Source organism: Pseudomonas caspiana, from assembly GCF_040224095.2.
Classification (GTDB): domain Bacteria; phylum Pseudomonadota; class Gammaproteobacteria; order Pseudomonadales; family Pseudomonadaceae; genus Aquipseudomonas; species Aquipseudomonas caspiana.
In genome coordinates this window covers 690,929-1,613,674 of record NZ_CP167995.1, presented here as the reverse complement: position 1 = coordinate 1,613,674, position 922,746 = coordinate 690,929, and the positions used below count along the sequence as shown (strand labels likewise).

Annotated in this window: 794 protein-coding genes, 10 tRNA genes, 3 rRNA genes, 18 pseudogenes and 2 riboswitches (1 of these 827 running past the window's edge); of the genes and pseudogenes, 407 read left to right on the top strand and 418 right to left on the bottom strand. The window is 57.5% G+C overall.

All coding sequences use genetic code 11. The features are described 5' to 3' along the window. Window positions 1-51: 51 nt before the first annotated feature. The 4 genes from ABRP31_RS07275 to ABRP31_RS07260 all read right to left on the bottom strand — a co-directional run bounded on the left by ABRP31_RS07275 (window position 52) and on the right by ABRP31_RS07260 (window position 4,856). The gene (locus ABRP31_RS07275; protein WP_087274726.1) at window positions 52-960 is read right to left on the bottom strand and encodes a sigma 54-interacting transcriptional regulator; all 909 of its coding nucleotides are present in this window, start codon (window positions 958-960) and stop codon (window positions 52-54) included. Between the two features lie 526 nt (window positions 961-1,486). Then, window positions 1,487-1,927 carry a Rap1a/Tai family immunity protein gene (locus tag ABRP31_RS07270; protein ID WP_349971774.1) on the bottom strand — a complete coding sequence of 147 codons (441 nt, stop codon included), beginning with the start codon at window positions 1,925-1,927 and terminating at the stop codon, window positions 1,487-1,489. 303 nt (window positions 1,928-2,230) lie between these two features. Next, window positions 2,231-3,136: a LysR family transcriptional regulator gene (locus ABRP31_RS07265; RefSeq protein WP_087271076.1), complete on the bottom strand. Its 906-nt coding sequence runs from the start codon at window positions 3,134-3,136 to the stop codon at window positions 2,231-2,233. A gap of 631 nt (window positions 3,137-3,767) precedes the next feature. Then, on the bottom strand, window positions 3,768-4,856 hold the full coding sequence (locus ABRP31_RS07260) for a GNAT family N-acetyltransferase/peptidase C39 family protein (RefSeq protein ID WP_349973741.1): 1,089 nt from the start codon (window positions 4,854-4,856) through the stop codon (window positions 3,768-3,770). A gap of 92 nt (window positions 4,857-4,948) precedes the next feature. Between ABRP31_RS07260 and ABRP31_RS07255 the strand changes: the two genes are divergently transcribed. From ABRP31_RS07255 to ABRP31_RS07170, 18 genes and pseudogenes are all read left to right on the top strand, one after another. Beyond that, window positions 4,949-6,535 carry a RimK family protein gene (locus ABRP31_RS07255; protein WP_349973739.1) on the top strand — a complete coding sequence of 529 codons (1,587 nt, stop codon included), beginning with the start codon at window positions 4,949-4,951 and terminating at the stop codon, window positions 6,533-6,535. Window positions 6,536-6,558: 23 nt separating this feature from the next. After that, window positions 6,559-7,518 (top strand): magnesium transporter CorA family protein, encoded by a 960-nt coding sequence (locus ABRP31_RS07250; RefSeq protein WP_349973738.1) that lies wholly within the window; start codon window positions 6,559-6,561, stop codon window positions 7,516-7,518. Between the two features lie 99 nt (window positions 7,519-7,617). Beyond that, window positions 7,618-7,920 carry a type II toxin-antitoxin system HigB family toxin gene (locus ABRP31_RS07245; protein WP_349973736.1) on the top strand — a complete coding sequence of 101 codons (303 nt, stop codon included), beginning with the start codon at window positions 7,618-7,620 and terminating at the stop codon, window positions 7,918-7,920. Next, window positions 7,920-8,279, top strand: coding sequence for a transcriptional regulator (locus ABRP31_RS07240; RefSeq protein WP_349973734.1), 360 nt, complete (start codon window positions 7,920-7,922; stop codon window positions 8,277-8,279). Before ABRP31_RS07245 ends, ABRP31_RS07240 begins: the two co-directional genes overlap by 1 nt. Window positions 8,280-8,566: 287 nt before the next feature. After that, window positions 8,567-9,190 (top strand): cysteine dioxygenase, encoded by a 624-nt coding sequence (locus ABRP31_RS07235; RefSeq protein ID WP_349973733.1) that lies wholly within the window; start codon window positions 8,567-8,569, stop codon window positions 9,188-9,190. Next, the gene (locus ABRP31_RS07230) at window positions 9,187-10,770 is read left to right on the top strand and encodes a rhodanese-related sulfurtransferase (protein WP_349973731.1); all 1,584 of its coding nucleotides are present in this window, start codon (window positions 9,187-9,189) and stop codon (window positions 10,768-10,770) included. Before ABRP31_RS07235 ends, ABRP31_RS07230 begins: the two co-directional genes overlap by 4 nt. An 86-nt stretch (window positions 10,771-10,856) precedes the next feature. Next, complete coding sequence (locus tag ABRP31_RS07225) at window positions 10,857-11,837, top strand: ABC transporter substrate-binding protein (RefSeq protein ID WP_349973729.1); 981 nt, start codon at window positions 10,857-10,859, stop codon at window positions 11,835-11,837. Window positions 11,838-11,874: 37 nt separating this feature from the next. After that, on the top strand, window positions 11,875-13,239 hold the full coding sequence (locus tag ABRP31_RS07220; RefSeq protein WP_349973727.1) for an LLM class flavin-dependent oxidoreductase: 1,365 nt from the start codon (window positions 11,875-11,877) through the stop codon (window positions 13,237-13,239). A gap of 176 nt (window positions 13,240-13,415) precedes the next feature. After that, window positions 13,416-14,609 (top strand): acyl-CoA dehydrogenase family protein, encoded by a 1,194-nt coding sequence (locus tag ABRP31_RS07215; RefSeq protein WP_349973725.1) that lies wholly within the window; start codon window positions 13,416-13,418, stop codon window positions 14,607-14,609. Window positions 14,610-15,168: 559 nt separating this feature from the next. Beyond that, window positions 15,169-16,221, top strand: a pseudogene (locus tag ABRP31_RS07210) (methyl-accepting chemotaxis protein); the annotation flags it as partial. Continuing rightward, a complete protein-coding gene (locus ABRP31_RS07205) occupies window positions 16,210-17,082 on the top strand; it encodes a methyl-accepting chemotaxis protein (protein ID WP_372489425.1) in 873 nt (290 codons plus the stop codon). The pseudogene ABRP31_RS07210 and the gene ABRP31_RS07205, both read left to right, overlap by 12 nt. 289 nt (window positions 17,083-17,371) lie before the next feature. Continuing rightward, window positions 17,372-18,526 (top strand): mandelate racemase family protein, encoded by a 1,155-nt coding sequence (locus tag ABRP31_RS07200; protein ID WP_087271049.1) that lies wholly within the window; start codon window positions 17,372-17,374, stop codon window positions 18,524-18,526. 75 nt (window positions 18,527-18,601) lie between these two features. Continuing rightward, window positions 18,602-20,224 carry an ABC transporter substrate-binding protein gene (locus ABRP31_RS07195; RefSeq protein ID WP_349973723.1) on the top strand — a complete coding sequence of 541 codons (1,623 nt, stop codon included), beginning with the start codon at window positions 18,602-18,604 and terminating at the stop codon, window positions 20,222-20,224. A gap of 36 nt (window positions 20,225-20,260) precedes the next feature. Beyond that, complete coding sequence (locus ABRP31_RS07190; RefSeq protein WP_087271043.1) at window positions 20,261-21,298, top strand: ABC transporter permease; 1,038 nt, start codon at window positions 20,261-20,263, stop codon at window positions 21,296-21,298. Continuing rightward, a complete protein-coding gene (locus ABRP31_RS07185; RefSeq protein ID WP_349973722.1) occupies window positions 21,298-22,197 on the top strand; it encodes an ABC transporter permease in 900 nt (299 codons plus the stop codon). The genes ABRP31_RS07190 and ABRP31_RS07185 overlap by 1 nt, the downstream gene beginning before the upstream one ends. 238 nt (window positions 22,198-22,435) lie before the next feature. Next, window positions 22,436-23,290, top strand: coding sequence for an ABC transporter ATP-binding protein (locus tag ABRP31_RS07180; protein WP_349973720.1), 855 nt, complete (start codon window positions 22,436-22,438; stop codon window positions 23,288-23,290). A 10-nt stretch (window positions 23,291-23,300) separates the two neighbouring features. Continuing rightward, on the top strand, window positions 23,301-24,089 hold the full coding sequence (locus ABRP31_RS07175; protein ID WP_349973718.1) for an ABC transporter ATP-binding protein: 789 nt from the start codon (window positions 23,301-23,303) through the stop codon (window positions 24,087-24,089). A gap of 112 nt (window positions 24,090-24,201) precedes the next feature. Beyond that, window positions 24,202-24,927, top strand: a complete 726-nt coding sequence (locus ABRP31_RS07170; protein ID WP_087271032.1) for an oligogalacturonate-specific porin KdgM family protein — start codon at window positions 24,202-24,204, stop codon at window positions 24,925-24,927. 21 nt (window positions 24,928-24,948) lie between these two features. On the opposite strand, the gene ABRP31_RS07165 is transcribed toward ABRP31_RS07170, so the two are convergent. Further along, the gene (locus ABRP31_RS07165; protein WP_087271095.1) at window positions 24,949-25,692 is read right to left on the bottom strand and encodes a FadR/GntR family transcriptional regulator; all 744 of its coding nucleotides are present in this window, start codon (window positions 25,690-25,692) and stop codon (window positions 24,949-24,951) included. A gap of 97 nt (window positions 25,693-25,789) precedes the next feature. Between ABRP31_RS07165 and ABRP31_RS07160 the strand changes: the two genes are divergently transcribed. Then, window positions 25,790-26,512, top strand: coding sequence for a FadR/GntR family transcriptional regulator (locus ABRP31_RS07160; RefSeq protein ID WP_372489340.1), 723 nt, complete (start codon window positions 25,790-25,792; stop codon window positions 26,510-26,512). A gap of 211 nt (window positions 26,513-26,723) precedes the next feature. Here ABRP31_RS07160 and ABRP31_RS07155 read toward each other — a convergent pair whose 3' ends face one another. From ABRP31_RS07155 to nirB, 4 genes are all read right to left on the bottom strand, one after another. After that, a complete protein-coding gene (locus ABRP31_RS07155) occupies window positions 26,724-29,009 on the bottom strand; it encodes a molybdopterin guanine dinucleotide-containing S/N-oxide reductase (RefSeq protein ID WP_349973717.1) in 2,286 nt (761 codons plus the stop codon). A 215-nt stretch (window positions 29,010-29,224) separates the two neighbouring features. Beyond that, window positions 29,225-30,853, bottom strand: a complete 1,629-nt coding sequence (locus ABRP31_RS07150) for a methyl-accepting chemotaxis protein (RefSeq protein ID WP_349973715.1) — start codon at window positions 30,851-30,853, stop codon at window positions 29,225-29,227. Window positions 30,854-30,912: 59 nt separating this feature from the next. Continuing rightward, window positions 30,913-31,299 (bottom strand): nitrite reductase small subunit NirD, encoded by a 387-nt coding sequence (gene nirD, locus ABRP31_RS07145; protein ID WP_349973714.1) that lies wholly within the window; start codon window positions 31,297-31,299, stop codon window positions 30,913-30,915. Then, a complete protein-coding gene (gene nirB / locus ABRP31_RS07140; RefSeq protein ID WP_349973712.1) occupies window positions 31,299-33,860 on the bottom strand; it encodes a nitrite reductase large subunit NirB in 2,562 nt (853 codons plus the stop codon). The genes nirD and nirB overlap by 1 nt, the downstream gene beginning before the upstream one ends. Window positions 33,861-34,382: 522 nt before the next feature. Between nirB and yegQ the strand changes: the two genes are divergently transcribed. Beyond that, window positions 34,383-35,699: a tRNA 5-hydroxyuridine modification protein YegQ gene (yegQ, locus tag ABRP31_RS07135; RefSeq protein ID WP_349973743.1), complete on the top strand. Its 1,317-nt coding sequence runs from the start codon at window positions 34,383-34,385 to the stop codon at window positions 35,697-35,699. A gap of 464 nt (window positions 35,700-36,163) precedes the next feature. Here the strand turns inward: yegQ and ABRP31_RS07130 are convergent. The 8 genes from ABRP31_RS07130 to ABRP31_RS07095 form a co-directional block, all read right to left on the bottom strand. Continuing rightward, window positions 36,164-36,239, bottom strand: a tRNA-Gly gene (locus ABRP31_RS07130). A gap of 2 nt (window positions 36,240-36,241) precedes the next feature. Next, window positions 36,242-36,317, bottom strand: a tRNA-Glu gene (locus ABRP31_RS07125). A gap of 317 nt (window positions 36,318-36,634) precedes the next feature. Next, a protein-coding gene (locus ABRP31_RS07120) for an IS3 family transposase (protein ID WP_108350275.1) occupies window positions 36,635-37,737 on the bottom strand; the annotation gives its coding sequence in 2 pieces (ribosomal slippage) (window positions 36,635-37,479 and window positions 37,479-37,737; 1,104 coding nt in all). Next, window positions 37,718-40,255, bottom strand: coding sequence for a S8 family peptidase (locus tag ABRP31_RS07115; protein ID WP_349973334.1), 2,538 nt, complete (start codon window positions 40,253-40,255; stop codon window positions 37,718-37,720). The genes ABRP31_RS07120 and ABRP31_RS07115 overlap by 20 nt, the downstream gene beginning before the upstream one ends. Before the next feature lie 16 nt (window positions 40,256-40,271). Beyond that, window positions 40,272-41,285: an AAA family ATPase gene (locus tag ABRP31_RS07110; protein ID WP_078590819.1), complete on the bottom strand. Its 1,014-nt coding sequence runs from the start codon at window positions 41,283-41,285 to the stop codon at window positions 40,272-40,274. A 95-nt stretch (window positions 41,286-41,380) separates the two neighbouring features. After that, window positions 41,381-41,752, bottom strand: a complete 372-nt coding sequence (locus ABRP31_RS07105) for a hypothetical protein (protein ID WP_349973338.1) — start codon at window positions 41,750-41,752, stop codon at window positions 41,381-41,383. A gap of 29 nt (window positions 41,753-41,781) precedes the next feature. Then, window positions 41,782-42,111, bottom strand: coding sequence for a helix-turn-helix domain-containing protein (locus ABRP31_RS07100; RefSeq protein ID WP_078590821.1), 330 nt, complete (start codon window positions 42,109-42,111; stop codon window positions 41,782-41,784). A gap of 78 nt (window positions 42,112-42,189) precedes the next feature. Further along, complete coding sequence (locus tag ABRP31_RS07095; RefSeq protein ID WP_078590823.1) at window positions 42,190-42,402, bottom strand: DUF2274 domain-containing protein; 213 nt, start codon at window positions 42,400-42,402, stop codon at window positions 42,190-42,192. Window positions 42,403-43,656: 1,254 nt separating this feature from the next. Here ABRP31_RS07095 and ABRP31_RS07090 point away from each other — a divergent pair. The 18 genes and pseudogenes from ABRP31_RS07090 to ABRP31_RS07005 all read left to right on the top strand — a co-directional run bounded on the left by ABRP31_RS07090 (window position 43,657) and on the right by ABRP31_RS07005 (window position 61,377). Continuing rightward, window positions 43,657-43,869, top strand: a complete 213-nt coding sequence (locus ABRP31_RS07090; protein WP_015471948.1) for an AlpA family transcriptional regulator — start codon at window positions 43,657-43,659, stop codon at window positions 43,867-43,869. Window positions 43,870-43,910: 41 nt separating this feature from the next. Then, a complete protein-coding gene (locus ABRP31_RS07085; protein WP_104551730.1) occupies window positions 43,911-44,786 on the top strand; it encodes a ParA family protein in 876 nt (291 codons plus the stop codon). Continuing rightward, window positions 44,770-45,030, top strand: a complete 261-nt coding sequence (locus tag ABRP31_RS07080; protein WP_015471950.1) for a hypothetical protein — start codon at window positions 44,770-44,772, stop codon at window positions 45,028-45,030. Before ABRP31_RS07085 ends, ABRP31_RS07080 begins: the two co-directional genes overlap by 17 nt. Beyond that, window positions 45,023-46,666 carry a ParB family protein gene (locus tag ABRP31_RS07075; RefSeq protein ID WP_104551731.1) on the top strand — a complete coding sequence of 548 codons (1,644 nt, stop codon included), beginning with the start codon at window positions 45,023-45,025 and terminating at the stop codon, window positions 46,664-46,666. The genes ABRP31_RS07080 and ABRP31_RS07075 overlap by 8 nt, the downstream gene beginning before the upstream one ends. Window positions 46,667-46,681: 15 nt before the next feature. Then, window positions 46,682-47,242, top strand: coding sequence for a DUF2857 domain-containing protein (locus ABRP31_RS07070; RefSeq protein ID WP_095574728.1), 561 nt, complete (start codon window positions 46,682-46,684; stop codon window positions 47,240-47,242). A gap of 3 nt (window positions 47,243-47,245) precedes the next feature. After that, window positions 47,246-48,472, top strand: coding sequence for an STY4528 family pathogenicity island replication protein (locus ABRP31_RS07065; RefSeq protein WP_104551732.1), 1,227 nt, complete (start codon window positions 47,246-47,248; stop codon window positions 48,470-48,472). Between the two features lie 321 nt (window positions 48,473-48,793). After that, on the top strand, window positions 48,794-49,549 hold the full coding sequence (locus ABRP31_RS07060) for a PFL_4669 family integrating conjugative element protein (protein ID WP_104551733.1): 756 nt from the start codon (window positions 48,794-48,796) through the stop codon (window positions 49,547-49,549). Continuing rightward, entirely contained in the window at window positions 49,546-50,079 is a 534-nt protein-coding gene (locus ABRP31_RS07055; RefSeq protein ID WP_104551734.1) for a DUF3158 family protein, read from the top strand. Before ABRP31_RS07060 ends, ABRP31_RS07055 begins: the two co-directional genes overlap by 4 nt. Before the next feature lie 73 nt (window positions 50,080-50,152). Continuing rightward, window positions 50,153-50,593, top strand: a complete 441-nt coding sequence (locus ABRP31_RS07050; protein ID WP_039431365.1) for a single-stranded DNA-binding protein — start codon at window positions 50,153-50,155, stop codon at window positions 50,591-50,593. 279 nt (window positions 50,594-50,872) lie between these two features. Continuing rightward, window positions 50,873-52,885, top strand: a complete 2,013-nt coding sequence (locus ABRP31_RS07045) for a DNA topoisomerase III (protein WP_104551735.1) — start codon at window positions 50,873-50,875, stop codon at window positions 52,883-52,885. A gap of 535 nt (window positions 52,886-53,420) precedes the next feature. Then, entirely contained in the window at window positions 53,421-54,959 is a 1,539-nt protein-coding gene (locus tag ABRP31_RS07040; protein ID WP_104551736.1) for a DNA cytosine methyltransferase, read from the top strand. 472 nt (window positions 54,960-55,431) lie between these two features. Beyond that, entirely contained in the window at window positions 55,432-55,644 is a 213-nt protein-coding gene (locus ABRP31_RS07035; protein WP_015471956.1) for a hypothetical protein, read from the top strand. Between the two features lie 21 nt (window positions 55,645-55,665). Further along, the gene (locus ABRP31_RS07030) at window positions 55,666-56,058 is read left to right on the top strand and encodes a hypothetical protein (RefSeq protein WP_053045085.1); all 393 of its coding nucleotides are present in this window, start codon (window positions 55,666-55,668) and stop codon (window positions 56,056-56,058) included. Window positions 56,059-56,298: 240 nt separating this feature from the next. Then, entirely contained in the window at window positions 56,299-58,416 is a 2,118-nt protein-coding gene (locus ABRP31_RS07025) for an XVIPCD domain-containing protein (protein ID WP_053054002.1), read from the top strand. Further along, window positions 58,416-59,342, top strand: a complete 927-nt coding sequence (locus ABRP31_RS07020) for a hypothetical protein (RefSeq protein WP_104551737.1) — start codon at window positions 58,416-58,418, stop codon at window positions 59,340-59,342. The genes ABRP31_RS07025 and ABRP31_RS07020 overlap by 1 nt, the downstream gene beginning before the upstream one ends. A gap of 179 nt (window positions 59,343-59,521) precedes the next feature. Beyond that, window positions 59,522-59,770: pseudogene (locus ABRP31_RS07015) on the top strand (uridylate kinase); the annotation flags it as partial. A gap of 297 nt (window positions 59,771-60,067) precedes the next feature. Continuing rightward, window positions 60,068-60,880: a hypothetical protein gene (locus ABRP31_RS07010; RefSeq protein ID WP_024420136.1), complete on the top strand. Its 813-nt coding sequence runs from the start codon at window positions 60,068-60,070 to the stop codon at window positions 60,878-60,880. Between the two features lie 143 nt (window positions 60,881-61,023). Continuing rightward, window positions 61,024-61,377: a DUF3085 domain-containing protein gene (locus ABRP31_RS07005; protein WP_011269728.1), complete on the top strand. Its 354-nt coding sequence runs from the start codon at window positions 61,024-61,026 to the stop codon at window positions 61,375-61,377. Window positions 61,378-61,535: 158 nt separating this feature from the next. Here the strand turns inward: ABRP31_RS07005 and ABRP31_RS07000 are convergent, their stop codons facing one another. The 3 genes and pseudogenes from ABRP31_RS07000 to ABRP31_RS06990 all read right to left on the bottom strand — a co-directional run. Continuing rightward, a complete protein-coding gene (locus ABRP31_RS07000; protein WP_015471960.1) occupies window positions 61,536-62,162 on the bottom strand; it encodes a hypothetical protein in 627 nt (208 codons plus the stop codon). A 304-nt stretch (window positions 62,163-62,466) separates the two neighbouring features. Then, a pseudogene (locus tag ABRP31_RS06995) lies at window positions 62,467-62,700 on the bottom strand (IS30 family transposase); the annotation flags it as partial. A 17-nt stretch (window positions 62,701-62,717) separates the two neighbouring features. Further along, window positions 62,718-62,840 (bottom strand): annotated as a pseudogene (locus ABRP31_RS06990) (helix-turn-helix domain-containing protein); the annotation flags it as partial. Between the two features lie 456 nt (window positions 62,841-63,296). Between ABRP31_RS06990 and ABRP31_RS06985 the strand changes: the two are divergent. From ABRP31_RS06985 to ABRP31_RS06865, 25 genes are all read left to right on the top strand, one after another. Continuing rightward, window positions 63,297-64,226, top strand: coding sequence for a DUF3577 domain-containing protein (locus ABRP31_RS06985; RefSeq protein ID WP_104552409.1), 930 nt, complete (start codon window positions 63,297-63,299; stop codon window positions 64,224-64,226). 61 nt (window positions 64,227-64,287) lie between these two features. Continuing rightward, a complete protein-coding gene (locus ABRP31_RS06980) occupies window positions 64,288-64,968 on the top strand; it encodes a DUF3275 family protein (RefSeq protein ID WP_011269725.1) in 681 nt (226 codons plus the stop codon). Window positions 64,969-65,060: 92 nt separating this feature from the next. Then, window positions 65,061-65,384 (top strand): hypothetical protein, encoded by a 324-nt coding sequence (locus tag ABRP31_RS06975; protein ID WP_011269724.1) that lies wholly within the window; start codon window positions 65,061-65,063, stop codon window positions 65,382-65,384. A gap of 127 nt (window positions 65,385-65,511) precedes the next feature. Continuing rightward, the gene (locus ABRP31_RS06970) at window positions 65,512-66,162 is read left to right on the top strand and encodes a hypothetical protein (protein ID WP_011269723.1); all 651 of its coding nucleotides are present in this window, start codon (window positions 65,512-65,514) and stop codon (window positions 66,160-66,162) included. A gap of 39 nt (window positions 66,163-66,201) precedes the next feature. Continuing rightward, on the top strand, window positions 66,202-67,335 hold the full coding sequence (locus tag ABRP31_RS06965; protein WP_258077705.1) for a DUF6094 domain-containing protein: 1,134 nt from the start codon (window positions 66,202-66,204) through the stop codon (window positions 67,333-67,335). A gap of 48 nt (window positions 67,336-67,383) precedes the next feature. After that, window positions 67,384-67,704, top strand: coding sequence for a hypothetical protein (locus ABRP31_RS06960; protein WP_015471964.1), 321 nt, complete (start codon window positions 67,384-67,386; stop codon window positions 67,702-67,704). A gap of 88 nt (window positions 67,705-67,792) precedes the next feature. Then, window positions 67,793-68,092, top strand: coding sequence for a hypothetical protein (locus tag ABRP31_RS06955; protein ID WP_042825931.1), 300 nt, complete (start codon window positions 67,793-67,795; stop codon window positions 68,090-68,092). 149 nt (window positions 68,093-68,241) lie between these two features. Continuing rightward, a complete protein-coding gene (locus tag ABRP31_RS06950) occupies window positions 68,242-70,521 on the top strand; it encodes a helicase-related protein (protein WP_349812202.1) in 2,280 nt (759 codons plus the stop codon). Window positions 70,522-70,661: 140 nt separating this feature from the next. Next, window positions 70,662-71,255, top strand: a complete 594-nt coding sequence (locus ABRP31_RS06945) for a PilL N-terminal domain-containing protein (RefSeq protein ID WP_233403203.1) — start codon at window positions 70,662-70,664, stop codon at window positions 71,253-71,255. Next, entirely contained in the window at window positions 71,252-71,905 is a 654-nt protein-coding gene (locus ABRP31_RS06940; protein ID WP_349973357.1) for a hypothetical protein, read from the top strand. Before ABRP31_RS06945 ends, ABRP31_RS06940 begins: the two co-directional genes overlap by 4 nt. 14 nt (window positions 71,906-71,919) lie before the next feature. Then, entirely contained in the window at window positions 71,920-72,645 is a 726-nt protein-coding gene (locus ABRP31_RS06935; protein WP_108350240.1) for a TIGR03759 family integrating conjugative element protein, read from the top strand. Continuing rightward, a complete protein-coding gene (locus tag ABRP31_RS06930; protein ID WP_104552531.1) occupies window positions 72,627-73,232 on the top strand; it encodes a transglycosylase SLT domain-containing protein in 606 nt (201 codons plus the stop codon). The genes ABRP31_RS06935 and ABRP31_RS06930 overlap by 19 nt, the downstream gene beginning before the upstream one ends. Then, a complete protein-coding gene (locus ABRP31_RS06925) occupies window positions 73,229-73,777 on the top strand; it encodes an integrating conjugative element protein (RefSeq protein WP_012438497.1) in 549 nt (182 codons plus the stop codon). Before ABRP31_RS06930 ends, ABRP31_RS06925 begins: the two co-directional genes overlap by 4 nt. 4 nt (window positions 73,778-73,781) lie before the next feature. Further along, entirely contained in the window at window positions 73,782-75,971 is a 2,190-nt protein-coding gene (gene traD, locus ABRP31_RS06920; RefSeq protein ID WP_108350241.1) for a type IV conjugative transfer system coupling protein TraD, read from the top strand. Next, window positions 75,968-76,717, top strand: a complete 750-nt coding sequence (locus tag ABRP31_RS06915) for a TIGR03747 family integrating conjugative element membrane protein (RefSeq protein ID WP_102596265.1) — start codon at window positions 75,968-75,970, stop codon at window positions 76,715-76,717. The genes traD and ABRP31_RS06915 overlap by 4 nt, the downstream gene beginning before the upstream one ends. Window positions 76,718-76,815: 98 nt before the next feature. Continuing rightward, window positions 76,816-77,184: an RAQPRD family integrative conjugative element protein gene (locus ABRP31_RS06910; RefSeq protein WP_104552316.1), complete on the top strand. Its 369-nt coding sequence runs from the start codon at window positions 76,816-76,818 to the stop codon at window positions 77,182-77,184. After that, on the top strand, window positions 77,181-77,414 hold the full coding sequence (locus ABRP31_RS06905; protein WP_078591402.1) for a TIGR03758 family integrating conjugative element protein: 234 nt from the start codon (window positions 77,181-77,183) through the stop codon (window positions 77,412-77,414). The genes ABRP31_RS06910 and ABRP31_RS06905 overlap by 4 nt, the downstream gene beginning before the upstream one ends. A gap of 16 nt (window positions 77,415-77,430) precedes the next feature. Further along, window positions 77,431-77,790, top strand: coding sequence for a TIGR03745 family integrating conjugative element membrane protein (locus ABRP31_RS06900; protein WP_015471975.1), 360 nt, complete (start codon window positions 77,431-77,433; stop codon window positions 77,788-77,790). Window positions 77,791-77,800: 10 nt separating this feature from the next. Next, window positions 77,801-78,211 (top strand): TIGR03750 family conjugal transfer protein, encoded by a 411-nt coding sequence (locus ABRP31_RS06895; RefSeq protein ID WP_104552315.1) that lies wholly within the window; start codon window positions 77,801-77,803, stop codon window positions 78,209-78,211. Then, complete coding sequence (locus tag ABRP31_RS06890; RefSeq protein WP_012438503.1) at window positions 78,208-78,897, top strand: PFL_4703 family integrating conjugative element protein; 690 nt, start codon at window positions 78,208-78,210, stop codon at window positions 78,895-78,897. Before ABRP31_RS06895 ends, ABRP31_RS06890 begins: the two co-directional genes overlap by 4 nt. Continuing rightward, window positions 78,894-79,820: a TIGR03749 family integrating conjugative element protein gene (locus ABRP31_RS06885; RefSeq protein ID WP_104552314.1), complete on the top strand. Its 927-nt coding sequence runs from the start codon at window positions 78,894-78,896 to the stop codon at window positions 79,818-79,820. The genes ABRP31_RS06890 and ABRP31_RS06885 overlap by 4 nt, the downstream gene beginning before the upstream one ends. Continuing rightward, complete coding sequence (locus ABRP31_RS06880) at window positions 79,810-81,240, top strand: TIGR03752 family integrating conjugative element protein (protein WP_104552313.1); 1,431 nt, start codon at window positions 79,810-79,812, stop codon at window positions 81,238-81,240. Before ABRP31_RS06885 ends, ABRP31_RS06880 begins: the two co-directional genes overlap by 11 nt. Then, a complete protein-coding gene (locus tag ABRP31_RS06875) occupies window positions 81,221-81,664 on the top strand; it encodes a TIGR03751 family conjugal transfer lipoprotein (RefSeq protein WP_104552317.1) in 444 nt (147 codons plus the stop codon). Before ABRP31_RS06880 ends, ABRP31_RS06875 begins: the two co-directional genes overlap by 20 nt. Then, entirely contained in the window at window positions 81,664-84,546 is a 2,883-nt protein-coding gene (locus ABRP31_RS06870; protein WP_349973362.1) for a conjugative transfer ATPase, read from the top strand. The genes ABRP31_RS06875 and ABRP31_RS06870 overlap by 1 nt, the downstream gene beginning before the upstream one ends. Further along, window positions 84,543-85,307, top strand: coding sequence for a thioredoxin domain-containing protein (locus tag ABRP31_RS06865; RefSeq protein WP_104552442.1), 765 nt, complete (start codon window positions 84,543-84,545; stop codon window positions 85,305-85,307). The genes ABRP31_RS06870 and ABRP31_RS06865 overlap by 4 nt, the downstream gene beginning before the upstream one ends. Here ABRP31_RS06865 and ABRP31_RS06860 read toward each other — a convergent pair. From ABRP31_RS06860 to ABRP31_RS06845, 4 genes and pseudogenes are all read right to left on the bottom strand, one after another. Further along, on the bottom strand, window positions 85,288-86,211 hold the full coding sequence (locus ABRP31_RS06860; RefSeq protein WP_039445395.1) for a LysR family transcriptional regulator: 924 nt from the start codon (window positions 86,209-86,211) through the stop codon (window positions 85,288-85,290). The two genes, ABRP31_RS06865 and ABRP31_RS06860, sit on opposite strands and share 20 nt — an antisense overlap. A 16-nt stretch (window positions 86,212-86,227) precedes the next feature. Beyond that, a complete protein-coding gene (locus ABRP31_RS06855) occupies window positions 86,228-86,812 on the bottom strand; it encodes an MFS transporter (protein WP_349973365.1) in 585 nt (194 codons plus the stop codon). A 448-nt stretch (window positions 86,813-87,260) separates the two neighbouring features. After that, window positions 87,261-88,223 (bottom strand): annotated as a pseudogene (locus tag ABRP31_RS06850) (IS1595 family transposase). A gap of 95 nt (window positions 88,224-88,318) precedes the next feature. Beyond that, window positions 88,319-88,540, bottom strand: a pseudogene (locus ABRP31_RS06845) (transposase); the annotation flags it as partial. 241 nt (window positions 88,541-88,781) lie between these two features. On the opposite strand from ABRP31_RS06845, the gene ABRP31_RS06840 reads away from it, so the two are divergent. From ABRP31_RS06840 to ABRP31_RS06790, 11 genes are all read left to right on the top strand, one after another. Beyond that, window positions 88,782-89,921: an acyl-CoA dehydrogenase gene (locus ABRP31_RS06840; RefSeq protein ID WP_159087175.1), complete on the top strand. Its 1,140-nt coding sequence runs from the start codon at window positions 88,782-88,784 to the stop codon at window positions 89,919-89,921. 52 nt (window positions 89,922-89,973) lie between these two features. Further along, complete coding sequence (locus ABRP31_RS06835) at window positions 89,974-90,954, top strand: IS5 family transposase (protein WP_108350188.1); 981 nt, start codon at window positions 89,974-89,976, stop codon at window positions 90,952-90,954. A 161-nt stretch (window positions 90,955-91,115) separates the two neighbouring features. Further along, the gene (locus ABRP31_RS06830) at window positions 91,116-91,778 is read left to right on the top strand and encodes an acyltransferase (RefSeq protein WP_104551748.1); all 663 of its coding nucleotides are present in this window, start codon (window positions 91,116-91,118) and stop codon (window positions 91,776-91,778) included. A gap of 2 nt (window positions 91,779-91,780) precedes the next feature. Continuing rightward, a complete protein-coding gene (locus ABRP31_RS06825; RefSeq protein WP_080764535.1) occupies window positions 91,781-92,197 on the top strand; it encodes an NUDIX hydrolase in 417 nt (138 codons plus the stop codon). Window positions 92,198-92,233: 36 nt separating this feature from the next. Continuing rightward, entirely contained in the window at window positions 92,234-92,800 is a 567-nt protein-coding gene (locus ABRP31_RS06820; protein ID WP_104551747.1) for an HAD-IA family hydrolase, read from the top strand. 19 nt (window positions 92,801-92,819) lie between these two features. Continuing rightward, window positions 92,820-94,166, top strand: coding sequence for an MFS transporter (locus ABRP31_RS06815; protein WP_104551746.1), 1,347 nt, complete (start codon window positions 92,820-92,822; stop codon window positions 94,164-94,166). A 160-nt stretch (window positions 94,167-94,326) separates the two neighbouring features. Next, on the top strand, window positions 94,327-94,773 hold the full coding sequence (locus ABRP31_RS06810; RefSeq protein WP_104551745.1) for a TIGR03757 family integrating conjugative element protein: 447 nt from the start codon (window positions 94,327-94,329) through the stop codon (window positions 94,771-94,773). Beyond that, window positions 94,770-95,735 carry a TIGR03756 family integrating conjugative element protein gene (locus tag ABRP31_RS06805; RefSeq protein ID WP_104551744.1) on the top strand — a complete coding sequence of 322 codons (966 nt, stop codon included), beginning with the start codon at window positions 94,770-94,772 and terminating at the stop codon, window positions 95,733-95,735. The genes ABRP31_RS06810 and ABRP31_RS06805 overlap by 4 nt, the downstream gene beginning before the upstream one ends. Window positions 95,736-95,745: 10 nt before the next feature. Beyond that, window positions 95,746-97,140: an integrating conjugative element protein gene (locus ABRP31_RS06800; protein ID WP_024420820.1), complete on the top strand. Its 1,395-nt coding sequence runs from the start codon at window positions 95,746-95,748 to the stop codon at window positions 97,138-97,140. Next, window positions 97,137-97,484, top strand: coding sequence for a hypothetical protein (locus ABRP31_RS06795; protein ID WP_011269698.1), 348 nt, complete (start codon window positions 97,137-97,139; stop codon window positions 97,482-97,484). Before ABRP31_RS06800 ends, ABRP31_RS06795 begins: the two co-directional genes overlap by 4 nt. A 15-nt stretch (window positions 97,485-97,499) precedes the next feature. After that, window positions 97,500-99,014, top strand: a complete 1,515-nt coding sequence (locus ABRP31_RS06790) for a conjugal transfer protein TraG N-terminal domain-containing protein (RefSeq protein WP_104551743.1) — start codon at window positions 97,500-97,502, stop codon at window positions 99,012-99,014. Window positions 99,015-99,280: 266 nt separating this feature from the next. Here ABRP31_RS06790 and ABRP31_RS06785 read toward each other — a convergent pair whose 3' ends face one another. The 5 genes from ABRP31_RS06785 to ABRP31_RS06765 form a co-directional block, all read right to left on the bottom strand. Beyond that, window positions 99,281-100,183 (bottom strand): DMT family transporter, encoded by a 903-nt coding sequence (locus tag ABRP31_RS06785; protein ID WP_211317321.1) that lies wholly within the window; start codon window positions 100,181-100,183, stop codon window positions 99,281-99,283. Continuing rightward, the gene (gene serB, locus ABRP31_RS06780) at window positions 100,180-101,028 is read right to left on the bottom strand and encodes a phosphoserine phosphatase SerB (protein WP_157732755.1); all 849 of its coding nucleotides are present in this window, start codon (window positions 101,026-101,028) and stop codon (window positions 100,180-100,182) included. The genes ABRP31_RS06785 and serB overlap by 4 nt, the downstream gene beginning before the upstream one ends. Before the next feature lie 118 nt (window positions 101,029-101,146). Further along, a complete protein-coding gene (locus ABRP31_RS06775) occupies window positions 101,147-101,962 on the bottom strand; it encodes a 2OG-Fe(II) oxygenase (protein WP_039588099.1) in 816 nt (271 codons plus the stop codon). 35 nt (window positions 101,963-101,997) lie between these two features. Then, the gene (locus ABRP31_RS06770; RefSeq protein WP_024420815.1) at window positions 101,998-102,750 is read right to left on the bottom strand and encodes an SDR family oxidoreductase; all 753 of its coding nucleotides are present in this window, start codon (window positions 102,748-102,750) and stop codon (window positions 101,998-102,000) included. Then, on the bottom strand, window positions 102,747-107,015 hold the full coding sequence (locus ABRP31_RS06765; protein ID WP_104551742.1) for an AMP-binding protein: 4,269 nt from the start codon (window positions 107,013-107,015) through the stop codon (window positions 102,747-102,749). Before ABRP31_RS06765 ends, ABRP31_RS06770 begins: the two co-directional genes overlap by 4 nt. A 228-nt stretch (window positions 107,016-107,243) precedes the next feature. On the opposite strand from ABRP31_RS06765, the gene ABRP31_RS06760 reads away from it, so the two are divergent. Next, window positions 107,244-107,990, top strand: coding sequence for an SDR family oxidoreductase (locus tag ABRP31_RS06760; RefSeq protein WP_024420813.1), 747 nt, complete (start codon window positions 107,244-107,246; stop codon window positions 107,988-107,990). Here ABRP31_RS06760 and ABRP31_RS06755 read toward each other — a convergent pair. Continuing rightward, window positions 107,948-108,946: a LysR family transcriptional regulator gene (locus ABRP31_RS06755; protein ID WP_050574453.1), complete on the bottom strand. Its 999-nt coding sequence runs from the start codon at window positions 108,944-108,946 to the stop codon at window positions 107,948-107,950. The two genes, ABRP31_RS06760 and ABRP31_RS06755, sit on opposite strands and share 43 nt — an antisense overlap. A gap of 288 nt (window positions 108,947-109,234) precedes the next feature. On the opposite strand from ABRP31_RS06755, the pseudogene ABRP31_RS06750 reads away from it, so the two are divergent. Beyond that, window positions 109,235-109,800: pseudogene (locus ABRP31_RS06750) on the top strand (conjugal transfer protein TraG N-terminal domain-containing protein); the annotation flags it as partial. Here ABRP31_RS06750 and ABRP31_RS06745 read toward each other — a convergent pair. The 3 genes from ABRP31_RS06745 to ABRP31_RS06735 all read right to left on the bottom strand — a co-directional run bounded on the left by ABRP31_RS06745 (window position 109,770) and on the right by ABRP31_RS06735 (window position 111,504). Next, on the bottom strand, window positions 109,770-110,147 hold the full coding sequence (locus ABRP31_RS06745; RefSeq protein ID WP_024420811.1) for a DUF3742 family protein: 378 nt from the start codon (window positions 110,145-110,147) through the stop codon (window positions 109,770-109,772). The pseudogene ABRP31_RS06750 and the gene ABRP31_RS06745 sit on opposite strands and share 31 nt — an antisense overlap. An 85-nt stretch (window positions 110,148-110,232) precedes the next feature. Then, a complete protein-coding gene (locus ABRP31_RS06740; RefSeq protein ID WP_104551741.1) occupies window positions 110,233-110,865 on the bottom strand; it encodes an RES family NAD+ phosphorylase in 633 nt (210 codons plus the stop codon). Window positions 110,866-110,877: 12 nt separating this feature from the next. After that, window positions 110,878-111,504, bottom strand: coding sequence for a hypothetical protein (locus ABRP31_RS06735; RefSeq protein ID WP_015471990.1), 627 nt, complete (start codon window positions 111,502-111,504; stop codon window positions 110,878-110,880). Between the two features lie 315 nt (window positions 111,505-111,819). Between ABRP31_RS06735 and mobH the strand changes: the two genes are divergently transcribed. Then, window positions 111,820-113,745: a MobH family relaxase gene (gene mobH, locus ABRP31_RS06730; protein ID WP_104551740.1), complete on the top strand. Its 1,926-nt coding sequence runs from the start codon at window positions 111,820-111,822 to the stop codon at window positions 113,743-113,745. A gap of 44 nt (window positions 113,746-113,789) precedes the next feature. Here mobH and ABRP31_RS06725 read toward each other — a convergent pair whose 3' ends face one another. From ABRP31_RS06725 to ABRP31_RS06650, 16 genes are all read right to left on the bottom strand, one after another. After that, complete coding sequence (locus ABRP31_RS06725; protein ID WP_033482565.1) at window positions 113,790-114,188, bottom strand: hypothetical protein; 399 nt, start codon at window positions 114,186-114,188, stop codon at window positions 113,790-113,792. Between the two features lies 1 nt (window position 114,189). Further along, window positions 114,190-114,933 (bottom strand): DUF6708 domain-containing protein, encoded by a 744-nt coding sequence (locus ABRP31_RS06720; RefSeq protein ID WP_349809990.1) that lies wholly within the window; start codon window positions 114,931-114,933, stop codon window positions 114,190-114,192. A 296-nt stretch (window positions 114,934-115,229) separates the two neighbouring features. Continuing rightward, window positions 115,230-116,651 carry a T6SS effector BTH_I2691 family protein gene (locus tag ABRP31_RS06715; protein WP_249030604.1) on the bottom strand — a complete coding sequence of 474 codons (1,422 nt, stop codon included), beginning with the start codon at window positions 116,649-116,651 and terminating at the stop codon, window positions 115,230-115,232. Window position 116,652: 1 nt separating this feature from the next. Continuing rightward, window positions 116,653-117,489, bottom strand: a complete 837-nt coding sequence (locus ABRP31_RS06710) for a DUF6708 domain-containing protein (RefSeq protein WP_325170069.1) — start codon at window positions 117,487-117,489, stop codon at window positions 116,653-116,655. A 196-nt stretch (window positions 117,490-117,685) separates the two neighbouring features. Continuing rightward, complete coding sequence (locus ABRP31_RS06705) at window positions 117,686-120,553, bottom strand: T6SS effector BTH_I2691 family protein (protein ID WP_108350207.1); 2,868 nt, start codon at window positions 120,551-120,553, stop codon at window positions 117,686-117,688. A gap of 19 nt (window positions 120,554-120,572) precedes the next feature. Then, window positions 120,573-121,445: a hypothetical protein gene (locus ABRP31_RS06700; protein WP_046736019.1), complete on the bottom strand. Its 873-nt coding sequence runs from the start codon at window positions 121,443-121,445 to the stop codon at window positions 120,573-120,575. Then, window positions 121,420-124,182 (bottom strand): type VI secretion system Vgr family protein, encoded by a 2,763-nt coding sequence (locus ABRP31_RS06695; protein WP_039588080.1) that lies wholly within the window; start codon window positions 124,180-124,182, stop codon window positions 121,420-121,422. The genes ABRP31_RS06700 and ABRP31_RS06695 overlap by 26 nt, the downstream gene beginning before the upstream one ends. Window positions 124,183-124,274: 92 nt before the next feature. Then, window positions 124,275-124,628: a hypothetical protein gene (locus ABRP31_RS06690; RefSeq protein ID WP_029996228.1), complete on the bottom strand. Its 354-nt coding sequence runs from the start codon at window positions 124,626-124,628 to the stop codon at window positions 124,275-124,277. A 31-nt stretch (window positions 124,629-124,659) separates the two neighbouring features. Further along, window positions 124,660-127,392, bottom strand: a complete 2,733-nt coding sequence (tssH, locus tag ABRP31_RS06685; protein WP_349973460.1) for a type VI secretion system ATPase TssH — start codon at window positions 127,390-127,392, stop codon at window positions 124,660-124,662. A gap of 91 nt (window positions 127,393-127,483) precedes the next feature. Beyond that, window positions 127,484-128,575 carry a type VI secretion system baseplate subunit TssG gene (tssG, locus tag ABRP31_RS06680; protein WP_039588082.1) on the bottom strand — a complete coding sequence of 364 codons (1,092 nt, stop codon included), beginning with the start codon at window positions 128,573-128,575 and terminating at the stop codon, window positions 127,484-127,486. Continuing rightward, window positions 128,539-130,374: a type VI secretion system baseplate subunit TssF gene (gene tssF / locus ABRP31_RS06675; RefSeq protein ID WP_029996231.1), complete on the bottom strand. Its 1,836-nt coding sequence runs from the start codon at window positions 130,372-130,374 to the stop codon at window positions 128,539-128,541. Before tssF ends, tssG begins: the two co-directional genes overlap by 37 nt. A 2-nt stretch (window positions 130,375-130,376) precedes the next feature. Continuing rightward, window positions 130,377-130,865, bottom strand: a complete 489-nt coding sequence (gene tssE, locus ABRP31_RS06670; RefSeq protein ID WP_019302186.1) for a type VI secretion system baseplate subunit TssE — start codon at window positions 130,863-130,865, stop codon at window positions 130,377-130,379. A 147-nt stretch (window positions 130,866-131,012) separates the two neighbouring features. Next, on the bottom strand, window positions 131,013-131,510 hold the full coding sequence (locus ABRP31_RS06665; RefSeq protein ID WP_003467612.1) for a type VI secretion system tube protein Hcp: 498 nt from the start codon (window positions 131,508-131,510) through the stop codon (window positions 131,013-131,015). Window positions 131,511-131,651: 141 nt separating this feature from the next. Next, on the bottom strand, window positions 131,652-133,148 hold the full coding sequence (gene tssC / locus ABRP31_RS06660) for a type VI secretion system contractile sheath large subunit (protein WP_029996232.1): 1,497 nt from the start codon (window positions 133,146-133,148) through the stop codon (window positions 131,652-131,654). A 3-nt stretch (window positions 133,149-133,151) separates the two neighbouring features. Next, window positions 133,152-133,652, bottom strand: a complete 501-nt coding sequence (tssB, locus tag ABRP31_RS06655) for a type VI secretion system contractile sheath small subunit (protein ID WP_029996233.1) — start codon at window positions 133,650-133,652, stop codon at window positions 133,152-133,154. A gap of 45 nt (window positions 133,653-133,697) precedes the next feature. Continuing rightward, entirely contained in the window at window positions 133,698-134,309 is a 612-nt protein-coding gene (locus ABRP31_RS06650; protein ID WP_029996234.1) for a M48 family metallopeptidase, read from the bottom strand. A 259-nt stretch (window positions 134,310-134,568) separates the two neighbouring features. Between ABRP31_RS06650 and tssJ the strand changes: the two genes are divergently transcribed. From tssJ to ABRP31_RS06625, 5 genes are all read left to right on the top strand, one after another. Then, window positions 134,569-135,177 carry a type VI secretion system lipoprotein TssJ gene (gene tssJ / locus ABRP31_RS06645; protein WP_029996235.1) on the top strand — a complete coding sequence of 203 codons (609 nt, stop codon included), beginning with the start codon at window positions 134,569-134,571 and terminating at the stop codon, window positions 135,175-135,177. 152 nt (window positions 135,178-135,329) lie between these two features. Further along, window positions 135,330-136,664: a type VI secretion system baseplate subunit TssK gene (tssK, locus tag ABRP31_RS06640; protein ID WP_029996236.1), complete on the top strand. Its 1,335-nt coding sequence runs from the start codon at window positions 135,330-135,332 to the stop codon at window positions 136,662-136,664. After that, window positions 136,661-137,452 carry a type IVB secretion system protein IcmH/DotU gene (gene icmH, locus ABRP31_RS06635; RefSeq protein WP_029996237.1) on the top strand — a complete coding sequence of 264 codons (792 nt, stop codon included), beginning with the start codon at window positions 136,661-136,663 and terminating at the stop codon, window positions 137,450-137,452. Before tssK ends, icmH begins: the two co-directional genes overlap by 4 nt. Window positions 137,453-137,462: 10 nt before the next feature. Then, entirely contained in the window at window positions 137,463-140,264 is a 2,802-nt protein-coding gene (locus ABRP31_RS06630) for a type VI secretion system Vgr family protein (protein WP_349973432.1), read from the top strand. Then, window positions 140,261-141,610, top strand: a complete 1,350-nt coding sequence (locus ABRP31_RS06625) for a hypothetical protein (RefSeq protein WP_233403122.1) — start codon at window positions 140,261-140,263, stop codon at window positions 141,608-141,610. Before ABRP31_RS06630 ends, ABRP31_RS06625 begins: the two co-directional genes overlap by 4 nt. 103 nt (window positions 141,611-141,713) lie before the next feature. Here ABRP31_RS06625 and ABRP31_RS06620 read toward each other — a convergent pair whose 3' ends face one another. Continuing rightward, window positions 141,714-142,694, bottom strand: coding sequence for an IS5 family transposase (locus ABRP31_RS06620; protein ID WP_108350188.1), 981 nt, complete (start codon window positions 142,692-142,694; stop codon window positions 141,714-141,716). Window positions 142,695-142,721: 27 nt separating this feature from the next. Between ABRP31_RS06620 and ABRP31_RS06615 the strand changes: the two genes are divergently transcribed. The 3 genes from ABRP31_RS06615 to ABRP31_RS06605 all read left to right on the top strand — a co-directional run bounded on the left by ABRP31_RS06615 (window position 142,722) and on the right by ABRP31_RS06605 (window position 144,539). Next, a complete protein-coding gene (locus ABRP31_RS06615; protein WP_233403107.1) occupies window positions 142,722-142,970 on the top strand; it encodes a hypothetical protein in 249 nt (82 codons plus the stop codon). Then, on the top strand, window positions 142,967-144,046 hold the full coding sequence (locus tag ABRP31_RS06610) for an Imm71 family immunity protein (protein WP_029996241.1): 1,080 nt from the start codon (window positions 142,967-142,969) through the stop codon (window positions 144,044-144,046). The genes ABRP31_RS06615 and ABRP31_RS06610 overlap by 4 nt, the downstream gene beginning before the upstream one ends. A gap of 256 nt (window positions 144,047-144,302) precedes the next feature. Continuing rightward, window positions 144,303-144,539 (top strand): DotU family type IV/VI secretion system protein, encoded by a 237-nt coding sequence (locus ABRP31_RS06605; RefSeq protein ID WP_029996242.1) that lies wholly within the window; start codon window positions 144,303-144,305, stop codon window positions 144,537-144,539. A gap of 131 nt (window positions 144,540-144,670) precedes the next feature. Here the strand turns inward: ABRP31_RS06605 and ABRP31_RS06600 are convergent, their stop codons facing one another. Beyond that, complete coding sequence (locus ABRP31_RS06600; protein ID WP_002801620.1) at window positions 144,671-144,952, bottom strand: hypothetical protein; 282 nt, start codon at window positions 144,950-144,952, stop codon at window positions 144,671-144,673. A gap of 374 nt (window positions 144,953-145,326) precedes the next feature. Here ABRP31_RS06600 and ABRP31_RS06595 point away from each other — a divergent pair. Next, window positions 145,327-146,028, top strand: a pseudogene (locus tag ABRP31_RS06595) (IS30 family transposase); the annotation flags it as partial. Window positions 146,029-146,290: 262 nt separating this feature from the next. Here the strand turns inward: ABRP31_RS06595 and ABRP31_RS06590 are convergent. From ABRP31_RS06590 to ABRP31_RS06555, 8 genes are all read right to left on the bottom strand, one after another. Further along, window positions 146,291-148,699 (bottom strand): DUF2235 domain-containing protein, encoded by a 2,409-nt coding sequence (locus ABRP31_RS06590; protein WP_104551781.1) that lies wholly within the window; start codon window positions 148,697-148,699, stop codon window positions 146,291-146,293. After that, a complete protein-coding gene (locus tag ABRP31_RS06585; protein WP_231672098.1) occupies window positions 148,696-149,208 on the bottom strand; it encodes a DUF3304 domain-containing protein in 513 nt (170 codons plus the stop codon). The genes ABRP31_RS06590 and ABRP31_RS06585 overlap by 4 nt, the downstream gene beginning before the upstream one ends. Window positions 149,209-149,336: 128 nt before the next feature. Continuing rightward, entirely contained in the window at window positions 149,337-149,492 is a 156-nt protein-coding gene (locus tag ABRP31_RS06580; RefSeq protein ID WP_170118555.1) for a hypothetical protein, read from the bottom strand. Continuing rightward, window positions 149,489-150,076: a DUF3304 domain-containing protein gene (locus ABRP31_RS06575; RefSeq protein ID WP_181110741.1), complete on the bottom strand. Its 588-nt coding sequence runs from the start codon at window positions 150,074-150,076 to the stop codon at window positions 149,489-149,491. The genes ABRP31_RS06580 and ABRP31_RS06575 overlap by 4 nt, the downstream gene beginning before the upstream one ends. A 53-nt stretch (window positions 150,077-150,129) precedes the next feature. Next, on the bottom strand, window positions 150,130-150,282 hold the full coding sequence (locus tag ABRP31_RS06570; protein ID WP_170118556.1) for a hypothetical protein: 153 nt from the start codon (window positions 150,280-150,282) through the stop codon (window positions 150,130-150,132). Continuing rightward, a complete protein-coding gene (locus ABRP31_RS06565; RefSeq protein WP_046736021.1) occupies window positions 150,279-150,815 on the bottom strand; it encodes a DUF3304 domain-containing protein in 537 nt (178 codons plus the stop codon). The genes ABRP31_RS06570 and ABRP31_RS06565 overlap by 4 nt, the downstream gene beginning before the upstream one ends. Next, the gene (locus tag ABRP31_RS06560; RefSeq protein ID WP_029996245.1) at window positions 150,812-151,768 is read right to left on the bottom strand and encodes a DUF4123 domain-containing protein; all 957 of its coding nucleotides are present in this window, start codon (window positions 151,766-151,768) and stop codon (window positions 150,812-150,814) included. The genes ABRP31_RS06565 and ABRP31_RS06560 overlap by 4 nt, the downstream gene beginning before the upstream one ends. A 14-nt stretch (window positions 151,769-151,782) precedes the next feature. Further along, the gene (locus ABRP31_RS06555) at window positions 151,783-154,602 is read right to left on the bottom strand and encodes a type VI secretion system Vgr family protein (RefSeq protein ID WP_104551782.1); all 2,820 of its coding nucleotides are present in this window, start codon (window positions 154,600-154,602) and stop codon (window positions 151,783-151,785) included. 813 nt (window positions 154,603-155,415) lie between these two features. Here ABRP31_RS06555 and tssA point away from each other — a divergent pair. Beyond that, window positions 155,416-156,489, top strand: a complete 1,074-nt coding sequence (gene tssA / locus ABRP31_RS06550; RefSeq protein ID WP_033482813.1) for a type VI secretion system protein TssA — start codon at window positions 155,416-155,418, stop codon at window positions 156,487-156,489. Between the two features lie 50 nt (window positions 156,490-156,539). Here tssA and ABRP31_RS06545 read toward each other — a convergent pair whose 3' ends face one another. The 6 genes from ABRP31_RS06545 to ABRP31_RS06520 all read right to left on the bottom strand — a co-directional run bounded on the left by ABRP31_RS06545 (window position 156,540) and on the right by ABRP31_RS06520 (window position 164,818). After that, entirely contained in the window at window positions 156,540-157,328 is a 789-nt protein-coding gene (locus tag ABRP31_RS06545; RefSeq protein ID WP_029996249.1) for an OmpA family protein, read from the bottom strand. Window positions 157,329-157,330: 2 nt separating this feature from the next. Next, window positions 157,331-158,314: a type VI secretion system-associated protein TagF gene (tagF, locus tag ABRP31_RS06540; protein WP_029996250.1), complete on the bottom strand. Its 984-nt coding sequence runs from the start codon at window positions 158,312-158,314 to the stop codon at window positions 157,331-157,333. Then, window positions 158,311-162,048 (bottom strand): type VI secretion system membrane subunit TssM, encoded by a 3,738-nt coding sequence (gene tssM, locus ABRP31_RS06535; RefSeq protein ID WP_029996251.1) that lies wholly within the window; start codon window positions 162,046-162,048, stop codon window positions 158,311-158,313. Before tssM ends, tagF begins: the two co-directional genes overlap by 4 nt. 15 nt (window positions 162,049-162,063) lie before the next feature. Next, window positions 162,064-163,509, bottom strand: coding sequence for a membrane protein (locus tag ABRP31_RS06530; protein WP_029996252.1), 1,446 nt, complete (start codon window positions 163,507-163,509; stop codon window positions 162,064-162,066). Between the two features lie 59 nt (window positions 163,510-163,568). Then, window positions 163,569-163,829: a PAAR domain-containing protein gene (locus tag ABRP31_RS06525; protein ID WP_029996253.1), complete on the bottom strand. Its 261-nt coding sequence runs from the start codon at window positions 163,827-163,829 to the stop codon at window positions 163,569-163,571. 110 nt (window positions 163,830-163,939) lie between these two features. After that, complete coding sequence (locus ABRP31_RS06520) at window positions 163,940-164,818, bottom strand: M15 family metallopeptidase (protein WP_029996254.1); 879 nt, start codon at window positions 164,816-164,818, stop codon at window positions 163,940-163,942. Window positions 164,819-165,014: 196 nt separating this feature from the next. On the opposite strand from ABRP31_RS06520, the gene ABRP31_RS06515 reads away from it, so the two are divergent. Beyond that, a complete protein-coding gene (locus ABRP31_RS06515; RefSeq protein ID WP_349971443.1) occupies window positions 165,015-165,743 on the top strand; it encodes a hypothetical protein in 729 nt (242 codons plus the stop codon). Between the two features lie 347 nt (window positions 165,744-166,090). Here ABRP31_RS06515 and ABRP31_RS06510 read toward each other — a convergent pair. Further along, window positions 166,091-166,847: pseudogene (locus ABRP31_RS06510) on the bottom strand (IS1595 family transposase). A gap of 946 nt (window positions 166,848-167,793) precedes the next feature. Here ABRP31_RS06510 and ABRP31_RS06505 point away from each other — a divergent pair. Further along, window positions 167,794-168,678, top strand: a complete 885-nt coding sequence (locus ABRP31_RS06505) for a LysR family transcriptional regulator (protein ID WP_039588094.1) — start codon at window positions 167,794-167,796, stop codon at window positions 168,676-168,678. A 48-nt stretch (window positions 168,679-168,726) separates the two neighbouring features. Here ABRP31_RS06505 and ABRP31_RS06500 read toward each other — a convergent pair. After that, a pseudogene (locus ABRP31_RS06500) lies at window positions 168,727-168,997 on the bottom strand (helix-turn-helix domain-containing protein); the annotation flags it as partial. Between the two features lie 97 nt (window positions 168,998-169,094). Here ABRP31_RS06500 and ABRP31_RS06495 point away from each other — a divergent pair. Next, window positions 169,095-169,745 carry a LysR family substrate-binding domain-containing protein gene (locus ABRP31_RS06495; protein ID WP_104552495.1) on the top strand — a complete coding sequence of 217 codons (651 nt, stop codon included), beginning with the start codon at window positions 169,095-169,097 and terminating at the stop codon, window positions 169,743-169,745. Window positions 169,746-169,811: 66 nt separating this feature from the next. Here ABRP31_RS06495 and ABRP31_RS06490 read toward each other — a convergent pair whose 3' ends face one another. The 3 genes from ABRP31_RS06490 to ABRP31_RS06480 form a co-directional block, all read right to left on the bottom strand. After that, on the bottom strand, window positions 169,812-171,743 hold the full coding sequence (locus ABRP31_RS06490) for an integrase arm-type DNA-binding domain-containing protein (protein WP_349809993.1): 1,932 nt from the start codon (window positions 171,741-171,743) through the stop codon (window positions 169,812-169,814). A 228-nt stretch (window positions 171,744-171,971) separates the two neighbouring features. Then, window positions 171,972-172,047, bottom strand: a tRNA-Gly gene (locus ABRP31_RS06485). A 2-nt stretch (window positions 172,048-172,049) separates the two neighbouring features. After that, a tRNA-Glu gene (locus ABRP31_RS06480) sits at window positions 172,050-172,125 on the bottom strand. Between the two features lie 287 nt (window positions 172,126-172,412). Here ABRP31_RS06480 and ABRP31_RS06475 point away from each other — a divergent pair. Further along, window positions 172,413-173,171, top strand: a complete 759-nt coding sequence (locus tag ABRP31_RS06475) for a hypothetical protein (protein WP_087271012.1) — start codon at window positions 172,413-172,415, stop codon at window positions 173,169-173,171. Between the two features lie 49 nt (window positions 173,172-173,220). Here ABRP31_RS06475 and ABRP31_RS06470 read toward each other — a convergent pair whose 3' ends face one another. Beyond that, entirely contained in the window at window positions 173,221-173,703 is a 483-nt protein-coding gene (locus tag ABRP31_RS06470; RefSeq protein ID WP_087271009.1) for a GAF domain-containing protein, read from the bottom strand. After that, on the bottom strand, window positions 173,700-174,590 hold the full coding sequence (locus tag ABRP31_RS06465; RefSeq protein WP_349971445.1) for an ATP-binding protein: 891 nt from the start codon (window positions 174,588-174,590) through the stop codon (window positions 173,700-173,702). The genes ABRP31_RS06470 and ABRP31_RS06465 overlap by 4 nt, the downstream gene beginning before the upstream one ends. 224 nt (window positions 174,591-174,814) lie before the next feature. On the opposite strand from ABRP31_RS06465, the gene ABRP31_RS06460 reads away from it, so the two are divergent. Then, window positions 174,815-177,157, top strand: coding sequence for a response regulator (locus ABRP31_RS06460; RefSeq protein ID WP_087271002.1), 2,343 nt, complete (start codon window positions 174,815-174,817; stop codon window positions 177,155-177,157). On the opposite strand, the gene ABRP31_RS06455 is transcribed toward ABRP31_RS06460, so the two are convergent. Beyond that, window positions 177,158-177,643 carry a glutathione peroxidase gene (locus tag ABRP31_RS06455; protein WP_349971446.1) on the bottom strand — a complete coding sequence of 162 codons (486 nt, stop codon included), beginning with the start codon at window positions 177,641-177,643 and terminating at the stop codon, window positions 177,158-177,160. Between the two features lie 139 nt (window positions 177,644-177,782). Next, on the bottom strand, window positions 177,783-178,181 hold the full coding sequence (msrB, locus tag ABRP31_RS06450; RefSeq protein WP_087270996.1) for a peptide-methionine (R)-S-oxide reductase MsrB: 399 nt from the start codon (window positions 178,179-178,181) through the stop codon (window positions 177,783-177,785). Window positions 178,182-178,373: 192 nt separating this feature from the next. On the opposite strand from msrB, the gene ABRP31_RS06445 reads away from it, so the two are divergent. Beyond that, window positions 178,374-179,585 (top strand): pyridoxal phosphate-dependent aminotransferase, encoded by a 1,212-nt coding sequence (locus ABRP31_RS06445; RefSeq protein ID WP_087270992.1) that lies wholly within the window; start codon window positions 178,374-178,376, stop codon window positions 179,583-179,585. 312 nt (window positions 179,586-179,897) lie between these two features. After that, a complete protein-coding gene (gene htpX / locus ABRP31_RS06440; RefSeq protein ID WP_027902444.1) occupies window positions 179,898-180,785 on the top strand; it encodes a protease HtpX in 888 nt (295 codons plus the stop codon). A 124-nt stretch (window positions 180,786-180,909) separates the two neighbouring features. Here the strand turns inward: htpX and ABRP31_RS06435 are convergent, their stop codons facing one another. Further along, on the bottom strand, window positions 180,910-181,572 hold the full coding sequence (locus ABRP31_RS06435) for a thiopurine S-methyltransferase (protein ID WP_349971447.1): 663 nt from the start codon (window positions 181,570-181,572) through the stop codon (window positions 180,910-180,912). Between the two features lie 103 nt (window positions 181,573-181,675). Here ABRP31_RS06435 and ABRP31_RS06430 point away from each other — a divergent pair, with 103 nt between their 5' ends. After that, a complete protein-coding gene (locus ABRP31_RS06430) occupies window positions 181,676-182,443 on the top strand; it encodes a class III extradiol ring-cleavage dioxygenase (RefSeq protein ID WP_349971448.1) in 768 nt (255 codons plus the stop codon). A gap of 206 nt (window positions 182,444-182,649) precedes the next feature. On the opposite strand, the gene ABRP31_RS06425 is transcribed toward ABRP31_RS06430, so the two are convergent. Next, window positions 182,650-184,359 carry a DEAD/DEAH box helicase gene (locus ABRP31_RS06425; protein ID WP_193441875.1) on the bottom strand — a complete coding sequence of 570 codons (1,710 nt, stop codon included), beginning with the start codon at window positions 184,357-184,359 and terminating at the stop codon, window positions 182,650-182,652. Between the two features lie 386 nt (window positions 184,360-184,745). Between ABRP31_RS06425 and ABRP31_RS06420 the strand changes: the two genes are divergently transcribed. Next, on the top strand, window positions 184,746-185,537 hold the full coding sequence (locus tag ABRP31_RS06420) for a crotonase/enoyl-CoA hydratase family protein (protein ID WP_349971449.1): 792 nt from the start codon (window positions 184,746-184,748) through the stop codon (window positions 185,535-185,537). Window positions 185,538-185,540: 3 nt separating this feature from the next. Here the strand turns inward: ABRP31_RS06420 and ABRP31_RS06415 are convergent, their stop codons facing one another. Next, window positions 185,541-186,296 (bottom strand): spermidine synthase, encoded by a 756-nt coding sequence (locus ABRP31_RS06415; RefSeq protein ID WP_349971450.1) that lies wholly within the window; start codon window positions 186,294-186,296, stop codon window positions 185,541-185,543. Between the two features lie 218 nt (window positions 186,297-186,514). Here ABRP31_RS06415 and ABRP31_RS06410 point away from each other — a divergent pair, with 218 nt between their 5' ends. Continuing rightward, window positions 186,515-187,861, top strand: a complete 1,347-nt coding sequence (locus ABRP31_RS06410) for a class II 3-deoxy-7-phosphoheptulonate synthase (RefSeq protein WP_122665779.1) — start codon at window positions 186,515-186,517, stop codon at window positions 187,859-187,861. 295 nt (window positions 187,862-188,156) lie between these two features. Further along, the gene (locus tag ABRP31_RS06405; RefSeq protein WP_349971451.1) at window positions 188,157-188,867 is read left to right on the top strand and encodes a DUF4225 domain-containing protein; all 711 of its coding nucleotides are present in this window, start codon (window positions 188,157-188,159) and stop codon (window positions 188,865-188,867) included. Window positions 188,868-189,504: 637 nt separating this feature from the next. Here ABRP31_RS06405 and ABRP31_RS06400 read toward each other — a convergent pair. Further along, on the bottom strand, window positions 189,505-189,741 hold the full coding sequence (locus ABRP31_RS06400; RefSeq protein ID WP_349971452.1) for a DUF1127 domain-containing protein: 237 nt from the start codon (window positions 189,739-189,741) through the stop codon (window positions 189,505-189,507). A 67-nt stretch (window positions 189,742-189,808) separates the two neighbouring features. On the opposite strand from ABRP31_RS06400, the gene ABRP31_RS06395 reads away from it, so the two are divergent. Continuing rightward, window positions 189,809-190,690, top strand: coding sequence for a LysR substrate-binding domain-containing protein (locus ABRP31_RS06395; protein WP_372489337.1), 882 nt, complete (start codon window positions 189,809-189,811; stop codon window positions 190,688-190,690). 4 nt (window positions 190,691-190,694) lie between these two features. On the opposite strand, the gene ABRP31_RS06390 is transcribed toward ABRP31_RS06395, so the two are convergent. Next, entirely contained in the window at window positions 190,695-191,441 is a 747-nt protein-coding gene (locus ABRP31_RS06390; RefSeq protein ID WP_167384375.1) for a sulfite exporter TauE/SafE family protein, read from the bottom strand. Between the two features lie 205 nt (window positions 191,442-191,646). Between ABRP31_RS06390 and ABRP31_RS06385 the strand changes: the two genes are divergently transcribed. The 3 genes from ABRP31_RS06385 to ABRP31_RS06375 all read left to right on the top strand — a co-directional run bounded on the left by ABRP31_RS06385 (window position 191,647) and on the right by ABRP31_RS06375 (window position 193,924). Further along, window positions 191,647-192,114: a MarR family transcriptional regulator gene (locus ABRP31_RS06385; protein WP_349971453.1), complete on the top strand. Its 468-nt coding sequence runs from the start codon at window positions 191,647-191,649 to the stop codon at window positions 192,112-192,114. A gap of 347 nt (window positions 192,115-192,461) precedes the next feature. Then, on the top strand, window positions 192,462-192,881 hold the full coding sequence (locus ABRP31_RS06380) for an organic hydroperoxide resistance protein (protein ID WP_087270965.1): 420 nt from the start codon (window positions 192,462-192,464) through the stop codon (window positions 192,879-192,881). 29 nt (window positions 192,882-192,910) lie between these two features. Beyond that, a complete protein-coding gene (locus ABRP31_RS06375; RefSeq protein WP_349971454.1) occupies window positions 192,911-193,924 on the top strand; it encodes an alpha/beta hydrolase in 1,014 nt (337 codons plus the stop codon). A 207-nt stretch (window positions 193,925-194,131) separates the two neighbouring features. Here ABRP31_RS06375 and ABRP31_RS06370 read toward each other — a convergent pair whose 3' ends face one another. Together ABRP31_RS06370 and earP are read right to left on the bottom strand one after the other, a co-directional pair. Then, window positions 194,132-194,701, bottom strand: coding sequence for an elongation factor P (locus ABRP31_RS06370; RefSeq protein ID WP_027900557.1), 570 nt, complete (start codon window positions 194,699-194,701; stop codon window positions 194,132-194,134). A gap of 96 nt (window positions 194,702-194,797) precedes the next feature. Beyond that, a complete protein-coding gene (earP, locus tag ABRP31_RS06365; protein ID WP_349971455.1) occupies window positions 194,798-195,943 on the bottom strand; it encodes an elongation factor P maturation arginine rhamnosyltransferase EarP in 1,146 nt (381 codons plus the stop codon). A 118-nt stretch (window positions 195,944-196,061) separates the two neighbouring features. On the opposite strand from earP, the gene ABRP31_RS06360 reads away from it, so the two are divergent. The 6 genes from ABRP31_RS06360 (at window position 196,062) to dkgB (ending at window position 199,816) form a co-directional block, all read left to right on the top strand. Further along, window positions 196,062-196,460, top strand: a complete 399-nt coding sequence (locus ABRP31_RS06360) for a hypothetical protein (protein WP_349971456.1) — start codon at window positions 196,062-196,064, stop codon at window positions 196,458-196,460. A 3-nt stretch (window positions 196,461-196,463) separates the two neighbouring features. Next, complete coding sequence (locus tag ABRP31_RS06355) at window positions 196,464-196,946, top strand: transcription elongation factor GreAB (protein WP_349971457.1); 483 nt, start codon at window positions 196,464-196,466, stop codon at window positions 196,944-196,946. Window positions 196,947-197,068: 122 nt separating this feature from the next. Further along, window positions 197,069-197,266: a hypothetical protein gene (locus ABRP31_RS06350; protein WP_087270954.1), complete on the top strand. Its 198-nt coding sequence runs from the start codon at window positions 197,069-197,071 to the stop codon at window positions 197,264-197,266. 192 nt (window positions 197,267-197,458) lie between these two features. After that, window positions 197,459-198,004, top strand: a complete 546-nt coding sequence (locus tag ABRP31_RS06345; RefSeq protein ID WP_349971458.1) for a DUF1003 domain-containing protein — start codon at window positions 197,459-197,461, stop codon at window positions 198,002-198,004. A 184-nt stretch (window positions 198,005-198,188) separates the two neighbouring features. Then, window positions 198,189-198,728: a PaaI family thioesterase gene (locus ABRP31_RS06340; protein ID WP_349971459.1), complete on the top strand. Its 540-nt coding sequence runs from the start codon at window positions 198,189-198,191 to the stop codon at window positions 198,726-198,728. A 284-nt stretch (window positions 198,729-199,012) separates the two neighbouring features. After that, window positions 199,013-199,816 (top strand): 2,5-didehydrogluconate reductase DkgB, encoded by an 804-nt coding sequence (gene dkgB / locus ABRP31_RS06335; protein WP_349971460.1) that lies wholly within the window; start codon window positions 199,013-199,015, stop codon window positions 199,814-199,816. 147 nt (window positions 199,817-199,963) lie between these two features. Here the strand turns inward: dkgB and ABRP31_RS06330 are convergent, their stop codons facing one another. Both ABRP31_RS06330 and ABRP31_RS06325 read right to left on the bottom strand, forming a co-directional pair. Beyond that, complete coding sequence (locus ABRP31_RS06330) at window positions 199,964-201,298, bottom strand: SidA/IucD/PvdA family monooxygenase (protein ID WP_349971462.1); 1,335 nt, start codon at window positions 201,296-201,298, stop codon at window positions 199,964-199,966. 192 nt (window positions 201,299-201,490) lie between these two features. Next, window positions 201,491-203,365 carry an MFS transporter gene (locus ABRP31_RS06325; protein ID WP_349971463.1) on the bottom strand — a complete coding sequence of 625 codons (1,875 nt, stop codon included), beginning with the start codon at window positions 203,363-203,365 and terminating at the stop codon, window positions 201,491-201,493. Window positions 203,366-203,891: 526 nt separating this feature from the next. Between ABRP31_RS06325 and ABRP31_RS06320 the strand changes: the two genes are divergently transcribed. Then, window positions 203,892-207,365, top strand: a complete 3,474-nt coding sequence (locus ABRP31_RS06320) for a PAS domain-containing hybrid sensor histidine kinase/response regulator (RefSeq protein ID WP_349971530.1) — start codon at window positions 203,892-203,894, stop codon at window positions 207,363-207,365. Between the two features lie 100 nt (window positions 207,366-207,465). Here ABRP31_RS06320 and ABRP31_RS06315 read toward each other — a convergent pair whose 3' ends face one another. The 5 genes from ABRP31_RS06315 to ABRP31_RS06295 form a co-directional block, all read right to left on the bottom strand. After that, window positions 207,466-208,878 carry an aspartate aminotransferase family protein gene (locus tag ABRP31_RS06315; RefSeq protein WP_349971464.1) on the bottom strand — a complete coding sequence of 471 codons (1,413 nt, stop codon included), beginning with the start codon at window positions 208,876-208,878 and terminating at the stop codon, window positions 207,466-207,468. A 107-nt stretch (window positions 208,879-208,985) separates the two neighbouring features. Beyond that, window positions 208,986-210,476, bottom strand: a complete 1,491-nt coding sequence (locus tag ABRP31_RS06310) for a DASS family sodium-coupled anion symporter (protein WP_349971465.1) — start codon at window positions 210,474-210,476, stop codon at window positions 208,986-208,988. Window positions 210,477-210,860: 384 nt separating this feature from the next. After that, window positions 210,861-223,904 carry a non-ribosomal peptide synthetase gene (locus ABRP31_RS06305; protein ID WP_349971466.1) on the bottom strand — a complete coding sequence of 4,348 codons (13,044 nt, stop codon included), beginning with the start codon at window positions 223,902-223,904 and terminating at the stop codon, window positions 210,861-210,863. An 84-nt stretch (window positions 223,905-223,988) separates the two neighbouring features. Next, a complete protein-coding gene (locus tag ABRP31_RS06300; RefSeq protein WP_349971467.1) occupies window positions 223,989-224,753 on the bottom strand; it encodes an alpha/beta fold hydrolase in 765 nt (254 codons plus the stop codon). A 1-nt stretch (window position 224,754) separates the two neighbouring features. Beyond that, on the bottom strand, window positions 224,755-224,973 hold the full coding sequence (locus ABRP31_RS06295) for an MbtH family protein (RefSeq protein ID WP_020289209.1): 219 nt from the start codon (window positions 224,971-224,973) through the stop codon (window positions 224,755-224,757). 264 nt (window positions 224,974-225,237) lie between these two features. Between ABRP31_RS06295 and ABRP31_RS06290 the strand changes: the two genes are divergently transcribed. Continuing rightward, window positions 225,238-225,783, top strand: a complete 546-nt coding sequence (locus ABRP31_RS06290) for an RNA polymerase factor sigma-70 (protein WP_087270927.1) — start codon at window positions 225,238-225,240, stop codon at window positions 225,781-225,783. A 107-nt stretch (window positions 225,784-225,890) separates the two neighbouring features. On the opposite strand, the pseudogene ABRP31_RS06285 reads toward ABRP31_RS06290, so the two are convergent. After that, window positions 225,891-226,478: pseudogene (locus tag ABRP31_RS06285) on the bottom strand (GNAT family N-acetyltransferase); the annotation flags it as partial. 254 nt (window positions 226,479-226,732) lie between these two features. Between ABRP31_RS06285 and ABRP31_RS06280 the strand changes: the two are divergent. After that, window positions 226,733-227,296 carry a TetR/AcrR family transcriptional regulator gene (locus tag ABRP31_RS06280; RefSeq protein WP_349971469.1) on the top strand — a complete coding sequence of 188 codons (564 nt, stop codon included), beginning with the start codon at window positions 226,733-226,735 and terminating at the stop codon, window positions 227,294-227,296. Here the strand turns inward: ABRP31_RS06280 and fabF are convergent, their stop codons facing one another. From fabF to mtnA, 42 genes are all read right to left on the bottom strand, one after another. Further along, entirely contained in the window at window positions 227,297-228,571 is a 1,275-nt protein-coding gene (gene fabF, locus ABRP31_RS06275; protein WP_349971532.1) for a beta-ketoacyl-ACP synthase II, read from the bottom strand. A gap of 267 nt (window positions 228,572-228,838) precedes the next feature. Then, a complete protein-coding gene (locus ABRP31_RS06270; RefSeq protein ID WP_349971470.1) occupies window positions 228,839-230,743 on the bottom strand; it encodes an acyltransferase family protein in 1,905 nt (634 codons plus the stop codon). 199 nt (window positions 230,744-230,942) lie between these two features. After that, window positions 230,943-231,275 carry a helix-hairpin-helix domain-containing protein gene (locus ABRP31_RS06265; RefSeq protein ID WP_349971471.1) on the bottom strand — a complete coding sequence of 111 codons (333 nt, stop codon included), beginning with the start codon at window positions 231,273-231,275 and terminating at the stop codon, window positions 230,943-230,945. A gap of 515 nt (window positions 231,276-231,790) precedes the next feature. Beyond that, a complete protein-coding gene (locus ABRP31_RS06260; protein ID WP_349971472.1) occupies window positions 231,791-233,785 on the bottom strand; it encodes a nucleoside-diphosphate sugar epimerase/dehydratase in 1,995 nt (664 codons plus the stop codon). A gap of 109 nt (window positions 233,786-233,894) precedes the next feature. Continuing rightward, window positions 233,895-234,902, bottom strand: coding sequence for a glycosyltransferase family 4 protein (locus ABRP31_RS06255; protein ID WP_372489423.1), 1,008 nt, complete (start codon window positions 234,900-234,902; stop codon window positions 233,895-233,897). A 48-nt stretch (window positions 234,903-234,950) separates the two neighbouring features. Beyond that, window positions 234,951-235,919: an NAD-dependent epimerase/dehydratase family protein gene (locus ABRP31_RS06250; RefSeq protein ID WP_349971474.1), complete on the bottom strand. Its 969-nt coding sequence runs from the start codon at window positions 235,917-235,919 to the stop codon at window positions 234,951-234,953. After that, window positions 235,909-236,916: an NAD-dependent epimerase gene (locus ABRP31_RS06245; RefSeq protein ID WP_349971475.1), complete on the bottom strand. Its 1,008-nt coding sequence runs from the start codon at window positions 236,914-236,916 to the stop codon at window positions 235,909-235,911. The genes ABRP31_RS06250 and ABRP31_RS06245 overlap by 11 nt, the downstream gene beginning before the upstream one ends. A 15-nt stretch (window positions 236,917-236,931) precedes the next feature. Next, window positions 236,932-238,272 (bottom strand): UDP-glucose/GDP-mannose dehydrogenase family protein, encoded by a 1,341-nt coding sequence (locus ABRP31_RS06240; protein ID WP_349971476.1) that lies wholly within the window; start codon window positions 238,270-238,272, stop codon window positions 236,932-236,934. Between the two features lie 38 nt (window positions 238,273-238,310). Further along, complete coding sequence (locus tag ABRP31_RS06235; protein ID WP_349971477.1) at window positions 238,311-239,126, bottom strand: glycosyltransferase family 2 protein; 816 nt, start codon at window positions 239,124-239,126, stop codon at window positions 238,311-238,313. A 3-nt stretch (window positions 239,127-239,129) separates the two neighbouring features. Next, complete coding sequence (locus tag ABRP31_RS06230) at window positions 239,130-240,305, bottom strand: glycosyltransferase (protein WP_349971478.1); 1,176 nt, start codon at window positions 240,303-240,305, stop codon at window positions 239,130-239,132. Between the two features lie 117 nt (window positions 240,306-240,422). Next, the gene (locus ABRP31_RS06225) at window positions 240,423-241,049 is read right to left on the bottom strand and encodes a CatB-related O-acetyltransferase (protein WP_349971479.1); all 627 of its coding nucleotides are present in this window, start codon (window positions 241,047-241,049) and stop codon (window positions 240,423-240,425) included. A gap of 3 nt (window positions 241,050-241,052) precedes the next feature. Beyond that, entirely contained in the window at window positions 241,053-242,396 is a 1,344-nt protein-coding gene (locus ABRP31_RS06220) for a surface carbohydrate biosynthesis protein (protein WP_349971480.1), read from the bottom strand. Next, a complete protein-coding gene (locus ABRP31_RS06215; protein ID WP_349971481.1) occupies window positions 242,389-242,937 on the bottom strand; it encodes an acyltransferase in 549 nt (182 codons plus the stop codon). Before ABRP31_RS06215 ends, ABRP31_RS06220 begins: the two co-directional genes overlap by 8 nt. Before the next feature lie 73 nt (window positions 242,938-243,010). After that, window positions 243,011-243,787, bottom strand: coding sequence for an oxidoreductase (locus tag ABRP31_RS06210; protein ID WP_349971482.1), 777 nt, complete (start codon window positions 243,785-243,787; stop codon window positions 243,011-243,013). Beyond that, the gene (locus tag ABRP31_RS06205; protein WP_349971483.1) at window positions 243,775-244,458 is read right to left on the bottom strand and encodes an acylneuraminate cytidylyltransferase family protein; all 684 of its coding nucleotides are present in this window, start codon (window positions 244,456-244,458) and stop codon (window positions 243,775-243,777) included. Before ABRP31_RS06205 ends, ABRP31_RS06210 begins: the two co-directional genes overlap by 13 nt. Beyond that, complete coding sequence (locus ABRP31_RS06200) at window positions 244,455-245,465, bottom strand: Gfo/Idh/MocA family oxidoreductase (protein WP_349971484.1); 1,011 nt, start codon at window positions 245,463-245,465, stop codon at window positions 244,455-244,457. Before ABRP31_RS06200 ends, ABRP31_RS06205 begins: the two co-directional genes overlap by 4 nt. Next, window positions 245,462-246,508, bottom strand: coding sequence for a nucleotidyltransferase family protein (locus ABRP31_RS06195; RefSeq protein ID WP_349971485.1), 1,047 nt, complete (start codon window positions 246,506-246,508; stop codon window positions 245,462-245,464). Before ABRP31_RS06195 ends, ABRP31_RS06200 begins: the two co-directional genes overlap by 4 nt. Window positions 246,509-246,536: 28 nt before the next feature. Then, on the bottom strand, window positions 246,537-247,190 hold the full coding sequence (locus ABRP31_RS06190) for an acetyltransferase (RefSeq protein ID WP_349971486.1): 654 nt from the start codon (window positions 247,188-247,190) through the stop codon (window positions 246,537-246,539). Further along, a complete protein-coding gene (gene neuB / locus ABRP31_RS06185; RefSeq protein ID WP_349971487.1) occupies window positions 247,187-248,272 on the bottom strand; it encodes an N-acetylneuraminate synthase in 1,086 nt (361 codons plus the stop codon). Before neuB ends, ABRP31_RS06190 begins: the two co-directional genes overlap by 4 nt. After that, window positions 248,269-249,432, bottom strand: coding sequence for a UDP-N-acetylglucosamine 2-epimerase (gene neuC / locus ABRP31_RS06180; RefSeq protein ID WP_349971489.1), 1,164 nt, complete (start codon window positions 249,430-249,432; stop codon window positions 248,269-248,271). The genes neuB and neuC overlap by 4 nt, the downstream gene beginning before the upstream one ends. Continuing rightward, on the bottom strand, window positions 249,429-250,580 hold the full coding sequence (locus ABRP31_RS06175) for a LegC family aminotransferase (protein ID WP_349971490.1): 1,152 nt from the start codon (window positions 250,578-250,580) through the stop codon (window positions 249,429-249,431). The genes neuC and ABRP31_RS06175 overlap by 4 nt, the downstream gene beginning before the upstream one ends. Window positions 250,581-250,592: 12 nt before the next feature. Then, on the bottom strand, window positions 250,593-251,573 hold the full coding sequence (locus tag ABRP31_RS06170) for an NAD-dependent 4,6-dehydratase LegB (RefSeq protein ID WP_349971491.1): 981 nt from the start codon (window positions 251,571-251,573) through the stop codon (window positions 250,593-250,595). 12 nt (window positions 251,574-251,585) lie between these two features. Further along, the gene (locus tag ABRP31_RS06165) at window positions 251,586-253,388 is read right to left on the bottom strand and encodes an ABC transporter ATP-binding protein (RefSeq protein WP_349971492.1); all 1,803 of its coding nucleotides are present in this window, start codon (window positions 253,386-253,388) and stop codon (window positions 251,586-251,588) included. Between the two features lie 55 nt (window positions 253,389-253,443). Continuing rightward, window positions 253,444-254,463: an NAD-dependent epimerase/dehydratase family protein gene (locus tag ABRP31_RS06160; RefSeq protein WP_349971493.1), complete on the bottom strand. Its 1,020-nt coding sequence runs from the start codon at window positions 254,461-254,463 to the stop codon at window positions 253,444-253,446. Window positions 254,464-254,549: 86 nt separating this feature from the next. Then, window positions 254,550-255,830 (bottom strand): Vi polysaccharide biosynthesis UDP-N-acetylglucosamine C-6 dehydrogenase TviB, encoded by a 1,281-nt coding sequence (gene tviB / locus ABRP31_RS06155; protein WP_372489422.1) that lies wholly within the window; start codon window positions 255,828-255,830, stop codon window positions 254,550-254,552. Between the two features lie 305 nt (window positions 255,831-256,135). Then, the gene (locus ABRP31_RS06150; protein ID WP_349971496.1) at window positions 256,136-257,239 is read right to left on the bottom strand and encodes a glycosyltransferase; all 1,104 of its coding nucleotides are present in this window, start codon (window positions 257,237-257,239) and stop codon (window positions 256,136-256,138) included. Between the two features lie 257 nt (window positions 257,240-257,496). After that, window positions 257,497-258,618, bottom strand: coding sequence for a glycosyltransferase family 4 protein (locus ABRP31_RS06145; protein ID WP_349971497.1), 1,122 nt, complete (start codon window positions 258,616-258,618; stop codon window positions 257,497-257,499). Window positions 258,619-258,691: 73 nt separating this feature from the next. Continuing rightward, entirely contained in the window at window positions 258,692-259,777 is a 1,086-nt protein-coding gene (locus ABRP31_RS06140; RefSeq protein ID WP_349971498.1) for a glycosyltransferase, read from the bottom strand. An 11-nt stretch (window positions 259,778-259,788) separates the two neighbouring features. Further along, entirely contained in the window at window positions 259,789-260,601 is an 813-nt protein-coding gene (locus ABRP31_RS06135; protein WP_349971499.1) for a glycosyltransferase family A protein, read from the bottom strand. Continuing rightward, window positions 260,598-261,854: an oligosaccharide flippase family protein gene (locus ABRP31_RS06130; RefSeq protein ID WP_349971500.1), complete on the bottom strand. Its 1,257-nt coding sequence runs from the start codon at window positions 261,852-261,854 to the stop codon at window positions 260,598-260,600. Before ABRP31_RS06130 ends, ABRP31_RS06135 begins: the two co-directional genes overlap by 4 nt. Beyond that, the gene (locus ABRP31_RS06125; RefSeq protein WP_349971501.1) at window positions 261,851-263,095 is read right to left on the bottom strand and encodes a hypothetical protein; all 1,245 of its coding nucleotides are present in this window, start codon (window positions 263,093-263,095) and stop codon (window positions 261,851-261,853) included. The genes ABRP31_RS06130 and ABRP31_RS06125 overlap by 4 nt, the downstream gene beginning before the upstream one ends. Window positions 263,096-263,147: 52 nt before the next feature. Continuing rightward, on the bottom strand, window positions 263,148-264,608 hold the full coding sequence (locus tag ABRP31_RS06120) for an MBL fold metallo-hydrolase (RefSeq protein ID WP_349971502.1): 1,461 nt from the start codon (window positions 264,606-264,608) through the stop codon (window positions 263,148-263,150). Between the two features lie 463 nt (window positions 264,609-265,071). Beyond that, entirely contained in the window at window positions 265,072-265,314 is a 243-nt protein-coding gene (locus tag ABRP31_RS06115) for a lipopolysaccharide assembly protein LapA domain-containing protein (RefSeq protein ID WP_349971503.1), read from the bottom strand. A 9-nt stretch (window positions 265,315-265,323) separates the two neighbouring features. Next, window positions 265,324-265,632 carry an integration host factor subunit beta gene (ihfB, locus tag ABRP31_RS06110; RefSeq protein WP_087270849.1) on the bottom strand — a complete coding sequence of 103 codons (309 nt, stop codon included), beginning with the start codon at window positions 265,630-265,632 and terminating at the stop codon, window positions 265,324-265,326. 362 nt (window positions 265,633-265,994) lie between these two features. Next, window positions 265,995-267,686 carry a 30S ribosomal protein S1 gene (gene rpsA / locus ABRP31_RS06105; protein ID WP_027902857.1) on the bottom strand — a complete coding sequence of 564 codons (1,692 nt, stop codon included), beginning with the start codon at window positions 267,684-267,686 and terminating at the stop codon, window positions 265,995-265,997. Between the two features lie 121 nt (window positions 267,687-267,807). After that, window positions 267,808-268,497: a (d)CMP kinase gene (gene cmk, locus ABRP31_RS06100; RefSeq protein ID WP_087270846.1), complete on the bottom strand. Its 690-nt coding sequence runs from the start codon at window positions 268,495-268,497 to the stop codon at window positions 267,808-267,810. Then, a complete protein-coding gene (locus ABRP31_RS06095; protein WP_349971533.1) occupies window positions 268,494-270,701 on the bottom strand; it encodes a bifunctional prephenate dehydrogenase/3-phosphoshikimate 1-carboxyvinyltransferase in 2,208 nt (735 codons plus the stop codon). Before ABRP31_RS06095 ends, cmk begins: the two co-directional genes overlap by 4 nt. A 28-nt stretch (window positions 270,702-270,729) precedes the next feature. Continuing rightward, a complete protein-coding gene (hisC, locus tag ABRP31_RS06090) occupies window positions 270,730-271,842 on the bottom strand; it encodes a histidinol-phosphate transaminase (RefSeq protein WP_349971504.1) in 1,113 nt (370 codons plus the stop codon). Window positions 271,843-272,169: 327 nt separating this feature from the next. Then, entirely contained in the window at window positions 272,170-273,264 is a 1,095-nt protein-coding gene (gene pheA / locus ABRP31_RS06085; protein ID WP_349971505.1) for a prephenate dehydratase, read from the bottom strand. After that, window positions 273,264-274,349, bottom strand: a complete 1,086-nt coding sequence (serC, locus tag ABRP31_RS06080; protein WP_187520747.1) for a 3-phosphoserine/phosphohydroxythreonine transaminase — start codon at window positions 274,347-274,349, stop codon at window positions 273,264-273,266. The genes pheA and serC overlap by 1 nt, the downstream gene beginning before the upstream one ends. 244 nt (window positions 274,350-274,593) lie before the next feature. After that, on the bottom strand, window positions 274,594-277,380 hold the full coding sequence (gyrA, locus tag ABRP31_RS06075) for a DNA gyrase subunit A (RefSeq protein WP_349971506.1): 2,787 nt from the start codon (window positions 277,378-277,380) through the stop codon (window positions 274,594-274,596). A 306-nt stretch (window positions 277,381-277,686) separates the two neighbouring features. Further along, complete coding sequence (gene mtnA, locus ABRP31_RS06070; RefSeq protein WP_087270828.1) at window positions 277,687-278,763, bottom strand: S-methyl-5-thioribose-1-phosphate isomerase; 1,077 nt, start codon at window positions 278,761-278,763, stop codon at window positions 277,687-277,689. Between the two features lie 121 nt (window positions 278,764-278,884). Here mtnA and ABRP31_RS06065 point away from each other — a divergent pair, with 121 nt between their 5' ends. From ABRP31_RS06065 to ABRP31_RS06045, 5 genes are all read left to right on the top strand, one after another. Continuing rightward, a complete protein-coding gene (locus ABRP31_RS06065; protein WP_349971507.1) occupies window positions 278,885-280,216 on the top strand; it encodes a TRZ/ATZ family hydrolase in 1,332 nt (443 codons plus the stop codon). Window positions 280,217-280,279: 63 nt separating this feature from the next. Further along, the gene (gene ubiG / locus ABRP31_RS06060; protein WP_087270821.1) at window positions 280,280-280,978 is read left to right on the top strand and encodes a bifunctional 2-polyprenyl-6-hydroxyphenol methylase/3-demethylubiquinol 3-O-methyltransferase UbiG; all 699 of its coding nucleotides are present in this window, start codon (window positions 280,280-280,282) and stop codon (window positions 280,976-280,978) included. A gap of 1 nt (window position 280,979) precedes the next feature. Further along, window positions 280,980-281,651 carry an N-acetylmuramic acid 6-phosphate phosphatase MupP gene (mupP, locus tag ABRP31_RS06055; protein ID WP_349971508.1) on the top strand — a complete coding sequence of 224 codons (672 nt, stop codon included), beginning with the start codon at window positions 280,980-280,982 and terminating at the stop codon, window positions 281,649-281,651. 157 nt (window positions 281,652-281,808) lie between these two features. Then, window positions 281,809-282,549, top strand: a complete 741-nt coding sequence (locus tag ABRP31_RS06050; protein WP_349971509.1) for a YciK family oxidoreductase — start codon at window positions 281,809-281,811, stop codon at window positions 282,547-282,549. 216 nt (window positions 282,550-282,765) lie between these two features. After that, window positions 282,766-283,698 carry a GGDEF domain-containing protein gene (locus tag ABRP31_RS06045; RefSeq protein ID WP_087270812.1) on the top strand — a complete coding sequence of 311 codons (933 nt, stop codon included), beginning with the start codon at window positions 282,766-282,768 and terminating at the stop codon, window positions 283,696-283,698. Between the two features lie 4 nt (window positions 283,699-283,702). On the opposite strand, the gene ABRP31_RS06040 is transcribed toward ABRP31_RS06045, so the two are convergent. The 7 genes from ABRP31_RS06040 to ABRP31_RS06010 all read right to left on the bottom strand — a co-directional run bounded on the left by ABRP31_RS06040 (window position 283,703) and on the right by ABRP31_RS06010 (window position 292,440). After that, complete coding sequence (locus ABRP31_RS06040; protein WP_087270809.1) at window positions 283,703-284,488, bottom strand: TenA family transcriptional regulator; 786 nt, start codon at window positions 284,486-284,488, stop codon at window positions 283,703-283,705. Window positions 284,489-284,517: 29 nt separating this feature from the next. Continuing rightward, complete coding sequence (locus tag ABRP31_RS06035) at window positions 284,518-286,983, bottom strand: EAL domain-containing protein (RefSeq protein ID WP_349971512.1); 2,466 nt, start codon at window positions 286,981-286,983, stop codon at window positions 284,518-284,520. A 262-nt stretch (window positions 286,984-287,245) separates the two neighbouring features. Continuing rightward, complete coding sequence (locus tag ABRP31_RS06030; RefSeq protein WP_349971513.1) at window positions 287,246-289,138, bottom strand: ABC transporter ATP-binding protein; 1,893 nt, start codon at window positions 289,136-289,138, stop codon at window positions 287,246-287,248. After that, entirely contained in the window at window positions 289,068-289,670 is a 603-nt protein-coding gene (locus tag ABRP31_RS06025; RefSeq protein WP_167384374.1) for a DsbA family protein, read from the bottom strand. Before ABRP31_RS06025 ends, ABRP31_RS06030 begins: the two co-directional genes overlap by 71 nt. A gap of 36 nt (window positions 289,671-289,706) precedes the next feature. Continuing rightward, window positions 289,707-290,672 (bottom strand): rhodanese-related sulfurtransferase, encoded by a 966-nt coding sequence (locus tag ABRP31_RS06020; protein ID WP_087270796.1) that lies wholly within the window; start codon window positions 290,670-290,672, stop codon window positions 289,707-289,709. A 931-nt stretch (window positions 290,673-291,603) separates the two neighbouring features. Then, window positions 291,604-291,897 (bottom strand): BolA family transcriptional regulator, encoded by a 294-nt coding sequence (locus ABRP31_RS06015; protein WP_027902053.1) that lies wholly within the window; start codon window positions 291,895-291,897, stop codon window positions 291,604-291,606. Window positions 291,898-291,912: 15 nt separating this feature from the next. Next, window positions 291,913-292,440, bottom strand: coding sequence for a DUF2059 domain-containing protein (locus ABRP31_RS06010; protein ID WP_087272298.1), 528 nt, complete (start codon window positions 292,438-292,440; stop codon window positions 291,913-291,915). A 169-nt stretch (window positions 292,441-292,609) separates the two neighbouring features. Here ABRP31_RS06010 and ABRP31_RS06005 point away from each other — a divergent pair, with 169 nt between their 5' ends. Together ABRP31_RS06005 and ABRP31_RS06000 are read left to right on the top strand one after the other, a co-directional pair. After that, window positions 292,610-294,004 (top strand): class II fumarate hydratase, encoded by a 1,395-nt coding sequence (locus ABRP31_RS06005; RefSeq protein ID WP_349971515.1) that lies wholly within the window; start codon window positions 292,610-292,612, stop codon window positions 294,002-294,004. Next, window positions 293,997-294,611: an NAD(P)H-dependent oxidoreductase gene (locus ABRP31_RS06000; protein ID WP_349971517.1), complete on the top strand. Its 615-nt coding sequence runs from the start codon at window positions 293,997-293,999 to the stop codon at window positions 294,609-294,611. The genes ABRP31_RS06005 and ABRP31_RS06000 overlap by 8 nt, the downstream gene beginning before the upstream one ends. Here the strand turns inward: ABRP31_RS06000 and ABRP31_RS05995 are convergent. The 3 genes from ABRP31_RS05995 to ABRP31_RS05985 form a co-directional block, all read right to left on the bottom strand. Next, window positions 294,608-295,570 carry a DMT family transporter gene (locus tag ABRP31_RS05995; RefSeq protein ID WP_087272306.1) on the bottom strand — a complete coding sequence of 321 codons (963 nt, stop codon included), beginning with the start codon at window positions 295,568-295,570 and terminating at the stop codon, window positions 294,608-294,610. The genes ABRP31_RS06000 and ABRP31_RS05995 overlap by 4 nt on opposite strands. Before the next feature lie 98 nt (window positions 295,571-295,668). Beyond that, on the bottom strand, window positions 295,669-296,283 hold the full coding sequence (locus ABRP31_RS05990; RefSeq protein ID WP_349971519.1) for a DTW domain-containing protein: 615 nt from the start codon (window positions 296,281-296,283) through the stop codon (window positions 295,669-295,671). 9 nt (window positions 296,284-296,292) lie between these two features. Further along, entirely contained in the window at window positions 296,293-297,186 is an 894-nt protein-coding gene (locus tag ABRP31_RS05985; protein WP_349971521.1) for a LysR family transcriptional regulator, read from the bottom strand. A 269-nt stretch (window positions 297,187-297,455) separates the two neighbouring features. Here ABRP31_RS05985 and speB point away from each other — a divergent pair, with 269 nt between their 5' ends. Continuing rightward, a complete protein-coding gene (speB, locus tag ABRP31_RS05980) occupies window positions 297,456-298,406 on the top strand; it encodes an agmatinase (RefSeq protein WP_087272316.1) in 951 nt (316 codons plus the stop codon). Between the two features lie 248 nt (window positions 298,407-298,654). Beyond that, window positions 298,655-298,906, top strand: a complete 252-nt coding sequence (locus tag ABRP31_RS05975; protein ID WP_349971523.1) for a hypothetical protein — start codon at window positions 298,655-298,657, stop codon at window positions 298,904-298,906. A gap of 115 nt (window positions 298,907-299,021) precedes the next feature. Here the strand turns inward: ABRP31_RS05975 and ABRP31_RS05970 are convergent, their stop codons facing one another. The 3 genes from ABRP31_RS05970 to ABRP31_RS05960 form a co-directional block, all read right to left on the bottom strand. Beyond that, window positions 299,022-299,150, bottom strand: a complete 129-nt coding sequence (locus tag ABRP31_RS05970) for a PA1414 family protein (protein WP_338014038.1) — start codon at window positions 299,148-299,150, stop codon at window positions 299,022-299,024. A gap of 402 nt (window positions 299,151-299,552) precedes the next feature. Then, on the bottom strand, window positions 299,553-300,917 hold the full coding sequence (rmuC, locus tag ABRP31_RS05965; RefSeq protein WP_349971534.1) for a DNA recombination protein RmuC: 1,365 nt from the start codon (window positions 300,915-300,917) through the stop codon (window positions 299,553-299,555). A 194-nt stretch (window positions 300,918-301,111) separates the two neighbouring features. Continuing rightward, the gene (locus ABRP31_RS05960) at window positions 301,112-301,534 is read right to left on the bottom strand and encodes a tetratricopeptide repeat protein (RefSeq protein WP_087272324.1); all 423 of its coding nucleotides are present in this window, start codon (window positions 301,532-301,534) and stop codon (window positions 301,112-301,114) included. 920 nt (window positions 301,535-302,454) lie between these two features. Here ABRP31_RS05960 and ABRP31_RS05955 point away from each other — a divergent pair. The 3 genes from ABRP31_RS05955 to ABRP31_RS05945 all read left to right on the top strand — a co-directional run bounded on the left by ABRP31_RS05955 (window position 302,455) and on the right by ABRP31_RS05945 (window position 304,841). Continuing rightward, a complete protein-coding gene (locus tag ABRP31_RS05955) occupies window positions 302,455-302,679 on the top strand; it encodes a hypothetical protein (protein WP_087272327.1) in 225 nt (74 codons plus the stop codon). Between the two features lie 265 nt (window positions 302,680-302,944). Further along, window positions 302,945-303,424 carry a hypothetical protein gene (locus ABRP31_RS05950; protein WP_087272329.1) on the top strand — a complete coding sequence of 160 codons (480 nt, stop codon included), beginning with the start codon at window positions 302,945-302,947 and terminating at the stop codon, window positions 303,422-303,424. A 151-nt stretch (window positions 303,425-303,575) separates the two neighbouring features. Then, entirely contained in the window at window positions 303,576-304,841 is a 1,266-nt protein-coding gene (locus ABRP31_RS05945; RefSeq protein ID WP_087272332.1) for an OmpP1/FadL family transporter, read from the top strand. A gap of 94 nt (window positions 304,842-304,935) precedes the next feature. Here ABRP31_RS05945 and ABRP31_RS05940 read toward each other — a convergent pair whose 3' ends face one another. The 13 genes from ABRP31_RS05940 to cobO form a co-directional block, all read right to left on the bottom strand. Then, window positions 304,936-305,487 carry a glutathione peroxidase gene (locus ABRP31_RS05940; RefSeq protein ID WP_349971525.1) on the bottom strand — a complete coding sequence of 184 codons (552 nt, stop codon included), beginning with the start codon at window positions 305,485-305,487 and terminating at the stop codon, window positions 304,936-304,938. A gap of 74 nt (window positions 305,488-305,561) precedes the next feature. Then, the gene (locus ABRP31_RS05935) at window positions 305,562-305,684 is read right to left on the bottom strand and encodes a hypothetical protein (protein ID WP_274521400.1); all 123 of its coding nucleotides are present in this window, start codon (window positions 305,682-305,684) and stop codon (window positions 305,562-305,564) included. Then, entirely contained in the window at window positions 305,681-306,883 is a 1,203-nt protein-coding gene (locus ABRP31_RS05930; protein ID WP_349971527.1) for an MFS transporter, read from the bottom strand. Before ABRP31_RS05930 ends, ABRP31_RS05935 begins: the two co-directional genes overlap by 4 nt. Before the next feature lie 206 nt (window positions 306,884-307,089). After that, a complete protein-coding gene (locus ABRP31_RS05925; protein WP_349971528.1) occupies window positions 307,090-307,821 on the bottom strand; it encodes an adenosylcobinamide-GDP ribazoletransferase in 732 nt (243 codons plus the stop codon). 125 nt (window positions 307,822-307,946) lie between these two features. Then, a complete protein-coding gene (gene cobC / locus ABRP31_RS05920) occupies window positions 307,947-308,531 on the bottom strand; it encodes an alpha-ribazole phosphatase family protein (RefSeq protein WP_349973711.1) in 585 nt (194 codons plus the stop codon). Continuing rightward, window positions 308,528-309,580 (bottom strand): nicotinate-nucleotide--dimethylbenzimidazole phosphoribosyltransferase, encoded by a 1,053-nt coding sequence (cobT, locus tag ABRP31_RS05915; protein ID WP_349973710.1) that lies wholly within the window; start codon window positions 309,578-309,580, stop codon window positions 308,528-308,530. The genes cobC and cobT overlap by 4 nt, the downstream gene beginning before the upstream one ends. Further along, on the bottom strand, window positions 309,577-310,098 hold the full coding sequence (cobU, locus tag ABRP31_RS05910) for a bifunctional adenosylcobinamide kinase/adenosylcobinamide-phosphate guanylyltransferase (RefSeq protein ID WP_349973708.1): 522 nt from the start codon (window positions 310,096-310,098) through the stop codon (window positions 309,577-309,579). Before cobU ends, cobT begins: the two co-directional genes overlap by 4 nt. Before the next feature lie 120 nt (window positions 310,099-310,218). Then, window positions 310,219-311,691 carry a cobyric acid synthase gene (locus ABRP31_RS05905; protein WP_349973707.1) on the bottom strand — a complete coding sequence of 491 codons (1,473 nt, stop codon included), beginning with the start codon at window positions 311,689-311,691 and terminating at the stop codon, window positions 310,219-310,221. After that, on the bottom strand, window positions 311,688-312,707 hold the full coding sequence (gene cobD / locus ABRP31_RS05900; RefSeq protein WP_349973705.1) for a threonine-phosphate decarboxylase CobD: 1,020 nt from the start codon (window positions 312,705-312,707) through the stop codon (window positions 311,688-311,690). The genes ABRP31_RS05905 and cobD overlap by 4 nt, the downstream gene beginning before the upstream one ends. Next, complete coding sequence (gene cbiB / locus ABRP31_RS05895) at window positions 312,700-313,608, bottom strand: adenosylcobinamide-phosphate synthase CbiB (RefSeq protein WP_349973703.1); 909 nt, start codon at window positions 313,606-313,608, stop codon at window positions 312,700-312,702. The genes cobD and cbiB overlap by 8 nt, the downstream gene beginning before the upstream one ends. Continuing rightward, window positions 313,605-314,255, bottom strand: a complete 651-nt coding sequence (gene bluB, locus ABRP31_RS05890) for a 5,6-dimethylbenzimidazole synthase (RefSeq protein WP_349973701.1) — start codon at window positions 314,253-314,255, stop codon at window positions 313,605-313,607. Before bluB ends, cbiB begins: the two co-directional genes overlap by 4 nt. Continuing rightward, the gene (locus tag ABRP31_RS05885) at window positions 314,252-315,547 is read right to left on the bottom strand and encodes a cobyrinate a,c-diamide synthase (protein ID WP_349973700.1); all 1,296 of its coding nucleotides are present in this window, start codon (window positions 315,545-315,547) and stop codon (window positions 314,252-314,254) included. Before ABRP31_RS05885 ends, bluB begins: the two co-directional genes overlap by 4 nt. Window positions 315,548-315,557: 10 nt before the next feature. Next, window positions 315,558-316,169 (bottom strand): cob(I)yrinic acid a,c-diamide adenosyltransferase, encoded by a 612-nt coding sequence (gene cobO / locus ABRP31_RS05880; protein WP_087272368.1) that lies wholly within the window; start codon window positions 316,167-316,169, stop codon window positions 315,558-315,560. A 97-nt stretch (window positions 316,170-316,266) separates the two neighbouring features. Continuing rightward, window positions 316,267-316,485: riboswitch (cobalamin riboswitch) on the bottom strand. 102 nt (window positions 316,486-316,587) lie between these two features. Here cobO and ABRP31_RS05875 point away from each other — a divergent pair. The 3 genes and pseudogenes from ABRP31_RS05875 to ABRP31_RS05865 all read left to right on the top strand — a co-directional run bounded on the left by ABRP31_RS05875 (window position 316,588) and on the right by ABRP31_RS05865 (window position 318,793). Next, a complete protein-coding gene (locus ABRP31_RS05875) occupies window positions 316,588-317,931 on the top strand; it encodes a sorbosone dehydrogenase family protein (protein WP_349973699.1) in 1,344 nt (447 codons plus the stop codon). 256 nt (window positions 317,932-318,187) lie between these two features. Next, window positions 318,188-318,515 (top strand): annotated as a pseudogene (locus ABRP31_RS05870) (type II toxin-antitoxin system RelE/ParE family toxin). Continuing rightward, a complete protein-coding gene (locus ABRP31_RS05865) occupies window positions 318,512-318,793 on the top strand; it encodes a helix-turn-helix domain-containing protein (protein ID WP_243245346.1) in 282 nt (93 codons plus the stop codon). The pseudogene ABRP31_RS05870 and the gene ABRP31_RS05865 overlap by 4 nt, the downstream one beginning before the upstream one ends. 22 nt (window positions 318,794-318,815) lie before the next feature. Here ABRP31_RS05865 and ABRP31_RS05860 read toward each other — a convergent pair whose 3' ends face one another. The 6 genes from ABRP31_RS05860 to ABRP31_RS05835 all read right to left on the bottom strand — a co-directional run bounded on the left by ABRP31_RS05860 (window position 318,816) and on the right by ABRP31_RS05835 (window position 324,176). Further along, window positions 318,816-319,352, bottom strand: a complete 537-nt coding sequence (locus tag ABRP31_RS05860; protein WP_087272374.1) for a C40 family peptidase — start codon at window positions 319,350-319,352, stop codon at window positions 318,816-318,818. A 93-nt stretch (window positions 319,353-319,445) separates the two neighbouring features. Beyond that, window positions 319,446-320,147 (bottom strand): C40 family peptidase, encoded by a 702-nt coding sequence (locus ABRP31_RS05855; RefSeq protein WP_087272377.1) that lies wholly within the window; start codon window positions 320,145-320,147, stop codon window positions 319,446-319,448. A 77-nt stretch (window positions 320,148-320,224) separates the two neighbouring features. After that, window positions 320,225-320,989, bottom strand: coding sequence for an NAD-dependent deacylase (locus ABRP31_RS05850; RefSeq protein ID WP_349973697.1), 765 nt, complete (start codon window positions 320,987-320,989; stop codon window positions 320,225-320,227). Beyond that, window positions 320,983-321,687, bottom strand: coding sequence for a DnaA regulatory inactivator Hda (gene hda, locus ABRP31_RS05845; RefSeq protein ID WP_027902380.1), 705 nt, complete (start codon window positions 321,685-321,687; stop codon window positions 320,983-320,985). The genes ABRP31_RS05850 and hda overlap by 7 nt, the downstream gene beginning before the upstream one ends. 279 nt (window positions 321,688-321,966) lie before the next feature. Continuing rightward, window positions 321,967-323,040 (bottom strand): AI-2E family transporter, encoded by a 1,074-nt coding sequence (locus tag ABRP31_RS05840; RefSeq protein ID WP_349973695.1) that lies wholly within the window; start codon window positions 323,038-323,040, stop codon window positions 321,967-321,969. 38 nt (window positions 323,041-323,078) lie between these two features. Next, window positions 323,079-324,176 (bottom strand): DUF2066 domain-containing protein, encoded by a 1,098-nt coding sequence (locus tag ABRP31_RS05835; RefSeq protein ID WP_349973693.1) that lies wholly within the window; start codon window positions 324,174-324,176, stop codon window positions 323,079-323,081. Between the two features lie 331 nt (window positions 324,177-324,507). Between ABRP31_RS05835 and purM the strand changes: the two genes are divergently transcribed. The 4 genes from purM to ABRP31_RS05815 all read left to right on the top strand — a co-directional run bounded on the left by purM (window position 324,508) and on the right by ABRP31_RS05815 (window position 327,488). Continuing rightward, window positions 324,508-325,566, top strand: a complete 1,059-nt coding sequence (gene purM, locus ABRP31_RS05830; RefSeq protein ID WP_087272386.1) for a phosphoribosylformylglycinamidine cyclo-ligase — start codon at window positions 324,508-324,510, stop codon at window positions 325,564-325,566. Then, window positions 325,566-326,216: a phosphoribosylglycinamide formyltransferase gene (purN, locus tag ABRP31_RS05825; protein ID WP_349973691.1), complete on the top strand. Its 651-nt coding sequence runs from the start codon at window positions 325,566-325,568 to the stop codon at window positions 326,214-326,216. Before purM ends, purN begins: the two co-directional genes overlap by 1 nt. An 8-nt stretch (window positions 326,217-326,224) precedes the next feature. Then, window positions 326,225-326,938, top strand: a complete 714-nt coding sequence (locus tag ABRP31_RS05820) for a DUF3108 domain-containing protein (protein ID WP_087272392.1) — start codon at window positions 326,225-326,227, stop codon at window positions 326,936-326,938. A 370-nt stretch (window positions 326,939-327,308) separates the two neighbouring features. Then, window positions 327,309-327,488 (top strand): hypothetical protein, encoded by a 180-nt coding sequence (locus ABRP31_RS05815; protein WP_087272395.1) that lies wholly within the window; start codon window positions 327,309-327,311, stop codon window positions 327,486-327,488. A gap of 69 nt (window positions 327,489-327,557) precedes the next feature. On the opposite strand, the gene ABRP31_RS05810 is transcribed toward ABRP31_RS05815, so the two are convergent. The 5 genes from ABRP31_RS05810 to cysM form a co-directional block, all read right to left on the bottom strand. Beyond that, the gene (locus ABRP31_RS05810; protein ID WP_027899229.1) at window positions 327,558-328,100 is read right to left on the bottom strand and encodes a DUF2058 domain-containing protein; all 543 of its coding nucleotides are present in this window, start codon (window positions 328,098-328,100) and stop codon (window positions 327,558-327,560) included. Between the two features lie 30 nt (window positions 328,101-328,130). Then, a complete protein-coding gene (gene mazG / locus ABRP31_RS05805) occupies window positions 328,131-328,964 on the bottom strand; it encodes a nucleoside triphosphate pyrophosphohydrolase (protein WP_187522389.1) in 834 nt (277 codons plus the stop codon). A 120-nt stretch (window positions 328,965-329,084) separates the two neighbouring features. After that, the gene (relA, locus tag ABRP31_RS05800) at window positions 329,085-331,328 is read right to left on the bottom strand and encodes a GTP diphosphokinase (RefSeq protein WP_087272401.1); all 2,244 of its coding nucleotides are present in this window, start codon (window positions 331,326-331,328) and stop codon (window positions 329,085-329,087) included. Window positions 331,329-331,486: 158 nt separating this feature from the next. Continuing rightward, complete coding sequence (gene rlmD / locus ABRP31_RS05795) at window positions 331,487-332,842, bottom strand: 23S rRNA (uracil(1939)-C(5))-methyltransferase RlmD (RefSeq protein WP_349973689.1); 1,356 nt, start codon at window positions 332,840-332,842, stop codon at window positions 331,487-331,489. After that, a complete protein-coding gene (gene cysM / locus ABRP31_RS05790; RefSeq protein WP_087272408.1) occupies window positions 332,842-333,744 on the bottom strand; it encodes a cysteine synthase CysM in 903 nt (300 codons plus the stop codon). Before cysM ends, rlmD begins: the two co-directional genes overlap by 1 nt. A gap of 246 nt (window positions 333,745-333,990) precedes the next feature. On the opposite strand from cysM, the gene ABRP31_RS05785 reads away from it, so the two are divergent. From ABRP31_RS05785 to ABRP31_RS05770, 4 genes are all read left to right on the top strand, one after another. Then, the gene (locus tag ABRP31_RS05785; protein ID WP_349973687.1) at window positions 333,991-336,744 is read left to right on the top strand and encodes a response regulator; all 2,754 of its coding nucleotides are present in this window, start codon (window positions 333,991-333,993) and stop codon (window positions 336,742-336,744) included. A gap of 184 nt (window positions 336,745-336,928) precedes the next feature. Further along, complete coding sequence (locus ABRP31_RS05780) at window positions 336,929-337,918, top strand: 2-hydroxyacid dehydrogenase (RefSeq protein WP_087272414.1); 990 nt, start codon at window positions 336,929-336,931, stop codon at window positions 337,916-337,918. Between the two features lie 55 nt (window positions 337,919-337,973). Further along, window positions 337,974-338,411, top strand: a complete 438-nt coding sequence (locus ABRP31_RS05775; RefSeq protein WP_087272417.1) for a hypothetical protein — start codon at window positions 337,974-337,976, stop codon at window positions 338,409-338,411. Beyond that, on the top strand, window positions 338,408-338,812 hold the full coding sequence (locus ABRP31_RS05770; protein WP_349973686.1) for an META domain-containing protein: 405 nt from the start codon (window positions 338,408-338,410) through the stop codon (window positions 338,810-338,812). Before ABRP31_RS05775 ends, ABRP31_RS05770 begins: the two co-directional genes overlap by 4 nt. 196 nt (window positions 338,813-339,008) lie before the next feature. Here ABRP31_RS05770 and ABRP31_RS05765 read toward each other — a convergent pair whose 3' ends face one another. After that, window positions 339,009-339,476 (bottom strand): TlpA disulfide reductase family protein, encoded by a 468-nt coding sequence (locus tag ABRP31_RS05765; RefSeq protein WP_087272425.1) that lies wholly within the window; start codon window positions 339,474-339,476, stop codon window positions 339,009-339,011. Between the two features lie 228 nt (window positions 339,477-339,704). Here ABRP31_RS05765 and arsC point away from each other — a divergent pair, with 228 nt between their 5' ends. From arsC to ABRP31_RS05745, 4 genes are read left to right on the top strand one after another with little or no spacing between them, the layout of a single operon-like run. Continuing rightward, a complete protein-coding gene (arsC, locus tag ABRP31_RS05760) occupies window positions 339,705-340,052 on the top strand; it encodes an arsenate reductase (glutaredoxin) (RefSeq protein ID WP_349973684.1) in 348 nt (115 codons plus the stop codon). Next, window positions 340,049-340,654: an NAD(P)H:quinone oxidoreductase gene (gene wrbA / locus ABRP31_RS05755; protein WP_087272431.1), complete on the top strand. Its 606-nt coding sequence runs from the start codon at window positions 340,049-340,051 to the stop codon at window positions 340,652-340,654. The genes arsC and wrbA overlap by 4 nt, the downstream gene beginning before the upstream one ends. Beyond that, on the top strand, window positions 340,647-341,063 hold the full coding sequence (locus tag ABRP31_RS05750) for a DUF2069 domain-containing protein (protein ID WP_349973682.1): 417 nt from the start codon (window positions 340,647-340,649) through the stop codon (window positions 341,061-341,063). Before wrbA ends, ABRP31_RS05750 begins: the two co-directional genes overlap by 8 nt. Before the next feature lie 29 nt (window positions 341,064-341,092). Beyond that, on the top strand, window positions 341,093-341,764 hold the full coding sequence (locus tag ABRP31_RS05745; protein WP_087272438.1) for a DNA-3-methyladenine glycosylase I: 672 nt from the start codon (window positions 341,093-341,095) through the stop codon (window positions 341,762-341,764). Window positions 341,765-341,858: 94 nt separating this feature from the next. On the opposite strand, the gene ttcA is transcribed toward ABRP31_RS05745, so the two are convergent. After that, a complete protein-coding gene (gene ttcA, locus ABRP31_RS05740; protein ID WP_087272440.1) occupies window positions 341,859-342,683 on the bottom strand; it encodes a tRNA 2-thiocytidine(32) synthetase TtcA in 825 nt (274 codons plus the stop codon). Window positions 342,684-342,961: 278 nt separating this feature from the next. On the opposite strand from ttcA, the gene ABRP31_RS05735 reads away from it, so the two are divergent. The 3 genes and pseudogenes from ABRP31_RS05735 to ABRP31_RS05725 form a co-directional block, all read left to right on the top strand. After that, entirely contained in the window at window positions 342,962-343,564 is a 603-nt protein-coding gene (locus tag ABRP31_RS05735) for a Yip1 family protein (protein ID WP_349973680.1), read from the top strand. Between the two features lie 293 nt (window positions 343,565-343,857). Next, window positions 343,858-344,352, top strand: coding sequence for a SprT family zinc-dependent metalloprotease (locus tag ABRP31_RS05730; protein ID WP_087272446.1), 495 nt, complete (start codon window positions 343,858-343,860; stop codon window positions 344,350-344,352). Window positions 344,353-344,371: 19 nt separating this feature from the next. Next, window positions 344,372-344,634, top strand: a pseudogene (locus ABRP31_RS05725) (transposase); the annotation flags it as partial. A gap of 148 nt (window positions 344,635-344,782) precedes the next feature. On the opposite strand, the gene ABRP31_RS05720 reads toward ABRP31_RS05725, so the two are convergent. The 4 genes from ABRP31_RS05720 to ABRP31_RS05705 all read right to left on the bottom strand — a co-directional run bounded on the left by ABRP31_RS05720 (window position 344,783) and on the right by ABRP31_RS05705 (window position 349,307). Beyond that, window positions 344,783-346,141: a dicarboxylate/amino acid:cation symporter gene (locus tag ABRP31_RS05720; RefSeq protein WP_087272563.1), complete on the bottom strand. Its 1,359-nt coding sequence runs from the start codon at window positions 346,139-346,141 to the stop codon at window positions 344,783-344,785. A gap of 532 nt (window positions 346,142-346,673) precedes the next feature. Continuing rightward, window positions 346,674-348,020 (bottom strand): ATP-binding protein, encoded by a 1,347-nt coding sequence (locus ABRP31_RS05715; RefSeq protein WP_349973257.1) that lies wholly within the window; start codon window positions 348,018-348,020, stop codon window positions 346,674-346,676. Next, the gene (locus tag ABRP31_RS05710) at window positions 348,017-348,694 is read right to left on the bottom strand and encodes a response regulator transcription factor (protein WP_087272452.1); all 678 of its coding nucleotides are present in this window, start codon (window positions 348,692-348,694) and stop codon (window positions 348,017-348,019) included. Before ABRP31_RS05710 ends, ABRP31_RS05715 begins: the two co-directional genes overlap by 4 nt. Before the next feature lie 229 nt (window positions 348,695-348,923). Continuing rightward, window positions 348,924-349,307 (bottom strand): hypothetical protein, encoded by a 384-nt coding sequence (locus ABRP31_RS05705; RefSeq protein ID WP_349973260.1) that lies wholly within the window; start codon window positions 349,305-349,307, stop codon window positions 348,924-348,926. 186 nt (window positions 349,308-349,493) lie between these two features. On the opposite strand from ABRP31_RS05705, the gene ABRP31_RS05700 reads away from it, so the two are divergent. Then, window positions 349,494-350,288: a dienelactone hydrolase family protein gene (locus ABRP31_RS05700; protein WP_349973262.1), complete on the top strand. Its 795-nt coding sequence runs from the start codon at window positions 349,494-349,496 to the stop codon at window positions 350,286-350,288. 197 nt (window positions 350,289-350,485) lie between these two features. Further along, window positions 350,486-351,211 carry a 4'-phosphopantetheinyl transferase superfamily protein gene (locus tag ABRP31_RS05695; protein WP_349973265.1) on the top strand — a complete coding sequence of 242 codons (726 nt, stop codon included), beginning with the start codon at window positions 350,486-350,488 and terminating at the stop codon, window positions 351,209-351,211. A 91-nt stretch (window positions 351,212-351,302) separates the two neighbouring features. On the opposite strand, the gene fhuF is transcribed toward ABRP31_RS05695, so the two are convergent. After that, a complete protein-coding gene (gene fhuF, locus ABRP31_RS05690; protein ID WP_349973266.1) occupies window positions 351,303-351,980 on the bottom strand; it encodes a siderophore-iron reductase FhuF in 678 nt (225 codons plus the stop codon). An 829-nt stretch (window positions 351,981-352,809) separates the two neighbouring features. Here fhuF and ABRP31_RS05685 point away from each other — a divergent pair. The 4 genes and pseudogenes from ABRP31_RS05685 (at window position 352,810) to ABRP31_RS05670 (ending at window position 360,369) form a co-directional block, all read left to right on the top strand. Beyond that, window positions 352,810-355,722: a ribonucleoside-diphosphate reductase subunit alpha gene (locus tag ABRP31_RS05685; RefSeq protein WP_087272468.1), complete on the top strand. Its 2,913-nt coding sequence runs from the start codon at window positions 352,810-352,812 to the stop codon at window positions 355,720-355,722. A gap of 554 nt (window positions 355,723-356,276) precedes the next feature. After that, a pseudogene (locus ABRP31_RS05680) lies at window positions 356,277-356,792 on the top strand (MCP four helix bundle domain-containing protein); the annotation flags it as partial. Window positions 356,793-356,858: 66 nt separating this feature from the next. Further along, complete coding sequence (locus tag ABRP31_RS05675) at window positions 356,859-357,917, top strand: methyl-accepting chemotaxis protein (protein WP_372489421.1); 1,059 nt, start codon at window positions 356,859-356,861, stop codon at window positions 357,915-357,917. A 1,204-nt stretch (window positions 357,918-359,121) separates the two neighbouring features. Then, window positions 359,122-360,369, top strand: a complete 1,248-nt coding sequence (locus ABRP31_RS05670) for a ribonucleotide-diphosphate reductase subunit beta (protein ID WP_087272475.1) — start codon at window positions 359,122-359,124, stop codon at window positions 360,367-360,369. Between the two features lie 296 nt (window positions 360,370-360,665). Here the strand turns inward: ABRP31_RS05670 and ABRP31_RS05665 are convergent, their stop codons facing one another. The 3 genes from ABRP31_RS05665 to dcm form a co-directional block, all read right to left on the bottom strand. After that, on the bottom strand, window positions 360,666-361,622 hold the full coding sequence (locus ABRP31_RS05665; protein ID WP_349973270.1) for a hypothetical protein: 957 nt from the start codon (window positions 361,620-361,622) through the stop codon (window positions 360,666-360,668). Window positions 361,623-362,089: 467 nt separating this feature from the next. Then, window positions 362,090-362,551 carry a very short patch repair endonuclease gene (locus ABRP31_RS05660; protein ID WP_349973271.1) on the bottom strand — a complete coding sequence of 154 codons (462 nt, stop codon included), beginning with the start codon at window positions 362,549-362,551 and terminating at the stop codon, window positions 362,090-362,092. Between the two features lie 58 nt (window positions 362,552-362,609). Continuing rightward, complete coding sequence (gene dcm, locus ABRP31_RS05655; RefSeq protein WP_349973272.1) at window positions 362,610-364,037, bottom strand: DNA (cytosine-5-)-methyltransferase; 1,428 nt, start codon at window positions 364,035-364,037, stop codon at window positions 362,610-362,612. 468 nt (window positions 364,038-364,505) lie between these two features. On the opposite strand from dcm, the gene ABRP31_RS05650 reads away from it, so the two are divergent. The 3 genes from ABRP31_RS05650 to ABRP31_RS05640 all read left to right on the top strand — a co-directional run bounded on the left by ABRP31_RS05650 (window position 364,506) and on the right by ABRP31_RS05640 (window position 366,864). Then, window positions 364,506-365,072 carry a Bro-N domain-containing protein gene (locus tag ABRP31_RS05650; RefSeq protein WP_349973275.1) on the top strand — a complete coding sequence of 189 codons (567 nt, stop codon included), beginning with the start codon at window positions 364,506-364,508 and terminating at the stop codon, window positions 365,070-365,072. Window positions 365,073-365,207: 135 nt separating this feature from the next. After that, window positions 365,208-366,443, top strand: a complete 1,236-nt coding sequence (locus ABRP31_RS05645; protein WP_349973276.1) for a type II restriction endonuclease — start codon at window positions 365,208-365,210, stop codon at window positions 366,441-366,443. Between the two features lie 58 nt (window positions 366,444-366,501). Continuing rightward, window positions 366,502-366,864, top strand: a complete 363-nt coding sequence (locus tag ABRP31_RS05640) for a hypothetical protein (RefSeq protein ID WP_372489336.1) — start codon at window positions 366,502-366,504, stop codon at window positions 366,862-366,864. Between the two features lie 220 nt (window positions 366,865-367,084). Here ABRP31_RS05640 and ABRP31_RS05635 read toward each other — a convergent pair whose 3' ends face one another. Beyond that, entirely contained in the window at window positions 367,085-367,375 is a 291-nt protein-coding gene (locus ABRP31_RS05635; protein ID WP_349973277.1) for a hypothetical protein, read from the bottom strand. A 357-nt stretch (window positions 367,376-367,732) separates the two neighbouring features. Here ABRP31_RS05635 and ABRP31_RS05630 point away from each other — a divergent pair, with 357 nt between their 5' ends. After that, the gene (locus tag ABRP31_RS05630) at window positions 367,733-368,641 is read left to right on the top strand and encodes an SDR family oxidoreductase (RefSeq protein WP_349973278.1); all 909 of its coding nucleotides are present in this window, start codon (window positions 367,733-367,735) and stop codon (window positions 368,639-368,641) included. Window positions 368,642-368,722: 81 nt separating this feature from the next. Here ABRP31_RS05630 and ABRP31_RS05625 read toward each other — a convergent pair whose 3' ends face one another. From ABRP31_RS05625 to ABRP31_RS05610, 4 genes are all read right to left on the bottom strand, one after another. Continuing rightward, on the bottom strand, window positions 368,723-369,481 hold the full coding sequence (locus tag ABRP31_RS05625) for a methyltransferase domain-containing protein (protein WP_349973280.1): 759 nt from the start codon (window positions 369,479-369,481) through the stop codon (window positions 368,723-368,725). A gap of 117 nt (window positions 369,482-369,598) precedes the next feature. Further along, window positions 369,599-370,237 (bottom strand): hypothetical protein, encoded by a 639-nt coding sequence (locus tag ABRP31_RS05620; RefSeq protein ID WP_349973281.1) that lies wholly within the window; start codon window positions 370,235-370,237, stop codon window positions 369,599-369,601. A 606-nt stretch (window positions 370,238-370,843) separates the two neighbouring features. Next, on the bottom strand, window positions 370,844-371,230 hold the full coding sequence (locus tag ABRP31_RS05615; protein ID WP_349973286.1) for a hypothetical protein: 387 nt from the start codon (window positions 371,228-371,230) through the stop codon (window positions 370,844-370,846). Next, window positions 371,227-372,414 (bottom strand): hypothetical protein, encoded by a 1,188-nt coding sequence (locus ABRP31_RS05610; protein WP_349973289.1) that lies wholly within the window; start codon window positions 372,412-372,414, stop codon window positions 371,227-371,229. The genes ABRP31_RS05615 and ABRP31_RS05610 overlap by 4 nt, the downstream gene beginning before the upstream one ends. Window positions 372,415-372,843: 429 nt before the next feature. Between ABRP31_RS05610 and ABRP31_RS05605 the strand changes: the two genes are divergently transcribed. Continuing rightward, window positions 372,844-373,179 (top strand): topoisomerase, encoded by a 336-nt coding sequence (locus ABRP31_RS05605; protein ID WP_372489335.1) that lies wholly within the window; start codon window positions 372,844-372,846, stop codon window positions 373,177-373,179. A 317-nt stretch (window positions 373,180-373,496) separates the two neighbouring features. Here ABRP31_RS05605 and ABRP31_RS05600 read toward each other — a convergent pair whose 3' ends face one another. Next, window positions 373,497-373,733, bottom strand: coding sequence for a hypothetical protein (locus ABRP31_RS05600; RefSeq protein ID WP_122665943.1), 237 nt, complete (start codon window positions 373,731-373,733; stop codon window positions 373,497-373,499). Beyond that, the gene (locus tag ABRP31_RS05595) at window positions 373,723-374,511 is read right to left on the bottom strand and encodes a VacJ family lipoprotein (RefSeq protein ID WP_349973290.1); all 789 of its coding nucleotides are present in this window, start codon (window positions 374,509-374,511) and stop codon (window positions 373,723-373,725) included. The genes ABRP31_RS05600 and ABRP31_RS05595 overlap by 11 nt, the downstream gene beginning before the upstream one ends. Window positions 374,512-374,680: 169 nt before the next feature. On the opposite strand from ABRP31_RS05595, the gene ABRP31_RS05590 reads away from it, so the two are divergent. The 3 genes from ABRP31_RS05590 to ABRP31_RS05580 all read left to right on the top strand — a co-directional run bounded on the left by ABRP31_RS05590 (window position 374,681) and on the right by ABRP31_RS05580 (window position 377,540). Then, on the top strand, window positions 374,681-375,391 hold the full coding sequence (locus ABRP31_RS05590; RefSeq protein WP_087270557.1) for a response regulator: 711 nt from the start codon (window positions 374,681-374,683) through the stop codon (window positions 375,389-375,391). Beyond that, entirely contained in the window at window positions 375,388-376,743 is a 1,356-nt protein-coding gene (locus ABRP31_RS05585; RefSeq protein WP_349973292.1) for an ATP-binding protein, read from the top strand. The genes ABRP31_RS05590 and ABRP31_RS05585 overlap by 4 nt, the downstream gene beginning before the upstream one ends. 218 nt (window positions 376,744-376,961) lie before the next feature. Beyond that, window positions 376,962-377,540 (top strand): polyribonucleotide nucleotidyltransferase, encoded by a 579-nt coding sequence (locus tag ABRP31_RS05580; RefSeq protein ID WP_349973293.1) that lies wholly within the window; start codon window positions 376,962-376,964, stop codon window positions 377,538-377,540. 188 nt (window positions 377,541-377,728) lie between these two features. Here ABRP31_RS05580 and ABRP31_RS05575 read toward each other — a convergent pair whose 3' ends face one another. Further along, a complete protein-coding gene (locus tag ABRP31_RS05575; protein ID WP_349973294.1) occupies window positions 377,729-378,637 on the bottom strand; it encodes a LysR family transcriptional regulator in 909 nt (302 codons plus the stop codon). Window positions 378,638-378,747: 110 nt separating this feature from the next. On the opposite strand from ABRP31_RS05575, the gene ABRP31_RS05570 reads away from it, so the two are divergent. Both ABRP31_RS05570 and ABRP31_RS05565 read left to right on the top strand, forming a co-directional pair. Beyond that, window positions 378,748-379,944: an MFS transporter gene (locus tag ABRP31_RS05570; protein WP_349973295.1), complete on the top strand. Its 1,197-nt coding sequence runs from the start codon at window positions 378,748-378,750 to the stop codon at window positions 379,942-379,944. A 162-nt stretch (window positions 379,945-380,106) separates the two neighbouring features. Continuing rightward, window positions 380,107-381,192 carry a diguanylate cyclase gene (locus ABRP31_RS05565; RefSeq protein WP_349973296.1) on the top strand — a complete coding sequence of 362 codons (1,086 nt, stop codon included), beginning with the start codon at window positions 380,107-380,109 and terminating at the stop codon, window positions 381,190-381,192. Between the two features lie 269 nt (window positions 381,193-381,461). Here ABRP31_RS05565 and ABRP31_RS05560 read toward each other — a convergent pair whose 3' ends face one another. From ABRP31_RS05560 to ABRP31_RS05550, 3 genes are all read right to left on the bottom strand, one after another. After that, a complete protein-coding gene (locus ABRP31_RS05560) occupies window positions 381,462-382,172 on the bottom strand; it encodes a hypothetical protein (protein ID WP_349973298.1) in 711 nt (236 codons plus the stop codon). A gap of 787 nt (window positions 382,173-382,959) precedes the next feature. Next, the gene (locus tag ABRP31_RS05555; protein ID WP_349973299.1) at window positions 382,960-384,270 is read right to left on the bottom strand and encodes an MFS transporter; all 1,311 of its coding nucleotides are present in this window, start codon (window positions 384,268-384,270) and stop codon (window positions 382,960-382,962) included. A 135-nt stretch (window positions 384,271-384,405) separates the two neighbouring features. Further along, a complete protein-coding gene (locus tag ABRP31_RS05550) occupies window positions 384,406-385,305 on the bottom strand; it encodes a LysR substrate-binding domain-containing protein (protein WP_349973301.1) in 900 nt (299 codons plus the stop codon). A gap of 117 nt (window positions 385,306-385,422) precedes the next feature. Between ABRP31_RS05550 and ABRP31_RS05545 the strand changes: the two genes are divergently transcribed. Together ABRP31_RS05545 and ABRP31_RS05540 are read left to right on the top strand one after the other, a co-directional pair. Then, window positions 385,423-385,875, top strand: a complete 453-nt coding sequence (locus ABRP31_RS05545; protein WP_349973304.1) for a PACE efflux transporter — start codon at window positions 385,423-385,425, stop codon at window positions 385,873-385,875. A gap of 107 nt (window positions 385,876-385,982) precedes the next feature. Further along, window positions 385,983-386,291: a PepSY domain-containing protein gene (locus tag ABRP31_RS05540; RefSeq protein WP_349973305.1), complete on the top strand. Its 309-nt coding sequence runs from the start codon at window positions 385,983-385,985 to the stop codon at window positions 386,289-386,291. Between the two features lie 123 nt (window positions 386,292-386,414). On the opposite strand, the gene ABRP31_RS05535 is transcribed toward ABRP31_RS05540, so the two are convergent. Both ABRP31_RS05535 and ABRP31_RS05530 read right to left on the bottom strand, forming a co-directional pair. Next, window positions 386,415-387,569 (bottom strand): PQQ-dependent sugar dehydrogenase, encoded by a 1,155-nt coding sequence (locus ABRP31_RS05535; RefSeq protein WP_087270583.1) that lies wholly within the window; start codon window positions 387,567-387,569, stop codon window positions 386,415-386,417. 52 nt (window positions 387,570-387,621) lie between these two features. Then, window positions 387,622-387,948 carry a hypothetical protein gene (locus tag ABRP31_RS05530; protein ID WP_349973308.1) on the bottom strand — a complete coding sequence of 109 codons (327 nt, stop codon included), beginning with the start codon at window positions 387,946-387,948 and terminating at the stop codon, window positions 387,622-387,624. Between the two features lie 272 nt (window positions 387,949-388,220). On the opposite strand from ABRP31_RS05530, the gene ABRP31_RS05525 reads away from it, so the two are divergent. From ABRP31_RS05525 to ABRP31_RS05515, 3 genes are all read left to right on the top strand, one after another. Beyond that, on the top strand, window positions 388,221-389,324 hold the full coding sequence (locus ABRP31_RS05525; protein WP_349973310.1) for a DNA alkylation repair protein: 1,104 nt from the start codon (window positions 388,221-388,223) through the stop codon (window positions 389,322-389,324). 133 nt (window positions 389,325-389,457) lie between these two features. Continuing rightward, window positions 389,458-390,294, top strand: coding sequence for an AraC family transcriptional regulator (locus tag ABRP31_RS05520; protein ID WP_087270589.1), 837 nt, complete (start codon window positions 389,458-389,460; stop codon window positions 390,292-390,294). Between the two features lie 52 nt (window positions 390,295-390,346). Then, window positions 390,347-390,952, top strand: coding sequence for a LysE family translocator (locus ABRP31_RS05515; protein WP_349973312.1), 606 nt, complete (start codon window positions 390,347-390,349; stop codon window positions 390,950-390,952). Window position 390,953: 1 nt separating this feature from the next. Here the strand turns inward: ABRP31_RS05515 and ABRP31_RS05510 are convergent, their stop codons facing one another. Next, window positions 390,954-392,129 (bottom strand): PAS domain-containing sensor histidine kinase, encoded by a 1,176-nt coding sequence (locus ABRP31_RS05510; protein ID WP_349973313.1) that lies wholly within the window; start codon window positions 392,127-392,129, stop codon window positions 390,954-390,956. Next, complete coding sequence (locus ABRP31_RS05505; protein WP_349973315.1) at window positions 392,119-392,940, bottom strand: alpha/beta hydrolase; 822 nt, start codon at window positions 392,938-392,940, stop codon at window positions 392,119-392,121. The genes ABRP31_RS05510 and ABRP31_RS05505 overlap by 11 nt, the downstream gene beginning before the upstream one ends. Window positions 392,941-393,120: 180 nt before the next feature. On the opposite strand from ABRP31_RS05505, the gene ABRP31_RS05500 reads away from it, so the two are divergent. Further along, window positions 393,121-394,116 carry a diaminopimelate epimerase gene (locus ABRP31_RS05500; protein WP_349973316.1) on the top strand — a complete coding sequence of 332 codons (996 nt, stop codon included), beginning with the start codon at window positions 393,121-393,123 and terminating at the stop codon, window positions 394,114-394,116. Between the two features lie 135 nt (window positions 394,117-394,251). Here the strand turns inward: ABRP31_RS05500 and ABRP31_RS05495 are convergent, their stop codons facing one another. The 5 genes from ABRP31_RS05495 to ABRP31_RS05475 form a co-directional block, all read right to left on the bottom strand. Continuing rightward, window positions 394,252-394,689, bottom strand: coding sequence for a nucleoside deaminase (locus tag ABRP31_RS05495; RefSeq protein WP_349973318.1), 438 nt, complete (start codon window positions 394,687-394,689; stop codon window positions 394,252-394,254). A 42-nt stretch (window positions 394,690-394,731) separates the two neighbouring features. Next, the gene (locus ABRP31_RS05490) at window positions 394,732-395,223 is read right to left on the bottom strand and encodes a hypothetical protein (protein ID WP_349973320.1); all 492 of its coding nucleotides are present in this window, start codon (window positions 395,221-395,223) and stop codon (window positions 394,732-394,734) included. Further along, on the bottom strand, window positions 395,220-395,759 hold the full coding sequence (locus ABRP31_RS05485) for a GNAT family N-acetyltransferase (protein ID WP_349973321.1): 540 nt from the start codon (window positions 395,757-395,759) through the stop codon (window positions 395,220-395,222). The genes ABRP31_RS05490 and ABRP31_RS05485 overlap by 4 nt, the downstream gene beginning before the upstream one ends. A 45-nt stretch (window positions 395,760-395,804) precedes the next feature. After that, a complete protein-coding gene (locus ABRP31_RS05480) occupies window positions 395,805-396,818 on the bottom strand; it encodes an ABC transporter substrate-binding protein (protein WP_349973330.1) in 1,014 nt (337 codons plus the stop codon). Window positions 396,819-396,943: 125 nt separating this feature from the next. Continuing rightward, the gene (locus ABRP31_RS05475) at window positions 396,944-397,738 is read right to left on the bottom strand and encodes a PhnD/SsuA/transferrin family substrate-binding protein (protein ID WP_349973322.1); all 795 of its coding nucleotides are present in this window, start codon (window positions 397,736-397,738) and stop codon (window positions 396,944-396,946) included. Window positions 397,739-398,226: 488 nt separating this feature from the next. Between ABRP31_RS05475 and ABRP31_RS05470 the strand changes: the two genes are divergently transcribed. Further along, the gene (locus ABRP31_RS05470; RefSeq protein WP_349973324.1) at window positions 398,227-398,637 is read left to right on the top strand and encodes a GNAT family N-acetyltransferase; all 411 of its coding nucleotides are present in this window, start codon (window positions 398,227-398,229) and stop codon (window positions 398,635-398,637) included. A gap of 119 nt (window positions 398,638-398,756) precedes the next feature. On the opposite strand, the gene def is transcribed toward ABRP31_RS05470, so the two are convergent. From def to ABRP31_RS05455, 3 genes are all read right to left on the bottom strand, one after another. After that, a complete protein-coding gene (gene def, locus ABRP31_RS05465; protein ID WP_087270621.1) occupies window positions 398,757-399,296 on the bottom strand; it encodes a peptide deformylase in 540 nt (179 codons plus the stop codon). A 48-nt stretch (window positions 399,297-399,344) separates the two neighbouring features. Beyond that, window positions 399,345-400,307: a YihY/virulence factor BrkB family protein gene (locus ABRP31_RS05460; RefSeq protein ID WP_349973326.1), complete on the bottom strand. Its 963-nt coding sequence runs from the start codon at window positions 400,305-400,307 to the stop codon at window positions 399,345-399,347. Between the two features lie 221 nt (window positions 400,308-400,528). Then, the gene (locus ABRP31_RS05455) at window positions 400,529-400,720 is read right to left on the bottom strand and encodes a CsbD family protein (protein WP_087270630.1); all 192 of its coding nucleotides are present in this window, start codon (window positions 400,718-400,720) and stop codon (window positions 400,529-400,531) included. Window positions 400,721-400,969: 249 nt separating this feature from the next. Here ABRP31_RS05455 and ABRP31_RS05450 point away from each other — a divergent pair, with 249 nt between their 5' ends. Next, window positions 400,970-401,350 (top strand): hypothetical protein, encoded by a 381-nt coding sequence (locus tag ABRP31_RS05450; RefSeq protein WP_087270633.1) that lies wholly within the window; start codon window positions 400,970-400,972, stop codon window positions 401,348-401,350. Between the two features lie 214 nt (window positions 401,351-401,564). On the opposite strand, the gene ABRP31_RS05445 is transcribed toward ABRP31_RS05450, so the two are convergent. Then, a complete protein-coding gene (locus tag ABRP31_RS05445) occupies window positions 401,565-401,966 on the bottom strand; it encodes a DUF2177 family protein (protein ID WP_349972158.1) in 402 nt (133 codons plus the stop codon). Between the two features lie 117 nt (window positions 401,967-402,083). Continuing rightward, on the bottom strand, window positions 402,084-402,920 hold the full coding sequence (locus ABRP31_RS05440) for a S1 RNA-binding domain-containing protein (RefSeq protein ID WP_087270638.1): 837 nt from the start codon (window positions 402,918-402,920) through the stop codon (window positions 402,084-402,086). A gap of 363 nt (window positions 402,921-403,283) precedes the next feature. On the opposite strand from ABRP31_RS05440, the gene ABRP31_RS05435 reads away from it, so the two are divergent. The 4 genes from ABRP31_RS05435 (at window position 403,284) to ABRP31_RS05420 (ending at window position 405,959) form a co-directional block, all read left to right on the top strand. Continuing rightward, window positions 403,284-403,472 (top strand): hypothetical protein, encoded by a 189-nt coding sequence (locus tag ABRP31_RS05435; RefSeq protein WP_027898056.1) that lies wholly within the window; start codon window positions 403,284-403,286, stop codon window positions 403,470-403,472. A 171-nt stretch (window positions 403,473-403,643) separates the two neighbouring features. Next, window positions 403,644-404,156 (top strand): hypothetical protein, encoded by a 513-nt coding sequence (locus tag ABRP31_RS05430; protein WP_349972157.1) that lies wholly within the window; start codon window positions 403,644-403,646, stop codon window positions 404,154-404,156. Between the two features lie 144 nt (window positions 404,157-404,300). Next, window positions 404,301-405,026 carry a TorF family putative porin gene (locus ABRP31_RS05425; protein ID WP_349972156.1) on the top strand — a complete coding sequence of 242 codons (726 nt, stop codon included), beginning with the start codon at window positions 404,301-404,303 and terminating at the stop codon, window positions 405,024-405,026. A gap of 63 nt (window positions 405,027-405,089) precedes the next feature. Continuing rightward, a complete protein-coding gene (locus ABRP31_RS05420) occupies window positions 405,090-405,959 on the top strand; it encodes a DUF6279 family lipoprotein (protein WP_349972154.1) in 870 nt (289 codons plus the stop codon). A gap of 111 nt (window positions 405,960-406,070) precedes the next feature. Here the strand turns inward: ABRP31_RS05420 and ABRP31_RS05415 are convergent, their stop codons facing one another. Together ABRP31_RS05415 and ABRP31_RS05410 are read right to left on the bottom strand one after the other, a co-directional pair. Then, entirely contained in the window at window positions 406,071-406,466 is a 396-nt protein-coding gene (locus ABRP31_RS05415; RefSeq protein ID WP_349972152.1) for a transcriptional regulator, read from the bottom strand. A 198-nt stretch (window positions 406,467-406,664) separates the two neighbouring features. Next, window positions 406,665-408,011 (bottom strand): DEAD/DEAH box helicase, encoded by a 1,347-nt coding sequence (locus ABRP31_RS05410; RefSeq protein WP_349972150.1) that lies wholly within the window; start codon window positions 408,009-408,011, stop codon window positions 406,665-406,667. Window positions 408,012-408,191: 180 nt separating this feature from the next. On the opposite strand from ABRP31_RS05410, the gene ABRP31_RS05405 reads away from it, so the two are divergent. Then, window positions 408,192-409,463, top strand: a complete 1,272-nt coding sequence (locus tag ABRP31_RS05405; RefSeq protein WP_349972149.1) for a mechanosensitive ion channel family protein — start codon at window positions 408,192-408,194, stop codon at window positions 409,461-409,463. Between the two features lie 49 nt (window positions 409,464-409,512). Here ABRP31_RS05405 and ABRP31_RS05400 read toward each other — a convergent pair whose 3' ends face one another. The 6 genes from ABRP31_RS05400 to ABRP31_RS05375 form a co-directional block, all read right to left on the bottom strand. Continuing rightward, on the bottom strand, window positions 409,513-410,409 hold the full coding sequence (locus ABRP31_RS05400) for a nucleotidyl transferase AbiEii/AbiGii toxin family protein (protein ID WP_349972160.1): 897 nt from the start codon (window positions 410,407-410,409) through the stop codon (window positions 409,513-409,515). After that, window positions 410,396-410,965, bottom strand: coding sequence for a type IV toxin-antitoxin system AbiEi family antitoxin (abiEi, locus tag ABRP31_RS05395; protein WP_349972148.1), 570 nt, complete (start codon window positions 410,963-410,965; stop codon window positions 410,396-410,398). The genes ABRP31_RS05400 and abiEi overlap by 14 nt, the downstream gene beginning before the upstream one ends. Before the next feature lie 81 nt (window positions 410,966-411,046). Beyond that, window positions 411,047-411,913, bottom strand: coding sequence for an EamA family transporter (locus tag ABRP31_RS05390; protein WP_087270660.1), 867 nt, complete (start codon window positions 411,911-411,913; stop codon window positions 411,047-411,049). Window positions 411,914-412,225: 312 nt separating this feature from the next. Next, window positions 412,226-413,440 carry an aldose 1-epimerase family protein gene (locus tag ABRP31_RS05385; RefSeq protein ID WP_349972146.1) on the bottom strand — a complete coding sequence of 405 codons (1,215 nt, stop codon included), beginning with the start codon at window positions 413,438-413,440 and terminating at the stop codon, window positions 412,226-412,228. A gap of 254 nt (window positions 413,441-413,694) precedes the next feature. Beyond that, window positions 413,695-414,294 (bottom strand): FMN-dependent NADH-azoreductase, encoded by a 600-nt coding sequence (locus tag ABRP31_RS05380; RefSeq protein WP_349972145.1) that lies wholly within the window; start codon window positions 414,292-414,294, stop codon window positions 413,695-413,697. Between the two features lie 291 nt (window positions 414,295-414,585). Then, window positions 414,586-414,900 (bottom strand): 3-phosphoglycerate kinase, encoded by a 315-nt coding sequence (locus ABRP31_RS05375; protein WP_087270668.1) that lies wholly within the window; start codon window positions 414,898-414,900, stop codon window positions 414,586-414,588. Window positions 414,901-414,959: 59 nt separating this feature from the next. Between ABRP31_RS05375 and ABRP31_RS05370 the strand changes: the two genes are divergently transcribed. The 4 genes from ABRP31_RS05370 (at window position 414,960) to ABRP31_RS05355 (ending at window position 419,324) form a co-directional block, all read left to right on the top strand. After that, window positions 414,960-415,883 (top strand): LysR family transcriptional regulator, encoded by a 924-nt coding sequence (locus ABRP31_RS05370; RefSeq protein WP_087270672.1) that lies wholly within the window; start codon window positions 414,960-414,962, stop codon window positions 415,881-415,883. Between the two features lie 13 nt (window positions 415,884-415,896). Next, window positions 415,897-416,685, top strand: coding sequence for an alpha/beta hydrolase (locus ABRP31_RS05365; protein WP_349972144.1), 789 nt, complete (start codon window positions 415,897-415,899; stop codon window positions 416,683-416,685). Between the two features lie 127 nt (window positions 416,686-416,812). Next, window positions 416,813-417,379 (top strand): peptidylprolyl isomerase, encoded by a 567-nt coding sequence (locus ABRP31_RS05360; RefSeq protein WP_349972143.1) that lies wholly within the window; start codon window positions 416,813-416,815, stop codon window positions 417,377-417,379. A 112-nt stretch (window positions 417,380-417,491) separates the two neighbouring features. After that, a complete protein-coding gene (locus ABRP31_RS05355; RefSeq protein WP_349972142.1) occupies window positions 417,492-419,324 on the top strand; it encodes an ABC transporter ATP-binding protein in 1,833 nt (610 codons plus the stop codon). A gap of 126 nt (window positions 419,325-419,450) precedes the next feature. Here the strand turns inward: ABRP31_RS05355 and ABRP31_RS05350 are convergent, their stop codons facing one another. The 5 genes from ABRP31_RS05350 to fadD2 form a co-directional block, all read right to left on the bottom strand. Beyond that, complete coding sequence (locus ABRP31_RS05350) at window positions 419,451-420,572, bottom strand: GNAT family N-acetyltransferase (protein WP_349972141.1); 1,122 nt, start codon at window positions 420,570-420,572, stop codon at window positions 419,451-419,453. Between the two features lie 177 nt (window positions 420,573-420,749). Next, the gene (locus ABRP31_RS05345) at window positions 420,750-421,871 is read right to left on the bottom strand and encodes a beta-ketoacyl-ACP synthase III (protein WP_349972140.1); all 1,122 of its coding nucleotides are present in this window, start codon (window positions 421,869-421,871) and stop codon (window positions 420,750-420,752) included. 301 nt (window positions 421,872-422,172) lie between these two features. After that, window positions 422,173-426,084 (bottom strand): ATP-dependent RNA helicase HrpA, encoded by a 3,912-nt coding sequence (hrpA, locus tag ABRP31_RS05340; RefSeq protein ID WP_349972139.1) that lies wholly within the window; start codon window positions 426,082-426,084, stop codon window positions 422,173-422,175. 233 nt (window positions 426,085-426,317) lie between these two features. Then, window positions 426,318-428,009 carry a long-chain-fatty-acid--CoA ligase FadD1 gene (gene fadD1, locus ABRP31_RS05335; RefSeq protein ID WP_349972138.1) on the bottom strand — a complete coding sequence of 564 codons (1,692 nt, stop codon included), beginning with the start codon at window positions 428,007-428,009 and terminating at the stop codon, window positions 426,318-426,320. A gap of 404 nt (window positions 428,010-428,413) precedes the next feature. Then, window positions 428,414-430,102, bottom strand: coding sequence for a long-chain-fatty-acid--CoA ligase FadD2 (gene fadD2 / locus ABRP31_RS05330; RefSeq protein ID WP_349972137.1), 1,689 nt, complete (start codon window positions 430,100-430,102; stop codon window positions 428,414-428,416). 211 nt (window positions 430,103-430,313) lie between these two features. Between fadD2 and ABRP31_RS05325 the strand changes: the two genes are divergently transcribed. Continuing rightward, on the top strand, window positions 430,314-431,258 hold the full coding sequence (locus tag ABRP31_RS05325; protein WP_349972136.1) for an alpha/beta hydrolase: 945 nt from the start codon (window positions 430,314-430,316) through the stop codon (window positions 431,256-431,258). 87 nt (window positions 431,259-431,345) lie between these two features. After that, window positions 431,346-431,816, top strand: a complete 471-nt coding sequence (locus ABRP31_RS05320) for a MaoC family dehydratase (protein WP_349972135.1) — start codon at window positions 431,346-431,348, stop codon at window positions 431,814-431,816. Between the two features lie 172 nt (window positions 431,817-431,988). On the opposite strand, the gene ccoM is transcribed toward ABRP31_RS05320, so the two are convergent. Continuing rightward, the gene (gene ccoM, locus ABRP31_RS05315; RefSeq protein ID WP_338014036.1) at window positions 431,989-432,099 is read right to left on the bottom strand and encodes a cytochrome c oxidase subunit CcoM; all 111 of its coding nucleotides are present in this window, start codon (window positions 432,097-432,099) and stop codon (window positions 431,989-431,991) included. Window positions 432,100-432,371: 272 nt separating this feature from the next. Then, window positions 432,372-432,533 carry a hypothetical protein gene (locus ABRP31_RS05310; RefSeq protein WP_087270709.1) on the bottom strand — a complete coding sequence of 54 codons (162 nt, stop codon included), beginning with the start codon at window positions 432,531-432,533 and terminating at the stop codon, window positions 432,372-432,374. 220 nt (window positions 432,534-432,753) lie between these two features. Here ABRP31_RS05310 and ABRP31_RS05305 point away from each other — a divergent pair, with 220 nt between their 5' ends. The 3 genes from ABRP31_RS05305 to ABRP31_RS05295 all read left to right on the top strand — a co-directional run bounded on the left by ABRP31_RS05305 (window position 432,754) and on the right by ABRP31_RS05295 (window position 435,408). Next, window positions 432,754-433,638: a LysR substrate-binding domain-containing protein gene (locus ABRP31_RS05305; protein WP_349972159.1), complete on the top strand. Its 885-nt coding sequence runs from the start codon at window positions 432,754-432,756 to the stop codon at window positions 433,636-433,638. Between the two features lie 88 nt (window positions 433,639-433,726). Further along, window positions 433,727-434,197, top strand: a complete 471-nt coding sequence (locus ABRP31_RS05300; protein ID WP_349972134.1) for a RidA family protein — start codon at window positions 433,727-433,729, stop codon at window positions 434,195-434,197. Continuing rightward, window positions 434,194-435,408, top strand: coding sequence for an aminotransferase class V-fold PLP-dependent enzyme (locus ABRP31_RS05295; RefSeq protein WP_349972133.1), 1,215 nt, complete (start codon window positions 434,194-434,196; stop codon window positions 435,406-435,408). Before ABRP31_RS05300 ends, ABRP31_RS05295 begins: the two co-directional genes overlap by 4 nt. Here ABRP31_RS05295 and ABRP31_RS05290 read toward each other — a convergent pair. After that, the gene (locus tag ABRP31_RS05290) at window positions 435,405-435,743 is read right to left on the bottom strand and encodes an aspartate-semialdehyde dehydrogenase (protein ID WP_087270725.1); all 339 of its coding nucleotides are present in this window, start codon (window positions 435,741-435,743) and stop codon (window positions 435,405-435,407) included. The two genes, ABRP31_RS05295 and ABRP31_RS05290, sit on opposite strands and share 4 nt — an antisense overlap. Window positions 435,744-435,958: 215 nt before the next feature. Between ABRP31_RS05290 and rapA the strand changes: the two genes are divergently transcribed. After that, the gene (rapA, locus tag ABRP31_RS05285; protein WP_349972132.1) at window positions 435,959-438,805 is read left to right on the top strand and encodes an RNA polymerase-associated protein RapA; all 2,847 of its coding nucleotides are present in this window, start codon (window positions 435,959-435,961) and stop codon (window positions 438,803-438,805) included. A gap of 103 nt (window positions 438,806-438,908) precedes the next feature. Here the strand turns inward: rapA and ABRP31_RS05280 are convergent, their stop codons facing one another. Further along, the gene (locus ABRP31_RS05280) at window positions 438,909-440,264 is read right to left on the bottom strand and encodes an MFS transporter (protein ID WP_349972131.1); all 1,356 of its coding nucleotides are present in this window, start codon (window positions 440,262-440,264) and stop codon (window positions 438,909-438,911) included. 285 nt (window positions 440,265-440,549) lie between these two features. Between ABRP31_RS05280 and ABRP31_RS05275 the strand changes: the two genes are divergently transcribed. Further along, complete coding sequence (locus ABRP31_RS05275) at window positions 440,550-442,784, top strand: EAL domain-containing protein (protein ID WP_087270735.1); 2,235 nt, start codon at window positions 440,550-440,552, stop codon at window positions 442,782-442,784. A 248-nt stretch (window positions 442,785-443,032) separates the two neighbouring features. Further along, on the top strand, window positions 443,033-445,225 hold the full coding sequence (locus ABRP31_RS05270; protein WP_349972130.1) for a hypothetical protein: 2,193 nt from the start codon (window positions 443,033-443,035) through the stop codon (window positions 445,223-445,225). 222 nt (window positions 445,226-445,447) lie between these two features. Here ABRP31_RS05270 and ABRP31_RS05265 read toward each other — a convergent pair whose 3' ends face one another. Further along, the gene (locus ABRP31_RS05265) at window positions 445,448-445,753 is read right to left on the bottom strand and encodes a DUF2288 domain-containing protein (RefSeq protein ID WP_349972129.1); all 306 of its coding nucleotides are present in this window, start codon (window positions 445,751-445,753) and stop codon (window positions 445,448-445,450) included. Between the two features lie 326 nt (window positions 445,754-446,079). Here ABRP31_RS05265 and ABRP31_RS05260 point away from each other — a divergent pair, with 326 nt between their 5' ends. The 5 genes from ABRP31_RS05260 (at window position 446,080) to ABRP31_RS05240 (ending at window position 451,072) form a co-directional block, all read left to right on the top strand. Beyond that, window positions 446,080-447,207: a branched-chain amino acid ABC transporter substrate-binding protein gene (locus ABRP31_RS05260; RefSeq protein ID WP_349972128.1), complete on the top strand. Its 1,128-nt coding sequence runs from the start codon at window positions 446,080-446,082 to the stop codon at window positions 447,205-447,207. A 216-nt stretch (window positions 447,208-447,423) separates the two neighbouring features. Further along, window positions 447,424-448,353: a high-affinity branched-chain amino acid ABC transporter permease LivH gene (gene livH, locus ABRP31_RS05255; RefSeq protein WP_087270748.1), complete on the top strand. Its 930-nt coding sequence runs from the start codon at window positions 447,424-447,426 to the stop codon at window positions 448,351-448,353. Further along, on the top strand, window positions 448,350-449,606 hold the full coding sequence (locus tag ABRP31_RS05250) for a high-affinity branched-chain amino acid ABC transporter permease LivM (protein WP_087270751.1): 1,257 nt from the start codon (window positions 448,350-448,352) through the stop codon (window positions 449,604-449,606). The genes livH and ABRP31_RS05250 overlap by 4 nt, the downstream gene beginning before the upstream one ends. Then, the gene (gene livG / locus ABRP31_RS05245) at window positions 449,603-450,370 is read left to right on the top strand and encodes a high-affinity branched-chain amino acid ABC transporter ATP-binding protein LivG (RefSeq protein ID WP_087270754.1); all 768 of its coding nucleotides are present in this window, start codon (window positions 449,603-449,605) and stop codon (window positions 450,368-450,370) included. The genes ABRP31_RS05250 and livG overlap by 4 nt, the downstream gene beginning before the upstream one ends. Beyond that, window positions 450,371-451,072, top strand: coding sequence for an ABC transporter ATP-binding protein (locus ABRP31_RS05240; protein WP_349972127.1), 702 nt, complete (start codon window positions 450,371-450,373; stop codon window positions 451,070-451,072). It begins immediately after the preceding gene. A gap of 182 nt (window positions 451,073-451,254) precedes the next feature. Here ABRP31_RS05240 and ABRP31_RS05235 read toward each other — a convergent pair whose 3' ends face one another. After that, on the bottom strand, window positions 451,255-452,178 hold the full coding sequence (locus ABRP31_RS05235) for a LysR family transcriptional regulator (RefSeq protein WP_349972126.1): 924 nt from the start codon (window positions 452,176-452,178) through the stop codon (window positions 451,255-451,257). A gap of 114 nt (window positions 452,179-452,292) precedes the next feature. Here ABRP31_RS05235 and ABRP31_RS05230 point away from each other — a divergent pair, with 114 nt between their 5' ends. From ABRP31_RS05230 to nhaA, 4 genes are all read left to right on the top strand, one after another. After that, window positions 452,293-452,892 (top strand): short chain dehydrogenase, encoded by a 600-nt coding sequence (locus ABRP31_RS05230; protein ID WP_349972125.1) that lies wholly within the window; start codon window positions 452,293-452,295, stop codon window positions 452,890-452,892. Window positions 452,893-452,952: 60 nt separating this feature from the next. Continuing rightward, complete coding sequence (locus ABRP31_RS05225) at window positions 452,953-453,633, top strand: COG3650 family protein (protein WP_087270766.1); 681 nt, start codon at window positions 452,953-452,955, stop codon at window positions 453,631-453,633. An 826-nt stretch (window positions 453,634-454,459) separates the two neighbouring features. Then, the gene (locus ABRP31_RS05220) at window positions 454,460-456,070 is read left to right on the top strand and encodes an NAD(P)/FAD-dependent oxidoreductase (RefSeq protein WP_087274757.1); all 1,611 of its coding nucleotides are present in this window, start codon (window positions 454,460-454,462) and stop codon (window positions 456,068-456,070) included. 194 nt (window positions 456,071-456,264) lie between these two features. Then, window positions 456,265-457,446: a Na+/H+ antiporter NhaA gene (nhaA, locus tag ABRP31_RS05215; protein WP_349972124.1), complete on the top strand. Its 1,182-nt coding sequence runs from the start codon at window positions 456,265-456,267 to the stop codon at window positions 457,444-457,446. A gap of 144 nt (window positions 457,447-457,590) precedes the next feature. Here nhaA and ABRP31_RS05210 read toward each other — a convergent pair whose 3' ends face one another. The 5 genes from ABRP31_RS05210 to dinG form a co-directional block, all read right to left on the bottom strand. Further along, the gene (locus tag ABRP31_RS05210; protein WP_087274753.1) at window positions 457,591-458,055 is read right to left on the bottom strand and encodes a glycine zipper 2TM domain-containing protein; all 465 of its coding nucleotides are present in this window, start codon (window positions 458,053-458,055) and stop codon (window positions 457,591-457,593) included. Between the two features lie 160 nt (window positions 458,056-458,215). Further along, window positions 458,216-458,863 (bottom strand): pyridoxamine 5'-phosphate oxidase, encoded by a 648-nt coding sequence (gene pdxH / locus ABRP31_RS05205; protein ID WP_349972123.1) that lies wholly within the window; start codon window positions 458,861-458,863, stop codon window positions 458,216-458,218. An 84-nt stretch (window positions 458,864-458,947) separates the two neighbouring features. Further along, window positions 458,948-460,021 (bottom strand): OmpA family protein, encoded by a 1,074-nt coding sequence (locus ABRP31_RS05200; RefSeq protein WP_349972122.1) that lies wholly within the window; start codon window positions 460,019-460,021, stop codon window positions 458,948-458,950. Between the two features lie 153 nt (window positions 460,022-460,174). After that, a complete protein-coding gene (locus tag ABRP31_RS05195; protein WP_349972121.1) occupies window positions 460,175-461,323 on the bottom strand; it encodes a serine hydrolase domain-containing protein in 1,149 nt (382 codons plus the stop codon). Window positions 461,324-461,568: 245 nt separating this feature from the next. Beyond that, the gene (gene dinG / locus ABRP31_RS05190; protein ID WP_087269212.1) at window positions 461,569-463,713 is read right to left on the bottom strand and encodes an ATP-dependent DNA helicase DinG; all 2,145 of its coding nucleotides are present in this window, start codon (window positions 463,711-463,713) and stop codon (window positions 461,569-461,571) included. Window positions 463,714-463,843: 130 nt separating this feature from the next. Here dinG and ABRP31_RS05185 point away from each other — a divergent pair, with 130 nt between their 5' ends. Then, the gene (locus ABRP31_RS05185; protein WP_349972120.1) at window positions 463,844-464,308 is read left to right on the top strand and encodes a CopD family protein; all 465 of its coding nucleotides are present in this window, start codon (window positions 463,844-463,846) and stop codon (window positions 464,306-464,308) included. Between the two features lie 168 nt (window positions 464,309-464,476). On the opposite strand, the gene ABRP31_RS05180 is transcribed toward ABRP31_RS05185, so the two are convergent. The 3 genes from ABRP31_RS05180 to ABRP31_RS05170 all read right to left on the bottom strand — a co-directional run bounded on the left by ABRP31_RS05180 (window position 464,477) and on the right by ABRP31_RS05170 (window position 466,402). Beyond that, window positions 464,477-465,235: a collagen-like protein gene (locus ABRP31_RS05180; protein ID WP_349972119.1), complete on the bottom strand. Its 759-nt coding sequence runs from the start codon at window positions 465,233-465,235 to the stop codon at window positions 464,477-464,479. After that, the gene (locus tag ABRP31_RS05175) at window positions 465,228-465,503 is read right to left on the bottom strand and encodes a DUF1145 domain-containing protein (protein ID WP_087269203.1); all 276 of its coding nucleotides are present in this window, start codon (window positions 465,501-465,503) and stop codon (window positions 465,228-465,230) included. The genes ABRP31_RS05180 and ABRP31_RS05175 overlap by 8 nt, the downstream gene beginning before the upstream one ends. A 197-nt stretch (window positions 465,504-465,700) precedes the next feature. Then, complete coding sequence (locus ABRP31_RS05170; RefSeq protein ID WP_349972118.1) at window positions 465,701-466,402, bottom strand: OmpA family protein; 702 nt, start codon at window positions 466,400-466,402, stop codon at window positions 465,701-465,703. A 196-nt stretch (window positions 466,403-466,598) separates the two neighbouring features. On the opposite strand from ABRP31_RS05170, the gene ABRP31_RS05165 reads away from it, so the two are divergent. Continuing rightward, complete coding sequence (locus ABRP31_RS05165; RefSeq protein WP_087269198.1) at window positions 466,599-467,096, top strand: DUF6231 family protein; 498 nt, start codon at window positions 466,599-466,601, stop codon at window positions 467,094-467,096. Window positions 467,097-467,099: 3 nt separating this feature from the next. After that, window positions 467,100-467,573, top strand: coding sequence for a YchJ family protein (locus ABRP31_RS05160; RefSeq protein WP_087269196.1), 474 nt, complete (start codon window positions 467,100-467,102; stop codon window positions 467,571-467,573). 12 nt (window positions 467,574-467,585) lie between these two features. Here ABRP31_RS05160 and ABRP31_RS05155 read toward each other — a convergent pair whose 3' ends face one another. Continuing rightward, window positions 467,586-468,098, bottom strand: coding sequence for a hypothetical protein (locus ABRP31_RS05155; protein WP_087269194.1), 513 nt, complete (start codon window positions 468,096-468,098; stop codon window positions 467,586-467,588). A 101-nt stretch (window positions 468,099-468,199) separates the two neighbouring features. Here ABRP31_RS05155 and ABRP31_RS05150 point away from each other — a divergent pair, with 101 nt between their 5' ends. The 13 genes from ABRP31_RS05150 (at window position 468,200) to pdeM (ending at window position 483,334) form a co-directional block, all read left to right on the top strand. Continuing rightward, window positions 468,200-468,688, top strand: a complete 489-nt coding sequence (locus ABRP31_RS05150) for an LEA type 2 family protein (RefSeq protein WP_349972117.1) — start codon at window positions 468,200-468,202, stop codon at window positions 468,686-468,688. Window positions 468,689-468,692: 4 nt separating this feature from the next. Beyond that, window positions 468,693-468,908 carry an SEC-C metal-binding domain-containing protein gene (locus ABRP31_RS05145; protein WP_087269191.1) on the top strand — a complete coding sequence of 72 codons (216 nt, stop codon included), beginning with the start codon at window positions 468,693-468,695 and terminating at the stop codon, window positions 468,906-468,908. 106 nt (window positions 468,909-469,014) lie between these two features. Then, complete coding sequence (locus tag ABRP31_RS05140; RefSeq protein ID WP_349972116.1) at window positions 469,015-469,656, top strand: glutathione binding-like protein; 642 nt, start codon at window positions 469,015-469,017, stop codon at window positions 469,654-469,656. 410 nt (window positions 469,657-470,066) lie between these two features. Then, a complete protein-coding gene (locus ABRP31_RS05135; RefSeq protein ID WP_349972114.1) occupies window positions 470,067-472,532 on the top strand; it encodes a penicillin acylase family protein in 2,466 nt (821 codons plus the stop codon). A 170-nt stretch (window positions 472,533-472,702) separates the two neighbouring features. Continuing rightward, window positions 472,703-473,758 carry a ligase-associated DNA damage response exonuclease gene (locus ABRP31_RS05130; RefSeq protein WP_349972113.1) on the top strand — a complete coding sequence of 352 codons (1,056 nt, stop codon included), beginning with the start codon at window positions 472,703-472,705 and terminating at the stop codon, window positions 473,756-473,758. After that, window positions 473,755-475,470, top strand: a complete 1,716-nt coding sequence (locus ABRP31_RS05125) for an ATP-dependent DNA ligase (RefSeq protein ID WP_349972112.1) — start codon at window positions 473,755-473,757, stop codon at window positions 475,468-475,470. The genes ABRP31_RS05130 and ABRP31_RS05125 overlap by 4 nt, the downstream gene beginning before the upstream one ends. Window positions 475,471-475,785: 315 nt before the next feature. Next, window positions 475,786-476,568 (top strand): transporter substrate-binding domain-containing protein, encoded by a 783-nt coding sequence (locus ABRP31_RS05120; RefSeq protein ID WP_349972111.1) that lies wholly within the window; start codon window positions 475,786-475,788, stop codon window positions 476,566-476,568. 85 nt (window positions 476,569-476,653) lie between these two features. Further along, a complete protein-coding gene (locus tag ABRP31_RS05115; RefSeq protein ID WP_087269174.1) occupies window positions 476,654-477,382 on the top strand; it encodes an ABC transporter permease in 729 nt (242 codons plus the stop codon). After that, window positions 477,379-478,089 (top strand): ABC transporter permease, encoded by a 711-nt coding sequence (locus ABRP31_RS05110; RefSeq protein WP_087269171.1) that lies wholly within the window; start codon window positions 477,379-477,381, stop codon window positions 478,087-478,089. The genes ABRP31_RS05115 and ABRP31_RS05110 overlap by 4 nt, the downstream gene beginning before the upstream one ends. Before the next feature lie 9 nt (window positions 478,090-478,098). Beyond that, window positions 478,099-479,217, top strand: coding sequence for a succinylglutamate desuccinylase/aspartoacylase family protein (locus ABRP31_RS05105; RefSeq protein WP_349972110.1), 1,119 nt, complete (start codon window positions 478,099-478,101; stop codon window positions 479,215-479,217). Between the two features lie 13 nt (window positions 479,218-479,230). Beyond that, window positions 479,231-479,995 (top strand): ATP-binding cassette domain-containing protein, encoded by a 765-nt coding sequence (locus ABRP31_RS05100; protein WP_349972109.1) that lies wholly within the window; start codon window positions 479,231-479,233, stop codon window positions 479,993-479,995. 196 nt (window positions 479,996-480,191) lie between these two features. Further along, window positions 480,192-482,681, top strand: a complete 2,490-nt coding sequence (locus ABRP31_RS05095) for a ligase-associated DNA damage response DEXH box helicase (protein ID WP_349972108.1) — start codon at window positions 480,192-480,194, stop codon at window positions 482,679-482,681. Continuing rightward, window positions 482,678-483,334, top strand: a complete 657-nt coding sequence (pdeM, locus tag ABRP31_RS05090) for a ligase-associated DNA damage response endonuclease PdeM (protein WP_349972106.1) — start codon at window positions 482,678-482,680, stop codon at window positions 483,332-483,334. The genes ABRP31_RS05095 and pdeM overlap by 4 nt, the downstream gene beginning before the upstream one ends. A 112-nt stretch (window positions 483,335-483,446) precedes the next feature. Here pdeM and ABRP31_RS05085 read toward each other — a convergent pair whose 3' ends face one another. Continuing rightward, window positions 483,447-483,665 carry a hypothetical protein gene (locus ABRP31_RS05085; protein WP_087269158.1) on the bottom strand — a complete coding sequence of 73 codons (219 nt, stop codon included), beginning with the start codon at window positions 483,663-483,665 and terminating at the stop codon, window positions 483,447-483,449. A gap of 120 nt (window positions 483,666-483,785) precedes the next feature. After that, window positions 483,786-484,352 (bottom strand): dCTP deaminase, encoded by a 567-nt coding sequence (dcd, locus tag ABRP31_RS05080; protein WP_087269155.1) that lies wholly within the window; start codon window positions 484,350-484,352, stop codon window positions 483,786-483,788. A gap of 309 nt (window positions 484,353-484,661) precedes the next feature. Between dcd and ABRP31_RS05075 the strand changes: the two genes are divergently transcribed. Beyond that, a complete protein-coding gene (locus ABRP31_RS05075) occupies window positions 484,662-484,871 on the top strand; it encodes a cold-shock protein (RefSeq protein ID WP_002554837.1) in 210 nt (69 codons plus the stop codon). 134 nt (window positions 484,872-485,005) lie between these two features. On the opposite strand, the gene apbC is transcribed toward ABRP31_RS05075, so the two are convergent. Beyond that, a complete protein-coding gene (gene apbC / locus ABRP31_RS05070) occupies window positions 485,006-486,100 on the bottom strand; it encodes an iron-sulfur cluster carrier protein ApbC (RefSeq protein ID WP_349972105.1) in 1,095 nt (364 codons plus the stop codon). Between the two features lie 318 nt (window positions 486,101-486,418). Here apbC and metG point away from each other — a divergent pair, with 318 nt between their 5' ends. The 4 genes from metG to ABRP31_RS05050 all read left to right on the top strand — a co-directional run bounded on the left by metG (window position 486,419) and on the right by ABRP31_RS05050 (window position 490,577). Then, entirely contained in the window at window positions 486,419-488,467 is a 2,049-nt protein-coding gene (gene metG, locus ABRP31_RS05065; RefSeq protein ID WP_349972104.1) for a methionine--tRNA ligase, read from the top strand. A 130-nt stretch (window positions 488,468-488,597) separates the two neighbouring features. Then, window positions 488,598-489,653, top strand: a complete 1,056-nt coding sequence (rsxB, locus tag ABRP31_RS05060; protein WP_349972103.1) for an electron transport complex subunit RsxB — start codon at window positions 488,598-488,600, stop codon at window positions 489,651-489,653. Further along, a complete protein-coding gene (gene nth / locus ABRP31_RS05055; protein ID WP_087269146.1) occupies window positions 489,650-490,288 on the top strand; it encodes an endonuclease III in 639 nt (212 codons plus the stop codon). The genes rsxB and nth overlap by 4 nt, the downstream gene beginning before the upstream one ends. Window positions 490,289-490,394: 106 nt before the next feature. Further along, a complete protein-coding gene (locus ABRP31_RS05050) occupies window positions 490,395-490,577 on the top strand; it encodes a PA3496 family putative envelope integrity protein (protein ID WP_087269143.1) in 183 nt (60 codons plus the stop codon). A 119-nt stretch (window positions 490,578-490,696) separates the two neighbouring features. Here ABRP31_RS05050 and ABRP31_RS05045 read toward each other — a convergent pair whose 3' ends face one another. Next, window positions 490,697-491,323 (bottom strand): response regulator transcription factor, encoded by a 627-nt coding sequence (locus ABRP31_RS05045; RefSeq protein WP_025261490.1) that lies wholly within the window; start codon window positions 491,321-491,323, stop codon window positions 490,697-490,699. A gap of 1,254 nt (window positions 491,324-492,577) precedes the next feature. Between ABRP31_RS05045 and ABRP31_RS05040 the strand changes: the two genes are divergently transcribed. After that, the gene (locus ABRP31_RS05040; RefSeq protein ID WP_349972102.1) at window positions 492,578-493,105 is read left to right on the top strand and encodes a hypothetical protein; all 528 of its coding nucleotides are present in this window, start codon (window positions 492,578-492,580) and stop codon (window positions 493,103-493,105) included. A 932-nt stretch (window positions 493,106-494,037) separates the two neighbouring features. Here ABRP31_RS05040 and ABRP31_RS05035 read toward each other — a convergent pair. Beyond that, window positions 494,038-495,255: an argininosuccinate synthase gene (locus tag ABRP31_RS05035; protein WP_087269130.1), complete on the bottom strand. Its 1,218-nt coding sequence runs from the start codon at window positions 495,253-495,255 to the stop codon at window positions 494,038-494,040. Window positions 495,256-495,387: 132 nt separating this feature from the next. After that, window positions 495,388-496,293 (bottom strand): OmpA family protein, encoded by a 906-nt coding sequence (locus ABRP31_RS05030; protein ID WP_349972101.1) that lies wholly within the window; start codon window positions 496,291-496,293, stop codon window positions 495,388-495,390. Between the two features lie 146 nt (window positions 496,294-496,439). On the opposite strand from ABRP31_RS05030, the gene pyrC reads away from it, so the two are divergent. From pyrC to bfr, 4 genes are all read left to right on the top strand, one after another. Continuing rightward, entirely contained in the window at window positions 496,440-497,486 is a 1,047-nt protein-coding gene (pyrC, locus tag ABRP31_RS05025; protein WP_087269124.1) for a dihydroorotase, read from the top strand. After that, entirely contained in the window at window positions 497,483-498,154 is a 672-nt protein-coding gene (gene rnt / locus ABRP31_RS05020; protein WP_027898437.1) for a ribonuclease T, read from the top strand. Before pyrC ends, rnt begins: the two co-directional genes overlap by 4 nt. A 434-nt stretch (window positions 498,155-498,588) precedes the next feature. Next, a complete protein-coding gene (locus tag ABRP31_RS05015; RefSeq protein WP_087269118.1) occupies window positions 498,589-498,807 on the top strand; it encodes a bacterioferritin-associated ferredoxin in 219 nt (72 codons plus the stop codon). Window positions 498,808-499,008: 201 nt separating this feature from the next. Then, entirely contained in the window at window positions 499,009-499,482 is a 474-nt protein-coding gene (bfr, locus tag ABRP31_RS05010; RefSeq protein ID WP_027900754.1) for a bacterioferritin, read from the top strand. A 165-nt stretch (window positions 499,483-499,647) separates the two neighbouring features. Here the strand turns inward: bfr and grxD are convergent, their stop codons facing one another. The 3 genes from grxD to ABRP31_RS04995 form a co-directional block, all read right to left on the bottom strand. Continuing rightward, window positions 499,648-499,989 carry a Grx4 family monothiol glutaredoxin gene (gene grxD / locus ABRP31_RS05005; protein WP_349972100.1) on the bottom strand — a complete coding sequence of 114 codons (342 nt, stop codon included), beginning with the start codon at window positions 499,987-499,989 and terminating at the stop codon, window positions 499,648-499,650. A 100-nt stretch (window positions 499,990-500,089) separates the two neighbouring features. Next, window positions 500,090-502,198: a molybdopterin oxidoreductase family protein gene (locus ABRP31_RS05000; RefSeq protein WP_349972099.1), complete on the bottom strand. Its 2,109-nt coding sequence runs from the start codon at window positions 502,196-502,198 to the stop codon at window positions 500,090-500,092. Between the two features lie 180 nt (window positions 502,199-502,378). Further along, on the bottom strand, window positions 502,379-502,669 hold the full coding sequence (locus ABRP31_RS04995) for a hypothetical protein (RefSeq protein ID WP_027900758.1): 291 nt from the start codon (window positions 502,667-502,669) through the stop codon (window positions 502,379-502,381). A 453-nt stretch (window positions 502,670-503,122) separates the two neighbouring features. Between ABRP31_RS04995 and argF the strand changes: the two genes are divergently transcribed. Continuing rightward, window positions 503,123-504,043: an ornithine carbamoyltransferase gene (gene argF / locus ABRP31_RS04990; protein WP_087269107.1), complete on the top strand. Its 921-nt coding sequence runs from the start codon at window positions 503,123-503,125 to the stop codon at window positions 504,041-504,043. After that, complete coding sequence (locus ABRP31_RS04985; RefSeq protein ID WP_349972098.1) at window positions 504,040-505,113, top strand: ABC transporter ATP-binding protein; 1,074 nt, start codon at window positions 504,040-504,042, stop codon at window positions 505,111-505,113. The genes argF and ABRP31_RS04985 overlap by 4 nt, the downstream gene beginning before the upstream one ends. A 60-nt stretch (window positions 505,114-505,173) precedes the next feature. On the opposite strand, the gene ABRP31_RS04980 is transcribed toward ABRP31_RS04985, so the two are convergent. Beyond that, window positions 505,174-505,962, bottom strand: a complete 789-nt coding sequence (locus ABRP31_RS04980; protein WP_349972097.1) for a PhzF family phenazine biosynthesis protein — start codon at window positions 505,960-505,962, stop codon at window positions 505,174-505,176. 282 nt (window positions 505,963-506,244) lie between these two features. Next, window positions 506,245-506,715 (bottom strand): Cys-tRNA(Pro) deacylase, encoded by a 471-nt coding sequence (ybaK, locus tag ABRP31_RS04975; protein WP_349972096.1) that lies wholly within the window; start codon window positions 506,713-506,715, stop codon window positions 506,245-506,247. 357 nt (window positions 506,716-507,072) lie between these two features. Between ybaK and ABRP31_RS04970 the strand changes: the two genes are divergently transcribed. The 11 genes from ABRP31_RS04970 (at window position 507,073) to ABRP31_RS04920 (ending at window position 519,670) form a co-directional block, all read left to right on the top strand. Beyond that, complete coding sequence (locus ABRP31_RS04970; protein ID WP_349972095.1) at window positions 507,073-507,939, top strand: MIP/aquaporin family protein; 867 nt, start codon at window positions 507,073-507,075, stop codon at window positions 507,937-507,939. Window positions 507,940-507,988: 49 nt separating this feature from the next. Further along, the gene (glpK, locus tag ABRP31_RS04965; protein WP_087269095.1) at window positions 507,989-509,494 is read left to right on the top strand and encodes a glycerol kinase GlpK; all 1,506 of its coding nucleotides are present in this window, start codon (window positions 507,989-507,991) and stop codon (window positions 509,492-509,494) included. Window positions 509,495-509,610: 116 nt separating this feature from the next. Continuing rightward, the gene (locus ABRP31_RS04960) at window positions 509,611-510,366 is read left to right on the top strand and encodes a DeoR/GlpR family transcriptional regulator (RefSeq protein WP_027900765.1); all 756 of its coding nucleotides are present in this window, start codon (window positions 509,611-509,613) and stop codon (window positions 510,364-510,366) included. A 285-nt stretch (window positions 510,367-510,651) separates the two neighbouring features. Further along, window positions 510,652-512,190, top strand: a complete 1,539-nt coding sequence (glpD, locus tag ABRP31_RS04955; RefSeq protein ID WP_087269092.1) for a glycerol-3-phosphate dehydrogenase — start codon at window positions 510,652-510,654, stop codon at window positions 512,188-512,190. Window positions 512,191-512,607: 417 nt separating this feature from the next. After that, on the top strand, window positions 512,608-513,522 hold the full coding sequence (locus ABRP31_RS04950) for a glutamate/aspartate ABC transporter substrate-binding protein (protein WP_349972094.1): 915 nt from the start codon (window positions 512,608-512,610) through the stop codon (window positions 513,520-513,522). Between the two features lie 98 nt (window positions 513,523-513,620). After that, the gene (locus ABRP31_RS04945; protein WP_349972093.1) at window positions 513,621-514,367 is read left to right on the top strand and encodes an amino acid ABC transporter permease; all 747 of its coding nucleotides are present in this window, start codon (window positions 513,621-513,623) and stop codon (window positions 514,365-514,367) included. Next, complete coding sequence (locus tag ABRP31_RS04940; RefSeq protein WP_167384359.1) at window positions 514,367-515,038, top strand: amino acid ABC transporter permease; 672 nt, start codon at window positions 514,367-514,369, stop codon at window positions 515,036-515,038. Before ABRP31_RS04945 ends, ABRP31_RS04940 begins: the two co-directional genes overlap by 1 nt. After that, the gene (locus tag ABRP31_RS04935) at window positions 515,035-515,769 is read left to right on the top strand and encodes an amino acid ABC transporter ATP-binding protein (protein ID WP_087269085.1); all 735 of its coding nucleotides are present in this window, start codon (window positions 515,035-515,037) and stop codon (window positions 515,767-515,769) included. The genes ABRP31_RS04940 and ABRP31_RS04935 overlap by 4 nt, the downstream gene beginning before the upstream one ends. Window positions 515,770-515,836: 67 nt before the next feature. Next, a complete protein-coding gene (locus ABRP31_RS04930; protein ID WP_349972092.1) occupies window positions 515,837-517,723 on the top strand; it encodes a sensor histidine kinase in 1,887 nt (628 codons plus the stop codon). Window positions 517,724-517,869: 146 nt separating this feature from the next. Next, window positions 517,870-519,198: a sigma-54 dependent transcriptional regulator gene (locus ABRP31_RS04925; protein WP_349972091.1), complete on the top strand. Its 1,329-nt coding sequence runs from the start codon at window positions 517,870-517,872 to the stop codon at window positions 519,196-519,198. Between the two features lie 142 nt (window positions 519,199-519,340). After that, window positions 519,341-519,670 (top strand): GlpM family protein, encoded by a 330-nt coding sequence (locus ABRP31_RS04920; protein WP_349971656.1) that lies wholly within the window; start codon window positions 519,341-519,343, stop codon window positions 519,668-519,670. A 118-nt stretch (window positions 519,671-519,788) separates the two neighbouring features. Here ABRP31_RS04920 and ABRP31_RS04915 read toward each other — a convergent pair whose 3' ends face one another. The 7 genes from ABRP31_RS04915 to metE all read right to left on the bottom strand — a co-directional run bounded on the left by ABRP31_RS04915 (window position 519,789) and on the right by metE (window position 528,495). Then, a complete protein-coding gene (locus ABRP31_RS04915) occupies window positions 519,789-520,712 on the bottom strand; it encodes a PfkB family carbohydrate kinase (RefSeq protein ID WP_349971535.1) in 924 nt (307 codons plus the stop codon). Further along, window positions 520,702-522,171, bottom strand: coding sequence for a cytosine permease (locus ABRP31_RS04910; protein ID WP_349971536.1), 1,470 nt, complete (start codon window positions 522,169-522,171; stop codon window positions 520,702-520,704). Before ABRP31_RS04910 ends, ABRP31_RS04915 begins: the two co-directional genes overlap by 11 nt. Before the next feature lie 146 nt (window positions 522,172-522,317). After that, on the bottom strand, window positions 522,318-523,331 hold the full coding sequence (locus ABRP31_RS04905) for an ADP-ribosylglycohydrolase family protein (protein WP_349971537.1): 1,014 nt from the start codon (window positions 523,329-523,331) through the stop codon (window positions 522,318-522,320). After that, on the bottom strand, window positions 523,328-524,041 hold the full coding sequence (locus ABRP31_RS04900; protein WP_349971538.1) for a GntR family transcriptional regulator: 714 nt from the start codon (window positions 524,039-524,041) through the stop codon (window positions 523,328-523,330). Before ABRP31_RS04900 ends, ABRP31_RS04905 begins: the two co-directional genes overlap by 4 nt. Window positions 524,042-524,338: 297 nt before the next feature. After that, entirely contained in the window at window positions 524,339-524,986 is a 648-nt protein-coding gene (locus ABRP31_RS04895; protein ID WP_349971539.1) for a DsbA family oxidoreductase, read from the bottom strand. A gap of 56 nt (window positions 524,987-525,042) precedes the next feature. After that, complete coding sequence (locus ABRP31_RS04890; RefSeq protein ID WP_349971540.1) at window positions 525,043-526,035, bottom strand: alpha/beta hydrolase; 993 nt, start codon at window positions 526,033-526,035, stop codon at window positions 525,043-525,045. Window positions 526,036-526,191: 156 nt separating this feature from the next. Continuing rightward, entirely contained in the window at window positions 526,192-528,495 is a 2,304-nt protein-coding gene (gene metE / locus ABRP31_RS04885; protein ID WP_349971541.1) for a 5-methyltetrahydropteroyltriglutamate--homocysteine S-methyltransferase, read from the bottom strand. A gap of 122 nt (window positions 528,496-528,617) precedes the next feature. Here metE and metR point away from each other — a divergent pair, with 122 nt between their 5' ends. The 6 genes from metR (at window position 528,618) to ABRP31_RS04855 (ending at window position 535,665) form a co-directional block, all read left to right on the top strand. After that, the gene (gene metR, locus ABRP31_RS04880) at window positions 528,618-529,535 is read left to right on the top strand and encodes a transcriptional regulator MetR (RefSeq protein WP_087269065.1); all 918 of its coding nucleotides are present in this window, start codon (window positions 528,618-528,620) and stop codon (window positions 529,533-529,535) included. 412 nt (window positions 529,536-529,947) lie between these two features. Further along, on the top strand, window positions 529,948-530,331 hold the full coding sequence (gene gcvH / locus ABRP31_RS04875) for a glycine cleavage system protein GcvH (protein WP_095101330.1): 384 nt from the start codon (window positions 529,948-529,950) through the stop codon (window positions 530,329-530,331). A 10-nt stretch (window positions 530,332-530,341) separates the two neighbouring features. Beyond that, entirely contained in the window at window positions 530,342-533,206 is a 2,865-nt protein-coding gene (gene gcvP / locus ABRP31_RS04870; protein ID WP_349971542.1) for an aminomethyl-transferring glycine dehydrogenase, read from the top strand. A gap of 141 nt (window positions 533,207-533,347) precedes the next feature. Next, a complete protein-coding gene (gcvT, locus tag ABRP31_RS04865; protein ID WP_349971543.1) occupies window positions 533,348-534,472 on the top strand; it encodes a glycine cleavage system aminomethyltransferase GcvT in 1,125 nt (374 codons plus the stop codon). Between the two features lie 394 nt (window positions 534,473-534,866). Continuing rightward, window positions 534,867-535,079, top strand: coding sequence for a cold-shock protein (locus ABRP31_RS04860; protein WP_027902257.1), 213 nt, complete (start codon window positions 534,867-534,869; stop codon window positions 535,077-535,079). A 100-nt stretch (window positions 535,080-535,179) separates the two neighbouring features. Then, window positions 535,180-535,665 (top strand): RDD family protein, encoded by a 486-nt coding sequence (locus ABRP31_RS04855; RefSeq protein ID WP_349971545.1) that lies wholly within the window; start codon window positions 535,180-535,182, stop codon window positions 535,663-535,665. 268 nt (window positions 535,666-535,933) lie between these two features. Here the strand turns inward: ABRP31_RS04855 and lptG are convergent, their stop codons facing one another. Both lptG and lptF read right to left on the bottom strand, forming a co-directional pair. Next, entirely contained in the window at window positions 535,934-536,995 is a 1,062-nt protein-coding gene (lptG, locus tag ABRP31_RS04850; RefSeq protein ID WP_087269051.1) for an LPS export ABC transporter permease LptG, read from the bottom strand. After that, window positions 536,988-538,109, bottom strand: a complete 1,122-nt coding sequence (lptF, locus tag ABRP31_RS04845) for an LPS export ABC transporter permease LptF (RefSeq protein WP_349971547.1) — start codon at window positions 538,107-538,109, stop codon at window positions 536,988-536,990. The genes lptG and lptF overlap by 8 nt, the downstream gene beginning before the upstream one ends. A 320-nt stretch (window positions 538,110-538,429) precedes the next feature. On the opposite strand from lptF, the gene ABRP31_RS04840 reads away from it, so the two are divergent. From ABRP31_RS04840 to rlmF, 5 genes are all read left to right on the top strand, one after another. After that, entirely contained in the window at window positions 538,430-539,920 is a 1,491-nt protein-coding gene (locus tag ABRP31_RS04840; RefSeq protein WP_349971548.1) for a leucyl aminopeptidase, read from the top strand. 202 nt (window positions 539,921-540,122) lie between these two features. After that, a complete protein-coding gene (locus ABRP31_RS04835) occupies window positions 540,123-540,551 on the top strand; it encodes a DNA polymerase III subunit chi (RefSeq protein WP_349971549.1) in 429 nt (142 codons plus the stop codon). Between the two features lie 7 nt (window positions 540,552-540,558). After that, complete coding sequence (locus ABRP31_RS04830; RefSeq protein ID WP_349971552.1) at window positions 540,559-540,990, top strand: DNA polymerase III subunit chi; 432 nt, start codon at window positions 540,559-540,561, stop codon at window positions 540,988-540,990. Between the two features lie 329 nt (window positions 540,991-541,319). Next, window positions 541,320-544,166 carry a valine--tRNA ligase gene (locus ABRP31_RS04825; protein ID WP_349971553.1) on the top strand — a complete coding sequence of 949 codons (2,847 nt, stop codon included), beginning with the start codon at window positions 541,320-541,322 and terminating at the stop codon, window positions 544,164-544,166. Window positions 544,167-544,338: 172 nt separating this feature from the next. Then, window positions 544,339-545,355: a 23S rRNA (adenine(1618)-N(6))-methyltransferase RlmF gene (gene rlmF, locus ABRP31_RS04820; RefSeq protein ID WP_349971555.1), complete on the top strand. Its 1,017-nt coding sequence runs from the start codon at window positions 544,339-544,341 to the stop codon at window positions 545,353-545,355. Window positions 545,356-545,584: 229 nt separating this feature from the next. Here rlmF and ABRP31_RS04815 read toward each other — a convergent pair whose 3' ends face one another. After that, window positions 545,585-545,866, bottom strand: coding sequence for an HU family DNA-binding protein (locus tag ABRP31_RS04815; protein ID WP_027900723.1), 282 nt, complete (start codon window positions 545,864-545,866; stop codon window positions 545,585-545,587). Between the two features lie 405 nt (window positions 545,867-546,271). Between ABRP31_RS04815 and yejK the strand changes: the two genes are divergently transcribed. Further along, a complete protein-coding gene (gene yejK / locus ABRP31_RS04810) occupies window positions 546,272-547,273 on the top strand; it encodes a nucleoid-associated protein YejK (protein WP_087269032.1) in 1,002 nt (333 codons plus the stop codon). Between the two features lie 12 nt (window positions 547,274-547,285). After that, window positions 547,286-547,636, top strand: coding sequence for a glutaredoxin family protein (locus tag ABRP31_RS04805; protein WP_349971556.1), 351 nt, complete (start codon window positions 547,286-547,288; stop codon window positions 547,634-547,636). 138 nt (window positions 547,637-547,774) lie between these two features. Here ABRP31_RS04805 and ABRP31_RS04800 read toward each other — a convergent pair whose 3' ends face one another. From ABRP31_RS04800 to ABRP31_RS04785, 4 genes are all read right to left on the bottom strand, one after another. Beyond that, window positions 547,775-548,707: a glutathione S-transferase family protein gene (locus ABRP31_RS04800; protein ID WP_349971557.1), complete on the bottom strand. Its 933-nt coding sequence runs from the start codon at window positions 548,705-548,707 to the stop codon at window positions 547,775-547,777. Between the two features lie 315 nt (window positions 548,708-549,022). Continuing rightward, window positions 549,023-549,334 carry a GIY-YIG nuclease family protein gene (locus tag ABRP31_RS04795; RefSeq protein ID WP_349971558.1) on the bottom strand — a complete coding sequence of 104 codons (312 nt, stop codon included), beginning with the start codon at window positions 549,332-549,334 and terminating at the stop codon, window positions 549,023-549,025. A gap of 44 nt (window positions 549,335-549,378) precedes the next feature. After that, on the bottom strand, window positions 549,379-549,864 hold the full coding sequence (locus tag ABRP31_RS04790; RefSeq protein WP_349971559.1) for a nuclear transport factor 2 family protein: 486 nt from the start codon (window positions 549,862-549,864) through the stop codon (window positions 549,379-549,381). 90 nt (window positions 549,865-549,954) lie between these two features. Further along, window positions 549,955-551,181: a CynX/NimT family MFS transporter gene (locus ABRP31_RS04785; RefSeq protein ID WP_349971560.1), complete on the bottom strand. Its 1,227-nt coding sequence runs from the start codon at window positions 551,179-551,181 to the stop codon at window positions 549,955-549,957. Window positions 551,182-551,872: 691 nt separating this feature from the next. On the opposite strand from ABRP31_RS04785, the gene ABRP31_RS04780 reads away from it, so the two are divergent. The 5 genes and pseudogenes from ABRP31_RS04780 to ABRP31_RS04760 all read left to right on the top strand — a co-directional run bounded on the left by ABRP31_RS04780 (window position 551,873) and on the right by ABRP31_RS04760 (window position 554,357). After that, a complete protein-coding gene (locus tag ABRP31_RS04780; RefSeq protein WP_372489420.1) occupies window positions 551,873-552,043 on the top strand; it encodes a DUF6124 family protein in 171 nt (56 codons plus the stop codon). 259 nt (window positions 552,044-552,302) lie between these two features. Then, on the top strand, window positions 552,303-552,785 hold the full coding sequence (locus ABRP31_RS04775) for an Hcp family type VI secretion system effector (protein ID WP_349971561.1): 483 nt from the start codon (window positions 552,303-552,305) through the stop codon (window positions 552,783-552,785). Then, entirely contained in the window at window positions 552,785-553,489 is a 705-nt protein-coding gene (locus tag ABRP31_RS04770) for a DUF4225 domain-containing protein (protein WP_349971562.1), read from the top strand. Before ABRP31_RS04775 ends, ABRP31_RS04770 begins: the two co-directional genes overlap by 1 nt. A gap of 358 nt (window positions 553,490-553,847) precedes the next feature. Further along, a pseudogene (locus tag ABRP31_RS04765) lies at window positions 553,848-553,976 on the top strand (DUF4225 domain-containing protein); the annotation flags it as partial. Window positions 553,977-554,054: 78 nt separating this feature from the next. Continuing rightward, entirely contained in the window at window positions 554,055-554,357 is a 303-nt protein-coding gene (locus tag ABRP31_RS04760; RefSeq protein ID WP_349971563.1) for a hypothetical protein, read from the top strand. Between the two features lie 720 nt (window positions 554,358-555,077). Here ABRP31_RS04760 and ABRP31_RS04755 read toward each other — a convergent pair. The 4 genes from ABRP31_RS04755 to ABRP31_RS04740 all read right to left on the bottom strand — a co-directional run bounded on the left by ABRP31_RS04755 (window position 555,078) and on the right by ABRP31_RS04740 (window position 559,241). Continuing rightward, window positions 555,078-555,842, bottom strand: coding sequence for an amino acid ABC transporter ATP-binding protein (locus ABRP31_RS04755; protein ID WP_027900712.1), 765 nt, complete (start codon window positions 555,840-555,842; stop codon window positions 555,078-555,080). 10 nt (window positions 555,843-555,852) lie between these two features. Next, a complete protein-coding gene (locus ABRP31_RS04750) occupies window positions 555,853-556,950 on the bottom strand; it encodes an amino acid ABC transporter permease (protein ID WP_349971564.1) in 1,098 nt (365 codons plus the stop codon). Window positions 556,951-556,960: 10 nt separating this feature from the next. Beyond that, window positions 556,961-558,142, bottom strand: a complete 1,182-nt coding sequence (locus tag ABRP31_RS04745) for an amino acid ABC transporter permease (protein WP_349971565.1) — start codon at window positions 558,140-558,142, stop codon at window positions 556,961-556,963. A gap of 70 nt (window positions 558,143-558,212) precedes the next feature. Next, complete coding sequence (locus ABRP31_RS04740) at window positions 558,213-559,241, bottom strand: amino acid ABC transporter substrate-binding protein (RefSeq protein WP_349971566.1); 1,029 nt, start codon at window positions 559,239-559,241, stop codon at window positions 558,213-558,215. Between the two features lie 480 nt (window positions 559,242-559,721). Here ABRP31_RS04740 and ABRP31_RS04735 point away from each other — a divergent pair, with 480 nt between their 5' ends. Next, window positions 559,722-560,378 (top strand): alpha/beta fold hydrolase, encoded by a 657-nt coding sequence (locus ABRP31_RS04735; protein ID WP_349971567.1) that lies wholly within the window; start codon window positions 559,722-559,724, stop codon window positions 560,376-560,378. A 274-nt stretch (window positions 560,379-560,652) separates the two neighbouring features. Continuing rightward, window positions 560,653-562,146: an ATP-dependent RNA helicase RhlB gene (rhlB, locus tag ABRP31_RS04730; protein WP_349971568.1), complete on the top strand. Its 1,494-nt coding sequence runs from the start codon at window positions 560,653-560,655 to the stop codon at window positions 562,144-562,146. Window positions 562,147-562,272: 126 nt separating this feature from the next. On the opposite strand, the gene moaE is transcribed toward rhlB, so the two are convergent. From moaE to ABRP31_RS04705, 5 genes are all read right to left on the bottom strand, one after another. Further along, window positions 562,273-562,722 (bottom strand): molybdopterin synthase catalytic subunit MoaE, encoded by a 450-nt coding sequence (moaE, locus tag ABRP31_RS04725; RefSeq protein WP_349971569.1) that lies wholly within the window; start codon window positions 562,720-562,722, stop codon window positions 562,273-562,275. 2 nt (window positions 562,723-562,724) lie between these two features. After that, window positions 562,725-562,970 (bottom strand): MoaD/ThiS family protein, encoded by a 246-nt coding sequence (locus tag ABRP31_RS04720; protein WP_349971570.1) that lies wholly within the window; start codon window positions 562,968-562,970, stop codon window positions 562,725-562,727. Continuing rightward, window positions 562,967-563,455: a cyclic pyranopterin monophosphate synthase MoaC gene (moaC, locus tag ABRP31_RS04715; RefSeq protein ID WP_087268974.1), complete on the bottom strand. Its 489-nt coding sequence runs from the start codon at window positions 563,453-563,455 to the stop codon at window positions 562,967-562,969. The genes ABRP31_RS04720 and moaC overlap by 4 nt, the downstream gene beginning before the upstream one ends. 191 nt (window positions 563,456-563,646) lie before the next feature. Further along, window positions 563,647-565,041 (bottom strand): PhoH family protein, encoded by a 1,395-nt coding sequence (locus tag ABRP31_RS04710; protein ID WP_087268972.1) that lies wholly within the window; start codon window positions 565,039-565,041, stop codon window positions 563,647-563,649. 331 nt (window positions 565,042-565,372) lie between these two features. Continuing rightward, on the bottom strand, window positions 565,373-566,509 hold the full coding sequence (locus ABRP31_RS04705; protein ID WP_372489334.1) for a polysaccharide deacetylase family protein: 1,137 nt from the start codon (window positions 566,507-566,509) through the stop codon (window positions 565,373-565,375). 195 nt (window positions 566,510-566,704) lie between these two features. On the opposite strand from ABRP31_RS04705, the gene yaaA reads away from it, so the two are divergent. The 14 genes from yaaA (at window position 566,705) to ABRP31_RS04635 (ending at window position 586,323) form a co-directional block, all read left to right on the top strand. Further along, the gene (gene yaaA / locus ABRP31_RS04700; RefSeq protein WP_349971572.1) at window positions 566,705-567,484 is read left to right on the top strand and encodes a peroxide stress protein YaaA; all 780 of its coding nucleotides are present in this window, start codon (window positions 566,705-566,707) and stop codon (window positions 567,482-567,484) included. A gap of 816 nt (window positions 567,485-568,300) precedes the next feature. Beyond that, a complete protein-coding gene (locus tag ABRP31_RS04695; RefSeq protein ID WP_349971573.1) occupies window positions 568,301-569,617 on the top strand; it encodes a nucleotide sugar dehydrogenase in 1,317 nt (438 codons plus the stop codon). A gap of 209 nt (window positions 569,618-569,826) precedes the next feature. Next, the gene (gene alg8 / locus ABRP31_RS04690) at window positions 569,827-571,308 is read left to right on the top strand and encodes a mannuronan synthase (RefSeq protein WP_087268962.1); all 1,482 of its coding nucleotides are present in this window, start codon (window positions 569,827-569,829) and stop codon (window positions 571,306-571,308) included. 41 nt (window positions 571,309-571,349) lie between these two features. Then, window positions 571,350-572,519 carry an alginate biosynthesis protein Alg44 gene (locus tag ABRP31_RS04685; protein ID WP_087268959.1) on the top strand — a complete coding sequence of 390 codons (1,170 nt, stop codon included), beginning with the start codon at window positions 571,350-571,352 and terminating at the stop codon, window positions 572,517-572,519. 1 nt (window position 572,520) lies between these two features. Then, on the top strand, window positions 572,521-573,939 hold the full coding sequence (gene algK / locus ABRP31_RS04680; RefSeq protein WP_349971576.1) for an alginate biosynthesis TPR repeat lipoprotein AlgK: 1,419 nt from the start codon (window positions 572,521-572,523) through the stop codon (window positions 573,937-573,939). Beyond that, window positions 573,936-575,417 (top strand): alginate export family protein, encoded by a 1,482-nt coding sequence (locus ABRP31_RS04675; protein ID WP_349971578.1) that lies wholly within the window; start codon window positions 573,936-573,938, stop codon window positions 575,415-575,417. The genes algK and ABRP31_RS04675 overlap by 4 nt, the downstream gene beginning before the upstream one ends. A gap of 26 nt (window positions 575,418-575,443) precedes the next feature. After that, entirely contained in the window at window positions 575,444-577,060 is a 1,617-nt protein-coding gene (algG, locus tag ABRP31_RS04670; protein WP_349971579.1) for a mannuronan 5-epimerase AlgG, read from the top strand. Between the two features lie 13 nt (window positions 577,061-577,073). After that, entirely contained in the window at window positions 577,074-578,513 is a 1,440-nt protein-coding gene (locus tag ABRP31_RS04665) for an alginate biosynthesis protein AlgX (protein ID WP_349971580.1), read from the top strand. Window positions 578,514-578,521: 8 nt separating this feature from the next. Further along, window positions 578,522-579,643, top strand: a complete 1,122-nt coding sequence (locus tag ABRP31_RS04660; RefSeq protein WP_349971581.1) for a mannuronate-specific alginate lyase — start codon at window positions 578,522-578,524, stop codon at window positions 579,641-579,643. Window positions 579,644-579,839: 196 nt separating this feature from the next. Beyond that, complete coding sequence (locus ABRP31_RS04655; protein WP_087268940.1) at window positions 579,840-581,417, top strand: MBOAT family protein; 1,578 nt, start codon at window positions 579,840-579,842, stop codon at window positions 581,415-581,417. A gap of 9 nt (window positions 581,418-581,426) precedes the next feature. Then, window positions 581,427-582,614 carry an alginate O-acetyltransferase gene (locus ABRP31_RS04650; protein ID WP_349971582.1) on the top strand — a complete coding sequence of 396 codons (1,188 nt, stop codon included), beginning with the start codon at window positions 581,427-581,429 and terminating at the stop codon, window positions 582,612-582,614. A gap of 13 nt (window positions 582,615-582,627) precedes the next feature. Then, window positions 582,628-583,296 carry an alginate O-acetyltransferase AlgF gene (locus tag ABRP31_RS04645; protein ID WP_087268936.1) on the top strand — a complete coding sequence of 223 codons (669 nt, stop codon included), beginning with the start codon at window positions 582,628-582,630 and terminating at the stop codon, window positions 583,294-583,296. Window positions 583,297-583,413: 117 nt separating this feature from the next. Further along, window positions 583,414-584,865 carry a mannose-1-phosphate guanylyltransferase/mannose-6-phosphate isomerase gene (locus ABRP31_RS04640; RefSeq protein ID WP_087268933.1) on the top strand — a complete coding sequence of 484 codons (1,452 nt, stop codon included), beginning with the start codon at window positions 583,414-583,416 and terminating at the stop codon, window positions 584,863-584,865. A gap of 510 nt (window positions 584,866-585,375) precedes the next feature. Continuing rightward, complete coding sequence (locus tag ABRP31_RS04635) at window positions 585,376-586,323, top strand: hypothetical protein (RefSeq protein WP_349971584.1); 948 nt, start codon at window positions 585,376-585,378, stop codon at window positions 586,321-586,323. Between the two features lie 31 nt (window positions 586,324-586,354). Here ABRP31_RS04635 and ABRP31_RS04630 read toward each other — a convergent pair whose 3' ends face one another. Continuing rightward, entirely contained in the window at window positions 586,355-586,942 is a 588-nt protein-coding gene (locus tag ABRP31_RS04630; RefSeq protein WP_349971585.1) for a hypothetical protein, read from the bottom strand. 551 nt (window positions 586,943-587,493) lie between these two features. Here ABRP31_RS04630 and ABRP31_RS04625 point away from each other — a divergent pair. The 3 genes from ABRP31_RS04625 to ABRP31_RS04615 all read left to right on the top strand — a co-directional run bounded on the left by ABRP31_RS04625 (window position 587,494) and on the right by ABRP31_RS04615 (window position 590,804). Next, window positions 587,494-589,368 carry a hypothetical protein gene (locus ABRP31_RS04625; protein WP_349971586.1) on the top strand — a complete coding sequence of 625 codons (1,875 nt, stop codon included), beginning with the start codon at window positions 587,494-587,496 and terminating at the stop codon, window positions 589,366-589,368. Between the two features lie 142 nt (window positions 589,369-589,510). Further along, window positions 589,511-589,975 (top strand): multidrug transporter, encoded by a 465-nt coding sequence (locus ABRP31_RS04620; protein WP_349971587.1) that lies wholly within the window; start codon window positions 589,511-589,513, stop codon window positions 589,973-589,975. Between the two features lie 16 nt (window positions 589,976-589,991). Continuing rightward, window positions 589,992-590,804 (top strand): SDR family oxidoreductase, encoded by an 813-nt coding sequence (locus tag ABRP31_RS04615; RefSeq protein WP_087268917.1) that lies wholly within the window; start codon window positions 589,992-589,994, stop codon window positions 590,802-590,804. Window positions 590,805-590,871: 67 nt separating this feature from the next. Here the strand turns inward: ABRP31_RS04615 and ABRP31_RS04610 are convergent, their stop codons facing one another. After that, window positions 590,872-591,084, bottom strand: coding sequence for a DUF6124 family protein (locus ABRP31_RS04610; RefSeq protein WP_087268913.1), 213 nt, complete (start codon window positions 591,082-591,084; stop codon window positions 590,872-590,874). A gap of 615 nt (window positions 591,085-591,699) precedes the next feature. Here ABRP31_RS04610 and ABRP31_RS04605 point away from each other — a divergent pair. After that, window positions 591,700-593,760 carry a hypothetical protein gene (locus tag ABRP31_RS04605; RefSeq protein ID WP_349971588.1) on the top strand — a complete coding sequence of 687 codons (2,061 nt, stop codon included), beginning with the start codon at window positions 591,700-591,702 and terminating at the stop codon, window positions 593,758-593,760. Window positions 593,761-594,046: 286 nt separating this feature from the next. Here ABRP31_RS04605 and ABRP31_RS04600 read toward each other — a convergent pair whose 3' ends face one another. The 4 genes from ABRP31_RS04600 to ABRP31_RS04585 all read right to left on the bottom strand — a co-directional run bounded on the left by ABRP31_RS04600 (window position 594,047) and on the right by ABRP31_RS04585 (window position 598,990). After that, window positions 594,047-594,922, bottom strand: a complete 876-nt coding sequence (locus ABRP31_RS04600; protein ID WP_349971589.1) for an HlyD family secretion protein — start codon at window positions 594,920-594,922, stop codon at window positions 594,047-594,049. Window positions 594,923-594,938: 16 nt separating this feature from the next. Next, window positions 594,939-595,139, bottom strand: coding sequence for a DUF1656 domain-containing protein (locus tag ABRP31_RS04595; protein ID WP_349971590.1), 201 nt, complete (start codon window positions 595,137-595,139; stop codon window positions 594,939-594,941). Next, entirely contained in the window at window positions 595,129-597,300 is a 2,172-nt protein-coding gene (locus ABRP31_RS04590) for an FUSC family protein (RefSeq protein WP_349971591.1), read from the bottom strand. Before ABRP31_RS04590 ends, ABRP31_RS04595 begins: the two co-directional genes overlap by 11 nt. Before the next feature lie 187 nt (window positions 597,301-597,487). Further along, complete coding sequence (locus tag ABRP31_RS04585) at window positions 597,488-598,990, bottom strand: efflux transporter outer membrane subunit (protein WP_349971592.1); 1,503 nt, start codon at window positions 598,988-598,990, stop codon at window positions 597,488-597,490. 182 nt (window positions 598,991-599,172) lie between these two features. On the opposite strand from ABRP31_RS04585, the gene ABRP31_RS04580 reads away from it, so the two are divergent. Further along, window positions 599,173-600,120: a LysR family transcriptional regulator gene (locus tag ABRP31_RS04580; protein ID WP_027900201.1), complete on the top strand. Its 948-nt coding sequence runs from the start codon at window positions 599,173-599,175 to the stop codon at window positions 600,118-600,120. Between the two features lie 168 nt (window positions 600,121-600,288). After that, window positions 600,289-601,263 carry a D-glycerate dehydrogenase gene (locus ABRP31_RS04575; protein WP_087268897.1) on the top strand — a complete coding sequence of 325 codons (975 nt, stop codon included), beginning with the start codon at window positions 600,289-600,291 and terminating at the stop codon, window positions 601,261-601,263. Between the two features lie 99 nt (window positions 601,264-601,362). On the opposite strand, the gene ABRP31_RS04570 is transcribed toward ABRP31_RS04575, so the two are convergent. Continuing rightward, window positions 601,363-602,262, bottom strand: a complete 900-nt coding sequence (locus ABRP31_RS04570; protein WP_349971593.1) for a DMT family transporter — start codon at window positions 602,260-602,262, stop codon at window positions 601,363-601,365. A 121-nt stretch (window positions 602,263-602,383) separates the two neighbouring features. On the opposite strand from ABRP31_RS04570, the gene ABRP31_RS04565 reads away from it, so the two are divergent. Beyond that, window positions 602,384-603,262: an AraC family transcriptional regulator gene (locus ABRP31_RS04565; protein WP_349971594.1), complete on the top strand. Its 879-nt coding sequence runs from the start codon at window positions 602,384-602,386 to the stop codon at window positions 603,260-603,262. Window positions 603,263-603,303: 41 nt separating this feature from the next. Here the strand turns inward: ABRP31_RS04565 and ABRP31_RS04560 are convergent, their stop codons facing one another. Genes ABRP31_RS04560 through ABRP31_RS04550 form a run of 3 tightly spaced genes read right to left on the bottom strand, consistent with a single transcriptional unit; the run spans window position 603,304 to window position 605,578 of the window. Then, on the bottom strand, window positions 603,304-603,636 hold the full coding sequence (locus ABRP31_RS04560; protein WP_349971596.1) for a DUF3325 domain-containing protein: 333 nt from the start codon (window positions 603,634-603,636) through the stop codon (window positions 603,304-603,306). After that, window positions 603,636-605,225, bottom strand: a complete 1,590-nt coding sequence (locus tag ABRP31_RS04555) for a PepSY-associated TM helix domain-containing protein (RefSeq protein WP_349971597.1) — start codon at window positions 605,223-605,225, stop codon at window positions 603,636-603,638. The genes ABRP31_RS04560 and ABRP31_RS04555 overlap by 1 nt, the downstream gene beginning before the upstream one ends. Then, window positions 605,222-605,578 carry a DUF3649 domain-containing protein gene (locus tag ABRP31_RS04550; RefSeq protein ID WP_349971598.1) on the bottom strand — a complete coding sequence of 119 codons (357 nt, stop codon included), beginning with the start codon at window positions 605,576-605,578 and terminating at the stop codon, window positions 605,222-605,224. The genes ABRP31_RS04555 and ABRP31_RS04550 overlap by 4 nt, the downstream gene beginning before the upstream one ends. Before the next feature lie 208 nt (window positions 605,579-605,786). On the opposite strand from ABRP31_RS04550, the gene ABRP31_RS04545 reads away from it, so the two are divergent. The 3 genes from ABRP31_RS04545 to fecA all read left to right on the top strand — a co-directional run bounded on the left by ABRP31_RS04545 (window position 605,787) and on the right by fecA (window position 609,860). Further along, window positions 605,787-606,290: a sigma-70 family RNA polymerase sigma factor gene (locus ABRP31_RS04545; RefSeq protein ID WP_349971599.1), complete on the top strand. Its 504-nt coding sequence runs from the start codon at window positions 605,787-605,789 to the stop codon at window positions 606,288-606,290. Continuing rightward, window positions 606,287-607,264 (top strand): FecR family protein, encoded by a 978-nt coding sequence (locus ABRP31_RS04540; RefSeq protein ID WP_349971600.1) that lies wholly within the window; start codon window positions 606,287-606,289, stop codon window positions 607,262-607,264. Before ABRP31_RS04545 ends, ABRP31_RS04540 begins: the two co-directional genes overlap by 4 nt. Window positions 607,265-607,505: 241 nt before the next feature. Further along, a complete protein-coding gene (fecA, locus tag ABRP31_RS04535) occupies window positions 607,506-609,860 on the top strand; it encodes a TonB-dependent Fe(3+) dicitrate receptor FecA (protein ID WP_349971601.1) in 2,355 nt (784 codons plus the stop codon). Between the two features lie 404 nt (window positions 609,861-610,264). Here fecA and ABRP31_RS04530 read toward each other — a convergent pair whose 3' ends face one another. Beyond that, complete coding sequence (locus ABRP31_RS04530; protein WP_349971602.1) at window positions 610,265-612,757, bottom strand: TonB-dependent siderophore receptor; 2,493 nt, start codon at window positions 612,755-612,757, stop codon at window positions 610,265-610,267. A 251-nt stretch (window positions 612,758-613,008) separates the two neighbouring features. Between ABRP31_RS04530 and ABRP31_RS04525 the strand changes: the two genes are divergently transcribed. Continuing rightward, window positions 613,009-613,437 (top strand): HPF/RaiA family ribosome-associated protein, encoded by a 429-nt coding sequence (locus ABRP31_RS04525; RefSeq protein WP_087268869.1) that lies wholly within the window; start codon window positions 613,009-613,011, stop codon window positions 613,435-613,437. A gap of 85 nt (window positions 613,438-613,522) precedes the next feature. On the opposite strand, the gene ABRP31_RS04520 is transcribed toward ABRP31_RS04525, so the two are convergent. Together ABRP31_RS04520 and ABRP31_RS04515 are read right to left on the bottom strand one after the other, a co-directional pair. Beyond that, window positions 613,523-614,485, bottom strand: a complete 963-nt coding sequence (locus ABRP31_RS04520; protein ID WP_349971603.1) for a FecR family protein — start codon at window positions 614,483-614,485, stop codon at window positions 613,523-613,525. Further along, a complete protein-coding gene (locus ABRP31_RS04515) occupies window positions 614,482-615,027 on the bottom strand; it encodes a sigma-70 family RNA polymerase sigma factor (RefSeq protein WP_349971604.1) in 546 nt (181 codons plus the stop codon). The genes ABRP31_RS04520 and ABRP31_RS04515 overlap by 4 nt, the downstream gene beginning before the upstream one ends. Window positions 615,028-615,192: 165 nt before the next feature. Here ABRP31_RS04515 and ABRP31_RS04510 point away from each other — a divergent pair, with 165 nt between their 5' ends. Then, the gene (locus tag ABRP31_RS04510) at window positions 615,193-615,528 is read left to right on the top strand and encodes a DUF3509 domain-containing protein (protein WP_087268860.1); all 336 of its coding nucleotides are present in this window, start codon (window positions 615,193-615,195) and stop codon (window positions 615,526-615,528) included. A 243-nt stretch (window positions 615,529-615,771) separates the two neighbouring features. Here the strand turns inward: ABRP31_RS04510 and ABRP31_RS04505 are convergent. Beyond that, window positions 615,772-615,981, bottom strand: a pseudogene (locus ABRP31_RS04505) (phosphate-starvation-inducible PsiE family protein); the annotation flags it as partial. Window positions 615,982-616,098: 117 nt separating this feature from the next. Between ABRP31_RS04505 and ABRP31_RS04500 the strand changes: the two are divergent. Then, window positions 616,099-618,003, top strand: a complete 1,905-nt coding sequence (locus ABRP31_RS04500; protein ID WP_349971606.1) for an ATP-binding protein — start codon at window positions 616,099-616,101, stop codon at window positions 618,001-618,003. 53 nt (window positions 618,004-618,056) lie between these two features. On the opposite strand, the pseudogene ABRP31_RS04495 reads toward ABRP31_RS04500, so the two are convergent. Further along, window positions 618,057-618,257 (bottom strand): annotated as a pseudogene (locus ABRP31_RS04495) (phosphate-starvation-inducible protein PsiE); the annotation flags it as partial. Window positions 618,258-618,753: 496 nt separating this feature from the next. On the opposite strand from ABRP31_RS04495, the gene ABRP31_RS04490 reads away from it, so the two are divergent. Further along, window positions 618,754-619,923, top strand: a complete 1,170-nt coding sequence (locus tag ABRP31_RS04490; protein WP_349971608.1) for an AAA family ATPase — start codon at window positions 618,754-618,756, stop codon at window positions 619,921-619,923. A gap of 4 nt (window positions 619,924-619,927) precedes the next feature. Continuing rightward, window positions 619,928-620,668, top strand: a complete 741-nt coding sequence (locus tag ABRP31_RS04485) for an HNH endonuclease (RefSeq protein WP_349971609.1) — start codon at window positions 619,928-619,930, stop codon at window positions 620,666-620,668. A 156-nt stretch (window positions 620,669-620,824) separates the two neighbouring features. On the opposite strand, the gene ABRP31_RS04480 is transcribed toward ABRP31_RS04485, so the two are convergent. Continuing rightward, entirely contained in the window at window positions 620,825-621,274 is a 450-nt protein-coding gene (locus ABRP31_RS04480) for a phosphate-starvation-inducible PsiE family protein (protein WP_349971610.1), read from the bottom strand. A 52-nt stretch (window positions 621,275-621,326) separates the two neighbouring features. Beyond that, complete coding sequence (locus ABRP31_RS04475; RefSeq protein WP_372489333.1) at window positions 621,327-621,653, bottom strand: phosphate-starvation-inducible PsiE family protein; 327 nt, start codon at window positions 621,651-621,653, stop codon at window positions 621,327-621,329. Window positions 621,654-622,011: 358 nt separating this feature from the next. On the opposite strand from ABRP31_RS04475, the gene ABRP31_RS04470 reads away from it, so the two are divergent. The 3 genes from ABRP31_RS04470 (at window position 622,012) to ABRP31_RS04460 (ending at window position 624,091) form a co-directional block, all read left to right on the top strand. Further along, window positions 622,012-622,266, top strand: coding sequence for a YebG family protein (locus tag ABRP31_RS04470; RefSeq protein WP_087268854.1), 255 nt, complete (start codon window positions 622,012-622,014; stop codon window positions 622,264-622,266). Window positions 622,267-622,590: 324 nt separating this feature from the next. After that, window positions 622,591-623,166 (top strand): sigma-70 family RNA polymerase sigma factor, encoded by a 576-nt coding sequence (locus tag ABRP31_RS04465; protein ID WP_238599586.1) that lies wholly within the window; start codon window positions 622,591-622,593, stop codon window positions 623,164-623,166. Further along, on the top strand, window positions 623,159-624,091 hold the full coding sequence (locus ABRP31_RS04460) for a FecR family protein (protein WP_349971612.1): 933 nt from the start codon (window positions 623,159-623,161) through the stop codon (window positions 624,089-624,091). The genes ABRP31_RS04465 and ABRP31_RS04460 overlap by 8 nt, the downstream gene beginning before the upstream one ends. Before the next feature lie 106 nt (window positions 624,092-624,197). Here the strand turns inward: ABRP31_RS04460 and ABRP31_RS04455 are convergent, their stop codons facing one another. Next, window positions 624,198-625,220: a Glu/Leu/Phe/Val dehydrogenase dimerization domain-containing protein gene (locus ABRP31_RS04455; protein WP_349971614.1), complete on the bottom strand. Its 1,023-nt coding sequence runs from the start codon at window positions 625,218-625,220 to the stop codon at window positions 624,198-624,200. A 175-nt stretch (window positions 625,221-625,395) separates the two neighbouring features. Between ABRP31_RS04455 and ABRP31_RS04450 the strand changes: the two genes are divergently transcribed. After that, on the top strand, window positions 625,396-626,199 hold the full coding sequence (locus ABRP31_RS04450) for a transglutaminase family protein (RefSeq protein ID WP_349971616.1): 804 nt from the start codon (window positions 625,396-625,398) through the stop codon (window positions 626,197-626,199). A 178-nt stretch (window positions 626,200-626,377) separates the two neighbouring features. Here the strand turns inward: ABRP31_RS04450 and ABRP31_RS04445 are convergent, their stop codons facing one another. The 3 genes from ABRP31_RS04445 to ABRP31_RS04435 all read right to left on the bottom strand — a co-directional run bounded on the left by ABRP31_RS04445 (window position 626,378) and on the right by ABRP31_RS04435 (window position 628,872). Beyond that, on the bottom strand, window positions 626,378-626,941 hold the full coding sequence (locus ABRP31_RS04445) for a hypothetical protein (RefSeq protein ID WP_087268841.1): 564 nt from the start codon (window positions 626,939-626,941) through the stop codon (window positions 626,378-626,380). Window positions 626,942-627,365: 424 nt separating this feature from the next. After that, window positions 627,366-628,277, bottom strand: coding sequence for an SDR family oxidoreductase (locus ABRP31_RS04440; protein ID WP_349971618.1), 912 nt, complete (start codon window positions 628,275-628,277; stop codon window positions 627,366-627,368). A 139-nt stretch (window positions 628,278-628,416) separates the two neighbouring features. Continuing rightward, complete coding sequence (locus tag ABRP31_RS04435) at window positions 628,417-628,872, bottom strand: flavodoxin (protein WP_349971619.1); 456 nt, start codon at window positions 628,870-628,872, stop codon at window positions 628,417-628,419. A 97-nt stretch (window positions 628,873-628,969) separates the two neighbouring features. Here ABRP31_RS04435 and ABRP31_RS04430 point away from each other — a divergent pair, with 97 nt between their 5' ends. Continuing rightward, a complete protein-coding gene (locus ABRP31_RS04430) occupies window positions 628,970-629,416 on the top strand; it encodes a PAS domain-containing protein (protein ID WP_087268831.1) in 447 nt (148 codons plus the stop codon). A gap of 69 nt (window positions 629,417-629,485) precedes the next feature. Then, a complete protein-coding gene (locus tag ABRP31_RS04425) occupies window positions 629,486-630,091 on the top strand; it encodes a hypothetical protein (RefSeq protein WP_087268827.1) in 606 nt (201 codons plus the stop codon). 2 nt (window positions 630,092-630,093) lie between these two features. Here ABRP31_RS04425 and ABRP31_RS04420 read toward each other — a convergent pair whose 3' ends face one another. After that, window positions 630,094-631,044: a MerR family transcriptional regulator gene (locus tag ABRP31_RS04420; protein WP_349971621.1), complete on the bottom strand. Its 951-nt coding sequence runs from the start codon at window positions 631,042-631,044 to the stop codon at window positions 630,094-630,096. A gap of 236 nt (window positions 631,045-631,280) precedes the next feature. On the opposite strand from ABRP31_RS04420, the gene ABRP31_RS04415 reads away from it, so the two are divergent. From ABRP31_RS04415 to ABRP31_RS04400, 4 genes are all read left to right on the top strand, one after another. Then, entirely contained in the window at window positions 631,281-631,850 is a 570-nt protein-coding gene (locus ABRP31_RS04415; RefSeq protein ID WP_349971622.1) for an antibiotic biosynthesis monooxygenase, read from the top strand. Window positions 631,851-631,967: 117 nt separating this feature from the next. Further along, a complete protein-coding gene (gene folM, locus ABRP31_RS04410; RefSeq protein WP_349971623.1) occupies window positions 631,968-632,657 on the top strand; it encodes a dihydromonapterin reductase in 690 nt (229 codons plus the stop codon). A gap of 77 nt (window positions 632,658-632,734) precedes the next feature. Then, complete coding sequence (locus ABRP31_RS04405; protein WP_087268814.1) at window positions 632,735-633,031, top strand: DUF1244 domain-containing protein; 297 nt, start codon at window positions 632,735-632,737, stop codon at window positions 633,029-633,031. Beyond that, on the top strand, window positions 633,024-633,365 hold the full coding sequence (locus ABRP31_RS04400; protein WP_349971625.1) for a HopJ type III effector protein: 342 nt from the start codon (window positions 633,024-633,026) through the stop codon (window positions 633,363-633,365). The genes ABRP31_RS04405 and ABRP31_RS04400 overlap by 8 nt, the downstream gene beginning before the upstream one ends. A gap of 120 nt (window positions 633,366-633,485) precedes the next feature. Here ABRP31_RS04400 and trxB read toward each other — a convergent pair whose 3' ends face one another. Then, the gene (gene trxB / locus ABRP31_RS04395) at window positions 633,486-634,448 is read right to left on the bottom strand and encodes a thioredoxin-disulfide reductase (RefSeq protein WP_087268807.1); all 963 of its coding nucleotides are present in this window, start codon (window positions 634,446-634,448) and stop codon (window positions 633,486-633,488) included. Window positions 634,449-634,589: 141 nt separating this feature from the next. Beyond that, window positions 634,590-635,189: a peroxiredoxin gene (locus tag ABRP31_RS04390; RefSeq protein WP_027899561.1), complete on the bottom strand. Its 600-nt coding sequence runs from the start codon at window positions 635,187-635,189 to the stop codon at window positions 634,590-634,592. Window positions 635,190-635,641: 452 nt separating this feature from the next. Here ABRP31_RS04390 and cysZ point away from each other — a divergent pair, with 452 nt between their 5' ends. The 3 genes from cysZ (at window position 635,642) to ABRP31_RS04375 (ending at window position 637,566) form a co-directional block, all read left to right on the top strand. Next, window positions 635,642-636,397, top strand: a complete 756-nt coding sequence (gene cysZ / locus ABRP31_RS04385; protein WP_087268805.1) for a sulfate transporter CysZ — start codon at window positions 635,642-635,644, stop codon at window positions 636,395-636,397. A 351-nt stretch (window positions 636,398-636,748) separates the two neighbouring features. After that, the gene (locus ABRP31_RS04380) at window positions 636,749-637,039 is read left to right on the top strand and encodes a hypothetical protein (RefSeq protein ID WP_349971626.1); all 291 of its coding nucleotides are present in this window, start codon (window positions 636,749-636,751) and stop codon (window positions 637,037-637,039) included. A gap of 11 nt (window positions 637,040-637,050) precedes the next feature. Next, the gene (locus ABRP31_RS04375; protein ID WP_349971627.1) at window positions 637,051-637,566 is read left to right on the top strand and encodes a hypothetical protein; all 516 of its coding nucleotides are present in this window, start codon (window positions 637,051-637,053) and stop codon (window positions 637,564-637,566) included. 42 nt (window positions 637,567-637,608) lie between these two features. On the opposite strand, the gene ABRP31_RS04370 is transcribed toward ABRP31_RS04375, so the two are convergent. After that, window positions 637,609-637,911: a flagellar protein FlhE gene (locus ABRP31_RS04370; protein WP_372489419.1), complete on the bottom strand. Its 303-nt coding sequence runs from the start codon at window positions 637,909-637,911 to the stop codon at window positions 637,609-637,611. Window positions 637,912-638,378: 467 nt separating this feature from the next. On the opposite strand from ABRP31_RS04370, the gene ABRP31_RS04365 reads away from it, so the two are divergent. Beyond that, complete coding sequence (locus ABRP31_RS04365; protein ID WP_349971629.1) at window positions 638,379-639,572, top strand: glycosyltransferase family 1 protein; 1,194 nt, start codon at window positions 638,379-638,381, stop codon at window positions 639,570-639,572. Here the strand turns inward: ABRP31_RS04365 and ABRP31_RS04360 are convergent. From ABRP31_RS04360 to ABRP31_RS04350, 3 genes are all read right to left on the bottom strand, one after another. After that, on the bottom strand, window positions 639,569-640,672 hold the full coding sequence (locus ABRP31_RS04360; protein WP_349971630.1) for an NADH:flavin oxidoreductase: 1,104 nt from the start codon (window positions 640,670-640,672) through the stop codon (window positions 639,569-639,571). The two genes, ABRP31_RS04365 and ABRP31_RS04360, sit on opposite strands and share 4 nt — an antisense overlap. A 384-nt stretch (window positions 640,673-641,056) precedes the next feature. Then, on the bottom strand, window positions 641,057-641,539 hold the full coding sequence (locus ABRP31_RS04355; protein ID WP_349971631.1) for a glutathione peroxidase: 483 nt from the start codon (window positions 641,537-641,539) through the stop codon (window positions 641,057-641,059). Between the two features lie 120 nt (window positions 641,540-641,659). After that, on the bottom strand, window positions 641,660-642,145 hold the full coding sequence (locus ABRP31_RS04350; protein WP_027899554.1) for a peptidylprolyl isomerase: 486 nt from the start codon (window positions 642,143-642,145) through the stop codon (window positions 641,660-641,662). Here ABRP31_RS04350 and ABRP31_RS04345 point away from each other — a divergent pair. The 3 genes and pseudogenes from ABRP31_RS04345 to ABRP31_RS04335 all read left to right on the top strand — a co-directional run bounded on the left by ABRP31_RS04345 (window position 642,114) and on the right by ABRP31_RS04335 (window position 645,623). Beyond that, window positions 642,114-642,465, top strand: a pseudogene (locus ABRP31_RS04345) (DUF3565 domain-containing protein). The gene ABRP31_RS04350 and the pseudogene ABRP31_RS04345 sit on opposite strands and share 32 nt — an antisense overlap. 89 nt (window positions 642,466-642,554) lie before the next feature. Continuing rightward, entirely contained in the window at window positions 642,555-644,645 is a 2,091-nt protein-coding gene (pta, locus tag ABRP31_RS04340; RefSeq protein ID WP_087268797.1) for a phosphate acetyltransferase, read from the top strand. 78 nt (window positions 644,646-644,723) lie between these two features. Then, entirely contained in the window at window positions 644,724-645,623 is a 900-nt protein-coding gene (locus tag ABRP31_RS04335; protein WP_349971634.1) for an acyltransferase, read from the top strand. 198 nt (window positions 645,624-645,821) lie between these two features. Here ABRP31_RS04335 and ABRP31_RS04330 read toward each other — a convergent pair whose 3' ends face one another. Next, window positions 645,822-646,526, bottom strand: coding sequence for an OmpA family protein (locus ABRP31_RS04330; RefSeq protein ID WP_349971635.1), 705 nt, complete (start codon window positions 646,524-646,526; stop codon window positions 645,822-645,824). A 100-nt stretch (window positions 646,527-646,626) separates the two neighbouring features. Further along, window positions 646,627-647,271, bottom strand: a complete 645-nt coding sequence (locus tag ABRP31_RS04325) for an MBL fold metallo-hydrolase (RefSeq protein WP_349971637.1) — start codon at window positions 647,269-647,271, stop codon at window positions 646,627-646,629. 311 nt (window positions 647,272-647,582) lie between these two features. Between ABRP31_RS04325 and ABRP31_RS04320 the strand changes: the two genes are divergently transcribed. Continuing rightward, window positions 647,583-653,984, top strand: coding sequence for a M10 family metallopeptidase C-terminal domain-containing protein (locus ABRP31_RS04320; protein ID WP_372489332.1), 6,402 nt, complete (start codon window positions 647,583-647,585; stop codon window positions 653,982-653,984). A 197-nt stretch (window positions 653,985-654,181) separates the two neighbouring features. Here the strand turns inward: ABRP31_RS04320 and ABRP31_RS04315 are convergent, their stop codons facing one another. The 5 genes from ABRP31_RS04315 to ABRP31_RS04295 form a co-directional block, all read right to left on the bottom strand. Beyond that, the gene (locus ABRP31_RS04315; protein ID WP_349971642.1) at window positions 654,182-656,923 is read right to left on the bottom strand and encodes a LuxR C-terminal-related transcriptional regulator; all 2,742 of its coding nucleotides are present in this window, start codon (window positions 656,921-656,923) and stop codon (window positions 654,182-654,184) included. A gap of 261 nt (window positions 656,924-657,184) precedes the next feature. Further along, window positions 657,185-658,549 (bottom strand): DUF1329 domain-containing protein, encoded by a 1,365-nt coding sequence (locus ABRP31_RS04310; RefSeq protein ID WP_349971643.1) that lies wholly within the window; start codon window positions 658,547-658,549, stop codon window positions 657,185-657,187. Window positions 658,550-658,578: 29 nt separating this feature from the next. Beyond that, window positions 658,579-660,504 (bottom strand): DUF1302 domain-containing protein, encoded by a 1,926-nt coding sequence (locus ABRP31_RS04305; RefSeq protein ID WP_349971644.1) that lies wholly within the window; start codon window positions 660,502-660,504, stop codon window positions 658,579-658,581. 397 nt (window positions 660,505-660,901) lie between these two features. Continuing rightward, window positions 660,902-662,578, bottom strand: coding sequence for a fatty acid--CoA ligase (locus ABRP31_RS04300; RefSeq protein ID WP_349971645.1), 1,677 nt, complete (start codon window positions 662,576-662,578; stop codon window positions 660,902-660,904). 247 nt (window positions 662,579-662,825) lie between these two features. Next, complete coding sequence (locus ABRP31_RS04295) at window positions 662,826-663,455, bottom strand: LysE family transporter (protein WP_087273030.1); 630 nt, start codon at window positions 663,453-663,455, stop codon at window positions 662,826-662,828. Window positions 663,456-663,574: 119 nt separating this feature from the next. On the opposite strand from ABRP31_RS04295, the gene ABRP31_RS04290 reads away from it, so the two are divergent. From ABRP31_RS04290 to ABRP31_RS04280, 3 genes are all read left to right on the top strand, one after another. Next, window positions 663,575-664,540 (top strand): 2-hydroxyacid dehydrogenase, encoded by a 966-nt coding sequence (locus ABRP31_RS04290; RefSeq protein ID WP_087273027.1) that lies wholly within the window; start codon window positions 663,575-663,577, stop codon window positions 664,538-664,540. A gap of 170 nt (window positions 664,541-664,710) precedes the next feature. Next, window positions 664,711-665,709: a class I SAM-dependent methyltransferase gene (locus ABRP31_RS04285; protein ID WP_087273024.1), complete on the top strand. Its 999-nt coding sequence runs from the start codon at window positions 664,711-664,713 to the stop codon at window positions 665,707-665,709. A gap of 40 nt (window positions 665,710-665,749) precedes the next feature. Beyond that, a riboswitch (yybP-ykoY riboswitch) is annotated at window positions 665,750-665,869 on the top strand. 88 nt (window positions 665,870-665,957) lie between these two features. Next, on the top strand, window positions 665,958-666,542 hold the full coding sequence (locus tag ABRP31_RS04280) for a TMEM165/GDT1 family protein (protein WP_087273021.1): 585 nt from the start codon (window positions 665,958-665,960) through the stop codon (window positions 666,540-666,542). A 165-nt stretch (window positions 666,543-666,707) separates the two neighbouring features. Here the strand turns inward: ABRP31_RS04280 and ABRP31_RS04275 are convergent, their stop codons facing one another. The 4 genes from ABRP31_RS04275 to ABRP31_RS04260 all read right to left on the bottom strand — a co-directional run bounded on the left by ABRP31_RS04275 (window position 666,708) and on the right by ABRP31_RS04260 (window position 668,891). Then, the gene (locus ABRP31_RS04275) at window positions 666,708-667,526 is read right to left on the bottom strand and encodes a M48 family metallopeptidase (RefSeq protein WP_087273018.1); all 819 of its coding nucleotides are present in this window, start codon (window positions 667,524-667,526) and stop codon (window positions 666,708-666,710) included. A gap of 223 nt (window positions 667,527-667,749) precedes the next feature. Beyond that, a complete protein-coding gene (locus ABRP31_RS04270; protein ID WP_087273015.1) occupies window positions 667,750-668,379 on the bottom strand; it encodes an SOS response-associated peptidase in 630 nt (209 codons plus the stop codon). 57 nt (window positions 668,380-668,436) lie between these two features. Continuing rightward, window positions 668,437-668,709 (bottom strand): putative signal transducing protein, encoded by a 273-nt coding sequence (locus tag ABRP31_RS04265; RefSeq protein ID WP_349971648.1) that lies wholly within the window; start codon window positions 668,707-668,709, stop codon window positions 668,437-668,439. Further along, window positions 668,709-668,891, bottom strand: a complete 183-nt coding sequence (locus tag ABRP31_RS04260; RefSeq protein ID WP_087273009.1) for a CPXCG motif-containing cysteine-rich protein — start codon at window positions 668,889-668,891, stop codon at window positions 668,709-668,711. Before ABRP31_RS04260 ends, ABRP31_RS04265 begins: the two co-directional genes overlap by 1 nt. A 117-nt stretch (window positions 668,892-669,008) precedes the next feature. On the opposite strand from ABRP31_RS04260, the gene ABRP31_RS04255 reads away from it, so the two are divergent. Next, the gene (locus tag ABRP31_RS04255; protein ID WP_349971650.1) at window positions 669,009-670,172 is read left to right on the top strand and encodes a 1-acyl-sn-glycerol-3-phosphate acyltransferase; all 1,164 of its coding nucleotides are present in this window, start codon (window positions 669,009-669,011) and stop codon (window positions 670,170-670,172) included. Window positions 670,173-670,325: 153 nt separating this feature from the next. After that, window positions 670,326-670,532 (top strand): hypothetical protein, encoded by a 207-nt coding sequence (locus ABRP31_RS04250; RefSeq protein WP_027899530.1) that lies wholly within the window; start codon window positions 670,326-670,328, stop codon window positions 670,530-670,532. 202 nt (window positions 670,533-670,734) lie between these two features. Here ABRP31_RS04250 and ABRP31_RS04245 read toward each other — a convergent pair whose 3' ends face one another. Next, a complete protein-coding gene (locus ABRP31_RS04245) occupies window positions 670,735-671,316 on the bottom strand; it encodes a YajG family lipoprotein (protein WP_349971651.1) in 582 nt (193 codons plus the stop codon). Window positions 671,317-671,491: 175 nt separating this feature from the next. Here ABRP31_RS04245 and ABRP31_RS04240 point away from each other — a divergent pair, with 175 nt between their 5' ends. Then, a complete protein-coding gene (locus ABRP31_RS04240; protein ID WP_087273000.1) occupies window positions 671,492-671,725 on the top strand; it encodes a hypothetical protein in 234 nt (77 codons plus the stop codon). Window positions 671,726-672,457: 732 nt separating this feature from the next. After that, window positions 672,458-673,966, top strand: coding sequence for a malate dehydrogenase (quinone) (gene mqo / locus ABRP31_RS04235; protein ID WP_349971653.1), 1,509 nt, complete (start codon window positions 672,458-672,460; stop codon window positions 673,964-673,966). Window positions 673,967-674,034: 68 nt separating this feature from the next. On the opposite strand, the gene ABRP31_RS04230 is transcribed toward mqo, so the two are convergent. The 3 genes from ABRP31_RS04230 to ABRP31_RS04220 all read right to left on the bottom strand — a co-directional run bounded on the left by ABRP31_RS04230 (window position 674,035) and on the right by ABRP31_RS04220 (window position 675,615). After that, window positions 674,035-674,322: a PA4642 family protein gene (locus ABRP31_RS04230; RefSeq protein WP_349971654.1), complete on the bottom strand. Its 288-nt coding sequence runs from the start codon at window positions 674,320-674,322 to the stop codon at window positions 674,035-674,037. A 67-nt stretch (window positions 674,323-674,389) separates the two neighbouring features. Then, on the bottom strand, window positions 674,390-674,878 hold the full coding sequence (locus tag ABRP31_RS04225) for a hypothetical protein (protein ID WP_087272992.1): 489 nt from the start codon (window positions 674,876-674,878) through the stop codon (window positions 674,390-674,392). Between the two features lie 179 nt (window positions 674,879-675,057). Beyond that, window positions 675,058-675,615 carry a hypoxanthine-guanine phosphoribosyltransferase gene (locus ABRP31_RS04220; RefSeq protein ID WP_087272989.1) on the bottom strand — a complete coding sequence of 186 codons (558 nt, stop codon included), beginning with the start codon at window positions 675,613-675,615 and terminating at the stop codon, window positions 675,058-675,060. Between the two features lie 182 nt (window positions 675,616-675,797). Between ABRP31_RS04220 and upp the strand changes: the two genes are divergently transcribed. Beyond that, on the top strand, window positions 675,798-676,436 hold the full coding sequence (gene upp / locus ABRP31_RS04215; protein ID WP_087272986.1) for a uracil phosphoribosyltransferase: 639 nt from the start codon (window positions 675,798-675,800) through the stop codon (window positions 676,434-676,436). Then, window positions 676,436-677,713 (top strand): uracil-xanthine permease family protein, encoded by a 1,278-nt coding sequence (locus ABRP31_RS04210; RefSeq protein WP_349971655.1) that lies wholly within the window; start codon window positions 676,436-676,438, stop codon window positions 677,711-677,713. Before upp ends, ABRP31_RS04210 begins: the two co-directional genes overlap by 1 nt. 129 nt (window positions 677,714-677,842) lie before the next feature. On the opposite strand, the gene hemH is transcribed toward ABRP31_RS04210, so the two are convergent. Then, a complete protein-coding gene (hemH, locus tag ABRP31_RS04205; RefSeq protein WP_349973369.1) occupies window positions 677,843-678,868 on the bottom strand; it encodes a ferrochelatase in 1,026 nt (341 codons plus the stop codon). 13 nt (window positions 678,869-678,881) lie between these two features. Beyond that, complete coding sequence (locus tag ABRP31_RS04200; protein WP_349973371.1) at window positions 678,882-679,784, bottom strand: TIGR01777 family oxidoreductase; 903 nt, start codon at window positions 679,782-679,784, stop codon at window positions 678,882-678,884. A gap of 293 nt (window positions 679,785-680,077) precedes the next feature. On the opposite strand from ABRP31_RS04200, the gene ABRP31_RS04195 reads away from it, so the two are divergent. From ABRP31_RS04195 to ABRP31_RS04140, 12 genes are all read left to right on the top strand, one after another. Then, window positions 680,078-681,064, top strand: a complete 987-nt coding sequence (locus ABRP31_RS04195) for an NAD(P)/FAD-dependent oxidoreductase (RefSeq protein WP_349973373.1) — start codon at window positions 680,078-680,080, stop codon at window positions 681,062-681,064. Next, window positions 681,061-681,276 (top strand): TIGR02450 family Trp-rich protein, encoded by a 216-nt coding sequence (locus ABRP31_RS04190; protein ID WP_349973375.1) that lies wholly within the window; start codon window positions 681,061-681,063, stop codon window positions 681,274-681,276. Before ABRP31_RS04195 ends, ABRP31_RS04190 begins: the two co-directional genes overlap by 4 nt. A gap of 201 nt (window positions 681,277-681,477) precedes the next feature. Continuing rightward, window positions 681,478-682,440: a DUF523 and DUF1722 domain-containing protein gene (locus ABRP31_RS04185; protein WP_349973377.1), complete on the top strand. Its 963-nt coding sequence runs from the start codon at window positions 681,478-681,480 to the stop codon at window positions 682,438-682,440. Between the two features lie 2 nt (window positions 682,441-682,442). Then, window positions 682,443-683,381 (top strand): MerR family transcriptional regulator, encoded by a 939-nt coding sequence (locus ABRP31_RS04180; RefSeq protein WP_349973379.1) that lies wholly within the window; start codon window positions 682,443-682,445, stop codon window positions 683,379-683,381. Window positions 683,382-683,390: 9 nt separating this feature from the next. Continuing rightward, the gene (phrB, locus tag ABRP31_RS04175; RefSeq protein ID WP_349973380.1) at window positions 683,391-684,836 is read left to right on the top strand and encodes a deoxyribodipyrimidine photo-lyase; all 1,446 of its coding nucleotides are present in this window, start codon (window positions 683,391-683,393) and stop codon (window positions 684,834-684,836) included. Then, window positions 684,829-685,251: a nuclear transport factor 2 family protein gene (locus ABRP31_RS04170; RefSeq protein ID WP_349973382.1), complete on the top strand. Its 423-nt coding sequence runs from the start codon at window positions 684,829-684,831 to the stop codon at window positions 685,249-685,251. The genes phrB and ABRP31_RS04170 overlap by 8 nt, the downstream gene beginning before the upstream one ends. Beyond that, window positions 685,248-686,036, top strand: a complete 789-nt coding sequence (locus tag ABRP31_RS04165) for an SDR family oxidoreductase (protein ID WP_087272956.1) — start codon at window positions 685,248-685,250, stop codon at window positions 686,034-686,036. The genes ABRP31_RS04170 and ABRP31_RS04165 overlap by 4 nt, the downstream gene beginning before the upstream one ends. Continuing rightward, on the top strand, window positions 686,033-687,280 hold the full coding sequence (locus tag ABRP31_RS04160) for an FAD-dependent oxidoreductase (protein WP_349973384.1): 1,248 nt from the start codon (window positions 686,033-686,035) through the stop codon (window positions 687,278-687,280). The genes ABRP31_RS04165 and ABRP31_RS04160 overlap by 4 nt, the downstream gene beginning before the upstream one ends. Then, on the top strand, window positions 687,277-688,077 hold the full coding sequence (locus ABRP31_RS04155; RefSeq protein WP_349973387.1) for a DUF1365 domain-containing protein: 801 nt from the start codon (window positions 687,277-687,279) through the stop codon (window positions 688,075-688,077). The genes ABRP31_RS04160 and ABRP31_RS04155 overlap by 4 nt, the downstream gene beginning before the upstream one ends. Then, entirely contained in the window at window positions 688,064-689,332 is a 1,269-nt protein-coding gene (locus ABRP31_RS04150) for a cyclopropane-fatty-acyl-phospholipid synthase family protein (protein ID WP_349973388.1), read from the top strand. Before ABRP31_RS04155 ends, ABRP31_RS04150 begins: the two co-directional genes overlap by 14 nt. Further along, the gene (locus ABRP31_RS04145; RefSeq protein ID WP_349973390.1) at window positions 689,325-689,846 is read left to right on the top strand and encodes a DUF2878 domain-containing protein; all 522 of its coding nucleotides are present in this window, start codon (window positions 689,325-689,327) and stop codon (window positions 689,844-689,846) included. The genes ABRP31_RS04150 and ABRP31_RS04145 overlap by 8 nt, the downstream gene beginning before the upstream one ends. Window positions 689,847-689,862: 16 nt before the next feature. Beyond that, complete coding sequence (locus tag ABRP31_RS04140; protein ID WP_087272941.1) at window positions 689,863-690,177, top strand: YkgJ family cysteine cluster protein; 315 nt, start codon at window positions 689,863-689,865, stop codon at window positions 690,175-690,177. Between the two features lie 104 nt (window positions 690,178-690,281). On the opposite strand, the gene ABRP31_RS04135 is transcribed toward ABRP31_RS04140, so the two are convergent. From ABRP31_RS04135 to hemA, 6 genes are all read right to left on the bottom strand, one after another. After that, window positions 690,282-690,800 (bottom strand): acyloxyacyl hydrolase, encoded by a 519-nt coding sequence (locus ABRP31_RS04135; RefSeq protein WP_349973392.1) that lies wholly within the window; start codon window positions 690,798-690,800, stop codon window positions 690,282-690,284. A gap of 114 nt (window positions 690,801-690,914) precedes the next feature. Continuing rightward, window positions 690,915-691,715, bottom strand: a complete 801-nt coding sequence (gene murI / locus ABRP31_RS04130) for a glutamate racemase (RefSeq protein ID WP_349973394.1) — start codon at window positions 691,713-691,715, stop codon at window positions 690,915-690,917. Beyond that, complete coding sequence (locus ABRP31_RS04125; protein WP_349973396.1) at window positions 691,708-692,466, bottom strand: molybdopterin-synthase adenylyltransferase MoeB; 759 nt, start codon at window positions 692,464-692,466, stop codon at window positions 691,708-691,710. Before ABRP31_RS04125 ends, murI begins: the two co-directional genes overlap by 8 nt. Beyond that, entirely contained in the window at window positions 692,460-693,293 is an 834-nt protein-coding gene (prmC, locus tag ABRP31_RS04120; RefSeq protein ID WP_087272930.1) for a peptide chain release factor N(5)-glutamine methyltransferase, read from the bottom strand. The genes ABRP31_RS04125 and prmC overlap by 7 nt, the downstream gene beginning before the upstream one ends. Continuing rightward, on the bottom strand, window positions 693,294-694,376 hold the full coding sequence (prfA, locus tag ABRP31_RS04115; RefSeq protein WP_087272927.1) for a peptide chain release factor 1: 1,083 nt from the start codon (window positions 694,374-694,376) through the stop codon (window positions 693,294-693,296). Next, on the bottom strand, window positions 694,373-695,650 hold the full coding sequence (hemA, locus tag ABRP31_RS04110; protein ID WP_087272924.1) for a glutamyl-tRNA reductase: 1,278 nt from the start codon (window positions 695,648-695,650) through the stop codon (window positions 694,373-694,375). Before hemA ends, prfA begins: the two co-directional genes overlap by 4 nt. Window positions 695,651-695,876: 226 nt before the next feature. Here hemA and ABRP31_RS04105 point away from each other — a divergent pair, with 226 nt between their 5' ends. The 13 genes from ABRP31_RS04105 to ABRP31_RS04045 all read left to right on the top strand — a co-directional run bounded on the left by ABRP31_RS04105 (window position 695,877) and on the right by ABRP31_RS04045 (window position 712,279). Then, on the top strand, window positions 695,877-697,604 hold the full coding sequence (locus ABRP31_RS04105) for a tetratricopeptide repeat protein (protein ID WP_349973399.1): 1,728 nt from the start codon (window positions 695,877-695,879) through the stop codon (window positions 697,602-697,604). A 4-nt stretch (window positions 697,605-697,608) separates the two neighbouring features. Further along, on the top strand, window positions 697,609-698,226 hold the full coding sequence (gene lolB / locus ABRP31_RS04100) for a lipoprotein insertase outer membrane protein LolB (protein WP_349973400.1): 618 nt from the start codon (window positions 697,609-697,611) through the stop codon (window positions 698,224-698,226). Between the two features lies 1 nt (window position 698,227). Further along, the gene (gene ispE / locus ABRP31_RS04095) at window positions 698,228-699,079 is read left to right on the top strand and encodes a 4-(cytidine 5'-diphospho)-2-C-methyl-D-erythritol kinase (RefSeq protein ID WP_349973401.1); all 852 of its coding nucleotides are present in this window, start codon (window positions 698,228-698,230) and stop codon (window positions 699,077-699,079) included. Window positions 699,080-699,116: 37 nt separating this feature from the next. Further along, window positions 699,117-699,191 (top strand) — tRNA-Gln (locus ABRP31_RS04090). A gap of 46 nt (window positions 699,192-699,237) precedes the next feature. Further along, window positions 699,238-700,179, top strand: a complete 942-nt coding sequence (locus ABRP31_RS04085; protein WP_002552145.1) for a ribose-phosphate pyrophosphokinase — start codon at window positions 699,238-699,240, stop codon at window positions 700,177-700,179. A 138-nt stretch (window positions 700,180-700,317) separates the two neighbouring features. Further along, complete coding sequence (locus tag ABRP31_RS04080; RefSeq protein WP_087272914.1) at window positions 700,318-700,926, top strand: 50S ribosomal protein L25/general stress protein Ctc; 609 nt, start codon at window positions 700,318-700,320, stop codon at window positions 700,924-700,926. A gap of 162 nt (window positions 700,927-701,088) precedes the next feature. Next, window positions 701,089-701,673, top strand: a complete 585-nt coding sequence (pth, locus tag ABRP31_RS04075; protein WP_027902866.1) for an aminoacyl-tRNA hydrolase — start codon at window positions 701,089-701,091, stop codon at window positions 701,671-701,673. Window positions 701,674-701,694: 21 nt separating this feature from the next. Beyond that, window positions 701,695-702,795 carry a redox-regulated ATPase YchF gene (ychF, locus tag ABRP31_RS04070; protein ID WP_349973404.1) on the top strand — a complete coding sequence of 367 codons (1,101 nt, stop codon included), beginning with the start codon at window positions 701,695-701,697 and terminating at the stop codon, window positions 702,793-702,795. Between the two features lie 217 nt (window positions 702,796-703,012). Next, window positions 703,013-703,525, top strand: a complete 513-nt coding sequence (locus ABRP31_RS04065; protein WP_349973406.1) for a sigma-70 family RNA polymerase sigma factor — start codon at window positions 703,013-703,015, stop codon at window positions 703,523-703,525. A 133-nt stretch (window positions 703,526-703,658) separates the two neighbouring features. Then, on the top strand, window positions 703,659-704,618 hold the full coding sequence (locus ABRP31_RS04060; protein ID WP_349973408.1) for a FecR family protein: 960 nt from the start codon (window positions 703,659-703,661) through the stop codon (window positions 704,616-704,618). 304 nt (window positions 704,619-704,922) lie between these two features. After that, window positions 704,923-707,757 carry a TonB-dependent receptor plug domain-containing protein gene (locus ABRP31_RS04055; protein WP_349973410.1) on the top strand — a complete coding sequence of 945 codons (2,835 nt, stop codon included), beginning with the start codon at window positions 704,923-704,925 and terminating at the stop codon, window positions 707,755-707,757. A gap of 38 nt (window positions 707,758-707,795) precedes the next feature. Next, on the top strand, window positions 707,796-710,612 hold the full coding sequence (locus ABRP31_RS04050) for an insulinase family protein (RefSeq protein ID WP_349973411.1): 2,817 nt from the start codon (window positions 707,796-707,798) through the stop codon (window positions 710,610-710,612). Continuing rightward, complete coding sequence (locus ABRP31_RS04045) at window positions 710,609-712,279, top strand: ABC transporter ATP-binding protein/permease (RefSeq protein ID WP_349973413.1); 1,671 nt, start codon at window positions 710,609-710,611, stop codon at window positions 712,277-712,279. Before ABRP31_RS04050 ends, ABRP31_RS04045 begins: the two co-directional genes overlap by 4 nt. A gap of 137 nt (window positions 712,280-712,416) precedes the next feature. Here ABRP31_RS04045 and ABRP31_RS04040 read toward each other — a convergent pair whose 3' ends face one another. The 9 genes from ABRP31_RS04040 to ABRP31_RS04000 form a co-directional block, all read right to left on the bottom strand. Next, window positions 712,417-713,064, bottom strand: a complete 648-nt coding sequence (locus ABRP31_RS04040) for a response regulator (RefSeq protein WP_087272909.1) — start codon at window positions 713,062-713,064, stop codon at window positions 712,417-712,419. Between the two features lie 3 nt (window positions 713,065-713,067). After that, window positions 713,068-716,316: a response regulator gene (locus ABRP31_RS04035; RefSeq protein ID WP_349973415.1), complete on the bottom strand. Its 3,249-nt coding sequence runs from the start codon at window positions 716,314-716,316 to the stop codon at window positions 713,068-713,070. Window positions 716,317-716,409: 93 nt separating this feature from the next. Then, window positions 716,410-717,606 carry an EAL domain-containing response regulator gene (locus ABRP31_RS04030; protein ID WP_349973416.1) on the bottom strand — a complete coding sequence of 399 codons (1,197 nt, stop codon included), beginning with the start codon at window positions 717,604-717,606 and terminating at the stop codon, window positions 716,410-716,412. Continuing rightward, window positions 717,603-720,419, bottom strand: coding sequence for a response regulator (locus tag ABRP31_RS04025; protein WP_349973417.1), 2,817 nt, complete (start codon window positions 720,417-720,419; stop codon window positions 717,603-717,605). The genes ABRP31_RS04030 and ABRP31_RS04025 overlap by 4 nt, the downstream gene beginning before the upstream one ends. Before the next feature lie 60 nt (window positions 720,420-720,479). Beyond that, on the bottom strand, window positions 720,480-721,427 hold the full coding sequence (locus ABRP31_RS04020; protein ID WP_349973419.1) for a fimbrial protein: 948 nt from the start codon (window positions 721,425-721,427) through the stop codon (window positions 720,480-720,482). A gap of 238 nt (window positions 721,428-721,665) precedes the next feature. Continuing rightward, window positions 721,666-724,224, bottom strand: coding sequence for a fimbria/pilus outer membrane usher protein (locus ABRP31_RS04015; RefSeq protein ID WP_349973420.1), 2,559 nt, complete (start codon window positions 724,222-724,224; stop codon window positions 721,666-721,668). A gap of 122 nt (window positions 724,225-724,346) precedes the next feature. Further along, window positions 724,347-725,090, bottom strand: a complete 744-nt coding sequence (locus ABRP31_RS04010; RefSeq protein WP_349973421.1) for a fimbria/pilus periplasmic chaperone — start codon at window positions 725,088-725,090, stop codon at window positions 724,347-724,349. 47 nt (window positions 725,091-725,137) lie between these two features. Beyond that, window positions 725,138-725,662, bottom strand: a complete 525-nt coding sequence (locus ABRP31_RS04005; RefSeq protein WP_087272895.1) for a fimbrial protein — start codon at window positions 725,660-725,662, stop codon at window positions 725,138-725,140. Window positions 725,663-725,935: 273 nt separating this feature from the next. Then, the gene (locus ABRP31_RS04000) at window positions 725,936-726,844 is read right to left on the bottom strand and encodes a LysR family transcriptional regulator (RefSeq protein WP_349973423.1); all 909 of its coding nucleotides are present in this window, start codon (window positions 726,842-726,844) and stop codon (window positions 725,936-725,938) included. Between the two features lie 145 nt (window positions 726,845-726,989). Here ABRP31_RS04000 and ABRP31_RS03995 point away from each other — a divergent pair, with 145 nt between their 5' ends. Genes ABRP31_RS03995 through ABRP31_RS03985 form a run of 3 tightly spaced genes read left to right on the top strand, consistent with a single transcriptional unit; the run spans window position 726,990 to window position 730,561 of the window. Continuing rightward, window positions 726,990-727,880, top strand: coding sequence for an NAD(P)-dependent oxidoreductase (locus tag ABRP31_RS03995; protein ID WP_349973424.1), 891 nt, complete (start codon window positions 726,990-726,992; stop codon window positions 727,878-727,880). 3 nt (window positions 727,881-727,883) lie between these two features. Continuing rightward, complete coding sequence (locus ABRP31_RS03990; RefSeq protein ID WP_349973426.1) at window positions 727,884-729,401, top strand: aldehyde dehydrogenase family protein; 1,518 nt, start codon at window positions 727,884-727,886, stop codon at window positions 729,399-729,401. Between the two features lie 2 nt (window positions 729,402-729,403). Further along, the gene (locus ABRP31_RS03985) at window positions 729,404-730,561 is read left to right on the top strand and encodes a M20 aminoacylase family protein (protein ID WP_349973428.1); all 1,158 of its coding nucleotides are present in this window, start codon (window positions 729,404-729,406) and stop codon (window positions 730,559-730,561) included. A 160-nt stretch (window positions 730,562-730,721) separates the two neighbouring features. Here ABRP31_RS03985 and ABRP31_RS03980 read toward each other — a convergent pair whose 3' ends face one another. Next, on the bottom strand, window positions 730,722-732,098 hold the full coding sequence (locus ABRP31_RS03980) for an L-serine ammonia-lyase (RefSeq protein WP_087272869.1): 1,377 nt from the start codon (window positions 732,096-732,098) through the stop codon (window positions 730,722-730,724). 127 nt (window positions 732,099-732,225) lie between these two features. Between ABRP31_RS03980 and ABRP31_RS03975 the strand changes: the two genes are divergently transcribed. Further along, window positions 732,226-733,140 carry a LysR substrate-binding domain-containing protein gene (locus tag ABRP31_RS03975; protein ID WP_027902858.1) on the top strand — a complete coding sequence of 305 codons (915 nt, stop codon included), beginning with the start codon at window positions 732,226-732,228 and terminating at the stop codon, window positions 733,138-733,140. 144 nt (window positions 733,141-733,284) lie between these two features. On the opposite strand, the gene ABRP31_RS03970 is transcribed toward ABRP31_RS03975, so the two are convergent. Then, the gene (locus tag ABRP31_RS03970) at window positions 733,285-734,613 is read right to left on the bottom strand and encodes a DUF3100 domain-containing protein (RefSeq protein WP_087272866.1); all 1,329 of its coding nucleotides are present in this window, start codon (window positions 734,611-734,613) and stop codon (window positions 733,285-733,287) included. Window positions 734,614-735,140: 527 nt separating this feature from the next. Next, window positions 735,141-737,198 (bottom strand): methyl-accepting chemotaxis protein, encoded by a 2,058-nt coding sequence (locus ABRP31_RS03965; RefSeq protein ID WP_349973831.1) that lies wholly within the window; start codon window positions 737,196-737,198, stop codon window positions 735,141-735,143. Window positions 737,199-737,778: 580 nt separating this feature from the next. Here ABRP31_RS03965 and ABRP31_RS03960 point away from each other — a divergent pair. Next, window positions 737,779-737,855: transfer RNA gene (locus ABRP31_RS03960), tRNA-Met, on the top strand. Between the two features lie 323 nt (window positions 737,856-738,178). Here the strand turns inward: ABRP31_RS03960 and ABRP31_RS03955 are convergent. Further along, a complete protein-coding gene (locus tag ABRP31_RS03955; RefSeq protein WP_349973832.1) occupies window positions 738,179-738,694 on the bottom strand; it encodes an AAA family ATPase in 516 nt (171 codons plus the stop codon). A 152-nt stretch (window positions 738,695-738,846) separates the two neighbouring features. On the opposite strand from ABRP31_RS03955, the gene ABRP31_RS03950 reads away from it, so the two are divergent. From ABRP31_RS03950 to ABRP31_RS03935, 4 genes are all read left to right on the top strand, one after another. Further along, window positions 738,847-739,296 (top strand): RidA family protein, encoded by a 450-nt coding sequence (locus ABRP31_RS03950; protein WP_349973833.1) that lies wholly within the window; start codon window positions 738,847-738,849, stop codon window positions 739,294-739,296. A gap of 685 nt (window positions 739,297-739,981) precedes the next feature. Then, entirely contained in the window at window positions 739,982-740,701 is a 720-nt protein-coding gene (locus tag ABRP31_RS03945; protein ID WP_087272827.1) for a gluconate 2-dehydrogenase subunit 3 family protein, read from the top strand. A gap of 36 nt (window positions 740,702-740,737) precedes the next feature. Beyond that, window positions 740,738-742,507 (top strand): GMC family oxidoreductase, encoded by a 1,770-nt coding sequence (locus ABRP31_RS03940; RefSeq protein ID WP_087272824.1) that lies wholly within the window; start codon window positions 740,738-740,740, stop codon window positions 742,505-742,507. Window positions 742,508-742,518: 11 nt separating this feature from the next. Then, on the top strand, window positions 742,519-743,895 hold the full coding sequence (locus tag ABRP31_RS03935; protein WP_349973614.1) for a cytochrome c: 1,377 nt from the start codon (window positions 742,519-742,521) through the stop codon (window positions 743,893-743,895). Window positions 743,896-744,182: 287 nt separating this feature from the next. Here ABRP31_RS03935 and ABRP31_RS03930 read toward each other — a convergent pair whose 3' ends face one another. Continuing rightward, window positions 744,183-745,592 carry an ATP-binding protein gene (locus ABRP31_RS03930; protein WP_349973613.1) on the bottom strand — a complete coding sequence of 470 codons (1,410 nt, stop codon included), beginning with the start codon at window positions 745,590-745,592 and terminating at the stop codon, window positions 744,183-744,185. A gap of 1 nt (window position 745,593) precedes the next feature. Next, window positions 745,594-746,313: a response regulator gene (locus tag ABRP31_RS03925; protein ID WP_349973621.1), complete on the bottom strand. Its 720-nt coding sequence runs from the start codon at window positions 746,311-746,313 to the stop codon at window positions 745,594-745,596. A gap of 240 nt (window positions 746,314-746,553) precedes the next feature. On the opposite strand from ABRP31_RS03925, the gene ABRP31_RS03920 reads away from it, so the two are divergent. Beyond that, complete coding sequence (locus ABRP31_RS03920) at window positions 746,554-748,773, top strand: TonB-dependent siderophore receptor (protein WP_372489418.1); 2,220 nt, start codon at window positions 746,554-746,556, stop codon at window positions 748,771-748,773. Window positions 748,774-748,851: 78 nt separating this feature from the next. On the opposite strand, the gene ABRP31_RS03915 is transcribed toward ABRP31_RS03920, so the two are convergent. Continuing rightward, a complete protein-coding gene (locus ABRP31_RS03915; RefSeq protein ID WP_349973611.1) occupies window positions 748,852-749,415 on the bottom strand; it encodes an N-acetyltransferase in 564 nt (187 codons plus the stop codon). A 215-nt stretch (window positions 749,416-749,630) separates the two neighbouring features. Next, the gene (locus ABRP31_RS03910) at window positions 749,631-750,002 is read right to left on the bottom strand and encodes a PH domain-containing protein (RefSeq protein ID WP_087272815.1); all 372 of its coding nucleotides are present in this window, start codon (window positions 750,000-750,002) and stop codon (window positions 749,631-749,633) included. Between the two features lie 90 nt (window positions 750,003-750,092). On the opposite strand from ABRP31_RS03910, the gene ABRP31_RS03905 reads away from it, so the two are divergent. After that, entirely contained in the window at window positions 750,093-750,410 is a 318-nt protein-coding gene (locus tag ABRP31_RS03905) for a hypothetical protein (RefSeq protein ID WP_349973609.1), read from the top strand. On the opposite strand, the gene ABRP31_RS03900 is transcribed toward ABRP31_RS03905, so the two are convergent. Beyond that, a complete protein-coding gene (locus tag ABRP31_RS03900; protein WP_349973608.1) occupies window positions 750,401-751,732 on the bottom strand; it encodes a PLP-dependent aminotransferase family protein in 1,332 nt (443 codons plus the stop codon). The two genes, ABRP31_RS03905 and ABRP31_RS03900, sit on opposite strands and share 10 nt — an antisense overlap. 87 nt (window positions 751,733-751,819) lie before the next feature. Between ABRP31_RS03900 and ABRP31_RS03895 the strand changes: the two genes are divergently transcribed. Then, a complete protein-coding gene (locus ABRP31_RS03895; protein WP_349973606.1) occupies window positions 751,820-752,716 on the top strand; it encodes a DMT family transporter in 897 nt (298 codons plus the stop codon). Window positions 752,717-753,116: 400 nt separating this feature from the next. On the opposite strand, the gene ABRP31_RS03890 is transcribed toward ABRP31_RS03895, so the two are convergent. Together ABRP31_RS03890 and ABRP31_RS03885 are read right to left on the bottom strand one after the other, a co-directional pair. Then, window positions 753,117-753,920 (bottom strand): AraC family transcriptional regulator, encoded by an 804-nt coding sequence (locus ABRP31_RS03890; RefSeq protein WP_349973604.1) that lies wholly within the window; start codon window positions 753,918-753,920, stop codon window positions 753,117-753,119. A 115-nt stretch (window positions 753,921-754,035) separates the two neighbouring features. Continuing rightward, window positions 754,036-754,641, bottom strand: a complete 606-nt coding sequence (locus tag ABRP31_RS03885) for a LysE family transporter (protein ID WP_349973602.1) — start codon at window positions 754,639-754,641, stop codon at window positions 754,036-754,038. Between the two features lie 227 nt (window positions 754,642-754,868). Between ABRP31_RS03885 and ycaC the strand changes: the two genes are divergently transcribed. Both ycaC and ABRP31_RS03875 read left to right on the top strand, forming a co-directional pair. Next, the gene (gene ycaC / locus ABRP31_RS03880; RefSeq protein ID WP_043304203.1) at window positions 754,869-755,495 is read left to right on the top strand and encodes an isochorismate family cysteine hydrolase YcaC; all 627 of its coding nucleotides are present in this window, start codon (window positions 754,869-754,871) and stop codon (window positions 755,493-755,495) included. Between the two features lie 184 nt (window positions 755,496-755,679). Then, entirely contained in the window at window positions 755,680-756,276 is a 597-nt protein-coding gene (locus ABRP31_RS03875; protein WP_349973620.1) for a GNAT family protein, read from the top strand. Between the two features lie 12 nt (window positions 756,277-756,288). Here ABRP31_RS03875 and ABRP31_RS03870 read toward each other — a convergent pair whose 3' ends face one another. The 3 genes from ABRP31_RS03870 to ABRP31_RS03860 all read right to left on the bottom strand — a co-directional run bounded on the left by ABRP31_RS03870 (window position 756,289) and on the right by ABRP31_RS03860 (window position 759,789). Beyond that, the gene (locus ABRP31_RS03870; RefSeq protein ID WP_349973618.1) at window positions 756,289-757,374 is read right to left on the bottom strand and encodes a beta-glucosidase; all 1,086 of its coding nucleotides are present in this window, start codon (window positions 757,372-757,374) and stop codon (window positions 756,289-756,291) included. 70 nt (window positions 757,375-757,444) lie between these two features. Continuing rightward, window positions 757,445-758,632 carry a UDP-galactopyranose mutase gene (glf, locus tag ABRP31_RS03865; RefSeq protein ID WP_349973601.1) on the bottom strand — a complete coding sequence of 396 codons (1,188 nt, stop codon included), beginning with the start codon at window positions 758,630-758,632 and terminating at the stop codon, window positions 757,445-757,447. Next, window positions 758,620-759,789: a glycosyltransferase family 1 protein gene (locus tag ABRP31_RS03860; RefSeq protein WP_349973599.1), complete on the bottom strand. Its 1,170-nt coding sequence runs from the start codon at window positions 759,787-759,789 to the stop codon at window positions 758,620-758,622. The genes glf and ABRP31_RS03860 overlap by 13 nt, the downstream gene beginning before the upstream one ends. Before the next feature lie 337 nt (window positions 759,790-760,126). Here ABRP31_RS03860 and galE point away from each other — a divergent pair, with 337 nt between their 5' ends. After that, window positions 760,127-761,152, top strand: a complete 1,026-nt coding sequence (gene galE, locus ABRP31_RS03855) for a UDP-glucose 4-epimerase GalE (protein ID WP_349973597.1) — start codon at window positions 760,127-760,129, stop codon at window positions 761,150-761,152. A 129-nt stretch (window positions 761,153-761,281) separates the two neighbouring features. After that, complete coding sequence (gene yghU, locus ABRP31_RS03850) at window positions 761,282-762,118, top strand: glutathione-dependent disulfide-bond oxidoreductase (protein ID WP_087274195.1); 837 nt, start codon at window positions 761,282-761,284, stop codon at window positions 762,116-762,118. A gap of 147 nt (window positions 762,119-762,265) precedes the next feature. On the opposite strand, the gene ABRP31_RS03845 is transcribed toward yghU, so the two are convergent. Both ABRP31_RS03845 and ABRP31_RS03840 read right to left on the bottom strand, forming a co-directional pair. Further along, entirely contained in the window at window positions 762,266-762,646 is a 381-nt protein-coding gene (locus ABRP31_RS03845) for a RidA family protein (RefSeq protein ID WP_087274197.1), read from the bottom strand. Between the two features lie 308 nt (window positions 762,647-762,954). Then, entirely contained in the window at window positions 762,955-763,884 is a 930-nt protein-coding gene (locus ABRP31_RS03840) for a LysR family transcriptional regulator (protein ID WP_349973595.1), read from the bottom strand. 362 nt (window positions 763,885-764,246) lie between these two features. Here ABRP31_RS03840 and ABRP31_RS03835 point away from each other — a divergent pair, with 362 nt between their 5' ends. Next, a complete protein-coding gene (locus ABRP31_RS03835; protein ID WP_349973593.1) occupies window positions 764,247-765,374 on the top strand; it encodes an alkene reductase in 1,128 nt (375 codons plus the stop codon). Window positions 765,375-765,782: 408 nt separating this feature from the next. On the opposite strand, the gene ABRP31_RS03830 is transcribed toward ABRP31_RS03835, so the two are convergent. Next, window positions 765,783-766,196, bottom strand: a complete 414-nt coding sequence (locus ABRP31_RS03830) for a helix-turn-helix domain-containing protein (protein ID WP_349973592.1) — start codon at window positions 766,194-766,196, stop codon at window positions 765,783-765,785. Between the two features lie 98 nt (window positions 766,197-766,294). Between ABRP31_RS03830 and ABRP31_RS03825 the strand changes: the two genes are divergently transcribed. Next, entirely contained in the window at window positions 766,295-767,251 is a 957-nt protein-coding gene (locus ABRP31_RS03825; protein WP_349973590.1) for an aromatic alcohol reductase, read from the top strand. Here ABRP31_RS03825 and ABRP31_RS03820 read toward each other — a convergent pair. Together ABRP31_RS03820 and ABRP31_RS03815 are read right to left on the bottom strand one after the other, a co-directional pair. After that, complete coding sequence (locus ABRP31_RS03820; protein ID WP_349973588.1) at window positions 767,222-768,151, bottom strand: DMT family transporter; 930 nt, start codon at window positions 768,149-768,151, stop codon at window positions 767,222-767,224. The two genes, ABRP31_RS03825 and ABRP31_RS03820, sit on opposite strands and share 30 nt — an antisense overlap. A gap of 309 nt (window positions 768,152-768,460) precedes the next feature. Continuing rightward, window positions 768,461-768,928: a DUF1203 domain-containing protein gene (locus tag ABRP31_RS03815; protein ID WP_349973586.1), complete on the bottom strand. Its 468-nt coding sequence runs from the start codon at window positions 768,926-768,928 to the stop codon at window positions 768,461-768,463. A 178-nt stretch (window positions 768,929-769,106) separates the two neighbouring features. Here ABRP31_RS03815 and ABRP31_RS03810 point away from each other — a divergent pair, with 178 nt between their 5' ends. The 5 genes from ABRP31_RS03810 to ABRP31_RS03790 all read left to right on the top strand — a co-directional run bounded on the left by ABRP31_RS03810 (window position 769,107) and on the right by ABRP31_RS03790 (window position 774,703). Next, entirely contained in the window at window positions 769,107-770,828 is a 1,722-nt protein-coding gene (locus tag ABRP31_RS03810) for a PAS domain-containing hybrid sensor histidine kinase/response regulator (RefSeq protein ID WP_087274209.1), read from the top strand. A 112-nt stretch (window positions 770,829-770,940) separates the two neighbouring features. Next, window positions 770,941-771,306 (top strand): hypothetical protein, encoded by a 366-nt coding sequence (locus tag ABRP31_RS03805; protein ID WP_087274211.1) that lies wholly within the window; start codon window positions 770,941-770,943, stop codon window positions 771,304-771,306. Window positions 771,307-771,525: 219 nt separating this feature from the next. Further along, window positions 771,526-772,056 (top strand): glyoxalase superfamily protein, encoded by a 531-nt coding sequence (locus tag ABRP31_RS03800; RefSeq protein ID WP_349973582.1) that lies wholly within the window; start codon window positions 771,526-771,528, stop codon window positions 772,054-772,056. 302 nt (window positions 772,057-772,358) lie between these two features. Next, window positions 772,359-773,717: an iron-containing redox enzyme family protein gene (locus tag ABRP31_RS03795; RefSeq protein WP_349973580.1), complete on the top strand. Its 1,359-nt coding sequence runs from the start codon at window positions 772,359-772,361 to the stop codon at window positions 773,715-773,717. Next, window positions 773,717-774,703, top strand: a complete 987-nt coding sequence (locus tag ABRP31_RS03790) for a class I SAM-dependent methyltransferase (RefSeq protein ID WP_349973578.1) — start codon at window positions 773,717-773,719, stop codon at window positions 774,701-774,703. The genes ABRP31_RS03795 and ABRP31_RS03790 overlap by 1 nt, the downstream gene beginning before the upstream one ends. 304 nt (window positions 774,704-775,007) lie before the next feature. Here the strand turns inward: ABRP31_RS03790 and ABRP31_RS03785 are convergent, their stop codons facing one another. Continuing rightward, window positions 775,008-775,376 (bottom strand): hypothetical protein, encoded by a 369-nt coding sequence (locus ABRP31_RS03785; protein ID WP_349973575.1) that lies wholly within the window; start codon window positions 775,374-775,376, stop codon window positions 775,008-775,010. A 342-nt stretch (window positions 775,377-775,718) separates the two neighbouring features. Between ABRP31_RS03785 and ABRP31_RS03780 the strand changes: the two genes are divergently transcribed. Both ABRP31_RS03780 and ABRP31_RS03775 read left to right on the top strand, forming a co-directional pair. Further along, the gene (locus ABRP31_RS03780) at window positions 775,719-776,237 is read left to right on the top strand and encodes a cysteine hydrolase family protein (protein ID WP_349973572.1); all 519 of its coding nucleotides are present in this window, start codon (window positions 775,719-775,721) and stop codon (window positions 776,235-776,237) included. A 224-nt stretch (window positions 776,238-776,461) separates the two neighbouring features. Next, on the top strand, window positions 776,462-777,028 hold the full coding sequence (locus tag ABRP31_RS03775; protein ID WP_349973570.1) for a hypothetical protein: 567 nt from the start codon (window positions 776,462-776,464) through the stop codon (window positions 777,026-777,028). Window positions 777,029-777,129: 101 nt separating this feature from the next. Here the strand turns inward: ABRP31_RS03775 and ABRP31_RS03770 are convergent, their stop codons facing one another. Then, window positions 777,130-777,453: a hypothetical protein gene (locus ABRP31_RS03770; RefSeq protein WP_349973567.1), complete on the bottom strand. Its 324-nt coding sequence runs from the start codon at window positions 777,451-777,453 to the stop codon at window positions 777,130-777,132. 3 nt (window positions 777,454-777,456) lie between these two features. Continuing rightward, window positions 777,457-777,918, bottom strand: a complete 462-nt coding sequence (locus ABRP31_RS03765; protein WP_349973564.1) for a hypothetical protein — start codon at window positions 777,916-777,918, stop codon at window positions 777,457-777,459. Between the two features lie 290 nt (window positions 777,919-778,208). On the opposite strand from ABRP31_RS03765, the gene ABRP31_RS03760 reads away from it, so the two are divergent. The 3 genes from ABRP31_RS03760 to ABRP31_RS03750 all read left to right on the top strand — a co-directional run bounded on the left by ABRP31_RS03760 (window position 778,209) and on the right by ABRP31_RS03750 (window position 780,371). After that, entirely contained in the window at window positions 778,209-778,625 is a 417-nt protein-coding gene (locus ABRP31_RS03760) for an Imm50 family immunity protein (protein WP_349973561.1), read from the top strand. 403 nt (window positions 778,626-779,028) lie between these two features. Beyond that, window positions 779,029-779,760, top strand: a complete 732-nt coding sequence (locus ABRP31_RS03755) for a hypothetical protein (protein ID WP_349973558.1) — start codon at window positions 779,029-779,031, stop codon at window positions 779,758-779,760. Window positions 779,761-780,050: 290 nt separating this feature from the next. Then, window positions 780,051-780,371 carry a hypothetical protein gene (locus tag ABRP31_RS03750; protein WP_349973556.1) on the top strand — a complete coding sequence of 107 codons (321 nt, stop codon included), beginning with the start codon at window positions 780,051-780,053 and terminating at the stop codon, window positions 780,369-780,371. 320 nt (window positions 780,372-780,691) lie between these two features. Here the strand turns inward: ABRP31_RS03750 and ABRP31_RS03745 are convergent, their stop codons facing one another. From ABRP31_RS03745 to ABRP31_RS03735, 3 genes are all read right to left on the bottom strand, one after another. Beyond that, on the bottom strand, window positions 780,692-781,228 hold the full coding sequence (locus ABRP31_RS03745; protein WP_349973555.1) for a hypothetical protein: 537 nt from the start codon (window positions 781,226-781,228) through the stop codon (window positions 780,692-780,694). 177 nt (window positions 781,229-781,405) lie between these two features. Next, window positions 781,406-782,158, bottom strand: coding sequence for an ABC transporter substrate-binding protein (locus tag ABRP31_RS03740; RefSeq protein WP_087274246.1), 753 nt, complete (start codon window positions 782,156-782,158; stop codon window positions 781,406-781,408). 173 nt (window positions 782,159-782,331) lie between these two features. Next, window positions 782,332-783,171, bottom strand: a complete 840-nt coding sequence (locus ABRP31_RS03735) for an AraC family transcriptional regulator (RefSeq protein WP_349973552.1) — start codon at window positions 783,169-783,171, stop codon at window positions 782,332-782,334. Between the two features lie 150 nt (window positions 783,172-783,321). On the opposite strand from ABRP31_RS03735, the gene ABRP31_RS03730 reads away from it, so the two are divergent. After that, window positions 783,322-784,158 (top strand): HAMP domain-containing sensor histidine kinase, encoded by an 837-nt coding sequence (locus ABRP31_RS03730; protein WP_349973549.1) that lies wholly within the window; start codon window positions 783,322-783,324, stop codon window positions 784,156-784,158. Here the strand turns inward: ABRP31_RS03730 and ABRP31_RS03725 are convergent, their stop codons facing one another. After that, window positions 784,159-785,535: a heavy metal sensor histidine kinase gene (locus ABRP31_RS03725; protein WP_349973547.1), complete on the bottom strand. Its 1,377-nt coding sequence runs from the start codon at window positions 785,533-785,535 to the stop codon at window positions 784,159-784,161. After that, on the bottom strand, window positions 785,532-786,203 hold the full coding sequence (locus ABRP31_RS03720; protein ID WP_087274254.1) for a heavy metal response regulator transcription factor: 672 nt from the start codon (window positions 786,201-786,203) through the stop codon (window positions 785,532-785,534). The genes ABRP31_RS03725 and ABRP31_RS03720 overlap by 4 nt, the downstream gene beginning before the upstream one ends. Before the next feature lie 146 nt (window positions 786,204-786,349). Here ABRP31_RS03720 and ABRP31_RS03715 point away from each other — a divergent pair, with 146 nt between their 5' ends. The 5 genes from ABRP31_RS03715 to ABRP31_RS03695 all read left to right on the top strand — a co-directional run bounded on the left by ABRP31_RS03715 (window position 786,350) and on the right by ABRP31_RS03695 (window position 795,151). Further along, on the top strand, window positions 786,350-786,850 hold the full coding sequence (locus ABRP31_RS03715; RefSeq protein ID WP_372489331.1) for a heme-binding protein: 501 nt from the start codon (window positions 786,350-786,352) through the stop codon (window positions 786,848-786,850). A 13-nt stretch (window positions 786,851-786,863) separates the two neighbouring features. After that, a complete protein-coding gene (gene uraH, locus ABRP31_RS03710) occupies window positions 786,864-787,274 on the top strand; it encodes a hydroxyisourate hydrolase (RefSeq protein WP_087274256.1) in 411 nt (136 codons plus the stop codon). Between the two features lie 421 nt (window positions 787,275-787,695). Continuing rightward, the gene (locus tag ABRP31_RS03705) at window positions 787,696-788,028 is read left to right on the top strand and encodes a hypothetical protein (RefSeq protein ID WP_372489330.1); all 333 of its coding nucleotides are present in this window, start codon (window positions 787,696-787,698) and stop codon (window positions 788,026-788,028) included. A gap of 893 nt (window positions 788,029-788,921) precedes the next feature. Then, the gene (locus ABRP31_RS03700; protein ID WP_372489329.1) at window positions 788,922-789,275 is read left to right on the top strand and encodes a hypothetical protein; all 354 of its coding nucleotides are present in this window, start codon (window positions 788,922-788,924) and stop codon (window positions 789,273-789,275) included. 260 nt (window positions 789,276-789,535) lie between these two features. Next, window positions 789,536-795,151, top strand: a complete 5,616-nt coding sequence (locus ABRP31_RS03695; protein ID WP_349973102.1) for a putative Ig domain-containing protein — start codon at window positions 789,536-789,538, stop codon at window positions 795,149-795,151. Window positions 795,152-795,581: 430 nt separating this feature from the next. Here ABRP31_RS03695 and ABRP31_RS03690 read toward each other — a convergent pair whose 3' ends face one another. The 6 genes from ABRP31_RS03690 to ABRP31_RS03665 all read right to left on the bottom strand — a co-directional run bounded on the left by ABRP31_RS03690 (window position 795,582) and on the right by ABRP31_RS03665 (window position 803,359). Further along, window positions 795,582-796,928, bottom strand: a complete 1,347-nt coding sequence (locus tag ABRP31_RS03690; protein WP_349973100.1) for a TolC family outer membrane protein — start codon at window positions 796,926-796,928, stop codon at window positions 795,582-795,584. A gap of 2 nt (window positions 796,929-796,930) precedes the next feature. Next, window positions 796,931-798,301, bottom strand: coding sequence for an HlyD family type I secretion periplasmic adaptor subunit (locus ABRP31_RS03685; RefSeq protein WP_349973097.1), 1,371 nt, complete (start codon window positions 798,299-798,301; stop codon window positions 796,931-796,933). Continuing rightward, window positions 798,294-800,015 carry a type I secretion system permease/ATPase gene (locus ABRP31_RS03680; protein WP_349973094.1) on the bottom strand — a complete coding sequence of 574 codons (1,722 nt, stop codon included), beginning with the start codon at window positions 800,013-800,015 and terminating at the stop codon, window positions 798,294-798,296. Before ABRP31_RS03680 ends, ABRP31_RS03685 begins: the two co-directional genes overlap by 8 nt. A gap of 419 nt (window positions 800,016-800,434) precedes the next feature. After that, on the bottom strand, window positions 800,435-801,088 hold the full coding sequence (gene nfsB / locus ABRP31_RS03675; protein WP_349973092.1) for an oxygen-insensitive NAD(P)H nitroreductase: 654 nt from the start codon (window positions 801,086-801,088) through the stop codon (window positions 800,435-800,437). A gap of 22 nt (window positions 801,089-801,110) precedes the next feature. Next, on the bottom strand, window positions 801,111-802,295 hold the full coding sequence (locus ABRP31_RS03670) for an L-dopachrome tautomerase-related protein (RefSeq protein WP_349973090.1): 1,185 nt from the start codon (window positions 802,293-802,295) through the stop codon (window positions 801,111-801,113). 56 nt (window positions 802,296-802,351) lie between these two features. After that, window positions 802,352-803,359: a zinc-binding alcohol dehydrogenase family protein gene (locus ABRP31_RS03665; protein ID WP_349973089.1), complete on the bottom strand. Its 1,008-nt coding sequence runs from the start codon at window positions 803,357-803,359 to the stop codon at window positions 802,352-802,354. A gap of 105 nt (window positions 803,360-803,464) precedes the next feature. Between ABRP31_RS03665 and ABRP31_RS03660 the strand changes: the two genes are divergently transcribed. Beyond that, window positions 803,465-804,370, top strand: coding sequence for a LysR family transcriptional regulator (locus ABRP31_RS03660; RefSeq protein WP_349973087.1), 906 nt, complete (start codon window positions 803,465-803,467; stop codon window positions 804,368-804,370). Window positions 804,371-804,591: 221 nt separating this feature from the next. Next, a complete protein-coding gene (locus ABRP31_RS03655) occupies window positions 804,592-805,107 on the top strand; it encodes a GNAT family N-acetyltransferase (protein ID WP_349973085.1) in 516 nt (171 codons plus the stop codon). Between the two features lie 46 nt (window positions 805,108-805,153). Here the strand turns inward: ABRP31_RS03655 and ABRP31_RS03650 are convergent, their stop codons facing one another. The 4 genes from ABRP31_RS03650 to ABRP31_RS03635 all read right to left on the bottom strand — a co-directional run bounded on the left by ABRP31_RS03650 (window position 805,154) and on the right by ABRP31_RS03635 (window position 808,307). Beyond that, entirely contained in the window at window positions 805,154-805,648 is a 495-nt protein-coding gene (locus ABRP31_RS03650; RefSeq protein WP_349973083.1) for a copper chaperone PCu(A)C, read from the bottom strand. Continuing rightward, window positions 805,648-806,253 carry an SCO family protein gene (locus tag ABRP31_RS03645; protein WP_087273688.1) on the bottom strand — a complete coding sequence of 202 codons (606 nt, stop codon included), beginning with the start codon at window positions 806,251-806,253 and terminating at the stop codon, window positions 805,648-805,650. Before ABRP31_RS03645 ends, ABRP31_RS03650 begins: the two co-directional genes overlap by 1 nt. Window positions 806,254-806,411: 158 nt before the next feature. Then, window positions 806,412-807,785 carry a PepSY-associated TM helix domain-containing protein gene (locus ABRP31_RS03640; RefSeq protein WP_349973080.1) on the bottom strand — a complete coding sequence of 458 codons (1,374 nt, stop codon included), beginning with the start codon at window positions 807,783-807,785 and terminating at the stop codon, window positions 806,412-806,414. Window positions 807,786-807,875: 90 nt separating this feature from the next. Further along, the gene (locus ABRP31_RS03635; RefSeq protein ID WP_349973078.1) at window positions 807,876-808,307 is read right to left on the bottom strand and encodes a DUF2946 domain-containing protein; all 432 of its coding nucleotides are present in this window, start codon (window positions 808,305-808,307) and stop codon (window positions 807,876-807,878) included. A gap of 367 nt (window positions 808,308-808,674) precedes the next feature. On the opposite strand from ABRP31_RS03635, the gene ABRP31_RS03630 reads away from it, so the two are divergent. Continuing rightward, window positions 808,675-811,053: a TonB-dependent siderophore receptor gene (locus tag ABRP31_RS03630; RefSeq protein ID WP_087273694.1), complete on the top strand. Its 2,379-nt coding sequence runs from the start codon at window positions 808,675-808,677 to the stop codon at window positions 811,051-811,053. A gap of 124 nt (window positions 811,054-811,177) precedes the next feature. Here the strand turns inward: ABRP31_RS03630 and ABRP31_RS03625 are convergent, their stop codons facing one another. The 3 genes from ABRP31_RS03625 to ABRP31_RS03615 form a co-directional block, all read right to left on the bottom strand. Continuing rightward, window positions 811,178-811,561: an ester cyclase gene (locus ABRP31_RS03625; RefSeq protein WP_372489328.1), complete on the bottom strand. Its 384-nt coding sequence runs from the start codon at window positions 811,559-811,561 to the stop codon at window positions 811,178-811,180. Window positions 811,562-811,633: 72 nt separating this feature from the next. Next, window positions 811,634-813,901 carry a catalase/peroxidase HPI gene (gene katG / locus ABRP31_RS03620; RefSeq protein WP_349973073.1) on the bottom strand — a complete coding sequence of 756 codons (2,268 nt, stop codon included), beginning with the start codon at window positions 813,899-813,901 and terminating at the stop codon, window positions 811,634-811,636. A gap of 453 nt (window positions 813,902-814,354) precedes the next feature. Then, the gene (locus ABRP31_RS03615) at window positions 814,355-815,272 is read right to left on the bottom strand and encodes a LysR family transcriptional regulator (RefSeq protein WP_349973071.1); all 918 of its coding nucleotides are present in this window, start codon (window positions 815,270-815,272) and stop codon (window positions 814,355-814,357) included. A gap of 312 nt (window positions 815,273-815,584) precedes the next feature. Between ABRP31_RS03615 and ABRP31_RS03610 the strand changes: the two genes are divergently transcribed. Next, window positions 815,585-816,328, top strand: a complete 744-nt coding sequence (locus ABRP31_RS03610; RefSeq protein WP_087273701.1) for an SDR family oxidoreductase — start codon at window positions 815,585-815,587, stop codon at window positions 816,326-816,328. 173 nt (window positions 816,329-816,501) lie between these two features. Here the strand turns inward: ABRP31_RS03610 and dctA are convergent, their stop codons facing one another. Then, window positions 816,502-817,833 carry a C4-dicarboxylate transporter DctA gene (gene dctA / locus ABRP31_RS03605; RefSeq protein ID WP_087273703.1) on the bottom strand — a complete coding sequence of 444 codons (1,332 nt, stop codon included), beginning with the start codon at window positions 817,831-817,833 and terminating at the stop codon, window positions 816,502-816,504. Between the two features lie 160 nt (window positions 817,834-817,993). Continuing rightward, window positions 817,994-819,166, bottom strand: a complete 1,173-nt coding sequence (locus ABRP31_RS03600) for a mandelate racemase/muconate lactonizing enzyme family protein (RefSeq protein WP_349973068.1) — start codon at window positions 819,164-819,166, stop codon at window positions 817,994-817,996. A gap of 125 nt (window positions 819,167-819,291) precedes the next feature. Here ABRP31_RS03600 and ABRP31_RS03595 point away from each other — a divergent pair, with 125 nt between their 5' ends. Together ABRP31_RS03595 and ABRP31_RS03590 are read left to right on the top strand one after the other, a co-directional pair. After that, complete coding sequence (locus tag ABRP31_RS03595) at window positions 819,292-820,164, top strand: LysR family transcriptional regulator (protein WP_349973066.1); 873 nt, start codon at window positions 819,292-819,294, stop codon at window positions 820,162-820,164. A 119-nt stretch (window positions 820,165-820,283) separates the two neighbouring features. Next, complete coding sequence (locus ABRP31_RS03590; RefSeq protein WP_349973064.1) at window positions 820,284-822,185, top strand: alkaline phosphatase family protein; 1,902 nt, start codon at window positions 820,284-820,286, stop codon at window positions 822,183-822,185. On the opposite strand, the gene ABRP31_RS03585 is transcribed toward ABRP31_RS03590, so the two are convergent. Next, the gene (locus ABRP31_RS03585; RefSeq protein ID WP_087273710.1) at window positions 822,182-822,865 is read right to left on the bottom strand and encodes a helix-turn-helix transcriptional regulator; all 684 of its coding nucleotides are present in this window, start codon (window positions 822,863-822,865) and stop codon (window positions 822,182-822,184) included. The genes ABRP31_RS03590 and ABRP31_RS03585 overlap by 4 nt on opposite strands. Before the next feature lie 74 nt (window positions 822,866-822,939). Between ABRP31_RS03585 and ABRP31_RS03580 the strand changes: the two genes are divergently transcribed. Then, entirely contained in the window at window positions 822,940-824,175 is a 1,236-nt protein-coding gene (locus tag ABRP31_RS03580) for an MFS transporter (RefSeq protein ID WP_349973062.1), read from the top strand. A gap of 243 nt (window positions 824,176-824,418) precedes the next feature. Beyond that, window positions 824,419-825,075 (top strand): ATPase, encoded by a 657-nt coding sequence (locus tag ABRP31_RS03575; protein ID WP_349973060.1) that lies wholly within the window; start codon window positions 824,419-824,421, stop codon window positions 825,073-825,075. A 103-nt stretch (window positions 825,076-825,178) separates the two neighbouring features. Here the strand turns inward: ABRP31_RS03575 and ABRP31_RS03570 are convergent, their stop codons facing one another. Continuing rightward, on the bottom strand, window positions 825,179-826,081 hold the full coding sequence (locus ABRP31_RS03570) for a LysR substrate-binding domain-containing protein (protein WP_087273716.1): 903 nt from the start codon (window positions 826,079-826,081) through the stop codon (window positions 825,179-825,181). A 107-nt stretch (window positions 826,082-826,188) separates the two neighbouring features. Here ABRP31_RS03570 and ABRP31_RS03565 point away from each other — a divergent pair, with 107 nt between their 5' ends. Continuing rightward, complete coding sequence (locus ABRP31_RS03565) at window positions 826,189-827,580, top strand: MFS transporter (RefSeq protein WP_349973058.1); 1,392 nt, start codon at window positions 826,189-826,191, stop codon at window positions 827,578-827,580. Then, window positions 827,577-828,851, top strand: a complete 1,275-nt coding sequence (locus ABRP31_RS03560) for a glucarate dehydratase family protein (protein ID WP_349973056.1) — start codon at window positions 827,577-827,579, stop codon at window positions 828,849-828,851. The genes ABRP31_RS03565 and ABRP31_RS03560 overlap by 4 nt, the downstream gene beginning before the upstream one ends. 179 nt (window positions 828,852-829,030) lie before the next feature. On the opposite strand, the gene ABRP31_RS03555 is transcribed toward ABRP31_RS03560, so the two are convergent. Then, window positions 829,031-830,467 (bottom strand): NCS1 family nucleobase:cation symporter-1, encoded by a 1,437-nt coding sequence (locus ABRP31_RS03555; RefSeq protein ID WP_349973055.1) that lies wholly within the window; start codon window positions 830,465-830,467, stop codon window positions 829,031-829,033. Window positions 830,468-830,769: 302 nt separating this feature from the next. Between ABRP31_RS03555 and ABRP31_RS03550 the strand changes: the two genes are divergently transcribed. From ABRP31_RS03550 to ABRP31_RS03540, 3 genes are all read left to right on the top strand, one after another. Beyond that, window positions 830,770-831,480, top strand: a complete 711-nt coding sequence (locus tag ABRP31_RS03550) for a GntR family transcriptional regulator (RefSeq protein WP_087273726.1) — start codon at window positions 830,770-830,772, stop codon at window positions 831,478-831,480. A 19-nt stretch (window positions 831,481-831,499) separates the two neighbouring features. Further along, window positions 831,500-832,234, top strand: a complete 735-nt coding sequence (locus ABRP31_RS03545) for an aspartate/glutamate racemase family protein (RefSeq protein ID WP_349973052.1) — start codon at window positions 831,500-831,502, stop codon at window positions 832,232-832,234. Window positions 832,235-832,532: 298 nt separating this feature from the next. Continuing rightward, on the top strand, window positions 832,533-833,318 hold the full coding sequence (locus ABRP31_RS03540) for a sulfite exporter TauE/SafE family protein (RefSeq protein WP_087273730.1): 786 nt from the start codon (window positions 832,533-832,535) through the stop codon (window positions 833,316-833,318). Window positions 833,319-833,539: 221 nt separating this feature from the next. On the opposite strand, the gene ABRP31_RS03535 is transcribed toward ABRP31_RS03540, so the two are convergent. From ABRP31_RS03535 to ABRP31_RS03525, 3 genes are all read right to left on the bottom strand, one after another. After that, complete coding sequence (locus tag ABRP31_RS03535; protein WP_349973049.1) at window positions 833,540-835,909, bottom strand: TonB-dependent siderophore receptor; 2,370 nt, start codon at window positions 835,907-835,909, stop codon at window positions 833,540-833,542. A 117-nt stretch (window positions 835,910-836,026) separates the two neighbouring features. After that, window positions 836,027-836,956 carry a FecR domain-containing protein gene (locus ABRP31_RS03530; protein ID WP_349973047.1) on the bottom strand — a complete coding sequence of 310 codons (930 nt, stop codon included), beginning with the start codon at window positions 836,954-836,956 and terminating at the stop codon, window positions 836,027-836,029. Then, window positions 836,953-837,459: a sigma-70 family RNA polymerase sigma factor gene (locus tag ABRP31_RS03525; protein WP_087273750.1), complete on the bottom strand. Its 507-nt coding sequence runs from the start codon at window positions 837,457-837,459 to the stop codon at window positions 836,953-836,955. Before ABRP31_RS03525 ends, ABRP31_RS03530 begins: the two co-directional genes overlap by 4 nt. Window positions 837,460-837,607: 148 nt before the next feature. Here ABRP31_RS03525 and ABRP31_RS03520 point away from each other — a divergent pair, with 148 nt between their 5' ends. From ABRP31_RS03520 to ABRP31_RS03510, 3 genes are all read left to right on the top strand, one after another. After that, the gene (locus tag ABRP31_RS03520; protein ID WP_349973043.1) at window positions 837,608-838,291 is read left to right on the top strand and encodes an HD domain-containing protein; all 684 of its coding nucleotides are present in this window, start codon (window positions 837,608-837,610) and stop codon (window positions 838,289-838,291) included. An 87-nt stretch (window positions 838,292-838,378) separates the two neighbouring features. Continuing rightward, window positions 838,379-840,052, top strand: coding sequence for a methyl-accepting chemotaxis protein (locus ABRP31_RS03515; protein ID WP_349973041.1), 1,674 nt, complete (start codon window positions 838,379-838,381; stop codon window positions 840,050-840,052). A gap of 133 nt (window positions 840,053-840,185) precedes the next feature. Further along, window positions 840,186-841,358, top strand: coding sequence for a hypothetical protein (locus ABRP31_RS03510; RefSeq protein ID WP_349973039.1), 1,173 nt, complete (start codon window positions 840,186-840,188; stop codon window positions 841,356-841,358). 165 nt (window positions 841,359-841,523) lie between these two features. On the opposite strand, the gene can is transcribed toward ABRP31_RS03510, so the two are convergent. Continuing rightward, window positions 841,524-842,165, bottom strand: a complete 642-nt coding sequence (gene can / locus ABRP31_RS03505; protein WP_027900176.1) for a carbonate dehydratase — start codon at window positions 842,163-842,165, stop codon at window positions 841,524-841,526. 148 nt (window positions 842,166-842,313) lie between these two features. Here can and ABRP31_RS03500 point away from each other — a divergent pair, with 148 nt between their 5' ends. Further along, window positions 842,314-842,727 (top strand): serine kinase/phosphatase, encoded by a 414-nt coding sequence (locus ABRP31_RS03500; protein WP_349973037.1) that lies wholly within the window; start codon window positions 842,314-842,316, stop codon window positions 842,725-842,727. 88 nt (window positions 842,728-842,815) lie between these two features. On the opposite strand, the gene rimI is transcribed toward ABRP31_RS03500, so the two are convergent. Continuing rightward, window positions 842,816-843,268 (bottom strand): ribosomal protein S18-alanine N-acetyltransferase, encoded by a 453-nt coding sequence (rimI, locus tag ABRP31_RS03495; RefSeq protein WP_087273743.1) that lies wholly within the window; start codon window positions 843,266-843,268, stop codon window positions 842,816-842,818. Then, the gene (locus ABRP31_RS03490) at window positions 843,261-844,058 is read right to left on the bottom strand and encodes an energy transducer TonB (RefSeq protein WP_349973036.1); all 798 of its coding nucleotides are present in this window, start codon (window positions 844,056-844,058) and stop codon (window positions 843,261-843,263) included. The genes rimI and ABRP31_RS03490 overlap by 8 nt, the downstream gene beginning before the upstream one ends. Window positions 844,059-844,201: 143 nt before the next feature. On the opposite strand from ABRP31_RS03490, the gene mksB reads away from it, so the two are divergent. Genes mksB through mksF form a run of 3 tightly spaced genes read left to right on the top strand, consistent with a single transcriptional unit; the run spans window position 844,202 to window position 849,001 of the window. Beyond that, the gene (gene mksB / locus ABRP31_RS03485; RefSeq protein ID WP_087273751.1) at window positions 844,202-845,473 is read left to right on the top strand and encodes an Mks condensin complex protein MksB; all 1,272 of its coding nucleotides are present in this window, start codon (window positions 844,202-844,204) and stop codon (window positions 845,471-845,473) included. Then, a complete protein-coding gene (gene mksE, locus ABRP31_RS03480; RefSeq protein WP_027900171.1) occupies window positions 845,463-846,173 on the top strand; it encodes an Mks condensin complex protein MksE in 711 nt (236 codons plus the stop codon). Before mksB ends, mksE begins: the two co-directional genes overlap by 11 nt. After that, entirely contained in the window at window positions 846,170-849,001 is a 2,832-nt protein-coding gene (gene mksF, locus ABRP31_RS03475) for an Mks condensin complex protein MksF (protein ID WP_349973035.1), read from the top strand. The genes mksE and mksF overlap by 4 nt, the downstream gene beginning before the upstream one ends. A gap of 76 nt (window positions 849,002-849,077) precedes the next feature. Here the strand turns inward: mksF and ABRP31_RS03470 are convergent, their stop codons facing one another. From ABRP31_RS03470 to ABRP31_RS03415, 12 genes are all read right to left on the bottom strand, one after another. Continuing rightward, entirely contained in the window at window positions 849,078-850,703 is a 1,626-nt protein-coding gene (locus tag ABRP31_RS03470; RefSeq protein ID WP_349973032.1) for a methyl-accepting chemotaxis protein, read from the bottom strand. Window positions 850,704-851,015: 312 nt separating this feature from the next. Continuing rightward, window positions 851,016-851,131: ribosomal RNA gene (gene rrf, locus ABRP31_RS03465) — 5S ribosomal RNA — on the bottom strand. A gap of 169 nt (window positions 851,132-851,300) precedes the next feature. After that, a 23S ribosomal RNA gene (locus ABRP31_RS03460) occupies window positions 851,301-854,194 on the bottom strand. A 228-nt stretch (window positions 854,195-854,422) separates the two neighbouring features. Next, window positions 854,423-854,498, bottom strand: a tRNA-Ala gene (locus ABRP31_RS03455). A 30-nt stretch (window positions 854,499-854,528) separates the two neighbouring features. Continuing rightward, window positions 854,529-854,605 (bottom strand) — tRNA-Ile (locus ABRP31_RS03450). A gap of 122 nt (window positions 854,606-854,727) precedes the next feature. After that, window positions 854,728-856,266: ribosomal RNA gene (locus ABRP31_RS03445) — 16S ribosomal RNA — on the bottom strand. The 16S, 23S and 5S rRNA genes sit together here with 2 tRNA genes alongside, the layout of an rRNA operon. 497 nt (window positions 856,267-856,763) lie before the next feature. Further along, a complete protein-coding gene (gene msrQ, locus ABRP31_RS03440) occupies window positions 856,764-857,384 on the bottom strand; it encodes a protein-methionine-sulfoxide reductase heme-binding subunit MsrQ (RefSeq protein ID WP_349971342.1) in 621 nt (206 codons plus the stop codon). Then, window positions 857,384-858,397, bottom strand: a complete 1,014-nt coding sequence (msrP, locus tag ABRP31_RS03435; protein WP_349971343.1) for a protein-methionine-sulfoxide reductase catalytic subunit MsrP — start codon at window positions 858,395-858,397, stop codon at window positions 857,384-857,386. The genes msrQ and msrP overlap by 1 nt, the downstream gene beginning before the upstream one ends. 63 nt (window positions 858,398-858,460) lie before the next feature. Continuing rightward, entirely contained in the window at window positions 858,461-859,318 is an 858-nt protein-coding gene (gene pssA, locus ABRP31_RS03430; RefSeq protein WP_087266418.1) for a CDP-diacylglycerol--serine O-phosphatidyltransferase, read from the bottom strand. 157 nt (window positions 859,319-859,475) lie between these two features. Then, complete coding sequence (gene ilvC / locus ABRP31_RS03425) at window positions 859,476-860,492, bottom strand: ketol-acid reductoisomerase (protein ID WP_087266420.1); 1,017 nt, start codon at window positions 860,490-860,492, stop codon at window positions 859,476-859,478. 47 nt (window positions 860,493-860,539) lie between these two features. Continuing rightward, entirely contained in the window at window positions 860,540-861,031 is a 492-nt protein-coding gene (gene ilvN, locus ABRP31_RS03420; protein WP_020293234.1) for an acetolactate synthase small subunit, read from the bottom strand. Window positions 861,032-861,033: 2 nt separating this feature from the next. After that, entirely contained in the window at window positions 861,034-862,758 is a 1,725-nt protein-coding gene (locus ABRP31_RS03415; protein ID WP_087266755.1) for an acetolactate synthase 3 large subunit, read from the bottom strand. Window positions 862,759-863,161: 403 nt separating this feature from the next. Here ABRP31_RS03415 and ABRP31_RS03410 point away from each other — a divergent pair, with 403 nt between their 5' ends. After that, window positions 863,162-863,593, top strand: a complete 432-nt coding sequence (locus ABRP31_RS03410; protein ID WP_349971344.1) for a DUF4124 domain-containing protein — start codon at window positions 863,162-863,164, stop codon at window positions 863,591-863,593. Window positions 863,594-863,731: 138 nt separating this feature from the next. Here ABRP31_RS03410 and ABRP31_RS03405 read toward each other — a convergent pair whose 3' ends face one another. The 3 genes from ABRP31_RS03405 to mrcB are packed head-to-tail and all read right to left on the bottom strand — an operon-like array spanning window position 863,732 to window position 867,147. Beyond that, entirely contained in the window at window positions 863,732-864,061 is a 330-nt protein-coding gene (locus tag ABRP31_RS03405) for a YqcC family protein (protein WP_087266424.1), read from the bottom strand. Next, window positions 864,061-864,795 (bottom strand): hypothetical protein, encoded by a 735-nt coding sequence (locus ABRP31_RS03400; protein WP_349971345.1) that lies wholly within the window; start codon window positions 864,793-864,795, stop codon window positions 864,061-864,063. The genes ABRP31_RS03405 and ABRP31_RS03400 overlap by 1 nt, the downstream gene beginning before the upstream one ends. 30 nt (window positions 864,796-864,825) lie before the next feature. After that, window positions 864,826-867,147 (bottom strand): penicillin-binding protein 1B, encoded by a 2,322-nt coding sequence (gene mrcB, locus ABRP31_RS03395; RefSeq protein ID WP_087266428.1) that lies wholly within the window; start codon window positions 867,145-867,147, stop codon window positions 864,826-864,828. A gap of 129 nt (window positions 867,148-867,276) precedes the next feature. Between mrcB and ABRP31_RS03390 the strand changes: the two genes are divergently transcribed. From ABRP31_RS03390 to ABRP31_RS03380, 3 genes are all read left to right on the top strand, one after another. Then, entirely contained in the window at window positions 867,277-868,815 is a 1,539-nt protein-coding gene (locus ABRP31_RS03390) for an AAA family ATPase (protein WP_349971346.1), read from the top strand. Between the two features lie 101 nt (window positions 868,816-868,916). Beyond that, entirely contained in the window at window positions 868,917-869,261 is a 345-nt protein-coding gene (locus tag ABRP31_RS03385; RefSeq protein ID WP_087266431.1) for a pentapeptide repeat-containing protein, read from the top strand. 200 nt (window positions 869,262-869,461) lie between these two features. Further along, window positions 869,462-869,734, top strand: a complete 273-nt coding sequence (locus tag ABRP31_RS03380) for a TfoX/Sxy family protein (RefSeq protein WP_349971347.1) — start codon at window positions 869,462-869,464, stop codon at window positions 869,732-869,734. Between the two features lie 246 nt (window positions 869,735-869,980). Here ABRP31_RS03380 and deoC read toward each other — a convergent pair whose 3' ends face one another. Beyond that, window positions 869,981-870,763 (bottom strand): deoxyribose-phosphate aldolase, encoded by a 783-nt coding sequence (gene deoC / locus ABRP31_RS03375; RefSeq protein ID WP_349971348.1) that lies wholly within the window; start codon window positions 870,761-870,763, stop codon window positions 869,981-869,983. A gap of 448 nt (window positions 870,764-871,211) precedes the next feature. Here deoC and ABRP31_RS03370 point away from each other — a divergent pair, with 448 nt between their 5' ends. Next, a complete protein-coding gene (locus ABRP31_RS03370) occupies window positions 871,212-871,541 on the top strand; it encodes a Rieske 2Fe-2S domain-containing protein (RefSeq protein ID WP_349971349.1) in 330 nt (109 codons plus the stop codon). On the opposite strand, the gene sfsA is transcribed toward ABRP31_RS03370, so the two are convergent. Together sfsA and ABRP31_RS03360 are read right to left on the bottom strand one after the other, a co-directional pair. Next, the gene (gene sfsA, locus ABRP31_RS03365; RefSeq protein ID WP_349971350.1) at window positions 871,505-872,260 is read right to left on the bottom strand and encodes a DNA/RNA nuclease SfsA; all 756 of its coding nucleotides are present in this window, start codon (window positions 872,258-872,260) and stop codon (window positions 871,505-871,507) included. The genes ABRP31_RS03370 and sfsA overlap by 37 nt on opposite strands. Next, the gene (locus ABRP31_RS03360; RefSeq protein ID WP_349971351.1) at window positions 872,260-873,432 is read right to left on the bottom strand and encodes a pyridoxal phosphate-dependent aminotransferase; all 1,173 of its coding nucleotides are present in this window, start codon (window positions 873,430-873,432) and stop codon (window positions 872,260-872,262) included. Before ABRP31_RS03360 ends, sfsA begins: the two co-directional genes overlap by 1 nt. Before the next feature lie 352 nt (window positions 873,433-873,784). Between ABRP31_RS03360 and dksA the strand changes: the two genes are divergently transcribed. From dksA to pgi, 10 genes are all read left to right on the top strand, one after another. Then, window positions 873,785-874,228 (top strand): RNA polymerase-binding protein DksA, encoded by a 444-nt coding sequence (gene dksA / locus ABRP31_RS03355; RefSeq protein ID WP_087266443.1) that lies wholly within the window; start codon window positions 873,785-873,787, stop codon window positions 874,226-874,228. A gap of 233 nt (window positions 874,229-874,461) precedes the next feature. Beyond that, window positions 874,462-875,349 carry a tRNA glutamyl-Q(34) synthetase GluQRS gene (gene gluQRS / locus ABRP31_RS03350; RefSeq protein ID WP_349971352.1) on the top strand — a complete coding sequence of 296 codons (888 nt, stop codon included), beginning with the start codon at window positions 874,462-874,464 and terminating at the stop codon, window positions 875,347-875,349. Window positions 875,350-875,472: 123 nt separating this feature from the next. Continuing rightward, the gene (locus ABRP31_RS03345; protein WP_003176118.1) at window positions 875,473-875,649 is read left to right on the top strand and encodes a hypothetical protein; all 177 of its coding nucleotides are present in this window, start codon (window positions 875,473-875,475) and stop codon (window positions 875,647-875,649) included. Beyond that, a complete protein-coding gene (locus tag ABRP31_RS03340) occupies window positions 875,633-878,587 on the top strand; it encodes a sensor histidine kinase (protein WP_087266447.1) in 2,955 nt (984 codons plus the stop codon). Before ABRP31_RS03345 ends, ABRP31_RS03340 begins: the two co-directional genes overlap by 17 nt. Before the next feature lie 22 nt (window positions 878,588-878,609). After that, window positions 878,610-880,040 (top strand): sigma-54 dependent transcriptional regulator, encoded by a 1,431-nt coding sequence (locus tag ABRP31_RS03335; protein ID WP_087266449.1) that lies wholly within the window; start codon window positions 878,610-878,612, stop codon window positions 880,038-880,040. A gap of 845 nt (window positions 880,041-880,885) precedes the next feature. Beyond that, complete coding sequence (locus ABRP31_RS03330) at window positions 880,886-882,286, top strand: polynucleotide adenylyltransferase PcnB (RefSeq protein WP_087266451.1); 1,401 nt, start codon at window positions 880,886-880,888, stop codon at window positions 882,284-882,286. Window positions 882,287-882,313: 27 nt separating this feature from the next. Next, window positions 882,314-882,778 carry a 2-amino-4-hydroxy-6-hydroxymethyldihydropteridine diphosphokinase gene (gene folK, locus ABRP31_RS03325; protein ID WP_087266452.1) on the top strand — a complete coding sequence of 155 codons (465 nt, stop codon included), beginning with the start codon at window positions 882,314-882,316 and terminating at the stop codon, window positions 882,776-882,778. Between the two features lie 232 nt (window positions 882,779-883,010). After that, entirely contained in the window at window positions 883,011-883,811 is an 801-nt protein-coding gene (gene panB / locus ABRP31_RS03320) for a 3-methyl-2-oxobutanoate hydroxymethyltransferase (RefSeq protein ID WP_349971353.1), read from the top strand. Next, complete coding sequence (panC, locus tag ABRP31_RS03315; protein WP_349971354.1) at window positions 883,808-884,662, top strand: pantoate--beta-alanine ligase; 855 nt, start codon at window positions 883,808-883,810, stop codon at window positions 884,660-884,662. Before panB ends, panC begins: the two co-directional genes overlap by 4 nt. 535 nt (window positions 884,663-885,197) lie before the next feature. Next, the gene (gene pgi / locus ABRP31_RS03310; RefSeq protein WP_349971355.1) at window positions 885,198-886,862 is read left to right on the top strand and encodes a glucose-6-phosphate isomerase; all 1,665 of its coding nucleotides are present in this window, start codon (window positions 885,198-885,200) and stop codon (window positions 886,860-886,862) included. Between the two features lie 191 nt (window positions 886,863-887,053). Here pgi and ABRP31_RS03305 read toward each other — a convergent pair whose 3' ends face one another. Then, complete coding sequence (locus ABRP31_RS03305) at window positions 887,054-887,266, bottom strand: DUF6124 family protein (protein ID WP_349971356.1); 213 nt, start codon at window positions 887,264-887,266, stop codon at window positions 887,054-887,056. Window positions 887,267-887,775: 509 nt separating this feature from the next. On the opposite strand from ABRP31_RS03305, the gene acs reads away from it, so the two are divergent. The 6 genes from acs (at window position 887,776) to ABRP31_RS03275 (ending at window position 896,739) form a co-directional block, all read left to right on the top strand. Next, the gene (gene acs, locus ABRP31_RS03300) at window positions 887,776-889,713 is read left to right on the top strand and encodes an acetate--CoA ligase (protein ID WP_349971357.1); all 1,938 of its coding nucleotides are present in this window, start codon (window positions 887,776-887,778) and stop codon (window positions 889,711-889,713) included. A 216-nt stretch (window positions 889,714-889,929) separates the two neighbouring features. Then, complete coding sequence (locus ABRP31_RS03295) at window positions 889,930-890,796, top strand: oxygenase MpaB family protein (protein ID WP_349971358.1); 867 nt, start codon at window positions 889,930-889,932, stop codon at window positions 890,794-890,796. 135 nt (window positions 890,797-890,931) lie between these two features. Continuing rightward, window positions 890,932-892,110 carry an acetyl-CoA C-acetyltransferase gene (locus ABRP31_RS03290; protein ID WP_349971359.1) on the top strand — a complete coding sequence of 393 codons (1,179 nt, stop codon included), beginning with the start codon at window positions 890,932-890,934 and terminating at the stop codon, window positions 892,108-892,110. Between the two features lie 203 nt (window positions 892,111-892,313). After that, window positions 892,314-893,330 (top strand): class I SAM-dependent methyltransferase, encoded by a 1,017-nt coding sequence (locus tag ABRP31_RS03285; protein WP_349971360.1) that lies wholly within the window; start codon window positions 892,314-892,316, stop codon window positions 893,328-893,330. Window positions 893,331-893,452: 122 nt separating this feature from the next. After that, window positions 893,453-896,431, top strand: a complete 2,979-nt coding sequence (locus tag ABRP31_RS03280; protein WP_349971361.1) for a DUF748 domain-containing protein — start codon at window positions 893,453-893,455, stop codon at window positions 896,429-896,431. Between the two features lie 2 nt (window positions 896,432-896,433). Continuing rightward, a complete protein-coding gene (locus tag ABRP31_RS03275) occupies window positions 896,434-896,739 on the top strand; it encodes a DUF2845 domain-containing protein (protein ID WP_349971362.1) in 306 nt (101 codons plus the stop codon). A gap of 267 nt (window positions 896,740-897,006) precedes the next feature. On the opposite strand, the gene ABRP31_RS03270 is transcribed toward ABRP31_RS03275, so the two are convergent. The 16 genes from ABRP31_RS03270 to rlmE form a co-directional block, all read right to left on the bottom strand. Then, window positions 897,007-897,357 (bottom strand): BON domain-containing protein, encoded by a 351-nt coding sequence (locus ABRP31_RS03270; RefSeq protein WP_087266477.1) that lies wholly within the window; start codon window positions 897,355-897,357, stop codon window positions 897,007-897,009. Window positions 897,358-897,646: 289 nt separating this feature from the next. Continuing rightward, complete coding sequence (gene pnp, locus ABRP31_RS03265; RefSeq protein ID WP_087266479.1) at window positions 897,647-899,752, bottom strand: polyribonucleotide nucleotidyltransferase; 2,106 nt, start codon at window positions 899,750-899,752, stop codon at window positions 897,647-897,649. Window positions 899,753-899,925: 173 nt separating this feature from the next. Next, window positions 899,926-900,195, bottom strand: coding sequence for a 30S ribosomal protein S15 (gene rpsO, locus ABRP31_RS03260; protein WP_002555121.1), 270 nt, complete (start codon window positions 900,193-900,195; stop codon window positions 899,926-899,928). 142 nt (window positions 900,196-900,337) lie between these two features. Then, window positions 900,338-901,255, bottom strand: coding sequence for a tRNA pseudouridine(55) synthase TruB (gene truB / locus ABRP31_RS03255; protein WP_087266481.1), 918 nt, complete (start codon window positions 901,253-901,255; stop codon window positions 900,338-900,340). A 3-nt stretch (window positions 901,256-901,258) separates the two neighbouring features. Next, window positions 901,259-901,672: a 30S ribosome-binding factor RbfA gene (gene rbfA, locus ABRP31_RS03250; protein ID WP_087266483.1), complete on the bottom strand. Its 414-nt coding sequence runs from the start codon at window positions 901,670-901,672 to the stop codon at window positions 901,259-901,261. Window positions 901,673-901,833: 161 nt separating this feature from the next. Further along, on the bottom strand, window positions 901,834-904,350 hold the full coding sequence (gene infB / locus ABRP31_RS03245) for a translation initiation factor IF-2 (RefSeq protein WP_087266485.1): 2,517 nt from the start codon (window positions 904,348-904,350) through the stop codon (window positions 901,834-901,836). Window positions 904,351-904,377: 27 nt separating this feature from the next. Continuing rightward, a complete protein-coding gene (nusA, locus tag ABRP31_RS03240; RefSeq protein ID WP_087266486.1) occupies window positions 904,378-905,859 on the bottom strand; it encodes a transcription termination factor NusA in 1,482 nt (493 codons plus the stop codon). Between the two features lie 59 nt (window positions 905,860-905,918). Beyond that, entirely contained in the window at window positions 905,919-906,377 is a 459-nt protein-coding gene (gene rimP / locus ABRP31_RS03235) for a ribosome maturation factor RimP (protein ID WP_158099111.1), read from the bottom strand. A 138-nt stretch (window positions 906,378-906,515) separates the two neighbouring features. Beyond that, window positions 906,516-906,592: transfer RNA gene (locus ABRP31_RS03230), tRNA-Met, on the bottom strand. A 96-nt stretch (window positions 906,593-906,688) separates the two neighbouring features. Beyond that, a tRNA-Leu gene (locus ABRP31_RS03225) sits at window positions 906,689-906,774 on the bottom strand. Between the two features lie 43 nt (window positions 906,775-906,817). After that, a complete protein-coding gene (gene secG / locus ABRP31_RS03220; RefSeq protein WP_087266489.1) occupies window positions 906,818-907,198 on the bottom strand; it encodes a preprotein translocase subunit SecG in 381 nt (126 codons plus the stop codon). 4 nt (window positions 907,199-907,202) lie between these two features. Further along, window positions 907,203-907,958 (bottom strand): triose-phosphate isomerase, encoded by a 756-nt coding sequence (gene tpiA, locus ABRP31_RS03215; protein ID WP_349971364.1) that lies wholly within the window; start codon window positions 907,956-907,958, stop codon window positions 907,203-907,205. A 66-nt stretch (window positions 907,959-908,024) separates the two neighbouring features. Then, window positions 908,025-909,362: a phosphoglucosamine mutase gene (glmM, locus tag ABRP31_RS03210; protein WP_167384332.1), complete on the bottom strand. Its 1,338-nt coding sequence runs from the start codon at window positions 909,360-909,362 to the stop codon at window positions 908,025-908,027. Window positions 909,363-909,381: 19 nt separating this feature from the next. After that, on the bottom strand, window positions 909,382-910,233 hold the full coding sequence (gene folP / locus ABRP31_RS03205; RefSeq protein WP_349971365.1) for a dihydropteroate synthase: 852 nt from the start codon (window positions 910,231-910,233) through the stop codon (window positions 909,382-909,384). An 8-nt stretch (window positions 910,234-910,241) separates the two neighbouring features. Beyond that, window positions 910,242-912,152: an ATP-dependent zinc metalloprotease FtsH gene (gene ftsH, locus ABRP31_RS03200; RefSeq protein ID WP_349971366.1), complete on the bottom strand. Its 1,911-nt coding sequence runs from the start codon at window positions 912,150-912,152 to the stop codon at window positions 910,242-910,244. Window positions 912,153-912,351: 199 nt separating this feature from the next. After that, window positions 912,352-913,002 (bottom strand): 23S rRNA (uridine(2552)-2'-O)-methyltransferase RlmE, encoded by a 651-nt coding sequence (rlmE, locus tag ABRP31_RS03195; RefSeq protein WP_349971367.1) that lies wholly within the window; start codon window positions 913,000-913,002, stop codon window positions 912,352-912,354. Between the two features lie 104 nt (window positions 913,003-913,106). Between rlmE and ABRP31_RS03190 the strand changes: the two genes are divergently transcribed. Continuing rightward, window positions 913,107-913,415, top strand: a complete 309-nt coding sequence (locus ABRP31_RS03190) for a YhbY family RNA-binding protein (RefSeq protein ID WP_027900317.1) — start codon at window positions 913,107-913,109, stop codon at window positions 913,413-913,415. A 21-nt stretch (window positions 913,416-913,436) separates the two neighbouring features. On the opposite strand, the gene ABRP31_RS03185 is transcribed toward ABRP31_RS03190, so the two are convergent. The 7 genes from ABRP31_RS03185 to dnaK form a co-directional block, all read right to left on the bottom strand. Then, window positions 913,437-913,880: an MFS transporter gene (locus tag ABRP31_RS03185; protein ID WP_238599554.1), complete on the bottom strand. Its 444-nt coding sequence runs from the start codon at window positions 913,878-913,880 to the stop codon at window positions 913,437-913,439. Then, window positions 913,858-914,334, bottom strand: coding sequence for a transcription elongation factor GreA (greA, locus tag ABRP31_RS03180; protein WP_087266499.1), 477 nt, complete (start codon window positions 914,332-914,334; stop codon window positions 913,858-913,860). The genes ABRP31_RS03185 and greA overlap by 23 nt, the downstream gene beginning before the upstream one ends. Continuing rightward, a complete protein-coding gene (carB, locus tag ABRP31_RS03175; protein WP_087266501.1) occupies window positions 914,331-917,552 on the bottom strand; it encodes a carbamoyl-phosphate synthase large subunit in 3,222 nt (1,073 codons plus the stop codon). The genes greA and carB overlap by 4 nt, the downstream gene beginning before the upstream one ends. Window positions 917,553-917,682: 130 nt before the next feature. Further along, window positions 917,683-918,819, bottom strand: a complete 1,137-nt coding sequence (gene carA / locus ABRP31_RS03170) for a glutamine-hydrolyzing carbamoyl-phosphate synthase small subunit (protein WP_087266503.1) — start codon at window positions 918,817-918,819, stop codon at window positions 917,683-917,685. A gap of 266 nt (window positions 918,820-919,085) precedes the next feature. Further along, window positions 919,086-919,889 (bottom strand): 4-hydroxy-tetrahydrodipicolinate reductase, encoded by an 804-nt coding sequence (dapB, locus tag ABRP31_RS03165; RefSeq protein WP_027900312.1) that lies wholly within the window; start codon window positions 919,887-919,889, stop codon window positions 919,086-919,088. Window positions 919,890-919,901: 12 nt separating this feature from the next. Further along, window positions 919,902-921,038 (bottom strand): molecular chaperone DnaJ, encoded by a 1,137-nt coding sequence (dnaJ, locus tag ABRP31_RS03160; protein WP_087266764.1) that lies wholly within the window; start codon window positions 921,036-921,038, stop codon window positions 919,902-919,904. 324 nt (window positions 921,039-921,362) lie between these two features. After that, on the bottom strand, window positions 921,363-922,746 hold the 3' portion of the coding sequence (dnaK, locus tag ABRP31_RS03155) for a molecular chaperone DnaK (protein WP_087266505.1). 536 nt of this gene lie beyond the right edge of the window; only the last 1,384 of its 1,920 coding nucleotides appear in the window; its start codon lies beyond the right edge, outside the window; the stop codon is at window positions 921,363-921,365.

The following is a 922,746-nucleotide window of genomic DNA, read 5'->3' as shown; positions in this document are numbered from 1 at the left end:
TAACCGGAAGACGCAAGGGCAGAGTTGAAGGAAGCCGGGTCGAGCGTGGTGTCAGACTGAAAGGCTTTTGATGCGGTGATACAAGGTGCGGCTCGGGATGCCCAATTCGAAACTGGCAGCTTCGACGCTTTGCTGATGGCGCTTCATGGCTTCGTCAATAAGGATGCGCTCAATGACCCGCAACTGCGCCTTGAGCTGCAATGGCTCCGGCGAACAAGCCTGAGCCAACGGCGAGAAGCCCAGCACGGACCGCTTTGCGCTGGATTTTAGTTCACGAATATTGCCCGGCCAAGGGTGTGCAAGCAGTTGCTGGGTGACAGCAGGCGTTATTACGGGAACCGGTCGCCCTACCAACGATGCCTGCTTGGCCAGGAAACGGTTGAACAACGGTATGATTTGCTCGCGACGCTCACGCAGCGGCGGCATCTGGATGCTGACCACGCTGAGACGAAAGTAAAGGTCGCGACGGAAGGTGCCCTCTTCAACCAACTCTTCCAGCGGGCGCTGCGAAGAGGTGATCACGCACATGTCCACCGGGATGAATTCGGTCGATCCCAGGCGCTCAACGCCACGGGTTTCCAGCACACGCAACAACTTGGCCTGTAGCGACAGCGACATGCTGTCAATCTCGTCCAGGTACAACGTACCGCCCTGCGCAGCTTCGACATAACCGCTGCGCGATTTACTGGCGCCGGTGTAAGCACCGCTGACCACCCCAAACAATTCACTCTCGGCCAGGCTTTCCGGGATGGCCGCGCAGTTCATCGCAACGAAGGCACCACGCCTTCGTGATAACCGGTAAATCTGTCTCGCCAGGGTATCCTTGCCGGTCCCTGTTTCGCCAACCAGCAGCACATCAATATTCAGGGGAGCCATATTCGTGGCCAGGTACTGCAGGTCAACGAAATCACCAAAGTAAGCGATTTCTTTCAGGTCTGCTTCGAACTCGCGTCTATCCATGTGGCGCACCCCTCTTCGCACTAACGTCCGGCATGACAACCCCTTGATAGGGCATTTGAGCCTGACAAGTTAACAACGCCGTACAACTCGAAGGGTGCCATTTCAAATGACACAACTTCGCTCAACATAGCAATAGGGAAAGAATTCGGATTGAACGTATCAGGTGGAAGGTCCGAGTTACATGGACCATTACAACGTTCCAAAGTTCACTGTATTTTTATATTTAAACGCATTTCGACGAGGCCCCTGAAAAAAACGAGATACGCTGAAAGCACAGTCCTAGAGCCTTCGACCACTCCAAAACCGACATTCACGTACCTGTGTACGGCGAGGCAAAGATACTAGCGACTGGAAGTGACATTTTTATGATTGATAAATAGATGTCAACGCTCACTTATCGACCATGATCACTCCTCATTCACTTTACATCATCGCGCCCTAACAGCAACTACCCTCTCGCAGCCTATAGAAACAGACCCAGTATAAAAATGTATCGGTCGGGGTGAATAAGAGTATTTGAATACTTTCATTGGCGTCGATTACACGGCCAATTGGCAATCATTGCTGCGGTCAGCGCGACACTTGCCGGTTGGTCCAACATGCCGGGATGGGTAAGCAAATAAGCATTCACCGCCTTGATGACCTGCCCCGCATCGACATCTTCCCGACTACAGAACAACAACCCCGCATTCGCATCGTAAACGCCCTGCACATAGCCCAAAGCCTGCATCTGGCCAACGCTCAACGGCTGCCCCGCACGAACCTCCCCGAGCGGAACCTGCAAATCCCGGCCGCTGAAAAAAGCTCCCTGGGCCGTCTCAGACAACCCTGCAAGCACCAGCAACCCACCCAAACCGACTGCACGACTTAGAAGGTTTTCCTGGGCACGACGCCTGGAGGCACCGCTGTCACGCGCGCGCGAGCCCTTGCCTACAGCTTGAGCAATGGAAAATCTGTCATCCGCCATCAGTCCGATCCCATGGTGATCTGAATGCTGAGTGGTCGGTGTCGAGAAAACGGTTCCACGATTGCGCGCATTTTTTCGGCGAGTATTCATTCCTCGCACAGCATCGAGCCTGTGGAACCTTTTGCGGCGCGTTGACTACTCAGTCGAACTGTTTGAGTCAGAGCAGCAGATGGATTACCTGTAGGAGCTCACCGAGGTTACGAGGCCAGCGATGGCGGCGTGTCTGACACGCCGCCATCGCTGGCCTCGTAACCTCGGTGAGCGCCTAAAAGATTCGTACTTGTCTGATAGACACCCGCTCAGTCAAGCGGCGTCTTTGACCTGCTTCAACGAGCGCGCAACCAGGTCGCCAAACGAACTGACCGGCCCTTGCAGGTTGCCGAGGAAACGCGGATAGATCAGCCATAGATCCATTACCGGCTTGAAGTCTTTGACCGGCAGCACCGCCAGTTGCTCGCGATGAATACTGCGCTCCAGCAAGGGGCGTGGCACCAGACCCAACCCCATGCCATCCGCCACCAGACCCAGTTGCAATTCGGTGCCGAAGGTTTCCAGATTGACCTTCAAGCTCAGGCCCTGATCCGACAAGGTGCGTTGCAGCCCCGCCCGAAAACCACAGCCGTCAGGATTCAGCACCCAACCCTGTTGATAACAGTCAGCCAGTTTTACCGAGCCTTTGGGCAAAGCAGAGCGAGCGCAAACCACTACCAGTTCCATCTTGCCAATGGACTCGCCAATGATGTTTTCCGGAAAAATCTTGCCTGCCGGGAACAACGCCGCAGCGGCATCCAGTTCGCCGTTCTCGATCTTGCTGACCAGATTACTGCCCCAGCCGGTGGACACTTGCGCACGCAAATCCGGAAACTCACTGCGCAATTGCTTGAGGGCGTCCAACAGCACCACATCACCAATGGTTTGCGGCACTCCAAGACGCAGCAGACCACTCGGCGGTGTATCGCTGGCAACCAGTTCACGCAAGGAATCCATTTCACGGAGGATCGACAGGCAGCGCTGGTAAACCTGATTGCCCATCTGCGTCGGCTTGAGCGGTTTGGTATTGCGGTCGAACAACTCGACGCCCAACGCCTGCTCGAAATTCTGTACCCGCCGGGTAATGGCTGGCTGGGTCAGGTCCAGCGATTGCGCCGCATGGCTGATCGACTGGCAACGAATCACCGCCACAAAGGCATCGATATCATCAATTTTCATTCGGACCGCACATAAAGAGACAGATGAGAGATAGGCGAAAAGCATAGTGGCATTTGCGGTGCGTGGATAGCTCCGAGGCGTACATCGCCGCTCAGCGGGCGAGAGGGTATGGTCAAAGGCAAAAATATTTACTGTAGGAGCGCACGAGCACCGCGAGGCCGCGATAGCGGTGTATCAGGCTGAACGTTATGGGTTGTACAAAGCGCTTCACGAATAATTTCGCCCTCACAACGTACTGTGTTTGCTATGCGAGAGTGTCACGCCAGTGACCTCAACAGCACTGAAACTCCTCTCCCAACGTACAGCGTACTTATTCCATGCGCATGGTTTTCGTATAGTTTGTTACGCTTCCGTAAAGATGCCGTAAACATCATTGCTTTTAATCAGCGAGAAGTTAGTCTCCCTACTCTTTTCCCCACGCGAGATTCAACATGGAAAATTCGGAATTAGGCACCCTGATTATTATCATGATCGGTGTTTTCGGATTTGCTTCATTTCTCTTTGAATACCTGAGCGCCAGGCACACCAGGAAAAACAAGCCGCATTAATGTTAACCCTGTGACAAAGATCAACTAACACATTCAGCAACTGTGTTCCGGGGCGCCCTTAGTCCGCCCCCCCGTCATCTTCCTCAAAACAGTACCAATGCCGCCCTGACTTTTTCTTTGCCAAACACACTCATGCGTTCGAACTCTTGATGCGTCAACGGAACATGCTGGCAATCCAGGCGCTGACGATACCGGCTGTGGTCCAGATCAGGATCATGCAGATACACAAAGTCTTCATCGCATCCCGTCACTACCACCCAGTGCGGGGCTTTGGAACGTGTCAGCCGATAGCTGCTGATCAGCACGACAGGAACGCCACCGGAACTGAAAACCTGTGGCAAGTCCAGCCGGCGGGACCTGGATTGCTGAACGCCACTGACTTGCAGCTCTCTGCAAAACCCCTCATGCACCAGCCGCATGACCGATTTCTTGTCTTCACGGCGTACACCGTCCAGGAACAGCGGACCCGAGCGGCTGACTTGTAAACTCACATCAAACCCACGCCGCCATGCGGCCAGTGCCAGCCCGTGCGGGCTACAGCCGCCGTGTCCCGAGGTCATGAAAATAGTCGTGGCCTCCCGCCACAGCTGAATTTCCTCGTCCCGCGAGAACACGCGGTCAGGATTGAGTGCCTTCATCGCCATGAGCAACGAGGCCGCCCCGCAGGTAAATTCGGTTGTCTGCGCATAATAAGGAACCGCCGTTACGCTGCCCGGCACCGGCAGGACAATGCGCTTTTCGTAGCGCAGGGCACGGGCATGGTCCTGGTAGTAATCGTCGACTTCGGCAAAAAGCCGGTATCCCGCCCGTTCGTACAGGCGGATCGCCGAGGGGTTGTCAGGGCGTACTTCCAGACGCAGATGCGCGCACTCATGCTCAATGGCTAACTGCTCTGATCGCTCGAGCAGCGCCAGACCCAAACCCAGCCCTCTGGCACGGCAGTCAATGGCCAGCGAATACAGCCTGGCCAGGGAAGTGCCTCGATGAAACAGCACCAGTGAATACCCCAACAAGCCCCGATCATCCTCGGCAACTAACAACTTGGCGTGCGCTCGCTGGATCATCCATAGAAAGTTACGTCGGGACAGTCGATCCTGCTCGAAACACTGATTCTCCAGAAGTTCCAGTGCAGGAATGTCTTCGGCGGTAGCAAAGCGATAGTTAAGATCCATGGAATTACCGTAAATAAAACGTAATGAAAGAGGACAGTTAAAATCAAATATGTTTTATAGAAAACACCCGCACGGCAAAGGCACTTTTCATCATGGTTTCGGTGTATTCAAACGTAATGGAATTACTACCAAAGGTCGAGTTCAATTTACCCGTTATTAAAGAAGAAGGCGCGGCCTTGCTGTTTCCGCCCAGCAAGTTATTGGTGATTGTCGAGCGCCGCGATGACTGGCAGGGTTATTTGCCCAGCGAAAGTATCGTCACCGCTCAGGAATACCTGGAAGACAAACGTTTTAAAAACCCTGGCGGACCGGTTCAAGTGATTAACCTGTGCCGCAGTTACAAGTATCTGGGGCACGGCTATTACTGCTCGCTACTGGCCGAAGCACGGGGCCATAAGGTCATCCCATCCGTTAAAACCATCAGTGAGCTGACCAAACGCTCGCTCTACGGCCTGGCGCTCGATGACCTGGACCGGATGCTGGACAACGCCATTGCAGGCCATCCGTATGGCGAAACCGAAGGGTTTACCCTCACCTTCCATTTTGGCAAGACCGAGCTGGTCCCTTTGCAGGGCTTGGCGCAGCAACTGTTCGACACCTTCCCGACGCCCATCCTGCAAGTCGAGTTCATCAAGAACCAGCGCTGGCAGATCGCCGGAATCAAGATCGGCGCCCTGCACAAGCTTCGCGAAGAACAACAACATGACTTCGCCGCTGCGCTCGACACCTTCAATCGGCGGATCTGGCGTCAGCCGGTTTCGTTGCCCCAGTCCCGTTATGATCTGGCCATCCTGCATGACCCAGGCGAAGCACTGGCCCCTTCCAACCCGCTGGCGCTTCAACGGTTCATCAAGGCCGGCCAGCGGTCGGGCATCAATGTGGAACTGATCGAAAAGAAAGACTATGCGCGCCTGGCGGAATACGACGCCCTGTTCATTCGCGAAACCACCAGCGTGGACAATCACACCTACCGTTTCGCCAAGAAAGCCGAGAGCGAAGGCTTGGTAGTGATGGACGATTCGACCTCGATACTTCGCTGTACCAACAAAGTATTTCTCACTGACCTGCTTAACAAACACAACCTGGGGATGCCCGCGACAGAAATCCTTTATCGCGATCGCCTTCAGGACCTTGACCAGATTGGCGAACGGCTGGGTTTTCCCGTCGTACTGAAAATACCGGACGGCTGCTTTTCTCGCGGCGTGATCAAAGTGGAAAACCAGGAAGAGCTGGCCAGGGCGGCTGCCGAACTGTTCGAGCACTCCGTGCTGCTGCTCGCTCAGGAGTACCTCTACACCGAGTTTGACTGGCGTATCGGCGTGCTCAACCGACAGCCTCTGTATGCCTGCCTTTACTTCATGTCCAAGGGGCATTGGCAAATCTACAACCACAAAGCGCAAGGCAGTGAGGTCAACGGCCTCTGTGAAACGATCCCCATCGAAGACGTACCGCCTGCGGTGGTCAAGCTGGCTGTAGACGCCGCAAGCCTGATCGGCGACGGGCTCTATGGCGTAGACCTCAAGCAGACCAACGAACGTCTGGTCGTGATCGAAGTCAACGACAACCCCAATCTGGATGCGGGCATTGAAGATGCCTGCATTGAGGAGCAGTTGTACGACCGGGTCCTGCAGGAGTTCATCCGGCGCCTGGAACTCAAGCATCAAGGTTATGGCCAGTAATCCCTTGCAGTAGAGGCGCCAGAATGATTGAACGCTATAGTCTGATTGACGCGACGCTACAGGTAACAACGGACGAGCAGGCGCCGCTGTTGTTATGCTCGGACCCTACTGCGCAAGACCGGGAGTTTCTGCATCAACGCTTTCAGGTGGATGCCCACATGCTGGAGTCAGCACTGGACCCTGATGAGGTGTCCAGAATCGAATTTCATGACGGTCAGCTGTTTCTCATCTGGAAGCGCCCGGAAAGCTATTCGGGCTCAGCGGCGATGTCCTTTGAAGTGTCCTCGTTCGGCCTCATGCTCTCCGCTGAAAGCCTGGTGGTGATTTCGGCAGGCAACTCACTGCTCAGCCCCGCGAGCAGTCACCGGCCGTTGAACAACCCGCTGGATATCCTCATCGACCTGCTGTTCAACAGCGTGCACCACTACCTCGGACACTTGCGGGTGATCAAGCTGATCGCCCGGGAACTGCATCAGAAATTCGACACGTCACTGGACAACCAGCACCTGCTGCAAATGTTCAATCTCAGCGAAAGCCTGATCTATTACATCAACGCGATTCAGAGCAACGGCACGGTCCTTGAACGCTTGCATCACCACGCCGAGAACAATGCATTTCCTGCCCGATTCATCGCGCTACTGGACGACCTGAAGATCGAAAACGATCAGTGCTACAAGCAGGCCAGGATCTACTCCACCGTATTTGCTTCGCTGATGGACGCCAGGGGCAACATGGCCAACAACAATATGAACGCAACCCTGCGCAACCTGACCGTGGTCAACGTGGTGTTCCTGCCCCTCAACCTGATCGCCAGCATTGGCGGCATGTCTGAATTCAGCATGATGACGGCGAGTATTCCGTGGTGGATCTCGTTCCCGGCGCTGGTTATGGGGATGGTGGTATTGAGCGTGTTGATGGCAGTGCTGCTCAGGAAATCGGTGTTCCGCCGCAGTGCCGCGCCAGCGCGAGAAACCTCGCTTTAACGAATACAGTCTGCACAACGAGACATTTTGTACAGAAACGAACGGTTGCGATGATTATCCTCCAGCGTTACCATCCCTCCCAAATTGGGAGAAGTTGATTTGAGAGTGATTGCGCGAGCGACTTTACGGACGTTCTGGGAGAGCAGCCCAAGCTATGGCGACGCCATGACACCGTTGGTTGAGTGGTACCGACACATGGAGAAAGCGACTTATCGGACTCCACAGGACGTAAAAGCAGAACTGCGCTCAGCGAGCATTCTTAAAGGAGGCCGAGTGGTGTTCAACATTGCTGGCAATAAATACCGGGTGATCCTTGCCATCGATTATGGACGACAACTTGCATTTATTCGTTTTGTAGGCACCCACGCCCAGTACGATCAAATTGACGCGGAGACTGTGTAATGAACATCAAGCCCATTCGTAGCGAAGCCGACCTGGCTGACGCTTTGAAAAGAATCGAGGAATTGTGGGGCGCACCCTTGAACAGTCCTGAGGGCGACGAGTTAGAGATACTGTCCGTACTCGTTGAGAAATTCGAGGCTGAACACTACCCACTGCCAGCGTCAGACCCTATCGAAGCCATCAAGTTTCGCATGGACCAGCAGGGTCTGACCCCACGCGACCTGGAACCTTACCTTGGGTCCAGTGGCCGCGTTTCCGAGGTACTTAACCGCAAGCGAAAATTGAGCCTGGGGATGATCAAACGTCTGCACGACGGCCTGCGCATCCCCTATGAAAGCCTGCTTGCCGGTGTCGTTTGATGCCCGGCCAAGAGACGCCTTTTCCGCCCCCCTAGGTGTGGCGGGATGTAGCACTGCCCGGCTTGCCAATCCGGTGTTCTCTTCTCCGCCCGGTAGCTACGATTCATCGAAAAAAACCGCTCCCCCGCCGTCGGTGCAGGAGTGGGCGTCCGCTCAAATACCGTGCTTTTACTTCACACAGGCTTTTTCAGCACCTTTGGTTATAACCTAATCATAAAATAATCGCATATTAGACTAAGCCATTATGTTTATATTAAGCCACGCATTAACCTGGCGCTGGCATAGACATGACGCACACAAGACACCCCGAACGACTCAGAGAATTCATCGGCGCACTGGCCGAGCTGATCGACAGCAACCCGCACGAAAGTGATCTGCTGCACCGCGGCAGCAAGTTGCTGGGCCAATTGGTCAGTTACGACGACTGGCTACCCGACGAATACGCCATTCCCAGCCCTGAGCGTTATCAACAGTTCCTGCTGCACGCCGACTCCCGGCAGCGCTTTTCAATCGTCAGCTTCGTATGGGGCCCCGGCCAAAGCACACCGATCCACGACCACCGCGTATGGGGCTTGATCGGTATGTTGCGCGGTGCTGAATACTCCCAGGGCTTTGCCCGCAGCCCTGACGGTCGACTGGAAAAAGAAGGCCCGGCGATCCGTCTTGAACCCGGCCATGTGGAAGCCCTGTCGCCGCGCAGCAATGACGTGCATCAGGTCAGCAATGCCTTCAGCGATCAGGTCTCGATCAGCATCCACGTTTATGGCGCCAACATCGGCGCAGTGCGGCGGGCGGTGTACCAGCCCGACGGCACCGAAAAACTGTTTATCTCCGGCTATTCCAACGCCTTTCTGCCCAACATCTGGGATCTGTCCAAAGAGAGCCCTGCCAAAGAGAGCCAAGCACAATGACTCAACTGACCACCCGCTCCTTCGCCGATGTTCGCCAAGCGCTGCTGGCCCATGAAGAATTGGCCCTTGTAGACGTTCGCGAAGAAGCCCCGTTCGCCGAAGCGCACCCGTTGTTTGCCGCCAATATCCCGCTGTCCAAGCTTGAGCTGGAAGTGTTTTCTCGCATCCCGCGCCTCGACACCGTCGTAACCGTATACGACAACGGCGAGGGTCTGGCTCAGCGTGCTGTGGAACGCTTGCAAACGCTGGGCTACACCGACGTGAAACTGCTTGAAGGTGGCCTGCAAGGCTGGCGCGAAGCTGGCGGCGAGCTGTTCATCGACGTCAACGTGCCCAGCAAGGCCTTCGGCGAACTGGTTGAACACCATCGCCACACGCCTTCGCTGGCCGCTGAAGAAGTACTGCAATTGCTGGATTCCAAAGCCGACGTCGTGGTGCTCGACGCACGTCGCTACGATGAATACCAGACCATGAGTATCCCCAGCGGCATCAGCGTGCCGGGTGCTGAACTGGTGCTACGCGCCCGCGAACTGGCCCCGGACCCGAACACCCGAATCATCGTCAACTGTGCAGGCCGCACCCGCAGCATCATTGGCACCCAGTCGCTGGTCAATGCAGGCATTCCCAATCAAGTCAGCGCCTTGCGTAACGGCACCATCGGCTGGCTGCTGGCAGGCCAGACACTCGACCACGGCCAGGCGCGACGCTTTGCCGCCGTCAGCGACGAAACCCGCGAAGTGGCCAGCGCCGACGCTCGCCGCGTGGCCGACAAGGCTGGCGTGCGCCGTGCGACCCGCGCCGAGCTTAGCAACTGGCAAGCCGATACAGCGCGCACTACTTACCTGCTGGATGTGCGCACGCCGGAAGAGTTCGCCACAGGACACTTGCCCAAAGCACGCTCTACACCGGGCGGCCAACTGGTTCAGGAAACCGATCATTACGCCAGTGTGCGCGGTGCGCGTCTGGTGCTGGTGGATGACGACGGCGTACGCGCCAACATGTCGGCGTCCTGGCTGGCCCAACTGGGCTGGGAAGTGTTTGTGGTTGATGACCTGCAAGCCAGCGACTTCAGCGAGCAAGGCGACTGGAACGCGCCGATTCCTGTCCCCCCACAAGCAGAAGAGATCAGCCCGCAGACCCTCGCCGAATGGCAGCAGCACGGCGACGTGGTGGTGCTGGATTTCACCGCCAGCGCCAATTACGTCAAGCAGCATATTCCCGGCGCCTGGTGGACGTTGCGCGCGCAGTTGCAGGACGCGCTGCAGAAAATCCCTGAAGCCGAACGCTATGTACTGACCTGCGGCAGCAGCAAACTCGCGCGGTTTGCCGTGCCCGAAGTTGAAGCGCTGACCGGCAAGCAGGTGTTCCTGCTCAAGGGTGGCACCGCCAACTGGGTCAAGGCCGGTCTGCCGCTGGAAACCGGCGAAAGCCAGCTGGCCTCGCCGCGCATTGATCGCTATCGCCGCCCTTATGAAGGCACCGATGCTCCACGCGAAGCCATGCAGGCTTATCTGGACTGGGAGTTCGGCCTGGTGGACCAGCTCGCTCGCGATGGTACCCACGGTTTTCAGGTGATCTAGAAAACAATCTGACCCTTTTCAAGAGCAGGACCGACCCCTCCAGGCGGAGGTCCTTGCCAGCAAACTCTTAGCCTGGAGATGCACCCATGCTGCTTAACACCTTTCCATTCAAGAAACTGCTGCTGGGCGCGCTGCTGAGCGTAGCCCTCGGCCAACACGCTATGGCCGCCGATCTGGAACCGCTGCTGGTCGCCAATCAGAAATCCACGATCAAAGCGCTGCTGCAAGTCTCAGGCGAACTGAAGAACGTTCCTTACGAAATCAAATTTTCCGAATTCCCTTCCGCAGCACCTTTGGGTGAAGCGTTGAACGCCGGTGCCGTAGATATCGGGGCGTTGGGCGATGCGCCTTACGTCTTTGCCCTGGGTGCCGGCGCACCTTTGAAAGTGGTCAGCATTACTCACGCCGAAGGCCGTTTTACCACCGCCCTGCTGGTCCCCAAAGACTCACCGATCAAGACCGTCGCCGACCTCAAGGGCAAGCGCATCGTCACCGGCCGCGGCTCTATCGGCCACTATCTGGCAATCAGGGCCTTGCGTCAGGCGGGCCTGAAAACCAGCGATGTCACCTTCATCAACCTGCTGCCGGGTGAGTCGCGCATTCTGCTGTCCAGCGGTGGTGCTGATGCCTGGGCCACTTGGGATCCGTACACCACGGTCGCTACCACCCAGAGCCAAGACCGCGTCCTGGTCAGCGGCAGCGAGCTGTTGAGCAATCACCTGTATCTGGCCGCGACCAGCAAAGCGATCGCTGAGAAGCGCGTGCAGCTGGACGACTTCGTTGCGCGGGTTGAGCGCGCCTATCTGTGGAGCAACACCCACCCCGCCGAGTACGCCAAGGCTCAGGCTGCGATCACCGGCCTGCCGATCGAGGTTCATCTGGAAATTGCCAACGCCACCAAAATGAACCGCGTAGAAATCGACGACAACGTGATCAAGGGCCTGCAAGCCACCGCTGACATTTACCAACAGGAAGGCATCCTGACCAAATCGATCGACGTCTCAAAAGGCTTCGACAAAAGCTTCAATGCTTCGCGTGCTCAGGTTGTGCAAACAGCCGCTCATTAATCCTCAGACAAACCCTTTCAGATTCCGGAGCACGCTCATGAGTAAGCCTCGTCAAAAAGAGCTACGTCAAAAAGAGCCACGTCAATTGAAGCTAGGCGCAATGGTCCACGGCGTCGGTCACGGCTGGGGCGAATGGCGCCATCCGAACGCACTGGCAGATGCCAGCGTCAATTTCGGCTTCTACAAACAGCAGACAAAACTGGCAGAAGCGGCCAAGTTTGATTTCGTGTTCATCGCCGACAGCCTGCACATCCACGAGAAATCCAGCCCGCATTACCTCAACCGCTTCGAACCGCTGACCATTCTCTCGGCGCTGGCAGCGACCACGGAGAACATCGGCCTCGTCGCCACCGTCACCGTGAGCTACACCGAACCGTTTCAGGTGGCGCGACAGATTTCTTCGCTGGATCACATCAGCGGTGGCCGCGCTGGCTGGAACGTCGTGACGTCCTGGCTCAGCGGTACTGCTGATAACTTCAGCAAAGGCGAACACCCGCCGCATCCGGTTCGCTACCGCATTGCCAAGGAACACGTGTCAGTGGTCAAAGGCTTGTGGGATTCCTGGGAGGACGACGCCTTCGCCCGCAACAAAAAAACCGGCGAGTTTTTCACGCCCGGCAAGTTGCACGCGCTGAATCACAAAGGCGAGTTTTTCTCGGTCAAAGGCCCGCTGAATATCGCCCGCTCGAAACAAGGCCATCCGCTGATTTTCCAGGCAGGAACATCCGAGGACGGACGCAACTTCGCAGCCGAATATTCAGATGCGATCTTCGTCCATGCCGAGTCACTGGAAGAGGCCCAGGCTTACTACCGGGATCTGAAAAAACGTGCGGTGGGCTTTGGGCGCAATCCATTGGACTTGTCGATTCTGCCGGGCATCCGCCCTATCGTCGGCCGCGATGAAGCAGAAGTTGAAAGCCGTTATCAACAGGCCGTGGAACTGGTGAGCATCGAAGACGCCATCGTCGCGCTGGGCCGTCCGTTCAATGATCACGACTTCAGCCAATACCCGCTCGACGCGCCGTTCCCGGAGTTGGGCGACCTGGGCTCCAACAGCCAGAAAGGCGGTTCGGACCGGATCAAACAACTGGCCAAAGATGAAGGCCTGACGCTGCGCGAAGTGGCGTTGTTCTTCTCCCGGCCACGCCGCGAATTCGTCGGCACTGCCGAGCAGGTTGCCGACACCATTCAGACGTGGTTCGAACACGAAGCGGCCGATGGTTTCATCATCAACTCGGTACTGCCGGATGGCTTGCAGTACTTCGCCGAACTAGTGGTCCCGGTCCTGCAGGCACGCGGCTTGTTCCGCAGTGAGTACAGCGGCTCGACCTTGCGCGAGCACTTCAACCTGCAAGTGCCGGAAAACCGCTATGCGCAGCAGGAAGAAGCTGAGCTGGCTTAATTTTTGTGGGAGCTGGGCTTGCCCGCGATAAACGATAACTCGGTCTGCCTGCGAGTTGCGACACATGCATCGCGGGCAAGCCCAGCTCCCACAGGGATTTGAGCCAGCATGCAAATGCTTCACCTCTTCAGGCATTGCGCAACATTCAGGATTGTAAGTAAAAGGAAACCCCATCAATGAGCGCACTGCCCCTTCGCCCCGTCGCCACCAGCGCCAGCGACGTCGAGTCCGCCGAGGCTTTCACCGCCCGGCTGGCGTCGATCACTGCAGCCCTGGCCGCAACTGCCGAGCGCTATGACGCCAGTGGCGAGTTCCCCCACGAAAACTTCCGCCTGCTGCACGAGCATGGACTGCTGAGCCTGACTGTACCCGCTGATCTGGGCGGCGGCGGTGCGGACTTGCCCAAAGCGCTGCAAACCATCAGCGCCGTTGCTCAGGGTGAGCCGTCCACAGCGTTGATTCTGGTCATGCAATACATCCAGCATGCGCGCCTGCAGCAGAGCAAAAACTGGCCCCGGCATCTGCGCCTGCAAGTGGCGAAAGACGCGGTCCGTGACGGCGCGTTGATTAATTCCTTGCGAGTCGAACCCGATCTTGGCACACCCGCTCGCGGCGGCCTGCCTGCGACTACGGCACGACGTACCGCCGAAGGCTGGCGCATCAGCGGCAGCAAAATCTACTCCACCGGCAGCCATGGCCTGACCTGGTACAACGTCTGGGCACGCAGCGACGACGCCGATCCTTTAGTGGGGGGCTGGCTGGTGCACAGGGACACGCCAGGCATTCGAATCGTCGAAGATTGGGATCACCTCGGCATGCGTGCCACGTGCAGCCATGAAGTGATCTTTGAAGACGTCTTGGTGCCGCTGGAAAACGCTGTCAGCGTCAGTCCATGGAGCGCGCCTCAGGCAGAACTCGATCCGGCAGGCCTCATGTGGATGTCGGTCTTGCTGTCCTCGGTTTACGACGGTGTCGCCCGCTCGGCGCGTAACTGGTTTGTGCAGTGGCTGGAAGAACGCAAACCGTCCAACCTTGGCGCTGCGTTATCGACCCTGCCGCGCTTTCAGGAAGTGGTTGGCGAGATCGATACCCTGTTGTTCAACAACCACAGCCTGTTGCAATCGGCTGCCACTGGCCTGACCCCGGCAGCGCATGCGGCACAGATCAAATACCTGGTGACGACCAACGCCATTCGCGCCGTGGAGTTGGCTGTCGAAGCAGCAGGCAACCCCGGCCTGTCACGCAGCAATCCGCTGCAACGCCATTTGCGCAACGTGCTCTGCGCACGGATTCACACGCCGCAGAATGACGTGACGCTGATCGGCGTAGGCAAAGTGGTGTTTGCGGAGCGAGAAAAAGCGACGCGTTAGGTAGGAGCTGTTCTGCGTCTGCTTGCTACCTTGATAGAGCACCGCAGGGTTTGCCTATCCCCTGAAGACCGCAAGAGCGGTTCAATCAGTGCTCGGAGGGGCAAGCCCTCAATTGACCAGGTTAAAGGTTATTCACAGTTCAATTCATTTACGACTAAAACGGGTTATCAGCTGCAATTGAAATACCGACACACTCTAAAAGTTCCGACCAAGTTTGGTTTGTTTCAAACCATTACTATTTTCTATCCCACTTATAGAGCCTCCCCTTATTATCAGTTATCGTACAACTTATAAAATTTTGATAATTGAATCTCCTTACGGGCCTGTAGCGCCGAGCTAGAGCAGGCGCGGCCTGGCGGCAAAAAAAATAATTCAAAAAAAATTGAACTCATTGAACTTTAAAATGTACATCTGCGCGCATTAAATATTTACGCCTGGAACCTGAAAGTTGTCGAGCCCGCATTAAAGTTTCCCAAACCACCACCGATAAAACTCCAACTGGATTATTGGCAAGGAGCAGCCTCATACCGTATTTCTAAAGATACTCGGAGCATTATTCATGCTGAAAATGATACATCGCGGGCTTTCGAATATAGCCGTTCATACCAAGCTTGCGCTGGGCTTTGGCATGGTCATGCTGCTCACCGTACTTATCGCCGGAGTAGGTTGGTCGGGCATCAAGGAAATGGGCGAACGAAGCCAGAGAATCGATGACATTGGCAAACTCGGCTCCCTGACCAGAGATATACGCATTGAACGACTGGCCTACATCATCACACCTGATGCTGAGCGAGCCGCCAGTTGGTTAAAAGCCGTGGACAGTCTGGACCGGCACCTCGAATACGCTCGTCCGATGTTCAGTTCCCCACTCAATGTCCCTCACATCAACTCCGCCAGTGATGGATTGAAAGACTATCGTGTCCAATACACTGCCGTGGTACAGGCCACCGGAGCACGAGAGGCAACACGGGACGTATTTGGCAAACATGCCGATGAAGCCGCTAAAAGCCTTGAACGCTTAAGCGCCTTCGCCAACGCCGAAACGGGCGATACCGCCATGCGTGACAGCGTGACACGTGCACGTGCCTTGTTTCAGCGCATGCGCTTTGATGTCAGGGGTTACACGTATACGTTGAATGCAGACGCTGAGCGGCAGGGCAAGGAATCGATAGCTGAAGTCATACGCTTCGTCGAAAGCCTGAAAGGATCAGGACTACCGGCAGAGACGCTTCAAAGTATCGACACGTCGCTCAAGGCTTATCAAAGTACCGTGCAGCAGTTTTCTGATGCTCAGGCAAAAATCACCGAGTCCCAGGCCAATATTTCCAAAGACATAAAAATCCTGTTCGCAGCGGCCGACGAACTGACAAAAAACCAGACAACCCTGCGCCTGGAGGATCTGGCTCAATCTCGCGACTTGCTCATCATCGGTCTGGTTATCGCATTGATTGTCAGCACCCTCGCGGCCTGGATTATTACTCGCCTGATAGTCGCTCCTCTGCTGAAGACATTGGGTCTCGCTGAACGCGTTGCCGACGGCGATCTCACTCATGACCAGGTTACCGATCGTCAAGACGAACTGGGCCGACTTGAAAACAGCATGCAGAAAATGACCGTCAAGCTAAAAGGCTTGATCAGTGGGCTCAAGGACGGTGTCGTGCAGATCGCAAGCGCTGCCGAACAACTGTCTGCAGTGACCGAACAAACGAGTACCGGGGTCCAGAGCCAAAAATCCGAAACGGATCAAGTCGCTACAGCGATGCACGAGATGGGCGCCACGGTCCAGGAGGTCGCCCGTAATGCCGAGCAGGCTTCCAACGCGGCAGTCAATGCGTCCAGAGAAGCCCGTGAGGGGGATGTGATTGTCGCCCAGGCGGTGACCCAGATTGAAAGCCTGGCAGTTGAAGTGAGCCATTCAAAAACAGCCATGGATGACCTTAAGCGCGAAAGCGACAAGATCGGTGGCGTCCTGGATGTTATCAAAGCCGTTGCGGAGCAAACCAATCTGCTGGCGCTCAACGCTGCGATTGAAGCGGCCCGCGCAGGCGAAGCAGGCCGTGGGTTTGCGGTGGTCGCGGATGAAGTAAGGAGTCTTGCTCAACGCACTCAAACGTCCACCGAGGAAATAGCCAGCCTGATTCACGGACTGCATAAAGGAACCGACAGAGTGGCAACGATTCTGGATAACAGTCGGAGCCTGACAGACAGTACTGTTGAGCTGACTCGCAAGGCGGGCACGTCATTGAATAGCATCAGCCGTTCGGTGTCTGAAATCGAGTCCATGAACCAACAGATCGCAGCGGCTGCGGAACAGCAGAGCGCCGTTACCGAAGAGATCAATCGCAGCGTACTCAATGTCCGCGACATCTCGGAACAAACAGCCGCCGCCAGCGAGGAGACTGCGTCATCCAGCGTTGAACTGGCCCGCCTGAGTGTCCAGCTACAAACGATGGTCAGCCAGTTTAAGATTTGACCCTTTTGGCCATGCCTGTATGACTTGTGGGAGCTGAGCTTGCTCGGCTTCCTCAAGGGCATTTGCTTTCAAAACCAATCCTGCTTCGCCTCTTACGAAGTATGACGACTTTAGATACATCCTCTCGACAAAAAGAACCACCCCTCTCCCCTCGAAACCTCCATACGCCCCATAAATCCGCACAAACCGATTGACAGACCCGACCCAGCGGGAAAATAATCGCCCCATCGTTGTATGACGACATACAGCAAAGCCACCTAATAATCACAATATCCAAGGCAAGCTCTCCATGAAAATCACCCGTATCAGTGTCGAGGTCTTTTCCCATCCGTCGCGTCGCGCCGTCGATAGCGCAGGCCATGCTCATCCTGGCGAAGAAAAACCGGTCAATCTGGCCATGTTGCGCATCGCGTGTGACGACGGCAGCGAAGGTTATTCCTTCGGCGCTCCAGAGCTGATTCGTCCGCACATCATCGAATCCTTCGTGAAGAAAGTGCTGATCGGGCAGAACCCGATGAACCGCGAAAAAATCTGGCAGGAACTCGCTCACTGGCAACGCGGCAGCGCCAGCCAACTGACTGACCGCGCACTGGCACTGGTCGAACAGGCACTCTGGGATCTGGCCGGGCGCGTGCTCAAACAACCGGTCTACAAACTGCTCGGGGGTTATCGCGACAAGGTGTTGGCCTACGGCTCAACCATGTGTGGCGACGATTTGCCAGGCGGCCTTTCCACTCCGGATGAATACGGCCAGTTCGCCGAAAAACTGGTCGCTCGCGGCTACAAGGCCATCAAGCTGCACACCTGGATGCCACCGATTTCCTTCGCGCCAAACCCGCGCATGGACGTAAAAGCCTGCGCCGCAGTGCGCGAAGCGGTCGGCCCGGACATCGCGCTGATGCTCGACGGCTATCACTGGTACAGCCGCGTCGATGCGCTGTACATCGGCCGCGAACTGCAGAAGCTCGACTTCGCCTGGTTCGAAGAACCCATGATCGAAGACTCGGCCGAGTCTTATGCCTGGCTGGCCGCCAACCTCGACATCCCGGTGCTCGGTCCTGAAAGCATCGACGGCAAATATCACAGCCGTGCGAGCTGGGTGACATCCAGATCCTGCGATATTCTGCGCGCCGGGGTTGCCGGTGTAGGCGGTATCAGCCCGTGCCTGAAAGTCGCGCACATGGCCGAAGCGTTCGGCATGGATTGCGAGGTTCACGGTAACGGCGCAGCCAACCTGCAAGTGATTGGAGCCATCAGCAACTGCCGCTGGTACGAGCGCGGTCTGCTGCACCCGTTCCTGGATTACGAGCAGGTTCCGGCTTATCTGAACACGCTGGTCGACCCCATGGATGATGAAGGCTACGTGCATTTGTCGGACCGCCCAGGCCTGGGTGAAGACATCAATTTCCACTACATCGAGGCCAACACGCACCAGCGTTACTGACAGGCGGCACCGCACAGAGGCGACATGAGCGCCTCTGGCACAAGAGTCTTAATAAATATAAGAAAGGACTGCCCTATGAAACTCTGGCCTTCGCGCCTGCGCCAGTTACTGTGCGTGGCGCTGACTGCGACGCTTCTGCACACCCCGCCCGGTATGGCGCGCGGTGAAACGCCGGTTGATCAACTGGTGGTCGGCATGAGCATGATCAACCTGCTCTCTCTGGACCCTGCCGCTGCTACTGGCCTTGAAGTGTCCGAGGTCAATTCCAACGTCTACGACATGCTGCTCGAACAGGATGCCAGCGCGCCCGATACGCTGATTCCTGCGCTGGCCGAACGCTGGGAAGTCAGCGCAGACCGCATGCGTATCACCTTTCACCTGCGCCCCGGCGTGACCTTCCATTCCGGCCAGCCACTGACCGCACAGGATGTCGCCTGGTCACTGCAACGGGTCGTCACCCTTAATCGCGCGCTGGCTTCGACCTGGAAAGCTTACGGCTACACCGCGCAGAACGTCGCGCAACTGATGCGTGCCGAAGACCCGCTGACATTCGTCCTCGACCTGCCACGGCCGACCGATCCGCTGCTGGTGCTCAACACACTGGCAACTTCGCCGAGCGCCTTTGTGATCGACCGCCATACCGCTATGCAACATGCCCAGGGCGAAGACCAGGGCGCGGCATGGCTGACGACGCACACCGCAGGCTCCGGCGCTTTCAAGCTGGACGTCTGGCGCGCCAACGACGTGATCCTGATGACGCGTTTCGATAATTACTGGCGCGGTCCGGCGAAAATGCGTCGAGTGATCATGCGCAACATGACCGAATCCCAGGCCCTGCGCCTGATGGTCGAACGCGGCGATCTGGACGTCGCCCGAGGCATGGCCGCTACCGACATCAAAGCCCTGACCCGCTCCCCTGAAGTCAATGTGCAGACCATCGCTCGCGGGACTATTTACTACATTGCGCTGAGCATGGAGCAACCGCTGTTTCAGGACATCCGGGTGCGCAAGGCGATACGTCTGCTGATCGACTATCAGGGCATCAATGACGTGGTCATGCCCCACTACGGCGTAGCCAACCAGCGCCCGCTGCAACTGGGTCTGGCGGCGCGCCTGGATGACCCAGGTTATCGCCTGAATGTGCAGGAAGCCAAACGTCTGCTGGCGGAAGCCGGGCATGAAAAAGGCTTCACGATTACCCTGCGCTCACTGACCGATTCACCCTTCATCAATATCGCCACCAGCCTGCAATCCACCCTGGCTCAGGCCGGTATCCGCGCCACAATCATTACCGGCACCGGCAACCAGATTTACGGCGCCATGCGTGACCGGCGCTTCGACATTCTGGTCGGGCGCGGAGGTGGCGGGGCCGAACGTCATCCTCATTCCAGCCTGCGAGCACTGGTCTACAACCCGGATAACCGCGAAGCAGCCAAGCTGAGTAACTTTCAGGGCTGGCGCACTTCGTTCTACAGCGCCGAACTCAATCAACTGATCGAGCAGGCCGAACAGGAACGCGATGCACAACGCCAACTGGCGCTCTATCAGCGCATTCAGACCCTGTACGACCAGCAGGTCGGCGCGATCATGCCGATTTCGCAAATGACCGACGAGGTTGTGGTGCATGCCGACGTGCGTGACTACATCGGCCACAGCGCCGCCACGACACGCCTGCACGACGTCTACAAACAACGTTGATCCGGACTCAGTCGCTTTCGCAAGGCAGGAATTCTTATGACGAGTGCATCTGTTTCATTGTGGGGCAGCCGCATGGCTGGCACGACCCGGCGTAGCGGTTCAGTGCTGGCGACGCTGTTCGGCCTGTTGCTGCTCACGTTCTTCATCGGTCGGGTCATGCCGCTGGACCCGGTGCTGGCCATCGTCGGCCCGGACGCTGACGCGTCGACCTATGCCCAGGCCTACAAAGAGCTGGGGCTCGACAAGCCGCTTTGGGTGCAATTTGGTGGCTACCTCAACGACTTGCTGCACGGCAATTTTGGCAACGCGCTGCTGACGGGTCACCCGGTCATCGAAGACATTGCACGGGTGTTCCCCGCCACCCTCGAACTGGCCACGCTGGCTATCGTCTTCGGTGTTGTGGCCGGGTTACCGCTGGGCGTATATGCGGCAACTCATCAGGGCCGCGCCGGCGACCATATCGCCCGGCTGTTCACCCTGTTCGGTTACTCAACGCCGATCTTCTGGCTGGGCATGATGGCTTTTCTGGTGTTCTACGCCTGGCTGGGTTGGGCCGGTGGTGTGGGACGCATTGGTCTGGCTTACGACGGTCTGATCCCGACACGTACCGGCTTGCTGCTGATCGACACCGCACTGTCCGGCGACTGGGAGGCGTTTCGCAGCGCCCTGCGGCACATCCTGTTGCCCGCGATCATCCTCAGCTTCAATTCGGTGGCGTACATCAGCCGCATGACCCGCAGCTTCATGCTCGAACAGCTGTCTCAGGAATACATCATCACGGCGCGGGTCAAGGGCCTTTCCCAGCGGCGGATTGTCTGGGGGCATGCGTTCCGCAATATCCGGGTGCAACTGCTGACCATCGTCGCTCTCGCCTACGGCGGATTGCTTGAAGGCGCGGTATTGATCGAGACGGTATTTGCCTGGCCCGGTTTCGGCCAGTACCTGACCAGCAGCCTGCTGCTGGGCGACATGAATGCGGTGATGGCGTGCGTGCTGTTGATCGGGCTGATATTTGTCGCCCTGAACCAGATCAGCGACGCCCTTTATAAAGTCTTCGACCCGAGAACCCGCTGATGACGACTTCTCAAGCTACCCCTATGGCAGCGACAGTACCCGCTTCAAGTCTGGCGGCCCTGACCGGCAGCGCGGCGCGCATGATGCGCTTTCTGTTGCGCAACCCGATGACGCTAGCCGGGCTGACCGTGATTTCAGTGCTGATGATCGTTGCGCTGTTCGCACCCTGGATCGCCAGCCATGATCCGCTGCAACAAGACCTGACCCGCGCCTTGCAAGCGCCAGGCGCGGCCCACTGGTTCGGCACGGATGAGTACGGCCGCGATGTGTTCAGCCGACTGGTTCATGGCTCGCGCATCACCCTGTACATCGTGTTGTTGGTGACAGTGATCGTCGGCCCTATCGGCCTGTTGATCGGCACGGTGTCCGGCTATTTCGGTGGCTGGGTCGACAGCCTGTTCATGCGCATCACCGACATCTTCATCTCGTTCCCGAGCCTGGTGCTGGCCTTGGCCTTTATCGCCGCGCTTGGCCCCGGCCTGGAGCATGCGGTAATCGCGATTGCCCTCACCGCCTGGCCACCGATTGCGCGCCTGGCCCGAGCTGAAACCCTGTCGCTGCGTAATGCCGACTTTGTTGTCGCCGTGAAACTGCAAGGCGGCTCGCCGCTGCGCATCATCGGTCGACACATCATCCCCATGTGCCTGTCGTCAGTGATCATCCGCCTGACCATGAACATGGCCAGCATCATCCTTACCGCTGCGGCACTGGGTTTTCTCGGTCTGGGCGCGCAGGCGCCGCTGCCGGAATGGGGCGCGATGATCTCCAGCGGTCGGCGTTACATGCTGGAAAGCTGGTGGCTTGTGGCAGCACCCGGCGCGACGATCATGCTGGTCAGTCTGGCGTTCAACCTGCTAGGTGATGGACTGCGCGACGTGCTGGATCCGCGTAATGAATAACAGCAACACGAGCGATAACGGTTTGCCTGACACACCGCCATCGCTGGCCTCGTAACCTCAGTGAGCGCCTATAGGATCGGGGCAACCTGAAAAATTGCATGTTAAACACCGAACCTGTAGGAGCGCACGAGCACCGCGAGGCCGCGATAGCGGTGCATCAGACAAGACGCCATCGCTGCCTCGCGATGCTCGTGAGCTCCTACAGAAAAGTATTAAAAATCAATAAGAGGTAACAGCCATGTCTCAGTTATCCGCATCACAGAGCAAGCTCGTCGTAGACGACCTACGCGTCGAGTTCACCAACGCAGGCAAGACCACTCTGGCTGTGCAAGGCGTGTCGTTCAATCTGGGCAGGGAAAAGCTGGCGATTGTCGGCGAGTCCGGCTCGGGTAAGTCCACAGTCGGCCGCGCCCTGCTGCGCCTGCATCCGGCAACTGCGCGCATCACCGCCAAGACCTTGCGATTTGACGACATCGACCTGCTCAGCGCCAGCGAGAAACAAATGCAGGGCGTTCGCGGCCGTCGCATGTCGATGATCATGCAAGACCCGAAATACTCGCTGAACCCGGTGGTGAAGGTCGGTGAGCAGATCGCCGAGGCGTATCTGGCCCACCACAAGGTGTCGCATCAGGAAGCCAAAGAGCGTGCGCTGGACATGCTCGCCAAGGTGCATATCCGCGACCCGCAGCGGGTCTATCAGCTCTACCCGCATGAAGTCTCCGGTGGCATGGGCCAGCGGATCATGATCGCGATGATGGTCATCACCGATCCACAAGTAATCATCGCCGACGAGCCCACCTCGGCGCTGGACGTCTCGGTACGCCGTCAGGTGCTGAACATTCTCGAAGAACTGGTGAGTGAACGGGACTTGGGCCTGCTGTTCATCAGCCACGACCTGAATCTGGTGCAGCACTTCTGCGACAGGGTCCTGGTGATGTATGCCGGACGGGTCATGGAATCACTGGAAGCCGCCGACCTCGCCAGAGCCGAGCATCCCTATACGCGCGGGCTGCTTGCCGCGTTGCCGAGCCTGGACTTTCCGCGCAGTAACCTGCCGGTGCTCCAGCGCGATCCCCTCTGGCTGACTCATTGAGGTATTTCCCATGGCGATGATCGAAGTCCAATCACTCAACCTCAGTTTCGGTACGGGTCCGGCGCTCAATCAGGTGCTGCATGACGTCAACCTGCGCGTCGAACAAGGTCAGGCGTTCGGCCTGGTGGGCGAATCCGGCTCAGGCAAAACCACCGTACTGCGCTGTCTTGCCGGGCAATACCAGCACTGGACCGGAGCCCTGCAGGTCAACGGCCAACAGGTGCAGCGCAAGCTGGATGCCGAGCATTATCGAACGGTGCAGATGGTCTTTCAGGACCCCTATGCCTCGTTGCATCCGCGGCACACCATTGACTCGGCGCTCAAGGAGCCGCTGGTTATTCACCGCATCGGCGACCGTGATGAGCGGGTCAGCGAGATTCTGCGCAAGGTGGGCCTCAATGACAGCTTTCGCTTCCGCCATCCGCATCAACTGTCAGGTGGGCAGCGCCAACGGGTAGCGATTGCCCGGGCGTTGATCCTCGAACCCAGGGTTCTGCTGCTGGACGAGCCGACCTCGGCACTGGATGTTTCAGTGCAGGCGGAAATCCTCAACCTGCTCGCCGACCTGCGCCGCGAACAGGGCCTGACGTACCTGATGGTGACGCATGACCTGGCGGTCGTTGCCCACCTGTGCGAGCAGGTGGCGGTGATGCAAGGCGGCAAGATCGTTGAGATTCTCGACACGGGCGAACTGGCTCGACATGAGGCGCAACACGCATACACCCGTCTGTTGGTTCAGGCGAGTCGCGACATGAACACCCATAACATCGAACAACCGGTCGCCTGCCTGGCGCTGTAAGACCACTGGAGTTTTAACCCGTCGCGTACTTCGGCATTTCTGCCGAGGAACCCGGCTGCCCGAAATCTGCTGTGAATAAAACCTTCCATTTCATTTAACAAGAATAAAAAACATGAAAACTACCCAAGCAATGATCACGTTTGCTGCACTGCTGACCTCCACGCTGGCCATGGCCGACAGTGGCTACGTCAATTATCGACATCAATATGCGGAAAGTACGCGAATGCACTCGGACCGGGTCAAGTTTGGTACGCGGCTTGATAACGGTTTGGGGTTTGAAGGTGAACTTAAATACAAGACGGCCGGTGACCGGCAGGACGTTGCTTTTGACAATACCGTGGGCAACGGTCACGAACTGGGTATGACTTACCAATACAAACTCAATGCAGACTGGATGCTGACCCCTTCTATTGCGCTGGAAAGCATCGAAAAATCCACCGCCTACAAAGTCGGCCTGAAAGCCACCTACCGCATCAGCGACACCTTGAATGCCTCGGCGCGCTATCGCTATGACTCCATCAAGCTGGATCGGGACAAGATCAATGAGGACATGCCCGACAACGCGATGGACAACCAGAGCATCAACCGTTATGACGTCTGGCTCAACTATGCCCCGCAAAACAGTAAATGGGCTTATGAATATCAGTTCACCTATTTCGATGCCGACTATATTCGCTACGACAACGGTAAAACTGACTATGAGCAGAACGCCGTATTCAAATACAAGATCGATAAACGCTGGGTGCCGTTCTTCGAAGTCGGCGATATAAAGGTCGACAGTGCTGATGACAAACGTCAATTACGTCTACGGGTCGGCGTGCAATACAACTTCCTGTAACTACCCGGCGCTCGTTAAACGCTAGTTGCTGTATAACTCCTGGCTTGCCTGGGTTTGATGCAAACGGATGCGGCTGCTGTTCAGGTGCAAGTACATGGCCGAACGCGCCGCATCCACATTTCCGGCGGCAATCGCCAGATAAATCTGCCGGTGCTCGGCATTGATCCCGGCCAGATACGCCGTGCGATCACTTTGCCCGGTGTAGGCCGAATTCATCCGGGTGCGTGGAATCAGCTTGGTGCCCAGGTGCTTCATGATGTCGATCAGGTAAGTGTTGCCCGATGCCTTGGCGATTTTCAGGTGGAACTGGAAATCGGCATTGATCGTGGTCCCGGACTTCTGCGGCCCTTCGAGCAAGGCATCCAGCGCCTGCTTGATTTCCAGCAGAGCTTCGGGGGTACGCCGTTGTGCAGCCATGCCCGCTGCTTCGACTTCCAGACTCAAACGAAACTCCAGCAGATTCAGCACGTCAGGCAAGGTCGCGATGGTCGCCGGGCCAATCACAAAACCGGCAGGCGCAGGCATGTCCAGAACAAAGGTGCCTACCCCGTGACGGGTTTCCACAAGCCCCGCCGCTTGCATGCGCGACAACGCATCGCGCACCACCGTGCGGCTGACGCCCTCGGCCTCCATGATATGCAGCTCGGGAGGCAGTTTTTCACCACGCTTGAGCACGCCATCGCGCATGCGCTGGGCAAAGCGATCAACCAGGGTCTCGGCTAAACGTCTGTGTTTTTTCTGGGACGAAAGGTCTGGGTCCGACATGGGCTGACTCGTTTTCGAAGAACCGACATTATAGTGCCAGCTGGCGCCAGCGTGGCAGCTGGCTGAGGTTATACTCTGCGGCCCAATGGAAACTTGAATGAGTGACATGGAAATCCCTCCTGCAACCCCGGATCGGCGTACCAGCCTGGCTCAGCAATTGGTCAATGACTTCTCGCGCAGAATCCGTGAGGGCGAGATCAAGGCCGGGGAAAAACTGCCCACCGAGCAGGTGATCATTCAGGAGAAAGGCGTCAGCCGCACGGTGGTTCGCGAGGCCATGTCCAGGCTGCAGGCCGAAGGGCTGGTGGAAACCCGGCACGGCATCGGCACCTTTGTGGTGGATGCCAGTCGCCCCAATGATTTCCAGGTCGACGAGCGCACCAGCGGCACGCTGCGCGATGCCATCGCGATCATTGAGCTGCGTCAGAGCCTGGAAGTGGAGTCCGCCGCGCTGGCGGCCGAGCGGCGCACGCCGGAGCAACTGCAGGCGATCCGCCAGGCACTCGACACGCTCAATGCCTGCCCGCCGGGCAGCGACACCGCGCTTGCCGATTTCGAATTTCATCATCAGATATCGCTGTGCACCGCTAACAGCTTCTTCACCGACGTGATGGAGCAACTGGGCAGCAGCATCATCCCGCGTTCAAGAGTGCAGCTCAGCAACGCCCACTCGCCGGACTATCTGGAGATCCTGCGTCGCGAACACGAGCAGATCTTTGCGGCGATTGCCCATCAGGATCGCGATGCGGCGCGGGCGGCGATGCGCTTGCATCTGAGCAATAGTCTGGAGCGCTTGCGGCAGAGTCGGTATCAGAATTAATGCTTAATTGAATTGCAATGCAGACCCTGTGGGGCTGGTCGGCGGTCAACACGGTCGAGCAGGCGCGGAAGGATCTTTGTGGGAGCAGGGCTTGCCCGCGATGCAAGCGCTGCGGGATTTCGGTGTTTTAGGCAGACCGCGTCATCGTTTATCGCGAGCAAGCTCAGCTCCCACAGGGGAAAGCGTTCCAACCGGAGGACCCCATCGTCCCTTATAACACCATCATCGGCGGCTCGAACGCCGTGACTTCCGGCAACGCCCCTTCCCACTTCGCGATCTCCACCGTCGCCGTTTGCGCCGAGCAGCCTTGGGACAGGCTTGATGAGCCGACATCCTGAGTAATCATGTTCGGGTTGCCGTGTTTTTCCAGACTACCGGGCTCGCCATGCACTAACGGATCGAACCACGCGCCGGTGGCGATCTGGACCACGCCGGGGCGTATGTTATCCGAGACAATGACCCCGGCCAGGAACGCTCCACGGTCATTGAAGACCTTGACCACGTCACCGTCGCTGATACCCCGTGCCCGCGCATCTTCAGCATTGAGCGTCAGCGGTTCGCGCTGTTGAATCTTTGATGCGCGGCTGTAACTGCCGTGATCGTATTGGCTGTGCAGACGGGTTTTCGGTTGGTTGGATAACAGATGCAGCGGATAGTCGGCGGCAGGCTTGTCCAGCCAGACCGGGTGTCCGGGGCAGTCGGTATAACCAAACCTGGCGATGCGCTCGGAAAAAATTTCGATACGCCCCGACAGTGTTGGCAACGGATGAGCGTCCGGGTCCTTGCGGAAGTCTTGCAGCAACACCGTATCCAGCTCCGGATACTCGACTTCGAATAAACCATCACGCCAGAACTGATCATAATCCGGCAACTGGATGCCAAACTCACCCGCCCTGCCCCGAGACTCTTCGTAAATGTGCCGCAACCAGCCCGATGCATCGCGGCCCTCGGTGAAGCTGTCGGCAAAACCCAACCGCTCGGAAAGCCCGGCCAGAATCGCGTAATCGTCTCGAGATTCGCCCACCGGCTCGATCGCCTGCTGCATGGCGATCATGAAGCGATCCGAGGCCGAACTGCCGATATCGTTACGCTCCAGCGCCGTCGTGGCGGGCAGCACAATGTCGGCGTATTTGGCCTGGGCGGTCCAGAACTGCTCGTGGACGACGATGGTTTCCGGGCGCTGCCAGGCGTTTAGCAGGCGATTGAGGTCCTGGTGGTGGTGAAAGATATTGCCGCCCGCCCAGTACACCAGACGGATATCCGGGTAATGCCGTTGCTGGCCGTTGTAATCGAACGCCGCGCCGGGGTTGAGCAGCATATCGACGACCCGCGCCACAGGTATAAAGTCTTTGACGGGGTTCTGGCCTTGGGAAAAACGCGGCCCGGAAAACGCCTTGCGACCGCTACCGGTATTGTTCATGCAACCGTAGCCAAGACCGAAGCCTCCACCGGGCAAACCGATCTGCCCCAACAGCGCAGCCAACGTCACGGTCATCCAGAACGGTTGCTCGCCATGCACCGAACGCTGCAAGGAATAGGCGACATTGATCATCGTGCGCTTGCTGGCCATGCGTCTCGCCAGATCGGTAATTTGCGCAGCCGGAATATCCGTCAGGGCCTGCGCCCAGTCAGGGCTTTTAGGCTGACCATCGTCAAGGCCGAGCAAGTAATCACGGAAGCGCTCATAGCCCACCGCATAACGCTGCACAAAGTCTTCGTTGTGCAGGCCTTCGGTGACCAATACGTAAGCCAAAGCCATCATCAGGGCGGTATCGCTGCCCGGACGCACCGGCAACCATTCGTTGCTCGCAGGCCCCACCAGATCATCCCGCAGCGGGCTGACGTTGACGAACTCCACACCCGCTGCGGACATGTCTTGCAGGGCGCTGGCCAGCAAGTGATCGCTGGCGCCACCGGGGCTGGTCTGGGCATTTTTGGCAGGCAAACCGCCAAAAGCGACAAACAGCTCGCAATGTTGAGCAAGGTTTTTCCATGAGGTGTGCGCCGCCAACAGCCAGTCCATGTTGCCGACGATGTGTGGCATCAACACGCGCCCGGCGCCCAGGCTGTAGCTGTCGACGCTGGCCACGTAACCGCCAAACCCATTGAGGAAACGGTGCAGCTGGCTTTGCGCATGATGAAAGCGTCCGGCACTGCCCCAACCGTAGCTGCCGCCAAAAATCGCTTGGTTGCCGTGTTCGGATTTGACCCGTTGCAGTTCTTTGGCAACCAACTCCAGCGCGACATCCCAGGAGACTTCGACGAAGGGCTCCTGCCCACGTAACTGTGGGCTGCCGCCTTGGCCGTCGAGCTGCCGCTCAAGAAAAGAGCGCCGCACCGCGGGCCGTCGAATGCGCGTGGGCGATGTCACCGCTGCGGCCACTGAATCACCGATGGGCGACGGATCGCTGTCCCACTCCACCGGGACCAACGCCCGCAGTTCGCCATCGACGACTTGCGGGCGGTAAGCCCCCCAGTGCAGCGAAGTGAAACTCATGATCCAGTACTCCTGTGGTGTAACCCGCACTCAAACGGCTTAAACCATAACATCGAGGTCTTTAGTCCCTAAATTCATTTTTAGAATGGGTTTATATGCAAAGACAACAACATAACTTGTGGGATCGCATGAGCACCGCAAGGCCGCGATGGCGGTGTATCAGCCAGGACGCCATCGCGGTGCTCGTGCGCTCCTACAGGATTCGGTGTTTGGCATCACCCCGCCTGAATCTTGAACCTGGCCACGGTCTGATGCAGCGTTCCCGCCATCTGCGCCAGTTCATGCCCGGCGGTGTTGGTGTGTTGCGCACCTTGTAGCACCTGATTCGACAAGTTGCGAATGCCCACCAGATTACGATCCACCTCTCGCGCCACCAATGCCTGCTCCTCAGTGGCACTGGCAATCATCATGTTGCGCTCATTGATCTGCGAGATAGAGCGGGTGATTTCCTCAAGGGCATCCCCCGAGCGCCTGGCGATCAAAAGTGTGGCTTGTACCAGCTCGCTGCTGCTTTGCATTGCCGATACGGCCTGACCGGTGTCGAGCCGGATGTTGCCGATCATCTGTTCGATTTCTTGCGTCGAGACCTGTGTGCGATGCGCCAGCGCTCGTACCTCGTCAGCCACCACCGCAAAACCTCGTCCGGCATCCCCTGCGCGCGCCGCCTCAATCGCCGCGTTCAGCGCCAGCAGGTTGGTTTGTTCGGCAATGCTGCGGATCACATCCAGCACGCCACTGATGTCCTGCACCCGTCCGGCCAACTGCTGAATACGCCCGGAAGTGTCGGTGACACCATCGGCCAGCGCACTGATCGATGCCACGGTTTCCTGAACCTGTTGCCGGCCGCGCTGAGCGGTTTGTTCGGACTCGCGAGACGCCTCACTGGTACTGACCGCGTTGCGTGCCACTTCATCAACGGCTGCTGTCATCTGATTGACCGCCGCCGCTGCCTGTTCGATTTCCAGCCCTTGGGCTTGCAAGCTATTACTGGTCTGGCTACTGACCGCACTCAGTTGCTCGGATGAACTGGCTACGCGATCCACCGAACCGGCAATGCCACGAACCATTTCATTGAGGTTCTGCTGCATGTCACGCATGTTCATCATCAGGCTGCCGCCGTCACCGGAGCGCAACGGCACGGCAATCGTCAGGTCACCCTGTGAAATCCGACTCAAGATCCGCGCCGCATCATCAGGCTCACCACCCAATGGGCGAATCACGCTGCGCGTAACGATTACCGCTGCGGCCACCATCAGTGCGATGCACGCCAACAGCAGGGCCAGGAGATTACGTTGCGCATCGCTGTACAAACTTTGCGCAACTTGCTCGCGCTCAGCGAAAACCCGCCCCTGCAACGCCATCAATTCATCCAGGCTTTTATAGACTTCCTGCTCGGCGGGAATCACTTTCTGCTGCAACTGGGTCATCGCCGCATCGGTTGCGCCTTGTTTGATCAGGGCTTGCACCTGAACGAACGCCGCAACATAAGCCTCGCGATTTTTCTTCAGGGCCTGATAACCGCTTTTGCCTTCCGGCGTGTAAAGCAACGGCTCAAGCGTCTCGAACGCCTGACTGATGCGCTTTTTAGTGGCATCAATGGCGTCATGGGTTTGCTGGTTTTCTTTATTGAGCAGCAGGTCGCGGGTGTTCTTGCCGTTATCGCGCACCCCGGTGGCGATGACCATCATGGGCGCGATTTTCGGCCAGTCTTCCTTGACGATGACCACCGCCTGATCCTTGAGTGTCGCCATGTCCTGCAAGGCATAGAGAACCATGCCAGCCAAGGCCAAAGGAGCAATTGCGAAGCCGATGACAATCCGTTTAGCGGTACTCAGTTTGGCCATTTCTTTACTGCTCCATGTTCAGACAACTGCCCGGCGCCTGAAACCGCCGGGCAGGAAACTCACTCCACTGCGAGCTGTACGTCCTGACCATCAAAACGCACGGGCCAGACCCGCAAGCGCTGTTCCGGATACTCCAGACAGCTACCATCCTTTAAACGAAAGTGTTGCTTGTACAGCGGCGAGGCAATCACCAGATCCCCCTTGATGCTGCCGATCAATCCACGACCGATAACGTTAACGCCCGACTGCGGATCGCGATTGTCCACCGCGTAAAGCTGACCGTTCTCGGCGTCCGGCAGGTAGAACAGCGCAACCTGCGCGCCGTCCAGCCAGACCACTACGCCTGAGTTGGTCACCAGATCTTCTCGAGTGCAAACCGTATGCCACGCGGCATTCAGGTTTTGAGTCGGTTGGAATTCGCCACGTTCGATAGTTGCCAGGCTCATCAGAGTGCCTCCTCGACGACAGGAATAAGTTTCAATTCAGCAGCCGTGGCCGGACGACGCTGGCCGCGTTCTTCGACGAAATGAATGTCCGGATCAGCGCGCTTGTCGTTGACGAAGGTACGGAAGCGCTTGAGTTTTTCCGGGCTCTTGAGGGTGTTGGCCCATTCGCATTCGTAGCGATCGACCACCAGTTGCATCTGCGCTTCCAGCTCTGCGCCCAACCCGAGGCTGTCGTTGATGATCACGTCTTTGAGGTAATCCAGGCCGCCCTCAAGGCTTTCGCGCCACACCGAAGTACGCTGCAGTTTGTCGGCGGTACGAATGTAGAACATCAGGAAACGGTCGATGTAGCGGATCAGGGTTTCATCATCCAGATCGGTGGCGAACAGCTCTGCATGGCGCGGACGCATGCCCCCGTTACCGGAGATGTAGAGGTTCCAGCCCTTCTCGGTGGCAATCACGCCGACGTCTTTGCTTTGTGCTTCAGCACACTCCCTTGTGCAACCGGAGACCGCGAACTTGAGCTTGTGCGGGGAGCGTAAACCTTTGTAACGATCCTCGATGGTCAGGGCCATTTGCACGCTGTCCTGCACGCCGTAACGACACCAGGTGCTGCCGACGCAGGACTTCACCGTTCGGGTCGACTTGCCATATGCGTGGCCAGTCTCGAAACCGGCCTCGATCAGCTCCGACCAAATGTCCGGCAACTCATGCAGTTGCGCACCAAACAGGTCGATACGCTGGCCGCCAGTGATCTTGGTGTACAGGTCGTATTTCTTGGCGACGACGCCGATGGCAATCAGTTTGTCGGCCGTGATTTCGCCACCGGCAATGCGCGGCACAACGGAGTAAGTGCCGTTCTTCTGCATGTTGGCCATGAAGGTGTCGTTGGTGTCCTGCAAAGGCACCAGCGATGCATCCATGATTGGCTGGTTCCAGCACGACGCCAGAATCGAACCCACGGCCGGTTTGCAGATATCGCAACCGGTATGCCCACGGCCATGCTTGGCGAGCAGTTCTTCGAACGTCAGTACACCTTCAACCCGCACCAGTGCGTACAACTCTTGACGGGTGTAGGCGAAATGTTCGCACAGGCTTTTATCGACGCTGACGCCACGGGCAATCAGTTCGTGTTCAAACACGGTTTTCAGCAAGGCCGCGCAACCACCGCAGCCGGTGCAGGCTTTGGTCTCGGACTTGAGCACGCCCAAATCGGTACAACCGCCATCAATGGCCGAGCAGATCGCGCCCTTGGTGACGTTGTGGCACGAACAAATGGTCGCGGTTTCCGGCAAAGACGCCGGGCCCAGGGTTGGTGCGCCAGAAGAGCTCGGCAAGATCAGGCTGGCAGGTTCCGCTGGCAGCGCGATCGCGTTCTGCATGTATTGCAGCAGCGTGTCGTAGTAGCTGTTGTCACCCACCAACACTGCGCCAATCACATGCTTGCCCGACGCATCGACCACCAGACGGCGGTAGCTGGCAGTGGTCTGATCGATGAATTGATAGCTGCGCGAACCCGGCGTGTGGCCGTGAGCATCACCAATGGAGCCAACATCGACACCCAAAAGCTTCAGCTTGGTGGACATGTCGGCGCCCATGAACGGATCCGCTTCGCCGCCGCACAACGTCGTCGCCACAGCGCGCGCCATCTGGTAACCCGGCGCGACCAGGCCAAAGATACTGCCGTTCCAGGCCGCACATTCACCAATCGCGTAGATATCCGGATCGCTGCTCAGGCACTGGCCGTCAATACTAATGCCGCCACGCGGGCCAATCTCCAGACCACATTGGCGGGCCAGCGCATCCTGCGCACGAATCCCCGCCGAGAACACGATGAGGTCGGTTTCGAGGAACTCGTCGTTGCCGAAGTTCATCCGATAGCGGTACTCCTCACCCGCAGTGATCGACTGCGTGCCTCGGGCCAGATGCACACCAACGCCGAGTTGCTCGATACGATCCTTGAGGGCAATACCGCCCTGCTCGTCCAGCTGCACCGGCATCAGGCGCGGCGCGAACTCTACGACGTGCGCTTCGAGACCCAGGCTTTTCAGGGCATTCGCCGCTTCCAGCCCCAGCAAACCACCGCCAACCACTACGCCACGAATGGCATTGGTGGCCGCAGTGCGGATCGCATCCAGATCTTCGAGGGTGCGGTAAACCAGGCGCGAATCACCATGAGCGCCTTCAATCGGCGGCACAAACGGGTAGGAACCGGTGGCCAGCACCAGCTTGTCGTAATGCAAGCTGCCGGTGGCGGTGATGATGGTGTGACCTTCGCGGTCAATTTCCAGCACTTGAGTGCCCAGGTGCAGCGTGACGCCGGGCGTCTGATACAGCGCAGCATCGGAAAGCGCCAACGACTCTGCATCGCGGCCGGTGAAATACTCGGACAGATGCACCCGGTCATAGGCACGCATCTGCTCTTCGCCGAACACGTGCAATTGATAGTGTTGCAGTGCGCCACCGGCGATCAACTGCTCGACACAGTGGTGTCCGACCATGCCATTGCCGATCACGATCAGGGTTTGCAGCGAGTTCGAAGGATCAATATTGGTGTTCATGGATAGCACCCGACCAAAGCCAATCACGGAATAAAAAGCAAAAAAAAGCGCCTGAAACCTTGCGGTTTCAGGCGCCTTTGCCTGTTCGTTTGGTGGTTAACCTGGCCTCTATGCCCGATCCACCTCTATTGCCCTGGCCTTGTTGGCTGATCGATCTTCGTTGACCGACGGGGCTGCCCACTCGACTAAATTCGCGGTGGACCTGACGAGGGTGATGCAGCGTTTGTGCCAGCCTGCGTGCAAATCGGGTAAACCCGCGTAAAACCCGACTGTAGATGCGGGTATAGAGGGTTATCGAAACGCCGTGCCCCATCATCTAGCGCTTCCGCATGGTGCAAACACAGCGCCATCGGCTTTATATGAGTGCAGAAACTTCTTTACCTGAAGGATGGGCCAGCATGGATCCAGATCAATAAAAGCCTCAGCCAGGTCGATTACCCTCGTCGATTTCGTGACCGACGCCTCCCTATGCCAAACCTTGCTGCTGCGCCCTCCACTGCTACTCGCCATGCTCCAGACGTAATGGCTCCTGAACTGCTGGCCCCAGCCGGAACCCTGAAAAACATGCGGTACGCCTTCGCGTATGGCGCCGATGCGGTTTACGCAGGTCAGCCACGCTATAGCCTGCGCGTGCGCAACAACGAATTTGATCACGCGACTTTGGCGATAGGTATTCAGGAAGCGCACGCGCAGGGCAAACGCTTCTACGTCGTGGTGAACATCGCGCCGCACAACGCCAAGCTGAAGACCTTCCTGAAAGATCTGGAACCGGTAATCGCCATGGCGCCAGATGCGCTGATCATGTCCGATCCGGGCCTGATCATGCTGGTCCGTCGCCACTTCCCGCAAATGCCGATTCACTTGTCGGTGCAGGCCAATACGGTGAACTGGGCCAGCGTTGAATTCTGGCAGCTACAGGGCGTGAGTCGAATCATCCTGTCCCGCGAACTGTCGCTCGAAGAGATTGACGAAATCCGCAAGCAAGTGCCAACCATGCAGCTGGAAGTTTTTGTCCACGGAGCACTGTGCATGGCCTACTCCGGGCGCTGCCTGCTGTCGGGCTACATCAACAAGCGCGACGCCAATCAGGGCAGTTGCACCAATGCCTGCCGCTGGAAATATTCAGCTCAGGAAGCGACGGAAAATCAGCTCGGCGACATTGTGCAGACCTTCCAGCCAGAACCGACACTCGGCGAAGGCACGCCGACTGATCAGGTGTTTCTGCTGCAGGAAGCCAATCGCCCAGGCGAACTGATGCCCGCCTTCGAGGATGAGCACGGCACTTACATCATGAACTCCAAAGACCTGCGCGCTGTGCAGCATGTCGACCGCCTGACTCAAATGGGCGTGCACTCACTGAAAATTGAAGGCCGAACCAAATCCCACTTCTATTGCGCGCGTACCACTCAGGTTTACCGCCGCGCCATCGACGACGCGGTAGCCGGTCGTGAATTCGACCGCAGCCTGATGGGCGATCTGGAATCCCTGGCGCAACGCGGCTACACCGAAGGCTTCCTGCGCAGGCATGTGCACGATGAATATCAGAACTATCAGAACGGCAGCTCAGTTTCGGAGAAGCAGCAGTTCGTTGGCGAACTGACCGGCGAAAGACGCAATGGACTGGCTGAAGTCCGAGTCAAAAACCGCTTCCATCTGGACGACAACCTCGAACTGATGACGCCTGGCGGCAACCTCCACTTCGATCTGGGGTACTTGCAGAACCTCGAAGGCGAAGCGATCGGCGTTGCACCGGGGGATGGCCATACGGTTTACATCCCTGTGCCCGAGGGAGTGGATTTAAGATTCGGGTTGTTGATGCGGGATGTGAGCGAGGAATAAGGTTTGCTTGGTGATGCGCTGGAAGCGGCTGCACGCTGATTTTCGGATTGGGGTGACTTGCAGCGGATCTTACTCTGCCAATGACGCCAAGCTGTTGCACAGCAAACACAGGATCTGTAGGAGCTCACGAGCACCGCGAGGCAGCGATGGCGTCCTGCCTGATACACCGCCATCGCAGCCTCGCGGAGCTCTCATCAAACAAGATATAAATCACTGAATAGATGCGGTTTTTTGTGGGAGCGGTGCTTGCCCGCGATAAGAACACCTCAATCCCCCTTTAAAATCGCGTTGCCCTTATCGCGGGCAAGCACCGCTCCCACATTGATATCTGTTTGTTGCGCGAAAGCGCAGTGTCAGGGACACCTGGACGGCTCCTACAGAAAAATATTCCGAATCAGATAGCTGGGCATTAAAAAACGCACAAACAAAAACGCCGCTCTATTGAGCGGCGTTTTCGTTAAATATGGAGCGGGAAACGAGACTCGAACTCGCGACCCCGACCTTGGCAAGGTCGTGCTCTACCAACTGAGCTATTCCCGCAATGGCGTCCCCTAGGGGACTCGAACCCCTGTTACCGCCGTGAAAGGGCGGTGTCCTAGGCCACTAGACGAAGGGGACACGCTAACTGAAACACATGGTGTGTATTTCAGTGCCCAAATCCAAGTCCGAAGACTGGGTTCTGGTTTCACTCAGCCTCGCCCGAAAGCAAGACTGCATAAACTGGAGCGGGAAACGAGTCATGCTTTAGAGCGCTAAGTCGTTGATTCCCAATAACTTTCTTCGCCTCTATGATTAGCGAAGGCCTGAATTCTAGCCTTGTTTTTCGCCCTATGCAACAAAATTCGTCCAAGAACTTCCATCGAGGTTCAAGGACTGCCATCCATGCCGTCGCAACGGACGCGTCGACATCCCCCCGCCCTGAGTAGCGGCTTGGTTTAGAGTCCGGGGGTAATGATATCGGTGTTGGCCAGATGTTGGGCATAAGCAGCCGGGGTCATGCCGCCGATTGCTTTTTTGGGTCGGTCCTCGTTGTATTCGCGTCGCCAGCGTTCGATCTCAGTGCGCGCGTGCAGCAACGTCGGGAACCAGTGCTCGTTGAGGCATTCGTCGCGTAGTCGGCCGTTGAACGATTCAACATAGGCGTTTTGATTTGGCTTGCCGGGTTGGATTAGCCGTAGTTGCACACCACGGGCATGTGCCCAGGCGACCATTGCCTTGCCGCAAAATTCCTTGCCGTTGTCAGTTCGGATGACGTGAGGCAAACCGCGGCTGTGCGCGAGCCGATCCAGCACGCGCGTCGCGCCATGGCCCGAGATTGCGCGCTCCACCTCGATGGCGACCGCTTCGTGCGTGGCGTCGTCCACGATCACCAAACACTTGAGCACCCGACCTTCGGCAGTGCGGTCGAACACGAAGTCCATCGACCACACCTGGTTGGCCTGCGATGGCCGCAGCAGCGGCTGACGCTCGCCCACCGGGACCTTCTTGCGCTTGCGCCGTCGGACCTGTAGCTGCTGTTCGCGGTACAACCGCTCCACGCGTTTGTAGTTCACGATGCGCCCTTCCTGTCGCAGTTTGAGATAGATCATCCCCACGCCATAGCGGCGATGGCGATGCGCCAGCGCAAGAATGCGCTCGCGCAGTTCGCCATTGCGATCTTCGCGCGGGCAATAGCGCAGGGCACTGGCGCTCATGCCGATCGCTGCCAAGGCGCGACGCTCGCTGGCACCACGCCCGATCCACTCGCGCACCAGCGTACGACGCGCCGGTGCGCTCACCACTTTTTTCGCAGTGCATCCTTGATCAGGTCGTTCTCGAACAATTGCTCGGCCAGCAACTTCTTCAGACGCGCGTTCTCTGACTCAAGGTCCTTGAGCCGCTTGGCATCGGGCACGCTCATCCCGCCGAACTTGCTGCGCCACAGGTAGTACGAGGCCTCGCTGAAGCCATGGCGCCGGCACAGGTCCTTGATCGCCACGCCGCTTTCGGCTTCGCGCAGAAAGCCGATGACCTGCTCGTCAGTAAAACGTTTCTTCACGTCCAATCTCCTCGGGGTAGGGAATTGGACTCCAAACTGAGGCGCTACTCAAAATTGGGTGGACGTCGTCGAAGGCCTGAATCTGTTTTTTTCCTTCCAGCACTTCATGTTGTACGGTGCCACGCTCAACTTGATTGTGGTCTCCGTCCTGACGGTCCAGCTTGAGAACCTGACTGGACCAGTTTCCCCCGCCTGGCTCCAGCATCAATTTGGCTTCACGGAGGTTGCGGTGGTCCGGATTGATCGGCGTCAGCCACGCCAGGGTCACGACCAACCGCCGCCAGATCTTTTGGGAAGAGAACCCGGGAGGAATCGGGAAGGCGTATTCATGCACTTCGTTTTCCCGAATTTCTCCGCACCCTAGGACTGTCGCCCGCTGCGCTGTGCAGGTCAGCACGCGCTCAATATCTACCGCACCATAACCAAGGTAACGCGCGGTGACCTGCTTGAACTGACGCGAGTTACGCGCATCCTTCACCGCTTGTTCGATATGCTTCTTGCTTTCGTCGTCTTGCTTGGCGCCGTGAACTAGGAGCGCTTTCAGCAGCACCGACATTAGTGCTTCGGGAATGTCTTCACCCTCTTCAGCACGCAGCTTGTCCAGCATGTCGTACAGACGTACTACGCCACGCGTCGCCAGCGCCGTCGCGTTGCTGGTGCCACGCCAGAATACTTCATGATTCAGTACGCCTTGCTGTCTACTGTCCAGCGCCACCTTCTGGCCTGGGGCGACGACGGAATTGTCAATGCTGTATAGGGTGGATGCTGCTAGCAGAGGGGCGCTGTAGAGTTGCCGACCACCAGGCATAAAGATGTCCGGTTTGATGGAACGTCGGAAACCAAATCCCAGGCGGGTGGCAGGGCTGAACAATGCTTGAGAAGGCAACACATCGACCCGTTGCCCAAACTGGGCATAAGCCTCCCCTGAGTCATCGGTGTGAGCAGCACCCACTGTGATGGCATTTATGGCTTCAGCAGGTGAAAGCAAACGCCGTGAAGAGAGGTTGCGTGATACCGCCTTGATGGTGGCCCTTATCTTGTCACCATCGGAAAGGGCGGCGAATTGCTGTTGATTAAGTCCGAGATCAATCCCTTCACAATAATTTCCCGCGCTGACGCAGAACAGCACCCGATAGCGATAAGCCAACCAATCAAGCAGCCTTGCCCATGGGCTCGGAGTGTGAATGAATTCTCGTGCAGTATCGCCAAGGGAGATGTTGATAACCTTGACCGTCGGCGCTTGCGGAGGGACATCGCCAGCGCCTTCGAACATGCGCCGAACGGCAATGTGGATGCGGTCCTCAAAGAAAACATCGTCCGGCATGTGCTCATCATTCTCACGTGTCTGATGGTCAGGCTGCATTACGGGAATGCAATACAGCTTGCGCCCCAGCGGCTCGGTCTCTGGGTTGCTTCGATCACCATGCAGAATCAAGGACGCCATGGCGGTGCCATGCTTTCGCTCACCGGGTTGGTAGGTAGCCTCTAGGCCAAAAACATCATCTACCAGAAGTCGGTCTTTCAGGGCCTCATGCAGTTGCAGCGGAGCACCGTCGAGAAGCGCCGCAACAGGCGGAAGATCACTGACACCTTGAGGAAAAATGGCAGGTTCGCCTTCGCCTTCTTCTGATACCGCCAGACTCTGCCCGGTAGGGCGGAAGTACATGATGCCGGCGAACTTAAATAGTTCGATGTCGGTATCCGCTCCCCCCACGGCCACTTGATCGAGCAACGACTGGATAGCGCGAGCAGGCAGCTCGGCCTTGACCGCATGAAATGCAATCTGTGGCATATCAATAAATTCAGAAATCGCTCTGCCTCCGAGGCTCTCTAAGAGCGAACGGATTACAGCTTCATTAGCTCTTCGATTTTGATCACTTCTGCGATAGAAGAGCTCGATCTGAAAGGTGATTGTTTGGTCCGGAGTAATGGGATCCAGAAGATCCTGCCATCGGTCGATCATTCCTGTTTCGACCAGCGCTTCCTCGATACCCCAACGCCGGAGCATATTTAACTGCTCGAAGACCGCTTTCCATTTAGTTTTTCCGTGAGCCAGGTCTCTATTCTCTTTCCACTGCTCCCAAAGCGAGAGGATCTCCCGCATACCGGTCATGTTGCTCATGGCCAGGAACATGCGACCGCTCAGTGGCTTAACCACGCGTTGCCCAACAACATCTGCTTCGTAGAAGCTATCATCTTCGGCTTCCAAGTCGTCGAGCTCGGTTTCTCCCAACCACTCCAGTCCAGCCGCTTCGACGGCTTGCCTGAAGTCATCAAGACGTCCAACAATCTCGATAACTAGAACCATTTCAGGTTCCAGTCCAGCTAAGACGCCGGTTAGGCTTGCCTGGTAGCGTGCAAAGTCTTGCTCTACTTGTTCGATCTGCCTACCGATACGGACGACCTGGGCGCCATGCCCCGGCAAGCTCTGTTTGCCAGGTGGAAAACCGTTCCCCTTTTCTGGTTGAAGGATTCGTCTTTCTGGAAAAACCAGCAACGGCAAGTACTCAGCAGGCATATTCCCTCCTTGTGCCCTATTGGTCTAATGCTTCTTTACCGGCAGGTTTCAATCGTTTCTTCCATTGTTCAAGCCTAGAAAAGACAATAGTTTTGGCATCATCTACTGTTTGATCCAATACTGCTCGCCGAACTACTCCTAGGCAGAACTCCTCCACCTCTGAAAAACTAAGGCCTAGAAGCCGCTTTGCAATGGTCTCAGCTGCCAAGCCAAAATTGACTTTGCTGCGTTCGCCGATTGAGGCGACGAACGCAGTCAACTGGGCTCGTGTAGGAAGGGGGAGTTCCAGCCTAACCTGGAAACGGCGCCAAACAGCCCTATCTAAAAGTTCTGGGTGATTGCTTGCAGCAACCACAACGACATAGTCGGGAAGATCATCTAGTTGAAGCAACAAAGAGCTGACGACGCGCTTGATCTCTCCGGTTTCATGTGTATCGCCACGCTCTTTGCCTAATGTCTCGAATTCGTCGAAAAACAAAACGCAGCGCCGCGTCCGAACGTAGTCAAGCAAGGCCTTCAAGCGGACAGAAGTCTCTCCCAGGTAACTGCCAATCAACGACTCATAACGCACTACGATCAGCGGCACCATCAACTCAAATGCCAAAGCTTCTGCAAGCGATGTTTTGCCGTTCCCTGGCGCCCCAGCCAATAAAACTCTGTGTCTAGGGCTCAAGCCATGAGCATGCAGCAACTCTGCGCGATGCTGCTCCTCGACAACTTCACGCAATTGCCCACGGATACCGTTGGCAAGGACCAGACTTTCTAGCGAACGTTCTGGCGTCAATTCGGCAACCAGATCCTTCTGCGCGACACCTCCAGTCTGCGTTTGGCGCGCCATTGGAGTGGAAGATTGGAACAAGGCAGCTTGGTGAGAGGACGCGCGCAATGCTTTTTCCAGGCGGTCGGCAAGGATTCGGTGCCCCTTTCCGCGCTCTTCCTGAATCAAGGCTTCGGTCGACTTCCGGAAAGACGGTTGGTCACCGCTGCTGGCTGCTTTTACCAGGGCGACCAAGGTATCAGCTTGCGCCATGTGGTTTCACCTTGATGGGATATTTAGGAGGCACTGTCGTGCGTCGACTGGATAACTGTTGTATGGCTGTTTGGCTCATGCCGTTCATTTCAAACTCACGCTGGCCAGTGAAGCCGCTTCGACGGCACAACTCGTTTGGTCTCGGCATCGGCGGCATCGTAGTGCTCAATCAGCGCACAGCCCCATGGTCCAGGGGTCACATCACTAGCGGAATTGACACCCGCTCTGACGACCCAATTGCCATATTGAATGTCATTGACAAAGCGCCAAGCCTGAGAGGCGCCCAGCACGACCGTTCCCTGTTTTGCTTGAGGCTCGGCGGACTGGTACAGCGCGGTCAATTGCTCGCGTCCGACGCCAGCCTTGGCATGGGCGGCCAACTGCCAACCCACGGTTGCTACGCCGCATTCTCGAAAGATGTCGTACAAGCTGCCACCGTCCCCGCGCACCATCCAAATCCGAGCCATCGTCTCCCCTCTTGCATTCATGGCCATCATCAATCCAGCACGACCAGGAATTCAGTCGCCAATGCTGTCGGCTGGACATCTCTCACATTACGTCGCAGCGAGACCAGCCCGTAATCCGCCATCAGTCGCAGGGTACGCGACAGGTTAGGTACCTTTCGGCCACTGAGTTCGGCCAGTTCCGTTAGGGACTTTGGCTTTTTCTCATGGATCAGGCGTAGCAAACGGCGGTTATCGTCCGAGAGCACAGCCGCAAGCGATGCCAGAGAAGGAAACCAAACTCTCGGTGTTTCACTTACGAGCCGATGAGGATGAGGATGTGAACCATCTGCTCGCTGAACACCAACGATGCACCGTTTCATGATGGGCCCGAGATAATTTTCTCCGTCATTGTATCAGTATGTGATAATCATCGTCGATGACGGAACTCCCTACCTAACTTACTTCACGCGGTCGTCACTCGTGCAGCACGCTTTTGAACCCCTATCCCCCGCTATGAAGGCGTAAAGCACGCGCGGAATCAATGTTGCCGCATCTACCACTTCGCAATAGGTCTGCGCGTGTAGCACTGCGTATCGGTCGAGCTGGGTTTTCAGGCTAGCTGGGCATGTGAAGCTCAGCTTGATGCTCTCGATCTTCAGAAGCGGCCCCAGTCGTAGCTTCTTTGATCGTGCTCATCGTGAAGTCTCCCGGTGGAAGAAAAGCGTTACGGCCGCAACGTCAGAGTGGGCTGGATGTTGAGGTTGAGCCGGTGCATCTCCTGGCCAACTTGGTTCACGCTGTCCCGCAAGTGGCGGGACGAGGCTCGGAGAGCAAGCGCCCTTTCGTGATCGCCGTGGAGACCACGCAGGACGGTCGCCCCCGGCACGCAGTGATCGCCGCGTCCTCGTTGTGCAGAGAGGTGGTCCCACCGCCGAAAGACACAGAATGCTAGTCGAGCAGTGCCCTCGCCTTCGCGCCAATGTGGACGCAGAGTTCCTGCGCGGTCGCGGCGACGATACCCAGCACCTACCAATTGCTGCTCAGCCTGGTCGCCAAAGGTGCCGCGCGCATCCCGTGCAGCCTTCACGAATGCCGCTGAAGCATCAGCGCGCTCCTCCGAGATGCGGTTCAGGACCGAGCCCCGTTGCCAGGCCAGATTGTAGTCAGCGAGCGCACCGATCCGCGTCGGCGCCAAGGCCAAACGGTCCTTCCACGCGAGTGTCTTCACCAGCCCTTGCTGCGAGGCGTGGTCGGAGATGAGACTCCAGGACGGCTCCAAGTAGGTGCGGCCAGCTCGGCGCCGACGCCCAGCAAGGTGGTCAGCACCACACCGGCGAAGATGCGATCCCAATGCCTATCGACGCCATCCTACAGGCCGGCGTCGGTGAGCGACACAGAGCAGCTTCAAACAATCCATAGCGCATCACCACTGGATGCTATGTCGATATATCAAGATGCCGAATCAAGCATGACATGCTTGAATTTCTCTAGGTTTGACTAGGCCTTGAGCAAGCCAGCGCGCCCTGTAAAACCGTGGCGATATCAGACCATATCGAAACGGTCTTGATGGACTTGCTGCCCCCCATAACGCTGGCACCGTGAGCGCCGATATCGAGCGGGCTTTTCCTCATTGGTCGATGGGCCTACAGCTGTTCAAGTCTCGCACACCGAGTAACAGAGGACTACCTGTTGCAAGATGCTAGGTCTTGTCCGTCCACGTTCTAGGCATGAGCCGTTGGCATAACGACATGACAGCCCTTAGTTAGGAGCCAATGTCTAGAAGGATGTCCGTAGCGCAGCCGCGTGACGGTTTCCAGCACGTATGCGGAATCGCGGAGATTGCATTTGCAATGTCTTTCCGCAGCCATGTCTATTGAATGGAGCTCACGCCAACAAACGCCACTGAGCGTTCAGGAGTGACCGCCATGTCGCAAGCACCTGTATTGCCACCGCAAGAGCGCCGCATCCTGCGGCTTGATGAAGTCGAAGCGAAGTCCGGGTTCAAACGCGCCCACATCTACAACCTGATGAAAAAGCGCCAATTCCCGCAAGCGCTGCGCCTGGGCGTGCGTGCGGTGGGTTGGGATTCGGTTGAGATCGACCAATGGATCGCCGAACGCCTCAACAACCGGACCTGATCCGCTCCTCGGATTTCCCCATCCTTCAGACGGAGAGCGCCATGCAGGTTGTATCCATCATCTCGACCAAGGGCGGCGTTGGCAAAACGACCACAGCCGCCAACCTCGGCGGGCTCGCCGCGGACGCGGGGCTGCGCGTTCTGCTGCTCGACCTCGACGTGCAGCCAACGCTGTCCTCTTACTACGAATTGGCCCACCGCGCCCCCAGCGGCATCTACGAGTTGTTGGCATTCAACGAGCGCGACTTGGGCAGGCTCGTTTCGCGCACGATCATCGCGGGCCTCGATCTGGTGCTTTCTAACGACCATCGGGGCGAGTTGAGCACCTTGCTTTTGCATGCACCGGATGGGCGCCTGCGTCTGCGACACCTACTGCCGATGCTGGCGCCGCTCTACGACTTAGTGTTGATCGACACCCAGGGCGCGCGCTCCGTTCTGCTCGAGATGGCGGTGCTTGCCTCCAATCTGGCCCTGTCTCCGGTCACGCCCGAAATACTTGCAGCCCGCGAGCTACGGCGCGGCACCATGCAGTTGCTGGAGGACATCGCGCCGTACCGACACCTCGGCATCGAACCACCGCCGCTGAACCTGCTGATCAACCGCGTCCACACCGTGTCCGCTAACGCGCGGCTGATCCAGCAGGCCTTGCGTGATCTGTTCCAAGACCATGCGGACATCCGCGTGCTTGACACCGACGTACCGGCCATCGAAGCCTATCCGCGTGCCGCGACCCGTGGCCTGCCGGTGCATCGTGTCGAGCATCGCCAGCCACCGGGCAGAGTTGCGCCCTCCGCGCTCGACACCATGAGCGCGCTCGCCGGCGAATTGTTCCCTGAGTGGCAAGACAGATTTGTCCATGTATCCGGCCGTCCATCGCGTCCTCTTGAAACCGGGAGGCCTCATGGCGAACGCACATGAACTGGCCCGTGGCCACAAGCGGCTGCGCGCTCTGATCGAGTTTGCTGTGAGCGAAGGCTGGCACGTCAAGCGCACACCTGGCGGACACCTCAAGTTCACCAAGGCCGGCTGCGCCGCTATCTACACCAGCTCAACAGCAAGCGACCACCGGGCAACCCTCAACGCCCGCGCGCAGATCCGCCGTGCAGAGCGCGAGGCTCACATGGCACGGGCTGCTAACGCCGAGGGACGCGGCCATGGCTGAGATGACGTCCCAGGATATGGCCGGCAAGCTGCTTGCAGCTGGGTTCGAGCGCAGCGGCCCATCGGCCACGGCATTGAGCGACCCAATCGCCGACACCCCGATGGTTGTGACGTTGGACCAGTTGCGGCCTTACGACCACGATCCCCGCAAAAAGCGCAACTCGGCCTACGATGAAATCAAGGCCTCCATACGAGAGCGCGGCCTGGATGCGGCACCAGCCATCACACGCCGTCCTGGCGACACGCACTACATCATCCGCAACGGTGGCAATACAAGGCTAGCGATCCTGCGTGAACTCTGGGCAGAGACGAAGGACGAGAGCTTCTTCCGCATATCGTGCCTGTTCCGGCCCTGGCCTGCGCGCGGAGAAATCGTTGCGCTGACCGGACACCTCGCCGAGAACGAGCTGCGCGGCGGCCTCACGTTCATCGAGCGCGCCTTAGGCGTCGAAAAAGCCCGCGAGTTCTATGAAGAGGAAAGCGGCGCCACACTGAGCCAGTCCGAACTGGCCCGCCGCCTGGTCGCCGACGGCTACCCCGTACAGCAGTCGCACATCAGCCGCATGGCCGATGCGGTGCGTTACCTGCTGCCCGCGATTCCGACCGTGCTCTATGGCGGTCTGGGCCGCCACCAGGTCGAGCGACTGTCGGTCATGCGCAAGGCCTGCGAGCGCACCTGGGAGTACTATGCCAAAGGCCGCTCCCTTCAATTGGACTTCGACAACTTCTTTCAAGAGGTGCTGTCGCAGTTCGACACTCAGGCTGACGAATTCTCACCTCAGCGGGTGCAGGACGAGCTGATCGGTCAAATGTCCGAACTGCTGGGCGTCAATTACGACGTGCTGGCCTTGGACCTGACCGAATCCGAGAACCGCTACCGTGTGCTGGTCAGCGACCCGACTCCGCCGTCGGCACCACCTGCGTTGCCTGACCCAGGAGCCATCGCACGGTCGCCCGCCGGACCGGCGCCGTCCACCGATACGCCTTCGCCAACTACAGCGCGATCAGCGAGCGGCCCGCTCACGGGCGAGAATGATGCGACCGCTGGCAATGCATCCGCAGGAAGCCCTGCGGCAACGGCTGGAGAGCTGCTGCAGGAGCATATCGTCTCGCCGGCACCGACGACAGAGCGGCTCCAGTCCATCCAGCGGATGATCGCGGACCAGTTGGGTGATGCGCTACCGCCCGACTTCTCAGCCCGCGTATTGCAGTCGATCCCGGTGCAAGCGGGTGGCCTCTATCCCATCTCCGACGTGTGGTACATCGATCCCGGCCTGGAAGCGCCCGACCGGCTGCGCATCCATATAGCGCAATTCGCGCGCGAGATCGCCGGCGAGGCGGATTTGGAAGAGTTCATCGAGGACCGTCCCGACGGCATCGGATTCGCATGTAGCGCCCAGGCCCATTTGCCGCGTGGACACGCCGTGCTGGCGCTGCTGGGGTCTCTGTCCGGTCAGCAGCCGGCCGATACCAGCCCCTACGGGCAATTCGTCACCGATCTGCCGGCACTGCTACACGGTCAAGGCGATGTCACCAAGCGATTGAGCGATACCGCGCTGGTCAAGTTGTTCCGGTTGCTGCGGCTTGCCCGACGCCTGCTGGATTTGGAAGCCGGTGCCAGGGCTCCCGATTCTTGAACGAGGAAGGCGAGCATGTCTGTACCACACCCCCTCAACCAAGCTGTCATCGCCCAAGCACTCTACGACCTGCGCAATGGGCAATTGCGTCGTTGCAAATCGATGGGGTTCGGTGAGGAAGAGCTTGATGCGCTCAAGCACCCAGTGCTGATCAGCGTGCTGGCAAACGCCAGCGTCTCGTGGTGCTCCGTAACGGTCAACCGCGAAGTGCTACTTCGGCTACTAAAGCAGGCTCAGGACGTGGAGAAGGAAATCGCCACGGTTGATCGCATGCTGAGGTTGGCAGCAAGTACGGAAATGGTGAGCCGCTTCTACGGTCTGACCCATCAGGAGGTCGCCCTTCGCCGCGAAGTCCTTGGTCTGCCCAAGCGCAAGGGGCGCCATGCCGTTTTAGACGAAGCCCAGGACACGGAGTTGTGGCGGCAATGGAAGGCCGTGACCAGCAGCAGAAACGTCGATCTGGAGGACGACACCTCGATTCTCGATGCGGCCATGGACCTGGCAGAAGGCATGTCATTGCCGCTGTCGGTGGTCTGGGCCGCGATCAAGAAATGGATCGACCAAGGATTGGGATGACCCATGGCCGTGGATGAAACAGCACCGCGAACACCACGCCAAGGCCCAGTAGCCCTCGCCGATTTGTTCGACAGTGCGCTGAAAGACCTTGAGCCTAAACCTAGTGCGCCTGCGCCTGCTCCTATCCCTACATGCGGGGACGGTTTCCTTTTCAGCGGTAACCGGCACGAGAGCGTGCCGCGGCGCCTGTTCCTGGATCGTCGGTTGACGCCACTGGAACGTAATGCCTGGCAAGTCTTCCGGCTGATGCTCAACAACGACGGCGTGACGGCGTTCCCCACCTATGAGCAATTGCGCCCCTGGCTGGCATCGATGCCCAACGCAGGAAAGGCTTCGCATGAAACCGTAGCACGTGCCTTGACGCTGTTGCGCCTGACACGCTGGTTGAGCCTCGTGCGCAGGCGCCGCGATCCCAAGACCGGACGCATCCTCGGCAACCTCTATGTGCTGCACGATGAGCCCTTGACCCCATTCGAGGCTATGCAGCTTGACACCGACTATCTGGAGCTGGTCAGCCAGTCACTGGGCCATTCTGCGAAGGCCGTGCAGATGGTGGGGCTCAACACCCTCAAGGAAATCGAGGAAGACCCGCTGCTGTCCGGCCGCACGTTGCCGTCGCGGTTGCAGGTGCTTGCCGAACGCCTTGCCCAACAGGGCATCGCTGCCCCCGAGAGTTATCCACAAGAAGACGCCACCCACGATTCCGAAGAAAGGGTTTCGAACCTTCTTCGGAATGGCGAACAGCATTCTTCGGAATCCGAAGCAGGGCTGGAACCCACGCCGGACGGTGTTCTTCGGAATCCGAAGCAGGACCGTACTGTAAGTAGTAAAAGTAATAAAGAAGTACGTACTACCGCGCGTGAACATGGGCATGTGCGCGCGATGCCAGGTGTTCGCATGCCTGATCGCTTCCTGAGCCTGAAGGAAGAGCAGCAGGCCGGCGCACTGGTGGCGTTACAGCAGGTCGATGCGCCATTGAGGCAAGCCGTACTGGATGAATGGGCGGATCGCTGTCGAGGCTCGACCATTCGCAATCCCGCAGGGTATTTGTTCGGCATCATCCAGCGCGCTATCCGGGGCGAGTTCAATGCATGGGCCAAGCAAGTCGGGACGGCACCACCGGTACCTGCTGCGTATGATCGACCACCAGAACCACCACGTAACGTGGTTCCGACCGAAGTGGCTCTGCAGCACATCGAACGGCTGCGCGAGCTTCTGCGTAAGGCCTGACTTTTCGGGGCCGCAAGGTCATGAAGAAGATGCCCATAGCCGTCAGTAGAGCTATCCCCTGGGGATAGCCGCGCGGACGTGCAGGACGGCAAACAGGTATGGGAAGGCATCGGGATGCCATGCACTGGATCATATGTGTGCGATCTGTCCTTGGCGAACAGCGTTCCTTGGCGCGCCATGGAGCTATCCCCAGGGGATAGCTCGTGCCGCTCGCAGCGGCCACAACTTAAACCAGGGCTTGGCCAATTTCGGTTTGTTGACTGACTGCCTTCCGCTGCATGCCGATGCTGACCGCTCCTTTTCCAAAAGTGAACGGACACCATGGCAACCAATGAACCTTTGCAATTGAATCTCGGCTCACTGCGCAGCGCGATGTCGCTGACGCTGCATACCCATCACGCTTCCCGCATCTGGCATGGCCGCGCTGCCGCCGAGGGGCGACCGGGCATCGTAGGCCTGAACGGCTACATCGCCGTGATGAACAAGATGAAACGCGGCTCGGAGCAGGACGACCCGTACAGCGACTGGTGGATGCTACGCATCGAGGAAAAACTCGACCAGACCAAGGCCACGCTGCAATCGCTACGCGAACAGGTGGACCAGGCACTGGCAGACGTCCCCGCCGCGTTGAGCCTGGGCGAAAACCTAAACGTGCAGCCGGTTAAGTTGCCTCTCTTCGTTAACGCCCAGCTCGGCTTTGCCGCAGTCTATCTCCTGGCCGATTACGACGACATCGCCCGCAAGCTGATCCTCGCCCATCACACCGCACTCATCGACCGCAGCACACTGGAGCGCTGGCTCAACGAGGGCGCACATGCGCTGCGTAGCCTTTTCAGCCTGGCACAGCAATACCGTTACTCGGGCTGCACCCGCGATGATTTCGCGGCGAAGAATGCGGCGGCGCGGGTCGCGATGGACAAGTTTGGCGAGCTGCCGCAGGACGTACTCGAAGGCACGCGACGTTCGAAGTTTTCGCCGCCCATCGCGCGCCAGAGTCTGCAACAGCGCAGTGTGATTTCTGCCGCAGCCGTCCTCCCTGGCGAAGAGGCCAACACCGACGGGGACCAGTCGGCATGAGCGATCAGGATCAGGACCGGCCAACCCTCTACTTCCAAAGTCTGCAACAGACGGCCTTCATGAGGCTGGAACACGCAGCCTCTCTAAAAGGCCTTTTAAAGCCTTTTAAAGGTAAGGGGGCATTGGACACATGGGCCAGCCAATGCTTTGCCATGCGCGACGAGTTGATGGCCCTGGCGCAGCGGCAGGTGCTGCCACAGGCGTGTGGGCATCCCTTCCACCTGCTGTCCATTGAGCTGGCCCAGCAGTCCACTGGCGCAGGTACGGCCTTTCTGCGCTGGCGCAGGCACGACAGGTCGGCCATGGGCGTAGCGCTGTGGCAGGAACTGATCGCCAGCACCAACACGCCGGTCAACCTGCTGGCCGATCTGCACGCGATCGAGCTTCAGCGCATCACGTTGAACATGCAGATCAGCGTGCTTCACACCCTGGGCAGGCAGGCGCAGGAATGCGCAAGCAAGGCCGGCGAAGCGGATGCCGTCTATCTGCACCGGCTCACATCCCTCCCCGCCACAGTGCGCAATCAGTGATTGCGCCGGGCATCCCCACACGCGCCCGGGGCCGATGAGGCACGGGTATTTCAACCACCACGGAGATTGCATCATGAGCACGCATTTTTGGGGCGAAGGCAACGTCGGCTCGCCACCCGAGTACCGCGAATTTCCCAACGGAAACGATGAACCGCGCCGGCTGCTGCGCCTGAACGTTTACTTCGACAACCCCATTCCAAGAAAAGATGGCGAGTTCGAGGATCGCGGAGGCTTTTGGGCGCCCGTCGAACTCTGGCACCGCGATGCCGAGCACTGGAAGGATCTGTACCAGAAAGGCATGCGCGTGCTCGTCATCGGCCGCATGGAGCGTGAACCGTGGACGGACAACGAGGATCAGCCACGCGAGACCTGGCAGATCAACGCACGCAGCGTCGGCATCCTGCCCTACCGCATCGAGTCCGTGGCCCTCAGTCCGAAGCCGCAGGAGGCAGAGCCGAAGCCCCAAGCAGTCCAGGAATCGACTCCGCCGAAAGACGCGAAGCGCAGGAAGTGAACCAGCATGGAGGGCGGCGGTGCAGTTTTTCGCCGCCTTCCATTCACCCCCAAGCTATCCCCAGGGGATAGCTCCATCGAAGTCCACCGACTTCCACGCGCTCTCGCCAATCGCAGCTTCCGGCCGGCACATCTGCACCCACGCTCGACCCCCACCCAAGCCATTCCATCCCGTGAAAGTGGTCGCCACCGCATGCGGCTTGTTTGCTGCTGCTCTTGGTAGCGCTCGGCATCCTCGATTCCAGCAACTCAATGAACCACGGAAATCGGGTGGACGGACATGCGGCTGTTCTTGTGCGAGAAGCCTTCCCAGGGCAAAGACATTGGCCGGATTCTCGGCGCCACGCAACGCGGTGAAGGCTGCCTCAACGGTTCCGGCGTCACCGTCACCTGGTGCATCGGCCATCTCGTAGAGGCGGCGGCACCCGAAGCCTACGACGAACAGCTAAAGCGCTGGTCCATCGAGCAGTTGCCCATCATTCCCCAGCGTTGGCAGGTCGAGGTCAAACCGAAAACCGCCACGCAATTCAAGGTCGTCAAGGCGCTACTGGCGAAGGCAACACAGCTTGTCATCGCCACCGATGCCGACCGCGAAGGCGAACTGATCGCCCGCGAGATCATTGACCTGTGCGGCTACCGCGGCCCCATTGAGCGGCTGTGGTTGTCGGCACTCAACGATGCGTCCATTCGCGCCGCGCTCGGCAAGCTCCGGCCATCGGCCGAGACGCTGCCGATGTACTACTCGGCACTAGCGCGCTCGCGTGCGGACTGGCTTGTGGGCATGAACCTCAGTCGGTTGTTCACGGTGCTGGGTCGGCAAGCCGGCTACGACGGAGTGCTGTCGGTCGGTCGCGTCCAGACCCCGACGCTCAAGCTGGTCGTGGACCGCGACCGCGAGATCGCGGCCTTCGTGTCCGTGCCGTACTGGGCCATCGACGTGTACCTGACCACAAGCGGCCAAGCCTTCACCGCGCAGTGGGTTTCGCCCGACACCTGCACCGACGACTCGGGCCGCTGCCTGCAGCAGCCGGTGGCACAGCAGGCGGCGCAGCAGCTCCGCGCCACCGGCAGTGCCCAGGTTGTCTCGGTCGAAACCGAGCGCGTGCGTGAAGGCCCGCCGCTGCCGTTCGACCTGGGCACCTTGCAGGAGTTGTGTTCCAAGCAGCTTGGGCTGGATGTGCAGGAAACCTTGGACATCGCTCAGGCCCTGTACGAAACGCACAAGGCCACGACCTATCCGCGTTCGGATTCCGGCTACCTGCCGGAGAGCATGTTTGCCGAAGTCCCCATAGTCCTCGACAGCCTGCTCAAGACCGATTTCTCGCTGCGCCCGATCATTGACCAACTCGACCGCACACAACGCTCACGCGCTTGGAACGACGCGAAGGTGTCCGCGCACCACGGCATCATCCCGACGCTCGAACCGGCGAACCTCTCGGCCATGAGCGAGAAGGAACTGGCGGTGTACAAGCTCATCCGGGCGCACTACCTCGCGCAGTTCCTTCCTCACCACGAGTTCGATCGCACAGTGGCGAACCTCTCTTGCGGCCAGCAGACGCTGACGGCCACAGGAAAGCAGGTGGTCGTCAAGGGCTGGCGCCTGGTGTTGGCCGAACCGCAACCCGAGGAGGATAGCGACACCGCGGCGCGCAGCCAGGTGCTGCCCGCGCTACGCGAGGGCGTGTCATGCCAGGTAGCCGATGTCGATCTGAAGGCGCTCAAGACACAGCCATCTCGCCCCTACACGCAGGGCGAATTGGTCAAGTCCATGAAAGGCGTCGCCAAGCTGGTCTCGGATCCGCGCTTGAAACAGAAGCTCAAGGATACGGTCGGCATCGGCACCGAAGCGACACGGGCTAACATCATCAGCGGCCTGATCGCACGCGGCTATCTCATGAAGAAGGGGCGCGCGATTCGCGCCTCGGATGCGGCATTCACCCTCATCGACGCCGTGCCCGCAGCGATTGCCGACCCCGGGACCACCGCCGTGTGGGAACAAGCGCTAGACATGATCGAAGCGGGACAACTCACGCTGGACGTGTTCATCGGCAAGCAGGCCGCATGGATTTCGCAGTTGATCACGCAGTACGCCAGCGCGTCCCTGTCAATCAAGGTTCCCCATGGGCCGGTTTGCCCGCAGTGCGGCGCACCCACGCGCCAGCGCAGTGGCAAGAGCGGCCCGTTCTGGTCGTGCAGTTGCTATCCAGACTGCAAAGGCACGCTGCCGGTCGAGTCCGGCACGTCCAAGCGCGTAGCCTCACGCTCGCGCCGTGGCGGCCGAAAAGACTCCTGATCGACCCCGCCCCCCCCGTGAGCCGTGCTCGCCTTCGGCGGCGCGACTCGTGTCCCGCATGCCCTGCTGGACGCCCAGCGCACAACACCTTCTTGATCCGTGTGCGCGTCCCGCTCAGCCGTCCCCGGCCGCGGGACCTGAAGGTGACTTCTCCACGAATCGCGTCACTTGCATTCTGCTGATCTGCTTTTCTTCCGCCTATCGCGAAGGGTCCCCCGACGGCTTGCTCGCCCACGCAAGCCATCGGGAGACCCCTTTCGGTCAGCGGTATTCAGTGCCGGTGCCCGCCGGCGCAAAAACGGGCTCCCTTTGTGCGCGGATGTGCGCCAGACGATGCCGGCCCCAGCCACGACATGGGCCGGGTGTGCTTGCTGACAGCAGACGGTTCTTCCGACGACCGGGACTGCCAATCAGCCCACGGGTGGCTTCTTCTTTCCTCCCGAGCCGAAGGCCCTGCGGCCTTCGGCGCCTTTCTCCTGCCCATCAACGTCCCGGCCCGGCCATTGGCCTGGGTCATACGAACAGGAGAGCTGATATGCACCCTCAGCCTTGCGCGCCGCTGCTTTACGGCAGCGTGTGCAGCGGCATCGAGGCCGTGAGCCTCGCGTGGCAACCGCTCGGCATTGAGGCCGCGTGGTTCGCCGAGATCGAACCGTTCCCGAGCGCCGTGCTCGCCCACCACTACCCGCACGTGCCCAACCTGGGCGACATGACCATGATCGCCCGCCAGGTTCACGCCGGCGCCGTGCCGGCCCCCGACATCCTGGTCGGCGGCACGCCATGCCAGTCGTTCAGCGTGGCCGGCGCGCGCCGGGGACTGGATGACCCACGCGGAGCCTTGACCCTTGCCTATGTGGAGTTAGCCAATGCCATCGACCAAGCCCGTCACCAAAATGACCGCTCGCCGGCCACCCTTGTCTGGGAAAACGTCCCGGGCGTCCTCAGCGACCGCAGCAACGCCTTCGGGAATTTCCTGGGCGCATTGGCCGGAGAAAGCCGTGCGCTCCAACCGCCAGGGGAAAAATGGGCGCACGCAGGTTACGTGTCTGGCCCCAGGCGCCGCATCGCCTGGCGCGTCCTCGACGCTCAATATTTCGGCGTCGCCCAACGCCGCAAGCGTGTGTTTCTTGTGGCAAGTGGTGGAGATGGTTTCGATCCCGCCGAAGTACTTTTTGAGCGCACGGGCCTGCGCGGGGATTCTTCTGCGGGCAGCGCGCCGTGGCAAGAAGCTGCCCGTGCTGCTGGACCATGCGCTGAAGCAGCAGGCGGATACGCAGGACTGAAACCGTCCTACGGTGAGGTCAAGACGACGTTCGGATTCAGTGGAGGCATCGGCCCTGTCGATGTGGCCGCATGCCTAATGGCGGCTGGCCCCAAGCATGACATCCGCACGGAGACGTTCATGGTGCAGTCGGTCGCCGGCAGCATCACCCACACCCTCGACACCGCCAACGGCGGCAAGGGCAGCAGCGAGGACGGTACGGGCAAAGGTGTGCCGATTATCGCCTTCACCGCCCAGGGCAGCGGCGCGGATGCCACGATGGATCTGACGCCGACGCTGCGTGCAGGCGGGCATCGCCGCAGCCATTCGAACGCAGGTGTCGTGCCTGCTATCGCCTTCGCGCAGAACCACCGCTGCAAGGTGCGCTTCGAGTCGGGCCACGGACAGGTGGCTTGCACCATGCTGTCCAACGGCAAGCCGGGGTATGGCGTGCCAATGATCGCCTGCGTTGCCCTGCATGATCGTCAGAACGGTCTGGCTGCTGAACTGGGCAGCGGGGCCAATGGGCATGTGCTGGCGCCTGACCACGAGGCGCATTTCCGCTATGACTGGAATGACCCCATTCCAAGGGACTGGTCGCAGTGGCGGGTACGGCGGTTGATGCCAGTGGAATGCGAACGTCTGCAAGGCATGCCCGACGACTACACGCTGGTTCCGTATCGCGGTAAGCCGGCTGCGGACGCGCCGCGCTACAAGGCAATCGGCAACTCCATGGCCATGCCGTGCGTCGCCTGGCTAGGCCAGCGGCTGGTGCAGTGCTTGCACAAGATGGGATCGATCGCTTCGGATTGATGCACGACGCCGCCAACGGGCCGCGCCATTCTCGTTCCTGTATTGCCGACATGTCGGCAGCCGCCAGGGTGTCGAGGCTGCCGTGGGTTGCACCCATGCCACCCGCCAGTTCGCATCTGCATCCGCATCCCTCCGGCGATCCAGCATCACGCACCGTCCTGACAGCCCCGCACGTGTTGCGGGGCTTTCTTTTTTTCCACTTTCGCCAATCGGGGCTGTGCCGGGTTCCGATTCTCGGCTGACGTGGCTCGCCTCGCACATCAAGCTGCCCGCATGTGTCGCTGATCCGTCAGCACCATGCCAGCAGCCAGGGTTTCCAGGCTGCCGCGGAGTTTCTCCGCGCTACCCGCCAGTCCGCCATCGCATCGAGTCTGCGGACGCGCGTCCTCGTGATGCCGGTGCTTTTTTTAACCGCTAGCGGGAGCTGCCATCCCGTTAGGGACAGGGCCCCGCTTTTCCTAGGAGCCTATCCATGTCCCAGCAAGCCTCTTTCAGCCAATTGGCTTTGATCTATTGCGGCAAGTTACTGCCGCTCGAAGTCCTGCAGAGCGCCGCAGGCCACTACATCGGCACACGCAATAGCGAGGGACCCGTTTCGCGGGAATCTCGCGAGTACTTCCGCAGCTACGCCGCGGCTCAACGTGTCCTCGAAAGTGGCGGCTGGTCCCAGCTGGCCAATCCCTGATCCAACTAGAGGAGCCACATCATGAACCCACATCTGCCTCTGGAAATCGTCGGTCAGATCATGCAGGAAGTGCAGCATTTCGCTGATGCGCCCCAAGCCTTCTTCGAGGCGTGGAAGCGTGGCGTCGAGATCGCTGGCGCCGAGTGGTTCGGCGAGGGCGCCCCTGAAGGCCTGAACCAGGCCAAGAGCAAATGGGATTTGCGTCCCAACGTGCTGCGGATCAACGACGCCCTCGGCGTCCTGAGCAGCGGGGAACGCATGTTCCTGTCCGCCATGGTCAGCTTCTACAACGCGCGCGATGGCGGTGCCATGCTCAAGCGCTGCCAGTTCCACGGGCTGTCGGATTTCGACGGTCTCGACCTGGAACGCCGCAAGGTCATCGCCGATCTGCTGGTGAACTACAGCGGCTGGTGAGCATCTCTCCGGCATACCACTACTTTCTCGTCCCCCCAATGAGGAACATGCGCCCGCAAGGCCCTGTTCCTCATATTTTTTCCCCATCACCCAGCGCCACTAGCCTTGGGCTATTAGCAGGATATTGACTGTCTTGATCTGCTGCTTGGGTCAGACGCTACAGTGGAACTTGCAGGGCTGGCCCCGCCGCGCTAAAACCGTGGCCGAAGGAGCACAGCTCACACGCTTGGAGACAGCCACATGGCCAGCACCACCGAAATCGCTGCCCTGTTGGCTGCGACCGACGCGCAGGGCCGCGTCGATCCGCTGGCCTACGAAGCGCAGCGCCTAATCCTGCAGCATCAAGGTCTGGGTAGCGTAGATGCGGCCGCACTGGTGCGCGCCCTGCCGGCCTCGCCGGGTTTTACCGCCTTCGACCGCACCACGCTCTTTTCCGCCATCGACCAGCGCCTGGATACGCCGCAGGAACGGCAGCGTTTCGCCGACGCGCTGGACCAGGCCAACCTCAGCGACGGATGGCTCGAACGGCTGGGCGAGCAGGCGGCCGAGGTCGGCGGCCAGGCCTATGACAGTACCCGCACCGCAGTGCGCTGGGCCGATACCCAGGTCAGTGACGGCTTGGCCGCCGCGCAACGCAGCACCCGCGACACGGCGGCCGCTCCTGGCGTGTTGCCCGGCCTGCGCGCCGAAGCGCAGGCCGGCAACAATCTGGTCGGCAATGTGCAGCAAGGCTATGGCTTCGTCACTGGCGGGGCGGGACATGCCGTGTCCACGCTCGGCGATACCGTCGACCTGGTGCGCATGGGCACGCGCTTGGTCACCGACCCGAACTATCGCGATGTGGTGGTCGGCATGGTCCGTATTTATGCGGCCGAGGTCGTCGCCGACCCGCACAAGCCGATCGACCAGGCCCGCAGCGCCGCCACCCAGGCGCTGCAGCAGTGGCAGCAGGGGCTGGCGCAGGCGCAACGCGAAGGCCGCGAGCACGAATATGTCGGCAGCGCAGCCGGCGCGGCTGGGGTGGAGATCCTGGCCACGTTGGTCCCGGCCAGCAAACTGGGCAAGCTCGGCAAGGCCGCGCGAATCATGGAGGACATCGCCCCGCGCGCAGCCGGCGAAGCCAGCGAGGGTCTGGCCGATGCCGCCCGTGCCGAGCGCGTCGGCACCGGCGCGCGCGACGCGGGCGAACTCGCACCCGAGCGGGGCGCGGCATTGCCCGGCCGCGCCGGCGCCTACGCCGAAGCGCTGGAAGAAGTCGGCCAGGCCGCGCAGCGCGGCGGTGCGGCGGGCGAAGGCGCGCAGCAATTGCTGCGCGGGCTGGTCGGCCAGGCGCGCCAGGACGGCCACCTGGACGACTTGGTCCGCGCCGCCCGCGCCACTGATAATGTCGAAGGCCTGCTACGCAGCGGCGAACTGGCACCGCGCGAACTCACCGCCATCATCAAGCGCAACCCGGATGTCTTCGATGGCAGGATCGACTTCCCGACTGCGCTAGACCACAGCACGCAGGGCGTGGACCTGACCCGGCTCACCACGCGCCAGCTCGGCGACATCGGCGAAGCCATCCAGACCCACGAACTGGTAAAGCAAGGCTATAGCGACATCGTCGCGATCAAAAACCGCTCCGGCCACGGCATCGACTTAGTCGGCCGCAACCCCGGCGGCGAACTAGAATTCTTCGAGATCAAGACCTCGGCAAAGGGGATGGCGCCGGCGCAACACGGGGATCCGGAACAATTCGTGGCCAAGCGGCTTGAGCGTGCGATTGATGCGAAAGGTCATTGGAATCCACAGAATACAATTCCTGGATTGAATGACATAGCCGATGGGATAAAAAGAGAGATCGGTCCAGAAGCGCAAAACATCAACGCCAAATGGGTGCAACTCAATCTGAGCCGCACCCCAGACTCTCCTCGCCTGCAGATCGAACGCACGGTGGATTCCTGGGTCAAGCCCGCCCCGAAGCACACTCTGCTGACCCCTGGCGAAGCCGGCCACCCTGACCATGCTGCATTCGACACGATGCTACGCACGGTGCAGGGCGACGGCCGCTGGAACGTCGCGGAAAGCCGCAACATTGCCGCGAGCCTGCTGCAGGAGTACAAAGCCGACCCACTGTGCAAGACCCTGGACTCGGTGCGCATCGGCGGCAGCACCGAGACGCCGCGCATCTTCGCGGTCAGTTCGCCACACGGCGACAGAGGCCCGGATTTCCATGTCCACGTCCAAGCCGAGCAAGCTGCGCAGCGCCCGGCGGCCGAGAGCTTCGCTCAGGTCCAACAGATCAACCAGCAACAAGCGCTGACCCAGGAAACAGAGCAACAGAACCTGGCTCACCGCGGCCCGAGGATGAGTTGATGGCAAACGACAAGAGCGACCAACAGTTGCCGACATGGCATCCCTCGCTGAAGAAACTATTCAAGTCCTGTAACAAATGGATCGAGTGGGCGTTCACCACAGATCGAAGGCCAACAAAGTATCTGGAGCGTATCGAAGGCTGCATCACTCAAAGTGGGCCGTTGAGAGGCGAGGTCTGGCTGGATTTGGGCCAAGCCGGCCACACCTACGCCGTCCAGGCCTGCGCCCTCAGCGGCCAGGGCCGCCTGGACGAACTCGCCCAGCCGCTGCGCTGGGCGGTAGCGATGCGCTCGATCGCGTTTCGTTTCGAGGCCACCGTAACCCTGGCCTGGACCACTGAGCGGCAACCGCTGCTGCCGTTCTGGACCAGCATGAAGGTCGCGGCCACCGCAATGCTTTCGCAATGGGACGCCACCGAGGCTGGTGCTCGCTTCCTGATCCAAGTCGCGCACAAGGACCAGGCCCTGAAGCCTGACGAATGGCGCCGCGAGGGCTGGGGCAAAGGCACCAACGACGCTTTCCTGATTTTCCTGTTCGCTCAGGTCTTCGGCATCCCTACCCACTACCGGCCGGTGCATTCGCTGATCCCCGAGTATCAGGCTGTGCTCGACCACTGGCGCAGCACCGACGCAGCGGCGTTCCAATCCGCGATGCAGGCCGCGGCCGACTGGCACATCGCTCGCAGCAAGGATGGCACCGAGCGCAACACCTACGAGTTCGAGAAGGACATTGATCGCGTCTACCCCGCCGAACTGCTCGCCGTGCAGGCCCTGCGCCAGCGCGACGGCCTGCCCCACTTCGATACCGGCCATCTGCTGATCGACACGCCCTGGACCATCCTGAGCAAGCTGCCCGAGTGCCCGCCGCATCCGCTCGCTATGGCGGTGGAAGAGCGGGTGCGCCGGGACTATCCGGATTACAACTGAAGCGAATACCCCAGACACAATGGGGCGATGAGCCAGTACAGATTTCCCATGGCCGCCGGAGTGGGCTGGTGCGACGCTGCCGCCATGTTCCGCTGAACTCGGTCAGCAACATGCCCAGAGCGCTACGCGCCCGCCGGCACTAAGGAAGACGGTCGAGACGAACACGCCCGTGAGCGACCGCATCCGACTTCGAGCACCAGCTTGGAGCCTGCGTCAACGCCATGAACCAGCACGACTCCATCGGCCAGATCCTGGTGTTCGCGCGCATGAGCGGCACGCTGCACATGCGCCAAATCGCCAGCGCCGACCTAGTGGACGCCGACATTGATGACTACGAAATGGTCGTGTTCGACGGTGGCAACACAAGCGGCGACACGTGGAAGCACGTGTTCTTCCCGCGTCAACGCGAACACTACTTCGTGTACTAGGCCTGCCCACCACCAGCCCCTTTCGAGGGGCTTTTTTCTTGCCGTCGCGCAGGAATATGGGTGCGGCAACGTGCCGTTTCCTGCGAGCAGGTAGCCCACTCCAGGGCCATCCTTTCCCCATGTTCGTCGGCGTTGCCGACACATGCCCAGGCAGCCGAGACCTTCAAGGCTGCAAGTGCGGGAAACCGCACAGGTCGTTTCATTCCAAGGACGCGTCCGCGTCCATCAACGCCACCCACAAGGGACCTCTCCCTTGCGGGCGGGGAATCCCTTGTTTGTTCCTCAAGGAGATTTCCCATGGACCGTTCCCTCGTCAAATCCATGATGCCTTCGCTTGTCGCAGGCCATGTCCCTCGCAACGTGCGGTCGTTCAAGTACCGCGTGTTCGATGATCAGCCGCAGTCTTCGACATTGGGCTTCGCCATCGATCCCCTACCCTTCGATGGGCGCGTGGTCGTGGTGACGGACGACACCATCGTCGTCAAGCTCAAGCCCAGCGAGTTCGCTGTGCTCGATCCCAAACTGGTGACCGTCGTTCCCACCGAAGGCGCCAATGTGCATGTCCAACCCTACGCGCGGCGCCGTTTCGACGGACTGCGCGCGGACACTCCGGAAGTACGCACCGAGATGACGTCGGACGGCGTCCCCTACACCGTCAAGACGCACCTTCTTGGATCCGCGCAGGCCAAGCTTCCCATCCCCACGCCGCAGTGCATGGAGCTGGGCCAGCTCATCGAGCAACTGGAGGAAATGCCGGCGCCCGATGGCTTCCGACGCATTACCCATATGCTGGTCGATGCGGGCGCTCGCGATTTCTCCTGGGTCGATCCGAAGCCGTCCAAGATCATCGAGACGCCTCCGGCGATCACCTTCACGGTCTCGACCGCGAAGTTCGAGGGTCAGGTGAAGGTGCTGTACGACCGCGCGGGGGATACCTACGTGGTGGAGCTGCACCGAGACGGCGAATTGGTCGATCGGCATGACGAAGTGCATTTCGACATGCTCGGCGAAGTGCTAGAGCAACTCATCGACGACGGGCGTTGGCGCCTGATCGACGTGAGTGTCATCAAAGCGAAGGCGGCTCGACCACGCCAGGCGCTGCCGGCATGACGCCCCGCACCGAAGCCAGACGGTTCTTCGGCTGATCCGAGCCGCCGTCACGGCGTTACAGCCCTTCTGTCCATGTGCCCCACAGGCTCTCCATCCATTCGGGTGGAGGGCCTTTTATCTATCCGACACAGGAGATTTCAACCATGTCACTGCGATTCAAAGGCTCCGACCTGCGCCCCGTGTTGACGGAGGCGATCGCCAACCAATGCCGCGTCATCCTAGTCAAGGACCAAGGCGTGTACTTCCTTGCCGAGCACGGGGAGCGTCGCCCGGGTGGACGCGTGAAGCTGCTGGCCTATGCCGTCGGCTGCAACCCGGACACCGATCCGTTTGACAACTGGTGGGAACTGGCGCGCGACGAACTAGGCGGCGACGACTTCGCGGAGTACTTCGATCCGAAGGATGGCGTATTCAATCGCATGCTGCACTCCGCAGACGATCTGATACTGTCCGCCACCGCCACGCATCTGTCGCTGGAGGTAGTGCCTTCCGCATAGCGCGGCTTGCTGAGTCAGATTTGCGATCGAGCGGTCGGCAATGTCCCGAGTGAGCGAATATCCGGACCGGCCCAGGCATTAATGCAGTATTCCAGAAGAAAAAAGGCCCTTCACTCATTGAGTAAGGGCTTTTCTTTTCTGAATGGATTCAGAGCTATTTATCCACGCTTGAACAGGCGTTCGTGCATCCACCCATCGTTGGTCAGGATGACTGCCGCCTTGGCCTGTACATCTCCCTGAGTCTGCTCCGCAAAATTCTTATAATTGGCACGCATGACTTCCGATTTGGCCCAGTCATCTGCACCGTCCACCTTGTAGCGGTAGTTCACCTGCGACAGCTTTACGCCCATCATGTCGCTGGGTTCGGTGAAGTTGTCCACTTCCACGACGGTGTACTTGCCGGTGCAGAAGGCATCTTGTGCAGCCAGCGTGTTTGCACCGTTGGCGACGAGAAATTTCTTGCCGGTATCAGTAATTTGGTATTCGGTGGCCGGCTCCATCTTGTTGCCGAACATGGCTTTGACTTCGGTGTCTCGCTTAGTCAGCAGCCCCGCATCGACCAGCGCATCGGCGCGCTTCTTGTTCTGGCCGCCCATCATATCTTGGTTCGCCAGGGTGAACGGCAAGCCCTTTGCAGGAATCGCAGCGCACAGACCCTTCTGAGTGTCCAGGTACGCCTGGATGGCCTTGCTAAAGTTGCTCTTGTTAGCGTCTTTGGCGCTGCCGCACGCGGCAAGCGTAAGGGCAAGACTGCTAATGGCGACGATCTTGATGGCGGTATGCAAAACGAGCTTCCTCTGTAGGTTAAGACAAGCGGTTATTCATTTTGGCAACGCGATTAGGCGATGCGCGGTTCTCGGCATGGCGGGTAGCTTATAGTCGGTTTGTAGAAGCGGACGGAGCGGTCCGAGGGTGCGGTGAAGCGTCTGTACCAACTATTCCGCTCGAACGTGGGTGTTGCGCTTGAGCATCTGCATAGTAGCCATGAGTACTCAAGAATGAGGCTCACGCCGCATCACTTTACCGAAAATGTAACTGACCACAACTTTAGAAAATCCCCCAACGATGCGGGACCACACCACGTTCCAACTATTCAAGGAGCGTTTTGAATCCGAGCATCTTGCGCGGACGATTGTAGAGCCGCTGCTCAATCGACCGCAGGTGCGCATTGGTGATGGTGCTGAAATCGGTCTGTCGTGGCAAGTACTGGCGGGTCAACCCGTTGGCATTTTCGTTGCTTCCTCGCTGCTATGCGCAGCACGGATCTGCAAAATAGAAATCGCTCTGCAAGCAGGCAGCAATGAGCCGATGATCAGCGAAGCGTGCTGGTTGCGGCGCAGTTCGCGGTTGATCGTGCTGGGCGCACGCGGCACTGCGCCGGCGATGGCCCGCATCCACATACAAATTTCATATAACGCATGCAGACGGTATCGTTCTGCCAGATCCAGGCGGCGGGATGACATGGGCAACTCCACTTGGCGGTGAAGTCGTTCAGGTCTGGTCGCCTGCACCACTTCACAACCGTTGGTGTTGCGATCCACAGTTGGAGCCGCCAATTTTATTAATATTTTTCTGGTTATGTCATCTCTACCGCTGTAACTGATGTGGCAGACGTTGGTCGCCGTGGACAAAGGGAGGCGCTCGGTTACCGATTCATTGCTGCTCCACACATGAGGCCCGGCCATGCTGCCCCCATGCCTGCTGACGTTGTCAGCAACATGCCAGGCAACCATCGGTCTTCGAGGTTGCGGCGCAGTTCCCACTGCGTGACCGAGCCAGCTCGCACCGCATCCATCTGCGAGCGACCACCGGCCTGTCCGGTGGCGGATGCTTTCGCCTTATCAACCCATCGCGGGGTTACGCACCCTTCCCCGCTTGCGTGGCTTGGTGTGCCTCCGCTTTTCCCAATGGAGATCACCATGAACACCACGTCCAACGAGAAATCGTATTTCGATCTGCACATCTCGGGCATCGGCTATCTGCAACGTGCTCGTGAAGTACCCGTCAGGGGCGGCCGCCGTGCGCAGCCTTTCCTGGCATGCACCATCGCCGCGCTGGTCGGCCCCGCCAGGGACCCAAGCTACCGCTACTTCGATGTCAAGGTCTCGGGTGCCGAGGCCAAGAAGCTCGTTCAGCGCTACATCGGCGTTGACGATCCCAAGCAGCGCCCGCTGGTGCGCTTCCGCCTCGGCGACCTATGGGGCGATGCGTACATCCGCGACAAGGGCGAGCACCAGGGCAAGGCCGCAGCGTCCCTCAAGGCGCGACTGCTCAAGGCCGAGCTGATTGAACGGGACGAATTGGCTTCGATCAAACAGCACGAGCTGATCACCCGCGGCATCGGCTACCTCAACCGTCCGAAGGACGTCACCCCCAAGGATGGCGATCCGTTCCTGTCGTGCTCCATCGCCGCGCTGGCCGGACCTGTCGATGAACCGGAGTATCGGTACTTCGACACGATCGTATCCATCCCTGAAGCCGAGCATCTGGTTCGCCGATGCGTGCAGGCCATCGAAGGGGATCGCAAGGTGCTGATCGCCTTCCGTCTCAACGACATGAAGATCGATCCGTACATCCGCACCAAGGGCGAGCACGCTGGGGAACCTGCCGCGAGCCTTGAATCGACGTTGGTTCACATCGGTCTGATCAAGATCGACGGCACCCAGGTCTATCCGACGAGCCAGACGCAAGCCAAGGCGCCGCCGGCGGAGGACGCATCCGCGCCCAAAGCCGACAACGTCATCGACACGGCCGCCGACACCGTTTCCGACCAGCCTATCGAGTCCGCCGAGCGCGAGTCCGAAGGTGCAGTCGAGGAGCAGGAGCCTGCATTGGTTGCTTCGTTCTGATCCGGCTTGGCCCCTCACGGGGCCTTGCCGCTTTTTCCTAGTTTCTCAAAGGAGAGCCATCATGGCAGTCACATCGGTGCCCGATAGATCGGTATCGCCCATCGTCGTCCCAGGCCAGCTCACACTGCGCATCATCCGCGGTAAAAACGGCCCGTTCCCGGTCGGTCGCCTCTCCACACATCTTGGTGTGTTCGAGGTCAAGGACCCTGAACTAGAGCAGTACCCCGAAGGCAAATACGACGGGGAGTTCGTCATCAGGTACATTTTCCCGAAGTCCTACCCGGTCGGCGGCGGCATGCGATTTGAGATCCGCGCCAGCCTCGACGGAATGACGCTCAACGGCATCGATAAACTGAGCTGTGACGAAGCACGCAGCTTCGCCACCCATGACGTCGATCCCCTCGATGAGGAACTGGGCACGCAGCCGGTGGCAACCCCGGCCAGAGCATCCCGGCCCGCCAAACCTGCCCCCGTGCAGGCATCGGCAGACCCGCTGGTCGATACCACGCCGTTCGGTGTGGATGCGCAGCCGCTCGATACGTCTGCCGCCCCCGGCAGCACCGAAGATCCGGACGCCACGCTTTTCGGCGGGCTGTGGCCGCTGGGCGAATCTGTGAAGCTTGATTCGACCATCGACCGCCGCGCCCTGCGCGCGCAGATCGCCCGCCTTGGCGAGCTGGGTTTCGCGCTGGACTTCAAGACGCAAGAGTGGAGCCGACAGGCCGAGCTGCAACCTGCGTGATCACAAGCACCGCATCCGTGGTGTCCTTCATCCACCCGTCGGGGGTTACTTCCCCATGCGGGGAGGCTCCCGGTTTTTTTCCTGGAGGTCTCATGTCCATTATCACTTGCGATACACCCCGTTGCGCGCTGGATGAATCCGCGTGGCGGGCTCTCTGCGAGACGGCAGCCGCACAAGCCATGAAAGGTTGCGGTCTGTCTCACGACTACTACGTTGAACGCTTCAGTTCGGCAATCGACACGCAAGTTGGTCGATTGCCCGAATCACAGCGCGCACAGGCCTTGCAGATTGCTCAGAAATGGGACTACGCAACACCTGCCGCTCGGCAGGAAGCCCAGGACTGGAATGCTGAAAACGGCTACTGCTCGCATGGCATCGAACTGGGTTACTGCCCGGCCGGTTGCGATTCGTACTGAGAACTAGCACTGAGTTTCATAGCCGCACACTCGGCAGTTCGAGCCGGACTGAGCGACTTTCTTCCACCCCGTGGGGCAGTACCTGCCCCACGGGCGGTGCTGTTCCCGCTCATCCGAGGACACCACCATGTTTATAAACACTTCTTCCACCACGCTGTACCGCATTGACGAATGCCCGGACGTGATGGCCGACGCTTGCGTCGGCGATGACCAAGGCAACCTGATCTTCCTGTCGATCTGGGCGCGAGACACCGCCGTCCAGCAGTTCCTCGCTCGCCTGACCCTCGGGCGCGATGAGCAGGGACTAGACCAGTTCCACGTCATCACTGACCAGGGCGGCAGCGTCCCGATGTTCATCGGCAACGTCGATCGCCTGGAAAAGCGCGTCACGCGCGCCTATCGGCGAACGCGGTTCGGCTCTCTCTCCAACGTGTGGCTGTTCGACCGGCGCTGCGTCAAGCCCGACAAAGCCAACGCCAGCGCGCTGGCATTGCTGCCACGCGACAGCGCCCACCGGCTCGACCGCCTGTGGATGCTAGTGCGGGACACCTGCCCGTTGCCGCTGCTCGATCACTGGCGCGAGACCGTGCTGGAACTGCTGCAAACCCGCGAGATGCTGGCCCGCCTTCCGTTCGCCCTCGGGCCGCTGGAAGGCCATCGGCTCGCCATCGACGTGCCGACGCTGACTCTGGCGCTGGGCTCCCTGATCCGCAGTGATGTGCTCACCGCCTATGCCCATCCGGCCAAGATTTCTACGCCGGAAGCGGTAGCGGCTTGACCCACCCGTGGAGCACGCCTTGGCGTGGTTCCGTCATTCATCCCCGCCAACCAGGAGATTTCCATGGCCCTCATGTTCCCGCGGCTAGCCCGCAATTTCGTGAAAACCGGGTACTTCCCCACGGATGAACCCACGCTCGAAAGAGCCCTCAACGCACTGATGCCCAGCGATGGTCCGATGTGCATCCTCGATCCCTGCGCAGGCGAAGGCGTGGCGATCGCCGAAGCCGCCCATGCTCTCGGGCGCGAGCAGGCCAAGGCATTCGCTGTCGAGTTCGACGCGGAGCGGGCGCACCATGCCCGCGGCCTGGTCGATCACTGCCTGCACGCGGACCTGATGGACACGATGATTTCCAAGCAGTCCTTCGGGCTGCTCTGGCTCAACCCTCCATATGGCGACCTGTCCAAGGACGTCAACGGCAACATCGGTTACCAGGGCCAGGGCCGCGCCCGTCTCGAAAAGCTGTTCTATCAGCGAACCTTGTCGCTGGTGCAGTACGGCGGTGTGCTGGTCTTCATCGTTCCGAGCTATGTGCTCGACGCGGAGCTGGTCGGCTGGCTGACGCGTCACTACACGGACCTTCGGATCTACCGAGCAGTGGAGACGCAGTTCAAGCAGGTGGTGATCTTCGGCCGCAGGATGCGCCAGCGCGAGCAGGCGCCGGATGGCGTCAAGGCCATGCGTAATCTGCTGCTGCAGGTTGGGCTTGGCGAAGTCGAAGCCGAGGAGCTGCTAAGCGAATGGCCGTTTCTGCCTTACATCGTCCCCGCCAGTCTGGCCGAGCCGGAGCATTTTTTCCGCGTGACGATGGAGCCGGAGCAGTTCGCCGATGAGGTTGGTCGGCTCCAAGGCCTCTGGCCGTCGCTGGACACGCACCTGGGGGCCGCGCAGCAGTTGCTGCGTCCACCGGCGCGTGCTCTTTCCCACTGGCATCTCGCTCTGGCCCTGGCCGCGGGCGCGATATCCGGCGTGGTGCGTTCCAAGACAGGGCGCCTGCTCGTCGTCAAAGGTGACACCCACAAGGAAAAGACGCTCCAGAGGGAATTCACCGAACGCGACGACGGCTGCATCGCTGAAACCCGGATCCTCACCGACAAGTTCGTCCCCGTCATCCGCGCATGGGATATGACGCCTGGCTCCCCGACACGGGGCGAGGTGTTGACCATTCGCTAATCCCCGGACGCCTGACGTCCCGCTGCACTTCATCAAAGGAGAAACACCATGCTCTCACGTCTGTTCCAGCGGCGTGCGCCGCAAAAGCAACCGTTGTTCGCACCGGCCTCCTTGCAGTTGAGCGAGAAGGTGCATTGGCTGGCCCGCAGAGGCCTCATCGATCCCTTGGCTTATGTGCAGCGCCATGTGCGCGGCGATTGGGGAGAGATCGACGAGGCGACCGGCCAAGCCAACGATGTCGCACTCCAACAGGACAACCTGATGATCTCCTCCTACCGGATCACGCCGGAACTGGTGCTGATCGTCAAGACCAGCGAAGACCACCAGACCACGGTGGTCCAGCTTTCCGAAGAGCGCGACATGATCTGAAGGCAGTACATCGTCATCCCGTCCACCTGACGGAGCCACTTCACTCCGCCAGGGGGTCGTGGCTCAAAGTTTCTTCAAGGAAGAGCCCATGGCATCACATCGAATCGAAACGTACTGCCGGGAGCTGCTGTTTACCCCCGGCGCACTCGTCCTCAGCGCAGACATCGACCGCTTGGTTCGCGCGGGCTGCCTGGATCCGCTTCCGTACTTTCGTCGCCACGTCCGTGGCGACTGGGGTGATGTTACCGAGGAGCAGTGGCACGCCAACTGCATCGCACTGCAATCGGGTGCATTGCTGGAATCGCGCTACTTGGTCAGCCCTGATCTGAGCATTCGCATCGTCACCGATGAGAAACGCCATTTCACCCTCATTGTGCTGCCGTCCTAGGACTGAGCACGTTTCCCCCGCAGGCCGCCAGCGCCTGCGTTTTCCATCCACAGTCGGCCGTGTGCCGATTGAGATTGATCTTCCCACCCGGGGCATGCCATTGCCCCGCTGGGGGTGGTGCATGCCCCATTTTTTTGTGGAGCATCACCATGTCCCTCGATCTTGAATCTACTGCTGCACAAGCCACGCCCGTGCAGAGCGAACTGCTCGACGCGGAATCTTCCCCTTTGACCCTGAGCCTTCAGGATTTCGTTGGTGAGTTCGGCGACGAACTGCTCGACTCCCTCAATCGCGCCAACCCGCCGGTCTATACGGGTCAGCCGCAAACGCGCCGTCAGCTCATCGTCGCCAGCCTCAAGCGCAAACTGTTTGAGGCCCAGGCGGAAGTCGTCCATGCCGCCGCCGAGTTGCTGATCGACCGTGGCGAACGCGCCGCGATCGTCAACGGCGAGATGGGTTGCGGCAAGACGACCGTCGGCATCGCCACGGCCGCCGTTCTCAACGCCGAGGGCTACCGCCGCACCCTGGTTCTTTCGCCACCGCATTTGGTTTACAAGTGGCGGCGCGAGATCCAGGAGACAGTGGCCGGCGCCAGGGTCTGGGTACTCAACGGCCCCGACACGCTGGTCAAACTCATCAAACTGCGCGAGCAGTTGGGTGTGCAGCCCACGGGCCAGGAGTTCTTCGTCCTTGGGCGTGTGCGGATGCGGATGGGCTTCCACTGGCGGTCCGTCTTCACCCGGCGGCGCACCCGCCACGGCGACGTGGCAGCCTGCCCGGACTGCGGCCATGTCATCACAGACCTCGACGGCGAGCCGGTCAATCCGATCGAACTCGACGCCGAGGAGTACCGCAGGAAGTGCAGCCATTGCGCCGCCCCCCTGTGGACGCTGACCCGCCCGAGAAGCCTGTCCGGTAGCGACCAGTCTTCGGCCGTCCTCAAAGCCTTGAAACGGATTCCCACGATCGGGGAAGTCACCGCGCAGAAGCTCATGAAACGCTTCGGTGATGGCTTCCTCGCCTCGATGTTGGGAGACAACGTGCATGAGTTCATCAACCTCATGGACGGCAACGGTGAGCTGGTGTTTTCCGACCGCCAAGCCACCCGCATGGAACGGGCGATGGCGAATATGGAGTTCGGGTTTGGCGAAGGTGGCTACCAACCGTCCGAGTTCATCAAACGCTACCTGCCGCAAGGCACGTTCGACCTGCTCATCGCGGATGAAGCGCACGAGTACAAGAACGGCGGCAGTGCCCAGGGCCAGGCCATGGGCGTGCTGGCGGCGAAGTCGCGCAAGACGCTGCTCCTCACCGGCACCTTGATGGGCGGCTACGGCGACGACCTGTTCTACCTGCTGTTCCGCGCCCTGCCTGGGCGGATGATCGAAGACGGTTACCGCCCGTCCACGAGCGGCAGCATGGCCTCGGCCGCGATGGCGTTCATGAGGGACCACGGGGTCCTCAAGGATATTTATTCGGAAAGCACAGGTACGGCGCACAAGACCGCGAAAGGCTCGAAAGTCAGTGTCAGAACGGTCAAGGCCCCAGGTTTCGGCCCCAAGGGCGTGCTGCGCTGCATCCTGCCGTTCACGGTCTTCCTCAAGCTCAAGGACATCGGTGGCAACGTCCTGCCTCCGTATGACGAGGAGTTCCGTGAAGTCGCGATGGACACGGCACAAGTCGCGGCCTACCGCGACCTGGCGGGTCGGCTGACCGCAGAGCTGAAGCAGGCTCTGGCGCGACGCGATACGACTTTGTTGGGGGTGGTCCTCAACGTACTGCTGGCCTGGCCGGATTGCTGCTTCCGGTCGGAGACCGTGTTACATCCGCGCACGCGCGACACCTTGGCGTTCGTCCCGGCTCAGTTCCACGAGTTCGAGATCAGCCCCAAGGAGCGTGAGCTGATCGACATCTGCAAGCAGGAGAAGGCGCAGGGGCGCAAGGTCCTGACCTATACGGTCTATACCGGCAAGCGCGACACCACGTCACGCCTGAAGGTGCTGCTGGAGCAGGAAGACTTCAAGGTGGCGGTGCTGCGCGCGAGCGTAGATGCCAGCCGCCGTGAAGACTGGATCGCCGAGCAGTTGGACCGCGGCATCGATGTGCTCATCACCAACCCCGAACTCGTCAAGACGGGATTGGACCTGTTGGACTTCCCGACGATCGTGTTCATGCAGTCGGGCTACAACGTGTACTCGCTCCAGCAAGCGGCACGCCGCTCCTGGCGCATCGGGCAGAAAGAACCCGTGCGAGTGATCTATCTCGGCTACGCCGGCTCCTCGCAGATGACCTGCTTGGAGTTAATGGCCAAGAAGATCATGGTATCGCAGTCCACCTCGGGCGACGTGCCCGAATCGGGGCTGGATGTCCTGAACCAGGATGGTGATTCCGTCGAGGTCGCATTGGCCCGACAGCTTGTCGCCGCCTGACTATCTCCACTTACGGCCCTTCGGGGCCGTTTTTTTTGAACCGTTGCCGGCAAATCAGACGCGGCGTGATTCGCATTGTTTGCTGTTGTACACGTCCTTAGCGGTGATGGTGAGGGCTCGATGTTTCAGGACGCCGAGCTATGTGCCCTTCTCCACTCTGGTTTCATCATCCCGAACGCCGCCTGCTGGCGGGAATCCTCGGCCTGCTCTGTTCGGTGCTGGCTGGCGGCTGCGCGACGACCGCGACGACCGCGGCGCCGCACGCGCCCGATGCCATCGAGGAAGCCTCGCCCGCACCGGAACCCGAGGCGCCGCCGTTCATTCCGGTCGTGCGCTATGGACGCTACACCCTGGTGGAACTGGCCCCGATGGCGGCGCAGCGCGACCTGCTGCTGCAGACCGTCGATGTCTCCATGCCCGCAGATGCACGCGCCACGGTCGGCGACGGACTCCGGCACGTGCTCAAGCGCAGCGGCTACCAGCTCTGCGAGACGGCGCACGCCGTGATCGAGCTATACGCGCTGCCGCTGCCGGTGGCGCACCTGAATCTGGGCCCCATGACCTTGCGCAATGCGCTGCTCACTCTGGCCGGCACGTCCTGGGAGCTGCATGTAGATGACCGCACGCGCCAAGTCTGCTTCGAGCAGATCCACGGCGACGCTACCGCGCCGATGCCCGAACCGCCTTCCGCCGACGCGATGCAGACGTCTCCCCTCGCGGGAGGCCAATCATGAACAACGCCTCGCAGCCTTCCCGGCGAGCGACTGCCGCCGTAGTCGTGCAAAGCCTGCTCTGGCTTTGGCTGATCAGCCTGAGCGTCTTCACTGCCGTGAACTATCAAGCGATGAACGACCTGACCGACCTCAAGCAGGTCGATTCCGGCCTGCAGCGCCTCCAAGCGCAGGTCGCCGGGCTCACCGAAACCACCCAAGCCTTGCAGCAGCGGCCGGCAGCCGCAACGGCGGCAGGACTGCAAGACACCCGCCAGGCCCTGGACGCCCGCATCGCACATATCGAGCAGACACTGTTCGGTCTTGCCTCCATGGACGACCTTCAGGCGCTGCGCGCGGAGGTCGAGCAGATCAAGGCGCGCCAGACCGCTGCGCCTGTTCCGCGCGCCGCAGCACCCGCCCAGCCGCGCGCATCGGGCAAGGCCGCGGCCAAGCCCGAACCGCCGCCGCTTCCGTTCCGCGTCGTCGGTGCCGAATTGCGCGCTGGCCAGCGCAGCGTGTCCGTCGCGCCGAGCAGCGCGGACTTCACGCCCGATCAAATTCAGGTGCTGCTGCCAGGTGATGCGGTCGGCCCGTGGCGCTTGCAGGCGGTCGAGGGCAACACCGCCGTGTTCCAGGCCGGCGACCAGACCCGTCGCGTGGCGATTCCCTGACCGGAGCACACTACATGAAGCCGTCGATCATCCTTCTCGCGCTCCTACTGGCATCCGCCCAGTTGCCCGCCTGGGCGCAGCAGCCGGCCACCGCCCCGACCCGCAATGCGCAGAGCCAGGAGCGTCCGCTGGTCGCTCGAACCCCGGACGACAAGGTAGCAAGCGACTGGGGCCTGCAACCGCAAGAATGGACGCGCTATCGCGAGTTGATGGACGGGCCGCTAGGCATCTACTCGCCCAATTTGGACCCGCTGTCCGCCCTGGGTATCGAGGCCCGCACCGACGAGGAACGGCGGCGCTACGCAGAACTGCAGGTGCAAATGGAAGCGCGCCGCGTCGAGAAGCTGCTTGCCTATCAACGTGTCTACGACGAAGCCTGGCAGCGCCTGAACCCCGGCATGCAACGGGTGAACCTGCCTGACGACAAGCCCCGCGCCGGCGCAGTGCGCGGAAGCGGCCGCATGGCAGTGTTCGTCAAGGACGGCTGCGCCGCATGCGGGCAGCTCGTGCAACGCCTGCAAACTTCGGGCACCGAGTTCGATCTGTACATGGTCGGCAGCCGACAGGACGACGCGCGTATCCGCGACTGGGCCAAGCGCGCGCAGATCGATCCAGCACGAGTGCGCAGCGGCAGCATCACGCTCAACCACGACGGCGGCCGCTGGCTGTCACTGGGCCTAACCGGTGATCTGCCGGCCGCCGTGCGCGAGGTGAACGGTCAATGGCAGCGTCAGCCGTAGCCGCTATGCCCGTCTTGCCGCACCTGCGTGCAGTGGTGCTAGCTGCGGGCCTGTACGCCTGCGCCGCCCAGGCCCAGGAGATGCCGCCGCCGGCCTACCAGATTGCCGCGCAGAGCGCCGGCATTCCTTCGCCGGTGCTCTACGCCGTGGCCTTGCAGGAGAGCGGCATCCGGCGCCACGGGCGCGTCGTCCCATGGCCGTGGTCCCTCAACATCGCCGGCCAATCGCGCCGCTATGCGACCCGCGCCGACGCCTGCGCCGGTTTGCAGCAAGCCATGCGCTCCACGCCGCACACGCGCATCGACGCGGGCCTGGGCCAGATTAACCTCGGCTACCACCAGCAGCGCTACGCCAGCGCGTGCGACTTGCTCGACCCGTACCGCAATCTCGCCATCGCCGCCGAGATCCTGCAAGAGCAGCACACCCCAGGCGAAAACTGGCTGGTGGCGATCGGCCGCTACCACCGCCCCGCCGGTGGCGAGCCCGCAGCCCGCTATCGGCGCAGCGTGTCCCGCCACCTCGCGCGCGTGCAGGGCAAGCGCCCAACCGCCGCAGTCCTCGCCGCGTGGCAGGAGACCTCCCCATGACGAAATCCCATCTGGCCCATCTCGCGGCGAAGGGCCTGCTCGTGCTGTTGGCGGGTCTGCCGCTGGCCTCGCACGCCGGTGAGCCGTTGATCGTCGTCGAGGACGGTGGCGGCACCTCGGCGCTGCCGTACTACGAAGCCCTGAATCTCCAACCGCGTGTCAACTCCCCTGCCCGACCGCAGATCCCGACGCCCCAGGTTCCCGCCACACCCGCAGACGAGGCCGCGATGCTGCCGGTGCGCAGCGCCAAGCTCACGCCCGGTACCGTTGCGCGGCGGGTGATTGAGGCACCAGACCTTCGGCCTTTCGTGGTCGTCGGCGACGACAAGGCCTCCCAAGACTGGCTGCGGCGCAATGCGGCCTCGTTGCACGAGCGCGGCGCGGTCGGCCTGGTGGTCAATGTCGAGACCGTGCAGGCATTGGCGCGGCTACGCGCATTAGCTCCCGGCGTGCAAATGGCCCCCGTGGCAGGCGACGACCTGGCAGAGCGCTTGGGCCTGCGGCACTACCCGGCGCTGATCACCGCCACCAGCATCGAGCAATGAAGCCATGTCGGGCAAACAGCCGGTTGAAGTTCTACTTCGCCCAGCAGTGGAGCTATACACCGTCGCAGCGTGTGCAGGCGCCGCGTTTCTGTCCTTGGTGGCCCCGTGGTCGCTTGCGCTGAGTCCGGGCATGGGCGTCGGCAGCGCGCTGGCATTCAGTGCCTACGGCGCGATTCGATACCGCGATGCCCGCATCATCCTGCGCTACCGGCGCAACATCCGCCGCCTGCCGCGCTATGTGATGACGAGCAAGGACGTGCCGGTCAGCCAGCAGCGGCTCTTCATCGGCAAGGGCTTTCTGTGGGAGCAGAAACACACTCATCGGCTGATGCAGACGTACCGGCCGGAGTTCCGCCGCTACGTTGAACCGACTCCTGCATATCGGCTGGCAAGGCGGCTGGAAGAAAGATTGGAGTTCGCGCCGTTTCCGCTTTCGCGCCTGCCTGGGCTCACGGGCTGGGATGTGCCTTTCAATCCGGTGCGGCCGCTGCCGCCCGTGGGTGGCCTCCCGCGACTGCATGGCATCGAACCGGAGGAAGTGGACGTCAGCCTGCCGCTGGGCGAGCGCGTCGGGCATTCGCTGGTATTGGGTACAACGCGCGTGGGCAAGACTCGGCTCGCTGAATTGTTCGTTACCCAGGACATCCGCCGCAAGAACGCCGCAGGCGAGCATGAAGTCGTCATCGTCATCGACCCCAAGGGCGATGCTGATCTCCTGAAGCGCATGTACGTCGAGGCCAAACGCGCGGGCCGCGAAGGCGAGTTCTACATCTTTCACCTTGGATGGCCGGAGATTTCCGCGCGCTACAACGCCGTGGGGCGCTTCGGGCGCATCTCGGAAGTCGCCACCCGCATTGCCGGTCAGCTCTCTGGTGAAGGCAACAGCGCAGCTTTCCGCGAGTTCGCTTGGCGCTTCGTGAACATCATCGCGCGGGCATTGGTGGAGCTGGGACAGCGCCCGGACTACATGCTGATCCAGCGGCACGTCATCAACATCGACGCGCTGTTTATCGAGTACGCCCAGCATTACTTCGCAAAGACCGAGCCCAAGGCCTGGGAGGTGATCGTCCAGATTGAGGCCAAGCTCAACGAGAAGAACATCCCGAGGAACATGATCGGACGCGAGAAGCGCGTCGTGGCGCTTGAGCAATACCTCTCCCAGGCGCGCAACTACGATCCAGTGCTCGACGGCCTGCGCTCGGCGGTCCGGTACGACAAGACGTATTTCGACAAGATCGTCGCATCGCTTCTGCCTCTGCTGGAGAAGCTCACCAGCGGCAAGATCGCGCAGCTCCTGGCGCCGAACTACTCAGACCTGGCGGACCCGCGGCCAATCTTCGATTGGATGCAGGTGATCAGGAAGCGTGCCGTGGTCTATGTGGGCCTGGATGCGTTGTCCGACGCCGAGGTCGCCGCAGCGGTCGGAAACTCCATGTTCTCCGACTTGGTATCGGTTGCTGGGCACATCTACAAGCATGGGATCAACGATGGCCTGCCGGATGCATCGGCGAGCGCGCGGGTGCCGATCAATATCCATGCCGACGAGTTCAACGAGCTGATGGGCGATGAGTTCATACCGCTCATCAACAAGGGCGGCGGCGCCGGGCTGCAAGTCACCGCCTACACGCAGACGCTCTCCGACATTGAAGCCCGAATTGGCAACCGCGCGAAGGCCGGTCAGGTTATCGGCAACTTCAACAACCTGTTCATGCTGCGGGTCCGGGAGACGGCCACTGCTGAATTGCTGACCCGGCAACTGCCCAAAGTCGAGGTCTATAGCACCACCATCGTCTCGGGCGCCACCGACAGTTCGGACATTCGCGGCGCGACGGACTTCACGTCCAACACCCAGGACCGTATCAGTATGTCCAGCGTGCCTATGATCGAGCCATCGCACGTGGTCGGCCTGCCCAAAGGACAGTGCTTCGCGCTGCTGCAGGGCGGTCAGCTCTGGAAGATCAGAATGCCGCTGCCTGCCCCTGCCCCCGATGAGGTCATGCCGCAGGATCTGCAACAGCTCGCGGGCTACATGCGTCAGACCTACACCGACGCCACGCAGTGGTGGGAGTACACCAGCTCTTCGGTTATGCAGGACGCGGCCTTGCCTGGCGACCTGCTTGATGAGGTGGTCACCGCTGTGCGCATCGCCGACGCCGGCGCAATAGATGACACCGGCAACGAGGCCTCGCCATGAGAGACGTCGCCTCAACCGCGCAACGAGAGCAGAACGAGAGCCAAGGCCTGATCGTCGGCACCCTTACGCTACCGTTTCGGCTGCTCGGGGTGTTGATCGGCTCGCTGCTGTTTTCGATCGTCGTGGAGTGTGTCGGCATGCACCTGTTCTGGAAGGACCAGGGATGGGGCCACTCCCAGCAGATGTTGCAGTCCGAACTGGGGCACCTCTCCAGTCACTTCACGCGCAGCATGGTCGTGCAGGAGCCGGGGCGCACGGCGCACGAGCTGGTGGATACCGGCTACGAATGGGTGTTCGTGCGCTCAGGCTTGTTGGAACGGATGAGCCAGACCGCCGAGCGCGCCCACGCGCCAAGCAACGGACAGACGCGCAACTTTCGCTACTACATTAGCCAAGTCTACGTCTGGACCGAGAGCTATCTGATCGCTGCGGCCTTCACGACGCTGACCTTCATCGTGCGTCTGCTGGTCCTGGTTCTCACGCTGCCACTGATCTTCACGGCAGCATTCGTTGGTTTGATCGACGGCCTGGTGCGGCGCGACGTGCGTCGATTCGGTGCGGGTCGGGAATCTGGCTTTATTTATCACCGGGCAAAAGCGAGCCTGATGCCGCTGGTCGTGCTGCCTTGGGTGACCTACCTCGCGCTGCCGATCTCAGTGCACCCGTTGCTGATCCTCTTGCCCAGCGCAGCCTTGCTGGGCTGGGCTGTGAGTCTGACCGCCGGGAGCTTCAAAAAGTATCTCTAGACCATCAATCCGGTCGCCCACGAGTTCCGATTGTTTGCGGCCTGAAGTCGCCTTGATCTCCACGATCAAGCCATTGCTGAACACACAGGAATGGCGCGATGGTGGCTTCAACTTGGCTACGCGCCGCGCATCGCGGCGTGCCCACTTTTCTCTTGACGGCCCTCTTGATGGGGCAGTCCCCAATGGCGTTGGCCGAATCTCCGGCACAGCGCCAGGAACTGGTCGCCGCGCTGCGCCAGCTTGATGCCCTGGAGCGCACCGTCGCGAACAGCGCCGCGCATACCCCCATCACGCCGGGTGAACGCTACCACTTCGACTACCCGCGTCTCCTGGCTGATCTGGCGCGCGTGCGCGTCGGCATCCAGGACCACCTCACGCCATCGCGTGCCCAGCCGCGTGATTCCTCCGAACTGGCCGGCGACTACCGCACCGAGCTGCCGCGGACGACCGCGGAGGGCGAGCCATGAACGGTGCCCAGATCTCGGCATTTCAAGTCAACAGCGGCATCGCGCCTTCAGCGATGGCGACCGTGCTGGTCGGCGTCGTGTTTGCGGTCCTGCTCGTCTGGGGCGTCTGGGCCATCCGAACCGCCTACGTGGGGTGGTCGGAGAGCCGCCTCAACCAGCGCCAGTTCCTCGGCGTCTGCATCCGCTTTGTCGCGATGTACCTCGTCCTGAGTTTCTTCCTCCTCTCCTGACCTGAAAGGACTGACCATGCAAAGCCGTATCCTCACTACTCGTCTTGCCCAACGCGCCATGGTGGCCCTTGGCACCGCAGCGCTGCCCGCGCTGTCGTTCGCGCAGGGCCTGCCTCAGTTGGAGAACCCGACCAGGGGTACCGGCAACGGCATTATGGAGACCATCCGCAATTACGGTTACGACATCATCATGCTCGTGGCCTTGCTGGTGGTGGCGTCGATGTTCATCGGCGTCTGCTACCACGCATACGGCACCTACGCGGAAATCCACACCGGTCGCAAGACCTGGGGCCAGTTCGGCCTCACGGTCGCCATCGGTGCCGTACTGCTCGTGATCGGCATCTGGCTGCTCACCGAAGCCACCGGCATCCTGTAAGGGGCTGGCCATGTCCGAACACCAGCACGTCCGTGCCGACGGGACGGTGACGTTCCTTCCGCACCGGCTCAACCGCCATCCCGTTGTTGTGCGTGGACTCACCGCCGACGAGCTGTGGATTTGCTGCGGTCTGTCCGGCGGCGCCGGCCTGCTGGTCGGCGCGCCGCTGTCCTGGATGTTCCGCACGATCGCACTTGCGCCCACGTTCGTCGTCCTGGGCGTGGCTCTCGGCGTGTTCATCGGCGGCGGCATCCTCCGTCGACTCAAGCGTGGGCGGCCCGATACCTGGCTGTACCGACAGTTGCAGTGGCGGATCGCCACGCGCCATCCGCTCGCGGCCAGCTGGGTGGGCGGCCATATGCTGATCTCGCGCTCGGGTTTCTGGTCCACCCGCAGGTCCATGCCAAGGGGGGCGCGATGAGCCGCTTCAAGAACGAGATCACCCACCTGCAGGCGCACATCAAGACGCTGCGACTGGGCGCCGGCGCGCTGGTGATCCTCGCCCTCGTGATGGGCGGCGGCTGGTGGAGCGCACCGCGCGACCTGACGATCCACGTCCCACCGGATTTGCGCTCGGGGAGCACCCGCAAGTGGTGGGAGGTACCGCCCGAATCGGTCTACTCCTTCACGTTCTACGTGTTCCAGCAATTGAATCGCTGGCCGACCAATGGCGAGGAAGACTACCCGCGCAACCTGCACGCACTTTCGCCGTACCTCACACCGTCCTGCCACGCCTTTCTGCGTGCCGACTTCGATTACCGGCGCAGCACGGGCGAACTGCGGCACCGCGTGCGCGGCATCTATGAAATCCCTGGCCGCGGCTATGGCGATGATCCCAACGCGCGCGTGCGCGTGGTCTCCGACCGCGACTGGGTGGTGACGCTGGACATCAGCGCCGACGAGTACTACGGCGCCGAGCAGGTCAAGCGCGCCTTGGTGCGCTACCCCATCAAAGTCACGCGGGTGGACGTCGACCCCTCGCACAACCCGTTCGGCTTGGCACTGGACTGCTACGACGGCACGCCCCAGCGCATCAGCGCACCGGAAGCCTCCCGCCCAGCGGCTGGCGGCCTGTCTCCGCAAGCGCCCCAAGGAGAAACACCATGAAGCACCCTGTACTCGCGCTGCTGGGACTGCTGGCCGTGGCCTCGGCTCCCGTCGCCCAGGCCTTGGAGGTTATGCGCTGGGAACGCATGCCGCTTGCGGTGGCGCTGAAGGTCGGCCAGGAACGCATCGTGTTTATCGACCGGAACGTCCGCGTGGGCGTGCCTGCGGGTGTGGGCGAGCGCCTGCGCGTGCAGAGCGCGGGCGGCGCGGTGTATCTGCGCGCGAACGAGCCGATCGAACCCACGCGGCTGCAACTGCAAGACACCGACACCGGGGCATTGATCCTGCTGGACATTGCTGCCGAGCCGGCCAAGGGTGGCGAGCCTGCGCTGGAGCCGGTGCGCATCGTCGAGGGCGATGTGCCCTCCGCGCGCTCCGGCGATCAGCCGACCGATGCCGACGAAGTGCCAGCACCGGCCAATCGCCAGGCGGCCGCGCAGTCAGCCCGGCGCGAAACGCCAATCTCGGTAGTCCTTACACGCTTTGCCGCGCAGAACCTATACGCACCGCTGCGCACGGTCGAGCCGCTGCCGGGCGTCATGCGGGTCAACCTGCGCCGTGACCTGGACCTCGGCACCTTGATGCCGACACTGCCGGTGCGCGCCACCGCACTCGCCTCGTGGCGGCTGGAAGACCAATGGGTGACGGCCGTGCGCCTCACCAACACCGACGCCGGCTGGATCACGCTAGACCCGCGCGTGCTGCAAGGCGATTTCCTCACTGCCACCTTCCAGCATGAGGCACTCGGCCCGCGCGGCACGCCCGAGGACACCACCGTCCTGTACCTGGTGACGCGCGGGCGAGGCATCACGCAGTCGCTTTTGCCCGCCCTCCACCGCTTCGACCCGGCCACGCATTTGCCGCAGCCGGAAGCCAGCGTCGAGGATCCGAAGGACGGCAAGGAGGCTCCCCATGCGCAGTAACGGACTCCTGAAGTGGCTGATGATTCCTGTGGCCCTGCTGGTGCTGTTCTTCGGCATTCGGCTGTTCTCGGGCGGAGGGTCGTCGGCACCCTCGCAAGCCGAGACGGGTAGCCAACTCACGCCCGAAGAAATGAAGGCATTGGGCATTGCAGGCGATACCCCGCGCGACACCGTGGCAACGCTCGTCGCCCAGGTAAAGCAACTGCGCACCGAGCTTCAGACCGCGCTGTCTGATAACAAGTCCCAGCGCGAGGAGAACCAGCGCCTGCGCCAGCGCGAGAACTCGATCGACCAGCGCATCAACTCGGCGCTGGAGACCGAGCGCTCCAACCTGCGCCGCGACCAGCAACAGGCGGCCAGTGAACGCCAGCAGACCGAGGGCCTGCTCGCCGACTTGCAGCAGCGTCTGGACAGCATCGGCGGACGCGGGGGCGGCCATACAGATATGCCTGTGGGCCTGGGGCTGCGCGACGGCGACGAGGCCGGAATGGAAGGCGGCATGCGCTGGGTGGATCCAGACGATAAGAAGCCCGTCGATGGACGCAATGGCAACCGTGGCACGGGTGGCGGCACCAACTTCCCGACGAGCTTCGGCCCGGCGCAGAGCACGCTGGACACCACGGCGGAAACCGTGCCGAAGGCGAGTGAGGGCTCCACCCGGGCCAAAAGCACCAAACCCGTCTATACCGTGCCGACGAACTCGACGCTCATGGGGTCGGTGGCGATGACGGCGCTGATTGGCCGCGTCCCGATCGACGGAACCGTGAACGATCCGTACCCCTTCAAAGTCCTCGTCGGCCCCGACAATCTCACCGCCAACGGCATCGACATTCCTGACGTAGCCGGTGCGGTCTTCAGCGGCACGGCTTCGGGGGACTGGACGCTGTCATGCGTGCGCGGCCAGGTGCGCAGCATCACCTTCGTCTTTCATGATGGAACGATCCGCACGATCCCCGAGGACCGCGAGGGCAATCAGCAGAACAACCAGCAGCAGAACGCTCAAAGTGGGGGCCTGGGCTGGATCAGCGATCCCTACGGCATCCCGTGCGTCGGCGGAGAGCGGCGCAGCAATGCGCAGCAGTACATCGGCTCGCAAGCCCTCATCACGGCGGCCGGCGCCGGCGTGGCCTCGCTCATCCAAAGCGACAGCGGCCAGATGTCCTACGTGGGCTCGGACGGCTCTATTGGCACCGTGGGCATCAGCGGTCAGGAAGCGGTCGGCCGGATTCTCGCAGGCGGTGTCAAGGAGATGTCGAACTGGGTCAACAAGCTGTACGGCCAGGCATTCGCCGCAGTGTATGTCCAGCCCGGCGCCAAAGTCGCCGTCCACCTCGACAAGCCGCTCGCCATCGACTTCGATCCCGAAGGTCGCAAGGTTGATCACCGCGCAGGAGAAAACCATGCTCTCGAACTTGACTAAGGGCCTTGCGTCGGCCCTCCTCCTCGCGCTGCTGGGCGGCTGCGCCACCAGCAAGGAGGATCTGCTGACCCACGGCGACCGCTCGATGATGGATATCTGGCAGCAGGAAACCGGCGACGGCGCGGTGGGTGGTGCCGGCCAGGTGACTCACCGCCTGCTGCTCGACGCGCGCCAGAGCCTGCGCCGGCCGCTGACCGACGCCGACGTGCAGGCCGCACCCGCCGAGCAGATGCGCTACACGCGCACGGCGCGCAACGAGGTCTATCGCCAGTTCCAGCGCCTGCCCAATCCCGACCTGGTGATGTACGTATTCCCCCATTTGGCGGGCACGGACCCCGTGCCGGTTCCGGGCTACAGCACCGTGTTTCCGCTGTACCAACGCATCCAATACGCCATGCCGGGCGAGCGCGTGGAGGACTACTGATGCGGTGGAAACTCCCTTGGCCCAAGCTGGCCGCCGCAGCAAACGGAAACGACGAGCCGTCTGACGGATGGCTGCGCCATGTCGAGGCCTTGCGCCAAGCTGGCCTGCCCGAACCCGGTGCTGCGGTCCAGGGCCACAGGCCGGCGACCGTGGCTGACGAGCAGGCGCTGTACGACGTTGCGCCGTCCTTTGTGGAACTGCTGCCCTGGGTGGAGTTCCTGCCCGAGTCGAAGTCGATGCTGCTGGAGGACGGGCAATCGGTGGCGGCCTTCTATGAGCTGGTGCCGTTGGGCACCGAGGGCCGGGAACCCGGCTGGCTCGCGCATGCCCGCGACGCGTTGGAGAATGCGCTCCAGGACAGCTTCGATGAACTGGATGAGAACCCTTGGGTGCTCCAGCTCTACGCCCAGGACGAGCCCAGCTTCGACCAGTACATGCAGACCCTGCGCGACTACGTGCGGCCGAGTGCCCGCGATACGGCATTCACCGAGTTCTACCTACGCTTCTTCAGCCATCACCTGCGCGCGGTGGCCAAGCCGGGCGGCCTGTTCGAGGACACCGTGGTCACGCGGCTGCGCTGGCGCGGCCAGACTCGGCGTGTACGGATGGTGGTCTATCGCCGTTCCATCGGACAGACGAGCCGCCGTGGTCAGACCCCGGAGCAGATGCTCAACATCGTCTGCGACCGCCTGTGCGGAGGACTGGCGAACGCTGGCATCGAGGCCCGGCGCATGGTCGCCGCAGACATTCACGACTGGCTACTGCGGTGGTTCAACCCGAATCCCAAGTTGCTTGGTCCTGGTGCCGAGGACCGCGAGCGCTTCTTCGCGCTGGCGCGCTACCCCGACGAAGCTGAGGACGGCGAGATCGAACTGGCGAGCGGGCGGGATTTCAGCCAGCGGATGTTCTTTGGGCAACCACGTTCCGACGTCGCGCAAGGCGCTTGGTATTTCGACGGGATGCCGCACCGCGTGCTCGTCACTGACCGGCTTCGCATGCCACCGGGCACGGGGCACCTGACCGGCGAAACCCGCAAGGGCGATGCGATCAACACGCTGTTCGACCAGATGCCCGAAGACACGTTGATGTGCCTGACGATGGTCGCCACGCCGCAGGACGTCCTCGAATCAGACCTGAACCATTTGGCGAGAAAGGCTGTGGGCGAGACGCTTGCGTCCGAGCAGACGCTCAAGGATGTGCATGAGGCGCGCTCGATGATCGGCAGCGCGCACAAGCTCTACAGAGGCAGCTTGGCGTTCTATCTGCGTGGGCACGATGAAGCAGAACTGGACCGGCGCGGCCTTGATCTCGCGAACGTGATGCTCAACGCCGGCTTGCAGCCGGTGCGCGAGGAAGACGAGGTGGCGCCGCTCAACAGCTATCTGCGCTGGCTGCCGTGTTGCTACAACCCTGGCCTGGATCGGAAGAAGTGGTACACGCAACTGATGTTCGCGCAGCATGCCGCGAACCTATCGCCGGTGTGGGGGCGCAGCCAGGGCACAGGGCATCCCGGCATCACGATGTTCAATCGCGGCGGCGGGCCGATCACCTTCGATCCCCTCAACAGGTTTGACAGGCAGATGAATGCCCACCTCTTCCTGTTCGGACCGACGGGTTCGGGCAAGTCAGCCACGCTCAACAACCTGCTGAACCAGGTCACGGCGATCTACCGGCCGCGCCTGTTCATCGTGGAGGCTGGCAACAGCTTCGGGCTGTTCGCCGAGTTCGCGCGCAAGCTCGGACTGACTGTCCACCGCGTGAAGCTCGCACCCGGGGTGGACGTGAGCCTGGCTCCCTTTGCTGATGCACGTCGCCTGATCGAGACGCCGAGCGACGTGCAGACGCTCGATGCCGATGCGCTGGACGAGGACCGGCCACCCGACGCCACAGAGGTGGACCAGCAGCGCGACGTGCTAGGCGAGCTGGAAATCACCGCACGCCTCATGATCACCGGCGGCGAGGACAAAGAGGAGGCGCGCATGACGCGCGCGGATCGCTCGCTGATCCGTCAGTGCATCCTCAATGCGGCCGAGCACTGTGTGGCCGATGGGCGCACGGTACTCACGCGCGACGTGCGCAACGCGCTTCGCACCCGCGGCCAGGACCCGACGTTGCCGGAAACGCGGCGCGTGCGCCTACTGGAAATGGCCGACGCAATGGACATGTTCTGCCAGGGCAACGATGGCGAGATGTTCGACCGGCCCGGCACGCCGTGGCCCGAGGCCGACATCACGCTGGTCGATCTCGCCACCTATGCCCGCGAAGGCTACAACGCGCAGCTCTCCATCGCCTACATCAGCCTGATCAGCACCGTCAACAACATCGCCGAGCGCGACCAATACCTCGGACGGCCCATCGTCAACGTGACCGATGAAGGCCACATCATCACCAAGAATCCGCTGCTGTCACCCTACGTGGTGAAGATCACCAAGATGTGGCGCAAGCTGGGCGCCTGGTTCTGGCTGGCTACTCAGAACGTGGACGATCTGCCCAAGTCCGCCGAACCAATGTTGAACATGATCGAATGGTGGATCTGCCTGTCGATGCCACCGGACGAGGTGGAGAAGATTGCGCGCTTCCGCGAACTCTCGCCCGCGCAGAAGGCATTGATGCTGTCAGCCCGCAAGGAAGCCGGCAAGTTCACCGAGGGCGTCATCCTGTCCAAGAACATGGAAGTGCTCTTCCGGGCCGTGCCACCGAGCCTTTACCTCGCCCTCGCGCAAACCGAACCCGAGGAAAAAGCCGAGCGCTACCAGCTCATGCAGCAGTTCGGCATCAGCGAGTTGGACGCCGCCTTCAAGGTGGCCGAGAAGATTGACCAGGCGCGCGGCATTGAGTCGCCGACCCTGGACAGCCCCAATAGCCGCCGGAGAGAACCATGACGCCCAGACGTCCTTCCATCCCGATACAGGTGCTGGCATTCCGCCACAGGCGCTGGCGGCCTCGCTGGCTCTGGGGCTTGGCCGCCGCGCTGGTCGCGCTATTGCTGATTTGGCTTTCGTCCAGGTGGTCCGGCGATTCCACGACGCGGTCTCCCGTGGCGGTCAACACCGCACAGGTGGCTGGGCCTCCCTGGCAGTTGGGCAATCCCGAGGGCCGTTTCACCATGACGCTCTATGGGGACCTCGAATGCCCATTCTGCCGCTCCTACTTCCCGCTGCTCAAGCGCTGGGTGGGCGTCAACGCGGACGTGGCCCTGCAATGGCAGCACATGCCGCTGGCCGCGCATGAGCCGGCTGCGTCAGCCGAAGCACGTCTGGCGGAATGCGCCGCTCAAGGTGGCGGGCATGCTGCCTTTTGGCAGGCTGTCGAATGGGTCTATGCCCATACGCGCAGCGACGGCAAAGGCTTACCCGATGGTTTGCGCTATCCCAATCTCACTCCAACTATGGAACGGTGCCTGGCGAGCGAGCGGCCGGATGTGTTGATCCACGCTCAGGCCGCCGAAGCCACGAAGAACGGTGTAACCGCGACGCCATCGGTCAGGCTGCACGATCGCCAGACCGGTCAGGCCATCCTGCTGCAGGGGCCGGTCGAAGGCGATGCCCTGCTGTCGGCCATAGACATGTTGTCGGCTGACGACCTGGCCGCCAATACCATCCCCGAGATCCCTTCCGATACTACTAGCGACATGCCCAGATAGCCCGCGTGAACTCACTGGTATGGACTTTCAGTCTACCGACACGGGCAACAAAACGGTCCAGTGCCTCCGATGGATCGGTAGCCCGCCTTAGGAGGTAGGTCGTGAGCATCGGCGAAACACCAGCCAATGGCCGCGCAATGATGTTGGAATCGCGGATGGTGGCTATCTGCGAGGCACCCACCAACGCCAGGGCGAGCCCGGCCGCCACCTGCGCCATCATCAAGTCGAACGACATCACCCGTTTGGACACCCGTCGGTCCATGTCCAGAGCACGCAATACCCGTTCGATCTGGCAGGTGTAGCCTTCGCACGCCTGGGGGTCGCCCATCACCAGCGGATAACGCAATACTTCTTCCGGGGGAATTTGCGCATGCGCCAGCAAAGGATGACCCGCCGGGATCGCAACCACCAGCGGATCGCGCCAGGCCGGCTCGGCAGCAATACCGTCGCCGACATCGGCAGACTGCGCGAACCCCACGTCGTACACATCCTCGTGCAAGCCCTTAATCTGCTCGATGAGCGGGACTTCATCGAAGTAGATGGCGATTTCCGGATCTTCTTTTCGGCACAGCACCATGAGGGATGACAAGCATGCTGGGGAAATAGCATTGGACAGGGCAATACGCAACTGACCCTCATAGCCCGCTGCGGCCGCGCGCACGCTGGCGCGGGCTTGGTCCAGTGCTGCGAACACGCGCGGCACATGTTCGAGAAACAGCTTGCCGGCCTGGGTCAGTCGGGTGCTGCGCGTGGTGCGCGCAAATAACGGTGCGCCCAGGTCTTCCTCCAGTTCCTTGATCGTCCGCGACAGGGGGGACTGATCAATGTGCAGCCGTTCGGCCGCACGCGCGAAATGGAGTTCCTCGGCCACAGCCAAGAAGCAGCGAAGATGCCGAAGCTCCATTGCTTGCCGCTCCGCCTCAGCCTGCCGACCGCTTTGCTTTTGCCAGAATCAGCAACAGCACGCGTAGCGGCATGGCCGCCTCCAAGTTGTAGACCATCCGCACCACGGAGGCCTCTTCGCTCGTTCGCGCTGCTGCGTCATCGCCCGTAAGTGCGGAGCCAAAGAGGTCGCCGCCGACGTTGACACGGATGAAGGCATAGGCCTCTTGGAACAACAAGGCGGCCGTCAAGGCAGCCGTCAGCCCCTGTAACACCCGTGCGACGACCAGGAAGCCGGCATTGGGTGCCAGCCCGCACCAAGCCGATGTAAGCGTGAAGCCGATCAAGCCAGCGGCGAAGAGCCGGAGGCGGCCGAACAGGTCGCCAAGCCGCCCTCTGATGACCAGCAAGACGCCGAAGACCAGTTCGTAGCCAGCCACGATGGAACCGATCTGCGCGTAGCTCGCTCCCAGCCCGACCTGCGTGTTGGAAGTAGTGACACTGACCACAAAGAGATCAAAGGTCGTGACGAAACCGTACAACAGCAGCACAGACAAAGCTAGCCATGCCGACCCATTGACGGCGCGCAAGAGTGCCGTCGAAAGGCACGAACTTGAGTTCATTTGCATGTGTCCACGGTGAATACATGTTTACTCTAAAACCCCTATTGAGCAATTACAATTTAACTTTTTGTTATATTAATATATAAAAAGAGATAGCAATGAATCCTCTTGAACCTAATGGATTCCGATCTGGTGGCCTCCCTGCGGGCGCACCCCAAACGCCTTTCGCTTGCCGACATGATCCTGTCTAGGCGATTACACTGTGATAGTCTGAATCACTAATTGAATTGAACGACCCAAACAACGTCCTAAGCGCATAACTATCGCCGAACGATTCCATACTGGTATACACAGAATAATTAAGGATGCGCTGAAATAGCCGAATTTTTTCCGGCTATCGACTCATCAGCACTTTTGAAAAAAAGGACGTATCTCGAAATTTGCCCAATCCTTTTCGTTTTTCAGCTCTTTCGGCCGCTGCAAAGCCCTTCCTGATTAGCCCTGACACTCAGCCATGAAAATTGCTCGCTGCACGTAAAACCGGCTCTGGGCATGGTGTGGATTGCATCATGGCCGTGGCAAGTCGTGGCAGCATCTCGCGCAAGCGGAATCGACGATTAAAACGATAGGCCGCTTCTCCCAGGTAACGCCTTGCGTATTTGCCTTGCGCGATAGCGTGATACACGCCACTGATGGCGCGTTTGAGATTGTCCAGCACCACGTTGAGCCAACGTGCACCAGCCGTTTCGGTCGCGGCACGACCACCGCCAGTGTCCAGCGTGGTGTGCGCGTGGCCGGCGTCTTCCAGCCGCCGGAAGCAGGCCAGCCCATCGGTGTAGACCTCGCATTCGGGCGCCAGGCGACGGGCAATCCAGTCCTGCAGCGAGGTGTTGTCGAAGCTGCGCACCGGCTCGATCACCACAAAGTGCGGCGCGGTGAAGGTGGCATCGGTCTGCACCGCAATCAGGAACGCTTGTTTGTTCTCTGATCCGCGTCCGGCCTTGCCACCATTACGCTCGCCGCCGAGATAGGCATCGTCGATCTGCACGAAACCCGGCAGTTTCCGCATGGATTCGCGCTCGGCAATAACCTGCATGATCTTGTGTTTCATCCGCCAGGCCGTCTTGTAGTTGACGCCCAGATGCCGCATCAACTCCAGCGCGGCCATGTTGGTTTTGGACGAGGTCAACAGGTGCAAGGCCAGCATCCAGGTGCGCAGCGGCAGTTTGGTGCCTTCGAACATCGTGCCTGCCATCAGACTGGTCTGATGCCGGCACGCGCTGCATTGGTAGTAGATCGCAGCACCCCGCTTGAAACGCGACCGCGCCCGTCCAGCACAGGATGGGCAGCGAAATCCCTGCGGCCAGCGCCACTTGTAGAGCGCGCGATATCACTTGGCCTGGGTGCCGTAGGACGCGAAGAACTCAGACATCGACAATCCAGCTTGGAACTGCACGGCATAGATGCTCATCAGGCCACCTCGTTGGCTTCAGCTGACAGCAGCATCCACCCAGCGCGGCGCAGATCCTGCGACAGGCAGTTGATGGTCAGGGCTAATCAGGTCCCCGGATCGCTGTAGCCGAACCACTTCTGCATCAGATGAACACGCAGCATAGCCATCAATGGGTAGGCGGGACGGACGCCTTCGCCTTTTGGATAATAGGGCTCAATAAGGGCAGTCAACCCCTTTCAGGGCACCACCTGATACATCTCGATCAGGAACAATTCCTTGCGGGTCTGCTTGCGCTTGGCGGCGTATTCGGCGTCGCCGAAGGTCATCTGTTTCATCATCGAAAAGCTAGGCGATTGGTCTACGGAGATTTTGCCAAATTGGGAAAGTCCTTCAGAGTTTCCTTAAGACCAAAACAGCGCCAATTAAGACCAAAAAGGCCACAATGACATGAAGAGTTGGGTATAGGCTGGCAGCAGTCGCTTCAATATGTTTTGGAAGTGCCATTACCGCAAATGCTTTAAATACATTCGTCCCACTCATGCGGTGTTTTCATTACTTAATCTGGATAGAGTAATCATGAACATCACGATTCCTAAATTCTTTAGCAGTGCAATCAGCAGCAAAATAGCTACCAACCTTCAACAGTGGAAAGGCAAAGGATGCTTGCACGATCCACTAGCATGGAGGATTGCAGTGCCGGAGCTTGCCTCTTTGGACTACAAATGGGAGAAGTCAGGTCAAAATACACCATTAAACACCCCTAGACTTATGGATGTTTTTAGATTTTTTGGGAGTGTGAGCCTGGATTTACGTGACGTCCCTGGACTTGGACATGGGCGAGTCTTTCTTGCACCAAAAAAAACGAATCAGTTCAAAAATCAACTCGAAAATATCGCAAGCTCAAAAAGTTTCGCAGCCATATGCATCACAGAAGATGGCGGAGGAACTGATTTGCACTCAATTAAAACAACTGCAGTGCGAAAAAATGATCGGTATGAAATTAGCGGCCAAAAGAAGTACGTGGCCCGACTTCGTCAATCAGATATTTATATCGTATTCGCAAATGTTATTGGTTTGGAGCAAGGCCTAACAGCATTCTTGATCAATCGATCCGATTCGGCAATTGAGGTAACTGACATAAAGGCCATGGGGCTTCGGGGAATATCTTGGGGTCAACTTGACCTGAACAATATTTCGATTCCGCTCAACAATAGAATTGGCGGTGAGGGCCAGGGATTTACTATTTTTTCCATTCATTTTTCTTTTTGGCGTTGCGCAATGGCTGCTGCTGCAATAGGCGCAGCGCAAGGGGCGTTGAATGATGCAAAAAATAGATTGCAAAACCGCTACGCATTCTCAGAAAAAATTGGGCGTTTTACACATCTTCAGCAAGAGTATGCAAAGCATGCGTCTCGGCTACATATGGCTTGGCTTCTGATTCAAAGCACCGCTCAGCGCATAGAGCAGAAACAATACAGCTATGTCGATGCAGCCATGGCTAAAGCGGAAAGCGTAGAAGCGGCAATTGCAGCAGTTCAATGGAGCATGCTTGCACATGGAGCATTTGGCTATTCGTCTGAGGCAAACCTGGAGAAGACATTACGAGATCTGCTAGGACTCCGGATCGCAGATGGCACCACGGATGTGCTTCGTGGGCAAGTCGCAAGAGGGCTTCTAGGAGAAGAGCTATACGCTTTATCTTTAGGGAACCTCTGAACAACGCACCATAGATACGCGACACTACCCGCCTCATGTTGAGGAGTAATCCATGCAACTGACGTTCGGCGACGCTGAAGGCCTGGGCAAGCGTAAGCAGACCCGCCGGGAGATCTTCCTGGCCGAGATGGAGCAGGTCGTTCCGTGGCAGCACTTGCTCGGTCTGATCGAACCGCACTATCCGGTGTCGGGGCGCCCTGGTCGACAGCCATACGCACTGGCGACGATGTTGCGGATTCATTTGCTGCAGCAGTGGTATGCGTTGAGCGATCCGGCGATGGAAGAAGCGTTGCACGAGATCCCGATCTTGCGAAGGTTTGCCCGGCTCGGTGGCTTGGACAACGTTCCCGACGAGACCACGATTCTCAACTTTCGGCGCCTGCTGGAGACCCATGGCCTTGCCGCGCGCATGCTGGAAGCGGTCAACGCGCATCTGGCGCGCAAGGGCCAGAGCCTGCGGTCGGGCACGATCGTCGATGCGACGCTGATCGCTGCACCCAGTTCGACCAAGAACGCCGATCACGCGCGCGACCCTGAAATGCATCAGACCAGGAAGGGCAATCAGTGGTATTTCGGGATGAAGGCGCACATCGGCGTGGATGAGTTTTCCGGGTTGGTGCACCACGTCCATTGCACAGCGGCTAATGTCGCCGACGTCACGGTGACGCACACGTTGCTGCATGGCAAAGAAGACAGCGTGTTCGGCGACAGCGGCTACACCGGCGCGGACAAACGCGACGAACTGCAGACCTGCAAGGCAGCATTCTTCATCGCCGCCAGGCCCTCGACGACGCAAGCCATCGGCAACAACCGCGAGCGTGCTCGGGAACAGCGTTGGGAACACTTCAAGGCCAGCGTGCGCGCGAAGGTGGAGCATCCATTCCGGGTGATCAAGCGCCAGTTCGGTTACACCAAGGTCCGCTATCGCGGCCTGGCCAAGAACACCACGCAGGTGCTGACGTTGTTTGCGCTGTCAAACCTGTGGATGAAGCGAAAGCAGTTACTGCCTGCTATGGGGAGCGTGCGCCTGTAACCCGGGGATTTCCCACGGAAAGCGCCAGAAATGGCCAAACTCCGAAGATCCAAACGCGACTCTCCGCAACGACGCGACATTCCGCGCTCTCAGGCCGCGTTATTCAGACCTTCCTTAGGGCGCGAGGTTAATGATTTTTCACCGGCACGGGAGCGTCAATTATGGTAGTGAATACATTAAATTACGAGCAGGCAGTTCAGCATGGACTACTACAAGTGGGCGAAGGCGCCATAGTTTCGCCTGATGTCCGGTTTGTACCCAATGAGGACGACGGATTTAACAGCGGCCCGATCGTGATCGGTGAAAGGGCAATAATTAGATCGGGCGCCCTATTGTGCTCAGGGGTTCATATTGGTGCAGATTCGATAATTGGGCACAATACCATAATTCGAGCCAGAGCCAATATCGGGACAAAGAGCGTAATTTCACACCTCGTATGCTTGGAGAGAGATGCAAACGTTGGGAACAATGTCAGAATATCTGCTCTTACACACATCACAGGAAATTGCTTTGTAGGCGATAACGTGCAGATTGGCGCAAGAGTGGTAACCATCAATGACAATGAAATGCGCTGGCGGGCGGGCGAAATATTAAGAGCACCGAAAGTCCTCTCGGGAGCGAGAATTGGAAGTGGGGTTACGTTGCTGGGTCACGTGACTATTGGAGAGAATGCATTTATCGGTGCGGGCTCTGTCGTGACCCGAAATATTCCGGAAGGGACGCTGGCCTATGGCAATCCGGCATATGTCCAAGGCGATCGCCCCATGGGCGAGTGGCTCGCTGGAGCGAGTCAACAGCTTTTCCAAAGCAAAGAGGAGATCTGATTATGACCACCATTGGTGTATTTGCTAATATCCTCAACGAAGACGGACAGATTCTTTGCGTGCAGAGAAACTACGCACCTTATGGGTGGACGGTTCCTGGCGGGCGGCTTGAGGATGGAGAATCACCTGAGGACGGCGTCATTCGTGAGGTTCTTGAGGAAACGGGATACCGCGTTACTGTTGAAAAGCTCGTTGGCATTTATTCTGCCCCATTTAAGTCAGATCTAGTAATTTACTTTGCATGCAAAATATTAACTAGAGAGGCTTGGCAGCCAGACTCAGAAATTGCTGCTGCAGACTTCTTTCCAGTCCAGAATCTCCCCTCTCCAATGAAGAACAATACGCGAATAAGAATTGAGGATGCTTACACAGGCAAAATAGGTGTGTGGAGAACCTTCTCGAAAGAAGAGCACTCATGATGAAAGTCAATAAAAAAAAACGAGCTATTTGTTTCGATGTTGGTGGTGTTCTGGTTAAATTGGGGCCGCCAATTTCATCGTGGCTCGCCCCCCCTTGATAAATCAAAACTAGATAAGCTTCTTAATAGTTACAGCTTGGGCGAGTTGGCGCCCGAGCTGTTTTTTGCGGAATTAAAAAAGATCAGCGGCCACCCAGATAACTCCATCCCAATTGAAAAATGGTTTGTAGAAAAAAGATTGATCAGTCCTTTTTCAGGGGCTCCTGCAATGCTTTCAAAGTTGCTTGAGGTTGGCATTGAAGTTTTTCTGTTTTCAAACACTAATGAAACACACTGGGATTTCATCCGCACGTTTTCATTTGCCTACGACCATGCATTCCTGTCATTCATGATGAAAAAGAAAAAGCCAGATCCCGACTCCTTCAAAGAGGTTGAAAGAGTCACAGGCTTGGCTGGAAAGGAGATTATTTTTTTTGATGATTCGACAACTAATGTACTCATAGCCAATAGCTGCGGATGGAGCGCACACTTAGTAACTGGCGAAAGTCCGATCAACGATATTTCCGAAATACTAAGATTACATTATCAAATAGAAATTCACTAATTTACACGGTAAGCACGTTATGAATTTGTCCATTTCAGCCAAGCAAAGATCTGTGGCCATGATGGCGATTCTATTAGGAGTGGCTATGGCCATTCTTGATGCCTCAATGATAGCTGTCGCTCTTCCGAGGATTGCGCATCAATTAGAAATTTCGGCATCTAATTCTATTTTCATAGTCAGCGCATATCAGATTGCGATGGTGGCATCACTGCTTATATTTTCCGCCCTTGGTGATATCATTGGTCACAAGTCAATATATATATTGGGAGTAGTTACATTCTCATTATCTTCATTGGGCTGCGCAATTACTTCATCCTTTGAATTGCTAGTATTGCTCCGCTGCGCTCAAGGTCTAGGAGGAAGTGCATTGGCTGGAGTTAACATAGCAATTATAAGAAACATATACCCTCCTCATCTCTTTGGGAGAGGGATTGGGACTAGCGCATTGGTAGTAGCTTTGTCATTCTGTGCGGGGCCTTTGCTTGCCTCTCTAATTTTGACATTTACTTCATGGAAAGTAATTTTTTTTCTGAATTTTATACTCAGTATTGCAGTTTTTTTGTTTTCAATATTGTTTATCCCTAATGACTCAAAAAAGCTACGCGTTAAGATTCCGTGGTGGGATTTTTCAGTAGTTTTTTTTTCCTTTCTTCTGCTGTCTTCATCTCTTGCAATGGTGGGGACAGCTGGGCATGATCAGACTCGTATAAAGCTGAGTGGGTTGACTTTGATAATTGGTTTTTTTCTTCTGGCCTATAGTCCACGCTCTGTGTTGAAATTCCTACCTGCGCCCTCTAATAGAGGAGCATTTATCACTGCAACCTTGATAACTTTCTTTGGCTATATTTCACAAGGTGCCGCCCTGATCTCGCTACCTTTCTTTTTCTTTGTCGAGCACATTGCGGGGTTAGGCACCTCCGTCAAAGTGATGTTCTTCTGGTCTTTGCTTTCTGGACTTTTCGCCTACTTAGCAGGACTATGGTCGGATAAAATAGAACCTACGTATTTGCTGGTAACCGGCTTGTTTTTTATGCTCACGGGCGTGACTTTTTTGGGCTTTCTTAACATCAAAACACCGTGGTTTGCGCCACTATTTGCAGCCTTGGCTGGGGCGGGATTTGGCATGTTTCAAACTCCTAACCTGCGGCTTCTTTTGAGCTTTAGTGCAAGTAAAGAAAGCGGAAGAGCCAATGGAGTGCTAGCCACTCTTAGGCTGCTAGGACAAATGATAGGCGGCGTAGTGACCGCGGTCTTTCTTGGCCTTGATCCTATGAATGGTGCGCGCTGGTCGTTAATCGCAAGTGCCTTTTCTGTACTAATCTCTTTCGGCCTTTCTATTTTACTTGCGAAGAACGCTCTAAAATGAACGCTTGTAATTTATAGAATTGGGTCTCGCTTCGGACCCCGTTTTTTCTTTGCGGCGAGATAAACTGATATGTGGGTTGCCCGCGATGCGCTTTGTTTGTGCATGTCGCATCGGGTTCGGCGTTTGACTATGGCCCTGATCAACTTCCGGGGCACGCGACATGCCAGCATCTTTTCTCAGGTTCGCGCCAGGCTTGCGAGCCCTTGGATTAGCCGTCGTGCTGCCTGCGTCCTTGGTGGCATTCAGCCCGGCCACACTGGCTACCAATGTGCTGGTCATCACCGACAGCCGTCATCCGGTCAGGACCATGGGCGGCGAGCTGCTGATCGAGCTGGACGAAGCGCCGCGGATCGAAGCTGAGCTTTCTGCGGCACTGCCCGCCGATCCCGATCAGGCAACAGCCATCGCCAGGCGCCGGTTGAACCAAGGCGGTGCCGACCTTCAGCACCGCATCGCTTCCGCATACCAAGGCCTCACCGACGCATGGAGCTTGGGCATCACCAGCATCCCGGCCGTCGTGGTGGACCGACGCTATGTGGTCTATGGCGAGCCGGACGTGGCGCGTGCCATCGCGCGAATCGAACAGCATCGGAGGACACAGCCGTGATCCGCCCATTCGACCCGTTGCGCCGCCTGCGTGTCGCGGTGGCCTCGCTGCTGCTGGTCAGCGCCACAGCGAGCTACGCATTGAATACCGCAACCATCGTCGGTTCAGTGGCATCGCCAGATTGCCTGGAGTACCGGGTGGTGGGCATCTGCTACTGGCTCTACTGCACTGTAAGCGGCTGCACGGTGCGCACGTCCGTCAAAGTGCGCCACTACATTCCCGATGCGGTCGTCTCCAGCTACAACAACACTGGCGAAAATCCTTGGACCGAGGTGCGTGCGATGAGCGCCTCCAACGCGACAGCTCGCGCGGGTGGCGACGGCATCACTAGCGACGACCACGAGAACAATCTCGCGCGATTCAAGAACGCCGATGTCATCGGCCATCCCGGCGGCGAGGTGTTCAACCAGTTCGCGTCGTCCTCGGGCTATTTCTGCGAGGGCGCTGGCATGGCGTTCATGCCGTATCTGCTCAGCACCCTGGACACACTAGCCTGGCGCTACAACGTGCCCGAGATGGCTTACCCGGAGGCGCTGACCCCGGGCATGCGCGAGATCGGCGCGCGCTCGACGTCGAACCTCTGGGGCAACGTCTATCCGCGCGGCGGCTTCCTGCACCAGACGGACGACCACAAGGCTGGTGCCGTGGTGGCCCAACGCGCGGGGGATGTGGTCACGCGCCGCGGGCAGGTCCATGTCTATCAGCCGCTGCTGGCAAACTCGCGGCCCGGCTACTGGCCTGCTGGCGCGCTGATGGAGGGTAATGCCTCGACCGGCAAGTGGCAGGAACTCACGCCCACGCTGTCCTCGTCCTGCACGGTCTTCCCGCGCGGCGGCTCCCTGATTCAAGCCACTCAAACCACTCAAGCCCAGCAAGGCGACTACGCCTGGGCGCTGTGGCGGCCCTATGTGTGCTGCGAACGCCGGGGCCAGGTGTTCCTCGGCAGTGTCGATTTCGATTGAGGATACGGCGATGAAGCGTCCTGAACTGATGAATCTCTCTACCAAGGCACGCCGCCTGCTGCGCACCACGGCGCTGGCCGGCGCGCTTGCCCTGGGCTGCGGCCTCGCATGGGCGCAGAACGGCTTCCAGGCCAGCGGCCCCGTCATCGGCGATGAGGTCATGTATTCGATTGGTGGTGGCAGCGCGGTGTCCATGGGCCGCGCGGCAGGCATGCGTTCGATCGGAGTCGGTGCGGGCTGGAACAGCAACCTGATCTGCGGCGACATGAACATCCAGACCACGCTGAAGAACCAGCTCAACGGTGTCACGAACGGCTTTCAGCAGATCATGAGCAACGTGATCCAGAGTGCCACCAGCGCCGTGGCGTCCCTGCCTGCGCTGATCATCCAGCGCGCCGATCCAGGCTTGTACAACCTGCTCACAAATGGCGTGCTGCAGGCGCGGCTGGACTTCGACCGCTCGAAGCTGACGTGCCGCGCCATGGCCGAGAAGATGGCCGAGACGGCGGGCGGCCAGCTTGACTGGAGCCAGATGGCACAAGGCATGGCGCTGCGCGATGCGGTGTCTAGCACGGATGCCGTGTCGGCGATCGAGCAGGCCGAGACACGCCGGGGCAATGACGGCGTGCCCTGGGTGGGCGGCAGCAATGCCGGTGGCGCGGGCCAGCCGGCCATCCGAGTGGTCGGCGATGTCACTCGGGCGGGCTACAACCTGGTCAATGGCCGCAGCGTGACCGACACGTCATCCATCGCCCAAGCGAGTTGCGCAAGCCTGTCCTGCCAGACCTGGACCTCGCCGCAACAGGCGGTTGAATGGGCGACGCGGGTCCTGGGCGAGAAAGAGCAGCGCACCTGCGATGCCTGCACCAAGACCGAGACAGTGCCCGGTGTGGGGCTCACGCCGCTGATCCAGGAGGAGTACGAGGCGAAGTTGGAAGCCTTGCAGGAGCTGATCTCGGGGACGCGCAACACGACGTTCGAGAACCTGCGCGTGGCTGGCAGCACCTCGCTGCCCATCACGCGCGGCGTCATCGAGGCGCTACGCGACGAGCCCGATCAAGACCTGCTGGCGCGGCGGCTGGCGTCCGAGGTGGCGCTGTCGTCCGTGCTGGAGAAAGCTCTGCTGCTCCAGCGGACCCTGCTGACGGGCAAGAAGGAGCCCAACGTCGCCGCCAATGAACTCGCGGTGGAGGCCGTGAACCACGAGAGCGACACGCTCGACCGCGAGATCCAGAACCTGAAGACCGAGCTGGAACTGCGCCGCGAGCTGGCCAACAACTCGCCGATGGCCATCATCCAGCGCCACGGCACGCGTGCGGCGGGTTCGCGTGGCATCTACGAGGGTGATCCGGTGCCTGACCGTCTCGACCAGTTGCAGAAGGGCAATCCGGGAGTCCGGCCATGAGCATGACTGGGCTGCGGCCGCGCTGGCTGTTCAGCAGGCGCGCGGCGAAGGCGCTGATGTGGACGGTGGTGATCATTGCCGCTGCCGTGGGCACCAACATTGCTGGCATCTACATGGTCGGCAGCGTTACCGGTTGGGAGCGCTGGCTGGCGGCCGCGGAAGGCTATTTCCTGGTGTGGAGGCTCTGCCTGTACGGGACGACGGCCTATGGATGGATCTGGATGCGCCGCCGGCTGCTGGCGCGCGAGGCCGATGCGCAGGCGCGACGCCGTTTGGGGCGCAGTGAGATCGCCGGCGTCCTCGCCATCGTGGCGCTGGAAACCAGTCTGCTGATACAGGGCTAAGGGGAGAGTCAGGCAATGACGCTTTTCACCACCGACTACCTGGAGTACTACCTCACCCTTGTCTCCTGGATCGTCAATAACGGCATCTGGGCCGTGTTGGTATCCAGCGGGGTATTTGCGCTGCCCTTTGTGGCGATCATCGTGCAGGAATGGCTCAAGGCCCGCACGGAAGGTGCCGACGAAGGCAACAAGGGCGTGCTCTCGGCTGCGCGCATCGAGAACCGAGTGTTCGTCGCCATCGTGGTGGTGATGTTTGCTGGCATCCCTTTCATCGACGTCGACCTCAACACCATCCAGTACGACAGCTCACGCTCCGCGCAGTGCCAGGTCAGCGTGCCGCAGCCGGCCGACACAGGTTGGTCGCAGTCCTTCTCGACCCTCAACAATCAAAGCGCAAAGTTGCCGGTGTGGTGGGCCTTCATCCACGCGCTCTCGCGCGCTGTCACGGGCGCTTCTGTTGCGGCAATCCCCTGCGGCACCGATCTGCGGCAAATGCGGATGGAGATCAATGCCACGCGTATCGACGACCCGGTGCTGGCTCAGGAGGTGGCGGACTTCACGCACGACTGCTATGGGCCGGCCCGTGCCAAGCTGTTCATGCAGAGCCCGCAGCTCGACGAAGAGCAGATGCATGATGTCACCTGGATCGGCTCGCGCTTCTTCACGGACACGGCTGGCTACTACGACATCTATCGCTCCAGCACTCCGCGCGAGGACTGGCCCTACGACAGCAACCGCGATGCAGGGCTTGCGCATGTGTCTAGCGGCGGCTACCCGAACTGCCGGCAATGGTGGGCCGATGGCAGCAACGGCCTGCGGGCACGGCTTCTGGGCCAGGTAGACCCCGGCCTTCTCACTCGGCTTGCAGGCTGGGCTGGATTCCTGAGCCGCAGCCAAGTGGACGATTCGGTGATTCGCGCGATCGCCTCGCCGCGTCAGCAGAAACTCAACCAAGGCTCGGTCTATACAGACTACGGTGGCCAGATCGACAAGACCTTGCCGAACATCGTGACGCGCGCGGCAGGTGACGTGGGAATGGCCGTTGGGGGACTGGCAGCATTCCCCGCAATGGACGTGGTGCGCCAGGCCCTGCCCATGGTGCTCGCGCTCCTCAAGATGGCGTTGGTGATTTGCATTCCTCTGGTATTGGTCGTGGGCACCTACGACCTCAAGATGGTCGTCACGGTCAGCGTCGTGCAGTTCGCGCTGTTCTTCGTCGATTTTTGGCTCCAGTTGGCCCGCTGGATCGACAGCACCATCCTTGATGCGCTCTATGGATGGGGCTGGGGATGGAACCGGCCGCACAATAACTTCGATCCGATGGTCGGATTGAACAATGCCTTCGGCGACATGCTTCTGAACTTCGTCACCGGGACGATGTTCTTGGTCCTGCCGACTTTTTGGGTCGCAGCGTTGGGGTGGGTCGGGATCAAGGCCGGGGTGATCGCTCAGAACCTTGCCGTAGGCTCCAAGGAAGCTCGTGATAGCGCAGGGGTGGGTGTAAACAAGGTAGCTGGCAAAGTGCTGTGACTGATAGGCCAAACCTCAGTCATCGAAGCGTCATCCCAACACATCCCTGATCGACATGCGTCGTGAGGGCAAGCTTGTGCCCATTGCATTGAGTAATGGGCGCAAAATGGAAGACCTGATAAAGGGAGAGCCAATGGGACATTTACAGCCTAGCTGTGCTTAGCATTGGCAAGCACATCTTCATAGAGGAATTCAAGGCCGATTTGTTCTTCGGTGTGTAAGCGTCGTCTCAGCACCCTCTGTTTTTATTGATGGCTTTGTGATCATCAGGCCCGTTCCTGGGGCTGCACATCCGTTGGCTTAGTGCACAGCCGCACGCCAGCCGCTGCTAGCACCACGCCGGCCCAAGCCAGCGCTGGCATCGGTTCATTCAGCAGTACGAGAGCGACAAGCGCGGCGCAGGGAGGCACCAAAAAAAACACCGCTGATACTTTAGCCGCCTCGTTGCGCCGGATCATCAACATCAGCAGCGCCACAGCCAGCAGCGAGTTGCATAACGCCAGATAACCGAGCGCCCCGAGCAGCGGCCAAGTCCAAACGAGGTGCGTGGTTTCCAGGCTCAGCACCAATGGCGCGACCACCACAAGGCCCAACACATACTGAACGGTCAACGACACCAGCACCGGCTGCGGCTCCAGGGTTTTCTCCAGGAGCACGGCGCCACAAAGACCCAGCAACGACAGCCACGCCAAGCCCATGCCCAACGCGGTGAAGCGCTCCACTTGCGACTTGCTCAGGATGACCACCGCTGCGCCAGCGAACCCCAACAACATGCCCATCCATTGAGGACGAGCCAGCGGTGTACGCAGCAGCGGCGAGGCCACACCGACCAGCACCGGCTGCATCGATACGATCAGCGCCAAAAGGCCTGCGGAAATTCCCGCACTTATCGCCAGGTAAGTCCCGGCAAAGTAAACGCACTGCATGAGCATGCCGATGGCGATAAGGCCAAGCCATTGCCGGCCTTTAGGCAAGGGGGGCTTTTGCAGGAACACCAGCGGCAACAGCACCAGTACCACCAGCACATAGCGCAACCATAGAAACAATAATGGACTGCTGTAGTTCAGTCCCACTTTGACAATGGAAAACCCGGACGACCACAGCAGCAAGAACACTAAGCAGATCAGCAGATCCGCACGCTTGCGTAACGCCTTCAGGCATTTCCTCACTCAACACCCTCAGTATGCAGGCTGTGAGGGAACGCCTCACTGCCAATCTGCTCGCTACACGCCAAGGCATGGATTATGCCGTCGAGCCCAGTGTGGTCCAGCACGATATCGCACGCCGGCAGCAGCGCTGCCTGTGGCCGAAAACCTACAAACAGGCCGCAGAACCTGGCCATTTCCAGATCGTTGGCACCATCCCCCACGGCAATTACCTGCTGCGGCGAAAAGCCGTTGCGCTTGCAAAGACTGGCCAGGATGTCAGCTTTGCCCTGGGCGTCGATCACCTCGCCGAGTAGCGTGCCGGTAAGGGTCTCATGGGCGATCTCCAACTCATGTGCAAACGCCTCGTCAATTCCCAGTGCCTGGCGAAGCGGCTGCGCAACCAACTGAAAGCCGCCGCTGACGATAGCGCTGCGAAGGCCGGCCGCTGCCGCTGCGTGGATCAACTCGCGTGCACCAGGAGCGAGCGGGCAGGAATGTTCGATCAATTCGTGTACATCGCTTAACGCCGTTCCGCGCAGCAGGCCGATTCGATAGCGCATGCTGGCGGCGTAGTCGTGCCCAGGATCCGTAATCGCCTGGAGGGTGAGTGCGCTGACTTGCTGCCCTACCCCGGCAAGGTTGGCCAGTTCCACCATGGTTTCGCTCTCGATGAGGGTGGAATCCATGTCGCAAGCTAACAGGCGAAAGCGCCTCAAGGTCAGGCCCCCCGGTACCACCGCAAAGTCGATTTCGTGCTGGCGCAACGCGAAGAAAAGATCCCCGCGTCCCCCCTCATGGCGGTCAAGCCAAGGAGTGAACAGAAACCCGGGGCCAACACGTGGCCCCGCGAAACCGACCTCTTTCATCCATCGCACAAGGCCACTACGTGATTGCAGATCTGAGCCAAACAAGATCAGGTATCGTTTCATAAGTGTCGCCGAGGTGACGCGCGCGGTGTAGCGGCGCCCTGCCGTTGCTGAAAACTCAGCTCCAATAAGTCAACGGTCGATCACTGCCATAGCAACCGATAAACGCTGCCATGCCAATACGATAACTCTCATCGCTGGGCGTAACGGCGTGCAGCATGCGCGAGCTAAAAATGATCAAATCGCCAGCATCGGGATGGATCACCAGCGGAGCTTGCTCGACCTCATCTGGCAGCAGGCCTTCAACGTCGCGGATTTTAACCATTTCCTCGGGGGTCGGGTCGCGCAACCAGAGTTGCAGGTCGCCGCCCTGCTTGGGGGTGCGTAAGTACATATTAGCGACCATCTGCTCTTCAATACCGGCCAGTTCAGGCGCATCCGACTCTTCGATGATGGTGTCGTTATGCGGATAAAAGCGCGATGAGGAAGGCCTGAATACCCGGATGGCTCCCACAAAGCAGCTATGTCCGTGCAAGCGCTGAATGTTTGCACCGCCCGGCCAGAACTCCTGCAATTGCAGGCGAATTTTGTCGGCCGGCGTCAGATGCGGAGCAAACAGCGTGCGTAGGTCCTGAATGTTTTCCACTGCTTCATCGTGATACTTGCGCGCTGCCAACGGATCCCATTCCGAGTCGATATGAGGTGTACAGATGCGTCCCACGCTGCTGGTGTACTTTTTGTTGTAGTGGCCCAGTTTCGGGTGGTCGATACACCGGGACGCTGCCCGATCAGCAACGTCTACCGGGTAATAGCCCTTGACATGAATGGCACCGATCTCGCGCATCGACAGTTCGAGAAGCGTGTCGGTCGTTAATTCCGTGGCGACGATGGCCGGAGCGATTTCTCTTCTTGCCGGTTTTACTTGTACGTTCATGCCTTTAGTCCTCATTGGGAAAAAAATACGTAGGATCAAACCCGCTGGCGGGTGGGACGCAGACGGATGTCATCGATATGCACGTGGGGCGGCTGATCGAGCACGAAACGGATGGAGCGGGCTACATCCTCAGCGCTCAGGAACGGGCCGAGGTCACGTTCCAGCGTGTCGAAGGCGTTCATGTCGTAACCTGCGGACTGCTGGAACCCGCTGCGCACGAAACCAGGCTCAATCAGAGTGACGCGGATCAGGCTGCTGGCCAGTTCCTGGCGCAGCGACTCCACCAGAGAATGCAGGGCGAACTTGGTGGCCCCATAGACGGGGTTGCCCGCGGACAACGTGCGGCCAACGGTGGAGCCGATCACGACGATGTCCTGCACCGTATCGCTGCTGCGCTCGCGCTCGCTGAACGCTTTGGCCACGGCGCGTAATTGCTGCATCGCGCCAAGCACATTGATAGCAATCAGCTCCTCCCATTGCGCCTGGTCCGAGGTGAGCAGCGAGCCGGGCAAGCCCCTACCTGCGCAGAGCACAAAGGCACTCGGCGGCTCGCCGAAGTTGTGTTCACTCGCGCGCCACAGTTGCTCCACGTGGGTGACATCGCGTACGTCTGCCGCTACGCCGATGATGCCTCCGGGCTGCTGGGAAGCCGCGCAGATCTGCTCCAGGCTGTCCTGATTACGCCCGCTGATGGCCACCTGAATACCTGATTGCGCGAGGTTTTGCGCTATCGCTCGGCCGATGCCAGAGGTGCCGCCTGATACCGCGACTGTCATGTGGTTAGTCATGTCCTGCTGTACTCCTTGCGTTGAACACTTGCATTAAATGCTGCCGGCTGCGCCTGACGGAATAGGCCCAGATCGCTCAGGCGCTTCACGAACCTCAATACCCAGTCGTGCGACAGCTCAGTGAATTCCACTCCGTGGGCTGACAGCCGTGACAGCGTTCGGGAATGGTCGTAGATAATGTTGCGGGGCTCTCGCGATGCCCAAAACAAGCCGAGCGCGACCGGCGCCAAAGCGGTTTTCCCGGACCGCTCCAGCGCCTCCTTGAGGCTGCCTGCAACGGTGCGTGCCACGGGAATACCCAGCTTTTGAAGCGCGTCTACGAATAGGCCGGGCGATATCGAGAAGGGTGACTCGACGTGATAGGTGCCGCTGGGAAGGCTGCTGTCCAGCGAGAGCACCACGATGCCACGGGCAACGGTATCGACCGGACTAAGCACTAAAGGCTCGTTGTAGTTGACCGGTACCATTCCCGCATGGGCGATCGCATTCACGCACTGCACCCAGCGGTTGGCATCGGCATTGCGCTGGAACAGAGCAGTTTGTGAATGCCCTGTCACATTCCCGGAGCGATAGATGAACGCGCTGTGCCCGCGATGGGCCAGTTCCCGAACAATGCCTTCGGTCAAGAATTTGCTGCGCTCGTACTCATTCAGAAAGTCTTGACCGACATCGAGGGCATCTTCATCGAATCGCGCCGCCAGCTTGCCTCGGTAACAACCGCCCACGGCCAACGTAGACATAAAATGTAGCACCTTGCTCTTGCCGGCCTCCACAAAGCGGATGAGCTCATAGGCGGGTGCAACGATGCTGCGTTGCATGTCCACGCGGCTGCCCACCAAGCGCGTGTCGGCTGCAAAGTGATAGACCGCGTCCACAGTGGAGGCCAAATGGTCCCAATCGATCTGCGCCAAACCGAGACGAGGCTGACGCATGTCACCAACAATCACTCGCACGCGCTCGATAGCAGAGAGCGGCTGGCTGTGACCGAAGAAGTGTGCCCAGACTTCCGTAAGCCGCTGCTGGGCATCCGCTTGCGAAGGAGCCCGCACCAGACAGTGCACGGTCGCGCAACTCTGCTCGAGCAGCTCGCGCAGTATGTGCACCCCAATGAAGCCGGTGGCGCCGGTCAACAAAATAGTGCCGGGCGCATTGACGGGCGTATCGGTCGCAAAGCCTGTGGTTGCTGGCAACGCCTGCGCGGGAATGTTCCATAAAGCGCCGCTGGAGCTGCTTGAACTCAGATAAATGCCGGCTGGCTGGGCGTCCGCCCCGAGCAGCGCATGCCGCAACCCCTGCGCGAACGCCTGCATTTGGGCGGAACTGCTCATCCGTGCATTGAAGTTCAAGTCCAGGATCAACTGTTCTTCCAGCAGCCTGCCGGTCAGCTTGAACTGATTCACGCGATGGTTATCGCGCCCGCGCACCCCTTGGTAGGCCACGGCAGCAGGACGCAGTTGCAGATCGTCGCGCAGGCCCAACCGGGCTCTGCCCAGATAGTTGAAGCAATGACGGGTGGCGGTGGACGGCAACCCGGACAAGGCATACGAATGACCTAGGTTGGGAACCTGTGCCAAGGCTCGACCGACCACCAGCGCCGGTGCGTGTAGCAGATCGCTTGCTGGCACCGCGACTGGAAAGGCTGCAGTAAACCAGCCAACCGTGCGTGATACATCCACCTCGTCGCTCAGGCTGAGCCGCCCATGGCTTTCCACTGTGACGTTGAGAACCGGCTCCGGCCAATGAAGGCTGGCCAATTGCAGGTAGGTGCCCAGTAAGTATTGGTCGATCGAAATGCCCGCTGCGGCTGCACGTTCAATAATGTGTGCGGTTTCGCTACGGCTGAACGAAACCCAAGCGGTGTGTGCATCCGCTTCTGTACCCGCCTCGAAGGCTTGCGGCTGCGTGACGGACAGGCGCTGATGCCACCAGCCTGCATCTGCGGCCCACTGAGCCTGGTGCTCGTGCAAATGCCGTGTCCAATTGGCGTAGCTCAACGAGCGAAGCGGACACGCCTGGCCATCGTTGACATAACGCACCGTCAGCTCATCCAGGATCAAACTCCAGGACACTACATCGACCGCCAAGTGATGTGCCACAAGTAGCAGGTACTGCTTACCCCCTGCACGAATCAGTTCTACAAAAAACAGCGTACCTGCGCTGACATTCAACTTCTGTTCGAGGGCGGCATAGCGCTGATTCAGCAGTGCAGCGAGGTCGTCCACGGCTGCATCTGCTTCCCAGCAGGAAAACACATGTTCGTAAGCCGGCACAGCCTCGAACACCCAGGCGTGTTCAATGCTGTCATAGCAAAAGCGAGATCGCAGCAGTTCATGTGCTTGAAGCGTTTGCAGGCAGGCACGCTGCAGCCGGTCTGCATAGAGCCGCACGCCGGCTTCGACCAGCATGGACTGGCTCCACCGATTCGGTTCGCGAAAGTCCTGCTGCAGGAACCATTCTTGTGCCGGGCCGGCCTTGCAGGGGTGGGTCTCACGCTCGCTCCCAGTGTCGTCGGTCGTTTGCTGCGTGGCGCAGCGTAACTGGTCCAACAGCCCGTTGAGGGTCGGGTTGCCCAGAAACGCGCGGGCGGTGACATCGAACCCCTCGAGTTGTAACTCAGAGATCAGCCGCACGGCATCCAGAGAGTCACCGCCTAAATCGAAGAAATCGCTCGTAGCATTCACGGTCATCGCCCGGCAGTGGCGCTGAAAAATCCCCCTCACCTTGTCAGACGGGTTATCGCCAACGGGCTGGGCTTGGGCTGCGTCCGCCAGCGCCGCCGTGAAGCTGGCGAGTAACTGCTGTTCTACCGCGACGATGTCGAGTTTACCGTTGGCGTTCATCGGCAACTTTGCCAAGTGATCGAAGCGAAACGGCACCATATATCCGGGCAGGGTCTTGGAAAGTTCGCTACGCAATTGCGCGGCACTTTGGTGCACGCCTTCGTAGGCACACAGCAGGTAATCGCGCTCATCGTAGCGGTGATGAACCACCACAGCGCGCGCGTCCAGAATGCGTTGCAGGACCACTTCGACATGACCCAGCTCGACCCGATAACCATTGACCTTGACTTGCCGATCTGCCCGGCCAACAAATTGCAACTGGCCCTGGGCGTCCAATCGCACTTGGTCTCCGGAGCGGTAGAATCGGCGACCGTCAAGCTCAACGAAGCGTCCGGCATCCAGGTCTGAGCGCTTCCAGTAACCAAGTGCCACCTGCGGCCCACCGATAAATAGTTCGCCAACTTCCCCAGGCGCACAGTGAACGCCTTCACGGTTGTAAATGCGGATCTCTGTTTCACCCAGAGGCCGCCCCATGGGCACACTGCCCTTGAGACTATCGAGCCAGGCACCCGGCTCCACGGCTTGAACACTGATACCGATGGTGGCCTCAGTCGGGCCATAGTGATTAAAAAGTTGGGTTACCGCGCCACTGGCCAACGTGGCCCGCGCAAGCGCCGCGCTCAGCGGTTCTCCCCCGAGCAACAACCAGCCCAATTCCGGGCGCCGGGTTGTACCGCCCCCGGCTTGCTCAAGCACTGTGCGCCAATGGGTAGGCGTGATTTTCAGCATATCGATGTTGCGCTCGCTCAATAGCCGGCACAACGCTTGCGGGTCTTTGCGTTCGGCGTCGTCGGCCACATAGAGGCTGCCACCGGTCCACAGCGCCAAAAACAGCCCGGTATTGCCCAAGTCCGCCGCCAGCGTGCTCACGTGGGCATAACGCAGGCCATCGCGGATTCCCAACACCTGAGTAATACCGCGGCAGTAATGCGCAATGTTGTCATGGGATACCGCGACGCCCTTAGGGGTACCGGTGGTACCCGAGGTGTACAGCACGTAGGCGGCAGCGTCTGCGGTACAAGGCAGCGTGATGGAGGGTACAGGGGCCTGGCTTGCGCTAAAGTGATAACGCACAACGTTGTCACACTCCAGGCCATAGCCTCCGGTCGCAATAACGAGGTCGGCTCCAATCTGCGCCAGCCGGGCGGTGGCCTCCTCCTGCTGGTCAGCCACCTCGATTATCGTGTAGGTCGCGCCGCTGAACATGACAGCCACCAACCCAATCACGATCTCCAGGTTTCTGGGCCCGACCACGGCCACCAGTTTGCCGTGCCCTGCCCCGCACTCGACCAGTCTATGGGCCAATGCCCTAGCCTCAAGGCCCAGTACTTCCCAACTAATCTGCCGGTAAGCATCACACAAGGCGACTTGCTCAGGCGTGCGGTTTATCCAATTGGCTAACTTAGTAATTAGTAGTCCCGACATATTTATTCCCTGTAATAATACTTCCCCATTGATCTAATAACGGGGCGCGGAAGCAACTACGCAACGAACTGGCAACAAAGGCTAGGCAGGGCCGAGGCGATCGTCCAATACTGATGAAGTATGTTTTTATAGAACCGGCATATACTGTATGTGACCTATTGACAGCCAGAACAAATCGCTTATATATGTGGAAATTAATTAACTTACCTACAGTAGAAGAGGTCTTTTATGGCAGAACTTGCAGTGGTGACTGGTGGGAGTCGCGGTATCGGCGCTGCCATTGCCTTGAAGCTTGGGGGGCTCGGTTATCACGTGGTCCTGACATACACCCGGGACGCCACCGCCGCCGAGCGAGTCATCCACACCATCGTTGCGGCAGGCGGTAAGGCGCAGGCAATGCAACTGGACATCGCCTGCGAACAACAGGTACTGACCCTGTTCAATATGCTGGATCAACAGGGCGAGCAGTTGACGCTGCTGGTCAACAACGCTGGAATCACTGAAGGCTTTTGCCGGCTCGAAGCGCTGACCTTCGAACAGTTGCAGCGGGTTTTCCAGGTGAATGTGTTTGGCGCGTTCCTGTGTGCACGTGAAGCCGTCCGGCGCATGGGCTATTCCCGAGGCGGGCATGGGGGGTCAATCATCAACGTTTCTTCGCGTGCTGCACAGTTGGGTGGCGGCGGCGAGTGGATCCATTACGCCGCCACCAAGGGCGCGATCGATAGCCTCACCCATGGCTTGGCTAAAGAAGTAGCCGGCGATGGTATTCGAGTCAACGCCGTGGCGCCGGGGCTCATTGAGACAGACCTGCACGCCGCCGCCGGCAAGCCCGACCGGGCGGCCACCCTGGCGACGGCGGTGCCCATGGAGAGGGCCGGTCAACCCGAAGAGGTTGCAGACTGCGTTGCCTGGCTTGCCTCATCTGCAGCAACTTACGTAACCGGCGCTATTGTTCCCGTTGCTGGGGGGCGTTGAGCCTGCAGCCATGTACCGGCCAGGTCGAGCATCGGTAACAAATTGTGTACCGCAGCCGTGCAGTTTTCGGTTAGCCAGGCGGCGCTCATTGGCGAGCGCAGTAGATCCCCCTCAATGGGCAAGAACACAATGCCTTGGCGCTGCTCGGCGCCCACACTCTGAGGCACGAATGTCAACCCCACGCCGGCTCGCGTAAGACCCAGGGCCGCTTGCAGGTTCTCGATCGGCTGCACGATGTGCACCCTGACCGACGCTGCGTCGAGCGTGTTCAGGATCAGATCGGTCAGGCTGGGAAGAGGATAACGGGGGTAGAGCACGACTTTTTCGCCGTGCAGGTCCGTCACGCTGATGCGCCCGCGCCCGGCCAGTCGGTGCCATGCCGGGACGGCCGCGACCAAAGGTTCGTTCAACAGCAGTTTTTGATGGATCGCCGGGTTCTCGTTAATAGGGGGGCGGGCGAAGCCTATGTCGATGCTGCGCGTCAGGAGCGCAGGGGATATCTCGGCGGCAAGCATTTCTTTGAATGCCAACTCCACCCCCGGACAGCATTGCTGAAACAGACCCAGCACTTCGGGTAAACCGTTGTACATGGCCGAGCCCGCGAACCCTATCACCAGACGCCCACTGCGCCCTTCGGCAATGCCCTTTACGTCGCGAATGCTGTTATGGATATCCGCCAGAATGGAATTGACCCTGAGCAGAAACTGCTCCCCCGCTTCGGTCAGACGGATGGGCCGAGTGTCGCGCTCAAGCAGTTTCACATTCAGCTCATCTTCGAGTTGTTTGATCTGCTGACTCAACGGTGGCTGGGCCATATGCAGCTTTTCGGCTGCACGGGTAAAACTCAACTCTTCTGCGACCGCCTTGAAATATCGTAAATGGCGAATTTCCAGTCGATGTTCAGAGATAGGCAGGGTTGACACGGCTTTGAGGGAATGACGACTAGGCTCTGACATATAAAAACATCCTTTTTATTAGTGCTTAATTCATATTTTTTAGCAATTATAAATTCCACCTCATTATTACCATACGCAACAATCCATATCGGAGTGCTTGCCTAAAAGTAGACAACTTGCCTCCCTGCGACCACGTCATTCGGACACTCGGCAGTCGTTACGTCTGCGCGATAGTCCAGCGTGGTCTCGCAAACCCGGTTTCTTCCTGATCGTAGCTCATGCAAACACGCCTCTTGAACTCTATGTCCTTGAGCTACGCAGCACTGAATCGCTCCGGGGCTATTCATCTTGCCGAACATCGTGACGCGCGCGGCAGGCGACATGGGAATGGCCGTTGGAAACTCGCAATATTCCCCGCCATGCACGTAGCGCGCCTGGCCCTACCCATGTTGCTCGTGCTGCTCAAGATGGCGTTGGTGATTGCATTTCGCTGGTATTGGTCGTCGGCACCTACGACCTCAAGACAGTCGTCACCGTCAGCGTGGCGCAGTTCGGGTTGTTCCTCTTGGATTTCTAGTTCCAGTTGGCCCGTTGGATCGACAGCACAATCTTGGACGCGCTCTACGATAGGGCTGGAACCGGCCACACAACAATTTCAATCCGATGATCGGCTTGAACAACGCACTCGGCGACATGCTGCTGAACTTCGTCACGGGAAGATGTTCTTGATCCTACCGACCTTTGGGTCGCGCCCTTGGGGTGGCCGAGTCAAGGTTGGAGTGATAGCGCAGAACCCTGCCGTCGGCTTCAAGGAAGCGCGTGATACCGCAGGGGCAGGTGTAAACAAGGTAGCCGGAAGGCGCTGTGACGGGCCAGCCAAACCTCAGCCATCAAACGGGTCGTTCGGGTCGTGAGGGTCGATCCTTTGACCGGAGGACGAATACAGTCCGAAGCCCGCCTCCCCATTGCGCAGTTCGTCCTGTTGTGCCCAGCGGTCGTCCCTTCTAGCCAAACTACCTGCCATCCATGCCGCCGCAACTCCCAACAGCAGCAAAACCGCCAGCCAGGAAGCAACGTAGAACAGCAGGCACAGCGCAGTCAGCTTGACCACCCACAACGCCAACGCGGCACCAACGACAGGCACGCCTTTAAAGGCGAGCCAGCTCGACAACCTTCGCTCGCCGCGCACATAGGCGCGCCATCCACGGCCAACGCTGCGGCCGAGACGTTCTGCGGTACTGATGCGGGTTGTCGTGTTCATGATCGTCTCCTGCTACACGAGGAATTCCTATTCCAGTCTGGTCCAATTCACTCTGCTTGGGGCCTCAATGTACTCTTTTGCTGCTTCAGGACGCTTCGTCATCCGGTTCCACCGGCCCAGGGTCGGGCTCCACACCGATGCGATAGGTGGCAACGAAACCCGGCCAGTCCACGTGGTCAACCAGATCGATGTCCTTGATGACCCTGACTTTCGCTTCCGCACGCTCGAACAGGGCGATGCTCTTCGCGGGATAGTTGTTGCGCGACGGATAGAGCACCCCGTCGAACAGCGGCAGGCCGTCGTCTCCGAGCATCGCATGCACCTGGGTGGATACCTGCTGTGTGTGCGTGTAGTCGCGGCTGGCCAATTGCTCCAGGTTCAAGCCGAAGTAGCCCGCCATGACGCCCGGTGCCGTGAGATCGGCTAGGCGCAAGTCGCACAAAACGCCCACGGCGCGCACCATCCGACCCTGGACTTCTTGCAGCGTGATCGAGCGCGTGGTGTCCGCAAGCCACTGGTGCTTGTGAAACACCGATTCCATCAGCGCCGTAGGTAGGTCGGGGCCCAGGTAGAGCACGCCGTAGGACCTCGTCGGGTCGTCGTAGCGGTTGGTGCTGCTGCGGCCATAGTGCAGCGGGCTGCCCCGATAGACGATGCGGCTCACATGCTGGAGCAGTTCACCCGCATTGATCAGGAACAACGGCAACTCGTGACGCATGGCAGTCTCACCTCAATGCACCTGAACGCCCAGCACGTTGAACACGGCCTCGCTCACCTTGTCGATCGAGTCTGGCGTCACCGCATCTACCGGCGAACGCCCGCCCAAGCCTTCGAGCGGTTCGGAAAGCGCACCGTAAATCGTCCAGTTGTCGATGCCCTCGACCTCCTGGAGGACGGCTTGGGTCAACTGCTGTTTCACCGGGTCGAGTTGCCAGTCGGGCAGCTTCTGGCCGCGCGGCCCCACGTTCAGTGCCAGCAACCGACGGGCGAGGATGTCCTTGTAGATCTGCTGACGCGACTTGTCAGCCAACTTGGCGAATTCGGGGATCGGCAGGTTATGCGGCTGGTTAAAGGTTTTCAGCAACGCGGTGCGGCCACGCTGGACTTCGGTTTCATTCGGTGCCCAGCGCGTCTCGGCGCGCAGCGCGGCCGCCTTGCGTGCCAAGGTCTGTTCCATCGTCTCCATTTCCAGGCGGGCGGGAAGCTCCACCGCCTCTACACGCTCATGGACGAACGCCTGCAGCTCGGCCGCGAAAGCCCCGGCATCTCGGATATCAACAATGGCGGCGAAGCGACGCACATCCTCCACCGTGACGCGCGGCAAACGGTCGGCAATTAATTCAATGGAATTGGACATGATCATCTCCCAGGCAGGTTTAAGACAGGAATCACCCTAGTCTCCCCTGTCGCCTTTGTCAACTTTGTCACCTGATAAAACCCTCTTGGCTGAAACGGCGTCCGCGCAGCATAGGCAGAGCCAGCACAGAGGGTCGCCGCCCAATCCACAAAAGCGGATTCCACATTGACGCTGGAGCCGCAATCTGCGCCTCGCTATACCGAAACGGTTAAAGACCAAAGGGCAGAAATGGCAAGGGAATGGGGTGCAAGGGGAAAGGCCCTACCCCGAAAAGGCTAAAAGGCCTCCCGCACGGCCCGCTATCAGGACACCTACATGCTCTCCCTGTTCCAGCGAAAAAGGGCTTCGGTCGCTGCCGCTGCGTCGCCAGGACCCACCACCGACCTCCCGAAAGGGCTGACGCGGCCGGAGACGGCCGCGTCCTTGCTCGCCACCCCGCGCCGTCAGAAGCTGCTGGAACACATTTGGCAGCGCACGTCGCTGTCTCGCCAGCAGTTCGACACGCTGTACCGCACGCCCTTGGAGCGCTACGCCGCGCTTGTGCAGCAATTTCCCGCCTCAGAGAGCCACCACCATGCCTACCACGGCGGCATGCTCGACCATGGTCTTGAAATCGTTGCCTACGCGCTCAAGCTGCGGCAGTCCTATCTGCTGCCCGCTGGCGCAACACCCGAAGACCAGGCCGCACAAGCCGAAGCCTGGACCGCCGCCACCGCCTACGCCGCCCTGCTTCACGACATCGGCAAGATCGCTGTTGATCTGCATGTCGAGCAGGCCGACGGCAGTGTCTGGCACCCCTGGCATGGCCCGCTGAAGCAACCCTACCGATTCCGCTATCGAGAGGATCGCGAGTACCGCCTGCACAGTGCAGCTACCGGCCTGCTGTACCACCAGGTGATCGATCGCTTCATCCTTGACTGGCTCAGCGGCTTCCCATCGCTGTGGGCGGCGCTGCTGTACATCATGGCAGGACAGTATGAGCATGCCGGGGTGCTCGGGGAACTGGTGATCAAGGCCGACCGTGCGTCCGTCGCCCAAGAACTGGGAGGAGATCCGGCAAAGGCGATGGCCGCACCGAAGCATGCTCTGCAGCGCAAGCTGCTTGACGGCCTGCGCTATCTGCTCAAGGAAGAGTTGAAACTAAATCAGCCCCAGGCGTCCGATGGCTGGCTGACGCACGATGCGCTCTGGCTCGTCAGCAAGACCGTCTCGGACAAGCTGCGTGCCCACCTGTTATCGCAAGGCATAGACGGCATCCCAGCGAACAATTCGGCTGTGTTCAACGTTCTTCAAGAGCACAGCATGCTCCAGCCCGCACCGGACGGTAAAGCGATCTGGCGTGCAACCGTGACCAGCTCAAGCGGCTGGTCACATGCCTTTACGTTACTGCGGCTCTCGCCCGCTCTGATCTGGGAGGCTGGTGAGCGGCCGGCCGCCTACGCGGGTACGGTGCTTGTTGAAACAGGCCAAGGTGCCGAGGCAAACGGCGAGAGTGCGCCGGACTTGCTTGACTCTTCCATGCAGGACACCGCCGATGATCGAGCCAATCCGCCGTTGGAATCGAAGCCTTCTTTGAGCACACAACCCGTAGCGAGAAATGCGCCGGATATGATGGATGAACTGCTGGCAATGATTGGGGCATCAGATCAACCGAAAGCCGATGAGCAAGGAAACTCATCGTTTCAGGAAACGCCTGAAGCTCCCGGAAATCCTCACACGGTGAGCGAGTCCGTCCCAGCGAACAAAAATCCAATATCGACCAGTACCCAACCATCCAGGGATGAGTCGAATAGCACCGCAACTCAAATGTCAGCCGATCATTTCGTGACATGGCTGCAGCAGGCGATTGCATCGCGCCGACTCGTCATAAACGACGCTAAGGCGCTGGTGCATATCGTGGCGGATGCCGTCTATCTGGTAAGCCCAGGTGTGTTTCAGCGCTATGCGCAAGAACATCCTGAAATCGCTGACTATGCCAAGCGTGAAGAGATGGCAGATTGGCAGTGGGCGCAAAAGAGATTTGAGAAATTGCACCTACATCGTAAGCAAGCCAATGGCCTAAACATCTGGACGTGCGAAGTAACCGGACCCCGCAAATCGCGCCGGCTCCACGGCTACCTGCTTGAGCGTTGGCAAGGTATATTTGGGGAGCTTCCGCCAAACAACCCTTACCTGACGCTCCGGGAAGGAAACTCACAACCGCCGATCCACACGGACGCATCCAACTCACCTGATGCCTAAAGGTGTACCTCCCATTGGTGGGCTTGAGTGTGAGCCAGTAGCATTCACGTCCATCTCAAAGCCACGGCTATGAGTGTCAAACCGGATGTCGAGGTGTCGACGCGCTGCTGGCGTCGGCGCCGCGCTGGAATGGCGACTGCACCTTGATCCGTTGATCGCGGTCGGACTGTACCAAGTCGCCGTCGCTGACCACGATCGCGCTCAGCGTGTCGCGACAGCACCAGCGTGTGCGTGCCGCGCGTGTCGCTGTCGGCTTCACCGGTGTGCTCGAACCAATAGGCGATGCCTTCCTCGGCGATACGCTTACGCATCGCCGCCTGCGACCCCTCGGTCATCGACGTCCACAGATACGAGCCGGCATCGGCCACACTCTGCGATTCGTCGATATTGGCCATGCCATCGGCTGTGCGCGACAGCGCCAACAAGGCCGCAACGCGCGCCATGTCACTTCTTGCCCCAGTCCTTGAACTGCGACGCCAGATCCGTTGGCGCGTCCGGCGGCGTTCTGATGCCTTGCGCCTTGCGCATCGCATAGGTCATCAAGCCAGGAACGGTGGTCACGAACTCGCCGATCGACTTGGGGACCGGCCAGATGTTCGGATCGTTCGGTTCGACCGTGCACTCCGCTTCCACCTCCGGTGGGAACACCGGCTGCTTGCAGCTCTTGAACACCAGCCAGCGCACCAGGGTGAAGGTGCAGATGAAGGGCGAGAGCAGCACGCGCTTGAATGGCGTGTCCGCATTGGTGAAGCCGACCGCCGAGATCAGGCAGTTCTTCCAGGTCGGCGCCACCGACAGTTCGACATACTTGTCCAACGGATGCTCGGCCACGGCCTCCGGGCCTTCTTCCATATAGCGCCGGATGAACTCCCACATCTCCTTGACCGGCTCGTCTCGCTCGGCGCAGTGGCCCAGTGCGAAGGTGTCCTTGACGATAGTGCCGTCGAGAATCTCGCCACGGATGTCGCGCAGGAACTTCATGTCGGTACCGCGGCCGATTTGGAAGAAGACCTTTTCCCACGGAACGATCAGCAGGCCGCCGTCACGTTCTTCGCGGAAGACGTAGATTTTGCGGGTTTTGCGGTTGAAGCGGATTGGGTAGTAGATAAATTTAAAAAATTCATACCTAGGCAAGGCCCAGTATAAAACCGCCCCACACAGAAGCGCAAAAGGAACTAGAAACTTCAAACCCCATTTAGCCCCCTCAGTAAAGTCGCCAAAAAAATACTCAAAACAAAGAAATAATGCAATTCCAATAAATCCAATCGCCCCAATGGATACAAATGAGGTATTCAACATTCCGCGATAAAGGAAACGCCTATCGACCCAGTCAATGTATGACGAGTTTATATTTATCAATCCAAGCCGCTGAGAAGGAATTGTATTTTCCTGCATGTCCCGCAGAAGAGCCGAAGATTTTTCCCCCTCCTCCAAAGGCCTGTCAACTCTAAAAGGTCTCGACCATCCAGTAAACATTTGACCACCTAAGATTTAGCGATATTTTCCAATGCAATCTGCTGCTGCGCCAAACCTTTGAAACCATTCTTCTCTCCACCCCCATCACTCCTCCCATAAAGAGTATCTATCAAAAAATCCTGCAATGCATTTGGTTTAATTAAATATACCACAACCATAATTACTGCAACAATTAAACCAATTATTATTCCAATTCCCGTAGCGGAGGTAAGAAGCAAGAATGCGGCGACAACAGAAATAAATCCTAGCGACATAATTAAAGTTCCAATTACAGGATGCTTTGCGAGTGTCTTAAATCCATCGACGATAGCCAGCACACCGCCAATTACTCCACCAACAACTCCCATCATTTTACCTACCCCAGTAAACCAACCGGCCCGCGACTCGATCACCACCGCCTGGAACCTGAACTGCCAGCTCAACCGGGTCTGGCCCCAGGGCGTTTTCTCCAGGACCATGCCCGTCGTTTCGGTCAGGCCACCGACCAGTCCGATCACCCCGCCGGCCATGTTGACCCGTTCGCTCCACACCTTGTCGTCCTCGGCCTTCATCAGTTTGCCGTACGACAGGTACAACGTGATCGAGGACAGGATCGCCTGCGCCACCGCCACCTTGACCTCCACGCTCGCGATCTTGCCCACCGTGTCCTGCATCAGCGTGTCGAACTGCTGGGCGCTCAGCACGTCCGACATCCCGGCCTTCAACGCAGCGCCGCGCTTGCCCTGCAGCTGCGCAACCTTCGATTCGTCGATCAGCATCACCGCCCGGAACGGGTAGCGTTCGGCGGTGTCCATCACCGGCCGCAGCGTCGGCCTCACCGCACCGCGCGGTGCGCCCTCCTGGCCGCCGCCCAACGACGCCACCAGGTTCGCCAGCAGCTTGGTGGCCTCGCTCAAGGTCCGCGTGCCGCGCAGATCGATCATCCGCAGGGTCGGATTCTCCGAGCGCGCCACCGCACCCAGCAGCCCCAGTTGCCACTTCGATGGCAGGCCGAGCGCGGCGAACGTGGCGCCGCTGTCCAAGGCCTTGCCCAGTTCGTGCACGATCGGCCCGCTCAACTGGTACATCAGCCTGGCGATGCCATCGGTGTACGGCTTGGTCAGCTCTCCCTTGGCACCGGCGACCAGAACGTCCTTGAATTTGTCGTGGAATTTCTCGACAAATTCGGGCAGGAACGGGTCGGTCTCGCTGCCTTTCTTTGCCGCATCGTTCCATGTCGCCTGGATCAATGGCGCGTAATTCAGGTTCAATGCCCGCGTCACCCAGGATTCGGGTTTCGACGGGTCCTGTTGCAGGCTCTCGAGCAGGTAGTCGAAGACTATCCCTCTTCCGCTGGCTCTGGCGCTGGACAGCATCTGGGTGGCCAGCGCGGTGTAGGCGATGCCGGTTGCAGTTGCGTCCAGCGCGAACCAGGCCGCAACGCGCGCCATGTCACTTCTTGCCCCAGTCCTTGAACTGCGACGCCAGATCGGTTGGCGCGTCCGGCGGCGTTCTGATGCCTTGGGCCTTGCGCATCGCATAGGTCATCAAGCCAGGAACGGTGGTCACGAACTCGCCGATCGACGTGGGGACCGGCCAGATGTTCGGATCGTTCGGTTCGACCGTGCACTCGGCTTCCACCTCCGGCGGGAACACCGGCTGCTTGCAGCTCTTGAACACCAGCCAGCGCACCAGGGTGAAGGTGCAGATGAAGGGCGAGAGCAGCACGCGCTTGAATGGCGTGTCCGCATTGGTGAAGCCGACCGCCGAGATCAGGCAGTTCTTCCAGGTCGGCGCCACCGACAGTTCGACATACTTGTCCATCGGATGCTCGGCCACCGCCTCCGGGCCTTCTTCCATGTAGCGACGGATGAACTCCCACATCTCCTTGACCGGCTCGTCGCGCTCGGCGCAATGGCCTAGTGCGAAGGTGTCCTTGACGATAGTGCCGTCGAGAATCTCGCCGCGGATATCGCGCAGGAACTTCATGTCGGTACCGCGGCCGATGTGGAAGAAAACATCTTCCCAAGGAACGATCAGCAGGCCGCCGTCGCGTTTTTCGCGGAAGACGTAAACCTTTCTGGTCTTACGGTTGAAGCGGATTGGGTAATAAACGAAGCAGAAAAACTCATGCCTAAGGAAAAGCACATACAGTCCTAACCCTGCAAATAATGGAATCAGAGATGCAATTCCGAAAGCAGCAGTGTTGCTATCTTCATCCATCATTCTCAGGACACAAAAAATAGAAAAAGCCACAAACCCTAACACAACCATAAATACCAAAGACATGTTAAGCATGCCCCTGTACAAAAACCGCCTATCGATCCAATCGATAAAGGTGGAATTTATTGAAATAAGACCGAGACGCTGGGATGGGATTATATTGCCACACTTTCCTCTAGCAAGAATACTATATTCATTTTCACGCTTTAATTCCCAGCCCCTTGGAAACCACTTTATCCATCCCGTATACATACGTTACACCTCAACCTTTACAAAGTGCTTCAAGGGAAATCTGTTGTTGAGCCAAACTTTTAAAAGAAGATTTCTTACCTCCCCCCTGACTCGGCAGCCCATACTGCGTGTCGAGCAACCAATCCTGTAGAGCATTTGGCTTAATCCAATAAACAATCGCCATGAGAGCAGCAATTATCAATCCAAATATAAATCCTATCCCGGCCGAAGCCAGGAAAACCAACATAACTGCGGCAGATATAGACGCAACTCCTAGTACAATCAAAGTGAGTCCAATTGCGGGATGTTTGTCGAGGTTCTCAACACCATCCTTCATCGCCAACACCCCCCCAATCACCCCACCAGCCACCCCCATCAGCTTTCCAGCCCCAGTAAACCAACTCGCCCGCGACTCGATCACCACCGCCTGGAACCTGAACTGCCAACTCAACCGGGTCTGGCCCCAGGGCGTTTTCTCCAGGACCATGCCCGTCGTTTCGGTCAGGCCACCGACCAGTCCGATCACCCCGCCGGCCATGTTGACCCGTTCGCTCCACACCTTGTCGTCCTCGGCCTTCATCAGTTTGCCGTACGACAGGTACAACGTGATCGAGGACAGGATCGCCTGCGCCACCGCCACCTTGACCTCCACGCTCGCGATCTTGCCCACCGTGTCCTGCATCAGCGTGTCGAACTGCTGGGCGCTCAGCACGTCCGACATCCCGGCCTTCAACGCAGCGCCGCGCTTGCCCTGCAGCTGCGCGACCTTCGATTCGTCGATCAGCATCACCGCCCGGAACGGGTAACGTTCGGCGGTGTCCATCACCGGCCGCAGCGTCGGCCTCACCGCACCGCGCGGTGCGCCCTCCTGGCCGCCGCCCAACGACGCCACCAGGTTCGCCAGCAGCTTGGTGGCCTCGCTCAAGGTCCGCGTGCCGCGCAGATCGATCATCCGCAGGGTCGGATTCTCCGAGCGCGCCACCGCACCCAGCAGCCCCAGTTGCCACTTCGATGGCAAGCCGAGTGCGGCGAACGTGGCGCCGCTGTCCAAGGCCTTGCCCAGTTCGTGCACGATCGGCCCGCTCAACTGGTACATCAGCCTGGCGATGCCATCGGTGTACGGCTTGGTCAGCTCTCCCTTGGCACCGGCGACCAGAACGTCCTTGAATTTGTCGTGGAATTTCTCGACAAATTCGGGCAGGAACGGGTCGGTCTCGCTGCCTTTCTTTGCCGCATCGTTCCATGTCGCCTGGATCAATGGCGCGTAATTCAGGTTCAATGCGCGCGACACCCAGGATTCGGGTTTCGACGGGTCCTGTTGCAGGCTCTCGAGCAGGTAATCGAAGACAGCCCCTCTGCCGCTAGCGCTGGACAGCATCTGGGTGGCCAGCGCGGTGTAGGAGGCGCCGCTGTCCAGCGCATTGGGATCGAAGTTATGGCTCAGATAGTTCGACAATGACGTGCTTTTGAGCCACGCGATGTAGGGCGCATCCAGCTTCGCCAGCACGTTGGTGCCGAACGCTTCCAGTTGCTGGGGATACTCCTGCTCCACCACGCGCCGCTGTGCGTTCTGGTCGAAATACTTCGTGTACTTCTTCCACTCCTCCTTGCCCAGCGCAGCGGCATTGGCCTCGCTGCGCTCACGAATCCTGGCATCTTCCTGCGCACGCGCCTGGTCGCGCTGCTGCTGCTTTGCGATACGCTCACGCATCGCCGCCTGCGACCCCTCGGTCATCGACGTCCACAGATACGAGCCGGCATCGGCCACACTCTGCGATTCGTCGATATTGGCCATGCCGTCGGCTGTGCGCGACATGGCCGTGTTCCAGCGCACATCATCTTCCACAGCACCGTGTTGCACCGCTTCCTGCAGGGCATCGATCAGCACTGCGGTTTCATGCTTCCACTTGCGTTGCGGGTCTTCGCTGAACTCGGTACTGCGCTGCAGCGCCAGACCGTTGAGTTCGATCGCCACGCCGGCCGGGTCGTCCAGCGCCACCAAGGCCGCGCGAAACGGAGACGCCGCTTGCGTTGCCCACTTGACCATCTCCGCAGCGTCGCTGCCATCGGCATAGAACGGCTGCGTGGAGAATGCCCACGCGGCGGAGGTCACGCGGCCCTTGCCGGCAAGCGCCGCTCCTGCAGCAGCCGGAAGCAGTTGCTGCAGCAATTTCGAGCTTGCCTGGCGGGCGCGCTTGGCAATCGCGTCGTTACCATTCAGTTCGCCAGCGCTTTTGAAAGGCACTGGAAGCAATTTATTGACGTATGCCTTGGTTTCGCCATGCAACTTCTCGGGCGTTGTCGCGTACTCCGCCACGCGGCTGGCGAGCTCGGAGAAATCGGCCGCGTGCTTCAGCTCGCCGCCAGCACGCCACTGGGCGATATCGATACAACGCATATGCGCTTGCCGATAGGCCGCATCCGCATTCTTTTTCAGAACGTCCGGCGTCCACGTCACATCGGAGAAGCCGAGCCATATCTTGGTCGCACGCGCCGCATCCTTGACCGTGATGCAGCGTGCGATGAAAGCATCCCCCGCCCGCGAGCAATTGAAGTTCACCTTGCCCCAACCGCCGGGAGGTACTTGCGCATCCGGATCGAACTCGAACAAGTAGCCGCCTTGCGTCACGACATAGGCGGCCCACTCCTTTCGGAATTCGTCGTAGACGTAAAGATACCCCTCGCGCAATATCCGCAGCGTGTAGTCGGCGAGGTCTTTCGGCAAGGAAAACTGTTCTTTTCTCTGTTCTTTTTCGGCAACGACGAAAGGCGACGCGACACTTGGCGCCCCGCCCATTCCGTGTCGCGCCAAGGCATAGCGCAACGGGAGAACGGGCAGCCCTTTCTTGTTGCAGAACTGGCAACTGGCTTTTTGAATCTCTCCAACCGATACGTTCATAGCTTGTGTCCTTTCTTCATCACGCGCCAGCGAGCGGCCGCAGCGGAGTTGTCATTTCGGCACAGAGGCCGACATACGATGCTTCACCTTCGCAGGCGCGCTCCAGCTTCCGGCGCACCTCCTGTTGCTCGTGAATGCCTTCCCCGAATTGGAACGCCTGCTCCACGAAAAGCGCACGATCGCGGCGATCCCGCAAACCGTAGGTCTGCAGGGCCTTGACGAGCAAGCGATCCACTTTTTGCGCGGTACTGTTGCTTTTTTCCAGATCAGGGATGAGACGACCGAGGCGTGCCAGGCATTGGTTGAGTTCCGACAACCTCAGAATCTGTCGCCATTGATCGGCAGAGAACGTCAGATGCGATGGCGCAGTCGTGGCGAGCGAGGTTTTCTCGCGGTGGGTCCAGATCGGACACTCCTGGGGCCACGCCAGCCGATCGATCGGGCCGAGCAAGGCCTCCCATTGTTCCCCGCTCAGTATCCAGTCAAGATGCTGAAGCACGCGAGCGTCGTGGACACGCACTACGTCATGCATCCGCCTGACCGTGTCGTATTGCTGCATCTGGCGGGCCAGATGCCCCGCCACACCGACGGCTGGCGCGGCGGATTTCAGGAGGACGCAAAAGTAGAAGACCTGTGCGAAGGAATGCAGTGAAACGTGGCGCTCGAACAAGTCCATACGGGCGTGCCGATCCAGCTGACCAAGATCGATCAGCCGCGGGAAAAGCTGCGCTTGCGACTGATAGCGGCTAGGCACGATCGGAAGGTTCGGCAAGTCTTCCCACCCGGCATCGTCCAGTTGAATCGGATTGACGACGGCAAAATCGTATTCAAGAAATGTATTTTCAGTGATGGGCCAGCGCTGCACGTCACGCCGCTCCCATCGTTCCAGCACCAGCAGAATCCGCGGCCAGCGCGGTGTATTCACACAGCTTGTGGCTGGCGGATGGCATCACGGGGCTCATGGATGCCCCCTGCGGCCCCGTCCACACCCGATGCCCGCCCTTGAACTCGATCGTCCCCGGCGCGCCCAGTTCGATGTCGTCGCCGTCCAGCTTGATGTAGGCGCCGGCGGCCGTGGCCAGCAGGTGCTTGGTCGGCGCGGCGAGCTGGACGTCGGCGGTGGTGCTGACGAGTTTGACCTGGGTCTTGGCTGCGATCTTGGCCTGGTTCCTGTGCGCGCGGGCGCTGAGCGTGCCTTGCGCGGCGTGCAGGGCGATGCCGCGCTCCTGGTTGGGGCTGCCGGCGACCGGGTCGCTGCCCTGGGTGTACAGCACCAATCCGCCGGCCACCGCCAGCACCAGCTGCGCCTGGCTGGCCCAGTTCAATGCGGTGCGGGCCAGCAGCGTGGTCTGCGTCCCCGACACCCACACCTGGTCGGCCGGGGTCAGGCTCATCACGCCCGCGCTGCCGCTGCCCAGCAGCGCCGGGCGGCTCCAGCCCGGGGCCTGGCCGTCGCCGCCCTGGAGCTGGCTGGCGGCGCTGCCGCTCTGCGTCGCCTTGAGGCTGGCCTGCAGGGTCTTGAGCCCGTCCTGGGCGGGGAGGCTGTCCGGGTCGTTCGGCAGTTGCGCCTGCTGCTGCCGGGCCGCATCGGCCAGCGCCTGCAGCAGCTGTTCGCCCTGTTCCAGCTGCGACAGCGCCTGGCTGGCCGCCAGCTGCTGCTGGCCCGGCTCGCTGCTCAGCAGCAGGCCCTGGCCGGCGCGCACCGCGCCGTAGGCCTGCGTGGACAGGTCCGCCCCGTACCCGCGCTCGCCTTCGCGCAGGTTGTCGCGGCCGCCCTTCAGGTGGCCCAGGGTCAAGGTGCTGGCGTGCTGGGTGGTCGACAGCTGCGCGCGGCCCTGGCCGGGCGTGTCGTCCAGCCGCAGCTGCTGGTAGCCGCCGGTGCCGTCCTGGCTCTGCGCCAGCGCCTGGCTCTTGAACCCGGTGAACACCGCGCCGTGCGCGTTGCCCTGGAACCACGCCGGCGCATTGCCGGTGGCCCCGGCCCCGCCGCCGCCGACCTGGTTGTGCGCCGCCTCGTCTTGGCCACGCCCGTTGTACACGCTGCCGATCACCACCGGCCGGTCGATGTCCCCTTCCAGGAACCCCACCAGCACTTCCTGGCCCTTGCGCGGCAGCACTACGCCGCCCCAGTTGTCCCCGGCCCACGGCGTCATCACCCGCACCCAGGTCCACGCCGAGGCGCTGCCCGGCGCGTTGTCCTCGCCCCCCGGATGCGCCAGCGCGCTGCTGGCGTCGGCACCGCGCTGGAACGGGAACTGCACCTTGATCCGGTGGTCGCGGTCGGACTGCACCGGGTCGCCGTCGCTGACCACGATCGCGCTCAGCGTGCCGCTCACCGTCGGCTTGGGATGCAGGCGCACGCCATGGCCATCCTCGGTCTGCGGCCGGTACGTCGCCGTGGCCGGCAACGCGGTGAAGTGGTTGCGGTAGAACTCCACTTCAGCGTCTTCCTGCGCCGGCGCATACCCGCCGCTCAGGCCCGCCAGCGCCGGTGGCAGCGGCGCGCCGGCCACCGTCACCGCACCCAGCGCCTGCTCCAGCGCGTCGAACACCTCCGCGCCCAGGTTGTTGCGTGCCTGGTGCCGCACCTGCAGGCACAGGAACGCCGCATCGGCCGCCACCCCGGCATGCTGGCGCAGCCCGAAACGCGTGCCCGGCGCCAGTTGCCGCCAGGTCCCCTGGCCCTGGATGGTCTGCGCCGCCACCTGCTGCGCATCGAGCTGCTGCTGCGCGCGGCGCTGGCCGCGCGTGCTGTCCTGCCAGCCATAGGGGCCGGCGGTGTCCACGTCCGCGGCGTCGATGTCGCCCAGCGGCGTGGCTTCGGCGCCGGCCGGGCGCAGGCTGCGGCTGCGGTAGTCCCAACTGGCCCGCGACAGCCTGGCGGTGCGCCAGCGCCGTGCCGGCGACCATTGCTGCACGCTGTCCTGCTGCTCGGTCGCGTCGTGGCGGTGGTAGCGCACCGTGCCCAGCGCGGCGAAGGCGGCGTTGTGGTCCGACAGCACCAGCGTGTGCGTGCCGCGCGTGTCGCTGTCGGCGGCGCCGGTGTGCTCGAACCAATAGGCGATGCCTTCCTCGGCCAGCAGCCGGCGCAGGAACGCGGCGTCCGTCTCTTCGTATTGCGTGGTCAGGCTGCGCTTGGCGTACGTGCTGCGGTCGGACAGCTCCCAGCGCCACGCCGGCGCCAGCGCGCCTTGCTCGGCGTAGTCGGCGAACACGCTCTCGGCGATCTCCACCACGCTCATGTCCTGGAACACGTAGCTGTCCACGCGCTGGGCCAGCAGCGCCAGCCACGGCTCCACCACCAGCCGGTAGCGCGCCAGGCCGCCGTTGCTGCCGAGCCGTTCGAACGCGGTGACATGGCCATGGAACGGGCGCAGCGCGGTACTCGACTCGGCGGTGAGCAGCTCCAGCAGCACCGGCTGGCCGAGCAGGTCGTCCAGGGGCAGGCCGGCGTTGGCCGACAGTGCGCCCACGTCGAAACGGAAGCCGCCGCCGTCGACCGACTCGTGGCCATCCAGGGTCTCGGCGACCAGCACGTCGGGGCCAAGCGCGGTATGCAACCGCAACAGCCGTTCTTGCTGCCGCGGGGCGGCGCTCAGCGCGGAAAGTACTGTGGCGACCGGGTCCATAGGTGCTCCTTGCGATTACAGATCGGCCGCCCGCGCCTGGCGGCCAAAGGCCGCGCGAGCGCGGCCTGGAGGGTGGCGCGTGGTGAAGCGGCTCAGGCGGCGATGATGCGTTCGAGCTGCAGCGACGGGCTTTCGGTGCATTGCAGCTTGAACTCGCGGCCGGCGGCTGTGATCGCCACTTCGCGCACGTTGCTGACCAGTTGGTTGGCCTTGCCCTGCGTCGGCACCTGCATATTGATGCGCCAGCAAGTGCGCTCCATCAACGAGGCCAGCGCGCGCGCATCGGCGCGCGCGTCGGCGGCGGCATTGCTCAGCAGTTCGACCACGTGCTCCGGACGCAGGCGGTTCCAGCTGCGAAGGCTATCGGTCTGGCGGCTTGCCCGTCCCACGGCCAGGCTGTCGCAATGGGCAATGGCTTTGGCGCGGTTGTATCCGTAAAAATCCATGGTGTTCCTCCTTGGTGATGGACTGCGGGGGTCAGGATAACTTGTATTTGAACGCGCCGTTCTTGCCGGCGCCTACCTTGATGGCGTTGATTTTGCCGCCTTCGGCCATCGCCGCGAGTACGCTCTCGGCGATTTCCGGCAACAGCGTCCCATTCAGAATGTGGTCGACGTTGCGCGCGCCCGAATCCACCTCCGTACAGCGCGCCAACACCGCCTCCACCAGGCTCTGGTCCCACTGGAAGGCGGCCTTGTGGTTGGCGGCCACGCGGTCGCGGATGCGGCCGAGCTTGAGCGCGATGATCTGCGCCAGCACGTCGTCGCTGATCGGGTAATACGGCACCACCTTCAGCCGGCCGAGGAAGGCCGGCTTGAAGCTGCGCATCAGGATCGGGCGCAACGCCTCGGCCAATGCGTCGGCGGCCGGAATCTCCTCGGCCGGCTTGTTCAGGCAGGCCTGCATGATCTGCGAGGAACCGACATTGGACGTGAGGATGATCAAGGTGTTGCGGAAGTCGATCTCGCGGCCTTCGGCGTCGTCCATCACGCCCTTGTCGAACACTTGGAAGAACATCTCCAGCACGTCCGGGTGTGCTTTCTCCACCTCGTCCAGCAGCACCACGCTGTACGGGTTGCGCCGCACCGCCTCGGTCAGCACGCCACCCTCGCCGTAGCCGACGTAGCCAGGCGGAGAGCCCTTCAGCCCGGACACGCTGTGCGCTTCCTGGTACTCGCTCATGTTGATGGTGATCAGCTTGCGCTCGCCGCCGTACAGGATGTCGGCCAGCGCCAGCGCGGTCTCGGTCTTGCCGACGCCGGACGGGCCGACGAACAGGAAGACGCCACGCGGCTTGTTCGGGTCTTCCAGCTTGGCGGTGGCGGTGCGCACGCGCTGGGCGATCGCGGCCAGCGCATGGTCCTGGCCGATGACGCGCTCGACCAGCAGGCTGTCGAGGTTGCGCACGGTGCGGATCTCGTCCTTGACCATGCGCCCCAGCGGCACCCCGGTCCAGGCCGAGACGATCTCGGCGACCACGCCGCCGTCGACCTGCAGCGGCACCATCGGGGTTTCGCCCTGCAGCTCGCCCAGCTCGGCGAGCAGCGCGTCCAGCTGCGCGTGCTGCGGCGAAGCCGCCGCGGCGGCCTGCTTGGCCGCGCCGCGTGCCGGCTTGGCGGCGGCGCTGGCGGCCGCGGGTTCGGCGGCGGCCGGCGCCGCTTCCATCTGCGCGCGCAGGGCGACGATGCGCTCGGCCAGTTCGCGCTCGCGCACCAGCCGCGCCTCGTTGTCGGCCAGCACCTTGCGTGCGCGTTCCTGCGCCTGCAGTAGCTCGGCCACGCGGGCGTCGTGGTGGCGGGCGCCGCCGGAGGTCTCGCGGTTCAACGCGGCCAACTCCGCGGCCAGCCGGTCCAGGTGCTTGCGCGTGTCCTCGATGATCGCCGGCGTGGCGCTCTGCCCGAGCGCGACCTTGGCGCAGGCGGTATCGAGCACGCTGACCGCCTTGTCCGGCAACTGGCGGCCGCTGATGTAGCGGTGCGACAGGCGCACCGCCTCGGTGACCGCCTCGTCCATCACCCGGATGCCGAAGTGCTTCTCCATCAGCGGCACCATGCCGCGCAGCATCGCCGCGGCCAGCGTCTCGCTCGGCTCCTCGACCTTGACCACCTGGAAGCGCCGCGCCAGCGCCGCGTCCTTCTCGAAGTACTTCTTGTATTCGCTCCAGGTGGTGGCCGCGATGGTGCGCAGCTCGCCGCGCGCCAGCGCCGGCTTGAGCAGGTTCGCCGCGTCGTTCTGGCCGGCGGTGCCGCCGGCGCCGATCATCGTGTGCGCCTCGTCGATGAACAGGATGATCGGATGCGGGCTCTTCTTGACCTCGTCGATGACGTTCTTCAGCCGGTTCTCGAACTCGCCCTTGACGCTGGCGCCGGCCTGCAGCAGGCCCATATCCAGCACATGCAGTTCCACCCCCTGCAATACGTCCGGCACGTCCTTCTCGGCGATGCGCCGGGCCAGCCCCTCGACGACCGCGGTCTTGCCGACGCCGGCTTCGCCGGTGAGGATCGGATTGTTCTGGCGCCGCCGCATCAGGATGTCGATCACCTGCCGGATCTCGCCGTCGCGGCCGATCACCGGGTCGATCTGCGCATCGCGGGCGCGCTGGGTGAGGTTGGTGGTGAACTGGTCCAGCGCCGGGGTCTTGCTCAGGCCGCCCTTGCCGTCCGGCGCGCCGGTGAGGCCATCGACCGGGTCGCCGCCGGCGTCGGCCTGGCCGGCATCGGCGAAACGCAGGCTTTGCCCGGCTTCCTGCGAGCCTTCGGTGAGGCGGGCGAAGTCGTGCTTGAGCGCGTCGAGCTTGATCTTCACGAACTGCTTGGAACCGCGGTAGGCCAGCTGCGACAGGTCCGGCTCGGTCAGCATCGCCAGCAGCAGATGACCGCTGCGGATGCGCGTGGTTTCCGAATCCAGCGAGGCGATCAGCCAGGCGTGCTCGAACAGCGTGGGCAGGTGCTGGGAAAATACCGGCGTGCGCGTATTGCCGGCCTTGAAGCGGCCGACCTCCTCGCTGAGATCGCGTTCCAGCGTCTCCGGCGAAATGCCGCAGCGGCGCGCGATCAGCACGAAATCGCTTTGCGGTTGCTCCAGCAGCGCCAGGAACAGATGCTCCAGGTCGACTTCGTAGTTGCCGCGCGCCATGCACAGATTGGCCGCGCGCTCGGCCGCCTGCCGGCAGGTGTCGTCGAGTTTGCTGATCAGGGTCTTGAGATTGATGCTCATGCGAAAACAGGACGCTCCATGCTGGCGGTTTCATGATGTGGCGCCGACGTCACTTCCTGCCGTCGGCGTTGGGCTCGCGCCCGGGCTATTGAAGGGTATGCAGACCGTAGGTGGTGTCGGCGCGCGGCTGGGTCTGCGGGCGCGAGCATAGGTAGCTGTCCCAGCCCAGGCGTACGCCCAGTGCTTCGCCGACGCCGGAGCCGCGTACGTCCTCGGCGCGCAGCACCAGCTTGACCTCGTATTCCAGCCCGCCGCCGGTGAGCAGCGTCAGCCATTTCGACAAGGCCTTCGCGGCGCTGCCTCCGGGCAGGAACTGGTCGAAAGCCTCACGCTGCAGCGGACCGAAGCGCAGGCGCATGCGCAGGTCGCGCTGCCACACCCGGTCGCCGGCCAGCGCACTGGACCCGAGTGTGGCGTTGGCCTGGCCCAGCCGCGTGGCCTGCTGCGCCGGCACCTTGTACCAGGCGCCGACGAACTGTTCCAGCTCCACCGGCACCTTGAAGTAGTCGGCCAGCACGCGCTGCAGCAGCTTGGCCGAGATCGGCCGCTGGCGGATGGCGCCGGCGTAGTACGCCACCGCCTGGTCGAAGACGTCGCCGCCGCCGTCGACCATGCGATCGCGCAGTCCCGGCATGCCCATGCCCAGCAGCGACAGCACCAGCGGCAGGAAGCGTTCGCGCCGGTCCAGCTCATACTGCAGCGCCAGCCGGTGCTTCTTCCACGCGGCGTAGTGCAGCGCCACCGCACGGTTGGAGAACATGTCCAGGAACGCGCGTGGGGTACGGTCGCGCTGGTACAGCTCGCGTTCGTGCAGGGTCTCGGTGTAGTGCAGCGGCAATGCGCCGGAGGTGCCCAGCAACCCCATGAAGTTCGGGGTCAGATGCACTTCGCCCAGGCTCTCGGTCTCGATCGCGAACGCCAGCGCCGCATCGCTTTCCAGGCGCTCGCCGTCCTGCGAATAGGCCTGGCCGACGGGGTCCAGCTCGGTCGCCGGAAAGGCCAACGACAGCGAGTTGTGGAAACGCACGCGCGTGGGCAGGGCCTGACCGGCCTTGACCCCCTGGCGCTGGAACACCCGCTCTAGAATCCGCATCGCCTGGAAGAACTGGAAGCGATGCGGCTCGGCCAGCAGTTGCAGCGCTACGCCAGGATCGATTCGCCGCTTCGCGGTAAGCATCGGACGAGTTCCTCCCCTGTTTCGCTGGAAATGAGCACCAGCCGGGTAAAGCTGTTGGCGTGGACGTAGAGGCCGAAGAAGTGGTCGAGCACATGCGCGAACGCGGCCACGCCGGTCCCGACGAAATGGTTTTCGCTGATGGTCAAACGCACTTCCAGGCCGCGCACCACCGATGCGAAATGCTTGCCGGACAGCCAGGTGGTGACCGGATGCTGCTCGATGCCGACGATGCCGTCGATCTGCCGCGACGACACGCTGCTGCCGGAGATGTCGTACAGCCGCAGCATCTCCTTCAACGCCGGCAAGCCGCTGCCGGTCAGCGACAGCTGATTCAACGACAGGTGCGAGATCAGCCGCCATTGCGCGCCGCGCCCGTGGCGGAACCGCAGTGGCCGGCTCGGCTTGCGCAACAAGCTGATCGCGCGCGCCGGGGTTCCGCCCTCGATCGACAGGTCGCCGCCGGCGATGCCGTAGGCGAGCTGGCTGGGCAGATCGCGATTGCTGCAGGTGAGCTCGACGCTGACCACATCGGTCTGCGGCAGGGTCGGATTGAATTCCAGGTCAACGAAACTCAATTCGGTTTCGTAACCGGGACTCTGCCGCGCCACATCCTCGTCGCGCCGCGCCACCCAATACTGGCCGGCGCGCTCGGGGTCTTCGCCATGGTGCAGCGAATAGAACGGGCGAAACTCCTGGATCAGCTCGCCCTGCGGAGTCTGCCGGATACGGTGCACCGAATCGATCGAATGCACTTCGTAGGCAAAGGCGCGGCGCCCGTCGGCGATCACCGGATAGGTGACGCTGCGATGGGTGACGCGGATCGGCTCGCCATGCTGCGCGAACAGGTTCACCACCGGGGTGCAGCCCAGGCGGATGTTCTTGCGATCCAACTCCTCGAGCACTTGGTTGGCGGCGCGATCGGGCGGCGTCGCCTGCAGGACCAGGTGCAGCGTGAACCAGCGGCTGGCGCCAGCGGTCACCGGCTTGAGCTGAAGATCGAAGAAGCCGAACTTGTCCGGGTAGCCGAACAGCTCGGTCAGCAGGCGGTAGGCCGGGTGCGAACGCGCCGGGAAATCGATCAGCGATTCGTCGTCGGCGAATCCCACTGGCGCCAGCGGGGTTTCCGCCAGCCGGCGCCAGCGTCCGCTGCCGTCGGACTCGACATAGGCCGCCTTGACCCCCAGCGCCAGCGCATCGCGCATCGCCGAGCAGAACGACGGCTCGCCGTCGACGAAGAAACGCAGCGCGTCGGTGCCCAGGCCGGCGAACGAGGCTTGGTCGGACAACAGCTCGAAGCTGATCGAGATCTGTGCGCCGGTGCCCGGCGGCAGGCTGACCGCCATCGGCGCTTCGGCCACGCCGCGGTAGCTGGCGGTCTTCACCGCCACCGGCGCCAGTACCACGTCGTAGGCGGTGCGGAACCGGCAGTTGATCCCGCGCACCGGGCGCGACTGCAGATAGCTGCCGCGCGGCACGCGGATCGGCGCACTGAGCTTGGCAGCCACGCCTTCCATGTCGAAATAGGCGATGGAGCAGGACGGAAACGGCCGCAGATAGTGCGGATACAGCACTTCCAGCAGCGCGTCGGTGAACTCGGGGTAGTCGTCCTCGATGCGCTTGGAGATGCGCGCGCCCATCAGCGCGAACGCCTCGATCAGGCGCTCGACATGCGGATCCTGGCTGCCGTCGGCCGACAGCTGCAGACGCCCGGCAATCTTGGGATAGCGCTCGGCGAACTCGCGCCCATAGCGACGCAGATAGCCCAGTTCGCGTTCGTAGTAGGGAAGCAGGTCTTGCATGGTCAGGGCGCCGCCTGGCGCCGCAGGCGGCTGACCGAGTACTGCAGCGTGGACGGTTGCAGCATGGCGTCGAAACTCACCGGCTCGCGCGCCGGCTCCATGTCCAGCAACGCATGGATGGTGAAGTGCAGGCCGCCGCCGAACTGGCCGGCGGTTTCCAGCTTCACGTGCACGTTGCGCAGGCGCCGCTCATGGCGCGCGATCGCCTGCTCCAGCGAGCGGCAGATCATCGTGCGGTCGTAGCCATTGGCCAGGCTCATCGCAGAAAAATCGCCGAGGCCGTAGGTCAGCAACGACTGCTTGCAATTGGGAAATTCGGTGAGGCCTTCTTCGCTGAAGGCCGAACGGGTGTTCAATAGGCCTTCCAGGTCGCGAGCGACCGATTCCTTGTACTGGTCGATGGAGATGGCCTTGAACACATGCGATCCACCCGTGGACTTGGGCGTGTCGTCGAACAATTTTTCCAACAGACTGGGTTCGAGTCCCTTCATTGACCGCCCCTACGTGAAGTCGTCCTTGAGCCTTGCTGCCAACTAGGCGCGACCGGCGGATGGCGCGGCCCTGCTGTGCGTCGGTCCTGTGTCTGCGCGCGGCGCGGAAATGCGATGGCGCGCGAAGGCGCCATCGCAAAACAAACATCAAACGGTGTAGTTGGGAATGTTCTTGGTAGCACTCCACTGCGCAACCGCTTTGCCGCCGACTCCGCCTTCCGGCTTCTGCTGGTTGTAGGTCCACTTGATCGCGCCGAAGCTCAGCTGGACGACTTCCTGCGGCATGCCGTCCTCGTCCACCGTCGTGGTGACGCGGTGTACCAGCACGTTCATCAACTCAACCAGGTAGTAGTTGATGGCATTGCCGTCCTTGTCGGCGCGCATGAACTCGATGCGGGCCTTGGGGAAGGTGGTGCCGTTGGCGCACGCCTGATTCAGCGCGGTGGTGGACAGATCGATCGACTTGACGATCTCGATCGGCGACAGGTTTACACGAGCGGCCGACTGACCGCCAGCGGTGGAGGCGGTGGCCGAGCGCGGCTGCAACAAGTCCTGGGAGAACGACTTGATCTCCACCCAGTCGGTGTGCTTGTCGTCGTGCGATTCACCCTTGATGGTGTCGATAGAAAGAAACGCGTGCTGCATATCTGGTCTCCTAAATTCCGGTCTTCCGTGAGATTGATTTGCCAGGCGGGGCCTGGCGGTTATTTGCCTGTCCCGAAGGACATTGCGTCAACTGCAAAACAGTGGGATCTCCGTCCCTCGACGCTACGACAACAAGAAACGCTACGCCTTCTTGGTACCAGCCGGCAGTTCGGCCACCAGACGCAACGAAACAGACAGCTCATCGAGCTGGAAATGCGGCCTGATGAAGGCCACCGCGCGGTAGACACCGGGTTTCCCCGGCACTTCCGAAACTTGGACAGACGCTTCCCGCAACGGGTATTGCGCCTTTGCTTCCTGACCGGCGTTGTCGTCCAGCAACACGTACTGGGAGATCCAACGGTTCAGGAAATCCTCGACATTGCGCGCCGAGGCGAAACTGCCGATCTTCTCGCGCATCATCGCCTTCAGGTAATGGGCGATACGCGACACAGCGAACATGTACTGCAGCTGCGCCGACAGGATCGCGTTGGCATTGGCCGAATCGGTGTTGTACTTCTTCGGCTTCTGCGCCGACTGCGCGCCGAAGAACGCCGCGTAGTCGGTGTTCTTGCAATGCACCAGCGGGATGAAGCCCAGGTCGCTGAGTTCCTTCTCGCGGCGGTCGGTGATCGCGATCTCGGTCGGGCACTTCAGCGCCACTTCGCCGTCGTCGGTGCGGAAGGTGTGGGTCGGCAGGTCTTCGACCAGGCCACCGCCTTCCACACCGCGGATCGCCGCGCACCAACCGTAGTCCTCGAACGCCTTAGTCAGGCGCGTGGCCATCGCATAAGCGGTGTTGCACCACAGATACTTGCTATGGTCGGCGGCGTCGACGTCTTCGACGAAGTTGAAGCCTTCGACCGTAGTGCCGTCTTTGGGGTTGTACGGCAGCCGCCCGAGAAAACGCGGCATGGTCAGGCCGACGTAGCGGCTGTCCTCCGACTCACGGAACGACTTCCACTTGGCGTATTCGACAGTGTCGAACACCTTGGCCAGATCGCGCGGTTTGCCAAGGTCGGTGAAGGTTTCCAGGCCGAACATCGATTCGGACGCGGCAGAGATGAACGGCGCGTGCGCCGCGGCGGCCACATGCGACATCTGCTCGACGAAGTACATGTCCTCCGGCTGGCGGCCGATATAGTAGTCGCCGACCAGTGCGCCGAATGGCGCGCCGCCGAAGGTGCCGAACTCTTCCTCGTAGACCTTCTTGAACAGCGCGCTTTGGTCGAAGTCGATCGCCGACTTGAAGTCGCGCACCAGATCCCGCTGGGGCGAGTTGAATACCTTGATCTTCATCGTCACGCCGGTGGACGTCTGCTCGCACATGTAGTGCAGGCCGCGCCAGCTGCTCTCCAGCTTCTGGAACTCCGGCGCATGCATCACCGCGCTCAGCTGCTCGGAGATGATCCGGTCGATCTCGGCAATGCGCGCGTCCAGCGTCAGATTGAGGTTGTCCGACACCACGACGGTACCTTCTAGCACCTCCTTGGCCAGCTCGGAGATGATGTCCTTCGCACGCTGGTGCTCGGTCTCCGATTTGGCGACCTTGCTCTGCTCGACGATCTGGTCGAGCAAGCCTGTTTCTGCCAGCGTGGCCGACGCCGAATTGTGGGTGGCACTCGAAACCTCTGCGGCCATGGCTTACTTCTCCTTTTCCTGACCCAGCTTCTTCAGCTGTTCGGTGTTGTTCAACACGTCCGTTAGCAGGTCTTCGAGCTTCTCGTTGCCGGCCAGCTTGTTGCGCAGGTCGGCCAGCTTGGTGCGCGATTCGAGCAGCTTGCGCAGCGGTTCCACCTGATCGACCACAGCCTCGGGACGGAAGTCGTCGATCGACTTGAACTTGAGTTCGACGCCGAACTCGCCCCCGGCATCGCTGATCTTGTTCGGCACGCGGTAAACCGCGCGCGGCGCCATTGCCTCCATCACCTCGTCGAAGTTGTCGAGGTCGACGTTGACGAATTTGCGGTCCTTGACCTTGGCCAGGGGCTGTTCGGGATTGCCGCTGAAATCCCCAAGCACGCCTACCACGAACGGCAGTTCCTTCTGTTCGATCGCGTCACCCTTTTCCACGTCGTAGGTCAGTTGCACGCGCGGCGGCCGAATCTTCTGCAGACGTTTCTGGATGCTTTCCTTCTTAGCCATGAGTGTCTCCTGACGTTAAGGCTTTAGGGGAGTCCGGATGACCGGTCAGTTGCCGCCCAAGTTCTGGAACGGATCCGCCGACGCATTGGGCGTTTCCTTGGGCGGCGCGGCGTCTTTCGCAGCCGGCGGCGCGGCGCGGCGGGTGTTGCGGACGGGCTTGCGCTTCTTCGGCTCTTCAGGCTGAAGGATATCGTCGCCCATAGTCGCGCGCAGCGTGCTAGCCAGCGTCTCGGCCTCCTTGCGAGCTGTGCCCGAAGCCAGCGCACCGCGGTTCTGTAGACGCTGTAGCGACTGGTTGGCGATACGGAAGCCTGCGACAGTCAGCACGCCATCGGCGACAAGGTCGTCGGGATCGCGCTGTAGCACTTCCTGCGCCGCGACGATTGCGCGCGCGTAGTTGCCGCGGTCGAACTGTAGCTGCGCGATGCGCACCCACGGCTCCTTGCGGGTAGGGTCGGCACGACCGGCGTCTTCGAACGTTTTTAGAGACTGCTCGGCGCCGCCGCTGGTGACCTCGGCTTCGGCGCGCGACATCGTGGCGTCGAACGACGGCGGCGGAGCCTTCTTCGGCGCCGACGTGCAACCGATTAGGCTGGCTATCAAAACGAATCCGAACATCGGCCGGTAATTGGCCAGCCCCTTGACCACCGTCATCATGACTTCCTCTGGAAAACCGATCCTGAAGTTAAACTTGTAGCCGCCGAAGTGAAGACGGATGAGCCAAGCCCACCGTTGTTCCGCAAGTATACAGCCTGCAAACAGGCCTCGGTATAGGGTCGCTCCACGACTGCGTCAAGCCTGCCGGAGGCTGCCCCATGCTGAGATCTCTGCACGGCTGTCGGGCGCGCCGTCCAGGGACGAAGCCCCCATGAGTGGTTGAGTGCGGATCGTCCCCGTCTGCCAATTCAGAGCAAGCATGAATATGTCCGTTCGTCGTCTCGGTTTTCTGTTGGCCCTTTTTGCCGCCACCCTCGCCCTGTCTGGCTGCGCCAGCGGCGACATCGGCAACGCGATGGACAAGACGCTACAGGCAGTGGGCGTCAAGGAAGCCAAACCCGCGCCGCCACCGCTGATTTCGCTGCGGCTGTTCGCCGGTAGCAACCTGAATGCCGGTAACGACAAGCGCGCCACTGCAGCGGTGGTCAAGATTTATCACCTACGTAGCGCGCAGCGCTTCGAGCAGGCCCCGTTCACCGCGTTCCTCGACCAGGCTGGAGAGCAAGCGTCACTGGGCGCGGACCTGCTGTCGGTCAACGAGATCGTGCTGACGCCAAGCGCCCGCCAGGAACTAAACGAGCAGATGTCCGAAGGCGCCACCACGCTGGGCGTGGTGGCCTTGTTCCGCGCGCCGGCCGAGGGCCGCTGGCGCATGGCCTTCGATACGCGGCGCAAGGAATTGCCCACCCAGGGCATCACCATCGGCATTCACGCCTGCGCGCTGACCACCGACAGCCCGGCGCTGGTCACCCGCCTGGCGGGCGATCCCGGCAGCCTGGCGTCGGTGCGTTGCGCCGCCGCGCGCTAGCGCCCGCCTGCGGACGCGTGCTGTTGTAGTATCCCGCCCGTCTGCAAGGTATCTGCGGTATGGACGCGAGGCCACGCCTGTCGCGGCCGGCCGTCTCGGTGCTGACCGACCTCTTCAAATCCAAGGATAGATCCGTGTCTTATGTAAGCAGGATGTCGAAAGTATTTTGGGGCGAAGGGCTGTTTTTGCGGCCGCAACATTTCCAGCGCCAGGACACCTACCACGAAGCAAGGCTGCAGGATCTGGCGCAGACGCTGCATCCTTATGGCTGGGGAACGCGGCGGATCCGCTTCGATCTGCAGAGCATGGCCAGCGGCAGCTTGCGCGCGCTCGACCTGTCGGTGGTCTTTCCCGATGGCGAATCGTACGACGCGCCGGCGCACGACGCGCTGCCCGACGCGCTGTCGCTGAATGACCTGCCCGCCGGCATCCAGACCACCGCGGTGTACCTGGCGCTGCCGTTGCTGCGCGACGACGGCGGCAACTGCAGCGATGCGGAGGGTTCGCAACTAGCCCGCTACCAGCAGCTCAACCGGCCGACCAGCGACCTGTACACCGACGCGGCCGAATCGGAACTGGCGTACCTGAGCAAGGCGGTGAAGCTGCTCACCGACGACACTCCGCGCGATCCGTACGTGACCGTGCCGGTGGCGCGCGTGCGCCGTACCCCGACCGGCGGCTTCGAGCTGGACGAGGACTTCATCCCGTCATGCGCGCACATCGACGCCTCGCCGACGCTGTATCGCGAACTGCGCTGCCTGCTCGACTCGCTGCAGGCCAAGGTCGATGCGCTGTACGGGCTGCATCGGCAACCGTCGCAGCACATCATCGAATTCCGCTCCGGCGACATCGCCTCGTTCTGGCTGCTGCATACAGCCTGTTCCTCGTTCGGCGCGCTGTCGCACCTGTTCCATCATCCGCAACTGCACCCCGAGCGCCTGCACCAGGAACTGCTGCGCATGGCCGGCGCGTTGCTGACGTTCTCCAACGCCTACCAGCTCAACGACCTGCCCCGGTACAACCACGCCGCGCCGGAAGCCTGCTTCCAGCGCCTGTTCCAGATCGTGCGCGACCTGCTCGACACGGTGATCTCGGCGCGCTACTTCAAGATCGCGCTGAGCGAGGTCAAGCCGTCGTTCCACCTGGGCCGGATCGATTCGCAGCGGATCGACGAGAACGCCGCGTTCTACCTGAGCGTGTCGGCCGACATGCCCGGGCCGGAACTGGTGCAGACGGTGCCGGTACGGTTCAAGGTCGGTGCGCCAGACGACGTCGAGAAGTGCGTGCTGTCAGCCCTGCCGGGCGTGAAGCTGACCCACGCCGCGCAGGTGCCGGCGGCGATCCCGGTCCGTCCCGGCAGCTACTATTTCGCCCTGGAAGCGCGCGGGCCGCTGTACGAGCGCATGCTCAAGGCGCAGTCCATGATGCTCTATGTGCCGTCCGGCATTGATGCCCTCAAGATGGAACTTGTCGCGGTGACCTCATGATGAACCCGCTGCCCCCCACCCCCGGCCCGATGCCGTCGCTGACCGCGCAGGCGCCGCACGGCCTGGCCAGTGCGTATCCCTCCACGCCGCAGAGCCTGCTCGACCTGATGGCCGACGGCTTCTACCTGTTGCTGCTGCTCAAGCGCGCGCAGATGCCCGGCGACACCGAATCCTTCGTGCAGTCGGTGCAAACATTCCTTGATGGCGTGGAACGCAGCGCGGTCAAGCTCGGCATCGCGTCCGAGGACATATACGCGGCCAAATACGCGTTCTGCGCGGCGGTGGACGAAGCGATCCTGTCACAGCCCTCGGCCCTGCACGCAACCTGGGAACGCAATCCGCTACAGCTGCGCCTGTTCGGCGAACACCTGGCCGGCGAGCATTTCTTCGATCGCCTGGAAGAACTGCGCCGCCAGGGCGCCGTGCGCCTGCCCTCGCTGGAGATCTACCACTATTGCCTGCTGCTTGGCTTCGAAGGCAAGTATCGGCTGGAAGGGCCGGAGAAGCTCGGCTACCTGACTGCGCGGCTGGGCGACGAGATCATCTATTTCAAGGGCAAGCGCACCGGTTTCGCACCGCATTGGCCGCCGCCGGACACCGTGCGCCATGCACTGCACGGCGTGGTGCCGCTGTGGCTGCCGGCCGCACTAGTGGCCGGCTTTGGCCTGCTCGGCTTCTTCGGTCTGCGCCTGTACCTGGACCACCAGACCGAGCAGCGCATGGCCGCCTACAACCAAGTGGTGCAGATGCCGCACCGCACCGCGCACATTACGATCACCCTGCCGTGAGTACGTCGCTATGGATATGCCGACGCTGGCCGTCGCCTTCGCTAGTCTGGCGCAGCCGTCCCAACATGCCCGCCTGATCCAACTGCGCGCCCCGGTCGAGGGGCTGGTGGTGGAACGCTTCCACGGGCAGGAGGCGGTGTGCGGCGCCACCGTGCTGCAGATCGCGTGCCTGGCCACCTCGGCGTTTCTCGATGCCGAAGCGCTGCTGGAGCAGCCGCTGGACCTGCAGCTGCGCCAGGCCAACGGCACGCAACGCCACTGGCAGGGCCTGTGCACCGAAGTGGCGCAACTGGGCGGCGACGGCGGCCTGGCCCGCTACCGGCTGACCCTGGCGCCGTGGACGGCGCTGCTGCAGCTGCGGCGCAACGCGCTGGTGTTCCAGGACCTGGACGCGCGCGCGATCTGCGAACGGATCTTCGCCGACTACCCGCAGGCGGCGTTCCGCTTCGACGTGCAAGCCGCGTTGCCCGCGCATCCGATCACCACCCAATACCGCGAGACCGACTGGGCCTTCGTCACCCGCCTGCTGGCCGAGGCCGGCCTGGCCTGGCGCTACGCGCACGCGCAGGACGAGGACGGCGAGGCGACCGCGGCCACGCTGGTGATCTTCGACCCGCAGGCGCAGGTGCCGGACAGCGGCATGATCCGCTTCCATCGCAGCGACGCGGCCGAGGCCGACGACGCGATCGGCGCCTTCGGCGAGCGCCGCGGCGTGGTGCCCACCGCCAGCACGGTGGCCAGCTGGCACAGCGAGCAGCTGCGCGCGGTCGCGGCGCAGGCCCAAGCCGAGTCCGAGACCGGCGCGCTGCCGCCGCTGGAGGTCTACGTGCAGCCGCGCGCCGGGCGTTTCGCCCAGCAGGCGACCGCGCAGGATCAGGCGCAGGCGCGGCTGGACGCGCTGCACGCTGGTGCCGGCAGCGCCCGCGTGCTGGCGGCCGGGGCGGCGTTCACCTTGCGCCAGCACGCCCAGCACGACGGCCAGCGTTTCGTTCCGGTGGCGATCGAGCATGTGGCGGTGAACAACCTGGGCCAGGGCATCGTCGCCCTGCTCGATACGCCGGACCTGGAGCACGGCAGCTACCGCAACCGCTTCCTGGCAGTGCCGGCGGCCACGCCGCTGCGCGCGCTGCCGCAGGACCGCCCGCGCATGCCCGGGCCGCAGAGCGCGCGCGTGGTCGGCGTGGCCGATGCGGCGCTGAGCCCAAGCCGCGACCACCAGGTGCGGATCCAGTTCCCGTGGCAACGCGGCGACCAGCCCACTCCCGGCGGGTTGACCGACAGCGCCAGCACCGCGCCGGGCCACGCGCCGGGCGACCAGCGCGCCGGCACCTGGGTGCCGGTGGCCGAGTGGGTGGCCGGCCCGAACTGGGGCAGCCACTTCCTGCCGCGCATCGGCAGCGAAGTGCTGGTGGAGTTCCTGCACGGGGACATCGACCAGCCGCGCATTACCGGCCAGCTGTACAACGGCGAGGTCGCCCCACCCTTCGGCGGCGGCCTGGACGAGAGCGCCAGCCACCCCGGCACGCTCAGCGGCCTGCACACCCAGTCCCACGATGGCAGCGGCACCCAGCAATGGCTGCTGGACGACACCCCCGGCCAGCTGCGCACGCGCCTGCACACCTCGCTGGCCGACACCCGGCTTGAACTGGGCTACCTGGTCCAGCACAGCGACACCGCCCGCGGCGCGCTGCGCGGCCAGGGCTTCGAACTGGCCTCGCAGGGCTGGGGCAACGTGCATGCCGCGCAAGGCCTGCTGCTGTCCAGCAGCGCCCGCTGCCAGGGCGCCTCGACCGCATTGGACGTGGCCGAGGCGGTGGCCCAGTTGCACGGCGCCGAACGCACCGCCCAGGCGCTGCACGACACCCTGACCCAGCAACAGGTGCCCGGCCTGGACGCCAGCGCCAGCGTGACCCGGCTGCGCGAGGCGATCGACCCGCAGGCCCAGGGCAAGTACGCCGCTGCGGTCGGCGGCCAGCCGGCGACCAAGCCGGCCGACGGCGGCCGCGACGGCCAGGCGCCGGTGGAACGATTCGCCGAGGCGCGCCTGCTCGGCGAGTCGCCGGACCACATCGCCTGGACCACCCCGGCCAGCGCGGTGGCCTATGCCGGGCAGGCCCTGCAGTTGACCGTGCAGCACGATGCGCAGCTGAGCGCCGGGCAGACCCTGTCGGCGGTATCCGGCCAGCACACCGCGCTGTTCGCGCAACGCGGGCCGATCACACTCATCGCCGCCGCCGGCCCGGTGAGCCTGCAGGCGCACACCGGCGCGCTGGAACTGCTGGCCGACCAGGCGCTGACCGTCACCGCCACCGACACCCGCATCGACGTGCTGGCGCAGCACAAGATCGTCCTGCAGGCCGGACAGACCCGCCTCACCCTGGAAGGCGACGACATCACCTTCGCCTGCCCGGGGCAGTTCACGGTCAAGGCCAGTCGGCATCCGTTCTTGGGTGGGGAGATGAAGACCGTCGCCATCCCGCCGCTGCCGGAAGAACGCCTTCCCCTGCAAACGTTGTCGCTTGATCATCGCTACCACGACGATCAGGGCCTGGCCGGTGCCGACTACGTGGTCATCCTGGCCGATGGCAGCAAACGGCAGGGCACGCTCGACGCGCAGGGACGCGCCGAGGTGGCGAATGTCCCCGGCGGCTCGGCCGAGGTGGTGTTCTCGCCGATGCCAGGCCTGTTCGGCCGCAAGGACATGACGCCCACGCCCGATCACGCGGCCAATCCTGCCGATGCAAGGCTGGACGGAGTGGTGGACAAGTATCTGGCCGCCGCCACCGCCGATTCCGGTAAAGGAGTGCAATGATGGGGGCTATACCTGCGGCATCTCCCCCCGGCGGACTCAGTTGGAGCCAGTTCCAGGCGATGGCGGCCGATGTCGGCAGCTGGACCTGGGGCACGGTGCAAGGCGCCTTCAACGAGAAGGCCTCGCTGTCGCAGATCCTGGTGGATGCGGTGATCGGCATGATCCCGCTGGTAGGTGACGTCACCGCTGCGCGCGACATCATCGCCGTGGTCATCCGCCTGATCGATGACCCTGAGGCGCGCGAACGGGTCTGGGAATGGGTGTTGCTCGTGGTGCTGGTGCTGGCCTTGGTGCCGGTGATCGGTGGCGTCATCAAGGGCGTGGGCCGCATCCTGTGCAAGGTGTTCAAGGCGGCCGCTGAACTGCGCGGCGCCGCGCGTGCCGCGCACCTGTTGCAAGGCGCCAAGGACATCATCGCCTTCCTCAACCGCATCGGCACGCGCAACGCCGAGGCGTGGCTGCTGCGGCTGAAGTTCGCCGACTATCAAGCGCAGATCATGGAGCGGTTCGCCGCGCTCACCAATACCCTCGCCTCGGTGCTGCGCAAGGCCAAGGCCCGGATGGGGGCGCTGATGCCGGAGATGTTGGCACAGCGGATCGATGGACTGATCGGCGGTCTGGGCACCTTGCGCACGACCGCCGAGCAGATGATCCCCAAGGCGATCAAGGAACTGGACCAGAACCTGCGCGAACTGCAGGCCTACGTGCGCAGCGGCGGCGAGACGACCAGCCGGGTGGCGCTGCACCGGGTGGCTACCGGCGAGCGCGTCATCACCCGCGCCGACGAGGCGCGCCTGGTAGAAGATGGCGTGCTGCCGGTACGTTCGAGCCGGGGCGGGTTCAAGCAGAATCCCGCGCTGGTGAATCGACCAAAGAAATGGGAGCACTTGTACAAGCACGAAGATGGTTATCCGAATTTGGCCGACCCTGCTCGGGCTGAGCGTGATTCCCATCAGGCCTTACAAGCGTATTCTGGCAAGATGATCAATAGACAGTTGCGCGATGGCGAACATTTCTTTCGTGCCTTTGGTGAAGAGGGAGTCACGCACGACCTAAAAATACGCGAGTCTTTTGCAGGAGGGGCTTGGTGGGGCATTGGCGAGGCGCCAAAAAGCGCCCAGGAATGGCGCCCGCCCACCGCAGTGCTGGACGAATTCAATCGCAATGGATTTATCGTCACCGGCCAGGTGGTCGGAGAGAATGGCCCCAAGGCAGTAGTCGGCACTGTCGCTGAGCAAGCTGGTAAAAAGCTTCCGGGGCAATACCTGCCTGGTGGTGCGACCCAGGCATTCTTCCTATTGGATAAGACCGTTTCAGATCAACTAACAGCTTTAGGGAAGGTCTGAATAACGCGGCCTGAGAGCGCGGAATGTCGCGTCGTTGCGGAGAGTCGCGTTTGGATCTTCGGAGTTTGGCCATTTCTGGCGCTTTCCGTGGGAAATCCCCGGGTTACAGGCGCACGCTCCCCATAGCAGGCAGTAACTGCTTTCGCTTCATCCACAGGTTTGACAGCGCAAACAACGTCAGCACCTGCGTGGTGTTCTTGGCCAGGCCGCGATAGCGGACCTTGGTGTAACCGAACTGGCGCTTGATCACCCGGAATGGATGCTCCACCTTCGCGCGCACGCTGGCCTTGAAGTGTTCCCAACGCTGTTCCCGAGCACGCTCGCGGTTGTTGCCGATGGCTTGCGTCGTCGAGGGCCTGGCGGCGATGAAGAATGCTGCCTTGCAGGTCTGCAGTTCGTCGCGTTTGTCCGCGCCGGTGTAGCCGCTGTCGCCGAACACGCTGTCTTCTTTGCCATGCAGCAACGTGTGCGTCACCGTGACGTCGGCGACATTAGCCGCTGTGCAATGGACGTGGTGCACCAACCCGGAAAACTCATCCACGCCGATGTGCGCCTTCATCCCGAAATACCACTGATTGCCCTTCCTGGTCTGATGCATTTCAGGGTCGCGCGCGTGATCGGCGTTCTTGGTCGAACTGGGTGCAGCGATCAGCGTCGCATCGACGATCGTGCCCGACCGCAGGCTCTGGCCCTTGCGCGCCAGATGCGCGTTGACCGCTTCCAGCATGCGCGCGGCAAGGCCATGGGTCTCCAGCAGGCGCCGAAAGTTGAGAATCGTGGTCTCGTCGGGAACGTTGTCCAAGCCACCGAGCCGGGCAAACCTTCGCAAGATCGGGATCTCGTGCAACGCTTCTTCCATCGCCGGATCGCTCAACGCATACCACTGCTGCAGCAAATGAATCCGCAACATCGTCGCCAGTGCGTATGGCTGTCGACCAGGGCGCCCCGACACCGGATAGTGCGGTTCGATCAGACCGAGCAAGTGCTGCCACGGAACGACCTGCTCCATCTCGGCCAGGAAGATCTCCCGGCGGGTCTGCTTGCGCTTGCCCAGGCCTTCAGCGTCGCCGAACGTCAGTTGCATGGATTACTCCTCAACATGAGGCGGGTAGTGTCGCGTATCTATGGTGCGTTGTTCAGAGGTTCCTTAGGTAAACGCGTGATTTCCGAAAACAGGCCCTTAGCGTGGGTCGATCCGGTCAGTGGCATGCGCTTCGAGATAAAGCCGACCGGTTGGGAGGATGTCAATGGCATCATTGGTTACTTCCATACGCCTGGCCCGACCAGCGTCACAACCGTCCGCCTTGCCGAGCGCGAGCAAGCGACCAAGGAGCATCGTCAAGTGGTGGTATCGCCGTGAGCAGTAATTTTCCCGACGGGCTGATGTTGCCCAATGATCTTGAACGGCGTCAGATGTTCTACCAGCTGAAGAAGGAATCTTCGTTCACTGCGTGGAACCGTATGTTCGAGTTGTATCAGGCATGGGCGGATGTGACCGAGCGGAGCGTGCGGGAGGCCGATGCGAAAGGGTGGCTGGAGAAAAGCGGCATAAGCGAGTCGGATTATGTGTTAATTTTGAAGGGGCTCGCCCATTATGAAGAAGGCGTGCGCAGGCTGCGCAAGGGCGACAAGCGCGTCTTCAAGTTCGATGCCAATGGCGAGTTCGTCATGGGGCATCGAATCGTCAGTCATTTCACTCAACTTATTTGGCGAATTGAGATTGGCGAAAATGGTATAAACAAGGACTTGACGCCGCTATGGGATGAGTTTTCTGAATGCCTTGAAAAGATGCGTCATCTCGGAAATGAAATATGGGCAGACATCATCGAAGGTCGTTACTTCGAAGATCCAGCCCATAACATTTATGGAGAATGGTTCCAGAAAAATGTTTCCAGGATGCATTTTCCTCCGGTCATTCCGGACGTACCTGACCCCGTTGAGAACACGCTGGTTGCCACTGGCAGTCGTATTCCCTGCTCAGGCATCTGGGAGCCGGTGGATGCGCCGAAACCAAAGAAATTCAGCCTGTTTTCCAAGCCAGATGTGCCAAGCGGTTTCCTGCCGTACATCGCGGCAATGAACTACTTGCATGGCGGCTCCGCCGCACCAAAAGCCAGCCAGGAGATCGAAGATGACGTCTTGAATATCGATGTCGTCTGGCGCCTGATCTGGCGCGACGACCGCTACGAGGACGGCACCATTCCGGAAGAAGAGGCCGGCTATGTGTTCATGCAGCCCAATGACCCAGCGGCCATCGTTGCTGCAAGCGATCAACCGCAGCGCAGGCAGGTATCGGCCATGAGCGGTCAACGCGCATCCCAGGCCGGCCGTTGGCTGGTCATGGACGATCTCAACGCGGCCGCGCAGTTCAACGCGGGCGACGAGCTTCCGTTGCACGAAGGCCGCAAGGTGCAATGGGTGCTGGCCGATCAATAACGCGCTAAATGCATGCGGCGCTAGCCCCGCCCTCCTGCTAGCCGATGCCGGCCTGGCCTGGTGCTTCGAGCAAGCCGCCGGAGAAGGCGATGCGGTGCATACGGTGGCGGCGATCCCGGTGCGTCCGGGCAGCTGTACGAGCGCATGCTCAAGGCGCAGTCCATGATGCTCTACGTGCCGGCCGGCATTCATGACCTGAAGATGGAACTTGTCGCGGTGACCTCATGATGCATTCGTTGCCACCCACCCCGGTCCGATGCCGTCGCTGACGTCGCAGGGCACGCACGGCCTGGCGAGCGCGCCGCAGTCCCAGCCGCAGAGCCTGCTTGACTTGATGGCCGACGGCTTCTATCTGTTGCTGCTGTTCAAACGCGGGCAGATGCCCGGCGACACGGAATCCTTCGTGCAGTCGGTGCAGAAATTCCTTGATGCAGTGGAGCGCGGCGCGGTCAAGATCGGCATCTCCTCCGAGGGCATCTACACGGCCAAATAGAGGGTCGGCAGGGATTCGTGTAAAAAAAACAGCTAAAAGTTAGCTAACTCGTTGTCAGCACAGAAATTTTTCAAGAATCCCTGCCGACCCTCATGATCCCTTCCCCGCCCAAGAAGGCCCAGCAGCTGCGATCAGCTGAAACGTCTGTGGCGGATCTGCTTGCGTTCTTCTTCAGTCAAGTCATCGATGTGGATGTAGTGGACTCCTTGTCCGCGGGGAGCGCTGAGAAGCTGCGACTCGATCTCGCCCTGGCCGTCGTCGGGCAACGAGATCAGGCCAACAATCGTTCCGTGCGGGGCGACCCGCCATAGCGCTACACGTTGGAAGATGCGCTCTTCACCGGTATCGGTCGAGGGATAGGCGGCGTACCAACCATCTGCAGGCAGGTAGCGAAAAGAACCGTAGTCATTCATAACGTCTCTGGCTCAATGCGGGATGACGCCATGATCGTAGATATGCGCGGAAATACGGGCGGTACGAGCGCTTCTGATTTCGCGCTGCGATTACGCCCCTCGCAACTAAGGCTTCTCTGCTGCGTGGAGCGTTTCGTGTGCCGCACGCATTGGGCCATAATTGTTCGCTTGACCGAGGGTGTAATGGTCGGATGGGTAATACGCCGGAACCGCATCGAGCGCGGCGATATCGCATCTCCTGTCCGGGTGGATCGGCGCACGGCCTCGCGCCGACCGTCTATTACTCACCCGCCCTGTTTTCCTGCCGACTCGGGTAGCGGGGTGTAGGGGCGGAGTATCTACGGATAACACATCACAACCAAGTGAAGTTGCCCATGTCATCCAGTCGCCTGGACCTGCCAGAACGATACCGTTTGCAAGCGTTATATGAAACCGGCATGTCGATGCGGGCCATCGCCAGTGTGTTGGAACGCACCCAGCACGATCAGCCGCGAACTGCGCCGCAACCAGCTCGCTCGGCAGTATCTGCCTGATCACGCGCAGCGCATCAGCGAGCATCGGCGCACGCAGGCAAGCCAGCGTCCACGCATCGACGCTGAGCGCATTGCCCAGATCAAGGTCCTGCTGAGCGAGGATTTCAGTCCATAACAGATTTCCGGTCGCACCGGCTTGGCCAGTCACGAATGGATCTATCGGCACATCTATGCCGACCAGAAGCGTGGTGGAGCAGCGAAGCCGCATCGGCGACTGGGAGCTGGATACCATCCGGGCCTCACACGGAAAGGCCGTGGTGGTCAGCATGACCGAACGCCGCAGTCGCCTGTATCTGCTTGGCCTACTCGCCTGACGGCACCGCCTAGAACGTGCGCAACGCCATCGTTCAGCGGCTGGGTAGACTACGCTATACAGTGCACACCCTCACCGCCGACAATGGCAAGGAGTTCGCTGATCATCGCCTCATTGCTGCCTGCTTGCAGAGCGATTTCTATTTTGCAGATCCGTACTGCGCATAGCAGCGAGGAAGCAACCAAAATGCCAACGGGTTGACCCGACAGTACTTGCCACGACAGACCGATGCTCCGTCTCGCAGAGTCAGCTCATCGCCGCCATCGTGCTGCTCGATCTTCCAAGTGTCGACATCACCGTGCAATGCCTTTATCGGATTCTCGATCGTCTGGGAGAAAGGCATGACGGGAGCACCCACGCCTAATCAGTAGGCAGGTGAGGTGCAATTTTCCGTCGCAACGACCTCATAGATAATTGGCTGTTTCTTTTCCCGGCTTCGATGCATGATCGATTTCCCACACTTGGTCCGCCTGCGCCTGTTCGCAAGCGCACTCAATAAAGCGTGGGCCCGCTCGGCTGGATGATCTTCTTCAAGCCGTCTTGCAGCGCTTCGCGGGCCGCTCTGCCCGCCGCATCGATGGCGTTGTCCACCGCCTGGCCGGCCGCGCGCTGCGCGCGCTCCTTGGCGGCGGCGGCCGCCTGCCGTGCGGATTCGACCGCATCGTCGATGCCGTCCTTGGCCGCGTCGCCGAGGCGTTCGCCCTGGTACACGGCTTCGTCCACGAGCTGGAGCCTTTCGTGGTCGCGGTCGAACACGCGGCGGTAGTGTCCGGGGCCATTGGCCTCGCGCCGGGTCGCGGTGCCCAGCACATTGCGGACGATCCATCCATCGAAACCGGCACTGGCGCGCAGGTCCGCCGCTTCCTTGTCGGTCATCAGCGGAATGGTGGCGGGATTGCCGTCGTCGCTGGCTTTGGGGTTCTGCGCCAGCACGCGCTGCTCGAAGTGGCTGAGCGCGTAGCGTTCGGCCTGCTGGCGCGCCTGCACCGCACCTTCGAACATGCCGTGTTCGGCGGCGGCATCGGCCGCCTTGAGCAGCGCGGCATGCTGTGCGTTCTTCTTGCGTATCTCGTTGGCGAAGGCGTTCTTGTCCGCCTGCGAGACCGGGCCGAGCAGCCAGAAACCGGCATGCGAGTCGTGCACGAAGTCGTCGAAGAAGCGATCCACCTCGCCCGGAATCGGTGTGGTGTCGTCCACCGCCGCCAGCAGATCGCGCTGCGTCCTGCTGGGGTCGGGCGGCACCTGCACCGTATGCGACATGCCTTGCGAGTAGAAGGTGTAGCTCGATGGCTGGCTCGCCGTGCGCGCATGCGCGATATCGGCCTGCCAGTCCAGATTGCCTTCTTCCAGATCGGTGCGGTCCTGCGCCGTGGCGTGCTGGTAGCTCGCCATCGCACGGAACTGCGCTGTGTCCCGCTTGGACGCGCGCCAGCGCCAGTAGCGCTGCATCTGCTGCTCCATGCGGTTCTCCATCACCCCGCGCTTGGTGCCGGACAGGTTCTCGCCCGTTTCGTTGGCAGGCGTCCAGTCGAGATAGGCGGAGAAAGCGGTTTCGAGGGAGGGATCGATTTTGAAGTCGTTGCGGATTTCTTTCTGCAACAGCTCCAATGGACGAAGCTTGACACCGCGATTGCTGGCATCGAAGTACATGTCGTTGAGCGGTATCTGCGACATCAGGCTGGATCGCCCGCCGCGCGCCTTGCCCTGGTCGCCCGGCGAGTAGCCACCGCCGATATCCGAGTGCGCACCGGGATACACGTATTCCTTGGCGTGCGCCGGCCAGCTGCCGCCAGCGCGCGCGGTGGACAGCGGGAACGAGCGCCGGATTTCATGCCCGGCCACGTAGTGGACGGCGCCCTCGACCTCGGGGATGCGCATGGTCTTGTTGGCCCAGTCGAACAGGCCACTGCCGACCGGCGACGAATCCGCCAGCAGCACCGAGGCCACCGTGTCGTAGATGCCGAGGAAGCGCAGGTTGACCTCCGCCAGCCCCACCTTGCCGCGGGTCGCCAGCGCCAGCCAGTTGCAGAAGGTCCGCGCCTCGGCCGCACCGCGCGAGAAGCCGAACACCGACAGATGCAGCTTGGTAATCGTCGGCCGCTTGTCGGCCACCTGCTTGAGCAGGCGCTGATCCAGGTCGCGGAAGATCGATTCCATCTTGCCATCGCCGAGCCGGTACCAGGTGCGCAGGCCGGAGAACACCCCGGTGACCAGGTCCTTGGTTTCGGCCTCGTCCAGCAAGTCGAAGCCGTTGACCGAGGTATTGACCGCGTTATAAAGCCGGGTCAAGGCCCAATGGATACGATCCTCGCCGCCACGGGCCATGCTCTTGCCGGTGGCGTCCTCGGCGAGCTCGCCGATTTCCTTGAACTTGGTCCCGACGCCAGGAACGTAATAACGGAAATGCTCGACCCTGTCTTCCTTGTGCGCGTCGTAGAGACTGACGATATTGGAGTGCCCCTGCAATGGGCGATCGCGCTCCATATTGTTGTTGGTGCCATCGAAGAAGATCGCCACATGGATCTCGCGCGTACAGCTGAGGCCGTCCACCGACGAGAGACAGGCCTTGCTGGCGCGCTGGCTCAGTTCGCGCGCGCTGGGCTTGCGCTGGCTGCGCGAGAACTTGCCCGGCAACTCGGTCTTGCCGTCGGCCGCCGCACCGTACTTATCGTTGTCCCAATGGTCGCCAGGCTTGGCGGTGGGCAACCATTCGTAGGCGGACGACCACGTCTTGGACAGATAGGGCTGCTGCGGCGTGGAACGGAAAAGCAGGATCTGGTCGCCATTGGGCAATACGCGCGCGGTCAGCGTCACCCGCTGCCGCGTTTCGAAATACCAGCTATCCACCGCACCATCCTGCAGACGCTTGACCGCATACCATCCAGGTTTGAAGTCGCTCATGGCTGCTGCTCCGCATCGGTGTGTTCGGATTTTGCGTCCGGCAATGTCGGTGGCGGCGGTAGCGGCGGCCAACCTTCGGGTTTGACTGGTGCATCGGGGCCTTTGTAGCCTTTCGATCCGGCCGCGCCGTTCCAGATCAGTAGCCGCACATTCCCTTCCGGCAGAAAATGGACATTGAGCGTCGTCCCGGGTTTCTCATAGCGCTCGATGGGGACGACCTTCTCATGCCAAGTTTCTGTGAGGTCGTTGCCGCCGGGAATGCCACTGGATGTCGTCCAACGAACCTTGGCGGTGAGCCCCGGGTGCCACTGACGCGGATAGGTGATGCAACAAGTGAACTTTCCCCCACCACCGTAAGGACGGGAATTTCCACCCCATTGACCATCGATATAGAACTCGTGGATATAGTCCTCGGTATGATTGTAGGCGCTGATGCTCGCTTCAGCAGTTTTGGACGGCTCGGCTTTGCAGGCGGCCAACAGTGAGAGCAGCATCAGCGCGACCAGCATGCGGGCAACGGCACGCCTGCTTCTACTACGGGTTTGGTCATCATCATGGTGTCGCATCGTGTCCTCGTAATTGCTGTGGCGAAGCAGCGGCAGCGTGTTGCGTGCAGGAGTCGTGGAACCAGAGCGCGTCACAATGACACGGGCCGGGAATGCATGGCATGATCGGCGTTTGCCAGCACGCGCGCAGTCATGATCACCCGCTCCCGTGTCTCGAAATACCAGCTGTCCACCGCGCCATCCTGCAGGCGCTTGACCGCGTACCACCCAGGTTTGAAGTCGCTCATGGCTGATGCTCCGCATCGGTGTGTTCGGATTTTGCGTCCGGCAATATCGGTGGCGGCGGTAGCGGCGGCCAGTTATCGGGTTTGACTGGTGCATCGGGGCCTTTGTAGCCTTTCGATCCGGCCGCGCCGTTCCAGATCAGCAGCCGCACCTTCCCTTCCGGCAGAAAATGGACATTGAGCCGCGTACCGGGTTTCTCATAGCGTTCGATGGGGACGACCTTCTCGTGCCATGTTGGTGTTCCATCATCTCCGCCAGGAATGCCACTCGATGTCGTCCAACGAACCTTGGCGGTCAGTCCTGGGTGCCACTGGCGTGGATAAGTGACACAGCAGACGAAACTTCCCCCTCCCTCGAATGGATATGAGTTCCCGCCCCACTGTCCATCGATATAGAGCTGGTGAATATAGTCCTCGGTATGGTTGTACGGACTGATGCTCGCTTCGGCGGTTGTGGAGGGCTCGGCCTTGCAGCTGACCAATAGCGACATCAGCATCAGCGCGGCCAGCAAGCGGGCAATGGTACGCCAGCTTCTGCTATGAGCTTGGTATTTATCGTGGTGTTGCATCATGTCCTCGTATTGCATTGGCAAAGCAGTGGTGCGTTGGTTGCAGGAATTCAGTGCACCAGAGTGCGCCGCTAGTATGTGGGACGGAAGTACAGGATCTGGTGGCCGTTCGGCAGCATGCGCGCGGTCAGCGTCACCCGCTCCCGTGTCTCGAAATACCAGCTGTCCACCGCACCATCGTGCAGGCGCTTGACCGCGTACCACACAGGTTTGAAGTCGCTCATGGCTGGTGCTCCGCATCGGTGTGTTCGGATTTTTCGTCCGGCAATGTAGGCGGCGGCGGTAGCGGCGGCCAACCTTCGGGTTTGACCGGTGCATCGGGGCCTTTGTAGCCTTTCGATCCGGCCGCGCCGTTCCAGATCAATAGCCGCACCTTCCCTTCCGGCAGAAAATGGACATTGAGCGTCGTCCCGGGTTTCTCATAGCGTTCGATGGGGACGACCTTCTCATGCCAGACCGGTTCGCTGCGAATGCCGGGAATGCCACTCGATGTCGTCCAACGAACCTTGGCGGTGAGCCCCGGGCGCCACTGCCGCGGATAGGTGATGCAGCAGACGAAGCTTCCACCGCCGCCATATGGATAGGAATTCCCCCCCCATTGGCCATCGACATAAAGCTCGTGGATGTAGTCCTCGGTATGGTTGTACGGACTGATGCTCGCTTCGGCCGTTGTGGAAGGCTCGGCCTTGCAGGCCACCAATAGCGCGACCAGCGCGGCACAACCGAAGGCGCTGCGAAGGCTGTTGTGCGCGCTCATGCGGTCTGCTCGCCGAACGGGCTGCCATCGTGCCGCGGCGGGTCGGCGTCGAGCTGCTCCCACACCTTGCTGTCCCACAGCGGCATGTGCTCGGCCAGCGTGTGCTCGCCGGCCTGCACCCCCGCCCAGGTGTCGGCAAGGGCGTGCAGACGGTGAAACCCTTCGCCGCACGTCATGCTGAGCACCACGAATTGCAGGCGGCTGTGCGGATCGTGGACGCGGTAACTGTCCGCGGTCTCCAGGATGGCGCACAGCCGGGCGTGGAACTGGCCGCGCCGCTCGGCGGGAACCAGGCTGGGCGTCTGTTCGAGCAACAGGACGAAGATCGCATCGGCGTCCGACGCCGCGCGCAAGGCGCGGAACTGTGCGGCGCTCAGCCGCAGGTGCGCGGCGCTATCGGCGGCCACACCGCCGGGAGCGGGCTGCCAACGTGCGTAGGCGGCATGGCGGTCGATCCAGCCCCAGTCCTCGATCGCCTGCTGGACGCGGCTGCGCTGCGCGGCATCCAGCTGGCGCAGCAAGCCGGGCAGCACGCGGGTGTCGGCAAAGCGGCAATGCAGCGGCTGCTTGCGCTCCTCCACGGCGATCTTGGCCAGATAGCCGGCCAGCGCCTGCAGCTGTGCCGGTTCCGCCACGCCGTAAAGGAAGCTCAGCGCGGGAGCACCGGCCGTCCAGTTCAACAGGGTTGCTATCTGCTTCGCATGCGCCGCCGGCTCGGTGTCCAGCGCCACCAGCCACACGGCATGCTCGGCAAAGGCCGCCAAGCTGGAGGCGGCATAGGCGTTGTAGTGCGTCCATCGGTTGCGTTGCATGCGGCGATGCAGCGTGGTGGCATCGAGCAGCGCCAGATCCAGTACGGCCCAGGATGGATGGCTTGCGCAGATCGCCGCGGCGAGCGCCTGCTGTTGCGAGGCATCGGGACGGTCGTAGGCGAAGTCGATGGAACTGCTCATGGTGGCCGCCGCGCTTATTGGAGAACGGCGAACGGCGCGCCGGCACGTGCCGCCTTGAGCATGCATTCCACGCAGACCGACTGCGGGAACAGTGGCAGCGGCGCGCTGCGCTGCACCGGCCCCACGAACGACTTCTTGCTGGCCTGCACGGTGATGGTGCCGGGGCAGGCGACGGTGATGTCGCCGCCCTCGATGGTCACGCTGGCCCCGCCTGCCACCGCCAGGTGGATGGTCTTGCCCGCCGCCAGTTCCACTTCGGCGTTGGCGCTGATCAGCTTCAAGCCTTCCTTCGACTGCACGCGCACTTCGTCCGACTGCGCTTGCACGTCCAGCGCGCCTTCGCCGCTGACGAGGCTCAGGCTGTTGGCTTGCGTCTGCCCGCCGTCCACCGCCGCCGCCAGCACCCCGATCGCCTGGCCGCTGTGCAGGCGCGCGTCGCCGGCGATGGCCGCTTCGCTGCCCGCACCGCTGGCCAGCGTCAGCGTCTCGCCCACGCTCCAGCTCAGGCCCTGGCCGGCCACCACGCCGATCCCCGCCGGTGCGGCCAGGCCCAGCAGCGCATCGCCGGTGTGCGGTACGCGGCCGGCGCCCGGGCTGGCGCTGCGCTCGGCCGCCGCGCCCTTGGCGTCGGCGTAGGCCGTACCCGGCACCGTGGTCTTCACGCTGGTCAGCAACGCCTGCAGCGGCGCCTGGTCGGGGATCAGTTGCGACTGGTTCGCCTTCTTTGCCCCTTCGTGCGCGGCCAGCTTCACCGTCTGGTGCGTGCCCGCCGCCTGCGAGAACGTCTTGCCCAGCGTCTGCAGTTGGGTCAGCAATGCGCTGGGCTGGGTCGCCTCGCCGGCGGGGCCGCCGCTGCGCGCGTAGCTGCTCAGCCATAGCCCCGAGGTGGCGCGCACCGCGCCCCACGCGTCGGTGCGCAGTTCGAAGCCTTCCCCGCGGAAGCTGCCGCGGTAGTTGTCCGCCTGGTGGATCAGGTGCCCCAGGTTCAGCTGCGTGGCCGCCTGGGTGGTCGCAAGTTGCAAGCGCAGTTGCTGGTCGCTGTCGTCGAACACCAGCCGGCTGTGGCCAGCGCCGCCCCATTCCTTGGATTGCACGCCCCACAGCGCGGTGGCGTTGCGGTGCGCCGCATCGCCGCCGCCGGCGCCGTGCCAGGCCGGGGCGTGGCCGCCGGCCAGGTTGCCCTGCGCGCTGGGTGTGCCGTCGCCGGCCTTGGCATACAGGCGGGTGTCGGCCTCGGCGCTGGCGCCGCCGGGGGTGGCGGGAACGCCGGCTTCGCCCTTGCCGTTGTACAGCGCTCCCAGCACCACCGGACGGTCGATGTCCCCCTCCAGGAAGCCCACCAGCACTTCCTGGCCGATGCGCGGCAGGAACTGGCTGCCCACGCCCGGGCCGGCGTAGCGCTGCGCCACCCGCAGCCACGTGCTGTCCTGCGCGGCCGCACCGCCGGCCTCGTGCTGGAAGTGGAACCTGACCCGGATCCGGCCCAGCGCGTCGGCATAGACCTCCTGGCTGCCGCCGGTGCTGCCATCGGCGCCGACCACGATGGCGCTCTGGTAGCCCGGCGCGGTCGGCCGCGGGTTCAGCCGCGCGCCGGTGCCGTCGGCCAGTACCGGCCGCCACGGCTGCTGCCGGTCCACCGCCTCGAAGGCGTTGCCGTAGCCCACCGCCTCGGCCTGCGCCCAGGTGCTGCGTGCGGCCACCGCGCTGGCGTCCGGCCACACCGGCGCGGCGCCCAGCTGCGCCTGCACCGCCGCGCGCACGTCCACCGGCAGGTTGTTGATGCCCGCATGCCACACCCGCGTCAGCAGCAGCTGCGCCGGCGGCGCCTGCCCCTGCTGCGGCGCCTGGGTCAGCGTGAACCAGGTGCCGACGCGCAGCGTGCGCACCGTGCTGCGGCCCTGCCACGGCGACCACTGCGCCTCCTGCGCTTGCGCCATCAACTCCGCAGAGCGGTCTGCTGCCTGCGCGCTGGCGAAGGCGTCCATCCCCACCGGCTCGTACACCTCGCGCAGCGACTGCCTGCCGCCGCCGTGCAGCGGCAGTTGCGCGCTGCGCGCCTGGCGCGTCTTGAAGTCTTCGCTGAGCACGGTCAGCCGACCGCTGCCCAGCCGCCGTGTGGCGCCGATCGCCAGCACGCTGTCGGCCGCCTCGGTGGCGTCGCTACGGTGGTAGCGCAGCCCGCCGCCCTGCGCCGAACTGGGGTCCTGCGGTTGCGCGGCGCTGTCGGCGAACACCACCAGCTGGTGCCCGCCGGGCGACTCGTCCGCCTCCTGCAGCCGCCAGCCCAGCCCTTCCTCGGCCAGCAGCCGCTGCACGAAATCCAGGTCGCTCTCGCGGTACTGCACGCAGTAGCTGCGCGGCCGCGCCTGGGCCAGGAACGCGTTCACCTCTTCGCTCCACTGCCAGCTCGCCATCGGCGCGTAGTCGGCGAATACCGCTTCCACGATCTGCACCAGCGTGCGCTCCTGGAACACCCGACTGTGCCGGCCCTGCGACAGCCACCATATCCACGGCACCAGGCCTACCCGGTAGCGCGCCAGCCCGCCGTCGCTGCCCAGTTCGTACGCTTCGTGGATCAGCCCCGTGCGCGGGCTCTCGCCGCCATGGGCCAGCCGGGTGTACAGCGTCGCGCGACGCCCCAGCCACGCCTCCAGCGGCAAGCCCGCCTGCGTGCTCAGCACGTCCACCCACCACACGAACCCCTCGCTCAGGCGTTCCGACCCGCTCCAGCGCTCCACCACCTGGACATCCCCGCCAGGCAGCTGCAAGCGGTATAGGCGACCGCTGTCGGACAGCAAGGCCCCCTGACACATCAACGCATTCAGTGCTTCCATCACAATACCTCTGTCCCCGGGCCAGACCTCCCCGGACAACATCGTTTCCTGCCCCTGTGGGGCGAATTTAACAGATGCACGCTGCCGTGGGCAGGACCGTCCGCCCTCGCGGCGTACCGTCGGACCGGCACCGTCGGCTCAGTGCTGCTCGGGCAATCCTGGCAGCTCGGACGACGTGCCAGCGTTGTCGCGCGTGTTCTTCTGAACCGCGATCGCCGCGAACAGGCTCAGCGCATAGGCCATTGCTTAGAAGCCTTTTTCGCGCAGGGTCAGCGACGCCCAGCAGCAGCGGCAACCACGACGGGCCGACGAAGGCCACGGACGGCTTGTTGGCAATACGCGTTCGCATGATCACTCTCCTTGGAAAAATGAAGAAGTCCGCTTCCATGACGAGCTTGCGCCAGCTGCATTTTGCCGGCATATCCAATTCGAAAACGCTCCATGGCTTCGGTCGGGCAGCGCTGCGGGGTTTCCCCTGGCACACGGAAGCGCAAGATTAACTGGGCGCGACGAACAATAAACCAGGAGGGCAGCGTGGTCCATGAGTGGATGCCGGCAGGAGGATCGTCGGCAGCAGGGTCGGTGCCGGCTGGTCGCCTGACAGGTCCAAACCATAGGGCAGTTCTTGCGCGCACGCTGTCGTGCCATTGATCGAACTCACTTCTCCCTCTCTGCCTGCACCATGCACGGGCAAGAGGGGCGCGAGCTGCTTGTGGATGGATGCGGCCCTAAGGTTTTGCAGAAAAACCTGACCCGCCGCCGCACCCCAGGCACGCTAGAATTCCCAACGCCCCCTCAACGACGAGAACTGTCATGCTGGATCTGGATGTCCTGCTGACGCCGATTTCCGACAAGCAGTCGGCCGGCGAAGACCTGTCTTTCTCCATCGAGTTCGATCGGATCCAGGAAGCCAGGCGCTCGGACGATCCAACCCTGGACCAGGGGGAGTGGCAGACCGATATCAAGTACGCGGACTGGTCCAGCGTCGCCCGCCAGTGCGGCGATCTGCTGCAGACGCGCACCAAGGATCTGCGCTTGGCCGGCTGGCTGACCGAGGCGATCACCCAGATCGATGGCTTCGCCGGGCTGGCGCTGGGTTACCGGCTGATCGCCGGGCTGTGCGACCGGTACTGGGACGAGGTGCACCCCCTGGTCGTCGACGGCGACCACGAAGAGCGCATCGGCAACCTGAGCTGGCTGCTGACTAATTCGTTGCAGTGGTTGCGTGCGGTGCCGATCGCATCGGGACCGCAAGGCCGTTTCGGTCTCAACGATTTCGAGGCCGCGCATACACGCAGCGCCAATCCCGGATCCGGCGACGAAGAAGGCCAGCCGAGCCTGGAGCTGCTCGAGGCCGCACGGCGCGATACGCCTCACGATTTCTACCGGCAGTTGGTCGATGCGCTACTCAATTGCGACGAAACGCTGCAGGCGCTGCAGGCGGCGGTGGACGAGCGCCTAGGCATCGACGGACCCAGCTTCAGCGCGGTGCGCGAGCAGGTGGAACATCTGCAACGTACCGTGGCGCGGTTCGCCCGCGATGCCGGGCTGCTGCTGGATGGCGAGGCCGATGCCGGCCACCACGCAATGCCGGACATCGAGTTCGACTCGACCGCGACCAAGGACGCGGCGCCTCCGGCACCCTCGGCGCTACGCGAGCCTGGCAGCGCACCGACCACCCGCAAGGAGGCGCTGGCGCAGCTGCGTCGGGTCGCCGAATTCTTCCGGCGTACCGAACCGCACAGCCCCGTCGCCTACCTGGCCGAAAAAGCCGCGCGCTGGGGCGAGATGCCGCTGCACGTGTGGCTGAAGCGGGTGATCAAGGACGACAGCGTGCTCAATCAGATGGAAGAGATGCTGGACGTCAACCAGAACCTGGACCAATAGGTATGAACCCGCGCCGTCCCCGCGCGCAGCGGGGACGCTTGCCTGGGCGCCTACTGGATCTTGAACTGGATCCGCCGGTTGCGCGCGCGTCCGTCCGGGCTGGTGTTATCGGCCACCGGTTCGTCGGGCCCCTTGCCCTGCACGTTCATGCGCGCGCCGTCGATGCCTTTCTGCACCATGTAGTCCTTCACGGCCTGCGCGCGCGCCTGGCTCAGCGCGAGGTTGCTCTCGCGTTGGCCGACATTGTCGGTGTGGCCGATGATCAGGAAGCGCGCGTCGTTCATCTGCGACATCTTTTCCGCCATCTCGTCGAGGATGCTCATGCCCAGCGGCGTCAGCCGTGAGCTGCCGCTTTGGAACTCGATGATGCGGTTGCCCAGGGTCTGGTCCAGCACGCCCTGTTCCGAGCCGCCGAGCTTGAGGCTGTTGGTCACCGTGTAGGAGGTGTTGCTGGCCAGGCTCAGGTCGCTGGCGACCTGTTGCCGCTGCGCTTCGTTGATCACCTGCCCGCTGATTCGCACCGCCTGGCCGTTGACCTCGAGCTTGCCGGCCGAGACGCGCTTGAGCCCAGGCGATACCATCTTGGCGACGTACTCGCCCCAGTTCGGCGGCGACGGAATCGATTCAACCTGCACCCGGTCGACGATGCGGGCACTGCCGTAGATGTCCTGCAGTTTCTTCAGGATGCGGGCCTTGGTGGCCTGATCCGGCACCACGCCCTCCACGACCGCCGGGCGTTCGCCGGCAGCGCTCGTGGCAGGCGCGGCGACCTGTGCAGACGCGGCGAAGACGGTAATCAGGCCACTCAGGGCGAGGGATTTGGCACTCAGGTGTCGCATGTTCATGTCCCCAGGAAAGTCTCGCCGAACAACTTGCGGGCCGTCTTCAATGCCAGGTCGTCCCGATCCAGATAGCTGGCTAGCTTGTTGAGGTTGTAATCGCTGTGCAGGTAGTCCTCGACCCAATCGGCGTCCTGCACGCGGATGAGGAAATCGCCGGCCTGGCGCGGATCCAGCGCTGCGCGCAGCGCCTGGTGGTCGGCACCGTTGAAGCCGATCAGCATGCGCGGTGCAGCATCGTTGCGGATCAGCACCGCCAGTTCGAAATCGCCGCGCGCAACGAAGCAGGCGACGATGTCCAGCCAGAACGCGGCCAGCAGCGGCCGGTACAGCGCGTCCTGCACCAGCGGAAGCTCCAGCGCCTTGTCCACCGACACGTTGCCGCCAGCGAGGATCGGCTGCAGCAGCAGGCCCAGTGCTGACAGCAGTTTCTTCAACGACACGTCGGGATGGCCGGCCGCGCGCAGCAAGGCCTCGATCGAGCCGACCGTCTGGATATCGAGGAAGTCGTTGAAGGTGGCGTTGTACGCCGACGCGTCGGTGCTCAGCGTGTAGCGGGTGTCGGCGAGCGCGGTGAGCGCCGGGCCCGCATCGTCCGCGACCATCGCCTGCTTGGCCATCCGCGACAGCCCGGACCAGACCTTGGACATCGCAAGCGGACTGCGGGCGATGAACGACAGCGGCTCGCTGGCCTCCAGACGGACTGCCGACAGCAACGGGAAGCGGCGCTGCGACGCATCGCGACTGGGCTGGAAATGCCCGCACAGCACCATCTTGCTGCGCGAGCCCAGGAACGCGTAGTGGATGTCGGGCGCTTCGTCGTAGAGCCGCTTCCAGTCCGGGTTCTGGCTCAGCAGATCCACGCTCAGGCCCGCCCAGCGGTCGAGCCAGCCGAGCAGTTGATGGTTGTCGGCCGCGCGCACGAAATCGCCGCGGGAAGGTACCTTGCCGAAGTAGGAAACGCCTACACTGACTTCGCGACTCATTGGCCACCTTCTTGTGCGGGTGCACCCGCCGGAACCGGACCGCGCGGCGCAGCGGCCGCTGGCGCATCGGCACCTACGGTTGTCGGGCTACCGGCCACCGTCGCCGGAAGTTGCAGGCCACGCTGCCAGTCGCCGCCCCCGGTAGCCTTGCCGGCACTCTGCACGATGCGCATCTGCACGCTGATGGACACGCCTTGGTCGCTCCAGGTGAAGCGACGGGTGGCATCGTCCACGGGTTCCTGGGCGGCTGCCTTGATCAAGCGGCTAAGGCCATTGTCGCCAGGCGCATTGAACATCTCGACACTGCGCCCGTCGCTGGTGACCGCGGTGATCTTGGCACCGGGCACCGCACCGGCGTTCGGCCACTGCATGGTCATCCACTGCGGCGGGGTGTTGCGGTAGCGCAGCGTCTGGCCAGAGATGTCGATGGTGTATTCGATCGCGCCTACCGCCGGCGTCGGCAGGATCTCGAAGATGCTGACGTCCTTGGCCACCGCGCCGGACTGGCCGCTGACCCAGTTGCCATAGTTGGCCACCAGTTCGCTGGACAAGGCGATGCCGATGCCCGCCCAACGCCGCGATTCGAGCAGGTTGCCACGCTGGATCACCAGGGTGCCGAGTGCGTCCTTGTTGAACGCGGCGATCGCGCCGCTGGCGCCAAAGATCGCAGCCACGTCGCCGGGGGCGGCATCCACGTCCGTGTTGAGGTTGAACGGATAGCGCTGGCCGATGCCGTTACGGAACGGTTCGTAGACCTGCGCCGCCCACACCCGGTTGATCTCGTTCTCGGTCGGCGGCACCAGCGCGGCGAAGGTCTGGGTCAACGGACGCAGCAACAGCGGACGCATCGCGTCGCGCTGGGTTTCATCCAGCCCGGTCAGCATCTGCTCGTCCACCAGGGTCAGCGCGGCGCTGAGTTCGGAGCCTTCGTTGCTGAAGGTGTCCTGCATCAGCTTGCGCGCGCCGACGCCGATCTGGCCCTGGTTCTTGATCGCGTTCATGCGCGTGCGCAACTTGGCCAACTTGTCGAAGTAGGCATCGATGACCGCCGGCTCGTCCTTGCGCTTGGTCATCAGCCGCGCCAGGCCCTCGAAGGTCTTGCCGATCGGGCCGACCGGCTGCTGCTCAGCCTTGCGGGCGTCGGCCGGATCGCTGCGCAGGATCACCCGCTGGAACCAGGCGACGGCCCCGCCGGACGCCTTCTTCGATAAGGCGTCGGCCATCGGGTTGTCCCAGATGGTCTGCTCGTTGATCTTTTCCAGCAGCTTGCGCAACGGCGAGTTGGCCGGATCGCCGATGCGATTCATCCGCGACAATGCCTGGTCGAAACCCTGGAACGGCGCCACGCTGACGCCCTGGATGAACTTGCGCCACTCCTGCGCGTATTCCTGCTTGTACGCCTTCACCAGTTCGCGCGCGACGTGCTCAGGACTGCCGGCCAGCGACAGGTCGCTCTGCTCGCTCGTGTCCAGGACCCAGTCGGTGGTGCTGAGCTGCGTATTGGCCGCTTCCTTGATCGCGTCCTTGACGTATTCTTCCCACGCCTCGCGCGAGAACGCGCCGGAAATGGCATAGCTGCCGGTGATCGCGCCGCTGTTGGCTTCCTCGCCGATCAGCGCGTTGACCGTCACCGTGGGGAAGCGCGCCGCCGCGCGCGCCTTGATCTGCGCGAACACGCGTTGCATCGCCGGCTGGCCCTTCATCACCCGGGTCAGCGCCGCGCGGCTGTCGTTGACCAGGGTGACCTTGGTCTGCACCTGCGGCCACTGCGCGTCTTCGGCCTGGGCGACGTAGAACGTCATCAGCTTCTCGGCCGCGCGGGTCATCTCCTCGCGGGTCATCTGGCCGCGATTGGCGTCCAGCCAGCCGCGCCAGAACAGGGTCAGCTGCTGCGTCAGGTGCGCGCTCTCCACGTGCTTGCGGTTGCCCAGCATCAGGTAGGTCTTCAGCGCGTTGTAGGCGTCGTTGGTATCGGTCGGCGACGCGTCCTGATACAGCACGCTGTCTTGCTGCGCGGCCTGCTGCGGGCCGGCCGACTTGCCGAGCCTGTCGCGCTCGCTGACCACTTGCCCCAGGAACGACTCCAGATTGGCGGTGGTCGGCTCAAGCATCACCTGGCGCACGCCGTTGTAGTACTCGGCCAGCAGCTTCTTGCGGATGTTGCCGCCCTGGTACAGGCCCAGCCCGGAGGTGATGCCGCCCTTTTGCTTGTAGCGGTCCAGCTGCTCGAGCCGATCCTGCAACAGCAGCAGCGCGTCGATGCGCGATTGCAAGTCGACCCGGTTGGCCTGCACGCGCACGGCCTGATCCAGATCCTTGGTGGCGTTGTTCACCAGTTGCACGTTGGTGGTGTACGACCAGGTCCACAGACCCAGCGCCAACGCCAGCACGGCGACGCCACCGAGGAAGACACCGTAGCGCAGGCGGTTCTGGTGCGGGCTGGAGTACTGCCGGACGAGCTGTTTGTCGGCGAAGATGACCTTGCGGAACAGGTCTTTCAGGAAGTAAGCGGTCTGTCCCGACGGCACCGCTTCGCCGGGCTGCGCACGCGCCTGCAGCGCGAACTGGCGGCTCACGCGCTCGGAGGCGTGGTGCACGGAATGGCCTTCCTGCAACGCGCTGCTGAAGTAGAAACCGCGGAACACCGGCTTGAACTGATAGGGGTTTTCTTCGAACAGAGTGGCGATGAAGGTGCGCAGCGCCGGTTTGATGCCGACGAACTCCAGCGGCAGTGTCAGCAGGCCCGGCGACACCTGACGCCCACGCTGCATCGCCATGTGCGCCAGGCTCATTTCCTTGAGGCCTTCGGCCAGTTCGTCGAAATGAGTGTCGAACGCGGCCAGCGCATCGGTATCGGCGGTCGGATCATAGGGCAGGGTCGCACCCCACACGTTCTCGCGCTCGGACGGATCCAGATTGTGGAAGAATTCGGAGAAGCCGGCGATCAGGTCGGCCTTGGTGAACACCACGTACACCGGCGCGAACACTTCCAGGCGCTCGGTGATTTCCTGCACGCGCTGGCGCAGGTTCTTGGCCAGCTCGATCGCGAACTCGGGCTTGCTACCGGACAGTTCGGCGATGCTGGCGGCGATGATGATGCCGTTGATCGGCGCGCGTGGCCGGTGCTTTTTCAGCAGCGCGAGAAAGGTGAGCCATTCCAGGCGGTCTTCGACACTGACCGAATACCGACCGGCGGTATCGAGCACGATACCGGTCGTGGTGAAGTACCAATCACAATTGCGCGTGCCACCGATGCCCTGGATCACGTTGCCGCGATTGTCCTCGAACGGGAACTGCAACCCGGAATTGAGGATCGCGGTGCTCTTGCCAGCCGCCGGATTGCCGATGATCACGTACCACGGCAGTTCGTACAGCGCCGCCTTGCCCTTGAGCACGCCGAGGCGCGAGGACTTGATCGCCTTGACCGCCTCGAACATGCGCGAGCGCAGCGCTTCGGTGTCGGCGCGAGTAGCCGGTTGCGCGGCCGCGACCGCGCGGTCGGCTTCGCCTTGCACCATCGCATCCAGGCTGCGCGCGGCGCGGCGCGCCATGATTCGGCGCACGATCCACACCAGCAGCCATATCAACAGGCAAACCGCCAGCGCGACCGCCACCCACAGGCCGATTTCGCGCAAGCCCTCGGCGCCGAAGTAGGCGACTGCGCCCGCGGCGAGCAAGCCTAAAACCATCCAGAGGCGGTAGTCGCGAAGGTAATAACTGAGATTGCTAAACATCGGGCGCTGTTCCGGTTAGGCGGACGCCGGCACGGCGCCGACGTCGGTATCTTGCTGGGGGGAAAGACGATGGCTGACGAGCGTGGCAATACGCAGGCCTGCCTGATCAACGCCCAGCATCAGCACCGCTTGTCGCCCGGCGGCGACATGGGCGTGGGCAAGTGCGAGCATCACCAGCGGTTGCACCGCGGCCAGATCGCCGGTGGCGGCGGCCAGCGGCAGGCACTGCAAGGCGGTGTCCAGATCCGGGCAGGCCAGCGCGGCAGCGGCAGCGGCTTCGGCCGCCAGGTTGGCACGGTGGTCGGCGTCGCTGAGCACCAGGTCCACTTGCGTGGGAGCGAGCGCGGCGCGCTGCAGCGTCTGCGCCGCCAGCTCTCCGGTCAAGCGCGCACTGGTCTTGGCGCCGCTGTCCAACGGCATGCCTACGCGCTGCAGCGGATGCAGCAGCACGTCGCCGGACGCGCCCGGCCCGCTCGCCAGCAAGATTCCGCTGGCGCCCTCGCCGGGTACGCGTCCGTCGGGCGAACGGCGCGTCATCAGCCGCCCGCTTTCGAGCATCTGCTCGATCTGCGCCTGATCGATCGTCGAATGGCAGGCCATGATCAACTGCCAGCCGTCCACCGCCGACTCCGCGCCACGCGCCAGTCCTTGCAGCCGCGACCATGCATGGTCGGCACCCGCCATCGGGATGACCTCCACCCCGAAGCGGCGCGGATCCAGGCCGTGTTCGCTGGCGGACTCCAGCATCCAGTCGCCCAGCGCCTGGTGCAGCGACGCGGGCCAGTCCGCAGGCAGCCACAGCTCAATGCGCAGCACGTTCTGCACCTGCGCCTCGACCCGGTGACGCAGCCCGGCCACCAATCGGTCCTGGGCCTCGGGCAGCGGCGGCAGCGCCTGCGCAGCCTCCAGCAACAGCGCCTCGGCGATCGGTTCGAGCAGAGCGATGGCACGCGTGTGATGCTCAAGCGGGCGCTCGTTGGCGCCCGCGTCCGATGTGGCCAGGTCCGGCACCTGCACGACAAAAACCGGCAGCCCGTCTCGGTCGCGGAACTGCTTGTGCAGCACAGGCCGCGGCAGATTGCCGCGCAGCGCGAGAATGGCCTGCGGCTGCTGGCCCAGGGCCAAGTTCACCGCACCGGCGAGCAGTGCCGGCCTGGCGCCGGTGGCCGGCGGCGCCTCCAGAGAAGATGAACTCGCAGCGGCCGCTTTGGAATCGCTGTGCTCGACAGCCTTTGCCGCAGCGCTGTCTGCGGCGTCGGTGGCGCGCGACAGCGAGCGCCGGCCCATATCGCGCAGCAGCCAGCTGCCGCCCAGTAGGCTTGCAGGCAGGATGCCCAGATAAGTCAGCATCTCCATGCCGTTGGGCGTGGTGCCGCTGCTGCGCCAATAGAAGATCGAACCACCCCACGCAACACCGAAAGACACGGCCGCAGACAACGCGTTCCGAACAATTCCGGACATTAGCATCCTCGCTCCATGAGTGGATTAGGCATCGACGGGAGCCGAATCACCTTGCCTCGTCATCCTATGCCGGTCGTTCCCTGGGTGGAAATCAGTGCCCCCCCGCAGGCGGTCTTGTCCCCATGCCGGGCCACCGGCTTGCCGTCGATCATCACCGTGGCGTCCCCGCTGGCAATCTCGGTCTGACCGTGCACCCTGCACACCACCTTGTCGCCGATACGCGCCACCGGCTTGCCGTCCACATCGGTTTCGGCCGAACCGGTGACCACGCTGCCGCCATGATCAAGCTGATCGCCCACAAGAATAAAAGGTCGTGACATCAGTATTACCTCCATGGTCGTTGCCCCGGGGCCGGTCCGCTCGCCGCCATTCGCCCCATGGCGCGTGATCGCCGCCACGGAGGAGAAGATAGCAGGAGTTCAGCGCCAGCTCACCCTTGGGTCAATTCGGCGCGCTTGGCGTCGCGCGCCCTGCGGCAGGCCTCCAGCTTCTCCACATGCACATAGTCCTTGATACTGCGCCAACTACCGCCCCACTCCAACCCTGCCTGTTGGGCCAGCTCGCCGTAGAGAAAATAGACGCGTTTGGTCAACGGATCGCCCATGTCCCATTGCAGCTTGCCGTCGCGCAGCGGAGCGCTGTCCACTGCGAGGCCGTACTGGTGGCAGCTCTGCCAAGCGCCGGCGCGGGTGGCGCGGCCGTCGCCCATCAACTCGGCCTGGCGCTCCGGGCTGCGATAGCCCTCCACCAGCACCATTTCGTAACCGTACTGGCGACGCATGACCTCGTAGATCGCGAGCACGCGCTGCTGTAGGTCGGCATTGATGTTTTCCCAGCGCCGGTCCGCAGTGACGATCTCAGGGCGGGTGCGGCGGATCTCCTCGGTGGCGAATACCTCCGGCGGCGGCGGAGGCGGCGGCACCAAGCGTTCGCCGCGCAGCAGCTGGGCCACCATACTGCTGGATTCATTCATGTCCTCGGAACGGAAATCCTCCAGCGCCACATTCTGCCGGACCAGCAGGATCACGCTCGGCGGCACCAGCAACAACAGCGTCGCGCACAGGATGACCCAGCGATGACGCCGAAAGAAATCCGTCACCCCGCAAATACCGCCGCGCACCCTCTCGCCGACTCCGCCAGCGCTGCGGCCCACGCGCTGGCGGACCCGCCCGGCACCTTGCCGAAGGCCGCGCAGGCGATCCCCGAACCAGGCCTTCATCCGCTCCAGCACATCCGGAAACAACAGCAGCCAGCAGGCGATAGACGCCACCAGCAGGAAGATCACCACGCCCGCAACGACGACTGCCACTACATCCCCCTGACGCTGCTGATTCCTATGCCGTTGACGGGCCGGCGCCAAGCACTAGAATGAATATAGACGAATCCACGGCGCTCGCCGAACAAGGGCTGGATTGCACTTGAATAATGGCGGATTAAATCGCCCGAGTCGCCCGAGTCTTCTTTCAGGCCAGGGACAAACCCAGCCGCCCGGCTCCGGGCGCATTTTGGCTGATATGGAAGGCCGCGCAACCAGCGCGCGGTCCAGCGTCCATGCCAAGGCGCCGCGCGCCCTCCCCACCCGCTTGGTGTTGATCGTCGTTCTCGGAGTCGCGCTGCTGGGCGCAGCGTTCACGGCGCTGCGCTGGAATGCCGGACGTGCCGAGGCCGACGCCGAGTTCGACGCCTACACCACCGTGCAGGCGACCGACACCGTCTCTCCGGCCAATCCCACATCGGTTGCCGGCGCCGCCGCCACACCGGCGCAGGGCGGCGCAATGATCGTAGACGACAACGCCGCCAGCGATCCGACCCGCGCCGTCGACGGTTTGCCCAGCGCCTCATCCGCCAGCGCCGCGGCGGCGCCGGCCAAGCCGGCAGCGGCCACCTCGCAACGCAAGCCACGCGTTGCACCGGCCAAGGGCAAGCACGTACAGGACGATAGCAGCGACCTGCTGGCCACACTGATGGGCATCATCAAGCGCGACGAAAAGCCGGCGACAAAACAAGACTCAATGGATTCGCTGATCGCCAAGATCCAGGCCGAGGACAGCAAGAACGCGACCGAGACCGACGCGGCATTCGACGCGATCGACTCGCACTCGGCGTCGACCAGCTCCAACGTGCAGACCCAATTGCGCAAATGTCCCGGCGCCAACACGATGGCGGGCCTAGAGTGCCGTAAGAATATCTGCGCAGCGCTCACCGGCAAAGATCCGGCCTGTCCGGCGCACTGACGCGGCGCATCGCAAGCGCGTCCTTCCCACTGCAGACAGGGGCGCCACATCGCTGCGCTATCTTGCGCCGCCACGAGAATGAAACGCCCACTCCAGTTACTTGAAGAGATGACTCTTGCCGAGGACAAAAACTTTGCTTCTTTGCCATCTGAATGGCTGAAGAAAATCGAAAACTGACTGATGATCAGTTTCTTGATCACGATTCTCGTGATTCTATGTTTTGCAGCGTGGTATCGCTATGGGCCAGATGCGCCAGTCGTGAAGATGATCGGTGCAATGCAGGTTACCAATTGGGTCCTGCTCTTTATTGCACTGCTTTACTTTGTCACCCTCAGCATTGGGCTCTATCAATTCTTTCGGCAACATCGGAGAAAAAGCTTCCTGATTAGCCCCGACTCTCGGCCATGGAAATTGCTCGCTGCCCGCAAAACCGTCTCTGGACATGGGTTGGATTGCATCATGGCCGTGGCAAGTCGCGGCAGCATCTCGCGCAAGCGGAATCGACGATTGAAACGATAGGCGGCTTCAGCCAGATACCGCCTTGCGTATTTGCCTTGCGCGATGGCGTGATCGCCGCTGATGGCGCGTTTGAGATTGCCAAGCACCACGTTGACCCAACGCGCACCGGTTGCTTCGGTCGCGGCACGCCCGCCACCGGTATCGAGTGTGGTGTGCGCGTGACCGGCATCCTCCAGCCGACGGAAGCAGGCCAACCCATCGGTGTAGACCTCGCACCTGGGCGCCAGGCGACGGGCAATCCAGTCTTGCAGCGAGGGGTTATCGAAGCTGCGCACCGGCTCGATCACCACAAAGCGCGGTGCGGTGAAGGTGTCATCGGTCTGCACCGCGATCAGGAACGCTTGTTTGTTCTCTGATCCGCGTCCAGCCTTGCCACCGTTGCGCTCACCGCCGAGGTAGGCATCGGTAGATCGCAGCACCCCGCTTGAAACGCGAGCGCACGCGCCCGGCACAAACAGGGCAACGAAAGCCCTGCGGCCAACGCCACTTGTAGAGCGCGCGATAGCACTTGGCCTCGGTGCCGTAGGACGCGAAGAACTCAGGCATCGACAATCCCGCTTGGAACTGCACGGCATTGATGCTCATCAGGCCACCTCATTGGCTTCGAGTGACAGCAGCATCCACAAGGCGCGGCGCAGATCCTGCGACTGGCGGCTGAAGGTCAGGGCTAATCAGGAAAAGCTTTGCACTTATATTGAGACGTTTGGAGAGCGATCTTTTGGACGACGCTCAGTTTCTCGTAAGGCTAGCTGAATTTGACAAAATAACCCTTGAGCATGGATTGCTACAATATAAGCATCACTGGAGTATTGTTGACGGACGAGTCGCGCTTCTGGTCGATGATATTCGAAAAATCGGCATCTTCCCAGCTTTTGCAGCTGCCGCTACCTCTGGTCACTATCCTAGCCAAGCAAGACAGTAGTTTCATGCTGTGGGCGCCCTTGATCCTGGCCTGTTGTTTTTATCTGATCGCCTTCTATGCGACCGGTCGACGTGAACGCCCCGATCAGGTGATAGCTCTGCTGGAGTTGGTTATTCGTCACGAGAGAACACGATTTAGCAATAGAGCGTCAGAGCAGCATAGCTCAGGGAACACAATAAACAGCAACGGCTGTTTTAATAACTTTTAACCAAGCTGTTTTCTTAAATGTAATGAAATGGCTTTTTTAACTCGCAATCTTTGAAAGCATAGCTACCTGATTTTCTAGTTTCAATAGTACGGATGTGCTATGGGCAGCCTGAGTCAAGCCCTCTATGTTAATCAAGCGGTTCAGTTCGGGATAGTGAGTGAGTTTAATAAAATGAGGGCTAAGCAGTCTGCATACCGATTTATCTGATTACTCAGCGCCAGCATATAAAAATATATATATACTAGATATCCTGGGTTGAACTGATACGCATCTCGTCGACATATCATGAATTGCGTCAGGAAATTCATCGCTAACCTACGCGATTATACGAGCCAGCAACCGAACCAACCTTGCCCTCTGCTGTTGGCACAGATGATTGTGACTGTTAAGGAGTCTTGCGGATGGAGCTGCGACATCTGCGCTGCTTTGTCGTTTTGGCCGAGGAACTGCACTTCACAAGAGCAGCTGAACGCCTCCATATCGAACAATCTCCTTTGTCCAGGACTATCAAGGAACTGGAAGACGACTTGGGAGCTTTACTGTTCAACCGTGATCGAAGAGGAACGCGGCTGACCGATGCCGGCAAAGCATTTCTTCTGGACGTACGTCGCTTATTTACCACTTTGGATCAAGCCCGAGAAAATGTGAAGGCGGTTTCCGCGGGCTTCCGGGCAAGTATGCGGATTGCAGTATCTGACGGAGCGATCGATTCCAGATTATCTGACCTTCTTGCACGTTGTCGCGAGGAGGAGCCTGATGTTGAAATTCGCCTCACAGAAGTCACGCTCTCTGAGCTCATCCATGGACTAAGGTCGGGAGATTACTCCATTGGGTTCACCCACACAGAAGAGGTTGGCGATGGCATTGTTGCTGAACCCATTTGGCATGCACGAATGGTTGCAGTGATACCAGCCCGTCATCCGCTACTCGCGTTCAAAGAGGTGCCTATCGAAGAACTTCTCCGCGCCCCATTGATCATGTGGAACCACCAAGCCTATGAGGGCTACGATAAGGCCTTTACCAAGCTGTTGCGAGGCTTGGATGAGCAACCGAACGTCATCGAGCGCGCAGCTTCGCTCGACGTTATGCTAGCTCTCGTTGCGGCAGGTTACGGAATTGGCCTCGCATCTGGCGCGAAGCTGGAACCGTGCAAGCATCCTGATATCGTCATCCGTCCATTGGCAAATCAATCAGCGGTGATTACGACGTACATGCTGAAAGCTGCCAGTGCTGCGCCTTCAATCTCTGTGGATCGCTTCACAACACGTTTGAAAGACAGAAATTAGATAATCGCCGCAATCAAATCGAACACTTCCCCCTTCTGAGTCAGTGTACAGAATGCTTTCGGTAGCAGTCATCAGGTTGGCTGCACTGTCGTTCAATGCGATGGATATCCGCAAAATCAGCGCCAATGTAGGCATGTGTTGCCCCCGCTCGATCTTGCCCATGTGAGCGCTCAATGCAGGCAGGGCTTGCAAGCTCTTCTTGAGATATGTCACGCGCAATCCGTGAAGCACGTACAGCCTTACCGAACGCAATCGCCGGTTCAGCTTCATAGGTGGTGGCGCCCACCGGGCGTCCTGGTTTCATTGTGCGCTTCTGCATCGGCGAAAGCGTCACGCATTAAGCTTAACTAAACCACGTTAAACTTAACTCTTTGCATGATGTTTGGTGACTTTTCCTTACTCCGGAGGGGCAGCCCATGAACCAGAATTGTTGCTCGCGGTCGATCACAGTAGCCGCCTCTTCAGCAGTGCTGTCCCCACTATTGGCCGATCTTCTTGCGCTTCAGCGAACAGAAGAGCCTGAAACACCTGTTCGACTGCAAGAGGTCACTCAGGACGAGCTCACGACTAGCATCCTCGGAGGAACCTATGATCTAGGCATCGGTTGGCCGCTAGCCACCGATGCCCTAGCCGTCCTGCCGTTGTGGCGCGACCGATTAGCCATCGCTTTGCCCACTCGCTCTCCATTACTGGCACATCAAGCTATTCCATTACCAGTAACCTTCAGTTGCCCCCTGATTTGCTGGCATCCGCATACTTGTGTTGAAGGGCTTGATATGGAGGCAGGCGTAGACGATTGTAGTGCTCATCTATGCAGTATTGCAGTCACATCCTTCGATCTTCTGACGGTACTCGTTGCGGCTGGCTATGGCATCGGTATTGCGCCGCAGAGCTACATAGTCAGGGCCCGCAATCGAGGTATCGTCATGCGTCATATCCTCGGCACTCCTCGATGGGTTTACACCTGTCTTTTTCGATCGGCAAATGCTCTATCACCTGCAGTTGAAAGGTTTGTCGAGCGAGCGTCACGGGTAGCGATGTCCACGAAAAACAAGCGCTCTAGGTGAAGAAAGGAGCGTGATTTGATAGACCGTTTATGGCGTTGTCGTGCATCGCTGCTCTCGGCAAAGAGGTTACAGCGAAGGCGAACTCGGCCGCTCCCGCGCTTCTTGGTCCGAAATCTGGTGAAGAGGTTGCTGCTGTGCGCGCTCCCCTACTGATTCACTGCTTTGCAGCGTTCGCACCTTTTCGAAAGACTGGTCGCCCATGATGGTCCGAACGATCGCGACCACGTTGGTCGGCGTGACTACATCGATCGCTGCGCGATCACCCAGATCCGTGTGCGGTCGGGTCAGCATTCGGAACAGGTCCCACGAGTCCGTTCCTTGGCACTGATTCATGAGGACCTGGGTCAGCTTGTGCTTGAGTGGCACCAGTTGCCAATCGGGAACACGCTGCCCTCGATTACCCAGGCCGATGGACAGTAGCTTGCCTGCCTTCAGTTCGCGATTGATCTGGTCCTCAGACTTACCGGCCAGCTTGCCGAACAGCGGCACCGGCAGGCAGCAAGGCGACTCGTACATGGCCAGCATTTCCTTGCGCTCGCGCTGGATTGCGGATGCTTCCGGTTCCGGCGTTCGAGTGGGGGGCAGAGGCACCTGCGACAGCCGCTGGAAGGTGGTTCCCTCAGTACTTGGCACCACAACGATGGGCGTGGACGACACGGCAGCTTTAGCAGAAACATCGGCGATGGCCGCCGGCCCTTCCGCCATCGCTGGCACCCCTTCGATATGGATGGTTAGATGTGCACTGGCAGCTTCCACTTGGCCCTGTTCGAGCAGGTCAAGACGGTCGGCCCAATCCTGCATCATCCGGCGGCGCGGCTCGACATACTTGGCGTGGTTGTACGCCGAACTCACCTTGTTCGGATCGGAGTGCGAAAGCTGCGCGTCCACCCAAATCTTGGGATAGCCGATCTCGTTGAGCGCCGTAGAAATCGTTCCCCGAATGCCATGGCCGGTCAGTTGGGCCTCGTAGCCCATTCGTTTCAAGGCAGCGTTGAGGGTGTTCTCACTGATGCGCTTCTTGAGTTCGCTGCGGTGCGTCAGCAGATGCTTCTGGGCAGGCCGCATTACGCCCAGGAGGTAGCGCACTATCTCGACCGCCTGGACAGACAGAGGCACGATGTAAGGCGGTATGTCATGCGGGCGCTTGCCGGCCTTGCGCATCTCGTCCTGAAGCTGCTTGACGATCTGCGGCGGAATAATCCACAGACCGCGGTCGAGGTCGAACTGGTCCGGTGTAGCCAGTCGCAGTTCGCCGGTGCGCACCCCGGTCAGGAACAGCAGTCGAATGCCGAGTTGCGTTTGCCAGCCACGCGGGTTGTAGAGCCTGAGCTTCTGGAGGAAGTCGGGCAGTTCGGGCAGACGCAGGTAGGGGTTGTGGCTCACCGGCGGCTTGGGCTCGGCCACCACGTCGAGGTCTGTGGCCGGATTGGCCTCCATGCCCTCGACAATGACCAGGGCGTAGCGGAACAACTGGCTCAGCCAAGTGCGGACCTTCTCGGCAGTGGTGAAAGCCTTGCGCCGCTCGATCCTCGCCAGGACGCCCAGGAGTTGAGGTCGGCGAATGTCGTAGATCGACATCCTCTCAAGGCTGGGCAGCACGTCCTTTCCGAAGATTCTCTGGATCTGCGACAGCGTGCTGTTTCTGCCTTCCTTGAGTTCCTTCGCGCGATGCTCGACCCAGGCATCGAAGACGGCCTTGAACGTGTAGTCCGAGGCTAGCTTGATAGCGCGTCGCTTCTGTTTGCGGTCAGCATGGGGATTGATGCCCTTCGCCACGAGCGCTCGGGCTTCATCACGCAAGGTGCGTGCTTCGCGCAGTCCGACCTCGGGATAGTTGCCCAAAGAGATGCGCTTTTGCTTGCCGAGCCAGTAGTAGCGCAGATGCCACGATTTGCCGCCGGTGGGGGCGACTACAAGGCCGAGGCCGTCAGTGTCAGGGATGCTGTAGGTTTTCTCGGCGGCCTTGGCTTGCCGCACGGTCAGATCAGAGAGTGCCATCATTAAACTCCTAAGTCATGAGACTTAGGCTCAATGCTGCTGGTCATCCCGATCCAACCCCAGCAACAACCCGGAACCGGCACCACCCACATTCTTTGGCCTCAATTTTGGCCTCAAAAACGCTGGCTGTTGGTGGATGTCCGTGGCGTTTGCCGGAATAAAAAAAGGAGCCGAAGCTCCTCTTTTCAACGACCTACAGATGCCAGTGGAAGTCTGTAGATCAATATTTGGAGCGGGAAACGAGACTCGAACTCGCGACCCCGACCTTGGCAAGGTCGTGCTCTACCAACTGAGCTATTCCCGCAATGGCGTCCCCTAGGGGACTCGAACCCCTGTTACCGCCGTGAAAGGGCGGTGTCCTAGGCCACTAGACGAAGGGGACACACGTACAACTTCACTACTTAACTTGCGTTTCGCTAGGTGCTTTACGCTGTAAGTGGCGCGCATTCTATGGATGGATTGAAGGGTCGTCAACCCCAATGTGAAAATTTATCTAAATCAATGACTTCGCCTGCTTTAACCAGCCGCTTGGCGGTACGCGCTTCAGCTATTTCAGGATTGGCCGACAAACTACAAGCAGTGCATCTATGCGCAATAGTGCTTAGCCACTACACTCTCTTCACTATTATTGACTACAGCTATATAGAGGTTCGCGCGGTGACTCCACTGATGATTACCCTGATGGTAGTAGCCGGCATCGCGCTCCTGATCGCGATCGGTTACCTCAACCATGTGGCAGAGAACTCCAAGCTCGATAAAGCGCGAACGAAGATAGAGCTCAGCGACCGGCTGCGTCGTTGCGCTGAAATTTCCGAAACGTTCCCAGGCCAACTGGTCACCCCTGCTTTAAAGCTGCTGATGACCCGTCTTGAACTTAACGTGGTGCAGCGCATGCTTGCGCTGGATAAAAACAACGCACAGCTCAAAACCCGCGTCGATGAACTGAACACTCTGGTTGCTCAAGGCGATGCCATTGCAGTGACCAACCCGGCCAGCCCGATCCTGACCGAAGCCAAGGCCAAAGATGTACGCTTCCTGTTAGAAGCCCTGCATGGCCAGGTCACTCGCGCGGCCCATGACGGCTTCCTGCAAACCAGTGAAGCCAAGCACTGGATTCGAGAGATCCGCAATATTCTGGTGATGCTGCACATTGAGTTCTTCAATAACCTGGGACAGGCCGCACTGCAGCAGGATCAACCCGGGCAGGCGCGTCTCGCCTTCGAACGCGGCGTACAGTACCTGAAGAACCAGCCAGACCCTGTGACGTATCAAGCTGCACTGCTGGCCATGGAAAAACAACTGGCACGAGCCAACTCCATGGTGCTGACCAACATTGCGCCAACCGCAGACGACGACAACGCTCTGACCGAAGGCCTGAAGGCAGACGAAACCGAATCGGAATGGAAGAAAAAGGTCATCTACGACTGATAGAGCGCTGGTCGGCGCACATGCCTCAGGCAATGCGCCGACCAGAACTTCAGCAATCGGTCGATTTCAGAAAAATAGCCGCCAACTGCTCAATGCCCGCCTGATCCTGCTCCGAGAAGCGTCCTGTCTTCGGACTGTCCAGATCCAATACCCCAATCAAACGCCCTTCCTTTACCAACGGCACAACCAGCTCGCTGTTCGACGCGCTGTCGCAGGCGATATGGCCCGGAAAAGCGTGCACATCTTCGACCCGTTGGGTTTGTCGGCTTTGCGCAGCCGCGCCGCATACCCCACGACCAAACGGGATTCGGACACAGGCGATCTGCCCCTGAAACGGCCCGAGCACCAGCTCTTCATCGCGATTAAGGTAAAAGCCCGCCCAGTTCAGATCGTCGATCTGGTTGTATAAGAAGGCCGAGAACTGCGCGGCGTTGGCGATAAAGTCTTTTTCATCAGCCAATAGAGATTCCAGCTGCGCAGCCAAAAGGCTATAGCCTTCCAGACCGGCACCGGTGTTTTGCAAATCGATCATGGTTGTTGCTCCAGCAATTTCAAACCTACCCAGTAACGTGCGAATTGATAGGCACACCGGCCATTGCGGTTGCCCCGCCCGGTCGCCCAGCGGACCGCGTGCTTATCCAGCTCCTCATCACGCTGCCAGCTCAGACCGGCTGCCAGCGCGAGTTGCGTAATCCAGTGCTCAACCACATTCAGGTAATGCTCCTGAGTGAATGGATAAAACGACAGCCACAGACCAAAACGATCTGACAGGGCAATCTTGTCTTCTACTGCTTCACTTGGATGCAGCTCACCGTCCACGTGCTGCCAGTTGAGGTTGTCACTCTCCTTTTCCGGCACCAGGTGACGACGGTTGGAGGTGGCATAAAGAAGAACGTTGTCCGGTGCCTGCTCCAGAGAACCGTCGAGCACACTTTTCAGAACCCGGTAATCACTCTCCCCTGCCTCAAAGGAAAGGTCATCGCAAAACAGCACAAAACGCTGCGGCAACTTTTGCAGTTGCTCGACGACTCGCGGCAAATCGCCCAAGTGATCGCGTTCAATTTCAATCAGTCGCAAACCCGCCTGAGCATACTCGGCGAGCAGCGCGCGGATCAGCGAGGATTTACCGGTCCCACGCGAGCCCCAGAGCAACGCATGGTTTGCGGGCAGACCGTCGATGAATTGACGAGTGTTGCGGCCCAGTTGCTCGCGCTGCAAATCTACACCGATCAAATCCGAGAGACGCATGTCCAGGCTGACCTCAAGCGGCAGCAGATAACCACTACGACCTTCACGAACCCAGCGTGCAGCCATGGAGTGTGACCAGTCGACCGCCTCGCGAGGCGCTGGCAAAAGTGGTTCCAGCCGTGCCAAAACAGCATCGGCGCGTTCGAGAAAAGCATTCAAGCGAGAGTCCACGATGGCTCCTTGGTTAACACGCGGTAAACACGACGGGACTGGCCTCGGCAGTGAAGAAGCAGGTCCGATCACAGACATAAGCAGACTCTGCTGACGCCTTCACGGCTAAAGCCGGCCCCACGAAAATTCATTTCGATTCAGTTAACTATAAGTAGCTTGATGAGAGCCAGCTCCGATCGGCTATGCTTGCCCCCGCGAAGGACACGAGAAGTGGCAGTACCCTTATGGACATAGCGTTTACTAACCGGCTCTCCTATAAACAGGCCCGCCTGACGGTGCTACTCGGCTTCGTTCTGGGAACGCTGTTGAGCGTGATACAAATCGCTATCGATTATGCCAGCGAAGATGCCTCCATTAATCGTGAAATTCGCTCGCTGCTGGAAATCAGCCACAACCCGGCCTCTCGCATCGCTTACAACATCGACGCTGAACTGGCTCAGGAACTGACTCTGGGCCTGCTGCAATCACCTGCGGTAGTCGGCGCCAGACTGACCGATAACAACAATGTGGTGCTCTCCAGCGTCGAGCGCCCGTTCTCGCAAAGTCGCTACCGGATTGTCAGCGACTTTCTTTTCGGTGAAAGCCGCCAGTTCGAAGACATCCTGAACCTGGCACACCTGCCTAATGAATCCATCGGCGTCCTGCGTCTGAACGTAGATACGTTCGCCTTTGGCAGCCATTTCCTGCAGCGCTCGGGCATCACCCTGCTCAACGGTTTCGTGCGCAGCCTGATACTGGCGGGCGTGCTGACCATGTTGTTCTACCTGACCCTGACCAAGCCCTTGGTTGACGTGATACGCGCCCTGGCCAGGCGCGACTCGAGCGACCCCACGGCAAAATCGCTGCAATGCCCACCCAAACATGAAAACGATGAAATCGGCGTGCTGGTGGATGTCGCCAATCGCCAGTTCGCAAACATCGCTTCAGAACTGGCACGCCGGGTAGAAGCCGAAGACAGATTGACGGCGCACCGCAATGAACTGGAAGACATCGTTTCGGCACGTACCACCGAACTGAAGGCCAGCAATGCGCGGCTTAGCAAATCCAACGAAGAACTGAAAATCGCGCGCAGCACCGCGCTGGACATGGCTCAAGCCCGCACTGCGTTTCTGGCCAACATGAGCCATGAAATCCGCACGCCGCTCAACGGTCTGCTAGGCATGCTCGCTTTGGCGCTCGATAGCCCGCTCAGCGCCGAACAGCGACAGCAACTGTCCATTGCCCACGACTCAGGCAAGGTGCTGGTGGAGCTGCTAAACGACATCCTCGACATGTCCAAATACAACGCAGGCCAATTGCAGGTGGAGCGGATTCCCTTCGATCTGGGCGTGTTGATCGAGGACACCGCCAATCTGCTGTCTCAGAATGCCGCGCCCAGCGTCGAGTTGACGTGCTTCATCGATACACAATTTCCCGCCCTGGTGCTGGGTGACCCAACCCGGGTCAGACAAATTGTCAGCAACCTGCTCTCCAACGCGCTGAAATTCACCCGCTTCGGCCGGGTCGATGTGCGATTGAGCAACCATCACGATCCTGAAACGAAAGAAAACTGGGTCCGCATTGAAGTCCACGACACCGGCATCGGCATTGCCCAAGAAGCGCAGGCAAGGATTTTCCAGCCATTTACTCAGGCTGAGGCTGCGATTACGCGGCAGTTTGGCGGAACGGGGCTGGGCCTGGCATTGACCCACAGCCTGTGCGAGGCCATGTCGGGACGCCTGAGCATCCAGTCCCAATCCGGATTCGGCAGCCAGTTCTGCGCAGACCTGCCTTTGCCTGTGCATCACCCAGCGGTTACCCCGCCTCAGCTCAAAGGGAATGTCGTGGTCGTCAGCACGGCCGGTAGCGGGCTGGTAGAGCTGCTGGGGCATTTACTGCCTGAATGGGGCATCGACTTTCGGCGCTGGAGCATGGACGACAAGATGCTGGACATGGAGGCACAGATTGCCCCGGACCTGGTGATCACCGATTGCCCGGAATGCCTGTTCGGCATGCGTCCAGCCATCGATGTGCCGATTTTACTGGTGACGGCCTACGGCAACTTCATGCCCAGTGAACAGGTCAGTGCCCTCGCACCACTTCAACAGCATGCGCGCCCACTGGCGCGCAACGCGCTCTACCAAAGCCTGTGTCGCACGCTGCAACCTGAGCAGGTAACCGACATGGATGCCGATGCGGGTGACACAAAAGCAATGCGTCCGGCGAGGATCCTTCTGGTCGAGGACAACCCCGTCAATCAACTGGTGGCCAAAGGCATGCTAAGCAAGCTGGGCTGCGAGGTGATTGTCAGCGGTCACGGCGGCGAAGCGCTGGAGCAGCTTGAACAGCATGCGTTCGATCTGGTCCTGATGGACTGCAACATGCCGGTCATGGACGGCTACGAAGCCAGCCGCCAGATCCGCCAAAGCGGACGCTGGCCACAACTGCCGATCATTGCGCTGACCGCCAATGCCATGCCCGAGGAGCGCGAACGCTGCCGGGCGGCAGGCATGAGTGATTATCTGGCCAAGCCGTTTCGCCGCTCCGAGCTGATCAGCCTGCTGGACCAATGGCTACCCGCAGACTGATTATCTGAGCAGCGCTTCGATTTCGCTGGTGAGTTCTTCAGGCTTGGTCAGCGGCGCGAAACGTTTGACTAACTGCCCCTCTTTGCCAATCAGAAACTTGGTGAAGTTCCACTTGATACGTTCCGAGCCCAGCAGTCCGGGTGCCTCCTTTTTCAACTGAACAAACAAAGGATGTGCGTCGCTACCATTGACGTCGATTTTTTTGAACAACGGGAAGCTCACCCCAAAATTCAGCTCGCAGAACTCCGAAATCGCCCCTTCGTTACCCGGCTCCTGCTTGCCAAACTGATTGCAGGGAAAGCCCAATACGACCAGCCCCTGATCCTTGTAATCCTGCCAAAGCTTCTCAAGCCCTTTGTACTGTGGGGTAAAACCACACTTACTGGCCGTGTTGACCACCAACACGGCCTTGCCGGCAAAGTCTGCAAGGGTTTTCGATTCGCCCTTGATGGTCGTTACCGGAATGCTCAGCAGATTGGCGCTCATGACAGTAATCCTTGATGAGAAACGGGTCATGAAATTAGCGCGCCATTGATTGGCGCGCATCTCAATTTCCGGGAGTGATGGAGGCCTATAACCGACTACACAAGACCTGCTCGTGCGCTCCTGTGGAAAATCAGGCGATTCAGACGCCGCGGGGTACCAGATCCAGACACACCGAGTTGATGCAATAACGCAGGCCGGTTGGCGGCGGGCCGTCAGGGAATACGTGGCCCAGATGCGCGTCACATTTGGCGCAGACCACTTCTGTACGAATCATCCCGTGGCTGACATCACGCACTTCGACCACAGCACTGCCCTCAAGCGGCGCGTAGAAGCTTGGCCAGCCGCAGCCGGAATCAAACTTGGTGGTGGAGTCGAACAGCGCCTCGTTGCAACAGATGCAATGATAGACACCGTCGGTCTTGGTGCTGTTGTATTTGCCGGAGAACGGACGTTCGGTGCCTTTAAGGCGGCAAACGTTGTACTGCTCCGGGTCAAGCATGGCCCGCCATTCCTCAAGCGTTTTGTCCAACTTTTCCACAGGTACACCTCCGCAGTCGAAAAAGCCTGATCTGTATCTTCTCCACAGATCAGGTGGCACGTATCATTGCGCCTCGTTAGGCGCCAGTCTGTCACTCACGTTTCGCCCATACAAACTCATTTTTACGGCGTCATACCCGGCGAACCAGGTTTTCTACTCGCTACGGCTCGTCCATTTTCGGGATCAATCACCATGCAGTTCAGCAAATCGAACAAGCTCGCCAACGTCTGCTATGACATTCGCGGCCCAGTGCTCAAGCACGCCAAACGCCTGGAAGAGGAAGGTCATCGCATCCTCAAGCTGAACATCGGCAACCCTGCGCCATTTGGTTTCGAAGCGCCGGACGAAATTCTGCAGGACGTGATCCGCAACCTGCCAACCGCACAGGGCTACAGCGACTCCAAAGGCCTGTTCAGCGCGCGCAAGGCCGTAATGCAGTACTACCAGCAGAAGCAGGTTGAAGGCGTCGGCATCGAAGACATCTACCTGGGCAACGGCGTTTCCGAACTGATCGTGATGTCGATGCAGGCACTGCTGAACAATGGCGATGAAGTGCTGATCCCCGCTCCGGACTACCCGCTATGGACGGCTGCTGTCAGCCTCGCCGGTGGTAACCCAGTGCACTATTTGTGCGACGAGCAAGCCAACTGGTGGCCGGATCTGGCTGACATCAAGGCCAAGATCACGCCGAACACCAAAGCCATGGTGATCATCAACCCGAACAACCCGACCGGTGCCGTGTATTCCAAAGAAGTACTGGAAGGCATGCTCGAACTGGCGCGTCAGCACAATCTGGTGGTGTTCTCCGACGAGATTTACGACAAGATTCTCTACGATGATGCTGTGCACATCTGCACCGCGTCGCTGGCACCTGACGTGCTGTGCCTGACGTTCAACGGCCTGTCCAAATCCTATCGCGTCGCGGGCTTCCGCTCCGGCTGGGTAGCCATCTCGGGCCCTAAACACAACGCGCAAAGCTATATCGAAGGCATCGACATCCTGGCCAACATGCGCTTGTGCGCCAACGTGCCAAGCCAACACGCCATTCAGACGGCGCTGGGCGGCTACCAGAGCATCAACGACCTGGTACTGCCTGCCGGTCGCCTGCTGGAGCAACGTAACCGTACCTGGGAATTGCTCAACGACATTCCCGGTGTCAGTTGCGTGAAGCCAATGGGCGCGCTCTATGCGTTTCCGCGCATCGACCCGAAGGTATGCCCGATTCACAACGACGAAAAGTTTGCCCTCGACCTGCTGCTGTCGGAAAAGCTGCTGATCGTTCAAGGCACTGCATTCAACTGGCCGTGGCCTGACCACTTCCGCGTGGTGACCCTGCCGCGTGTCGACGACCTGGATCAGGCCATCGGTCGCATCGGCAACTTCCTCAAGACGTATCGTCAGTAATAACAGGGCCCGCGGCGCCGCATGAAAATGTGGCCCGCGGGAATTCCTGGAGTCTCTTCGCGGTCATAGCGATTCCCGGGTTTGGGATCGCTATTGCTGGACCGCGCTTGTGCCGAAATACAAAAAAACAATGTACGCATGACCGCACTGAGAGCCAGTCGCTCTGGGGCGGGACCTGTTTGCCTAAAGCGAATGCAACTGGTTCGCGCCAGACGACACAGTTTGAAATAGTCGCCGGGTTGAATAGCCGTCTACATCACCTTATATACCCCGCAACGCGTTACATATTCGTCACAGGAGAACATCCAAACCATGATGCGCATTTTGCTGTTTTTGGCCACTAACCTGGCGGTCGTGCTGATTGCCAGCATCACCCTGAGCCTTTTTGGCTTCAACGGGTTCATGGCGGCCAATGGGGTTGATCTAAACCTCAATCAGCTGCTGATCTTCTGCGCTGTATTTGGTTTCGCCGGCTCGCTTTTCTCGCTGTTCATCTCCAAGTGGATGGCGAAAATGAGCACCGGCACACAGATCATCACCCAGCCGCGCACCCGTCATGAACAATGGCTGGTGCAAACCGTTGAGCAACTGTCCCGCGACGCTGGCATCAAGATGCCAGAAGTCGGGATCTTCCCTGCCTACGAAGCCAACGCCTTCGCTACGGGCTGGAACAAGAACGATGCATTGGTTGCCGTCAGCCAGGGCCTGCTCGAGCGCTTCTCCCCCGATGAAGTGAAAGCGGTACTGGCGCACGAAATCGGTCACGTTGCCAATGGCGACATGGTGACCCTGGCGCTGGTGCAGGGTGTGGTGAACACCTTCGTCATGTTCTTCGCCCGTATCATCGGTAATTTCGTCGACAAGGTGATCTTCAAGACCGAAAACGGTCAGGGTATCGCTTACTACGTGACCACGATTTTTGCCGAACTGGTTCTGGGTTTCCTGGCCAGCGCCATCGTCATGTGGTTCTCGCGCAAACGTGAATACCGTGCTGACGAAGCCGGTGCGCGACTGGCGGGCACCAGCGCCATGATTGGCGCCCTGCAACGTCTGCGTTCCGAACAGGGCGTGCCAGTGCAAATGCCTGACAGCCTGACGGCTTTCGGCATCAACGGTGGCCTGAAGAGCGGCCTGGCTGCGCTGTTCATGAGCCACCCGGCTCTGGAAGATCGTATCGAAGCACTGCGTCGCCGCGGTTGATCGAGCGGCATAAAAAACCCGGCCCTGGTGCCGGGTTTTTATATGAGTGCGTAACCTGTAGGAGCTGCCGAAGGCTGCGAGGCATTTCAGCCTGACGTACCGCCATCGCAGCCTTCGGCAGCTCCTACAGGTCATATCGCACCAGCCGATAAGCCCGCTCCTCCAGACGCTCCACACCGCGCTGCTCAAACTTCACACTGCCCTTTAGGACGTCGCTGGTCTGCAATATGTCCAGCTCCCAGCCCCCGGCCAGCAGTCGCTGCACCTCCTCGTCCGGAACGGAAAACGGCGGTCCATCAATCTTTGCCTGATCGTAATCCAGCGTAATCAGCAGCCCATGACATTGAGCAGGCAACATTGATGAAAGGTGTGCGACATACTGTTCGCGCATAGCAGGCGGCAAGGCAATCAATGCGGCTCGATCATAAAGGGCTGTGCATTCGCCAACATCCTCGGCACGCAATGCAAAGAAATCGCCACACCACAATTCGATCCCTTCGCAGCCGTACACCTTGAAAGCGCCATTCTGGCTGACGACCGGCTCTAGCTGCTGCTCACTGAAGAACTCCTGAACTGCCTTTTCTGACAGCTCCACGCCCAGCACTCCATGCCCCTGCCTGGCAAGCCAGACAAGATCCAGGCTTTTGCCGCACAAGGGCACCAACACCCGAGCGCCCTGCCCGACTGGCAGTTCAGGCCAGAACTGCTTGAGCCAAGGATTCACTTGCTGCTGGTGAAAACCAATCTGGTTGGCTGCCCAGCGCTGATGCCAAAATTCGGCCTGCATGGATGCTCCTTATAATTCGATCAAAAAGCGCTAAAACTTATATTAGATTTAGATCAATGATCTGACTGAAGATGGAGACATCTTAACGCTCAGGACTCCCACTATGTTCCCCAGCCTGTTTATATCCCACGGCTCGCCGATGCTTGCGCTGGAACCCGGTGAAAGCGGCCCGGCCCTGGCGCGTCTCGCAGCCGAGATGCCCAGGCCGAAGGCCATTGTTATTGTTTCAGCTCACTGGGAAAGCCAGGAACTGCTGGTCAACGCCAATCCACATCCGGAAACCTGGCATGACTTCGGCGGCTTCCCCGCCGCCCTGTTCGCGGTGCAGTACCCTGCCCCAGGCTTGCCGACGCTGAGCACTGAAGTTACGGGGTTATTGCAGGCTGCCGGACTGCCGGCACGCACGAACAGCCAGCGGCCGTTTGATCATGGTGTTTGGGTTCCTCTGTCATTGATGTATCCCAATGCCGACATTCCGATCGTTCAGGTCTCCCTGCCCAGCAGAGAAGGTCCGGCGCTACAAACTCGCGTCGGCCGGGCGCTGGCCAGTTTGCGTGATCAGGGTGTATTGATCATTGGCTCGGGCAGCATCACCCACAACCTGCGCGAGCTGGACTGGCACGCCGGACCGGAAAGCGTGGAACCATGGGCCAAGGACTTTCGCGACTGGATGATCGAAAAGCTGGCCAGCAACGATGAAGCTGCCCTGCATGACTACCGGGCACAGGCGCCAAATGCCGCGCGCAACCATCCAAGTGACGAGCATTTGCTGCCACTGTATTTCGCCCGGGGTGCCGGTGGTGAATTCAACGTGGCGCACAAAGGCTTCACGATGGGCGCGCTGGGGATGGATATCTACAGGTTTGGGTGAGATTTGAATCCAATCCTGTAGGAGCTCACCGAGGTTACGAGGCCAGCGATAGCGGTCTGTCAGACAAAACCGTCATCGCTGGCCTCGTAACCTCGGTGAGCTCCTACATAAACCCTGCTTTGCTGCGACATATCAGAATCCACAGACAAAAAAATCCCCGAACCAGTCGGGGATTTTTTGTCTCAGACGATCAACTCAAAAGTTGATCAATCTTCGCGATAGCGACGCAGCTTCAACTGCTTGCCTGCAACGCGGGTGTCCTTGAGTTTGGTCAGCAGACGCTCAAGGCCATCTTCCGGCAGCTCAACCAGGCTGAAGCTGTCGCGCACCTGGATGCGACCGATTGCTTCGCGGGCCAGGCCGCCTTCGTTGAGAATTGCACCCAGCAGGTTCTTGGCAGCGATGCCATCACGCGCACCCAGCGCGGTACGGCAACGAGCACGACCTTCGGCCAATGGGACCGGTGCACGACGCTCACGATCACCACTGCGCTCTGGACGATCCGACGACGAACGATCGCTGCGCTCACGCGGCGTGTTGTTCGGCACCAGCGGACGCTCGCGTTCGATGGCTGCCAGAGTCAGAGCCTGACCGTTGGTAGCTTTGCGCAGCAGAGCAGCGGCCAAGGCGCGCGGGCTGCAACCGATATCGGCAGTCAGACGATCCAGCAGCTCGCCGTGAGTCGACTCGGCATCGCCAACCAGCGGCGACAGGCTGTTGGTCAATTTCTTGATGCGGGCATCGAGAACAGCCTGAGCATCCGGCAGGCGGACTTCGGCAACTTTCTGACCGGTTACACGCTCGATCACTTGCAGCATGCGGCGCTCACGTGGAGTCACCAGCAGCAGTGCACGACCTTCGCGACCGGCACGGCCAGTACGGCCGATACGGTGAACGTAGGACTCTGGGTCGTACGGCATGTCAACGTTGAATACGTGAGTGATGCGCGGAACGTCCAGACCACGAGCAGCAACGTCGGTCGCTACAACGATGTCCAGGCGGCCATCCTTGAGGGAGTCGATAACGCGCTCGCGCTGGTTTTGAGCGATGTCGCCGTTCAGTGCAGCTGCCTTGTAGCCTTTGGCTTCAAGTGCGCTTGCCAGATCCAGGGTCGCTTGCTTGGTACGCACGAACATGATCAGGGCGTCGAAATCTTCGACTTCCAGCAGGCTCAGTACGGCAGAGGTCTTCTGGTCAGCGTGAACCAACAGGTGAGCCTGTTCGATCGCGGTAACGGTCTGGGTTTTGGTCTGGATCTTCACGTGCTTCGGATCGCGCAGGTGGCGCTCAGCGATGGCACGGATCGACTGCGGCAGGGTAGCCGAGAACAAAACGGTCTGACGGGTTTCCGGCATGGCCTTGAAGATGACTTCCAGGTCGTCCATGAAGCCCAGTTTGAGCATTTCGTCTGCTTCGTCGAGAACCAGGTGGTTCACGGTAGCGAGAACTTTCTCGTCACGACGCAGGTGATCGCACAGACGGCCCGGAGTAGCGACAACGATTTGCGCGCCATTACGGATTGCTTTCAGTTGCGGGCCCATCGGCGCACCGCCGTAGACAGCCACAACGGTAACGCCCGGCATTTGCTTGGCGTAGGTTTCGAAAGCGGTGGCCACTTGCAGGGCCAGTTCGCGAGTCGGCGCCAGGATCAGTGCTTGCGGCTCGCGCTTGCTTGGGTCGATACGATGCAGGATAGGCAGTGCGAACGCGGCGGTTTTACCGGTACCGGTCTGCGCCTGACCGATCATGTCGTGGCCAGCAAGGATAATAGGGATCGATTGCTGCTGAATGGCCGAAGGCTCTTCATAGCCAGTCGCGACGACTGCTGCAACAATATTAGGATGAAGTTCAAGAGCGGCGAAGCCGCCGATTTCCTGGGTCATGGGTCTGCCTCTAGTGCATCCGCAAAGACCCATGCTCCAAAGCTGCGCGTGCCGTGTACGACCCTAAAGTCACCCTGGCTGCTTTGTCGGCGGGGATTTGCGAAAACGTTTGATGAATGGATCGCCTAGGATAGTCCGCAGAGCGAACAAGCAGCCGAAGCTGGCTTCGGGGAATTGCAATACCTTGACGAGGGTCCTGTTAAAGACCGGCGCGCACTATACCGGAATTACGCAAAAAAGTGAGGATTTTTTTCACTACTAATGATGGCCGATGCCCAAAGCCTACAGGCTTTGCGCAAACCTGTAACAGTGTCTATTTTGCAACAGGCCCGGCATTACGGGGGAACCTGCTTAAACGGTTCACCCGATCAGTCAAATAGTCTGCCCCCGATCCTACTTCAAGCGCAGGGATTTCCTACATGACTTCCTCTATAAAAGGCCGCGTCAGCCGTGAACTGCACGACCACGTCATGCTTATCGGCCTGGACCGTGTCGCCAAGCGCAATGCGTTCGACCTGGAACTGCTCAACCAGTTAAGCCTGGCTTACGGGGAATATGAACGTGAGGAACAAGCGCGGGTTTTGGTAGTTTTTGCGCACGGCGAGCACTTCACTGCTGGCCTGGACTTGGCCGAAGCCGGCCCGGCCCTGATCAATGGCTGGCAGGTCCCGGAAGGTGGCTGTGATCCCTGGGGCGTATTCGCCGGCCCGCGGGTCAGCAAGCCGGTGATCGTTGCTGCACAGGGCTATTGCCTGACGCTGGGTATCGAGTTGATGCTCGCATCGGATATCAATCTGTGCGCGAGCACCACCCGTTTCGCGCAGCTTGAAGTCCACCGAGGAATCTTCGCGTTTGGCGGCGCCACGTTACGCCTGCATCAGATCGCGGGCTGGGGCAACGCGATGCGCTGGCTGCTGACCGGGGACGAGTTCGACGCCCACGAAGCCTGTCGCATGGGGCTGGTGCAAGAGGTCACTGCCCCGGAGGACCTGCTGCCTTATGCCTTGCTGCTGGCCGGACGCATTGCCGAACAAGCACCGCTGGCGATTCGCGCAACAATCGCCTCTGCCCGTCAGGCGGTGCTTGAAGGCGAAACAGTCGCCGCTCAGGCGTTACCGGCCAGAGTCCAGGCAATCATGAGCACCGAAGATGCCAAAGAGGGTCTGCTTGCCATGCAGGAACGCAGACCCGGCGCGTTTCACGGACGTTGAGCATCAGGTCGCGGGACGCACATCCTTGATCAATGATGCCAACGAGTAACCCAAGCGAGGCGCCAGCTCTTCAGCACGAGCATTCAGCGACGCCATGTCCAGCTCCTGATCCAGATCGGCAGGAACGATCAGGATAACGTTGCCCTCCTTCACCGGCAGTTCCCAGTAGTGCCGGTGATAGAGGCCGCGCAACAGCGCCGCGCCCAGCGGTTTGCCGTCATCCGCAGCCCATTGATTAATGACCAGCCAGCCCCCCGAATTCAGACGCTTCTGACAGTTCTCGAGGAATTTCCAGGCAAGGTGCCCGACGCCCGGCCCGACATCGGTGTAGAGGTCAACGAAAATCAGGTCAGCCGACTCAGCGGTTTCAAGCAGCTCCAGCGCGTCACCAATGCGAATAAAGAGCCGGGGATCATCGTCCAGCCCCATGAACTCAATCGCCAGACGCGGTACGTCAGGGCGCAATTCGATAGCCTCAACATCCTCCAGCGGCAAGAACTTCAGACAGGCCTGAGTCAGAGTGCCCGCGCCCAGCCCCAGAAAAAGCGCGCTGTCGGGAGCTTCGTGGCACAACGCGCCAATCAGCATCGCCCGGGTGTAATCGTACTCAAGCCAGCTGGGATCGGCCGTGAAGGTGCAGCTTTGCTCGATGGCATCGCCGAACTCCAGAAAGCGGTAATCATCCACTTCCAGTACGCGAATCATGCCGAAATCGTCGTGCACCTCGGCCAGAATCCGCTCCACCCGCTCCTCAGTCATTGCTTCTCCTAACGGCGAGCCCAAGTCTGGCCTGTTGATGCGGTCGCTGGACCGCGCAAAAAGCGAATTGTCGATCAAGCACAGCAACAAGGTCACGCTCTTTCTCTTTATTTGCCGCCTCTCATATTGGCGCTGGGGCTCCGATCATCCCTTGCCCGCTGGCGACGGCTCGGCGAACTGCTAACATGCCGGTCCGATTGCCTGACCTTGAGTTCATGATGAGCCAACCCTGGAGCCCCGACAGCTGGCGGGCATTGCCCATTCAGCAGCAACCTCAATACCCTGATGCTGCGCACCTGCTGAAGGTAGAGCAGACGCTGGCCAGTTATCCGCCATTGGTGTTTGCCGGTGAGGCCCGAGAGTTGCGTCGACAGTTCGCCGAGGTGACCCAAGGTCGCGCCTTCCTGCTGCAAGGTGGTGATTGCGCAGAGAGCTTCGTCGAGTTTTCCGCAGCGAAGATCCGCGATACCTTTAAAGTGCTGCTGCAGATGGCAATCGTCATGACCTTTGCCGCTGGCTGCCCGGTGGTCAAAGTAGGCCGTATGGCCGGGCAGTTCGCCAAGCCGCGTTCGGCCAACGACGAAACCATCGACGGCGTGACCTTTCCGGCTTACCGCGGCGATATCGTCAACGCCATCGGCTTCGATGAAAAAAGCCGCGTTCCGGACCCTGACCGACTGATTCAGGCTTACAACCAGTCCACCGCGACCCTGAACCTGCTGCGTGCCTTCGCTCAAGGCGGTTTTGCCGACCTGCACCAGGTGCACAAGTGGAACCTGGACTTCATCGCCAACTCGGCGCTGGCTGAAAAGTACAGCCAACTGGCCGACCGCATTGACGAAACTCTGGCGTTCATGCGTGCCTGCGGAATGGACAGCTCACCGCAATTGCGCGAAACCAGCTTCTTCACCGCCCACGAGGCTTTGCTGCTGAACTACGAAGAAGCCTTTGTGCGGCGCGACAGCCTGACCAACGATTACTACGATTGCTCGGCGCACATGCTGTGGATCGGCGACCGCACCCGGCAACTGGACGGGGCTCATGTGGAGTTCTTGCGCGGGGTGAACAACCCGATCGGCGTGAAAGTCGGGCCAAGCATGAACACCGATGACCTGATTCGCCTGATCGACATCCTCAACCCGGACAATGACCCCGGCCGCCTCAACCTGATCGCCCGCATGGGCGCGAACAAGGTCGGCGACCACTTGCCACAGCTGATTCGTGCCGTTGAGCGTGAAGGCCGCAAAGTGCTGTGGAGTTCCGACCCGATGCACGGCAACACCATCAAAGCCAGCAGCGGCTACAAGACACGCGACTTCGCGCAGATCCTTGGCGAGGTGAAGCAGTTCTTCCAGGTGCATCAGGCAGAAGGCACCTATGCCGGTGGTATTCATATCGAAATGACCGGGCAGAACGTCACCGAATGCATTGGCGGTGCCCGGCCGATTACCGAAGATGGCTTGTCGGATCGCTACCACACCCACTGCGACCCACGGATGAACGCCGATCAGTCGCTGGAGCTGGCGTTCCTGATTGCCGAGACGTTGAAGCAGGTGAGACGGTAGTTTATGCAGGTTTTGCCGAAAGCTGCGACTGGATTCAACAACCAAACGACATAGCATCCTTCGGCGGTCCCTGAAAAATCACAGCACTGCAATTGCGTAATGCCCTCCAGCAATCTCAGAAACGCCCTACATAACCCCGGAACTCCCCCCCATAAACTGATCGTCCATTTATTTCAGGACGATCACCTATGGGCCATCTCAACCTTTCGAAACAGCCCAGAATTCTTCACAGGAAAATCAGCTGGCCTCATCATACAGGCTATCCCAGTGGTGATAACCTCTGGGGCCAGTCCTGATGACAAATCCAAAAATCAAAGCTGACATACCTGATAATAAGCAACTTAAACAGGCCGCTGTTGCGCTGAGAAATCATGCCTGCACGTTAAGTATGAGGCACATTCAAGACGGAATGCTGCGCCTGCAATTCAATCGGGAAGTGGCTTATTACGCGCAGGGGATTGTTCGGGATGTAGAGAGCGGGCGCAAGAGCGTAACAGAGGGAATCAAGACGCTCAAAGGTGAGCAAGAGAGCCTGAAGGAGCAGTCGGTAAGGATAGCGACCCAAACTATCGGACTCATCGCAGGCGGACTCCAGATTACAGGAGGAATCGGAGTATGTGTCGGATCGTTTGGATGGGCCTGCGTACCTGCCGCCGTAATGGTCGGGCATGGCTTAAACAATGTATATGAGAATGGTAACAACCTGCTAGAAGGTAGATCTGATACAGAAGGCTGGGGAAGAATCCCTTATCAGGCAGTTTCCGAGTACATCAGCGGAGACAAGACGGGAGGAAATATTGCCTACGGGACGGTAGATATTGGGTTATCTCTTTTCGGAGCCTATCGACTCACCTTAAAAAAGGATGCATGGCGACTGTTTAGATATGTAGATGCTGATTATGTGAGAGCGTATAAGAATTCCTCAACGACAGCTCTAGGGGTAGATGCTCTAGGAGGCACAGTTACTACAAAAGGCATGCTGGATGAGTGGCGCAAGGAGAAATGAACGAACTATTCCAACACATCAACTACATGTGCCTTAGCGTAATATTCCTCGCCCCCTCAATCTCGCTAGCTCGCTACCTATCTCAAGCCAGGCAATGCAGCCTGCTATTCAAGGCGGGCTTTATTTATAACGCCGCATTGGCACTGGCTCAGGTAAATTTCTTCATGAACGGAGAGTTCCTATTCTTAGATACCTTTGATAGTTCATACATCGTTTTTCTAGGCCTCGTCTTTTCAATTTTTCACCTGCAAAGCAATGGGACTTTGAGCCGCACAAACCATGAACAAAGAGACGTATTGCGAGCAGATGACAAAAGTTACGTCTACTCATTCAACTCATACCTGGACCGAATTATTCTTGTTGTGAAATGGGGGCTGATCATTTTAATAACCTCTGCATTTTATACAGTAGTTATAGGGTATCTTCTAATCCAGCTATATCCTGAAAGTTCGGTAGACGTATCCACTCGTATAACCTTAGTCGTTAGTCTATATTTTGTTCTGGTAGCAATAGGAACGTATCTCGCCCACAGGCACCACAAAGTCAAACGCCATTAAGTGCTACCGATATCGGCCCGCACGCCCCCCAAGGGATTAAACTGCACCCGCGCCAACCACACCTGTTCCGCATGCTGATATCAGCGCTTCATCGGGTCTTTCCAGAAGTGCTGCTCGGCCTCCTGATAGACATCCGCACGGCTCAAACCCAGATCCTTCAATGCCGCGTCACTCAGACTCGCCAATTGCCGACGCTGACGATGCAGTTCGTACCAGCGGGATGTGTATTTCTTGACTGACTTGAGCAGGCGCTCGATCCAGGAATCCCGGGACAGGGTTTTAAGCACCAACACGTAACCTTTCTGACCTTTCATCATCTTGCCCTCCATGTGGGATGGCTAGAGTCTCGCGCCAGCGATAAGATCAATCCAACGAATGTTTCTTATGCACTGCATCTGGGAGATTGATGTATTGGCCAGTTACCCGAGCATTGACACCGAGCTCTTGCGCACCTTCGTGGCCATTGCCGATCACGGTGGATTTACCCGTGCAGGCGAAGTGGTGAACCGCACTCAATCGGCGGTCAGCATGCAGATGAAGCGTCTGGAGGAGGATTTAATCCAGCGTCCGCTGTTCCAGAAGGACGGACGCACGGTGAGCCTGACGATTGAGGGTCAAGTACTACTGGGCTATGCGCGACGGATCCTGAAGCTGCACGGAGAGGTCTTCAACACCCTGCGCGAACCGCATATGGTGGGCGTGGTGAAGATTGGTTCACCGGACGATTACGTCATGCGCTTTTTGCCCGGCATTCTCCAGCGTTTTGCTCAGGCCTATCCGTTGGTGCAGATTGAAGTGCACTGCGAACCCTCCAGGCAATTGCTCCTGCGCCAGGATCTGGACCTGAGTATCGTCACTCGCGAACCCGGCACCGAGATCGGCCAGATCCTGCGTCAGGAGCGTTTCGTCTGGATGGTTGCTCAAGGCTTTTATCCTCACGAACAGAACCCGATACCTCTGGCGATGTTCAACACCGACTGTTTTTGCCGGACGTGGGCCTGCAACGCTCTGGACGCCATGCAACGCGATTATCGGATTGCCTACACCAGTGCCAGCCTGGCGGCCATTAGCGCGGTAGTGACGGCGGGTCTGGCAGTGACAGCGCAACTGGAAAGTCTGCTGACCCCTGATTTACGCATCATCGGCGAGGCGGAACAAATGCCGCAGCTGCCACTGGCGAGCATCGTTTTGCTGCGTAATCCGAAAAACCCGTCACCCATCACTGAATGCCTGGCCGAACACATTGCCGAAGGTTTCAGGCTTTGAGCTTTCAGGCTTTAAAGGCCAGGATCACCGCGCAGACCACCAGGAAACCGCAGAACAGCGAACGCAACAAACGCTCGGGCATCGAATGAGCCAGCTTCACGCCCCAACTGATGCTGGCCAACCCGCCAACGGCCAACGGAATGCCCATGCCCCAATTGACATGATCGTGCAGGGCATAGGTGAACAGCGTGATCGCGGTGCTGGGTGTCGCCAGCGCAAGTGCCAGCCCCTGCGCGACCACTTGAGTCGCACCAAAAAAACTGGTCAGGATTGGCGTTGCAATCACTCCGCCGCCAACGCCAAACAAGCCACCGGTGATGCCTGAGCCCATCCCCAACAACCAGAGACGGTTGACGTGGCGCAACTCACTGCTGGCCTGATCCTTGCGCCAGAACATCTGCGCCAGATTGAAAACAGTCAGCAAGATCAGGAACGCGATAAAGGCCAGTCGCATGTGTTGCGGGTCAAGGCGCACAGCCCACAACGAGGTCAGCCACGCCAGACAAAAGCTAGGAATGATCAACATCATCGCGTTGCGCATGGAAATACGGTTGCGCTGGTTATAGCGCCACAGGGCCAGCAGCACATTAGGCAGTACCATTAACAACGCGGTACCTTGGGCCAGCTGTTGATCAAGCCCGAACAGGACACCCAAAGCAGGAATCGCGACCAGACCGCCGCCAATGCCAAACAATCCACCCAGAGTGCCCATTGCAGCACCCAGCAATACGAACATCACCACTTCCATCACACCGCGATCCCCACTCAAACGATGCGCGCATGCTACGCAGTCTGGCTGTGCAGGCAAATAACCGATATGCGCTATTACGCAGGTTTCATGCACGTGATAGAGGGCAACGGCCGTATGAGTGCACAGGCTGAATGGAATTTATCTGGCGCAATAAACATCACAGCACTAAATTGTCGTCATGACACCCGCTAGAGAGGATTACCCCATGAGCGCTGACGCCAGCTCCACTGCCGACAGTAACTGCCAAGCGTTGCAGCTCGACAACCAACTGTGTTTCGCACTGTATTCGACCTCGCTGATGATGACCAAGGTCTACAAGCCACTGCTTCAGGCGCTGGGCCTGACCTATCCCCAGTACCTGGCCATGATGGTGCTGTGGGAACAGGACGGTCTCACCGTTGGCGACGTGAGCACTCGCTTGCTGACTGATCCGGGCTCTTTGACCCCGCTACTCAAGCGTCTGGAAGGCGAAGGTCTGATCAGCCGCACACGCAGCAAGGAAGATGAACGGGTCGTGCTGCTGCGCCTCACCGAACAAGGCCGTGCCCTGCAACAAAAAGCCCTGACCGTCCCTGGCTGCATCCTGACAGCCAGCGGTCTGGAAATTGAGCAGCTGCAAGCGCTGCAAGGCGAACTGATCAAGCTTCGCGGAAATTTGCAGGGCAGTGTTTGAGGCATTTGCCTCCAGGACACACGGCAGAAGCTTTAAATGCAATGTGTTTCCTGCAGGAGTGATCGCCACCCCGATCACTCCTGCAGGTCCTCTTTCTTCACGATAGCGCTGCGATTTCTTAACAAAGCAACAGGATTGAAATGCAATCCCGTTGCGACCATACACCACGCCGCCTCCCCCCAAAAAAACCATCCAGTCCAAAAATCTAAAAAATTACCTTGCGCGCAAACTATTTGCGCGATACATTTAATTCGCACTCAGTTAGCGCGCAAATATTTAGCGCAAACAGACAATTTTTGAACCACTCCGATCCCTACGATCTTTCAACCATGAAATGAGGTGACACCATGAATACTCTCTACACCGCAATCGCAACTGCAACCGGTGGCCGTGATGGTCGTGCTGTTTCCAGCGACAACATCCTCGACGTGAAACTCGCTACACCGAAAGAACTCGGCGGTGCAGGTGGAGCAGCCACTAACCCTGAGCAACTGTTCGCTGCCGGTTACTCGGCTTGCTTCATTGGCGCGTTGAAATTCGTTGCCGGTCAAAGCAAACGCAGCATCCCGGCTGACGCCTCGATCACTGCCCATGTCGGCATCGGTCAGATCCCAGGCGGTTTCGGTCTGGATATCGACCTGAACATCAACCTGCCAGGCCTGGAACAAGCCGACGCCGAGCAACTGGTTGAAGCCGCTCACCAGGTATGCCCGTACTCGAACGCTACTCGTGGCAACGTTGATGTGCGTCTGCACGTAACCGTGTAAACGCCCCGATCACTACTCAGGATTCGAACATGAAAACCGTGAACAAAGTCTTGACCGGTGCCCTTCTCGCCCTGTCCATCAACAGCGCATTTGCTGCAGGCACCGTGGAACACAACACTCAGGCATTTCTCGATGCGCTGAACTCTGGTGCTGGAAAGCCGATTGAGCAGTTGTCGCCCAAGGATGCCCGCGCAGTGCTTACAGGTGCTCAGGCCGGGGTCAAACTGACCTTGCCCAAAGCTGACGTCAGCGAGAAAACCATCAAGGCCGACGGCCAGGACATCAGCCTGACCATCGTGCGTCCGGCCGGCGTCAAAGGCACGCTTCCGGTGTTCATGTTCTTCCACGGTGGCGGCTGGGTTCTGGGAGATTTCCCGACTCACGAACGTCTGGTGCGTGATCTGGTGGCGGGTTCAGGTGCGGTAGCGGTGTTCGTCAATTACACGCCGTCACCGGAAGCGCACTACCCGACAGCGATCAATCAGGCTTATGCGGCGACCAAATGGGTGGCTGAGCATGGCAAGGAAATCAATGTCGACGGCAAGCGTCTGGCCGTAGCGGGCAACAGCGTCGGCGGCAACATGGCAGCGGTAGTTGCCTTGATGGCCAAAGACAAAGGCACCCCGGCGATCAAATACCAAGTGCTTCTGTGGCCAGTAACCGACGCAAATTTCGAGACTGGCTCATATGATCAGTTCGCAGAAGGTCACTTCCTGACCCGCAACATGATGAAGTGGTTCTGGGATAACTACACCACTGATACTAAACAGCGTAACGAGATCTACGCCTCACCGTTGCGTGCAACGGTAGATCAACTCAAAGGCCTGCCGCCCGCATTGGTGCAGACCGCAGAGAACGATGTATTGCGTGATGAAGGCGAGGCGTATGCCCGTAAACTGGATCAGGCCGGGGTGTCAGTCACCTCAGTGCGCTATAACGGCATGATCCACGACTACGGTCTGCTCAACGTCGTCAGTCAGGTTCCGGAAGTGCAGTCGGCGCTGTCACAAGCTTCTCAAGAGCTGAAAGTGCATCTGAAGTAACCGCGGCCCCTGTAGGAGCTCACCGAGGTTACGAGGCCAGCGATGGCGGAGTGTCAGGCAAACCGGTATCGCTGGCCTCGTAACCTCGGTGGCTCCTACAGAAATGCATTTCAGTTCAGCACGTTATTCGTTGTTCGACTCAACTCAACACTCACAAAAAAGCCCGCATCGCTGCGGGCTTTTTTGTGGAAGCGGTAAAAGCTGTGCTTATTTAGCACGGCCTTTGTAGGAACCGCCTTCGCGTGTATCGATCTCGATGCGATCACCGATTTCGATGAAATCAGCAACTTGCAGCTCGGTACCGTTGGCCAGCTTGGCAGGCTTCATCACCTTGCCGGAAGTGTCGCCACGAGCCGAACCTTCGGTGTAGTCAACTACACGAACGATGGTGGTCGGCAGCTCTACGGAAACCAGACGCTCTTCGAAGAAGATCGCTTCGCAAACGTCGGTCATGCCTTCTTCCACGAATGGCAGAACGGCTTCGATGTCTTCAGCGTTCAGCTCGTACATGGTGTAGTCAGTGGTGTCCATGAACGTGTAGGTGTCGCCGCTGATGAAGGACAGGGTCGCTTCTTTGCGGTCGAGGATTACGTCGTCCAGTTTGTCGTCAGCGCTGTAAACGATCTCGGTCTTGTAACCGGTCAGCAGGTTTTTCAGCTTGGTCTTCATGATGGCGCTGTTACGACCGGACTTGGTGAATTCAGCTTTCTGAACCAGCCAAGGGTCGTTTTCAAGACGAATCACGGTACCGGGTTTGAGTTCTTTACCAGTTTTCATTGCGCATATCCGAATTTGGATGGAAGTTGCCGAGGCTCTGTACGAGAAACCGCTTTACGCAGTCACGCAAAGGTCTTTTTCGTACAGAGCCTAATCTCAAGGCCGCGTATCATACGAAACTCCACAAAACAGTACCAGCGTCGTCGCAAGATCCGCATGGGAAGCTTGCTGCAGACACCAGTTCTCGCCGTGTTTTTTGATCTCATCCCAGTGATCAAGAACCGCATGCCAACTTTCAGCCCCCTCATGACCTGCATTCCAGGTGTGCCAAAAACGGCTCAAAGCCTTGGCAGCATCGGGCGAGAGCCCTGCAAGGTAGTGTTTCAGAAAGGCATCGAGCTTGACCCAATGGGAATCATCCTCCTGCTCATAGATGTGCCAGAGCAGCGGTCGACCCGCCCATTGTGCCCTTACAAAGGAGTCTTCGCCGCGAACTATGTTGAAATCACAACACCACAGCAGGCGGTCATAATCTTCCTGCCTGACGAACGGCAACACCTGGACAGTCAACGCACCGCGTTTTTCCAGTGCACCGGCTTTCAAGCCGTCCACCTCCAGCCAGCGTTGCACATCACCGAGAATACGACCTTCGGGCACCAACAAATGCGTAGCTTTGTTATCGGTAGCCAACGCGTCAAGCCAGGCACCGAGGCCGGGATTCTCATAGGCAAATACCGAAATCAGCCGCGCAGTATCGTCGGGCGTCACGTCCAGCGCCTGGAGGAACCCTTGGCGCTCTTCCCTGCTCAGCTGAAACGCCTGGCGTGTCATGAGCAGGTCGCGCTCGCGCAACAAGCCACCGGTGGTCGGAACAAAGCCCGGGAAGAAGAAAAACTTGCGCAGGCCATTGGATTGCACCGATGGCAGACCATGGCAGCCGCTTACCCAGTCCTCAGCACTGAGGTATTCGAGATTGATCCACACCGGCCGTGGCGAACATTGCGCAATAGCGTCTATGTACTCGGTTGGTAAACGACAGGCGAATGCCTCAACGATCACATCTGGGAGATCAGTGGCCAGCCATTGCTTCGGCCATAGATGAACGCTGACGCCTTCGCGCCACTGCTGCGCAGCCTCGGCATCAGCGCCAGGGCTGATGCGCACGAAAGCAGCCAGATCATCGACCCACAGTCGCACCTTAATGCCATGTTCGGCTACCAGTTGCCGGGCCAGACGCCAGGTCACGCCGATGTCGCCGTAGTTGTCGACGACACTGCAAAAAATGTCCCAAGAGGCTTTCATTTCCGGCTCCCTGAGGCTGGATGATAAAAAACGCCGATTGTCCTTCAGACAACCGGCATTCACCAGCCTTCGCTCATGGCACAATCACAGCATCTGCAGTCAACGCCGAGATCCTGCCATGCCTACTTCCCATCGCCGCGAGCTGAATGTTTCCGTTCACCCACTGAAACTGATCGCCTGTATTGCCATTGGCATCTGGCTTAGTTTCATCGCCGTGGTGTTGACCGGCATGTTGTTCTACAAGGCCCTGCCCGCAGCCGAAACCCAGGTAATCAACAATGCCGCCGCTCAATTGAGCGCGCCGCCCGTCACCAAACCTGCGCCCGCTGCGGAAAAAACCATGTTCGAAAAATATGAGCAAAGCCTGCGTGAAAGCGAGGCTCGCCAGGCGTGGGAGCAGGCTCAGGAACAACAGCAGAAAAACTTCAACGGCCCCAAATGCAACTTCTGGATGCAGCAGGATCGCACCGCTCCCAGCGAAAAAAGCCGCGCCAATGTCATCCAGTTCTGCGGATAAACCATGAACAAGCAAGACGTGTTGCAACTGATCATCGACAAATTAGAAGTGGACCTGGATATCGCCCAGCGCGCTGCGCAGACCGCCTATGAAACCGCGACCCACGAAGAAAACATCGCCGAGAACAAGTACGACACACTGGGCCTGGAAGCTTCTTACCTCGCTGCAGGTCAGGCGAGGCGTGTGGAAGAAATTCGCCAGTCGCTGATGCTCTATCAAAAGCTGGCGCTCGCACCGTTCAACGAGCACAAAGGGATTCAGCCCGGCGACCTGATCACACTGGAAAATCACCTTGGCGTTGAACAGCATTTGTTTCTGGGACCTGATGCCGCTGGTCTGAAGATTCAATACGACGCACACGCCATTACAGTGATTACCGCCCGTGCGCCATTGGGCCAGACCCTGCTGGGTAAACTGGCGGGCGATGAGCTCGAAATCCACGTCAATGGCAGCAGCCAAACCTTCGAAGTCACGCAGATAGTGTGACCGGCTATTCATTTGCAGGGTTGATCGCTCCAACTTTTTCTGGGTAAGGTGGCCTCGTCGCCACACAAAGTGACCGGGACTACATAACCGGAAGCAAGGACTCACTAAGTAGGAGATATTTCATGACTAACGTCATTGCTTTTCCTGACGCCCATGAACGTGATCGCCTCAAGTCAAGTGACCACCCTGGGCTGAGATACCTGAACAAGAAAGAGCGACTGCTGATCGACCAGTTACGTGAGACCAGCCATGCCGGGCGCCAGTACGTCTATGACTACGCGGCCATCATGCTGCTGTCCAAACCATTGCATCCGGATTGATTGCCTGGCTGGATGAGTCGCCCGCAAGACTGGCTTTAGCCGGGAGTCTGTTGTTCCTGCCCACATGTGGGTAGCTAATGCGAATGCGCTCTCGCGGCTGAAGCCGCTCTTACGAAAGTGTGTACATCTATCGGCGCCCGTATCCTCGAAGCGCCTATAGTGGCCGCACGCCCCGGCAATCTGGAAACCGTCATGAACTCCGCTGGATCTGAATCGCCATCCTCTGAACCTCGCAAAACTACAGAATCGACCGGCAAGAAAATCGTCGACCATCTGCGCTTCCACAAGAATCACGCACATCTGGCCAGCACCTTCGGCAACGATCGGTTTGCTCTCAAGGCCGAAGCCTTCGCTCGCTTCTTTGGTACACCGGCTTTCCTCGGTGCGCAAACCGTCATCGTCTTGCTCTGGGTGGTGTGTAACACCACAGGCCTGACGCAATTCGATCTGTATCCGTTCATCCTGCTGAATCTGGCGTTCAGCCTGCAATCGGCCTACGCCGCGCCACTGATTCTGTTGGCTCAAACCCGCCAGTCGGCTCGGGACAAAGCTAACGCGGATGCTGATGCCCAACACCGCGAAGACCTTGCTGCGCAAATGCTTGGGTTACTGGAACAAAACACTCGCCTCACCGAGTTGACCAAGAGTCTGACTGAACGTATCGAGACGCTGACCTCCGACATGCACAAGCATTTCGTGAAGCGCGACCCTGTCAATTGCGACAAAAAGCCGGGCTGATCTGCCGTCCATCCCTCGCACCTTCCCGATAGTAGATCGCCAACGGCTCTGCGGCCTGTGCTCCACGCGCCGGCCTGATGAAATTGCCCGAGAGCGGCCATGCACACCTTAATATTGCGCTCATCATAAAACAGCAGGATTATGACCGTAATTCAAACCGTCATTGCCTACTGGAGCGCGCCCCATGCAGACCCTGTCCCGAGAAGAAAAACTCAACCAGTGGCGACAAGAAGAACAGGCGATACGTGAACGCCTGGGTGCGGCGGGCACGATGCGCCTGACCGAAGTAGCCAGCCTGGAACCCTCTGAATTCTTTGACGGCATAGGCCGTGGCGATCTGCCCTGTCCGCCCATTGGCGCGCTGATGGATTTCATCCCACTGCGCTGGTCGCCGGGGGAGTTCATTTTTCAGGGGACGCCTGACGAACGCCACTACAACCCTCTGGGCAGCGTGCATGGCGGGTACGCCGCAACATTGCTGGACTCGTGCATGGGCTGTGCAATCCATAGCCTCCTGAAAAAAGGTCAGGGCTACACCACGCTGGATTTGCGCATCAGTTACGTAAGAGCGTTGAACCATGCAGTCGGCCCCGTGCGCGCGGAAGGCAAAGTGCTCCACGTCGGCCGTTCAACTGCGCTGGCCGAAGGCAGGCTATACGACGTTGATGACCGGCTCTACGCGATTGGGAGTACGACCTGCATGATTCTCAATATGGATACTTGAACAAAACCTCGGATGGAGCGCACGAGCACCGCGAGGCAGAGATGGCGACGTGTCAGACAAAACGCTATCGCTGCCTCGCGGTGCTCGTAAGCTCCTACAGTTCCTGTGTTTGCTGAATACGCTAAATCTTGAACCCTGCACGCCTTCTATTGACCAACCTTACACGCTCATTCGTGACGCACAGGCAAATATCCCTTTCCCGTCCCACTGTTTTTCTCCGCAGTCCGAGTCGGGATACTGAGCTCACATATTGTTTGTTGAATCAATTTGAAGGAGCACTGCACATGACTATTCCAGCATTGGGCCTCGGCACTTTTCGCCTCAAGGACCAGGTTGTCATCGACTCGGTGACCAACGGTCTGGAGGTCGGCTATCGAGTGATCGATACCGCACAGATCTATGGCAATGAAGCAGAAGTCGGTAAAGCCATCGCAGCCAGCGGCATCCCTCGTGAAGAGCTGTTTATCACGACCAAAATCTGGACGGACAACTTCGCCGCCGACAAGCTGATCCCCAGCCTCAAGGAAAGCCTGGCCAAACTGCAGACGGATCATGTGGATCTGACGCTGATCCACTGGCCATCGCCTGAAGGCAAAGTCTCGGTCAAAGAATTCATGACAGCGTTGCTGGATGCCAAAAAGCAGGGGCTGACGAAACAGATCGGTATTTCCAACTTCACGATCGCGTTGATGAAGGAAGCCATTGAAGTGGTAGGTGCCGAGAACATCGCGACCAACCAGATCGAGCTGCATCCCTACCTGCAAAACCGCAAGGTGGCTGATTTTGCCAAACAGCAGGGTATCCACATCACGTCTTACATGACCCTCGCCTACGGAGAAGTGCTCAAGGACCCGGTGATCGAACAGATCGCCAAGCGCCACAACGCTTCGACTGCACAAGTGACGCTGGCCTGGGCGATGCAACTGGGTTATGCGGTGATCCCGTCGTCGACCAAACGCAGCAACCTTGAGAGCAACCTAAAGGCCCGCGAGCTTAAGCTGAGCGACGAAGATATGGAGCAGATCGCAGCGCTGGATCGAGGCCACCGCCTGACCAGCCCTGCCAGCCTTGCGCCGAAGTGGGATTGATCAGAACCTGATTTGGAATGCGATACCAGTGGGAGCCGGGCTTGCCCGCGATAAGGTCGACGCGATCTAACAGAGAATCGCGGTGTCCTTATCGCGGGCAAGCCCGGCTCCCACAAGAAATTGCATTTCAATTCATTGAGAGGTGTATCACCCCACCGCCACCAGCCGCTCCAGCACCGACTGATCACGCCCAGCCCGCACCACATTGGCGTACAGGGACTCGGCAATTTCATCGGCGCGGATTGGCAGCACCGATAACAAGGTGTCGCTCAAACCGTGGCTCGCTTCACAGAAGCCCTGCATATAAATCGAGGCTTTGCAGCGGCTGTCAGTCTTGATCCGATAGTCGCGATCCACTTCGAAATCCCCCAGGTACTCGCTCAGCGGTTCCAGCAGATGGCGATGTAACTGACGCTCGTAACCGGTGGCCAGGACCACGGCGTCGTAGGTCTGCACGCTGCTTTCACCATTGGCCAGATTGCCCAGCGCCACTTCAATACCGTTGGCCGTAGCCGTAGCGTTGTGCACCGAGGTCAGGCTGCGGAAAGTATGACGGGCAATGCCGGAGACTTTCTGGCGATAGAACACACCATAAATGCGCTCAATCAGATCAATGTCCACCACCGAATAATTGGTGCTGTGGTATTCACGAATCATCTGTTCGCGCTGCTGGCCGTTCTGGCTGAACATCAGATCAGTGAATTCGGGTGAGAACACCTCGTTGACGAACGGGCTGTCATCCGCCGGCTTGAGTGCCGAGCCGCGCAGAATCATGTCCACCTGCACCGACGGATAGCTGTCGTTCAGATCGATGAAGGCCTCGGCCGCACTCTGCCCGCCGCCAATGATCGCAATGCGCATCGGCTTGCCAAGGGCGCAGGCTTGCTGGGCCATGGACTGCAGATATTTCGAATGGTGGAACACTCGCGCGTCGCCCTGCAGGCTGGAGAATGCCTCAGGGATACGCGGCGTCCCGCCAGGGCTGACCACGACCGAACGGGTGGTCCGTACGTGATTCTGGCCTTGTGTGTCACGGGAAATAACCCGCAGCGCCTCGACCTGCTGTTTGTGCAGTACCGGCTCGATGGCGGTGACTTCCTCGCCATAGCGGCTCTGCTCGTTGAACTGCGCCGCGACCCAGCGCAGGTAGTCGTTGTACTCCATCCGGCACGGGTAAAACGTCCCGAGGTTGATGAAGTCCACGAGGCGACCGTGTTGCTTGAGGTAGTTAACGAACGAAAACGGGCTGGTGGGATTGCGCAGCGTGACCAGATCCTTGAGGAAGGAAATCTGCAATTCGCTCTGGGTCACCAGCGTGTTGCCGTGCCAGCGATAATCGGCCTGTTTGTCGAGGAACAACGCATCCAGCGCACCCTCCCGTTCACCCCGCTCCTGCAGGGCAATTGCCAGTGCCAGATTGGATGGACCAAAACCGATACCGATCAAATCGTGAACCACGGCAGATACAAGAGCCTGTGTCATTCCAGTGTCCTCGGGAGATGTCGCCCGCTCGTCAATCGATGGCCAGCAAGGTGGCCTGTTGCAGTAGGAAACGAGGACAGAGAAACAAAATTTAACGATTGATCGGACACTGGCGTCGCTTACGTAATCTTCTGTAGGGGCTCACGAGCAACCCGAGGCAGCGCCTACAGGGCTGAATTCAAATGCGTGGGCTTAACGCAACTCCCCACGCAACAGCGCCACTTGCTCGCGTGCCGCTGCCGGGGCGGCGGCATCACCGGACAACGCCGGCCCGGCGACCACAGTCACCCGCGACCAGAGGCGTCGGAACAAGCCTTTACCCGGTGCGCGGCTGAAAAAGCTGCCCCACAAGCCTTGCAGCGCCATTGGGATAACCGGCACCGGCGTCTGCTCAAGAATGTGCGTCATGCCGCTTTTGAACTGATCGATCTCGCCGTCGCTGGTCAACTTGCCTTCCGGGAAGATGCACACCAGTTCGCCTTCGCTCAGGTAGTGCGCGACTTTCTTGAACGCCTGATCGTAGATCTGCAAGTCCTCACTGCGCCCGGCGATAGGAATGGTCCCGGCAGTGCGGAAGATGAAATTGAGCACCGGCAGGTTGTAGATCTTGTAGTACATGACGAAACGAATCGGCCGCCGCACCGCACCGCCGATCAACAGCGCATCAACGAAAGAAACGTGATTGCAGACCAGCAATGCCGGGCCTTCGTCGGGAATCTGATCGAGATTCTGGTGTTTGACGCGATACATGGAATGGCTGAGCAGCCAGATCATGAAGCGCATGGTGAACTCGGGAACGACCTTGAAGATGTAGACGTTGACCGCGATGTTCATCAACGAGATGACCAGAAACAGCTCCGGGATCGACAGCTGAGCCACGCTGAGCATCAAGATCGAAACAATCGCCGAGACCACCATGAACAGCGCATTGAGGATGTTATTGGAAGCAATCACGCGGGAGCGCTCGCTTTCCAGCGTTCGGGACTGAATCAACGCGTACAGCGGCACGATGTAAAAGCCACCGAAAATCCCGATCCCGAGAATGTCCAGCAACACCCACCACGCCTCGCTGAAACCCAGCACGCCCAGCCAGTCGTTGGCCATGACGTTCTGCGGCATCTGCCCGGAATGCCACCACAGCAACAGGCCAAACACCGTGAGGCCCATCGAACCGAACGGCACCAGACCTATTTCCACCTTGCGTCCGGACATGCGCTCACACAGCATCGAGCCAGTTGCGATGCCAATGGAAAACACGGTCAGAATCAGCGTCACCACGGTTTCGTCGCCGTACAGCCACTCTTTGGCGTAGGACGGGATTTGCGTCAGGTAAATCGCACCGACGAACCAAAACCACGAGTTACCGACAATCGAGCGCGACACCGCTGGCGTCTGGCCAAGCCCCAAGCGCAGGGTGGCCCAGGTCTGAGTGAAGATGTTCCACTCGATTTTCATCTGCGGCGCAACGGCTGCGGCCCGCGGGATACTATGGCTGGCGATGTAGCCCAGGCACGCCGTCAAAACCATCACGCTGGCAACAATCATCTCGTAATGGGCAGTGGACATCATCACACCGGCGCAAATGGTCCCGGCCAGAATCGCCAGAAACGTGCCCATTTCCACCAGCCCATTGCCGCCGACCAGTTCTTCTTCACGCAGGTGTTGCGGCAAGATCGAATACTTCACCGGCCCGAACAACGCTGAGTGGGTCCCCATCGCGAACAGCGCCAATAGCATCAGCCACAGGTGTCCGAACAGGAACCCCACCGATCCCACCAGCATGATGCCGATCTCGGCCAGCTTGATCACACGAATCAACGCATCCTTGGCGTACTTCTCACCAAACTGTCCGGCCAGTGCAGAAAACAGGAAGAACGGCAAGATGAACAGCAAGGCGCACAGGTTCACCCAGATCGAGCGATCACCGTCGATGTTCAACTTGTAGAGAATGGCCAGAATCAGCGATTGCTTGAGGATGTTGTCGTTGAATGCCCCAAGTGACTGGGTGATGAAAAACGGCAGGAATCGACGCTTTCCAAGCAGGGTGAATTGTGACTGATGGCTCATCGTCCGCGATCCTGAATGACTTGGGCCACATTGAAGACGTTAGATGACGTAATGTCGATAGGACGTTTCCGAATGTTGTGGATCTGGAGGTCAATTCAGAATGGCGCAGATCCTGTGGGAGCGAGGCTTGCCCGCGATTCAGGCGCTGTGGTTGCCCAGACAGACCGCATCATCGTTTATCGCGAGAAGCTCGGTTCGTATCCAGACTACCTGTATGCCACTGAATTGAAATACATGCTGGAGCTCACGAGCACCGCGATGGCAGTTTGTCTGATACACCGCTATCGCGGCCTCGCGGTGCTCGTGCGCTCCTACAGGTTCATCGTTTGGCGTGAGATAGCGCGGTGTGATGAACACCGGGGCTGCTCCCAAAGGAATCAACAAGATTTGCGGGCAGTGCTTGCCTGCGACAAGCGCCCCAAGTGCCCACATCCGCCCACTCTTCCCTTTCACGACTAAAGTCGCTCCTACTACCCCGAACCTTCATGCGAGACTAGCCAGCTTGTTATTGAGGCTCTGAATGTCTATGTCGCTGTCCACCGGGCTGATTGCGGCCGTTGCCCTGGCTTATATGGCCATCATGTTTGCCATCGCCTTCTACGGTGACCGGCGCAGTACGTCGCTGCCGCCCCGACTGCGCGCGTGGGTGTACAGCCTGTCGCTGGCGGTGTACTGCACTAGCTGGACGTTCTTCGGCGCAGTAGGTCAGGCCGCCGAGCAATTGTGGTCGTTCCTGCCGATTTACCTAGGGCCTGTGGTGCTGATGCTGCTGGCGCCATGGGTACTGCAGAAAATGGTGCTGATCAGCAAACAGGAAAACATCACCTCGATTGCCGACTTCATCGCCGCCCGATACGGCAAGTCGCAATCCCTGGCTGTAGTGGTTGCGCTGATCTGCCTGGTTGGGGTTTTGCCCTACATCGCCCTGCAACTCAAAGGCATCGTGCTCGGTGTGAACATCCTCATTGGCGCCGTCGCGGACGCTGCCGGGACCCGGGCGCAGGACACAGCACTTATCGTCTCGCTGGTCCTCGCTCTGTTCACGATTGTCTTCGGTACGCGCAATCTGGACGTCACCGAGCACCACCGTGGAATGGTCATGGCGATTGCCTTCGAGGCCCTGGTCAAGCTGTTCGCCTTCATGGCGGTGGGCGCGTTCGTGACGTACGGCCTGTATGACGGCTTCGACGACCTGTTCAATCAGGCCCTGATCGCGCCACGGCTTGAGGAGTACTGGAAGGAAACCATCAACTGGCCTTCAATGGTGGTCCAGACCGGCGTGGCAATGATGGCGATTGTCTGCCTGCCACGGCAGTTTCACGTCACCGTCGTAGAAAACATCGACCCGCAAGACTTGCGGCTGGCCAAGTGGGTGTTTCCCGCCTATCTGGTTCTCGCGGCACTGTTCGTGGTGCCAATCGCACTGGCCGGGCAAATGCTCCTCCCGGACTCGGTGCTGCCGGACTCGTTCGTGATCAGCCTGCCACTGGCGACGACTCACCCTTCGCTGGCCTTGCTGGCGTTCATCGGCGGCGCCTCGGCGGCCACGGGAATGGTGATTGTGGCGAGTGTCGCGCTGTCGACGATGATCTCCAACGACATGCTGCTGCCGTGGCTGCTGAGCCGTAAAACCGCTGAGCGCCCGTTTGAAGCGTTCCGCCACTGGATGCTGTCGGTGCGCCGGGTCAGCATTGTGGTCATTCTGTTGCTGGCCTATGTTTGCTACCGACTGCTGGGTTCGACTGCCAGTCTGGCAACCATCGGCCAGATCGCCTTCGCCGCCATCACCCAACTTTCCCCCGCGATGTTCGGCGCACTGTGGTGGAAGCAGGCCAACCGCCGTGGAGTTTTTGCCGGGCTGGGTGCCGGGATCTTTCTCTGGTTCTACACGCTGGTATTGCCGATTTCCGCCGAAAGCCTCGGTTGGTCTCTGGATACCTTTCCACTGCTGACATGGCTGCACAGCAATCCACTGGGGCTGCCGATTACTCCGTTGACCCAAGGCGTAGTGCTGTCGCTGGCGGGCAACTTCATCCTGTTTGGCTGGGTGTCGGTGATCTCCAAAACGCGGGTTTCCGAGCACTGGCAGGCCGGGCGTTTCATCGGTCAGGACGCCAGCGTCAGCACCGGCAACCGGCCGCTGCTGGCGGTGCAGGTCGAGGACTTGCTGAACCTTTCCGCGCGTTTCGTGGGTGAGGAACGCGCCCGACAAAGCTTCATCCGCTTTGCGTATCGGCAGGGCAAAGGCTTCAACCCGAACCAGAACGCCAACGGTGACTGGATCGCCCACACCGAGCGCCTGTTGGCCGGTGTACTCGGCGCGTCATCGACCCGCGCCGTGGTGAAAGCCGCCATCGAAGGCCGCGACATGCAGCTCGAAGACGTGGTGCGCATCGCCGACGAAGCGTCCGAGGTGCTGCAGTTCAACCGAGCGCTGCTACAGGGCGCCATCGAGAACATTACCCAAGGCATCAGCGTGGTCGATCAGTCGCTGAAGCTGGTGGCATGGAATCACCGTTATCTGGAGCTGTTCAATTATCCGGAGGGACTGATCAGCATTGGCCGCCCGATTGCGGACATTATTCGCTACAACGCTGAGCGCGGTTTGCTCGGTCCTGGCGAGGCGGAAGTCCACGTGGCCCGGCGACTGCACTGGATGCGTCAGGGCCGCGCCCACACCTCGGAGCGGATGTTCCCCAATGGCCGGGTGATCGAGCTGATCGGCAACCCGATGCCAGGCGGTGGTTTCGTGATGAGCTTCACTGACATTACCGCCTTCCGCGATGCCGAGCATGCACTCAAGGGCGCGAATGAAAGCCTTGAACAACGGGTCGCCGAACGGACCCATGAGCTGTCGCAACTGAACCTCGCCCTGACCGAAGCCAAGGGCACGGCCGAGGCGGCGAACCAGTCGAAAACCCGCTTTCTCGCCGCAGTCAGCCATGACCTGATGCAGCCGCTGAATGCCGCCCGCTTGTTTTCTGCTGCGCTGTCCCATCAAAACGACGGCATGCCCGCCGAAGCCCAGCAGTTGGTACAACATCTGGACAGCTCGCTGCGCTCGGCCGAAGACCTGATCAGCGACTTGCTGGACATTTCCCGGCTGGAAAACGGCAAGATCACCCCGGACCGCCAGCCATTCGCGCTGAACACGTTGTTCGACACATTGGGCACAGAGTTCAAGGCGCTGGCTCAGGAGCAAGGCCTGGAGTTCCGGGTAAGTGGGACTGCGCTGCGGGTCGACAGTGACGCCAAATTGCTGCGGCGTATCCTGCAGAACTTCCTGACCAATGCCTTCCGTTACGGCAAAGGCCCGATATTGTTGGGCGTACGCCGCCGTGGCACCTACTTGAGTCTGGAGGTCTGGGATCGTGGGCCGGGTATTCCGGAAGACAAACGACGGGTGATTTTCGAAGAATTCAAACGTCTGGACAGCCACCAGACCCGCGCCGAAAAAGGCCTGGGACTGGGTCTGGCGATTGCTGATGGTCTGTGCCGCGTACTGGGCCACACGTTACAAGTGCGTTCATGGCCGGGCAAAGGCAGTGTCTTCAGTGTGTGCGTGCCGCTCGCCCAGCATCAGACAGTTCCGGCCAGCGTCGTGCCCGACGCGAACCGAACTGCGCTGACCGGGACGCAGGTGCTGTGCATTGATAACGAGGACAGCATTTTGATCGGCATGAACAGCTTGTTGACGCGTTGGGGCTGTCAGGTCTGGACTGCCCGCAGCCGTGAGGAATGTCAGGCACTGCTGGATGAAGGCGTACGCCCGCAACTGGCGCTGGTGGATTACCACCTGGACAACGGCGAAACAGGCACCGAGCTGATGGCCTGGTTACGCACGCGCCTGGGCAAACCGGTACCGGGCGTAGTAATCAGCGCCGACGGCCGCCCGGAACTGATTGCCCAAGTGCATGCTGCCGGGCTGGATTACCTGCCCAAACCGGTCAAGCCCGCAGCGTTGCGGGCGCTATTAAGTCGGCATGTGGTGTTGGGATAAAAGCGAAACCCTGTAGGAGCTGCCGAAGGCTGCGATCGCGGTGTGTCATAGGCATCCATTCGCAGCCTTCGGCAGCTCCTACAGAACTGGAAAACAGCGTTTAAACCCTTTCCACCGCCGCTGCCAATGCCTTGGCAAACCGTCTTGCCACTTCGTCAATCTGCTCGGCGGTAATAATCAGCGGCGGCAGGAAGCGTACGACGCTGCCGTGGCGGCCACCTAATTCCAGGATCAGCCCGCGCTTGAGGCATTCGTTCTGCACCAGTGGCGCCAGCTTGCCAAATGCAGGTGGATGACCCAGACCATCGAGCGCGCCCGTCGGGTCCACCAGTTCAACGCCGAGCATCAAGCCACGCCCGCGAATATCGCCCAACTGCGGGAAATCCCGCTGCAGCACACGCAGGTGCTCGGTCAGACGTGCGCCCATGGCCGTGGCGTGCGCGGCGATGTCGTGCTGCTTCAGATAAGCCATCACCGCCGAACCTGCGGCCATCGCCATTTGGTTGCCACGGAAGGTCCCGGCATGAGCGCCCGGCAGCCACTTGTCCAGCCACTCGCGATAAACCACCACCGCCAGCGGCAGGCTGCCGCCGATGGCTTTGGACAACACGACAACATCCGGCACGATGCCCGCGTGTTCGAAGGCAAACATTTTGCCGGTCCGGGCAAAGCCGCTCTGGATCTCATCGACAATCAACGCCACACCGGCGTTTGCAGTGATGCGCCGCAAGCCACGCAACCAGTCCAGATCGGCCGGGATCACCCCGCCCTCGCCCTGCACCACTTCAACAATGACAGCAGCCGGCAGTTGCACGCCTGCTTCCGGATCATTAAGCAGGTTTTCCAGATAACGCAGATTGACCTTGATGCCGTCAGCGCCCCCCAGCCCGAACGGGCAACGGTAGTCGTAAGGGTACGGCAGGAACTGCACGCCGCTGTTGAGCAAAGCGGCCATGGGTTTTTTCGGCCCGAGGCTGCCCATCAGGCTCAACGCGCCCATACTCATGCCGTGATAACCGCCCTGGAACGACAACACGGTGCTGCGTCCGGTGGCGGTGCGAACCAGTTTCAGGGCGGCTTCCACGGCGTCCGTGCCGGTCGGGCCGCAGAACTGGATTTTCGCGTCGTGAGCGAACTCTTCAGGCAGTAAACCAAACAGGTCCTGGACAAATTGATCCTTGACCGGCGTGGTCAGGTCCAGCGTATGCAGCGGCAGGCCTTCATCAAGCACTTTGCGAATCGCCGCGATCACCACCGGATGGTTATGCCCCAAGGCCAGCGTCCCGGCACCGGCCAGGCAGTCGATAAACGTGCGTCCTTCGACATCTTCCACGTAAATACCCTGAGCGCTTTTGAGCGCCAGCGGAATACGTCTTGGGTAACTGCGGGCGTTGGATTCCTGTTGCTTCTGACGTTCCAGCAACGGTGAATCTTCGAAGTGATAGAGCACTTCTTCCGGCTCAGTGTTGAGCCGTGCGGATGAGTTTTCATTGCGACTGATGGCGACTGACATCCTTCAAACCCTCGATAACAGGAAATGGACATCTGCCAAGCCATCCTGCGCTGGTAGATTCCTGTTTAAGGAAACGCACCAGCGCGGTCGGGATTTAATGCCGAATTTTACATCCAGCCCAGCCATTTCCAGTACGTGGCGCCGAACAGCAGCATTAACAGATAGCCGATCACGGTGACTGGAATGCCGACCCGCGCGAACTGACGGGCGGTGAAGGTTTCGGTGCCCAGACAGACCATGTTCTGTGGCGCATTGATCGGCAGGATAAAACCGTAACTGACCGCAAAACCAAGCAGCATGGTCATGCCCAAACGATTGAAATCACCGGGCAAGGTTTGCAGCACAGCAATAAGGATGGGCAGCATCGCCGAGGTCAGGGCCGTGGCGCTGGCGAATCCCAGATGGATGAGGATCAGAAATCCGGCAAGGATCGCAAACACACTCAACGGCCCGACCTGATCCAGCCCGGTGCGACTCACGACTTGCACACCCAGCCATTGCCCCGCCTGAGTGGTGAGTAACGCGGTACCGAGGCTGATGCCCACACCGAAGACAATCACCGTGCCCCAGGGAATGCGTGACTGGACGTCCTTCCAGGTCATCACGCCCCAGCCGGGCAACAACAGCAGAACCAGACCGGCATAGGTGGTCGATGTGGTGTCGAAGCTGTGCAGTTTGCCTTCGGTGGCCCACAGCAACAGCAAACCAATAGAAACCGCCATCAAGCGTTTCTGCGCGCTCGTCATGGGCCCGATATCAGCCAGTGATTGCGCCACCGCCTCCTTGCCACCCGGAATGTTGTCGCTTTCGGGCGGCAGTAATTTGAGCACCAGCACAATCAACACGCCGGACATGATGATTGCCCAGGGCGCGCCGGCGATCAGCCAGTCGAGCCAGGACACTCGGGCACCGAGCATCTTGTCCATGAAGCCTGCGGTCAGGAGGTTTTGCGCAGCGGCGGTCTGGATACCGACGTTCCAGATACTGGTGCCCTGGGCAACGATGATCATGATCGCGGCGGCGACATTAGAGCGTTTGTCCATGCCGAACGCAGCAATCACGCCCATCATGATCGGCACCACGCAAGCACTGCGCGCGGTCGCACTGGGCACCACTAAGCTGAGCAGGATGGTGACGACGATTGCACCTAGCATGATCCGTCGCGTGCTGGTGCCGATGCGTGACAGCGTCACCAGAGCGATACGCCGATCCAGCCCGGTATGGGTCATGGCAGCCGCAATGAACAACGCGCCCGCCACCAGCGCCAGTGCCGAGTTTGAGAATCCGGTCAGGGCCATAGTGATTGCGGCCGACGAGCCATAGATCACAGAGGGGTCTTTCAGCGTCGGCGCAGTACCAATCAGAAACGCCATCAGCGAAGTGATCATGATCGCGCTGGCTTCATAGGACACCGCTTCAGTGATCCACACCACCACAGCAAACGCCAGAATCGCCAGCATGCGCTGCCCGGCGATGGGCAGGTCCTCCGGGAATGGCAGCAACAGCACAGCCACCATGACCGCGATACCGACCAGCAAGCCCATGGGTAATTTGATCTTGACGGGTGGTTGTTCGGGAACGGTTGAAGAGGCGTTCATTGGGTTTCCTTGATCCGGCACAGCGCGAATCGGGAGTTCGCACGACTTGCATCATGCGCCCGTTGCGGGCAGTTGCCATTGAGGTGGATCAACGAATGGCCAACGACCCTGTTTTACAACACGGATGCCAGCCAGGCAGGAGAGTTGTCCCGGGCGAGTCTCGTGAGGTATCCGCAACTCGTGGGGCTACAAGTACCTATTGAATTGAAAAGCCGTCCCCTGTGGGAGCGAGGCTTGCCCGCGATACATAAGACGCAGCTAAAAGGCATACCGCGTTATCGTTTATCGTCGGAATGCCGCCCAGACCAAGCCACGCTCCCACAGGTCGGCATTCCAAATCCGGAATTGCGGTTTCCGGGGGCCCACCCTTGCTCTACACCCTCATCAATCCAACGCCTCCAGTTGCGCCATCAAGTCACTCAAGCGATCCACCTTCTCCTCAGTCATCTCGCTGGACTCAAGCCCCTCGATGTAAGCGGCCAGTTGCTCCACAGTGCTGCACTCGAACATCGCCCGTAGCGGCACATTGCGTTGCAGCGTGTTTTGCACGCGGGAGGCTATTTGCGTAGCCAGCAATGAGTGGCCGCCCAGTTCGAAGAAGTTGTCGTGAATGCCAACCTGGTCCACCTTCAACACCTCTGCCCAGATACCCGCCAGTGTCTGTTCAAGTTCATTGCGCGGGGCGATGTAGGCCTGGCTTTGCAACTGGCCGATGTCGATCCCAGGCAACGCCTTGCGATCCAGTTTGCCGTTCGCGTTACGCGGCAGGCGTTCGAGGATCAACCAATGCTGCGGCACCATGTAGTCCGGCAGCGAGGCCCGCAGGCGCGCCTTGATGATTTCCGGCAGCTCGCCTTCTTGCTCCTCTACGGGAACCAGATAGCCCACCAGATACTTGCCATTCGGCCCTTCCTGAACCGCCACTGCCGCATCGCGGACTTGCGGCTGTTCGTGCAGGCGCGCTTCGATTTCACCCAGTTCGATGCGGAAACCGCGAATCTTCACTTGATGGTCGATTCGGCCGACGTATTCCAGCACGCCGTCGGCCCGACGCCGCGCCAGGTCGCCGCTGCGATACAACCGCTCCCCCGGCGCGCCGAATGGATGCGGTACAAAGACTTGCGCCGTGCGTAACGGGTCCTGCACATAGCCACGGCCCACGCCGACGCCTGCGATGCACAACTCGCCCACCGCCCCCGATGGCACCAGATCAAGCGCGTCATCCAGCAGGTACAAACGGTTGTTATCGGTCGGCGTACCGATCGGCAAATAGCTGCCTTCAGTGGACGCCTGATCGACGCGGAAGAACGCCACGTCGTCGGAACACTCTGCTGGCCCGTAAGCATTGACGAGGCCGATGTGGGGATAAGTCTGCAGCCATTGATGCGCCAGTTCTGGCGGCATGGCTTCCCCGGTCGGCAGCATCCAGCGCAGGCGTTCCAGTGGAGGATGATCCTCGGTCAACATGCCCTGAATCAACGAAGGCACGCTTTCCAGCACGGTGATCCCGCTACTCTCCACATGCTTGAGCAAGCCCACTGGATCATGAGCGATGGTGTTCGGCACGATGTCGACCCGCGCGCCGAACAACGGCGCAGCCAGGAACTGCCAGACCGAAATATCGAAGCTCTGCGAGGCGGTCTGTGCGATCACGTCAAACTGATCCAGATTGAGATACGGCGCTTTGCTCAGCTGGTTATTGAGCATGCCGCGCTGCTCGACCATCACGCCTTTGGGCTGCCCGGTGGAACCGGAGGTGAAGATCACGTAAGCCAGATTGTCCGGCCCGGAATAGATCCCGAGGTTATCCAAAGAATGCCCGCGCTCCTGTACGTCTTCCCAGACCAACAGCCGAGGCTTGCCCGCACACGAGAAGTTTTCCAACAAGCTCATGGCCTGTTCCTTATAGGCGGCCGTGCACACCAGCATTGGCGTGCGGCTCTGTTCGATGATGCCGCTCAAACGTTGCGCAGGCAGGCCCGGGTCCAGTGGCAGATACCCTGCCCCGGCCTTGAAGCTGCCAACCATCATGCCCAGCAGATCCAGCCCGCGTTCGGCCAGCAACGCGACAGGCTGATCAACCTGCACACCAGCGTCGCGCAAGGCATGGCCGAGGCGGTTAGCGTGTTGGTTGAGGTCTTTGAAGCTCCACTTCTGCTCAAGACAGGTCGCGGCGATACGTTGCGGATGAGCCTCGACCTGCGCTTCGAACAAGCGCACATAGCCCTGCTCCAACGGATATTCCCGATGGCTCTGGTTGCAGCCTTCCAGCAGCCATTCACGCTCGGAATCCGCCAGCAAAGGTAGCTCGGCCATATCGCCCTGAATGCCGTCCGCCAAGGCCAGCAACAGGCGTTTGAACTCACCCAGCAGGCGCTCAACCGTTTCGCCATCGAAATAACGCTGGTCGAAAGACAGATGCAACCCGAGGTCGTCGCCTGGATAACACACCGCCGTCAGCGGGAAGTTGGTGTGGGTGCGGCCCGAGTCCGAGCTAGCGCTCAGGCTCTGGGCGCGGTCCAGTACCGACACTTCGACCGGGGCGTTTTCAAACACGAATAGGCTGTCGAACAGCGGCTGGCCCTTAGGCAGTTCGCTGCACTCCTGAATCTGCACCAGCGGCATGTATTCGTGCTCGCGCAGTTGCAGGTTGCGATCCAGCAGACCGTGCAGCCAGTCCAGCACCGTGCAACGCTGATCGGCGCCGGGCAGGCTGACCCGTAACGGAATGCTGTTGATGAACAGGCCCACCGTGCGTTGCATCTGTGGCATGTCCACCGGACGCCCCGCCACTGTGACACCAAACACCACGTCAGCGTCGCCACTCAAACGCCGCAGCACCAGCGCCCAAGCCGCCTGAGCGAACGTGTTGACCGTTAACTGTTGACGTTGGGCCAGATCCTTCAAGCGCTGGCCGTCAGTTGCATCAAGGCGTGTGTAACGGTCGCCGACAATCATGCCGCCACTGTGCCCGGCATGCTCGCGCAGCAAGGGTCGATCGGTCGGAATATAAGTGGTGCGCTCAAAACCTTGCAGGTTGCTGCGCCACCATTGTTTCGACTGAGCAATGTCCTGGCGTTGCAGCCAGCCGATGTAATCGCGATAACGCGGTGGCAGCGCTAATTGCGCTTCACGGCCTTCGCCCAGCGCGGTGTAGATTTCGAAGAAATCGCTCATCAGCAGGCCACGGCACCAGGCATCGATCAGGATGTGGTGGTTGCTCATCATGAACCAGTAACGGCCCTCGCCCACCCGGATCAGACGCAGGTGGAAAGGCGCTTCGTGAAGCAAATCGAAACCGGCTTCGCGCTCGCTCTTGAGCAAGGTTTGCAGACGTTCTTCGTGCTGCGCTTCTGGCTCGTTGCTCCAGTCGACGAACTCGATCCGCGTACTGCCCGGCTTGTGAATGATCTGCAGCATCTGCTCGCCGCTGTCCCAGCAGAACGATGCGCGCAAGGCTTCGTGACGCGCCACAACGGCTTGCCACGCCTGAGCAAAACGCTGCGGGTCCAGTTCGCTGTTGATGCGATAACGGTCCTGCATGAAATAAATACCGGTGCCGGGCTCCAGCAGCGTATGCAGCAGCAGACCTTCCTGCATCGGTGTCAGCGGATAGACATCTTCGATGGCTGAAACGGGAACCGGCAGTGCATCCAGTTGCGACTGAGTCAGGCGCGCCAGCGGGAAGTCCGAAGGAGTCAGGCCGCCTGCGCTGTCGTCCAAGCAATGGGCGATCACACCTTGCAACTCATCAATGTAGGCGTTAGCCAGCGTTTCAATCGTTGCGGCATTAAAGCGCTCGCGACTGAAGGTCCAACGCAGCACCAGTTCGCCGCCGTACACCTGGCTGTCGATACTCAAGGCATTCGGCAGTGGCGCGTTTTCGTCGTGGGTCGGGCCGACTGAAGCGTCCAGCGGTTTGAACAATGCGTCGTCAGCGAAGCTCTGATCGAACTGCCCGAGGTAGTTGAAGGTGATCGACGCTTCGGGCAATGCGGCCATGCTTTGACGGCTGACCTCGTCTGCCAGATAGCGCAGCACACCGTAACCCAGACCTTTGTGCGGCACCTGGCGCAATTGCTCTTTGATGGCTTTGATCGATGCGGCCCGACCGGCCTCTGCGGTGACGTCCAGCGGGGTCAGACGCAGCGGATAAGCGCTGGTGAACCAGCCGACGCTGCGGGTCAGATCGATGTCATCGAACAGGGTTTCGCGGCCATGGCCCTCCAGTTGAACCAGCGCCGAATCGTCCCCCGTCCAGCGGCACACCACCCGCGCCAACGCGGTCAGCAGCAGGTCGTTGACCTGGGTGCGATACGCCGCCGGAGCCTCTTGCAGCAATTGCCGGGTATGCCGTGAATCCAGACGCACGCTCAGGGTTTGCGCCTGTGCTTGTTGCTGACGTCCGTGAGGCTGATCGAACGGCAACTCGCCGCTGCCAACCAATTGGCTCTGCCACCACTGAAGTTCTTCGCGCAACGGCTCGCTGCTGGCGTAAGCCTGCAAACGTTGAGTCCAGTCGCGGAACGCGCTGGTCTTGGCGGGCAGCGGTTGCTCGCGGTAAGCCGCTTGCAAATCATCGAGCAGAATTCGCCACGAGACGCCGTCCACCACCAAGTGATGGATCGCCAACAGCAGCTGTTGCGGCTCGCTGCCGTTGCTGATCAGTACCCCACGCAGCAGCGGGCCTCGTTGCAAATTGAGACTGCGCTGGGCGTCGGCGAACAGTCCCGGCGATGCCTCTTCTGCACGCCAGAGAACCGCGCATTCTTCCAGCTGTACATGCTCGGCACGCCATTGATCGTCATGCTCGGTGAAGCGCAGGCGTAACGCATCGTGCTGCACCAGCACCTGACGCAACGCTTGCTCCAGTCGCGCCGGATCAAGCGGCTCGACAGGTTGTAGGAGCACCGCCTGGTTCCAGTGCTGACGCTGGGGAATATCGCTTTCGAAAAACCAGTGTTGAATCGGCGTCAGTTGCGCTGTGCCCAGCACCGGTCCTTGTTCGGCAAGGATCTGCTCGGTTCGGGTTGCGACGCTGGCCAGGGTCTGCACGGTCTGATGCTGGAACATGTCCCGCGGGCTGAAATGAATCCCGGCTTGCCGGGCGCGACTGACGACTTGAATCGACAGGATCGAATCGCCGCCCAGCTCGAAGAAGTTATCCAGCAGCCCCACGCGCTCGACATTCAGTACTTCACGCCAGATCGCCGCCAGCGCTTGCTCCAGCTCATTTTGCGGGGCCACAAATTGCTGGCGGTTATGTCCAAGGTCCGGCGCAGGCAGAGCGCGACGGTCGAGTTTGCCGTTGGCGGTCAGCGGCATACTGTCCAGCACGATGAGTTGCGCGGGCACCATGTATTCCGGGAGCTGGCTGAGCAGATGCGCTTTCAGGGCATCGCGCAATTGCAGCGGGTCACCCTCGCCGACCACATAACCCACCAGCTGTTTGCCGCTCGGCGCATCCAGCGCCAGCACGATGGCTTCGCGTACCGCAGCTTGCTCCAGCAGACGGTTTTCGATTTCGCCCAGCTCGATGCGGAAACCACGAATTTTCACCTGATGGTCGATCCGACCCAGATACTCAACCAGCCCGTCGGCGCGTTGCCGGACCAGATCGCCGGTGCGATACATGCGTCCGCCATTGGCTGCAAACGGATCGACCACAAAGCGCTCGGCGGTCATGCCGGGCCGTTGATGATAACCACCGGCCAACCCTGCGCCGCCGATGTACAACTCGCCGGTTGCGCCCTGAGGGACGAGGGTCAGGTCAGCGTCAAGAATGTAGGCACTGCGAGCGCCCACGATGCTGCCGATGGGCACTGTGGCCAGACCTTCGTCCAGTGTTTCGGGCGCCAGACAGGCCAAAGGCATGACCACCGTTTCGGTGGGGCCGTATGCATTGAAGAAATGCTGCGGCTGAAACACTGCGCGGATTCGCTGCAAATGCTCGCCGGTCAGCGCTTCGCCTCCGGTGATGCACATGCGGATGGGCAGTGTTTCGTTGTGGCTGGCCAGCCATTGCGCCAATTGGCTGCCATAACTCGGGGTAAAGCCGAGAATGTTGACCTGTTGTTCACGAATCAACTCGCAGATTTCCTGCGCCCCCCACTGGCCTTGGGCACGCACGACCACTCGTGCACCGCAGAGCAATGGCACCAGCAGTCGCTCGGTAGCGGCGTCGAAGTTGATCGAATAAAAATGCAGCTCGCAGTCATCGTTGCGCATGCCGAACCGCTGAATCACCGCACGGCAATGCATCGCGATCTCGCCATGACTGACCGCTACACCTTTAGGCTTGCCGGTGGACCCGGAGGTGTAGATCAGATAGGCCTGATGTTGCGGCAGGGTGAGGTTGGGTAAATCGGAGTCGTCGTGTGCAGCATTCTCCTGTAGGAGCTCACGAGCACCGCGAGGCAGCGATCGCGGTGTGTCAGGAGAATCGCTATCGCTGCCTCGCGTTGCTCGTGAGCTCCTACAGGTATTCGATGTCATCGGGAATCGCAAAACACCCTCCGGCAACTCACCCAACGCCTCAAACAACTGCGCATCACCCAGCAGCAACGCAATGCCGCTGTCTTCGATCATGTAATGCAGGCGGTCCAGCGGGTATTCGGGATCCAGCGGCACATAAGCGCCACCCGCCTTGAGAATCGCCAGCAAACCAATGACCATTTCATGGGAGCGCTCAAGCGCCAGCCCGACGCGCACTTGCGGGCCGACGCCCTGTTCGCGCAGGGCTCGGGCCAACTGGTTAGCGCGGCGGTTGAGCTGGTCGTAGGTCAATGTCTGCCCGGCGAAGGTCAGCGCGCCCGCGTCCGGCGTTTTGCGAGCCTGTTTAGCAAACAGCTGATGAATGGAGTACGACAGCTCATGTTCGCCCGCCTCTTGCGCCAGACCGGCCAACAACTGATCGCGCTCAGCCGGTTCAAACAGCGGCAGCTCGCTCAAACGTTGTTCAGGATCAGCCAGCAGACCTTGCAGCAACGTTCTCCAATGGTCGGCCATGCGTGCGATGCGCGCTTCGTCGAACAGGTCGCAACTGTACGTCAGGCAGCAACCCAGACGCTGATCAAGATCAGTGACTTCAAGGTTGAGGTCGAACTTGGTCGCCAGTGCGTCGTTGACCAGATAATCCACGGTCATCCCGGCCAGGGTTCGGCTTTGCTGGAATTCCCAACGCTGCACGTTGCACATCACCTGGAACAGCGGGTTATACGCGGCGCTACGAGGGGGTTGCAGCGCTTCGACCAGATGATCGAACGGCAAGTCCTGATTCGACTGGCCTTCGATGACCGTCTGACGCACCTGATCGATCAACTCGGCAACACTCATCTGCCCATTGAGCTGGCAACGCAGCACCTGGGTATTGAGGAACGCACCGATCAGCCCTTCGCTTTCCGGACGAATGCGGTTGGCCACTGGCGCGCCGATGCGCAAATCCTGCTGACCGCTGTAGCGATAGAGCAAGACCGCCAGCGCTGCCGTTATGGTCATGAACAAGGTCAGGCCATGTTCAGCGTTGAACTGACGCACCTGAGCGGCCAGCTCGTCGCCGAGATCGAAGCGGTACAGCCCGCCCCGATGGCTTTGTACCGGTGGCCGCGGCCGGTCGCCGGGCAACTCCAGCAATGGGTGTTCGCTGCCCAGTTTCGCGGTCCAGTAATCCAGCTGACGCTGGCGCTCACCCGACTCCAGCCATTTCCGCTGCCAGACGCTGTAATCCAGATACTGCACCGCCAACGGTTCGAGCGGCGACTGACGATCATCGACAAAGGCTTCGTACAGCGCGCTGAGTTCACGGGCAAAGATGTCCATGGCCCAGCCTTCAGTGACGATGTGATGCAGGGTCAGCACAAAAAAGTGCTCCTGCTCGCCCGCCTTGACCAGACAGGCGCGCAGCAGTGGGCCGCGCTCAAGATCAAACGGCTCGTGAGCCTGCGCATCAGCAAAGGCCTGCAAACACTGCTGGCGCGTGCTGTCATCCAGCGCGGAAAAGTCCTGCCACTGCATACGCAGATTCAAGTCACTGTGTACCTGCTGCCAGGCCACGCCATCGACACTCGGGAAGGTGGTGCGCAGGGTTTCGTGGCGGTCGATCAAAGCGTGCAGCGCTGCTTCGAAACGGCTGATATCCAGCACGCCGCGCAACCGCGCCATGCCGCCGACGTTGTAGGCAGGGCTGTCCGGCTCCAGTTGCCAGAGGAACCACATACGCTGCTGGGAATAGGACAACGGCACGCGCTGGCTGCGGTCGACACGTTCAATCGGCAATTGGCGATTGCTGTCGCCCGCCAATTGAATCTGACGCACTTGTTCGGCAAACGCAGCCAGCTCGCTGGCGTCGAACAACACACGCAACGGCAGCTCGACATCGCACGCCTGACGGGTACGGGAAACAATCTGGGTCGCCAGCAAGGAATGCCCGCCGAGGGCAAAGAAATCATCGTTCAGACCAACACGCTCAAGGCCCAGCACTTCACGCCAGATCGCAGCGATTTGCTGTTCCAGCTCAGTGCGCGGGGCTACATGTTCGCGCTGTTGCCAGTGCGGATCGGGCAACGCCCGGCGATCCAGTTTGCCAGCAGGGCTTAGCGGCATGCTGTCCAGGCGCATCAATTGCGCGGGCACCATGTATTCCGGCAGCTCAGCCGCCAGTGCAGCTTTCAACTGTTCGACTGAGACTTCGCTGTCAGCGGTGTACCAACCGATCAACTGCGCGCCGCCAGGGCCTTCGCGCACCAGTACCGCCGCCTGACGCACACCCGGTTGCGCCAACAGGCGGGCTTCGATTTCTTCGGGTTCAATCCGAAAACCGCGCAGTTTGACCTGCTGATCGAGACGTCCCAGATATTCGATCACGCCCTCGGCCGACCAACGCGCCCGGTCACCGGTGCGGTACAGACGCGTGCCCGCCTCGCCCAAAGGATCGGGGACGAAGCGCTCGGCGGTCAGGCCCGGACGACCCAGATAGCCACGAGCCAGGCCAATCCCGCCAATGCACAGTTCTCCCGGCACACCGGCTGGCACCGGGTTCAATTCGCTGTCGAGAATCCGGCAGAGCACATTGCCCAGCGGCCGACCAATCGGCGAGCGCTCGCCGTCCTCGCGGCGGCAGTGCCAGTGCGTGACGTTGATCGCGGTTTCGGTCGGTCCATAACGGTTATGCAGCTGCACGTTTGGCAATTGCTCCAGCACCCGGTTACGCAGTTCGGCAGGCAAGGCTTCGCCACCAGAGAACAGCCGTTTGAGACTGCTGCATTGCGCGATGTCGGCCTCCTCAATGAACAACTGCAAGAGCGGCGGCACGAAGTGCAAGGTGGTGACGCTGAATTGCTGGATCAGCTCGACAAGACGTCGCGGGTCACGATGCTCGCCCGGCGCGGCGATCAGCAATCGGCAGCCGGTAATTAGCGGCCAGAAACATTCCCAGACCGACACGTCAAAACTGACCGGGGCTTTTTGCATCAAAACGTCGTCGACGTTCAGGCCGTATGTCGCCTGCATCCATTGCAAGCGTTCGGCCAATGCCGCGTGGGTGTTGCCAACGCCTTTGGGCTGACCGGTCGAGCCAGAGGTGTAAATCACGTAAGCGAGGTTGTCGCCGGACAGGTGCAGACCCGGCGCGCTGCATGGCCAGTTATCCAGATGCAGGTTATCAAGCGTGATCGCGGTGACGGCTTCGCTGACCGGCAGGCTCGGCAACAGATGGCTTTGGGTCAACAGCAACTCGACGCCGCTGTCGTGCAGCATGTAGCTCAAGCGCTCGCGAGGGTAATCCGGGTCCAGCGGCACATATGCGCCACCGGCCTTGATGATCGCCAGCAGGCCGATCAGCAATTGCGGCGAACGCTCGGCGCAAATACCCACGCAAACGTCCGGGCCGACGCCTTTGTCGCGCAAGTAATGCGCCAGACGGCTGGACTGTGTATCCAGGCTGGCGTAATCCAGCTGACCGCCCTCCCACACCAGCGCGATGCGCTCCGGGGTTAGCGCGGCCTGCTCGGCCAGACGCTCCGGCAACCAGCGACTGGCAGCCACACAAGGAGCCTGACTCCAGTCCTGCTGCAGGGTTTGCTCCACCGGGCTGAGCAGGTTCAGGTCGCCAATACACTGGCTCGGCTGATCACTGATCTGTTGCAACAACGCCGTGAAATGCTCAGCCATGCGCCGTACGGTCTGTACGTCGAACAGTTCTGCGGCGTAGTCGAAATGCAGGGCCAGACGCCCGCGATGGTCTTCTTCGCTGTGCAGTTGCAGATCGAACTTGGCCTCGCGGCTGTGCCACGGCAGTTCGTCAGCAAGCAAACCCGGCAGGCGGCGCAAGGCGCTCAAGTCCCGCTGCTGATGGTTGAACATCACCTGAAACAGGCCCTGTTCCCTTGCTTGAGGGAAGGCTTCGAGCAACTGCTCGAACGGCAAGTCCTGATGAGCCTGAGCGCCCAGGGTCGCATGAAGGGCTTCGTCGAGGAGTTGTGCAAAAGGTTTGCGGGCATCAACCGTCCCGCGCAGCACCAGGGTGTTGATGAAGAAACCGACCAGTCCCTGAGTTTCAAGGCGTGGTCGGTTGGCACCCGGCACGCCGATACGAATATCGGTCTGCCCGCTGTAGCGATGCAGCAAGCTCTGGAACGCCGCCAGCAAGACCATGAACATTGTCGCGCCATGTTCCTGAGCGGTGTAACGCAAAGCACTGCTCAGGCCTTCATCAAGCAATACGCTGTAGCGCGCCGCCTGATGAGTGCGCAACGCACTGCGCGGATGATCGGTGGCCAGACTCAAGTTCGGGTGCTCGTCGCCCAGTTGCTGCGTCCAGTATTCAAGTTGGCGCTGCGCTTCGCCGGCTGCCAGCCAGTCGCGCTGCCATTGAGCGTAATCGGCGTAATGCAGCGGCAACGGCGCGAGAGCAATAGTTTGCCCCTGGCTGGCAGCGGCATAGAGTCGTGAGAACTCGTCGATCAGCAGGTTAAGCGACCAGCCATCGGCGATGATGTGATGCAACGTGACCCACAGTTGATGCTCTTGCTCGTCGAGTCGTACCAGAGTCACTCGCAGCAACGGCCCCTGTTCAAGATCGAACGCAGTTTGAGCTTCCTGCTCGCGGGCTTGCAGAACCTGAGCGTCGCGCTCGGCCGACGATAACTGACTGAAATCCAGATGCTGCAAGGCGAAGGTTGCAGTGGGGTCAATGCGTTGCAGTGCCTGCCCGTCACGCTCAAGGAAACGCGTGCGCAGGGATTCATGCCGCTCGATCAACTGCTCGAAACTTTTGCTCAAGGCGTGCTGATCGAGGTCGCCGCGCAAACGCAGCGCGGCGGGAATGTTGTAAGCCGCGCCTTGCGGGTCCAGCTGCCAGACAATCCACAGGCGGTTTTGCGCCAGCGACTGCGGCAAATCACGATCACGCGGCAGCAATGCAATGCTGTTCTGGCGAGTTGCACCCGACGCTTGCTGACGTGTGACTTCAGCGCAGAATTCAGCCAGCGACGGCGCTTCGAACAACAACCGCAGGTTCAGCTCAAGGCCCAAGGCCTCACGCAAGCGCCCCATCACCTGCGTCGCAGCGATGGAGTTACCACCGAGCAGGAAGAAATTGTCATCGGAGGCGATATGCTCGACGCTCAGCTGTTCGCGCCAGATCGCGGCGATGCGTTTCTGCAAGTCATCGGCAACCGTTGTCTGTTCGCCGGCAGGCTCATCCGCATGCTCGGTAACAGGGAAAAGCGCATAACTGTCGAGCGTGCCATCGGCCAGACGGGTTCGGCAGGCCGAGCGTTGCAGCTTACCGCTTGAGGTCTTCGGCAAAGCGCCGGGATTGAGCAGCGCCACGACGCTGGGGGCTTCCTGAAAGGCCTCGGCGACGGTTTGTCGGATGGCCTTGATCAGGGCGTCCGGGGGCAGGATTTTCTGCACGCTGCGGCTGATTTCAGCGGCGATCCCAATACCGTCCACGCCATTTTCGGTCACGGCAAATGCCGCGACCCGGCCTTTGCGAACCACATCGACTTCGCGCTCGATGGCCTGCTCGATGTCCTGCGGGTAAAGGTTATGACCACGCACGATCAACATGTCTTTCAGGCGGCCGGTGACGAACAGCTCGCCGTGGCGCAGGAAACCCAGGTCGCCGGTGCGCAGCCAGGTACGGCCGTCACGCTCAACAAAGGTCTTGGCGCTGGCTTTGGGATTGCGCCAGTAGCCGTGAGCAATGCTCGGCCCGGCCGCCCAGATTTCCCCCACCTGATTGTCAGCCAGCAGCTTCCCGGTTGGCGCATCGACAATGCACACCGCATGCTCCGGCTGACTGCCACCGCAACTCATCAATACACTGCCCACACCCGGTTCGGCGCGATGCTGTGCCAACGACTGATCGCACACTTCCAGATTGGGAATGCCACGCCCACGCTGCCCACCCGTGACGAATAGCGTGGCTTCGGCCAGGCCGTAACAGGCAAAGAAGCTGTCGGCGGTAAAACCTGCGGCAGCGAACTTGCTGCTGAACAGATCGAGGCTGTCCTGACGAATCGGCTCGGAGCCGGAAAACGCCACGCGCCATTTACTCAGGTCAAGCTTGTCCAGCGCCGAGTCGCTGACCCGCTCGCTGCACAGGCGGTAGGCGAAGTCCGGGCCACCACTGATGGTGCCGCCGTATTCACTGATCGCTTCCAGCCAGCGTAATGGACGCCCGAGGAAGTAACCCGGTGACATCAGCACACACGGCACACCACTGAAAATCGGCTGCAACAGACCGCCGATCAGGCCCATGTCGTGGTACAGCGGCAACCAGCTGACGATCACATCGTCAGGGTTGAGATCAATGCCGAAACCGCGACGAATCAACAGCTCATTGGCCACCAGATTGCCGTGGCTGACCTGCACGCCTTTGGGCAACGCCGTTGAGCCGGAGGTGTATTGCAGGAAGGCGATGTCATCGGCCTGCAAGGTCGGCTCGCGCCAGTGATCAGCCAGTTGGCTTTCGAGGGTGTCGACGCACAGCAGCTTTGGCGCATCGGCGGCATTGAGCTGCTCGCTCATTTGCAGCAGGGGTTCGCGCAAACTGCTGCGGGTCAGGATCAGCCGTGGCTCGGCGTCGGCGATAATCGACAGCAAGCGCTCCTGATGATGACGACGCGCCGATTCAGGCGGGTAAGCGGGCACCGCAATTACACCGGCATAAAGGCAACCGAAGAACGCCGCGACATAGTCCGGACCACTCGGGAACAACAACACCGCACGCTCGCCGGGTTCAACCTGAGCCTGCAAAGCAGCCGCAATGGTGCGGGCGCGCTGATCAAGCTGGCGATAACTGAGCACTGCGCCTTCGCTGGCATCCTCCGCCAGAAAACGCAGGGCAATGCGATCAGGCTGGCCATCTGCACGTTGTTGCAGGGCCTGCACCAGAGTGTTGGGGAGTTCGAACGCGTCGTTCATGGTTGTTCCTGCCTGAGTCCGGCTTGCAATCGGGAATTCACGAAGAGAGGCGCGCCTGATGCGCGCCGGGTATAGCGGTCTGAATCAGCTGGCCGCCGCAGCGGGTGAACGCTGGCGATTGGCGCGTGCCAGGTGCTGCTCGGCATAGCGCCGCAGGCAGCGCAATAACGGGGCTTCCTGGCTTTGCAGGAAAAAGTGATGGCCTTCAAACATGTCCAGCGAGAAACCGACGGTGGTTTCATCCTGCCAGTCGAGCAGTTCCTCAACGCGCACGCTGTCCTGCTTGCCGCCGAACACATGGACCGGCATCGGTAACGGTTCGCGCGGCAGGTATTCAAAGCTGCCGCACATCAGAAAATCCGCACGCAGGATCGGCAGCATCAGCGCCATCAGATCCGGATCCGCCAACGCCACTTCCGAGGTGCCCTTGAGTGTGCGCAGACGCTCGATCAGCTCAGCGTCGGTCTTGGCCTGACGGTATTCGCTGACGTCGCGTCGAGCCGGACCGGCCGTGGCCGAAGCGAACAGACACAGCGGCCGCGGGACATCCAGCGCCAGCAACGCATGGGCCAGCTCATAACCGAGCAAACCGCCCAGACTGTGACCGAACAACGCATAAGGCTGGCCAGGGCTCTGTCGCAACTGGCGAGCAATCTCACTGGCCAACTGCGCGGCAAGCTGCCGCATATCGGTCTGCAACGGCTCGCTCATGCGCATGCCGCGTCCCGGCAGTTCAAGCGGATGGACTTCGAGCCATTGCGGCAAGGTGCGCCGCCAGCGGCTGTAGACCATGGCGCTGGCACCTGAGTACGGCAGGCAGAACAAGCGCAGGCTGTTAAAGGCGCTCACTTCAAGCCACCACTTTGTCCTGATCCATCTTCTGTCGCAGGCTCAACGGACGCATGTCAGTCCAGTGCTGCTCGATGTACTCCAGGCATTCCTTCTTCAGGCCTTTCATGCCGACGGCACGCCAGCCATTGGGGATTGCCTTGTAATCGGGCCAGATCGAGTACTGCTCTTCGTGGTTGCACACGACTTGAAAGGTGAGGTCTTCGCGATCAAATACCATGTCATTCTCCTGCTGCATGGGGGCCGGGCCGGTAGCCGGGGCTGTCACCAAAGAGAACGGATGGAGGAGAGAAATAATTAGTAACGGCTGAACGGGCTGATCGCCAGACAGGGCAAGCGATGAAGCAAAACGCTATGAGAAAGGAATACCGATAGATATATTTCTCATTTGACAATCATTATCATCAAGCCTAATTTGTTGCCCGGTGTGTAGGGGGCTTCCCTACGAAAGCTTCATCTGCCCAATTGCTGCAAGGTGATTTCCATGCCGGAACAACTATCCACAAGTACGTGCGATTCACCGCTTCTCCAGGCGTTCGTCGAAAACCGCCTGACTCTGGTCAAGATTGCAGCGCGGATTACCGGCTGCCGATCACGGGCCGAGGACGTTGTGCAGGATGCTTTCTTCAGATTGCAGTCCGCGCCGCAGATCACATCCTCGATCAAAGCCCAGCTCAGCTACCTGTTTCAGATCGTGCGCAACCTGGCGATCGATCACTACCGCAAACAGGCGCTGGAGCAGAAATACTCAGGCACCGAGGAAGAGGGACTCAATGTGGTTATCCACGGAGCGTCCCCCGAAACCTCGCACATCAATTTCACGACCCTGGAAACCATTGCCGACGCCCTGACCGAACTGCCTAGCCGCACCCGCTACGCGTTCGAGATGTACAGACTGCACGGCGTCCCGCAGAAGGACATTGCCAAGGAGCTCGGTGTTTCGCCGACGCTGGTGAACTTCATGATCCGCGATGCGTTGGTGCATTGTCGTAAGGTCTCCCTTCAGGAAGCGCGAGCTGTAAGGCGCTGAACACTGATGCTGTAGAAGCCGCCAAAGGCTGCGAAGCTTTTTTACTGCCCCCCCCAATCGCAGCCTTCGGCAGCTCCTACAGGTAAGGTGATCGACGCAATCCCGCGTTAAAGCCACTCACACCGCTCAAAAAAACGCTTCCGATCCAGGGTCATCAGCGCGGCTCGCTTGTGCGGGAAATCGAATTCCTTTTCCTTCTCGAACCCCTGCCCTTGCATGTAGGTAATCATCTTCCCGTTGTCGGCGCGCGGCTCTGAAACCAGTCGCTGGGTGCGCTCGTCATCGAGAAAAAGGTAATGCACCAGTGCAGAAAGCCAACTGGCGACTTTATGCGGACCCCGATGGCTTTCTTCGCCAACCAGCATGTGGATCCCGCGGTCGTAATCGCCTGGATTGCAGAACGGAGCGATGCGATCTTCCAGCGCCCAATAGGCTTCGAAGTAGGCAAATGGCTGGTCGTCGAAGCAGCCAATCAAGGTCAACGTGTGAGGGTCGGCAGCCTGCTTTTCCAGATACTCCCGATGCTGCTCCAGCGATCCGCCTTCCTGCCAGAACTGTAGAACACGAGGATTGTTTTGCCAGCGGTTGAAGCGCTCAAGATCCAGATCGACATCCAGAACGCGCAGGGAAACCGAGGCGCCAAGGCTGGCATCGAAACGTCGATAAACTTCACCGACAGGCTTGGCCGGGCGAATCAACGGCATAGCCGTCGCGGGTAATGACTGAGGCATGCTTTGGGCTCACGAATAAGGGCTGATTCAATGAGAAAACGTGCCCCGGCCGGGAAAATTTAAGGCTGTGTGCCGTCCAATAAAATGCGACCTTCCACATTGAATCCAATCCTGTAGGCGTTGCCGCGCGACCGCTGAGGAAATTTACGATCCGCGCGCCCCTCATCCATGTAAAATGTCAACCAACATATCAAGGCCCAAAGTCTCAGGAGGATTGCATGCGGTACGCGCACGATCACAAAGCCCAGACTCACGAACGCATTCTTCTCGAAGCCTCCGCACGCTTCCGTCGTGACGGCATTGGCGCTACCGGGCTGCAGCCGCTGATGAAGGCCTTGGGGCTGACCCATGGCGGCTTTTACGCGCATTTCAAATCCAAGGATGATTTGGTGGAGAAAGCGATGCGCTGCGCTGCGGACGAAGCCAACGAGCGCACCAGACAAGCCTTCGAAGAAGAGAATGGTCTGAGCGCTTTTATCGATATGTATTTATCCGAAGGACATCGCAATGCGCCCGAGAAAGGCTGCCCAATGCCGACAATGGCGTCGGAGCTCGGTCAGCGCGGCCAGGCCAGCCCGATCGCCGATGAGCTGATCGAGTCGCGTCTGGCGTTGTTGCAACAGGCACTCGGCGGACCGGATGCCGACGCGCAAAGCGTGGTGATGCTGTCCACTCTGGTCGGCGCTTTGATGCTGTCGCGCAGCACGCAGGATCCGGCTCTCTCAGAGCGAATCCTGCACACCACACGTGACTTTCTGAAACAGCAGAACAGCGAGTCCTGATCAGTCCTGCCAGCGCTTGAACAACACGCTGGCATTGACGCCACCGAAACCAAAACCGTTCGACAACGCGTATTCAATAGCCATGTTTCGCGCTGCGCCGTGGACAATATCGAGACCGGCCGCGGCTTCATCCGGATTGTCGAAATTGAGGGTCGCCGGGGCGATTTGATCGCGAAGCGCCAACGCTGTGAAAATGGCCTCGATCCCACCCGCAGCGCCCAACAAATGCCCGGTCGCGGATTTGGTCGATGTCACCGCGATGGATTTTTGATCACCAAACAACGCCTTGATGGCTGCCATTTCCCCCTTGTCACCTACCGGCGTGGAGGTGGCATGGGCGTTCAAGTGCTGGATTTCCCCTGGCTTGATCCCCGCCTGACGTATCGCTGCGCCCATGGCTCGCTGCGCGCCGCTACCATCCTCAGGGCCAGCCGTGAGGTGATAAGCGTCTGCACTGGTGCCGTACCCAACCAGCTCGACAATCGGTTTAGCTCCCCTGGCAAGCGCATGCTCCAGCGATTCAATCACCAGAATCCCGGCGCCCTCACCCATCACAAAACCGTCTCGATCCCGATCAAAGGGACGCGAAGCTCTTTCGGGCGTCTCATTGAAACCGCTGGACAAGGCGCGTGCTGCGGCGAAACCGCCCAGACTGACACGGTCAATGGCCGCCTCTGCTCCACCGCAAATAGCGACATCCGCCTCGCCACTACGAATCAGCCTTGCAGCATCGCCAATGGCTTGCACACCGGCGGCACATGCAGTCACCGGAGCCCCCAGCGGTCCTTTGAAACCGTGCTGAATGGAAACGTGACCCGCCGCCAGATTGACCAGAAACGAGGGGATCGTGAACGGAGACAAACGTCGTGGTCCACGGCTATCGGTAGTGCGTACGGCATCGGCAATCGCCCCGAAACCACCGATCCCCGAGCCAATGATCGTCGCCGTACGCTCCTTTGCCTCTTCGCTATCGGCTACCCAGCCGGCCTGCGCAATCGCCTCTTTGGCGGCAGCGAGGGCAAACACGATGAAGCGATCCATCTTCTTTTGCTCTTTGGCGGGCACCGCGCTATCGGCATCGAAGCCGGCCTCAGGATCATCAGCCAAAAGCGGTACGCGACCGCCTACTTTGCCTGGCAGGTCAGCGACTGTTTCTTCACTGAGTCGAACAATGCCGGAGCGACCCGCCAGCAAACGCTGCCAGACTGGTTCAACGCCAGTGCCCAAGGGCGTGACCAAGCCCATTCCCGTCACAACAATTCGCGGACCATTCATGGTGTTCTGCGCCTCGGTTTTCACGACTTCACGCCTCTCGCATCGGTGCTACTCATTTTGAAATCCTCAGACCTGAATCGAGCTTTATATTACGAGTGAAATTTAAATCATTGTATGTCGACTTACATTTAATATGTCAAGACGAGGGGTGCTAAAGATTTAGTAGGCTGACGAGGATTTTGAAGCCCGGACAGCTTATGGGACACCCTTTAAGATGTTCTCAGGTGCTGACTCAGATGAGATCGGAGCGCAGCACCGTAAGGAATATCAGTTGGAATGGCTGGTTGAGGTCGATAGCTTGAGGACTCCCAAACCTCTAAGGCGCTCACCATAAAACCTGGCGCCTGCCGGAGTCAGGTGTCCACCGTCAGGAGAAATCAGCGCCCCTTGAAGGGTGAAGATGTGGCAATCGGGTAATTGTTGGCCGCAAAAAAGGTCGAGTGGATCTACGAACGGGACAGCCGCCATGCTCTTTTTAATTGTCTCGTTTACCGTATAAGCGGCAGACGCTACGGGGACTTGGAACGCAGACCGCTCGCCAGCGGGGATGTCCAGCAACTGACGAATGGAGTAACTGCCAAAGCTCTTTGTCCCGAATACAACCGGGGTTTTCCCGAACTCGGCAATGATATTTTTAACGCTAAGAGGAAGTATCTCAGCCTGCCAATCTTTCCAGCTCGATGCCAACCAAATCTGATCGCTTTCAGCCATAAGGGCCCTTAACCTGGCATCATCATATAAATAACTATCTCGACTTCTGCACCCCCCCACGACCTCTAGCGGCATGCGTGATGCAACCAATTCCTTAGGTACAAATAAGTTCCCGCACTTAGCCCTGATATATCGCGTCGACAGGTTAATTTCGCTGGCCAACCCTGATTCATAGAGCGCGTTGACCAAATCCTGAGCATAGCTGTCGCCAATGATTAACACTTTTGGAAGTGGGCGAGAATCAAAGGGTTTGAGCTGGAGCGGTGCAAACCTCGCGCTCACGTAATCTCCGCTCTTCTTTGACTCCAGAGACGCAAGCGGTTGGTTCTCAGGGGAATAAAAAGAAACGAATCCTTTTGTCGTAAATAATATGACGCAGAAAATCGTCACAGCCGTGTAGCTGCCGAGAGTTGCGATCTTGAATCGAGATTTACCTACAACGCCTCGACGCCGAAAGGGAGACTCGATGAACCTCCAAGTCAGGTAACCAAGCACAAAAGTGATTGCGATTAATCCGACATAATACAACGGCGACACCGTCTCAAATGCCAGCCTCGCGAATGCAAAGATCGGCTGATGCCAGAGATAGCTGCTATAGCTAATCAAACCACAGCCCACCAGAGGCTTGGCGGCTAGTATTTGTCCGACCCATGTATCGCGTTGAGCAAACAATAGTATCAACGCAGTGCCTATTACCGGCGGAATAGCATTGAGCCCCGGAAACTCGGTGGCTTTGCCGTAAAACAAAATGGAACTCATGACCAGAACCACGCCTAGCCCTGCCAGTACTTGACGGATCATTGGCTGTAATCGGGTTTTTCCAGCGTGATGGAGAGCGTAGTAAGCTGCAATTGCCCCAACTAATATCTCCCAAGCTCTGGAAGGCAGGAAAAAGTATGCGATCTCAGGACGACGATTCAGCGACCACTGAGAAAACGCCAGGCTAAGGATTGCGAGCAAAATGATAACCGGAGCGATTTTCCTTTTGTCAAAACGAAAAACCGCGAGAATAAGCAATGGAAAAAATATGTAGTACTGCTCTTCGACAGCCAAGCTCCAAGTATGCAGTAAGGGTTTTAGAGCGGCTTGGGTATCGAAATAGCCAGTCTCACGCCAAAAAAACATATTAGCTATGAACGTTAACGCCGAGATTACGCTTTCCCCAAATGCTATCACCTCCCCAGGGAGCATTAGCGCCGTTGCAACAGGCAGGCAGACGCCGATCACAACGATGAGTGCAGGCAAAATCCTTCTGGCGCGACGCTCATAAAACCCGGCGAGGCTGAAATCGCCATCCTTGAGGTCGTTCAGTATTATCGTGGTGATCAAGTAGCCACTGATTACAAAAAATACATCGACGCCGACAAAGCCACCTTCAAAATACTTGAAACCTGCGTGAAATAAAATGACTGGAATGACTGCTAACGCCCGCAGTCCGTCAATTTCGGCTCTGTACTTCATTAGAATCCGTTCCCCGGATGGACAATATTTTGCGGCAAAAGACTAACATCTACGCAGGGAATTTCCGAGGTCATAATGCATTCTTGAATACAGGGCGTAACAGCAGTTCGGGGTTAACGTGAGTCGAGAGCGCGTCAGCGGAACGTGATGGACGTAGAAAGACCGATCAGAGATCGGCCTTTCGGAGGGCTACGATCAGTTATTCGAGCGCAAGCTTGTCCCGATTCTTGTCTAAAAGAGCTTTTCCAATGCCCTTAACCTCAATCAACTCATCCACCGATGTGAACTCACCATTGGCTTCGCGATGGGCAACGATCGCTTCTGCCTTGCCTTTACCGATGCCGGAGAGTTGTCTTTGCAAGGTTTCTGCTTCGGCGGTATTTATGTTGACCTTGACTGTTTGCTGTTCCTGCATGATTACAGCGCCCACAGGGGCAGTTTTTTCCGAAAAACTACCTGGCGCGGCGGTCACAGTAACCGAGGCACTGGTAATCAATCCGAACAACAACGAGGAAAGAAAAGCTTTACGCATCTTGATCACTCCGTAACATAATAATTTAATGCGACATTCCGTATATCGCAACTAAACACTAGCTCAGAGTACGAAGCTGTCAATCAAAGCAAACGTATCCACTCATTACTACACCAAAGCCATAAACCGACAGATCACTAGCAAACCAAAACTTCTGATGAATAATTTTTCAATCTACAAAACCAATGAATCTTCCAGTGACACTTTCCAGTCACAACAACATTCAAGCCACAGACACCTCTCACGCCCTAAAAATTTTAGAACGGATAATCTTCGACGTACTGAAACGAAATTGAATACGCGAACGTTGAACCTGCAGGAAACAATTCAGCCCCCCCCCCAAAAAAACTCCAATATAAAGTCCAGCTCACCTTACGATTATCTACACAGAAAAAACCAGGGATACCTAGCTTAAAAAAAAGAAGCATTAACATTGAATAGCGTGACGCTTGTGACTTGATCACAATAAAACTATACATACAACCCGTTAAATGGTGGCACCCAAGATGAATGCCCTAGTGATCCGCCAGTTTCTCCAAGTGAATCCAATCAACAATGTCGCCCTCAGGTGTATAGCCAGCCACTAAATCCGTCAACACTTGTCGAACACGGAGATAGTCATCATGGGCAACGGCCTCCAGCAGCGACTCGAGCTTGTCCTTGAGGCTGTCCCAGGGCAGAAAATCCTCATGGGCGCTCATGATCATTGGATGACTGGTTGGCACCACGTTATCCCCGATCAACAACTCTTCGTACAGCTTTTCACCTGGGCGCAAACCAGTAAACTCGATGGCAATGTCACCCTGGGGATTGCGCTCAGAGCGGACACTTAGCCCAGACAAATTGATCATTCGCTCAGCCAACTCGACGATCTTGACGGGTGCTCCCATATCCAACACGAACACATCTCCGCCCTGCCCCATGGATCCCGCCTGGATTACCAATTGAGCGGCTTCGGGGATCGTCATGAAGTAACGAGTAATATTCGGGTGAGTCACAGTCAGTGGCCCGCCAGTCTTGATCTGTTTGTGGAACAGCGGAATTACCGACCCCGAAGAACCCAGTACATTACCGAAACGTACCATGGTAAATCGGGTTTTGTTGACGTGGGATACGTTGCTGCTGCCTCGAAAAAGGACTGGTGCAAGTTCACGACTCAATGCCTGCAAGACCATTTCCGCCAAGCGCTTGGTACTGCCCATGACGTTGGTAGGTCGCACCGCTTTGTCAGTAGAGATCAGGACGAAATTAGCAACTCCCACCTGCAAGGCTGCCTGTGCGGTGTGCAACGTACCCATCACATTGTTGAGCACGCCTTCGGCGCTATTGTGCTCAACCATAGGCACATGTTTGTACGCCGCAGCGTGATACACCGTATCGACGTTCCAGGTGCGCATGACGTCGACCATTTTATCGAAATAGCGCACAGAGCCAAGGATAGGTAGCAACTCGACATTCAGCGACACTCGATCAATCTGCTGCTCCAGCTCACCGAGTATGTTGTAAAGGTTAAATTCGCTGTGCTCGAACAACAACAACCTGGCAGGTTTCAACATGAGGATCTGTCGGCACAACTCGGAACCAATTGAACCGCCCGCACCAGTAACCATCACGGTTTTACCAGTAATGCAGCGCTCTAAAAGATCATCCTGTGCAGGCACCGAATCACGTCCAAGCAAATCAGCGATGTCGACTTCCTGAATATCATCAACCTTGACCCGTCCACTGGCGAGGTCCATGAAGCCTGGAACGCTGCGCACATGCAGCGGATAACCCTCGAGGTACTCGAGAATTTCCCGGCGACGGGCGCGTGTTGCCGAAGGTACCGCAAGGAGAATTTCCTCAGCCCCGGTCGCATCGATCATCTGCTGAATGTGTTTAGGCTTGTAAACTTGCAGCCCGGCGACGGTCCGCTTGGTGATGGTTTCATCGTCATCGATGAATGCCACTGGCCGCATCAGACGCCCGAGGCGCAACGCTGCCACCAATTGATTGCCCGCAGCACCTGCGCCGTAGATCGCCACTTTTGGCAACCCGTCGTTACGTGAAGTGAAGGGTACATGCTGCGACGCCATGAACCAGTCACCCAGAAAATATTGGCGCATCAGCAGACGCAAACCGCCGATCATGACGACGCATAGCCACCAGTAATTGAAAACAATAGAGCGAGGGACTACGACTTTGTGGTTGCTGTACCAGTAAACCACCAGCGCCAGCAACAAGGCCGAAAGGCTTACAGCTTTACCAATAGCTATCAGCGCATCGTTGCCAAAGAAACGCATCACCGCACGATACATACCAAAGCGGATAAAAATGGGAATCGTGAGGATGGGGGCAGTCGCGAATAACCACAGATGCGTGGAGATGGGTTTATAGGCCGCGTCAAAACCCAGCCTGACGACAAAAGCCAGAGCCAGCGCGATCCAGATCAGCACGACATCCGCACCAACCTGCACTATTCGCTTGTTCCTGCGCGAAAGACCCAGCATCAGTGATCGTAACTTCATCATGTTCCCTCGACTTCCCATCTGACTCCATGTCGCATTGTACGGACTTCATGGCGCATAGCGTGGCTGAAAACGACCTATGTCGCAATTTTGTTACAGCAGAGCCGCCATATTACTCGGCCGTACCGGCCTTGAACTTGAATGCCAATACCACCAACGGCGCGTAGGCAATCAGCAGCACGGTTGCTCCATCAAGCTTCCAGACACCTGCAGCCAACGCCATAGGCAGTAACCACAGCAGATTAATGGCAACTACGGTGTTAGTGACTGGCAAGTGCTTACCGAAACGACGCGAGGCAAACTGATAGGCATGGGAGCGGTGTGCTTCATAGACTTTTTCACCTCGGATCAAGCGACGCATCAGCGTGACAGTGGCATCGACAATGAATACTCCAAGCAGAATCAGCCAACTCCAGAGCAACGACGGTTCTGCCCAGGCCGCTTGCAGTGAGAGCAGAGCAAGAATGATCCCTAGAAAACCACTTCCCGCATCGCCCATAAAAATACGTGCAGGCGGGAAATTCCAGAATAAAAATCCGGCTACTGCAGCCGCCAGCAGTAACGGCAAGGCAATCAAGCCGGCATGACCAGTCAGTGAATAGATCAGGCATGCCCCCAGACAGACGCAAATAGCCTCCACACTGGCAATACCATCGATACCGTCCATGAAGTTGTAGAGGTTAAGCATCCAGACCAGGTAAAACAGTGTCAGGACGTGACCCACCCAGCCCAGATCAAAGGTACCGCCGAACAGTTCGAAAGGCGGCAGCCCTCCCAACCAATAAAGCCCCCAGATAGCCGCACCAAAGTGACCAAGCAAACGCCAGCGCGCCGCGATGTGCCCGTGGTCATCAAGGAAACCGAGGATTGCAACGACCAGCCCCGCGCCACCCAGAGCAAAAATCGAAGGCCTGACCTCGGGGGTTTCACTCGCCACCACAACCAGCGCCAGGAGAAAGCTCAGTACGATAGCCACGCCCCCGCCCCTCGGCGTTGGCAGGCTGTGAGAACTGCGCGCATTAGGTATGTCCAGCAGACTGCGTGCCAGCGCATAACGGCGCAACACCCAAGTAAGCACCAATGACAACACCACGACTGCAGGTGCCCACCACACATTCAAATCCATCAACCGCACATACCTCTTGAAACCAATTTCGTGTAACCCGTATCAGGAGCGATTCCTGAGCCACTGTCGGGCGCTGTCGCGAAGAGCATCTCTGGTCGACACTTCCGGGCGCCAGCCAAGTAACGTGCGAGCCTTCCCCGCGTCCACCTGCAGCGATCCGAAGAGTTGCTGCCCCAAGCCTTCTTGTCCAAGCAGACTCAAGCCCCAGCGCACCGTCCTGGCAGGCACTGGTACCAGCATTGCCCGATGGTCCATACCCTGCGCCAGCAGCTCAACCATCTGTCCAGTAGAGAGGTCGTCGCCGTCAGCGACTACGAACACTTCACCAGCTGCTGCCGGATGCTGAATACATAGATCCAGAAAGCTGGTCAGATTCCTCAAGGCAATCATGCTTCGGGCATTGTTGACGCGCCCTAGTGGCAACGGGATTTTTCTTGATACCAGCCCCAGAAGACGAGCGAAGTTACCCGGAGCATCCCCCGCATATACCAACGGCGGTCTTACTATCACCCATTCCATCGCCGAGCCGGCCAATAACTCTTGCAGACCCTGTTCAGCCTCGAGTTTAGAGCGCGCGTAGGGCTGCTGCGGTTGTGGCGTGCAAACCTCGCTGAATGGCTGGCCGGGCACTGTTTCAGCACCATTGGCACCTATTGAGCTAATGAACACAAAACGCCGAACGCCCATTTTCAGCGCCTGCCTGGCCAGGTTAAGGGTCCCTTCGACGTTGACCTGGCGAAACTCTGCGAGCGGATCACTGCCCTGCTCGCTCAAGACATGCGCCCTGCCTGCCGCATGCACGACAACATCACAACCCTGCAGTGCTTCAGACCAGTCAGTGTCAGGGCCCATGTCACTAACCTGGACCCAGTCTCCCGGAACGATCGCGGGGCGACGAGATGTGCCGCGAACGGCCAAACCCTGAGCCTGCAAACGATCAAACAAGGCTCGTCCGATAAAGCCTGATGCACCGGTGATGAGGCATCGGCTAATCGCGCCGTCAGACGTCATAATAATCTCGGTACCATTTAACGAACCGTTGGATACCGTCCTGCACTGTGACCGATGGCTGATAGCCGATGTCGGCTTTCAAGGCATTGACATCAGCGTAGGTATGCTCAACATCGCCCGGTTGCAATGGCAGCAACTCTTTGGTCGTGGTCTTGCCCAAAGCCTGCTCGATAAGTTCGACATAGGTCAGCAACTCGACAGGCTGGCTGTTACCAATGTTGTAAAGCTTCCAGGGAGCCCGGCTGCTGGCGGGATCGGGGGACTGACCCGACCATTGCGGATTGCCAACCGAAACATGGTCAAGTACGCGCACCACGCCCTCGACAATATCGTCAATATAGGTGAAATCCCTACGATGTTTGCCATGGTTGAAAATCTTCAGGGGCTCGCCTGCCAGAATCGCTTTGGTGAAGAGAATGGGCGACATGTCTGGCCTGCCCCAAGGTCCGTAAACAGTAAAAAACCGAAGTCCGGTGGTCGGTAATGAGTAGAGGTGGCTGTAGGTATGCGCCATCAACTCATTGGCTTTCTTGGTAGCGGCGTATAGCGAAACCGGATGGTCGACGTTATCGGCTTCAGAAAAAGGAATGGTTTCATTCGCGCCGTAAACCGAACTGGAGGACGCATACACCAAATGTTCGATCCTCTGCTGACGACACCCTTCGAGCACATTCACGAAACCAACAAGATTACTGTCAACATAGGCGTGCGGGTTCTCAAGGGAATAACGAACCCCCGCCTGAGCGGCTAGATGAACCACCCGAGTAAATCCACTGCTATCGAACAACGCTTTCATAGCATCACGATCAGCGATATCCAGCTTGTGGAACACGAATCGCTCGTGGCCCAGCAACTGATCAAGCCGCGCCTGCTTCAGCGAAACATCGTAGTAATCATTGAGGTTATCAATGCCCACGACTTCATCGCCGCGCGCCAATAGATAGCGGCACACGTGAAATCCGATAAAGCCCCCGCTGCCTGTCACCAACACTTTCATACTGTGCTAAGTCCGTTATACCGTCTGGATCGAATCGGCACGGCCGACTGCGTAATACATCAAGCCCGCCGCCTTCACCGCTTTAGGGTTGTACATGTTGCGGCCATCGACCAGGACCGGGCTGGCCAGTCGAGCTTTCAGCCAGTCGAAGTCCACGGTACGGAACTGCTTCCATTCTGTGCAGATCACTAACGCATCGGCGCCCTGCAGAACGTCCTCGCGGCTTTCACCCAACATCAGATCTGCGCGCTCGCCATAAATACGCCGGGTCTCAGCCTGTGCCTCTGGATCAAAAGCCTGCACCTTGGCACCTACGCGCCATAGAGCCTCCATCAAAGTACGACTTGGGGCCGCACGCATGTCGTCTGTATTCGGCTTGAAGGCCAAGCCCCACACCGCGATCGTCTTACCCGCCAAATCACCGTCGAAGGCGCGCTCAAGCTTGTCAAAAAGCACATCTTTCTGACGATTATTGACCGACTCCACTGCCTTCAATAATTCGGCGTCATAGCCAAACTGCGCCGCTGTATGAGCCAAAGCCTGAACATCCTTTGGAAAGCAGGACCCGCCATAGCCGCAACCGGGGTAAATAAAGTGGAAACCGATACGGGGGTCGGATCCTATACCAAGACGGACCTGTTCGATGTCAGCTCCAAGCCGCTCAGCTATGTGGGAAATTTCGTTCATGAAGCTGATCTTGGTTGCGAGTATCGCGTTGGCCGCGTACTTGGTCAGCTCAGCAGAGCGCACATCCATGAAAATCATCTTGTCGTGATTGCGCGTGTAAGGCCCATAACATTCGGCCAGACGCTCACGGACATGGGCTGAATCGGTCCCCACGACAATACGAGCACCTTTAGTGAAGTCCTCAATGGCGGCGCCTTCCTTGAGGAACTCGGGGTTAGAGCACACATCGAACGGCAAATTTACTCCCCGCTCGGCCAGCACACCTTCAATAGCGGCACGAACCTTATCCGCAGTGCCTACAGGAACAGTGGACTTGTCGACCACAATCTTGCGATCGGTCATGTGGGTGGCAATGGTCTTCGCAACAGCGAGCACATAACGAAGATCAGCGGAGCCATCTTCATCTGGAGGCGTGCCTACTGCGATGAACTGAAGCTCGCCAAAGGCCACCCCTTGAGCAGCATCAGTGGTGAATTGCAGGGTTCCATTGGCAAAGTTCTGCTTTACCAAGGCTTCCAGCCCAGACTCGAAGATGGGCATGATGCCCTGCTTCAATCCTTCGATTTTGGCTTGGTCGACATCGACGCACATCACCTGATGACCGACATCAGCCAGACAGGCACCTGTCACAAGGCCAACATAGCCCGTGCCAAAAACGGTAATTTTCATCTAGAAATCCTTGGAGCAAAACTGAAAGAAGACTGAGTCTATCGAGGTGATTTTCGATACTTTTGCGGCAGATGCATAAAGCCCAAAACCTGCGCCACGCGTGGATAACGGTGGCGGAGAAAACCTCGAAAGGCATAATTGCCAAAACACCACAAAGCGGTAGGCAACGACAATTTTTCGACCTGACGGTAAACCCGCCAGGTGTAAAGTGCGGCCCTGCGCTTGTTTGAAGAAATAGAGTCAGAACGCACGTTATAACGCACTAACACCTCCTGAATTCCGTAGCCTTGGGGAACACGCTTCAACAGTGCAAGCCACAACCCGAAATCCTGGCGCATTCTCACCAACGGCATCAATACTTTGCCGAAATGCCGGGTATCGTACATTGCGGTCGAGCATCCAACCACGGAAGTCTTGAGCATGGACTTGTAAGTAGTGAGGGCAGGTACACCCACCACAGACAGCACCTCATTATTTTCCCCGACCTTTTCATAAGCCGTGAAGCTGAACGCACACCCCTCGCGCTCCATGAACTGCAGCTGGAGCTCTAGCTTATGCGGCAACCATTGATCGTCGCAGTCAAGAAACGCTATGTACCGACCTCGTGCCGCCTCAATCGCAGTATTTCTAGCAACCGCGGCTCCTTGATTGGTCGGCAACGGAATCACTCGAACCCGGGGCTCGTGGCCATACTGAGCATTCACGCATGCGACTGTGTCGTCTCGAGATGCATCGTCGACGATCAGCAACTCCCAATCCGGATAAGTCTGTGCGACCACACTTGCGATAGAGGGAAGGATAAAACGTGCCGCGTTGTAGGACGGCATAACAATCGATACTGCGGGGTTACTCATTACTTAAACGTCCTCAGTACACCATTGCTGCACATATCTACGAGCAGAAACGTTCACGTCGAAATTGTCTCTGACTGTCGTAGCTGCCAGACAACCCATGGAAGCCGAGTCATCACCTAAACCGCAAAGCACCGCCTGGACCACTCCCGCCTCATCTTCTGCGTCGAAAATGTAACCACTGCGTTCGTGCTCAATCAGCTCATCAATACCAGGCGAACGACTGCTGATGCACACACAGCCTGCTGACATACCTTCTTTAACCGCATTAGGCAGGCGTTCACCCGCTTTGGTCGATAGCAAGAGAAAAACCCGAGCCTTAAACAGCTGCTCCCTCACTTGCTGCTCGTTGAGCCAGCCCGGGAATTCTACAGCATCATCCACACCCAGCGTTCGGGCCAGTTGCTGGAGTGGCACGAGTTCAGGTCCAGCTCCCGCGATGGCCAGCGTAGCCCCTGGGCATGATTGGCGCACGGTCGCAAAAGCCCGGAGCACGCGGTCGAAGCCTTTATCAGCAATCAACCTCCCCGCTGTAAAAATCCGCAGAGGGCGAGCGAGGAACGCAGACGCCTCAACGGCGGGATAAGCTTGTAAGTCGATCCCGCGATGCACCACGACAGGCTCTGCGTTACGCCCCAAAAAACGTCGAATATCCTCAACATTTGCGCGGGCATGAGTGAATAAGATGTCAGCCTCAGCGTAGGCCCATTGAGACAGTGGAAGCTTTTTCTCCAAGTCGTAGGCGCCAAGAAATATCGAGCGCTTGGTGTTGGGCAGTTGCCCCTTGAGCAAAGGCAGAACTAACGATGGGAAATGGCCCCAGAAGAGATGAATGATATCTGGTTTACGCTGAATCAAATGTCCCGCGATACGCACAGCGGAACCGAGCAGTAGGAGGCATTTACCCCGATCGGCCATGCTCCAACCGCGACTGAACAACAATCTGAGCAATAGGTTGAAAATATTCTTCTTTGCAGGAAAAACCGTAAAGGCTTTGACCGTAGCTATCCACCGACCTAAAAGCGAAGACCGCTCCTCGCGCTCGTAGAGCTGATGGATATCAACTGTATGTCCGGCACGTTCCAGCGCGGTAACATCACGCACAGCGAACGTTTCCGAGGCAACCGGGTACGTCATGAATACCATGCTGATATGCAGACTAAGCCTGGAAGTGGTCGTCATATACTTTCGGCGCTGCAATAGTTGAAGCTAGACAAACCGTACGGTAGGTTCAACAAAGTATTTGCTGCCAACCAGAGCAAGAAGGTGGATACTAAATAGGTAATATTCACAAAAGCCTCAAAGCGGAAACTTGTCCAGCGCGTCGTTGATATCCATCCCTTGCGACCTCTCAAACCAGGTAAAAAGCACCTCGGCAGAGGTTGCGTAGATATTCATCCTTTGGATGCGTGCAATATTTGCCTCTGAAAGCCGATACCTGAGCAACTTGGCAGGATTACCTACCCAGACAGAATAGGGTGGGGCATCTTTGGTAAGTACACTGCCAGCACCAATAATTACACCATCCCCTACCGTTACACCAGGAAGAATAATAGCGTGCGCCCCTACCCACACATCGTTACCAATGATGACAGGTTTGATGTTGAGCTCTTCTTTTGCGCGTTTGCGATGCTCGACTCCGATAAATGCCGCTGAGGTGGTAATTCCAGTGGTTGAGTGAATATTAGGACCGATCAATGCGCCTTCACCCACAGAACAAAACAGGCCCATCGCTTTCAGGTTCGGACCAATAGTTACGTTACGCCCTAGAAATGTATAGCGGCCTATGCACTGAAAATCATTACAACTCACTCCTGACTCTATTCGGATATCTCTCAGTGCGGCTTTACGCAACAGCCGTTCAAATAGCAAAGGAGCCAAAAGACGTCGGGCACATGCTTTCCACGAAGCTCTTGCGTAGGCCATAAATTACGCCTTGGTAAGATGAAATAGATTCGGTTCAATTTCGACGACATTGAACTCAAGATCAGGAAATAGAGACGCAGCAATGAGGCGAACGAAGTCGGAGACTTCAGTAACAGACGTGCGATCAAACTTCGCAAAGCGATACCTAAACTCATTCACTATTTTACTGTTTCGCATCACACCTACTCTCATCAAAAATCTTAAAAAAGCAAACTTAGCGATTTTCGCATAATTGACTCTAAATGGAAGTATTTGTGTCTCGCGTGAATTTTTAACCAAATGCTGAGCAATATACTGAGCGGAATTGTCGATATCTGATAAATACCCCGAGATCGTTTCAGGCCAGTCTTGAGGGGCCAAGTCACCATCAAACGCACGCCGCAACAAGGCACGCAGCGTAATCAGATCCTCAGCACGATGACTGGAAACATTAGCGAAGTTCATAGCTATTTGATGCTGCTGTCCGCTGGGCAAATAAGCAATCGTGGGCACTCCATAAAAACCTGACTCTATAGCCGTAGTACAGGAATTATGCAGCACCGCACAGGCTCCCATCACCCAAGGGCTGACAGTATACTGATCAGTGATCCGAACAAAAGGATGATCATCGAAATATTCATCCCAGAACGTCGAATCCTCAGATGGATGAGGCCTGATGATAAAGATTTTTCCGAATTCACGTGACAAAACATCGATGGCCTCAGCGAATGCAGAACGCATAGAAACCAAGCTTCGCTCTAGCGCTTCGAATTTTTTCAGGTCAGCGTCGCCGCTAATAAAACCTAGCTTCCTCAAGCGTTCCACGACGCCTTCTTTTTTATAGGGGCTGGTGACCGCGAATGTACTAGGTACGAATACATAATCGGCATATCTCTTTTTAATTTCGACAACTTCGCGCGCGTACAGCCCGTAATAGAAATTACGCCACAAGTCTACCCGAGGGTTACCAGAAACCCATATTTTACCAGTCCCCTCAGGGTAATGCTCTTTCAAAGCTTGGGCCTGCACGTCTCCCCAACAAAAAACACCCGTGGAGGCTCGAACATTGGGGCTAGTAAATCGTTTATTGACAAAAAAAGACAAGCTATCGACAAGAAAACCCTCTTCGTCCAGAGAGTATACATTATGCCCCAACTCAGCAAATCGCAGAAAATTTTCCTCATCTACTTTAGCGGCACTTTTATATAAGATTGCGGATTTCCTATCTTTAAAAATAGCATGCGTAGCCGGCAATCGACGACCGACAACCACCGATTGCCCAAGAGCAAGGCATTGTGTAGCCAATAAAAGCTTGGCATGAAATTCGCGATTTTTTATCTCTATGGGCAAATAAACAAAATCAATCATCGGTGACCCGCTTTATAAACTTTGCAGGATTTCCTGCATACACACCAAAAGGTAAAACCGACTTTGTTACTACACTTCCAGCCCCCACTACCGCATTCCGACCAACAGTGACACCTGGCAGGATAATAACGCCAGCACCGATCCAACAGCCTTCCTCGAGCACAACACTTTTTGGCGAAGAGTGGCCTTGATCTATGATTTTCCGACTTACATCCCGGTATTCATGATTACTCACATATATGTGTACGCCCCCCCCAATCAATACGCCATCACCAATTTTAATCACGCCATTCACTTGCTCCGATGCGAACAAGTGCGTGCCAGGCCTTATTACAACGCGATCGCCTATATAGATGTGATGACAATTAACTATGTAGCTACCTGGGCGTACGGAGGCTGAGTTAGCAAAAAAACCAAATCGTCTACAACAAAACCACTTTGCCGTCGCATTAAAATAAAGCAACCAATGTGTCAAAGGCATATCGGGCCCAAGGCGATTAGCATGAAGCCAAAACTTCACCCTTAGAAAAAATGACTTCATAACAACCATGCCAGTTCTAAAATCTCAAAAAACGCGGTGCATTGATCACAACGCCTAGCATCGCGCCATCTAGTCAAAGCGTAAAGCCATCGTCTACCACAAGCACTTGGCCTACGATGTGTTGCGATAAAGGAGACAGCAGAAAAAGTGTACTCCCCACAACATCTTCGGCATCTAACATCCCTTTATTCTGACAATGAGCGCCGTAGCGCTGCAAAAACTGATCAGCTTGGCCGTCGAGAATCCCTCCTGGACACAGGCAGTTAGCTCTAAATCCTGTTCCTTTGGCAAACGCGTTAGCATAGCGAGTGATGTGCTGCAACCCCGATTTAATCGCAGCGTACTCAACGGGCATTCCCATTCCGGTCCCTTCATACACCTCAAACTTTGGAGCGATCACCCCATAAACAGAGGACATATTCACCAACGAGAATGCGGAACTATTTTCCATCGAAAATCTTACGCATTGCTGCATAAAAACGAAATATCCGCCTAGGTGAAGACTCAGATTTTCACTAAAATCCTTATGAGTAACATCAAGGAAGTCTTTACCGTAATTAGTGTTCCGTGGATAGGCAGAATTGACAGCACCATCAAGGTCGCCGAATCTAGCCTTCGCATCTTTCAAGGCCTCTCCAACCGCATGAGCATCAGTTATGTCTAGCTGTAGTGTGTAAAGATTCGAAGAGGATGATGTACCTGCGCGCACTCTAGCAATAGCGTCAGCATTTGAATCTAACGCAACCACGTTTGACTGTGCATCTAGCAAAGCGTTTGTAATGACTTTACCCAGCCGACCGCCAGCGCCAACGACCAAAAAGGTTTTTCCAGCAAGTTTTAAAGTGGACATTTGTAAAAAGCCTCTGCAACTTGAAAGTCATATTCATCATCGATATCGACAGCACGTTCCTTGGGGATGACGACTGACTTAACAGTGCCCGCAAACAAACCTGCATTTTCCATGATATACCTCGGCCTTGCCACATAAGCAACTGTAGTCATGTCAAAGACTGCTGGAGCATCCTGACGCCTGATGATTCCTTTATCTTGAATTACCACATGACTGCCGCCATCCCTGTCACGAACCAGCATATTAAAATAGGGACTTCGAGCAGCGGGTGTAACAGTGACGACGATATCGGTCTGCTCGTCCAAGCTACGGATACAACTCTCCACATCAACAACCGAGCGCAAAGGGCTAGTCGCAGGCAAACTGACAAATACGTCAAAATCTATACCCTGCTCCTTCAAATACTGAACCGCGTGCTGCCAAGCTTTCCATTCAGAAGCAACATCAGATGCAAGCTCGGCGGGTCTCCAAATAACTTCTGCACCGTATTTCATAGCCACACTGGCGATTTCCTCGCAGTCTGTAGAGACATAAACCTGCGCTATGCTCTCAACTTGTCGAGCAATACGAATAGAGTGTCCAACAAGAGGGACTCCTCCGAGCTCTCGTATATTTTTACCCGGTAACCCCTTCGACCCGCCCCTAGCAAAAACAAAAGCAATGATTCTCACAGCGACTTCCTTTCGATAGATACCGAAGACGCTCTCTCTACCGAACGCTTCATAGCATCTATGGTCACCAGCACTTGAGCAGACTCCCAAAGACTAGCGTTAATCTGCTGAGCGCAGCGGCGATCAAAAAAGACCTTCAACTCATCTATATACATCTGATTACGATCAGCCACTGGCTCAGAGAAAAGAACTTCCACCGCCCCCCCAACCCGCTCTAATATTATTCTATTTTTAACTAAATCCCAGTGCAGAGTGCCTGTCTCACCGATTACTCTGCAAAACCGACTTAATGATCGCTGCAAAAAGTCCATGTGCAAGTAGACAATCAACCCGTCTTTTCGAGAAAATATAGCATCTACTCGGTCTTCGACATCTATCTCCAATTGCCCAGAGTTACTAGAAAGACAATAAACTGTTTCGAAGGCACCAAAAAACCACAATAAATAATCAATTTCGTGGCTGAGCTCGAGAAATACCCCTCCTCCCAAAGAAGATTGAGCCGAGACACCTGTGCGATAATCAGTACCTGGACGCCAGTCTGGTAAATACTGCCCAACGTCCACCTGCACATTCAATAAACGCCCAATCATACTGCTATGCAATAGCCTGCGCATTTTTTGCGCCGCTGGCATTGAACGAAGATTATAGGCCACTTGGATAAGTGACTCATTCGCCCAAAGCAAGTTTCGGTGCCTTTCTACATCTGCCAACCCTGGAGCCAAGGGCTTTTCGACAAGCGTAGGAATGCCTAAATCAAGCGCTACCAGAGCGTGTTCAATATGAAAAGGTGAAGGCGATGCCACGATTACAAAATTCGGTCGTGTGCTCATAGCCTCTCTAATGGAACTGTAGGCATAATCTGCACCAACCTCATCTCTCAGAATGGTCCTGCCTGACGCGCTGACGCAAGAAACACGCGGTATATTGAGGTGCTGTTTTAGATTGACAATATGTCGTTTAGCAATACTGCCAGTCCCGACAACTAAGACGTGCTCAGGATAAGTCATATCTCCCCAAACTCATTTTGTGCACGCTGAAAATCTTCCATTCGGCCAATATCCAACCAATACTCGTGCAATGGGAACATATTCACGACCGATCCGGTATCCATCTGTTGCTGAAGAATAGTTGGCATATCGATACATGTGTTGCGTGGCACACACTTAACCAGTTCAGGCGAGAGCAAATAAATGCCAGCGTTGATGAAGTAACGATGAACCGGCTTTTCTACCATTGTCAGTATCCGACGCCCCTCACTGGTAATAACTCCATAAGGGACACGATGCTCATGTTCTCTCACACACATTGTTGCGACGCTTTCATGCTCGTCATGAAAATCCAATAGATTTTGGAAGTCCAAACGAGTCAACAAATCGCCGTTCATGACGAACAGAGGCAAGTCGATCTCTTCATGCGGAAGCAACCCTAATGCGCCACCAGTACCTAATGGGACATCTTCATGCACATATTGAATAGTAACCCCCCATTGCCCCCCGTCCCCAAAATGATCCTTGATCATTTCAGGAAGAAAATGAGTGGATATGTAAAATCGGTGAAAGCCCGCACTCAAAAAGCTTTCGAGAATTAATTCCAATATCGGCTTCTCACCGATCTTTAACAATGGCTTCGGACAGTTTTGGGTCAGGGGCCTTAAGCGCGTACCAAAACCACCCGCCATCAAAAATACAGGGTTGTTCCGACGTTTTTTTTGCAGAACCTCGTGCAAAGTTTTCAGACCTGTCAGACAGCCTCGCTCATCGACAATAGGCATATGGAGAATCTGAAACTCCTCCATACGCCCCCGAACTAGTTCGTTACTCCAGTTGCCCGAAACGGTGCGAGGATTTGCACACATTACGCGCGCGACTACGCCTTCTAAGGGATAGTGAGCCAGAAGCGCTCGACGAACATCACCATCAGTTAATGTCCCAAGCAGTTTTTTCTCGGAATCTGCGACCATGACAATGCGCAAGGCTGCCTTATCCATTACAGCGATCGCATCACCCAATGATGTCTCAGGGGTTACGAGCGCGTGCTCCCATTGTTTCATTGATAAACCCGCCGAATGACGCACCAGATCATCTGCGCGTCGAGTAACCAAAAGAAGTTTGTTTGTCTGACAGATTCCTGACCAAAACTGCACCGGCCGCCAGAACCGCTCCTTCCCCTACCTTAAGCCCTTGAATAACGACGCTTCCGCTAGCTATAAATGCTCCATCGCCCACGGTGACATTGCCACACAAGATAGCACCTGGCGCAATATGAACATGGTTCCCCACACAGCAATCATGATCCACCCTTGCGCCCGTATTGATGATGCTATTCATTCCTATCTTTGCATCCGCCTGCACAATTGCACCCGCCATCACTTGAGCGCCTTGTCCTAGCTCCGCAGAATCGTCGACCCAGGCCATAGGATGAATCAATGGAGGGAAAAAAAAACCGGCCGCACAAAGTCGCTCAAAAAATAGCCTCCGCCCTGCACTCCCAACAAGCTGTCCGATACCATTTATTAACCCATAAGCGGGAAACTGCAGATTGTATATTGCCTCGTCATCGCCAAGGACTGGAATTTCACGCCAAAATGCAATACGGGACCTGGACAGCTCTGGATCACACACACCTATCACCTCATGACCAGCAGCCCTAGCCAATGCAACCAAGACCTTGGCATGCCCACCCGCCCCCATTACGATCAAAGGAACAGGGTTTTGCAGAGTTCGATTAGTCATTCAATGACATCGCCAACCGAGTAGCTCTTGTTAGCGACTGTACCAACAATATCCCAGATCCTGATGGGAGAAAGTCCATGGCCGCAGCGCGCTGTGGTGAAATCCTCACGAACGTAGATGGTCCCAGCAGCGATGGGGCGATCTGCCACAATCTGCTGGCGCGCGGCAATTCGAGTGTTCCATTCACTCTTCTGCGGTGCTTTGGTTGAGCTGCCCAAAGCAGACTGAACAGCCCGTATCTCTTGTACCATCCGGGCAAGCTCATGGGGCTCCAGCGACGCCTTATGGTCGGGCCCTTCCATTGATCTATCAAGCGTGAAGTGCTTTTCGAGAACCTTTGCTCCAAGCGCTACCGCAGCTACTGGAATCAATGTGCCTTGCGTATGGTCCGAGTAACCGACAGCTAGCCCAAATGCGACAGACAAAGTTGTCATAGCCCGCAAATTTACTTCGTCGAGCACGGTAGGGTATTGGGAGGTACAGTGCAGTAATGTCACATGACCTCTTAAGCGTTCTTGAGCAGCCTTGTCCGCCCAGTTCTCCCAAACTGCATCCATACTCGAAGGCTCACATTCGGCGCATAATGCGTGAGCAACAATGGCCAATGCCTGTTCAACTTCAGCCAATGTCGCCATTCCTGTTGAAAGGATAAGCGGCTTTTCGGTTCGCGCAAACTGCCACAAAAGAGGCCCATTCGTAAGCTCGCCCGAGGGGACCTTGAAAAAAGGGATGCCCAGCTCCTGTAGAAACTCCAGACTTGAAGAATCAAATGCAGTGGAGATAAATTCGATCCCTCGTGCGTGCGCGTGGTCCCGCAAATCAGCATGCCATTCCCGGGGAAGCTCAAGCTTACGCAGCATAGCCAGCTGACTTTCGGCCTGATCAGTGTTCAACAGTTGATAGGACGCCTTAGGCGCCAGCTTTGAAGCGAGTTTTTCGGCATCAAACGTTTGAAACTTGACAGCATCTGCACCCGCTGCTGCTGCCGCATCGACCAGGGCAAATGCGGTCTCGCGAACGCCGTTATGATTCACACCTGCCTCAGCAATGATGTAAACAGAGTCGTCGGTTAGGGGGATCATATATCGAACTCAACATCGTAGAATGCTTTGAATTGATTGCCGTCGAAACCCTCAAGGGCTTTTACGATGGCTTCACTTGAATGCCCGTCGCCGTAGGGATTAGAAACTTTCTGACACCGTGCGGCCATCTCGGTGGACAGAACCTCATGCAACCCCGCCTTGATAGCCGCATAAGTTGCCCCACAATGTACGACTGAGGACGCGGCTAAACGTCCCTTTTGACGCGTCCCAATATCCAGAGTCGGTACCTTCAAGGAAGGTGCCTCAATGATTCCACTCGAGGAGTTGCCTACGACAGCGCTAGCATAGGTCATTGCTGCTAGATAGCGTCTAAAGCCAAGAGACGGAATCGTAACGACACGATCTGGATTCTTCTTGGCATAACTCTCGATAAGAAGGATCAAGGCTCGACCACCGTTATCTGCGTTAGGGTAAGTAATGATAACTTGATATTCCGGGCATTCGTCGAGCACAGACAGCAGCTCAAACATACCTTCCTCAGGGTTCTCTCCTTCTGCTGTAACCGGGTGATAAGTAACCAGCAAAAATGGTCCGCGGAGTGGAAACCCAATGCTTTCGCCTAACTCATCCAAAGACATGATCGGAGTGCGTCTAAAATGATCAAGCCCGAGCGCGCCTACTGTTTGCACATTTTCCGGAGGCTCACCGAGTTGAATAACTCGCTTACGATAGATATCCGTAGCAACGAAATGCAGTTTCGCCATTTTCGTAATAACGTGACGGATAGAGTCGTCATAGGCTCCTTCGGTAATTTCTCCACCGTGCAGGTGAGCGATTGGTACACCCATAATCATCGCGGTCTGAGCAATCGCCATCGCTTCAAAGCGATCCCCTAATATCACCAAGACATCAGGCTTCAGCCTATCGAGCGCATCGGAGAAGCCCAATACTCCTAGCCCGACCGCCTTTGCTACCCCGACCCGAGAGTCTGACGACAGAAGCATTTCCACTTTTGCATCGATCGCGAAGCCGTCTTGTTCAATCAGCCTCCACGTTTCACCGAACTCAGGGGAAAGGTGCATCCCGCTGACAATTAGCTGGAGCTCCAAGGACGCACTGGCCTTCAAATCAACTAGCAACCAGTACAGCAAACCATAGTCCGCGCGGGTACCGGTAAAAACAGCGACTCGCTTGGTCACTCAAAGAACTCCGGAGGCACACTACTAGGCAGATTGACGATCCGGTCCTCTAGCCATTCCGCATTTATCATAGGTCCTCGAGGGCAACCGCTATACATCGGCAAATGAGTCATTAGTTTCCAGATAGGACGAGTCATCACACCAACAACATTGGTTGCTTTTAACAACGAATCCCGCTGTTTGATGTCATTGCACAAAACCGCGTTCAGCCAATAATTAGATTGACAACCCTCAGGCTCCAATACAAATGTCAGTGAGCTGTTCTTTAGAAAAGACGCATAACGTTGCGCAAGTTCACGCTTTGCATTGACAAACTTTTCCAGTTGCTCGAGCTGGGCGCAGCCCAGCGCGGCATTTAGATTTGGAAGCCTGTAATTATATCCGACTTCATCATGAATATACTCATAAGCATGGGCTTGCTTAGCTGTAGTCGACAAATGCTTAGCGCGTAATCCTAGCTCATCGGAACACAACACCATGCCTCCCCCACCGGTCGTGATAATTTTATTACCATTAAAACTAAGCGTACCTAACTGACCAAAAGTACCCGTATGTCCTCCCTTATAAAGACTCCCCAATGACTCCGCAGCGTCTTCAACTACTATCAAATTCCAACGAAAACAAACTGCCAAGAGCTCATCAAGTTTTACTGGATGACCAAACGTATGCATAGGTATACACGCACGAATGACACGATCATCATCTTTGTAGCAACAGGCTCCGTCGGTGTTGAGGTAGGCATTTTTATCAAGCCAGCACTCCAAAGCAGCTGGCGAAAGCCCCAATGTCTCTCGATCAACATCAATAAAAACAGGAGAGGCTCCACAATACATAATCGCATTGCAAGTAGCGACAAAGGTGAGAGCTTGGGTAATAACAAGTTCGCCCGCTCTGACGCCAGCCAGCATCAGCGCGAGATGCAAAGCAGCAGTGCCATTTACCGTGGCAACTGCTCTAGGACTGGAAGTGTACCGCTGCACGTCCTGCTCGAACCGATCGACAAAACCGCCGACGCTGGATACAAACGTTGTCTGGATTGTTTCATCAACATACTTGCGCTCACTCCCGCAAAACACAGGGGCGTGCAAAGGGATAAATTCTTTTGTGCGATATTGCTCACGCACAAAACCAACCAGAGAATCGAACATCAGCGCCCCACCTCAGACGTTATAAATATGTGCTTTGTACTTGATCAGGTTTTCAGGTTCAAGTAACCAATCGATGGTCCGCTTCAATCCATCGCGTATGGAATACTGAGGCTTGAACCCAGTAAGCTGAATTAACTTGCTGTTATCACACCACAGACGAAAAACCTCAGATTTCCCTGGCCTCACTCGTTGCTCATCGACAATAAATTCAACATCGCTACCCATCAACTCACGAATAAGCTCTAGCGTATCGCCAACAGTGATCTCGTAGTTAGATCCGATGTTAACGGCCTCGCCAATAGCTTGATCGCAACGTGCCAACTCCAAAAAGCCTCGACACGTATCCGTCACATAGTTAAAATCCCGAGTGGGAGAGACATCACCTAATTTAATTTGCTTTTGACCTGATGCAATTTGCGTAATGATTGTAGGAATAACTGCCCTCGCCGACTGACGAGGTCCGTAAGTATTAAAAGGGCGTGCAATAGTTAATGGCAATTCAAATGCATTGAAAAAACTCATGGCCATCGCATCTGCAGCAATCTTAGAGGCACTGTATGGGGATTGAGCTTGAAGCGGATGTAACTCGTCTATAGGCACATATTGCGCAGTTCCATACACCTCACTTGTTGATGTATGAATCACTCGACTGACACCATTTTCAAGGGCTGACTGACAAATATTAAGTGTTCCCTTGATATTAGTATCTACATAACTATCTGGAGCGACATAGGAGTAAGGAATCGCGATCAGCGCAGCCAAGTGAAACACTGTATCGACATCTTTGGTGATATGTTTGCAATAATGAGGGTCGCGCACATCCCCGTTAAGAACTTCGATTTCTGATAACACATCCGAGTTCTCGAGCCAACCCCAATTATTGAACGAATTATACTGCGACAAGGCTTTGACCGAGTATCCTTCCTTTACCAGCATCTCAGTCAAGTGCGAACCGATGAAACCATCCGCGCCGGTGATCAGTACATTCTTCAAAACTTAACCCCTTCAGTTGTGCTCAGCCATACGCTTGAACGTTGTATTTCTGCCCATCAGGTCATCATAGCTTCCTTGATCAGCTACCTCTCCGCCGGACATCAGGTAGATGATGTCACACTGGCGAATAGTCGCCAGCCTGTGGGCAATCATAATAATGGTTTTTTGCCCGGAAAAATCATGGATCGCGTCCATGATCAGCTTCTCGGTAATGCCATCCAACGCACTGGTGGCCTCGTCGAGCACTAGAATGTCGGCATCCTCATACAGCGCACGGGCGATCCCGATACGCTGGCGCTGGCCACCGGATAACTGAACGCCACGTTCACCCACACGAGTGTCCAATCCGTCTGGCAGGCTTTCCACAAGCTCCTCCAGATGGGCGAGACTCACAGCCCTTTGCACCTTGTCCTCGTTGATATCTTCGAGGGCGAGACCAAACGCGATATTCTCCCGGATGCTGCTGTCCGTCAGAAAGATACTCTGCGGAACAAATCCGACGCTGTTTTGCCAGGCGCGTAGATTTGTCGGGTTGATCTCGACACCGTCAACACTGAGTGAGCCTTGATCAGGAGAAATCAAACCCAGTAACAGATCAATCGCCGTGGACTTGCCAGACCCTGACGCGCCCACCAAACCTATGACTTTGCGGGCGGGGATCTCAAGACTCAGGTTATTAAGTGCTGGTAATGATTTTTCGGGATAGGTGAAGGTTACATCCTGAATGCGGATGACATTTTCCAGAGCTAGTCTGGAAGACTGCATTTCAGCCATGTGGCCGGATTCTGCCGCGGCCGCTTGGACATAGCTTTCGTGCAGGGCCCCCCTGATTGCTTCAAAGGACGCCATGCTTCCTTTGATTTGAGAAAGGCTGCTGTACATCTGTTGAAAAGCGGGAAGTAACTTCATACCTGCCAATGCATAAACCGCCAACACCGGTACCACGTCACCGAAGTTACCGGCGTTGACCTTCAGCAGGTACAAAACGAGCATGATTACCGAGCCGAAGGCCACCAACTCCATTGCATAACGCGGCACCTGACTCATTGCCTGATTACCGGCCATGCTTCGGGTATAACGCTTGTTCGCCTTCTCAAATCGATCCTGGTACAGACTCTGCCGCCCAAGCAGCAGCACATCTTTGATACCACCAAAACCCTCACTGAGAAGCTTGAAGCGCTCGGACTGAACGACTGAGATTTCCTTGCCATTACGCACCAGACGCAGACGCACAAACCGATATAGCGCCACGTAGGCCAAACCAAATATCAACAACCCTGCGATTGCGATAATGGGGTTGTACACAAAGATTGCAAAACTCATGAGCGATGCCAGCACCATCTTGGCGTTTAGCTGCATCAGCGGCTGAATAATGCCAAGAGTGACCCGGGATGCCTCTTGAGTGATTTGCTTGTTAAGCAGACTACTGGAGTTGGTTGCATGGAATAGCCATGGCTGTCCCAAGTAGTAGCGAAACAGTCGGCTGCTGATTTGCTCACCCACCGCCTGGCCGTAGACCAGCAACCGCCATGTGGTCAACATCGAAAAGACGCCACCGAATACCAATATCAACAACACCGCCAACCCAAGCCAAAACAGAAAATCCGCAGGGGTCGCGAAGCCGCTGGCGAGGTAAATCTGCGCTAATTTACCGGTACCTTCCAGGCGCGACATGTCGCTGACAATCGCCATGAACGGCGCGATCGACGCAATCCCGGCGATCTCCGCGAAGGACATGATCACGACGAGGAACTGCAGGCGCAATAGTCGGCCGCGCTGATGGGGGGTCAGCAGGGAGATCAGCTCCTTGATCAACTTATACATACGTTAACCAGCCTGAGAGCTGAGAAGGTGCAGCAACTCGCCCGCGTTAAACATTTCGGATATACCAAGGCATTGCTCGGGCAATACCGGCTTGAATTTTGAACTGTGGCGCATAGCCCAACAAGCTGACCGCCTTACTGATATCTGCCTGAGAATGGCGAACGTCGCCCGCACGGTAGTCACGGTACACCGGCTCTCGCTGGTAATCGACGCCATTCTCGGCAAGCGCAGTCTTGAGCGCCTGAAACAACTCGTTTAGATCAGTGCGGTCACCCAACGCGACGTTATAAACCTGATTGCGCGCCTCTCGGTCTGCGGTAGCAGCCAGAAGATTGGCTTGCACAGCATTGTCGATAAAACAGAAGTCACGGCTGGTGTCGCCTCTGCCATTGATAAACACATCATCGCCATTGATAAGCGCTGCGGCCCACTTTGGAATGACCGCAGCGTAGGCACCTGCGGGATCCTGACGTTCACCAAACACATTGAAGTAACGCAAACCGATAGTATTGAAGCCATAGGCGCGAGCGAATACGTCCGCATACAGCTCGTTGACGTACTTGGTCACCGCATAAGGAGACAAAGGCTTGCCAATCAGGTCTTCAACTTTCGGAAGACCCGGATGATCACCATAGGTTGAACTGGAGGCTGCATAGGTGAAGCTTTTTACCTGTGCATCACGAGCAGCCACCAGCATGTTCAAGAAGCCGTCAATATTGGTTGCATTGGTAGTCAGCGGATCGTCTATCGAGCGCGGGACAGACCCCAAAGCAGCCTGGTGCAAAACATAATCCACCTTTTCACAGGCGCGCTTGCAGTCATCAAGCTTGCGAATGTCACCTTGCTGAAACTGAAACGCTGCCCACTGCTGGGGGGAAACAAGCGCTTTGACTTCGTCCAGATTCCGCTGATGTCCAGTTGCAAAGTTGTCCAGCCCCACTACTCGCTGACCGAGCTTGAGGAGCGCCTCTAGCAGGTTGGAGCCAATAAAACCCGCAACCCCCGTGATCAGCCAGGTCCGCGGAGTTTCAGCTAATTCAGTATACAAACGTTCAATTCTAGTCATTACACACCTGAGCTACTGCCAACAAGAACCCCGCCTCTGAAACAAAAAATCAGCGGGGTATGGCAACTATCAATTGGTTAAATGGGTTACAGGCGCAGGTCAGCTTGGTCGGCCGAAAGGAGATACTTGAGATCGTACAGCACGTGACTTGGCTTGCCGAGAGATCGAAGATGCTCGAGGCCCATGTCCTTAAACTGCTGGTGCGCCACGGCCAGAATAATGCCGTCGTAAGCAGCGGCCTGCGGGGCTTCAATTGTAGAAATTCCATACTCGTGTTCAGCTGCAGCACTGTCTACCCATGGGTCATAGACATCAACCGAGACGTTGTACTCAGCCAACTCGCGAACGATATCAATAACCCGGGTGTTGCGAAGATCCGGGCAATTTTCCTTGAAGGTCAGACCCATCACCAACACACGCGAACCCTCTACATGCAGTCGGCGCTTAAGCATGGCTTTAACCAGTTGCGATACTACGTAAGCCCCCATACTGTCATTGAGGCGACGGCCAGCGAGGATTACCTCAGGGTGATAGCCAATAGATTGAGCCTTATGGGTCAGATAATAAGGATCTACACCAATACAATGCCCACCCACCAGCCCCGGACGGAATGGCAGAAAATTCCACTTGGTACCCGCAGCTTCAAGCACGGCCTGTGTATCGATACCCAACTTGTTGAATATCAGGGCCAGTTCATTGATCAGGGCAATATTGAGGTCTCGCTGGGTGTTCTCGATCACTTTGGCAGCTTCGGCAACACGAATGCTGGCGGCCTTGTGGGTGCCTGCGGTGATGATGCGTCGATAAAGAGAATCGACAAACTCAGCCACCTCGGCGGTCGAACCTGAAGTCACTTTTTTAATCGAGGGCAGGCGATGCTCTTTATCGCCGGGATTGATCCGCTCGGGGCTGTAGCCAGCGTAGAAATCCTGATTGAATTTCAGGCCTGACACACGCTCAAGTACGGGAACACAATCCTCTTCAGTCGCACCGGGGTAGACCGTCGATTCATAAATGACCACATCGCCACGTTTGAGTACCTTGCCGATTGTTTCGGAGGCCCGGATCAAAGGGTTCAGATCTGGCTTCTTATGCTCATCGATAGGCGTTGGTACGGTAACGATAAAAACGTTACAAGAGCGAAGAGCTTGCGAATCACTGCTGAAGCTCAATTGATGCGATTGGGCCAGCTCTGCATCTTCAACTTCCAGAGTGCTGTCGTGTCCAGCTTGGAGCGCCTGGATTCTGGCCTGACTGATATCGAAGCCAATCACTGAAAACTGCTTGCCGAACTCAACCGCCAAAGGTAGCCCTACATAACCAAGGCCAATGATACCTAAGCGAACTTCATTCAAATTGAGCGTCATGAGCAGATCGAAATTCCATATCAGCAATAAATACATGCCCTTAATGCACCGCCCCACAGGGAGTACGACGTCATCGCAAGGACACATAAACAGGGTGAGCAAGGGTACACCAATACGACAGGATCGTCAGATCCAGACCAGCGAAGGTAAAGCTCAGGGCGGAAAAGTGTGCGACTAGGCGGTCATTTTAAACGCAATGTATCTGGACTGACTACGGACAGACACCATTTTGACATCAATCAACACTTTCCTTTCCAACTTGCCAGGCTGCGGCTTATACCTTCAAAAATCGGCAGACAAGCACATCAACGCTGCACGCCCTCGAGCACTCGACGGGATCTGGCTAGCCAAGTGTAATTTTCCTCATAAGCAGCGAACGCCGCTGCTCCGATCTGAGCTCGACGCTCAGGAAACTTAGCAAGCTGTGCTATTGCCTGCTCCCAGCCAGCAGTGTCCTCAGGCTCAACCATCATAGCCATCTCCTGATCAAGAACTTCCCTCAGAACCGGAAAATCAGAAACAACCATCGGCACACCGGAAGCCATGTATTCGAATATTTTCAATGGTGACATCCAACGGCTAGTATCTCGCCCGCTGGCAGTCTTGGGACCATGCTGATAAGGCGCCAGAAGTATGTCGCAGGCAGCCAGAAAACCGTGAACCTGTGCGGGTGGCAGTCTTCCATGCCAGTGCACGTTTGCGCTTTTCTGCAGTCGTTTCCACGCCGCGATTTCATCCTCCCCCCCGCCTACGATGTGGAAAGAGTGACCGGGAAACCGTGTCGACAATTCCAGTATGAGTTCAACCCCATTCCCTGAGCGCAATCCCCCGGCATACCCCACATTGCATCCGTTGGTAGGAGGGAGTGTTTTCGGGACAAAAATTGACGGTATGCTGGCGCCGTCGTGAGCAACCACACAATCCTTTTTTCGCGCTCCAGGGAAAGCGGCGTGCAGATCTTCCAGCAACCCATCAGAAATGACGACTACGCGCCTGACATAACGGCTCACCAGCAACCACCGCAGGAGACGCGACAAGAGACGCCCCTGCGGAATCTCATGAAGCTCAAGAACCAAGTTCATCCGCAACGCAGCGGCGAACGCTGCAGACAAGAGGCAACGCGCGTAAGCCATGTCAGGCTTAACGACAAATCTCGCATGCAGCGCTTGCCTCGCACCGTAAGCAATCACACCCAAGCGTCCAAATCTTGACGGAGCGACGCCTTTTATCTGAAACGTTGTCGGCACGCCATATCGCGCGTAAAGGCCAGGCACATCCTCCTGACTGCATTTGCCGTGCAATACCACCTCGTGGCCGTCTTCAGCGAAGCACGCACAAATATTCATGACATGTACTGCATTGGCGACCGATGCAGATAGGGGACTGTTCGATAGATAAGAGAGACGCATACGACTGCTCAGCGCAAAATATAACCATTGAATGAATCGCACGGCTGCACTTGCAGAACTCGTTCAGGATTCCATAGAACCACAGCTCAAGAGGTGATTCCTTTTCCAATAGTAACCGAATAGGGATAGCTTGATCCAAAACCATGTCGAGATTGGGACCCTAAAACATCTGTCACGCGGGCTACCTGTGCCATAACAAGAAAACTAAAAGCCTCTTCGAGCACGCATGCAAAATCAAGCATTCAGCCTTCACGAAATCACGTCAAAAACTCAATCAACCGCGCATTAACCTTCCGCACATCAAATTTCTCCTGGGCTATCGCATAGCTTGCCAACCCCATGATCTCGACCTGCTCGGGGTGCTCGATGAAATAGATCATTTTTTCGGCCAACGTTGAGGCACACCAAGGCGGGATCAGAAAACCATTTTTCCCATCGACGACGGTCTCTCTACACCCTGGCATATCAGTTGTGATGACAGGTCGTCCTATGGCCATTGCCTCCTGAGTACTTCGTGGAAAGCCCTCCCTGTAAGATGGCAATACGAACACGCTTGATCGGCTTAGCCACTCATTCACGTTTTGCACATGTCCCGGATGTATTACCACGCCTTTGTCGACAAGCTCCGCGAGCCTCTCCGAAGAAATGCCGCTGGGATTGCACTCATCAAGCCCGCCGAGCATCACAAATTCCGCAAGCGGGTGGCGAAGCTTGACCAGACGTGCTGCCTCTACGTATTCATGTACGCCTTTTTCTGCGAGTAATCGGCCGATAAAGATAAACCGGACCGGATTGGTCGACGGCTTTGAATAGGTGTAGGCACTCAGATCAAGACCAATCGCCCCCAGCACTGAGAGATTCCTGACCCTCAAGTTATGCTTTTGCAGCAAATCCTTGGGGTCGTCCATGTTCAAAAATATGACACGCCTAAGGAGCGGAAGCGTAAGTCTATACAGCAGCAGCTGAGCCTGACGCACCAGGGCTTTCCTACCCCCCCTTCCTCGAGGATCGTAAGTGAAGGCATACCCCAGACCTTCAAGCATTCCGACACGGTTCTTTACACCGGCAAGTACGGCCGCAACGGTTCCGAATATAACGGGCTTGGTGCAATACGAAAAAACAACATCAGGCGCTAATTTTTTTAATTGAGCCGACAGCCTGAGGGTATTAACTGCATCAGCCAAAACGTTCAGACCTGAGCGACTAAATGTATAGCTCATCGGCACACCACCGAGCTCGGATATTTCACCACGAGTGCGGACGCAATAATCAAGAGCGAAAACATAAACCGTATGCCCCCTCTCAACTAGGTCTGAAATAAGCGACGAGCGAAAATTCAAAACATAGTCAGCGGTGGTGCCAATCAGCGCAACCTTCATACTTATTTCCTTGTCTTATCGACATGCATGTACGGCATTACAACTTCCCAAGAAACGGGCTCACTCGAGTGATTTAATGATCAGCGCATAAACTCGTATAGATCATCTGCCATGCGGCCACTGTACTGCGGAGTGAGAACTCTTCAATGATTCTGGAGCGCGCTTTTGTACCGAGCGATGTTTTCTCTTCCGGTGATAACTCTAGCGCTCTGCCTATCCCCAGAGCCAAGAGTTCGGGATTTCCAGGTGGCACTAGAACAGCGTTCGCACCAACAAGTTGCCGTACTCCACCACAATCAGTTGCAACAACTAAACGTTCTGTTGCCATAGCCTCTGCGACGACAAGCGGCAAACCCTCCCAGGCAGAAGACAGAACATAGAGATCTGCAGCATTATAAAGCAAAGCGATATCATGCCTAATGCCCATAAACGAAACATCGTGCTGCAATTCTAATTTTTTTGTTAGCTTGTCCAGATCTTTTCTTTCGCATCCCTCACCGACAATCCACAACCTGGTTGATACTCCACCTTTTTTTAGCAGGGAATAAGCGGTCAGCAAATTCGGGTAGTCCTTGGCTGCTACGAGCCGACCGACCGCAAGAATTAGTGTATCGGAATCTTTGACGCCATGTTCCAACCTTATTTGCGCACGCGCTTTAGGATCGAACCTGAATAAATCAGTATCGATACCATTATGCACAACGCGCATGGAATCTTTGCGTACCGCGCCTTGTGCCTCGAACGCCTTAACGGCATCGTGACTAACATTAGTTGTCAGATCCGCAAAACAGTCGGTGAGGCGATACGCGAGCATCCGTAGCCTTCCACCCTCAAATGTACTGTGCGCACTACAAACCAGCACGGGAAAGCGCAATGAAAGGCGCACTAACCGGGCCAGAATATTGGCATGCACCATATGGCTATGAACTACGTCGGGACGAAACTTACGAACGAGGAACCGAAGTTTAAAATAACCAGAAAAAAAGCTGGCGATACCCTTACGCATTCCAAGAGCCTCTACCTGGATCGGCGCGTCTTGCGTCGAGAGAGCTTGTTCGCCAGTGAGGTAACAAATGCAAATTTCGTGGTCTTTTGCCATGCGCCGAGCAATATCCATAACCTGACGCTCAGCACCGCCCACGTCAAGACTGGTGATCACATATAGAATTCTCACTTGCCCCAAGTCCGTTTCTTTGCGTAGTAAATACACTGCAGATATCGCACTGCTTTTTTTAGTCTGCCGATAGCCGTGGTTTCACGAAAAAATTGCTGCCTGTAGAACGCGCCAAACCCTTTAGGATTTCGCCTGAGATTGACACTAAAATTCCTGGTATATCCATCCGCTAGATACTCACAAAGATAAATAATATCTCGGTGAAAATAGGCAATTTTCCCAACATCGGCGATTTCGTTCCAAATTAAAAGCTCAGGTACAAAGTTCTCTTCTTCAAATGCGGGAAATGGATGATCAAGTAGTGCTTGCTTTTTAAATATATAAGCAAGATCGCCCTGATAAAAACATCCAGCCTCTGTGCTATGCATGTAAGAAAATTCAGATTTCTCAGCCATAACTTTCACACCAATCACGCCCCCCTCAAAGTCACCTCTACGAAAACATATTCCCAAGAGTAAACTATCTCTGGCTCTATCAATTCCGTCATAAACCTTGCTGATAGCGTCAGGGGTAAGCATGTCATCGCTATCGACGATAAATATCCAGTTGCCTGATGCTGCCTCCACACCGACGTTAATCGCCAGGTGCTTTCCAGCGTTGGACTGCTTGACCACACGTAAGCTAATGCGCCCATCTTGCGCAAAGTTTCCTAGCAGCTCCTCAGTTCCATCGCTACTACCGTCGTCAACAACCACCCATTCAAAGCGGGCGTTATCTTGAGCAACCAAGCTGTCGAACAGGCGCCTTAGGGTGTGCGCGCGATTAAATGTAGTTGTCAATACAGATATCATGTTCATCCATTCAATCATGGGGGGACACAGTCATTAACTTCTCGCGACTCTGCAAGCCACAGGTTGATAACGATAAATACCAACAAAACAAACAGCATCACTTCTGCGATGATGAATCCAATGATCACTCCCATAGCCCCGTACACCCCAGCCAGGATGGCAGAGCACACAACAGCGCAAAAAGAACTCATCAACGTCAGGTTGGCCAGTAGCTTTTGCCTGCCCATAACGATAAGACCTGTAAGACCCATTGCATGGTTAGCCAGCCTGAAAGGGATGATCCAGACAAAAATAATCAACAAGTCAGCAGCGGTTTCAAACCCGCTACCCAGTAATAAGGCCAACCCTCTACGACCAAACAGGACGGCTAACAGGGCGAGCAAAACTCCGCCGACAAAAAAAACAGCAACAATCACTAGACAGGACGAGACAGCTGATCGACTGTTGTTCACCCCCAACCTGCTAAGGTAGGGGAAGACTCCCGTCAAAACAGGTGCAGACAACCCGACCAGGCTTCTAACCACTTTTTCGGCAGCAGCGAAGTAAGCCAATGCCTGGACTCCAACGAACAACGATACCAACGGTCCCCCCGCGTTCATTAATGCGTTACCTGCCCCTTTGTAAATAAAAATATGGAAGCCGGTTTTGAGTTGTGAGAAACCGCCGCTACACGTCAGAGACACTCCACATACCCATTTTTCACATAGATAAAAGCCTCCCAACGTGTTCAATATACTTACTGTCGCCAGTATCCCCAGAGCGAGATCATAATCCCCTTGATGCTTAACGAGGCCAAACAGTAATAACAATCCGGAGCCTCTGAGCACCAGATCTACCAAAGTGATCATGGATAATTGCTCTAACCCCTGAAACAACCACATAGGGCTCAATCCAAAAGCCAGGAAATACAGCACCCCGAATCCTACCAAACGGGTTTCCAACACGGCATGCTCTTGAACTATCAACCAGAAAAAAAAGAGCACAATAATTACTCCGGAAAGCATCAGCTTTGCGGACATAACCTGTCCAAATATGTCACTAATCCTATGTCGCTCTCCGTTTACTAACGCTATTTGCCTCGCAGCACTGACTCCGAAACCATACTCTACAAACAATGATGCCAGCAGTGCCAAAGCTTGAACTATTACCAGCTTTCCATATGCTTCAGGTCCTAACGACCTTGCCAGTATTGGTATTTCAAATATGGGAATAAGGTACCCCGCGGCCTGCGCAACGAATAGCAGGGTGACGTTATGCGCCAGCTTCTTCAAAGTATTCTCTTATCAAAAACTGATGCAGCATCGCTCGATGAATACGCTGCAGACTGCCAAGCGATCATGATTATCCAGATCCCCCACTCTGATAGCTCAGAGCTCATTGGATGAAGCATCATCGAAAGCCCATAACCCAACCCACCAAGCATCGCTACTAACCCAAGCTTGCTCTGAAGATCAGCGCCCCCAGTTCTCGCAGTTTGCCTACCCACAAAAAAAATGACAGGCATTAACATAAGTAATGTGAAACCTGCGAAGCCTACAATCCCCAACTCACCTAGCGCGGCCAGATAGGCGTTATGAACAACCAACGCCTCTCCGGCCTTGAGGGCGACAGCGCTCCCGAAACCACAGCCGAAGATAAAGCAGTTCTCAGCATGCTCGAGTCCTACCGACAGCAGGCGGTACCGAGTTTTATCCGTTACAAAAAAACGATCAAAAACGATAGGATATTTGCCTTTCAGACCTTCATCCAGGCCATCAACGGCCAGAGTCAACGTATAAACCGAGAGAGCCATTAACAATAGAACCGCCAGTGCTTTTAAAGCGGCCAGCTTGTACCTTGAAAAAATGAGTCCTCCATAAATGACCACTGCCAGCAAAAGCCCGGTGCGACTTGCATCCATCAGCAACAGGTATATAGCCATTCCCAGCACTAAAAAGTCACAAGCGCTTTTTTTAGAGTCATATAAGATCTTGACGAGAACCAGGCCCGAAAAAAAAACCACTGTTTTCCACAGCACTCCGGGATACGCGAAGCGACTACCCTGCCTTCCACCGAAGGAAACATAGTACTCAGTGAACACATACTTACACAGTATAAATATCGTGAACGCCAAATATATCAAAACGCTACACATCTCATAAGCCGCTCGACCCGACAATTTACGGGCATTAATAAACAACACGACAAAAATCAAAAAAATACACAGAAGCTTTGCAAGCTGGTACCAGGTATAGGTATCCGAATTAACTACTGCAGCGATTACAAATCCTGACAAAAAAATGGCGTGTGCGCTACAGACCCAAGTAAACCTTTTTTCAACAAGAACTCCGCTATAACTGCGTATGATGTTAAGTAGGCCACAAATACCAATACCTGCCCACATTGCCCAATAACCTGCCGCCCCTACAAAATCACGCATACTGCCAAATACAACCAGAATACAAGCGGCAAATATTATATAGACAGAAAAGGACCACTCGCGGGCTGCATATACCCCCTTTATAGCCAACATGCCTGTAACACCCCTACCTTGGTCATTCAAATACGAAAACCGATTATTCTTCTCAGTCTTTACGCCCTGGGATATCCAGCTTCAACCGTCTGGACTTTAACGAGTACTTACGTCTTAACAGATTTGCCAATGTGTCCTTGGCGTGAGGTTCACCATGCACCAGCCGAATTTCCTCAGGCCATTGATCCATGCCAGTCACAAAACTCACTAACTCCTGCTGATCCGCATGTGCCGAGTAGCCGCCCACAGTGGTGATGCCAGCCTTTATGCTGAAACGGTCTTTATCCAGCTCAACATAACCACCTGACGGACCGTATTTCTGGATCGCGGCACCTGGCGTACCTTTAGCTTGATAGCCAGCGAACACCACGTTGTGCCGGGCATCACCGAGCATCGCTTTGAGGTAATTCACGATCCTCCCGCCAGAGCACATGCCGCTACCCGCTATCACGATCGCAGGACGGCCAGTACTGGACAGGTAATTAACTACCTGCAGATGCTTGTCGTGACTGTCCACAACGATGAGTTGCTTGAAGCCAAGAGGCTTTCGACCCTGACCCAAGCGGTCCTGAGCCTCATCATTCCAATAGTCACCGAACTCCTGATAAACCGCCGTAAAGCGACTTGCCAGCGGGGAGTCGAGGATGATAGGTAACTGAGGCCACTCAACGGGTAGACCGGTAGCATCAAGATTCTGTGACTCGCGGTCATGGTCCTCGACAAGCGCTTTGCGACGCAGGATGTCTTCAATTTCAAACAACAGCTCTTGAGTTCGGCCGATGCTGAAAGCGGGAACCAGAATTGTTCCGTGATCAGCTAACGCCTTATCAATAACCTGCTCAAGGCGCGCCTGGCGACTGCCCCGATCTTCATGGAGACGATCTCCATAAGTACTCTCAAGTACCATGAGATCAGCCCGAGCCGGAGGCTCAGGATTACGAAGGATAGGGTTATGGCTGGAGCCCAGGTCGCCGGAAAAGACGATGCGCCTATCTCGCTGCTCAGACGGATACCGAACATCGCACTCTACATAGGCAGATCCCAGGATATGGCCCGCACGCTGCAGTCGTACTCTGATAACAAGCTCAGCGGAGTCAACGAGCGGATACCAAGTATCGAACGGTAAACCTATTGTCTGCGCAGCGACGAGCGCGAGGCATTGATCAATGCGCTTTGTGTCATGACCAAACTGATGCTTACAAGCATCTTCGAGAGTAATCGGCAGCATTCGCTCTGAAGGCTCACTGCATATTATCGGCCCCCTGTAACCCGCCGCGAGTAGATCCGGGATGCGTCCTACATGATCAACGTGCACATGAGTAAGAATCAGTGCTTTTATGCTTTCGGACTTAAAATTGTCAAATAGATCTGACGTTGAGCTAGAGAATGAATCCCCATCGAGACGCAGCCCACAATCAATAAGCAGACTATTTAATTCATCAGCCAGTAACTGATGGCAGGAACCAGTAATACTACTGACACCGCCATGATGAATGACTTCTGGATAACTCATGAATACCCTCTAGCCTGATCTAAACTTATGTTCCCCCAAAAATATACAAGGGCATCACACTCAATCGACCTGTTATATAGCGGTCAATGACTGCACCTATTCTGCGCCCAACAAAACATTTCACAAGCATTGACAAACATTGAAGAAAGCGGCAAGCAACCCCATAGCAAAATGGCTAACCCTTGAAAACACTGAATAACCGCTTACTTTGAAAACTAACTCACCAACCTTCCTACAACTCTTTGTTATCACTCCGACAAAGATAGTAGCGTTTTCCTACCACTAAACGCGCGCACACCTACATGCCATGTTGAATAATCAGACATAGCAAACTAAAAAATGAAAAATTAATTACGAAATAAACCAATTACGGTTTTATCAGACACAGAAAAATCCACTTTAGCCGGGGCGCACCAAAGTGAGTTTTTAAAGAGGCGAGTAAGCCTACAATTGGATGGGTGACCTAAATCGAACCACGAGAAAGTTTACGCTTTCTTCTCGCGCCAGCCGCCCAGCCCAGGACGGGACCGATGAGCATGCCTACAAGCAACGCGACGATGATGGGCACAGCAAGGAACAGTTCAGGCGAGGACCAACCCAAAAAGACCAATGCGACCTTCTGTTGATTCTCCAGAATGAAAACGATCGTCGACACGATGAGCAACAGCGCGACCAAGGCCGCAATTACTCGTGTGAACATCCGCATTTGCTTCTCCTATCGGGAGGCCAGGAGCCCCTCTTCTTCGTCTTCGTTTACGCGATCACGCAACTCTTTACCCGGCTTGAAATGCGGTACGAATTTGCCGTCAAGGCTGACCGACTGGCCGGTCTTGGGGTTACGCCCTACTCGGGGAGCACGGTAATGCAGAGAGAAGCTGCCAAACCCACGAATCTCGATGCGGTCGCCCGTCGCCAGACACTGGGACATTTGCTCAAGCATAGTCTTGATAGCCAACTCGACATCTTTGGATGAGAGCAGCCCTTGATGGGTGACAATTCGTTCGATCAACTCCGACTTCGTCATATTTTTCCCTTCTTTTTCAAGCAGCTAGATAAGCGCTCCGAAGGTTTTAGCATGACCAGATGAATTTGAACAGCCCGTGTATTGACTTTTCTGAGTCGGTCACTTTAGAGACATATTGACTCCAATGCGCCAGGCCGCGTATTGCAAGCAGTTCAGCACATACATGCAAAATCTAACCGGAGCCGCCCAGAGGGCAATTCAGGATCAGTAACAGTCAAATCACGGCCTCCCACACAATAAATAGATAACGGCATGCGACGGAGCCTTGAGAGCCTCTGAAACCGATAGCCATTCAACTATAGGAATAGCGCCCACAAAAAAGGGCGACCGAAGTCGCCCTTTTTCTAATGGTCAGTCAGAACTTAGTTCTGCTTTTCCATTTGAGCACGCAACAGGTCACCAAGAGTGGTAGGACCAGTGTTTTCTGCGGTCTCAGGCTTGCTACGCAGGCTCTGGATCGCTTCTTTCTCATCTTCAACGTCTTTTGACTTGATGGACAAGCTGATCACGCGGCTCTTGCGGTCAACGCTGATGATCTTGGCTTCGATCTCTTCGCCTTCTTTCAGAACGTTACGCGCGTCTTCAACGCGGTCACGGCTGATTTCGGAGGCTTTCAGGGAAGCTTCGATGTCGTCGGCTAGAGTGATGATGGCGCCTTTTGCGTCAACTTCTTTAACGATACCGCGAACGATTGCGCCTTTGTCATTGACAGTGACGTACTCGGAGAACGGATCGCTTTCCAGTTGCTTGATACCCAGCGAGATACGCTCACGCTCTGGATCAACAGACAGGATCACTGTGTCGAGCTCGTCGCCCTTCTTGAAGCGACGTACGGCTTCTTCGCCCACTTCGTTCCAGGAGATGTCGGACAGGTGAACCAGGCCGTCGATGCCGCCGTCCAGACCAATGAAGATACCGAAATCGGTGATCGACTTGATGGTGCCGGAGATTTTATCGCCCTTGTTGAACTGGCCAGAGAAATCTTCCCATGGGTTAGATTTGCACTGTTTGATGCCGAGGGAGATACGACGGCGCTCTTCGTCGATGTCCAGAACCATAACTTCCACTTCGTCGCCGACTTGCACGACTTTCGAAGGGTGGATGTTTTTGTTGGTCCAGTCCATTTCGGAAACGTGTACCAGGCCTTCCACGCCTTCTTCCAGCTCTGCGAAGCAGCCGTAGTCGGTCAGGTTGGTAACACGCGCAGTTACGCGAGTGCTTTCCGGGTAACGAGCCTTGATAGCAACCCATGGGTCTTCGCCCAGTTGCTTCAGACCCAGGGAAACACGATTGCGCTCGCGATCGTACTTCAGCACTTTTACATCGATCTCATCGCCAACATTGACGATTTCCGATGGATGCTTGATGCGCTTCCAGGCCATGTCGGTGATGTGCAGCAGGCCATCGACGCCACCCAGATCGACGAATGCGCCGTAATCGGTGAGGTTCTTGACGATACCTTTGACTTGTTGACCTTCCTGCAGGGACTCGAGCAGAGCTTCGCGCTCGGCACTGTTCTCGGCTTCCAGCACGCTGCGACGCGAAACAACAACGTTGTTGCGCTTCTGGTCCAGCTTGATGACCTTGAACTCGAGCTCTTTGCCTTCCAGGTGAGTCGTGTCGCGCACTGGGCGGACGTCGACCAAAGAACCAGGCAGGAACGCACGGATGCCGTTAACGTCGACAGTGAAGCCGCCTTTAACCTTACCGTTGATAACGCCCTTGACCACTTCTTCAGCTGCGAAAGCCGCTTCCAGAACAATCCAGCACTCGGCACGCTTGGCTTTTTCGCGGGACAGCTTGGTTTCGCCAAAGCCGTCTTCTACCGCGTCCAGCGCAACGTGAACTTCGTCGCCGATCTTGATAGTCAGATCGCCAGCGTCGTTGTGGAACTGTTCCAGCGGGATCAGGCCTTCAGATTTCAGACCGGCATGAACCGTCACCCAGCCTGCCTGGTAATCGATATCAACGATGATAGCGGTGATGATCGAACCGGCCTGAAGGTTGAGGGTCTTTAGGCTTTCTTCAAAAAGTTCTGCAAAGCTTTCGCTCATTTTAATTCCTGTTGATCAAGGGCGAAGGATACGCCCATCTGCCACGTTCCAGACAACGTGGGTTACGTTCAAGTAAAAGAAAGCCTGCGGGACTATTTCTGGTCTCCCACATGCTTCTTTGTCACCCGGCAATATCGCGAAGCGCGATTTCACTCAGAATGCGTTCCAGCACCTGCTCGATGGACAATTCGGTAGAATCCAGCTGAATAGCGTCGTGCGCTGGCTTGAGCGGGGCTACCGCTCGCTGGGTGTCACGCTCGTCGCGTGCACTTATCTCATCTAGCAGACTCGACAGACTAACATCATCGCCCTTGGCCTTCAACTGCAAGTAACGTCGACGGGCACGCTCCTCGGCGCTGGCGGTCAGAAAAATCTTCAGCGGCGCGTCCGGAAACACGACGGTTCCCATGTCGCGACCGTCTGCGACAAGGCCTGGCTCTTCCTGAAAAGCACGTTGGCGTTGCAGCAATGCGTCACGCACCGCAGGCAATGAAGCCACTTGCGAAGCGCCGCTGCCGATCTGCTCATTACGAATCGAGTGAGTAACGTCCTCACCCTCCAGAATAATCCGCTGCTCCTGCCCTTCAATGCCGGTTTCGAACTGCACATCCAGATGCGCAGCCAGCAATTTCAGGGCCTCCTCATTGGTCAGGTCCACGCCATGATTGCGAGCGGCGAACGCCAGCAAGCGATACAGCGCGCCGGAATCGAGCAGACACCAGCCGAGGCGTTTAGCCAACAGCCCTGCAACTGTGCCCTTCCCGGAACCGCTAGGTCCGTCAATGGTAATAACCGGTGCTTGAATTTTCACAACTGCCCCTCTTGCGCTACACGCATGCCGACTTGAGCGCTAAGCGCGAGAAAATTTGGGAACGACGTAGCGACGTTCGCACAATCATGGATCTGAATCGGCGCTGTTGCACGCAGCGCCGCAACACTGAAAGCCATGGCAATACGGTGATCGCCCTGGGCATCAACCACACCACCACCTATCTGACCGCCGTCAATGATAATGCCGTCCGGCGTAGGCTCGACACTGACGCCCAGCTTTAACAGACCGTCGGCCATGGCTTGAATACGATCCGACTCCTTGACTCGCAACTCCTGCGCGCCCCGCAACACCGTGCGACCTTGAGCACAAGCAGCGGCCACGAAGATCACCGGAAACTCATCAATCGCCAGCGGTACCAGCTCCTGCGGGATTTCAATTCCGCTGAGTGACGCCGAGCGCACACGCACGTCAGCCACAGGTTCACCACCCGCCTCACGCTGATTTTCCAACGTGATGTCGGCCCCCATCAGACGCAGGATATCGATGACACCTGTGCGCGTGGGGTTAATGCCGACATGTTCGAGCAACAGGTTGGAACCCTCGGCAATGGACGCGGCCACCATAAAGAATGCTGCTGACGAAATGTCCGCGGGCACTTCGATACGCGCAGCCCTCAATCCAGATTCAGACTCCAGCGAAACCTTTGCACCATCAATCGTCACCGAGTGACCGAAGCCTCGCAGCATACGCTCCGTGTGGTCTCGCGTAGGTGCCGGCTCGATCACTGTCGTTGTGCCCTGCGCATAAAGGCCGGCTAACAACAGCGACGATTTAACCTGTGCGCTGGCAATGGGCATTTCATAGGTCAAGCCATTGAGCGTCTGCCCGCCTTTGATCTTCAAAGGCGGACGCCCCTCGGCAGCGGTTTCAATCACTGCGCCCATTGCCCGCAACGGCTCAGCCACTCGGCCCATTGGACGCCGGGAAAGCGAAGCATCGCCGATCAATGTGCTGTCGAAACTCTGCGCAGCCAGCAAACCCGCCAGCAGGCGCATTGACGTACCGGAGTTACCCAGATAAATCGGCCCAGGCGCAGACTTGAGCCCATGCAGCCCAACACCGTGAATAGTCAGACGACCGTGATGCGGTCCTTCAATCACCACCCCCATATCGCGGAACGCTTGCAGCGTCGCCAGTGCATCCTCGCCTTCGAGGAAGCCTTCGACTTCTGTCGTACCCTCAGCCAACGAGCCCAGCATGATCGAGCGATGGGAGATGGACTTGTCCCCCGGCACACGGACCTGACCTGAAACCCGACCACCAGGACTGGCGATAAAGACCAGATCCTCGGCCGCCACTGGCTCTACGTAAGCACGCTGGGCAAGGATCTTGCCGAAATGCTCACGGGCAACGCGGGCGCGGGTGAACACACCCAGCAACTGATGACCATCACCCGCCACCATCGCGTCACGCAGCGCATCCAAATCCGTTCGAAAGGTATCCAGAGTGCGCAACACAGCCTCGCGGTTGGCCAGAAAGATGTCGTGCCACATCACCGGATCGCTACCGGCAATGCGCGTGAAATCGCGAAAGCCACCGGCCGCGTATCTGAAGATATCGAGATTTTCGTTACGTTTGGCCAACGAGTCCACCAGACCGAATGCCAATAGATGAGGCAAATGACTGGTTGCGGCCAACACCTCATCGTGACGTTCGACCTCCATGTGTTCCACGTCAGCACCCAGTTCGGACCAGAGTCGATCGACAACTGCCAGAGCTTTCGGATCAGTCTCGGGCAGTGGCGTGAGTATTACTTTGTGCCGCTTGAACAACTGCGCATTGGACGCTTCGACTCCGCTCTGCTCAGAGCCAGCAATCGGGTGTCCTGGCACAAATCGCGAAGGCATCCCGCCAAACGCCAGACGCGCAGCGTTGACTACGTTGCCCTTGGCACTGCCAACATCCGTCAGCACTGCATCGCCCAGATCGAAGGTCGCCAGCAGCGCCAGCACTTTTTCCATCGCAAGGATCGGCACAGCGAGCTGAATCACGTCGGCATCGCGACAGGCCACCGCCAGATCGACTTCGCAGCGATCCACAACGCCCAGCTCGACAGCTAACTTGCGCGATTGGGGGTCGAGATCAACGCCGACTACCTCACCGCACAAACCACTTTCCCGAATGCCTTTGGCGAAAGACCCGCCAATCAGACCGAGACCCACAACCACCAAGCGCCGCATAATAGGCTGGTTTGATTTCACTGAGATGACATCAATCACGTGCCAGAACCCTGGCCAACGCTTCAAGGAAACGAGTGTTTTCTTCCAACAAACCGATACTCACACGAAGATGATTGGGCATACCGTAGCCGGCGACCGGGCGAACAATCACACCCTCGCGCAGCAGCCCTTGATAAACCGGAGCACTGTCACGCCCAATGTCGACGGCAATGAAATTGCCTTTGGATGGAATCCAGCTCAGCCCAAGCAAGCGCAAGCCACCCTCAAGCTGCTCCATGCCGACTTCGTTCAACTGGCGGCTTTGAGTCAGATATTCAACGTCATCCAGCGCGGCGCAAGCGGCGGCCAAAGCAAGGCTGTTGACGTTGAAAGGCTGGCGCACGCGGTTCAACACATCCGCCACTGCCGGGGACGACAAGCCGTAACCCACGCGCAATGACGCCAGACCGTAGGCCTTAGAGAAGGTGCGCGAAACGAGCAGATTCGGATGAGCAGCCAGATAATCGAGGCCGTCGGGCAGATCGCCGCCCTGGGCGTATTCGATATAGGCCTCGTCCAGCACCACCAGCACATGCTCTGGGACTGCGGCGAGGAACTGGCTCAGCGCGTCCGGCCCAAACCAGGTTCCGGTCGGGTTGTTGGGGTTGGCGATAAATACCACTCGGGTATCGTCATCAATCGCCGCCAGCATTGCGTGCAGATCATGCCCCCAATCCTTGGCGGGCGTGACGCGAGCCGTGGCACCGATCGCCTGGGTAACAATCGGGTAAACCGCGAAAGCGAATTCGCTGAATACTGCATTAAGACCCGGAGCCAGGTACGCACGGGCGACCAACTCAAGGATATCGTTGGAACCGTTGCCCAGCGTTACTTGATCGATCTGCACACCACAGCGTTCTGAGAGGCGCTTTTTCAGCTCGAAGCCATTGCCATCCGGATAACGCGTCAGCTCGGCCAATTCGTCGCGAATCGCGCTAAGCGCTTTGGGGCTTGGGCCCAACGGGTTTTCGTTGCTCGCCAGCTTGATGATCTTTGCGGGATCGATGCCCAACTCGCGTGCCAGCTCGTTCACAGGCTTACCCGGAACATAAGGCGAAAGTTTTTGCACACCCGGCTGAGCCAGTGCGAGGAAGTCGCCAGTCATGTGTCGCTAACCTCTTATAAACAAAATGCAATCTTCTGAATTGGAACAATTATCTGTAGGAGCTCACGAGCACCGCGAGGCAGCGATGGCGTCCTGTCTGATACACCGCTATCGCGGCCTCGCGGTGCGAGTGCGCTCCTACAGGTCCATTATTCGCCGCGCGACAGCGCAATGTCAGAGATAAAGGGCCGCTGCTGTTAACAAATGCAATCTTCTGAGTTGACCCAAATCCTGTAGGAACTCACTGAAGTTACGAGGCCAGCGATGACGTAAGCGCTATCGCTGCCTCGCGTTGCTCGTGAGCTTATACAGGTATCAGCTCAATCCTCAGAGAACCGCTTTCGGGTAAGAACCCAGCACCTTGAGCGCCACCGCTTCCTGACTGATCCGCTCCAGCACCGCTTTGACCAATGGGTCGCGATGGTGACCAACGAAGTCGATAAAGAACACGTAGGTCCATTTACCGCTGCGCGACGGGCGAGTCTCGATGCGGGTCAGATCCAGGCCGTTCTCGTGGAATGGCACCAGCAATTCATGCAGAGCGCCCGGCTTGTTGCTCATGGATACGATGATTGAAGTCTTGTCGTCGCCAGTTGGCGGCACTTCCTGACTGCCGATAATCAAAAACCGTGTGGAGTTGTCCGGACGGTCTTCGATTTTTTCAGCGATGCGCGTCAAACCGTAGAGATTTGCACTCATATCACCGGCAATCGCTGCGGAGTTCCACTCACCTTTCACCCGCTTGGCGGCTTCGGCATTACTCGCCACTGCGACCCGCTCGACGTTCGGGTAATGCGCGTCCAGCCACTTGCGGCACTGTGCCAGCGACTGAGCGTGGGAGTAGATGCGGCTGATGCTTTCGGTCTTGGTGTTTTCACCGATCAGCAAGTGATGGTGGATACGCAGCTCGACTTCGCCACAGATCACCATGTCGTGCTCAAGGAAGCTGTCCAGCGTGTGATTGACTGCGCCCTCGGTGGAGTTTTCCACCGGCACGACGCCAAAATTCACAGCACCGGCAGCGACTTCACGGAACACTTCATCAATTGCCGCCATCGGCAGACTGATAACAGCGTTACCGAAATGCTTGATCGCTGCTGCCTGAGTGAAGGTACCTTCAGGCCCGAGGTAAGCGACTTTCAGCGGCTGCTCCAGCGCCAGGCATGAGGACATGATTTCGCGAAACAGACGCGCCATCTCTTCGTTGCTCAATGGGCCACGATTGCGTTCCATGACCCGCTTGAGCACCTGGGCTTCACGCTCTGGGCGGTAAAAAACCGGCACTTCGCCTTCAGCCAGATTGGCCATTTTTACCCGCGCTACTTCCTGGGCACAGCGTGCACGCTCGCTGATCAACTCCAGGACTTTTTCGTCCAGGCTGTCGATGCGGACGCGCAGCGCCTTGAGTTCTTGCTCGGACATTAGCCGTGTTCCTTCTCGAACTCTGCCATGTAAGCCACCAGCGCGTTGATCGCGTTGATGTCCACGGCATTATAAATAGAGGCACGCATGCCACCGACCGAACGGTGACCTTTGAGATTGAGCAGCCCGCGCGCATCAGCGCCCGCCAGGAACGGCTTGTCCAGACGATCATCAGCAAGACGGAACGGTACGTTCATCCACGAGCGGTCAGATTTGTTGATCGGGTTGCTGTACAGGCCGCTGGCATCAATGAAGTCATAAAGCGTGCGCTTTTTGACTTCGTTGAGCTTGCCGATAGCTTCGACGCCACCCTGCTCTTTCAGCCATTCGAAGACCAGACCGGACAGGTACCAGGCCAGAGTCGGTGGCGTGTTGTACATCGAGCTGTTATCAGCCGCGACCTTGTAGTTGAGCATGGTCGGGCACAGCGAACGGGCGCGACCCAGCAGGTCTTCGCGAATGATCACGACGACGATACCGCTCGGGCCGATGTTTTTCTGGGCGCCGGCGTAGATCATGCCGAAACGCGAGACGTCTACCGGACGGGACAGAATATCGGAAGACATATCAGCTACTAGCGGCACATCACCGGTCTGCGGAATCCAGTCAAACTCCAGACCGCCGATGGTTTCGTTCGGGGCGTAATGAACGTAGGCAGCGTCCGCGGACAGCTTCCACTCGTTCTGGCCCGGAATGGCGAAATAATCGTAAGGCTTGGCGCTGGCGGCCACATTGACGTGACCATAACGCGAAGCTTCTTCAATGGCTTTCTGCGACCAGATACCTGTATCGATATAGTCGGCAGAGCCGTTTTCAGGCAGCAAATTCAGAGGGATCTGAGCAAACTGCTGGCTCGCACCACCCTGCAGAAACAGTACTTTGTAGTTCGAGGGAATCGTCAGCAGGTCGCGCAAATCTTGCTCGGCCTTGTTGGCGATGGAGGTGAACTCATCACTGCGATGGCTCATTTCCATAACGGACAGGCCTTTGCCATGCCAGTCCAAGAGTTCCGCCTGGGCACGCAGCAGAACAGCTTCAGGAAGCGCAGCAGGACCTGCGCAGAAGTTAAAGGCTCGCTTGCTCATATCCACTCTCACTACGCTCTGATTTTCTCAGGCTTGGGTCATCTGGAGTCGAAGATGGCAAAGGCCGCGACACAGTTCAGAACCGTTCGCAGCCTTTGGCTACTTCTGTCAAACAACACAGGGTTGCTTGAACCTACATCTTTTCTGTAGGAGCTCACCGAGGTTACGAGGCCAGCGATGGCGTTGTATCAGACATACCGCTATCGCTGGCCTCGTAACCTCGGTGAGCTCCTACAGGTCCCTCTTAACTTTGCGGTTCTTCGTCGTCCGAAGCAGCGTCGGCTTGCAGGTCGGCAGAGGCATCCTCGTCAGCGATGCTCAGCGCTTCGCCTTCGATGATTTCGCCGTCTTCACCGATTACCAGCTCTTCGCCTTCCACTTCGGAAGGTTCCTGCACACGCTCCAGACCGACCAGTTTCTCGTCGCTAGCCAGCTTGATCAGCGTGACACCCTGGGTATTACGACCCAGGCTGGACACTTCATCGACACGAGTACGAACCAGCGTGCCCTGATCGGAGATCAGCATGATTTCTTCGCCGTCGAGTACTTGCACCGCGCCGACCAGACGGCCGTTACGCTCGTTGCTGACCATGGCGATAACGCCCTGACCGCCACGTTTGTACTCAGGGAACTCGGAAATCGCCGTACGCTTGCCATAACCACGCTCGGAGGCAGTGAGGATCTGGCTGCCTTCTTCCGGGATCAGCATCGAAATCAGCTTCTGACCTTCTGGCAGACGCATGCCGCGCACACCGCGAGCGGTACGGCCCATGGCGCGAACGTCGGACTCCTTGAAGCGCGTTACTTTGCCGCCGTCGGAGAACAGCATGATTTCCTGCTCGCCGTCAGTGATGGCTGCGGAGATCAGGATGTCGCCTTCGTCCAGCTCAAGCGCGATCAGACCCACGCTACGCTGACGACTGAAGGCCACCAAAGGAGTTTTCTTCACGGTACCGTTGGCAGTGGACATGAAGATGAATGGAGCCTTCTTCTTGTCTGCAGCCTTGATGCGCGCTTTACGCTCTTCTTCGGTCTCGTTGCTGTTCTCTGCGTCGTCGAGCTCACCTTCGATACCAGCCTCCTCCTCGTCAGCCCGCTTGCGCATGGCTTCCAGGTCGACCGGCAACATAGTGGTGATGTACTCGCCGTCGCTCAGCGGCAACAGATTGACCAGCGGACGGCCGCGGGCAGCGCGGGATGCTTCCGGAATCTCGTAGGTCTTGAGCCAATACACCTTGCCCTTGCTGGAGAACATGAGCAGCGTGGTGTGGCTGTTGGCAACCAGCAGGTGAGCGATGTAGTCCTCATCCTTGATGCCAGTAGCCGATTTACCTTTACCGCCTCGACGCTGAGCCTGGTAGACCGCCAGTGGCTGAGTCTTGGCATAGCCGCCGTGGGAAATCGTAACGACGCGTTCCTCTTCCGGAATCATGTCGCCCAGGGTCAGGTCCAGACGCGCATCGAGAATTTCAGTGCGACGAACATCGCCGTACTCGACGCGGATCAGTTCCAGCTCTTCGCGGATCACTTCCATCAGGCGCACGGCGCTGTTGAGGATGCGCAACAGTTCGCCGATCTGGCTGAGGATTTCCTGATACTCGGTGAGCAGTTTTTCATGCTCAAGACCGGTCAGGCGGTGCAGACGCAATTCGAGAATGGCCTGAGCCTGTTCAGGCGACAGGAAATACTTGCCGTCACGCAGACCGTACTGCGGATCTAGGTTTTCCGGACGGCAGGAATCGGCACCGGCGCGCTCGACCATTTCCACGACTGCGCTGGATTCCCAAGGGGTCGAAATCAACCCGATCTTGGCTTCAGCAGGCGTCGGCGAGGCTTTGATCAGGGCGATAACCGGATCGATGTTAGAAAGGGCAACCGCTTGACCTTCGAGCAAATGACCACGCTCACGGGCTTTACGCAGTTCGAAAACGGTACGGCGGGTGACTACTTCGCGACGGTGGCGGACGAAGGCTTCCAGCAGATCCTTGAGGTTCAGGATGCGCGGACGGCCATCGATCAGTGCAACGATGTTGATACCGAAAACACTTTGCAGCTGGGTCTGGGCATAGAGATTATTGAGGATGACCTCAGGCACTTCGCCGCGACGCAGCTCGATCACAACGCGCATACCGTCCTTGTCGGACTCGTCGCGCAGCTCAGTGATGCCTTCCAGCTTCTTCTCTTTAACCAGCTCGGCGATCTTCTCGATCAGGCGGGCCTTGTTCAACTGGTACGGCAGCTCGGTGATGACGATCTGCTGACGACCACCGACCTTGTCGATGTCTTCAACGATCGAGCGGGCACGCATGTAAATACGACCGCGACCGGTGCGATAGGCTTCGACGATACCGGCACGACCATTGATGATCGCGGCAGTCGGGAAGTCCGGGCCCGGGATGAACTGCATCAGTTCATCAATGGAAATTTCAGGGTTGTCGATCAGCGCCAGGCAACCATCAATCACTTCACCGAGGTTGTGCGGCGGAATGTTGGTCGCCATGCCCACGGCGATACCGCTGGAGCCGTTGACCAACAGATTGGGAATACGGGTCGGCATGACCGCAGGGATCATTTCCGTGCCGTCGTAGTTCGGCACCCAGTCCACGGTTTCTTTGTGCAGGTCAGCCAGCAGCTCGTGAGCCAGCTTGGTCATGCGCACTTCGGTGTATCGCATGGCCGCAGCGTTGTCGCCGTCGACCGAACCGAAGTTGCCCTGACCGTCTACCAGCAGATAGCGCAGCGAGAATGGCTGGGCCATACGAACGATGGTGTCGTACACGGCCGTGTCGCCGTGCGGGTGATACTTACCGATAACGTCACCGACCACACGGGCGGATTTCTTGTACGGCTTGTTCCAGTCGTTACCCAGTTCACTCATCGCGAACAGTACACGCCGGTGCACGGGCTTCAAGCCATCGCGTGCATCGGGCAGTGCCCGCCCGACGATTACGCTCATTGCGTAGTCGAGGTAGGACTGCTTCAGCTCGTCTTCGATATTGACCGGGAGGATTTCTTTGGCCAGTTCGCCCATGAGAAGCTCGATTCCTTTTTCTGGTGAAACTTCGAACATCCATCCGGGAGGAACGAAGCTCGCCGCTACCGGCACGTTTGCCTGGCAACGACTTACGACAAATCAACGAGTTATGCACTGGATCTGCGCAGTAGGGACGACTACCGCAAGCGCCCCTGGAAACCGCCGGATGTTACCACAATCGCCGCTAAGCACCTATCCTTTGAAAGCCCTGAAAACGAGCTTGTCTGCCGCAAGACCGCTGAGAAACGCTTACAGGCCCGATTAGCGCCCTTGCGACCAAACTTCCACTCGTCGTCAAACGGGTCAATGCAGGCGCTTACGGCACATCAACTGAGCCATTTTCGCGGTGTCCGGGCGCTCGACAATGCCCTTTTCAGTGACGATCACGTCAATCAGGTCAGCCGGCGTAACGTCGAATACCGGATTGAATGCGTCGACATCCGCACCGACACGTTGACCACCCACTTCGAGCAGCTCACGACCGTCGCGCTCTTCAATGACGATTTCGTCACCGCTGGCCATGTCCATATCAATGGTCGAACTCGGCGCGACCACCATGAAGCGCACACCATGGTGCATCGCAGCGACAGCCAGATGATAAGTACCGATCTTGTTGGCCACGTCGCCATTGGCGGTAATGCGGTCGGCACCCACGATCACCCAGGTAATGCCTTTGGTTCGCATCAAATGCGCGGCTGCCGAATCAGCATTGAGGGTCACCGGGATGCCTTCGTTAGCCAGCTCCCAGGCAGTAAGCCGCGAGCCTTGCAGCCATGGACGGGTTTCATCGGCATAGACCCGCTCGATCATCCCTTCCAGATGCGCTGCACGGATAACACCCAGCGCTGTACCGAAACCACCGGTAGCCAGAGCGCCCGTGTTGCAATGGGTCAGAACGGCCTGCAGGTTGCCCTGATTCTTGCGAATGAGGTCTGCACCCAATTGCGCCATGGTCAGGTTGGCTTCGCGATCGCTGAGATGGATAGACACCGCCTCAGCCTCCAGCACAACCATGGGATCATCCCCTTCTTTGATGCGCTGCAGGCGGTCGCGCATCCGGTTCAGCGCCCAGAACAGATTGACAGCCGTTGGACGTGAGTCTGCCAGCACCCGAAAATCTTCTTCCAGGGCGGCAATCCAGTCACCGCCAGCGGCGATCCGGGCACGGGCGCCTAGCACAACGCCGTAAGCAGCACTGATACCAATAGCCGGTGCACCCCGTACAACCATGGAACGAATTGCCTCGGCAACCCCCGCCGCGCTGTCATACGCGAGCCAGGTTTCCTCGAACGGCAAGATGCGCTGATCCAGCAGATACAGAGCGCCATCTCGCCAATCGATGGCTTTCACCTTCTCAGCAGCCAACAATCGATCGCGCATTGCACACCCCATACTCAAAAAACCCAAGCCAGACATCAAAAGCGGCCGATTATAGCGAGCCGTCGACGAAGACGCTCGGGTATACTGCGCCGTTCCCGTAATAAGCCCCGGAAGCCCAGTCATGCCTAATGCCGCTGCCCCGCTCGATCTCTTGCTCCTGCCCGCCTGGCTGGTGCCGGTCGAACCTGCTGGCGTGGTACTCAAGGATCATGGTCTGGGCATTCGCGATGGCCGCATCGCCTACATCGGTCCCCGCGCCGAAGCCCTGAAGCAAAATGCCCTGCAAACCCTTGAACTGCCGGAGATGTTGCTCAGCCCAGGCCTGATCAATGCCCACGGCCACGCGGCCATGACGCTGTTTCGCGGGCTGGCCGATGATCTCCCCTTGATGACCTGGCTGCATGACCACATCTGGCCTGCGGAGAGCAAATGGGTTGATGAAGAGTTCATCCGCGACGGCACCGATCTGGCTATTGCCGAGCAACTCAAAAGCGGTATCACCTGCTTCTCCGACATGTACTTCTTCCCGTCAGTGGCAGCCGATCGCGTGCACAACAGCGGGATCCGGGCCCAGATCACCGTACCGGTACTGGACTTTCCGATTCCCGGTGCACGCGACACCGATGAAGCCCTGCACATGGGCGTGCAACTGTTCAATGATCTGGCCCACCACCCGCGCATCAAGATCGCCTTCGGCCCTCACGCACCGTACACCGTTGGCGACGAGAATCTGGAAAGAGTCCGGGTCATCGCCGATGAGCTGGACGCCATGATTCAGATGCATGTTCATGAAACCGCCTTCGAAGTGGAACAGGCTGTCGCTCAGTCGGATGAACGCCCATTGGCACGTCTGAACCGGCTCGGCATGCTCGGCCCACGCTTTCAGGCCGTGCACATGACACAAATCAGCGATGACGACCTGGCTTTGCTGGTAGAAAGCAATTCCAGCGTGATCCATTGTCCGGAATCCAACCTGAAACTGGCCAGCGGCTTTTGCCCGGTCGAACGACTGTGGCAGGCTGGCGTCAATGTTGCGATAGGTACCGATGGCGCAGCGAGCAACAATGACTTGGATCTACTGGGAGAAACCCGCACCGCAGCGCTGCTGGCCAAGGCCGTTGCAGGCTCGGCTGCCGCACTGGACGCCCACCGCGCATTGCGCATGGCAACCCTCAATGGCGCTCGGGCACTGGGTATTCAGGACGAAGTGGGCTCGCTGGAGATCGGCAAGGCTGCAGACATGGTCGCCTTCGACCTGTCCGGCCTGGCACGTCAACCCATCTACGATCCGGTGTCACAGCTTATATATGCAACCGGCCGCGACTGCGTCAGCCACGTCTGGGTCGCTGGCAAGCAACTGCTCGACGATCGCCGCCTGACCCGTATGGACGAACAGGCGTTGTGCGACACCGCCAAAGCCTGGGGCAAGCGTATTTCCGGGCGCACCGAATAAGACCGGGCTGGCTGCATATCAGCCAGCCCGCTGCACGTATTTTGAGTTTAGAGAGGACATCCCATGAGCAACGTCGATCACGCAGAAATCGCCAAATTCGAGGCACTGGCTCATCGCTGGTGGGACCGCAACAGCGAATTCAAGCCCCTGCATGACATCAACCCGTTGCGGGTCAACTGGATCGACGAGCGCGTCAATCTGGCGGGCAAGAAAGTTCTGGACGTCGGCTGCGGCGGCGGGATTCTCAGCGAAGCCATGGCGCTGCGTGGCGCGACCGTAACCGGCATCGACATGGGTGAAGCCCCACTGGCGGTCGCTCAGTTGCACCAGCTGGAATCGGGCGTGCAAGTCGAATATCGACAAATCACTGCCGAAGACCTGGCCGAAGAAATGCCAGAGCAGTTCGACGTCGTGACCTGCCTGGAAATGCTTGAGCACGTACCCGATCCCTCATCGGTGATCCGTGCGTGCTTCCGCATGGTCAAACCCGGCGGCCAGGTGTTTTTCTCGACCATCAACCGCAATCCGAAGGCGTATCTGTTCGCCATCGTCGGCGCGGAATACATCATGGGCCTGCTGCCACGCGGCACTCACGATTTCAAGAAATTCATCCGCCCTTCCGAACTGGGTGCCTGGAGTCGCGCCGCCGGCTTGCAGGTCAAGGACATCATCGGTTTGACTTACAACCCGCTGACCAAGCACTACAAGCTGGCCTCGGACGTTGACGTCAACTACATGATCCAGACGCTTCGGGAGGCATAACATGCGCTTGAGAGCGGTTCTATTCGACATGGACGGCACCCTGCTCGACACCGCCCCGGACTTTATTGCCATTTGCCAGGCAATGCTTGCCGAACGCGGGCTCCCGCCCGTGGCGGACAAGCTGATCCGCGATGAGATTTCCGGTGGTGCCAAAGCAATGGTTGCTGCGACCTTTGCCCTGTCCCCGGACGCTGAAGGATTCGAGGCGCTGCGTCTTGAGTTCCTCGAGCGCTATCAACGCGACTGCGCCGTGCACAGCAAGCTCTTCGACGGCATGGAAGAACTGCTGGCCGACATCGAAAAGGCCAACCTGATCTGGGGCGTAGTGACCAACAAACCGGTGCGTTTTGCTCAGCCGATCATGGATCAGTTGGGGCTGTCACAACGCTCGGCCTTGTTGATCTGCCCGGATCACGTGACGCGTAGCAAACCTGACCCCGAGCCGCTGATCCTTGCATGCAACATGCTTGATCTGGATCCGGCGAGCGTGCTGTTTGTAGGGGATGATTTACGTGACATCGAGTCTGGCCGTGATGCAGGCACCAAGACCGCAGCAGTGCGCTATGGCTACATTCACCCCAACGACAACCCTGATCACTGGGGCGCTGACGTGGTAGTGGATCACCCGCTGGAACTGCGCAAGGTCCTGGATAACGCGCTTTGTAGCTGCTGACATGATGACTTGCCGGACATTCAACTGTGGGAGCGAGGCTTGCCCGCGATAAGACTGGACGCGGTTCACTTAGGATCGCGTCCAACCTCATCGCAGGCAAGCCCGGCTCCCACAGGGATCTGCGCAGGCTGCCAACCCGGTTTTCAAGAGGTAACCCATGTTCGATTACTCCCCTCGCCCCGACCTGCTCACTGGCCGGATCATTCTGGTCACCGGTGCGGGTCGCGGCATTGGCGCTGCTGCGGCAAAAACCTATGCTGCACATGGCGCAACCGTACTGCTTCTGGGCAAGACCGAAGCCAATCTGACTCAGGTGTACGACGAAATAGAAGCAGCGGGTCATCCCAAGCCTGCCGTCATTCCTTTCAACCTGGAAACCGCCCTGCCCCATCAATACGATGAGTTGGCAGCCATGATCGAAAAAGAATTCGGCCACCTCGACGGCTTGTTGCACAACGCCTCGATCATCGGCCCGCGCACGCCACTGGAACAGCTGTCCGGCGAAAACTTCATGCGGGTCATGCACATCAACGTCAATGCGATGTTCATGCTGACCAACACGCTGCTACCGCTGCTCAAATTGTCCGAAGATGCTTCAGTTGTCTTCACCTCAAGCAGTGTTGGTCGCAAAGGCCGCGCGTACTGGGGCGCATATGGGGTATCGAAATTCGCCACCGAAGGCCTGATGCAAACCCTCGCCGATGAACTCGACAGCGTAGCGCCAGTACGTTCCAACAGCATCAACCCCGGCGGTACTCGCACCAGCATGCGCGCTCAGGCTTACCCCGCCGAAAACCCGCTGAACAATCCAACCCCGGAGGAAATCATGCCGGTGTACCTGTACCTGATGGGGCCGGATAGCCGCGACGTCAACGGGCAAGCTCTCAACGCTCAGTAATCAGACTTCGACGCGACATCCCAAAGCGGCGGAAAACCGTCGCTACGGGATGACCGGTCAGTTCTGTTAGTCAACGTAATGTCGCTCTGAGCACTCAACCCGACGCCACCAATCTCACAACCCCTTGAATATAAACATTTATATCCAAAACCCAAGACTGGCACGACTTTCGCTCTGACTCAGCTAATCCAGCAATGCGCGCTGAGGAATGAAGCCATGATTTCCCCTATCCCATCCAATGCCATCGACTTTGACGCAGCCAAACTGAAACGTTTGGGTCTGTATCAACGTCAGGCTCAACACACCCCGCAGGCCCCAGTCGATTTGGAGCAGCTAACCCAACAACTGGGTCTACAGCTGCAAACCAGCCTGGAGACGGAACGGCTCCTGAGCATGTTCCTGCAAGGTGTTCAGCGCCTGATTCCTATTGACGGATTGATTTACGAATATGCAGCCAGCGACCTCTACCTGGAGCTTGGCGAAAAGGCGATGCACAGCGTCAGCTACAACCTGAGTAATGATGGCGAGCCTCTGGGACTGTTTAAGTTTGAGCGCAGCAAACGTTTCAGCGAGGAGGAGTTCGCAGCGCTGGAGTCACTCATGACCTGCATGCTGTTCCCGTTGCGCAACGCCCTTCTCTACCGGGCCGCGATGCAAAGCGCGCTGCGCGACCCACTGACCGATACCGGCAACCGCATCGCCATGGATCAAACGCTGACCCGTGAAATAGAGCTCTCGCGCCGCAACTCGCAGCCTCTGTCATTGCTGATGCTGGACATTGATCATTTCAAGCGGGTCAACGACACCTTCGGTCATGCCATCGGCGACGAAGTCCTTAAGTCCATTGCCCATACGATCAAAAGCCAGTTGAGAAACATAGACCGGATATTCCGCTACGGAGGCGAAGAATTTCTGGTCGTGCTTTCCAATACGGATCGCGAGACGGCAGGCTTGATGGGGGAACGTCTACGTCAAGCGGCTCAAGATCTGCTGCACCCCAGCCTGAACAACGCCCTGGATCTGACCATCAGCCTGGGCTGCTCGACGCTACTGCCAGCGGAGTCTGCCGACAGCCTGATGCGCCGCGCCGATATCGCACTGTATGTCGCCAAGCGCCAAGGCCGTAATCGTCTGGCCATGGCAGGCTAAACACTCAGTTTTCCAGTTCGGCCACTCGCGCACGTGTCGGCCGGACCTTTTCCAACTGCATGCAGTGCTCCAGAAACAAGTACATGTAGTCGTAGCTTTTGGTGACCGCCTGGCGAATCTCGGTCTGCAATTGCAGACCAGGGTTATTGCCCGCCAGCGTGCAGATGATTTCCAGCGCTTCCCATGGATGCGCATCATCGTACTGCGCGTGCATCTTCAGCCACTTCATCGCGCGCTTGCGTGTCTCCTCGGGAAAGCCGTCGGCATAAACGTCGCTGGAGCACACCACAGCCGCCCACTCCCCTGTCGCCCCCTCAATAGCATAATTGGTCGCGGCCATACCAACGATCAATGAGTCAGACGAACTGGTGTGCCAGCACCAGTGACTCAGCGCGTGCAACTCGGGGGACACATGCTGAGCCTTGAGGTCATCCAGGCTGACACCGTGCGCATCAGCCCAATTGACCCAATAATCGGCATGGTTGAGTTCGACACGAATATTGCGCATCAACCAGCGACGCGCCATGTCTTCGCCCGGGTGGCGGGCGAAGCGGGTCTTGGCCAGGTTATTGGCCATATAAATGGCAAACTGCTCAACCACCGGCCAGCCACCAATCAAATACTGGCGCATGGTTTTATGACTCAGACGCCCGTCACGCATGCGCTGATAAAGCTCGTGGTCAACCACTCTGGATTTGGCGTAACTGCAATCCTTGATCAACTGCTGCGCCCACGCCGGATAACTGCTGGCTTCCATAAGCGGACCGGTTCTGCTGAAAGTATCGATCACTGTGTAGCTCCTTGTTTGAAGTTAAAGGCTTAGCGGAATGTTCCTGGTGTGCTGAACAAAAGCGGGACAGCCCTCGTGGGCCGCGCATGAAGGCTTTCGCACGTGAACAACTGAGGACGTTCAATCAGATACCCCTGAGCGAAGTCAACCCCGATCTCGCGCAGCGCAACCTCGATCTGGGGTGTCTCGACAAATTCGGCAATGGTGCGCTTACCCATAACGTGCCCGATATGATTAATCACTTCGACCATCGCACGATTGATCGGGTTATCGAGCATGTCTTTGACGAAGCTGCCATCGATCTTCAAGTAATCCACCGGCAAGTGTTTGAGGTAGGCAAACGAAGACATGCCAGCACAGAAGTCATCGAGGGAGAACTGACAGCCCAGCGCCTTCAATTCGTTGATGAAATGAATCGCACTGCCGAGGTTGGCGATCGCAGTGGTTTCGGTAATTTCGAAGCAAATCAGCGATGGCGGAATACGGTAAGTCCGGAACTGCAGCTTGAGGTATTCGAGAAAAGCGTCATCACCAATGCTCGCCCCTGAGAGGTTGATAGCGCAGACCACCATCGGACCGTCGTAACGCTCATCATCCCGACACTGAGCGATGATCTTGAACACATTGAGTACCACCCAGCGATCCAGCTGGGTCATCAAACCATAGCGCTCTGCAGCCGGAATGAAATTTTCGGGCAGAATCATGCGTCCCGTTTCATCGCGCAGGCGCAGCAGGATTTCGATGTGCCCACCATCATCCGGGCCGTGCTGAGCGATACCGGCAATTTGTTGCGAAAACAGACAGAAGCGGTTTTCATCCAGCGCCATGTGCAAACGCTGCACCCATGCCATCTCACCAAAGCGCAGCGACACTTCCGAATCGTCGGCATGATAGACCTGCACGCGATTGCGACCTTTTTCCTTGGCCATGTAACACGCCATATCCGCAGACCTCAGCGACGCCTCCAGCGTGGTTGGAATCTGGGAAATATGAACCAGTCCGACACTGACCGTGCTGACAAAGGGTCTGCCCTTCCAGACAAAGTTCAGACTCTGGACAGTCTGGCGCAGAGATTCCGCGATGATCTCCGCCGTATCAGGTGGACAATGTTCCAGCAAGATACCGAACTCATCCCCTCCCAAACGTGCCAGCGTGTCGCCTTCGCGCAACCCCTGTTGCAGCACCGTACAGATATGCCGCAACAGCTCGTCACCCGCGGCATGGCCGCTGGTGTCATTGACCAGCTTGAACTGATCCAGATCCAGGTACATCACCGAGTGCTGGCTGGGGTGGCGCGCCAGCTCACTGAGCGCCTGCTCCAGCCGATACTCAAATTCACGCCTGTTGGCCAGGCCGGTCAGCGCATCGTGGGTCGCCTGCCAGGACAGATTGGCAATGTATTGCCGCTCCTGAGTCATGTCATGCAACACCAGCACCGTGCCACTGACTTTGCCATCGGTGAAAATTGGCGATCCGACCAGCGCCACTGAAACCGTGCTGCCATCCAGACGCTGGATCAGCTTGGAGTGCTCGCTGCCCCCGCTGAGCTGGCCGCTGAGAATGTGCTCAATCAGTGTCGAGCTGTCTTTGCGGTCATTTTCATCAAGCAGGTTGAATAACGCCGCAAGCGGCAGGCCACCGGCCTGAGCGTTCTTCCAGTGAGTCAGACTCTCGGCAGCAGGATTCATGTAAACAATCGAGCCCTGCACGTCGGTAGTAATGACTCCATCACCAATCGACTCCAGCGTTACCTGTGCACGCTCCTTCTCCACTTGCAGAGCGTCGGCAAAGGCATGGCGCTGGGCCAACAGCTTATGGGTCCTGAGCAAGGCGAGAAGGATCAATACCACTGCCGTCGCCAGGTTGATCACCAGCAAGAGCCGCAGAATTCCTCGGGAGCCTTCGCCCAATGCATCACTGAACGCGCGCGCTGCCGGAGTGACACTTTCGTTGATTGCCGTGATTTGTGCACGCCAGCGTGCGATGTCTGCATCGGACGCTTCGCCGGACGAGATCCCCTCGTGCATCAGCTGTGCGACATCATCGAGCTGCAGCAGAAACCCATCACCCAGCCGCCACTGGTCGATGGCTTTCTTCATGTAATCAAATTCGCGGAAATTCGCATACAGCCAAATGATCCCGGCCGCATCATCAGGGTGGTTTCCCCCCTGCAGAATCCCGTCCGTCGCCGCCTCGATATCCGGCACCGCCTGATCGAGTGCCATCCGCAGGTTATGCCCGCCCCTGGGGATCGACATGGCCTGCTCGTAGCGCAGATAGTTGATCTCCTCGTGACCGTTGGCATAGAGATTCAAATAATAGATGGCGTCTTTCTGCCCCTTGGACCAGAGGCTTTCGCCTGCGACATAGCTGCGCACGGCCGAAAGCATGTAAAGGCTGACGCAACCCATCAGGGCCTGGAACAGCGCAACAGCGATAAATGGCCAGACAATGCCCAACAGGCGGGGCTTTTCGAGGATCCGCTTTTGCTTCATGGGTTCCCTTTCATAAGCGATGCCAGATGCTCAACAAGCTGCTTTAATTTCGTCCTGACCAGAGCCTAGGTCAATTCCATGAAATGGGTCGGGGAATTTCTTGAATTTGAAACACGCTACCGCCCCGCATGATGGAATCGCGAGACAGCGCACATACAGATGAGAAAGCGAGTGTGATGTCGGTGAGCAGGCACCGTTAACACAGTGAGAACTTACTACTAAGAAAGACCCTAAAACCGATATTGGCAAGTAGCCATGAAGATTAAATGTGCTGCAGGTGACCGTAGAGCTTTGCGTAGAGACCGCCCTCGGCGATCAATTGCTGATGATCGCCCTGCTCTGCAATCCTTCCACCGTCAAAAACCAGCACTCTGTCCGCTTGTTTCACCGCCGACAGACGGTGGGCGATGATCAGCGTCGTGCGGCCGCTGAGGAATCTGGACAAGGCTTGGTGCAGGCTGTACTCGGTCGCTGCGTCGAGTGCAGAAGTGGCTTCGTCGAGGATCACCACCTGCGGGTCGGCCAATACCATTCGGGCAATGGCCAGACGTTGGCGCTGCCCACCGGACAACCGCACGCCAGAACGTCCGACCACACTGTCCAGCCCTTGCGGCAAGGCGCGAATAGTCGATTCAAGCTGCGCGATTTCCAGTGCTCGCCAGCACGCTTCGTCGCTGCGCTCACGACCCATCGTCAGGTTGGCACGTACGGTATCGTTGAACAGCGCAGGATGCTGAAGCACCACCGCGACATGCTCTCGAATCGTTTCCAGACCTATTTCCTGCTGGCTGGCACCACCAAAACTGATCGTCCCGGCCTGCGGTGTGTACAACCCCAGCAGGAGTTGCACTAGCGTGCTTTTACCGCCGCCACTGGCTCCGACAACAGCGATTTTTTCACCTGGAGCAATCGTCAGGTTTAGCTGATCGAGAATGTTCTCCTCGCCATAACCGAAGCTCAAACCACGTACTTCAATGCCAACGGTCTTCTGCCCTGCAAATGGGTTGACCCCTCCCGGATACTGCGGCTCGTCGGCACGAGCGAGCAGTTCGTTGATTCGGGACAGCGCCCCACCTGCGGCGTAATACGCGTATTGAAGGTTCAGTAGTTGCTCCACCGGTCCGATCATGAACCACAGGTAACTGAACACCGCCAACATGTGCCCAATGGACAAATCAGAGAACAACACCGTCAGCATCGCCGCAGCGCGGAACACATCGATACCAAACTGAAACAACAACCCGCTGGCACGATTGGACGCGTCGCTTTTCCACTGCGAAGCCGTCGCGTAATCACGGACTTCACGGGCTCGCACGCCCAGGCGACCGAGGAAAAAGCCCTGCCGATTACCAGCGCGCACTTCCTGAATCGAATCCAGCGTTTCGGTGAGCGCCTGGGTAAACCGCGAAGTGCTGTCGTTTTCCTGCTTTTTCAGGTGTTTAACCCGTTTGCCCAATTGCACCGTGGCGTAGATCACCAGCGGGTTGAACAACAGAATCAACAGCGCCAGCTTCCAGTGCATCCACATCAGAATCGACGCTGTACCGGTCAGCGTCAGCATCGCGACCAGAAAACGACTCAGCGTGTCGCCGATGAATTTGTCCAGCGTATCCAGATCGGTCACCAGATGCGCAGTGACCGTGCCGCCGCCCAGGCTTTCGTATTCCCCCAGGGAGATGCGTTTGAGGCGTTCGATCAGGCGAATTCGTATCCGATAGACGATGTCTTTGGACTGTCGGGCAAACAGCTTGGCCTGCACCACGTTGAACACCAACGCGCCAATGCGCAGAGCAAAGGTGAACAGCAGCATCAAACCAATGTAACCGGCAGGCTTTTGCAGGTTGTCGGGCAGGAAGTTATTCATGAACTTCAACGCGCTGTCGCCGTGGCCCAGCAAAACCTCATCCACCAACAAGGGCAATAGCAAAGGAATAGGCACGGTGCACAGCGTAGCCAGCACTGCCACGCCATTGGCAATCCACAGCGCTTTCTTGTGTCGTGAAGCCAGACGACGGATCTGCGCCCAGCTCAAACGGTTGAACGTCGTACAGGCGTCATCCTGATCAGTAGCAGTCTTGAGAGGCTCAGGCACTGGCAGCACGCTCCAGCCAACGGCCGAGCAACGGTGCCAGCTCTTCAAGCGGTTGATAACCATTGGTCAACAACGCCAGTTGACCATTGCGCTCAGCCAGCAAGGTCGGGAAACCCGCGATCCCCAAATCCTGGACCCACGCAAAATCTGCTTGAGTGGCAGCCAGTTGCTCGGCGCTGTCGAACGCTGCGGCAAACTCGATACGCGGCAAGCCGGCCTGTTCGGCTAGTTCAGTCAGCACCGCTGCACGGGTTACGTCACGGCCTTCGACGTAGAAAGCCTGTTGAATCAACCCGACCAGTTTCCAGGCGAATTCCGGCTCCAGATGGCGGGCAGCAACGATAGCCCTGCATGCAGGCTCGGTGTCATAGACAAAACCATCAGGCAACGCATCGTCGAAACGAAAAGTCTGCCCGGTGGTTTTCTCAACCGCTTGCCAGTGCTCAAGGATGTAACGGCGGGTGGTCGGATCAAGCGCCGCCCCGCTGCCGGTGCGCAGACCGCCCATCACCAGATGCAATGTCACGCCACTCGCCTGCGCCTGCTGGACCAGCGCTTGCGCCACAGGGGCGAAACCCCAGCACCATGAGCACATCGGGTCCATCACATAAAGCAGGCGGGTAGCCATGGATCAAACCTCGTCTGGCTGGCGGTCTTCTAAACGATAATTGCGACCGATCGGGTGGGGCTGATTACGTGCTTTGGCCAGTTCGATCTGCTTCTGCCGGTCGATGGCGCTGCGACGGGTTTTCTCGCTCAGGCTGTCCCAGCAATAAGGGCAACTGATGCCCGCCGAGTAATGCTCGCTGGCACGATCTTCAGCACTGATCGGCGTACGGCATGCGTGACATTGATCGTAGTCGCCTTCGGTCAGGTCATGGCGGACGGTGACGCGATTGTCGAATACGAAACACTCGCCGCGCCACAGGCTTTCATCCTGCGGCACTTCTTCCAGGTATTTGAGGATGCCGCCTTTGAGGTGATAGACCTCGCCGTAGCCCTCACCCAGCATGTAGCTGGAAGCTTTCTCGCAGCGGATGCCACCGGTGCAGAACATTGCGACTTTCTTGTGCACGTCAGGGTTGAAGTGTTCCTTGATGTACTCGGGAAACTCGCGAAAGGTGGTGGTCTTGGGATCGATGGCGCCTTCAAAGGTGCCGATAGACACTTCGTAATCATTACGAGTATCAATCACCAGTACTTCCGGATCGCTGATGATTGCGTTCCAGTCTTTGGGATCGACATACGTGCCCACGGCCTTGTTCGGGTCTACGCCTTCAACGCCGAGGGTGACGATTTCTTTCTTCAGTTTGACCTTGGTACGGTAGAACGGCTGCTCTTCGCAGTACGATTCCTTGTGATCGATGTCGATCATGCGTGGGTCGTTCTTGAGCCAGGCCAGCAGGCCGTCGATGCCTTCGCGGCTACCGGAAACGGTGCCGTTGATGCCTTCTTCGGCGATCAGCAGGGTGCCTTTGATGCCGTTGTCGACCATCGCTTGCAGCAGCGGCTCGCGCAGTTCGACGTAGTCGCTGAGGGTGACAAATTTGTATAGCGCCGCTACGACGATCGGCTGATTCATCGGCTGTTGTGTCATGTGTATCTCCAGGTGGCGACCCTCGCAAAGGGCCTACCGGATAGAAAATATTTCAGTAAAAACGCGCAGGGTGTGCAGCGCGGGGCGGATTCTAGCAAAGATGGGGGGATGGGTGGGATCGACATGGGGAGCTACTTGGACTTGTGTACATATCCGTTAACGCGGTCATGGCTTGTATTGGTTGCGCTTTTACAGCGCGTCACTTTTGAACAGCCCAAAAGTAACCAAAAGGCTCTTGCCCCACCACTCGGCACCTCGCTGTCGCTCGGTGTACCCGCCCGCAGATCCTGAACCGTGGGCCGCCGCAACGGGCCATCCATGGCCCAATGCGGCTAACCCGGCGTCCTGCCACTCTTCAACTCAAGAGCGCCCCACGGTTCAGAATCTGCGTTCGGCCAGCGTGGTTTGACGGGGCGCCTAAGATCAAAATCAAAAGCAGATCAAAGGCAGATCAAAGGCAGATCAAAGGCAGCTGTAGCGCTTCGGAATGGTAGGAGCGAACTTGTTCGCGAGACGTCGGCACAGCGAACACAAACCTCATCTGACATACCGCCTCGCAGCCTTCGGCAGCTCCTACAGAATGTCGGCAAATCCAAGAAAACAGGTCGGCTGTCAGGCCGCCGCGCTCTTGATTTTGATCTGGAGCGCCCCGTTAAACCACGACGGCCGGAATTCGATATTGCTGTGTGGGGGCTCTTGTTAAAGGAGGGGGCGGCAGGGATGCCGGTTTAGCCGCCTCAGGCCATGGATGGCCGGTGGCGGCGGCCCCACGCAGCAATGTCGGATTACGGGCATGCCGAGCCACAGCGAGGCACCTAGTGGTGGGGCAAGAGCGTTTTGCTTACTTTTGCGCTTTCAAAAGTGAGGCGCTGTAAGGGCGCAACCAATATCAGCCGTTACCCCAATATCGGATATGTACACAAAACCGCTTTCAGTCACCACCCGCACAAACAGGCGAAACCGGCGCAGCGCCGGTTTTCGCCCACTCGACCGGGGTATAGGTATGCAACGCCAAGGCATGAAACTCGCCCATCAAGCCGCCCAGAATACCGTAGACCTTCTGGTGCCGCTTGACGGCGTTAAGCCCTTCGAATTGCTCACTGACAATGACAGCCTTGTAGTGAGTCTGCTCGCCACGGCTATGCATGTGGCTCTCATCGAGTACCTGCAAATGCAATGGTTGAAACACAGCCAGCGCTGACTCGATTCGCGTTTGCATAGTCATGACGGGCTTCGCTTATCAGGGCTTTTTGGCAGGAGCAGGAGCGGCTTTCTTGGCCGGTTCCAGTTCAGTGGTCATGTCAGCCAGCAACTTATTGACCACCGGCACAGCGCTTTCCAGCTTGCCCTGCGTCAACTGAGCGGACTGCTGAGTCAGCTCAGGCATCTTGGTCAGAACCTTTTTACCCAACGGCGACTGGTAGAACGCAACCAGATCCTTGAGCTCACTTTCAGTGAAGTTAGCAGTGTAAAGCTTGACCATGTCAGGCTTCAGCTTATTCCAGCCAATGGCCTGATCCAGTGCAGCGTTGGCTTTGGCCTGGTAAGTTTCAAGAACGGCTTTTTTCGCTTCTGGCGCTTTGGTTTCGGCGAAACGCTGAGCAAACATCTGTTGTACTTGCATGTACACCGGGGTGCCCAGCTTGTCGGCATTAGCCAGTTTCAAGAAGGTTTCAGCGCTGGCGTTGTGGCTGGCGGTATCGGCAAGAACCTGGCCGCTGGCACATACCAGAACAGCCGCAGTACAGATGGCGCGAAGACGGGTCATCGAGTTTCCTTTCTAGCAGGCGAGGCAGAACCCCAAGGCCGACCATTCTGCGCCCATGTTTGCTTATGGCTCAACCCCTGACTGCCCCAGCGGTTAAAAACGCGATTGGGGGAACCCAGATGAGATCACAGGGCCTAAACTGCTCATTCAAACTTAAGGAGTGAGTCCAGTGAGCCGCACAGAAACCGATAGCATTGGCCCGATCGACGTTCCCGATGACGCTTACTGGGGAGCTCAGACTCAACGTTCACTGATCAATTTCGCCATCGGCGACGAGCACATGCCATTGCCGGTGCTGCATGCCTTGGCCCTGATCAAGAAAGCTGCGGCACGGGTCAATGATCGCAATGGCGACCTGCCCGCCGACATTGCCCGGCTGATCGAACAAGCCACTGACGAAGTGCTGGCCGGCGATCTGGATTCGCAATTCCCGTTGGTGGTCTGGCAAACCGGCAGCGGTACCCAAAGCAACATGAACGTTAACGAAGTGATTGCCGGGCGTGCCAATGAACTGGCGGGGCAGGGCCGTGGCGGCAAGACGCCGGTCCACCCCAATGATCACGTCAATCGCTCACAAAGCTCCAACGACTGCTTCCCGACCGCCATGCACATCGCAGCGGCACAGGCCGTCAAAGAGCAGCTTTTGCCCGCAATTGCTGAGTTGTCCACGGGTCTGGCCGAGCAGTCGGCGCGCCACATGAAGCTGGTGAAAACCGGGCGCACGCACATGATGGACGCGACCCCGATCACTTTCGGTCAGGAGCTGTCTGCCTATGTTGCGCAGCTGGATTACGCCGAGAAAGCGATTCGCGCCACCCTCCCGGCGGTTTACGAACTGGCCCAAGGCGGGACAGCAGTCGGCACCGGGTTGAATTCACCCCATGGCTTTGCTGAAGCAGTAGCTGCGGAGTTGGCTGCGTTGTCCGGCCTGCCGTTTGTGACGGCCCCCAACAAGTTTGCCGCTCTGGCGGGTCATGAACCGTTGATGGCTCTGTCAGGCGCGCTGAAAACCCTGGCCGGGACCCTGATGAAAATCGCCAACGACCTACGCTTGCTGGGCTCTGGTCCGCGAGCCGGGTTTGCCGAAGTGAAGCTGCCGGCCAATGAACCCGGCAGCTCGATCATGCCCGGCAAGGTCAACCCGACGCAGTGCGAAGCGCTATCGATGCTGGCCTGTCAGGTGATGGGTAACGACGTCACTATTGGTTTTGCCGCCAGCCAGGGCCACCTGCAATTGAACGTGTTCAAACCGGTGCTCATCCACAACCTGCTGCAATCGATCCGCCTGCTGGGTGATGGCTGCCGTAACTTCAATGAGCATTGCGTGGCAGGCATGGAACCCGATGCCGAGAAAATGGCCGAGCATCTGGAACGTGGCCTGATGCTGGTAACGGCGCTTAACCCGCATATCGGTTACGACAAATCCGCACAAATCGCCAAAAAAGCCTACAGCGAAGGCCTTACCCTGCGTGAAGCGGCCCTGGCGCTGGGCTACCTCACCGACGAGGAGTTCGACGCATGGGTGCGACCGGAAAAAATGCTTGAGGCAGGCAGCAATGGTTGAGGGCAGACATGGGGCGACCCGGCTGGAAGGGGACGGAAAACGCATCCTGATGATTTTCGGTACGCCGAAAACTGCCAGCTTCGGGCATGCTCTGGGCGAGGCGTACGCCCAGGGCGCGCGAAGCGGCGGCCATGTGGTACGCATGCTGAAACTCAGCGAACTGGATTTCGATCCGGTGCTGCATAACGGCTATCAACAAAGTCAGGTGCTGGAACACGACTTGCTGGAGGCGCAGCGGGAAATCCACTGGGCCGAGCATCTGGTGTTTGTTTATCCGGTCTGGTGGGGAGGCTTACCGAGCTTGTTCACCGGCTTTCTGGACCGGGTGCTAATGCCCGGCTTTGCCTTCAAGAGCCACGGTCGCAAGAGCGCGGCCAATGAATTACTCAAAGGCCGCACGGCGGAGTTGTTAGTGACAATGGACACCCCGCCGCGCTACTTCCGCTGGGTTTACGGCGCACCGGCACATAGGCAGATGGTCCGCACCGTGCTGGCTTTTTGTGGCATCAAGACCAAACGTCTGAGCGAGTTTGCTCCCGTACAGACCTCAGGTGAGGAACAACGCCAGCAATGGCTCAAACAGGCAGAACAACTCGGCAAACGTTAAGCCTGACTCGCCAGCCTGGCTTTGCGTGCCCGCAGGCCAGCCAACACCGAAGGACCCAAGGCAACCACTGCCGAACCCATCACCACCAACACCGCCCCGCCATAGCCCAGCGCGTTGATCTCTTCAGTCTTGACGTAGTCAGGCCATAGCCAGGCTGCAATGGCCACTGAAGCAAAGGTCACCAGCGGCGTCAGCGCCAGTGTCGCGCTCACTCTAGAAGCTTCCCAATGCGCCAGCGCCTCAGCAAACGCGCCATAGGCAACCAGCGTATTCAGGCAACACGCCAGCAACAACCAGCCTTGTACGGGGCTCAGTTGCAATGCTTCCATCGGGTGCGCCCAAGGTGTGATCACCAAGGCACAGAACAGGTAGATCACCATCATTACCTGAAACGAGTTCCACACGGTTAGCAGTTGCTTCTGGCTCAGGCCGTAGAAGGTCCATACCGTCGCAGCCAGAAAAGCAATCAGCACACCTGTCGTGTACTCGCTCATGGACGTCAGCAGTTCTTCGAGCCGCTGATTGAAGAACAGTGTGAAACCGACGATCAGGACCGCGAGGCCCAGTCCTTGAGCGAAGGTGAAACGCTCTTTGAACAGGAACACACTGCCAATCAGCAGCAGAATAGGACCGACTTGAATAATCAGTTGCGCGGTACCGGGGCTAAGAATCTGCAACCCGAGCAAGTACAGAATGTAATTACCAACCAGACCGAAGACTGCCAGCGCCACCAGTATCTTGCCGCGCACACCCAGCACCTTGAAGCTGGGCAGTTGGCGTTTGGCCGCAAGCCAGATGAACAACAACATCCCCGATACCAACAGCCGAAACCAGGTCACTGTAACCGGGTCCATCACCTGCAAGACTTGCTTGAGCTTGACCGGCAAAATGCCCCACAAGAACGCCGTGAGCAGCGCCAGACAAAGGCCATACACCCAGCGGCCAGAAGAAATATGCATGAAAAGAAGTCCCTGACCTATAAAGCAGGAAGACAGTCTAGGCCTTATCAGCCTGGCCACACAGTTACAGTTAGGCTGTTAGAGTGCCCACAAGTGTTTTAGTCCACCGTACCTGCGCGCGGTTCAACGTGATTGCGCTGGTAGGTGTCGTCACCCATGGCTGCAATCTGCTTATCGATCAGCGCTTCGAACGGCGCGAGCAATGAAGCGAATGAACGCGGGGCTTCAATAAGCTGCAAAGCGTGGGTAATCGCTTCCAGAGTGGATAAGGCGTCAGGCCCCGGCGCCTTGCGCAAGCGGTAGCGCGATTCAGGAACCATGCCTAGCGTCACTCGAGGCAATGCCGCCAGCTCAGGATTCACATGTAACAGCTTGCGCGCCTTGCGCCAGGTGCCGTCTGGCACCACCAATAGTCTCGGCAAGCTGTCCACCGGCTCCGCCACCAGACTCTGCGCCCCCTCCCCCGGAAACAAAAGGCACGGTCGATAACCCGGCGGATTGAGCAACGTGTGCAAATCCTCGAAAACCTCACCCACTACCAGCTGCGAATTGTTCAAGCCCAGCGCAGCCAGTTTCGCGGTATTTAGCGCATGGTTCACCTCACTGGGATGCTGCAGAATCAACACCCGCGTGCGGCTGTCCAGGTGCGGGATCAATGAACACAGGCAATGGCTTTCGGGACGCAGGCAGCGTTCACAGCGAAGGCGAGACATCAGCGTTCCTCAGATGGGGTTCAGTTGCGCTTTGAGCAGGTCACGGAAAGTCTGAATCAATGGCTCACGACTACGCCCGCGGCGCAAAATCATCGAAAAGGGTGCCTGATAGCCGAACGTCGCAGGCAGCAGCACTCGCAGATGACCTGAATCCACCCAGGATTGCGCGTAGTGCTCAGGCAAATAACCGATGTAGGCGCCCGACAGCACCAGAATCAGTTGCGCCTCCATACTTTCCACCGTTGCTGCACTGTGCTTGAAGCCATGCCGGGCCAGCTCTGCCTGGCTCCAGTAGCCGCGCCCGACCATGCGTTGCTGAGCGATGACTGGCTCGGGAATCCGCCGTTCGGTAAACAGAGGATGACGATTACTGCAATACAGCCAGTGCTGCTCGCGATACAACGGCTGATAAAGTAAGCCATTCATGCGCGTGGAGAACGAGCCAATGGCCAGATCCAGACGGTTATCCAACACACCCAATTGCAACTCGTAAGGGCTCATCACCGACAGGTGTAAATGCACTGCCGGATGCTCTGCGCTGTAAGCACCAATCACTTCGGCAAACGGCAAGGCCCTGTCACTGACGGTGGAGTCCAGCACCCCGAGGTTGAGCGTGCCGCGCAGCTCGCCCTTGAGCGCTGCAGCATAGAGTTCGAACCCTTCCAGCTCGCCGAGCAAACGTAGGGTTTCTTGATGGAACAGCTCGCCTTTGCTGGTCAGGCTGAAGCCACCCCGGCCTCGATGACACAGGACGATGCCCAGCGCCGCTTCGAGTTGGCTCATGTAAGTGCTGATCGCCGAGGTCGACAGATTCAACTCCTGCTGCGCGCTGGCAAAACCTTGATGGCGCACCACACTAGCGAAAATCCGCAGGAGTTTGAGGTCGGGTAAAGCGCTGGGCATGGAATAGGTCCGCAATGCGATGATTTGGAATAACACCGGACCGGTGGGAGCTGGGCTTGCCCGCGATTCAGGCGCTGCGTTTTCAAGTGAACTGCGCCAGCCTTATCGCGGGCAAGCCCAGCTCCCACATACACCGAAAAATGCGCAAGCTTAGCCCAAAACCCCTTTAGTTCTGAAATTCCTGAACTAAGTATTTCGCCTCAGCGATTGTTCCCCGCGTTCATGCTTCGCAAAATCGACCTCATTGAAACCAACGCTGAGGCACACTCGTGGACAAGATTTTTCACCAGCCACTGGGCGGCAACGAAATGCCGCGCTTCGCCGGTATCGCTACCATGATGCGCTTGCCGCATTTGCAAACCGCCGCAGGTCTGGACGCCGCCTTTGTCGGGGTTCCTCTGGATATCGGCACCTCATTGCGCGCCGGCACTCGTTTCGGTCCTCGCGAGATTCGCGCCGAATCGGTGATGATTCGTCCCTACAACATGGCCACTGGTGCTGCGCCGTTTGATTCGCTGTCAGTCGCGGACATTGGCGACGTTGCCATCAACACCTTTAACCTGCTGGACGCCGTACGGATCATCGAAGAAGCCTACGACGAGATTCTCAGCCATGACGTGATCCCTCTGACGCTGGGCGGCGACCACACCATCACCCTGCCGATCCTGCGTGCCATCCATAAAAAGCACGGCAAGGTTGGGCTCGTGCATATCGACGCCCATGCCGACGTCAATGACCATATGTTTGGCGAAAAAATTGCTCACGGCACCACATTCCGCCGGGCTGTAGAAGAAGGCCTGCTGGACTGCGATCGCGTTGTGCAGATTGGCCTGCGCGCTCAGGGTTACACTGCCGAAGACTTCAACTGGAGCCGCAAGCAGGGCTTCCGCGTGGTTCAGGCCGAAGAATGCTGGCACAAGTCGCTCGCGCCTTTGATGGCTGAAGTCCGTGAGAAAGTCGGCGACGGTCCTGTTTACCTGAGTTTCGACATCGATGGCATCGACCCCGCTTGGGCTCCTGGTACCGGCACGCCGGAAATCGGCGGGCTGACCACTATTCAAGCCATCGAGATCATTCGTGGTTGTCAGGGGCTGGATCTGATCGGCTGCGATCTGGTCGAAGTTTCACCCCCGTATGACACCACAGGTAACACTTCTCTATTAGGTGCCAATCTGCTCTACGAAATGCTCTGCGTATTGCCTGGCGTGGCTCATCGCTAAGCGACACCTGCTGTACCGAAAAGGATGCCTTCAGGCATCCTTTTTTATTTGCCTGCTGACACGACAGATGACCGAGATGTTGAAAGTTATGAGCTAGCCTTAAGCATTGCAGGAGCATGGAAGCACTTGGGCCAACAGAGTGTAAACCTCGTAGCGCTTAATGATGCCAGTGCATAACCACACGGAAACACCCTCTGTTTTATGGAAGTTAGGGCTGATCCTCCAACGACAAAAAACAGGAGGTTTTCATGGATCGTGAAGAAATACGGCAACACGTTGTGGATGCGCTCGGGGTCATTCTTGTCGACAAAACAGTCATCGAGGACAATCAGACCATTGATAGCCTGGTTCTTGATGAGGAGGATATAGACGAGCTTTCCAAAATGCTCCAGAAGTCTGGAATCAACTTCAAGAAACGCGCGAGAGAAGAGGCGCTGAAGCACTCGGAGAGTACGACCCTAATGGCGTTGATTGATCACATTTTCCTTAGCCAACACTAATAACCCACGCCGGTACCCGGCAGCGTTATTGATGTAAAAAACAGATTCGCAGGCGCTCAGACCTAAGCATTGCAACGGGACGCGGACGCGTCCCGGGAGGGAGATGCAGCGTTAATTACCGACGCTGGGGCTGGCGGCGCCGCTTGTCGTCAGTGCGAACAGGTACGGGTTGCAATTTAGGACGTTCGATCAGACCTAAAGCGACCCCGAGATCATGAAGCCAGTCTTGCAATTTAGTGTTCATAAAGCCCCCCTTCAGGGAAATACTCAACGACTGATTTTCAAGCCGCTTGTTACAGATAGTAGTGCCAACTCACACTTTACGCCTGCTCACGCAGTCTTGCGGAAAAACATCTTTCACGATGTGTTCAATGTGACATTTCTTGCGTAGGTCTCGCGTGTTTATGCGACAGACGGTGAGACAAGAGTCTGGATCATGCCCAGCTCGTGGATTCGGATCGGCTTTGACCGCATTGCCGACCACCCCTCAGCCAAAAAACAAACGTTTACCCTGCAGGAGCAGCCGAAGGCTGCAATGGCGGTATGTCAGAAGTAACGCTTCGCAGCCCCCGGCAGCTCCTACAGATACGCAATGGGATTCACAGAAGCGTATTTTCTGACCAGGAGCCGCGCAAAACCCCGTACGTCACTCCGGTAACTGCACCAGCCCTTCATCATCGGTCATGGCTTTTTCCAGCAAATCGGCGGGCAGATTCTTGCTAGCCCGGGCGCCAAGCAGCTTGAGCTGTTCACTACGGCTGACCAGATTTCCTCGCCCATCCGTCAGCTTGTTACGGGCCGCGCTGTAGGCCTTGTCCAGTTGCTGCAAACGACTGCCGACTTCATCCAGGTCCTGAATGAACAACACGAACTTGTCGTACAGCCAACCCGCACGCTCGGCAATTTCCCGGGCGTTCTGACTCTGGCGCTCTTGCTTCCACAGGCTGTCGATGACCCGCAAGGTAGCGAGCAAGGTCGTCGGACTGACGATCACGATGTTGCGATCGAATGCTTCCTGAAACAGGTTCGGTTCAGCCTGCAGGGCAGCAGAAAATGCCGCTTCTATCGGTACAAACAATAAGACGAAATCGAGACTGTGCAGCCCCTCGAGACGTTTATAGTCTTTGCCGGACAAGCCTTTGACGTGATTGCGTAGCGAGAGCACATGCTGCTTCAGTGCGGTCTGACCGATCACCTCGTCGTCAGCACTGATGTACTGCTGATAGGCCGTGAGACTGACCTTGGCATCCACCACCACTTGCTTGTCACCGGGCAACATGATCAGGACATCAGGTTGAAAACGCTCACCGTCCGGGCCTTTCAAACTGACTTGAGTCTGGTATTCGCGGCCTTTTTCCAGCCCTGCATGCTCCAGCACACGCTCAAGAATCAGTTCGCCCCAGTTACCCTGGGTTTTCTGCCCTTTGAGGGCTCGCGTCAGGTTGGTCGCTTCATCGCTAAGGCGCAGGTTGAGCTGCTGTAGACGCTCCAGCTCCTTGCCCAGGGAAAAACGCTCCCGGGCCTCAGCCTGATAGCTTTCCTCCACACGCTTTTCGAACGACTGAATGCGCTCTTTAAGCGGGTCGAGTAACTGGCCGAGTTGCTGCTGACTCGTTTCGGCAAAACGCTGCTCGCGCTCGTCGAAAATCTTGCTGGCCATTTCCGCAAACTGAGCCCGCAGCTCGTCTCGAGAGCTTTGCAGATCATTCAGGCGTTGCTGATGGTTTTCTTGCTGCTCACGCAACTCGGCACTGAGGGCGGCGCATTGCACATCAAGACGACGCAGCTCGGCTTCTTTATTAGCGCGCTCGTGATTCCAGTCCTGAGCGGCAGCCTGGGCGTTGTCACGCTCATGACGCAGCAGTTCGACTTCACGCCGGGTCGCGGCCAGATCGGCTTGCTTGATCGAGTTTGCCTGGCTTAAGTCGCTGATTTCATCGCGGCTGGCGTCCAGTTGAGCATTCAACCCGTCCTGGGCCATCTGCGCAGTGCTCAGTCGTTCGTCAAGCAGTGCGGTCTCAGCTTGCTGCAGGCTGAGTTTGCGCTGCAGTTGCCAGGCCAACGCCAAGAGCGGCAATGCTGCTGCGCCAAGCCCGAAGAGCAGGCTGTTCAAATCCAATGCCATAGAGACTCCCGATACCGAATTCGTGCTTGCGGCATTATGCGCGATGCGAGGCAGGCGTCGGCACTGGATTAGCGGTGCGCTTAGCGGCGGTCAAGTTGCCGGAGTAAATGCCTGGCATCCTGCGAGCCTTTTGCCGAAGCCAGCTCCAGCCAATGACGCGCCTGTTGCGGTTCATTGATGGGAGCCTGAGCACACAGCCGACCGTACTCGAATTGAGCATTACAATCCCCTGCCCGAGCAGCCTGTCGCAGCAACTCATGGCCGATACGGCGATCACGGGTATTGCCGCAGTCCCGGCAAAGCATTTGCCCGAGTCGGCTTTGCGCAACCACCACACCACTGCGTGCAGGTTGCTTGAGCAACCGGCCGGCAAAATGTTTGACGCTTGGCTTTTGATTCAGGCGCGGGTTATCCAGCAACCACAAGGCAACACGCAAAGAAAAACGTGCAGGTTCACGGGAAGCAACAGATGGTTCGGGTGACAGATCAGGGCGAGACTTCATACACACAACGGGGGCAAATCAGGAGGCGCGCAACTCTACACTTTTTCTGGCTCAGGTAAAGGGCCAAGTCGCGAAAGGCGCTTAGTAGAGCAAGCGCTAGGGACAATCCACAGAAGCTGTGGATAACTCAGTGGACAACCCGCCTTCACACCCCGCAAACGTAGACAGAATGGGGCCTGCGCTTAAACTGACGATTTTTTCACCAGCAAAAAAAATTGATGTTTTTCATTGACTTAATAATTCACCACTGTAAATCAAGCCCTTAGGCGCGCATATGACAGTGATGTGGCAGCAAGTTGCGCCAATGTGCACAAGTCGGTTCCAAACCGCGATTGGCTCACAAAAATATCGCTACAAGCCGCTTGCAAGTGCTAGCTGATCTCAATTGGAACCGGCTTTTGAGGACATATGGCGACGAACGGAGGCTCCCTTCTGTACATTTTTTCGCCATCCCCCCTTTTAATGCCCAGGCAACTCCGTTACCATCGTCGCCGTTAGTACCAAGCTGAAAGTCAATTTTTGGTCGAAAAAGTCCCCCGGCAAACGGTTTTCATGACGTGAGAACGTTGCTGACAACAAGGGATCGACCACCTCGATGGTTTCCAGACATGGCCTGCATGCCGACTACCCGCAGACGGGAGTGGCAATGCAATCATCCATGGCCTGACCGAACCAGCCTGCAATTGATCAGGATCTGCACCCAGAGCGTCGAACCTTTGCTCTTGTTGTGTTGCCTGCCCTCCTAAGTACCTACCGGTCAGCCCGAACGCCATACGATAAAGTGCGTTTCAACTGGCTGCTTTTGTTCCAGACAGGTTCTTCGCCAAGCCGCATCCTGCAGATCAGGATCGCCCGCGTTTACTGGAACGTTTTATTTTTGCACGGCAATGTTCCGTGTCGTTTTAGGAAACACCTTAATCATGACTACTCATAATCAGACCCAACACGCTATCCATACACTGACCAACGCTTTTGCACCAATGAACTGCCTGATCATGGCCGCTCGCAAAGGCTGCTTCAGCTTCACCCTCGTCAACGAACACGGCATTGCTCGCCACACCGAGCGCCTGTACCCCGATCAGTACTCCAGCGCAGAACCGCTGCAGGCAGTGATCGAGCGTACCCGTCAGGCCCTGATTGCCTGATACGCAGCTCGTTTTCGCAGGAATAAATGGCCCCGACTGGATAAGTCGGGGCTTTTTTTTGCCTCGATTTTACAACGCCTCTTCTATTGCCAAGGGCTATATGGAAAGCGACGACTGGCAGGAATTAACTTAAAAACAGTCCTTTACAGGAGAAATATGACACTACACTTCAACTTGAGCGGCCCAGGTCGCTTCCGCCGGGTCCGATCCTGATCAGTCGCTGCCATACGTACGGACCCGCCGGTCACTTCTTCCCGAGGATGTTATGGGAATCGATGCCAGAGACTTATCCCGCCACGTAATCCGGCCCACTTTGCTTTATCTGGACCGGCATAGCCCTCGCGCAGAGTCGTTCCTGCTCGCCGTTGCTGCCAGCCAATCCGACCTGGGTGCCGCGCTGGACAGCCGCCGCGGACATGGCCTTTACAGCATTTCCGAATGCCGCCACCGACATTTATGGGACAACTATCTCGCCCTGGATCCCGAACTGGCCAGTCTGGTTCGAGGCCTGGCCAGCCAACATGCGTTTCTGACCGGACCGCATCTGGAGTTAACCGTCAATCTGCGCTACTCGACTGCTATTGCCTGGTTGATGGTCGAAGCTGGCGGTTTGGGCCTGCCCGACGACGAAGATCCCCGTGTAATGGCCAAAATATGGCGCGAAATATTTCAGCCACAAGGCCGATTACGCGATTTTTTAAGCGCCTGGCAGACCTGCGTCACGCCACTTTCGCACCCGGCATGAATGGCCTTCGCCCAAATCAAGATAAAAGCAAATGCCTGCATTTTTATCGGATTGTCCTACAAAAACAGCTCTAGATCAGGCCATTCGGACTATGGCGCATTCCGAAAAATGTTGGTAATTTCCGCGCGGTGATCAACATGGAGTTCTAATAATGAAAAAAGTAATGCTCAAGACCACAATTGGCCTCACCGTCAGTCTCGCTGCCTCCCAACTGTTCGCCGCCGGCTTTGCCATCAATGAACAAAGCATCAGTGGGATGGGTACCGGTTTCGCGGGCCGCTCCTCATCTGCCGACGATGCAAGTACCGTATTCGGCAACCCTGCCGGTATGTCCCGTCTCAAGCGCGAACAAGTCAGCGTTGGCGCAGCAGCAATCATCGCCAAGACCGATATTGATGACGCCAGCAGCACATTCGGCGGAAGCAATGATGGCGATATGGTACCGGTCGTCGGAGTTCCGATGGGGTATTACGTCAAGCCGATTGATGATCACTGGGCATTCGGTGTGGGGGTTTACGTTCCGTTTGGCTTGGTCACTGATTACGAAAGTGGTTTCGCCGGGCGCTATTTTGCAGACAAGAGCCACGTTCAGGTTGTCACCTTCCAGCCCACCATCAGCTACGCATTCAACGACAAGGTGTCCATTGGTTTTGGCCCGACCATCAACCGTATTGATGGCGAGCTGACCTCCTCAGCTCTTAACCCGGTAACCGGGCCGATCAACGACGGCAAGGTCAAGGTCAAGGGTGATGACACCGCGCTGGGTTTCAACGTGGGCATTCTGGTTCAGGCCACCGACAGCACACGCGTGGGCGCAACCTACCACTCCAAGGTTAAATACAAGCTCGACGGCGATACCAAAATCTCTGGCCCCAACTTCGGTCCGTTCAACGGCCAGAAGTACGACGCGTCGCTGGATCTGACCACGCCTGAATCCGTCGACTTCTCGGTTACCCATGAGCTGGACGCCAACTGGACACTTTATGCGGGCAGTACCTGGACTCGCTGGAGTCGTCTGGAAAGCATCGACGTCAAAAACAGCGGCGTACCTGGCCCGCTGACCCCAACCATCGGCACCATCTCCGAGCCTCAGAACTGGCATGACACCTGGGCTCACGCTATTGGTGCCTCCTACAAGGTCAACAAGGAATGGACCTTGCGCACCGGTTTCTCGGTGGATCAATCGCCAACCAACAATGAAAACCGCTCGCCGCGCATTCCTACCGGTGACCGCAAAGCGATCAGCTTCGGCGCTGGCTGGAGCCCGAACGACAACTTGACCATCGATGTTGCGTACTCGTATCTGCGCGAAGATGAAGCGAAGATCCGTGATTCCAGCGCTACGAAAGGCACTTACAACGCGGACTTCCGCAACACCGCTCACGGTCTGGGTAGCTCGATCACCTACCGCTTCTGATCCATCGATCGCAACGGGCTGACCCAGCCGTTTGCGAGTCAACAAAAAGCCCCGCAATCAGCAATGGTTGCGGGGCTTTTTCGTTATTACTGATTCAAGGCCTGGAAGCGATAGCCTTCTCAACGGCAGCAATCAGCTCCGGATCATCCGGTGTGGTCATGCTGGAGAAGCTGGCGACTACATTGCCTTTGCGATCCACCACGTACTTGTAGAAATTCCAGCGCGGCGCGTTGCTCTGCTCGGCCAGCACTTTGAACAAGTGGGTAGCGTCGTCGCCTCTGACGGGTTGTGGCTCAGTCATGGTGAAGGTCACGCCGTAGTTGACGTAGCAGACCTTGGCGGTTTCTTCGCCATCCTTGGACTCTTGCTTGAAGTCATTGGACGGCACACCGAGCACTTCAAGGCCCTGCCCTTTGAAGCGCTGATTCAATGCTTCGAGGCTTTTGAACTGAGGTGCGAAACCACAAAAGCTGGCGGTGTTGACCACCAGCATTGGCTTGCCGGCGAAGCGCTCGCACAGGTTGATGTTTTCCTTGGCACGCAGCTTGGGCAACTCCCCTTGCAACAGGGCCGGGCAATCGGCAGCCATGGCAGTGCCACCTAAAGCGAACATGAGAACCGGCAGAGCTATCCAGCGAATGTGCATAAGGCATCCCGAGCGCCTGTGCGGCGCAGTCATTGTTGTCTATGGGACAAACTAACCCGCGCCCAGCCAAATGCCTAGAGGCAAGCGCCCATGCCCAACTGCAAGGCGGCCAGCCCGACGTTTTGCCAGGCCCACCAGATCAGTGCCAGCGTCAGTGCCCCAGTCAGGCCTGCGCCCCAGAGCCATAATCTGCTCATGCCGCGTGGGCCTGCAATCGGGCAACCGGGCGTTCACGCACGGGCCAGTTCAGCGCAGCCGCCAACAGACTCAGCAGTATCGACACTTGCCAGATCAAGTCGTAATTTCCGGTACGGTCATACACCACGCCTCCCAGCCATCCGCCGAGGAAGGCGCCCAATTGATGGAACAGGAACACGATACCACCGAGCATCGACAGGTTACGCACGCCAAACAGGGTGGCGACGGTGCCGTTGGTCAGTGGAACAGTAGACAGCCACAGCAAGCCCATGGCCACGCCGAACAGATAGGCAGAGGTTTCACTGAGCGGGAGCGAGATGAACAACACGATCACAACAGCGCGCAGCAGATAGAGAGCCGTCAATAGACGCGGCTTGGACATACGCCCGCCCAGCCAGCCTGCGGTGTACGTCCCGAAGATATTGAACAGGCCGATCAGCGCCAGCACGGTGGTGCCGATCCTGGCCGGTAAATGCTGGTCCACCAGATACGCAGGCAAATGCACACCAATGAACACCACCTGAAAGCCGCAGACGAAAAAACCCAGGGCCAGCAGCCAGAAACCCGAATGCGAACAGGCTTCCTTCAAGGCTTCACTTAGGGTTTGCTCGCCGCCAACCAATGGTGCCGGACTGTCCCGGAGCATCATCACCAACGGCAGAATCAATGCGACCAGCACACCCAGTACCAGCAAGGCACTGGACCAACCCAGCCAACCAATCAACCCCAGCGTACCAGGCAGCATGGCGAATTGACCAAATGAACCGGCCGCACTGGCGATCCCCATGCCCATGCTGCGCTTTTCAGCGGGCAGTGCACGGCCGACGACACCGAGGATCACCGAGAACGACGTGCCGGACAGACCAATGCCGATTAACAGTCCAGCGCTTAATGACAAAGTCAGCGGCGTATCGGCCATGCTCATCAGCATCAGTCCCAAGGCATAAAGAATGCCGCCGATGAACACCACCTTCGCAGCACCAAAGCGGTCGGCCAAGGCTCCGGCAAATGGCTGAGCCAAGCCCCACATCAGGTTCTGGAAGGCGATAGCAAACGCAAAGACCTCGCGCCCCCAGCCAAAATCGGCACTCATCGGTGCGAGGAACAACCCGAAGCCATGCCGAGTACCCAGCGACAGCGCCAGAATCAACGCACTGCCTAGCAGGATCCAGCCACTGGTACGCCAGACGGATGTCATTGTTATTCTCCCGCTCACGCGCTCAAGAAAAATTACGTGGATATACCCGTAACAGAATGTGTAGAAGCTACGCGGTGGGGGATGGGAGTGTCAATCTGATCGGATTGGCAATACGGTACTTGTAGGAGCTGCCGAAGGCTGCGATAGCGGTGTGTCAAGGAAGATGTTTGGCAGCCTTCGGCAGCGCCTACAATAACCTTGGTAAATCAGGCCAATACCATCGCCAATAGCACCGCGACTTCCAGCAACTCCAGCAATGCACCCGCCGTATCACCGGTGGTGCCGCCCAGACGCTTGAGCATCAAATGGCGCAGCCACAAGAAACAGGCAACAGCAGCAGCGAGAGCGTACAAACCGGACACACCGGCAATCACTACGCAAGCCACCGCACAAACGATCAACACTTGCTTGCCCGCCGAGCGCGGCAAGTGGTCAGCCAGCGCCTGCCCCAAGCCGCCAGCCCTGACGTATGGCGTGCACAGGAACAGACCAAGCATGGCGCTACGGCCCAGCACTGGCGCCAACAGCAACGCGATGGAGTTCTGACTTTCAATCAGCGCCAGCAACGCAGTGAATTTAAGCAAAAGCACCAGAATCAGTGTGACCACCGCAATCGGTCCGCTGCGGGGATCTTTCATGATGGTCAAGGTGCGTTCGCGGTCGCCAAAACCGCCGAGCCAGGCGTCAGCGCTGTCGGCAAGGCCGTCCAGATGAAGTCCGCCGCTGAGCAACACCCAAGCGGTGAGGAGCAATGCAGCATGAAGCATGACGGGTGCGCCGCTGAGCAGCGTATTCAAGCCCAGCAATACAACGCCAAACAGCACGCCTACCAGCGGATAGAACAGCAACGACCGCCCTAGCTCCTGCGGCTTGGGCATGCCGGGCAGGCTGATGGGGAAACTGCTGAGAAATTGCAGGGCGATCCAGAACGGCAACATGTCAGGCCTTGCTCCTAAAACGCTGAATTGAAATGATTTTTTGTAGGAGCTCACGAGCACCGCGAGGCAGCGATGGCGGTTTTTCTGACACTCCGCCATCGCTGCCTTGCGGTGCTCGTGAGCTCCTACAGGTCTGGTCGGGGCTCCGTCAGTAGCCCGCCATCAGCCACATTTATCGCCAACAGCGCGCCATGCCCAACCGTGACTTGCAGCAATTGCTCACGAGGCAAGCCACGGGCCTTTGCCAGCAGCAGGCGCATGACGCCGCCATGGCTGATCAACAAAACACGTTCGCCCGCATAGGCTTGATGCAATTGTTCGACAGCAGCCAACACCCGCGCCGAAAACTCAATGACAGGCTCTCCATTGGTTGGCGTGAAGCCGTAAGGGTCATTCCAGAACAGGCCCAGACCTTCAGCATCGGTTTCCATCAGTTGCGCGGCGCTGCGCCCTTCCCAATCGCCGAAATGCAATTCCTGCAAGCCCGGCTCCAGGCTCAACGGCAGTGCCAGGCGTTCGGCCAGTTCTTCAGCAAAACGGGCGCAACGTTGTAGCGGTGAACTGACAATCCGGTCCCATGGGCCGGCTTGCGCCACCGCTGTACGCATCTGCGCCCAGCCGTTTTCGGTCAAGGCGTCGTCCAGGCTGCCACGCATGCCGCCGCCCAGTTCGGTCTCACCGTGACGCAACATTTCAAGATGCAGGATCATGCGGGACGATCTGCCACCGCGGCTTCAGCGAAAGTCGCCATACCGTTGTGCAACTGACAGGCCAGACGCACCAGCGGCACCGCCAATGCTGCGCCGCTGCCCTCACCGAGACGCAAGCCCAGATCCAGCAGAGGATCGGCCTGCAAGGTCTCCAGCAGATGACGATGGCCCGGCTCAGCGCCGCGGTGACCGAACAACAGCCAGTCACGGCACGCAGGGTTCAGACGCACGGCGACCAGTGCCGCGACGCTGCAAATGAAACCGTCGACCAAGACTGCAATACCTTCTTGAGCACAGGCCAGATACGCACCGACCAGCGCCGCAATTTCAAAGCCGCCCAGGCAGAACAGACTTTGCAGGGGATCGCCAGCCTGCTCGGCGTGCAGCTTCAACGCGCGCTCGATAACGTCTGTCTTGTGGCTGATGCCCGCCGCATTCAAACCGGTACCCGGCCCAACCAGCAACTGCGCCGCGCACTCAAGCAGCGAACAGGCCACGGCACTGGCGGCAGCGGTGTTGCCGATGCCCATCTCGCCACCGATAAACAGTTCAGTGCCAACCGCTTTGGCCCGCAGTACGCTGTCGCGCCCGGCCTGCAATGCCAGCAGGCCTTGCTCTTGAGTCATGGCCGGGGCTTTGGCGAAGTTCGCGGTACCGGCACCGATGCGCAGATGGCGTACTCCCGGCAAATCCAATGGGCTGACAGTGCCCAGGTCCACCACGTCCAGTTGCGCCGACAGCTGCTGAGCCAAAACGCTGATAGCCGCCCCGCCGGTCACGAAGTTGTGCAACATCTGCCCGGTCACTTCCTGCGGGTAAGCTGAAACGCCTTCCGCTACGACACCGTGGTCGCCCGCAAAAATGGCGATCCACACCGCGTCGACTTTGGGTTTCACTCGACCTTGCAGACCGGCCAATTGCACCGCAACGCGCTCCAGTTGCCCAAGGGAACCGGCGGGTTTGGTCAATTGTTGCTGCCGCGCCAGGGCTTCTTCCCGGACCGGAACGTTGATCGCTTGCGCGGGCTCAAGCCACCACGAGTTACTCATAATGCAGATCCTTTCAATGTCAGAGGCAAACCGGCGACGGTCAGCACCACACGCTGGCAAAGCTCGGCCAGAGCCTGGTGCAACAGGCCCGCCTCATCGACATAACGACGGGTCAGCTCACCGAGGGGCACCACGCCCAGCCCGGTTTCGTTGCTGACAAAAATGATTTCGCCCGGCAGTTGCGCCACGCAGTCGAGCAGCGCCTGGCGCTCTTGCACAAGACGCTCAGTGTTTTCAAGCATCAGCAAATTGGTCAGCCACAGGGTCAGGCAGTCCACCAGCAAGCAGCGTTCGACGCTGGCGTTGTCCCGCAGAACCCGCGCCAGCTCGATAGGTTCTTCGATCAGTCCCCAGGTGTCAGGCCGACGCTCGCGGTGCATGGCGACACGTTGATTCAGCTCGCCATCTACAGGCTGACTGGTGGCGATGTAAATCACTTCCAGCCCTGAGCCAGCGGCGAGGCTTTCAGCAAGCTTGCTCTTGCCGGAGCGTGCGCCACCGAGGATTAGTTGCTGCATGTGAGCGCCTTTCTATCAAATTGAAATATGTTCCCCTGCAGGCGCTCACGAGCAGCGCGAGGCAGCGATGGCAGTTTGTCTGATGCCCTGCTATCGCGGCCTCGCGCTGCTCGTGCGCTCCTACAGGTCAAGTGCTTTGGCATTTACCCCACACAACTCACGCAGCAACTTGCCATTCAGATGGTTCTCCACCAGATCCGCCAGCCGCTCGATGTCCCGCTCGCGCAACGCGTGGTAATCCACTTGCTGCACGTCCTGCAAACCGGCCCAGCGCAGTAAGGCACTGCAGGCCTCCGGGGTTTCGAACAGGCCGTGCAGATAGGTGCCAAAGATCTGCCCGTCGGCGCTTTGTGCTCCGTCGCAGCGGTCGTCGTCCAATAGCACAGCCGGGTTTTCCAGCGCTGCGCCCGTGGTCACGCCAGCATGGATTTCATAGCCGCTGACCTGCACGCCTTCCAGAAGCAGACGCCCTTTCACGTTGCGCAACTGCTTCTCTTCTTCGAGCACCGTGCTCATCGCCAATAAACCAAGACCGGCGCTGGAACCGGGCGCGCCCTCCAGGCCCAGCGGATCATGCAACTGCTCACCGAGCATCTGTAAACCGCCACAGATCCCCAGTAGCTTGCCGCCATAACGCAGGTGCCGGGCGATGGCGCTATCCCAGCCATTGGCGCGCAGATAAGCCATGTCGCTGCGCACACTTTTCGAGCCGGGCAGGATGATCAGGTCAGCCGAAGGAATGGCCTGTCCCGGCCCGATAAATTGCAGATTGACCTGCGGATGCAGGCGCAGCGGATCGAAATCGGTGTGGTTACTGATGCGCGGCAGAATCGGCACCACCACGTTGAGCACTTGCTCGACTTTGTCGGTCTGGCGCTGATCGAGACCGTCTTCGGCCTCCAGATGCAGGTCCATCACGTAAGGCAGCACGCCGACCACCGGTTTGCCGGTCCGCGCTTCAAGCCAGTCGAGGCCCGGTTGCAGCAAGGCGATATCGCCACGAAAACGGTTGATGATGAAGCCTTTGACCCGCGCCTGCTCACTGGGAGAAAGCAATTCCAGCGTGCCGACCAAATGAGCGAACACACCGCCACGGTTGATATCGGCAATTAGCAGCACGGGGCAATCCACCGCTTCGGCGAAGCCCATGTTGGCGATGTCGTTGGCGCGCAGATTGATCTCGGCAGGCGAGCCAGCCCCTTCAACCATGATCACCGGATAGGTCTGCCCCAGCCGCTCGTGGGATTCCAAAACCGCCTTCATGGCGATCTCTTTGTAGCCGTGATAAGCCACCGCATTCATGGTGGTCACCGCACGGCCATGAATAATCACCTGCGCGCCGGTATCGCTGTTGGGCTTGAGCAAGACCGGATTCATGTCGGTATGCGGCTGCAGTCCGCAAGCCTGGGCCTGCACCGCCTGGGCACGGCCGATTTCGCCACCGTCCGCCGTCACCGCGCTGTTGAGCGCCATGTTCTGCGGTTTGAACGGCACCACGGCAACGCCCTGACGCGTCAGCCAGCGACACAGCGCCGTTACCAGCGTACTTTTGCCCGCGTCGGACGTGGTGCCCTGCACCATCAACGTAGTCATGGCTGCTCCTGGCTGGGCAGGCTTTGGTTGAACTCGATCAGCGCCTTCTCCAGACGCTGCCAGTGGGCTTCAGTGTCCGGCAGACCGAAGCGCAGACTGCCATCGAGCGGGTTATCGCTGACGAACAAGCGCAACAGAATGCCGCGCCGGGCGCAGAACTCATGCAGCACCTCCGCATGCGGGGTGATGACCCGTTGAAACAGCGCGCTGCCACCGCTTGGCTGAAGCCCGTGGCGCGTAAGGACCTGTACAAGCCGCTCACTGGCCTGATCAGTGCGGCTACGTTGCGCGAGGTGCCCCTGAACATCCTTAAGGCAGGCTTCGCCGATAATTCGCGTGGGACCGCTGACGCTCCAGGGGCCGATTTCCTGAGCCAGGGATTTGAGCAAACCCGGCTCAGCCAGTACAAATCCCAACCTCACACCGGCAAGCCCGAAGAACTTGCCAAACGAGCGCAGCACGATCAGACCGGCCAAGCCGGTGTGGGCCGCAAGGCTCAAGTCCGGCGTGTTGTCCATAAAGGCTTCATCGACCACCAGCCAGCCACCCCGCTCTGCCAGCCGTGCTTGCCACTTCAACAAGCGTTCCGGGGTGAGCATCAAGCCGGTTGGATTGTTCGGGTTAACCACTACCAGTACGTCGAGGCTGTCGAGGAAGTAATCCACTTCATGCTCAAGCACTTCGCGCACTAAAAAGCCCGCGCTGCGCCAGGCATGAGCGTGCTCGGCATAGCAAGGCGACAACACGCCGACCTTACCGGCACTGCGCAAACGCGGCAGGGCCTGAATCGCTGCCTGGGAACCGGCGACCGGTAACGCTCGCGCTGCGCCGTAATAAACACAGGCGGCTTGCTCCAGACCGTCATCGGCTTCAGGCAAACGATGCCAGGCGGCTGCCGGGATCGCTGGAATCGGGAACGCCCACGGTGCAATGCCCGTGGACAGGTCCAGCCAGTCAGCTTCATCGATGCCGTATTGCCTGGCTGCCCTGCGCAGGCGACCGCCATGTTCAAGCATAAAATTCGGCTCCAATGCACAACACTAACAACCATAACCACACACCGCGCTGCACCAATTGCCAGCCGCGATCAATGGAATTAGCGTCAGCGGGCACACCTTCACCCAACTGCGGACGCTGATGCAGTTCGCCGTGATAAATCGCGGCACCGCCCAGTTCGACACCCAGAGCACCCGCGCCAGCGGCCATCACCGGCCCGGCGTTTGGGCTGTCCCAGGTCGGGCCTTGAGTGCGCCAGCAGCGCAGAGCCAGACGGGTTTTGCCTAGCAACGCGTAGGTCAGCGCCACCAGCCTTGCAGGAATGTAGTTGAGCACGTCGTCAATCTTTGCCGCCGCCCAGCCAAAACGCTCGAAACGCTCATTGCGATAACCCCACATGGCGTCCAGCGTATTGCTCAATCGGTACAAGACCACGCCCGGCGCCCCGGCAACCGCAAACCAGAACAACGCAGCAAACACCGCATCACTGCCGTTCTCCAGTACCGACTCAGTGGCGGCGCGGGCGACTTCGGTGGCGTCCAGTTCCGAGGTCTGGCGACTGACCAGATAGCCGACCCGACGGCGCGCCTCTTCAAGGTCGTCCGAGCGTAACGCCTGAGCCACCGGCTCAACGTGCTCGCCCAGACTGCGTAAACCCAGTGCGCAATACAGCGCAAGGATTTCCACCAGCCAGCCAATGTAAGGCAGCCAACTCAACGCAGTCGCCAACAGGGTCAACGGGATAACCGCGATAAACCACGCCGTGACGCCATGGCTACGCCAGCCGCGACCGCCCGAATTGAAACGCTTCTCTATCCGGTCAGCGTAACGACCAAAGGCGACCAATGGATGAGCACGCTTCGGCTCGCCCAGCAACGCATCCAGCGCCACCCCGGCAACACTCAACAGCGCCACACTCATTGATCCGCTCCCCATTGGTTTTCAAACAGCATTTCGTTCAGCGGGCGCTCTTTGCCCCAGCCTTCCATGACCAGCATCGGCACCGGATAAAACTCGGTCACCGGCCCCAGACACAGAATCGCCAAAGGTTTCGCACCCTCGGGCATGCCCAGCAAGTCAGCCAAAGCTTGTGGTTCAAACAGAGAAACCCAGCCCATACCCAGCCCTTCGGCACGCGCTGCCAGCCACATGTTCTGAATGGCGCAGGACAACGACGCCAGGTCCATTTCCGGCAGTGTGCGACGGCCGAAAATGTGTTTTTCGCGATCATCCATCAGCGCGGCAACGAGGACTTCTGCGCAATCGTTGATGCCTTCGACTTTAAGCTTCATGAAGTCATCGGCGCGTTCGCCCAAGGCCTCGGCGGTACGAATCCGCTCCGCCTCAACCTGCGCCTGAATGTTCGTACGCAACGTCCGGTCGGTGATGCGAATAAACCGCCAGGGCTGCATCAAGCCCACGCTGGGTGCCTGATGCGCCGCTTCGAGCAGACGTGTCAGCAACTCGGGCGCGACGCTGCCACCGCTGAAATGCCGCATGTCCCGTCGCTCGGCAATGGCGCGATAGACCGCAGCACGTTCTTCGGCGCTGTACGCGTGATCACTCATGGTTTGAAAAGCGCCGCAACCGCCTGGGGATTGGAAGGGAAATAGAAATGCACATAGGACGCCGTCATGCGCCCGTCGCGATAGACCGCCTCCGCGCCGCGCCCACCATTGGGGCTTAAACCACGGGCGATGGGCTGCAACTCGGTGCTGGTCAGCGAATGGTGATAAGTGTGGCCGCGTAGCTCGCCTTCGGGCAATGCGACGTTTTGTAGCGCCAGGGCTGCCAGACGTTTCTGCATCACGGCCTCGCCCTTCAGCAAGCCAACCAGCTCAACCCGCAGCCCGTCGACATCGGTCAAGGCATCAAGCAGATACAACATGCCGCCGCATTCAGCCAGCAACGGTTTGCCTGCCTGGTGGTGTTCGCGGATGGCGGCCAGCATTGACGTGTTCTGGCTCAACGCGACGTGATGCAACTCTGGGTAACCACCCGGCAAATAGAGACTGTCCGCTTCAGGTAAAACGCTGTCGCGGATCGGCGAGAAGAACACCAGCTCTGCGCCCATCGCCCGCAGCAAATCCAGACTCGCGCCATAGGTGAAGGCGAAGGCTTCGTCATGAGCGATGGCGATGCGTACACCTTCAAGCAGTGGTTCGGCCGGAATAATGTCCGGGGCGGCGAAGGTCACGGCGGGCGGCAAGGCCACTTCGCAGGTGCTGGCCAAGGCATTTGCGGCTGCGTCGAGGCGCAGGTCCAGGTCATTCAGTTCGCTGGCCTGTACCAATCCGAGATGACGGCTTGGCAGTTCGATTCCGGTTTCACGAGACAGCGCGCCATACCAGCGCAGACCTTCGGTCAGGCTGCCTTCAAGCAATTGCGCATGCCGCACGGTGCCGACGCGGTTGGCCAGTACACCAGCGAACGGCAGGTCCGGCTGGTAGCGCGCCAACCCCAGGGCCAACGCACCAAATGTCTGGGCCATGGCTGTGCCATCGATCACGCCCAATACGGGCACACCAAAATGACGAGCCAGGTCAGCGCTGGACGGCGTGCCGTCGAACAGGCCCATCACGCCTTCGATCAGAATCAGATCGGCCTCGCCCGCAGCCTGCCACAACAGGCGACGGCTTTCATCAGCGCCCACCATCCACAGGTCGAGCTGATAGACCGGCGCACCGCTGGCCCGCTCAAGAATCATGGGGTCGAGAAAGTCCGGCCCACACTTGAACACCCGAACCTTGCGGCCCTGATTGCGATGCAGGCGAGCCAGTGCAGCGGTGACGGTGGTTTTGCCCTGGCCCGAAGCGGGCGCGGCGATTAGAACTGCCGGACAGTGGCGCGGCTCGCTCATGAAAGTATGCTCACAGCTCTATGCCTTTCTGGGCGCGAATGCCTGCCTGGAAGGCGTGCTTGACCACAGTAATTTCGGAAACCGTGTCAGCCATGTCGATCATTTCCGGCTTGGCGCCGCGACCAGTGACGATCACGTGCTGCATCGGCGGACGCGCCTGCAAGTCACTGAGCACTCGCTCGATATCCAGATAACCGTGCTTGAGGGCGATGTTCAGTTCGTCCAGCACCACCAGACCAATGGCCGGATCACGAAGCATTTCCAGGGACACTTCCCAGGCGGCTTCGGCTGCGGCGATATCGCGCTGGCGGTCCTGGGTTTCCCAGGTGTAGCCCTCGCCCATCACGTGGTAACGAACCTGCTCGGGGAAACGCCGAAAGAAGAATTCTTCGCCGGTGCTGTTACTGCCCTTGATGAATTGCACGACGCCACATTGCATACCGTGGCCCATCGCACGGGCGAGCATGCCGAAGGCGGAGCTGCTTTTGCCTTTGCCGTTGCCGGTCAACACCAACAGCAAACCGCATTCGTTAGGGGCGCTGGCAATACGCTCATCCATGACGGCTTTCTTGCGCAGCATGCGCGCCAGATGGCGTTCGTCACGTTCAGGGGATTCGTTCATCTCAGCTCTCCGCTTGAGGGCACGCGAAAGCAGACGGAAGGCAAAGCAAAGACTGACAGCACGACCACAGGTCATGCGCAGAGCATCGCCCGCCGTGATGCTGTTGAATGGATCAGGCCGGTCTCCGGGCTCATGAGCGGGCGAACCCGGCTGCGCGCCTTCCCATGCCGGAGCACAGTGGCAGATTGCGCAGTTTTCACTCATTTACCGTTGCGGGGGCAGCGCCGGAATAGCTCGAAAAAAAGCGAACGCACCGGCTTCCCTGTTTCACTCAATCAGTCCGCAGACGTTGAGCACCTGAAACAAGCGCGCAGGTTAGAGCGTTGACCCGGGAGCGTCAATCAACACAGGGGTTGAACCTCAACAGAGTGAGGGCCTCTACCCCTTAATGCACCACTGCCCGTAACGGAGATCCACCATGTTCACGCTCAAACCGCACTACGCCGTCTTGCTCGTGCTTGCCGCTGGCCTCGCGGGCTGTGGCGAGTCCTCGACCTTGCAAGTCACCGACGGCACAGGCCCGGCTCCGAAGCTACCAGAGCCCAACAAGACCCTGATCCCGACCGTCAACATCGCACCGGCCGTCGGTTGGCCGCAGGGTGGCAAGCCTGTCGCGGCAGCGGGCACCCAGGTCGCCGCCTTCGCTGAAAACCTTGATCACCCGCGCTGGCTGTACGTGCTGCCCAACGGCGATGTATTGGTCGCCGAAACCAATTCGCCGCCCAAGCCCGATGACGATCAAGGCGTTCGTGGCTGGGTCATGAAAAAAGTCATGGGCCGCGCCGGGGCCGGCGTGCCTAGCCCCAACCGTATTACCCTCCTGCGAGACAAGGATCACGACGGCGTCGCAGAAACCCGCACGGCATTTCTGGAAAACCTCAACTCACCGTTCGGCATGACATTGGTCGGCAATACGCTCTATGTCGCCGACACCGACCGCCTGATCAGCTTTCCTTATAAGGATGGCGAAACGTCGATCAGCGCGCAGCCGACCAAGGTTGTCGATTTGCCAGGCGGTACGCTGAATCACCACTGGACCAAAAACGTCATCGCCAGCAAAGACGGCAGCAAGCTGTACGTCACCGTTGGCTCGAACAGTAACGTCGCAGAAAACGGCATGAAAGCCGAAGAAGGTCGGGCGGCAATCTGGGAAGTCGACCCGGTGAGCAAAACCCATCGCATCTTCGCCTCAGGCCTGCGCAACCCAAATGGCATGGACTGGGAACCAACCACCGGCAAGTTGTGGACGGCAGTCAACGAACGTGACGAAATCGGCAGCGACCTGGTACCTGATTACGTGACCTCGGTTCAGGACGGCGCTTTCTACGGCTGGCCGTACAGCTATTACGGGCAGCATGTGGACGAGCGCGTGAAACCACAAAATCCGGACCTTGTTGCCAAGGCAATCGCGCCTGACTTCGCAGTGGGCCCGCACACGGCTTCACTCGGCCTGGTGTTCGCCGACGGCAAAACCTTACCCGCGCCATTCAACGAAGGGATGTTCATTGGCCAGCACGGTTCCTGGAACCGCAAACCGCACAGCGGCTACAAGGTGCTGTTCGTGCCGTTCAAAGATGGCAAACCAGCGGGCACGCCGATTGACCTGTTGAGCGGTTTTCTCAATGCCGATGAAAAAGCCCAAGGTCGTCCGGTCGGAGTGGTGAATGACCATCAGGGTGGTTTGCTGGTAGCCGATGATGTGGGTAACAAAATCTGGCGGGTGACGGGAGCGAAGACGCAGCAGGCTGGAGTGAAGCCTTGAAGGGCCTGCCTCCGGATTTGAGTTGAACCAATCGCGGGCAAGCCCGGCTCCCACATGAATCGCATTTCCCTGTGGGAGCCGGGCTTGGTCTGGGCGGCATTCCGACGATAAGGTCAACTGTGACGCTCTGACTTACACGCACTACCACTCACCTACAAAACTCGCTGATTTTTCCTGACACCAGCTCCGAAAGAGCTGCTAAAGTTTGTTATTGAAATCGATAACAATCGCTTCACATCCTTATCGGAAGTGAAGCATGAAGCCACTGATATTCTTGGGGGATTCGCTGGAGCGTTTAAGGGAATTCCCAACCCCGGCTCAGTCAATAGCGGGCTTCCAGCTAGACCGAGTGCAAAGAGGGATCTCGCCAGAGGATTGGAAATCCTATGGCCAGTATTGGCGCGGGGGTACGGGAGATTCGAGTCAGAGAAATCTCAGGCGCATTTAGAGTGGTTTATTTGGCAACGTTGCCAGATGCCGTTTATGTGTTGCACGCGTTCCGCAAAACTACACAGAAGACAGCCAATAGGGACATTACGATCGCAACGCTGAGACTGGGCGATTTGATTAGGAGCAGAACATGACCGAAGAACAAACCTTTGCCAGTGTCTGGGACGCTTTGGCGGATACGGCCCAAGAGGCTGCGCACCTGAAAGCTCGCTCGCAGCTCATGATTGAACTGAACGAACAGATCAGGCAATGGCCGGGTAACGACACGGTCAAGGCCAGTAGACTCGGTATTACCAAACCCCGCTTCTCTAATCTGAAAGCAGGCAGAGTCGATCTGTTTAGCCTTGATGCTTTGGTCGATCTCGCTGCGGCGGCAGGATTGACGGTTTCCATGCACTTCGTCGCGGCTTGATAGCCGCTCAAGGCCAGTAGCGTTACTGATTCCGCGCCAGGTTCGAAGGCTGAATCACTCGCTTGGCGTCCAGATACGCCTTCTGCCAATAAGGCTTGTCGAGGCTGTCGAGCTTGACCGTGCCGCCCGTCGCAGGCGCATGCACGAAGCGGCCTTCGCCGACGTAGATGCCCGCATGGCTAACCTGTGAGCCGCCACCTGTGGCAAAGAACACCAGATCGCCCGACTGCAACTGCTCGCGGCCTACACTCGGCGCACGCATCACAATCATGTCGCGGGTCGAACGTGGCAAGGCGATGCCCGCAGCGTCACGGTAAACGAAACCAATCAGACCGCTGCAATCGAAACCCGAATCAGGCGTGTTGCCGCCCCAACGATAAGGCGTTCCTACCAGTCCAAGGGCGCGGAACAGCACGTCTTCGGCAGCAGGATTAGGGTTTTCGGCAGGAGCAACGATCACAGGACGCTGAACGACCCGTGGCTGAGGTGGCGGCGCACTGGCGCAAGCACCGAGCAACGCTGCAAGAGAGATGACCGCGAGGCGTAGCGTAATCGACATAAACACAACAACCCAATGTGGATGCGGCTTACTTTGCCGGAAGCCCGCAAAGCACAAGACAGGCTTATAGCCTGTCTTTGTACGGGACGCTAATTATTTGTGCTTACGCTTCTTGACCGCAGGAGTCTTGAGCGTCGTTGCAGTCATCGCGGTGGTCTGCGCTGGCGCAGTTGGCGATTCCATTGCCAGAGCACGCTTGGCTTCGATAAAGGTCTTGCTCCAGTACACATCGTCAAGGCTGTCGACGCGCACGCCGCCACTGCGACGGCTGCTGGAATGGATGAACTGATTGTCACCCAGGTAGATAGCGGCGTGGCTGACGCGACCGCGACCGGCAGTGCTGAAGAACAGCAGATCGCCAGGCTCAAGGTCGGTACGTTTAACCAGAGGCGCATCGATGTTGATCATTTCACGGGAAGAACGCGGCAGGCTCATGCCAGCCTCTTCACGGAACAGATAACCGATAAAACCGCTGCAATCAAAACCGGACTTGGTGGAGGTACCGCCGAAACGGTAACGGGTACCGATCAGGGATTTGCCACGTTCAAGAATGCTGTCTGCCAAAACGGGCAGCTGATAAGGCTTGTTGTCAGAGAAACGGGCCAGTTCAGCTTCAGTGGTCAATTCTTCCTGCAAAACCGAACGATCCGAACGGGCATTTACAGTTGGAGCGCTGACCGATCTGGCGGTTTGCTGCTGTACTTGCTGCTGTTGCGACACCGGTGAATTGGCGGCGCAACCTACGAGTAAGGTGACAAGTGCGAGAGGCACGAGGGGTGCGAAGCGAGCTAGCATGGGCACGACCGTGGCTGATAAATATTAAGAAGCCGCGACTATGCCCACTATCATTCTGATTTGCAAATTCAATCGAACTAAATGTGACTTACCAGTTCGCCCATGACATGTACTGCCCGGCAGGCAAAAAACGCGTCCATTTGTGACGTCTGATCGGTTGGCGTCAAATTTATTTGCGCCGTAAAACCGCCGCAAACCCTTGTTCTTATTACGGGTTCATGGATGTAGGGGAAGCTGGCGGTGGTGCCAATGCTCAGCACTGCATCAAAGCCTTTTGCCATCTCATCATAGAGCGTTTGCATCGCTTGCTCCGGCAACATCTCCTGAAACAAAACGACGGATGGTCGCATAACGCCACCACACGACTGACAGAGAGGCGGAAGAGGACGCTGCAGATGCGCACTCAACTCCGGATCCTCAGCACCACACGATTGGCAAAAAAGCGGCGCCAGTTGCCCGTGAATTTCGATCAGTCGTTCAGGCGGGCTGCCCGCAGCACGATGATAGCCATCGACATTTTGCGTCAGCACCCAACATTCCGGCTTTTTGCGCTGCAGGTCGGCAATGGCGTAATGCGCGGCATTGGGTTCACCACCCAGGCATGCCGTGGCCAGCTGCGCGATGTACTTCCAGCACAGCGCAGGATCGCGCCTTAGCATGGGGCCGGATAAAGCCATTTCGATAGGAATACCGTCGTCGGTTTCGCCGTTATACAAGCCACCAACGCCACGATAGGTCGGCAAGCCGGAATCGGCTGACAAGCCTGCACCGGTAATAATCAGAATCCGCTGGGCATGACGCAACGCCGAGGCGGTTTGTAGCAGCAACGCGGGGTCTACCACCCAAGCGTCTCTTTAAGGAAGGGAATGGTCAGCTTGCGCTGCGCCTGCAAGGAGGCCTGATCCAGAGTTTCCAGCAGATCAAACAGCGCGCTCATGCTGCGCGTACCGCGGGTCAGGATGAAATGCCCGACTTCGTCTGTGAGGTGTAGACCGCGACGTGAGGCACGCAGCTGTAAGGCACGCAGCTTGTCTTCGTCAGACAAGCCACGCATCTGGAACACCAGCGCCATGGTCAGACGTGATTTGAGATCGGGCAGTTTGACCGGCAATTCGCGTGGGGACTGCGAGGCCGCGATGAGCAGACGCCGACCGCTGTCGCGTAAACGATTGAATAGATGAAAGAGTGCTTCTTCCCATTCTGGCTTGCCGACGATGGCTTGCAGATCGTCAAGGCAGACCAGTTCGTACTGCTCAAGGTTGTCGAACAGTTCGACGCCTTCATCGATGACTTCGGCCAGCGGCAAGTAAACCGCCGGTTCTCCCATTTGCTCGAAGCGCAGACACGCGGCCTGCAACAAATGGGTGCGCCCCACGCCATCCTTGCCCCATAGATAGATGAGGCTCTCGGTCCAGCCCGCCTCGGCTTCACACAGCCGCTCGACGTAGCCGAGTGCCGCAGCATTGGCGCCGGGATAGTAATTGATAAAGGTGGCGTCATCACGCAGACGCACACCCAGGGGCAGCTGAATAGGTTTCATGCTGGCTGAACGGTTCAAGTGAGCCGTTAGGGGCCTCTGTGTAAAGTGCGCAAAGTTTATACCCGTGAAGCTGGGGGCACAATGAGCCAGACCATAAGCAAAATCAAAGGTTTGCGTGATTCCAAGGTATTTCTGGACCATTGCGATACCCTGCGGGGGCACGGGCTTGCACGCGATAAGGCTGGACGCGGTTCACTTTAAATCGCGTCCAGCCTTATCGCGAGCAAGCTCAGCTCCCACAGGGGATTGCATTTCAACCCCAATCAGGGGGAGTTCTTCCTACAGCTCCGGATCTTGCGCACCGCCGTAAACATCCGACTCTTTATAAAGGTCATGGGCATGACGGACCAGAACCATGATCACCGCTGCCACCGGCAGCGCCAGCAGGATACCGGTGAAGCCGAACAGCTCGCCGCCTGCCAGAATCGCGAAGATCACCGCCACCGGATGCAGGCCGATGCGATCGCCGACCAGCAATGGCGTGAGCACCATACCCTCAAGTGCCTGACCGACCATAAACACTGCCGCAATACCCAGCAGCGGATACAGGTCACCACCAAACTGGAACAACCCTGCGACCAGCGCTGCGCCGATACCGATCACAAACCCCATATAAGGCACGATGGCGGCCAGACCGGCGATAACCCCGATCAACAGCCCCAACTCCAGCCCTACCAGCATCAAGCCCGCTGCGTAGATAACGCCAAGGCCAACCATGACCAGCAACTGCCCGCGAATAAACGCACCCAGCACTTCATGACATTCGCCCGCCAGCTTGACGACCTGTTCTTCGCGATGGCGCGGCAGCAGGCTGCGAATCTTGGCCATCATCACGTCCCAGTCCCGCAGCAGGTAGAAACACACCACAGGGATCAGCACCAGATTGGTGATCCAGCCGATCAACGCGAGGCTGGAAGCGGTTGCTTTGGACAATACAGCGCTGACGATGTCGCCAGTCTGGCCCATGTGTTCGGATATCGCCGCTTTGACCTTGTCGAACTTCCAGAAGCCGTCGGCCAGACCGAATTTGGTCTGTACCCACGGCAACGCAGTGTGCTGCAACCAGTCCAGCATCTGTGGCGCCAGCTCATACAAGCGGAACAACTGCTTGGCGAGCATTGGCACCAGAATCAACAACAAGCCCATCAGAATCAAAGTGAACAAGCCGAACACGGCCACCACACTCAATGTGCGTGACAAGCCCAGTTTTTCCAGCTTGTCGGTCAGTGGGTCGCCCATGTAGGCCAACAACAGCGCCACCAGAAAAGGGGTCAGGATCCCGTGCAGTAAAAATACAAACAGGAACAGCAGAACAATCCCGCCAATCCAGAACCAGCGCCGTGTGTCAGTCATCAAAGTCCCTCGACTACTAATAGAGATGTCATGCGTGCTTACCAGCGGAAGTAAATTTGCGGTGCCGCAGCTGGCGCGATTGTCGGCCCGGGAGCCTGAACCGCGGCTGTAGCGTCAACCGGTGCCGGTGCAGCCTGCTCTGGTGCAACCACAGGCGCTGCTGCCGGAGCCGGTGCAGCCTCGGATGCCGGAATTTCCTGCAGTTTGGCCAGAGACAATTGCGAGCGCAGCTGCTCGGCGCTGCCGTTTACTTCGTAAATGATGCGATCGCCCTTAACTTGTTTCAGACGCGCGCCAAACGGTTCAAGTAACTGCATCAGTTGCGCATAGCGTTCCAGGTTCATGCCTTGTACCTGCATCAACAGGCCGCTTGAGGCTCCTGGTTTGGTCACAAAGCGCGGCGCCAGTCGTTCGCTGACCGCCAGCAACACGGCATCAGCCAAAGCCTCGGAACTGGCTGCGGTCGCGGTGCCCTGCTCGCGCTTGTCACCCATCCACAACCGCCATTTGCCCTGCCATTGCCCGGCCTCTTCCTTGGCATGAACGGCAAGCAAGGCATCCGCGCCGTAACGCTCCGACGCTTGTTTCAACGCAGTGGGATCGGTGCCTTCAATATTTTTTGCAGTCCCAACGCCCTGCTCCTCGAGGTCAGCCAGGGGCAGACGCAGCGGTAAAGCGCGATGCTGGGCTGCACGACGCAAAGGCTCTGCAGAAGACTGACCGTCGCCGACCAGATTGGAGCCTTCGGTTGCGTCATTCAGCCACCAGCCAAGAATGGACGGCCGATTGCTGCCCCACAGCGAATAGCCGGCCTGACGCAATGCACGGTCAGTACTGGCCGGATCGAAATCCACGAGCAAGGTTTCCGGTGGCCCGGCGTCGTAGCCGTACTGGCTGATGATCTGCTGCGGATCCTTGCGCAACTCGGCCAGCGATGAGCTCTGCGGAGCCCGAGCATCGCCGGTCAGGCGCAGGACCATGGTTTCCAGCGCCGCCTGAGTGGCACGGGTGCGCTCGTCAGGGGTCTGGCCACTGACCGGCTCGCGGACTTGATAAAGATTATTAACGGTTTCAGCGAAGCTCGGCAGACTGAGCACTGACAGGCAGCCGGCTAAAAACAGATTCGAAAGACGCATGGACAGTTCCCGAACGGAAAAAAGCGGCAAGACAAGAAACCGCGTCGAATGGCTGGCATGAGTGAGACCGCAAAAACGACCAAACACTCACATTCAGCACGAAGGCTACACCTTATAGAGGCGGCATCGAACCGGACAGCACACTGACACACAGTTTTTTTGCTTTCAATGCGCCAGCCCGTCGGCCTAAGGATGGCCGGTAAGGCCCAAGCCTGATAAAATCGCGCGCCTTCGCAGACTGGCGATGGTGGCGGCCCGAAAACTGGATACAGCTTTTCAGAGGCCCCGCTGTTTCGGTCGATCCCCCGAATCCCCCCTAAAGGCCTGGATTATGAGCAAGCAACCCTCCCTGAGCTACAAAGACGCCGGTGTAGACATCGACGCCGGTGAAGCATTGGTCGAACGCATCAAGAGCGTCGCCAAGCGCACCAAGCGGCCGGAAGTCATGGGCGGCCTGGGTGGCTTCGGCGCCCTCTGCGAAATCCCGGCTGGTTACAAGCAGCCTGTACTGGTTTCCGGTACCGACGGCGTCGGCACCAAACTGCGTCTGGCGCTGAACTTGAACAAACACGACACCATCGGCATCGATCTGGTCGCCATGTGCGTCAACGATCTGGTGGTGTGCGGCGCCGAGCCGCTGTTCTTCCTGGACTACTACGCCACCGGCAAACTCAACGTCGACACCGCTGCCGACGTAGTCACTGGCATTGGTGCTGGCTGCGAACTGGCGGGTTGCTCGCTGGTGGGCGGCGAAACCGCTGAAATGCCTGGCATGTACGAAGGCGAAGACTACGATCTGGCTGGATTCTGCGTCGGCGTCGTAGAAAAGGCCGAGATCATCGACGGTTCTAAAGTCGCTGCCGGTGATGCTCTGCTCGCCCTGCCGTCTTCCGGCCCGCACTCCAACGGCTACTCGCTGATCCGCAAGATCATCGAAGTCGCAGGTGCCGACATCGAAAACATACAGCTCGAAGGCAAACCGCTGACCGAGCTGCTGATGGCCCCGACCCGCATCTACGTTAAGCCTCTGCTCAAGCTGATCAAGGACACTGGCGCTGTCAAAGCCATGGCCCACATCACTGGCGGTGGTCTGCTGGACAACATCCCGCGCGTTCTCCCGGCCGGTGCCCAGGCGGTAGTCGACGTTGCGAGCTGGCAGCGTCCAGCGGTGTTCGACTGGCTGCAGCAGCAAGGCAACGTCGCTGAAAACGAAATGCACCGCGTGCTGAACTGCGGCGTCGGCATGGTGATCTGCGTGGCTCAAGAGCACGTTGAAACCGCGCTGAATGTATTGCGCGAAGCGGGCGAGCAGCCTTGGGTTATCGGCCAGATCGCCAACGCTGCCGAAGGCGCTGCGCAAGTCGAGCTGAAGAACCTCAAGGCGCACTGATGCCCGCATCCTGTGATGTAGTGGTGCTGCTTTCCGGCACCGGCGGCAATCTGCAAGCCATGATTGACAGCTTCAAGGGCGGTGACCATCCCGCCCGCATCCGCGCGGTGATTTCCAACCGCGCCGATGCCTTCGGTTTGCAGCGCGCCAAGGACGCAGGTATCGATACCCGCATCCTTGACCACAAGGATTACGACGGCCGCGAGGCATTCGATGCCGCGCTGATCGAAGTGATCGATACCTTCCAGCCCAAGCTTGTTGTCCTCGCCGGATTCATGCGCATCCTGACCGCTGGTTTCGTCCGGCACTATCAGGGACGCCTGCTGAACATCCACCCTTCCCTGCTTCCTCTCTATAAAGGCTTGCACACCCATCAACGGGTGCTGGATGCTGGCGACGCCGAGCATGGTTGTACCGTGCACTTCGTCACCGAGGAACTCGACGGAGGGCCACTGGTCGTACAGGCAGTGATTTCAGTGGCGCCCGACGATACGCCGCGCACCCTGGCGCAGCGTGTTCACGTTCAGGAACACCACATTTACCCACTGGCCATTCGCTGGTTTGCCGAGGGCCGCTTGAGCCTTGGCACAGAAGGCGCATTATTGGACGGGCAGTTGATCGCCGCCAATGGCCACTTGATTCGAACCTAGGAGATATTATGCGTCGCGCTTTGCTGTTCGCTTTCGCTCTGCTCGCATTGCCTGCCACCCAGGCCGCAGACCTGCAACCATTCTCCGCCAGCTACACCGCCGACTGGAAACAGCTGCCCATGAGCGGCACGGCCGAACGCAGCCTGACCTCCGGCCCGAACGGTGTCTGGACCCTGAATTTCAAAGCTTCCATGATGATCGCCAGCCTGAGTGAAGTCAGCACGCTGAAGGTCGACAAGGACACCATGCTGCCGCAGACCTACAACTTCGAGCGTGGCGGTCTGGGCAAATCCAAGAAAGTTGACCTGGCGTTTGACTGGTCCACCAAGTTCATCACCGGCAGTGATCGTGGCGATGCCATCAAGCTGCCTTTGAACCGTGGCGTTCTGGACAAATCCACTTATCAACTGGCCCTGCAACACGATGTGGCGGCTGGCAAGAAGACCATGACCTATCAAGTCGTCGACGGTGACGAGATTGATACCTATGACTTCCGCGTGCTGGGCTCCGAGAAGGTCGCCACCAAGGCGGGCCAGATCGACGCCATCAAGGTCGAGCGCGTGCGCGACCCGACACAAAGCAAGCGCATTACCGTGCTCTGGTTCGCCAAGGACTGGGACTACCTGCTGGTTCGCCTGCAACAGGTCGAAACCGACGGCAAGGAATACAACATCATGCTGCTGGACGGCACGGTGAATGGCAAAGCGGTTAAAGGCAGCTGATAGCCGCCCGACAGTAATAAAAAAGCCCCGCCATCGTGCGGGGCTTTTTTGTGCTCGTGAAAGCCCGGACAGTCAGATCGCGCTCTGTCTGTAGGAGTGAGCTTGCTCGCGATAAAAATTCATCAATTCAAAAAACTTCTCCTGATGAAACACTATCGCGAGCAAGCTCACTCCTACAGAAAACAACCACATGAAATAATCTTCATTTACCTGACAGACCCGCTGTAGCCCTCATAAATCAAGGCCTCCAGCATCCCGCCCGCTGCCGCAACCGAACATGAAAAAAACCAACTATTTACGTAGCGAGCTAACAAATTCTATAACTGAGGCCTGCGACAGATCGCCGCAGTCCAAGTCAGGAGTTTGAATCATGACCGTAACCGTAACTGAACGCGACGACGCCCATATCTCCCATGAGAGCATTGCCGATGGCATTCAAATCTGGGACGTCCACCAGCAGGATCAGCTGGTTGGCATGTTTCACGTCGAGTCCGATGCACAGCGTTACAAGATGGAACTCGAAGCACAGGAAAACCAACGCAGTCAGTAATCCGCAACATCAGAATCGCTTTAAAAACAAAACCCGCACTTGGCGGGTTTTGTTTGGTTACGAGTCAGATCACCACATCAGATCATCAGGGATCTTGTAAGCCGCGTACGGATCATCGCCGTCGGCTTTCTCTTCAGTTGGCTCGCTGAGCATCACGATACGACGCGGGTCGCGCTCCTGAATCTTCAGCGCTGCCTCACGTGGAATAACTTCGTAACCCCCGCCATGACTGACGATCGCCAGCGAACCGTTGCTCAGCTTGCTGCGCATCAGGTTGTTGACCGACAGGCGCTTGACCTTCTTGTCGTCGACGAAGTTGTAGTAGTCCTCGGTGGTCAGCTTGGGCAGGCGCGACGACTCGATCAATTGCTTGACCTGGGCGGCACGGGCCTTCTGCTCGACCTTCTCCTGCTGCTGACGATTGAGCTCCTGATCGCGTTTGACCTTCTCGGCCGCAGCTTCCTGGGCAGCACGCTTTTGCGAGTCGTCGATTTCAATCTGACCCTTGTGCGCCAGACGCTGTTCTTTCTGTTTGTCCTTGCTGACCTGCTTGGCCTGCTTTTGGTTGACCAGGCCTGCCTTGAGTAACTGATCGCGAAGGGAAATGCTCATTGTCTACTCACTTATGCAGATGCAGCGGGCTCAGCCACAGCTGGGCGCGTTCTTTTCCTGACGTTTGGCTTCGCCCCACAGGGCGTCCATTTCTTCGAGGGTGCAATCTTCCATGGGACGCTGGGTGTCGCGCAATGCCTGTTCGATAAATCGGAAGCGGCGCTCGAATTTGCGGTTGGCAGCGCGCAGGGCATTTTCAGGATCAACCTTGAGATGCCGAGCCAGATTCACCGCCGCGAATAACAAGTCTCCGACTTCCTCTTCGATGCCCGCAGCGTCGTTGTCAGCCATGGCTTCCAACACTTCATCAAGCTCTTCGCGGACATTGTCGACCACAGGCAAGGCTGAAGGCCAGTCGAAACCTACCTGCGAGGCACGTTTTTGCAACTTGGCGGCACGAGACAACGCAGGCAAAACGGCGGGCACGTCATCAAGCAGTGACAATTGCTCGGGTGCCCTGGCCTTACCGGCACGCTCCTGAGCCTTGATCTCTTCCCAGCGCTGCTTGACCTCTTCGTCATTCAGGCGTGGGGTTTCCAGCGGGGCATACAAATCGCCGGTGGGGAAAACATGGGGATGACGACGAATCAGTTTGCGCGTGATGCCATCGATCACGCCATCAAACTCGAATCGCCCTTCTTCCCTGGCCAATTGGCTGTAATAAACCACCTGAAACAGCAAATCGCCCAACTCGCCCTTGAGATCATCGAAGTCACCGCGCTCAATGGCGTCGGCCACTTCGTAAGCCTCTTCAAGGGTATGCGGCACGATGCTGGCGTAATTCTGCTGCACGTCCCACGGGCAACCGTACTTCGGGTCACGCAGACGGGCCATGAGGTGGAGCAGGTCCTGGAGTGTGTACATGGAGGCCCCAATTCAGTCGTACTGCCACCGGTAGGAGCGAACTTGTTCGCGAGGCAACCTTCCTGGATACACAGGTCCATCGCCTCGCGAACAAGTTCGCGCCTACCGGTGCAAGCACGATTACGGCGTTCTGTTTCGCCGCGTCTCGATAATGTTCGGCAACTGCGAGATCCGCCCCAACAACCGGCCCAGCGCATCCAGCCCTGGAATCTCGATGGTCAGCGACATCAATGCGGTGTTGTCTTCCTTGTTCGAGCGTGTGTTGACCGCCAGAACGTTGATCCGCTCGTTGAGCAGGATCTGGGACACGTCGCGCAACAAACCCGAGCGGTCGTAAGCACGGATGATGATGTCCACCGGATAGGTGAGCACCGGCACCGGGCCCCAACTGACTTGAATGATCCGCTCCGGCTCGCGACCGCCCAACTGCAATACCGAGGCGCAGTCCTGACGGTGAATGCTCACGCCACGGCCTTGGGTGATATAGCCGACAATGGCATCGCCCGGCAACGGCTGGCAGCAACCGGCCATTTGCGTCATCAGGTTGCCGACGCCCTGGATCTGAATATCGCCGCGCTTGCCAGGCTTGTAGCCAGTGGCTTTGCGCGGAATAAGTTCCAGTTGCTCGTTGCCGCGTTCCGGCTCAACCAGTTGTTGCGCCAGATTGACCAGTTGAGTCAGACGCAGATCGCCCGCACCCAATGCCGCGTACATGTCATCAGCGGCACGCATGTTGGCTTTTTCCGCCAAACGCTCGTGGTCCACCGCGGGCAGGGCCAGACGCGCCAGCTCACGTTCGAGCAAGGTTCGACCGGCCGCCACGTTCTGGTCACGCGCCTGCAATTTGAACCAGTGAACAATCTTCGCCCGCGCCCGGGACGTGGTGATGTAACCCAGGTTCGAGTTCAGCCAGTCGCGGCTCGGCGTGCCTTGCTTGCTGGTAATGATCTCGACCTGCTCACCGGTCTGCAGGCTGTAGTTGAGCGGCACGATACGGCCGTTGATCTTCGCGCCCCGGCAGTTATGGCCGATTTCGGTGTGTACCCGATACGCGAAGTCCAGCGGCGTAGCGCCCTTGGGCAAGTCGATGGCATGACCGTCCGGGGTGAAGACATAGACACGGTCTGGCTCGATGTCGACGCGCAGTTGTTCAGCCAGCCCGCCGATATCACCCAGTTCCTCGTGCCATTCCAGCACCTGACGCAGCCAGGAGATTTTCTCTTCGTAATGATTGGAGCTGGACTTAACGTCGGTGCCCTTATAGCGCCAGTGAGCGCAGACGCCCAGCTCGGCCTCTTCGTGCATGGCATGGGTGCGAATCTGCACTTCCAGTACCTTGCCCTCCGGCCCGATAACCGCAGTGTGCAGCGAGCGATAACCGTTTTCCTTGGGGTTGGCGATGTAATCGTCAAACTCCTTGGGAATGTGCCGCCACAAGGTGTGCACGATACCCAGCGCGGTGTAGCAGTCGCGCATTTCCGGAACCAGCACGCGCACGGCGCGAACGTCGTAGATCTGGCTGAAATCCAGACCTTTGCGCTGCATTTTGCGCCAGATGGAATAAATGTGTTTGGCCCGGCCACTGATATCGGCCTTGACGCCGGTGGCCAGCAGTTCGTTGTCCAGTTGCGACATCACTTCGCTGATGAAACGCTCGCGATCAAGACGACGCTCATGCAGCAACTTGGCGATCTGCTTGTATTGCTCAGGCTCCAGGTAGCGGAAGGACAAATCCTCCAGCTCCCATTTGATGTGACCAATACCGAGCCGGTGGGCCAGCGGCGCATAGATATCGAAAACTTCACGGGCAACCCGGTTGCGCTTTTCTTCGTCGGCATTCTTCACCGCACGAATCGCACACGTACGCTCAGCCAGCTTGATCAACGCCACGCGAACGTCGTCGACCATCGCCACCAGCATCTTGCGCAGGTTTTCCACCTGAACCTGAGTGCCCAACACCAAGGACTGGCGCGGACTAAGACTCGCACTGATCGCCGCCATGCGCAGCACGCCGTCAATCAGCCGGGCAACCGTTGACCCGAAGCGCTGCTCGACATCGTGCAAAGGGATCTTGCCTTCGCGCACCCCACGATACAGAACCGCTGCAACCAGCGAATCCTGATCGAGCTTGAGATCGGCGAGGATCTCGGCGATTTCCAGCCCCGTATGAAAACTGGAGGTACCTTCGGCCCAGAGGTTCTTCGCAGCGTTGTCCTGTTGCTCGGCTTGCCGAACAAACTCGCAGGCCTCTTTCAGGGCCTGTCGATCCACTATGAGGTCGACGCTGACCACGTGATCAAGCCATGCGTCGAGATTGATACTGCCGTCTGTGTTTATCGGCTGGTGTGCTCTCACCTGTACCATGTTGCTTACCTTCCCTAAGGCGCGATGAATAGCGCCTACAGTCGCTGACCTTCTTGAGCGAACACTCCTTGCCGGGCAAGCAAGGACTGGTGTTCGCGGGTCAGTCGGATTAAACGAGACTCCGTGTAAACAGCCGACTCGATTCCTTGGGCCGCTGCTTACTTACTCGCTTCAAATAACGCCATGGCCTCGACATGTGCCGTCTGTGGAAACATATCGAGGATACCGGCACGTTTTAATCTGTAGCCCTGACTGAGCAATTCGACAGTGTCGCGAGCCAAAGTTGCCGGATTACATGAAACATAAAGTAACCGCCGGGCACCTAACGTCTTCAGCTTGCGCACCACTTCAAAAGCACCGTCACGCGGCGGGTCCAGAAGCACCGCAGTAAAGCCTTGTGCTGCCCATTCCGCCTTATCCAGGGGCTGCGAAAGATCCGCCTGAAAAAATGCCACGTTGTGTAGATCATTACTCATTGCGTTGCAGGTGGCACGCTCGACCATGGTCGCAACCCCTTCGACCGCCACCACCTCTTTGACCGTTTTCGCCAACGGCAGGGCAAAATTGCCTAGCCCGCAAAACAGATCCAGTACCCGCTCATCGGCCTGAGGTGCCAACCACTCCAGCGCCTGTTCGATCATCGCGGTATTGACCGCCGCGTTGACCTGAATGAAATCTCCCGGCCGATACGCCAGCTCCAGATCCCAAGGCTCCAATCGATAGCCCAGAGATTGCGAAGCCTCTACCGGCTGCGGATCACCGTCCCCATGCAACCATAGTTGTGCGTCATGAGCATGGCAAAATGCTTTCAAATTGTTGAGATCAGCATCCGCCAACGGCGCAGTATGTCGGACTAATACCGCACTTGAGGTCCCCCAGAACAACTCGACGTGCCCCAACACCTGAGGCTTGCTGAAGCTTTTCAGCACGCCCGGCAGTTGCATCATGATCGGTTGCAAGGCCTGTACCAGCACCGGGCATTCGTCGATGGCGACGATGTCCTGGCTGGCAGCGGCGCGGAACCCCACATCAAGCCGTTTGGCCTTGACGTCCCAGCGTACGGCGACCCGGGCGCGCCTGCGGTAGGCGAACTCCGGACCGGTCAACGGCGCTGCCCATTGCTCTGGTTCAACACCCGCGACCCGCTGCAACTGCTCCGCCAGCATGCGCTGTTTCAGGGCAAGCTGCTCAGTGTGGGGCACGTGCTGCACGCTGCAGCCACCGCAGCGACCGAAGTGCTCACACGGCGCCGGACGACGCATCGCGCTGCCGTTAAACACACGCTCGGTGCGCGCTTCAACAATCTTGCCGTGGGCATTGAGCACCCGCGCTTCGACTTCCTCGCCTGCAAGGCTGCCCGCGACAAACCAGGTCTTGCCTTCGAAAAACGCGATACCACGCCCGTCGTTTGCCAGGCGTTCAATAGTCAGCCGCTGTTTTTTTCCGGTCGGAATCTGGTTGGTCCGGGTACCGCCTGCTGGTTGGAAGCGCAGGCCTCTTTCATGTTTGGCCATCAGTTGGGCGCGTCGTAAACGCCGGTCGACAAGTAACGGTCGCCACGGTCACAAATGATCGCGACCATGACCGCATTTTCGACTTCACGGGACAGACGCAACATGCCCGCTACCGCACCGCCCGAGGACACGCCGCAGAAGATGCCTTCTTCGCGGGCCAGACGGCGCATGGTGTCTTCGGCTTCGATCTGGGCCATATCGACGATGCGATCAACCCGGTCAGCCTGATAGATGCGCGGCAGGTACTCTTCCGGCCAGCGACGAATGCCAGGAATCGCCGCACCCTCCATCGGTTGCAGGCCGACGATCTGCACATTCGGGTTCTGTTCTTTGAGGTAACGCGAGACACCCATGATGGTGCCCGTGGTACCCATGGAACTGACGAAATGGGTGATAGTGCCGCCCGTCTGCTGCCAGATTTCCGGGCCGGTGCTGGTGTAATGCGCTTGCGGGTTGTCACCGTTGGCGAACTGATCCAGGACCTTGCCGCGACCTTCATTCTGCATCCGCTCAGCCAGGTCGCGGGCACCTTCCATGCCCTCTTCCTTGCTGACCAGAATCAGCTCGGCGCCGTAGGCGGTCATTGCCGCCTTGCGCTCGGCACTGGAGTTGTCCGGCATGATCAGGACCATCTTGTAGCCCTTGATCGCCGCAGCCATGGCCAGGGCGATACCAGTGTTACCAGAGGTCGCTTCAATCAGGGTGTCACCAGGATGAATCTGGCCACGCAGTTCGGCACGGGTAATCATCGACAACGCAGGACGATCCTTGACCGAACCGGCAGGGTTGTTTCCCTCCAGTTTGAGCAGGAGCGTATTGCTGGTATTACCCGCGATGCGCTGCAGGCGCACAAGCGGGGTGTTGCCGACGCAATCGGCAATGGTTGGGTACTGCAGGGTCATGGCGTATTCGCAATCCAGACTGCGGGGGCGCCTATCATAACGGCAAACGCCTAAAGCCCATATCACGCAAAGTGCGGGACTTATCGCCAAATGGAATAACGCATAACCCGTGATGCAAGCCACCCTTCGCCCGGTACGGGTATTATGCGGCCATTAGACTCGATCAAATGGCTACACTGGCCTGAAATCTGCCAACCTCAAGCCGCGTGACGCTCACCGGCCACCTGGCTCGCTGGAGAAACAAGTGTGCTGAAGAAGCTGGGTATTAAAGGCCGCGTCCTGCTGCTGACCATTGTGCCGGCCATCCTGATGGCGATACTGCTCGGGGGGTATTTCACCTGGATGCAGTTGCATGACTTGCAGGCGCAACTACTGCAGCGTGGCGAAATGATCGCTCAGGAGCTGGCTCCGCTCGCAGCGCCAGCGCTCGGCCGCAGTGACACGGGCCTGCTTGAACGCATTGCCGTCGAGACGCTGGAGCAGAACGATGTGCGTTCGGTGTCGTTCCTCAGCGCAGATCGGGAAGTGCTCGCCCATGCCGGGCCAAGCATGATCAATCCCGCGCCCGAGGGTAACAGCAGCAAATTACTGCAGCGCACCGGCAACGACGCCACCCGTTACCTGTTACCGGTACTCGGTCGTCAGCGCCATCTGACCAGCGAGGTCATCCCCGATGAAGCCGACCGCCTGCTGGGCTGGGTCGAAGTAGAGTTGACCCATAGCGGCACCCTGCTGCGCGGTTATCGCAGCATGTTCTTCAGCCTTTTGCTGATTCTGGCCGGGATGGGCCTGACCGCGGTGCTCGCGCTACGCATGAGCCGCACCATCAACGGCCCCATCAGTCTGATCAAACAAGCCGTTTCGCAACTCAAGGACGGCAACCTGGAAACCCGCTTGCCGCCTTTGGGCAGTCTGGAACTCGACGAACTGGCTTCTGGCATCAACCGCATGGCTTCCACGCTGCAAAACGCTCAGGAAGAATTGCAGCACAGCATCGAGCAGGCCACCGAAGACGTTCGGCAGAACCTGGAGACCATTGAAATCCAGAACATCGAGCTAGACCTTGCGCGCAAAGAAGCGCTGGAGGCGAGCCGGATCAAGTCCGAATTCCTGGCCAACATGAGCCACGAAATTCGCACCCCGCTCAACGGCATTCTCGGGTTTACCCATTTACTGCAAAAAAGCGAACTCACGCCGCGCCAGTACGATTACCTGGGCACCATCGAAAAGTCAGCCGACAGCCTGCTGGGCATCATCAACGAAATTCTCGACTTCTCGAAAATCGAGGCTGGCAAACTGGTCCTCGACAATGTGCCGTTCAACCTGCGCGACCTGCTGCAAGACACCCTGACCATCCTCGCCCCCGCCGCCCATGCCAAGCAATTGGAGCTGGTCAGTCTGGTGTACCGCGACACGCCGCTGTCGCTGCTCGGTGACCCGCTGCGGCTGAAACAGATCATGACCAACCTGGTCAGCAACGCGATCAAGTTCACCCGCGAAGGCACCATCGTCGCCCGGGCCATGGTCGAAGACGAAAACGATGACAGCGCACAGTTGCGCATCAGCGTGCAGGACACCGGCATCGGACTTTCCAGCCAGGACGTGCGCGCCTTGTTTCAGGCCTTCAGTCAGGCTGACAATTCATTGTCCAGACAGCCCGGAGGTACGGGCCTGGGTCTGGTGATTTCCAAGCGGTTGATCGAGCAGATGGGGGGCGAGATCGGCGTCGACAGCGAGCCCGGCGAAGGTTCCGAATTCTGGATCAGCCTGCGCCTGCCCAAAGCCCGGGACGACATCGAAGACCTGCCTGCCCTGCCCTTGCAAGGGCTGCGGGTCGCGGTACTGGAACATCATGACCTGGCCCGTCAGGCACTTGAACACCAACTGGAGGACTGCGGTTTGCAGACCCTGGTGTTCAATAATCTGGAAAACCTGCTCAACGGCGTCACTGCCGCGCATCAGACTCCAGCAGCCATCAGCCTTGCGGTCTTGGGCATCACCGCGCATGAACTGCCACCAGAACGCTTGCGCCAGAACATCTGGGACCTGGAAAACCTCGGCTGCAAAGTCCTGGTCCTTTGCCCGACCACTGAGCAGGCGCTGTTTCAGCTCGCAGTCCCGGACATCTATACCCAGTTGCAGGCCAAACCGGCTTGCACCCGCAAACTGCGTCGCGCCCTGTGCGAGCTGATCAGCCCTCGAACCCAGCGCAGCGATGCCGCCGAGCCACTGTCGAGCCGGCCGCCGCGTTTGCTCTGTGTGGATGACAACCCGGCCAACCTGCTGTTGGTGCAGACGCTACTGGAAGACATGGGCGCCGAGGTCACGGCCGTCGATAGCGGCTACGCGGCACTGCATGCCGTGCAGAGCGAAACTTTCGATCTAGTGTTGATGGACGTGCAAATGCCAGGTATGGACGGCCGGCAGACCACCGAAGCGATCCGCGCCTGGGAGACCGAGCGCCAGAGCTCCTCGCTGCCTATCGTCGCGCTGACCGCCCACGCCATGGCCAACGAAAAGCGTGCTCTGCTGCAAAGCGGCATGGACGATTACCTGACCAAACCCATCAGCGAACGGCAACTGGCCCAAGTGGTGCTGAAGTGGACCGGCCTGGCCTTGCGTAATCAGACGCCGGAGCGCAAGGTCGAAAGCAGCCACCGTGGCGTCGACCTGTCTGTGCTTGACCACGACGAAGGGCTAAGACTGGCAGCAGGCAAACCCGACCTGGCCGCGGACATGCTCGCAATGCTGCTTGCTTCACTGGATGGCGACCGTGAGGCGATTCGCGCCGCCCGTGAGGGCGACGATCGGGAAACCCTGCTCGAACGCGTGCATCGTCTGCATGGCGCAACCCGATACTGTGGAGTTCCGCAATTACGTGCTGCATGTCAACGCAGCGAAACGCTACTCAAGCAAAATGCACCGCAAGTCAACGAGGCATTGGACGAACTGGAATCGGCGATGAAACGCCTGGCGGATGAAGCGCGAGTGAGTGCCTGATCTGACGGGTGTGATCCCGTTCTCCATGGCACCGCGCTACTCGCGCCAAACATAGGACCTGTAGGAGCGCACGAGCACCGCGAGCCGCGATGGCGGTTTATCAGACAGACCGCTATCGCGGCCTCGCGGTGCTCGTGAGCGCCTACAGGATCCGGTACATCCCCAACACTACAAGGAACCGTAGATGCGCACTCTGATCTTCAGCAGCCAGACTTACGACCGCGAGAGCTTTCTTGCCGCGCGCCTGCCAGCCAATCTTCAACTGCACTTCCAACCCGCGCGTCTCACGCCGGAAACGGCTGCGCTGGCGGACGGCCACGAGGTGGTGTGCGCGTTCATCAATGATGACCTCAGCGCCCCGGTGCTGGAGCGTCTGGCTGCAGGCGGCACTCGCCTGATTGCCTTGCGTTCGGCGGGTTATAACCATGTCGACCTGCCGACCGCACAAAGGCTGGGAATCAGCGTCGTGCGGGTGCCAGCCTACTCGCCCCATGCCGTGGCCGAGCACGCGGTCGCGTTGATTCTGGCTCTCAACCGTCGCCTGCATCGCGCCTACAACCGCACCCGCGACGGCGACTTCAGCCTGCATGGCCTGACCGGCTTTGATCTGGTAGGCAAAACCGTCGGCATCGTCGGCACCGGGCAGATTGGCGCGACCTTCGCCAAAATCATGTCGGGCTTCGGCTGTGAACTACTGGCTTACGACCCCTTCCCCAACCCGCAAGTCCAGGCCCTCGGCGCACGTTATTTAAGCCTCGACGAATTACTGCAACAGTCGCAAATCATCAGCCTCCACTGCCCGCTGACCCCGCAGACCCGGCACCTGATCAACGCTCAATCGCTGGCGACCATGCAGCGCGGTGCCATGCTGATTAATACCGGACGCGGCGCACTGGTTGACACTCCGGCCCTGAGCGAAGCCTTGAAAAGCGGCCAGCTTGGCTATCTGGGGCTGGATGTTTACGAAGAAGAAGCGCTGCTGTTTTTCGAAGACCGCTCCGATCATCCGCTGCAAGACGATGTGCTGGCGCGTCTGCTGACTTTCCCCAACGTGATCGTGACCGCTCATCAGGCTTTTCTGACCCACGAAGCCCTCGGAGCTATCGCGCAGACCACGCTGGACAACATCCACGCCTGGGCAAGCGGTACACCGCACAATCTGGTCGCAAGTTAGCGAAGGGAGAAATGCCACAACTGCGTGATAGGATGCGCGCAATTTGGAGGACCTCATGGCCGAACACGATTTTCGCTACAGCATGCTCAACCCGCAACACACCCTGACCGAGTGCCGCACCCTGGCACCGGGCCGCTATCAAGTGACCGGCAACGGCGGTTCGATTCATGATCGTGACGAACTGCTGGTGACCATCAAAGGCAGTAAAACCCTGCACATGCGCCTGCAGGTCGAGAAGGTCCGCCACCTGATCAACCCGCCTGGCCAGTGGATCGCTGTAGCCAAAGGGCCGGTCTTCGACGAACTGGCCATCCATCAGTGGAAGGTCAATTGCGACAGCTGCGGTGTGGTCCTGGACTTCGAGTTCATGGTCGACGCCAAGGCGGGTGTTGCCGCGCAGAAACCCGCCGCATCAGCGCGCATCGCCGAACTGGGCTGGAAGTCCGAAGGTGAAAAGCATCTGTGCAAGAAGTGCCAGGAGAAAGCTGCATGAAACCGTTTGCCCTGTCAGCACTCGTCGGTGCTGCCTTGCTCACCGGCTGCGCGACACAACCGCTGCCGATCAAGCATGACCAGAGTTACGTGCTGGAATGGATCGGCGAACGTCCGCTGATCGACAACAGCCACTTGACCATGACCCTGGGCGCCGATGGCCGCGCGTATGGCAATGCAGGCTGCAACCACTGGTTCGCCTCGTACACCCTGCAAGACGAGACCATCACTTTTGGCGCCGTCGGCAGCACCCGCAAAATGTGCGCCCCGGCGTTGATGGAGCAAGAGCAACGGTTCCTGCAGGCGATGGGCAAAGTCCAGCGCTGGGACATCTCACCCATCGACCAACTACGCTTGTGGCCTGCGCAAGGCAAGCCGTTGAGGTTTTGGGAAGAGGGTTGAGTCCGCAAGGCACATCTGACACGCCGCTATCCCTGCAGGAGTGAGCTTGCTCGCGATAGCGTCAGGTCAGGCAATAATTTATCTAGAGAAATCCAATCGCGAGCAAGCTCACTCCTACGGGTCCAATGTTTGCCGTCATACAAGTTGTGCCATTTACACCGGGGCTGCCCTACAGAAAATCAATAACCCAGGTACGTTACCCCTCCCCGCGCAGCGCCTTTAGCTTCGCCGCTACACCTGCTGCGGTCTGTTCGCCCAGCAACTGCTCACGCATCTTGCCCTTGTCATCGATGATGTACGTCACCGGTAATGCCTCACTTGGCGGCAGGTCGTATTGCGCAGCCGGGTCCTGAGCCAAGACCGTGAACTTGATACCCAGCGCATTACTGGCGGTTTTCAGTTCTTCGCCCTGCAAGTTGTCGAAGTTCACCCCAAGCACCGTCACCTTCTGGTCCTTGAGCTCTTCCGAGAGATGATTAAGCTCGGGGATTTCTACCCGGCACGGGCCGCACCATTCAGCCCAATAGTTGATCACCAGCCAATGTTTGTCGATGCGGTCGCTGGCAACTTTCTGGCCGTTCTGGTCAGTCCCCAGATCCACGCCACAACCCGCCAGCAACACACTGCCGACCAATGCCACTACCGCTGCCAATCGCCTCGCCATGTTGTTCCTCACATTCATAAAAAATATAACTACCCGATTTGGAATGCTTTTCTGCAGGAGCTCACGAGCTCCCACAGGTCCCGTTTTTGCTCCGCGACAGCGTGGTGTCAGGGCGCCGGGGCGACTCTCATCGAATACTCAAACCTGCGACCGATCACCGCTCGGTGTTTAGCCATGGATCTATGGCGGGTAGAATAGCCGCCACCTTAGGCTAGATGCGACCTGCAAATGACCGACCTGACGCTTTATCACAACCCGCGCTGCTCCAAATCACGCGGCGCGCTGGAACTGCTGCAAGCCCGAGGCCTGAGCCCGTCCATCGTGCTGTATCTCGAAACCCCGCCCGACGCCGGGCAACTGCGTGACGTGCTAAGCAAGCTGGGCATCAGTGCCCGCCAACTGCTGCGCACCGGCGAAGACGATTACAAAACCCTCAACCTTGCGGACCTGAGCGACGACGCATTGATCGACGCCATGGTCGCGCATCCCAAACTCATCGAGCGGCCGATTCTGGTTGCCGGTGACAAGGCCGTCATCGGCCGCCCACCAGAAAACGTCCTGGAGCTTTTGCCATGAGCACCCCGTACATCCTGGTCCTGTTTTACAGCCGCAACGGCTCAACCAGCGAAATGGCCCGGCAGATTGCCCGTGGTATCGAATTGGGCGGCATGGAAGCGCGTTTGCGCACCGTGCCTGCGATCTCCACCGAGTGCGAGTCCGTGGCGCCGAGCATTCCGGAAAGTGGCGCGCTGTACGCGACGCTGGATGATTTGAAGAACTGCGCGGGTCTGGCCCTTGGCAGCCCGACGCGCTTCGGCAACATGGCTGCGCCGCTCAAATACTTCCTCGATGGCACCAGCAACCTGTGGCTGACCGGCGCACTGGTGGGCAAACCGGCCAGCGTGTTCACCTCCACCGCCAGCCTGCACGGCGGTCAGGAAACCACCCTGATGTCGATGCTCCTGCCGTTGCTGCACCATGGCATGCTGATCACTGGCCTGCCTTACAGCGAATCGGCACTGGTAGAAACCAGTGGCGGCGGCACACCATACGGCGCCAGCCACCATGCCGGGCCGGACGGCAAGCGTCCGCTGGACCCACACGAAACTCAACTGTGTCGCGCACTCGGCCAGCGTCTGGCGAAAACCGCCCTGCTGCTGGACCCGTCCCGTGGCTAAAAAACCCAAGGTCCTGCCTGCGCTGGACTGGCTGGAACCGCGAGTGAAGATCAGCCGCCTCATCAGCCTGACGAGCTTTTTCGGGCTGATGACGCTGCTGAGCATTTATTACCTGTGGATAGCCGACCTGCACGGCGCAAGGCCCTGGGTGATCCTGCTGATCGAACTGGTGCCGCTGCTGCTGTTCGCACCGGGGATCATCAGCGGTAGCACGCGCGCTCATTCGTGGTTGTGTTTTGTGGTCAATCTGTACTTCATCAAAGGTGCGCTGGCGGCTTTCGATCCCAATCGCGCGCTGTTTGGCGTGTTGGAAATGCTCGTCAGTCTGGCCGTATTTGTCAGCGCGCTGCTGTACATCAGATGGACTTTTCAGCGAAACCGCAAACTTGCGGGCGAAGGCCAAGTCTGAGGCTGTACGCATCATTTTCTGGAGCAGTAATGCACGACTACAAATGGCTGAATGAATACTGCCTGAACCGCTTCGGCTCGGCCAAAGCCCTCGAATCACATTTGCCGACACCCAAAACCAGCAAACAACTGCAAGCCATCAGCGACGACCGCTACCTGTCGACCATGGCCTTGCGGGTGTTTCGTGCCGGTTTGAAACACAGCCTAGTGGACGCTAAATGGCCGACCTTCGAAGAAGTGTTCTACCGCTTCGACCCGGAAAAAGTCGTGCTCATGGGCGCAGACCACCTCGAGCGGCTGATGCAGGATGCGCGGATCATTCGCCACCTGGGCAAACTCAAGAGCGTGCCACGCAACGCGCAACTGGTGCTGGACATCGAAAAGGAACACGGCAGCTTCGGCAAATTCATCGCCCAATGGCCGGTGGATGACATCACCGGGCTCTGGCAGTACCTGGCCAAACACGGCAACCAGATGGGCGGGCTCTCTGCGCCACGCTTCTTGCGCATGGTGGGCAAAGACACTTTTATTCCGACCTGGGACGTAGTGGCCGCGCTCAACGCACAGAAGATCGTCGACAAAGTACCGACCAGCAAACGCGATCAGGCCATCGTCCAGCAGGTATTCAACCAATGGCAAAGCGAAAGCGGCAGGCCGTTGTGCCAGCTGTCAGCGATGCTGGCGTTTACGGTGAATCACTGAGCCTGCCAAACCTGTAGGAGCTGCCAAAGGCTGCGAATCGCGGAGTGTCAGTCAATGCGCTTCACAGCCTTCGGCAGCTCCTACGTAACGGCGTTTAAATATTCACCACATTCACAAACCGCGACGCAGCGGTTTCGTCGATGCGCAGGCTGGTGAAGTCGAACAGGTTGCGGTCAGCCAGCTGTGACGGAATGACATTTTGCAGGCTGCGGAAAATACTGTCGGTACGCCCCGGCGTCTTGCGCTCCCACTCCTGAAGCATGTCCTTGACCACCTGACGCTGCAGATTTTCCTGAGAACCACACAGGTTGCACGGGATGATCGGGAAGTTCTTGAAGTCGGAATAGGCTTGAATGTCCTTCTCATGGCAGTAAGCCAATGGACGAATCACCACGTTACGGCCATCGTCGGCGCGAAGTTTCGGCGGCATGGCTTTCAACGAGCCATTGAAGAACATGTTCAGGAAGAACGTCTCGACGATGTCATCGCGGTGATGCCCCAGCGCCATCTTGGTCGCGCCAATCTCATCAGCAAAGGTGTAGAGCGTGCCGCGACGCAGACGTGAGCACAGCGAGCACGTGGTCTTGCCTTCCGGGATCAATTCCTTGACCACCGAGTACGTGTCTTTCTCGACGATGTGGTACTCGATCCCCAGCGTTTCCAGGTACGCAGGCAGTACATGCTCCGGGAAGCCCGGCTGCTTCTGGTCCATGTTCACCGCAACGATGTCGAACTTGATCGGCGCGACTTTCTGCAAGTGCATCAACACGTCGAGCATGGTGTAGCTGTCTTTGCCGCCAGACAGGCACACCATGACCTTGTCACCCTCTTCAATCATGTTGAAGTCGGCCACGGCTTCGCCCGCCAGGCGACGCAGGCGTTTCTGCAGTTTGTTCTGATTGACTGAAAGGGTGCCCATGGCGCTGGTATCCGGTTGCAATGACAAGGAGAAAAGGCCGGTATTTTACGCATAAATGCGGCGCGCGGCTAAGGATCGCTGGTTACTGCCTGAGGTTATTACCAATGGCCTGTACATCGCCAATGACTCTAACAGGCCGGTTTTGGACCATTGGAGGCTTTCTATACTGCTAGATAGCGTGGACGTTGAGGGGCTTCAGTCGGGACCTGGGTAGATATACCCCTGGATTTCGAGGCGCCTGCGGGAACTGCGCTGACTAAAAGGAAGGAGTACTCCACATGATCCACCACGTCTGGGGACTGTTTACCCATCCCGATCGGGAATGGCAGGAGATCCGTAGCGAGGAAGAAGAAAGCATCAGCCATATGTACCTCACGCATACGCTGATTCTGGCAGCGATCCCGGCAGTATCGGCGTACATCGGTACCACGCAGATGGGCTGGGTCATTGGTGATCGAGCGCCGGTCATGCTCACCCATGAAAGCGCGATCTGGATGACGATCATGTCGTACATTGCCATGCTCGCCGGTGTCGCGGTGATGGGCGGCTTCATTCACTGGATGGCCCGCACCTATGACGCTACACCGACCCTGGCTCGCTGTATCGCGTTTGCCACCTATACCGCGACGCCGTTGTTCATCGGCGGCCTGGCCGCACTCTACCCACACATGTGGCTGGGCATGCTGATCGGTACGGCGGCCATCTGTTATACGGTTTACCTGCTGTACGTCGGTGTGCCGACCTTCATGAAAGTCCCGGCGGATGAAGGCTTCATGTTCTCCAGTTCGATCCTGGCGGTAGGCCTTGTGGTGTTGGTAGCGATCATGGCGTTTACGGTGGTGCTGTGGGGTGTTGGTGTGGGGCCCGAGTACACCAACTGAACGCCAGGACCTGTAGGAGCGCACGAGCACCGCGAGGCCGCGATGGTGTCCTGCCTGATACACCGCCATCGCGGCCTCGCGGTGCTCGTGCGCTCCTACGGAAAAATACTCCAAATCAGATTCTGTTTGATGACAGTTGCCGAAGGCTGCGAATCGGTTTTACACGACACTGCGCTTCGCAGCCTTCGACAGCGCCTACAGGACATGCATCTGTGCATGACCATTCGGCAGCTTGAGTTTTCGATACCCGAGCCTTTTACGGCATACTCGGCATCTCTGGAGACCGATGAAGCATGCCCGAGCAACTCAACACCCGTGTCGAAGTCTGTTACCAACAAGCCGAAGCCTTTTTCAAACGTCCTTTCAAACGCCCGGTCGTCAGCCTCAAGCTTCGCGGCCAAAAAGCCGGCGTCGCGCATTTGCATGAGAACATGCTGCGCTTCAACCCTCAGCTCTACCGGGAAAACAGCGAAGACTTTCTGCGCCAGACAGTGGCCCATGAAGTCGCGCACCTGATCGCCCATCAACTGTTCGGTGACCGCATTCAGCCTCACGGTGAAGAATGGCAACTGATAATGCGCGGCGTCTACGAGCTACCACCCAACCGCTGCCACACCTACGCCGTCCAGCGCCGCAGCGTCACGCGCTACATCTACCGCTGCCCCTGCCCGGGAAGTGAATTCCCGTTCTCGGCCCAACGTCACCAAATGGTCCGCAAGGGTCGCCGCTACCTGTGCCGCAGTTGCCGGGAAACGTTGGTATTCAGTGGTGAGACACGGGTGGTGTGAGGTTCTACGCGACTGCGGGGTAGTGATGCCTGACCATTTCCACTGGTTACTCGAACTGAAGAGTGGCTCATTGAGTCAGGCAGTCGGGCGTACAAAGTCCCTGACGTGCGCAGCGGTAAATGCTGCACAAGGGCGCACGGGTAGTATCTGGCAGCAAGGTTTTCATGACCGTGCCGTTCGACGTGATGAGGATCTAAAGGCGTTGGCGCGCTATGTCGTGATGAACCCGTGCGCGCAGGCTTGGTCAAGCGGATTGGTAATTATCCGCTTCGGGACGCTGTCCTGAGACCGAGTCGTCCTTATCGCGGGCAAGCCACGCTCCCACATATCCCACGTCGTCAAATCAGCTTGCTAACGATAGTGGCGGCTAGCCGCCAATCCATAAAAAAACCCATCCGAAGATGGGTTTTTTCAGTAACGCGGGCTGTGTTTAAACAGGCTTACGCGTCGGGATCGGACGGGTCACTGGCTCTTCAGCCAGTTCGGCAACGCCCAGATCATCTACTGGAGCAGTGTTGTCGATACCACGACCACCGGAAGCCAGCTCGGATTGCAGCTTGTCGGTGTCCAGCTCGCCTACCCACTTGGCAACCACAACGGTGGCAACAGCGTTACCGACCAAGTTGGTCAGGGCCCGGGCTTCGGACATGAAGCGGTCGATACCCAGGATCAGCGCCAGACCGGCAACCGGCAAGTGGCCAACAGCCGACAGGGTTGCAGCCAGTACGATGAAGCCGCTACCGGTCACGCCAGCAGCACCTTTGGACGACAGCAGCAGAACCAGCAGCAGGGTGATCTGATGGGTGATGTCCATGTGAGTGTTGGTCGCCTGAGCGATGAACACTGCAGCCATGGTCAGGTAGATCGAAGTACCGTCCAGGTTGAACGAGTAGCCAGTCGGGATAACCAGACCGACTACCGATTTCTGTGCGCCCAGGCGTTCCATCTTGATCAGCATGCGAGGCAGTGCCGATTCCGAAGAGGAAGTACCCAGTACGATCAGCAGCTCTTCACGGATGTAGCGGATCAGCTTGAGAACGCTGAAGCCGTGAGCGCGGCAGATGCCACCCAGTACGATCAGCACGAAAGCGACGCACGTGATGTAGAAGCAGATCATCAACTGACCCAGCTGCACCAGCGAGCTCACACCGTAAGCACCGATGGTGAATGCCATGGCGCCGAAGGCACCGATAGGCGCGAGCTTCATGATCATGTTGATGATGTTGAACATCACGTGTGCGAAGCGATCAATGAAGTCCAGAACCGGCTTGCCGTAAGCACCCAGGCGGTGCAGCGCAAAGCCGAAGATCACCGAGAACATCAACACTTGCAGGATGTCGCCGTTAGCGAATGCACCCACGATGGTGTTCGGAATCACGTTGAGGATAAAGCCGACGACGCTCTGGTCCTTACTCGCCGTTACATAAGCGGCGATCTTGGACGCATCCAGCGTGCTCACGTCGATGTTCATGCCGGCGCCCGGCTGAACAACGTTGACCACGACCAGACCGATCAGCAGCGCGATGGTCGATACGATTTCGAAGTACAGCAGCGCGTAGCCGCCAGTCTTGCCCACCGATTTCATGTTCTGCATGCCAGCGATACCGCTAACCACAGTACAGAAGATGATTGGGGCAATGACCATTTTGATCAGTTTGATGAACCCGTCGCCCAGCGGCTTGAGGGCCTTGCCGGTGTCAGGATAGAAGTGGCCGATAAGAATACCGATCACGATTGCTACGATGACCTGGAAATACAGGGATTTGTAAATCGGCTGACGAGTCGTCATGAAATCATCCTCAAGGGCGTTGTCGGCACCATTCATGTGATGCGCGCGACGCCTAACGAGCTAACCCTCCTGCAACTGGAGGGATTTGTTTTGTCGAGCTGCACGAGGCAGACCTCTCACCTGTATCGCAAAGCTCGTGCCACTTTTGCGAAACACGCTGAACATCATGTAAACCGGTATGTTGGAGTCTAGTAGGGGTTTGAACATCCGCTCAGACGTGGCGGATTTCCGCCGATTAGCGGAATAAATTCAGAAGGAGTGGCGGGTATCCGCCGATCCGCCATCAAATCGCCACCCCATGACTTATAGACCATGGCGACGATGAGCGGAGGTTTTATCGCGAGCAAGCTCAGCTCTCACAGATATCTGGCGGCCGACAGTGTAATTGTGGGAGCCGGGCTTGCCCGCGATACATGAGATGCAGCCAGAAGCCACACCGCGTTATGGTTTATCGTCGCAGTGCCGCCCAGACCAAGCTCTGCTCCCACAAAGGTCCTGCGATGTGTCAGGGATATCGGGGAACAGCGAGGAACTACCCCGCGAAAAAATGAATCCGGAACGCAGCCCCGCCAAGCGGAGAGTCATCCAGGGTCAGGCGGGCGTTATAGCTTCCGATGATGTCTTTAACCACTGCCAGCCCAATCCCCTGCCCCGGGTTCTGGCGGTCCAGCCGTTCGCCTCGCTGCAAAATACGCTCACGCTGGTTTTCCGGCACGCCGGGACCGTCGTCTTCGACACACAGCTCATCACCAGAGTCGGACGGGCGCAGGCTGACCCGCACCTGCCCCAGGCACAGCCGATAAGCGTTTTCCAACAGGTTGCCGAGCATTTCCAGCAAAGCGCCCTCCTCCATCGGCACCACGCATTCGTCCGGTAAATCCAGCGTCACTTTCACCTGCTTGTCGCGATAAACCTTCTCCAGCGTATTGCACAGGCTTTCCACCACCGGCCGCAGCCTGACGTGATGACGTACCAGCCCGCTCTTGCGCAGGCTGGCGCGTTGCAATTGATAGCCAATCTGCTGACTCATGCGCTCGATCTGCGATTGCAGAATGCGCGCCTGCTCCACATCCTCAGGTCGTTTGGCGATGTTTTCGCTGACACCCTGCAACACCGCCAGCGGGGTTTTCAGGCTGTGGGCCAGGTCATCAAGGGAATCGCGATAACGAATCCGCTGCTCGCGCTCACTGCTGAGCAAACGGTTCAACGAGCCGGTCAGACGCAACAGTTCACTGGGATGGTTTTCACTCAGGCTCTCGCGCTGGCCCGACTCCACCTGATCCAGCTCCTGACTCAAACCACGCAAGGCACGCAGCCCCCAGGTCAGCCCCAGCCAGAGCAGCGCGAGCAATACCAGCAACGCCGCGCCAAATCCTAGATAAAGCTTTTGCCGCAACTCAGTCACGGTTTCCTGATAACCGCGCACCGGCTGCAGGGCCACGATACTGAAGGCCGCGTTACGGCCGCCCAGCAATTTGATTTCCACGTCATAGACGAAAAACTCTTCGCCGTTGGATTCCCTGATCGTCGTGAACTCACTGCCCTTGCCGTCGTAACGCGGCTGGTAGTCGATGAACTCGTCTTCGGTGGCCAGCGAACGCCAGACCAGATCACCCTGGCGGTTATAGATGTAGCCCAGCAAGCGCGAGCCGGGCAGGTTGAATTGCTCGCCAGGCAGTACGGAAGGCATTAACAGACGGCCATTCTCGACCCTGGCTGCAGAAATCAGCGTGGTCACATCCGACGCCAGGCGCTGCTCGATGGAGCCGCGCAACGCCAGGCTGAACGCGCCTTGCAAGGCAGGCAACATGAGCAACATGAAAATAACTGCAAGGGTCGCTGCGCCGATCATCAGGCGCAGGTGCAGCGAACGAATCATGTGCAGCGCTCGTTGAACAGATAGCCCAGCCCGCGCACGGTTTCGATGGGTTTGAAAGCTACAGTGCCTTCAATCTTGCGCCGCAGACGACCGACCAGCACCTCGATCACGTTCGGATCGCGCTCTTCGTCGTCAGGGTAGAGCTGCTCCATGAGGCGCTCTTTGGCCACCACTTGCTGATGGTGACGCATGAGGTATTCCAGAATCCGGTATTCATAGGCGGTCAGCGGCAGCGGTTGCTCATCCAGCGTCGCCTGTTTGCGGTTCAGGTCCAGGTGCAAGGGGCCGGCAATAATCGTCGAGTGGGTAAAACCGCTGGCCCGACGCAGCAGGGCATTGAGTCGCGCTTCCAGCTCTTCGAACTGAAACGGCTTGACCACGTAATCATCAGCCCCGGCGGCCAGCCCTTCGACTTTGTCCTGCCAATTGCCCCGGGCGGTCAGGATCAGGATCGGGAATGCCTTGCCAAGGGTGCGTAACTGGCGAATCAGCTCCAGACCGCTCATGCCCGGCAGCCCGAGATCAATCACCGCCAGGTCATGGTTGAACTGGCCGACCTGATACAGCGCCTCTTCGGCGTTGGCGACCGACTCGACGATATGGCCAGCCTCGGTCAATCGGGTTTGCAAGTGATGGCGCAACAGCGCCTCGTCCTCAACCACCAGCAACTTCATGACGTTCTCCTGGGTGATGTTTCACGTTCTAAAATCAACTCGGCAGCCCTGCCAGACAACATACAAACCACTGAATTGAAATACATCCTGCAGGAGTGCACGAGCAACGCGAGGCCGCGATTGCGATTTATCAGGCAAACCGCCATCGCTGCCTCGCGTTGCTCGTGAGCTCCTGCAGGACCATGTTTGCTGCGTGATCGCGCATCGCCTCGGCCACAGGGCATGAAGTTCAAAGCACCTGCTGCCCCGGCTTCCAGCTTTGCGAATCACCCTCTTCAGCACTGAACCCCGGCGCATGAGCCTGCCGCAGATCATAGTGCCCCGAGAGTGTTTTCTGCGCGACCGGTACACCGTTATAAGTCCCCGACAGGCTGTCATAAGCCGCCGAATAATACAGCCGGTCGGCGTGAGGCTGGTCATCGCCCTGCTCACTCAGGCCCTGACTCCAGACGCTACTGCCTTGCGACCTGCCACTCTCGCCAAACCTGTCGACCCGCTCACCACTCTTGTTCAGCGGTGCTCGGGAAACTTCATTGCCGCTATCTGCCGCTTGCGCCGCTGCGCTGCCGCCCAGAAAAGCCAAAGCCAGGAAAAACTTGTTGAGTGTCGTCATGGTGTAGTCCTCTTGCGCCGGGCGCTGTTCAGGTACGACACCAGACTAGTCTGCGCGCCCTGAACCGGCCCTGAACACCCACTGAACCCGCGCTGAACAACTATCTACCGCACACAATAAAAAACACTCGGCACAATGCGCTAATCTTCTTGCGCATTCCCACCCGCTATATAGAAGGAGTAGATCATGCGTTTCTGGATTGCGTTGCTGATGATGGGGCTGGCCGGTGTGACTCAGGCGGCCATCAAGACCGAACAGGTCAACTATAAAAGCGCCGACGGCACCCCGCTGGTGGGGTATTACGCTTATGACGACGCCATCAAAGGCCAGCGTCCCGGCATCATCGTGATCCACGAATGGTGGGGCCTGAACGAGTATGCCAAACGCCGCGCCCGTGATCTTGCAGCTTTGGGCTATAGCGCCATGGCCATCGACATGTACGGCGAAGGCAAGAACACCGAACACCCGAAAGACGCCATGGCGTTCATGCAGGCGGCGTTGAAAGACAGTGATGCGGCCAACAAGCGCTTCGATGCAGGCCTTGAGCAATTGAAGAAACAACCCCAGACCGACCCGAAGAAAATCGCAGCCATCGGTTACTGCTTCGGCGGCAAGATCGTTCTCGATGCGGCCCGTCGCGGCGAACCGTTGGCTGGCGTGGTCAGCTTCCATGGCGCACTGGTCACCAATACGCCCGCAAAAGCTGGCGGCGTGAAAGTCCCGATGCTGGTGGAACATGGTGCTAAAGACAGCATGGTCACTCCGGAAAACGTCGCCGCCTTCAAAAAGGAAATGGATGACGCCGGTGCCGACTATAAATTCGTCAGCCTTGCCGACGCCAAACACGGCTTCACCAACCCTGACGCCGACCGCCTCAGCCATGGCGAGCACGGCGGCCCGGACATCGGCTATAACAAAGCCGCTGATGAAAGCTCGTGGAAAGACATGCAGGCGTTTTTGAAAAAAGTGTTTGGCGCGTAAACCCGCCTAGGATGAACCACAATCCTGTAGGAGCTCACCGAGGTTACGAGGCCAGCGATAGCGGAGTGTCAGGCAAACCGCTATCGCTGGCCTCGTAACCTCGATGAGCGCCTACAGGTCTGGTGTTTGCCGGGCGACTTTGCGGTATCTGGCAAACCGCCTTCCCAGCACCGCATTCCCCCGGCAAAATGCCGCTCATGACTCAAAACCACCTTCCCGCCTGCTGCCCAGCCCTCCATCACCATTGGCCCTTGCCCCATGCCTTGGCGAATGTGGCGTTGGTCAGCGGCCATTTCGACCCAAAGCAACTTGCTGACGGCGACTTTAAACGCTGCGTGATCACGCCTCCTGCCAGCATTCAGCGCTCCGTAGCCAAACGACAAACCGAATTCCTCGCCGGCCGTTTATGCGCCAGGGCAGCGCTGCAGCATCTGGACGGTCGTGACTGGGTGCCGGACATCGGCGAAGACCGTGCACCGGTCTGGCCGACGGATATCTGCGGCTCCATCACCCACAGCACCGGCTGGGCCGCGGCCATCGTTGCCAACAAACAGCATTGGCGTGGCCTGGGACTGGACACTGAAAACCTGCTCAGCCACGAGCGCGCCACGCGTCTGGCCGGGGAAATCCTCACGCCGTGGGAAATGCAGCAAATGGCCGCCGGACCTGCGGAGCACGTTGCTCTGCACGTGACGCTGACCTTCTCTATAAAGGAAGCACTGTTCAAGGCGCTGTATCCCATCGTGCATAAACGCTTTTATTTCGAAGACGCGCAGCTGCTGCAATGGTCCGCCGACGGCAAAGCCCGCCTGCGTCTGCTGACCGACCTGTCCAGCGAATGGCACAACGGCAAGGAGTTGGAGGGGCAATTCAGCGTGCAGGGCGAGCATGTGTTGAGTCTGGTGGCCGTGCCTGCCAATTAAACGCAGGATTTGTAGGAGCTGCCGAAGGCTGCGAAAGCGATTCGTCTGACACACCGTTTCGCAGCCTTCGGCAGCTCCTACAGCAACCGGACTAATCTGCTCCTATCGGACAATGCTCACACCGCCCCACCCACTCCACCTGATGGCTCAAACAACAGCTGCGCCGCTGCCGACGCGGTGGCTCGCCTATATAGCGGATGGAGTTGAACAGAGGATTACCTCGCCCATCGCTCAACGTCTTGCTGCGCAACAATGCATAACCTGCGTCCAGAGAGATATCGGTCAGCGTGCTCAATCGCACAAGGCAGCGCTCAAGGTAATCCCCGGCGTTGCCCCACAGAACCACTGCCGACACATTGCCCATCCGACTGAGCACTTCAATAAAAGGATGCAGATTGTCATCCATCAACGCGGCAAAACTCACAGGCTGACTCGTGCCAACGCCGAGAAACCGCAACCCGCCCGGCACCCCGCGTTCATCCAGCGCTAAAGCGATTTGATCCAGTTGCAACGGCCAGCGCCAGCCATGCACCAGACCTGCCGCCACAACCGTCGGAATGACTTGCATGAAGTAATACTTGGACCATTGCGACACCAACACCGGCCGATGGCTGGCCAGCAATTCAGGGCCATAGATGTTCAGCAACAGCTCATCCAGCACCTCAGCCTGCAAGAGCTCCGGCAGCGCCCGCACCGGACGCAGATCGTCGTCCGCCAGCAGGCCCTGCCCGAAGCACTCAAGTGCGCCGCTGAATAATGGGTGGGGCATCGGGCTTCCTGATGGGAAAAAGGGGATTCTCAATTTCTATAGGAGCTCACGAGCACCGCGAGGCAGCGATGGCGGTTTGTCTGATACACCGCTATCGCGGCCTCGCGGTGCTCGTGCGCTCCTACAGAAGCAACATCTGCACTGAGGGAATGACAGCGCGCCAAACCGCAACCCGCACAATTCTACCCACCATCACCACCAAGCACACCACATGCCAAACCGCCCTTGCCAGGGGCATTTTTTGTGATAGGGTTCGCGCCCGCAAAAATCCGCTGAGCGCCGTAAAAAAACCTTAATAAGCCTCAAAGAGGCCTCGGTCCAGTAGTTATGCGGCCTACACGCGATGTAGCGCTTTCATACACCAATTACACACAGCTTTATCCACAGGTAGTGCGTTGCAATTGGTGTCCGAAACGCTTTATCTTGTAGCCCGGCTTCACCTACAACCCTACATGTAGGGTTTTACGGTAAAAACCCAACACAAGTCGAATAGGGATTTCAAGCATTTTTCTCAGGTATTGCGGGTGAACCAAAGGCTCATTCAGGAGCCAAAGCTGCGCCCCATACACCCGAGCATGCTCTCCCCCTTCGGCCGCAGCGAATCCATGTATTTGTTGCAATATTTAACAGGCACCATCCAACAGATTCCTCAGGGCAGCGAGCAACGATTCGCTGCCTTTTTGACTTCAAAGCCAGGGACGGTGAAACCCGCCATCCCCATTCCGTTTTGAGGTCGTTACAGCCGACGCTTGTCGACTGAATGCCTACAAACCGGATCGGTGGGTGCTTAACCAGCACCCAAACAAACATAGAGAACGTGGAGACACCCATGCAAACAGACACAACTCGCGAGAACTCGCCGAACCCGGCGCCGCAGACAAGCCAGTCCCAACAGGATCTGTCCGCGACCGCTCCCGGCCAGCTGCGCGTGATCAAGCGTAACGGCACTGTCGTCGCCTATACCGACGACAAAATCACCGTCGCTATCACCAAAGCGTTTCTTGCAGTTGAGGGCGGCACCGCCGCTGCGTCTTCGCGCATCCACGACACCGTGGCCCGTCTGACCGAACAAGTCACCGCCACCTTCAAACGTCGCATGCCTTCGGGCGGCACCATCCACATCGAAGAAATCCAGGACCAGGTTGAACTGGCCCTGATGCGTGCCGGCGAGCAGAAAGTGGCTCGCGACTACGTCATCTACCGTAACGAGCGCTCCAAGGAGCGTGCCGTTCGTGGCACCGACGCACCGGTCGACGCCCACCCTTCGATCCGTATCACCCGCGCCGACGGCAGCGTTGCGCCGCTGGACATGGGTCGTCTGAACACCATCGTGACCGAAGCATGTGAAGGTCTGGCTGAAGTCGACGCCAACCTGATCCAGAACGAAACCCTGAAAAACCTGTACGACGGCGTGGCGATGAAAGACGTCAACACCGCGCTGGTGATGACCGCCCGTACTCTGGTTGAGCGCGAGCCGAACTACTCGTTCGTGACCGCCCGACTGCTGATGGACACCCTGCGTGCCGAAGGCCTGAATTTCCTGGAAGTGGCCGAAAGCGCTACTCACCACGAAATGGCCGACCTGTACGCCAAGGCCCTGCCTTCGTACATCGCCAAAGGCATACAGTTCGAATTGCTGAACCCGATCCTGGCCACCTTTGACCTGGAAAAACTCGGCAAGGCGATCAACCACGAGCGTGATCAGCAGTTCACCTACCTGGGCCTGCAAACCCTGTACGACCGTTACTTCATCCACAAGGACGGTATCCGTTTCGAACTGCCGCAGATCTTCTTCATGCGTGTGGCCATGGGCCTGGCGATCGAAGAGAAAGCCAAAGAAGACCGCGCCATCGAGTTCTACAACCTGTTGTCGTCCTTCGACTACATGGCTTCGACGCCGACGCTGTTCAACGCCGGAACCCTGCGTCCGCAACTGTCCAGCTGCTACCTGACCACCGTTCCGGATGACCTGTCGGGCATTTACCACGCCATCCACGACAACGCCATGCTGTCCAAATTCGCAGGCGGTCTGGGCAACGACTGGACCCCGGTTCGTGCTTTGGGTTCGTACATCAAAGGCACCAACGGCAAATCCCAGGGTGTTGTACCGTTCCTGAAAGTCGTGAACGACACCGCTGTAGCCGTTAACCAGGGTGGCAAGCGCAAAGGCGCTGTCTGTGCGTACCTGGAAACCTGGCACATGGACATCGAAGAGTTCATCGAGCTGCGCAAGAACACCGGTGATGATCGTCGTCGTACCCACGACATGAACACCGCCAACTGGATCCCTGACCTGTTCATGAAGCGTGTCTTCGATGACGGCAAATGGACCCTGTTCTCGCCTTCCGAAGTACCGGACCTGCACGACCTGACCGGTAAAGCCTTCGAAGAGCGTTACGAATACTACGAAGCCCTGAGCGAATACCCAGGCAAGATCAAGCTGTTCAAGACCATCCAGGCCAAAGACCTGTGGCGCAAGATGCTCTCGATGCTGTTCGAAACCGGCCACCCATGGCTGACGTTCAAAGACCCGTGCAACCTGCGTAGCCCGCAGCAGCACGTGGGCGTGGTGCACAGCTCGAACCTGTGCACCGAGATCACCCTGAACACCAACAAGGACGAGATCGCGGTCTGCAACCTGGGCTCGATCAACCTGCCGAACCACATCGTCAACGGCAAGCTGGACACCGACAAGCTCAAGCGCACCATCGACGTAGCCGTTCGCATGCTCGATAACGTTATCGACATCAACTACTACTCCGTGCCACAAGCGAAGAACTCCAACTTCCGTCACCGTCCAGTTGGCTTGGGCATCATGGGCTTCCAGGACGCGCTGTATCTGCAGCACATCCCTTACGGTTCCGATGCGGCTGTCGAGTTCGCCGACCGTTCGATGGAAGCTGTCAGCTACTACGCGATCCAGGCGTCTTGCGACCTGGCCGACGAGCGCGGTGCCTACGAGACGTTCCAGGGTTCCCTGTGGTCCAAAGGCGTGCTGCCACTGGATTCGCAACAGATCCTGATCGAACAGCGTGGCCAGAAGTACATCGACGTTGACCTGAACGAAACCCTGGACTGGGCGCCAGTACGTGCCCGTGTGCAGAAAGGTATTCGTAACTCCAACATCATGGCCATCGCACCGACCGCGACCATCGCCAACATCACTGGCGTATCGCAGTCGATCGAACCGACTTACCAGAACCTCTACGTGAAATCGAACCTCTCGGGCGAATTCACCGTGATCAACCCGTACCTGGTTCGCGACCTCAAAGCCCGCGACCTGTGGGACTCGGTCATGATCAACGACCTGAAGTACTACGACGGTTCGGTACAACAGATCGAGCGCATCCCGCAGGAACTCAAAGACCTGTACGCCACCGCGTTCGAAGTTGACACCAAGTGGATTGTTGACGCAGCAAGCCGTCGCCAGAAGTGGATCGACCAGGCTCAGTCCCTGAACCTGTACATCGCTGGCGCATCGGGCAAGAAACTGGACGTGACCTACCGCATGGCCTGGTACCGTGGTCTGAAAACCACTTACTACCTCCGTGCCCTGGCCGCGACCAGCACCGAGAAATCCACCGTCAACACCGGCAAGCTCAACGCAGTATCGAGCGGCGGCCACGGCCCGGACGACTCGGCGATCACCGCCCCGCGTCCAACCGAAGCAGCACCAGCCGGCCCAGCACCAGTGCCAAAAGCCTGTGCCATTGACGAGCCGGATTGCGAGGCTTGCCAATAAGCATTGGCAGCAAGGCAGACCTCGCTTCCCTTGTGGGAGCGAGGCTTGCCCGCGATAATGTCACCCTGCTGTAACTACCGAAATACAAACCGGGAGCCTCAAACCCTCCCGGCTTCACCCCCTCCAAACCGCTTCCTGCACGTATCGCCCGCCCTCTTCCAACTCGCGAAGACCTACTCAAAACCTATCGCAACAACCCAACCTGACACCGCAGCTCCCTCCAAATTAAGCCCAATCCTGTAGGAGCTCACCGAGGTTACGAGGCCAGCGATGACGGCATGCCTGACACACCGTGATCGCTGGCCTCGTAACCTCGGTGAGCGCCTACAGATTTAATGCTCGGCAAACGAGATATTCAGCCCAATACCCCAGCAAAAACACCCGACCACATCCAAATAGATAGGTCGAAAAATCCCATAGCATGACACTATCCATCCCGTAGCCACCCTCAATTGGGCGTCAATGCCACGTGAGGATATCTTCCGGCTATTCGCAATAGATGGCGCATTGATACCAACGCGCTTCAGCAGTTTGCTTACCCACGAGCTCACCTCATGAAAAAACCGATTTCCCTCGCATCGCGCATCGGCCTTGGCTTTGCCGCCATCGTGTCGCTGCTTGTATTGATCACCGCCGTGGGTATCCAACGAGTTGGATTTATCGACTCCACCCTGGAAGACGTCAGCGACAACGCCGCTAAAGTGCAGCGCTATGCAATCAACTTCCGCGGCAGCGTACACAACCGCGCTATCGCCATTCGCGATGCCGTACTGGTCAGCAATGATCGTGATCTTGAATCCCACCTGGCTGAAGTCACCCGCCTGCAAAAAGACTACGTCGATTCAGCCACGCCGCTGGACCAACTGTTCGCAAGCCACCCCGTCAGCACGCAAGAGCAATCCATGCTGCGCGCCATCAAAGACATCGAACAGCAGACCCTTGCCTCCACCAAAAAACTGATCGACCTGCGCCGGACTGGCGACATCGCAGGCGCTCAGGCTTTGCTGCTCAATCAGATATCCGCCGACTACAGCGAGTGGCTGAAACGCATCAACGCTTTGATTGACTACGAAGAAGCTTCGATCAAATCGCAGCTCAATGATGTGCAAGCCACCGCCAGCCAGTTTCGCGGCTTGATGTTGCTGGCAACGGGTGCGGCCTTGCTGCTGAGCATCTTCCTGTCGGTGATCATCATCCGCTTCGTCAAATCCACCCTCGGCGCAGAACCCACCGAAGTGGCTCAAGCCATCCAGCGTCTGGCAGCTGGCGACCTGCAACAAAGCATCGTCACCCCTTACCCCGACAGCGTCATGGGCGTATTGAAAACAGCGCTCAGCCGCTTGGCCGACACCATTACCCAAGTGCGCATGGCCGCCCAAGAGGTCAACCAGTCGTCCACGCTGCTGTCCGCCACTTCGATTACCAACAACGACCAGATCAACCTGCAAACCCGTGAGGCTGAGCAAGTAGCCACCGCGATTACGCAAATGGCGGCGACCGTCAACGAAGTCACCGGTTATGCATCCCAGGCCGCCGATGCAACGCGCCTGGCAGACGGCGAAGTGATCAGCGGTAACCAGTTGGTCGCAGACACCACCCAAGCGATCGAACACCTGGCCACCTCGCTGGCGGAAACCACCCTGACCGTGGAGCGGGTCTCCAAACAAAGCGAAGAGATTGAGAGCGTGATCGACGTGATCAACTCCATCGCTACGCAAACCAACTTGCTGGCTCTCAATGCGGCCATCGAAGCGGCGCGGGCTGGCGAGCACGGCAGAGGTTTTGCGGTCGTCGCGGATGAAGTGCGCTCGCTGGCCAACCGGACCCAGCGCTCCACGCAAGACATACGGGACATGATCAGCACCCTGCAAAGCGGCACTGAAACCGCCGCGCAAACCATGCGTGACAACTGCGAACTGGTCGGCCGCACCGTGGAACAAACGCGCAACGCACAAGGCGCGCTGTCCAAGATCAGCCAGGAAGTGGGCGCCATCAACCGCATGAACGCGCAGATCGCCGCCGCCTCCGTGCAGCAAAACGCCGTGGCCGAAGAAGTCGCCGTCAACATCAACCGCATCCACGGCTCCACCGTGCAGTCCGCAACCGGATCAAAACAAGTCGCCACCGCAAGCCACGAACTGGCAAAACTGGCAGACCGCCTGACCCAAAAAGTCGCCTTCTTTAAAGTCGGCTAACCCCAGCCATCCCCGGCAAGCCTGCCCCACATCAAACCCTGTGGGAGCCGGGCTTGCCCGCGATAAACGATGACGCAGTACAACTTCAGACCGCAGCGCTACCATCGCGAGCAAGCTCAGCTCCTACAAATACCAGCCCCACCGCCAAACCCTGTGGGAGCCGGGCTTGCCCGCGATAAACGATGACGCGGTACAACTTCAGACCGCAGCGCTACCATCGCGAGCAAGCTCAGCTCCCACAAATACCTGCCCCACCGCCAAACCCTGTGGGAGCCGGGCTTGCCCGCGATAAACGATGACGCGGTGTAACTTCAGACCGCAGCGCTACCATCGCGAGCAAGCTCAGCTCCTACAAATACCAGCCCACCACCAAACCTGTGGGAGCCGGGCTTGCCCGCGATAAACGACAACGCGGTAGAGCTTCAGACCGCAGCGCTAACATCGCGAGCAAGCTCAGTTCCTACAACTACCTGCCCCACCACCAAACCCTGTGGGAGCCGGGCTTGCCCGCGATAAACGATAACGCGGTACAACTTCAGACCGCAGCGCTACCATCGCGAGCAAGCTCAACTCCCACAAATACCTGCCCACCATCAAACCCTGAACAAGACCAAATATTACCCACAAGCCAACCTCCCCTCCGACCAACCGTTGGTCACCTAAAAATCTCCACCGCAAAGCCGCTCCCCGCCACAACCCCCGCTATCTAAGGCATAGAGAAACATTGACCGCCATCAAGCTAAAAACGCATACCGCAAATGCGTCGCAACGACACATTGCCGGACAGCCTCACGACCTATATGCTGTGTTTCGAAATATGAAAAACACTACATAAGGGATTTCCGCCGCATTTACGGCCGTATCTTCTCCTCTGAGAATGAACCCGCAAATGCAGAAGAAAATAACGAAAATCCTTCCTCAAACTCAGTCATGGATAAACAAGTGTCGGGCGAAATCTGTATAATCCCGCGCTCGCTCCAAGGTACTCAAATGACCCTTTGCCCACGCAATGCCGTCTTGCCTGAAAGCCACCTTGAGTCCCCGTTTTGCTCGCCTGTAAGGCCCCAAAGCCGCGGCAGCAAATCCATTGATCGACCCGCTGTATCACCATCAGGTCGATCCTGAGTAAAACTCGAAAATTCCGTTGCCAGCGTCATCCACTCGACGCAGGCACTACATCCTTTGAAATTCAGGAGCTTCCACCATGCTGAGCTGGGACGAATTCGATAAAGAAGACGGCGAAGTAGCCACCAAAGCAACCAACGCCGGTCACGCCAACGAAGCCAACATGGACCGCCTCGACAGCGCCGGTGGCGCCGCAGCCACCGAAGCTCGCGCCGTTACCGAGAAAGACTCCCCTGCCCTGATCCGTGCCAAAAAAGCACTGGACGCACTGGACGTCGCCGAAGGTCTGGCTGAACTCGAAGGCGCCAGCGCCCGCGTTGCCGTTGACGAAAAAATGATGATCAACTGCCGCGCCGACCTTAACCAGCTCGTGCCATTCAAGTACGACTGGGCGTGGCAGAAATATCTGGACGGTTGCGCAAACCACTGGATGCCGCAAGAAGTCAACATGACCGCCGACATCGCCCTGTGGAAAGACCCACAAGGCCTGACCGACGACGAGCGCCGCATCGTCATGCGCAACCTGGGCTTCTTCTCCACCGCCGACTCCCTGGTTGCCAACAACCTGGTACTGGCCGTGTACCGCCTGATCACCAACCCGGAGTGCCGCCAGTACATCCTGCGCCAGGCCTTCGAAGAAGCGATCCACACCCACGCTTACCAGTACTGCATCGAATCGCTGGCCATGGATGAAGGCGAGATCTTTAACATGTACCACGAGATCCCATCGGTCGCGAAAAAAGCCGCCTGGGGCCTGAAATACACCCGTTCGATCTCCGATCCGAAGTTCGAAACCGGCACCGTCGAAACCGACAAAGAACTGCTGCGCAACCTGATCGCCTACTACTGCGTACTGGAAGGCATCTTCTTCTACTGCGGCTTCACCCAGATCCTGTCCATGGGCCGTCGCAACAAAATGACCGGCGTTGCCGAGCAGTTCCAATACATCCTGCGCGACGAATCCATGCACCTGAACTTCGGCATCGACGTGATCAACCAGATCAAAATCGAAAACCCACACCTGTGGGACGCCGAAATGAAGGAAGAAGCCAGCCAGATGATCCTGCAAGGCACCCAGCTGGAAATCGAATACGCACGCGACACCATGCCGCGCGGCGTACTGGGCATGAACGCCGCGATGATGGAGGACTACCTCAAGTTCATCGCCAACCGTCGCCTAAGCCAGATCGGTTTGAAAGAAGAATATCCGGGGACTACTAATCCATTCCCATGGATGAGCGAAATCATGGACTTGAAGAAAGAGAAGAATTTCTTTGAGACTCGGGTTATTGAGTATCAGACTGGTGGGGCTTTGAGCTGGGATTGATTTGATCCCGGGCTGACAAGCTTCAAATGAAAGGGCTGCCTGAAAAGGTGGCCCTTTTTTATTGCGCCATACGCGATTGGCAAAGAATCCGTTGGAGCGAGGCTTGCCTGCGAAGAAGTCAGCTAAGGAAGAAACCTAAAGTGCCAGTAACACTTAACCCTCATAACTAACGCGATCTCTCGCCTCACGTATTTTTTTGGCCATATCGAAACCATAAGGGTAAGGGATCGAAAACAGTAAACCATGATAAATACCGAACATCTGACCCTGAATCAACACCAAGTAAACCCGCTACCTCAGGGAATCTTAAATCCCCGAGAGAACAGACTTTTCTCCATCATCAACTGATACCTCACGCCAGAGTAAAACGTTCCACTCTTAGAACGTGATTCAGTAAGAGTTTCTTGGTGATAGCCTCCAGTCTTAGACAAACCACAAAAATCTGACGGTTCTAACGCACTGAAGACGACTTCCTTAACGCTTTTGCTAATAAAGTCATAATCTAGGTTGCTAGCAGGCGAGGCCACCCTACTATCAAAAATCATATAAAAATATTCCACACCCAATGCTTTGATGGAAATGTAGTTGTTCACGTGAGAGATATCTAGTCCATAACACTCTACAGACACCCGCTTGCCTGACGTGGAGTACGTACCTGACTGGATCGCGGCTACAACGCAAGCAAGGTCTTTAAGAGTTAGGACATTGGGTAAAAGTTCATGATAGCTCCCAGCAGGATATTTCCTTTTAAACTCACACACTATCAGACGACCGTCTTTATTTAAAAACACACCATCAATATCAGTACAGCCATAGGCAGCGGTCGAGTTAAGCAAATTACGCCGATGTAATATCTCCCTCAAAACGTGTAAATCCATGCGTTCATAGAACGCATTTATGTCGGAGACATCATTGCTGTAAATGTGTGGTTTAGAAAAATAATCGGTAGATTTTTTGCACATTTCAATGCCGATTTTTTTCTCTTTAAGGGAAACGGAAAAGAAATCTGCCAATTGATATCGACAAAAGACATCATCTTCAACAAGGGCCTCCAGCACTAAAACGGGCTTCCCCGCGGACCTCAGCCTTTCTGAAAAAGCAACATCCGCCTCTGAAAAACTCTCATTTGATGAAAGCTTAAAATAAACCTCAGCCCCCTTAACCTTCCCTCGACACCACCCTGAAGCGAAGGCAATGGATTTTGTTTTCTTCATCAAAAGAGGAGAAATCACAAGTTCAAAATAGACTTCCATGACTAGACCACGAAGCCTTTGAGTAGAGTCACCACTCAAAATACGAGATAGCAAAAATGATCTATCCAATAGCATACTTTCACCGAAACTTACGGTGAATAAGAAGCACCATAGCGTGCCAATTGAATCGCGCGCTCGCAGGAGACTCTAGCGACAATAAGCGTAAACGCCTGTAGGAGACACTAGCCCCATGAGTGGACAAAATAGATTGTATATCCATCACTATGGACTTTTCCTACACGAAAAAAATAGTGTGTAGGATAGCCATCACATGATGGCACATGCAACCTCACCGGCCGTGCATCTAGAGATATTTGTCTTTTAAAAACTGAGTAAGCGGCCTATGGCTAGACTCTACGGCATCTCAGATGTCGACTGAATTGAAAGCCCAGTATCCATTGAAGACTCCCGAATCGATAAGCGAGGCATGCCTAGAAAGTAGAGCGGTATGGACGCTTAAAAATAGACTATTTGAGCATATCCTCGTCAACCTGAAAAAAACGGTCATCGCCTTTCAACCAATCCGAAATCAGATCAACCAGCGCAGTGGATTTTTCTTTTTTCATTGATCGTACAGCGCACTCCCAAACGACAAGCACTCTCCAGCCCATCGCTTTCAGAGCTGCCTCCTGAAGACCATCACGCGCTTGATTTTTTCCGATTTTATCCAGCCAAAACCCCGTACGAGTCTTAGGGACTTTGAAGTATCGACAAGCATGACCATGCCAAAAACATCCGTGGATGAACACGACTGCCTTATATTTAGGAAATAGCAGGTCTGGCTTTCCTGGAAGATGCTTTGCGTGGATACGAAACCGAAAGCCCCGCGCATGCAGGGCTTTACGGATCAGCATCTCAGGAGATGTGTTTTTGCCCTGTATGCCGGACATCATTCTGGAACGGGTTGCTACATCGACAACGTCGACCAAGGAAACCTCCGAACCGTAACGCTGGTGCGTCACGGTCAATGCAGAAGTTTTATTGACCTCAAGCAGGCAGTGCGAATTCCATCTGAGGCTGGCTTTCAGTGGTTTTGGCTTTGGCGGCTAAAATTCGGTCTTTCATAAGCTTGGCTACGGCCTCGAAAACAGGAACAGCAACCGAGTTACCGAACTGCCGGTAGGCTTGGGTATCCGACACAGGGATTACAAACTTGCTCTCGCCTGGTTTATCGAACCCCATCAGACGCGAGCATTCATGAGGCGTAAGCCTCCGAGGACGATTGAGCTGATTCAGCTCACTATTGAAATCCAAGTGCTCCACAAACCCACGGTCCACCAAAATCTCCGAACCGTCCTTGTGATATCTCGCCGATAGAGTGCGGGCGACGTCATTTGAGCGGGTCAAGCCAAAGCCGAAACCATTGCCCTTTTGGCGATGCTTCTCTGCATACCTGTAGAGGTAATCCCAAAGCTTGGGAGTAAGGATGTATTTATCGTCTACATCCTTGTCCAGCAAATCGCCAAAGCTTGGGCGCTGCTTGGGTATGAGCTTGTCGATGTCGCGCAAGGTGAAGCCGCCGTGGACATTCAAATCCCGACGGAATCCGACCAAAACAATTCGCTCACGATGTTGAGGCACGAAGTGCTTTGCATCGATCACTTTCGGATCTGCCCCCTTGGGGGCATTTACGTCCGCAACCTCATAACCCAGTTCATCCAACGCTTCGCAGATGATTCGGAACGTATTGCCCTTGTCGTGACTTTTCAGGTTTTTGACGTTTTCTAGCAGGAAAGCTGCCGGACGCTTTGCGGCGATAATCCGCGCCACGTCGAAAAACAGGGTGCCTTGCGTTTCACATTCGAAACCATGCTTGCGACCAAGGGAGTTTTTCTTTGATACGCCAGCCAGCGAGAACGGCTGGCAGGGAAAGCCTGCTAGCAACACGTCGTGATTAGGGATTTCGCGATCAATATTCCTATAAGCCTCGTCGTCGCTTACCTCTGGCTTGTCCGACAAGGTTACGGTGCGAATATCCTGGTTGAAGCGGTGCCGAATAGGGTCACAGTAGTGGTTGGCCTTATAGGTCCTTACGGCAAACGGATTCCATTCGGAGGTGAAAACACACTCTCCTCCTATGGCTTCAAACCCTTTACGGATGCCACCAATGCCCGCAAACAAATCAATAAAAGTAAACAAAGGCTTGGTGGTCGGGCGCTTTGGTAACAGGGATTTTAGGTGTTGAAATTCCTGATGAGTCAGACGCGGTGACGCTTTACCTTTGACCCAGCGGTTCACAGTCTCACGGCAGTGTGAGGATCCGATTTCGTTCAGCTTCGCCGCCAGTTGCCCTTGGTCATAGATCTCCAACAGCTTATGAAGGAGCGCCATATCTTCAGCAGGGTGCGGATCAGGGGAAAATGTGGATTGGCCCATTGAATATGAATCGGGAGCGGTACTTTCAAAAAGGTTCATGGGCCTAGCTATCCTCTGGGTCAAATCTGTGACAATTGGTCACCATTCTATCCCCTAAATAAATCATTTCATATCATGAAATGATAGAGATATGTTCTGCAACGCAGATAAACTGTACAAAAAAACAGTATACGAACGATCAAGACGCTGTCCACGCATGCGGAGCAGATAACTTATTTTCAGAATCGCCCTACAGCTTTGCTCCTTGTCCACCTCCGCCATGCCCCCTTACCCTTGCACCGCGCCTAAGAAACGCACCAGAACCTCAAAAGCGGCGGCCAGACCGCACCCGATAAAATGCGGCTTTTTGTACCTGCGGCCTCCGGCTGCGCGTCCTAAAATCTCTGTTATGTCGGGAGTGGACCAATACAAGACCCGCAAGGGAAATACGTCCGGCCTTTTCTGCTTTGGGGTTTCTTAACTCCCGACACCTTCAGCCTAAGAAGGCTACAAATGCAGAGATCATTAATGCCTAACCAAGAGTCAAAACTTCCTCCGAGGCTACCCGCTCCAGAAGCCCTCACCCCCACCACTTTCCACCGCCATCACCGCCCACTGCGCACAATCCTGCTGGAATCCCAAGTCTGGTTCTGTGCCCGCGACTTCGGTCGGTTGATGAGTTGGCCTTTGAATGAGCGCACGACCCGCAAGCTGGATGAGGATCAGCGTCGTGTGGTGTTGCTCGGCGCTCATTACGGGGCTGAGGAGGAGTTGATGGTGAGTGAGTCGGGTATCTACGAGATGCTTGTGTATCACTGTCATGCGGAGAAGCGCGCGTTGCGGCGCTGGATCACTAATGAGGTGGTGCCTTGTGTGCGTGATGGTGTGCCGCTCAATGACAACGCGCCGAGTTTGAGTCTGCTGCAATGGCCGGAGTTGTCGGTGTGTCTGTTGAATTGGCGCAGTGAGCCGTGGATCAGGTTGAGGGATATGCCGAGGTTGTTGCCGCATGGGCAGTCGCCTGAGTACAGCGCGTCATCACAAAAACCAAAATTAAAGTGGTGGAAGGCTGTAGTCCAATCATTTGGCCGTTAAGGATCACTGGCTTAGGCAAAGCTGGCATTTCGATCCGTAACTTATCGCTCCCAAGCGTGAATGCTCACGCCTTCCCCTTGTCGATCTGCGCGGCGCACTCTATCTTTGCGCCGGGCATAAATTCGAGGGAGCGGGATGAGCGACATGCAAACAGATTCAATCTCGCAATACTTTATTGGGTCCGGGGTCAAACGAGTCACTGGCACGGAAGTGGACCCAAAGGTATCGAATGGACATGAATTCCAAGGCGTAGATTCTTTCAGGGCCTTCCTCGGGACTCCAGATCAGAAGACTAAGGTTCCGATCAAGTGGGTGTGGCTATCTGATGACGAACCTCCGCTAGTCGTCTCTCATTCAGGGACTTGGTACAACAGTCGACGCGGCCAACCCCACAGGGAGCCCGAGTACCGTCTTTACTACCCGGCAGCGGCGGAAGAGGTTATTTATCGCGCGAAGCCTGAAGACTCTCTGTTCATTTGCATGCCTCGCGATAGCACAAGTCTTCTGGCATTGCTGTGCCAACGAGGCAGCTCCATTGAGCAGCAACTGCTTTGGCTTTTTAGCTTAAGCATTGGCGGACAGGATCTTGTCCAGAAGGACCTTAGACTTGATCAAGGGCGAGCCATGGATATGGCCACTCGTTACATTCTTGAGCTCATTGATGTCGAAGTGATCGTCAGTGACGATCGCTGGCTTGACCTTCTCCTCCGTAAATTCCCTAAAGGTCTTCCACCAACCCGAAAGCTTTCTGAGCTAGCTCGCGAGCATGCAAAGGATGTGGACCCACTCAACGATCCAGATCAAACATTGCTCACATGGATGGATCTTGAAGAGCGTCTTTTCATGACTTACGAAAAACACCTGCTAGGGGATCGTCTCCGAGAAGGTTTTATTCGTGACGATGTAGTGCAGGTTGAGGATTTTATCAGCTACTCCCTACACGTTCTCAATCGTCGGAAGTCTCGCGCTGGCTTCGCATTAGGAAATCATGTTGAAGCGCTGCTAGAAATTAACGGTGTCCGTCACAAGAGGGAGGCAACTACCGAAAAAAGAAATGGCCCTGATTTCTTGTTTCCTGGGGAGGCGGAATATCATGACGTCTCTTGGTCTCAGGACAAGCTGCTTATCCTTGCGGTGAAAACCAGCTGCAAGGATCGATGGCGTCAGGTCCTCTCAGAGGCAGACCGTATTCCTCGTAAACATTTGCTCACCTTAGAACCGGGTATTTCTAAGCGACAGACGGATGAAATGCGCAAGGAAAATCTACAGCTGGTTTTACCTCGACCACTTCACGACTCCTACAGCCTGCTGCAGCAACCTGAACTGGCCACGTTTTCTGATTTCATTCATCTGACGCGCTCCCTGCTCTAAGTCTCCCGATAACTTGGGGTACCACACAACACGCAAGCTGGATGAGGATCAGCGTCGTGTGATGTTGCTCGGCGCTCATTACGGGGCTGAGGAGGAGTTGATGGTGAGTGAGTCGGGTATCTACGAGATGCTGGTGTATCACTGTCATGCGGAGAAGCGCGCTTTGCGGCGCTGGATTACTAATGAGGTGGTGCCTTGTGTGCGTGATGGTGTGCCGCTCAATGACAACTCGCCGAGTTTGAGTCTGCTGCAATGGCCGGAGTTGTCGGTGTGTTTGTTGAATTGGCGTAGTGAGCCGTGGATCAGGTTGCGGGATATGCCGAGGTTGTTGCCGCATGGGCAGGTGCCGGAGGATTCGGTGCGGGGTAAGGGGCGGTTGTCATGGTGGCGGGCGGTTTGGCGTGGGGTTGGGTTTGGTTGATGGGTGATTTTGTGTTGGGGCTGGGGTGATAGGTCTGGCTTGGGTTTGTTGCTGGGTTTAGTGGTGATTGGGCGGTTGCTATCGCGGGCAAGCGCGCTCCTACAGGTTCTTTGTTTATTGCGAGGCGGCGCGGTGCCATGGACACCGAGGCTGTTGGCGGCGGTATTTTGGGTTAGGCATCGTCGCGAGCAAGCTCGGCTTCCACAGTACTGGGTGGCTGCTAGCCTTTCATGCGCTGGCGGTATTCCTGCACCATGGCTTTGGTGACGTCTTCTTTGTAGCAGAGTGGCGCGTATCCGCCCGGCTTGCTGTAGGCGCTACGTTTGCCGCAGCTTCTGCCGTTGCGCATGGCGTTGTAGGGGCACGGGCAGTTGCCGGAATAGGCGGCGATTGAGTCGTCGATTAACAGCTGGACGATGGCTGAATCGGGGATTTTGGTGTCCTTGGCGGAGACCGAAAATGCGCAGAGCACTGCCAATACGGCGACAAAGCTGATTCCTATCTTTTTCATGGCTAATCCTTAGCTGACGGGTACGACGAGTCCGATCAGCTTTGTACCATGCCATCATTGCGCCACCAATCTGTATTTACGTGTCGAGGTGGGCGGCATTCATCGCGAGCAAGCTCGGCTCCCACAAGTGATCGTGTGTCCGTGAGGTATTAGCCGCGCTCATGTGCTGCGGCATCATTGAACAGAACCCCTCGAGCACTGATGAACTCAGCTCAGGAAGGCATCCCGCGATAGCCCCTTAATGGAAACGACTCGGCTCCGTACGATGTACTCAACCAAAAACCCGCCTGAGGTTGCCACGATGGCGAGCGGGTCCAGTCATTGCCCGCTCCACTGAGCGGTTTTGGAGTGCGCGACATGAGTCTGTTCCCCATCAAGTTCTCGGTGACGCTGCTGCTCTCGCTGCTCGCCGAAATGGCCATGGCAGCCACGACGGCGTCACCGGCCGCCTCGAAAACCACCGAGGTTCGCAGCACAGAAAAACACGCCTCCGTGATCGGTGATAAGCCCGTGGTGTTGGTGGTGGGTGCCAGTGGCAGCATTGGTCGCCCGGCTGTTGCCGAGGCGTTCAGGCGTGGCTATGAGACGCGGGCTTTGGTGCGCGATGCAGGTCAGGCCGATCTGTTTCCGGCGGGCGTGAAGGTGATGGTCGGTGACCTGACCCGTGCCGAGACGCTGCACGAGGCCGTCGATGGCGTTACGGGCATTGTGTTCACTCACGGCATCAGCGGAAACGATCCGCGCGGGGCCGAACAGGTGAATTACGGTGCGGTGCGCAATGTGTTGAGCGTGCTGAAAGCGCCCGCGCGGATCGCGCTCATGACTACCGTTGGGGTCACCAAGCCGAGTGTTGGGCATGACTGGAAACGTCGCGGCGAACGGCTGGTCCGTGCCAGCGGACTGCCTTACACCATCGTGCGACCTGGCTGGTTCGACTACAACGCGGCTGATCAGCACAAACTTGTCATGCGCCAAGGCGATACCCACTGGGCCGGGTCGCCGTCCGATGGTGTTGTCGCGCGCGCCCAGATTGCAGAGGTGTTGGTCGCATCCTTGACCTCGACGGCGGCCAATCGCAAGACGTTCGAACTGGTCGCAGAACAAGGTGCCGCGCAGGCCGATCTGGAGCCATTGTTTTCCGCGCTGCCGGCCGATCCGTCAAACAGTCCTGACGGGATCAAGGACCGTGAAAACCTGCCGCTGGATAAAGAGCCGTCCACCGTTGGTAAAGACCTTGAGGCTGTGCGCGGACGACTTGGCAAGTGAGCGTGCGCGTCGGTAAAGATCGACAGGTTGGGCTGACGCTTCGCCAACAAGTTGGCTTCTTCAGGGGCTCGGCGGGGGCTGTCACTCTGCCGGCTTACGCGCCCATGCGCCGAACATGACGTCGCCGATGTAGATGCTTTCGGACTGGGTGCGCTCTTGGTCCAGGCGTTGTTGCAGGGTTTCGATGTCGACTTCGTCTGCTGTCGCCACGCCCAGCGCGATGATGCGTGGCAGGCAAGCCTGCACGATGTAGCCCAGGCTGTAAGCGCTGTCGGGTGTTTGTACGACGCATTCTGCACGCACGCTTTCGACCGTCAGCCCGGCCTTCGTGAAGATGGCGTGCAGGTTGAAGCCGATGTGCAGGTCGGCGCCTTCGCGAGCGATCATCTGTTGTATCCAGCCTTGGGCTTTTCGGTGCAGGGTAAACGTGTCGAGGCTGGCCGGGGCCATGGTGGTGTCGTGCTCCTGGAACACCATGACCCCGCCCGGACGAAGATGCTTGGCCAATGCCGTGACGGCCGCCACGGTGTCCGCCTGATACATGAGCACGCGGCGGCCGACAATGGCGTCAAACATGCCAATAGACGCTGGCAGGTCGAGCAGTCCGCTTTGAATGAAGGTGGGGGCAGGTTGCTGACTGGCGCTCGCTCGGCTGCGGGCCGTCGCGAGCGCATTGTTGTCGTGATCGATGCCCACGACTTCGCCGGTACTCCCGACCAGCCCGCTAAGCAGGAAAGCCACATCACCCGCTCCGCAGCCAACGTCCAGCACACGCATCCCACTGCTGATGCCTGCATCCATGAGAAGTTGGGTGGTGAAGTCGTGTCTGGCAGTCGTCATGCGGCTAGCTCCTGAAATTGTGCGCGGAGTCTGAGGCAGGCTTGCCGTGTAGTGCAATGAACGTGCGGGATTTGTCTCGCCAGTGGTGAGACAAATCTGCGCTTGGGTTTGGGCTTTTTATTGCGGCTTCGGTGGGTCGATGGGGTCCCAGTTGAAGTGCTGGCGCTCGCCGATGCCGTTGAAGTCCACGCGGTAGGTGTGTTGTTTGCCACCAACATCACACACGCCAATGTAGTCGTGGTTGTGTTGTTCACGAGGCGGCGGCGTTTCGATGCGCACGGTTCCTTTGCAGCCCTGATGGTTGCAAGCCGCGGTTTTGCGATAGAGCAAGTAATCGCCAGCTTCGTCACGCTCGACCCAGCGACCATCAATGAAACGCGCCTGCCCTTCTGGAATGGTTTGCAGGGCTATCTTGCCTTTGGATTTGTAGAACACGAGGCCGAACATGCCGACGATGGCGATGGCCCAGGCGAGGATTTTCCAGCCGAGATTGAAGTAGGAAAAGATACCCACCGCATCGGCAAAGATGGACATGACGGACAGCGCAAACGCCGGTATGGAGCCTGCGAAATACCAGGCGCCTTTGTTGACGCTGGCACGGCTCAGCCGTTGCACGCTGCTGGCTACAACTTCGAACTCGATGGGCCTACGCATGGTGGATTGGCTCTGGGCAATATTGATGTGATTGGCGTTACCGATAGAGCCAATGTTGATGTTGTTGCCATTCTCTTTGTCGTTGTCGTTGTCGTCGGACATAACGTGCCTCGTGGGATTTCAGGGATGTGCTAGTGCGAGGTTGAAACTAACTAGAAGGACGATCGAAAACCACCGGACTTGATGTCTTTGCTCACGGACCTTATGGCGTAAGGGTTTCAGAGGTGGTTGGGACGGGCTGAGATGTTCAGGTTCTCAGCGCCAGTTCGTTTGACGCAGGAATGGACCTTAGCAAGGCGACGGACAGGACTGGTCGTTGAGGGAGAAAAAGAGAAGAGTCCTACGTGGCAGTAGGCTTTGTGGTGTAGGGCTGGCGATCCACATTGCTCGCGATAGCGTCAGCACAGGTAATATTTTCATCGAATGACAGAGCGAATCGCGAGCAAGCTCACTCCTACAGGGTCATCTGAGCTCGAGGATGACGCCTGCAATAACGAACCAACCAAATCCGATCAGGCTCGTCCAAGCAGAAATCTGAAGTGGCGGATACCGATGTACTGGGCAAGCAACCAGCTTGAGATCATGAGCAAAAAAAGCATGAAGACGAAAACGAAAGCAACCCAAGGCGGCCAGAGGTCGATATTCAAGAATGCCAGCCATCGCGGGTAATCATCCGTAGACGCATTAAAGCTAAGGGTATTCATACGGTCAGCGCAGCGTTGTCAGTGCGTAGATCAGCACCATCCAAACCACGATTAGCCAAGTTAAAACGCTTAGAACCTTTAAATGTCTGCGCAAGTGAGCGGGGAGATTTTTGAGGTCATCGGGGTCCATTTCACCTGACCGCAGCCCTGGCCCCGGCCATTGCACCATGCCTCCAATCAGGGAAAGCAGGAAGATGCGTTCGAACCAACCCTGATTACACAAACCCGCCCGCGCTGCGACGTACCGACAGTTGCTCAAGGCTTCCACTAGAGCGCCCAGGTGACGGTTGGCGACGTATAGGTTAAGTATCAAAATGGCGACGGTTAGCAGAATTGGTCCACTAAGAAAGGCGACTTTCAACCAGATGATCCAAGCATCCGCCCTGATCATGGCGACATCCCCTCGTACAAAGTCTCACCCAGTAATTCTCCCCCGATACTGCCACCAGTCGTGCCTAACCATGACCCGGTACCAACGACCACAACAACACAGGCCACGCCGGGTAATCCTCCAGAAATGGTTAACGCGGCGCAAACAGGGCCCGCAAATCGAGATGCCGCTAAACCACCAGCTATACCGCCAGCCGTCGACCCAACAAACTTCCCCCCTTCCGTAAAATTGATCTTCCTGCACGCCTCGGCGTCTTTGCCTCTGCACACTTCCTGAATCGCCAGCACACCTGAAACGCCGCCGATGCCTATGCCGATGTAGCCACCTGCTTTCATATATTTGGCGGCTTTGCTTACAGATTCGACGTGCGTTGAGTAGCCGTGAATGCTTTTGGGTCCGCCAGCTTCTTTCCAGTGGTGGACGAGGCTGCGGCTAGAAATGCCGAGTGCTTTCTTCAGGCTGTGATGATCACTCATGGTGGTGAGGCTGCGCAGGCGAGTAGATTTCAGGAGGTGGGCGTCGAGTTGGTTAAGTAGCTCTTTGCGTTGGGCGAAGAATTCCGGGGAGTTGAGGTGGCCGTGTTTAAGGAAGCTGTTTTGGTGCAGTTCTTCAATGGCTTTCAAGGTGCTGGCCATTTGGGCCAAGTGTTTTTCCATCACGGCCGCGCTGACACCAAGCCAGGTGGAAGTCTGGCCGGTGAAGCTGACAATTTCCGCCGCATGGTGGTACATAAAGTCAGCTTCGTCAGGGCTCAATGGAGCCAGTGCGGCTTTGACTTGATGGGCGGCCTGCATGAGCTGTGATTCAGCGTAGGTGCATGAGGTGCTGTTGGGGTCGCTGAGGACGATCAGGGTGCCCGCTTTGACGATGTCCTCAAGGTTGGGGTTAAGGGCACTGAACTTGATCAATGCGCTGACGGGCATGTTGTCGAACAGGCCGTGGTAGAAGTCGTAGGCCGATACGCTTTGCGGGACGATGTAAAAACCGGGTTCGGCGGCGGGTGCTGTTTCGGCAGCAATGAGGGTGCGCGGCTGCGGATTTTCGAAGCTGTAGTTGTGAGACGAGGGATATTGAGGTGCGTCGAGGATGGGTGGATTGTGATCAATCTCGGGAGACCGCTGGCCAAATCCATAGCGCTTTTCAACCTCCATGTTATTGGGGTTGGTCCTGGGTCTATCAGCCATGGCGACGGCTCCTCGCGGGGGCAAAGAAACGGAGCCTAACAAGGCCGCAGGCGGCGGAGGTTGGGGTTGGAACGAATCAGAAAGGTCCTACTTCTATTGTCGAAAATGTTTGTGGGATTTGAAGGTGATGGAATGATGGTTCGGGTGACTGGATGGGCCTTTTCCCGGCTAAAGCCAGTCTCACGACATCGCGACAATATTTTGGATTGCACAGGACCAGTGGGAGGCTTGCCCGCGATAAGGTCCATGCGATCTAACGTGAATCGCGTCCAGCCTTATCGCGAGCAAGCTCAGCTCCCACAGGCTTCAATGCTGACTGCTGGTGAGCGTGCAGTCAGCGCAATCGCAGCAACACAATGCGTGGGCTCGTTCTTCGGGGTTTGGTAAAGTCTGCGCCCTGCCCGCTTCTGTCTCTTCAGGTTTAATGCTGTGAAACTCTCTCGACTCAACACGTTAATTGCTCGTGCTTCTGCCTGGTTGCGGGGCAAGCGTGAGGGTGTGGTTGAGTTGCAGTCGGATAAGGCTGACGTGTCCAGCGCGCCAGCTGCTGAACCTGTTGCGCCTAAGGTCAGGAAGGCCAAACCGAGGGTGAAGCCTAAGGCAGCAGCGGAGCCGAAAGCGCCGGCGTGCCCGCATTGCAAGAAAGTAATGGTGCTGAAGGTCGCCCGAACTGGAGCCAACGCCGGGGGTAATTTCTGGGGGTGTGGGGATTATCCCAAGTGCCGAGGGATTCGAGCGATCTTTGCGCCGATGAAGGTTAAGTGATCTTCGTTTTGGATGGATGCGCTGAAGTAAAAGTCTCGGCAGTGCTGAGACCTTTGCTGTGCTAAAACGGGAGCGTTATTTGTGTCAGCAGCGCTGACACAAATGGTCCACTTAAATAGTGTCACCACTGGGGACACAAAGTCATAGGCTGGCAAATCCCGCTCGGTTGCTGACCCGGCAATATGTCATGGCAGATAACAGACTGATCAACAAATCCTCAATTGCCTGAGTTGAAATGAAATTCGCTCCCACAGGTCCCTTTGTGCAGTGTCAGGAAGATTGTGTCAGTTACCCGTTGGGCATCGAAGTCCGCAGCCCTACCCCTCAACCCCATGACTGATCATCCAGCGAATCATGCTCGCCAGCGGCACGCGATGATGACGCACGGTGCACCAGGCCGCGTCATCGTGGCTGAACAATTCGACGTAGCGGCTCAGTAATACATGGCGGCCGTCATCGGCAACGCGCAGTTCAATCTCGCGGCTGTGCAGTGACGCGGGATTGGGGTTTCGGGTTCTGCGGTGCAGGACCAGGGCTTCGGTTCTATTCGTCATCGGTCTCACCTCCAGGACAGGTTGAATCGCTTGGGACGACCTTGCCGGACTTGCCTTCAACCACGAAGTTGGCGCGTTTCTGGGCCACGGTGTCACGCAGGGCTATGTAGTAATCCGGTTGTTTGCGCAGTTGGTCAGTGAATGGCAAGGCTTCAGCGCGGCCGTCGACAATGCCGCCGACGGTATTGATAGTGCCAAGGGTCTGCACGGTGTCGCTGTTGCTGCCCAGCGGGTCAACCACGAAGCTCAGCACTTTGCCGGTTGCGTCCCGCAGGTTGCCGGTGCCGAGCAATGGCAGTTCAACGATTGGCCCGTTGGCGATGTTCCACACACCGAAGGTCTGACCAAAGTCGGACTTGTGGCGCTCGATGCCCATCTTGCCGGAGACGTCGATCAAACCGACGATCCCCACGGTGGTGTTGATCACAAAACGCCCGAAAGTGGCGATTGAACGCTCGCCGTTACCTTGCAGCAGGTCGTTGATGAACACCTTCGGTTCGCCGAAGTTGGCTACGAAGTTATGCACGCCGGTCTGGAAGAAGTCCGGCAGATGGCGATAGCCACGGGCGACCGGAGCAATGGCGTAATCGTCGAGGGTGCGGTTGAAGGCGAAGATGCCACGGTTGACCGGTTCTGCGGGGTCATGAAGGGTGTAGCTGACGTTGTCGCAAGGGCCAGCCGGTGTGGACGGCGCGCTTGCGCAGCCGCTGACCAGCACGACGACGAAACCAGCGAAGGTGAAACGTGCGACAGGCGAAGCGCTTTTGAGAGTGGGCATGCAAGGTGATCTCGGCTAGGACTGGCGTTGATCCTGCCTGCGGTTTTTTGCCTGAAGATTTCTGTTTTATTGCCTGCCGGTCGCTTTATTACCGAGTTGAAATATATGACGTAGCGCCAGGAATGATTTTAGATAGGCACTGCGAATCCACTCCGGCAGCGAGCCCACTGTGAGCCATTTACTACTGGTCGACGACGACGTTGAAGTCCTCGCCCTTTTGCAGAAATTCCTTGAACAGCATGGCTACAGCGTCGAAGTCGCTACCGATGGGCCTTCGCTGTGGCGGGCGATCGAGCGGCGCTTGCCGGACTTGATCATCCTCGACGTGATGCTACCCGGCGAAAGCGGTCTGGTGCTCTGTCAGCAATTGCGGGCCAAACACAAGATCGCAGTGATCATGCTGACGGCCATGGGCGAATTGAGTGACAGGGTCATCGGCCTGGAGTTGGGTGCCGACGATTACCTGACCAAGCCATTCGACGCCCGGGAGTTGTTGGCGCGGGTGCGTGCTGTGCTCAGGCGTGTGGGGGAAGCGGCAACGGTGTCCAATGACTCTTCGCGCTCGATCCTGGAGTTTGCCAACTGGCAGCTGGATGTCACCCGCCGCGAGTTGCGCTCGCCGGAGAAGGTGATGATTCCGCTCTCCACCGGGGAGTTCGAATTGCTGCTGGTGTTTGCCGAACACCCGCGACGCATTCTCACCCGTCAGCAGTTACTGGACTTGGCGCGCGGCGAATCCTATGACGCGTTTGATCGCAGTGTGGATGTGCAGGTCAGCAGACTGCGGCGCAAATTGGAGGCTGATATTCACAGTGAGCCGATGATTCGCACTATCCGTAACGGTGGTTATCTGTTCAGCCCGTCTGTGGTGAAGCGATGAGTTTTTTATCGGCCCTGCGCGCCAGATGGAATCGCCCCCATGACACGGTCGCACGCTGGATCGCTCTGACGACCATGCTGGCGATGCTGACGTCGCTGGCTTTGAATGGCGCCTTTACGCTGTTGGCAGGCGTCTGGGCCCGCCCGCCTATTCTGGAAACCGGCCTGATGGAAAAGGCGGCGACCATCACGCGAATTATCAACGCCGTGCCCCTGAGTCAGCGTGAGAGCATTGCCGCCGCGGCCAGCGACAAGGTGTTCGCCGTGCAGTGGTTGCCCCGTCGCGAAGATGCAAATTTGCCAAACACCACCGACCCTGGCTTTGAGGACGGCCAGCAGTTTTTACGTGAGTTGCTGGAAATGCCTGATGCAATTATCGAGGCCTATGAGCCCAGGGACTGGGGCCCGGATCAGGTCGGGCGACCGTATGCCTTAGTGATCCAGTTGGGCGATGGCTCTTGGGTGCAATTATCCGTGGCCACGCGCAAATGGGGGCTTGATCCGTTTATGCGCAACCTGGTCGTGCTCGTTCTGGTGCTGTTGTCGACCATCGTGGTGGCGCTGATTGCAACTCGACACTTGGCCACGCCTCTAGAACGTTTTGCCGAAGGGGCCAGGCGTTTTGGCAAAGATTTTCGAGCGCCGCCAATTCCGGTGATCGGCCCCCATGAAATCCGTCAGGCGATCCTGGCCTTCAACGCGATGCAGGCGCAGATCCAGCACTTCCTCAACGATCGCACCCAGATGCTCGCCGCCATCTCCCACGACTTGCGCGCGCCGCTGACCCGCATGCGCTTGCGCGGGGAGTTCATCGAGGATGCAGAGCAGCAAACCAAGCTGTTCCGGGACGTGGATGAGATGCAGACAATGGTCAATTCCGCGCTGGAGTTCTTCCGCGATGATGCGCGGCTGGAACCGGCCACGGCGTTTGATCTGGCGGAGCTGCTGCTCACGGTGGTGGATGATTTCAAGGATGCGGGAATCGACGTGCAGTTCGTGGGGACCAGTCGTTTTGTGTATGTGGGGCGTCCGATTGGCATCAAGCGAGCGCTGGTTAATTTGATCGATAACGCCGTGAAGTACGGTCATGAGGCCAGTGTGCAGCTCAATGCTCGCGCAGGGTGGGTCGAGATTCTGGTGCAGGATCGCGGGCCGGGAATTGCTCCGGAGCTGCACGAGCAGGTCTTCGCGCCGTTCTTTCGTATCGAAGGTTCGCGCAACAAGAACACCGGCGGCGTGGGGTTGGGTTTGTCCGCAGCACGGGCAACGGTGCTTGAGCATGGTGGATCGCTGACTTTGCGTAACCGGCGCAGCGGCGGGCTGGAAGTGAGGATGGCGTTGCCGGTGGATTGAGGTCTTTGTAGTTGATCTGTAGGCGCTGCCGAAGGCTGCGAAGGCGGCATATCAGAATAAACGCTTCGCAGCCTTCGGCAGCTCCTACAAAAATGCATTTCAATTCGAGGAATGCATTCAGCTTTAGCCAAGTTGAAATTCGACATCAATCTTCCCTTAGGGCAGGATGCCAGCATCTCCCGCCGCGATCACACCGGCGCTCTCTTCGAGGACATCCGATGCGGTTTTTTAGCTGTAAGACTCTGCTGTTGGCCGCTGCATTGGCGATGGGTCTGCAAGGTGCAAATCTATCTGCTGCGCCTCAGCAAAAAGCGCCAAGCCAACAGAAGGTGTCGCTGCTGGAGGGACAATGGGTGTTCCGCCTGCCAAAGGAATACGTGAACAGCCCGATGCCGGAGATCGACGAGAAAGCCAAGGCTGCCGGGGTAACCGGTTCGCTGTACATGAACAAGGCCGCCAAGCGCGTGGTGATCATTACCGAAACGCCGCTGGAGTCCCGCGAAACGGTGTCGAGCAACGATAACGCCACGCTGAGCGGCGTCATTGCCGCGACCATCGAACAGCAGAAAGCCAGCTATCAGGACTTCAGGCAATTGGGCGACGTGAAGAAAATGGTCCGGCGCGGATTGGGCCTTCGCCAGCTGGATATTTCCGGCAGCGTCGACGGCGGCAAAGTGTTGAGCACCACTGTGACCGCCGCGTCAGGCAAGCGCATGGCTATGGTCAACGTGATTTCCCTGGAGAAAGACGCCAAGGCGCATGGCGAGTTGCTGAAAGGGATTACGGCGGGGAAATAGGTAAAGCAATGCGCAGTGCCAAAGCACAGTAAAGTGCAAACACGGATTTGTAGGAGCGCACGAGCACCGCGAGGCCGCGATAGCGGTGTATCAGACAGGACGCCATCGCTGTCTCGCGGTGTTCGTGAGTTCCCACAGAAAAGCATTCCAAATCAGGTAATTTTTTAAGAAATCATTTGCTGTCCCGCTCAATCCATCCGCAACGTCGCCGACAGCAATTCCACCAACTGATGCACCTTGGGCAGCGACTCCCGATTGCGGGGCCAGGCCAGATGCAGATCGAGGCCCTGAGTAGCAAGGTGTGGAAGGATTTCTACCAGTTCGCCGCGCTGGAGCTGGTCTTTGATCAGCCAGGTTGCCAGCTGCGCAACACCGCTGCCCGCCACGACGGAGGCCACCTGAGCCTCGCCATTGCCGACGACGATGCGACCGTCGACCATGCGCAATTGGGTTTGCCCGGTAGCGTCGACGATCACCCATGGGCTGGTGCCGCCTTTGTCTTTGCCGTACAAAATACAGGCGTGATTAGCCAGATCATCAAAGGTTTGTGGCGTGCCGTGACGATGCAAATAAACCGGGGCGGCGCAGAAAATTACGCGCTCGGTGCCCAGGTAACGATGGCCGAGGGTTGATGGCCACGCCGACGAGCCGCCGATGCGCACTGCCAGATCGATGCCCTCTTCGATCAAGTCCACAAAACGATCAGTAAAAGACACGTGCGGGCGTAGCTTGGGGTGCCGCTCGGCAAATTCCAGAAGCAATGGCAGCACATGGATGCGACCGAACGATGCCGGCAGGTCTACGCGCAGATGTCCCGCAGGCTCCGTGCGCTGTGCGGCCAACGCAGTTTCGGCGTCAGCCAGCTCATCCAGAATGCGGGTGCAGACGGCGTAGTAAGCCGTGCCCTCTTCCGTCAGGGCCAAGCTGCGGGTCGTGCGCTCGAACAGACGCATGCCGAGCCGCCCTTCCAGCCGGGCAATGCTTTTACTGACCGCAGAGTTGGTCAGGCTCAGACGTTCGGCGGCTGCGGTAAAACTTCCCGCATTGGCCACGGCAACAAATGTGGATATGCCTTTAAGACGGTCGGCAGAGATCATGAGCGGTGTCGGCTAGTGAAATTAATTCCATAGTGCACGGAAAAACCACCAAAGATAAGAAGTGATTTCTCGAATAGGCTAGTGCCATTATTTCAATTCGAGTTATCCCAATGCCTTCTGTAGACACTACCGCTGCTGGTTCTGCCAGCGGCGCACGCGCCACTGGCGCTAATTTGGCGATTGCCATGCTGGCGCTGGCCGGTTTTGTAATCGTCACCACCGAATTCCTGATCATCGGCATGCTGCCAGGCATGGCCCGTGATCTGGGGATCTCTATCTCTGACGCGGGTTTGCTGGTGACCTTGTTTGCCTTCACGGTGATGCTGTTTGGTCCGCCGTTGACAGCAATGCTTTCGCACCTTGATCGCAAGAAAACGTTTGTGGCGATTCTGTTGATCTTCGCCGGGTCCAACGCTTTGGCGGCTGTCTCTACCAATGTGTGGCTACTGGCATTCGCCCGCTTCATTCCGGCATTGGCGTTGCCAGTGTTCTGGGGCACAGCCAGTGAAACCGCAAGCTTGATGGCAGGGCCAAGCCAGGCCGGTAAAGCGGTAGCGCGGGTTTATCTGGGGATTTCCGCAGCAATGCTGTTCGGCATTCCACTGGGTACGCTGTTCGCCGACGCAGTGGGCTGGCGCGGGGCCTTTTGGGCACTGACCGTCATGTCGTTGTTGATGGCGTTGCTACTGTGGATGTCCATGCCTTCAATCGCGAAAACTGCAAAAGTCGGCCTGGCCAAGCAGGCAAAAATCCTCAGCGACCCGCAGTTCATCGTCAATCTGCTGCTGTCGATTCTGGTGTTCACGGCGATGTTCACCGCCTACACCTACCTGGCCGACACGCTGGAACGCATCGCTTTGATAGCCCCGGCACAGGTCGGCTGGTGGTTGATGGGCTTCGGCGCAGTGGGCCTGATTGGTAATGGCCTGGGCGGTCGTTATGTGGATCGCAGCCCACTGGGTTCGACGATTGTTTTCGCTCTGTTGCTAGCAATAGGCATGACGGCAACGGTACCGGCTGCCGGTTCGATCCCACTGTTGTGCGCCGTGTTGTTGGTGTGGGGCATCGCCCATACCGCGCTGTTCCCTATCTGCCAGATCCGGGTGATGAAAACCGCACCTCACGCTCAAGCGCTGGCTGGCACGCTTAACGTCTCAGCAGCCAACGCCGGGATTGGTCTGGGTTCTGTGATTGGCGGGCTGACGATTGAGCATTTGAGCCTGTCCGACGTTGGATATGTGGCTGCGTTTGTCGCCTTGCTAGCCATCGCGACAGCGGTGATAGCCATCCAAATGAAGGCTAAATAGCTGGGAAAGCACGCTAACCGTCACAGACTGCGACAATTTGTGACGTTATTGTCCAATAATGGCCAAAGGCTCTTCCCATATCCCGTGCGGGAGAGCGAGAATCCGATATTTCGTTCTGACCTAAGGCTGCCAAGCCTTCAGATCGAAGTCCGGTAGAGCGCCATGAGAAACCACGACGGCAAAGGAAGGTCCTTTGCCAAACGCATTTACTGGGTACGCAGTGTTGGCGTAGGCATTGGTTTTTTCAGTGTCGCGGCGACCATGTACCCATTGCATCCCCCTGCCTGGGTATGGGCGGTGATGCTATGCAACTCGATTATCTGGCCACCTATCGCCCTGTGGCTGGCAACCAGCGCTCGCCAACCGTTTCACGCTGAGCAACGGAACATCCTCGTTGACTCTCTGGCGGGTGGTTTCTGGGCCGGGGCGATGGGTTTCAATCCATTACCGACCGTGACTGTGCTGGCGATGATGGCCATGCATAACCTGGCTGCCGGGGGCAAACGGCTGTTCCTGCGGGGCTTGATTGCGCAAATGATCGGCGCTGCGATTTCCTGGTATCTGTTTCGCCAACCCTTCGTGTCCTTCAGCACTCCCACACAAATCTACGCCTGTCTGCCGGTGCTGGTGTTCTACCCGATGTTCGTGGGCTACATGAGTTATCGGGTGGCGGTGAAGCTCAGCGAGCATAAACACATTCTGGGTAAGTTGAGCCGTACCGACAGCCTCACTGGCCTGATCAATCACGGTTCCTGGAAGGACCTGCTGCAGCTTGAATTCAACAAAAGTGTTGCACTGTCGCGACAGACGTCCATTGCGTTGATCGATATCGATCACTTCAAAGCTATTAACGACACTCAGGGTCATATTGTCGGTGATAGCGTGCTCAAGCGTTTGAGCACGGCATTGCTGGCCAACCTGCGGGACTCGGATCTGGCAGGACGCTACGGCGGCGACGAGTTCTGCGTCATCCTGCCCAATACCAGCGCAACTCTGGCCTGGGAAATCCTTGAGCAACTGCGCCGGGACGTCCACGCCCTACACGACCCGCAATTACCCCACGTGCGATTGAGCTTGAGCATCGGTATCTCGACATTCGGCCCGCACCTCGCCGACGCTGCCATGTGGCTCAACGAAGCTGACAAAGCGCTGTATATCGCCAAAACCACAGGCCGTAACCGGGTCTGTTCAGCAGCCCCTGCGGCGACGGATTACCCACGGTTGGGGATCGAAACCTCAGCGTCGTGACCTGAACAGCAGTTCGCAGAACGACGTACTCATCTCGGGTCTGGAAATTTAAAAGATTCCATTGTGATGGTGTAAATGACCATTTTCACTGATACATCCCTGCGTGAATCATGGATATAAACAAGTGCTACTGCATGAGCATTTCCATAAAGAACTGCTCCTGAACATGAGTTCAGGAGCACTGATATTTTCGCAACTGTCTTCAGAAGCAGTTCTCTTTATACGTTCGAACCAAGCGCCTCTCACATATAAATAGTGTTCAACCCCGATCAATCAACGGCGGCCTTGCTCATGCAAAAGTTTTTTAATATCCAGTCGGGGGTATGCTCTTCAAGCAGTTCACTCACTGTTTTTGGCAGTTCGAGCCTGCCATACAGCGCCTCCTCCCGATCCAGATGATTTTGCTGAGCCCGGCGATAGCCAAGGGGGTAGATACTTTGCTCTATGGGTAACAGCGCATCGAAGTGCTCAAGCAATCCAGTGAAGACCAGGCGCCGCTCGACGGTATGCCGGGTGGTAGCGATAAGATTGATGAAGTACAGGCTGTCGCGATGACGCAGCGCTTGCCATGCAGCGAAACGCTCCGCCAGAGTGCACGCCGCCAGTTCATCGAACACCATGCAACACAGCTCTTGGCGCGAGAGGTCATGAAAAGGGTTGTCGCCCAGCGTCCGGCGCTGGTGCAAGCCAAGGACAAAATCAGCGGCCTTTTCAACCTGTTGCTGGCGGTCGAAATCTTCGAACTCCTTCATTCCGGTCAGCCCTGGTGCTTGCCGGCCCTGCGCCGTGACTTGCCGAGAGAACATCGAAAACTTACCTTGCGGCCCTAGCAACGCTGCCTGCTGATCACATAACTGCGCTCTGGACATCGCTGCCTGCCTGGCAACCAATCGCTGAAACCGCTGCCCCACCTGTGTCGGTGGTATAGGCATGGGTTGCTCCCACGCCTGATCATGCCCCTGACTAAGCGAAACGCTCATGACATCACTCCCTTGTTGTTTACGTGTTTGTGTTGTGCAGTTTTTATTGTTGTTCCACAGAGGGCTGATACAGTTGCCAGCCATCTATTTCACGGAGTACAGGGGGTACTCACTTCCTCTTCCCTGATCGACCCGTAGGAGAATTCTCTATCTACATCTCTTTGCCGCGACAGCAAATCAATACCTAAACCTTGGGCATGACGACGCACACCTATAAACAGCGGCCAACTCTTTAAGGAAAAATGAGTACAGCGAATTAACTCAAACAGAAACTTCCTACATAAGCCTCAGACACACCTACAAAATAATACTTAATAGGACAAAGCGGCGGCAAAACCATGACTTGTATAGACAGAAACGATAAACATTCGGAATAACAATTACAATCACTCGTTACAAATATATTGATTTGCAAGTTAATTACAGAATAAATATACAAATCCCAATATACAAAAAGAGATTTCCCACACAGCAAATAGATACCAACTGACAGACACGGTAATCAAAGTTGGGAAGTAAGTAGCGGAGATAGAAAACCGACGGCGACCGCACACGATGGCGTTTAGTCAGACACACCGCTGTCGCCAGCCTCGTGACTTGGGTGTGACCTGAGAGTGCTCTGAATCTTTCGCTTGCTGCGCGAGAGCGTGGCGTCCGCACAAAGGGGGGATGCGTTTCTTGTAAGAGCTGCCGAAGGCTGCGAAGCATTCATTCAGGCATACCGCAATCGCAGCCTTCGGCAGTCTTACCGATCACTTTTGAGCTGTGTCAGGGTTGTTGCGCCCAGTCAGTTGCCGGCAAGCACCGCGTCGACCTTCATGCCACGACGCATGCCGAATACAGCGGCTGTCGCCAGGCCAACCGCGCCCATGATTGCGACGTAGCCAACACATACCCAAGGGCTCCATGGCATCAGCGCAATCAGCATCAAGGGTGTGGTGCTGGCCCAGAGCGCGTACGCAATGTTGTAGGTGAACGAGATGCCCGACACCCGAATAGTGGCCGGGAACAAACCGACCATGACCGAAGGCACAACGCCGACAATGCCGCAGGCCAGTCCTGCCAGTGCATAGGCAATACCCGGCGCCAACCATTGGCCGATCAGGCTCGCGTAAAGCAGACCGATGCCCAGCGGCAGCAACAGGCTGTAGACAATTACCCCACGCCACGCGCCGATGCGATCCACCAGCATGCCGGCCAGCACACAGCCGATATTCAGAAACACGATGCCCAGGCTACTGAGGGCAAACGTGTCGCTGGCGCTCATACCAAAGCGCTTTTGCATGACGGTCGGGGTAATCACCACCAGCACCACCACAGCAGAGGTCAGCACACAGGTCAGCAATGCTGCGGGCAGCAGCGATTGGCGATGCTCGCGCAGCACGGCCGTCAGCGGGAACTCCGTGGCGGCTTCACGCTGAGCATGCATGGCCATGAACACCGGCGTTTCACTTAGCCAACGGCGCAGCCATACGCCAATAACACCGAATGCGCCGCCCAGCAGGAAAGGAATTCGCCACGCGTAATCGAGGATCTCCGCCGGGGTGAAGACCTTTGCCAGCCAGGTGGCGACCAGCGCGCCCAACAGATAACCGAAGGTCAGACCCGCTTGCAGCACGCCCAAGGCATAACCGCGATGGCCTTTCGGGGCGTGTTCGGCCACAAACACCCACGCGCTGGGAACCTCACCCCCCACCGCCGCACCTTGCAGAATGCGCAGCGCGAGCAGGATCAGCGGTGCCCAATATCCGATTTGCTCATAAGTCGGCATTATCCCGACCAACAGGCAAGGCAGCGCCATCATCAGGATGCTCAGGCTGAACACCCGCTTGCGACCCAACCGGTCGGCAAAGTGGGCCATCAAAATACCGCCCAGCGGACGCGCCAGATAGCCGGTCACGAAAATCCCGAAGCTTTGCAGTAGACGCAGCCACTCGGGCATTTCCGGCGGGAAGAACAGTTGGCTGAGGGTCAGCGCGAAGAAGACGAAAATGATGAAGTCATAGATTTCCAGCGCCCCGCCCAGCGCCGCAAGGCCCAGGGTTTTGTAGTCAGCCCGGGACAGCGGCTGAGGACGTGGTCGAACAATGGCCGTCATAAGGACCCCGGTCACGGAAGAGAGAGGACGCGACACTGCGTCGCAGGGCGCGAAGAATAGCAAAACGGCGGGCAATGGCTAGGGGGTTGGATGAGTGATTACCAAGGCAGAATGGTCAGATCTACGCCCGTCCTACTAAATGGCTTGAGAGCTGTCACTTGCCTGACCCTCAAGCCAGTCCAGAAATGACTTCACGGGCGGTTGCCGTTCACGACCCGGCGTGCAAACGGCAACATAAGTTGGCCCAGATAAGCTGATATCCGGGCGATAGGGCTTCAGCAGTCCCTTGGAAACGCTGTCCGCCACCAGTACGTTACTGGCCAGCACAAGCCCATGCCCGGCAATAGCCGCATTCAAAGCGAAATGTTCATCGTCGTATTCACGCAGCAAAGCCTGATTCAACCATTGATGATGGCCTGCCGCTGCACACCAGGTAGCCCAATCCACAGCAAAGCCACCGGGAATCTGCCAACGCAGGCTGATCAACTGCACCCTGTCTTGTGTGGCCGGATCTGCCAGGCCAGGGGCGGCGTACACCGCAAAACGCTCAGTCATCAGCGGTTGGCTGACCAATGCCGGATCGGTACGACTTGAAGTGCGAATGGCCAGATCGACGCAAGAGTCACGCAGTAAATCCACCAGTTCGTTGCTCGTTTCAACCCGCACATTGATGTGCGGCTGAGCCTGATAGAAATCACCCAGCCTTGGGATCAACCACGATGCCGCGAGCGCTGGCGTTGTCGATAGCACCAGCGTGTGCTGGTCCGGCCGAAACTGCAGACCGGCGAGGCTTTGACTCATGTCCAGCAAAGCACGGTGAGCGTCACGATACAGGCGCTCGCCATCGTCAGTCAGTTGCACACCTTTACCCAATCGCTCAAACAGCAGCGTTCCTAGCCAGGCCTCTAACGCCTTGACCTGATATGAAACCGCGGCAGGCGTTACAAAAAGCTCTTCAGCGGCCGCTTTGAAACTTCCTGACCTGGCGGCTGCCTCGAAGGTGCGCAACGCAGTCAGCGGTATTTTGGCGAACACAGGCAGCCTCACAGCACACATCAAATGAATTGAACGAGGCTCAATTTATCTCATTTTTGCGCCACATGATCCGTCGTTAGGGTGGCTGGGAACTCACTGCCGAAATGGAAGCCGCTCATGCAAGGTCCCACCCGCAAAATCGTCCAAGCCGTGCTTTATGAGTTGATTGCTATCGGTGTCTTGTCGCCTTCGCTGTCCTGGGCTTATGACGAAAGCCTGGTTTACTCAGGCGCACTGTCGGTGCTGCTCTCGGCCACCGCTTTGGTCTGGAACATGGTTTACAACTGGGGATTCGAATACTGGGAAACACGCCAGCCGCAACGCAGCCGAACATGGCAGCGCAGGCTGCTGCACTCTCTGGGCTTTGAGGGCGGATTGACGTTGATGTTGATCCCGGTGATCGCCAGCTGGCTGGATATTTCCTGGTGGTCGGCACTGGCAACCAATCTGGCACTGTTCGTATTTTTCTTCTTTTACGCATTAGTGTTTCAGTGGGCATTTGATCGGCTGTTTGATGTTCCACTTTCAGCCAAATCGCAGTCCCCAACAATAGAGCAGCACTGTCCATGAATATTAAGCGTGAATTAAGTATCGCTGGTTAATCTGGCTTCAACAGGCAACGGAACGAATCAGTTGCCTCCGGATCAATAACACCAGATCAATCAAAAGGAATACCCATGAAAACGTTGAATGCCTTGTTTGCTGCTGTTGCCCTTACTGCCGCTGCCGGTGCTGCCCAAGCCGACGTGCGTCCTGATCAGATCCCTGGCCTGCTCAAGTCCGGTGCGATCATGGACTTCGAAAAGCTGAACAAACTGGCGCAGGACAAGCACCCTGGCTTCACCATTCACGACACTGAACTGGACCAGGACGCGCAAGGCAACTACATCTATCAGGTTGAACTGCGCGATGCCAAAGGCGTGGAATGGGATGTGGACGTGAACGCCAAAACCGGCGCTATCGTGAAGGACAAGCAGGATAACTAATACATTCTGCACTGGTAGGACCGGCTTTAGTCGGGAGTCAGTTCTTCAGGCAACTTGTTTATTGCCTTGAAGAACGCCCTCCCGGATAAATCCGGTCCTACCGTTATGTGGGGTTAACAGAAGTTATTGTTTCAAACCTACTTTCAACAACTGTCCGCTGTCTTCATCAGTCAGCACGTATATATAACCATCCGGCCCCTGACGCACATCACGAATGCGTTTCTTCAGTTCGCCCAGCAAACGTTCTTCATGAACGATCTTGCCATCTTCAAACTCCAGCCGAATCAGATCTTCCGATGCCAGTCCGCCGATGAACAGGTTGTGATCCCACGCTTTAAAGCGGGACGCGTCGTAAAACGCCATGCCGCTGATGCCCGGTGATTTCTCCCAGACGTGGAAAGGCTTGACGGTCCCTTCAACAAACTTGCCTTTGGCTTCCGGGATGGGCTCGCCGGAATAGTTGATGCCGTGAGTCGCCAGTGGCCAACCGTAATTCTGGGCACGCTCGATGATATTTACCTCATCGCCGCCTTTAGGCCCATGTTCGTTGGTCCACAAGGTGCCGGTCCATGGGTTGAGTGCCGCCCCTTGTTGATTGCGATGGCCGTAGGACCAGATTTCCGGACGCACGTTTTTCTGACCAACAAACGGGTTGTCATCCGGGACCTTGCCATCGGCAAACAGGCGCACGATTTTGCCTTGTAGTTTGTCCAGATCCTGGGCGGTTGGGCGGTTGTTGTTCTCGCCAAGGGCGATAAACAGGTAGCCGTCACGATCAAAGACGATCCGCGAGCCGAAGTGGTTGCCCACCGACAGTTTGGGCTGTTGGCGGAAAATCACATTGAAGTCTTCGAGTTTGCTCAGGTCCGTTGAAAGACGCCCACGCCCTGCCGCAGTCCCTGCCGTTTTGCCGTCTTCACTGCCTTCGGAAAAAGTCAGGTAAACCATACGGTCTTTGGCGAAGTCCGGAGACAGCACCACATCCAGCAAACCACCCTGCCCGTTCGTCCAGACTTTCGGCACGCCAGACAACGGTTCGGACAAGGTGCCGTCAGGCGACACTACTCGCAGGTTGCCTGGTTTTTCAGTGACCAGCATGCCCTTGTTGTCTGGCAGAAAGGCCACGGCCCAAGGATGAGCAAGCCCTTTGGCCACTTCTTCGACACTGATGGTGCCCTCCTCGGTTTTAAAGTCCTGTACCGGACCTGCAGCAGCACTCAGCGGCAAACTCAACAATGCACTGGCACACAGCGTTGCGATCAAGGTTTTGCAATGCATGGACGATTCCTTATGTCATGAAAAAGCCCCCGACATGAGGGGGACGCGGGTCTCAATCAGTGTTTTTACGGTTTTGCCCGGTGTTGTTGTCGGACGGGCGAGGTGCTTGTTGCCGGGTTGGGTAGCCGTTGCCGATGCCACCGTTTTCCAAAGTAGGCGGCCGAGGATTAGGGGCCGTGCTCGGGCCACGCACAGGGGGTGTTGCCGGAACGGTTCCCTGTCGACTATTAGGGTTGGCGCGGTGAATAGGACTGTTATTGGGATTGCCGCTGTTGAGCGTGCTGTTGGGCAAGGTCTGAGCTTGGGCAACACTGGTCAACCCGGTTGTCAGCAGGCCGCCCAATGTGAGGAGTACGACGCGTCGCGCAAAACTGTTCATCACTTACCTTCTGTTGGAAACGGTAACGATCCGGGTCTTTGATGGCGATTGCACCACTAGGTTCGCCCCCAACAGGGTGGATGATCAACCTGCGCGGGTGTGAGTTTGTAACAAGGATGTGCAGCCACACGGACTCCCACCGCACCGTGGAAGCGAATTTATTCGCGAAGAGGCCAGAACATCTGATACATCTTCAGACACATTGAAGCCTTCTTCGCGAATCAATTCGCTCCAACAGGGTTCCGCGTTCACACCCAGAGAAAAACATCACCATGACTGACACCACCCAGGCCGCGCCGGCACTGAAGGAAATTTTCAATCGTGCGCGGTTGCAGCACATCGCCGAGCAGACCACTGCGATTTACCCCGCGTTCGATACCCCGGCGTTTCTGGCTCATGTCGCCCACGATCTGGACAGCCAGTCACTGATGCAACGGCTCAACCGCGTCAGTCGCGGCTTGCACGCCGGTTTACCGGCCGATTACAGCGAGGCGCTGGGGATTCTCTACGAACTCGCGCCACGCCTGAACAGCAGTTTTGTCAGCCTGATCCTGCCTGAATACGTGGCGCTGTATGGTCAACAGGACTTCGAGCGCTCGATGCAGGCGTTGAAGTTCTTCACCACCTTCGGCTCGTCGGAGTTTGCCGTGCGGCATTTCCTGCGCCTGGACTTCCAGCGTGCCCTGCAGATCATGCAAGGCTGGGCGCTGGACGAGAATGAGCACGTGCGCAGACTGGCCAGCGAAGGTAGCCGTCCGCGTCTGCCGTGGTCTTTTCGCCTGGAGACATTGATGATCGACCCAACGCCGGTGCTACCGATTCTCGATAGTCTCAAGACCGACAGCAGCCTCTACGTGCGCAAGTCAGTGGCCAATCATCTGAACGACATCACCAAGGACAATCCCGACTGGGTGCTGGAACAGATTGAAAGCTGGTCGCTGGACAACCCACACACCGCCTGGATTGCCCGTCACGCATTGCGCTCACTGATCAAAAAAGGTGATCGCCGCGCGCTGACGATCATGGGCGCCGGGCATAAGCCGCAGGTGAGTATCGAGCAGGTCAGCGTCACTCCGGGCACGATTCACTTGGGTGACAACCTGAGCCTGGCCTTTCAGTTGACCTCAACGGCAGCGCAGCGCCAGCGACTGATCATCGACTACGCCATTCATTACGTGAAAAAATCCGGCGGCACCTCGGCCAAGGTCTTCAAGCTCAAGACTCTGGAACTGGAGCCCGGTGAGTCTGTTGCCGTAACGCGCAAGCTGCAGGTACGCAACTTCACCACCCGCGTGCATTACCCCGGCGTGCATGAACTGGATATCCTGATCAACGGCGAGTGTCTGGCCAGTAGTCGTTTCGAACTGCGCCCTTGAGACCTGCACAAATCTTCCAGACACTGGTATTTCAACCGACGAGAATCCACTCCACAAAAATCCACTGAAACGTGGCGACCCAAAACCGTTTTTTCAAACGCAGCGCATACCGCCGTAATCACAGGACCCAGTAATGGCCAATAGCAACTGGATCGACTTGAAGCAGGACAGTGAGTCCGGCATCGAGACGATTCGCGCGCATTTTGAGGGTCATGCCTATGATCCGCATTGGCATGACAGCTATCTGGTCGGTATTACCGAGCAGGGCCTCCAGCAATTTCATTGCAGACGTCAGCGCCGTGTCAGTACGCCGGGGCGGATTTTTCTGCTTGAGCCGGGTGAAATTCATGACGGCGATGCTCCGTCCCCGGAAGGCTTCACCTACCTGACGCTGTATCTGGACCCGAAGTGGCTGGACCGGGAGCTGCGCTCGCTGTTTGAGCACACCCCGGCGGCCTGCCAGATCAGCTTCGCCGACACGCAAGCTGATGACGCGCGCCTGTCCAGCGCCACCGCCACGGCCTTTCAAATGCTGCATGGCGGTGAAATGCGCATCGTGCGCCAGACTGCTCTGGATGACCTGCTGTCGAACCTGACCCGTCACATGCGCTGGCGCACTCAGGTAACACCCGATCCACGCTTGCCGTTAGTGGCACAGACCGCTCGCGATTTTCTGCACAGCCATGCCAGCCAGGACATTGGTCTGGATGATCTGGCGCAGGTCACGGGCGTTGACCGGTTTCGTCTGACACGAGCGTTCAAGGCTGCCTTTGGCATCGCGCCCCACGCGTACCTGATCCAGCTGCGTCTGGCGAAGGCGCGGCGTTTACTGGCCAGCGGCCAATCTCCCGCAGAAGTCGCTGCGGCACTGGGTTTTGCCGATCAAAGCCATCTGGGTCGCTGGTTTCAGCGGGCTTACCGGATGACGCCTGCCCATTACCGCAAGCGCTGCTCAAACCTTCCAGACTGACGAAGCAGCGAGGGTGATGATGGCCTGACGACCCATCACCAATGAGCGCTCCATGGAACAGTTTCTGCCCTTTATGCTGTTTGCCTTCGTGTCATCCATCACGCCCGGCCCAACCAATATTCTGGTCATGACCAACACCTCACGCTATGGCTGGACGGGTGTTGGACCTATGGTTCTGGGCGCCTGTGGCGGAGCGGCGGCTCTGGTGTTGTTGGTGGGCACCGGCATCGGCGATGTGTTGGCTCGCCATCAGGGCATTCAAACCGCGATGTCGTGGCTTGGCATCGCCTGGCTGAGCTGGATGGCGTGGCAGATTTTCCGCGCGCCGGCCAGGGCCATCGACCCGACCCAGACAGACAGCAAAGGCCCGCGACTGGGTCTGATAGGCGCAGCCGGCCTGCAACTGGTCAACCCCAAGACCTGGATGATGGCGTTGGTGGTCGTCAGTGTTTTTGCCGGGACAGAAGCCGATCGGGCCCTGCGCGTGGCATATCTATCATTGCTGTTCTTTCTGATCGCCATCCCGTGCATGACCGCCTGGGCCTGGCTGGGCGTCAGCGCAGCGCGGTTCTGCCAGTCACCGGTGAGCATGCAACGCTTCAACCGCAGCATGGCGCTGTTGCTGCTGGTATCGACGTGGATGACGGTGTGGGTTTGATTCACCCCACTGGCCGGGCCAGGTTGATGGTAAACGTAGTGCCCTCTTCGGCATTGGAGGTCACGCTGACATCGCCCCAGTGGGCGCGAGCGATTTCACGGACGATAAACAGGCCAAGGCCGATGCTCCGGCTCGGGTCATCATCCGCAACGCCGTGCGGCATTGGCTCGAACAGGCCTTCGAGGCGCTCCGGGGGTATGGGCGGGCCGAAGTTGTGCACTGCAATCCTGATCCACTGCGCTTCGAACGCCGAAGTAATCGTGATATCCGCGTTGGCTGCGCCATAGGCCACGGCATTGCTCACGAGATTGTCGACCAACTCGAACAACCGGTCGGCGTCAGCCGTACAAAAGCCTTCGCCAATGCATTTATGCACCAGCACCCGTCGGGGAAATATCAACCGCTGCTCTTCGACGCTGGCGGCGATCACCTCATGCAGTTGCAGCGGCTGGGGCACCACGGAAATGCCGCTGCCAACCCGCGCCTGCGTAAAGTCCAGCAGATCGACAATCAGACGCTGCGCACGCCCCACGGATTGATTGACCAGCCCGAGGCTGCGCTGCTGCTTTTCGCTGAGCGATTCCAGGCCGATCAACCCGGCCGCCATCTTGATCGCTGCGAGCGGATTGCGCAGGTCATGACTGACGATAGCCACCATCTGCTCGGCGAAGGTGGCACGAATATCTGCTTCAGTCTGCGCCAGACGAAGACGGTTCTGCACCGAAGACAGCTCTTTTTGCGATGCCAGTTGCTGTAACAGCATCTCCTCGGCCGACTGCCGCGTCTGCGCCAACTCAAGCTGATACCTATTGCGCTCTTCGCCACTCATCAGCGCCAGATGATGCACCACACCCTGAGGCGTTTCCCGGCGTATGGCGTTGAGCATCATGGTCAGGGCCTGGCCGTCGCGGTGCACCAGATCGAGCTTGATCTCCGACACCGAGCCCTGCGTCGTCAGCAGCGGCCCCCAGTGCGTCTGATAGAAAATCTTGTCGCCCAGCGCCAACAAGTCCTGGAAGCGCGTCCCGGCGATACTCGACTGCTCCAGCCCCAGCCCCAGACAAAAAGTCAGGTTGGCCCGCAGAATCGTGCCGTCGTCGCGAGTCAGCAGAAGACCACACGCCGCGCGCTCAAACAGCAGGTCGCTGTCAGTACTCAATTCGACGTCAACCGGCAAAAGTCACCACTCCAGAGGTACCAAGGAACTCATCGATTGCGGTAACACACGCATCGGGGTTGCTCATGTGCGGACAGTGTCCAATGTTATCGATGACCCGCAGCGTGCAGTCAGGCATGACCCGCTGCAGATAATCGCCCACATCGAGCGGCGCGATAAAATCCTGATTGCATTGCAGCACGAGGGTTTTGGTCGGCAATTGCGCCACTTCTTTGCGGTGATCGGCCATAAAGGTCACACGGGCGAACTGCTGGGAAACTTCAGGGTTGGTGCGACAGAAACTCTGAGTCAGCTCCTCGCCCAACTCAGGCCGGTCAGGAGCGCCCATGATGGCCGGAGCCATGGTCCCTGCCCAACCAAAATAGTTGGCGGCCAGCGTGCTGAGCAGGTTGACGATGTCTTGCCGGGTGAAACCGCCCACATAGTCGCCGTCGTCGATGTAGCACGGCGATGGACCGACCATGACGTGGGCGGCGAAGTATCCGGGCTCACGCAAGTCCGCAACAACGCCGATCATCGAACTGACCGAATGGCCGACATGAATCACCGGCCCCGGCCCGGCGAACTCCTTGATGATCTCCAGCAGATCACTGGCGTAGCCATCCAGCGAGTCGTACTTGCGTTTGTAATAGGCCGACAGATCCGATTGACCGTTGCCCACCAGGTCGTACACCACCACTTTGAATCGCTCGGCGAAATGCGGCGCCATGAACCGCCACATGTTCTGGTCGCAACCGAAGCCATGGGAAAACACAAGGGTTGCAGGCCCCTCTCCCGTGACATTGACGTTATTGCGTAACTGCACCGACATCCGTACCCCTCCAGCACTGATCCGAATAAGCGATCAGAATGCCACTAATGAATGAGACGAGATTAGCATCGTTCCGGAGAGGAACCACTCCTACGAAAGCATCTGCTCGCTGAAAAAGCTTGCCTGCGCACACAGGGCTGCTTCTCAATGGCCCCCTTTCGAACTCACTGTGAACCGCTCATGAGTCAGCTTTACGACGCACGCGGCAATATCTACGCCGTCTGTACACCTCAAGTTTTACGCGAGTTGGGCATCGCCATTGCTGACGACCCGACCGATGCAGCATTGAGCCGAAGCGAATGGGCCAGCGCAGCAGTGCGTGCTTTGTGCAGTTGGCCAGAGGGCGCACAACCGACAGGCGCTAAAGCGCACCGCTCGGATGGCCTGTTGATAGGTCCGTTTGAAGAACAAGGGCCTTTTGATCTGTTGATTGTCAACACTGACGGCACGCTGGCCGAGCGCAGCGGCAACGGCATGACTATTTTTTCCCAGTTCCTGACTGATTACGCTTACGTCGGCACGGAAGGCTTTGAGCTACGGGTTCATCACGATAATCACCACACTGCATCACCGGTGGTCACCCAGGTCGAACCCACCCGCCTTGATGGCGATTCGGGTTTCTGGCTGGCACTTGGTAACCCGACGTTCGGACCTCAGGCTGTCGGCGCACTCAGCGCCAGCCTGGAGCCTGTGCTGCTCAATGAGCATGCGGTCAGTCAGGTAACTCCCCTGACGCGGATCAACCCGCGGTGGAGCCACAGTGTTTTCGTAGGCATCGGCAATCCTCATTGCGTCACGCTGGTAAACGATCCAGCAGATTTGCCTGCGTTCGAAGCGTTGCATGAGCAGGAGCTGAACGCGGCGTTGACGCGTATTGCCTTTGCCAAAGGTGAACTCGGCGCAGGCGAACCTTGCCCGGCCGGGGTGAACCTGCAATGGGCGTGGGTGCAGTCAGCAAGTCAGGTCGTTGCCAGAGTGTTCGAGCGCGGCGAAGGCCCCACCGCATCATCCGGCACTAGCGCCAGCGCCGTGGCCAGCGCCGCCTGGCATGCCGGTTTGGTGGGCGCAGGATTGATCCAGGTCAGCATGCCGGGCGGTACAGCGCCGGTTCGGCTGGAAAAACGGGACGGGGCATTGCGGGTTTCGTTGTTCGGGGTGGCGAAGGTGGCTGGGTGAATACCACCATGCGGGCATGACCTGTAGGAGCTGCCGAAGGCTGTGATGACGATATGTCAGGAAGATTGCTTGCGCAGCCCTCGGCAGCTCCTACCGGTACATCTTGTTTGACAGGGGTCAGGAGACACCAGCGTCCTACTCTCCGATATCCTCATTCCACAGTTCAGGCTTGCTCGCGATGAAGCCTTTCATCATGTCTACGCAGGTGTGATTGTCGATCACTTCGACATCCACCCCGCGTGAGCGCAGCAGTTCTTCTTCGCCCATGAACGTCTGGTTTTCACCGACGATGACCTTGCGGATGCCATACAACAGAATCGCCCCGCTGCACATCGAGCAAGGCGACAGCGTGGTGTAAAGCACGGCATCGCGATACACCTTTGCAGGCTGGCGACCGGCATTTTCAAGCGCGTCCATTTCCCCATGTTTGATGGCGCTGCCTTCCTGAACCCGGCGGTTATGCCCGCGGCCGATGATCTGGCCGTCATGGACGATGACCGAACCGATGGGAATACCGCCCTCGGCCAGTCCGAGTTGAGCTTCGTCGATTGCGGCCTGCATGAATGGGTCCATGGTTCTACCTCGTTGCCTGAGTCTGAAAAAAAGTAATGTGCATCACTGTGGCAGCCTCGCCATAGCGCTATTCAGCGCTTGCGAGACAAAGTCTTTGAGCAGATCGGCCGAGCGCGCCTTCATGTCCATGCCAACCTCATTCTGTTTGGCCTTGAGCTTGTTAGCCAGCATTGGCTGGTCATCGCCACGGTTGAGTGCGCGCAACTCATCAGCGCTGAAGGACTGGGCGTAGGCAGCGGCCATGTTACGATCCCATTGCGCCTGGAACTGCGGCTGCAAACGCTGCAACTCGCCTTTGACCAGCTCTTGCGCCTGCGTCTTGCCAACCGACTCGACAATGCTGCCGAAGGTCGCCGTTCGCGAAGCAACCTGATAACTCAGCCAGCCAAGGCTTTCACCCAGATGCCGATCTTCAACGAACGCTAACGCACTGTCATCGACTTCCGAAGCGCGGGCGCTCTCTTGAGTGCTCGCCAGAAAACCCAGCAGCAAGACGAAAAACAGATGTACGGCACCCGACTTGTGCATCGTCATGAAGCCTCCTCTGTTATCCATTCATCCCGATTCAACCGATAAATTCTGACGCCCAAGCGGTGGTATTGGCTGTACACGAATGCGTTGAAACCTGCCTTCTGAATGACTCGCACCGAGGCGGTATTGGCAGGCTGGACAATAGCGATAATCGAGCCCAGGCCAAGCTCTTCAAAGCCATAAGCCAGAGTCGCGCGAACGATTTCGGTGGCATACCCTCGCCCCCAGAACTGCGGGGCCAGACGATAACCAATCTCCACCTCTTCGAGCCCTTCGACGTTCTCCCGATTAAGCGCGCAGAAGCCCATCAACTCACCACTGGCTTTTTCAACCACCGCCCACGGCCCGAAACCATGAAGCGCGTAAGACTGACACGACCAGTCAACGAACTCAGCCGTTGCGCTCTCACTGAGAACGCCACGTACCGAATAGCGCATGACCTCAGGATCACTCAGGATCTGCGCCATTGGCGGCACATCGGCCCCGCTCAACTCACGCAGGATCATGCGCTTGGTCTGTAGAACAACCTCAGTATTCATGTCGCAACCATCAGCCTTTTCAGGTGCTGCCCGGGCGTCGGATCTTCACAAGCCGCTGCTGACTTTGCTGGCCACCTCGGCAGGCACCCAGACCTTCCAGACGTCAGGGTGCTGCTTGAGGAACAACTGGGCAACCTCTTTAGGCTGCTGGCGCTTCTCGCTCATCTGACCCAGTGTCTGGTTGAGCAGATCAATGGGCAGGTCGACTTTTTCGAAGAACGCTACAAGGTCCGGATACTGTTTGTGGAATGCATCAGAGACGCCGATGCTCAAGCGCGGCTCCAGTGAACGGGTGCCTCGTGGATTCGGGTTATTGGCATCGGCCAGGGTTTTCCATGCTTCAGCGTCGAACGGCGGCTCTTCCAGTTTGATCAGCTTGAAGCGGCCCAGCAGCGGGGTTGGCGACCAGTAGTAGAACAAGACTGGCTTGCCGCGATGAATCGACGAACTGACCTCGGCATCCAGTGCAGCGCCCGAACCGGTACGGAAGTTCACGTAACTGTCGTTCAGACCATACGCTTTGAGCTTTTGGGTGTTGACGATTTCTGAGGTCCAACCCGTCGGACTGTTGAGGAAACGGCCTTTGTCTGGGGACTCGGGGTCTTTGAAAACGTCTTTGTAGCGCGGCAAGTCAGCCACGGACTTGAGGTCCGGAGCGAGCGGTTTGATGCCTTTGGCCGGGTCGCCCTTGATCACGAACTCCGGCACCCACCAACCTTCGGTCGCGCCTTTGACGATATTGCCCAGGCCGTGCACCTTACCTTCAGCTTCGGCCTTGACCCAGGCCGGGCTGCGTCCGGCCCACTCTTCACCAATGACCTGAATATCGTTTTTCGCCAGCGCGGCTTCCAGGCTCACCGTACTGCCCGGCAGCGTATCAGTGGGATAACCGTAACCTTTCTCGACGATGGTGCGCAGGATTTCGGTGATCAGGCTGCCGCTTTCCCACGTGATGTCGCCAAAATTGATCGGTGCTGTCTTGTCCGCCGCCATAGCGGGCTGGCCCAACAAGCCCAAGGCCAGAAGTGAACAGCCGAGCAGCGTTCTGATTGATGTCATGGTCACCTCTGGATGGCCGGAACCGGCCTGAGTTCGTTGTAGGTTGTGTTCGTTGTAAGTGCGCTTGAAAAGTATCGACACCTCAAGGCGACGATAAGTTGTACTCATGTATAGGCAATCGCGATTCAGGGCCGCAACGACGCTAGCCCTTGCGCTGCTGCTTGACGCTCGTAATCCAGCAGCAGTTGATAATCGTCTTCGCTGGTTGCAAGCACTCGGCTGATCGCCAGGGTTTGAGCGACATCCGGCAGGTCAGCAAGGGCTTGATTCATGGCCTGTCGAATCATCTCGACGTAGGCCTCATCGATACTCAGCGCGGTGATGAACGGCAGACACGGGCCGCCTGCGGTGCGCCCGAGTACTCGCAGGCCACTGACTTCTGAGCTGGCATCGCGGGCCAGATAGTCGTAGGTCACGCTGTCGATGGCCGCAAGATCACCACGCCCTTCCTTGAGAAAACGAAGGCTATGGCGATGGCCTGAGGTGAGGGAAACCCGTGAGAAAAACTGCCCGTCACGTTGCAGCGGTGCCACGGCGTGGCGCAACAGGTTCATGCCTGAGTTGGAGTCTTCACTGTTGACGAGGCCGTGGCTGCCGAGAAAGTCCTCGAGCGAGCGCCGAGGGTCATCAGCGCGGACCACCAGCAGGCTGCAATGCAGGCCATCGGCGCTATGGGGCAGTTCATAGACAGGCCGCCCGATCAGGCGAACCTTGCCGCGCAACAGGGTCATCAACGGATAACCGCAGGTCTGTGCGAGCAGTAATTGTGGGGACAACCAGAGTTCAGGCAGCTCAAGCGCGACGCCTTGCAAACGCTGTGCGCCGAGCACTTCGAAAATCCGCGCCAGCCACGCTTCGCTGGCCTGCGCAACGCGCTCTGGTGCGCTGTACATCGGTAATTCGGCAAAACCCTGAATCATGGCAAATCCGGTCAAAGCGATTGAGCCAACCATAGATGAAAAATGCGGAGCGTGCGCGGGAAGCGAGTAAACAATGGCCTATGAGCAACCGGGGGCGCGTCGCAAACACCACAAATGCTGAAGTGGAACGCATTCCTGTGGGAGCGGTGCTTGCCCGCGATAAGAACAACATGATCTAAAGTAAATTGCGTCCAGCCTTATCGCGGGCAAGCACCGCTCCCACAGGTTTTTTCAGCTGCGCACAAATGGTCATCTTCAGCCGCTTGGGATCAATGCCCAAAAAGCCCGGTATCGGACTTCTTGGCTTTTTTGTCGGCGCGTTTTTCGTCGGCGGTCTTGGCGGGCTTTTTCTTGGCGGCTTTCTTTGAATCCATACCTTTGCTCATGATGCGTGCTCCAGGGTTAAGGATCTGGCCTCTGTTATACACCCATTCGACGCTATGATACGGGCCCATTCTTGCCGCCCCCTTTGAAGTGCGCCCAGCCCCATGTCCGAGATTGAATTCTGCCTGCTGCCGCCGCTCTGCCAGCCTCTGCTGGACAAGTTCTACCGCGCCCATCGCTCGCCCATGCGTTCGTCTGGCGCGGCGCAGATGTGGGTAGCGCGGCAGCAGGAAATCATCGGCGCACTGAGTCTTACTCCGGTGGCGGAAGGACATTGGTTAACCGGGCTGTTCGTGGCGCCGCAGTGGCGAGGGCAGGCGATCGCCAGGCGGTTGATCGCCAATGCTCTGGAAGAGTTGCACGGTCCGGTCTGGCTGTTTTGTCATCCGGAACTGGTGGGGTTTTACGAGCAGTCAGGCTTTGCGTCCGAAACAGATTTACCGCCGATGTTGGCGGACAAGCTGGCGCGTTATCAGCGGACTAAAGATTTGGTGGCGATGCGCTGGGAGCGGTAGACGCAGACCTGTTGTCCCTGACACCACGCTGTCGCGCGTCATACAGTGGACCTGTAGGAGCGCACGAGCACCGCGAGGCCGGGCGCTCCTACAGAAAGCGAATCCACTCTTCCGAAGACTCACTCATCCGCATTCGGGTCCATATCCGGGAACATCACGTCCATGAAGCCGAACTTACTGAAATCGGTAATGCGCGAGGGATAAAGGCGGCCAATCAGGTGATCACATTCGTGCTGAACCACTCGGGCGTGGAAGCCAAAGGCTTCGCGCTGGATCGGTTGGCCGTCCGGGTCAAAGCCTTCGTAGCGAATGCTTTGAAAGCGATTAACCACGCCACGCAAACCCGGCACGGACAGACACCCTTCCCAACCCTCTTCAACGGCAGGATGCAAAGGCGTAATCACAGGGTTAAGCAGGATTGTCTGAGGCACGGCTTCAGCGTCCGGATACCGCTCGCTGCGCTCAAACCCGAAAATCACTAATTGCAGGTCAACGCCTATCTGCGGCGCAGCCAGGCCAACACCACCCACACTTTCCATGGTTTCAAACATGTCGGCGATGAGGGTCTTGAGCTCGGCGCTGCCGAACATCGATTGAGGCACAGGTGGGGCGATGCGCAAGAGACGCTCATCGCCCATTTTCAAAATGGGGCGGATCATGCGGGCCGGGCTCCGTAGCGAAAAAACGTCATCCTGCCACAGTCGTGTTCAGGATTCCCCCGCCTTGGCTGGCAGTGGAAGGGAATGATCACGACCCAGACCGGAAACGTGCTGTTTCTCAGTGGACTCAATAGCACCATCACCTTCTACTTTTTCACCCTTGTCCTTGCCTTCAGCGGACATGTGCTCGACCACCGCATTCATTTCAGCCCCCAGCAACAGCACCGCTGCCGAGATGTAGAAATACAGCAGCAGGACAATGATCGCCCCGATGCTGCCGTACATGGCGTTGTAGTCAGCAAACGTCTTGACGTAATAACCGAACCCCAGAGAAGCGATGATCCAGACCACGACGGCCAGCACAGAGCCGGGAGTGATGAAGCGAAACTCCTGCTTCACGTCCGGCATGACGTAGTAAATCAACGCCACAGCCACCATCAGCAGGATGACGATCAGCGGCCAGCGCAGGATGGTCCAGAGCGTCACGATGAACTCTTCCATGCCGATTTGCGCGGCGATCCAGTTCATGACTTGCGGCCCCGTCACCATCAATGCAGCAACCGCCAGCATCATCATGGCGATGCCGATGGTGTACGCCACCGACAGCGGAATGCGTTTCCAGACCGGGCGCGCTTCGACCACATCGTACGCAGCGTTCATGGCGCTCATCATCAAGCGCACGCCCGCCGAGGCAGTCCACAGCGCGATGACGATACCAATCGAAAGCAGTCCACCTTTGGATTGCTGCAATTGATCAATGACCGGATTGACTTGCTCCAGCGCCTGAGGCGGCAGGACCAGTTCCGACTGCAGGCGCAGCCAGGAGAAGAAGTCGGGCAGATGCAGAAAGCCAATAAGCGCGATCAAGAACAGCAGGAAAGGAAACAGCGAAAACAACATCTGGTAGGCCAACGCCGACGCGTAGGTAGACATCTCGTCATCGAGAAATTCGCTGACCGTACGAACCATCACCTTGCCCAGTGGCAGTTGGCGCAATTCCGGGAAAATCATGGCGTCTCCTTCGCTACATAACTGACGCAGCTTACACATTCACATTGATGGGTACTGCGCCTCTGACACAAGCTGTTCGCAGATAATGGCGTTTTACCTTAAATGAGTGGACTGGAGCACCTGAAAAAGGTTTCAAAACCTCGATTCTGGAAGGCTGAAAATGACAACGGCCATCCGAAGATGGCCGTGACTCAACGCCAGGATTAACCTGGATAATCGGCTTACGCCTTATCAACGCCTTTTTTCACAGCGTCTTTGGCTTTGCCTTTGGCTTGCTGGGCTTCGCCTTTGATTTCCTGCGCCTTGCCTTCAGCTTTCAGCTTGGAGTTGTCAGTAGCCTTACCCACGCCTTGCTTGACGTTACCGACTGCTTCGTTAGCCATGCCTTTAACTTTATCGCCAGTGCTGCTCATAGGTTTTACTCCGCAGAATCAATGAGAGGTCATCGCCTCGACGTAATGATTGACCCGACTCATTTGCGGGGAGTTTCAACTATTTTCACCAGCGTCATAGCCGTTCGTCTGCTTGCCTGCTGGCGCATAAAACGGGAGCAGAAAAACTTTGCCTTTAAGTTTGCGCGGCAACCCACGAGAATGCGCAACGCAATCCGGCTGCGCCGGGCAACGCTCGTCGCGCTGAAGACAACGATCCGCAGGAACATTATGAAACTCGATAAAAAGCAGGCCATCGCACGCCGCAACCAGGAACTGGGCGGTGCCGTGCTGGGTACCAACAACACCCACTTCGCCACGTTGAACACCAACAAGAACATCTGGTGGTTCGACCTGCCGGTACCGCGTCTGGCGGTGGGTCAGTACGAATGGATGCACCTGCTGCTGTACACGCCGAGCAGCGATCAACTGCTGCACTTGAAAGTCACGACGGTATTTTTGCGTGATCACATGGAAGGTCTGGTGATCCGCAATAAAGGCCAGCGCAAATCCACTGTCAGCCTGGAACTGAGCGCCGACAAGGATTCGTATTTGAAGGATGTACGGCCGCTGGGTGCGGGATTGAGTTTTTCGGGTTTTCTGCAGCCCTGATGCTTTGAGCTGCATAAAGCTGTCGCGCAACAAACATTGTCCTGTAGGAGCGCACGAGCACCGCGAGGCCGCGATAGCGTTCTGCCTGATCCACCGCCATCGCGGCCTCGCGGTGCTCGTGCGCTCCTACAGAACCTGTGTCTGCTAAGCGACAGCGCGGCATCTGGAGTGCGTCTACAGCAATAGCATTTCAGTCGGGTTTCTGCGCCAGGAATCAAGCTACCCGTCGAGCAACCAAAAAACCGACCGTCCCCGCCACCGCCGACGCAAACGTTCCCCACGCCAGATCCACCAGCGCTAACTGCGCCGGCCAGCCTTGCAGCGTGGCCCAGTTGGTCAGGTCATAGGTGCCGTAAGCCACCAGTCCAAGAAAGGCGCTGCGCTTTGCGGCATGGCTGATACTGTTTCTTCGCAGCCCTGACTGAACCGCCAACACCAGCAACCCGGCTGCGTACAGAAGGTAAAAAACCACGGCGGGAGCAATCACCGGCTTGTCGAGCATCAACGGCCCTAGCCATGCCCGATAAGTCGGCCCCATCAGCAAGCCCAGCCATATACCGTCCACAACCAGAAAGGTCAGCAAGATGCTGAAGTAAGCCGTGAGGGTTCTTTTCATGAAGGGCGTCCTTGTCTGAGTTGATCCGCATTGAGCGCAACGCCCTGATGAGCGCTGACCGGTTGGACCTCATGCGGAGCAGGAACGATCCGTCGCTCCCGCTTTAACCGATGAACGTCAGACCAGCTCGATGCGGTCTGCGTGGATCACGATCTGGCCCTGTTTGTACAACGCGCCAATGGCTTTCTTGAAATTGCCTTTGCTGACGCCAAAAAGGTTGCTGATGACCTGCGGATCGCTCTTGTCACTGACCGGCAGCACACCGTTGTTTTCTTTCAACTTGCCGAGAATCTTGCTGTTCAGGCTGCTGGCCGCTTGCTCGCCCACGGGCTGCAGGCTCAGGCTGATGTTGCCGTCAGTGCGGATTTCCTTGATGTAGCCCTTCTCTTGCTTGCCAGCGCGCATGAACTTGAAGACCTCATTCTTGTGAATCAGGCCCCAGTGCTTGTTGTTGATGATTGCCTTGAAGCCCATATCGGTCGCTTCAGCCACCAACAAGTCGACTTCCTGACCGACACTGTAGCTGGCCGGTGTCTTGTCCAGATAGCGGTCCAGACGTGCCGTCGCGGTGATGCGGCGGGTGTGTTTGTCCAGATAGACATGCACCACGCAGTAATCGCCCGCCTGCAGCGTGCGCTTCTCTTCGGAGTAAGGCAGCAGCAAGTCTTTGGGCAGGCCCCAATCGAGGAAGACGCCGATGCTGTTGACTTCAACCACCTTCAGACTGGCGAACTCACCGACCTGAACCTTGGGTTTTTCTGTGGTGGCCAGCAGCTTGTCTTCGCTGTCCAGATAAATGAAAACGTTGAGCCAGTCTTCATCTTCGCTGGGAATGTCTTTGGGGATATAACGGTTAGGCAGCAGAATTTCGCCGTCCGCCCCACCATCCAGATACAGACCGAAGTTAGTGTGTTTAACCACTTGCAAGCTGTTGTAACGCCCGATTAAAGCCATGTGCAAATACCCTCATTACGTGGGCGGCATTCTACCCGAGTTTGCGGGCAATGATGCTGACGCAGAATGTCGCTGCACCCCGCATTCGAAAAGGTCAGAAAAATCAGATATTTGCCTAATGGCGATGAGCCCGCCATGCGCTCCATTCGTCAGATGCGCAGGGGATTTAAAAGCTGTTTTTCAAGCCAGCGGAAAATAATTACAGAAATAACTTATCAATTAAAACAACCGCTTAGCCCGACATTAATAATTATTTAGCGGCAGATTCCGGATAATTACGCCCAAGGTTTAAGGGGATATTTCCCAAGCAATTGTCAAGCCATTCGTGTACCATTGCTGGCCGTATCAAGTTTATATAGGTTAATGGCAGCCATGCGCGTAAAAGCATCCAACTCGAAAGCAAAGCCAGCTCCAGCCGTTGAAACGAGCGACTCGATCAACGCCCAGATCGCTGCTTTCCTTAAGTCCGGCGGCGAAATTCAGCAAATTGCAAAAGGCGTCAGCGGCCAGACCTTCGGCCCGTCCAAACAGATCACCCTCGGCAAAAAGTAATCCTCTCCCCGCTCCAGTTGTCGATCTCTATGCGTCTTGACTCCCAAGGCGCCAGAGCTTGCTAATCTTCGTTGCACACAACCGTTTCAACCTGACTGCAAGACCCCATTGCCTAGTGGCTCGACGACGGGCAGGATGATGTCTTGAAGCCAGCCTTTGCGGAATGCACGAATGAAGAACTGGATGCTGTTCGGCGCACTGATTTACCTGACGGGTTGTGCATCTCACAACTGCAATACCGTTTCTGACGACGGCCACCCTGCGGGTAGCGACTGTCGCGCAGAGCAATTGCTCTATCAGAACGATATGCTGCAAGCCAAACTGTTGATCAGTGAAGCCGACCGGGAGAACTACGAACTGGCCGAAGCCATGCTTCGCCGCGCAGGGGTGAATGATGCATCGGGTGAAGCCGAGTTTTACCTGGCGGTGCTGTTGATTCGCCAGCAATCGGACCAACCCCGTGTAATTGAATTGCTCGAAGACGCCGCAAGCCACAAGCATCCGCTGGCCATTGCGCTGCTCTCACAGCAACTCAGCATGACCGATCAAAAGAAATCCGAAGCGTACCGCGCCGAGTACGCAGAGCTGGATGTTGCGAAAAGCGGCTACCCCTCGTTTGATCAGGCTTTGGTGGTCATTCGCAGCTTGATCATCCCGTCAGCTCAGGCGACTGCTTCGAACTGATTCCCCTGCGGATCGACGAACGGTCTTCGCTCTACGACTTTCGTAGGTATGCTGCGAGGCTCTAGATCGCGGTTCCCCTGCTGTTCCTACTGGGCCTATGGCCATTTCAACCTGCCCCCTCCGTAACATGAAGGAGTGAGCACGATGCTCAATTTTCGCCATTGCGCGCTTGCCGTAAGCGCCCTGATTGTTTGTCCGCATGCATCTGCTCAAGTGATTGAGCGGGAGTTGGGAGACTTCAGCCTTAAATTGGGCACTTCGCCGACGCGCAGCATGGCCCAGGGTCTGGTCACGCAGAGTGGCTCGGGTTCATTCCACGGCGGGCTCGATCTGACCCACGACAGCGGCTTCTACTTTGGCCAATGGTCACCCAACGCCGGTGTCACCGAAGACAGCACGCTGGAAGTCGACTCCTACATGGGTTTCAAGAAGCCGTTCGATCAGACGCTCGGTTATGAGTTGGGCATGATCCGCTACAGCTATCCAGACACCAGCCAGATAGACACCCACGAGTTTTATGCAGGTCTGCGAATCCTCGACAGCCGCATTGGCGCAGCGTTCAGCAATGACATCGGCCGCCGCGACAGCACCCTGATCGTCGATCTGGGCGGCATCGAACAACTGGGGTTGGGCATCCGCATGCAGTACGCCAATCACCAATACGATGCTCCGCAGCAAATATCGGACGGCAGCATGGTCACCAGCTTCAATGACTGGTCACTGAACCTGTCGCGGCCATGGCTGGGTGTCGACATGAACCTGATCTACAGCGGCTCCAGCCTGACCGGCAATGATTGCAGCGCCTACAGCGGGCACAATGCCAACTGCGAAGGCACCTTCACCCTCAAGGCCGTGCGCTCATTTTTCTGATTCAGTGAACTGCTACTCTTGGACCCGCTCTACACAAACAGGCAGGTCCACTGAGGAGTCGTTATGCGCACCCCGTACAAAGCCTTCATTTCATTGTTGATGGCGCTGTTCATCCTCGGTGGCTGCACCCGAATCGGGTTGGCTTATCGTAATCTGGACATCATCATTCCATGGTCGCTCAGCGATTATCTGGAGATGAATGCTTCGCAAAAAGACTGGTTTGATGAGCGCCTCAAAGAGCATTTGAGCTGGCACTGCACGACTCAGTTGCCGGGCTATCTGGGATGGCTGGACCGCCTGCAACGGATGGTAGAGACCAATCAGGTCACGTCGGATCAACTGCAAGCGCGCACTGATGAGGCCAAGCTGGCGATCGGGCAGATATCACGACAGATCACCCCTTCGGCCGTCGAGCTGCTTGCCCAACTGGATGACAAGCAAGTCCTGGAGATGCAGAACGCCTTCGCCAAGGACCAGCGTAAACGCGAGAATGAATTCCTCAAAGAACCGCTGCCCAGGCAGATCAGTGATCGCGCCGAACGCATGGAAAAACGCTTGAGCCCGTGGATGGGGAAACTTAACCCGGCACAGCTGCAGCGCATCCAGAGCTGGTCGGCGTCACTGGGCGAACAGAATCGGGCCTGGCTTGATAATCGGGCCAATTGGCAGAAGCTGTTTGTGGCCACAGTGCAGGACCGCAAAGCGCCGGATTTCCCCGACAGAATTGCCAAGCTGCTGCAGGACCGCGAGACTTTCTGGACGCCTGAGTATCGCGAGGCCTACGACCGGACCGAGCAAGCGGCAATCTCGTTGCTGGTGGACCTGATGGCGCAAAGCACGCCAGAACAGCGCCAACGCTTGTTGAGCAAGATCGCAGACACCAGAAAAGACTTTACCGATTTGAGCTGTTTGAAGGCGATCAAGGCAGAGTAATCATCACCTGTAGGAGCTCACGAGCAACGCGAGGCAGCGATAGCGGTCTGCCTGATAAACAGCATTCGCGGCCTCGCGTTGCTCGTGCGCTCCTACAGAATATTCATAACCTCAAGCAATCTGCGCTTTGGCAGCAACCTCTTCAAAGGTCGCGGGATCAAGGGCGTCGTGCTGTTCGTCCAGCACCTGACGCGGGTGATCATTGCCGGGGATGCTGCTGTCGATCAGCGCCAGCAACTGGGCACCAAGCGGGGTCAGGACGAAGTTTTCGCCGTTACCGCCCTCCTCTTCCGGACGCGATTCGATAAATCCACGATCCAGCAGCAGTTTCTCGTATTCACCGGCAATTGCTTTCAGGTGATCCAGATTACCTACCGGCTCACCTGCTGCCGCAGACGCGGCCGCATGTTCCTCTGCGTATTTGCGGGGCTTGAAGGTGTCGTCGGCGCTGTTCTGCACTTCATGCAACAGGCGTTCAACGAGGTCCCAGTCATAAGGCTTGTCCATTGTTATTACCTCCAGTCAACGTGGGTGAGCCGCCTGTGACATCTCGTCATCAGGCTTGCAGCTGAACGTGTGACAGGTGCTGACGCGCCCCGTTCAGCCGAAGCTGCCCGGTGGTGATTGGATGGAGGAGATTATGGATCAGGACTCTCAGCGCAGGATCGGCTCAAGCCGGTCCTGCGCGAGAATTGCGGGCGGGGTTTACTCAGCCGCAGGCGTTTGCGTCTTGCGCTTTTTCAGCGGGGCCATGCCGTCTTTGCTGACCAGCGACAGAGCATCGGTCTTCGGGCGGTTGGCTATTTTGCGTTTGGTCGGTGCCTTGGCGCCGGTTTTTTTCTTGTCGTCCTTGGCGTCGGTCTTTTTCTTCTTCACGCCAACTGCTTTGCCTGAAGCCTTGACCTTTTTCGGCCCGCCATAGCTGCCTTTGACTTCCTTGATGGTGCGACGCTCGAAGCTCTGCTTGAGGTAGCGCTCGACACTGGACATCAGGTTCCAGTCGCCGTGGCAGATCAAGGAGATCGCCAGACCTTCTGCACCCGCACGACCGGTACGGCCGATACGGTGCACATAATCATCGCCACTGCGTGGCATGTCGAAGTTGATCACCAGATCCAGACCTTCCACATCCAGACCACGCGCTGCCACGTCGGTCGCCACCAGCACTTTGGTGCCGCCCTGTTTCAGACGGTCGATCGCGGCCTTGCGGTCTTTCTGATCCTTGTCGCCGTGCAACACGAAGGCTTTGTAATCCAGCGCTACCAGACGGCCATAAAGGCGGTCAGCCAGGGCTTTGGTATTGGTGAAGATAATCGCCTTCTGATACGTCTCGTTGGCCAGCAGCCAGTGCACGATCTGCTCTTTGTGGCTATTGTGATCCGCGGTGATGATCTGCTGACGCGTACCGGAAGCCAGCTCGCTGACGCTGTTGACTTGCAAGTGCTGCGGATTGTTCAGCACCTTGCTGATCATTTCGCGCAGGCCCGCACCACCGGTGGTGGCCGAGAACAACAGGGTCTGTTGACGGTTGGCGCACTCATTCGCCAGACGCTCGACGTCTTCGGAGAAACCCATGTCCAGCATGCGGTCGGCTTCGTCGAGAACCAGTACTTCAACGTTTTTCAGGTCCAGGTTGCCGGCGTTCAATTGCTCCAGCAAACGGCCTGGGGTACCGATCAGAATATCCGGCACCTTGCGCAGCATGGCAGCCTGCACCTTGAAGTCTTCACCGCCGGTGATCAGGCCGGACTTGATGAACGTGAACTGCGAGAAACGCTCAACTTCCTTGAGGGTCTGCTGCGCCAGCTCACGGGTCGGCAGCAGGATCACGGCACGGATGTCGACGCGAACCTTGGCCGGGCCCATCAGACGATTGAGGATTGGTAATACGAATGCAGCAGTCTTGCCGCTACCGGTTTGCGCCGTCACCCGCAGATCACGCCCTTCCAGCGCCAGAGGTATGGCCGCAGCTTGCACTGGCGTCGGCTCGACAAAGTTAAGCTCGGCCACGGCTTTAAGCAGGCGTTCATGCAGGGCGAATTGGGAAAACACGGGTGTTACCTCGACGAAATACAAAAATACGGCGCATAGCGTAACGGTTTCGCGCGTCCGAGCCGAGTTTCTTTACTACCAACGGCCGATTTTGTTACGCAATTTACCAACGTAACCCTTTATCAGGCCCATGAATGTTCTAATTGCCGCGCTTTTTTCTTGAGGATTTTCAGACACCCCATGGATATTCAATCGTTATGGCGCCGTGCCCAGGAACTCTGGGCCGTCCTTGATCAGCATCCCGTCCTGCATGCCAGCCTCGGGCTGTTGTTGCTATTGATCGTCGCACTGGTCGCCGGGCGGCTGGCGCGTTTTCTGGTCCTTCACGCCACGAAAATACTGGGCCGCCAACCCGCATTGCACTGGATCAATGACTTACGCCACAACAAGGTCTTCCATCGCCTGGCACAAATGGTCCCCTCGCTGGTCATCCAGTTCGGCCTGAATCTGGTACCTGACCTCAGCAAAACGGGTCAAAACGTCATTGGTAACATCGCCCTGGCGTTCACCATTCTGTTCATGACGCTGGCCATCGGTACGCTGCTGAACGCCCTGCTCGATATTTATGCCCGCACGACCCACGCCCGCACCCGCTCGATCAAAGGCTATGTGCAACTGGCGAAGATGATTCTGTATATCTTTGCCGCGATCATCATCGTCGCCACCTTGATCGACCGTTCGCCGCTGCTGCTGCTTTCCGGTCTGGGTGCCATGTCGGCAGTGATTTTGTTGGTCTACAAAGACACGTTGCTGTCGTTCGTGGCCAGCGTGCAACTGACCAGCAATGACATGCTGCGGGTCGGTGACTGGATTGAAATGCCTCAGGTCGGCGCCGATGGCGATGTGGTGGACATCACCTTGCACACGGTCAAGGTACAGAACTTCGACAAGACCATCGTTTCCATTCCGACCTGGCGCCTGATGTCCGAGTCGTTCAGAAACTGGCGCGGCATGCAGCAATCCGGCGGGCGACGTATCAAGCGCAGCCTGTTCATCGACGCCAGCGGCGTGCGCTTCGTGCGTGACGATGAGGAGTTGCAGCTCAGCCAGGTGCACCTGCTGACTGATTACATCAGCCGCAAACAGGCCGAACTACTCGCCTGGAATCAGGCTCAGGGCAACGTCGCAGCGCTATCTGCCAACCGCCGACGCATGACCAACATCGGCACCTTCCGCGCTTACGCACTGGCGTACCTGAAAAGCCATCCCGACATTCACCCGGACATGACCTGCATGGTCCGCCAGCTCGAAGCCACCTCCCAAGGCGTGCCGCTGGAAATCTACTGCTTCACCCGCACCACCGTGTGGGCCGATTACGAACGCATTCAGGGTGATGTCTTCGATTATCTGCTGGCGGTACTGCCGGAGTTCGGGCTGGGGGTTTATCAGCAGCCGAGCGGGTCAGATATGCGGGTGGGTTTGGCGGGACACGCAGAAGCGCAGACGCTATGACAACCGTTAAAGTGGTCAGCTCCACAGCTGACCACTTTTGCCACCGGGATTACATTTTAAAACTGGCGGAGGAGGCATCCCCGATCAAGGCCTGCTCTACGGGTACATATAGACTGCGAATATGCGTCACAAGAAAAGCCCAAAAGGCAGGATCATTTACCGTTTGCAAGACCAACTGAGAGGGCAGAAAGCGGGTCATCTCCTTGCGAAAATCAGTTGCCACAACCGGATCGCTATCCAGCAAATCGATACGCTCTTTCAGCAAGGTCAAAAAAGCCGCTACTTCGCACTTATGGTCACGCAGCTTACTGGCTAGCAGTGGGAATGCCGGGATTACGCTCTGCTGACGCAACCAGACCATATCCCACAGGTCACGGTTTTTGATCTTGTTGGGACGTAGAGCAAAAGCCACGATTTTGTCGGCGTAAATTTCTTCGCGTGTCTCGGCCTGAAGTATCAAACCGCTGGTGCCCATATCGACGCCGTACGGATTGAGCAACAGCATTGGCTGAGGCTGGTAGCTGGGGATTGAGCACACATCAATGTTGATTCGCTGCGCGGGCAAATCCCTGCGCCCAGGCCTTGTCTGGATTTTCAGCTTCCAGGTATCAACATTGCCCTCCTCGCGAACAGGCTCGCTGATCTGGACCTCAAGTCCATACTTGGTCTCAAGGCTTGAGATAAGTACCCGCGCCAGCTCGGCCAGACTTTGGCGGCTGAAATCGGCACCGCCAGTAAAGTCCAGGTCCTCACTTAAACGATTCGAACCATAACAGGCGCGAAGGCAGGTCCCGCCAATAAAGGTCAACGTGGCGAGCATCCCGGCGGAGCTCAGTGCCAGCATGATGTCGTGATGCAATAATTCTTTTTCAACCACCACGCGCAACGGTGCGAGGTCCTGCCTGTTCTTGAGCGCTTCGTTCACCAACTCGTCAAATAAGCTCATCAGCGACACTCCAGTCGATCAGATCCATTTTCCGTTTCGCGGCCTTCATGTCGCGCAGCGCCTGCCTTGGCGACGCTCGCCATAATCGGCAGGCTGCGTCGTAATGAATATGGCCTACGAGGGTCTGTGCCGTTTGGCGGGTATGTACAAACTCAATGCTGCCCCACTTGCCACATGAGATCGTGCTGCTACGCCCCGAAGACATCAGCGTGATCCACTGGATCGGGATTTGTGAGATGACCCCGACGTCACTCAGCACTGTTTCCAGGCTGATGTAATTAAACTGCTGGGCCCGAATCCTGGCGGCTGCATGAAATAAAACAAGACCAGAGTCGGGTTTGGCAGGTTCAAACAGATACAGCCCGCGGCAGACGCGGGACAGGTATCCATCTGAGGCAGCCCGGCTTAATAGGGTTTTATACGCTCCCAAAGAAATGTCGGGGACTATTGCCCTCAGATCATCGGGCGTAAAAAGATAGCGCTCGGGAGTCGCGAATTGAGTCAGACGCTGGATCAATCGTCGCATGGGTTGAAGCGCATCGAAGGAAGTAGCCATGCCACGGACTCAACAGAAGGTTTCAACAAATGTAACTTACCGTTGAGTCAGCGGCAATGATCTTAGCCCCTCAGACATGCATCAGCTCAAAACATGCCTGCGTGCAAGCCCTAACCGACTCACCCACAACGACACCAGAATCAGTACCCCGCCAAAAGCCAGACGCCCAAGGGGTTCGTCCTGATTCCAGATCAGCAGGTTGATCAGCAGCCCGACCGGCACATGTAGAACGTTGAACACTGCCAGGGTGCCGCCGTTGACCAGACACGCCCCTTTGTTCCACCAATACATGCCCAGCGCCGTGGAGCAAAATCCGAGGAACAGCAGCACTGCCCATTGATCCGCTGCGTCTGGCAAACGTTGCGGGTTGCCGAACATCAGGAACGCGGGCAAGGCGATGATCAACGCGCCAAGGTAGAAGTAGCCGAAGCGCCGGTAATGCGGCAGGTCGCTGGGGTAACGGGCGACCAGGTGTTTGTACAGCACCTGACCTGCGGCATAAGTAAAGTTGGCCACTTGCAGCAACAGGAAACCGCCGAGGAAGTTGCCGTCGATGCCGTCCCAACGAATCACGCCTGCCCCCAGCACAGCAACCAGTGCGGCCACCAGGGCCCACGGGTTGAAACGTCGATTGAGGGCATCTTCGATCAGCGTGACGTGTAATGGGGTGAGGATGGTAAACAGCAGGACTTCCGGCACGGTCAGCACCCGGAAGCTCAGATACAGGCACACATAAGTGATGCCGAATTGCAGCGCGCCGATGACCAGCATGCCGCGCATGAAACCCGGCTCCACCCGACGCCACTGAGTCAACGGGATAAAGACCAGCCCGGCCAGTACCACGCGGATCAACACAGCGAAGTAGCTGTCGACGTGCCCTGCCAGAAAAACGCCGATCAGGCTGAATGAAAACGCCTGAATCAGCGTCACGATAAGTAGATAACCCATGAATGCTCCCCCGTTGAAGGCGGCGACCTTAACGGGTTGGTGTCAGCGGTGTCCACAAAGCCCGGGCAAACTCAATTCATGTGGCTCGCGCGCGCCTATCAAACAAAATATAACTCACTGAATAAATACGGTTTTTTTGTGGGAGCGGTGCTTGCCCGCGATAAGGGCGGCGCGGTCGAAGGATAAATAGCGGTGTTATTTATCGCAGGCAAGCACCGCTCCCACATGGAACCGAGCTTGCGGTGAGACAGCGCAGCGGCGAAGACGAAGCAGTCGCCGCTGCAGAAGACACATCTGCCCGCCTGACGAGGCTTACTCCTTGGTTAAATCCACCAACGGTTCCTGACGCACCTCAATCGCACGTCCCGCCTGGATATCCTTGACCTTGCCCAGCGCCGTATCGACTGCAGCCTTATCCGCCAACAGGCTGTAACTGATCTGGAACTGGCGTTGCTCCTTGGGACCAATCGTCGGCACCAGATTCAAGGGCCGTTGGTAGCGGCGGTTGTAGGAGAAGCTTGTGCCCGGCTCCAGCCCGGTCACGTAACCCTGCCCTTTGGTGTCGGTGTTTTTCCACAGTGAGAACACCGGCAACTGCTGGGTACTGAAGCCCAGCGACACGCCCAGACTGCCGCCCTTGTTGTGCAGGACCGCAAGGGTCTCGCCCTTGGCATCGCCATAAGGCACAACGTTATAAACGGTTTCATCGTAGTCGGGGGTTGGCGCTCGGTAGGTTTGCCAGTCGGCAAGATCACCCTTGGCCTTCTCGTTGAACGGCGATACCTGCTTCACCGGCGCCTCGAAACGAGCGCCCTGCTCGAGGAACGGCGTGCTGAAGTTACTGTGATACAGCGCCTGATATTCCTTCGGGTAGTCCCCGTTATTGGTCAACGTGTCATTGAGGGTGAAGCGGGTGCTGCCAGCGTCAGTGACCAGTTCGGTCTGAACCGAGAAATCGACTTTCTTGAACGCCTGCTCCTTCAGCTCACCTTTGAGACGGATCGCATAGGGCGGTTTTTCGTCGATGTGCAACGTCACTTTACTGGCCGGAATGTTCGCGGCACGGCCGTGAAGGGTAAGCAATTCGCCGTTATCCATACCCGGATGCCCGACCCATTCATAACCGCAGCGGGTCACCAACTCGTTGAACCCTTCCAGCCAGCCCAGCCCACCACGACCGTTAAGCTCGATAAAGGCTGGATTGACGATGTCTTTCACGGGCGAATCCCAACCCATGCGCACGTCACCGACGGACGCTTGCAAAACGTTCATGCCGCGAGTGGGCACCACCGAAAGCTTCATCGTGCCGTTATCAATATCAATCACGCTGACGCCTTCCTGCCGGCCGCCGTGCAGGGTGCGCATCGTGATCGAAAAGGGCTTGTCGATTTTCAGGCCAAGCTGAGCGCTGGTGATTTGCTGATTCTGAGCGGGTTTGTCGGTGTCGAGCAGCACATAGTCCCAGGCGGCAGCCTGTGTAGCGACGGCAATTGCGCTGAGGCCGAAAAGCCAGGCAAGAGGTTTCATGGGGTAGTCCTTATTGGAATTATTGGATTCGCTGCAGCATAAGGCTGAATCGGGTTAATCGATTCAGCTAACGAACGAGTCTAGTCAAAACAGCGAGAACAAGAAACGCAATTCAGACAAAGTCGCCGCTGAGAAACGCGGAAAAGAAAAAAGCCCGATGACCTCCCAAAACGGGGGTCTATCGGGCCATGCACCCAGGAGCGGGAGGTGCCAAGGGGAAGTCGATTCAATAAAGCGTGCAGCAGTACTTCAGATCAGGCCACTTGGGCCAGCTTGGTGACGGCCTGGTTCATGCCCTTCTCGACGAAGTCACCGCCCATGTTCAAGCCTTCAGCGTGAATGAAGGTGACGTCGTGGATGCCGATGAAACCCAGCACCTGACGCAAGTACGGTTCTTGATGATCCAGGCTGCTACCGGCGTAGATACCGCCGCGAGCGGTGAGGACGATGGCGCGTTTGCCGACCAACAGGCCCTGCGGACCGGTTTCGCCATATTTGAACGTCACACCGGCACGCAGCACATGGTCGAGCCAGGCTTTGAGCGTGCTCGGGATTGCAAAGTTGTACATCGGTGCGGCGAGCACCAGAACATCCGCTGCGACCAATTCATCCGTTAGCAGATTGGAGCGCTCCAGCGCGGCTTGTTCGGTGGCAGAGCGCTGATCGGCGGGTTTCATCCAGCCGCCCAGCAACGTGGAATCCAGATGCGGCACCGGGTCCTGAGCCAGATCGCGAACCGTCACCTGATCAGCCGGATGCGCTGCCTGCCATTGGCCGATGAACTGCTGAGTCAATTGGCGGGAAACCGAATCTTGCTGACGGGCGCTGCTTTCGATGATTAGGACGCGGGACATGATCTGTAGCTCCAACGAGAAATACGTGTTCGATGGAGTGAAGGTTAAACAGGACCATATCGATTAAAAAGCGTAAAAATCTGCTTCAAAACATCTAATAATTTGTTTTATTAAAAACACCGCTCTACTCTGGACGCCGATATTAATCTGTAGGAGCGCACGAGCCACGCGAGGCCGCGATGGCGTTTTATCTGATACACCGCCATCGCGGCCTCGCGTTGCTCGTGCGCTCCTACAGGCCGGGGAACACCGAAACCTGGCGCAGGACAAAACGGCACACGGCTACCAGCATCATTCGGCTTTACAGGTAAGACTGATGCGCAGCTTGATGATGCTGCGGTTGAACTTGGCGGTGACGTCCGCGCTTTTTTTTGCGGCCACGGTAATGCGTCGGGTGCGAGGCGCTTCGGGGCCATTGCGAAACACCACGCTGCACTTGGCATCGACATCGCCGTAGTTGTTCACGGTGATGGAGCCGGTGTCGTAAAAAGTATCGTGGGCGGTGTAGTCGACTTGAACGCCCTCGTAGCTTTTCTCCACTTCGATGGGATAAGCCCAGGCCGTCAAAGGCAGCAGCGCCAGCAATACACAACAGATTCTGTTCATCGGCAGTCTCCAGAAGGGATTGCAGATTAGGATAAAGCGCTACAAAAGAGGAGCACCACATGAAAGCCCCCCGCGTCACCCTCGATCAATGGCGAACCTTGCAGGCCGTGGTCGATCATGGTGGCTTTGCCCAGGCAGCCGAAGTGCTGCACCGCTCGCAATCGTCCGTCAGCTACACCGTCGCGCGGATGCAGGAGCAGCTTGGCGTGCCGCTGTTGCGCATTGACGGGCGCAAAGCGGTGCTGACCGAAGCCGGTGGCGTACTGCTGCGCCGCTCGCGGCAGTTGGTCAAACAAGCCAGTCAGCTCGAAGACCTGGCACACCACATGGAGCAAGGCTGGGAAGCCGAAGTGCGATTGGTAGTAGACGCCGCTTACCCCAACGCAAGACTGGTCCGGGCGTTGACGGCCTTCATGCCGCAAAGCCGCGGTTGCCGCGTCAGGCTGCGCGAAGAGGTGTTGTCCGGGGTAGAAGAAGTGTTGCTTGAAGGCGTGGCCGATCTGGCAATCAGCAGTTTCAGTATCCCCGGCTATCTGGGTACTGAAATGAGTAACGTGGAGTTCGTCGCCGTCGCGCACCCGGAACATGCACTGCATCAACTGCATCGGGAGCTGAACTTCCAGGACCTGGAAACCCAACTGCAGGTCGTCATCCGTGACTCTGGCCGCCAACAACCGCGGGACGTTGGCTGGCTGGGTGCTGAACAGCGCTGGACAGTGGGCAGCCTCGCAACCGCCGCGACATTTGTCAGCAGTGGTCTAGGCTTTGCCTGGTTGCCGCGTCACCTGATCGAACGCGAACTGCGCGAGGGTGTACTCAAGGCCTTGCCGATGGACAAAGGTGGCAGTCGTAACCCGATCTTCTATCTTTATTCCAGCAAGGACAAACCACTGGGGCCAGCGACGCAAATTCTTATCGAATTGATCCGCACCTTTGACACTGCGCCGCTGACCGCCGCGTTCGCCGCACCACAACAAGCCTGACAAGGAACGGTCCATGGCTCATTTCGAACATGATGGCTGCTCGCTGCATTACGAAGAGTATGGCCAGGGCCCTCCCCTGCTGTTGCTGCATGGCCTTGGTTCAAGCTGCCGGGACTGGGAATATCAGATCCCGGCGTTTGCCGCCCGTTATCGCGTCATTGCCATGGACATGCGAGGTCACGGGCGCTCCGACAAACCGCGCGAGCGCTACAGCATTCGTGGGTTCAGCGCCGATGTCGAAGCGCTGATCGAACACCTGAATCCGGGGCCGGTGCATGTACTTGGTCTGTCCATGGGTGGAATGATCGGCTTCCAGCTGGCGGTGGATCATCCCCAGTTGCTGAGAAGCTTATGCATCGTCAATAGCGCCCCCCAGGTCAAAGTACGCAGCGCCAACGACGTATGGCAGTACAGCAAACGCTGGGCACTGGCGCGCTTGCTGGGCATGCAGACACTGGGCAACGCGGTGGGCCAGAACCTGTTCCCCAAGCCAGAGCACGCGCAATTACGCCAGCGCATGGCCGAACGTTTTGCGCAGAACGACAAGCGCGCTTATCTGGCCAGCTTCAATGCCATTGTCGGCTGGGGTGTCGAGCACAAACTGTCGCGGATCACCTGCCCGACGCTGGTCATCAGCGCAGACCGGGATTACACGCCCGTCTCGCTCAAGGAGGCATATGTGAGGTTAATCCCCAATGCGCGTCTGGTGGTGATCAATAACTCGCGCCATGCAACACCGCTGGAGCACCCCGAGGAATTCAATCGCATCGCGCTGGAGTTCATCGATGCGGCACAGGCCTGACGTGAATGCCTGAAGAGCATTCACGCTGGGCAAAAAAAGCCAAACGTGATTACCTTGCAGCCTGCATCGCTTCATGTGTCTGCATTATCGATCGCAGTCGAAACCATCAATCAGGATCAACTGACCCATGCTGAAAAAAATCGCCATCGCCGCCTGCTCCGTGCTGTTCGCCGCTAACCTCATGGCTGCAACACCTGCCAAGCCGACCCACGTCGTGCTCGACACCAGCTTCGGCGCGATTGAAATCCAGCTCGAAGACCAGAAAGCGCCGATCAGCACCGCGAACTTCCTCGGCTATGTCGACAGCGGTTTCTACAACAACACGATTTTCCACCGTGTGATCCCGGGCTTCATGGCTCAGGGCGGCGGCTTCACTGCACAAATGATGCAGAAACAAACCAAAGACCCGATCAAGAACGAAGCCAATAACGGCCTGCATAACGTCCGTGGCACCGTAGCCATGGCCCGCACCTCGCAGGTCAATTCGGCCACCAGCCAGTTCTTCATCAATACTGCGGACAACGCCATGCTCGACAACGGCGTACGCGATTTCGGTTACGCGGTGTTCGGCAAAGTGGTCAAGGGCATGGACGTCGTCGACCAGATCGTCAACGCCCAGGCGGGCAACAAGCAAGGCATGCAGAACGTCCCTCTCGACCCGATCTATATCAAGTCTGCCAAGCGCGTCGAATAATCTCAGGCGCACCGCATGAAATCAGTTTAAGCATTCCTGATTTCGTGCGGTCCGATGAAGGGAATATCCGCTCAGTAAGGAGAGCCCGCCTAACTCGTGGGCATCATTGCCAATGTTCTATCGTCGTTTTGAAAAACTGATCGATATCTTCCGAGACGCCCCCACCGACGCCCCACCCAACAAAGTCCTGGCCTTTTACATCTACTACCTGCGTCAGGTCTGGCCAAGTTTCGCCGCACTGTTAGTCGTCGGCTTGATTGGCGCGTTGATCGAAGTCGCGATGTTCAGTTATCTGAGCCGCATCATTGATCTGGCCCAAGGCACGCCCGACAAAGATTTCTTCAGCATTCACGCCAACGAGCTCATCTGGATGGCCGTGGTTGCCCTGGTGTTACGCCCGATTTTCGTCGGCCTGCACGACCTGCTCGTGCATCAAACCATCAGCCCCGGCATGACCAGCATGATTCGCTGGCAGAACCACAGCTATGTACTCAAGCAAAGCGTGAGGTTCTTCCAGAATGACTTCGCGGGGCGCATCGCTCAACGCATCATGCAAACCGGCAACTCATTGCGCGACTCTGCCGTTCAGGCCGTGGATGCGCTTTGGCACGTGTTGATCTACGCCATCAGCGCCCTGGTGTTGTTCGCCGAAGCAGACTGGCGCCTGATGATCCCGCTGTTGCTGTGGATTGCTGCGTATATTGCCGCGCTTTGCTACTTCGTCCCGCGCGTGAAAGAACGCTCGGTGGTGTCCTCCGACGCACGCTCCAAACTCATGGGCCGCATCGTTGACGGCTACACCAACATCACCACCCTGAAGCTGTTCGCTCATACCAATTACGAACAACAGTACGCCCGGGAAGCCATCGTCGAGCAGACCGAAAAAACCCAATTGGCCGGTCGCGTGGTGACGGCCATGGATACCGTGATCACCAGCATGAACGGCGTGCTGATCGTCACGACCACCGGGCTGGCGTTGTGGCTGTGGACGCAGTCGCTGATCTCGGTCGGCGCCATTGCGCTGGCCACCGGTCTGGCGATTCGTATCGTCAATATGTCCGGCTGGATCATGTGGGTGGTCAACGGCATCTTCGAAAATATCGGCATGGTCCAGGACGGTCTGGCGAGCATTTCCCAGCCGGTCAGCGTCACCGATCGCAAGCCTGCACCGCGCTTGAACGTAGACAAAGGCGGCGTGAAATTTGACGGCGTGGATTTCCACTATGGCAACGGTAACGGGATCATCCATGGCCTGAACCTAGACATTAAACCGGGCGAAAAAATCGGCTTGATCGGCCCGTCGGGTGCAGGCAAGTCAACGCTGGTCAACCTGCTGCTGCGCATGTATGACGTGCAGGACGGGCAAATTCTGATCGACGACCAGGACATTTCTCACGTGTCTCAAGAGAGCCTGCGCGAACAGATCGGCATGATCACTCAAGACACGTCGCTGCTGCATCGCTCGATTCGCGACAACTTGTTGTACGGCAGACCTGAAGCGACTGATGAGCAACTCTGGGAAGCGGTACGCAAGGCTCGGGCGGATGAGTTCATCCCGCTGCTGACAGATTCCGAAGGACGCGTGGGCTTTGATGCACAGGTGGGGGAACGTGGCGTGAAGCTGTCAGGTGGCCAACGCCAGCGTATCGCTATTGCTCGGGTACTGCTCAAGGACGCACCGATTCTGATTATGGACGAGGCCACTTCTGCGCTGGATTCGGAAGTCGAAGCCGCCATTCAGGAAAGTCTGGAAACGCTGATGCAGGGCAAGACCGTGATCGCCATCGCCCACCGCCTATCGACGATCGCCCGAATGGACCGGCTGGTCGTACTGGAAAACGGCCGCATTGCTGAAAGCGGTACTCATGCCGAACTGCTGGCGCACGGTGGGTTGTATGCGCGGCTGTGGCAGCACCAGACGGGCGGATTTGTGGGGATTGATTGAGCCCCGGCCTGTGGGAGCAGAGCTTGCTCGCGATAAAGCTGAACGCGACATACCTGACATCTGCGGTGCCCTTATCGCGAGCAAGCTAAGCTCCCACACAAGCTCGGCTGGCACAGGTTTGGCGTATCAAACCTGCCGATACGGCAGCGCGCCTTTGGCATCTTCGGCATAGGCCAGGATGCCAACCCTTTCCTGATCAAGAAAATCACTCACCGCGTCTTTCAGCCCTTCATGGGTCAAGTAGTGCCATGAGCGAGTGATCACCGGTTCGAAGCCGCGAATCAATTTGTGCTCACCCTGCGCGCCTGCATCGAAGCGCTTCAGGCCGTGGGCGATAGCGTAGTCCATGCCCTGATAGAAACATGTTTCGAAATGCAGGCGGTCAAACTCCGCCAGACATCCCCAATAGCGCCCATAAAAACTGTCACCGCCCAACAGGCTGAACGCCATGGCCACCGGCCGTGTGCCCTGTCGCGCCAGCACCACCCGAATGGCCTCGGGCATCCGTTCGGCCAACAGACTGAAGAACTCACGGGTCAGATAAGGCGACTGCCCACGAATCTCATAGGTATTGGAGTAGCAGGCGTAGACGAAATCCCACAGCAGCTCACTAAGCTGATGGCCCTCCAGCCAGTCGAACTCGATGCCCTGCCCCGCCACCTGTTCGCGCTCTTTGCGCATCTGCTTGCGCTTGCGCGAACTCAGCGCGTCGAGGAAGTCCTGAAAGTCCCGATAGCCACGGTTTTGCCAATGGAACTGGCAGCCATAACGCTGCAGCCAACCGGGTTGCTCGTCCAGAAACGCATCAGCCAGTGAATCCGTGAAGTTAACGTGGGCGCTGGAAAGTTGCTGATCCTGAAGATAGCCCGGCACAGCATTGAGCAATTCGATGCCAGCCTCAGGCGAGGCCGACAAAATCCTCGCGCCACTCACCGGGCTGAACGGCACCGCCACCAGCAACTTGGGGTAATACGCGATACCTGCACGGCGGCATGCGTCAGCCCAGCTGTGATCGAACACATACTCGCCGTAGGAATGCCACTTGCGGTAAGCAGGCATTGCCGCAACCAGCTCACCGTTCTGGTAATTGAGCAGGTGTTGCGCCTGCCAACCCGAGCGCGGTCCAAGGCTGCCGCTGTCTTCCAGCGCACTGAGAAAGGCATGGCGAACGAACGGCTGACCACCCGGAACCAGTGCGTCCCATTGGGCAGGCACGACGTTTTCAAGGTTAGCGATCTGGACGGGCATGCGGACTTCCCCAACTGAGTCGAGCGACGCAGCAGTATCCCCCATCATGCCTTGTAAGCAAACCGAGCTGCTGTAGAACGCGCCGCAGCTGTTCACGGCGCCGCGTTTTTCCCAGTGGAGTTCACAAGCAACGCGAGGCCACGACAACGCCCTGTATGACGCACGCCTACGACACTTTTAACGCTTACGCAAAATCACGCTACCAATCGAATAACCCGCACCAAACGAACTCAGCACGCCCAGCGCGCCGCTTGGCAAATCATCCTGATAGGTGTGAAACGCGATCACCGAGCCCGCCGAACTGGTGTTCGCATGCGTGTCGAGAATCACCGGCGCCTCTTCGACCGACGCGTCGCGGCCCAAGAGCTTTTTGACGATCAGGTGATTCATGCTGAGGTTGGCCTGGTGCAGCCAGAAACGCTGTACGTCGCTGACATTCAGGCTGTTCTCCTGCAAATGCGCGCCCACCAGTTCGGCGACCATCGGGCACACTTCGCGGAACACTTTACGGCCTTCCTGCACGAACAGTTTGTCAGGTGCGCCTTCGCCCTCTTCGGCCGTGCGATTGAGGAAGCCGAAGTTATTGCGAATGTTGTTGGAAAAGCTGGTCAGCAACTTGGTGCCGAGGATATCGAACTGGTGCGCCGAGGTGGCCAGATCAGCACGCTCAACCAGCACAGCAGTGGCGGCATCGCCGAAGATGAAGTGGCTGTCGCGGTCGCGGAAATTCAGGTGCGCAGTACAGATTTCCGGGCTGACAACGAGCACGGAGCGAGCCTGCCCCAGTTGCACGCTGTTGCTTGCCGCCTGAATACCGAAGGTTGCCGACGAGCAAGCGACGTTCATGTCAAAGCCGAAACCCTGAACACCCAGCGCGGCCTGAATTTCGATGGAAATCGCCGGATAAGCGCGTTGCAGGTTAGAGCAGGCGACAATCACACCGTCGACATCGGCAGCGGTTTTACCCGCACGTTGCAAGGCTTGCTCAGCGGCAGCGACACCCATCTGGCAGAGGATCGACCATTCATCGTTGGAGCGCTCGGGCAAGCGAGGCTTCATGCGTTGCGGGTCGAGAATGCCGTCTTTATCCATGACAAAACGGCTTTTGATACCCGAAGCTTTTTCGATGAAGGCAGCGTTGGACTCAGTCAGCGCCTGAACTTCGCCACGCTCAATGGCGGCAGCATTCTCGCTGTTGAATTGAGCAACGTAAGTATTGAAAGACTGCACCAGCTCTTCATTGGAAATGCTGTTGGCCGGGGTGTACAGGCCTGTGCCGCTGATGACGACGTTGTGCACGGTCGTTCCTCTCTTATTGATCAATGCAGGTAACGACCTGCTCGCGCATGGTGGCGGCCCTTTTTTTGGGACCAACGTACCAATGCAAAACTGTAAAACACCCTTGGTGCGAACAAGCTTGGGCAACACTCAGGGGGGCAAGGGGCGAAGTGTGCCATATCGGCCCCTATATTTGGGAGTTTGAACAGAAGACCTGTAGGAGCTCACGAGCACCGCGAGGCAGCGACGACGGTGTGTCAGGCAAATCGCGATCGCTGCCTCGCGGTGCTCGTGAGCTCCTACAGATATCCGTTTGAACGGCCTACCCCTCCACCTGCGCCCACTGTTTACTCAGGCGCTTGTCGGACACCGGCATTTTGGTCCCCAGTTGTTGAGCAAACAGCGACACGCGGTATTCCTCCAGCCACCAGCGATAGGCGGTCAACTCCGGGTCGCGCTTGCCTTCCTGCGCGTGTTTGCTGGCGCGCGCCTGGTATTGGGCCCAAAGCCCGGCCAGCTCGATGCTCCAGACCCGGTCTTTCTGAACCTGACCGGGCAGTTTTTCAAGACGCATTTCGATGGCTTTCAAATAGCGCGGCAACTCTTTAAGCCACTGCGCCGGGGTTTCGCGGACGAAGCCCGGATAGACCAATTGCGCCAGCTGCGACTTGATGTCGTTGAGCGCCACCGCTTCGGCCAGATTGATCTTGCCCTTGAAACGCTTTTGCAGGCCGTGCCAGAGCTTGAGAATGTCCAGCGTCAGCTTCGCCAGACGCTCGGCGTGTTCTGTCCATGCGCCACGCTTGCGTTCGGCCAATGCCAGCAGCCCAGCGCCGTCACGCGGCAAACTCTCCTCGCCTTCCAGCACGCAGCTGTCGAGGCTGGCCAGCAGGATGTCTTCAACCAACGCGTCAATGCGGCCCAACTCGCGATGCAACAAGGCCAGTTCGGTTTGCCCCGGCAGCTTACTGCGCAGGAACTTGGCCGGTTCTGCCAGTTGCTGTAACAACAGGCGCTGCAAGGCACGGCGATGCTGATATTCGGCTTCGGCAGACGTCGAGAAGCGCCCTTCCTTGACGGTGCCCGACTCTTCTACCAGCGCCGGATAAACCGTCATGGAAAGCCCGGCGATGTTCTGCTGGGTTTTTTCCGCCACAGGTGCGAAGACTTTCGCCTCGACCGGCTGCTGACCTTTCGCGGACTGCGGCACAGCCAAGGCCGCCTGACTGGCTTCTGCAAAACGCGCGGTCAATTCGTCCAGCTCGCGACCTTCGCCAAGAAACTTGCCGTTACCGTCGACGATTTCCAGATTCATTTTCAGGTGACTTTCGAGCTGCTGCGCGGCTTCAACCCAAGCCTCGTCGCTGACTCGTGCGCCGGTCATGCGCAGCAATTCGCGGCCCAGCGCCTGCGGCAGCGAGCCTTCGCCAAACGTGATGCGCTGCAACGCAGCCTTGATGAAGTCCGGCACTGGCACGAAATTCTTGCGAATCGCCTTGGGCAAGTTACGGACCAGTGCGATGCATTTGGTTTCCAGCAAACCCGGCACCAGCCACTCCAGGCGCTCGGCGGGCAAAGACAGCAGCAAGGGCGCAGGTACACGCACCGTCACGCCATCGCGAGGATGATTGGGCTCGAAGTGATAGGTCAGCGGCAGGGTCAGATCGCCCAGCTTGAGGGTATCCGGGTAATACGCCGCGGTGACTTCGTTGGCCTCGCGGGCCAGCACGTCTTCTTCGCGCATGATCAACAGTTGCGGGTTCTTCTGGCTTTCGGTTTTGTACCAATGCTCGAAGGTCGCAGCTTGATGAATTTCGGCGGGGATACGTGCTTCGTAGAAACCGTAGAGCGTGTCTTCGTCTGCCAGAATGTCACGGCGGCGCGCTTTGGCTTCCAGCTCGTCGAGGGTTTCCAGCAGTTTGGTATTGGCGCTCAGGCACTTGGCGCGAGAGTTGATCTCACCACGCACCAGCCCTTCGCGGATGAACAATTCGCGGGACACCACTGGATCAATCGGGCCGTAGTGCACCGGCCGACGGCCGACCACGATCAGACCAAACAGGGTGATCTGCTCGAACGCCACGACCTGACCGCGCTTTTTCTCCCAATGCGGCTCGAAGTGATTCTTCTTGATCAAATGCCCGGCCAGCGGCTCGATCCAGTCGGAATCAATTTTGGCGACCATCCGTGCGTACAGCTTGGTGGTTTCCACAAGTTCAGCGGTCATCAACCATTGCGGCCGCTTCTTGCCCAACCCTGACGACGGGTGAATCCAGAAACGTCGTTGCCGCGCGCCGAGGTAATCGCCTTCGTCGGCTTTCTGACCAATCTGGCTGAGCAAACCGGAAAGAATCGCCTTATGGAATTTCGGGTAGTCGGCAGGCTCTTTGTTGACCGTCAGTTGCAGGTCGCGACAGATCAGGCCCAATTGCCGATGGGCGTCGCGCCACTCACGCAGCCGCAGGTAATTGAGGAAGTTACGACGGCACCAATTGCGCAGCGGGCTGGCGGTCAGGGCCTGGCGCTGCTCTTCGAAACCACGCCACAGATTGACCAGCCCGGCGAAATCCGAATCGGCGTCTTTCCATTGTGCGTGCGCTTGATCCGCCGCTTGTTGACGCTCTGGCGGACGTTCGCGCACGTCCTGCACGGACATGGCGCTGGCGACGATCAACACTTCCTGCAAACTGCCCTGCTTCGCCGCTTCGAGCAACATGCGCCCCATACGCGGGTCCACCGGCAAGCGCGCCAACTGACGGCCCAACGGCGTGAGCTGGTTCTCGCGGTTCACCGCCGACAGCTCCTGCAACAGGTTGAAACCATCGCTGATCGCTTTGCCGTCTGGCGGCTCGATAAACGGGAAGTCAGTGATCTCGCCCAGGCGCAGATGCAGCATCTGCAGGATCACCGCGGCGAGGTTGGTCCGCAGGATTTCCGGATCGGTAAATTCCGGTCGCCCGTTGAAATCTTCTTCGCTGTAAAGCCGCACGCAGAGGCCCGGCTCAACCCGGCCACAACGGCCTTTACGCTGGTTGGCGCTGGCCTGGGAGACCGCCTCGATGGGCAAACGCTGAACCTTGGCGCGATAGCTGTAACGGCTGATGCGCGCGGTCCCGGTGTCGATCACGTAACGGATGCCCGGCACGGTCAACGAGGTTTCCGCAACGTTGGTCGCCAGCACCACGCGCCGTCCCGGATGCGACTGGAAAATACGCTGTTGCTCGGCAGGCGACAGGCGCGCATACAGCGGCAGGATCTCGGTGTGCTTGAGTTGCGCCTTGCGCAGCATTTCGGCCGCGTCCCGAATTTCACGCTCGCCGGGCAGGAACACCAGCACATCGCCCGGGCTCTTGCGCTCGCTGCGTTCAAAAGCGGCCAGCTCATCCAGCGTTGCCAGAATCGCCTGATCAACCGTCAGGTCATCTTCGACGCTGTTGCCCTCTTCGTCCTGCTGGGAGGTCAGCGGGCGATACCAGGTTTCCACCGGGAAGGTCCGGCCGGAAACCTCGACGATAGGCGCGTCATTGAAGTGCTCGGAAAAGCGCTGCAAGTCGATGGTCGCCGACGTGATGATGACTTTCAGGTCCGGGCGACGTGGCAGCAGGGTTTTCAGGTAACCGAGCAGGAAGTCGATGTTGAGGCTGCGCTCGTGGGCTTCGTCGACGATGATCGTGTCGTAGCGCTCAAGAAAGCGGTCGTGTTGGGTTTCAGCCAACAGAATGCCGTCGGTCATCAGCTTGATCAGGGTGCTGCTGTCGCTCTGGTCTTCGAAACGCACCTGATAACCGACCAGCGCCCCCAGTGGCGTTCCCAACTCTTCCGCAACGCGACTGCCGACACTGCGCGCCGCGATTCGACGCGGCTGGGTATGGCCGATCAGACCGTGTTGGCCGCGACCAATTTCCAGACAGATCTTCGGCAACTGCGTGGTTTTACCCGACCCGGTCTCACCGGCAATGATCAGCACCTGATGCTTGAGCAGTGCGTCTTTGATTTCGTCACGCTTGGCAGCAATCGGCAGGCTGTCGTCGTAACGAATCATCGGCACGCTGTCACGCCGCGCTGTCACCTGAGCACACGACGCCTGCACCTTCGCCACCCACTGCGCCAGCTTCGCCTCATCGGGCTTCTTGCGCAGTTCATGCAACTGGCGGCGCAAGCGATGACGATCGCTGATCATCGCGTGGTCGAGGTTCTTCAGGAGTTGGTCAATCGAGGGCGTTTGATCGGTCATCAGGTGCGCAGGGTCTTTTGATGGGTGCAAAGGCGGGGATTGTCGCAGATTTGGCGGGGATGATGCAGGTGCGGTGTTTTTGGATCGCGTCAGATCCCTGTGGGAGCCGGGCTTGCCCGCGATAAGACTGTACGCGATTGACCTGATATCAGCGGTGTTCGTATCGCGGGCAAGCCCGGCTCCCACAGGTTCGGTGTTGTCTGTTGGGGCGGGGCTTGGCAGCAGGCGAGCTTTTACTTCTTCAACCCCAACTTCTTCAATTCTTCATCGCGTAATTCACGACGCAGGATCTTGCCGACGTTAGTGGTAGGCAGTGAGTCGCGGAATTCGACGCTGCGCGGGACTTTGTAGCCGGTCAGGTTGGCGCGCATGTGTTCCATGACTTGATCCTTGGTCAGGGTCATGCCCGGTTTGACCACGACGAACACCTTGATCGCTTCGCCGGATTTATCGTCCGGAACGCCAATGGCCGCGCACTGCAGCACACCGGGCAAGGTCGCCAGCACGTCTTCCAGTTCGTTGGGGTACACGTTGAAGCCGGAGATGAGGATCATGTCTTTCTTGCGATCGACAATCCGCATGTAGCCGTCCGGCTGAATCAAGGCGATGTCGCCGGTCTTGAGCCAGCCATCCGCGTCGATCATTTCATCGGTCGCGTCATGGCGCTCCCAATAGCCTTTCATCACCTGCGGGCCTTTGATGCACAGCTCGCCGATTTCACCCAGCGGCAGTTCATTGCCTGCGTCGTCGATAACCTTGCACAGCGTCGAAGGCGCGGGAATACCGATGGTGCCGATCTGGATTTTCTGGTTAGGGTTACAGCTGGCTACCGGACTGGTTTCGGTCATGCCATAGCCTTCGCAAATAGCGCAGCCGGTCACTTCTTTCCAGCGCTCGGCGGCGGCCAGTTGCAAGGCCATGCCACCGGACAGCGTGACCTTCAGGGCCGAGAAGTCCAGATTGCGAAATTCCGGGCTATTGCACAGCGCCACGAACAGCGTGTTGAGGCCGACAAACCCACTGAATTTCCACTTCGACAGCTCCTTGACCATCGCGGGCAGGTCACGCGGGTTACTGATCAGGATGTTGTGATTGCCGATCAACATCATCGACATGCAGTGAAAGGTGAAGGCGTAGATGTGATACAGCGGCAGCGGCGTGATAACCACTTCGCTGCCTTCATTCATGTTCGAACCCATCAAGGCCTTGCACTGCAGCATGTTGGCGATCAGGTTGCGGTGGGTGAGCATCGCACCTTTAGCCACGCCGGTGGTGCCGCCAGTGTATTGCAGCACTGCGACGTCGTTGCTGGCCGGAGCGGCCTCGGTGAACGAACGGCCGCGGCCTTTGCTGAGCACCTCATTGAATTTGATCGCCGCCGGCAAGTGGTATGCCGGGACCATCTTCTTCACGTACTTGATGACACTGTTGATCAACAGGCGCTTGAGCGGCGGCAGCATGTCCGCCACTTCGGTGACGATCACATGTTTGACGCCAGTCTTGGGCACGACCTTTTCAGCCAGGTGCGCCATGTTCGCCAGACACACCAGGGCCTTGGCACCGGAATCCTTGAACTGGTGTTCCATTTCCCGCGCGGTATACAGCGGGTTGGTATTGACCACGATCAGACCGGCGCGCATGGCACCGAATACAGCGATGGGGTATTGCAGAACGTTGGGCAACTGCACGGCAATGCGATCGCCGGGTTGCAGGTCGGTATGGTGCTGAATCCAGGCGGCAAACGCGCCGGACTGCTCATACAGCTCACCATAGGTGAGGGTCTGGCCCAGATTGGTGAAAGCCGGCTTGCTGGCGAAACGTTCGCAAGACTGCTTCAATACGGCCTGGACGTTGGGGTATTCGTCAGGATTGATCTCGGCAGGAATGCCAGACGGATACTTGTCCTTCCAGAAGTTTTCAATCATGGAAGCCGGGCTCCTCAGCGACAGCGAATTCTTCACACCGCTTGAATGCGATGATTTTCTTGTGTTTTGGAATTTTGCGGTTAACGCTTCGTTGCTTTATGACAGGTCAAAAGCGGGCCGAGAGTAGCAGCTTTGCAATAGGCCGCCTAGGGGCAAAGAAGGCCCCTACAGTCACAAAAATGACTCAAGAATCAATAACGGTCACGTTTAGAGCTTTAATACTATTTGTCGCGAATCTGGCTGAAATGACTGATCTAGAGCACCCAAAAGAAATCCTGCGCTGAAATACAATTCTGTGGGAGCAGAGCTTGCTCGCGATAAGGCAGGATGCGATCCATAGCAAACCGCATCCAGTCTTATCGCGAGCAAGCTCTGCTCCTACATAAAAATGTACTTACAGAAAATCAAGCGATATCCCGTAACTCCCTCCTGAGAATCTTGCCCACCGGCGTCATTGGCAACGAGTCGCGCAGCACGATCTGTTTGGGCACTTTGTAGCCGGTGAAATTTTCTTTGCAGAACAGTTTCAGTTCTTCAATGCTGACGCCGCCTTCGCGAGGCACCACAAACAGTTTCACCGCTTCCCCCGAGCGCTCATCCGGTACGCCGATCACCGCGCAGTTGGCTACGCCGGGGTGTCCCATGACGACGTCTTCGATCTCGTTGGGGTACACGTTGAAACCGGAGACGATGATCAGGTCCTTCTTGCGATCGACGATGCTGACAAAGCCATCCGCTTCAATCACCGCGATGTCACCGGTCTTGAACCAGCCCTCGGCGTCCAACGCTTCGGCGGTTGCCTCCGGACGTTGCCAATAACCGAGCATCACTTGCGGGCCTTTGACACACAGCTCACCACGCTCGCCCAACGGTAGATCGTTGCCCTCGTCATCGATAACCTTCATCAACGTGCTTGGCACCGGAATGCCGACCGTTCCGAGTCGCGCAAGCTCGCCATAAGGATTGGCGCTGGCCACCGGTGAGGTTTCGGTCAGACCATAACCCTCGACGATCCGGCAACCGGTGAGCTGCTCCCAGCGCTCGGCCGTCGCCTTGACCAGTGCCGTGCCACCGGAGTTGGTGCTTTTCAGGCTGGAGAAATCCAGCGATTTGAAATCAGGGTGATTCATCAGTGCAACGAACAGCGTATTGAGGCCGATCATCGCCGTGAACCGCCACTGGCCAAGCTCCTTGATGAAGCCACTGATGTCTCGGGGATTGGTGATCAGAATGTTGTGATTGCCGCTGACCATCATGCACATGCAGTTCGCCGTGAATGCATAGATGTGGTACAGCGGCAGCGGCGCGATCATGATCTCCTTGCCTTCCTGAAAAACCGGTTGGCCATCGCTGCCGTGCTGGGACATGCAAGCGTGGACTTGCTGCATGTTTGCGACGAGATTGCCATGACTGAGCATCGCGCCCTTGGCCAGGCCAGTCGTGCCGCCGGTGTATTGCAGCACCGCAACGTCACTGAGTTGCAGCGGCACCGGGTTCAATTGATGACCACGGCCCAGATGCAACGCCGCCTTGAAGCGGGTGGCTTGCGGCAAGTGATAGGCCGGGACCAGTTTCTTGACCTTGTCGACAATGGTATTGATCAGCCAGCCCTTGGCTGTCGACTGCATGTCGCCCATTTTCACTTCGATCAGGTACTGGATGTCGGTGTCCGGCAGCACTTCCTGAACCAGCTTGCCGAACATGTTCAGATACACCAGCGCGCGAGCGCCAGAATCCTTGAACTGGTGGCGCATTTCCCGAGCGGTGTACAGCGGGTTGGTATTGACCACGATCAAGCCGGCCCGCAACGCACCGAAAACTGCGATGGGGTATTGCAGGAGGTTGGGCATCTGGACGGCGATGCGATCACCCGGTTTGAGTTCGGTGTGCTGCTGCAACCACGCCGCAAAGGCGGCCGAGTGGCGATCCAGCTCGGCGTAGGTCAGGGTTACCCCCATGTTGCTGAATGCCGGGCGGTCGGCAAATTTGCGACAGCTGCGCTCGAAAACCTCAACGACCGACGTGTACGCGTGCACGTCTACTTCGCAAATGACGCCTGCCGGTCGCTTGTCTTTCCAGAAATCAGGTTGCATTTGTTTTTGTCCTCTTACCTGAGATTGTCTGGCCCGCGGCCATGACGCGGGAACTTGCCGGACGTTAGCAGCTAAAACACGGAAGGCAAATATAGAAGGGGGCGACATCATTACCATGAATTACAGAGCTGGTCGGTCTGCGATTCATCAGCCACTCTACACTCCCTGAACAGGACGTTTTAACGCTGTCCATTCAGCCTTGGGAGTTGTCATGAAACATCAGCCGTTCTGGCTCGACGCCAGTGACCAAAGCCGCGTTTACGTCAATGTATGGCTACCTGAAGGCGAGCCTGAAGCGGTGGTCATGCTGTCCCATGGCATGGCCGAACACAGCAGCAGATATGCACGCTTTGGTCTCGCATTGGCCGAGGCCGGATTTGCCTTGTACGCCCATGACCAGCGCGGTCATGGCAAGACAGCGGATCAGGGCCTCCTTGGGCATTATGCCGATGAACAAGGCTGGGCGAAGGTGGTTGGCGATCTGGCCAGCGTCGCTCAGGCCATCAGCCAACGCTATCCGGGAGTGCCGGTCTTCTTGCTCGGCCACAGTATGGGCAGCTATGTCGCTCAGGCGTATTTGCAGCATCACGGCGCTGGCTTGCAGGGCGCGATTCTCAGTGGGTCCAATTTTCAGCCAGCCACCTTTTATCGCGCGGCTCGCCTGATTGCCCGAATGGAGAGCTTTCGCCAGGGCGCCAAGGGACGCAGTGCACTGATCGAATGGCTGTCGTTCGGCTCATTCAACAAAGCGTTCAAACCGGTACGCACCTGTTTTGACTGGCTCAGCCGCGATGCGCAGGAGGTCGACAAATATGCGCTCGACCCGCTTTGTGGATTTCGCTGCACCAATCAGCTCTGGCTGGATATGCTCGGCGGCCTGCAGCAAATCAGTAAGGCATCGAACCTGGCGCAAATCGACCCTGGCTTGCCGTTGCTGGTAATTGGCGGCGAATGTGATCCGGTGAGTGATGGCAAGCGTCTGAAAGATCTTGCCGACGCATTGGTCGCGGCAGGCCATCAGATGTTACAACTGAAGATCTACCCGCAAGCGCGGCATGAAGTGCTCAACGAAACCAACCGTGATGAAGTCACCCGTGATGTAATCGACTGGCTGAAACAAGCGCTGCTACAGCCAAGACCGCGTCGGGCAGAGTAAACGAAGTGCACCGAGCCGCACTGAAATGCGCCACGCCAGGCTGGCAAAACTGCGTTTGACATCAATATTCAATTTTCAGGATCACCCATGACCCAGGTAACCAATACACCTTACGAAGTCCTTGAAGTCGGCCAGACCGCCAGTTACAGCAAGACCGTTGAAGAACGCGACATTCAGCTGTTCGCGGCAATGTCCGGCGACCACAACCCGGTTCACCTGGACGCTGAGTACGCAGCCTCAACCATGTTCAAAGAGCGTATCGCCCACGGTATGTTCAGCGGCGCATTGATCAGCGCTGCCGTCGCTTGCGAGCTGCCTGGGCCGGGCACTATTTATCTGGGTCAGCAGATGAGCTTTCAAAAGCCGGTCAAACTGGGTGACACGTTGACCGTGCGTTTGGAAATTCTGGAAAAAATGCCTAAATTCCGCGTGCGCATTGCGACGCGTGTCTTCAATCAGCGTGATGAGCTGGTGGTGGATGGCGAAGCGGAAATTCTCGCGCCACGTAAGCAGCAGACCGTGACGTTGACGACACTGCCAGCGATCAGCATCGGCTGATACGGAGCATTGTAGGAGCTGCCGAAGGCTGCGAAGGCGGTGTGTCAGAACGACCGTTTCGCAGCCTTCGGCAGCTCCTACAGATATAGCCGATCAAAAAAAAGCAAAAAAAAAGGGCGACCGAAGTCGCCCAAAATGCCTTGCGTGCTCTTTTTATTGGAAGGCCTCTGCCTTATTTGCGTTTTTTCGAGTCCTTCCAGATGAATAGTCCGAAGCCTGCGAAGAACACCAGCATCAGGCCCACGGTTACGACTCCGGCCACTACCACATTGTCGAAAAACATAACCGTGCCTCCTGCGCTGAATGTCCCTGTTCGATGGGGCTAGATTAACCAGTGGCGCACAAATAGGAATTGACCCAAATCAATAGCACCACACTCTCTTCACGAGCGTGCGGAAACTGATTCGGGTCAAGGCTATAAAGAGATTCGACAGAAAGCTGTAGGAGCCGCCGAAGGCTAAGAATGGCGCGGTGTCAGGTACGACGCCTTCGCAGCCTTCGCAGCCTTCGCAGCCTTCGGCAGCTCCTGCAGAAATTGCACTTCGGTGCGGATGCCTAGCGTTTCTTGGGTTTGCTTTTCGACTTTTTCTTAGCCTTAGCCAAGGGCATCGCCTGTTCGAATGCATTGCGCATTTCGTTGAGGCGTTTGTCGTTCAGATCGTGTACACGCTTGGCGCGCTCGGCGCCCAGGTCGATCAGGTTTTCATCTGCGCTCATGACCAACAACTCTCGAACACTGGGAAGTGGGGTCAATAATGCGCAATCGCAGTGACCATGACCAGTGGCTATCTGACGAGAAAACCGCATTGATTCACGTTTGCCCCATTTTTGACGGCACAATTGCACTCAGCGCTGCTTATCAAAGGACCGGATATCCGTGCAACCGCCCCTTACAGAGTCTTTGCCACAACCAGCCCTGCATGGCGATTTACCGCCGATGCTGACGCTGCGCGCCTTTGAAGCCGTGGCGCGGCATCTGAGTTTCGTCAATGCCGCACGCGAATTGTCAGTGACGCAAAGCGCTTTGAGCCATCAGGTGCACAAGCTGGAGGCGTTTCTCGAATGCCGTCTGTTTATCCGTCGCACTCGCGCTATTGAACTGACCGAAGCCGGACGCGCTTATCAGCTACAGGTTCGACAAGCACTGGAAGGCATTGCCGCAGCGACTCGCGTTATTCGCCACACCGCCCCGGCCCCCAGCGTACTGCGCATCGGCCTGCTCGCTTCGTTTGCAACGATGTGGCTGGCACCGCGGCTTTCCGGTTTCATCTCGGCCAATCCCGATATCCGCGTCGAGCTGGTGCCGTCCTATGACCTGGCCGACGTGGCAGGCGGCGAGGTTGCGATCGCGATCCGCTACGGCAAAGGTGGCTGGCCCAACGTCAACGCAATGCGCTTGATGAATGAACGCCTTTCCCCTGTGTGCAGCCCGCAATACAAAACCCATTGGCTCGAAACGCAACGCGACCTCAAACAACCAGCGCTTGCACCCGGCCCGCTGCTCACCGCGCAAGCGACCATTCCGTTCGAATGGCTGGACTGGGCGAAACAACTGCGCGTGGATATCAGCCAACTGCCAAGCCTGATGCTGCATGACTACAACATCGTGGTGGAAGCTGCGGTCGCCGGACAAGGCATCGCCATGGGCCGTGATCGCTTGATCAAGCGGCGTTTGCAGGACGGCTCTCTGGTGCAACTGCTGCCCGACGCTGTCTACGACGGGGAAATCGGTTACTGGCTGGTAACCGGCGACCAGCCGTTGGGAGACACGGCGCAACGCTTCGCCAACTGGTTGATTGCAGTGTGCCGCGAGGATGATTGAGCGATATCGATACGTAGGGTGAAATCTTTCAGTTTGTCGGACTGATCGCCGCCTTTCATTGTGCGCTCACCTTTAAGGAGAACGCCCGATGACTAACAGCTTGCGCGAACAACTCGCAAAACTGGACCTGCAACTTCCAGCCCCGGACAACCCCGCTGGCAACTACGTCAGCACAGTGGTCAGCCAGAACATGCTGTATGTGTCGGGACAAATTCCCATGCTCAGCGGCCAGCCCGCCTTCATCGGCCGAGTAGGTGACACGCTGAGCGAAGAGCAAGGCATGGCTGCGGCGGAACTGGCAGCGCTGGGTTTGCTCGCCCAACTGGACTCGGTGATTGGCGATGATCTGTCAAAACTGCTTCGGCTGGTGAGGCTGGGCGTATTTGTTGCCTGCCCCAGTGATTTCACACGCCAGGGAGCAGTGGGCAACGGTGCCTCGAACCTGCTGGTCAGCGTGCTTGGCAAAGCCGGTCGGCACGTTCGCACGTCGGTTGGTGTTTCCAGCCTGCCCGCTGGTGTTGCCGTTGAGACGGATGCCATCTTCGAGCTACGTTCATGACCGGGCTTTTGACCGAGACGCAGGTTCAGGCACTACGGGCCGCGACACCGGGTTGCCAGCGAGTGATCCACTTCAATCATTCCGGCGCCTCGTTACCCAGCCAGGCGACTGTGACGGCCATGATCGCGCAAATGAACCGCGAAGCCAGCCAAGGTCCGATGGAAGCCGCCGCGCAGGGCGAGACTCTTCTGGAAAACGCCCGCAACACCGCTGCGCGGCTGATCAACTGCGCGCCCTCCTCCATTGCTTTTCTGGGCAGCGGCTCTGCTGCCTGGGGCATGGCCTTCAGCGCACTGGGCCCCTGGCGGCGCGGGGACCGCATTCTGGTCGGGCGTCACGAATGGGGCGGCAACCTGGCTTGCATGGCCCAGGCCTTCGCCGCCGGGGCGAGCCTGGAAGTTATCCCCTGCGACGAGAACGGCGCAGTATCAGTGCCAGCACTCGAGGCCATGATCGATGAACGTGTGCGTTTGATCTCTCTGACATGGCTACCGGCCAACGGCGGCCTGATCAACCCGGCTGCAGCCATCGGCGCAGTGGCAAAGCGGTACGGCATTCCTTACTTCATCGATGCAGGCCAGGCATTGGGGCAAATCGGCGTCGATGTTCAGACGCTGGGTTGCGACGTGCTCAAAGGGGCCTGCCGCAAATTCTTGCGCGGCCCTCGGGGCACGGCCTTGCTGTACATCCGCGAGGGTTTCGTCGAAAAGCTTCAGCCGCCGTTCGTTGACGTTCTTTCTGCGCCCAGAAAAGGCGAAAGCTTTACGCCCCGCAACGACGCTCGACGCTTTGAAACCAGCGAAATGTCGCTGACGCTGATCGCCGGTTTGAATAACGCATTGAGCGAAGTGGAAGCATTGGGCGTAGGGCCTATCCGACAACGCATTCAGCACTTGGCATCGTTGCTGCGCGAGCGGATGACAGAAGTCGTAGGACTCAAGCTACAGGATTGCGGCGCAGCGCCCGAGCAATCGGGGCTGGTGTCTTTCACGCTGGAAGGCTGGGACGCCTTGGAGATTAAAAAGGAGTTAGCAACGAAAGGGATAAACATCGGCGCCAATGGCGTGGCTTACACGCCGCTGGATATGCAGGCTAGAGGACTGGGCAACATCGCACGGATATCCGTGAGTCATCTGAATACTGAAAGCGAGATAGACACGTTGCTCACGGCATTGCGCGCAATGAGCAACGGACGGCGGAAAACAACCTAGACCTGCACGTCGACCCAAAGCCCCTGACGCGGTTCATCATCAATCAGTGGCACTACTGGCACGGTGTTGTCCGCGTTCAGGGCAACACCAGGGATTGCCAGATGCTCAGGCTCATCGGCCCCTTCTTCGCGACGACGTTGCTGCTCTTCGTGACGGGCGTGTTCTTCACGCAGCAACCAGGCGTTGCGCTCTTCTTCCTCATTGCGCAAGTCGATGTTGGTTTCGCTGGAACTTGGCTGTACCGGTGCGACAGGAGGAATGTCAGGTACCTGCCGGGCCGGATCCAGTTGCGAAGTCACGGGTACCACACTCAGGGGAAGCATCGGTTGCAGCATTATTAGTTCTCCTTTTGAGTGGATGTCGGCCAAGTGCCTACCGACTTGACCCCGTAAATGAGAAACTTTCGACTCTGTTTTTGGCAACTAGTGCCTTTAACAGGCTTAAATTGTTGCAAGGGCGTTTAAATACAGGTGTTTTGTCACTGCACCTTTGGCCTCGGCAGCGCGTTCCGTTAACATAGTCGGCTTTTTCAAAGCGGGAGACAGGCAGCATGGCGCAGCAGTATCAACCGGGGCAACGCTGGATTAGCGACAGCGAAGCCGAGCTGGGTTTGGGCACCGTTCTGGCACAGGACGGCCGCTTGTTGACCGTGCTCTACCCGGCCACTGGCGACACGCGCCAGTACGCACTGCGAAATGCACCACTGACTCGTGTGCGCTTTTCCCCAGGCGATGTGATCACTCACTTCGAAAACTGGAAGATGACCGTTCGTGAGGTCGATGACGTCGATGGCCTGCTGGTTTACCACGGCCTCAACGCGCAGAACGAAGCCGTCACCCTGCCGGAAACCCAGCTGTCGAACTTCATCCAGTTCCGCTTGGCGACTGACCGCCTGTTCGCCGGGCAAATCGATCCGCTGTCCTGGTTCTCCCTGCGTTATCACACCCTGGAACACACCAGCCGCCAGTTGCAGTCCTCTCTCTGGGGCCTCGGTGGCGTGCGTGCGCAGCCGATTGCGCACCAGTTGCACATCGCCCGCGAAGTGGCCGACCGCATTGCGCCACGGGTTTTGCTGGCGGACGAAGTAGGTCTGGGCAAGACCATCGAAGCCGGTCTGGTCATCCACCGCCAACTGCTTTCGGGCCGCGCCAACCGCATCCTGATTCTGGTTCCGGAGAACCTGCAGCACCAATGGCTGGTGGAAATGCGCCGCCGCTTCAACCTTCAGGTCGCACTGTTCGATGCAGAGCGCTTCATCGAAAGCGATGCCAGCAACCCGTTCGAAGACACCCAACTGGCGCTGGTTGCGCTGGAATGGCTGGTTGATGACGAGAAAGCTCAGGACGCACTGTTTGCCGCGGGGTGGGATCTACTGGTGGTGGACGAAGCTCACCATCTGGTCTGGCACGAAGACAAGGCAAGCCCTGAATACTCGCTGGTCGAGCAACTCGCTGAAGTCATCCCCGGCGTACTGCTGCTGACCGCAACCCCGGAACAACTGGGCCAGGACAGCCACTTCGCGCGTCTGCGCCTGCTTGACCCGAACCGTTTTCACGACCTGCATGCATTCCGCGCCGAAAGCGAAAACTATCGCCCGGTTGCAGAGGCCGTGCAGGAGCTGCTCGACAAAGGTCGTCTCTCACCTGAAGCGCACAAGACCATTCACGGTTTCCTGGGCGCTGAAGGCGACACCCTGCTGGCAGCCGTCAACGACGGCGACGAAGAAGCCAGTGCGCGTCTGATCCGCGAATTGCTCGACCGCCACGGCACTGGCCGCGTGCTGTTCCGTAACACTCGCGCCGCCGTGCAAGGCTTCCCGGAACGCAAGCTGCATCAATATCCACTGCCCTGCCCGGCTGAATACCTGGAGCTGCCGCTTGGCGAACACGCCGACCTGTACCCGGAAGTCAGCTTCCAGGCACAACCGGACGCCAGCGAAGAAGAGCGCTGGTGGAAGTTTGATCCGCGTGTCGACTGGCTGATCGATACCCTGAAAATGCTCAAGCGCGTCAAGGTGCTGGTGATCTGCGCCCACGCCGAAACGGCCATGGATCTGGAGGACGCCCTGCGCGTGCGCTCCGGCATTCCGGCCACCGTGTTCCATGAAGGCATGAACATTCTCGAACGCGACCGCGCTGCTGCGTACTTCGCTGATGAAGAGTTCGGTGCTCAGGTCCTGATCTGTTCGGAAATCGGCAGTGAAGGTCGTAACTTCCAGTTCGCTCACCACTTGGTGCTGTTCGATCTGCCATCGCACCCGGACCTGCTTGAGCAGCGTATCGGTCGTCTGGACCGGATCGGCCAGAAACACACCATCGAGCTGCACGTACCGTTCCTGGAAACCAGCCCGCAAGCGCGTCTGTTCCAGTGGTATCACGAAGCGCTGAACGCGTTCCTGAACACTTGTCCGACCGGCAACGCCCTGCAACACCAGTTCGGCCCACGCCTGCTGCCGTTGCTGGAAAGCGGTGATGACGATGAATGGCAAAAGCTGATCAACGAGGCACGTACCGAACGCGAGCGCCTGGAAAGCGAACTGCACACCGGTCGCGACCGTCTGCTGGAACTCAACTCTGGCGGTGCTGGCGAAGGCGAAGCGTTGGTCGAGGCCATTCTGGAGCAGGATGATCAGTTCACCCTGCCGATCTACATGGAAACCCTGTTCAATGCGTTCGGCATCGACAGTGAAGACCATTCGGAAAACGCCCTGATTCTGCGTCCAAGCGAAAAAATGCTCGACGCCAGCTTCCCGCTGGGTGACGACGAAGCCGTGACCATCACCTACGACCGCAACCAGGCGCTGTCTCGTGAAGACATGCAGTTCATCACCTGGGAGCACCCGATGGTGCAAGGCGGCATGGATCTGGTGTTGTCCGGCTCCATGGGCAATACCGCAGTGGCACTGATCAAGAACAAGGCGCTCAAGCCCGGCACCGTGTTGCTGGAACTGTTGTATGTGAGTGAAGTGGTTGCGCCGCGCTCGCTGCAATTGGGTCGCTACTTGCCACCGGCTGCCCTGCGCTGCCTGCTCGACAGCAACGGCAACGACCTGTCGGGTCGGGTTTCCTTCACGACTCTGAATGATCAACTGGAAAGCGTGCCTCGGGCCAGCGCCAACAAGTTCATCCAGGCACAGCGTGACGCGCTCAACCCGCGCATCAACGCCGGTGAAGCGAAGATCGCCCCGAAACACGCCGAACGCGTCGCCGAAGCACAGCGTCGTCTGGCGGCGGACACCGAAGAAGAGCTGGCTCGCCTGACCGCCCTGCAAGCCGTCAACCCAACCGTACGCGACAGCGAATTGGTTGCGTTGCGCGAACAGCGCGAACAAGGGCTAGCCATGCTGGACAAGGCAGCGTTGCGCCTTGAGGCGATTCGGGTATTGGTGGCGGGCTGACCTTAAATCACCGCGATCTTATCGCGAGCAAGCTCAGCTCCCACAGGAAGAACGCGATTTCCTGTGGGAGCGGTGCTTGCCCGCGATTGAAGCGCTGCGGTCTTTAAGCAATAGAAGCTACCGGCTCATCCGCCGCCATCCCCGCCTTCATCCTCGCCGCATCCCGACTGAAACACCGCGACGCCAGGTACAAAAACACCAGCGTCATGAATAGCGCCACCGGGATCAGGTACATCGCATCGTGCAGACCAACCGCCTTGTATGCCTCACTCATTTGCTCAGCCCCGGCGGCAGCCATGGCCGAATGCGCGAAATGGTCGGACAGTAAGCCGACAACCACCGGCCCCAATCCACCACCCAACAAATACAGCCCGGCAAAGAACAACGCCATCGCCGTAGCGCGCAAGCGAGGCTCGACCACGTCCTGAATCGCGGTATAGACGCAGGTATAGAAGTTGTAGGCAAACAACCATCCCAGACTGAACACACCGACAAATACACCGATTTCAATTCGCCCCGCGTGCAAGGCGTACCCTGTCGCAAGGGTCGCAATCAGCATGCTGCCGGCAGCGAACAACAAACGACCATTGGCAAAGCGCTGATGCAGCTTGTCCGCGACCCAACCACCCAGCGTCAAGCCAACAAGCCCGGTGACACCGACGATAACCCCGGTCGCCACCGCAGCGTCATGTAAAGGCAGCAGAAAATAACGCTGCAGCATTGGCACCATGAACGAATTGCAGGCATAAGTCGCAAAGTTGAAGGTCAGCCCGGCTAACACCAGCCAACCAAAGGTCGGCACCGACAGCACGCGCCGGATCGGTTTATCGATTTTTTCCTCTGACATGCGCACGCTTTCTGCCGCGCCACGTTTTGGCTCGCGAATGAAAAACATGAACACCGCCAGCACCAAACCCGGCACGGCAGCAATGAAAAACGGCGCCCGCCAGCTGTCGAAAGCGGTGACCATCGCACCGATGGTGAAGAACGCCAAGAGCAATCCCAACGGCAGCCCCAGCATGAAAATCCCCATGGCTCGTGCACGCCGGTGAGCAGGGAACAGGTCACCGATCAATGAGTTGGCCGCTGGCGCATAGCTGGCCTCGCCAATGCCGACGCCCATTCGTACCAACAGGAAGGTCCAAAAACTGCCCGCCAACCCGTTGACCGCTGTCAGCCCGCTCCACACGGCCAACCCCCAGCCCATGATTTTCTTGCGCGAGCCATTATCAGCCATGCGTCCGAGCGGCAACCCGGCGATGGCATACACCAGCGTGAACGCGGTGCCGATGATGCCCAACTGGAAATCACTCAAGTGCCATTCCATGCGGATGGGCTCAATGATGATCGCCGGAATGGTCCGATCAAAAAAATTGAACAGATTGGCCAGAAACAACAGAAACAAAACGCGCCAGGCGTTGGACGCCTGTGGGGACAGAGGCTGCGGGGTGCCTTGCATGGTAATGCTCCCTTTTTATTGTTATGCGGTGCATATGGCGCTCAAACCGGCGCTAGTCAATCTAGGCGGACTGCCGCTGAGTGTCTGCCAACATTCGCGGAAGAAATGACCCGGCATCGTTACGAAGTCAGACCTATATAACTTTTAGCTATCTGATTAATTCCAAATTGATTGGACCCCTCGCCGCTTTCCAGTTGGCACACCCGTCTCAGCTCCTATACTCGAAGCAAATCGCCACCACCTTTGGATCTTGGCGACCCTGGTATTGAACACATGGGGCCCGCTATGGAATGGCTTGGTTTGCACTTGATGTCCGGTCAATCTCACGACGGGATGCTGTTACTGGACTGTACTCACAATTTGTTTCTCATGGCGCTGTCATTCGGCGTCATTTCAGCCGCATGCCTGGCCACACTTGATATCGGCGAGCGCATCATCCATTCGGAAAACCACCTGAGTCGGCAACGCTGGCAAGTGCTCGGCGCCTTGTGTCTGGCGGGTGGTGCCTGGGCCATGCATTTCATCGGCATGCTCGCCTTTGAAACGCCGATAAAGGCCAGTTACGACCTCCCCACGACCATTGCCTCTTTGTTTATTGCAGCGATTGCCGGCGCGTTCGCGATCAAAGCCATTAGCCAGGAAGTGCTGGGGCCAGGCCAATGGCTGCTTAGCGCTATCGGCATTGGTCTTGGCGTGGTCATCATGCATTACGTCGGCATGTCGGCATTGCGCTCGCCTGCCATCCAGTACTACCAGCCCGGCCCCTTTGGCCTGTCGATTCTGATGGCCATTCTGTGTGGCGCAGTGTTCTTGCTCATGCCCGGGTATTTGCGTCAGGGCAGCGGCATGTTCCACCAAATGCTCAAGTACGGCGCGAGCATGCTGCTCGGCGCAGGTTTGCTGGGTACCCACATGATCGGCATGTGGTCGCTTAACCTGGTCCTGCCAGAAGGCGCCCCTCTGCAATCGGCGCCCCCGGAAAACGCCATGCAGCTGGGTCTGACCATCGCAATCATCGCCCTGTTGATCATCGCGGGCAGCCTCAGCGCTTCGATGGCAGACAAAAAGCTGCAAAGCAAGGAACACGACCTGCGTCGCGTGAATGCACTGCTCAGTCAGCTCGACCAGGCGCGGATGTCTTTGCAGCAGGTTGCGCATTACGATCCGCTGACCAACCTGATCAACCGTCGCGGCTTCAACCAGACCTTTACGGAGAAGCTGAGCGAACATAGCGCCAACGGTGGCATGCTGGCAGTGATGTTTCTCGACATTGATCACTTCAAGCGCATCAATGACAGCCTTGGCCATGACGCTGGCGACGATCTGCTCAAGGCCATTGCAGACCGCATTCGCAGTGCGACACGTGGCGATGACGTGGTATCTCGCTTCGGCGGTGATGAGTTCTGTGTGCTAATCAGCCTACATAACTATGAAGAGGCCGAGCAGTTAGCCAGTCGCATCATGCTGAAAATGAAGGAACCCATTGCACTGGCCGGACGGCATATGGTCATGACCACCAGCATTGGCATCAGTATTTTCCCTCAGGACGGCCAGACCTGCGACGAGTTACTCAAGCACGCCGACCTCGCGCTTTATCAATCCAAAGGCAATGGTCGCAACCGACTGCACTTTTTCAGCCCAAACCTCAAGACCAAGGCCAGCCTCGAACTGCAACTGGAAGAAGAGCTGCGCAACGCGCTGCTGGAAGAAAACGGTCTGCAGGTCTTCTACCAGCCGATCGTCGACCTCAGTACCGGCCGTGTGGCGAAGCTCGAAGCGCTGGTGCGCTGGCAACATCCACAGCATGGCCTGCTGACCCCGGAACGTTTCATTGAAATCGCCGAGACCAACGGCTTGATCGCAGATCTCGATAATTGGGTATTACGCCGTGCGTGTCTCGACCTGAGCCGCCTGTCCGGTGATGGTCTGGACGATCTGATCATTGCGGTCAATTGCTCAGCGCTCAACCTGACCCGGGATGATCTGATCGATGATATCCAGCGCACCCTGAGGCAAACCAACGTTCCAGCACGGCGCCTGGAGCTGGAAGTCACCGAAAATGCGCTGATGGGCAACATCAGCAACACCATTGGCCTGCTCAAGCAAATACGCTGCCTGGGTGTCTCCCTTTCCATCGATGATTTCGGCACCGGCTATTCATCCCTGGCGTATCTAAAACGCCTGCCGCTGGACACGGTCAAGATCGACCGCTCGTTCATTGCCGATATCCCCGGCTCTTCTCAGGACATGGAGATCGTTCAGGCAATCATCGTGATGGCTCATACGTTGCGGTTAAAGGTCGTGACCGAAGGCGTCGAGACCTCTCAGCAGAAGGAGTTTCTCACCCGCTATGGCTGCGATTACATTCAGGGTTATCTGGTCAGCAGGCCACAGCCTCTGGAGCAACTGGTACCGCTGGTGCAGAAACTCAACCAGCGTAAAGCAGTCACTTCGGCATCCGCGAAGCCCCTTCAGCACGGCTCCTTACCGGAAAAATGGAGTCATGGACCCGCACGCTAGGTCAGTGATCCTCCGCAGCACGACAACAAAATCGAGCCACGGTTCAACCCGTGATAGCTAAACGATTAAAGTTTACCGGTTATCCGCCGATCCATTTTCTGGACCAGACAGAAAGTGCCCCGGCTCACGTGTAGGGGTTTTCCCCTATCGCCCCTGGGAAAAGTGCACTGTAAAGTCGTAATTTCTCTTTCCGTGATGGCGCGATGAGACTCACTCCATCGCCGCCTCCTCCAGGCAAATGGCGCACGATGACCAATAAAAATGATGCTGCTGGCGTGATATCCGGACCGTTGAGCGCAGCCGCTGCAGAGAAGGCCGCAGGCCTCCCCGGCACCTACTATCAGCCCAAGCCAATCCCCGCTCAGCAGTACATGTATTTCACCGAAACCGACACTGATCGCATCCTGGATAACCTTGACGGTCTGCGCGATACAGTTTTTCCGCAGTCCATTCATATCGAAGACAACGTCCTGCGCAGTGAACAGCAGTTCCCGTCGGTATGCCTGATCGGTCTGGGTCGCTGCGGTTCGAACATTGCGCTGGACGTCGCTGAACTGGTCTATAACGCGCGCAAGTTCTACCTCAACCAGTTCGAGAACGAAGATCGCCTGAGCGAAGACAAACGCTACAGCCCTGGTCGCTGGATCCGTAACAACCTGCGACTGGTGCAGAACAAAGCGAGCAAGCCTGTCTTTCTGGTTGAGCCACTGGTCATGCTCGGCGATCTGGACAAGGACATCGCAGGTCGTATCCGCTTCTCGCGCAAAGGCGAGAAAAGCGGATTCATCAACGACTACAGCAAAATGAAAATCATGGACCTCTCTGAGGTCCATGCCGGCGGTGCGGGTAATGCCCCGATCCTTGGTCAATACCTGGCCAAGATCATCCTGAACAAGGACACCAACCACTTCTCCAGCGCTGACTGGAAGCTGATCCACTCGTACCTGATCGATTCGTGCGGCATCAAAGCCAACCAGTCGCGTCTGTACTTCTACATTTTCAGTGCGGGCGGCGGCACCGGTTCGGGCATGGCTTCGGAGTTCGGTCTGGCGCAGCAATTCTCGTACATGAACAAGACCTTCGACACCAAGCCTACTGACGAAAACGACAGCAAGCGTGGCCGGTCCTTCGTGTTCGAACCGATCTTCACCAGCGGCATCTGCGTGCTGCCGAACATTTCCGATCACCGCAGCGAAATGTCCGAAGCCCTGCACATCAACGCCGGTCGCTTGTTGTGCAAGTACCTGTCGGAAGAGTGGGACTTCTCGTACAACTTCGAGAACGAAGACAGTAGCGAAGCCAGCGTCATGGGCCGCATTCGCCCATGGAACGCCATGATGCTGATCTCCAACGACATCATGCGTTATGCCGAAGCAAGCGACGACGGCAACATCGACAACATCGACGTGAACGCCATGGAGCGTCACGCCAACCAGTACATCTCGCAGCAGATCTTCAACATTCTCACCGCTCAGGCGGTAACGACTGACTACGATCAGAACTACTTCCGACGCGCAGGCATCGATATCGGCGAGACGATTCGTCTGGATGCCAACGACTTGTTCATGAGTCTGGCCGGCCCGGTAGCGATTGCCTACGCCGAATCCGTGGTTCCAGAAAGCCCGGTTCCCGGCTCAGACAAATTCAAGGTGTTCGAGAAAGAACCGGCACGCCTCAACATCGACGATTTGTTCTTCCGTTCGATTGACCTGCCGCACTTCAACAAAGTGACCCAGGCCATTGAAGGCATCAGTCTGTTACCGATCGAGTCCAAGCGCTATCGCGCAGCACTGGACCAGTACAAGACCTCCGGCTACGACGCAGCGGCGCTGCATGACCTGCACTTCTTCAAGAACTGCTCGTCGGTGGTGTCCATCGTCTCGTTGCCCAAGGACTACAAGCTGTCCTACATGGACCTGAACCGCCTCAAGACGCACCTGAACAGCCTGTTCCCCAATACGACACTCAAGCGCTATGCATTGGTGATCGGCGCGTCGGCCAACCTGTCGCTGACCACCCTGATCGCGAAAAGCCCGTGCCTGTCGGACGACTTCCTGACCCTGATCGTGGCGTTCATCAAACGCTGCTTCGCCAAAAACCAGTACCGTTTCGACGACACACTGGACAACGCGATTCTGGACTTCATCATCAGCGATGAGTTCGACGAAGACCGTATTGATGAACTGCTGAATGAATACGAAAACCCGGCCAAGATCCTCGATACCAACTGGTATGCGATCAAACCGATGTATGAGAAGAAGTACCGCGAGTTGATCGAAGACAAATCCAAGTTTGTCTCTATCAATGACATTCGTATCTCCCGCGAGAGCGTGAAGAAGGCCGTCAAATACCTGCGCGAGATCTATCGTCATCGCATCGGCAAAACCCGGGTCATTTCACTGAACCAGCATACGGGCAAGACGGATTACAGCATTAAGTAAGACGCAGTGACTTTTAGGCGAGCACCGATCCTGTGAGAGCTGTGCTTGCCCGCGATAAGGCTGGACGCGATCCAAAGCGAACCGCGTCCAGATTTATCGCTGGGCAAGCACCGCTCCAACAGGTTCCGTGCGACCCTGTGAGAGATTTCGCTACCCCAGCACCCGCTCGGTTACCAGACTTCCCACCTAAATCCCACATCGCGCACCAAAAAAGATCACTAACTAAGCAGGCGCCCTGTCCTGGATCAACACCCAAGGTGCCACTACGACTGCCCAAAGCACCGGATCGCGCTCCACAAGCTCTAGCGCCTTGGCTTCAGCAACCTTGCCGACCTCCCCACTGGCAAGCCATGCGCTGACTTTATCGGCCTCGTTTTGAGCAACAGCCTGGGCGACTTCGATTAAATCCAGGGAGGGTTCGACCCACAACAGGGCACCCTTGGCGAAGAACGGCTGTAGCTCCGTCCAGGTAATTGATGCCGTCTCGCCGAGCAATTTGGCATAGAGGGTGCTTGGTTCTTCACTCATGGGTTTCACCGAAAAGAAAATCGACGCGAATAATAGCGCCGAGTCCGCTCAAGACAAACCCAGAAACAAGTAATTGATTGCAGGGAAGATGAGTAAATCCAGGGGTTTAGAGGTCGATTCGACAGGTCGAACCGCATGATTATGTATCTTTCTTTCAATTAAGCGACATCGATCGTTTTTGTCCCCTGTGGCTAGCTATTCAAGCTAATGACCGGCGCTCTAAACTGTTCCGGTACAGTTTGCCGGGGGCATGATCGGTGTTTAAAATCCGGTCCCGCTGCCTAGGCATCAGGATTATAAAAATTAAAACACAAGAGTGGAGCATCATGACTAAGGGTACCAAGAAGCTTTCCAAGCTGTTTGCCGCATTGGTTATGGCGGGGGTTGCCAGCCATTCGTTCGCAGCAGACACCATCAAGATCGGCATCGCGGGTCCAAAGACCGGCGCAGTTGCCCAGTACGGTGACATGCAGTTCAGCGGCGCAAAAATGGCCATTGAGCAGATCAATGCCAAAGGCGGCGTCGATGGCAAGAAACTCGAAGCCGTTGAATACGATGACGCTTGCGATCCTAAACAAGCGGTCGCGGTAGCCAACAAAGTGGTTAACGACGGCGTCAAGTTCGTGATTGGCCACCTGTGCTCCAGCTCCACTCAGCCGGCTTCGGACATCTACGAAGACGAAGGCATCATCATGGTGACTCCGGCTGCTACCAGCCCGGAAATCACTGCACGTGGCTACAAGCTGATCTTCCGCACCATCGGTCTGGACAGCGCTCAGGGCCCGGCAGCTGGCGAGTACATCGCCAAGCAGGTCAAACCTAAAACCGTCGCCGTCATCCACGACAAGCAACAGTACGGTGAAGGCATCGCCACTGCAGTCAAGCAGACTCTGGAAAAAGACGGCGTTAAAGTCGCTCTGTTCGAAGGCATCAACGCTGGCGACAAAGACTTCTCGTCGCTGATTGCCAAAATGAAGCAAGCCAACGTCGATTTCGTTTACTACGGCGGCTACCACCCGGAACTGGGCCTGATCTTGCGTCAGGCACAGGAAAAAGGCCTGAAAGCTGGCTTCATGGGTCCGGAAGGCGTGGGTAACGCGTCGATCTCGCAAATCGCTCAGGATGCGTCCGAAGGCCTGCTGGTCACATTGCCTGCTTCGTTCGACCAGGATCCAGCCAACAAGGCTCTGGTTGAAGCGTTCAAGGCCAAGAAAGAGGATCCAAGCGGCCCGTTCGTGTTCCCGGCATACGCAGCTGTTCAAGTGATCGCTGATGGCATCACCGCTGCAAAAAGCGAAGACACTGACAAAGTGGCAGCAGCTATCCACGCCGGCACCTTCAAGACGCCAACCGGCGAGCTGTCGTTCGACGCCAAAGGTGACCTGAAAGACTTCAAATTCGTGGTCTACACCTGGCACAAAGACGGCACCAAGACTGAAGCGCCTGTGAAGTAAGCATTCGCTATAAGTTGAACCCAAAGCCCACTGCAACCGCAGTGGGCTTTGTTTTACGAGCGCAGGTGATCCACAAGACTACCTGACGCTGAACATCTTGAAACCGTTACCAGTGATTCACTGGGCTTGTATCCAACGTGGACACATACCACGACGTGCAAGCGGCCAAAGACTTCACCAGTGAAACATTGAGCAGGTTTTTAGGAGCACGCTGTAATGCCCGAGATAGACATCTATCACTTCTTCCAACAGCTGGTTAATGGTCTGACCATTGGCAGCACCTATGCCTTGATCGCCATCGGTTACACGATGGTCTACGGCATTATCGGCATGATCAACTTCGCCCACGGCGAGGTGTACATGATCGGTTCCTACGTCGCGTTCATCGCCATTGCCGGTTTGACCATGCTGGGGCTGGACAGCCTGCCACTGGTCATCACCGCAGCGTTTGTCGCCAGTATCGTAGTGACCAGCGCCTACGGTTATTCCATCGAGCGTGTGGCTTATCGCCCCTTGCGCGGTAGTAACCGTCTGATTCCGCTGATTTCTGCCATTGGTATGTCGATCTTCTTGCAGAACTCGGTTTTGCTGTCTCAAGACTCCAAAGATAAATCGATCCCCAACCTGATTCCCGGCAACTTCGTGTTCGGCTCAGCCAGCACTCATGAGGTTGTTATTTCCTACATGCAGGTACTGATTTTCGTCGTGACCCTGATCGCGATGCTTGGCCTGACCTGGTTCATCTCCCGCTCTCGCCTGGGCCGCGCCTGCCGTGCCTGCGCTGAAGACATCAAGATGGCCAACCTGTTGGGTATCAATACCAACAACATCATTGCCCTGACTTTCGTCATCGGCGCTGCGCTGGCGGCAGTTGCTGCCGTACTGCTGAGCATGCAATACGGCGTGATCAACCCCAACGCAGGTTTCCTGGTCGGCATCAAAGCCTTCACCGCAGCGGTACTGGGCGGTATCGGCAGTATCCCGGGCGCGATGCTTGGTGGTCTGGTGCTCGGTGTGGCTGAAGCGTTTGGCGCCGATATCTTCGGCGACCAATACAAGGATGTGGTGGCGTTCGGTCTTCTTGTTTTGGTGCTGTTGTTCCGGCCGACCGGCCTGCTTGGCCGTCCGGAGGTTGAAAAAGTATGATCAGGAATCTCAAATCGGCATTTTTCAGCGCCTTGTTGGTGCTGGCCGTCGCCTACCCGGTGTTCGGCCTGAAGCTGGAAATCGTCGGCGTCAAACTGGCCGTCATTGGTGCCAGCACCACCACCGTCAGCGTGATCATCGCTGGCGCCATCGCGATGTTCCTGCGCGTGCTGTTCAATGAACAGATCACCGCCGCCTGGCGCTCCTCACCAAACATGCCACTGGTGCCAGCCAAGGCCAGCAACTTTCTGAGCCTGCCGTCGACCCAGCGCTGGATCATTCTTGGTCTGGTGCTGGTCGCGCTGGTCTGGCCGTTCTTCGGCTCACGAGGCGCGGTGGATATCGCCACCCTGATCCTGATCTACGTGATGCTCGGCCTGGGCCTGAACATCGTGGTCGGCCTGGCCGGTCTGCTCGATCTGGGTTATGTCGGCTTCTACGCCGTAGGTGCGTACAGCTACGCCCTGCTCTCCCATTACTTCGGCCTGGGTTTCTGGATCTGTCTGCCGATTGCGGGAATGATGGCGGCGCTGTTCGGCTTTCTGCTGGGCTTCCCGGTATTGCGGCTGCGCGGCGACTATCTGGCCATCGTGACCTTGGGCTTCGGCGAAATCATTCGCTTGCTGCTGCGCAACATGACCGACCTCACCGGTGGGCCTAACGGCATCAGCAACATCGAGAAACCGACCCTGTTCGGCCTGTCCTTCGAGCGTAAAGCGGCTGAAGGCATGCAGACCTTCCACGAATATTTCGGGTTGCCATACAACTCCATCAACAAGGTGATCTTCCTGTATCTGGTTGCACTGCTGCTGGCCCTGGCTGCGCTGTTCGTGATCAACCGTCTGCTGCGGATGCCGATTGGCCGCGCCTGGGAAGCATTGCGTGAAGACGAAATCGCCTGCCGTGCGCTAGGTCTGAACCCGACCATCATCAAGCTGTCGGCATTTACTCTGGGTGCTGCATTTGCTGGCTTCGCAGGCAGCTTCTTCGCCGCTCGCCAAGGGCTGATCACGCCGGAGTCGTTCACCTTCATCGAGTCGGCAATCATTCTCGCTATCGTCGTATTGGGTGGCATGGGCTCGCAACTGGGCGTCATCCTTGCAGCCATCGTCATGATCCTGCTGCCTGAACTGATGCGTGAATTCAGCGAATACCGCATGTTGATGTTCGGCGCCATGATGGTGCTGATGATGATCTGGCGCCCTCAAGGTCTGCTGCCCATGCAACGTCCACACATGGAGCTGCGCAAATGAGCCGCCCAATCCTCGAAGTCAGCGGCCTGAGCATGCGCTTTGGCGGTCTGCTGGCGGTCAACGGCGTAGGCCTGACCGTCAATGAGAAACAAGTCGTGTCGATGATCGGCCCCAACGGCGCTGGCAAGACCACGGTGTTCAACTGCCTGACCGGCTTCTACAAGCCGACAGCGGGCACCATCCTGCTGGATGGCGAGCCGATTCAAGGGCTGGCCGGTCACGAGATCGCCCGCAAAGGCGTGGTGCGGACTTTCCAGAACGTGCGCCTGTTCAAAGAAATGACTGCCCTGGAGAACCTGTTGGTTGCCCAGCATCGTCACTTGAACACCAACTTCCTGTCGGGGCTGTTCCGTACGCCGGCGTTCCGTCGCAGTGAGCAAGAGGCCATGGAATACGCGGCTCACTGGCTGGAAGCGGTCAACCTCAAGGAATTCGCCAACCGTACCGCTGGCACGCTGGCTTACGGTCAGCAACGCCGCCTGGAAATCGCCCGCTGCATGATGACTCGCCCGCGCATTCTGATGCTCGACGAGCCAGCTGCCGGTCTGAACCCGAAAGAAACCGAAGACCTCAAGGCCTTGATCGGCGTACTGCGTAACGACCACAACGCGACTGTGCTGTTGATCGAACACGACATGAAGCTGGTCATGAGCATTTCCGACCACATCGTCGTGATCAACCAGGGCACACCGTTGGCCGACGGTACGCCGGAACAAATCCGCGACAATCCTGACGTGATCAAAGCCTACCTGGGGGAAGCGTAAATGCTGCAATTCGAAAACGTTTCCACCTTCTACGGCAAGATCCAGGCCTTGCACGGCGTCAACGTTGACGTGCGTCAGGGCGAAATCGTGACGCTGATCGGTGCCAACGGCGCAGGGAAATCCACACTATTGATGACCTTGTGCGGTTCGCCTCGGGCTCACAGTGGCAGCATCCGTTACATGGGTGAAGAACTGGTCGGTCTGGAATCCTCGGTGATCATGCGTAAAAGCATTGCCGTAGTCCCGGAAGGCCGTCGCGTGTTTGCCCGTCTGACCGTAGAAGAAAACCTCGCCATGGGTGGTTTCTTCACTGATAAAGGCGATTATCAGGAGCAAATGGACAAAGTCCTGCACCTGTTCCCCCGCCTGAAAGAACGCTTCAACCAACGCGGCGGCACCATGTCCGGCGGCGAACAGCAAATGCTCGCGATCGGCCGAGCGCTGATGAGCAAGCCCAAGCTGCTGTTGCTGGACGAACCGTCGCTGGGTCTGGCGCCGATCATCATCCAGCAGATTTTCGAGATCGTCGAACAACTGCGTCGCGATGGGGTAACAGTGTTCCTGGTCGAGCAAAACGCTAACCAGGCCTTGAAAATCGCTGACCGCGCCTACGTACTGGAAAACGGCCGTGTGGTCATGCAAGGCACCGGTGAAGAGTTGCTGGTCGACCCGAAAGTGCGTGATGCCTATCTGGGTGGTTGATGCTTCGCTGCAACAGCGCTCTCCCGGCTAACGCCAATCTTATTGAATGGCGCAGAACCTGTGGGAGCGGTGCTTGCCCGCGATAAGGCTGGACGCGGTTCACTTCAGAATTGCGTTGCTCTTATCGCGGGCAAGCACCGCTCCCACATGGGATTGCATTCCAACTCAGGCTGCAGACTGCTTCAGGTATCCCCCACCCCCAATCGCTCCAGCGCCGCACTGCTGCGCTGAAACCAGCCCAACAGATAATCGGCCAGCACCTGCATACGCTTGGGTAATTCCCCTTCGTATGGATGCACCAGAAACAGCGGCGAAATACTCGTCTGGTAGTCACGGAACAGCCAGTGCAACCGACCGTCGTTGATTTCCGCATGCACCATGTACGACGGTAATCGGGCGATTCCCGCGCCGACAAGCGCTGCCTTCTTCAGCAACCCGTAATGATTACTGGCGAACGTACCGTTGACCTGAACACGGGTCAGCTCATGGTTCTGGTGATAAAGCCATTCGTTGCGGCCACTGTAATGACTGTTGAGCAGGCAACTGTGGGCAATCAATTCATGGGGGCTGTTCGGCTGTCCATGAAGTTGTAAATAGGCGCTGCTGGCACAGGTCAGCTCCTGCATGGCGAGCAACGGCTTGGCAACGAGTCGCTCATCACTGGCCACATGGGAACGAATGGCCAGATCAAAGCCGTCCCGGCGCAAGTCACGAAAGGCGTTGTTGAGCTCCAGCTCGACTTTCACCTGCGGGTACTGCGCCGAAAACTCCATCAGCAGGCCTTCGAAAAACGTTTCTCCCAAAGACACGGGGGCAGTGACACGCACCTGACCCACCATGTCATCGCGCATCAGTTCAACGATGTTGCGCGCCCGCTCCATGCTGGCCAACAACTGCTGCCCTTGCGGCAACAACGCCGCGCCAGCCGACGTGAGACTCAGACTGCGGGTGCTGCGGTGCAGCAGCATCACGCCATAAGCCTGCTCCATCTGGCTGATCCGCTTGGACAGGTAACCTTTGCTGCAACCCAGGCGAACTGCTGCTGCAGTAAAACTGCCTGCGTCGATCAAGACCGCAAAGGCTGCAAGGTCATCGATTTCGCTCACTGTTATTGTTTCCCTATGAGAACCAAAGGTTGCCTATTAGCACGCTTATCGACGGCAAATAGCGACCCTACACTGCCCACTCGACATCCATGAATGAATCTTCGGAGTGACAGCATGAAAATTTTATTGATTGGTGCAAGTGGCACCATTGGCTCGGCCATCGCCCAGGAACTGGCCCAACGTCACGAGATTGTTCGCGCCGGCCGCAACAGTGGAGAAGAGCATGTGGATATTAGTGACAGTGCATCGATCCGAAAACTGTTCGAACGGATAGGCCGATTCGATGCAGTGGTTTGCGCCGCTGGCAATGTGAAGTTCGCGCCGTTGGCCGAAATGACTGAAAGCGATTTCGCCCTCGGCTTGCAGGACAAACTGATGGGCCAAGTCAACCTGCTGCTGATCGGCCGCGAGTTCGCCAACGACGGCGCGTCATTTACGTTTACCACCGGTATCCTCAGTCACGACCCGATACGCGCAGGGGCGTCGGCCAGCCTGGTCAATGGTGCCATCGACGCCTTTGTTCGGGCAGCAGCCATAGAAATGCCACGCGGCATGCGGGTCAATTCGGTCAGCCCTAACGTACTGGTTGAAGCTATGGACAACTATGCGCCCTATTTTCGGGGCTTCAAGCCAGTTCATGCGGCAGAAGTGGCTCTGGCTTACGCAAAAAGTGTAGAGGGACTGCAAACCGGTCAGACGTATCAGGTTGGTTAATCCTCTTGTGATGGCGCCGCAGGCTGAGTAACGTGGCGACACTTGTCTGGAGACCACTCAATGTTTGCTGTTCGTTCCGCTTTGCTCGTTGCCCTGTTGCCCCTCTTCGCTGGCTGCCAGATGCTTGGCTCTCAATCCAGTTCAGCCCCTGTCTCGAAGGCTGGCTGGATTCGCATGCAGGGTAATCTGACCGGCGATGGCGGCAAACTGATGTTTCAGCCGTGCAATGAGCAGCGTCGTTACGTGGTCAAGGACGGTGGCAATACAGGCATCCTGCAAGAAGCGACTCCCCTGGCGGACAGTTCCGGCAAGGTCTTCGCCGACCTGCGTGGTGTGTTCGTTGCCAGTAAAGCCGTCAACAGCGATGGTCAACTGGACCTGCGTCAGGTGTACCGCGTCGAACGTGCCGGCCAGGCCTGTGAAGACCCCAACTTCAAGCGCCTGACTCTGCACGTCAACGGCAACAAACCGGCATGGAACGTTAACGTCAGTGGCAAGGGCATGGTCATTGAGCGTCTGGGCAAAGACTCCATTGCTGTCCCTTATGTGGAAGAACAACTGCCAGACGGCCGGTTCAGCGTCAGCAGTGAGGCCAACGGCAACAAGATGGAGCTCTGGGTTGCGCCACAACGTTGCGTCGATAGCGTGGATGGCTCGGTGCAGCATTTGACTGCCGAGTTGCGGATCAACGGCGAGACCGTGCGGGGCTGCGGGTATTACGGTGGTTCGCGGGATGATTGATCTCGGTTGAGATCGGCGTCATCTAGTGGTTTTGGGTACATATCCGTTTTTGGGGTAACGGCTGGTATTGGTTGCGCTTTTACAGCGCGTCACTTTTGGGGCCCAAAAGTAACCAAAAGGCTCTTGCCCCACCACTTGGTGCCTCGCTGTCGCTCGGCATACCCGTAATCCGACATTGCTGCGCGGGGCCGCCGCCACCGGCCATCCATGGCCTGAGGCGGCTAAACCGGCATCCCTGCCGGTTTGCCCCACGCAGCAATATCGCATTCCGGCCGGCGTGGTTTAACGGGGCGCCCAAGATCAAAATCAAAAGCAGATCAAAAACAGCGATTTCACCGCAGAACGGTAGGAGCAAACTTGTTCGCGAGACGTCCCAACGGCCAACGAGTTCTTCGTCTGACACACCGCTTCGCAGCCTTCGGCAGCTCCTACAGAACTTCGGTAAGTTCAAAAATCAGGTCGGCTGTCAGGCCGCCGCACTTTTGATTTTGATCTGTGGCGCCCCGTTAAACCACGCTGGCCGAACGCAGATTCTGAACCGTGGGCAACCCGGCAGGACGCCGGGTTAGCCGCACCGGCAAAAGCGTTTTGGTTACTTTTGCGCTTCATCAAAAGTGACGCGCTGTAAAAGCGCAACCAATACCAGCCGTCCCCCCAACAACGGATAGGTACACAAAAAATCACGGCATAAATGTGTTTCGTACCCCAATAGCGTAACCATCAAACTCAGACAACCCACCACCCCGCCTCCCCCAATGTGTCTTATAATCCCCGGTTCTTGTAGCGCTGTCGGGCTGATCCTGCGGCCCGGAAACTGGATCTTTTCATGTTACGAATCACCGAACTCAAGCTGCCGATCGACCACCCGGACGAAGACCTGCGTCCCGCCCTCTTACAGCGCTTGGGCATCGCCAGCGATGAACTGCTGGAATTCACCCTGTTCAAGCGCAGCTACGATGCGCGCAAAAAATCTTCCGAGCTGTGCTTCATCTACACCATCGATTTCGAGGTGCGTGATGAAGCCGCCCTGTTGTTACGTCTGGCCGATGATCGTCATCTCAACCCCGCGCCTGATATCAGCTATAAAGTTGTAGGCCATGCGCCAGAAGGCCTGACCGAACGTCCAGTGGTAGTCGGCTTCGGTCCCTGCGGCATATTCGCTGGCCTGCTGCTGGCACAGATGGGCTTCAAGCCAATCATCCTTGAGCGCGGCAAAGAAGTCCGTCAGCGCACCAAGGACACCTGGGGCCTGTGGCGCAAAAACGTACTGAACCCTGAGTCCAACGTGCAGTTTGGCGAAGGCGGTGCGGGGACGTTCTCCGACGGCAAGCTCTATAGCCAGATCAAAGACCCGAAATTTCACGGCCGCAAGGTTCTGAACGAGTTCGTCAAAGCCGGCGCACCGGAAGAAATCCTCTACGTCAGCAAACCCCACATTGGTACGTTTCGACTGACCGGTGTCGTAGAAAACATGCGGCACCAGATCGAAGCGCTGGGCGGTGAAGTGCGCTTCGAACAGCGCGTGACAGATGTACTGATCGACAATGGCCAACTGCAGGGCGTGGTGCTCGACAGTGGCGAGCGTATCGAATCACGGCACGTGATCATGGCCTTGGGACACAGTGCTCGTGACACGTTCCGTATGCTCCACGGTCGTGGCGTCTACATGGAAGCCAAGCCGTTTTCGGTGGGCTTCCGCATCGAACACCCGCAATCGCTGATCGACCGCGCTCGCCTGGGCAAGTACGCCGGTCACCCAAAACTGGGGGCGGCCGATTACAAGCTGGTGCACCACGCTAAAAACGGTCGTTCGGTGTACAGCTTCTGCATGTGCCCTGGCGGCACGGTAGTAGCAGCGACTTCGGAACCCAATCGCGTTGTCACCAACGGCATGAGCCAGTACTCGCGTAACGAACGCAATGCCAACTCCGGCATCGTGGTCGGTATTACCCCGGAAGATTATCCGGGCGGCCCGCTGGCCGGCATTGAGCTGCAGGAGCGTCTGGAATCCCACGCCTATCTGTTGGGCGGCAGCACTTACGAAGCACCTGCGCAGCTGGTCGGTGATTTCATCGCAGGCAAAACATCGCCGGCACTTGGCAGCGTAGAACCGTCCTACAAGCCGGGGGTCAAGTTGGTCGATCTGGCGGACGCACTGCCCGCCTATGCCATCGAGGCAATCCGTGAAGCATTGCCTGCGTTCGACAAGCAGATCAAAGGCTTTGCCCTGCATGACGCTGTATTGACCGGGATCGAAACCCGCACCTCGGCACCATTGCGGATCACCCGTAACGAAAGCATGCAAAGCCTGAACGTCAAAGGCCTGTTTCCAGCGGGTGAAGGTGCGGGTTACGCCGGTGGAATCTTGTCAGCCGGGGTTGATGGCATTCGAATCGCTGAAGCATTAGCGAGAAGCATGTTGGGTATCGAAGCCTGATCTAGCTGCAATTTCAGACGATTCCTACAGCATAATAAGCGTCGTCCCACCAGCAAAAATGCACTAGCTGACAGACTCGGAAACACTCTAACTCGGCCACTCTGCTTAGAACAAAAACGAATATAACTTTTGTTTTAACGGCGGGAAGTCCGGGTTAGGGTGTCGCTCCTTTTTTGTTGGATGGAGCGCAAACCTTGCCTCTGCGTATCACTGTCACTCGTTTTTTCCAGCTTGAGGCGGCAGGCGGTCTGCTACTGATTGCCGCCGCCGCTTTGGCGTTGATCATCAACAACTCCCCCTTGTCCTGGCTGTACAACGCCTTCCTAGACACGCCCGTGGTGGCCCAGATCGGAGCCGTCAAAATCGCCAAGCCCCTGCTGCTATGGATCAACGACGGCATGATGGCGCTGTTTTTTCTGCTGATAGGTCTGGAGGTCAAACGAGAGGTTCTGGAAGGTCATCTGTCGCGCCCTTCGCAAATCATCCTGCCAGGCACTGCAGCCATCGGCGGCATGGTGATTCCGGCGCTGGTGTTCTGGGCGCTGAACAAAGGCGATACCGCAGCAATGAATGGCTGGGCGATCCCCATGGCCACCGACATCGCCTTTGCGTTGGGCGTGCTGGCACTCCTGGGCAAACGCGTTCCGGTGTCACTCAAGCTGTTTCTGATGACGCTGGCGATCATTGATGACCTAGGGGCAATCATCGTCATCGCGCTGTTCTACTCGGGCGAGTTGTCGAACCTGTCACTGATACTGGCGGGTTCTTCGATCGCTGCCCTGATCGCGATGAACAGGCTAGGCGTACGCAAGCTGGGCCCTTACCTGCTGATCGGTCTGGTGCTGTGGGTCTGCGTACTCAAAAGTGGCGTGCATGCGACTCTCGCCGGTGTGGTCCTGGCATTCTGCATTCCATTGCGCACAGCTGACCATGACACATCGCCTCTGCTATCGCTGGAGCACGCACTGCATCCGTGGGTGGCGTACGGGATTCTGCCGCTGTTTGCCTTTGCCAACGCGGGCGTGTCCCTGAATGGCGTGACACTGGAAAGCTTCACCCATCACGTGCCAATGGGAATCGCCGCGGGCTTGCTGGTGGGCAAGACAGTTGGAGTTTTTGGGCTGACCTGGCTTGCGATCAAAATAGGGATCGCCAAACTTCCCGGCGGCGCCAATTGGGGTCAGGTCCTGGGCGTGTCGATCCTGTGCGGAATTGGCTTCACCATGAGCCTGTTCGTGGGTTCACTGGCGTATGTGCCCGGTAGCAGCGATTACGCAGGCGTGGATCGTATGGGGATTCTGACCGGTTCGATACTCGCAGCCTTTATCGGCTATGCCGTCATGGCGGTTAGCAGTCGAAAAAATCCAATCCGTTGAATTGAAATGAATCGGCAGCTCTTAAAGAGAAAGCAATCGCTGCGCGACACAGGAAACGGGTGACAGCAACGATCACCCACAAAAAACCCGATCACCAGGATCGGGTTTTTATGTTTCAAGACGCTACAAAAGCCGTGTAATCACTCAATGAGAGACGCGGCTCGTACCGTTGACGGTCATGATGCGAACGCGCTCGCCCACCCGGAAAATCTCGTTTTCCTGAACTTGCTGCACATAGGCGCGCATGGTGCCGTCGTCTTCACGCACGGTAATTTCAACGCCCTGAGTACGAGTCAAACCTTCTTCAGTGGCCGAACCCAGCAAACCACCCGCTACCGCACCGATGACGGCTGCGACGATGCTGCCACGGCCACCGCCGATAGCGCTGCCACCCACCCCACCCACGACGGCGCCAGCACCAGCGCCGATTGGCGTCTTGCTGCCTTCGATCTTGACCGGACGCAGGGATTCGATGGTACCCAGGCGAACGGTCTGCACTGTCCGCGCTTCGTCACGGGAATAGGAGTCGCCAGTCAGGTTCGACATACAGCCAGTGAGGGTCATGGCCATAGCAGTGAACGTGGCAACCAGCAGAACAGACTTACGCATAAGGGTATCTCCAGAGGAACATGCAGCCATTAGACTCCGCGCTATCAGCGCTGTCACGTGCCGCTCCTCGTTAATTTATTTTCATTCAGGCGGCATACAGCACCGGCTGCCGTAACCCTATGACGGGTTGGCCGCTGAATAATTCAAACAAACTGATGAGCTAGGGAGCGAGGCGTTCGCGCGTCCACTGCGTGTCCACCAGACGATAATTCAGGCGGTCATGCAGGCGACTTGGGCGACCTTGCCAGAACTCGATTCGTTCAGGCAGCAGGCGGTAACCACCCCAATGCTCGGGGCAATGCGGTTGGGTGTCGATGAAGCGCTGCTCGGTTTCCTTGATCATGCCTTCAAGCTTGGCGCGATCAGAGATTACCCGGCTCTGCGGAGAAGCCCAGGCGCCTAGGCGACTGCCCAGCGGACGCACTTGGAAGTAGGCATCGGACTCTTCAGGAGTGACTTTGACCACTCGCCCTTCAATGCGCACCTGGCGTTCCAGCGTCGGCCAGAAGAAGGTCATCGCAGCGAATGGGCGTGCTGCCAGTTGCTGGCCTTTGGCACTGTCGTAGTTGGTGAAGAACGTAAAACCCTCGGCATCCAGCCCCTTGAGCAGCAGGATCCGGCAATGCGGTCGCCCTTGTTCGTCGACCGTTGCCAGCGTCATCGCATTGGCTTCAACAGGCGCCTGCTCGGTTTTGACCGCCTCGGCAAACCACTGGTGAAACAACGCAAACGGCTCATCGGGTGCTTGAGCCTCGGTCAAGCCATCGCGGGCGTAGTCACGGCGCATATCGGCCAGAGACTGGGTCATCACGTCCTTCCTCGATCAAAAAGCTGCACGAATTGAAGAGTAAAGCCGCTGACTCGCGCATTCAGACGCGAGTCAGCGAGTATTTCAGTTGCTGGCCTGGTCGGTCGCGGCTGGTTTTTTCTTCACTGCGGCTTTGGCTGGAGCGGCCTTGGCCGGAGTTGCCTTTTTCGCCGGAGCGGCTTTCTTGGCCGCTGGCTTGCTCGCAGCAGCCTTCTTGGCCGGGGCGGCTTTAGCGGGAGCGGGAGCAGGCGCAGGCTTGACGTCCTGAGCTGCAACCATGGTCGGAGCTGGCGGCAACGCGTACTTGCTCATCAGCGCGAGCATGGTGTTTTCAGGGGTCATGACGATTTCAACGCGACGGTTCAGCTTGCGGCCTTCAGCGCTGTCGTTGGCTGCACGGGGCATTACCGCGCCCATGCCACGCAGACTCAGACGATTACGCTCCAAGCCACTGAGGCGGAAAATTGCAGCGACCGACTGGGCACGTTCCTGGCTGATTTTCTGATTCGCCGGGGCTGCGCCGGTGGTGTCTGCGTGACCCAAAACCAACACGGCGGTTTTCGGATCGGCTTCAACCAGCTTGGCCAGACGCGTGATCGGACCCAGTGTTACCGGCAGCAACATGGCTGGACGATCAGGGTTGAACGAGCTGTCTACCGGAGCGGTGATAACCAGAACGTCTTCACGACGCTCAAGTTCGAACGGGCTGTCCTTGATGGCCAGGCGCAGGCGTGGCTCGTAGTCATCCAGCCAAGCTTGAGTCACTTTAGGGTCAACCTTGGGCACTGCCTTGGCTTCTTCTTTCTTATCGCTGCTACCGAACGGCCACCACCACTTGCTATCAGTTTCGGTCTTGGCGATCAGCGGCGGCACGCTTTTATCGGCAGGCTTGGCGGCGGGCTTGGCAGCCGCTTCAGCCTTTGGCTCTGCGGTGTCGCTGGATGCGAACGGCCAGTACCAATGAGTGCCGCTCTCGGCTTTGGCTACCGGCTCAGCGGGCTTGGCTTCCGGGGCTTTGACAGGCGCTGCATCGGCAACCTTGTCGGAGCCGAACGACCACCAGCTATTGCCAGTGTCAGCAGAATCATTTTTTGGCGTTTGCGCACAGCCGGTTACGGCGAGGCAAAGGGCAATTGCGAGGCTTTTATTGGATGACATGGATGACCCACAAAAAGTAGTAAACAGACGATGAACTTTGCAGTGCCCATATAACACGCATAAACCGACTGTTGGAAAAGGAAACCGTCGCACGGTTCCTGTTCCGGGGTATTAACTGACAGTCGGTATTAAACAAGCACTTATGACGACAACTTAGCGCAAACACTCACCTAACGCTCGCACCAACTGCTGTGCCCGCGGATCCATCAGCACATAAGGTCCCAAGGTATTTGTGACAAAGCCGAATGCAACGTCGCGATCAGGGTCAGCAAAACCGATCGACCCGCCAGCGCCAGGGTGACCAAATGCTTTCGGGCCCAGACCATATGTGGCGTTTGCTACATCGGGCTGGTCAAGCATGCAGCCCAGACCGAACCGAGTCTGGGTCAACAACGTTTTGTCCTGGCCGACACTGTGTTCACGAGTCAGCTCATTCAGCAGCTCCGGTTCCAGCAAGCTGCCATCCAGAAGACCGTTGTAGAAGCCGGCCAGACTGCGGGCATTGCCGTGACCGTTGGCGGCAGGTTGTTGCATGCGCCGCCACTCAGGCTTGTTGGTGCTGGTCATGATCGACGGGGGATTGGTAAATGCCCGCGCGGTCATCGACGTCGGCTCGCGCATGGTTGTTTGCAGCAGACGCTGTGCAGACTCGTCGCCTGCATTGCCTTTGCTGCGAGCGATATGCGCAACGCGATGAAACTCTTCGTCGGCCAGGCCCACATGGAAGTCCAGTCCCAGCGGACGAGAGATGCGCGCAGCAATGGCCTCACCCGGGCCGCGACCGTCAGCACGACGCAGCACTTCGCCCACCAGCCAACCGTAAGTGATCGCGGCATAGCCATGGCCTTGGCCGGGCGTCCACCAGGGTTCTTCGGCGGCGAGCGCTTCGGTCATTGCCGCCCAGTCATACAGCGCCTCGGCGGGCAGCATGTGGCGCAGTGCAGGGAGACCGGCCTGATGGCAGAGCAGTTGGCGCAGGGTAATTGCGCCCTTGCCTGCCTCCGCAAATTCAGGCCACAGACGGGCGACGGGCTCGTCGAGCTTCAGTTTGCCTTCGCCAACCAGCTGCAGGGCAGTGACCGCTGCGAAGGGTTTGGTACAGGAAAACAGGTTGGCGATGGTATCGGTGTGCCAGGCCTCGGCGCCGTCTTTATCGGCCGTGCCTGCCCAGAGGTCAATCACGGTCTCGCCGCCAATTTGAATGCACAGCGCAGCGCCACGCTCCTGGGTATCGTCGAAGAGTGCCGCAAACGCTTCGCGCACTGCTTCGAACTTAAGCTCGAAATGACCCTGAATCTGCACCCGCTGGCTCCCGGATTGGCTGATCAAAAAATGGTGTGCATTGTTTCAGCGATTGAGGGGTTTGTGAACAGATGGGTTGGTGGTCAGACTGTCGTGCTGCAAACGGGGTCTCTGTAGGAGTTCACCGAGGTTACGAGGCCAGCGATAGCGGTTTGTCTGACACGCCGCCATCGCTGGCCTAGTAACCTCGATGAGCTCCTACAGGATGAAGTTCAACCTGAAAGATTAAGTTCTGACTGAGCAGGTCAGGATATCTCGCGCCTGAAAGGAGGCAGTGCATTCAGGATCGCCTTGCCGTAACGCTGCGTTACCACTCGCCGATCCAGCAGCGTGATGGTTCCGCGATCTTCCTCGGTACGCAGCAAGCGACCGCAAGCCTGCACCAGCCGCAGCGAAGCATCCGGCACGGCGATTTCCATGAACGGATTGCCACCCCGCGCCTCGATCCACTCGGCCAGAGCCGCCTCGACAGGATCGTCCGGTACGGCAAAAGGAATCTTGGCAATCACCACGTGCTCGCAATACGCGCCAGGCAAGTCGACACCTTCAGCAAAGCTGGCCAGCCCGAACAGCACGCTGGAGTCGCCGCCATCGACCCGGGCTTTGTGCTTGTTCAGCGTTTCCTGCTTGGACAGGTTGCCCTGTATGAACACCTGCTTGCGCCAGTCCCGCTCCAGCCCGTCGAAAACGTCCTGCATCTGTTTGCGCGATGAGAACAGCACCAATGTGCCGCGAGAACCTTCCACCAGCCCCGGCAACTCGCGGATGATCGCGGCGGTATGCGCCACAGAATCACGCGGGTCAGCCTTGAGGTCCGGCACACGCAACACGCCTGCGTCGGCGTGATGGAAAGGACTGGGCACGACCGCGGTCACAGCGACTTTGGGCAGACCGGCACGCATGCGGAAGCGGTCGAACTTGCCCAGGGCGGTCAACGTCGCGGAAGTCACCAACGCACCGTAAGCCACATTCCACAAGTTACGACGGAGCATTTCCGCCGCCAGGATCGGGCTGGCGTTCACTTCGATATCGAACAGCGCACCGCTGTCGGCCAGGGTCAGCCAACGCGCCATGGGCGGGCTGTCCTCCGGGTCTTCAGCGGTAAAGGCGGTCCACAATTCCCAGTTGCCATGGGCACGAGCCAGCAGGCTGCCAAATAGCGGATACCATTCTTCGGCCTGATGGCTGGCGATGCCGATATTCACTTCGCCATCCATGCCTTCCTTGAGCAGGTCCGCCAGACGGGTGAACAAATCATCAAGGCGGGCAAAGCCTTTCTTCAACTCAATGCCCATTTCGCGAATGTGTTCCGGCACCACGCCACCGATGAAACGATGACGCGGGCGCTCGCGCCCTTGCATATCCTCACCCGCCCGGAAGTCGGCCAATTGCTCGCAGGCACTGAACATGAACTGCTGCTGCGCCTTGATCTCGCGGGCCAGCTCCGGCACTTGTTCGATTAACTTGCCCAGGTCGCCCGGCAGCGGATGTTGCGCCAGCAGCTTGGCGAGGTTCTTGGCAGTCTGTTCCAGCCAGTCCGCTGTAGAACGAAGCCGCGTGTAATGTGCGAAATGGCCAATCGCTTTGTCAGGAAGATGATGTCCTTCGTCGAACACGTACAAAGTGTCACGTGGATCGGGCAATACCGCACCGCCTCCCAAGGCAAGATCCGCCAGCACCATGTCGTGGTTCGTCACGATCACGTCGACTTTTCCCATGCCTTCGCGAGCTTTATAGAAGGCGCATTGTTGAAAGTTCGGACAATGGCGGTTTGTGCACTGGCTATGATCGGTGGTCAGCCGTGCCCAGTCCTGATCTTCCAGCGCCTGGGGCCAACTGTCCCGGTCACCGTCCCACTTATTGCCGGCGAGCTTCTCAATCATGCTGGTAAACAGCTTCTGGCTGGCTTCATCAACTTCGATCTTGAAGCCTTCTTCTTCGAAAAGCTGTGCGGTGGCGTTGGTTGCATCACCTTCCTGCAGCAGCATGTCGAGCTTGGACAGGCACATGTAGCGGCCACGCCCCTTGGCCAGGGAGAACGTGAAGTTCAGGCCACTGTTGCGCATCAGGTCGGGAAGGTCTTTGTGGACAATCTGCTCTTGCAAGGCAACGGTCGCAGTGGCGATCACCAGACGTTTGCCTGCCAACTTGGCAGTAGGGATCGCGGCAATCGCGTAAGCCACAGTCTTGCCGGTACCGGTGCCCGCTTCCACCGCCACTACGGCGGGGTCACTGGTGCGTCGGCCTTCTTCATCGGTATCGATATCGCCCAGTACTTTGGCGACCTCGGCGATCATCAAACGCTGGCCATAGCGCGGCTTGAGGCTCTTGGCTTCGAGGAAACGCGAGTAGGCGCCCTGAATCTGGGATTTGAGTTCGTTGCTGATCATGGGTTTTGTTGGCTCGGGCGCTACAGGCATCGGTAAAAATTAAAGCGCAAAACGCTGGATATATCTTCAGTAGTTCCAGCAGGCGGCTATCATACCCCGCAAATTCCATCCGCGCAGAACGGAGTACCTGATGACACCCTTTTCCCTCGTCTACACCCTGCATGTTTTGGCCGCACTGGTCTGGGTTGGCGGCATGTTTTTCGCCTGGATGGTCCTGCGACCGGCGGTCGTCAGCGCATTACAGGGGCCTGCCCGCCTGAAATTGTGGCTGGAAGTGTTCCCGCGATTTTTTGCCTGGGTGTGGGCAGTGGTCGTGGTCTTGCCGATTACCGGGGTCGGCATGATCAATCTGCAGTTCGTCAGCTTCGAGACCGCGCCGCGCTACGTGCAGGTAATGATGGGGTTGTACGTGGTAATGACGGCGCTGTTCATCCGCATCCAGTCACTGCAACTGCCTGAGCTGCGTCGTGCAGTTGAAGCCGAACAATGGGCTGAAGGTGCAGCGGCATTGGGCCGGATTCGCCGGTTGGTGGGTATCAACCTGTTGGTCGGCCTGACGGTGATTGCGATTGCTGCGGCCCGGCCGAATTTCTAACATGCCCCTGAGGCAAACTTGTTTTCGAAGTGGCAGGCCTGAAGGTCTGCGTCAGAAGATCTCGCCAACAAGTTGCCTCCTACCTGAACCGCATGACACGGCCCCATTTGGTAGGAGCGAACTTGTTCGCGAGGCGGTTCCTGCAAATCAATCAGCCGTGCAACATGCTTACAACCGCTGCAACGTCAATGCCCCGGCAGGTCCGGCGGCTCCTGGCTGCCCCGCTTCACCCGCACGTCCAGCCTTGCCGCCATCAGCCCGATACACGAAGCAACCCTTGGATGCGCCGCCTCTACCCGGCTTTCCTCCCGCACCGGCCAAACCTCCGGCACCGCCCTGAACATCAACCTTGATGCGCTCCACGGGGAAATCCTGTGGCAGCTCAAGGCGCACCTGCGCACCGGCGGCGCCATCGTGACCATTGCCGCCGTTATCGCCGTTGTGACCACGTCCGGCGCTACCCCAGGTGCAACCCGGTGCCTTACCGTTTGCGCCATCCAGGCCGACATATCCCGGCGAACCGGCACCGCCCCGAGCGTCGACGAACAGTTCTTCACCTTGCAACTGCTCAACACGCAAGGTCAGATTACGACCCGGCAATGGCGGCTTTTCGTACGTACCCGGCGCACCGCGAGCGGTGATCTGGCTGCCAGTGCCAAGCTGCCCGTGGCGGACAACCAGATTGAGCGCCTGACTGCTGGGAACGATGGCGATGCGCGCTTCGTGGCCCAGCACCAGATGATCGACTTTAACTTCAGTCAGTCCGGACGGAATCAGTAAAGTGCCGTAATCAGCGACTTCCAGACGATCCAGTTGAACCACGCTGGCCTGGCTCGGCAGACGCATCAGCGAGTGCGATTCGACAGTGATGGTCTCGGCCATGGCCAAAGGGCTGCAAAAGGCAGCCAGCAGACAAAGCTTACGCATGAGCGGCCTCCTGGGCTTTTTTCGGGAGAGACAGAACGTGGAAGATGCCAAACAGAAGAATACGCAGCCGGTCGCGCCATGGACGTGGACGCCCGCGCAAGCTGCCGTTGAAGAGCAAAAGCTCAGCAATGTGAATCAGCGCCAGCAGGCCGCCCGCAAGTTTGATCAGAAGAGCAAACGGAGTCGGCAGCACAACCATCAGATTGAATAACACCACCAGCCAGAACGCTGCGGTCAACAGTTTTCCCAATCCCCAAAACACCTTCATTGCCAGAGCCTGTCCATAATTGTTATGTCTGCAAACGCTTATCGTTGCGAGAAATTCTGCGCGCACAGTAAACGCCTGCGAGGTGAAATATGCCAGCGCACAGCTGAAAATTAATCTGATGCGAGGAACAACCGCCGAACGGCTGAAATCGGAATTGGCCCGGCACGCGTGCCGGGCCAACGGTTGGAGGTAAAACGTTAGCGGTTGATCTGGATCTCCACTCGACGGTTAAGGGAGCGGCCGCTGGCGGTCGAGTTATCCGCAACTGGACGGGCCTCGCCATCGCCCTGGACGGAAACGAACGCGCTACGTGGGATCCCGGTGCTGACCAGGTAATCCGTCACCGAAACGGCGCGTTTCTGGGAGAGCTTCTGGTTGTAAGCATCACTGCCAACACTGTCGGTATGCCCGCTGACGCGTAGTTGTGCGCTGGGTGCTTCGCGTTTCAGTCGGGTAGAGATGAGATCAAGTTTCGATTTGTCGGCGGCTGTCAGGCGCGCAGAGTCGAATTCGAACAGCACGTCATTGATGACGATGACCTCCTCCTTGACGACCACCACCTCTTCAACCACTACAGGCGGCGCTGGCGGAACCAGCGGGCAACCGGTCGCGTCAACGGCGGTACCTTTTGGTGTATCCGGGCATTTGTCGACGCTGTTTTTCACGCCATCGCCGTCATCGTCGCCATCGCCGTGAACCCAGCAGTAAGCGCCTGCCATGACACCCACCGCGCCACCCAGGCTGGCTGCCACCGCTGCACTCTGAAATGCCCCCGCCGCCGCGCCCGCGACACCGCCGCCCAATGCACAGAGTGGCCAGTCAGTCTTCTGCAGGCCCGCACAACCGGTTAAAACGCTGGTAACCAAAATAAGAGGTAATGCTGTCCGGATTATTCTCATTAGTTTTTCTCCCAAGGTTCGGCCCAATCCGCCGCTCATGGAGTAAAGACAGCAAAGTGCCAGCCCGCCACTTTTAGCCTTGTTTTATTGGGGTTCTCCGATTTTGTAACTTAGATAATGCGGACTTGTGTGGGAGACAGCACTAGGCCCGCGCCTCACCACACGCTAGTCTTGCATGCCATAAAGAGGATTTTTGATGAGCGAAGGTTTTTCCACTCGCACGCCACAACAGGCTCTGGCTGCCCTGCTCGACCTGCAAGCGCCTAAAAGCCTGCTGTTGATCGGGGCCGAGGCATTTCCTGCGTTACAGGCATTTCAGGAAGCCCATCCAGACACCCGAATAGCTCACGCCAAGCCCGGCGTGCTGTCAGCGGAACTTGCCGCGCAACGCTTTGACCTGGCGCTGGTCGTCGATTGCCTCGAGCACATCAATAAGCGCGAAGGCCTGGAGCTGCTCGGCGGCATCCGTAACCTCAATGCCAGCCGTATCGCCGTACTGGCTGACCTGCAGGCGTGTGGCTGGAAAGACACAGACTTCTATTCACTGGCGCTGCAGGCCAGTGAACGTTTCACCCGCGATGAGCAGGTGCTGACGCTGTACACCTACGATTTACGCGAATACAAACAAGTACCCGACTGGCTCAACGCGAGGTTCTGGGCCAACCCGGAAAATTTCGGCAAATACTGGTGGTAAGCCATGAATAGCGCGATTTGCCCCTGCGGAAGCGGGGATCTGCTGGCAGCCTGTTGCGGACCGTTTCACGCAGGGCAACCCACGCCCTGCGCGGAAAAACTGATGCGCTCACGCTATAGCGCTTACGTGCTTGGCCTGATTGATTACTTGCTCGACACCACGCTACCTGTGCAGAAGGCGGGGCTGGATCGCGAGTCGATCAGTCAATGGAGCCTGCAAAGCACCTGGCTAGGGCTAGAAGTGGAAAGCTCCGAGGTATTCGGCGGCAAACCCGAGCACGCCTTCGTCACCTTCACCGCTCGCTGGCATGACGGCAGCGGTGAACACAGCCATCGTGAGCGTTCGTCTTTTGTGCAGAATCAAGGGCGTTGGTACTTCATCGACCCGACCGTAGGACTCAAAGCCGGGCGTAACGATGCATGCCCGTGCGGCAGTGAACAGAAGTACAAGAAATGTTGTGCGAGCTACGTCAGTTGAAAAGCAGCCGCCTCATACCAGCTTCAAGTGCGAGGTGTCCGGAACCACGGCGGCATGGTTATTCGGCAATTGACCCAATTCGCTGCCCGCCGGTGCGAGACTGAACTGCGATAAATCCACGGATGGTGCCGTAGGTGCAGGCTTTTGATCCTGCAGGTCGCTGCCCACCTCGAACACCTCCAGATTCGGCGCATCAACGGCAACAAAGGCCGCCATGTAAACGTCCCGAGGAGTAACCTGTAGTCGGCCGGGCCGCAGAGATGGCACGCGGGCTGGGTCTGCCTCGGCGTTAACAGCTGACATTTCCACCACCTCGACCAGCGCTCCGGCGCGCTCCAGCGTGGATCGATATTTTTCCGCCGCTTCACTATCGAGATTGTTTTTCAGAACCAGCCGACGCCCGCTGAACAGCAGCTCCAGCCGCTGCGCGTCGCTCTGAAACAGCTTGCCGAGGTTGGCCTGGACCTTGTCCAGTTGGGCCCCGGGGACCAGTTGGCCAGTGAATACAATTTCATACAGATTCATTGGTCATACTCTAGGTGTACGTGCGAGAAGTATGCCGCAGCTTAATGAAAAAGGAATGGGCAGTCGCTTTGTCAAACGAAGGCTTCAAATGGAGCACAAACATGTTTTCACAGGCGCACGCCATAAGAATCCTGAGCCTGGGTCTGCTGCTGTCGCTGTTGAACGGCTGTTCGTCCGTACGCGTCAGCGACTATCAGGATCCTCAGGTGCACTTGCTCAAGGTGCAAGTGGTCAAGGCCAAGCTGCTGCAACAGGACTTCAAACTGCGCTTTCGGGTCGAAAACCCGAATGATCGGAGCATGCTGGTGCGCAGCCTGCGCTATAAAATCATGCTCAATGACATTGTGCTGGCTGATGGCGAGTCCACCGACTGGTTCGTGGTCGATGGACAAAGCAGCAGGAATTTCGTGGTACCGATCCGGACCAATCTCTGGAAGGACTTGAAGCAGATCGCGAAAATGCTGAAAAAAACCGACCAACCGATCCATTACCGGCTGGAAGGCAAACTCAAGACCGGCTTTTTGTTTCGGCATAGCGTGCGTATTGGACGCAACGGCGAGATAATGCCCGGCGATTTTATTCCGGAGTAACCCGATGAACCAGCAAGCCCATGTGCATGGCCCCGATTGCAATCACGATCACGACGATCATGGCCACGCCCACCACGACCACCAACATGGCCATGTCCACGGTCCGAATTGCGGCCATGCCCATCAGGAACCGGTGCGTAACGCGTTGAAGGACGTTGGCCGCAACGATCCTTGCCCGTGCGGCAGCGACAAGAAGTTCAAGAAGTGCCACGGCGCGTAAGCTGACGTGAAGCTCGAACGGCCTGCCTTGCAGGCCGTTTTCATTTGTGCGGTCGGGGCCTGCGGGAGTAAAACAGGCAGTCCGTTCCTTCCAACAGGAGTTCTTGATGATCGATCTGCATTACTGGACCACACCCAACGGCCACAAAGTGTCGCTGTTCCTTGAGGAGGCCGGTCTGCCGTACAAAATCTTCCCGGTCAATATCGGCCAGAACGATCAGTTCAAACCCGACTTCCTGAAAATCTCCCCGAATAACCGCATCCCGGCCATCGTTGACCATGAGCCTGCCGATGGCGGCGAGCCGATCAGCCTGTTCGAGTCCGGCGCGATTCTGCTGTATCTGGCGGAAAAAACCGGCCAGTTCATTCCCAAAGACCTGCGCGGTCGGCAAGAAACGCTGCAATGGCTGTTCTGGCAAATGGGCGGGCTGGGACCCATGGCGGGGCAAAACCATCACTTCAACCGTTTCGCCAAGGAAAAGATTCCTTACGCCATCAAACGCTACGTCGATGAAACTGCCCGTTTATATGGCGTGCTGGATCGGCGTCTGGCAGATCGCGACTTCGTGGCGGGCAGTGAATACAGCATTGCCGACATGTCGATCTATCCGTGGATCGCACGTCATACCTGGCAAGACCAGAACCTGAACGACTTCCCACACCTCAAGCGCTGGTTCGATGCCATCAATGATCGTGAAGCGACCAAGCGGGCGTATGCGCTGGTTGACCAAGTGAATCCACAGATCTGAGCCTCGCGCACAAGTTTGCCCTCATCAAAAAACAGCAAAATACTGGATTGAAATGCATTTTCTGTAGGAGCTGCCGAAGGCTGCGAAGCACTTCTTCTGGTACACCGCGATCGCAGCCTTCGGCAGCTCCTACAGGTCCTGTGTTTGCTTCGGTGTCAGCGACGCGGGCGACTCCTACCGAGCAGAGCCGTGTCACGCGGTCCAGGCTGGAGGCAACTTGTTGGCGAGAAGGTCAACCTGACGCACTGCCTCGTCCCATGGACCACACGTTCCGGTTGCTCCCACATTTGCCAATAGCCCCACGACCTTTGAAAAATCCTGAAATAAACTCCCTCTCCCCGCTTGCGTGGCGCCTGCGCGCTCTCTAACGTAGCGCCTTTTATACGTTAAGCCCCCGCAGGAGTTTTGCCATGGCCTCACCAGCCCGTTCCAAAGTCGTAAACCGGTTCGGTGCTGCCGCCGCTACGGTGGGTTTGTTGAGTCTTGGCGGTTGCCAGTTGGGCGGTGGCGATAGCGACTCGTTGCTGCCTGCGTCCGGCACTGTGGCGGTCAAGGGCCTGGCCCAGAACGTTTCCCTGCGGCGCACCAACCTCGGTATGCCGCTGATTGAAAGCAGCACCTTTCATGACGCGCTTTTTACCCTGGGTTACGTACACGCCAGCGACCGCATCACACAAATGCTGAGCATGCGCCTGCTGGCCCAGGGACGCCTCTCGGAAATGGTCGGCCCAAGCGCACTGGATATCGACCGTTTGATGCGCGCCGCGAATCTGAAAAAGAGCGCCAGCGAGCTGTACAGCGCTTCGACCCCGCGCCTGCAACGCTTCTTTGAAGTCTATGCCCGTGGCGTCAACGCCTACCTGTTCCGCTACCGCGACAAACTGCCCGCCGATCTGGCCAGCTCTGGCTATCGTCCGGATTACTGGAAACCCGAAGACTCGGCGCTGATCTTCAGCCTGCTGAACTTCAGCCAGTCGGCAAACCTGCAAGAAGAATTGTCCTCACTGTTACTGGCGCAAAAAGTCGGCGTCGACAAGCTGGCCTGGCTGGTGCCGACTTATCCGGACGAAGAACTGCCGTTTTCCGAAGCCGACAAGCTCAAGGGCTTGAACCTTGGCGGGCAGGTTTCAGGTCTGAGCGATCTGAATAAAGTCGCCCAGCAATTGACTGACCTGAACATGCTGGGCATCGCCGCCTCCAGTAACTGGGCCATTGCGCCGCAACGCAGCCGCACCGGCAAAAGCTTGCTGGCCAACGACGTGCAATTGCCTGCCGGGTTGAACTCCGCGTGGAGCTTCGTACAAATCCGCGCCCCTAAATATCAGGCCGCTGGCGCCACGATCGCGGGTCTACCGCTGATTCTGAGTGGCTTCAACGGCAAGCTGGGCTGGTCGATGGCCTCGGTGATGGGCGACAACCAGGACCTGTTCCTGGAAAAGCTGAAACGTGAGAACAATCGCTTGATGTACCTGGCCGATGGCAAGTGGCTGCCCGCAACAGCCCATGAAGAAACTTTCTTCGTCAAAGGCAGCCGCCCGATTCGTGAGACCGTTTTTGCAACCCGTCATGGCGCGTTGCTCAACAGCAATCCGAGTGAAGGCCAATTGAACAACAGCCTGGGGCTGGCGTTGCAAACCCCGGACTTCAAAGACGACAAGAGTCTGGACGCCTTCTTCGATCTGTCCCGCGCGCCTAACGTCGACAAGGCATTCGATGCCAGCCGTGAAATCCGCGCAATCGCGCTGAACATGGTGTTTGCCGATGCGTCGAACGTCGCCTGGCAGGTTACCGGTCGCTATCCAAATCGCCGTGAAGGCCTGGGCTTGCTGCCTTCGCCGGGCTGGGAAGGCCGTTATGACTGGGATGGCTTCGCCGACGCGATGCTGCACCCTTATGATCAAAACCCGCAGCAAGGCTGGATCGCCACCGCCAACCAGCGCACCTTCCCGAAAGGTTACGGCATGCAGCTGTCCAACTCGTGGAAAGCCCCGGAGCGCGCCGAACGTATTGCGGAACTGGCCAACAGTGGCAAGCAGGACACCCGCAGTGTCATTGCCATGCAATACGATCAGAGCACGACCTTCGCCGCCAAACTGAGAAAAATGTTTGAAGCGCCGGGTATGGTCAAACCGCTGAAACAGGCCATCGACGCCTTGCCTGAAGCCGAACGCAGCAAAGCCCGGGAAGCGTTTACCCGGCTGATGGCATTCGACGGCAAACTCACACCAACGTCTGCCGATGCAGCGCTTTATGAGCTGTTCCTGCAGGAAAGCGCGAAGCAGACCTTCCTTGACGAGCTTGGCCCGGAAACCAGCCCGGCGTGGAAAGCACTGGTGCAGAACGCCAGCCTGTCGTACTCGGCACAAGCCGATCATTTGCTGGGACGCGAAGACAGCCCGTATTGGGATGACGTGAAAACGCCACAAAAAGAAGACAAGCCCGCGATTCTGGCCCGCAGTCTGGCGGCAGCAATCACTGCCGGTGACAGTCTAATGGGCACTGATCGCAAAGCCTGGCAATGGGGCAAGCTGCATCGCTCGACCCTGCAAAGTAGCGACTTCGCCGCTAACAGTTTCAACCGTGGCCCAAGTGCAACTGGGGGTGACCACAACACGCTGAACATCTCGGCGTATCCATGGGGTCAGAACTTCGACAGCCAGGCTGTACCGAGCATGCGCATGATCATCGACTTCGGCCAAAGCGAACCGATGCTCGGCCTGATCAACATTGGTCAGTCCGGTAACCCGGCCAGCCCGTATTACACCAACAGTATCGAACCCTGGCTCAAGGGCCAGTACCAGACGATCCCGCTGCAAACCCAGAATTACGAGCGGGCTTATGGCAGCAAGCGGTTGACGCTGGTGCCAGGGAAATAGAATAAACACCTCTGTAGGAGCTGCCGAAGGCTGCGATTGCGATCTTCCTGACAAACCGCGATCGCAGCCTTCGGCAGCTCCTACAGGTGTGGCCAATCAGCTTCATGTTCTTCGAACTTCCTCCCCCGCCCCGCCCTCATAACTAACAAGCCCATCCAGTCGGTTACTCCATGGATCTTGTTATCGCGCGTCCCGAAGGTTTGTATTGCCCGCCCGGAGATTTCTACATTGACCCATGGCGCCCTGTGGAGCGCTCAGTCATTACTCACGCCCACGGCGATCATGCGCGAACCGGCAATGAACACTACCTGGCCGCAGCGCCGGGCGAAGGCATTCTTCGTTCGCGACTGGGGCAGGACATCAATCTGCAAACCCTGGCGTACGGCGAAACCCTGTTGCACCACGGCGTAAAACTGAGCCTTCATCCAGCCGGACACGTGCTGGGTTCGGCGCAGGTCCGGCTGGAGTACAAAGGCCAAGTCTGGGTGGCGTCCGGTGATTACAAAGTCGAGCCGGATGGCACCTGCGAACCGTTCGAGCCGGTGCGCTGCCACACCTTCATCACTGAATCGACCTTCGGCCTGCCGATCTATCGCTGGCAGCCGCAGTCGCAGATTTTCGCTGGAATCAACGACTGGTGGCGGGCCAACGCTGCGGTCGGCAAGGCCAGCGTGCTATTCGCCTATTCCTTCGGCAAGGCCCAGCGCATCCTGCACGGCATCGACCCTGAGATCGGGCCGATACTGGTTCATGGTGCGGTCGAGCCCTTGAACCGGGTTTACCGTGAAGCCGGCGTGCGAATTCCCGAGACCCAATACGCCGGCGATTTCAAGAAAACCGATCCGGCCCTGCGTCAGGCGCTGATCCTCGCGCCTCCCTCCGCAGGCGGCAGCACCTGGATGAAACGCTTTGGCGAATTCAGTGATGCATTCGCCAGTGGCTGGATGATGCTGCGCGGCACACGCAGACGACGCGGCGTGGATCGCGGCTTTGTGCTGTCCGATCACGCCGATTGGCCAGGCCTGCTTTGGGCAATCGAGCAGACGGGTGCCGAGCGCGTCATGGTGACCCACGGGTCAGTGGCAGTGCTGGTGCGTTACCTGCGCGAGTCCGGACTCGATGCCCAGGGCTTCGTCACCGAATATGGCGATGAGGAAGACTCGACAACGGCGGAAACAAAACCGGAAGAAACAAAACCTGAAGAATCAACCGAGGCCCCGGCATGAAAGCCTTTGCCGAGCTGTATTCCCGACTCGACGCCACCACCTCCAGCAACGCCAAGCTGGCCGCCATGCGTGACTATTTCGCGAAGGTGCCGCCGCAGGATGCGGCGTGGGCAGTGTATTTCCTCTCCGGCGGACGCCCGCGCCAGCTGGTGCCCACCAAACTGTTGCGCGAACAAGCCATGACCCTGGGCAAGCTGCCGGAATGGTTGTTCGAAGAAAGCTATCAGGCCGTCGGTGACTTGGCAGAAACCCTGGCGCTGCTATTGCCTGAGGCCGAGCACGACTCTGACGAAGGTCTGGCCGTCTGGATGGAAGACAAGCTCCTGCCTTTGCGGGGCTTGCCTCCAGAAGAACTGGCCGAGCGCCTGCCGATATTCTGGGGACAGTTGGACCGGGTCAGCCTGATGGTCTGCATCAAGCTGATCACTGGCAGCTTCCGGGTCGGCGTCTCAAAACTGTTGGTCACTCGCGCCCTCGCCGCCATGGCCGATATCGACAGCAAACGCGTGGCACAACGCTTGGTGGGTTACACCGACTTGTCTCACCGGCCCAGCGCCGAAGGTTTCCTTAAACTGATCGCAGCTGAATCGGATGACGAGCACGCCCAGCGTGGTGGTCAGCCTTATCCGTTTTTCCTAGCCCACGCCTTGCAGCAGCCGGTGGATCAGTTCGAAAGTTTGCTGGGGCCAGCGGAAAACTGGCAAGTGGAGTGGAAGTGGGACGGGATTCGCGCACAACTGGTCAAGCGCGAAGGTCGCCTGTGGATCTGGTCTCGCGGTGAAGAGCTGGTAACCGATCGCTTCCCGGAATTGTACAGTCTGGTGCAGAGCTTGCCCGACGGGACGGTCATCGACGGTGAAATAGTCGTCTGGAAGACGGCAGAGCCCGCATCAACTGACAGCGCGGAATTTTCACTCAGTACTGAATCGCCGCCAGACGCCGCACCAACCCAGCCATCCGTCCAGCCTTTCGCGCTCCTGCAGCAGCGCATCGGCCGTAAAACCCTGGGTAAGAAAATCCTCGAAGAAGTCCCCGTCGTGGTGCTCGCCTACGACCTGCTGGAATGGCAGGAGCATGACTGGCGCAGCCGCCCGCAACATGAGCGACGCAGCCAATTGGAAAAGGTCATCGAAACCTGCCAGAGCCCTGTGTTGCTGCCCTCCCCGGTCATCAATGGCAAAGACTGGGAGGACTTGAGTGTCCAGCGTGAAGCCTCTCGCAGCCTGGGCGTGGAAGGCATGATGCTCAAATCCCGGGACTCTCTGTATGGCGTCGGTCGCACCAAAGACATGGGCGTCTGGTGGAAATGGAAAGTTGATCCGTTCAGCGTCGATGCGGTGCTGATCTACGCCCAGCGTGGCCATGGCAGGCGCGCCAGCCTGTACAGCGACTACACCTTCGCGGTGTGGGACGGCCCGCCCGAACAAAGCGAGCGCACATTAGTGCCATTCGCCAAAGCCTATTCAGGCCTGACCGACGAGGAAATGCGCAAGGTCGACGCCATTGTGCGCAAGACCACCGTCGAAAAGTTCGGCCCGGTCAGCAGTGTGACGCCAAGCCTGGTGTTCGAACTGGGCTTCGAAGGCATCGCCTTGTCAAAACGCCACAAGAGCGGAATTGCGGTGCGTTTTCCCCGCATGTTGCGCTGGCGGCAGGATAAATCAGTGGCCGAGGCCGATAGTTTGTCGACGTTACAGGACTTGCTGGGGTAGGATGCCGCCCTTTTTTGGGGCCGCTGAATTTCAGCGCACCTTGTTGGAGCAACGCACCGACCGCTGTAGGAGTGAGCTTGCTCGCGATGGGGTTGTCGGTTAATGCGTAATGCTGCTGGCACGACGCTATCTCGAGCAAGCTCACTCCTGCAGGGAGCGCCTTCGAAGTCGGCAGTCAACATTGCGACAACTCCGTACATTTAAAACGCACGTTCGTATCTTTGGTTCGGAAATTGCTATCTTCTGTGGTCTGGCACCCGCCGGTAGCAAGCCTCGCGTGTTCCCAACGCTCAATTTGGTTTTAAGGACTGAACGATGAAAAAAGCATGGCTGACCCTTTCTGCATTGGCTGTTTGTCTCGCCGCAGGCAATGCAATGGCCAAGGAATACAAGGAACTGCGTTTTGGCGTTGATCCTTCTTATGCACCTTTCGAATCAAAAGCCGCTGACGGCAGCCTGGTAGGCTTCGACATCGACCTGGGCAACGCTATCTGCGCCGAGCTGAAAGTTAAATGCAAATGGGTTGAAAGCGATTTCGACGGCATGATCCCAGGCCTGAAAGCGCGTAAATTCGACGGCGTGATCTCGTCGATGACCGTGACTCCGGCACGTGAGAAGGTTATCGACTTCTCCAACGAACTGTTCTCCGGCCCGACTTCCCTGGTGTTCAAAAAAGGTGCAGCCCTGACGGCTGATCCGGCAAGCCTGAAAGGCAAAATCGTGGGCTACGAGCAAGGCACCATTCAGGAAGCCTATGCCAAAGCCGTACTGGACAAGGCGGGTGTGAAAACCCAGGCCTACGCCAACCAGGATCAGGTTTACGCCGACCTGGTTTCCGGTCGTCTTGATGCGTCCATTCAGGACATGCTGCAAGCCGAACTGGGCTTCCTGAAGTCGCCACAAGGTGCTGGTTACGAAGTCAGCCAGCCAATCGACAGCGAATTGTTGCCTTCCAAAACCGCGATCGGTATCGCGAAAGGTAACAAAGAGCTCAAGGCTCTGCTGGATAAAGGTATCAAAGCGTTACACGACGACGGCAAATATGCCGAGATCCAGAAGAAGCACTTCGGCGATCTGAATCTGTACAGCGGTAAATAACACCCCGACGCCCATGGATTTCGGCGATCATCCACCGCCGATTTCCATGGGCGTTTTGTTTTATTGACCGTTAAAGGCTTTACCCATGTTCGATACGCTGCTGCAAACCCTCGGACTCTCCACCTTCAGCCTCAAAGGCTTCGGCCCTCTGCTGCTTGAAGGGACGTGGATGACCGTTAAATTATCGCTGCTGTCGCTGTTCGTGAGCATCGTGCTCGGACTGATCGGCGCCAGTGCAAAACTGTCGGGCGCCGCCATCGTGCGGATGCCGGCACAGCTCTACACCACGCTGATCCGTGGCGTTCCCGACCTTGTGTTGATGTTGCTGATCTTCTACAGCCTGCAAACCTGGCTGAGTCAGCTGACCGACGCAATGGAATGGGACTACATCGAAATTGATCCTTTCAGCGCAGGCGTGATCACCCTCGGCTTTATCTATGGCGCTTACTTCACCGAAACCTTCCGTGGCGCGATCCTTTCCGTGCCACGTGGACAGGTCGAAGCCGCCACCGCTTACGGCCTCAGTCGCGCCCAGCGGTTTCGCTACGTGGTGTTCCCGCAGATGATGCGTTTCGCCCTGCCGGGTATCGGTAACAACTGGCAAGTGCTGCTCAAGGCTACTGCGCTGGTGTCGATCATCGGTCTGGCCGATCTGGTCAAAGCCGCACAGGACGCCGGCAAAAGCACCTACCAACTGTTTTATTTCCTGGTCCTCGCTGCATTGATTTACCTGTTGATCACCAGCGCTTCGAACTTTGCCCTGCGTTGGGCTGAACGGCGGTATTCCGCAGGCAGCCGGGAGGCTCAACGATGATCGAACTGCTTCAGGAATACTGGCGCCCCTTCCTTTATAGCGACGGCGTGCACATCACCGGCCTTGCCATGACCATGTGGCTGCTCAGCGCGTCGATCGCCATCGGCTTTCTGGTCTCGATCCCGCTGTCCATCGCTCGCGTATCCAGCAATTGCTGGGTTCGTTGGCCGGTGCAGTTCTACACCTATCTGTTTCGCGGCACGCCCCTCTATATACAGCTGCTGATTTGCTACACCGGTATCTACAGCCTCGAAGCCGTCCGCGCGCAGCCGATTCTCGATTCGTTCTTTCGCGATGCGATGAACTGCACGATCCTGGCGTTCGCCCTTAATACGTGCGCGTACACCACCGAGATTTTCGCAGGCTCAATTCGCAGCATGAACCACGGCGAAGTCGAAGCCGCCAAAGCCTACGGTCTGACCGGCTGGAAGCTTTACGCTTACGTGATCATGCCGTCGGCCCTGCGTCGCTCATTGCCGTTCTACAGCAACGAAGTGATTCTGATGCTGCACTCGACCACTGTGGCCTTTACCGCCACCGTGCCGGACATTCTCAAAGTCGCACGGGACGCCAACTCGGCCACCTTCATGACGTTCCAGTCGTTCGGTATCGCCGCGATTATTTACCTGTGCGTCACGTTCATCCTGGTCGGCCTGTTCCGCCTTGCCGAACGCCGCTGGCTGGCCTTTCTCGGCCCGTCTCACTAGGACCTGCCCATGCGTCATGACACCCACGATCTGCTCGCGCCGGTGCCAGGTACTGCGCGGCAGATCCACAGTTTTCACTACGGCCCGCAAGACGGTGTCTGCAAGGTTTATATCCAGGCCTCGCTGCATGCCGACGAGCTACCGGGCATGCTGGTTGCCTGGTACCTCAAGCAACGCCTGAGTGAGCTGGAGAACGCTGGCTTGCTGCTCGGTGAAATCGTCGTCGTGCCGGTGGCCAATCCCATCGGTCTGGAACAGGTCCTGATGGACGTCCCGCTAGGCCGTTACGAGCTGGAAAGCGGACAAAACTTCAACCGCTGGTTTGTCGACCTCGGCGCGCAAGTGGGTAATGACGTTGAAACACAGCTGAACGATGATCCGCAGCACAACATCCGGCTGATCCGCCGCAGCCTGAGCAAAGCGCTTGAAGCGCAGATCGCATCGACCCAACTGCAATCGCAACGCCTGACCTTGCAACGTCTTGCCTGTGATGCCGACATGGTTCTGGACCTGCATTGCGACTTCGAATCCGTCGAGCACTTGTACACCACGCCTGAAGCCTGGCCACAGGTGGAAATGCTCTCGCGTTACCTCGGCGCTCAGGCCAGCCTGCTGGCGACTGACTCCGGCGGCCAGTCATTCGATGAATGCTTCACACTGGTCTGGTGGCAATTGCAACAGCGCTTTGGTGATCGCTTTGCGATTCCGATGGGCAGCTTTTCCGTGACCCTGGAGCTGCGAGGCCAGGGCGATGTGAATCACGCCCTGGCCAGCCGTGACTGCCAGGCATTGATCAATTACCTGATTCACTTCGGCGCCATTGGCGGCGAAGTCGCACTCGCCCCCGAATTGCTCTATCCAGCCACGCCACTGGCGGCGGTTGAACCCGTCGCTACGCCGGTCGGCGGGCTGCTGGTGTTTTGTGCCCAACCCGGCGAATACGTCGAGGCGGGCCAGTTGATCGCAGAAGTCATCGACCCGATCAGCGACGCCGTCATGCCGATCCACACGCTCAATTCCGGCCTGCTCTATGCGCGCTCGTTACGCCGCATGGCCACCGCCGGCATGGTCATCGCTCACGTCGCAGGCACCGAAGCCTACCGTAGCGGCTACCTACTTTCTCCTTGAGGACTTGCTTGTCATGTACAAACTGACCATCGATGGCCTGCATAAAAGCTACGGCGATAACAAAGTACTCAAAGGTGTTTCGCTCAAAGCCAGCAGCGGCGATGTCATCTGCCTGATCGGCGCCAGCGGCTCCGGCAAAAGCACGTTCCTGCGCTGCATCAACTTCCTCGAACAGCCCAACGATGGCGCCATGAGCCTGGACGGCAAGCAAGTCCGCATGGTGAGCGACAGAGGCCACATGCGCGTCGCCGACCCGGACGAGCTGCAAAGCATCCGCACCCGTCTGGCCATGGTGTTCCAGCATTTCAACCTGTGGGCGCACATGACCGTGTTGGAAAACATCACCATGGCACCGCGCCGTGTGTTGGGTGTTTCCAAAGAAGAAGCCGAAGTCCGCGCCCGCAAGTATCTGGACAAGGTTGGCTTGCCGGAACGTGTTGCTGATCAATATCCGGCGTTCCTTTCCGGCGGTCAGCAGCAGCGCGTAGCCATTGCCCGTGCGTTGGCCATGGAGCCGGAAATCATGCTGTTTGACGAACCAACGTCGGCGCTCGACCCGGAACTGGTCGGTGAAGTGCTCAAAGTGATTCAGGGTCTGGCTGAAGAAGGCCGGACCATGATCATGGTGACCCACGAAATGAGCTTCGCCCGCAAAGTCGCCAACCAGATCGTGTTCCTGCACCAGGGCCAGATCGAAGAGTCCGGACACCCGGATGAAGTACTGGGCAATCCGAAAAGCGAGCGGCTGCAGCAGTTCTTGAGTGGGAATTTGAAATAACGCCCCATCAGGGAAGCACATTTTTGTAGGAACTCACGAGCACCGCGAGGCAGTGATGGCGGTCCTGTCCGATACACCGCTATCACTGCCTCGCGGTGCTCGTGAGCTCCTACAGGACCATTGCAAGTTTCCAACACAACTAATCCCCCATCTGCGCTGTCTCTGAAATACCCCCTTTCAGAGCACACAGCGACGCATGAGCAGACCTACCGATTTCGCTCAGCGATGGTTTTCGGAACGCAGCTGGAAGCCTTTTCCTTTTCAAAAAGAGGTCTGGTCGGCCGTCAAGCAAGGACAATCCGGGTTGCTGCACGCCAGCACAGGCTCGGGTAAAACCTACGCAGTGTGGTTTGCTGCGCTGAACCGGTTCGCCCAATTCGCCAAACCGCCCACTGAAAAAAAACCACGCAAGCGCAAACCGCCCGCTACACCGCTCAGCGTGTTGTGGATAACCCCAATGCGCGCACTGGCCGCCGACACTGCCCGAGCGCTTGAAGCGCCGCTCGTGGATCTGGATATCCCCTGGAGCGTGGGCTTGCGTACCGGCGATACCAGCAGCAGCGAGCGCGCCCGACAAGGGCGTCGATTGCCGACTGCGCTGATTACCACCCCCGAAAGCCTGACTCTGCTGCAAACCCGCGCCGATGCTCAAAGCACCTTCTCGACCCTGAAAATGGTGGTCGTGGATGAATGGCATGAACTGATCGGTAACAAACGCGGCGTACAACTGCAACTTGCGCTGGCCCGCTTGCGCCAATGGAATCCGGATCTGATTGTGTGGGGCGTGTCCGCGACGCTCGGCAATCAACAGCACGCTCAGGAAGTGCTGGTCGGCGAAGGCGGCGTCAGTGTGCAAGGCAAGATCACTAAAGAGCTACGCGTCGATACCCTGTTGCCGCCGTCCATCGAGCGTTTCCCGTGGGCCGGACATATGGGTCTGCGGATGCTGCCGCAAGTACTGGCTGAAGTGGACAGCAGCGCCAGTTGCCTAGTGTTCACCAACACTCGTGCGCAATCGGAGGTCTGGTATCAGGCCTTGCTGGAAGCGCGTCCCGACTGGGCCGGGCTGATCGCCCTGCACCACGGCTCACTGGCGCGGGAAGTGCGCGACTGGGTCGAGCGCGCCCTGAAGGAAGGCCAGCTCAAAGCGGTGGTGTGCACCTCGAGCCTCGATTTGGGCGTGGACTTTCTGCCCGTCGAGCGTGTACTGCAAATCGGCTCGCCCAAAGGCGTCGCACGTCTCATGCAACGCGCCGGGCGCTCAGGCCATGCACCAGGCCGCCCGTCGCGGGTTACGCTGGTGCCGACGCATAGCCTGGAACTGGTTGAGGCCGCTGCGGCCCATGACGCCGTAGCGGCACGGATGATCGAGCCCAGAGAGTCACCACACAAGCCTCTCGACGTGCTGGTCCAGCATTTGGTCAGCATGGCGCTGGGTGGCGGCTTCGATCCGGACGCCCTGTTGCGTGAAGTGCGTACTGCGTGGGCTTATCAGGAGCTGACCGATGAAGAGTGGCAGTGGGCATTGGCCTTCGTTCGTCATGGCGGTCACTCGCTGACGGCCTATCCGGACTATCGACGCGTAGAGCCTGACGAAAATGGTATCTGGCGGGTGCCGGACGCGCGCCTTGCCAGACGTCACCGCATGGGCATTGGCACCATCGTCAGCGATGCCAGCATTAACGTGAAGTACTGGAAAAAAGGCGGCGGCGGTGGCTCGCTGGGCAGCGTTGAAGAAGGCTTCATCGCGCGCCTCAAACCCGGCGATGGTTTTCTGTTTGGTGGACGACTGCTCGAACTGGTTCGCGTGGAAAACATGACGGCTTACGTGAAAAGAGCGACCAGCAAAAAGGCCGCAGTGCCACGCTGGAATGGCGGGCGGATGCCACTCTCAAGCGAACTGGCCGATGCGGTGGTGACGAAGTTCGACGCAGCCGCTCACGGAGAATTCAAAAGCCCGGAAATGCAGGCCGTCAAACCCTTGCTTGAGATCCAGCGGCAATGGTCAGCCCTGCCTCAGGAGAAGACACTACTGGCAGAAGTCATGAAGTCCCGCGAGGGTTGGCACCTGTTTCTCTACCCCTTCGCCGGTCGCCATGTACATCTGGGGCTGGCAAGCCTGCTGGCCTGGCGGTTGAGCCGCCACGCCCCCCTGACCTTCTCCATCGCGGTCAACGACTATGGTTTTGAGCTACTCAGTGCCACCGAGGTGGATTGGCAGGCGCAACTGAGTGCCGAGCTGTTCAGTGAAGAACACCTGATGAACGACATCATGGCCAGCCTTAATGCCGGTGAGCTGGCGCTACGACGCTTCAGGGAAATCGCCCGTATTGCCGGGCTGGTATTCTCCGGATATCCGGGTGCGCCAAAGAGCAACCGGCAATTACAAGCGTCGAGTGGATTGTTTTTTGAGGTTTTCAAACAATACGACGCCGGCAACCTGCTGCTGACGCAGGCGCAGGAGGAAGTTCTGCGTCAGGAGCTGGACGTCGCGAGACTGGAGCACACCTTGCAACGCATCAATCAACGTACGCTGGATTTACACCTCATCAAACGCGCTACCCCGATGGCTTTTCCGCTGCTGGTGGAGCGCATGCGCGAAAGTCTGAGCTCGGAAAAACTCGCAGACCGGATCGCCCGAATGGTACGCGATCTGGAAAAAGCAGCAGGCCCTGAGGCCACATGAACCCTCATGTCCCGGTAAATCTGGCAGGCGCTGAGCTTTGGTTGCTGGCTGAAAAAGCGATTTACTACCCCGAATATCGGGCCCTGCTGATCGCCGATGTGCATTTCGGTAAAGCAGCAGCTTTTCGCGCGCTTGGGCAACCGGTCCCACACGGCACGACGCAAAACAATTTGCAGCGCCTGGATGATCTGCTGCAGAGCTATGCCTGTGATCGGCTGATCTTCCTCGGCGACTTCCTGCATGCGAGGCAGTCGCGCACGCCCTCAACGCTACAGGCCCTCAGCGAGTGGCGATCGAAGTATCCGACGCTGGCAATCACGCTGATACGGGGCAACCACGATAAACACGCGGGCGATCCGCCCTCGGACCTGATGATAGAAACCGTGCCGGAACCTCTGCTATTGGGGCCCTTTGCACTACAGCACGAACCCCATCCCCACCCGACCCATCATGTGCTGGCCGGGCATGTTCATCCGGTCTATCACCTGCAAGGACGCGGCCGTCAGCGGCTACGGCTGGCCTGTTTTTATCTCAATGAACGCACAAGCCTGCTGCCCGCTTTCGGTGCTTTTACCGGCGGCTACAACGTAGAACGTGAAGGGGACAGCAGAATTTACGTAGTGGGAGATGGTGCGGTATGGGCTATCAGCTGAAACGATTCAACGGACCATTATCGGCTCGAATCAACACTGAATCGCCATCAGACCAAAACGACAGACACAACGCTGCCGGCCAGTGAATGCGCCAGCAGAGCGGTCGTGGAATTCAGGCAACCGGAGCCGGTGGTGGCTCGTCTGGAACGGTTGGGCTACCAGGCTCGGTAGGTTCGGGAATGTCTCCCGGCCCATCTGGCCCTGGCTGGCCAGGGATACCGCCGCCAACCATGTTGAGCTGCGGATAGGCGAGTAGCGACAAGGCGAGCAGACCCACATGATTCTCTCGCGGGTCAGGCCCTTGGGCGCTGGCATTCGATTGTCTCTTCATAAAGGCACTCCTGAGCGTTATCCCCCTGCCCACATGGCGCGAGAAGGAGGGATTCAGTCAATAGAGTGCCGAAATGAGGACTAATTCAATTTCGCCAGGCTGAACGGTAATAAATATCAGTTAAGCGCGCGGCAGGGTGACGCCGCGCTGACCTTGGTACTTACCGCCGCGATCTTTGTAAGACACTTCGCACTCTTCGTCGGACTCGAGGAACAGCATCTGGGCCACACCTTCGTTGGCGTAGATTTTCGCTGGCAATGTGGTGGTGTTGGAGAACTCCAGCGTCACATGACCTTCCCATTCCGGCTCAAGCGGGGTCACGTTGACGATGATGCCGCAGCGGGCATAAGTGCTTTTACCCAGACAGATGGTCAAAACATTGCGCGGGATACGGAAATATTCGACGGTGCGAGCCAGAGCGAACGAGTTTGGCGGGATGATGCAAACGTCGCTTTTGACGTCTACAAAGCTTCCCTCGTCGAAGTTCTTGGGGTCAACGGTCGCGGAATTGATGTTGGTGAAAACCTTGAATTCATCCGCGCAGCGCACATCGTAGCCGTAGCTGGACACGCCGTAAGAGATAAGGCGGTTGGCACCCTCGCCACGCACCTGACGCTCGACGAAGGGCTCGATCATGCCGTGCTCCTGCGCCATGCGGCGAATCCACTTGTCCGATTTGATGCTCATGGCGATGTCCTGATAGCTGGGTGAAAAAAGATGTCCGGCATCTTACCGGGCCAAGGCGCAGGGTTCAAAGCCTGCGCAAGCCCGCCGACAGATGCTTTGCACACTAATCGAAATAATCCTCAATTGACGGTTGGCACGTTCAAAAAAAAGCGTTAAGGTAGCGTCACTGTGTTGCTTGTGTCACTGAGAATCTCTACACGATGTTGAATTTCGATCCAACCATCTCCAAGAATTTTTCCTGCTCTTTGCACTCAGTCTCGGCCAGGGTTTTTCCTGAGTCGCAGTTAACTTTGTCCAAGGAGATACACCATGTCTAATCGCCAAACTGGTACCGTTAAGTGGTTCAACGATGAAAAAGGCTTCGGCTTCATCACTCCACAATCCGGTGACGACCTGTTCGTGCACTTCAAAGCTATCCAATCTGACGGCTTCAAAAGCCTGAAAGAAGGCCAACAGGTCTCTTTCATCGCTACCCGCGGTCAGAAAGGCATGCAAGCTGAAGAAGTTCAAGTTATCTAACTTGTACTTATTCGCTTAAAGAACCCCGCTTCGGCGGGGTTTTTTTATGGCTGTAAAAAAGCAGTACTCCTGTAAGAGCTGCCGAAGGTTGCGAAGATGACCTTCCTTCGACAGTTGCTCCTACAGATCCAGACTCAATCGTCGCTGACAGAAATACTCGGCATCGCCGGGCTGGCCGCTTCTTGCAGCACAATTCGCGCCCCTACATGCCGCGCCAGTTCCTGATAGACCATCGCGATCTGACTTTCCGGCTCGGCAATCACCGTCGGCCTGCCACCATCGGCCTGCTCGCGAATCAGCATCGACAGCGGCAGCGAAGCCAGCAGCTCTACGTCGTACTGCGAAGCAAGCTTCTCACCACCGCCTTCACCAAACAGATGCTCCGCGTGGCCGCAGTTCGAGCAGATGTGCACTGCCATGTTTTCGACGACACCCAGCACCGGAATATTGACCTTGCGGAACATTTCGACGCCTTTCTTCGCGTCCAGCAGTGCAAGATCCTGAGGCGTGGTGACGATCACAGCACCTGCAACCGGGACTTTCTGCGCCAGTGTCAGTTGAATATCGCCAGTGCCTGGCGGCATATCAATCACCAGATAATCCAGATCATTCCACGCCGTTTGCGTAATCAACTGCAGCAATGCACCGGAAACCATAGGACCGCGCCATACCATCGGCGTGTTGTCATCGGTCAGAAAGGCCATGGACATCACTTCAACACCGTGAGCCTCAATCGGCACGAACCATTTCTGATCCTTGATTTTCGGACGTGTACCTTCGGCGATGCCAAACATCACACCCTGACTCGGACCATAGATATCCGCATCGAGAATACCAACCCGAGCACCTTCACGAGCCAGCGCCAGCGCCAGATTCGCCGCCGTAGTGGATTTACCTACACCACCTTTACCGGACGCTACGGCAACAATGTTCTTCACATTAGCCAGGCCTGGGATTTGCCCTTGGGCCTTGTGCGGCTCGATGACACAAGCGATATCCACCTTGGCCGAAGTCACACCGTCCAGACCTTCAATAGCAATCTGCAGCATCTGCGCCCAGCCGCTCAAGAACAGCCCTGCCGCATAACCCAGCTCAAGCTGCACACTGACGCGCTCGCCGTGAACCTCAATGGCACGCACGCATCCGGCAGTAACGGGATCCTGATTCAAATAAGGGTCGGTATATTGGCGAAGAACGGCTTCCACCGCTGCGCGATTAACAGCGCTCATGGGCTACTCCCGAATAAAGACTGACTAAAACAGGCGGCTATCCTACCCCTTCTGTCACCTCGAGGCATGGTTTCGCTGGAATCAAGGCATTTACCGTCGCGCAACAATCACAGGCCCCGTAGGAGCGCGCTTGCCCGCGATAGCGTCAGACCGGGCGATAATTTTTTGAATGAACTACCGCAATCGCGGGCAAGCGCGCTCCTACAGTCAATGCTCAACGATTAGGCACGCACATTCCTACAGTCAGCACGGGGTGAAAAAATTCCCTCAGACCTTTATAGTGGCCGACCTCCGTTTCACTTCAAGTAGCCGAGCCCCATGTCCGAGCCACGCAAGATCCTCGTTACCAGCGCCCTGCCCTATGCCAATGGTTCGATCCATCTTGGCCATATGCTTGAGTACATCCAGACCGATATGTGGGTGCGCTTCCAGAAGCACCGCGGCAACCAATGCATTTATGTCTGCGCGGACGACGCTCACGGCTCGGCAATCATGCTGCGCGCAGAAAAGGAAGGCATCACTCCGGAACAACTGATCGACAACGTCAAGGCTGAACACAGCGCCGACTTCAGTGACTTCCTGGTGGACTTCGATAATTTCCACTCGACGCACTCGGATGAAAACCGCGAGCTGTCGAGCATGATCTACACCCGCCTGCGCGATGCCGGGCATATCGCCACCCGCTCGATTACCCAGTACTTCGACCCGGAAAAGAAAATGTTCCTGGCCGACCGCTTCATCAAGGGCACCTGCCCGAAATGCGGCACTGAGGATCAGTACGGCGATAACTGCGAAAAGTGCGGTGCGACTTACGCCCCCACCGATCTGAAGGACCCGAAATCGGCGATTTCCGGCGCCACGCCAGTCCTGAAAGACTCGAAGCATTTCTTCTTCGACCTGCCAGCCTTTGACGCCATGCTCAAAAGCTGGACGCGCAGCGGCACCCTGCAGGATGCCGTAGCAAACAAGATCGCCGAATGGCTGGATTCCGGCTTGCAACAGTGGGACATCTCCCGTGACGCGCCGTATTTCGGTTTCGAAATCCCGGACGAACCGGGCAAGTACTTCTATGTTTGGCTGGACGCTCCCGTTGGCTACATGGCCAGCTTCAAGAACCTGTGCGCACGCCGCCCGGATCTGGACTTCGATGCGTTCTGGGCCAAGGATTCGACGACCGAGCTGTATCACTTCATCGGCAAAGACATCGTCAATTTCCACGCCCTGTTCTGGCCAGCAATGCTCGAAGGTGCCGGCCTGCGCAAACCAACCGGCATCAACGTACACGGCTACCTGACCGTCAACGGCCAGAAAATGTCGAAATCGCGCGGCACGTTCATCAAGGCCCGTACATACCTGGATCAGTTGTCGCCGGAGTACCTGCGTTATTACTACGCAGCCAAGCTCGGTAAAGGCGTCGATGACCTGGACCTGAACCTCGATGACTTCGTGCAGAAGGTCAACTCCGACCTGATTGGCAAAGTCGTCAATATTGCCAGCCGTTGCGCGGGCTTTATCCACAAGGGCAATGGCGGCGTCATGGTGGCAGAAAATGCTGCTCCGGAACTGACGGACGCATTCCTCGCTGCCGCTCCTGGCATTGCAGAAGCCTACGAAGCACGTGACTTCGCACGGGCCATGCGCGAAATCATGGGTCTGGCGGACCGCGCCAACGCCTGGATTGCCGACAAGGCCCCTTGGTCGCTGGCTAAACAAGAAGGCAAACAGGATGAAGTGCAAGCGGTTTGCGCGCTGGGCATCAACCTGTTCCGGCAACTGGTGATTTTCCTCAAGCCGGTATTGCCATTGCTGGCTGCCGACGCGGAGAAATTCCTCAACGTTGCGCCACTGACCTGGGATGACCACAAGACGCTGCTGAGCAATCACCAGCTCAACCCGTTCCAGGCACTGATGAACCGCATCGACCCGGCGAAGGTTGAAGCGATGACTGCAGCTTCGAAAGAAGACCTGACGGCCAGCACCACCGATACCGGCGCCGCGCCCGAGGGTAATGGCGAGCTCGCCAAGGATCCTTTGTCCGCAGAGATCGATTTCGATACGTTTGCAGCCGTGGATCTACGAGTCGCGCTGATCCTCAAAGCCGAACATGTTGAAGGCGCAGATAAATTGCTGCGTCTGACCCTGGATATCGGTGATGAGCAGCGCAACGTATTCTCAGGCATCAAAAGTGCCTACCCGAATCCGTCCGAGCTGGAAGGTCGTTTGACGATGATGATCGCCAACCTGAAACCGCGAAAAATGCGCTTCGGCATATCGGAAGGTATGGTGATGGCTGCCGGCCCCGGCGGTGAAGAAATCTATCTGCTTAGCCCTGATAGCGGCGCCAAACCAGGCCAGCGCATCAAGTAAGGCTTGAGACATGCCCGATAACAGCCTGAACCGCTGTTATCGGGTTTGTGCTGTTTGCAGAAGCTGAACTCTCGCTGAAGAGTGTTTACCTATTCATTGCTCACCGCCCGTTCGCCTACTCGGCAAAACCATGAACCTCATCCAAAGCATCGACGCCCTGCTCCCCCAGACCCAATGCGGAAAATGCGGACATCCTGGCTGCAAGCCCTATGCAGAGGGAATCGCCGAGGGCGAGGCAATCAATAAATGCCCACCGGGCGGCACCGAGACCGTTGCAGCTCTGTCGCGTTTGCTCGGCGTGCCAGCCTTGGACGTTGATCCGGAGCGGGGTTGCGCGCCGGCACAAGTCGCGTTTATTCGTGAAGCTGAATGTATCGGTTGCACCAAGTGCATTCAGGCTTGTCCGGTCGACGCCATCGTCGGCGCGGCGAAATTCATGCACACCGTCATCGTCGATGAATGCACTGGTTGTGACCTGTGTGTAGCGCCCTGCCCAGTGGACTGCATTGACCTGCTGCCGTTGCCCCCTGCCGTGCCCCCAATCGTCAGCGGGCTCGCTTTCACTGCGCAGGAGCAGCAGGATCGCAGCAGAAAGCGCAACCAGGCGAGACATCGCTTCGAGTTCCGCAACGCTCGGCTTCGTAGCGAAGAAGAGCGTCGACACACCGAACGCCTTGCCCGAGCGCAAAGGGCCACAGCAGCGCCTGAAGCCCCTCGCTCACCCACACAATCAACAGTGGAGCGCTCAAGTGCGCACAGCTCTGCCGTCGATGACGAAGCATTGAAAAAGGCCCGCATCGACGTAGCAATGAGCAGAGCCCAGCTCAATAAATCCCTGAAAGCGTTCGGTCACCCACCCATCGCTGAACAGGCAGCACGTCTGGTTCAATTGCAGCAAGAATACGAAACGGCCGAACAAGCCCTTAACAGCCTTCAATCCGCGCAACCCGGCTCAATCACGACAACGATGCCGCGGGTGGACAACAGCGGCGTCAAACGTGCAAAAATCCAACTGGCCATGGCCCGCGCCGCATTGAAAAAAGCGCAAACGAGTGAGGCCACTTCAGAGCAGATCGCGAGCCTGACGACTGAGCTTCAACATGCCGAACAGGCGCTTGAGGCCGCAGAGCGGAGTCTGTCGGCCAACCTGCAAGCCATTGCCCCCAAGGAAAACCTCGGTTCATGAATGCTGCAAAACGCCAGGAAATCTTTCGCCGCCTTCACGAAGACAACCCGGACCCAAAGACCGAGTTGGCCTACACCACCCCCTTTGAACTGCTCATCTCCGTGATCCTTTCAGCACAGGCGACCGATGTCAGCGTCAACAAGGCAACTGCGCGGCTTTATCCTGTCGCCAATACTCCAAAGGCGATCTACGAGCTCGGTGTGGAAGGTTTGTCCGAGTACATAAAAACCATCGGCCTGTACAACAGCAAAGCCAAAAACGTTATAGAAACCTGCCGGATGCTGATGGAGTTACACGGTGGAGAAGTGCCGCAAACGCGCGAAGCACTTGAGGCTTTGCCCGGCGTTGGCCGCAAGACCGCCAATGTAGTGCTCAATACCGCCTTTCGTCAGATAGCAATGGCGGTGGACACCCATATTTTCCGCGTCAGCAATCGCACCGGTATCGCTCCAGGCAAAAACGTAGTCGAAGTGGAAAAACAGCTGATGAAGTTTGTGCCAAAGGATTACTTACTGGATGCCCATCACTGGCTGATTCTGCTCGGCCGCTATGTTTGCCAGGCTCGCAAGCCGCGCTGCGGCAGTTGCAGGATCGAAGATTTGTGTGATTACAAACACAAAACCTCCGACGATTGAGCGATAGAGACTTAAACGACCGATCGATTGAAAAAATCTTTTTTACCCGCTCGCAGATACTCGCTATAAGGTGCGCCAACGACAGCCTAAGTCTGGAGTCAACTTTATGAGCAGCGACAAAGAGCAATTGGACGTAGACGACGATTTCACTGCAGTTGAATCAGATGACGCGGAGCCCGCACCTGTCGAGCCCGCCAAAACCAATCTCAGCAAACGGCGGACCATCGACAACCTGCTGGATGAAAGACGCCTGCAAAGGCAATTGGCTGATTACGACTACGATCTTTGAACCGCCCTCACCTTCGCGTCGTTCCTCATGACACAAAGCCTCTCATGGGCGAGAGGCTTTAGCGAAAAGCGCTGGATAGACACACAATCCAACGCTTCAAAGTCCTTATCGGTACGCCCTTAGACGAGACCATTACGCTGAGCCAGCTCTATAAGATCGACCAGTGAATGAGCGTTGAGCTTTAGCAGCAGACGAGTCTTGTAGGTACTGACCGTCTTATTACTCAGAAACATTCCATCTGCAATTTCCTTATTGGTTTTGCCTCGGGCCAACTGTTGCAACACCATCATTTCACGCCCTGAGAGACGATCGACCATATCCGCTTCGCTGGCATTACCCATGCTCGACCGCACGGTGTGCAGCGCCTGATTGGGAAAATAGCTATAGCCAGACAAGACCGCCTTGATCGCACTCAACAGTTCAGTAAGATCCTGCTGCTTGCAAACATAACCCGCTGCCCCGGCTTGCATGCAGCGCATGGAAAAATGACCGGGTGCCTGAGAGGTGAGAATCAGCACTTTGAACGGCAGAGTCATGGCAGACAAACGAGCGATGACCTCCAAGCCGTCCAGCTTTGGGATGCCTATGTCGAGAATTACGATATCGGGCAAATGCTCACGAGCCAGTTGCAGGGCATCCACTCCATTATCCGTCTCCGCAATGACCTCATAGCCATGGCGCTCCATTAACATGCGTACGGCAAGGCGAATGACGGGATGATCGTCCACGATCAGCACTTTATTCATGGGCAGTCCAATTTTCGCTATTCGAAGTTTCAGAGCAAGCACAATAGCCTAGTCGTTTAGTGCTTTGCATGGCGCCCCCCCCTTAGGACAGACAGCCAAAGACCAATCCCACATCTACAGCAGAATATTCCTACAAAATTCAGTCTAAATGACGCGACAGTGCAGGCCATCACAAGAGCATCAACTCGGAAAGCGACAAATTAATTGACCTTTTCGGAAGCGAGCAGAAACAGAGCGAATCAATCGATTGAATTATTATGATTGGGTCAAGCATTTTTCAAATACCTCTTTGGACTAATAAATAGAAGCTACAGTGATTTAGTTAACCCTGAACGAAGATAGCGGAGCCCGAATTAGAGACTGGTGGACGGGAGTACATAGCCTCTAGCCATCATCCGGACAATACTGGCGGCTTGAATACCCAGTGTAGTGGGGCATTAACAGTGCGCTCCACGAAACAAAATACGCTGTTACATCTCCGTTACACCAGCACCTGAAATCGAGACACCGCAGCACGCAATATTTCAGCGCGGCGTGGATTTAAACGCCAGGTCTTGTACCCACTGAGCATTTGCGACACCTATCCCACCACGTTTAAAAACTACACACTTTGCGACGTCTATTTTGCAAATATATATATTTTGCGAAAAATCCTACCTAGGTTTCGGAAGATTCCTATACTACACAGCAAACACAAATAAGGATTTAAAATTTTTTGCGGTATGTATGTACTACATAACTTTAAAACTCAAAAACCTAAACGGGCATTAGAGAAAGCACCGCCAATGCTCGAGATATCTAAGCCGGTTACACGCAAAAGGATACCCCGCCAAAAGCTAATACTATATTCCTGCACAAATCCATGCTTCCGCCGCCAAACAGGAAATGTACTACAACACTAACAGACGCAAAAAAAATTCATGTAAGAAAAGTTGTTGATCGACAAAACAATCCATGTAACCGACATTTTTTTACTTGCAAATTTTATTACCAGTCGTTACTTTTTCAAGAAATCCCACTCTATACTCAAAAAGATACGCAGGATTACATGAGAATTACATAACAAGTGATGCCACTTTGACCCACTTAAAACAGTGTTGCTTTATATGGACTCTCCTCCAGTAGAGAGCCGAAAGGATTCGGGCAGCATGACATGACCGATCAACCCAGCCTCTCGCTGAACGCGCCCACACGAGCTCGGCGATTCTCCTTGAATTGGCCATGTGTACAACCATGTTCGGAAAGGGATATATCATGAACAATAAAAATTCTGGCGCTCGTCCTCAAGAGGCAGACAGTCTGGATCTGGCGGCAGCCGTTGAACAGTTCGTTGCCCAGGGCGGCATTATTAAAGTGGTCTCGGGAGATGAACAGGAAACATCAACGCTGAATACAGACAATGCAAGATCAAAGGATGAACACCTGGCGACTGAAAATACCGAAAAGGTAGAGCTGCTGAAGGCATTGGTGGCAAAAGGCGCAGGCTTTAGCGCGCTGCAATATTCTTTACGAATGAACAAAAAAGAGATCAAGCAACTCGCCGTTGAACATGGCGTAAAAATCATGTTCAGTCGTCCGATAAATGAAGTGAGCAATAGACATCGCTCTGACACGTCCGATGTAGACGATGTCGTTGCAGGGCATGCCATGCATTACTCAAGCCTGGGATATACCGCGCCCGAAATCGCCAAGATACTGGACTTGAACGTGCGACAAGTATGGAATATAGGAAAAGCCTATCGATTCGAATTCAAGACGGACGAAAACGAACCTTCGCCGTGATGAGTAACATCACAGCCAACCAGGCCAGTTAGCTCTTGGCTGCTTTCTCGGGAGGTCAAAATATAAACAGATTATGCCCACCCTGCTTTTTAATTACCCCTATAACACCACAATCTATTTGCAGAAGGATGACATGAAATTATTACCTCGCCTTATCAACCCTATCAGCATCATCGCGATGTTTGCTGCTCTGTGTGAAGCGTCAGCGACCACGGTGCTCCCTTACCTAGACGATGAAAATCGCCAGATCTATATATGGTTTCTTATCGCATTCCCATCGACACTGGTCATATTATTCTTCTTGACCCTCAACTTTAACAGCCGCGTACTTTACCCCCCTACGGAGCCTACCAGCGAACAGTCTAATTAGACTGCTGACTGCAAGAAAGCGAATCTGAACATCGTAGCGGAATGATATTAATATTCGCAGCGGCTCGATCAACGATGAGTGAAGGACCTCACACGCTATTCGGTCACGCAAATCTGTACGCATTAAACAGTACTACTCAAATACTGAATTAATACCCAAACCAAAAAACTCGGCATTGCGACCTACAGGAGCTTATGACGCTGTAGCTATCACTCAATGACTTGGCATTGATATCAAAGCTGCAAAATTATTGTGACGTGCGCAGCAGCCTATTGGAGATCCGCAAGCGCTGAATTCATACAGTTAGATCAGGTTTACCGAGGAGGTCGAACCCGAGGAAACTCATGAAACTTTTGAGGTTGCCACAGAATATCGTGGAGAACTGATCCATCGTTTCAACAATTAAGGACGTGTATCAATCCCGGCAGGGATGAGAGTGTCATCAACCGAGTCTGGAAGACGATCGCTATGCAAGTGCAATGCAGGCGGTAAGCAGGCCGGAACCACCTAATCCCGGATGCAGCACCGAAAAGGTGCTGCATCTTCATTTCAGAACTAGCCGTTAGAACAGTTTGCGGCCCTTGTTTGCGGCAATCCGCATGCGCAGTGCGTTGAGCTTGATGAAGCCCGCAGCATCAGCCTGGTTGTAAGCCCCGCCGTCTTCTTCGAAGGTCGCGATATTTGCATCGAACAGCGACTCATCGGACTTGCGACCGGTCACGATCACGTTGCCTTTATAAAGCTTCAAGCGCACAACACCATTCACATGAGCCTGCGATGCGTCGATCATCTGTTGCAGCATCAGACGCTCAGGGCTCCACCAGTAACCGGTGTAGATCAGGCTAGCGTACTTGGGCATCAACTCATCCTTGAGGTGAGCGACTTCGCGGTCCAGAGTAATCGACTCAATGGCGCGGTGAGCACGCAGCATGATGGTGCCGCCAGGCGTCTCGTAGCAGCCGCGGGACTTCATGCCCACGTAACGGTTTTCAACGATGTCCAGACGGCCAATACCGTGCTCACCACCGATACGGTTCAGCGTTGCCAACACAGTGGCAGGCGTCATCTCAACGCCGTCCAGTGCAACGATGTCGCCATTGCGGTAGGTCAGCTCGAGATATTGTGGGGTGTCTGGAGCCTTCTCGGGGGAGACCGTCCAACGCCACATGTCTTCTTCGTGCTCAGTCCAGGTGTCTTCCAGCACGCCGCCTTCATAGGAGATGTGCAGCAAGTTGGCATCCATGGAGTACGGGGACTTCTTCTTGCCGTGACGCTCGATCGGGATCGCGTGCTTCTCGGCGTAGTCCATCAGCTTCTCACGGGACAGCAGGTCCCATTCGCGCCAAGGGGCAATCACTTTTACGCCAGGCTTCAGTGCATAGGCACCCAGTTCGAAGCGAACCTGATCGTTACCTTTACCGGTAGCGCCGTGGGAAATGGCATCAGCGCCGGTTTCGTTGGCGATTTCGATCAGACGCTTGGCAATCAGCGGACGAGCGATAGATGTACCCAGCAGGTACTCGCCTTCGTAAACGGTGTTGGCGCGGAACATCGGGAACACGAAATCACGCACGAATTCTTCGCGCAGGTCGTCGATGTAGATTTCTTTGACGCCCATGGCTTTTGCCTTGGCGCGTGCTGGTTCGACTTCTTCACCCTGACCCAGGTCAGCGGTAAAGGTCACCACTTCGCAGTTATACGTATCTTGCAGCCACTTGAGGATTACCGAAGTATCCAGGCCACCGGAATACGCGAGAACTACCTTGTTTACGTCCGCCATGCCATTACTCCACCGGGTTGTACGGAAAACCGGTGATTCTACCGCTCAAATGGCGTGATTTACAGTAGCGCGACAGCTTCTGACGATGAAGCGACAGATTATGTCGACCTGGCGACGAGTGGCGACCCGTCGTCAGATCCTTGCAGGTGCGGAGTTTACGGCGACAGGAGCTGGCCTGTCCTCGGGCGCGACGCGCTCCAGATGGACGTTCACCCGGCGGTTTCGGGCACGATTGGCGTTGTTGGTGTTAGGCACCAACGGATACCGCTCGCCATGGAAACGCAGAGTGATCTGCTCTTCTGGAATGCCTTGAGCCTTCAGATAATCCATCACGGCCAGCGCACGACGGCGAGACAGGTCTCGATTGGTCAGGCGGTTACCGCTGTTATCCGAATGCCCATCCAGCTCGATGTGATTGACGGTCGGATCGGCCTTGAGATAGGCCACGATGGTCTGCAGTCGGGCCTTGGCTTGCGCATCAAGATCAATACCACCACCGGGGAAACCGACTTCGCCCTGTTTTACCTGGTCGTAATTCATCGGCAACAGCTTGGTGACGCACAATTGATAGTCGCTGAAGGCTTTGTTGAACTTGACCGGTAACAGACGCACTTCTGTGGTTCCGGAGGTATCACGCGAGTAATGACGGATGACCGGACTGCGGCCCTCCATCAGACCACTTATCAGCCGACCTGCCTGCACCTGAGAACTGCTGAACGGAAACTCGCCGTTATTGACTTTGACTGAACCCAGGTTGATGTCACCGCGCCCAGGCTGCCATGGTGCAGCAGCAGCCAACAGGGTCGCCGAGCCGCCGCCCGGCATGCCTCCGGCCGACTTGATCCGGAATGTCGCCTGCTCACCCGCACGGCGCACGAACTCACCCGCACCGAAATCGGTGATGGGCTGGCTGAGGCGACACTCGAACTGATCGCCTTCCACTTTCCATTCGATGCTTTCCAGACGTGTCTGGAAAGTCATGGCCATGGCCGGGAAGCTGGCGAACACGCTGAGCAGGGCTAGATATCGCTGGCGCACGGGAGGCTCCACTAAAAAATGACCGCATAACAAAAAGACTTCCTACAACGGGCTATCGGTAACTTCCTACAAAACTTGATAGCGGGTGCCTGAGAGAGTCTTTTCCGGTAGCATTCCCAGCGAGTTTGACCCGCCTGGAATCCCCAATGTCCGACCTCCTGACCCTTTTGCGTCCCGACGACTGGCACATTCACCTCCGCGATGGAGCTGTTTTGCCCCACACCGTTGCTGACGTTGCGCGCACTTTTGGCCGCGCAATCATCATGCCTAACCTGGTACCGCCCGTTCGCAATGCTCAGGAAGCCGACGCTTATCGTCAACGCATCCTGGCTGCCCGGCCGGCCGGCAGCCGCTTCGAGCCGCTGATGGTGCTTTACCTGACCGACCTGACGCAGCCGGAAGATATCCGGACGGCCAAGGCCAGCGGTTTTGTCCATGCCGCGAAGTTGTATCCCGCCGGAGCGACCACCAACTCCGACTCGGGCGTGACCAGCATAGACAAGATTTTTCCGGTTCTTGAAGCCATGGCCGAAGTCGGCATGCCGCTTCTGGTCCATGGCGAAGTAACACGCAGCGACATTGACGTGTTCGACCGCGAGAAAATCTTCATTGATGAGCATCTGACCCGCGTGGTTGAGCGCTTCCCGACCCTGAAAGTGGTGTTTGAACACATCACCACCGGCGAGGCCGTACAGTTCGTCAATCAGGCATCGGCCAATGTCGGCGCGACGATCACTGCGCACCATTTGCTCTACAACCGCAATCACATGCTGGTTGGCGGCATACGTCCGCACTTCTATTGCTTGCCGATCCTCAAGCGCAACACGCATCAGACCGCTCTGCTCGATGCCGCCACCAGTGGCAGCACGAAGTTTTTCCTCGGCACCGACTCGGCGCCGCATGCTCAGCACGCCAAGGAAAATGCGTGCGGGTGCGCAGGTTGCTACACCGCCTACGCCGCTATCGAGTTGTACGCTGAAGCTTTTGAGCAACGCAATGCACTGGACAAGCTGGAAGGCTTCGCCAGCCTGCACGGTCCTGCGTTCTACGGCCTGCCACTGCCAAAAGACACCATTACGCTGGTCCGTGAAGAATGGACCGCGCCCACCAGTCTGCCGTTTGGCGAGCTGTCCGTAATACCGCTGCGCGCGGGTGAAAAACTGCGCTGGCGTCTGCTGGAGAAACACGCGTGAGTGAAGATCATTTCGACGACGAACAGGAAGGTCAAGGCGGCGGTTCGCGCCACCCGATGGCCGCCCGCTTTCGCGGCTACCTGCCTGTCGTCATCGATGTAGAAACCGGTGGTTTCAACTGCGCGACCGATGCCCTGCTGGAAATCGCAGCAGTAACCATCGGCATGGACGAAGATGGCTTTGTGTTCCCGGAGCACACGCACTTTTTCCGTGTGGAGCCGTTTGAAGGCGCCAACATCGAAGCGGCTGCGCTTGAGTTCACCGGCATCAAACTCGATCACCCGCTGCGCATGGCGGTCAGTGAAGAGACGGCACTGAATGATATCTTTCGCGGTGTTCGCAAGGCGTTGAAGGCCAATGGCTGCAAGCGCGCGGTGCTGGTCGGCCACAACGCCAGCTTTGACCTGGGCTTTCTGAACGCTGCGGTTGCGCGACTGGACATGAAACGCAATCCGTTCCACCCGTTCTCCAGCTTTGATACCGCCACGCTGGCCGGGCTTGCCTATGGCCAGACCGTGCTCGCCAAGGCCTGTCAGGCAGCCGGCATCGATTTCGACGGCCGTGAGGCGCACTCAGCGCGTTACGACACCGAAAAGACCGCTGAACTGTTCTGCGGGATCGTCAACCGCTGGAAACAGATGGGTGGCTGGGAGGACTTCGGCGATTGATTGCCAGGGCCTGCAACGGGTCTTGCCAACTGCAACGTTTGCTTTGAACTGACCGACGCCATTGCGAAAAAGCTCGGCTCCTACAGGAAATACGGTTTTCTGTAGGAGCTCACGAGCACGGCGAGGCAGCGATAGCTTTCTGCCTGAACCCACCGTAATCGCGGCCTCGCGATGCTCGTGCGCTCCTACGGAAATCATTCCAGTTCAAATAGCTAATCATGCTGCATAAGGCCACAGCTTGCCCGTGATAGTGATTCAACAGGCAGCCGCGAAGCCGGATGGAGTACCGCAAATCCAACGCACTCAGCGCAGCCGCCCGACGGTGTTTCACCACTCGTCGGTCCCGAGAGAAACCTTCTCAATGAGTTTTGACAAGCATTCTCATTAACATTAGTATCCCCGGCAACGAGAAATTACAGCGACGGTTCTCATTTATGTATGTCTGCCTCTGCCAAGGTGTTACCGACGGTCAAATCCGCGATGCAATTTTCGAGGGTTGCTGCAGCTACAAAGACGTTCGTGAAACGCTGGGTGTTGCCACCAAATGTGGTAAATGCGCCTGTTTAGCCAAAGAAGTGGTACGCGATACCCTTACCGAATTACAGAGTAGCCAGGCTTCATTGGCTTATCCGGCAGAATTTTCAGCCGCCTGATTCAACCGAATTCAAAGAACCGGACCTCGTGTCCGGTTTTTTTATGCCCGTAATTCAAACGCTTAGCGTCAAGATGCGGAACACAAACATTCTTATTACTATTTATTTTCACTTACTATTCAATAACTTAGGTTTGACAGACTAATACGCGCGGCTCAAACTCGCCCTTTATATATACAAACCATTGGCAGGACCTCAAAAATGAAAGGCGACATTACAGTCATCCAGCATCTCAACAGGATCCTCGGAAACGAGCTGGTCGCAATCAATCAGTACTTTCTGCATGCGCGCATGTATGAAGATTGGGGCCTGAACAAACTGGGCAAGCACGAGTATCGCGAATCCATCGACGAGATGAAGCACGCTGACAAGCTCATCAAGCGCATCCTGTTTCTCGAAGGTCTGCCTAACCTGCAAGAGCTGGGCAAAATCCTGATCGGCGAACACACCAAGGAAATGCTTGAGTGCGACCTGAAGATCGAGCACAAAGGCCTGGTTGATCTCAAAGCAGCCATCGCTCACTGCGAAGTCATTGGTGACTTCGGTAGTCGCGAAATGCTGGAAGATATCCTGGAGTCCGAGGAAGAACACATCGACTGGCTGGAAACCCAACTGGGCCTGATCGAGAAAATCGGCATCGAGAACTACCTGCAATCGCAGATGGGCGAAGACTGATTCGTCAGATCTGCTGAAATAGAAAAGCCCCGCTTTCGAGAGAAAGCGGGGCTTTTTTGATCCCGGTGATAATCTGTAGGAGCTGCCAGAGGCTGAGAAATACGGAGCATCATTAGAATGCTATCGCAGCCTTCGGCGGCTCCTACAGGTACACGCAGCCAGTAATCAGGCTTCGGTGTTACCCGCAGCAGCTTTGGCAACTGCGCCTTTCACCAACTCCTGCAGCGAACCATCCGCCTGCATTTCAGTGATGATGTCGCTACCGCCTACCAGCTCACCGGCAACCCACAGTTGTGGGAAAGTTGGCCAGTTGGCGTACTTTGGCAGGTTGGCGCGGATTTCAGGATTCTGCAGGATGTCGACGTAGGCGAATTTTTCGCCACAGGCCATCAATGCCTGAGAGGCTTTTGCCGAAAAGCCGCACTGCGGGGCATTCGGAGCACCTTTCATGTAGAGCAGAATGGTGTTGTTGGCAATCTGGTCTTTGATCGTTTCGATGATATCCATGGAGCACCTCGGCTTAACTTTTCCGACTCAGTTGTCGACACGGTGGCGCATTGTAACGGAAACCCGAGCGTGACGCTCTGCCTTCCCAGCGCGCCCACCATCATGCCGCCGCGACTTGAACGCTCACACCATTGAGCACCGCATTGCCGGACAGGCTATCAAGTTCTCGCTCATCGGTCAGGTCATTGGCACTCTCCCCCGGCTGATGCGAGGCAATATCCATCTGCACACCGGGTTTTGCGTGCCCCCAACCATGAGGCAGGCTGACAACACCCGGCATCATGTCCAGACTCGCCATAACCTGCACTTCAATGACACCCACCCGGGAGCTGACCCGCACCTGCTGCCCGTCATTCAAGCCCCGACTGGCCAGATCATCGGGGTGCATCAACAGATGATGACGAGGCTTACCCTTAACCAACCGATGATAGTTATGCATCCATGAATTATTGCTGCGCACATGGCGGCGGCCAATCAGCAGCAGCTCACCATTCCCTGGAGCGCTATCAACAGCGAAACGTGCAATGTCAGCCATCACGACGTCTGGGGCAGCCTGAACGCGACCATTGGCAGTCTTGAGGCGTGAAGCCAGATTAGGCTTCAACGCGCCCAGGTCCAGACCATGAGGATGGTCCCGCAAAGTGTCCAGCGAGAGCTTGTAGTCCGAGCCGTCGCCGTACAATCCACCACGCAAACCGCGATCAATCATCTGCGCCGGGGGCATGGTCGGCTTCAGCTCACGCCCCGCCCTTTCGGCAAAGGCTTTCGCCAGGCCGACGAAAATCTCCCAGTCATGCAGTGCACCCTCGGGCTTCGCCAGAATGGCACGATTGAATCGTGTGACATTGCGCACTGCAAACGTGTTGAACGTCGTGTCGTAGTGGTCATTTTCCAGCGCGGAGGTAGACGGCAGAATCAGGTCGGCGTGCCGCGTGGTCTCGTTGATATACAGATCGATGCTGAGCATGAATTCCAGACCGTCCAGCGCGTGATCCAGTTGACGGCCATTAGGCGTCGACAACACCGGGTTGCCCGCAACCGTTACCAGTGCCTTGATCTGCCCTTCTCCCTCACTGAGCATTTCCTCGGCCAACGCCGCGACCGGCAACTCACCGGCGTATTCGGGCAACCCGGAAACCCGACTCTGCCACTGATTGAAATGACCACCGGAGGTTGAGCCCACCAGATCCACCGCTGGCTCAGTGCACAGCACACCGCCCACCCGATCCAGATTGCCAGTGACCAGATTGATCAACTGCACCAGCCAATGGCACAGCGTGCCAAACACCTGAGTGGAAATTCCCATGCGGCCGTAGCACGCCGCCTTGTCGGCGGCCGCGAAGTCTCGGGCCAGTTGGCGGATCTGCTCAGCGGGCACCCCGCAGCGCGGGCTCATGGCTTCGGCGCTGAAAGCCGCGATGGCAGAGCGCACTTGATCCAGACCATCGACCGGTAAATGGCTGTCCCGAGTCAGGCCTTCGTCAAACAGGGTGTTCAGCAGGCCAAACAGCAGCGCCGCATCACCCCCCGGTCGCACGAACAAATGCTGATCGGCGATAGCGGCCGTTTCAGTACGTCGCGGATCAACGACCACCACTTTGCCGCCTCGCGCCTGGATAGCCTTCAGGCGTTTTTCGACATCCGGTACTGTCATGATGCTGCCGTTGGATGCCAGCGGGTTACCGCCCAGTATCAACATGAAATCAGTGTGATCGATATCGACAATGGGCAGCAGCAGGCCGTGGCCATACATCAGAAAACTGGTCAGATGATGGGGAAGCTGGTCGACTGAGGTCGCCGAATAGCGATTACGGGTTTTCAGCAAACCCAGAAAATAATTGCTGTGGGTCATTAACCCGTAGTTATGCACGCTCGGGTTGCCCTGATACACGGCCACGGCGTTCTGCCCGTGGCGCCGCTGGATGTCCAGCAACCGCTCGGCGACCAGATCGAATGCGGCTTGCCACTCAATGGGCTGCCACTGATTGCCCACGCGCTGCATAGGCTGGCGCAATCGGTCAGGGTCATTCTGGATATCTTGCAGCGCCACGGCCTTGGGGCAAATATGGCCGCGACTAAACGCATCCAGAGGATCGCCCTTGATCGAGGTGATCGACACCTGGTTTTCAGCACTTGTAGTGGTTTCAATGCTCAAGCCGCAAATGGCTTCGCAGAGATGGCAGGCACGGTGATGGAGGGTCTTGGTCATGGCCAGCCTCATGTTTTTGTCGTGACGATCTGAAACGATCGCTCAAACGAAACTATGAGGCGTGCCTTGCGACTGCGCCAGAGACGTTCGTCTCATGAATCGGCGGGCATCAAGCGGGCCGATGGCTGGCTGACTCTAGCCAGGCAAATGACCTGGCATCCGGCGGGCCTGTGCGATGGATCAGCCGCCGATGGGGGTGATTTTGCGCTGCAGCTGAATCTCGTGAACCGTTTCGATCTGCTCTTGAGCCAAGTGAACACCGGTCAGCTCACCGATCAGACGCCAGTGTTCATCAAGACCAGAACTGATCGTAGCCATTCGATCGATCATGTGCCGTCCCGCAGCCCGGGTGACTTCGTCGTTGCTACGCAGGAGTTCGAAAGACATCGATGTCATCGAAGCGGTGAGATGCGTCAGGGTGCGAGCCGTTAGCCCGAGCAGTTCCGTCAGCTGTTTTTCTTTCGATTCCATTCCCCAGACCCCTTGATACACGATGAGCAGTTATACCCTGCGCCGATTATTTATGGAACGGACCACTAGCGCGCCGCGTGAAGCAGATCGCATAAGTGCAACGATATGACCGCTCAACTGCCCAACTGTTGCAGGATCGGCAGTAATTGCAATCTCGCATGAGGGCAGTGTACAAATACTCCCCTCGGGACACCTCTGGCTGGCCAGTTGCCGCCACCTAGAGCATTGCTCAGCTTGATAACTCAGGCAAGCTCCGAATGCAGAAAACTGCCTCTGTTGCGAATAAAAAACATTCGGACATAAGCATCCTATTGGTAAGAGGCGACATTTTTTTATACCATCGCGCCTTTCCTATTCGTCGCCCCGTGCGGCTTCCGCCGCAGGTCTCGCCCGTTTTCCCGATAAAACCCGGCTTTGAGCATCTGCGGTCTGTTGCAAAAAAGGTAGTTAATAATGAACGCCAGGCACTTTCTCTCGATGATGGATTACAAGCCAGAAGAACTCCTGCGCTTGATCCGTCGAGGCGTAGAGCTCAAAGACCTGCGAAACCGAAGCGTGCTTTTCGAACCGCTTAAAAGCCGGGTTCTGGGCATGATCTTCGAGAAATCTTCGACACGTACCCGTGTTTCGTTCGAAGCCGGCATGATCCAGCTGGGTGGTCAGGCCATCTTTTTATCACCTCGCGACACCCAATTGGGTCGTGGCGAGCCGATTGCCGACTGCGCGAAAGTGCTTTCGAGCATGCTTGATGCCGTGATGATCCGTACATTTGCTCATAGCAACCTGACGGAATTTGCCGCTAATTCTCGTGTGCCCGTCATCAACGGCCTGTCCGATGACTTGCACCCCTGTCAATTGCTGGCCGACATGCAAACCTTCCTTGAGCATCGCGGCTCGATCAAAGGCAAGACCGTTGCCTGGATCGGCGATGGCAACAACATGTGCAACAGCTATATAGAAGCGGCGATCCAGTTCGACTTCCAGTTGCGCGTGGCTTGCCCTGAAGGTTATGAGCCTAATCCCGAGTTTCTGGCGTTGGCCGGTGATCGTGTGACGGTTCTGCGGGACCCGCGCGCGGCAGTGGCTGGCGCCCATCTGGTGAGCACTGATGTCTGGACCTCCATGGGCCAGGAAGAAGAAACCGCCAAGCGCATCGCCTTGTTCACCCCCTTTCAGGTGACCCGCGCACTGCTCGATCTCGCCGACAAAGACGTGCTGTTCATGCACTGCCTGCCAGCCCATCGTGGCGAAGAAATCAGTGTCGACCTGCTTGATGACCCGCGCTCCGTCGCGTGGGATCAGGCTGAGAACCGTCTGCATGCACAGAAAGCGCTGCTGGAATTTCTGGTTGCGCCATCCTGCCAGCCTGCATGAGTTCGCCACTGCTGCTGAACTTGCGCAATCTGGCCTGCGGGTATCAGGAACAACGCGTGGTGCAGGACCTGAACCTGCACCTCAACGCTGGTGATATCGGCTGTTTGCTGGGTTCATCCGGCTGTGGCAAAACTACGACTTTGCGCGCCATTGCCGGTTTCGAGCCGGTTCATGCCGGGGAAATCACCCTGGCGGGCGACGTTATCTCCAAACCAGGGTTCACCCTGCCGCCTGAGAAACGCCGGATAGGCATGGTGTTCCAGGACTACGCACTGTTTCCGCACTTGAGCGTTGCCGAGAACATCGCTTTCGGCATTCGTAAGCATCCACGTCTCCAGCAAGTCACCAACGAGCTGTTGGAGTTGGTCAATCTGGGCGATCTAGGCAAACGCCTGCCCCATGAACTGTCTGGCGGCCAACAGCAGCGCGTTGCGCTGGCGCGTGCCCTGGCACCAGAGCCGCAACTGTTATTGCTCGACGAGCCATTTTCAAATCTGGATGGCGAACTGCGCCGCCGCCTCAGCCATGAAGTCCGCGACATTCTCAAGGCCCGAGGCACCAGCGCAATACTGGTCACCCATGATCAAGAAGAAGCCTTCGCCGTCAGTGACCATGTGGGCGTATTCAAAGAGGGTCGTCTGGAACAATGGGACACGCCCTACAACCTCTATCACGAACCGCTGACACCTTACGTCGCCAGTTTTATCGGTCAGGGGTATTTCATTCGCGGCGTGATGATCGACCCCCAATCGGTGCAGACCGAACTGGGCGTGCTGCTGGGCAACCGCGCCTATCCCGGCACGAAGGGCAGCGCGGTGGATGTGTTACTGCGACCGGATGACATCATCTACGACCCGCACAGTGAGCTGAAAGCCCGGGTGAGCAGTAAAACCTTCCAGGGCGCCGCAACGCTGTATCGCCTGCAACTGCCGACGGGCAGCCAGCTGGAAGCGGTCTTCCCCAGCCATGCGGATTATCAAGCCGGTGAGCAGGTGGGTATCCGGGTGTCGGCCGACCATCTGGTGCTGTTCCCCGCTGCTGGCAGCGTGGCGGTGCAGCAGGCGGTTTAGCCTGGATGAATCGAAATGTATTCTCCTGTGGGAGCGCATTCCAACTGGAGGCCGCGTGATTCAGCCCAGGCTAACCACCAACTTCCCACTCGCCACCAGCGTGGCATGACCGCCGATTTTCACCCGCTCCCCTTCCAGTCGACAGAACAACGCCCCGCCGCGCTCCGAACATTGGTAGGCATTTAACACATCCTTGCCCAGTCGCCCGGCCCAGTACGGAATCAGCACACAGTGCGTCGATCCGGTTACCGGGTCTTCCGGGATGCCAATCGCCGGGGCGAAGTAACGCGAGACGAAGTCAAACTGTTCGCCTTTCGCGGTCACGATGACACCGGGCCATGGCAGCTTTGCCAAGGCAGCCATGTCAGGCCTGCATTCACGCACCGCCTGTTCGGACTCAAGCACTACCATCAATTCCACTGAACCCAGCGCATCAACAATGCTGGTGCCCAAGGCACGCTCAAGCTCCAACGTCACCCCGACCTCGTGAGGGATCATCGCCGGGAAATCCAGCAGTAGTAACCCGTCCTCTCGAGTAACGCTTAACGCACCGGACTTGCAGAAAAAATCGAGCTGTTCCGCAGGCTCGCCGAAAACAGTAAACAGCACATGGGCAGCCGCCAGCGTTGCATGCCCGCACAGTGGCACTTCAGTCTTGGGTGTAAACCAGCGAATGTGCCAGCCGAGCGCTTCGCGCACCACAAACGCGGTTTCCGCCAGATTGTGCTCGGCAGCAATGCGCTGCATCAACTCGTCAGCCAGCCATGCATCAAGGCGATAAACCATCGCCGGATTACCGCTGAACGGACGATCACTGAAGGCATCGACCTGATGAAATTCGAGAAACATAAGTGATGCTCCAGTGCGATTGATGCGTTGCACAATGCCTGCCTGCAGCCGTGTTCACCAGAGACAGATGGTCCGATTACCGAGCATACATCCACAGCGCGAGGCGAAAGGTTTGATCCTTTCAAACAAAACGCGCTCTTCCGATATGGCCCAAATCCTGTAGGAGCTCACCGAGGTTACGGGGCCAGCGATCGCGGAGTGTCAGACAAACCGCTATCGCGGCCTCGCGGTGCTCGTGCGCTCCTACAAATCCAATGTTTGCTGCGAGACAGCGCGCAGCTTTCAGCCTCGCCCCACCGGCGCAAACATCGCGCCGGTATGTTCAGCAAGTACCGTCGGCGCCAGTTCTACTTCAAGACCACGACGTCCGGCGCTGACGTAAATCGTCGCGAACTGCTCAGCGCTTTGATCAATAAAAGTACGCAACCGCTTCTTCTGACCCAGCGGGCTGATACCGCCCAAGAGATAGCCGGTGGAGCGTTGCGCAGCAGCCGGGTCAGCCATTTCGGTTTTCTTGGCTTTAGCAGCGGCAGCCAGAGCCTTGAGGTCCAGGGTGCCAACAACCGGCACCACAGCGACCAGTAATTCACCTTTTTCGGTACTTGCCAGCAGTGTCTTGAACACCTGCGCCGGTTCGAGCCCCAGTTTTTCCGCCGCCTCAAGGCCGTAGGAAGCAGCTTTCGGGTCATGTTCGTAGCTGTGGATACGGTGTTCAGCGCGAACTTTTTTCAATAGATCCAATGCAGGTGTCATGCAGCGCTCCAGAGGCCTAAGCGGCCGGTTCAGGTGGATTATTCTAGGCGCTCAACCGTCTGTACACCCCGTTTTTACTGGGCAAAACGTGAAACGCGGAAAAAAGCCAAAGAAGGTGTACACAACACCGATCAATCCGCGTAAAAAGCCATGCGCCTGACATCGCCTGCAGGTTCGCTTCTACTTTCAACCACATTCGTTCCTGTCTATTTTTGTTCGTTTACGAATATTCACTGGAACTTTAGTGCCATTTAAGGTCGAATCCTGAGGTCGAGGATGGGGTTTCCTCGAGCTCGTTATAAGACGCGCACTGGTGAATTTCACACAGAGCCGCACAAGAACAAAAAAGAGGTTTTCATGACTAACGCACTGCAAGAACCAACGCTGAAAGGTCAATGTGTGGCCGAATTCATGGGCACTGCCCTGATGATTTTTTTCGGTACCGGCTGTGTCGCAGCGCTCAAGGTTGCGGGTGCCACGTTCGGGCTTTGGGAAATCAGCATCATCTGGGGTCTGGCGGTCGCCATGGCCATTTATCTGAGCGCAGGCGTTTCCGGGGCGCACCTCAATCCGGCAGTCAGCATCGCACTGAGCATTTTCGCCGGTTTTGAAAAACGAAAATTACCCTTCTACATTGCCGCGCAAATCGCAGGAGCTTTTTGCGGTGCCGGTCTTGTTTATCTGCTGTATATCAGCCTGTTCTTCGAATTCGAACAAACGCACCAGATGATTCGCGGCTCGGTTGCCAGCCTCGAACTGGCCTCTGCATTTTCCACTTACCCTAACCCGTCTATTTCTGTAGGCCAGGCGGCGCTGGTGGAGTGTGTGATCACTGCGATTCTGATGTGCGTCATCATGTCCCTGACTGACGACAACAACGGCCTGCCGCGCGGCGCCCTCGCGCCACTGCTTATCGGTTTGCTGGTCGCACTGATCGGTGCCTCGACAGCCCCATTGACAGGCTTCGCGATGAATCCGGCCCGTGATTTTGGTCCTAAACTGATGACGTTCCTGGCAGGCTGGGACGAGGTCGCGTTTACCGGCGGCCGTGACATCCCGTACTTTCTGATTCCGATTTTCGCGCCGATTCTCGGTGCGTGCCTCGGTGCCGCTGGCTATCGTGCGCTGATTGCGCGCCATCTGCCGCCCACCGTTCCTGCTGTAGAGACTGCGGCTGTAAAAGACGCTGACGTTGTTCCAGGCAAAGCCCAGATTTCATCTTGAATCTCGCGCGTCTGCTTTTAACTTCACCCATTAGCACAAGGCAATCGACATGACCGACTCACAGAACAAGAACTACATCATTGCCCTCGATCAGGGCACGACCAGCTCTCGTGCAATCATCTTTGACCGCGACGCCAATGTCGTCAGCACCGCGCAAAGCGAATTTGTTCAGCACTACCCGCAAGCGGGCTGGGTTGAACATGATCCAATGGAGATCTTCGCCACTCAAACCGCGTGCATGACCAAAGCACTGGCTCAGGCTGATCTGCACCACAACCAGATTGCTGCCATCGGTATCACCAACCAGCGTGAAACCACGGTTATCTGGGAAAAAGAAACCGGTCGCCCTATTTATAACGCCATCGTCTGGCAGTGCCGCCGCAGTACCGAAATCTGCCAGCAGCTCAAGCGTGACGGCATGGAAGAGTACATCAAGGACACCACTGGCCTGGTGATCGACCCGTACTTCTCGGGTACCAAGGTCAAGTGGATTCTCGACCACGTTGAAGGCAGCCGCGAGCGCGCCCGCAAAGGCGAACTGATGTTCGGCACCATTGATAGCTGGCTGATCTGGAAATTCACCGGCGGCAAAGTGCACGTCACCGATTACACCAACGCATCGCGCACCATGCTCTTCAACATCCATACCCTGGAATGGGATCAGCGCATGCTCGAAGTGCTGGATATTCCACGTGAGATGTTGCCGGAAGTGAAAAGCTCTTCCGAGGTCTATGGCCAGAGCAAAAGCGGTATTCCGATTGCCGGTATCGCAGGCGATCAGCAAGCCGCGTTGTTCGGTCAGATGTGCGTTGAGCCAGGCCAGGCCAAAAACACCTATGGCACCGGCTGCTTCCTGCTGATGAACACCGGCAAGAAAGCCGTTAAGTCCGCTCACGGCATGCTGACCACTATCGGTTGCGGCCCGCGCGGTGAAGTGGCGTATGCCCTTGAAGGCGCTGTGTTCAACGGCGGCTCGACCGTGCAATGGTTGCGCGACGAACTGAAAATCATCACCGACGCTGTCGACACCGAATACTTCGCCGGCAAGGTCAAAGACAGCAACGGCGTTTATCTGGTCCCGGCCTTCACCGGTTTGGGCGCTCCGTACTGGGACCCGTATGCCCGTGGTGCATTGTTCGGTCTGACACGCGGTGTGAAAGTCGATCACATCATTCGCGCAGCGCTGGAATCCATCGCCTACCAGACCCGCGACGTTCTGGACGCCATGCAGCAGGATTCCGGCGAACGCCTGAAATCGCTGCGGGTTGACGGCGGCGCAGTGGCCAACAACTTCCTCATGCAGTTCCAGGCCGACATCCTCGGCACTACGGTTGAACGCCCGAAAATGCGTGAGACCACAGCACTGGGCGCGGCTTATCTGGCCGGTTTGGCCATCGGCTTCTGGAGCAGCCTGGACGAGTTGAAAAACAAAGCCGTTATCGAGCGCGAGTTCGAGCCGCAATGCGCCGAAGAAGAGAAGGAAAAACTCTACGCCGGTTGGCAGAAGGCCGTAGCGCGCACCCGCGATTGGGAACCACACGAAAACAACGAGTAACCGTTACGCTTGCGACGGGTAGCAGGATCATGGCTAACGAGTTTCCGGCTGACAGGCAGTACATGCCTGCGGCATCATGGGCCGCATTTGGCAGCCTGTAAGGAAACCCAACAAAAATGAATCTGCCTCCCCGTCAGCAGCAAATCCTCGAACTGGTCCGTGAACGCGGCTACGTCAGCATCGAGGAAATGGCCACGCTGTTCGTCGTGACCCCGCAGACCATCCGCCGCGATATCAATCAGCTTGCGGAATCGAACCTGTTGCGCCGCTACCACGGCGGCGCAGCTTATGACTCAAGCATCGAAAACACCGCCTACGCCATGCGTGCGGATCAGATGCGCGATGAGAAGCAGCGGATTGGCGAAGCCATTGCCGCACAAATCCCCGATCACGCGTCGATATTCATCAACATCGGTACTACCACCGAATCGATCGCGCGCGCCCTGCTCAACCACAACAACCTGAAAATCATCACTAACAACCTTCATGTGGCCTCGATGCTCAGCGCCAAGGAGGACTTCGACGTCCTGCTGGCGGGAGGCAACGTGCGCCGTGACGGCGGTGTGATGGGTCAGGCCAGCGTGGATTTCATCAACCAGTTCAAAGTCGACTTCGCGCTGGTGGGCATCAGCGGGATTGATGAAGACGGCAGCCTGCTGGACTTCGACTATCAAGAAGTACGCGTCTCCCAGGCGATCATTGCCAACGCCCGGCAGGTCATCCTGGCCGCCGACTCCAGCAAGTTCGGCCGCAATGCCATGGTGCGTCTCGGCCCGATCACCCTGATTGACTGTCTGGTAACCGATCAAGCTCCCGCTCCGGCGCTGGTGCAGTTGCTGGCGCAGAACAAGATTCGGCTGGAAGTGGTGTAGTTAACTTTCCTGACAACACACATCTACCCCTGTGGGAGCTGGGCTCGCCCGCGATAAACGATAACGCGGTATGTCTACTGGCTGCGTCTCATGCATCGCGAGCAAGCTCGGCTCCCACGAGACCAACGTCCCGCACCCATGTTCACTTTTGTTCTTTTCCCCCTCCACGATCAGTATTTTCAATGACAACTGACTGGAAGCCCCTGCGTTATTGAGCTATGATTTTCGAAAATGAACATTAATGTTCGAATTCGTTATCCGAACAATAAACTCAGGAGGCCACCGATGCCCCATTCCAACCTGTCTACACCGCCACTTTCCGAGGTCTACGACATCGCCGTCATCGGTGGTGGGATCAATGGTGTCGGGATCGCAGCGGATGCCTCCGGTCGCGGTCTGTCAGTTTTTCTGTGCGAAAAAGACGACCTGGCCAGCCACACCTCTTCTGCCAGCAGCAAATTGATTCACGGTGGCTTGCGCTATCTGGAACATTACGAATTTCGTCTGGTGCGTGAAGCACTGGCTGAGCGTGAAGTGCTGTTGGCCAAGGCGCCACACATCGTCAAACCAATGCGCTTTGTCCTGCCACACCGCCCACACCTGCGCCCTGCGTGGATGATTCGCGCTGGCTTGTTCCTTTACGACCACTTGGGCAAACGCGAGAAGCTGCCGGGTTCGCGCAGCCTGCGCTTCGGCAGCGAAAGTCCGCTGAAATCGAATATTACTCACGGTTTCGAATACTCCGACTGCTGGGTCGACGACGCCCGCCTCGTGGTGCTCAACGCCATGGCCGCCCGCGAACAGGGCGCGCACATTCACACCCAGACGCGCTGCCTGAATGCCCGCCGTACTAACGGCCTGTGGCACCTGCACATGGAGCGCGCCGACGGCACGCTGTTCTCGATCCGCGCCAAGGCCTTGGTCAATGCTGCCGGGCCATGGGTTGCCAAGTTCATTCGTGACGACCTGAAGCTGGATTCGCCTTACGGCATCCGCCTGATTCAGGGCAGCCACTTGATCGTGCCGAAACTGTACGAAGGTGAAAACGCGTTCATCCTGCAGAACGAAGACCAGCGCATCGTGTTCGCGATTCCTTATCTGGAGCACTTCACCATCGTCGGCACCACGGACCGCGAGTATCAAGGTGATCCGAATAAGGTCGAGATTACTGATGGCGAGATGGACTACATGCTCAAAGTGGCCAACGACCACTTCAAAAAGCAACTGAGCCGCGATGATGTGATCAGCACATGGTCCGGCGTTCGCCCGCTGTGCAACGATGAGTCAGACAATCCTTCGGCCATCACCCGGGACTACACCTTGTCGTTGTCCGGTAGCGCTGATGAAGCCCCTATCCTTTCGGTATTCGGTGGCAAGCTGACCACCTATCGCAAGCTGGCAGAGTCGGCGATGGCTCAATTGGCTCCATTCTTCAAACAGATGAAGCCGAGCTGGACCGCCAAAGCCAGCCTGCCTGGCGGCGAAGACATGACTACCCCAGCCGAGTTGGCCAACCAGTTGACGAGCCGCTTCGTCTGGCTGCCAAGCGAAATCGCGCAACGCTGGGCACGCACTTACGGCAGCCGCACCTGGCGCCTGTTGGAAGGCGTACAGAGCATTGCCGACCTGGGTGATCATTTGGGCGCTGGCTTGTACACACGCGAAGTCGATTACCTGTGCAGCACTGAATGGGCAACGGCCGCCGATGACATTCTGTGGCGCCGCAGTAAACTCGGCCTGTTCATGACGGCTGAAGAGCGCGAAGGCGTTCAACAGTATCTGGACACCGTGGCGCGTAACAAAGGTGCTTTCGCAGCGGCTTGATGCGCTGACCCTTGTAGGAGCTGACGAAGGCTGCGATGCGATGCCCCTGATGCACCGCTTCGCAGCCTTCGGCAGCTCCTACAACATCTGATCCCGCGCTCCAACCTGATGTATCAGACCCAAAATATCTGCAGTTCTGCCGTTAATGCACCATTCGGATTTCCGAACATCCCTCCCCCATTAGTTCGGCATCCCGGACGCCAGACATTATCCCGCCAAACACAAACACCATATTAAAGCCTTATAAATCATAACGTTAACCTCAAATAAACAGCTTGGCACGCCTCCTGCTCTGTACTGATCAGTCGATCGCTTCGACCGTAGCCTGTCTCCTGTCGGCCGCAGTTGAAGCATGGGCCGAAGAGGCGGGCCGCCAGGTAGCAGGCCCCATAAAAAAAACAATCCGAGGTATCACCGATGCGCATCGTTCCCCATCTTCTGGGCGCAGCAATTACTGCTGCTCTGATCAGCTCTCCAGTTTTCGCCGCCGAATTGACCGGCACTCTGAAGAAAATCAAAGAGTCCGGCACTATCACCCTCGGTCACCGCGACGCTTCGATCCCCTTCTCCTACATCGCTGACGCTTCCGGCGTACCGGTTGGCTACTCTCACGACATCCAGCTGAAAATCGTCGAAGCCATCAAGAAAGACCTGGACATGCCGGACCTGAAGGTCAAGTACAACCTGGTCACTTCGCAAACCCGTATCCCGCTGGTACAGAACGGCACTGTTGACGTTGAATGTGGCTCGACCACCAACAACGTTGAGCGCCAGCAACAGGTCGACTTCTCGGTCGGCATTTTCGAGATCGGTACCCGTCTGCTGTCCAAAGCGACTTCGGAATACAAGGATTTCGATAACCTGAAAGGCAAGAACGTCGTGACCACCGCGGGCACCACGTCCGAGCGCATCCTCAAGTCCATGAACGCTGACAAGCAAATGGGCATGAACGTGATCTCGGCCAAAGACCACGGTGAATCCTTCCAGATGCTGGAATCGGGTCGCGCAGTCGCGTTCATGATGGACGACGCCTTGCTGGCCGGTGAAATGGCCAAGGCCAAGAAGCCAACAGACTGGGCCGTTACCGGCACTCCACAGTCGTACGAAATCTACGGATGCATGGTGCGTAAAGGCGACGAGCCGTTCAAGAAAGCCGTCGATGACGCCATCGTTGCGACCTACAAGTCGGGCGAGATCAACAAGATCTACGAAAAGTGGTTCCAGGCTCCGATCCCGCCAAAAGGCTTGAACCTGAACTTCCCGATGAGCGACGAGCTGAAAAAACTGATCGCTGAACCGACTGATAAAGCGGCTGACGACAAAAAGGCTTAATCGCCAATAACCAAATCGTCAATAAAAAAGCCTGAAACCGCCCTATGCGGTTTCAGGATGCCGTGCATGCATCTGGATCGATCAGAGGGGAGACCCTGATGAATTACAACTGGGACTGGGGCGTATTCTTCAAGTCCGCTGGCGTTGGCAGCGAAACCTATCTGGACTGGTTCATTTCCGGTCTGGGCTGGACTATCGCCATTGCTGTCGTCGCCTGGATTATTGCCTTGCTGCTGGGCTCCGTACTGGGCGTCATGCGCACTGTGCCGAACCGTGTGGTGGCCGGCATTGCCACGGTCTACGTGGAAATCTTCCGTAATGTGCCGCTGCTGGTGCAGCTGTTCATCTGGTACTTCCTGGTGCCGGACCTGCTGCCCGAAGGCATGCAGGAGTGGTACAAGCAAGACCTGAACCCGACAACCTCCGCGTTTCTCAGCGTAATCGTTTGTCTGGGTCTGTTCACTGCCGCGCGAGTATGTGAACAAGTGCGCACCGGTATCGAAGCGCTGCCTCGCGGCCAGGAGTCTGCAGCCCGCGCCATGGGTTTCAGCCTGCCGCAAATCTACTGGAACGTGCTGCTGCCGCAGGCGTACCGGATCATTATTCCGCCGCTCACCTCCGAATTCCTCAACGTGTTCAAGAACTCGTCAGTGGCGTCGTTGATCGGCCTGATGGAATTGCTCGCGCAGACTAAACAGACCGCGGAGTTCTCCGCCAACCTGTTCGAAGCCTTCACTCTGGCGACACTGATCTATTTCACCCTGAACATGAGCCTGATGTTGCTGATGCGCGTGGTCGAGAAGAAAGTCGCTGTGCCCGGACTGATCTCCCTGGGGGGCAAATAATGGATATGGACTTCTCAGGAGTCGTGCAAGCCATTCCCGGCATGTGGAACGGCATGGTCATGACTCTGCAACTGATGGTCATGGGCATTATCGGCGGCTTGGTGCTTGGCACCATTCTGGCCTTGATGCGCCTGTCGTCGAGCAAGCTGCTGGCCAGCGTGGCCGGTGCTTACGTCAACTATTTCCGCTCCATTCCGCTGCTGCTGGTCATCACCTGGTTCTATCTGGCAGTGCCGTTCGTGCTGCGCTGGATTACTGGCGAAGACACGCCTATCGGCGCATTCACCTCCTGCGTCGTGGCTTTCATGATGTTCGAGGCGGCCTACTTCTGCGAAATCGTCCGTGCCGGTGTGCAGTCGATTTCCAAAGGCCAGATGGGCGCAGCACAAGCGCTGGGCATGACCTACGGGCAAATGATGCGGTTGATCATCCTGCCTCAGGCCTTCCGCAAGATGACCCCGCTGCTGTTGCAGCAAAGCATCATTCTGTTTCAGGACACCTCGCTGGTTTACACCGTAGGCCTGGTGGACTTCCTCAACGCCTCGCGGGCCAGTGGCGACATCATTGGCCGTGCCAATGAGTTCCTGATCATCGCCGGTCTGGTGTACTTCACGATCAGCTTTGCCGCCTCGTTGCTGGTGAAGCGTCTGCAAAAAAGGTTCGCCGTATGATTTCCATCAAAAACGTTAACAAGTGGTATGGCGACTTCCAGGTGCTGACTGATTGCAGCACCGAGGTCAAAAAAGGCGAAGTGGTCGTGGTCTGCGGTCCTTCGGGCTCCGGCAAATCGACCCTGATCAAGTGTGTGAACGCCCTGGAACCGTTCCAGAAAGGCGACATCATCGTTGACGGCACTTCGATTGCCGACCCGAAAACCAACCTGCCGCAATTACGCTCCCGGGTTGGCATGGTGTTCCAGCACTTCGAACTGTTCCCGCACCTGAGCATCGTTGAAAACCTGACGATTGCGCAGATTAAAGTGTTGGGGCGCAGCAAGGAAGAAGCCACTGAAAAAGGCCTGAAGCTGCTGGATCGCGTCGGTCTTTCCGCCCACGCCAACAAGCATCCCGGCCAACTGTCCGGCGGTCAGCAACAGCGTGTGGCGATTGCCCGCGCACTGGCCATGGACCCGATCGTGATGCTGTTCGACGAGCCGACCTCGGCGCTCGACCCGGAAATGGTCAACGAAGTGCTCGACGTGATGGTGCAGCTGGCTCAGGAAGGCATGACCATGATGTGCGTGACCCACGAAATGGGCTTCGCCCGCAAAGTGGCCAACCGCGTGATCTTCATGGATCAGGGCCAGATCGTTGAAGACTGTGAGAAAGAAGAGTTCTTCGGTGATGTCAGCGCCCGCTCCGAACGTGCGCAGCAGTTCCTCGCCAAAATCCTTCAGCACTAAAAGCGACACCTGGCAGCGGCCCGGCTCCTTGAAGCGTCGGGCCGCTGTTCGGCTCAGGACGACTGTGATGAAATGCGACTCCAATCTTTATCGCGCCGCGCCGCCATCACTTGCCGTGAAACCCCGTCTGATTCGCCACCTGTTTCTGCCGCCGTTGATCATCGTGCTGATGTTCGGCCTAGGCTACGTCGCCTATTTGATCAGCGAACACTACGGCATCAAAACCCTGAGCGAGAGCGGTGAACGCCAGCTTGAGCTGCATGCCCGCACCCTCGAAAGTGAAATCAACAAATACACCTATTTACCCAGCGTGCTGGAGCTGGAGTCCAGTGTTTCAGCACTGCTCAACGACCCGACGCCCGAGCTGCGCAGCGAGGTCAACGATTACCTTGAAGGTCTGAACCGCCGCAGCCGTAGCCGCGCGATTTATGTGCTCGACACCACCGGTCGGGTATTGGCCACCAGTAACTGGCGCGATGCCGACAGCTATCTGGGTGAAGACCTGTCATTCCGCGCCTATTTCCAGGATGCCGTGCGCGGCTTGCCGGGACGCTTCTACGGTATCGGCAGCACCACCGGCGAGCCCGGTTATTACCTGGCGCACGGCCTGGAAGAGAAAGGCAAGATCGTCGGCGTGGCGGTAATCAAAGTGCAGCTTGAAGCTCTGGAGCAACGCTGGCAACGTGCGCGACTGGAGGCCTTCGTCAGTGACGAGAATGGCATCATCATTCTCTCCAGCGACCCGGCCCGCCGTCTGAAATCGGTACGCCCGCTCACGCCGGAAATCAAAGAACGCCTGGCCCGCAGCCTGCAATATTACTGGTGGCCACTCAACGAACTGGTGCCGCTGGAGCGCGAGTTGCTTTCGGAGGGCGTGGAGAAGCTGACCTTCCCGGCCAACGTCAGCGTCGACCTTGAACACAAACAAGTCAGCTATCTGGCCCAGACCCGTCAGCTCAGCGATACACCCTGGCACCTGACGTTACTGACCCCCCTCGAAGATCTGCGCCGCGAAGCCGGTAGCCAGGGCATGCTGGTCGCCGTGGCCTGTGCATTAGTCGCGTTCCTGCTGATCGCCTGGAATGAGCGCCGTAAAGTCCTCTCCACGCGCCTCGCCGCACGTGAAGCCCTGCAAGCCGCCAACGACGAACTGGAGCGCAAGATTGCCGAACGCACCGAGCATTTGCGCGCCAGCAACGAACGCCTCAAGGGTCAGATTCGCGAACGTCGGCAGGCTGAAGACACCTTGCGCAAAGCGCAGGACGAACTGGTTCAGGCAGGTAAGCTGGCGGCGATCGGGCAGATGTCCACCAGCATTGCCCACGAGCTTAACCAGCCGCTCGCCGCGCTGCGCACCTTGTCCGGCAATACCGTGCGTTTCCTCGAACGGGGCGCGCTGGATACCGCCAGCACCAACTTGCGCACCATCAACGATCTGGTCGACCGCATGGGCCGCATCACCGCCAGCCTGCGCGCCTTCGCCCGTCGCGGCGATGACAAGGGCCAGGCGAAGCTGAGCAAAGCCGTTGAGGCGGCGTTGCAATTGCTGGCACCTCGCTTGGAAAACTTCTCTCTTGAGTTACATCAGTTGTATGCCGACGCCGATCTGATGATTGATCAGACTCGACTTGAGCAGATTCTGGTCAATTTGATCGGCAACGCTCTGGACGCCATGCACGCGCAGCCCTTGCCGGAAATCTGGCTTGAGGGCTCGATGATCGAGGGCCGCTACTGCCTGCGGGTTCGGGACAACGGCCACGGCATAGACGACGAGACCCGCAAGCATCTGTTCGAACCGTTTTTCACCACCAAACCCGGTGAACAAGGTCTGGGACTGGGCCTCACCCTCTCCGCCAGCCTCGCCGCCGCAACCGGTGGTAGCCTGAGCGCTGAACAGCCGGAGCATGGCGGTACAGAGTTTGTGTTGTGGTTGCCGGTGGTGAAAGAAGTATGAGGAAACGACTTGTGGGAGCAGAGCTTGCTCGCGATAAGGCTGGATGCAATGGACGTGACATATGCAGTGTCCTTATCGCGAGCAAGCTCTGCTCCCACAGGGGCGTATTTCAATTCAAAACTGATGGCGTGCGATGAGACCTTCAAATGACCACTGACCTGACCGTACTCATCGTCGAAGACGACCCCCACGTCTTGCTCGGCTGCCAACAGGCGCTGGCGCTGGAGGACATTCCCAGTGAAGGTGTGGGCAGTGCCGAGGAAGCGCTTGAACGGATCGGCGATAACTTTGCCGGGATTGTGATCAGTGACATTCGGCTGCCGGGCATCGACGGCCTGGAGTTGCTCAGCCGTCTCAAATCTCGTGACCGTAGCCTGCCGGTAGTGTTGATCACCGGCCATGGCGACATCTCCATGGCGGTGAATGCCATGCGCGACGGCGCTTATGACTTCATGGAGAAGCCTTTCTCCCCTGAGCGCCTGGTGGAAGTCACCCGTCGTGCACTGGAGCAACGGGGTCTGGCGCGAGAAGTCTGGGCATTGCGCAAGCAACTGGCTGAGCGCGATTCCCTTGAAGGCAAAATCATCGGCCGCTCCCCGGCCATGCAGAATCTACGGGCGCTGATTGCCAACGTCGCCGACACCTCAGCCAATGTGCTGATCGAAGGTGAAACCGGCACCGGTAAGGAACTGGTCGCGCGCTGCCTGCACGATTTCAGTCGTCGGCATCAGCAACAGTTCGTCGCGCTCAACTGCGGTGGCCTGCCGGAGACCCTGTTCGAAACCGAGATCTTCGGCCACGAATCCAACGCCTTTACAGGTGCAGGCAAGCGGCGCATCGGCAAGATCGAACATGCGCACAATGGCACGCTGTTCCTCGATGAAGTGGAAAGCATGCCAATCAGTCTGCAGATCAAACTGCTACGGGTTCTGCAGGAGCGCACGCTAGAACGACTGGGCTCCAATCAGAGTGTCGAAGTCGATTGTCGGGTGATCGCTGCCACCAAATCCGACCTTGATGAGCAAAGTAAAGCCGGACAGTTTCGCAGCGACCTGTATTACCGGCTTAACGTGGTGACGCTGGAGTTGCCGCCTCTACGGGAACGTCGCGAAGACATCCTGCAACTGTTCGAGCATTTTTTGCAGCTGTCCGCGCTGCGTTTTGATCGCGATACACCGCAACTGGACCCGCAAACCTTATCCAGCCTGATGAGCCACGACTGGCCGGGCAACGTGCGCGAGCTGCGCAATGTTGCCGAGCGCTTCGCGTTGGGCCTGCCAGCGTTCAAAAAACCTAATGCAAGCCTTGAAGAAAGCCAGAGCCTGGGCTTTGCCGAGGCAGTAGAAGCCTTCGAGAAAAACCTGCTCAGCGAAGCCCTGCAGCGCAGCGGCGGCAATCTTAGCCAGGCCAGCCAGGAGCTGGGCATGGCCAAGACCACACTGTTTGATAAGGTCAAAAAATATGGCCTTGGATAATTCATCGAATCTGTAGGAGCTCACGAGCACCGCGAGGCAGCGATGGCGGTGTTTCAGGCAGGCCGCTATCGCTGCCTCGCGGTGCTCGTAAGCTCCTACAGGATGCGGATTTCAACTTTAGGAAGGGGATTCTGTGGACCTGTTGTTCAAAGCCCTGCTAGGCGCAGCCGTCGTGGTCATTCTCGCCGCACTGGCCAAGACCAAAAATTACTACATCGCAGGCCTGGTGCCGCTGTTCCCGACCTTCGCCTTGATCGCTCATTACATCGTTGGCAAAGGCCGCTCACTGGACGACCTGAAGACCACCATCCTGTTTGGCATGTGGTCGATCATCCCCTACTTTATTTATCTTGCGGCGCTTTACCTGCTGGTCGATCGCTGGCGGCTGGAGGTTTCCCTCGCATTGGCCGCCGTTGCGTGGCTGATAGCGGCCACGTTGCTGGTGACGGTGTGGGTAAGATTTCACGGTTGAACACACGTGTGGGGTGCATGTCATGGGACCGGCTTTAGCCGGGAAGAGGCCAGTACAGTCACTGCATTTTCATCATGAGAAATGCCGCCTTCCCGGTTAAAGCCGGTTCCACGTCCGTTTACCCGGCCCTCACCAACGCCTCCACTTCCTGCGCATCCGGCGATGTCGCCGGCCCCCAGCGAGTCACAGCAATTGCCGCCGCAGCATTAGCTCGCAATGCCGCCTGCTCCCACGAACAGCCCGCCGCCAGATTGGCAAGTAACACGCCTGCATGGGCATCACCTGCGCCATTTGTGTCGATGGCCTGAACCGGAAAACCGCCTACATGCCGCGTCTCCCGATGCTGGCGAACCCAGCAGCCTTTCGGCCCGTCGCGGACCACGATCAAGGCGTCATCCGGCAGCAGCTCATCCAGCCGGTCAAGCGCCTGTGCAATGTCTTCGCACTGAGTGAAACGCAACGCCTCTTCGCAATTGCTGCTCCACAAATCAAGCCGAGGCAGCAACGCCCTGACCTGCGGCGCATCGGGCGAATGCACCAGCGGGCCCGGATCGAACGCCACGGTCACACTGGTCGGCAACGACCCCAGCCAATCCAGCAGGCTCTGCACCTTGCCTTCGTGCAACAAGCTGTAGCCACTGACGTAAACATAGTCATCAGCTTGCACCATCACGTTGTTCAAATCCTGCGCCGACAAGCCGCCCTCGGCCCCCACATAAGAAATGAATGAGCGCTCAGCCGACGGCTCGATCAGCGCCACGGACAGCCCGGTGTCCTGTTCCTCGCTGCACGCAGCGCTGAATTGAATACCTTCAGCTGTCATGGCCTGACGTGCCAGGTCACCGAACTGGCCTTTGCCATGGCGACCCAGATAGATCACCGGCATGCCGTTGCGACGGGCCGCAGCCATGACGTTGAAACCACCACCGGCTTCGAACCGCGCGGAACTGGCCAGCACGTCGCCGCCCGAGGCGGGCAGCTTATCCAGCGCCATGACCAGGTCGACGACGACCTGGCCGGTGTGCAGCAATCTAGCGGGCATGTTGGACCTCTTCTGAAAACATTCGGCGATCTCGGGCACCGCCCAGGACGGCGTAAACACCACCCGCCACTAGGAAGGTCACGATCCAGCCCAGGCCGTTATGACCCAGCCATGAATCGGAGAGGAAACCGGTGAACAGCACGTTGTCCGCGGTAGTGGCGACGGTGGTAAAGCTGAAGCCCAGCACGATGGCCAATGCCCACGCCCCCAGCGCACGCCACTCCACGCCGCCGTTGTACCAATAGGCACTGCTCGGCGAGACATCCATCAGGTCTTTGCCCGAGTACACCTGGCGATGGATCAGGTCGACAATGAAGATCCCGACCCAAGCCGTGATCGGCACTGCCAGTAGCGAGATGAAGGTAATGAACGGGCCGTAGAAACTCTCGGCGATGAGCATGAAATAGATCGAGCCGATGAAAATCGCGACGATATCGACGATGACCGCGTGAACCCGTTTCACCTTTAAACCCAGGGTCAAGGTGGTCAGACCCGCCGAGTATACAGAGAGGTTATTCGACAGCAGCAAGCCACCAAACGCAGTGATCAGGTACGGCACCGCCATCCAGTTCGGCAACAATTCGCGGATCGCGATGATCGGGTCTGTGGCCGAAGCCAGGTGATCATTGCCCACAGACAACAGACCGCCAAGAGTAATCAGCAACACCAGCGGAATCCCTGCACCAAACGCCGCCGAAGCCACCAATCGCGTGGCTTTGACGCTGCGGTGCTGATAACGGGACATGTCTGCACCGGCGTTGGCCCAACCAATGCCGGTGCCCGCCGCCATGATACCCACGCCAATGATCATCGCGCTCAGCGGTGCAGGCGCCGCACTGAAAACGGCGTTCCAGTCGATATGGGCAATCAGGAATCCGCCGACCACCACGTTCAACGCGCCAAAGATGTACGTCGCCCATTTCTGAATGACCAGCAACGTAGCGTGGCCAAGACCGGAAACGCACAGCGTCATCAGTACGAAGATGGCGATGAACACCAGGGTCAGGGCCGGGGTGTTTTTCGCTTCAACCGGAGTACCGAACAGGATCGCGGACAGCGACAGCAGCACAAAGGCTGCCGTCGTGGTATTGACTGTTTCCCAACCCAGGCGCGACATCAGCGACACAATGGTCGGGCCGATATTGCCGCGTACGCCGAAGATGGCGCGAGACAGGGTCAGGCTGGGCGCACGTCCACGGCGACCGGCGATGGAGATCACCCCGACCACGGCAAACGAACCCGCCGCACCGAGAATCGCCACAATGATTGCCTGCCAGATCGACAAGCCTCGAAAGGCCACCAACGTCGCACCCAATGGCAAGCCGAGAATGCTGATGTTGGCGGCAAACCACACCCAGAACAGCTGCAACGGATGACCATTGCATTCGCTTTCGGGGACCGGCTCGATGCCGCGAGTTTCAAGTTGTCCTGCGCTTTGTGTGCCGTTCGATGAAGTCATGAGCCTAGCTCCAGTGCCGGTTATTTTGGTTGTGGGCAGTGCGGAATCAGTAACACGTCCGTGTCATGTGTGGCCGTCGGGACAGCCGGATGCCTGGCACCACGACGGTTACCCGCGTGGCGTCAGCATTCTTCACATCAACAAGCTCAGGCTGAACGCAAGGCCAGCAATCCCTCGACCAGAGCTGTCAGCTCCAGCCCGTTGACACGTTTGACCTGATCAATCAGCGCCGGTGGCCAGGCTTGCAAGCCCTGACTGGCCCCCAGAATCGCGCCCAGAATTGCCGCGATGGTGTCGGTGTCGCCGCCCAGGCTGGCCGCCATGCACAGCGCGTCAAATGCCGACAAACGATCCGCCGCGACCTGTTGAACCAGAGCGAAGGCCGCGACCACCGACTCCTGCGATGCGACGGACGTGCCGATGACGTCATAGAGCAAATCCGGCAATGCCTCGTTATCGCAATCGACGCACAACTGCTGCGCCCACTCGATACGTGCGCCGATGCGCCCGCCCGCCACCCAATGCCCGTGCTGTTCGCCCAGTTTGGCGGCGACGATGCCGAGCTTGAGCGCATCGCTCAGGCTCGCACCGTTGATCCCGGCGGAAACGGCGCCAGCCACTGCAGCAGCACTGGAAATACCCAAGGTGGTGTTGTGGGTGACCTGACAGGCCTGGATTACCGAAGCAATAAATCGCTGCGGGTCGGCGATGTCGGCAGCAATGCCCACCGGGGTGATGCGCATGGCGGCACCATTTGTGGTGCCAAATCGGCCAGACTCTTCAGGACTGTGGCCAGCGAGGATCATTTCGATAGCACGCTTGGTGGAAGGACCGAGCAAATCCTGTGACCCCTTGGCCTGCATCACCGCCTCCCAGTCGATCAGGCTTTGAGCCAGATCAGAAGGGTTGATGCGCCCTGCCCCGGCCACCAGCAATTGGCCGACCAGCACCGCCTGCTCGGTGTCATCGGTGATTGACCCTGCGGGCATGTTCGGCGCAATGGGTTGATCAGCATCGGCGGCCATCAAGGTCTGAATCCGGCCGAAACGCGCCTGGATCTGTGCACGATTCAACGACTGGGTCGGCATGCCCAAGGCGTCGCCCAAGGCCAGCCCGTAGAACGCCCCCAGGGCACGATCGGTTTTGTCGACAACAGTCATGACTGACCTCCGAACGCCAGATGCATCCGGAAATGCACCGGGTCCAGCAGACTTTCCACGTGTTCCATGAAGCGCTCATGGCGATCGTAAGTCGTGCGGATGGCTTTGAGAAAAACGCTGCCAGGCTTGCGCATCATCAACAATGCATCGTCAGCGCTGAGGGGCTCAGCGCCGATCCATTGATCTCCGCGATCACCGACGAAGCCGTGAGCGGCCAAAGTGATGGTCAGGGAATCTTCGATCAAACCAATGTCAGGCAGGTTTTCCAGCCCTTCGATGGCCGGGATCAACGCCCGCTCAAGGGAAACCACACTGCCATCGGCGGCACTGCGGCGGCGATCGATGGCGATGAAATGGGCTGTACCGAAACGGCTGTGCAGGTCTGCCCGCTCGACCTGCTGGATGCGCAGGATTTCGGTGGTAACCCTCGCCCCGGTATCGGCCAACGCCTGCGCCCAGCCGCTGCGCTGATCGAGGCTGATGCCGTCGTAGGTCACAATCGAACCGACACCGGATTGGGTGGCGATGTAATTGCGTCGTTTGAGTTCGGCGAGGGCTTCACGCAACGTGCCGCGGCTGACATCGAATTCCTGCGCCAGCAGATGCTCGCCCGGCAACAGATTGCCCGACTCCAGCTGGCCACATTCGATGCGTCGTGCAAGCTCATCCACCACGCGTTGTTTTTTATCAAATCGGACATGTCTAATCATGTACAAAGTGATAACCGATAGTGACCTCAGTCAGCAACATATATTTCAATGAAGAAGCAGTGAGCAATTGTGGGAGCAGAACTTGCTCGCGATAAGGCTGGACTCAATTCACCTTAGATTGCATGGGTCTTATCGTTGAAATGCCGCTCAGACCAAGCTTTGCAAGATGCCCGGACAGAGGCTAAATTTTCTTCTGCAGAAACACCGCCTTCCCGGCTGAAGCCGGTCCCACGTCGTCAATCAGCTTGCGGACAAACATAGAGTCTCCCACTGGAGGTCAGCAAAAGGACGGGCGGGTTATTTCCCCTCACCCAATATCTGACGAATGGCACTCACAAACACTTCAACCGGCTGCCCACCCGAGACCGCATATTGGTCATTGAAGACAATCGTTGGCACTGAACTGATGCCCCGTGAAACCCACAATTGCTCCTGCTCGCGAACCTCGGCCGCAAACTGGTCGCTGCTCAGAATCGCCTCGGCCCGAACACGATCAAGACCGACTCTCTGTGCAACATCGGCCAATACGCGATGGCTGGAAGGATCGGCAAGGTCTGTGAAATAAGCCGCGAACAATGCTTCTTTCAGTTCTTTTTGCTTGCCTTCAAGCTCAGCCCAGTGCAGCAGCCGGTGGGCGTCAAACGTGTTGTAGATACGACGGTCACCCTGGGTGAAAGTGAATCCCAGCTCGGCCCCACGCTGACGAATGTTTTCCCGGTTGGCGGCAGACTGCTCAGGCGTCGAACCGTATTTCTCGAAGATGTGCTCGTTCAGGTCCTGACCTTCGGCGGGCATGTTCGGGTTCAGCTCAAAAGGCTGGAAATGAATCTGCGCCCGAACTTCATCGCCCAATTCAGCGAGTGCTTCGTTCAGCGCGCGCAGACCGACGACACACCAGGGGCAGGACACATCAGAAACGAAATCGATTTTTAGCGGAGTGCTCATGGCAGGCTCTCTATGGAAAAGAAAGCCACCACGATACGCCTAAGTTGGAAGATTGTTCAAAGCTGAGCCATGTTCCGGCCGTCGTCGTGCTGCGCTCGCAAGTAGGGCAACACGGCGGCCAGCAAGGGCGCTTTGAAGGCTTCCTGAAAACGGTGCGCCAGGCCCGGAATCAGCCGCAACTGACTACCCCTAATGTGCGCCGCCACATGCACGCCATGCATCACCGGCAATAATGGGTCAGCGGTGCCGTGTACCACCAGCACCGGCAGACGAAGACGGTCGAGCAATTCCACCCGGCTAGGCTCGGCCAGAATCGCCAGGATCTGACGCTTCACGCCTTCAGGATTGAACGCCCGGTCGTAGGACGCGGCGGCCTGTTGCAACAACATGGCGCGGTCATCTTTGACTTCCGGGCTACCCAACGCCGCGAGCAAGTCAGCCTGTTGTTCCAGCGCTGCATCGCGATTTGGCGCACCGCGCTTGGCCAACAATTGCAGCAACGCAGCATTGGGCATCGGTAAACCCTGCGCTCCAGAGCTGGTCATGATCAAGGTCAGGCTTTCAATGCGCTGCGGTGCAAGATCGGCCAGATGCTGCGCAATCATGCCGCCCATACTCGCGCCCAGCACATGGAACTGGCGAATCTGCAGCGCATCCATCAAACCCAGCGCATCGTCTGCCATGTCGGTCAATGAATACGGCGCAGACACCTGCAAGCCAAGCTTGTAGCGCAGCACTTCATAAGTGAGATTGGCGTTGGCTGGCGGGGCAATCCAGGTCGACAGACCGACGTCACGATTATCGTAGCGGATGACCCGATAACCCTGCTGACACAGCGCTGCCACGACTTCGTCAGGCCAGTGAATCAACTGGCCACCCAGCCCCATGACCAGCAACAAGGCAGGGTCGGATTCGTTGCCGATACTCTGATAAGCCAGCCGCACTTCTTTGAGCGCGGCTATCTGCACAGGAACATTGACATCACATTTGGAGGCCGCAAAAGACGGCAAGCCGCACAAAAGTGCGGCCAGAAAAAGAAGAACGCGCATTAACAAACACCAACAAACAGATCCCCAGTAGGCAACGAGTGTGATGAAGTTTTGCAAAGCGCGCTGCCACACTTACGTGACAGTTTGATGAAGGGGGCTGAGCGGTCGTTTTCGAGCCAACCGCACGACCTCGTGGGAGCAATCCCCCTTCGAAAATCAGGCCAACTGGCTGCGCAGTTGCCGCGCTGCGGCCACCATATTCACCAATGCCGCCTCGGTCTCGGGCCAGGCGCGGGTTTTCAGGCCGCAATCCGGGTTGACCCACAAACGCTCGGCCGGCACGTGCTGCACCGCCTTGCTCATCAACCGCACCATCTCTTCAGTGCCTGGGACTCTGGGCGAGTGAATGTCGTAAACCCCTGGGCCGATGTCGTTCGGATAGTCGAACGCCTTGAAGGCCTCCAGCAACTCCATGTCCGAGCGCGAGGTTTCGATAGTGATCACATCGGCATCCATCGCCGCTATGGACTCGATCACATCGTTGAATTCGCTGTAGCACATATGGGTATGGATCTGCGTTTCGTCCCGCACACCGCTGGCACACAAGCGAAAGGCTTCAACCGCCCAATCCAGATACTCCTGCCATTGCGCCCTGCGCAGCGGCAAGCCTTCGCGGAAAGCGGCCTCATCAATCTGCACAATCTTGATGCCGGCCGCTTCCAGGTCCACCACTTCATCGCGAATCGCCAGCGCCAGTTGTTGCGCCTGTACCTTGCGGGACACGTCTTCACGTGGGAACGACCACATCAACATGGTCACCGGACCGGTCAGCATGCCCTTCATCAGCTTGTCGGTCAGGCTTTGTGCATAGCTGATCCACTCCACGGTCATGGCCTGCGGGCGGCTCAGATCACCAAAGATCACTGCTGGTTTGACGCACCGAGAACCATAGCTCTGTACCCAGCCAAAGCGGGTGAATGCATAACCGTCCAGTTGCTCGGCGAAGTACTCGACCATATCGTTGCGCTCGGCCTCACCGTGTACCAGTACGTCCAGCCCAAGGCGCTCCTGAATCTGCACGGCATTGCGGATCTCATGACGCATCGCGTCGTGGTAATCATTGGCGGACAGCTTGCCCTGCTTGAAAGCCTGTCGCGCCAGGCGAATCGACGCAGTCTGTGGGAACGAGCCGATGGTCGTTGTCGGAAATGCAGGCAAATTCAAACGCTGACGTTGCCGCTCGATACGCTCGGCGAAGGCTGACTGGCGCTGGCTGTCCTGCGCGGTGATAGCAGCGATACGTGCCTGGACCTGCGGCTTGTGAATACGCGGCGATTGCAGGCGGCTGGTTTGTACGGCGCGGCTTTCGGCCAACGCATTTTTTATACTGTCTGGATCATTCAAAGCTTTGGTGAGCAGCGAAATTTCGCCACATTTCTGCACGGCAAATGCCAGCCAGCTTTTGAGTTCGGTATCGAGTTTGTCTTCACGGCTCAGATCAACCGGGCTGTGCAACAAGGAGCAAGAGCCGGCCACCCACAGATTGTCGCCAAAACGCTGCTGCGCTTCACGCAATTGATCCAGTGCTTGCTCAAGATCACAACGCCAGACATTGCGCCCGTTGACCACCCCCAGTGACAGCACTTTATAAGTCGGCAAGCGATCCAGCACCGCAGCCAGTTGGTCCGGCGCACGCACCAGATCAATGTGAAGACCGTCCACGGGCAACGAAGCCGTCAGCCCGAGATTGTCTTCCAGGCCACTGAAGTAGGTCGCGATCAGCTTCTTCAAGGGCGAGTATTGCAGGCTGTGATAAGCCCGCTCGAAGGCGTTTTTCCAGTCCTGAGGCAGGTCCAGCGTGAGGATCGGCTCGTCGATTTGCACCCATTCCACACCCTGCCCCGCCAGCCGACCGAGGATTTCCCCATACACCGGCAGCAGGCGTTCCAGCAGCTCCAGCTTGTCGAAGTTGTCGCCCTTGGCTTTGCCCAGCCACAGGTAAGTCAACGGCCCGATTAGCACTGGCTTGACCTTGTGGCCCAGAGCACGGGCTTCGTCCACCTCTTCGAACAACTGTTCCCAGCTCAGTTGGAAGCGCTGATCCTGAGTGAATTCCGGGACCAGATAGTGGTAGTTAGTGTCGAACCACTTGGTCAGCTCCTGAGCGTATTGCTCTTGACCATGGCTGCCGCCGCAGCAGCTTTCGGCACCGCGGGCCATGGCGAACAGGGTATCCAGCGTCGGCAAGCCGCGAGAATCTTTGGTGCCCGCAAAGCGCTCAGGAACTACACCGAACGCCAGTGAGTGGCCCAGCACCTGGTCGTACCAGGCAAAATCGCCTACCGGCAACAGGTCGATGCCCGCGTCTTTTTGCAGCTGCCAATGAGTGGCGCGCAGGTCTTGGCCGACACGGCGTAGACCGTCCTGATCAAGACTGCCTTTCCAATATGCTTCCAGCGCTTTTTTCAATTCGCGATCAGCACCGATGCGCGGAAAACCAAGATTGTGGGCCAAGGCCATGATGAAGCTCCTGTCGAAATATGACGCTATTGTCGACAGCCGGAGCAACGTGAGACAAACTCATTGTTTTCGTGTTGATCACAAAATCCATTCATGAAGTGCTGATATGCCTGCGAGACAACATGCTTGAGATACGCCATCTGAAAACCCTGCACGCCTTGCGTGAGGCAGACAGCCTTGTAGAAGCCGCCGAGCGCCTGCATCTGACGCAATCAGCGCTATCCCACCAGTTCAAGGAACTGGAGGAGCGGATGGGTATGCCGTTGTTTGTGCGCAAAACCAAACCTGTGCGCTTTACTAGCGCCGGCCTGCGCCTGCTGCAACTGGCCGACTCCGTATTGCCGCAATTGCGGGGCGCAGAACGTGACATTGCACGGCTGGCGGGCGGCACTGCCGGGCGCTTGCACATGGCGATTGAATGCCATAGCTGTTTTCAGTGGCTGATGCCGACTATCGACCAATTCCGCGACGCCTGGCCGGAAGTCGAACTGGACCTCGCCTCAGGCTTTGCCTTTGCGCCCCTGCCTGCCCTGGCCCGTGGCGATCTGGACTTGGTAGTGACGTCAGACCCGCTTGAGCTGGTGGGCATTACCTACGTGCCGTTGTTCACCTACGAAGCCATGCTCGCCGTTGCCAATCAACATCCATTGGCCAGCAAGCCGTACATCGTCCCCGAAGACCTGATCAAGGAAACCCTGATCACTTACCCCGTAGAGCGAGATCGGCTGGACATCTTCACTCGCTTCCTCGAACCCGCCGACATCGAACCGGCTCAAGTCCGCACATCGGAGCTGACCGTGATGATGATGCAACTAGTCGCCAGCGGCCGCGGCGTGTGCGGGATGCCGCATTGGGCGCTGCATGAATACAGCTCGCGGGGTTACGTAAAGGGCAAGCGCCTGGGCGAAAAAGGATTGTTCGCTACACTCTATGCCGGAGTGCGAACCGACATGCTGGACGCGCCCTACATGCGCGACTTTTTGCTCACCGCAAAAGACACCTCGTTCTCGACACTGGATGGGGTGAGTGCGGTGCGATAGCGATAGGGGCAAACAAGCTCTCAACTTGGTAATGCGATCCTGTGGGAGCGGTGCTTGCCCGCGATAAGGCTGGACGCGATTTACACTAGATCGCACCCAGCCTTATCGCGGGCAAGCACCGCCCCCACAGGAGATCGTTGAGCACCACCCCCATCTGTATCGAAATCAATACGACGTAACGATTTCATTACGACATCCGTATATCCATAGCCGCCAAGGCTTTGATCCACCAAGCATTTGTAACGCGATACAAGCTGTATCGATTTCGCTACAGGACAGTGCAAGACCGCCATTCGAAAAACTCTCAAGCCATTGATTAATATAGAAAATTAATTATTGGCCGCATATTTGCTAAGTGATTAAGATCAATGATTGCGCCCGCTGCGAGCGCTACGTCACCTTAGGAGTATTTATGAGCGAGTTGCGATTCACTGTCGATCACGAATGGCTGCGAGCCGAAGCCGATGGCAGTGTCACCGTAGGCATCACGCCCTATGCGCAAGAATCTCTGGGTGACGTGGTTTACGTACAACTCCCTGAGCTGCAGACCTACGCCAAAGACGCCGAAGCTTCGGTAGTGGAATCGGTAAAAGCAGCCAGCAGCATCAACATGCCGCTCGATGGCGAAGTGGTTGAAGTCAACCAGGCCCTCGACGCTACTCCAGAACTGGTCAATGAAGACGCCCTTGGCGCTGGCTGGTTCTTCCGCTTCATTCCCCAAGACGCCAGCGCTATCGATAGCTTGCTTGATCAGGACGCTTACGACCGTCTGATCAAAGCCAACGCCGAAGCCTGAGGAGCAGACCATGACTGACCGCATTCAACTGAACACCGCCAACGAATTCATCGCCCGTCACATCGGCCCACGTGCTGCTGACGAGCAAGCCATGCTGCAAACCCTGGGCTTTGATTCGCTGGAAGCCTTGAGCGCCAGCGTCATCCCGGAAAGCATCAAAGGCACCAGCGTACTGGGCATGGAGCCGGGCTTGAGCGAAGCCGACGCACTCGCGTCGATCAAAACCATCGCCAGCAAGAACCAGCTGTTCAAGACCTACATCGGTCAGGGCTACTACAACACCCACACGCCTGCGCCGATCCTGCGCAACCTGCTGGAAAACCCGGCGTGGTACACGGCCTACACGCCTTATCAGCCAGAAATTTCCCAGGGCCGTCTGGAATCGCTGCTGAATTTCCAGACCCTGATCAGCGACCTGACCGGCCTGCCGATTGCCAACGCCTCGCTGCTCGACGAAGCCACCGCTGCTGCCGAAGCCATGACCTTCTGCAAACGCCTCAGCAAGAACAAGAGCAGCCACCAGTTCTTCGCTTCCAGCCATTGCCATCCGCAAACCCTCGACGTGCTGCGCACGCGCGCCGAACCACTGGGCATTACTGTTGTAGTGGCTGACGAAGCACAACTGACCGATGTCAGCCCGTTCTTCGGCGCCCTGCTGCAATACCCGGCCAGCAATGGCGACCTGTTTGATTACCGCGAACTGGTTGAGCGCTTCCACGCCGCCAACGCACTGGTGGCTGTAGCGGCCGACCTGCTGGCTCTGACTCTACTGACGCCACCTGGCGAATTTGGTGCAGACGTGGCCATCGGCAGCGCCCAGCGTTTTGGCGTGCCACTGGGTTTCGGCGGCCCGCACGCGGCTTACTTCTCAACTAAAGATGCCTTCAAGCGCGACATGCCAGGCCGTCTGGTGGGTGTTTCGGTGGACCGTCACGGCAAGCAAGCATTGCGCCTGGCGATGCAGACCCGCGAACAACATATCCGCCGCGAGAAAGCCACCAGCAACATCTGCACCGCCCAGGTGCTGCTGGCCAACATCGCCAGCATGTACGCTGTTTACCACGGCCCGCGCGGCCTGACGCAAATCGCCAACCGCGTGCATCAGTTGACGGCCATTTTCGCCAAAGGCCTAAGCCAGTTGGGCTTGAACGTCGAGCAGCAGTACTTCTTCGACAGCGTGACCGTGAACACCGGCGCCGATACTGCAGCGCTGCATGCCAAAGCTCGCGCCCAGCAGATCAACCTGCGGGAAATCGACGCTCAGCGTCTTGGCCTGTCGCTGGACGAAACCACCTCGCAAGCATCGATAGAAGACCTGTGGGCGATCTTTGCCGGCGAAGGGCAGACCCTGCCGGACTTCGCAGCATTAGAGCAAAATACTGAATCCCGCCTGCCGCAAGCACTGCTGCGTGAGTCGGCGATCCTCAGCCACCCGGTATTCAACCGCTATCACTCCGAAACCGAGCTGATGCGCTACCTGCGCAAACTGGCCGACAAGGATCTGGCGCTGGATCGCACCATGATCCCGCTGGGCTCGTGCACCATGAAACTCAACGCTGCCAGCGAAATGATCCCCGTGACCTGGGCTGAATTCGGCAACCTGCACCCGTTCGCCCCTGCCGAACAAAGCGCGGGCTATCAGCAACTGACCGACGAACTGGAAGCAATGCTCTGCGCGGCGACCGGTTACGACTCGATCTCGCTGCAGCCTAACGCCGGTTCTCAAGGCGAATACGCCGGCCTGCTGGCGATCCGCGCCTATCACCAGAGCCGTGGCGACGAGCGCCGCGACATCTGCCTGATTCCGCAATCGGCTCACGGCACCAACCCGGCCACCGCCAACATGGCTGGCATGCGCGTTGTTGTGACGGCGTGCGATGCCCGTGGCAACGTCGACATCGAAGACCTGCGCGCCAAAGCCATCGAGCACCGCGATCATCTGGCCGCGATCATGATCACTTACCCGTCGACTCACGGCGTATTTGAAGAAGGCATCCGCGAAATCTGCGCCATCGTTCACGACAACGGCGGCCAGGTTTACATCGACGGCGCCAACATGAACGCGATGGTTGGCCTCTGCGCACCGGGCAAGTTCGGCGGCGACGTGTCTCACCTGAACCTGCACAAGACTTTCTGCATCCCTCACGGCGGTGGCGGCCCGGGCGTTGGCCCGATTGGCGTCAAGTCGCACCTGACCCCGTTCCTGCCAGGCCACGCCACCATGGATCGCAAGGAAGGCGCGGTCTGCGCAGCGCCATTCGGCAGCGCCAGCATCCTGCCGATCACCTGGATGTACATCAGCATGATGGGCGGCGAAGGCCTCAAACGCGCTTCGCAACTGGCGATCCTCAACGCCAACTACATCTCTCGCCGCCTTGAAGAACACTACCCGGTGCTCTACACCGGCAGCAGCGGTCTGGTGGCCCACGAATGCATCCTCGACCTGCGTCCGCTGAAAGAAACCAGCGGCATCAGTGTCGATGACGTCGCCAAGCGCCTGATCGACTTCGGCTTCCACGCACCGACCATGTCGTTCCCGGTCGCTGGCACCTTGATGATCGAGCCGACCGAAAGCGAATCCAAAGAGGAACTGGACCGTTTCTGCGACGCCATGATCAAGATCCGCGAAGAAATCCGTGCAGTGGAAAGCGGCGTACTGGACAAGGAAGACAACCCGTTGAAAAACGCCCCGCACACGGCGGCGGAAATCGTTGGCGAGTGGACCCACCCGTACAGCCGCGAACAAGCGGTGTATCCGGTCGAGTCGTTGATCGATGGCAAGTACTGGCCACCGGTTGGCCGCGTCGACAACGTGTTCGGCGACCGCAACCTGATCTGCGCCTGCCCGTCCATCGAGAGCTATCAAGAGGCATAAATGCCACGTCATTCCTTGTAGGAACTGCCGAAGGCTGCGAGGAGACCGGAACGGTCTTTGACCTAATGGCACCTGCTTCGCAGGTGTTCGCAGCCTGCGGCATCTCCTACAAGGACTTAGCCTCTTCAAAAGGATTGAACCATGACCACCGAACAACTCCTCACCACCCCGCTACACGCCCTGCACCGCGAACTCGGTGCCAAGATGGTGCCTTTCGCGGGCTACGACATGCCGGTGCAATACCCGGCTGGTGTGATGAAAGAACACCTGCACACCCGGGAAAAAGCCGGGCTGTTTGATGTATCGCACATGGGTCAGATTCGCCTGACGGGGGCCGATGCGGCCAAAGCACTGGAAGCGCTGGTACCGGTCGACATCATCGACTTGCCCGTCGGTATGCAGCGTTACGCCATGTTCACCAATGAAAGCGGTGGCATCCTCGACGACTTGATGGTCGCCAACCTGGGCAATGATCAACTGATGCTGGTGGTCAACGCTGCCTGCAAGAACGAAGACCTCGCCCACCTGCGCAAACACCTGGGCAACCATTGCGAAATCCAGCCACTGTTTGAAGAGCGTGCCCTGCTCGCCCTGCAAGGTCCGCAAGCGGTAACAGTGCTGGCGCGCCTGGCTCCGGAAGTTGCAAAAATGACCTTCATGCAGTTCGCCAGCGTGCAGTTGCTGGGCGTTGACTGCTACGTCAGCCGCTCGGGCTACACCGGCGAAGACGGCTACGAAATTTCCGTTCCGGCTGATCAGGCTGAAACACTGGCTCGGCGCCTGTTGGCCGAACCGGAAGTGGCCCCGATTGGCCTGGGTGCACGTGACTCCCTGCGCCTGGAAGCTGGCCTGTGCCTGTACGGCCATGACATGAACACCGAGACAACGCCTGTCGAAGCCAGCCTGCTGTGGGCAATCTCCAAGGTTCGCCGCGCAGATGGCGCACGCGCTGGCGGCTTCCCGGGCGCAGAGCAGATCTTCGCTCAACAGCAAACAGCGCCCGCCCGCAAACGCGTTGGCCTGCTGCCACAAGAACGCACGCCCGTGCGCGAAGGGACAGACATCGTCGATGCCGATGGCAACTCCATTGGTACTGTATGCAGTGGCGGCTTCGGACCAAGTCTTGGCGGCCCTTTGGCGATGGGTTATTTGAACAGCGCGTTTACGGCAATGGACACTCAAGTCTGGGCGGTAGTGCGCGGCAAGCAAGTACCGATGCTTGTTAGCAAAATGCCTTTCGTCGCACAGCGTTACTTCCGCGGCTGAAACTTCGCGGCTGATTATCGGCGTCAAAAAAATGTGGCGGCTGACACTCATATCGGCCGCCTGTAATACGCGCACTAAACAGCAGCGCAACAATCAACACAGCGCACTCGAAGAGTGCGCCTAACAGTAAAAAACTATCGATTCAGCGCAACTGGTAAATATTTTAAAACGCCGCTAAACCTCCTGAATACAGGCACCGGACAGGGGCTTGTGTTTGTAACAAGAGTTAGCGTAAAGTTTCTCAACTGTGTTTGCATGGGTCGCTGAAACGGGACCTGGGCAGTAGCGCCAAGTTTGCTACAACCCGCTCTACGCTTCTTTATTCCTGCAACCAGCCCAGTACTCTTTCATGTGAATGAGGCTGTCATCAATTCAAGTTCCAGGGAATAAGAAAATGGCTGAACGTCAGAGCGGTACCGTCAAGTGGTTTAACGACGAGAAAGGTTTTGGTTTTATCACTCCAGAAAGCGGTCCGGATCTGTTTGTACACTTCCGCGCTATTCAGGGCAACGGCTTCAAGAGCCTGAAAGAAGGTCAAAAAGTGACTTTCGTTGCTGTGCAAGGCCAGAAAGGTATGCAGGCTGACGAAGTTCAAGCCGAAGCGTAAGCCTCGGAACATAAAAAGCCCTCTGGTATTGATATCAGAGGGCTTTTTTGTGGGCGCGAGTTAGTAATATGGGCTTTTCGGACCACTGAGAACTGCCGCCATGCCTCGACACATGCTTAGCCCGCAAGGCGACTTCCCGCCCGCCAGCCTGGGCCGCCGCTTCGCTGCGATCTGCTATGACGCGCTGCTGTGCGTTGCCCTGCTGCTGGTGACGGCGTTTATCTACAAGCTTGTGTTGATGGCGTTTGTGGGTGAAGCCCGACTCAAGGTGATGTCCGAGTCCGGCTCGCTAGACGGTGATCCGCTGCTCTCTTCCATTCTGCTGCTGGTGGTGTTCGGGTTTTTCGCCAAGTTCTGGACCCACTCAGGGCAGACGCTTGGCATGCAAGTGTGGGGCATCCGGGTGCAGAACGCCGACGGCAGTGGGATTAGTCTGCTGCAAGCGCTACTGCGGTTTATGGTGTCTATCGCATCCTGGCTGTGTGTCGGCCTGGGGTTCATTTGGGCGCTGTTTGATAAACAGAATCGCAGCTGGCATGACCTGTATTCCAACAGCCAGCTGGTGCGGGTGCCGAAGCACAGGTAGTTTTGGGACGGACCAAGCGAAACGCTCGTTCTGCACCCGATAATTGGATATTTCCAGCGCCTGTAGGACCCTATCGCGAGCAAGCTCACTCCTACAGTAGAACGCAATTTCCCCCTGTAGGAGTGAGCTTGCTCGCGATAGCGTAAGTGCGGCTATGACAGATATTGCAGACATAATAAAATCCCTCACCGCATCGGACCGCTGGTCTTTCAATCTCAACAGATACAAAAAAGCCGACACGAAGTCGGCTTTTTCACAGCAGCAAACCCTACCCGGCCCTGCGCAACAGCAGCACCCCGGCCAGCGCACAGACACCTGCTGGCACCAGCACGGCAAACAACGGCGAGAAGCCGAACACCAGACTCGATGGCCCGAGCAGGTCCTGCACAATGCGGAAGGTGAAACCCACCAGCACGCCGGTAAACACCCGCTGGCCCAACGTCACGGAACGCAGCGGACCGAAGATGAACGAGATTGCCATCAGCACCAGCGCCACGGTTACCAGTGGCTGCAAAACCTTGGTCCAGAACGCCAGCCAGTAACGACCATTGCTCAGCCCTTGATCAGCCAGATAGTGCGCGTACTGCCACAAGCCAGTAATCGACAGCGAGTCAGGCGGCATGATGACGGTGCTGAGCAATTGCGGGCTCAGCGCTACGTCCCAGCGCTCGTCCGCGGTCTTGATGACTTCGGTGCTGCCATCGCGGAAGAAGGTGGTGGAGATGTCATTCAGCGACCAGTGATCTTCGTTGAATTTGGCCTGCCTGGCGAAGCTGGCACTGAGCATGTGCCGTTCATTGTCGAATCGATACCGGGTCACGCCATACAGAATGCCGTTAGGTTGCACCGAGTTGATGTGAATGAACTCATCGCCCTGACGGTGCCACATGCCATGCCGCGCACTCTGTGCGTCACCACTGCCCTGCGCCAGCGAACGGTTGGCCTGAGCCTGATTTTCAGCTGCCGGGGCCACGTATTCGCCGATCAGCACACCAGCAATCATCAGCACCAGCATGGGCTTCATGACCGCCCAGACGATACGACCGATGGAGACACCAGCGGCGCGCATGATGGTCAATTCGCTGCTGCTGGCCAGGCTACCCAGACCGATCAGGCAACCGATGAGTGCCGCCATCGGCAGCATTTCATACACACGCCGTGGCGCCGTCATCAAAACGAAGCTGCTGGCGTCCAGCAAGGTGTAGGTGTCGCTGACATCGCCCATTTCATCAATGAAAGCAAACAGCGAGGCCAGCCCGAGAATGATGCCGAGAACCGCAAGGATCGCGACGAAAACACTTTTACCGATGTAACGATCGAGCTTAACCATGAGCCACCTCCGACGCGCTGCGGCGACTCGCCATCCTCAAGCGTAAAGGCTCCCAATACAAAAGCCCCAGTCCGATCAACAGGAACAATACGTGCACCCACCAGATACCGAGTGCCATTGGCAGCTTGCCTTTCTCCAGCGCACCGCGCACAGCAATGAGCATGGTCAGGTAAGCCATATAAAGAAGGATCGCGGGCAACAGCTTCAGATAGCGACCCTGACGCGGATTGACCCGCGACAGCGGCACAGCCATCAAGGTCACGATGAAGACCAGAATCGGCAGCGAGATACGCCATTGCAGTTCAGCCTGATTGCGACGTACATCGCTGCCAAACAGATCAGTTGTGGGGATAGCTTCACGGTCCGTAATTTCGTCGCTGATGTCCGGCTTGGGCAGCATTGCGCCATAAGTGTCGTACTTGATTGCACGATAGTTGGCTTCGCCCGGATTGCCGTCGTAGCGATAACCGTTTTCCAGAATCAGGAAGCGGTTACCGTCGGCCTTGATCTCCTGATGGCCTTTTTCTGCCACCAGAACGGTAATCCCGCGATCCTTGCTCTTGTCGGAAGACATGCGTTTTTCCGAAATGAACACGCCGCTCAGATTCGAGCGATCATCGGAAAGCTCCTGCGTGTAGGTGACACGAGTCCCGTCGCGCAGTGCCTGGAAACGGCCTGGCACCAAGGTATCGAACTCGGTCATTGCGTCTTGCTTGTTGATCAGCAGGGAAAACTGCGTCGCACCTTGTGGGGCCAGACTGAAACTCAACCACGCTACCAACAGCGCCACGACGGTTGCAGGCGCCATGGTCATCCACAGCAAACGCTGCTGGCTCATACCGGTGGCGGCAAGAACGGTCATTTCGCTTTCAAGGTAAAGCCGACCGTAAGCCAGCAGAATCCCCAGAAACAGCCCCAGAGGCAGGATCAGTTGCAGGAAGCCGGGCATACGAAAACCCATGATCATGAACAGCACGCCTGGATCCAGCGCCCCGGACGCGGCCTGCGCGAGGTACTTGATGAAGCGTCCGCTCATGATGATTACCAACAACACGGCGCTCACAGCGCTCAAGGTAACCAGCACTTCTCGGGACAGATAACGAAAGACGATCAAACCAGACACTCCAGGGTCGCCAGGCTCAGGCAGCCAGACAAGAAAAAGGTACTAGCAGTGGCGGCAGACTTAACAGGGCTCTGCCAAAAATATGCGGCATTATCCTGTGAATGGAGTGCTCTGTCACTGCGTGCTCCGGATAGTTCTCACGGAAACGTCCTGCATAGAGCCGCATTCGCATGTTTTACGGGGTTGTCAGCGGTCCCGTGGCGGGGTCAAACTGCGGGCCTTGTCGTTGGCATGTTGATGCGAAGCACCTGCTCCCTGCCACGCACGTCATTCATTTCGCGATAGCTCATCGTTTATCCGGGGACCCCGACATGGAATTGGTTGTTAAAAGCGTAAGCCCAGAAACCTTGAAGACCGCGACGCTGGTAGTCGCCGTAGGCGAAGGTCGCACGCTCAGCGATGCCGCAAAAACCGTAGACGCTCTCAGCGGCGGCGCCATCAGCGCAGTGCTCAAGCGCGGCGATCTGGTCGGCAAAGTGGGTCAAAGTCTGCTGCTGCACGCCCTGCCAAACTTGAAAGCCGAACGCGTTTTGCTGGTCGGCACCGGTAAAGAGCCCGAATTGTCTGACCGTCAATTCAAGAAAATCATCAGCGCTGTGCTGTCGACGCTTAAAGGTCTGGGCGGCAGCGACGCAGCCATCGCTCTGGATCAGGTAGTCGTCAAGAATCGCGACACTTACGCTAAAGCGCGCCTGCTGGTAGAAACCCTGGCCGATGGCGAATATGTTTTTGATCGTTTCAAAAGCCAGAAAGCCGAAGCCAAAGCGCTGAAAAAGGTCACGTTGCTGACCGACAAAATCAGCGTCGCCGATGTAGAGCGTGCAGCCACCCACGCCCAGGCCATCGCTACCGGTATGGCCTTGACCCGCGATCTGGGCAACATGCCGCCGAATATCTGCCACCCTACTTATCTGGGCGAACAAGCCAAGGCGTTGGGCAAGGCGCACAAAAACCTCAAGGTTGAAGTTCACGACGAGAAAAAACTCGCTGATCTGGGCATGGGTTCGTTCCTCGCCGTGGCACAGGGCAGCGCTCAGCCGCCACGTCTGATCGTCATGAACTATTCGGGCGGCAAGAAAAGCGAAAAGCCGTTCGTACTGGTCGGTAAAGGCATCACCTTCGACACCGGCGGCATCAGCATCAAGCCTGCTGCGGGCATGGACGAGATGAAGTTCGACATGTGTGGCGCTGCCAGCGTGTTCGGTACCCTGCGCGCCGTGCTGGAACTGCAACTGCCGATCAATCTGGTGTGCGTCATCGCCGCCGCCGAGAACATGCCGAGCGGCACCGCGACTCGTCCTGGCGACATCGTCACCACCATGAGTGGCCAGACCGTGGAAATCCTCAACACCGACGCCGAAGGCCGTCTGGTGCTGTGTGATGCGCTGACCTACGCCGAGCGCTTCAAGCCTCAGGCCGTGATCGACATCGCTACCCTGACCGGCGCTTGCGTCGTCGCATTGGGCGGTCACACGTCCGGCCTGCTGGGCAACAACGATGCGCTAATCAATCAGTTGCTCGACGCGGGCAAGTTCGCCGACGACCGTGCCTGGCAGTTGCCGTTGTTCGATGAGTATCAGGAGCAACTGGACAGCCCGTTCGCCGACATCGCCAACATTGGTGGCCCGAAAGGCGGCACCATTACCGCAGCCTGCTTCCTGTCGCGCTTCACCAAAACCTACGACTGGGCGCACCTGGATATCGCCGGCACAGCCTGGTTGAGCGGCGGCAAGGACAAGGGCGCCACTGGCCGTCCGGTTCCATTGCTGACCCAATACCTGCTCGACCGCGCAGGCGCATAAGGAAAACCGGGGCGGTTGCAGTCATATGGAAAAAAACGCAGCCCTGTAGGAGCTCACGAGCAACGCGAGGCAGCGATGGCGGTTTTCTACACCGCTATCGCGGGCGTCGTAACCTCCGTGCGCTCCTACAGGGATATGCATTTCAAATCCATGATTGATGTGATGTTGATGAGAAACAAGCGCCCCGCGACCTGGAAACTACATGACACAAGTCGACTTTTATATTCTCCCCAGCCCCGATCCGTCAGCGCGCCTGGACTTTGCCTGCAAGCTCACGGAAAAAGCCTGGCGCATGGGTCACCGGATTTACCTGCACTGCAGCGATGCCGCGCAGCGTGAAGAACTGGATGCCCGGCTGTGGCGCTTCAAAGGTGAAACTTTTATTCCCCACGGTGACGCCGAAGATGATCAGGTCGCGCCTGTGGTGCTGGGCCTGGGTGAAGACCCGGGGCAACATCAGGATCTGCTGGTCAATCTGGACCTGCGCATCCCCGATTTTTTCAAACGTTTCGCCCGCGTGGCGGAAATAGTGGTGGAAGACCCCGCCATACGACTGGCCGCACGAGAGAGTTTTCGTTTCTATCGTGAACAGGGCTATCCTCTGCAAGATCACCGACTACAGCGGCTTTGAGCACACGATGGATAATTCAAAACCTCTGAAAGACCCCGCCCACTTGCTGGACGACCTTGAATCAATCCGCCAGTTGCTGGGCGATGACACTCAACAGGCACCGACTCATGGCGAGGGCCAGATCCCTTTGCTGTTCGATGTCGTGGGTGCAAAACCGGCGCTCAGCCAGGAACTGGATTTCGGCGATGAAGATGATGCCGAGATTCCAACCTTGACGCCCGAGCCAGTCGTGCCGCCTGTGGTGCCAGTCGCTGCAGCAGAACCGGTGCAGGCAAAATCCAAAGAGGACGCGCTGCTCCATCTCGACTCCGAACTGCGCGCTGCTGCACAGCTGATCATGCAAGACGTCATCGACGACTTCGCCCCGCATATCGAAACCGAGATCAAACGCCGCCTTGAAGCGCGGATGGAGCGGTTGCTGAGCCAGTATCAGAATTAGCCCCCCCCTGTGGAGTCGCGCTAGCCGATGACTTGCGCGATCTCCTGTGGGAGCAGAGCTTGCTCGCGATGAACGATGACGCGGTGTATCTGAGCCCTCGCTGCGCCTGCATCGCGAGCAAGCTCGGCTCCCACAGGTATCTACACAAGGCTCGCAGGTCAACATCGAACCCCCAGAGTTTTTGGCATTCCGATAGATTTTGCGCGAGCCTGTCCCACAGGGATATGCCTACCTCCTACAGCTAATCATCGCCCCGCTCTACGCCCAGCCGTTCATCCCCGCTATACTTGTCGGCTTTCCTGAATTACAGCAATAGGTTCCCGCCGCGCATGGACAAGACCTACCAGCCGCACGCTATTGAAACTTCCTGGTATCAAACCTGGGAATCCGAGAATTACTTCGCCCCGCAAGGCGCTGGTGACTCGTACACCATCATGATCCCGCCGCCGAACGTCACCGGCAGCCTGCACATGGGCCATGGTTTCAATAACGCGATCATGGACGCCTTGATCCGTTTCCGCCGCATGCAGGGTCGCAATACCCTGTGGCAGCCGGGCACCGACCACGCCGGTATCGCCACGCAAATGCTGGTAGAGCGTCAGATCGAAGCTCAAGGCCTGAACCGCCACGATCTGGGCCGCGATAAATTTCTGGAAAAAATCTGGGAATGGAAGGATCAGTCCGGCGGCAACATCAGCCGTCAGATTCGTCGCCTGGGCTCATCCGTCGACTGGAGCCGTGAGCGCTTCACCATGGACGACGGTCTGTCAGACGCGGTTAAAGAAGCTTTCGTGCGTCTGCATGAAGACGGCCTGATCTATCGCGGCAAGCGTCTGGTCAACTGGGACACCAAGCTGCACACCGCTATTTCCGACCTCGAAGTAGAAAACCACGACGAGAAAGGCTTCCTGTGGAACCTGCGTTATCCACTGGCTGACGGCGCGAAAACCGCTGACGGCCTGGATTACCTGATCGTTGCCACGACTCGCCCGGAAACCATGCTGGGTGATGCCGCCGTCGCCGTTAACCCGGAAGACGAGCGTTACAAAGCACTGATCGGCAAGTTCGTTGAGCTGCCACTGGTTGGCCGCCGCATCCCGATCATTGCGGATGAATACTGCGACCCTGAGTTCGGCACCGGCTGCGTGAAAATCACCCCAGCCCACGACTTCAACGACTACGAGGTCGGCAAGCGCCACAACCTGCCGCTGCTGAACATCTTCGACAAGAACGCCAACGTGCTGGCGACGGCGCAGGTGTTCAATCTCGACGGCACCCTGAACGAAACAGTAGACGGCAGCCTGCCCGCCGAATACGCAGGTCTTGACCGTTTCGAAGCGCGCAAACAGATCGTTGCTGCCTTTGACGCCGCCGGCCTGCTGGTCAGCGTTGACGATCACGCTCTGAAAGTCCCGAAAGGCGACCGTTCCGGCACCATCATCGAGCCTTGGCTGACTGACCAGTGGTACGTGTCCACCAAGCCTCTGGCTGAACCGGCCATCGCTGCGGTCGAAGACGGCCGCATCGCCTTCGTGCCCAAGCAATACGAAAATATGTACTTCTCGTGGATGCGCGACATCCAGGACTGGTGCATCAGCCGTCAGCTTTGGTGGGGCCACCGCATCCCGGCCTGGTATGACGAGTCCGGCAAGGTGTACGTCGGTCGCGACGAAGCCGAAGTCCGCGCCAAGAACAACCTTGGCCCTGACGTTGTGCTGCAACAGGACAACGACGTACTCGACACCTGGTTCAGCTCGGGCCTGTGGACGTTCTCCACCCTGGGCTGGCCGGAAAAAACCAAGGCGCTGGAGACCTTTCACTCCACCGACGTACTGGTTACTGGTTTCGACATCATCTTCTTCTGGGTTGCCCGGATGATCATGCTCACCATGCATTTGGTGAAAAACGAAGACGGCACGCCGCAAGTACCGTTCAAGACGGTGTATGTGCACGGTCTGGTCCGCGATGGCCAAGGCCAGAAGATGTCCAAGTCCAAGGGTAACGTACTGGACCCACTGGACATCATCGACGGCATTGAGCTGGAAGATCTGGTGCAGAAACGCACCTCCGGCATGATGCAGCCGAAACTGGCGAAGAAGATTGAAAAACAGACCCGCGACGAATTCGCCGACGGCATCGCCAGCTATGGCACCGACGCCCTGCGCTTCACCTTCTGCTCGCTGGCGTCCACCGGTCGTGACATCAAGTTCGACATGGGCCGCGTTGAAGGCTATCGCAACTTCTGCAACAAGATCTGGAACGCTGCGCGCTACGTGCTGGACAAAGGCGAAGACTGCGGCCAGAACGGCGAAGCGGTCGAGCTGTCGCTGGCTGATCGCTGGATCATCTCGCAACTGCAACGCACCGAAGCCGAAGTGACCCGTCAACTGGATCAGTTCCGTTTCGACCTCGCCGCTCAGGCCTTGTACGAATTCATCTGGAACCAGTATTGCGACTGGTACCTGGAGCTCTCCAAGCCTGTGCTGTGGGACGAAAATGCACCGGTTGAACGTCAGCGCGGCACTCGCCGTACGCTGGTTCGCGTGCTGGAAGTTGCGCTGCGTCTGGCGCATCCGTTCATGCCGTTCATCACCGAAGAAATCTGGCAGCGCCTCGCGCCGCTGGCAGGTGCGGAAGGCAAAACCATCATGCTGCAACCTTGGCCAGTGGCCAACGAAGCACGCATCGATCAGGCCGCCGAAGACGACATCGAATGGCTCAAGGGCCTGATGCTCGCCACCCGTAACATCCGTGGCGAAATGAACATCGGTCCGGGCAAGCCGCTGCAACTGTTCCTCAAGAACGTCAACGCCGAAGACTTGCGCCGCCTGCAGGAGAACGATTACCTGCTGAAGAAACTGGCCAAGCTGGAATCCATCACCGTACTGGAAGCAGGCGCTGAAGCGCCGCTGTCAGCGACCGGGCTGGTGGGCGAGATGGAAGTGCTGGTGCCAATGGCCGGTCTGATCGACAAAGATGCCGAGCTGGCGCGCCTGGACAAGGAAATCCTGCGTCTGCAAGGCGAAGTGCAGCGGGTGAGCGGCAAGCTGTCCAACGCCGCGTTCGTCGACAAGGCACCGCCGGAAGTCATCGCCAAGGAACGCGCCAAAATGGCCGAAGCCGAACAGGCTTTGGGCAAACTGGCCGAGCAGCATGCGCGGATTGCGAGTTTGTAAATGAACACGCAGCCAGCCTGAAACCCGGGCTGGCTGCCCCCTACGAACCCTGTAGGAGTGAGCTTGCTCGCGATAGCGGTGTGTCAGAAACCTACCATTCAGCTGACACACCGCTATCGCGAGCAAGCTCACTCCTACAGGGTTTTGTGCTCTCTCCAGAATTGAATTGGTCATGACTACTCCAGACAAGCCAAAACCACCCCGCAAGAAGCCCAAACCGGCGCAGCCATCCAAACCTGCCGAGCCCCGTGAAAAGGCTACCTTGCACCCACGTAACCGCCATCAAGGCCATTACGACTTTCCCAAGTTGATCAAGAGCAGCCCGGAGCTAGGCCAGTTTCTGATCACCAACCCGTACGGCAAAGAAAGCATCGACTTCGCCAACCCTGCCGCCGTACGCGTGTTCAACCGGGCGCTGCTCAAGTCGTTCTACGGCATCGCCCACTGGGATATCCCGGCCGACTACCTGTGCCCGCCGATTCCGGGCCGCGCAGACTACCTGCACTTTCTTGCCGACCTACTGGCTGAGCGCAATGAAGGCGTAATCCCTCGTGGCGCGTCGATCAAAGCGCTGGACGTCGGCACCGGTGCGAACTGCGTCTATCCGTTGATCGGTCATAGCGACTATGGCTGGCAGTTTCTCGGCTCGGAAATCGACACAACGGCCGTTGCCGCCGCCACTGCGATCATCAAGTCCAACAACCTGAGCAAGGCCATCAGCCTGCGCCAGCAAAGCAATCGCAAGCAGATCCTGCTGGACCTGCTCAACAGCGACGAACGCTTCGACGTGAGCCTGTGCAACCCGCCCTTCCATTCCTCACTGGAAGAAGCGCAGCGCGGTAGCCAGCGGAAATGGCGCGCACTGGGCAAGGCTGATCCGAAACGCAAGTTACCGGTGCTCAACTTTGGCGGGCAATCGCAGGAACTCTGGTGTGAAGGCGGCGAGATCGGCTTCGTCACCCAACTGATCAAAGAAAGCACGCAAGTGGCGAAACAGGTGCTGTGGTTCAGCACACTGGTGTCGAAGGCATCCAACCTGCCGATGATTCAAAGCACACTGAAGAAAGCAGGCGTGTTCGAGAGTCAGGTGGTCGAGATGGGTCAGGGCCAGAAGCAGAGCCGATTTGTGGCGTGGACGTTTCATGACAAGGCCAGGCAGGAGGCGTGGCGTCAGGAGCGCTGGGTTTAGCGCTCAAAGTCACAGCTAATGATCGCTGATGTGGGAGCGGTGCTTGGTCTGGGCGGCATTCCGACGATGAACGATAACTCGGTGTATGCCTTTACACCTTATCGCCTGAATCGCGGGCAAGCACCGCTCCCACAGGGAATGCATTCCACTCCAGCATTTGCAAATCTGACCCACAAAAAAGCCGTGCCCGGTTAACCGGTGCACGGCTTTTTCAACAGCAAGCGTGTGCTTACTTGTTGATCGAGTCGTTCAGCACTTTAGCTGGTACGAACTTGATGACTTTCTTGGCAGCGATTTCGATGGCAGCGCCAGTCGAAGGGTTGCGGCCAGTGCGAGCTGGACGCTCGGCTACTTTCAGTTTGCCGATGCCCGGCAGAGTGATTTCAGCGCCGTTTTCCAGTTGGTCGGCAACAATTTGGCCCAATTGCTCAAGAGCATTACGCGCGGTGGTTTTTGGCGCGTCGATAGCTTCTGCGATATCGGCGATCAATTGGTCTTTAGTCAGAGCCATGGTGGTGTTCCTTCCCTATCAAATTCATTTGGATTGCAGAGTGCAGCGTCGGCCTGGAGCCAGATCATGAACCTGACCCTCCAGTAGCAGCCACGATTAATCGCGAAGTGTAGATACTGAAACCGGGCATTGGTTCGGCCCAAACGCACACAAACTGCGGTGCTTGGCGCGCTATGCTGCGCAAGACGGGGCAAAACTAGCACAGAGCCGAGCAAATATCCGCACTAACCTACCCGTTTGGACAGGTTTCTCCCGTTTGAGCCGAAAAAAAGCGCCTCGGACACCCCATGAGAGCTAAAACCAAGGGGTACAGCCTCGTTTCACGCCTCGGGTGCGTTACACTGCCCGCCGTAAATCGAGCAGCGCCGCTCGTCAGTATCCCGCTCACAACCAGCCGAGAAACCCATGCCGATCCGTCATTGCATCGTCCACCTGATCGACAAGAAACCCGACGGTACGCCCGCAGTTCTCCATGCACGCGACTCCGAACTCGCTGAGTCCCAAGCCATCGAGAACATGCTGGCCGACCTCAACGAGAGCTATAACGCCAAACAAGGCAAGGCTTGGGGTTTCTTCCACGCTGAGTCTGGCGCGCATCCATTCAGCGGCTGGCTGAAGGAATACATGGACGGTGGCAAAGACTTCACGGCATTCAGCCGGGTCGCAGTAGAACACCTGCAAAAGCTGATGGAAGAATCCAATCTTTCCGTCGGTGGTCACGTGCTGTTTGCCCACTACCAACAAGGCATGACGGATTACCTGGTCATCGCCCTGCTGCACCACAGCGAAGGCGTGGCCGTGAGCGAAACCCTCGACGTGACCCCGTCGCGCCATCTGGACCTTGGCCAGCTGCACCTGGCGGCGCGGATCAACGTGTCCGAGTGGCAGAACAACAAGATGTCCAAGCAGTACATCTCGTTCATCAAGGGCAAGAATGGCAAGAAGGTTTCGGAATACTTCCGCGACTTCATCGGCTGCCAGGAAGGCGTCGACGGCCCTGGCGAGACCCGCACCTTGCTCAAGGCGTTCAGCGACTTCGTCGAAAGCGAAGACCTGCCGGAAGATTCCGCCCGTGAGAAAACCAAAACGCTGGTCGACTACGCCAGCAGCCAGAGCAAGATGGGCGAGCCCATGGGCCTGGAAGAACTCTCCGGCCTGATCGACGAAGAGCGCCCGCGTGCCTTCTACGAGCACATCCGCAACAAGGATTACGGCCTGTCGCCGGAGATCCCTGCGGATAAGCGCACCCTCAACCAGTTCCGCCGCTTCACAGGCCGCGCTGAAGGCCTGTCGATCAGCTTTGAAGCGCACCTGTTGGGCGACAAGATCGAATACGACGAAGCAGCCGGTACGCTGATCATCAAGGGCCTGCCGACGCAGCTGACTGATCAGCTCAAGCGCCGCTGAGGAAACTCGATCATGCTGCTACGCACATTGAAGAAGTTCGCGCTGATCATGCTGGTCGTCGTGGTTTATCAGAACTGGGGCAAGATCGAGCACTTCTTCAACCCGGCGGACGCGATCCCTGCACACACTCAGGCGCAAGCCCGAGTGGTGATGTACGCCACGGAGTGGTGCGGCTATTGCAAACAGACACGGCGCTTTCTCGACAGCAAAGGTATTCCGTTCAAGGAATATGACATCGAGAAGTCAGACGAAGGCCGTAAGGCTTACGAGGCGCTGGGTGGACGTGGCATCCCGTTGATTGATGTGAATGGCACTATCATCAGGGGCTTCAGCGAAGAAACGATATTGGCGGCGTTGAAGTGATCGCAGAAATCCAGGGCTAAATAAATCCCTGTGGGAGCGAGGCTTGCCCGCGATAAAATCGACGCGGTTTACCCTGACCTCCGAGGTGCCAGTATCGCGGGCAAGCCTCGCTCCCACAGATAGATTCAAGCCAAGCTCTCAGCGCTTCTCGATCCGAAACCCCAACCGCGGAAAGTGCACATGCACCACTCCCGCCCGCTCATCTTCACGACGCAGAATCAGCTCTTCGAGCCCATTGAATATCAGCTCACCCTCGACCGCATCAACGCCGTAATCGATGGCTGAAATCGTCACCGAATCCCCCGCCTTGAAGCCATTAGGATCAACAAACTGCTCATCCGGCAATGCAGCAGGCGTCGCGTTCAAAGCGATCTCAACCGCCTCAGCCGAACTTAACTCGCTCGGCGCGCCATGACCAAAGCCCAGCACGCGGCCCAACCAGGCTGACACCTCAGGGTAGGCATCAACCAGCGGTGCAGTCACTGGGGTTTGCTTGAGAAACCACAACGTATGGGCGACCGAGAAATCAGCAATCGACGGCGCACCAAACAGGAAATCGCCATTGCGTGCCAGCTGCAACTCCAGCCGTGACATCAGCGTTGGCCATTGGTGTTTGGCCTGTTCGACAGGCAGACGAGTTGCACTGCCACCCTGAAACAACGCAGCGCGATCAGCGACGAAAGCTTTCACGGCTTCAGGCGGGACTTTGGCAAAACGTACCGCCAGCGATTCGGGTTGGAACACCAGACTCACGGCGTGCATGAACATCACCGAATCCGCCCAGGCCGCAAAGCTGGCCACGGTGAACTCCTGCCCTTGCGGAAAGAACGCGGGCGATGCCTTTTCCTGCTCCAGACGACGGGCCATCAAGGCGGTGTCGCAGTAGATATCAGCGCCGATCTGTAGCACCGGAGTTTTGCGATAGCCACCGGTCAGCGCCGTCAGATCGGGCTTTGGCATGATCGAAGGGATGCTGACCGAGCGCCAGGACAGACCTTTGAAACCCAACATCAAGCGGGCTTTTTCAGCGAACAGCGAGGTGGGGTAATGGTGCAGGATGATGTCGGTCATGTCTGGCTTTCCGGCAGAAGGTAGGCCCGCAGCTTAACCGGGTCCAGGCAGCGAGCCTACCCGGCAGGCCTGATAGCAGATCATCACAGCGATTGATCGAAAACGCAGGCTTTTGTAGGAGCTGCCGCAGGCTGCGAACAACCATGTGTCAGACAACCGCTGTCGTAACCTCCAGCTGGAATGCTGAAAAGATATAAATCTGTAGGAGTGAGCTTGCTCGCGATAGCAGTGGGTCAGACACCCATCATTTATTTGATGCACTGCTATCGCGAGCAAGCTCACTCCTACAGATTACGTAAGTCCGGAGAATTATGGTCAAGGCGCAGGGCAATACCCCGCGGCCAGACACTCCTTCGCACTCTTCCTCAACTTCTTGATCAAGCGCTCCTGCCGTAGCGCTTCGCCCTTACTGACGCACTGCTCGACATACACCAGCGCCACCGCCGGGCTGGAGTAGAAGTAGCGCGCCCCTTTGCCACTCTGATGGGCGGCGAAACGGCGTTGTGGATCGTCGCTGATGCCGCAGTACAACGAGCCGTTTTCAGCGCGCACGAGATACACGAACCAGGGTTTGCAGACCACTGGCTCGGGTGTCTCGGTGACGGATGAGGACAAAGCTTCAGGCATGACGGTAGATTAAATAACGCGAAAGACGCGATTCTATCAGAGGCTCAACGCCCGGCTTGAAACGCGTTCAGGCCTTTCTGGGCCTGGGCGCGGATGGCGTTCTGGACAAACGGCGTCCAGCCCAGCAACAAGCCTTTGGCTCCCAGTGCCTGTCGGGACCAGCGCCACAGGTCGAATTGATCGTGATGCTCGGCGATCTTGCCGTCGCGAAACACAAAGCGCGCCTGTATATCGTTAACCACGGTGTTGCCGGTCTGGCTGAACAGATACGTTGCAACCCAGTGCGCCGCGCCGCTGCGTTCGTCAGCACGAACGCTGTCAAAGGTCAGGGAAAAGTCCTTGGCTCGCGAGGTGAGCATGCGCCACATGTCGCAGGCTTGCTGACCACGCAGTTCGCCGAAGACCGGATCGCTGAACAGCACGTCATCGGTATAGCACGCGGCCATGGCCTCTGCGTCGAGGCGGTTGAAGGCCTCGTAAAAGCGGGTAATCAGCGCGTTATTGATCAGGCGTTTGTCTTCGTCGCTCATGCATGCAGGTCCATTGGAGCAAAAGGTGCCTGCACGATAAGCGGCAACCGTTGTTTTTGCCATGGGCATAAGCGAGGCAAATGGCTCGACTCAGACTTTTTCGCTACTGACCTGCACATAAAGCGCTCGCCCGGCACCAAGACCCGCGACGATAGCCGACAAGCCCAGCACCGCGAAGATCCAGCCAATGGAATCCCAACCGCCGGTAACGTCATGCACAATCCCAACGGCAAAAGGACCTATGGAGGCGATGGTGTAACCGATGCCCTGAGCCATACCCGACAGGTTCGACGCCACGTGGGAGTCACGGGATCGCAACACGATCAGCGTCAGCGCGATACTGAAAGCACCACCCTGCCCCAAGCCCAGCAAAATAGCCCAACCCCACAGGCTGTCGATTGGCGCATACAAACAGCCAAACAACCCGGCCAGTGTCATGGACATGACCAACACCACGCCCAGGCGCTGATCCTTCCCGCGAGTCGCCAGCCAAGGAGCGGTCAATGCGCTGATCAACTGGACCATGATCGACCCGGACATCATCAATCCGGCATCCGTCGGGCTCATGCCCCGGCCGATCAACACCGAAGGCAGCCAGCCGAACACGATGTAGGCCAGCGAAGATTGCAGGCCCATGTACAGGGTAACTTGCCAGGCCAGCCGATCACGCAACAGGCCGCGCACGCGATAGGTCACCTGGTTTACGTCGTGCTTTTGCCGGGTCTGTGGCCACCAGATCAGTGCCGCCAACAGTGCTGGAATCATCCAGAAGCCCAGACCGATCGCCCAGTTATCGTCGAAGTACTGAGTCAGCGGAACCGTCGAACCTGCCGCCAACGCAGCCCCCAGACACAAGGCCATGGTGTACACGCCGGTCATCGTACCGGCTTGCTTGGGGAAGTCGCGTTTAACGATACCCGGCAGCAGCACGCCAATCACGCCAATGCTCGCACCAGCCAGAACACTGCCCGCAAACAGCCCGACCTCGCCGAACAGGCTACGCAACACGATACCGGCGGCCAGGGTCAGCAAAATCGCCAGCACCACCTGCTCGCTGCCAAAACGTCGTGCCAGTCGCGGCGCCAACGGGGCGAACAACCCAAGACACAACACCGGCAGAGTGGTCAGCAACCCTGCCGAAGCAGATGAAAGCCCAAGACTGCTGGAAACACTGCTGAGCAGCGGCGCCATACTTGCCAGCGCCGGACGCAGGTTCAGCGCCACAAGTACCAGCCCGACCAGCAACAGCCACGGCCGATTAATTACAGAGGAAGGGTTTTGCGGGGTCGAGCTCGCCGATGGCGCCTTGGTCGTCATTGTTTTCTCAGGGGCAGGTAGTGAAGCGGCGCAGAGCGCCAAAAAGGTGCATCGTGTTGGAGAACACGCACGAATACAAGTTTCGTGCGGATTGAATACAGTTCTGAACTGAAATGCGATCTCCTGTGAGATGTCTCTGACACAGCACTCTGGAGCGCTAAACAGAGAACCTGTGGGAGCGAGGCTTGCCCGCGATATGGGCGATAAGGTGTCAAGCCTTACAATGAGTTATCGTTCATCGTCGGAATGCCGCCCAGACCAAGCCCAGCTCCCACAGATTTGCGCGTCACTGGAAACATCATCAGCCCTGACTCTGCCCTGAAGCCACTTGCCGCAACACTTTTGCCAGACCTGATCCCTTCCCCCTGCCAGACGTTTCCGAGAAACTTGTCCCTCACTTGCGCCTGTAAATCCGCCTCACTAGGCTGCGTCGGTCGCTGCTCATCAGCGATCGGGTTTAGTCGCCCGGATCAATAGGCGCACAGGTGTTCACCGTTATGGTGGCTGTGCGCAGGGCATCTTCGGGTGCGCCGGTTTCTCCTATTGTCCGGTCGACTAACCTGCTGCACAGCCGCCACCCTTCGTTTAGTCGCGAGGTGTGCTGGCTCCGTATCCAATAGGAGTTGTACATGCTCAACAACAATACTGATTCAGCCAACCAATCCATGACCTATGCCGCCGACCTGCTGCGCTGCGCTGCGCAGCCGCCACTGCCTATGAGTCCGCCGATCACCTGAGCGGCAGTAAGCGCGACCTGGCGTTTTCGGTGGTGCATTTGATCGAGATGGCGCGAGAGGCGGTGGAGAGATCCCTGCTCAGTACCGAGAAACCTTCGGCAACTCTCATCAAAAAATATAACTAACTGATTTGGAATACTTTTTACTGTAGGAGTGAGCTTGCTCGCGATTGCGTAAGGTCGGGCAACAATTTATCGAAACAAAAATCGAATCGCGAGCAAGCTCACTCCTACAAGGTTCATGCTTGCTTCGCGGCAGCGTGGTGTCAGAAACACCGGGCCGACGCTTACGCGCAACGCCCTTCAACAATCACAGAAACGCCCTACATAACCCTTGAACCCTCCTCCCTAAACTGATCGGCCATTTATTTCAGGACGATCAATCATGGCTCATCCCATCTACATGACCATCAAGGGCAAAGAACAGGGCGATATCTCCGCCGGTTGTTCAACCCCAGAACCCATGGGTAACAAATGCCAGGAGGCGCACCTGAATGAAATCATGGTGCTGTCCTATACGCACCAGATGGCCAACGTCGCCAACATCGACCGCGCCACACACATGCCCGTCGTCATTACCAAAAACATCGACAAGTCCTCACCGCTGCTGGCTCAAGCCTTGGCGCAACGCGAATCCATTACCTGCAAGATCGACTTCTACCGCACCACGCCAAACGGCACTCAGGAGAAGTTCTACAGCGTCGAGATCCAGAACGCGGTGATCGAAAACCTGCTCGTTCAAACGCCTCACGTCACCCTCGATAACGATGCCGAACCCGTCGAACAACTCGCCATACGCTACGGCGACATCAGCTGGACCCACCACGCAGCAGGTACTAGCGGTTACAGCTACTGGGGCGAGTCCTGATGGCAGAGCCTAAGTCGAATACGTCCGAGACCAAGCAGCTTAAACAGGCCGCTGTTGCGCTGACGAATCACGCTTGTACGTTGAGCATGCAGCATATTCAGGATGGGATGTTGCGGCTGCAATTTAATCGGGAAGTGGCGTATTACGCGCAGGGGATTGTTCGGGATGTTGAGGGTGGGAGGAAGAGTGTTGCGCAGGGGATGACGGCGCTGGAGGATGAGCAGCAGAGTTTGCTCGATCAAGTCATCACGTATGGTAAGCAAGTTTTTGGGTTGGCTGGTGGAGTAGCTCAAGTCGCAACGGGCGCAACGATATGTTACGGCTCGGGTGGATTAGCTTGTGTGTTTGGCGTTTATATTGCTGCGCACGGTGCCAATAATATCTACGAAAACGGAGCCAATCTTTTGCGTCACCGGTCAGACACCGAGGGGTGGGCCAGAGACGCATATCAGGGAATATCCGAATTCATTGGCGGGAGTGATTATGAAGGCAACATGACCTACGGCACCGTAGATTTAGTCATGTCGGGCTGGGGATTATTCAAACTAGTACCGAAAAAAGATTCGTGGCGGCTATTTCGCTACATTCGTGCAGACAAAGAGATAGCAATCAAGCAAACACCAGCAGAACTCATACTATTAGAATCCGGCGCTAACACCTCAACCATACACAGCATGCAGAAAGAGCGGGAAAAAGGAAAGTGAATAACACCACATTTTATTTTTTATTCGTTAGCGGATGCATAGTTTTATATATCCCATCCCTGTGGGGGAAATATGCGTTCTCAGGAGAGCGCCACTCCAGTAAAAAATTCCTACTAGTATTCGGATACAACCTGCTAATTAGTCACTTCCACTGGATTTTCGCTGAAACTGGAACCATTCCTTTCTTAGGAGTGCATGAACGGGAAATCATGGGGTGGATCTCTTTATTTATGATACTTGCATATACCTACGCACTTCCCAGCCAACGAACTCGAGGACAGTGGTTCAGAAAGAAACCTTATTAAACCAATTCAAACGTCGAAGCGCCTGAGGACGAGGTTAGGGAAAAACCGAAGGCAACATCGCTTATGGAACAGCGGAGATCGCAACGTCGCTATATGGCGAGTTTAGAAACACACTCAAACCTAGCGCATGGCGCCTTTATAAATATGTAGAGACAGCCTACATACGCGCCTACAAAAACTAAACAACAGAGCGCTAATGTTCGACAGATCCGCCGACGCCGCGACCGGGATAGGAATATACAAAGAATGGAGAAAATCGAATGAGTGACATTCTTTTCTACGTAATATTTTGCTTAATAAGCCTGCTGCTTTTTTTACCGTCACTCTGGGCCAGACTTGCTTACTCAGGAGCTAAATTCACCAATAAGAAATCAACAATAGCAACAGCCTACAATGGAATATTGATCTTCACACATTTAAACTTTCTAAAAAACGACACCCTACCATTTATAGGAGAAAAAGATCCTGAAATTATTGGATGGGTTTCGTTTGCAATGCTTTTTCTATACCTGTACGCCCTGCCAACAGAGAGAAATATCAAACCTTGGTGTTTTAGACGTTAAAATAATCCATAGCGCAACAACCTCGCACTCCAAATCTAAAGTAGTCAACAGACAATGAATGACTTCACATTCAATCTATTTTTCGTAACTGGATGTATATTATCTTACGCGTCAGCCTTATGGCTAAGATATTCATACAGTGAAAAAAAACTACACTCATGCAACATCAGCAGGCGCACTTTTATACAGTGTACTTTTTACGTGTTTACACTGGCGATTCATCGACAAGGGAGCGTTGCCATTCCTGGGAGTATACGAGCGAGAGCCTATGGGATGGCTGTCGCTGTTTATGGTGTTAGCACACGCTTATGCGCTCCCGACTGCGGGCAATATTTGGTTTTGGAACCGAAAGAAAAAAGTATAGCCGAGTTCTAAAAACAACAGGCCTATAAAACAGCACACAACGCGCTGTCGCGCAGCAAACACGGTACCTGTAGGAGCGCACGAGCACCGCGAGGCCGCGATAGCGGTGTATCAGAAAGACCGCCATCGCTGCCTCGCGATGCTCGTGAGTTCCTACAGAAAAGTATTCCAAATCAGATAGTTAAATTTTGTTTGATAGGAGCGAACGTGTTCGCGAAGCAATCGTCCATCCGATATATTCATCGCCTGATACACCGCCTCGCGAACAAGTTCACTCCTACAGGTTTTCTATAAACCCAACCCCCATAAAAAAACCCGAACACAAAGTCCGGGTTTTTCAGTCCATCACTCAGCCAATCAATGCAAAATCTGGCTCAGGAACAGACGCGTACGGTCACTTTGTGGATTGTCGAAGAAGTCGTTCGGCGCAGCCTGTTCGACGATTTCGCCTTTGTCCATGAAGATCACGCGGTTGGCCACGGTGCGGGCGAAGCCCATTTCGTGGGTTACGCAAAGCATAGTCATGCCTTCTTCTGCCAGGCCGACCATGGTGTCCAGAACCTCTTTCACCATTTCCGGGTCGAGTGCCGAGGTCGGCTCGTCGAACAGCATGATTTTCGGCTTCATGCACAGCGCACGGGCAATCGCCACACGCTGTTGCTGACCGCCGGAAAGCTGGCCCGGGAATTTATGCGCCTGCTCTGGAATGCGTACGCGCTCCAGGTAGTGCATGGCGATTTCTTCGGCCTTTTTCTTCGGCATCTTGCGCACCCACATCGGCGCCAGCGTGCAGTTCTGCAGAATGGTCAGGTGCGGGAACAGGTTGAAGTGCTGGAACACCATGCCGACTTCGCGGCGGATGGTTTCGATCTGCTTCAGGTCCGAGGTCAGTTCGGTGCCATCGACGATGATCTTGCCTTGCTGGTGCTCTTCCAGGCGATTCAGACAACGAATGGTCGTGGATTTGCCCGAGCCCGACGGGCCGCACAACACGATACGCTCGCCCTGACGCACGTTCAGGTTGATGTCCTTGAGCACGTGGAACTGGCCGTACCATTTATGGACGCCTTCCATCCGGATCATGCCTTCGGCGCCCAGAGGCTTGGTGATAACTTCACTCATGTCAAAACTCCTAACGCTTGTGGCCTGTGTCCAGCTTACGTTCCAAGTGCATGGAATAGCGGGACATACCGAAACAGAAGATCCAGAACACCAGGGCCGCGAAGACGTAGCCCTCGGTGGCCATACCCAACCACGACGGGTCGGCGGTGGCTTGTTTGACGCTGTTGAGCAGGTCAAACAGGCCGATAATGATTACCAGACTGGTGTCTTTGAACAGGGCAATGAAGGTGTTGACGATGCCGGGAATAACCATCTTCAACGCCTGCGGCAGAATCACCAGGCCCATGCTGCGCCAGTAACCGAGGCCCATGGCCGCGGCCGCTTCGTACTGACCCTTAGGGATTGCCTGCATACCGCCCCGAACCACTTCAGCGATGTACGCCGACTGGAACAGGATCACGCCGATCAAGGCTCGCAGCAGTTTGTCGAAGTTCATCCCTTCCGGCATGAACAGCGGCAACATCACCGACGACATGAACAGCACGGTGATCAATGGCACGCCGCGCCAGAACTCGATGAACGTCACACACACCACGCGCACCGCAGGCATGTTCGAACGACGACCCAGCGCCAGCACAATACCCAGAGGCAATGCACCGGCAATACCGACGGTGGCAATCACCAGCGTCAGCATCAGGCCGCCCCACTGGCTGGTAGCCACGTGGGTCAGACCAAACGCGCCGCCGCTCAGCAGGTAGAAAGCAACAATCGGGTAAACAATCAGGAAGCCAATGGCGTAAATCGCTTTACGCGGAAACTTCGAGATAAACAGCGGAGCAGCACCGACGATCGCCAGAATGGCGGTCAGGTCCACCCTCCAGCGCAGTTCGGTCGGGAAGTAGCCGTACATGAACTGACCGAAGCGCTGTTGGATAAACACCCAGCAGGCGCCTTCCTTGGTGCAGTCAGCTCGTGTGGTACCGATCCAGTTGGCGTCCAGCAATGCCCAGCTCAGGATCGGTGGCACGACGAGGTAGATCAGGTACAGCGAGAACAAGGTCAGCAGCGTGTTGATCCAGCTGGAGAACAGGTTCTGGCGCATCCACGCCACAGGGCCGAACACTTTGCCCGGTGGTGGCATGTCAGGTTTGAAAGTATGAGTTGTCATGCGCGTTTCCTCACCGCTCAATCAGCGCAATGCGCTTGTTGTACCAGTTCATCAGCAGGGAAATGCTGATACTGATCGCCAGGTACACGCTCATGGTGATGGCAATAACTTCAATGGCCTGACCGGTCTGGTTGAGCACCGTACCGGCAAACAGCGAAACCATTTCCGGGTAACCAATCGCGGCTGCCAGCGAGGAGTTCTTCGCCAGGTTCAGGTATTGGCTGGTCAACGGCGGGATGATCACGCGCAGTGCCTGCGGGATGATGACCTTACGCAGGGTCGGCCCGGGGCGCAGGCCCAGGGAGCGAGCTGCTTCCGTCTGACCGTGGCTGACCGACTTGATACCCGAACGCACGATTTCAGCGATGAACGCTGCGGTATAAACCGTCAGTGCCAGGGTCAGAGAGATCAGTTCCGGAATCAGCACCCAGCCGCCAACGAAGTTGAAGCCTCTGAGCTCTGGCACTTCCCAATGCACCGGTGCGCCAAAAATCAACATGCTCAAAGCCGGGATTGCCAGAAACAGCGCCAGACCAGCCCAGAACTGGTGGAACGGCTCGCCAGTGGCTTCAAAGCGCTTGTTGGCCCAACGGGTCATTGCCACGATAGCGACGATGGCCACGATGATGCTGGTCACGAACGGCCAGGCACCTTCAGCGGCAATAGCGCTCGGCATGTTCAGACCGCGGCTGCTGATGAAGAACATGTCGAAGTAACCGTGCGCTTGCCTTGGACCCGGTAGGGTCAGGAAGACAGCGGTGTACCAGAACAGGATCTGCAACAGCGGCGGGATGTTACGGAAGACTTCGACGTAGACCGTCGCCAGCTTGCTGATCATCCAGTTGGGTGACAAGCGTGCGACGCCGATGATGAAGCCCAGGATCGTGGCCAGAAAAATACCGATGACCGACACCAGCAGCGTGTTAAGCAAGCCGATGACAAACACGCGGGCATAGCTGTCCGCTTCCGTGTAGTCGATCAAATGCTGCGCAATGCCAAACCCGGCACTGCGTTCAAGAAATCCGAAACCTGAGGTAATACCACGGTGTTGGAGGTTGGTCTGGGTGTTGTCGAACATGAACCAGCCCAACGAGACCACCGCCAGTACGGTGATGATCTGAAATAACCACGCGCGCACTTTTGGGTCGCTCAAAGAGAGCTTTTGCTTGGGTGCGACGATTTGCTTTTCCATGAAGTGCCCCAGGAAAAATGAAACAAAACGACGCCCGACAGCCGGTGAAAGCTGTCGGGCGCCGGGTCAATCAACGAATTGGTGGAGCGTACTGGATGCCGCCGGCATTCCACAGAGCGTTCTGGCCGCGCTTGATTTTCAGCGGGGTCGATTCGCCCAGGTTGCGTTCGAATACTTCGCCGTAGTTACCGACTTGTTTAACGATCTGAACCACCCAGTCTTTCGGCAGTTTCAGGTCTTTGCCGTATTCACCGTCAGCACCCAACATACGGGCAACGTCAGGGTTTTTGGTGGACTTGGCTTCAGCTTCAACGTTTTTCGAAGTGATCTTGGCTTCTTCGGCGTTGAGCATTGCGAACAGGGTCCATTTCACAATGGAGAACCACTCTTCGTCGCCTTTACGTACGACTGGGCCCAGAGGCTCTTTGGAGATGACTTCTGGCAGAACCACGTAGTCATCCGGTTTGGCCAGTTTGCTGCGCTGTGCGTACAGCTGCGACTGGTCAGAGGTCAGCACGTCGCAACGGCCGCCTTCCAGGGACTTGGCGCTTTCGTCGGAGGTGTCGAAAGTGATCGGGGTGTATTTCAGACCGTTCGAACGGAAGTAGTCAGAAACGTTAAGTTCGGTGGTAGTACCAGCCTGGATACAGATGGTTGCGCCATCCAGTTCCTTGGCGCTTTTGACGCCCAGCTTGCTGTTTACCAGGAAGCCGATACCGTCGTAGTAAGTCACGCCAGCGAACACCAGACCCATGCCCGAATCGCGGGAGCTGGTCCAGGTGGTGTTACGCGACAGGATGTCGATCTCGCCCGATTGCAGCGCGGTGAAACGCTCTTTGGCGTTCAGCTGGCTGAATTTTACTTTGGTGGCGTCACCGAAAACGGCAGCAGCAACAGCGCGGCAGACGTCGGCGTCGATACCGGTGATCTTGCCGGTAGCATCAGGAACGGAGAAACCTGGCAAACCGTCGCTCACACCGCACTGTACGAAGCCTTTCTTCTGAATGGCGTCCAGTGTTGCGCCCGCTTGAGCAAAACTGCTCACGCCGAGTGCTGCTGCAGCGGCTACTACGGCCAGGGTGGATTTCAACATCTTCATTCAAACCTCCAGTTTTGCTCTTTGTTGTTTAGGCGCTTCAATCCCGTCGCACCCTTGTGAGGCATTGACAACCCGTGCTGGCTTATTTTTGGGTCATCCGACTTTAGGCCAGTTCATGAGCCAGGCGTGAGGTCATCTCATCGCTCGCATTCATGATCTTAGACGGCCTACAGGATTCAAGCCCCATGATGTTCCTGAACCAATCCGGTACAGGATGAACCGTGCCGCAAATCCTGATGCATGGACTGCGTGCTTGCCCCCGTTGCGTATCGGTAATAGCACAATAGTGTTACCGATCGAGGTAAGCGCTTCACTCCCCGGTTTTTCATAGCAAACGCCGTACCAGCATGGTGGCGATGTCGAATTAGCGACAGGTCAAGAGAAAAACTTGTAACCTTGCGACATCTTCTTTCATTTTTAACAACTCGCGCACCGCATTAACGCACTGCAAAAGAGCGAGCGCACCCGGATAGAGCACTCATGACTAACCCGCTGATTCTCGAACCTTTAAACACTCCTGATGCATGCGTGATCTGGCTGCATGGCCTTGGCGCAGATCGCTATGACTTCATGCCGGTGGCTGAAGCGCTTCAGGAGTCGTTGCTGAGCACCCGCTTCATCCTGCCTCAGGCACCGACCCAGGCCGTGACGATCAACGGCGGCTATGAGATGCCGAGTTGGTACGACATCAGGGCCATGAGCCCCGCCCGCGCTATTGATCACAACCAATTGGAGGTTTCTGCGCAGACCGTTCTGGACCTTATAGAAGGCCAGCGCAACAGCGGCATCGACCCGGCACGGATCTTCCTCGCAGGGTTTTCTCAAGGCGGAGCGGTTGTATTGCACACCGCATTCAAGCGCTGGCAGGGTCCATTGGGCGGGGTACTTGCCCTGTCTACTTACGCACCGACCTTTGGCGAACAATTACAACTGTCGGACAGCCAGAGAAGCATCCCGGTGTGCTGCTTGCACGGCACTTTCGACAATGTGGTTCAGAAATCCATGGGGCTGGCAGCTTATGAGTGTTTAAAGGCTCAAGGCGTAACCGTTACATGGCAAGAATACCCAATGGAACACCAAGTGTTACCGCAGGAGATTTCTGACATCCGAGCCTGGTTGATCGACAAGCTCGGCTGATTGGTTGCTTGTAGAACGGGCAAACACAGCCCCGGTAGGAGCGCACGAGCACCGCGAGGCCGCGAGGCCGCGATAGCGGTGTGTCCGACAGGACGCTATCGTTGCCCGTGAGCTCTTACAGAAAAGCATTCCAATCCTTACCAGAAATGCCGCACGACTTGCTAAAGCCATTCCTTCGGGATTTGGGCCTATGTAGCCCATTTGGCATGACACTACGCCGCGCATGATTCTTGCTTTACACTGCTCGGCGTACATTCCTTAACCAACTGACGAGATGACCGTGCTCAAAGCACTTAAAAAGATGTTCGGAAAAAGCGAGGCTGAGCCGCTCGCCGCTGGCCCTGTTACTCCTTCCCCTGCCCCGCAAAGCAAGACTGAAGGCCATTCAAGGGATCGCAGCGCTGCAGCCAAAGCACCTGCCCAACCCCGTGCAGACGATAAAGAGCCGAGTGCACAGGCTGAAACGGCAGACCAGACCGTCGTCGCCAAACCCAGGCCCGAGCGCCCACGTCGCGAACGTGCCCCCAAGCCGGTGGTCATTCCCTGGAAACTGGAAGATTTCGTCGTCGAACCTCAGGAAGGCAAAACCCGCTTCCATGACTTCGCCCTCGCTCCCGAATTGATGCACGCGATTCAAGACCTCGGCTTCCCCTATTGCACGCCGATTCAGGCGCAGGTTCTGGGGTTCACCCTCAAGGGCCAGGACGCCATCGGCCGCGCACAGACTGGCACTGGCAAAACCGCCGCCTTTCTTATTTCTATCATCTCGCAGTTGACCCAGACGCCTCCCCCCAAAGAACGCTATATGGGCGAGCCTCGCGCACTGATCATCGCCCCGACCCGGGAGTTGGTCGTGCAGATCGCCAAGGACGCTGCTGACCTGACCAAGTACACCAACTTGAACGTCATGACGTTTGTGGGCGGCATGGACTTCGACAAACAGCTCAAACAGCTTGAAGCCCGTCATTGCGACATTCTGGTGGCCACACCAGGCCGTTTGCTGGACTTCAACCAGCGCGGCGAAGTGCATCTGGACATGGTCGAAGTAATGGTCCTCGACGAAGCGGACCGCATGCTCGACATGGGATTCATCCCGCAGGTGCGCTCGATCATTCGTCAGACGCCACACAAAGGCGAACGCCAGACTTTGCTGTTTTCGGCGACTTTCACTGACGACGTGATGAACCTTGCCAAGCAATGGACCACTGAACCAGCCATCGTTGAAATCGAAGCCGAGAATGTTGCCAGCGAAAACGTTGAGCAGCATATCTACGCGGTTGCCGGTGCAGACAAATACAAACTGCTCTACAACCTGGTCAACGACAACGGCTGGGAACGCGTCATGGTCTTCGCCAACCGCAAGGACGAAGTACGCCGCATCGAAGAACGTCTGGTCCGTGATGGTGTGAACGCCGCGCAGTTGTCAGGCGATGTGCCGCAACACAAGCGCATCAAGACGCTGGAAGGCTTCCGCGAAGGCAAGATTCGTGTGCTGGTCGCCACTGACGTCGCCGGTCGCGGTATCCACATCGACGGCATCAGTCATGTGATCAACTTCACGTTGCCCGAAGTGCCGGATGACTACGTGCACCGCATTGGTCGTACAGGCCGCGCAGGCGCAGCAGGCGTGTCGATCAGCTTCGCCGGTGAGGACGACTCTTATCAGTTGCCCGCCATTGAAGAGAAACTGGGTCGCAAGATCAGCTGCGAAACGCCGCCGACCGAGTTGTTGCGGGCTGTGGTGCGCAAGCCAGCACAGCCGGTTTAACAGCCCCAGCTGGACCTGTAGGAGTGAGCTTGCTCGCGATAGCGGTATATCTGCCAAGACTTTGTTGACTGATACACCGCTATCGCGAGCAAGCTCACTCCTACAGTTATTATTTCGGCTTCAGGCTTACTCCCACCGTCCGGCCGCAGCCTTGTCACTCTCGCGCCCCTCGACCCATTTCGGCCCTTCTGAAGTGTTTTCCTTCTTCCAGAACGGCGCACGGGTCTTGAGGTAGTCCATGACGAAATCACAGGCTTCAAATGCGGCCTGACGATGCGCACTGGCGACCCCGACAAACACAATCGGCTCACCCGGTTCCAGCGCGCCAACGCGATGCAGCACTTCAAGCTTGAGCAAAGGCCAGCGTTGTTCAGCCTCAAGCACAATCTTGCCCAACGCCTTTTCGGTCATGCCGGGATAGTGCTCCAGGAACATCCCCGATACTTCCCGCCCCTCATTGAAATCCCGCACGTAGCCGACAAAACTCACGACCGCACCGACGCCAACATTGGCTGCGTGCAACGCGTTGACTTCAAAGCCTGGATCGAATTGTTCTGCCTGAACCCTGATGGCCATGATCAGCCCCCGGTCACGGTGGGGAAAAACGCCACTTCGTCACCGGACTCCAGCGGTTCATCCAACTGACACAGCTCTTGATTGCGAGCACACATCAAGTTCTGCTCGGCCAGCACCTGCCAGGCACCCTCACGAGTCAGCAACTGCAAGCGCAAAGCATCGATACTGGCGAACTCACCTTCGACCAGCTCGCTATCAATGCCAAGGGTTTCCCGGTAACGGGCGAAATACTGGACCTTGATCTTCATGGCGTCACCGATGCCTGTTCGTCCGCAATGAAGTGCCCGCTTTTACCGCCGAGCTTTTCCAGCAACCGAACGTTCTCAATGTTCATGCCGCGATCAACCGCCTTGCACATGTCATAGATGGTCAATGCTGCCACGCTGGCGGCGGTCAGCGCCTCCATTTCCACACCGGTCTGCCCGGCCAGTTTGCAACGGGCGATAATGCGTACGGCGTCGTCCCCCTCGGCACTGAGTTCGACCTTGACGCTGGTCAGCATCAACGGGTGGCACAAAGGGATCAGATCACTGGTTTTCTTTGCTGCCTGAATCCCGGCAATACGCGCCACGGCAAAGACATCCCCTTTGGGATGCCCGCCGCTAACGATCATTTGCAGGGTTGAAGGAAGCATGCGAACCAGCGCTTCGGCCACAGCCTCACGGGACGTCACGGCTTTATCAGTGACGTCGACCATATTGGCGCGACCTTGTGAATCGAGATGAGTGAGCACAGCGTTACTCCTGAACAGGAGCGGGGATTGTAAACCTAAAACACAGCGCGACAGGAATTGTGGCAGATGCATCTGAATGAATACGAAACCTGTAGGAGCCATCGGAGGTTACGACGGTCGCGATGGCGGTGTATCAGGTAAAACGCCTTCGCAGCCTTCGTGCCTCGGCAGCTCCTACAGTCATCGCCAATTTAAAGATGCGACTCCGCATATTCAGCCAGGATTGAGCGTGGTACGCCTTGCAGCGAGATGTGCACGCCATTCGGGAAGTCTTTGAAACGCTCCGTCAGGTAGGTCAGCCCCGAACTGGTGGCCGACAGGTATGGAGTATCGATCTGCGCCAGGTTGCCCAGACAGACCACTTTGGAACCTGCGCCCGCACGGGTGATGATGGTTTTCATCTGGTGCGGGGTGAGGTTCTGGCATTCATCAATCAGGATCAGGCTTTGCTGGAAGCTACGGCCCCGAATGTAGTTGAGGGATTTGAACTGCAACGGCACTTTGCTGAGGATGTAATCGACGCTGCCATGGGTGTTTTCGTCATCCATGTGCAAAGCTTCGAGGTTATCGGTGATGGCGCCGAGCCAAGGCTCCATTTTTTCTGCTTCGGTGCCGGGCAGGAAGCCGATTTCCTGGTCCAGCCCCTGCACGCTACGGGTAGCGATAATCCGCCGATAACGCTTGCTGACCATGGTCTGCTCGATGGCAGCAGCCAGCGCCAGAATGGTTTTACCCGACCCTGCAGCACCGGACAGGTTGACCAGATGGATATCCGGATCAAGCAAGGCAAACAGCGCCAGGCCCTGGTAGATATCACGTGGCTTGAGGCCCCAGGCTTCCTGGTGCAGCAACGGCTCCTGATGCATGTCCAGAATCATCAGTTCGTCGGCCTTGACGCCTTTGACCCAGCCCACGAACCCTTGCTCGTCGATGATGAACTCGTTGATGTGTACCGACGGCAGCATTTCCGTCATTTGCACCCGGTGCCAGGTACGGCCGTGATCCTGACGGGTGTCGACTTTACTGACACGGTCCCAGAAGGAGCCGGTTACGTTGTGATAACCACGGGACAGCATCGATACGTCATCAACCAACTGGTCGGTGCTGTAATCCTCGGCGGCGATCCCGCAGGCACGCGCCTTGAGACGCATATTGATGTCTTTGGTGACCAGCACGAGACGCAAGTCCTTGTCGCGCGCATGCAGGTCGATCAATTGGTTGATGATGATGTTGTCGTTAAGGTGTTCAGGAAGAAGGCTGTTGGGCTCCTCGCGCTTGCTCATCATGATCGACAGGAAGCCTTTGAAGACTCCCGTGCCACGGTCGATAGGCACGCCCTTCTCGACTTCTTCAGGCGTAGCTTCGCCCAGTGTCTTGTCGATCAGGCGGATGGCTTGACGGCATTCGGCAGCGACCGAATGTTTACCGGCTTTGAGCTTGTCCAGCTCTTCCAGCACGGTCATGGGGATGGCGACGCGGTGTTCTTCGAAATTCAGCAGGGCATTTGGATCGTGGATCAGTACGTTGGTATCGAGCACGTAAAGGATTGGCTGGTTAGAAGAAGGGGTGCGTCCGTGATCATCCATACTCGCTCACCTTTGTAAAAGCCAGGCGACGCAGACTACTCAAAACTGCGCCACGAAAAGGCCGCCGGGCTCTCTCCTTAAGGCAGGAGGGAATTGCTCAAGATGGAGTCTTGGAGGACGCCACCTGTGTTGCAGGTTTCGGCGGTCTGTAGTGGTAATACCGCAAAACCCATGACAGAAAAAAGCTCTTTGACAGTTTTTTGAAGTTTATTTCACAGTATGACGAATAGCCCTTGGCGACCCGCCCCAGCCCGTTTAAAGTCGGAAGTCCACCCCATCCGAAATCGCCTGAAAATCTGCCCGTGCACACCCCAAAAATGAGGGCAATCCCTTATTCTGCGGGCCTCTCAGGGATATTGTGGCAATCATCCCAGATCAACTCACTTTGAGCGGTGTTCGCCAGCAGCAACGGCACTGCCGATTGCACTCGGGCGCTTGCGTCATGAAACACCACCGTCCCGCGTCGCCAGAGCAACATCAGGTTCACCACCCGGTCCGTGATCTGCTCGGAAGTCAGCCGACCGTTGCTGTCCTGCGCGTCGATAGTCCACAGTGAAACCCGCAGGTTCTGATCTCGGAAGAATTGACCGCTGTCCGCACGTCGATGGCCATAAGGTGGACGGAAAAGCGGTATGAAGTTATCCGGCAGCAATTGCTGAGTCAGCGCCTCGCTGCGCAATACAGAGCTCTGCCAGTCGAGCCATTGGCTATGAGAGCGATATTCCCAACCCTGAATGCCAACGCACTGCAGACGATAAAGCGACTGCAACGCAGTGCCGTTAGTCGCGGCGAGGCGTTCTTGCAGGTTTTTACCCAACACAAAAAACGTCGCGTTCATCTTTTGCTGGCGCATGAAGTCAGCCAGCCAGTCAGTCCCGCCGTCGGCGCCGGTAGGGCCACTTTCGAAATTCAGCTGGAACGTGCGATCAGGCATTGCATCACCACTCAACTCATCAGAGTTATAAAGGGCGATTTCGCTGCTGGTCTGCGGGAACAGAGCCGCCAGGTACATCAGCTCGTTGAGGTAGAGCCGATGAAAATTTGCACTCGGTACAGCCCAGTTGGCATAGAACGAATCACTGGCGATGGTGAATTCGGCGGCACGCTGGCGCAGTTGCTCCATGTCTTCAACAAACACGCAGAACGATGCGTCCTGCGGGCAGCTCAACTGTGCATTCTGGTAACCCTCCAGCAGACGGTTCCAGAGTCGGTGGCGGAGCAGGTTTACTGAAGGCACGTTAATGTACCGAAGCCCCAGACGGCTCTTGAGCCCCTGCTCGTCCAGCTCTTCGCTGGCCAGCAATTCGTGGGCGAAGCCGAGAATCTCTGCACGGGAAGCCACATCGAACAGATCCGGCGACTCCAGCCGTTCGGGCCAGAAGCTACGGTCAATCGTGGCGACCGGAGGCGGAGCCGCCATGGCCTGAACGCTGAACAGACACGCGCACACAGCTAGAAACTTACGCAACACCACTCGCTCCCTGAACATCGAACCCGGTTAAGCGCCGCACTATAGCTGATATGAGTGGGAGGGCTGATTTCCAGGCCGATACAAATTCTTCTGTAGGAGCCACGCATCAAAACATCTCACCTATCGCCACCATAGCTGGAGTCAGGCACCAACAGCCCCTAGAATCGCCCGACGATTAAAGGAGACGACCCTATGCTGATGGTGATTTCCCCGGCAAAAACCCTCGATTTCGAAACCCCGCCGACAACCGAGCGCTTCACTCAGCCGCAATATCTGGACCATTCCCAGGAACTGATCGAAATACTGCGTGAGCTGACACCCGCACAGATCGGCGAGTTGATGCACCTGTCGGACAAGCTCTCAGGGCTCAATGCCGCACGTTTCGGCAGCTGGACCCCGGCGTTTACCCCAGAGAACGCCAAACAGGCTCTGCTGGCGTTTAAAGGCGACGTATATACCGGCCTGCAGGCCGAGACCCTCAGTGACGCGGAACTCAGCTATGCCCAAGACCATTTGCGCATGCTGTCCGGCCTTTATGGCCTGCTGCGGCCACTCGATCTGATGCAGCCTTACCGACTGGAAATGGGCACCAGACTGGCAAATGGTCGGGGCAAGGACCTGTACGCATTTTGGGGCACCCGGATCAGCGAGTGGCTCAACGAAGCGCTGGCCGAGCAAGGCGATGACCTGTTACTGAACCTGGCGTCCACTGAGTACTTTTCGGCCGTTAAACGTTCAGCGTTGAATGCACGGATTATCGACACCGAGTTCAAGGACCTGAAAAATGGCCAGTACAAGATCATCAGCTTCTACGCCAAGAAGGCTCGCGGGATGATGAGTCGCTTCGTGATAACGGAAAAAATCAACACGCCCGATGCACTTAAACAGTTCGACGTGGCGGGCTACCGCTACAGCAATGAGCAGTCCACCGCGACCAAATTAGTCTTCCTGCGTGACACTCCCGAGTCTTGAATCGGCTCTTCAAGGCGCGATCTCCGTCCCCATCGCGCCTTTTCCCACCCCTGAACTATCGTGCAAATTGCGAATTGACAAATTAACGTCGCCAGTTTCATGTCGCATTTTTTAAGCCACTGATTTTCTCAAAAAATTAACAAACTTTTTGTGTACTAGCATTTGGCTTTTCCACATTAGTGGCATTGTCACACTCGCTTCTCGGGAACCCGCGATAATCAAGGGATACAGCGAAGGTGACATCAATGTGCAATTACTCAATCTTTGTCGCCAAAAAGAAAAATTCTCGAAAAGAGGACGAGTGGCCAGGAACTTATCCCGAAACCAGACGCTCCTACATCCCGTAACAATTCTCGCCTTCCTTGTGAGAGATCACTTACAAGCGGTGTAGAAGATGTGGAAGTTGCCGTTCATAACACTGGTTCCAGGATCAGAGGCGGTAGGTAGTCAGGAGATTGACTCACACTTATAAAGCTTTAGTCGTTTGGCAAAGCACTGTTCAAGTGCAAAGCGCAATATTGGGGCATGACAGCCGAGGCTCTGGTCCGGGCCTGTCAGCAACGAGACAGCGTTAGCACTCAAAGGAGTGGTTTACCACATCCCAGAGCGAGGCCCTGTAGCTGTTACAGCCAGGTTACTTGCCGTTCAAGACTCAGCAGTATTTGAGATTGCCTTAGTTACTTCTGGCACTCACCTTTTTAAATATGCCTGTACTTGTTGTGCGACTTCTTCAAGTCACACTTTAGAGTGCGCGATACCTGCTGGCCAAAATTCAATATCCAGCCAACTTATGGCGTGTAAATCGAGGAGAGTACGATGCGTATCAGCATCTTTGGTTTGGGTTATGTCGGTGCAGTATGTGCCGGTTGCCTTTCTGCGCGGGGTCATGATGTTGTTGGTGTGGATATCTCTAGCGCCAAAATCGACCTTATCAACAACGGCAAATCGCCAATCGTAGAACCCGGTCTGGGCGAGCTTCTGGACAAGGGTATTCGCACTGGCAAATTGCGCGGCACCACGGATTTCTCCGAGGCCATTCGCGCCACTGACGTGTCGATGATCTGCGTCGGTACCCCAAGCAAGAAAAACGGCGACCTGGAACTCGATTTCATCGAATCCGTTTGCCGCGAAATCGGCTTCGTACTGCGTGAAAAAGACACTCGTCACACCATCGTTGTGCGCAGCACGGTTCTGCCGGGCACTGTTGCCAACGTTGTGATCCCGATCCTCGAAGACTGCTCCGGCAAAAAAGCCGGCGTCGACTTCGGCGTTGCAGTGAACCCTGAGTTCCTGCGCGAAAGCACCGCGATCAAAGACTACGATCACCCGCCAATGACCGTTATCGGCGAGTTCGATAAAGCGTCTGGCGACGTGCTGCAAGCCCTGTACGAAGAACTCGACGCTCCGGTCATCCGCAAGGACATCGCCGTTGCCGAAATGATCAAGTACACCTGCAACGTATGGCACGCCACCAAGGTCACTTTCGCCAACGAAATCGGCAACATTGCCAAAGCGTGCGGCGTCGATGGTCGTGAAGTGATGGAAGTGGTTTGCCAGGACAAACAACTGAACCTGTCTCAGTACTACATGCGTCCAGGCTTCGCTTTCGGCGGCTCTTGCCTGCCAAAAGACGTCCGCGCCCTGACCTACCGTGCTGGCAGCCTGGATGTTGAAGCACCTCTGCTCAACTCGCTGATGCGCAGCAACGTTTCCCAGGTACAGAACGCTTTCGACATCGTGGCGTCTCATGACACTCGCAAAGTTGCGCTGATGGGTCTGAGCTTCAAGGCCGGTACTGACGACCTGCGTGAAAGCCCGCTGGTAGAGCTGGCTGAAATGCTGATCGGTAAAGGCTTCGAGCTGAGCATCTACGACAGCAACGTTGAATACGCTCGTGTTCACGGTGCGAACAAAGACTACATCGAGTCCAAGATTCCTCACGTTTCGTCCCTGCTCAACTCGGACTTCGACGCTGTGATCAACAACGCCGACGTGATCATCCTGGGTAACCGCGATGAGCGCTTCCGCGCCCTGGCCGACAAGGCTCCAGCGGGCAAGCAGATTGTGGACCTGGTCGGCTTCATGACTACCACTACTGCCGAAAACGCTAGCGCTGAAGGTATCTGCTGGTAACGGCTGTCAGAGCGCCCTTCGGGGCAGGTCAACCGTAGGAGCCAACTTGTTGGTGAGACGACTGACCGGTTTACAAGACCGGTCAATCCTTTCACCGACAAGCTGGCTCCTACCGCGGACGGCTACGGAAAAAGGGCGCTTGTTACACGCCTGCCTAACCCAACTCGGGCCACCTCAAAGGCTCACCCGATACCGAGACGGATGCAGATATGCACAGGCTTAAGCATGGTCTACTACAGGCCGCAGGTTGGTTGTTCTACCTGAGTTTATTAGGGGCACTCGCGACAGCGTTGCCTACCAGTATCTTTGACTCGCAGTCGAAGAACTTTATTTTCCTGATTGGCGCCGTCGGCATCTGGCGCTACTCAATGGGTATCACGCACTTTGTGCGTGGCATGATCTTTCTCTACATCGTCTACCCGCACTTGCGTCGCAAAGTGCGCAAGCTGGGCACATCAGCGGACCCGTCCCACGTGTTCCTGATGGTCACCAGTTTTCGTATCGACGCACTGACCACCGCCCAGGTGTATAGCTCGGTCATTCGCGAAGCCATCGAATGCGGCTTCCCGACCACCGTGGTCTGCTCTCTGGTGGAAATGTCCGACGAGTTGCTGGTCAAGGCGATGTGGGAAAAGGCCAACCCGCCTGAACACGTGAAGCTGGACTTCGTACGTATTGCCGGTACCGGCAAGCGTGACGGTCTGGCCTTTGGTTTCCGTGCAATCTCCCGGCACATGCCCGACGACCGCGCTGTAGTTGCCGTGATCGACGGCGACACCGTGCTGGCTGAAGGCGTAGTGCGCAAAACGGTTCCGTGGTTCCAGCTGTTCGGCAACGTCGGCGGCCTGACCACCAACGAGTTCTGCGAAGTGCGCGGCGGTTACATCATGAGCGAATGGCACAAGCTGCGTTTCGCCCAGCGTCACATCAACATGTGCTCGATGGCTTTGTCCAAACGCGTACTGACCATGACCGGTCGTATGTCGGTGTTCCGCGCAACGGTTGTGACTGACCCTGAGTTCATCGCCGACGTTGAAAGCGATTCGCTGCACCACTGGCGTCTGGGCACTTTCCGGTTCCTGACCGGCGATGACAAATCCAGCTGGTTCAGCCTGATGCGCCTGGGCTACGACACGTTCTACGTGCCGGACGCGGCCATTCACACCGTTGAACACCCGCCGGAAAAAAGCTTCCTGAAAGCCAGCCGCAAGCTGATGTATCGCTGGTACGGCAACAACCTGCGTCAGAACTCGCGTGCATTGGGTCTGGGCGTTCGCCGTCTCGGCGTCTTCACCAGCATCGTGCTGTTCGACCAGCGCGTGTCGATGTGGACCTCCATTCTCGGCCTGACCGTTGCGATCATCGCCAGCTTCAAATACGGCGGCATGTTCATCCTGATGTACCTGCTGTGGATCGGCATTACACGCCTGATCCTGACCCTGCTGCTGTCCTGCTCGGGACACCGGATCGGGCCAGCCTACCCCATGATTCTTTATTACAACCAGATCGTCGGCGCACTGATGAAAATCTACGTTTTCTTCCGCCTGGACCGCCAGTCCTGGACGCGCCAAGACACCAAACTCAGCCGCGACATGGCCAGCTTTCAAGGCTGGTTCAACACCTGGTCGTCTCGGACCATGACTTTCTCGGCTGGCACCATCTTCGTCGCAGTGCTGTTGACGATGGTTTAAACCGGGCCAACGGATTAATCGCTTAAGTAGGAAAATTAGCCATGAATACAGCCGTGAATGCAAACGTCGTACATGAATCCGAAGCCCAGCGCCAACACGCCCGGGTCAAAATCCCCGCCAAGCTGCGCTTGCTCGAAGCCCCGGGCGCCCCTCTGGTCCGCGTAGAAGATCTTTCTGCAGGCGGTCTGAGCTTCGTCGCGCCTGCTCAGCAGCGCCCGACAGCAGGTGAGGTAATCAAGGGTCGTCTGCAGTTCCTGATCGACAACCTTGGCCTGGCCATGGACGTTGAACTGCAAGTGCGCTCCATCGATGCCTCCACCGGTCGTGTCGGCTGCCAGTTCCAGAATCTGGAAGCACAAGACATCGCGACCCTGCGCCACTTGATCACCTCGCACCTGAGCGGCGACATCGTCAGCATGGGTGAAGTACTGGCCACTCTGCAGCGCGACAACTTCACCAAGGCGCGCAAGGTAAAAGGCAGCGGCGATGGCATGACTGCTCTGGGTCGCCTGCGCGCCGTGACCTTCAGCCTCGGCATCTTCATTGTGGGTCTGGCCGCGTTCGGCTTCATCTTCAAGACTGTTTACAGCCTGTACTTCGTCAGCCATTCCTCGGCCGGTCTGGTGACCTTGCCTGCGATGGACGTGACCATGCCGCGTGAAGGTACCGTGCAGAGCCTGGTGGCGGTCAACTCGCCGGTAGCCAAAGGCGCGCCAATGGCTTCGTTCAACACCAGCATGCTGGAAATGCTCAAGGGCAGCCTGAACGGCGATGACCTGCAGCCAGCCAAAATCGAAGAACTGTACGGCAAGCAAATGGCCGGCACTCTGACCAGCCCATGCGATTGCGTAATCGCCAAGCAACTGGTTGCCGATGGTCAGTTCGCTGCCAAAGGCCAAGTGATCTTCCAACTGGTACCGCGTAACACCGCTGCCAACGTTGAAGCACGCTTTACCTATCGCCAGTTCAACGAAGTCAAACCGGGCACCCGTGTGAACTTCCAGGTGGCAGGTGACGACACCGTACGCACCGGCAAAATCATCAGCAGCACCAACCTGAGCGAAACCGATCTGGCCACTGACATCCGTGTACAGATCAAGCCTGACGAAGTGCTGGACACTTCCCTGGCTGGCCGTCCGGTTGAAGTCACCAGCGATCGTGGTCCATCGATGAACTGGCTGATCGACAAAGCCATGGCCGCGGGTCTCTAACATGCGTAGCCCATTACAAAGATTGTCGAGCCCTACACTGTTGAGCCTGGCCGTTGCCATCGCCCTGACCGGCTGTGCCGGCCTGCCCGATCAACGCCTGGCCAATGAAGCCCTGAAGAACGGTGACACCGCACTGGCAGAGCAGAACTATCGGCAACTGGCGGACCTGGGCTACAGCGATGCACAGGTTGGCCTGGCTGACATTGCTGTGCAGAGCGGTGATCCGCAGCGAATCAAGGAAGCAGAAGCCACTTACCGTGCAGCAGCTGAAACCTCGCCACGTGCTCAGGCTCGCCTGGGTCGCCTGCTGGCCTCCAAGCCTGGGGCAACCGAGGCCGAGCACCACGAAGCCGAAGACCTGCTGAAAAAGGCCTTCGCCAGTGGCGATACCAGCTCGCTGACACCGTTGGCCATGCTCTATCTGCAGTTCCCGCACAGTTTCCCGAACGTGAATGCCCAGCAGAAAATCAGCGAATGGCGTGCACAAGGCTATCCGGAAGCCGGTCTGGCCCAAGTGCTGCTGTATCGCACCCAAGGCACTTACGACCAGCACCTGGATGAAGTGGAAAACATCTGCAAAAACGCACTGAGCAAAGTCGACATCTGCTACGTCGAGCTGGTCACGGTCTATCAGAAACGTGGCCAGAACGAGCAGCGCACCGCAGTGGTCGAGCAGCTCAAAAGTGCTTACAGCGTGGGTCGTGTCGGCGCCCAGCGTGTCGACAGCGTAGCCCGTGTTCTGGGTGACGCATCTGTCGGTACTCCGGATGAAAAAACCGCGCAGCAATTGCTGGAACAGGTTGCACCGGGCTACCCCGCTTCGTGGGTGACGCTGGCCAAACTGCTTTATGACTTCCCCGAACTGGGCGACGTCGACAAGATGATGGAGTACCTGGATAACGGCCGTGCTGCGGACCAACCCCGCGCCGAACTGTTGCTGGGTCGCCTGTACTACGAAGGTAAATGGGTACCGGCTGATTCACACAAAGCCGAAGAGCACATGAAAAAAGCCGCCGCCGGTGGTGAGCTCTCCGCGCATTACTACCTGGGTCAGATCTACCGCCGTGGCTACCTGGGCAAGGTCGAATCACAAAAAGCACTGGATGAACTGCTGATCGCTGCTCGTGGCGGCCAGAACAGTGCTGACTTTGCCATTGCCCAGCTGTTCTCCCAAGGCAAGGGCACCATGCCCAATCCGGTCAATGCCTGGGTGTTCAGTCAACTGGCGCTGCAAGCTCCACAGCCGACGCCAGCGGCCACTGAACTTGCGCAGGAAATCAGCACTGCCCTGCCACCTGAAAAACTCGCCACCGCCCAACGGCTGTTGCAGCAAGAGAAAAACGTCCGGGGCATCACCAGCCAAAACGCGCTGGCCATGCAGGCCCTGAAAGAAGAAGACGGCGAGGACGCACCACTATGAAGTTGAATCCCCTGATGGCCGCAGGCCTGGGTCTTGGCTTTACCCTGCTTTGGGCTACGCCGACACTGGCGGCCCTGACCGAAGAAAAGAACTTCGGTCTGGAAGTAAAAATCAGCGGCCAGGCCGAAGACGACCGTGACCTGGGCACTCGCTCCGGTGGCGATGTCAACGGTATTGGTCTGGACCTGCGTCCTTGGGTCTATGGCGAACGTGGCGACTGGAGCGGCTATGCAATGGGCCAGGTGGTAACCGCCACTGACACCATTCAGACTGACCCTCTGGAACAAACCGATTCCGACACCCAGCAAACCACTCAGGCTCGCGGCAACGCCAGCGAACGTGAAGTCGACAAGAGCTATCTGGCCTTGCGCGAATTCTGGATCGGTTACAGCGGTTTCACAGCGTACCCGGGTGAAATACTCAAGGTCGGTCGTCAGCGCCTGCGCAACGACGACGGCCAATGGCACGACACCAACATCGAAGCCGTGAACTGGGTCTTCGACACCACGCTGCTCAAAGCCGACGTGGGCGTGGCTCAACGTTTCAGCGAATACCGCACTGACCTGACTGAACTGTCCCCGCAAGACGAAGACCGCAAGCACGTCTTCGGTGACGTCAGCTACCAGTGGATGCCAGGTCAATGGGCTGGTGTGCGTGCGCACCACAGCCAGGATGACGGCAACCTGAAAAGCGCAGGCCGGGAACTCGATGACCTGGACAAAACCTCCAACGGCGAGTTGACCTGGCTGGGTCTGCAGGCCAACAGCGATGCTTACAACCATCGCAATACCAACCAGATCAATTACTGGGGCAGCGTGACCTGGCTGACCGGTGACCGCAGCCAGATCGCAGCCGTGGGACAGCCTGACGGTACGTTCCAGGCTGGCGACAAGACCAACAGCAACGTCAATGGCTGGGCAACCGATCTGGGTCTGCGTCTACGCCTTGATCCGCAGTGGCAAGTGGGTGCGGCTTATTCGCGCGCCAGCAAGGAATACGAGCAGAACGGTCTGGAATCCAACCGCTCGAACTGGACCGGTACCCGCTCTCGCGTACACCGCTTCGGTGAAGCTTTCCAGGGCGAAATGGCCAACGTGGAAAGCGGCTCGCTGTTCGCTTCCTGGCAGTTGCAGGATGAGTACGACGCATCGTTGATCTACCACAAATTCCGCCGCACCGATGGCAATGCACGCATCGGCACCTCAGGCATCAACGCCGTAGGCGCGGATGAAAGCGGTGTTCTGTCCTCCCTGCCACTGACCACCGACGGCAACAAAGATCTGGGTCAGGAAATGGACCTGGTCGTGACCAAGTACTTCAAGGGCGGCCTGATGCCTGCGGCACTCAGCCAGTCGATGGATGAACCTTCGGCGCTTGTTCGTCTACGCGCCGGTGTCTTCAAACCGGGCGATGCCTATGGCAGCGGAGTCGACAGCTACATGCACCGCGCCATCGTCGACGTCATCTGGCGCTTCTGATGCAACCGCGAAAGGAGTGCGATGAGATGAACAGTCAAGCAAGCAGTCTGCGCAACCGCGCATGGCCACATGCACTGCTCGAAAGCGCAGTGCTGAGCGGCGCGCTGTTGCTCGCCAGCTCCGCCATGGCCGCCACCGCGCCGGCCAGCCCGGCTCAGGCGACCACCCCAGGCATGGTCAAAGAGCTGCAAGAAGCCAAGAGCTACACCATCAGCAGCCCGCCGGTGGAAACACTGGCGATGGACAAACCGCAGTTGCCAGACATTTCGGGCTACACCGCCGAAGCTGCCGCGAAGAAAATCGTGCGCAGCAAGCCTGGCAAGGTTCGCATCACCCGAATCATGGAAGAAGTCGGTCTGAAGGAGTTCGTTGGCGGTGACAACAAGATGGCCGAATGGGTTGCCCGCCAACAAGGCATCCCTCAAGCGATCGTGATTGAAGGCGGCTACATGAACATTCAGGACCTGGCTAAAAAGGTCCCCAAGCAATACCTGAGCGAAGTGTCGCCGGGCGTTTACATTGCCCGCCTGCCGATTCTGGTCAAGGCTGACGCGACTTTCGAGGTGGACAAGAAAGCGCACGAGCTGCGCCTGTCGCAGGAAAAGGGCTCGTTCCTGGTCAACGAAGGCAAGCTGTTCATGAGCGACACCCAGCTCAACGGCTGGCGCGAAAAGACCAACAGCCTGTCGACTTTCCGTACGCCCAAGGAATTCCGTCCGTTCCTGCTGTCCTGGGGTGGTTCCGAGACCTACATCATCAACACCAAAATGGCGAGCCTGGGCTACGACCAGAGCAAGTCCTACGGTGTGAGTATTTCTCAGTACACGCCCAACACCGCCAAGCAGATGAACAAGCCCGATCCAACCGGCTGGATCGTTGGCTCGGAATTCTCTGACCTGTGGTACGGCTTCTACTGCTACGAAACCAAAGACTTCGTGGTCAAAAGCAGCACCTACCGCGACAACATTGTTTACGGCATTGACCCGCATGACCGTTCCCACGGTCTGATCATTGCCGAGAACAACGTCTACGGAACCAAGAAAAAGCACGGGATCATTATTTCCCGTGAGGTGAACGACAGCTTCATCTTCAACAACAAGAGCCACGACAACAAATTGTCCGGCCTTGTTCTGGACCGTAACAGCGTCAACAACATCGTCGCTTACAACGAGATCTACAAGAACCACACCGACGGCATCACCCTGTATGAAAGCGGCGACAACCTGCTGTGGGGCAACAAAGTCATTGCCAATCGTCGTCACGGCATTCGCGTACGTAACAGCGTGAACATCAAGCTGTACGAAAACATCGCCATGGCTAACGGTCTACTGGGTGTTTACGGACACATCAAGGACCTGAGCGACACCGACCGCGACATCGCCCTCGACCCGTTCGACACCAAGGTTTCCTTGATCGTGGTCGGTGGCGAGCTGACCGGTAACAGCTCAGGCCCGCTGTCCATCGACTCCCCGCTGAGTATCGAACTCTATCGTGTGGCAATGCTGGCTCCGAGCAAGACCAGCGGCATCAGCTTCAACGGCGTATTGGGTGACCGTCAGGACGAAATCCTCGACCTGCTGGTTCGCCAACAAAAAGCCGTTCTGATTGATCCGGTCGAAAGCCAGAAAGAACTTCAGGACTGAGAAGGTAATTTTTATGCACGCACACATGATCAAGTTACTCAGCCTGTCCGGCCTGACCGCAGCCCTGATCGCAATCAGCGGCGGCGCACGTGCCGACGAGGTGCAGGCGCCGAACTTCACAGCCGAGCCTTGCTGCCAGCTGTGCCCGCAAGCGCATGACGCAAGAAACTACACCACGCGCTATCAGCAAAACTTCACCACGCTGGTACAAGCGCAAGGCGACTGGTTGTTCCGGACCCAGGAAGACCTGCGTACCGAATTCAACACTACGCCTGAAGGCTATCGCCGCATGCAACAGCTGCACGATGCGTTCAAGAGCAAAGGCGTTGAGTTGGTGGTGGTTTACCAACCCACACGTGGCCTGGTAGATCGCAACAAGCTGTTCCCTGCCGAGCGCGACAAATTCGACTACGAAAAAGCACTGAACAACTACAAGGCCATGCTCGGTCGCTTCGACAAGATGGGCTACTGGGTACCTGATCTGTCGCCGTTGACCAACGAGCAACAGGCGCACGACTTCTACTTCCGTGGCGACCAGCACTGGACGCCATACGGTGCTCAGCGCACAGCGAAAATCGTCGCTGAAACCGTGAAGAAGATTCCGGGCTACGCCGACATTCCAAAGCGTGAATTTGAAAGCCACGTTTCGGGACGCATGGGCAAGACCGGCACCCTGCACAACATGGCGGCGCAATTGTGCGGCAACACCTACGCCATTCAGTACATGGACCAGTTCACCACCGAGCCTAAAGGCGAGGCTGGTGACGGCGACCTGTTCGGTGACTCCGGCAACCCGGAAATCACCCTGGTCGGTACCAGTCACAGCGGCAAGAACTACAACTTCGCCGGCTTCCTGCAAGAGTACATCGGTGCCGACATCCTCAACGTCGCCTTCCCTGGCGGCGGTCTGGAAGGTTCGATGCTGCAGTACCTGGGCAGTGAAGACTTCCAGAAACGTCCACCAAAAATCCTGATCTGGGAATTCTCACCGCTGTACCGCCTGGACCAGGAGACCATTTACCGCCAGATGATGTCGCTGCTCGACAACGGCTGCGAAGGCAAACCCGCAGTGATGAGCGCTAGCACCACGCTGAAAACCGGCACTAACGAAGTGTTGGTCAACGGCAAAAACGGCATCAAGAACATCCGCAACGGCAGCAATCAGATCGACATCCGTTATGCCGACACTTCGGTCAAAGTCCTGCAAGCCAGGCTCTGGTACATGAACGGTCGTCACGAAGATCTGAAAATCGAAAAACCGGAAACATCCGATACAGACGGGCGCTTCTCCTTCGAACTGCGAACAGATGAAGACTGGGCTGACCAGCAACTGCTCGCACTGGAAATCCAGGGTCCGGAAGCGGGCACTGCACCCCAGAAAGTCGAAGCGAAAGTATGCAAACGCAACGTGTTCCCAGCCACTGCGCAGCAAACCGCGCAAGCCGGGTTATGAGGCTACCTATGCACACTCCGAAACTGATGTTACCTACCCTTCTGTCACTGGCCATCATGGCCGGTGGCGCCGGGGCCGCCAGCGCCGCGAACCTCGTGCCGCCGAAGGGCTACGACGCTCCGATCGAAAAAATGAAAACCGGTGACCACAATTTCAGTTGTGAAGCCATTCCCAAGCCTTACACCGACAAGCTGGTGTTTCGCAGCAAATACGAAGGTTCCGACAAGGCGCGTGCGACCCTGAACGAACAGTCCGAGGAAGCCTTTCGCAGCGCGACCAAAGACATCACCACCCTTGAGCGTGGTGTCAGCAAAGTCGTTATGCAGTACATGCGCGATGGTCGCCCTGAACAGCTCGATTGCGCGCTGAACATGATGACCACTTGGGCCAAGGCCGATGCGCTGGAATCCAAAGATTTCAACCACACCGGCAAGTCGATGCGCAAATGGGCATTGGGCAGTATGTCCTCCGCTTACCTGCGCTTGAAGTTCTCCGATTCCAAGCCTCTGGCCAACCGTCAGGGCGAGGCGCAAATCATTGAGGCCTGGTTCAGCAAGCTGGCTGACCAGGTCATCAGTGACTGGAGCAACCTGCCGCTGGAAAAAATCAACAACCACTCGTACTGGGCCGCATGGTCGGTGATGGCAACGGCTGTCGCCACCAACCGCCAGGACCTGTTCGACTGGGCGATCAAAGAATACAAAGTCGCTGCCAATCAAGTCGATGCGGAAGGCTATCTGCCTAACGAAATGAAGCGTCGTCAGCGTGCCCTTTCCTACCATAACTACGCGTTGCCACCACTGGCGATGATCGCCAGCTTTGCGCAGGCCAACGGCGTGGATGTGCGTCCGGAAAACAACGGTGCTCTGAAGCGTCTGGCTGATCGCGTGCTCTCCGGCGTGAAAGACCCGGAAGCCTTCGCTGCTAAAAACGGTGAAGAACAGGACATGACGGACCTCAAGAAAGATCCGAAATTCGCCTGGCTTGAACCGTACTGCTCGCTCTACACCTGCAGCCCTGAAGTGCTTGAAAACAAGCACGAAAAACAACCCTTCAAGACTTTCCGCCTGGGCGGTGACCTGACCAAGGTCTACGACCCAGAGCACGAGAAGGGTGACAAAGGCTCGTAAGTAATCCCCTGTAGGAGCGCGCTTGCCCGCGATTGCGGCGTGCCAGACGTCACAAACGTGGACTGAACTGACGCTATCGCGGGCAAGCGCGCTCCTACAGACAGGGTGAAACAGTAAACGCATCAACCTCCATATTTTTATGGGGGGTTTGGGGGGGCTTTGGGCCCTTGACTGATGGATAAACGGAGATATCAGGATGGTGTTCTCATCCAACGTGTTCCTGTTCCTGTTCTTGCCGATCTTCCTCGGCTTGTACTACCTGAGCGGGCAACGCTATCGCAATCTGCTGCTGCTGATTGCCAGTTATGTGTTCTATGCCTGGTGGCGTGTGGACTTCCTCGCGCTGTTCATCGGCGTAACGGTGTGGAACTACTGGATCGGCCTGCAAGTAGGTGCGGCAGGCGTTCGCACCAAGCCGGCACAACGCTGGCTGTTGCTGGGCGTGGTGGTTGACCTCGGTATCCTGGGCTACTTCAAGTACGCTAACTTCGGCGTCGACAGCATCAACGCAATGATGACGTCGGTCGGTCTGGAACCTTTCATCCTGACCCACGTGTTGCTGCCGATCGGTATCTCGTTCTATGTCTTCGAGTCCATCAGCTACATCATTGACGTGTACCGCGGTGATACCCCGGCTACACGTAACCTGATCGACTTTGCTGCGTTTGTGGCGATCTTCCCGCACTTGATTGCAGGCCCCGTGCTGCGTTTCCGTGACCTGGCTGACCAGTTCAACAACCGTACCCACACCCTGGACAAGTTCTCCGAAGGCTGCACGCGCTTCATGCAGGGTTTCATCAAGAAAGTGTTCATCGCCGACACCCTCGCGGTCGTTGCCGATCACTGCTTCGCCCTGCAAAACCCGACCACAGGCGATGCCTGGCTGGGTGCGCTGGCTTACACCGCGCAGCTGTATTTTGACTTCTCCGGTTACAGCGACATGGCGATTGGTCTGGGCCTGATGATGGGTTTCCGCTTCATGGAAAACTTCAAACAGCCTTACATCAGTCAGTCGATCACCGAGTTCTGGCGTCGCTGGCACATCAGCCTCTCCACTTGGTTGCGTGACTACCTGTACATAACCCTGGGCGGCAACCGTGGCGGCAAGTTCGCGACCTATCGCAACCTGTTTCTGACCATGCTGCTGGGTGGTCTGTGGCACGGCGCCAACATCACCTACGTGATCTGGGGTGCATGGCACGGTGTCTGGCTGGCGATCGAAAAAGCCATCGGCCTAAATACCGCTCCACGTACATTCAACGTAATGCGCTGGGCTTTGACCTTCCTGATCGTGGTCACTGGCTGGGTGATCTTCCGCGCAGAAAACCTGCACGTTGCCGGCCGTATGTACGGCGCGATGTTCAGCTTCGGCGACTGGAAACTGTCGGAACTCAACCAGGCAAGCCTCACCGGTCTGCAAGTGGCGACCATGGTCGTGGCTTACGCAACGCTGGCGTTCTTCGGTCTGCGTGACTTCTACACCAACCGTCCTGCCGAAAAAGCTGCCAGCAAGACCAACCCGGATCTGGGCGTTCAGGCTGACGGCCCTGCCACTGCGCAGCCAGGCATGATCAAAGCCGTACCGGGCGACAAACCAGGAAGCATTCACGAGCCAGGCTACATCGTGGGTACTGAAGCTCAGGTACAGCCTGCTTACTGGGTTGCCGACTGGCCACGTTACGCAATGCGTGCAGTGATCCTGCTGCTGTTCATTGCTTCGATTCTCAAACTGTCGGCGCAAAGCTTCTCGCCGTTCCTTTACTTCCAATTCTGAGGACATGCCATGACCCGCTCATTACGCATCCTCTACATCGGCCTGTTTCTGGCTATCCTGCTGATACTGGGTATCTGGTCGCTGCGCAGTTTTGCCAGCTTCTCGACAACCCCTGAAACCACCGTGCTTAACGGCAAGTGGGCCAAGGCTGCGGAAACTCATTACGACGAAGAGTTTCCGATCAAGCGCTTGGGCACCAACCTCTGGGCAGCGCTGGATTACAAGCTGTTCAACGAAGGTCGTCCCGGCGTTGTACTCGGCAAGGATCAGTGGCTGTTCACTGATGAAGAGTTCGATGCCATCGCCAACGGTGACAAGAACGAAGCGGAAAACCTGGCAATCGTCCAGGGCGTACGTGACGAACTGAAAGCCAAAGGCACACAGCTGGTACTGGCAATTGTTCCTGCCAAAACCCGCCTGTATCCGGAGCACATTGGCGACAACAAACCCGCCACTTTGCACACCGACCTTTATCAGCAGTTCCACGCACAAGCAGCGCAAGCCGGTCTGGTCGCACCTGATTTGCTTGCACCGCTGCAAGGTGCAAAGCAACACGGCCAGGTCTTCCTGCGTACCGATACTCACTGGACGCCAATGGGTGCAGAAGTTGTGGCCAAGCAGTTGGGCGAAGTCATCGCCCAGCAGACGCCACTGAGCGGCGAGCCTGAAAAGTTCGTCACCCAGGCCAAGGAAACAGCGCCCTACAAGGGCGACCTGACTAACTTCCTGCCACTTGACCCGTTGTTCAGCAACCTGTTGCCGCAACCTGATCAACTGCAACAGCGCAGTACCGATCCGGTAGCAGCAGAAGCCGAAGGCGATGACGCATTGTTCGCCGACAGCGATGTTGCTGTTGGTCTGGTAGGCACCAGCTACAGCGCCAACCCGAACTGGAACTTCGTCGGCGCACTTAAAGAAGCGCTGCACAGTGATGTTGTGAACTACGCAGAAGACGGCCACGGCCCGATCCTGCCGATGCTCAAATACCTGCAAACCGACGCGTTCAAAAACAGCCCGCCGCAAGTCCTGATCTGGGAATTTCCGGAGCGTTATCTGCCCGTTCACAACGACCTTAAAGACTTTGATCAGCAGTGGATTGCACAGCTAAAAAAAGCTGCTCCTGACGCGATCAAAACGCAACAAAACGTCGTTCAGAACGTCAAATCTTCCGACTCGCCAAACCAGGCCCAAAACTGAGAGGACTACCCTTATGACCTTACAGAATTCGAACACTCGCACTGCCAAGAAAAGCCTGCTGAAAACCTGCGCACTGGCTGCCGGTATCAGCCTCTTCACCCTGCAAGCATTCGCCGGTGACTCCGCACTGTACGGCCCAACCGCACCAAAAGGTTCGACCTTCGTGCGTGTCTACAACGCCAGCAGCTCCGAGATCAGCGCTTCGGTTGGCAACACCAACATGAACGAAGTGGCACCACAGGGCAGCACTGCATTCAGCTTCATGCCACAAGGTGATTACACCGCCAAACTGGGCAGCCAGAGCGTCCCGGTGAAACTGGCAGGCGACCACTATTACACCCTGGTCAACAACGCCAGCGGCAAACCACAACTGGTTGAAGAACCACCGTTCAAAAACAAGCAGAAATCCCTGGTTCGCGTACAGAACCTGAGCGACAAGGCACTGACCTTGAAAACTGCTGATGGCAAGACCGAAGTCGTAAAAACCGTTGCCGCCAAAGGCACCGGCGAGCGTGAAATCAACCCGGTAAAAGTCAGCCTGGCGCTGTACGACGGCGACAAGAAAGTCACTGACCTGAAACCGGTTGCCCTGGAGCGTGGCGAAGCTGCCGTGCTGTACATCACCGGTAGCGGCAGTGGCCTGTCTCCGGTGTGGGTAAAACCACCGGTAGCAACTCGCTAATTACGGATTTGTCAGTCGGCCCGATCCATCATCGGGCCGACCGACGCGGAACAAAAACAAGACTGAAACGACAGACCGACGTACAGCCCTATTTCGAAATGCTCTTGGAGAAACAAAATGATTCCAGTGATCTTGTCAGGCGGTAGCGGTTCACGACTCTGGCCGCTTTCGCGTAAGCAATTCCCAAAACAGTTTCTGGCGCTGACCGGGAACCACACCCTCTTCCAGCAAACCCTCGAGCGCCTGAAGTTCGAAGGCATGCAAGACCCGATCGTGGTCTGCAACAAAGAGCACCGCTTCATCGTTAACGAGCAGCTCAATGCACTGGGTCTAGAAACCCAGACCGTGATCATGGAACCGTTTGGCCGCAACACTGCGCCAGCCGTTGCCATCACCGCCATGCTGCTGCTCAGCGAAGGCAACGACGAGCTGATGCTGGTCATGCCCGCTGACCACGTGATCGAAGATCAGAAAGCCCTGCAACGCGCACTGGCTCTGGCCACCGTAGCGGCCGAGCGTGGCGAGATGGTCCTGTTCGGTGTCCCTGCTACCAAGCCGGAAACCGGTTATGGCTACATCAAGTCCACTGCCGATGCGCTGCTGCCAGAAGGCGTGAGCCGCGTGTCGCACTTCGTTGAGAAGCCTGACGAACAGCGCGCTACCGAGTTCGTTGAAGCCGGTGGTTACTACTGGAACAGCGGCATGTTCCTGTTCCGCGCCAGCCGCTTCCTCGAAGAACTGAAAAAGCACGATCCGGACATCTACGACACCTGCATGATGACCCTGGAGCGCAGCAAGCACGAAGGCGACACCATCGACATCGACGAAGCCACCTTCGCCTGCTGCCCGGACAACTCCATCGACTACGCCGTGATGGAAAAAACCCAGCGCGCTTGCGTTGTGCCATTGACCGCTGGCTGGAACGACGTTGGCTGCTGGTCCTCGCTGTGGGCTGTGCAACAGAAAGACAGCAACGGCAACGTCACCAAAGGCGACGTGGTTATCCAGGACAGCCGCAACTGCATGATCCACGGCAACGGCAAACTGGTGTCGGTGATCGGTCTGGACAACATCGTCGTGGTCGAAACCAAAGACGCCATGATGATTGCCCACAAGGACAAAGTTCAGGGCGTCAAGCAGATGGTCAACACGCTCAATGAGCAAGGCCGCAGCGAAACCCAGAACCACCTTGAAGTCTATCGTCCATGGGGTTCTTACGACTCCGTCGACATGGGCGGCCGCTTCCAGGTCAAGCGCATCTCGGTAAAACCGGGTGCCAGCCTGTCCCTGCAGATGCACCACCACCGCGCCGAACACTGGATCGTGGTATCGGGCACTGCACAGGTTACTTGCGACGAAAACGTGTTCCTGCTGACCGAAAACCAATCGACCTACATCCCGATTGCTTCGGTTCACCGCCTGAAAAACCCAGGCAAGATCCCGTTGGAAATCATCGAAGTTCAATCCGGCAGCTACCTGGGTGAAGACGACATCGAACGTTACGAAGACGTTTACGGTCGCTCCGCGCAACTGGAAGCCGGCGTCAAGACGCAAACCATTGCACGTTAATTTGCTGTTTTAACTGCAATCGGCAACGAGCAGTACACCTCAACAACCTTTTGCGTACCCCATCCGCAGTAGGTTGTTGAGGTTTTTTTTGGTCTGCGTTTTTTGTAATCGAAATGGAGCCTGACTCTTTGGGAGCGAATTTATTCGCGGTGAGGGCAGTAAATCCAACACATCTACAGGGGCTGATAAAAAGCTCTCGCTAATAGTTCGCTCCGACAGGTTCTACGCCGGACGTCCTACCTTACTCGACTTTCCGCACACCGCTCGCTGTGGGAAAAAGAGACGCAAAACGCAAGTATTTATAACAGCCATCTGTAAGAATTTTATGAGTTCTTTCAGGAGGCGCAGCGCATTTACTTTTAATTACACTTTCAGCATTGACCGCACACCGCACTCGATGATTACGTCACTTCATTAGTTAATCAAACCACCTCATTGTACAAAAGTATGTTTGGCGTATCGCCCGGCACTTACATTCGTGCAAGAAGAAATTATATAAAAGGACTTACAATGAACAACTGCACTCTTAAAAAAACACTGCTTGCGACATCAATTTTTCTAGCGCTGAGTGGAATATATGGTTCTACAGCTTTAGCCACACCGGCCTGTGACCCAGACACCCTCCAGCAAGCTAATACCCTCGAAGGCAAGAGTACTCAAGAACCCACAGATGCGTTAACCGATGTCACCGATGTCACCGATGTCACCGATGTCACCGATGTCACCGATGTCCAAATCACAGACCTGCCGGATAAAATCAACAGTATTGTTGATAAACTGGAGAGCGCTGGCGATGTTAAATACTACAGTTTCACAGCGTTGCGTGGACAGAAAGTAATGATCAACGACGTTCTGCGAGGGGTTGAAGGCTCGTTTTGGAAAATCGAATATAACATCGCAGGTGATTGGCAATCTTTACCTACGTCCGAATCGGTAATCACGGCGTCACTGACCGCCGGCCAGAAGGTTAATCTCAGAGTTTCTCACCCGGCCGGAATGCTCTTTCAAGCAGATAAATACTTCAACATTGATTTCGGCTCAGCCCCATACGCCCACAATATCAGGATTGAAACAGAAGGTCCGAAGACTGGAACCTATTTCATGACCTCAACATTCAGAGACCGAATTATGTGGGCGACGAATATCAGGGACTCAACGGGTCAGCTTTTAGAGGGGGCTACAGTCGATTTTGTCATCAGACCGGATGATCAAAATCTTTCCAACAAAGTTAAATCACGCCGCGTCACCGTCACGGGAGGCATCGTGGAATACGTGAGTTTTCCAGCCTGCAATGGGCGCCACGTGACCACCCCTTTCACCGGGGTGTATGATTTCAAAACAAAATGGCGCGCCACTTACAATACCGGCCACTGGCAAGTATCTGTCCGAGGCAACCCATCAACTGGAATCAGTCCAGGGTCTATCACACAAATCTGCTCAATGAATATTAGCGGCTAATATTTGAAGGCTAACGGCATTTTTCATGTGGTTAGCCCTCTCGCAAACAAGAGTGGGCAAAGTGCCGATCATAGTTGCTTGGTAAACCTTCTATCGTACGCCCTACTAAACCCGCCAACATCCAGATATAGTCTTCTGCCGCCTTCTTTAATTCTGAATTCCCATTCAGTACTTCAAAAAGCGTTTTTTCGGCCTTTGCATCCAGTGAGCGCGAAATGCTCACCGGATGAATCGTGCCTTTCTCATCTATTGTGAAGCTTATTTCGTTTAACAATTCAGGATCAACGCCAGCAGTAGTTTTTTTTAGATCTTGCCATATAGCGTCCACTTGAGTTGCTACGCGCTCTGCCGCTTGCCTGCGGCCATCTAATCTTGCCTGTTCGTAAGACTCCCACGGACTCAGTTCTCGGTAGGATACACAGCCTTCCTCAAGCAAGCGCGGGGGATTATCAAGCTCCACCTCGTGATAAATATAATCGGGCTCCGGCGCACTGATCACCAACTCACACTCGCGCGCGGTTCTTTCATCAACCCCGCCCTCTCTTTTGGCTTTCTCATAGGCAATTTCAATTGCGCGTCTGTACGAATGATTTGGATCGACGGTATAAGTCAGATTCATGGTGGGCTCTCATGCCAGTGTACATAAGAGGTGTAACGGCACAACCGTGAATTAGCTGACCTGAGTATTGAGACCGAAAAATCCTGTCAACTTGTATGACGTAGCCTACAGTACCTGACTCTAATCCTTTTCCAGAAGTGCCCGGTATTTATTCTAGCCGCTGATGGTTTGCAGTCCCTTTAGACCTTGTGAAGGCTTCAAACCCTTCCACCTCTACTCATTAGCACACCCTAGCCTGCTCTCATCAAACAACAGCAAGTACTAGATTGAAATGCATTTTCTGTAGCTGTTTACTTCGCGACAACGGTACGTCGTGGACATAAGACTCACGCCTACAGACGATCACCGAACCCATGGGATTTAGACTATTTCGCAACAACGCCTATCGACGTTCGCAATAAACGATGCGCAGAAGTCCGACTTAGAGCGGTCGCTTCCGCCCCCAACATCTGTTCTGCATAGATTGTCACTGTCAGTTATGACAGTGACAACGCTCAACGGCCTGGCGCTTAAATATCTACGAAACCTTTAATTTCGAAGAGGTCGTAGAAATGAACACTGATGACCGCCCTGCTTCGCCTGAACAAGTGTCGTTATGCTTGGCCACAGAAGACGACGCTTCACTATCAGGCTCCATAAATCAAGAAGATCTCACGCCGTCTCCCGGCGACAGTGATGAGCAATCAATTGACTCAGGTTGCCCTGGTGGCAGCGCTTCGGGAGGAATTTGCACCCCCTACAATAACCTGCATCGCAGCAGCTGGATGTCTACTTACGATGGGGTTGGCAAGTTACGAATTGCAGACGCAATATTGCCCGGCACTCATAATGCGGGCTTCGACAAAGAGGCTCCCTACAGCTCTAATTCCAATACCTGCCAGGACGTCTCACCGTACAAGCAGTTGATGACAGGCGTCAGAGTACTGGACTTGAGGGTGCAGTTTTTCGACGGCTATCCCGCAGAGGATCCAAAACGGTTCATGATTTTCCATGATCTGGTTTCACAACGTACTGTCGCCAACGATTTTCTGGGAGAGATTTTGCGCTTCAGGACGCATACGCCTGGTGCAGGCGCTCCCAAACGAGAAGTCATTGTTCTGGACTTCCATCAGTTCAAGAACTTCACCGCCGCCGCCCATCTGGAGTTACACCAACTGATAAAGTCCAGATTAAACGATATTTTGATACCCCCCTGGATGAACGCGCTCACCATCAGCCAGATCTGGGAATATGAAAATCCAGCGGTCGTTATTGCCTATAACGATGGTCAAAGAGACTCTCTATTCTGGTCTGGCGTGAACCATCGCTGGATAGGTTCCGACACGCCTACCACAGATACACTCAAAGCCTTCATGGATCGGGTAGCACAAGAAGATAAACCGTATGAGGAACTCAGATCGATTCAGTGTGCCAAGTACGTTGCGTTCCCGGCCTTTGTCCCAGATGATTTTTCGGACAAAATTCGTCAATGGTTTTATTCAACCAATCAACTTTCTTATATTCAGAAGTTTTTCGTGATCAACACCGACTGGTCGCTGAGGCAACGGCTGATCGACAACTGCATACATGCAAATTTCCAGAAACTTATCCGAATGGGGCCATACGCGGACATTAATGTCCCACAAGTCCCCGACGGCTACATATTACCGAGCGGCAACCGAGCACTGATTGCGCGACTTGGCAATGGCAGCTGGACAAGGATAATTTCTCCCCCCGCCTACCTGACCACAAACTCAACTGTACTGATTATAAGTTCAGCCACCTACTCCACCGAGCTCGTCACGAACCGGATAGACTTTCCGTTTGATTCAATGTTGCTCAACACTGGCGACATGGTCTCATTGAGCGCTATCAACGGAACATTGAGGTACCGCATTCTGGCCGCGACCTATCTCGCGGATGAGCCAGAAATTCCGGCGCCGGGTTTACACGATAAGCTCATTCACTATCAACTTGATGATGGCCATTGGTCGCCCCAAATCAAGCTAGCGCCGCAGGCTCCAGACTCCAGCATTGTGCACATTGCATCCAGCGCATCACTCGCCGCAACGCTGGATGGATCGAACCTGGACTATGGACTCGACATCCCTATCCCTACCGGCTTTTCGGAGTATTTCATTTTTCATGAATACTCCGGGAAATGGGAAAGAATCGGTGATGAGCCCATACCGCCTCCCGAACTCACGGCACCCACGGGGTTTCGAATAGCCCATAACACCTACCAACCGATAGATTTGAGCTGGAATCGGGTGGCTGCAGCGGTCAAATACAAAGTCTACCGCTGGTGGACGCAGATTGACGAAACAACAGATCTGAGTTTTGTGCGTAACATTGAAGGCTATGGTCGTTATCACGTCCGGGCTGTAGACGCCGCTGGTAATCTTTCGCAGAAAACCGATTATTTGTACTTCTTCCCGCCCTCCTAAAATCCGTTAATACGTAAAGGGATTGCCTTGAGACAGCAATCCCTGGATGCGTAATCGTCTGACCGACCTATCGCATAGCCATTAGCAAACCCCACCCCGCTTTCGGTACGATGCATCCTCATCTGTTCACGAGGCGCGAATCATGCTGTTTGGCGCACTGCTTATCCTGACCTGGCTGGTATTGCTGCTGCGTTATCCGGCCAAGGCCTTGCCTGTTTCACTCGCGGCTGCCGCTGGCCTGGGGATCGTGGCGATGGTGGTCATCTGGCAAGACAGTCAGGAAACCCGACGCCTGGAACACATGGGCATCCGCATGGATTACGCCCCCGACCAATGCCCAGTTGGTAAACCGCTATTGGTGCTGATTGATAACACCAACAAGGTTCCTCTCGTAGAATTGCGCTGGCGCGTCGCCGCTTATGCGCCCGGTGATACCGTGAACCTGACCGACGATGCTTATGCAGGCCCTCGATATAGCGGGCCGGGCGAGCTGCAGGCCGGTAGTCAATGGCAAGATTGCTTGCCGCTACCACCCTTGCGCCAAGGCTACCGCCCGCAGACGCTGGAGTTTCGCGCGGAGCATTTACAAGGTAGTTTTTCAAACTAATCCAAGGAATAACAAGATGCCCAACGTCCTCATCACTGGCTGCTCCAGCGGCATTGGCCGCGCTTTGGCGGATGCATTCAAAGGTGCGGGTCATGAGGTCTGGGCCACTGCGCGCAAGCCTGAAGACGTTGCCGCGCTGAATGCTGCCGGTTTCACAGGCGTACAACTGGACGTCAACGACAGCGTCGCGCTGGAGCAATTAGCGGCACGCTTTGATGGGCTGGATGTGTTGATCAACAACGCAGGTTATGGCGCCATGGGACCGCTGCTCGATGGCGGCGTCGAGGCGATGCAGCGCCAGTTTGAGACCAATGTGTTTTCGGTGGTGGGCGTGACGCGGGCGTTTTTCCCGGCACTGCGCAGTCGCAAAGGTCTGGTGGTCAATATCGGCAGCGTATCCGGTATTTTGGTTACGCCATTTGCCGGGGCGTATTGCGCGTCGAAGGCCGCGGTGCACGCTCTGAGTGAAGCATTGCGTCTGGAGTTGGCGCCCTTCTCGATCAAGGTGCTGGAGGTTCAGCCCGGTGCCATCGACACGAGTTTTGCGAAGAACGCCAGCCATGAGGCTGAATTGCTGATCAACGAACAATCGCCATGGTGGCCTCTGCGTGAAGGGATTCGAGCAAGGGCCAAGGCCTCGCAAGACAACCCGACCCCCGCCATCGATTTCGCCCAGGATGTGCTGCGCGCCGTGCAACAGACCGAACCGCCACGACTCCTGCGCTCGGGCAATGGCTCAAGGGTGCTGCCGTTGATGAGCTGGTTGTTGCCCAAAGGGTTGCTGGATAAAAAACTGCGCCAGCGGTTTGGGTTGGAAAAGACGCTGTAGTTACACTTCCCGATTGAATACGAGCCCCTGTAGGTGCCAACAAGTTGGCCGCTACAGGGAGACGGAGTTACCTGGACTCAACCCGTGCCAACGAGCGTTCGAGTTCGGCTTTGGCCATACCGATCAGGTGTACCACCGAGAACGCCAAGTCGCGTTTCGGACCGTTGAGGCTATCGCCGGTTTCATAAGCCGTGGCGGCTGCGCAACGTAGCAGGTCGCTGACGTGCAGCAGCGATTCTTCGAGGGTGGGTTGTGGTGGATCTGGCGTTACTTTGATCATCTGATTAGGCCTTTAGCTAGGCCACCGAATGATCGCTGCTAAACAAGCAAAGGTGGCGACTTTGATACGGGTTAGCAGACCGGCGACCCAATCCCAAAAACCGGCGCACCCGAAGATGCCCCGCACAAAGCCGCCATAGACGGTACTTGCACCGGAATTGAAGTCAAACAGGCTGCTAAACCCGATCGCTGATACTCAACGACGGACGCAGCCTAGTGCCCGAAATCACCCTGCGCAAGGGCTCGGGATTTTCTCGGAAACTTCATTCAGAAGAAAGGGAAAAGGCCGCAGGAATGGGGTGTAGGACTGGGTTATTTGGTTAGCTGAAGTTACATGAACGACGCTAATTCATGTGGGAGCCGGGCTTGCCCGCGATAAAAGCGCTGCGGTGTTTCGTGCAGACCGCGTCATCGTTTATCGCGAGCAAACTCAGCTCCCACATAGACCGCGCTATTCCAGGTCTTGAGGCCCTGCCTCACGACACGCCTGCATCCCGCGCCTTTACCCCGCGAAAACAAAGAAACGTCCTACAACCGCGCCAAGTCTCAGCCTCTATATTTCATAGCCTGAGCAGAGCAATGGATGCACTGCCTATGACCTGTCAAGGAATGACAAATGAGCACCACAGCTACAGTCCCTGCCGATATCGACCAACTGGCCAGTGAGCTGGCCGATTTGGTTGATGCGGTCTCTCAACCCAGGTTGCTTTCCCCTTTTGCTTTTATCGATGATTTCATTCGCACAGCAGTAAAGCACTCAACGATGTATGAGCCGCATAAGGCACTGGTCACCAGCAACATGAAGATCAATGTCGAATACACCGACTCTCGTCACAGCGGATTGATCGGCGTCAGCCCTCCCCTCCCCAAGATCGCCACCTTTGAACTCCACCAGATAGTCACCGACTTCTTCCGCCACGACCTCAAAGACGCCACACGACTACGGATCCGCTGGCCCCCTGCGTTTACGCCTGAGTTACGCGATCTGTTCGATACGGTGAACCTGCAGGAGCGCTATATCAACGAGGTCGAGGCGCACTTTAATCGCCCTAACGTCAAAGAACTTTCCCTGCTGCTCACGCGACATGAACTGGACAGCATTATTCGTCGATACCTGGAGCACAGAGCCTCAGCCGCAGCGCTCATTACACTCGCCAATGATTACCTGAGCGGCTGGATTGAACCCCGGCTCGTGCAGTTTGAGGGCACGTCGCGAGTGAAGCTGGAACGGGCGCTGCTCCTGCCAACGCCTGAATACTATGAAGACCAGACAGTTCAAGGCTTACTGGTATTCCTGGGCAATGATCCGCAGCAAAAATCGGTCTACGAAATACCGCGTGATTTCGATCAGTTTCGGGCGCTGATAGAAAGAAACGCCGCACTGCGCAACAAGGTACTGGCGCGCATCCCGCTTTATCAGCGACTCAAGCCCGGCAATGACGAAGTCAAATATGTGCGAAGGTTCGAGACCAAGTATTACTGGGTCGCTCCCATCACATTTCATGCAAGCCCCGACATCGCCAATGCGCTGTTTGATCTGAGTTATCAGCGCCTGCTGTCTGATATCGATACGCTGGTTTCGACGGATGCCGAGCGCCTCGCTGATTCGGCTCTTGAGTTCAGCGGTTATCTTCTGGCAGGCCTGTCGTTGGGCATCACGCTGCCGGTCAGTGTCAGTCTGGTGCCCATCAGGCTGGTCGCGGCTTTCCTGCTGGGTATCGCCTCTGCGGCTACCGATGCGGTAAGGGCCGAGCTGGAAGATCTGCCCGAAGTAGCGGCCGGTTTGTACCGCGCGGCCATCATCAGCGCTCTGGCAGAAGTCATTGGCCCTCTGGTGTTGAAGGTCGTCGGCAAAGGGCTTTCAGCGCTGGCCAGGACCCAACTTGCACAGAGGCTCAAAGTCATCCTGAACACAAAAAAACTGCCGTCTTCAGCGACGCCTTATCTGATCGATGCGTTGGAACGCTCGAAACACTCGGCAAAGATGCGCTCGCTGGAATTGAAACTGAACGCCGACTTTAAAAAAGGTCCGCAGACGACGCAGCTATGGGTGGAGAACCAAGGGCGGTTTTCACAACAGTTCATTGAGCCGCATGACATCACGGTTTATCGCGGTTTTGTTTTTCGCGGCGACTCACGCGCTCCCGACATCATCTTTGAGAAGGGCTTCAGATTGCGAACAGCGGCCGCTGACTTGCAAAAAGATCTTCATCAAGCGACCGGCGTTCGCGGTGGTTTTGGTGGCGGCCATGACGCCTTGGACCCGGATGGCCGAGGCATCTCGACGTCGGTTTTCTATGACAAGGATCACGTAGGAGCTTTTACCTACGGTGGCGCCAAAGGAGGCCACACTTACCTCGTCGACGCCCGCCAGCTCGATGGTTATCACCTTTATGCCAATGACTTTGCTGCACGCTACCCCCAATCGCCTCGCCTGGACCTGGCTCCGGTCGAGATCAATTACGCAACTGATATACCCGCCTCGGCAATTGTCGGAGCCTACGACAAGAATGGGCTATTCATTCCCAATCTTGACGGGCTGCGCAGAACAGCGAGGATCAACCAGGCAAGACTTGAGCGAGAGCTGACCAAACGCACGTTCAACCGCGCGATTCCGAAAACGGGGCCTGATGAAGCCAGACTGGGGATTGAGGCGACACTCAGGTTGTTCTCCTGAAGCTCATCGCAGACAAGGTCGAGCACCGCCAGGGTTATGATTACCAGATAAATCGAGGTGCCTTATCGCGAGCTAGCTCAGCTCCCACAGAATCCAGGCAAATTCGTAGGACTGGCCAGGCGGCGTTCCGCTTTAGCCGGGAGAGCGGTGTTTCTGCCGAAGAACATCCAGCGACTATCCGGACGCCCTCCCGGCTAAAGCCGGTCCTACAGGGCTACGTAGGTTTTGTGGGAGCTGAGCTTGCTCGCGATGCAAACCACTCGGTGTGATGTCTTACGCCGGTTCATCATTCACCGCTCGCTCCCCCAACCTCAGGATTCACAATCACCGTGCAGGTAGTGCCCGCCGACAGCAGCACGTCGGCCGGTACTTCATCGAGATGTATCCGCACCGGCACTCGCTGTGCCAGGCGCACCCAGTTGAAGGTCGGGTTGACGTCGGCAATCAGTTCGCGACTTTCCGGGTTGTCACGGTCGTAAATGCCTCGGGCGATGCTTTCCACGTGACCTTTGAGCAACTGGCCGCTCATGAGCTGCATGTCCGCCGGATCACCTACACGGATGTGCGGCAGCTTGGTTTCCTCGAAAAAGCCATAGACCCAGAACGAGTTCATATCCACTACGGCCATTTTCGCCTCACCGATGCGCGCATAGTCGCCGCGATGCACGTTGAGGTTGGTGACGTAACCGTCCACGGCGGCCAACACTCGCGTGCGACGCAGGTTCAGTTCAGCGGCTTCAAGCCCTGCCAGCGCCAATTGATAATCGGCCTGCGCAGAGGTGGCGATGTTGCTCGCGTCGTCGCGGCTTTCGGTTGAGATCACCAGGTTGTCCATGTCGGCGCGGCGCTTGGCGTTGACCTTGCGCATCTCCCAGGTGGCCTTGCGTGACGCCACCAAGGCCTGAGCCTGCTTGACCGCCACTTGGTAATGCTCGGGATCAATCTGCATCAACAGATCGCCCTTTTTCACCTGTTGGTTATCGTGCACCGGCACCTCGACCACTGTGCCGCTGACGTCGGCGGCGACGTTGATGATGTCGGCACGCACCCGGCCATCGCGGGTCCAGGGCGTGTCCATGTAGTTGACCCACAAGGTGCGGCCGATCCAGATGGCCAAAGCCAGAACCAGTAACGTGGCAATCAGGCTGAAGAGCTTTTTCATCAGGGCTACTCGAGAATCAACGGTAAACGGTCAGCGCCATGGCGCCGAAGATGCAGGTAAACAGGCTCAGGCGCAGCAGTGCCGGGTGCCAGAAAAAGCGGTACAGATCAAAGCCTGACAACAGCCGGTCCAGCGCCCAGGCAAGCACCATTGCGATCAAAAACAGGACGGTCACGCTGGGCATGTACAGGCCATGAAAAGCAATTTCACGAGGCATGAATCAGTCCTTGCCTTTGGCCTTCGCGAGCACGCACGGCCAGGGGTGATTGAGGGTCCAGCAGTGATGAGCGAATGAAGTGCAGGTAGCTCTTCACTCGTCGCAAAGCAGAGGTATCGAAATGCGGCGCAAAGGGTTCGTCACTGTTTTGCACCCGGTTGATGGCGTGATCAACCGCCGCCAACGCGCGCTGCCAGTTACTGTGATCCGGCTGGATGAACAACCGGATCAAAGCGCGCCCCATTACCCGGATCGCCACCCGCCAGGATTGCCAGGGCGCATAAGCTGGATGTACCGGGAGGATGTCCTGCTCGCGACGCAGTTCGATAATTGCGTGGCCGATCTCCAGCACGACGAACATCCAGTGCAGCAATTCGCGCTGCACCAACGGTTTGCCTGCTGCCAGACCATAGGCCTGGTGCATGAGGTCGCGGGTCTGGCTTTCGAAACTTGAGCCGAGGCGATTCAGCGGTGCGCTGATGGCAAACACCACCTGACGGCGCAAATCGCCCTCCAGCTGTCGCCACATCCAGCGTGCATTCGGCGGCAGAATGATCGCCCCCGCTGCGGCACACAGCAGCATGCCGATGACCATGGCGATGTAGTCGTTGATGAAGGTGTAAGGGTTGTAGATCGTGAGGTTGTCGGGCACCGAGCCGATGCCGAAGAAAATCAACAATCCCAGGCCATAGCCGGACCACTGCGGCCGCGATCCGAGAAACGCGCCGAGCATGAATACCGGCGCAAGGAACAGGCACAGCAACGGGAAGCCGTCGATGTTCGGGAAAATAAAAAAGGTTTCGATGAACCCCAGCACGGCCCCAAGCAAGGTGCCGCACGCCATCTGAAATGACATGCGGCGCGGGTTGTTGGTGGTGGACGATAACGCCACGGTGGCCGCCGATACGAGGATCATGGTCGCGCCGCTGGGCCAGGCAGTCGCCACCCAGTAAGCGCTCATGATCGCCAGAATGAACGTCGCTCGAATGCCCGCTGCGGCGGCTGTCATCCAACTGGTTTTGGGCAGAAACTCCTCTTCCCACTTTTCTCGAATGTGGTTGTGATCAGCCAACGATGCGTGGGTCTGCGCGTAGTCGTGCATGTCGCTGACCAACCGGTACAGCAACTCATAAGCGGTATGAAAATCCAGCAGCTCGGCTTCGCTGGGCTGAATGTCTTCCAGAGCGGCACGCTCGGCGCGCACACGTTCAGGCAAGTCGGCCTTGAAGTCTTCCAACTGTTGCACCAACTGCCTGGCGTCATCAGGGGTCAGGAAGCGATTAGCGAAACCGTCGAGCAGCGTTGCGAAGGCGGTAAGGCCCGGTTCAGCAGCAATGACGACTCGACTGACGCCGTCACCGCGCACGCGCTCGAGCAACTGGTGCAAGGCGTTGAAGCGGGTGGTGATGGCCATGAATTCGCTGTTCAGGCGATTGAGCCGACCATTGCGCCTGCGCATGTGTGGGTCTTCAAAAACGGTGACACTGCGTAGACCTTCCAGGCCAATGGCTTCGGCGACAAAACGTACGTTGCCGGTTTCAAAGGCGTCCCGTGGAGTAGTGCCGCGCAAACCATCAGCGACGAAGCGAGCGAATACGCCGAAGCGTGAGTACAGCGCGTTACGCATTGCCGCGCTGGAGCTCTGCGGCAGGATCGCGGCGGTGACGGCAGTGGAGCAGACGATGCCGAGGCTGATTTCCAGTACCCGCCAGACCGCCGCCATGAACGAGCCTTCCGGATGTGCCAATGCGGGCAGGCCCACCATCGCCGCGGTGTAGCCTGCCAACACGAAACCGTAGGCGCGAAAGTTGCGATAGCGTGCGGCGCCTGCCGAACAGAAGCCCACCCACAGCGCCAGACTGCCGAGGAACAGTTCGGAGTTCTGCGCGAACAAGGCCATCAGCACGACCATGACCGTAGAACCGGCCAGGGTGCCGAGCAATCGGTAGAAGCTCTTGGCGAACACATGGCCGCTTTGCGGCTGCATGACGATGAACACGGTAATCATCGCCGTGCGCGGCTGAGGTAATTCCAGGCGCAGGGCCAGCCAATAGGTGAGGAACGCAGCGATCAGGACTTTGAAGATGTAAATCCAGGTCACCCCGTCACTGCGCGCCCAGCTGTTGAATTCCCGCCGCCATGGGAGTTGGGTGAGCTTCATGCCCGTCCAGCCTCTGTAGGAGCCGCCGAAGGCTGCGAAAACGGTATGTCTGACAGAACGCTTCGCAGCCTTCGGCAGCTCCTACAGGTGGCGGGATTTTCTGTAGGAGCCAACTTGTTGGCGAGGCGGTCGAAGCGGCGCGTCAGGTGTGAAGCCTCGCGAACAAGTTCGCTCCTACCGAAAAGCATCACCGATCCAACACTGCAGGTGTTTTGGGTGCCTGGGTCTGGCCTTCGGTTGGTGTATCGCTGCCAGCTTCCAGCCCGCCGCCCAGCGCTACGACCAGCTCGGCATGGGCGCTCAAACGGGCGGCCTGGACTTGCTGTTGAATCTGTTGCTGCCGAAACAACAAGGTCTGAGCGTTGAGTACGTTGAGGTAGTCGGTCAGCCCGCGTTGATAAGCGATCATCGCGATGTCATAGGTCTTCTGCGCTGAGGCCACGGATTCGCCGGCGAACACTTGCTGCTTGTCCATGGATTCACGGCGGATCAATTGATCGGAAATGCTCTTGAGCGCATCAACCAGCGTCTGGTTGTACTGCGCCACGGCCAGGTCATAACCGGCTGACGCCTCACCCAGTTGCGAACGCAGACGCCCACCATCGAAGATCGGCAAGCTCACCGCAGGCCCTGCGCTGTAGTTGAATTTTTTACCCGCCAGAAATTCAAGCATGCCGCCGCCCGTGGCCATGTAACCCAGGTTGGCGATCAGGTCCACGTTGGGATAAAAACCCGCATGAGCCACGTCAATGCCTCGGGCCTGAGCCGCAACGGCCCAGCGGCTTGCCACCACGTCAGGACGCTGACCGAGCAATTGCGCGGGTAAAGCCGAAGGTAATTTCAGGGCCGTCTTGAGCGCCAGCGTCGGGCGATGCAGGCTGGCGCCCTCCCCGGGACCTTTGCCCGCCAGCGCGGCCAACTGATTGCGGCTCAGTGCAATGGCTTCGTCCAGTGCATCGATTTGCCGGTGAGTTTCCGGCAGCGGTGTTTCAGCCTGGCTGACTTCAAAGTGAGTACCAATCCCGCCCTGCAAACGACGCTGAGCCAGATCGAGAATCTGTTGCTGCTGGGCGAGCGTCGCTTCAACGATGTCGCGCTGGGCGTAGTCCAGGGACAACTGGATGTAAGCGCGAACAATGTTGTCCTGCAATTCGAGCTGCGCCTGACGAGCCTGGGCAGCGCTCATGTGGGCAAGGTCCAGCGCCCGTTCGGTAGCGTTGCGTTCACGCCCCCAGAAATCCAGCGAGTAGCTCAGACCAAGGGACGCATTGTTGTCCCATGTGGTGGTATTGGCGAGCGCGCCGGGGCCGTAAAACTGATCCGTCGCCCAGTCATGACGTTTGAGGGACGCTTCGCCATTGACGTGCAGCGACTCGGCAGATTCAGCCATGCCCGCCATGGCTTTGGCTTGACGAACCCTGGCGGCAGCCATCGCCAGGCTCGGCGCACCGGCAGCGGCCAGATCAATCCAGTGGTCCAGTTGCGGATCGTTATAAGCGCGCCACCATTGCCCGACGGGCCAATGAGCCTCTTGGTCGGCACTGCGAATGGCAGCGTCGGTGGCCAGGCTTTCAACAGGCAAAGCTTTGCCTTGTGGTGCGATCCCGCCGGTTCCGATGCAGCCGCTGATGACTAACGTTAAAGCCCAGACACTGAAGGGCGCAGCCCTTCTGATGATGCGACGCGGCACGAATGCAACTTCCCGACGTAAGGTGTGATGACTCAGGTGGCGCGATTCTAGGGGCGCGTCAGGTCGCCGATAAGCCGGGGGAATTGTGAATCTTTGTTACAGAATCGGAGATAATCCTTAGGTATGCTGACATGGCTCAGTTACTTCGTGTCACAATTTGCTATCTCTCTAGAGAACTGCCCATGGATACCCTGCAAAACATGCGCGCGTTCAGTTGTGTGGCGCAAGCGGGAAGCTTCACGGCTGCTGCCGTCCAGCTCGACACTACTACCGCCAACGTTTCGCGCGCCGTTTCTAATCTCGAAGCGCATCTGCAAACCCGTCTGCTCAACCGCACCACACGCCGAATCGCGCTCACAGAAGCCGGCAAGCGTTATCTCCTGCGTTGTGAACAGATTCTGGGTTATGTGGAAGAGGCCGAGGCCGAAGCCAGCGATGCTCATGCGCGACCAGCCGGTCAGCTCAAGGTGCATTCGATGTCCAGCGTTGGTCAGCATTACGTGATCGATGCTATTGCCCGCTACCGGCGCAATCACCCGGATGTTTCCTTCGACCTGACCATGGCCAATCGCGTGCCGGATCTGCTCGAAGAAGGCTATGACGTGTCCATCGTGCTGGCCAGTGAGCTGCCGGACTCGGGCTTTGTGTCCCAGCGCCTGGGCATCACCTACAGCATTGCCTGCGCGTCGCCGGAATACGTCAAAAGCTTCGGCATCCCGCTCAAACCCACTGACCTGCTCAACCATGCCTGCCTGCGCCTGGTCAGCCCGGTGTTCCCGTTGGAGAAGTGGCTGTTCGACGGTCCGGAGGGTCAGGAAATGGTCACAATCCATACCTCGCCATTTCTGGTCAATTCCGCAGACGCCATGAAGACGGCGATCAGTAGCGGCATGGGTGTGGGCATTCTGCCGATCTACTCCGCCATCGAAGGCTTGCGCAATGGCACGCTGGTGCGGGTGCTGCCCGAGTACCGCTCGCAGGAGCTGAACCTGTACGCCATCTACCCGTCGCGTCAGTACCTGGATGCCAAGATCAAGACGTGGGTGGAATACCTGCGCGGCTCGCTGCCGGAAATCCTCGCGGCACATGAGGCTGATTTGCATACACACGCGATGCGGTCGATCGCCTGATCCCTGGAATGCATTCGGTGCCCCTGACACCGCGCTGTCGCGCAGCAAACGGGGACCTGTAGGAGCGCACGAGCACCGCGAGGCCGATGTTTACGGCGCGACGACGAGAATGTTAGCGTGCTACTCATCTGTAACCCTTTATAAAAAGCGTGCGAGAGTAGCTACCCCATGAAAAAGACCGTACTTGCCTTCAGCCGTGTATCCCCCGAAATGGCCGAACGGCTGGAACAAGACTTCAACGTGATCGTGCCCGACCCGAAGCTGGGCGACATGAATGCGCAGTTCAATGACGCACTGCCCAAGTGTCACGGCATGATTGGGGCGGGTCGTCAGTTGGGGCGCGAGCAACTGGCAGCCGCCACGCAGCTGGAAGTGGTGTCGAGCATTTCAGTGGGTTACGACAACTACGACGTCGGCTACTTTAACGAGCGCGGCATCATGCTCACCAATACCCCGGATGTGCTGACAGAAAGCACCGCAGACCTCGGGTTTTCCCTGATCATGAGCAGTGCCCGCCGGGTTGCCGAACTGGACGCCTGGACCAAGGCCGGTCAGTGGAAGCGCAGTGTTGAGGCTGCGCAATTCGGCACGGATGTGTACGGCAAGACGCTGGGTATCGTCGGCATGGGCAACATCGGCGCAGCGGTTGCACGTCGTGGTCGTCTGGGTTTCAACATGCCGATCCTGTACAGCGGCAACAGCCGCAAGACCGAGCTGGAACAGGAGCTGGGCGCGCAATTTCGCAGCCTTGATCAATTGCTCGCCGAGTCGGACTTCGTTTGCCTGGTGGTGCCGTTGAGCGAGAAGACCAAGCACCTGATCAGCAGCCGTGAACTGGGCTTGATGAAGTCCAGCGCGATCCTGATCAACATTGCCCGAGGCCCGATCGTCGACGAAGCTGCCCTGATCGAAGCCTTGCAGAACGGCACCATTCGCGGCGCCGGGCTGGATGTGTATGAGAAGGAGCCGCTGAGCGAGTCGCCACTGTTCAGCCTGAAAAACGCCGTGACCCTGCCCCACATCGGCTCAGCCACCACGGAAACCCGGCAAGCCATGGCGGATCTTGCCTACACCAACCTGCGCGCTGCGTTGCTGGGTGAGAAGCCGAAGAACCTGGTGAATCCGCAAGTTTGGAAAGATTGATGTAGCCCTGTAGGATCTGCCGCAGGCTGCGATTGCGGTATACCTGAAAAACGCTTCGCAGCCTGCGGCAGCTCCTACAGATAATGCATTCCACTTACTTCAAGCCAGCTTCGCCCCCACTGGCACCACCGCCTTCGGCTTCCTGAACACCAGAATATTCCCCAGCATGACCAACACCAGCCCCATCAACGCCGGGGCGGTCCATTGGTAGCCTTCCACTAACGCCGAGATGTTCAGCGCCACCACCGGGAACAGCACCGTGCAATACGCTGCGCGTTCTGGCCCCATGCGGCCGACCAGCGTCAGGTAGGCGGTGAAGCCAATGACCGAGCCCGGAATCACCAGATACAGCAACGAGCTGATGTAGCGGGTCGTCCACTCAAAACCAAACGGCGTACCACTGAGCAAGCAGTACAGGCTGAGCATCCCGGCGCCGTAGAGCATGCCCCAGGCATTGGTGGTCAGCGGCCGTAAACCGGCTTTCTGCTGCATGCTGGAAAGCATGTTGCCCGCCGAAAAACACATCGTACCCAGTAACGCCAGGCCAAGGCCCATGAGTGTTTCGCGACTGGCGCTGTGCCCGGACAGCTCAGGCCAGAACATGCATCCCAGCCCGATCAGGCCCAGCGCACCGCCGGTCAATACGCTGCGCGCGATTTTCTGTTTGAAGAAAATCCGGGCATTCAGGGCGTTCCACAACGTCGCGGTGGAAAACACGACTGCGATAAGCCCGCTAGGAATCCACTGACTGGCGGTGAGGAAACACATGAAGTTGATACAAAACAGGCACAGCCCCTGAGCGACGCAGAGCATATGGCCACGCTGATTGACCTTCTGCAGCTTGCCGCTGAGCAGCAACAGCGCGAACAACACCAGTGCGGCAAGGCCGAATCGATAAACGATGGAGACCGCAATCGCCACTTCGCCAAGCTGCAACTTCAGTGCGATCCAGGTGGTGCCCCAGATCAGGACGGTAAGCAAATAAAGCGAAATGTTCATGATGCGACTCCCGATTTGAGCCATCAGTCTGCGACGAGCATGAACCGGCCATTTGCATAATCTTGCGCATTTGCTTCAGCGGTGGCTGGCAGCGAGTGCTGTTAGGCGTAGGATGCGAGCCATGCCAGCAATCGAATCCATCCAGGTCTTTCAGGCCCTTAACAGTTCACCCCATGCTCAACTTGAGCAGAGCGCGGTGCTGGGCGATGGTTTGGTCGCGGCCTTGTGGAACAATCGCCACGATTCGCAGGAGTATCACGGCCCCAGTCACCACACGCTGTCTTGCTACATCGACGGCGGCACGGGCACGTTTCGTCGCGACCGTCCGGATCAGAAAGGCAGCCCTGACAAACTCTGCACCCTGCCCGCCGGGCATGAATCCGCTTGGGTGATCAATGGCGAGATTCGTCTGGCACATCTTTACATCAGCCCGGAGCAGTTCGCTCTGGGTTGCATTACCCTGCTGGACCGCGAGCCGCGTGAGCTGCAATTGCGGGAAAACACGTTTCACGATGATCCTGAACAGGCCCAGCGCTTTCGTCAGTTGATCCAGATGAACTGGAATGAGCCCGGCGAGCGTTTGTTGACCAGCAGCCTGGCCCACGAAATGCTCAGCCGCGCCTTGTTCGATCAGGTGGGCATGCGTGAAGGTTTGCGTTTGAAAGGTGGACTGGCTGCGCATCAACGTCGGCAGTTGGTGGAGTTCATCGAAACTCACCTCGCCGAACCGCTGAGCCTTGGGCAACTGGCCGGGCTGTGCGCATTGTCTGAATATCACTTCGCGAGGATGTTCCGCGAAAGCTTCGGCTTGCCGCCCCATCAGTACCTGCTGGCCCGACGCCTCAATCATGCCCGGCAGTTGCTGCGTTCAACGCGCATGGCCTTCGGGGCGATTGCGCTTGAGTGCGGTTTTGCCAGCGCCAGCCATTTCAACAATCGCTTCCGGCAAGCGATGGGCGCGACGCCGGGGGAGTATCGGTTGGCGTTTTCCGGACGTTGAATCCAATCCTGTAGGATCAATGGATTTCAGCAAGACAGGTGTCACGCCAGCATCTGATTAATAAAAATCAGCGGCCCCACCAACACCACCGCAGCGGCCAGTACCAAGACCAGTTGTGGCAGGAACGGGATCAGGAAAACCAGCAACAACGCGCTGCCCATGAGCGCCGCAAACCATTGCACCAGGCCCAACCCAATCGGGGTGGAAGCCAGCGCGGCCCACAACGAAAGCGCCAGACACAACCAGCCAACGGCCTTGAGCAAACGACTGCGGCTGGCGCTGATTTTACCGTGCAGTAACTCGCCATAGTGTTTGGTCATGGACAGGCACAACGCGGTGAAGCCCACATAACACAGCAAAGTCGCCAGCCACATCAGTGCACCTCCTTTTCAAACCTTGCTGTGCCAATCACCGACGCAGAACGCTGTTCAGCAGCCACTGCAATCGGCGGCACCGGGCGGAATTTCTTTGCGCCCCATGCCATAAACAATCCGGTAAACAAAACGGTCAGGTCAAAGCCGATCAATACCCAGTCCTGATTTTGCAGTGACTCCAGCAGGTACTCGCCACTGGTGACGATATCCAGCAACGGCAACCCGGCAAATAACACCGCGCCCAGCATCAATTGCTCGCGCCACGCCTGGCGCCCCTTACGCAGCAACGCATGCAGCACTGACAGACCCCAAACGCTGAAGAACAGGTTGATCTCCCAATCGCTACGCTCTGCCAGCCCAATCGGCAGCAGACGGTTAGCCCAGAAGAAGGCCGCGATGGCGATCATCAGGCCGGCCATGCCTGCAATGTTCAGTACTTCGACAAGCCTCAATTCGAAAGGCAAAACACCGGTTTTGGCGTGCTTGACCTGACGCTTGGCCAGCCACATCACCAGCCCCGTGCCGATCATCGCGGTCCCGGCAATGCCGAACACAAAATACAACCAGCGCAGTAACGGACCGGCGAACTCGCCCAGATGCAAACCGTACATGGCTCCAGATACCAGCAACGGGACGGAGCGCTGAGTCGGTGCAGTCAGCAACTCACCACTCACACCGTTGAACACCACGTTAATACCCGGATCGTGAATGACGCTGCTGCCAGCACCGGGAGACACCACGACCGTTGCCGCTGCATCACCCGGGTTATAGACCACCAGGCGCTCCACCTCTTTATCGGGCCATTGTTGCCCACTCGCGCGCACGATCGGCGCAAGGGGTGCCAAGGCAGCAGCCGCACCGGTTGCCTTGGTTGTGTTGGTATTCGGAAAAACATCGGCAAAGAACGCCTGAGTGTCCTTGCCATAAGAGGCCACGATACTCGCAGGCATGACCAGCGACATGAAAATCACCAGGCTGCTGTAAGTGATCATCAGGTGAAACGGCAACGCCAGCACGCCGATCGCGTTATGCCCGTCCAGCCAGGAGCGCTGACCTTTGCGCGGCCGAAAGGTGAAGAACTCTTTGAAGATTTTCTTGTGGGTGATGATCCCGGTGATCAGCGCGATAAACATCAGCATCGCGGCGATGGTCGATAGCCAGCGCCCCCACGGATGCGGCATTTGCAGCTGGAAGTGAAAACGATAGAAGAACTCGCCGCCCATGCTGCTGCGCGTCTGGATTTCCTCACCGGTTTGCGGGTCCAGACTCTTGCGGGTAAAGGCCCCGCGCTTGCCCTCCTGCGCAGCGGTCTGCCACATCAGGCCCAATGCAGGCTCACGCTCATCAGGCAGATCAATAAACCAGCGTGTGGCGCCCGCAGCGTTTTGCTGCAGATAGGCCTGGGCCCGTTCGACACTTGCTTGCGTGTCCACGACTCGCGCCGGAATCTCCGGATGGGTCCAGCGATTAATTTCTTCCTTGAAGTAGGACATGGTCCCGGTCAGGAATATCGCAAACAACAGCCAGCCGAATACCAGGCCGATCCAGGTGTGCAGCCAGGCCATGGCCTGACGGAAACCTTCCTTCATGACAACCACCGTCCCAGACCAAACACTGCTGCGAGAATCGCTGCGGGCAGCAATACACCCGCCCATGCACGCCAGGCCGTCCGGCAGGCAAAGCACCAGATAACCACCAACAGATACGCTACAAAGGACAGCATCATCCCGGTAACGACCGCATCGGCACGGGGCATCGGCACCCACTGGCTAATGCAAACGCTGGTCAGGGCCGCGACCAGATATCCGCCCAGCAGCGCGGCCACAATGCGTGAAGCGACCGCAAGGCGATAAGCCAGGGTCACGCCGGCCGGCTTGGCTTTGCGTAAGCGCTCTTTAACGTCAGGGGTGGTTTGCGGAGCATCCATGGTCACGTCATTCATCAATGAGCAATCGTCGGTAAAGGACAGCGCACAGTGAACCATCGGCGTTGAAACGGCATGAGAGTTTCCTGATCGGGAGGCTATCGGGCAGGGCATTCTTTGACGCTCTGCACGAACAGAACGCAATATTAATGATAAATATTCTCATACGCAAAAGAGTCTGCCAGAATCCGCGCAATTAAATGGTTCATCCGGACTGCACCCGCTCATGCCCATCGCCCAATACACGCTTAACGAAACTGTCGAAGGCCTGTATCACGCCCATCACAACTGGCTGACGAGCTGGTTGCGGCGGCGCTTGGGTTGCCCGCACAGCGCGGCGGATCTGGCACAGGATACCTTCGTCAAAGTCCTGCTGGCCCGCGATACAACCGAGATCATGGAGCCGAGGGCGTTCCTGACCACCATCGCCAAGCGCGTGCTGTTCAACCACTACCGTCGTCAGGATCTTGAGCGCGCTTATTACCAGACGCTGGCAGAAATGCCGGAGTGTGTCGCCCCTTCGGAAGAAGAGCGGGCGATCATTCTGGAAACCTTGCTGGAGCTGGATCAGTTGCTTGATGGCCTTCCGGTTGTGGTCAAGCAAGCCTTCCTGTTGTCGCAAATCGACGGTCTGAGCCACGGAGAGATCGCCGCACAGCTGGGGATTTCCATCGCCACGGTCAAACGGCATCTCAATAAAGCGCTGTTGCGCTGCTACTTCGCGCTATGAATTCGAATACCGAATCCCTGAACAAATCCGACATCGCGCCTGCCGTGGCCGAGCAGGCGGTGAGCTGGCTGATCGAAATGCAGAGCGGCGCCCTCGCCCCTGTGCGTCAGCAGGCCTGGCAACTCTGGCTGAACAGCAACACCGAGCACCAGCGGGCGTGGGCGCATATTCAGCGGGTCAATCAGCGTTTGAGCGGGCTGTCTTCGCCATTGGCGCATGCGGCGATCAACGCGCCGAGGTCCAGCAGTCGGCGTCAGGCGCTGAAACTGCTGTTGCTGTTGGGCGCGGGCTCGGCTGCCGGTTGGGGGTTACGCGACCAGCTTTCGTTACAGCCGTTGCTTGCCGACTTTCATAACGGGGTTGGCCAGCAGCGCAAGATCGCGCTGGACGACGGCAGCGAAATTCACCTGAACACCGCAAGCGCTATCGACCTGCGCTTTGATGCCCAACAACGCCTGATCAAGCTGCTGCAAGGCGAAATCATGCTGACGGTCGCCGATGATCCACGTCCGCTGAATCTGATCACGGCCGAGGGCAACATTCGTCCGATGTCGGCAGGCAGCCGTTTCGACGTGCGCCAGTTCGACGGTAAAACCCAATTAGCCGTGTTCAGCGGTACGGTACAGATCAATCCGATTACGTTCACTGGCCCAGGTTTGCAGTTGCAGGCCTCGCAGCAGGTGGTATTCAACCGCAATGTCTGGGAACCGGTGAGAGCGCTGGACGCCAACAGCGGCGCTTGGGCCGATGGCATGCTGGTCGCGGCGCACATGCGCCTGCAAGACTTCCTCGCCGAACTGAGCCGCTACCGCCGCGGCCATCTGCAATGTGATGCGAAAGTCGCGGACCTGCTCATATCGGGCAGTTATCCACTGGCCAACAGCGAGCGAATTCTGGACTTGCTGGAGGTTGCATTGCCAGTCAAGGTCAAGCGATTTACCCGCTATTGGGTGAGTGTCGAGGCGCGGGTTTAGCCCCAAGTTCATTAAACAACACGCATTTGAAATGAGATCCCTGTGGGAGCGAGGCTTGCCCGCGATAAGGCTAGATACGATTCACTTTAGATCGCGTTCAGCCTTATCGCGGGCAAGCCCAGCTCCCACATAGCCTGCATTCCAACTGGAATAATTATTTTTCAAAACCGGTGAGCCGTTTTTGGCTTCTCGCGTGACAGACAGGGAAAGCACCTCAATCCTCTCGCCCAAGGACTCCTGTATGTCAGTTCGCCCCAGCCGTTTGTCTCCCCTGTCTCGCTCGTTGCGGCACATCGTGTTTGGTGCCGGTCTTTCGCTGTGCAGCGTGCCGCTGGTGCTGGCCGCCGATGTCGACAGCAAGTCGTATCACATTGCCCCGAGCGCACTGGAAAGCGCGTTGAACCAGTTCGGTCGCGAAGCAGGCGTGCTGATTTCCTATGGTTCGCAACTGACCAGCGGTTTGCAGAGCCGTGGGCTGGAAGGCCAATACACAACGGAACAAGGGCTGGCGGCATTGCTGGAAGGCACAGGCCTGCAGGCCAATCCAGACGGCCAGAACGGTTTTACCCTGCAGCCGGTCAGCGCGCCGGTCAACGGCCCGATCGAGCTGGGCGTTTCAAACGTGGTCGGCGACTGGTTGGGGGAGGCGCAAGAAACTGACGTCTTCGAACATCCCGGCGCACGGGACGTGATCCGCCGCGAAGAAATCGAGCGCATGGGCGCCAGCACTGCACGTGAAGTGCTCAACCGCATTCCCGGTGTAAACGCTCCGGAAAACAATGGCACCGGCAGCCATGACATGGCGCTGAACTTCGGCATTCGCGGCCTCAACCCGCGTCTGGCATCGCGCTCGACGGTATTGATGGATGGCATTCCGGTGCCCTTTGCTCCATACGGCCAGCCGCAACTTTCCTTTGCACCGGTCAGCATGGGCAACATGGACGCGGTGGACGTAGTTCGCGGCGGCGGCGCGGTGCGTTATGGCCCGCAGAACGTCGGCGGGGTCGTTAACTTCGTGACCCGTGCCATTCCTGACGAACCCACCCTCAAAGGTGGCTTCCAGACCGAAACCAGCCCGTCCTCCAGCCATGACGGCTTCAAGACCACGGGCAACGTATTGGCCGGGGGCACTGCCGACAATGGCCTGGGCGGCGCAATTCTGTACACCGGCGTGCGCGGCGGCGACTGGCGCGAACACAGCGATACGCAGATCGACGACCTGATCCTCAAGGGCAAGTACCAGATCGATGAAGCCAACAGCGTGAACGCGATGGCTCAGTACTACGAGGGTGAGGCCGAGATGCCGGGAGGCCTGAACGTTGCCGACTACAAGGACGATCCTTATCAGTCGACGCGCTTGAAGGACAAGTTCTGGGGCCGCCGCACCATGGTCAACTTCGGTTATCGCTACGAAGAAGACGCGCGGGTTTTCACTGCCAATACGTTTTTCACCAAGACCCTGCGCAGCGGTTATCTGGACCAAGGCAGCTTTGTTTCCCTGTCACCCCGCGAGTACTGGGTTCGTGGTCTGGAAACACGCTTCTCCCAAGGTTTTGCGCTGGGTGAAACATGGCATGAAGTCGGCGTCGGTTACCGCTACATCAATGAAGCCGGACACGAACTGCGCTATCGCGAAAACACCGTGAACAATGTGCTGCCGACGACCAGCAGCCGATTCGACCGCGATACCCGCGGCGCTACCGAAGCCAATGCGATCTACATTGATGACCGCATCGACATCGGCAAGTGGACCATCACGCCGGGCATTCGCTACGAAAGGATCGACACTGCGCAATCCGACAACTTCAACAACCTCAAATACAAGGGCGACTACAACACCGCCCTGCCCGCGTTGAACGTGCTGTATCACCTGACCGATAGCTGGAACCTGTATGCCAACACCGAGGGCTCGTTCGGCAGTGTGCAATACAGCCAGATGTCCAGCCGCATCGCCGGGGGCGAAGTCAAACCCGAGAAGGCCCGTACCTGGGAATTGGGCACGCGCTATGACAATGGCAACCTGCGCGCAGAGATCGGCGCGTTCCTGATCAACTTCGATAACCAGTACGAAACCAACCAGACTGACAGCAGCGTTATTGCCCGCGGCGAAACCCGTCATCAGGGGATCGAGACCAGCGTCAACTATGCATTGGCGGGACTGAACCCGGCGTTGGCAGGTTTTGATGTGTACGCCACGTATGCCTTCGTCGACGCGACCATTCGCGAAGACGGACCGAACAAGGGCAACCGTGTGCCGTTCGCGTCCAAACACAAAGGCACCCTGGGCGTCGCCTATACCGAAGGCCCATGGAAGTTGAATCTGGACAGTTCGTACCAGAGCGATCAATTCGCCGATAACGCTAACACCCGGACAGAAACAGCCAATGGCGCTGCAGGCAAGATCCCCGGCTACATGCTGTTCAGCACACGGGCCGCCTACGATTTTGGCCCGCAATTGTCTGATCTGAACGTCGCGGTCGGGGTGAAAAACATCTTCAACCACGAGTACTTCACCCGCTCGTTTGACGACAACAACCGAGGCAAATACGTCGGCGAACCGCGCACGGTGTATGTGCAGACGTCTGTGGCGTTTTGATCCACCGCGTCGCCTGCATCGTCGGAATGCCGCCCAGACCAAGCCCGGCTCCCACTGGCATGGTGACTCTACGCCGAACTGTGGAAGCCGAGCTTGCTCGCGATTAACGATAACGCGGCGTAGCTTATGGCTGCGTCTCATGCATCGCGGGCAAGCCCGGCTCCCACAGTGACCGCATTCCCCTGTAGGAGCCGAGCTTGCTCGCGATGAACGATAACACGGTGTGGCTTATGGCTGCGTCTCATGCATCGCGGGCAAGTCCGGCTCCCACAGTGACCGCATTCCCCCTGTAGGAGCCGAGCTTGCTCGCGATGAACGATGACGCAGTATGGCTACTGGTTGCGTCTCATGCATCGCGGGCAAGCCCGGCTCCCACAATGATTGGGTTGCGCTCAGTTTCGGTGTTACCACCGATACGTCGCACTCGCCTGCACGGTGCGTTGCGAGCCGTACCAGCACCAGCCGTAACCGCTGCAGGACGCGACGTATTCCTTGTCGGCCAGGTTGGTCACATTCAGCGCCAGCCGTAGGTTGTCCATCGGGTTGTACAGGCTTGGAATATCGTAATGAGCTGATGCGTCGAACAAGGTGTACCCAGGCACTTTCAACGAGTTGGCCGTGTCGCCCCAAGTCGAGCCGACGTAACGCGCGCCGCCACCGACACCGAAGCCTTTCATCTGGCCATCACGGAAGGTGTAATCAACCCAACCGGACGCGGTATGACGTGGAATTGCCACTGAGGTCTTGCCCTCAGCCGACTCTGTCGGGCCATTGGCAATGCCACTTCCTGGCGATACGGTAACGGTGTTGTTCGATTTGGTAGTCCTGTTGTCCAGATACGCGTAAGCCGCGGTGATATCCAGGTTGTCACTCAGACTCGCCTTGCCTTCCAGCTCAAAACCCCGCGACTGCACCTCACCGGATTGCACCTGACAACGGGCACCGTTACACCGAGGCGCGGGATCGGGGTCCGGAGTCAGCACATTCGATCTACGCAGATCGAAAATCGATGCGGTAATGAAGCTGTTGCTACCCGGTGGCTGGTACTTGATACCCAATTCGTATTGCGTGCCTTCGGTGGGATCAAATGGCTTGTTACCCAAGCCGGTACCCGATTGCGGCTCAAAGGATTCGGAATAGCTGATATACGGCGCCAGGCCGTTATCGAACAGATAGACCAGCCCCAGCCGTCCGGTGAAGGCTTCTGCCTCGGTCGAACTCTTGGTTTTCACCCCCGTGGCAATGCGTTTCGAGCTGTTGGTGCTGTCTGCCCAGTCATAACGTCCACCGGCCAGAAACACCCACTTGTCCCACTTCATCTGCTCTTGCAGGTAAAGGCCCTTTTGCTGGCTGCGACCTGTCGCATCGGTGACATAAGCTGGCACTGTCACAGGGCTGCCGTAGACAGGATTGAAGATATCCAGGGATGCAGCCTGGGGAAATCCGGACGCCTTGGTATCCGTGCTGGTGTTTTGATAATCGGCACCGAACAATACGGTGTGCTGCAACGGCCCGGTGGCGAATTTAGCCTGGACCTGATTATCAATTGTGTAGGAATCAAGATTCACATCAGTCGCGATAACGCTACGGTCAAGGGTTCTGAAATCTGACAGCAGCGAGCTGTTATAAACACTGCGATAGAGTCCTTCACTGCGCATGTACCGGGCGTTCTGACGGATAGTCCAGACATCGTTCAGATGATGTTCGAACAAGTAACCAACGGAATGGTAATTGCGATCACTCTTCTCGATATCCTTCTCGCCATCATAAAAATCGACATCAATGTCACGACCGGTCGGGCTACGCAGCACTGAACCAAAAGCGGGAACAGCCCCATACGAAGCACCCTTAGGATCCGCCTGATAATTGGCCAGCAACGTCAGCGACGTATCTTCACTCGGCCGCCAGGTAAACGCCCCAGCGATGGATTGGCGACGGGTTTCCGTGTGTTCAACCTGGCCATCAGCGTCGTCGTACAGACCGGAAAGACGATAGGAATAAACACCCTGTTCATCAATCGGACCGCCGAAATCAAAGGTCGTACGCTTCTTGTTGAAAGTGCCGTAAGTCAGGCCGATTTCGTGAAACGGAGTGTCAGTCGGCAGTTTGCTGACCATGTTCACCACACCGCTCGGACTGGCCTGGCCATACAGCACGGACGACGGGCCACGCAGGACTTCAACGCGCTCCAGATCGAACGAGTCTTTCTGCGGGGAAGCATCGCGGCTGCCCGGCATGCGCAAGCCGTCCAGATAAGTCGCGGGCGAAAAGCCACGAATACTTAGCTGATCAAGACGCGAAGCGGTCGCGCCGCGAGTCTCTGGCACAACGGCTGCGGTGTAGCGCAGGATCTGGTTCAGGCTCTGTGCACCCTGCGCGGTCATCTGGTCTTTGGTCACCACTGAAATCGATTGCGGGGTTTCAATCAACGCGGTGTCTGTCTTGGTCCCGGTACGGCCACGGGTTGCCACATAACCGGAAACCGGTCCCGATGCCGTCTCGCTACGGTAGGCGCCCTGAATATCCGTTGCGCCCAACTCCATGGCACCTGCCACTGACTCGGGAGCTGCTTCGATGCGATAACGATTGGCCGACAATGCCGTGGCCCGCAAACCGCTGCCCGCGAGCAAACGTGCCAGAGCGACCTGGGTATCGAAATCGCCCTGCAAGCCGGCGCTGTGCTTGCCACGGGTTAGCGCCGGATCGAAGGCCAGCGCCAGATTCGCCTGCTCGGCCAGGCTGTTGAGTGCCTGGCTCAAATCACCGGCCGGAATCGAAAAGCTTCGTACAGTGGCCTGCGCGGCCGGTACGGATTCAGCAGCATTGAGCGGCGCGGCGGCGAACGCCATGACGACGGCCAGAGCCAGTGGTTGCAGAGAATGGACAGCGCGTGACATGGACGATCCTTGGCTGGGAAATGAAGTACTCCTAGCCATGACGCACACGCGAAGAAAACAGACAGCGAATGAGATGGATTTTCATTCAAAAAGTGATTTTTTTATTTTTTGCCGCGAAATATTTCTTTCACTGTGGGGTTGAATTGTTTCTCCAGAAGCGCCAACACTGTGACTGAGGCCAGACGAAAATGAACCTCCTGAACAGGAGCCATGTCCGATCTCACAAGAGCAAGCCTTAGAAGGGAACAACTATGCAAATCCAGGTCAATTGCGATAACCACATCGAAAGCAGCATCCGACTGGAGGAGTGGGTACGTACCACTGTTGAAAGCACGCTCGAACGTTACGAAGAGGATCTGACCCGCATCGAAGTCCACATCCGCGATGAAAACGGTGACAAGCCCGGCCCGCATGACATGCGCTGCCAAATGGAAGCCCGACCAAAAGGTCACCAGCCTATCTCCGTGACTCATAAAGCCGACACCCTGGATCAGGCAGTGGATGGTGCCGCAGTAAAACTTGATCATGCCCTTGAGCATCTATTCGGCAAATTGCGTAAAAAGCGCGCAGGTGCGCCAGTTATCGAAGGCGCAGAGCTGGAATCGGAAAACCCCGACGCTCTGTTGCAAGAGGAGTTTCTGGAGAAGGAGCAGGAAAAAAGCGTCGCCCAACTGGGTTGAGCAACGCATTAACCTGAATCAAATTACGACCTCTTGAATGAAGGGCGGACCTGAAAAACAGGTCCGCCCTTCTTCGTTTCCGGCCTCAATTGGCGGGCGTGATCCTGACGAACAAAGGCGTGAAATGCTCGATCCTGATCGGCAGGTTATCGGCCAGTGTGGCGAGGGCCGCGTCACTGTCATCCAGACGAAACACACCGGAAACACGAATGCCCTGAAGCGCCTGCTCATCGAACTGCAGGATGCCATGCCGCCAGGACGCGAGCGCTTGCAGGACTTCGACCAGTGGGCGGTCATCCGCTTTGAGCATCCCGCGGGTCCAGGCAGCCGGGTCATCGTTCCCCATGGCTTTCGGTGTCTGTACTACTCCATCCTTTAGCGTCGCACTCTGCCCGGTGTTAACCCGCACGTCGGTCGAGCGATCAGCATTGGCGGCAATCGCCGACTCAAGCACGCTGACCTGAACCGAACCATCCGGCCGTTTACGCACCACAAAGCGCGTACCCAGCGCTGTTATGGTGCCTTGACTGGTCTTGACCACGAACGGACGGTGCTGGTCTTTTGCGACCTGCACCCACATTTCACCGCGGTACAACTCGATGACTCGCCGCCGTTCGTCGAATTCTACGTCCAGTGCCGAGTCGCTGTTGAGCTGTAACTGGCTACCGTCGGTGAGCAAAACTTCACGTCTTTCGCCGGTATTAGTGCGTTCATCAGCGAGCCAGACTGGCCCCTGATCAACACTGAACCAGCCGAAAACCAACATTCCCAGCAAGGCAATTACTTGTGCAGGTCGGGACGAAAGCCTGCGTTTGGCCGGTGGGAAAACCTTGCCCAATGCCTTCCTGGCGGGCTTGACGGGCAGCTGCTCGAAACTGCCCATCACCTTCTGCATGCGAGTGATGGCCAAGGCATGTCGCGGGTCAGCGTTGCACCACGTGTTGAATGCCTGCCGGTCGGCCGCGCTCACGGCATCGTCGTGCAGCAACGCCAACCACTGCGCAGCCTGACCGATCATGGCGTCGCAGGGTTCTTGTTCTACATTCATGACAAGTGGCCCGAACCATGCAGAGTCTTATAGCAATGCACCAGCACGCTGGCCATGTACTGCTTGACCATGCTGGCTGAGACACCTATCACCTGAGCGATCTCGCTGTAACTCAAGCCGTCCAGGCGGTTGAGCAAAAACGCCTCGCGTGGTTTGGCGGGCAGCCCTTCCAGCATCACGGAGATTTTTTCCAGGATCTGCAAGGCAGCATGAATCGCCTCAGGGCTGGGAATACTGCCCTCTTCAGCATTGAGGGCCAATACCTCCAGGTAAGCGTGTTCGATCTTGCGGCGCCGGGCACCATCGATTAGCAGACGGGTGGCAGTAGTGGTCAGAAATGCACGAGGTTCTTTGAGGTTTTGCGGCTCTGCGAGTGTCAGCACACGGATGAACGCGTCATGGGCCAGATCGGCCGCACGCTGCGAGCAACCGAGCTTTTTACGCAACCACCCGTGCAACCAGGAATGGTGGTCACTGTAGAGCGCAGTAAATTGCCGGTGACGAAGGATCAAGTCGTCATCGGATGCAGGAATGTCGCGCATGCGGCAATGCTTCTCAAACAAGAAAAATTATCATTAACGCGGAAGATGCCATCATTCAGTAACAACGGCAAGCGTAAGAATTTTCCGATCTTTCACTCATTCGTCGAGAACTAAAGGGTCAAACGCCCAGTCAATTTATGCAGTCCCTACTGGCAGGTACCGAAAATGGATAATCCTTTTCAACAGATTACCGATGCTTTTCATCCTGACTATCGGGTGAATCTGAGCATTCAAGGCCTCGACGGCAGCATTATGCTGACGTTGTCGAACGAAACCGGCGTCGTCGCCAAACGTTTGATCAGCGCCGCTCAGCGCAATGATCCCAAACGCTTGCAACGGCTGATCGAAAGCGTGCAATTCGGCATTGCTATCGAAGAAGGCCACAGCGCGATCAAGATTTTGGCAGCGATGACCGACGGCAACGTGAAGCGACTCGCGCCACCACCGTCAACCCTTGCGAACCTGTTGAGCAACCGTCCAACACTGGCGGTGGGAATTTGATGCAGAGTCATCGTTTTTTTCACGATGGCAGCATCCCTCATTTCAACCTCTTGTCAGGCCCTACTGACGTAATCCGCCAGCGGGCCTGAATCATCACAACATCCAATATCCGGAAGCAACTGCACTCCCTCTTCTGCAGGAGTGAACGTGTTCGCGAGGGGTTGGAACTGCGTTTCCTCTCTTGAGGACAAAACATACCGCCATCGCAGCCTGCGGCAGCTTCTACTAAAGCAGTCAGTGGACTCAGCTTTCCGACTTGTCCTTCACCGAAGGAAAGCGCGACGAAGCAAACCGCACCACCAGAATCGCGAACGCCAGCAGCAGAATCCCGCCACACAGATAGATGATCCCCAGATCAGGCGGAGCATGGTGAGAAACGTCGCTGATCAACAACCGCGTCAGGGCGGTGATCGCTACGTAGATCAAGAACCGGATTGGCATGTGGTTGGTCTTGACGACAGGTGCCGCAAAAATTGGATTATCCCGTTTGTAGACAAGGCGTCAGCTAAATTGATACCCTCAACAGATATCATTTAGCCATCACCATATATAAACAACAGGGTAGTTGAAATGCTTGCAGGGATTATACTAAGCAACTACAAAATCTATCAAAATATGACTTTCATACCGTTCATAAATAAAAGCCACCATAAATTAAGCATATTTATAGGCAGGAACGGCGCGGGGAAATCGTCGATACTAGAAGCTCTCGATACTTTTTTTAATAAAAAAGAGTGGAACTTAAACATTGCATCAAAGCGTCGAGAAAGCTTCATATGCCCAATGTTTTTAATCCCTAAAAGAGATTTTAAATCATCACCGTTAATAGAACACCTCAGCGAATTTTTCTGGTCTTACCAAACGCCTACGAATAAAGGCATAGCAAATTACAATGCGTGGGACGAGTTCGTAAATTTCAGGGAAAAAATTCAGTCGGACATTACTAAATCTGACTATTACCTCATCGTAATCGGAATTAATGAACTCAGAGAGATAAATTACACTTCCACTCATCAAAGTTCCCTCACCACTTCAAAAGAAAAAACGTTCAAATTATCAGAGCACATCAAGCTACTCGCCTCGATCGTCCATCGCTATGCTTATATATATTTACCAATACATAACTCCCCCACTGAACTATTACACCTCAGATCCAACGAACTACAGGGGCTATTAGATAAAAACCTTATCAAAGAAATAGATAGCATACTCGCCAAGGAAGAAGACGGATTCAGCCCAATAAAAGACATCAATACAAAACTAGAAAAATTCATGCTGGACATCAACCAGCAGCTCGGAAAAATAAACGAGCAATACCAATATAAAAATACATCCTATAGCAAATTCTCTGCCAACGACATCACAGATATAATACTAAACAAATATATATCCAAGCGCCCTTTACAAAAAGACGGAAAGTCTATAAGCGACTTAAGCTCTGGTGAGCAGCGCATGGCCATAATTGATGTTGCCTATGCGCTCTTAAGCAATAGCGCACTTGCGCAGAAAGAATTAATTCTGGCGATAGACGAGCCTGAAGCCAGCCTAAGTCCTACCAACTGCTTAGGGCAATTTAGAAAAATATTCAACATCTCAAAAGAATTCAAAAAACAAGTTCTCATTTCCACCCATTGGTACGGCTTGCTGATGACCCCTGAAGAGGCGACGTTAAATCATGTCAGTCGGCTAGAGGAGAAACCTGCCATAAACTCATTAGATTTGTCACGAATCCAAGATGAGAGAAAACGGTTTCCAGACGCATTTGAGATGAAAAGTTACTTCGATTTGGTATCCTCAATACTGTCGGTCATGAAAGGAGGAAGAGAAGAGAATTGGATCATCTGTGAGGGACACAACGACCAAAACTACCTAAGAACAATATTAAAGAATAAAATTCTTAATCTCACAATACTACCTGTGGGCGGACGATCTAGCGTTCAGAAAATATATGAGTATTTAAGAATCGCAGCAGAGGACAGCACCGAACAAGGATTATTCAAAGGAAAGGTTCTCTGCCTCATTGACACTGATACACAAATTGCAAAAATCCAAGACACCACTACTAATGCACAGAAGATTTTAAAAATACTTCGTTTCCAAGTTAATGCTGAAAAAAACAAAGCTTACCTTGTTCCAGCAGCAAGTTTTGAGCATTATCACCACACGGAGCTTGAGGACACTTTAGACCCGAAAGATTTTTTCAATGCCGCAAAAATAGTTGCGCGCCGCCAAGCACCAGACGACATAAAGGCAGCATTTAACTCGTTGCTACCTAACACGGAAGTAAAATACTCTGGAATAAATCACGACCTAAGCTTCTTATCATTCAACAATGAAAATTTCCACTTAAAAAATGACATTAAAAATTTCTTGCAAAGTGCAGCTGTCAAGGCTGAGATCTCAAGGAAATACACTGTATTTAACACAACGCCAGAATGGTCGGAAACTATAGAGAAATTTTTTAGGGTTGACTGAACCGTAAGGGTGGAGAAAGGCCACCCCAAATCGAATAAAAAAAAGACTATTAATCAATTCTCTTTTTCTTCGCCACTGGATATAGAGGAATATCTTACAATGAGAATTGGGAAGACGTAGAGTAGCGCTCCACCACAGATGTGCAAAATTCCTTCATCTGGAGCTTTATGGTGCGAAACATCACTAATAAGTAGCCGAATCAACGCCGTCACTCCTGTGCAAAGGAAGAATTACAGCGGCATGTGATTAGTTTTGATCATACTCGCCGCTTATCTGGGCCTTTAGAAATAACACGCAAAACTTACGGCTATGTAGTGGAAGCACACTGCGATGTAGAAAAAGTGGCTGCAAAATCCACCTGCGAGAACATCAACGACACAGCTCAGGCTATCCATCTGGGCAATATTTTGGATTACTCTCATTTGTGCAAAGCCAAGCTACTTCAGAAACTATTGGTACTCACACGCTGCATTGAAGAGCCTCAGCCATCTAAAGATCTTATTTAGTCATACGCTGTACACATAATACAATAACTTCTCTTTGCTAATCTTTTAAAAACATTAGTTAAACCTCATAAAACCACCTCTCTCAAATACCCACCATAAAAATATCGAAAAATAACACCAATTGCGTAAGCGCTACAAACAAGCTAACATAAACTGTTGTAACAGCAAACAAACTACCGAATATACACTTCCAACCTTGAGTAAAGAAAACAACCCATATACAATCAAATGGACGTAAGGGACTATGAATTTAATCAAAATAGCAATACAAAATGTAGCAAATATAGATAACCTGCAAATTGAATTCAATCGACACATGAATATCATCTGCGGGCCAAATGGCATAGGAAAAACAACAATCTTAGAATGTATCGCACAAAGCTTCTCAGGACAGTTTGTGCCCATTCTAAAACGTCGGGTGGACTCTTTAGAAGGAGAGGTTCGCGCTTGGATAGATGACGTATCCTCAACAGAGCCCGCAGGCTTCAAAGTGACTGAGTTTCTGCCTGCCAGAGGTAACTCTTTCACCCAACCCATTGAGCAGCGAGCCAAACATTTACTATCACTCAAAGTAGCTAGAACATTTAACTATCAACCACTGAATGCTGTAGCAAAAGACGTAACCAAGGACACTTCAAAAATCGCAACTGAAAATATAAGTGGCCTTAATATTTCAGAAGTTAAGAACTGGTTCGTCAATCGACACTTATACTCCGCACATTCAAACTCACTTACCAGCGCTCAATTGCACAATATCAGCCTTGCCAAAAGTTTTTTTGGGATACTAAATTCCAATTACAACTTCAGCAGGGTTGACGCAAGTTCTAACGAGATAATGGTCAATACGCCTGCCGGCGAAGTACTATATGAATACTTATCATCAGGATTTAAATCTTGCCTCTCTATATTATTTGGCATTGTAAAAGAGCTAGAATTCAGATTCAAAGATACGGAGGTGAAAGCTGATGAGTTCTGCGGGGTAATACTCATTGATGAGATCGAACTTCACCTACACCCAGATTGGCAAGCCAAAATAGCAAAAATCCTGACTATTGCGTTTCCAAAATCCCAATTCATAGTGTCCACTCACAGCCCTCATGTAATACAAGCAGCACAGTTAGATGAGGTGATTGCCCTTCAGACAGATGATGGTCATGTATTTAGAAGGACCCTTCCGAAAACTCAGTATGGCTTTCAAGGATGGACAGTTGAGGAAGTGCTAAAAGATGTGATGGGTATGGAAGACACTCGCACCTTAATTTACCATGAAACCCTCAATAAATTTGAAAAAGCCGTAGATGATGAAAATTACGGTGAGGCCAGAGTAGCTTATGAAAAGCTGGACAATTTACTACATCCAGATAACCATTTAAGAAAGCTTCTTGCCTTTCAGTTAGGCGCACTGAAAGGATAATACCATGATAAAACTTGAAAGAGCCCAAAAGCCTATATTTCTTTCTAACAAGAAAACTTCGGAGCTAACGCAAATTTTCAAAGAAACTGGTAATAGCGTTTGGAATCACGAAGATATAAAAAAGCCACTTCTGCAATCCAGCAATGAAAAATGTGCCTATTGCGAATGCTGCGTCTCTGAAGAAAGCAAATACATGGAGGTAGAGCACTTTAAGTACAAGAACAAACATCACGATCTAGTCGTCGACTGGCTTAACCTTCTGCCTTCGTGTAAAAGATGTAATATTGCCAAAAGCGATCACGATGTCGAAGACGAACCGATAATAAACCCATACGATATAAATCCAAGGGAGCATCTCAAACTGAAGCTCTACAAATTAAAAGGTGTTACTGAGCTTGGGAAAGCTACGATAGAGGCAGTAGATCTAAACAACTCTGAACGACTGGTTTTAAAACGTTTTGACATCGGACAGCAATTACAAGCATCAATCGAAACTGCTACCGAAAGACTAGAACTTTGGATCAAGACCAAAACAACTCGCAGAAAAAACAAGTTACTCGGAATCATTGAAACCATTCTTTTAGAATGCCAATGCTCCGCCATCTATTCGGCAACTACGGCCACCATTGCACTAAACGACGAAGATTTTTTAGACGTTATCGAGCAGATGAAAACCTACAACATCTGGAGCCAGCAACTAGAAACCCTACTGAAATCTGCATCAACTCTCACTTTAATCACATAAAAAATCCAGCTTGAGGGAGTCAACAACTCCTTCAAGCTTAGTTATAAAACATCTAGCCCCCATCCTTTTTATGAGGAGCTGACTAGATATAATGAAGGCGATTATCAACTTCGATGGATCACCGGGACTCCAAGTCCTCATTGTGCTTGTTAGAACTTAGTCTGTCTTTTCTTTTATTGACGGATATTTTGAAGATGAATACCTAACCACCAAAATCGAAATCGCCAGTAACAACACACCACCACACACGTAAAGAATCCCGGTATCTGGCGCATTGTGATGAGAAACATCACTTATCAACAATCGAATCAATGCGGTTACGCCGATGTACAATAAAAATCTCAGGGGCATGTGGTTAGTTTTAAAATAAATACCCGCCATGGCTAACAATTCTAGATAGATAAAAAGCAACAAAATATCATCAACCGTTATTTTCGGCTGTTGAAGCATACCTATAAATGTAGACACTCCAGCCCAAACGGTGATTAATCCAATTGCGAAAAGGGCGAGATAATGAAACGTTTCTACGAATAAATTGCCAATCGAATCAGCACCACCATGCAACTTTTTGCGCAGGCTTTCAGCCCATTTCACTTCTTGCGTCATCGTGACCACCACTGTTCAGAAATTAAGCGAATCAAGCCAACCACGCGGCAGGTCATGCACACCAAGCCCCAGCGTTATCAGGGCTTATAAGAATATGGCGACCACTATGAAAAATGTTAGTAACGTAAACCGTCGTCTTGAAGTAGATCCCCACCATCGCCCCGAGCTCGAGATAGATAAACAGCAACAGGATATCGTCAACACTGACACTGCCTTTGCCGATCATCTCGACGAAGGCCGGAATCGCACCGTACGCCGTGATCGCCCCAATCCCGAAAAGCGCCAGGTAATGGAAAGCCTCTACGCACAGATTGCCAAGCGAATCCGCTTGATCGTGCAGGGTCTTGCGCAGCTTTTCAGCCCATTTCAGTTCCGACATTTTCAACTCATCCTGTACAAAAATTGAGCAACACTTCCCGGTCAACATAATGCCGCTTTGTAGGTGAAGCTTTGCCGCGCGTGATTCTCAAGCAGGAACGAGGCCATTAGCCAGAGTTAAGAGCGCGGCGGGTTGTCGCAAGGCACATGAAGGGAGTAAAAAAGATGCGTGTTAGCCACTATTCAAGCCAGAGTGATTGGCTTATGCTTACAACTGTATAAACAACCAGTATTCGTTGCGACCGATTGTGCAGCACCGCAAGTCGGCCGTTCTGACCTGCTTCATAAGCGTTGACCTGTTTCACAAGCACAACCAGGGGCGTGCCCCTCCAATACTGCACCTGATTACGAGGCCTCACATGGCTGTTGAAACCCTATATCGCAGTACCCGCGACTTGGAGACTACATTCGTGGATCGTAAACTCGCCGATGCACACGACCAGATGCTTGAACTGGCAGAGTCGCTGACCGAGATTCTGCTGAAGAACGTCCCGGGCCTGACCGAGCAGCAAGCAGAAGACACCAGTATTTTCATGGCTAAAAACCGTGTCGTGTTCGCCGCGGCGTTCAAGAACAACGCAAGTGCACTGGCAGAGTTGGGGCAGGAAGGCTGAGCGCCTGACACCAAAGCAGGCCTAACCGGCAAACATTGGACGGTAGGAGCTCACCGAGGTTACGCGGCCAGCGATAGCGGTTTGTCTGACACTCCGCTATCGCTGGCCTCGTAACCTCGGTGAGCTCCTACAGGATTTGGGTCTACTCACAAAATTGCATATTGTTTGATAAGAGCTGCCGAAGGCTGCGAAAGCATTGATCCTGAAATATCGCCATCGCAGCTTTCGGCAACGCCTGCAAAAATCCGTTATCACGCAACACTAAAGCAATTGAGAAGCAGTCTCATCCATGGTAGCCTCGCCGGCACATTATATGTGGCTGCCATGGGCGGCGAACTTTGCTTTTCAGAGCGTTTTGCCGTGCCCGATAAAGCCGCCAGGCTTAGCCTCTATCTCGCCCATCGTCCTGCGTTGATCAACTACGCCAAAGGGGTATTGGGTGATCGCGCGAGCGCCGAGGACGTAGTGCAGGATGCCTTCCTGCGTTTCAGCGAGCCGACCAGCGCCGCACTCGAACAACCTGCCGCTTATCTCTATCGCATTGTGCGCAATCTGGCGCTGGATGCCATGCGCCGTCAGAACAGCGAAAACCGTCAGCAGCAAAGCCCTCCGCAGTGGATGCAACCGGGTCAACTGCACTCTCCTGAGCAACAGGTTTTGCATCAGGCTGACATCCGCCAGGTCGCTGCCACCTTTGCTGACCTGCCTGAACAAATGCGCATCGCCGTCGAGATGCATCGTCTGGGTGGTTATACTCTCCAGCAAATCGCCAGCCATCTGAACATAACGCTGTCCATGACTCACCGTCTGGTGCGGGACGCCGTGGTTCAGTTGGCCTCCAGTATCGAGGTTGAACCGCCTGCGCAGGCCGTTCAACGCAAGGAGCGCCCACGTGCATGAGTTGACGCCTTCCAAGGCCAGCCTGGAACAGGCCAGTGACTGGTTACTGGATCTCCAGGCGGAACCTGCGCGCTTCGAAGAGTTTGATCATTGGCTGCACGCGAGTCCGGAACATCTCACGGCGTGGGCCCAGGTCAATCGCGCCTGGTCAGCCATCGAGCAGCCTTCTACTACCGCTCACTGGCCGACACCCACGCAAGCCGTGCCACTCAAATCTTCGCGCCGAAACTGGTCGATGCTGGCGGCGGCCTGTGTCTGCGTCGTGGCGCTGGGAACTGCATGGCTGAACAACCCGGACTGGCAGGCGGACTATCACACGGGCACCGCCGAGACTCGTGTCGTGCAGTTGGCTGACGGCAGCCAGGTGACCCTGGCAGCACGCAGCGCCGTGAATGTGGACTACAGCGGCAATACTCGACAGGTCACCCTGCTCAGCGGCGAAGCGCTGTTCGATGTGGTGCATGACGCCCGCCGGCCTTTTCAGGTCGATACCCACGACGTGGCCGTTCGGGTACTCGGCACCTCGTTTGACGTCGCTCGTACGGACGCCGGCATCAAGGTCGAAGTCCGCGAAGGCGCAGTCGGCGTCAATGCCAACGGCACACCTTATCGTCTCGGGGCTGGTCAACGGCTGTGGCTGGATGCAGTACAGGGCGGCGCTCAACAATCGGAAATCGCACCCGATGACGTGGCTACCTGGGTCAGCGGCCAGCAGTTTTTCGAAAACGCCACAGTGCTCGAAGTCGTTGAGCAATTACGCAAATATCAGCGTGGCTGGATCGTGATCGGCGATGACGCCATTGGGCAAAAGCGGGTGACCGGGCTTTACGATCTGCGCGATACGCAGCGCGCGTTGCAAGCGTTGGCAAAGCCGGTCGGCGGGAAGGTGGAGCAGTATTCGCCGTTGCTGACCGTGCTGAAATAGAAGTTTTGAGGTTGCACGCAATCGCCGCAGATGCGTGGATGTACGGGCCTCTTACCGGCTGAAGCCGGTCCCACGAAATTCGCATGATCTACAAAAACCAGCCGCCCTACTCCACTCCCAACAAATGCTCCGCCAGCATATCCGCCACGCGCGCAGGCGAACGTTTCTCTGCCTGGGCGTGGGCATAGACCTCGGTCAATCGCTGGCCGATGCGTGAAAGATGAGCAGTGATGTTGTTTGGGCTCTCGCCATTATGCTGCAGTGCAACATAAATAAGCCCGCCCGAGTTGATCACATAGTCAGGAGCATAAAGAATACCGCGAGCCTCAAGCTGATCAGCTACTTGCAGGCTGCTGAGCTGATTACTGGCCCCGCCAGCCACCGCAGCGCAACGTAACTGAGCCACCGTCTGGCTGTTGAGCACACTGCCTACGCCGCAGGGCGCGAGGATATCGCAAGGTGTACTGAGCAACGCTTCACAGGCAATTGGATGAGCACCGAACTGTTCCATGGCCAGTTGCACACGCCCTTGGTCCAGATCACTGACTAACAGATCGGCACCCGCTGCATGCAGTTGCTCGGCGAGCGAGTAGCCCACATTGCCCAGCCCCTGTATTGCCACCCGCAGACCTTCCAGGTTATCGCTGCCCAATCGAGCCATCGCTGTGGTTCGAATCCCGGCAAAAACGCCCATGGCGGTGTGCAACGAAGGATCACCCGACTCGCTGGTACTGGTGACATGCTGGGTGTGTTGCGCGATGCAATCCATATCAGCGCTGGAGGTGCCACTGTCCAGCGCCGTTATGTAACGCCCATTGAGGCTTTCGATAAAACGGCCGAACGACTCGAACAGCGCCGCACGACTGGGAATATGGGCCGGACGCATGATCACCGCTTTGCCGCCGCCTAAAGGCAGCCCGGCCAGCACAGCCTTGTAGCTCATGGCTCTCGCCAGCCGAATGGCATCCTCGATCGCGCTCTCCTCATCGGGGTAGGAAAGATAGCGACAGCCGCCCAAAGCTGGCCCCCTCTGGCAGTTATCGATAGCGATCACTGCTTTCAGGCCGGTTTCCCGGTCGACGACCAGATGCAGCGACTCGACGCGTGATGTATGCATGAGTGCGAACATCAACGGTGCTCCGGTATGTTTTTTTCTAAAGCGAGTATAGGCGCTGCAAAAAAAAATGATGCACCGCTCGGGACATAGGTGGGAAACGCATGCAATGGTCTATTTGCCGCTGGACGAAAGGCATCTGTGGGGCTAAAACAGGGTCATGACTGCCAAGCTCTGCTCGGAGAGCGACATGACACCACGCCAACACTGCCTGGCCTGCCTGCAACAAAAACCGTGCGATGTATTCCAGGCTGCGTTGTGGATAGCGGCCGAGCACGATCAGCAGTTCATACCTGAACAGGCTCTGGGCCATATGGATGAACTGCTGCGCCAGACCAGAGCAGCGCTACCCGATTTACCCGTGTCTGAACTGGCGCAGCCGCTGTTACGACAACTCAACACTCTCGGTTTCGCTCAGGACGACTGGAACCCGCCTAAGCCCCAATCGGCCCTGTTGCACAAGATCCTCGAGCGCCGTCGCGGCCAGCCTCTGGGTCTGGCGCTGGTAGCGATGGAGTTAGCCAGACGCCTGGATATCAAACTCGAAGGCGTGAGCTTCCCCGGCCATTTTTTATTGCGTGTACCGGGTGCCGATCACCTGCTGGACCCCTGCGGCGGGCGCAGGCTTTATCCCAAGGACTGTCGCGAATTGCTCACTCGGCAGTTCGGCCCGGATGTGCCATTGCGCGCGGAACACATGGCGCGAGCTTCCGACATCAACATGCTGCAACGTTTGTCGCGCAACTTGAGACATTTGCACCAGATCAACGATGATTTTCTCGCCGCACTCAAGGACGCTAACCGCGTCATGGAACTGGGGCCGGCAACCACGGCTGATTACCTGGCTCGAGCAAGTCTGTACCGAACACTGGAATGCCCGCAGGCCGAACGTTACGACCTGGAGCACGCGCTGATGTTGAGTGACGACGCCGTTCAGCGCTTGAGGCTTACCGAGCGGCTGGGGCAACTCCCCCATAGCAAGGCGATTCATTAGGAACATGCGTGTTATGAATCGAACTGGCGGCTACCGTTACACCAGCTGCAATACTCAATATCGCAAACCCCTCTTTTTCAGAAACAGGTCAATCACTATCATCCCGGCCACGTTGATTTTGAAGCTCCTGGATCTACGTAATATTTAGCCGCTGCCTGTGCAGCGGCTTTTTTTTCGCTCACATAATAGGCTTCAATGGTTTTTGTTTAGGAATATCTCCATTGGCTTCGCGCTGCTTGCGCGCAATGCTGTCAAATCCATCTCCGGTGGAGCCGAAGTGTTGAAGGCACTTCATGACATGAACGGCTCTTATGTAATCAGGCAAGAGCATCTTTGCATATCGGTCACCCGCATAGGATTTGTTTTTCATATCACTTATGTGCCGGGCGAAGAACTCCAGCGCATTGAATTCCTCATCAGGCTTTGCGGGTTTACCGTATTTGTCAAACTCGACAGCGGCCCTCGCCATCAAGTCCGCAGTGAGGTTATCAATCAATCCATACGAGTAAAGTTGTTTACCTGCCCTGGAAAGGTTGTCAGGACTGATCTTCTCAGGATCGAAGCCCTTGAACATGGGTTTCAACTGGCCAATTTCCATCCTTATTGTATTGAGCGCAGTACCATTTTCGCCAATTTCCTCCAGCATGCGAGCGACGTCGACGGGTCGATCAGCCGCTGGCTTATGGATAACCACCGGCCTGATTATCATCTCGGGAAGATACCCCCAAATGCTCTTGCTCATATCGATGCTCCTGCAATAAAGAGTCCTGTATCGACAACCCTATCGGAGCACAAACACTAAACTTTATGGACAATGGAGGTCGCTTGAAAAATCAGGAAAGATGCCACAAATACAACTGAAACATCCTACAAAATCTTCAGACCCCGCCCTACGGATAACCGTATGTAAACGAAAGGACCGAACAAACAAAGAATACTGTTCTTGTTACAGGAATAACTTGAATCACAGTCCATGTTAATCACGCTCGATGAGCCCACTCTCCTGGACTATCCAACAGCAGAATTTTTTCGGTGACCTGAAAACAGACGACATTCTCAGTTTCACTGACAAAACAGACAAGACCTACATACCAGGCGATAAATAGCCTATACATAAAGCCGGTCTGGAAACTGACCGGCTTCAATATCCACATGACTCAATTAACTCATGCGGTATATTTCTGCAGATTAGCCATCATCTCCTTGAGCGCTTCGACGTTATCCTGTGGATGGACTGCATCGGCGAAATCGCCGATGGCCTGCCATTGACCCGCGACGTCTTCCGGACTGAAGCCTGCGCGGGGGTCGAAATCGGCGCCGAGGCTTCGTTCCCAGCGAACCTTTCCGATCCAGCCGCCACCGACTTCAAACAAGCCAGCCGTGTCCTGGCATTGCTCACTGCCCAGGTAAACCACCAGCGGGCTGACCAGTTCCGGCTTGAGCAACTCGAAGACCTCTGGCGGCAGCAGCCCTTCAGTCATGCGGGTACCGCCGGTGGGCGCGATGGCATTGACCAGTATGTTGTTTTTACGCCCCTCCAGCGCCAGGGTCCGGGTCAGCCCGTAAAGACCCAGCTTGGCCATCGCATAGTTGGATTGACCAAAGTTGCCGTAAATACCCGAAGTTGATGACGTAAAGATAACCCTGCCGTAGTTCTGTTCGCGCAGGTACGGCCAGGCGGCATGAGTTGTTTTGTAGGCACCTTCAACATGAACCCGATAAACCAGATCCCAGTCGGCGTCATCCATCTTGGCGAAGGACTTGTCACGCAGGATTCCTGCATTATTGACCAGCACATCTACACGCCCGAAGGCATCAAGGGCGTTCTGGACGATTTTGTCGCCATCGGTCACAGAATCATGGTTGGCTACAGCGGTCCCGCCTGCCTCACGAATTTGCGCCACAACCTGATCAGCCGCCGAAGCATTGGCACCCTCGCCATAAGCCGATCCGCCGAGGTCATTGACGACCACCCGAGCACCATGACGGGCAAACAGTAGCGCATGGGCACGTCCAAGGCCGCCACCGGCCCCCGTGACGATGACAACCTTGTCTTCAAAACGTATGGCGTGACTCATGATCAACTCCGGCAAAAGGGGGCGAAACGCCAGTGTCATCCACCCTTGCCGCAGTCACAATCAACACCAACGATGCTGAATGGTGCGCAATAACACAGCGGGATTACTTACCGCACGGCCCCCGCGGCGATCAACCCTGTCAGGCGCGAATGCGCTCAATGAAGGCGGCCAGCCATGGCTCCGCGTCGGTTTCCGGAGTGACGCTTTCACTGCCGTCCAGGCGCAGCATTTCCTGAACTTCATTTATACCCAGCTCAGCCCACAGCTCACGGATCAGTTCGCCGCCGCCGCAAAAGGTATCGCCGTAGCTGGCGTCCCCCAGCGCAATCACGCCTCCTGGCAGCCCGCGCCAACTGGCTGGCAACACGTCGCGAATCTGCGAATAAATGGCCTGAATGTTATCGGGCAGCTCGCCCATGCCGGTGGTCGATGTCACACCCAGCAGCACTTGCGGCTCGAAGGCCTGAAGCTCGGCCAGACTCACCCTGGGGTTCTGCAAAACCTCAAAACCGGCGTCACGCAGGAGTTTTGCGGCGTGGCGTGCGACTTCTTCTGCCGATCCATAGACAGAACCGGAAATAATGGCGACTTTCATGAATCATCCTGTGGCAGCTTGGAAACGTTTGGCATTATGCCCCAAGTGGCCTGATGACCTAGAATGCGGACTTTGCTTCTTCGCGCCGGATACTTTCATGATCAACGCTAAACTGTTGCAGCTGGTAGTTGACGCTTCCAACGACGGCATTGTCGTTGCCGAGCAGGAAGGTGAGGACAACATCCTCATTTATGCCAATCAGGCATTCGAAACGCTGACGGGCTACGCAGTTGACGACATCCTGTATCAGGATTGCCGCTTTTTGCAGGGCGATGATCGCCAACAACCGGCGCTGGACCTGATTCGCGAAGCGCTGATCAACAAGCGTCCATGCCGCCAGATCCTGCGCAATTATCGCGAGGACGGCAGTCTGTTCTGGAATGAACTGTCGATCACGCCTGTGTTCAACGACGCTGATCAACTGACATATTTCATTGGTATCCAGAAAAATGTGACGAAACAGATCGAAGCCGAGCAACGTGTTCTCCAGCTTGAAGCCGAGCTGAAACAGGCACGCGAGGAAATAGCGTCACTGAGAAATTGACGAGCGGGTGCAACAAAATCCTGAATTTATGGTCTGCTTTTCCAATAACGGGTTCCCTCGAGCTCCATCATGTCCCACGAAACTTTACTCACTCAGGCTGAACTGGATTTCATCCAGAACATGCAGCACAACCCCAAGCTGAACGTGCGCGATGCGACACGCAGCCTCACCGTGAACGGTGGAAGACAGATCCAGGACTTGCTGACGCGTCTTGCGGCACATGAGCAGGTGACGATTCAGGCGCAATTCAATAACCAGCAGATGACCTTTCCGCTGCATCTGGTGGAAGATGAATTTCATGCCCTGCATCTGGAACTGGGTGCGCCCTCGATTTTTGAAGAAGGACCGCGCATTCGTCCATGGCGTTTGACATTACCGGAACCGGTCGCGCTGGAAACCGAAAAAGGCGCGATGACCGCGCTCTGGCTGCATGAGATTTCTTTCAAGGGTGTGCTGCTCGAACATCGAAAAACCACCCGTCCGCCCAAGCTATTTACCGCCTGGTTTGCCCCAGTGGGACATGCGCCGATTGCCATGCGTGGCACCTTTGAGCGTCTTACTGAATCCGGGCTGGCGGCCTACCGTTTGAGCGACCAGAACAAGGAAGACACCGAGCGGCTGCGTCAGTACATCCTGCAGCAGCATCGCAAGATCTATCCGTCGATGCACCGCTAGCTTCAGGTATCAAGACGCCCCTTCAGGAATAACTGCAACCCACGCTGCATGGAGCGTCCTTCGCTGCCGATACATGCTACAGCCGAACCTTCCAGCGACTCACGAGCAATATCGGCACCTTCGCCCGCCAGCAGTAGCGGGCAATCCAGACCCAGGGCGAGACGCTTCAGACGTCGGGCAAAATCAACAGCTGGCGGGTGATTGCTATACAGCACCACTGCCACCGGATGCACTTTGCCGCACACCAGCGTCAGCTCTTCCAGCGGTTGCCCAAGGGCAAGTACCTGAATATCCAGATCAGGATTGCCGATTAACAGCCCGGCAACCCATAACTCCAGCTCTCTGCACTGCCCGGGTACAGCAGCGAGAATGACCGTGTGCTCGGCCGAACCACGGGTAAATTGCAAGCGCTGCAAGGTTCGCGCACGCAGAAAACTGTCCAGAAACAACCATTCGCTGGTCTGGCCAAACTGGTCGTGATGCAGCAGCAACTCACGCCAGACAGGTAGAAAAATCTCTTCGAACACGACCGCCATTGAGTAGCTGGAAAATAAGCGTCCGTAGAGTTGCTCAAGGCGCGGCTCGTCGAATGCCCCTACCGCCTGTTTGATCAGTTGCTGCGATTGCGCCCAGTCACCCGGCAGAACGTCGCTGTCGAGTACCGATGCCTTCAGCCTTACATCATTGGTCTTCGCCAGAATCTTGCCGACCTTGCTCACCGCGACACCACGCTCGATCCAGCCAAGAATGCTACGCACTTCATCGATGTCAGCCTGCGAATACAGGCGATGACCACTTTCGGTGCGGGTTGGCTGAATCAGACCATAGCGCCGCTCCCACGCACGCAACGTCACCGGGTTGATCCCTGTGATGCGCGAAACCTCGCGAATGGGGAAGAGCTCTTCTTGCTTGAGCCCGGTGGGGGACTCAAGGCCAATGGCGGATTCAGTCATGACTAGGATCGCTTGAAAACAATCGGCGCATTGTACGCCTGCACCGGGCTCATTTCGCAAAAACACGGCCCGATACGGCTATTCGTCAGGGATTTCCCGATGCGCTATAGCTTATTTACGGATTTCAGGAATAATCCTTGCTTGCTTTAACAACGAAGCTGACGCAGCCCACCACCCCGCGCTGCGCCATGTGACTTCCCTACCCGGGAATCTCACTCGTTTATCGGAGATACATAATGTCTACCACCCCCGTCACCTTGCTGGTCGCGCGCCGCGTCGCCCATGGGCGCTATCAGGAACTGATTTCCTGGCTGCATGAAGGCGAAAGACTTGCCACCGACTTCCCAGGTTATCTGGGCTCAGGCGTGCTTGCCCCGCCGCCCGGAGACGATGAATTCCAGATTATTTTCCGCTTCGCCAATGCTGAGACCATGCACGCCTGGGAGCATTCTGAGTCCCGAAGCTCCTGGTTGGTGCGTGGCAGTGGCTTATTCGCCCAGCCGTCGGAGCAGCGCGTCAGTGGTATCGACGGCTGGTTCGGCTCTGTCGGCCAACGTCCGCCACGCTGGAAACAGGCGGTGGCGATCTGGCTGGCGTTCTTCCCTGTTTCATTATTGTTTAACTTCGTGCTCGGCCCGCTGCTCAACGATCTGCAGCTGGTTCCGCGCATCATGATCAGTACGTTGATCCTCACGCCCCTGATGGTGTTCTGGTTTATCCCGCTGTCGACTCATTTGCTGGCCGGCTGGCTGAACCCGACACCGGCTCCCACGCGACCTGGGCCTGAATCGGTACGCAGCAACTGAATCACACTGACCCGGAAGCGTTGAGCCACCGGGTCCTGAATGCCCCCGCTGCAACAAACTTCGGTATGCTATGCGCTCTCGTGAGGACATCACTGAACGCATGCCAAACAGTCGCTAATGAATAATCCAATCCTGATTACCGGGGCCAGTCAGCGGGTCGGGCTTGAACTGGCTATTGAACTGGCCAAAGCGGGCCATTTCGTGGTTAACGCCAGCCGCAGCATCGCGCACACGCCCGAGTACCCGAACATTGTCTCTTTCCAGACGGACCTGCTGCTTGCAGAGGACCGGATGGCCCTTGTCGATTACCTGAAAAGCAATTACACCAGTCTTCGGGCGGTGATTCACAACGCCTCGCTGTGGCTGGATGACAGCGTCGACAACCTGAACATCATGTTCAAACTGCATATGGAAGCGCCCTACCATCTGAACCATGAGTTGGCGCCATTACTGGCCAAAAGCGAGAAGTCGGACATCATCCATATCTGCGATGAAACTTCATCACGCGGCAGTAAAAGCCATATCGCATACGCGGCCACCAAAGCCGCATTGCAGAACATGGTGCTGTCCTTCGCCGAAAAGCTCGCGCCTGATATTCGGGTAAACGCTATCCTGCCGGGCTTGCTGATCCTCAAGGAAAACAGCGACGAGGCTTATCGCAATCAAGCTCTCAAAAAGGCCCTGCTGGAATTCGAGCCAGGTTCTCAGCCTTTGATCGATGCAGTGTTTTATCTGCTCAATAGTCAGTACAGCACTGGAAGCAGCGTGGTCGTCAACGGCGGCCGGCATCTTAAAAAAGGGATTTGAAGAACGAATTCAAATCCCTCATTTAGGCGGAGCTACCAAGCTTCACCTCTCCCAAATTCAACGTGGCAGGAATCAAAATGACTGACCAACAACGCCTTGAACTCGAAGCAGCAGCCTTTCGCAGACTGGTCGCGCATCTGGACAGCCGCAAGGATGTGCAGAATATCGATTTGATGAACCTGTCCGGCTTCTGCCGTAACTGCCTGTCCAAGTGGTACAAGGCAGCGGCCGACGAAAAACACATTGAGGTCAGCCTCGATGAAGCTCGTGAAGTGGTGTACGGCATGCCGTACAGCGAGTGGAAAGCTCAATACCAGAAAGAAGCCAACGCCGAGCAGCAAGCCGCGTTTGCCAAGGAACCCAAGCATGACTGATCTGAACACCCTGCTCGTCAGCCTCGACAGCGGCGAACACCTTTTCGCAGACACCCTGGCATTCATCGCTGAGGGCTATGACTATCAACCACAAGCGTTCACCAATGGCGGTGTGGAAAATGCTGCGGGCCAGAACGAAGGCTCGTGCAAAACTTTGGGCCTGGCGCTGCTGGAAGGCCTGAGCGACAAACAGGCATTGCTGGCTTTCGGCGAGCACTATCGTTCGGTAGTTGCCACACCAGAAGGCAGCGACCACGGCAATATACGTGCACTGATTGCCAATGGGCTGGCGGGTGTGAAGTTCACAGGTGAGCCGCTTACGCGCAAGGTTTAAGCAATACTGAACCTCGGTGAGCTCCTACAGGTGTGCGATTCTCCAAGAGCATCCTTGATCCAAGAAAGCACCCATAAAAAAACCGGCCGAGGCCGGTTTTTTATTGCAAGGCAAACGCTATCAGAACGAAGCGTCGGCCAGGCCGTCCAGATACCGCTCGGCATCCAGCGCAGCCATGCAGCCTGCGCCAGCAGAGGTGATGGCCTGACGATAAACGTGGTCAGCCACGTCGCCTGCCGCAAACACACCTTCAACGCTGGTTGCAGTGGCATTGCCTTCACGGCCGCCCTGCACAACCATGTAGCCGTCCTTCAACGCCAGTTGGCCTTCGAACAGCGAGGTGTTAGGCGTGTGGCCGATGGCGATGAACACACCATCCACTTTCAGCTCAGAGGTGCTGCCGTCGTTGTTTTTCAGACGTGCGCCCGTCACACCCATGTTATCGCCCAGCACTTCATCCAGTGTGGCGTTCAGCTTGAGTTCGATCTTGCCTTCGGCAACCCGCGCATGCAGCTTGTCGATCAGGATCTTCTCGGCGCGGAACGTCTCGCGGCGGTGAACCAGAGTCACTTTGCTGGCGATGTTGGCCAGATACAGCGCTTCCTCAACGGCGGTATTACCACCGCCGACGACAGCGACCTCACGGTTGCGGTAGAAGAAACCGTCACAGGTTGCGCAGGCCGAAACGCCTTTGCCCATGAACGCTTCTTCAGATGGCAGGCCAAGGTAGCGAGCACTGGCACCGGTCGCGATGATCAGCGCATCGCACGTGTAAGTACCGCTGTCGCCCTTCAGGCTGAACGGCTTGCCAGCCAGGTCCACGGCATTGATGTGGTCGAAGACGATTTCGGTTTCGAAACGCTCGGCGTGTTCACGCATACGCTCCATCAGCGCCGGGCCGGTCAGCCCGTGCACGTCGCCCGGCCAGTTATCGACTTCGGTAGTCGTGGTCAACTGACCGCCAGCCTGCATACCGGTGATCAGCAGAGGCTTGAGGTTGGCACGTGCGGCATAGACCGCAGCGCTGTAACCGGCTGGGCCGGAGCCGAGAATGATTACTCGGGAATGACGTACATCAGACATGACAGACTCCTATCGACCGACCATTGACGCCGTGGTCGCACCGGCTGGAATAAAAAGGATCGCCGAAAAGCACTTGGGGAAGGCTCAGAAACACGGCAATCCTGGAAATTTTGAAGCTGCGACCGAAGCCGCAGCGACGTGTTACAGGCTAGTAGCGTTTTCGGCCAGGTAATCAGCAACGCCTTTGGCGTCAGCCTTCATACCTTTTTGACCTGGACGCCAGCCAGCTGGGCAAACTTCGCCGTGTTCTTCGGTGAACTGCAGCGCTTCAACCAGACGGATCATGTCTTCAACGTCACGACCCAGTGGCAGGTTGTTCACAACCTGATGTTGAACCACGCCTTCACGGTCGATCAGGAACGAAGCACGCAGCGCGACGCCTGCATCGTGTTCGATACCGTAAGCACGAGTAATCTCGTGTTTCACGTCAGCAACCATGGTGAACTCGACTTCGCCGATGCCACCCTTCTCAACCGGGGTGCTGCGCCATGCATAGTGAGTGAATTGCGAATCGATGGAAACGCCAACCACTTCAACACCCAGCTCGCGGAATTTGGCGATGCGGTTGTTGTGGGCAATGATTTCAGACGGGCAGACGAAGGTGAAATCCAGAGGCCAGAAAAACAGTACGACGTATTTGCCACGCAGCGAGGACAGTTTGAAACTGTCGACGATAGAGCCGTCGCCCAGCACTGCAGCTGAATCGAAATCCGGAGCCTGTTTGTTTACCAGTACGCTCATGATGTCTCCCTAGTATCAAATTTGGAAAGGATAGGTGGAGAAATTGGTGGCCAGCCTATCGGGGCTGCAAAGATTAAGGAAATATCGTTTCACAATCCACCTCATAGGCAATCCCTATTCGGATAAGCCCTTGATTCAAACCTGTGCACAGATTTTACGCTCATGGGTTTGTTACTGCGAATGTCCGCCGCAACGGGGAAGCCGTCTTTCTGTAGGGCCTGCCGAAGGCTGCGAACGCATCAAGCCTGACGCACCGCCATCGCAGCCTTCGGCAGCTCCTACAGGCCACTCGTCTGCAGCGCGGCAGGGCTGTGTCAGGGACATAAAGTGATCACCTGCCTGATTCGGCTAGCCATCTTTCGAAAATAGCCAATACACCAGCGCCCAAGTCACTTTCACCGGCCATACAAAGTCGGTAAGGTCGGCGCGTTTTCCATCATTTGGAGGCTGCCATGCCTGCTCCCGCTCTCTCGGGCCCGCAATACCTGCGCGAAGGCCTGAAACTGGTGCTCAGCCCAGGCTTGCGTCTTTTTGTACTGCTGCCACTGACCATCAACTTGCTGCTGTTCGCAGGCTTGATCTACCTGGCCATGCATCAGTTCGGCATGTGGGTGGATACGTTCATGCCCGAGTTGCCGAGCTGGTTGAGCTTTCTCAGCTATATCCTCTGGCCGCTTTTCGTCGCGCTGGTGATATTTATGGTGTTCTTCACTTTCACCATGCTCGCCAACATCATCGCCGCACCGTTCAACGGCTTCCTCTCGGAGAAGGTTGAAGTGGTGGTACGCGGTACCGATGACTTCCCAGCCTTCAGTTGGGGTGAACTGGTCGCCATGGTGCCACGCACCTTTGGCCGGGAAATGCGCAAGCTGGGCTACTTCCTGCCTCGTGCCCTGGCTTTGTTCATTCTGTCGTTCATCCCGGTGGTCAACCTGATTGCTGCGCCGCTGTGGCTCTTGTTCGGGGTCTGGATGATGGCAATCCAATACATCGACTACCCGGCTGACAACCACAAACTGGGCTGGAACGAGATGCTTGCCTGGCTGCGCGCCAAACGCTGGCAGAGCCTGAGCTTCGGCGGCATCGTTTACGTCGCGCTGCTCATTCCTGTGGTCAACATTCTGATGATGCCCGCTGCTGTCGCCGGCGCGACTCTATTCTGGGTACGGGAACGGGGTGAAGAAGCGTTGCTGAAGCAGGAATCCTGAGATTAATAAAAAAGGCCCTTGGTTGGGCCTTTTTGTTATCACCACAACAAGCCACGACCAAAGAAACTTATTGAAAGAGTTTATAAAAAGAAAAAACCTACACAACTATCTAATACTTCCTACAAACACAAAAAAGCAACGTTAATACCTGCATGGCAAACTCTTGCCTTTAAAGGGCAAGCACCTGCCGACGACCTATAAATCAACTTCTGTAGGAAACTTATGTAGGAGCATAATTCCGCTTTCTATCTTGCCCCATTTCATTAACCTTCATCACTGCCCTATTTCCTACAAGAAAGAATCTGGCACTCCTGTTGCTATTACAAATCTAATACAAGGAGTGAGCAAAAAATGGAAATCAAGGCAAATCCCGTCCCCCCCAATACTGCGACCGCGCCCAAAACAAACAAACACGCAGACTCCGCTGGTTTCGCGAAAATCCTGAAAGGCGTGACCAAACCAAAACCCGCTCTAAAAGTCGAAGCAAAACCTGCCACATTGTGCCGGCTGATCAAACCTCGTTCACATTTGCAACTGACCAGCCTTAATCCAGTCAGTGGCCCACCCACGCCAAAACCTGCTGCGCTTGAAACAATCGGCGAGTCGCGGATTTTGCCGTTTGTTTTATCAACGACGCGCTGAAGGCGGCAGACATGACTATGCAGATTGAAAAAGACAGCAGCGCTCCGACCTTAATCACGGGATTGAGCACTGCCATTAACAAAGGCTCAGCCGCGCAAAAACATGCTGGTTCAACCCCTTCATTTGCCAAGGTGCTGGATAAGACAATGAATTGCTACAGACCGGATCGACAGCCGGTCGGCCGGATATTGTCGAACCAGCAGATCAGGGAAGACATCATGATGGAAGCGCGGGCATCGTCCAAAGACGCATACCGACTAGCGCATAGCTATGCTTTCAACTCACTGACTATGCCACTTATCGATGTCACTGACAGGGACAACATCCGCTATTCCGGAAACGGAGAACTGATCACGGCCGAGTCGTCCGCTTACTACACGAATACCATGCTTGCCATGCAAAGAGAACGCATCAACCTTTATCGAGCAGAGATCGAAAAAGGCACACCGCCTGTAGAGGTTCTTGAGAAGATCCTGAACTTCAATGACTCATTGCCAGCGCGGTTTCTGGACATGGGGGGTTGGTGATATTGATCGTACCCGCGCTTCTCGCGGGTACGAAACTCTTGGCTACCAGCTGACAGTTACTTTCCCCAACTGTCCAGCCACCGGAGAAGGTCCGCCCGCCGCAAGTTTCAACTCAAAATAAAGCGGCTGCTTCGCCAAGAAGCCTTTGAAACGGAGCGTGGACCCCCTTCGTATCCTTGAGACGTCAATACATCGATCCGAGGCTTGGCAAAGATTGACCTGCAAGCCCCGAGGCCAACCTTGAACATTCCAATTCCAGCTAACATCTCTAATGGTCTGCCCTTCCCTCACCGTATTCGGAACAGGGACACGCGCAACATACACATAGCCTCTGGAATGCAACATGGGCAAATTTACCGATGAATTATAACTACCCGCAATAGCACTTTGGGCCCCTAGCACAGATGCAAAAATAATTACTACAGACGCGACGATACCGTTCAACTTTTTAAAGTTTTTCATTTTTCTTCCTGAATAGAGTAACGAGACCGCTGCATCATCGAGATGAAGACACCCGGCCCAAGAAATCCAAATCATCCAACTAACCAGTCAGCGACTCGATAATCCCGACGTTACCCAGAAAGAAACCCGCACCAACACTACATATATATCGGGTGATAGACTTTCAAAGAAAACTTACTATCACGTCGAACGACAACGCGCCTCTTGCATTCCATTCAATTAATTATCCTTACGCCTTATTCAACTTACTATTAACTTGCACTGCACCTGACTCATTCACAGCAAGGCCGTCATAAATCCATCACCCCACCGCCACATAACCGAAATCATTGCGGCCGACACTGGCTGTCATGAGCCAAATTCTTCACATCACCTTGATTACCGAAACCTTCGCACCGGAGATCAACGGCGTTGCCAATACTCTGGGCCGTTTGTGCGACGGGTTGCGGCTACGCGGGCATCGCGTGGAGCTGGTACGGCCTCGTCAGCCCAGCGATGCCGGGCTGGCTGCTGATGATTTGATGCTGTGTCGGGGCTGGCCGATTCCGGGTTATCCGGGGCTGCAATGGGGGCAGTCGTCGATGCACAAGCTGCTGCGCCGATGGCAGCGGCAACGTCCGGATGTGCTGTACATCGCCACCGAAGGGCCGCTTGGGCTATCGGCCCTGCGAGCAGCGCGACGCTTGGGGATCACTGTGATCAGTGGTTTCCACACCAACTTTGCGCAGTACACCCAGCAATACGGTATGGGCTTCATGAACCGCCTGCTGACTCATTATCTGCGCTGGTTCCACAACCGCTCCAAGGTCACGCTGGTACCAAGTGTCAGCCAAAAAGTGGCCCTTGAACGAAGGGGTTTCGAACGGATCGAGCTCTTGTCACGAGGGGTAGACAGTGTGCTGTTCCACCCTTCGAAACGTTCACAGGCGCTGCGCGATAGCTGGGGGTTGAGCGCTGGCGATATCGCCGTGTTGCATGTCGGAAGGCTTGCACCGGAAAAAAACCTTCGCCTGCTCCAGTCGAGCTTTGACGCGTTGCGTAGCAAATACCCGCAGCGTCAGTTGAAGTTGGTGATCGTGGGTGACGGACCGCAGCGCGCGGCACTGCAACAACAACTTCCGGACGCTGTCTTCTGCGGCACCCAGCGCGGTGAGACACTGGCCGAGCATTACGCATCCGGGGATGTTTTTTTGTTCCCGAGCCTGACCGAAACCTTTGGCAACGTCGTATTGGAGGCGCTGGCCTCAGGACTGGGCGTGGTCGCTTATGACGAAGCCGCGGCAGGGCAGCATATTCGCCACGGTCACAACGGCGCGCTGGCCATGCCGGGCGACGAAGCCGCTTTCATTGATGCCGCATGCTGGTTGCTGGAAGACAGTGAGACCTTGCGTCGCGTGCGCCTCAATGCGCGGCAGCACGCCAGTCGCCAGGGCTGGGGGGCAATCATTGATCTGTTTGAACGCAAGATGCTCAATGCCTGCCCAACGCCAGAACCGGCCAAGCCTCAACCGGCTCATGCTACCGAGCTGAAGCTTAAGCGCTAAACCAGCGTTGTCAGCGCATCGCGACTGAAGGGCAGGATATCCTGCTCACGACCTTCGCGGACTTTCACGGCCCACTCAGGATCCACCAGCAATGCGCGCCCGACGGCGACCAGATCGAACTCTTCATCGCCCAGACGCTGGAGCAGGTTCTCCAGGCTGGCGGGCTGAGCAATCTTGTCAGTGTTGACCATGAACTGCAGAAACTCGCCATCCAGCCCGACGCTGCCCACTGTGATAGTCGGCTTGCCGGTCAGTTTGCGAGTCCAGCCTGCAAGATTGAGATCAGAGCCTTCAAACTCCGGCTCCCAGAAACGCCGCGTCGAACAGTGGAAGATATCCACTCCAGCGTCAGACAAGGGTTTGAGAAACGCCTCAAGCGCCTCCGGTGTTTCCACTAGCCGCGCGCTGTAATCCTGCTGCTTCCACTGTGAAAAACGGAAGATGATCGGGTAATCAGGACCGACCGCAGCCCGCACCGCTTTGACTAACTCAATAGCGAAGCGCGACCGGTTAGCCAGGCTGCCGCCATATTCATCACTCCGTTGATTGCTGCCTTCCCAGAAGAACTGGTCCACCAGATAGCCGTGGGCACCATGGATTTCCACACCGTCCATGCCGATGCTCTGGGCATCTTTGGCCGCCTGGGCAAACGCGGCAATGACTTCATCAATGTCCTGCTTGCTCATGCCATGGACCACGACCTGTCCATCCTTGAGTTTTGCCGTCGGACCATAAGCCGGAACGCTGGCATCCGGCTCCGTGCCCAGACGGCGAACAGCGCCAACGTGCCACAACTGCGGGACGATCTTGCCGCCTTCGTTGTGCACCGCCTCGACCACTTTCTTCCAGCCAGCCAAGGGTGCGTCGCCAAAGAATTGAGGCACGTTGGGGTAGCCGTTGGAGGCTTTGTGATTGACGGTGGTGCCTTCGGTGATGATCAGCCCGACACCCGCTGCAGCACGGCGACGGTAGTACTCTATAACTTTCGAATTGGGCACGTGACCGGGGGAAAACGAACGGGTCATCGGCGCCATGACCACGCGCGACAACAGCTCAAGGCTGCCCAGGTGGAAAGGTTTGAACAGGGCTTTGACCGGCATGCGACGCTCCTTGGTGATCATTTCGAATCATCAAGGATAGGGCGGGGTTTCAGGCGGGTGACAGCACTATTGATTTGAGTGATTTGGATTGAGAAGCAACTCAGCGCTTTTGTAACTGCGCCGATGTGCATAGCACCGCGCTGTCGGCCTTAAACACAGGCCTGTGGGACCGGATTCATCCGGGAAGGCGGAATTTCCGACGACGATATGGAGAATGTACCGACCTCTTCCCGAATAAATTCGGTCCCACAGGTTCTTTGTGAGTTCAGAAAATCAGTTTTTTTAACAGAAACGCGCGCAGGTCACGACGGCGGGGTGTCATGCAAACCGCTATCGCTGCCTCGCGCTGCTCGTGAGCTCCTACAGATGGCGTGTTCGCGGGATTCAACTCAGCGCTTTCTCGATCGCCTGAGTCACGGCCAGATCATCCGGTGCTGTGCGCGGTGAGAAACGTGCCAGGACTGCGCCGTTCTTGCCCACCAGAAACTTTTCGAAATTCCAAGTGATATCGCCGGGAAACTCAGCACCTTCTCCGGCCAGCAAGCGGTACAACTGATGACGGTCCTGCCCGTTGACGTCGAGCTTGGTACTCAGTGGAAAGGTCACGCCATAGTTGAGGCTGCAGAACGCCTGAATTTCCTGCTCGGTACCCGGCTCCTGTCCTGCAAACTGGTTGCACGGCAAACCCAGCACGCTGAAGCCCTCCTTCTTGTATTTTTGATAGAGACTCTCGAGCGCCGCGTACTGAGGCGTAAGCCCACACTTTGAAGCGACATTGACGACCAGAACGACTCGCCCCTTGAAGGTCGCCAGCGACAACTCCTGACCATCCAGATCCTTCAATTTAATGTCGTGAAACGCACTCATGACCCACTCCCCCTCAAATCCAGCGGACAAAAAAGGCGCCTTACCAGGCTGCGTGAACCAAGTTGTTCGCGCAGAACCTGCCTGGGCGCCTTTTCAGCTACCTGAGCTTAGCAGCTCAAATCAATGGTGGTGACCACCTTCGCCATGCACGTGACCGTGGGCGATTTCTTCCTGGCTTGCGTCACGGATATCAACGATCTTGACTTCGAAGTTCAAGCGCTGACCCGCCAGTGGGTGATTGCCGTCAACGGTGACATCGTCGCCATCCAGGTCGCGAATGGTCACGATCTGCATGCTGCCGTCCGGGCCGGAAGCGTGGAACTGCATACCCACTTCCAGCTCGTCGACACCTTCGAACATGCTGCGGCTCAGGGTGCTGACCAGTTCGGCGGAGTATTCACCGTAAGCATCTTCCGGCTCGATGGCGACTTTCAGTTCGTCACCGACGTTCTTGCCGTCCAGAGCTTTTTCCAGGCCCGGGATGATGTTGCCTGCGCCTTGCAGGTAGACCAGCGGCGCGCCGCCAGCGGAACTGTCGATGACCTCACCAGCGTCATTGGTCAGGGTATAGTCAATGGAGACAGCCTTATTGGCGGCGATCGGCATGGGTCAAGACCTTTTGCTTAAGATTGAAGAACGATCAAGTTTAACCAAGCCAACGCTCGAAAGCGAACGCAACTCTGACAGACGGGGACCGAAAGGCCATATTGAATAACGTGACGATTACAGATTTCCGGCAGGACGATGAGGGTCACTGGGTGGCCATATTGTCTTGCGGGCATACCCAGCACCTGCGCCATCAACCGCCATGGCAATTGCGCGCCTGGGTACTTGATCCACAGCAACGACTGCAAAAAATAGGTGAAGGCTTTCACTGTGGCTGGTGTGCGCAGGCCTCGGATAAAGATAACCTTAGCCCCCGTTGAGACGCTGCGATTCGACAGCGCCCTGTTTTCCGGCCTGCTGGCTGTTCCCTCCCGCCACGGCCCTTGTACTGCTCAAGCGAGAACCCTGAATGCAGACTTTCTTTATTGCCCCCACAGACTTTGGTGTGGGTCTGACATCCATCAGTCTTGGTCTGGTGCGCACCCTTGAGCGTGCCGGGCTGAAAGTCGGCTTCTTCAAGCCCATCGCCCAGCCACACCCCGGTGATCTGGGCCCGGAGCGTTCCACCGAGCTGGTTGCACGTACCCACGGCCTCAACCCGCCACGACCACTGGCCTTGTCGCATGTCGAGCGGATGCTCGGCGACGGCCAGCTGGATGAGTTGCTGGAAGAGATCATCAGCCTCTATCAACAAGCCGCAGTCGGCAAAGACGTGTTGATTGTCGAAGGCATGGTGCCGACCCGGCACGCCAGTTATGCAGCGCGGGTAAACCTGCATCTGGCCAAAAGTCTGGATGCCGATGTCATTCTGGTGTCCGCGCCAGAAAACGAAGTGCTGGCCGAACTTTCGGGCCGGGTCGAATTGCAGGCTCAGCTGTTCGGTGGTCCCAAGGACCCGAAAGTCCTGGGGGTGATTCTCAATAAAGTCCGTACAGACGAAAGCATGGAAGCCTTCGCCGCAAGACTCAAAGAACATTCGCCGTTGTTGCGCAGCGGTGACTTCCGCCTGCTGGGCTGTATTCCGTATCAGGCCGAGCTGAACGCGCCGCGAACCCGTGACGTGGCCGAGCTGCTCGGCGCGCAGGTAATCAATGCCGGCGACTATGATCAGCGGCGCATGTCGAAAATCATTATCTGCGCCCGTACCGTGCTCAACACAGTGCAACTGCTTAAACCGGGCGTGCTGGTCGTAACGCCCGGCGACCGTGACGACATCATTCTGGCCGTCAGCCTTGCCGCCATGAATGGCGTGCCGCTGGCGGGCTTGCTGTTGACCAGCGACACCGTGCCGGACCCACGCATCATGGAACTGTGTCGCGGCGCCTTGCAGGCAGGCCTGCCGGTTCTGTCGGTCAGCACCGGCTCCTATGACACCGCCACTCAACTCAACCAGTTGAACAAGGAAATCCCCATTGATGACCGCGAGCGAGCCGAGATCATCACTGACTTCGTCGCCAGCCATCTGGACGCCAACTGGCTGCACCAGCGCTGTGGTACGCCGCGGGAACTGCGCCTGTCGCCAGCGGTGTTCCGATATCAACTGATCCAGCGTGCTCAGGCCGCCAACAAGCGCATCGTGTTGCCGGAAGGCAGCGAGCCATTGACCATTCAGGCTGCGGCGATCTGTCAGGCGCGTGGCATTGCGCGTTGTGTACTGCTGGCCAAACCTGAAGAAGTCCACGCGGTGGCCAAAGCGCAGGGCATCGAACTCCCGCCCGGCCTTGAGATTGTTGATCCGGATGTCATTCGCGAGCGTTACATCGCACCGATGGTCGAGTTGCGTAAAAGCAAAAACCTCAACGCGCCGATGGCTGAACAACAACTGGAAGACACCGTGGTGATCGGCACCATGATGCTGGCCCTGGACGAGGTCGACGGGCTGGTTTCCGGCGTCGTTCACTCCACCGCCAATACCATCCGCCCAGCCTTGCAACTGATCAAGACGGCGCCGGGCTGCACGCTGGTATCGTCAGTGTTTTTCATGCTGTTTCCCGATCAGGTTCTGGTCTACGGCGACTGCATCATGAACCCGCATCCAAGCGCCAGTGAGCTGGCAGAAATCGCCCTGCAAAGCGCTGACTCGGCAGTGGCTTTCGGCATTACGCCGCGGGTCGCGATGATCAGTTATTCCAGCGGCAACTCGGCCAGTGGCGAAGAGGTGGAAAAGGTCCGTGAAGCAACGCAACTGGCCCAGGAAACACAACGCAATCTGCTGATCGACGGTCCGCTGCAATACGATGCGGCCGCTAACGAAAACGTCGCCCGCCAACTGGCTCCCGACAGCGCAGTAGCGGGTCGCGCCAACGTGTTTGTGTTCCCTGATCTGAACACTGGCAACACTACCTATAAAGCGGTGCAGCGCAGCGCTGATTGCGTGAGTATCGGCCCGATGCTGCAAGGCCTGCGCAAGCCAGTGAACGATTTGCCCAGAGGTGCACAGGTCGATGACATCGTCTATACCATCGCGTTGACGGCGATTCAGGCCGATAACCTTTCCTGACACACTGTCCGGCCATACTTGTGATGTTGTCGCCTGCGGGGCGACAACATCTGAATAACCTTTTGGAGCCCGTCCGGTATGGATTTCCTGCCTGCACCATTGCGTGGCGTCATTGCCTCGCTGCTATTGGCGCTCAACACCATCATTTGTTGCACGCCGCTGTTTGTCGTCGCCATTTTCAAACTGTGCCTGCCCTTCCCCGCAGCCCAGCGCGTGACCGACTGGCTGATGAGCCACATTCATGAAGCCTGGATCGCCAACAATAACCGCTGGATAAACCTGCTCGGCAACACGCGCTGGCATCTGAGCGGCCTGGAGGGTCTGGATTACGAGCATTCCTATCTCGTGACCAGCAACCACCAGAGCTGGGTCGACATCATGGTTTTGCAGTACGTCTTGAATCGCCGGATTCGCCCGCTGAAGTTTTTCCTCAAGCAGGAGTTGATCTGGGTGCCGGTGATTGGTCTGGCGTGGTGGGCGTTGGGCTTCCCGTTCATGAAGCGTTATTCCAAAGCTTATCTGGCCAAACACCCGGAGAAGCAAGGCAAGGACTTGGCCACCACCCGACGCACCTGCGCCAAATTCCGCAACAACCCGGTGGGCATTTTCAACTTTGCGGAAGGCACCCGCTTCACCAGCGGCAAACATGCTGCACAGTCATCACCGTTTCGCTATCTGCTCAAACCCAAGGCAGGCGGAATCGCGTTCGTACTAGATGCGATGGGCGAACAACTGGAGTCGATCATCAACGTCACGATCCACTATCCGCACGGCCGACCGGGTTACTGGGATCTGCTATGCGGCAATGTCAAAGAAGTGGTCGCGTATTTCGAAGAGATCAAGATCCCGCCGCACTTCATTGGCAAGAACTACGATCAGGACGGCGAGTACCGGTTGGAGTTTCAACAGTGGATCAACCGGTTATGGGATGAGAAGGATCAATTGTTGGCGCGGTTGCACGCCGAATATCCGGGTTGAACAACGCAGCCCTGACCAACCAAAAATGCAATTAACTGATTTGGAGCGCTTTTCTGTAGGAGCTCACGAGCACCGCGAGGCAGCGATGGCGTCCTGTCTGATACACCGCTATCGCGGCCTCGCGGTGCTCGTGCGCTCCTACAGATCTAACGTTTGCCGCGAGAAAGCGCGGTGCCATTGGCACCGCAGCCAATCGAATTACTGCTGATACTGCTCGTACTGCTGACCCGGAATCGGTTTGAGGTTGACCTCGACCCGACGGTTCTGAGCACGGCCATTGACGTCCGCGTTGCTGGCTATCGGCTGATCAGGGCCTGCACCACGCACCGAGAGACGGGCCGGATCAACCCCTTGCGAGGTCAGATATGTGCTCACGCTCTGCGCGCGTTGCTGAGACAAGTCCATGTTGTGCTGACGCGAACCGGTACTGTCGGTGTAACCGACGATCTCGATGTTGTTCTGATTGAACTGCTTCAGCGAACCGGCCAGATTGTTCAGCGGCGAATAGAAGCTGCTGGCGATAGCCGAAGAGTCGGTAGCAAAGGTGATATTGCCAGGCATGATCAACTTGATCTGATCGCCTTGACGCTGAACCTCAACACCCGTGTTGGCCATGCTTTCGCGCAACGCTTTTTCCTGTTTGTCAGCGTAGTAACCGTAGCCAGCAGACGCCGCGCCCACGACCGCAGCACCAATCAAAGCACCTTTGCCGCGATTATTGTGATCGATGGCAGCCCCCGCCAGCGCACCTGCCAACGCACCCAGCCCGCCATATTTCGCAGTTTTGCTGACACCGCCAGCGCTCTGCGCCTGACCCTGATTGTCATATGGATTTTGCGACGCACAACCGGAAAGCAGGGCCACGGCAGTAGCGACAATAATCAAACGACGGGAGGTAAACATGGAGACGCTCCTGAATTCTATGAACATCAAGTCCTGGGACTTGTGACCGGATTAGAGCATGGCAGCCGGTAAAAATTCCTTAACCCCGCCTGAACAATGCTTAAGCCCGAACGTAGGGGTTCTCACGCATCTCATCCCCTAGCCGCGTATCGGGACCATGCCCGGTGATGACCGTTGCCTCTTCATCCAGGCTGTACAAACGCTGCTTGATCGAGCGCACGATGGTTGACTGATCCCCACCCCACAGATCCGTGCGCCCGATGCCGCGCCGAAACAGGGTGTCTCCGGCAATCAATAATTTAGCGTCGGCAAACCAGAAGCTCATCGACCCCGGCGTGTGACCGGGTGTATGCAGTGCCACGCCACAGCCGCAGGCCAGCTCTTCATCATCGGCCAGCCAACGATCCGGCGGCGGCACCGGCGTATACGGGACACGAAACATCTGACATTGCATCTCAAGGTTGTCCCACAGGAACTGATCCTCTTTATGCAGGTGTAGCGTCGCCCCGGTTTTTTCTTTCAACTGCCCGGACGCCAGAAAGTGATCCAGATGCGCATGGGTATGGATGATGCTCACGACCTTCAAATCCAGCGCCTCCAGGCGAGCCAGAATCAACTCATGGTTCCCGCCCGGGTCGACCACTATGGCTTGCCGGGTAATCGAATCGCCAATGATCGTGCAGTTGCACTGCAGCGGGCCGACGGGGAAGGTTTCGCGGATTAGTGAGGCCCTTGCTGCTTGCATAAACGTTCCTGTAAATATTTCAAGAGTGCATTTGGTAATGGCTGAGAGAGACCTTTCTCCACCCTATAGCTTGCTGGCCTGATTGCAAATAGCGGCCTGGAACGCCAAGAATGACCGTTCATCGGCTAAGTGGTGGCTTATAGCCATAACCAGTAACGTTTTTGATACATATCCCGATACAGGCTAGATAGAATGCCTGCTTTTCTGGCGTCAGAAATTAACCATCAAGTTAAAGCGCGATGATTCTCATCGAGAATCGCTAAATGTAGCGGTCACATCGGGAAAGACTGCGATTCTTTCAGGAAGTAAGAATGCCAACTCCAACTGGTTACACTGCAAGCTACTTCACTAATTTGAGCAGCAATCCTCAGCTCAATAGCCTGCTTTACGGCACTACATGGAGTTGGATCAGCGGGCTGGTCACCACGAAACTGACCTACAGCTTCCTCGATGCGAACACGTCGAGCTTTGCCACTGACTACAGCGCTGCTCAGGAATACAAAAACGCTTACGAACTGGATCCGGCCCAGAAGACTGCGATTACCGACAGCCTTGCCAAATGGTCCGCCGTCGCCGATATCAAATTCACTCTGGTGACTGATACCAATACCACTGTTGGTGATCTCCGTTTCGGTGGCTATGCAGGGATGGATGACGATACCGCTGCCTGGGCCTATACCCCAAGCAACGATCCAGTGGCGGGTGACGTGTGGATAGGCCCTCAAACCAATGACCCTGACCCCACTGCGGGCAGCTATGACTACATGACCTTCATGCATGAAATCGGTCATGCTCTGGGTCTCAAGCACCCCTTCGAGGGTAGCTTTTACAACAGCACGACGCTTTCACCCGTGCTTGATGATGTGCGCTACACCATCATGAGTTACACCAATAGCTATTCATACGAACCCACCACACCCATGCTTCTGGACATACTCGCGATCCAGAAACTGTATGGGACAAATGATCTGTGGGAAGCGGGAAACACAGTCTACCGCTGGGATGCCGGTCAGTCGGTTTTCGAAACCATCTGGGACGGGGGTGGTATCGACACCATCGACGCCAGTAATCAGGCTAACGGCGTTTTCCTCAATCTCAATGAGGGCGAGTTCAGCAATATCGGAGCTGCCTTCTACGACTACCAGCAACAGAAATATATCAATGACGGGCTAGCCATTGCGTTCGGTGCAAAGATCGAAAACGCAACGGGCTCGGCCTTCAACGACACACTGGTTGGCAACAACCTGGCGAACGTACTCGATGGCGGCGCAGGTGCCGACCTGATGATGGGCGGCGCTGGCAACGATACCTACATAGTCGACAACGTTATGGATTTCGTGGTTGAAACCAGTACCCGGAACAGTGAAGTCGATACGGTTCTCGCATCAGTCAGTTATACCCTGGGTGCCAACCTGGAAAACCTCACCCTCACCGGAACCGCCAACCTGAACGGTACCGGCAATACGCGCAACAACCTGCTTATCGGTAATGATGGCGCTAACAGCCTCAGTGGTGGCGCGGGCAATGATGAGTTGCGTGCTGGCGCTGGCAATGACGTGCTTGATGGTGGAGCAGGCATCGACAAGCTGATCGGCGGGACCGGCGATGACACGTATATCGTCGATAACGTCGGCGACACAATCACTGAGCTGGACGGCGAAGGCTATGATGTCGTCAGAGCATCGGTCAGCTATACCCTCGCCAATTTTGTCGAAGAAGGCCGACTGCAGGGCACCGAAGCCCTCAACCTGACAGGTAATGACCAAGCCAACACCTTGATAGGAAACAGCGGCGCCAACATCCTGGACGGCAAAGCCGGTGCCGACATCATGACGGGTGGTCTGGGCAACGACACTTATATCGTCGACAACGTGGCCGACGTAGTGATTGAAAGCAGCACGCTGAGCAGTGAAATCGATACAGTTCAGGCGTCGATCAGCTACACCCTGGGTGCCAATCTTGAAGTTCTCACTCTCACCGGCTTTGGTGACATCAACGGCACTGGTAATACGCTCAATAACCAGATCAATGGCAACGCTGGCAATAACATTCTCGACGGTGGTACAGGTGCCGATACCTTGACCGGTGGGCTCGGCAACGACACTTATGTAGTCGACAATTCCCTAGACGTAATCATCGAAACCAGCAAACTCACAACAGAAATCGACACGGTCAGAGCTTCGATAAACTGGGCCCTTGGCGCCAATCTTGAAAACCTGAACCTAACCGGCAGTGACAACCTGAACGGCACCGGCAACGCGCTGAACAATTTGCTGATCGGCAATACTGGCAACAACATCCTCAGTGGTGGCCTGGGTAATGACGAGTTGCAAGGTGGCGCGGGCGATGATCGTCTCGATGGCGGTTCAGGTCTGGACACATTGATCGGCGGCACTGGCAACGATACGTACATCGTCGACAATATTGCCGACACCATTATCGAGTTCGACGGCGAAGGCCGTGACCTGGTGCAAACGTCTGTCAGCTACACCCTCAGCGATTTTGTTGAGGACGGTGTGTTGTTGGGTGCAGGGGCCATCAACCTGACCGGCAACAGCCAAGACAACACCCTGACCGGTAACAATGCTGCCAACATGCTTGATGGCAAGGGCGGTGCAGACACCCTGATTGGTGGTTTGGGCAATGACACCTACATCGTCGATGACATTGGCGATGTAGTGATTGAAACCAGTGCCTCTGCCAAAGAAATTGATACGGTGCTTGCGTCCATCAGTTACACCCTGAATGTGAATCTGGAAAACCTGACTCTCACCGGCGGCGACAACCTGAACGGTACCGGCAATGCTCTGAATAACAGAATGACCGGCAACAGTGGCAACAACCGTCTCGACGGCGGTGTGGGCATCGACACCCTGGTAGGCGGCTTGGGCAATGACACTTACGTCGTGGACAACATCCGCGACGTGATTCTAGAAACAAGCACCCTGACGAGCGAAATAGATACGGTCGAGTCGTCAATCAACTGGACGTTGGGTGCCAACCTCGAAAATCTGACCCTCACCGGCAGCGCCAACCTAAACGGCATCGGCAATGCTCAGGCTAACGTACTGACCGGTAATGATGGCGACAACAGCCTGAACGGCGCAGCCGGTGACGATATCCTGCGCGGCGGCGCAGGCAACGATCGCCTTGATGGCGGGCTTGGTATCGACACAATGGAGGGTGGCACCGGGAATGATTTTTACATTGTCGACAATATTGGCGACATCATTACCGAACTCGACGACGAAGGTTATGACGTGGTGCAGACCTCGGTCAGCTACACCCTCAGCGACTTCGTGGAAGAAGGCAGATTGCTTGGCAATGCCGCACTAAGACTCACCGGCAATGATCAAGACAACCTTCTCGTCGGTAATGCCCTGGCCAATACCCTGGAAGGCGGTGCCGGCAACGACACCCTTAACGGCGGCGCGGGTATCGATACGCTGATCGGTAGCACCGGTGATGACACCTACATCGTTGATAACATCAAGGATGTTGTGACCGAACTCGACGGCGAAGGCCGCGACACAGTGCAGACCACGGTCAGCTATACCCTCAGCGATTTCGTGGAAGACGGCGTTTTGCTGGGCGCAGCCGCCATCAGCCTGACCGGCAACAGTGAAAACAACACCCTGACCGGTAACAACGCTGCCAACATCCTGGATGGCAAAGCCGGTGCCGACACGATGACTGGCGGGCTGGGCAATGACACGTACATCGTCGATAACGTCGGCGATGTAGTGGTTGAGACCAGCGCCCTGCTCAACGAAATCGACACCGTACAGACTTCCATCAACTACACGCTGGGCGCCAACGTTGAAAACCTGATCCTTACCGGCACGGACAATCTTGGCGGCAGTGGCAACGCGCTGAATAACCGTATCACCGGCAACAGTGGTGACAACCGTCTGGACGGCGGCCTTGGCATCGATACCCTGACCGGCGGCTTGGGCAACGACACTTATGTGGTCGACAACCTCAAAGACGTGATTGTCGAAACCAGCAAGCTGATCACTGAAATCGACACCGTCGAGTCCTCGGTCAACTGGACCCTGGGCGCCAATCTGGAGAACCTGACCCTCACCGGCAGCGATAACCTGAATGGTACAGGCAATGCCGTGGCCAACGTGTTGATCGGCAACGCAGGGAATAACATCCTCAACGGTGGTGCAGGCATCGACACCCTGAAAGGTGGCGATGGTAACGACACCTATGTGCTGGACCAGTTTGCCGAATTGACCCTGCTTGAAGAGCTAACCAATCAGGGAGCCGATACCCTGAACATTAGCTTCGCAGCCACCGCGATCAACAACATGGTGGACCTGAGCAACAACAACCTGCGCAACGTGGAAAATGTCACGCTGCTGGGCGCTGGCCTGTTCAATGTCATCGGTAACGACCAGAACAACATCCTTATCGGCAACGCTTTCGCCAATATCCTCAATGGCGGTGCTGGCAACGACACCCTTAACGGCGGCGCGGGTATCGATACGCTGATCGGTAGCACCGGTGATGACACCTACATCGTTGATAACATCAAGGATGTTGTGACCGAACTCGACGGCGAAGGCCGCGACACAGTGCAGACCACGGTCAGCTATACCCTCAGCGATTTCGTGGAAGACGGCGTTTTGCTGGGCGCAGCCGCCATCAGCCTGACCGGCAACAGTGAAAACAACACCCTGACCGGTAACAACGCTGCCAACATCCTGGATGGCAAAGCCGGTGCCGACACGATGACTGGCGGGCTGGGCAATGACACGTACATCGTCGATAACGTCGGCGATGTAGTGGTTGAGACCAGCGCCCTGCTCAACGAAATCGACACCGTACAGACTTCCATCAACTACACGCTGGGCGCCAACGTTGAAAACCTGATCCTTACCGGCACGGACAATCTTGGCGGCAGTGGCAACGCGCTGAATAACCGTATCACCGGCAACAGTGGTGACAACCGTCTGGACGGCGGCCTTGGCATCGATACCCTGACCGGCGGCTTGGGCAACGACACTTATGTGGTCGACAACCTCAAAGACGTGATTGTCGAAACCAGCAAGCTGATCACTGAAATCGACACCGTCGAGTCCTCGGTCAACTGGACCCTGGGCGCCAATCTGGAGAACCTGACCCTCACCGGCAGCGATAACCTGAATGGTACAGGCAATGCCGTGGCCAACGTGTTGATCGGCAACGCAGGGAATAACATCCTCAACGGTGGTGCAGGCATCGACACCCTGAAAGGTGGCGATGGTAACGACACCTATGTGCTGGACCAGTTTGCCGAATTGACCCTGCTTGAAGAGCTAACCAATCAGGGAGCCGATACCCTGAACATTAGCTTCGCAGCCACCGCGATCAACAACATGGTGGACCTGAGCAATAACAACCTGCGCAACGTGGAAAATGTCACGCTGCTGGGCGCTGGCCTGTTCAATGTCATCGGTAACGACCAGAACAACATCCTTATCGGCAACGCTTTCGCCAATATCCTCAATGGCGGTGCTGGCAACGACACCCTTAACGGCGGCGCGGGTATCGATACGCTGATCGGTAGCACCGGTGATGACACCTACATTGTTGATAACATCAAGGATGTTGTGACCGAACTCGACGGCGAAGGCCGCGACACAGTGCAGACCACGGTCAGCTACACCCTCAGCGATTTCGTGGAGGACGGCGTTTTGCTGGGCGCAGCCGCCATCAGCCTGACCGGCAACGGCCAAGACAACACCTTGACCGGCAATAATGCCGCCAACATTCTGGATGGCAAGGCCGGTGCCGATACCCTGATCGGTGGGCTGGGCAATGACACGTACATCGTCGATAACGTCGGCGATGTAGTCGTTGAGACCAGCGCCCTGCTCGCCGAGATCGACACCGTGCAGGCCTCCATCAGCTATGCGCTGGGCGCCAACGTTGAAAACCTGATCCTTACCGGCACGGACAATCTTGGCGGCACCGGCAACGCTTTGAACAACCGCATCACCGGCAACAGTGGTGATAACCGTCTGGACGGCGGCCTTGGCATCGATACCCTGACCGGCGGCCTGGGCAACGACACCTATGTGGTCGACAACCTCAAAGACGTGATTGTCGAAACCAGCAAGTTGATCACTGAAATCGACACCGTCGAATCCTCGGTCAACTGGACCCTGGGCGCCAATCTGGAGAACCTGACCCTCACCGGCAGCGATAACCTGAACGGCACCGGCAATGCCCTGAACAATCTGCTGGTCGGCAACGCCGGTGACAACATCCTCAGCGGTGGCCTGGGTAATGATGAGTTGCGAGGTGGCGCGGGCAATGATCGTCTCGACGGAGGCACAGGCAACGACAGGCTGGACGGCGGTGATGGCGACGATCTGCTGTTCGGGGGCTTGGGCACCGACACGCTTACGGGCGGTTTGGGGGCAGACACATTCGTCTTCAATCTGCTGAGTGAGCTTGGACTGACTGACAAACGTGACGTCATCACTGACTTCAACAGTGCTCAAGGCGACAAAATTGACCTGACAAAACTGGACGCCAATATCCTGGTCAAAGGGGTCAACCCATTTACCTTCATCGGTACGGGTGAGTTCACCGGCGCCGGGCAGCTGCGGTTTGTCGATGAGGTGCTTTCAGGCAACATCAACGGCAATTTGAGCAGCGATTTTGAAATCCACCTGCTGGGCGTCGTCAGCTTCACGGCGAACGATCTGATCGCCTGAGCCACAGCTCTACTGCACAATGAAAACGCCCCGACATTTCGGGCGTTTTCATTTGCTTTCCAAGGAACCCAGGGTAATCAATCTGGGTATCCCTCATGAACAGGACACTATCCTGAAAATAAAACACCGGCATATTGGGGCATCGCCAACGTCGATGACTTATGGATGGAGTCCAGGGTTTGCGCGACTCACTAACGTCAGCCTAACAGCCCCAACTCCTGCGCGCGGGCGACCGCTTGGGTTCGGCGCTCGACACCCAATTTGCCGTTGATATGGCTGGCGTGGGTTTTGACGGTGTGCAGAGAAATGAAAAGCTGGTCGCTGATTTCCTGATTTGAGCAGCCTTGCGCGATCAATTGCAGAACACTTAGCTCCCGAACGCTGAGAATATCGGTGGCATGCGGTAGGTCGCTGCTCTCCCGAGGCGCAGCACTCACCATTGCCGGGATTTTTTCCAGCAACGCATCACGCGTTGCACACGGGACAGCTTGCAGCAGTTGTTCACGCAACCAGCCCGGATGATGCTCAATCAACTCATAAAACGGCAGCAACGCCCCGCCAGTGGCTGCGCGCAGGCTTTGATCAACCAAAGCACGAGCCTTGGATTCGTGACCGGAGCCCATTAGCAGCATCATTTGCTGGACCAGCGCGGTCAGCTTCAAAAGCTGACCATCAACACTCTGGGCATGGATCTCCAGCCGCTGGAGCCGTTGCATGCAAGCCTCAGCCTGCCCTTGGGCGCGCTCAAGAGCGGCGCACTGCAACTCTACGTAATGCGCCAGTTGAGGATGGCATTCAGGCGAGGATGCTGGTGTTTCGCCGCTGTAGGTCTGCGTCAATCGCAGCAGCCAGGCTTCGGCCAGATCCAGTCGGCCTTGGGCCAGCCATAGCTCGCATTTGACCAGCGTGATCATCGCCAGATAGTAAATCGACGGTACATCCCAGATGTGCATCAGCCGTTCGGCTTCAGACAACTCCGCAAACGCCTCGGCAAAACGTCCTTCTCGTCCAAGCAGCCCGGCGATCACACAGTGGCCGATCAGCACGCTGATATCCCGGCAAGCCCGAGCTTCGGCAAGACCGGCTAACAGCTGAGCGCGTCCGGTGTCATTTTGCAGACGCAGAGTCAGTAAATATCCTTCATACAGTGTGAGTCGTGCACGAACTGCATACAGCCGTTGCGCCGACAAACCTTTCAAGCGTTGAAGTCCGTGGCGGACCTCATCCAGCGCACGCACTATTTCACCTCGGGCCTGCAACGCGCGGGCACGGTCGTAATGTGCGAGTGCTTCAAACAACGGATTGGCGACCCGCTGCGCCAACTCAAGCGCATCACGGTTCAAGGCGCGGGCACGCCATAGATCCCCTTCGGTTATCGCCAGATTGGCCAGTGTCGAAAGGCACATCAAGCGTTGCCCGTAGCGTTTGCGCGGGAGGCTCAACAAGGCCTCACTGCAATAGCGCCGGGTCTTTTCGGTATCACCCCGTCCCCTAGCGATGATCCCGCTCAGCGCCAACCATTGAGCAAGCATGGACGTTTGCGCCGTCGCAGACGGGGCTGGCAAAAAGCGACTGAGGTGCTCGGCCAGCTCTTCGGCCGCATCGAGTTGACAAGCCAAGCCCAGCGCCCAGGCATACAGCACGATCAGCCTCGGGGTACTGATCAGCAAGCTGTCGGGCAGGTCCATTTTCCAGCGTAACAACATGCCGACGTTCTGCTCGGCCAGCAATTGCTCTTCGGAGAGGTTCTGCACCAGATTGGCGGCAACATCCAGATGCCCGGCCCGCAGCGCCTGCTCAACCGCTTCATCCAGCAAGCCCTGATCGCTGAACCAGCGACAGGCATTCAAATGCAAGCGGTTCTGTGGCGGCCCGGCCTGGGTCCTGGCACGTAGCAGGTCAGAGAATAAATGGTGATAGCGGTACCAAAGGCCGTGCTCATCCAGAGGAACCAAAAACACTTGGTGCGCTTGTAAGTAACGGAGCATTTGCGCGCTGTCATGGCTGTCTCTGACGGCGTCGCACAACTCAAAGCAAAAACGCTCCAGGCACGCGGTGTCGTACAGGAAAGCCTGCACATCCCCAGGCAGGCATTCAATAACTTCTTCAAGCAAGTAGTCGCGAATCAGCCCTTCGCCGCCATGCAGCGCGTGTGGCAACTCGTTACCGGTTCCCACTTCAGAGGCCGCCAGCAACCAGAAGCGCAGCCCGGCGACCCAACCCTCACTGCGCTCAATGAGGCTTTGCAGCGCATCGGCGTCCAGCGGACGTTTGCCCTGCCCCAACAACGCCAGCGATTCGGCATGAGTCAGGCGCAGGTCATGCTCGTTAAGCTCCACGAGTTGCCGCGAAAGTCGCAAACGCGCCAAATGCCATTCAGGACGCTGACGGCTGGTGACCATGATGACCAGTCCGGCAGGGAGATGATTGAGAAAAAACTGCAAGCAGCGGTCCAGTACCGAACCCTGCGCCAAATGGTAGTCATCCAGAACCAGCAGCAGGGGTTTACCCAGCATCAGATGCATCGATAGCTCATCCAGCAAACCATCGAGCCACTCTTCAAAAGCGAAGGGTTGATGACGCTGACGCATCTTCAACAAACCTAGCGCTTGAGCGCCCAACTGCGGGAAAAACTGTTGCAACGCGCCGAGCAGGCGCTCAAGAAACCGTCCCGGATCGCTGTCGCGTGAACTAAGGCCCAACCACACACTTTGCCACTGCTCGGGGAGGTTCTGACAAAACTCCACCGCCAACGAACTCTTGCCGAAACCTGCCGGTGCACTGACCAACAAAAGCCGCCCGGATAGACCGGCAGCCAATCGTGTGCATAAACGTTCACGCACTACATAGCCGTCAGGCAAGGGGGGACGAAAAAATCGCCCCTCCAGCGCGGGAACCGCGTTGCCTGCGAAGCCTTGCAAACGGGACAGGTCAGTCATGGCCGGCTCTTATTGAGGTCTTATCGGCTTGGCGAATGCTCAGCAGACTAGCCGGTAAGTCAGCCGTTTTGAAGGCGAGCCAGGAAAAGACTGTAACAATTTCCCTACAATCATCGAACCGAATACACACCCATAAAAAAGCCCCTGCTAAGGGGCTTTGGAGATCAGGCCTGCAGGATATGCCGCAGGCTGCGATTGCGATGTGTCAAGACAAATACCTTCGCAGCCTTCTGCAGCTCGTATGCAGAATCGAGACCGTTATCAGCGCACGCCCTCCTGACGCAGCGCATTAGGCGTGAACTCACTGGTGGTCGCGGTGAAGCCGAAGTCGTAGGCACGCTTCTCTTCGTTCTTCATGCCCAGTGCCAGATAGCGACCCGATTGCAGGTCATACAGGGCTTCGAGGGCATACCACGGCACTTGTTTGTCGTAGTAGTTTTCGGCGTGAGCTTCGGCAACACGCCAGAGCTGACCACGACCGTCGTAGTGGTCAATGACCGCTGCCTGCCAAGTGTCTTCATCGATGAAGAAGTCACGCTTGGCGTAAATGTGGCGTTGCCCTTCTTTGAGCGTTGCGGTGATGTGCCACACGCGCCGTAGTTCATAGCGGGCCAGGTCCTGATTGATATGCCCGGCCTTGATGATGTCAGCGTACTTGAGCTTAGGATCGTCCAGCTTGTAGCTGTTGGCAGCAATGTACATTTCCTGCTTGCCGACCAGTTTCCAGTCATAGCGATCCGGTGCGCCGTTGTACATGTCCAGGTTATCGGACGTGCGCAAACCGTCAGCGGCGGTGCCCGGTCCGTCATAGGAGACCTGCGGAGCACGGCGGACCCGACGTTGCCCTGCGTTATAGAGCCAGGCAGAACGCGGCTCGGCTACCTGATTAAGGGTTTCGTGCACCAGCAGCACGCTACCGGCCAGACGCGCCGGCGCGGTGACTTCCTGCTTGAAATAGAACAATACGTTGCCAGGGTTCTTTGGATCGTAGTCCTTCATTTTGTCGCGAAACACGAACTGATCGCTGAAATACACCAGGCTGTATGAACCGTTAGGCTGCGGAGTCGCCTGGGTCACCAGACGCTTCACGCTCCCCCCACGATAACGCCCGATGTGATTCCAGATGATTTCCGTAGCACTTTGAGGAATCGGGAACGGCACCGCCGTGTCGAAGTTTTCCAGACCGTTACCACCACCTACGAGCTTGGTATTGGTGGCATTTTTCCTGATGGCCGCTGACACGTCATCGGGCACGGTCGCTCCGCGATGGGACGGGTAGACCGGCATTTTGAAGGTTTCCGGGTAGCGCTTGAACATCGCATACTGACCCGGGGCCAGATTAGCCTTGTACTGCTCTACGTTAGCAGCGGTGATCGTAAACAGTGGCTTCTCGTTGGCGTACGGGTTGGCGAGGAAGCCTTTGGCATCTACCGCCCCGGCATTCTTGGGCATTGGGCTCCAGGCAGGAATAGTGTTGGCGGCATTACCGGCCTTTTCAGCCCCCATGGGCGTGAGCGTAGTCCCAAGCTTTGCTGCTTCAGATTCAGACACCGCGGCCATGACACCGGTTGCCAGCAGCGACAACCCGAGCACACCGACTTGCAACAGATTTTTTGTTATTTTCATATTCATCGTCGTCCTGAAAAACCGTGTTCTTAGAAGTTCATGCCAAAGCTGAGCGACACGAAATCGCGATCATCAACCGTGGTGTACTTCCCATCGAAGAAGTTGGTGTACGCAAGAGCAGCCGTATAAGTGTTCTGATACTCGGCATCCAGCCCCAGACTTACTGCCTTGCGGCCTTCTTCGAAGTTACCGCCAGGACCCGGCGAATAGCCTTTCACGTCATGAGACCAAGCAACGTTTGGACGCAGGTTCACCCCGGCAAATACGCTGTTATAATCCCAGATGGCGCGGGCGCGATAACCCCAGGAGTTAGAGGTGGTGAAGCCGTCGTCTTCGCAATAGCGGGTGAGGTTATTTTGCGCAGCGCCAGTGAGCGTACCGGCGTTAAGTGAGGCGCAACGACCATTCGCCAGCGGCCCGGGCCCATAACTTGGATCACGGCCATAACGAATTTTTGAAGTGCTTTCCAGCCCGCCAACGTGCGTCCAGCCGACTTCACCCACCAAAGTCAGACGCTCGGCGCCCATGACTTGATCGAAGAACTGAGTGAAAGTGGTCTGCAACTGAGTAATTTCTTTACGGCGATAACCTTTTTGGTCGGTATCGGCACTGCCCTGCAATGGCGATACCGTTGAGTCCAGAGGGGTGATACCCGAATACAGGATGTCCGTTGTGTTGATCTGCACCGGAGCATTTGGCCGGTAGCTGAGCTCTCCACTCCATGCAGTGCCGGTTGGCAGTGTGGTGGAGAAGCTCAAGCCATAGAGATGAATATCTTCGGGGTATTCGACGTAGTAGCTGGAGTTGGCAGCAACCACGAGCGGCATCAGTTGCTGGACCAGACCAGGAACACCGGCCAAAGGCCCAAGGGAAGCGATGAGTCCCGAAGGATCGTATGCACTGGCCGGTGCGCCCCGCCCGCTGAAAATGGGCGCACGACTGTGGTAATTCATGAAGTAGGCACCAAACTCAGTGTCTAGTGGCTCAAAGTTATAGTGCATGGCAACGCCGAACTGACCGCTATCGCGGGCATCGCGATCAGGCCCTCGACGTACCACTGCACCTTCATCCGGGCTCCCCCAGTTCACACCTTGTGAAGCTAACGCATTAAAGACCCCGGCACGCGCACCAGCGGGTAGACCTGCAGTTGCAAGCGAACTGTTCAGCCCGGCCTGACTGCGTAATACCGCAAGATTGCCGTCGCAGCCATCCGAAATCACATCCGGCTGCGAGAAGAACGTGCCGCAGTTATCGGTAACGGTCTGGTCCCACTCAATCTGGTAAAAACCTTCTGCGGAAAAATTCTCAGTAATGCTTTGCGAAAGGTAGAACATGTTGACCGGAATCAAGCCCTCCTTGATTTCCGCGCCAGGACGACGGAACGCGGACACGTCGACCGGGTTGATGCTGTTGATACCGCCCTGGATGAAGGTACTCTCCCCCCAACTGACTACCTGCTTACCGAAACGCACCGAACCTGGCTCATCGCCGATGCTGTAGTTGTGATAAACGAAGGCGTCGAGAAGCTGCCCGCCGGAAGACTTCGCGCCTTCCTTGCGATTGGAGTCGCTGATGTCCTTGAACTCGCGGTTCTCGTCCTTGAGTTCAAAGTCGTACCAGTATTTGCCACGTACGAACACACCGGTGTCGCCGTACTTCAACTCAAGATCGTGAATACCCTTGAAGATTTTCGAAAACGTTTCACCGCGTTTGAAGTTCAAGTGGCCGTCATCGGACGTCTGCGACAGGCCATGCCCGCCGTTGTTGGAACCGATGAGATTCTTGTTGGCTTTCTCGGTAGACCAACTGGCGCCCACGGAGAGCGACGAGTCGAACTTGCCTTCGATTTCGCCAATGTTGAAGCTGACGCCGAAAGCAGGACCGGCGAGCGTAGAAGCGAGACTGACGGCCAGAGGCAGTTTTGCCCGGCGCCAGAACTGGTTTGCTGATGTCATCGACGCTACTCCATGTGTTTTTTATTGTTTTGGCAGTGGTACTGCTAAAAACGGCACAGTCGATCTTTCGACAGACAGTCCAACGCTCATCGGGTAACCCAGAAGGTTACAACGGATCAGTATCTTCATTCGTTTTTAACCAGCCCCTGATACCGACTATAGCCAGCAGGTCGCACTGCTTGATCCCTCTAAAGTGTGATTTGCAGTTCAAGACTCTCTGCCGCGCGTATTTGCGCCCGATGACGTCAGCGGGCTCGTGGGGAGAATGGCCTAATTTGCAGATTTGGCAAGCCAAGCGCTTGCTCGGCCGGTACAAGTCCCACAAGCCGCGCTCGGCGCGGCACGGCTCAGACCCGGGCAAGGTGAAATAAGTGCCGTATTCACCTTACCCGACACGTCAGAGCGTCGAAAGGAAGCTGCTGTTGGTGTTTTGCCATTCGATGATATCCAGCCGCATACGCTTCTTGTCGAGCTTGCCGACGCTGGTCTTGGGAATTTCAGTAACAACCGCGATCTGGTGCGGGATCGCCCACTTATTGATATGCCCCAGCTCGACGAAAGGTTTGAGGTGCTCCTTCAAATCCTTTGCCTCGACGCTATGCCCTTCACGCACCACCAACAATGCGAAAGGCCGTTCTCCCCACTGCGGATCCGCGATTCCGACCACGGCCACCTCACGAACCCCGGGATGGCGACTGCATAAATCTTCCAGAGCCAGGGACGAGATCCATTCGCCACCGGTCTTGATGACATCCTTGATCCTGTCGCGAATATCGATCACGCCCATGCTGTCGAGCGTAGCCACATCACCGGTGTGCAGCCAGCCACCTGCCCACATTTCGGCACCTTTGTGCCGCTCTTGGTAATAACTTTCGCTCAGCCACGGTGCGCGCAGAACCAGCTCGCCCATGGTCTCACCATCGGCCGGGAGGAAATTCCCGTCTTCATCAACGATTGCCGCGTCCACTAATACGCCAGGCACGCCTGCCTTGATTCGATACGTGACGCGCTCGTCCTCGCTGCCAGCGCGCAACTCATCGTTGAGATGCGCAACCGAGATCAACGGGCCAGTCTCGGACATGCCATAAGCGGCAGTCAGCTGAATGCCTCGCGCCTTGGCCGCTTCATACAGCGTCCGGTTCAGCGAGCTGCCTCCGATAATGATCTTCCAGCCGCCGAAATCGACGCCCTGCGCAGCTTTTGCGTTGAGCACCATCTGCATGATGGTTGGCACGCAATGGGAAAAGGTGACCTTCTCCTTGCGCCATAGCTCGACCAGAAACTCAGGGTCATAGCGACCGGGATAAACCTGTTTGACGCCCAGCATGGTCGCCGCGTAAGGCATGCCCCAGGCATGAACGTGAAACATTGGCGTGATGGGCATGTAAACGTCACCGGTTCGCAGCAATCCTTCGACGCTGCCTAAACCGGTTGCCAGACCCAAGGTGTGCAGCACCAACTGGCGATGGCTGAAATACACGCCTTTAGGATTACCCGTGGTGCCGGTGGTGTAGAAAGTCGTGGCGACGGAGTTTTCATCGAAGTCTTCGAATTCATACTGGGCACTGGCTTGGGCCAGCAGCGTCTCGTATTCGCCCACCAGATTGGGCAATTCAGCAGTCTTTTCCGGCAAGTCCGTCAGTAGCAGAGTTTTCTCGACGGTGGTCAGATGCCCGGCCATTGCCTGATACAGGCCGACAAACTCACTGTTGACCAGCACGAACTTATCTTCGGCATGGTTCATCGTGTAGACGATCTGATCCGGGGAGAGCCGGACGTTGATGGTGTGAACCACCGCGCCAATCATCGGAATGGCGAACATGCACTCAAGGTAACGATGGCTGTCCCAGTCCATCACCGCCACAGTATCGCCAGCTTTTACGCCTGCGGCACTGAGCACATTTGCCAACCGGCAGACGCGTTCGATCAGTTCTGGATAGGTATAGCGAACGGTGTCGCGATAGACGATTTCCCGGGTTTTTTCGTAACGGCTGCCTGACATCAATAGCCGCTTGATCAACAGAGGATATTGATAGGCACCTTCGGCTGGCGGAATAACGCGGGTCTGCAACATAAGAGCTCCTTTTCAAAGGGCACAGGCGTGGCTTGAAATATGGACTCTAGAGCGGTACCTCGCCAGTCAAATCAGCCAAAGGGATGATTTCTGAGAACGGGTTGTCACCTGCTTCCCCTGATGCTCTGCATCTTCTGGCAAACACATTGCAAACTTATGAACTGGCTAAACTCCTGGAGCTCACCGAGATTACGAGGTGAGCTCCAGATCGAATGTCTGCCACGCGACAATTGCATCTCTAGCTGTATCAATGACTCTCAGTCAGCGCCAGCTTCAAGCCCAAAGCAACCAGCACGCCACCCATGGCCCGATCAAACCAGTGCCCCATGCGCGCAAAGCCTGCGCGTACGCGCTCTTGGCTAAACAGGCGCGCCACCATGCAAAACCACAGCCCCGTCGCGACCGCCAGGTACACGCCATAACCGGCCTGCACCCACAGCGGCGTGTGCGGGTTGATAACTACGGTGAACAACGACAGGAAAAACAGCGTTGCCTTGGGATTCAAGCCGTTCGTGATGAAGCCGCTAGTAAACGCGCCACGAGCCGTGCGCTCACCCGCTGCAACGTTGACCGGTGCATCGCTGGCACTGGCTGGCTTAGCCCGCAGCGCTTTGAAGCCGATGTAAAGCAGGTAAGCCGCAGCGGCCCACTTGAGCGCGTTGAACAAAACGATCGATTGCGAAACGATCAAGCCAATCCCGAGCAGCGAATAGCCAACATGTAAAAAGATCGCCGTGCCCACGCCCATGGCGGTATAGGTGCCCGCTTTGCGCCCATGAGCAACGCTTTCCCGCACAACCACCGCGAAATCGGGGCCAGGGCTGGCGACAGCGAGCAAGTGAATCAAGGCAACGGTGAGAAACTCGGCCCAGTACATGATGGTTCTCCGAAAAATAAGCTGGCAAAAGTTAAGCCGGCCAAAAATGTAAGCAAGCGTTTCGCTCTGTTAGGCTAGCCACATTAAGCCTTCAATGCGTCCATTAACAGGTACAGCTGATGAGCAATCACGGTAAGGCAGTTTTTCTCGACTACACGTCTTTGGATCTGGGCGATCTGGACTTCAGCGCGCTGCGTGAATGCTTCAGTGAACTGACGCTGCACACCAGCACCAGCGCAGATCAGGTGATCGAACGCTTGCAGGGTGCGCAGGTGGCTATCAGCAACAAGATCGTGATCGATTCCGACACGTTCGCGGCATGCCCCGACCTCAAGCTGGTGCTGGTGACTGCCACCGGCACAAATAACATCGACCTGGCCGCAGCCCGTCATCACGGCGTTACCGTATGCAACTGCCAAGGCTACGGCACCCCGTCGGTGGCCCAACATACCTTGATGCTGCTGTTGGCACTGGCGACGAGCCTGCCGGATTACCAGCAAGCAGTGCAGCAAGGCCAGTGGCAGAAGTCGAAACAGTTCTGCCTGCTGGACTTTCCTATCGTGGAGCTGGAAGGCAAGACATTGGGCCTGCTGGGTCACGGGGAACTGGGGGGTGCCGTTGCAAAACTGGCCGAAGCCTTCGGCATGCGTGTCTTGTTGGGACAAATCCCTGGCCGCCCTGCCCGCCCGGATCGTTTGCCACTTGAAGAGCTTCTGCCACAGGTCGATGCCCTGACCTTGCATTGTCCGCTCAACGACGACACCCGCGACATGCTCGGCGCCCACGAACTGAGTCTGCTCAAGCCACACGCCTATGTGATCAACACCGCTCGCGGCGGGCTGATCAACGAGCAAGCGCTGGCCGATGCGCTGCGTAAGGGTCACTTGGGCGGTGCTGCTACCGACGTGCTCACGGTTGAACCACCCAGCGCAGGTAATCCGCTGCTGGCAGGCGACATTCCGCGCCTGATCATTACGCCTCACAGTGCCTGGGGGGCTCGCGAAGCACGCCAGCGGATCGTCAGCCAGGTGACTGAAAATGCTCTGGGGTTCTTTGCAGGCGAGCCGGTTCGAGTGGTGAGTTAGGCCGCAGCGCCCGCTACGACGCATGTCATACGCAAGACCTGCAGGAGCGCACGAGCACCGCGAGGCCGCGTTGCTCGTGCGCTCCTGCAGGATGCATTTCAATTCACGGGATAGCACCGCCGTTGTCGGCTTCAAACTGTTAGACTCCGCGCTTTTTCGAGGAGCCCACCATGGACCCGCGCAGTGAAGTGTTACTCCGTCAGGCCGAGTTGTTTCAGGGCTCCCTGCTGCTGGCGGGTCTGCCTGCTGACGATTTGCTTGGACGTTTGCCGCAAGCTCATGGCTGGTGCTGGCATGCTGGTGATCAAGCCGCGCTGGATGCTCGCTTCGAAGGTCGTACCCATTTCGGCGTGAATGTCTCAGAGCAGCCGTTTGACAGCGCGGTGCTGTTCCTGCCAAAAGCGCGTGACCTGACCAACTACGCGCTCAACGCCCTGGCCTCTCGACTGGCAGGCCGTGAATTGTTTCTGGTAGGCGAAAAACGCAGTGGTATCGAAGCCGCCGCGAAACAACTGTCCCCGTTTGGCCGTGCCCGCAAGCTGGACAGCGCCCGCCACTGCCAGCTCTGGCAAGTCACCGTCGAGCAGGCGCCCGAGGCTCTTGAGCTGGAAAGCCTTGCCCAGCATTACGAAATCGAAATGGAAGACGGTCCGTTGAAGGTCGTCAGCCTGCCCGGCGTGTTCAGCCACGGGCGCCTCGATCGTGGCTCAGCGCTACTCCTGCAACATATTGACAAACTACCCAGCGGCAATTTGCTCGACTTCGGTTGTGGCGCTGGCGTGCTGGGGGCTGCGGTAAAACGTCGCTACCCGCATAACAACGTAATCATGCTCGATGTCGATGCTTTCGCCACTGCCAGCACGCGCCTGACCCTTGCTGCGAACGGGCTTGAGGCCGAAGTTCTGACCGGCGACGGTATCGACGCTGCACCCATGGGCCTAAGCACTATTTTGAGCAATCCACCGTTTCATGTCGGGGTTCATACCGACTACAAGGCAACGGAAAACCTACTGAGAAAAGCACGCCAACATCTGAAATCAGGTGGCGAACTTCGGCTAGTCGCCAATAGCTTCCTGAAGTACCAACCCATAATCGAAGAGCATTTTGGCGTGTGTGCGATCAAGGCTGAAGGTAACGGCTTCAGAATCTACCGCGCCAAGCGGGCTTGAAAATAAGCACTTGCCCAAAGCGAAAGCTGAAGGCAGAATCCGCTCCGTCCTAGGGGAGTAGTCTCCCACGAGCGCCACGCTCGTCCGGTACGCATCAACATACTTGGTCCTCAGACCATGGTGCGTACGACCCCGAATCCGCTCAGACGGATCGGTGGTTTGACAAGACCTATGACACGAACACCTTACCCGGGGCGGGGAGGCTGTACGTGTCATAGCCGTGTCGACCCGCCCCTTAGGAAAACCTGATGCTGGAATCCTTGTTGGTCCCCACCGCTGTAGTCGCGCTTGCCGAGATCGGTGACAAGACCCAACTCCTTGCCCTCATTCTGGCAGCTCGCTTTCGCAAGCCATGGCCAATCATTGCGGGCATCGTCGCCGCAACCCTGGCTAACCACGCCGCCGCGGGCGCTGTTGGTGCCTGGTTCAGCAGCTTCTTCTCCGACGCCACCTTGCACTGGATTCTTGCTGCGAGTTTCACCGCGACCGCTTTGTGGACTCTGGTCCCGGACAAGATGGATGACGACGAGGCCAACACCGCACGCAAGTTCGGCCCGTTCATGACCACTCTGATCGCGTTTTTTATTGCGGAAATCGGTGACAAGACACAGATCGCCACGGTCATGCTCGCCGCGCAATATTCTTATCTGTGGCTAGTGATTATCGGCACCACGGTAGGTATGTTGCTGGCCAACGTTCCGGTGGTGCTGGCAGGTAATTTCGCCGCCGAAAAACTTCCTCTGACCTTGATACGCCGCCTGGCTGCGAGCGCTTTCTTCGTGCTTGCCCTGGTAGCGGTTTACAAGGCAATGCAGGTGAGTGGCTGGGTATAAGACGAACCTGTAGGGGTGAACTTGTTCGCGCCACGGAGTGACCTACACAACTACATATTTCTGTAGGAGCGCATGAGCAACGCGAGGCCGCGATAACGGTGTATCAGGCAGGACGCTATCGCTGACTCGCGCTGCTCGTGAGCTCCTACAGGGACCTGCGTTGTATCAGGACTTAGGGGCGGCGTTGTACAACGGCATCACCTTGGGAATCGCTGCCTGCAATGAAGCAATACGGCTCTCCGAAGCAGGGTGAGTGCTCATGAATTCAGGCTGTGAGCCGCCGGAGTTCTCGGTCATTTTCTGCCATAACGTGATAGCAGCGTTCGGGTTGTAACCGGCACGTGCCGCCAGCTCCAGGCCAAGCAGGTCAGCTTCATTTTCGTTGCTGCGGCTGTTAGGCAAGGTCAGGCTGTAATTAACTACGGTATCGGCCAGCGCCATGCTGTCCTGCCCCAACCCCAGAATGGCGCCCGCCCCTTGTTTGGCCATGGCCACACCATAGGCCTTGGACATCGACTCACGCCCATGCTCGCGCAAGGCATGAGCAATTTCATGGCCCATCACCGCAGCGATTTCGTCGTCTGTGAGCTTCAGTTTATCGATCAGGCCGGTGTAGAAAATGATCTTGCCGCCAGGTCCGCAGTTGGCGTTCAACTCATCACTTTTGATCAGGTTCACTTCCCACTGCCACTGCGCGGAATCCGGACGCAGTTTAGGTGCCTGACCGATCAGCCGGTCGGCAATCGCATGCACGCGCTTGGCATTGGCACTCGTGGTATCCAGGACACCCTTGGTCGAAGCCTCGCCCACCGTTTCTTTATAGGATTGGGCATACATCTGATTGACCTCATCGGTCGAGAGCATGCTGAACATGTATTGCTTGCGCTCTACACCGACCGAATCGCCGCTGGTGGTGTTCACGGCCTGACAGCCGCCGAGCAGCAAGGCTGCGCTCAAGGCACATAGAGCAAATTTCTGACGCATGATGGATCTCCCTCTGAACATGGCGCTCATCCTAGGCGGTGAACGATGGATGCGCCAGATGCTGGCTGACAGCCAAGTTTGTCCGCCTGGTCACACATTGGTTCCTGTAGGCGTGCAAAGGTGATAGGCGACGTGGAAGCGGCTTTAGTCAGGAAAGCAGCAGTCTGACGACACACTTTTAGTGACTGTAACCGCCTCTTCCCGGCTAAAGCCGGTCCCACGATCACAACGGCGTCAGACACTCAGGCGCGTTAAGCTTGGGATCATTGATCAGATTCGCCAGCGGGCGCTCGCGGAGCGCGGTTTGCGGGGCGGCGAGCAGAGCTTGCAAGGTCGGCAACGGCGTATCGGCAGCCAACCAGTCCTTTTGCCCTTGCGCGTCGAGAATCAACGGCCGCCGCTGACTGGCCGCTAGCTGGGTAACGACCGCAACGCTCAGATACGTGTGGCCTTGCACCGGATAAGCCTCCCAGATCGCTGCAAAAAACAGCGCCGAACCCTCCCCCGGCGTCAGCCAGAATGGTCGCTTGCGCGTGGTGCCGCGCCATTCATAAAAGCCATTGGCGGGTAGCAGGCAACGGCGTAAGCGAAAGGCCTCACGAAACATCGGCTGCTCGGCCAACGTCTCGGCGCGGGCATGCGCCGGTGTACGGGAAAGATCGGTCAACCAGGGCGGGGTCAACCCCCAGCGCGCACGGGCCAACTCAAGATCGCCTTCAGTCCCGGCGACCGCACGCAGCATAAGCACCGAGTCGGCTGGCGAAATATTCCATTGCGCCTGTTGGTCCGCCGGAAAACCGGGCAAAGCCGCAAAAGCGGGCGTCCAACGAAACAGCGCATAACGTCCACACATGGGGCAGTAAGACTCTTTTGGATGTATCAATCATTAGAAACAGGATGCATGTCCGGCTCAACACACCAGCACATCAGGAAAATTATCGGGTTCTTCACCGGGCTCCCCTCCAGAGAAGGGCAGCGCCGCATTGTACTCAGTGATCAACTGCCGCGCCCGCTCGACCTGATCGTTATCCACTAGTAACCCTAATAGCCCAAGAGCTGGCAACTCACCCAACGCTCCCAACAAATGTCCACCGGTCAAGTACGCTTCAATACCTTCGCTGGCGAGCATGCCTTGTAACAGCTCACCTTCCATCAGGTTTTCCGGCTCGTAGACTTTCTGCATTATTCGTTCTCGCTGCGAACGTCCAGACTCCAGTCTTCACCATCGGTTTGCAGGTCGAACACGATGGGGCGACAGCATACCGGGCAATCTTCTATGTACTGCTGATCACCGCCAGAAAGATCCAGCACGGCTTCAACGGGCTCCCCGCAGTAAGGGCAGTCGTAACTCTGAATTTCCTGCATCGCGGTCTCCGGGTTCAGTTGTGCGTATAATCGCGCTCTTTGAAGGCTCCGATAGAGTCTGGACGCAATTGCCAGACCTGGCCTCCCCTATTTTTGTCACCCTTACAAGAGAGCATGATGGGCGAATTTGATGCCATCCGACCTTACAACGACGCTGAAGTCTCGGCGGTACTTGAGCGTTTGCTCAGCGACAAAGAATTTCTATCGATCCTGACCCGCTTTCGCTTCCCGAAACTTGCGGGCGCTTTGGGCTGGGCATTACAACCGATCATTGCCCGCAAACTGCGCCGTCAGTTCGTCGGTATCAATTCGGTCGCTACCTTGCAGGACAAGGTCGAATACTACGTCGACCACACCATTGAGCGCGCTACCGACGGTGTGACCTACACCGGTGTCGAGCAGTTCAAATCCGGCAGCGCCTATCTGTTTCTGGCCAACCACCGCGACATCGTGATGGATCCGGCTTTCGTCAATTACGCCGTGTACCACGCCGGCCTGCCAACACCGCGTATCGCGATTGGCGACAATCTGCTGCAAAAGCCGTTTGTCAGCGACCTGATGCGCTTGAACAAAAGCTTCATCGTGCACCGCTCCATCGCCGGACGCAGAGAAAAGATGGCGGCCTATCAGTTGCTGTCGGCGTACATCAACCACTCGATTCGCAATGACTGCCAGTCGATCTGGATTGCCCAGGCGGAAGGTCGCGCCAAGGACGGTGATGACCGTACCGAGTCGGCGATCCTCAAGATGTTCCACATGAGTCGCAAGGACGAGCCGTTCGCCGAAGTGATCCAGTCACTGAACCTGACGCCGGTGTCCATCAGCTATGAGTACGACCCTTGCGACCACGCCAAGGCTCGCGAGCTTTACATTCGAGCCACGACCGGCACTTACAGTAAAGCGCCGGGCGAGGACGACGTAAGCATTGCGTTGGGCATCACCGGCTATAAAGGCCGCGTTCATGTGAACTTCGCGCCGCCGGTTACCGAACTGTTTGAAGACACCAAAGCGCTGGCCATTGAGATGGATCGGCAGATTCTCGGCGGCTATCGCCTGTTCCCGGTGCATTATCTGGCGTACGCACAATGGGCAGACGCCGACCCGTCCCTCAATGTGCCATTGGCCAAAGATGTGTTCGCAGCGCCGGAGCTGGCCAAGGCGCAGGAAGAATGGCAGCGCCGCCTGGACGAATGCCCCGCCGAGCACCGCCCTTACCTGGTGCTGCAATACGCAACGCCAGTCCGCAATCAGTATCGGGTCAAGGCGGGTATCCCGCTCTGATTCCGCTGACGGCTCAAAAAAGGCGCTGATGTTCAGCGCCTTTTTTGTGCACGATAATTGTCGAACAATTTTTATCACCGTCACGCGAACGTAACGTGATCCGGGCACTGTATGGCTCCTTCGAGGAAGAACTTCGACCTAATGGAGCTTCACATGCTGCACGCAAAAAACCAGGACCGCCTTTATCTGATCGCCCCAAGCGACGAACAGGAAGCCTTGATCGACGCTTGGTCGTTCAATGTTCAGGATCGTCACTGGCTCGTATACTGCGCCCTCGGCGGCCATCAACACCACGACCTGCCAGACATGGATCTGCAGACCGGCTTCAGCTTTCTGGACTTTTATCAGCAGGCGGCTTGAGCCTGAACGAAGATCATAGGAAGGACAAACTCCAACCCTGGGAGCTGAGCTTGCTCGCGATAAGGCCGGACGCGGTTTACGTTAAATCGTGTACAGCTTTATCGCGAGCAAGCCCGGCTCCTACTGAAGACTGAGTTCAGCCCCCCAAAAAAAGCCCGGCATCTCGTGAGAGAGCCGGGCTTTTTTTATAGCAGCGCTGGTGTTACTGGGCCAGCGTGTTGCCGATGGTTTGATCCTGGAACAGACGCGTCAGGGCGTCGCTCAGCACATCGCTGACCAGACGAGTGTTGGTTTCCTGATTCGGCGCCATGCCAAACCGCTGATCCAGCGAAGCGGCATAACGACCTGCGTAGTTGCGACCGTTGTTCTGCACTTCGGCACGGAACGTGGTGCTGATAGTCGCTTCAGTCACATACAAACCTTCTTTGGGCGATTGGTACTTCAGATCAGCCAGCGTCACCGTCAGCTGTGGACCGCTGCCATTAGGCGACGGAGTGAAGCCCAGCAGACGCACGGCGGCTTCAGCCTGAGCCTGCAGCTTGGGCAGCACGTCAGCACTGGAAACGCTGACAGCGCTGGTTTCCGGATACATACCGCCACGGGTACCCAGCGTCGGGCTTGGGCGACCATCAACAACACGGACAACTACGGGCTGACCACGACCTACCGGTGCCAGCTGAGCGTTCAGCTTGGGTTGCGGGCTAAGTTGTTGCGGGCTGTGGGCACAGCCGACCAGAGTCAGACTCGTTACAGCAAGCAAACCAAACAAAATGCGACGCAGCATGCTCATCTCTCCAATGGGCCAGGCACTAAATGTGCCGCAGTATAGCGGCCTCCCAGCACCGCCAACCAGTGAAAATCGGACCGCGACAGCCATGCAATGGTTCAGCAACCCGCTCGTCACGACGATGTCATGTGCGGTGTGCACACTTGCGCCTAAACCAACCGGGAGCCCCGTCATGGACTTTATCTGGTCACTCTTCAGCCAACGCCCCACCTACCGTCACTACGCACGCGTTGATAACACCGGTATCTGCCGCGCCTTCAAGCAATGCAGCCAGCCCCCTGTCGGTCAGGAGTGGGTGGAAGTCGCCGAGCAAAATCTATCCTGGCTGAACCAGCCGCTGCCCTTCAACGCACGACTCATTCGTCAAGCCGGACAACCTGCAGCCCGCCATCTGCGCATGGCCTGACCAAAAACCGAATTAAAGTCACTTAATACGATCAATTCCTGTCGTTTCATCGCTATAATCTCCCCCCGATTATAAGGACGTCTCCTGATCGGGCCTCGCAGCATGGCTAATCCCCGGATTAGCGCCTTCGTAATGCCCACAGAGAGCCGCCCACACAGGTCATATGCGCGCAGATTGCGTGTTGGTCAGTGAACAAAGGCTCGATTCTTTCGAACCTTTCGCTCGCCAACACCTCAGGATGCATGCGGTGATCTGCCGGTGCTGTCATTGTGCAGCCCTTTTTGAGGTTGAGGTTCGCGCCTCCAAAAGAGCGCGAAAAAACGGGTTTCACTACTTCACAAGAGTGTGGCGAGCAAATGAACAGGTACGCGTTTGTAAATGCACCATTAGCATCTGACCCAGCCCTATTGCACAGGATCGATTGCCGCTGCGCAGCCTCCACGACCGGAGTCTGAAGCCTGTCCGCTACGGATTTGGTTGCATAACCGGGTGCCTTGACGATAGTCGAATGGCTGACCGGACCGAAAAATGCGTTCATGCTGCCCTGATGAACCTTTGATTCAAGTCCGTTTGGTGGCCTCCGGTGATGATGCGAAGAATTGCGAAGAATCGGACATGCAGATCCTGGCCAGGGTTATCGGGGCACAACTTTGAACAAAGCCCCGCTACCAGGCATCTGACCTCAGGATCGTATGCCGTCAATTTGGTGCTGCAGATTTTGGAGACGCGTTAATGGCGCATAACGAAGCAGTCGATGTGGTATTGGTTGGGGCAGGCATCATGAGTGCCACTCTTGCCGTACTGCTCAAAGAGCTCGACCCCGGCCTCAAGCTGGAAGTCGTTGAGCTGATGGACTCTGGCGCTGCGGAGAGTTCCAACCCGTGGAACAACGCCGGTACCGGCCATGCCGGGCTGTGCGAACTCAATTACACCCCTCCGGCAAAAGATGGTTCGATCGACATCAAAAAAGCCGTGCAGATCAACACCCAGTTCGAGGTGTCCAAACAGTTCTGGGCCTACCTGACGCAAAAAGGCACCTTCGGCTCTTCGAAGAATTTCATCAGTGCAGTCCCGCACCTGAGCTTCGTGCAGGGCGAGAAAGGCATCGCCTTCCTCAAGACCCGCTTTGAAGCCATGCGCTCGCACCATGCGTTCTCGTCCATGGAGTACACCGAAGACAAGGCCACCCTTGCCGAGTGGATGCCGCTGATGATGCCCGGCCGCCCGGCCGATGAGCAGATCGCTGCGACCCGCGTCATGAACGGCACTGACGTCAACTTCGGCAACCTGACCAACCAGTTGCTCAAGCACCTGACCAGCACGCCCGATGCTCAGGTCAAGTACTGCAAGCGTGTGACGGGGCTGAGCCGCAAAGGCGACGGCTGGAGCGTCAGCATCAAGGACGTGAACAGCGGCAGCACCCGTGAAATAGATGCCAAATTCGTGTTCCTGGGCGCCGGCGGCGCGGCCTTGCCGCTGCTGCAGTTGTCGGGCATCGAAGAAAGCAAAGGCTTCGGCGGCTTCCCGGTCAGTGGCCAGTGGCTGCGCTGCGATAACCCTGAAGTGGTCAAACACCACCAGGCCAAGGTTTACAGCCAGGCAGCGGTTGGCTCGCCACCGATGTCAGTGCCCCACCTTGATACCCGCGTAGTCGACGGCAAGAAATCCCTGCTGTTCGGACCTTACGCCGGTTTCACCACCAAGTTCCTCAAACATGGCTCGTTCCTCGACCTGCCGCTTTCGGTACGCGCCGCCAACATCAAACCGATGCTGGCCGTGGCCCGCGACAACATGGACCTGACCAAGTATCTGGTCAGCGAAGTCATGCAGTCCATGGAACAACGTCTTGAGTCTCTGCGCCGCTTCTACCCAGAAGCCAAGGCCGAAGACTGGCGCCTGGAAATCGCAGGCCAACGGGTGCAGATCATCAAGAAGGACGCCAAAAAAGGCGGTGTCCTGCAATTCGGCACCGAACTGGTCTCGGCCAAGGACGGCTCGCTCGCTGCCCTGCTGGGTGCATCGCCTGGGGCTTCGGTAACCGTTTCGATCATGCTGGACCTGATCGAGCGCTGCTTCCCGGAAAAAGCGCGGGGTGAATGGGCAGCCAAGCTCAATGAAATCTTCCCGGCTCGGGAGAAAGAACTGGAAACCGACGCGCAGTTGTATGAGCGGGTCAGCACCCAGAACAACGAGCGCCTGGAACTGGTTGAGAAACACAGCGAAGCACACAGCATCGCCTGACTCTGCCGGTGAAAAACTGCAGGTAAAAAAAAACGCCCCTCGGGGCGTTTTTTTATGGCGGTAAAAACTCAGCCGCGAGCTTTTTCGATCAACTCGATGTATTCATCGGCGTTGCGCTGGTCTTTGATCAGAGCGATGAAGTCATTGCCGTGCTCGTCTTTGCCATCAAGGTCGTAACCGGCTTCGAGGAAGAACACCAGAAAACGCTCGAAATCATTGACCCGCAAGCCACGGTAAGCCTTGATCAGCTTGTGCAGCGACGGCGATGTAGTGTCAACCGGCTCAAAGAGCAAAAACGCTTTAACCTGCTCATCGCCGATTTCGTCACCAATCAACTGCTTCTTATCTTTACGCATTGCGTGCTCCAACTGGATCGCTGACTTGTTAACCGGCGGGCAGTTTACCCCCGGCTCGGCGAAAGGCTCAACGAGTACGCACAGCCCCGGTGTGCAAATCGGCCCAGACATGGCCGTTGGCATAAGTGAGGAACTGGCAGTAAAGCTTTTCGTTGCGCAGCAGATCCATCAGCGTTCGGTACTGCGTGACAGGGTAATAGAGGTTCAGAACCCGGCTCTTGTCATCGAAGACCGGCTTCTTCAGGCTTTTGCTCTCTGCGTCGAAATGAATCAGCACTTCGTTAATCGTTGCGCCTTTGTTCATTGGCTTGCCTTTGAGGCGCAGCAATACCGGTGATGTAACGGGAATAGGAGTTTGATTGGATTGACGCTGATTGCCCACCACCACCGAATACTCGGTGATCTGCAGCAATTGCTGCTGTTCGGGTTCGCCTTCACGCAGATTCAGGTCATCTGGCGGCAGGTATTGGGCGTGCATGGGTTCAGCTGAAACAGGCGCTACAACTGACAGGCAGCACAACAGCGCGAGGGTTGCGCTACGGATCAAAAGCTTCATTTCGACTTCCCGCAAGGACAGGGCTGGCACTTTAGCATGCGGGATGGCGAATCTCCTGTAGGAGCTCACCGAGGTTACGAGGCCAGCGATGGCGGAGTGTCAGGCAAAAAGCTATCGCTGGCCTCGTAACCTCGGTGAGCTCCTACAGGTCAATTTTTGCTGCGCGCTTTAAATTTGAATTACATCCCTTTAACCGCATAAATCCCGGCAGCATTACGCCAGTAGCCTTTGTAATCCATGCCGTAGCCGAAGATGTAACGGTCAACGCACGGCAAGCCTACGAAATCGGCTTTCAGGTCCGGACGCGCTTTGCGGTCGTGATCTTTGTCGATCAGCACAGCGGTGTGCACGGCGCGGGCACCGGCGTGTTTGCAGAAGTCGATGATCGCGCCCAGGGTGTGACCCTCGTCGAGGATGTCGTCGATGATCAGCACGTCACGGTCGATGAACGAGACTTCGGGCTTGGCTTTCCAGAACAGATCGCCGCCGCTGGTTTCATTGCGATAGCGGGTAGCGTGCAGGTAGGACGCTTCCAGCGGAAAGTTCAGGTGCGTCAGCAGTTTGCCGGAGAAGATCAGACCGCCGTTCATCACGCAAAATACGACTGGATTGCGCTCAGCCAGCTCGGCATTGATATGCGCACCAACGCGAGCAATGGCCGCTTCGACTTCAGCTTCTGTGTAAAGGCAGTCAGCTTCGCGCATGATTTGACGGATATGCTCGAGATCAGCGGACATGACGCTCTCCTGGGGGGCAGTGTAAGAAAAGCGGGCAAAGGTACGCATCCGCTCCAGTCAGGGCAAGCAATTCTGGACTAACGTGTCAGGAATTGTCTGAAAACACCGCAAGGCGCGTAGGACAGTAACAGCTGAATAGATTAACCTAGGCCGTTTTTTTGCCCTCGCCGGAGCTTTTTCCTATGCCTATTCGTGAGATCCGCCATCCGCTGATCCGCCACAAGCTCGGCCTGATGCGCCGCGCTGACATCAGCACCAAAAACTTCCGTGAGCTCGCTCAGGAAGTGGGTGCCCTGCTTACCTATGAAGCCACCGCTGATCTGCCACTGGAAACCTACGATATTCAGGGTTGGGCCGGTACTGTCCCGGTTGAAAAGATCGCTGGCAAGAAGATCACCGTCGTGCCAATTCTGCGCGCTGGTATTGGCATGCTCGACGGTGTGCTCAGCCTGATTCCGGGTGCCAAAGTCAGCGCCGTGGGCGTGGCCCGCAACGAGGAGACCCTCGAGGCCCACACCTATCTGGAAAAGCTGGTACCGGAAATCGACGAACGCCTGGCCATGATCATCGACCCGATGCTCGCCACCGGTGGTTCGATGGTCGCCACAATCAATCTGCTGAAAAAAGCAGGCTGCAAGGAAATCCGCGCCATGGTGCTGGTTGCCGCGCCGGAAGGGATTGCAGTGGTCGAAGCCGCTCACCCTGACGTGATCATTTATACCGCCTCCATTGATGAGCGACTGAACGAACACGGCTACATCATTCCGGGCCTGGGCGATGCCGGTGACAAAATTTTCGGCACCAAGCAAAAGGACTCGTGATGAGGCAGGACGAGTTCAACGATCCACTCTGGCGCACCGTGTTGTCCGGTGCGCAAATGCTCTTCGTGGCATTCGGCGCGCTGGTATTGATGCCGTTGATCACCGGGCTGGATCCAAACGTCGCACTGTTTACCGCTGGCCTGGGTACATTGCTGTTCCAGATCGTCACCGGTCGTCAGGTGCCAGTCTTTCTGGCGTCGAGCTTCGCATTCATCACCCCGATCATTCTTGCCAAGGGCCAATTCGGCCTGGCAGCGACAATGGGCGGAGTGATGGCGGCAGGCTTCGTTTACACCTTTCTTGGCCTTGCGGTGAAGATCAAAGGCACCGGCTTCATTGACCGCCTGCTGCCGCCGGTGGTTATCGGGCCGGTAATCATCTCCATTGGCCTGGCCATGGCACCCATCGCGGCCAATATGGCCATGGGCAAAAGTGGCGACGGCGCAGAACTGATCCCTTACAGCACTGCGATGATGATCTCTATGCCTGCGCTGCTGACCACCTTGATCGTGGCGGTGTTCGGCAAGGGGATTTTCCGTCTGGTGCCGATTATCTCCGGCGTGTTGGTGGGCTTTGCGCTGTCGTTTTACTTCGGCGTCGTCGACACCGCCAAAATCGCAGCAGCGCCTTGGCTGGCTTTGCCTGCGTTCACCGCTCCGGAGTTCAACTGGCAGGCGATTCTGTTCATCGTCCCTGTGGCGCTAGCGCCCGCCATCGAGCACATCGGCGGTGTGATTGCGGTGGGCAGCGTGACTGGCCGTGACTATCTGAAAAAGCCGGGCCTGCATCGCACGCTGTTTGGTGATGGTATTGCTACCACTGCGGCGGGCCTGTTCGGCGGCCCGCCCAACACGACCTACGCTGAAGTGACTGGCGCAGTGATGCTGACCAAAAACTACAACCCGAAGATCATGACCTGGGCAGCGATTTTCGCTATTACCCTGGCATTCATCGGCAAGTTCGGTGCGCTGCTGCAAAGCATCCCGGTGCCGGTGATGGGCGGGATTCTCTGCCTGCTGTTCGGCTCGATTGCAGCGGTAGGCATGAACACCCTGATCCGCCACAAGGTCGACCTGGCTGAAGCCCGGAACCTGGTGATCGTCTCGGTAACATTGGTGTTTGGTATTGGCGGCGTGTTGATCGGAACCGGTAACGGCCCGGACGACTTCGGCCTGAAAGGCATCGCCCTGTGCGCCGTGACGGCTATTGCATTGAACCTGCTATTGCCGGGCAATGACGGGTGGAAGAACAAGCATCTGGATGATCAGTTGCCGTAGGACAACTGTGGGACCAGAGCTTGCTCGCGATAAGGCTGGACGCGATCTAAAGTGAATCGCGTCCAGCCTTATCGCGAGCAAGCTCTGCTCCCACGATTGATCCCATTTCAAGTCAGGAAATCAATCGGCTCACAACATAACCGGCGCCCGTTCGCACAGTTTGTTCAGTGCCGCTGCCCAGTTCGGGTCATCGTTCAGACACGGGATCAGGGTCAATTCCTCTCCCCCGGCAGCCTTGAATTGCTCGGCACCTCGATCACCAATCTCTTCCAGCGTCTCAATGCAATCGGCGACGAATGCAGGGCACATCACCAGCAACTTCTTCACGCCTTGTGCGGCCAACTCTTCCAGACGCGCCTCAGTGTAAGGTTCGATCCATTTCGCACGGCCCAGCCGCGACTGAAACGACACCGACCACTTGCCATCGGCAATGCCCATCTGTTTGGCAAACACGGCCGCCGAACGCAGACACTGTGCGCGGTAGCAGGTCGCAAGCACTTGCGGTGAAGCGTTCTTGCAGCAATCAGCATCCTTGAAACAATGATTACCGGTCGGATCAAGCTTGGTCAGGTGCCGCTCCGGCAAACCGTGAAAGCTCAACAAAAGATGATCATGTGGCTGCTCAAGATGCGGCCGCACGCTCTCGACCAAGGCGTCGATGTATTCGGGCTGATCGTAGAACGCCTGCAACACCGAAAACTTCACGCTCAGTGATTTGGCCTTTACAACGCGTTTGGCCTCCTCGATTACAGTGGTCACCGTGCTGTCGGCAAACTGCGGGTAAAGCGGAGCCAGAGTAATTTTGCTGATGCCCTGAGACGCCAACCGGGTCAGCACCGTTTCAATGGATGGCTCGCCGTAACGCATCGCCAGCTCAACCGGGCCTTGGGTCCATTCCTTAGTCATGGCCTGCTGCAAGCGCTTGCTCAGCACCACCAGCGGCGAGCCCTCATCCCACCAGATAGAGGCGTAGGCATGGGCTGATTGCTCGGGACGCTTGATCAGGATCAGCGACACCAGCAGACGCCGAACAGGCCACGGCAAATCGATGACATAAGGGTCCATCAGGAATTGGTTGAGGTAACGGCGAACATCAGCCACGGAAGTGGAGGCTGGCGAGCCCAGATTGACCAGCAACAGCGCGTGATCGGTCATGCAACATCCTATTTCAATGGCGGCCCAGTAAATCGTTCAGGGCGGCGTGCAGTTCAGTAAATCGGAAGGTGAAACCGGCTTCTTCCAGACGAGCAGGTCGAGCACGTTGACCACCCAGTAGCAGAACAGACAATTCGCCCAGCAACACTTTCAAGGCCAGGGCGGGCAACGGCATGAACGCGGGACGGTGCAGAACACCGGCAAGCGTTTTGGCAAACTCACGGTTGCGCACCGGCTGGGGCGCGCAGAGATTATAGGGGCCCTGCGCGTCAGACTTGTGCAACAGAAAATCAATCGCGGCGATTTGATCGTTGATGTGTATCCACGGCATCCACTGCCGACCGTTACCGATCGGCCCGCCCATGCCGAATTTGAAGGGAGGTAGCAGCCGCTGCAACATGCCGCCGTCATCGGAGAGCACAAGCCCGGTCCGAATGATGATTACCCGCACGCCTTGAGCCTCGGCTCGCTGCGCCGTTTCCTCCCAGGCGTCACACAGATGGCTGGCGAAATCTTCTTTGACTGGCTGGGAGGTTTCGTCCAGCTCACGTTCGCCGCCATCGCCGTACCAACCCACTGCAGAACCACTGATCAGAACCTGCGGCTTCTGAGTCTGCCGCTCCATCCAGTCCAGCAATTGCTCGGTCAGCCCGATGCGACTGTCCCACAATTGAGTTCTGCGCTTGCGAGTCCAGGGCCTGTCGGCAATAGGTGCACCCGCTAAATTGATCACCGCATCAATCGTTTGTTCGTTCAGATCGCCGAGGCGGCCTATGCCCCTCACACCACTGCCACACAAACGAGGCACTTCATCAGGCCTGCGGCTCAAGACCGTGATCTGATGACCCTGTTGAGCCCAGAGCAGGCAAAGCTGCCGCCCTATCAAACCAGTACCGCCGGTCAGCAATATGTTCATGGCAGGGTTCCTTGCGTGGCGTTCGTGACTATTCGGTAGTCTATTTTTTATGTCCGCATCTGTTCACGTCAGCAGATTGCTCTTGAACAATAGGTCAAACATCGCGAGGCTGAGGTCTGACCATCCGTTCGGGTAGTTGCTGATCCCCGTCAGGTGCTGGATTTTATGCTTGCGCCGTACGGGAGACATTGCGCTGGATCGCGACAGTAGATCACAGCTAGTTATACCAAAAAACAATATTGTACAGGTTTTAACTACGGCGTAGTCTGTGCAGACAAGGTAAAGAGGCCCCTATGACTGTACCTATCGCAATCATCGGTACCGGCATCGCCGGACTCTCCGCTGCCCAGGCGCTTACTGCCGCCGGGCATTCCGTGCATCTTTTCGACAAAAGCCGCGGCAGTGGCGGAAGGATGTCCAGCAAGCGCAGCGATGCCGGCTCGCTTGATCTGGGCGCGCAGTATTTCACCGCTCGTGACCGCCGCTTCATGGCCGCCGTGCAACAATGGCAGGCGCAAGGCTGCGCGGCCCAGTGGACGCCTTCGCTGTATAACTCCCACGTGGGACAACTGAGTCCCTCCCCCGATGAGCAAGTGCGCTGGGTCGGCCAACCCGGCATGAGCGCCATCACCCGCAACATGCTGGGTGATCTTCCGGTGTCGTTTTCCTGCCGGATCACCGAGGTCTTCCGTGGTGAGGAACACTGGAGTCTGCAAGACGCCGAAGGCCAGAGTCACGGCCCATTCAGCCATGTGATCATCGCTACACCCGCGCCACAGGCAACTGCATTGCTGGCCAGCGCCCCCAAACTTGCCGGTGCTGCCGCCAGCGTAAAAATGGACCCTACCTGGGCAGTGGCGCTGAGCTTTAGCAGTGCATTGCAGACCCCGCTTGAAGGTTGTTTCGTACAAGACAGCCCCATCGACTGGCTTGCCCGCAATCGCAGCAAACCCGGGCGCGACACGACTCTGGACACTTGGGTATTGCACGCCACCAGCGCGTGGAGTCGCCAACATCTGGACATGCCCAAAGAGCAAGTCATCGAACATCTGCACGGCGCGTTTGCCGAACTGATCGGCTGCGCAGTGCCTGCCCCGACATTAAGTCTGGCTCACCGCTGGCTCTACGCCCGCCCCGCCTCTGCTCACGAATGGGGCGCACTGTCCGATCCGGATCAGGGTATCTATGTCTGCGGCGACTGGTGTCTGTCGGGCCGGGTCGAAGGCGCCTGGCTGAGCGGTCAAGAGGCGGCGCGGCGCTTGCTGGAACACCTGAATTGAACCGCCTCAACCCCCGCAAACTGCTGCTGTCAAAATGGACAGCAGCCACGCCGGTCAACCGTGAAAAGCATTTTATGGTCACCGAACTGTTTCGCGACGACGAAGGCACCGTGCTGGAAATCGAACTGCAAGCGGTCCTGACCCAGCGCAGTGAGCGCCTGCCTTGGCAGGCATTGCAGGATGCTGACGCTTGGAAGATGGGCTGGAAGTGATGCAGCTCCGTTAGCCATTGCGGCACCGCGTTATCGTTCATCGCGAGCAAGCTCGGCTCCTACAGGGTTTGGGCTATTAAGCGAAACCGCATCGCCCCATACAAACCCTATACAAACTATTTGACTTGTACAGCATTGAACCTATGATGAGCTAAAGTTGTACAGCGAATAAGCCCTGTACAATTATGTTCAGAGGCTCACATGTTTTCTCCGACAGTCCATAAACCAAAACTCGGCATCAGTGCCTGCCTCATGGGCGACGAGGTGCGGTTCAATGGCGGTCATAAAGAATCCCATTTGTGCACCCGCGAGCTGACTCAATACTTCGAGTTCGTCACAGCCTGCCCGGAAGTAGCCATCGGCATGGGCATCCCCCGCGAACCTATTCGCCTAGTGGGCGACGCACAAAATCCTCAAGCCATCGGCACGGTAAACAACGCACTTAACGTCACCCAGCCACTGGCTGACTACGGCGTGCGAATGGCGCAAGAGCTAGGAGATATCTGCGGCTATATCTTCATGCAGAAATCACCCAGTTGCGGTCTGGAGCGGGTCAAGGTCTACACCGAAAATGGGGCCCCCGTTGAAGGAGGAGGACGCGGGATTTATGCCCAGGCGTTTTGTGAGCTTCACCCCAACCTCCCGGTGGAAGAAGACGGACGCCTCAATGACGCAGTCCTGCGCGAGAACTTCATCACACGAGTCTTTGCCTATGCCGCCTGGCAGGAACTGCTCAAGGCCGGCATCACTCGCCGCAGCCTGACCGAGTTTCACTCACGCTATAAATACCAGCTCATGGCCAACGACCCGGCGCAGTACAAGGTACTGGGCAACCTGCTGGGCACCATGGGCCGCAGCGACCCGAACGAGATCGCGCCACGCTATTTCAGCGACTTGATGGCGGCCCTGAAAAAGCCCGCCACCCGCCGCACCCACACCAATGTCCTGCAGCACATCAGCGGTTATCTGAAACAGACTCTGACAGCCGCTGACAAACAGGAAATCCAGCAACTCATCGCGCAATACCATCAAGGCATCGTGCCGCTGATCGTGCCGCTGACGCTGCTCAAACACCACTTCCGCCAACATCCTGATCCTTACGTGGCCTTGCAGGTTTACATGCAGCCGCACCCGGAAAATCTCAGCCTGCGGAATGCGATCTGAACATGAACGACACACTGCATCTCGTCTGCGCGTCCGAGCAGGATCCCGAAGAACAGGGCCTTGAAAGCGGCTGGCTACCGATCCGCGAGGTCGCTCGTCAAACCGGCGTCAACGCGGTAACACTTCGCGCCTGGGAACGCCGCTATGGGCTGATCGTGCCGCATCGCACCCCCAAGGGGCATCGACTGTATTCCGATGAGCATATCCAGCGGGTCATGAACATCCTTACCTGGCTCAACCGCGGAGTGTCGGTCAGCCAGGTAAAAAACCTTATCGACAGCCGCCAACCGGACACGAGCGTCGCCGGTAATGACTGGGATGATCTGCGACAGAGCCTGATCAAGGCCATTGGCGAACTGGCTGAACGAAGGGTTGATGACCTGTTCAATCAAGCCATGTCGCTTTACCCGCCACGAACCGTCTGCGAACAGCTATTGATGCCGCTACTGGCCGAGCTCGAATTTCGCTGGCAGGCGCAATTTGGCGGGCAGATGGAGCGAGTATTCTTCTACTCATGGCTGCGCAGCAAATTTGGTGCACGGATCTACCACAACAACCGTCAACTCAGCGGTAGCCCGGTGCTATTGGTCAATCATTCAGACCTGCCACTGGAACCGAATTTGTGGCTCAGCGCCTGGTTGATCAGCAGCGCCGATTGCCCGGTCGAGATCTTTGACTGGCCGCTGCCGAACGGCGAACTGACGCTGGCAGCCGAGCTCCTAAAGCCGCGTGCGGTGTTGCTGTATTCCAGCAAAGCGCTGAATCCTGGCCAACTCCCCAAGTTGCTGAGCAACGTTCAGTGTCCGACTGTTCTTGCCGGCGCATGTGTGCGCATTCACTGCGACGACCTCGCCACAGCGATCAACAAAATAGAAGGCCTGCACCTGGCCGAAGACCCGTTGGGCGCCCTCGCCGCCTTGCAGCTACTGGATCTTTTCTAAGGAATAAACATGCAACTGCTATGGCTGCGCAGTGACTTGCGCGTTCACGATAACACCGCCCTGACCGCTGCCATGGAGCAGGGACCCACGGTGGCCGTGTACCTGATCAGCCCCGGGCAATGGCTCAGCCATGACGATGCGCCTAGCAAGGTGGACTTCTGGCTGCGCAATCTGGTGGAACTGCAAAAAGCGCTGGGCGAATTGAACGTGCCGCTCTTGATTCGTACCGCTCAGCACTGGGATCAGGCGCCGCAAGTACTGCTCAAGCTGTGTCAGGAACTCAACATTCGCGCAGTGCATGCCAACGAAGAATATGGCATCAACGAAACCAACCGCGACAGTGCCGTCGCTCAGGCGCTGCAAGACGCCGACATCCAGTGGCGTAGTTACCTGGATCAATTGTTTTTCAAGCCTGGCACTGTACTGACCAAGACTGGCACCTATTTCAAGGTCTTCAGTCAGTTCCGCAAGGTTTGCTACGCCCGCATGCACCAGGCGATGCCGCCACTGGTTCGGCTGCCGAAACCACAGGCCACGTTGCAGATAAAAAGTGATCGCGTGCCCGAGCAGGTTGAGGGCTTCCCGACACCCACCAAGGCGCTGCAAGACTTGTGGCCAGCAGGCGAAGACGAAGCACGTCGACGCCTTGCCGGGTTCAGCGACGAACAGATTGATTACTACCGCTCCGAACGCGACTTTCCGGCCAAGCCCGGTACCAGTCAGTTGTCGGCTTACCTGGCTGCGGGCGTGATATCGCCGCGCCAATGCCTGCATGCAGCGCTGAGCAGTAACCAGGGTGAATTCGAGACCGGCAGCGTCGGTGCAGTGACCTGGATCAACGAGCTGCTTTGGCGCGAATTCTACAAACACATTCTTGTCGGCTTCCCCCGCGTCTCGCGGCATCGTGCCTTCCGCCCGGAAACCGAAGCACTGAAATGGCGTGATGCGCCGGAGGAACTGGCTGCCTGGCAACAGGCACGTACCGGCCTGCCCATTATCGACGCCGCCATGCGCCAGTTGCTGGAAACCGGCTGGATGCACAACCGGCTGCGCATGGTCGTCGCAATGTTCCTGACCAAAAACCTGCTGATTGACTGGCGCGAGGGCGAGCGCTTTTTCATGCAGCACCTGATTGATGGTGACCTGGCAGCCAATAACGGCGGGTGGCAATGGAGCTCTTCTACGGGCACGGACTCGTCGCCCTACTTCCGGATTTTCAACCCGCTGTCCCAGTCGGAAAAGTTCGACCCCGAGGGACGCTTCCTGAAGCATTGGTTGCCGGAGCTGGCCGACCTCAACAAAAAAGAAGTGCATAACCCGGCCGCCGGTGGCTTGTTCGGTGTTGCCAACTATCCAAAGCCGATTGTCGATCTGAGCAGCAGTCGCGCCCGCGCGCTCGCGGCCTTCAAAGCTCTGCCGCACCTGCAGCCCGCAACAGAGGCTGACGATGACTGACTTCCTGCGACACTTTGCTCATGAGTTTGCAGCGCTGAACAAGAGCAATCTTGAGCGCCTTGGTGCGCTGTACAGCGACGACGTGCAGTTCACTGATCCGCTGCATCAGATTCACGGGCTGCCGCAAATGCGCCGCTATTTTGCCGAGTTGTACGCCAACGTCAGCGACCTGCATTTTGATTTCCATGATTTTGATCAAGTCAGCGAAGGCAACGGTTATCTGCGCTGGACCATGAGCTACGCCCATCCGCGCCTTGCCAGAGGCAAGACGATCAAGGTGCAGGGCTGCTCGCACTTGCTCTGGCGCGACAAGGTTTATCAACACCGAGACTATTTCGATGCAGGCGCCTTGCTGTACGAGCACTTGCCAATCATGGGCCAGCTAATCGCCTGGCTGAAAAGGAGACTGGGATGAGTAATCCGAATGCGCGACGTATCTGGTTAACCGGTGCCAGCAGCGGCATCGGTTTTGCGCTCGCCGAAGAGCTCCTCATCGCCGGTCACAGATTAGCGTTGACCGCTCGAACTGTGGCTCCGCTGGAGGAGCTGGAACGCCGCTTTCCCAACCAAGTGTTGCTGGCACCGGGCGATTTGACCGATGGCGAACAAATCACCGCGATCGGCGACCGCATCGGCCAGGTTTGGGGGGCGCTGGACTGCGCGATCATCAACGCGGGCACCTGCGAGTACATCGACAGCAACGACTTCGACGCGGCACTGTTTGAGCGCGTGGTGCGCACTAATCTGCTGGCCAGCTCTTACTGCGTACAAGAAGCGCTGATTCTGCTGCGCAAAGGCGACCAACCACATCTGGTGGGGGTTTGCAGTTCAGTGACTTACCTGCCGCTGACCCGTAGTGAAGCCTATGGTGCATCCAAGGCCGGAATGCGCTATCTGTTTGAATCGCTGCGCATCGACCTGGCTCACGAAAATATCGATGTCACCGTTGTAAGCCCTGGCTTCGTCGATACCCCACTGACAGCCAAAAATGACTTTCCCATGCCCATGCGCTGGCCGGTAAAAAAAGCCGCGACCTACATCGCTGAACGCTTGCTGCGTTCCCGCAGGCCGATGGAGATCGCCTTTCCGGGACCGTTCATTCTGATCCTGCGGTTACTGGCGCTATTACCCGTCCGCGCGCAACTCGCGTTAGGAAAACGTATGGCCCGCTCGGCAGCTCAAACCAAGGATGCTCAATGAAAATCGCCATCATCGGCAGTGGTATCGCCGGTTTGACCAGCGCTTATCTACTCAACCGCTCGCACGACATCACGGTGTTCGAGGCGGCAGACTGGGTTGGCGGGCATACCCATACCGTTGATGTAGAACTGAACGGTCGCAGTTACGCGATCGATACCGGTTTCATCGTGTTCAATGACTGGACGTATCCCAACTTCATTCGTTTGCTCGGGCAACTCGGGGTGGCTTTCAAGCCCACCGAAATGAGTTTTTCCGTCAGCGACCCGAAGACCCGGACCGAATACAACGGCAACAACCTCAATAGCCTGTTTGCCCAGCGCAGTAACCTTTGGTCCCTGAGCTTCTGGGGCATGCTGCGCGACATTCTGCGTTTTAACCGCGAAGCGCTGGCCGACCTGGAAAACCAGCGCATTGCCCAAGACACTACTTTGGGCGATTACCTGCACAGTCGGGGTTACGGCAAGCGTTTTATTGAGCATTACATCGTCCCCATGGGAGCGGCGATATGGTCCATGTCCCTGGCGGACATGCTCGCCTTCCCTTTGCAGTTCTTTGTGCGCTTTTTCAAAAATCACGGCCTGCTGTCAGTCAGCAACCGGCCACAGTGGTGCGTGATTGAAGGCGGTTCCAGTCGCTACATCGAACCGCTCACTGCGTCTTTTGCCGAGCGAATTCGCCTGTCCTGCCCGGTCAGTCGTGTTGAACGGGACGCCGACGGCGTGACGGTCCACAGTGCCGCTGGCAGCGAACGTTTCGACAAAGTGGTGTTCGCTTGCCACAGCGATCAGGCCCTGAAAATGCTCGCGCAACCGAGCACGGCAGAACAGGAAATCCTCGGCGCGCTGCCCTACGCCGAAAACGACGTGGTGCTGCATACCGATACCCGTCTGCTGCCCAAGCGACCGCTCGCGTGGGCCAGCTGGAACTATCGACTCGGCGGTGGCGAGCAACAACTGGCCGCCGTGACTTACGACATGAACATCCTGCAAGGCATCGAAGGTGACACGACCTTCTGCGTCAGCCTCAACCAGACCGACGCCATTGAACCGAGCAAAATCCTCGCTCGCTATCGCTATGCGCATCCGCAATACAGCCTGGCAGGTGTTGCGGCGCAGGCCCGTTGGCATGAACTTGCGGGCGTTAACCACACCTGGTTCTGCGGCGCTTACTGGGCCAATGGTTTCCATGAAGACGGCGTGGTCAGCGGCCTGTGCGTGGCGTCGGCCTTTGGTGAATCATTGTGAACAGCGCCCTGTACAGCGGCTGGATAGCCCATCGGCGCTTTGCGCCGCGGGCCCATGACTTTCGTTATCGGATTGGCCTGCTGTACCTGGATCTGGAAGAGCAAAACGCTGTGTTGAATGTTTCGCCGTTGGCAGGCAAACGTCGCTGGGCGCCGTTTTCCTTTCGCGAAACCGATTACCTGCGCGAGCTGACCCGCCAAGGCGTGCCGTTGATACAAGCGGTGCGTCAACGGGTCGGCCAGGCCATCGGCCACACCCCGCAGGGCAAAATCTGCCTGCTGACACAAGCACGCAGCTGGGGCCTGGCGTTCAACCCGGTGAGCTTTTTTTATTGCTTTGAAGCAGACGGAGCCTTGGCGGCAATTCTTTGCGAAGTGAGCAATACCCCGTGGCGCGAGCGTTACCACTATGTATTGCCTGCCGACGGTGAAGGACATCAGCACTTTGCCGTGGCCAAAGCCTTCCACGTCTCGCCTTTTCTACCCCGCGACCTTGAATACCGGATGAGCTTCAGCCCGCCCGGTGAACGTCTCGGCGTACACATGGCGGACTGGCAAGGCGATCTGAAAATGTTCGACGCCACGCTAAACCTGCAACGCCAGGATCTGAACCGGGGCAACCTGCATCGGTATCTGCTGGCATTTCCCTGGATGACCGCCAAGACCTGCCTGGCCATTTACTGGCAAGCATTGCGCCTGTTTCTCAAGCGCGTTCCGCTATTTCCTCATCAGGCCGCTGACGGCGACTACCGTACTGCCTCCACGCAATTGAAGGGTCAACGCCATGAAAAGCAGTAGCAGCAGTTTTTCGGCCAATCTGGGGACCAACAGTCTGACTGCCAACATCCTGCGACGAGGCGTGCTGCGTCAGCTTGCCCGGCTGCGCAGCGGTCAGTTGGTGGTCACCGAAGGTGATGAGCGCCATGTGTTTGGTGTCGCGGGTGCCGTCATACAGGGCGAGATTCAGGTTCTGGATTCAGCCACTTGGGGTATGGTCGCCAGCAATGGCTCCATTGGCGCGGGCGAAGCCTACATCCACGGCTATTGGACCTCGCCAGACCTGACGGCGGTGATCAGGGTTTTTGTCAGCAATCTGGATGTGCTGGACGCGATGGAAGGCGGAATGGCGCGGCTCGGTCGACCGTTCATTCAAGGGTTGCACTGGCTCAACCGCAACACCCGTGAAGGATCGCAAAAAAATATCGCAGCCCACTACGATCTGGGTAACGAGCTGTTCGAGCAGTTTCTTGACCCGACCATGATGTATTCCGCAGCGCAGTTCCTCACGCCCGAGGACACGCTGGAACAAGCGCAACTGAACAAACTGGAGCGCATCTGCCAGAAGCTGGCCTTGACGCCCGACGACCATCTACTGGAAATCGGCACCGGCTGGGGCAGCATGGCGATTTACGCCGCGCAGCACTACGGCTGCAAAGTCACCACCACGACGCTGTCCAAAGAGCAGTTTGCCTATGCCGAGCAGCGTATTGCAGAGCTGGGCTTGCAGGATCAGATCACTCTGCTGCTCAAGGATTATCGGGATATGACTGGACAGTTCGACAAGCTGGTCTCGATCGAGATGATTGAAGCAGTCGGCCACCGGTTTCTGCCGACCTATTTCAAGCAATGCGCGCACCTGCTCAAGGATAACGGCCTGATGCTGCTGCAAGCGATCACCATCCGCGAGCAGCGTTACGAGCAGGCCAAACGCAGCGTCGACTTTATCCAGCGCTACATTTTCCCGGGCGGTGCTCTGCCCTCGGTGCACAAAATGCTGGAAATTGTCGGCCGCGACACCGACATGAACCTGCTGCACATGGAAGACTTCGGCCTGCACTACGCTCGCACCCTGCGCATCTGGCACGACAACTTCCGCCACGCCCACGGCTACCTCGCGGAGCTGGGCTACGACGATTACTTCCTGCGGCTGTGGGAGTTTTACCTGTGTTACTGCGAGGGTGGTTTCCTAGAGCGCACCATCGGCACGGCGCAATTGCTGTTGGCGAAACCCTGCGCATTGCCACAACCGCTGCTCGGCCGTTTCGATGCTTAAGCAGATCGCCAACGCCGTGCTGTTCCAGGCAGGCTGGTTTGCCTGCGTGCTGGGTGGCAACAGTTATTGGCTGCTGATCCCGGTCGCGGTACTGCTCATCCATCTGCTGTGGATAAGTTCGTGGGCCGCAGAAGGTAAATTACTGCTGTGGATAACCGCTCTGGGTACCGTGCTCGACAGCACGTTGATGCTGCTGGGTGTATTCGACTTTGGCAGTCAGGGTTTGTTGATCCCGCTGTGGCTGATCTTACTTTGGGCAGTGTTGGGTACCACCCTCAGGCACTGCCTGGCCTGGACCGCCAAACCGTGGTGGCGTGCCAGCTTGCTGGGCGCGATCGGTGGCCCAATGTCCTATTACGCGGGCTCGCAACTGGCTGGCGTGCAATTGCCGCTGGGATTATGGCCGAGCATGAGCCTGCTGGCTGTGCTATGGGCTGCAGTGTTTGCACTGTTGCAATGGCTGTCCGCTCGGTTGCTCGCCGGTCAGTCAGTCAACACCCCCGCCTCGCGCTGACATACACTGCGCGCCTATGACTGCGACCCTGATCCCGACCCGCCCGATTTCCACTGAAACCACTATCACCTGCTCAACCTGTGCGGCCTGCTGCTGCCAGCTGGAAGTGATGCTGATCACAGACACCGGCGTGCCTGAACGCTTTATCGATACCGACGACTGGGGCGGCGAAGTCATGCTGCGTCTGGACGACGGTTGGTGTGCAGCGCTGGATCGCAACACGATGATGTGCACTATTTATGAGAAGCGTCCGCTGATCTGCCGGGAGTTCGAAACCGGGTCAGAGGAGTGCATGAATGAAAGGCTGGGGATTGAAGGGGCTTATTTGTAGCGGTATCGCCAAGGCCGGGTTTTGCCGCGCTCTTATCGCGAGCAAGCTAAGCTCCCACAGGAGAATACGGTCAACTGTAGGAGCCGGGCTTGCTCTCGATGGCGTCAGAGCGGCATCGTGTAATGTAGCGCGTAGCTCTCAATACCGTCGTTTGGCTCTTTGATACCAGCGTTCGAGTAGTGAGTCGCGCGGATGCCCACTTCATGACCACCGTTGAAGCGCAGACCGAAGCCGATGCGGTCTTCGAAGTTGAAAGCCGAACCCAGTTTGTTGTCTTCAACTTGAGTGTTCGAGAACACTGCGACACCGATACCGGCTTCAATATACGGCTTCACTTTCTCGCCAGCGAATTCGTAAACGAATACCGGGGAGAACGAAAGACTGTTGTTGCTGGAACGCTTGTCACCATCCCAGTAGGTGTAAGCACCATCCCAATAGCCGGTCAGGCGACCTACGTCGCTCTGCAACCAGCTTTGATCCCAATCAAACTTCATACCCAGGCGGTAAGTCTGGGTCGTCTGGCCCGTCTGCCCAACCGAAAACTCAATGCCCGCGGCCTGAGTGAGTGAAGTTTGCCCCATCAACGCGGCCGCAAGCGCAGCCAAACACAACAGACGCTTCATCAGAAACTTCCTATTTCGAATGCAATTATTAGGTATTTGCAGATAACCGGCTTGCTATAGAAATCTGACGTGGAACGTTAGTTCCAATGCCAAGCAAAGCTTTTCACGATTTTTTTACAAATCGAAGAATCGCACATTGTCAGATTTTTTCCAAAGTGTAGGTAGGATGTTTCCGAAATTATACGGATCAGCGCTGGTCCAGAACTGCGTTTCTTGGGCATGGCCGTCGTGCAGAAGGCCGTGCTGCGCCAATAATCGTTGAAGCTGGCGAGCCACTGCGTGCCCGGTGTCGATCAGGATGACCGACTCCGGGATCATTTCCCGCAGCAGAGGTTTGAGGAAGGGATAGTGGGTGCAGCCGAGGATAATCGTGTCACAGCCCTCGGCCAGAAGCGGCTCGACATAACCCCGCAGCAAGGTACGAATGGTCGGGCTGAACAGGTCACCTGACTCGATCAGTTCCACAAGGCCGGGGCACGGCTGAGTGACCACGCGCACATCGCCCGCGAAACGGTCGAGCAAAGCGGCGAACTTCGCGCTTTGCAAAGTACCGGTCGTAGCGAGCACGCCCACCACACCACTGCGGGTCGCAGCCGCTGCCGGTTTGACCGCAGGTTCCATGCCGACGATTGGCCAGTCCGGATAATGCTCACGCAATTGAGCGGCGGCAGCGGCAGTTGCAGTATTACAAGCCAGCACCAGAGCCTTGGCACCTTGATCGCGAAAGAACTGCGCGATGATCATGCAGCGCTCGCGAATGAACTCCGGGCTTTTCTCGCCGTAAGGGATATGCCCACAGTCCGCGACATACAGCAGCGACTCGTTGGGTAGCAGGTCGCGAATTTCACCCAGCACCGACAAGCCACCTACGCCGGAATCAAATACGCCCACCGGCGCATCACTGGCTTTAATCATGCTTCCCTGCACCGCAGACGCTACATCCCGGATCACGCTTGACCTTCAGTTCACGAAAGCGCGTGGTCAGAGCATCAATCAATAACAGGCGCCCAACCAGCGGCTCGCCAAAACCAACCAATACCTTGAGCGCCTCAAGCGCCTGCAGGCTACCGACCAATCCCACCAAAGGCCCGATCACACCCGCTTCGCTACAGGTCAGTTCGGCCTCGCTGCCGTGACCGTATAGACAGTGGTAGCAAGGGCTTTCAGGCCGACGTGGATCGAACACCGACAATTGCCCTTCAAGACGGATCGCTGCGCCACTGACCAAGGGTTTGCCCGCAGCGACACAGGCCGCGTTGACCGCGCCACGGGTTGTGAAATTGTCTGAGCAATCAAGCACCAGATCGACACTTGCGACTGCCGCTGCCAGAGAATCGACATCCAGCGCAGCATGATGAGCAACCAGGGTGACCTCAGGATTGATCGCGGTCAGACGGGCAATCGCCGAATTCACTTTGCTCTGCCCGACGCTCTGGCTGTCGTGGATGATCTGGCGTTGCAGGTTGGTCAGGTCGACCGTGTCGAAATCCGCCAGATGCAACGCGCCGACACCGGCGGCTGCCAGATACAAAGCAACAGGAGAACCCAGGCCTCCGAGACCGACGATCAACACCCTGCTTTGCTTGAGCTTGAGCTGGCCGTCGATATCGACGTGTTGCAACAGAATCTGTCGGCTATAGCGCAACAGTTCCTGATCAGTCAGCACGGCAGACGCCCGAAGGTAATGCGTTCATGGTCGCCCAGATCACGACGAGTCTGGATTTTCTCGAAGCCATGACCGCTTAACAAATCGCGGACCGCCGAGCCCTGATCATAACCGTGCTCCAACAACAACCAGCCATCACCGTTCAGATAGTTCGGTGCCTGCTCGATGATCATACGCAAATCATCCAGACCATCAGTCCCGGCAACCAGCGCACTGCTAGGCTCGAAACGCACGTCTCCCGCTGCCAGATGTGGATCCTCGGCCGCGATATACGGCGGGTTGCTGATGATCAGATCAAAACGCTGACCTTCAAGGGAGCTAAACCAGTGGCTGCTCAGCACCTTGGCGTTATCCAGATGCAAACGTTGACGATTACTCTCGGCCAATGCGACCGCTTCAAGCACCCGATCCACCGCCGTCACCTGCCAGACCGGACGCTCACTGGCCAAGGCCAGGGCAATCGCGCCGGTCCCGGTGCCCAGGTCGAGCACGCGAGTCGGCGCAAATGCAGGCACCAGCTCCAGTGCGGCTTCGACCAGCATTTCGGTTTCAGGGCGCGGAATCAATGTATGAGGCGCGACGTCCAGATCCAGTTTCCAGAACCCCTGCTGCCCCAGAATGTAGGCCACGGGTTCACCGGTACGACGGCGCTGCAGATGCGAGGCAAACGTCAGTGCGGCTTCACTGCTGACTATTCGCTCCGGCCAGGTATGCAGGAAACTGCGCGGTTTACCCAGCGCAGCCGCCAGAAGCAGTTCAGCATCAAGACGGGCAGTTGGTGAATCAGGAAGCTCGGCGCTTCGTAACAAGCTGGCGATGATGGTCATTTACTCACCCAGTGCCGCTAGTTGGTCTGCCTGATATTCGGCAAGTAGCGGCTCTATCACTGCATCGACACCACCGGCCAAAACTTCATCCAGCGAATACAAGGTCAGATTGACGCGGTGATCCGTTACTCGCCCCTGAGGGAAGTTATAGGTTCGAATACGCTCGGATCGATCACCCGAGCCGACCAACAGTTTACGCTCACTGGCAATCGCATTGGCAGCGGCGCTGGTTTGCTGGTCGTTTAGTTTCGCGGACAGCCACGCCATGGCGCGGGCTCGGTTCTTGTGCTGGGAACGCTCTTCCTGACATTCAACGACGATACCCGACGGAAGGTGGGTAATACGGATCGCCGAATCGGTCTTGTTAACGTGCTGACCACCCGCGCCCGAAGAACGATAGGTGTCGACACGCAAGTCCGCAGGATTAATTTCGATGGCCTGCTGCTCATCCGGTTCAGGCAGCACCGCAACGGTGCAAGCCGAAGTATGAATGCGGCCTTGAGATTCGGTTTCCGGAACCCGCTGCACGCGATGCGCACCGGACTCGAACTTGAGCTTGCCGTAGACATTCTCGCCCTCAACCCGGGCAATCACCTCTTTATAGCCGCCATGTTCGCCCTCGTTTTCAGAGAGGATCTCGACCCGCCAGCCACGGCGCTCGGCGTAACGCGAATACATGCGGAACAGGTCGCCAGAGAAAATCGCCGCCTCGTCGCCGCCGGTCCCGGCACGAATTTCGAGGAACACGTTGCGCCCGTCATTGGGGTCTTTGGGCAGCAACATGCGTTGCAGCTGGCTTTCCAGATCAGCCAGCAATTGCTTGGTCTCGCGCACTTCCTCGACAGCCATTTCACGCATGTCCGGATCGCTGTCCTTGAGCAGCGCCTGAGCGCCGTCCAGATCAGCCAATGCCTTGAGCAGCTGTTTATACGCCGCAACGATCGGCTCGACCTCGGCATATTCCCGGGAATACGCACGGAATTTGGTCTGATCCGAAATAATCTCGGCATCGCCAAGCAACGCGGTCAGTTCCTCGAAGCGATCGCTGAGGATATCGAGTTTGTTGAGCAGTGAGGCTTTCATTGCGGGGGTTTATCCGTCGAGCCCTCACCGAGGGCAAAAAGTTCCTGGGCCATGGCCAGCGCGTCGAGGCGGCCTTCGGCAGAGAGTTTCTTCAATTGCACACTGGGCGCGTGCAGCAGTTTGTTGGTCAACCCGCGAGCCAACTGCACCAGCACGTCCTCAGCATTGCTGCCGTTGGCCAGCATACGCTGTGCCTTCAGCAATTCCTCGTCGCGCAGCCGCTCGCTTTGCTGACGGTAAGCCCGGAGCACATCCACCGCCGCCAGCTCGCGCAGACGGAACATGAAGTCATTAGTCCCGGCTGCAACCAGCTCTTCAGCAGCCTGCGCCGCGCCCTGTCGGCTTTTGAGGTTCTCGGCGACGACTTCATGCAAGTCGTCAACGGTGTACAGGTAAACGTCATCCAGCTCACCGACTTCCGGTTCGATGTCCCGTGGTACGGCGATATCGACCATGAAAATCGGTTTGTGCTTGCGCAGCTTCAGAGCACTTTCAACGGCACCCTTACCAAGGATCGGCAGTTGGCTGGCCGTAGAGCTGATAACGATATCGCTGTTGACCAGTTCTGCCGGAATGTCCGAGAGCAATACCGCGTGCGCGCCAAACTCGGCGGCCAGGATGCTCGCGCGCTCAAGCGTACGGTTGGCAACCACGATGCGTTTGACCCCTAGGTCATGCAGATGACGCGCAACCAGCGTGATGGTCTCACCCGCACCGATCAACAGGGCCTGGCTGCGTTGCAAGTCACTGAAAATCTGTTTCGCCAGACTGACTGCGGCGAACGCCACCGAAACCGGGTTCTCGCCGATGGCTGTGTCAGTACGCACCTGTTTGGCCGCGCTGAACGTGGCCTGAAACAGCCGGCCCAACAGCGGACCAATGGTTCCGGCTTCGCGGGCCACGGCATAGGCGGATTTCATCTGACCGAGAATCTGCGGTTCGCCGAGTACGAGCGAGTCGAGCCCGGAGGCGACCCGCATCATGTGACGAACTGCCGCATCGTCGGCGTGTACATAAGCACTGGCGCGCAACTCTTCGAGGCTCAAATGATGATATTCGGCCAGCCAGGCGAGAATCGTCTCAGAACCGATCTGGTCCTGTTCGATGTACAACTCACTACGGTTACACGTAGAAAGGATCGCAGCTTCGCGGCTATTAGTAAGACGGCAAAGCTGCTGCAAGGCCTCAACCAGCTGCTCTGGCGTAAATGCCACGCGCTCGCGGACGTCTACCGAGGCAGTCTTATGGTTGATACCAAGTGCAAGGAAGGCCATTCAAGGTCGCTGATGGTGACGTGAAGCCGACAATTGTCCTACTTCAATAGGTTCAGAACAACCACCGTTGACTATTGTCCTAATAGTCTCGCGCTCTAAATGCCCTTATTAAGGGCTTACAGCACAAATAATCAAGCGTTCCGGCAGTTTTCCAACCGGCTGTGGGTTTGCTCCCAGCCTTGTGTCATGATGCTCAAAACCGCAGGTAAGTCGTCCCTTCTTATATATGAATAGATCCTCCGCGCTGTTTCTCGCCCTTGTCTTTCTCAGCGGTTGCCAGTCAATGGCACCGGTTCAGCCGCAGACCACACCTGCGCCGAAAGACACCGCCCCCGCACCTGAAGCCAAGCCTCAGGTCTACGGTTCGTTCACCCAGGAAACCCTCGTCAGCCTGCTGAGCGCGGAACTGGCTGGCCAACGCAATCGCTTCGATATCGCCCTGGATAACTATGTGACCCAGGCGATCAACACCCAGGATCCGGGTGTTTCCGAGCGCGCGTTCCGGATTGCCGAGTACCTGGGCGCCGATCAGGCTGCACTGGACACCTCGCTGATCTGGGCCAGAAACGACAGGGACAACCTCGAAGCGCAACGCGCGGCAGCCATTCAGCTGGCGCGCGCAGGACGCTATGACGACTCCATGGTGTACATGGAAAAAGTCCTGCAAGGTCAAGGCGACACTCATTTTGACTTCCTGGCACTGTCAGCGGCCGAGACCAATCCCGAGACCCGGAACGCGCTGCTTACCAGTTTTGACCGACTCCTCGTCAAGTACCCGAACAACGGGCAGCTGATTTTCGGCAAAGCGCTGTTGTTGCAACAGAACGGCGACGCACAGGCCTCGCTGAAGCTGCTCGAAGACAATCCGCCCAAAGACGGCGAAATTGCGCCAATACTGCTGCGTACACGCCTGTTACAAGGTATGAACCGGGGCAAAGAAGCGCTACCGATCCTGGAAAAAAGCATCAAGAAATACCCTGATGACAAGCGTCTGCGCCTGACGTACGCCCGCATGCTGGTCGAGCAAAATCGCATGGAAGACGCCAAAGTGCAGTTTTCCAGCCTGGTGCAGCAGTATCCCGATGATGACGAACTGCGCTTCTCACTGGCGCTGGTCTGCCTGGAAGCCAAAGCCTGGGACGAAGCCGCAGGTTACCTGGAAGAGCTGATTGCCCGTGGCGCCCATGAGGATTCCGCGCACCTGAATCTGGGTCGCATTCACGAAGAGCGTAACGATCAACAAAGCGCACTGGGCGAATACGCTCAGGTAGGTCCTGGCCCGGACTATCTGTCCGCACAGCTGCGCCAGGCCGATATTCTGATGAGCAACGGCAGCGCGGCCGAAGCCTCCAAACGTCTGGCCGAAGCTCGCGATGCGCAACCGGACTATGCCATTCAGCTGTACCTGATCGAAGCCGAGACTTTGTCCAACAACAATCAGGTTGATCGCGCCTGGCAAGTGCTGACGCAGGCGCTCAAACAATATCCGGACGACCTGAACCTGCTTTATACCCGCTCGATGATGGCGGAAAAACGCGGTGATCTGGCGCAGATGGAAAAAGATCTGCGGGCGATTCTCAAGCGCGAACCGGAAAATGCCATGGCGCTCAACGCGCTGGGCTACACCCTTTCCGACCGCACCACGCGCTACGCAGAAGCCAAGGAACTGATCGAAAAGGCTCACAGCCTTAATCCGGACGATCCGGCAGTACTCGACAGCCTTGGCTGGGTAAACTACCGCCTGGGCAACCTGGACGAAGCCGAACGCTTGTTGCGCCTGGCACTTGAGCGCTTCCCCGATCATGAAGTCGCTGCTCATCTGGGCGAAGTGCTGTGGGCCAAGGGTCAACAGCGCGAAGCGCGCAAAGTCTGGGGCAAAGCCCTCGAAGAACAACCTGACAGCCCTATTCTGCGCAGCACTCTGTTGCGCCTGACCGGATCCGAGACCCTTTAAATTTATGTTTTTGCGCCACGTAGTTGTATTCAGTCTTATTGCTCTGCTCGCCGGTTGCGCCGGACTCACTTCCCGGGAGGCCGTTGAAGGCAAGGGCAACCCGGCGCAGTGGAACCAGCACAAGCAACAACTGACCAGCCTCGACGGCTGGCAGATCAACGGCAAAGTCGGTATTCGCGCCCCCAAGGATTCCGGTAGCGGCACCCTTTACTGGCTGCAACGCCAGGACTACTACGACATTCGCTTGTCCGGCCCACTCGGACGTGGTGCTGCGCGATTGACGGGGCGTCCCGGAAGTGTGTCGCTGGAAGTCGCTAATCAAGGACGCTATGAGGCGCCCACTCCAGAGACTCTGCTCGAAGAACAACTGGGCTGGAAGTTGCCAGTGTCGCATCTGGTCTGGTGGGTCCGTGGCCTGCCCGCTCCGGACAGCAAGAGTCGCCTGACACTTGATGGTGACAGCCGTCTTGCCAGCCTTGAGCAGGATGGCTGGCAGGTTGAATACCTGAGTTACGTCGAACAGAACGGTTATTGGCTGCCCGAGCGCGTCAAGCTGCACGGCCAGGACCTCGATGTCACGCTGGTGATCAAGGACTGGCAGCCACGCAAACTGGGTCAATGACATGAGCGACGCACGCCTGACCCTGCCCGCTCCGGCCAAACTGAATCTCATGCTGCACATTCTCGGCCGTCGCCCCGATGGTTACCACGAACTGCAAACCCTGTTTCAATTCGTGGACTATGGCGACGAGCTGAGCTTCGCCGTTCGCCAGGACGGTGAAATCTGCCTGCAGACCGATGTCCCCGGCGTCCCCCATGACAGCAACCTGATCGTCAAAGCCGCCCGCGCGCTGCAAAAACAATCAGGCTGTACGCTCGGCATGGATATCTGGCTGGAAAAACGCCTGCCCATGGGTGGTGGAATTGGCGGTGGCAGCTCCGATGCGGCAACAACACTGCTGGGCCTGAACCATTTGTGGAATCTGGGCTGGGATGAAGATCGCCTGGCAGCGCTGGGCCTGACGCTTGGCGCGGACGTCCCGGTTTTCGTCCGCGGACACGCCGCATTTGCTGAGGGTGTAGGGGAAAAACTTACCCCTGTAGACCCGGAAGAACCGTGGTATCTGGTACTCGTGCCGCAAGTATCTGTAAGTACAGCAGAAATTTTTTCAGATCCACTGTTGACACGTAACACTCCTCCCATTAAAGTGCGCCCCGTTCCCAAGGGAAACAGTCGAAATGACTGCTTACCGGTTGTAGCAAGGCGTTATCCAGAGGTACGTAACGCATTGAATTTGTTAGGTAAATTTACCGAAGCAAAATTAACCGGAACTGGAAGTTGTGTGTTTGGGGCCTTCCCAAACAAAGCTGAAGCTGATAAAGTCTCGGCCCTTCTTACAGAGACCCTTACAGGGTTTGTAGCAAAGGGAAGCAACATTTCGATGTTGCATCGCAAGCTGCAAAGTCTGCTCTAAAAGGAACCGAGTACTGGGTACTCGTTGCAACAAATACAGGGGCGTCGCCAAGCGGTAAGGCAGCAGGTTTTGATCCTGCCATGCGTTGGTTCGAATCCAGCCGCCCCTGCCATTTTCCTATACTCATCCAGGTTACCCTCAGCCTTCAGGTACTGCGCGTGTCCAAGATGATGGTCTTTACGGGGAACGCTAACCCCGATCTGGCTCGACGTGTCGTACGTCAGCTGCATATCCCACTAGGTGATGTTTCTGTCGGCAAGTTCTCCGACGGCGAGATTTCTACTGAGATTAATGAAAACGTCCGCGGTAAAGACGTATTTATCATTCAGCCGACTTGCGCACCGACCAACGATAACCTGATGGAACTCGTCGTGATGGCTGATGCCTTCCGCCGTTCCTCAGCGTCCCGAATCACTGCTGTGATTCCTTACTTTGGTTATGCCCGTCAGGATCGCCGTCCGCGTTCCGCACGTGTGGCTATCAGCGCGAAAGTCGTCGCTGACATGCTTACCGTAGTCGGGATCGATCGTGTTCTCACGGTTGATCTGCATGCTGACCAAATCCAGGGTTTCTTCGATATTCCGGTAGATAACATCTACGGCTCCCCTGTACTGGTGGACGACATTGAAGATCAACGCTTCGAAAACCTGATGATCGTATCCCCGGATATCGGCGGCGTCGTGCGTGCACGTGCTGTTGCCAAATCCCTGGGTGTTGATCTCGGGATCATCGACAAGCGCCGTGAGAAAGCCAATCACTCTGAAGTGATGCATATCATCGGTGATGTCGAAGGGCGTACCTGTATTCTGGTCGATGACATGGTCGATACCGCCGGCACACTGTGCCACGCGGCCAAGGCCCTGAAAGAGCATGGCGCTGCCAAGGTCTTTGCCTACTGCACACACCCTGTGCTGTCGGGTCGGGCGATCGAAAACATTGAGAATTCCGTGCTGGACGAACTGGTGGTGACTAACACCATCCCGTTGTCCGCAGCAGCACAAGCCTGTAGCCGTATCCGTCAACTGGATATCGCTCCGGTTGTCGCTGAGGCGGTTCGCCGCATCAGCAACGAAGAATCGATCAGCGCGATGTTCCGCTAAGGGTTTTCCCTGAGCTGACACCCTGTTGACGAAAAGCGCCCCGCCCTGACATTCGGTCAGGGCGGGGCTTTTTTGCCCATATCGTCCTGACGTCGGTCGCAAACGTCAGTTCGAATGTGGCTAATTTGGAGATACAAAATGAACGATTTTACTTTGAATGCTGAACTGCGTTCCGACCTGGGGAAAGGTGCGAGCCGCCGCCTGCGTCGTCTCGCAAGCCTGGTTCCAGCTGTTGTCTACGGTGGCGACAAAGCCCCTGAGTCCATCAGCCTGCTGGCTAAAGAAGTTTCCAAACTGCTGGAAAACGAAGCGGCTTACAGCCACATCATCGCGCTGACCGTTGATGGCAAAAAGCAAAACGTGATCATCAAAGCTCTGCAGCGTCACCCGGCCAAAGGCCACGTGATGCACGCTGACTTCGTACGCGTTGTAGCTGGCCAGAAACTGACCGCTATCGTGCCTGTGCACTTCATCGGTGAAGAAGCTCCAGTCAAGAAAGGCGGCGAAGTTTCGCACGTTACTTCCGAGCTGGAAGTAAGCTGCCTGCCGAAAGATCTGCCTGAGTTCATCGAAGTAGACGTGTCTGCTCTGGAAATCGGTTCGATCGTTCACCTGTCCGACGTTAAAGCACCTAAAGGTGTTGAGTTCGTTGCTCTGGCGCACGGTAACGACCTGGCTATCGCCAACGTTCACGCTCCACGCATCGCACCGACCGAAGACGCAGCTGAAGAAGGCACTGCCGAGTAATTCATTACTTGGTAATGCCGGAGTTGCTCGGGAGACCGCTGTAAAAGTCAGGCAAAACGGGCAGGATCGCGGAGTTTACATCATGGTAAATGAGCAGTTTTCTTCCAGTTTTGCCGCTGTCTGCAGCGGCTTCAACCACAACTCCATAAAAGGGCCCCTGTCGTGACTGCCATACAACTGATCGTTGGCCTGGGAAATCCAGGCGCTGAATACGAACAGACCCGGCACAACGCAGGGGCTCTTTTCGTTGAACGTATCGCTGACGCGCAACGAGTCAATCTCGTCGCCGAGCGCAAATTCTTTGGCCTGACCGCACGCTTCACTCATCAAGGTCAGGATGTTCGTCTGTTGATTCCCACCACCTACATGAACCGCAGCGGCCAGTCCGTCGCGGCGCTCGCTGGTTTCTACCGGATTCCGGTTGATGCCATCCTGGTGGCGCATGACGAACTCGATCTGCCACCGGGCGTTGCCAAGTTCAAACAGGGCGGCGGCCATGGCGGTCACAACGGGTTGCGGGACATCATCGCGCAGCTTGGTAATCAGAATACTTTTCACCGCTTGCGGCTTGGCATTGGCCACCCGGGCGACGCCAACAAGGTCTCCGGTTTTGTTCTGGGTCGAGCGCCACGCGCCGAACAGGAAAAGCTGGACGCCAGCATCGACTTTGCCCTCGGCGTGCTGCCGGATATCTTCGCCGGTGAATGGAACCGGGCGATGAAAAACCTGCACAGCCAGAAGGCCTGACATCACTCGAGGGGAAACACCATGGGCTTCAATTGCGGCATCGTCGGCCTGCCCAACGTCGGCAAATCCACTCTGTTCAACGCCCTGACCAAGTCCGGTATTGCAGCGGAGAACTTCCCCTTCTGCACCATCGAACCGAACAGCGGCATCGTGGCCATGCCCGATCCTCGCCTTGCGGCATTGGCGGCCATCGTCAATCCCAAGCGGATCCTGCCGACCACCATGGAGTTCGTCGACATCGCAGGCCTGGTAGCCGGTGCGTCCAAAGGTGAAGGCCTGGGCAACAAGTTCCTCGCCAACATCCGTGAGACCGACGCCATCGCTCACGTGGTTCGCTGCTTCGAAGATGAAAACGTGATTCACGTTTCCAACAGCGTCGACCCTAAACGCGACATCGAAATCATCGACCTGGAATTGATCTTTGCCGACCTCGACAGCTGTGAAAAACAGCTGCAGAAAGTCACCCGCAACGCCAAAGGCGGCGACAAGGATGCAGTGGTTCAAAAAGGCCTGCTGGAGCAGTTGATCGCTCACTTCACCGAAGGCAAGCCAGCCCGTAGCCTGATGAAGAACATGAGCGCTGACGAAAAAGCAGTGATTCGTGGCTTCCACCTGCTGACCACCAAGCCGGTCATGTACATCGCCAACGTTGCTGAAGACGGTTTCGAGAACAACCCGCTGCTGGACGTCGTGCGCGCCATCGCCGAAGAAGAAGGCGCAATGCTGGTGCCGGTCTGCAACAAGATCGAAGCAGAAATCGCCGAACTCGATGACGGCGAAGAAAAGGATATGTTCCTCGAAGCCCTGGGCTTTGAAGAGCCAGGCCTGAACCGCGTAATTCGCGCTGGCTACGAAATGCTGCAACTGCAGACCTACTTCACCGCCGGTGTTGAAGAAGTCCGCGCCTGGACCGTCCGCGTTGGTGCCACCGCACCACAGGCCGCTGGCGTGATCCACACCGACTTCGAAAAAGGCTTCATCCGCGCCGAGTGCATCGCCTACAGCGACTTCATCCAGTACAAGGGTGAAGCCGGTGCCAAGGAAGCCGGTAAATGGCGCCTGGAAGGCAAGGACTACATCGTCAAAGACGGCGACGTTCTGCACTTCCGCTTTAACGTCTGATGGCTTGCGTGGCTCGCCACGCATTCAGCTAAAAACAAAAATCCCCGATCATTTATTGATGCGGGGATTTTTTGTGTCTGGTCAGCAGATAAAGCCAAGGGAGTTCTCCCTCGCTAAAACAGCCATATAGCCATCAGTCACGCTTGATAATGATAATCCCTCTCATGTACAGTCACGCCCTTCTTGGTCACCTGCATTTGCACAAGAGCGTCACGCTGTGGATGAGTCACCCCAAAAACTCGCTCTGTATATGGCTCATCGTGCTGCGCTGGTAGATTACGCCGCCCCTATCGTCGGTTGTCGTTCCAGGGCCGAAGATGTGGTTCAGGAGGCCTGGCTGCGTTTTGACAGCCGAAAAGGCGAGTATCTCGACCTGAGTCATCCGCTGGGCTACCTCTATCGCATCGTGCGTAATCTGGCGCTGGACCTCACGCGCAGCATGGCTACTGAAAAGCGTCAGCCCGACAGCCAAGCAATTCTCGACGAAATGCCCTCCAGCAGCGCCTCGCCAGAACGCGAAGCCGCGAGCCATGACGAGTTACGCGTGATTAGCGATGCCCTCGGCGAACTGCCCGAACGCACACGTACTGCGTTCGAAATGCACCGCTTGGGCGGCTACACTTTGCAGCAAGTCGCGGGCGCGCTGGGCGTTTCCATGGGGCTGGCCCATCAGTTGGTCCATGACGCTTTGAGCCATTGCGCCCATCGGCTGGAACAAGCCGATGGATAACAACAACATGAAAAGCGACAGCGGTAATCCAACGCCTTTTGCCCAAAGCAGCCTCTCTATGCGACCCTTGCATACCTTTGAAGCTCAGGGAGATCGGTCCGCGATGCCCGAAACAGGACCTCGACAGCCACATATGGACATAGCTCTGGACTGGCTGTTGCGCCTTCAGCAATCGCCCGAAAACACTGCGCTGCAAGCTGAAGTCAGTGAGTGGGAACAGGCAACGCCCGAAAATGCCCAGGCCATGCGCAAGGCTCAACGGCTCTGGCGTCTGACCGGACAGTTGCCCGCCAGCACAGCTCAAAACTGGCCGCCTGTTGCGCCTGCAGCTTCGCCTGCGCTCGCCGTAACACCTGCAAGACCCAGCAGACGCCGGCCCCGCCGCCACTATCTCGCCGTTGGCATTGCAGCCTGTTTGTTGGTGGCCCTCGCGCCAAGGCTCTGGCTGCAAATTGAAGCGGATTATCAAAGCCCGGCTGGCGAACGCAGCACCGTCAAGCTGGCCGATGGCAGCCAAATAATCCTCGACAGTAACAGCGCGTTGGCCGTGGACTTCACAGGCCCTGAACGCCAAGTGCGGCTGTTGGCCGGGCAGGCTTATTTCGACGTTGCGCCAGACGCCAGCAAACCCTTTCATGTGAAAGCCGGGGATGTCGACGTCAGAGTCACCGGCACTGCATTCAACGTCGACCTGGAAGACAAGCTGATCGACGTGGCGGTCAGTCATGGCTCGGTGCAGGTAACCGATAAATCTTCGGGGCAATCACTCAGCCAGCCTCTGACTGCAGGTCAGCGCCTGACCTATGATCGCGAGCTGCATGAGGCACGGTTGCAATCCCAGCCAGTCAGCCAGATCTCGCCATGGCGCAACGGGCAATTGATCGCCAATAACGCACGTCTGGGAGACGTCGTCGCACAACTGCGCCGCTATCTGCCAGGCATGATCATGCTTAGCGATAATGGTCTGGCCAGCAAGCGCGTGACTGGCGTGTACGACATTGATCAGCCGGAAGCCGCGCTGAGCGCTCTGGCAAAAGCCCATGGCGCGACGGTGAGCTATCGCACGCCGTGGGTCAGGATTGTTTCGAAGTAACAGCGCCCGGAAATTCCACATTTTTTCTGCTGGAGCGCAAGAGCACCGCGAGGCCGCGATTGCGTTCTGCCTGAAACACCGCCATCGCGGCCTCGCGGTGCTCGTGCGCTCCTACAGAGGCCCGCGACAGTGCGCCGTAAAAGACGCAGCAGCTCTCCTGTAGTTCTCCCGCATCCCCCCCAAAAATTTATTTTCATTATTTTCTGAAAATTTCCCGAGCTGTCCCGTCCTTGGTCTCGAGCGGTAACTGCAAGCAATTCGCATTCAAGTTTTTTGAGCTTTTTGGCTCAACCGGGGACAGGACATGGCTAAGGATTTTTCACACAACCCGCAACTGCGCGTTAACAAGCAGTGGGCTGGATTGGCAGGTATTGGTGCGCTGACTCTATGCTGCGCACTCACTACCCTGCCCGCTTTTGCCGTGTCACCCTCGGGGACCGAACAAGCTGCAATGCAGGCTCAGCACAACTTTGATATCCCGGCGCAAAGCCTGGCTTCCGCCTTGATCAGTTTCGGTCAACAAAGCGGGCTGCAAGTGAGCGTCGATTCCGCCCTATTGGAAAACCGTACCTCCCGCTCTATTAGCGGATCGCTGAGCAGCGCCAAGGCTCTGGACAACCTGCTCAAAGGCTCCGGCGTCGGCTGGACTTACAGTTACGGCAACCTGTTGCTATACCGCGATGAGCCCCGCGCTGAAGAAGACGCAGCGATGGAAATCGGCACCACCGTCGTGCTCGGTAGCACCGAGGAAAAAAGCTACATGGGCGAAACCGTGATCGGCGAAAAGGCTATCAAGGCCTTCCCCGGCGCCAACGGTGACATTACTACCTTGCTGCGCATGCACCCGAGTGTGCAGTTCAGCAACACGCAGCAAAGCTCTAATAATCCGGGTGAGCTGGATCCCGCCAACATCAGCATCAACGGCGCCAAGTATTACCAGAACAACTTCATGATCGACGGTATCTCGATCAACAACGATCTGGATCCGGGAGCCCAAAGCTACGGGGCAACCCGAAACTTCGAATCCGCGCCGAGCAACGCCCACGGCATCGCACTGGACGCTGACTTGCTGCAAGAAGTGAAGGTTTACGACAGCAACGTTCCGGCTGAGTACGGAGGCTTCAACGGCGGAGTGGTCGACGCGATCACCCGTAAACCGACAGAGGAGTTACATGGCAAAATCTCCGCGTCCATGACCCGCTCAGAGTGGATGAGATATCACATCTCGGAAGGCGATGAAGTGGACTTTGCCAACGCGTCGAACGAGCAGTACCAGCCAGAGTTTGAAAAGCTGACAGTGCGCGGCTCACTTGAGGGACATTTGACCGAAGACTTCGGTGCAATGGTTGCCTTCTCACAAAAGCGCTCGGACATTGCCTTGCACGGTTATTCCGGGGGTTACAACTCTCCGGACGGAGAGAGCAATAGCCGCAATCAGAGCCGTCAGATCGACAACTACCTGGTCAAGACCTACTGGAACATCAATGATCGCCTGACCCTGGACAGCTCCTTCACCTACGCCCCTCAAGAAGGAAAATACTTCACTGCCGACCGCCGAAACGCAGACTTCACCACCCTCAATGGTGGGTCCCAGGCAACATTCAAAGCCGTATGGTCCGGCGATAAAGCCACTTGGACTCACAAGCTGGCGTTGACCGACGTCACCAGTTCAAGAGAGACCGACGCCACTGAAATGGTCTCCTGGTACTACTCGGAGGAAAAAAACTGGGGTAATCCGGACAGCGCCAGTGCGCGTAGCATCGACGGCGCAGTTACAAGCCTTGACCAGCGCCAGCGCAGCCTCGCCTACGGACTGAAATCCGAGTGGGTCCCGCTGCAGTTCGCGGGAATGGAACACACTTTTACTGCCGGCATGGATCTGTCCCACACCGTGGCCGAATGGGAACGCGCGGACGACTACAACAGTGTCACGACCTTCAGACGGGATAACGGCACCACCTGCCTGGCAACCGAACGCTGGTGCTCGGTAAGCCCGCTGCTCAATGGCCAAAGTCGACAGTGGGCCAGCCTGTACTCCGAGTACGGTGCAGGCAAGATCGAAATGACAGAAAACAAATACGCCTTCTACCTGCAAGACAGCCTGCAGTTTGGCAAGCTCGGTCTTCGTCCGGGTGTGCGTATCGAAGGCGATGACTACATGGAGCAGAAAACCGTCGCGCCGCGCTTCGCTGGCGACTATGATTTTTTCGGTGATCGCAGCACCGTGGCTGTATTCGGCGCTAACCGCTACTACGGACGCAACTTGTTCAAATATCGTCTGGCCGATGGCCGACAAAGCTTGAACACCACCTATCGCCGTACCACTTACGGAGCAGCGTTTACAGGCACACGGCAACTGAACAGCAACCGCTTTTCCACCTTGAACATCCCTTACGACGATGAGTTGATGGCGGGCGTCGAGCAGCGCTGGTTCGATACCGAATTCAAACTCAAATACGTACACCGACTGGGCAAGGACAAGATCGTTCGAGCATCATCCAGTACTCAAAACCTCCCTGATGCTGATGGTTACGTCAACAACTACTACACCTATACCAATCAAGGCCGTAGCGAGAGCGACAATATCAGCCTGACCATAACGCCGCTTCAAGACCTTGAATGGATGGGTACCAAGACCAGCCTGCAGTGGGCCTTTGACTGGTCGCGGACCAAGGATGCGTCGGTCGACTATGAAAGCCTGCTCACACTCGACAAGTTTGAAGACGACAACGTGGTGTACGACGGCAAGCTCACCAAGTACAGCGAATTACCCGCATCGGATTTCAATCGGCCATGGACCGCACGTATGACCGCCATCACCGAGATCCCACAGTGGCATCTGACGGTGAGTAACTTCTTGCGCTATCGCGGGGCTTACGACCAAATCTACAACCTCAATGAAAAAGTGGTGGTCGATGGCGAGAGCCTGGATGTCTACCGGACCGTTCGGGTCAACGCAGCCCCAACCTGGGACATGCGCCTGGACTGGGAAGTGCCTACCGGCAAAGATCAGGCGGCGTTCATAGCGGTCGACATCACCAACGTCACCGACCGGGTAAACACCATCAAAAGCAGTGCCACCACGACCACCTACGAAGTCGGCCGCCAATTCTGGCTCGAAGTCGGCTACCGCTTCTAACCCCTGATCGCCCCGTCTAACACTCGCTGAGAACGCTGATGAAAATGCTCATTGCGGCCCTGTTCGGTCCGCTATTGCTGTGCGCCTGTGCTTCGATTGCTCCGGACCAACAGACCATGCCCTGGGACGCTGCCGTGGTGCGCGGCACGTTGGATAACGGCCTCGAATACCGTCTGGTGCGCGACACCCGGCAGAAGTCGCGACTCGACATTCGTCTGACCGTCAAAGCAGGCTCCGTCGACGAAGAAGAGGATCAGATCGGCGTCGCGCACATGCTTGAACATCTGGTGTTCTATAGCCACGGCGGCCAGCCGCTGGATGCCCGCAGCCGCATGCAGGCAGCGGGCTGGGTTCAGGGGCGTAACTTCAATGCCATGACTGCCTACGACCGCACGCAATATCTGATTAGCCCGCCCCGTGGCGCGGCAGAGACTGATACAGCCCTGCAAAGCCTGACAACCATGCTGTTTGCTGGCGACTTCACGGCCGAGGACCTAGACCACGAACGCAACGTCGTCATCGAAGAATGGCGCGGCGGCCTGGGTGTATCGCAACGCATGAATCAGCAACGCACGGCGTCCCAACGTGTTGGCTCGCGCTATCCGGAACATCGCACCATCGGTAACGAAGGCGCGATTCGCAGCGCACGTCTTGAAGCGTTGCGCGCGTATCAGGAGCGTTGGTATCAACCAGACAACATGATCCTGTCGGTGGTCGGCGACATCGAGCCTGAACAGTTGATCAAGCACATCGAGCGCTGGTTCGGGCCACAGCCCGGCAAGCCTGTGCCGGCGCGCCACGCGCATGACCTGCCGCTGGACAACACACTGAAAATTTTCCAGTTGCAGGACAGCCAAAGCGGCAGCAATCAGGTCGCGCTGCTGTTGCGCATGCACGAACCTCTAAGCCGTCCGGCGACCATGGCCGCGTTGCGCGAGCGGATGATTGATCGCTTCACACTTGATGCGTTGTTCACCCAACTCAAGCGTCAGCCACTGATGCCTGGCGTGCGCAGCCTCACCGCGCAGAAGACCCAGATCGGTGATTACTCAAGCGTGCTCGGAATTGCTGCTGCAGTTGACGGCAACGGGCATCAAGCCGCCCTGCGCCAGTTGCTTGAAGAGCTGCAGCGCCTGCAACAATACGGCGTACACCAGGCCGATCTGGACGAGGAGAAAAAACAATTGCGCGGCCTGATCGAGCGCACCCTGGCCAAGCCCGAGTCGCGTACCTTCGAGCAATGGGTCAACGCGCTCAACGACGCAGCCGTGATCGGCAAAGTGCCGCAAAACGCCCATGCCGTGGCCAAGGCCAACCTGCGCTGGATTGACGACATCACGCTCGAGGACATCAACCAGCGTTTGAATCGCTGGCTCTCCAGCCCTGATCAGGTCCTGCAACTCAGTGCTCCACGGCTGACGCCACTGACATTGCCGAGCGTTGCCGAGGTGGAGCTATTGCGCGATGGCATTCGTCATATGTCGCTGACACCCCCCTTGCCCCGCCCGGCTCAGGAAGCGAATAAACCGAGCGTGCTACTTGAAGCGCCGGACGCTGACAACAGCGGCGAAATCGTCTCCCGTCGCGACTTTGCCAAAGAAAAGGTCACGCACTGGCAACTGAGCAACGGCGACCGACTGGTCTGGCTACGCAGTAACGGTGAAGCGGGTCGCTTTGTGCTGGAGGCCGAATCCAGCGCAGGCTTCATGGCCAAAGGCATGCTGCCATGGCGGGTACAAATCGCCGCCCAACTGGCCGGTAAAAGTGGTCCTGAAGGATGGTCGGCCGACGACACCAGCGCATGGCGCAAGGCGAGCAAGGTCAATGTCTCGCTGGATCAACAAGCCGACCGTTTGCGCCTGAGCCTGTCAACGATCAAAACATCAACCGAACCTGAACAGAATTCAGCCGAGCGTCTGCAAAACCTGTTGCAAGGTTATCGCCTGACACAGGACACCGTGCGCATCGACCGCGATGCTGTGGACAAGGCGCGTGAAGACCTGCTCAGCAGTATCGCTAGCCCCGCTGACGATATCAGCAATCGCAAAGCCGCCGCCTCGCGCACCTTGCTATACGGCAAGGACAATTGGCAGACGCCGGGCAGCGCTGATCTGGAAACACTGAGCGCCGAACAACTCGACTCAGACTGGCAACAGTTGGTGCGCTCTCCGGTCACCTACTATTTGATGGCCGATGTGCCTGACGCAGAACTGGAACCCTTGGTACGCCGCGAGCTGGCAGGCATCCCGCGAGGTATGGCTCTGGTGGCGCAATCCACCGGACAAGCGTCGGGTAAACGCCGCACCGATCTGGCCATCGCTATCGAACCACGCGCCACACTGCAGGCACAAAGCTTTACCGAACAACCATGGACACCCGTCCAGGCCGCACGCGTGGCGGCACTTCGCGAACTGGCGCGCAGCCAGTTGAAGGACTCATTACGTCGCGATGCCGCCGGAATCTATCAACTGACGTTCGACAGCCAGTTAAACCCGGCCAGCCAGCGTATCGAGAGCAAGCTGGCGTTCAGCACTGATCCGGCCCGTATCGAAGAGCTGTGGCAACTGGCGCGTAAAACCCTGACGGACTTGCCCGCCAACGTCACCGAAGCAAATATCACTGGTCTGCGCATCACCCTGCGTAAACAGGAAGCCGAGCGTCGAAAGGATCCTGCAACGCAATTGCAGCGTCTGATCCTGAGTGAACGGCGCTGGGGCGATCCGCGCTACCTGAGCGAGCAAGGCCAATTGATCGACGCCCTGCAAGTCGCGCCGCTTAAAGTGCTGGCAGGCCGCTTGATCAATTCGGAAAACCTGATCCAGCTGCGCCTGCTGCCCGCCGGGCCGAAACCATGAAAACCCTGCGCACGTTCTTCGCACTGGCCAGCCCCTTCTGGCGTGACCGGCGACAATGGCTGGAGTGGGTGATGCTACTCAGCGTGATCGGCATGGGCCTTATGCTGGTGCAGATCAACGTACTGATCAACACCTGGAGCAAGACCTTCTACGACACGCTTGCCGAGTTCGACACACAGGGCGTGATCGCTTTGATGAGTGAATATGCGCTGTACATCGGCGCCTACGTCTTGGTCTACGTCTATCTGGACTGGCTGCGCAAAGCGCTGGAGCTGCGCTGGCGACGCGCACTCACGGCCAGCATCATCAAGCGCTGGTTCAGCGGCCACGCGTTCTATCGTATGGGCCTTGGCGCTGAGCCCGATAACCCGGACCAGCGCATCGCTGAAGATGTGGACTTGATGGTCAAACGCAGCATCGACCTGTTGGTATCGTTCATCGCCAACCTGGCTCAGGTCGGAGCCTTCCTGACCATTCTGTGGAATTTGTCTGGTGTGCAGACGTTCGAGATCGCGGGTCACCCCTTCACGATCGAGGGATACCTGGTGTGGATCGTGGTGATCTACAGCGTCGTAGGCACACTTATTACCCACGCTATCGGTCGCCCATTGCAGTCACTCAACTACGAGCGGCAACGCCACGAAGCCAACTTTCGCGCGGACCTGCTGCGCAAACGCGATAACGCGGAGCAGATCGCGCTGTATCGAGGTGAAGCGGTCGAGTCGCGAAAACTGTCAGGCCTGTTCGAAGCCATCGGCGACAACTGGCATCAACTGATGAACAAGCAGCGCAATCTGTCGCTATTTACCGTCAGCTATAACCGCGTCAGTCTGATCATTCCGGTGTTCGCTGCACTGCCGTTGTTCCTGGCCAAAACCATCACCCTCGGCGGGCTGATGCAGATCCGCAATGCGTTCAACTCGGTGCATGGTTCTCTGAGCTGGTTCATCAACGTCTATCAGCGGCTGATCGAATGGAGCGCCACGGTTGAGCGGCTGGGGCAGTTCACTGAAGCCATTGAGGCCAATCGCACTTCAGAACGGGAAGCACCTGTTGGCAAAAACTTGTCCCTGCAAAACCTGCACGTGCTGCTGCCTAACGGCGATGCTCTGCTGGGGCCTGTAAATACTCAGGTCAAACGCGGCGAATGGCTGCGCATCGATGCGGCCAGCGGGCTGGGAAAGTCTACTTTACTACGTACGTTGCACGGTCTATGGCCGTTCTATCAGGGCGAATGGCAATTGCCGGACGGGAGCAGTTTGCTGTTGCCGCAACGGCCTTATCTGGCCAGCGTGACCTTGCGTGAACTGCTGGCCTATCCGGCACTGGAAATGCCTGACGATCAGCGCTTGGGTGTGGTGCTCAAGCAGGTCGGGCTGGCTCGCCTTGACCAGCAGCTCAATGAACAACGGGAATGGAGCCGGGAGTTATCCGGCGGTGAACAACAGCGCCTGGGTATCGCCCGCGCCTTGCTGTATCGACCGCAAACGCTCTATCTGGACGAAGCCACCAGCCAGCTCGACAGCAGCAGTGCCGTTACCCTGCTGACCCTGCTCAAACGTGAACTGCCCGAAAGCACGGTGATCGGCATCAGCCATCAACGGGAAGTGGAAAAGCTGTTTGATTGCAGGCTGGAGTTGAACAAAGCCGAAGCGGTTTTGGCGTGAGGTTAAGGAGAACCTGTAGGAGCCGAGCTTGCTCGCGATAAACGATAACTCGATATGTCTTCTGGCCGCGTCTCATGTATCGCGGGCAAGCCCGGCTCCCACAGGTTCTGCGCCAGCCCTGCTGAATGGCGCAGCGCCTACTGAAACTGCCCCGCCTTGATGCAATACGTCATCAAGGCATGGTCGCTGGTCACTTCCAGTTTGCGCATCGCCGAAATTTTCTGGGCGCTGACTGTTTTGGTGCTGCGGTTTACCTGCCGGGCAATGTCGCTGACGCTGTTACCAATCACGAACAGTCGTAACACTTCCACCTCTCTGGGTGACAGGCTGGCGAAGCGTTCATCCACTTGCTGGTTGTTGACCTGCACTGAAATCGCTTCCTGCACCGGCCCTCGATAGCTGCGGTTCAACGCCAGGGCATCCAGTGCGTTCTCGATTTCTTCGTGCAGATGGTTTTTCTGGATGACACCCACCACGCCCAACTCATGCAGTCGGGAAAGAATCAGGTTATTGGAAATCATCGTCAGGACCAGCACCTGGGTTTTGACGAACCGCCGGATCAGGTACTCGACGAGTTTAAGACCGTCGCCATAAGTCGAGTCGCCCGGCATGTTGAAGTCGGTGATGACCACCTCCGGCTCGTGGGTATTCAACTCGGCAATCAACTGGCTGGAACTGGTCGCCTCGGCAGCCACCTCGAAGCGCCCATCCCGCTGGATGATTTCGCGTAGCCCGAACAGCACGATCGGGTGGTCATCAGCGATCACGACTTTTATTTTCTTCATTAGCTACCTGCCATTGGATGGCGATTCGTCTGGTCCGGGATCCGTGGGCAAAGCACGTAGCATCACCTCCAGACGTTTTAGCAAAATTCGCACTGCATCGGCTGATTCAGCGTCCAGCGGTTTATCCAGCAACAACATTTCGAGCTCATTGCAGGCCGCCGACAACTGCGAGGCACGCACCGACGCCAGTGAGCCGTTCATGCGGTGCAAATGCCGAACCACAAGAGCGCTGTCGGACTGGTCGAGCGCTTGCGCAGTCATGTTGAGGTCGTCTTGCATGGTCTCGATAAACAGTCGGTGCATGGCTGGGGAAAAGCTGATCCAGCCATCCATGTCGCCCGCCTGCACAACAGCCGGAGAAGGCAGTTGTGTAGCAGCAGGCCCGCAATGAGTGATCAACGCCTGGCGCAAGGTTTTCAGGCTCAACGGTTTGACGATCCAGGCATTCATGCCCACCGCCAGACATTGCTCGCCCTCCTCGCGCATGGCGTTGGCCGTGACCCCGATTATCGGTGTTCGCGCATCACGCGCACGCAATGCCCGGGTCAGCTCGTAGCCATTGAGCAACGGCATGTTGACGTCGGTGATGATCAGGTCGAACAGCTCTGGCGCCCAACGCTGCAACGCTTCCTCACCGTTTTCGGCAGTCACTACCCGAGCGCTCAGCGCTTCGAGTTGTTCTTGCAGGATCGCCCGGTTGATCGGATTGTCTTCAGCCACCAGCACCCGCAGCCCTTCAGGGATCGCTGTGTCGGTACGCCTCGATGCCAACTGACGCGCCGGCCCGTGACTCGCAAGGGTCAGGGCACGGGCGATCGCACGAATATCAAAAGAACTCACTTCCCAGCCTTGTTCCGTTGGCTGCGGCTGGCTTTGCCCTCGCTCACTGACCGTAATACGCTGGCCGTGCCAGGTCGCCAACTCCGTGTTGCTCTGCCCCATGTCGAGCAACAGTGACTGGCTATTACCGCTGAAATCGTCGGGCAACACCATGGCTCTGGCGCCCCAGCGACTGAGCCAGTCGATCAGGTTTTGCTCCAGCTCTTTCATGGGCGCGCGAACGTACACCGCCACATCATCCAGCTCGATATCCGCACAATCAGCCAACGGCCCCGGCACCACAGGAAGCCGGATATGCAACGAAAAACTGCTACCCAGACCTGGCTCGCTGACCACACGCAGGTTGGCATCCATCAGTTCGGCGAGACGCGCACAAATAGACAGTCCCAAGCCTGCGCCCCCTGCCCGTTCGCTGCCGCTGACCTGCGCGAACGGTTTGAACAATTGAGTCAACTGCTTCTCGCTGATGCCCGGCCCGGTGTCGGAAACTTGCCATTGCAGCGAGGCATGAGTCTGGTCCAGATCGGTGACTTTCAAACGCAGCACCACGCGCCCCGAGTCAGTGAATTTAACCGCGTTGCCGAGCAGATTATTGATGATCTGACGGATGCGTCCGCTGTCGCCGCGCATCTGGGCAGGCAGGTTCGCATCGGCACAGGCGAACACCTGCAGGCCCTTGTTGCCTGCGGTGGCAGCGTAACTGCGCACGGCATCCTCGAAGACATCCAGTGGGCTGAACGTCGAGGTTTCCAGGGCCATTTGCCCGGATTCGATTTTCGACACGTCCAATACATCGCTGATCAGTTGAAACAGGACTGACGACGAGCGCTGGATGGTCTGCAGATAATCGTGCTGGCGGGGGCTCAGTTCGGTAAGCCCGAGCAGCTCAAGGTTGCCCAATACTCCATACAACGGCGTACGAATTTCATGACTCATGGTTGCCAGAAACAAGGTTTTCGCGGCGCTGGCCTGATCGGCAGAAAGCCTGGCCTGCTCCATCAGCTGCGCGTCATCCACGTGCCGGGTGATGTCGTTGAAGCCGCACAACACCACGTCTTCGCCTTGATAACGAGTCGACACGAAGCACACCAGCAAATGCCGACCAGCCACTTCGATCTGTACTTCCTGCGGGTCCTGATCCTGATAGTCGCGCTTGAGCAGGCTGATCAGCTCGGCAGTGCCCTGCCATTCCTGGGCACGCTGGTTTTCCAGCAGTACTTTACTGTTGTTGCGCTGCACCACGCACAGCCCAACCGGTGCGCTATGCAGCATCACTCGGTTGAACGCTTCGCTCTCGGTCAGGCGCCGATTGGCGCGCTGCGCAGGGTCGACTATTTGTGTGCGATACCAACGGTTGACTCGCCAGCCTGCGAACAGCGCAAGCAGAAACACGCTGAAGATGCCAAGCAGCGGCCACTGCGCATAACGAAAGAAGCTTTTATAGCTGACGGTGTACAAGCCAACCCAGTGCTGACTGCCCGATGAGCTGACTTTGAAATGCAGGCCGTGACTGTCGAGACTCAGGCCCATGGGGCTATCGATATGGTCCTGGGCCATCCCCAGCAATACCTCACCGGTCGGGGAAATCAACGTGACCTCGTTATCAATCGACCGGTCCAGTAGTCGATTCAGCTCATTGAACTTGCCCGCGTCGAGTAATGCGGCGAAGGTCAGCAGTCCGTTATCCTGCCGAGCCGGCATGATCTCGGGCGTGATGTCGACGCCGATAAACGCAATGATGTTTCGGGTACCTGGCAGCAGGTCAGGAGGTGCACGCATCCAGCGTACATGGGTGTCGTTCAACTGGCCGCGCTGCTGAAGCAAAGCCTGAAACAGACGACCGGTGACTTCGAAGAAATTACCTTTGAGCAACGCTGCCGGCTTGCGCGAGCCATCGATACCGGGGACCGCGATATTGAACTGGTCCGACGGCGAAAACAGAAATGTCTGCGGCGCTGAATAATAAGAACTCGACCAGAAGGTGCTGTAGTAATCGGTCAGTTGCACGCCCAGAGAATAGGCGCCCTGCAACTCGGTCGGGCTATAGCGGGTGCGCTCACTCAAGGTGAATGGCTGAGACATGGCCAGGCCACGATTCTGGAACACCCGCTCGTCGCCCTGCTGCATCAGCTCCACCCGGGACATCGGCCGAACGTCGGTTTTCACATTCTGGCTGGTGCGATCGTAAGCGTCGGCCACGTTGTGCAGAAAGGACTCGTATTCATGAATACTTTCAACCAACCGGGCGAAATGAAAATTGACCTTATCGCGCTCTTCTTCCAGCACACGGTCAATCGCCCACCAGCACGTACCGATCAGCAACAAGGACAAACCGGCCATTATCAGCAGCAACTTGTTGAGCCGCTGAGAGCTTAGCGCCAAGACACCTAATTTCAGGCTTTCATGTTTCATCAAGCGCTGCCGTTTATGAAGGGAATGTGCCGCAGCCACTGCTTACAGCTTGGTCGCCACTCCCTGGCATGCTCATGAATAGACAGTAGCAGATCATTTTAGTGCTGGCGTCTGGCCATCTTCACGCAGCAAATCGAGAAACAGTTCTGGGGCAACCGCTGCACAGATCAGAAAACCCTGCGCTTGGTCGCAACGAATCTTGCGCAAGAAGGCCAGTTCAGCCTGTGTCTCCACGCCTTCGGCAGTCACTGTCAGGCCCAGCTTGCCGCTGAGCTCGACGATGCTCTGTAAAGCGGCGGCCATGCTTTCGTTCTCGACACAGCCATTGACCAGTGATCGATCAATTTTCAGTTCACTGAACGGGGTGGAGATCAGGTTGAAATAAGAACTGAAGCCTTTGCCGAAATCATCCTGAGCCAGGCCAAAGCCCATCATTCGTAAGCGGCAGGCACCGGCGTAATAGGCACTGAGCGCTTGAGTGGTTGAGGTTTCGAGCAGTTCGAAACAGATCGAGCGCGGCTCGCCCCCAAGGGCCAGTACTCGGGCATGTAGCCGGTCGGACAGGTCATGGCTGTCCAGCAAATGGGTCGGCAAGTTGATCGATACCGAAACCTCGTACCCCCGCTTGCGCCAATACGCCTGAACTTCGAGGGTACGCTCTAACATCAGCCAGAGCAGTTCCTCTTCCAGTGCCAACCGTTCGATTGCCGCCAGGAAGTCGCCGGGCATCAGCGTGCCCAGTTGTGGGTGCTGCCAACGCACCAGCGCCTCAGCACCGCAAATTCGACCATCCTTCAACGACTTTTTGGGTTGAAACCAGGGCTGGATCTGACCGCTGCGCATAGCTTGCAGCAGTCGCTGCCGATCATGCCGCAACGGGCTACCGACAGGCGCGCTGCCACGTTTGCGTAACGCATCAAGGCCATCGCGCAAACGAACGATAGCCTGCGCTTCCACCGGTTTTGAAATCAGCCCGATGACATTCAGGCCCAGGTTCTTGGCCGCCAGCCCGGCGCTGACCAGCATCCGCCGCGAAGCAACACTCATCAACGCCAAAGCTGGACAATCAGGCAGCCCGGCCAGCTTCTCGATCAGTTGTACGCCGTCCATGCCTGGCATGAACAAGTCACTGACGACCAGATCGTAGTGGCTGCTACTCAAGCGCGTCAGCGCGGTCGGACCATCCCAGACCGCATCGACTTGAAAGCCACCCAAATCGCTGAACAGGTGCAGCAAGTACTCATGTTGAAAGGGATGGTCTTCAACGATCAGTACCCGATAGGACTTCAATTGCTACTCCTTTGGTAAGGTTCCAGGCAGTTGTAAAGGGCGCGTAATGCAAACGGTTTGATCAGGCACTGATTCATGCCCGCCTCCATGCACCTGTCGCCTTCCTCACGCATGGCATTTGCGGTGGCGCCAATAATCGGCAGACTGCAATCCTGGCGACGTAACTGTGCGGCCAGTTCGTAACCGTTCATGCGTGGCATGTTGATGTCGGTAAGGATCAGATCGAAGGATGACGCTTGCCACATTTCCAGGGCTGCAACGCCATCGTCAGCAAGCTCGACGGTACAACCCAACTCCTCCAGCTGGTCACGCAGAATCAGTTGATTGATTACGTTGTCTTCAGCCACCAAGACATGAATGCCGAGATTGAAGGCCGCACGGGTATCGTCCAGTGGCGCCTTCAATGCCACAGTCTGGCCCTGCGCCGAGGCCAGAGCCCGATGCAACGCAGGCAGGCTGTTGAGGCTGACCGGCTCAAACGCCGAGCCAAGGGTGTCGCCATGAATATCGGTGGCCGCGACCACCCGGGCACCGGACCAATCCGGCGCGAGCGAGCCTTGCACGCGGCCCGGATGCACTTCGAGCAACACTGCAGCATCCGGCTGGTCGCTAACGCCGGGCACGCCGACCTGCGCCCTTGCGCCCCAGCGGCACAGCCAGCCGCAGAGATTTTCGGCCAGTTCACGAATCGGCGATACCACGTAGACCTGTTCTGGCAGCAATGGATTGGCGAACAGTGCGTGACCGAGAGTCGGCAGTTGCTCCAGCGACAAATGCAACGTGAAGCTGCTGCCCAGACCGGGCTCGCTCACGACACGCATACTGCCATTCATCAAATGCATCAAGCGCTTGCAGATCGACAAACCCAAACCGGTGCCCGCCACCACATTGGTGTTGCCATCGGCCTGATAAAACGGCTCGAACAGATGCTGCTGACTCTCGTGAGAGATGCCCTTGCCGGTATCGGAAACCTGCCAGTGCAGCGTGACCCGCTCACCGTCCCGGCTGTCGAGCCGGACCCGCAAGATAATCCGTCCGCTGTCGGTGAATTTCAGGGCATTGTTCAACAGGTTATTGAGTATCTGCCGGATACGGGTCACGTCACCGTTGAGCCAGTCCGGCAGCTGCGGATCGATACAGGCAAACAGCTGCAAGCCTTTGCTTTGAGCGGCTGCGGCGTAGCCCTGAATCACTTCCTCGATCAGCGCCAGGGGCGAGAAGCGGCTGATCTCCAGCTGCAACTGACCAGCTTCAATCCGCGATACGTCCAACACATCGCAAATCAACTGCAGCAAGTTGGCGGACGAGCCTTCGATCGCCTTCAGATAGTTCTTCTGCTGTTCACTCAAAGCCGTACGCGCTAACAACTCAAGGGTGCCGAGCACGCCATACAGCGGTGTGCGAATTTCGTGGCTCATGGTCGCCAGGAATAACGTTTTGGCTTCATTGGCGGCATCCGCCATACGTCGCGCTTGCTCCAGCGCCACTTCCACCTGCTTGCGCGCACTGATATCGCTGAACGCGCAGATCAACACGTCCTCGCGCTTGTAGCGGGTGGGGGCGAAGCTCAAATATAGATGACGACCATCGGCCATCTGGAGTTCGTCGGTGCTGTTCTGATCCACATCGTCAAAACCGCGCCGAATCCAGCCATGACAGAGTTGCTGACGCTCGCTGCCGTCGCCCAGCCATTGCTGGGACAGCGGATTTTCCAGCACGACAGCGCCGTCCTGACGACGCAAGACACACAGCGCAACTGGCGCGATCTGAATCACTGCGCGGCTGAAGGCTTCACTTTCCACCAGTGCTTCGATGCGATGACCGGCGGGAATGATCAGCCGTTGATCAATACGCCGTACCAACCGATACATAAACCATGTAATGACCACGCACAACAGCAGGCAAATTAGAAACGGTAGACCCAGGACCGGCAGCAGCGAGCGCATTTCAATGGCGTATACGATCTGCCAGTCCGAGTAGCCCAGTTGCTTGCGGATCGCCAGGTGGTCAGGCAACCAGCCATTGCCCACGAAACCAAAAGACTGCCGAGCCCCCAGTTGCTCAAGGGCCAACGACAGCGGACGCCGATCAGCACTGGCGAAAATCAGTTGGCCTTCGGCATCGAGCAGCATGAATTGCCCGGCGTTTTCCTTGTGCAGAGCACTCATAAGATCCGGAGACTCGACCTCAAACCCAAGCCAGCCGGATTCGGCGCTGCGCTCGTCCAGGCGGGTAAAAATGTACAACGACGCATTCAACGAATGTTGGTCCGTGAGCCACAGGTCATCGTCAGCGATATCACCCTGATGATCGCCCAGACGCAAACGCGCCAACACGGCTGCGGGGATCACAGGTACGGTGTCGCTGGCGGTGAAAAGACGCACGACTTCGCTGCTGTCAGCTTTGCCAACGTAGAGCAGATTGACCTTGTTGGTACGCAGGTAACTGACCGTTCGTTTGGTCAGCCAGAGACTCCAGCTTTGGTCGCCAGCGCCCAGGCCGAAATGCACTTCCTCACCCTGCATGACGCTGGCACTGTTTTGCGGCGCGGTGACATTACGCACGGCGGCAAGGCCGAGGGTTTTCAGCAGTGTCTGGCGGCTGACGAAAAAACTCTGCGCATCGGAAATCGCCGCATTCATGTCGCTGCGACGCAGAGAAATCTCCTCGCTCAGGCGGGCGCTCAGGTAGCTATAGATTCCGGCATAAAAACCCAGCACCAAGGCAATGGCGAACAAGTGCAACAGCTTGCGCGCGGCCTTGGGGGTCGAGAAGGACGAGTCCAGCGGATCAATGAATTGACGTAGTTTCATGAGAGCAAAGTAAGCCTTATGCCCTTTGGCGGACATAAGGCGAATCTTAAAAGGCAGTACTTATTGATAAGTAATGGTGAATTGCAGGGAAGCGTTGGCCGGCCCGCCGGTGACCGTATTAGCGGTTTTGTAGTACGCAGCGCGCAGAGGGATCGAGTAATTACCAGCTGGCGGCGCAGTGCGAAAACCATGCACCTCACCTAGACCGATCGCACCGTTGCTCGCGTTAGTGATCTGGATGCCAACACCTGTCGCCCCGCCAGCATCTAACGCAAGAATGCCCTGACCTGCGTTGAACGCGGTATTGACCGGGTCCAACCGATAACTGATGCCGCCAAGCCCGCCAGGGCAGTTATTAAGCTGAATATTGAACGCTGTCTGCCCGATGGAGCTGCCAACAGCGCCGAATTCGCTGCTGCGATGTTTACCCAAAGCGACGTTGACTGATGGCGTCTGACAACTGACTTCGGTGATATTGATCGCATTGGACAGGCTCATTCTGGACACATCCAGATTGTTGCTGCCAACGCGAAACGTGCCGATGACGCCGCCGGAGATGGAACCCGACGTGACCGTACCAATCTTTACAATTTGCAGCGCGGCAGTTGTGCCATTGATCCCTGCGCCACCACTGAAAGTTCCGGCTGAAGGGTGCCCACGTAATTCATATCCTTGGTAAATGTAACGCCAGCCCAGTCCGGTCGTGCCGATTGGGCTGGGGTCGCTCTCTGCCGTTGCACCTCTACTGTTGTAGTAGCCCCATCCGTCGCCAGAACATGTAACTCCAGGTACGTTCGAGAGCGTGACGGGGCTTGATCGAAAAAGCTCGGTACCGTTGGGTGTGTTTTTTGGCACGGCGAGGGTTGCGGGCACGGTCACCGTAAAGGTCGAATTGTTATCCGAGCCGAGGAAAGAACAAGTCGCCCAACTTTGCCCAACCCAAAACAACAAAACAAACGCACCCAGGCACCACTTGGCGGGGACGGGTTTCAGCAGAAAATCTTTCATGTGGACTCCTGTTAAAAACGCATAACTAACTGAGTTAAGCGCTCAGAAAAATATAAATTACTGATTTTGAATGCTTTTCTGTGGGAGCTCACGAGCACGGCGAGGCCGCGATGGCATTCTTTCTGATACACCGCTATCGCGGCCTCGCGGTGCTCGTGCGCTCCTACAGGTCCCGTGTTTGCCGCGCGACAGCGCAGCGGCGATGCGGCGGAAACTCCTCGGTCCGGCGGGTGTTGGCTCAGCGCACTTTGCAGGTCGCCTTCATCTGTACGTAACCGCTTTGCGCCGGGTTGTGATCGGCGGGCAAGGCGTAGTTCAACGCGCAACTTTCGCCCGGCTTGCTGCCCCAACTGATCAGCAGCTCACCTTTGTTTTCACTGGCCCGAATGAACAGACGCCCACCCTGCCCGACCATGGTCAGGAAGTTGCCTTGAGCATCTTTCACCTGAGCGCCCATCGGCAGGCTCTGTTTGTCGTCACGTACGACCTGCATGAGGATGGGCGTACCGCTGATGGTTTCGTACTTCACCAGACTGATCGCACCGAAGCGCGGCGCGATGGATTGCGAAGTGGTCTCGAGTTCAACTGTGTCGGAGGTGCCTTTCGGATCCAGGGCTATGTCGTTCTGGCGGTAAGGCATCAAGCCCGACACCAGCGCGTAGCCGCTGTCGTTGATCACTGCGTTCGAGGCGTTACCGACCCGGGCCCCACTGGCGCCTTCGGCTTTGACCAACGCCATGGTTTCGCCCTGATCAGCGCTGAATGTCACGCCGCCTGTGTGGGCCACCAGACTGCCGCTCGCCCCCACATTGGCTTGTTTATAGCCATTGCCCGTGTTGACTCCGGCGCTCAGGGTGGATTGCTCAGCGCGATATTGCATGGAAGAACCGGCGCTGCTGGTGGTGTTGCCAGCGCTCTTGTCCGCCGAACCGTAGACGTTGTAATTAAGCTGATTGCGCTCACCGGCGCTGCCGCCCAAGGCAACCTGAGTATTGCTGTCGCCGCTGTCGGTGTAGCGCATGGTGCTGCTGATGTAATTGGAGCGTGTGCGACCAAACGGGATGTTTACGCCAACCTGATATTGAGTCTGAAAGGCGCCGTTGAAGTCTCGCGTCCGACTGGCGCCCACGTTCAGCGAACCCCAGTTGTAACCATTGCTGTAACCGGCCTGATAGGTCACGTTGCTGCGCCGATCACCGCCCCAATAGTTCTGCGCCGAGCCGGTGACATAGACGTTGCCACGACGCTCACCCAGCGGCTGATTGATGTTCAGCTGGAAGCGGCTGCGTTGTCGATAAAGCGTGCCGGTGTCTCGACTGCGCAATTGCGCATAGTCGCTGAAATTCAAATAGCCTTCGCTGGAGAAGCGATACGCCGCCACCGTGAAGTTGGTCTGGGTGGAATCCAGCAACTTGCTGTAAGTCAGCCGATAACTGCGCCCACGCATACTGGAATCGAGCGCTCCGGCACTTTGTTCCAGACCTGTCGCACGGGATTCGGTGACGTCCAGCGCCATTGCCCCAAAGGGCGTACTCCAGGCCGCGCCCGCCTGCACCGCCAGATACTGCTCGGCGATGATGCTGCCGGTGTAGGCGCTCCATCTGTCCGAGATACCGCGTTGATAGCTGCCCTGCACAAACTCTGGCGTATTGTTCAGGTATTCATCGCGGTAACGCCCCGCCGTGATGTTGAAACGTGTGGTGCCGGGGCGCAGCAATTGCGCGACCGAGGCAAACGGCACGATAAAACTCCGGGTACGGCCGTCTGCCTCCGTGACGGTGACTGACAGATCCCCGGAATAACCGGTGCTGTACAGGTCATCAATTACAAACGGCCCCGGTGCGACCGTTGTTTCGTAAAGAATGCTTTCACCCTGACGCACCGTAACCCGGGCATTGGTGTCCGCCACCCCCCTGATCGGCGGGGCAAAGCCGCGCATGGAATCTGGCAACATACGATCGTCGCTGCCGAGCTGCACACCACTGAAAGGCACGCTGTCGAACAACTCGCCGGGGGTGTAGTACTCGCCCATCGTCAGTTGCGATTTCAGGCCTGTGATGTCGCGTTGTGCATAACTGCTGACCGCTTGATAACCCTTGCTTGACGGGCCTTGGGCAGAACGGTTGTAGCTGTACGAGCCGTTATGGCGCAGACGCCAGTCGCCCAGGTTGACCCCGGTGTTAAGACCCAGATAAGACTGAGTACTGGCTACGCCCTGATTGTCGTTCTGGTAGAGATTTGCGTTGTAACCGACGAACGCAGCATTGATACCGCGATCCCAGTTTTTCGGGTCGACGTAGCCACGGGAGACACGCTTCAAATAGGCCTGGGCAATACTCACGTCGGTGCGTAACTCACTCATGTCCACTTCGACATTGATGTCGGGCGCCAGTAGTGACAGCTCGACGCATTCCGGGTCTTTCAGCAAATCCGCTTGCCGATCACGGTTTGGCAGAGCCTCAAGATTCAGACCCCAGCGTGTCAGATCATCCAGTCTAAAGCAGAAGTGAGCCTTCCCCGCCGCGCTGTCTTTACGCACCATCAGCAATTCGCGCCCCTGCCAGTTGCCGTTCAAATACAGGTCAACGCGATAACCGCCCGCCGCAAGAGGATTGCCATTTTCGAACTGGGATACATCCACCGCTCGTCCTTGGCTGTCAGTGATGAAAGCGGGGTTGAAGTCCACATGCTCGCTGTCGTCTGCCAAAACACTGCAAGGCAGCATCGTCAGCAAAACAAAAAGCGCACACGGCTGCCGCACCCTGAGGCGCATGGCCGGGCAGATAAAATCAAACATGAGTAGTCATCCTGGACAGGCTTGCATCATCAGAGCAAGCAGCAGAGGTCCAGCCTGTCTGGCCGGAGTTAGCGAAAATGGCGGTCAGCGTGCTTAGCCAAAACCGTAAGCACCGCGTGCAATCAATTGCTGAGGCGGGTCTCGACGGACTTGCTTGAGCCGTAGTCGTTGATCCATTCGTAACGCAGGGTCAGCGCCCCGGACGGTATACTTTTCAACTCTTCCAGCGGGAAATCCTGCACGCCTCGTGGCGGGATCATTCCGCCCTTGCTGCTGTAGGTCTTGCCCGCCACCACCAGCTCAGTCTTGTTATAAGAGACGCTGAACGCGCTTGGATTAGAGCCGCGCAATACGACGCCGTTGGCGGTTGGAACCAGCTTCCAGCTCACCGCGGCGGGTGCGTCTTCGGCATAACCCTTTAATTGCTCCGGGCGGTAAAAGAGTTTGATCCGTGACCGGTAGGCCAGTTGAATAAAGTTGCTGTCGGCATTTTTCGGATTGGGCGGAACATCCAGAACGTTCAGCCAGAACACCGATTCGACGTCTGTCGGCAATGGGTCATGGGTATAGGTGATACGCAGGGTCTGCGAACGCCCTGCCGAAATCCGCACAATGGGCGGCGTCAGCAAAAAAGGCGCATCAGCCTGATCGGGACGCGACTGGGGATCGCCCCGGTCAATCCAGACCTGAACCAGAGACGGCTCCTGACCCACGTTATCGAGCTTGAGGGTGATTTCCCGCTCGCTGGCCGGATAGACCACACGAGTGCCTGAAATCACCACGTTGGCCGACACGGGTGAAATCCCGATAACAAAAAACGCACTGCACAGCGCGCACACGGCACGCTTGAGGAAAGAAGTTTTCATAAGATTGGCTCGATCAACGCCCGGAGCCTGACCCCGGGCGTACAGGATCAGTTGTAATCCATGGAGAACTGGACATTGGACGTGATCTGACCCGCAGTCGCTGCGGCAGTAGCGGCGATGTACTGCGCGTAGAACTGCAGGCTTGCGGCTTCCTCAGTGATAGCGGTCGACAACGAACCCGAATTGGTTTGCAGATTGATCGGCGCAAAGTTCGCGTTGAGGATCTGGATCTGTGCGTTGGAACCGTTAGCGGTCTGGTTACGCAGGTTGCCGGTTGCGGCATCAACCGACGCGCCCTGTTCGAAACGCACCAACGCGCTGCTACCCGTGCAGGCAGTCAGCGCCAGAGTGAAACCGACACGCCCGGCGGTTTTACCGACGGTGGCCAGTGACGACGTTGAAACCTTTGGCAAAGCAACGGCCTTGACCAACGTGCCGGCGGTGGCGCCTTCGATGGTACAAGTCTGGCTGTTGATCTGACCGGTGAAGTTGATGGTGCCATCTGCTGCCGAGGCGTTGAACGAAGAGGCAACTGCGGCCATCGCACCAAGCGCCAGTAAAGTCTTTTTCATGTCGAGCTCCGCTGAGTCAATCAAAATGCAGCAACAGACGTTGTGCCTGGTGCCGGGCTATTGAGAGACGCAATCTTAAGGAGCTGTCCGAAGAGTCAGAATCAGACGATTCTTAAAAAGGAGCACTGCCGCGATGCTGCGCAGAAAACGAAAAACCTGTAGGAGCGCACGAGCACTGCGAGGCCGCGATAGCGTTCAGCCTGATACATCGCTATCGCGGCCTCGCAGTGCTCGTGCGCTCCTACAAGGGAATTGAATTTCAATGGGTCACCATCACCGCCCATTAAACGCCGTCATATCCTGCTGCAACAGCCCCAGCAATCGGCTCGAACCCACGCTCAATTGCCTGCCCAGCCGGCTGATGATGTGGACCTGTGATTCGCTGAACACTTGGGACTCCAGCGGCAACGCGACCAGCTTGCCGCTCGCCAGTTCGTCCACCACCACGAAGGTCGGCAACAGCGTTACGCCGCCGCTCATGGCAAAGCGTTTGAGCATGGCGAAGGTGTTGCAGGTCAGGATCGGCATAAGGGACACACCGGATTGCTGTTCGGCCTGAGTCAGGATCTGGCGGATGCCGTAGGAAACCCCGAGCAGCCCCAAGCGATAGCTGTCCAGACCTTTCAGGGGAATTGGGCCTTCGTGCTGTGCCAACGGATGGTCGGGGCTGACCATTACACAGACCGGCTGTTTCTGGTGGGCATGGGAGCGAATTTTCGGGTCAGCGGGCGGGTTGAAAACCAGGCCGATGTGCGCCTCGTCTTCCACTACCTGACGAATCACTTCGTTGGTGCCGCACACATTCACTTGCAGCTCGACCTTGGGGTACAGCGTCGAGAATTTCGTCAGCGGCTCGGTCAGGCCATCGATAAATCCTTCACCAATCGCCAACACCACCGAACCACTCTGCAAACCACGCAGCGCTTGCAGCGACTCCAGCAAAACCTCTTGCTGCGAAAGTCGCTGACGGTAATAAGCCAGCACGCGATCCCCCGCCTCAGTCGGCTTCACGCCACGGCGATGGCGCTCCAGCAACGGCGCGCCTAGCTCATGCTCCAGCTGGGCAATCTGCCGACTGACTGCAGAGGGCGCCACGTCCAGAAAGTCCGCAGCAGCGCGAACGCTGCCCAGTCGCACGGCCTCGAAGAAATAAAGAATGCGTCGATCCTGAACCAGACTCATGGGTCACCTGCGTTGCTTTCAACGCAACAAAAATGAATTTGGTGATTATTGCTGTGTGTGCAGAGCGGTGTCCATACTCGGATCATCTGCCGATAACCACTGACGGTGCGACGTAGCCTGTCAAACAGCTAAGCGAGCATTCTGAATGACTTTAAAAATAGGCGTGATTGGATTGGGCAACATGGGCGGCGGCATGGCTGCAACCCTCGCCAGCAAAGGCTTTGACGTAAGCGGCTTTGACCTGTCGCAAGCGGCACTGGAAATCGCCGAAAGCAAAGGCGTTAAACCGGTGACCGATCGCACCACACTGATCAAGCAAGTAGACGTGCTGATCCTGTCGTTGCCAAAAGCCGAGCACGTTGAGTCGGTTTGCCTGGGCGCTGAAGGCGTGCTGCAACACGGCAACGCTGGCCTGATCGTGGTCGACACCACGACTTCCACGCCGGAAGCCAGCCGCAAGGTGGCCGCCGCTCTGCTGCAAAAGAATATTGGTTTCATCGACGCTCCGGTTTCCGGCGGCCCTAAAGGTGCTGCCACCGGCACCATGTCCATGGTAATCGGCGCAGAAGACGCGGACCTGGAAAAAGTACTGCCGGTACTGGAAGGCATGAGCGGCACGCGGGTTCACGTCGGCAAATGCGGCGCGGGCAACGTAGCGAAGATCGCCAACAATATGCTCGCCGCCTGCCACCTGATCAGCACCGCAGAAGCCGTGAGCATGGCTGCCAAAGCGGGCGTCGATCCGGAAAAACTGATGCTCGGTCTGAACGCCGGTTCCGGCCGCAGCGGCGCCACTCAAGTGATGTTCCCGACCTGGGTACTGAACAAAACCTACAACTCGGGTTTCACCATGGGCCTGATGCGCAAGGACGTTGGCTTGGCCAGCGATCTGGCTGCGAGCCTGGATATGGACCTGCCACTGGCGCGCATCGTCGCCCAACTGTGGGCCGCCAGCAGCGAAACGCTGCCGGATGGTGAAGACTTCAACTGCATCGTTCAGCGGACCGATGCCCAGCTGTTCGGCAAAGGGGAATAACCGATGAGCACGCAAAAATTGCTGGACTTGATGCGCCCGTACTGGGGCGACCGCAACACCGTGGCCAGCTATGTCGGCGGCGAATTCGTCGAAGGCCATGGCGAACCGGTGCAAGTGCGTAACGCCCACGACGACAGCCTGATGCTCAGCTTCCCCGATGCCGACGCATCACTGGTTGCAACCATCGACGCAGCGGCGAAAACCGCTCAGGCACAGTGGGCAGCCCTGACCGCTCAAGCCCGTGGTCGTTTGATGTATCATGTTGGCGCGCTGATTCGTCAGGAAGCCGCCAATCTGGCGCAGATCGAATCCATCACCGCCAACAAGCCCATCCGCGACGCCAATGTTGAAGTGGCAAAAGTTGCCGAGATGTTCGAGTACTACGCAGGCTGGGCTGACAAGCTGCACGGCGAAGTAATCCCGGTACCGACCTCGCACCTCAACTACGTCACCTACGAACCACTGGGCACTGTGCTGCAAATCACCCCGTGGAACGCACCGATTTTCACCTGCGGCTGGCAGATCGCACCCGCTATCACTGCCGGTAACGCGGTGATCCTCAAGCCGTCAGAGCTGACCGCTTTGTCCTCGCTGGTGGTCGCCGTGCTGATCGAGCGCGCCGGTGTGCCGAAAGGTCTGGTCAACGTGGTCGCTGGTTTCGGTCACACCATCGGCCAAGCGCTGATCGCCAAGGCTGATATTCGCAAAGTGGTGTTCGTGGGTTCGCCCGCCACCGGTCGTCACATCGCCACCGCCGCTGCGCAACGTTGCATTCCGTGTGTACTGGAACTGGGCGGCAAGTCGGCGAACATCGTTTTCGAAGACGCAGATCTGGAGGTCGCCCTGCGCGGCGCTCAGGCCGCGATTTTCTCCGGCGCAGGTCAAAGCTGCGTGTCCGGTTCGCGTCTGCTGGTGCAGGAATCGATTTTCGAGCGCTTCACCACTGCGCTGGCCGCAGCGGGTAAACAATTCAAAGTGGGTGACCCAAGCGACCCGGAAACCCAGATCGGCCCGATCAATAACGCCAAGCAATATGCACACGTAAAGAGCATGGTCGAAAACGCGCTCCAGGACGGTGCAAAGCTGGTCGGTGTCGACGCTGACCCGCTGCCGAACGTGCCGGGTTATTACGTCAACCCGACAGTGCTGGCTGGCGACAACGCGCTGAACTGCGCGCAGGACGAAATCTTCGGCCCGGTGGTCGTGGCGATTCCGTTCAAAGATGAAGCAGAAGCGATCCGCATCGCCAACGACAGCCGCTTCGGTCTGGCGGGCGCAGTGTGGACTCGTGATGTCGGCCGCGCTCACCGCGTTGCCAAGCAAGTGCGCGCCGGGACTTTCTGGGTCAACGGCTACAAGACCATCCACGTCAGCTCGCCTTTCGGCGGCTACGGTGACAGTGGCTATGGTCGTTCGTCCGGTCTGGACGCACTGCGTGAATACAGTGAAGTCAAAAGCGTCTGGGTCGAAACGGCTGCCGTACCTGCGGTCAGCTTCGGTTACGGCGCGAGCCTGGAGTGAACATGAAGCTATCCCAAACGTTGATCGAAGACGCCACAGTATGGCGTCGCGACTTCCACTCAGCCCCGGAACTGGGCTTTGAAGAACTGCGCACCTCCGAGCGGGTTGCGCAGTTGCTCGAAAGCTTTGGTATCGAGGTGCACCGCGGCCTTGGCGGCACGGGCGTAGTCGGCACCTTGCGCACCGGCGAAGGCCCGAGCATCGGCATTCGTGCCGACATGGACGCTTTGCCGATTCAGGAGCTGGGCACTCACTCCCATGCATCCACGCACAAAGGCTGCATGCACGCCTGTGGTCACGACGGTCACACGGCGATTCTGCTGGCCACTGCTCGCCATCTGAGCGAGACCCGTAACTTCAAAGGCACGGTGTATTTCGTCTTCCAGCCTGCCGAAGAAAACCTCGGCGGCGCGGGCAAAATGATTGATGACGGGTTGTTCGAACGCTTCCCGATGGACGCTATTTACGGCCTGCACAACTGGCCTGGCGCACCGGCCGGTCAGGTGATCATCAATCCGGGGCCGATGATGGCTTCGCTGGATACCTTTGAAATCACCCTGACCGGCAAAGGCAGCCACGCCGCGATGCCGGACAAAGGTGCAGACCCGATTGTTGCCGCTGCGCAGTTGGTGCTGGGCCTGCAGACCATCGTTTCTCGTCGTCTCTCGCCCTTGGACTCAGCGGTGGTCAGCATCACTCAGTTCAACGCCGGTGAAGCGATCAACGTCATCCCGGAAACCGCCGTACTGCGCGGTACGGTGCGTTGCCTGCAGACGCCGGTGCGGGACAAGGTCGAGAATTTGATTGGCGAATTCGTCGAGCAACTGCCAGTCGCCTTTGGCGTGACCGGCAAGCTGGCTTACAAAGTGGGTTATCCGGTCACTGAGAACAACGTTGATGCTGCGGCTACGATTCGTCGTGCAGCCATTACCGCAGTGGGCGAGGAAAACGTTCAGTGGGGTTGCAACCCGTCCATGGCGTCCGAAGACTTCGCCTACATGCTTCAGGCTCGCCCCGGCGCGTACATCTGGCTGGGCGTGGACGGCGAAAAACCATCAGCGGCGCTGCACAACCCGTATTACGACTTCAACGATCAAGTGATCGGCGCAGGCGTAGCGGTGTGGACGAAGTTGGTGGAGCAGGAGTTGGCTGCGGGCTGAGAAACTGGTGATTTTCCTCGCCCAATCGTCCGAGTTGAAATGAGATCCCCTGTGGGAGCAGAGCTTGCTCGCGATAAGGCTGGACGCGGTTCACTTGAGATCGCGTCCAGCCTTATCGCGAGCAAGCTCTGCTCCCACAGGGACATTATTCATAGCTGGATTAGCACTCCACCCACTTGACCGCCAAACCGCCGCGTGACGTTTCCTTGTATTTCTCAAGCATGTCCGCGCCGGTGTCGCGCATAGTGCGGATGGCGTGGTCAAGGGAGATGAAATGTTCACCGTCGCCCCGCATGGCCATTTGGGCGGCGTTGATCGCCTTCACGGCAGCAATCGCGTTGCGTTCGATACACGGTACTTGAACAAGGCCGCCAACCGGGTCGCAGGTCAGGCCAAGGTTGTGTTCCAGCCCAATCTCCGCAGCGTTTTCCACCTGTTCAGGGGTCGCGCCGAGAATCTCTGCCAACCCCGCCGCCGCCATCGCACAGGCCGAACCGACTTCGCCCTGACACCCCACTTCCGCACCAGAAATCGACGCGTTCTTTTTGCACAGAATGCCCACCGACGCCGCGCTCAGAAAGAACCGCACCACGTCATCTTCGGTAGCGTCAGGGTTGAATTTCATGAAGTAGTGCAACACAGCCGGGATGATCCCCGCTGCGCCGTTGGTAGGCGCCGTCACCATGCGCCCGCCGGCTGCGTTTTCTTCGTTGACCGCCAGGGCGAACAGGTTGACCCATTCCATAGCGCTAAGGGTCGAGCTGATCACGTTCGGCTTGCCCAACTCCTGCAAGCTGCGATGCAACCGGAAAGCGCGACGCCGTACATTCAGACCTCCGGGCAAGATGCCCTCTTCGCTCAGGCCCTTGATCACGCAATCCTTCATGGCGCCCCAGATGTGCAGGATCCGCGAACGGATTTCCGCTTCGGTACGCCAGACTTTTTCGTTCTCCATCATCAGCGCAGAAATGCTCAGGCCGTGTTTTTTGCAAAGCCGCAACAGCTGGGCACCGCTGGAGAAGTCGTAAGGCAGCTCGGTAGTATCACTGTCCAGAATGCCGCTGGCGGCCTGTTCGGCATCGATGACAAAACCACCACCCACCGAATAATAAGTCTGCTCATACACCTCGCCGGTGGCACCATAGGCGCAGAGTGTCATGCCGTTGGGGTGATAAGGCAGGCTTTCTTCCAGCAGGCGCATGTCGCGTTGCCAGTCGAAAGTAATGCGCTGTTCGCCACCGAGCAGCAGAACTTGTTGTTCCAGCACTGCATCTACACGAGGTGCGACCAACGCCGGGTCAACCTGATCAGGCCATTCGCCCATCAGGCCGATGACCGTCGCACGGTCACTGCCGTGCCCAATGCCGGTGGCCGACAACGAACCATACAGACGTACCTCGACGCGCTCGACCTTGTTCAGCAGATCCTGTTCGCGCAATTGCACGGTGAAGATCGCGGCAGCACGCATCGGCCCTACCGTGTGCGAACTGGAGGGGCCGATGCCGATTTTGAACATGTCGAAGACGCTGATAGCCATACGGTTTGCTCGATTCGTGAGAGGCTGTCGCCTCGAAAGACACTTTGTTATGTGCTGGTATTTTTAGGCGCCAGCCAAGCGATCCACAAACGAAACTTCCTAAGCCATGGTTAAGCAGAACTGATAGATGAGCAAAATCCTCAACGCGCAAATGCATGCATGGTTACAGGTCTTCGCCTGTGCCGCCCGGCACCTGTCGTTCACCCGCTGCGCGGACGAATTGCACGTGACGCCCGGTGCGATCAGCCAGCAGATGCGCCAGCTCGAAGAACGACTGGGGTTTGCGCTGTTTCATCGGGTCGGTCGTGGTCTCGAGCTGACCGCCGAAGGGCAACGGCTGGCCATCGTCGCCAACGAGGTACACAGCCGCATCGATGATGAACTGCGGCTGCTGCACTCGGGACGCATCGGCGGCGTGTTCAAGCTGCGCTGTATTCCTTCATTCCTGAGCAAATGGCTGATGCCGCGCCTGCCGCAACTGGAGCAGGCGTTTCCGGACATTCAGCTACGAATCATTGCCGAAGACAGCAGCGGTTCGCTGCGCGATGACGATTTCGACCTGGCGATTGACCTGAACGACGGCAGCTATCCGGGCCTGATGACTACCTCGTTGCTCGAAGAAGAGTTGTTCCCGGTCTGCTCGCCCGCGTTACAAGCCGGCAAGCCGCCGCTGGATACTCCCAGTCAGCTGGTGCATTACCCATTACTGCACGACATCACCGCCTGGCGCGGCAGCTATGAATACGCCGAGTGGGAGTTTTACCTGAATGCCATCGGCGCCTCAGGCATCGATGTGCGTCGGGGCCACACGTTCAACCGCAACCACCTGACGATTGAAGCGGCGATCATGGGCATGGGCGTAGCGATTGCGCGCAAGGCGCTGATCACCAATGAGCTGGAAGAAGGCTCGCTGATCATCCCGTTCGGCCACCCGATTGCAGCGCGCAAAAAGTATGTACTGGTCTACCGCGAAGGCGCCCTGCAAACCCCGGCCCGCCGGGCGGTGCATGACTGGTTGGTGGAGCAGGCGCTGGGGATGTGATGGGGTAATGCTTTTTCTGCATTATTGATGACCTGTGGGAGCAGGGCTTGCCCGCGATAAGGCTGGACGCAGTTCACTTTAGAATCGCGGTGTCCTTATCGCGGGCAAGCCCAGCTCCCACAGTCATCATTCACAATTCAAGAGTCAGTGAAAGAACTCAGCAATCAACACAGCACCAATGAACGTACCGAAGTTGGCCAGGAACGACACCAGCACGATACGCCAGCCCAGCAAACGGAACGCTGGCAGGTCCTTGGCGACCGAGAGACCGGCGAACGCCAGCATCGGTGTGATGACCGCAAGCATGTTGATCGAACCGACCATCTGCGCGATTTCCGCAGCCCAAGGGCATGCTGGCGAGGTCATGAACATGGCAACGATGGACACGGTGCACACCGCCGGGATCTTGCGGCGCAGGGCAACGCAGATCAGTTCACCAATGAATACCGCCAGAATCATCACCGCGATACCGCCGAAGGCCGCTGGCGAAAGCGTTTTGTAGCCGACGTAGTTGGCGATCAATGCCAGTGCACCGGCTGCCAGCCACGCGCTGATCCGTCCGCCCCAACCCAGCTCCTTGACCTCAAGGGACACTTGATCGTGCTTCGGACCATTGTTCATCACCGAGGCTTTGGTGGTACGGCCGATGATCGGCTCCAGTACACGGTAGCCCCAGACCGCCAGCGGCAAGGAAATGAACAGCGTGAAGTAAGTGCCGATGGTCGTGGTGATGAGGTTCGACGCAGCGGCGAGCGCCATGACTTCCTTGGCCACTTCCGGCGTCTGCTGCGCAGCAATCGCGCCTGCTGCTGCAGCCATCATGCTGCCAGAACCGATGCCTGAACCCATTGCCAGCGAGTTGGGATGGAAGATCCCCAGGCTGGTGATGAAGCCTGCGACGATGGCGATGAACAACGCGCCGAACAATGTTCCGGTCAGGTATTCGGCCAGTACGCCGCGACCTTCCGGGGAGTCCATACCGTAGCGTTCACCAATGATTGCCAGGCTTGGCTCACGACCCACAGAGAACGTCGCACCAATGGCTTCGCGCTTGATACCCAGCATCAGTGCCACCGGCAGACCGAGAATCACGGTGCCGACAAAGTGACCGAACTCCTGGAACAACAGCGCCCAACCCGAAGCGAACACCAGCGGCAACGAACCGCCAACGACCATGCCCAGTTTAGCGATAAACACCAGCAGCGCCGGTTGCAGGATTGAAGCGGAGCGCACCTGATCGCCAAGGCTCAGACCGATCGGGCCAGGCAGACGGCGACTGAAGATGCCAATGCCCGCACCGATCAACAGCGCCCAGACCATCGGCAACAGAACGACTTTGCCAGGGCCGAGGGGAATGCTGATCGCACCGATTGCCTCGGCCACCACCAGAATGACGGCCGCCCAGATGTACAGCTTTACGGTCGATGAAACGGCACGATTTTCGCCCAGTGTCGCGGCGTGAGAATGTTGCATGGTTGTCCCCTCACCTGTTGACCAATCGTCATGCGGCTGGCCAATAGTTGTTGTTTTTTCAGGAGGTGCCGACGGCACCCAGGGCAGATTCAAAATCCATGTCAGGCATGGAAACTCGCGTGCTGCGAGCGATAAAACTTGATGCTCTCGCCTGCTTTATGACGCCCCTTGTGAGGGTTGCTCCGTCAGCAGATCCGGCCTTTGCGCCCCCGTCTGGTGGCGTCGGGGTACGGTTCGAGTATGGGTAGGGAGAGGACACGCACCAATATTACAGAATGAATTTATTGTTGCCTAAAACAGAACACCAAATGGGTCGCGAGCTCTGCGAAAAAACTGATGTTTGCCCACGATAAGGCTATGCGACGCAAATCCTGTGGGAGCCGGGCTTGCCCGCGATAAGGCTGGACGCGGGCAAGCCCGGCTCCCACAGGGGAAACCATTTCAATTCGAGGGTTTTGGGCGACTGGGCTCAGTAAGGTATTCAGGCCTAGCCCCCGAATGGCTTGGGGGCTGGCCTCACTCAAGCATCAGTCCAGCTGGAAGCGCGAGGTGTTGTCGCTCAAGGCACGACTGCCTTTGCTCAGCGTATCGGCGGCCTGATTTACAGCCCGTGCACCATCAAGCAAACGTCCGGCAGCCTGATCGACTTGCTGAATGTTGCCGCTGACTTCGTCGGCCGTGCTGGCTTGCTCTTCAACCGCAGTGGAAATCTGCGCGAGGGTATCGGTAACGCCCTGCACAGCGCTGGCGATCTCAACCAGACGCAGCCCCAGATCGGTTACCGACTGGGCGTCGTTAACTGCCTGGCCGCACGCTGATTCCATCAAGCCAACAGCCTGGCTGACGGTAGAACGCAAGCTGTCCACCGTACTGGCAATTTCCGTCGTGGACACTTGGGTGCGTTGCGACAGGCTACGAACCTCATCGGCAACCACCGCAAAACCACGCCCTTGCTCGCCCGCTCGCGCTGCCTCGATGGCTGCGTTGAGCGCCAACAGGTTGGTCTGCTCGGCAATACCGCGGATCGCGTCGACCACCGACTGAATCTGCTGTCCTTGCTCGCTAACGCGCCCCAACGCAGCCGCCGTATCAGTCAAACGCTGATTGAGCTGCTGAATACTGGTGGTCGTGCGCTGACTGTCGCGACTGCTTTCTTCCGCGATCTGGCGAGTCTGCCGAGCGCTGTCAGAAGCCTGCTCACAACTTTTCGCAACACCTTGGGAGGTTGCCGCCAACTCGGTCGCCGCTGCCGCAATCTGGCTGATCTGGTACTGCTGCTCTTCAACTTCAGTCAACGTGCCGCTGGATTGGGTATTGAGGGTCAACACGGCACTGCCCAGTTGCTTGGTCTCATGATTGACGCCCAGCAAACTGGTCCGCAACTGCACCACTGCCACGTTCAGCGCGGTGCTGATCGCCGCCAACTCATCGCGACCTTGCACCTCAACCTGAACACACAGGTTGCCGTCACGCAGCGACTCGGCCAAGGTCGTAATACCGCTGGCACTGCGACGGATTGAAGCTTGCAGGCACGCAAACAGATACAGCGCAGCCAGCAACAGAATGCCGAAGCAGATACCAATCGGAATGAACTGCATGTTGGACTTGCTGTGGTAGTACGCCAAACGGCTGTCCAGCGATTGCAGCGACTGGTTGCGCAGGTTCGCGAAATCGGTCAGCAAGATATCCACGCTACGCTCGAACGCCGGCGCATCAAGCTTGATGGTGCCGCCAAACAAACCATCGTCCAGCACTTTCAGTTCCACGTTCAGGCGCTGCATGACAGCGTCGTAGTTATCCGCCCACGGTTTCATCTCGGCGGGTAGTTTGGCTTTAAGGAAGTCGCCTGCTTTGATCAGTTGATCCTGAGCGTCGGTAATACGGCCGCGCAGCTCGCGCATTTGCAAGCGGCTTTGCAGGCTGAATTGCCCGGTAACCACCGACGTCTGACCGATGCTGGCCATGCGACCGATACGCTCGATCAAATCCGGGATCTGCTGAGTCGACATCTGCATCAGCAAATACGTCTCTAGCCATGGGTCTAGGATTAAACCGCTGTCCGTCGCAATCTGCTCGCGCAAGGCTTGCACATTACCCAAGGCGTTGGTGAATCGGTCATAGCCGTCCGGCCACCAGCCCACGGTACGCAGCGACGCGATGTCCATGCCGGTCACCGAAGCTTTCAGCTTTTCATAGCGCTTGAGCGCATCGGCACTGGCCTCTTCTTTTTTGAGCGTGGTGCCCAGCGACTCAAGCGCTTGAGAAATACGTGGGCCTGCCGCATCCATTGCCGTCATCGCGGCTTTGGCGGCTGGCGTTGGCTCCTTCAAAATGTCGGAAGCCTTCCACCGTGCAGCATTGTCCCGCTGATGAGACAGCTCACCGTCGACCAGATCCAGCGCCAGTAACTGAGTGACCCCGGATCGCTCACCCGCGATCAACGCGAGTTTGCTGCGGTAATCCTGGCTGATCATCCATAAGCTGCCCACAAGCGGCAGCATGAACAAAAGGAACAACACCTGAAACTTGCGTGCGAAGCCGAAGCGGCTAAGCATGTGCATACCCGGCGACAAAAGACTGTACATGACCGACCTACTCCCCCAGAACATCCAGCAGAAACGGCGAGAGCCATCGCAGATGTCTTCGAAAAACCACTACCGGCAAAATGCCATGTTATTGATTGAATTACGATAGCCGCCCAGCGCTTCTTGATTGGCGCCATTGCAGAAATCGTCAACTGTCATATGACCAAGCAATATTCAGACCGTGTAGGCGGACACTGTTTTTATCAGTAGGAATCTTCCGCTCAGTCGATGAGTACAGCAAAAGTACGTCACTAATGGTTACGCTTTGGAATTGAGTGGAAGAGAGACCCCATAGCAGGTGATCGCACCCCATGACGAGCTGGATGCCGAGCTTTTGATATGGGGCGGGAGGCCGCCTTTCTGCGCAGATGCCAACAACATCAAATTTTGGCATCGCCAGCACAGGGAAAGACGTAACGAATGGTTCGAGGCAGGCCTGCTGGATGACATTTTCGCTAGCAGCGACAGGGCTTTGGCCCTTTACGGCCGGGATCAAACCCTAACCGCTTGATCACACGCATAAATTTTTCGGAACAAGGGTTGACACATATCCCTTATCCGCGAATAATGCGCGCCACTTGGCTACATAGCTCAGTTGGTTAGAGCATAGCATTCATAATGCTGGGGTCCGGGGTTCAAGTCCCTGTGTAGCCACCAAGTACCTGCTTCATGACATCATCGATGCTCATGAAGCAACAAGAAGCCCGCCTAGTGCGGGCTTTCTTGTTTCTGGCGTTTGCTCATCCAGTCCCAACTCATCCCGCGTACCGATGCGTTACGTATCCAAATGCCCCTCCCTGTCGATACTTTTCAACCAAACCTGCCTGGCTGCGCTGGTAACAACCATAGAACAGGCTGACAACCGACTTCAGACCTCAGACAAGCGCACATGCAATCGGCAAAATCCCTTTCAATCGCGAAATACACCGCTACTCACGCCCAACTGCAACAAGGCATGCGCGCGAGGAACACGGCCGCGACTAGCGAAGTTCGGGGGGCAAACTCTCAACCACAGCACGCAAACGCCCTTCTTCCGACAAATCCCCCACCAGTCTAAGCACCTCGCACCTGCGCTGCTCAAGCCAAGCCCGATGCTGCTGCAAACTGCGACCCGGCTCGGTGCCGCTGTCGTACTGCGCGGCCCATGCGAGAAACTCGGGCCTGGCTTTACCAAAGCGTTGCTCTTCGCGCAGCTTGAGTCGGGCGAGGCGTATGTCGCTCGGGATGTAGAGGAAAACCACCAGATCGAAAGCATCTTCAAGCTCCCTGCCCCAGCCCATAACAGACCCCGAAACGACCGTATCGACACTGGCTTGCATATCGGCCAGCAATGCAGCGCCACGCTGATCTTTGGCGACCATCTGCTGATACGGAGGGTCGGTGGGCAGCCATTGGTAATCGTCACCCTCCAGATGCCGGGCCGATAATGCCCGGGACAAGTCGCGACCTAATGTCGAGGTGCCGGAACCGGGTGCTCCGGTGATAAGGATGTGCATATTTTTCGGACCAACCAGATACTGAAAAGGGTATGTCGGAGACAAGCTCGGGATGCTAGTTGATCGGTTCATGGCAGTCGATTGAACAGGCGCCTTGACCTCAACCTAACTAGAGGTCTGAGACTGCCGACTCTTTCCTCAGGAGTCAGCCCATGTCCAAATCCGATATCGCCCCTGCTTTCCAGTTATCCAACCCGGCAGGTCTTTACGATCCGAGCCCGAACGGTTACTCCCATGTCGCCGAATTACAGCCTCAGGCACGGCTGTTGTACATCGCCGGGCAAGGCGGTGAAGACCAACAAGGCACTCTCTCGCCAGTGTTTGCCGAGCAAGCCAGACAGGCGCTCGCCAACCTCGCCACTGCGCTGCAATCCAGAGGTGCAGGTTTCGGTCATGTGTTCAAACTGACGTTGCTGATTGTCGATCACGACCAGGAAAAACTGAGCACGTGGGTTGAGGCGATTGATCAGGCATGGGGCACATTGATGAAGCCGGCGTGCACATTGATTCCGGTACCACGTCTTGCACTGGACGGAATGCAGATCGAGATTGATGCCATCGCGGCCATTCAGTCGCAGGCTCACTCTGCTGTCGCCGAATAGACATTGGATCTGTAGGAGCTCACCGAGGTTACGAGGCCAGCGATAGCGGGTTGTCAGATAAACCGCTATCGCTGGCCTCGTAACCTCGGTGAGCTCCTACAGGATTTGCGTCAACTCAGTACAGCCCTATAAATCATCTTGATTGGCCCTATCGTCGCCAAACTGGCGGATATGCGGCATGGAAATAGCACATATGTCCTAGATGCGACACCACAACACCTTGACAACAAAGAGGAAATAATTTGTCGCATCTTTTTTAAACCTGATAGCATCCCGCTACCCGTGATGAGCAGACGATACTTGAGTATCGCGCCTCAATGCTGTGCTGATGGACTTTGTTCATACAGCCGCACCTATGCAAACGAATCACAATTAGAGCAACCCTTGAGGTCTGCCAGCCCTGTTCCTGATTGCGCGCCAGCGCCTGAGACGATCGCGAGTTGTACGTTGACTGGCAACGTATGCCTTTTACGTTGACCATCGCAGGTTGGAAGAACCGCCAACCATCGCGTTTTGTTGAAAAGATCCGGAACCTGAAAACGTCGTCGTTAACGTCCTTCAATCGAGGGCGAATCCGGCTGCGCGCTATTCACGTTGGCTAAGGGGTTGCACAGCAGGTCGAGGCTTTCGATTTCCGAAAAGCACCGTCCGGGGTTTTCTTGTGAGCATTCATAGGGGCCTCTACATGTTGTTGAATAAACCAACGTCACGAAGGAAGTTTCTGCTTTCTTCTCTGATTGCATTACCTGCGATAGGCGTAGCGATTAAAGGCCTGAGCGCTGCAGAAGCAGCGGAGATGGTTGCGCCGAAACTTGAAGAATATCGCCCGACCTTTTTCACCGCCGCTGAATGGGCATTCATCATGGCGGCCTGCGATCGCCTGATCCCGGCCGGCGGCCGTGGGCCTGGCGCGCTGGAAACCAACGTTCCGGTGTTTATCGATCAGCAACTGGCCAGCGATCTGGGCAGCGAGATCTATCTGGAAGGTCCTTTCAAACTCGATGCGCCAGCGGAAATGGGTTATCAGATCCCCTACCGTCCGCAAGAGATCTATCAAAAAGGCATCAAGAGCGTTGACGCTTTTTGTCAGGACAAGCACAAGAAAAACTTCGCGTCTCTGGATGTAGCTCAACAGGAAGACATCCTGAAGCAGCTGCAAAAAGGCGAAGTGAGCTTCAAAGCGTTTGGCGAAGACGTGCTCAAGTCCAAACAGTTCTTTGGTGAGCTGTTGAACCACACCAAGCAGGGCTACCTCTCGGACCCGATCTATGGCGGCAACAAAGGCATGAAAGCCTGGATCGCCATCGGCTTCCCCGGAGCCCGCGCCAGTTACGTGGAATGGGTGACGCAGCACAACGTCAAGTACCCCCTCGGCCCGGTCAGCATCAGCGGCCTGCGCGGTTGATCCCCCTTCGCCAAGCATTTCCAGCATAGGTTTCTCATGGCAAATATTACTAATGACGAAGTCGACGTAGTCGTCGTCGGCCTCGGCTGGGCCGGCTCGTTGATGAGCATCGAACTGGCTCAGGCAGGTTTGAAAGTACGCGCTCTGGAGCGCGGTGAAGATCGCAACAACACCGACTTCGCCTATCCAAAACCAGCGGATCAGTACGCCTACGGCATACGCAACAAGATCATGGCCACCCCTAAAGCGGCGGCGATGACTGTTCGCCACACCGCCAACGACGTCGCACTCCCGACCCGCAAGTGGGGCGCTTTCGAGCCCGGTACTGGCGTGGGCGGTTCTGGCCTGCACTGGACCGGCGTACTGATTCGTCCGACGCCAACCGACATCAAGCTCAAGACTTATGCGGACCAGGCATACAAGCCGGGCATCCTGCAAGAAGACATGCGCATCGGCGATTACCCGTTCACCTGGGATGAAATCGAACCGTTCCTGGATAAGTTCGACAAGATCTGTGGCCTCTCGGGTAACACCGGCAACCTGCAAGGTCGCATCATTGAAGGCGGCGACCCGTTCGAAGGTCCACGTTCCAGTCCTTTCCCGCTGCCAGCTCTGGAAGACACGCTGAACTGCAAGATGTTTGCAGACGTGGCCCGCAAGATGGGTTACCACCCGTTCCCGAACCCGTCGGCGAACGTTTCTCAGGCCTGGACCAACCCGTACGGCAACCAGATCGCGCCGTGCAACTACTGCGGTTACTGCAGCAAGTACCCGTGCCTGAACTACTCGAAAGCCTCGCCGCAAACCGCCGTGCTGGATTCGCTCAAGCGCATGGAGAACTTCTCCTACCGGGTTAACGCCAACGTGCTGAAAGTGGAACTGCACCCGGATGGCAAGACGGCCAAAGGCGTGACCTACGCCGACGCCGACGGCAATCTGGTGTTCCAGCCAGCAGGCATCGTCGTGTTGGCCGGCTTCCAGTTCGTCAACGTGCGCCTGATGCTGTTGTCAGGGATTGGCAAGCCTTACGACCCGATCACCGAAACCGGCACCGTTGGCCGTAACTACGCGTTCCTGAGCAACGGCGGTTCCACGCTGTTCTTCAAGGACAAAGAGTTCAACCCGTTCGCCACCGCCGGTGCCACCGGGCAGATGTTCAACGACGTTTCGCCGGGCAACTACGACGGCGCAGCACTGGGTTTCATTGGCGGCGCGAAGATCCACAGCTCGCAAGCCACCGGCGCACCTATCGGTACAGCGTTGCCAAGCGGTACGCCAGACTGGGGCCAGGGCTGGAAGGAAGGCATGCAGGATTGGTACGGCCACTCGATGAAAGTGAGCATTACCACCAGTTGCCAGTCATATCGCGGCCACTACGTGGACCTGGACCCAACCTACAAAGATCCATGGGGCCTGCCACTGTTGCGTATCACGTTCGACTGGAAGCAGAACGAGCTGAAACTGCAGCAACACCTGCGCAAGATCGTGCTGGATATCACCAAGGAACTGGGCCCGGACAGCTACAGCGAAAGCTTCCTGTCGATGGATTCCCATTGGGACATCACCAAGTACGTATCCACCCACAACGTGGGCGGCGCGGTCATGGGCGACAACCCGAAAACCACGGCACTCAACCGCTATCTGCAGAGCTGGGACGTGCATAACGTCTTCGTACCGGGCGGCAACGCCTTCCCGCAGAACTTCCAGGCCAACCCGACGGCCTTGATCGGCGCTATCACCCTGTTCTCGGCCAAGGCCATTGTTGAGCAGTACATCAAAAACCCTGGCCCACTGGTTCAGGTATAAGGAGCGAGAACATGACATCCAAATCCCGCTCCCGGCTGCTGGCACTGCTGGTGGTCTGTGTGGTGCTTGCACTGCTGGCCTGGCTGGTCAGTGTGTTCCTCAACAAATCGGGTGACGCGTCGGCGCAGATGACTCAGGAAGTAACGCCTGAACTCATCAGCAAAGGCGCTTACCTGGCGCGCGCTGGCGACTGTGTGGCGTGCCACACCGCTCACGATGGCAAAACCTTCGCGGGCGGCCGTGGTATCGAGTCGCCAATCGGCACGATCTACGCGACCAACATCACGCCGGATAAAGACACCGGTATCGGTGGCTGGACCTATGGCGACTTCGAGCGCGCTGTACGTCGCGGTGTCGGTCACGATGGCAGCGCGCTGTACCCGGCGATGCCGTTCCCGTCGTATGCCAAGGTCTCGGATGAAGACACGCAAGCGTTGTACGCGTACTTCATGAAAGGTGTTGAGCCGGTCAAGCAGGCGAATCAGGCCAACGACATCCCATGGCCACTGTCGATTCGCTGGCCACTGGCTTACTGGCGCACGTTCTTTTCGCCAACACCTGAGTCGACCGTTGCACCTGTTGCGGGCACCGATCCACAACTGGTTCGCGGCGCGTATCTGGTACAGGGCCTTGGCCACTGCGGTTCTTGCCACACACCTCGTGCGCTGACCATGCAGGAAAAAGGTCTCGACGAGAAAAGCAGCGACTACCTGACGGGGGCTCTGCTCAACGGCTGGGCTGTGCCTTCGATCCGTGGCGTTGCTCACTGGTCGCAGGATGAAATCGTCGATTACCTGGGTTCTGGCCGTAATGCCAAAGCTTCGGTTGCCGGTGAAATGACTGACGTTGTGGCCAACAGCACGTCGCACATGACCGATGAAGACCTGCATGCGATGGCGGCCTATCTGAAGTCATTGTCTGGCCCTGCTGACAAGAATGGCGAAACTGTTTATCAGCACAACGCTGAACGCAGTGCAGCCACAGCCAGCAAGTTGACCGCAGCCAAGGACCTGACTCTGGGCGAACGTCTGTACCTGGACAACTGTGGCGCGTGCCACTTCGTCAAAGGTGAAGGCGCTGCACGGATCTTCCCGCGCCTGGACGGTGCTTCGATCATCAACGCCGAAAACCCGACCGCGCTGGTTCACGTGATTCTCGCTGGCGCACAAACGCCATCCACCGCGAGAGGCCCGTCGATCCTGCCGATGCCAGGTTTTGCCGAACGCATGAACGACGCCGAAGTGGCCGAACTGGCCACCTTCCTGCGCCAGGGCTGGTCCAACAAGGCGCCTGCAGTGTCCGCGAAGCTGGTCCAGGAAGTCCGCACGGCCTTGGCCGAAGGGCATCCAAAGCAACAGAAAAAGCTTGAGGCCAGCAACGAGAAGTAAGTTGTCTCGGTTTAGCTAACGCTGTTCAGAAAGCCCGCCTCGTGCGGGCTTTTTGTTGTCTGATCGCCTCGTAGCAGCGGCTTTAGCCGAGAGGGCGTCATTCCAGACAAAAGATATTCAGGGAATGCACTGGCCTCCTCCCGGCTGACGCCGTTCCTACCGATTTGCGCAGGTTCTGTGGGAGCGGTGCTTGCCCGCGATAAGGGCACAGCGATTCTGAAGTGAACCGCGTCCTGCCTTATCGCGAGCAAGCTCAGCTCCCGCAGAGGGAGCATTCCCCCCTCAAATCACCCCTCCCGATGCGGCAAGAACAGCTCCGCGACCAAACCTCCATCATCCCGATTGTGCAACGTCAGGCTGCCGTCATGACTCATGGCAATACGTTTAGCGATGCTCAAACCCAGACCGTAGCCGCCCGATTGTGGATTGCGGGAATCTTCGCCACGTATAAAAGGTTCAGTGATGGACGCCAGCATCGCCTCGGGGATACCCGGCCCGCGATCCTTGATGCGGATGATCACACCGTCTTCTGTTCTTTCCAGGCCGATCACAATTTGCCGCGCATAGCGCAAGGCGTTGACCAACAGGTTTTGCAGACAACGATGCACCAGCACTTCGTTGGCATAGAGCAACCCGCCACGCCCCAGAATCGGCAGCGGCTCATCCACAGTCATCAGGTCGGCGCATAGCCGGGCCAGCAACTTGTCGATATCCAAGACTTGAAAGGACTGCTGTTTGGCACTTTGCAGATAGTCCAGCACCTGACCAATCATGTTGTCCATCTGCACGATATTTTGCTTCAGACGCTCGCGATGGGTGTCCTCGGTGAGCCGTTCGATACGCAGGCGCATGCGGGTCAATGGCGTACGCAAATCATGGGAAACCGCTGCCAGGAAAAAACTCTGATCATTAACCATGGCGATCAAGCGTTGCTGCATGGCATTGAACGTTTGCGCGGCCTGACGCACTTCCTGCGGCCCCTCCACCACCAATGGCGCTTGTTCGAGGTTGTCACCCAGACCGCGCGCGGCATCACTCAAGCGCTGCAACGGACGCAGGCAAATCCGCACCGCCAGCCAGCAGATCGCCAGAACGGCAAGAATGCGCAGCACATAGATCCTGAGTACGTAATCGGCAATCAATGCCCAGGCCGACTCCCCACTCCAGCCCTGTAATTCCTGCCCTTCAATATCCAGCCAATGCCCGTCAGCCAACGGGACAGCAAAGCGCACATGGGCCACCGCCGTGCGCAATCCAAACAGGCTGCGCCAGACCACAGGCTGCCCCTCCCCATCAGTGAGAGTGACCTTGAGTATCCGGGCTGACTGCTCATGTCCGAGCTCAAAAGCCAGAGCCTGCTTCAACAACAACTCGATACGCCGCCGCCCGCGCTTCTCGCCGGAATCGGGTTCGGGCGCGGTATCCACACAACTGATCCGGTACCGCGCAGGCATGGCGATCGACTCGGCGGCCGGACAGCTTGCTGCGCCGATCACCCCAGCGGTGCGACTGGCGATCAAACGTATCGGCGCTTCGAGCACCTGAGCAAAACGCACATCAAACCAGATGCTGCTCGATAGCAACTGGATCGCCAGAGTGCCGCTGACCATGATCAGTAACAGTTGGGCAAACAGTGTTTTCGGCCACAGGCGTTTGGCGCGCGCAGTGAGTCGAGCGCTGAGCTGCTTGAGAGCCATTTCAGGCCTGAGCGCCAGACGTCGTGATGCTCAGTAAATAGCCTTCGTTACGGATGGTCAGGATTTGCACAATGCCGTCTCTGGTGTCCTTCAGGTGCTGGCGCAGACGACTGATGCACATGTCCACCGAGCGGTCATCCGGCTGGTAATCACGTCCCAGTGCGCTGCGAGTCAGTTGATCGCGGGACAACACCTGTTCGTGGGACGCCAACAGGTCGCGCAGCACCCGATAGTCGGAACGCGGCAAGGTCAGTGACGGGCCATCGGGCGGGCTCAACAGGCGTTTGACGTGATCAAGCCGATAACCCGCAAACTGCTGCAAAGCACTGACGGGTTGTTTTTCAACCGGTTCATCGCGACCCGGGCGACGCAGCACCGCCTTGATTCGGGCAATCAGCTCGCGTGGTTCGAAAGGTTTGGCCAGATAGTCGTCAGCCCCGACTTCAAGCCCGATGATGCGGTCCAGCGCCGTGCCCTTGGCCGACAGCATGATCACACTCAGCCCCGGCCTACCCTGCAATCGGCGGCACAAGCTGAGGCCGTCTTCGCCTGGCAGCATCAGGTCAAGCACCACCAGATCGACTTTGTGCTGCTCCAATTGCTCCCACATCTGCGGACCATCCGCCGCGGCCAGCACACGATCACCCGACTCGCTCAGGTAGTCGCAGAGCAACTCGCGAATTTCGTCGTCATCGTCGACCACCAGCAAGGTCCTGGTCATTGGCGGGGGAGTTGGGGCAAGGGAGTTCAACGCGCTCATTACATTCCATTACATACCCGTACAAGCCGGGGATGGTGCTCAAAGTCTCGGTGCCTAAAATCGTATCAAAAATCATCTGCAAATACGAAACATTACCAGTGACGACAGGGCATCATGACCAACCATTTCCAACAAACTTCCATAACGCCGTCGCAGTCGCGCAGTGCGTTAATCCCCAAACACACCGCGTTGTTTATCGCGATGAGCCTGAGTGCCATCGCCAGCCACACTGTATTTGCAGACGACACCATTGAGCTGGGTGCGGTCAACATCGAAGACAACTCGATGCCCACTGGCGACGCCGCCGAGCAACTGGGTTACACCGTTAAAAGCACCACCAGCTCAACCGGCATGAAGCTCACCCCGCGACAAACACCGCAGTCGGTCACGACCATTACTCATGAGCAAATGGCCGATCGACAGATCACTAATCTGGAACAAGCACTGGAAACCGCGCCAGGCGTGACCATGAGCAAGTCGGAAGTGGGCGGTCGTACCGACTATCGTGCTCGTGGTTACTCGATCACTAACTGGAAAGTTGATGGCCTGCAATTCCAGGGCGGTTCCGACTTCGCCGCTGGCGGCAGCGCGCTGAACATGGACATGTACGAGCGCATCGACATCGTACGTGGCGCCAACGGTTTGCTTGGCGGCACAGGCGATCCATCGGCAACGGTCAACCTCATCCGCAAACGCCCCGGTACTGAATTCGGCGGCAGCGCATACGCCACCTATGGCAGCTGGGACAAGCGGCGCCTGGGGGCAGATCTGAACATACCGCTGTCGGAAGACGGCCGTCTGCGCTCAAGGTTCGTGGTAACCCAGCAGGACGCCAACTCGTTCCGCGACAATCAGTCAGACCGCTCGCGCGCAGCCCTGGCCAACTTTGAATTCGATCTGAGCGATGCCACTACCATTGGCGCGGGCTACCAATATGAGTACGCGAAAGTCGTCGGCGGCGGCTGGGGTGCCAACATCCCGATCTGGTACGGCGACGGGACTAAAACCAACCTGCCCCGCAGCACCAACGTGGTCCCGAGCTGGAGCTTCGGTGAGTACATCACGCGCACCGGGTTTGCCTCGCTGGAACACCGTTTCGACAACGACTGGACGCTGAACGTCAACGCAGCCCAAAGCACCAGCGAAGTGCTGAACCATCGCGGCCTGGCCAAAGTGAACTCATCCGGCGGCGGCAACTATGGCGGTTACTGGGATCAGGACGGAAGCGGCGCCGTACTCAACGGCCTGCACAGTTCCACTGACACCACTCAGCAATCCGCGCAATTTGACCTGACCGGACCATTCCAGCTGTTCGGCCGCAGTCATCAAGCGATGTTCGGTTACAACGACAGCCGCACCGTGTCCTGGTCTCCGCAGTACAACTGCAACCTGACCAGCGCCACGCGCACCAGCGCAACATCCGCTAACTGTCAGTTCCGGGCCAACAACGGCTTCCCGCTGAGCGACTGGACCAAGGGGGTGGATGACGACTTCTACATGAACGCCTGGAAGACCGGTCTGCACACCAAGACCACCACGCGCTTGCAGGGCATGTATGCCGCCACGCGCCTGAGCATTACTGATCCGTTGTCAGTCATTGTCGGCGCTCGCGTCAGCGATTACTCGGCCACCACCATCAGCACCGCGGGAGCGCGCAGCAATCAACAGGAAAATGGCATTGTCACCCCGTACATGGGAGCGGTGTATGACCTGAACGACAACTACTCGCTCTATGCCAGCTACACCGACATCTTCTCGCCACAAACCAGCGAAGATCAGGGCGGCAGCAAGATCGAACCGATTCGTGGCCAAAGTTACGAAACCGGTATCAAAGGTGAATGGTTCGACGGGCGCCTGAATGGCCAGGCTGCGTATTTCCGCACGCGTCAGGAAAACAAGGCCGTTGAAGACGGCGGCAACCTGACACCGACCGGCGCCCAGGCCTACAAAGCAGGTTCAGGTGTGGAAACCGACGGTATCGACCTGGAACTCGCGGGTGCCCTGACGCCAAACTGGAATGTCTATGGCGGCTACACCTATCTGCATTTCCGTCGTGAAGACGAAGGCGGCCGCAGCGATCCATCCCACTTGTTCAAGGCATCCACCACCTATCGCCTGTCAGGCATGCTCGATCAACTGACCATCGGCACCGGCGTTACCGCGCAAACCAACATCCGCGCCACCTCAACGCCGGCAGGCATTCCCACCAACGGTATCAGCCGCGGCCCAACCGACGTGAACTGGTCCGGCTACGCGATCTGGAACGCCATGGCCAAATACGCCATCACCGAAGACACCGCCCTGACCCTCAACGCCAACAACCTGTTCGACAAACACTACTACACCCGCTACGGCTTCTATGCCGGTGCAATTTATGGTGACCCACGTAGCCTGTCGATGACGTTGAGCACGGCGTTTTGATGAGGAATTGAGTGCAGGACGAAGCCCGCGGAATGCGGGCTTTTTTACGGTTGGCGGATTGCGGGCAGCAATAGCCGCCTACTTACGCCGAGGCCGCGACACCACCGATTCAATATTCTTGCGCCCGATCAGCATCGGCTTTTGTGGCATTTGCTCGGCCAGCCATTTGAACATCACTAGACAATCCACCAGCCCCAATCGCGCATGTTGATAAGCACGCGGCAATCGGCCGACGATGTCGAACCCGAGCTTCTGCCACAACGCCACTGCCACTTCGTTGCTCGCCACCACCGAGTTGAACTGCATCGCGAGGAAGCCGCTTTCAATGGCAACCTTTTGTGAGTGCTCACACATCAATCGGGCAACCCCACGACCGCGTGCCGCTTCGGCAACCATGTAGCCGCAATTGCACACATGGCTGCCGGGACCAGCAGCGTTGGCTTTGAGGTAATAGCTGCCGAGCAGTACGCCGTCTTCTTCAGCGATGAAGGTATGCAGCGGTATTTCCAGCCACAGGTGCAATGCCTGTTCGCGGGTCAGTTGCGGATCGTAGGCATAGGTTTCCCGGGCAGCGATCACGCTCTGAAAAGTGGGCCAGAAGAGGTCGAAGTCCTCGGCAGTCATGGGCCGGATGTTGATCATGGGGCAACCTTGAAAAGGTGAGTCAGAGGGGAAGTTTCAGGCAGGAGCCGCCTCTGTGTCCATGGCGCCGCGCAGTCTAGCGACAAACACTGGACCTGTAGGAGCTGCAGAAGGGTACGATAGCTGTGTGTCAGCGATAACTGATCGCAGCCTTCGGCAGTTCCTACGGAAAACGCTATTCAATTCAGTGGCGTGCATGTTTTTGACAGCCGCTGTTACCCCAACAGATGCCTGGAAATGAGTTTCGAAATCTCCACCATCGATGTCTTGCCGGTGAATTCGAACTTCACTTTGCCCAGCGCGGAAAAGTAGATCTCAAGTTCAGAGTCCAGGTCGAAGGTGCCGGAGGTTTCGATGGAGTAGGCGACGATGTTTTTGTAAGGCAGCGAAGTGAAGTCTTTCTTGCTGCCGGTCAAACCTTGTACGTTCACCGCGATGATGCGTTTGTTGGTAAACACCACGCCATCACGCATGGACTTGTAGGCGTCGATGACCTGTTCGCCATCCAGCAAAAGCGCGGTTACACGCTCGGCATATTCATCGTTCTGCTTGAGTTTGAAAAAACCCTTGTTATTGAAATCGATCATCCACTCACCCTCGCCTGTAAAGTAATCTTCCCGGATTGCAGCGGGCATGTTCAGGCAGTGCCGCATTGGTTTCAACAAGAGAATATCTGCATGGCAAAACCCACCACCACCGACCTTACCGCCCGTGACGTCTATCAACTGCTGAAAGACATCGCCCTCGAAACGCGAACCTTGCACACAGTGAACACCCACAAAGGGCAAATCGAAATCGAGGTGGATGGCTGGCAGCTCACACTGATCAGTGAGGGCAATAAGCTGAGCCATTGCCAGGCCTGCCAATCCCCCGAGGGTAATCTCGGGACAGCAGACAGTTGGCAGCGATACGGCACTGACCCGGTCAAGCTGCTGAGCATTTGGGAACACGCACAACTGCAACGCCTGCTGAAGTTATCCAGTACTCAGGAATGAGCCTCGACGATCCAGCTCACAGTTTTCAGTGCGGCACGCAATGTCGGCATGTCCACTGACCCGAGCGCCAGGCGGATCGCGTGTGGCACCTGAGCAGACACCGCAAATGGCTCGGCGGTGGACACCGAAATATTCTCGCGCATCAGCGCCGCTGCAACCTGATCCGCTCGTGCATCTTCGGCCAACGGCAGCCAGGTGAAATACGAGTTGGGATGACCGACGCAGTTGAGGCCGACGAGCAGCTCATTAGCCAACAACTGCCTGGCTTTGGCGTCCGCACGTTTTTGCGATTCCAGCCTGCTGACAGTGCCATCTTCCAGCCAGCCAGTAGCAATCGCCGTCATCACGCCAGCCGTGTTCCAACTCGTGGCTCTGATGACACGCTCCAGTGCACTGACCAGCGAAGCCGGGGCGGCCATGAACCCAAACCGCAGTCCGGTGGCGACGCTTTTCGACAGGCCGGATACATACACCGTGCGCTCAGGTGCCAAATGCGCTAGCGGTGGCGGCGGTTTGGGTGCAAGAAACGCGTAAGCCGCGTCTTCGACGATATGCAGCGCATGTTGCCTCGCGATGGCCACCAGACGCTCACGCTGCTCGATACTCATCACCCAACCCATCGGGTTATGCAGCGTCGGCATGCTATAGATCCCGCGCACTGTTCTCTGTCGGCAGAGCTTCTCCAGTGCATCGAAATCCGGCCCCGAATCCGTCACCGGAACAGGCAAGACTTCCAGGCTCAGGGATTCAGCCAGCACCTTGAAACCGGGATAGGTCAACCCATCAGCGGCAACTACGTCGCCCGGTTTGAACAGCGCCATCAGCGCCACTGCCAAACCATGCTGAGCACCGTTGACCAACAACACCTGCTCGGCTTTTACCTCCAGCCCGCGACTGTGCAGATGGCGCGCTACCGATGCCCGCTCGTGGAGGCGCCCCGCATGAGGTTGATAACGCAGCAGTGATTCGAGATCCCCGGACAACGCCAACTGGCGCAACGCAGTACGCAACAGCTCGGCCTGCCCCGGCAACGACGGGTAGTTGAAGTTGAGGTCAATGACGCCGGTGGCGACTTGCGGCTGATCAATGCCATGCCCCAGCGGCAACGAGGTCTCCCGCACGAACGTGCCTCGCCCCGCTTCACCGCTTACCAGGCCCATGGTCTCCAGCTCGGCATAGACCCTCGACGCAGTGGCCAGCGCCAAACCTTCTGCCGCAGCCAGGGTGCGATGTGTGGGTAAACGCGTCCCCGGCGGCAAGCGCCCCGAACGAATGTCCGCAGCGAAAGCATCCACCAATGATTTGTAGCGGGCCAATGGCATGTCGAACTGTATCCATGACAATTTTTTGATTGTACTGATACTCAGCCTCAAGATGCTTTTACGCAACCCGACTTGAGTCTGACCGACATGGAACAAGTATCTCCCCCGAAAATCGCGCCCATGCAAACCGCTACCCGAGGCTGGATCAATGGCTTCATCGGCGTGATGATCTTCAGCGGTTCATTGCCTGCAACAAGGGTCGCAGTGCTGGAGTTCGACCCGGTGTTTTTGACCGTGGCGCGGGCCACGCTCGCAGGCATTCTGGCGCTGTGCATGCTGCTGCTCTTCAAAGAACAACGTCCCGCGCGTCATCAATTGCTGTCATTACTCATCGTTGCCATCGGGGTAGTCGTCGGCTTCCCGCTGTTAACCGCACTGGCGTTACAACACGTGACGTCCGCGCACTCCATCGTCTTCCTCGGCTTGCTGCCACTGGCGACCGCGATATTCGGCGTGCTGCGCGGTGGCGAGCGGCCACGGCCTGCCTTCTGGCTATGCTCGGTGCTTGGCAGCTTGATGGTGGTCGGCTTTGCCCTTTCCCAAGGCGTGAACGCCTCTGCCACCGGTGACATTCTGATGCTGTTGGCGGTTCTGATCTGCGGGCTCGGTTATGCCGAAGGCGCCAGACTCTCGCGGACACTGGGCGGCTGGCAGGTGATCAGCTGGGCGCTGGTTTTGGCGCTGCCCGCCATGGCGACGCTAAGCCTGCTGCTGAGTCCAAAGTCATTCTCGACCATCAGCCCACCGGCCTGGCTGAGCCTTGGCTACGTGTCGCTGTTCAGCATGCTGATCGGTTTCGTGTTCTGGTATCGCGGCCTTGCGCAAGGTGGGATCGCTGCGGTTGGGCAACTGCAACTGCTGCAACCTTTTTTCGGCCTGGCGCTGGCGGCGACCTTGCTTCATGAACAGGTCAGCACGGGAATGCTGGGGGTGACGGTTGCAGTGATTCTATGTGTGGCGGGTGCGAGACGGTTTGCCCGGTGAAATCGCCCTGCCCTGATACAGCGCAATCTTGACCTGTAGGAGTTGCCGAAGGCTGCGATGGCGGTACGTCAGAAAGACTGCTTTCGCAGCCTTCGGCAGCTCCTACAGAGAACACGGCGGTTTGCTCGTATCGTATTCCGTCCAGCCATACTCGGCGAACGCGGCGGATGCAGTCAGTAACAATGGAAATGCCAAACTTTTAAGCCAGACGCTCATGATGCTTCGCTCCTGCGAACTACTGCTAACTCCGGTCCGGCGGTGGCAAGTGGACAGCTAAAAATCCCGATCGAGATATCGCCGCGTACAGGTTTAGCGTAGTCGCGTTGGATGCATGGGGGAGGCGGAATCGGGAGTCTTGCTCTTTTACTGACGCCCCGTCATCAGTGCGGCCTGCAAATGGCTAAGCAGACTTGCACCAACGCAAAGGCGATACACCGAAAGCCTTTTTGAAGTGCCGGGACATGTGGCTCTGATCGAAAAAACCTGCGCCAATGGCCGCGTCCGCCAGGCTCTGCCCACGCGAGGTCAGTGCCCTCACCCGATCCAGTCGCCGCAACGTCATGTAGCGATGGGGGCTGGTGCCGAAAAACTGGCGAAAATCGTTGGACAGGCTCCAGCGATCCCGCTCTGCGCACTTAGCCAGGTCATCCAGCGTGATGAGCCGGTCAAGGTTGTCATCAATGTATTCCCGTGCTCGCAACGCCGCGGCAAAGTGAGGGCTGGATCTGGTCGTTGGCTGCCCGGCCAGTTGCGCCAGCGTAATAACAAAGTTGAACAGCGCGTCGTCTTCCGCCAGGGAATCAGCTTGGACAATCAGGTTATTGAGCAATGCCTCAGCTACAACGGCCATACGCGGGTCGCGACTGACGCCCGGCTTGAAGAATGGCAACGGTTTGCCCTGCATGATTTGCTGGACCAGCGACGGGGGTACGTGAATGCCCTGATAACGAAAGCCCTGCTCCGAACCTGCCCAACCATCGTGGGGCTCATCCGGATGGATAATCATGATTTCGCCGGGCATGCACAATCGCGCCTCGCCCCGGTAACTGAAACGGTGTACCCCGCAGACCGTACGGCCGATGGCGTAGGTATCGTGCCTATGAGGCTCAAACGCATGCGCACCGAAAAACGCCTCGAAGCGCCCAACCTTCGAGGGCTGTGCCGCGTGTCTGACCCAGTCATTAGCAGTGTGGCGATCTTGCATGGAGCAGTACCGAAGTGATGGTGCAGTCGGGCGTCGGGGACATTAGCACAAGAATGTGCAGCGACTGTAATGGCCCTCTGCCGACCAAAGGCGGTCCTGCGTGAGAAGTAGTCATCTACATCTCACGGATGTGCAGATAGAACTCGTGGAACATAAAACCCGCACAGACTAACAGCGCCGCCCCCATCAAACGATTGAAAACCCGGAACCACGATGCTTGCGTGATGCGTCGTCCCAACGTCGTGCCCAGTAGCGAATAAGTCCACGGAGCAGCGCCGCCCAGCATTGCCAGCAGCAGCGAGACCAGCGCAATCACACCACCCGTAATGTGCGCAGCGGGCAGCATGATGCTGGTGATTGGCAGCACCACCATGATGCATTTGGGATTGAACAACTGGACCAGAAAACCATTCCAGAAACTCAATGCCTTGCCTTGCTCATCAGACGGCCTTGGTGCGACAGGAACGGCACGGGAAATCTGCCAAGCCAGGTAAAGCGTATAGATACCGCCCACTAACGAGATGTAAGGCAGCGCGGTCTGAGAAATGAGGGCCTCACCGGTATACCCCAGCAGAACAAACAAAAGCAGTAACGCGCATCCGACCCCGAAGAAGAAGCCTCGTGAACGACGTAGCTGCCCGTTTAGGCCAGCATTCAGGCCCATGAAATTCACAGGTCCGGGGCTGTACATCACGCTAAAGGCGTAGAGAAATATTTCCATGGCGGGCCAGACGTCCAGATCAGGTAAACGATCTGGCGAAGTCTAGGTAACCACTGCCCTCGTGGATTGTACGTTTGTGGGTGCTATAGGGTAGCAGGCTATTGTCCTCTTTTAGTTGACAGTAAAACGCTTTTCAGCCGATTTATCCTTTATTCGAAGACCTTTAATCTGGCCTCAAGTTGAACGACGCCACTAACTACTTACCTACTTCGATAAAGGATTCCACCATGACCAACGCCACTTACAACCGCCTGAACAAAGACGACGCTGTAGTTCTGCTGGTCGACCACCAGACAGGTTTGATCTCGCTGGTGCAGGACTTCACGCCGAACGAGTTCAAGAACAACGTGCTGGCGCTGGCCGATGTGGCCAAGTTCTTCGAACTGCCAACCATCCTGACCACCAGCTTCGAACAAGGTCCTAACGGCCCGCTGGTTCCAGAGCTGAAAGAGATGTTCCCGGACGCGCCGTACATTGCCCGCCCTGGCCAGATTAACGCTTGGGACAACGAAGATTTCGTTAAAGCGATCAAGGCGACTGGCCGTAAGCAACTGATCATTGCCGGTGTGGTGACGGATGTTTGTGTAGCGTTCCCGACGCTGTCGGCACTGGCTGAAGGGTTTGATGTGTTCGTGGTGACTGACTCGTCCGGCACCTTCAACACCGCGGTGCAGCAAGCGGCCTGGAACCGTATGACCCAAGCGGGCGCGCAGATGATGAACTGGTTCTCGGTGGCGTGTGAGCTGCAACGCGACTGGCGCAACGATATCGAAGGTTTGGGTAACTTGCTGTCCCAGCGCATCCCGAACTACCGCAACCTGATGAACAGCTACTCGGCGCTGACGGCTCGTTGATTGAGTTGCCGTGACCAAAAACAAAGCCCGCTTTTAGAGCGGGCTTTTTTGTGGCTGAAATGCAGGTCCTGTACATATTGTTTGTGGCAAGCCTGTAAGGGCCATTTAGCATGCTCAAGCACTTGCCTGAAAAACGCAGGCGATCTTACGATGCATGCCACACTGTCCCGTGATTACACTCGCCATGAACGAGAACACTCCAACCCTGACCAGCCAGACCATCGAGCTGCGCCTGCTCACTGAACAGGATGCCCCTGCCCTGCTCCGTGCTGCCGCCGATGGCGAGTTGTGGAACATGAACATGACGGTCATTCCGGGGCCGGACACGGTCGACCAGTATCTCGACAAAGCCATGCAAGGCCTGCACTCCGGAACTGTTTTGCCGTTTCTGATCGTCAGGCGCGAGACGCAGGAGCCGTTGGGCAGCACACGATTCTGGAAGATTGATCGGGCAAACCGAAAGATGGAGATCGGCCACACGTGGCTGGCGGAATCCGCGCAACGTTCGAGCGTCAACACAGAAGCAAAATACCTGATGCTTTGCCACGCTTTCGAAGTGATGAACGCGGTGCGGGTGCAGTTCACGACTGACGAGCTGAATGAGAAATCACGTGCCGCGATTTTACGTATTGGCGCAACTCAAGAAGGCATCGTGCGCCACGAAAGGATCATGCCCGACGGGCGCAAGCGTAACTCGGTGCGTTTCAGCATCATCGATACTGAGTGGCCTCAGGTGAAGCTGGCTTTGCAACAAAAGCTGGCGGCGTATGCCGTGAGCTGAGAATGACGGGCTCTACAAAAATCTTGTCTGGCGCGACAGCGTCTGCATGTGCACATGCAACGGGTGACACGAGGCGCGATTGCCTTCCCCGTCCGCGTAGCCGAATACGCCCGCCGGGCAGTACCGGCCATCGTCCCAACCGGGGTAATCCAGAAAGGGATACCAACAGAGCGCATCCACCTCAACGCCGCGCTGTTGCGCCAGGGCGACTTGTTCACTGACGTAGTTCAGCCATGGCACACGCTCGTCACTTTCCGCGCCGGTTTCTGAAATCAACAGTGGCCGTCGATAGCGTTGCTGCAATTCCTTGAGCATGCCCGCCAGCGGACGAAAATGACGTTCGCCGCGCAGGATCTTTGCGCCATTCAAGAACCATTGGTTATGCGGGTAAAAATTGGCGCCGATGATGTCCAGATACTCCTCGCGGCCCCCCAACCCCGGCCACTGACGGCCCGCCAGCATGTCCCAGGCTTCGAACTGCGAAAGCCGGTGTTGCTCGGCGTTGTTGACTTCATCGGCACGGCTGGAGGCGGCCATCACATTGATCAACGGCTCGCACTGCACAAAGCGTGCTTGCGGAAGCTGATCGCGGACAGCTTCGATGGCTGCAATGCTTGCGCGTACCAGTTGATGTTTGAGTTCCTGGCCTCGCCCATGCATGCCTGGGTTGAAATAACCGACCTCGCCCCCCGCCCAACTCCAGAAGGAAATCTCGTTAAGGGGCGAAAAAAACGGAGCCTCGACACCTTCATCTTTCATTAAACGAGCGACGGCCCCCGCGAACCGGGCAAAGCGATCGACGAACTCGGGCCGCCAGATATCCAGACCATCGGGATAGCCGTAATGACAGAGGTCCCAAACCACCTGAATATTGTGATTGCGAGCAGCACACAACATGGGCAGAAAACTGCTCCAGTCGTAATGCCCCGGCTGTGCTTCGATCAAGTGCCAGCGCAGCCCGTCTCGTGCGCAACCGATACCAAGCCCGGCGAGCTGCGCGTAATCGTTTTCAACCCACTTTGAGTGCCCGGTTGAGACCAGCAGATCAAGCCGTACGCCATCCCGTCGGCGCTGGGTAGCGCATTCATAACCTGCCATCAGAAATGAGTTGAAGAGGCTGGTCTTCTTCACCTCGATCCTCCTGGCGACAATGCCGCCAGGCACCGCGTCATCCCGCCTCCACCGCAGGCGCTGACACCGACGCTTGCTGCTCGATACGCTGATACAACGCCAATGCCTGGCCCACCACCTGATCCATGTTGTAGTACTTGTAAGTGCCTAATCGGCCGAGGAACGTCACACCCGGTGTGTCGTCGGCCAGCGCGCTGTAGCGCTTGTACAGCTCGGCGTTTTCCGGCCGCGGAATCGGGTAATACGGATCACCTTCAGCACAGGGAAATTCGTAGCTGATGCTGGTCAATGGATGCGTCTGCCCCGTCAGATGTTTGTACTCAGTGATCCGGGTATAGGGCACCCGCTCATCCGGATAGTTGACCACGGCAACGGACTGAAACTGCCCGGTCTGTAGAGTCTCGTGCCTGAACTGCAAACAGCGGTATGGCAAGCGCCCAAAACAAAAATCGAAATACTCATCGACCGGGCCGCAGTAGATCAATTGCTTGTAATGGACCCGCTCGCGCACCGCAGCAAAGTCCGTCGCAAGCAACAGGTCTATGCGCGGGTGATCAAGCATGTTTTCGAACATTTGCGTATAGCCGTTCAGCGGCATCATCTGGAAGGTGTCGGTGAAATAGCGGTCATCTTCATTGGTGCGTGTCGGAATACGCGACGTCACCGACTTGTCCAGCTCGGACGGATCCAGACCCCATTGTTTGCGGGTGTAGCCACGGAAGAACTTCTCATACAGCTCGCGACCAATCTGGTTGATCACCACATCTTCAGAGGTGCGGATGTCGGTGACAGGCTCGGCGCGCTCAGCCAGAAAAACCTCGGCTTCATGCTCGTCCATCGACCGGCCATACAGCGTGTTCAAGGTAGTCAGGTTAATGGGAATGGGCAGCAGATGTTCGTCTACGCGGGCGAGCACACGATGTTCGTAAGGCCGCCATTCGGTGAAACGCGACAGGTAATCGACAATCCGTTGTGCGTTGGTGTGGAAGATATGCGGCCCGTAACGATGGACCATCACGCCAGCGGCGTCCGGGTGGTCGTAAGCATTACCGCCAATGTGCTCGCGGCGATCGATCAACAGCACGTGCTTGCCAAGCCCATCGGCCAATCGCTCGGCAATCACCGATCCGGCAAAACCGGCACCGACGATCAAGTAGTCATAAATACATTTGCCGACCGCACCCGACGGGCCGTTGCTGGCGGTATCAATGGTTACCTTAGGCATTCGATCTGCTCCTTCATAACGGCGCAGGTTTTGTCCCAGGACATATCACCCAGCACGGCATCAACGCGTTGAGTAAACGTCACTTCAGCCCTGGATTGCAGCGCGGCCTCAATGGCAGCAATAAAAGCCTGCGGTGAATCCGCGATCGATACCACACCTGAATCGCCGTACCCGCTGACTACGTCGTGAATCGGCGTCGACACCACCGGGCAACCGCCCGCCAGGTATTCCGGGGTTTTGGTCGGGCTGATGAAACGCGTCGATTCGTTGATCGCAAACGGCATCAACGCGGCGTCCCATCCGGACAGATACCCTGGCAATTCGTCGTAGCTCTTGGGGCCTAAGTAATGAATATTGGGCTGACGCGGTAACGTGTCCGGATCGATTTTCACCACTGGACCGATCAGGACGATTTGCCAGTCTGGCCGTTGGATCGCCAGTTCACTGACTAGCTCGATGTCAAACCGCTCGTCGATGACCCCAAAGAACCCCAGTCGCGGATGACTGATGCCCGCCTGATCAGCGGGTTCAGGCAACCTGTCGCGAGCGGCGGCGAAGTGCGCAACATCGACGCTGCTGGGCACTGCGTGAGCGTTTGGATGCTGGCCTCGTTTGGCCTCCCACAGGCTGTAACCGCCGGTGAACACCACGTCAGCCTTGGCTATCAATTGCCGCTCTTTGTCGATCAGATCCGCTGGCGCGCCCTTGAATGCCGAGAGCTCGTCCATGCAATCGAAAATCGTCACATGAGCGTTCAGGTGTTCGGTGAACGACAGGCTCATGGGCGTGAGGTACCACAGCAGTAACTCAGGTGCGGCATGCTCGACTAACCAGGCATCAAGCAATTGTCGCTGGGCATCCGCTACCTGTTGCAGATCCATCCCCCAGGGAAGACGCGGCACCATGACCGTGATCCCGCTGACCGGCTGAGACAACTCCAGTTCAGGTTCATGAGCATCAGCAAAAACCGGCTCTTCGAAAAACACCACGTCGTAGTCTTTGGCCAGACGCGACATCACATGTTGCGGGCGTTGATAGACGAACCCCCAGCGCAAATGAGACAGGCATAACAAGGTAGGCCTCGCCAGCGCTGTCGCGGCTGAGCGGGCATTACTGCGGACGGGTAAAAAATGATCAGGCGGCTCTGGAAGGTTCATCGCGAATTCCTTTTTTAAAATCGGAATCGAGACTGAAGCCCATGAATCCTGTGGCTTCGACCACACTCGGTTGCATTACCAAATGCGGCGGATGATCAGCTCACCCTTTTGCGCACTTCTAAAACTTGGAGCGGCGCAGTTCATTCAGCGTTCAACGGGCCGGGATGTAAAGCCGATGAACTGCACGTACCGATCAGCAACGCGCCTTGAACTCCTGCGCGATTGCAGCGCCCATAACCTCACATGCTTCGAAGTCGCCGCGCAGGCCAAAAGACGAACCAGAACATGTCCGGCAGTTTGAAGTCGCCGTTTACAGGTGATCAAACGAGGACGGCACATGATCTTGGTAACCGGCGGTGCGGGCTACATTGGCGCTCATGTAGTGCTTGAATTAATGGATCACGGCGAAGACGTCGTGATTCTCGACAACCTGTGCAACAGCTCTCGCTCGGTCCTGAAACGGATTGCGCGGGTCAGTGGTCGACGCCCCGGTTTTGTCCTGGGCGACATCAGGAACGGTGGATTGCTTGCCACTCTGTTCGACGACTACGCGATTGATGCCGTCATTCATTGCGCCGGGCTCAAGGCCGTAGGTGAAAGCGTGCGTGAGCCGTTGCGCTACTACGACACCAATGTTGGCGGCAGCGTAACGCTATGCCAAGCGATGGCGAATGCCGGCGTATTCACTCTGGTGTTCAGTTCCTCAGCCACTGTTTACGGCGACTGCGCCGTCATGCCCATTGATGAGTGCTGTGCGACCGGCCAGCCCTCGAATCCTTACGGACAATCAAAGCTGATGGCCGAAAACATCATGAAAAGCCTGGTGATGTCCGACGCGCGCTGGTCAGTGGGCTTACTTCGTTATTTCAATCCGATCGGTGCGCATGACTCGGGTGAACTGGGCGAGGCACCGACCGACATTCCCAACAATCTGTTGCCCTATCTGTTGCAGGTTGCCAGCGGGCAGCGCCCGACCCTGAGCGTTTACGGCAATGATTATGCGACGCCCGATGGCACCGGTATTCGCGATTATGTGCATGTGATGGACCTCGCCGAAGGGCATGTCAAAGCCCTGCAAACCCTGCGTTTGAAGCAAGGCGTTCAGGTCTGGAATTTCGGCACCGGCCAGGGCTATTCCGTACTGGAGGTCGTCCAGGCGTTCGAACGGGTCAGCGGCGTGTGTGTGCCGATCATTTATGAACCGCGACGCGCGGGGGACATTGCCCGCTGCTGGGCCGATCCCGCTAAGGCTTCGCTTGAACTGGGCTGGAGCGCGCGACGCTCGCTGGATTGCATGCTGGCCGATGCCTGGCGCTGGCAGTGCAGTCATCAATTGGAGTCGATTGTGCCGCTGGCCGGTTGAGCACAGTTTTCCGCGCGGCTAACGAAGACCATTGATTACAGATCACTGCGCTGGCAGGGTATGCCATTGATCTGACGCGGCGATTCAATGCGCTCGCGTTATCGCTTCGAACAATCAAGAGGTTCGTCCATGAGCAAAGCACCTTATGTTCCGCCCAAGGTATGGAAAAACGAAGCAGTGGGTGGGCAGTTTGCAAGCATCAACCGGCCCATCGCCGGCCCCACCCACGAGAAGACGCTGCCCAAGGGCAAACATCCCTTGCAGCTCTATTCATTGGCGACGCCCAACGGCATCAAAGTCACGATATTGCTTGAGGAGTTACTGGCGCTGGGGCACACCGACGCCGAGTACGATGCCTGGCTGATCCGCATCAACGAAGGTGATCAGTTCTCCAGCGGCTTCGTCGACATCAACCCCAATTCGAAGATTCCGGCCCTGGTGGATTACAGCGCCGAGCCGGCCATTCGCGTGTTCGAGTCGGGCTCAATCCTGCTGTATCTGGCCGAAAAGTTCGGGCGTTTTCTGCCAACCGATCCAGCGGGCCGCACCGAGACCCTGAACTGGCTGTTCTGGCAAATGGGTGCAGCGCCTTATCTCGGTGGTGGCTTCGGGCATTTTTATGCCTACGCGCCGGAGAAGCTTGAATACCCGATCAACCGGTTCGCCATGGAGGCCAAGCGTCAACTGGACGTGCTCGATCGCCGTCTGAGTGAGAGTACGTATCTGGCGGGCGACGACTACACCATCGCTGATATCGCGGTCTGGTCGTGGTACGGCCAATTGATCCTCGGCGGTCTGTACTCGGCGGCGGAATTCCTCGCCGTAGATGAATACACCCATGTGCAGCGCTGGGCGCATGAGATCGCCAAACGCCCTGCGGTTGTCCGGGGTACGCGAGTCAACCGGACCTGGGGTGATGAAGCAACCCGAGTGCCGGAACGGCATGAGGCTGCGGATCTGGATTGAGGGTGGCAGCACGCCCTGCTCTCTGTAGGAGTTGTCAGAGGTTACGACGGCGCCGATCGCGGTGTATCAGACAAGCCGCGATCGCAGCCTTCGGCAGCTCCTACAGAAACGCATTTCAGACCGGTCAAATCGTGGCGCGGTCTTAAATCAGCCCTTCGCCGCCATCGCCGTCACTTCCACGCGCATGCCTTCAACTGCCAATGCAGCCACGCCCACCGCCGCACGCACAGGCCAGGGCTTGGCGAAAAAGCGTTTGTAGACTTCATTGAAAGCGGCGCGGTCGGCCATGTCGGTGAGGTAAATGGTCAGGTGCAATACCCGATCCATGGAGCTGCCGGCTTTTTCCAGCGCCACTTTCAGCGCTTGCAAGGTGCATTCGCTCTGCAGCGTGATATCGCCCAACTCCAGGCTGCCATCGGCATGGGTCGGAATCTGCGTGGAGACCAGCAAGCCGCCAAAACCGGCCACGTCAGAGGAAATGGAGTCCGAATCAGGGTCCGGGACGAACGTAATGTCTTGGTTTGCCATGAAGGTCTCTTGTCTGGAAGTAAAAAGGTCACCCGTTTGCGCGGACAGTTTACAGACCCTCAGGCATAAAACGCAGGCATGAAAAAACCCGCCGAAGCGGGTTACTTTTTCATCATTACCATTCCAACATCCTGTCGGTAGCCATCCGGGCCATGGTGGTCATCCGTTACCTCCGAAGCGCTTCCTGCGTTCCGGTTGATGGCTCTAGATTGCGCTTGTGCTGCTGTTACGTAAATGGACAATCGACAGTGCGCAATGTAAGCCTTTCGCCATGAGTGCCGCTGTTTTTTCTTACATGAAACCTTGAATCAGGACTCCGACCGGTCCCAGTAAGGCGGCGAGCCAATTGCATTCACGAAGTAGTCCCACACTACCCGGACCTTCTGTGAACGCAGTCGATTCTCGGGCGAGAGCAAATGAATCTGACTCAGCGACGACTCGACGCAACCTTCCCACTCGGGCAACAGCTGGATGAGTTCTTGTGTTTTGAAGTGCGCCCGATTGAACAGCCACGAAGGAAACAACACGATGCCCCTGCCTGCCAGCGCTGCTTCCATCAGCACCTGACCGTTATTGCTTCGTAGCGGTCCGTCGACGTCGATGACCTCTTCAACATCGTGCCCTGGATGACGGAAATGCCAGCGCTGTATGCCGCTGACGCCTTTATAAACGAGGCAGGCATGATTGAGCAGGTCCTGCGGCGAGGTCGGTTGTCCGTGCTTTTCCACGTACTCGCTGCTTGCACAAAGCAAGTAGCGCTGGTCGCAGATCTTGCGGCCTATCAGGCCAGAATCCTGCAATTGCCCGACCCGGAAAATGATATCGGTGCCTTCCAGAACCGGATCAATAAACGCATCAGTGACGTTCAGTTCAACACTCAGCTCGGGGTATTTTTCGTAAAGGCCTTCCAGGAGTTTAACGATGTGCAACTGGCCAAACGCAACCGGCGCATTGATCCGCACCAGACCGCGTATATCGCCCACCTTTCCGGTGACCTCCTCGTCGGCGGCGTCCAGCAATTCCAGAACTTCGCGAATCTGCAGGTAATAACGCTCGCCGGCGTCGGTGAGCTTCACGGCACGGGTATTTCGATACAACAGTTGCTGCCCCACCTCTCGTTCAAGCGCCGCAATGAAGCGCGATACCGACGAGGCAGGCACCTGAAAGTGCCGCGCCGTTGCGGAAAAACTACCGTTGACGGCGACCATGGCGAAGAATCTGTGAGCTTTGAGGTGCATAAAAACTACAACTATCTGATTAGTAACACGTTGCTGTAGGAGCGCACGAGCACCGCGAGGCCGCGATGGCGTCCTGCCTGACAAACCGTTTTCGCGGCCTCGCGATGCTCGTGCGCTCCTACAGGGCCTATGTTTGCTGCGCGACAGCGTGAGGTCAGGGACAGCGAGGAACAGACCTACGTGAATTAGTACTGCCAATTGAAACCACCAATTGCTAAAACAGCAATAGTATTTTGCTTTTACCCTCAATTGTGGCTGCTTTAGCAACAACCTACCATGGTCACCACTTTCATCTGCCGGAAACGCCCTGAACTCGCGGGCTTTTCGCCAGAACCAGATTCTGTCCATGGAGACTCCGATTTATGACGAACCTTTTTGACTCCTACGACCTCAGCGGCCTGACGCTAAACAACCGTTTTGTCATGGCGCCAATGACCCGCTCCCGTGCGCCGGAAGATATTGCCAACGAACAGATCGCGCTGCATTACACCCAACGCGGCACCGCAGGTTTGATCGTGTCCGAAGGCACGCCGATTTCCCGTGAAGGTCAGGGCTATCTGTTCAATCCCGGTATCTTCAGCGACGCGCAAATTCAGGGCTGGAAGCTGGTGACGGATTCCGTCCACAGCGTCGGTGGCAGAATGTTCGCCCAGCTCTGGCACGTTGGCCGGGTTTCCCACACTTCGATTCAGGTCGATGGCAAAGCTCCGGTCAGCTCCACAAACAAGCCAGCCCAAGGTGGTAAGGCGTTCGGTTATACCGAGAATGGTGAGCCGGGCTTCGTCGACACTTCCACCCCACGTCCCCTGACCACAGAAGAAGTCGGTCGGGTCGTTCAGGACTTTGCCCAGGCGGCTGCAAACGCAATCGATGCCGGATTTGATGGCGTGGAAATCCACGGCGCGAATGGTTATCTGCTTGAGCAGTTCCTCAACCCGCTGGTTAACGATCGCACCGACCGCTATGGCGCTAAAAACCTCGATGATCGCCTGCGTTTCGTATTCGAAGTGGTCGACGCGGTCAGCGCCAGAATCGGTAAAGACAAGGTCGGCATTCGTATCTCGCCGTACGGCCAGTTGTTCGATATGCCGATCTATCCCGAGATCGACGAAACCTACGCGGCACTGTGCGCCGGGATGAATGAGCGCGGCATCGCCTACGTCCACGTCATGGACCAGACCCACTTCTTCATGGCTGGCGAAAGCTCCGCAGCACAGGAAGAAGCGCTGCGGGCATTGCTCAAGGATTGCAAAGCCAAACTGGGCAACACCGCACTGATCCTGGCAGGCGATATGACTCTGGAACGCGCTCAGGATCTGGTCGACGCGGGCCTGATTGATCTTGCTGCCTTTGGCCAACCTTTCATCGCCAACCCGGACCTCGTTGCCCGCCTGAAAAACGGCTGGCCGCTGACCACTCCGGATCGCGACACCTACTACGGTGGCGATGCCAAAGGCTATGTGGATTACTCGCCGTACGAACCGGCCTGACGCAGCAAACGAAGGACCTGTGAGAGCAAGGCTTGCCCGCGATAAGAACGCCGCGGTCTATCTGATAAACCGCATTGCCTTTATCGCGGGCAAGCCTCGCTCCCACATGAGACGGCATTTTTTCCGCGGGACCGGCTTTAGCCAGGAAAGCGATATTCCTGACAATGCACATCTGTCGGCTGTACCGGCCTCTTCCCGGCTAAAGCCGGTCCCACGACATCGCCCCCGTACTGAGATCACACCTGTGGGAGCGAGGCTTGCCCGCGATAAGAGCGCCGCGGTTTATCTGATAAACCGCATTGCCTTTATCGCGGGCAAGCCTCGCAGAGAATGCATTTCAACAGTGAAATCCATTCCAATCCAGAAAGTAGCAGCACACTGCCGACGCGCCGCCATCGCGCAGCAAACTCACTCCACCTTCGCCAGACCCGCCGCATCGTAACGCTCACGGGCCTCACGAAAACCCTCTGCATTGTCCGCCACCCACATCCAGAGCGGAATCATCTGCACCAGCAATCCGCGGCCTAGTTCAGACAGTTCGTAGTCGACACGTGGCGGCACTTCATTGTGATCCCGACGCAAAACCAGACCATCTCTTTCTAGCTGACGCAGGCTGCGGGTCAACATCCGCTGCGTCACGCCACTCATGCGTCTGGCGATTTCCGCATGCCTGAGCCGCCCTTCCACACCGAGCGTGTGAACAATACCGAGCGACCAGCGATTACCCGCGTGGGTCAGCACCTCTCGCTTCAACCCGTCGTCTTCTTCACTCAGCGCTTCGCAGGCCGCTTGTGATTGTCTGATGATTTCTTCGTTGTCCATTAGCCCCCCAGGATCACTCGTGTGCCTACTTATGGCCGCGTCTCAATGGTGACAGGATAACAACCGCTCGCCCTTGAGCCGCTATCCGGAGGAAATTCATGCAACTGACCACGCCCGTGAAAACCGACAATATTCTTGTACTGGGAGCCGGTGAACTGGGCACCCAAGTCCTGCGCCAACTGGCTGAAATCAACGCTGACAGCAGAAACGCTCGCATCACCGTACTGTTGCGCGCCTCCGCCGTCGCCACCCAGGACAGCTCAAAAAAACGCGCCCTTGAAGAGCTCCGAACCCTCGGCATTCATATCTTGCAGGCCGATGTGATCAACGACTCCATCGAAGCACTCGCCGAGCATTTCCGGCACTTCGATACGGTGATCAGTTGTGTTGGCTTCGTTGCGGGCGCGGGCACCCAACTCAAGCTCACTCAGGCGGCGCTCAAGGCGGGCGTAAAGCGCTACGTGCCGTGGCAGTTCGGCGTGGACTATGACGTGATCGGTAAAGGCAGCCCGCAGGATCTGTTTGATGAACAGCTCGAAGTTCGCGAGCTTCTAAGAGCCCAGCGCACAACCCAATGGCTGATCATTTCCACCGGGATGTTTACCAGCTTCCTGTTCGAGCCAGCATTTGGTGTCGTCGATCTGGCCAAAAACACGGTTCATGCTTTGGGTACCTGGGACACGCAAGTCACCGTCACCACGCCAGAGGATATCGGCAAGCTGACGGCACACATCATCTTTGCCGAACCCCTCCTGATTGATCAGGTGGTATTCGTCGCAGGGGACACGCTTAGCTATCGGCAACTGGCGAACATTCTCGACGAAAAGCTTGGGCGCACGCTGTCCCGCGTGGAATGTACCGTCCCGCAACTGAACGCCGCTCTCGCTGCAGCGCCGCACGATTCGCTTTGCAAATACCGGGCGGTTTTTGCCCAAGGTAAAGGCGTCGCCTGGGATAAAAAACGCACGTTCAACGCTACACACGGCATTGAACTGACCACGGTGACTAACTGGGTCGAGCAGAACCTAGTGCCTGCCAAGAGCGCGCTTGTGTAACACCTGCCTCAAAAGATCGTGCCCGCTCACCAGCAGAATCCCGGTGAGCACCAGTGCCGAGCCGATCACAAAGGAGGATTCCAGCGTTTCGTCCAGTAACCACACACCAAACACCACGCCGAATAAAGGCGTCATGAACGACAGCACGCCCAGGCGAGAACCGAGATAGCGGCCCAGCAGCCAGAACCAGGCGAGGAAACTCAGAAATGAGACGCCAATGGTCTGATAGGCCAGGCTGCTGACCGCAACGGTAGTCAGGTTGATGCCGGTTTGTCCGGTTGCCAGGGCCATCAACGCAAGGATCACAAAAGCCCCGGCCAACTGATAAAACAACGTCAGCGGCGCGGGCGCGTCGGACAGACTGGAGCCGCGAATCGTGAGGGTCGTACCGGCCCAGAGGATAGCCGCCAGCAAACCCAACCCATCGCCAACCCGCTGATGCACCACCGAAACGCCGGGAGCTGCCGGGGCATAGAAAGCCAGCACGACGCCTGAGAAGGCGATGAGAATGCCGATCCATTGCAGCAGCGTCAGTTGCTCGCTGCGAAACCGAAAATGCAGGCCGATCGCGACAAATATCGGCGCCGTGTAGAGAAAGATCACCATGTGCGCCGCCGAGGTGTAGCGCAGCCCTTCGCCCACCGCGAGGTACTCCAGCGCAAACAGCACACCCACCATGATCCCGGCTTGCCAGGTGCCGCTGCGTCTCATCTGCTGCCAGCGCAGCATCAACAACACGCCCACCATCAACGCCGCAAAACCTGAACGCAGGGCGATCTGGAAAATCGGCGCAATGTCCGGAGCTGCAGCCTTGATCGCAACCTGCTGAAGACCCCATACGGTACACAGCACAGTCATCATCGCCGCGGCCTGACCGTCGATGGGTTTACGAATATTCACGGGGCTTTATCTCACGCTTTATTAAGCGCGGCATTATGCGGCTTGCAGCGGGGATATGTGAGCATCTGTATTGATTCGCCCTGAGACACTCGCTGACATCTGTGGGAGCAGCAAACGCAGGACCTGTAGGAGTGAGCTCGCTCGCGATTACGTCAGTTCAGGCGATAAATTCGCAGACCCAATGACCGAATCGCGAGCAAGCTCACTCCTACAGGGTCCCGCGTTTGCTGCAACACGGGGGCTGCTCCCCATGGGCTTTGAAGTTGCAGGCCAACATAGAATTTCCCGAATAGACCGCATGTGCCGCGCCTACCCCCGATCAACCCGCCCGGCATAACACCCTCTGCGCGCGTTATGAACATGGATGTAGCTCACCTCGGAATTGGCAAATATCTGCTCGATCACCGACTCTATTGCCACACCCTCCACGACATCAGCTTCGATCATCATCCCTTCAGCGTCATAGCCCCGCAGCGACAGCAGGCGGATACGCATCGATTCAGGCACTTGATTGATCGCGTCGTAAGTCTGGCCAGCCCCTTCACGTATGAAAATCGCGTGTGTGGCTCGATAAGGGGTCATGGCCGGCTGGCAGACGTGATTCAGTAACAGGACCGTCTCGCCAACTTCCGCATCCAGCAATTCGATGCGGTCGGGGAAGCCTGGTTTTTTGTCGACGTAGTAGCGCTTTACCCCGAGTGCCTTTAAGGCTTCATCGGACAAACCAAAAAGCGCCAGAAAAGGTTCCGGGGAGAGGCCTGTAATCCGAAAAGTCATGCTGAGCTCCTGCTGAGTTGGAGCCTGTATCAAACAGGCTATCCAACCGGACCACACCCCGCTTCTTGCTGCCTAACCCGAACGGTAATCAAAGTGACATTTCAGCATTCGCGGCTTTTTCCCAAGCTTGTGTGATAATCCCCGACTCGCTCACTTTCCTCCGTACAGAGAACTGCGCATGTCCTATCGGGCACCTCAGGACTTGGCCCTCGACCTTGCACTCTCCGCCCTGCTTGAAACCCAGGTGCGCGAAGGGCATTACGCAAGTATTGAAGATGCGCGACGAGCGACTCTGCGGATCATGCAAATTCGTGCAGCAGGGGCGCGGGATGTGAAGTCCGAGCAGACAGGTGAGACGGCGCTGCATGACTCCATGGATTTTGCCCGCTTGGCCCTTTCGGCGGTAAGCGGCGTTGGAGTCTGGACCTATGAAGTGTCCAACGACTGCTTCTACTGCGACGCAGGCATCAGCGAGTTGTACGGCATCGACCCGGTGCAGGCCGCCAGCGGCATCAAACGTCAGGACTTTCTCGCCAACGTACACGTCGACGACCTTGCTGCGTTGCGCAAAACCATGGCGGGCGGGCTGGTCAACAGCGGCGATCTAGAACTCGAATATCGCATCGTGCACCCTGACGGCTCGGTCCGCTGGGTGCTTTCTCGTGGCCACACCTATTTCAGTAATACCGGCGAGCCAGTAAGGCGCACAGGCGTTGGCATCGAGATGACGGCCCAGCGGTTGCTCGAGCAACAACTGCGGCAGAGCCAGAAAATGGAAGCCGTCGGCCAACTGACGGGCGGCCTGGCTCATGATTTCAACAACCTGCTGACCGGGATCATCGGCAGCCTGGAAATGATCAGGCTGCGAGTCGCACAGAATCGCGTCGGTGAAATGGACCGCTACCTCGATGCTGCACAAGGCGCCTCACGTCGAGCGGCCGCACTGACCCATCGGTTGCTGGCCTTCTCACGCCGCCAGACCCTTGAACCCACCGCAACCGACGTTAACCGCCTGGTCGCCGGCATGCTTGAGCTGATCCGCAGCACCATCGGCCCCGCCGTGCAGGTACATGTGCACAACGAAACCGATTTATGGCTGACTCAGGTTGACTCGAACCAGTTGGAAAACGCCCTGCTCAACCTCTGCATCAATGCCCGTGACGCCATGCCGTCGGGCGGCACGCTGACCATTCGCACCGGCAACTGCAACCTGCAAGCCAAGGCCGCAGCCGAACGGGACTTGCCTGCAGGCGAGTACCTGACCTTGAGCGTCTGCGACACCGGCAGCGGCATGAGCAGCGACGTGATTGCCCACGCATTCGACCCGTTCTTCACCACCAAACCCATGGGAGAAGGCACCGGTCTGGGGCTGTCGATGATCTACGGTTTCGTCCGTCAGTCAGGTGGCAGCGTGCATATTCATTCGATTATGAATATCGGCACCACCATGACCTTGTATTTGCCAAGGTCCCGCGCCGAGTCCAGGCCTTCCGAGACGCCGCGCGTCCTCGCGCCACCGCCGCTGGCCGAACGCGGCGAAACAGTTTTGGTGATCGACGATGAGCACACCGTGCGCATGCTGATCCGCGAAGTGCTGGAAGATCTGGGTTACACCGCCATTGAAGCGGAAGACGGCGCCAGCGGGTTGCAGGTGCTGCAATCCACTCAACACATCGACCTGCTGGTCACTGACGTCGGCTTGCCCGGCGGGATCAATGGCCGTCAGGTTGCTGACGCCGGGCGCAGCCTGCGCCCCGATCTCAAAGTGCTGTTCATTACCGGCTATGCCCATAACGCGCTGGACTGGGAAGAGCAGCTGGAACCCGGCATGCATTTGCTGACTAAACCGTTTTCCATGGTTGAGCTGACCAGTCGTATCAAAAGCGTCATTACCGACTGACTTGTTTGCCAGCGCTTTACCAAACCTTTACCGAATCCAGACCTCCGTTTACATGAAATGGGTGTTTCATACGTCCATGGCGAACCCACTTACTTTCGCCAAAGGAGACACCATGTTTTCGAAGATGACCCAAGTCCTGATTCTGTCCGGTAGCCTGCTCGTTGCCGGGGCCGCTACCGCAAATGAACGCGACGTGATCGTCCCCGTTATCGCTGGTGCAGCCGTGGGTGCAGTGTTGGCTACCGTGCTTAGCAACTCAGGCCGGGACCACGACCGCCCGCGCTATCAGGAATACCGGCCACAGCCGCGTTACCAGCAATACCGGCCGCAGCCTCGCTACCAGCCACAATATCAGGCGGTGCGTTACGTCCCGGTGCGTCCGGTTGAATACCGCCGCTATGACCCGCCCCGTGGCGGCTATTACGACCACGGTCCCCGCCGGGATTATGATCATGGCCGTGGCCGCGATCGCTGGTAAGGCTTGACCTGCAAGCCGCTGTCATCTGGCAGCGGCTTTTTTCATTCCCTGCATTCCGTCCCCGGTGTCGCCTGTGTATGATCGCGACAGGCCAGTGCTGCCTGCCGCTCGCTCCCGATGGGAAAGGTGAAAGCATGTTTCTTCCGAATCCTGTCGCATCTCTTGATAGTCCAGGTTTGGCAACGCGAGCACCAAAAAGCCTCGACTCCAGGAGCTTTCATGTTTTCGATCGAACACGCCAAGCAAATGGCCAAGCGTCTGCGCGCTGATCTGGCCACGTCCAACCAAGAAATATCCCACTCTGCCGCACTTGAACTGGTCGCTCATCAACTGGGCCACAAAGACTGGAACACCGCGTCAGCGCTGCTCACCCAGGAAGCCGCCCCAGCGAGCATCACCTTCGACAAATCGATCCCTATCCTGCGGTCGTTTGACGAAACCAAAGCGCGGGAGTTTTACCTGGACTTCCTCGGCTTCAGCGTTGAATTCGAACACCGGTTCGAAGCAGACCTGCCGTTGTATCTGGGGATAACCCGCAACGGCCTGCAATTGCACCTCTCCGAACACCACGGCGACGCCAGCCCCGGCTCGACGGTATTCATCCCGATGCAGAACATCGAACTGTTTCGTGATGAATTACAGGCCAAGCGTTATGGGTACGGTCGGCCAGACCTCGTCGAGCAAGGCTGGGGTAAAGTGCTGGAAGTTTACGATCCGTTCGGCAATCGGCTGAGATTTTGTGAGGGGTGACGGTGGCTTTGGTTCATCTCATATGAATTGAAAAGCACTGTCTCATGACAAACGGGGAACTGTAGGAGCGCACGAGCACCGCGAGGCCGCGATAGTGGCTTGTCAGGCAGACCGCCTTCGCGGCCTAGCGGTGCTCGTGCGCTCCTACAGCCTGCAACAAGTTCACACCTAAACATTGCAGGCTGATACCGCAGTCCCTCCTCAAAAAACACACCATCCGTCCTGACCTTTACACATTCTTGGAATTTATCCGCCAGCCCCCGCCTCAGACCTACATACCAAGAACATTTGTAGGCTGCCTTATGAACTCTCTGCGCAATTTTGCTGATCGCCTGAACCCGGCAATGCATTCAGATGCAGATGCCAGAACCCTCTACCACCAGCTGTTGAGCGATCCCCGGCAGGTGGATGCCCGCACGCTTCGTCAGTTTCTCGAAGTCCACCTTCACCAGGCCCGGCAATGTCCGGTGGATCTTCCTGAGAACCTCAGCGACATGCCTGCGTGGATGGAAGGCAAGGCCAGTGTCGTCGCCAGTGCGTACAGAGAGTATCTCGAAGGGCGACATGCCGGAGCAGGCAGACAGTTCTTCGCAAACAAGGCCCACGCCCTTTATTTTCTGCGGCAGGTAGCGCCCACCAAGCTGGTGGACGGTGCCTGGCTGTACGCGGCGATAAAACACACGGACGACTGGCGCTACCACGGCCTCATCCGTACCTATCTGGAAGAGCTGGGAGACGGCGATCCCGCGCTGAATCATGTGGTTCTGTACCGCAAGCTTCTGGCCGATCACGACTGCGCGCCGACTGAACCACTGGAAGACGTGCTGTACGTACAAGGCGCAATTCAACTCGCACTCGCTCAACTGGGCGACGAGTATCTGCCAGAGCTGCTCGGGTACAACCTGGGCTACGAACAGCTTCCGTTGCACTTGCTGATTACTTCGTTCGAACTCAACGAGCTGGAAATCGATCCGTACTATTTCACGCTGCATGTCACCATCGACAACGCCAGCAATGGGCACGCTCACAAAGCCGTGCAAACCGTTCTTGATCTGTTGCCGACAGATGACACCCGGGATGAATTCATTGAGCGGCTGCGCGCTGGCTATGCCCTGAATGAACTGGGCACAGGCACGAAAGAAGTCATTGCCAGCTTTGATCTGGAGTATGAAGTCGTGGCCATGCTGGAGCGCAAGCGCTCGTTTGGTCAGTACATGCACTCCGATTACTGCCGCCTGGACGGGCTGACCATCAATCAATGGCTTGGCGAGCCCGGACGTAGCCGGGCGTTCCTCACCGTGCTCGAAAACAAAGGCTGGATCAAACGCAATCAGGACCCGACTCAAAGTCGCTTCTGGCAACTGATCGACGGCCCGGGAGCGGTAATGTTTGGTGTGTTCAGCGGCTATGAAATGCAGCTGCTGCGTGACTGGATTGCAGGGGATTGGGCTGACGAAAGTGCATCGGCCAACAGCAACCCGTTTCGCGCCCGGTTCCGGCGTCGGGCGACTCCCGCCTCGGTATCGACAAAGCAGCCCAAAGCCAACGGTTCAACTGAACGACTGATCAGCCTGCTGTCCCCATCTCAACATTCAACGCCTGAGGGGCTGATTGCTACCCGGGCGTACTCCAGCCAACTTGCTCAAGGATCTTTAGCGTGATGGACCACACCACTGCATCGTCGTCATTTACAGACGCCACCAATATTGAAGAACAGACCCATGATCTGGCACTTGTCCAACTGGGTCGTCGACTACAAGCCGACGAGTACAAATTTGTTACGGTAACGCCGCTGACCCATCAGCGTAATAACGAGCGCGAACAAAACCGCAAGGCGCGTGACCTGCGCGATATCTTTGGCTGGAACAGGCCGTTTGAAACACATCTGCTGCCAGAGGCAGAAATTGAAGCCCTGCTGGCCAGCGGGATTATCCGCGCGCATGCCGGTCTGTTGCTCAGCGAAGTACGCTGGTCGAGCTTGCAGGACCTGCTTTTCGTGCACTCCGGCTTCCCGACGATTTCAAACGACGCTGTCTTTTTCGGTCCCGATACCTACCGATTTGCCCAAGCCATCGAAGAGCATCTGAGAACCTCAATGCATCCCGTGCGAACGGCAGCAGATATTGGCTGTGGCAGCGGCATGGGAGCAATCCTCATCGCCAAATCCAGGCCCAACGCTCAGGTATTGGCCTTGGACATCAACCCGACGGCGCTGAGGTTTACTGCGGTAAACGCTTCGCTGGCCGAAATCGAGAACGTGCACGCCTGGCACAGCGACTTGCTGGAAAGCACTTCGGGCGAATTCGATCTGATCGTCGCCAACCCGCCCTACATGCAGGACAGCCAGAAACGAGCCTATCGTCATGGCGGTGGACGTCTGGGATCAGAGCTTTCTGTGCGCATCGTCGAACAAGCGATGGGCCGCCTGGCGTTAGGCGGTAGCCTGTTGCTCTACACCGGCACGCCGTGGGTCGACGGGGTGGACCTGTTCCTTGAACACGCCCTGCTGTTGATTGATCGTCCAGGTTTCGCCTGGTCTTATCGCGAAATGGACCCGGATGTATTCGGTGAAGAGCTCGAAACCGAAAACTACGCCCAAGCGGAACGAATCGCGGCAGTGGTGTTGACGGTCACGCGAACGGCGTGACCGAGTGTCATAAAGTCCAGGACTGGCTTTTGCAGGGAGAACATCAGGTCATTCAACCCGTGTTTATGCATGAATGACCAGCTCCCCGCCAAGGCTAGTATTGCCTCCAATTACCAAGCGTTTACGCCGGGCAGGTGAGTAAATTCAAAGATTCCGTTCATTCATGAGCCGGAGAAACTTGTAGGAGCTGCCGAAGGCTGCGAAAGCGTTCTGTCTGCACACCGCTACGCAGCCTTCGGCAGCTCCTACAGCGCAATTGCTCGTTGCACGACGCCCTGTGTCACGGAGGACGCAGAAAGGTTTGTTATAAGAACTCATGAATTAACAGCGGCTTTTCAGTTGCAAAAGTAGACTCATAAATAGCGTCGTCCCACGCATCACGAGCAAGCAAAGCACCTGCGCTGTAGGCTCGTGCCTTACAGAAAAACAACTGATGACGACTATCCTGACGATCCAACAGCTCGAAGTATCGCGCATCCATCTCCATGCACAGGGCATCGAGTTGTTCAGCGTGATGTTGTGATAACAAGGCACCCACTTCGTCCGGATCGATCCCCGCCTCATGGGCTGCCCAGAGAACGATACGAGTAGCCAATTGCTTTTGCCCGAATGGGCTTTGCGCCTCAAACACGCTTTGAATATCCGGGTAGCGGCCCGCTAATCGTGAAGGCATGTTGTGATCCAATCGTATTGTGGTTTGAGCAGTAGCTTGGTGGATTAGTCGTTCAGTGGTAAAGCTGATGGCAGAAATCGGCCAGAAGCAGTCATTGAGTCCGCCCCCTACGAAATGACTTTCATCCTGGGCATGTTCACTTGCAAGACCGTGCCGTCAAAGTTAAGGTCGGTCCCATGATTACGTCACGCTTCGAATCGACCACAACCTTCACGACCGCCATGGGCGGGTCGTGGGAGGTTGTGTGAGTTAAAACAGCACACGATCCCTAAAGACCCGCCAGCAATGGACCGGGTCTTTTTTTTGCCCCGGTTTTGCTGGCACCCACGTAAGGAAACGCACATGTATGCACTTCTGATTCTCGACATGCAGGTAGGGCTTGTTCACGGCCCGGACAGACCTTGGGCGGGTGAAGCGCTTATCAATACATTGAATGGACTCATGAGACGTGCGCGTGAAACAGGCGCACCTATCTTTCTTGCCCGCCATATAGGTCCTGCTGGGTCTCCGATTGAGCCGGGTAGCCCGCTCACAGAGCTTGTTCATGAGTTACAGCTAATGGGTGACGAAGTGATTTTCGAGAAAAAACGCCCGAATGCCTTTGCTCAGACTGACCTGGCAGCTCAGCTACGTGAGCGCGACTGTGAGGGCATCGTTGTTACAGGCATGAAAACTCAATACTGCGTAGACAGCACTTGCCGGGCTGCCCGCGATTGCGGCTTTGATGCTGTGCTCATCGCCAACGGACATACTTGCTCCGATACTCCAGGGCTCAAAGCAGAGGCCATCATTGCCCACCATAATGCAACATTAGCCGGACCATTCTGCCTGGTCGTCCAGGCTGAGGAATGGAGTTTCTAGTCAAGTCCCACGATCGACTCGGTACAGGGTCGATCAGTACCTGATGCTTTCCATGCTACAGGCCTCTGGTGGCCGTTAGCTGACCCACATGAATGACCGCTTTTGGGTCGATTGCTGCCACACGTAGACTGAATAGATATCAACCCTGACCCTATTCGCCGTCATCGAACCGCTGAGGTAAGCTTCGCGCCAGAAGCTTTACCCACCAAGGAGAATAAACGGCGATGGGCTTGTTCAGTCGATTGTTCGGCGATCGCTTCACACAACCCCCACCCGATGAACCACGGTTGAGCGATGCCGCGATTATGCGTGAGCTTTACCCATTCGGTGCGCAACTGAAAACGTTCACCCAGGCCCTGTTGGCGCGGCTGCCTGAAAAGGAACGTGCGCGTCTCGTGAGAAGGGTGTCGCGCTATTACAACCTAGGTGAAGACCCGGCCACCGCGTTGGTCAGTGGTCTTTTGGACGCTGAGAAAGGCCAGTTACTCAATAATCTGGTTCTTATGGCCGTGGACGTGCACGGCTTCGATGATTTCAAGTACCTGGCACCGAAACTGATTGAAGCCAGCGGCATTGACCAGATTTATGCCTACAAGCTGGAAGAGACGCCATCACTGATGCAAGTGCTGATCGATTTCGATCAATGGCTGACCGGGTTCGGGAAGCGCTTTCTGCATGTGGATACAGGCGGCGCCGATTATGTGGGTTGCATCATTGAGCAAGATTGCGTCGAAAACCTGATCGCGCTGGCTGAGCAGGCTGGCATCGACGCACGGCTCGATCCCTTTTGAGACACGTTGGCTGACCGCTATCGGCCAAGACCGGACATCCACTAGGTACGGTTACCGGCCATAAGCAGGCTGTCAGTAAAGTAAAATATCAAATTTAAGATTTAACTTCGCTCTGGACAGTGCCACACGAGACAGTGCCACATGCTTCCCGATACCGTAAATTGCACCATCAGCATTCGAGACTCTGCATAATCGGGTGCTTCGGTGTAGCTGAAAACGAGCTTCGGATAGATGCTCTGCCCGAAAGCCAGGAACTCATCAACCGGCGCATTGCAACTCGCCAAGCATTCGATTAACAGGTGCCACCTATCTTCAGAGAGAGATTTCAGCTTTCTCCTCCAGTCCAGATATTCCTGATTAAGGAATAGGTCATGAATACAGGTGGTTAATTCCTCTTCGGTCTCATCTTCAGTTTGCTCACGCATCGCCTAGTCCCTCGCGACGAGAAAATCAGCTTGAGTTTCCTTCAGGGCTTGCGATAAGCGCTCATCCCCCGCCCAGATAGCATCGGTGGCGCTTAACGCTTCGGACGCACGACCGGACGTCATGGCCTGCTCTCTGAAGAGCATTTGGCCGAGAATGCTATTGCTAGCCCAAGATGTTTCAGAGGCATCGATTACACGGCAACCGGGTCCGCTGTCGCCATTTCTCCACTCTAGGGCAACACACTCTTTAGCTGCGGTATCCGCGCCGTCACCCCAGCCTCTAAGGCTTACCGCCATGGCAACCCCCAACTCGGGATGTGATGACGTATAGGTGCACAAGTAAACCGCATAAGCGTCCTCGTGGTTGAAGACAAAACCGCGAAAGGTTCGTGTCTCATGACCGCAGGAGTCGCAATGTCCAACGACTGCCTCTGCACCTGGCTCGATCCTGAAAACATTTTCCATCCCTGCGTATCCTCTATTCATTGGTCTGCAAGCTTTTAAAACCACCTGAGCGATGTCGCATGTAGTACGACGTCTGAGCGCGGACGATGCCATGCTCCTCGAGGGTTCACCTACTACATAGCAGCTATTGACCCAAAAAATCGTTTACAGTCATCACTGAGCAAGCCTACCGATTCATGTTTTTCCCGCATAGCATCTCTACAGCGTTAGGCGCGGTCGCTGAACAGTGATTTGCTGTTTGCTGCGTATCTGATGAGTATCAGTCATTGACGTCATCGTGGAGGCACACAGTGAAGCCCGAAGAACTGATCAGCGGAGCCGAAAATGTGATTGAAGCTATTGGTTGCTGGCCATCGTTTCACGACTCAGAGGTGATCTCGTTTTTGGTATCACGCGGCCTGCCGGACCAAGGTTTGGCTACTGTCGCGAAGCTATGCGTGCATTACCGAGAGCATGATGTGGTTGGTGCTGGGACGGCGGACTTTGAATACGTATGCCAGAAAAGTTTACTGGTTGAACTGATATTCAGTGATATCCATGACCTTTCACTGACAGATTTCAATCATCAAAACGTGCTCGAATCAATTGATCTGAAGCGATTACAAGACTTATCGATTCTCGTGGATATCGTCTCGATCTGGGGAGTTGTCGGAAGCATTCGTTGCAACCATGTAGCCGTTGGAGAGTTAACGAATCTACTGTCCTGATCCTCGCCGGCTCTACTTTGTACTCAGCTATACATTGTTTGGAAGGTCGCCAAGGAAGCCTGGTGCGGCTTGAGGTCGAGCAGGCTTCAACCGTTTTCACTTGGTACCGATCGTCTATATTGATTCAGCCTCTCGGTTTTATCGGACTGCGTTAAGGTCAGCTTTGGGCCGAAAATGGCCAGTCGCGACCGGCAAGAATCGTTGGTTTTCAAGGAATCCATGCAGGACGACTCGGCGGCTTTCTTAAATGCTGTATACGAGGCGACGGGGTCCTTGCAGCACGCCCGTCTCTCAGGCTTTCATAGTACATCTCTGAACCTAGCTGGTAACGACGGTGATGCGTCGCCTGCCCCTCCTGTTATCCCATGGACGGCTACGCCCCACATTGAGGAAGCTTCATTGCATGAACGCGTCATACAAAAACAGTCACATCAACAAGACGCTAGATGTCCTCACAGAGCTCAGCCAGTACAAGCCCCGGTCAGCGGCCGAACGCCGCACTGGATTCGAAGCCAGAGCTGAGCAAATCTCTAACTGGTGCATGGGGATAGCTGTCGCGCTCATGGTACCGGCATGGGGTTTGGCAGCATGGACATATTTTGGAAGGGGTCTATACGACAGCGTAAAGCTTGGAGCGTTAGTAATGGTTAGCCTTTCATGCGTGTTGGCGCTCCTGACAATGCTTCTACCTATTGTGGCAGCTGGCTTGTTGTTGTTCCGCTGGAAGGATGCCTCGCTTCAAAACCTGCTGAATGACATCCGGCATGAGCAAGCGATGGTTTACGCTCTTTCCCATCACGACGACGAAGTACTCATTGATGCGAAGTGCTGGCTTGAGCTGAAAATAAAGCGCATCGAAGCTCGTGTCGCCCATATTTTCGGCGATAAAAGCGCAGTGCTAGGCTTGCTTGCTTCCGGCTATTTTTTCGCCAAGGAATTTGGAGGTACCTCCGGTGGGCTCAGCTGGGTAGGAAGTACCCTCAGTTCGGGAATGACGCTCCAAAACTTTCCAAACATGATTTTGGTGATGATAGGTGCGGGGGTTGTGGGGTTATCGATTGGTACCGTTATGATCAGACATATCGCGACACGTTATCGTTATCAAGTGCAGCTAATTGAAATGGCCAGGCGTTAACCAGCGTTCAAGCATTGATGATGGTCCGATTCTGGCCTGGTGATTGAGCTCATATTCTGCGCTAGCGCTTAGTCGACTGACAGCTATCGACCTATAGCAGTCATTTGAATCGCATTGATTGACAGGCACTTCACCCGCTAAACCTAAGATTGTGCTGATGGTTAATTGATAGCAGACACTGGCTGATCGGTTGGATAAGCTGGGAGAACACCGTCGCACTGCTAGTGGAATCTGAAAGGTTGTAAGTAGATTCAGGTGCGTGGGGATTTTTGTTTACCTTACGAGGCACCATGGACTCTTCTTTTGACGAATTGATCGACAGGGCGATGCATCTGGGCGTACATCAAGTTGCCTACCCAATTGATATCTTCGGTATTGCTAGGTTGTTAGCAGAGCAAACCTCCGACGATGCGGAATTTGAAAAAATACTTTCACTGGTTTCAGACCCCGAGAACCACTTTACTCGTTGGGCAGCCATACGAGCCATTGTGATCCTGGGGCCTGCAGGGGTGACCAAAGCTCGCGAAACGCTGATCGTCAGGATGACGCTCGAGGATTTTCCTCTCGCCCGACAAGAATTACACAAGGCGCTGGCATTGATGACAGGGTGATGCAATCCCCCTGAAAAGGGAGTTAGCTGTCAGTTGGCTCAGCAGAGATGTTTATTCAGTACTGACCGCTATTGGCCGGAAGCAGCCATTAGCGATTGAACACTATCGGCCAGTGATGTGGTGGGCCGGGACCAACCCACTCCTTAAAAATCCTCTCAGTTTTGTTTTTACGCAGAGTCCAAACATGCCGCGATCCTGCTGAGCATCTCAGCTATCTATAACGTTCACAAAACGAAAAGACTTCAATTAACATCCTGCCTGGCAATATCAGGTTATCTGCCGGGGGCAGAGACATAAGTAATCTCTGCCCCCATCCACTCTTAAAAATCGAACCGCTGATCAAACACCTTCTGCTCACCCACCGACACGCTGCACTGACGGGCCACTTCAACAGGGATGACTTTACCCAGCAACGGCGTTAGTGCTGTGTAGAACACCTTGTCGCAGGCTGCATCTTTGCTGAAGGCTTGGGATTTGCCGTTCGCGTCGGCGGTAATCCGGCAGCTCGCTATCAGGTCAGTCGGCAATTCGCTCAAGGCCACGGCCTTGGAGCCGGAGCCTTGCAACTCGATCAACTCGTCGCAGCCGCCCTTGGCCGGGCCTTCCTTGATGGTTTTGGTGAAGGCCACGCGCTCGTAATCAGTGCCGGTGAACAGTACCTGATCGTTGACGGTCACGCGGTATTGCGACGGTTTGAAGGCGGTGGCTTTGATGCAGAACTGTGTGGCGACCGGCTTGCCGTTCACGTTGGCGGATGCCGATTTACAGCCTGGGGTGGCTTGGGTGAAAGAGGTATCAGGCGAGCTGACGCAACCGGCCAGCGACAGCAAACATGCACCAAACAACATTCTTTTCATGAGACTTCCTGTGCTCAAACAGACCACCTCCAGCAGGCGGCTCCGGGCACAGATCATATCAGCGACATGTCAGTTACAGGCACCTCAAGGCCAGAGCCCTTAACCTGTTTGAAAATCGAAACAGGCGGGTAAGTAGAGCTGAAATTTATGGGCGGCTCACGGCTGGGCTTTAACACCCTAGCCTCCTTCAAGATACTCGTATCGCCGCTGAATCGTCGCTAACTGCCCCGACTCGCGTAACGTCTCCAACGCCTTCGCCCAACCCGCCACCACCTCGTCATCACAATCCTGACTGAACGCGATGTATAACGACGACCGGTAAACCTCCACCGGTATCTGCCGCAATGTGCCGGGGGGAATTTTCAATTGGCGGCTGTAGTAAGCCACTCCGGCGTCGGTGTCACCGACGATGATGCTGGTGCGTCCGGCGAGGAGCATGCGGTAGAGCTGGGGACTCTGGGTGGCGGTTTTGTCGAGATTGGTGAAGTTGAGCGATTGCAAGGTGGTGGGCACCAGGCCCGCGTGTCGGGTGGTCACGATAGGAGCTTCCCGGAGTTGCTCCAGGGTATTCACCGGCGGCGCGTCGGCCATTTGGTAGGGATGGATGGATTCTTCGACGATAGGCCCGACCCATTTGTATAACGGCTCGCGCTCAGCCGTACGGAACATGGAGTACATGATGGTCCTGGATCGCGAGTTCAACGCGTAACTGGCGCGCATGCTGGGCAGCAGTACTATTTCAAACTTATCCCCGGTCAGCGCCATGATGGCCCGAACGATTTCGGTGGTCATGCCGGTAAGTTGGTTGTTCTCCATGTAGTTGTAAGGCGCCCACTCTTCGGTCACGATTTGATATTGCTCGGCTTTGGCGGGCAAGCCGAGGAACAGGCAGAGACAGAGCAAGGCTGCGTTGAGTGTTGAATGTCTCACGGGGTCTGCCTGGTGGGCTGTGCGCGGCACGGAGGGGCCTTGTCTGAAAGGTCAATCCAAGCATAGACCCTAATAGACATTTGATACTTTGAGCGGCTATTTAAACGGACGAATCATTAAGCCGCAGGTTGTGAGGATTCTGGCTTCCTGGCTTACGGACCGTCTGACGCAGCTTATCCCCTGCCCCGCCCATACTGCCCCGGCGTTGCGCCCATGATCGACTTGAACACCCGGGTTAAATGCGGCTGATCGGCAAACCCCGAAGCCATAGCCACTTCAGCCAGCCCGACGCCGCTTTTCAGTAATTTGTGGGCCTTACGTACGCGTGCCTGGAGTTGGTAGACATGGGGTGTCACTCCGCAGGTCTGGCGAAAGGCTCTCAGCAGCTGGAAAGCCGGGAGGCCAACGACTCTTGAGAGGTCGTCGAGGGTGACTTTGTCTGAGAGGTTTTCATCGAGATAGGTGCGGGCGACGGAGATTGCGACGGGTTCGTTGAAACGTGAGTCAGGCAGTTGGATAACACTTGTGTGCTGAGCCAGCAGCCGGATGATCATCGCGGTGATGCGCGACTGGCGCTCGAGCGCAGAGCAGGCTGTTTCCGAAAGGCGATGAAGCTCCAGCAAACTGGCGCTCAGCACCGGATCTTCAACCACGGGACTGGTAAAAACCGGGAGGCCGGTAATGCCGAAGTTATCTCGGGCCACTCTCAGGAAGACGTCTGGATGAACATGCAGCGTCCGGCATAACCAGCCGCCCGCGTCAGGCCGTCCACTGTGCAGCTCATCGGGGTTGATCAGAACAAAACTGCCGCGTTTGGCAATGCCGCTCGATCGCAGGGTCTGCAGAAAAACGCCGCCCGCCAGCACGATGCCGAGGCTGAACTCTTCATGGGTATGCCACGGGTAACGATGGTCGAAATACGCACCTTTAAGTAGCTCGGCATCGTACAAGTCGGCCATCGTCCAGACGCTGACTGAGTTTTTTCCGGATCCGGATTCGAAATCATCATGCACGGAAAATACCCCAAGGCTTTTGCAGAGAGATCAACCGAAGCATTGTACGCAAATATTTAACGCGCAAAGTTAAACCCTGCAAGATTCTTCAAGACCCTTGATGAACGGCTCCTTAAGGTATCAGGACCTACCAAATCAGGGATCACATCAATGGCGCGCATGCTGGGGCAGTTGCCGGACCGGAGTCTGCATAACGAAGGCCAGACACCTTCGGTCATGCTGTGCCCGCAACGACTTGAAGCCCCTTTGGAACATCACGCCATACCCGCGAGCTTGAACCTGACTGCCAAGGCCCTCGGGCCGGAATCCCACACGGCTTGCGCAGTGGCGGCGGTGGTTCATGAGTTGCGCCAGCCGCTGTCGTCGATGCTGTGCAACATTCAGGCGTCGATTCGCTGGCTGGATCGCGATGAACCCCAGGTGCCTGAAGCCTTACGAGGCCTCAGGGATTGCGCGACGCTCGCGAGACAAATGAGCCAGGTCAGTTCAGCCCTGCTGCAAACTTACTCCCAGCGCCAGATAGTGCCTTGTACCGTGCAACTTGATTCAGTCATGGCCGAGGTCATGGCGGGATTCGCAGAAGAGCTGGCGTGCCTGAGCATCGCCGTAAACCTCCAGGTCGAACCGGGCTGCAGCGTTCACGCCGACAGCACTCAGCTCTATTTAGTCCTGCGTAATCTCGTGTCCAACGCCATCGACGCCATCAGCGCCCAGCACGTAGAGAATCGGCAGATCTCTCTCGCGGCCTATCCCATGGCAGAAAAGACACTGATCTGCGTAATGGACAGCGGCCCCGGTATCACCGAAAGCTATCAAGCCTTTATCAGCGAGCCATTTTTCACGACCAAAGCAGACGGGATGGGAATGGGTCTGGCGATCTGCGAAACAATTCTCTCGCGTTACGACACAGCCCTCAGGCATACCGTCAGCAGACGTGGCGAAACCGTATTCATGTTTGCAATGCCCTCCGAAAAGGCCTGCATGTGATCAGAGCGATGACGGCTCAACTGGCAACACCAGCCTGAAAACTGTTCCTGCGCTATCGCTCGCCACACTGACATTTCCGCCATGGGCTTGCATGATCGAGTGCACGATGGCCAACCCCAATCCGCCAGAGTCGCCGGGCTGGTTGCGGGAAGGATCGCAGCGATAAAAGCGCTCGAAGAGATGAGGCAGATGCTCTGCACCGATGGGTTCGCCCAGGTTATGAACGTAAATCTCTAAACCGCCAGCGCCAGGCGTGCTGCCGATGGTGACCGGAGTATTCGGTGTGGCGTAGCGCAGGGCGTTAGCAATCAGATTGGCCAGTGCGCGGCGCAGTAATTCCGGGTCGGCGTTTAACGTGCCCTGGCTCTGGTTGATCAGCTCGATGCCGCGATCTTCGCCCATGCCTTCGAAGTAATCACACAGCTGTGCCACCAAGGCGTGCAGGTCGATCTGTTGACGGTTGATCGACGCTTTGGGCTGTTCGGTACGTGCGAGGAACAACATGCTGTCGATCATGCGTGCCAGGCGTTCGTATTCTTCCTGATTGGAAACCAGCAGCTCCTGATAGACCTCGGACGAGCGATTGCGGCCCAGCGCCTGTTGGGTCTGGCCCATCAGGTTGCTGAGCGGCGTACGCATTTCATGGGCGAGATCTTCACTGAAACGGGTGAGCTGAGCGAAGCCGTCTTCCAGCCGGGCAAGCATCTGGTTGAGCGCATGACTGAGGGCGCTGAGTTCGCTCACGTCCTTGAACTCATGCAGGCGCAGGTGCAGGTGTTGCACGTCGATGGCTGCAGCTCGTGTCGCCAGTTGCCGCACCGGACGTAAACCCCGCTGGCTGACCATCCAGCCCAGCAGAAACGCCAGCACAGCGCCGACCAGCAAGGCTATCCAGATTTTCATGCGATAGGCGCCAAGCATTTGTTCGCGCTCGTTCACCAGTTTGCCTGCGATGAGCGTGAGGTGCCGGCCGGTGCTTGGTACGTCAAACCACGCCAGCCGTAACGATTTATCACCTGGGCTATCACCCAACTGCGGTGAAGGCGCTGCCGGCAAGTCCGGCACAGGCAAGGAAAGCGGGTTGACGTCGATGAGCAATTGCCCCGCGTCATCGACAATCCACAGCACGTTGTCGCGGTTGCCCAGCATGTTTTCGTACAGCTGCGGACGTTTGCGCAAAGCGTCGATACTGTCGCTGTCAGTGATCAGCGCCTGCATACGCTGCACGCGACCGAGTAACGCTTGATCGTCTCGCCAGATTATTTCGCGCTGCAAAGACTGGTAGAGATAAAAACCAACGGCACCTAAAAGCAGCACGCTGACCAAGGCGAACATGAACGCCAGACGCAGGCTCAGCGTGCGAGGCCATAGGGTCATTGTTGCAGCTCCAGCAGGTAACCAATGCCGCGCACGGTGTGGATAAGTTTGGCCTGATACGGGTCGTCCACCTTGGCACGTAAACGGCGGATCGCGACGTCGACCACGTTGGTGTCGCTGTCGAAATTCATTTGCCAGACGTGAGAGGCGATCAGCGCACGGGACAAGACTTCACCCTCTCGACTGAGTAAAAGATGCAGCAGCGCGAACTCCTTGTTGGTCAGATTCAGGCGCTCGCCGTTGCGAGTGACTTTGCGCTTGAGCAAATCCAGATGCAGATCGGCGATCTGAAACTGTTCGACTTCACGGGGCGGTCCCCGACGCAGCAAGGTGCGAACCCGCGCCAGCAATTCGGCATAGGAGAAGGGTTTCACCAGATAATCATCGGCGCCCAGTTCGAGGCCTTTGACCCGATCCTCCACGGCATCGCGGGCGGTGAGGAACAGCACGGGCGTCTGCCATTTACGGCGAATGATCTGCAGCAGTTGCCAGCCATCGAGGCCGGGCAACATGACGTCGAGGATGATCAGGTCGAACTCGCTTTCCTGCACCAGATGCAGACCGTCCAGACCGTTCAACGCGACTTCCACCAGATAGCCGGATTCCCCCAGCCCTTTGCGCAGGTAATCCGCTGTTTTCGCTTCGTCTTCTACTACCAGGATACGCATTAAGTCCTCCGCCACTGACGCATAGCGTAAGCCGATCCGCGACCTCATCTCATTACAAATACGTAATCCGCAGGCAATCAGTTTGTGCGGAAGGCTTGGGCAGTATGGCTGGCAATTGCTAAGCCGAGCCTGAACCGGAGATTTTCATGCTGATACGAAGCGTCACCCTTTCTTTACTGACACTGGCCATGGGGTCCGGCGTCGCGTTGGCTGACGTGCCAAACGTTGCCCAGCGCCCGGATGTGACCCTCAAGCTTGCCAATGACCTGCTCAATGCAACCCTGGCGGCCTGCCACGCCGATGGCAAAACCGCCGTCGCCGCGGTGGTGGATCGCGGCGGCAATCTAGTTGCGGTGCAGCGCGATGACAACGTCGGCCCGCACAACACTCTCGCGGCGCAGCGTAAGGCGTTTACCGCGCTGTCGACCAAAACCCCGACGCGGCTGCTGTCCGAGCGCGCCCGCAACAATCCCGAAGCCGAGAACCTCAACACCCTTGATGAGCTGCTGCTGTTAGGCGGTGGCGTGCCTTTAAAAGTAGGCGATCAGGTCATCGGTGCCATCGGCGTAGCGGGCGCAGGCGGTGCAGAAGTCGATGAAGGCTGCGCGCTGAAAGGCATCACCCACGTTTTACCCAACCTCAAATAAGCAGGAGCATCTCATGAACATGCTGAAAACACTGATCGCGGGCGCTGTATTAAGCGGCCTTTCATCCATTGCGCTGGCCGCGGGTAATCCGCTGAGCGTACACGTGCTGAACCTGCAGGACGGCCTGCCCTCCTCCGATGTCAGCGTGACCCTGGAAAAACAGGAAGGTCAGGGCTGGAGCACGCTGAACAAAGGCGTAACCAACGAGCAAGGCCGGATTACCGGGCTGTACCCGGAAGGCAAAACGCTGGAAAAGGGCACCTATCGCGTGACGTTCAAGACCGGTGAGTGGTTCCAGAAGCACCAGACGGCGAGCTTCTTCCCGGAGGTACCGGTGATCTTCAACGTGGACGGCACCTTGCCGCATTACCACATCCCGCTGCTGATCAGCCCTTATGGGTTCTCGACGTATCGCGGGAGTTAATAAGGCAACCCTGGCATCGGTTCCTGCAGGAAGCGCCCGACATGAGCAAACGCCGAAGATAAAGCGAACTCTGTACTTGTGGGAGCCGGGCTTGCCCGCGATTCAGGCGACCCGGTTTCACAGCCAGACCGCGTCATCGTTCATCGCGAGCAAGCTCGGCTCCTACAAGGGATGCATTCCTGCCGAGATAACAGGGCAGACCCGACATGGGCAAACGCCGAAGGTAAAGCGAACTCCGTATTTGTGGGAGCCGGGCTTGCCCGCGATTTAGGCGACCCGGTTTCCCAGCCAGACCGCGTCATCGTTCATCGCGAGCAAGCTCGGCTCCTACAAGGGATGCATTCCTGCCGAGATAACAGGACAGACCCAACATGAGCAAACACCGAAGGTAAAGCGAACTCCGTATTTGTGGGAGCCGGGCTTGCCCGCGATACAGGCGACCCGGTTTCACAGCCAGACCGCGTCATCGTTCATCGCGAGCAAGCTCGGCTCCTACAAGGGATGCATTCCTGCCGAGATAACAGGGCAGACCCGACATGAGCAATCGCCGAACATAAAGCGAACTCCGTATTTGTGGGAGCCGGGCTTGCCCGCGATACAGGCGACCCGGTTTTACAGCCAGACCGCGTCATCGTTCATCGCCAGCAAGCGCGGCTCCTACCAGGGATGCATTCCTGCCGAGATAACAGGGCAGACCGCGTCATCGTTCATCGCGAGCAAGCGCGGCTCCTACAAGGGATGCATTCCTGCCTAGATAACAGGGCAGCCCCAACATGAGCAAACGCCGAACATAAAGCGAACTCCGTATTTGTGGGAGCCGGGCTTGCCCGCGATACAGGCGACCCGGTTTCACAGCCAGACCGCGTCATCGTTCATCGCGAGCAAGCTCGGCTCCTACAAGGGATGCATTCCTGCCGAGATAACAGGGCAGACCCGACATGAGCAAACGCCGAACATAAAGCGAACTCCGTATTTGTGAGAGCCGGGCTTGTCCGCGATTCAGGCGACCCGGTTTCACAGCCAGACCGCGTCATCGTTCATCGCGAGCAAGCTCGGCTCCTACAAGGGATGCATTCCTGCCGAGATAACAGGGCAGACCCGACACGAGCAATCGCCGAACATAAAGCGAACTCCGTATTTGTGGGAGCCGGGCTTGCCCGCGATTCAGGCGACCCGGTTTCACAGCCAGACCGCGTCATCGTTCATCGCGAGCAAGCTCGACTACCACAAGGGATGCATTCCTGCCGAGATAACAGGGCAGACCCGACATGAGCAAACGCCGAAGGTAAAGCGAACTCTGTCTTGTGGGAGCCGGGCTTGCCCGCGATGCAGGCGACCCGGTTTCAAAGCCAGACCGCGTCATCGTTCATCGCGAGCAAGCTCGGCTCCTACAAGGGATGCATTCCTGCCGAGATAACAGGGCAGAACCGACATGAGCAATCGCCGAAGATAAAGCGAACTCCGTATTTGTGGGAGCCGGGCTTGCCCGCGATACAGGCGACCTGGTTTCACAGCCAGGACCGCGTCATCGTTCATCGCGAGCAAGCTCGGCTCCTACAAGGGATGCATTCCTGCCGAGATAACAGGGCAGACCCGACATGAGCAAACGCCGAAGGTAAAGCGAACTCTGTCTTGTGGGAGCCGGGCTTGCCCGCGATTCAGGCGACCCGGTTTCACAGCCAGACCGCGTCATCGTTCATCGCGAGCAAGCTCGGCTCCTACAAGGGATGCATTCCTGCCGAGATAACAGGGCAGACCCGACATGAGCAATCGCCGAAGGTAAAGCGAACTCCGTATTTGTGGGAGCCGGGCTTGCCCGCGATTCAGGCGACCCGGTTTCACAGCCAGACCGCGTCATCGTTCATCGCGAGCAAGCTCGGCTCCTACAAGGGATGCATTCCTGCCGAGATAACAGGGCAGACCCGACATGGGCAAACGCCGAAGGTAAAGCGAACTCTGTACTTGTCGGAGCCGGGCTTGCCCGCGATACAGGCGACCTGATCTCAAAGGCATATCGCATGGTCCTTTCATCGCTAGCAAACTCGGTTCCAACGGGGTGCGATGGATTAATTACAAAGTAATGACGTCAACAAAACGTCAAATTATCGCATTTGTTACACATCACTTTTTTCAGCCGCCGAACGGGCGACGGTTTCCCGACACACGGTCACAACTTTTACGCTTCTCCGGGTCATATCTGAGTGCTGGCCGATTGGATCTTGGCAGCCAAGCAAACTAAGCCCGAGCCCGGAGATAAGTCCATGATTTATAACGTCCAAAATTTTGGCGCCAAAGGAGATGGTGTCACGGATGATACCGCTGCCATCCAGAAAGCTATTGATGCAGCCGCCGCTGCTGGTGGTGGGCAGGTTTACATTCCGCCTGGCACCTTCATTGTCAGCGGAGGCGAAGAACCGTCCGACGGCTGCCTGATGCTGAAAAGCAACGTGTACATGTTTGGCGACGGGATGGGCGTTTCGAACATCAAAGTGGCCGACGGCTCGGACACGAAAATCACCGGCATCATCCGCTCGGCCTATGGCGAAGAAACCCACGACTTCGGGCTCAGCAACCTGACCCTCGATGGCAACCGGGATAACACCACCGGCAAGATCGACGGCTGGTTCAACGGTTACATTCCCGGCCAGGAAGGTTACGACTCCAACGTCACTCTGGACGGCGTAGAAATCAAGGACTGCTCCGGCTACGGCTTCGACCCGCACGAACAGACCGTTAACATGGTCATCAAGAACAGCGTTTCCCACGGCAACGGCCTGGATGGCTTCGTCGCGGACTTTCTCAGCAACAGCACGTTCGAGAACAACGTCGCCTACGACAACGATCGCCACGGCTTCAACGTGGTCACCAGCACCCACGACTTCACCCTCACCAATAACGTCGCCTATAACAATGGCGGCGGCGGGATCGTGGTGCAGCGCGGCAGCGAAAATATTCCTTCGCCGAGCAATATCGTCATCACTGGCGGCGAGGTTTACGGCAATGGCGCCGAAGGCGTGCTCATCAAGTTGTCCAGCGATGTCACCCTCAGCGGCGTGAATATCCACGACAACGGCAGCGCCGGCGTGCGGATCTACGGCAGCAACAACGTTGACGTCACCGACAATACCCTCAGCAATAACGCCCTGAAAGGCGGCGTACCGGAAATCATCATCCAGTCCTACGACGACACCCTTGGCGTCTCCGGCAAGTATTTCAACGGCAGCGACAACACGATTCAGGGCAACACCATCACCGGCAGCAATCTGTCGACCTACGGCGTGGCAGAACGCAACGAAGACGGCACTGACCGCAACGCGATCATCGGCAACACCATTGGCCATACCACCAAAGGCGAAACACTGGTGTATGGCGATGGCAGTTACGTCAGCGCCACCGTGCCAGTGGTCACTGTTCAGGGCACCGAGGGTAACGACACGCTGATCGGCAGCAACGCCAATGAAATCCTTTACGGCGCAGCCGGTAACGACGTGATCGATGCCGGTGCCGGAGATGACATTCTGGTCGGCGGCGCGGGCATCGATAAGCTCACCGGCGGTACGGGCGCGGACACTTATCGCTTCGCCAGCCAGTCCGACAGCTATCGCACCGCGACTAACAGCTTTGTCGACACCATCACCGATTTCGACGTCACTCAAGACAAGATCGACCTCGCAGACCTGGGCTTCACCGGTCTGGGCACCGGTCGCGGCGGCACCTTGCAGGTCAGCTATAACGCCAGCACCGACCGCACCTACATCAAGGACTACGACGCGGATGCCAACGGCAATCGCTTCGAGCTGATTCTGAGCGGCAATCTCACCAGCACGCTGACCGCCGACAACTTCATTTTCAACCGGACGGTCACCGGTACCAGCGGCAACGACTCGTTGCAGGGCACGGACTCGGCAGACACCCTGCTCGGGCTCGCCGGTAATGACAGCCTGGCTGGCGGCGCGGGTGATGACACGCTCAATGGCGGCGCGGGCATGGACACCCTCAGTGGCGGAGCCGGAGCGGACACCTTTGTGTTCTCCGAGCGCACGGACAGCTACCGCAACTACAACGCGGGCGGCGCCAATCTGGGTGATCTGATCACCGACTTTGATCGCACTGCCGACAAGATCGACGTCTCGGCGCTGGGCTTTACCGGTCTGGGCGACGGCAAGAACAACACGCTGTATCTGGTGCTCAACGACACCGGAACCAAGACCTACATCAAGTCGCTCGAAGCTGACGCCAATGGCAACCGATTTGAGATCGCGCTGGATGGCAATTACCTCGACAAGCTGACCAACGCCAACTTCGTCTTCGCCACCGCGCCCACCACCAATCAGGCTCCGGTAGTTGCAACGCCATTGCTGGATCAGAACGCGACGGAAAACACCGCCTTCAGCTATGTCGTTCCTGCCACCAGTTTCACTGACCCGGATAACGACAGCCTGAGCTACACAGCCTCCCTCGCCGACGGCAGCGCCCTGCCCGGCTGGCTGACCTTCGACGCAGCCACTCGCACGCTGAGCGGCACGCCGGACAGCACCGCTTCGGGCAACTACTCAGTGAAGATCACTGCGACTGACGGCAGCAACGCCACGGTCAGCGACAGTTTCACGCTGGCGGTGCAAGACGTTCCTGGTGCGCCGATCATCATCAATGGCACGCCAAACAACGACACACTGACGGGCACTGCGGCCAACGAACAGTTGCTGGGCGGCGCCGGTAACGACACGCTCAATGGCGGCGCGGGCAACGATATTCTTGTCGGTGGTGCAGGCGCGGACAAACTTACTGGCGGCGACGGGGCTGACGTCTTCCGCTTCACATCAAAGATGGACAGCTACCGCACCAGCACGACCAGCGCCAGTGATCAGATTCTTGATTTCGATGTGGCCGCCGACAAGATCGACGTCTCGACGCTGGGTTATACCGGCCTGGGCAACGGCCTGAACGGCACGCTGCAGGTGACTTACAACGCCTCGAACAACCGCACTTATCTCAAAGACAACACGGTCGACGCCAACGGCAACCGCTTCGAGATTTCAATGGCAGGCAATCTGGTCAACAGCCTCACGACCAGCCATTTCGTGTTCGCCGACCAGAACACGCCGAGCAACGTCGCGCCGGTGGTGGTCATCCCGTTGCTGGACCAGAACGCCACTGAAAACACCGCTTTCTCGTACACCGTCACCAGCAACAGCTTTGCCGATGGCAACAAAGATGCATTGAGCTACAGCGCTACCCTTGCAGACGGTACAGCGCTGCCTTCCTGGTTGAGCTTTGACGCCGTCAACCTGACCTTCAGCGGCACGCCGACCAGCACCGCAGCAGGCAATTACGACGTGCTGATCAAAGCCACCGATCCCGCGGGCGCGTCGGTCAGTGACAACTTTGCCTTGGTGGTGGCGGATGCACCCGCCAATACCCTCGCGGGCACCGACAACGCTGAAACCCTGACCGGTACGGCAGGCGCTGACCTGATCCTCGGTCTGGGTGGCAACGATACGATTCGCGCCGGTGCCGGGACAGACATCATCGACGGCGGCGCTGGGCGTGACTCCCTTTACGGTGGCGAAGGTGCCGACACGTTCCGCTACAGCAACGTGCTCGACAGCTATCGCGACTATGACGCTGGAGGTGTCACGGCCACGGACACGATCTATGACTTCACCCAGGGTGTGGACAAGATCGATGTCTCAGCTTTGGGCTTCCTCGGGTTGGGCGACGGCAGCAACGGCACGCTGTACATGACCCTCAATGAGGCGGGCGACAAGACTTACGTAAAATCCAGCGTCCCCGACGCCGATGGCAATCGCTTTGAGATCGCCCTCAGTGGTAATTACCTCAACACCCTGACCGCCGACGATTTCGTTTTTGGCGAACGTGCCCAGCAGGACATTCTCTACTTGCCGACGCTCGGCCAATCCAATGCGCGTCTGCTGCGGATGACCGAGGACGATGATCAGTCCGGCACGTCCATGCTGGTCAACGACCTGAGCAAGTACACCACTTACGACGTGCGCAGCCAGTTCAACGATGCCGACGGCAATGGCATCGACATCGCAGTCGGTGGCAGCACCGTCAACGGGATGTCCACACTGGGCGCTGAAGAGCTGAAATTGTGCTGGTGGTTAACCGACACTAACGAGCCGGGCCCGGCGCTGTTGCGTGCCGTTGCGCTGCTGCAGAACCAGCTCACCGAGCTCAAGGCCATCGATAACGTCAAGATGGGCATCATCTGGGGTCAGGGCGAAGAAGCGGCGCAGGAAATTGGCCGGGCAACTGACAAACAGGCAGCAGCAGCTGACTACAAAACCGCAACGCTGGCGGTGTTCGACTACCTGCACGCTCAGCTCGGCAGCTTCGACGTGTACATGATGGAGACCGGTCACTACGACCAGGACGCCGCCCGTGCACGGGGTTACTCGGAAGAGAAGATCGCCCAGATCGTGGAAGGTGTGGACTATGTCCGCTCGACTCAGGAAGCCATCGCTGCCGAGCGCACCGACGTCAAACTGGCTGTCGACTACACCGACTTGCCGTTGCGTCACGAAGTCGATCCGCTGGTGTATCCCGATGACGTCTGGCACTTGCACGAAGAGTCGGCAGAAATCGTCGGCCAGCGTCTGGCTGACTACATCGCCGATGACCTTGGCTACAAGGGCAACCCTGACGACAACAACAGCGTGCAGGACATCTTCGATAACGCTCATAACGAAGGCGGCATGATCTTCGGCACCGATCAGGCCGACACGCTGGTTGGCACTTCGGGTAACGACACGCTGGACGGCGACCTTGGCGCTGACACCATGACCGGCGGCGACGGCAACGACATTTATGTGGTCGACAACGCCTTCGACAGCGTGGTGGAAACCAACACCTCTCCTGCGCAGATCGACACCGTGCAGGCCTCGGTGAGCTGGACGCTGGGCGACAACCTGGAAAATCTGGTGTTGACCGGCGTCTCGGCAATCGACGGGACAGGCAACGCGGTGCGCAACTTCATTACCGGTAACTCGGCCAATAACGTGATCAACGGTGGGGCTGGCGCGGACAGCATGAGTGGCGGCAACGGCAGTGACACGTATTACGTGGACGACTCCGGCGACAACGTGATCGAGACCAACAGTGACAAGGTGTCGGGCGGGATCGACAGCGTGCACAGCAATCTGGCGACCTACACGCTCACGGCGAACGTTGAAAACCTGTACATCGACAGCAACGCAGCGGCCAATGGCATCGGCAACGCGCTGGACAACATCCTGTTCGCGGGCGCTGGGGATAACGTGCTGGAAGGCCGTGACGGCAACGATACGGTTTCGTTCGAGCGCGCACTGGCGGGTATCACTGCGACCCTGTCGACCTCCGCGCAACAGAACACTGTCGGCTCGGGGCTCGATACCCTCAAAGGCATCGAAAACCTGATAGGTAGTGCTTATGCCGACACCCTCTCGGGCAACAGCGGCGCCAACGTGCTCAATGGCGGTGCGGGCAATGACACGCTGGTGGGCGGCGCAGGTAACGACCGGTTGATTGGTGGTGAAGGAACCGACACTCTGACGGGCGGAACAGGCGCTGACACTTACGTCTTTGGTTCGCTCTCGGAAATGGGAACGGGTGCATTGCGGGACGTCATCAGCGGCTTTAAAACCGCCGAGGGCGATCAACTGGACTTCACCGGCCTGGATGCCAACCCGCTGACTACCGGGATGGACGCCTTCAAGTTCATCGGCAACAACGCCTTCGACACCGCAGACGCCACCGGCCAGCTTCGTTTCGCCGACGGCATCCTGTACGGCAGCCTGAATGCTGATGCGACGCCGGAGTTCGAAATCCAGCTGGTCGGCGTCAAGGAGCTGCACGCCAGCGACTTCACGGCCTGATCAGTCGGAGGAATCCGGTGCGGCTTCTGATATCAGGGGCCGCATCGGATTTCTACACATTGGTCTGTAGGAGCTGCCGAAAGGCTGCGAATGCGTTTTGCCTGATACACCGAGGTTCGCAGCCTTCGGCAGCTCCTACGGGTTTCAGCATCATCCCTGTGGGAGCCGGGCTTGCCCGCGATAAGGTTTCGGTGATCTGTCTGCCAGATCGCGGTGCCTTTATCGCGGGCAAGCCCGGCTCCCACAGGGATGATGCGATCCCAATATTGGCGCGATGTCGTGGGACCGGCTTTAGCCGTACAGTCGCTGCATCCATGTCGTCAGATATGCAGCGTTCCCGGCTAAAGCCAGTCCCACGTCATCACATCAACCTGCGCGAAAACCTGGGTCTACCATCTGGATCTGTGCGAGCTGGAATATGGCAGCCCCCTCAAAACAACCGCTGCACCTGTTCCAGCACGCCGCGGTTCATTTGGCCGGTGTGGGTGTGCAAGCTGACGTAGCTCTGCAGCATATCGAGCTTGGTATTGAGCAAATCACGACGAGCCTGAAACACACGCTGTTGCGCATCGAGGATGTCGACAGTCGAGCGCACACCGCCTTGAAAGCCTTTCTCCGTAGAGGTCAGCGCCTTTTGGTTGGACTCCACCGCACGCTGCATAGCCTTGGTTTTGGAAAACCCTGCAACCACGCCCAGATAATCCGTCTCGATGTCTTCCGACAATTGTTGGCGTTGCACGTCGTAATCCGATTGTGCGCCCGCCAATTGAGCTTCAGCCTTGGCCACCGAGGCCCGAACCGATCCGCCACGATACAGCGGAATATCCAGCTGCACCCCTACGTAATAGGTGTCCTGACGGGGATCGAGGTCCTGATACTGACGGGTCTCCCGACGCGTCAACTGGGTGGTTAACGACAGCGTCGGATAATGTCCGGCGCGCTGCGTGTCCGCCTGTGCCTCGGCCACTCTCATGGCCGCCAGACGCGCCGCCAATTCCGGGCTGGCGTCCTTGGCAATAGCCGTCCAGTAAGACAAATCCTGTTCCGGCGGGATCGGGCTATTGGCCGCAAGCTCTTCGCGCATTGGCTGGATATCAGCAATCGGCACATTCGCTCGCCCGGACAATGCGCGCAATGCCGCGACCCGACGGGCCACGGCTTCTGCCTCCTGCGCCTCAACGAGGTCCAGACGCGCCTGAGCTTCATCGATGTCGGTGATAGCGCCCTGGCCGGACTTGAACAGCTTTTGGCTTTGCGTGACCAGACCGCTGATAGCGGCCTTCTGCTGGGCGATCAGTTTGATCTCGTTTTCGGCCCGAGCCACATCGAAATAAGCTTTGGCCACGCGGTCATAAAGGCTCTGGTTGGCGACGTCGAATTGCTGCGTGCCCAAAACCCCACGTGCCTTGCCCTCTTGATACGCCGCCCAGCGGCCTTTGTCATACAGCGGTTGTTGCGCGGCAAGCGTGACGTTGTTGGCCTGGTAATCATTGCTGTTCACATAGCCGTTATCGCTGCCGCCATCGGTACGTCCGCCATTGCCATAGCGCGAGGTCAAAGAGACCTGCGGATAAAGGCCGCCACGACCGATGGCCTCCTCTTGCCGGGACGCATCGTAAGCATGACCGGCGGACTTCAGTGTCGGGTCATTAAGGCGTGAAGCGTCATAGGCTTCGATCAGGCTCAGCCCGGCCTCAGCGGCCCACGCAGGACTGAACACCACCCAGCCGGCCCAAAGACCTACCAGCAAACGGCAACGGCGAGAGCGCTGGATCATGCTCATTCCTCTTTGAATGCAGCGAGCATGCGTTCGCGCAGGGGCTTCATCAGGTAATTCATCAGCGTGCGCTCCCCAGTCACCACCGTGACATCGGCAAGCATGCCGGGACGCACCAACAATCCAGCGTTTTGCAGCGCGACCACCGTCTCGGCAGGGATCTGGACCTTGGCGGAGAAGTACGGCCGGCGGGTCTGCTCATCAAGCAACTGGTCCGCCGAAACCGTGCTCACAACCCCCGTCACGGTCGGCGTATCAACCCGTTGCAGCGCAGTGAAATGCACATGCACGGGTAACCCCGGGCGTAATTTGTTCGCCATCAGTGGCTCGAAACGCGCAGTGATTGCCATCGGCGCGTCCAGAGGCACTACTTGCATCAGGTTTTGCCCGGCCTGCGCGACGCCGCCCACGGTATGAATCGTCACGTCCATGATCTGCCCGGAAACCGGGGCACGAATGGCGCCGCTTTCGACCTCGAACTGCAGCGCACTAATCTGATCAGCAAAACCTGCTGCCTCGGCGGAAACCTCGCTGAGCTGAGTCTCGGCGTCGCGACGGAATTCCTGCTGGGTCTGAAGCGCCTTGAGCCGGCTTTCATTGATGGCCTGGCGCGTTTTGCCCACATCACCCACACCGGATGCAATTTGCCCGGCCAGTTGCGCCGCGTTGCGTTCTGCCTCGAAAAGTTTGTTGCGCGGTACATAACCTTCTCGCGCCAGATCACGCAGGCCTTCAAGCTCCTGCTGCTGGAATTGCATCTGCGCATCGTAGTTGCGCTTCACGCCCTCGTAGCCGCGCAACTGTTGCTGCAACGATTCGATTTCGTGTTCGATTATTTTCAAACGGCTGGCCAGCTCGGCGCGGCGGGTCTCGAACAACTGAGTCTGCAACCCCATCGCTGCTTTGATTCTTGGCTCCTGGGCACGCTCAAGTAGCTCAGGCGGCCACTCGATAGCGGCGCTCCCCAGACGCTCAGCGATCAAGCGCGCTTCAACGGCGCGATCATTGAGCAACTTGCCTTGGGTGACATCCAGCTGCGACTGCGCTCGCAACGTGTTGAGCTGCACCAGCAATTGGCCTTGGCTGACGTGATCGCCATCACTGACCAACAGCTTCTCAACCACACCGCCGACCAGGGTTTGTACCGCCTTGCGCTCACCGGCAACCACCACAGTGCCGCTGCCGACCACTCCCTGATCAAGCGGCGCAAGACACGCCCACAGGAGAAAACTGCCCAGTGCGACGCAAAGAAAAATAACCCCGTAACGCGCAGCGCCGCCCGCATCGGTACTGACTTCAGATGCCATGCCTGAATGACGCACGCTGACAGGATTTTCGCTGCGCACGTTGGCGCCCGGCTCAAGATCACGCATCTTTACTGGCCACCATGACTGGAGCGTTTTTTTCCGCTGGCATCAACGCCTTGAGCACCCGATCCCGTGGACCGAACGCCTGCTGTCCACCGTCCTTGAGCAACAGAATGTGATCGACCACGGCCAATATGCCGGGCCGGTGGGTAATCAGCACCACTGTACTGCCCGCCGCCTTGAGGGCTTTGACCGCCTGAATAAGCGCCAACTCGCCCGCCTCGTCCAGATTGGAGTTGGGTTCATCGAGCACGATCAATGCCGGGTTGCCATACAGCGCACGAGCCAGGCCAAGACGCTGCTTCTGGCCGCCGGACAATCCGAGCCCGCCAGGCCCCAGCGGCGTGTCGTAACCTTTGGGAAAGTGCAGGATCATTTCGTGAATACCCGCATGGCGACTCGCCGTGATGATTTTGTCGGCATCCTGCTCACCAAAGCGGGCAATATTGTCGGCGACGGTGCCGTCAAACAGCTCGATATCCTGAGGCAAGTAACCCAGGTGAGGACCTAATGCATCATGCGTCCACTGACTGATTTCGGCGCTGTCCAGCCGTACCGAACCGCCTATCGCAGGCCAGACGCCGACCAGCGCTCTGGCCAATGTGGATTTTCCGCTGGCGCTGGCGCCGATCACCGCCAGCACGTCGCCTTTAGCAAGGGCGAAATTGATGCCACGCAGGATCGGTTGCGATGCGCCCGGCGGGCCTACATAAAGTTGCTCCAGTCGCACAGCGCCCGTTGGTGGTGGCAACGGCATGCGCAATCGCTCGCGGGGATGCGTGGTCAGTAACTGGCTCAAACGCTGATAACTCTGGCGCCCGGAATTGAACTGTTTCCAGGAACCAATAGCGATTTCAACCGGGGCCAGCGCGCGTCCGAGCAACAGCGACATAGCGATCATCATGCCCGCCGACAGCTCGCCTTCGAGCACCAGCAATGCGCCCAGGCCCAGCGCCAGCGATTGCCCGGATATACGCACGAAACGCGTGGCCGAAGTGATCCGCGCACTGCGGTCACTGGCATGCGCCTGAGCGGCAATGATTCGTTGCTGCAGCAGACTCCAGCGTTGGCGCAAGGGCCCGAGCATGCCCAACGCTCTGATCACCTCGGCATTTTGCAAGGTGCTGTTGACGTAAGCCGCCGAACTCACGCTCAGGCGATTGGCTTCGCCAAGACGAACCCGCGTCGCCAGTTCGCCCCACAGTGCCAGACCAATCAACACGATGGCGAGGACCAGTGTCAGCAGGCCAAACCAAGGATGAATAATGAATGCCACCAACAGGAATATCGGCAGCCATGGTGCATCCAGCAAGGCAATCAAACCCTGCCCGGTGATCAACTGCCGGAGCGTGGCCAGATCGCTGAGAACCTGTGCCGGATTGGCGTTGTGCTCTTGCAGGCTACGGGCGAATGCAGCATCGAACACCCGCTCGCCCAGCGCCTCATCGAGCCCCGCACTCATGCGAATCATCACTTGGCTGCGCACCCACTCGATCAGCCCGCTGAAAAAGAACAAGCCCAGCGCGATCAAGGTCAGCATGACCAATGTGGTTTCATTACGGCTGGTGAGCACCCGGTCATAGACCTGCATCATGTACAACGACGGCACCAGCACAAGCAGGTTGATCACCCCACTGAACAGCGCCAACGACCAGAACACCCGGCGGTAGGAGAGCAAAGCGGCATCAATGTCATGACGCGGATCAAGCGAGAAACGCATAGTGTGTCGACCGGTAAAGAAGTGTCAGTGTGTGCCGCAATCCATGCGCCGGGGGTTGAGCTGAAGGTGAAACTGCAACTATCTGATTTGGTTCTTTTCTGTAGCAGCTCACGAGCACCGCGAGGCAGCGATGGCGGCCTGTCTGACACTCCGCTATCGCGGCCTCGCAGTGCTCGTGCGCTCCTACGGATCAATCATTTGGTGCAAGATTTCCCGCTGCCAGTAACGAGGTTACAAGGCCAGCCATGCCGGAGTGTCAATGTCCCGCCAATCCGCAAGTGATCGACAGCACTTCGCCAGCATAGTGCCTGTTTTATGGGGAAATTTCTGCTCGGCTCATAATAAGCCGCTGACTAGAGAGGTCGCAAACGTCCAGGTCCCGGCGTATCCAGCCAGGGACCTGTCGTTCACTGCATGACTCAGAGGAAGGTGAACACCGATTCGGCAGCCAGCCGCGACTTCGGCAGTTTGGCGTTGAAATCGGTTTCGCTGCGATAGCCCAGGCTGACGATGACCAGACTGGTAAAACCCTGTTCGCGCAGGCCGAGCTCTTCATCCAGCTTCTTGAAGTCGAAGCCTTCCATCGGCGTGGCATCCAGCCCCAATGAAGCCGCGCCCAGCAACAAGGTGCCCAGTGCCAGATAGGTTTGTTTTTCCATCCAGTGCTGCACGTCTTTCTGGTCGTAGCGGTGCATATCGACATAGCCGCGACGGATTTTGTCCTGGCCAGCCTTGGCCTCGGCATTCTGAAAACGACCGTCCAGATCTTCCTGATCCAGCACAGCGTGCAGGTGAGCCTCGGTCATCTCGGTGCGGGTGCAGAGCACGATGACGTGAGACGCGTTGAGGATCTTTGCCTCGTTATAGGCAAAACCATCCTGCGCACCTTTGGCGATACGTGCCTTGCCCTGCTGGTCAGCGGCAACGATGAAATGCCAGGGCTGCGAGTTCACCGATGAAGGGCTGTGACGCAGTTGGTCGAGCAGTGTATCGATGCTCGCCTGAGGAATTTTACGGGTCGCGTCGTAAGCTTTGGTGGTGTAACGGCTCTTGGCGAGGCTGGTGAGTTCCATGATGTTCTCCGGTCAAAAATACTTAGCGAGTCGGTGCTGGCGCTGCGTTGATTTTTACCCGCAACAGGCTGTAGGGCTTCTGGCGCAGATCCTTACCGTCGTGGAAACCGGCCTGGCGATGCAACTGGTTGGCGGTGAAATACAGATAGCCATCCGGACCTATGGACAAGGTGTCGGGCCATAGCACTCGAGGATCGTGAACGATGGTTTGCCAAGTGCCATCCGCGAGCCGTTTGCGAATACCGTTGTGTTCGTAATCACTGGCATACACCGCGCCGTTCGCGTCTGCTTCGAGACCATCGGAAGCACCTTTTTCACCCAGATCCTGAACAGCTGCGTCCAGCGCTTTCTCGCTGACGCTTGCATCACGCAAGAGCCTGGTCGGTACGCAATACAGATGACGGCTCGACAGCGGGCTGAAATACAACGTCTGGCCATCTGGCGACAGTGCGATGCCATCGGAGGCAACACCCAGCGCTTTCTTCTTGCCATCAGCCCCCTTGGTCATGACGGCCTGCCCTTCAACGACCGGGATGAACGACGGATCAACCGATGTCGACTTCGCGCCGCTCAAACGGCGCGTCGCCTTGCCGGTAGCGATGTCCATGACAATGATTGCTCCCGGCCCACTCACGGAAGAGTCGGTGACATAGACCGTGCCTTCCTTGCCAGTGCGGAAATCAAAACGCATGTCGTTGACGTAAGTGCTCGGTAGGATGACGTTGGCCGGGAAGACCAGCGTTTTCACCACCTTGTTACTCGCCAGATCGACCGCTACGAGTTTCGCGCCTCCAGCCTTGGGTGCAGCAAAACCGGGGGCCGCAGTGTCCAGCAACCAGACGCGACCCTGCCCGTCCGCAACCACGCTTTGCACGCTGATCAGGCCCTTGGCCGGGTCTTGGGGATCTTCCTTGTTGATTTGCGCGTTCGGCCACGCCTGCACGTTGCCGTCCCGGACTTCAGCCACGGTGAAGGGCACGTCATCGCCCCAACGCGGGAAGTTGACGAAAATCCGGCCGGTTTCGCTCACCGTCACGCCAGTGGGCATGGCGTCGTGGAACTCAAAGACTTGCTGCAATTGGCTAATGGCCGTATCAGCCGGCGCATTTGCTGAAAAATCGGCAGCCTCTGCCGCCAACGCTGTTTGAGCCGTCAAGGCCACACCCAGCGCCAAAGCGGAAACCGCGAAAAAGGACTTCTTGAACATGAGCATTCTCCTGACTGCCTGCTGGACACAGGCAGCCACTGACGGATTGATGAAAATCAGAAGCCTTCGAGGACGATCTTGCCTTTGGCCTTGCCGCTTTCTACAACGGCGTGGGCACGGCGCAAATTAGCGGCGTTAATCGTGCCGAAATGTTCGCCAAGGGTGGTCTTTAGCACACCTTGATCAATCAGGTCGGCGACGCGATTCAACAGCTCGTGCTGCTTGATCATGTCTGGGGTTTCGAACAGGGAACGGGTGAACATCAGCTCCCAGTGCAACGACAGCGCCTTGCGCTTCATCGGCACCACATCGAGAGTTTTCGGGTCGTCGATCAGGGCCAGTTTGCCTTGCGGGCGCAGCGCTTCGATCAGTTGCGTGAAGTGGCTGTCGGTGTGGGTCAGGCTGGCGACATGGGTCACCTGGCCAACGCCAATCTGCTCCAGTTGCGCCATCAATGGCTGGCTGTGGTCGATGACGTGATGCGCACCGAGCTGCTTGATCCACGCTTGAGTTTCAGGACGGGAAGCGGTACCGATCACGGTCATCCTGGTCAGTTGACGGGCCAACTGAACGAGGATCGAGCCAACCCCACCCGCTGCGCCGATGATCAACAGACTTTCGCCTTCGCCACCGCCCTCTTCCACACCGAGGCGATCAAAGAGCAGCTCCCAAGCGGTGATGGACGTCAGCGGCAAAGCGGCCGCGTGGGCGTTATCAATGGATTCAGGCTTGTGGCCGACAATGCGCTCGTCTACCAGATGGAATTCGCTGTAGCTGCCGGGGCGCACGATCGAGCCAGCATAAAACACTTCATCGCCAGGCTGAAACAGGGTCACGTCACCGCCCACTTCGCGGACAGTACCAACGGCGTCCCAACCGACAACCTTTGGCTCGGTCGCCCCTGAACCGGCGCGAATCTTGGTGTCTACCGGGTTGACCGAAATAGCGTGAACTTCCACCAGCAAGTCCCGAGGGCCGGGCACGGGTTTCGGCAGGTCCATGTCGAGCAGTGCGCCTGGATCTTCAATCGGCAGACCGTGTTGGGTAAAGGCGATAGCTTTCATGGCAAATCCTCTGAAGAGAGTTCTAAAACGTGGAGCCATAGTCACCTTCTCTGCCGCAAAGAAAAACCCCTAGAATGCGTCAACACTTTCACAGCTGGAGTGAAGATGATTCGTCTCGATGACCTTGCCTTGTTCGTGCGTACAGCCGCATTAGGCAGCTTTTCCAATGCTGCGCGGGAGGTGGATCTGCTACCGGGACAAGTAGCGGCGGCGATCAAACGCCTGGAACGCGAGCTGGATGTGCGCCTGTTCGCGCGCTCCACCCGCAGCCTGCGCCTGACCGTTGAGGGCGAGCAGTACTTGCCCAACGCGCAAACCGTGCTCGATACCCTGAAAGACGGTCGCGAGAAACTTCGACGCGAGAGCGCCGAGTTGCGGGGTGTGCTGCAAGTCGCCGCACCTTCGGACCTGGGGCGTAACGTGCTGCTGCCATGGTTATCCGGGTTTCGGCGCGAGCATCCCGGGCTGTCGATGCGACTATTTTTATCCGATCAGGTGGCTGACATGTTCCGCGACCCGGTGGACGTTGCGATTCGCTACGGCGTGCTTGAAGACGCCAATTACATCGCCCTGCCGCTGGCACCCTGGAATCGACGGGTGCTGGTGGCTTCGCCCGACTATCTGCAACGCCATGGACGGCCACAGACGCCGGACGATCTGGCGCGTCATGACTGCTTGCTCTACACCCTGGGCGGACGGGTCTATGACAAATGGCGAGTCGGCGCGCGGGTGATATCGGTGTCGGGGCCGCTATTCTGTGATGACGCCGACGTGGCGCGGCGCTGGGCGGTGTCGGGGGAAGGCATTACCTATAAATCGTGGCTGGACGTCAGTCAGGACATCAAGGCCGGACGGCTGGAAATTCTGCTACCGGATTATCCCGGAGAGCCGGTGCCGCTGAATCTGGTATGCCCGCACCGCAAACAGTTTTCACCGGCGATTCAGCAATTGCATTCATTGTTAAAAGGGCAATTTGCGGAGCTGGAGCAGGAGTTGCCTGGGTTGATTTGAGGTAATAGAAATCAAAGCCGGACGCAGGACCTGTAGGAGTGAGCTTGCTCGCGATTCAGTTTTTTGGCCGACGAATATATCGTCTGAACTGACGCCATCGCGAGCAAGCTCACTCCTACAGGAAACTCATTTCAAATCAGATTGTTATGTGTTGGCTCCTACAGGGAATGCGTTTCAAAGCCATAATCATTGATGAGCACAGCTGAAAACTGGACCCACTCATGCCAAGAACCACCGAACGACTGCTACTCAGACCACCTCGCCCATATGACCTGGCTGCAATGTTCGCCATCTACAGCGATCCCGCCACCAACGTGTTCAATCCCAACGGCCCGATAAAAGAGCTGGCGCAGGCGCAGATATTTCTGAATGGCTGGATGCATCACTGGCATGAACAGGGTTATGGCTGGTGGGCGGTGGCGACTCGGGAAGCGCCGGATCAAATCATCGGTTTTGGCGGTGTGGCGTTGATGAAGTATCTCGACGTCGAACGGGTCAACCTCGGGTATCGCTTCGGTGTACCGGCGTGGGGCAAGGGTTATGCGACGGAGCTGGGCCATGCGGCGCTGGACTATGCGTTCAACGAACAGAGGCTACCAAAGGTATACGGACTGGTTCGGCCCACGCATCAGGCCTCGATCAGGGTGCTGGAAAAAATCGGAATGGAACGTGTTGATGTACTGAACGATGTGCCGGGGCAAGCGCCCAGTCTGGTGTTTCTGGCGAACCGGCGTTGATGTCGCGGCAGGCCTGGATGGCGGCCTGCCGACAACACTTAGAGCGTTAGTGCATTTTGCTGTGATCGTGCATCGAGCCATGATCCGGCGCGTTCAGGGCACGGGCGGTGGCTTCGACCGCAATCGACTGTTTTACACCTTTGTCATCCTCGACAATCAGCGTCAGCGGGACTTTATCGCCCTCTTTCACCTGAGCCGTCAGATTGATCAGCATGATGTGATAGCTGCTCGGGTCCAGCACCACTGGCTTACCCGCAGGCAAAGCAATCGAGGTCACTTCCTGCATGCTCATCACATCGTCTTTCATGCTCGATTGATGAATCTGCACGATTTTTGCGACCGGTGACTGCGCCTCCAGCAGCTTGCTGTCAGCACTGGCCGTCAACGTCAGGAATGCACCCGTGGACGCCTGCCCCGGCACCGTTGCGCGTACCCACGCATCGTCAACAACGGTTTGCGCTGACGCCTGAGCGGCAACGCCCAGTAGTGAAAGTCCCAATAGCGCTTGTTTGAGAAAAGTTTTCGGGCGTTCAAAGTTCATCAGCAGACCTCCATGACAGTCAGCAGATCTTCTGTGCACTGTTGGGCAGAAAGAGAATGGGACAGGCCAAGACGCAGCACGCCACGCGTGTCGTAGACGTAACTGGTGGCGGTGTGGGACATGGTGTACGTGTCACCAGTCGGGATTTTCTCGTAAAACACGCCGTACTCTTTCGCCGTGGCGGCGGTTTCTTCGAGGGTGCCGTACAACGCGACAAAGCTCGGATCGAACGCTTTGACGTAGGCGTCGAGCATTTGCGGCTTATCGCGTTCCGGGTCGATGGTGATGAAGATCACCTGCAGCGTATCGCCATCCGGCCCCATCAACTTCTTTATCTGCGCTGCACGCGCCAACGCTGTCGGGCAAACCGCCGGGCATTGGGTGAAGCCGAAAAACACCATCGGCATTGTGCCGCGAAAGCTCGACAGGGTTTTCACGTTGCCCTGCGGGTCCTTCAGTTTGAAGGTGCGCCCGAGAATCTTGTCGCTCAAGTCCTTGCCGTATTTGAACGACAATTTGTTGGAATCACCGCAACCGGCAAGCGCGCCCAGACTCAGCACGCTCATGCCGCCGAGAAGCTGGCGGCGGGTCAGTAATGTGTTCATGTGTGGCCTCATGAAGAACAACGGAGGCACTAAACGGCTCCGTTGCTCAAATTCTCTGTGCTGCTAAAGCCGCGTAGGTTACCTGTGACATTTCCTACAGTCGCTGTAGTAATGTCAGAAAATGCTTCACGGCGTTTTCCATCCAGTCTTGATCAGCCCTAACTGCGCACAAAGGCGACAGACGGCGCGCGATACGTGACGATAAGATCGCAGAGAACCAGCGCCAACAGGCTCCAGCCCAACACCGGCAAGCAAATGCCGAGACCCACTGCCACCATCAACCACACTGTCCTGGCGACAACACCAGACTGTCGCCACGCGTCCACGACCGTTGGCTGTCTTACGAGAGTCGGCCTGCGCCGCCACCACATCAGGTAACCGATGATCACCATCACCACCAGTCCGCTGGCAAAAAACACCAATATCAACTGATTGGCCAGCCCGAACAGCACGCCCATGTGCGCGTCGATGCCCCAGCGGGTGAGTTTGGCAGGCAACGTGTATTGGGAGAACTCGACCTGATCAACCACCGCCAGGGTATTGGGATTGATGGAGACGGCGTCGACTTGAGTCGGCCAACTGCGATCAATTTCGGCGACCACCCAGGCTTTCTCGGGTTTGCTCGACGGGCGGATTTCCACCTTGGCCGCTTCGATATTGGCGTTACGTGCGGCGGCCAGAACGCTGTCGAACAGCGCGGGATTCAGCGTGCTGTTAGAAACGGCAGGCGCCATGTGCATGTGATGCTCGGCGTGCTCGTCCATCGGCATATTCATGTTCATTGCCGGGTCCGCCGGTTTCGCCAGGGTCGTCGCAACGCTCGGCGTGGACCAGCCGTAATAGGCGCGCAGCACACCAATGTTGTCGCCCGCGTATTGCGACCAGGTCAGACCGGTCGCCGAGAAAAACAACAAGCCCAGCATTAACCACAGCCCTGCGCTGGCATGCCAGCTACGCAAACTGCCGCGCAGCGTCCGGGCACGTTTGCGTCGCACCGCCCACAAAACAATGCCGCCCGCCGCCGCGACCCACAGCCAGGAAGCGGCCAGTTCGCTGTAGATGCGGCCGACGTCACCGAGCAGCAAACTGCGGTGGAACTGATCGATCCAGGTGCGCAACGGCAATATCCCGCTGGTGCCGTAGACCTTCATGTCGCCGCGAATCTCACCGCTGACCGGATCGACGAACAGCGCTCGATGCTCCGACTCGCCCAACCCCGGAACGTTGAACATCACCCGGGTGGTGTCGCCCTGATTAGGCGCAGGACGAACTGCCGCGACCGTCGGCCCCGGTCCGGCGGCCTCCTGAGCACGACGCACCTGGGCTTCGAGACTCAAGACCGGGCCGTGGGTTTCGGTATGCAGCGCATGGGCGTAGAGGTGTTTTTCGATCTGCGGCGTCAGGGCATAAATAACCCCGCTAAGTGCCGCGACCAGAATAAAAGGCCCGATAAACAGGCCGATGTAAAAGTGCAGCCGTTTCGTCAGAGCGACAAACGCGCTGGACGACGACTGTGCAGGTAAAGCAGACATAGGGCTCACCAACGGCTAAACGCGCCCGACCGGGACGAATCCCGGCGAGGCAAAAAATCGATATTGGTTTTTAACGGCGAGTAGTTGCCGTCAGGGAGCCTGCGGGTTAAGCCCGGGGAAACACTGGCGAGAGGTACGGCCCGGCCAGAGCGAAGGGAAGATAAAACGAGGGCTGCGAGTGCGAATCAGCCAGCTCAGGGCGACGAAGAAAATCATCGCCAGGGTCAGCGTCCCGGCAAAGGAACAATCGCCGAACAGCGATTGCATGCTGCCCGGCGTCGCCATGGTTTTGCTGGCGCCGTCCATCGGCATCGGCATCGACATGTCCATCGACATCTCGTGGTGCGCGTCACTCATGGACGCGGTGCCGTGATGCTCATGGTGGGAAGGCGCCGCTGCGGGCTCCCCGGAAAACGTCCCCATCATCTGGCCATGACTCATGGCGCACGCGAGTCCATTGAACAGGATGAAGGCGTACAGCATCCAGGCAATGGGCGAGCGATGGGTTCGGAAGAAATTCATGGCGGCTAATTTAGCATTTCAGCCGGGGGTAAGACAGGACGCAGGTCAATGCAGGCTCGAAGGACCGACTTTAGCCGGGAGAGCGCAATGCTTGACGATGAAATGCATCGACGTGCCGAAGTCCTCCCGGCTAAAGCCGGCCCTTCAGGATGGTCGGCCTGCAAATTCGCCATGGCGTATGAGCACATCTTCACAAAAAAGTTCACGACTGATAACGATTTGTATTTGCTGTCGTATTCACACCTTGCTAGGATCGCGTCACCTTGCGCTTTACGTAGTCCGGCAGTGTCTTGAACATTTGTGTCAAAACATCCTGCCAGGCGGTCTCGTGCGCTTAATTATTTGGCCCAATGTCAGGATCACAGAAATGTCCCGTCCCGCCCTATCAGCCTTGACCATCGCCCTGGCGCTTGGCATGTCCGCCACTGCTTTCGCTGCCCCGGTCCGCCTGGACCTTCCAGCTCAACCATTGGCGGCTTCGCTGACCCAATTGGGTCAAGCTAGCGGCATGACGGTGACATTCGATCCGCAGCAAGTGGCTGGCAAGCAGGCCCCCACAGTGCGCGGCGACCTGGAACCCGCTCAGGCGCTGCAACGCCTGCTGGAAGGCAGCGGACTGACAGCGAGTGTGCAAGGCAATTCGGCACGAGTGACCCAGCCGACTCAAGGCGTGGTTGCTCTGGACGGCGTGAACATCAATGCTGATTACGGCCTTGCAGGCGTAGCAACGACTGAAGGGACTAACTCTTACACCACCGGCTCGATGAACACCGCGACCAAGTTGCCGTTGTCGATTCGTGAAACGCCGCAGTCAGTCAGCGTTGTGACGCGCCAGCGCATGGATGACCAAGGCATGAACGATGTGAACGACGTCGTTAAATATGCACCGGGTGTGACGCTGCGCAAATTTGGTCAGGACCGTCAGCAGTTTCTGGCTCGTGGTTTTACGATTGATAACCTGATGTACGACGGGTTGCCAACCATCCTCAGCACCTTCACACAGGACACACTGGCAGAAGCGGATCTGGCCCTGTACGACCGAGTGGAAGTAGTGCGCGGCGCGACTGGTCTGATGACGGGTTCTGGTAGCCCGTCGGCAACCCTGAATCTGGTACGCAAACGCCCAACAGCGACGCCGCAAGTGAGTATTACAACCAGCGCAGGCAGTTGGGACCGCTATCGCACAGAAGTTGACGCCTCCAACAAGCTCAACGAATCCGGCACTGTCCGTGGACGCGTAGTGGCTGCCTATCAAGACGACAAGAGCTTCGTCGACGAGCGCAACAAACAGCGCCAGACTTTCTACGGCATCCTTGAAGCCGACTTGAACGAGTCGACTACATGGACCATCGGAGCCTCCAAACAAAAAGACGACGCAACTTCAGATTGGGGCAGCCTGCCATCCGGCCGTAACGGCGAAAATCTTGGGTTTTCGCGCTCGACGTTCCTGAGTGGCGACTGGGCCTACTGGAATCGCGACAACGTCAGTGTGTTCACTGACCTGACGCATCGCTTTGACAACGGCTGGAACGGCAAACTGGCAGCGTCCAAGATCTGGGCCAAATCCGATACCTTCTCCAACTACATCGCGTTCCCTTTCCCGGACCCGGGCGTCGGCTATGAACAGGGCGCTGGCCAATACGACACCAAAGACACGCAAAACAATCTGGACGCGTCTCTTTCTGGCCCGTTCCAGCTATTTGGGCGCGAGCATGATCTGAGCTTTGGCGTCAGCCATCGCCAGGAAAAATTCGATCAGCGTGGCGGCTTCTGGGCCAACTATGCAGTTGATCCATTCGCCATCACCCCGGGCACTGTACCTAAACCCTCAGCTGATACCCGAACCCCGTATGCAAGCAAAAACGTAGCCACCGAGAACGCAGCTTATGCCGTCGCTCGCTTCAACCCGATTGATCCGCTGCACGTGATCATCGGTAGCCGGTTGAGCTGGTATGACTACGACAATCAGAGCGGCACTGGCGACTATAAGGTCACTCAGGAAGTTACACCGTACGCGGGTGTTATCTACGACCTGAACGATACCTACTCGGTGTACGCCAGCTATACCGAAATCTTCAAGCCGCAAAGTGAACAGAATGCTTCTGGCTCCGCATTGAAACCGATGACGGGTGAAAGCTATGAAATTGGTCTGAAAGGCGAATACTTCGATGGTGCACTGAACGCATCGGTGGCGTTGTTCGACATGACTCAGGAAAACCGTGCCTATCTGATTCCAAACCAGAGTCTCGCGAACTGCCCGTCCTTCCCGGCATCCAGTTGCTACGACACAGCAGGCGAAGTTCGTAGCCGCGGTATCGACACCGAGATCAGCGGCGCGATCACTCCTAACTGGCAACTCTCCGCAGCCTACACCTACCTGCTAAGCCAATACGTCAAAGATGCAAGCAACGAGGGCAAGCGGTTTGGTGCCGATCAGCCCAAGCAACTGTTCAAAGCCGCTACCAGCTATAACCTGGAGGGTGACCTCAACAAGTGGCGTGTCGGTGCAGACATTCTTGCCCAGAGCGATACGTTCAACCGTGTCGGTAACGGCCACGCCACTCAGGATGCTTACTCGGTCGTAGGCCTGATGGCAGGCTACAAGTTCGACGAACACTGGGATGGCCGCGTCAACTTCAACAACATATTTGATACCAAATACTGGCAGGGTATTCCTACCGGCTCGGGCAGCGGCGTCTATGGCGACCCACGTAACGTGATGTTCTCGTTGAAGTGGACCCTCTGATTCAGACAGGCAACACATTCCGGTAGGAGGCAACTTGTTGGCGAGACAGTGTGTCAGGCACAACTTCTCGCGAACAAGTTCGCTCCTACCGATAAATACCTCTTCTGTTGGAGCGCGCTTGCAGTCAAAGCTGCGCCTCAACTGCTGCCTTATCAATAACTGACCACACCTCAATAATCCTCCCCTCGCGAAACCGGTAGAACACGTTCTCGCTGAACTGCACTTTCCGGCCATTGACCGGCAGGCCCATGAACTCCCCAATCGGGGTGCAGTTGAAATCGAGCCGGGCGGCGATGTGTTCGGGGTCGGCGATCAGAAATCGAATGTGGAATTGCAGGTCCGGAATCTGCCGGTAGTCTCGTTCGAGCATTTCGCGGTAGCCACTCAGGCCTACGCGCGTGTCGTTGTAACGCACATCCTCATCAACAAGCTGCCCCAGCGCAGGCCAGTCCTGCTGGTTCAGGCAGGCGATGTAACCTCGGTAGACGTCACGCAGGTCGCGACTCATCAAACACCTCCGGCAATAAAAAAGCCCCGATCTGATGGCTCAGACCGGGGCTTTCGGGTTCAAGCGTCTACATCAGGCAAGGTCGAAGCGATCAAGGTTCATCACTTTGGTCCAGGCCGCGACGAAATCGCTGACGAACTTCTCCTGCGCATCGCCCGCGGCATACACCTCGGCCAGCGCACGCAACTGGGCGTGGGAACCGAAGACCAGATCGACGCGAGTACCGGTCCATTTGACGGCACCGGTCTTGCGATCGCGACCTTCGAACTCGTCTTTGGCGTCCGATACGGCGCGCCACTCGGTGCTCATGTCCAGCAGGTTGACGAAGAAGTCGTTGGTCAGGGTTTCCGGACGCTGAGTGAACACGCCATGTCGGGTTTGGCCGACGTTGGTGTTCAACACCCGCAGGCCGCCCACCAGCACGGTCATTTCCGGCGCGGTCAGGTTCAGCAGTTGTGCCTTGTCGACCAGCAGCGCTTCAGCCGAGGAGCCAAAACGGCCCTTCTGGAAGTTACGGAAACCATCAGCGACCGGCTCCAGGAACCCGAACGACTCGACATCCGTCTGCTCTTGCGAGGCGTCGGTACGGCCCGGCGCGAACGGCACGGTGATCGCATGACCGGCGTTTTTCGCCGCTTGCTCAACGCCAGCGGAACCGGCCAGCACGATCAGGTCAGCGAGGGAGATTTTCTTGCCGCCTGTTTGTGCGCTGTTGAACTCGCTTTGGATACTTTCCAGTTTCGCCAGCACATGCGCCAGTTGCTCCGGCTGGTTGGCCTGCCAGAACTTCTGTGGCGCGAGACGCAGACGCCCGCCGTTGGCACCGCCGCGTTTGTCGGAGCCCCGGAAGCTGGAAGCTGCCGCCCAGGCAGTAGAGACCAGTTGCGAAACCGACAGACCCGAAGCCAGGACTTTGCCTTTCAGTGCAGCCACGTCGTTTTCGTCGACCAAGGCGTGATCAACGTCTGGAATCGGGTCTTGCCAGAGCAGTTCTTCGGCTGGCGTTTCCGGGCCGAGATAACGGGACAGCGGGCCCATGTCGCGGTGAGTCAGCTTGAACCAGGCGCGGGCGAACGCGTCGGTCAACTGGTCCGGATTGGCGAGGAAGCGACGAGAAATCACTTCGTAAGCCGGGTCAAAGCGCAAGGCCAGGTCGGAGGTCAACATGGTCGGCGTGTGGCGCTTGGACGGATCGTGAGCGTCGGGAATCAGACCGGCGCCGGCGCCGTCTTTTGGACGCCACTGATGGGCACCCGCCGGGCTTTTGAACAGTTCCCACTCGAAACCGAACAGGTTTTCCAGGTAGTTGTTGCTCCACTGGGTCGGCGTGGTGGTCCACGTCACTTCCAGGCCGCTGGTGATGGTGTCGCCACCTTTACCGGTGCCGAAGGTGCTTTTCCAGCCCAGACCTTGTTGCTCGATATCTGCCGCTTCGGGTTCTGCGCCAACGTTGTCCGCCGGGCCAGCACCGTGGGTTTTACCGAAAGCATGACCGCCAGCAATCAGGGCCACGGTTTCTTCGTCGTTCATGGCCATGCGACCGAAGGTTTCGCGGATGTCTTTCGCCGAAGCTACTGGGTCCGGGTTGCCTTCAGGGCCTTCAGGGTTCACGTAGATCAGCCCCATTTGCACGGCGGCCAATGGATTTTCCAGGTCGCGACCCGGCGCGTCGTTACGGCTTTCTTCGGTGCCGTGCTTGCCTGCATCGGCCACCAGCACGCCCTCGCCTTCGGGCTGCGCTTCCTTACCGTAGCGCGTATCGCCACCCAGCCAGGTTTTCTCGGAACCCCAATAAACGGCTTCTTCCGGCTCCCAGACATCAGCCCGCCCGCCGGAGAACCCAAACGGTTTGAAACCCATGGTTTCCAGGGCGACGTTGCCGGTGAGGATGATCAAGTCGGCCCAGGAAATCTTGCGGCCGTACTTCTGCTTGATCGGCCAGATCAGACGACGCGCTTTGTCGAGGCTGACGTTATCTGGCCAGCTGTTGAGCGGTGCAAAACGTTGTTGACCGGCACCCGCACCACCACGACCGTCAGCGGTGCGATAGGTCCCGGCGCTGTGCCAGGCCATGCGGATGAACAGCGGACCATAGTGACCAAAGTCGGCTGGCCACCAGTCCTGCGAGTCAGTCATCAGCGCGCGCAGGTCCTGCTTTACAGCTTCCAGATCGAGGCTTTTGAAGGCAGCGGCGTAGTCAAAGTTTTCGCCCATCGGGTCGGACAAGGACGAATGCTGATGCAGGATCTTCAGATTGAGTTGGTTCGGCCACCAGTCGCGGTTGGTAGTACCGCCACCCGCAGCTGCGTGATTAAAGGGGCATTTCGATTCAGTCGACATGTTTTATTTACCTTTGGTCGAGTTCATGCGCTGCCGGGCCGGGTCCAGACCTCGAGCAGCGATGTGGTTCATCACGGCACAACATGCATGGCCAGCTCTGGATCTGCAGATAGCTGTCGCCACGCGGAAACTCTAAAGAAACGGCCAGCGGCTCGCCAGCGCCAGAACAAGCCTAGACGGCGTTTGAGCAGAGAGCTAATAAGCTAAGTCTTATGTGTCGATAGACATACTCTGTCAATCGATAGACAAAACTTGAAGGTATGAGCTCTTTTTTGAGGGATGGCCTATTCAGGCTCAGAGAAACACGCGGTTGCGCGGAAGAAGACAACCCGTTGGAGCGAGTAAGCGGCGTTCCGACTTGCCCGCAAAGAGCCCAGACGAGGTTTAACTGATAGTCCGCGGCGCATGATTCGCGGGCAAGCCTCGCTCCCAAGAGCCATGCGCAGAATCGCCTTAGCCCGCACCCTGAGGAAAACGGAGCGGGTCGGAGAAACTTGCCAGCAGATGGTCGTAAATCAGACGAACGCGCGGGGCTACGGGTCCGCGCTGTGGGCGATAGATGAAAAGCTCCCATGGCGGTGGTGCGATCTGCGGCACCACCTCAACCAGCCTGCCCTCTCGCAAATGAGGCTCCGCCAGATAGCGGGGAATTTGGGCGTAAGTCAGTCCGGCCAGAACGATTTCCAGCTCGGCTTCGGGGTCGTCGCAGGAAAAAGCCGTCGACTGCGGCATGAACGTCTGGCCATCGGCGAATACCCAAGGCCACGGCCTTCCGCTCTTGCGATCAATCAGCACGGAAAGCGGGCGCTGCTGGAGTTCGTCCAGCGTCGATGGCAGCCCGGTTTCCGCCACCAGTTGCGGCGCAGCAACTACATGAAAGGGAACAGTGCCCGCCGCACGGGCAATGTAACGCCGGTCCCGGATGTAGCCAACCCGAATACCGATATCGACTTGAGCCTCTACCGCATCGGTTATTTCATCATCAAAACGCAAATCGATGCGCAACTCAGGGTGCTGGCTCATCAAGGGTTTCAGGAATTCCAGCAGGAACAATCGGCCGATGGCATAAGGAGCTGTGATGCCCACGCGTCCGGCCAGGCCGTTTTCCTCAATGTCGGTGTGGCGGGTGAACAACTGGTCGAAGCCGCTCAGGGTTTCCCGGGCCTGTCGTGCCAGGTCCTCGCCGAACGCCGTGATATGGATCTGCCGGGTACTGCGGTGAAAAAGCATTTCGCCGAGGGTATTTTCCAGTTCTTTGATGGCCCGCGTCACGCTCTGCGGCGAAGTGCCCAGACGGCTTGCGGCTTCGCGGAAGGTGTCCGATTCGGCTGCAGCACAGAGAATTCTCAGCATTTCGACGCGGTTGAGCATGGGGTGATTACTCCTTGTTTGACATCCAGAAATAGAACAGCAAACGAATATCCTGTGGGAGCGAGGCTTGCCCGCGATAAGAACACCGCCGATTTCAGGCCCTTAGCGTCAAGCCTTATCGCGGGCAAGCCTCGCTCCCACAGGTCATGCGTTGCAGCAAGGGAGCGCGCAGTACCTGTGCCAGCTATCTATTTACTCCAGTTTCTGGAATTCCTAAATCCTATCTCTTCCATTTATCGACAGGAAGAACGCGCCCACAATTGATTTCGAAAGCGGTTATCCACTTCGAACCAACTCAAGGGTATTCAGAACATGAGCAATAACATCGAAGGTAAAGTTGTCGTCATCACCGGAGCCAGCAGCGGCCTGGGTGAAGCCACTGCCCGTCATCTCGGCGGCTTGGGGGCGAAGGTTGTACTGGGTGCTCGTCGCAAAGCGAACCTGGACACTCTGGTCAACGAAATCACCGCAGCAGGCGGCAACGCGGTTGCCTATCAGACTGACGTAACCCGTAAAGAAGAAGTGGATGCGTTGATCAAAGGCGCGCTGGACACCTTTGGCCGTATCGACGTGCTGATCAACAACGCCGGTGCCATGGCCATTGCGCCAATGTCGGAAGGCAAGACCGATGAATGGGATCGCATGATCGACATCAACATCAAAGGACTGCTCTATGGCATCGCCGCCACTTTGCCGGTCTTCCAGCAGCAAAACAGTGGTCACTTCATCAACATCGCGTCGGTTGCGGGCATCAAGGTCTTCAGCCCGGGCGGCACCGTGTACAGCGGCACCAAGTTTGCGGTACGAGCCATTTCCGAAGGGCTTCGTCATGAAGTCGGCGGCAGCATTCGCACCACCACCATCGAGCCAGGTGCAGTGGACTCGGAATTGAAACTGGGCAGCTCGCACCAGGCCAGTTCTGAAGCAGTAGGCGAGTTCTACAAACAAGCCATCCCTGCCAGCTCGGTAGCCCGCGCCATCGCCTTCGCCATTGAGCAACCGGCAGACGTGGACATTAACGAAATCGTGCTGCGCCCTACGACGCAGGATTTCTGATTAGAGACTGCAAACCGTCCCTGTCGTCCAGACGCTGCGCTGTCGCGCAGCAAACAGGGGCCTGCAGGAGCGCGCTTGCCCGCGATTCGGTCTGTCAGCCGATGAAGACATCGCCTGTTCTGACGTGATCGCGGGCAAGCGCGCTCCTACAGAAAATGCATTTCAACTCATGATCAAACCAGCTTGTCCAACGGCTCCCCCGCCGCTTTACCAGCCCCCTTCCTGAGCGAACTCTGTTCCTTCATCGCGGCGATTTCACGGGCGGCCTGTGCCTGGTCGAATGAGCCATCCCATTTGGCAATCGCGATGGTGCCAATGCCGTTTCCGATCAGGTTGGTTACGGCCCGCGCTTCGTTAAGGAAGCGGTCGACACCCAGCAGCAAGACCAGGCCCACCAGCGGAATATCGCCAATCACCGACAGCGTTGCTGCCAGGGTGACAAACCCCGCGCCTGCAACACCCGCCGAACCTTTCGAGGTCAGCAGCAATACGCCCAGTACCACCAGTTGATCCATCAAGGTCAGCGGCGTGTTGGTTGCCTGTGCCACGAAGATCGCCGCCATGGTCAGGTAAATACAGGTGCCGTCGGAGTTGAAGGTGTAGCCGGTCGGCAAGACCATCCCCACCACCGATTTTTTGCAGCCCAGTTTCTCCAGCTTGACCATCATCCGTGGCAAAACCGCTTCGGTGGAGCAGGTCCCGAGGGTGACGAGAATTTCGTCCTTGAAGTAGCGAAGGAATTGCAGCAGCGGCAAGCCCGACCAGCGCGCCACGCTGCCCAGCACCACCACAATGAAGAACAGGGTCGTGACATACAGCGCGATGATCAACTGCCCCAACGACATCAATGTACCGATGCCGTACTTGCCGATGGTAAACGCCATGCCAGCACCCGCGCCGATCGGGGCGAGCTTCATGACCATCGCGACGATGCGAAACAGCGTCTGCAGCAGCAGGTCGATGACGTTGACCAGTGGCTTGCCGGTTTCACCCAACTGCACCAGCGCTACGCCCATCAACACCGAAACCAGAATCACCTGGAGCATCGCACCTTTGGCGAAAGCGTCGAACAGCGTCGTGGGAATGATGCCGAGGAAGAATTCGATCACTCCGCCCTGTGCTGCCGCCGCCTGGGTGTAACCATTGACCGCGCTGGCGTTAAGGGTGTTGACGTCGATGTTCATGCCAACGCCAGGCTTGAGCACGTTGACCACGACAAGACCGATGACCAGCGCCAGCGTCGATAACACTTCGAAGTAGATCAGCGCCTTGCCGCCAATACGACCGACTTCCTTGATGCTGCCCATTTTGGCAATGCCGACTACAACGGTGCCGAAGATGATCGGCGCCAGCAGCATTTTGATCAGTTTGATAAAGCCATCGGCGAGGGGTTGCAGCTTTGCACCGATGTCAGGAAGGAAGAAACCGATGGCACCGCCAATGACGATGCCGATCAGTACCTGGACATACAGCTGGCCGTACCAGCGTGTAGGTGTGTCGCTCATGAGAACCTCGATCTTGTTGTTGTATGAGGAATTCGTAAAAACAAAACGCTGTAGGAGCGCACGGAGGTAACGGCGCCCGCGATGCGGTGTGTCAGGTAAATCGCTATCGCTGGCCTCGTAACCTCGGTGAGCTCCTACAGATTTGTCGTCGCTGTGGCTATCAAGCGCCCTCACCCAGCTCGCGCATCACGGCATACAGCGCAGACTTGGCTTCGAAACCGACGCCCGGTATGTCCGGCAAACCGACGTAGCTGTTCTCGACTTTGATGCCATCGGCGAAACCACCGAATGGCTGGAACACGTCGGGATAGGACTCGTTACCGCCCAGATGCAGGCCTGCCGCGAGGTTCAGCGACATCTGGTGGCCGCCATGCGGCACAACTCGGCGCGATGACCAGCCCAGTTCTTTCATCACATCCAAAGTGCGCAGGTACTCCACCAGACCGTAGGAGAGCGCGCAGTCGAACTGCACGAAGTCGCGATCAGGGCGCATGCCGCCGTGGCGCAGCAGGTTGCGGGCGTCCTGGTGGGAGAACAGGTTTTCACCGGTCGCCATGGGCAGGTCATAGTGGTTGGCCAGTTCAGCCTGAAGCGCGTAGTCCAGCGGATCGCCCGCCTCTTCGTACCAGAACAGGTTGTACGGCTTGATGGCCTCGGCGTAGGCAATCGAGGTTTTCAGGTCGAAGCGGCCGTTGGCGTCCACCGCCAGACGACGGCCATCACCCACCACTTCCAGCACGGCCTCGATACGGCGGATATCTTCATCCAGCGGTACAGCACCGATTTTCATTTTCACCACGTCGTAGCCGCGGTCCAGATAGCTCTGCATTTCGGCCTTGAGCTTGGTCTGGTCCTTGCCGGGATAGTAGTAACCGCCCGCCGCGTAGACCCAGACTTTGTCATCGGCGACACCGTCGCGGTAACGATCAGCCAACACGCGATACAGCGGCTTGCCTTCAATCTTCGCAACGGCGTCCCACACTGCCATGTCGATGGTACCAACTGCCACTGAACGCTCGCCGTGGCCGCCTGGTTTTTCGTTGGTCATCAGGGTTTTCCAGATGGCGAACGGGTCGAGGTTATTGCGCTCGTGGTCGATCAGGCTGTCCGGGTCTGCTTCGGTGATACGCGCCAGAAACCGGTCCCGCATCAGCGCGCCCTGGCCATAACGCCCGTTGGAGTTGAAGCCATAACCGATCACTGGCTTGCCATCGCGAATCACGTCAGTAATCACGGCGACGACCGAGCAGGTCATTTTCGAAAAGTCGATATAGGCGTTGGCAATAGGCGATGCGATAGAAACGGTTTTCTCGCGAATGTCCACGATGCGCATGGAAAGTCCTCTCTGATTATTAGGTGGCCGCTGCTATCAGCTGGCTGCCAGAGAACTCTAGGGCTAGCGGCCCAGGCGCAGCCAATGCTTATAATCGAGCACCTCATGCACAGGTGGCATTGCCCATGGAACTCGCTTGGCTGGAAGACTTCGTCGCACTGGCGGAACTGGAAAACTTCTCTCGTGCGGCCGACTCACGCCATGTCACCCAACCGGCGTTCAGCCGCCGGATCAAGTCGCTGGAAAACTGGATGGGCGTTGAGTTGTTTGAACGCACCACCCATGGCGCGACGCTCACCGATGTCGGCCGACAGATGCTCGGCAACGCGCAGGACATGACGCGACGCTTGCATCAGATGCGTCTGGACGCTCGCGAGCTGGCGGGCAAACAACTGCGCACGCTGTACTTCGCGGCGACTCATTCGCTGTCGTTCACGTTTTTTCCCGGCTGGATCAGGAGCATCGAACGCGAAGCACCGATCGAAGGCGTGCGCCTGCATTCGGACAACATGCGTTCTTGCGAGCAAATGCTGCTGAACGGTGAGGTGCAATTCCTGCTTTGTCATCACCACCCGGACGTGCCGCCACGATTTGCCAGCGAGCAGTTTCTGGGTAAAGCGGTGGGCCTCGATGTGCTGCTGCCGTTGTGCGCGCCCGAGCAGCGCAGCGTGGAGTCAAATGAATCACTGGATTATCTGGGTTACACCGCAGATTCCGGGCTGGGCAGGATCATCAACTGGCGTCTCAACCGCTCGCAACCGGAACAGGCTTTGCAAACCCTGTTCAGCTCCCACCTGGCGGCGGTGCTGCTGTCGATGGTGCAGGAAGGCAAAGGCATGGCCTGGCTGCCGCGTACATTGGCAGAGTCTGAAATGAGCCAGAACCGCCTGGTGCGAGCGCTGGAAGAAACCTGGGACATCCCGGTGGAAATCCGCCTGTTCCGGGCCCGGACGCCGCTGAGTGATTTTGCCGAGGCGTTCTGGAATGGGCTGGAATAGAGAACAAGCGCCAGATGTTGTCTGTGGATTTCCGTGCTCAAAAGGAGCTCTCGGAACCTCAATATTTTATGACATGAGGTACTATCGACGGCTCTTTGTTGCCTGGGTGCATTTGCCGGATGTCTTCAACTGATTCCCTTCCCGCCGTTCTTGCTGGCCCTCTGTTGCGTCGCCTTGAGCCTCAGCGTCTGGTGATGTGGCTGGTGGGTTCGCGACCGTTGACGTTGACCCTTCGCCTTCCGGGCCATGACTACCCGCTGAATGAACAGCAATGCCAGGTCGTTGCAGTAGGTCGCAATGCCTTCATTCATCTGATCGACTTGCCGCTGGATGATGCCCTGCCCTGCGATGTCGCCATTGCCTACGACTTGTTGATCGACGGCCAGCAAGGCATCGCCGAATGGGCGCCGCATTTGCTGTATGCCGACCGATCCCTGCCGGACTTCGTGCTGCGCAGCACCATCGAACAATTGCTCCACGGTTCATGCCGCAAACCCCATCACGCTTCAGATGAAGGCCTGCTGTGCGCCGACCGGCTAATCGCTGCCAATCCGGATGCCGAGCATCGCCCGGCGCTGTTGATGATGAGCGGCGATCAGGTTTACGCCGACGATGTGGCCGGACCGATGCTGCGCGCCATTCATGCGCTGATTGAACGCCTGGGTCTGTTCCATGAGCACCTGGACGGAGCCGTGATCAGCGACAGCGCCGAGCTCTACAACCATCCGGCCAGCTACTACAACCGCGCCGACCTGTTACCGGCATTGAAGAGCAACGATACCCTGCGCGAACGGTTCTTCGGTGGCGCGCGCAAGCCGATTTTCACCAGCAGCACGGCCGATAACCATCTGGTGACGTTCTCCGAAGTGATTGCCATGTACCTGCTGGTCTGGTCACCGGTGCCGTGGACGCTGATCGACCCGACACGTCCTGTTTTCGAAGCCGGTGAACAACCTCGCTATGAACAGGAACAGCAGCGTATCGACACTTTTGTCGACGGTTTGGGTGGCGTTGCGCGGGTTTTCGCGCATTTATCCTGCCTGATGATCTTCGACGATCACGACGTAACGGACGACTGGAACCTCTCGGCCAAGTGGGAAGAAACCGCCTACGGCCACCCGTTTTCCAAGCGCATCATCGGCAACGCGTTGCTGGCCTATTTGTTGTGTCAGGGCTGGGGCAACAATCCGGATGCCTTCCCTGATTTGCTGGAGCAGACACAGCAACTGGTCAACCAGGCACCTGATGCAAACGGTTATCTGCAAAGCGAAGCCCTGGATACGCTGATCACCCGGTTACTGAAGTTTCAGCAATGGCATTACGTGCTGCCCACCTCCCCTGCATTGGTAGTGCTCGACACCCGCACCCGGCGCTGGCGCAGCGAATTCAACCTGCATCAGCCTTCCGGTCTGCTGGATTGGGAAGCGCTGAGCGAGTTGCAACAGGATCTGCTCGATCACCCTTCGGCGATCATCGTGTCACCCGCGCCAGTGTTCGGCGTGAAGCTGATTGAAACTGTGCAGAAGATTTTCAGTTGGTGTGGGCACCCGCTGCTGGTCGACGCAGAGAACTGGATGGCGCATCGGGGCGCCGCGCAGGTCATTCTGAATATCTTTCGTCACTCGCGAACGCCGGGCAATTACGTGATCCTGTCGGGGGACGTGCATTACTCGTTCGTTTACAAAATCCTGATTCGCCATCGCGCCGCTAATCCGCATATCTGGCAGGTCACCAGCAGCGGCTTGAAGAATGAATTCCCGCAAAGCCTGCTGGACTGGTTCGACCGCCTGAACCGTTGGCTGTATTCGCCTCGCTCACCACTGAACTGGTTTACCAAACGACGCCTGATGCGCGTAGTCCCGCGTATCCCGGAGCACAGCAAAGCCGGGGAGCGGCTGTGGAATTCGGCGGGCGTGGGGCAGGTTTTCTTCGATGCCGAGGGCCGGCCAACCGAGATTTATCAGCTCAACGCAAGCGGTCGTGAGCCGACACGGTTTATCGAGCCAGACGCTAACGCTTAGCCGTCGAAGGCTTTGTTCAGGGCGTCACGACCTTTGCTCGTGACGTTCAAGGCCCTGGAATCGAGCTGGCGAGTCACCCAACCGCGCTTGAGCATTAGCTCCAGAATGGCGGCACCCAGTGCGCCGCCGATGTGCGGCGAGCGCTCACTCCAATCCATGCACGGATAAGCCAGCCGTCTGCGCTGACCACGCATCGCATCAACATCGACGCCCAGTTTCACCAGTCGCTCAACGCCTTTTTCAGTCAGGGTGTAATCCCGGCCCTGCGCCTCAATCCAGTCGGCTTGCAGCAGAACATCGTGAAGCTTGACTGCGACCTCGCCTGCGCAGTGGTCGTAACAGGTTCGGGCATGTCTGAGAGCTGCGGGCGTGCTGGGCTGGAACGGTGTTGCAGGTTGGCCAGTGATCGACAGCAACGACTCCAGGGCTCGCGCCACCCGGCTATTGGCCAAGCGGTAATAGCGATGGCGACCCTGCACCAGTTGCTCGACCAACCCGTGCTCACGCAGGCGCGAAAAATGATTGCTGGCCATGGAGGCGGTCACGTCGGCAACCGCGGCCAATTCGGTGGCGGTGCGCGCCCGACCGTCGAGCAAACTGCACAGCATGCGCGAGCGAGCCGGGTCAGCAATGGCGCCCGCCACTTCAGCGAGCGAAACCTCTGCGCATTCGACATCCATAGTTCAGCCATCCCTGAAGCATCGTTTTGACCGCTCATCATACTGAGGTTCACAGCACATTTAGGGATTGAGTCATGAAGCAACCGGGTTTCTTTGGCAGCAAAGTCGTCGCTGCCACGTTTGTAATGGCTGTGTTTGGCTGGGGTATTGGTTTCTACGGACCACCGATTTTTCTCTATGCCGTGTTGCAACGCACCGACTGGTCGGTGTCACTGTGCTCGGCAGCAGTGACGTTGCACTTTCTGGCGGGCACGCTGGTGATCGTCAACCTGCCGCGTCTCTATAAGCGTCTTGGCCTGGCACGCGTCACCGTATCGGGCGCAACCGTCCTGGCGCTTGGCGTATACGGCTGGGCGGTGGCTGCTCAGCCTTATCAATTGTTCATCGCGGCACTGCTCAGTGGTTTGGGCTGGGTGACCATGGGCGCGGCGGCGGTAAATGCCGCTATCGCGCCGTGGTTTGTCAGCAAGCGCCCCGCTGCGTTGGCCATGGCTTACAACGGCGCGAGTATTGGCGGGGTGATTTTTTCATCGGCGTGGGTTTACCTGATCAGCCAGTTGGGCTTTGGTCAGGCCGCGCTGTGGGTCGGTGGCGTTTCGATCAGCGTTATTGCCCTGCTGTCGTTCAAGGTCTTCGCCTTGCGCCCGGAACATGTGGGGCAACATCCCGACGGTGCTGAGCAGCCGCCTGCCGAGGCAATCAGCCCGTCGGTGGCCCCTTCCACCTCGCTGTGGCGCAATCGGCAATTTTTGACACTGGCAGCGGGCATGTCGCTGGGCTTGTTTGCGCAAATCGGACTGATTACACATTTGTTTCTGGTGCTCGTGCAGCATCTGACTGAGCAAGAAGCGGGACTGGCGATGGGGTTGGCGACGGCCAGCGCAATCGTTGGACGAACACTGGTGGGCTGGCTGATGCCTGCCCATGCAAACCGACGCAATGTGGCGTGCCTGAGTTATGGCATTCAACTGCTGGGTTGCATCGTAATGCTCGGCGTTGGCCAGGCTCCAGGGCTCGTCTGGCTGGGTGTGATCCTGTTTGGCGCGGGCATCGGCAACGCGACTTCGCTGCCGCCACTGATTGCTCAAGCGGAGTTCCCGCGTCAGCACACCCAACGCGTGGTGGCGCTGATCGTTGCGACGGCGCAAGGCTGTTATGCATTTGCTCCGGCGATTTTCGGGGTGGTGAAGTCGTTGAGTGGTGAGGCAAATAGCGGGTTGTTGATATTTACCCTGGCGGCAGTGATTCAAGGGCTGGCGATATTGGTTTTGCTGGCGGGGAAGATCAGGCCGATCAAGCAATCACACTAGCTTGAATTGGAATGCTATCCCTGTGGGAGCGAGGCTTGCCCGCGATAAGGCCGGACGCGATCTAAAAAGTGAACCGCGTCCAGCCTTATCGCGGGCAAGCCTCGCTCCCACATAGGACGCATTTCAACCCAAGGATCTCATCATTCGTTCAATCGATAGTCACCATCAAAATTCGCAAGTTCTGCTTTTTTCGGCAAAGGAGGAGGATGGCCACATACCGAAACCGCTTGCGAGGAATACGCGATGAGATTTTCTACCCTGCTGACTCTTGTCGCCGTATTGACTGGCGGTGCCTTTGCCCCTGCCTTCGCCGCCGAGCAAGCGACTTGCCATTTCCAGCCGGTTGCCGATAGCAATTCCGGCTTGCAGCACTCTCAATCTGTGGGTGTGCTGTACAGCGAAAACACGGTCAGCACCCTGCAATATCTTGAGCAGTACCATTCGGTCGCGTTGAACGGCGCGAAGAATAACAACCTTGATTCAAGAATCCGTGAAGCGTTCGTCAACAGCTCCGATCCAAAACTGGCCATCGACTGGCTGAAAGGTTCGCTGCAAAGAGAATTCGCCTCGGTGACTGTCTACGACAACCTTGATGCGGTGATGCAGGCCAAACCCGATGTGGTGGTGATGCTCGACACTTACAACCGTCTGGTGACCCAGCGTAATACTCAGGTTGAAGCGCGGTTTGTCGCCAAGTTCTATGACGCCAACCTGCAGTACATTGGCAAGGCCGAAGGTTATGGCGGCAAGGAAATGACTTCAGTGTGGGTGCATGACAAGGCTGCCGCAGAAATCGCTGCGCAGATTGATCAGCAACGTGTGCTGCAAGTGAATGCGCTGAAACAGTTCGATGCGTCGCTGAAAGCGCTGGTCGTTTCGGGGCAGGTTGCGGCGAATTGAGGTGTTGGGTTTCTGTGGGAGCTGAGCTTGCTCGCGATAAGGCTGGACGTGATCTAAAAGTGAACCGCGTCCAGCCTTATCGCGAGCAAGCTCAGCTCCCACATCAGATCTCCGAGGCATCAGCCACCGCCCCACGTATCGCATCCAGCAACATCGCAAATGCCGGATTATCGTTATCCGACCTCCAGATCAGGTGCAGTTCGCTTTGCACGCCCTCGCCCAGATCGATGTCGCGAAACGTCACACCTTTGAACACCACGCTCGCCGCGCAGCGCGGCACCAGCGCCAGGCCCATACCGGCGTTGACCAGCGCCAGAATGGTCAGCGACGATCCCAGCCATTGCACATACTGCGGCGCCACCCGTGCCGAGCGGAACATGCCGGTCAGCAACTCGTTGAACGGTGGATAAGCCGCGTGGGAATACATCAGGAATGGCTCGGCATCCAGGTCCGACACTGAGACCGTTTCAGCGCTAGCCAGCCGATGAGTGCTGGGCACCGCCAACACAAACGGCTCGCGCACCAGGCACTCGGTGGCAAAGCCCGGCTGCAGTAAAGGTGAACGAACAATCCCCAGATCAATGCGTCGCGCCCGCATGGCTTCGTGCTGCTGATAGGTGTTCATTTCTTCCAGCGAGATTTTCACCTGCGGCTGCTTGAGCCGGGCTTCGGCAATCACTTTGGGCAGAAACTCATACACCGCACTGCCGACAAAGCTGATGGTCACCGAACCGATATCCCCTTCCGCAAACCGTTTAGCGGATGCGGCAGCTTGCTGGGCACGCTCCAACAGGTTCTGCGCCTCCACGAAAAACGCCCGCCCCGCCGCCGTCAGCGCCACACTGCGAGTGCTGCGGGTAAACAGCGCCACGCCCAGATGATGTTCCAGCAGTTGAATCTGCCGACTCAAGGGCGGCTGGGTCATATTCAGACGCTCAGCGGCGCGGCGAAAGTTGAGTTCGGTGGCGACGGTGGTGAAACAGCGCAGTTGGGCAAGCTCAAACATTGATTCATTCCAGGTATCAATCAAGTGCCAATCTAGATTAGACCGGAACAAAGACTGCGTCCATGATCGACTCGTCCCCAAAAAAATAATGATCGGGAGTCGCCTCAGTGAACATAGTCCATAGTCCGACGGACGCCTCAGCGCTTGCCCGGGCAGCCGCCAAGGTCAAGCGCCACGTCCTGCCCCTCTTCGTCATCATGTTCATCGTCAATTACATTGACCGGGTGAACATCGGCTTCGTCCGTAGCCATCTGGAAACCGATCTGGGCATAGGCGCAGCCGCTTATGGCCTGGGTGCCGGGTTGTTCTTCGTCGGTTACGCGATTTTCGAAGTGCCTTCCAACATGCTGCTGCAACGTTACGGCGCTCGCGCCTGGCTGACGCGGATCATGTTCACCTGGGGCGTGGCAGCAATGGCCATGGCTTTCGTGCAAGGTGAAACCAGTTTCTACGTGCTGCGCTTTATCCTTGGCGCGGCTGAAGCGGGCTTCTTCCCCGGCATCATTTATTACTTCACGCAGTGGCTGCCAGGTGCTGATCGCGGCAAGGCCATGGCGATCTTCCTCAGTGGCTCGGCCATCGCTTCAGTCATCTCCGGGCCGGTATCGGGCGCCCTGCTGCACATCAGCGGCATGGGCATGCACGGCTGGCAGTGGATGTTCCTGATCGAAGGCTTCGCCTCGGTGGTGCTCTGCGCCTTTGTCTGGTTCTGGCTGCAATCACACCCCAGCGAAGCGAAGTGGCTCACCACTGAGGAAAAAGATGCGCTGATTGGTGCGATCGCCGAGGAGCAGCGTGAACGCGAAGCCTCGCAGACCATCAAGCCGTCGATGTTCAAGCTGCTGGCTGACAAACAGATCGCGCTGTTCTGCTTCATCTACTTCTCCATCGCCCTGACTATTTACGGCGCAACTTTCTGGCTGCCGAGCATGATCAAGAAGATGGGTAACCTGGGCGACTTCCAGGTCGGTCTGTTCAACTCGATCCCGTGGATCATTTCGATCATCGCCATGTATGGCTTTGCGGCCATGGCCAGCAAATGGAAATACCAGCAGGCCTGGGTTGCGGTGACATTGGTGATCGCTTCGTTCGGCATGTTCATGTCCACCACGGGTGGCCCGGTCTTCGCGTTTGTCGCCATCTGCTTTGCCGCGATTGGTTTCAAAGCGGCCTCGGCATTGTTCTGGCCAATCCCGCAAGGCTATCTGGATGCACGAATTGCTGCAGCAGTGATCGCCCTGATCAATTCCATCGGCAACCTCGGCGGCTTCGTCGCGCCCACCGCGTTTGGCTTCCTTGAGCAAACCACCGGCTCCATCGAAGGCGGTTTGTATGGCCTGGCGATTACTTCACTCGTCGCCGCAGTGGTGATCTTTTTCGCCCGCACCAAGCCTCGCGGCGATGCGCCAAGCGTGCTCGGCGGTGGCAAGCCTGACGACGCCGACGCGAAAAAAAACATGAATAAGCCTCAAGCCCTGACATCGGGAGCAGCCTCTTGAAAATCAAACGCGTAACCGTCACCCCAATCGCCTTTCGCGACCCGCCCCTGCTCAACGCCAGCGGCATTCACGAGCCTTTTGCACTGCGCTCGATCATCGAGGTTGAAAGCGATAACGGCTACATCGGTTTGGGCGAAAGCTACGGCGATGCTCCGGCGCTGGCGATTCAGCAACAACTGCAAAGTCAGTTGATTGGCCTTGATCCCTTCAACCTCAACCAGTTGCGCACCATTGTGCAGGCGACGGTGGCGGCCAATAAACCGGCAAGCATTGCCGGTGCCGAACTGGCCCCCGGCTCCCACGCCAGCAAAGCGGTAAGTAATGCTTATTCGGCCTTTGAAGTCGCGTTTCTGGATTTGCAGGCGCATTACCTGAATGTGCCGCTGGTTGACCTGCTGGGCGGCGCGATTCGTGACGAAATCCCGTTCAGCGCTTACCTGTTCTTCAAGTACGCGCAACATGTGGATTCGCCTTACAAGCCGGACAATTGGGGCGAAGCGCTGAACGAGGAGCAGATCGTTGCTCAGGCCCGGCGGATGATCGAGGAGTACGGCTTCAAGAGCATCAAGCTCAAGGCCGGCACCCTGCCCCCAGAGCATGAAGTGTCCTGCATCAAGGCATTGAAAAAAGCCTTCCCCGGCTACCCGCTGCGTATCGACCCTAACGGTAACTGGTCGCTGGAAACGTCGATTCGCATGGCTGAGTTGCTAGGCGACGATCTGCAGTATTACGAAGACCCGACGCCGGGTCTTGAGGGCATGTCCGAGCTGCACAAACGCACTGGTTTGCCGCTGGCGACCAATATGGTGGTAACGGACTTTGATGAGTTCCGCCGCAGCGTTGCGCTCAACAGTGTGCAGATTGTGCTCGCCGACCACCATTACTGGGGCGGCCTGCGTGACACGCAAGCGCTGGCGAAAATGTGTGACACCTTCGGACTTGGGGTTTCGATGCACTCCAACTCGCACCTGGGCATCAGCCTGATGGCGATGGCGCATGTGGCGGCGTCAGTACCGAATCTGGATTACGCCTGCGACACCCACTACCCGTGGCAGGAACCGGACGAGGAAGTGATCAAGGGCGGCAAGCTGCCAATCATCGACGGCTGCGTGAAAATCACCCGCGCACCCGGACTAGGACTGGAGCTGGACCGGGATCAACTGGGCAAGCTGCATGACCAGTATTTGACCTGCGGTATCCGCCAGCGCGATGACGTGAAACAGATGCAACGCTACAAACCGGACTGGAAGGCGGTTAAGCCGCGGTTCTGATCCAAGCAGAGTTACCAGACAAACCTTTAGCCCGGACACTCCCCCTGTGCCGGGCTTTTTTTGCCATCGACGCCGATCCCCGGACTCCGATCCCCGTAGGAGCTGCCGAAGGCTGCGAATCGCGGTATGTCAGATAAATCGCTTTCGCAGCCTTCGGCAGCTCCTACAAAGTCGGCTTCTCACGCCAACGCGGGCGCGGCCATTCTCACATCCCGACGCGCCAGCACCAGGTAGAACACGCCGCCCAGGAAGCAACCGGTAAACCAGGCAAAATTGACGATAGGCTTGAACCACGGCACGAAGGTGAACAGCAGACCGATCAGGGTCGCGACCAGCAAGGCTTTGATAGCTACCGGGTTGAAGCCGTTGGTGTACCAGTAGCGGCCAGTCGGGGTGTCGTCGAACAGTGCGTCCACATCGATGTATTGTTTTTTGATCAGGTAGAAATCCACCAGCAAGATGCCGAACAGCGGGCCAATAAAGGCGGCCAACACGTCCAGGGTGTAGTGGATCACTTCAGGGTTGTTGAAGAGGTTCCACGGGGTGATGAAGATCGAGGCCACTGCCGCGATCATACCGCCCGCACGCCAGCTGATTTTGCTCGGAGCGCAGTTGGCAAAGTCGAAAGCCGGGGACACGAAGTTGGCCACGATGTTGATGCCGATGGTCGCCGTCACGAAGGCAAACGCACCCAGCAAAACGGCAACGGTGTTATCGATACGGGCCACGGTGGCGATCGGGTCGTGGATCATTTCACCGAACACCGGCAAGGTGCCAGAGACGATCACGACCGTCACCAGCGAGAACGCAAGGAAATTCACTGGCAAGCCCCAGAAGTTTCCGCGTTTGACGTCAGCCATGCTCCGGCAATAACGACTGAAATCCCCGAAGTTCAAGGTAGGCCCGGAGAAGTACGACACCACCAACGCCGTTGCCATGACCACCTGGCCGAATGCTTCCCAGCCACTCAGGGACTTTTCCGACAGGGTAAAGCTGATGTTGCTCCAACCCGCTTTCCAGACAATCCAGCCCGCCAGCAGGAACATGACCGCGTAGACCACCGGCCCCGCCCAGTCGATAAAGCGGCGAATCGAATCCATGCCGCGCCAGAACACGATGGCTTGCAGCACCCACAAGGTCAAAAAGCCCATCCAACCGAGATACGACAGACCGGCAAATTGCACCTGAGCGAGACTTTCCATCGACGGGAAGAAGCGCAGCACCACGATGACCAGCGCGCTGGACGCCAGATAGGTTTGCACCCCGTACCAGGCGACTGCGATCAAGCCGCGAATCACCGCTGGAATGTTTGCGCCGAATACACCGAATGCCAGACGGCAAATCACCGGATAAGGCACCGCAGCTTGCTGACTCGGCTTGGCGAGCAGGTTGGCGATGACCTGAATGATGCAGATCCCGACGAGCAGCGCGATCAACACCTGCCAGCTGGCCAGGCCCAGCGCGAACAGGCTGGCGGCAAAGACGTAACCGCCGACGCTGTGCACGTCGCTCATCCAGAACGCGAAGATGTTGTACCAGGTCCACTTTTGCTTAACCGGGCCAAGATCTTCGTTGTACAAGCGAGGGCTGTAGCCCTTTGGAATTTCTGGATTCATCGCACGCACTCTCCCTTGATCGATGCCGCTCCGGAGACTGCATACGGAGGCTGGCGTTATTTGTATACGATCTGAAAGGCATGATGCATGCCAAACTGCTGGAATCGGCTTATGGCGCCGGTGTTAGAGGCGTTCAGCAGGATAGAAAAAAATCTCAGACGCCCCAGCAAATGCTCGATTAAAGTGCATAAATGCGCACTGACAGTGCATACAATCATGGTTTCGGCACGCCAAGTGAGTGATGGCAAACCGCACAGAGTTTGTATACGATCAGCTTCACACTTACCGGTTAAAGCGGCCTTATGAATCCTCTCTTCCTCGCCAGCCCTGCCACGAGCGATTCAACGCTGAGTCGCGATGAACAGATCTATCAGGACATTCTTGAAGCCATCGTCGAGCACCGGTTGTTGCCGGGCACACGCTTGCCGGAAGATGCCTTGGCTGAAGTGTTCGCCATCAGCCGCACGGGTATTCGCAAAGTCCTGCAGCGGCTGGCACTGGAGCGACTGGTGACGTTGCGCACCAACCGTGGGGCAGAAGTCGCTCAACCGACCGCTAAAGAAGCCCAGGATGTATTCGCCGCGCGCCAGTTGATCGAGCCTGCGCTGATGCCTGCCGTGGCCGAGCAGATTGATGCCGCGCAACTGAAGACGCTGCGTACTCTGGTCAATGAGGAGCACGAGGCCCAGCGCGAAGGCTTGCACAGCAAAGCTATTCAGTTGTCTGCGCGCTTTCACGTGCAGTTGATCGCGCTTGCCGACAATCAGGTGCTGACCGAACAGGTTGCCCAGTTGACCACCCGCTCGTCGCTGATCATCGCGGTTTACGGTTCGCGGCACAGTGTTGGCTGTGACTGTGGCGATCATGAGGAACTGCTTGGGCTGCTTGAAGAAGGCAAAGGCGCTTCGGCTGCGCAGTGGATGGGCAAGCATCTGGCAAGTATCCGTGCCAGCTTGCAGGTCGATCAGGTGACGCCGGTTGAGCCGGACTTCAAAACCATTTTCAAGCGTTGATCCGCGAGTCGAGCCTTACATGAAAATCCAGGTCATCAATCCCAACACCAGCCAGAGCATGACGGCGAGCATCGGCCGCGCCGCTCACGCAGTGGCACGTCCCGACACAGAAATCATCCCCTGCTGCCCAGATGCCGGCCCGGAATCCATCGAGGGCCACTTCGACGAAGCCATCGCGGCCGTCGGTGTGCTCGAAGAAGTCCGTAAAGGCGTTGCTGCGGGATACGACGCGCACATCATCGCCTGCTTCGGCGACCCTGGTCTGTTGGCGGCACGGGAACTGGCGCGCGGTCCGGTGATCGGTATTGCCGAAGCGGCCTTCCATGTCGCCAGCCTGATCTGCACACGCTTTGCTGTGGTCACCACGCTGACCCGCACCCGAATCATCGCCGAGCATCTGTTGCGCAACTACGGCATGACCGAGCATTGCACGTCTGTGCGTTGCGTCGATGTGCCGGTGCTTGAGCTGGAAAGCATGGGTGAGCAAGCCTTGGCAGAACGCATCGCCGAACAGGCAATACAGGCCCGGGATAATGAAGGTGCGGGGGCGATTATTCTTGGTTGCGGTGGCATGGCGGACTTGCCGGGGTTGGTCAGTGAACTGACGGGTTTGCCGGTAGTTGATGGTGTCGCTGCGGCTGTGAAGCTGGCCGAAGTGTTGGGCGAACTGGGCCTGGCCACCAGCAAGCATGGGGATCTGGCTTTCCCGCTGGCCAAAAGCTTTACCGGTCGGTTTGCGCATTTCGGCCGTTAACCAGGCCTACTTCATCAAAAAAATGCAATCTACCGTATTGAAATGCATTTTCCGTAGGAGCTGCCGGAGGCTGCGAAGCATTTTTCCTGATACACCGCGATCGCAGCCTTCGGCAGCTCCTACAGGTCCAATGTTTGCTGCGAGACAGTGCCGTGTCAGGGACACGGGGGACGGCCCTACCAAACACCAATAAAGATATAACGATAGACCGTATCGATATAAGACGTTATTAAAAACGTCGTTATGCTGCCGCCTGTTTTTTTCTGGCAGTCGCCCTTTTTTGTTGTGGGATGCAGTAATGGATTTTGGTGGTTTGGGTTTGGTGGTTGCGGGTCTTATCGTGGGTTTCATCGTCGGCATGACGGGCGTGGGCGGCGGTTCGCTGATGACGCCGATCCTGTTGTGGTTCGGGGTTAACCCGGCGACGGCCGTTGGCACTGACCTGCTGTATGCAGCCATCACCAAATCCGGCGGTGTGTGGGTTCATAAAAGAAACGACAACATCGACTGGAAAATCACTGGCTGGCTGACCATGGGCAGCGTTCCGGCGGTGCTGCTGACGCTGTGGTTTCTCAGCACCCTGCACGCCGCGCCCGATGCCATGAACGCGGTGATCAAGCAGGCCTTGGGCGTCGTTCTGTTGCTGACCGCAGCGGCGGTGTTCTTCAAGAAACGTCTGCTCGCGTTCGCCCACAACCGCGCAGGCGGCAGCTATAACCCCAGCGGCAAGAGTCTGAACGCGCTGACAGTTGTCACCGGCCTGATTCTCGGCACCATGGTTGCCCTGACCTCGATTGGCGCTGGCGCACTGGGCACCGTGGCGTTGTTCATCCTCTACCCCTTCCTTGCCACCCGCCGTCTGGTCGGCACCGAAATCGCCCACGCCGTGCCGCTGACGCTGGTGGCAGGCCTGGGTCATGCCGGGATGGGCAATATGGACTGGGGGATTCTGGGCTTCCTGCTGCTGGGTTCGTTGCCGGGAATTTATCTGGGCAGCCACCTTGCGGGCCGGGTCTCGGATGACATTCTGCGCCCGTGCCTGGCGATCATGTTGGCGTTTATTGGGTACAAGTTGGTTTTCTGACCCACGACTCCTGTAGCAACTGCCGCAGGCTGCGAATGGCGGCGTGTCAGGATAAATGCTTCGCAGCCTTCGGCAGCTCCTACAGAAAATGCATTTCAATCCATTAGCTTGCATGTTGTTTGATGAGAGCGGCCCCAGGCTGCGAAAGCGATACACCTGACACACCGCCATTCACAGCCGTCGACAGCTCCTGCAACTTCCGGCGTTTACGCGGGTTCTGGCTACCAGCGATAACTCACCGAGCCGATCACACTTCGCTCATCGCCATACCTGCAGGTTGTGTTGCAGTACAGGTATTTGCGATCCGCAAGGTTTTGCGCCTTGGCGGCCACCTCCCAATGCTTGCCGATTTCATAACTGACCAGCGCATCGACCAAGGTGTAAGCGCCGATCTTGCCTTCATAGTCTGTCGGTGTAGTGCGAGTCGTACCGATGTAACGGGCGCCTGCCGCCACGCGCATTTGCGGAATACCGAATGCCCCCAGACGGTAGCTCGCCCAGACACTGGCGCTGTGATACGGAACGCCTTCAATACGCTTGCCGACGTTACTCTCGGCGCTGTCTTCGATCACATGCGAGTCGGTATAGGCGTAGCCCGCTGTCAGCGTCAGGTTGTCAGTAGCCTCTGTCTTGGCTTCCAGCTCCAGCCCCTTTGAGCGGGTTTTACCGTACTGGACGTAGGTCGCGCTGGCAGCGTCGTAGCTGAGGGCGTTGTCCTGAGTAAGCTGATACACCGCCGCACTGAGCATCGTATCGGTGCCGGGCGGCTGATAGCGCAGACCCAACTCGTATTGCTCACCTTCAAGCGGCGCAAACGCGTTACCAAAAGCCGGGTTGCTGACACTCGCAGGCTGGAAAGACTGACTGTAGCTCACATAAGGCGCCAGGCCGTTTTCGGCGAGATAGACCAGGCCGATACGGCCGGTCGCCTTTTTATCATTGCGCGTTTGACGACTGTCATCGGCATGGCTTGTGGTTCTGCTCTCAGCCCAGTCCTGTCGCCCGCCCAGCAGCAACACCCACTTTTCGTCAAAGGTAATCTGGTCTTGCAGGTAAACACCTGACTGGGCGCTGTGCAAATCTGAACCACTGTCTGCGGCAGTATTGGCCCCGACACCGGTATAAACCGGGTTGGCCAGATTCAATGGTGGCGCGAACTGCGCCAGCGTGCCGCTGATGTAACGATGCGAATCGTAGGTCTTGTGGTAGTAATCAACGCCAGCGAGCAGCGTGTGTTTCCAGTTGCCGCTCTCGAAGGTGTACTGAACATTATTGTCCGTCGTCCATCCGGTCGAACGTTCGTCTCGCTCGCTGTAACGTCGAAGCAGATTAGAGCCGACGATGGAGAACGGAATCAGATAATTCCAGTCGGTGTTCGCCTGAAAGTAACGCAGGCTGTGATTGACCTTCAGGTTCTCATTGAAGTCGTGGCTGAACAGGTAACCCAGGGTGTCCATACGGTTGTTGAAATGGTCGTAGCCTGGCTCACCGGTGAATTGATCACGGCCAATCTTGTACCCAGGCGTTGAGCTGTAAGTCGTCATCCGATAGCTGGTGGGCGGGGCGAAACCGGTATAGGTTTCCTGATGGCTGGCCAGCACGGTCAGAGAAGTGTCGTCATCGGGACGCCAGGTGATGGCTGGAGCAATGTAACGCCGATCATCATCAACGTGGTCGACCTGGGTATCACTGTCACGCCACAAGCCGGTCAGGCGATAACTGAACTGCCCCTGATCGTCCAGCGGCCCACCGAGATCGAAGGTGTACTGACGCCGATCATGGTTGCCGAACTCAACGCCTATTTCATGCAAGGGTGTATCCGTGGGGCGCTTGCTAACGGTATTGATCATGCCACCCGGCGACAGCTGACCGTAAAGCACTGACGAGGCGCCTTTGAGCACTTCCACGCGCTCAAGGCCGTAGGCCTCGACGCTACCGTCGTAAGGGTTGGACTGCAGTTTCATACCGTCGCGAAGAATGCCGCCAGTACCCGCGCCGACGTTGAAACCGCGCAGCGTGTAATCATCGGCAGTGCGACTGAAGCCGCTTGGCTGACTGGTAAAACCGGGGGTGTATTTAAGCGCGTCAGAGAGATTGTCGCTTTTGCGCTGATCCATTTCGGCCCGTGTCACCACCGATACTGATTGTGGGGTTTCCAGCAGCGATGCGTCGGTCTTGGTCCCCACACTGCTACGTTGCGCAACGTAGCCCGCTTGCTCACCGTTGCTGCCACCTCCCGCTGTAGCCGCATTGATGCTGATCGCCTCGAGGGTCATACCCTGACTCGGCGCAGGCTGCACGCTCAACGCACCACTGGCGGTAATCTGCAAACGCAGACCGCTACCCTGCAACGCCCGCTCGACCGCAGCCGCAGCACTCATCCGCCCGTTCACTGGCCTGGAAACAAGCTGGGCAACATCTGTTGGTATGAACAGAATCTGCCGCGAGCTCTGCTGGCCGATCTGAATCAGCGCACCGGTCAATGGCCCGGCAGGCACAGAGAAGTCATACAGAGTTTCAGCAGCCTGAACGCTCACCGAAACGGCGACTGACAGGCTCATGAGAAGCGGAGTAAAAAATGATGGACGCATGAACAATGCTCAACCTCGCTGGCAAAACGGAGCGCACAATCTGGCGCCTTTACCTGTTCTGTAGAGTGAGGTGGCGATTTGTTAAGGGCTCTTGTGATTTTATTTTCAGCGGGGGATTCAGACCCGATCAATCCGGGTCCATACCCCCCAGTAGTGGTCGATGCGCAGCGGCAGAATGTCTTTCAAGGCTGCCAGTGCCTGATCGCTGTTATCCAGACTGAAGACGCCAGAGATACGCAGAGACGCCGCGGCATCGGAAACCTGCAGCACCCCGCGCTGATAGGGACGCAACGAGTCGATCACCTGCCCGAGCGATTGATCACTGACCTCCAGTAAACCGCGCACCCATGCACCGGGGTCGGTTTGACTGACCGGCAATGCGTGCACGCCCAGCGCATCCAGCCGCGCGCCCTGCCCGGTAGTCAGCGCTAGCGTCTGACGCTGCGACCGGAGCTGTGCGGTTCCGGCTTTCAACCAGAACTGCGCGTGGTCTTGATACTGGCTCAGCAAACACTGACCAGAGACCAACTGCGCGCTGCCGTCATTGCATACCAGCTGGAAGGGGCGATCCTGGGATTCGATATGCGCCATGAGGCTGCCACGCAACAAGCGCACGGTGCGCATGCTCGCGGTGAAATTCACGTCGATAGCACTTTCTGCGTTCAAGGTCAGGCTGGAGCCATCAGCCAGAACAAACGTCTGGCGCCGAGCGTTGGCAGTCGTGATATCTGCGGTCAGCCTGTCCAGCGGCATGCCGGGCCAGGTGACCAGCCGGGCGGCCAGCGCGCAGCCGCCAACGGCCAATGCACCGCGCAGCAAATGGCGACGACTGGTCCCGGCACTCAAGACCTGACGGGCGCGGCTGCCGGATAAATTCGAAAAGGTCTGATCGAGCCGTGAGCGCAAAACATTCCATGCCGCTGCATGAGATTGATCGGCTGCAAGCCAGCGTTCGAACGCACGATGCTCCCCCTCAGTGAATTGTCCTGAGGCCTGGCGGGCGTGCCATTCGATGGCTTGTTCGAGGGCCGCGGGTAGCTCGTTCATCGCTCAACCGCACAAATAGCTTTGAGACCTTGCACAACGTATTGATGCACCCGCGGCGCGGAAACGTTCAGTTCAGCACCGATCCGGGCATAGGTCCAACCATCCAGTTGGCTGTAAAGAAAGGCAGCCCTGGCTTTGGAAGAAAGGCTGTGAAGCAGTTGGTCAACCTCCAGCAAGGCTTCCATCACCAGATAACGTGCTTCGGGAGAAGGCTCGAACAGTTCAGGCTCGGCCGCCAGCGACTCGAGATAAGCACGCTCCAGATCACGCCGACGCCAGCTGGCGAATATCAACCTTTTGGCAATCGTCGTCAGCAGCGCTCTAGGCTCACGGATTGCTTGGGTGTCGGGCAATGCCAGCACGTGGACAAAAGTTTCGGCGGCCATGTCCGCTGCGTCATGGCGACAGCCGATTCGCGCACGCAGGCGATCAACCAGCCAGCCGTGATGCTCGCCAAACAGATGAACAAGCGCGTCATTACGACGTTGCAGAGCGTAGGACATCTCGATTGCCAATGAAAATCATTAACAAATGATGCAGGCTTGTAAATCCATTGGCAATACGTTTGAAGCTTCGAATAAAGATGGTCGTTTGCCCCTGCCGGTTTCTCTGCAATGCTGTCTTTAACGCTCATGCCTACCGGTACCGCAGATGACTGACCCATTCGCCCCTTACCAGGACCTCGCCACCTTTTTACTGCCGCACACCGTGGCCGAAAAAGTCGATGGGTCTCACGACACTTCGCACTTACTAAGGGTGTGGAATAACGTTTGCGCGATTCGCGATGAGGAAGGCGGCGACCCTGAGATTCTGATCGCGGCGACTTTGCTGCATGACTGCGTGTCAGTGGAGAAGAACTCGCCGTTCAGGTCCAGCGCTTCGCGGCTGGCGGCGGCCAAGGCCAGGGATCTGCTGACTGAGATGGGCTGGGGTGAGGAACGCATCGATGCAGTCGCCCATGCGGTAGAGGCGCACAGCTTCTCGGCGGCGATCACACCTGAAACACTCGAAGCAAAAATCCTTCAGGACGCTGACCGTCTCGACGCATTGGGGATGATTGGCGTGGCGCGGATGTTTTACGTTTCAGGGCGAATGGGCGGTGAGTTGTACGATCCGCAAGACCCGCACGCGTCTAACCGCGACTACGACGATAAGCGTTTTGCTGTGGATCACTTCCACACCAAGCTCTTCCATCTGGCCGATGGCTTTCAGACCATCACAGGTACTCGGCTGGCACAGGTCAGGCATGAACGCATGAAACGCTTTCTGAACGAGCTGATGCAGGAAGTGGATACGGCGCGACAACTCAGGCCAAACGACTCATCGGAAATTTGACGTCAACATTGGCGATGTCACAAAGACATCACAGAACTGCCCTATAACCCAGTCTCCGATGTTTCTATCGATTGGGTTTACCTCTCTGTGAAAAAATTATTGCCTGGCATTTTGCGTCGACGTTCCGGGACTTCAGTCCTGCGACGCTTGAAGATCACTCAGCGTCTGGTGCTGTGTTTCAGCATCACCTCGTTGCTCACCGTGGCACTAGGGGCGTTCTGCCTGTTCCAGATGCAAGAAATCCGCAAGCAAGGCGAAGCAGTGGAGAGTGGCTCACTGCCCAGCATCGCCATGGCCGATGCGCTGGCGATCACACTGATCAAAATGCGCAGCGAAAGCATCCGCCTGATCGCCAATGCGGACGACCCCGGCGCGGTCGTCACCAGCAAGATCAACGTCGAAACCCTCAAGAATGACGCGGAAAAAGGCTTCGCCGACTATCTGGCCCACGCTAAAGACAGCACCGAACGAGACTCCCTCGTGGCCTTGCAGGATGCTTACAAAGCGTTCATCCCCGGTCTTTATGACGAGATCGCGCTGATCGAGCAGCGCAAGATTGAAGATGCCCGCATGCTGGCCAATACCATGCTGTCCTTGCAGGGCGACTTGATGGACATGCAAGTGCAGCTACTTCGCGAACTCAACAAGCAAAGCGCAGCGACGGCGGTCGACAAAGCCAGTGCCAGTTATGCCCAGACACGCATCATCGCGTTGAGCGCCATTGCGGTAGTGATGGCTCTGACTCTGCTGCTGGCCTGGCGCTTGAGCGTCAGCATCATTCGCCCGGTCCGTCAGGCTTTAACGATCGCCAGCACCATTGCTGATGGCGACCTGAGCCCGCAGACGATTCCCGACGGCAAAGACGAAACCGCTCAGCTGTTGACCATGCTCGGCCGGATGCGCGGCAATCTGCACACCACCATCGAACAGATCTACGCAGCCGCCAACCAGCTTTCGCAGTCTGTACAGGAGATGAGCAGCATCGCTGAATCCGGCGCAGAAAACCTGAAGCTACAGAACAGCGAAATCGAGCAAGCGGCCGTCGCGGTCAATCAAATGAGCCAGGCGGCCATGGAAGTCGCCAGCAATGCCAGCAACACGGCGACCGAGTCTCTTGCATCGAACGCAGCAGCGGCCAACGGTAAAGCGCGCCTCGCCGACACCATCGGCTCGATCAAGGAACTGACCGGCAATGTGCTGGACACTTCACATCAGGCCGAAGGCCTTGCTGAACGCACACTGAGCATCAGCAAGATCCTCGACGTGATTCGCGCTATCGCTAATCAGACCAACCTGCTGGCACTCAACGCTGCCATTGAAGCGGCGCGGGCCGGTGAGGCCGGACGCGGGTTTGCCGTGGTGGCCGATGAGGTCCGCTCCCTGGCGCAACGCACGAGTGCCTCGACCACGGAAATCGAAGGGCTGATCAACAGTGTCCAGCAAAGCACTCAAGAGACGGCTGAAGCACTGCGGCTCACCGCCAATCAAGCCAACGTGACGCTTGAGCAGGCAGCTGCGACCGGAGAAGCGCTGACCGTGATCATCAGCTCAACGTCGACCATCAACGACCGCAACCTGCTGATTGCCAGCGCAGCCGAGCAACAGGCACAAGTGGCCGGTGAAGTGGACCGCAACCTCAGCAGCATTCGCGATCTGTCGGCTCAAAGTGCATCTGGCGCGCATCAAACCACTGCTGCCAGTAATGCGCTGTCAGTGCTGGCGACGGATTTGAACGTCATGGTTCAGCGTTTCGTGCTTTGAACAAATCGATACAGCACGCTTAGAGTGGCAGGTAATAAATATTTACCGCGCCCCCATTTATTCGTAATGGCACATTGCTTCAATATTAAAGCAACCCCAAACCTCGGGGCAGATTGCCAAAAAGGATATGAGCATGCTGAAAGCCGCTGTATGGACTGCAACACTCGCCACTCTGACGTTTGGTGCCATGGCTCAGGCTGACGTCAACGTCAAGCTGGGTAGCCGGGAGCGTGTCACCCAACTCTTCGCCTTCCCCAACAACTGCAACGTCATCTGTTATCGCAACTGGACGCTGGAACAGACCGTCGAGCACTATCTGACGCAAAGCGTGCAGCGTGATGGCTACACCGGCAAAGTCACCGTCACTAATGACAACGATGTGATCTACGCGCAGATCAGCGGTGTGCCGGACGGTTATGACAAACCTCTGACCCAGCTGCTGGACGCGGGTGACCTGGCTTACAGCGGCGCGCAAAAACTCCTCGCCTCCGGGCCTGACAAGTGGCAGTACAACTGGTACTTGTTCCTGCCGCTGGGCATGGCGCTGGAGAACCGCAAAAGCGTTGAGCTGCTGCACTTTCCGCCAGACTATTCGCTGACCCAGGCTCAGGATTATCTGAAGTCCAACACCACCGACCGCTGGGCACAGCTGCTGACCTACAACGGCATCCCGACCGCGCAGACGCCGGGTTATCAGACCATCATCGATATCGCGCCCATTGCCGCGCCAGCCTCGGCGGGCAGTTCACTGGAAGGTGTTTACAGTTACTTCCAGGATTATCAGACCACGATGGTCAAGCAACTGAGCCAGAACGCTGCGGGTGCGTCGCTGCCGATGGTTGCGTTTGGGGCGCCGGTGCGTAACTGGATCAAGCAACAATACTCAGCCAGCGTGCCGGTGCTGGGCCTGGCAACGATTAGCCCGAACCCTGGGCAGAATGTGCCGGTGCTGGGATCGAACCATCCGAGCTACATCTGGTACGCCGCTGACAAGTCCAACTATGGCGGCGATGAAGCCAAGGCAGATGCCGCCGGGCTGGCGGTCATGGGGCAGGATCTGAGTGCGGCCTGCTGGCAGGCGGGTATGGGGCAAAAACCAGGCGCGGACCCGAAAGCTACCTTGAGCAGCTGTACGCAGAACTGGCAGGTGACCAACAAGGCCAAAACCTGTGTGTTGTTTTACACCGACGTGCGCAAGTTGAACCAGGCACAAGCTGAAGCCAAGTGTGCGACTGGCGATGTATCTCGCTCGTTGAAACAGTTGCAGAAGCCACTGACGGCGCCGGCAGCTCATCCGTATATGTAAATAATGCGCGGTGTCGCGGACACCGCGCTGTCTCGCAACAAACACGGGCCTGCAGGAGCTCACGAGCAACGCGAGGCAGCGATTGGGGTGCGTCAGATACACCGCAATCGCTGGCCTCGTAACCTCGGTGAGCTCCTACAGGTCCGGTTTATGCCCAGACGCTACTTACTCCCCCAACGGACGCAAACGATACTGCGGCGGCAGTTGCTCAAAGCCGCTGATGGTCGCGTTCAGGCTTTTCCAGCGGCCGTCCTTGATGCCGTAGATGCAACCGTGGATCGAGAGGCTCTGCCCGCGATGCCAGGCGTTTTGCACAATGCTGGTATGGCCGACGTTCGCCACCTGCTGAATAACGTTGAGTTCACACATACGGTCAACGCGCTCTTCCTCGGTGGGCAGCTTTGCCAACGTGTCGCGGTGCTCATAGTAAAGATCGCGAATGGTGCGCAGCCAGCCATCGATCAGACCCAACTGGCGATCCTGCATCGAAGCCCGGACACCGCCACAGCCATAGTGGCCGGTGACCAAGATGTGTTTGACCTTCAGCACGTCGACGGCGTACTGAATCACTGACAAGCAGTTGAGGTCGGTGTGCAGCACCACGTTCGCTACGTTGCGATGCACAAACAGATCACCCGGCAGCATGCCGACGATCTCGTTCGCGGGTACGCGGGCGTCCGAGCAACCTATCCACAGGAATTCCGGGGTCTGCTGGCGTGCCAGCTTGGCAAAAAACTCAGGATCTTCCTTGGTGATCGCGTCTGCCCAACGTTCGTTGTTGTCGATCAGGTCTTGTAGCTCGTTCATGTGTCATGCCTCGAAGATGTGCCAGCTTATGACAGGGGCTCGACGGTCCGGGTCACTACTCATTTTCGCCTCCACTCGTGCAAGCAAAAGGAATCTTCAGGATAGGTGCCGGTCCACCCTTCACGCCCTTGAATAATGAGGATTCGCCATGAATGATTCCCGCCGTCCTTACGGTGCAACCCAACCTGAACCGATTGACGATAACGAAGACCGTATGGGCTCCATGCGTGAGCTGGACTTCGACGACAAAGGCGACGATGCACGCATCGGCGACTTGATCCCTGAAGATGAGCTCGCCCACGAGATTCCAGAGCAGCGTGTGCGCGAAGCAGGTTTAACCGGCGCTTCGACTCCGGATCATCACCCGACTGACGACGATCTGGATCCAGAGATTCTCATCCGCGAAGACGGTGCCCGCTCGGCCGAAGAAGACGGTGAAGACAACCCTGCCGACTTCGATCTGACCGTAGTCGATGAAGATGACATTGGTGGTGGCGATGGTCTGGATGAAGCCGAACTGGGCCGACTGGATCCGCTGGATGGCAAGCCTGAGAAGATTTGATCTTTTGTAAGGGCCAACTTGTTGGCGAGGTGGTGCGTCAGGAGACATCTCTCGCGAACAAGTTCGCTCCTACAGGGGTTCGGTGAACTTACTCAAATAACGTACATGCCATGACCAGCGCATCTTCGCGACCGCCCGCAACCGGGTAGTAGTCCCGGCGGCGGCCGATTTCGTTGAAGCCGAAGCGCTCATAAAGGCGATACGCAGCGCGGTTGCTGTCGCGCAGTTCGAGGAAGCATTCCCTGGCATTCAACTGGTAGGCACGCGACATCAAGTGTTCAAGCAGACGCAAACCCAGACCACGGCCCTGGCTCTCCGGCTTAACGGTGATGTTGAGCAAATGCGCTTCGTCGATGATGACCTGAACCACGCCATGACCGACTTGCTGGGAGCCTTCGAACATCAGCCAGATTTCGTAGGACTTGAGGCCATCCAGAAAAATGCCGCGAGTCCAGGGGTGGGTGAACGCTGCGTATTCAATCTTCAGTACAGCGTCCAGATCCGCCTCGGTCATCGGGCGGAAGGTTATGGCGTCACTCATCGATCGGTTTCCAGCGCGCCATCAGCCGACGCATGGCTTTCCAGACATCGGCCTTGCGTTGCGGCTCGTCCATCAGTAATTCAAGACCCGGCAACGCCCAGGCAGAACCCAGGCCTTCAACCTCGAGTTCACTGTTATAAGCCTCGGCATTGGCCTCACCAGCGAAGCGCACCGATGGCAGACCTACCAGCCAAAGGCAGGCGCACGGTGCCTCTTCCAGACGAGCAGAAACAAAACCCTGAACAAAATCACGAGCCGCTTCAGGACCTTGATCAATCTGGCCGCGGCTCAGCAAAGGCCAGCGCACCGGTTCACCGATAATCTGCGGACTGTCCGGCAAACCGGCAGCGCGCAGCATGTCCTTGAGCAACAAATAAGCCGGATCACGACTCTGAAACGCCTGACCTGTGGGTAACTCCACCAGCACCATGCAACGACCGGCGCGCAGCAATTGCAGCGAGAAACGCGGCGGCGGCACAACGGCGGCCTTGACCGGCGCGGGAGCGGCCTCATCTTCGGCGACCGCAGGCTTGCGGGTATTGGTGGCCGCAGGTCTCGGCACCTCGATCTTTGGCCGTACTACAGGCGCAGGACTCGCCGCAACAGCACTCGCCACTTGATTGACCGCAGCCTCTGGCACCGCGATATCCGCCACCGGTTCAACCTGTGGCGCAAGCGGAGCAAGCAGCTCCGGACGTGACGGAGCCGCAAAAGGCAGTTCGGTGCGCGGCAGCCAATTGACCACCTGCATGGCAGTCAAATAAGCGCGGCGGCGGGACTCGTTGAGCAAAGGTCAGCCACCTGTGGATAAGTTAGGACGGCGATTCTACAACTCTTCGCACTTTCCCGCCGCAGTTGATCGTCAGGAGGTGAAATCCGAAGCCCCGGATGCAGTACAATCGCCGCTTTTATTTGCCAACAGTCGGCCTTCCAATGATCGAACCTAAGCGCGTCTTGCGCGCCCTTGCCGAACACTGGGCGCTTCTTGAGCCGCTGTGCGAACACTTCGACCAGGGCACTCTGAGCCTGAGCGAACTGCGCTTGCAGCTGGCCGCACAGCAACTGGACAGCACCCCACAGGACATCACCAACCTGCTGGATGTGTGGATTCGCCTGGATATTCTGGTGCCAGTGGCGAAAAGCCCTAACCGTTTTGAACTCAACGCGCAGATTCACGACTTCCTGTCGTACTTGCGCCGCGAGCACCGTTTGGGCCTGTGCCTGGAAATCGAAGCCTATTTGCGCCATCTGGAGCGTCTGGCAGGTTATATCCAGGACGCCTTTGATATCCGCGACGCCAATGACCTGGCCCGGCAACTGCGCTTGCTGGACATGCGTGTGCGCGACGTCCTGAAAAAACTCGCCAATGACGAGCAGGCGTTGGTGGGGGTTGCCGATCGCGCCAAGACCAGTGATCGACAGATTCCGCTGCGCCAGCGTTACGCCGAAGTGCTGGCGACCTGGGACGAATATGTCGAGCCGATGATTCAGTTGGTGAACGCTGACGGCGCTTTCGAACAAGGCGTGCGCAAGGTCGAGAACGTGCTGTTGCGCTTGCTGACTGAACAGCAACGTCTCGGCCAACTGGTCGACGACGACATGCTGCTGCGCACCCATGCGCGCATCCTTGAAATGCAGACCAGCGCTCAGTTGACGTTGCGTCATGCCCGCGAACTGTTGCTGCCGCTGCGTGAAGAAGCCCGCCGCCACAACGCAGTGACGCGTGGCGCGGCGCTGGCCTTGTCGGCGATACGTCGCAAGGGCATCGATGCTGTGCCGCAAGCGGCCATGCCAATGTTCACCCGTCCGCAAAGTACGTTCCTGGGCAGTGCAAACCAGGTCGAGGCGTACGTTTACGCGCTGGCCCGGTTCGAGCCGAAACCGGCGAAGTTTCCCAAGGCGGGCGGCGGCAAGCGCAAAGGTGATTCACCGCATGCGCCTCGCACCGTCAAAGAAATGCTGGAGCGTTGCGAAGATGCCCTGCCGATGCCGGACCTGATGGTCTGGCTACTTGAGCAGGAGCCGAACGGCGCCACCGACGAATTGCTCTACTGGTTCTCGCGCCTGTCCCGCGAGAAACGCTTTACCCGCGAACGCCTCGAGCGTCGTGACTACTTTACCCAGGAGCATCAGGTCAGCCTGCGCTCCTTCGCCCTGCTCTCCAGCAGTGATGAGCAAACGGGGAACCCAGCCAATGCATCTTGATCTTTCCGAAATGTCCCAGCTCGCGCCGATCTTCCGCGAGCTGTTCAAAGGTTTCCACATCAGCCGCCGCGACCCCGAGTTGTACGCGCAACTGTCCAACGCACAGGATCAATACCGGACGCTGTTCAAGGCGCTGGGGTTTGAACTGGTTTGCGATACCCGCGGTTTCTATTACTTCGTGCCGGATCAGGCCGCTGCGCAGGTCAACAAGACCGCGCAACGTCTGGCGCTGTTCACGTTCATTCTGGTTGAGCACCTTGCCGACCAGGGTCGTGACCCGGTAGCCGTGCTGGACGGCGGCAGCCTGGGGCGTGATGAACTGCCGTCGATGCTGGAGAAGTATCGGGACCTGTTCTTGCAGGCCGAAGTGCAGACCCAGGACGAGCTGGAAGAGAAAATCATGCGCCGCATGACCCAGTTGGGTTTCGCCGCCGAGGAAACCGGTATCTACCGCTTCCTGCCGCCGATGCATCGCTTCCTCGACGTGTGCCTCTCGGTACAACAGGACCGCGATCTGGCCGCCAGCCTGCACAGTGTGCTGCCGTTGCCAGTGCCTGTGCTGATCGACGAAGACAGCGATGAAAAGCTGCTGCAAACCGATGACCCGCTGGACCTCGCCGAATTCGAAGACGTGGAAGAGACCGAAGAGCAGGCCCTGGCCCGCGCTATCGCTGACGAGCAACAGGAGATGGATGCATGAGCCAGGAACGCTACGGCATCCGCCGCTTTGCCCTGCTGAATACGGCCGGTTACAGCCTTGGGCTGTTCCCGCTGGAACACCCGCTGTCGGTGTACGGTGCCAACAACCTCGGCAAGAGCGCCTCGATCAACGCACTGCAATTCCCGATTCTGGCGCGCATGTCGGACATGAGTTTCGGCAAATACAGCCTGGAGCAGTCGCGCAAGTTCTACTTTGCGTCCGACACCAGTTACATTCTGGTGGAAGTTGCCCTGCCCCACGGCCCGCATGTTATCGGCGTGGTCGGACGCGGCCCCGGTGGCGGTTTCGGTCACCAGTTTTTTGCCTATGCAGGCAAGCTGGATCTGGGCCATTACCAGAAGAACGATACGTGCCTGCGCCAGAAAGAGCTGTTCAGCAATCTGGAAAGCCAGGGGCTGAAAGCTTACGAACTCAAGCCTGACGAACTGCGTCGCTTGCTGGTGGGCGGTCATACGTCCATCCCTCTGGACTTGACGTTAATCCCGCTGCGCTCAACCAGTGAACAGAGCCTGAAAACGTTCCGGGCGCTGTTCATCAATTTGCTGCACATGCGCGAAATCACTGCGGCCAAGCTCAAGCAACTGTTCCTCGATGCGTTCGAACACAGCCTGCGTTCCGGCAGCGTCGATTACATTGCCGCGTGCGAAGAAGCCTTCCGCGACGTGCGACGCATGGAGCAGGACTACAACTCGCTGGTCAAAGCGGGCCCATTGGTCGAAGCCCTGGCGGCAGGTGTCGCTCAGCGTGATCTGTTGCGGGGCAAACTGCATCGCCTGTCGCCGCTTCTGGATTCGCTGCTCGGCACCTGGATGGACTACTCCACCGCGCGCAAGGAAGAGCTGGTTATTCAGGCCGAGCATTACCGCAGCCAGCAGGATGAACTGCAGAACGATCAGCGCGGTGGCACTCAGGAGCTGATGCGTCTGGAGCGGGAAATCAGCAGCATTCAGCGCTGGATCGGCGAGCTGGCGGTCCTCAAGAATCGCTTCGCGCTGATCGACGACGCCAAAGTGCTGGAACAACAGTTGCTGGCCGCCAAGGATGCTCACGACGAACTGGCCGGTGCCTTGGCGCAATCCCGTCAGTTCAGCGCCGAGGATCTGGACGAACGCCTGCGGGATCTGGAAAAACGCCTGAAGTCGGTGAAGCAGCAACTCGATCATGCGGACAACAACAGCTATGCACGCCTGCGCGAAGAGTTCTCGCAGCCTGACGTAGAGCGCCTGATGCGCCTGTTCAACAGCGCCCTGTTCAGCTTGCCATTGGGTGAGCAAGGCATTGCGCTGGATGACGGCGACGCGTGGGTCAAATCCCTTGAGGCGATCCTTGATAGCTTTAAAGGTGACCAGTTCCAGGTGCCGGGTCTGTCGATCAACCTGACCAATATCGAACCGCCTGCCCTGCAAGCGCTGGCCGACCGTGCCGCGTTGCGCGATCAGAAAGAACGCCTTGAGAAAGAACTGAAACAGCTCAAGACTCAGCAAGCGGTCGCCTCCGACCGTGCAGCAAGCAAAACGCAAACTGAAGCCCTGTATCAACAAGTGCTGGATGCTCAGAAAGCGCTGGAAGATTTCCGTCGCTGCCAGACCTTGAGCGCTGAAGAACCCGAGAAGCACGAGCAACTCGCACAGATGGAAGCCGCGCAGGATGAACTAAAGCGCTCCAGCGATGCGTTTACCGAGCGCGTCCAGCAACTGTCCGCCAAGCTGCAACTGGTCGCCCGTCAGATTGGCGATCTGGAATCCAAGCAACGCACGCTGGATGACGCCTTGCGTCGTCGTCAGTTGCTGCCTGCGGACTTGCCGTTTGGTACGCCTTACATGGACCCGGTGGATGACTCGCTGGATAACCTGTTGCCGCTGCTCAACGATTATCAGGACAGCTGGCAAGGTTTGTTGCGCAGCGATGGTCAGATCGAAGCCTTGTATGCTCAGGTACGCCTGAAAGGTGTGGCCAAGTTCGACAGCGAAGAAGATGTCGAGCGTCGCTTGCAGTTGCTGATCAATGCCTACGCACACCGCACCGACGAAGCCCTGACCTTGGGCAAGGCCCGCCGCGCAGCCGTTACCGACATTGCGCGTACATTGCGCAACATTCGCAGCGACTACGACAGCCTTGAGCACCAGTTGGCCCTGTTCAACCGCGAGATCAACAAGCGTCAGGTTTCCAACCTGGCCAGCTTCCGCATCGTGCTCGCTCCCAACAAGGAAGCGCTCAAGCACATCGACCAGATCATCCACAGCGCAGGCCAGTACGAAGAAGGCGAAACACTGTCAGTGTTCGACCTGAGCCAGAGTGCCGAGCAGGACAACAAGAACGAAGAAGCCAAGGAGTATCTCGCTCGTCTGGTAGCAGCAAACCACAACCAGTTGGGCTTGAAAGACCTGTTCGAACTGGCGTTCGAGATCACAAAGGTCAACGGCCAGCCAGTGATCCATACCGACATCGACGGCGCGGCATCAAACGGCACCACGATGACCATCAAGGCGCTGACCAACATGTACCTGTTGCTGCACTTGATGGATCGCGATCAAGCCGGTCGCGTGCGCTTGCCTTACTACCTGGACGAAGCAGCAGACATCGACGAGAAGAACCAGGCAGCGCTACTGGAGACCAGTTTGCAACTGGGCTTCGTACCGATTCTGGCGAGTGTAAAGCCGCAAGTCTCGGCTCATGTGGCCATCGACCTGGAAGGCGGCAGTGGGCCTAACGGCATCTACATTGATGAGGCGGACTGGAAGTACATCCGTCGACGTGATGAGGTGAAGGCGACTGTTTCTGAAGTCGCAGAGGAAGCGGCTGAATAAGCTGAGTCCGCATGAACAAAAAAGGCCGCATGAGAATGCGGCCTTTTTTGTAGGCGTTTTCGAGGTTCGGTGTTCGTTAAATCTTGAACTTGCCCACCATCTGATTCAACTCGACAGCCAGGCGCGACAACTCCTGGCTGGCTGCGTTGGTCTGGTGAGCGCCGTCGGAAGACTGCAGCGACAGGTCTCGGATGTTGACCAGGTTGCGATCCACTTCGCGGGACACTTGCGCCTGCTCTTCTGCCGCACTGGCGATCACCAGGTTACGGTCGGAAATTTCACCCACGCTGCGGGTGATTTCTTCTAGAGCATCACCGGCACTGCGAGCCACATCCAGAGTACTTTGAGCGCGGTTGCTGCTGTTCTGCATAGAAGCCACCGCCTTGCTGCTCCCTTGCTGAATGCCGCTGACCATGACTTCAATTTCTTGCGTGGACTGCTGAGTACGATGGGCTAGCGCCCGGACTTCGTCAGCTACAACCGCAAACCCACGCCCGGCTTCCCCGGCACGCGCTGCCTCAATGGCCGCGTTGAGGGCCAGCAGATTGGTCTGCTCTGCGATGGCACGGATTACGTCCAGAACCTTACCGATATCTTGAGTCTGATCAGCCAGACTTCGGATCTGCTCGGAAGTGATTTCGACATCCGTAGTCATTTGCTGGATCGCATTAACCGTTTCCTGCACTCGCTGGCGACCTTGCATGGCTGAAGTGCTGGACTGCTGCGATGCGGTAGAGGTGTTGACTGCGTTGCTGGCAACTTCCTCGACAGCTGCGGTCATCTCGTTGACGGCTGTCGCGGCTTGTTCGATTTCATTGTTTTGTTGCTGCAGGGATCGCGAACCTTCCTCAGTCACCGCATTGAGCTCTTCGGCCGCTGAAGCGACCTGAGTGGCCGACCCGGAGATCCGCTGCAGGGTGTCGCGCAGGTTAATCTGCATGGTTTGCAGCGCTTGCTGGAGACGCGTGACTTCATCACGACCGCTCACCTGAGCTGTCGTCGTCAAATCCCCACGCGCTACGTCTTCAGCGGCACGTACCGCCTCACTGAGAGGGCGAACGATGCTGCGAGTCAGGATTATTGCCAGCAGGACGGTCAGTGCAGCGGTCAACACCAGCACTGCAATGATGATATTACGTGCGCTGGTGTATTCGCTGGCGGAGTCAGCCACGGCGGCATCTGCGCCCTTGGTGTTGAGTTCCAGCAGGCTCTCCACTAAAGGAGCCATCTGATCCGAATATTTCTTGAGTTCACCGCTGATCAGACCTGGGATCTCGGCGTCACGCTTGGCGAGAGAGGCCTGGCGCAGTTTGTCCTGAGCGATCAGGTAGTTGCTCAGAGCTTCTTTAAACTGCTGAAACTTCGTGCCTTCTTCTGCGCTGCGAACCAAAGGAGCGTATGCAGCGACAATCGTGTTGGCCTTCTTGGTCAGGACTTCAAGACGGGCTTCTGCTTTGTCGATATCCGCCTGAGTGCGATTGACCATAATGAGGTAAGACATGGTGCGGAAGCGCGAGGTGGTATCAGCCAACTCTCCCAGCAGCCGAGTGGACTTCAGCCAGCCTCCGCCAAGATCCGTCGTGTTTTTATTGAGCCCGGACATTTTATCCAGACTCATAACACCGAGGAACAAAACGAATAAGGCCATAAGGGAGAAACAGAGAGCGGCGCGAAGGGCAATTCCGAGATTACGCAGTGTCATGCGGGCTGAACTCACAGAATGAAGTTAGCAAGCTATCGGCCGCCATACGGGAATATGAAGGTGTGTGTTTCAGTATGTTTCGCCTAGAACGTAGGCGATAGATAGGCAGCGCCGGTATCGGCCTCTTCGCGAATAAATTCGCTCCTTACAGGATTGCGGCAATCGCTCTTCCCATTGAACTTGTAGGAGCTGCCGAAGGCTGCGAAACGGTGTATGCGTCGGAACGCGTGAGCCTCCATCGCCGCAGGACTTTTTCTTCGCGCACAAACAAAACCCCTGAACGCATAAGCGATCAGGGGTTCTGGAATTTAATCTTGACGATGACCTACTCTCACATGGGGAAACCCCACACTACCATCGGCGATACATCGTTTCACTTCTGAGTTCGGGATGGGATCAGGTGGTTCCAATGCTCTATGGTCGTCAAGAAATTCGGTTGCCGGCTCGTCGCCCTTGCGGGTGACGCTCCAGCCAATGGGTATGTGATAGATCAGGTTCAGTGTGCGAACAAACTTTCGGTTCGTGTCGTCTTCACAGTCACCGCAATCTGATGCCCTGCTCTTTTTAAGAGAAGGTCGCAGATTGCTTGGGTGTTATATGGTCAAGCCTCACGGGCAATTAGTATGGGTTAGCTCAACGCCTCACAGCGCTTACACACCCCACCTATCAACGTCGTAGTCTTCGACGGCCCTTCAGGGAACTCAAGGTTCCAGTGAGATCTCATCTTGAGGCAAGTTTCCCGCTTAGATGCTTTCAGCGGTTATCTTTTCCGAACATAGCTACCCGGCAATGCCACTGGCGTGACAACCGGAACACCAGAGGTTCGTCCACTCCGGTCCTCTCGTACTAGGAGCAGCCCCTCTCAAATCTCAAACGTCCACGGCAGATAGGGACCGAACTGTCTCACGACGTTCTAAACCCAGCTCGCGTACCACTTTAAATGGCGAACAGCCATACCCTTGGGACCGGCTTCAGCCCCAGGATGTGATGAGCCGACATCGAGGTGCCAAACACCGCCGTCGATATGAACTCTTGGGCGGTATCAGCCTGTTATCCCCGGAGTACCTTTTATCCGTTGAGCGATGGCCCTTCCATACAGAACCACCGGATCACTAAGACCTACTTTCGTACCTGCTCGACGTGTCTGTCTCGCAGTCAAGCGCGCTTTTGCCTTTATACTCTACGACCGATTTCCGACCGGTCTGAGCGCACCTTCGTACTCCTCCGTTACTCTTTAGGAGGAGACCGCCCCAGTCAAACTACCCACCATACACTGTCCTCGATCCGGATGACGGACCTGAGTTAGAACCTCAAAGTTGCCAGGGTGGTATTTCAAGGATGGCTCCACGCAGACTGGCGTCCACGCTTCAAAGCCTCCCACCTATCCTACACAAGCAAATTCAAAGTCCAGTGCAAAGCTATAGTAAAGGTTCACGGGGTCTTTCCGTCTAGCCGCGGATACACTGCATCTTCACAGCGATTTCAATTTCACTGAGTCTCGGGTGGAGACAGCGCCGCCATCGTTACGCCATTCGTGCAGGTCGGAACTTACCCGACAAGGAATTTCGCTACCTTAGGACCGTTATAGTTACGGCCGCCGTTTACCGGGGCTTCGATCAAGAGCTTCGCGTTAGCTAACCCCATCAATTAACCTTCCGGCACCGGGCAGGCGTCACACCCTATACGTCCACTTTCGTGTTTGCAGAGTGCTGTGTTTTTAATAAACAGTCGCAGCGGCCTGGTATCTTCGACCGGCATGAGCTTACGGAGCAAGTCCTTCACCCTCACCGGCGCACCTTCTCCCGAAGTTACGGTGCCATTTTGCCTAGTTCCTTCACCCGAGTTCTCTCAAGCGCCTTGGTATTCTCTACCCAACCACCTGTGTCGGTTTGGGGTACGGTTCCTGGTTACCTGAAGCTTAGAAGCTTTTCTTGGAAGCATGGCATCAACCACTTCGTGTTCTAAAAGAACACTCGTCATCAGCTCTCGGCCTTAAGATCCCGGATTTACCTAAGATCTCAGCCTACCACCTTAAACTTGGACAACCAACGCCAAGCTGGCCTAGCCTTCTCCGTCCCTCCATCGCAATAACCAGAAGTACAGGAATATTAACCTGTTTTCCATCGACTACGCTTTTCAGCCTCGCCTTAGGGACCGACTAACCCTGCGTCGATTAACGTTGCGCAGGAAACCTTGGTCTTTCGGCGTGGGTGTTTTTCACACCCATTGTCGTTACTCATGTCAGCATTCGCACTTCTGATACCTCCAGCAAGCTTCTCAACTCACCTTCACAGGCTTACAGAACGCTCCTCTACCGCATCATCAAAAGATGATACCCGTAGCTTCGGTACCTGGTTTGAGCCCCGTTACATCTTCCGCGCAGGCCGACTCGACTAGTGAGCTATTACGCTTTCTTTAAAGGGTGGCTGCTTCTAAGCCAACCTCCTAGCTGTCTAAGCCTTCCCACATCGTTTCCCACTTAACCAGGATTTTGGGACCTTAGCTGACGGTCTGGGTTGTTTCCCTTTTCACGACGGACGTTAGCACCCGCCGTGTGTCTCCCATGCTCGGCACTTGTAGGTATTCGGAGTTTGCATCGGTTTGGTAAGTCGGGATGACCCCCTAGCCGAAACAGTGCTCTACCCCCTACAGTGATACATGAGGCGCTACCTAAATAGCTTTCGAGGAGAACCAGCTATCTCCGAGCTTGATTAGCCTTTCACTCCGATCCACAGGTCATCCGCTAACTTTTCAACGGTAGTCGGTTCGGTCCTCCAGTTAGTGTTACCCAACCTTCAACCTGCCCATGGATAGATCGCCCGGTTTCGGGTCTATTCCCAGCGACTAGACGCCCTATTAAGACTCGCTTTCGCTACGCCTCCCCTATTCGGTTAAGCTCGCCACTGAAAATAAGTCGCTGACCCATTATACAAAAGGTACGCAGTCACCTAACAAAGTAGGCTCCCACTGCTTGTACGCATACGGTTTCAGGATCTATTTCACTCCCCTCTCCGGGGTTCTTTTCGCCTTTCCCTCACGGTACTAGTTCACTATCGGTCAGTCAGTAGTATTTAGCCTTGGAGGATGGTCCCCCCATGTTCAGACAAGGTTTCTCGTGCCCCGTCCTACTCGATTTCATGACAAAGAGATTTTCGCGTACAGGGCTATCACCCACTATGGCCGCACTTTCCAGAGCGTTCCGCTAATCTCAAAGCCACTTAAGGGCTGGTCCCCGTTCGCTCGCCACTACTAAGGGAATCTCGGTTGATTTCTTTTCCTCAGGGTACTTAGATGTTTCAGTTCCCCTGGTTCGCTCCATACACCTATGTATTCAGTGTAAGGTAACTGTCTTATGACAGTTGGGTTCCCCCATTCAGACATCTCCGGATCACAGTCTGTTTGCCGACTCCCCGAAGCTTTTCGCAGGCTACCACGTCTTTCATCGCCTCTGACTGCCAAGGCATCCACCGTATGCGCTTCTTCACTTGACCATATAACCCCAAGCAATCTGGTTATACTGTGAAGACGACATTCGCCGAAAGTTTGTTCTCACAAACTTTACCTTAGCCTGGACACGCACCAGTGAAAGAGGTGCCCAGTCTATATTTCTATCACATACCCAAATTTTTAAAGAACGATCTAATCAAAGACTAGAAATCAACACTCACCATCGAACCGATGGAGTGCTCATTTCTAAGCTTTCAAACAGAAGCAGTAAGTGGTGGAGCCAAGCGGGATCGAACCGCTGACCTCCTGCGTGCAAGGCAGGCGCTCTCCCAGCTGAGCTATGGCCCCGTATTTCTACAGGCGTTTCCCACACAAAATTGGTGGGTCTGGGCAGATTCGAACTGCCGACCTCACCCTTATCAGGGGTGCGCTCTAACCAACTGAGCTACAGACCCAATTTCGAGCTTGTAGCCGCTAGCGTGAGCTATCAGCTTGGAGCTTAAAGCTGCTTCTAATCGTCTTCTTCAATGAATCAAGCAATTCGTGTGGGAACTTGTGCTGCAGCTGAGTCGTCGATTAAGGAGGTGATCCAGCCGCAGGTTCCCCTACGGCTACCTTGTTACGACTTCACCCCAGTCATGAATCACACCGTGGTAACCGTCCCCCCGAAGGTTAGACTAGCTACTTCTGGTGCAACCCACTCCCATGGTGTGACGGGCGGTGTGTACAAGGCCCGGGAACGTATTCACCGCGACATTCTGATTCGCGATTACTAGCGATTCCGACTTCACGCAGTCGAGTTGCAGACTGCGATCCGGACTACGATCGGTTTTATGGGATTAGCTCCACCTCGCGGCTTGGCAACCCTCTGTACCGACCATTGTAGCACGTGTGTAGCCCAGGCCGTAAGGGCCATGATGACTTGACGTCATCCCCACCTTCCTCCGGTTTGTCACCGGCAGTCTCCTTAGAGTGCCCACCATAATGTGCTGGTAACTAAGGACAAGGGTTGCGCTCGTTACGGGACTTAACCCAACATCTCACGACACGAGCTGACGACAGCCATGCAGCACCTGTCTCAATGTTCCCGAAGGCACCAATCCATCTCTGGAAAGTTCATTGGATGTCAAGGCCTGGTAAGGTTCTTCGCGTTGCTTCGAATTAAACCACATGCTCCACCGCTTGTGCGGGCCCCCGTCAATTCATTTGAGTTTTAACCTTGCGGCCGTACTCCCCAGGCGGTCAACTTAATGCGTTAGCTGCGCCACTAAGAGCTCAAGGCTCCCAACGGCTAGTTGACATCGTTTACGGCGTGGACTACCAGGGTATCTAATCCTGTTTGCTCCCCACGCTTTCGCACCTCAGTGTCAGTATCAGTCCAGGTGGTCGCCTTCGCCACTGGTGTTCCTTCCTATATCTACGCATTTCACCGCTACACAGGAAATTCCACCACCCTCTACCATACTCTAGCTTGCCAGTTTTGGATGCAGTTCCCAGGTTGAGCCCGGGGATTTCACATCCAACTTAACAAACCACCTACGCGCGCTTTACGCCCAGTAATTCCGATTAACGCTTGCACCCTCTGTATTACCGCGGCTGCTGGCACAGAGTTAGCCGGTGCTTATTCTGTCGGTAACGTCAAAACACTTACGTATTAGGTAAATGCCCTTCCTCCCAACTTAAAGTGCTTTACAATCCGAAGACCTTCTTCACACACGCGGCATGGCTGGATCAGGCTTTCGCCCATTGTCCAATATTCCCCACTGCTGCCTCCCGTAGGAGTCTGGACCGTGTCTCAGTTCCAGTGTGACTGATCATCCTCTCAGACCAGTTACGGATCGTCGCCTTGGTGAGCCATTACCTCACCAACTAGCTAATCCGACCTAGGCTCATCTGATAGCGCAAGGCCCGAAGGTCCCCTGCTTTCTCCCGTAGGACGTATGCGGTATTAGCGTCCGTTTCCGAGCGTTATCCCCCACTACCAGGCAGATTCCTAGGCATTACTCACCCGTCCGCCGCTCGCCACCAGGTACAAGTACCCGTGCTGCCGCTCGACTTGCATGTGTTAGGCCTGCCGCCAGCGTTCAATCTGAGCCATGATCAAACTCTTCAGTTCAAACATCTTTGGGTTTTGAGAAAACCCTAAACTTGGCTCAGCAATCGTTGGTTATTTCTTTGATTTCTCGCGGAGTAACTTACGATGCTGATAATCTGTTGACTTCAGTCTGACAGCGCAAGCACCCACACGAATTGCTTGATTCAATTGTTAAAGAGCGGTTGGTTAAGAGTCTTTCGTCTCAACCGAGGCGCGCATTCTACAGCAGCCTCTGTATCTGTCAAGCGGTTATTTTAAGAAGTTTTCAAAGCTTCCTCATCAACTTCAACCACTTGCGCTTCGATCAACATCACGTTGCTCGTTAGCGGGAGGCGAATTCTACAGCGTTACAACCTGCTGTCAACTGCCTTTTTTCACCGCTTTCGATCAACTTCATCGAAGCCTCTTCTTCGCCAACTTAATCGTCCAACTCGTTGATTATCAAGGAGTTTTTCGTTCTGTCTGCGCCAGAAGAGGTGCGAATTATAGAGAGATCTGAGGGGCCGTCAACCCCTTATTTACGCTTTTGTGGGAACTTTTGGCTTTCTACCAATAAGACGCGGGATTCGCCCAGCAATTACAGGGATTCGAAGCCCAAGTAATAACGCACCTATCGCCGCATAAAGGGACCACTCCTTCAAATCCGCGCGGACAATCCAGAACATATGGAGCAAACCCAACCCCAAAATTACATATATAAGCCGGTGAAGCTTCTTCCAACGACTCCCCAAACGACGCTGACTGTATCGATTGGATGTCACCGCCAGCACCAGCAGACCTATAAAAGCCAGGCTGCCGACTATGATGTAAGGCCGCTTCACCAGTTCAACACCTAACTGCGACCAATCAAGCCCCAGTACGAAGACAGCGTATGCGCTCATGTGCATGAACACATAAGCGAAGCACCATAGACCCAGCTGACGCCTGACGACGATCCAGCCTGCCCACCCCGTCAGTTTCTGCAGTGGTGTCATTGCCAGAGTAATCAGTAGCAGTATCAGAGTCCCAAGACCGAGCCTGTCGACAAGCACCTTCCCGGGATCAGGCCCTAGCGCAAAGATCCACGCCTGATACAACCAGAGCACCGGAGCAACACACGCAGCCAAAAAAACGCCGAAGCGCCAGAACGGGTAACGCATCAATAATTCTTCCGCAAATCCAGACCTGTATATAAGGAGGTAACCTCCTCCCCGTACCCGTTAAACATTTCGGTTGGTCGCACATTAGGACTGAACAGTCCGCTCGGCAATCTGCGCTCACGCGCCTGAGTCCAGCGGGGATGGTCGACAGTCGGGTTCACGTTGGCATAAAAGCCATACTCGTTAGCCGCGATACTTTGCCAGGTCGTCTTGGGTTGCTCGCTCACCAGACTGATGCGCACGATGGATTTCACGCTTTTGAAACCGTACTTCCACGGCACCACCAAACGTAACGGCGCGCCATTCTGATTAGGCAGCTCACGGCCATACATGCCCACGGCGAGAATCGCCAAAGGATTCATCGCTTCGTCCAGCCTCAAGCCTTCGACATAGGGCCAGTCGATCAGGGCGAAACCCGAGCGTTGCCCAGACATGGTTTTCGGGTCCTGCAGTGTTTCAAAACGGATGTACTTCGCCTTGGCCGTAGGTTCGACCTGCTTGAGCAATGCAGAAATAGGAAAACCGATCCACGGAATGACCATGGACCAAGCCTCTACACACCGCAGTCGGTAAATGCGCTCTTCCAACTGATAAGGCTTCATGAAGTCTTCGAGTGCATAGCGACCCGGCTTGCCGACCTCGCCATCGATGACCACAGTCCAAGGTTCGGTCTTCAGTGAGCCTGCGTTTTGCGCCGGATCGCCCTTGTCCGTACCGAACTCATAGAAGTTGTTGTAGTGCGTAGCATCCTTGAACGGAGTGATCGCCTCCCCCTTGACGTTGACCGCCTGCCATTTGGTGTCGGGAAGCTTCTCGGCAAACCAGCCGGGAGCCTTGCCAGGCTCAACATCCGGATAAAGAGAAGGATCAGCAGCGCTCGCCCAACGTGGCATGGCACTGACAGCCAACCCGGCGAGCGAAGCGCCTAAAAGGCTACGGCGAGAGAGATAGATAGATTCGGGGGTGACGTCCGACTCTTTGCAAGCGGACGCTGACGGAATTTTGATTAGCATGATGACTCCACAATCCAGAGGAACTGATGCACCAATAGACTGTGGAGTATGGGGGAAATTACATCAATCGGCCGACTTGTGGCGACGAAGACGTAACAAATACTGAATCGGGCCAGATGCTGCATAAGCGAGGAAAATCAGCAGCAAAATGCGTGGTGGATCGCTAAACACGACAGCAAACACCAGGACTACTGCAAGAATCGCCACAAACGGCACACGCCCTTTGAGGTCCAACTCCTTAAAGCTGTTGTACTTGATATTGCTGACCATCAGCATACCCGCGGCAGCAACCAGCAGCGCAACCAGGAAGGACAGCTTGGACCCCTGGATTCCGTAGTCGCTGAAGGCCCACACAGTACCCGCAACAACGCCTGCCGCAGCGGGGCTGGCCAGACCGATGAAGTAGCGCTTGTCAGCCTTGCCGACCATGGTGTTGAAACGCGCCAGACGCAGCGCTGCACCCGCAACATAGATGAAGGCGACCATCCAGCCGACCTTGCCCATGTCACCCAATGCCCAACCAAAGGCCAGCAACGCCGGGGCAACACCGAAAGCGACCATGTCGGACAGAGAGTCGTACTCAGCGCCAAATGCGCTCTGAGTATTGGTCATGCGTGCCACACGGCCATCCAGGCCATCAAGCACCATCGCCACAAAGATAGCGATAGCGGCAAAAGCAAAATACTTGCTCGCCCCTGCGGTATCTCCCGCAGCCAAAGCGCTCTGGGCGCTCATGGAGCTGATGATGGAATAAAAGCCGGCGAACAGGTTCGCAGTGGTAAACAGATTGGGCAGCAGATAGATACCGCGATGCCGGACCTTGCGGCCTTCGGCGTCATGCCCTTCTTCAATATGCTCATCGATCGGTAGCAGGCTTTCGGCGTCAGAGGCCTTGTTTGGCTCTTCAGGACGTTCGCTCATAGACTTTACCTTGCAACGGTGTGGAAAGTTTCGACAGATGCTTGCGACGAGGGTTCGTCTGCAAACGATGCAGCTTTATACCAGAAGCACTCGCGCATAACGAAAAAACGCGGCCGATTGGCCGCGTTTTTCTAGCGCAGAACAGCGTCGCGAGGACTTAGTTCTTGGCTTTGTCGACGATTTTGTTGGCACCGATCCACGGCATCATCGAGCGCAGTTGCTCACCGATGATTTCGATACCGTGAGCAGCGTTGTTACGACGCTTGGCGGTCATCGAAGGGTAGCCGGTAGCGCCTTCGCTGATGAACATCTTCGCGTATTCGCCGTCCTGGATGCGCTTCAGAGCGTTACGCATGGCTTGACGGGATTCAGCGTTGATCACCTCAGGACCGGTCACGTACTCGCCGTATTCGGCGTTGTTGGAGATCGAGTAGTTCATGTTGGCGATACCGCCTTCGTACATGAGGTCAACGATCAGCTTCAGTTCGTGCAGGCATTCGAAGTAAGCCATTTCCGGAGCGTAGCCAGCTTCAACCAGCGTCTCGAAACCGGCTTTAACCAGCTCAACGGTACCGCCACACAGAACAGCCTGCTCGCCGAACAGGTCGGTTTCAGTCTCGTCTTTGAAGGTGGTTTCGATGATACCGGTACGGCCGCCGCCCACGCCCGAAGCGTAAGACAGTGCGACGTTTTTGGCGTTGCCCGAAGCGTCCTGGTAAACAGCGATCAGGTCAGGGATACCGCCGCCTTTGACGAATTCGGTACGAACGGTGTGACCCGGCGCTTTTGGCGCGATCATGATCACGTCCAGGTCAGCGCGTGGCACAACCTGGTTGTAGTGAATCGCGAAGCCATGGGAGAAGGCCAGGGTAGCGCCCTTCTTGATGTTCGGCTCAACTTCGTTCTTGTACAGCGTGGACTGGAACTCGTCCGGGGTCAGGATCATGACCAGGTCAGCAGCAGCAACAGCCGAAGCAACGTCAGTCACTTTCAGACCATGGGCTTCAGCCTTGGCGACAGTGGCCGAACCTTTACGCAGGCCAACGGTGACATCAACGCCGGAGTCTTTCAGGTTGCACGCTTGAGCGTGGCCCTGGGAACCGTAACCGATGATGGCAACTTTTTTGCCCTGGATGATCGAAAGGTCGCAGTCTTTGTCGTAATAAACTTTCATGGAACTCCCCTGTTATCGTGGCCTTCAGGCCATTTTGCAAAATGAGATTAGATGCTCAGCACTTTGTCGCCACGGGCAATGCCCGTCACGCCGCTGCGTACTGTTTCCAGGATAGCGGCAGTGCCGATGGCCTGAATGAAGCTGTCCAGCTTGTCGCTCGTACCGGTCAGCTGCACGGTATAAACGCTGGCTGAAACGTCAACGATTTGCCCGCGGAAAATATCCGTGGTGCGCTTGATCTCGGCGCGTTGGGCGCCCGTAGCCTTGACCTTGATGAGCATCAGTTCACGCTCGATGTGAGCGCTCTCCGACAGATCAACCAGTTTGACTACCTCGACCAGCTTGTTGAGGTTTTTGGTGATCTGCTCGATCACCTCATCCTGGCCAACAGTGGTCAGCGTCAGACGCGACAACGTCGGGTCTTCGGTGGGTGCCACGGTCAGGCTTTCGATGTTGTAGTTACGCTGCGAAAACAGACCGACAACACGAGACAGTGCACCCGGTTCGTTTTCCAGCAAAAGGGAAATGATGTGCCGCATGATTAAGTCCGCTCCGTCTTGCTGAGCCACATATCGCGCATGGAGCCGTCTTTGATCTGCATCGGGTAAACGTGCTCGGTGACGTCGACCTGAATATCGATGAACACCAGACGGTCCGTCATGGCGAAGGCTTCTTCCATCTTCGGCTTCAGATCTTTCAGATCAGTGATCTTCATGCCGACATGGCCATAAGCTTCGACCAGTTTCACGAAGTCAGGCAGCGACTCCATATAGGAGTGCGAGTGACGGCCGCTGTAGCTCATGTCCTGCCACTGACGGACCATGCCGAGCACGCCGTTGTTGAGCAGGATGATTTTTACAGGCAGACCGTACTGCAGGCAGGTCGACAGCTCCTGGATATTCATCTGGATACTGCCTTCGCCGGTTACGCAAGCAACATGCGCCTCAGGGAAGCTCAGTTTGACGCCCATCGCAGCCGGGAAGCCAAAGCCCATGGTGCCCAGACCACCAGAGTTGATCCAGCGATTCGGCTTGTTAAAGCGGTAGTACTGCGCAGCAAACATCTGGTGCTGACCAACGTCGGACGTAACAAACGCATCGCCGTTGGTGACTTCGCACAGGGTCTCGATGACTTTCTGCGGCTTGATGACGCTGCCGTCACCCGGGTTGTACGGGAACAGGTCACGATCACCACGCCATTCGTCAATCTGCTTCCACCAACTGGCAACCAGCGCCTTGTCTGGCAGCTCGCCGATTTCCTTGAGGGTCGCGACCATTTCAGTCAGAACGCTCTCAACCGGCCCCACGATAGGCACATCAGCCTTGATGGTTTTGGAAATCGAAGCCGGATCGATATCGATGTGGATTACTTTGGCGTTCGGGCAGAACTTGGCGGCGCCGTTGATGACTCGGTCATCGAAACGCGCGCCAACAGCCAGAATCACGTCTGCATGGTGCATCGCCAGGTTAGCGGTATAGCTACCATGCATACCCAGCATGCCGACGAACTGACGATCCATGCCCGGATAACTGCCCAGGCCCATCAGCGTATTGGTTACGGGAGCGTTCAGCTTTTGCGCCAATTCGGTCAGTTGTTCCGAACCATTGCCCATGATCACGCCGCCACCGGCATAGATGATTGGGCGCTTGGCGGCCAGCAGCATTTCGACTGCCTTGCGGATCTGGCCCGAGTGGCCACGAACGGCCGGGCTGTAGGAGCGCAGCTTGGCTTTCTTGGGGAACACGTATTCGAACTTCTCGGCCGGGTTGGTCATATCCTTCGGGATATCGACAACCACAGGGCCGGGACGACCGGACTGCGCCAGATAGAAAGCTTTTTTCAGGACCTCAGGGATTTCCGACGGATGCTTGATCATGAAGCTGTGCTTCACGATAGGCCGGGAAATACCGATCATGTCGGTTTCCTGGAACGCATCGGTGCCGACCAGCGTGCTCGCGACCTGACCCGATAGCACGACCATTGGAATCGAGTCCATGTAAGCCGTGGCAATACCGGTGATTGCGTTGGTAGCACCTGGACCTGAAGTCACCAATACCACACCGGCCTTGCCGGTAGCGCGCGCATAGCCGTCAGCCATGTGCGTCGCCGCCTGTTCATGACGAACAAGGATGTGGTTAACAGCAGGCTCTTTGAACAGGGCGTCGTAAATGTGCAGGAGGGCACCGCCTGGGTACCCGTAGATATGCTTAACGCCTTCGTCACGCAAAAAGCGGACGACCATTTCAGCGCCGGATAAGAGCTCCACGTTGTTCACCTCTAAAACGCCAGAATACCGTCCACAAACGAGGACGGGTCTTAATAGGTTTTACTGCCAAGCAGAGCATGAGCGACGGTGGTCGCCGACTACGTCAGCACTGACTGAGCAAGTATTGGGATGACCCCTGAGTGTTTCGGGGCGTTCCCACCCAGCGCGAGGTAACGCGTTGCGGGTGTAACAGGTCGGCGCGGGTGTGCGCCTCATGATCTACCGAGATGGTCTGCTTCTGGCAGTCCCTTCACAGCGAACTTTGGATTGTTGTGATTCGCCTGCCCCAAGTCAAGTCATCCTTGAGCTTTCTTCCAATTAACCGCACCAAAGTGTGCCGGATAAGGTCATGAGGACCGCCTTGTGATAGGTTTCCGGACAAACGTATCTGGAAGGAAGCAGCATGAGGTGCATGATTTTCGCGGCCATGGTGGCGGCGGCGCTCGGCGTCCCGGCCCATGCAGCTCAAATTTACAAATGGGTCGATGACCAGGGTGTTACTCATTTCGACGCACAGCCCCCGGCCGGGCGGCAAACCCAGCAGATCGAAATCCAGAAACCGCCCGCCGCGCCTGCAGCGTCAGACGCCTCGAAAGCATCAATCGAGGCTCAGGCAGAGCAGCGTGAAATTGATAACGCCGTCAAAAAGAAAGTTGCCCAGCAAGACGCTCGACGCGACGAGGACTGCAAAATCCTGCGCACCAATCTCGCCCAACTGCAGAACAACCCTCGCGTACGCGAGCAGGTGGAGGGAGGGCTAAGACGTCTTACGGAAGATGAAAGGCAGGGGCGTATTGCCGAGACTCAAAAGGCAATTAACGATTATTGCCTCTGATATTGGCTGACTTGTCTTACCAACGCCGCGCTTTTGCAGGAGCCGCCGAAGGCTGCGAATGAAGCTACGTCTGGAAGCATGCTTTCGCAGCCTTCGGCGGCCCTGCAGGCACAGCACCACATCCCTGAGCCGCCGCGATTAGCGGGCCTGAGTGATCAACCGATCAAACTGCGCAAGCAACTGCTGCAACGGCTGGGTTTCACGTGAGCGCGTGGCGTAGACCATCTCGGCCATTTCGAGGATGCCGGAGGCATTTGGCAGCGGTAGATCATTTTCAAGAATGAGCTTCATGCGTGGCAGGAAAATCCACTGCAGCCACTGTTCGAATTCCAGCGTGTCAACGCAGAATGGTTCGCCACTGGAGAGCGCCTGCTCACTGGGCGGCAGATCACTCCACCACCCCAGCGAGCGCAACTCGCGCTCAATCAGCAGCAAATGTTCCGCCACCTCAGGAAAACGCTTATCCATCAAGCGCCAACCTTGGCTTTCTGACGCGCCAGAGCAGCGCCAGCGGCATCGCCTTGTTTCTCACGGGCCTGAGCAATGATTTCCCACAGGCTGGCCTGCAGACTTGGACGGCCATTGGCATAGGTCAAACCACGACGTGCCAGTTGCTCGGCCTGAGCTGAATCACCCTGAGCCAGACGCACTTGTGCCAATCGGTAGATAACTTGCGGCTCCCGAGGGGCAACGCGCTGCGCACGCTCAAGGCTGGAAGACGCACCATTGAGGTCACCGCCATTCTGTTGTTGCTGCGCGGTGGTCAGCAGCGCCAGCACGGGGCCATCCAGTTGCTCATCGGCGGACAGCCCGCTACCCGAAGACGGGATACCACTTGGCGAAGTGGATGCAGGCATGTTGTAGGTATTGGTACTGATCGGCGCGTTGACCGGCGAGGTATCAATCGGAGCGTCAACACTGATCGGTGCCTGACCTACCGGCGCAGCATACGTGCTGATTGGCGCAGAACTACCCGCACCGCCGCCTGGAATCATGACCACGACGCCAGAATCCTGAGGCACAGATTGAGCCTGAGCAGGTGTCTGAGCAACGTCAGCCCTCGATGCACCATTACGCGAGACACGCTCGCTGTTGGAAACCTTCGAACCCGAATCCACCACCGGAATCGAGCCACGCTCTACGCTGGCACAACCATTGAGCAAAGCCACAGCTGTCAACGCTGGTATTAACCACTTGTTCACTTTAGATCCTCTTTGGGGCGCTCAATTAATCTAGTTCAGCCAACCCTTGACCCAATCCATCACTTCCTGGGCCGGAGCCGCAGGCCCACCACAAGCAGCGCCGGGGGCAGGTTCACTGCCGCGAATATACGGCATCTGCACGGCGTTCGGGCAACCGGCGTCCGAGCCCTCGCCTGTAGCGGCATTGACCCAGACTTGAACGACGTTATCAGGCTGCGCCATATCCAGCGGCAGCGGATCAGCTTTGCTCATGAAGCTTGTCCAGACCTGCAACGCCCCGGTAGCGCCGGTGAACGGCGTTTTACCGTTGTCATCCCTGCCAAGCCACACGACCGCCAGCAAATCCTGGCTGAAACCTGCGAACCAGCTATCACGGGAGTCGTTGGTTGTCCCGGACTTACCGGCAAGGTTCAACGAGCTAGGCAACACGTTATAAACCGACCGACCGGTACCTTCGCGCATCACCCGCTGCATCGCATTTTGCAGGAGATAGATCGAGCCCGGATCAAAGCGCTGCTGAATCTGGAACGGATAACGCTTTAGCGGTTCACCTTCGGCCGTCAGCACGCTTCGAATGCCGCGCATTGGCGTGTTGAAACCGCCATTGGCGATGGTCTGGAACATGGTCGCGACCTGGATCGGACTCAACGCACCCGCGCCCAGCAACATTGACGGATAGGCGGGCCAATCCACGTCAACGCCCAGCTTGCCAATGGTTTTGAATACGTTTGGCACACCGACTTCCAGGCCGATTTTGGCGCTAGACAGGTTGTAGGAATGCGCCAGGCCCTGATACAGGAAAATATTGCCGTGTGCTTTGTGATCAAAGTTCTGCGGCTTCCAGACCTGACCATCCGCCCCTTTGACCTGGAACGGCTCGTCCGCAACCCAACTGGTCAACGTGTACTTGCTCGGACGCTCAAGGGCAGTGAGATAAATAGAAGGTTTAACCAACGAGCCAATCGGTCGCACTGCATCGATGGCACGGTTGAAACCGGCATACCCTGCCTTGCGACTACCGATCAGGGCCTGGACTTCACCCGTTTCCGGATTGGTCACGACCATCGCGGCTTCGACGTCATCCACACCTTTGCGACCCGACAGGCGCTTGAACGTCTCGCTCATGGCCGATTCGGACTTCATCTGCAGGATCGGATCAAAGCTGGTGAAGATACGCAGACCTTCTTCGGTCAAGTCTTCGTCGCGATAATCTTCCCGCAACTGACGTTTGACCAAATCGAGGAAACCCGGGAACGAGCTGTCAGCCAGACTACCGGTTTTGGTCACACCCAATGGCATTTTCTTGGCTGCGGCCACTGCCTCAGCGGTGGCCACGCCTTGTTGCTCAAGCAGGTCGAGCACCAGATTGCGTCGCTCAAGCGCACGCTCCGGATTACGACGCGGGTTGTAATAAGACGGCCCCTTGACCAGACCGACCAGCAACGCGACCTGATGCAACTTCAGCTCAGACAAAGGCTGACTGAAGAAGTACTGACTGGCGAGACCAAAGCCGTGCACCGCACGCTGGCCATCTTGACCGACGAATACCTCGTTGAGGTAAGCCTCAAGAATTTCCTGTTTGCTGTAATGAATCTCCAGCAGAACAGCCATCATGGCTTCGGTCAGCTTGCGCGTCAGGCTGCGTTCGTTGGTCAGGTAGAAGTTCTTGACCAACTGTTGCGTGAGCGTACTACCGCCCTGACGCATCTGCCCGGCAGAGGCGTTGACCCAGAATGCACGGGCAATCGACTTGGGCGAAACACCAAAGTGATGGTAGAAATCCCGGTCTTCAACAGTTACAAGTGTATCCAACAGATACGGCGGAGCCTGATCGAGCTTGATCAGAATCCGGTCTTCAAGGTTTTTCGGGTACAGGCCACCGATCATCAGTGGCTCCAGTCGGGCAACTGCCAACTTGGCACCATTGGCCGAGGACAGATCGGCAACGTAGTCGCCAGAGAAGCGCACACGGATCTGCTGGGCAGGATCGGTGCCTTCATAGAACTGAAAACCACGGGTATTAAGGTCTACGGTATTGCCACTGACGGCCGCTGCGCCGGGACCATTGGCAACGCTTTCGCGTCGATAACCCAGCGCATCGAGTTCAATCAGGAAATCGTCCTTGCTGAGTTTCTGCCCGACGAACAGCTCAAGCGGACGCGCATACACCTTGGCCGGGATCATCCAGCGCTTGCCGGAAAACTTCTCCTGGACGATGGCATCAAGGTAGATAGCGAAGCCGGCCAGCACGACGAGCCCGACAATGCCGAGCTTCAACCCCCAGCCTAACCAGGTACGAAGGCCGCCAGAGGCAGGTTTTTTTGCTTTGCGAGAGGATCGAGTACGAGTCATGGCGGCGGATTATACGCACTTTGCCGGGGTTCGACAGACACCCTTACCGGAGGTTTGCAGCCTCGCGCCAAGCGGCCATAATGGCCGCCTTGACGCATTTAATGAAACATCACTCTTGAAGGATCGTCCGTGAGCCAGTCACTGATTGCAGCCCTGCAGAACCCCGCCCTGTTTCCGCATCCGGTCGAGGGCTTCCAGCTCATCGAAACGCACATTTCGTGGGTGCTGCTCACCGGCCCATTCGTTTACAAATTCAAGAAACCGGTCAATTTCGGCTTCCTGGACTTCACGACCTTGTCGGCTCGTGAACACTTCTGCCAGGAAGAGCTGCGTCTCAACCAACGCCTGACCGAGGACCTCTATCTGGAAGTCATCCCGGTCACCGGAACCGCCGAGAACCCGCAACTGGGTGGCGAAGGCGAAGTTATCGAGTATGCACTGAAGATGCGCCAGTTCTCGCAGGACGGTTTGCTGAGCACCTTGCAAGCAAACGGTGAACTGACTCCGGCACACATCGACACCATCGCGACGCAAATCGGCCAATTCCACATTGAAGCGCCAAAAGTTGGTGCAGAGAATGAGCTAGGCTCGCCTGACAGCGTCATGGCGCCTGTCTTGCAAAACTTTGAGCAGATTCGCCCGCTAATCAGCGAAAAAACCGATCTTCTGCAACTGGACGCCTTACAGGCATGGGCTGAATCCAGCTTTGAGAGACTTAAGCCGTTGCTTGCCCAGCGCAAGACCGATGGCTTTATCCGCGAGTGCCATGGCGACATCCATCTGGGTAACATCACCCTGATCGATGGCAAGGTCGTGATTTTCGACTGCATTGAATTCAACGAGCCGTTCCGCATGACTGACGTCTATGCCGACATCGGCTTCCTGGCCATGGACCTTGAAGATCGCGGCCTGAAGTCTCTGGCACGCCGCCTCATCAGCCAGTATCTGGAACTGACCGGCGATTATCAGGGCCTCGAACTGCTGAACTTCTACAAAGCCTATCGCGCGCTCGTACGTGCCAAGGTCGCATTGTTCAGCCTTCCGGCCGATGCTGATGCCGTTCAGCGCGGTGCCACTCTGCGCCAGTATCGCAACTACGCCAATCTGGCGGAAAGCTACAGCGCCATCCCGTCACGATTCCTGGTAATCACCCATGGCGTATCCGCAGTGGGCAAGAGCCATGTAGCCAAGCGCCTGGTGGAGTCGCTCGGGGCTGTGCGCCTGCGTTCGGACGTAGAACGCAAACGCCTGTTTGCCGGTCAGGACGCCAACCTCTATGAAGCCGACGCCAGCAACGCAACCTACGAGCGCCTGCATGAATTGGCTGGAGTCGTGCTGCGCGCGGGCTTCCCGGTGGTCATTGATGCGACGTACCTCAAGCAGGCACAACGCAAAGCGGCCTCCAAGGTCGCCGAAACCACTGGCGTGCCGTTCCTGATTCTGGATTGTGACGCTCCGCAAGCCGTCATCGCTGGGTGGCTGGCGCAGCGTCAGGCAGAAAACACCGACCCTTCTGATGCAACAATGGAAGTTATCGAGGCTCAGCAAGCCAGCCGGGAACCACTGACCACTGAGGAAACCCTGCACAGCAAGCGCGTCGAAACCAATAAAAGCGATGACCTCGACAGCCTGATCGAAAATCTTCGTCAGCGGCTTCCTGCGCTCTAAAACAATGTTTTGAGCCGTTTGGCAGTTAGTGCTTCACGGCTTGAAAATAGTGGCGATATACTGGCGTCATAATTCTAACGGAACGGAAAAAGCGAGGCGCTATGAGTCAGCCCAAAGTACTGGATTCGCCGCTGTATGCGATGTTGCGCAACGACGATGTTGCCGGGTTCAACCAAGAGAAACCCAAGTCAGGCACCATCGACTTTCAGGGGGGTGACTTCCGTGGATTGGACTTGCGCAACCTGGACACTGCCGGTATCGACTTTACCGATGCCTATTTCCGTTCCGCCGACTTGCGCGGCCTTGACCTGAGCAGCACACCACTGGAAGGGGCAAGCATTGCCCACGCACAAATCTCGGGAACGTTCTTCCCGCGCGAACTGACAGCGGATGAGATTTTGATGTCGGTCAACTTCGGTACCCGCTTGCGCTACCGCACGCACTGATTGCATCACCCATCGTCCGTTTAGATCATGCCCGTCTGCGCAATGCATGTCGGGCTGATTCCCTGCAGCCCTTTCCCTCCGCTGATCACCTCCAGCTATTTATCCGATAACCAACCCTGCATCTCCCCTCCCGAAAGCTACAATCCCCCAGACTTGCCAGTTTCACCCACAGTCATAGCTCAGCATCGCACGGAGGCATGATGAACGATGAACTGCAACATCTGAAAAATGTAGGCAAGACTTCAGCTCAATGGTTACACGCGGTAGGCATCCACAACGCTTCTGATTTACGCCGTATGGGTGCCGTAGACGCTTATCAGGCGGTTAGAAAGCGAGGCTTTCGAGCCACCAAAGTTTTGTTGTATGCGATTGAGGCAGCCCTTATGGACATCCACTGGAATGACCTGCCCAATGATCGCAAGGACGCTTTGAACGAGCAGGTTAACCATCGAATGAGTCTCAGAAAGATCTGATTGAAGCAGACCAGGAAAATAGTTCAGAAGAAGTGATTGACATGCAAATGAGAATCGATATGATTATCACAACCGGTCGCGAGACTGGCCGATACCTGAAAGACCTTGGTTCGGACTTTCAGATTATCTCCTCATCAGGCTAATCACGGTTTTTGACCCGGCTCTTTGCCGGGTCTTTTTTTGCCTGTAATTTCTTGGCCAAAACGGAGTCAGCCGTTAGCAGCATCCCATTAGACATCACGCCCTTCAGTAGCCAGGGCCCTGCGAACCCGGCCCCAGAATCCCGAGCTGCGACAAGATATCATCCAGCAGGCTTGAGCCTACCAGCCTCACACGCTGGGCACTGACCCACTGCGGACCAAAGCGTGTGCGCGCCATCTCCATGAACATTCTCGCGTCAGCCAATGTACGTAAACCACCGCACAGCTTGATCCCGACCTGCCCACCGACATCCACAAGACTTTCAAGCATGACCCGCACTGCCTGTGGCGTGGGCGTAGTCACCAATTTGCCGGTGCTGGTCTTGATGAAGTTTGCGCCCGCAACAATCGCTCCCTGACAGGCATTTCGAATGATCTGGGGGTCGCGCAGATCGCCCACCTCAAGAGTCACCGTCAGTAGCGTGTCAGGCCCGCATGCAGCACGGCACGCCGCAACCATCTCGCTCCCCGTCTGCTGATCGCCCGAGAGCAGCGAACGAAATGGATAAACCATGTCGATCTCGTCAGCACCTGACATAACAGCCGCACGGGTTTCAGACATGACCGTCTCCTTGTTCGGTGAGCCGTAAGGAAAGTTCACCACCGCCACCACGTGTATGTCGCGGTGCTGGAGCCGGTCCAACGTCGTTCGCGCCAGCAACACGAAGCGCGGATAAACGCAGATGGAAGCGATAGGCCCCAGCGGCGTCATCGCCCTCTGACACAAACCAATGATTCGCGATTCGGTGTCGTCAATATCCAACGCTACCAAGTCGAACAGACTGATGGCCTGACGGGCTAATTGCTCATCTTCAGGGGAAATTTCCATGTTCACGTATCGTCCTCGACTGCTTCAAACAAATGAAAGCGAGAACATATAGGAGCCAGCAGCCAAAGAATCGCCGCCAAGGTGAAGAGAGAGGTGGACTACGTGATAACCGGAAATGTCCGAATTAGCAGTCGGTGCTTGAGGAACGGAACCGATGGATATCTGCTGCTTCATACCGCTATTTACGGCAGCTTTCTGTTTCGCGGCAAACGGAAGTCCGCAGGAATGGCTTTGGCCGGGAGGACGTTATTTCTGGCGAAGGAGGTGGGGAATGTAACGGCCCACTTTTAGTTAAAGCCGGTCCGCAAAAAACGCTTTTTAGTGAGTCATGCGTTTTTTCACAGATCCCGGCCGCTGGCACCTCAACGCGACATCCCCAACCCCGAAGAGAACTGCCACACTACCTGCCTGAGAACACTCTAACGTCACAAGCCCCACGGAGGCCCTGTTGAAATTGCTCTGCACTGGCGATCAACTGCCGGAAGCCCAAAGCCGAGGGTTTGAAATCAATGGCCGCAAACTGTTCGCTACACGGCGCAACGGGCAGGTATTCGTCTACCACAATCGTTGCCCGCACCGTGGCGTCCCGCTGGAATGGCAACCCGACCAGTTTCTGGACCCCAGCGCGAGCCTTATTCACTGCGCGACCCACGGCGCGTTGTTCCTCATTGAAAGCGGCGAATGCGTCGCTGGCCCCTGTGAAGGACGATCCCTGACCGGGATTACCAGTCACGAAGATCATCAAGGTATATGGATCGACACACCCGGCACTGACTGATCCGAATCACTCGCCCAGCGAAGCTGCAGCGGCCTGTCGATAAAGATCTCTTCGGGCGTCAACTGCACGCCATACGCCAGCACCTCTACGCCTGCTGCAACGGCTTCGCGCAATGCCGCGGCATAGCCTGGGTCAATTTCCTGCGCAGGTCGTACCGCTTCGATACCGGTGAGGTTCACGCAATACAGCAGTACTGCACGCACACCTTCACGAGCCAGACTCGCCAACTCCCGCAAATGGCGCGCACCACGCTGAGTGACCGCATCCGGAAACGCCGCTACCGAACTGCCATCAAAGCCCAGCGTGACACTTTTTACCTCCACATAAGCGGGCCCTTGCGGGTAGTCCAGACGAAAATCCACCCGGCTTTTTTCTTGCCCGTAGGCCACTTCCCGCTTAAGAGCGGTAAATCCGTTCAGTTCGGTAATTACTCCGCCGCACAACGCCTCTTCGACCAACGTATTGGCCCGCCCGGTGTTGACACAGGCAAGGCGACCTTGAGGGGTTTCGCTGATCTCCCAGGTCCCCGGCAATTTGCGTTTTGGATCATTGGAGCGGCTGAACCACACCCGCCCGCCCGGCATCATGCAATTGAACATCGAGCCGGTGTTAGGGCAGTGAATGGTCAATAACTCGCCAGTGTCAGTTTGAATATCGGCCAGAAAACGCTTGTAGCGCACCAACAGCAAACCTTGTTCAAGCTCTGGAGAAAAACGCATCAGCCTTGCCAGCTCCTTAGCCCGCGAGCAATCCGCTCAACCGCTTCCTGCAAACGCGGTAGGCTTTGGGTATAAGCGAAACGCACATGATGCCCCGCCTGAAAGCGACCAAAATCCAGCCCCGGAGTGATCGCAACATGCTCGGTTTCAAGGAAGTGCTGGCAAAAGGAGTAAGCATCGCCCCCGAACGCGCTGATATCGGCATACAGGTAAAACGCGCCTTCCGGCTCAACGGCAATCCCGAAGCCCAGCTCGCGCAGGGCGGGTAACAGGAAGTCCCTACGCAATCCGAACTCCGTACGGCGAGTTTCGAGAATTTCCAGCGTCTGCGGCTCGAAGCAGGCCAGCGCCGCGTATTGGGCCATGCTCGGCGCACTGATGTAGAGATTCTGGGCCAGTTTTTCCAGATCAGCGACGGCTTCCTGAGGCGCAACAAGCCAGCCAAGACGCCAGCCCGTCATGCCGAAATATTTCGAAAAACTATTCAAGACGAAGGCATCGTCATCGACTTCCAGCACGCTGGCAGCATCGGTGCCGTAGGTCAGGCCATGATAGATCTCGTCCACCACCAAATGACCGTTGCGCGCTTTAAGCGATGCGGAAAGCCCCGCCAGTTCATCGCGACTCAACAGCGTACCCGTTGGGTTTGCAGGCGATGCGACCAACGCGCCGACACTGTCACTGTCCCAATGCCGCGCCACGAGGTCCGGGGTCAGTTGGTAACGTTCCTGTGGACCGACCGGAACCAACTGCGCCGCGCCTTCCACCAGGCGCAGAAAGTGACGGTTACAGGGGTAACCAGGATCAGCCAACAACCAGTGCTTACCCGGATCGACCAATAAACTGCTGGCCAGCAAAAGCGCGCCCGAACCACCTGGCGTCACGAGAATACGGCCGGGATCGACGTTCACGCCGTAGCGCTGGTCGTAAAAATCCGCGATGGCTTCACGTAACTCAGGCAAGCCTCGCGCCGCGGTGTATCGGGTTTTGCCCGCCGCCAGCGCCGCCTGCCCAGCTTCAATGATGGGTTGAGCGGTTGTGAAGTCAGGTTCGCCGATCTCCAGATGGATCACGTCGTGCCCTGCGGCCTGCAGCTCATTGGCCCGCGCCAGCAATGCCATGACATGAAAGGGTTCGATGGCGCGACTGCGCGCACTGTAGGGCTGAGCCATTAGCCTTCCTTAATTAATCGGGCCGGATGCCTGTGGGCATGCAAAATGAGGAGCGATTCTACCCAAGCACTCACCTGCAAAGGAAAGTTAATCACGCCCCGGCAAACAGCAGAGAATGGACCTAAATCCATCCAAATGAGTGTAACGAGTTTCAGTCGTTGAACGTTTTCCTCAAGCCCGCGTCTGTTGCAACGGCCATTAACCGCCCAGGTCGAATGCACGCTCGACAACCGGGAGTAGCGCGCTCCGATTCGATCTGGTAAGTTCGCCCGCTTGCAGCCGCAGGGCCGGCAGGTGCCGGTGATGGATATTTTCCTGCGCAATGGATTAAAGAGTGAGAGGCGGTCCATTCATGCCCACCCAAGAAAAGCAGCAGAACAACCAGCTGAACGGTGACTTCAAGCCTTACGAACTCGGTAAGGGTGAAGAGTATATGAGCGCTGAAATGCGCGGTCACTTCACTAAAATCCTGAATCGCTGGAAGCAGGATCTGATGAATGAAGTCGATCGCACCATGACTCACATGAAGGACGAAGCTGCCAATTTTCCTGACCCGGCCGACCGTGCCAGCCAGGAAGAAGAATTCAGTCTCGAACTGCGTGCTCGTGATCGCGAACGCAAGTTGATCAAGAAGATCGACAAGACGCTGCAATTGATCGAAGACGAAGAATACGGCTGGTGCGAATCGTGCGGTGTAGAAATCGGCATCCGCCGTCTCGAAGCCCGCCCGACTGCTGACCTTTGCATCGACTGCAAGACTTTGGCTGAAATCAAGGAAAAGCAGGTCGGCAAGTAACACGACCCGCAACCTTGCACACATAAAGGACGCTTCGGCGTCCTTTATTGTTTTTGAGCTCAACCAATTGCCCAATGCTCTCCCTGTAGGAGCGCGGCGTTCTGCCTGAAACACTGCCATTGCAGCCTCGCGGTGCTCGTGCGCCCCTACAGGTTGGTGTTTGACAGCGCGGTGTCATGGGCACAGGCCGATCTCCTACAGATATCCAACAATCTCCAGTAATATCCCGCCTCATGAAATCCCCCTCCTACATCGGGCGCTTTGCGCCGACGCCCAGCGGTTACCTGCACTTCGGCTCACTGGTCGCAGCATTGGCGTCTTATCTCGACGCGCGCTCAGTCGGCGGGCAATGGTTGATGCGCATGGAGGACCTCGATCCGCCGCGTGAAGTAGCCGGTGCCCAGGCGGCCATCCTTGAAACGCTCGAACGCTATGGCTTCGAATGGGACGGGCAACTGGTCACCCAGAGCCATCGCCACGAGGTCTATCAGGAAGTCATCAATCGCTGGTTCAGTCATGGTCTTGCTTACGCCTGCACCTGCTCGCGCAAACAACTCGAACCATTTCAGGGTATTTACCCGGGCACCTGTAGAAATGCCGGGCATTCGCCAGATAACGCAGCGATCCGAATTCGCGTCCCTGAACTGCTGTACCGGTTCGAAGACCGGGTGCAAGGCCCGTTCCAGCAACACCTTGGCCGAGAAGTCGGTGACTTTGTGATCCGTCGCCGCGACGGGCTGTACGCCTATCAACTGGCCGTCGTCATCGATGACGCCATGCAGGGCGTAACCGATATCGTGCGCGGTGCCGACCTGCTCGACTCTACCCCACGCCAGCTGTACCTCCAGGAATTGCTCGGTGTACCACAGCCGCGTTACCTGCATGTACCGCTCATTACCCAGCCCGATGGCAACAAGCTCGGGAAAAGCTACCGCTCGCCCCCGCTGGAAGCCGATCAGGCAACTCCACTGCTATTACGAGCCCTGCGCGCACTCGGTCAGGAACCAGAATCAGGGCTCACTTACGGCACACCTCAGGAAGTTCTGAAATGGGCAATCGAGCGCTGGAACGTTTCCGCTATCCCTCGCGTACGGAACCTTGAAGAGGCCCGGATAGACTGAGATAGAGCGGTCGCTGCAAACTGATACGGACAGCGGCTTACGCGACGCTTGCAGGTTACTCGCCATCCGTTACCATGCCGCTCCTCAACTGCCGCAACGCGAATGAATCGTGAAGGAGGCCAAATGTATATTTACCGCTTGGTCCTGTTGCTGGTAGTCGGCATTTACCTGTTTTCACCGGCCATCATGGACTGGTGGATCGACGCTACGGGTGCGTGGTATCGGCCTTATTTGCTGTGGCTGATTCTGATCGTGGTGACCTTCATTCTCCAGAGCCAAAAAGATGCCGATGAGCTTTAGCCTGACCCAGATGATTCTGGTCAGCGCCGCCTATCTGCTGATGCTGTTTGGCGTGGCCTGGATCAGCGAACGCGGGGTCATACCGCGCTGGATAATCCGCCACCCGCTGACTTACACGCTGTCGCTCGGTGTTTACGCCAGTGCCTGGGCGTTCTATGGAACGGTCGGTCTGGCGTATCAGTACGGTTACGGCTTCCTGTCCAGCTATCTCGGCGTGTCCGGCGCTTTTCTGCTCGCACCGGTGCTGCTCTATCCGATCCTGCGCATTACCCGTACCTATCAACTGTCGTCCCTGGCGGACTTGTTCGCCTTTCGCTTCCGCAGTACCTGGGCCGGGGCGCTGACCACCATTTTCATGCTAATTGGCGTGCTGCCGCTGTTAGCGTTACAGATCCAGGCAGTGGCCGATTCGATTGGCATCCTGACCCGCGAGCCCGTACAGGATCGCGTCGCCATAGCGTTCTGCGCGTTGATTACCCTGTTCACGATTTTCTTCGGTTCGCGCCATATCGCCACCCGCGAGAAACACGAAGGCCTGGTGTTCGCGATCGCCTTCGAGTCGGTCATCAAACTTGTGGCCATTGGCGGTATCGGCCTCTATGCCTTGTATGGGGTGTTTGACGGCCCGCAACAACTTGAACTGTGGCTGCTGCAAAATCAGACCACTCTCGCAGCCCTCCATACCCCGCTGCAGGAAGGCCCATGGCGCACACTGTTACTGGTGTTTTTCGCCTCAGCCATTGTCATGCCGCACATGTACCACATGACGTTTACCGAGAATCTCAACCCGCGGGCGCTGGTCAGTGCGAGCTGGGGCCTGCCGCTGTTCCTGTTGTTGATGAGCCTGGCTGTGCCGCTGATTTTGTGGGCAGGGCTCAAACTCGGCGCTACCACCAGCCCCGAGTTTTTCACTTTGGGCATCGGCATCGCGGTGAACAGCAAGTCCCTGGCGTTGCTGGCCTATGTCGGCGGTTTATCGGCGGCCAGCGGTCTGATCATCGTCACCACCCTAGCACTCTCCGGCATGGCGCTGAACCATCTGGTGTTGCCGCTTTATCAGCCTCCGGCGGAAGGCAATATTTACCGCTGGCTGAAATGGACCCGTCGCGCCTTGATCGTGGCGATCATCATGGCTGGCTACGGTTTCTACCTGCTGCTGGGTGCCCAGCAGAATCTCGCCAATCTGGGCATCGTCGCGTTTGTCGCCACGCTGCAATTCCTGCCGGGCGTACTCTCCGTGCTGTATTGGCCCGCCGCCAATCGCAGGGGTTTCATCGCGGGGTTATTGGCGGGTATCACGGTCTGGATCTTCAGCATGTTGTTGCCGTTGATTGGCGACCTCCAAAGCGTCTATCTACCGCTCCTCGACAAGATCTACAAACTGACCGAGACCAGTTGGCACATGGCAGCGATTGCTTCGCTGGCCGTCAACGTGCTGGTCTTCACGCTGATTTCGCTGTTCAGCAACCCGAGCCCCGAAGAAGCCAGCGCCGCCGAGGCGTGTGCGGTGGACAACGTTCGTCGCCCACAGCGCCGTGAACTGCACGCTGTCTCCCCTCAGGAATTTGCCACCCAACTGGCCAAACCGCTGGGAGCCAAGGCTGCGCAGAAAGAAGTCGAGCAGGCGTTGCGTGATCTCTACCTGCCATTCGACGAACGTCGGCCTTACGCACTGCGTCGTTTAAGGGACAGAATCGAGGCCAACCTTTCTGGCTTGATGGGCCCCAGCGTGGCACAGGACATGGTCGAAACGTTCCTGCCCTACAAGTCCAGCGGCGAAAACTACGTCACCGAAGACATTCACTTCATTGAAAGCCGGCTTGAGGACTACCACTCGCGCCTCACCGGGCTGGCGGCTGAACTTGATGCCCTGCGTCGCTACCACCGCCAGACGCTTCAGGAATTACCAATGGGTGTGTGCTCGCTGGCCAAGGATCAGGAGATCCTGATGTGGAACAAAGCCATGGAAGAACTCACCGGCATTGCGGCCCAACGTGTAGTGGGCTCACGGCTTGAGACAATTGCAGAACCCTGGAAAGAACTGCTCAGCGGCTTTATCCACCTGCCAGACGAACATCTGCACAAACAACGCCTGGCACTGGACGGCCAAATACGCTGGTTGAACCTGCACAAAGCAGCCATTGATGAGCCGCTCGCACCCGGTAACAGCGGGTTGGTGCTGCTGGTAGAAGACCTGACCGACACACAAATGCTCGAAGACAAGCTGGTGCACTCCGAACGTCTGGCGAGCATCGGCCGCCTGGCTGCAGGGGTCGCTCACGAAATCGGCAACCCGATCACCGGCATTGCCTGTCTTGCGCAAAACCTGCGCGAAGAACGTGAGGACGATGGTGAGCTGACTGAAATCAGCAGCCAGATACTCGAACAGACCAAACGTGTTTCGCGGATTGTGCAATCGCTGATGAGCTTTGCCCATGCGGGCAGTCACCAACACAGCGATGAAGCCGTTTGCCTGGCCGAAGTGGCGCAGGATGCCATTGGTCTGTTGGCCTTGAACCGTCGTAACTTCGAAGTCCAGTTTTATAACCTGTGCAATCCGGAGCATTGGGTCGACGGCGATCCGCAAAGGCTTGCACAGGTCTTGATCAACCTGCTTTCCAACGCGCGTGATGCCTCGCCCGCAGGCAGTGCAGTCCGGGTCAGAAGCGAAGCATCCGAACACACTGTCGATCTGATCGTAGAAGACGAAGGCAGTGGGATCTCCAAAGCAATCATGGATCGATTGTTCGAACCGTTCTTCACTACCAAGGACCCGGGTGAAGGGACCGGACTAGGCCTTGCACTGGTCTATTCCATCGTTGAAGAGCATTATGGACAGATCACTATCGACAGCCCGGTTGATACCGAGCACGAGCGCGGGACCCGTATCAGGGTAACTCTGCCGCGACATGTCGACGCGACGTCCGCCGTGAACTGAGCCCGTCGAGAGAATTGAATAAATGCCCCATATTCTGATCGTCGAAGACGAAACCATCATCCGCTCCGCCCTGCGTCGCCTGCTGGAACGTAACCAGTATCAGGTCAGCGAAGCAGGTTCGGTGCAGGAAGCCCAGGAACGTTTCAGCATTCCCTCGTTTGATCTGATCGTCAGCGATTTGCGCTTGCCCGGAGCTCCCGGCACTGAGCTGATAAAGCTCGGCGAGGGCAAACCGGTGCTGATCATGACCAGCTATGCGAGCCTGCGCTCGGCAGTAGACTCCATGAAAATGGGTGCCGTCGATTACATCGCCAAGCCATTCGATCACGACGAAATGCTGCAAGCGGTTGCCCGCATCCTGCGTGATCGCCAAACCGTGCAAAGCATGCAGGCTGACCGTAATGCCGCCAAAGCTGCCAACCCGGATAAAGCCGGTGTTGATAACAGTAATGGCGAGATCGGCATCATTGGTTCCTGCGCGCCCATGCAGGATCTCTACAGCAAGATCCGCAAAGTGGCCCCAACCGACTCCAACGTTCTGATTCAGGGTGAATCCGGAACAGGTAAAGAGTTGGTGGCCCGCGCCCTGCACAACCTGTCGCGTCGCGCAAAAGCACCCATGATCTCGGTCAACTGCGCGGCGATCCCGGAAACGCTGATCGAGTCCGAACTGTTTGGCCATGAAAAAGGCGCCTTTACGGGCGCAAGCGCGGGTCGTGCGGGGCTGGTAGAAGCGGCCGATGGCGGCACCCTGTTCCTCGACGAAATCGGCGAGTTGCCACTGGAAGCACAGGCGCGGTTACTACGTGTTCTGCAGGAAGGCGAGATTCGTCGCGTGGGTTCCGTGCAATCACAGAAAGTGGACGTGCGCCTGATCGCGGCTACCCACCGGGACCTGAAAAGCCTGGCGAAAGTCGGCCAGTTCCGCGAAGACCTTTATTACCGTCTGCACGTCATTGCCTTGAAGCTCCCGGCATTGCGCGAACGCGGTAACGATGTGCTGGATATCGCCCGTGCCTTTTTGGCTCGTCAAAGCCTGAAAGCCGGTCGTAACGACCTGAGGTTCGCGCCCGACGCCGAGCTTGCCATCCGCCAATACACTTGGCCCGGTAACGTGCGTGAGCTTGAAAACGCCGTGGAGCGAGCAGTCATTCTGTGTGAAAGCCCGGAGATCTGCGCTGAGCTGCTGGGCATCGACGTCGAACTGAGCGACCTGGACGATGAAGATTTCATTGGCCTGGCACCGCAACAAGGTTCTGCCAGTTCCACCAGCCATGAGCCTACGGAAGATCTGTCCCTTGAAGACTACTTCCAGCATTTCGTTCTGGAACATCAGGACCACATGACCGAGACAGAGCTGGCGCGCAAACTGGGCGTCAGTCGTAAATGCCTGTGGGAACGTCGTCAGCGCCTGGGCATCCCACGTCGCAAAGGCGTCGCCAGCGAAACCTGATCTGATGGTGCATAGGCTCTGGCCTGCACGTTCCGGGCAATCCGGAAACTGTTACCTCACACGAGGTACGTAACAAAAGCCGGGGTTTACGGTAACGAAAACCCCGGCTTTTTTAGGCCTGCAAAAAACCTGAATGGCTACAGCCCCCGGTTTTAAAGGGTTTTCAAAAGTTGGCACAGGTCCTGCTATATCTCTAGTACAAGAACAACAAAAACACGCAGTGCAACACACCATAATAAAAACAATACGAATCGACTCACGCATAACAAGAACAACACGGCGGAGGCGCAGCTAACTGATTCTTTTGGAGAGGCGTTGTATTTGGGGCTTGCCCCGCAACCAGGCCGAGAACAACAAAAACTACCCATAGGTAGCGCCTGAACTGGTTGGATCGAATGATCATTGCAACACAGCGACCAAAGCAATCCGTTTGCTCTTGACTCCCGATTGGGAGGTTTCACAGACGAAAGTCTCGTGAATGGGCACTCAACAAAAACAAGAAGCCCACAGACAAAATAAAAATAAGAGCACACACTTTGGGGGAGCTTCGGCTCCCCCAGTAGCTTCTGAAGATTATTCCCTCCTGATACAGCCAATCCCCAGAATTGATGCGATCCCCCGTAGGAGCTCACGAGCACCGCGAGGCAGCGATAGCGTTCTGTCTGACACACCGCCATCGCGGCCTCGCGGTGCTCGTGCGCTCCTACAGACAATCACATAGCTCTACTGGGTTTAACGCCATCGCGCAGCTTCCTACACCATCCCCTGACTAAATGCTAGAATCCCCGCCCATCATGCGGTCATTCTTCGTTTATGGCCGAATATTCCTTCAAACAGTGCATCCCATGCTGAAGAAGCTGTTCCAGTCATTCCGTACTCCACTGCGTAAACCGCAGCAACATATTCGCAGCACGCCTGAAGTGCTCAACAGCAGCCAACACTCGCTGCAACGCGGTCAATTCAGCCGTTATGCGGTGAATATCGTTGAGCGCCTGCAAAATGCCGGCTATCAGGCCTATCTGGTCGGCGGCTGCGTTCGTGACCTGATGTTGAACATCACGCCCAAGGATTTCGACGTCGCCACCAGCGCCACGCCTGAACAGGTCCGTGCCGAATTCCGTAACGCCCGCATCATTGGCCGTCGCTTCAAGCTGGTTCACATCCATTTCGGTCGTGAAATCATCGAAGTCGCCACATTCCGCGCCAATCATCCGCAAGACGACGAAGAAGAGGACAGCAACCAGTCCTCGCGTAACGAAAGCGGCCGGATTCTGCGCGACAACGTTTACGGTACTCTTGAAGACGATGCCCAACGCCGCGATTTCACGATCAACGCCCTGTATTACGATCCGGTCAGCGAGCGCATCCTCGACTACGCCAACGGCGTACACGACATTCGCAATCGCCTGATCCGCCTGATTGGCGATCCAGAACAGCGTTACAAGGAAGACCCGGTCCGCATGCTGCGCGCCGTGCGTTTCGCCGCCAAGCTGGACTTCGGTATCGAAAAGCACAGCGCCACGCCGATTCGTCCTCTGGCACCGATGCTGCGCGATATTCCGTCGGCACGCTTGTTCGAAGAAGTGCTCAAGCTGTTCCTGTCCGGTTACGCCGAACCCACCTTTGAAATGCTGGTGGATCTGGAACTGTTCGACCCGCTATTCCCGGCCAGCGCCAAGGCTCTGGAATACCGTCCGACTTATACCCACACACTGATCAGCCAGGCGTTGGCCAACACTGACCTGCGGATCAAACAGAACAAACCGGTGACTCCGGCATTCCTGTTCGCGGCCCTGCTGTGGCCTGCGCTGCCAGCCAAAGTGTTGCGCCTGCAAGAACGCGGCATGCCGCCAATCCCTGCCATGCAGGAAGCGGCCAACGAGCTGATCCTCGAGCAGTGCCAGCGTATCGCGATTCCGAAGCGCTTCACCATGCCGATCCGGGAAATCTGGGACATGCAGGAACGTCTGCCGCGCCGCTCCGGCAAGCGTGCCGACCTGTTGCTCGACAACCCGCGCTTCCGGGCCGGTTACGACTTCTTGCTGCTGCGTGAAAGCGCCGGCGAAGAAACCGACGGCCTGGGCGATTGGTGGACTGACTATCAGGACGCCAACGACAGCGAACGTCGGACTATGATCAGCGAACTGGGCAGTAAACCCGAAGCGGGTGCCCCGCGTAAACGTCGTCGCAGCAGCGGCGCCAAACGCAAGCGTGCCGGTGGCGAACCGGCTGCATCAGGCGAGTAACACAGCTTGGAACGCGTCTATATAGGTATGGGCAGCAATCTGGCTGCCCCCGCCGAGCAACTGCGCCATGCCATCAGGGCATTGGCAAGGCTGCCGCAGAGCAAGTGGGTTGGCGTTTCGTCCTTTTATTTAAGTGACTCGCTGTTGCCCAACCAGCCGCGTTACACCAACGCCGTTGCTGCGCTGGACACCACCCTGGAACCTCTTGCCCTGCTCGACGCGCTCCAGGCCATCGAACTGGACCAAGGCCGTGAACGCACCGAGCGCTGGGGCCCGCGGACACTGGACCTCGATATTCTGGTATTCGGCGAGCGCCTGATCGACGAACCACGCCTCAAAGTGCCGCATTACCACATGCAGGCCCGGGCTTTCGTGCTTTACCCGCTGGCTGAACTTGCGCCCGATTTGCAACTGGCCGACGGCCGCTCCCTGAGCAAATTACTGACCCGATGCCCGTTTGAAGGCATTGAGCGTTTGGTGCCTAAGGCGTAATAGCCAGGCGCCCGGTAACACAGCGCTGATCCGGTAGCTCAACCAGTAATGCAGGCAATTGACTTAATCCCCCCTCGTCACGAAGATAGGCGTCCCGCCAGCCCGTTCGCTGGCTTATGGGCGCAAGCAGGCAGCTTTCAAACACCGCACACGACGGTGTACCTGCTTATCCAGGATGAATCTCACGCGCTGCTCGCCGTAGTGTTCACCGCGCCTGACAGAGGACTTTTCCATGCCAGATATCACCGTAACGTCGTTGCAGGCACTCAAGCAGAAAGGTGAAAAGATCACCATGCTGACCTGCTATGACGCGACCTTTGCCCATGCCGCCAACGAGGCCGGCGTCGAAATCCTGCTGGTCGGCGACTCGTTGGGGATGGTCCTGCAAGGACATGACAGCACGCTGCCCGTCACCACCGCCGACATGGCGTATCACGTTGCCAGCGTTAAACGCGGCAATCAGGGCGCGCTGATCATGGCTGACTTGCCCTTCATGTCCTACGCCACCCTTGAGCAAACCTACGCCAACAGCGCTGCGCTAATGCAAGCCGGTGCGCACATGGTCAAGATTGAAGGTGCAGCGTGGCTGGCTGAGTCGATTCGGCTGCTGGCCGATCGCGGCATTCCTGTCTGCGCGCACATGGGTCTGACCCCGCAATCGGTCAATGTACTGGGCGGTTACAAGGTTCAGGGCCGTCTGGAAACCCAGGCGCGGCAAATGCGTGCTGACGCGATCACCCTGGAACAGTCAGGTGCGGCGATGATTCTACTGGAGTGCGTGCCGAGCGAGCTGGCTCAGGAAATCAGCCATGCGGTGAAAATACCGGTCATCGGCATTGGCGCGGGCAGCGCCACTGACGGTCAGGTGCTGGTCATGCATGACATGCTTGGCCTTTCAATTACCGGGCGCGTGCCCAAGTTCGTGAAGAACTTCATGATCGGCCAGCCTGACATCCAGGCAGCGTTGCGCGCCTATGTCAGCGCAGTCAAAGACGTCAGCTTCCCCGGCACTGAACACGGATTCTCGGCATGAACACAGTAAAAACCGTACGCGAATTGCGCGCTGCTATCGCTCGTGCGCGCAGTGAAGGCAAACGGATCGGCCTGGTGCCTACCATGGGCAATCTGCACAGCGGCCATGCGGCCCTGGTGACCAAAGCAGCACAACGCGCTGACTTCGTCGTAGCGACCATTTTCGTCAACCCGATGCAGTTCGGCCCCAACGAAGACCTCGCGACCTACCCTCGCACACTGGCCGCCGATCAGGAAAAACTGATCGAAGCGGGCTGTCATTTGCTGTTCACGCCTAACGTAGAAGAAATGTACCCGCATGGCATGACGGATCAGACCGTGGTCAGCGTGCCGGTTATTTCCGAAGGTCTGTGCGGTGCCAGTCGCCCCGGCCATTTCGACGGTGTGTCGACGGTTGTCAGCAAGCTGTTCAACATGGTCCAGCCTGATCTGGCCGTGTTCGGCGAAAAAGACTTCCAGCAACTGGCTGTCATCCGCGCGCTGGTTCGCGACCTGAACATGCCGATCCAGATCATCGGTGAACCTACCGTTCGCGCCGACGACGGCCTGGCGCTGTCATCGCGCAACGGTTATCTCAATGAAGAACAGCGCGCGACCGCGCCTGTGCTTTACAAGGTCATCCAGCAGATCGGCGCAGCGGTTGATGGCGGCGACAAAGACTTCGCTACCTTGCTGGATGCGGGCAAGCGCCAGCTCGAAGCTGCAGGATTTCGGCCCGACTATCTGGAAATCCGCGAAGCCACCAGCCTGCGTCCTGCGACTGAGCAAGATGGCGATCTGGTGGTTCTGGCGGCAGCGTTTATGGGCAAGACCCGGCTGATCGACAACCTGCATTTGAACCGGGAGCATTGAGGCCTTAACTGACACCATCCTCGTAGGAGCGGCCCCGGTGTCCATGGCACCGCGCTGTCTCGGGGTATACACATGACCTGTAGGAGCGCACGAGCACCGCGAGGCCGCGAGGCCGCGATGGCGGTGTATCAGGCAGATCGCTGTCGCTGCCTCGCGGCGCTCGTGAGTTCCTACAGTAAAAAGCATTCCAAATCAGGTAGTTATATTTTTTTGACAGGAGTGGTTTTAGCCGCGAGGACATTGCTCCCACGAAGGATGTGCAGCGAATGTATCGGCCCTCTCCCGGCTGAAGGTGGTCCTACAGCAATGAACTTAGCCACACCCGCAATGCCCTATTCGTACCGGTTGCCTGACGCACCAAATACGGTTGCTGTTCATCCAACAGACAGCAACGTGTGAAATAGTACCGGGCACCAAGCAGTTCAGGCGCAGACACAGCCGCACATTATGTTTAGTCTTGGTGCCACGATTAAAAAGTCTGCTTATCTTCGCTTTCAGTGTTTAGCCAGTTCCAAGTACAAGGAAACCCGCAGCGATGGCGTACTACCGCACCCCTTCTGACGTGACCGCCCTGCCCGCATGGCAGGCGCTGAACCAACACCGCCAAGCCATGCAGGATTTCAGCATGCGCGAAGCGTTCAATGCTGACCCGCAGCGTTTCAGCCAATTCACCCTGAGCAGTTGCGGACTGTTTCTCGATTACTCGAAAAACCTGATCAATACCGAAACACGCGACTTGCTGGTCAAGCTGGCCAATGAAGTGGGCCTCAAAGACGCCATCAAGGCGCAGTACGACGGCGAACTGGTCAACTCATCCGAAGGCCGTCCGGCACTGCACACCGCATTGCGTCGTCCGGTGGGCGACAAGCTGCAGGTCAACGGCGTCAACGTGATGCCTGAAGTGCACAAAGTACTCAACCAGATGACTGATCTGGTCGGGCGCATTCACGATGGCCTGTGGCGCGGTTACACCGAAAAGCCGATCACCGACGTGGTGAACATTGGCATTGGTGGTTCGTTCCTCGGTCCTGAGCTGGTGTCTGAAGCGCTGCTGTCCTACGCGCAAAAAGGCGTGCGCTGCCATTATCTGGCGAACATCGATGGCAGTGAATTCCACGAGCTGACCATGAAGCTGCGCGCCGAGACGACGCTGTTCATCGTATCGTCGAAAACCTTTACCACGCTGGAAACCCTCAAAAACGCGACCGCAGCGCGTGCCTGGTATCTGGCACAAGGCGGTTCCGAAGCAGAGCTGTATCGTCACTTCATTGCCGTGTCGAGCAACAACGCTGCAGCGGTGGCATTCGGAATTCGCGAAGAGAACATCTTCCCGATGTGGGACTGGGTTGGCGGTCGTTACTCGCTGTGGTCGGCCATTGGCCTCCCGATTGCATTGGCCATCGGCATGTCCAACTTCAAGGAACTGTTGTCCGGTGCGTATTCCATGGACCAACATTTCCTGACAGCACCTTTCGAGCAGAACATGCCGGTGCTGCTGGGCTTGCTGGGCGTCTGGTACGGTAATTTCTGGGGCGCGCAGAGTCACGCGATCCTGCCTTACGACCACTACCTGCGTAACATCACCAAGCACTTGCAACAGCTGGACATGGAATCCAACGGCAAAAGCGTCCGTCAGGATGGCACGCCTGCGCTGACTGACACTGGCCCGGTGATCTGGGGCGGCGTAGGTTGCAACGGCCAGCATGCTTATCACCAGCTGCTGCACCAAGGTACCCAACTGATCCCGGCTGATTTCATCGTGCCGATTGTCAGCTTCAACCCGGTTTCCGATCACCATCAGTGGCTGTACGCCAACTGCCTGTCCCAGAGTCAGGCCCTGATGATCGGCAAAACCCGCTCCGAAGCCGAAGCCGAACTGCGTGACAAAGGCCTGAGCGAAGACGATGTGCAGAAGCTTGCACCGCACAAGGTCATTCCAGGTAACCGTCCGAGCAACACCCTGGTGGTCGAGCGCATCAGCCCTCGCCGCCTGGGTGCGCTGGTGGCTATGTATGAACACAAGGTGTTCGTGCAGAGCGTAGTTTGGGGCATCAACGCCTTTGACCAATGGGGCGTGGAGCTGGGCAAGGAAATGGGTAAAGCTGTTTATCAGCGCCTGACCGGCGGCACCGACGAACCTGCCGACGATGCATCGACCCAAGGCCTGATCAACTACTTCCGCGGCCGTCACCGCGGCTGATTGGCCTCAAGCAACACCCAGACCCGCTGCTCTCGCAAGAGACGGCGGGTTTTGTGTTTTAAGCCCTTGTAGGAGCGCGCTTGCCCGCGATAACGGCGCCCCGGTGCACCTGACAGACCGAGGCGCCTTTATCGTCAGAATGCCGCCCAGACCAAGTCCCGCTCCCAAATGGATGGTATTGCAAGCCAGATTCAGTGCGCCTCAATCCGCGCCAACGAGCGATCCAGTTCAGTTCTGGCCATGCCAATCAAATGCACCACCGAAAACGCCAGGTCGCGCTTCGGGCCGTTGAGGCTGTCACCGGACTCGTACGCCGTCGCGGCGGCGCAACGCAGGAGTTCGCTGACGTGCAGCAGGGATTCTTCGAGGGAAATGTCTGGTGGATCCGGCGTTACTTTTTTCATATAGGTTGCCTCACGTTAAGGCCACCGGATATTCGCTGCTAAACAAACAAGGGTGGCGACTTTGTCGCGGGTTAGCAGACCGGCGCAACCTACAAAACCGGCGCACTCGAAAGTGCCCCACGCAAAGCCGCCATAAGCGGTAAAGCGCGTCGTAGAAATTGCGAAACAGGCTGCTAAACCCGATCACTGATGAGCAGTGACCGGCGCAGCCTAGAGAGCAAAATCCACCCACGCAAGGGGTCAGGATTTTCTAGGAAACTTCACTCAGAGGAAAGGGAGAAGTCTGTCGGAATCGGCCTATATTTCGCCCATTTCGTTAGCGTTCGTAACAACAAAGCCACGTCTGTAGCAACTGCCGAAGGCTGCGAAGGCGGCCAGCCTGACACACAGCCAATCGCAGCCTTCGGCAGCTCCTACAGAGCGGGCACGTGTCATCCCTACCCAATTGAACCCACCCCGCCCCAACAAGCTCCTATTCTTTGATGACTCCACAAGAATAAGGAACCGTCATGTTCGACATCAGCAAGTTCCCCAAGGCAGAAGCCGTGCGCCAGGCTGCACAACTCAGCCATTCTGATTATCAGCGCTTGTACCGCCAATCCATTGAGCAGCCCGATCAGTTCTGGACCGAGCAGGCCAAACAGTTTCTCGACTGGTTTGCTCCCTGGAGCGCCGTGCAGGAAACCGACATCAAAACGGGCTCAGCCCAATGGTTCAAAGACGCCAGACTCAACGTCAGCTACAACTGCATCGACCGCCATCTGAAGAATCGCGGCGACCAGACTGCGATTATCTGGGAAGGCGACAATCCCGCCGACTCCGCTGAAATCACCTACAAACAGCTCCACCACCACGTCGCCCGACTGGCCAACGTGCTGAAAAGCCGAGGCGTTAAAAAAGGCGATCGGGTTTGCATCTACATGCCGATGATCCCGGAAGCCGCCTACGCAATGCTGGCCTGTACGCGCATTGGCGCAGTGCATTCGGTGGTGTTCGGGGGTTTCTCGCCTGAAGCCCTGCGCGACCGGATTCTCGACGCCGACTGCCACACCGTGATCACCGCCGACGAAGGCGTGCGCGGTGGCAAGCAAGTCCCGCTGAAACAAAACGTCGACAAGGCGCTGCAAAGCTGCCCGAACGTCAGCACCGTCCTGGTGGTGCAGCGAACCAAGGGCAAAGTCGACTGGGTGGCCGACCGGGACATCTGGTATCACGAAAGCCTGGCCAGCGTCAGCGACGACTGTCCACCCGAAGAGATGGACGCCGAAGATCCGCTCTTCATTCTCTATACCTCCGGCAGCACCGGTAAACCCAAGGGCGTGCTGCACTCCACCGGCGGCTACCTGCTACAAGCCGCCATGACCTTCAAGTACGCTTTTGATTACCGTGATGGCGAGGTGTTCTGGTGTACCGCCGACGTCGGCTGGGTCACTGGCCACAGCTACATCGCGTACGGACCGCTGGCCAACGGCGCGACCACGTTGATGTTCGAGGGCGTGCCCAACTATCCCGACGCTTCGCGGTTCTGGCAGGTCATCGACAAACATCAGGTCAATATCTTCTACACAGCGCCAACCGCCTTGCGCGCCTTGATGCGTGAAGGTCCGAAACCGCTGCAATCCACTTCCCGTGAAAGCCTGCGACTGCTCGGCAGCGTCGGCGAGCCGATTAACCCGGAAGCGTGGGAATGGTATTTCCGCGAGGTAGGCAAAGAGCGCTGCCCTATCATCGATACATGGTGGCAGACCGAAACCGGCGGCATCATGATGACCCCGCTGATCAGCAACAGCCCAATCAAGCCGGGTTGCGCGACCCAACCGATGTTTGGCGTGCAGCCCGTTCTGCTGGACGAAAAAGGCAAAGTGATCGAGGGTCCGACCAGCGGGCTGTTGGTGATCAAAGCAAGTTGGCCGGGGCAAATCCGCAGTGTTTATGGCGATAATCAGCGCATGATCGACACCTACTTCAAGCCCTTCCCCGGCTACTACTTCACAGGTGACGGCGCGCGACGCGATGAAGATGGCGATTACTGGATCACCGGCCGTGTTGACGATGTGATCAACGTGTCTGGCCACCGCATCGGCACGGCAGAAGTCGAGAGCGCGCTGGTGCTGCACGACAGCATCGCTGAAGCCGCTGTGGTCGGTTATCCGCACGACGTTAAAGGCATGGGTATTTATGCCTTTGTCACGCCGATGGACGGTGTCGATGCCAACGATGAGTTGAAGAAACAATTGCTGGCCCATGTCAGCACAGAAATCGGCAGCTTTGCCAAACCGGAGCTGATTCAGTGGGCTCCGGCCCTGCCGAAAACCCGCTCGGGCAAGATCATGCGGCGCATTTTGCGCAAGATCGCCTGCAATGAACTCGACTCCCTGGGAGACACCTCGACCCTGGCTGATCCCAGCGTGGTAGAGGGGCTGATCGACAAACGCTTGAATCGTTGAGCGAAGCGGGGCATGGTCGCTGCCAAGGAGTGCGGCAACGACCATGCTCTCGAATTGAAATTAAATACCCTGTGGCAGCCGAGCTTGCTCGCGATGAAGGTTTACACAACCTGCCTGAACAACAGCAGCGCCTGAATCGCGGGCAAGCCTCCCAAGGGTATGCGCTTGTCCTGCTATCGCGTTTACCACTCCTGAAAGCGTTGTTAACGAGCCCCCATGGAATTCATCCGCAGTCGTATCGAAACCCAGGTGATGAGCCTTACGGGCTTGTCACTTGGCCAACTCGATCTGGAAAATCCCAAGGGCGATCCGGGTCTGTTCGGGCCAGAAGCCATTTGCTGGCAAGTACATGGCGACTTCCCCTCCATGTTGATCGGCGGCATCAGCGCGCTGATGCTGCAAGCCCTGCATCCCTTGGCGTTGGCTGGCGTGTGGGATCACTCCAACTTCCGCCAGGACATGCTCGGTCGGCTGCGGCGCACCGGGCAGTTCATTTCGGGCACCACGTTCGGCTCTACCCACGACGCCAACTGGCTGATCGATAAAGTCCGGACCATCCACTTAAACGTTACCGGTACAGCGCCGGATGGCCGACCTTACGCTGCAAGTGATCCAGATCTGCTGACGTGGGTGCACGTGGCCGAAGTCAGCAACTTTCTCGCGGCGCATCTTCGTTACCTGAATCCGGAATTGTCATTGGCAGATCAGGATAAGTACTACGACGAAACTGCCGTGATCGCAGAACGTTTAGGCGCCCGGAACGTGCCCCGCTCGGTACGGGCCATTGCTGAATATCTCGAACAGATACGGCCTCAGTTGCTGTGCGACATGCGCAGCCGGGAAGTGCTGCAAATTCTGCTGAATGCGCCCGCGCCGAGCTTATTGGCCAAGCCCATGGGCGCGCTGATGATGCAGGCGGGCATTGATCTGTTACCGCACTGGGCGAGCGACATGCTGGGGGTGCAGCAAACCGCACTCAAGCGCCGCATGATCCGCGCAGGGGTAAAACGCAGCGCGCCGGTGTTGCGCTGGGCGGTTCGCAATGCCTCCATTCATCGGGCACGACGGCGAATGGGGCTTTAATCACAGAACCAGAACCGGGCAGTTCTCGGTTGGAAGCTGGCCCGCCTTCTGTGCCAACATGCCTTCCTGATCACAACGAATCAGGCCGTCTGCTCTGGCCTGACGTAAAACCCAATAAGAATGAGGATCCGCGCCATGCAAGACGTCGTTATCGTTGCCGCCACTCGTACCGCTGTCGGGAGTTTCCAGGGTTCACTGGCGAATGTATCCGCAGTCGATCTGGGCGCAGCGGTTATCCGCCAGCTTATGACGCAGACCGGGCTGGATGGCGCACAGGTCGATGAAGTCATCATGGGTCAGGTGCTCACTGCGGGCGCGGGGCAGAACCCGGCGCGCCAGGCGGCGATCAAAGCGGGCCTGCCATTTGCCGTTCCGGCAATGACTCTTAATAAAGTCTGCGGCTCGGGCCTCAAAGCTCTGCATCTGGCGACCCAGGCGATCCGCTGCGGCGATGCCGAAGTGATCATTGCCGGCGGTCAGGAAAACATGAGCCTGTCCAACTACGTCATGCCCGGTGCTCGAACCGGTCTGCGCATGGGCCACAGCACGCTGGTGGACACCATGATCAGCGATGGTTTGTGGGATGCATTCAATGACTATCACATGGGCATCACTGCTGAGAACCTGGCCGACAAGTACGAAATCAGCCGCGAAGCCCAAGATGCCTTCGCCGCGTCTTCTCAGCAGAAAGCTGTGGCCGCAATTGAAGGTGGGCGCTTCGTCGACGAGATCACACCGATTCTGATTCCCCAGCGCAAAGGCGACCCGGTTGCCTTTGCAACAGACGAGCAACCACGCGCAGGCACCACCGCTGAAACCCTGGGCAAGCTCAAACCTGCCTTCAAGAAAGACGGCTCGGTAACGGCTGGTAATGCGTCTTCGCTCAACGATGGCGCAGCCGCGGTGATCCTGATGAGTGCGTCCAGGGCTGCAGCGTTGGGCCTGCCGGTACTGGCGCGAATCGCCGCCTACGCCAATGCGGGTGTAGACCCGGCGATCATGGGCATCGGCCCGGTCAGCGCGACCCGTCGCTGTCTCGACAAAGCCGGTTGGTCGATTGAGCAACTGGAGCTGATCGAAGCCAACGAAGCCTTCGCCGCGCAAGCGCTGTCAGTCGGCAAGGAACTGGGTTGGGACATGGCCAAGGTCAACGTCAACGGCGGCGCTATCGCGTTGGGTCATCCGATTGGTGCATCAGGCTGCCGTGTACTGGTCACTCTGCTCCACGAGATGATCAAACGCGACGCCAAAAAAGGCCTCGCGACGCTGTGTATCGGTGGCGGACAGGGCGTAGCGCTGGCGTTGGCGCGATAATCGAAAGCTGAATTGAAATACAAATTGTGGGAGCAGAGCTTGGTCTGGGCGGCATTCCGACGATAAACGATAAGTCGGTCTGCCTTCGAATTGCGACATATGCATCGCGGGCAAGCCCCGCTCCCACAAGGATTGTATTCACAACCTGAAATCAGGCCTTACCTGATAAACTGCCGCGCCTACATCCAGCCAAGGCGCTTTGCATGTCCTCCTTGATTCAGGCGCTCAGCGTCGCCCTCGATAACCGCCAACCTTTGCTCGCCGAGCTGCATCAGCAAGGCACGGATTGTTATCGGCTGTTCCACGGCAGCCAGGAAGGCGCCAGCGGCCTGACCATCGACCGTTACGGCCCACAATTGCTGGTGCAAAGCTTTCATACTCGCCTTGAGCGCGACACTTTGCTTGAGCTGCACACTGCCGTGAATACCCGACTGGGTCTGGATTTGTTGCTGGTTTACAACGATCGCTCCCAAGGCAACTCACGGATTGACCGCGAAGACGCGGTCTACAAAGCCGAACCCGCAGCGCTTGAAGACCTGATCGGCCACGAATGGGGCCTCAATTACCGCGTGCGTGGGCGACATGCCGGGCAGGATCCGTTGCTGTTTCTGGACCTTCGCAATACACGGGGTTGGGTCAAACAACACAGCCAAGGCAAGAGCGTGCTCAACCTGTTTGCTTACACCTGCGGGGTTGGCCTGAGTGCAGCAGCGGGCGGTGCCAGCGAGGTATGTAACCTGGACTTCGCCGAAGGCAACCTGGCAGTCGGTCGCGAAAACGGCGCACTTAATCCGCAACTACCCGGTATGTCTTTCATTCAGTCCGATTACTTTCCGGCGATACGCCAATTGGCTGGCTTGCCCATCACGCAGCGACGCGGTCAAAAACTGCCCGATTACGTGAAACTCGAACAGCGCCAGTACGACCTCGTCCTGCTCGACCCGCCCGCGTGGGCGAAAAGCGCTTTCGGAACGGTAGACCTGCTGCGCGACTATCAAAGCCTGCTCAAGCCAGCGCTACTGACGACCGCCGAGAATGGCGTACTGATCTGCTGCAACAATCTGGCAAAAGTCAGCATGGAGGATTGGCGCGAGCAGGTATTGCGATGCGCCACCAAGAGTGGCCGCCCGGTCCGCGATTGGCAGGTCCTGCAGCCAGCTGCTGACTTCCCTTCAATGGACAATCAGCCGCCGCTGAAGACCCTGATCTTGCAACTCTGATTACCTTACGGAGTTTAGGGAAATATCCTACGACATGGAGAGGCAGTGCCTTCGGAACCAGATTGGCATGCCATACTCCAAGGAGCTCCCATAAAGTCCGATAAAGAGAGACGACGCCTCACATGTCCAAAGGATTGATACGCACGATTGGCACCTTACTGGTCGTCTTCGGACTCTATAGCGCTCTGGGCTTTCTGATTTTGCCCGGAGTTGGTTTGCGCATTGCCAACCAACAACTGGCCACCTATTCCACAGTCCCGGCACGTCTAGAGCGTATTGAGTTCAATCCTTACAGCCTCGAGCTGACGTTATGGGGTCTGAATGTCGGCGTACCGGGCAAAGAGCAAGTCGGTTTCGAAAAGCTCTACACCAATCTGCAGATCGACAGCCTGTGGACTCAAGCCCTGCACTTGCAGGCCGTTGAGCTGGTCAAGCCCAAGACAGAACTGTTGTTCGGCAAGGACGGCACCCTGAACCTGACTCAACTGTTCAATTTGCCGCCGAGCGAACCAGCAGTCCCTGATGAACCCGCCAGCAAGCCTTTCCCGCTGCGTATCGATGAGATCAAGCTGGCTGAAGGCTACGTGCATTTTCAGGACCTGCGGCCCAGCGAACCGATCGAGTTTCTTTACGACAAGCTAAACCTTGAGCTAAAAAACCTCAGCACACTGCCCGAAGACAACGCGGACATGACCCTGGTTGCTGCGGGCCCCGAAGGTGGGCAGATCGACTGGGTCGGACGCATCAGTCTGGTGCCGATTACCTCTGAAGGCACACTGAAAGTTACCGACGGCAAGATGAAGGTCTGGTGGCCTTATGTGCGTGATGCGGTGCCATTGGTGTTGAAAGACGGCCTGCTCAATTTCAGCACCGCCTATTCGCTCAATCTTTCGAAAGAAACCGAACTCAAACTGACAAACACCGCGCTCAGCATTGCGCCGTTCGCCATTGACGCTCCCGACGGGCGTCCGCTGGCACGCTTGCAGCGTCTGGACGTCACCGACAGCTCAATCGACCTGGCCAAACAACTGGTCACTGTCGGCAAGATTCGCAGCACCAAGCTAGAAACCTGGGCAGCGCTGGAGGCTGATGGTCAGTTGGACTGGCAAAAGCTGTTTGCCAGTCAGCCTGCCAAACCTGCGGCTAAACCCGCCGCTACACCTGCGCCGAAACCAGCGGTGGACGACAAGGCCGCACCTGCACCCGCTACAGCGGACGTACAATCCCCAGCCGCCAAACCTGCTGAAGCCTCCAAGCCATGGCAGGTACTGCTCAAAGACGTGCAACTGCGTGATTATCAGGTTCACCTTGCAGACCGCAGCCAGAAAGAGCCGGTAGCACTGGATCTCGGCCCGTTGAATCTGGACCTGCAGAACTTCGATAGCCTGAACAAATCACCGTTTACCCTGAAGCTCGATACCGGCGTGGGTAAGCAAGGCAAGATTACCGCCGCAGGTGACGTCAATCTGAATCCGGTCAGCGCAAAACTGCAGGTCGCCACTAAAGATATCGACCTGCGTGTTGCTCAGGCCTACATCAGCCCGTTCATTCAACTGGAACTGCGCAGCGGCATGCTGGGCAGCGATCTGGCCGTCGATCTCAAAAGCACTGAGCCACTGGCCTTCAGCATCAACGGCAAAGCGCAGGTCGAGCAGTTGCACACGCTGGATACGCTGAAAAAACGCGACTTCCTCAAGTGGCAAAAGCTGACGCTGGAAGGCCTCAACTATGAGCATGGTAACGCGCTGAATATCGCCAAGGTCAATCTGGAGCAGCCTTACGCCCGCTTCATGATTAACAATGACCGGACGACCAACATCGATGACCTGCTGATCCCGCAACCGGCGGATAAGACACCGGCCGCCAAGACCAGCGCGTCAGCCAGCAAGGAAAAACCGCTGGGCATTCGGATCGGCGAAGTGAATATTAATGACGGCTCAGCCAACTTCGCGGACTTCAGCCTGACACCGAACTTCGCAACAGCCATTCAGCAACTCAACGGTCGTATTGGCACGCTGGATAATCGCCAGTCCAATCCCGCCACGGTTAACGTCAATGGCAAGGTCGATCGCTATGCGCCGGTGACCATCAAAGGCAGCTTGAACCCTTTCGATCCGATGTCGGCGCTGGACATCGCCACCAGCTTCAAACGGGTGGAGCTGACCACGCTCACGCCGTACTCGGGCAAGTTTGCCGGGTATCGCATTCGTAAGGGCCGCCTCAATCTGGACCTGCATTACAAGATCACCAAAGGCCAACTGCAGGCTGAAAACAAGGTTGTGGTCGAGCAGTTGGAACTGGGTGAGAAAGTGGATAGCCCTGACGCAGTGGATCTTCCACTCAAGCTGGCAGTCGCCCTGCTCAAGGACACGAACGGGAAGATATCCATTGAGTTGCCGGTCTCAGGGGATTTGAACAACCCGCAGTTCAGCGTCATGCCGATTGTCTGGCAGACCCTGCGTAATCTGGTGGTCCGTGCCGCCGCTGCGCCATTCAAGTTCATTGGTGGGCTGGTCAGCGGTGGAGGCTCTGAGGACCTGAGCAGCGTCAGGTTTGCGCCAGGTGCCACCGACTTGAGCCCGGACACTCAGAAAGCACTGGATAAACTCGCAGCAGCCCTCAAGGAACGCCCTACCCTGCGTCTTGAGATTGAAGGCACCAGCGCAGCGAGCAGCGATGGCCCATTCCTCGCCCAGCAGCGGCTGGAACGCGAATACCAGTACACCTACTACAAGATCCTCCAGCGACGCGGCGACAAGGTCCCGGCCAGGGCGGCCATGGTTGATGTGCCTGACAGCGAAAAAGCGCCAATGCTGGAAGGTATATATCGTGCTCGCCTGAAAAAACAGCCGGCAGCACAATGGGCGGATCTGGGTAAGGAAGAGCGCTCGAACAAGATGCGCGCCGAGATTATTCAGTTCTGGAGCGGCAACGAAGTACTCTTGCGCGAACTGGGGCAGAACCGAGCCAGCAGCGTCAAGGATTATCTGGTAGATAAGGGCAAGCTCGAAGACGAGCGCGTCTACTTTGTCGATGCCAGGCTGGGTCAGGCAGAGAAAGACGGCGGCGTGATCAGCCCATTGCATCTGGACAGTGAGTAACTATGCGCACCTATTTGATTTCATGCTTCGCCTTGCTTGCGGTTTGCGCTTCTGCTGAGGCTTCGACCTTGCGCTGCGGGAGCCAGCTCATCAGCGCCGGTGATCGTGCATTTGAAGTACAGCAAAAGTGCGGCGCACCGGTGAGCCAGGAAGTTATTGGCTCCAAGGAGACCTTCAGCGGCAATTATCGCCAGTCTGAGCAGGTGAGAATAGAAGAGTGGATCTACGGACCAGACCACGGCATGTATCAATACCTGCGCTTTGAGGGCGGTCGACTGGTAAGGATCGACAGCAAGCGGGGGAATTAGGGAATACCGCGTTCAGACGTGGGACCGGCTTTAGCCGGGAAGAGGCCCGCACAGCCGTCGCATTTGTATCACTCTGAATGCTGCCTTCCCGGCTAAAGCCGGTCCCACGTCGAGTAGGGCCACACCAATAGAAAAAGCCCCGACGTTTCCGCCGGGGCTTTTAATGACCACATCCTTGTGGTCCTTCGCATGAACCTTTCCAGAATCAGCGGTTACCCATCCAGGTTACCCGCCAATCCCTTTACTCGTTCAGCGATGAATGTCTGATTACTCAGCTTTCAGAGCTTCAGCGGTAACGCCTTTAACGCCTTTGATTTTCTTGGCGATGGCAACAGCTGTAGTTTTTTGAGTTTCGGTTACTTTAACCTCGGAGGACAGGGAAACCACGCCGTTCTTGGTTTCTACCTTGATGTCCGAACCTGGGATGCCTTTTTCGGTCAGCAGATCAGCTTTAACCTTGGTGGTGATCCAGGTATCAGAAGTGTCTTGTTTCACTTCTTGAGTAGTAGTGTTAGCAGCTACAACCATTGGGGTAGCGGAAGTCTGAGCGAAGGCAGCGTTGGCCATAGTCAGAGTCAGTGCAGTAGCGGTGGCAGCAGCAATAGCGAACTTCTTCATACGAGTAACTCCTGTTTTTCTCAGAAACTGCGCCAGCAAGTGGCAGCAGGGTTACTGGTATATATCGCAAACGGTGTGCCAGTTTATCGGTAAGAAATATATCTATATAAATCAACAAGTTAGTATATTTTGTAATTTTCAGAATCGTGCAGATTGCCCGCTGGGTAATACTTTCGCGTGCAAGATGCATGCTTTACCCACTTAGCAACAAAGTTCCGTAACTACTTAATTACACACATAAAAAAAGGATCCCGAAGGATCCTTTTTTCAAAGCTTACTGATCGACAGATCAGACGCCCGATGCTTTCGCAGCAGCAACGTCTTTGATCGACAGCTTGATACGGCCACGGTTGTCGACGTCCAGCACCAGCACTTCGACTTCCTCGCCTTCTTTCAGGATGTCAGTCACTTTCTCAACGCGAGCGTCGCTCAGCATGGAGATGTGAACCAGGCCGTCCTTGCCAGGCAGGATGTTGACGAATGCGCCGAAGTCGACGATACGCTCAACCTTACCGACGTAGATCTTACCGATCTCAGCCTCAGCGGTGATACCCAGAACGCGCTGACGTGCTGCCTCAGCTGCTTCCTTGGTTTCGCCGAAGATCTTGATCGAGCCGTCGTCTTCGATGTCGATCGAAGCTTTGGTCTCTTCACAGATCGCACGGATGGTCGCGCCGCCTTTACCGATAACATCACGGATTTTGTCGGTGTCGATTTTCATCGCGATCATGGTCGGAGCGTTTTCCGACAGTTCGGTACGCGACTGACCAATGATCTGGTTCATCTGGCCGAGGATGTTCAGGCGCGCTTCAAGGGCTTGGCCCAGAGCGATTTCCATGATTTCTTCGGTGATGCCTTTGATCTTGATGTCCATCTGCAGCGCGGTAACACCTTTGGCGGTACCCGCTACTTTGAAGTCCATGTCACCCAGGTGGTCTTCGTCACCCAGGATGTCGGTCAGGATGGCGAACTTCTCGCCTTCTTTAACCAGACCCATGGCGATACCGGCAACAGGAGCCTTCATCGGTACACCAGCGTCCATCAGTGCCAGGGAAGCACCGCAAACGGAAGCCATGGAGCTGGAACCGTTGGACTCGGTGATTTCCGAAACGATACGGATGGTGTACGGGAACACGTCAGCAGCAGGCAGCATGGCCTGAACCGAACGACGAGCCAGACGGCCGTGACCGATTTCACGACGACCAGCGCCGCCCATACGACCACACTCGCCCACCGAGAACGGAGGGAAGTTGTAGTGCAGCATGAACGGGTCTTTTTTCTCGCCTTCGAGGGTGTCGAGCAGCTGCGCATCACGTGCGGTACCCAGAGTGGCAACAACCAGTGCCTGGGTTTCGCCACGGGTGAACAGAGCCGAACCGTGAGTCTTCGGCAGAACGCCGACTTCGATGTTCAGCGGACGCACAGTGCGAGTGTCGCGACCATCGATACGTGGCTTGCCGTTAACGATGTTTTCGCGAACGGTGCGGTATTCGATTTCGCCGAAAGCCGCTTTGACTTCGCTGGCAGAGGGGCTGCCTTCTTCAACGGCCAGTTTGGCAACGATCTGATCTTTCAGCTCGCCCAGACGCGCATAGCGGTCAGCTTTGACAGTGATGGTGTAAGCCTGCGAGATCGCGTCGCCGAATTCGGCACGGATAGCGCCCAGCAGCGCAGTGGCTTCTGGCTTGGCTTCCCAGGCCCAAGTAGGCTTGGCAGCTTCGGCGGCGAGTTCTTTGACAGCCTTGATCACCGACTGGAATTCGTCGTGGGCGAACAGTACAGCGCCCAGCATCTGGTCTTCGGTCAGCTCTTTGGCTTCCGATTCAACCATCAGAACGGCTTCTTCGGTACCGGCTACGACCATGTCCAGGCTCGAAGCCTTCAGTTGCTCATAAGTCGGGTTCAGCAGGTAACCGGTGCTTTCGTGGAAAGCAACGCGAGCAGCGCCAATCGGGCCGTCGAAAGGAATGCCGGAGATAGCCAGGGCAGCCGAAGTACCGATCATCGCAGCGATGTCCGGATCGGTTTTCTTGCTGGTGGAAACGACGGTGCAGACAACCTGCACTTCGTTCATGAAGCCTTCTGGGAACAGCGGACGGATCGGACGGTCGATCAGGCGCGAAGTCAGGGTCTCTTTTTCGGAAGGACGGCCTTCACGCTTGAAGAAGCCACCAGGGATTTTACCTGCAGCGTAGGTTTTTTCCTGGTAGTGCACGGAAAGAGGGAAGAAGCCTTTGCTTGGGTCTGCTGTCTTGGCGCCGACCACAGTCACAAGTACGGTGACGTCATCGTCAACGGTGACCAATACAGCACCAGAAGCTTGACGGGCAATACGGCCAGTCTCGAGGGTTACGGTCGATTGACCGAATTGAAATTTCTTGATTACCGGGTTCACGGTTTCCTACCTTCTTTGTGGCTCTTGGGGAACTGGTTTCTTGCGAATTCTTGGGCGGTGCGGGGAATCGGCCCCACGACTGTCCAGATACAACTAGAGGCTGGGAGCCTGCCAGCCTTACCGAAATAACCGGTAAGACGACGGCAGACAACCAACCTCTATCTGAGTCGTTATTAGCGACGCAGACCCAGACGACCGATCAGGGCGCTGTAACGGCTAACGTCCTTACCTTTCAGGTAATCCAGCAGCTTGCGACGCTGGTTTACCATACGGATCAGACCACGACGCGAGTGGTGATCTTTACCGTTGGCCTTGAAGTGGCCTTGCAGTTTGTTGATGTTGGCGGTCAGCAGTGCAACTTGCACTTCTGGCGAACCAGTGTCACCAACAGCTTGCTGGTAGTCGGTTACGATCTGAGCTTTTTCTTCAACGCTGAGTGCCATGTGGGCAATCCTTTTATCAGGAAACCGTTCCGAAGAGCGGTTTCAACAGGCCAAGGGCAAACCCTTGTATTAAAAGATGAGGAATGACCGTGCCTGTTAACAGCCATCCTCTCCCGGATCATTCACATGACCCGAGGTTCGGTCATTCTGACCGAATCAAACGACGTGGCGCGATCCGCCCGTCCTCGCTCACTTCACCGATACCGATGAAGCGACCATTGTGATCCTGCACCCGAACCATGCCGAACTGCGGCGCATCCGGTGCTCTTACTGGCTGACCATGCAACCAGTAAAACGAACTGTGTTCCGAAAACTGCAATAACGGCCAGTCCTGCAAACCGCTGTCCGATGGCATCAGGAAGCGATCAACCGCTTCATTACCGCCGTCGGCGTGCACCTGCTCCAACTCTTCCAGGGTGACCGTCTGGGTCAAGCTGAAAGGTCCGGCCTGTGTACGACGCAGTTGCGCGACATAAGCACCGCATCCCAGTTTCTCACCAATGTCTTCAACCAAGGTACGTATATATGTACCTTTGCTGCAATCGACCGAGAAGCGCGCAGTGTCTGCATCACTTTCGAGCAATTCCAGGCGCGCAATAGTAACAGAACGCGGTTCACGCTCCACTACTTCCCCGGCACGGGCGAGCTTGTAGAGCGGCTGCCCGTCACGCTTGAGCGCGGAGTACATCGGAGGTATCTGACTGATTTCACCGCGAAATTCAGGCAAAACCGCCTCGATATCGGCACGACCAACGGTCACAGGACGCGTCTGTAAAACCTCACCTTCGGCATCGCCGGTAGTCGTGGTTTTACCCAGCTGCGCCAAAGTTTCGTAGGACTTGTCTGAATCGAGCAGGTATTGCGAGAACTTCGTGGCCTCACCAAAGCACAACGGCAGTACGCCGCTGGCCAACGGATCGAGGCTGCCAGTGTGACCAGCTTTCTCGGCATTGAGCAACCAACGCACCTTCTGCAAGGCAGCGTTGGAAGTGAAGCCTAGCGGTTTGTCGAGCAGGATGATCCCGCTGACGTTACGACGAATGCGCTTGACCTGAGCCACGCCTTATTCCTCGTTGCTTTCTGGCTTGGTGCTTTGCGGCGCGTCACCGGCATGCTGCCCGTCTTCGGCGACAGCACGCTCGATCAGTGCCGACAGGTGCGCACCACGGACGACGCTTTCGTCATAGTGGAAGTGCAACTGAGGCACGCTGCGCAGCTTCATTTCACGGGCCAGTTGCATACGCAGGAAGCCCGCAGCGGAGTTCAGCACTTTGATGGTCTGCGAGATTTCTTCGGCACTGTCCTGACCCATGACGGTCATGAAGATCTTGGCATGACCCACATCACGACTGACATCAACAGCGGTGATGGTGACCAGACCGACACGCGGGTCCTTGATTTCGCGACGGATCAGTTGAGCAAGCTCACGCTGCATCTGATCGCCAATGCGTTGGGTACGGCTATATTCTTTTGCCATGGTTTTGCTACCTGATACTGACCGGGGGCGAAACCCTCGCGGTCTGAAAGCGGCAAACGCCCGGCCTGACAGATGTCGGACCGGGCGTTGCGTGTTGAGCCCATGACAGGGTCTGCGGCATTTGCATGCGAAGACCTGCCATGGCTCCTATAGCTCGCGACTTAGAGGCTGCGAGCCACTTGGACCTTCTCGAAGACTTCGATCTTGTCACCGACTTTGACGTCGTTGTAGCTCTTGACGCCAATACCGCATTCCATGCCGGCACGAACTTCGGAAGCGTCATCCTTGAAGCGACGCAGGGATTCCAGCTCGCCTTCGAAGATAACGATGTCTTCACGCAGTACGCGAATCGGACGGTTACGGAAGACAACACCTTCGATAACCATGCAACCAGCGATCGCACCAAACTTCGGCGAACGGAACACATCACGGACTTCAGCAACACCCAGGATATTTTCCCGAACGTCACTGCCAAGCATGCCGGTAAGGGCTTTCTTGACGTCTTCGATGATGTCGTAGATCACGTTGTAGTAACGCATATCCAGACCTTCCTGCTCGACGATCTTGCGAGCGCCTGCATCGGCACGCACGTTGAAGCCGAACAGTACAGCGTTGGAAGCCAGCGCCAGGTTAGCGTCGCTCTCGGTGATACCACCGACACCGCCGCCGACTACGCGCACTTGCACTTCGTCGTTACCCAGGCCGTTCAATGCGCCCTGCAGAGCTTCCAGAGAACCACGGACGTCGGATTTGAGGACGATGTTAAGCGTCTTCTTCTCTTCCTGACCCATGTTCTCGAAGATGTTCTCCAGCTTGCCAGCGTGAGCACGGGCGAGTTTGACTTCGCGGAACTTGCCTTGACGGAACAGAGCCACTTCACGGGCTTTCTTCTCGTCGGCAACTACGCTCATCTCGTCACCAGCGTCCGGTGTACCGTCCAGGCCGAGAATCTCGACCGGAATGGCTGGACCTGCTTCCTTGATTGGCTTGCCGTTCTCGTCGAGCATGGCGCGAACGCGGCCATAGTTCGAACCAACCAGCACCATGTCGCCCTGACGCAGCGTACCGTCTTGAACCAGAACAGTAGCGACCGGACCACGGCCCTTGTCGAGACGCGACTCAACAACAACACCACGGCCAGGAGCCGAAGGTGTTGCAGTCAGTTCCAGGACTTCAGCCTGCAACAGAACTGCTTCGAGCAGGTCGTCAACACCGGTACCCATTTTCGCGGAGACCGAAACGAACGGCGTTTCACCGCCCCACTCTTCGGAGGTCACGCCGTGAACCGACAGTTCACTGCGGATGCGGTCCAGGTCAGCACCCGGCTTGTCGATCTTGTTCACTGCGACAACCAGTGGAACACCGGCAGCCTTGGCGTGTTGCACGGCTTCGATGGTCTGTGGCATCACGCCGTCGTCAGCAGCAACGACCAGAATCACGATGTCAGTCGCCTTGGCACCACGAGCACGCATTGCGGTAAACGCGGCGTGACCCGGGGTATCGAGGAAGGTAACCATGCCGCGTTCGGTTTCAACGTGGTAAGCACCGATGTGCTGAGTAATGCCACCGGCTTCGCCAGCAGCAACCTTGGCACGACGGATGTAGTCGAGCAGGGAAGTCTTACCGTGGTCAACGTGGCCCATTACGGTCACAACCGGAGCACGGGAGAACGTTTCACCTTCGAACTTCAACGATTCTGCCAGGGAGTCTTCCAGAGCAGTGTCGCTGACCAGGGTCACTTTATGGCCCAGCTCTTCAGCAACCAGTTGAGCAGTTTCCTGATCCAGAACCTGGTTGATGGTGGCCGGAGTGCCCAGCTTGAACATGAACTTGATGATCTCAGCTGCCTTGACCGACATTTGTTGTGCCAGGTCGCCGACAGTGATGGTCTCACCGATTTTCACGTCACGAACCACAGGGCCGGTAGGGCTCTGGAAACCGTGAGCATTACGCTTCTTCAGCTTGGCCTTGCCACGACCACCACGACGGAAGCCATCGCTTTCTTCATCAGTGGTACGCGGAGCAACGCGTGGCGCTGGAGCTTTCTCTTTAACAGAGGCGCGATGCGGAGCGTTCTTGCGATCGCCGTCACCACCACGAGCGTTGCGATCATCGCTACGCGGTTTGTCCGGACGACGCTGTTCGTCACGCTTGCGTACTTCAGCAACCGGAGCTGGAGCAGGGGCAGCAACAGGTGCTTCCTGAACAGGTTCGGCAACCGGCGCTGGCGCTGCTGCTTCAGAAGCAACGGCGGCAGGAGCTGAAGGCTGATTACGCGCTTCTTCTTCGGCGCGGCGCTTGGCTTCTTCTTCAGCCTTTTGACGTGCAGCATTTTCTACGGCGCGACGTTCATCAAGCTCGCGCTTGCGCTCGGCCTCGATTTCTTCCGGGCTGCGCTGCACGAATACTTTCTTCTTGCGTACTTCAACGCTGATGCTTTTGCTGCCAGCAACACGCAGGGTGCTGGTGGTTTTACGCTGCAGCGTGATCTTGCGTGGTTCTTCCACTTTCGCCTTGTGGCTGCTTTTCAAGTGAGTCAGCAACGATTGCTTCTCACTTTCAGTCACTTTTTCTTCGGCGGCGGTGTGCGGCAGACCTGCCTCACGCATCTGCTGCAACAGGCGCTCTACCGGTGTTTTGACCTCATCGGCCAGTTGTTTCACCGTGACTTGCGTCATGCACTTCTCTCCTCAGGCCGCGCCTAATTACTCGAACCAGTGGGCTCGGGCGGCCATGATCAACTTGCCGGCACGAATATCATCAATGCCGTCGATGTCGAGCAGATCGTCAATAGACTGCTCGGCCAGGTCTTCGCGGGTAATTACGCCGCGCACCGCCAGTTCCATCGCCAAATCCTTGTCCATACCCTCAAGTGAGAGCAGGTCTTCGGCCGGATGGGCGTCTGCCAGCTTTTCCTCTGTAGCGATGGCTTTGGTCAACAAACGATCCTTGGCCCGAGCACGAAGCTCGTTGACGGTTTCCTCGTCAAAGCCGTCGATGTTGAGCATCTCCTCCACCGGTACATAGGCAATCTCTTCCAGGCTGGTGAAGCCTTCATCTACCAGCACTTGCGCCAGATCTTCGTCGACTTCCAGCTCGTCGATGAAGTTGCGCAGGATGTCGCCGGTTTCTGCTTGCTGCTTGGCCTGGATGTCCGATTCGGTCATCACGTTCAGGGTCCAGCCAGTCAACTGGCTAGCCAAACGCACGTTCTGACCGCCACGACCAATGGCCTGCGCCAGGTTGTCGGCACCGACCGCGATGTCCATTGCATGGGCGTCTTCATCAACAATGATTGCCGCCACTTCAGCAGGGGACATCGCGTTGATGACGAACTGAGCCGGATTGTCGTCCCACAGGACGATATCCACTCGCTCGCCACCCAGTTCGCCCGAAACAGCCTGAACTCGCGAACCACGCATGCCGATACAGGCGCCTTGCGGGTCGATTCGTTTGTCCTTGGAGCGAACAGCGATTTTTGCACGCGAACCCGGGTCACGAGAGGCAGCCATCACCTCGATCAGACCTTCAGCGATTTCCGGCACTTCAATGCGGAAAAGCTCGATCAGCATCTCTGGCGCCGTACGCGACAGGATCAGCTGCGGACCACGGTTTTCTGTGCGAATTTCCTTCAGCAGCGCCCGCAGACGGACACCTACACGGAAGGTTTCGCGGGAAATAATGTCTTCACGAGCCAACAGCGCTTCGGCGTTGTTACCCAGGTCAACGATGACGTTGTCACGCGTGACCTTCTTGACAGTGCCGGAGATGATTTCGCCCAATCGTTCACGATAGGCGTCAACCACTTGCGCACGCTCGGCTTCACGAACTTTCTGCACAATGACTTGCTTGGCAGTCTGCGCCGCGATGCGACCGAACTCGATGGATTCGATTTTTTCTTCGATCAGGTCACCGGCTACAGCGCCCGGCTTCTTTTCTTGAGCCTGATCGACAGCCAGCTCGTATGCCGGATCGTCAAGATCTTCATCTTCGACCACTGTCCAGCGACGGAAAGTCTCGTAGTTACCCGTGTGACGGTTGATCTCTACACGCAGCTCAACCTCATCTTCAAAGCGTTTTTTTGTAGCTGTGGCCAAGGCCAACTCTAGCGCTTCAAAAATCACATCTGCCGGAACGCCCTTTTCATTGGACACCGACTCAACAACCAGCAGTACTTCTTTGCTCATCGTACGCCTCGCCTTTCGCAAGCCATTGGATCCGCGGGATCCGCAGTATTTGGCACGTATCAGTCAAACGTGGGAATAATGTTGGCCTTGTCGATCATATCGATCGGCAACAGGAACTCATGGTCTTCTACCTGCACCACAACATCCTGCTCTTCTACACCGCGCAGAAGGCCCTGAAAATTGCGTCGACCTTCGAAAGGCGAGCGCAGCTTGATCTTCACTTGTTCACCGGCAAATTTTGCAAACTGATCAATAGTGAACAGTGGGCGTTCCATGCCAGGCGAGGAAACTTCGAGGGTGTATTCAACGGAGATGGGATCTTCAACATCAAGAACACCGCTGATCTGACGGCTCACGATGGCGCAATCGTCCACCAGCACACCGCCCTCTTTATCAATATAAACGCGCAACATTGAGTGGCGACCTTGAGCCGAAAACTCAATACCCCAGCATTCATAGCCTAGGGCCACGACCACCGGGGCCAGCAAGGCCTGCAACTCTTCTAGCTTGCTCGACACCTGAACCCCCTCGTGCATGTATGTGCATGCTATGCAAAATAAAAAAATGGGCGAAACGCCCATCCTTGAAACGCCGTCGAACAGCGGCGTTGAAAGTGTCCAGCTAACAAAAAGCCCCTTAAAAGGGGCTCCTTAAACTGGTTGCGGGGGCCGGATTTGAACCGACGACCTTCGGGTTATGAGCCCGACGAGCTACCAGACTGCTCCACCCCGCGACAAAGCTGGGGCGGAAGTATACGACCGATCCCTTACAGGGTCAATGTAACCTTCCACCTACAAGAAAGCCCGCAACAGCGGGCTCTCCTGATAATTGGTACCGAGAAGGGGACTCGAACCCCTACACCCTATGGGCACAACCACCTCAAGGTTGCGTGTCTACCAATTCCACCACCTCGGCAATACATCTTTGGCAGCCTCAAACTTCACTGCCTGCTGAAACCTTACTTCTGCTCTGGAGCTTGAGGTACGTCAGCTGGAACAGCGGCTGGCTTTTGCCCTTCGAGCACCGGAACATCATCTGCTGCCGGTTTTTGCTTCATTTCCATTACTGCTGGATCTGGCAAACCTTCCTGAGTCAGCTCGTGAGCTTTCTCTTTAGCAAAGTAACCTAACCCCAAGCTGGTTATGAAAAAAGCTGCGGCGAGTATACCAGTAAACTTACTAAGAAAGGTAGAGGAACCTTGGCTTCCGAAGACAGTATTTGATGCACCTGCTCCGAAAGACGCGCCAGCGTCCGCACCCTTACCCTGCTGCAGCAATACCAGGACAACAACGCCCAGAGCGGCCAGCAGATGAAAAACGACTACGACTGTTTCCAGCATTTTTTCAGTTTCCCGCGGCGCGAATAATCGCACCGAACTCAGCTGCATTCAGGGAGGCACCACCAATGAGCCCCCCATCGATATCCGGCATGCCGAACAGTTCGACCGCATTGGCCGCCTTCACGCTGCCGCCATAAAGAAGTCGCACGCCTTGTGCGACCTCAGCATTCTCTTTCGCCAATTGCGCACGAATAGCTGCGTGCACGTCCTGCGCCTGTTGAGGCGAAGCGGTCAGCCCGGTGCCGATGGCCCAGACTGGCTCGTAAGCGATTACTGCATTCACGAGAGCATTGATGCCCAGCGCTACGATGATGCTGTCGAGCTGCTGCCCGACCACTTCAAGCGTTTTGCCAGCCTCACGCTCTTCGAGAGTTTCGCCGATACACAGCACCGGCGTAAGGCCGCTTGCCTGAGCTGCAGCGAACTTGCGAATCAGAACATCGTCGCTCTCGCCCATAATCTGGCGACGCTCCGAATGACCCACAAGTACCAGCTTGCAACCTGCATCGGCCAATTGACTCGGCGACACTTCACCGGTCAAAGCACCCTGCCCTGCTTCGTGCGCGCAGTTCTGCGCACCCACAGAAATTGACTTGCCTTGCAAACCCTCGACTACCAGGTTCACGTGCAGGCTCGACGGAAACACCGCCACATCAACACCGCCAGGGAGGACCTGCTCTGCAAGGCCCTCGATCAGCTCAGCGACGCTGGCGCGGGTACCGTGCATCTTCCAGTTACCAGCTACCATAGGGCGACGCATGCTGTACCTCGTCGGTCAAAGTGGGCGCAGATGTTACCCAACAGTTTCAACACTGGCAAGCCGAAATCAGGCGCAAACTTCAGCAACCAGTTTTGCGAGCTCATCCGCGTAACCGCGAACCTGCACTTCGTCCTCACCTTCAACCATCACGCGAACCAGTGGCTCGGTCCCGGACTTGCGCAACAACACCCGACCGCGACCCTCCATGGCGGCCGTTACACGGTCGCAAGCTTCTTTGACGGCAGGATGCGTGACAGGATCGACACCCCCCGAAAACCGGACGTTGACCAACACCTGCGGACACTTGCGAAGCGCCTGGCGCGCCTGGGCAAGACTCTCGTCATTGCGGCGCAAAGCAAGTATCACTTGCAGAGCAGCAATGATCGCGTCACCCGTGGTGGTGTGCTGGAAGCAAACCACGTGCCCCGAATTCTCGCCACCAATCTGCCAATTACGCTCCAGCAGCTCGGCGATCACATAGCGGTCACCCACATTGGCGCGCACAAACGGGATGTTGAGATCAGCCAACGCCAACTCAAGCCCGAGATTGCTCATCAAGGTTCCGACGACACCACCTTGCAGGCGACCCCGCGCGTGAAGATCACGAGCAATGATAAACAACAGCTCATCACCGTCCACAACAGCGCCAGTGTGATCAACCATCAAGACCCGGTCGCCATCACCATCAAAACCGATACCGAGGTCTGCATGCTCAGCCAGGACCGCAGCCTGCAGCGCCCCCATATGAGTGGAGCCGCAGTTTTCATTGATATTCAGACCGTCAGGCTGGGCCGACAAAACGGTGACCTGCGCCCCAAGCTCGCGAAAAACATTTGGCGCGACCTTGTAAGTAGCGCCATGAGCACAGTCGATCACCACCTTCAGGCCAGCGAAATCAGTACTGGTCGGCACACTGCTTTTACAAAATTCGATATAACGGCCGGCAGCGTCATTGATACGCGAAACCTTGCCCAGCTTTTCCGACTCGACGACTGTCATCGGCGCGTCGAGCAACTCCTCGATCATCAACTCGATCTCGTCCGGCAGCTTCGTCCCCTGACCAGAGAAGAATTTGATGCCGTTGTCGTAATGCGGATTATGCGACGCGCTGATAACGATGCCGGCCTCCGCATGGAAAGTACGGGTCAGATAAGCAATTGCGGGCGTAGGCATTGGCCCCAACAGCATGACGTCAGCACCGGCAGCAGAAAGACCCGCCTCAAGTGCAGACTCGAACATATAACCTGAAATACGCGTGTCCTTGCCTACCAGAATGCGGCACGCACCAAGACGCCGAAACGCCATGCCCGCCGCCCAACCGAGTTTGAGCATGAATTCAGGAGTGATAGGGAATTGCCCCACTCGACCACGAATGCCGTCGGTTCCGAAGTATTTCTTGGTAATCATGGATGCTCCAATATTCTTATTGCGCCGCTTCGACCGCGGCAATCATCCGCACGACATCAACCGTCTCGGCGACATCATGCACACGTAGAATTCTTGCGCCCTTGGTCATCGCCAATGCAGCGAGAGCAAGACCACCAAACAGACGCTCGCCAACCGGACGCCCCAACGCACCACCAATCATGCTCTTGCGCGATACGCCAACCAAGAGTGGACGGCCTAGCGCATGCAGTTCCTGCATGTGCTTGAACAAGCTCAGGTTGTGATCAAGGCTCTTGGCAAAACCAAAACCCGGATCGAGGATAATGCGCTCTTCAGGAATGCCAGCAGCACTGCAACGCCCCATCTGCTCGCGCAAAAAGGCGCCAACTTCCCGGACCAGATCGTCGTACCGAGGATCATCCTGCATATCACCCGGCTCGCCACGCATATGCATCAAGCACACTGGCAGCCCGGTGGCAGCCGCTGCATCCAGGGCACCATCACGACGCAACGAGCGAACGTCATTGATCAAACCTGCACCCAGTCGGGCAGTTTCACGAATGACAGCCGGCGTGGAAGTATCCACAGAGATGATTACGTCCAGCTCGCGACTTACAGCCTCTACGACAGGGGCCACGCGCTCAAGCTCTTCGATGGGTGAAACTGCGCGCGCCCCGGGACGAGTGGATTCGCCACCCACATCAATCAGCGTAGCCCCCGCAACAACCATCGCTTCGGCATGCCGCAGAGCAGCATCGAGATGGGTGTAGCGACCGCCATCAGAGAAGGAATCGGGAGTTGCGTTGAGGATGCCCATAACATGCGTACGGGACAAATCAAGAACCCGGTTGCCGCAAGGCAACCGGGTTGGGTACAGCACAGAGTTCATGTCAGGCCTTAGTGTTCAGCAGCAGGGCCACCGATCGGGGCTTCCGGACGAACATCCGGAGGTGTCACCGGAGTACCAGGGGTACCCGAGCCACCTTCCCAATCGCGCGGCTCGCGCGGAGTACGGCCTGCCATAATATCGTCGATCTGCTCGGCATCAATCGTTTCGTACTTCATCAACGCATCTGCCATCGCGTCGAGCTTTTCACGATTGTCGGTGAGGATCTGTTTGGCAGTGCCGTAGCACTGATCAATGATGCTGCGCACCTCGGAGTCGATCAAACGAGAGGTATCAGCCGACAAACCGCTGCTGGTACCACCGCCACCACGACCCAGGTAGCCCTGATCTTCGTCTTCACCATACAGAAGAGGCCCCAGCTTCTCCGAGAGGCCCCATTTCGTCACCATGTTCCGGGCAATCTGACTGGCCCGCATGATGTCGTTGGAAGCGCCGGTGGTGACACCGTCAAAGCCAAGGGTCATTTCTTCAGCAATCCGACCGCCGTACAAAGAGCAGATCTGACTGATGAGAGCACGCTTGGACAGGCTGTAACGATCTTCCTCAGGGAGGAACATGGTCACACCCAGCGCACGACCACGTGGAATGATCGAAACCTTGTAAACCGGATCATGCTCTGGCACCACACGACCCACGATCGCGTGACCCGCTTCGTGATAAGCCGTATTGCGCTTCTCTTTCTCGGACATGACCATGGATTTGCGCTCAGCGCCCATCATGATTTTGTCTTTGGCGAGCTCAAACTCTTTCATCTCGACGATGCGCTTACCCGTACGAGCAGCGAACAGCGATGCTTCGTTGACCAGGTTGGCAAGATCGGCACCGGAGAAGCCTGGCGTACCACGAGCAATCACACCCGCATTTACGTCATCGCCCATTGGTACTTTACGCATGTGAACCTTGAGGATCTGCTCACGACCACGAATGTCTGGCAAACCGACCACAACCTGGCGGTCAAAACGACCAGGACGCAACAGAGCCGGGTCAAGCACGTCAGGACGGTTGGTGGCGGCAATGACGATGATGCCGTCATTCATTTCGAAACCATCCATCTCTACCAGCAACTGGTTGAGAGTCTGCTCACGCTCGTCGTGACCACCGCCCATGCCAGCACCACGATGGCGACCTACAGCGTCGATTTCGTCGATGAAGATGATGCACGGAGCGTGTTTCTTGGCTTGTTCGAACATGTCACGGACGCGGCTTGCACCAACACCCACGAACATTTCAACGAAGTCAGAGCCGGAAATCGTGAAGAACGGTACTTTCGCTTCGCCCGCAATCGCTTTCGCCAGCAAGGTTTTACCGGTACCTGGCGGGCCAACCATCAGCACACCGCGAGGGATACGACCGCCCAGGCGCTGGAACTTGCCCGGATCGCGAAGGAACTCAACCAGCTCACCCACTTCTTCCTTGGCTTCGTCGCAACCCGCAACGTCAGCCAATGTGGTCTTGACCTGATCTTCGGAGAGCAGGCGTGCCTTGCTCTTGCCGAAGCTCATCGGGCCACCTTTGCCCCCCGCGCCACCTTGCATCTGGCGCATGAAGAACATGAACACGGCAATAATGACCAGAATCGGGAAGCTGGCTACCAGCAACTGGGTCCAGATGCTTTGCTGCTCTGGCTGCTTGCCTTCAACAACCACGTTGTTGTTGACCAGATCACCGATCAGACCGTTGTCTGGAATATTCGGACGAATGGTTCTGAAGGTGTCGCCATCGCTACGCTTGCCCGTAATGACGAAGCCATCCACTGCAACTTTCTCGACCTTGCCATCCTTGACCTGCTGGATGAACTCGGAATAGTTGAGGGTCTGCGGCTCGTTAGGGCTGGAGAAGTTGTTCATCACCGTCACAAGGACAGCCGCGATGATCAACCACAGGATCAAATTCTTTGCCATATCGTTCAATTAGCTACCCTCTGAAGCAAGCTCCACGCAGAGCGTGCCTCGCATGATATTCACCGGCCTAACTTACTACAGAACCTACAGATGTGGCAGGCACCGTCTGTAACCCTTTGTGAAACTTTGACTACACGATGCTCGGTGATGCTGCATCGACATGGCCATTTAAAAAAAACTATCGCCGCATCTCAAAGAATCAAAGACGCTCATCACTCGCCGAGCCTTCAATGCCACGAAAGCCACGCCCCAATAAATACTGCTCACGGGAGCGATCACGCGAAGACAACGGCTTGCGCATCTGGACCTTATCGAACAGCTTGCGAATGTCCTTGTGGTACACGTCAAAGCCTTCCCCCTGGAAAACCTTGATCAAAAAATCACCACCTGGACGCAAAACCCGCCCGGCAAGATCGAGTGCCAACTCGCAAAGGAACATTGCGCGAGGCATGTCGACAGCGCTCAGTCCACTCATATTGGGGGCCATATCGGAAATCACAAGGTCTACCTGTGTATTACCGACAGCTTCCAGAATTTGTGCCAGCACTGCATCCTCAGTGAAATCCCCTTGAACAAAGGTGACATCAGGGATGCTGTCCATTTCAAGAATGTCGGATGCAATCAAACGACCTTGACCACCAATCAGACGACTGGTCACCTGAGACCAACCTCCGGGTGCCGCACCGAGGTCGATTACGGTCATGCCAGGACGGATGATTTTGTCCTTTTCCTGAATCTCGAGCAGCTTGTAGCTGGCGCGTGAACGATAGCCGTCCTTTTGCGCCATTTTGACGTATTTGTCGTCGAAGTGTTCTTTAAGCCAGTTATGACTTGTCTTGGAACGGGCCACAGGGCACCTCAAAAATAATCGAGTCGTGATTAAGTGGGCGGTCCCGGACTCGCTCGGGTAAACTGGCCGCCGCTTTTTACAAGATCAGACGCAGAGGTCAGATTATGCCGCTCACTCAAGAGCAGAAGAAACAGTACAAATCCATTGGCCACCACCTGAAACCGGTATTGATCGTGGCTGACAATGGTTTGACCGAAGGTGTGCTCGCCGAACTGGAGCGCGCACTGAGCGATCACGAGCTGATCAAGATCAAACTCAACATCCTGGACCGCGAAAGCCGCCTTCAAGCCATTGCCGAACTGTGCAAGGCCGGATCTGCGGATCTTGTGCAGGTCATCGGCAAGATGGCGCTGATCTACCGCAAGAACCCAAAGGTAAACAAGCAGCTCTCCAACGTCCACCGCGCAGTTTGATACAAACAGACCAGGGCCGCCTCAGCGCGCCCTGGTGCTGCTCCCCGGCGCAGGTTGCAAGACCAGCAGCAAACCGGACATTCCCAACGCCAGATAACTCAGCAACTGCCAGCTCACCGCATCCGGTAACCAGAACCGCATGCCGAAATAGCTGATTGCCGACAGTATTGCGACGAACAGCAATTGTCCGCGCAAGTCCCGCCAAATATCTGCAAACCTTTCAACACCGAGCAATACTGCCAGTTGCAGGATTGCACATGACATCGCAACCCCCACCAGCAATGCACCGGACTGACCGGTGAGCTCATTGATCAACAACGGCGCCAGACCGGTTTGGTCCAGCACCGCCAGCAAAGCCAAATGCAGCAAAACCATGCCGCCGACCCAAAACGTCTGGGCCAGCTGCCAGATCAGTGTGCCCGCTGAAAACGGGCGACCTGATTCAAATGTGGCGGACTTCAACAATCTCGTACTCGATAACGCCACCCGGCGTCTTCACGGCAACTACATCGCCCTCTTCCTTGGCAATCAAGGCACGGGCCAATGGTGAACCTACCGAAATCTTGCCGAGTTTAAAGTCAGCCTCATCCTCACCCACAATGTGGTAAGTGACGCGCTCATCCGTCTCGACGTTGGCGATTTCCACGGTCGTGCCGAAAATTACTTTGCCGGTGTGAGGGATGGTCGTGACATCAATGACGACCTGATTCTGAATCCGGCCTTCAATGTCACGAATCCGCGCCTCAACCATACCCTGCTGCTCACGGGCAGCGTGGTACTCGGCGTTTTCCTTCAGGTCACCCAGTTCGCGAGCGGTGCCAATGTCCTGGCTGAGCTTTGGACGGACGACCTTGGTCAGGTGAGTCAGTTCTTCCTCCAGGGCTTTCGCGCCCTGGACTGTCATTGGGTATTTGATCATGCCTTCAATCCTGCATGTAGATCCTGCAAGCGACGCACGGTCTTTTCCGGACCGAATTTCAGCGCTTCGCAGATAGCCTCGCCCGCAGCAATCGTAGTGGTGCAGTAGATTTTGTGCTGTAGGGCATTGCGACGAATGGAGTAAGAATCAGCGATCGACTGACGACCTTCGGTCGTGTTGATGATCAGCGTGACTTCGTCATTCTTGATCATGTCGACCACGTGCGGACGACCTTCGGTAACTTTGTTGACGCGACGCACCTTCAGGCCTGCGGCTTCAATAAGTTTGGCAGTGCCGGCCGTGGCAACGATCTCGAAACCGAGGTTGATCAGGTCTCGCGCAACGCCAGCCACCAAAGGCTTGTCGTCGTCACGCACACTGATAAACGCAGTGCCGCCAGTTGGCAGTACTTCGCTGGCACCCATCTGGGCTTTGGCGAATGCTTCTCCGAAGGTATCACCCACACCCATCACTTCACCGGTCGACTTCATCTCTGGGCCAAGGATCGGGTCAACGCCAGGGAATTTGGCGAATGGGAACACCGCCTCTTTCACGCTGTAGAAGTTCGGGATGATTTCTTTGGTGAAGTTCAGCTCTTTCAGGGTCTTACCAGCCATGACGCGAGCAGCGATCATTGCCAGGGAAACACCGATGCATTTGGAAACGAACGGCACGGTACGCGAGGCACGCGGGTTCACTTCAATGACGTAGATGTCTTCACCCTGCAACGCCAACTGCACGTTCATCAGGCCGACTACGCCCAACTCCAGAGCCATTTTCTTGACCTGCTCGCGCATTTCGTCCTGGATATGAGCCGGGAGCGAGTACGGAGGCAGGGAGCAAGCCGAGTCACCGGAGTGAACACCCGCCTGTTCAATGTGCTGCATGATCGCGCCGATCACCACGTCAGTACCGTCGCATACTGCATCGACGTCCATTTCAATGGCGCAATTCAGGAAGTGGTCCAGCAGCACCGGGCTGTCGTTGGACACCTGAACCGCTTCGCGCAGGTAGCGCTTGAGCTCGTCTTCCTGATAAACGATTTCCATCGCACGGCCGCCCAATACGTAGGACGGACGAACAACCAGCGGATAACCGATCTTGGCAGCAGCGCGAATCGCTTCGTCTTCGCTACGCACGGTGGCGTTTGGCGGCTGACGCAGGTTCAGACGCTCAACCATTTGCTGGAAGCGCTCACGGTCTTCTGCACGGTCAATAGCGTCAGGGCTGGTGCCGATGATTGGCACGCCGGCCGCTTCAAGGGCGCGAGCCAGTTTCAGAGGGGTCTGTCCGCCGTACTGAACGATGACGCCTTTAGGCTTCTCGACGCGGACGATTTCCAGCACGTCTTCCAGGGTCACTGGTTCGAAGTACAGGCGATCAGAAGTGTCGTAGTCGGTAGACACGGTTTCCGGGTTGCAGTTGACCATGATGGTCTCGTACCCGTCTTCGCGCAGAGCCAGAGCCGCATGCACACAGCAGTAGTCGAACTCGATACCCTGGCCGATACGGTTAGGACCGCCACCCAGGATCATGATTTTGTCGCGACCCGTCGGTGCAGCTTCGCACTCTTCTTCGTACGTCGAGTACAGGTAAGCAGTGTCGGTCGCGAACTCGGCTGCGCAGGTGTCAACACGCTTGTAGACCGGGAACACTTCCAGCTTGTGGCGATGAGTGCGCAGGTTCTTCTCGGTAACACCCAGCAGCTTGGCCAGACGCGCATCGGAGAAGCCTTTGCGCTTGAGGCGGAACATCAGGCTGTGATCGATGGCCGACAGCCCCAGGGTCTTGACCTTCTCTTCTTCCTTGATCAGGTCTTCGATCTGCACCAGGAACCAAGGATCGATCATGTTCATGGCGAAGATTTCTTCGACCGTCATGCCCGCGCGGAAAGCATCAGCCACGTACCAGATACGCTCAGCACCCGGAACGGTCAGCTCACGCTTGAGGGTGCTCATGCTTTCCGGATTGCTCAGGTCCAGCTTTGGATCAAGACCGCAGACACCGACTTCCAGGCCGCGCAGAGCTTTCTGCAGGGATTCCTGGAAGGTGCGGCCGATTGCCATGACTTCACCGACCGACTTCATCTGCGTGGTCAGGCGAGCGTCAGCCTTGGAGAACTTCTCAAAGGCAAAGCGTGGCAGCTTGGTAACGACGTAGTCGATCGAAGGCTCGAAAGACGCTGGAGTCTTGCCGCCGGTGATTTCGTTTTGCAGTTCGTCGAGGGTGTAACCGATAGCCAGTTTGGCAGCAACGCGAGCAATCGGGAAACCCGTCGCTTTCGAAGCCAGTGCCGAGGAGCGCGATACACGCGGGTTCATCTCGATCACAACCATACGGCCGGTGTTCGGGCAGATGCCGAACTGAACGTTGGAGCCGCCGGTTTCAACACCGATCTCACGCAGTACCGCCAACGAGGCGTTACGCATGATCTGGTATTCCTTGTCGGTCAGCGTCTGCGCTGGCGCAACAGTGATCGAGTCACCGGTGTGCACACCCATCGGGTCAAAGTTCTCGATGGAGCAGACGATGATGCAGTTGTCCTTTTTGTCACGGACAACTTCCATTTCGTATTCTTTCCAGCCGATCAGCGATTCGTCGATCAGCAGTTCCTTGGTCGGAGACAGGTCCAGACCACGGGTGCAGATTTCCTCGAACTCTTCGCGGTTGTAAGCGATACCGCCACCGGTGCCGCCCATGGTGAAGGACGGACGGATGATGCAAGGGAAGCCCAGCTTCTCAAGCACGGCATTGGCTTCTTCCATGGAGTGGGCGATACCCGAGCGCGGGCAGTCCAGACCGATAGATTTCATGGCTTTGTCGAAACGCGAGCGGTCTTCAGCCTTGTCGATGGTGTCGGCATTGGCGCCGATCATCTCAACGCCAAACTTGGCCAGAACGCCTTCACGCTCCAGATCCAGCGCGCAGTTCAGAGCGGTTTGACCACCCATGGTTGGCAGCACGGCGTCTGGACGCTCTTTTTCGATGATCTTGGCAACGGTCTGCCATTTGATCGGTTCGATGTAGGTCGCGTCGGCCATCGCCGGGTCGGTCATGATGGTCGCTGGGTTGGAGTTCACCAGAATGACGCGATAACCCTCTTCGCGCAGGGCTTTACAAGCCTGGGCGCCAGAATAGTCGAATTCACAGGCCTGACCGATCACGATAGGACCGGCGCCGAGAATCAGGATGCTTTTAATGTCTGTACGTTTTGGCATGGTTTGTCACTCAAATCCGTAGGTCAGTCGGCAAGCCGTCTTGAACTTCTTTGCAGCCGCTGGGCGGTCTCCGCCGGACGTTAGCCCAGGTCCAGCCCAGCGCTGCGCGTTACATTCTCAAGGCAACCGTTCAGCGTCGCTTGGCCATGGTTTCGATAAAGCGATCAAACAGCGGAGCCACATCAGTCGGGCCCGGGCTTGCTTCAGGGTGACCCTGGAAGCTGAACGCATCCTTATCGGTACGCTCAATGCCTTGCAGGCTGCCGTCGAACAGCGACTTGTGGATCGCACGAACGTTGGCCGGCAGTGTTGCTTCATCCACCGCAAAACCGTGGTTCTGGCTAGTGATCATGACCACGCCGGTGTCCAGGTCCTGTACCGGGTGGTTGGCACCGTGGTGACCGTGACCCATTTTCACCGTCTTGGCACCGGATGCCAGAGCCAACAGTTGGTGACCGAGGCAGATACCGAATACCGGAATGTCGGTTTCCAGCACTTCCTTGATCGCCTGGATGGCATAGTCGCAAGGCTCGGGGTCGCCTGGGCCGTTGGACAGGAATACACCGTCAGGCTTATAGGCGAGTACTTCACTGGCTGGCGTTTGAGCCGGAACGACGGTTACGCGGCAGCCGCGCTCGACCAGCATGCGCAGGATGTTGACCTTGACGCCGTAGTCATAGGCTACGACGTGGTACGGCAATTCGGATGCGGCAATTTCAGGGCAGGTGTCGGTCTTCAAGGACCAGACGCTGGAGCGCCACTCGTAGGATTCCTTGACGCTGACAACTTTCGCCAGGTCCATGCCTTTCAGGCCCGGGAAGCCGCGCGCTGCGGCGATGGCTGCTTCTTCGGAAATGTTGTCACCGGCCATGATGCAGCCGTTCTGTGCACCTTTCTCACGCAGGATGCGGGTCAGGCGACGGGTGTCGATCCCAGCGATTGCCACAACATTGTTGGCTTTCAGGTAATCATCCAGCGACATCTTGTTACGCCAGTTGCTGGCAACCAGCGGCAGATCACGAATGACCAGACCAGCGGACCAGACGCGATCAGACTCAGCGTCTTCAGGTGTAGTGCCGGTGTTACCGATATGCGGGTAAGTCAGAGTAACGATTTGCTGGGCATAGGAAGGATCGGTAAGGATTTCCTGATAGCCGGTCATGGCAGTGTTAAACACTACCTCACCAACGGTTTGACCGTCGGCTCCAATGGCTTCGCCGCGAAAAATGCTGCCATCAGCAAGGGCGAGTATGGCTGGCTTAGTCAAGAAGACCTCCCGTAAGTAAAGCCTGAAAGGGCATTCGCAGGTTGCAAAAAAGCGGAATGACGTAGTTACGTCACCCCGCTTTCTTATAGAATCATCTGCGCGCTTTTAGTGGACACACTAAAGCTGTAGCTTACAGAAAAAGGCTTTTTTGGTCTACCGCCAATGAGGCGAAATGACGGGGGAATGCGATAGAAGTTCCCTGGAAAGGATAAAACAGAGGCGCAACACCCTTAACTCTAGGGTTGCGCCTCTTTTGCAGCCGTCAATCAGTGCAGATCAAGCACGTCCTGCATGTCATACAGACCCGCCTCGCGACCCTCAAGCCACATTGCCGCCCTGACTGCGCCCTTAGCGAAAGTCATGCGGCTGGACGCCTTGTGTGTAATCTCGACGCGCTCGCCTTCGGAGGCAAACAAGACGGTGTGATCACCCACAACGTCACCGGCTCGAATAGTCGCAAAACCAATGGTCTGACGATCACGGGCACCGGTCTGACCTTCACGACCGTAGACAGCAACCTTTTCCAGATCACGACCCAGCGCATTGGCAACCACCTCACCCAATCGCAGCGCCGTACCGGACGGTGCGTCGACCTTGTGACGGTGGTGCGCCTCAATGATTTCGATATCGACATCATCACCCAGCACGCGAGCAGCAGTGTCGAGCAACTTCAGGCAAAGATTCAGACCGACGCTGAAGTTGGCGGCGAAGACGATCGGAATCTCTTTGCCCGCTTCGGCAATACGCTGCTTTTCTTCAGCCGTAAAACCCGTGGTGCCAATGATCATGGCCTTGCCTGCCTTACGGCAGAACGCCAGATTTTTCAGCGTCACCGAAGGGTGCGTAAAGTCGATCAGCACATCGAACTCATCAGCCACTTTGGCCAGATCACCCGACAGCGGAACGCCGATACGACCCAGCGCAGCCAATTCGCCAGCGTCAGCGCCAACCAGCGTGCTGTCAGGCCGATCGATCGCCGCTGTCAGACCAGCGCCCGGCGCCTGCTGAACAGCCTCGATCAGAATCTTACCCATGCGCCCGGCGGCGCCCATCACAGCAATACGTCGCATGTCCTGCTCCCGTTACAAATCGCCGAAGAAACGCTTCACACCGTCAAACCAGCCAGTGGCTTTCGGGGAGTGAGAACTGTCGCCTTCCAGCGTTGAGCGGAACTCTTCAAGCAGTTCACGCTGACGACGGCCCAGATTAACCGGAGTCTCGACAGCAACGCGGCACATCAAATCACCCGCACCACCGCCACGCACCGGAGCGACACCCTTGCCACGCAAACGGAACTGCTTGCCGGTCTGGGTACCCTCAGGGATCTTCAGTTTGACGCGACCATCCAGTGTTGGCACTTCCAGCTCACCACCCAGGGCGGCGTCAGTGAAGCTGATCGGCACTTCGCAGAACAGATGCTTGCCGTCACGCTGGAAGATCGCGTGCTCGCGCACGTTGATCACCACGTACAGGTCACCCGTTGGCCCACCTTGCGTACCCGCCTCGCCTTCGCCGGAAAGACGAATACGATCGCCGGTATCAACCCCAGGCGGTACTTTCACAGCGAGGGTCTTGTACTCTTCGACGCGGCCTTCGCCATGGCAGGAATCGCACGGATCGGAAATGATCTTGCCGTTGCCGTGGCAGCGCGGACAAGTTTGCTGCACCGAGAAGAAACCTTGCTGCATCCGAACCTGGCCGATACCACCACAGGTCGGGCATGTAACAGGCGAGGAGCCTTTCTTGGCACCCGAACCGTCGCAAGGCTTGCAGTTAACCAGCGTCGGAACGCGGATATTGACCGAGGTACCGCGCACGGCTTCTTCGAGGTTCAGCTCAAGGGTGTAGCGCAGATCGCTGCCACGCTGAGCGCCGCCACGACCACCGCCACCGCCCCGGCCACCGCCGAAGAAGTCACTGAACACATCGCCGAAAATGTCGGAGAAGTTCGCACCGCCCGCGCCACCGCCAAAACCGCCGCCACCCATGCTTGGGTCGACGCCAGCATGACCATACTGGTCGTAGGCTGCGCGCTTGCTGGCATCGGACAGAACTTCGTAGGCCTCGTTGGCCTCTTTGAACAGTTCTTCCGACGCTTTGTCATCAGGATTGCGATCAGGGTGATGCTTCATCGCCAGACGACGATAAGCTTTCTTCAGATCAGCCTCGCTGGAGCCTCGCTCCACCCCCAATACTTCGTAATAGTCACGCTTAGCCATAAATTCTTCCGCACTCTTGAGGACGTCCGGCAAAACCCTCCTGAGCCTTGCCAAACTCGTTGAGCCCCATACAGGCCCGGACCCAACTCACGTCAATTCAACGATCCTGGTCTTCATTTCACCGGCCAGACTGACCGGGAAAGCGGCAGAACAAGCCGTATGCAGGAGCATGACGACCTTGCCACATCAGCTTGCGGTACATACCGCAGGCCGCAAAAAATTCGTCTGTTCCAGACACGCCAACGCGGGAGCAAGCTCCCGCGCGGCGACATCCTACCAGCGACCGCCCGAAAACGGTCAACTGGCTTGCAAGTGAGCCTGCGCTTACTTGTTTTCTTTTACTTCTTCAAACTCTGCATCGACAACGTCGTCAGCAGGCTTGGTTTCTTCCTTCGCAGCCTGGGCACCCGCTTCCGGTTGCTCTGCCTGCTCGGCGTACATTTTCTGAGCCACTGGCGCGGAAACCTTGGACAGCTCTTCGACTTTGGCGTCGATGGCAGCCTTGTCGTCGCCTTTGACAGCAGCTTCAAGAGCAACCAGCGCAGCTTCGATCGCAGTTTTCTCTTCTGCGGTCACTTTGTCGCCCGCGTCGGAGATCATTTTGCGAGTCGAGTGAACCAGTGCGTCGCCCTGGTTACGCGCGGTCGCCAGCTCTTCGAACTTGCGGTCTTCTTCAGTGTTGGCTTCAGCATCACGGATCATTTGCTGAATTTCTTCGTCCGACAGACCGGAGTTAGCCTTGATCACGATCGACTGCTGCTTGCCGGTCGCCTTGTCTTTGGCGCCTACGTGCAGGATGCCGTTGGCATCGATGTCGAACGTTACTTCGATCTGTGGAACGCCGCGCGGTGCTGGTGGAATCTCGGCCAGGTCGAACTTGCCCAGGGACTTGTTCTGAGCAGCTTGCTTACGCTCACCTTGCAGCACGTGAATGGTCACGGCGTTCTGGTTGTCGTCAGCAGTGGAGAACACTTGCGATTTCTTGGTAGGAATCGTGGTGTTCTTGTCGATCAGAGCAGTCATCACGCCGCCCATGGTTTCGATACCCAGGGTCAGCGGGCTAACGTCCAGCAGCAGAACGTCTTTAACGTCGCCAGCCAATACTGCGCCCTGGATAGCAGCACCCATGGCAACTGCTTCGTCCGGGTTCACGTCTTTACGGGCTTCTTTACCGAAGAACTCGGTCACTTTCTGCTGTACCAACGGCATGCGAGTCTGGCCACCGACCAGGATCACGTCGTTGATTGCGCTGATGTCGATACCGGAGTCTTTCAACGCGAGACGGCAAGGCTCGATAGTGCGCTGAACCAGGTCTTCAACAAGCGATTCCAGCTTGGCGCGCGAGATCTTCACGTTCAAGTGCTTTGGACCGGTTGCGTCTGCAGTGATGTACGGCAGGTTAACGTCGGTCGAATTGCTCGAGGACAGCTCGATCTTGGCTTTCTCAGCGGCTTCTTTCAGGCGCTGCATCGCCAGCGGGTCACCCTTGAGGTTCATGCCGCTTTCTTTCTTGAATTCGTCAACGAGGTAGTCGATCAGACGGATGTCGAAGTCTTCACCACCCAGGAACGTGTCACCGTTGGTTGCCAACACTTCGAACTGGTGCTCGCCATCAACTTCCGCGATTTCGATAACCGAAACGTCGAAAGTACCGCCACCCAGGTCATAAACGATGACAGTGTGGTCGCCCTTAGCCTTGTCCATACCG

Excerpts from the sequence above, each read along its gene's own strand:
- ABRP31_RS07275 (WP_087274726.1), bottom strand. The coding sequence starts at position 960 with ATGGATAGACGCGAGTTCGAAGCAGACCTGAAAGAAATCGCTTACTTT.
- ABRP31_RS07270 (WP_349971774.1), bottom strand. The coding sequence starts at position 1,927 with ATGGCGGATGACAGATTTTCCATTGCTCAAGCTGTAGGCAAGGGCTCG.
- ABRP31_RS07265 (WP_087271076.1), bottom strand. The coding sequence starts at position 3,136 with ATGAAAATTGATGATATCGATGCCTTTGTGGCGGTGATTCGTTGCCAG.
- ABRP31_RS07260 (WP_349973741.1), bottom strand. The coding sequence starts at position 4,856 with ATGGATCTTAACTATCGCTTTGCTACCGCCGAAGACATTCCTGCACTG.
- ABRP31_RS07255 (WP_349973739.1), top strand. The coding sequence starts at position 4,949 with ATGGTTTCGGTGTATTCAAACGTAATGGAATTACTACCAAAGGTCGAG.
- ABRP31_RS07250 (WP_349973738.1), top strand. The coding sequence starts at position 6,559 with ATGATTGAACGCTATAGTCTGATTGACGCGACGCTACAGGTAACAACG.
- ABRP31_RS07240 (WP_349973734.1), top strand. The coding sequence starts at position 7,920 with ATGAACATCAAGCCCATTCGTAGCGAAGCCGACCTGGCTGACGCTTTG.
- ABRP31_RS07235 (WP_349973733.1), top strand. The coding sequence starts at position 8,567 with ATGACGCACACAAGACACCCCGAACGACTCAGAGAATTCATCGGCGCA.
- ABRP31_RS07230 (WP_349973731.1), top strand. The coding sequence starts at position 9,187 with ATGACTCAACTGACCACCCGCTCCTTCGCCGATGTTCGCCAAGCGCTG.
- ABRP31_RS07225 (WP_349973729.1), top strand. The coding sequence starts at position 10,857 with ATGCTGCTTAACACCTTTCCATTCAAGAAACTGCTGCTGGGCGCGCTG.
- ABRP31_RS07220 (WP_349973727.1), top strand. The coding sequence starts at position 11,875 with ATGAGTAAGCCTCGTCAAAAAGAGCTACGTCAAAAAGAGCCACGTCAA.
- ABRP31_RS07215 (WP_349973725.1), top strand. The coding sequence starts at position 13,416 with ATGAGCGCACTGCCCCTTCGCCCCGTCGCCACCAGCGCCAGCGACGTC.
- ABRP31_RS07205 (WP_372489425.1), top strand. The coding sequence starts at position 16,210 with ATGCAGAAAATGACCGTCAAGCTAAAAGGCTTGATCAGTGGGCTCAAG.
- ABRP31_RS07200 (WP_087271049.1), top strand. The coding sequence starts at position 17,372 with ATGAAAATCACCCGTATCAGTGTCGAGGTCTTTTCCCATCCGTCGCGT.
- ABRP31_RS07195 (WP_349973723.1), top strand. The coding sequence starts at position 18,602 with ATGAAACTCTGGCCTTCGCGCCTGCGCCAGTTACTGTGCGTGGCGCTG.
- ABRP31_RS07190 (WP_087271043.1), top strand. The coding sequence starts at position 20,261 with ATGACGAGTGCATCTGTTTCATTGTGGGGCAGCCGCATGGCTGGCACG.
- ABRP31_RS07185 (WP_349973722.1), top strand. The coding sequence starts at position 21,298 with ATGACGACTTCTCAAGCTACCCCTATGGCAGCGACAGTACCCGCTTCA.
- ABRP31_RS07180 (WP_349973720.1), top strand. The coding sequence starts at position 22,436 with ATGTCTCAGTTATCCGCATCACAGAGCAAGCTCGTCGTAGACGACCTA.
- ABRP31_RS07175 (WP_349973718.1), top strand. The coding sequence starts at position 23,301 with ATGGCGATGATCGAAGTCCAATCACTCAACCTCAGTTTCGGTACGGGT.
- ABRP31_RS07170 (WP_087271032.1), top strand. The coding sequence starts at position 24,202 with ATGAAAACTACCCAAGCAATGATCACGTTTGCTGCACTGCTGACCTCC.
- ABRP31_RS07165 (WP_087271095.1), bottom strand. The coding sequence starts at position 25,692 with ATGTCGGACCCAGACCTTTCGTCCCAGAAAAAACACAGACGTTTAGCC.
- ABRP31_RS07160 (WP_372489340.1), top strand. The coding sequence starts at position 25,790 with ATGAGTGACATGGAAATCCCTCCTGCAACCCCGGATCGGCGTACCAGC.
- ABRP31_RS07155 (WP_349973717.1), bottom strand. The coding sequence starts at position 29,009 with ATGAGTTTCACTTCGCTGCACTGGGGGGCTTACCGCCCGCAAGTCGTC.
- ABRP31_RS07150 (WP_349973715.1), bottom strand. The coding sequence starts at position 30,853 with ATGGCCAAACTGAGTACCGCTAAACGGATTGTCATCGGCTTCGCAATT.
- nirD (WP_349973714.1), bottom strand. The coding sequence starts at position 31,299 with ATGAGCCTGGCAACTATCGAACGTGGCGAATTCCAACCGACTCAAAAC.
- nirB (WP_349973712.1), bottom strand. The coding sequence starts at position 33,860 with ATGAACACCAATATTGATCCTTCGAACTCGCTGCAAACCCTGATCGTG.
- yegQ (WP_349973743.1), top strand. The coding sequence starts at position 34,383 with ATGGCTCCTGAACTGCTGGCCCCAGCCGGAACCCTGAAAAACATGCGG.
- ABRP31_RS07115 (WP_349973334.1), bottom strand. The coding sequence starts at position 40,255 with ATGCCTGCTGAGTACTTGCCGTTGCTGGTTTTTCCAGAAAGACGAATC.
- ABRP31_RS07110 (WP_078590819.1), bottom strand. The coding sequence starts at position 41,285 with ATGGCGCAAGCTGATACCTTGGTCGCCCTGGTAAAAGCAGCCAGCAGC.
- ABRP31_RS07105 (WP_349973338.1), bottom strand. The coding sequence starts at position 41,752 with ATGGCTCGGATTTGGATGGTGCGCGGGGACGGTGGCAGCTTGTACGAC.
- ABRP31_RS07100 (WP_078590821.1), bottom strand. The coding sequence starts at position 42,111 with ATGAAACGGTGCATCGTTGGTGTTCAGCGAGCAGATGGTTCACATCCT.
- ABRP31_RS07090 (WP_015471948.1), top strand. The coding sequence starts at position 43,657 with ATGTCGCAAGCACCTGTATTGCCACCGCAAGAGCGCCGCATCCTGCGG.
- ABRP31_RS07085 (WP_104551730.1), top strand. The coding sequence starts at position 43,911 with ATGCAGGTTGTATCCATCATCTCGACCAAGGGCGGCGTTGGCAAAACG.
- ABRP31_RS07080 (WP_015471950.1), top strand. The coding sequence starts at position 44,770 with ATGGCGAACGCACATGAACTGGCCCGTGGCCACAAGCGGCTGCGCGCT.
- ABRP31_RS07075 (WP_104551731.1), top strand. The coding sequence starts at position 45,023 with ATGGCTGAGATGACGTCCCAGGATATGGCCGGCAAGCTGCTTGCAGCT.
- ABRP31_RS07070 (WP_095574728.1), top strand. The coding sequence starts at position 46,682 with ATGTCTGTACCACACCCCCTCAACCAAGCTGTCATCGCCCAAGCACTC.
- ABRP31_RS07065 (WP_104551732.1), top strand. The coding sequence starts at position 47,246 with ATGGCCGTGGATGAAACAGCACCGCGAACACCACGCCAAGGCCCAGTA.
- ABRP31_RS07060 (WP_104551733.1), top strand. The coding sequence starts at position 48,794 with ATGGCAACCAATGAACCTTTGCAATTGAATCTCGGCTCACTGCGCAGC.
- ABRP31_RS07055 (WP_104551734.1), top strand. The coding sequence starts at position 49,546 with ATGAGCGATCAGGATCAGGACCGGCCAACCCTCTACTTCCAAAGTCTG.
- ABRP31_RS07050 (WP_039431365.1), top strand. The coding sequence starts at position 50,153 with ATGAGCACGCATTTTTGGGGCGAAGGCAACGTCGGCTCGCCACCCGAG.
- ABRP31_RS07045 (WP_104551735.1), top strand. The coding sequence starts at position 50,873 with ATGCGGCTGTTCTTGTGCGAGAAGCCTTCCCAGGGCAAAGACATTGGC.
- ABRP31_RS07040 (WP_104551736.1), top strand. The coding sequence starts at position 53,421 with ATGCACCCTCAGCCTTGCGCGCCGCTGCTTTACGGCAGCGTGTGCAGC.
- ABRP31_RS07035 (WP_015471956.1), top strand. The coding sequence starts at position 55,432 with ATGTCCCAGCAAGCCTCTTTCAGCCAATTGGCTTTGATCTATTGCGGC.
- ABRP31_RS07030 (WP_053045085.1), top strand. The coding sequence starts at position 55,666 with ATGAACCCACATCTGCCTCTGGAAATCGTCGGTCAGATCATGCAGGAA.
- ABRP31_RS07025 (WP_053054002.1), top strand. The coding sequence starts at position 56,299 with ATGGCCAGCACCACCGAAATCGCTGCCCTGTTGGCTGCGACCGACGCG.
- ABRP31_RS07020 (WP_104551737.1), top strand. The coding sequence starts at position 58,416 with ATGGCAAACGACAAGAGCGACCAACAGTTGCCGACATGGCATCCCTCG.
- ABRP31_RS07010 (WP_024420136.1), top strand. The coding sequence starts at position 60,068 with ATGGACCGTTCCCTCGTCAAATCCATGATGCCTTCGCTTGTCGCAGGC.
- ABRP31_RS07005 (WP_011269728.1), top strand. The coding sequence starts at position 61,024 with ATGTCACTGCGATTCAAAGGCTCCGACCTGCGCCCCGTGTTGACGGAG.
- ABRP31_RS06985 (WP_104552409.1), top strand. The coding sequence starts at position 63,297 with ATGAACACCACGTCCAACGAGAAATCGTATTTCGATCTGCACATCTCG.
- ABRP31_RS06980 (WP_011269725.1), top strand. The coding sequence starts at position 64,288 with ATGGCAGTCACATCGGTGCCCGATAGATCGGTATCGCCCATCGTCGTC.
- ABRP31_RS06975 (WP_011269724.1), top strand. The coding sequence starts at position 65,061 with ATGTCCATTATCACTTGCGATACACCCCGTTGCGCGCTGGATGAATCC.
- ABRP31_RS06970 (WP_011269723.1), top strand. The coding sequence starts at position 65,512 with ATGTTTATAAACACTTCTTCCACCACGCTGTACCGCATTGACGAATGC.
- ABRP31_RS06960 (WP_015471964.1), top strand. The coding sequence starts at position 67,384 with ATGCTCTCACGTCTGTTCCAGCGGCGTGCGCCGCAAAAGCAACCGTTG.
- ABRP31_RS06955 (WP_042825931.1), top strand. The coding sequence starts at position 67,793 with ATGGCATCACATCGAATCGAAACGTACTGCCGGGAGCTGCTGTTTACC.
- ABRP31_RS06950 (WP_349812202.1), top strand. The coding sequence starts at position 68,242 with ATGTCCCTCGATCTTGAATCTACTGCTGCACAAGCCACGCCCGTGCAG.
- ABRP31_RS06945 (WP_233403203.1), top strand. The coding sequence starts at position 70,662 with ATGTGCCCTTCTCCACTCTGGTTTCATCATCCCGAACGCCGCCTGCTG.
- ABRP31_RS06940 (WP_349973357.1), top strand. The coding sequence starts at position 71,252 with ATGAACAACGCCTCGCAGCCTTCCCGGCGAGCGACTGCCGCCGTAGTC.
- ABRP31_RS06935 (WP_108350240.1), top strand. The coding sequence starts at position 71,920 with ATGAAGCCGTCGATCATCCTTCTCGCGCTCCTACTGGCATCCGCCCAG.
- ABRP31_RS06930 (WP_104552531.1), top strand. The coding sequence starts at position 72,627 with ATGGCAGCGTCAGCCGTAGCCGCTATGCCCGTCTTGCCGCACCTGCGT.
- ABRP31_RS06925 (WP_012438497.1), top strand. The coding sequence starts at position 73,229 with ATGACGAAATCCCATCTGGCCCATCTCGCGGCGAAGGGCCTGCTCGTG.
- traD (WP_108350241.1), top strand. The coding sequence starts at position 73,782 with ATGTCGGGCAAACAGCCGGTTGAAGTTCTACTTCGCCCAGCAGTGGAG.
- ABRP31_RS06915 (WP_102596265.1), top strand. The coding sequence starts at position 75,968 with ATGAGAGACGTCGCCTCAACCGCGCAACGAGAGCAGAACGAGAGCCAA.
- ABRP31_RS06910 (WP_104552316.1), top strand. The coding sequence starts at position 76,816 with ATGGTGGCTTCAACTTGGCTACGCGCCGCGCATCGCGGCGTGCCCACT.
- ABRP31_RS06905 (WP_078591402.1), top strand. The coding sequence starts at position 77,181 with ATGAACGGTGCCCAGATCTCGGCATTTCAAGTCAACAGCGGCATCGCG.
- ABRP31_RS06900 (WP_015471975.1), top strand. The coding sequence starts at position 77,431 with ATGCAAAGCCGTATCCTCACTACTCGTCTTGCCCAACGCGCCATGGTG.
- ABRP31_RS06895 (WP_104552315.1), top strand. The coding sequence starts at position 77,801 with ATGTCCGAACACCAGCACGTCCGTGCCGACGGGACGGTGACGTTCCTT.
- ABRP31_RS06890 (WP_012438503.1), top strand. The coding sequence starts at position 78,208 with ATGAGCCGCTTCAAGAACGAGATCACCCACCTGCAGGCGCACATCAAG.
- ABRP31_RS06885 (WP_104552314.1), top strand. The coding sequence starts at position 78,894 with ATGAAGCACCCTGTACTCGCGCTGCTGGGACTGCTGGCCGTGGCCTCG.
- ABRP31_RS06880 (WP_104552313.1), top strand. The coding sequence starts at position 79,810 with ATGCGCAGTAACGGACTCCTGAAGTGGCTGATGATTCCTGTGGCCCTG.
- ABRP31_RS06875 (WP_104552317.1), top strand. The coding sequence starts at position 81,221 with ATGCTCTCGAACTTGACTAAGGGCCTTGCGTCGGCCCTCCTCCTCGCG.
- ABRP31_RS06870 (WP_349973362.1), top strand. The coding sequence starts at position 81,664 with ATGCGGTGGAAACTCCCTTGGCCCAAGCTGGCCGCCGCAGCAAACGGA.
- ABRP31_RS06865 (WP_104552442.1), top strand. The coding sequence starts at position 84,543 with ATGACGCCCAGACGTCCTTCCATCCCGATACAGGTGCTGGCATTCCGC.
- ABRP31_RS06860 (WP_039445395.1), bottom strand. The coding sequence starts at position 86,211 with ATGGAGCTTCGGCATCTTCGCTGCTTCTTGGCTGTGGCCGAGGAACTC.
- ABRP31_RS06855 (WP_349973365.1), bottom strand. The coding sequence starts at position 86,812 with ATGAACTCAAGTTCGTGCCTTTCGACGGCACTCTTGCGCGCCGTCAAT.
- ABRP31_RS06840 (WP_159087175.1), top strand. The coding sequence starts at position 88,782 with ATGAACATCACGATTCCTAAATTCTTTAGCAGTGCAATCAGCAGCAAA.
- ABRP31_RS06835 (WP_108350188.1), top strand. The coding sequence starts at position 89,974 with ATGCAACTGACGTTCGGCGACGCTGAAGGCCTGGGCAAGCGTAAGCAG.
- ABRP31_RS06830 (WP_104551748.1), top strand. The coding sequence starts at position 91,116 with ATGGTAGTGAATACATTAAATTACGAGCAGGCAGTTCAGCATGGACTA.
- ABRP31_RS06825 (WP_080764535.1), top strand. The coding sequence starts at position 91,781 with ATGACCACCATTGGTGTATTTGCTAATATCCTCAACGAAGACGGACAG.
- ABRP31_RS06820 (WP_104551747.1), top strand. The coding sequence starts at position 92,234 with ATGTTGGTGGTGTTCTGGTTAAATTGGGGCCGCCAATTTCATCGTGGC.
- ABRP31_RS06815 (WP_104551746.1), top strand. The coding sequence starts at position 92,820 with ATGAATTTGTCCATTTCAGCCAAGCAAAGATCTGTGGCCATGATGGCG.
- ABRP31_RS06810 (WP_104551745.1), top strand. The coding sequence starts at position 94,327 with ATGCCAGCATCTTTTCTCAGGTTCGCGCCAGGCTTGCGAGCCCTTGGA.
- ABRP31_RS06800 (WP_024420820.1), top strand. The coding sequence starts at position 95,746 with ATGAAGCGTCCTGAACTGATGAATCTCTCTACCAAGGCACGCCGCCTG.
- ABRP31_RS06795 (WP_011269698.1), top strand. The coding sequence starts at position 97,137 with ATGAGCATGACTGGGCTGCGGCCGCGCTGGCTGTTCAGCAGGCGCGCG.
- ABRP31_RS06790 (WP_104551743.1), top strand. The coding sequence starts at position 97,500 with ATGACGCTTTTCACCACCGACTACCTGGAGTACTACCTCACCCTTGTC.
- serB (WP_157732755.1), bottom strand. The coding sequence starts at position 101,028 with ATGAAAGAGGTCGGTTTCGCGGGGCCACGTGTTGGCCCCGGGTTTCTG.
- ABRP31_RS06775 (WP_039588099.1), bottom strand. The coding sequence starts at position 101,962 with ATGAACGTACAAGTAAAACCGGCAAGAAGAGAAATCGCTCCGGCCATC.
- ABRP31_RS06770 (WP_024420815.1), bottom strand. The coding sequence starts at position 102,750 with ATGACTAACCACATGACAGTCGCGGTATCAGGCGGCACCTCTGGCATC.
- ABRP31_RS06765 (WP_104551742.1), bottom strand. The coding sequence starts at position 107,015 with ATGTCGGGACTACTAATTACTAAGTTAGCCAATTGGATAAACCGCACG.
- ABRP31_RS06760 (WP_024420813.1), top strand. The coding sequence starts at position 107,244 with ATGGCAGAACTTGCAGTGGTGACTGGTGGGAGTCGCGGTATCGGCGCT.
- ABRP31_RS06755 (WP_050574453.1), bottom strand. The coding sequence starts at position 108,946 with ATGTCAGAGCCTAGTCGTCATTCCCTCAAAGCCGTGTCAACCCTGCCT.
- ABRP31_RS06745 (WP_024420811.1), bottom strand. The coding sequence starts at position 110,147 with ATGAACACGACAACCCGCATCAGTACCGCAGAACGTCTCGGCCGCAGC.
- ABRP31_RS06740 (WP_104551741.1), bottom strand. The coding sequence starts at position 110,865 with ATGCGTCACGAGTTGCCGTTGTTCCTGATCAATGCGGGTGAACTGCTC.
- ABRP31_RS06735 (WP_015471990.1), bottom strand. The coding sequence starts at position 111,504 with ATGTCCAATTCCATTGAATTAATTGCCGACCGTTTGCCGCGCGTCACG.
- mobH (WP_104551740.1), top strand. The coding sequence starts at position 111,820 with ATGCTCTCCCTGTTCCAGCGAAAAAGGGCTTCGGTCGCTGCCGCTGCG.
- ABRP31_RS06725 (WP_033482565.1), bottom strand. The coding sequence starts at position 114,188 with ATGGCGCGCGTTGCGGCCTTGTTGGCGCTGTCGCGCACAGCCGATGGC.
- ABRP31_RS06715 (WP_249030604.1), bottom strand. The coding sequence starts at position 116,651 with ATGGCGCGCGTTGCGGCCTGGTTCGCGCTGGACGCAACTGCAACCGGC.
- ABRP31_RS06710 (WP_325170069.1), bottom strand. The coding sequence starts at position 117,489 with ATGTCTTTGGTATTTATGGTTGTGTTAGGGTTTGTGGCTTTTTCTATT.
- ABRP31_RS06705 (WP_108350207.1), bottom strand. The coding sequence starts at position 120,553 with ATGAACGTATCGGTTGGAGAGATTCAAAAAGCCAGTTGCCAGTTCTGC.
- ABRP31_RS06695 (WP_039588080.1), bottom strand. The coding sequence starts at position 124,182 with ATGGACCCGGTCGCCACAGTACTTTCCGCGCTGAGCGCCGCCCCGCGG.
- ABRP31_RS06690 (WP_029996228.1), bottom strand. The coding sequence starts at position 124,628 with ATGGATTTTTACGGATACAACCGCGCCAAAGCCATTGCCCATTGCGAC.
- tssG (WP_039588082.1), bottom strand. The coding sequence starts at position 128,575 with ATGCTTACCGCGAAGCGGCGAATCGATCCTGGCGTAGCGCTGCAACTG.
- tssF (WP_029996231.1), bottom strand. The coding sequence starts at position 130,374 with ATGCAAGACCTGCTTCCCTACTACGAACGCGAACTGGGCTATCTGCGT.
- tssE (WP_019302186.1), bottom strand. The coding sequence starts at position 130,865 with ATGAAGGGACTCGAACCCAGTCTGTTGGAAAAATTGTTCGACGACACG.
- ABRP31_RS06665 (WP_003467612.1), bottom strand. The coding sequence starts at position 131,510 with ATGCAGCACGCGTTTCTTTCTATCGACACCATCAAGGGTGAATCGCAC.
- tssC (WP_029996232.1), bottom strand. The coding sequence starts at position 133,148 with ATGGCCGCAGAGGTTTCGAGTGCCACCCACAATTCGGCGTCGGCCACG.
- tssB (WP_029996233.1), bottom strand. The coding sequence starts at position 133,652 with ATGGCTAAGAAGGAAAGCATCCAGAAACGTCTGCAGAAGATTCGGCCG.
- ABRP31_RS06650 (WP_029996234.1), bottom strand. The coding sequence starts at position 134,309 with ATGATGACGGTGGTCAAGGGGCTGGCCAATTACCGGCCGATGTTCGGA.
- tssJ (WP_029996235.1), top strand. The coding sequence starts at position 134,569 with ATGAATATGTCCGTTCGTCGTCTCGGTTTTCTGTTGGCCCTTTTTGCC.
- tssK (WP_029996236.1), top strand. The coding sequence starts at position 135,330 with ATGTCGAAAGTATTTTGGGGCGAAGGGCTGTTTTTGCGGCCGCAACAT.
- icmH (WP_029996237.1), top strand. The coding sequence starts at position 136,661 with ATGATGAACCCGCTGCCCCCCACCCCCGGCCCGATGCCGTCGCTGACC.
- ABRP31_RS06630 (WP_349973432.1), top strand. The coding sequence starts at position 137,463 with ATGGATATGCCGACGCTGGCCGTCGCCTTCGCTAGTCTGGCGCAGCCG.
- ABRP31_RS06625 (WP_233403122.1), top strand. The coding sequence starts at position 140,261 with ATGATGGGGGCTATACCTGCGGCATCTCCCCCCGGCGGACTCAGTTGG.
- ABRP31_RS06620 (WP_108350188.1), bottom strand. The coding sequence starts at position 142,694 with ATGCAACTGACGTTCGGCGACGCTGAAGGCCTGGGCAAGCGCAAGCAG.
- ABRP31_RS06605 (WP_029996242.1), top strand. The coding sequence starts at position 144,303 with ATGCCGTCGCTGACGTCGCAGGGCACGCACGGCCTGGCGAGCGCGCCG.
- ABRP31_RS06600 (WP_002801620.1), bottom strand. The coding sequence starts at position 144,952 with ATGAATGACTACGGTTCTTTTCGCTACCTGCCTGCAGATGGTTGGTAC.
- ABRP31_RS06590 (WP_104551781.1), bottom strand. The coding sequence starts at position 148,699 with ATGAGCGACTTCAAACCTGGATGGTATGCGGTCAAGCGTCTGCAGGAT.
- ABRP31_RS06585 (WP_231672098.1), bottom strand. The coding sequence starts at position 149,208 with ATGCTGGTCGCGCTGATGCTGCTCTCACTGTTGGCCGCCTGCAAAGCC.
- ABRP31_RS06580 (WP_170118555.1), bottom strand. The coding sequence starts at position 149,492 with ATGAGCGACTTCAAACCTGGGTGGTACGCGGTCAAGCGCCTGCAGGAT.
- ABRP31_RS06575 (WP_181110741.1), bottom strand. The coding sequence starts at position 150,076 with ATGCAATACGAGGACATGATGCAACACCACGATAAATACCAAGCTCAT.
- ABRP31_RS06570 (WP_170118556.1), bottom strand. The coding sequence starts at position 150,282 with ATGAGCGACTTCAAACCTGTGTGGTACGCGGTCAAGCGCCTGCACGAT.
- ABRP31_RS06565 (WP_046736021.1), bottom strand. The coding sequence starts at position 150,815 with ATGAGCGCGCACAACAGCCTTCGCAGCGCCTTCGGTTGTGCCGCGCTG.
- ABRP31_RS06560 (WP_029996245.1), bottom strand. The coding sequence starts at position 151,768 with ATGAGCAGTTCCATCGACTTCGCCTACGACCGTCCCGATGCCTCGCAA.
- ABRP31_RS06555 (WP_104551782.1), bottom strand. The coding sequence starts at position 154,602 with ATGGAAGCACTGAATGCGTTGATGTGTCAGGGGGCCTTGCTGTCCGAC.
- tssA (WP_033482813.1), top strand. The coding sequence starts at position 155,416 with ATGCTGGATCTGGATGTCCTGCTGACGCCGATTTCCGACAAGCAGTCG.
- ABRP31_RS06545 (WP_029996249.1), bottom strand. The coding sequence starts at position 157,328 with ATGCGACACCTGAGTGCCAAATCCCTCGCCCTGAGTGGCCTGATTACC.
- tagF (WP_029996250.1), bottom strand. The coding sequence starts at position 158,314 with ATGAGTCGCGAAGTCAGTGTAGGCGTTTCCTACTTCGGCAAGGTACCT.
- tssM (WP_029996251.1), bottom strand. The coding sequence starts at position 162,048 with ATGTTTAGCAATCTCAGTTATTACCTTCGCGACTACCGCCTCTGGATG.
- ABRP31_RS06530 (WP_029996252.1), bottom strand. The coding sequence starts at position 163,509 with ATGTCCGGAATTGTTCGGAACGCGTTGTCTGCGGCCGTGTCTTTCGGT.
- ABRP31_RS06525 (WP_029996253.1), bottom strand. The coding sequence starts at position 163,829 with ATGTCACGACCTTTTATTCTTGTGGGCGATCAGCTTGATCATGGCGGC.
- ABRP31_RS06505 (WP_039588094.1), top strand. The coding sequence starts at position 167,794 with ATGGAGCTGCGACATCTGCGCTGCTTTGTCGTTTTGGCCGAGGAACTG.
- ABRP31_RS06495 (WP_104552495.1), top strand. The coding sequence starts at position 169,095 with ATGAACCAGAATTGTTGCTCGCGGTCGATCACAGTAGCCGCCTCTTCA.
- ABRP31_RS06490 (WP_349809993.1), bottom strand. The coding sequence starts at position 171,743 with ATGGCACTCTCTGATCTGACCGTGCGGCAAGCCAAGGCCGCCGAGAAA.
- ABRP31_RS06475 (WP_087271012.1), top strand. The coding sequence starts at position 172,413 with ATGATTACCCTGATGGTAGTAGCCGGCATCGCGCTCCTGATCGCGATC.
- ABRP31_RS06470 (WP_087271009.1), bottom strand. The coding sequence starts at position 173,703 with ATGATCGATTTGCAAAACACCGGTGCCGGTCTGGAAGGCTATAGCCTT.
- ABRP31_RS06460 (WP_087271002.1), top strand. The coding sequence starts at position 174,815 with ATGGACATAGCGTTTACTAACCGGCTCTCCTATAAACAGGCCCGCCTG.
- ABRP31_RS06455 (WP_349971446.1), bottom strand. The coding sequence starts at position 177,643 with ATGAGCGCCAATCTGCTGAGCATTCCGGTAACGACCATCAAGGGCGAA.
- ABRP31_RS06445 (WP_087270992.1), top strand. The coding sequence starts at position 178,374 with ATGCAGTTCAGCAAATCGAACAAGCTCGCCAACGTCTGCTATGACATT.
- htpX (WP_027902444.1), top strand. The coding sequence starts at position 179,898 with ATGATGCGCATTTTGCTGTTTTTGGCCACTAACCTGGCGGTCGTGCTG.
- ABRP31_RS06435 (WP_349971447.1), bottom strand. The coding sequence starts at position 181,572 with ATGCAGGCCGAATTTTGGCATCAGCGCTGGGCAGCCAACCAGATTGGT.
- ABRP31_RS06430 (WP_349971448.1), top strand. The coding sequence starts at position 181,676 with ATGTTCCCCAGCCTGTTTATATCCCACGGCTCGCCGATGCTTGCGCTG.
- ABRP31_RS06425 (WP_193441875.1), bottom strand. The coding sequence starts at position 184,359 with ATGGGTCTTTGCGGATGCACTAGAGGCAGACCCATGACCCAGGAAATC.
- ABRP31_RS06420 (WP_349971449.1), top strand. The coding sequence starts at position 184,746 with ATGACTTCCTCTATAAAAGGCCGCGTCAGCCGTGAACTGCACGACCAC.
- ABRP31_RS06415 (WP_349971450.1), bottom strand. The coding sequence starts at position 186,296 with ATGACTGAGGAGCGGGTGGAGCGGATTCTGGCCGAGGTGCACGACGAT.
- ABRP31_RS06410 (WP_122665779.1), top strand. The coding sequence starts at position 186,515 with ATGAGCCAACCCTGGAGCCCCGACAGCTGGCGGGCATTGCCCATTCAG.
- ABRP31_RS06405 (WP_349971451.1), top strand. The coding sequence starts at position 188,157 with ATGACAAATCCAAAAATCAAAGCTGACATACCTGATAATAAGCAACTT.
- ABRP31_RS06400 (WP_349971452.1), bottom strand. The coding sequence starts at position 189,741 with ATGATGAAAGGTCAGAAAGGTTACGTGTTGGTGCTTAAAACCCTGTCC.
- ABRP31_RS06395 (WP_372489337.1), top strand. The coding sequence starts at position 189,809 with ATGCACTGCATCTGGGAGATTGATGTATTGGCCAGTTACCCGAGCATT.
- ABRP31_RS06385 (WP_349971453.1), top strand. The coding sequence starts at position 191,647 with ATGAGCGCTGACGCCAGCTCCACTGCCGACAGTAACTGCCAAGCGTTG.
- ABRP31_RS06380 (WP_087270965.1), top strand. The coding sequence starts at position 192,462 with ATGAATACTCTCTACACCGCAATCGCAACTGCAACCGGTGGCCGTGAT.
- ABRP31_RS06375 (WP_349971454.1), top strand. The coding sequence starts at position 192,911 with ATGAAAACCGTGAACAAAGTCTTGACCGGTGCCCTTCTCGCCCTGTCC.
- ABRP31_RS06370 (WP_027900557.1), bottom strand. The coding sequence starts at position 194,701 with ATGAAAACTGGTAAAGAACTCAAACCCGGTACCGTGATTCGTCTTGAA.
- earP (WP_349971455.1), bottom strand. The coding sequence starts at position 195,943 with ATGAAAGCCTCTTGGGACATTTTTTGCAGTGTCGTCGACAACTACGGC.
- ABRP31_RS06360 (WP_349971456.1), top strand. The coding sequence starts at position 196,062 with ATGCCTACTTCCCATCGCCGCGAGCTGAATGTTTCCGTTCACCCACTG.
- ABRP31_RS06355 (WP_349971457.1), top strand. The coding sequence starts at position 196,464 with ATGAACAAGCAAGACGTGTTGCAACTGATCATCGACAAATTAGAAGTG.
- ABRP31_RS06350 (WP_087270954.1), top strand. The coding sequence starts at position 197,069 with ATGACTAACGTCATTGCTTTTCCTGACGCCCATGAACGTGATCGCCTC.
- ABRP31_RS06345 (WP_349971458.1), top strand. The coding sequence starts at position 197,459 with ATGAACTCCGCTGGATCTGAATCGCCATCCTCTGAACCTCGCAAAACT.
- ABRP31_RS06340 (WP_349971459.1), top strand. The coding sequence starts at position 198,189 with ATGCAGACCCTGTCCCGAGAAGAAAAACTCAACCAGTGGCGACAAGAA.
- dkgB (WP_349971460.1), top strand. The coding sequence starts at position 199,013 with ATGACTATTCCAGCATTGGGCCTCGGCACTTTTCGCCTCAAGGACCAG.
- ABRP31_RS06330 (WP_349971462.1), bottom strand. The coding sequence starts at position 201,298 with ATGACACAGGCTCTTGTATCTGCCGTGGTTCACGATTTGATCGGTATC.
- ABRP31_RS06325 (WP_349971463.1), bottom strand. The coding sequence starts at position 203,365 with ATGAGCCATCAGTCACAATTCACCCTGCTTGGAAAGCGTCGATTCCTG.
- ABRP31_RS06320 (WP_349971530.1), top strand. The coding sequence starts at position 203,892 with ATGTCGCTGTCCACCGGGCTGATTGCGGCCGTTGCCCTGGCTTATATG.
- ABRP31_RS06315 (WP_349971464.1), bottom strand. The coding sequence starts at position 208,878 with ATGTCAGTCGCCATCAGTCGCAATGAAAACTCATCCGCACGGCTCAAC.
- ABRP31_RS06310 (WP_349971465.1), bottom strand. The coding sequence starts at position 210,476 with ATGAACGCCTCTTCAACCGTTCCCGAACAACCACCCGTCAAGATCAAA.
- ABRP31_RS06305 (WP_349971466.1), bottom strand. The coding sequence starts at position 223,904 with ATGAACGACGCGTTCGAACTCCCCAACACTCTGGTGCAGGCCCTGCAA.
- ABRP31_RS06295 (WP_020289209.1), bottom strand. The coding sequence starts at position 224,973 with ATGGTATTTGATCGCGAAGACCTCACCTTTCAAGTCGTGTGCAACCAC.
- ABRP31_RS06290 (WP_087270927.1), top strand. The coding sequence starts at position 225,238 with ATGCCGGAACAACTATCCACAAGTACGTGCGATTCACCGCTTCTCCAG.
- ABRP31_RS06280 (WP_349971469.1), top strand. The coding sequence starts at position 226,733 with ATGCGGTACGCGCACGATCACAAAGCCCAGACTCACGAACGCATTCTT.
- fabF (WP_349971532.1), bottom strand. The coding sequence starts at position 228,571 with ATGAATGGTCCGCGAATTGTTGTGACGGGAATGGGCTTGGTCACGCCC.
- ABRP31_RS06270 (WP_349971470.1), bottom strand. The coding sequence starts at position 230,743 with ATGAAGTACAGAGCCGAAATTGACGGACTGCGGGCGTTAGCAGTCATT.
- ABRP31_RS06265 (WP_349971471.1), bottom strand. The coding sequence starts at position 231,275 with ATGCGTAAAGCTTTTCTTTCCTCGTTGTTGTTCGGATTGATTACCAGT.
- ABRP31_RS06260 (WP_349971472.1), bottom strand. The coding sequence starts at position 233,785 with ATGATGAAGTTACGATCACTGATGCTGGGTCTTTCGCGCAGGAACAAG.
- ABRP31_RS06250 (WP_349971474.1), bottom strand. The coding sequence starts at position 235,919 with ATGACGTCTGACGGCGCGATTAGCCGATGCCTCATCACCGGTGCATCA.
- ABRP31_RS06245 (WP_349971475.1), bottom strand. The coding sequence starts at position 236,916 with ATGAAAGTGTTGGTGACAGGCAGCGGGGGCTTTATCGGATTTCACGTG.
- ABRP31_RS06240 (WP_349971476.1), bottom strand. The coding sequence starts at position 238,272 with ATGAAAATTACCGTTTTTGGCACGGGCTATGTTGGCCTTGTGACAGGT.
- ABRP31_RS06235 (WP_349971477.1), bottom strand. The coding sequence starts at position 239,126 with ATGAGTAACCCCGCAGTATCGATTGTTATGCCGTCCTACAACGCGGCA.
- ABRP31_RS06230 (WP_349971478.1), bottom strand. The coding sequence starts at position 240,305 with ATGACGACCACTTCCAGGCTTAGTCTGCATATCAGCATGGTATTCATG.
- ABRP31_RS06225 (WP_349971479.1), bottom strand. The coding sequence starts at position 241,049 with ATGGCCTACGCAAGAGCTTCGTGGAAAGCATGTGCCCGACGTCTTTTG.
- ABRP31_RS06220 (WP_349971480.1), bottom strand. The coding sequence starts at position 242,396 with ATGATTGATTTTGTTTATTTGCCCATAGAGATAAAAAATCGCGAATTT.
- ABRP31_RS06215 (WP_349971481.1), bottom strand. The coding sequence starts at position 242,937 with ATGAAGTCATTTTTTCTAAGGGTGAAGTTTTGGCTTCATGCTAATCGC.
- ABRP31_RS06210 (WP_349971482.1), bottom strand. The coding sequence starts at position 243,787 with ATGTCCACTTTAAAACTTGCTGGAAAAACCTTTTTGGTCGTTGGCGCT.
- ABRP31_RS06200 (WP_349971484.1), bottom strand. The coding sequence starts at position 245,465 with ATGACTTATCCTGAGCACGTCTTAGTTGTCGGGACTGGCAGTATTGCT.
- ABRP31_RS06195 (WP_349971485.1), bottom strand. The coding sequence starts at position 246,508 with ATGAAACAATGGGAGCACGCGCTCGTAACCCCTGAGACATCATTGGGT.
- ABRP31_RS06190 (WP_349971486.1), bottom strand. The coding sequence starts at position 247,190 with ATGACTAATCGAACTCTGCAAAACCCTGTTCCTTTGATCGTAATGGGG.
- neuB (WP_349971487.1), bottom strand. The coding sequence starts at position 248,272 with ATGATCCCCCTAACCGACGACTCTGTTTACATCATTGCTGAGGCAGGT.
- ABRP31_RS06175 (WP_349971490.1), bottom strand. The coding sequence starts at position 250,580 with ATGTTCGATTCTCTGGTTGGTTTTGTGCGTGAGCAATATCGCACAAAA.
- ABRP31_RS06160 (WP_349971493.1), bottom strand. The coding sequence starts at position 254,463 with ATGACTAGAATTGAACGTTTGTATACTGAATTAGCTGAAACTCCGCGG.
- tviB (WP_372489422.1), bottom strand. The coding sequence starts at position 255,830 with ATGACGCTCAATTTGAATGAAGTTCGCTTAGGTATCATTGGCCTTGGT.
- ABRP31_RS06150 (WP_349971496.1), bottom strand. The coding sequence starts at position 257,239 with ATGCGTCTCTCTTATCTATCGAACAGTCCCCTATCTGCATCGGTCGCC.
- ABRP31_RS06145 (WP_349971497.1), bottom strand. The coding sequence starts at position 258,618 with ATGAAGGTTGCGCTGATTGGCACCACCGCTGACTATGTTTTGAATTTT.
- ABRP31_RS06135 (WP_349971499.1), bottom strand. The coding sequence starts at position 260,601 with ATGATTGAATGGATGAACATGATATCTGTATTGACAACTACATTTAAT.
- ABRP31_RS06125 (WP_349971501.1), bottom strand. The coding sequence starts at position 263,095 with ATGTTGGCTATAAAGGGGGTATATGCAGCCCGCGAGTGGTCCTTTTCT.
- ABRP31_RS06120 (WP_349971502.1), bottom strand. The coding sequence starts at position 264,608 with ATGAGTTATCCAGAAGTCATTCATCATGGCGGTGTCAGTAGTATTACT.
- ABRP31_RS06115 (WP_349971503.1), bottom strand. The coding sequence starts at position 265,314 with ATGCGGATGTTCACACGAGTAATTGCGGCCTTGGTCGCGCTGTTGCTC.
- ihfB (WP_087270849.1), bottom strand. The coding sequence starts at position 265,632 with ATGACGAAGTCGGAGTTGATCGAACGAATTGTCACCCATCAAGGGCTG.
- rpsA (WP_027902857.1), bottom strand. The coding sequence starts at position 267,686 with ATGAGCGAAAGCTTTGCAGAACTTTTTGAAGAAAGCCTAAAGACCCTC.
- hisC (WP_349971504.1), bottom strand. The coding sequence starts at position 271,842 with ATGACTGGCGACTTCCTCGCACTGGCTCAGCCGGGTGTGCAAAAACTT.
- pheA (WP_349971505.1), bottom strand. The coding sequence starts at position 273,264 with ATGTCCGAGCAAGAACTCAAGGCGCTGCGCGTCCGCATCGACAGCCTG.
- serC (WP_187520747.1), bottom strand. The coding sequence starts at position 274,349 with ATGAGCAAGCGAGCCTTTAACTTCTGCGCAGGTCCTGCTGCGCTTCCT.
- gyrA (WP_349971506.1), bottom strand. The coding sequence starts at position 277,380 with ATGGGCGAACTGGCCAAAGAAATCCTCCCGGTCAATATCGAAGACGAG.
- mtnA (WP_087270828.1), bottom strand. The coding sequence starts at position 278,763 with ATGCGCGATCGATTGTTGGCTGCTGAGAAGGTGAAAGCCATCGATTGG.
- ABRP31_RS06065 (WP_349971507.1), top strand. The coding sequence starts at position 278,885 with ATGCCTAATGCCGCTGCCCCGCTCGATCTCTTGCTCCTGCCCGCCTGG.
- ubiG (WP_087270821.1), top strand. The coding sequence starts at position 280,280 with ATGAGCAACGTCGATCACGCAGAAATCGCCAAATTCGAGGCACTGGCT.
- mupP (WP_349971508.1), top strand. The coding sequence starts at position 280,980 with ATGCGCTTGAGAGCGGTTCTATTCGACATGGACGGCACCCTGCTCGAC.
- ABRP31_RS06050 (WP_349971509.1), top strand. The coding sequence starts at position 281,809 with ATGTTCGATTACTCCCCTCGCCCCGACCTGCTCACTGGCCGGATCATT.
- ABRP31_RS06045 (WP_087270812.1), top strand. The coding sequence starts at position 282,766 with ATGATTTCCCCTATCCCATCCAATGCCATCGACTTTGACGCAGCCAAA.
- ABRP31_RS06035 (WP_349971512.1), bottom strand. The coding sequence starts at position 286,983 with ATGAAGCAAAAGCGGATCCTCGAAAAGCCCCGCCTGTTGGGCATTGTC.
- ABRP31_RS06030 (WP_349971513.1), bottom strand. The coding sequence starts at position 289,138 with ATGGTTATCAACCGCTTGAAGAGCTGGCACCGTTGCTCGGCCGTTGGC.
- ABRP31_RS06025 (WP_167384374.1), bottom strand. The coding sequence starts at position 289,670 with ATGTGCTCATGGTGCTGGGGTTTCGCCCCTGTGGCGCAAGCGCTGGTC.
- ABRP31_RS06020 (WP_087270796.1), bottom strand. The coding sequence starts at position 290,672 with ATGACACAACAGCCGATGAATCAGCCGATCGTCGTAGCGGCGCTATAC.
- ABRP31_RS06015 (WP_027902053.1), bottom strand. The coding sequence starts at position 291,897 with ATGACTATGCAAACGCGAATCGAGTCAGCGCTGGCTGTGTTTCAACCA.
- ABRP31_RS06010 (WP_087272298.1), bottom strand. The coding sequence starts at position 292,440 with ATGACCCGTCTTCGCGCCATCTGTACTGCGGCTGTTCTGGTATGTGCC.
- ABRP31_RS06000 (WP_349971517.1), top strand. The coding sequence starts at position 293,997 with ATGGTTGAGGGCAGACATGGGGCGACCCGGCTGGAAGGGGACGGAAAA.
- ABRP31_RS05995 (WP_087272306.1), bottom strand. The coding sequence starts at position 295,570 with ATGCATATTTCTTCTGGCCGCTGGGTGTATGGCCTTTGTCTGGCGCTG.
- ABRP31_RS05990 (WP_349971519.1), bottom strand. The coding sequence starts at position 296,283 with ATGTCTCGCCTTCGCTGTGAACGCTGCCTGCGTCCCGAAAGCCATTGC.
- ABRP31_RS05985 (WP_349971521.1), bottom strand. The coding sequence starts at position 297,186 with ATGCCCAGCGCTTTACCCGACCTCAAACTCCTGCGGATTTTCGCTAGT.
- ABRP31_RS05975 (WP_349971523.1), top strand. The coding sequence starts at position 298,655 with ATGGATCGTGAAGAAATACGGCAACACGTTGTGGATGCGCTCGGGGTC.
- ABRP31_RS05970 (WP_338014038.1), bottom strand. The coding sequence starts at position 299,150 with ATGAACACTAAATTGCAAGACTGGCTTCATGATCTCGGGGTCGCTTTA.
- ABRP31_RS05960 (WP_087272324.1), bottom strand. The coding sequence starts at position 301,534 with ATGAAGTCTCGCCCTGATCTGTCACCCGAACCATCTGTTGCTTCCCGT.
- ABRP31_RS05955 (WP_087272327.1), top strand. The coding sequence starts at position 302,455 with ATGACTACTCATAATCAGACCCAACACGCTATCCATACACTGACCAAC.
- ABRP31_RS05950 (WP_087272329.1), top strand. The coding sequence starts at position 302,945 with ATGGGAATCGATGCCAGAGACTTATCCCGCCACGTAATCCGGCCCACT.
- ABRP31_RS05945 (WP_087272332.1), top strand. The coding sequence starts at position 303,576 with ATGAAAAAAGTAATGCTCAAGACCACAATTGGCCTCACCGTCAGTCTC.
- ABRP31_RS05940 (WP_349971525.1), bottom strand. The coding sequence starts at position 305,487 with ATGCACATTCGCTGGATAGCTCTGCCGGTTCTCATGTTCGCTTTAGGT.
- ABRP31_RS05935 (WP_274521400.1), bottom strand. The coding sequence starts at position 305,684 with ATGAGCAGATTATGGCTCTGGGGCGCAGGCCTGACTGGGGCACTGACG.
- ABRP31_RS05930 (WP_349971527.1), bottom strand. The coding sequence starts at position 306,883 with ATGACATCCGTCTGGCGTACCAGTGGCTGGATCCTGCTAGGCAGTGCG.
- ABRP31_RS05925 (WP_349971528.1), bottom strand. The coding sequence starts at position 307,821 with ATGTTGCCGTTCTGGATCGCCCTGCAATTTCTCAGCAGTTTCCCCATC.
- cobC (WP_349973711.1), bottom strand. The coding sequence starts at position 308,531 with ATGATCCTGCATCTTGAAATGTTGCGTCACGGTGAGACCGAACTGGGC.
- cobT (WP_349973710.1), bottom strand. The coding sequence starts at position 309,580 with ATGAGTAACTCGTGGTGGCTTGAGCCCGCGCAAGCGATCAACGTTCCG.
- cobU (WP_349973708.1), bottom strand. The coding sequence starts at position 310,098 with ATGCAGCAACTAATCCTCGGTGGCGCACGCTCCGGCAAGAGCAAGCTT.
- ABRP31_RS05905 (WP_349973707.1), bottom strand. The coding sequence starts at position 311,691 with ATGACTACGTTGATGGTGCAGGGCACCACGTCCGACGCGGGCAAAAGT.
- cobD (WP_349973705.1), bottom strand. The coding sequence starts at position 312,707 with ATGCTTGAACATGGCGGTCGCCTGCGCAGGGCAGCCAGGCAATACGGC.
- cbiB (WP_349973703.1), bottom strand. The coding sequence starts at position 313,608 with ATGAGTGTGGCGCTGTTGAGTGTTGCCGGGGTGGCGCTGGATGCGTTG.
- bluB (WP_349973701.1), bottom strand. The coding sequence starts at position 314,255 with ATGAGTGATCACGCGTACAGCGCCGAAGAACGTGCTGCGGTCTATCGC.
- ABRP31_RS05885 (WP_349973700.1), bottom strand. The coding sequence starts at position 315,547 with ATGAGCGAGCCGCGCCACTGTCCGGCAGTTCTAATCGCCGCGCCCGCT.
- cobO (WP_087272368.1), bottom strand. The coding sequence starts at position 316,169 with ATGAACGAATCCCCTGAACGTGACGAACGCCATCTGGCGCGCATGCTG.
- ABRP31_RS05875 (WP_349973699.1), top strand. The coding sequence starts at position 316,588 with ATGTTCACGCTCAAACCGCACTACGCCGTCTTGCTCGTGCTTGCCGCT.
- ABRP31_RS05865 (WP_243245346.1), top strand. The coding sequence starts at position 318,512 with ATGACCGAAGAACAAACCTTTGCCAGTGTCTGGGACGCTTTGGCGGAT.
- ABRP31_RS05860 (WP_087272374.1), bottom strand. The coding sequence starts at position 319,352 with ATGTCGATTACGCTACGCCTCGCGGTCATCTCTCTTGCAGCGTTGCTC.
- ABRP31_RS05855 (WP_087272377.1), bottom strand. The coding sequence starts at position 320,147 with ATGCTAGCTCGCTTCGCACCCCTCGTGCCTCTCGCACTTGTCACCTTA.
- hda (WP_027902380.1), bottom strand. The coding sequence starts at position 321,687 with ATGAAACCTATTCAGCTGCCCCTGGGTGTGCGTCTGCGTGATGACGCC.
- ABRP31_RS05840 (WP_349973695.1), bottom strand. The coding sequence starts at position 323,040 with ATGACTGACACACGGCGCTGGTTCTGGATTGGCGGGATTGTTCTGCTG.
- ABRP31_RS05835 (WP_349973693.1), bottom strand. The coding sequence starts at position 324,176 with ATGCGTCTTTCGAATCTGTTTTTAGCCGGCTGCCTGTCAGTGCTCAGT.
- purM (WP_087272386.1), top strand. The coding sequence starts at position 324,508 with ATGAGCAAGCAACCCTCCCTGAGCTACAAAGACGCCGGTGTAGACATC.
- purN (WP_349973691.1), top strand. The coding sequence starts at position 325,566 with ATGCCCGCATCCTGTGATGTAGTGGTGCTGCTTTCCGGCACCGGCGGC.
- ABRP31_RS05820 (WP_087272392.1), top strand. The coding sequence starts at position 326,225 with ATGCGTCGCGCTTTGCTGTTCGCTTTCGCTCTGCTCGCATTGCCTGCC.
- ABRP31_RS05815 (WP_087272395.1), top strand. The coding sequence starts at position 327,309 with ATGACCGTAACCGTAACTGAACGCGACGACGCCCATATCTCCCATGAG.
- ABRP31_RS05810 (WP_027899229.1), bottom strand. The coding sequence starts at position 328,100 with ATGAGCATTTCCCTTCGCGATCAGTTACTCAAGGCAGGCCTGGTCAAC.
- mazG (WP_187522389.1), bottom strand. The coding sequence starts at position 328,964 with ATGTACACACTCCAGGACCTGCTCCACCTCATGGCCCGTCTGCGTGAC.
- relA (WP_087272401.1), bottom strand. The coding sequence starts at position 331,328 with ATGGTACAGGTGAGAGCACACCAGCCGATAAACACAGACGGCAGTATC.
- rlmD (WP_349973689.1), bottom strand. The coding sequence starts at position 332,842 with ATGGCCAAACATGAAAGAGGCCTGCGCTTCCAACCAGCAGGCGGTACC.
- cysM (WP_087272408.1), bottom strand. The coding sequence starts at position 333,744 with ATGACCCTGCAGTACCCAACCATTGCCGATTGCGTCGGCAACACCCCG.
- ABRP31_RS05780 (WP_087272414.1), top strand. The coding sequence starts at position 336,929 with ATGCGCACTCTGATCTTCAGCAGCCAGACTTACGACCGCGAGAGCTTT.
- ABRP31_RS05775 (WP_087272417.1), top strand. The coding sequence starts at position 337,974 with ATGGCCGAACACGATTTTCGCTACAGCATGCTCAACCCGCAACACACC.
- ABRP31_RS05770 (WP_349973686.1), top strand. The coding sequence starts at position 338,408 with ATGAAACCGTTTGCCCTGTCAGCACTCGTCGGTGCTGCCTTGCTCACC.
- ABRP31_RS05765 (WP_087272425.1), bottom strand. The coding sequence starts at position 339,476 with ATGGCGAGGCGATTGGCAGCGGTAGTGGCATTGGTCGGCAGTGTGTTG.
- arsC (WP_349973684.1), top strand. The coding sequence starts at position 339,705 with ATGACCGACCTGACGCTTTATCACAACCCGCGCTGCTCCAAATCACGC.
- wrbA (WP_087272431.1), top strand. The coding sequence starts at position 340,049 with ATGAGCACCCCGTACATCCTGGTCCTGTTTTACAGCCGCAACGGCTCA.
- ABRP31_RS05745 (WP_087272438.1), top strand. The coding sequence starts at position 341,093 with ATGCACGACTACAAATGGCTGAATGAATACTGCCTGAACCGCTTCGGC.
- ttcA (WP_087272440.1), bottom strand. The coding sequence starts at position 342,683 with ATGGGCACCCTTTCAGTCAATCAGAACAAACTGCAGAAACGCCTGCGT.
- ABRP31_RS05735 (WP_349973680.1), top strand. The coding sequence starts at position 342,962 with ATGATCCACCACGTCTGGGGACTGTTTACCCATCCCGATCGGGAATGG.
- ABRP31_RS05730 (WP_087272446.1), top strand. The coding sequence starts at position 343,858 with ATGCCCGAGCAACTCAACACCCGTGTCGAAGTCTGTTACCAACAAGCC.
- ABRP31_RS05720 (WP_087272563.1), bottom strand. The coding sequence starts at position 346,141 with ATGACGACTCGTCAGCCGATTTACAAATCCCTGTATTTCCAGGTCATC.
- ABRP31_RS05715 (WP_349973257.1), bottom strand. The coding sequence starts at position 348,020 with ATGATTCGTTCGCTGCACCTGCGCCTGATGATCGGCGCAGCGACCCTT.
- ABRP31_RS05710 (WP_087272452.1), bottom strand. The coding sequence starts at position 348,694 with ATGAAGTTGCTGGTGGTTGAGGACGAGGCGCTGTTGCGCCATCACTTG.
- ABRP31_RS05705 (WP_349973260.1), bottom strand. The coding sequence starts at position 349,307 with ATGACGACACTCAACAAGTTTTTCCTGGCTTTGGCTTTTCTGGGCGGC.
- ABRP31_RS05700 (WP_349973262.1), top strand. The coding sequence starts at position 349,494 with ATGCGTTTCTGGATTGCGTTGCTGATGATGGGGCTGGCCGGTGTGACT.
- ABRP31_RS05695 (WP_349973265.1), top strand. The coding sequence starts at position 350,486 with ATGACTCAAAACCACCTTCCCGCCTGCTGCCCAGCCCTCCATCACCAT.
- fhuF (WP_349973266.1), bottom strand. The coding sequence starts at position 351,980 with ATGCCCCACCCATTATTCAGCGGCGCACTTGAGTGCTTCGGGCAGGGC.
- ABRP31_RS05685 (WP_087272468.1), top strand. The coding sequence starts at position 352,810 with ATGCAAACAGACACAACTCGCGAGAACTCGCCGAACCCGGCGCCGCAG.
- ABRP31_RS05675 (WP_372489421.1), top strand. The coding sequence starts at position 356,859 with ATGTTGCTGGCAACGGGTGCGGCCTTGCTGCTGAGCATCTTCCTGTCG.
- ABRP31_RS05670 (WP_087272475.1), top strand. The coding sequence starts at position 359,122 with ATGCTGAGCTGGGACGAATTCGATAAAGAAGACGGCGAAGTAGCCACC.
- ABRP31_RS05665 (WP_349973270.1), bottom strand. The coding sequence starts at position 361,622 with ATGGAAGTCTATTTTGAACTTGTGATTTCTCCTCTTTTGATGAAGAAA.
- dcm (WP_349973272.1), bottom strand. The coding sequence starts at position 364,037 with ATGAACCTTTTTGAAAGTACCGCTCCCGATTCATATTCAATGGGCCAA.
- ABRP31_RS05650 (WP_349973275.1), top strand. The coding sequence starts at position 364,506 with ATGCCTAACCAAGAGTCAAAACTTCCTCCGAGGCTACCCGCTCCAGAA.
- ABRP31_RS05645 (WP_349973276.1), top strand. The coding sequence starts at position 365,208 with ATGAGCGACATGCAAACAGATTCAATCTCGCAATACTTTATTGGGTCC.
- ABRP31_RS05635 (WP_349973277.1), bottom strand. The coding sequence starts at position 367,375 with ATGAAAAAGATAGGAATCAGCTTTGTCGCCGTATTGGCAGTGCTCTGC.
- ABRP31_RS05630 (WP_349973278.1), top strand. The coding sequence starts at position 367,733 with ATGAGTCTGTTCCCCATCAAGTTCTCGGTGACGCTGCTGCTCTCGCTG.
- ABRP31_RS05625 (WP_349973280.1), bottom strand. The coding sequence starts at position 369,481 with ATGACGACTGCCAGACACGACTTCACCACCCAACTTCTCATGGATGCA.
- ABRP31_RS05620 (WP_349973281.1), bottom strand. The coding sequence starts at position 370,237 with ATGTCCGACGACAACGACAACGACAAAGAGAATGGCAACAACATCAAC.
- ABRP31_RS05615 (WP_349973286.1), bottom strand. The coding sequence starts at position 371,230 with ATGATCAGGGCGGATGCTTGGATCATCTGGTTGAAAGTCGCCTTTCTT.
- ABRP31_RS05610 (WP_349973289.1), bottom strand. The coding sequence starts at position 372,414 with ATGGCTGATAGACCCAGGACCAACCCCAATAACATGGAGGTTGAAAAG.
- ABRP31_RS05600 (WP_122665943.1), bottom strand. The coding sequence starts at position 373,733 with ATGACGAATAGAACCGAAGCCCTGGTCCTGCACCGCAGAACCCGAAAC.
- ABRP31_RS05595 (WP_349973290.1), bottom strand. The coding sequence starts at position 374,511 with ATGCCCACTCTCAAAAGCGCTTCGCCTGTCGCACGTTTCACCTTCGCT.
- ABRP31_RS05585 (WP_349973292.1), top strand. The coding sequence starts at position 375,388 with ATGAGTTTTTTATCGGCCCTGCGCGCCAGATGGAATCGCCCCCATGAC.
- ABRP31_RS05580 (WP_349973293.1), top strand. The coding sequence starts at position 376,962 with ATGCGGTTTTTTAGCTGTAAGACTCTGCTGTTGGCCGCTGCATTGGCG.
- ABRP31_RS05575 (WP_349973294.1), bottom strand. The coding sequence starts at position 378,637 with ATGATCTCTGCCGACCGTCTTAAAGGCATATCCACATTTGTTGCCGTG.
- ABRP31_RS05570 (WP_349973295.1), top strand. The coding sequence starts at position 378,748 with ATGCCTTCTGTAGACACTACCGCTGCTGGTTCTGCCAGCGGCGCACGC.
- ABRP31_RS05565 (WP_349973296.1), top strand. The coding sequence starts at position 380,107 with ATGAGAAACCACGACGGCAAAGGAAGGTCCTTTGCCAAACGCATTTAC.
- ABRP31_RS05560 (WP_349973298.1), bottom strand. The coding sequence starts at position 382,172 with ATGAGCGTTTCGCTTAGTCAGGGGCATGATCAGGCGTGGGAGCAACCC.
- ABRP31_RS05555 (WP_349973299.1), bottom strand. The coding sequence starts at position 384,270 with ATGACGGCCATTGTTCGACCACGTCCTCAGCCGCTGTCCCGGGCTGAC.
- ABRP31_RS05545 (WP_349973304.1), top strand. The coding sequence starts at position 385,423 with ATGCAAGGTCCCACCCGCAAAATCGTCCAAGCCGTGCTTTATGAGTTG.
- ABRP31_RS05540 (WP_349973305.1), top strand. The coding sequence starts at position 385,983 with ATGAAAACGTTGAATGCCTTGTTTGCTGCTGTTGCCCTTACTGCCGCT.
- ABRP31_RS05535 (WP_087270583.1), bottom strand. The coding sequence starts at position 387,569 with ATGCATTGCAAAACCTTGATCGCAACGCTGTGTGCCAGTGCATTGTTG.
- ABRP31_RS05530 (WP_349973308.1), bottom strand. The coding sequence starts at position 387,948 with ATGAACAGTTTTGCGCGACGCGTCGTACTCCTCACATTGGGCGGCCTG.
- ABRP31_RS05525 (WP_349973310.1), top strand. The coding sequence starts at position 388,221 with ATGACTGACACCACCCAGGCCGCGCCGGCACTGAAGGAAATTTTCAAT.
- ABRP31_RS05520 (WP_087270589.1), top strand. The coding sequence starts at position 389,458 with ATGGCCAATAGCAACTGGATCGACTTGAAGCAGGACAGTGAGTCCGGC.
- ABRP31_RS05515 (WP_349973312.1), top strand. The coding sequence starts at position 390,347 with ATGGAACAGTTTCTGCCCTTTATGCTGTTTGCCTTCGTGTCATCCATC.
- ABRP31_RS05505 (WP_349973315.1), bottom strand. The coding sequence starts at position 392,940 with ATGTCGGTGCAGTTACGCAATAACGTCAATGTCACGGGAGAGGGGCCT.
- ABRP31_RS05500 (WP_349973316.1), top strand. The coding sequence starts at position 393,121 with ATGAGTCAGCTTTACGACGCACGCGGCAATATCTACGCCGTCTGTACA.
- ABRP31_RS05495 (WP_349973318.1), bottom strand. The coding sequence starts at position 394,689 with ATGGACCCATTCATGCAGGCCGCAATCGACGAAGCTCAACTCGGACTG.
- ABRP31_RS05490 (WP_349973320.1), bottom strand. The coding sequence starts at position 395,223 with ATGACGATGCACAAGTCGGGTGCCGTACATCTGTTTTTCGTCTTGCTG.
- ABRP31_RS05485 (WP_349973321.1), bottom strand. The coding sequence starts at position 395,759 with ATGAATACTGAGGTTGTTCTACAGACCAAGCGCATGATCCTGCGTGAG.
- ABRP31_RS05480 (WP_349973330.1), bottom strand. The coding sequence starts at position 396,818 with ATGACATCAATCAGAACGCTGCTCGGCTGTTCACTTCTGGCCTTGGGC.
- ABRP31_RS05475 (WP_349973322.1), bottom strand. The coding sequence starts at position 397,738 with ATGATTCAGGGTTTTGCCGAATTACCGATGTACAGCGCACCAGAGCGC.
- ABRP31_RS05470 (WP_349973324.1), top strand. The coding sequence starts at position 398,227 with ATGTCCGAGATTGAATTCTGCCTGCTGCCGCCGCTCTGCCAGCCTCTG.
- def (WP_087270621.1), bottom strand. The coding sequence starts at position 399,296 with ATGATCCGCCCCATTTTGAAAATGGGCGATGAGCGTCTCTTGCGCATC.
- ABRP31_RS05460 (WP_349973326.1), bottom strand. The coding sequence starts at position 400,307 with ATGATTTTCCCGGAATTGCGCCAACTGCCACTGGGCAAGGTGATGGTT.
- ABRP31_RS05455 (WP_087270630.1), bottom strand. The coding sequence starts at position 400,720 with ATGAGCAGCACTGGCGATAAAGTTAAAGGCATGGCTAACGAAGCAGTC.
- ABRP31_RS05450 (WP_087270633.1), top strand. The coding sequence starts at position 400,970 with ATGAAACTCGATAAAAAGCAGGCCATCGCACGCCGCAACCAGGAACTG.
- ABRP31_RS05445 (WP_349972158.1), bottom strand. The coding sequence starts at position 401,966 with ATGAAAAGAACCCTCACGGCTTACTTCAGCATCTTGCTGACCTTTCTG.
- ABRP31_RS05440 (WP_087270638.1), bottom strand. The coding sequence starts at position 402,920 with ATGGCTTTAATCGGGCGTTACAACAGCTTGCAAGTGGTTAAACACACT.
- ABRP31_RS05435 (WP_027898056.1), top strand. The coding sequence starts at position 403,284 with ATGGCAGCCATGCGCGTAAAAGCATCCAACTCGAAAGCAAAGCCAGCT.
- ABRP31_RS05430 (WP_349972157.1), top strand. The coding sequence starts at position 403,644 with ATGAAGAACTGGATGCTGTTCGGCGCACTGATTTACCTGACGGGTTGT.
- ABRP31_RS05425 (WP_349972156.1), top strand. The coding sequence starts at position 404,301 with ATGCTCAATTTTCGCCATTGCGCGCTTGCCGTAAGCGCCCTGATTGTT.
- ABRP31_RS05420 (WP_349972154.1), top strand. The coding sequence starts at position 405,090 with ATGCGCACCCCGTACAAAGCCTTCATTTCATTGTTGATGGCGCTGTTC.
- ABRP31_RS05415 (WP_349972152.1), bottom strand. The coding sequence starts at position 406,466 with ATGGACAAGCCTTATGACTGGGACCTCGTTGAACGCCTGTTGCATGAA.
- ABRP31_RS05405 (WP_349972149.1), top strand. The coding sequence starts at position 408,192 with ATGGATATTCAATCGTTATGGCGCCGTGCCCAGGAACTCTGGGCCGTC.
- ABRP31_RS05400 (WP_349972160.1), bottom strand. The coding sequence starts at position 410,409 with ATGAGCTTATTTGACGAGTTGGTGAACGAAGCGCTCAAGAACAGGCAG.
- abiEi (WP_349972148.1), bottom strand. The coding sequence starts at position 410,965 with ATGGCTACTTCCTTCGATGCGCTTCAACCCATGCGACGATTGATCCAG.
- ABRP31_RS05390 (WP_087270660.1), bottom strand. The coding sequence starts at position 411,913 with ATGGGTTATCTACTTATCGTGACGCTGATTCAGGCGTTTTCATTCAGC.
- ABRP31_RS05385 (WP_349972146.1), bottom strand. The coding sequence starts at position 413,440 with ATGAAACCTCTTGCCTGGCTTTTCGGCCTCAGCGCAATTGCCGTCGCT.
- ABRP31_RS05380 (WP_349972145.1), bottom strand. The coding sequence starts at position 414,294 with ATGTCCCGCGTCCTAATCATCGAAAGCAGCGCCCGTCAGCAAGATTCG.
- ABRP31_RS05375 (WP_087270668.1), bottom strand. The coding sequence starts at position 414,900 with ATGAACAGAATCTGTTGTGTATTGCTGGCGCTGCTGCCTTTGACGGCC.
- ABRP31_RS05370 (WP_087270672.1), top strand. The coding sequence starts at position 414,960 with ATGAAAGCCCCCCGCGTCACCCTCGATCAATGGCGAACCTTGCAGGCC.
- ABRP31_RS05365 (WP_349972144.1), top strand. The coding sequence starts at position 415,897 with ATGGCTCATTTCGAACATGATGGCTGCTCGCTGCATTACGAAGAGTAT.
- ABRP31_RS05360 (WP_349972143.1), top strand. The coding sequence starts at position 416,813 with ATGCTGAAAAAAATCGCCATCGCCGCCTGCTCCGTGCTGTTCGCCGCT.
- ABRP31_RS05355 (WP_349972142.1), top strand. The coding sequence starts at position 417,492 with ATGTTCTATCGTCGTTTTGAAAAACTGATCGATATCTTCCGAGACGCC.
- ABRP31_RS05350 (WP_349972141.1), bottom strand. The coding sequence starts at position 420,572 with ATGCCCGTCCAGATCGCTAACCTTGAAAACGTCGTGCCTGCCCAATGG.
- hrpA (WP_349972139.1), bottom strand. The coding sequence starts at position 426,084 with ATGACCGATCAAACGCCCTCGATTGACCAACTCCTGAAGAACCTCGAC.
- fadD1 (WP_349972138.1), bottom strand. The coding sequence starts at position 428,009 with ATGATTGAAAACTTCTGGAAGGACAAGTATCCGTCTGGCATTCCTGCC.
- fadD2 (WP_349972137.1), bottom strand. The coding sequence starts at position 430,102 with ATGCAACCTGATTTCTGGAAAGACAAGCGACCGGCAGGCGTCATTTGC.
- ABRP31_RS05325 (WP_349972136.1), top strand. The coding sequence starts at position 430,314 with ATGAAACATCAGCCGTTCTGGCTCGACGCCAGTGACCAAAGCCGCGTT.
- ABRP31_RS05320 (WP_349972135.1), top strand. The coding sequence starts at position 431,346 with ATGACCCAGGTAACCAATACACCTTACGAAGTCCTTGAAGTCGGCCAG.
- ccoM (WP_338014036.1), bottom strand. The coding sequence starts at position 432,099 with ATGTTTTTCGACAATGTGGTAGTGGCCGGAGTCGTAACCGTGGGCCTG.
- ABRP31_RS05310 (WP_087270709.1), bottom strand. The coding sequence starts at position 432,533 with ATGAGCGCAGATGAAAACCTGATCGACCTGGGCGCCGAGCGCGCCAAG.
- ABRP31_RS05305 (WP_349972159.1), top strand. The coding sequence starts at position 432,754 with ATGCTGACGCTGCGCGCCTTTGAAGCCGTGGCGCGGCATCTGAGTTTC.
- ABRP31_RS05300 (WP_349972134.1), top strand. The coding sequence starts at position 433,727 with ATGACTAACAGCTTGCGCGAACAACTCGCAAAACTGGACCTGCAACTT.
- ABRP31_RS05295 (WP_349972133.1), top strand. The coding sequence starts at position 434,194 with ATGACCGGGCTTTTGACCGAGACGCAGGTTCAGGCACTACGGGCCGCG.
- ABRP31_RS05290 (WP_087270725.1), bottom strand. The coding sequence starts at position 435,743 with ATGCTGCAACCGATGCTTCCCCTGAGTGTGGTACCCGTGACTTCGCAA.
- rapA (WP_349972132.1), top strand. The coding sequence starts at position 435,959 with ATGGCGCAGCAGTATCAACCGGGGCAACGCTGGATTAGCGACAGCGAA.
- ABRP31_RS05280 (WP_349972131.1), bottom strand. The coding sequence starts at position 440,264 with ATGCAAGGCACCCCGCAGCCTCTGTCCCCACAGGCGTCCAACGCCTGG.
- ABRP31_RS05275 (WP_087270735.1), top strand. The coding sequence starts at position 440,550 with ATGGAATGGCTTGGTTTGCACTTGATGTCCGGTCAATCTCACGACGGG.
- ABRP31_RS05270 (WP_349972130.1), top strand. The coding sequence starts at position 443,033 with ATGACCAATAAAAATGATGCTGCTGGCGTGATATCCGGACCGTTGAGC.
- ABRP31_RS05265 (WP_349972129.1), bottom strand. The coding sequence starts at position 445,753 with ATGAGTGAAGAACCAAGCACCCTCTATGCCAAATTGCTCGGCGAGACG.
- ABRP31_RS05260 (WP_349972128.1), top strand. The coding sequence starts at position 446,080 with ATGACTAAGGGTACCAAGAAGCTTTCCAAGCTGTTTGCCGCATTGGTT.
- livH (WP_087270748.1), top strand. The coding sequence starts at position 447,424 with ATGCCCGAGATAGACATCTATCACTTCTTCCAACAGCTGGTTAATGGT.
- ABRP31_RS05250 (WP_087270751.1), top strand. The coding sequence starts at position 448,350 with ATGATCAGGAATCTCAAATCGGCATTTTTCAGCGCCTTGTTGGTGCTG.
- livG (WP_087270754.1), top strand. The coding sequence starts at position 449,603 with ATGAGCCGCCCAATCCTCGAAGTCAGCGGCCTGAGCATGCGCTTTGGC.
- ABRP31_RS05240 (WP_349972127.1), top strand. The coding sequence starts at position 450,371 with ATGCTGCAATTCGAAAACGTTTCCACCTTCTACGGCAAGATCCAGGCC.
- ABRP31_RS05230 (WP_349972125.1), top strand. The coding sequence starts at position 452,293 with ATGAAAATTTTATTGATTGGTGCAAGTGGCACCATTGGCTCGGCCATC.
- ABRP31_RS05225 (WP_087270766.1), top strand. The coding sequence starts at position 452,953 with ATGTTTGCTGTTCGTTCCGCTTTGCTCGTTGCCCTGTTGCCCCTCTTC.
- ABRP31_RS05220 (WP_087274757.1), top strand. The coding sequence starts at position 454,460 with ATGTTACGAATCACCGAACTCAAGCTGCCGATCGACCACCCGGACGAA.
- ABRP31_RS05210 (WP_087274753.1), bottom strand. The coding sequence starts at position 458,055 with ATGCGTAAGTCTGTTCTGCTGGTTGCCACGTTCACTGCTATGGCCATG.
- pdxH (WP_349972123.1), bottom strand. The coding sequence starts at position 458,863 with ATGACCCAGTCTCTGGCCGATATGCGCCGTGACTACGCCCGCGATGGC.
- ABRP31_RS05200 (WP_349972122.1), bottom strand. The coding sequence starts at position 460,021 with ATGTCATCCAATAAAAGCCTCGCAATTGCCCTTTGCCTCGCCGTAACC.
- dinG (WP_087269212.1), bottom strand. The coding sequence starts at position 463,713 with ATGATCAGCAACGAACTCAAATCCCAGATTCAGGGCGCCTACTCGCGT.
- ABRP31_RS05185 (WP_349972120.1), top strand. The coding sequence starts at position 463,844 with ATGACACCCTTTTCCCTCGTCTACACCCTGCATGTTTTGGCCGCACTG.
- ABRP31_RS05180 (WP_349972119.1), bottom strand. The coding sequence starts at position 465,235 with ATGCGTAAGCTTTGTCTGCTGGCTGCCTTTTGCAGCCCTTTGGCCATG.
- ABRP31_RS05175 (WP_087269203.1), bottom strand. The coding sequence starts at position 465,503 with ATGAAGGTGTTTTGGGGATTGGGAAAACTGTTGACCGCAGCGTTCTGG.
- ABRP31_RS05170 (WP_349972118.1), bottom strand. The coding sequence starts at position 466,402 with ATGAGAATAATCCGGACAGCATTACCTCTTATTTTGGTTACCAGCGTT.
- ABRP31_RS05165 (WP_087269198.1), top strand. The coding sequence starts at position 466,599 with ATGAGCGAAGGTTTTTCCACTCGCACGCCACAACAGGCTCTGGCTGCC.
- ABRP31_RS05160 (WP_087269196.1), top strand. The coding sequence starts at position 467,100 with ATGAATAGCGCGATTTGCCCCTGCGGAAGCGGGGATCTGCTGGCAGCC.
- ABRP31_RS05155 (WP_087269194.1), bottom strand. The coding sequence starts at position 468,098 with ATGAATCTGTATGAAATTGTATTCACTGGCCAACTGGTCCCCGGGGCC.
- ABRP31_RS05150 (WP_349972117.1), top strand. The coding sequence starts at position 468,200 with ATGTTTTCACAGGCGCACGCCATAAGAATCCTGAGCCTGGGTCTGCTG.
- ABRP31_RS05145 (WP_087269191.1), top strand. The coding sequence starts at position 468,693 with ATGAACCAGCAAGCCCATGTGCATGGCCCCGATTGCAATCACGATCAC.
- ABRP31_RS05140 (WP_349972116.1), top strand. The coding sequence starts at position 469,015 with ATGATCGATCTGCATTACTGGACCACACCCAACGGCCACAAAGTGTCG.
- ABRP31_RS05135 (WP_349972114.1), top strand. The coding sequence starts at position 470,067 with ATGGCCTCACCAGCCCGTTCCAAAGTCGTAAACCGGTTCGGTGCTGCC.
- ABRP31_RS05130 (WP_349972113.1), top strand. The coding sequence starts at position 472,703 with ATGGATCTTGTTATCGCGCGTCCCGAAGGTTTGTATTGCCCGCCCGGA.
- ABRP31_RS05125 (WP_349972112.1), top strand. The coding sequence starts at position 473,755 with ATGAAAGCCTTTGCCGAGCTGTATTCCCGACTCGACGCCACCACCTCC.
- ABRP31_RS05120 (WP_349972111.1), top strand. The coding sequence starts at position 475,786 with ATGAAAAAAGCATGGCTGACCCTTTCTGCATTGGCTGTTTGTCTCGCC.
- ABRP31_RS05115 (WP_087269174.1), top strand. The coding sequence starts at position 476,654 with ATGTTCGATACGCTGCTGCAAACCCTCGGACTCTCCACCTTCAGCCTC.
- ABRP31_RS05110 (WP_087269171.1), top strand. The coding sequence starts at position 477,379 with ATGATCGAACTGCTTCAGGAATACTGGCGCCCCTTCCTTTATAGCGAC.
- ABRP31_RS05105 (WP_349972110.1), top strand. The coding sequence starts at position 478,099 with ATGCGTCATGACACCCACGATCTGCTCGCGCCGGTGCCAGGTACTGCG.
- ABRP31_RS05100 (WP_349972109.1), top strand. The coding sequence starts at position 479,231 with ATGTACAAACTGACCATCGATGGCCTGCATAAAAGCTACGGCGATAAC.
- ABRP31_RS05095 (WP_349972108.1), top strand. The coding sequence starts at position 480,192 with ATGAGCAGACCTACCGATTTCGCTCAGCGATGGTTTTCGGAACGCAGC.
- pdeM (WP_349972106.1), top strand. The coding sequence starts at position 482,678 with ATGAACCCTCATGTCCCGGTAAATCTGGCAGGCGCTGAGCTTTGGTTG.
- ABRP31_RS05085 (WP_087269158.1), bottom strand. The coding sequence starts at position 483,665 with ATGAAGAGACAATCGAATGCCAGCGCCCAAGGGCCTGACCCGCGAGAG.
- dcd (WP_087269155.1), bottom strand. The coding sequence starts at position 484,352 with ATGAGCATCAAATCGGACAAGTGGATTCGCCGCATGGCGCAGGAGCAC.
- ABRP31_RS05075 (WP_002554837.1), top strand. The coding sequence starts at position 484,662 with ATGTCTAATCGCCAAACTGGTACCGTTAAGTGGTTCAACGATGAAAAA.
- apbC (WP_349972105.1), bottom strand. The coding sequence starts at position 486,100 with ATGAGCGCTGTTAATCGCGCAGCGGTGGAAGCCGTTCTTCGCCAATAT.
- metG (WP_349972104.1), top strand. The coding sequence starts at position 486,419 with ATGTCCGAGCCACGCAAGATCCTCGTTACCAGCGCCCTGCCCTATGCC.
- rsxB (WP_349972103.1), top strand. The coding sequence starts at position 488,598 with ATGAACCTCATCCAAAGCATCGACGCCCTGCTCCCCCAGACCCAATGC.
- nth (WP_087269146.1), top strand. The coding sequence starts at position 489,650 with ATGAATGCTGCAAAACGCCAGGAAATCTTTCGCCGCCTTCACGAAGAC.
- ABRP31_RS05050 (WP_087269143.1), top strand. The coding sequence starts at position 490,395 with ATGAGCAGCGACAAAGAGCAATTGGACGTAGACGACGATTTCACTGCA.
- ABRP31_RS05045 (WP_025261490.1), bottom strand. The coding sequence starts at position 491,323 with ATGAATAAAGTGCTGATCGTGGACGATCATCCCGTCATTCGCCTTGCC.
- ABRP31_RS05040 (WP_349972102.1), top strand. The coding sequence starts at position 492,578 with ATGAACAATAAAAATTCTGGCGCTCGTCCTCAAGAGGCAGACAGTCTG.
- ABRP31_RS05035 (WP_087269130.1), bottom strand. The coding sequence starts at position 495,255 with ATGGCGGACGTAAACAAGGTAGTTCTCGCGTATTCCGGTGGCCTGGAT.
- pyrC (WP_087269124.1), top strand. The coding sequence starts at position 496,440 with ATGTCCGACCTCCTGACCCTTTTGCGTCCCGACGACTGGCACATTCAC.
- ABRP31_RS05015 (WP_087269118.1), top strand. The coding sequence starts at position 498,589 with ATGTATGTCTGCCTCTGCCAAGGTGTTACCGACGGTCAAATCCGCGAT.
- bfr (WP_027900754.1), top strand. The coding sequence starts at position 499,009 with ATGAAAGGCGACATTACAGTCATCCAGCATCTCAACAGGATCCTCGGA.
- grxD (WP_349972100.1), bottom strand. The coding sequence starts at position 499,989 with ATGGATATCATCGAAACGATCAAAGACCAGATTGCCAACAACACCATT.
- ABRP31_RS05000 (WP_349972099.1), bottom strand. The coding sequence starts at position 502,198 with ATGACCAAGACCCTCCATCACCGTGCCTGCCATCTCTGCGAAGCCATT.
- ABRP31_RS04995 (WP_027900758.1), bottom strand. The coding sequence starts at position 502,669 with ATGGAATCGAAAGAAAAACAGCTGACGGAACTGCTCGGGCTAACGGCT.
- argF (WP_087269107.1), top strand. The coding sequence starts at position 503,123 with ATGAACGCCAGGCACTTTCTCTCGATGATGGATTACAAGCCAGAAGAA.
- ABRP31_RS04985 (WP_349972098.1), top strand. The coding sequence starts at position 504,040 with ATGAGTTCGCCACTGCTGCTGAACTTGCGCAATCTGGCCTGCGGGTAT.
- ABRP31_RS04980 (WP_349972097.1), bottom strand. The coding sequence starts at position 505,962 with ATGTTTCTCGAATTTCATCAGGTCGATGCCTTCAGTGATCGTCCGTTC.
- ybaK (WP_349972096.1), bottom strand. The coding sequence starts at position 506,715 with ATGACACCTGCATTGGATCTATTGAAAAAAGTTCGCGCTGAACACCGT.
- ABRP31_RS04970 (WP_349972095.1), top strand. The coding sequence starts at position 507,073 with ATGACTAACGCACTGCAAGAACCAACGCTGAAAGGTCAATGTGTGGCC.
- glpK (WP_087269095.1), top strand. The coding sequence starts at position 507,989 with ATGACCGACTCACAGAACAAGAACTACATCATTGCCCTCGATCAGGGC.
- ABRP31_RS04960 (WP_027900765.1), top strand. The coding sequence starts at position 509,611 with ATGAATCTGCCTCCCCGTCAGCAGCAAATCCTCGAACTGGTCCGTGAA.
- glpD (WP_087269092.1), top strand. The coding sequence starts at position 510,652 with ATGCCCCATTCCAACCTGTCTACACCGCCACTTTCCGAGGTCTACGAC.
- ABRP31_RS04950 (WP_349972094.1), top strand. The coding sequence starts at position 512,608 with ATGCGCATCGTTCCCCATCTTCTGGGCGCAGCAATTACTGCTGCTCTG.
- ABRP31_RS04945 (WP_349972093.1), top strand. The coding sequence starts at position 513,621 with ATGAATTACAACTGGGACTGGGGCGTATTCTTCAAGTCCGCTGGCGTT.
- ABRP31_RS04940 (WP_167384359.1), top strand. The coding sequence starts at position 514,367 with ATGGATATGGACTTCTCAGGAGTCGTGCAAGCCATTCCCGGCATGTGG.
- ABRP31_RS04935 (WP_087269085.1), top strand. The coding sequence starts at position 515,035 with ATGATTTCCATCAAAAACGTTAACAAGTGGTATGGCGACTTCCAGGTG.
- ABRP31_RS04930 (WP_349972092.1), top strand. The coding sequence starts at position 515,837 with ATGAAATGCGACTCCAATCTTTATCGCGCCGCGCCGCCATCACTTGCC.
- ABRP31_RS04925 (WP_349972091.1), top strand. The coding sequence starts at position 517,870 with ATGACCACTGACCTGACCGTACTCATCGTCGAAGACGACCCCCACGTC.
- ABRP31_RS04915 (WP_349971535.1), bottom strand. The coding sequence starts at position 520,712 with ATGCCCGCTAGATTGCTGCACACCGGCCAGGTCGTCGTCGACCTGGTC.
- ABRP31_RS04910 (WP_349971536.1), bottom strand. The coding sequence starts at position 522,171 with ATGACTTCATCGAACGGCACACAAAGCGCAGGACAACTTGAAACTCGC.
- ABRP31_RS04905 (WP_349971537.1), bottom strand. The coding sequence starts at position 523,331 with ATGACTGTTGTCGACAAAACCGATCGTGCCCTGGGGGCGTTCTACGGG.
- ABRP31_RS04900 (WP_349971538.1), bottom strand. The coding sequence starts at position 524,041 with ATGATTAGACATGTCCGATTTGATAAAAAACAACGCGTGGTGGATGAG.
- ABRP31_RS04895 (WP_349971539.1), bottom strand. The coding sequence starts at position 524,986 with ATGAGCACTCCGCTAAAAATCGATTTCGTTTCTGATGTGTCCTGCCCC.
- ABRP31_RS04890 (WP_349971540.1), bottom strand. The coding sequence starts at position 526,035 with ATGCGCGTTCTTCTTTTTCTGGCCGCACTTTTGTGCGGCTTGCCGTCT.
- metE (WP_349971541.1), bottom strand. The coding sequence starts at position 528,495 with ATGGCCTTGGCCCACAATCTTGGTTTTCCGCGCATCGGTGCTGATCGC.
- metR (WP_087269065.1), top strand. The coding sequence starts at position 528,618 with ATGCTTGAGATACGCCATCTGAAAACCCTGCACGCCTTGCGTGAGGCA.
- gcvH (WP_095101330.1), top strand. The coding sequence starts at position 529,948 with ATGAGCGAGTTGCGATTCACTGTCGATCACGAATGGCTGCGAGCCGAA.
- gcvP (WP_349971542.1), top strand. The coding sequence starts at position 530,342 with ATGACTGACCGCATTCAACTGAACACCGCCAACGAATTCATCGCCCGT.
- gcvT (WP_349971543.1), top strand. The coding sequence starts at position 533,348 with ATGACCACCGAACAACTCCTCACCACCCCGCTACACGCCCTGCACCGC.
- ABRP31_RS04860 (WP_027902257.1), top strand. The coding sequence starts at position 534,867 with ATGGCTGAACGTCAGAGCGGTACCGTCAAGTGGTTTAACGACGAGAAA.
- ABRP31_RS04855 (WP_349971545.1), top strand. The coding sequence starts at position 535,180 with ATGCCTCGACACATGCTTAGCCCGCAAGGCGACTTCCCGCCCGCCAGC.
- lptG (WP_087269051.1), bottom strand. The coding sequence starts at position 536,995 with ATGGTTAAGCTCGATCGTTACATCGGTAAAAGTGTTTTCGTCGCGATC.
- ABRP31_RS04840 (WP_349971548.1), top strand. The coding sequence starts at position 538,430 with ATGGAATTGGTTGTTAAAAGCGTAAGCCCAGAAACCTTGAAGACCGCG.
- ABRP31_RS04835 (WP_349971549.1), top strand. The coding sequence starts at position 540,123 with ATGACACAAGTCGACTTTTATATTCTCCCCAGCCCCGATCCGTCAGCG.
- ABRP31_RS04830 (WP_349971552.1), top strand. The coding sequence starts at position 540,559 with ATGGATAATTCAAAACCTCTGAAAGACCCCGCCCACTTGCTGGACGAC.
- ABRP31_RS04825 (WP_349971553.1), top strand. The coding sequence starts at position 541,320 with ATGGACAAGACCTACCAGCCGCACGCTATTGAAACTTCCTGGTATCAA.
- rlmF (WP_349971555.1), top strand. The coding sequence starts at position 544,339 with ATGACTACTCCAGACAAGCCAAAACCACCCCGCAAGAAGCCCAAACCG.
- ABRP31_RS04815 (WP_027900723.1), bottom strand. The coding sequence starts at position 545,866 with ATGGCTCTGACTAAAGACCAATTGATCGCCGATATCGCAGAAGCTATC.
- yejK (WP_087269032.1), top strand. The coding sequence starts at position 546,272 with ATGCCGATCCGTCATTGCATCGTCCACCTGATCGACAAGAAACCCGAC.
- ABRP31_RS04805 (WP_349971556.1), top strand. The coding sequence starts at position 547,286 with ATGCTGCTACGCACATTGAAGAAGTTCGCGCTGATCATGCTGGTCGTC.
- ABRP31_RS04800 (WP_349971557.1), bottom strand. The coding sequence starts at position 548,707 with ATGACCGACATCATCCTGCACCATTACCCCACCTCGCTGTTCGCTGAA.
- ABRP31_RS04795 (WP_349971558.1), bottom strand. The coding sequence starts at position 549,334 with ATGCCTGAAGCTTTGTCCTCATCCGTCACCGAGACACCCGAGCCAGTG.
- ABRP31_RS04790 (WP_349971559.1), bottom strand. The coding sequence starts at position 549,864 with ATGAGCGACGAAGACAAACGCCTGATCAATAACGCGCTGATTACCCGC.
- ABRP31_RS04785 (WP_349971560.1), bottom strand. The coding sequence starts at position 551,181 with ATGACGACCAAGGCGCCATCGGCGAGCTCGACCCCGCAAAACCCTTCC.
- ABRP31_RS04775 (WP_349971561.1), top strand. The coding sequence starts at position 552,303 with ATGGCTCATCCCATCTACATGACCATCAAGGGCAAAGAACAGGGCGAT.
- ABRP31_RS04770 (WP_349971562.1), top strand. The coding sequence starts at position 552,785 with ATGGCAGAGCCTAAGTCGAATACGTCCGAGACCAAGCAGCTTAAACAG.
- ABRP31_RS04760 (WP_349971563.1), top strand. The coding sequence starts at position 554,055 with ATGAGTGACATTCTTTTCTACGTAATATTTTGCTTAATAAGCCTGCTG.
- ABRP31_RS04755 (WP_027900712.1), bottom strand. The coding sequence starts at position 555,842 with ATGAGTGAAGTTATCACCAAGCCTCTGGGCGCCGAAGGCATGATCCGG.
- ABRP31_RS04750 (WP_349971564.1), bottom strand. The coding sequence starts at position 556,950 with ATGACAACTCATACTTTCAAACCTGACATGCCACCACCGGGCAAAGTG.
- ABRP31_RS04745 (WP_349971565.1), bottom strand. The coding sequence starts at position 558,142 with ATGGAAAAGCAAATCGTCGCACCCAAGCAAAAGCTCTCTTTGAGCGAC.
- ABRP31_RS04740 (WP_349971566.1), bottom strand. The coding sequence starts at position 559,241 with ATGAAGATGTTGAAATCCACCCTGGCCGTAGTAGCCGCTGCAGCAGCA.
- ABRP31_RS04735 (WP_349971567.1), top strand. The coding sequence starts at position 559,722 with ATGACTAACCCGCTGATTCTCGAACCTTTAAACACTCCTGATGCATGC.
- rhlB (WP_349971568.1), top strand. The coding sequence starts at position 560,653 with ATGACCGTGCTCAAAGCACTTAAAAAGATGTTCGGAAAAAGCGAGGCT.
- moaE (WP_349971569.1), bottom strand. The coding sequence starts at position 562,722 with ATGGCCATCAGGGTTCAGGCAGAACAATTCGATCCAGGCTTTGAAGTC.
- ABRP31_RS04720 (WP_349971570.1), bottom strand. The coding sequence starts at position 562,970 with ATGAAGATCAAGGTCCAGTATTTCGCCCGTTACCGGGAAACCCTTGGC.
- ABRP31_RS04710 (WP_087268972.1), bottom strand. The coding sequence starts at position 565,041 with ATGGATGATCACGGACGCACCCCTTCTTCTAACCAGCCAATCCTTTAC.
- yaaA (WP_349971572.1), top strand. The coding sequence starts at position 566,705 with ATGCTGATGGTGATTTCCCCGGCAAAAACCCTCGATTTCGAAACCCCG.
- ABRP31_RS04695 (WP_349971573.1), top strand. The coding sequence starts at position 568,301 with ATGCGTATCAGCATCTTTGGTTTGGGTTATGTCGGTGCAGTATGTGCC.
- alg8 (WP_087268962.1), top strand. The coding sequence starts at position 569,827 with ATGCACAGGCTTAAGCATGGTCTACTACAGGCCGCAGGTTGGTTGTTC.
- ABRP31_RS04685 (WP_087268959.1), top strand. The coding sequence starts at position 571,350 with ATGAATACAGCCGTGAATGCAAACGTCGTACATGAATCCGAAGCCCAG.
- algK (WP_349971576.1), top strand. The coding sequence starts at position 572,521 with ATGCGTAGCCCATTACAAAGATTGTCGAGCCCTACACTGTTGAGCCTG.
- ABRP31_RS04675 (WP_349971578.1), top strand. The coding sequence starts at position 573,936 with ATGAAGTTGAATCCCCTGATGGCCGCAGGCCTGGGTCTTGGCTTTACC.
- algG (WP_349971579.1), top strand. The coding sequence starts at position 575,444 with ATGAACAGTCAAGCAAGCAGTCTGCGCAACCGCGCATGGCCACATGCA.
- ABRP31_RS04665 (WP_349971580.1), top strand. The coding sequence starts at position 577,074 with ATGCACGCACACATGATCAAGTTACTCAGCCTGTCCGGCCTGACCGCA.
- ABRP31_RS04660 (WP_349971581.1), top strand. The coding sequence starts at position 578,522 with ATGCACACTCCGAAACTGATGTTACCTACCCTTCTGTCACTGGCCATC.
- ABRP31_RS04655 (WP_087268940.1), top strand. The coding sequence starts at position 579,840 with ATGGTGTTCTCATCCAACGTGTTCCTGTTCCTGTTCTTGCCGATCTTC.
- ABRP31_RS04650 (WP_349971582.1), top strand. The coding sequence starts at position 581,427 with ATGACCCGCTCATTACGCATCCTCTACATCGGCCTGTTTCTGGCTATC.
- ABRP31_RS04645 (WP_087268936.1), top strand. The coding sequence starts at position 582,628 with ATGACCTTACAGAATTCGAACACTCGCACTGCCAAGAAAAGCCTGCTG.
- ABRP31_RS04640 (WP_087268933.1), top strand. The coding sequence starts at position 583,414 with ATGATTCCAGTGATCTTGTCAGGCGGTAGCGGTTCACGACTCTGGCCG.
- ABRP31_RS04635 (WP_349971584.1), top strand. The coding sequence starts at position 585,376 with ATGAACAACTGCACTCTTAAAAAAACACTGCTTGCGACATCAATTTTT.
- ABRP31_RS04630 (WP_349971585.1), bottom strand. The coding sequence starts at position 586,942 with ATGAATCTGACTTATACCGTCGATCCAAATCATTCGTACAGACGCGCA.
- ABRP31_RS04625 (WP_349971586.1), top strand. The coding sequence starts at position 587,494 with ATGAACACTGATGACCGCCCTGCTTCGCCTGAACAAGTGTCGTTATGC.
- ABRP31_RS04620 (WP_349971587.1), top strand. The coding sequence starts at position 589,511 with ATGCTGTTTGGCGCACTGCTTATCCTGACCTGGCTGGTATTGCTGCTG.
- ABRP31_RS04615 (WP_087268917.1), top strand. The coding sequence starts at position 589,992 with ATGCCCAACGTCCTCATCACTGGCTGCTCCAGCGGCATTGGCCGCGCT.
- ABRP31_RS04610 (WP_087268913.1), bottom strand. The coding sequence starts at position 591,084 with ATGATCAAAGTAACGCCAGATCCACCACAACCCACCCTCGAAGAATCG.
- ABRP31_RS04605 (WP_349971588.1), top strand. The coding sequence starts at position 591,700 with ATGAGCACCACAGCTACAGTCCCTGCCGATATCGACCAACTGGCCAGT.
- ABRP31_RS04600 (WP_349971589.1), bottom strand. The coding sequence starts at position 594,922 with ATGAAAAAGCTCTTCAGCCTGATTGCCACGTTACTGGTTCTGGCTTTG.
- ABRP31_RS04595 (WP_349971590.1), bottom strand. The coding sequence starts at position 595,139 with ATGCCTCGTGAAATTGCTTTTCATGGCCTGTACATGCCCAGCGTGACC.
- ABRP31_RS04590 (WP_349971591.1), bottom strand. The coding sequence starts at position 597,300 with ATGAAGCTCACCCAACTCCCATGGCGGCGGGAATTCAACAGCTGGGCG.
- ABRP31_RS04580 (WP_027900201.1), top strand. The coding sequence starts at position 599,173 with ATGGATACCCTGCAAAACATGCGCGCGTTCAGTTGTGTGGCGCAAGCG.
- ABRP31_RS04575 (WP_087268897.1), top strand. The coding sequence starts at position 600,289 with ATGAAAAAGACCGTACTTGCCTTCAGCCGTGTATCCCCCGAAATGGCC.
- ABRP31_RS04570 (WP_349971593.1), bottom strand. The coding sequence starts at position 602,262 with ATGAACATTTCGCTTTATTTGCTTACCGTCCTGATCTGGGGCACCACC.
- ABRP31_RS04565 (WP_349971594.1), top strand. The coding sequence starts at position 602,384 with ATGCCAGCAATCGAATCCATCCAGGTCTTTCAGGCCCTTAACAGTTCA.
- ABRP31_RS04560 (WP_349971596.1), bottom strand. The coding sequence starts at position 603,636 with ATGTGGCTGGCGACTTTGCTGTGTTATGTGGGCTTCACCGCGTTGTGC.
- ABRP31_RS04555 (WP_349971597.1), bottom strand. The coding sequence starts at position 605,225 with ATGAAGGAAGGTTTCCGTCAGGCCATGGCCTGGCTGCACACCTGGATC.
- ABRP31_RS04550 (WP_349971598.1), bottom strand. The coding sequence starts at position 605,578 with ATGAATGACGTGACCATGGATGCTCCGCAAACCACCCCTGACGTTAAA.
- ABRP31_RS04545 (WP_349971599.1), top strand. The coding sequence starts at position 605,787 with ATGCCCATCGCCCAATACACGCTTAACGAAACTGTCGAAGGCCTGTAT.
- ABRP31_RS04540 (WP_349971600.1), top strand. The coding sequence starts at position 606,287 with ATGAATTCGAATACCGAATCCCTGAACAAATCCGACATCGCGCCTGCC.
- fecA (WP_349971601.1), top strand. The coding sequence starts at position 607,506 with ATGTCAGTTCGCCCCAGCCGTTTGTCTCCCCTGTCTCGCTCGTTGCGG.
- ABRP31_RS04530 (WP_349971602.1), bottom strand. The coding sequence starts at position 612,757 with ATGTCACGCGCTGTCCATTCTCTGCAACCACTGGCTCTGGCCGTCGTC.
- ABRP31_RS04525 (WP_087268869.1), top strand. The coding sequence starts at position 613,009 with ATGCAAATCCAGGTCAATTGCGATAACCACATCGAAAGCAGCATCCGA.
- ABRP31_RS04520 (WP_349971603.1), bottom strand. The coding sequence starts at position 614,485 with ATGAATGTAGAACAAGAACCCTGCGACGCCATGATCGGTCAGGCTGCG.
- ABRP31_RS04515 (WP_349971604.1), bottom strand. The coding sequence starts at position 615,027 with ATGCGCGACATTCCTGCATCCGATGACGACTTGATCCTTCGTCACCGG.
- ABRP31_RS04510 (WP_087268860.1), top strand. The coding sequence starts at position 615,193 with ATGGATAATCCTTTTCAACAGATTACCGATGCTTTTCATCCTGACTAT.
- ABRP31_RS04500 (WP_349971606.1), top strand. The coding sequence starts at position 616,099 with ATGCTTGCAGGGATTATACTAAGCAACTACAAAATCTATCAAAATATG.
- ABRP31_RS04490 (WP_349971608.1), top strand. The coding sequence starts at position 618,754 with ATGAATTTAATCAAAATAGCAATACAAAATGTAGCAAATATAGATAAC.
- ABRP31_RS04485 (WP_349971609.1), top strand. The coding sequence starts at position 619,928 with ATGATAAAACTTGAAAGAGCCCAAAAGCCTATATTTCTTTCTAACAAG.
- ABRP31_RS04480 (WP_349971610.1), bottom strand. The coding sequence starts at position 621,274 with ATGACGCAAGAAGTGAAATGGGCTGAAAGCCTGCGCAAAAAGTTGCAT.
- ABRP31_RS04475 (WP_372489333.1), bottom strand. The coding sequence starts at position 621,653 with ATGTCGGAACTGAAATGGGCTGAAAAGCTGCGCAAGACCCTGCACGAT.
- ABRP31_RS04470 (WP_087268854.1), top strand. The coding sequence starts at position 622,012 with ATGGCTGTTGAAACCCTATATCGCAGTACCCGCGACTTGGAGACTACA.
- ABRP31_RS04465 (WP_238599586.1), top strand. The coding sequence starts at position 622,591 with ATGGGCGGCGAACTTTGCTTTTCAGAGCGTTTTGCCGTGCCCGATAAA.
- ABRP31_RS04455 (WP_349971614.1), bottom strand. The coding sequence starts at position 625,220 with ATGTTCGCACTCATGCATACATCACGCGTCGAGTCGCTGCATCTGGTC.
- ABRP31_RS04450 (WP_349971616.1), top strand. The coding sequence starts at position 625,396 with ATGACACCACGCCAACACTGCCTGGCCTGCCTGCAACAAAAACCGTGC.
- ABRP31_RS04445 (WP_087268841.1), bottom strand. The coding sequence starts at position 626,941 with ATGAGCAAGAGCATTTGGGGGTATCTTCCCGAGATGATAATCAGGCCG.
- ABRP31_RS04440 (WP_349971618.1), bottom strand. The coding sequence starts at position 628,277 with ATGAGTCACGCCATACGTTTTGAAGACAAGGTTGTCATCGTCACGGGG.
- ABRP31_RS04435 (WP_349971619.1), bottom strand. The coding sequence starts at position 628,872 with ATGAAAGTCGCCATTATTTCCGGTTCTGTCTATGGATCGGCAGAAGAA.
- ABRP31_RS04430 (WP_087268831.1), top strand. The coding sequence starts at position 628,970 with ATGATCAACGCTAAACTGTTGCAGCTGGTAGTTGACGCTTCCAACGAC.
- ABRP31_RS04425 (WP_087268827.1), top strand. The coding sequence starts at position 629,486 with ATGTCCCACGAAACTTTACTCACTCAGGCTGAACTGGATTTCATCCAG.
- ABRP31_RS04420 (WP_349971621.1), bottom strand. The coding sequence starts at position 631,044 with ATGACTGAATCCGCCATTGGCCTTGAGTCCCCCACCGGGCTCAAGCAA.
- ABRP31_RS04415 (WP_349971622.1), top strand. The coding sequence starts at position 631,281 with ATGTCTACCACCCCCGTCACCTTGCTGGTCGCGCGCCGCGTCGCCCAT.
- folM (WP_349971623.1), top strand. The coding sequence starts at position 631,968 with ATGAATAATCCAATCCTGATTACCGGGGCCAGTCAGCGGGTCGGGCTT.
- ABRP31_RS04405 (WP_087268814.1), top strand. The coding sequence starts at position 632,735 with ATGACTGACCAACAACGCCTTGAACTCGAAGCAGCAGCCTTTCGCAGA.
- ABRP31_RS04400 (WP_349971625.1), top strand. The coding sequence starts at position 633,024 with ATGACTGATCTGAACACCCTGCTCGTCAGCCTCGACAGCGGCGAACAC.
- trxB (WP_087268807.1), bottom strand. The coding sequence starts at position 634,448 with ATGTCTGATGTACGTCATTCCCGAGTAATCATTCTCGGCTCCGGCCCA.
- ABRP31_RS04390 (WP_027899561.1), bottom strand. The coding sequence starts at position 635,189 with ATGAGCGTACTGGTAAACAAACAGGCTCCGGATTTCGATTCAGCTGCA.
- cysZ (WP_087268805.1), top strand. The coding sequence starts at position 635,642 with ATGCCTGCTCCCGCTCTCTCGGGCCCGCAATACCTGCGCGAAGGCCTG.
- ABRP31_RS04380 (WP_349971626.1), top strand. The coding sequence starts at position 636,749 with ATGGAAATCAAGGCAAATCCCGTCCCCCCCAATACTGCGACCGCGCCC.
- ABRP31_RS04375 (WP_349971627.1), top strand. The coding sequence starts at position 637,051 with ATGACTATGCAGATTGAAAAAGACAGCAGCGCTCCGACCTTAATCACG.
- ABRP31_RS04370 (WP_372489419.1), bottom strand. The coding sequence starts at position 637,911 with ATGTTGCATTCCAGAGGCTATGTGTATGTTGCGCGTGTCCCTGTTCCG.
- ABRP31_RS04365 (WP_349971629.1), top strand. The coding sequence starts at position 638,379 with ATGAGCCAAATTCTTCACATCACCTTGATTACCGAAACCTTCGCACCG.
- ABRP31_RS04360 (WP_349971630.1), bottom strand. The coding sequence starts at position 640,672 with ATGCCGGTCAAAGCCCTGTTCAAACCTTTCCACCTGGGCAGCCTTGAG.
- ABRP31_RS04355 (WP_349971631.1), bottom strand. The coding sequence starts at position 641,539 with ATGAGTGCGTTTCACGACATTAAATTGAAGGATCTGGATGGTCAGGAG.
- ABRP31_RS04350 (WP_027899554.1), bottom strand. The coding sequence starts at position 642,145 with ATGCCGATCGCCGCCAATAAGGCTGTCTCCATTGACTATACCCTGACC.
- pta (WP_087268797.1), top strand. The coding sequence starts at position 642,555 with ATGCAGACTTTCTTTATTGCCCCCACAGACTTTGGTGTGGGTCTGACA.
- ABRP31_RS04335 (WP_349971634.1), top strand. The coding sequence starts at position 644,724 with ATGGATTTCCTGCCTGCACCATTGCGTGGCGTCATTGCCTCGCTGCTA.
- ABRP31_RS04330 (WP_349971635.1), bottom strand. The coding sequence starts at position 646,526 with ATGTTTACCTCCCGTCGTTTGATTATTGTCGCTACTGCCGTGGCCCTG.
- ABRP31_RS04325 (WP_349971637.1), bottom strand. The coding sequence starts at position 647,271 with ATGCAAGCAGCAAGGGCCTCACTAATCCGCGAAACCTTCCCCGTCGGC.
- ABRP31_RS04320 (WP_372489332.1), top strand. The coding sequence starts at position 647,583 with ATGCCAACTCCAACTGGTTACACTGCAAGCTACTTCACTAATTTGAGC.
- ABRP31_RS04315 (WP_349971642.1), bottom strand. The coding sequence starts at position 656,923 with ATGACTGACCTGTCCCGTTTGCAAGGCTTCGCAGGCAACGCGGTTCCC.
- ABRP31_RS04310 (WP_349971643.1), bottom strand. The coding sequence starts at position 658,549 with ATGAAAATAACAAAAAATCTGTTGCAAGTCGGTGTGCTCGGGTTGTCG.
- ABRP31_RS04305 (WP_349971644.1), bottom strand. The coding sequence starts at position 660,504 with ATGACATCAGCAAACCAGTTCTGGCGCCGGGCAAAACTGCCTCTGGCC.
- ABRP31_RS04300 (WP_349971645.1), bottom strand. The coding sequence starts at position 662,578 with ATGTTGCAGACCCGCGTTATTCCGCCAGCCGAAGGTGCCTATCAATAT.
- ABRP31_RS04295 (WP_087273030.1), bottom strand. The coding sequence starts at position 663,455 with ATGTACTGGGCCGAGTTTCTCACCGTTGCCTTGATTCACTTGCTCGCT.
- ABRP31_RS04290 (WP_087273027.1), top strand. The coding sequence starts at position 663,575 with ATGAGCAATCACGGTAAGGCAGTTTTTCTCGACTACACGTCTTTGGAT.
- ABRP31_RS04285 (WP_087273024.1), top strand. The coding sequence starts at position 664,711 with ATGGACCCGCGCAGTGAAGTGTTACTCCGTCAGGCCGAGTTGTTTCAG.
- ABRP31_RS04280 (WP_087273021.1), top strand. The coding sequence starts at position 665,958 with ATGCTGGAATCCTTGTTGGTCCCCACCGCTGTAGTCGCGCTTGCCGAG.
- ABRP31_RS04275 (WP_087273018.1), bottom strand. The coding sequence starts at position 667,526 with ATGCGTCAGAAATTTGCTCTATGTGCCTTGAGCGCAGCCTTGCTGCTC.
- ABRP31_RS04270 (WP_087273015.1), bottom strand. The coding sequence starts at position 668,379 with ATGTGTGGACGTTATGCGCTGTTTCGTTGGACGCCCGCTTTTGCGGCT.
- ABRP31_RS04265 (WP_349971648.1), bottom strand. The coding sequence starts at position 668,709 with ATGCAGAAAGTCTACGAGCCGGAAAACCTGATGGAAGGTGAGCTGTTA.
- ABRP31_RS04260 (WP_087273009.1), bottom strand. The coding sequence starts at position 668,891 with ATGCAGGAAATTCAGAGTTACGACTGCCCTTACTGCGGGGAGCCCGTT.
- ABRP31_RS04255 (WP_349971650.1), top strand. The coding sequence starts at position 669,009 with ATGGGCGAATTTGATGCCATCCGACCTTACAACGACGCTGAAGTCTCG.
- ABRP31_RS04250 (WP_027899530.1), top strand. The coding sequence starts at position 670,326 with ATGCTGCACGCAAAAAACCAGGACCGCCTTTATCTGATCGCCCCAAGC.
- ABRP31_RS04245 (WP_349971651.1), bottom strand. The coding sequence starts at position 671,316 with ATGCTGCGTCGCATTTTGTTTGGTTTGCTTGCTGTAACGAGTCTGACT.
- ABRP31_RS04240 (WP_087273000.1), top strand. The coding sequence starts at position 671,492 with ATGGACTTTATCTGGTCACTCTTCAGCCAACGCCCCACCTACCGTCAC.
- mqo (WP_349971653.1), top strand. The coding sequence starts at position 672,458 with ATGGCGCATAACGAAGCAGTCGATGTGGTATTGGTTGGGGCAGGCATC.
- ABRP31_RS04230 (WP_349971654.1), bottom strand. The coding sequence starts at position 674,322 with ATGCGTAAAGATAAGAAGCAGTTGATTGGTGACGAAATCGGCGATGAG.
- ABRP31_RS04225 (WP_087272992.1), bottom strand. The coding sequence starts at position 674,878 with ATGAAGCTTTTGATCCGTAGCGCAACCCTCGCGCTGTTGTGCTGCCTG.
- ABRP31_RS04220 (WP_087272989.1), bottom strand. The coding sequence starts at position 675,615 with ATGTCCGCTGATCTCGAGCATATCCGTCAAATCATGCGCGAAGCTGAC.
- upp (WP_087272986.1), top strand. The coding sequence starts at position 675,798 with ATGCCTATTCGTGAGATCCGCCATCCGCTGATCCGCCACAAGCTCGGC.
- ABRP31_RS04210 (WP_349971655.1), top strand. The coding sequence starts at position 676,436 with ATGAGGCAGGACGAGTTCAACGATCCACTCTGGCGCACCGTGTTGTCC.
- hemH (WP_349973369.1), bottom strand. The coding sequence starts at position 678,868 with ATGACCGATCACGCGCTGTTGCTGGTCAATCTGGGCTCGCCAGCCTCC.
- ABRP31_RS04200 (WP_349973371.1), bottom strand. The coding sequence starts at position 679,784 with ATGAACATATTGCTGACCGGCGGTACTGGTTTGATAGGGCGGCAGCTT.
- ABRP31_RS04195 (WP_349973373.1), top strand. The coding sequence starts at position 680,078 with ATGACTGTACCTATCGCAATCATCGGTACCGGCATCGCCGGACTCTCC.
- ABRP31_RS04185 (WP_349973377.1), top strand. The coding sequence starts at position 681,478 with ATGTTTTCTCCGACAGTCCATAAACCAAAACTCGGCATCAGTGCCTGC.
- ABRP31_RS04180 (WP_349973379.1), top strand. The coding sequence starts at position 682,443 with ATGAACGACACACTGCATCTCGTCTGCGCGTCCGAGCAGGATCCCGAA.
- phrB (WP_349973380.1), top strand. The coding sequence starts at position 683,391 with ATGCAACTGCTATGGCTGCGCAGTGACTTGCGCGTTCACGATAACACC.
- ABRP31_RS04170 (WP_349973382.1), top strand. The coding sequence starts at position 684,829 with ATGACTGACTTCCTGCGACACTTTGCTCATGAGTTTGCAGCGCTGAAC.
- ABRP31_RS04165 (WP_087272956.1), top strand. The coding sequence starts at position 685,248 with ATGAGTAATCCGAATGCGCGACGTATCTGGTTAACCGGTGCCAGCAGC.
- ABRP31_RS04160 (WP_349973384.1), top strand. The coding sequence starts at position 686,033 with ATGAAAATCGCCATCATCGGCAGTGGTATCGCCGGTTTGACCAGCGCT.
- ABRP31_RS04150 (WP_349973388.1), top strand. The coding sequence starts at position 688,064 with ATGAAAAGCAGTAGCAGCAGTTTTTCGGCCAATCTGGGGACCAACAGT.
- ABRP31_RS04145 (WP_349973390.1), top strand. The coding sequence starts at position 689,325 with ATGCTTAAGCAGATCGCCAACGCCGTGCTGTTCCAGGCAGGCTGGTTT.
- ABRP31_RS04140 (WP_087272941.1), top strand. The coding sequence starts at position 689,863 with ATGACTGCGACCCTGATCCCGACCCGCCCGATTTCCACTGAAACCACT.
- ABRP31_RS04135 (WP_349973392.1), bottom strand. The coding sequence starts at position 690,800 with ATGAAGCGTCTGTTGTGTTTGGCTGCGCTTGCGGCCGCGTTGATGGGG.
- murI (WP_349973394.1), bottom strand. The coding sequence starts at position 691,715 with ATGATTAAAGCCAGTGATGCGCCGGTGGGCGTATTTGATTCCGGCGTA.
- prmC (WP_087272930.1), bottom strand. The coding sequence starts at position 693,293 with ATGACCATCATCGCCAGCTTGTTACGAAGCGCCGAGCTTCCTGATTCA.
- prfA (WP_087272927.1), bottom strand. The coding sequence starts at position 694,376 with ATGAAAGCCTCACTGCTCAACAAACTCGATATCCTCAGCGATCGCTTC.
- hemA (WP_087272924.1), bottom strand. The coding sequence starts at position 695,650 with ATGGCCTTCCTTGCACTTGGTATCAACCATAAGACTGCCTCGGTAGAC.
- ABRP31_RS04105 (WP_349973399.1), top strand. The coding sequence starts at position 695,877 with ATGAATAGATCCTCCGCGCTGTTTCTCGCCCTTGTCTTTCTCAGCGGT.
- lolB (WP_349973400.1), top strand. The coding sequence starts at position 697,609 with ATGTTTTTGCGCCACGTAGTTGTATTCAGTCTTATTGCTCTGCTCGCC.
- ispE (WP_349973401.1), top strand. The coding sequence starts at position 698,228 with ATGAGCGACGCACGCCTGACCCTGCCCGCTCCGGCCAAACTGAATCTC.
- ABRP31_RS04080 (WP_087272914.1), top strand. The coding sequence starts at position 700,318 with ATGAACGATTTTACTTTGAATGCTGAACTGCGTTCCGACCTGGGGAAA.
- ychF (WP_349973404.1), top strand. The coding sequence starts at position 701,695 with ATGGGCTTCAATTGCGGCATCGTCGGCCTGCCCAACGTCGGCAAATCC.
- ABRP31_RS04060 (WP_349973408.1), top strand. The coding sequence starts at position 703,659 with ATGGACATAGCTCTGGACTGGCTGTTGCGCCTTCAGCAATCGCCCGAA.
- ABRP31_RS04055 (WP_349973410.1), top strand. The coding sequence starts at position 704,923 with ATGGCTAAGGATTTTTCACACAACCCGCAACTGCGCGTTAACAAGCAG.
- ABRP31_RS04050 (WP_349973411.1), top strand. The coding sequence starts at position 707,796 with ATGAAAATGCTCATTGCGGCCCTGTTCGGTCCGCTATTGCTGTGCGCC.
- ABRP31_RS04045 (WP_349973413.1), top strand. The coding sequence starts at position 710,609 with ATGAAAACCCTGCGCACGTTCTTCGCACTGGCCAGCCCCTTCTGGCGT.
- ABRP31_RS04040 (WP_087272909.1), bottom strand. The coding sequence starts at position 713,064 with ATGAAGAAAATAAAAGTCGTGATCGCTGATGACCACCCGATCGTGCTG.
- ABRP31_RS04035 (WP_349973415.1), bottom strand. The coding sequence starts at position 716,316 with ATGAAACATGAAAGCCTGAAATTAGGTGTCTTGGCGCTAAGCTCTCAG.
- ABRP31_RS04025 (WP_349973417.1), bottom strand. The coding sequence starts at position 720,419 with ATGAAACTACGTCAATTCATTGATCCGCTGGACTCGTCCTTCTCGACC.
- ABRP31_RS04020 (WP_349973419.1), bottom strand. The coding sequence starts at position 721,427 with ATGAAAGATTTTCTGCTGAAACCCGTCCCCGCCAAGTGGTGCCTGGGT.
- ABRP31_RS04015 (WP_349973420.1), bottom strand. The coding sequence starts at position 724,224 with ATGTTTGATTTTATCTGCCCGGCCATGCGCCTCAGGGTGCGGCAGCCG.
- ABRP31_RS04010 (WP_349973421.1), bottom strand. The coding sequence starts at position 725,090 with ATGAAAACTTCTTTCCTCAAGCGTGCCGTGTGCGCGCTGTGCAGTGCG.
- ABRP31_RS04005 (WP_087272895.1), bottom strand. The coding sequence starts at position 725,662 with ATGAAAAAGACTTTACTGGCGCTTGGTGCGATGGCCGCAGTTGCCTCT.
- ABRP31_RS04000 (WP_349973423.1), bottom strand. The coding sequence starts at position 726,844 with ATGAGTCTGGTTCAGGATCGACGCATTCTTTATTTCTTCGAGGCCGTG.
- ABRP31_RS03995 (WP_349973424.1), top strand. The coding sequence starts at position 726,990 with ATGACTTTAAAAATAGGCGTGATTGGATTGGGCAACATGGGCGGCGGC.
- ABRP31_RS03990 (WP_349973426.1), top strand. The coding sequence starts at position 727,884 with ATGAGCACGCAAAAATTGCTGGACTTGATGCGCCCGTACTGGGGCGAC.
- ABRP31_RS03985 (WP_349973428.1), top strand. The coding sequence starts at position 729,404 with ATGAAGCTATCCCAAACGTTGATCGAAGACGCCACAGTATGGCGTCGC.
- ABRP31_RS03980 (WP_087272869.1), bottom strand. The coding sequence starts at position 732,098 with ATGGCTATCAGCGTCTTCGACATGTTCAAAATCGGCATCGGCCCCTCC.
- ABRP31_RS03975 (WP_027902858.1), top strand. The coding sequence starts at position 732,226 with ATGAGCAAAATCCTCAACGCGCAAATGCATGCATGGTTACAGGTCTTC.
- ABRP31_RS03970 (WP_087272866.1), bottom strand. The coding sequence starts at position 734,613 with ATGCAACATTCTCACGCCGCGACACTGGGCGAAAATCGTGCCGTTTCA.
- ABRP31_RS03965 (WP_349973831.1), bottom strand. The coding sequence starts at position 737,198 with ATGTACAGTCTTTTGTCGCCGGGTATGCACATGCTTAGCCGCTTCGGC.
- ABRP31_RS03955 (WP_349973832.1), bottom strand. The coding sequence starts at position 738,694 with ATGCACATCCTTATCACCGGAGCACCCGGTTCCGGCACCTCGACATTA.
- ABRP31_RS03950 (WP_349973833.1), top strand. The coding sequence starts at position 738,847 with ATGTCCAAATCCGATATCGCCCCTGCTTTCCAGTTATCCAACCCGGCA.
- ABRP31_RS03945 (WP_087272827.1), top strand. The coding sequence starts at position 739,982 with ATGTTGTTGAATAAACCAACGTCACGAAGGAAGTTTCTGCTTTCTTCT.
- ABRP31_RS03940 (WP_087272824.1), top strand. The coding sequence starts at position 740,738 with ATGGCAAATATTACTAATGACGAAGTCGACGTAGTCGTCGTCGGCCTC.
- ABRP31_RS03935 (WP_349973614.1), top strand. The coding sequence starts at position 742,519 with ATGACATCCAAATCCCGCTCCCGGCTGCTGGCACTGCTGGTGGTCTGT.
- ABRP31_RS03930 (WP_349973613.1), bottom strand. The coding sequence starts at position 745,592 with ATGGCTCTCAAGCAGCTCAGCGCTCGACTCACTGCGCGCGCCAAACGC.
- ABRP31_RS03925 (WP_349973621.1), bottom strand. The coding sequence starts at position 746,313 with ATGACCAGGACCTTGCTGGTGGTCGACGATGACGACGAAATTCGCGAG.
- ABRP31_RS03920 (WP_372489418.1), top strand. The coding sequence starts at position 746,554 with ATGAGCCTGAGTGCCATCGCCAGCCACACTGTATTTGCAGACGACACC.
- ABRP31_RS03915 (WP_349973611.1), bottom strand. The coding sequence starts at position 749,415 with ATGATCAACATCCGGCCCATGACTGCCGAGGACTTCGACCTCTTCTGG.
- ABRP31_RS03910 (WP_087272815.1), bottom strand. The coding sequence starts at position 750,002 with ATGATCGATTTCAATAACAAGGGTTTTTTCAAACTCAAGCAGAACGAT.
- ABRP31_RS03905 (WP_349973609.1), top strand. The coding sequence starts at position 750,093 with ATGGCAAAACCCACCACCACCGACCTTACCGCCCGTGACGTCTATCAA.
- ABRP31_RS03900 (WP_349973608.1), bottom strand. The coding sequence starts at position 751,732 with ATGCCATTGGCCCGCTACAAATCATTGGTGGATGCTTTCGCTGCGGAC.
- ABRP31_RS03895 (WP_349973606.1), top strand. The coding sequence starts at position 751,820 with ATGGAACAAGTATCTCCCCCGAAAATCGCGCCCATGCAAACCGCTACC.
- ABRP31_RS03890 (WP_349973604.1), bottom strand. The coding sequence starts at position 753,920 with ATGCAAGATCGCCACACTGCTAATGACTGGGTCAGACACGCGGCACAG.
- ABRP31_RS03885 (WP_349973602.1), bottom strand. The coding sequence starts at position 754,641 with ATGGAAATATTTCTCTACGCCTTTAGCGTGATGTACAGCCCCGGACCT.
- ycaC (WP_043304203.1), top strand. The coding sequence starts at position 754,869 with ATGACCAACGCCACTTACAACCGCCTGAACAAAGACGACGCTGTAGTT.
- ABRP31_RS03875 (WP_349973620.1), top strand. The coding sequence starts at position 755,680 with ATGAACGAGAACACTCCAACCCTGACCAGCCAGACCATCGAGCTGCGC.
- ABRP31_RS03870 (WP_349973618.1), bottom strand. The coding sequence starts at position 757,374 with ATGGCAGGTTATGAATGCGCTACCCAGCGCCGACGGGATGGCGTACGG.
- glf (WP_349973601.1), bottom strand. The coding sequence starts at position 758,632 with ATGCCTAAGGTAACCATTGATACCGCCAGCAACGGCCCGTCGGGTGCG.
- ABRP31_RS03860 (WP_349973599.1), bottom strand. The coding sequence starts at position 759,789 with ATGAACCTTCCAGAGCCGCCTGATCATTTTTTACCCGTCCGCAGTAAT.
- galE (WP_349973597.1), top strand. The coding sequence starts at position 760,127 with ATGATCTTGGTAACCGGCGGTGCGGGCTACATTGGCGCTCATGTAGTG.
- yghU (WP_087274195.1), top strand. The coding sequence starts at position 761,282 with ATGAGCAAAGCACCTTATGTTCCGCCCAAGGTATGGAAAAACGAAGCA.
- ABRP31_RS03845 (WP_087274197.1), bottom strand. The coding sequence starts at position 762,646 with ATGGCAAACCAAGACATTACGTTCGTCCCGGACCCTGATTCGGACTCC.
- ABRP31_RS03840 (WP_349973595.1), bottom strand. The coding sequence starts at position 763,884 with ATGCACCTCAAAGCTCACAGATTCTTCGCCATGGTCGCCGTCAACGGT.
- ABRP31_RS03835 (WP_349973593.1), top strand. The coding sequence starts at position 764,247 with ATGACGAACCTTTTTGACTCCTACGACCTCAGCGGCCTGACGCTAAAC.
- ABRP31_RS03830 (WP_349973592.1), bottom strand. The coding sequence starts at position 766,196 with ATGGACAACGAAGAAATCATCAGACAATCACAAGCGGCCTGCGAAGCG.
- ABRP31_RS03825 (WP_349973590.1), top strand. The coding sequence starts at position 766,295 with ATGCAACTGACCACGCCCGTGAAAACCGACAATATTCTTGTACTGGGA.
- ABRP31_RS03815 (WP_349973586.1), bottom strand. The coding sequence starts at position 768,928 with ATGACTTTTCGGATTACAGGCCTCTCCCCGGAACCTTTTCTGGCGCTT.
- ABRP31_RS03810 (WP_087274209.1), top strand. The coding sequence starts at position 769,107 with ATGTCCTATCGGGCACCTCAGGACTTGGCCCTCGACCTTGCACTCTCC.
- ABRP31_RS03805 (WP_087274211.1), top strand. The coding sequence starts at position 770,941 with ATGTTTTCGAAGATGACCCAAGTCCTGATTCTGTCCGGTAGCCTGCTC.
- ABRP31_RS03800 (WP_349973582.1), top strand. The coding sequence starts at position 771,526 with ATGTTTTCGATCGAACACGCCAAGCAAATGGCCAAGCGTCTGCGCGCT.
- ABRP31_RS03795 (WP_349973580.1), top strand. The coding sequence starts at position 772,359 with ATGAACTCTCTGCGCAATTTTGCTGATCGCCTGAACCCGGCAATGCAT.
- ABRP31_RS03790 (WP_349973578.1), top strand. The coding sequence starts at position 773,717 with ATGGACCACACCACTGCATCGTCGTCATTTACAGACGCCACCAATATT.
- ABRP31_RS03785 (WP_349973575.1), bottom strand. The coding sequence starts at position 775,376 with ATGCCTTCACGATTAGCGGGCCGCTACCCGGATATTCAAAGCGTGTTT.
- ABRP31_RS03780 (WP_349973572.1), top strand. The coding sequence starts at position 775,719 with ATGTATGCACTTCTGATTCTCGACATGCAGGTAGGGCTTGTTCACGGC.
- ABRP31_RS03775 (WP_349973570.1), top strand. The coding sequence starts at position 776,462 with ATGGGCTTGTTCAGTCGATTGTTCGGCGATCGCTTCACACAACCCCCA.
- ABRP31_RS03770 (WP_349973567.1), bottom strand. The coding sequence starts at position 777,453 with ATGCGTGAGCAAACTGAAGATGAGACCGAAGAGGAATTAACCACCTGT.
- ABRP31_RS03765 (WP_349973564.1), bottom strand. The coding sequence starts at position 777,918 with ATGGAAAATGTTTTCAGGATCGAGCCAGGTGCAGAGGCAGTCGTTGGA.
- ABRP31_RS03755 (WP_349973558.1), top strand. The coding sequence starts at position 779,029 with ATGAACGCGTCATACAAAAACAGTCACATCAACAAGACGCTAGATGTC.
- ABRP31_RS03750 (WP_349973556.1), top strand. The coding sequence starts at position 780,051 with ATGGACTCTTCTTTTGACGAATTGATCGACAGGGCGATGCATCTGGGC.
- ABRP31_RS03745 (WP_349973555.1), bottom strand. The coding sequence starts at position 781,228 with ATGAAAAGAATGTTGTTTGGTGCATGTTTGCTGTCGCTGGCCGGTTGC.
- ABRP31_RS03730 (WP_349973549.1), top strand. The coding sequence starts at position 783,322 with ATGGCGCGCATGCTGGGGCAGTTGCCGGACCGGAGTCTGCATAACGAA.
- ABRP31_RS03725 (WP_349973547.1), bottom strand. The coding sequence starts at position 785,535 with ATGACCCTATGGCCTCGCACGCTGAGCCTGCGTCTGGCGTTCATGTTC.
- ABRP31_RS03720 (WP_087274254.1), bottom strand. The coding sequence starts at position 786,203 with ATGCGTATCCTGGTAGTAGAAGACGAAGCGAAAACAGCGGATTACCTG.
- ABRP31_RS03715 (WP_372489331.1), top strand. The coding sequence starts at position 786,350 with ATGCTGATACGAAGCGTCACCCTTTCTTTACTGACACTGGCCATGGGG.
- uraH (WP_087274256.1), top strand. The coding sequence starts at position 786,864 with ATGAACATGCTGAAAACACTGATCGCGGGCGCTGTATTAAGCGGCCTT.
- ABRP31_RS03695 (WP_349973102.1), top strand. The coding sequence starts at position 789,536 with ATGATTTATAACGTCCAAAATTTTGGCGCCAAAGGAGATGGTGTCACG.
- ABRP31_RS03690 (WP_349973100.1), bottom strand. The coding sequence starts at position 796,928 with ATGATCCAGCGCTCTCGCCGTTGCCGTTTGCTGGTAGGTCTTTGGGCC.
- ABRP31_RS03685 (WP_349973097.1), bottom strand. The coding sequence starts at position 798,301 with ATGCGTGATCTTGAGCCGGGCGCCAACGTGCGCAGCGAAAATCCTGTC.
- ABRP31_RS03680 (WP_349973094.1), bottom strand. The coding sequence starts at position 800,015 with ATGCGTTTCTCGCTTGATCCGCGTCATGACATTGATGCCGCTTTGCTC.
- nfsB (WP_349973092.1), bottom strand. The coding sequence starts at position 801,088 with ATGGAACTCACCAGCCTCGCCAAGAGCCGTTACACCACCAAAGCTTAC.
- ABRP31_RS03670 (WP_349973090.1), bottom strand. The coding sequence starts at position 802,295 with ATGTTCAAGAAGTCCTTTTTCGCGGTTTCCGCTTTGGCGCTGGGTGTG.
- ABRP31_RS03665 (WP_349973089.1), bottom strand. The coding sequence starts at position 803,359 with ATGAAAGCTATCGCCTTTACCCAACACGGTCTGCCGATTGAAGATCCA.
- ABRP31_RS03660 (WP_349973087.1), top strand. The coding sequence starts at position 803,465 with ATGATTCGTCTCGATGACCTTGCCTTGTTCGTGCGTACAGCCGCATTA.
- ABRP31_RS03655 (WP_349973085.1), top strand. The coding sequence starts at position 804,592 with ATGCCAAGAACCACCGAACGACTGCTACTCAGACCACCTCGCCCATAT.
- ABRP31_RS03650 (WP_349973083.1), bottom strand. The coding sequence starts at position 805,648 with ATGAACTTTGAACGCCCGAAAACTTTTCTCAAACAAGCGCTATTGGGA.
- ABRP31_RS03645 (WP_087273688.1), bottom strand. The coding sequence starts at position 806,253 with ATGAACACATTACTGACCCGCCGCCAGCTTCTCGGCGGCATGAGCGTG.
- ABRP31_RS03640 (WP_349973080.1), bottom strand. The coding sequence starts at position 807,785 with ATGTCTGCTTTACCTGCACAGTCGTCGTCCAGCGCGTTTGTCGCTCTG.
- ABRP31_RS03635 (WP_349973078.1), bottom strand. The coding sequence starts at position 808,307 with ATGAATTTCTTCCGAACCCATCGCTCGCCCATTGCCTGGATGCTGTAC.
- ABRP31_RS03630 (WP_087273694.1), top strand. The coding sequence starts at position 808,675 with ATGTCCCGTCCCGCCCTATCAGCCTTGACCATCGCCCTGGCGCTTGGC.
- ABRP31_RS03625 (WP_372489328.1), bottom strand. The coding sequence starts at position 811,561 with ATGAGTCGCGACCTGCGTGACGTCTACCGAGGTTACATCGCCTGCCTG.
- katG (WP_349973073.1), bottom strand. The coding sequence starts at position 813,901 with ATGTCGACTGAATCGAAATGCCCCTTTAATCACGCAGCTGCGGGTGGC.
- ABRP31_RS03615 (WP_349973071.1), bottom strand. The coding sequence starts at position 815,272 with ATGCTCAACCGCGTCGAAATGCTGAGAATTCTCTGTGCTGCAGCCGAA.
- ABRP31_RS03610 (WP_087273701.1), top strand. The coding sequence starts at position 815,585 with ATGAGCAATAACATCGAAGGTAAAGTTGTCGTCATCACCGGAGCCAGC.
- dctA (WP_087273703.1), bottom strand. The coding sequence starts at position 817,833 with ATGAGCGACACACCTACACGCTGGTACGGCCAGCTGTATGTCCAGGTA.
- ABRP31_RS03600 (WP_349973068.1), bottom strand. The coding sequence starts at position 819,166 with ATGCGCATCGTGGACATTCGCGAGAAAACCGTTTCTATCGCATCGCCT.
- ABRP31_RS03595 (WP_349973066.1), top strand. The coding sequence starts at position 819,292 with ATGGAACTCGCTTGGCTGGAAGACTTCGTCGCACTGGCGGAACTGGAA.
- ABRP31_RS03590 (WP_349973064.1), top strand. The coding sequence starts at position 820,284 with ATGTCTTCAACTGATTCCCTTCCCGCCGTTCTTGCTGGCCCTCTGTTG.
- ABRP31_RS03585 (WP_087273710.1), bottom strand. The coding sequence starts at position 822,865 with ATGGATGTCGAATGCGCAGAGGTTTCGCTCGCTGAAGTGGCGGGCGCC.
- ABRP31_RS03580 (WP_349973062.1), top strand. The coding sequence starts at position 822,940 with ATGAAGCAACCGGGTTTCTTTGGCAGCAAAGTCGTCGCTGCCACGTTT.
- ABRP31_RS03575 (WP_349973060.1), top strand. The coding sequence starts at position 824,419 with ATGAGATTTTCTACCCTGCTGACTCTTGTCGCCGTATTGACTGGCGGT.
- ABRP31_RS03570 (WP_087273716.1), bottom strand. The coding sequence starts at position 826,081 with ATGTTTGAGCTTGCCCAACTGCGCTGTTTCACCACCGTCGCCACCGAA.
- ABRP31_RS03555 (WP_349973055.1), bottom strand. The coding sequence starts at position 830,467 with ATGAATCCAGAAATTCCAAAGGGCTACAGCCCTCGCTTGTACAACGAA.
- ABRP31_RS03550 (WP_087273726.1), top strand. The coding sequence starts at position 830,770 with ATGAATCCTCTCTTCCTCGCCAGCCCTGCCACGAGCGATTCAACGCTG.
- ABRP31_RS03545 (WP_349973052.1), top strand. The coding sequence starts at position 831,500 with ATGAAAATCCAGGTCATCAATCCCAACACCAGCCAGAGCATGACGGCG.
- ABRP31_RS03540 (WP_087273730.1), top strand. The coding sequence starts at position 832,533 with ATGGATTTTGGTGGTTTGGGTTTGGTGGTTGCGGGTCTTATCGTGGGT.
- ABRP31_RS03535 (WP_349973049.1), bottom strand. The coding sequence starts at position 835,909 with ATGCGTCCATCATTTTTTACTCCGCTTCTCATGAGCCTGTCAGTCGCC.
- ABRP31_RS03530 (WP_349973047.1), bottom strand. The coding sequence starts at position 836,956 with ATGAACGAGCTACCCGCGGCCCTCGAACAAGCCATCGAATGGCACGCC.
- ABRP31_RS03525 (WP_087273750.1), bottom strand. The coding sequence starts at position 837,459 with ATGTCCTACGCTCTGCAACGTCGTAATGACGCGCTTGTTCATCTGTTT.
- ABRP31_RS03520 (WP_349973043.1), top strand. The coding sequence starts at position 837,608 with ATGACTGACCCATTCGCCCCTTACCAGGACCTCGCCACCTTTTTACTG.
- ABRP31_RS03510 (WP_349973039.1), top strand. The coding sequence starts at position 840,186 with ATGCTGAAAGCCGCTGTATGGACTGCAACACTCGCCACTCTGACGTTT.
- can (WP_027900176.1), bottom strand. The coding sequence starts at position 842,165 with ATGAACGAGCTACAAGACCTGATCGACAACAACGAACGTTGGGCAGAC.
- ABRP31_RS03500 (WP_349973037.1), top strand. The coding sequence starts at position 842,314 with ATGAATGATTCCCGCCGTCCTTACGGTGCAACCCAACCTGAACCGATT.
- rimI (WP_087273743.1), bottom strand. The coding sequence starts at position 843,268 with ATGAGTGACGCCATAACCTTCCGCCCGATGACCGAGGCGGATCTGGAC.
- mksB (WP_087273751.1), top strand. The coding sequence starts at position 844,202 with ATGATCGAACCTAAGCGCGTCTTGCGCGCCCTTGCCGAACACTGGGCG.
- mksE (WP_027900171.1), top strand. The coding sequence starts at position 845,463 with ATGCATCTTGATCTTTCCGAAATGTCCCAGCTCGCGCCGATCTTCCGC.
- mksF (WP_349973035.1), top strand. The coding sequence starts at position 846,170 with ATGAGCCAGGAACGCTACGGCATCCGCCGCTTTGCCCTGCTGAATACG.
- ABRP31_RS03470 (WP_349973032.1), bottom strand. The coding sequence starts at position 850,703 with ATGACACTGCGTAATCTCGGAATTGCCCTTCGCGCCGCTCTCTGTTTC.
- msrQ (WP_349971342.1), bottom strand. The coding sequence starts at position 857,384 with ATGCGTTACCCGTTCTGGCGCTTCGGCGTTTTTTTGGCTGCGTGTGTT.
- msrP (WP_349971343.1), bottom strand. The coding sequence starts at position 858,397 with ATGCTAATCAAAATTCCGTCAGCGTCCGCTTGCAAAGAGTCGGACGTC.
- pssA (WP_087266418.1), bottom strand. The coding sequence starts at position 859,318 with ATGAGCGAACGTCCTGAAGAGCCAAACAAGGCCTCTGACGCCGAAAGC.
- ilvC (WP_087266420.1), bottom strand. The coding sequence starts at position 860,492 with ATGAAAGTTTATTACGACAAAGACTGCGACCTTTCGATCATCCAGGGC.
- ilvN (WP_020293234.1), bottom strand. The coding sequence starts at position 861,031 with ATGCGGCACATCATTTCCCTTTTGCTGGAAAACGAACCGGGTGCACTG.
- ABRP31_RS03410 (WP_349971344.1), top strand. The coding sequence starts at position 863,162 with ATGAGGTGCATGATTTTCGCGGCCATGGTGGCGGCGGCGCTCGGCGTC.
- ABRP31_RS03405 (WP_087266424.1), bottom strand. The coding sequence starts at position 864,061 with ATGGATAAGCGTTTTCCTGAGGTGGCGGAACATTTGCTGCTGATTGAG.
- mrcB (WP_087266428.1), bottom strand. The coding sequence starts at position 867,147 with ATGACTCGTACTCGATCCTCTCGCAAAGCAAAAAAACCTGCCTCTGGC.
- ABRP31_RS03385 (WP_087266431.1), top strand. The coding sequence starts at position 868,917 with ATGAGTCAGCCCAAAGTACTGGATTCGCCGCTGTATGCGATGTTGCGC.
- ABRP31_RS03380 (WP_349971347.1), top strand. The coding sequence starts at position 869,462 with ATGAACGATGAACTGCAACATCTGAAAAATGTAGGCAAGACTTCAGCT.
- deoC (WP_349971348.1), bottom strand. The coding sequence starts at position 870,763 with ATGGAAATTTCCCCTGAAGATGAGCAATTAGCCCGTCAGGCCATCAGT.
- sfsA (WP_349971350.1), bottom strand. The coding sequence starts at position 872,260 with ATGCGTTTTTCTCCAGAGCTTGAACAAGGTTTGCTGTTGGTGCGCTAC.
- ABRP31_RS03360 (WP_349971351.1), bottom strand. The coding sequence starts at position 873,432 with ATGGCTCAGCCCTACAGTGCGCGCAGTCGCGCCATCGAACCCTTTCAT.
- dksA (WP_087266443.1), top strand. The coding sequence starts at position 873,785 with ATGCCCACCCAAGAAAAGCAGCAGAACAACCAGCTGAACGGTGACTTC.
- gluQRS (WP_349971352.1), top strand. The coding sequence starts at position 874,462 with ATGAAATCCCCCTCCTACATCGGGCGCTTTGCGCCGACGCCCAGCGGT.
- ABRP31_RS03345 (WP_003176118.1), top strand. The coding sequence starts at position 875,473 with ATGTATATTTACCGCTTGGTCCTGTTGCTGGTAGTCGGCATTTACCTG.
- ABRP31_RS03340 (WP_087266447.1), top strand. The coding sequence starts at position 875,633 with ATGCCGATGAGCTTTAGCCTGACCCAGATGATTCTGGTCAGCGCCGCC.
- ABRP31_RS03335 (WP_087266449.1), top strand. The coding sequence starts at position 878,610 with ATGCCCCATATTCTGATCGTCGAAGACGAAACCATCATCCGCTCCGCC.
- ABRP31_RS03330 (WP_087266451.1), top strand. The coding sequence starts at position 880,886 with ATGCTGAAGAAGCTGTTCCAGTCATTCCGTACTCCACTGCGTAAACCG.
- folK (WP_087266452.1), top strand. The coding sequence starts at position 882,314 with ATGGGCAGCAATCTGGCTGCCCCCGCCGAGCAACTGCGCCATGCCATC.
- panB (WP_349971353.1), top strand. The coding sequence starts at position 883,011 with ATGCCAGATATCACCGTAACGTCGTTGCAGGCACTCAAGCAGAAAGGT.
- panC (WP_349971354.1), top strand. The coding sequence starts at position 883,808 with ATGAACACAGTAAAAACCGTACGCGAATTGCGCGCTGCTATCGCTCGT.
- pgi (WP_349971355.1), top strand. The coding sequence starts at position 885,198 with ATGGCGTACTACCGCACCCCTTCTGACGTGACCGCCCTGCCCGCATGG.
- ABRP31_RS03305 (WP_349971356.1), bottom strand. The coding sequence starts at position 887,266 with ATGAAAAAAGTAACGCCGGATCCACCAGACATTTCCCTCGAAGAATCC.
- acs (WP_349971357.1), top strand. The coding sequence starts at position 887,776 with ATGTTCGACATCAGCAAGTTCCCCAAGGCAGAAGCCGTGCGCCAGGCT.
- ABRP31_RS03295 (WP_349971358.1), top strand. The coding sequence starts at position 889,930 with ATGGAATTCATCCGCAGTCGTATCGAAACCCAGGTGATGAGCCTTACG.
- ABRP31_RS03290 (WP_349971359.1), top strand. The coding sequence starts at position 890,932 with ATGCAAGACGTCGTTATCGTTGCCGCCACTCGTACCGCTGTCGGGAGT.
- ABRP31_RS03285 (WP_349971360.1), top strand. The coding sequence starts at position 892,314 with ATGTCCTCCTTGATTCAGGCGCTCAGCGTCGCCCTCGATAACCGCCAA.
- ABRP31_RS03280 (WP_349971361.1), top strand. The coding sequence starts at position 893,453 with ATGTCCAAAGGATTGATACGCACGATTGGCACCTTACTGGTCGTCTTC.
- ABRP31_RS03275 (WP_349971362.1), top strand. The coding sequence starts at position 896,434 with ATGCGCACCTATTTGATTTCATGCTTCGCCTTGCTTGCGGTTTGCGCT.
- ABRP31_RS03270 (WP_087266477.1), bottom strand. The coding sequence starts at position 897,357 with ATGAAGAAGTTCGCTATTGCTGCTGCCACCGCTACTGCACTGACTCTG.
- rpsO (WP_002555121.1), bottom strand. The coding sequence starts at position 900,195 with ATGGCACTCAGCGTTGAAGAAAAAGCTCAGATCGTAACCGACTACCAG.
- rbfA (WP_087266483.1), bottom strand. The coding sequence starts at position 901,672 with ATGGCAAAAGAATATAGCCGTACCCAACGCATTGGCGATCAGATGCAG.
- infB (WP_087266485.1), bottom strand. The coding sequence starts at position 904,350 with ATGACGCAAGTCACGGTGAAACAACTGGCCGATGAGGTCAAAACACCG.
- nusA (WP_087266486.1), bottom strand. The coding sequence starts at position 905,859 with ATGAGCAAAGAAGTACTGCTGGTTGTTGAGTCGGTGTCCAATGAAAAG.
- secG (WP_087266489.1), bottom strand. The coding sequence starts at position 907,198 with ATGCTGGAAACAGTCGTAGTCGTTTTTCATCTGCTGGCCGCTCTGGGC.
- tpiA (WP_349971364.1), bottom strand. The coding sequence starts at position 907,958 with ATGCGTCGCCCTATGGTAGCTGGTAACTGGAAGATGCACGGTACCCGC.
- folP (WP_349971365.1), bottom strand. The coding sequence starts at position 910,233 with ATGAACTCTGTGCTGTACCCAACCCGGTTGCCTTGCGGCAACCGGGTT.
- ftsH (WP_349971366.1), bottom strand. The coding sequence starts at position 912,152 with ATGGCAAAGAATTTGATCCTGTGGTTGATCATCGCGGCTGTCCTTGTG.
- ABRP31_RS03190 (WP_027900317.1), top strand. The coding sequence starts at position 913,107 with ATGCCGCTCACTCAAGAGCAGAAGAAACAGTACAAATCCATTGGCCAC.
- greA (WP_087266499.1), bottom strand. The coding sequence starts at position 914,334 with ATGATCAAATACCCAATGACAGTCCAGGGCGCGAAAGCCCTGGAGGAA.
- carB (WP_087266501.1), bottom strand. The coding sequence starts at position 917,552 with ATGCCAAAACGTACAGACATTAAAAGCATCCTGATTCTCGGCGCCGGT.
- dapB (WP_027900312.1), bottom strand. The coding sequence starts at position 919,889 with ATGCGACGTATTGCTGTGATGGGCGCCGCCGGGCGCATGGGTAAGATT.
- dnaJ (WP_087266764.1), bottom strand. The coding sequence starts at position 921,038 with ATGGCTAAGCGTGACTATTACGAAGTATTGGGGGTGGAGCGAGGCTCC.